The sequence below is a fragment of the Pseudomonas syringae genome, assembly GCF_023278085.1.
GTDB lineage: Bacteria > Pseudomonadota > Gammaproteobacteria > Pseudomonadales > Pseudomonadaceae > Aquipseudomonas > Aquipseudomonas syringae_Q.
In genome coordinates this window covers 1,514,994-2,437,739 of record NZ_CP066265.1, presented here as the reverse complement: position 1 = coordinate 2,437,739, position 922,746 = coordinate 1,514,994, and the positions used below count along the sequence as shown (strand labels likewise).

Genomic DNA, 922,746 nt, shown 5'->3' with positions numbered 1-922,746 from the left:
ATCTGCGCAGCGAAGCTTTCCAGCAACTGGGTGACCAGCTCGCTCAAATCAAACGGGCTGGGCCGGATCGACAATTTACCCGTGCGAATTCTCGACACATCAAGCATGTCTTCGATCAGCCGGATGAGGCTTTGAATCTGCCGCTCATCGCGGTCCACCATGGCGCGCAGCTTTTCCATAGTGAACGCTGCGGCGTTGTCCTTGGCCAGATGCAATTTGCGCAGCTGGGTTTCCAGAATCAGACCATTGAGCGGCGTGCGCACCTCATGGGAGACGATCGACATGAAGTCATCGCGCATGCGCACCGCATGCTCAAGCTCGCCCTGAGTGGACTGCAGGCGCTTGAGCAGCAGCTCTTGCTCCTGGCGACTGCGCTCCAGTTCTTCGAGCTGGATTTTCATGGCCTTGCGCTGTCGATACAGATCGACGAAGACATTGACCTTGCTCTTCACCGCATGAATATCCAGCGGCTTGTGCAGAAAATCCACCGCCCCGCTTTCATAGCCCTTGAAGGCGTAATTCAGCTCTCGACCGGCAGCGCTGACAAACACGATCGGGATGTTCTTGGTCTTTTCCGTGCTGCGCATCATCTCTGCCAGCTCGAACCCGTTCATGCCTGGCATCTGCACGTCGAGAATGGCCAAGGCGAACTCGTGCTGCAACAGCAGCGACAGCGCCTCGTCAGCCGACAGGGCCTTGAATACGATGCGGTCTTCGCGCTTGATCAATGCATCGAGCGCCAGCAGGTTTTCCGGCAGGTCGTCGACGATAAGCAGCTTGGCCTGAATTTCACTTAACATGCGGTTCGTTCCAGCTCGACCAGCAATCGGCCAATATCATTCAGAGAAAGAAGGTAATCAGGCGATTGCAGCGCCAGAGCGGCCTCGGGCATGGTCGAGGCCTGGGCTTGCAAAGGGTCCTGTATCACCGTGAAACCACCGTATTTCCTGACCTGCAGCAAACCTCGCGCGCCATCGTTATTGGCACCGGTCAGCAGCACGCCCGCCAGCCGCGAGCCATAGGCGTCCGCAGCCGAATCAAACAGAATGTCGATGCTCGGCCGCGAATAAAACACCCGCTCCTCCTGGCTCAACGACAGGCTTCGGTCAGACTCCACTGAGAGGTGGTAACCCGCCGGGGCGAAATAGAGCGTGCCGGGCACGATATCCTCCTTGTCATCGGCCTCCTTGACGGGTATCGGCAAACGATTCTGGAACACATTCGCCAGTTGGCTGCGTCGATCATCCGGCAAATGCAGCACCGTCAATATAGGCAAACTGAAACCGGGCCGTAGCGTGCTGAATATTCTCAGCAACGCCTCTACCCCGCCGGCTGACGCGCCCACGACAATCGCATCGACGATGGGCAAGCCGTTACCGGTCGAGTCGGCACTGAAATCGGTTTTCATAGTTTGCGATAGATCCGCTCAGGCTTGATCAACGTCTCGAAAGCGTCGCCGTAAGCGGAAAAATCGAGCGTCTCTTTGCTGCCCAGCGCCAGAAAGCCACGATGACTCAGCGACTCGTGAAACAAGCCGAACGCGCGATCTTGCAACTTTTTATTGAAATAAATCAATACGTTACGGCAAGAAATAAATTGAGTCTCGGAAAATACGCTATCCGTCGCCAGACTGTGATCAGCGAAGGTCACATTCTCGCGAAGCGTTTTGTCGAAAATCGCGTAATCGTAAGCCGAGGTGTAGTAATCGGTGAAATTGCGCTGGCCGCCGGAGTTCCGATAGTTCTCGGTGTAGGTCCGCAGGTTCTCCATGGAGAAAATACCCTGTTTGGCCTTCTCCAGCGAATAGGGGTTGATGTCGGTTGCGTAAATGATGGTCTTCTCGAGCAGACCCTCTTCGCGCAGCAGAATGGCCATGGAATAGACTTCCTCTCCCGTACTGCAACCGGCAATCCAGACCTTGATGGACGGATAGGTGCGCAGCAACGGCACCACCTCCGTGCGGATCGCCAGAAAGTGCGCGGGATCGCGGAACATCTCGCTCACGGGAATGGTAAGAATCTGCAACAGCTGCATGAACGCCGCAGGATCGTGGAGCACCCGTTCCTGCAACGCAGAAATGGTGCTGCATTCGAACTGGCGCAGGGCATGCGTCACACGCCGTTTGACGGACGCGCCAGAATAATCTCGAAAGTCATAGCTGTACTTGAGGTAGATCGCCTCTATCAGCAGCCTGAGTTCGATGTCGACACTTCGATCAAGCGGCATAACGAAGTCCCGCACTGGCACGGACGCGGCACGGCAGGGCTGCGCTCATTCAGATACGCTCCATTTTCGGCAGCCAGACACGAATCAGCGAAAACAGGCGGTCCAGGTCGATAGGCTTGGCCAGATAATCGTTGGAACCGGCCTGCAGGCAACGCTCCTGATCATCCTTCATGGCCTTGGCAGTCACCGCGATAATCGGCAGTTTGCGCCAGCGCGGGTCCTTGCGGATCTCGATGGTCGCCTCGTAGCCGTCCATCTCGGGCATCATCACGTCCATCAGCACCAGATCGATATCTTCGACCTCGTTGAGCTTCGCGATCGCTTCGAAACCATTGCGGGCGATTTCCACCACTGCGCCCTTGTGCTCCAGCGCACTGGTCAGGGCGAAGATATTGCGCACATCGTCGTCGACCACGAGAATCTTGCGCGCTTCGAATACCTTGTCCCGGCTGCGTGCGGTTTTGAGCATCTTCTGCCGCTCATTGGAGAGCTGCGACTCGACCTTGTGCAGGAACAGGGTCACTTCGTCCAGCAGCCGCTCGGGTGAGCGTGCGCCTTTGATGATGATCGAGCGCGAGTACTTCATCAGCTCGGCCTCTTCATCGCGGGTCATGTTGCGCCCGGTGTAGACAATGACCGGCGGGAACGAACAGATATCCTCCGTCGACATGCGCTTGAGCAACTCGTTACCCAGCATGTCCGGCAGCTTCAGGTCGATGATCATGCAGTCGTAAACATGATCGCGCAGCAGGTCCAGCGCTTCCTGAGCAAAACCTACCGCGGTGATTTCAATGTCGTCGTCACCGATCAGCCGCGCAATGCTGTCACGCTGCAACGCGTCGTCTTCGACCAGCAGGATGCGCTTGACCTTCTGGGTCAGCTTGGCCTCCAGCTTGGCAAACACGTCCTTGAGCTCTTCACGCGTGGTCGGTTTGACTGCGTAGCCAATGGCGCCCATGTGCAGCGCCGCCTCCTGACGGTCCTCGACCGAAATGACATGCACCGGAATGTGTCGGGTCGGGGCCAGCTCCTTGAGGCGCTGCAACACGGTCAGGCCGGAGTGATCCGGCAGGCGCATGTCCAGCAGGATGGCGTCGGGCGTATAGCGTGCGGCGAGGTTGAAGCCGTCATCGGCAGCGTGCGCGACCAGGCAGTCGTAGCCCAGTTCGTGGGCCAGATCGAACAGAATCTGCGCGAATCGCACTTCATCTTCGATGACCAGAATACAGCGCCGCTGGAACGGCGCCTTTTCGCGGTCATCGGCGAACACCGGTGCCGCTGGCTCGACCAGTGCAGGCGGCTGAATGACCGGTGCAACGGGCGCAGGCAGGCGCTGAGCGGTGGGAGCGACGACGACCGGATCAATACCGGATTCAACCGAGCCCTGCTCGATGTATTGCTCCGGCAGCACGAGTGTGAAGATACTGCCCTGCCCCGGCGCGCTGGTGACGCCGATTGATCCGCCCAGCAGTGCCGCCAGATCCCGGGAAATCGACAACCCAAGACCTGTGCCGCCGTAACGCCGGTTGGTCGTGCCGTCGGCCTGACGGAATGCCTCGAAAATGCCCTGCTGATGCTCTTCCGCGATGCCGATGCCCGAATCACGCACGCTGAACACGATGCCCGCGCCTGGCTGCCGAGAGACGATCATGCTGACCGCGCCCGCTTCGGTGAACTTGATCGCGTTGGACAGCAGGTTTTTGAGAATCTGCTCCAGACGCTGGCGGTCGGTGAACAGCATGGTCGGCGCGCCCGCCTGTATATCGACCGAGAATGCCAGCTTCTTCTCGGCGGCCAGCGGCATGAACATGGAGCGCAGGCCTTCCACGAGACGCGGCACGCTGCTGTTCTCCGGACGCACTTCCAGCTTGCCGGCTTCGACCTTGGAGATGTCCAGAATGTCGTTGATCAGGTTCAGCAGGTCGTTGCCAGCCGAATAGATCGACTCGGCGAACTTGACCTGTTCGGCGGTGAGGTTTTCTTTCGGGTTCTCGGCCAGCAATTTGGCGAGAATCAACGAACTGTTGAGCGGCGTGCGCAGCTCATGGGACATATTGGCGAGAAATTCAGACTTGTATTTGCTGGAGCGTTGCAGCTCGTCTGCCCGGGCCTGCAATTCGGTTTGAGCGATGCTCAACTCTTCATTGTTCCGGTCCAGCGCATCACGCTGCTCAGCCAGCGCCTTGCCTTGATCGGCCAGTTGCTCGTTGGTCTGCTCCAGTTCGGCCTGTTGGGTTTCCAGGTGCGCCTGGGACTCCTTGAGAATACGCGACTGCTCTTCGAGTTCTTCGTTGGCGGTTCGCAACTCTTCCTGCTGCACTTGCAATTCTTCGTTGAGCTGCTGGGTTTCGGCGAGCACTTCCTGCAAGCGCTGACGATAACGTGCCGCTTCTATGGACGTACCGACGTTTTCGGAAACCAACTCCAGAAACTCGATGTCCTGCTCGGTCAGAGGGCGCAAAAAGCCCAGCTCGATGACCCCGTTGATCTGATCGTCATTACTGGTAGGCACGACGATCACGCTGCGAGGTGATCCTTCGCCAAGACCCGAAGCCACCTTGAAAAAATAGCCTTCCGGCAGATCATCCAGGGTGATGATCCGCTTCTGTCGTGCCGCCTGGCCGACGATGCCTTCGTCACTGTGGATGACCTGCGCCTGCTGCTCCTGCTCGCGGGAAAAACCGTAGGATGCTACACGCGACAGGCCACCATGCTCCTGGCGGATATACACCGCCCCCACCGAAGCGCCCAGGTAACGGGTCAGAAACTGCAGGATGTGGCCGCCAAGCATGTTGAGTGTCAGTTGCCCAAGCACCTGCTCCGCCAGCTCGCTCTGACCATTGCGCAGCCAAGCCACCTTTTGCAGCCGTTCGGCATTGATTTCCTGCAACCTGATATTTTCGCTGTAGGTGCCCGAAAGAGACATCAGGTCTCTGCGGCCGATATACGCCAGGATGCCGCTGACAATCACCACGAATATCAGGTACAGCGAGACCGAAAGCACCGTACTGCGCGTCACCTCGGCATTGCGCGTCAGGCGAAGCTGCTGCTCCATTTCCACCGCTTGCTCATACTCGGTGCGGATCTGATCGGTAATTCGCTTGCCCCGCCCCGCCAGGACCGGCGCCAGAAAGTCGCCATTGTTGCGCCGCAGGTCGATCATCTGCTGGGCAAAAGCGTTCCACTCTTGCTGCATGGTGGAAAGACGCCTGAATCGGTCCTGTTGCGTGGGGTTGTCTTCCACCAGGCTCATCAGGCCTTCCAGTTCAGCGGCCAGCAACGGCTTGGCCAGCTCGTAAGGGTCGAGGAAGTGCTGATCGCCGGTCAGCAGAAAACCGCGCATGCCGGTTTCCATGTCGATGGAGAGCTTCATCGAGCGGTTGGTGTTATTGATAACCCGGTCGGTGTGCTCGACCCACTGAATCGCCGCCAGCAGATAACTGATCAACAGGATGAAGAAAACTGCACTCAGCACACCGACACCCAGTGGCAAGCCTACGTTACGTCCCAGTAACTTGCGAAAGCGCTGCTCATCGACGACAGACGTCCGATTCATGAAATATCCCTGACAAATGGATCAAAACAACAGAGTTTGCCGCAATCCTACGAAAAACACTCTCATTTCTCACATAGAGGATTGAAATTTCACACATAAATCGGCGATAAGCACGCCGACATCTGTGCGCTTGACGCATGGACCCTGAATTGTCGTCGCGATTCCCGGTATTTGTTCACCCATTGAACTTCCCTACCGTTTTTACTTACTGATACATAGACTGTACCAATAGCGGACAGAGCGGCTTGGCGATGCCGAGCCAATAAAGCAGGATGCATGGCATTCAGCGCTGTTTGCGTGACAACCCCATTAAGGCTTTAAGGAGTCAACCATGCCGGACGCTGCGAGCACCATTCTTGTGGTCGAAGACGACGCCATTGTGCGCATGCTGATTGTCGACGTGCTCGAAGAGCTGGAGTACACCGTGCTTGAGGCTGAAGACGCGACCTCTGCGCTGGAGTTGGTGACCGATTCCAGCAATCGCATCGATCTGCTGATGACCGATCAGGGGCTGCCTGACATGAAAGGCACCGTGCTGGCCAAAAAAGTCATCGAGCTGCGCCCGGAGCTGCCGGTACTGTTCGCCAGTGGCTACTCCGAGAACATCGACGTTCCACCGGGCATGCACTCCATCGGCAAGCCGTTCTCCATCGACCAGTTGCGCGACAAGGTAAAAAGCATTCTTGTCTAGTCTCGACGCTGCGCCTGCCCTTTCCCGCGAACACACAAAAAACCGGCTGCTGATTATCGGCTATGTCTGGCCCGAGCCGCGCTCGTCTGCAGCCAGCGGGCACATGATGCAGCTGATCCAGTGTTTTCTGGAGCATGACTGGCAGATCACCTTTGCCAGCCCTGCGACTGAAGGCGAACACCGCGCCGATCTGGTCAGCCTGGGCATCCACGAGGTCCGGATCGCCCTTAACAGCAGCACTTTTGACACGTTTGTGGCCGGGTTGCAGCCCCACGCCGTGCTGTTCGATCAGTTCATGATCGAGGAGCAGTTTGGCTGGCGCGTCGAACAGCAGTGCCCGGATGCCCTGCGTATTCTGGAAACCTCGGATTTTCAGAGCTTGCGTCATGCACGGCATCAGCTGTTCAAAGACCGGCCCGACGATCTGCAGGGCCTTTTTGCATCGTCAGCAAGCGAGCTGTTCGCGCAGATTGCCGCCAGCGATCTGGCGCAGCGCGAGGTCGCCTCGCTGTATCGCTGCGACCTCAATCTGATGACGTCGGACGTGGAAATCGACCTGCTGACCGATCAGTTCGGGCTAGCGGCCTCGCTGCTGCACTGGTGCCCGCTGATGATCAATGCTGTGCCTGAGCACGCCACGCCATTCGAGGAGCGCGCGCACTTCCTGAGTATCGGCAACTTTCGCCACGCGCCCAATTGGGACGCTGTACTGTGGATGAAAACTGCCATCTGGCCGCTGATCAGGCAGCAATTGCCCGACGCACAGTTGCACATCTATGGGGCCTATACGCCGCCTAAAGCGACTGCCCTGCACAATGCGGCACAGGGCTTCCACATCATGCAGTGGGCTGAAGATGCGCTGCAGGTCATGTCGCAGGCACGCGTCTGTCTGGCCCCGTTGCGCTTTGGTGCCGGGATCAAAGGCAAATTGATGGACGCCATGCTCTGCGGCACACCGTCAGTGACCACGCCCATCGGCGCAGAAGCCATGAGCGGCGGCCTGCCGTGGCCAGGCGTGATTGCCAGTGATGCGGCGCAGATCGCCGCTGCGGCAGTTCAGCTCTATCGCGACCGCAGTCTATGGCTGGAGGCGCAGCGTGCGGGTTGGGTGCTGCTGCAGGCGCGTTACCGGCACCAGCAGCACAGCGCCAGCCTGATGGCGCGCGTCGAGGCCCTGCGCAGTAACTTGCCCGCCCATCGACTGGCCAACTTCACCGGCGCCATGCTTCGGCATCACCACCATAAAAGTACCAAATACATGGCGCAATGGATCGAAGCCAAGAATCGCCACAAGGATGCTGGCGTCTAGATTGGCCTGCGTAGCAAATACGTATCCATGATCCAGCCCTTGCGGCTGCGGGCCTCGGCGCGCAGCCGCTTGATCTGTTCACAGACGTCGTCGAGCCGGCCGGCAACCAGTATTTCATCCGGCGTGCCCAGGTAGGCACCCCAATAGATGTCCAGCCCCTGCCCGACATGACGCTCGAAGCTGCACTGCGCGTCGAGCATCACCACCACATTTTCTGGTACTTCAGCGGGCATGGCCGCCAGGCGTCGGCCGGTGGTGATGTGGATCGACTCACCGATCCGGTTGAGCGGTACACGATGCCGGGCCACCAGGGCCTGGACGCTGGTGATGCCGGGAATCACCTGATAGTCGAATGCCTCGCTGCCCCGCGCCAGTACCCGATCAAGGATACGCAGCGTGCTGTCGTACAGCGACGGATCGCCCCACACCAGAAATGCGCCGACCTGCTGCGCCTTCAGTTCATCACCGATAAGCCGTTCGAATAATGCCGCACGCTGCTCATGCCAGTGCTCAATGCCCCGCTCATAGACATCCGGATCGTTTTCGCGCCTGGGGTCCTGAACCTGGACGATCCGGTAGCGCTGATGAGTGATATAGCGCTCACAGACCGCCTTGCGCAGCTGCAAAAGCTCGTCGTCGACATAGCCTTTGTCGAGAACGAAGATCACCTCGGCGCGATTCAGGGCATTGATCGCCTGCACGGTAATCTGCTCGGGATCACCAGCGCCCATGCCAATCAGAAGGATCTGTTTCATCGAGCGAAAACTCCCGCGTGGCCAGTCAGGTCGAGCGTCTGATCGTAGGCGATTTTTCGCTGAGGATGACGCACTGAAGTAAAAAATCAGGCACATTACGGCTCTGGCAATTGCTGAACACGACGAAGCCATGAATAAAACAACAAGAATCGCCGACCCGTCCTACGAGCTGATGGACGACCACAACGGCCTGTCGATCATCTATCGCGAGCATGGGTTCCCCTGCCCGCTGGTGCGCTGGCACTTCCATAAGGAATACGAACTGCACCTGATCGTTGCCAGCTCCGGCAAGGTGTTTGTCGGCGATTACATCGGCAATTTCAATCCTGCCAGCCTGTTCCTGACCGGCCCTAACCTGCCGCACAACTGGATCAGTCAGGTCGACGAGGGCCAGGTGGTGCCCAAGCGCGACATGCTGGTCAACTTTACCGACGAATTGCTGGAAAGCGGCAATCAGGTGTTTGCCGAACTCAGAACGCTCACGCCACTGTTGGAGCGCGCCCGCTACGGGATCGAATTCCGTTGCAAGCGTACGATTCGTCAGGCGATGAAGCAGATGCAGAAGATTGCCGACTCCAGCGGCGTCACGCGCCTCGGGCACTTTTTCATTCTGCTTGAACTGTTGGCAGCCAGCGACGACTACCAGTTGCTGTCGGGCACGGCCGTCGCGCACACCGCAGACGAACACAGTGTCGATCGCACCAACCGCGCCGTGGACTACATTTTTGCTCATTACAGTCGGGAACTGCCGCTTGAAGAAGTGGCGGACTATCTGGGCATGAAACCCACCTACTTTTCCAGAGTGTTCAAGCAGGCCACCGGGCGCTGTTTCGTGGAATTCGTCAACCGGCTACGCATCAGCAAGTCCTGTGAACTGCTGGCCGATGGCGACAAACCGGTGACTGACGTGTGCTTCGAATCGGGTTTCAACAATATTTCCAACTTCAACCGGCGCTTTCAGCAGCTCAAGGGCATGACGCCTTCGCACTACCGCCGCCTCGCCGTACAGCGCCTGACCGAGCAAAACCTGTACTGATTTGCCCTCGCTGCACGATCTTCGTCTACGCTGCAATTGCCTCAAAGCTTGCCCAAGGGCGATTGCGCTGTATCGCCTCTCAATAGCCGGGTGCAAAAAAGTATCAGTCAGAGTGCAGTGCAGGATTTGTCTTTCAGACCGAACGCCGTTGTAATCAGCCCACATCTTCCTCACCTCCGGAAGAGAAAAAAACAATAACCATCCTTCTACTGCTCACTGGGCGTGGAAGAGGAGTGATCAATGAAGACCTCAGCAAAACTTCTGCTCGCCAGTTCCGTCCTCAGCACCTGTTTCGTGTTCAGTGGCAGCGCCACCGCCGGGACCGTGACCATCGCCACGGTCAACAACAGCGACATGATTCGCATGCAGCGCCTCTCCAAGACCTTTGAAGAAAAGCACCCCGACATCAAGCTCAACTGGGTGGTGCTGGAAGAGAACGTCCTGCGCCAACGCCTGACCACCGACATCGCCACCAAGGGCGGCCAGTTCGACGTACTGACCATCGGCATGTACGAAGCCTCACTCTGGGGCCAGAAAGGCTGGTTGCAGGAAATGAAGGACTTGCCAGCCAGTTATGAGCTGGACGATGTCTTCCCGTCGGTGCGTGACGGCCTGTCGGTGGACGGCAAACTGTTCGCCCTGCCGTTTTACGCCGAAGCGTCGATCACCTACTACCGCACTGACCTGTTCAAAGCGGCTGGCCTGACCATGCCGGAACGCCCGACCTGGACGCAGATCGCAGAATATGCAGGCAAACTGACTGACAAGTCCAAGGAACAGTACGGCCTTTGCCTGCGTGGCAAGGCGGGCTGGGGCGAGAACATGGCGCTGATCACCACACTGGCCAACGCCTATGGCGGCCGCTGGTTCGATGAGCAGTGGAAGCCTCAGTTCGATCAGCCGGAATGGAAGAACGCGCTGACCTACTACGTCGATACTCTGAAAAAATCCGGCCCGCCGGGCGCCTCCAGCAACGGTTTCAACGAAAACCTCGCGCTGTTCAACAGCGGCAAGTGTGCGATCTGGGTAGACGCCAGCGTTGCCGGCTCATTCGTCACCGACAAGAAACAAAGCAAAGTGGCTGACAGCGTAGGCTTTACCTACGCGCCGCACGAGGTCACCGACAAAGGTTCATCGTGGCTGTATTCGTGGTCGCTGGCGATCCCGACCAGCGCCAAGAACACCAAGGACGCTGCCGAGTTCACGCAATGGGCAACCTCGAAAGAGTACGCCAAGCTGGTGGCCGACACCGACGGCGTGTCCAACGTACCGCCAGGCACTCGCGCTTCGACCTACACCGATGAGTACAAGAAAGCCGCACCGTTCGCCAACATCACGCTGGAGTCGTTGAAGAAGGTTGATCCCAAGTCGCCAACGCTCAAACCCGTGCCTTATGTCGGCATTCAACTGGTCACGATTCCTGAGTTCCAGGCTATCGGCACCAGTGTCGGCCAGCAGTTCTCTGCCGCACTGATCGGCCAGTCCACTGTTGAAAAATCCTTGGCCAATGCGCAGACCGCCACCGAGCGGGACATGAAGCGGGCGGGTTACCCGAAGAAGTAAACGCCCTGCATCAGGGCGCAGGCTGCGGCTTGCGCCCTGTCGCTCACCTGCGCAACACCTTTGGTGCAATCCGGTTCGGAGCTCCCCATGACTACCTCAGCCACTCCTGAACGTACGGACCTGTCCGGCGATCAGCCCCCGCTCAAACATCATCGGTTCAAACCAGGCTGGTTTCTGGTCAGCCCCTCCGTCGCACTGCTGTTGATCTGGATGATCGTGCCGCTGGGCATGACCATTTATTTCTCGCTGATCCGCTACAACCTGCTGTCACCCGGCGAAAACGAGTTTGTCGGGCTGGAGAACTTTCAGTATTTCGTCACCGACAGCGGCTTTTTGCCCGGTGCCGGTAATACCTTGCTGCTGGTCGGTAGCGTACTGGCGATCAGCGTGATCCTCGGCGTGCTGATTTCGGCGCTGCTGGAAGCCAGCGAGTTCTTTGGTCGCGGCATTGTTCGTGTGCTGCTGATCTCGCCGTTCTTCATCATGCCGACGGTCAGCGCCCTGATCTGGAAAAACTTGATCTTTCATCCGGTCTCCGGCGTGTTGGCGGCAGTGTGGAAGTTCTTCGGTGCCGAACCGATCGACTGGTTTGCGCATTATCCGATGCTGTCGATCATCATTATTGTGTCCTGGCAGTGGCTGCCGTTCGCCATTCTGATCCTGATGACCGCCATGCAGTCGCTGGATCAGGAACAGAAAGAAGCGGCGCGCCTCGACGGTGCCGGTCCGATTGCGATCTTCTGGCACCTGACCCTGCCGCACCTGGCCCGCCCTATCGCGGTCGTGGTGATGATCGAGACGATCTTCCTGCTCTCGGTGTTCGCGGAGATCTTTACCACCACCAATGGCGGGCCGGGTTTTGCCTCGACCAACCTGGCGTACCTGATCTACATCCAGGCACTGCTGCAGTTCGACGTCGGCATGGCCTCGGCGGGCGGGCTTATCGCCGTCGTCATTGCCAACATCGCGGCGATCATCCTGATCCGGATGATCGGCAAAAACCTCACCGACAAGTCATGAGGACCTTGCCATGATGACCCTCAAGCAATCACGCCGCGTGCAAAGCCTGCTGCTCGGGACCCTGTCCTGGGTGATCGCTGCGGTGGTGTTCTTCCCGATCTTCTGGATGGTGCTGACCAGCTTCAAGACCGAGATCGACGCGTTTGCCACACCGCCGCAGCTGTTCTTCACGCCGACGCTGGAGAACTACCTGCACATTCAGGAGCGCAGCGATTACTTTCACTTTGCCTGGAACTCGGTGCTGATTTCCTTCAGCGCCACAGTGCTGGCCATGCTGATCGCCATCCCTGCCGCCTATTCCATGGCGTTCTTCGAGACCAAACGCACCAAACGCACGCTGCTGTGGATGCTCTCGACCAAGATGCTGCCGCCGGTGGGCGTGCTGATGCCGATCTACTTGCTGGCCAAGACCTTTGGCCTGCTGGATTCAAGGCTGGCGCTGATCATCATCTACACGCTGATCAACCTGCCGATTGTGGTCTGGATGATTTACACCTACTTCAAGGACATTCCCGGCGAAATCCTCGAAGCCTCGCGGCTGGACGGGGCCAGCACCCGCCAGGAAATCTTTCGTGTGCTGATGCCGATCTGCAAGGGCGGCCTGGCCTCAACGGCGCTGCTGTCGCTGATCCTGTGCTGGAACGAGGCGTTCTGGTCGCTGAATCTTACGTCGTCCGCCGCGGCACCGCTGACCGCACTGATCGCCTCCTACTCCAGCCCTGAAGGGTTGTTCTGGGCCAAGCTGTCAGCGGTGTCGACCCTGGCGTGCGCACCCATCCTGATTTTCGGCTGGATCAGTCAGAAACAACTGGTTCGTGGCCTTTCGTTCGGCGCTGTCAAATAGCCCCGGCCCAAAGAATAAAAAGGAGTCCACCATGGCTAACCTCAGCATCAGAAATCTGCAAAAAGGCTTTGATGGTCATCAGATCATCAAGGGCATCGATCTGGATGTGAAAGACCGGGAATTCGTGGTCTTTGTCGGCCCGTCGGGCTGTGGCAAGTCGACCCTGCTGCGGCTGATCGCCGGGCTTGAAGAAGTGACCTCCGGCACCATCGAACTCGATGGCCGCGACATCACCCAGGTCACCCCGGCCAAGCGCGATCTGGCGATGGTGTTCCAGACCTACGCGCTGTATCCGCACATGACAGTCGGCAAGAACCTGTCGTTCGCGCTGGACCTGGCCGGCGGTGACAAGGCCGAGATCAAGAAGAAGGTCGACGAAGCCGCACGCATTCTGGAGCTCGGCCCGTTGCTGGAGCGCAAGCCCAAGCAATTGTCCGGCGGCCAGCGTCAGCGCGTGGCCATCGGGCGGGCGATTGTGCGCAACCCGAAAATCTTTCTGTTCGATGAACCGCTGTCCAACCTTGACGCCGCGCTGCGCGTGCAGACCCGCCTAGAATTGTCGCGCCTGCACAAAGAATTGCAGGCGACCATGATCTACGTCACCCACGACCAGGTCGAAGCCATGACCCTGGCCGACAAGGTGGTGGTGCTCAATGGCGGCAAGGTCGAACAGGTCGGTTCGCCGCTGGAGCTGTATCACCACCCGGCCAACCTGTTCGTGGCCGGTTTTCTCGGCACGCCGAAGATGGGCTTTCTCAAGGGCATGATCAGCCGGGTCGGCAGCGCCGACTGTGAAGTCGAACTGGATGCAGGCACGCGCATCAGCTTGCCGGTGAACGGTGCAGGCCGAAGTGTTGGCGATGCCGTCACGCTGGGCATTCGTCCGGAACACCTGAACCTGGCGCAGGACAGCGATTGTCAGTTGCAGGTCATCGCTGATGTCAGCGAACGCCTTGGCAGTGACACGTATTGCCACGTACGCACCCGTTCCGGCGAGCCGCTGACCCTGCGCATCCGTGGCGATCTGGCCAGCCAGTACGGCGAGACGCTGAATCTGCATCTGGATAGCGCCCAATGCCACCTGTTCGACGCCCAAGGCCTGGTGATCGCCAAAGCCTTGCAGACCGTCGCCGCCTGAGTCCCGGAGAACCTCGTCATGTCCGCTCAAACCATCAAGTTGAACAAGAACAATCTGTTACAGCTGGACGCTGATATTGCCCTGCCCACTTATGCCGTCGAAAACACTCGTCAGGGCATTGCCCACATTGGTGTCGGTGGTTTCCATCGGGCGCATCAGGCGTTTTACACCGATGCGCTGATGAACAGCGGCGAAGGTCTGGACTGGAGCATCTGCGGGGTCGGTCTGCGACCTGAGGACCGCGCAGTGCGCGATGCTCTGGCAGAGCAGGATTACCTGTACACGCTCTACGAACTGGGCGATACGCCAGACACCAAAACCCGCATCATCGCCTCGATCAGCGGCATGTTGCTGGCTGAGGACAGCCCGCAGGCATTGATCGACAAGCTGGCCAGCGCGGAAATCCGCATTGTTTCGCTGACCATCACCGAAGGCGGTTATTGCATTGACGACAGCAACGGCCAGTTCATGGCCCATCTGCCGCAAATCCAGCATGACCTGGCCAACCCGGAGCAGCCGAAGACCGTATTCGGGTTCCTCTGCGCAGCACTGGCGCGTCGCCGTGCCGAAGGTACGCCGGCCTTTACCGTGATGTCCTGCGATAACCTGCCGCACAACGGCGCGGTGGCGCGCAAGGCATTGCTGACGTTCGCGGCCTTGCGCAATACCGAGTTGCATGACTGGATCGCTGCCAACGTCAAATTCCCCAACGCCATGGTCGACCGTATTACACCGATGACCAGTGCCGCCCATCGCCAGCAACTGGCCGATGACAAACAGGTCGACGATGCCTGGCCGGTGGTCTGCGAGCCGTTCGTGCAATGGGTGCTGGAAGACAAGTTCGTCAGCGGTCGCCCTGCCTGGGAGAAAGTCGGCGTGCAGTTCACCGACGACGTGACCCCCTACGAAGACATGAAGATAAAACTGCTCAATGGCAGCCATCTGGCCCTGACCTACCTGGGTTTTCTGAAGGGCTACCGTTTTGTGCACGAGACCATGAACGATCCGCTGTTCGTGCGTTACATCCGCGCCTACATGGACCTGGATGTCACCCCGCAGCTGGCCTCGGTGCCCGGTATCGATCTGGAAGGCTACAAGGACACGCTGATCGAGCGCTTCTCCAATCAGGCGATTGCAGACCAGCTGGAGCGGGTCTGCTCGGACGGCTCGTCGAAATTCCCCAAGTTCACCATTCCGACCATCAACCGGCTGATCATCGATCAGGGCAACCTCGAGCGCGCTTCACTGGTCGTGGCTGCCTGGGCGCTGTACCTGAAGGGCGTCGACGAAAACGGCGCGGTCTACAAAATTCCCGACCCGCGTGCCGAGTTCTGTCAGGCCCTGGTGGCCGATGACGCGCTGATCACTCAACGGCTGTTGCAGGTCGAAGAGATATTCGGTCTGGCTATTCCGCAATCGGCCGAGTTTGTCGCGGCATTCGAGCAGAACCTCAACAATCTCCGCGAACTGGGTGTCAGCGGTACGCTGGAAAAACTTCTGGCCCACAGCCTCTGAGGGACACGCCATGTTTCTTGGAATCGATTGCGGGACCCAGGGCACCAAAGCGCTGGTACTGGATACCGAAAACGGCAAAGTGCTGGGTGAAGGCTCGGCGCCGCACAGCCTGATCAGTGACGCTAACGGCCGCCGCGAACAAGACGTGCAGCAATGGCTGGATGCGCTACAGCAGGCGGTGCGCGAGGCGTTGACGCTGGCCGATGTTTCCGGGCAACAGATTCAAGGCATCGGCGTCTCCGGCCAGCAGCACGGGCTGGTGCTGCTCGACGAGCACGGGCAGGTGCTGCGCCCGGCCAAGCTGTGGTGCGACACCGAATCCGCCCCGGAAAACCAGCGTTTGCTGGATTATCTGGGCGGCGCGCAGGGCTCACTGCAACGCCTCGGCCTGGTCATTGCGCCGGGCTATACCGTGTCCAAGCTGTTATGGACCAGGGAACAACATCCCCAGGTGTTCGAACGCATCGACAAGGTTCTGCTGCCGCACGACTACCTCAATTACTGGCTGACCGGGCGTGCCTGCACTGAATACGGCGACGCATCTGGCACCGGCTATTTCAACGTCCGTACCCGCGAATGGGATCTGCCGCTGCTGGCGCACATCGACCCGAGCGGTCGACTGGGCAAGGCGCTGCCTGACTTGCTTCAGGCCGATGAACCGGTTGGCACGCTGCTTCCCGAGATCGCCGCACTGCTGGGCCTGAACCCTGCCGCCGTGGTGTCCAGCGGTGGTGGCGACAACATGATGGGCGCAATCGGCACTGGCAATATCCAGCCTGGGCTGATCACCATGAGCCTCGGCTCGTCCGGTACGGTGTACGCCTACGCCGATGAGGCGCGTGTCAGCAAACATGAGTCGGTGGCCACGTTCTGCTCATCGTCCGGCGGCTGGCTGCCGCTGATCTGCACCATGAACCTGACCAACGCGACCACGGCCATTCGTGAGCTGTTCGCGCTGGATATCAAAGACTTCAATCAGGCGGTCGCCGAGTCGCCGATCGGGGCCGAGGGCGTGCTGATGCTGCCGTTCCTCAACGGTGAACGCGTCCCTGCCCTGCCCGACGCCACCGGCAGCATCGTCGGGCTGGACAGCACCAACCTGACTCAGGGCAATCTGAGCCGCGCGGTGGTCGAGGGCACGACGTTCGGTCTGCGTTACGGGCTGGATCTGTTGCGTGACAGCGGTATCAGAAGCGAAAAGATCCGGCTCATCGGCGGCGGTTCCAAAAGTGCGGTATGGCGGCAGATCGTTGCCGACATCATGGACACGCCGGTGATCTGCACCGATCATTCAGAAGCAGCGGCGCTGGGCGCGGCGATTCAGGCGGCGTGGTGCGTAGCGAAGGCCACTGGCAACCCGCAAAGCCTGCAACAGCTGTGCGAACGTTGCGTCAGCCTTGATCAGAGCAGCGAAACCCAGCCGATCACGCAGAATGTCCAGGCTTACCAGCAGGTCTATCAGCGTTACCAGGCGCTGCTACACCCGGTACAGCCACGCGAAGTTTGAACCCTGTTTTTTCATGGAGCACTTATGTTTCTGGTTTGCGGCGAAGCACTGTTCGATATTTTCACCCGCCCTGACAAGGGCGGCTCCCTCAACAGGCTGGGGTTCGACGCGATTGCCGGTGGTTCACCGTTCAACGTCGCCATCGGCTTGCGTCGTCTGGGCGTGGAGGCAGGTCTGTTTGCCGGGCTGTCTACCGACTATCTGGGCCGTCGCCTGCGTGCAGTGCTGGAGCAGGAAACGGTTGCGACCGATCACCTGATCGATTTTGACGCGCCGACCACGCTGGCCATGGTGGCGGTGGGCAACGATGGCTCGCCCACCTACAGTTTTCGCGGCGACGGTTGCGCCGACCGACAATTGCGCCTTGAGCACCTGCCGACGCTTGGCGAGCAGGTACGCGGCATTCACGTGGGTTCGTTCTCACTGGTGGTGCAGCCGATTGCCGACACGCTGCTGGCACTGGTCGCCCGGGAAAGCGCCACGCGCCTGATCTCGCTCGACCCCAACGTGCGCCTCAACCCAGCGCCGGACATTCAGCGCTGGCGTACGCAGGTTGCAGCCTTTGCCGAACACGCGCACCTGATCAAGGTCAGCGACGAAGACCTGCACCTGCTGTATCCGGACAGTAATCCACAGCAACTGGCAGAGGGCTGGCTGGGCAAACGGACACAACTGGTGATCGTGACCCGAGGCACGCAGGGCGCCAGTGTATTCACCCGCCAGCACGGCACCTGGTCGGTGCCGGCAAAAGCTGTGGTAACCGCCGATACCGTGGGTGCAGGCGATACATTTCAGGCTGCGCTGCTGACCTTCTTGAGTGAACGCCAACTGGACACGCCAGAAGGTCTGGCCACGCTTTCGAAGGAGCTGCTGGATGAGATGCTGAATTTTGCCGTCGCGGCGGCGGCGCTGACCTGCACCAAGGTCGGTCCGGACCTGCCTTATCGGCATCAGTTGGGGTGAGGTGCTGTAGGGGCCAGGGCCATACATCCGCATCAACTGCGGTGTATGGGCCATAGCCTTCGTGAGCAAGCTCCGCACAGTCAACTACTCAAACTGTGACCGGGGCGGCGAAACGTATTGCTCACGAAGGGGCTGTAACGGACGACAGACAACCGAGCAAAACTGCCTCGGTCAGGCCACCATCCCGGCCTTGATGCCTCTGATGCGCGTATTGATATCATCCGCCACATCGTTTTGCTTGTCCTTGAGTGCGTCCTGGACTTTCTGGTCAATCGCCAGTTGGTCCTGAGGCGCCATGGCGTCGTAGTCTTTCTGGCTGATGCCGGTCAGTTTCTCGCGCACTTTCTCTTCGGCAGTCTGCTTCAGAGAGTCCATGAATTTCTGTTCTACCGAATCCGTCGACCCTGTATCAGTGGTGCTGGCAGCGTTAGCCACCGAACCAATGAAACCGTTGTCACGATCACCCGTCTTCTCCGACAGTGAGGTATCACCGGCAGATTTGAGGTTGATCATCATGCGGGCGAAAGATTCGTTGTAACCGCTGTTGTCCTGCTTGCTGTCTTGCGACGTCGAATCGCTGATTTGCTGAGTGACCGGTGCTGTACCTGAAGTCAGGCCAGCAGCGGCGACTGCGCTGAAAGCGTCCTGAGACACCTCGTCCACAGTCTTGCGCCCGCCGACCGCTCGGGAGACCAACTGCTCAAGCGCATTTGTGCCAATAATCATCTTTCACCTCCTGATGAACATGCTGCGCAGGTTCAAAAGCAAGTCCGGTGCCAAGTGCGCTTTAAGCGCTTAACCCGTTGATTTGTATGACACCGCGTGAAGAATACCGAATATGTACCGTCAAAAAACAGCCAGTCATTGCCGTCGGCGGCGAGACTTTGCCTGTGTGGCAGCGGCACGTTCCTCAGGAGCTGGCTTCTGACTTGCCGCTTGCGGCTTGTAGCTTGAAGCTGGTACCCAACTGCTCCATCGGCACCGGAGCCGAAAAATAGTAGCCCTGCGCCTGCCCTGCGCCGATCTCGCGCAGCAACTCAAGCGTTTCCAGGTCTTCGACGCCTTCGGCCACAACGGTCAGGTCCAGCGATTCGGCCATGCGCACAATCGCGCGGACGATGGCACGGCTGCGCACACTGGAGACCAGGCCGAGGATGAACGATTTGTCTATTTTCAAACCGCTGAAATGGTACTGGTGCACATAACTGAGGGATGAGAAGCCGGCGCCGAAGTCATCCAGCATCACCGACATGCCCTGATCCGCCAGTTGCTTCATGGACAGGCGTGCCTGCTCGGGATCGGCGACCAGCGCACCTTCGGTCAGCTCCAGACACAGCCTCGCGGGCGCAACATCGTGCTCGGCAAGCATCGCAAGCACGTCGGCAGCGAAGGCCGGGCGGGTAATGCTGTAGCTGGAGCAGTTCACATGCACCGGCGGCCAGTTGTTGTTCTCGGGCTGAGCGAGGATGGTGATGACCCGCTTGAGCATGTACAGGTCAAGGCGACCGATCAGTCGCAGCCCTTCCAGTGCAGGCAGAAAGCTTTCTGGGGCAATGATTCGCCCATCCGCTTGCCGCCAGCGGATCAGCGCTTCAAGCGCCAGCAACTCGCCCGTAGCGGTGCAGACCAGCGGTTGAAAATACGGGATCAACTGATCCGTGCACTTCAACGCCGTGCGCAACGCGCCTTCCTGCTCCACTTGATCCAGCACTTCGCGACGCAACGCCTGATTGAACACCGCGAAGCTGTCACGACCGCCATTCTTGACCCGGTACATGGCGGTATCCGCGTCACGCAACAGATCGGCAGGCTCCTGATGAAACTGGCGGTCAGCGCCCACCACGCCGATGCTGCACGAAGAAAACACCGTATGCTCATCGATCACAAACGGCTGTTCAAAGGCGGTCAGTATCCGCTGGGCGATGTCCGTGCCCACCTGCAGCGCTGCATTGATACCCAGCACGGCAAACTCGTCACCGCCCAGCCTGGCCAGAAGATCACCTTCGCGCATACAACTGCGTAATCGCTCGGCGGCCTGAATCAGCAGGATGTCGCCGCAGTGATGCCCGAGGCTGTCGTTGATCATCTTGAAGCGGTCCAGATCGATGAACATGACAATCAGTTGCCGATCATGACCGCAAAAGTCTTGCCACGCCTGCGTCAGGCGCTGCTGCAGCTGACTGCGGTTCGGTAGCCCGGTCAATGAGTCGTGGGAGTTCTCGTACTGAAGCCGGGCATTGGCCTGATCCAGTTCACGAGTGCGGTCGCGTACTCTTGCTTCCAGTTGCAGATTGGCCGTATGGATTGCCTGGGCGGCGCTGCGCCGGGATAGCGCGGTATCGATGTGGCGGGAAACAAACGTCAGCAATTCTTGATCGCGCAACGTATAGCTCACCGATTTGGAGTAACTCTGCACCACCAGCACGCCCCGCACATCGTCGCCATCGAACAACGGGATGCCGAGCCAGGAAGACGAGCGGCCGGACTTTCCCTGCACTTCTATTTCGCCCTGGCGCTCCAGCTTGCGAGCATTCTCGTAATCGATCAGGCACGGCCGCCGCTGACCGATCACGTACTCGGTGAACCCCCGCTGCCCGCGCCGCGAACGTGGCGGCGTGAGCTGGTACTCATCGATGTAGTACGGGAACGTGACTTCGCCGGTTGAGCTGTCGTAAAGCGCAATGTAGAAATTAAGTGCAACCAGCAGCTCGCCGACGATCATGTGCAGGCTGCGAAACAGCTCGTTCATGTCCCCGGGCTGGCTGGAAAGCTCGGCGATGCTAAACAGCGCGCGCTGTAAATGCTCGGCGCGCTCGCGGTCTTGCACTTCCTGCCTGAGTGCGTCATTGACGGCTGACAGCTGCTGGGTGCGCAGCATGACCGTCTGCTCCAGATCGGTACGGCGTAAAAGCCTGTCCAGTGCCATCGCCACGTGTCGCGAAACCACCGAAAACAAAGCGCGGTCCGGCGAGCTGTAGACCCGCGACACGTCATAAACCTGCATCGCGACCATGCCGAAGACCTCATCCGAGGCGTTTTTCAGCGGCGCGCCCATCCAGAATTCAGGACGGCGGCCAACGCAGAAGAACTGTCCCTGGGCTTGCGCCTGTTCGATACACGAGGCCCCGAGAAACGATGGCTCTCCGGAGATTAATACATGGCCGGTGAGCGAGATCCGATTGACGTCGAGAAACTCGAACGCTTCCGGCGCAAGCGCCTCGTCATCAAAACGGTCAATGTAATAGGGATAGGTGATCCTGCCGCTTTGTCGATCGTAAAGCGCGACATAAAAATTCTCGGCGTCAATCAGTGTGGCCAACTGCTCGTGAATCCCTCGCAGAAACTCACCGCGATCCAGCGTGGAGCTGGCCAGCAGGCTGATTTCGTAGAGCACCCGTTGAGTGTGCTGAGCCCGGACCAACGCTGCGGTCTGCAGCAACGACCCCAACTGGACAGCCAGGTCATTCAGCAAAGGATTTTCAAGTTCGGCAACTGGCGCCAGGACCCACCCCAACACACCCTCGCCCTTCCCGGCAACGCGGCAATGCAACTGCCTTTCAGCACAAAACGGGTCGAAGTTTTCGAACGGGATATGGGCGGGCCAGTCGGCCTGTTCGTCGCCGTGCCCCAGCAGGCATTTCTGGTCACCGGCGGAATACGCGGCCCAGATAATGCCGGGCATGAGCATCCGCGTCGCGTTCAGTAGCGCGTCGATGCCAACTTGATCGGAAAACCTGACATGACTGTCGACCGTCGTGACGCGCAGATCGGATGCGTCGCTCAGCGAGCGCGGGGCCGTGGCCAGATGATTGACTGTCATGAAAACACCATGTAGTGGTCCAACGATGGTCATATTCAACAGTCATGACCAGAAGTTACAAGCGTGGCGTGACATTGTTACAAAGTTCAAAGTTTTTTGGCAGCACACTGTGAGGCTGCAACTCAAGCATGTGACGCAGGGCACTGGGCAAATCATTCATTCGAGGGTCCACCGGTCAGATTTCGCGGTCTCACGGGGCTCGAAACGAATATGTCCGGCTCTACTATGCTGACGTGCACTATCCACCACTGAAAAGGAGACACCCATGGTCAAGACTTACAGCTACGCAGCGCAGTCCGCCAAGGACGTACTGAGGCCTTATCAGTTCGAAAGGCGCGCCCCCGGTGCCGACGACGTGCAGATCGATATTCTTTATTGCGGCGTGTGCCACTCCGACCTTCACACTGCGCGCAATGAATGGCACAACACACTTTATCCATCCGTCCCGGGCCACGAAATCGTTGGCCGCATTACCGCTGTCGGTGCCGACGTAAAGACGTTCAAGGTGGGTGACCTTGCCGGTGTCGGCTGCATGGTCGACAGTTGCCAGCAATGCGCATCCTGCGCCGAAGGTGAAGAACAGTACTGCGAGAGTGGCTTTACCGGTACTTACAACGGTCCGGTATTCGGCGGCGAGAATACGTACGGTGGTTACTCCGACAAGATCGTGGTCAAAGAGAAGTTCGTGCTGCGCGTCTCTCACGACGCCAATCTGGCCGCAGTAGCGCCGTTGCTGTGCGCAGGCATCACCACCTACTCGCCGCTGCGCCACTGGAAAGTCGGCCCCGGCAAGAAAGTGGGCATTGTCGGTCTGGGCGGCCTGGGCCATATGGGCGTCAAGATTGCCCACGCCATGGGGGCTCATGTGGTGTTGTTCACCACCTCGCCGGACAAACGCGCAGACGGCCTGCGTCTGGGCGCAGATGAGGTGGTGGTGTCAAAGGACCCAGCGCAAATGGCGGCGCAGGCCAACAGCCTGGACTTTATCCTCAACACCGTCGCAGCGCCCCACGACCTTGATGCGTTTCTGGCACTGCTCAAGCGCGACGGCACCATGACCCTGGTGGGCGCCCCGGCCGAGCCACACCCTTCTCCGGCAGTCTTCAACCTGATCTTCAAGCGCCGCAGCCTGGCCGGCTCGCTGATCGGCGGCATTCAGGAAACTCAGGAAATGCTCGATTTCTGCGCCGAACACGGCATCGTCTCCGACATCGAAGAGATTGCCATGCAGGACATCAACGAAGCCTACGAGCGCATGCTGAAAGGTGATGTCAAATACCGCTTCGTTATCGACATGGCGAGCCTGAAGAAAGAAGCTTCAGCGGCCTGATTCTGCCTGAAGCGCCAGGGAATTCTGTTGCCAGGGACGGCAATCCGCAAAAAATCCTTCCGTACGTCGCAACACGGGAACTGACGCCCTGCGTTTACCCACTGACACACCATACTTCCAGATGACGTGTGCAAGCCGACGAAAGCGTTCACCGGCCGCGAGCTTTTGTTCTGGAGGTTCGGCATCAGATTTGAATCTCTCCAAAAATGAACTTTTTATTACAATTCAGTGACTATTGTTGACTGCCCTTGGGTCTCAAGTTCACACAGTCTCTGCAGATATTGATTGCAATGGACGTTTAACGGGCGAACGGAATATGAAACAACGAGCGACAGTCATCTGCGAACGTGATGGTCAGATCCTCTATGTGCGCAAGCCAAAATCCAGATGGGCCTTGCCTGGCGGCAAAATAGAATCTGGCGAAACGCCGGTTCAGGCCGCCATGCGCGAGTTATGCGAAGAAACAGGCCTGGAAAATCTCGACCTGTCCTACCTTGCCGTCTACGAAAAAGACCAGGTCACCCACTACGTCTTCATGACACAGGTGCCCAGCTCCATCGAAGCGTCACCGCAGAACGAAATTTCCGCCTGCAAATGGCTTGCGCCGAAGAATCTCGGCGCTCTGAAGGCCAGCAAAGCGACCAAAACCATCGTCAAATCACACGCTCGACAGGGCTGAGACCTTTCCAGAAAAGCGCTTACTCAAGGGATTATCAGGACGATTGGATTGAACGGTATGGCCTCAAGCTGTTCCTAGACAGCACGACGGTTCATCACATTCACCCCGTCTCAGGAGAACCCCATGACTCAAACCGCCCTGGTTGTTGGCGCAAGTGGCATTGTCGGCAGCGCGATCACACAGTTGTTGCTTGAAAACAATTGGCAAGTCGCCGCCCTCTCCCGTAACCCGTCCACTTTGCCCGGCGTGACTCCGGTGGCTGCTGACCTTCAGAACCCGGCGTCTGTGAACGCGGCCCTGGCTGATCTGAAACCCACTCACGTCTTCATCACCACCTGGTCGCGTCAGGCTACCGAAGCAGAGAATATTCGCGTCAACTCGGCAATGGTGCGTAACGTACTGGACGCCGTGCGTGCGGCGGGAAGCGTGCAGCATGTGGCACTGGTCACCGGGCTCAAGCATTACCTCGGGCCATTCGAGGCTTATGGCAAAGGCACGCTGCCGCAAACGCCGTTTCGCGAAAGCCAGCCGCGCCTCGATATCGAAAACTTCTATTACGCGCAGGAAGATGAAGTCTTTGCCGCTGCGGAAAAAGACGGTTTCACCTGGAGTGTGCATCGCCCGCATACCGTGACAGGCGTCGCGGTCGGTAATGCGATGAACATGGCGACCACGCTGGCCGTCTATGCCTCGATCTGCAAAGCCACCGGCCGTCCTTTTGTGTTCCCTGGCTCACGCGTGCAGTGGGACAGCCTGACGGACATGACCGATGCGCGCCAGTTGGCCAAACAACAGTTGTGGGCTGCCACGACTCCGGCTGCTGCCAATCAGGCGTTCAACATCACTAACGGTGATGTGTTTCGCTGGAGCTGGATGTGGGGCCAGATCGCCGAGTACTTCGGCGTGGAGCCGGCTGCCTTTCCGGACCAGCCAGCCTTGCTGGAAAACCAGATGGCCAACGATCAGGCGGCGTGGACCGACATTGTCCGTGAGCATCAGCTCAAGGAAGGCGACATCAACAGGCTGATTTCGCCGTGGCACACCGATGCCGACCTGGGCCGCCCGATTGAAGTGGTCACGGATATGTCGAAGAGCCGCAAGCTGGGCTTTACAGCATTCGAGGCAAGTGATGATGCGTTTTTCAAGGTGTTTGAACAGCTGCGTCGTGACCGGTTGATTCCTTGAGCAGCGTGGCGCTCCGAGTCGTGCAGCGGCTTTGTGTTGTCAGTTGAACCAAGGTCATGCCCCTGACTAGCATGCCGACGCTCTGCGTCGGCATGCAGTTCGTGACGCTCCGCGTCACACAGCGGTTCTGCGATGCCAGTGGTATTTGTTTCCGGCTCAACGCACCTTTTCGCTCCTCGGCGAGTCACTTTGAAGTGTCCAAAGCCCGCAGCTCCGTTTTTGGCACGAAAATCTTCAACAAAAAAGGGTCAACCTTTCGGTTGACCCTTTTCTTACCGCCCAGCAGAGCGGATTTGTTTGGTAGGCGCGATTGGACTCGAACCAACGACCCCCACCATGTCAAGGTGGTGCTCTAACCAACTGAGCTACGTGCCTGCTGTGGGTCGGCATTTTACGGATATTCGAATACCTGTCAAATGCTTTTTCGCAGTAACTCTATGAATAGCCGAAAATTTTGCTCCGGGCTTTCGCCAGAACCAACAAAAAAGGGCAACCCTTTCGGATTGCCCTTTTTTACCGCCCAGCAGAGCGGATTTTGTCTGGTAGGCGCGATTGGACTCGAACCAACGACCCCCACCATGTCAAGGTGGTGCTCTAACCAACTGAGCTACGTGCCTGCTGTGGGTCGGCATTTTACGGATATGGAAATGCCTGTCAATCTGTTTCTTGCGCTAACCCTATGAATTAAAGCGTTTTTTGCCTATCGATTGATGAGCGCTGTTTTTGCCTCAGGCTGGCAGTGCCTTGCCATCTCAGGTAGGATCGGCAGCATCGTCAAGAATATTAAACGGAGTCTCAGGATGGCGAACACGCCCTACCCGCAGTCCTATTACGCTGCTTCCGCCAATCCCGCACCCGAACGCCCGGCCTTGCAAGGTGAGGTCGAGACTGATGTCTGCGTCATTGGTGCTGGCTATACAGGCTTGTCCAGTGCCCTGTTCCTGCTGGAGAACGGATTTCGCGTGACCGTGCTGGAAGCGGCAAAGGTCGGGTTTGGCGCATCGGGTCGCAACGGCGGGCAGATCGTCAACAGCTACAGCCGTGACATCGACGTGATCGAGCGCACCGTAGGCCCGCGTCAGGCGCAGTTGCTGGGGCAGATGGCCTTCGAGGGCGCATCCATTATCCGGGATCGGGTCTCACGCTATGGCATCCAGTGCGATCTGAAGGACGGCGGCGTGTTTGCAGCGCTGACCGGCAAGCAACTGGCGCATCTGGAAGCGCAGCAGCGTCTCTGGGAGCGTTATGGGCACAGCAAGCTGGAATTGATGGACAAACGTCGTATCAATGAAGTCGTTGCCTGCGATCAATACATCGGCGGCTTGCTGGACATGACCGGTGGCCATATTCACCCGCTCAATCTGGCGCTCGGCGAAGCGGCTGCCGTCGAGACCCTGGGTGGCACGATCTACGAGCAATCGGCAGCGATTCGTATCGAACGCGGTGCCAATCCGGTGGTGCATACCGCGCAGTGCAAGGTCCGGGCGAAGTTCATCATCGTGGCGGGCAATGCCTATCTGGGTAATCTGGTGCCGGAGCTGGCAGCTAAATCGATGCCTTGCGGCACTCAGGTCATTACCACCGAGCCGTTGAGCGATGAGCTGGCCAAAACGCTTCTACCTCAGGACTATTGCGTCGAAGACTGCAATTACCTGCTGGACTACTACCGCCTCAGCGCTGACAAGCGCCTGATCTTCGGTGGCGGTGTGGTGTATGGCGCAAGAGATCCGGCCAATATCGAAGCGATTATCCGACCGAAGATGATCAAGGCGTTCCCGCAGCTCAAGAACGTGAAGATCGACTACGCCTGGACCGGCAATTTTCTGCTGACCCTGTCTCGCCTGCCGCAAGTCGGAAGGCTGGGCGACAATATCTATTATTCGCAGGGCTGCAGTGGCCACGGCGTGACCTACACGCACCTGGCTGGCAAGGTGCTGGCCGAAGCCTTACGCGGTCAGGCCGAGCGTTTCGATGCGTTCGCCGACCTGCCCCACTATCCATTCCCCGGCGGCCAGATGCTGCGCACCCCGCTCACGGCACTGGGCGCCTGGTACTACAGCCTGCGAGATAGACTGGGTTTCTGATCAGCATAAAAAAACGGCACCTCATGGGTGCCGTTTCTGTCACTGCCGCGTTGATTTCATTTAACGCCGCGCGCCAGTGTTTTCTTGGCTTCGCCTGCTGCCTGCTCCTGACCGGCCTTCGCCAGCGCATCGGCCGCCTGTAACCAGCGCTGCTGATCGACATGCGCAGGTAGCTGACGGGGCGACTGAACCAGTACCGCCCAACTGCCTGCATCTTTCCAGGCGGACGTGAAGCTACTGAAGCTCATAGAATGGCGCCGGTCCATCCCGACGTTGAGCAATACCGTTTCCTTGACCCGGTTATAACCGATCAGGACGGCGTAACGTGGCCCTTTCCAGAATGCCGAACCCTGGGCAACCCGCAGCATCACTGGATACCCTGCGGAGACCTGAGCCAGCAAGTCCTGCAATTCGCCGTCAAGTGGATAGACCATGAAGCCGTATTCGCGAGCAACCTTCTGCAGATTCTGCTCAAGGCGATCTTCAGCCCCCGGCAATTGCAGCGGCTTGTCGAGCAAGCCAGGCGTGGTCTGCACCTGCTGATTGGCCAGCATGCTCGCCAGCACCATCGGCCCGCTCTGATAGGCGTTACCCCGGAAGAACGGCACAGAAGTCAGTTCAACCCGGTCCGGGAGGCGCTTCATCTCGGGCGTGACCATCGAACTGCACCCGGCCAGGCCAAGCACAAGCGCACAGGCAAGCCAGCAACGTTTGAATGTAGTGGAACTGGAAAAGATAGACACAGACAGCATGTTCACTCACTTCAACTGATATCGGGCAACCCGCGACCCGATCCGGGCTCTGATCATAGAGCGGTCAGGGGTGCGGGTATAGCGTTGTACAGCAGTCTGCTCAACGCATTAGAGCAAATCGGTCATAGCCAGACGCCATTGGTCAATTAAACCGAAACATGCCTCGTACTAGACTGTCAATTATTCAGACCGTGAAAAAAGCAGGATGTGGAGGCACTTATGAGCCTGGGACTGACAATCGTAATGTTGATCGCTTCGTGGCTTGCCGTATCGAGCGCCATGTTGTGGGGAGTCATGCGCGTTTCGCGTCGCCACCCTGTGCGGAGCGTCGAGCCCATCGTGGTGCCAAAACCGGACCTCGCAGAGCATGTCAAAGGTCAACCTGCGACAGTCAGTTGAGCGTTGCTGCCGGTTTCCGAAAATCACCCGTACGCAAGCAATGCCCTGAATGCAAAACGGTCGAGCCAGTTGCCTGGGTCGACCGTTTTTTACATCTGGCCTGTTATCAGTTCGTTGACAGCTTCGCGGCAGCGGCCTTTCTGCGGCGTGCCCTGCGTACCAGCATGTTCAGGCCTTCAATGGCAGCCGAGAACGTCATGGCTGCGTAGATGTAGCCTTTAGGAACATGGGCGCCAAAGCCTTCGGCGATCAGCGTCATACCGATCATGATCAGGAAACCCAGTGCCAGCATGACCACCGTAGGGTTGTCGTTGATGAACTTGGCCAGCGGGTTGGCAGCGACCAGCATTACTACCACTGCACTTACCACAGCGATGATCATGATCGGCAAGTGCTCGGTCATGCCCACGGCAGTGATGATACTGTCGATGGAGAACACCAGGTCCAGCATCAGGATCTGCACGATAGCTGCGCTCATGCTCAGCGCCACCACCGAACCCAGGGCTTTCTCTTCGTCAGTCTTGACGTCCATGCTGTGGTGAATTTCCGTGGTCGCTTTCCAGACCAGGAACAGACCACCAGCGATCAGGATCATGTCTTTCCATGAGAACGCCTGACCAAACACTTCGAACACAGGCTCAGTCAGTTGCACGATATAAGCTACGGTGCTGAGCAGGCCCAGGCGCATGACCAGCGCCATGCCGATACCCAGTTTGCGGGCTTTTTCCCGCTGATTTTCCGGGAGCTTGTTGGTAATGATCGAGATAAAGATCAGGTTATCGATACCCAACACCACTTCCATCACCACCAACGTCGCCAAGGCAATCCAGGCTGCCGGACTTGTCGCGAGTTCCAAAAGGTATTCCATAGATCACTGCCCCGCCTGAGCCAATAGTTATGCGTTAGATTTCTTTGTCGGACTTGCTTTCGGTTTCAGCCTTGTTTGGTGGCGTCTCAAGAATGGAAAGTTCCTGTTTGGCCTCATCCAGCGCTTTGTTGGCCGCCTGATGTGTTTCTTCAATTGTCTGCTTTGCAGTGTCTGCGGCGGCATCAAGCGCTCGTTTGCCGGACGACTCTATCTGATCGCATCCTGCCATTACCAGTAGCGAGCCGCTCAGCAGTACCGCGTAAATGGATGTTTTCATGGGTTTCTCTCGATGTTCAAGGCCAGATGTTCCGTAAGGACCGGCGTTGGCAAGGACTCTATACATTTTGAAACATCAGGAAAATTCGATTTTATAATGCGTATACTTCGGTTTTTACGAATCGGTAAAAACCCATGCTCAATTACCGGCAGTTACATTATTTCTGGGTCGTGGCCAAAACCGGCAGTATCGTGCGCGCGTGCGAGCAGCTGAACCTGACGGCCCAGACCGTCAGCGGGCAGATCAGCCTGCTGGAAACCTCGCTGGGCGTGGACTTGTTCCAGCGCGTGGGGCGGCAACTGGAAATGACCGAAGCAGGTCGCATGGCCCTGCCCTACGCGGAGCAGATGTTTCAACTGGGCAACGAGCTGGAAAACCTGCTGCGTTCACAGCCTGACGAACAACAACTGCTGTTTCGTATCGGCGTGGCGGACGTGGTGCCTAAATCAATTGTGTATCGATTGATTTCACCAACCATGAATCTGCAGGAATCCATCCGGATTACCTGTCGGGAAGACAAACTGGAACGGCTGCTCGCAGACCTGGCCGTCCAGCGTCTGGACCTGGTGATCTCGGACAGCCCGATGCCGCCACACCTGGATATCAAGGGCCATAGTCACAAGCTGGGTGAGTGCGGGGTCAGTTTTTTCGCCACCCGCGAGGTGGCCGAACGTGTGGGAGCGGACTTCCCAAACTGTCTGCATGGCGCGCCGCTGTTGATTCCAGGGCCGGAAACGGTGGTTCGTGGCAGGCTCATGCGCTGGTTCGCCGAACAGAAAATCCAGCCACGCATCATCGGCGAGTTCGACGACAGCGCGTTGATGAAGGCCTTCGGCAAATCCGGCAGCGGCATCTTCGTCGCGCCCAGCGTGATCGCCGATGAAGTGCAGAGCCAGTACGACGTGCAGCTCATCGGCCAGACCGACGCGGTGACAGAGTCGTTCTACGCCATCACCGTGGAGCGCAAGGTCAAACACCCCGGCGTGGTCGCCATCGCCGACAGTGCTCGAAACCAGTTGTTCACCGACACCGTTTAGGCGGCGAGCGGCCCGGGGTCACGTTTGATCAGCCACAACGCCAGCAGGATCGCCAGCAGGATGATTCCGGCCGCGGCGAAACCGACGTTACCCAGCCCCAGATGATCAATCACCCTGCCACCGATGACGGCGCCGATACCGATGCCCAGATTCGCCCCCGCGATGTTCAGCGATGCGCCGAACGCTGGCGCTTCGGGTGCGGCTTTGATCAAACGTACGTGACTTACCAGAAACAGCGCTGCCTGGGTAATGCCCCACACCGCCAGGGCGAGCGCCAGCGCAACCACCGAATGAATGCTCGGCACCACCGCCACCATGCCGACCACCATGAACGCGGAGAACACCAGGCTGGCGATCAGTGGATGACGGTCTACCATGCGCCCGCCCAGCGAGTTGCCAAGCAGGCCGACCGCGCCAAAGCCCATCAGGCACCAGCCGACCAGATTGCCATCGAAACCGGCCAGGCGCTCCAGCATGTCCGCCAGGTAGGTGTAGGCCGTGAACATCCCGCTGAACACCAGAACCGAGAGCAGCACATGCCCCTGCATCATCGGGCTGCGCAAAATGCCGAATTGCTTGAGGATGGACACAGGGTTCTTCTTCGCCGCCGTTTTCGGCAGGTAAACCGCCAGCAACAGCGCCTTGGCGAGCGCCAGCACGGCCAGTGCCGCAAAAGCACTACGCCAGCCGAACGCATCGGAGATCAGCGTGCCGACGGGAATGCCGAACACCGTGGCGCAGACGATGCCGAAACCGATTCTGGCAATCGCCCGCCCGGCAAACTCCGGCCCGGCGATATCCACCGCTGTTTCGCTGGCCAGCGCCCAGAACACCGGCAAACCCAGTGCGGGGATCAAGCGCGCAATACCCATGATGGCGATATTGGGGGCCAGCGCCGCCAGAGCATTGGAAAATCCGAACAGGATGAGAATGCTGATAAACAGACGCTTGCGCTCGAAGCGCGAAAAGTACGCGGTCAGGAAAGGACCGAAAGCGGCGACGGTGAAAGCGAACAGGGTCACCAGCAGACCTGCCTGGGAAACCGTGACATGCAGGTCACGGGCGACAGCAGGCAAAAGTCCGACAATGACGAATTCTGTGGTCAGCACGGTGAAACCGGCAGCCGACAACAGAAGGATGGGCAACAACATGGATACTCCAGAACAATGATACGGCCGTCACGACAGCGCGGCCTGCGAAGCTGACCGGTTCTCGTGCCGATGCTCCGCGTTGGCATGCATTTCGTGACGCTCTGCGTCACGAATCCACGCCGCACCACACCTTTAAAGTCGGACGCAGAGCGTCCAGAAATGCATTCCCACGCGGAGCGTGGGAACGAGAGTGAATAGGGTTTAAGCCACGTTTTCCGGACCGAAATCTTTAAAACTTGCCCATGAAATCACGCTTGCCGATTTCCACGCCGTTGTGGCGCAGCAGGTCGTAGGCGGTGGTGACGTGGAAGAAGAACTGCGGCAAGGCGTAGCTGAGCAGGTAAGCCTGCCCGTTCAGGCGTTTTTCTTTTTCAGTGCCAGGGCGCAGGACAATCTCGATGCCTTCTTTGCCATCTACCTGCTCGGGCGTGATGCTGCCGATGAACGCAAGGGTCTTGGCCAGCAATGCCTGCAACTCTTCGAAAGTAGTTTCGGTGTCTTCGTATTGCGGGATCTCGACGCCCGCCAGACGAGCCGATGCCCCTTTGGCGAAATCGACGGCGATCTGCACCTGCCGGGTAAACGGCAACATGTCCGGAAACAGGCGAGCCTGGAGCAAGGCAGGAGGCTGGATTTTCTTCTCGGTCGCGTAGGTTTCAGCCTTGGTCAGCACATCGCTCAGTGCGTTGAGCATTTGCTGAAAGACAGGAATGGAGGCGGCGTACAGGGAGATAGACATGACGTATCCTGAGTGAGAAAGGCGCAATTATAGACCGCCTGCTGCGAAACACCGTGACACTTTTCATTCAATGCGCAGATCAGCGCAGTGGCCGCTGGCATTAATGACTGACACGCCCTACGCTGATCCACCGCCATCACTCAGGGAAGCGTCATGTCTACCGAAGACTCACCCAGCGAATCGCCCGCAAACACCGAGACATTACAGCTCAACAGCACGGAAATCCGCATTCTTGGCTGCCTGATCGAGAAGCAGGCGACCAATCCGGAGACCTACCCGCTGACCCTCAATGCGCTGGTCATTGCCTGCAACCAGAAGACCAGTCGTGATCCGGTCATGAACCTGACCCAAGGCCAGGTCGGTCAAAGCCTGCGTGCACTGGAAGGCCGCGGCCTGACGCGGCTGGTGATGGGCAGTCGTGCCGATCGCTGGGAGCACAAGGTCGACAAAGGTCTTGAGCTGGTCCCTGCACAAGTGATCCTCACCGGCCTGCTGTTGCTACGAGGTCCGCAAACCGTCAGTGAACTGCTGACCCGCAGCAATCGCATGCACGATTTCGAGGACAGCGAGCAGATTGTCCATCAACTGGAACGCCTGATCAGCCGAGGGTTGGCAACCCTGGTGCCGCGTCAGTCCGGCCAGCGGGAAGATCGCTACATGCACCTGCTCGGTGATCCGCAAGACATGCAAGCGCTTCTGGAAGCCCGTCAGCAACAGCCGGAACGTGGCGCAGCGCATCCGGCAGCCAGTCGCATCGATGAACTGGAAGCGCGTGTTGCCGCACTTGAAGAGCGTCTCGCCAGGCTGGAGTGAACAGCATTGCCCTGCTCGCCCTGATCGACGAGCAGAGCAGCGCTATCCGGCTCTGGCAAAGGCCGCTGCCTGCTGGTACTGCTCATCGGTCGGGCGCACGCCGGTATAAAGCACAAACTGCTCAAGCGCCTGAATGGCGGCCACTTCATCACCGCTCACGATGCGCTTGCCCAGGCGACGTGCGGCCTGAACCAGCGGCGTTTCAGCAGGCGTCGCCACAACGTCGAAAACAGTATCGGCAGCCTCGATGGCCGGTACATCAAACGCCAGCTCATCAGCCTGCGCACCTTGCATGCCCAACGGCGTGACATTGACCAGCAAAGGTGGCCGCGCAGTTCCAAGTTCCGCCTGCCAGCGAAACCCGCACGCCTCGGCCAGACGTTGTCCGGCCTGCTGGTTGCGGGCCACGATCAGACCGTCTGTAAAGCCGGCATCACGCAGCGCAAATGCAACCGCCTTGGCCATGCCGCCGCTGCCGCGCAGGGCAAACGCGCTGCGTGGTACCGCATGACTGTCCATCAACTGCGCCACGGCAATGTAGTCCGTATTGAAGGCCTTTAGATGGCCATCAGTGTTGACGATGGTATTGATCGACTGGATAGCGGCCGCCGATGCATCCAGTTCATCCACCAGTTCAATGCAGGCTTCCTTGAAGGGCATCGACACCGCACTGCCGCGAATCCCCAGCGCACGGATGCCGGCCACCGCAGCGGCAAGGTCAGTCGGCGAAAATGTCTTGTAATAGAAGTTGAGGCCCAACTGCTGGTAAAGATGATTATGAAAACGCACCCCGAAGTTGCCCGGACGTGCGGCCATGGACATGCATAACAACGTGTCCCGGTTGGCGGTGATGGACATGCAGTTTCCTCCAGACGGTAATGGCTTGACGCTTCGCCAACAGCGTAAGCTATGCCGTAACGAATGCGGGAACGCACCTTACATAAAATTTACTCAGCGCTTTCGCAGATTCTTACAATTTCGATGTCATAGTGTTATCCCGTGGCAGTGCTTGAGAGTGATGCAGGCGCGCGACAACGGGTTGAGAGCGAGGAACAGTCATGATTCGTCAAATCCCCAAAATTGCCTTGTTTGTAGGTGCCTTGGCCCTTGCCGGCCAGGCGAATGCTGACCGTGGCTGGGGTGGCCCTGCCGTGGTGGGTGCTATCGTAGGCGCTGCGGTTATCGGGGCGGCGGTATCTTCAGGCCGTGACAGAACGGTCTATGTAGAACGCGAGCCGGTTTATGTGCAGCAGCAGCCGGTTTATTACGCACCACCGCCGGTCTATTACCAACCGGCTCCGGTGTATCAGGTTGTCGAGCGCTACCCGCCGCCTCCACCACCCGGTTACTACCATCGCTATGGCCCGCCTCCAGGCCCTGGCTATTACTACGGCCCGCCACGCGGCCGCTGGTAACGGAACGAAAAACCCGCCTCCTCAGGCGGGTTTTTTAATGGGCGTGCGCATAACATCGCCTGCTCGCGCAATGCAGCCGACCCTTGTTGTTATCAATGACCACTATTGAGAGCGTCGATTTCTGTCGTGATCGATTGCCCCCTACAGTAGCGCCATGGCTTGAGGAGGCAGTTATGACCAAAGTGAATATCATGTCCGTCGTCGGCAGCGCAGTTCCCGCCACGCTCAGAGCGAAAGGTCTGCTGGCCTGCTGGTATCTGATTCAGGACGGCGAACCGGTCAGTGGCCCGCTCGCATCATTGCCAGTAGCCGAAGAGCTTTCCCGGCAATTGCAGAGCCAACCGCTCAACAGCTGATCCATTCGCTGCCATCACTCAGATACGCTCGGCCATCGCCGCGTTGACCTGGCAGCGGTGAGCCAGTTTCTGCAGGCGCTTCTCCAGCGCCATGAACACCACGCGGTCGGTGCGGCCGCTGTCGAGTTCGTCGATCAGGTCATTGGCCACCTGCCGTAATTCATGCGCCAGCACCACGCGGTCATCGTTCAGGTCCTGCTTATGGGACTCGAACAGCCGATGCAGGTAATCCTGCAGAGTGTATTTCAGACTGTGCCGGTCACTGGCACGCAAATGCGTCAGGTTCAGGCTGATCCGGCCCTGCAATTCGCTTAATTCCCCACACAGATATTGCATGCGCCGGGCATAGCCCACTTCGCGATCACGCAACTGCTTGTGCGCCAGCGCGGCGTCCTGCTTGCGCTGAATGGCCGGGACCGCCACGGCAACCATCAATCCCACGATCAGGCCCATCGCCTGCATCCAGCCGGCCCAGTCTGACGGACGCGACGTAAATCCTGCACCCAGCAATAGCACTACCACCAGCGAAGCAACGATTACCAGTATCAGGTAGTCCTTGCCGATAAACCCCTTGAGCATTGCATGACTCCTTGAATCGCGAACCTGAATGGCATGGAATGCTAATCGGTGCGGGCCTCTTGCACCATGAATATTCAGTTTTCACGCCGTTTTAGACAACGCCGCACGCAGAGAACCACTTAACGGCAACTTAACGGAATCCCGATTCCTGCATTTATTGATGAATCGCCCTACACCCCCCATCGACATACATCAAAGTCTGCTCATAAAATGCAGCGTTTTGACGCGATCCCTTCCATTACCACACTTTATCGAGTGAGCCTTGCTCTTGAAAATTCGTCTGTCTGTTTTGGGCCTATTATGTGTACTTACAGGTCCGGTATTTTCCACCACCACGTTTGCCAATGAATCTGCTGTTCTCAACCGTGATCCTTCCAACCTGCACCTCGCCTCCGGCAGCGCGATGGTGATCGATTTGCAAACTGACAAAGTGCTGTACTCCAGTAACCCGGATGTCATCGTACCGATTGCCTCGGTGACCAAACTGATGACCGCCATGGTCGTGCTTGATGCCAAGCAATCGATGGATGAAGTCATTCCGGTCAATATTTCCCAGACGCCGGAAATGAAAGGCGTGTTTTCACGCGTCAAGCTCGGCAGCGAAATGAACCGCCGGGACATGCTGCTGATCACCCTGATGTCTTCGGAAAACCGCGCTGCTGCCAGTCTGGCGCACAGTTATCCGGGCGGCTATCCGGCGTTCATCCTGGCCATGAATGCCAAGGCCAAGGCGCTGGGCATGAAACACACGGCGTATGTCGAGCCCACCGGCCTGTCGGTGTACAACGTCTCGACCGCACGTGACCTGACCAAGCTGGTCATGGCGGCACGCAAATACCCGATGCTCAGTGAGCTGAGCACCACCGAGCAGAAAACGGTCACGTTCCGCAAACCGACCTACGTCCTCGGCTTCAGCAACACCGACCACCTGGTGCGCAAGGACAACTGGGACATCAAACTGACCAAGACCGGCTTCACCAACCAGGCCGGTCACTGCCTGGTGCTGCTGACGACCATGGCCAACCGCCCGGTGTCTGTGGTGATTCTCGATGCTTTCGGCAAATACACCCACTTCGCCGACGCCAGCCGTATCCGCAAGTGGATGGAAACCGGCCAGAGCGGTCCGGCACCGGAAGTCGCGCTGCAATACAAGAAAGAGAAGAACCTGGTCATGAAGCAGACGGGCATTCAGGCCAAGGACTGATCACCCCGCTTCATAAGGAAAAACGGTCGCGATGCTTACACATCGCGACCGTTTTCATTTAGTCGACCAGCGCTCAGTTGTACTGCGTCACCAGCTTGGTGTTCAGGTAGGCCTCGATGGCCTCGGTGCCGCCCTCGGAGCCGTAGCCGGAATCCTTGATCCCGCCGAACGGCACTTCCGGCAAGCCGATGCCCTGATGGTTGATCGACAGCATGCCGGCCTCAAGGTAGGTGCTCAGTGCCTGAGCGGTCTTCATTGAGGTGGTAAACGCGTAGGACGCCAGCCCGAATGGCACGCGATTGGATTCGGCAATGGCCTCTTCCACGGTGTCGAACGGCACCAGCAGCGCGACCGGACCAAAGGGTTCTTCGTTCATGATGCGCATGGCAGGCGTCAGGCCACTCAACACGGTGGGTTCAAAGAAGTAACCCGCCCCCTCCAGCGCCTTGCCGCCGGCTGACAGCGTTGCGCCGGCGCCTAGCGCCTCTTCAATCAGGTCGACCAGCGCAGGAATGCGTCGATCATTGGCCACCGGCCCCATGGTCGTGCCCGCTTCCAGACCGTTGCCAACCTTGATTTCACGGGTCAGCCCGACAAATTTCTCGGTGAACGCGTCCAGCACCTTGCGCTGCACCAGAATTCGCGTCGGCGATACGCAGACCTGCCCGGCATTGCGGAACTTGGCAGTGGCCAGCACCCGCGCAGCCAGATCGATATCAGCGTCATCGAACACCAGTGCCGGCGCGTGGCCGCCCAGTTCCATGGTCGCGCGCTTCATATGCTGCCCGGCCAGCGCGGCCAGTTGTTTGCCTACCGGAGTGGAACCGGTAAAGGTCACTTTGCGAATGACCGGATGCGGGATCAGGTAGCCAGAGATTTCTGCCGGGTCCCCGTACACCAGCCCGATGACGCCCGCAGGAACGCCCGCATCGGCGAATGCGCGGATCAGTTCGGCAGGCGACGCAGGCGTCTCTTCCGGTGCCTTGACGATGATCGAACAACCGGCGGCGAGTGCCGATGACAGCTTGCGCACCACCTGATTGATCGGGAAGTTCCACGGTGTGAACGCCGCCACCGGACCGACCGGCTCCTTGATGACCTTCTGCTCGATGGACACGTTACGCGATGGCACGAGACGGCCATAGGTGCGACGCCCCTCTTCGGCCAGCCAGTCGATGACATCGGCCGCCGACAGGGTTTCCATGCGGGCTTCGGCAAGGGGCTTGCCCTGCTCTTGCGTCATGATCCGGGCAATGCTGTCGGCACGCTCGCGAACCAGGTTTGCAGCCTTTTGCATGATCTTGTAACGGTCGTAGGCCGACGTGTTACGCCAGGTGGTAAAGCCACGCTCGGCGGCCGCGAGTGCCTCGTCAAGATCGGCGATGCCGGCATGCGCCACGCTGCCCAGCGACTCGCCGGTGGCAGGATCCATGACGGGGATGGACCGGCCATCGCGGCTCGCGCGCCATTGACCATCGATATAAAGCTGTACGTCTGGATACATGAAAAATCTCCATAAGTAGTAGAAAGAAAACGAAGTAGCTAACCGGTCACGCCCTTTGATCAGCTTCCAACAGCGGCAAAGGTGCGTCGAGATCATGCTCGCCGCCCATGGCCTCATATTTCTTGCGCAGGGCCCTAAGGTCTTTCTGCGTGAGGCCGTCGAGGTTCAGCAATGAGTTCTGCGCATCCTTGGTCACGCGCAACAGCTCGTCGATTTTCAGGTGCAGGACATCATTGTCACGGTTCTGCGTGTTCTGGATCAGGAACACCATAAGGAAGGTAATGATGGTAGTCGAGGTGTTGATGATCAGCTGCCAGGTATCGTTGTAGTGAAACCATGGGCCGGTAAACGCCCACAGGCAAATCAGCACTACCGCCGAAGCAAATGTGGCGGGGCTGCCCGCCCATTTCGAAAGGGACTGCGAGAATCTGGAAAAGGTCATGAATGGCTGCCTGAACACGGGAGTCTTGAATGGACACCGGTGAGGCTTTGAAATTTCCTCTTGTCAGCCGACCCGTTCAGGCGACCGACAGCTTTGCTTGATCAGAAGATGCGCAGTGCTGAACTGCTTAAAGATACGGCCCGCGTTGCGCGAGCCGTACACCCGCCACATCACGCGGGCAAATTGCCTTGGCCGCTTTCGATGATTTTCGCGAAATTCAACACGTCTGCCGGGTAGCTGGAGCCACCCACGCCTCCCGTGTCGCTGAGGTCAGCTTTATTGACCTTGTCAGGCCCGGAGTTGTAGGCGCGCAGTGCCGCGCCCATGTCGCCGAACTCCTTGTTCTGGTCACGCAGGTAAAGCGCGCCCGCCATGATGTTGGTGTGCGGATCGTTAACGTCATTGCCCAGTAAGCCAGGATTTTGTTGCTGCAATGACTTGAACGTGTCTGCGTTGACCTGCATCAGGCCCGCATCGGCCTTGCCGTTTACGTTGGTGGTGGCCGCATTCAACTGTCCACGTGATTCGGCCCATATCTGCCCGGCGATCACGCTGGGTGGCACGCCAGTGGCCTTGGCGGCGTCCATGATATCCCCACGGTATTTCTCAAGCTGCTGCGGCAGATGCAGCCCACCGCTACCGCTGAGCGACGTGTCTGAAGACGCGCCATCGGCCGCACTAGTGGTCGGTGTACTGCCCGCATCCCCCAGACCGCCATTGCCAGCATATGACGCCGGGTCGCCACCGCCACTTCCAACAGAGCCTCCGCCGCCGCCACCCGGGTTGTCGCTACCGCCAGCACTTTGCGTCGACGGATCCGTCTGCGCATTGCCGGAAGCGTCCTTGTTTTGCGTGAGCATCTGCATCAACTGTTTCAGCAGGCTCATGATCTGCTCGACCAGGCCAGATGCGCTATTGCCCGACGCGGCACCCACACCGCTCGTTGATGAATCAGCGCTGTCGGGCGGTGCAAAATTGACCTGTGTCTGCCCTTGATTGCCAAATAACAACGTGCTCGGGTCGATGGTCGAATGGCCTCCCTCGCCAAGCCCGTTGGGTTGGCCATTTTTTCCGCTCAGCGAGGAAAAATCGAGCGGCAGGGAGTTTGAGTTACGAATCGGCGTAACACTCATCGTCATAATCAGTTACCTCACTCAGAACCAGTACACCTGACAAACTGCCCTATCGCGGCTCAGGCATGATCGGGATAAAAGAATCACAACTGAGTGGTTCAATACCCGACCCGGTTCCCACGTACTGGCGGGCCAGTCATGAGGATGAAAAAAAACGGTGCCCATCAAGGCACCGTTTCAACTGCGCAAGCTTTCTGTGCTTTTACAGAATCGGCTTGCCGCCCGTCACGCCGTAACGCGAACCGGAGATGTAACTGGCTTCGTCAGAGGCCAGCAATACATAAATCGGCGACACTTCGACGGGCTGGCCGGGACGACCCAGCGGGGTCTCGCTGCCGAAGCTTTTCACGTCTTCATCGGTCATGGTCGCAGGAATCAGCGGCGTCCAGATCGGGCCGGGCGCCACGCTGTTCACGCGGATGCCCTTCTCGCCCAGCAACTGCGCCAGGCCACCGGTGAAGTTGGCAATCGCGCCCTTGGTGGTCGCGTAAGCCAGCAGCGTCGGCTTGGGCATGTCCGAATTGACCGAACTGGTGTTGATGATCGAGCCGCCCCTCGGCATGTGCGGAACGGCAGCCTTGCAGATCCGAAACATCGCAGTGATGTTGATATCGAAGGTCTTGACCCACTCTTCGTCGGAGATTTCTTCCAGCGTTTCATGGTTCATCTGGAACGCAGCGTTGTTGACCAGCACGTCGATGCGGCCAAATTCGGCGACCGTCTTGCTGACGATGTCTTCGCATTGTTGCTTCTGCGCCAGATCGCCCGGCAACAGCAGGCACTTTCTACCCGCTTCTTCAACCCAGCGTTTGGTTTCTTCAGCGTCTTCGTGCTCGTTCAGATACGAGATCGCGACCTGCGCACCTTCCCGTGCAAAGGCAATCGCTACGGCGCGGCCAATACCGCTGTCAGCGCCGGTGATCAGTGCGATCTTGTCTTTCAGGCGGCCCGAGCCTTTGTAGCTCTTTTCACCACAGTCCGGATAAGGGTCCATCTTGCCTTGCAAGCCCGGAACCTGTTGCGGCTGACTGGCAAACGGTGGCTTTGGGTATTCTTCATTCATCTGGATACATCTCCTTGAACGGTAACAACCCTTGTCGGTGGCACTGGCCGGACACGACAAGGGAGTTATTGCGGGTTACGACAATCAGGCGCCAGGCTTGAGTACCACTTTGGTCCAGCCATCATCGCGCGCATCGAAATGCTGGTAGGCCACCGGGCCTTCTTCCAGCTTCAGGCGATGGGAAATGATCTGCGACGGCTTGGCACGGTCGTGATGAATCAACTCGGCCAGTCGACGGTTATAAGCCTTGACGTTGGCCTGGCCGGTGCGGATCTGCTGGCCCTTGAACCAGAACGAACCGAAGTCGAAGGCCATCTTGCCTTCCTTCGCCAGGTCGTTATGGGCGCCCGGATCCTGTGGCACGAAGACGCCTACGACACCAATCCCGCCAGTCGCCTTGGTCGACGCCACGAGGTTGTTCATGGTGACGTGGTTGGCCTCGTGACCATGTCGGTCGCAGCACTGATAACCGACGCATTCGCAGCCACGGTCGGTGCCCTTGCCATTGGTCAGGTTGAGAATCTGATCCACTGCGCCCTGCTCCAGCGAGTTGATCGGCGTCGCGCCCATCTTCGCGGCGAGCGCCAGACGGTCCGGATGGTTATCGACCACGAACACTTGCGAAGCGCCCTTGATCATTGCCGAATGCGCCGCCATCAGGCCAACCGGGCCAGCGCCGTAAATCGCAACGCTCTCACCCGGCAGCAGACCCGCCAGCTCGGTGGCGTGCCAGCCGGTCGGGAAGATATCCGAGAGCATGACGTAGTCGTCTTCGCGCTCGGACGCATCTTCGGGCAACAGCAGGCAGTTGAAGTCGGCATAAGGCACACGCAGCAGCTCGGCCTGGCCACCCTCGTGGTCGCCCATGTCGGCAAAACCATAGGCAGCGCCTGCACTGCCAGGGTTGGCAGTCAGGCAATAACCGGTCAGGCCTTTTTCACAGTTTTCGCAGAAACCACAACCGATGTTGAACGGCAGGCAGACCCAGTCACCCACTTTGATGCGGTCGACGCCTGCGCCGACCTCGATCACCTGGCCCATATTTTCGTGGCCAAAGATGCGCCCGGTCTCGAACGAGGTACGACCTTCGTACATGTGCAGGTCCGAGCCGCAGATATTGGTGGAGGTCACTCTGATCAGAGCGTCTGTCGGCTTCTCTATTTTTGCATCCGGTACGTTCTTGACACTGACGTCACGCGGACCGCTATAGACGATCGCTTTCATATTCGGCTCTCCTGAGTTTAAAAATTCGATGAAGCTTTTTATGGCTCACCGAATGTCTGTCACAACGAGAACTGGCATGTTCAAAGCGATTGCCCGCACACCTGACGAGCGGTCATGGGCAACGGAGGTGGAGTACACACTTCGTCCGGCTTTCAGGCTGATCAGAATGGCTGATACCCGCGTGTACGGCTCGCAAATAAGCATTTGCATGGCCGGTCTGATGGTATACCATCAGACGAAATACAAAACACTCGTTCCGGGAGTCGTTCATGAGCTTCGAGATTCGCAAAATCGTTAATTACACTGAAGAAACCTTCATCGAAGGTGGCAAAGCCACTGACAAGCCGGTGACGATGGTGGGCCTGGCAGTCGTGATCAAAAACCCGTGGCTGGGGCGCGGATTTGTCGAAGATCTCAAGCCGGAGATTCGCGCCAACTGCTCGGATCTGGGCGAGCTGATGGTCAAGCGCCTCACCGACGCCATTGGCGGTGCCGACAGGATCGAGGCTTACGGCAAAGCTGCAGTGGTCGGTACAGACGGCGAAATCGAACACGCCTCGGCGGTGATTCATACCCTGCGCTTCGGCAATCACTATCGCGAAGCGGTAAAGGCCAAGAGCTACCTGAGCTTCACCAACAAGCGCGGCGGCCCTGGCACGTCGATTCAGATTCCGATGATGCACAAGGATGACGAAGGTCTGCGTTCGCACTACATCACCCTGGAAATGCACATTGAAGATGCGCCACGCGCCGACGAAATCATCGTCGTGCTGGGTGCAGCCAACGGCGGACGCCTGCATCCGCGCATTGGTAACCGCTATATCGATCTGGAAGAACTGGCCGCCGAAAAGGCCCAGTAATCGTCCCTCTCCACTTCTGCGCAGGAGCGATTCATGATTCAGCTCACCGCTGAACGCACCCCGGCGGGTACCAGCTATCTGGCGACCGGCCAAGGTCACCCCGTGGTGTTGATTCACGGGGTGGGCCTGAATAAAGAAATGTGGGGCGGCCAGATCGTTGGTCTGGCGGCGCATTATCAGGTCATTGCCTATGACATGCTCGGCCATGGTGCCAGCCCGCGCCCCGATCCGGACACCGGTCTGCCGGGTTATGCCGAGCAGTTGCGCGAGCTGCTGGAACACCTCGGTCTGCCGAAGGCGGCCGTCATCGGTTTCTCGATGGGCGGGCTGGTTGCACGCGCATTCGCCCTGCAATTCCCGCAGCACCTGTCCGGGTTGATCATCCTTAACAGCGTGTTCAACCGCAGCCCCGAGCAGCGTGCCAGCGTTATCGCGCGCACTGGCCAGGCGGCCGAGCATGGCCCGGATGCCAACGCGGGCGAAGCCCTTTCGCGCTGGTTCAGCCGCGAATATCAGGCGGCCAATCCGGCGCAGATCGCGGCCATCCGGCAAAATCTGGCCAGCAATGACCCGCAGGGTTACCTGACCACGTACAAATTATTCGCCACTCAGGACATGTACCGCGCCGACGATCTGGGCGATATTCATGTGCCCACGCTGATCGTTACAGGTGAGCTGGACCCCGGATCAACCCCGGAAATGGCCCGTGAGCTGGCGCTGCGCATTCGTGATGCCGAAGTCGCCATACTGCCCGATCAACGCCACATGATGCCGGTGGAATCGCCGCGTCTGGTCAATCAGGTGTTAATGGCGTTCTTTGAAAAAATCGGTCTGGACAAATCGGCGTCCGTCCACCATTCGATAAAGGGGACCGTTGCATGAGCCTTACCCGCTTCCAGATGTGCATCGACGGCCAGTGGGTCGACGCGCTGTCCGGCAACACCTTCGAGAGCCTCAACCCGGCACTGGCCGAGCCGTGGGCGCAACTGCCCGATGCCGATGAAGCCGATGTCGAGCGCGCCGTGCAGGCTGCGCAAAAAGCTTTCGAGAGCCCGGCATGGCGTGGCCTGACTGCCACCGCACGCGGCAAGCTGTTGCGCAAGCTGGGCGACCTGATCGCCGAGAACAAGGAGCAACTGGCGCAACTGGAAAGCCGCGACAACGGCAAGCTGATTCGCGAAACCCGTGGCCAGGTCGGCTACCTGCCAGAGTTCTTTCATTACACCGCCGGGCTGGCTGACAAACTCGAAGGCGGCACCCTGCCCCTCGACAAGCCGGACCTGTTTGCCTACACCGTTCACGAGCCGATGGGCGTGGTGGCCGGGATCATTCCCTGGAACAGCCCGCTGTACCTGACCGCCATCAAACTGGCTCCCGCGCTGGCCGCCGGGAACACCATCGTGCTCAAGCCTTCGGAGCATGCCTCGGCGACTGTTCTGGAGCTGGCACGCCTGGCCCTGGAGGCTGGCATCCCGCCTGGCGTGGTCAATGTCATCACCGGTTACGGCCCCACCACCGGCGCAGCCCTGACCCGTCATCCGCTGGTGCGCAAGATCGCCTTTACCGGCGGCGCTGCCACCGCGCGGCATGTGGTGCGCAGCAGCGCGGAAAACTTCGCCAAACTGTCACTGGAGCTGGGCGGCAAGTCGCCGAATATCATTTTTGCCGACGCCGACCTCGACAGCGCCATCAATGGCGCCGTTGCGGGCATCTACGCCGCTTCCGGGCAGAGCTGTGTTTCAGGCTCGCGATTGCTGGTGCAGGACGAAATCTACGACGAGTTCGTCGAACGCCTGGCCGAACGCGCCAGCAGAATCCGCATCGGCAACCCTCAGGATGAAGCCACTGAAATGGGCCCGATGGCCACCGCCCAGCAACTGGCGGTGGTCGAGGGTCTGGTGGCCGACGCACTGGCTGAAGGCGCACGCCTGCGTCTGGGTGGCAAACGTCCTGAACTGGACAGCAAGGGCTGGTTCTATGAACCTACGCTATTCGAGTGCGATCACAACTCGATGAAGATCATGCAGGAGGAAGTCTTCGGCCCGGTCGCGTCGGTGATTCGTTTCAAGGACGAAGCCGAAGCACTGGCAATCGCCAACGACTCCCAGTTCGGCCTTGCCGCCGGTATCTGGACCCGCGACCTGGGCCGTGCCCACCGGCTGGCCCGCGATATCCGCTCCGGGATCATCTGGGTCAACACGTACCGTGCGGTATCGGCCATGGCGCCTATCGGCGGTTTTAAAAACAGCGGCTACGGCCGCGAGAGCGGGATAGACTCTGTGCTGGCCTACACCGAACTGAAAACGGTGTGGATCAACCTTTCGCAGGCGCCCATGCCTGATCCATTTGTCATGCGTTAACGAGGCCGCTGCGATGATTGAACCGAGTATCTACAAAGAAGTCATGGCGTCATTCCCTTCGGGCGTCACGATTGTCACCACGCTGGACCCCGAGGGCAACCTGGTCGGCATCACCGCCAGTGCGTTCAGTGCGCTGTCCATCGACCCGGCGCTGGTGCTGTTCTGCCCCAATTACGCGTCCGACACCTACCCGGTGCTGCGCGACAGCAAAAAGTTTGCGATTCACCTGCTGTCTGCCGATCAGCAGGTCGAGGCCTACGCGTTCGCCAGCAAGGGCAAAGACAAGACCAAAGGCATCGAGTGGCAGTTGAGCGAGCTGGGCAACCCGCTACTGGACAAAGCGACCGCCATCATCGAATGCGAGTTGTGGCGTGAATACGACGGGGGCGATCACGCGATCATCGTCGGCGCGGTGAAAAATCTGATTCTGCCTGCGATTCCGGTGACACCGATGATCTATCACCGCGGCAAGATGGGTGCGCTCGCGCCGATCGTCTGAGGCTGCGGCGGGCGGTTTTGGTGGTTGCAGGCGTCGGCGTGATAAACTCGGCCGCGACCCGGATGCAAACCTCCGGGGCATGCAGCAGCCCGCGAGGTTCGCGGGCTGGCGACATGAGCGAGGCTTTGGCTACCGTCATGTCTACCGTCGTGTTTTTCACATCGCCAGCCCCCTTACATTGACAGCCCAATACCGAGCAAACCCGATGAAACGCCTGCCACTCGACGACAACTTCAAGGTCAATCGCAACCCGATCACGCTGCGGGAGATCGTGCTGGACAAACTGCGCAGCGCAATCATGAACTTCCAGTTGTTACCGGGGGACCGGCTGGTCGAGCGGGATCTGTGTGATCGTCTCGGGGTCAGCCGCACATCGGTGCGCGAGGCGTTGCGCCATCTGGAGTCTGAAGGTCTGGTGGAATTCGCTGACGCCAAAGGTCCGCGTGTCGCCATTATTACCCTCGCCGATGCGTGCGATATCTACGAGCTGCGCTGTGTGCTGGAGGGCCTGATCGTCCAGCTGTTCACCCTGCGCGCCAAGCCCAAGGATATTCGTGCGCTGGAAAAGGCGCTGGAAGAGAATCGCCAATCGCTCAAGGAAGGCGAGTTGCAGCAGGTGATCGACTCGGTGCAGGGTTTCTATGATGTGCTGCTGGAAGGCTCGGGCAATCATGTTGCCGCCACCCAATTGCGTCAGTTGCAGGCACGCATCAGCTACCTGCGCGCGACCTCGGTTTCCCAGGAAAACCGCCGTGACGCCAGCAACAAGGAAATGGAGCTGATCGTCGAAGCCATCAAGAGCGGTGACCCGGTGGCGGCGCATCAAGCCTCGGTCGACCATGTTCGCAACGCTGCCAGGGTGGCACTGGAATACCTGAAATCCAAACAGGATGACGACGCGAAAGTCCGCGATATCGTTGCGCCAGTGGCCCTCAAAGAACCCCGTATAGGTCGCTGAGATGGTCACACCGCGCTTCTGTCCTCAATGCGGTGGCGCGGACCTGGTGCAGCGCGTCCCTTCGGGCGACACCCATGCGCGGTTGATCTGTAGCGGCTGTCAGTACATTCATTACGTGAACCCGAAGATCATCGCCGGCTGCATCATCGAGCAGGACGGCAAGTACCTGCTCTGCCAGCGAGCCATCCCGCCACGTCCCGGCACCTGGACGTTACCGGCCGGATTCATGGAAAGCGGCGAAACCACCGAGCAGGCGGCGCTTCGCGAAGTGTGGGAAGAAAGCGGCGTACGCGCCGAGATTCTATCGCCCTACTCGATCTTCAGCGTGCCGCGGATCAGCGAGGTGTACATCGTGTTCCGCGCCATCGCCCTGGAAGTCACCGGCCAGTTCGGCCCGGAAACCCTGGACTACCGATTCTTCGCCCCTGAAGACATCCCGTGGGACAGCATCTACTACCCCGCCATCCGCCAGATACTGGAGCGCTACATCGAAGAGCGCCAGGCCGGTGTCTACGGTATTTATATCGGCAACGACGACACCGGCAAAATCCATTTTATTAGGTAGGGGCAGCGGCAAGTTTTTAGCTGCAAGCTGCAAGTGAAGCAGTCCGAGCAGTATTTGATCTTGCTTTAAGCTTGAAGCTTGTAGCTTGTAGCTTGTAGCTCAAGGCTGCCCCTCAACTATCACAATTTCGGCCTTCGACGCGCCTTGCCGGTGGCTCATGGCGTTCTGGTACTCAGGCGAGTGGTAGCAGGCGACGGCCTGTTCGTAGGATTCAAATTCAATAATGACCGTGCGTTGCGGCGTGGTCCGGCCCTCCATGGCTTCGGACCGGCCTCCCCGTGCCAGGAATTTGCCGCCAAACAGGGTAAATGCGGCGGGTGCACGCTGGGTGTATTCGCTGTACTGCTGGAGGTCGGTCACATCGACGTGCGCAATCCAATAGGCCTTCATCGCGATCTCACTGTTTCAATGGCAGGGAATCTATGAAATATTCTGTCTTATGGTATACCACGATTCACTCTTCCATAACACCGGGGTCCTGAGCATGGCGTTCGATCGCATCGAAGACATCATTGAAGACTATCGCCAAGGCAAGATGGTGTTGCTGGTCGACGACGAAGACCGCGAAAACGAAGGCGACCTCTTGCTCGCCGCCGATTGTTGTTCGGCACACGCTATCAGTTTCATGGCCCGCGAGGCGCGTGGGCTGATCTGTCTGACACTGACCGACGAGCATTGCCAGCGCCTTGGCCTGGAGCAAATGGTGCCGAACAACGGCAGTGTATTCGCCACCGCCTTCACCGTATCCATCGAAGCTACCACGGGGGTGACAACCGGCATCAGCGCGGCGGATCGCGCCCGCACCGTGCAGGCGGCGGTCAATACGGCGGCGATTCCCGAAGACCTGGTGCAGCCGGGCCATATCTTTCCTTTGCGTGCGCGGGATGGCGGCGTGCTGACTCGTGCGGGGCACACCGAAGCAGGCTGCGACCTCGCACGGCTCGCCGGTTTCACACCCGCCTCGGTGATCGTCGAAGTCATGAATGACGACGGCAGCATGGCGCGGCGGCCGGACCTGGAACGGTTTGCAGAAAAACACGGCATCCGCATCGGCACCATCGCTGACCTGATTCACTATCGGCTGAGCACCGAGCACACCGTCGTCAGAATCGGTGAGCGCGAGTTGCCCACGGTACACGGCACTTTTCGCCTGTTCAGCTACGAAGACCGCATCGAAGGCGGTGTGCACATGGCAATGGTGATGGGCGATATCCGCCGTGAAGACGCCACGCTGGTGCGTGTACACGTGGTCGATCCATTGCGTGACCTGGTCGGTGCCGAATACACGGGGCCGGCCAACTGGACGCTCTGGGCGGCGTTGCAACGGGTCGCCGAAGAAGGCCACGGTGTGGTCGTGGTGCTGGCCAATCATGAATCGTCTCAAGCCCTGCTGGCGCGTATTCCACAGCTTACCCAGCCACCTCGGCAGTACACACGCTCGCAATCACGCATCTATTCCGAAGTCGGCACCGGTGCGCAGATTCTGCAGGACCTGGGCGTCGGCAAACTGCGCCATCTCGGTCCACCGCTGAAGTACGCCGGTCTGACCGGTTACGATCTGGAAGTGATTGAAAGCATTCCGTTTCCCGGCTGACACTGAGGCAAACCGCCTTTACTCATTGGCTTTCGAGCATGGGAAAGCATCGAATGAAGGCATTTTGGAGGGGCAAAATGCTTGCAGAAAGTTTGGAATACCATAATATGACATTCCATAAACCGACTGCTTTGTCAGGTACACCCGCCAAGGGACAGCATCAATAAAAGCGCCTGACCGCTTCAAGTTTCAAGGCCCATTGGACCTACTGCTCCCGACTAAGCGGGCGACAAAAGCCCGCTCAAAAACACAACAAATGAGGGCGTGAACATGGTGTTGAACAAACGTGCAATGGCCGTTCTGGCGGCTGGCGTGCTGGCTTTATCGAGTGCCGCCGCCAGCGCCGCCGACAGCGTCAATTTCGTGAGTTGGGGCGGCTCAACCCAGGACTTCCAGAAACAAGCCTGGGCAGCGCCGTTCAGCAAGGCCAGCGGCATTACAGTGGTGCAGGACGGCCCAACCGACTACGGCAAACTCAAAGCCATGGTCGAAAGCGGCAACGTGCAGTGGGACGTGGTCGACGTCGAAGCCGATTTCGCTCTGCGCGCCGCCAGCGAGGGCCTGCTGGAGCCACTGGACTTCAACACCATCAAACGCGACGAGATCGACAAGCGCTTTGTCACCGATCATGGCGCAGGCTCATTCTTCTTCTCCTTTGTGCTCGGTTTCAACGAGAGCAAGGTAGGCGCCAAACCGCCTGCGGACTGGTCCGCCATGTTCGACACCAAGACCTGGCCTGGCAAGCGCGCCCTGTACAAATGGCCAAGCCCCGGCGTACTCGAACTGGCGCTGCTGGCCGACGGCGTAGCACCCGACAAGCTCTATCCGCTGGACCTTGATCGCGCCTTCAAGAAACTCGATACCATCAAAAAAGACATCGTCTGGTGGGGCGGCGGTGCGCAATCGCAGCAGCTGCTTGCCTCCGGCGAAGTGTCGATGGGCCAGATGTGGAACGGCCGGGTCTACGCCCTGCAACAGGATGGCGCGCCAGTGGGTGTGAGCTGGAAGCAGAACCTGGTCATGGCTGATTTTCTGGTCGTGCCCAAAGGCGCCAAAAACAAGGACGCTGCGATGAAGTTCATCGCCAATGCGACCAGCGCCAAAGGTCAGGCCGACTTCTCCAACCTCAGTGCCTACGCGCCGGTGAACACCCAAAGCATTGCGCGACTGGACTCTACACTGGCGCCTAACCTGCCGACCGCGCACGTCGCCGACCAGATCACGCTCGACTTCGCCTACTGGGCCAAAAATGGTGCCGACATTGCGACACGGTGGAACGAATGGCTGGTCAAGTAAAAATGACGGCTGTCGTCTCTGGTCAATCCAACCCGGCCGGTGGTGCGTCCAGCACCGCCGGTGCGGCCTGTAACAAGGCGACGAGCATGCAGCCACCCTCTTCCCTCGCGCAGCGCTGGCGTGGCAGCCGTAACCTGCTTCCGGCGCTGTTGTTCCTGGGTCTGTTTTTCTTCGCACCATTGATCGGCCTGCTGCTGCGCGGCGTACTTGAACCGGTGCCCGGTCTGGGTAACTACGAGCAACTGTTCGCCAACTCGGCCTATTCCAGGGTGTTGCTGAACACCTTCTCGGTCGCCGGGCTGGTCACGCTGTTCAGCCTGCTGCTGGGCTTCCCGCTGGCCTGGGTCATTACTCTGGTGCCACGCGGCTGGGGGCGCTGGATTCTCAACATCGTGCTGCTGTCGATGTGGACCAGCCTGCTGGCCCGCACCTATTCGTGGCTGGTTTTACTGCAGGCTTCGGGCGTCATCAACAAGGCGCTGATGGGCATGGGCATCATCGATCAGCCGCTGGAGATGGTGCATAACCTGACCGGTGTGGTGATCGGCATGAGCTACATCATGATTCCGTTCATCGTTCTGCCGTTGCAGGCCACCATGCAGGCCATCGACCCCATGGTGTTGCAGGCCGGTTCGATCTGCGGTGCCAGCCCATGGACTAATTTCTTCCGGGTATTTTTGCCGCTGTGCCGTCCAGGGCTGTTTTCCGGTGGCTTGATGGTGTTTGTCATGTCGCTCGGCTATTACGTCACACCCGCGTTGCTGGGTGGCGCACAGAACATGATGCTGCCCGAATTCATCGTCCAGCAGGTGCAGTCGTTCCTCAACTGGGGGCTGGCCAGTGCCGCCGCTGCGTTGCTGGTCCTGATCACGCTGGTGTTGTTCTACTTCTACCTGAAGCTCCAGCCGGAATCTCCGGTCGGCGCCAGTAACGCGAGGTAAACCGCCATGCTCCTGACACCCAATGCCATGAGCCCCGGTCTGCGCACGGGTCTGTACCTGACCACCGCGCTGATCGCGCTGTTTCTGTTGCTGCCGATCCTGTTCATCATCCTGCTGTCCTTCGGTTCATCGCAATGGCTGGTGTTTCCACCACCCGGCTGGACGTTGAAGTGGTATCAGCAGTTCTTCTCCAACCCGGACTGGATGGCGGCAGCGATGTCCAGCCTCAAGGTTGCAGTCCTGACGACCATTGCCTCGGTAGCGCTGGGCCTGCCGACCGCTTTTGCGCTGGTACGCGGGCGGTTTCCGGGACGCGACATTCTGTATGGCGTGTTTACGTTGCCGATGATCGTGCCCTTGGTGATCATCGCGGTGGCGGTGTACGCGCTGTTCCTCAAGCTCGGCTATACCGGCACGCTGTTTTCCTTCGTCGTCAGCCATGTGATTGTCGCCCTGCCGTTCACCATCATCTCGATCATCAATTCGCTGAAGCTGTTCGATCAGTCCATCGAAGACGCTGCGGTGATCTGTGGCGCATCGCGTTTGCAGGCGATCTGCAAGGTGACCTTCCCCGGCATCCGGCCAGGCATGATGGCCGGCGCGTTGTTTGCGTTTCTGGTCTCGTGGGACGAAGTGGTGCTGAGCGTAATGATGGCCAGCCCGACCCTGCAAACCCTTCCCGTGAAAATGTGGACCACGCTGCGTCAGGACCTGACGCCCGTCATCGCGGTCGCCTCAACGCTGCTGATTGCGCTGTCGGTGGTGATCATGTTCATCGCTGCGACCCTGCGTCGTCGTAACGAAGCCAGGAGTATTTCATGAGTGCAGTGATCCAAGACCCTTCCACCCCGCAGCAAAAACCGCTGGTCGCGCTGTGCAACCTGAACAAGCATTACGGCAATTTCGCTGCCGTCGACGACATTTCCCTGGATATCCAGGACGGCGAGTTCCTGACCTTTCTGGGCTCCAGTGGCTCGGGCAAAAGCACCACGCTGTCGATGCTGGCCGGGTTCGAAACACCCAGTTCAGGCGAGATTCTGGTGGGCGGCAAATCGCTGGTGAATGTACCGCCGCACAAGCGTGATATCGGTATGGTCTTTCAGCGCTATTCGCTGTTCCCGCACCTGTCGGTGCGCGACAACATCGCGTTCCCACTGGCCATCCGCAAGCTGCCCGCGGCCGAGCGCGAAAAGAAAGTCGATGCGATGCTCAAGCTGGTGCAACTGGAAGAATTTGCTCACCGCCGCCCTTCGCAACTGTCCGGCGGCCAGCAACAACGGGTCGCCATTGCCAGAGCGCTGGTCTACGAGCCGCGCATCCTTCTGATGGACGAGCCCCTCGGCGCGCTGGACAAAAAACTGCGTGAAGATTTGCAGGACGAACTGCGTCAGCTGCACCGTCGGCTGGGCATTACCATCGTCTACGTGACCCATGATCAGGAAGAAGCCATGCGCCTGTCACAGCGCATTGCGATTTTCAGCCACGGCAAGATTGTCGGTCTGGGCAGCGGATACGATTTGTATCAGAACCCGCCGAATGCCTTTGTCGCCTCGTTTCTCGGCAACTCGAATTTCCTCAGGCTCAAGGCGCAGGGCAATGCCGTTGCCACGTTCGAAGGCAACTCACTGGCGATTCGCCTGACTGCGGGGCTGACGACCGATCAGGACGTGCTGCTGATGGTGCGTCCGGAAAAGGCTCAGGCGTTGAGTGTTTCTCAGGCGGCTGCCACACCGCTCGAAGCCGGCTGGAATGAAGTCAGCGCGAACGTCACCGAGGTGCTGTTTCTGGGGGAAAGCCAGACCTGCTCGGTGGTGACCACGGGTGGCACGGCAATGACCGTCAAAGCGCTATCGGCCACCGGCATGCCGCTCCAGGCCGGTGATCCGGTGCGTGTACGCTGGGCCGCCGCCGATGCCTGTATCTACACCGAATGGAGAGACAGCGACCTGAACAAGGCAGCAGGCGCGCACTGACAATGATCAGACAGGCGCATGGTGCAAGGCGAAGTAATCGCGCAGGAATTCCACGGTGACGCGAATCTTCGCCGAGCTCATCAGCGGTGATGTGTGCACGGCCCAGATATCGGCATCTTGCCGATACTCGGGCATGACCTGAATCAGCCGACCTTCAGCCAGCTCGCTGCGTACATCCCACAGCGAACGCAATAACAGCCCTCTCCCGTCCAGGCACCACTGGCGGGCGATTTCGCCGTGGTTAGTCGACAGGCTGCCGGTGACCTTCACGGTTTCCGCACCCTGCGGCCCGTGCAGATGCCAGATGCCAAACGGCCGGTCGCGCTCCTTGATGACCAGGCAATCGTGATTGGCCAATTCGCCAAGGCTGATGGGCGTGCCGTGCTGCTGCAGATAATCCGGGCTCGCACACAGTACCCGCCAGTTGCGCGCCAGATGCCGGGCACGCAAATGCGGTGCGATTTCGTTGCCAACACGAATATCCAGATCCACGCCCTCCTCGATCAGGTCCACCAGCCGATCCTGAATATCCAGCCGTATGTCCAGCTTCGGGTAGCGCGCCGCCAGCTCCGACAAGGCAGGCGCCACAAAGCGGCGGCCGAAACCCTGACTGCTGACCACCCGCAACAGGCCGCTGGGCTCGCCGTGCAAGGCCGCGACTTCATCGCCCATCTGCTGCACGGATTCCAGAATGCCCTTGGCCCATTCGTAGACGCGCTCGCCGTCTTCGGTGATCGACACTTGCCGGGTGGAGCGATGCAGCAGCGCCACGCCCATGTTCTGCTCCAGCAGCTTGACGCGCTTGCTGACATACGCGGCAGACATGCCCAGCTCATTGGCAGCCCCCACGAAGCTGGAACGCCGCGCAACATGAATGAACACATTCAGGTCATCAAGGTTTGGATAATTCACGGTTCGTGTTTTCTCAATCCATTATTCGACTGATTATCTTTGTAGTGTGCGCTTATAACATGAGTGACCTGCATAACACATTCATCGCAAATCATTCGCCTGGAGTGCTGACCATGAACAACAAGAAACTGCGCATTGCTGCGATTGCCGGAGACGGCATCGGCCTTGAAGTCCTGCCTGAAGGCGTCAAGGTGGTCCAGGCGGTTGCCGCGAAACACGGGATCGAGCTGGAATTCGAGTACTTCGAATGGGCCAGCTGCGATTACTACCTGGCGCACGGCAAAATGATGCCCGACGACTGGTTTGAGCAGTTGAAAGGTTTCGATTCGATTTTCTTCGGTGCCGTGGGCTGGCCGGACAAAGTGCCCGACCACATTTCCCTGTGGGGCTCGTTGCTCAAGTTTCGTCGCGAGTTCGATCAGTACGCCAACATCCGCCCGGTGCGACTGTTCCCCGGCGTACCCTGCCCGCTCGCCAATCGCAAACCGGGCGATATCGACTTCATCGTGGTGCGGGAAAATACCGAAGGTGAATACTCGTCGCTGGGCGGAATCATGTTCGAAAATACCGAAAACGAGTTCGTCTTGCAGGAGTCGGTGTTCACCCGTCGCGGCGTCGACCGCATTCTCAAATTCGCTTTTGAAATGGCCAGCAAACGCGAGCGCAAGCATGTCACCTCGGCGACCAAATCCAACGGCATGGCCATCAGCATGCCCTACTGGGACAAACGCACCGAGGCGATGGCCAGCCAGTACCCGGACATCCGTTGGGACAAACAGCACATCGACATTCTCTGCGCACGCTTCGTGCTGCAACCCGAGCGCTTCGACGTGGTGGTGGCGTCCAATCTGTTTGGCGACATCCTCAGCGACCTCGGCCCGGCGTGCGCCGGCACCATCGGCATTGCACCGTCAGCCAACCTTAACCCGGAGCGTAATTTCCCGTCCCTGTTCGAACCGGTGCATGGCTCGGCTCCGGACATCTTCGGCCAGAACATCGCCAACCCGATCGCGATGATCTGGTCAGGCGCACTGATGCTGGAATTCCTGGGGCAAGGCGATGAGCGTTTCACGACGGCGCATGACGACATCATCACCGCTATCGAACAGGTGATCGCCAGTGGCGAGGTCACGCCGGATCTGGGCGGCACGCTTTCGACTCAGCAAGTGGGGGCAGCGATCGCCGAACGGCTTGGCGCAGCCCGTTAGGCGGTTCACTCGACCTTCGGCGGCGTGCCCCGCTGTTCCAGCAACTCCACGAAGCGGGTCAGGCTGCGCGACACCGTACCCCGGCGCCAGATCAGCCAGGTGTGCAGGTAGCGAAACTGCTCGGACAGCGGCCAGACACTGACCGTGGCGCAGCCAGGCATGCTTTCGAGCATGCTGCGCGGCATCAGCGCCAGCCCGGCACCGGCGCTGACGCAGGCCAGCATGCCGTGGTAAGACTCCATCTCATGGATCTTGCCCGGTACTGCGGCGTCGTCGGTGAACCAGCGCTCAAAGTGGTGCCGGTACGAGCAGTTGGCACGAAACGCATAGATACTTTCACCACTGACATCACGTCCACGCTTGACCGGGGTGTGCTTGAGCGGCGCAATAATCACCATCTCCTCTTCAAACACCGGCACCCCCTCCAGCGACGGGTGCAGCACCGGTCCGTCAACGAACGCCGCAACCAGTCGCCCGGCCAGAACTCCGTCGATCATGGTGCCGGACGGTCCGGTCGAGAGGTCCAGTTCGACTTTGGCGTTTTGCTGGTTATAGGCCGCCAGCAATGCAGGAATACGCACGGCGGCGGTGCTTTCCAGTGAGCCCAGCGAGAAAGGCCCTTGCGGCTCTTCCCCGGACACAGCCGAGCGCGCCTCCTGGACCAGATCCAGAATCCGCCGGGTGTAATCGAGAAAATTCCAGCCGGCGGGCGACAGGCGCAAGCGATGCTTTTCGCGAATGAACAGGTCAACGCCGAGGTCTTGTTCAAGCTGCTTGATCCGCGTGGTCAGGTTCGAGGGCACGCGATGAATCTGCTGCGCAGCGGCACTGATGCTGCCGTGCTCGGCAACGGCCTTGAAAATCTCCAGCTGGACCAGATCCATATTTTTCTCCATACGTGAACAATACGATCATTATTATTCAGTTTTCGAAAGCATAGCACGCCGATATGCTGGTCCCACTCTCCACCTCAACAGGATGGCGCAATGACCACTGTCAACAGCAACACCCACGCAATCTCGATCAACCCGGCGACCGGCGAACAGATCGGCCACTATCCGTTTGAATCAGAAGCGGTGCAGGACAGCACCCTTTCGCGTGCGGCCAGCGGTTTTGCGGCCTGGAAGCGCAAACCTGTGCAGGAACGTGTGCAGTTGATCGTTGCTATGGGCAAAGCCCTGCGCGACGACGCTGACAACATTGCCCGAATGATCAGCCAGGAAATGGGCAAGCCAATGGCTCAGGCAAAGGGCGAGGTCGAGAAATGCGCGCAGCTGTGCGACTGGTACGCGGCGCACGGCCCGGCGATGCTGGTGGCCGAAGCTACTCAGGTCGAGCATGACAAGGCGCGCATCGAGTACCGTCCGCTTGGCCCTATTCTTGCGGTGATGCCGTGGAACTTCCCAATCTGGCAGGTGCTGCGTGGTGCGATTCCGACCTTGCTGGCTGGCAACACCTATGTGCTTAAGCATGCGCCCAACGTGATGGGCTGTGCTTATCTGATGCGTGATGCGTTACAGCGAGCGGGTTTTCCGCAAGGCGTGTTCGAAGTGCTCAATGTGCTACCCGAAGGCGTTTCAAGCGCCATCGCTGACCCGCGCATTGCGGCCGTTACGCTGACCGGCAGCGTGCGTGCCGGTCAGGCGATCGGTGCTCAGGCCGGGGCGGCACTGAAGAAATGCGTGTTGGAACTGGGCGGCTCCGACCCGTTTATCGTGCTCAATGACGCCGACCTTGATCAAGCCGTAAAAGCTGCGGTGATTGGCCGGTTTCAGAACACAGGGCAGGTGTGTGCGGCGGCCAAGCGTTTGATCATCGAGCAAGGCGTGGTGGAAGAATTTACCCGTCGGTTCGTCGAGCAGACGCGCCAGCTGGTGGTGGGTGATCCCCTGTCCGTCGAGACCTACATCGGGCCGATGGCGCGCTTTGATCTGCGCGACGAGCTTGATGCCCAGGTCCAGGAAACGCTGGCTGAAGGCGCAACGCTGTTATTGGGCGGCAACAAGACGGATGGCCAAGGCAATTACTACCAGCCAACCGTGCTGGGCGACGTCACCGACCAGATGACTTCATTCCGCCAGGAACTGTTCGGCCCTGTAGCCTCGATCATCACCGCCCGCGATGCGCAGCACGCCCTGCAACTGGCCAACGACAGCGAATTCGGCCTGACCGCGACGGTGTATACCCGCGATCTGGCGCTGGCAGAGCGAATGAGCGAAGAACTGGAGACCGGCGGCGTGTTCATCAACGGCTACAGCGCCTCAGACCCTCGCGTGAGCTTCGGCGGCGTGAAGAAAAGCGGTTTTGGCCGCGAGCTTTCACACTTTGGCGTACGCGAGTTCTGCAATGCGCAGACCGTGTGGCGGGATCGTCACTGAAGTATCCGAGGGACAACACTTATCGTGCCCATGCGTGAGGAACGAGAGGTGCCCGAAAGTACGCTATCGTGCCCATGCTCCGCGTGGGCACGCCGTTCTGGACGCTCAGCGTCCGTTTTTCATACCTTGCGCGACGCGATCAGTCGTCGCCGGTTTCTACGACCGCAGGCTCACCAATGGTGTAGAAGTGCCCGCCAGCAACATAGTGCAGGCTGCGCCATTTCGGATCGGCTTTTTCGAACTCCCAGTGCCCGTCGTTGAAGACACGCGTATCGGCCCAGGCCCCCACCACTTCGCCAATGAACAGGTCGTAAGTCTGTTGATTGTGCGGCTCGGGAATGACCTTGCAGATCAGCCACGCCGAGCATCCGACCACCAGCGGCGAGTCGTGACCGTCGATGCGGAACAGGTCAACGTTGGCCTTGTCCAGCTTGTCCGGGGTGAAGACCTTGCTCTGGGTGCCGACGTCGAAGGTCATCTGCAATTGGTCCAGATTGGGCACCTGCAGCGCAAAGTATCCGCTCTTCTCGACCAGCCCGCGGGTCTTGGTCATCTTGTCGATCACCAGCGTTACTTTGGGCGGCGAGAAGTCCAGCGCACAGGCCCAGGCCGCAGCCATGACGTTATGCGTGCCCTCGTGGCTGGATGACACCAGCACGGTCGGCCCGTGGTTAAGCAAGCGGTAGGCTTTTTCCAGCTCGACCGGACGAATGTGATTGTCCACTTGAAACCCTCGGAAACATGATTCGTACCGCTACCGGCAGAGCCGCGAAATAAGGCATGCTGTGTGCGCCAGTCGCAGTGAATCGCGCGGCTTCAAGCATCCTTTCACCGACTCGCAAGGCATCGGATTGAGCAGCATAGACAGCCACAACTGCAAAGTGTTCGCCTTGATCCTCGCGGCAGGCAGCAGCACACGTTTTGAGGGCGATAAACGCCAGGCGCTGTTGCCCTGCGGTCGTACCTTGCTGACGGCCAGTCTCGACAACGCCAGAAAAGCATTCGCTCATGTAGCCGTGATACTGCGTAAGGACGATGACAGCAAAGCACTCGGTATTCCCGCCGAGATAACGATCATCCGTAGCGAATACGCCGGCCTGGGCATGGGCCACAGTCTGGCCAGCGGGATAGCTGCGGTGATGAACTCGTCAGCCGATGCAGTGGCCATATTGCTCGCAGACATGCCATGGATACAGCCGCAAACCTTGCGCAAGCTGGCCACGCTGGCTGACCCGCAGCGTATTGCCCTGCCCATGCATGAAGGCCAGCGCGGCCATCCCGTGATCATCGGGCGCCGGTTCTGGCCGGAACTGCTGAAACTCGAAGGCGATCAGGGCGCCAAGGCACTGATCACCCACAACCCCGAGCTGTGCGATGTAATGGACTGCGACGACCCAGGCATCCTGCGCGATGCAGACACACGTTCGGCACTTGCTATGGCCTGCCGGCAACACCTTGCAGATCGCTGCGACTGACACCGTTGGCAACCCGCAGGATATCGGCCATCACTGCAATCGCAATTTCCGCAGGTGTCTTGCTGCCCAGGTTCAAACCGATGGGCGCGTGAATGCGCTCCAGCGCTTCGGCATCCAGCCCGCCAATCCGCGCCAGGCGCTCGAGACGTTTGCTGCTGGTGCGCATCGAGCCCATTGCACCGATATAAAACGCCTCGGTGCGCACGGCTTCGAGCATGCTCAAGTCATCCAGTTTCGGATCGTGAGTCAACGCCAGCACCGCCGTGGAGCTATGACAGCCGCCTTCGGCAATGAATACGGCCGGCAAGACCCCGCGCACCTCGACGCCCGGCATCGAGAACCCCGCAGTGACTTCGGTACGCGGGTCACAGATGATCACTTCGTAACCCATGGCCACGGCAAAACTGGCGCAGAATTCGGCGACGGGCGAGAGTCCGGCAAGCAGCACGCGGTAGACCGCGCCCATGCGCACACTGATGCGTTCGCCGTTGATCTGCACCCGCGCCTCACCCAAAGCGGCAGGCCCGACGTCTCTCTGCACGCCGCCCAGTTGCACCTCTCTACTGACCAGTTGGCGTCCGGCCAGCGCGTGTTCGATGGCCGCCAGATGCGCATCCGCTTCAGCGCTCGGCGCAATGAACTCAATCAACACATCCAGCACGCCACCGCAGGGCAACGCCCGCGTTGGCGCAAGTCCGCCATCACCGTAACGAACCACCTGATTGACTGGCTGAAACTGTCCGGCAGCGACGCGTTCGAGAAAATCCTCTTCCACGCAGCCGCCAGACAGCGAGCCGCGATGCTCGCCACTGTTCAGCGCCACCAGCATTGCCCCCGGCCCGCGCGGGGCCGAGCCAAAAGTCGAGAGCACCGTACACAGCCAGACCGGCTTGCCACTTGCCAGCCAGTCACGCGCCTGCTGTACCACCTGCAAGTCGAGTTGTTTCATTATTACAACCCTGCCATCAGTTTTTCCTTGGTGATCGGCAAGCTGCGCACTCGTTTGCCGGTTGCGTGATAGACCGCATTGGCCACCGCCGCGGCCAGCCCGGTCACACCGATCTCGCCAATCCCGCGCACACCGAACTCGCCCAGGTTGTAATCCGGGTAATCGAGCAACAGGACATCGATGTCCGGCTGATCGGCATGCACCGGCACTACATACTCGGCGTAGTTGTTATTGACCGGCATGCCACTGCGCGGGTCGTACTCGGCGGCTTCGAACAGCGCCATGCCAATGCCCATGACAATCGCGCCTTCTACCTGATTGCGCGCTGCCAGCGGGTTGACCACCTTGCCCACGTCAATGGCGCTGACCACCCGCGAAACCCGCAGGCTGGAAATGCCCGGATCCCAGCGCACCTCGACAAAATGCACGCCGAACGACCGGAATGAGTACTTGCCGGCTTCAGGCATGCCGCTCTGGAAGTTGCCCTCGGCACGCGACAGGCGCTGCCCCTTCAGCACGTCGACAAAACTGGCGCGTTGCTCGCCCATCACCAGTTGTCCGTTGTCGACCTTGATCGACTCGGCGTCCTGCCCGGCGAATACCGCGTCTTTGCTGACCGCGTATTGGCGCAGCTTCTGCAGCGCTTCACGCGTGGCACCGGCAATCGCCGGCATGACGCTGGCGGTGACCCACGAACCACCGGAAACGGGGCCTGCCGGAAAGGACGAACTGCCCAGTTCCACTTCGACACGCTCGATCGGGATGCCGGTCAACTGGCTGACCGTCTGCGCAACGATGGTGTAGGTCCCGGTGCCGATGTCCTGCAAGCCACATTGAGCCAGTGCAGTGCCGTCGGAACGCAGAATGACCCGCGCATCGGTTGGCACCTGATAGGCCTCCCAATTGCACGCCCCCATGCCGTAGCCGATGATTTCATCGCCTTCACGCATCGAACCGACTTCAGCCTTGCGCGCATGCCAGCCGAAACGCTCGGCGGCCTTGTCGATCGCTTCCGGCAAGTGGTTGCTCGACCACGGCAAGCCCATGCTCTGATCCATATCAGACAGGTTCAGCTTGCGGAACGCCAGCGGGTCCATGCCACTGGCCAAGGCCATTTCGTCGATGGCCGACTCCAGCGCAAACAGGCCCGGTGCCGCACCCGGTGCGCGCATTGATGTGGGCGTACCGCGGTTGATCGGGCTGATCTTGTGGCTGACCAGGACGTTATCGCAGGAATACAGACTTTTAGTCACGCCACCGCAGTTCTCGGTGTAGTCATCGAGCATCGAGGTGTTGTTGAGCGACTCGTGCCGGATCGACACCAGTTTGCCACTGGCATCGGTGGCCAGGCGCAGGCGCTGGCGGGTTTCCGGACGGTGACCCACAGTGGTGAACATCTGCGCACGCGGCAGCACCAGTTGCACCGGCCGGCCTGTGACTTGAGCCGCAGCGCAGGCCGCCACGGAGTGCGGCCACGGCCAGAGCTTGCCGCCAAAACCAGAGCCAATGAACGGCGCTCGCACTTCCACGCGGTCAGGCGACAGGTCGAATACGTTGGCCAGCAGGTTGCGGTGATTGACCACGCCTTGCGTGCTTTCGTAGACGAACAGCTTGCCGTCCTGCCACCACGCGGTACTGGCGTGCATTTCCATCGGGTTATGCACTTCAACCGGCGTGGTGTAAGTCTGGTCGATCTGCGTCTTGGCGCTTTGAAACGCGCTGTCCGGGTTGCCACGGTTATGGCCCGCACCGCCGTCACGCACGCCATTGACGCGCATGCCTTCCCGCAGGTCCTTGACCGCCGGGCGCTGTTCGTAATCGACCGTCACGCGATGAGCCGCCGCCCTCGCCTGCTCGAAACTTTCGGCGACCACCAGCGCGACGAACTGACCGGGGTAGTAAACCCGGTCATCCTCAAACGGCAGTCGGTGCTCGTCGGCTTTGCTCGCCGAGAGCATCTTGGCAAAGCTCAGCTTGGTATTGGGGGTGCGGTGCAGCGTGGGGAAGTTGCCATGATGAAAGACCTCGACCACGCCAGGCATGGCTTTCGCCTGCTGGTCGTTGATGGCCGCCACGCGGCCGTTGCCAATGGTGCTGTAAACGCCATAGGCATAGAGCATCTTGTCCATGGGATGGTCTGCGGCGTAGCGCGCTTCGCCACTGACTTTCTTGCCGCCGTCGATACGACGCTGCGGCGTGCCGATAATGTTTTCGCTCATGAGAAATTCCTAGGCCGTGAGGTCACGAAGATTGCGGACGATGACCTGCTGACCCAGCGGGATCTTGAAGGCGTTGTGTTCGTAGGCGCGCGAGCCTTTCATCGCCAGCTCTGCGACCCTGGCGAAGGTGTTCATGTCGGCACGCTGACCGATCAGCGCCCGCTCGGCCTCGAGGGCGCGCCACGGCTTGGTGCCCACGCCGCCCAGCGCAATACGCGCATCAGTGATGCGCTTGCCATCCATGACCAGAATGACCGCGCTGGACGCCAGGGCGAACTGGTACGAGGTGCGGTCACGCAGTTTCAGGTACGACGACCGGCCGCCTGACAGCGGTGCATCCAGAGTTACGTGGGTGATCAGTTCGTGAGGTGCGAGCGCATGTTCGCGCTGCGGCGTGTCACCGGGCAGCAGATGAAAATCGGCAAATGGAATATCCCTTGTGCCGCTGGCACTCTGAACCGTGACCTGCGCACCGATCGCTGCCATGCCGACGCACATGTCCGACGGGTGCGTTGCAATGCAATGATCGCTGGTGCCGAGCACGGCATGCACGCTGCGATTCAGCCCACCGATCGCCGCGCAGCCCGAACCTGGCTGACGCTTGTTGCACGCTGACACGTTGTCGCGAAAATACGGGCAGCGCACGCGCTGCATGAGGTTACCGGCCGTGGTGGCCTTGTTGCGCAGCTGGGTAGACGCTCCGGCCAGCAGCGCTTCGGACAATACCGGGTAACGCTGCTGCACCAGCGGATGGCTGGCCAGGTCGGTGTTGCTGACCAATGCGCCAATGCGCAGACGCCCGTCAGGCAGGGACTCGACCTGTTTCAGCGCCAGGTGGTTGATGTCCACCAACTGCTCGGGCTGCATCACATCGAGTTTGACCAGATCGAGCAACGTGGTACCACCTGCCAGGTAAAAACGCTGGCCCTGACCCGACGCCGACGTGACCGCCTGTGCGGGCGAAGCAGCCCGTGCGTAATCGAAAGTTCGCATCAGACGGCTCCCCCCATTTTCGAACGCGCCGACTGCACGGCCGAGAGAATGTTCTTGTAGGCACCACAGCGGCAGATGTTGCCGCTCATGGCTTCTCGCACGCTGGCGTCATCGGACGGAATGTTCGGGTCCTTGAGAATCGCGACGGCGCTCATGATCTGCCCCGAGGTGCAATAACCGCACTGATAGGCGTCGTGCTCCCAGAAGGCTTCCTGAACCGGATGCAGCTTGCCGTTCTCGGCCAGACCTTCGATGGTGGTGATGCTGTCGCCCTGATGCTGCACCGCGATGGACAGACAGGAATTGATCGCCACACCGTTGACCAGCAACGTGCACGCGCCGCACTGACCATGGTCGCAGCCTTTCTTGGTGCCGGTCAGTTGCAGACGGTCACGCAACACGTCAAGTAGCACGGCATTGGCGGGCACGTTCAGGGTATGCACCTGGCCGTTGACCTTGAGCTGGATACGGTGTTCACCAGCCGCAGGCGCATCACTGTCTTCAATCACCGGCGCGACCGCTGCCGCCGGCGCCGCTTGCAGCATGCCGTCGGAGGGTATCCAGGTGGACAGTGTGGCGGCGGCGATGCCCGACGCGCCGAACTTCAGAAAGTTGCGGCGCGAAGGCTGCACAGCACTGCTGTCGACAGCAGGTTCCTTGTGCTTTTTAGGTTCAGTCATCAGGATCACTCGGTAATAGCCGACGCTGCTATCAAGCGACGGGCGTTGTTTTAGGTCAGCGACCGGGGCGTGCTTCTGCTCGTTGACCTGTTATTTTTTCATCAGTCATGAGAGCCAAAACGCTATCACCGGCATAAGTGTTTAACTGGTCTGCGCCGCTAAAGTTCCAACGCATTGACCGGCGTCTGTTTCCGGAGGTTGCGGGAACAGCACACGAAGGCCTGTTGACCCTAACAGCTGCTGGAAGCCCTGATTAGCCAGCCAGATCGGCTAGCGGTCATGAAAATTACTCATGAATAGACGGCAAAAGGGCGAAACGCTCGCGCCAGCAGGCGAAGCGAAGGCGCGAACAGGGATGCACAGATCTGTGCGACGGGTAGCGGGCAGCTCAAGACTCGTCCGGAAATGACGATATATAAGTTCAGGAAGGTCTAGAGGCGTCTAAATCGGGGCATTGATGCCCGAAAGGATGATGGCACCTCGCAACGGAGGCCCGGATTATGCGAAAATGCCGTGTCTTCGCCGAATGGCACCATGGTTTTGCGCAGCCGGCGTATAAAAATACGCTTCAGGCGTGTCTCCATGCCCCAACGCGGCGTCTCAGACTCCGTGAACAGGCTGACCAGGTGTGCTTCGCTTGGGTGTAACCGGACAGGCTTCGGACACCGCAGCATACCGACAGAGCAAAAATGTCACTCATGACGCTGAATCCAACGATGATAAGAAGCCAGCGCAGCAGGACATAAATTGAGGTCTCGAGCGGTATTATATTGGCCTTGTATGTCCACCTCTAGTCCCTGTGGGTGCGAGAGTTTGTCGCACGCGTCGAAGCGTGTGACAGGCCAGCCCCTCAGGAGCAGTCGGCGGATGGCGTTTATCAGATGGATGACAGTAATGTTTAAGAAAGTGAATACGGCCCTGCTGGGTATGGCCATCTCCATGGGCATCATGCCCGTGCATGCAGCTGAAACCAAAAAAGTCGACGTGCTGCTCGTTGGCGGCGGCATCATGAGTGCAACCCTCGCTGTCTGGCTCAATGAGCTGGAGCCGAGCTGGTCGATGGAAATGGTCGAGCGTCTCGACGGCGTCGCCGAAGAAAGCTCCAACGGCTGGAACAACGCCGGCACAGGTCACTCGGCGCTGGCCGAACTGAACTACACCCCCGAAGACAAGAACGGCAACGTCGACATCTCCAAGGCGATCGAGATCAACGAAGCGTTCCAGATCTCCCGTCAGTTCTGGTCCTGGCAGGTCAAGACCGGCGTCCTGAAAGACCCGCGCTCGTTCATCAACTCCACGCCGCACATGAGCTTCGTGTGGGGCGACAACAACATCCAGTTCCTGCGCAAGCGTTACGCAGCATTGCAAGCCAGCCCGCTGTTCAGCGGCATGCAGTACTCCGAGGACCACGAGCAGATCAAGAAGTGGGTTCCGCTGATGATGGAAGGTCGTGACCCGGCGCAGAAGCTGGCCGTGACCTGGAGCCCGATCGGCACCGACGTCAACTTCGGCGAGATCACTCGTCAGTTCGTCGCCAATCTGAAAGCCAAGCAGAATTTCAACCTGCAGTTGTCGAGCGAAGTCGAAGACATCAATCACAACGACGACGGCACCTGGCGCGTCAAGTACAAGAACCTGAAAGACGGTACCGTCACCGAAACCGACACCAAGTTCCTGTTCATCGGCGCCGGCGGTGCGGCTCTGCACCTGCTGCAAGAGTCGGGTATTCCTGAAGCCAAGGAATACGGCGGCTTCCCGGTTGGCGGTTCGTGGCTTGTCACTGACAACCAGACCCTGGCCATGCAACACATGGGCAAGGCCTACGGCATTGCTTCGACCGGTGCGCCACCCATGTCGGTTCCTCACCTGGACACCCGTGTCCTGGACGGCAAGCGCGTGATCCTGTTTGGCCCGTTCGCGACCTTCTCGACGAAGTTCCTGAAAAACGGTTCGTACTTCGATCTGCTGACCAGCACCACCACTCACAACGTATGGCCGATGACCCGCGTTGGTATCGAACAGTACCCGCTGATCGAATACCTGGCAGGTCAGGTGATGATGTCTGACGACGATCGCTTTGCTGCCCTGAAAGAATACTTCCCGAACGCCAAGAAAGAAGACTGGCGCCTGATGCAAGCCGGTCAGCGCGTACAGATCATCAAGCGTGACGAAGAGAAAGGCGGCGTTCTGAAGCTGGGTACCGAAATCGTTGCTTCCAAGGATGGCTCCATTGCCGGTCTGCTGGGCGCATCGCCAGGTGCATCGACCGCAGCGCCAATCATGCTGGGCGTGCTTGAGAAAGTCTTCAAGGACAAGGTAGCGACTCCGGAATGGCAGGCAAAACTGCGCCAGATCGTGCCTAGCTACGGCACCAAGCTGAACAACAACCCGGACCGTGTTGCCGAGGAATGGGCTTACACTGCCGAAGTTCTGCAGCTGACCCCGCCACCGCCGGTGAACAAGACAGGTAATGCTCCAACACCTGCACCTGCTGCCCAGCCAGCGAAAAGCAATCCAGCCAGTGACATGGCTCTTTAAGGCTCTCACAGCTTGAAGCGAAGCCCCGCCAGACCTCGTCTGGCGGGGCTTTTTAATGCTCGCGACAGAATCAGCCGCAAAAACAGTTAAAGCTACGCATCCTCGTGGCACCTGTTATGGTGACCCGCTTCCTTCCATCTCTGGCTGACGCCAGCAGAGCTGCATGACCCAAGTCTCCGCGCCGCACCTTCGCGGCAACCTCGCATTTCTTGCGCTGTCCATCTGGGCCACCGGCCGCCCGAAGCATTGTTGCGGCTGAAGAAACCTGTCCGAATTGTTACGACTGCCCGCCGCACCAGAGCAGCGACTGACTGTTCCTGGCTGAAACACCCAATGGAGTTCACGTAAATGATCGAGCAGACACTCGAAGCAAGCCCCGATGCCGCTCTCGAAGCCGCGCTTGCCGAATGTGCACGTGAACCGATCCGTGTTCCTGGCGCAATTCAGCCCCACGGTGTATTGCTCAGCGTCGCGGGCCAGCCTCTTTGTATCGAACAGGTCAGCGCCAATTGCTTAAAAACGTGGGGGCTGGACAGCGAAGCGCTGCTGGGTAATCCGCTTTGCGTGCTGCTGTCGCCAGAACATTCGGCGCTTATCGATCAGGCGTATAACCACCCCGCCGTCCCCAACAGTGATCCGATAAGGCTGACGGTGGGGGCTGTCGAATACAGCGCTTCACTGCATCGTGCCGGAGAGGTGTTGATTATCGAGCTGGAGCCTTATGTCGAAACGGCTCACGAACAGTCCAGAATCATTACCCGCGTGTTGCGCAACTTGCAGGCAGCCACCACTCTGGAAACCCTTTTCGATATCGGAGTTCACGAAATTCAGGCGCTTACCGGTTACGACCGGGTGATGATTTACCGCTTCGAGCCCGAAGGCCATGGCAAGGTGGTTGCGCAGGCATTGACCGGACCGCTGCCCAGCTACAGCGGCTTGAACTTCCCTGGCTCGGACATTCCCGCCCAGGCGCGCGAGTTGTATCGCCTGAACTGGATTCGGGTCATTCCCGACGCAGCCTATGTACCTGTCCCTCTTGTACCGATCCTGCGCCCTGTCGGCGGGCAACCGCTCGACCTGGGCTTTTCGACGCTGAGAAGCGTGTCCCCGGTGCATTGCGAGTACCTCAAGAACATGGGCGTACGCTCATCGATGAGTATCTCGCTGCTGGAGGGTGGCGAACTGTGGGGCCTCATCGCCTGCGGCCATCCCGAGCCGCTGTTGGTGCCCCGGGAATTGCGCGACGCCTGTGCAATGATAGGGCAGCTGCTGTCGGTGAAAATTTCTGCAATCGTCGCGACGCAGATCCAGCGTGAGCGGGAAGAAAAAGTCGTCCTGCTGCGGCAACTCGCCGACGCCATGAGCCGCGCCGATCATGACATTCTGGACGGTCTGATGAGCCGGCCGGAGCTGCTGCAGTCGCTGACACTGGCGGACGGTGCTGCGGTTCTGATAGGTGATCGCATTCATCTGTTCGGTAACTGCCCGACCACCGATGAAGTGCGCGCTCTGTACCTCTGGATACGCGACACGGGACTGCCCACTCAACGGATCACCCAGCAAGCGAAAGGTTTGCAGGGGCTGGGCGTTTTTCATACGGACTCGATGCAAAAACTCCACCCGCAAAGCGCCGCCTATCGAGCGGTGGCCAGCGGGATCATAGCGTTCACGTTGCCCAAGCCGGTCGATAACGCGGTCATATGGTTTCGTGCCCAGCTCACCTCTACCATGGACTGGAGCGGCGACCCGGCCCACCATGTCAGCGTCAGTTCCGTAGGCTCCGCGAGCCATCGCCTGCGACCGAGGCAATCTTTCGAAGTCTGGAAGCAAGAGGTTACCGGCATCGCCAGACCATGGTCCCAAGGCGATCTTTATGGCGCTGAAGACCTGCGCCGCTCCGCTCTGGAAATCGATCTTGAGCGCCAGGTGCAGCGTGAGCAGGAAGCGGTGCGCCTGCGTGACGAGCTGGTCGCAGTGGTCTCCCATGACCTGCGCAACCCGATGTCCATCATCATCATGCAGTGCGGCATGATGCAGCGCTGGACGGTCGGCGATTCGAACTTTGAAAATCGCAATATCCGCCGCGCACTGAGCACCATCGAAAAAGCCACAACCCGCATGAACAGCCTGCTGGAGGACCTGCTCGATACCGCCCAGATCGAAGCCGGTCGTTATCAGCTGTCGCGCCTGGCGCTGAGCGTCACCAGCCTGCTGGAAGAAGCATGCAGCCTGCTGGTCATGCTCACGACCGAGAAGAATATCGAGCTCAACTGCAGCGCTGCGCAGGGTCTGGTGATCGACGCAGACCCGGAACGGATCTTCCAGGTGCTGTCCAATCTGGTCGGTAACGCCATCAAGTTCACCCCGAAGGGAGGCCGGATCAATATTGAAGCGGTCGCCCATGACAACGAGGTGCTGTTCAGGGTCAGTGATGACGGGATCGGCATCCCGGCAGAACACCTGCCGTACATTTTTCAGCGCTACTGGTCGGTCAAGGAAGGCAACCCGCGTGGCAATGGCCTGGGGCTCTATATCTGCCAAGGCATCGTCACCGCCCACGACGGCCGTTTATGGGCAGAAAGCTCGCTCGACTCAGGCAGCGTGTTTTCTTTCACGCTTCCCACCCATCAGGGGCTGGACACCGTTGGCGAGACGACTTTTCTGAAACAGAGCGGCACCACTCACCGCCTGGCCCAGTCGATCTCCAGCAAACTGGAGCGTCAGCAACTGGAAGACCGCCTGACCCGTGCAGGGCTGCTGAACGAGCTGAATCACCGGGTTAAAAATACCCTGGCAACCGTTCAGGCCATTGCCTCTCTCACGGTCAACAGCTCCGCCTCTCTTGATTCCTTTCGCAAGAGTTTCGATGCGCGTCTGTTTGCACTGAGCCAGGCTCACGACACCCTGGCACGCGCAGAATGGATTTCCACCGAACTGGTCGATCTGATAGAGCAACTGCAGGAGGTGGACGGCGGCCAGCACAGGATTACCTTCAAAGGTGATCCGGTCACGCTGGAGCCGCGGGCTTCACTGACGCTTTCAATGGTGCTCCATGAGTTGATGACCAACGCAGTGCAACACGGTTCGCTCTCTTCATCGACAGGCCAGGTGACCGTGATTTCCACCTTGAATAACCAACATAATCCACCCACGCTGACTATCGAATGGCTGGAAACAGACGGCCCGTCGATCACCCCCAGCAAGGTGAAAGGCTTCGGCTTTCGCTTGATACGCCGCAGTATCGAGCGGGAGCTCAAAGGTCAGGTCGACATTCAGTTCGCCAGTACCGGTATCGGTTGTTCAATGCTGATCCCTTGGCCAGACAAACCGGAAAGCAGGCTATGAGTGTCGAATCAAATGAAACTTCGCTCCCCAGAGTGTTGCTGGTCGAAGACGAGACCATGCTCGCGATGCTGATGGAAATGATGCTCGAGGACCTGGGTTTCGCGACCGCCTACCATGCAAGCACGCTGAACGACGGTGTTGAATACGCCCGCAACGGCGAGTACGACCTGGCCATACTGGATATCAACATTATCGGTGGCACCTCGTTTCCGATAGCAGCCGCCATAGCCGATAGGGGCATACCCTTCATGTTTTGCTCGGGGTACGGGCGACTGGGTATTCCTGATACATGGGTGGACCGCCAATGTGTTGCCAAGCCTTTCAGTGCAGATCAGTTGAGCCGGGCTCTGAGCGATCTGCTTCACGTGTGATCAAGGCGCAGAGTTTTTTTGCAAACGGCGAACGATGGCCATCATCACGATCCAGATGTTTGAAATGTGTCAGGCAATAATGGAAAACTGATTGAAAGCAGGACTGGTGATACAAGCCAGGCGGGGCGCGAAAGTCAGGCCGGGGTTGGTCCCGGCCTGATTCAATCAAGAGGCGATGGTGGTTTCCTCCGGCCCCGGCCACTCGCTGTCAGGTATGTCCATGATGGTGCCGTCCTTGACGCCATCGATCTCGTACTGGGTCAGGTAGTCCCTGAGATGATCGGAGAAACGGTCGACGCGGGTCTCCTGCTTGCCCTCCTCGATCAAACCTGGAATCAACATGGCCAGCGCGCCTATTCCGGCGGCCGCAATCCCCAGGCTGCCCGCCAGCAGTGGCAAGGCGCGAACTACGCTGCCTGTCAGCTGGAAGACGCCGGCCGCGCCTTCGGCTGCTGACGCCAGGCCAGCCATTGCACCCAGTGAGCCCGCAGTGATGCTCATGCCGCCAGCCACCAGCTCACCTTTACGGATCGACTTCACGCCATCGAAGATGCCATAAGCCCCGGCAGCCACACCGGCCAGTCCGCCAAGGCCTTTGGCGGCGTTTTCCAGTTTCGACAGATTGCTGGTGATGTAGGCATAGGCGGACGGGTTGGCGGTGTCTTTAACGGCTTTGAACTTGTCGGTGAAATGCTTGACGCCGCCTTCAACCAGCAAGGTGGCGCTTTGCACCGAGCCGGTAGTGATGTCGACGACCTGCCGATCAGTCAAAGCACCCGCGCCGCTGGCCCCCTTGGCGATGGTGATACCGGCCATGAACAGGCCGCTGACACCATGCAGGACACCCGCATTGGACGCCGCCTTGATCGAAGAATCCTTGCTGAACAGGCCCAACTCGGAAATCGACTTGGTGCCCTGGCGCAGCAGATCCCAATTGCCTCTGAACACCCCCAAAATCTGGTCGGAGGTGGCAGGCTTGCCGTCGGCATTCATTAACAATTCGGGATTGCTCTCGGCAACCTGATCGATCAGTGACCTGACCTTCGCCTCGTCCAGCGTATCGCCGCCATCAACGCCGAAAGCCGTCTTCAGGTCATCGAAACTGGCATCCTTGAAGACGTTATCCTGCGCGATATCGGTGTAGTTTTTGGTGGCGGCGTCATCGAACTTATTGGTGAACTCCGGGTTCAGCGCAGCGTTGTACATCGCCACTTCCATGCTGAACTGGCTGGTTGCCACCTCGAAGCTTTCGGTCTTGAGCAGCTCTTTCAGACGCTCACCCGAGACCAGGGATTTTTCATAGAACGATTCGAAATCCTTGTTGTGGGTGGACTTCTGCACGGCTGCCTGAATTTCGCTCGGGTTGCTCACGCCCAGTGATTCCTGAACGCTTTGCGCCGAACTGTAGAATTGCGCCAGTGCGGTCTGCTGATCAGTCTTGCCGTCCTTGGTATTGGCGTCCCACAGCGTGTCGAGTGCCTTGCCGGTCTTGATGTCGTTGTCGTAGGTGCTTTGCAGTGCGTTTTTCAGGCCCTCGCTGCCCTCCAGCACCTTGCTCAATTCACTGGTCGCGTTCTCGTTGTAGAACTTGACCACTGCAGGGTCTTTTTCGAGCGTCGCGATGTGCTCGTTGACGTCATCGAGCAGCTTCTGCGCGTCAGGATGGCTGCGCACATTGTTGGCAATCTGCACCTGGGACTTGTCATCCTTCCACATGCCAGTGCCACTGCCCTTGACGATCAGGCTTTGTGCAGCCTTGAGTTCCTGCAGAACGGCAGCCTTCTGTTCGGCGGTGTAGTTTTGCGGATTATCGAACACGTCCTTGTTGAGCGCGTCGGTATTGACCTTGTTGAGCAGGTTGCCTTCGGCGACGACTTCCAGCAGCGTGCCGACCGCACCGACGTCTTTCGGGGAGGCAGTCTTGATGAAAGCCTGAATATCAGCACGACTGGCCTTGCCATCGGCGCCTTGCTCAAGCGGGCTTTTGGCGTTATCCAGCAACGCAAAGGCACCGGGTTGCGACCAGAAATCCAGCGCCTCCTTGACCTCTTTGTCGAGCTGCGGGTTCTTGTCCTTATAGGCCGCCAGCGCTTCGGCGTTCATGTTCTTCGAGCCGGTCTTGCCCTTGATCGCGTCATGGTTTTCGTCGAGGATCGCGGCGTACCGGGCGATCTGCTTCGAGGCGTCATCTGCGTCGGGGTTGGCCTTGAGAAAATCCTTGTAGCTGCTGATGTCTTCGCTTTTCTTCAGTTCGGGCAACGCATCGAAGCCCAGTTTGCCGAAGTCCTGCAAGCGGCCAGCCTCGGTGCCATGTCTGGCCTCGGCGCCTTTGGTGAAACCATCGACGCGGCTGTTGAACACATCACCGCCTGACTGGATCTCGCCCTTCTCGTTGTACATCGTCACCCGGTCGAGCACCTGAGCGGCGCGAAACGCAGCGTTGGCATCCTTTTCGAAATCACCGACCCGCTCTTTGAGCATGTCCTTGACGCCGCTCTGGTTACCGAGATTCTTGAGCAGCGGATTGGCGTCGATGATGTCCTGAGCCGAGCGCTGGTCATCCTTGGGCAGCTCCCACATAAAGCCGAGCTTTTCGGCCTGCTCGCGAGTCTGCGTGTTGTCACCGGCGACTGACACATTGGCCATTTCGCCCTTGAGACTGGAAAAGCCGTCCTTGCCGAAATCCTGCAACCGGCCGGCTTCAGTGCCGTTGCGGGCCTCGCCGCTTTTGGTGAAGCCATTGATGCTGCCGTTGGCGACGTCACCGCCGACAATCCGCGCACCGTTGCCGTCGAACTGTTCGATATGCGCCAGCACCTGAGTGGCACGATAGGCGGCGTCAGCGTCGTTATCGAAATCGCCGACCTGCTCTTTCAGCATGTCCCTGACGTCACTCTGATTACCCAGATTCCGGAGCAAGGGATCGCCTTCGACAATGCTCCTGGCGTCCCTTTCATCACCTGCCGGACGCTCCCAATGGATGCCCAGTTTCTCGGCCTGCTCGCGGGTGGCAGAGTCGTTGGCGGCGGATCTTGTTTCATGCAGTTTGCCTTTGAGGCTCGAAAATCCGTCCTTGCCGAAATCCTTCAGACGACCGGCCTCTGTGCCGTGTCTGGCATCGCTGCTGCTGGTGTAGCCGTCAATGCGATTGTTACCGATGTCCTTGCCCGCCAGACGGTCGCCGTTGGCATCGAAGGTTTCAATGTGTTCGAGCAGTTGCACGGCACGAAACGCAGCGTTGGAGTCTTTGGTGTAGTCGCCAACCTGAGCAATCAGGTTTTCCTTGGCCTCTCCCTTGTCGCCGCGCCCGCCCAGATTTTTCAGCAATGGGCTGTCGTCGATGATTTGCTGTGCAGAGCGTTTGTCGTCGTCAGGCAATTGCCACTGGATACCGACCTCTCTGGACTGCTGTACAGCCTGTTCCCAGGCTTTGGCGTCCGCTGGATTAGTGGGTTTTTCAGTGGTGATCTTATTAACAGTCGTCATTGTTTTTCCTTCCATTGGTCACCCGAAACTTCCATCGCTACAGCGCTGCCTGCACAGCTAAAGCGGCGCTGTCATGGATTGAACGGGTGCGAGCCGGGCCTTTGCAGGCAGAGGCGCGGAGCCTGGATAACTGTCAGGCGTCCGCTATCGGGATTGATTAAAACGGCTTTGCATTAAGAAGGGATGACATCACCGGAAGAGTTGCTGAATAACGGATAGCCGGAGTATTGAATAGGCACTCAACGCGATTGTTCATAAAGTGCGCACTCGGGTAAGGAAACACATTCAGTAACACTAATTATTATTCAGGCACTTTCCCTCAATGCTTTGAAGAGAGGCCGATAATTGATAGTTCGATTAACCATTCATCAACTGCACTAAGTTTCTGGTAACGCTAAATGCCCCCTTTTGAAAAAGGGTACCTGCGCGCTCTGTAACGACTGGCGCAAAGAACAGTTCCTGCAAACTCCACGCTTGTAAAAAATTCACTGTAAGCCGACCAACGGTACGCAAACAGACGGCCAGTTGATGTCAATTAACATGGGCGCGATTTGTGCATTGCTCTCTAAACAGTCATCTGGTGTCACTAGACTCTCCCCTTTGCCGGAAAGTCGACGTTTTAAACCAGGCCAGCGGTCAATCATCTGCTCACACCCGATAAATCGGGGCGTCTGGTTAGTTGCAGCGTACCCATTGGACGTCCATTGGCTTCAGCAGATCCACAGAACAGGCATCAACACACAGACACAGATCGGGACCTTCATGCTCCTGCACGGTGCGGTGGCGCAGCTATTACTTCTGACACAGGTCTAAGCATGGATTTCGAAGCAAGCGGCCAGGATGCAATGGCCAACCCTGGAACAGGTGATTCGTCGCGCAGCCCTGAGGCCATCCACTTCGGCTCGTTCACCCTGCTTCCACGCGAATATTTGCTGCTCAAGGATTCACAGCCGGTGCCACTGGGTAGCCGCGCAATGGCGTTGCTGGTCGCTTTTGCCACGCGTCCCGGCGAGCTGCTGGAAAAATCGGAACTGCTGGCGCTGGCCTGGCCCAGAGCGGTGGTCGAGGAATGCAACCTGCGCGCCCAGATCGTGGCCTTACGCAGAGCGCTGGAGAACGACGAAAATTATATCGTTACCGTGCCCGGTCGTGGTTACCGGTTTGTTGCGCCGGTCAGCGTGCAACCAGAGCTGCGCAACGAGCCCCCGGCAATGGCAGTGGATACGTGTTATGCAGTGCCAGCGACCCATCGTCAGGTGCTCGGGCGTGACGAGTTGATCCGGCAATTGCTGGAACTGACCCTCACCCGACGCTTGCTGACCCTGACCGGCCCGGGCGGCGTTGGCAAAACCACCGTAGCGCTGGCACTGGCTGACAGCCTGGCCGCACATTCCAGCCTCAGCATCGCCTTTGTCGACCTGACGCCGGTCAACAGCGCCCAACCGATACTGGGGAGAATCGCCTTCGCGCTGGGCCTGAGCGCCGAAAACGAACAGCCTCTGCACGATATACCGCCATCACTGGTCAGCCGCCCGCAATTGCTGGTGCTCGATAACTGCGAGCATGTACTGGATGAAACCGCCGCTGCGGTCGAAGCGTTACTGGCCAATGCGCCGCTGTGCTGCATCGTGGTTACCAGCCGGGAGCCGCTGCGTGCGCAAGGCGAATGGGTGCATGAACTCGGTCCTCTGCAAGTGCCGGACGAACACGAAGCGCTCACTGCCGCGCAGGCAATGACCTATTCCGGCGTGGCGCTTTTCGTCACCCGCGCCAGAGAGCAGGATCCCGAATTTTCCTTCAACGACAGCGACGCCCAAACAGTCGCGGCCATCTGCCGCAAACTGGACGGCAACCCGTTGGCCATCGAACTGGCCGCCGCACGCGCCAGAACGTTTGGCATTCACGATCTGGTCGGCCTGCTGGACGGCAGCTTCCGCCTGCAAATGACCGGGCTTCGTACCGCCCTGCCACGCCAGCGCTCGCTGAGTGCCACGCTGGACTGGACCTACGGCATGCTCAGCACGCACGAGCAAGCCTTGCTGCGTCAGCTGTCGATATTCAACGGCTCGTTTACCATTGACGGGGTGATGGCGATCGTCAACATCGGTCTGCCTGATGTGCGAATGACGTTGCCGATGCTCGAAAGCCTGCTCGACAAATCCCTGCTGGGCACCTTCGATCACAGCCAGGGCAAACGCTTTCGACTGCTGGAAACCACGCGCCTGTACGCCCATGAAAAGCTCGTACAGCTCGATGATGTGCCACGTTTGTGCAGCGCCCACGCGCAATGGGCGATGGCACTGCTTGAACAGGCCAGGCTGGATCTCGAACAACTGCCCCAGGAGCTATGGACTCAGCGTTACGGTGTGGAAATCGACACCGTACGTGCAGCCCTGACCTGGGCCTTTTCGGCCGAGGGCGACCGCCAGTTGGGAGTGGAACTGACCCTGTGCAGCTCGCCGTTATGGCTCAGGCTGTCGCTGGTGCGCGAATATCAGGACTGGGTCAACCAGGGCTTGCCCCGGCAGCGGGAAGAGGTGCAGATGGACCGTCGGCAGCGCATGCGTCTGCTGACCATGTCCGGCAGCATACTGATGCTGACCTACGGCGCCGGACAGAAAATGCGCGAGGTCTGGCAGCAGGTCAGTGAAGATGCCGAGGCGCTCGACGACTCCGAATACCGTCTGCGGGCCTTGTGGGGGCAATGGAACGATCACACCTGCAGCAACAAACATGTGCAAGGCACGCAGGTCGCCTCGCAGTTTCTTGCGCTGGGCAAGGATTACCGGATCGCCGACTGTCAGTTGCTGGGCCGAAGGATGCGCGCGACCAGCGCGTTTTACATGGGCGACATGAAGACCGCCCGCCAGGCCATTGAAGAAGCGCTCGGCGCTCCACGCTCGCCGTCATCGCACATTATCGACATGCATTTCGATCAGCGGATTGCTGCGCAGTCACTGCGGGCTCAGGTTCAGTTGCTGATTGGTAACACGGGGCAGGCGATGGTGGCGCTGGACATCAATGTGAAACAGGCGGTTGCGCTGAGTCATCCTGCGACGTTGTGGTACACCCTGGCGATCAGTGCGATCCCGGCAACGCTGATTGCCGGTACGCTGCACAAGACGCGGTACTTTCTGAACCTTCTCAAGCAAAGCAGCGAGCGACAACCACTGCATATCTGGCGTCAGTTGACGTCCTGTTACGAAAGCATTCTGGCGATCCGCGAAGGCGACGCCGCGACCGGTGTGCCGCTGCTGGGAGAAGCGCTTCAGCAGTTACGCAACCATGTCGAAACGCCGTTGCATGCGATGCTGCACACCGAGTACGCGTCCGGGCTGGCGGCGCTCAGGCTTGAACCGCTGGCGCTGGAAATCCTCGACGAGCTTCACCTTGGCGCGGTAGAGAATCAGGATCGCTGGTATCTGCCGGAGATCATGCGGGTCAAAGCACAGTTGATGCTTGATCAGCCGCATAGCTATGCACTGAAGGATGTGCGCAAGATGCTGACTCAGGCACTGGATATAGCCCGTGAGGACGGCACACATTTCTGGGCGTGGCGCGTCAACGCCGACCTCAACCGCCTGAAAATCGTGCCCGGCACGCCCATGACCCGCCACAGCCCGGCGATGCACTGAAGGCAACTGACTCTCATGCCAATGGCTGTGCTGAGATCAGATCAGCCGCTGCGCCACCAGTGCATCGGCCACCGCCTGGAAGGTGTTTTCCGGCACAGGATCGCCTGCCACGCTTCGTTTGGCAATGGACTCGGCGAGGCTTGCGTCTGGCCACAGGGCGATGCCCAGTGGTGCAGCCTCGGCCAGTAAGGCTGCGGACTCTTGTGGTGCGGCGCGGCAGACGACTATCGGCACTGGCGTTTCGCCGCGAACGTAGCGTACCCCCACGACCCAGCCACCAGCGTCGCCGATCATCAACGACGCCCGCGCCAAGCCCAGCTTGGTCGCCAGTGCCTGCATTTCCCGTCGTTGGCGCTGACGTTCGCGTTTGATCATCGGGTCGCCATCGACGTCCTTGCGTTCGCGTTTCTGCTCGCTGTGGCTCATTTTCATTTCCCGGCCAAACAGCCAGCGCTGCATGAGCACATCCACAGCACCAACCAGCAGAAACGCCGCCAGCACGGTAAACACCAGTGGCTTGAGCACCAGGTAGAACGTCGACTCGATGCAACCTTCGCCACAGCGCGAAGACTCCATCAGTGCTTGCAGGGCCTGGCGGCCGATAACGTAAAACGCCAGCCCCAGCAGCACCACCTTGACCAGCCCCTTGAGGAACTCGATCAGGTTCCGCATGGCAAAAATACGCTTGAAACCCTCGGCTGGATTGATCCGCTTGATGTCCGGCTGAATGGGTTCGACCGAAAACACGACGCCGCGCATGGTCACGATATTGGTCAGAATCACCGCGCCGACCGTCACGGCCACCACTGGCAAGGTAATGCCGATGACGATCTGCTCGGCGTGATCCAGCAGCCGTGGCCAGACCTCGTTGAAGGGTTCGATGTAGATCAGCGCCGCCAGGTCGATCAACGCCTCCACCTGCGCCCGCGCCTTGGGCAACAAGACCGAAATGCACAACGTACACAACAGAATCACCATGCCGGAAACCAGGTCCTGGCTTTTCGCGACCTGGCCCTTCTTGCGCGCATCACGCAGCTTCTTGTCCGTGGCCGGCTGGCTTTTTTCCTCGCTGGATTCGCCCATTCAGGGTGCCTCGCTGGCCATGGCCTTGAGTACTTCGACCGTTCCGCGGAACTGTGCCAACTGATCGATCATCACCGGAATCAGAAAACCGATGTAGACCACCATCAACACCGAGAAGAACAGGTTCTTGACCGGCAATGACAAGTCGAAAATATGCAGGCTGGGTGCCATGCGTGACAGGTACGCCAACATCAGGTCGGTGATCAGCATCGCTATGAGCAGTGGTGCGACCATCAGCACGCCAATGCGCATCACCTGGTCGAGAATCGCCAGAATGGACATCAGGGCCGCACTGCTGAACAGCGGCGTGAATTCGGTCACCGGCCAGAGCTGATAGCTGTGGTAATAGCCGTCGACCATCAGGATGAAACCGCCGGACATGAAAAACAGCGTGATCAGCATGACCGTGAGCAATGTCGCCATCACGCTCGCCTCACCCTGCCCCAACGGGTCGACCAGTTGTTCCATGGTCGAGCCGCGTTGCAGGTCGATCAGTTCGCCTGCCACTTCGGCGGCCCAGAACGGGATACCGAACAACAGCCCGATCAGCAAGCCGATCAGCAGCTCCTTGATCATCAACCCCGCAAGAGAAAAACCGCTGTGCTCGGGCATCGACGTGAACGCGGAGAATACCGGCAGGATCATCGGCACCGAGATCGCCACCGCCACGCAGCCGCGAATCATGCCGGTCAGGCCCAGACGGTTGAACGCCGGTGTAATGATCACCACGCCCATGGCCCGTGACGCTGCCAGCGACGCGGAGCTGATCACCGGATAGGCGACTTCGATGAACGCATTGGTCAGGTCAGCACCCATGACAGCTCAACGGGTCCACAGTGGAAAGTTGTCCAACACCTGATTGCCCAGCTCGGCCACCTGCCCCGCCAGCAACGGGCCGACGAACACGATCACCAGCAGCACGCCGACCAGCTTGACCACCTGCGGCAGCGTCTGGTCCTGAATCTGGGTCAGCGCCTGCAACAGCCCCACGCTCAAGCCCACCACAATCGCCACGATCAGCGCCGGGGCAGACAACAGCAGCACGGTCATCAGCGCCTGATTCATCAACGAGAGAAATACGTCCTGGCCCATGATTCAGCCCCCGTAGCTTAGAATCAGGCCGTGCATCAGGCGTGACCAGCCACTGAGGGCCACGAACAGGAAAATCTTCAGCGGAATCGAAATCAAGGTGGGTGAGACCATCGACATGCCCATGGCCATCAGCACGTTGGAGACCAGCAGATCGACGACCAGAAACGGGATGTACAACAAAAAGCCGATCTCGAAGGCCCGGGTCAGCTCGGAACTGACAAACGCAGGGATCAGCACCACCAGATCATCATCACGCAGGTCGGCACGCGCTTCGGGTGACCAGATGGTTTCGGTAGCCTGGACGAAAAAGCCCCGCTCGCTCTCGTTGGCGAACTTCGACAGGTGCGCCTGCAGCGGCGGTCGCAAGGCACTGCCCAGTTCCTCCAGTTGCTGAACATTCTGCAGGCTCAGATCGCGGCCCTCAACCTGCCGGTACATGTCGCCGATCAGAGGCGTGGTGACGTAGACCGAAAGGATCAGCGCGATGCCGTAAAGCACCAGATTCGGGGGCGTCTGCTGCACGCCCAACGCATTGCGGATCAGAAACAGCACCACGGATATCTTCATGAAACCGGTCAGGGTCACCACCGCCAGCGGGATCAGCCCAATGGTGGCGACGACCAGAATTATTTCGATCAGATTCGGCTGGTAACCGTTCATGAGCCGCTGAAACCGAGCAGACGCACGCCCAGACCGTCACCGATGGTCACCAGTTCGCCACGACCGATACGGCGGCCGTTGACCATGAGGTCCACTTCGTCATGCGCCAGGCTGGTTAACGGCAGCAGACTGCCTGGGGCCATTTCGCGCAGTTGCGCCAGCGTCAGCTCCACGCTGCCCAGCTGGCAGACCAAGGTCAGCGGCAACTCGTCCAGCGAGGCATCCAGATCGGCATCGGTGCTCATTTCACTCATCAGATCGTTCCTGTCGCAGGTATAAGGAGGGAGTTGGGGGCTGCCGGGGCGTAACGCTCCCTGCCAGATCAGGGTGTCACCCTGACGCCTGGCGACGGTCTGGCCGTGACGGCCCAGACGTAACAGCACGTGCGCATCGGCCAGGGTGTCGAGCATCACGACGTCGCCGGGCAGCAGGCTGCGCAGCTCGGCACTGGTCAACGGGGCCTGACCGGCTTCGACACTCAATGAGATACGCAGCGCTTGCAGCGGGTTGCGCTTCGCAACAGCATGCTGCTCAAGCCGCTCGATTACCCGTCGGGCGCTGTCAGCGTGCAGGTACATTTCCAGCGCCTGCGCAGGGCAATCGACGAGACGCACCTCAATCGCGACTTTCAGGCCACCGCGCAGCTCACGTGCCGAGCACGGAACCACCATTAGCGATTCGCCCAGCAGCGTTTCCAAGGGTTCTATCCAGCTCAGCCAGGCCTGTTCGAGCAGCAAGGCGTCGGCCTGGGTCTCGATCGCAGCGCCAGGCTGCCAACCCAGCCCAGACAATTCAAGCAGTCGAAGCGGGACCGCCAGCTCGATTTCACTCGCGCCAAGCATGATTGCCACACGCACCGGCTGCAGGCACTCACCGCCCCCGCTGGCCCACAGCACCTGCACCGGCTGCTTGCCCAGCACAATCGACCAAGGCGCCAACTGCCGGTGCAGCCGGTTATGCAGAGGCAGCGAGTCGGCGTCGTACTTCACCAGTCGCGCGCTGAGGCCATCGGTGCGGGAGTCGCCCGCAGGGATGGGGCCGGCAAACACTGTCATGGCTCGTTTCCGGATGCGGCCGAAGAAGTCGCACCGGGCGGAGACGCTGGCAAATCGGCTTCATCGCGCTGTTCGCCGAGGCGCGCATCGCTGCGCACGCGCTGCTCTACCAGGCTTTGCCAGGCTCTGGTTTTCTGTTGCTGCTCGATATGGGCCTGCCGGAGCCGCTCCCGAGCCTGCTCTTCGGTCTCCAGCGTCACCGCCACTGCCTCGGCGTTGGCCTGCAACGCGGCACGCTCGTCATCCAGTTGCTGCAAGCGCTCCTGAGTGGCCCGCCAGGCGCTGACCGACAGCCCCTCGCTGAACCGGCCGTAAGCTTGCTCGGCTTCCTGAACGAGTTTTTCACGGTGCAGACGCAACGCCTCACGCGCCTGATCCAGCTCGCTATTGGCATCGCGACAGCGTTCGCGCTGAGCGGCAAGACATGCCGCAGCGCGTTGTTCGCGCAGTACCCGCAGGGCCTGCAGACTGTGCAAGTCAGCCGTTTTCATAAGACTTTTCCAATGGCGGAGTGCATCCGCTCAGTAAATGCATCGAGACCGGGTTCACGCGCTGAACTGACAATCACACTCATGTCAGCACCTTGCGCATGTGCGTCAGCGTCTGTTCCAGGCTGTCTTGCTCGGCGGCGGGCTGACGCAGAAATGCCTCTATCGCCGCATGACGGGCAATCGCTTCATCGGCAACCGGGTCGCTGCCAGCGGCGTATTCGCCCACCTGAATCAACAGCTCGATCTCCTGACGCCGGGCGATCAACTCACGCATCCGCGAAGCCAGCTGGCGATGTTCAGGCGTGGCAATGTGGTCCATCAGACGGCTTCGGCTGCGCAGCACGTCGATGGCCGGGAAGTGATCACGCTGCGCCAGCTCGGCGCTCAACACGATGTGCCCGTCGAGGATCGAGCGGGTTTCTTCGGCCACCGGGTCCATGCTTGCGTCCCCTTCAGTCAGCACGGTGTACAACGCAGTGATGCTGCCCGAAGGCCCCGGACCGGCGCGCTCCAGCAGGCGCGGCAAGGCCGAGAAAAACGACGGCGGATAACCCCGTCGGGTCGGCGGCTCACCCACTGCCAGGCCAATCTCGCGCTGGGCACGGGCAAAGCGGGTCAGGCTGTCCATCAAAAGCAGTACATTGCGACCCTGATCGCGATGGTATTCGGCCAGCGTAGTCGCGACATACGCCGCCCTGACGCGTTCGGCGGCAGGCCGGTCCGAGGTGGCAACCACCGCAACGGTGCGCGCCCGCGCGATTGCATCCAGTTGCCCTTCCAATAGCTCACGCACTTCCCGGCCACGCTCGCCGATCAACCCGATGACGATCACGTCGGCGTCGCTGTTGCGCACAATACTGGCCAGCAGAGAAGACTTGCCCACCCCCGGCTCGCCAAAAATACCCATGCGCTGCCCCTGCGCCAGGGTCAGCAGGCTGTCGATCGCCCGCACGCCCAGCGACAGCGGCTTGACGATGCGCTGGCGACTGAACGGCGCTGGCGGCTCGGCATGCAGCGGGTAGCGCTGCAAGCCGATGGCCGCGACCGGCGCAGGCCCGTCGAGAAACTCGCCCATCGGGCTGATCACCCGGCCCAGCAAGGCATCGCCAACCTGCACACCCAGCGCCTGGCCAGTGGCGATGATCTGGGTACGGGTCGACAGCCCTTCCATCGAGCCAATGGGTGACAGGATTGCATCATCCTCATCAAAACCGATCACCTCGGCCGACAGCTCTCGCCCGTTCCCGGGATCGCGCAACACACACAGCTCGCCGATCCGCACCCCGGCGACGCTGGCACGCAACAGCACGCCGCGAATACTGCGCAAGGTGCCGCGCATCGGTCTTGGCTGGGCGAGTTGTACGCGTTGTTGCAGATCAGGCAGCAGCGCCATCAGGGCTTCATTCAAAGCGTGTCCCCTTCTGCCAGTGGCAACAGCGCACGCCGCAGGTTGTCCAGTTGCGCGTCGAGCCCGAGTTCAACCGAGCCTGCCGGGCCGCCCAGCCGCGCCTGACCGGCGTCAAGCTGATCGTCGCCTACGATGCTCAACGATTTCAGGGCCAGCGGCGCATCCTGCGCCAGATGCTGGCGCAGGCCTTCGACTTCAGCGCGGGGCACATACAGCGTCAGGGCCTGATCCTGACGAAACGCGGAAAGTGCTTCTGCCGTGCAGCGCAGCAGGCGCTCGCGATCATCCATCTCGCCGAGTACCTGACGGGCAATCCCCAGCGCCAGTTCAGCCAGCGAGCTTTCCAGCCCGGCCAGATAGCGATCAACATCGGCGCGGGTCTGCGCCAGCAGCGTCGCCACCTGTTCGGCACCCTCCTGGCGGGCGCGTTCGAAACCTTCGGCGCGGGCCTGTTCGAGCCATTGCGCGCTGTGTTCGCGGACCGACCGGGCTTGCTGGTGAGCGGCTTCGACAAAGGCATAACCGTCGATCCACTGAGCAGCCTCGGCAGCGCGCAGTATGCGTGAGGCAGGTCGGGTCGGCAGATCACTCATGGTCGTCGCTCCCTGTCAGCAGACGAGCGACGGTACGTACCACGTTTACCTGTCGTTCATCGTGCGCCTGCTGCGGTTCTGCGACCTCAAGGCGCAGGCGCAGCCAGGCTTGCAGTTCCGCAGGCTGAGCATGCAGCCAGGCGGCCAAACAGGCCGCGCCATCGCGGTCGATAGCCTGCGTCAGCTCGACGGGCGTGCGCAGCAGGTTGGCGGCCCCGGCCAGCTGGCGTTGCGCGAGCGCCAGCGAAAACGCGTCATCGCCCAGCAATTGGCGATATTCGCTGACCACATCGCCACGGATTTCCCGACTCAGCGTGGCGGCATGCCAGACTGCGCCGCACAGGCGTGGCAAGCGCGAAAAATCGTTATCGGCCAACAGCAGAACCGCCAGATCTTCCTGCGCAGGCCGGGCCAGTTGCACAAGAGGTTGCAGCTTGAAATGCCCGGTCAGCAGTTGCTCGACACGTGCGCTGAAGCGTGACGAATCGCGCAGTGCGGCCAGTGTGGCGGCATCGAGATCGCGTTTGAGGCACTCGGCCAGCCAGTGCTCGCGAACAAATGCCAGAGGACGCTCGATCAGCGCCTGCCATTGGCCAGTCAGCGCGGCGCTCACGGAGCATCACTCAGGACGTAGGCGCCTTCGACCCGGCGACGTTGCCAGAGCTGACGGCCCAGTAACCCGGCCGGCACCAGCGCGATCAGCAACAGCGTGCCGAACAGCCAGCGTGCGGCGGGCACGTCTTCCTCAAGCATCCACAGCCCGAAAAAGCTCGCCAGTTGCGGCTGGGCGCTGGCCTTGTCGGGGATGACCGCCTTGATGGCCGTCACCGAAACACCGTCGTAACCCAGCCCGGAAATACCGTTGGCAACCAGGGTTTTGATCTGCGGTATCAGCACGTTGATGTCGGTGCGTGGATCGTAACGGACCAGCACCGAGGCCGAAGACGGCGAGATAACGCGCTTGAGCAGATCATTGTCAGGCAGCACCACATGCACCCGCGCCGACAGAATGCCGTCAATCTGCGAAACCGTATGTGACAGTTCTTCGCTCAGTGCATAGACCATCTGCGCACGTTCCTGCACCGGCGACGACACCAGACCATTGCCCTTGAAGACTTCGCCCATGTTGGAGAAGCTCTGCCCCGGCAAGCCGGCATCATCCAGCGCCGCCATGGCCTGGGCGAAGCGCTTTTCGTCGACCATCACCTTGAGCTGGCCGTTGTCCTGCACCTTGCGCGACGCCGGTATGCCGTCACGCAGCAGCACCGCCAGCATGGCATTGGCTTCACGCTCGCCAAGGTTGGTGTAGAGGTCGATGTCGCAGGCCTGCAACAGACTGGCAAGCGTCGCCACGATCAACAGGCGCAGAACACGGCAGCGTTTGGACATGGTTTATTGACCTTTGAGAAGGGTGTTGGCAGAGCCGGATATCTGGGTCGCCCCGCGCACCACCATCTGGGTTTCGATGGAGTAGTCGAACATCCGCCCCAACGACTGCACGATACGGTCGACCTGCGGCTCACCGACCTTGCTCGTCGCCTGGCCACCGGTTGTGGCAGGTGTCGGTGCCTGACTGGCCGCCTGCGGCGCGTTGCCTTGGGTCAGCGCGTCGGCCCGCTCGGAAAACTGCCGCGAGCGGTCGATGAAGCCGTCCAGACGTTCCATCAGGTTGCTGCCGATCTGGTGCGGGCTGGCCCCCTGCGGCATGCCTTTGGACGTCTCGGCCATGTGTTCGAAGAGGTTCTGCGAAGCCTGCGGCCCCGCGCCTCCTCCCGGCGTCGGCAAGGCTGCCGCCGCCGGTGACGCAGCTAGATTGACGGTCATGGTCGGAACCTATTCGGAGTCGTCGTCAGACTGGGCTTCGTTCAGCATTTCCTGAGCGCGCGGCATGATGATGAACTGCCCGCCGATGGTGACCGCCTGAGTGATCAGGGCATCGTTGAATTCACTGTCGCTGGACGCCTGTTCGGCGTTCTCGACGGCGGCGTTGAAGCGCGATTCCTGACTGGAAACATTGACGTCGACATTGCTATCTACGGAGTTTACGGACATGGGTAGTGCTCCTTTTGGGGTTTACTGACGGTCGGTGGCGACTTGAGTGACGACACCGCCACGAAACACCCGCACACCGCGTTCACGCACAACGGGTGCGGCCTCGGCGACAGGTTGACGATCAAGGTGTTGCTGAATCTGCGCCAGGTACGCTGGCGGCCCGGACACGAACAGGCTGTCGTTATCCGGGCTGACGCGACTGGACATCGGCTGACCGGACACCTCCAGGCGCGCCAGATAATCCTGCAACTCTGCCAGTCGCGGACCTTGCAAATCGAAGGTGCGGGTGCCGACTTCATCAGCGCCGGCGATGTGCAGCACGTTGCCATCGAAGTACCAGCTCAACTGATTGGCATCACACAGACGGCCGAGAAACTCTCCGGCCGTTGCGCCGCGCACCGTGCCACGGGCATTGCCGCGGACCTTTTCGGAAAACACCACAATCAGGTCGAGGTTCTGCGCGAATTCGGTCAGCGCGCCGCGAATATCCTGGTCCACCAGCACATAGGCATAAGGCTCGGCGAACCAGTCGGGTTCGTGCTCTGGTGCTGCATTCAGTGCACCGGACAACGAACACAGCAGTATCAGTAACAGCAGCTGCGATACTCGCCACTCAGCTTTAAAGCAGGTCATGGCGCCCTCCTTGCCTGATGCTGCGCTGGAGCGAGCGCTGGCCTGCGATGCCTGCAAAGCCAGCACTCAGAAAACGGTCGCAATTCAGCGCCGGGGCTATAAACTGGCGCTCGCCTGCGAAGGCCGTCGACGGCTGAATCGCCTCGCTCCGTCCCCTTTCACAAGAGCCCTGTCCATGCCACCTCGTTCCGTCCCCACGTTGTTGTTGTTGCTCGGCTGCCTGACCTTGACGGCGTGTGCGACCCAGCCCAAGACCGATGCCAGCTATGAACGCTTCATGCAGCTGGCCGCCGACCTGGAAAAACGCGGCGATTCGACCACGGCTGCGTCGTTTTACCAGCGCGCTACGCAGCAACCGGAAGCCGGTGTCGAGTCGTGGCGCAAACTTGGCGCGGCGCTGCTCACCAGCAACGACACGCGCGGTGCAGAGCGCGCCTATCAGCGAGCGCTGGAGCTCAAGGCTGATGATCCGGAAGCGCTGCTGGGGCTGGGCACCGCGCAGTTGCGACAGGGCAAACTGCAACGCGCCGTGATCGCACTGACCCAGGCCGCCACGGCGCTGCAGCAACCGCAGGCCTGGAACCGTCTGGGCATCGCGCAGATCCTCAGCGGCCAGGCCGAACAGGCCCAGAGCGCCTTCACAACCAGCCTGCGCCTGGCGCCCAACGATCTGGACACGCGCTGTAATCTGGCCCTTGCCTATGCGCTGGGCGATGACAACAAAAAGGCACTGGAGACCATCGACAGCGTAAGCCAGTCGCCGCTGGCGCAACCCCGCCATCAACGCAATCAGTTGTTGGTCATGGTGCTCGCCGGAAAAGAGAAAGACCTCAAAGGCATGACCTTCGATGACATTCCCAAAGCCGAGCGCAGCAAGCTGATCGCCGAGGCAAGGCGTGTCAAAGCCCTTCCGGACCGTGCCGAACAGGCTCGCGAACTGGGGCTGATCGACGGCCACTGAGATCATCGCGCCTCCGTGGTATCGGTGTTGGCCTGTTGTTCGGCCTGACGCCGACGCAGCTCTTCGCGGTCATAGCCATCGATATAGACCTGCGCGGCGCGCCCGACCGGCGCAGCCATGACCGGCCCGGTGCTGCGGCCCTGCATCACGTCAGCGCGCTGTTCGACCATCTGCAACAGAATCAGGTTGCTGGCACAGCCCGGTGGCAGCAGCGGCTGGAAATCTTCCCCTACACCAATCTCATCCTGTGCAGCGGGCTGTATGCAGGCCTGAGGCACCAGTTCCACACGGCCATCGGCGCGTGTGATGGCGCTGTAATCCGGCGAATAACTCACCGGGTCCAGGTGGGTTTTGCAGCCCGCCAGCAGACATAATGTCATCAGGACCGGCAGGCGTGGCATCGTTGAAATAAGGTTCATGGCCATTCCCTGTCAGTTCATGTAGAAGCCGAATGCGCCGCCACTGCGGGGGCCGGCCGACGCGGTGCTGGCTGCACGCTGCTTGTCCAGTGGCGTTGCCACCACCCGCTCTTTGACCGGCTCGACCAGATACGGGGTGATCAGAATCACCAGCTCGGTTTCATTGCGCTGAAAGCGCTTGGAACGGAACAGATTGCCGAGGATCGGCATGTCGCCCAGCATCGGCACCTTGTCCATGTCCTGACTGCTTTCACGCTGGAACAGCCCGGCAATGGCGAATGTCTGCCCGCTGCCGACTTCCACACGCGTGTCGGCGCGGCGCACGCGGAACGAAGGCACTTGATAGCCATTGACGTCCAGCGTGGTGGTGCTCATCAAGCTGCTGACTTCGGGACGTACTTGCAGGGCGATTCTGCCGTTGGGCAGCAGCGTCGGGCTGAACAGCAGCGATACGCCATAGGGTTTGTATTCGATACCGACCACTTCACGGTTGACCGGCACCGGCACGGCCACTTCGCCGCCCGCCAGAAAGCTCGCCGTCTGCCCGGTCATGGCCGTGATGTTCGGCTCGGCCAGCACTTCAAGCACACCATTGCTCTGCAACGCTTCCAGCATCGCGTCGATGTTGACGTTGCCCGACGCCAGCCCGGCGCTGATCACATTCGACGCGCCGCCCGCAGCATCGGCGGCCAGAGCGCCCCCGGTCAGCAACCCGAACGAAAACGTGCCGTTGTTGAACAGTGCGTTCCAGTTCACGCCGTAGCGCAGCAACTCGGAACGCGACACTTCGGCAAAGCGCACGCGGATATTGACCTGCGCCGAGCCTGCGTAGGTGGCGCTGTTGACCGTCGACTGGAAGTTCTGGCCCTCGGTGCTCAGCAAGGCATTCAGGTCGGTCGCTTCGCCGACGTCCTGCACTGAACCGCTGGCGATCACCCGGCTGCCGCTGGCGTTGATCTTTGCCTGGCTCTGCGGATGCAGCGCCTTGAGCGGGCGCGTCACCGCAGCGGTGCCGCTGCTGACTGCGAGGCTCAAAGTGGCGGTCTCGCGCCCCTCGCTGTCCAGTGCAATCAGGCTGGTCTGTCCGGCAGTCTTGCCGAACACGTAGATCACCCCGGGCGACACCACCTGCAGATCGGCAATCCCCGGTTCGGCCACCATCACCGAATCCACAGGTGCCGAAAAATGCAGCACCCGGCCCTCGCCAATCGCCAGATCGACAGTGCCCTTGGCCCCTTTGGCGATCTGCTCGGCACTCGCACCGCTGCCGATGAGTAAAGCGCCCAGCGCAAGGAAAATCAGACGAATCACGTTAACTGAACAGGTCATGAGGCAGTCGCCAAAGAAGTGACCGCACCGGTTTTCGAGGCCGGGCGCGCAGTGATATCGGTCAGGCTGACAGTGCCGACCGCTTGAAGGTTGTATTCGCTGGCCAGCTCGCGATAGGACAGAACCGGCAGTTGCAACTCGCCGCGCAGGATGACGCGGCGCAGGCCGCGACGCAGTTCCGGGTGGACCAGCAGCACCGTCGAATCATCGTCCGGCAGCACATTGCACAAACGCCGCAACTGCCCCAGTACAGTCCGGCCGAGGTCATCGGGCAGCGCATCACGGTTCCGTTCCTGACGGCCCAGGGCGGTACGCAGTTGTTCCTCAAGCGCAGGGGCCAGCACGAAGGCGCTGATCACCCGGTTGCGGTCGGCGTACTGATGGCTGATCTGGCGTGCGAGCCCGGCCCGCAAGTGTTCAGTCAGACGCCCGGCGTCGGCTTCACGGCCGCCCCACTCCACCATCGACTCCAGCAGCCCGCGGCGATTGCGTATCGAGACACCTTCGGCCACCAGCAAGCGCAATACTTCTGCAACACGCTGCAGGGGCAGGATGCGCAATGCCTCCTTGACCAGTTCGCCGTACTTGCCCTCAAGCTGCTCCAGCATCACGCGGGTTTCCTGAATGCCCAGAAAGTCCGCTGCATAGCGGCGCAAGCTGCGTTCCAGCACAGCGCGCAGGACTTCATCGGCAAACAGAAAGCCGATGCCGGCTTCCTGCAACTGGCCCGAATGTTCCCGGCCTACCCAGCGCCCGGGACGAGCACTGAGCGGCGACGGAGCTTCGAAGGGCTCGACGGAAATAAGCTGGGCGTGCACCGGATCGTCCTGCAGCAACAGCGACTGAGCGCTGAATTCACCCTCGCTGACCGGCACGCCTTCCAGCTCGACCTGGAAGCGATCTGCCGCCAGAGAGCGATCCAGATAAATTTCCGGCAACGGCACCTCGACACCCAGATCAATACGGATGTCATGACACATGGCTTCGATGCGCTGACGCAGCGGCTGCAAGGGCGCGACCTCGGCCAACCCGACCCCGATACTCAACAGCACATGAGCATCGCGAGGGCGCTCGACACGCTCAAGCAGCGCCTCGGACGGCTCGGGCTCTGTAATGAGTGGCTGCTCGGGCTGTTCGGCCTGCGCGGTTGACTGGCTTGCCCGATGCTGACGACGCCAGAGGAAAAACGCACTGCTGCCCAATATCCCGGCCAACACAACGAACACCAACATCGGGAAACCCGGTAGCAGCCCCACGCCGAGCAGAATCAGCGCAGTCAGGCCGAGCGCTCGATGGCTGGCGCCCAACTGCCTGACAATCTCGGTGCCCAGATCGCGTTCTTCGCCATCACTGTTGACGCGCGTCACCACGGTGCCTGCGGCCACGGAAATCAACAACGCGGGGATCTGCGCGATCAGCCCGTCGCCGACCGTCAGCAACGAGTAGACATGCGCCGCCTCGGAAAACGGCATGCCGCGCTGCACCATGCCGATCATCATGCCGCCCAGCAGGTTGACGAACAGAATCACCAGCCCGGCAATTGCATCGCCCTTGACGAACTTCATGGCGCCGTCCATGGCACCGAACATCTGGCTTTCACGCTCCAGGCGCGAGCGACGGCGGCGCGCTTCGGCCTGATCGATGTCGCCGTTGCGCAGGTCGTTGTCGATGCTCATCTGCTTGCCGGGCATGGCGTCCAGCGTGAAACGAGCAGCCACCTCGGCCACCCGTTCGGCACCCTTAGTGATGACCACGAACTGCGCCACGGTGATGATCAGAAACACTACCAGCCCGACCACCACCTGACCGGCAATCACGAAGTCACCGAACGCCTTGACGATATGCCCGGCGTTTCCGTCCAGCAGAATCAGGCGCGTGGTGGTGATCGACAGCGACAGACGAAACAGTGTGCTGAGCAGAATCAGGGGGGGCAGCGCCGAAAACTCGACCGAATGGTTGATGTAGAACGCAACGATCAGGATCAGCAGGCTGAGGGCGATATTGACCCCGATCAGCGCGTCGACCAGATAGGTCGGCATCGGGATGATCATCATCGCGATGGCCATGAGCATGAACGCGACGATGATCACGTCCGTACGCTTCGAGGCGACCACCGCCAGCCGGTTCAGCGCATTCATGAGGGTCATTGTGTGGCCCTCCGGGCGTCCAGATAACGTCTGAAGCACTGCCGCGCTTCGTCCTTGCGGCTGGCCTTCCACAGCGCGCGGCTGCGCAGCAGAAGCAACGACGCGCTCTCGCCCTGCTGTTCCACCAGCCGGTCCAGTGCCGCGAGCGCCCGGTCTGCGTCACCGCTGTCAGTGAACGCCAGCACCAGGCTGTGCAGCAGCGTGGTGTCGGTCGGCGCCAGCTGTATGGCAATCAGCAGCATCACCAGCGCCCGCTGCGGCTGGCCGCTGCGCCGGTACAGGTTGCCGAGCCCGGTCAGCAGCTCGACGCATTCGCGTTCCTGAAGTGCGCTCATGGCTGCACCTCGGCGCGCTGCTGTTCCAGTAAAAGACGCAAGTCGATTTCTTCGCGAATCACGTCTTCGGCAAGGGCGCGAATCTCGGGCTCGGCATCCAGCGCCGGTAGTACTTCATCGAGCAGATAACGCAACACCTGTAGCGAGCGCGACGTACCAAACAGCTGCGCGCCAACGCCAGCGGCCTGGTCGGTCTGTTCAAGTTCGCCTCGCAGCGACCGGCGCACCTTGCGCTCGCGCTGATCCAGCAGCGCTTCGAATCGCGGGCCTTGGCGTGGCTGCGTCGGCGCCACGCGTTCGACGGCGGGCAAGGACTCCGGGGAAGTCGGGGTGATGGGCCGCAGATCGACTTTCATAAGGTGAAGGCAAACCGTTCCTGACCGCGCACCAGGTGCACCTGATCGCCTTCGATGCGTTCCAGCGTCCAGTCGTCTGCCAGCAGTGCCCCTGGATAAACGCGCTTGCCATGCTCATCGATGACATAAGGATTACGCCCGAACCAGACGGCCTGCAAACGCACACGCGGCGTGGCAACGGCGGCATTGACCTGGACGTTGGGCGTCAGCACGACGCGCTGGCCGAAACGGCTGTCGAATGCACGCTGAACCTGTAACCAGCTGTTTTTAAGTGCCGCCGGATAACTGCCCGCCACGCTGAGCTGGCCGTCCTGCTCCTCGATGCGCAATTGGCCAAGCCGGGCATCTCGCAACGCCTGATCGAGCCAGCTGCGGGCCTCGGCCAAGGTAGGGGCAGCGACCTGCACAGCCATTGGAGGCATATTGGTGGCAGCGTTGTGAACAGCCTCAGGCGGAGCGCGAAAGGCAAATGCAGTTGCGCACGTCACCAGCAACAGCAGCGCACCCAGCATGGGCAGCCTGAACGCCCGCAGTGCGCCGGGTACGGCAGAGGCAGCTGTTGCAGGACGAGTACTGCGCAGGCGCACATGGCTCTGGCCGAGCTTCAACTCCACAGGCAGGCCAAGACGCTGGCCATGCCCTTTGCTAATGACCAGGTGCTGACCAAGAGCGTCAACCACAGTCACATCGTTGCCCATCGCTTCGATGGCAACACGGTCATCAGAAAAGCGCAGGCGGGCATGCTGAGCGGCAATACCGGCATCGCCCAGCACCAGATCGGCCGAGGCAGCACTGCCAATGACATACACCGGCTTGTCGAGTGTCAGGGCAACGCCCTGATGCAAACCGTGGAGAATTTCGAGCATTGCCACGCCGCTATTCTGCAAAGCAGCATCCTGCACAGAACCGTCGGGCGTCGCGCTCAATGAAATCAAGGCTGTCATGATCGAGTCACCACCGTGTGATCTACCGGAAACGGCACGTCAGAGCCGGGTAAAGCTGTCGATCGAGAGATTTTGCACAGGGAGCGAGTGTGGGCAGCAGCGCCGCTGCCCACACCACGACATCAGTTCTGAGGACGTTGCTTGGTAGCGTCCAGCTCTGCCTTCTTGGCAGTGGAGATTTCGGTGATCTTGGCCGACTTCTCGATAGCCATATCAAAGGTGGCAGACATTTTTTCGATTGCTGCGTCCGAATTGCCGGAGCTTACGGGTGGAGTCTCAGCCATGTTGTTTCTCCTTGCTTCGAGGGGGAAGTTTCAACTGCCAATAGGCAGAGCAAAATGCCATCACAGAACAGCGATTCAGGGATAAGTAACTGGATGATCCCGGCAATCAACATGTCCACTGTTCTGCCGGATCAATACTACGCAGCCGTCATTGTCAGGTGCTGTGAAAAGTTGTGAAATCGACCTTTCACAACGCATTAAAAGTACTAACGCTACAATGATATCAAAGTGATATTTATTTCCGCTTTATTTCTGTTCGAATTATTTTTCAAGTACTGCCTGTGCGGGAGGCGGCGTATTTCGGGCTGTTCAGGCACGCTGCCTGATTCCATTGTTTTTGTGAAACGTTGTGAAAACAGAAGTCCCCGTCTTCTTTCTCGCCACCAGAATGTTAGTGTCTGCCTATTAAGCACTAGTTAAAGCGCCTGCAAAACGAGACTCAGTTCAAACTTTTGATGCGCTCTTTATTAACTACTGATCTGCCAGTGCGCCACTGAGCCCTATCACTTGAACTGCTCTGATAACCGCACACTCGTCAACGTGCAGTATTTGAGCAGCAAGGCGCCTGCGCAGGCGTGGACGTTTGGCGAGCGGCCGGTTGCACGCCCTGTCCTCACTGCTAACCACTCACAACAGGAGTTACCCGCCATGTCGACGTCTACGGTCAGCCCCGCACCCGGTCCTGTTCCCACCCCTGCACCGGGAAACAATGCAAATACCCGATTCAACCAGGTGTTGCAGTCCAGCAACCGCAACGGTGCCACATACCGGCCGGCCAGCGCGAACGAAAAGGCACCCGCGCTGAGTGACTATGCGTCCATAGAAAAGCCGGGGACCGTCGCGGCGGACACAGTGCGTTATGTGACAGAGAAAGGTGATCACGTACTGGTCAGCAAATCCACCAGCCCGGAGCTCTATCAGCAGGTCGTTGACGACCAGCCCGCGCTGGCCGGTTTCAAGACCAGCGTCGCGGCGGGCTATAAACCGGCTGCAGCAGATGCCGAAGCGCCGTCGGGCTCGGGTGGATATCTGCGCATCGGGCCGCCGGAAGAAATGGGCCCTGGGCTGATTCGCTACGAAGCCGCCGACGGCAGTAAAGTCATTGTTTCCGAACAGCAGAACCCGGAACTGTTCAAGCAGGTCGCTTCGGATTTCAAAACGCTTTCGGGCATCAACAGCAGCCAGCAGGAAGGCTATCGCCTGGCGGGCGCAGATGAAAAAGTGCCTGAAAAACTGGGAGACTTCGCGGTGGTCGGCCCGGTTGACGAGGCCGGGCCGGGCCTGATGCGTTATGTCGACCGCGAGGGCAACAAAATCGTGGTGTCGCAGAGCGATAATCCCCAGCTGTACGGCGCAGCAAAAGACGCCTTCAATTCGCTGACCGGCCTGAGCAAAAGCGAGACGGAAGGTTATCGCAGGGCCGGTGACAACGAAGTCTGGCCGCCGGTATTCGGCACCACTGTCGGTCCACTGAACGAGGCTGGCCCCGGCACCCTTCGTTACGAGCACAACGGCGAAAAGGTGGTGGTCGCTCGGGACGACAATCCGAAGTTGTTCGACTATCTGAAGGCCCTGCAGAGCGTTGTCGCGGACCCCGAGAAAAGGTCGGCGATGGAAAAAGCCGTCAACGAAGGGCAGATTCTCGCCGATGGCAATACCCCCCTCCCCGGCCTGAACGACATTGTCGAGTTCCACTGGATACCCGGTCAGGAACAGAGCCAGATCAGCTACCGTAACCAGCAAGGCGAAACCGTCGTCGTGACGCAAGCGCTGACACCCGACCTGTTCGAGAAAGTCACCACCCTTCATGACGCCTGGAACAAGATCAACAGTAGCCGCGAAGAAGGCTACAAGCTGGCCGAGCCCAACGACTTTCTGAAGAATCAGGACATCACCATCGGCTCACCCGACGAGTTGGGCTCAGGCCTGATCCGTTTCGAGAACGGTGATGGCAAATTCATCGTATCCAAAGACGCGAGCCCGCAACTGTACGATGACGTGGTGGAAAAATGGAACGCGCTGGGCACCGGCAATATCAGTGACACCCGCACCCGCTATAACCTGCCTGCCGTGGCCGATGTGGACCTGATGGGGCAGAAAACCGGGGTGAAAGCCGACAAGGATGACGAGAAGTCCGAAGAGCTCAACGTTGGCGAACTGGCGACCAAGGAATTGCTCGATCAATACCGCGAAGGCGTTAAGAAAGGCGACATTGCCAAGGATGACCCACGCGCCAAACTGGTCCGCGCAATAGAAGCGCAGGCGGCCTACGACAACGGTCGCGGCCTGACCGGCTATGAAGAAGCGCAAGGTGCATTCGGCGGCACCTGGCGCGAGTTCGACAGCAAACAGACCCAGCTCAGTTCCGCCGATATGCACGACATCATTGATGGCGGCAAACTGCAGGAGCAACTGACCACCCTGTTCTCTGACCCGACGGTGCAGCAGGACTACCAGAGCAAGATGACCGAGGCGCTGGACAAGGTGCCCAACAAGGACGAGATCAAGCAGAAGCTGCTCGACCTGACCGCCAATCCTGACTATGTGCTTTATCTCAAGGACCTGAAAAAGCAGGGGCTTGGGCAGGAAGCGCAAAAAGACCTGAGCGACACGCTGTCTTCGCTGGCGCTGGTCGACCCGGAAGGAGCCAGCAAGGCGGCGCAGTCCATTCAGGCCGATGGGCTGACCAGTGACCTCAATGATCTGGTGGCCGACCCTTCAAAGATCAGCGACGAGAACAATGCGCTGGCCACCAAAGACCTGTTCGGCCTGCTCAAGGCAGAGCTCAAGGGCTTTCTGGTCGACATGCCACGCTTCCTGCAACCGACCTTCGAGAAATTCATTCAGGAGGGGGTGGTCGGCAATGCCAAGCCCGCCGACATTGCCAAAGCGCTCAAGGAAGTGGGCGATGCTTATCAGAAAAACGGCAAAGTCAGCGAAGACGATATCAAGACGGCCCTGTCCAAGCCCTACATTCCAGTGGCGGACCGCGGCAAGCTGGGCGAGATTTTCAACACCCTGAACAGCAAGGGCGTCATGGGTTCGGTGGCCGCGGGCGTGTCGTTGTTCTCGGCTATTTATCAAATGGTCGGTAACGGCGGCAAGCTGGGCGAAACACCCATTCAGCGCCTAGGCATTGCCAAGGATTTTCTGAGCTTTGCCGGTGGTGCCAGCCATTTTGTGCGTCTGGCTGATCAGGTCGGCGACCTGATGGGCAAAGGCGGTCTGGTGGACATGCTCGGGCTGGACAAGACGTTGCCAGAGATTTGGGGCAAGGAGAACTTCGGCAAGACTAAGGAAGTGAGGGTCAGCGGCATTTCCGCAAGTAACCTGAGTGAGATCCGTACGGCACTGGACGCGACTGATGACTATCGGCTCAGTTCCACGCTGGGTGATATGGCCGGGGGCGCTGAAGCCGAGCGGCAGGCGATGGGAGGGATTACCCAGAGGCTCAGTGACGCTGTGCAGGCGTCAGGTGCCAAGCTTCCTTCTGCGACCGCCAGCAAGATCGCCGGTTCGGTGGTCAAGGTACTGGGGCCTGCGACAGATCTGGCCGGTGGCTTTGCCGACATCGTGCTGGGTGCGTTCACCATCAAGGACGGCGTCAAATCCGGAGACAAACTCGCTCAGGCTGCGGGCGGGCTGCAAATCGCCGGGGGCGCCTTCGGCGCGTCAGCCGGGGTGCTGGGAACGGCAGCACTGGTCGGCGCAGGCGGCGCTGCGGCAACCGCACTGGCCGGGCCGTTCTTTCTGGTCGGGGTGGCCATTGCCGTGGTCGGCGGGATTATCGGCTACTTTGTCGACCACAACAAAAAACAGAAAGCCTCCGAAAACGAGAACGACTGGTATCGCGACCTGGCAGCGGACGGCCTGTTGCAGGCCGACTGGGGCGACAAGGTGGAATATGCGCACTATTCGATCCATCACTACCAGGAGCGCGAAGCACCGGCAGACGACAGCCTGTTCCGCTTCCAGAGCGCCGAATGGCAGCACTTCGACGAGACACCACAGAAGGACGGCTCTTCCACCAACCGGCTCGATGGTGAGCTCCATGTGGAATTCGGTGAGACGCATAAAACACCGGACCAGGAGCAGCGTGACCAGTTGCGAGAGGCGCCTCGCTGGACTGGCCCGAAAATCTGAGCCAACCCACTGATGCTCGACAAGCCGCCTGACAGGGGCGGCTTGTCGGTTATTGCTCAGGGCGCGCCGAACAGCATTGTCCAGTAAACGCCATAGTCGGTGTGGGTGCCCGTCGCATAGGCCGCGCCGACTTCCGTGAACATCGGGTTCATCAGGTTGGCGCAATGTCCGGGGCTGGCCAGCCAGCTGGCCATGGCCTTGCTTGCAGAGCTCTGCCCCGCTGCAATGTTTTCACCGATCTGCCGTCCGCTGTAACCGGCCGCACGTGCACGGTCCGCTGGTGAGTCGTTATCGAAACCACGATGGGTGAAGTAGTTTTCACTGGCCATCGATTGACTGTGCCCCTGCGCGGCCATTTCCAGCGTAGCGTTCCAGCTCAACGGTCGAGCCGACGGAAAAGGCCGTTTACCACACATGCGTGGCTTCGCGCGTGCCGCATTCACCTGTGCCAGCAACAATCGGCCAGCCGAGCGCGCATCTTCCAGCCTCTCGCTGTCGATCAATGGCTTCGCCAGCACGACACGCCACTCGGCCCTCTCCTGAGTAATGCCTATGTCAGCGTACTGCGGATCGAGCAAGGCGCTGCAATAGCGACTCTTGAGCATGCCGAACGCTTCGTTGGCGCTCTGCGCACCGACCAGCCTGATAGTGCGCACCGTCGCGGCCTGATAACCCGATGCCTTGAGCGCCTCGCGAGAATTGCCGGAAAAAACGATGGGCAATGCCAGCGCGGAATTGAGCGTCAACGCTCTGGACGCCTTTGGCGTACCTGCGTCGCAGCGCTCGGGTTGCCCGCGATAATCATTGATATTCTGCAACAGACGTCGCTCATCGCCCGCGTGGACCTGACCGGCGAACACCGTAAACAAAGGAATGAGGCACAAGCAGCCTCGCGCAAGCGGACGGAGGGATTGAGGCATGAGGCTCGTGCTCCTGGACGGTGGACAGCCCTGAATGACAAGGCCCCGATAAGACCCTGAAAAGGCCGCAGGGTTCCAGACCTTCCGGGCACGGACCTGTCTATGACCGTCACATCGGGCCGTCCTGAGAAAGATAGAACCAACACCTCAGGCAACCCTCTGAACTCAACACCTTGCGTCTTTCAGAAAAGGATTTTCAGCATGCTCGCCTCAGACAGTATGTCGCCTGACACCTCATCGCTACGCCGGGCAATCACTGCGCCCATGCTGATGCTGTTCATTCTCGGTGATGTTCTGGGTGCAGGCGTTTACGCGCTGGCGGGAACGATAGCCGGTCGCGTCGGTGGCGCGATCTGGGCGCCACTGCTGATCGCCTTGTGTTTTGCGCTGCTGACTGCGGCTTCCTACGCCGAACTGGTCACCAAATACCCGCGTGCCGGTGGCGCTGCGGTTTACGCGGAAAAAGCATTCGGCAAACCGTTGCTGTCGTTTCTGGTCGGCTTTTCGATGGTTGCAGCAGGCGTGACCAGCGCTGCAGGTCTGGCGGTCGCGTTTGCCGGTGACTACCTGCAGGCCTTGGTCGACTGGCCCGCACAATGGGTATGCGTAGGATTTCTGGTGATCGTCGGCCTGCTCAATGCACGAGGTATCAAGGAATCCCTGTCCGCCAATTTGCTGATGACCGTGATTGAACTCAGTGGCCTGCTGATGGTGATTGCGGCTGCAGTCTGGTTCGTCAGCCAAGGGCATGGAGAGCCACAACGGGTTTTCGAGCTGGACACAGCCGCACCCGCCACCGCCATCCTGGGCGCATCGTTGCTGGCATTTTATTCGTTCGTGGGCTTCGAAACGTCGGCCAATCTGGCGGAAGAGATCAAGGACGTGCGCAGGGTGTATCCCAGGGCGCTGTTCGGTGCCTTGCTGATCGCAGGTGCCGTTTACATGCTGGTCGGGGTCGGCGCAGCGATGGTGCTGCCGGTCGAGCAACTAAAGGGCTCGCAAGCGCCTTTGCTGGATGTGGTCAGCGCCTCAGGGCTGGGAATTCCGGCACCATGGTTCGCGGTGATCGCACTGATCGCCGTCGCCAACGGCGCGCTGCTGACCATGATCATGGCCAGCAGGCTGACTTACGGCATGGCGCGTGAAGGTTTGCTGCCGACCGCGCTAGGCTCGGTTCTGCCTCGCCGTCAGACCCCAGGGATCGCCATTCTCGGCACAACGCTGGTCGCGATCGCCCTCTCCTTCACCAGCACGCTGACCATCCTTGCCGAAACCGTCGTGCTATTGCTGCTTTTCGTGTTTCTCAGCGTCAACGTCGCGGTGCTGGTGCTCAAACGCGACAAAGTCGAAGCCGGACACTTTCAGGTTCACTGGGTGATTCCGGTGCTCGGCATTCTCTCCTGCGTGCTGCTGCTCACCCAGCAAGGTGCGCAGACCTGGCTACGGGCAGGCATCCTGCTGGTGGTCGGAACGGTGTTATATGGGCTGACTCGACTGGGCAGCTCGGCTCTGGCCTCGCATCCTCGCTGAACAGGCAGCCATTGCTTCAGCGCTTGCCGGCGCCTCGCCGGAGCTCGGCAAGCGCCAGGTCCAGCCCGTCGATGATGAGCTTCAAGCCAAACCTGAACTCATCCTCCACCGAAATGCCAGGCAAGTGGCGTCCGGCAGCAGCAATTGCCGGGTATTCATCCGCATCCAGTGCGGAGAAAAATTCGACCAGATCCTCGCCTTTTGTGGCCTCGCTTGCGCCGTGAGAGTGCTGCTGTATGGCGAAGCCCAGCACATAGTGAGCGACCGACGTATAGGCGCGGGCAGCCAGTTCGGCAGGAAACCCGTTGGCCAGAAACAGCACAATGCCCTGCTCGCGAAGCTTGAGCCCGTTGGGTCCGATGGGTATCTGTGACACCAGCAGCGGCAAGATACCCGGATGCTTGCGCAATACGCGATAAAGGCGCTCGGCGCCTGATGCGCAGGCTGTTTGCCAGGCATGCCCATCGCTGCCCTGCCCTTGCCGTGTTTCTTCAACAACCTCGGATTGATCGGCACTCATTTCGCCCAGCACGCTATCGACCACGTAAATCAGTATCTCGTCCTTGCTGGCGAAGTGCCGATAGAGCGTCGCCGTTCCGGACTCAAGGCGCTCGGCAAGCATGCGCATGTTGAACGCCTGCGCCCCCACCGCATCGACCGTCTCCAGGGCCGTTGCAATGATCCGTTCTACCGAAACGGAAGGTCGACCCCGACCTGCGCTTTTCTCGGCACGGGGTGCGCGGGTCATCCACCAGCGAGGGCTTCCGGGAACGGCTTGGCAATTCGGGTCTTCAGTCATTTGCAGATTATAAGCCCAACGTAGCCGCTTACCGCTAGCCCGCTGATGACCAACGCCGCCTCGCCGCTCGTCTGCACGGCTGCCTTGCGAACCACCTGAGCAGTTGACAGAACCTCATTATGGATACATCGTATCCGAAATAGGAGAAGCAATGACCCGCTGCTGGAAGTGGCCCCCACAAAAGCGCAGTTCGGACATGTCAGCAGACAATATTCTCTCCAGGCAGGCACCTTCAAAATGAATACACATCGGCATAGCGTGCAGGACCTTTGCGACGTCCTGATAATCGGCTCGGGACCGACCGGACTGACCCTGGCATGCGATCTGGCCCGGCGCGGGATCAAGGTCAGAATCATTGAAAAAGCGGCTGTACCGTTCAATGGTTCTCGCGGCAAAGGCATACAGCCACGAACGATTGAGGTCTTCGACAACCTTGGCGTCGCCCAGCCATTGTTGCGCGTCGGGCAGCTTTATCCACCAATGAAGTTTCATGTTTCTTTCCTGAAGATCAAATGGAACATGATGAAGTACCAGAAACAGACAGCGGATATTCCATACCCGAACGTCTGGCTCGTACCGCAATGGCGCACCGAGCAGGTGTTGCGTGATCGACTGGCTGAACTGGGCACTCAGGTTGAGTGGGCCACTGAAGCACTGCAGATCAGACAGGATGCCGAAGGTGTCTCTGTTCAGGTTGCCTGCCAGGGAGAGACCCGTATCGTGCATGCCCGCTATCTGGTCGGCGCTGACGGCGGCAAGAGTTTCGTGCGCAAGCAGCTGGGCGTGAACTTCACGGGCTCCACCTCTCAGGAGGGCCGGATGATCGTTGGCGATCTGCAGGTTGACGGGCTTTCCCGGGATGCATGGCACGTCTGGCCGACGCGCAGAGGCGGAATGATCGGCCTGTGCCCGCTTCCGCATTCAAACCTGTTCCAGCTGATGATGCGTCTGGACGCCGACGAACCCGTTCCGCAACTCTCAGAGCACGTTATCCAGACCCGCTGGCTGGCAGCCACAGGTTCCAGAAAGATTCACTTGCACAGCCCGACCTGGCTTTCGGTATTCCGCCCCAATGTGCGGCTGGCCGAGCGTTATCGGGTCGAGCGGGTGTTTCTCGCCGGCGACGCCGCCCACGTGCATACCCCTGCAGGCGCGCAAGGCCTCAACACGGGCGTGCAGGACGCATGGAATCTGGGCTGGAAACTGGCAGCGGTGCTGGGCGGCGCGCCCGAGACACTGCTCGACACTTACGAAGAGGAACGCAGGCCTGTGGCTGCAGCGGTGCTGGAGTTGTCCAGCGAACTCTTCAATAACACCACTGGCACCGGCTTGCCAACATTCAGGCGTGGCGACAAGGAGCGGCAGTTATTACTCAACTACCGCGCCAGTTCGCTTTCCGTGAACTGCGCCGACAATGTCGATGGCAAGGTCCAGGCAGGCGATCGCGCACCCGATGCCACCTGCTCGCAGCAACACGGCGGACGCACGCGGTTGTTCGATGTATTCAGAGGCGGGCATTTCACCTTACTGGCGTTTGGTACGCAGGCCATCGCTGAATTGGAAACTTTCGGCAGCCCCGACGAGCGATTCCTGCAGGCATTTGCGCTACGCCCCGAGCACGTCAGCAATGACCGCAACGGCCTGGTCGATGAAGCCGGTCAGGCGTGTGACGCCTACGGCGTAAGCCATCAGGAAAACATCATCTTTCTGATACGTCCCGACGGGTATGTCGGCCTGACCGCCACGGACGACTTCGTACCGGCCATCCAGCGTTACCTGACCACACTGTCCGGCACACCGGGCTCTCTTTCTGGCAATGACGCCGACATGCAGGCGACACGCGCAGTCGCACACTGATGCACGCCAGAAAGACCACTCAGAGAGCCCTCGACATGAAACGCCTTTTCCTTCCCGCACTGACTGTTGTCGTATTGCCTGCCCTGTCGTTACAGCTGGCCCACGCCGAACCGGGCGATTTCAGCCTGGGCCTGGGCGCTGCCATCAGCGAAAGCCCTTATGCAGGCGTCGGCACACAGGTCAACCCGATCCCGCTGATCAAGTACGAAGGCGAACGCTTTTACGTCAACGGCGTAACGGCGGGTTACCACCTGATCAACACCGAGTCGTTCGCCCTCGATGCCATTGTTGCCCTGCAGATGGACGGTATTGATCGTGACGACTTCGGTCGTCGCGAACTGGCTCGAAACGGCATCAACCGCGACCTGCTGGAAGACCGTGACAATGGCATCGACGCCGGATTGGCGGCAAAGCTGCGCGGTGATGCCGGCCTGCTTGAACTGGTCGCCAAAAACGATATCAGCGGTGCCAGCGAGGGTTATTCGTTGAACCTCGAATACGCGTACCCCTTCACTTGGGGCAACACCCGCTTCAAACCCAACATCGGTGCCACCCACCTGTCCGGCAATAGTGTGGATTACTATTACGGCACCCTGAACGAGGAAGAACGACGCGGCATTGCCGAGTATCGTCCCGGTAGCGCCACAGTGTCCTATGTCGGCATTGGCTTTTCTCAGCCAATCGGTAAACAGTGGGAAGTCTCGGGTAACCTGCGCTATAGCGCCCTGCCGGATGAACTGAGCGACAGCCCGCTGGTGGAGCACGACACAGACAGCTCGACGTCGATGTTCATCGGGATATCGCGAAAGTTCTGACGCTGAAGACCACCCTCGTACCGCCTCGAACCCACTCACCGGGAGCCCGCCGTGCTCGAACGATCACTGAGCGTCTTGATTGTCGAAGATAACCTGGCGCTGGCCGCCAACATGTTTGATTACCTGGAGGCCTGCGGGCATACGCCGGACGCCGCGCCGGATGGCAAATCGGCCATGCGCCTGCTCGCGGAAAACCGCTACGACGTCATGGTGCTGGACTGGATGATGCCGCGCATGGACGGGATCTCATTGCTACGTCATCTGCGCAAAGAAATGAACAACCCGGTGCCGGTCATGTTGCTGACGGCCAAGGACCAGCTGGATGACAAGCTGGAGGGCTTTGAGTCGGGTGCCGATGACTACATCGTCAAACCGCTGGCCTTGCCTGAACTGGAGATTCGCCTGCGAGTGCTGGCGGCGCGCAACCACACGCGGGCAGACAGGCGACAAATACTGGAAATCGCTGACCTGCGCTTCGATCTCGGCACGCAGTTGGTGACGCGCGACGGCATGCCGTTACCGTTCTCGCCGATCCGACGGACGCTGCTGGAGGTGCTGATGCGCAACTCACCGCACGTGGTCACACGCACGCAACTTGAATCACTCATCTGGGGTGACAGCGTGCCCGATGGCGATCTGTTGCGCTCGCACATGCACCTGCTCAGAAAAACCATCGATGGCGAGCGCACTGCCGGGCAAAAACTGCTGCATACCGTACAGGGCATCGGTTTTCGTCTGTGCGTGTGCGCGCATGATTAACCTTGCTGGCCGACGGGGCAGCCTGCATCGCCTCGTCAGCGCGATAATTCTCGGCTTCGGGCTGCTGATGACGATCGGTCTGACCACCCTCGGGTTCATGAGTCAGGACCTCATTGATCACCCGATCTGGAAGGATTTGCTTGAGACCGCGACCGCCAACACGCTTGAGGACGACGTGCTGCCCGGGGCGCAGAAAGACGCCAGGATCCAGGTCTGGAAACTGTCAGGCAGCACGCCGGCTGCTGGCATGCCGCCCCCTTTCGCTTCACTCGCACCTGGCTATTACAGTGAAGGCGATCTGGACCGTCAGGACGCTGTTAACGGCGATCGCGACTATGCGGTGCTGGTGACCCCGCTTGGCAAAGAGCGCCTGATCGCCGCCATCGACATCAGCGATCTGGAGCAGGAGCAGAACTTCATCGCGCTGGTCGGAGCGATGTTTCTGGTACTCAATCTGATCCTGATATTGCTGTGATCGCCTGGTTGTACGTGCGCCTGCATCTTCCGGTTCAGGGGCTTGCACTGGGCATGAAGCAACTCGACCCGGAGCGCCCTGCGCAGCGGTTGCCGGTGCACTACGCTCAGGAAGAGCTCAAGGACATTGCCTGCGGCATCAACGCGCATCTGGAACGGGTCGAACAATTCATGGCCCGCGAGCGCGCGCTGCTGGATCAGGCCAGCCACGAGTTCCGCACGCCCATCGCCGTGATCAGCGGTGCGCTGGATATCCTCGCCAGGCAAAAACTGCCGCCGCGTGCAGCGCCGCCACTGCAACGCATGCGGGCCACCGTGGAAAACCTGACGGAAATCATGGTTGCGCTGCTTTATCTATCACGTGAGCCGTTGACCGCCAACCGCGATGACCCGATTGAGCTCGATCGCCTGCTGCCCGGTCTGGTCAAGGATCATGAGCATTTGCTCGACGGCAAGCCCGTGAAGTTCTCGGTACAGATCCACCAGACGCTGACCCTGCACGTGCCGGAAGCCATGCTGCGCATTGCCGTCGGCAATCTGTTGCGCAACGCTGCGGATAACACCTACGACGGCACCATCGCTGTGCGGCTCAAGGATGATGTCTTGAGCGTGACCGATTCGGGCGAAGGGTTCGACACCGAGCAGGCTTCACGGCATTACCTGTCACTGCTGAGAAACCCGATCAGGACGGGCAGTGGCAAAGGCCTCGGGCTGTTTCTGGTGCGCCGTATCTGCGAACGTTTTCAGTGGACTCTGACGCTGGAGTCAATGCCGACGCTGGGCACCCGGGCAGGGCTCGACTTCCGCGGTCGGCCCCTTTGATGCACACACACTGCCCTTCGGATTTGCAAGGCAGCAGACGCATTGACTGCAGGTCCGGCCCCCAATAAAAAGCCCCTGCCGATAGATCGACAAGGGCTTTTCAACTGCGCTACCCGGTCAGCGACGCTTCATCCGGTCAATGATCACCGCCAGCAGCAGGATCGTGCCGCGAATCACGTACTGATAGAACGTATCGATGTTCTTCAGGTTCATCGCGTTCTCGATGATAGCCAGAATCAGCACCCCGGCGATGACATGACGAATCATGCCGATACCGCCGCTCAGCGACACCCCGCCCAGTACACAGGCTGAAATGACTGTCAGTTCAAAGCCCTGACCGATCATTGGCTGGCCCGAGGTCATGCGTGAGGCCAGCACTACACCCGCCAGTGCGCCAATCAGGCCATGTACGGCGAAGATGATGATCTTGGTGCGATCGACATGCACCCCGGCAAGCAATGCAGCTTCCTGGTTGCCGCCGATGGCCATGGTGTTGCGCCCGTAGGTGGTGTAGTTGAGCAGCCAGCCGAAGAAGATGAAGCAGGCAATGGTGATCAGGATCGGCACCGGCACGCCATACACCTGGCCATTACCGAAGATGAAGAAGTCTTCGTTGGACACCCCTACAGCCTTGCCGTTGGAGAAGATGTAAGCCAGGCCGCGCACGATCTGCATGGTCGCCAGCGTCGCGATCAAGGCGTTAATGCGCAATTTGGCGATCACGATACCGTTGATGAGGCCGACCACCAGCCCCAGCGCCAAGGCTGCAGAAACGCCCAGAAACACGCTGTCGGTGTCGCGGATCACAATACTGGCGATCACCCCTGAGCAAGCCAGCACCGAACCGATCGACAGGTCGAAATGCCCGGACGCCAGGCAGTACAGCATGGTGCAGGCCGCGATGCCGACGGTTGAAATGGCCAGGCCCAGACCGCGCATGTTCAGTGGCGACATGAAGTTGTCGATGAACACGGCGCAGAGCAGGAAAATCCCCACGGCTGCCAGGAGCATCACCCAGTCATCGACAAAACGACGCAGGTTCATGCCCTGACGGGGAGCCTGCAGGCTGGATTCGGTAGACATACGCACCTCTTTTTTATTGTTCATGGTCAAGGACCGATTGTCAGCCGCGCGTGCGAGGCAGAGCCAATTGCAGAAGTCGCGACTCGTCAGCCTCGTCGCGGTTGAGTTCGCCGGTGATTGCGCCTTCGCTCATCACCAGAATGCGGTCTGAAATGCCCATGACCTCCATCAGATCGCTGGACACTACAATCACCGCAATACCGTCAGCGGCGAGGTTGTGAATGATTTCGTAGATTTCAGATTTGGCACCGACGTCGATACCGCGAGTCGGCTCGTCCAACAGCAGGACTTTCATCGGCATCGACAGCCAGCGGCCAAGAATCGCCTTCTGTTGATTACCACCGGACAGGAACATGATCTGTTGATCCGGTGACGGCGTCTTGACGTTCATCGACTTGATCTGACCGCGCGCGTTTTCGCGTTCCCAACCGCCCTGAATCAGGCAGCCAAGATTCACATGCCGCGGCCGGGCACCGATGTTGATGTTCTCCGCGACGCTCGACAGCGGCACGATGCCTTCTTTTTTGCGGTCCTCGGGGCACAGCAGTATCCCGGCCTCGATGGCATCGCGCGGTGACTTCAGGGTCAGCGGCTGGCCATCCAGTTGCAGATTGCCTGCCGTGCTGCGCGTCAGCCCGGACAAGATGCGAAACAACTCGGTACGCCCCGCGCCCACCAGTCCGAAAAACCCCAGCACCTCGCCCTTCTGCACGGCAAACGTGACCGGCTCATGCAGCCCTGGCCCCAACAGCCCGGTGACGCGCAGGCTCGGACCTTGATGCTGGCGCGGTCGGTAGTTGTAAATGTTCTGAATATCGCGACCGACCATGCAGGTCACCAGCCGGTCATGGTCAAGATCGGCCATCTGTTCGAACGTCTTGACGAAACGTCCGTCCTTGAAAACCGTCACCGCATCGCAGACACGGAAGATTTCTTCCATTCGATGGGACACATAAAGAATCACCCGCCCTTCGTCGCGCAGCCGCACGATGATTGCCATCAATCGGTCAATCTCGCGCGCCGACAGGCTGCTGGTCGGTTCATCGAACGCAATGACATGGGCATTACGCGACATGGCCTTGGCGATTTCCACCAGTTGCCGCTGGCCCAGCGAAAGATCGCCCAGCCGGGTGTGTGGATCGATTTCGTCGGCCAGCCCCTTGAGCAGCTAAGCGGCCCGACGGTACATCGCGCCACGATTGATCAAGCCGAAACGATTGGGCATATGCCCGAGCAGCAGATTCTCGGCGACGGTCATTTCCGGCACCAGGTGCAGTTCCTGGTGAATCACCGCCACACCCGCCGCGATGCTGTCGGCGGTGGATTTGAACTGATGCGTCTGATCACCGATCTGCAGATTACCGCTGTTGGGCTGATACGACCCGCCGAGGATTTTCAGCAGCGTCGACTTGCCTGCGCCGTTCTCGCCCATCAGCGCATGAACACTGCCAGGGCGGGCCTCGAAGGTGATATCCGATAGCGCCTTGACGCCAGGAAATACCTTGCCGATGCCGTTGAAGCGCAGGGCGCCGCCTATGGGTTGAAGCTCGATAGCCTGTTGCATGAAACCAACCTCCTCGCGCAGTTGAGGGGCCCGAAATCAGGCCCCTCGCTCAGCTCACTTCCACAAACCGATTTTGGTCAGTTCAGCCTGGAAGTTGGCGCGGGTGATCAATGTCACGTCGTCCATGGCAGTGTACTTCGGCGGTTCCACGCCTTTGGTGACCCAATTGAACACGTACTCGGCCGTCTTGTAGCCTTCTTTGTCCGGGCTTGGCAGCATCGAGCCAAAGAATCCGCTCTCTTTCTTCTTCAGTTCATCGATGGCGTCGGTGCCGTTGATACCGATCCCCAGCACGTTTTTGGCGCTGAAACCGTTACTCGCGGTAGCGCGTACGCCGCCCAGTACGGTGTTGTCGTTCATGCCGCCGATGATCAGGTTTTTAGCATCGCCCGGCAGTTTTGGCAGGGCCGAATTGGTAGCGTCCATGCCGCCTGGTACATCAAGCGTTTTTTGTGCAGAAAACAGGATGTGATCTGCAGGCAAACCGGCTTTTTTCAACGCATCCACCGAGCCGTCGGTGCGCTTCTTGCCGGTGTCGAGTTCGCTGTAGGTATTGATGATCGCGTAGGTACCCTTCCACTCGCCCTCATCCCACTTGCGATTCTTCGCCTCGGTCGCCATGGCGGCGCCCTGTTTCTGGCCCACTTCGAAGGCCGCCATACCGAGATAGGGCACGTCCTCCATGGGCTTGCCTTTCGCGTCGACGAAGCGGTCGTCCACCGCCATGACTTTCATGTCGTAGGACTTGGCCTTGGCAACAATCGCAGGGCCGAGGGAAACGTCAGGCGGGCAGATCACGAAACCTTTAACGCCGTTAGCGGCCAGGTTGTCGATGGCTGAGAGGGTTTTTTCGCCGTCGGGCACGGCAATCTTGATGACAGTAAAGCCCAGCTCCTTGCCGGCCTTTTCAGCAAATTGCCACTCGGTCTGGAACCATGGCTCCTCAGCCTGCTTGACCAGAAAGCCGATTTTGACTTCTTCGGCAGCAGAGGTGACGCCACTCATGCCCAGAATGGCAGTGGCAACAGCGGCACAGCACAGGGAGCGAATCCCATGACGACTCAACATAGCTAACTCCTTATTTTTATTGAATAGCTACAACGTTCAGCAGGGTGGCGGTCAGCGAACGCTCAAGCGTCCGAAACCGATTAAATAGTCATACCATATAATGATTGACCGCTCTGTAACCGAATGTCACCTCTGTCCATGTCGCTGTCTCCTAACTGCCAGAGACGCAGGCAACAAACACTTTTTCAACCCGCAAAACGCTGACATGCCTTCCCTTCTACGCCGACCTGCGCCGCCAATACCGCGCCGTCGAATTGCCCGTGCGCATCACCGGGCGCTGCGCTGGTGACATACAGCGTCTCCAGCGCAGGGCCTGCGAACACGCAACTGGTGGGATGGCTGACAGGCAACTCGACAACCCGGTCGACGCTGCCATCAGGCGCAAAGCGGATCAGGCAACTGCCGCCCCAGCGTGCGTTCCATATATAGCCTTCGGCATCCATGGCCGAGCCGTCGGGCGAACCCCGGCTTTGCTCGGCAGCCCATATCCGACGTGGCCCCAGCGCACCGTCTTCCAGCACCGGGTACTGGTAGATAACCTCGTCGAGGGTATCGGCGCTGTACAACACGCTGCTGTCAGCATTCCAGAGCAAGGTGTTGACGATCCCTTGCCCGTCCAGCAGCCGTGTCACGCGTGCATCGGCCTCGACCCGGAACAGCCCGCCGGAACGACGAACCAGAGGGACATCACCGCCTTCGGCGTCAATATTGTTTTGCATGCTGCCCAGCCACAGGCGGCCGCTCGCGTCGCAACGGGCTTCATTGGCGCGGTTGCCAGGGGTCGGGTCTGCTACGCAAAACAACGATAATGAGGTTTTTTCGGAGGCAAGGTCGAGGCGATAAACGCCGCTGGCCAATGTCACCAGAGCATCGCCCTGGGTGGTCGGGATGAACGCAGAAACCGGTTCGGGCATGCGCCATTGGCGGTACTGCCCGGCGATCAGCCGACAGGCCAGAAAGCCGGCGATGTCGACCCAGTACAGGGCCTGATCATCGGCATCCCAGAAGGAGCCCTCGGCCAGCTTGAAACAGTGCTCGGAAACGGGCAGCCAGTTCATGAAAAATGTCCTTTGTTATTGTTGTAAAGGCACTTTTTAACGTGTGTTGCGTCTGGATGTTCACATCACAGGCGTTGCCAGCCTGTGCCTTCAGCCAACCCGTTTCTCCTGAATTCGGTCTGGCCGGCAAAAAAGTCGTCAGATCGGCTAAGGTGGCTAATCAGCCTTGAGTGACGCTTGCGCTACTAAATAGTATTACAATTAATTTTTCAAGCGGCATTTTATCGGCTATAAATCCATGCATCGGAAGAAATCCGATCAAATAGTCTTACCAATAACAATAAAAGTGGGTAGATCAGATGAAAAAGCATGCTCTTCTCAGCACCTTTGGACTGTCTTTGATGATCAGCACCTTGACCGCACAGGCCGCAGCACTCTCCAGCGAACACAGCACCTTTGGCCAACTGCCGGACGGCACCGCCGTCGAGAAATACACCCTGCGCAACAGCCATGGTGTGCAGGCCAGCATCATCACGTACGGCGCGACCCTGCAATCACTGCTGGTGCCCGACAAGGCCGGCAAGGTGGAAGACATCGTGCTGGGCTTCGATGACGTGCAGGGCTATCAGAACAACGGTACGGTTTATTTCGGCGCAACCATCGGCCGTTTCGGCAACCGTCTGGCGGGCGGTAAATTCACACTTGATGGCAAAACCTATCAGGTCCCGCTCAACGACAAGACCAACGCGCTGCACGGTGGCGACAAAGGTTTCGACAAACGCCTGTGGAAGGCGCAGGAAACCAAGACCGGTGATTCGGTCGGCGTGAAGTTGACTTACGTGTCGCCAGACGGCGAGATGGGTTTCCCGGGAACGCTGCAGACCGAAGTCACCTACAGCCTGAACGACAAGAACGAGCTGAAAATCGATTACCGTGCCACCACCGACAAACCTACGGTGCTGAACCTGACCAACCACAGCTACTTCAATCTGGCGGGCGCAGGCAGCGGCGACGTGCTCAAACAGGTTGCTACCCTGCACGCTTCGCATTACACCCCGGTCAACGACAAGCTGATCCCGACCGGCGAACTGCCCGCCGTGGCTGGCACGCCGATGGACTTCCTCAAGCCCACCGCCTTCGGCAAGCACATCAAGGATGACAACCAGCAGCTCAAGTACGCCGAACCCAAGCAAGGCGGCTTTGACTTCAACTGGGTGCTGGACAGCAAAGGGGACGTGAAGAAACTGGCCGCCGAGGTCAGCGACCCGCAGTCAGGCCGCACACTGCAGCTGTTCACCACGGAACCTGGTGTGCAGCTGTACACCGGCAACTTCCTGGATGGCAGCATCCATGGCAAGGGCGGCAAGGTCTACCCGCATTGGGGCGCGTTCACGCTGGAAACCCAGCATTACCCTGATGCACCCAACCAGCCGAAATTCCCGAGCACTCGACTGGACCCTGGCAAGGCTTACACCCAGACCACTGTGTTCAAGTTCCTCAACAACTGAGGCGTAGAATCGCGCAGCCCTTGCCCGCCAAGGGCTGCGCGCCTTGCGTTTTACTGATTGCGTTTCATCGCGGCCGTCAGCGTGTCGACGTTGTAGCGAAACATCTTCGCGTACGTCGGCGCAGGGCCATCGGCTGGCGACAACGACTCGACGTACAGCTCACCGCCAGGCTGGGCACCACTGGCCTGGGCAATCTGCTTGACCAGACGCGGATCACTGGAGTTCTCGAAGAAGTACGCGCTGACGTGCTCGGCCTTGATCTGACGGATCAGTTTCGAGACATCCGCTGCTGACGCCTCGGATTCAGTGGACAGGCCCAGCGGCGACAGGAACGTCACGCCGTAGGCATCGCCGAAATAACCGAATGCATCGTGGGAGGTCAGAATCTTGCGACTGGCTGCCGGGACCGAACGAATCTGATCACGGGCGTACTGATCCAGCTGCTGCAACTCGGCAATGTAGCGGTCGCCATTGGCCTGGTATTCGCTGGCACCTTCCGGGTCAGCTTTTTTCAGCGCGGCCATAATATTGCGCACATAAATGACCCCGTTGGCAGCGCTGTTCCACGCATGTGGATCGACAATGCGCTTGCCGTCCTCATCCATGCTGCGGGTCTTGATGCCTTGTGACAGCACCACCGGTTGGCCTTTATAGCCTGAAGCCTTGATCAGCCGATCCATCCAGCCTTCCAGATGCAGGCCACTGACAAAGGCCAGGTCCGCGTTTTTCAGCGCCTGGGCATCGCTCGGCGTCGGCTCGTAGACATGCGGGTCGCCATTCGGGCCGATCAGCGATTTGACGTGAACACGCTCGCCGCCAACCGTACTGACCATGTCGGCGATGACGGTAAACGATGCCACCGCTTCAAGCGGTTTGGCCTGGGCCAGGCTGGCGAACGCGGACAACGCCAGTGCAGCCATCGAACTCAACAGCATCAATCGTTTCATGACATACCCTTTCAATGAGCCAGGTGAGGTTTGGGAAACAGTCGACGCACGATGCCCGTGCGTCCGAACAACAGGGAAAACGCGTAGAACGCACTGGCGGTCAATACGATGGCAGGACCCGAAGCGACGCCAAGGTGATAGGAAACGATCAGGCCGATCAGACCGGATAAGGTGGCGATCAGCGTGGAAATCAACATCAGGCCACTCAGCGAATTGCTCCAGAAACGCGCAGCCGTCGCAGGCAGCATCATCATGCCGACCGCCATCAACGTGCCCAGAGCCTGAAAACCTGCAACCAGATTGAGCACCACCAACAGCAGGAACAACACGTGATACAGCGATCCGCGCCCGCCCACCGCACGCAGGAAACCCGGATCGAAGCACTCCAGCACCAGCGGGCGGTAGATCACCGCCAGCAACACCAGCGTGAACGAGGCGATGCTGCCGACCATGTAGATCGACGCGTCATCGATGGCCAGAATGGTGCCGAACAGCACATGCAGGAGGTCGACACTGGAGCCGTGCAGCGACACGATCAGCACCCCGGCAGCCAGCGAGGTCAGGTAAAAACTGGCGAAACTGGCGTCTTCGCGCAATGACGTCAGGCGACTGACCAGACCGGACAGCAACGCCACCGCCAGCCCGGCGATCAACCCGCCAAAGCCCATGGCGGGCAGCGACAGACCAGCGATCATGAAGCCCACCGCGGCACCCGGCAGCACCGCATGGCTCATGGCATCGCCCACCAGGCTCATGCGCCGCAGCATCAACAGCACGCCCACCGGGCCTGAGCCAATGCCCAGCGCGAGACACGCCACCAGCGCGCGGCGCATGAAACCAAATTCGATAAACGGCTCGACTACGAGGCTGTAGAGCATCATGGGCGCTCTTCCTCGACATCACACAACAGCGCGTCCGGGCTCCAGTATTCCGCCATATTGCGGGCCTTGCGCAGGTTGGCGACGCTGAGCACGTCAGCTGTCTCGCCCCAGGCAATGGCTTCGCGGGCCATCAACAGAGTCTGCGGAAAGTGCTGACGCACCTGATCGATATCGTGCAGCACAGCAATCACGGTCCGCCCCTGCCCGTGCCAGGCACGCACCAGTTCCAGCAGATCGCGAGTGGTGCGCGCGTCGATGGCGGTAAACGGCTCGTCCAGCAGGATCACGGAAGCGTCCTGCAGCAACAGCCGGGCAAACAGCACGCGCTGGAACTGGCCGGACGACAGCGAACCTACGCTGCGACTTTCGAACCCTTCAAGCCCGACGGTGCGCAGCGCTTCTGCGGTAAGCCTGGCGTGATCACGCGTCAGGCTACGAAACGGCCCGATGCTGTGCCAGGCGCCCATGGAGACCGTATCGGCGACACTCAGAGGAAAGCTGCGATCGATCTCGGCAGCCTGCGGCAGATAGCCGATGGTGCGGGTTGCCAGACGGCCTCGGTCGACCCGCCCCTGTGCAGGCTTCATGGTCCCGGCAATGGCTTTGATAAGGGTCGACTTGCCAGCACCGTTGGGGCCGACGATCGCCGTCAGGCTGCCCGCCTCGAACCGACCGTTAAGGTGATGCACTGCAGGGCGGCGCTCGTAGGCGACGGTCAGGTTTTCGAGGCTGATGACGGCACTCACGGAATGGCCACCGACCAGCCGATGGCCGCCCATAACAGCGCCAGTACCACGAGGGAAAACAGCACTCGTTTCCAGGCTGACTGAGCAAGCACAGACGCCGAGATCGAGGGAGATTGAGAAGATTTCACGCGCCAGTAACCTGCAATTATTCGTTACAGTATTACATAGCACTTACACGTTTCGTTATAAAATAACATTTAAAAAAGACATGGATGTGCGTTTTTACGCTTGCTGACCTTCGGTCTGATCAACGCAGCGCTGCTTGAGTGTGCCGCAGCAACTCGATACTGTATATGCAAACAGTCAAGGGTCTCTCCATGCAGCTCATCGACAAGCTCAGCATCCTGGCAGACGCCGCCAAGTACGATGCGTCGTGCGCCAGCAGTGGAGCCCCGAAACGCAGCTCGCAGAACAAATCCGGGCTGGGGTCTACCAATGGCATGGGCATCTGCCACAGCTACACGCCAGACGGACGCTGCGTTTCGCTGCTGAAAATCCTGCTCACCAACTTTTGCCTGTATGACTGCCAGTACTGCGTCAACCGCCGCTCCAGCGATGTGCCGCGTGCGCGCTTTTCGCCTGAAGAAGTGGTCACCCTGACGCTGGACTTCTATCGTCGCAACTGCGTCAGCGGGCTGTTTCTGAGTTCCGGGATCATTCGCTCGGCCGACTACACCATGGAACAACTGGTCGAGGTCGCCAGGCTGCTGCGCGAGGTGCACGAGTTTCGCGGCTACATCCACCTAAAGACCATCCCCGATGCCGACCCGGCACTGATCGAAAAAGCCGGGCGCTATGCCGACCGGCTGAGCGTCAACATCGAACTGCCCACCGACCTGAGCCTGCAGACACTCGCCCCGGAAAAAGACGTGGCCTCTATCAAGCAGGCAATGCAGACCATCTATACCGGCGAACAGACCGTGCGCAACGAACCGCGCTCGCCGCGCTTTGCGCCGGCCGGGCAAAGTACGCAAATGATCGTCGGCGCGGATGCCACCGACGACAGCACCATCCTGCACAGTGCGCAATCGCTGTACAGCGACTTCAAGCTGCGCCGGGTCTACTACTCGGCGTTCAGCCCGATTCCGAACAGCCCCGATAGTGTGCCGCTGGCCGCACCGCCCTTGATGCGTGAGCATCGCTTGTATCAGGCAGATTTTCTGCTGCGCGGCTATGGTTTTACTGCTGGCGAGCTGCTCAGCGGCCCCGGTGATCTTGCGCTGGACATCGACCCCAAACTGGCATGGGCGCTGGGCAATCGACAAGTGTTTCCTCTGGACCTTAACAAGGCCGACGCGGCGTTGATCGCCCGAGTACCTGGCATCGGCATTCGCACCACGCAGAGGCTGGTCGAACTGCGCAGGCAGCGGCGTATACGCTACGAAGACCTGACCCGCATGCGTTGCGTACTGGCCAAGGCCAAGCCGTTTATCATCACCAGCGATTACCACCCGCCACACGCAGAGACCACCAGCGAGTTCCTGCACCATCAACTGCGCGACCGGCCACAACCTCAGCAAATGGGCTTGTGGGGATGATCTGTCTTGATTGTGATGATCTGTTCGACACCTGGCGAACTCAGGCACGCTGGCTGTTGAGTCACCAGATCGACCCCAGCCAGGTCAGCTGGAAGTCGCCTGACGCTGCCGACCTGTTTGGCAGCGAAGAACAATACCCCAAAGAATCCGGCCCGTTTCAGGCGCGTGTCCCTCTGGAATTGCTGCAACTGCTGGAAAGCACTTCTCGCTATCGTGGCGAGCAGCGCTGGAGCCTGCTGTATGAAGTGCTGTGGCGCGTCACGCATGGTGATCGAACAGCCATGATGGCGGGCGATAAACTGGGCAGCGAGTTGCACCGGCGTCTCAAGTCGGTGCGCCGCGAAGCGCATCACCTGCATGCCTTTCTGCGTTTTGTAGCCCTGCCGCCTGCCGACAACGACGCAGCGATCATGCGCCCGCAATATGTGGCGTGGCACGAACCGGCCCACGATATTCTGCTGAGTGCCAGCGAGCACTTCATAGGCCGCATGGGCCAACACCGCTGGATGATTGCCACGCCACAAGACGGTGTCTATTACGACGGCCAACAGCTGATTCATGAGCGCCGCTGCCCGGATGCCTGGAAAACCATGGCGCGGCAGGTGGAAGACCCGCACGGCGAGCTATGGCTGACCTACTACAGCCATATCTTCAACCCTGCCCGGCTGAACCCGAAAGTCATGGAAGGTCACTTCCCTTCGCGCTTCTGGAAAAACCTGCCAGAAGGCCCGCTGATCCCGGCCCTCATCACCCAGGCTCGCACTGGCAAGCAGCGCGACGGTCAGGCCAGCGACATTGCCGCCCGGCGCGGCAAGAAGATCGCGTTGAAGGACTGATCAATGCCGCCCGCGCCAATGCTCTGCGCTCATCGTTACCCACAAGTCTAATCTGGCCCGGGATACCGGTGACACTAAAGCCTGGAACTCCTTGCGCTTGATTCCGCGCCAGTCTGCAGAGTTGTGACGCGGAGCGTCACGAGATGCATGCCAACGCGGAGCATTGGCACGATAAGCAGTTAGATTTCTCGTTCCCACGCTCCGCGTGGTAATGCATTTCGTGACGCTCTGCGTCACACATCTGCAGCCTGGCGAGACAGCAAGCGCAACCAAGGCCTAAAACGAAACCCGGCCATCAATACAGGTCACCACCGAGCCGCCCACCCAGATGTCATCGCCTACACGCTGAACGCTCACCCTGCCCTTGCGTCCGAGCGCGGCGCCCTGGCTGACGACGTAGTTGTCAGGTGCCAGACCTTCTTCCAGAAACCAGTGGGCGATTCCAGCATTGAGGCTGCCGGTTACCGGGTCTTCGGCCATGCCGTCACCGGGCACGAAAGCGCGTACTTCAAACTGCGCCTCATCGCCATCCAGCTCGGGGTGCCATGGGCCGACAACGCCGATTTTCAGACCGTTCAATTGGGCATAGTCAGGCTGCAACGCCAGAACCGTGGCCCGGTCTGCCAGACGAATCGCCACCCAGCCAGGGCCGTTATCCACCCAGCGAGCATCCAGAATCTCACCCGCATCGAGCTTCATGCCGAGGCGAATCTGCTCGACCAGCCCGGCGTCTACCGCACCGGAACGCAACAGCGGCGGCGCGGTAAAGGCCAGCCCGGCGACGTCCTGGCGAATGCGCACCAGACCGATCCCGCATTCCTGAATGATTTCCTTGCCACGCGGCACGCCGCCACCTTCCAGCCATGCATGGCAAGTGCCCAGCGTTGGATGCCCGGCGAACGGCAGCTCGCAGAGTGTTGTGAAGATGCGCACCCGATAGTCGGCTGCCGGGTCTGTCGGTGTCAGCAGAAACGTGGTTTCACTCAGATTGGTCCAGCGCGCAAACGCAGCCATCTGTTCGTCACTTAACCCGTCTGCCCCCAACACCACCGCCAGCGGATTGCCGAGTAACGGTTGATCGCTGAACACATCCAGTTGCTTGAAATCGAACGATCGCATCAGGGCTTCCTTGGCAAGGCGATAAAAGACCAAGGTTGCCATGCCTGCAGCGCAATGAACAACGGGATATTGCACCCACATTCACCCTGGCTGCTAATCTGGCTCCCTTTTGTTCTGGACATGCAGCACAAACAGGCAACGCAGGTCATCCGAGGTTTGAAGATGCTGGACCACAAAACCCACAGTCAGCTCGACACGCTTTGCCAGACGATGTCTGACAAGGCGTTCCTGGTCGTGACCGGTGCAGGTATCAGCACCGCGTCAGGCATTCCGGACTACCGTGACAAAGACGGCGTGCGGCGTGGCAAACAGCCGATGATGTATCAGGAATTCGTTGGCAACCCGGCTGCGCGCCAACGTTACTGGGCGCGGGCAATGCTGGGATGGCCGCGTATCCGGGCCGCGCAACCCAATGTCGCGCACTGTGCCTTGGCTGCGCTGCAAGCCGATAACGCGATTAGCGGGTTGATCACCCAGAACGTCGACGCACTGCACAGTCAGGCGGGCAGCCATGATGTGGTCGAGCTGCATGGCAGCCTGCACCGGGTACTGTGTCTTGACTGCCAGCAACGCAGCGACCGGGCGCTGATTCAGGAACAGATGATTGCCCAAAACCCCTATCTGGCCGGGGTTCACGCCACACAGGCACCCGACGGCGACACCCTGCTGGACCCCGCTCTCGAGGCCGGCTTCAAGGTCCCCGAATGCCCGCACTGTCAGGGCGATCAGCTAAAACCGGACGTGGTGTTCTTCGGTGAAAACGTCGCCACGCAAACCGCTGCACAGGCAACATCGAGTGTCGCGCAGGCAGAGGGTTTGCTGGTGGTCGGGACATCATTGATGGCCTGGTCGGCGTTCCGCCTGTGCAAGGCGATGGTCGAACAGGGCAAGCCGGTCATTGCGATCAACCATGGCAAGACCCGCGCTGACGAGTTGCTGAACATGAAGATCGAGGCCTCGTGTGAGCAGGTATTGCCGTGGGTTGCCGGGCAGTTGATCACGCGCTAGAAAAGCCCGAGCTGCCCACCGATCAGGGTACTGAAATCGTCGTCCACGAACGGCAGGATCGCGTCGGCCAGCGGTTGCAACTGGCGCGTCACGTAGTGATCGTAGTCAATCGGCGCATGGCGTATCTCCAGCGGTTCCGGGCCGGCGGTGGTCATCACATAGCTGATCCAGCCACCGCTCTGGTACTGCTTCGGCCGCCCCTGCTGGTCGTTGTACTCGTCGGCCAGACGCGCTGCGCGGACATGCGGCGGCACGTTGCGCTGGTAGTCATCGAGCTTGCGGCGCAGTCGCTTGCGATAGATCAGCAGGTCATCCAGTTCACCTGACAGCGTGCGCTGCACGTAATCGCGCACGTAGTCCTGATACGGCTGACGCTTGAAGATGCGCAGATACAATTCCTGCTGGAATCGCTGAGCCAGCGGCGACCAGTCGGTACGTACCGTTTCCAGACCTTTGTAGACCATTTCTTCGGAGCCGTCGGCGCGGGTGACCAGCCCGGCGTAACGTTTCTTGCTGCCCTCCTCGGCCCCGCGCACGGTCGGCATCAGGAAGCGTCGAAAATGTGTTTCATATTGCAATTCAAGCGCGCTGTGCAGGCCATATTCGTTCTGCAGATGCTCGCGCCACCACAGGTTGACCTGCTGGACCAGCGCCTTGCCAATGGTGGCGGCCTCGTCCTGCCCGTGAGGACGGCCCAGCCAGACGAAGGTCGAGTCGGTGTCGCCGTAGATCACGGTGTAGCCCTGGGCCTGAATGAGGTCGCGGGTCTTGAGCATGATTTCGTGCCCGCGCAGGGTGATCGACGACGCCAGACGCGGATCGAAGAAGCGGCAGCCGCTGGAACCCAAAACCCCGTAGAACGCGTTCATGATGATTTTCAGGGCCTGGGACAGCGGCGCGTTTTTCTCGCGTTTGGCCGCTTCCCGACCTTGCCAGACGCGCTCGACGATGGCTGGCAGGCTGTGTCGCGTGCGGGAAAAACGCGCACCGCGAAAACCCGGTACCGACTCGCTGTCTTCGGGATGACGCATGCCCTCGATCAAGCCCACGGGGTCAATGAGAAAAGTGCGGATGATCGACGGGTAGAGGCTTTTGTAGTCCAGCACCAGTACCGATTCGTACAACCCGGGTTGCGAATCCATCACGAAACCGCCGGGGCTGGCTTCCGGTAAACGCTCGCCCAGGTTGGGGGCAACGAAGCCCTGACGGTGCATCAGCGGAATGTACAGGTGGCAGAATGCAGCAACCGAGCCACCGCTGCGATCAGCCGGCAAACCGGTCACCGTGGCGCGCTCCAGCAGGAAGGTCAGCAACTCGGTCTTGGCGAAGATGCGCGTTACCAGCTCGCAGTCCTTGATGTTGTAACGTGCCAGCGCAGGTTTGTCCTCGGCGAACATCCGGTTGATCTCGTCCATGCGCTGGTAAGGCGTGTCGATGGCCTTGCCCTCACCCAGTAGCGTCTGCGCGACGTATTCCAGGCTGAAGGACGGGAAACTCCAGGTTGCGGAGCGCAACGCCTCGATACCATCAATGATCAGCCGGCCACTGACTTCGGCAAAAAAATGATTGTTACGGCTGCCATGCTCACGCCAGCCCATCGCCTCCCCGCCACGTCCGAGCCGTAGCGGCACCTGCAAGCGCTGTGCGTGCTCGTGCAGCACCCGCAAGTCAAACTGCACCACGTTCCAGCCAATGATCGCGTCCGGGTCATGCAACGCCAGCCAGTCGTTCAGACGCTCCAGTAACTGTGCGCGGGTGTCGCAATAATCGAGCTGAAAATCCAGTGCCTCATCGCCGCCGTTCGGCGGGCCGAGCATATAGACCTGACGCTGCCCGCAGCCTTCCAGCGCGATGGAATACAGCTCGCCCCGCGCGGTGGTTTCGATGTCCAGCGACACCAGCTTCAGGTTGGGCCGGTAATCGGGTGCCGGCCTGATCTGCGCATCACACAACACGCCATCGGCATTCGGCGTGCCACTGAACTGCACCGGCGCAGTGATGAAACGCTCCATCAGGTAGCGCTCGGGCGGGCGAATGTCTGCTTCGTAGACGTCCACGTTGCCTCTGCGCAGCATTTTTTCGATATTCATCAACTGCCGATGCTGCTGACAGTAAACGCCCAGCACCGGACGATGACGAAAGTCACAGAGCTCCAGAGGGCGCAACTCCACACCACGCTCGCTGCGCAACAGCGACCGCGCACGCTCGCCCTGCTCGGCGGGAATAAACGCCACAGAAGGCTGACAAGGCAGACGGATGTGACGAGGGCCCTGGTCAGTGGCCAACCAGAAGTCGACCTCAGTCCCGGCGGGCGTGTCTTGCCAGTGCCGACTCAGGATAAAGCCCTGCGGTAAATCCAACGCTACGCCCTCAAGGCTCCGGTCAAGGTGCTGATTCTACTTGGGCTGGCAGGTAAAGGCGCGGTCGGCGGTCGATTTAGAGGCATATTCAGCAGACGCTGACGATTGATTGCGTCTATGCCTCTGATCCTGATTTAACGCTTGCCCGATTCTGCGGACTGCATGATTCTGTAGTGGCGCCGCAATTGCACTACAGTCAATCAGGTCCCGATCTCGGAGAGCGTCATGAAAACCGTTGCCCAACTGCTGAAACTGAAGGACCTGCAAAATCAGCAGGTACACACCATTGGCCCGGATCAGATGGTGCTGGAGGCCCTCAGGCTGATGGCCGAGAAAAACATCGGCGCATTGCCGGTGGTCAAAGACGGCGTGGTAGTCGGCGTGGTCAGTGAACGCGATTACGCACGCAAGGTGGTACTCAAGGGGCGTTCGTCGGTGGGCACGCCGGTCAGCGAGATCATGAGTGGCAAGGTCATTACCGTCGATTCACAACAGACAGTAGAAGCCTGCATGGGGATCATGACCGACAGCCATCTGCGTCACTTGCCTGTCGTGGAAAACGGACAACTGCTGGGCCTGCTGTCGATCGGCGATCTGGTGAAGGAAGCGATAGCCGAGCAGGCCAGCCTCATTGAGCAGCTTGAACAGTACATTCGCGGCGAGTGATTCAGACGTTACACCTGCCGAGCGCGCGGCAAGCCGCGCGCAACGGCATCAATCAGTCATCCAGCGTCTTGCCAGGCGCAGCGCCCTTCACAGGCTTGCCGGGCTTTTCAGCCGGTGCCGGCTTTGCCGCCGGCTCAGGCGCCGGGGCGGCCGCTTCTTTCTCGCGCATCGGCATTTGATCGATAGTGGCAAAAATCTCTTTGGGGTCTACCGACTCTGATTTTTCGATCTTCTTCTCGCCATCCTTGCCCACCAGAATGACCCGGGTCTTCACGCCCGCCCCCAGTTTCAGCTCACGGATCAAGGCCATGGTCGACTGCGGGTCCAGCGCTTTGCCATCGCGTTCGCCGATGGTGTTGACCACCGTGTACAGCACCATATTGCGCTGCACAAAAGCCTCGCGGTTGGCCGGTTCTTCCAGCGCCTTTTTGAGACTGATCAGCGTAGGATCAAGCGTGCTGGGCGCGATGATGATCAAGGGTCGCGACTTACCGCGCTCCTGTGCCAGGGGGCCATCGCTGTCGGCAGCCAGCGCTGTACCGGCAGCGACAAGCAGGGTGGCGAGGGTCAGGGACCGGATTAACATGGTGGGCTCCTTTCAAATCCATTGGGTAGCCATCACGCAGACACACGCGATGCTTGTCTCTTCTACCGCATATGGGTCATCCCGGTACAGCCCGGCGTAGTCCTTTTCCTAAATCCATTTCTTTCATCAGGCGGTACGCTTGAGTACCCGCTGACCGGCGCTGTCCAGCGTTGCCGCCAGCCGCTGGACGATCTGCTCCACCTCGGCGGCATCCAGCACCAATGGCGGCAGCAGGCGAATGACCTTGCTGCGCGTCACGTTGATCAACAGACCGTGTTGCTCAGCAGCGATGCGGGTCAGTTCGGGGATGACCTGCTGCAACTCGATACCGATCATCAGCCCCCGCCCACGAATCTCCAGCACCTGAGGGTGATCACCCAGTACTTCGCGCAGACGGTCGAGCAGATGCTGACCTTGCACCCGGGCATTTTCCAGCAGCCCCTGCTGCTCGATGATATCGATCACTGTGCAGCCCACCCGGCAGGCCAGCGGGTTGCCACCGAACGTGCTGCCATGACTGCCGGGCGTGAACAGTCCGGCCGCTTTGCCCCGCGCCAGACAGGCCCCGATCGGCACGCCATTGCCCAGCCCTTTGGCGAGGGTCATGACGTCGGGCACGATGCCTTCGTGCTGAAAGGCAAACCACTTGCCGGTCCGTCCCATGCCGGTCTGGATTTCGTCGAGCATCAGCAACCAGTCGCGCCGCGTGCAGCGCTCTCTCAACGCTTTGAGATACCCGGCAGGTGCCACCTGCGCGCCGCCCTCGCCCTGAATCGGCTCGACCAGTACCGCTGCGATACGATGGCCGTGAGTGGCACAGACGTTATCGAACGCTGCCAGATCCCCGAACGGCACTTTGATGCAGTCCCCCGGCAGCTTGCTGAAGCCCAGGCGCACGGCGGGCCCGTCGCTGGCTGACAGCGTGCCCAGCGTACGACCGTGAAAGGCGTTTTCCATCACCACCACCAAGGGCTGTTCGATGTATTTGTGCCAGCCATGCAGGCGCGCCAGCTTGAGCGCGGTTTCGTTGGCCTCGGCACCGGAATTGTTGAAAAACACCCGCTCCAGGCCTGATACCTCGGTCAGTTTCTTCGCCAGCCGCTGCTGCCAGTCAATGCTGTACAGGTTGGAGGTGTGTAACAACAAACCGGCCTGCTCGCGAATTGCCTCTACCAACAGCGGGTGCGAGTGCCCTACGCCGGTAACCGCCACGCCAGCCACCGCATCCAGGTATTCGCGCCCGGCCTGATCCCACAGGCGCGTGCCCAATCCATGGGTAAAGCTCAGGGCGAGCGGTTGGTAGGTGGTCATCAGGCAGGTGGTGGTCATGACGTGAAGCTCCTTGGGTATGTTTCGGTTTTTCCAGTATCGTTAACCACCTGTTCTGGATAAACAGTGAAATACTTCAATCATCTTAAAGCTGAGATTGATAATGGATTTGTTTCAGGCGATGCGGGTGTATGTAAAGGTGGTTGAAACCGGCAGCCTGACGGCAGCGGCACAGGCCTGTTCGATTTCCACAACGATGGTCGGCAATCACTTGCGCGCATTGGAGCAGCGTCTGGGCGTCAGCCTTCTGCAGCGCACCACTCGCCGACAGCGATTGACGGAGTTCGGCACCGCGTATTACCAGCGCTGCCTTGAAGTACTGGGGCTGGTCGCCGAGTCCGAACAACTGGCCGAGCAAGCGCAGGGCGACCCGACCGGTACTTTGCGTATCACCGCACCGCTGACGTTCGGTTCGGAATTGCTGGCCCCTGCCTTGGTTGAGTTCTCGCGGCGCTTTCCCGAAGTCAAACTCGATCTGGTGCTGACCAACCAGCGTCTGGACATGATCGACAATGGGTTTGACGTCGCCATCCGCCTGGGCAACATTGCGCAATCATCGCCATTGATTGCGCGCCCCCTGCAGGACTACACACTGACCATATGCGCTGCGCCAGACTATCTTGCTCGCCACAGTGCGCCAGCCCGCCCCGAAGATCTTCGCTCGCATAACTGCCTGGCGTTCGCTTACCCGGCAGGCGATGAGTGGCGCACTGCTGGCACGCAATGGCGTATGACCGGACCTGAAGGCGAAGTGCTGGTGGACGTCGACGGCTCGATGGTGGCCAACACTTCAGCAGGCCTTTATCAGGCGGCCCGCGCCGGGCTGGGCGTGGTGATGCTTCCGGATGCGCTCGTTCAGCGTGATTTGCAGGAAGGCCGACTGGTCGCGCTGCTGCCGGGCTATCACCTGCCCAGACGGCCGATGAACCTGCTGTATGTGCAGGACCGTTACCGACTGCCCAAGCTGAGAAGTTTTGTGGAGTTTGCGATGGGGCGTTGGGGGCGCTAGGTGCTGGCAGGGTTAAACGTAAATGTTGCATCCGGTGCAAGGCATTGCGCCTGCACCGGATTTTCCAGGTTGAAGACTCAGACCTTGAAGCGGCTGACCATACTCTGCAAATGAACACCCAGACGGGCAAGCTCGACGCTCGACGCGGCGGTCTGCTCACTGGCCGAGGCCGTTTGCTCGGAGATATCCCGAACATTCAGGACACTGCGGTTGATCTCTTCGGCAACGGCACTTTGCTCTTCCGCTGCTGCAGCAATCTGGTGGTTCATCGTCTCGATGGTCGAGATCGCCTGAGTGATGTTGCCGATCGAAACGCCAGCGTTGCGCGTCAGCTCCACACTGTTGGCGGTCAGGGCCTGGCTGTTGTCGAGGATGGTTGCCACTTGCGTGGTACGGCTGTGCAAGCCGCTGATCAGTGCCGCAATTTCCTCGGTCGAGGTCTGCGTACGCTGTGCAAGGCTTCTCACTTCGTCGGCAACCACTGCGAAGCCACGCCCGGCTTCGCCTGCGCGGGCGGCTTCAATGGCAGCGTTGAGTGCAAGCAGATTGGTCTGTTCGGCAACCGCCTTGATCACGTCAAGCACGCCGCCGATCTTGTTGCTCTCGCTCTTGAGGTCATCCATTGCCGATTTGGAGAGCTGGACTTCTGTGGCCAGCTTTTCAATCTGAATGACAGCTTTTGAAACCACCCCATCCCCTTCCCGCGCTTCTTTCGAGGCGTTGACGGCGGCATGGGAGGCCTGCTCTGCGTTCCTTGCCACTTCCTGAACGGTTGCGGACATCTCGTGCATCGCCGTAGCGACCTGGTCTGTCTCGCTTTTCTGGCTGTTCACACCAGCACTGGTCTGCTCGGTCACTGCCGACAATTGCTCGGCGGCGCTGGCTATCTGAGTCACGCCATCACGCAGCCCGCCGATCAGCTCGCGCAGGTTGGTGGTCATGCGCTGCATACTGCTCTGCAACCGTCCAAGCTCGTCCTTGCGGGTCACGGCGGCGTTATGCGTCAAGTCACCATCTGCCACGCGCTCAGCCAGTTTCAATGTTTCAAGCAGTGGCCCGACGATCAGGCGAGTGATTATCCATGCCGCGAGGAAACTCACCACCAGCGCTGCAACCAGCCACATCGCGAGCATGGTTTTGGCCTGACCCACATCTTCGATTCTCAGGCTGACCTGATTCGCGGATAGCTGGTCAGCGGAGGCAAAAAGGATATTGATGTCTTTGTCGATGCCAGCCTGAGCCAGCTCGATCTTGCCCTGCGCAGCGGTGAACTCGTTCAGGGTGTTCTGATAGCGGATCAGAGAGTCTTCAAGGCTCTTGGTAATCGCGGACTGGCTGTCGAAGCCAGGCAGATTTTTAACGTAGGTAATGACCGTGTTCATGGAGGCTTCTGCTGGCGCCTTGTTCTCGGCTTTCAGCGAATAGGTATAGCCGCGCAGATCGAAGCGCATTTTCTGGAACAACACCATTGCCTGAGTGATGGCATCACGATCCTGAGCATTGCCATTTTCCGATCGTGCGTAAGCATTGAGCGTCTTCAATGCTTCGGCGCCGGCATCGGCATACTGGCCGAACACGCCACGGGTCGCTTCGCGCGCGGTGGTAGCCTGTATCACACTGTCGTACTGAATGCGGTAATCTTTCAGCGCGTCGGCGGACGCATTCACCAACGGTATATTCAGCGGAGAGTCGAACACTTCCTGCGCATACTTGACGTGGCTTTCCAACGCTTCAAGGGCTTTATTCCACTTGGCGGCTCGGTCGGCGTCGTAATTGATGATGTAGGCCAGGCGTGCTATTCGCACATCACGGGTCAGCGTACTCATCTTGCCGATGTCGGCAATCCTTTCACTGCGCTCGCTCAGCGAAGTGATACCGGTCCAGCCGGTCAGCGCGATCAGCACCGTCAGCACGATGACCAGAGCAAACCCCAGCGCTAGCTTGGACCTGACAGAAATATTGCTCAGAGTGTTTTTCAACTTAAGTCGCTCTTGGTAGGTCATCGGGTAAATACGCGAGGCTGATCCTTGCCCATACAACAGACAGATGTCGGCAGCGCGCGGCCAAACTTTAAAGTTGGCGTCAACAATTCTTGCTCACAAATAATTCGCGAATGGCAACCACGCATATGGCTTTTTTAACGGCGTCAGTTAGCATGGCACGCTGTGCGCACACTGAGTATCCCGGAGGATTGCATGAGTTTGGAAATGACTGCTTCAAGAAGCGGCCTGACCGCGGAGGAGCGCTCTGCAATTGCCGAGATCGAGGGCACAACCAACGTCCTGCGACTTGTCACTCGACTGACCGGCATGCGCTTCGCGGGTATCTCGAAGTTTACCGAGACGGACTGGATAGTCTGCTCGGTGTATGACCCGACCGGCCTGGGCATCGAAGACGATGACGTGTTCGAACTCGAAACCACGCTGTGCAGCGAGCTTTGCACCAAACCGGAAGCCCTGTTCATCCCGCAGATCAGTCAGAACGCCTGGTACGCGAATCGTCCGGTGGTAAAACGGTTTGCCATCGAAAGTTATGCGGGCGTGCCTATCTTTCTTCCGGACGGGCAGCTTTATGGTGCGCTGTGCGCTCTGGATTCACACGCAACGTCGTTTGACGACCCCGACCTGGCAGAAACGCTGACCCTGTTTGCGCGACTGATCGGTTGTATTTTCTTCGCCAACATCACCGAACCGGATAACCGGGGCCGTTGAATGGCAGCTTAGTGCGGCGTGCAATCCGCTAAGGCAGGGGCGACTGCCCTACCTCCGCGTACATATGAACGGGCTCAAGCATGGCGCTGCTGAACAGGCTGTCATCAAGTTGCGACGGTTGCCGTGGCGAAACATGCCTGGATGAGTGCTCCCGGTTCAAGGGAGTGTCCGGCGTCAGATCAATCCCGAAGTGAGGGAATGGTTCCTGCGCCACCCAGCCTCCGGCAGCCAGAACCAACAGTAGAAACACACCCGCAATGGGCTCTTTAGGTCCGCACATGACTGCATCTCCTGTCCGGTAACACAATTGGGTTCAAAGTGAGAAACTCAGCATGAACGCTGCCAGGTCGCTCGCCTGTCGCAGGCCGGCGGGTCACTCGAAAGGCTCTTCGCCCCGCAACTTGGTGCGGTGCATCATGCGCCCGCATGCCGGGTCATAGGCTTCAGCACGGTGCATGGTGCCGGTGTTGTCCCAGATCACCAGATCACCGACCTGCCACTCATGGCTGTAACTGAACGCCTCGGCCGTGGCCCAATCGCGAAGCCCCACCAGAATCCGGGCACTTTGCGCCATGCTGACACCGACTACCTGTTGCGCGGTGCAGCCCAGAATCAACGACTTGCGACCGGAGCGGTGCTTCCACACCAATGGCAACTCCTTCTCACCGATGGCCTGCATGGAGGTGAGCATCGCAAGGCTGGGTTCCGGATTGTAATAGAGTAACGAAGCCCAGGGGGCATGAATTACCCGAAGGCATTCGTAACGTTGTTTGTCAGCGCTCGACAGACCTTCGTAAGCCGCATACGTATTACAGAAACCCGTATTCCCGCCCCAGCTTGCTGTCGCCTTGCAGGACAGCAAAGACGCCAGGATCGGCGCATCGCTGCTGGTACCGTCGATATGCCAGTACAGCGAGCCTTTGAGAAACTCTGCGCCTGCCGGGTTCTCTTTCACATCAAGGCTGATTTTGGTGATGTTCTGCCCATCACTGGCTTCGGGGGCGAAGGTACCCAGCGTGCGAGTAAAGGCGATCTGTTCAGCGTCGCTGAAATGGATCTGCGGAAACACCAGCACACCCCGCTGCTCCAGCCGTTCACGGATCTCCCCGGCATGTTCACCTGACAGCAATGCCTGTTTGCTGGCGAAGATGCGCGTGCCTATTGCTGGCTTGATGGGCTCCTGAAACAACCGGGCGTTCGAAGTGGCTAACATGGTGCGACCCTCTTCATAAGTGAACACTACGGTACACTTATGAAAGATACCGCGCAACCTCTTATTGCGCATACTGGCCGCCAACGATGCCTGCGGCTTAAACTGATCAGCCCCATGCATTTCAAGGAATGAGTCCACGTGCATATCCCTGCTCCGCAAATCCTTATCCAGCGCCTGACTGAGGCGCACCTGGAAGGCGTGACCGCGCTGTACAACGAGCCGGCCGTCTGTCGCCAGGTGCTGCAGATGCCTTACCAGTCGATCGATATCTGGCGTAAACGCCTGGCCGACAGCACCGAGCGTCATCTGAAACTCGTCGCATTGAATGGTGGCGAGGTGGTCGGCAACATCGGCCTAGAGCAATATTCACGCAGCCGGCAGAGCCATGTCGGAGCCTTAGGCATGGGCGTCGCATCCGCCTGGCAGGGCAAGGGCATCGGCTCCAGGTTGCTGGCAGCGGCGCTGGAGGTGGCTGACAACTGGATGAATCTGCACCGGGTTGAACTGACGGTGTATGCCGACAATGAGGCCGCGCAAGGCCTCTATCGCAAATTCGGTTTCGAAGTCGAAGGTCGCCTGCGCAACTACGCCGTGCGCGATGGCGCGTTCGTCGACGCCCTGAGCATGGCGCGGCTGAGATAGCGCGGAGGCTTGAAGCGCCGCTTGAGCTGCGACTGAAAGCGTGCAACGATCACCCCCATGAATCAGATTACTCAAAGCAACCGACACCACCCTCACAGCTCCTTCCTACGGTGCTGCGGTTGCTTGTGCTCATCGATTGGCCAGACCTGAATTCATATCTGACCCGTCAATGAAACAGACCAAGGCGCCCATGGCGCCTTTTTTATTGCCTGGCTATTTACACCGGCCAATACTGAAAAACAACGGAGATCACACCTATGACCCTGCTACGCGGAACCCGCATCGTAACCGGACCAGAAGCCGCCATCCTGCGTGAAACGGAAAGTCGTTTCCGGAGCTATCTTCATCGAAGCGGGCGCTGAAGAAGCCATCGTCCCGGCGTTGTGGGGCCAGGACACCTTTATCGAAAAAGCCGGTGGCAGTGAAATCATCGGGCAGATGTGGGCCTTCAATGACAAGGCCGGGCGCGCCTGCTGCCTGATCCCGGAGCCAACTGCGCTGTTTCAGGAACGCAGCGCAATACTCCTCAACGGGCGCAGCGAAGCACTGTTTTTCTATGTGGCGCGCTGTTATCGGTACGAGCGACCTCAGGCTGGGCGCTATCGGGAATTCACCCAGTTGGGGCTGGAAATTCTCGGCCCTTCGCCGCAGCAGGCATTGCTGCGCAGCCAGGCAATCTGTACGGGGTTTCTCGACGTACTGGGGCTGGATTACCAACTGAACATCGCCGTTAAACGCGGCCTGAGTTATTACCTTGAAGGCAATGGCTTTGAAGTGCGCTGCCCAGGGTTGGGCGCGCAGCAGCAAGTAGTCGGTGGTGGCGCTTATCGGGAGGGCGCCGGGTTCGGCATCGGGCTTGAGCGGCTGGTGCTGGCGCTTGGGCTTGATCCATAACAGTCGTCTGATTTGTAACCGGCTGGGCGCGCACAACCGTTTACACTGCGCGTCCACCCTGCCCTGATCCGAGGCCCTGCATGAAAGTTGGCGTGATTTCCGACACCCATGGACTGCTGCGTCCTGAAGCCATTGCCGCGCTTGAAGGCTGCGAGGCAATCATCCATGCCGGTGACATCGGCAGCCAGGACATCGTCGACCAGCTGACAGCCATCGCCCCGTTGCACATCGTACGTGGCAACAACGACATGGACGCTGCCTGGGCAACGCCCATCGCCGACCACCTGCGCTTCGCTATCGAAGGCTGGCAAACCCTGCTGGTCCACGACATCGCCGACGTTCCGCCACTGCTGGATGACAGCGTGAAACTGGTCATCACCGGGCACTCACACAAACCGCTCATCGAATGGCGCGAAGACACGCTGTATCTCAATCCGGGCAGTGCCGGACGAAGGCGCTTCAAATTGCCGGTAACGCTGGCGCTGCTTGAAGTGAGCGCGGATGCGATGGAGCCGACCCTGGTCAGGTTGATTGACTGACAAACAGGGCTGAATCACACAAACGCTCGTTCCTGCGCTCCGCGTGGGCATACAGTCCTGGACGCTCTGCGTCCAACCCTACAGCTCCCGCGACATCACCCAGTGCTCCTTGCCCCAGGCTTCAAAACGTTCCAGCACCTGCCAACCGCGCCTGGCGTAATACGTTTGCTGATCATGGGTGTGCAGATACAACGTGGTGATGCCAATGGCCTTGGCATGACTGCAAATGCCCTCGATCAACTGCGCAGCCACTCCCCTGCCCCGTGCTTCGGGTTTTACCAGAACGCAGGCCAGCCACGGCCCCAGATCAGGACGTTCAGGCAAGTCGTCGCTGGCCAACGCCGCGCCGCCCAACAACTCACCCTCCTCCATGGCGATCAGGCATGTCCATCGACCATCCTGCTGCGCTTGCGAGAACTCAGTCTGCCAGTCCTCAAGCGCCTGCGACGCGAATTCGTAACTGAATTGCCGATGAAGCCATCGCGCCATTGTGTCGCTGTGATGCAGGTGGTTGCTGAGCCAGTCAATGTTGAGCATGTGCATTCCTTTAAAATCAGGGTTACATCCCTGTCACCGACATCACAGCTGCGCAGGCAAACGAAAGTCGCGCAACGCACTCATGTCGAATGGATTGGGCGCGCGCTGGCTCGACAACAGGTAGTTGGCGCGCATCCCGCCGACGTCGGCTTTGAGCATCAGCACATCACGCCCTCGCAGCGGCTCGACCTGCATCAGGTCAATGAGGCGGAACAGCGACCACGGCCCGGTATTCTTTTCTATGCCGAGCGGTCGACCGGCCATGCCCTCCATGACCAGACTGGCACGTCCATCATCACTCTCGACAGGCCACCTGAAAGGCATTGGCACGATGGGGCCGTGGCGATACTCCAGCGACTGATCACCGACACGAAATTCGGCGCGGCGCACGCCGGGGTCAAGGGTGTAGGGTTCAAGCGTGAATTGCACCTGCGGCTCCTGCGTATGGTCGGTGAAGAAGCTCTTGCGAATGTTCTGCACACCGGCCATCTGATCCAGATAGGCGCGACTCATCGGCAAACTGTAACCGTCGATCGTGCGCAGGCGATAGCGGCCGGGGTCACCACTGACAAACGGTTTCAGGTAATTGTCGAAAAAACGCTCAGCAATTCCCTGGGCTTTGAAAAACTCGCGAAAATCGTTAAGCGCGACATCGCTGCTGCTGTGTGCGTGGAACGGATAACGTTTGTCGAGCGATTGCTCGTAAAACCCGTAGAGCTCGGCTTTGTAGCGCTGGTTGAGGTAGTGATGCGACTGATACAGCACAAAGCTCCAGGTGTCTTCCGCCAAGGCATTGAACCAGCCGCCAACCGGCTGCGGCAGTAGCGTGGCGGCGTTGCGCAGTTTGCTCAACGCATCCTGCTGACCGGACATCCGCCCCTTGGCCATCTCGTAGGCAGCCAGATCGGGCTGACCCGAGCGCCCCAGCGCAGCCATTTGCACCTGCAATTCATTGATGGCGTTCAGTGCTGTAATCAGATCGGCAGCAGGACCATTGTCATCATCCAGCAGGCGATGCAATGGGTCGAACCGACGCTGCAAGGATCTCTTTGCTGTCTCGGGCAGACTGCTGGCAACCGACTCCTGCAACTGCTCGCCAACCGCAGCAACCCGGGTAAGCGCAACGGGTGTGGAGACGGCTTTATCGGCTTCGGCTTTCAGCGTGTCGAGGCTGTCTGCAAGCACCGGGAAGCGCGTATTGTCACGCACCTCGATCAGCAACTGCACCAACGGCGAATGGGCGGCCGCAAGCCCGGCCATTTGTACAGCGCCTTGCCCAGGGCTCTCGAAAGGTTGCAACGAGACCCTTCCGATAGCCTCGCCCCAATGATCGGCATAATCACGAAAATACAGCTTTTCCAGCTCGATCATCAGCGCACGCAATTGAGTTGCGCTGAACTGTGTGCCCTCACCCAGCACCCAGTTGTCGCGCATGATGTCAGTCACCACACCCGTACCGTGAGTAACGAAATACCGCTCATAGCCCTGCCGGGTATAGAGACCCGGAATTCGATAATCAGCGCCTGCCAGAACACTGCCCTGCGGGCCGGCGTTTTGGCCCAGCGTGTAATCTGGAAGTGCGCGTGCCTTGTCACGCAACACCCGATAAACCACATCAGCAAAGGATTCGTTATTCAACGCCTGCCGTGCCTGTTCCACCAGTGGTTCGTTGACCAAAGAGGTAAACGGCAAAGCCAGCAGGCGCCCGAAATGCTGGTTCAGTTCGCGCTGCGCCTGGGCGTGACCGGCATAGCGAATTGACCAGTCCGCTGCGATCCACTCCTCCAGCACAGAAGGTATCCGGTGCTCGCGCTGGACAAGCATCAGATAGGCGCGAAGACTGTTCAGCAGTTGCTCGCGATTTTGCAGGCTATCCAGTATCCGGGCTTCGAACATGCGGACCACTCGAGGCAGCAACCGGGTTTGCAGATCAGCATGGTAGGCGCGTAAAAGCACATCGTTGGCGGGCTTTCCCTGATAGAGCCCACTGCGCTCGTGCAGTGCGACATCGCTGCTGTCGGGAAATACTTGAGCAGCCGCGTAGCTGGTATTCAAGGTATCAAGCACTGCCAGCAGGTCATCCTGAGGCGCCAGCGATGAACGCTGCTGCACCCATTGCTGCCCGAGGATGCGAAGCTTTTCCAGGCGGTCGTGGTTGGCGCTGAACCCGGTCGCCCACAGTACCCCGGAAACCGTCAGAACCAGCAGCGCTGCGCAATACACTCCCCGCTGGCGCCACTGAATCGCTCGCCGCGTTTCCTTGTCGAGCATGGCCAGGTCGGCCTCAGGGAAGATCACATGACGCAACAAATCATGAATGAACCTCGCACGCCCGCCATGCTGCACGGGTAGCCTGCTGTCTTCGTTGGCGTCAGACTGCTGATTGCCCTGAATAAGGTGCGGCGCACGCGTCAGGTAGAACCCGCGCAGATGGCTGGCCCGCTGGTAGCGGTTACCGGAAAACGCCAGTTCGACAAAGATACTCAGTCGACGTCCGATCTTTCCAAGATGAGTGGGAAACTCGAGCATCTTTCCCCGGCGCAGGCTGTCGCGCTCCTGATGAATGCGGGTAATGACCTGACTGCCAAGGCGCTGCAGCAAGGTTTCGAACTCCAGACCGAGCACATCGACATCGTCGCCCCGCTGCCCCTTCTGAAAAGTGGCCCCAAGAACCTGCTCAGCCTCCTCCCGGGACAGCTGATCAAAAAACTCATCGAAACCGACGATCGAGTCTGCCTTGGTCAGCACCAGATAAACCGGGACATCAACATGCAAACGCTGAAAAATCTCACCCAGACGATCTCGCACATCGCCGGCGATTGTCTCCAGACGCTTGTCCAGATCATCAAGCAGAATCTCCACAGGCAACGTCACCAATACACCGCTGAGCGGATGTGTCCGGTGACGACCTCGTAACAATTCCAGCAGCGTCATCCATGCGCTGCGGTCGACCTCGGGCTCAGGCTGGTCGAGATAGCGACCTGAGGTGTCCAGCAGGATCGCCTGTTCGGTAAAGTACCATTCGCAACTGGCGGTGCTTCGCGTATCGCGAGTCAGCTTGCGGCCGGGCTTGTCGAGGGGAAAGTCGAGCCCGGAAAAATCCAGCAGGCTGGTCTTGCCACTGCCCTTCGGGCCGATCAGTACATACCAGGGCAACTCATTCCGGTTGCGCGCGCCAGGTTCGCCATACAGAGCGGAATTCTTGAGTACTCGCAAGGCGTCCTTGAAGCGACTGGACAGCTCCAGACGTTCTTTTTCGACGGCCAAGGACTTACGCAGACGCTCATGACCCGTATGGCTGTCCTCAGCCCGTTTCTTTTGCACGCCGCTGCGCCAGTTCGCGAAAACGATCCCGAGTCCCCAGGCCAGAAACAGCACGCTAATGGTTAGCAGGCGCGTAACCGGACTTTCCCAGAAGCGCTCGTCGTCGACCGCCAGCAAGGGGCCGACCAGCCAGATCAGGGCTGTTGAAAGCAATACCAACAGCAGCGACCAGACCCAGGTGCGGCACAGCAAAGTGATGAGTTTTTTGAACAGGGTTTTCATTGCATCTCTCATTTCAAGACCGGAGCTCAAGCACTGCCAGATCTGCCGACTGATAGGGTTTGAGTACAGCTTCACGTTGCTCACCGAGTACCCAGGCAAATCCCGAATACAGTGCGGTCAGGCTGACGATGGTGAACAGCACAACCAGCCACAGCGGCACAATGCGCAGTTGATCAGCACTCGACGACTCTGCGCGCTGCGAATGGGGTGACAGTGTTCGCGAGACATCGCCTCTCACGTGCCTTATCTGTCGGTAAAGGGCATCGCGGATATCATCCAGCTCATTGCCACTACGACGATTCGAACGGTATTTCCCCTCGAACCCTAGAGCCAGGCACAGGTACATCAGCTCCAGCATTGGCAGATGCCTGAGCGGATTGGCGGAAAGCTTTTCAAGGAGTTGAAAGAATTTCTCGCCGCCAAATGTTTCCTTGTGAAAGCGACTCAACAGACTGATTTTCGACCAGTCACTCTTGCTCCCCCAGGTCGTGTTCAACACGGCCTCATCCACCACCGTGCACAAGACATAACGAGCAACCAGCAGGTGATCATTCTCTATCGAGTGCTGCCGGGCCTCGGCCTCGAACCGCTTCACCTGGTCCGACAGCTGCACATTCAGGAGGTGGATATCGCCGATGTCGTCCAACGCGGCCAGTCTTGAAACCTGGGCAAGCAGTTCACTCGCGGCAGCGACAAGCGGATTGACATGCACTGTGAATCGTTTTTCAGATACCTGCGGGGCGGTGTAAAACAGTCGCTCCTGCAAGCCTTCGAAAAGACTCGTATCATCAACGCCGATAAACCTGTCACTTTGCGGGCTGGAATTATTCCGTCCATACGTAAGGGAGTTGTCTTCGCGGCTGCCTTGCATATCGGTCACTCTGTTCAATTTCTGATCGCCCAGAACTGCAGTTCAAGCCCGGAAAATTCGCCTGACACGTGGAAAGCGAAACCTCCGGACTGATCGATTTCGGCCTGCTCATGGTCATCAATGTCGAGAATGAAATAGGTCCTGGCTGCATGAAACGGAATCTGCCTTGGCGCTACAGGCAACGGCCTCAAGCGAATACCCGGCAAATGCAGCCCGACCAGCTCGCGAATACTTTCCACAGAACCGACTTTGAGGTGCGAAGGCAGGCGGAGGCGTAGCTCTTCGGCATCGCAATGCGCGCGCGCGGCAAGCACAAATGAAGCAGCTCCGAGCAACTCACGGTCGACCCGGGGCGAAACCAGAACGCCATATTGTCTGGGCTGCAGTTCAAGTTCCTGGGCATGCTGCTCCAAGACCATGGACAACATCTGTCGAAGGGCGAGCATGACTCTCTGGAACGTTGCGCCCTGATCGCTGTGCTGGTATTCGCCCTCAAGCTGCGGTCGCCTGCTATCATCGGCAAAAGTCGACAACTCGCCCAGCAGACCCAGCAATACCCGATACAGCTCTTCGGGGTGGACATGCCCGGTATGGAGGTAGTGTTGGAGTACCAGCGCGTTGCGATTGACCAGTTGCAGCATCATGAAATCGCCCACTTGCGCCCCGCTTGCCTGGCCATGCGAACCGATACGCTCGGCAATCACCTCCCCTCGGTGCCCAAGCAGGCTTACAACTTCCTTGAGACAGGACATCAAGTAGCGAGCACCGCCAGCGTTGATGAACGTGGGCGAAAAATTCGCATCCAGTGTTATTGCCTTGTCCGGGCTGCACATCTGAACATGACACAGCTTGAGCATCGCGTAGGCGTGCTCACCCCGTGGCTCATCGAGCAGCAAGCGAAATTCCGGGCGCGCGCAAAAAACCGATGTGGAACCGTGTTCTCCCGCGTTTGAATCCGAGATGCTGGCTGCATAAGCGGTAAAACGTGCCACCACGTCAGATTGCTCATGACTGCGCGCCTCAATGCAGTTGCCGGCCACTATCGGCAGCGCAATGTATACCGAAATGCCTGAAGTATTCGCCGGTATATCCAGCGCCAGCGGCATGTCACGGTCACGTATGTCGAAGACGCTGCCATCCGGCAAGATGCCCGATGCCTGTGCAAGCACGATCTGTCCGGAGCCGAGAAATTGCGGGTCAATTTCCAGCGTTGTAAAACCCCAGTTGTACGCCCCTGCCAGTTGCGTACGCACCCGGAGTTGATGATCGTAATAACGATCATTATGTTGAAAGTGCTGGGGACGCAGCAGCATGCCTTCCTGCCAGATAACCTTGTGTGAATTCATATCGGATTTCCTGCATTGTCCAGGCTGCCTGCCGGGTAGAGACCGGACTCACCCAGCACGAAAACAGCACGATTCTGCTGCCCGGGTATGACCTTAATCACATGACGCCACCGGGTTTCCGGCAGGTTGCGATAAGCTGCCAGCACGCCGATATAATGACTGCCCTCATCCAGTTTCAGCTTCAGATCAATACTGTCACCCGGACGAAGTTCAAACTCTTCACTGGCAACCAGGTCCCTGGCCAGCACCTGATCGGTACGTTGATACAGTGAGAAGAAGTCCATACTCTCGAACGTTACAGGTCGTTTGAGTTCAAGTAACGTCAGAACAATCGGCGAGGGCCTGCCGTTTAAATCAGGATTAAGCTGATTGTCTGCGCGCAGACTAATATCCAGACGGGTTTGCGTGGAGTAAGGCGAGAGAGTCGAGCAACCGGTCAGTGCGAGCAACAGCAGTAACCCGCTCAACCGGACGAAATAAAAAACCATGGGTGTCATTCCTGTAAGTCTTGGTAGAAAGCAGTGATCAAAAGGAACTGTTGTTCATAGGCAGGCCCGAAGTTGCGGGCAAGCAAGTGCTCACCCCACTGACCACTCCCCTCCAGAGACTGGTGGTGTCGCACATAGTCACGCCACTGGCGGCCGTCGGTAAGTAGCCAGGGCCTGCCGCGGTCGCGCTCAAATTGCCAGCCAAGTTGCTGAGGCGAGAAATGCTCAAGCGTCGCCTGCGCCATTACCCGACAACCTGCCAGCATCGCAGCCTCGTGGGCCTGAAGCTCGCGGAATGCCCGAGCGATGACGCCCTCAGTCACGAGATCGGCCGGCTCATCGTCCAGCAGGCTGTCGATCAGTGCCTCGCTCGTTGCGGCCTTGAATACGCCGACACTTTGGTGGGTAATGTCAGGGAGGTTCGAGCGCAGTTCAGCTGCGATCTCGTCTCGCAGGTTCAAACTTTGCTGCAGTCCGCCCATACAACGCTTGAACAGTCGGGCGATCTTTACAGCACACGCTTCGCGAGTGGCCGGGTCGACTGAAGTAAGCTCAACACCCAGCGCATCACCAAACTGTTCCCAGAACACACCGACAACGCATTCAGGCTGAGAGGACGCAGAAGGCGCTGGCGGCACGACATATTGCGGCAAGAGAAAATAATCACCTTCAATGCCCACGCAATCTGAAAGCTGTCGATGATCGCGGTGGTCTTCGATTAAAGAAGCAAGTTCACCCACTGCCCGGCACGCCTGTTCAAGACCTGCCGGATGACCTGTTTTGATGAGTTGATCCATGCGCAGATCCTTTAACCATGGTTATAGATCGCGACTGACCGGCTCTGGATTACCCAGGGCTCGATATTGATCATCGCTGAATTTAAAATGACCACTACATCCCGGCAGGCAAAGCAGCGCGACAAGCGCAAAAAGTAAAATGCGCCAACAATGAAAGCTCATGGATAGAAATCTCCAGTAAAAGGATTAAACAGGCGGCATGTGTCAGCGGTTAATTGCGTCGTCCATAGTTGGCAGGGACGTCCAGATGGGTCAGGCGATAAAGCAAAGTGCGCCGCGAGACCCCCAATGTACGCGCCGCACGACTCCGGTTGCCGGAGTGGTCACTTAAACACTCAAGCAGCACACTGCGCTCGAACTGCTCAATGCGTTCACGTAGCGTCAGACGCTCGGGATCGCTCGTTGCAGTGATGGCGATGGGGAAGTGCTCCAGCATCAGCTCTGCGCCTTCACATAGAAGTACCGCCCGTTCGACAAACCCTTTCAGCTCGCGGATGTTGCCAGGGAACGCATATCCGGAAAGAGCGCTCAATGCTGCCTCTGACCATTGCACCGGAGCTCGCTTGGCATCAAGGCAGGCCTTGTCGGAAAAATGCCTGGCCAATAGCTCGATGTCCTCTACACGCTGACGTAACGGGGGAAGTTCAATGGGAAACTGAGCAAGCCGGTAGTAAAGATCTGCACGAAAGCGACCTTCTGCAATCAGTGTCGGAAGATCCCGATGGGTTGCCGCAATGATTCGCACATCGACCTTGCGGACGTCGTTAGAACCTAGCGGACGAATCTCTCCTTCCTGTAATACCCGCAGGAGCTTTGCTTGCAATAGCATGGGCATATCGCCAATTTCATCGAGCAGAAGCGTACCGCCATGGGCAGCATCAAACAGCCCGCGTCGATCACGATCGGCACCGGTAAACGCACCTTTGCGGTAACCAAACAGCTCGCTTTCCAGAAGTGCCTCTGGAAATGCAGCGCAGTTCTGCACAACGAACGCACTCTCGCGACGAGGCCCATGCTCATGGATGGCACGAGACACGACTTCCTTGCCAGTCCCGGTCTCGCCGGTAAGCAATACCGTACAGGTGCTGTCCAGAATCTTGCTCAGTAGATGGGCTGTGCGGCCCAGCGCCGTGCTGCTTCCCGTGAGGCCATAATGCGCGGCCTGTGAAACGCGCTTGCGCGAGCGAGGCAACGTATCTGCTGGCTTGTCTGATAGCCCCATCAAAGACAATTGCGAGATAACGAACGCGCCCAATGCGCCTAACGATTCGGCATGCACCCCCAGATCTTGAGTATGTCCACTCACGCAGATCAGTAGCCCTACGGTCGATTTCTCACGACTGAGCAACGGCGTGCACAACAGTGATTTCCATCCTTGAGCTCGGGCAGGCAAAAAGCCGGTGTCGTAAAGGCTGCTGCCGACTTGCGGAATGCTGACAACCTCGTTTTGAAGCAGACTGAGCGTTAATAAAGGCTGATCACGGTAGTCATCCAGAGAAACTTTTTTTGTGTTGTCCTGAATGACGTCATCCATGATTTCTGCCGCAAGACAGAGACCTTTGCGGCCCTCATCAAGCAGGAAAATCTGGCTCGCGTCACAGTCGCTGAGCGTCGCAGCGGATCTCGCGAAATCATTCAACAGCGACTGGCTGTCGGCTGCCTGCGCGAGGAGTGAGTAATGCGAAATCAATGTCTGCGCGTAACTCAGCGGGTCCTGTGGCGAATTCAAGGGCGATACCATCTTATTCGAACTCACAGACAATACTGCCGGAGCTATCCAGCGTTGCGTGAACTGCGGAAACGGTAGCGTCAGTGCTCATGGCACTGAGCAAATGGTCCGTTATGAGCGGGGTCACGCACGACTCCAACAAATGATCGATCAGCCTGGCGCCGCTATCGCGTTGAGTGCAGCGTTCAAGTAAATGACGTGTCAACTGCTGCGAATAACTGAAGGTCAGTCCACTGGACTCGAGTCTCTCTCCAAGACGATTCAGCTTAAGCTCAAGCAGTTCCTGAAGCACTTCACCGTCAACGGGGTAATAAGGCACTACACGCATTCTGGCCAGCAATGCCGGTTTGAAATGTGCAGTGAGTACCGGCCTTATCTTTGCTTCAAGCTCTTCGGCATCCGGGCGGCGTCCGTCCATACAGCTCGCATGAATCAAATCACTGCTCAGGTTGGAGGTCATCAGGATAAGCGTGTTGCGAAAATCGATTTCCCTGCCCTCTCCGTCGTTGGCTACGCCTTTATCGAATATCTGATAAAACAGATTCAATACATCCGGATCAGCTTTTTCCACTTCATCCAGGAGAATCACTGAATAGGGCTTTTGTCGAACAGCATCTGTCAACATGCCACCCTCGCCATAGCCGACATAACCGGGAGGCGCACCGATCAAACGAGAGACCGTGTGTTTTTCCTGAAACTCGGACATGTTGATCGTCGTCATAAATCGCTCGCCGCCGTATAACAGATCAGCCAGGGCGATAGCTGTTTCGGTCTTGCCTACACCGCTGGGGCCTACCAGAAGGAATACACCTGTCGGTGCACCTGGCGCATTCAACCCCGCTGCCGATGCCCTCACCGATCTTTCGATGGCCTGTATCGCCTGCTCCTGCCCCCGGATACGCCCACGCATTCCGGATGAGAAGCCGGCAATCCTGGAGCTGTGTTCCTGTACCAGCTGTGAAAGCGGAATACCTGTCCAGGCATTAACCACTTCCGCTACCAGCCTCGGGCAGACTTCATAACTGACAAGGCGGTCGTTTACCTGTGCACTGATCAGCGTTTGTTGAATCCTGGCTAATTCGGACGTCAGTGCTTCGGTGGATTTACTGTGCTGGACGGGCGAAGAGTGTTGTTGCAATTTTCGGTTGGCCAATTGCTGGCGTAGATCGAGCAGCTGGTTAGCCAGGGTCTGTTGGTCAGCCCATATGCACTCCAGCGCGGCAACTTCCGTCTTGATCCTTGAGAGGCTGGACGACAATCCATTCAAAACGTTGGCATCAACCGACATTCCGGCATCGACATCACGTTGTACCGCATCAAAGTGTCTCTGTTGCTCAGCCAGCTCGCCTCGCAGACACTCCAGACGTTCAGGCGCGGCGACCAGGCTGATCCGCACACGTGCGCATGCAGTATCAAGCAGATCGACAGCTTTATCAGGAAGTTGTCGTCCGGATAAATAGCGTGCCGAGAGCCGGGCAGCGGCAACGACAGCGTCATCACGTAAATAGACACCATGGCTCCGTTCATAGAGCCGGGCTAGCCCACGCAGAATGGTGATGGCCTGTTCCACAGAGGGCTCCAGCACACGAACGGGCTGGAAACGACGTGCAAGCGCCGGATCTTTTTCGAAGTATTGCCGGTACTCCGCCCAGGTAGTCGCTGCAATGGTGCGCAACTCCCCACGCGCCAGCGCCGGCTTCAAGAGATTGGCCGCGTCTGCGCCGCCAGCCTGGGCTCCCGCCCCGATCAGTGTGTGGGCTTCATCAATGAACAGAATGATAGCCGTAGACGATGCCTTGATCTCGTCGATAATCCCCTTCAGACGACGCTCGAACTCACCTTTTATACTGGCACCGGCCTGGAGCAACCCCATATCCAGAGACAGTAGCTCAACGTCTTTCAAAAGTTGAGGGACTTCTCCATGAACGATTCTAAGCGCCAGTCCTTCAACAATCGCTGTTTTTCCAACGCCCGCCTCACCTACCACGATCGGATTGTTCTTGCGTCGTCGAGCCAGTATGTCGACCATCTGGCGCATGCAGTCATCACGACACAACACTGGATCGAGCAACCCGTCTCTGGCCTGCTGTGTCAGATTATGAGTGAAGCGTTCGAGCAGTGATTCACATTGCTCGACAGTGTGCTTCGTTACGCCAGATATTTGCTCAGCCAGGGCGTAGTCGCGGAAGCGTTCAATATTGATCTTTGCCAGCAATGGCTGATAGGGGCGGTCCGCGTAACGCAATGGATTACGCAGCAATGCCAGGATCAGCGCAGCCTGATCAATATGGCTTTGCCGCAGATCCAGAGTAGAAATCAATAAGGCATCTTGAAGCCATTGAACAAGTTCGGTAGAAAATACCGGGGTACCGTCAGCGCATTGCTCGACGGGAGGAAACAGAAAGCCTGCAAATTCAGCAGCCAGAATATTCACCTCAAGCAGAGCACGGGCAAGCATTCCCTCCGGGCGCTCAAGAAGTGCAAGTAACAGATCCTCTACGAGAATCTTGCTGCTGCCTCTGGAAACGCAGCGTTCTGCGGTGCCCTCAAGTTCTCTGCGGGTGGGCATATCAAGAGATTTTACGAGTTGTTGCAGATCTGGATTAATCATGTGCGGTCCTTAATGACTCGGCCTGCTGAGCGTTACCAAACCACGCGAATACTCACGCCCGAGCCAACTGGTCCACCCCAGGCGACAGGTGTTTGATTGACCGATGCGTAGATCCCTGATGTCTTCATTCAGAAGTTCAAGACAGACGTCGTAATCCAGAGGGTCGCGCAACGTGAATCGCACGAGAGCACCCAATGGCAAGTAACTCGGACCGATAGGTAAAAATTCATGGAAGCGATCCCAGTGGAGCTTTTTTATATGGATACGAAACTTTCCGCCCCGATCGGGCACCCGGCTGCCCAGTACCGCGTTACGTCCCAGCTGGCTATTGGCTTTTCCGAGACGATTGAGCTGAGGCGCGCTGACTTCAACTGCACGCTCTACGCATTGCTCAATAAATAGCTGCGCATGCTTGAAGTAATAACGCAGCACTGACTCGATCAGCGCTGCGGAATGTGCACGCAGGCTCAACAGCCCCAGATAGGGCAATAGACGCCTCCAGTTCAATTCGGTCGTCTCGCGGATACGCTCACCGTGCAAACCGATCAGCGCGAACAGTTGCTCGGAAAACGGGTCCGTTGCGCCACTGGTGAACACGGCGTGGTAGCGATACTTTCGCCAGACAGGCAACATCAGTTTCTGCAGGCGATGATTAAAAACGTCCAGAAAATCGCGAGTGGCATTAGACTTGTCTCGCTCCCCCACCGCTTGCTCGACATAAAAAGCCGGTAACGGCGAATCGGCTCCGACCAGACTCATCATATTGAGGTGCAGCCGGACATACAGGCTCCCGTGGTCTTCGAAAAAACCCATGCACTCGATATCGCTACCCGGGAAACCAAGCCCCGGATTTGCTCGCAATTCGAGGAAATCATGAAGTTGTTCATCATCAGCATCCGGATAAATTTCGCGCAAGATCACAAGGATCAAAGGTATCGCCTGATAGACCGAGTACTCACGTATGTCCTGGCTGAGCGCGGTTAAAGCAGTGGTTGCTGCCCCATGCGTGGTGTCCATTCGTAGCCACCTCCCTGATCAGTTTTCACGTGCAGTTCATGGAAAGAATTCAAGCTGGCGTAAAGCGCAAAGAACTCATTGAGGACTGAAGCAAACAGAAACAGGCTGGCCTCATCTGCACATTCGGCAGGCGCAATAAACAGTTCGGTTTTCACCCCCCGTAACGGTCGCCCATCGTGTAAACGATCAACGTGCTCGTGACGGATAGCCTTGAGTCCACTTAACAGATGCTGACTGACTTTCTCCGCCCTCTTGTCGTAATAACGCGGCAGATCGTAAGTCTCAAGAATGACTTTCAAGGCTTCCACACTTGCCAGCGAAAGGTAATTCAGTGACATATTGCTAATGACCCGCCAGAGAAAATCCCGGGTCATGGGCGGCGCATAGCTTTTGGTGACGGGTGCAATATTTCTGAACTGCAAGAAATCTGGAGTACCGTCGCACGACTTGCATATCCCTCCAGCCCTGATCTTTTGCGGCAGGTTATGATTGGTGCAGGTCAATTCGATTGAGATGGTTTCATTTTTCCGGTCGCCACGAAGGTCGAAGCTTAGAAATGTATCAAGTCCTTCTTGCAGTATGGAATGACGATGGCGAACGCTGTAATACGGAGAGTTGCTTTCCACGTCAACAGCAGGATCATGTTCAAACGATTCGAAGGGCACATAGTTCTTATACCCCTTGCCGCCGGGCTGCCATCCAGTCACTTTATCAACTGAATACACGCCGCAGCCGTCTGAACCATAATGGCCAGGCATTAACAAATATTCATCCTGACGCGCGTCAGCCTGAATAGGCACTGCATCCTGTTTGAACAGATTCACCACGGGTGTGCAATACAGCTTGATATGTTCGAGGGTAGGTCGAAGGCCCTGCATATCCTCGCAGCGCATATCGAACACCCACTGAAAGCCACGAGACCTTGTCACCAGCTCTCTGTCTATTGACTGAATGACGTCAAGACCATGCACGTCAACAAATAGAAACTTTTCCGGAAAGCAAAAATACTCTTGCAGATAGCGGTAGCCTCTAAAGGTATTCAGCGGATAAGGAATCAACGCCTCTTCCTCGGCAAAACCGACTGGTTTTACGTTATCCGGCGAGATACTGAACTCAGCCGTTTGCCCGTCGGCTGTCACCAACGGCTTACTGTGGCCGTCAAGAAGCAATAGCCTGATGTTTTTCAATTTCCGCATGAAACCGAGATAGAGCATCTGACTTACATAACGATCACCTGCAAAATGCAGGCGTAAACGATCTGATTTCAGCTCTCCCAGATGCCCCTCGCCCGTCATCTCAAGACGTAACGCCAGTGTTGCAGCTTCTCCGCTTGCCGAGTAGGAAACACGAGTCAGCCGCAGTGGTAATACCTCGGTCGGAAAGCAGGTGCGAAACTGACACGTCAGACCATTTACCGGATCACTTTCTACCGGGGTATCACGCTCGACGATCAGGCCTGGGCCACAAGCGACCAAAGGCTCAAATTGCAACATACTCATCGCCGGCAGAGGCCGCATGTAATTTGGCCATAACAACTGCATGAGTGAATGGGTCAACTCAGGCAGGTCATCATCCAGCTTCTGACGCAAACGGCCCGTCAGAAAGGCAAATCCTTCAAGTAGCCGCTCAACGTCCGGGTCCTGGCTGCCCTGCCCCAAAAACGGAGCCAATGCCGGGTTACGATCAGAAAATCGCCGCCCTGATTGACGAAGAGCCATCAGCTCGTCTTGATAATAGTGATTAAATGACAAACGTTTACCTACCCGACCGAATTATAAACAGCAATGAAACCAGCGCCCAAAAGCAGGAATATTTATTTCCATATCTGGTCAGATCGACTTACTCGATGCTGACTTGCCCACTACCACTTACCGTTGCAAAAAACCTGACAGCCTTTCTGGTTCCGGCAATCTCTACAGAAGCGTCAACAGCAAACTGTCGCGTGAGCGGGCATCCTCTGCTCTCTCCGGCCATGACGTACACGTCGAATAAACGAGGTTCATAAGTGCGGATAACCTTTTCGATAGCTGTACGTGATTGTTTTAACGTCTCGTGCAAACTCAAGTTCATGTCGTTAAGGTCAGGCAAACCATAATCAGGCAGCATTTTCACGCTGCCTGCACGGGTGCCGAGCATATTCGACAAATGAGCGGCTATCGAAATCATCAAGCGCTCTTCGTTATCGAGACCTCGTTGGGTGTTGTGACCGGCAAGGCGTTCGAAAAGGCTACCGTTGGCGTTCATGATGCTGCCTCCCTGCTACTCCTTATCCATCTTGCCAACCAAAGACAGCGTAAAATCAGCACCCATGTATTTGAAATGAGGACGAACATTCAAACTGACGCGGTACCAGCCGGGATCGCCCTCAACATCACTGACGATGATCTGCGCGGTGCGTAACGGACGCCTTCCACGTACTTCGGCACTTGGATTCTCCTGATCTGCAACGTACTGGCGAATCCACTTATTAAGCTGAAGTTCCAGATCCGTGCGCTCCTTCCAGGAGCCAATCTGCTCACGTTGTAAAACCTTGATGTAATGCGCAAGTCGATTAACGACCATCATGTAAGGCAGCTGCGTTCCCAGCTTGTAGTTAAGTTCGGCTATCTTGTCTTCTGGGCTGTTGCCAAACACCTTGGGCTTTTGTACAGAACTGGCGGAAAAGAAAGCGGCATTGTCGCTGCCTTTGCGCATGGTCAATGCGATGAACCCTTCATCAGCGAGTTCGTACTCGCGGCGGTCGGAGATCAGTACCTCAGTCGGGATTTTGGTTTCAATTTCACCCATGCTGTGGAAATGATGCAATGGCAGGTCTTCGACAGCACCTCCACTCAACGGACCAATGATGTTGGGACACCACCGAAATCTGGCGAAGCTGTCTGTCAGCTTTGTCGCGAAGGCGTAGGCCGTGTTTCCCCACAGGTAATCTTCGTGATCGTTGGACACGTTTTCCTTGTAGGCAAACGTCTTTACCGGATTTTCCTCCGGGCCATAAGGACTGCGGAGAAGAAAGCGCGGCACCGTCAGTGCAAGATAACGGGCGTCCTCCTGTTGGCGGAAGCTTTGCCACTTGGCGAACTGAGGACCCTCGAAGTGATCTCTCAGATCCTTGATATCAGGCAACCCGGTGAACTGCTCAAGCCCGAAGAAATTGGGGCCCGCAGCCGCGATGAAGGGTGCGTGCGCCATACAGGCGACGCTTGATACGTATTGCATCGTTTTTACGTCAGGGGCGCTCGGAGAGAAAAAATAATCGGCGATGATTGCCCCCACAGGATTGCCGCCAAACTGGCCGTACTCGGCGGTGTAGACATGCTTGTAAAGGCCCGACTGAACAACTTCAGGTGAATCCTCAAAATCTTCCAACAGGTCTTGCTTGGAAATACTTAACAACTCGATTTTGATGTTTTCACGGAAATCGGTTCGATCGATAAGCAACTGCAACCCACGCCAGGACGCCTCCAGCGCGCGAAAGTCCGCATGATGAATGATTTCATCCATCTGGCGACTCAGCGTGCTGTCAATTTCCGTGATCATCCGGTCAACCAGCGCTTTTTTTACCGGTTCGCTGCTGTTCTGTGGTTTCAGCAGTTCTTCAATAAATGCAGCGACACCGCGCTTGGCAATGTCATAAGCCTCATCACCGGGGCTCAGTCTGGTTTCTGCAATAATCTGGTCAAGAATCCCGTACTGAAACTCGCCAACATTGCCCTGCGATAAAGCTTTCGTGCTCATACTTTAATTCCCTGCAATCAAGTCAAACGCACTATTGCGCTGCCACACTCAAACCCAATTCATCCAGCACGCTGTTGCGTGAGTCCGTATCGGCTATGACGTTTTCAATGGCCTTGCGAAAAGCGGGCGTATTACCCAATGGCCCCTTGAGCGCCATCAAGGCATTGCGCAGCTCCATCAACTTCCTCAGCTCGGGAATTTGCTCCACCAGGCTGGCCGGATTGAAGTCTTTCATTGAGCCCACTTTGACGCTGACAGCCAGATTTTCAATCTCACTATCGGACTGCAGGCAATTAGGTACACTCATTTCAAGTGTCAGCTCTTGCTTGGCCATCACATCGTCAAAATTATTTTTGTCGATGCTTATAGCCTTGCGATCTTCAAGCTTGCGTTCATCGACTCTCTGCGTAAAGTCACCTACAACCAACAGTTTCAGCGGCAGTTCTACTTCTTCCTGCGCCCCTCCGATAGCAGGCTTGAATGTGACATTAATCCGTTCTTTGGGTGCTACTGAGCCTTCTTTGGCCATTATATTTTCTCCAATCTGTTTCAAATGCAGGGTGCTATGCAATCAATCCTTCAAGATCGCAGTGGCACAGTCTTTGATAAACATCCTCTTTACGACTTGCTGACTTTTCATTTTGAGGAAGCCGTTCGTAGCAGTCATACAATAGGCGTAATACGTCCAGGTAAACCAGTGGCTCCCACAACTGCAAGCCAGATGACTGAAGTTGCTGATCCAGAAACTCAAGCTGGATCTTCGCAAGCACATACTCTTTTGCCTGATAACATAGTCGTGCGAGACACAACCTCCAGAAGAATCGATCTCGTCCGCCTTCCGCACTGTACAACCGCTGGCTTAGCACACGGACGGCAGATTTCAAGCCACCGTCCTGCAAGCTTGGCAATAGTTCGCGATAAACAGCATCCCATTCTGAAAGCTCAGTTTTTCCGTCCGTTTCACGTAGGTGCGCTTCGGTTACAACAGGAGGTAAAACATGAGCGGTGATCCACTCTAGTGTGTTGGCATTCGCGAAGGGTGTGCCGTCGTGAAAGCGCAGTTCAACCAATTCCGGAATTCGTTTCAGCAGCATAGCGAGATGCGCTTCTACTTCATACATGGCCGCTGTTGCCCCCAGAGCCTTTAGACAGTTCCATATCAAACGCTGCCCATCGAACCAAAAAGGCGAGGACACTAAAGTGGTCTCGACATCAACGATCAGATCTGCGTAAAGGCCCTGTTCGAAGCGCTCCTGGTAAAGCGAGCGCTTCTCCGAGGGCAATCCTCTTAGCTGCGTTACTTTTTCCGCGTTGCAATCCGGGGCATTGTCCACGGCGAGCCAGACCAGCGATCGACCAAGGCGAAACGCGCGCGGATCGGTGGTCTTTTGTTTCAACCACCATCTGCAGAGACTGCGCACGGATTCGTCCATCGAGCTTGACGCACGCTGAGCATCCTTCTCATTATTGATCGGAGAACTGCTGGAAAATAGCTGTGCAGCGACCTGTTTTACTTGCCCCACTACCGTCACAGGCTCTTTTTCAGCCTGGACAGCACGCTCGATCATGCGTGCAAGTCTTCTGCGCAACGGCAGCAGCAACGGCGCGTCGTCGTTCAAATACCTTTCAAAAAGGTTATCCAGCTTATCAAGGTGATTGGCCAACTGCTGAAACACAATCAGTTGATTGGTGATCGAGACATCTTCCACCAACACTTTTTCGAGCCTGAGTATGAGCCACGCCACGGCAGCAGAGCGAGTTCTCAACTTTCTGGGATGCAACACCTGCCAGTGACATTCACAGAGGTAATGGATTAACCCTAAACCTGCCACTAGCCCGACAAAAGACTCACACTCATATAACGCCCAGGCGAGCCAGCTGGCAACGCGCATATCCTTGGACTGGCTAACAAGAATATGCTCACTGTCTTCTCTGATTTTAGGCCAGTCAACATTTAAAGAACCGAAGATTGACTGTGCGCCTCCCAGTGCTTGCTCCAATGATTCAAAGAGCGTAGAGAAGCGTATGTCATGACCGGCGTAATCCTGTGTTGCTATAGGGTGTCGGGCGATATCCAGATAGCGGATGGACAGTTTTTCTTTATAAGCCATTGCCCACCCCTCATTTAATAGATAATAGCCAAGCGTGTTACCGAATTGAAAGCAGGATGAAATCTACCCCTGCTCCGCCCAACAAACAAGCATGTAAGTGTTGAATAGTATTTTTTAGGAAATTTCCTACAACACTAAAGACTTATTCGTAGGATTCCCAACTAAACACCTTGAAATATTCTCGATTTTTTTGACCCTCAGATTCGCTCACCACCTTCTGATCCAGTAAACTTCCCCCCTCCATCGCACGCAATTTTTTGCGCACCTTTTCAGCATGCTAGACAAAATCCGCTACGCGGCCTCGCGCTGATCGGCCTGGCGCACGGTGCGCAATTAAACTTAGCAGCTGCGCAAGAATTCGCTCGCTTTTACTAAACAAATAGACATCAGGCACACTAATACTTCTGGCCAAGTGGAATAAACCACTGCCGGGCATAGGCCGATAAAAAGTTGGCACGTATGTTGTTATAGCAATCGCTCGCCATCCAGGCATTTTCGCCTGCGAGGCGCTACTTACCATTAGGAACTACCACATGCCAACACCTGCTTACATAACTATCATTGACGCAAATCAAAAAGTATTGACTGCGAAAGCTTTCACGCCTGACTCAGTAGGAAACATCTATCAGACGGGCCATGAAGACGAAGCGATCGTCCAGGCGTTCAAACACGAGATTGGTATTCCGTGTGACCCTCAGTCTGGTCAACCTACCGGTCAACGTGTTCACAAACCTGTCTGCATCACCAAGATTTTCGACAGGACATCGCCGTTACTTCTAGAAGCACTTTGCTCTGGCGCAACGATGAGCAAAGTAGAAATCAAGTGGTATAGGACTTCCGCTCAAGGCAAACAGGAACATTACTACACCACCACGCTGACCGATGCCGTCATTGTCAAGATTGAGGACTACATGCCCAACTGCCAAGACCCTGATAGCTCGCACTTCACACACCTGCAGGATGTGTATTTCAGCTATCGCAAAATTACCTGGGCCCACGTCAAGGCCACGACCAGTGGTTCTGACGATTGGAGAGAGCCCGCTTCGGCTTGATCCTCCTGTCCCATCGATCTGCCCGGATCGATGGGACTCTCAGCGAACGGCTAAACAGGAGGCCCCGATGACGGCGAAGCCTGCCCACTCAAAACGCCTGACCCTCAGCCTTGATAGCCCCGATGGCATTGATCATGGCTTCGAGGTCCTGGCCTTCACCGGCCACGAAGCCATCAGCCAGCCCTTCTGCTTCACACTGGACCTGGTCAGCGAACGTGCTTCGCTGGAGCAGGTCGTGCATCGCTGGATCTGGAAAGCCTGCTCGGGCAACCGGCGTTCTTGCAATTTGCGCCTGATGGCGGCGGCATCCACGGGTTGATTGATCGCATCGCAGAAGGCGATTCCGGCACGCGACTGACGCATTACACGATCACGTTGCGACCGCATCTGGCCCGACTGGGCCATCGCACCAATCAACGCATTTTCCAGCACAAAACGGTGCCGCAGATCATCGCGCAGGTGCTGGAAGATCACCGCCTGACGGAAAACGCCTACCGCTTCCAACTCGGCGCACCTTACCCGGAGCGTGAGTACTGTGTGCAGTACGGCGAGTCGGATCTGCACTTCATCCAGCGACTGTGCGAAGAGGAAGGCCTGCATTACCACTTTGAACACAGCCCGACAGCCCATCAGCTAGTGTTTGGCGATGACCAGACGGTATTCCCGGAACTGAAGAAACCGGTGGTCTACAAGCAGGACACCGGGATGGCGGCCGACGATCCGGTGATCAGGCATTTCCAGTTGCGTCTGGAAACCCGCTCCAGTCGCGCTACCCGGCGTGATTACCATTTTGAAAAACCACGCCTGACCATGGAAGGCGCGGCACAGGATGAGGACTATCCAGACCTTGAGCACTACGATTATCCCGGCGGTTTCACCCACCGTGATCGGGGTGCCCATCTGGCCAAACGCGCGCTTGAACGGCACCGTCACGATTACCGGCTCGGAGAAGGGCTAAGTGATCAGCCGCTACTGGTCAGCGGTCATTTTCTACAGTTGAGCGAACACCCCAACCAAGGCTGGAACGACCTCTGGCTACTGACCGAAGTCCGCCATGAGGGCCGTCAGCCGCAGGTGCTGGAAGAGTCCGCGCCGCCCGGCAAGGGCGATGGCGACGTTCACCAGGGCTATCGCAATACGTTTCTGGTCACGCCAGGGAACGCGCCGTACCGCCCTTCCCTGCGTCACCCCAAACAGAGGATCTTCGGCAGCCAGACTGCCGTGGTCACCGGCCCGAAAGATCAGGAAATTCACTGCGACAAGCACGGCCGGGTCAAGGTGCAGTTTCACTGGGATCGCGAAGGCCAGGGCGATGACGGCAGCAGTTGCTGGCTGCGGGTTGCTTCCAGTTGGGCCGGCCATCGTTACGGTGGCATGGTCATCCCGCGAGTCGGCATGGAAGTGCTGGTGAGCTTTCTTGAGGGCGACCCCGACCGGCCGCTGATCAGCGGCTGCCTGTACCACACCGAACACGTGCCGCCCTACGATTTGCCTGCGCATCAGACGCGCAGTGTATTCAAGACCTTGAGCAGCCCCGGCGGCGAAGGCTCGAACGAACTGCGCATAGAGGACCGGGCCGGTCAGGAGCAGATCTACGTTCATGCCCAGCGCGACTGGGAGCAACACATCAGGCATGACCAGACAATCAACGTCGGCCATGAGCGTTATGACCGGGTTGCAGCCAATAGCTACAGCGAGTTCAAGGCAGAGGAGCATCGGACCGTTGATGGCGACCGGCTGACTGAAGTCAAAATGAACGATCACCTGACGGTCGGTGCAACGCAGCACATCAAAGCGGGTGATGGATTGCTGATAGAGACCGGAAGAGAGATTCACATAAAAGCGGGGAACAAACTGGTCATTGAAGCGGGATTGGAGATCACCCTCAAAGTCGGCGGTTCCTTTATTAAGCTGGACGCCGGTGGTGTAACGATCATGGGCCCACACGTGAAGCTCAACTCGGGAGGCATCCCGGGGAATGGCTCTGGTATCGCGCCGCTGCTGCCAGGCCTGGTAAGACATGTCGATGCAGAAAAAGCAGGAGAGCTGCTGACTCGCCCACAAGCACAAGCACTAAAGCGCACTCCGTTTTGCGAGCAATGCGAGCGAGCAGCCAAGGAAGCCACAACATGAACCTGGCCAACTACCTGCTGATTGACGGCGTGTTACGACCTGATGCAATCAAGCAGGTGTATCAGCGTGCCGAGCCTATGGAGATCATGCCGCTGTACTTGGGAACGCGTTGGTCAGCGGTCATGAATCAGGGTCCTGTTCTAGTGAAGGTTCCACCAGAATCTTCGCTGATTCGCGAATGGCTTGAGCCCGCCGCGTTACGAACTGACGCGAGTATATTTTCCAGCAATGCCGCGCTGAAAGATGTAGCCGAGCACCTGTGCCGATTTCTGTGCCCGATCGACTACCTCGGCAATTCAAGCCTGCTGCGCTTTGCGGATCCACTGGTGACGCACTACTGGTTATCTAGTTATAGCGAAGAGCATCTAAGCCAGATATTGGGACCTATCAATCAGCTTTGGGTGCAGCTTCCCAGGCATACCTGGCAGCGCAACCCGTCGTCACTACCTGCAACATTTGTTAACCAGCATCCGAAAACGCTCTGGCACGAGCATTCCGTTTTGCTGGGCGAACCACAGTTACAGGCGCTGAAAGAATGCTATCGGTGGCTTTTTGAAGAACGAATTCATGACTGGCTGCAAGAGCAGGATCCGCAGGCTTTCGCAAACCTGACCGAAGATCAGATAGCCATATGGCTTGAGCGTGCTGTGGACAGCGGCCTTGAATGGGGACTGGTCAGCGAGTACGCATTAGCGACATGGGCAGACATCTGCCACGCGTGGGGACAGGGTTTTGTGAATCACCCACAAAGCCCCTATCCGTTATGGCAGACCCTGTACCCCCAACTTCAACACCTGCCTCCAGAACTGCGCATCAACTCGCTCGATGAATACCGCGAGAAACTTCATGAAGACAAGGGTACCCGGCATGACCGATAAAAACGGCACGCGCCAACAGCGACGTGCGGCATGCTTCGCCAAGACACCGGCTACGGCGACCAGCCTGTGCGCCTTCAAGCGCCCGGACATCGCCATCGTGCCGGTGCGCTACGCGCTGGATCGCTCGCGCTATGATGCTGATCGCAAAAAATTGAAGCCGCTGCCCAAAGACGGCACATGGGCCAGCCTGCCGACGTTGAAAACGCGCAGCTACACCTTGCGCCAACTGTACGACGGCTACGTCTATGTCTTCGACGAAACAGCCAGAACGCTGCATGAATACGCGGTGTCTGCCGCTGACGGTCATCTGAGCCGCATCGTCCGGAACGACGTGCAGGTGGGCAGTGACCAGCGAAGCGGTGGCACTGACGGCAAACCATTCCTGCTCTACCCGCGCAGCAACCGTCTGCACATTGCGTTTTCGCCGCTCCAGTGGACATGGCGCATCTGCGAACACATGCGCTCCAACCCGCCAAGCCGCGCGTTATGGATGAAAGCGCTGGACCTGGCGCGCTACTGCTCGACCATGGCCGAACCGGACACCCTTCCGCTGAACCGCATTGCAGAGGCCGTGGCGGATGTCGATAAAGGCAACGTTATTGATGACGGCCGTTTTGCGGACTCCGCAATTCCCACCGCAAAACCGTCAGCCAGCGACGAGGCCCAATCGGTATTCGCGCCGGTGGGTGCGGACGTCTTCTGGCTGGGCAGCGTGGACGACAAGGACAGTTCGCTGCTCATCGCCCTTGACGACCCGTTGGCCGTGTTCAACGACCTAGGCATGCAACTGGCGGCTGATCAGGCGGCGTACCGCAACTGGCAGGCCGAACACGAACACAAGACTCAGATCGCCCAGACCGTAACTACGCTCTGTGGCGCTGACAGCAATCCAGAGAAACTGCCTGAGTCGGTGCGTGGTGATACGCTTCGCACGCATCAGTACCTGAGCGACGTCGAAGCCTGGTTTGAACAATGCCTGTTTGAAGAAGAGCAGATCGGCAACAACACCGCACCCGGAGGTGTGCTGTTGCTGCCGAATGCCTTCAAGAGCCCGGAGATGCGCAGATCGCTTCAGACGCGTTACGGCAGCGTTCCGACCGAGCAGGATATGCAAGCCTGGAAAGATCGCCAAAAATGGCGGCGCGAGGTCGATCTGACAGGTGCGCGTCAGTACCTTCTGCAACATCTGCCGGCCGGCGACACACTGCTGCAACAGGTGCGCGACACGCAGAGCGATTTTCGGCAATGGTCGACCCACCTGGGCACAGAACCGTTCAAGCTGTTCATCGACACCACCCACCCGAACACCCTGCTGTACCTGCAGACAATCATGCTCAACCTGCAGATCATCTACGCGCAGGACAACGCAGCCAGCGCCTGGCTCGCCGAACAGGAAGCCAACACCAGCAGCCTGTTTGGCACCTTGCGCTATGGCTTCTCGCCCGCGCTTAAGGACGCCCTTCATCAAGAGGCCGATGCGCTGCTGAACGGCCTTGGTGACGTGACCAACCTGGCCACGCGCATCGGCGAACTCAACGGCGCGCTCAATCATCAGGGCTTCGCCGACAAACCTTGGATGAAGGCGCTGAAACAACCCGTTCAGGACACCTTCAAAGCCCTCGGCCAACTGGCCAGCGGCGCAGGCAAGGCAACGTTTGAAAGCATCTTGCTGACCTGGGTGCCCATCGATAGCCGCCTCGCTATGGGCAAGCAGCAGAACATCGTTGCGCTGATTCGCACGCTGTTGATCGGTCAGATACTGCTGGATTCAAAGGCGCGTATTGCGATCGATCAAAAAATGCTCGCGAAGCTGAAAACCTGGATCAGTGAGTGGCAGGTACTCAACAAACAGATCAGCGACACCCGCCGCAGCTGGCTCTATCCAACCGCCTACAACACCCGCAAAAGCACTGCCAACCACCTGCGCACCCTTGAGAAAAAACTTCGCCTGCATGAACTGAGCATGCCCGCCCTGCTCGACTTCCAAAACAACCAATACGCCAGGCAGTTGCAGGACGAAATTCGCCTGCACTTCCAGTCCGGCAAAGCCATCACCAAGGACTGGCTCGCTTCCGCCAAGCGCTGGATCGACAACCTGGGCGGTATCGCGGGCTCGATCACCTGGAGCGTGATCATGCTCAACTTCATCAACACCGCCCTCACCTATCGGGACCTGACGAAGGATGGGGATTTTAGCGTGAAGGATATTGGCAAGGTCACTTACGGGTTGGGGTATAGCTTTAACCTGTTGATGGCGGTGTTTGTTGAAGCGCCGTGGCGCGTGATCAAGGACGCCACGCCGATACTAATTGATGGCAGGAATGTCGGGATTCTTGACAGGTCGGCAGGGTACTGGAAAGCAAGGGATAATACTGCGTGGGGTGAGGCGATAAGTGGGTTCAGGGTTTCGATGGTGGCGATGGGAGCATTTGGGATAGCGGCGGCTACGTTGGAGTTGATAGACATCTACGATGACCTGACTAAAACAAAAACAACTGAAGAGGCGACTGCCACACGTATAAAATTTGGTTCAGTAGGCCTTATGGCGATAGGCAGCACATTCCAGCTCGCTGCAGGAATTCTTCCAACCAGTTCGTATACATTGGTTGCAATGAACCCGTGGTTTAGCGTAGCAATACTGCTAACAGGTGTGATTTATCTATTGACTAATATGGCGCTGAATTACTTCAAGCAAGATAGCGTTGGATGGTGGCTGCGGAAATGCAGCTGGTCCAAATCAATCAATTACCGTTATTCAACAGATGCAAGTGGTCAACTTGAAGAAAAACTTGCTCTGCTCACAATACAGCTGAGCCCTCAGGTTCATGTTAAAAGCACCACACGCGACGAAGACCACTATTTTGGTAGAGATACCCCCTATAGTGCTCCGGTACAATACGGTGCTGGCGTACAAATTCTTCTACCAAGCGCAGTGCGCGGACAATCAGTACATTTCAATATCATCAGTAGTAAACGTCCACTGGGCGTGCTGCCTGTAGCAAAAATTGATGACCCGATACTCGACCCCTTTCTCGACAGAGGACAGTTCAAGAAGGTTGATCAATTTAAAAAGCTTGTCAATCAGCCCGCCCGCAAAGCCCAAGAAGATTTCACATTTCCGCTTATGCCTCCTGAAAGTGAAGATGTTGTTTGGGAAACCTGGGTGCCGCTTGAGAAAGACGCAACGTATCTGGAACTACAAATATGGTATCCCGACAGTCTGATAAAACCTGGCCAACAGGACGTAGGCTACCTGTTTCAACTGAAACTTTATAGTCAGGGAGATACAGCAGTCGACGGGCTGGCACACACCGAACTGGAAATAAAAGCATCCAGCCGAGCCAGTACTTCGACACTTGAAATAGCGGAATAATATTGATGACTAAAAAAACGACAACCTCTATCTTGCAAAAAACCACAAACAACACCAATGATGATTCAGATAGTGCTGAAACAATAAGTCCGAGCCTAGCGAGCAATGATATTTTTAACTGGTCCATAAAAACCATGGCAAGATCCCCCAATGAAATATTTTGGACCCAGCTAGGTACGATATTTATATGCGCGCTGCCCATGAGCTTCTGCATATGGCTTGGCCGGGATGTCTACCTGGAGACTCCCTCTGATGCACTTTATCTGGTGTATACATTCGCGGGCGCCGCCATCTACATCATAGCGTTAGGCGTACGCCAAAAAACCATCTATAACTACACCATCAAAACCGACAGAGCCCACCTTGAGTACTATCTCCACTACCCCGACTTCGCCTCCTCCTTTTTCAAAGGCATCGCCATAACCGTCATCCTGTTGTTCGTCATGGTGGCCATCCTAACCGGCTCAATGCTCTTCCTCATCGGCCCTGTCGCCATGGCCTTTATCGCAGCCATCAAGCTACTCAACTGGGAAAACCCCATCCACCACGAACAAAGCCTGCCATGGGGCGAGTACAACTTCGTCACCGTCGACCGCAAACGCTTGATGATCATCACGCACCGCACTGACGTCACACTCGGCTTCGAGGCCCGCTTCCAGCACGAGGTGCTGTTCAACAAATACCTCAATTTCCTCCACACCGTGCTCCCCTCCACTGCTGAGTTCACCGAAAAAGCCTGGAAGTGGTAGTGCGCTCCAGATAACGTACACACCGGAATTCAAGCCATACCCACCAAGGCCTCACCATGATCCAGATCCGCCCCATGACCCCGGAAGACTTCGAGCGCTTCTGGCCCACCTTTCAGGCTGTCGTTGTCGCTCAGGAAACCTACGCCTACGATCCTGCACTCACTCAGGAGCAAGCGCGCAATCTGTGGATGACGCTGCCGCTGCACACCCTGATTGCCGAAGAAGACGGCCAGTTACTGGGCAGCTATTACCTCAAGGCCAATGCGGCAGGACCGGGTGATCACGTCTGCAATTGCGGTTATATGGTGACGGACGCAGCGCGGGGTCGTGGTGTGGCGCGGTTGATGTGTGAGCACTCGCAGCAACTGGCGCGGGACAGCGGGTTTCTGGCGATGCAGTTCAATTCGGTGGTCGCCAGCAACGAGGTAGCGGTTGCGCTGTGGGCCAAGCTGGGTTTTGAAACGGTCGGGCGTTTACCCAAGGCTTATCGTCATGCCCGGTTGGGGCTGGTGGATTGTCTGGTGATGTTCAAGTGGCTGGCTGAAGCGCCAGTGGCTGCAGAACCTGCGCAAGCCAGGCTGATCGGGCGTAAGAATATCGAGTCAGTGGTGTCGCGCCCGCGTCGGAAATGAGTGTGGCGCACACATGAAAACGGGGCCTGCTCACTAGGCTCTGTACGTAAAGTGGCTGCGCTCGGTGATGCTGCGTTAAAAACAGGCTCGGAATGCTCATTTACAACACGTAGACTCCGCTTCCTCGCCTGTTTTTGCCTTGCCTGACCTTCGCTCGCCGACTTTTCGTACAGAAGAGAAGGCCCCGTTTTTTTTACAGCTCGGCGCTTATTTGCCAGCGCCGATGTCGGGCTGCTTTTGCAGCACTACCCGTGTCACGCGGCGCTCTTCCACACCGACCACTTTCAGGTTCCAGCCCTGCCAGCTCAGGCTGTCACCGGTAGACGGCAGGCGGTCGAGCAGGCTCATGACCAGGCCGGCCAGGGTCTGGTAATCCTCGGTGGCCTTGGCCTGAAAGCCGGTACGTTCGCGGATCAGGCTCAGGTTCAAAGCACCCGACACCACGAATTCGTCACCCTGTACGACGATGTCCGGGCCTTCCACTTCGCTGGCGTCCGGCAGCTGACCGGCGATGGACTCCAGAATGTCGGTCATGCTCAGGACACCGATGAAATCACCGAATTCGTTGACCACGAATGCAATGTGGGTCGACTCCTTGCGCATCTGTTCCAGGGCATTGAGGATCGTGAAGCTTTCCAGCAGGTTGATCGCCTTGCGTGACATCAGCTTCAGGTCTGGCTGGTTGCCGGACAGCAGTTCCTTGAACAGCTCTTTCTTGTGCACAAAGCCCAATGGCTCGTCGATGCCGCCCTCGCCGATCAATGGCAATCGCGAGTAGGAAGAGTGCATCAGTTTCAGGCGAATTTTCTCGGCATCGTCGGTCAAGTCGATGTAGTCGATCTCGGCCCTCGGGGTCATGACCGTGCGAATCTGCCGCTCGGCCAGCTGCAGAACGCCGCTGATCATTACCCGCTCGCGGCGATCGAACACAGGCTCGCTGCTTTCGCCTTCCAGCATGTCGATGATTTCCTCATCGGCATCACCTGACTCCAGCCTGCGACCACCCAGCAGGCGCATCACCGCGTGAGCAGCACGCTCACGACGCGGCAGATGGCCGTGTGCTGACTTCTTGCTGCGCTTGCGGGCAATCTGGTTGAACACTTCGATGAGGATCGAGAAGCCAATCGCTGCATACAGATAGCCCTTGGGAATATGGAAACCCAGGCCTTCGGCAGTCAGGCTGAAACCGATCATCATCAGGAAGCCCAGGCACAGCATGATCACCGTCGGGCGGCTGTTAACGAATTTGGTCAGCGGCTTGCTGGCAATCATCATCAGGCCGATGGAGAAGATCACCGCGATCATCATCACCGACAGGTGCTCGACCATGCCGACGGCTGTAATGACAGCATCCAGCGAGAATACGGCGTCCAGTACGACAATCTGCGCAACTATAGGCCAGAACAGCGCATACGCTGCGTTACCGGCGCGCTGGGCCACATGGCCTTCCAGCCGTTCGTGCAATTCCATGGTGGCCTTGAACAACAGGAACACACCACCGAACAGCATGATCAGGTCACGTCCGGAGAAGGTTTTATCGAATATCTCGAACAGCGGCTCGGTCAGCGTCACCATCCAGGAGATGCTCGCCAACAGGCCAAGGCGCATGATCAGCGCCAACGAAAGGCCGATGACACGGGCCTTGTCGCGTTGTTCTGGCGGCAGTTTGTCGGCCAGGATGGCGATGAACACCAGGTTGTCGATACCCAGCACCAGTTCCAGCACGATGAGGGTCAGCAGGCCAAGCCATGCCGTGGGGTCAGCGATCCATTCCATGGTAGTTATGCAGCCTCACGGGAAAAATGGCAGGGAGTGGCACGGGTCACTGTAGACCAGACGCTATGGCGGTACGTCAGGCACGGCGTTGCAATGCCGGTACGCGAAAGCCTGGCAGGATCGATGCAGTGCAAGGGGCTGGGTAGATCAACGTTTGAATGGAACGGCCTGCTCGGTGAAAGGGACATCACCGGCCAGTCATAAACGATGGAAGGAGGACAACTCGGAGGCTCCTGGAGGGTATTCATACAGTCCTGAAAATCAATACGGGCGCTGATCGTACAATATGTCCAACTGTTTCGCACTTCGCAGATGTATTACAAAAATTGACTGATGAGCCCTCTTAGCGAACGTTCGCCCAAACCCCAAACACCCCCCAGCGACGTTTTGCCACACGGCTGGAGACGACCAGTTGTCTGACAACAGCAGCTGTCGGGTAGAAGCGAGAAATCATTTGTTTTAAAATGTTGCCATAACGTCATGCAGGCGCAGCGTCCAAGAGACCACCTGTGAACCTCGGTTCATTTGCCCTGCTGAGCAGAATCATAAAAAGAAAGCCCGTCATAGACGGGCTTTTTGCGTTTTCAGCTTTTGCATCCGGTCCCGTCAGCGGCGTCCGGGCGCCCCGTTTTCTTAACATTTGAGGTGATCTACCCATGCTGCGTATCGTTGTTGTTCATATGTTCCAGTGGCTCAAGCGTCTGTCGTCCGCGTTGTTCTTCCGCAGCGCAGAGGACAACTACTCCCGCAGCTTCACACGGGAAAACGATGACGAAGGCCGCTGGACGTTCGTGTCTATCGTCATTGTCCTGACCCTCAGCCTCTACTGCCTTGCAGGCCTTGGTTACTACGCCAAGACCAATATCTGGGACGGCTTCACCCAGGAGCAGAAAGCAAACATTGCCCAGGCCATGGTAGTCAGCTCACAGAACCTCTGAACTAACACACTGTGCAGTGCGAACGGGGAAGCGAAAGCTTCCCCGTTTTCGTTCAGGCGACTTGTCACGGACGGTCATTTCTGCGAGAAAGCCCACCCGTCACACTCACTGGATAACCCGGCAATGAGCAATGATTTACAGGTCACTGATCTGCACCCTGGCGATGGCAAAGCCGTGGTCAAGGGCGCGCTGATCACCACCCATTACACCGGCACGCTGAAAGACGGCACGGTGTTCGACTCTTCGCACCAGCGGGGCAAGCCGTTTCAGTGCGTGATCGGCACCGGGCGCGTCATCAAGGGCTGGGACCTGGGCCTGATGGGCATGAAAGTGGGCGGCAAACGCCAGTTGTTCGTGCCTGCCCATCTGGCGTATGGCGACAGGTCCATGGGCGCTCATATCACGCCCGGCTCCGACCTGACATTCGAGATAGAGCTGCTGGAAGTGTTGACCCGCGACGATTGAATAGCGACTTGCGGGCTAAACCTGACCGGAACAATGCCGATACGTTTGCCGATACGTCTATCAATGCGCGGTCAACACGCATGCCGGATTGATTGTTATCGCGGAAAAAGCCATGCTCCGGGTATGGTATTTCAGGTCTTCGCACGGGAACACGTATGGCGCTCAATAAGTCGACTCAAGAGCTGAAAAAGCACTTGAAAGGCACTGCAACAAATCTTGAGAACACCGCAGAAGAAATCCTCAAGCTTGCTTCGCAAATGAAGGACGTCGATGTCACGGCCATTCTGCAGATGGTCAACCGACTCTACAGCGACGCCGATCAGCTCAAGGCGTATGCCGATGAAGTGCGAGCAAAAAGAATCGTGCGCGCCAAACCGCTCTGAGTCTCTGACAGTAACGTCGCTGATGGTCCAGAGGACCTTTTATGCTGCCACCGCCCGTCAATGTCAGCGCCAGCCCCAGGCATCTGCACATGCAGAAATGGCGCGGCAGGGTCGGCATGACGCTGGCCGCAAGCCTGTCTGTGCTGGCGGGCATGACCGATGCCATCGGCTTCATGGCGACCGGTGATTTCGTTTCGTTCATGAGCGGCAACACCACACGCCTTGCCGTCGCGATCAGTGACGGCGACCTCAACGTGACGGCTCGCCTGGCCTTGGCCATCTTTACGTTCATCATCGGCAACGCGCTGGGCGTGGTTGTTGCCCGGCGCGGCGGCAGACGCGCGCTGCCTCTGCTGTTGGGCATCGCCACGCTGCTGTGCGCCGCGGCGGCATGGCCGCTGGACAGCAATATGCTGGCGTTGGTCTGGGCCATTCTGGCGATGGGCATGCTTAATGCCGCCGTTGAACAGGTCAATGGCCTGCCGGTCGGCCTGACCTACGTAACCGGCGCGCTGTCGCGATTCGGCCGCGGTCTGGGGCGCTGGATGTTGGGTGAGCGCAAGCATGGCTGGCGTATTCAACTGGTGCCCTGGGTGGGCATGTTCATTGGCGCGGTGGTGGGCGCGATGCTTGAACAACGCCTCGGGCTCAACGCGTTACTGATCAGCGGCAGCCTGTCGGCATTGCTCGGCCTGGTTTCGCTGAAAATTCCGCACCGCTGGCAACGCCGCTACATGCCGCGCTGAACCTCGTGATTCCCCTCCGCTGAAATCGTTTACCATACGCCGCCTTTCATAACCGACCGCTGTCATGACCCCTGAAGCACTCGCGATCCTGCAACACCACCTGCTCGATGCTCTGAGCAATATCCCGAACGAAACCCGCCGACTGTTTCACGGCCGTGGCCGCGTGTGGCCAGGTCTGGAACACGTGACCGTCGACTGGCTGCAGGGCGTGGTGCTGGTCTGTGTGTTCAAGGAACCGCAGGCATCCGAACTGGACGCATTGACGCACTTGCTGACCGGGCTGATCGACACGCCTCAGTGGCAGCAAAGCCAGGCTCGTACCCTGCTGTTGCAACACCGTTATCTGCCAGACAGCACCACGCAGTCGCTGACCGGCGAGATGATGGACGACTGGGTGATCAGCGAAAACGGTCTGCGCTACAAGGTCGATTTCGGCAAGAAGCAGAACAGCGGCCTGTTTCTGGACATGCGCTACGGACGTGACTGGGTGCGGGCTCACGCCAAGGGCAAGCGCATCCTCAATCTGTTCGCCTACACCTGCGGTTTCTCGGTTGCGGCCATTGCCGGGGGCGCTGACCATGTGGTGAATCTGGACATGGCCCGCGCTGCGCTGAATCGCGGTCGCGAGAACCATCGGCTCAACGACCATGATCTGAGCCGCGTGACGTTTCTGGGGCATGACCTGTTCAAGTCATGGGCCAGAGTGACTCGCTCGGGGCCGTATGACCTGATCATCATTGACCCGCCCTCCTTCCAGAAAGGCAGCTTCATGCTCGACAAGGACTATCAGCGCGTCTTGCGTCGTCTGCCGGAGTTGCTGGAGGAGGACGGCACGGTGCTGGCGTGCATGAACGATCCGGCGCTGGGCCCGGACTTCCTGATCGGGCACACCGCCATCGAAGCGCCCTGCCTGCGTTTTCAGGAACGCCTGGAAAACCCTCCGGAATTCCCCGACGCACGCGTCGACGGCGGTCTGAAAGCGCTGGTGTTCAAAGCCGAAGGCTTGAGCCGCACAGGATGGGCGTAAACACCTGAGCCTGACGGCCCCTTCGCTGAGGAAGAGGCGTCAGGTTTATCAGGCACTCAGCCGCGAGATGACGTCTGTCAGGCCGGCTGACAGACCTTTCAGGTCATGACTCGCGCTCTGGGTGCGCTTGACGTTGTCCTGATTGGTCACGGCGATGGCCGTGATTTCAGTCAGATTGCGCGAAATGTCTTCGGCCACTGACGTCTGTTCTTCGGCGGCGGTAGCAATCTGCCGGTTCATGTCGCGGATGTTTTCCACCGCAACGGTGATGCGCTGCAAAGTCGCCCCGGCGTGCGTGACCTGTTCGACGCTTTCCTCGCTGCACGCCTGACCGCCCTGAATGGCCTGCACCGCATCGGCGGCGCCCGTCTGCACCGAACTGATGATCTGATTGATTTCTGAAGTCGATACAGCAGTACGTTGCGCCAGCGTGCGGACTTCGTCGGCCACTACCGCAAAACCACGTCCGGCTTCCCCGGCGCGTGCGGCTTCGATGGCGGCGTTGAGCGCCAGCAGGTTGGTCTGGTCAGCGATGCCGCGAATCACTTCCAGCACCTTGCCGATACGCCCGCTGTCGGTTTCCAGCCGCTGAATGACGTCGGCAGTCGAAGAAATCTCGTTGCGCATACGGGTGATGGTCGCGATAGTCGATTGCATGACCTTCTCGCCATCCTGAGCGCTCTGATCAGCTTCATCCGCAGCACGCGCAGCGTGTGCGGCATGCCGGGCGACTTCCTGAGCGGTAGCGGACATCTCGGTCATGGCCGTTGCGACCTGGTCGGTACGCTCGAACTGCTCATGAGTCCCCTGCGCCATCAGCTCGGCAATCGCATTCAACTCGCCGCCAGCGGTGTCCAGATCAGTGGTGCTGCGCTTCAGGCGATTGAAAGTATCGGCCAGGAAATCACGCAGGGTATTGGCCGCAACCGCCAGACGCCCGAGTTCGTCCTGTCGTGTCACTTCGACACGCACACCGAACTTGCCTTCGCTCAACTGAGCGACGTATTCGATCAGCATGCGGATCGGCGCGATCAGGTTGCGATTGACCATCCACAGCGCCAGCAGCCCTACCAACAGTGCAGAAACCAGCATCACGACAGCGCCGATCAGGATGGTCCGTTGCGCTTCATTGCTGATCGCAATGGATTGGGCATCACTGGCCTTGTGCAACTGGTCGACCAGACCGGCCATCTGTTCACTGGTCGGCCGATCAACGCCTTTGACCGCGACGTCACCTGCAGTAGCGTCGCCGCCTGCGGCAATAAACGCGTCGCGGCCAGTGCGGTAAGCCGTGCCCAGTGTCAGGTGCGCCTGTTGCAGCATCTGCACCTGGCTTTTCAGCGAGGCATCAGTGCCTTTCATATCCGCAAGCTGGCCCAACGTGCCCTGCACCTTGCGCTCCTGCTCCTCGAACTGCCCCCAGTACTTGTCACGCTCGACAGGCGTTTTTCCACGCAGCAGGACGTTTTTCCATTCCTGAACCTGAATCTTGAATTGCAGATTGGCGTCGTCAACCAATTGAGACGCCCGAACCGGACCGTCAAGAAGGCTGCGGTAGGCTTGTACGTTATCGGAAAGGAAGTTGAAGCAGGCCAGCGCAATGATCAACACAAGCACAAGGCTGCCGCCAAGCAAGCCAAGGATTTGAAGCCTGAGGGATTTGGACATCGTGATGATCTCTGTATACAAAGAGGTATGCGTCAGCGCGCATGAGATGACAGGCCTCATCCCTTTACGCCCGCTCTATAAATCAGCAGCGTATAGCCCTATGGGATCATCATCGGCTCAGGCGAATTTATCTTTAAAAAACAGCGACGGCTGGTAGCCGGTTCAGCCAGACGTCAAGAAAACGCCAGACACAGAAAGCTGCCCTATTCCGCCTGCCCGAACACCTGGCTGGGCCGCCGCAGCGACGGGTCGAACGGATTGATTCGGGCGCTGATGGTGGCCGCCTCGCGCTTGAGCAACTCCACTACGGTCATCAGGCGATCAGGCCCTAACCGGTCACTGATGGTCGCCACGCTGAGCGCCGCCACCGCACGCCCGTTGCGGTCCATGATCGGCACCGCCAACCCGGCCATGCCTGGCAGCGCGCCGGTATTGCGAGCGGCGTAGCCAAGGCGGCGAACGTTGTCGACTTCCGAGCGAAGAAACACTTCGTCATACAGATGGAAATCCTTGAGCCGTGGCAGGTTGTAGGCAATCACCGTTTCCCGCTCGTCCTCGGGCAGAAACGCCAGAATCGCCAGGCTGCCCTGCCCCACGCCCATCGCGACGCGACCACCGATATCACCCGTAAAAGTACGAATCGGGTAAGGGCCTTCGCTGCGGTCCAAGCAGATGGCGTCAAAGCCGCTACGCGCCAACAGGAACAGCGAATCACCCAGCGACGCAGACAGGCGCAGCAGGCTCGGGCGCACCAGGTCACGCAGATTGCCGCTGTTGCCGGCTCTGGCCGCCAGCGCAAAGAATTCGATGCTCAGCCGGTAACGCTTGCTGAGCACATCCTGCTCGACCATGCCTTCGTCCATCAGGCTGCGCAGCAGGCGGTGGGTGGTCGGTTGCGACAAGCCGACACGCTGCGCCAGTTGCGTCACCCGTTCACCGCCTTCGTCGCAATCGCCCAGGCAGCGCAGGATGGCGAACAGTCTGGAAACCGCCCCGACACCTACGTCGCGGGAATCAGAATTCCGATCAGTGGAATTATTCATGTGTATTTCTCTTTTAATTATCACTGAATGAATTAATTCAAAAAAATATGTTATTCAGTGAAATTTGGCATTGAGCGCATCCTAGCCTTCGTCCTACTCTCAGTCCACAGGGGCGATTTGAACAATCATCGGCAGCCGACTCAGAGCGAGCGCCAACGTCCACAGAATTGCATGACTTCATTTCGCATCTGCCCATGACAAACGCGTGCCTCGGCGCGCACGTATTAAGGTGGAAGCAGGCATGGCATTTCTGCAGCTCGAAGGTCTCTCCAAACGCTACGGCTCCATAGACGCGGTGGTTGCAACCAACCTGTCCGTGGACAAGGGCGAATTTGTCTCGCTGCTCGGCCCCTCCGGCTGCGGCAAAACCACCACTTTGCAAATGATTGCCGGCTTCGTCGAGGTCAGTGACGGGCGTATCGTGCTCGACGGCCGGGATATCACCCACGCCAAGCCCAGCAGCCGGGGCCTGGGTGTGGTATTTCAGAGCTACGCGCTGTTTCCGCACATGACCGTGGCCGACAACGTTGCGTTCGGCTTGCGGATGCGCAAGGTGCCCGCAGCCGAACTGCAACAGCGTGTTACTCGTGTGCTTGAGTTAGTGCGCCTCGGCCAGCATGCCGAACGCTACCCGCGTGAGTTGTCCGGCGGCCAGCGGCAGCGCGTTGCTCTGGCGCGGGCGCTGGTCATCGAACCGCCTGTGCTGCTGCTCGATGAGCCGCTGTCGAATCTGGACGCCAACCTGCGCGAAGAAATGCAGTTCGAAATTCGCCGCATTCAGAATGAAGTAGGCATTACCACGCTGATGGTTACCCACGATCAGGCTGAAGCGCTGTCGATCAGTGACCGGGTGGTGGTCATGCAGGCCGGACGCATCACCCAGATCGACGAGCCGTACAAACTCTACGAACACCCACGCACCCGCTTCATTTCAGGTTTCGTGGGCAAGGCCAATATGTTGCAGGGCGATCTGGACAGCAGCGGCTGCCCGCAGATTCGGCAGTTGCCTGGCGATGGTGCGCTGACCCTCAGCCTGCGCCCGGAGAAAATCGACCTGGTTGAGCCCGGTTGCGGGCGTCTGTCGGGGCGCATCACCACACGCTACTTTCTCGGCAGCCAATGGCTGTATCGCATCCAGACCGGTATCGGCGAAGTCACCGTGGTGCGCCGCAACGATGGGCAGGCGCCACTGGAAGAAGGCGCACCGGTCGGCATGGACTGGCCGAGCGAATTGCTGCGCGTGCTGGATGCCGACGAGGTGCGGGCATGAGCCTGTTGACCGAGATGCGCCAGGGCGGACGCGGCTACTGGCTGTCAGCCCCGGCGCTGGCGCTGTACATCGGCCTGCTGGTGCTGCCGCTGGGCCTGACCCTGGTGCTGTCGTTCAATGTGTTCGACTATCAGGTAGGGGTGAAAAGCGACAGCTACACACTCGCCAATTACACGGCGGTGATTACCGACTCGTATTTTTATGAAATTTTCCTGCGCACCTTCTGGATCAGCGCGCTCGTCACCCTGTTGTGCGTGCTGATCGGCGTGCCGGAAGCCTACATTCTGAGCCGCATGGGCACGCCATGGCGCTCGATCTTCCTGATTCTGATCCTCACGCCGCTGCTGATCTCGGTGGTCGTCCGGGCCTTCGGCTGGAGCCTGCTGCTCGGCGCTGACGGTCTGATCAACCAGGCCATCCAGTTCATGGGCGGGCGACCGGTGAAACTGCTGTACACCCCGTTTGCAGTGATCATCGCGCTGGTCCACGTGATGCTGCCGTTCATGATCATTCCGGTCTGGACCTCGTTGCAGAAGCTCGACCCTACCGCCGAACAGGCCGCGCTGTCGCTGGGCGCCAGCCAGGCAAAAGTGATGCGCCTGATTGTGCTACCGCAGGTCATGCCCGGCGTGTTGTCCGGCTCGCTGATCGTGTTCGGCCTCGCCGCCAGCTCGTTCGCCATTCCCGGCCTGCTAGGCGGACGCCGCCTGAAGATGGTCGCCACGGTGATCTACGACCAATACCTCTCGGAGCTGAACTGGCCGATGGGCGCGACCCTCGCGGTGGCGCTGCTGCTGGTCAATCTGCTGGTGATGCTGTCGTGGAATCGCATGATCGAAGGCCGCTACAAAAAAACTCTGGGGGAATGATCCATGTCCAAGAACGGTCCTTTGGCCCTGTCGTTTCACGCGCTGGTCGTGATGTTCATGATGGCCCCGCTGGTGGTGGTGTGCCTGGTGGCCTTCACCCCGGAAAACACCCTGAGCCTGCCCACCACCCACTTCTCGTTGCGCTGGTTCAAGGCCGTGTTCGAACGGGCCGATTTTATCGACTCGTTCTACAACAGCCTGATGCTGGCGTTCGTTTCGGCGACCCTCGCGACCTTGATCGCGGTCCCGGCCGCGCTGGCAATTACCCGCCACACATTCCCGGGCCGCAACTTTTTCAATGCACTGTTTCTCTCGCCGATCATCATTCCGCATCTGGTGCTGGGCGTCGCGATGCTGCGCCTGTTTGCACTGATGGGGGTGAACGGCAGTTTCACCTGGCTGATCTTCGCTCACGTACTGGTGATCACGCCTTACGTGCTGCGTCTGGTGCTGGCAGCGGCGATTGGTATCGATCGCAGCGCGGAACATGCCGCCGAGTCTCTGGGCGCAAGTCGTTTCACGCTGTTTCACCAGATCACCCTGCCGATGATCCTGCCCGGCGTGGCGGGCGGCTGGCTGCTGGCTTTCATCAACAGCTTTGACGAAGTCACGTTGTCGATCTTCGTCACCTCGCCCGCCACCCAGACCCTGCCGGTGCGCATGTACGTCTACGCCACCGAATCCATCGACCCGATGATGGCCGCCGTATCGGCGCTGGTCATCGCCCTGACCGCTGCCACCATGATCCTGCTGGACCGGGTCTATGGCCTGGATCGCGTGCTGGTCGGCAAACACTAACCCGGAGCTTTCACGTTATGGCACTGCTCAAGCGACTGGTCGAACGCGACCGCCCGGCGCTCTCTTTCACCCTTGATGGCCAACCGGCCAGCGGCTTGTTGGGCGATACGCTGTTGACCGCAGTATTGACTGCCAGCGAGCACTTGCGCGGCAGCGATTTCAGCGCCGAACCGCGTGCCGGGTTCTGCATGATGGGGGCGTGTCAGGATTGCTGGGTGCGCCTGGGCGATGGTCAGCGGGTGCGCGCGTGCTCGACGCTGCTGGAGGCCGGCCAGACGGTGAATCGCGAGCCGGGGCGGCGCTCATGAACGAACCAGACGTTGTCGTCATCGGCGCAGGCCCGGCAGGTATTCGCGCCACACAGACACTGCTGGCCCATGGCATCAAGGCCAGCCTGATCGATGAAGGCCTGCGCGGCGGCGGCCAGGTCTATCGTCGCCAGCCGGAAAATTTTCAGCGCTCGGCCAAGGCACTGTACGGTTTTGAAAGCGGCAAGGCGGTAGCACTGCATCAAACCCTCGATACGCTGACGGAGCACATTGATTACCGGCCGCAAACGCTGGTCTGGAATGCCGAAAACGGGCAACTCGACACCTTGCAACACGGCAAAACCGCAACCCTCGATTACGCTCAGTTGATCGTCGCCACGGGAGCCACTGACCGTATTCTGCCCGTACCCGGCTGGACCCTGCCCGGCGTGTACAGCCTGGGCGCCGCGCAGATCGCCCTTAAATATCAGGGCTGTGCGATTGGCGAGCGCGTGGTGTTTGCCGGCAGCGGGCCCCTGTTGTATCTGGTGGCCTATCAATACGCCAAGGCAGGCGCAACGGTGGTCGCGGTGCTGGACAGCGCGCCCTTCTCGGCCCAGTGCAAGGCACTGCCCGCGCTGCTGGGTCAGCCGGCCACACTCGCCAAGGGCCTTTATTACCGCGCCTGGCTGACCGCTCGAGGCATCCCGGTGCATCAAGGTGCGCAGCTTTCGCGCATAGCGGGTGAACAGCGGGTCACTGGTATCCAGTGGGCACGTAACGACACATCAGTACATCTGGCCTGCGATGCCGTGGCCTTTGCCCATGCGCTGCGCAGCGAAACACAACTGGCTGATCTGCTGGGCTGCAAATTCGCCTGGAGCCCATTGAACCGCGCCTGGTTGCCGGTGCGCGATGACTGCGGACGCAGCAGCGTGCCGGGCGTTTACCTGGCAGGCGATGGCGCGGGAATCATGGGCGCAGACGCGGCGGAAATGGCCGGTGAACTGGCCGCCCTTGGTCTGTTGCAGGACCGCGGTATCAACGTCGACGCGCTGCGTATCAGCGACCTGAAAACCGCACTGCAGCGCATCGAGCGTTTTCGTCATGGGCTGGAAACCGCTTTCCCGTTCCCCGAGGACTGGTCTGCCAACGTGCCGGACGAAACCCTGGTGTGCCGCTGCGAAGAAGTGACTGCGGGTGACATTCGCAGCACCGTGCAGGAGGGTCATTGGGAGATTAATCGGGTCAAGGCCATGTGCAGGATCGGCATGGGTCGCTGCCAGGGCCGGATGTGTGGCCTGGCGGCGGCCGAGATCGTGGCTCACGAAAGTGGACGCCCGATCGAGCAGGTCGGGCGCCTGCGCGGCCAGGCGCCCATCAAACCCATTCCGTTCGGCGTCGAGCCACAAGCGGTGGAGCAGCAACCATGAGCGCGCTGGTTGAAACCGATGCCATTGTGATTGGCGGCGGCATTGTCGGTGCGTCGGCGGCCTTGGCGCTGGCCCGCAAAGGCAAGCGCGTCGCCCTGCTGGAGCGCGACTTCTGCGGCTCGCACTCCAGCGGTGTCAATTATGGCGGGGTCAGACGCCAGGGTCGTCCCTTGTCACAGTTGCCCCTGTCACAACGGGCGCACCAGATCTGGGGCAGCCTGCGTGAGCTGATCGGCATCGACGGCGAGTACCAACGCTCCGGCCATCTCAAACTGGCGCGCAGCGAGCAGGACATGAATGCCTTGCGTGCCTACGCAGACGCCAGCAGCGAATTTGGCCTGAACCTGCAACTGCTTGATCGCGAGCAGCTACGCGCTCGCTACCCGTGGGCAGGCGATGTCGCCGTCGGCGCGTCGCTGTGTGCCGACGACGGGCATGCCAATCCGCGCCTGGTATCACCGGCTTTCGCCCGCGCCGCTCGCCAGGCCGGTGCGCAAATCTTCGAACAGGCGGCAGTCAGTGAAGTCAGCCATGACGGCACGGCCTTTACCGTCAAAACCGCCAGCGGCATGACCCTGCGCGCGCAGTGGCTGCTCAATTGCGCAGGCGCCTGGGCCGGGCAACTGGCGGCACAATTCAACGAACCGGTGCCGATGTATTCCGGGCATCCGGCGATGCTCGTCACCGAACCGCTGCCGATGTTCATGGACGTCAGCACGGGCGTCGAAGGCGGCGGTATCTATGCCCGCCAGGTCGCACGCGGCAATTGCGTGCTCGGCGGCGGCCAGGGTTTTGCCCTTGATCCGGCCCGTGCCAGACCGGGACAGGCAGCGTTGCTGGATATCCTGCGCAACGCGGTCGAGCTCTATCCGCCGCTCGCCGGGGCGCAGGCCATTCGCACCTGGAGCGGCACCGAAGGTTATCTACCGGATCGCGAACCGGTGCTGGGCCCGAGCATCACCCGGCCGGGCCTGTTGCATGGCTTTGGCTTTGCCGGGGCAGGCTTCCAGATTGGCCCGGCGGCTGGCGAAGCGCTGGCTGAATGGGTCTGTGAAGGGTCTTCGCTGATCTCGCTCGACGCCTTTTCCATTGGCCGCTTTCAACAAAAATCTCCCGTTCCGCTTGAACCCGTTACGAACGTCATCCCATTGCACAGAGGAAGATCGTCCCTATGAAAACCAGCAAACATCTCGCGCTCACCGGTCTGTCCTGTCTGCCCCTGGCGGCCGCCCTGTTTTGCATGCCTGCGCAGGCTGAAACGACGCTGTATCTCGGCATGAACGGCGGGACCATGGAACGGCTGTATGCCGATCAGGTTCTGCCTGCTTTCGAGAAAGCCAACAACGTCAAGGTGGTGATCGTGCCCGGTACGTCGGCGGACATCCTTGCCAAGGTGCAGGCCAGCAAAGACAACCCGCAGATGCACGTGATCTTCCTCGACGACGGCATCATGTATCGGGCCATTTCCATGGGCCTGTGCGACACCCTGCAACCCAGCGCCGCGTTAAGTGATTTGCCGGCCAAGGCGAAAATCAAAGAACAGGCAGCGGCAGTCAGCCTCGGCGTCACAGGCCTGGCCTACAACACGCGCATGTTCAAGGAGCAAGGCTGGAGCGCGCCAACCTCGTGGATGGACCTGGCCGACAAGCGCTTCAAGGACAAGGTGGTGTTTCAGTCGCTGGCTTCTTCGACCTTTGGGCTGCATGGTTTCCTGATGTTCAACCGCATTCAGGGCGGCAGTGAGAAAGATGTCGAGCCTGGCTTCAAGGCCTGGCCGAAAACAATCGGCCCCAATGTGCTGGAATACATTGCCAGTTCAGCGAAGATTTCCGAAATGGTACAGACCGACGAAGCGGCCATTTTCCCGCTGACGCCGACTCAGGTGACTGCCTTGAAAATCAAAGGTGTGCCGGTGGAATATGCATCGCCCAAGGAAGGCGGCGTGGTGCTGAACGTGGCGGAATGTACGCTGGCCAACAATAACCAGCCGGAACTGGCGCAGAAGCTCGCGGCGTACCTGCTGACGCCTGAAGCTCAGGCACCGGCGCTGGAATTCGGCGATCAGATCCCGTCCAACCCGAAAACACCGACCACTGACAAGACGCGCCCTCAGGTTGAGGCGATGGAAAAATACCTGGAAACCGCTGTGACCATTGACTGGGATCAGGTCAACTTGATCCGCCCAGAATGGAATGCGCGCTGGAGCCGCAGTATCGAGCGCTAGTCCGTCACAGGCCTGCCCGCTGGACGTGCCTTCGCAGGCAGCCAGCGGCAAGCGTTTTTCACCGCCGGGCAAATTATTTCAACTTATTACCGCATAGGGGAGTCCCACCGTTACGCCCTCTTCTCAAGGCGCATTCAGCGGTGGTTCTTTTTCTATGAGTTTTATTGTCTGCATGAGCGTGCTCGGCGTCCTGTTGATGCTGCTGGCGCTCACCTCTTCCTATCTGCGCTGGATGCCGGTCACCACATCAGCGGTGTGCCTGGCCTTTGGTTTCGGTATCGGCCCGATGGGCCTCGATGTCGTGGACCTGAATTTCAAGGAATCCCACGAATGGCTGGAGCGCCTGACTGAAGTGGCGGTGCTGTTCTCGCTGTTCGGCACAGGCATCAAGTTGCGCCTGCCGTTGAGCGGCAAAGCCTGGCATTCGGCCTATTGGCTGGCCGGGCCGGTGATGCTGGCGACCATCGCCGGGGTAAGCGTCGCCGCGCATTACATTATCGGGCTGGACTGGGGCGTGTCGGTGCTGCTCGGCGCCATGCTCTCGCCGACCGACCCGGTACTGGCGGGAATGGTGCAGGTCAACAGTGCGCAGGATCAGGATCGGCTGCGTTTCGGCCTGTCCGGTGAAGCCGGGCTCAATGACGGGACGGCGTTCCCCTTCGTGATCTTTGCCCTGCTGTACCTGACGTCCGGCGGCGGCATGGCCAACTGGATAGAAGAATGGCTGATAAAGGACCTGATCTGGGCTGTGCCGGCCGGGTTGTTGATTGGCTATGGGATGGGACGCGGTGTCGGCCATCTGATGATTTTTCTGCGCGTCAAAAACGCCGACAGCACCACTTCGCCCAACGATTTTCTGGCCCTGGCGCTGATCGCGCTGGCCTATGTGATCGCCCAGAGTCTGGGCGCGTTCGGCTTTCTGTCGGTCTTCGCCGCAGGCTTCGGCTTGCGTCAGGCCGAAGTTCGCGCCACCTGCTCGGAACTGCCCTCGGAACACGTGGCTCAGCCCGTGTTAGGACACATGACGGCCTCGCTGGAACAAGGCACCGTGGCCAAAGCCGACGATCTCAGCGACTCACAACTGGCTGCCGGGGTAATGATGGGCGACATGCTGGCGTTCGGCAGCCTGGTGGAACGGGCCATGGAAGTGCTGTTGATCACCTTGCTGGGCGCTGCACTGGCCACGTACTGGGACTGGCGTGCAATTGGCCTGGGACTGGCCTTGTTCTGCGTCATCCGCCCGGCAAGCGTCTGGTTACTGGTCAGCCGGAATTTGCTCGACCGCAGGCAAAAAGCGCTGGTGGGCTGGTTCGGTATTCGCGGTATCGGCAGTCTTTATTACCTGTGCTTTGCCCTGTCGCATGGGCTGGCGGATGATGTCGGCGATGTGGTGATCGGCATGACGCTGTCGGTTGTGGCGCTGAGTATTCTGTTGCACGGTATTAGCATTCAGCCTTTACTCGAACGCTACGAACGCAGTGCAGCAGCGCGTTCCGACTGATCAGCGCCCGCCAACGCGGCTGCCATAGAGCCAGTCGATGAACGCATCAGAACAAGCAATTGGACTGCGGCAATTCGTCTCGGTTAGCGTGGCGGGCATCCAGCCTGTGCAAGCAGAGCCTTCTATGGCTAATATGAAGGCGAATCAAGGCACTCTGCCAGCCTGTCCGCCAGCGCAACAGGGCATTCAGTGTGCAGAAGCGCTGAACCCCTGTAGCACGCTGGCCTCCAAATGGAATGCAGTTTTATCAATCAGTCAGAAGGTGAAATGTCCGAACCCGTCCTGATGGACCGCTTTGCCCGCAAAGTCGATTATCTGCGCATGTCGGTCACCGACCGGTGCGATTTCCGTTGCGTGTATTGCATGGCCGAAGAGATGACGTTTCTGCCTCGCCAACAGATCCTGTCCCTGGAAGAGATCCTGCAGGTGGCTGAGCGCTTCGTTGCGCTGGGCACTCGCAAGATTCGTCTGACGGGTGGCGAGCCACTGGTACGTGCCGGTGTGGTCGGGCTTTGCGAGCGAATCGCCGCCCTGCCCGGCCTGCGCGAATTGTGCATGACCACCAATGGCTCGCAACTGGACAAACTGGCAGCGCCGCTGTTTAACGCTGGCGTCACACGCCTGAATATCAGCCTGGACAGCCTCGACCCGCAGCGCTTTCGCGAGCTGACCCGCACCGGAGACCTGAACAAGGTCATCGCTGGTATCGATGCCGCCAACGCTGCCGGTTTTGTCCATACCAAACTCAATTGTGTCGTTATGCATGGCCGTAACGATCACGAGATCAACGACCTGCTGGCGTTCGCCATCGATCGCAATCTGGACGTCTCGTTCATCGAAGAAATGCCACTGGGCATCATCAGCGAGCACAGCCGTGCCGAATCCTTCTATTCAAGTGATCAGGTTCGCGAGCGTATTGCCGAGCGCTATACGCTGGTGCCGTCCACTGACTCGACCCAAGGTCCGTCGCGCTACTGGCGTCTGGCGGAAGCGCCAGGCATTCGCATCGGCTTTATTTCTCCGCACAGCCATAACTTCTGCGGCACCTGCAATCGCGTGCGCCTGACAGTTGAAGGACGTTTGCTGCTATGCCTGGGCAACGAGCATTCAGTGGACTTGAAGTCGGTGCTGCGTGCCAACCCCGGTCAGCCGCAGAAGCTTGAGAAAGCAATCATCGACGCCATGCAGTTAAAGCCGTGGAGCCACAACTTCACTCACGACGACGGTGTGCAGGTGGTACGTTTCATGAACATGACGGGCGGTTGACCGGTATTGCGCCTCGCATAACGAGGCGCTAACTATTTGTCAGTCTTGCGAAAGAACAGCGTTATCTGCCCGACCTCAACGCCCAGCTTGGTCATCGACGAACGATTGGCCAGGGTTTGTTCGTCAATCATGTACATCCAGTCATCCAGACTGACGTCATACTCGGTACCGTCCACCGGCAGCCTGAGCACGTAATTCCAATGGAAGCTGTTGCCCGACACTTCGCCACGCGCCTCACCGACCACGTCCCCTGCCGTACCCTTCCAACGGCCAGGACCGTCGGGACGCAGGCGCCATTCGCGAACCTGTTTAGTGCCATCGCTGTAGCTGAAGGCCTCATGCATCACCAGCACTTCGCCTTCATTATGGCCATCGATCACCACGGTAAAGCGCTTGGTGACCTCGCCTGAACGCTTCTGGAACATGCCCCAGGCTTCGACGCGCCCGGTGAAGTACTTGCGCAGATCAAGCTTCGGCGCCTCCTGACTGTAGTGCGTGACCGGCACGCCACCACAACCGCTCAAAACCAGGCCAAGGCCCAGTACTACCATCCATTTTCTGAGCATGCGCCCTCCTTGAGTCATCATCAGCCTGCTTTCCCGAGCAGCTCTTCACGCAGCTCCGGGTTGCGGGTTTTCGGGTCAAGCCAGATGGAGAAGAATGCCTTGGCGAACTGGCTGTCGGGCACGACATGCTGGAGCTTGTCGCCCACGTAGAAGCGTGCCTCACGGCCAGGTAGATAGACGCCGGTGATCTTCATGCCCGGTTGCACATCAACGAACGATTGCTGCATTTGCTGACGCCATGCCGTCAACTGATCATCACTGACAGCGGCCCCGGAAATACGCTTGATCTCATCGATGCTGGCATCAACCAGGTCTTCGCGGTCAATGTCTCGGTGATAAGTGAGTTCGAGTGCCAGCGGAGCGTCCGCCGTGAAAGGCTTTGCCGGGCTGGACAGCCTGGCGGTGTAGATGCGGAACCCGAACAGCGTCAGTTCGCCGCTGCCTACCACCTGCGCATTGGGTAGCGCTTCACGCCAGTCTGCCAAGGCACTGCTGCTGAGCAGGATCAGAAACCATAACCATCGTGGCGCGAGCACGGGCATCGACAACCTCGGAAGATGTACTGCCAGCTTAAATACCAGCAGCCAGAAAGTCGTAAGAGTCAGCGGCGTGGTCTATACCGAAACCGGAAAAAACAGCGCCAAACACGCTGACTCCTGGCCGGAATTTATACCACCCGATTCCCTTTGTACAACAATAAGACAGGATAAAGAGCTGACGCTGAAACGGTTCTGCTCTCTGGCTGATATGACCTGCTCCCTGACAGCGTCGGGGGGAGCAGGCCTGGCACGATATGCCCGATCCTCAGGCCACCTGCGAGTGCGCATGGCGCTGGGTTTTTTGCCATTCGCTTTTCAACGCTTGCAGCGTGTGTTCCATGAACGTGCGATCCGCAGCGGCTTTTCTGCCAACATAGCCCTGCCCACGACGGAACATCTTCAGCGCAACGCGCATTTCCGGGTGAGCATCGCGGAATTCGCACTCCTGGGTATGCGGCGCCATGGCATCGACGTGCACTTCTCCGGACTCGGCAATCCATACAATATGGTCATCCAGCGTATCTTTGCGCTCGGCAAACAGAAGCGCCAGCTGATCAATAGTCGGTTGTTGGTTGATATTCATGTTGATGCTCCTTCACTCGCAGACTGTTCAATAGTTGATACATCAAGTTCATGTGCCAGACGTTCATCCACGAACCGCGATAGAGCGTTCGTCGAATACAGTTCCGGCCCTCAAGGACATGCAGGTAGCCTTGATGAGAAGCCGCTACACAACGGCGTCAACGTTAGCGAGAAGAAGTCACGAAACCCAAAGACCCGACCCAGAATCGACAATCGATCCGATACAAGCATCATGAGGACGTTTCGCCAGCTTCTCGCCTTTATCGACGACAATGCCAGGTCAGCTTCATCAATCTGCCTTGTGGGCAGCCTACATCCGGGAACATCTCGACGGCTTGCCGAGCCTGTTCAGTACCGCTTTGCTGCGCTCCCGATCAGGGAGACAGCTGCATAATGCAAGGGCAAATGCAGCGCGTCAACGATTATGTAGTGATTATTTTTTATCACTACATAATCGTATGAAGGACGTGAAGTTACGTGAAAAGGTGACTGAATGGTCATGACCGAGGGAGGATATCGCGGGGCTGTGTGAGCGTGTTTCCTGGGTGATCGGTATTCACTTGAACACTGGCGCAATGCTGCAAAAAAAAGCCTGAAAGCTCACGCTCCCAGGCCTTTGAACATCAAACCAGACGCCTTACCCTCAACTCACCCTGAACCGCCCCACCAACCCCTGCTGCTGCTCAGCCAGCCGAGCCAGTTCGCGGCTGGTGACGGCTGTCTGCTCGGCACCGGCGCTGACCTGAATGACCAAGGCGTTGATGTCGTGGACATTGCGGTGGATTTCTTCGGCGACCAGGCTTTGTTCCTCGGCAGCCGAAGCGACCTGGATGTTGCGGTCGCTGATGCTGGCGATGCCTTCGGCGATTTCTTCGAGCAATTCGCCCGCACGCACAACGTTTGTTGCGCCTTGCTGGGCCTTGCCGAGGGTTTCCTGCATGGAGCTTGCGGCACGGTCGGAGCCGGATTGCAGGTTGGCGATCATGTTCTGGATGCTGACGGTCGATTCCTGAGTCTTCTTGGCGAGATTCCTCACTTCGTCGGCCACCACTGCGAAGCCACGGCCTTGCTCGCCGGCACGTGCGGCTTCGATGGCGGCGTTGAGTGCCAGCAGGTTGGTCTGATCGGCCACACCGCGAATGACGTCGAGGACCGAGGAGATCGAATCGCTCTCACCTTTGAGTTCGTCGATGATCCGCGACGTCTGTTCGGCCTGGACCGAAAGACCTTTGATCAGAGTGACGGTGTTGTCGATCTCGATCTTGCCCTGCATCGTGCTGGCGTTGACACGTTGTGACATGGCCGACGCATCGGTGGTGCTGCGTGCAACGTCTTTGACCGTCGAGCTCATCTGGCTGATGGCAGTGGCGACCTGATCAGTGCCCTGACGCTGCTGTGCCACGTTCTGATTGGTCTGCAATGCCACCGCCGAAGACTGTTCCGCAGCCGTGGCAACCTGCGCCGTGGCGCTGCCGATTTCGCGGATGACTTCGCTGATCTGTTGCGCCATGTTGTCCAGGTTGCGCGAGATCTCACCAAACTCGTCCTTGCCCGTGTAACGGGTTCTGGCGGTCAGATCGCGGGTGGAAAGTGTGATCAGGGTGCGGTTCACGTCGACTACGGCGATCTTGATGTTGCGGATGATCACCGACGCCAGCCAGAGCACGGCAATCAGCATGACGATTACAGTGCCGATTGCGACGTACAGGCTGCGCTCAGCGTCTTTGCGTGCATCGCTGGCCAGGCCCACGACGGTCTGCCCCAACTCGGCTTCTACCTGAGCCATCATGTCGATACGTACGGTAGCAAGGTTGAACCAGTCTTCCGGTTTGACATTGAGCGGATCGCCCAACGGGGTATCAAAGCCCAGTCGTTGCAGGCGCGCCACTTCCAGCGAGCCTGGCTGCTGCAAGACAGCACTCAGTTTGCTTTTGAAAACGTCCGGGGCCCAGCGCTGAAAGGCTTCGTAGTAACCGGAGAATTCACCGAGGTTGCGGCTGAAACGCGACAACAGGGCTGAGTCGAAACGGTTCTGGTTGAAGGCCAGGCCAAGCAATACCCGTTCGCGGCCTGCACGCTCTTTCATGTCGACAAATTGATTGAGCGAACTCAGTGCGCGGAGAATTTCAGGGTCTTCGATACTGGCTTCAAGCGAGTAGGTAAAACCGATAAGTGTTTTGATGATGTCAGTGAAACGCGTGCCGGACTCGGTATTGTTGATTGCCAGCGAATCAACTTTGGCGCGAAGCGCAAGCAGATCATCCAGTGCCCGCTTTACACCATCCAGCCCGGGAATGCCTTCCGTCGATTGGGCGCGCATCGCGCTGATCGCCTTGTCGGATTCCTGGCGAAAGGTCTTCAGCTTGTCTTGCATCGACTTGCCGCCGCTGCCCAGAAACACACCACTGGCGCCGCGTTCGCGCTGCAGGGTGGTCACTACGTCACTGAGTTTCTGCGCGGCGCTGGTGGCCGTGACCGCTCGACTGTTGTCGCTGAGCGTCTCGCGTTTGTCGGCGACAAAAATACCGGCGAACGCAAGGAAGCCCAACAGGGGGAACATAAGAATAAGCAGCAGTTTCATACTCAAAGGAGCATTTCTAAGCATTACAGACCTCATAACTCACAGACTTTCTATAAAAACGCTCCAGGTCCAACGCTCTTTCAACGGCGACGTTTTTTATAACCAGAGAGGGTTCAGTAATCAGCCTGCCGTAGCTGGTATTGCCTCCATCCAATTGTTTCGGCGGTGAAGTGCCAAGCTTTACCTGCTGGTCTGCTTTAATTTGCAGCGGTATGAGACTGTTTGCATTTACGCTGGTTGATAACACGCACAAGGGAAAACCCTATGATCAAGAAAGTCGGCCCTACCGAGATCAAACCTGTCCACCATGCGTCCTGCCATTGCGGCGCGATCATGCTGGAGCTGGACTTGCCGGACGGCATTGTTGACCCGCGACGCTGTGACTGCTCGTTGTGCAGGCGCAGAGGCGCGATTGTCGCTTCAGTGGCGAAGAACGGGGTACGAGTGGTTCACGGGCAAAGTGTGCTCAAGCTGTATCAGTTCAATACGCGTACCGCCGAGCATTATTTTTGCGGCAGATGCGGGGTCTACACCCACCATCAGCGACGTTCCAACCCCGATGAATACGGGTACAACGTCGCCTGCCTGGAAGGTGTGAATCCTTTCGATCTGGGGCAGGTGAAGGTCAGTGACGGGGTCAATCATCCCTCCGACCGCCCCGTTGTTGAAGCGCCTGAGTGTGATTAACGCAGGTTGGTCTTGGCCAGCTCCAGCACTTCGCTGCCACGCCCGCTCATGATCGCGCGCATCATGTACAGGCTGAAGCCCTTGGCCTGCGCCAGCTTGATCTTCGGCGGAATACCCAGTTCCTGCTTGGCGGTCACCACGTCGATCAGCACCGGGCCTGGATGATCGAAGGCCTTGCGCAACGCGGCGGGCAACTCTTCGGCGTTTTCGACGCGTAACCCGAGAATGCCTGCGCCCAGCGCGATACCGGCGAAGTTGGTCTCGTGCAGGTCGGTGCCATGCGGCACATAGCCGCTGGCTTTCATTTCCATGTCGACGAAGCCCAGCGAGCTGTTGTTGAACACCACCATTTTGATCGGCAGATTCAACTGACGAATGCTCAGCAGGTCACCGAGCAGCATCGACAGGCCGCCATCGCCGCACAATGCCACCACCTGACGATCCGGGTGTTCGGCCTTGGCACCAAGCGCCTGCGGCAAGGCGTTGGCCATCGAACCGTGGTTGAACGAGCCCAGCAGGCTGCGTTTGCCGTTCATGTGCAGGTAGCGCGCGGCCCACAGGGTCGGCGTGCCGACATCGACGGTGAAGATCGCATCGGCATCAGCCTGCTCGTCGACCAGCCGGGTCAGGTACTGCGGGTGAATCGGCGTGCCATTCGGCGTGGGTGTGGCCAGCTCGTCGAGTTCCTCACGCGCCTTGGCGTAGTGTTTGAGGGCCTTGTCGAGGAATCGGCGATCGGTGTGCGGCGTGAGCTTCGGCAGCAGCGCATCCAGCGTCTCACGCACCCCGCCGACCAGACCTAACGCTACCGGCGTGCGGCGGCCGAGCTGGGTCGGATCGAGGTCGATCTGAATGATGTCGGCCTTCTCGGGGTAGAAGTTGCGGTATGGAAAGCTGCTGCCCAGAATCACCAGCGTGTCGCAGGACAGCATGGCGTGATAGCCAGAGCTGAAGCCGATCAGCCCGGTCATGCCGACATCGAACGGGTTGTCGTACTCGACGTGCTGCTTGCCGCGCAATGCATGAACAATCGGCGCGCCCAGCGTGTCGGCCAGCGCGAGGATCTGCTCGTGAGCACCGGCGCAACCGGCACCGCACAACAGCGTCACCGCCTTGGAAGCGTTGAGCATCTCGGCCATCGACTGCAGGTCATTGTCTGCCGGGACAACGTTGGGCGGTGTGGCCTCGACCCACTTCGCGGGCACATCCGGTGCCTCGCTGAGCGCCACGTCGCCGGGTACGACGATCACCGCAACGCCCTTTTGGCTGATCGCCGCACGCATGGCGCGTTCCAGCACACGCGGGAATTGCTCGGGGTTGCTGACCAGTTCAACGAAGTGGCTGCACTCCTTGAACAGCTCCTGCGGGTGGGTTTCCTGGAAGTAATCCAGGCCGATTTCGGAGGATGGAATGTGCGCAGCAATCGCCAGCACCGGCACCCGGTTGCGATGGCAGTCGTACAGGCCGTTGATCAAGTGCAGATTACCCGGTCCGCAACTGCCTGCGCAGACCGCCAGCTTGCCGCTGGACGCTGCTTGGGCACCGGCAGCGAAGGCGGCGACTTCTTCGTGACGGGTGTGCATCCAGCGAATCGAATCGGTGCGTTCCAGGCTGTCGGTCAGGCCATTCAGGCTGTCACCAGACACCCCCCAGATGTGGGAAACACCTGCCGCTGCGAGGGTTTGCGCAAGATGGTCGGCGATGGTCTTGGACATTAGGGGTTCCTTGTCGAGGCAAATAAAGGATTCAGATAAACACGCGCAGCGCTCTGCCACGCCTGTTGTGGTCGACCCGATGGATTCTCGACAGTTCAGAAAACCTGAGCCCTGTTCAGGGCTCGGTCAGGCCGCCTGCTGTGGCAGGCGGCTCAGGCGTGCGGGTTGCCCGTCGCCTTGGTGGGCACTGCGTATTGCGGCTTGAGCTTGCCTTCGCTGTCGAGCAGCCAGGCATCGAGGATTTCCCGTACCACCGGGCCTGCGACTCTGCCGCCCGCCTCGCCGTTCTCGATGGTCACCGACACCACGATCTTCGGATGGTCGGCCGGAGCGAAGCCGACGAACAGGGCGTTATCGCGGTTACGCTCAAGGGTCTTGAGACGGTTGTAACGCTCGCCCTGTTTGATCGCCACCACCTGCGCCGTGCCACTCTTGCCAGCGATGCGGTATTGCGCCCCCTTCGCCGCATCACGCGCAATACCACGCGGGTCGTGCATGACCATTTGCATGCCGGTGTTGACCTGATTCCATTCATTGGGGTCATGCAGCACGATATTCGGCATCGGATGCTCGTCGACCGGCGCTACATTGCCCACTTCCATCGCCAGGTGCGGACGATGCCAGACGCCCTTGCTGGCGATCAGCGAGGTGGCCTGGGCCAGTTGCAGCGGCGTGACCTGCATGTAGCCCTGGCCAATACCGAGGATCACCGTCTCGCCGGGGAACCAGGCCTGACGTCGTGTGGCGCGCTTCCACTCGCGTGACGGCATCAGGCCGGCGGATTCCTCGAACATGTCCAGCGAAACCTTCTGGCCAATGCCGAACATGGTCATGTAGTCATGCAGTCGGTCAATGCCCAGCTTGTGCGCCAGCGTGTAGAAGTACGTGTCGTTGGAACGCATGATTGCCGTGTCCATGTCCACCCAGCCGTCGCCGCTGTGGTTCCAGTTGCGGTACTTGTGATCGAAATCCGGCAACTGGAAGTAACCGGGGTCGAAGACCTTGGTCGAGGCATTGACTACGCCGCTGTCGAGCCCGGCAATGGCGACCTCCGGTTTGACCGTCGAACCCGGCGCGTACAGGCCGCGCAGTACCCGGTTGAACAGCGGCCGGTCGATGGAATCGCGCAACGCGGCGTACTGTTTGAAGCTGATGCCGGTCACGAACAGGTTGGGGTCGAAGCTCGGTTTGCTGACCATCGCCAGCACTTCGCCCGTTTCCGGGTCCAGCGCTACTACAGAACCGCGTCGATCACCCAGCGCGTTCTCGGCCGCTTCCTGCAAATGCGCATCCAGGCTCAGGGTGATGTTCTTGCCGGGCACCGGATCGGTGTGTTTCAAAACCCGCAACACGCGACCCTGCGCGTTGGTTTCAACTTCTTCATAGCCGACCCGGCCATGCAGTTCAGACTCGTAGAAGCGCTCAATGCCGGTCTTGCCGATCGACTGCGTGCCGCGATAATCGTTGTCGAGTTGGGCGGCTTCTTTTTCGTTGATACGCCCGACATAACCGATCGAATGGGCAAAATGCGCGCCCAGCGGATAATGACGAACAAACTGAGCGGCTACATCCACCCCCGGCAGCAGGTACTGATTGACCGCCACTATGGCGATCTGCTCTTCAGTCAGTTCGTAAAGCAAGGTCGCGGGCTCGAACGGATGGCGCACCTGTTTCAGCTCCTTGTCGAACAGGATGCGATCCTCGTCGGGCAGCTGTAACAGCGTCATCAACTCATCGATCACCTTGTGCCAGTCTCCGGCACGCTCACGGGTCAGGGTCAGGTTGAAGCTGGGCCGGTTATCGGCAAGCACCTCGCCATTACGGTCGAAGATCAGACCGCGTTCAGGCGGGATGGGCAGTACATGCACCCGGTTGTTTTCGGAAATGGTCGAGTGGTATTCAAACTCGGTGACTTGCAGGAAATACATCCGCGCGACCAGACAGATCGCCAGCAGCCCGACCAGTACGGCACAGGCAATCAGGCGCTGGTTGACAAGCCGCGTCTCTTTCTCGTGGTCTTTCAGGGGGATTGGATTGGGCATTTCTACAGCTTCTCGGTGAAGGGCAAACGGCGCTACTGAACGTGTAAATGAATATTTCGGCGCGCACCATAGCAAGAAGCGACTGATTGCAGGCAGTCGAGCCGACAATCACCAGATGAAAAATCTGTCAGAAACATCTCAAGCACGCTTCACCTGAGCCTGCGCAGACGCTTCGCGGGCCTGCATGATGCGTGGCAGATTGGTCTCGATCCAGGTCGCCAGCGTTTCGACCTGCAAGGCAACTTCTTCACCCATCGGCGTCAAGCGGTACTGAACATGAGGCGGAACCACCGGCAGGGATGTACGGCTGACAAAGCCGTCCTGCTCCAGATGCTGAAGCGTCTGCGCGAGCATTTTCTCGCTGACCCCGCCAATCTTGCGCCGCACCTCGCTGAAGCGATGCATACCACCCCGCAACACCACCAGCACCAGTACGCCCCAGCGACTGCAGACATGGTTGAGGACAACCCTCGACGGGCAGTCGGTGGCCAGCACTTGCCCCTGACGAACAAAGGCCAGCATCGATTCGGCCGTTTCTGAGTATGGGTGCGCGGCGGATTCACTCATGACACTTACCTTTTTGTACGTACTTACGAAAAGAAAGCATCATGACTATCCTCGTGCTTTCCATCAACCTGATTCGAGAACTCCAACATGATCGTTGTCACCGGTGCCACTGGCCAGCTTGGCCGTCTCGTCATTGAACAGTTGCTCACTCGCCTGCCCGCTTCGCAGATCATTGCTGCCGTGCGCAGCCCGGAAAAGGCCGCCGACCTCTCGGCACTGGGCGTTCAGGTTCGTCAGGCCGATTACGCGCAACCGTCAACGCTGGACAGCGCGTTTGCCGGCGCTGACACGCTGCTGCTGATTTCGTCCAGCGAGGTGGGCCAGCGTCTGACTCAGCATCAGGCGGTCATCAATGCGGCGAAAAATGCCGGAGTCAAACTGCTCGCTTACACCAGCGTGTTGCACGCGGACACCTCGGCACTGGGTCTGGCCAAAGAACATCGCGAGACTGAAGACTACTTGCAGTCCAGCGGCCTGCCCTTCGTCTTGCTGCGTAATGGCTGGTACACCGAAAACTATGTAGCGGGCGCTCCGGGAGCCTTGGCGCATGGCGCGGTAATGGGCTGCGCCGGTGAGGGGCGGATCAGTTCGGCCTCGCGACTGGACTATGCCAAAGCGGCCGCAACAGTTCTGACAGCCGATGAGGATCAGGCCGGTCGCGTCTATGAGTTGGCGGGCGATGTTTCTTACACGTTGGCCGACTACGCTGCCGAACTGTCCAGGCAAAGCGGCAAGACACTGGCTTATGTCGACCTGCCGCAGGCTGAATTCGAAGCGGCGCTTATCAAAGCGGGCCTGCCGGATTTCGTCGCGCAGTTGTTGGCAGACTCAGATGCTGCGGCAGCTCAAGGCGCATTGTTCGACGACAGTCACCAGTTGAGCACACTGATCAAGCGCCCCACTACGCCACTGGCTGCAACCATCACTGAAACGCTCAAAGGCTGAACGCGGCAAACCCGATCGAATGATTTTCAACCATGAAGGTCCCAGTTATTACCAAAGGCATCAAGCCGCCTGATACCTAAGACTGGGAGTCTTCATATGAATAGCAAATCGTTGATCGCCTGCATGACCCTGCTCGGCTGTTTCTCGGCCGTTACCCTGCCGGTTCATGCAGCAGAGACGCCCGATCCGAAAGTCACCGAGTCCAAGGACAACATGCATGAACTGGAATTGGGCTCCCGCGTGCCGGAGAAGTACCGTCGCAGCGATCTTGAAGTCAAGGACTGGAAAAGCAAAGGCCTGGAAGAGCCAGCCAAGGAAAGCGAGTGGGTAAAGATCAATGACAAGTACGTGCGCTTCCAGAAGGTCAACGGCAACATCATGGATATCGTGCCGGTCAAGAAGTAAGTACAGAGCACTCTGTGCGCATACCGTGCGCACAGGGCCTGATGTTTTCGCTACCCGCTCAGGATCAGCCTGATAGCAAAGCATCAGCGCCCTACGCTATCCTCGTCGCTCTGCCGACGGGATATCAGCATGCACAGCAACCACTCCAGCACGCCGACCACGACACCTTATTTCTGGCGTGACGAATGCCTGCCCTTCATTGAGGCGCGTTCGGTAGAGGATGGTCGACTGGTTTGCTATGCGCCGCATTCTCATGAGACTTTTTCGATCGGTGCGGTCACTGCCGGGGAAAGTACGTATCTGCATGAAAAGACCTCGCAGCGCATCGCGGCAGGCACCGTGGTGCTGATGAATCCCGGCGACGTGCATGCCTGTAACCCGATCCACGACCAGCCATGGTCTTACCTGATGTTCTACGTCGACAGCCGATGGCTCGGTGACCTTCAGCGTGACACCGGGCTTGCCACTGCCCTGACCTTTAAGCCACTGCCTCAGACGCACAGCAATGATCCGGCGTTGTTCAATGCCCTGACCGCGTTATACGAGACATTGATCGATGCCCGAACCGACGTGCTGCACAAACAATGCGCCGCTGTTTCGTTTTTCATGCTGATGCAGGTAACCCTTGACGCTGGGTCTGCCATTGCCGACAAGCCCTCGACGCGTATCACCCGCGCCGCCGAGTACATCAATGACAACTTCACCCGGGCCATCAAGCTCGCCGATATCTGCGACGCAGCCAGTCTGTCGGCGTCTTACCTGATCCGCTCGTTCGAACAGCATTACCACATGACCCCGCACGCGTATCTGCTCAATCGCCGCATCCAGCATGCGCGCACCCAGCTTAAAAACGGTCGACTGATCGCCGATGTGGCGCTGGAAACCGGGTTTGCCGATCAGGCGCATTTCCAGCGCGAATTCAAGAAACACATGGCGGCGACACCGGGTCAGTACCGGCTTTAATCAGATCATCAGGTAACCCGCGCAACCGGCCAGCAGCAGCGCCATGACCCGGTTGAATACCCGCATGCCTGCTGCGCTGCGCAGGTAATGGCTGAGGAAACTTCCGGCATACGCCCAGCAACCCAGAGACAGGTAGCAGACCACTGCATAAATGGCAGCAAACTGCCAGATCAGCCGCGCTTCGCCGCTTGCCACAAAAACGCCCATTCCGGCGATGGATGCCAGCCAGGCTTTGGGGTTGAGCCATTGCATCAGTGCGCCGCGCAGCATTGACGGGCCGACGCCCTGTTCGTCCACACTCAATTGACCGTTGTCAGCCGCGAGGCGCAGCGCCATGTACAACAGGAAAGCCACCCCGGCCCATTGAATGACCCGGGTCAGAAAAGGCCACTGCTGCAACGTCTCGTACAGACCGAAACCGATCAGGACCAGCAACAGGGTGAAGCCCAGCGTCGCTCCGAGTACATGACGCATGCCCGGCCAGAACCCGTAGCGCGCCGCGGCGCTCAATGCCACGATATTCACCGGCCCGGGTGTAATCGACGAGGCCAGCGCAAATGCGGCCATGGAGATGAACAGACTCATGAATAAACCCCTCGACCACGATCAGTAATGACCGGGTCAAGGTAATCACCGTGGCCGACAGCGTATTGAAGGAAATTACCCTTCTCGCTGGCCCCGTAAATCAGCAACATCCAAGCTCTCACTCAAAACCATTGCTTTTTTGTCCGCATGCCTTACAAATGCAGACTCGTCCGCCTGTAACCCCTATTGCCACCTTCTACCGCGAGTTCGCTCCATGTCCAGAACCGTTGCCATTGCCCTCGCCTGCCTGCTTTCATCCACCGCACAGGCTGCCTGCCCTGCTGCCACCCCGGTCGATACAGCGCGCTGGATCTACGAGAAGCATCAGGACTTTTACCTCAAGGACAAGGGCGGGGCTGATTACCTGTCCAAATCGCTGTTGAGCCTGCTCAAGAAAGACTGGGCGTGCCAGAACGGCGATCAGTGTGCAGTCAGCGCCAACCCCTGGACTGACGCACAGGATGGCGACGTGCAGAAGCCCATCGACTGGAAGCTGGTGTCCAATTCCGACAAACAGGCGGTGGTCGAGATGACCTACAACCTGGGTTACAAGGACGCCCCTCAGCAACCCGTCAGCCGCCAGACCACGCGCCTGCTGATGGCGAAAAATGCCAACAGTTGCTGGGTGCTGGACAACCTGCAAGGCCCGCAGGGCGTAGCGTTGGGTCAGGCGCTCGAAGAATTTCCCTACGAAGGCGACTGATCAACCTTGAAACCATTTGCCTTTACCGGTATCACAGGCACTTGAACTTCAAGAGCGAGCACCATGAATACCTTTGAGCAATCGATTATTGAGGCTGCGCAGGCCGCCACGCCCAATAACACCGATGCCGAACGCGAAGCTGCCAGGCTTGCCGCCACACAGGCAGTGGCTGACATCGTGTCCAGCAAAAGCGGACTGAGTCGCACCCTGGCGCTGGCGGAACTGCTGGACTCTTATTCGGAGCAGGACGAGCAGGAGGACGAATAAATGGCTTGAGCGGGCGCCAAGAGATTTATTTGATCGCGCCGCTAAAGAAGCCACTTTCGTTGCCGAAAACTTTTTCGGGTGGCTTTATCAAAACGGCCCTTTTTTGTTAGTGCGCTCGGATGCGACCTATGGGGAAGCATTCTTGCAAATCGAACAACTGGAAGACATTCAGGCCTATGTACAGCGCACTGCCGATGATCTGGAGCGGGTCTCGATCAACCTTGCCGGACACCTTGTTTACCTTGAGCGCTCTGCACGCCCGCACGAGGCTCGCGAAGTCAGCGAACGCATTTTCGGTTTGCAGGCCTCGGTAGACAGCCTGCGCGGCGTGTTCAACAACTGATCAGTCGCTACTGGCTATCCGCCTGCGATAGCGGCCGTGCAACCTCCTCCAGCGATTTGCGTTCGGCAGCCATGCCCCAGATCGATTGCACCAGCGCCGCCAGCAACATCAACCCTGCCCCGATCAGATAGCCGACCAGCACATTGCTGCGGTCCCCGCTTTCGATCAGCTCGCCAAACAGCGTCGGGCCGATAATCCCGCCCAGCCCCGTGCCGAATGCATAGAACACCGCAATCGCCAGCGCACGTATTTCCAGCGGAAAGGTTTCGGCCACGGTCAGGTAGGCCGAGCTGGCAGCCGCAGACGCGAAGAAAAAGATCACCATCCAGGCGATCGCTTGCTGGGTCACGTCCAGCAAGCCCTGCTGGAACAGATAACCGCTGATCGCCAGCAACACTCCGGACACGCCGTAGGTCAGGCTGATCATCACGCGTCGTCCGATCACATCGAACAGCCTGCCCAACAACAGCGGCCCGCAGAAATTACCCAGCGCCAACGGCAACACGTACCAGCCCACCCGTTCAGCCGGCACGTTGTAGAAATCGGTCAGCACCAGTGCGTAAGTGAAGAAAATCGCATTGTAGAAAAAGGCCTGGGCAGTCAGCAGCGTCAGGCCCACCAGCGAGCGCTGGCGGAACGTCACCAGCAGCGTTCTGGCGACCTCGCCGAGCGGCGTGTGGTCGCGGACATGCAGCCGCAACGGCTTGCCCTCAACGGCAGGCAACACGTGTCCGCGACGTTGCAGGTCCGCCTCGATCTGCTCGACGATTCTGGTCGCTTCTGCCGACTGGCCGTGAATCAGCAGCCAGCGCGGGCTCTCCGGCAGCCACAGGCGCATCAGCAAGACCAGCAAGCCCAACACCGCGCCAATTCCGAAGCACAGGCGCCAGCCCAGTTCGGCCCCCACCCACTGCGGGTCGAGCAAGACAATCGAGCCGATAGCGCCCAATGCCGCGCCCAGCCAGAAGGTGCCGTTAATGGTCAGATCACCCCAGCCACGGTAACGGGCCGGGGTGAACTCCTGGATGGTCGAGTTGATCGCCGTGTACTCACCGCCGATGCCCACGCCGGTCAGAAAGCGGAACAGCATGAAGCTCCACACGCTGAACGAAAACGCCGTGGCAGCGGTTGCGCCGACATACAGCAGCAAGGTGATGAAGAACAGCTTGCGCCGCCCGAGGCGATCCGCCAGCCAGCCGAAAAACAGTGCGCCCAGCACGGCACCGGCGATATACGCGGCGCCCGCCAGGCCGATGTCACTGTTGCTTAGGTTCAGCGCCGGGCTGGCTTTGAGTGCACCCGCTACCGAACCGGCCAGGGTGACTTCCAGGCCGTCGAGCAGCCAGGTCACACCCAGCGCCACGACGAGCAAGGTATGAAAGCGCCCCCAGGGCAGGCGATCCAGTCGGGCAGGCAAATCAGTTTCGAACACTGCTCCACTGGTACGGGTCGTGTTCATCTCCGGGCTCTCCACGGCTGACGTAGGTGTCAGGGTTGAGAGTCGCTGAAGTGTGCCGAGTTCAGCTGACCCAGAACCACAAAAGCGTCAGGTTGGCTGCCGAGATCAGACCGAACAGCCCCCACGCCACTGTTCTCACCAACCGGCTGTTGACGAACGGCCCCATCAGGTGCGGATCACTGGTGAAACGGATCAGTGGCCACAGTGCGAATGGCAATTGCAGGCTCAACACCACCTGACTGAGCACCAACATCTTGCCCACCGAACTGTCGCCCAGCCAGATCACGCCGATCAGCGCCGGAATCAAGGCCAGTGCGCGGGTGATGAAACGTCGCTGCCAGCAAGGAATTTTCGCCTGCAAAAAGCCTTCGAGCACCACCTGCCCGGCAATCGTGCCAGTGAAGGTCGAACTCTGCCCGGCCGCCAGCAAGGCGATCCCGAACAGTACGCTGGCAATGGCGCCACCGACTAACGGGTCGAGCAGGTGATAGGCGTCCTGAATCTCGACCACCTCGGTATGGCCGGTTTTGTGGAATGCCGCCGCAGCGAGAATCAGAATCGCGGCGTTGATCAACAGCGCCAGGCTCAGCGAGCCGATGGTGTCGAAACGCGCAAAGCGAATGGCACTGGCTTTGCTCGCCAGGTCAGAACCGTTGACCCGCGTCTGCACCACCGAGGAATGCAGGTACAGGTTATGCGGCATGACCGTGGCGCCCAGAATGCCGATGGCGATGTACAGCGGTTCCTGACTGCTCAGCACATCCCAACTCGGTTTCAGCCCGGCAAAGACGTCCGGCCAGAATGGCTTGATCAGGATCAGTTCGACAGCGAAGCACGCCGCTATGGTCGCGATCAGTCCCAGCACAATCGCTTCCAGACGCCGGAAGTTGGCGCCCTGCAACGCCAGCACGATCAGCGTATCGAAGGCGGTCAGCGCCACACCTGTGGTGATAGACACCCCCAGCAGCAGATGAAACGCCAATGCCGCACCCAGCACTTCAGCCAGATCGGTGGCGACGATCGACAGTTCCGCCAGCAACCACTGCCCCTTGGCGACCTTGCGGCTGTAATGAGCTGCGGACAACTGCGCCAGATCGCGCCCGGTGGCGATGCCCAGCCGCGAACAGAGGTTTTGCAGCACCATGCCCGACAAGCTGGCCAGGACGACGACAAACAGCAATGAATAGCCAAAACGCGAGCCCGCCTCGATGGCGGTCGCCCAATTACCGGGGTCCATGTAGCCGATGGAGATCAGCAAGCCGGGGCCTACGAACAGCATCATCTTGCGCAGCAATGAGGCATTGGCAGGAATGACCACGCTGTCGCTGGTCGCAGACGGGCAAAAGGGAGCAGTCGCAGTGGTGGGCAGTTTGTACGTCACGGGAACCCGTCGAGGGAGAAGAATGAAGAACCTAATCCTAAGGTTTTACGACACATGTTGATACATCCGAACCGACCCAAGACACGCTTTTTTGCAGTGGACTTGCCACATTCTTAGCCTGTCGAACGCTTTATATGACATTCATCTGATCAGCCAGCGATCGCTATGAAGTGAAATAAATGCTCAACAAAGATGTCGGTTAAACAATTATTCATCCCTAAATGGCCAATAAACGCACTCGGCGCTAATCATTACCAATTGTAAAGCGTACCATCCGGTCTCCAACAAGAATTCAGGATGGCCACTGATGAACCCTCCCCACACGATGGGCACTGCGGCGGAAGAACCGTTGCGTGCAGCTTATATCTCGGCACGTATCGACCGGCTGCCTGCGGTCGCCAGCATCTGGCGACTGGTCGCGCTGTTGTCTATCGCCGGATTCTTCGAGCTTTATGACCTGTTCCAGACCGCCTATATCAGCCCCGGCCTGATCCGCGAAGGTATCTTCGCCACCGGCAGCCAGGGCTTGTTCGGCTTTTCTGATCAGGCGGCCTTTGCCTCGGCAACTTTTCTCGGCCTGTTCTTCGGCGCCAGCCTGCTCAGTCCGATTGCCGATCGTTTCGGGCGTCGCGCAATTTTTACCTTTGCCCTGATCTGGTACACGGTCGCCACCGTGATCATGGGCCTGCAAACCTCGGCAATGGGCGTGATCGGCATGCGCTTCGTGGTCGGCATTGGTCTGGGTGTGGAGCTGGTAACCATCGACACCTACCTCTCGGAACTGGTGCCCAAACGCATCCGCAGTTCAGCCTTCGCGTTCGCATTTTTCATTCAGTTCCTGTCGGTTCCCTGCGTTGCGCTGATGTCATGGTGGCTGGTGCCGCAAGACCCGTTCGGCTTTTCCGGCTGGCGCTGGGTGGTTATCAGCAGTGCTGTGTTCGCGCTGTTCGTCTGGTGGCTGCGCGCCGCCCTCCCCGAGTCGCCGCGCTGGCTGGCGCAACAGGGGCGTTTCGATGAAGCCGAACGGATCATGGACACCATCGAGGCACGTTGCGCGAAGGAGCATGGCAAGCCGCTGGATGAACCAGAGCCGGAAATAGTCGCCGTCGAGGGTAAAGGACGCTTTGCCGACATGTGGCAACCGCCCTACCGCCGTCGCGCACTGATGCTGGTGGTCTTTCACATTTTTCAGGCGATTGGCTTTTTCGGCTTTGGCAACTGGCTGCCCGCGCTGCTTTCCGGACAAGGCGTCAGTGTGACTCACAGCCTGGGGTATGCGTTCGTGATTACGCTGGCGTACCCGCTGGGCCCGTTACTGTTCGTGAAATTCGCCAATCGCTTTGAGAACAAATGGCAGATTGTCGGCTCGGCATTGGGCGCAATGATCTTTGGCAGCCTGTTTGCGTTCCAGACCAGCGCCGTCGGGCTGATCTTCTGCGGGATCATGATCACCTTTTGCAACGCCTGGCTGAGCTTCAGTTATCACTCTTATCAGGGTGAGCTGTTCCCGACCAACATACGGGCGCGTGCGGTCGGTTTCTGTTACTCGTTCAGCCGGCTGTCAACGGTGTTCAGCAGCCTGTTGATCGGGGTGTTTCTCGAACACTTCGGCACACCCGGGGTGCTGGCATTCATCGTCAGCAGTATGCTGATCGTGATTATCGTCATCGGCCACTTCGGGCCACGCACCCGTAATCTGGCGCTGGAACAGATAACCCATCGCTGACACGGAACTCCGATCAGCGATCAGAGTGGGTCAGGCCTGGGCCCACTCCACGTTGGTCACACCGAAGTGTTCAGCATAGGGCTTCGAGACCCGCGGGACCTTTTCCAGACGGTACTTGGGTATTCGCGCCAACCCTGCATCGACACTTGCGTAGTGCCATGCTTCAGTATTGTCCATATTCTCGGTGCGTATATAAAAGCTCTTGAACGAACCGTTTAATAGATAATCGATGCGGTAGTGCTTTGGAAGTGCCATTGAAAGCCTGATCCTTTTTCAGCAGTGGCTTGAACTATAGGTGACCTTTTAGACCGCACAAAAATTCAGTCTTTTTTCAATATCAGCGACCAATGAACGCCGTCGGGCGATATATGAATCAAGCAAACGGAACATGAATGAGCGCCTGATGCCCATTCATGTTTCGTTCACTCCTGCTATCAGATGACCGATATCAAGGCTGCCAAAGCGCCTGACCGCCACCCAGCTTGCGGTCCAGAAAACTGGCCGCGCTGATCAGCGCCAGATGGCTCAAGGCCTGCGGCGTGTTGCCCAGATGACGGGCGTGCCCATCGAACTCTTCGGCGTACAGCCCCAGCGGATTGGCGTAGCGCAACAGTTGCTCGAACTCCAGGTGCGCCTGCTCGACCCGTCCGGCACGGGCCAGGCACTCTACGTACCAGAACGAACAGGCGACGAATGCGCCCTCCTCACCGGCCAGACCATCGTCATGATCATCGTCGTTGCGGTAGCGGAACACCATGCCGTCGCGCACCAGCGTGGCTTCGATAGCATCCAGCGTCGCCAGCCACTTGGGATCGTTGGCACCGACAAAGCGCACCAATGGCATCAACAGCATGGACGCATCCAGATTGCGACTGCCCTTGTGCTGCACGAAATGACCAAGCTCTTCGTTCCAGAAGTTTTCCCAGATATCGTTCTGGATTTCTTCGCGCACCTTGGTCCAGCGTTCGAATGGCCCTGACAGTGAACGCTTGAAGGCCAGACGCAGCGCCCGGTCCAGCGCCACCCAGCACATCAGCCGCGAATGCAAAAAGTGCTGATCGCCGCCACGCATTTCCCAGATGCCCACATCACGGTCGCTCCAGTGCTCGCACACGTAATCGACCTGACGCACGACATGCTTCCAGCCGTCATGGGAAATCGCATCGCCGTACTTGTTGGCCAGGTACACGGCGTCCATCAGCTCGCCGTAGATATCCAGCTGAACCTGCTTGTATGCCTCGTTGCCGATACGCACCGGCTGGGCACCGCCATAGCCGGACAAGTGATCGAGATGTTCCTCGGGCAGTTCTGCGTGGCCATCAAGGGCATACAGAATGCCAAGGTGTTCGGTTTGCTCGCAGCAATCATCAAGCCTGCCGCGCACCCAGCTCATGAAGGCATTGGCTTCGTCGGTGTAACCCAGGCGCATGAAGGCGTAAACGGTGAACGATGCATCACGAATCCAGGTGTAACGGTAATCCCAGTTACGCTCGCCGCCCTCGGTTTCAGGCAGGCCATAGGTAGCGGCTGCCACAATGCCGCCGTGTTTGCGTGAGGTCAGCAGCTTGAGCGCCAGCGCAGAACGGGTGACCATTTCACGCCAGCGGCCCTTGTATTGCGATTGCCCGGCCCAGCGCCGCCAGAATTTCAGGGTGTCGTCGAAATAGCGCGAACACTTGCCTGCCGCGACATTCGGGTCATCAATGCCGCCGAGGATGAACTCGATGGTCTGGCCTTTGTGCATGTGAAATTCCGCCACGGCATCGTGTTGCTCCAGATGCAGCGGCGTAGCGGCCGACAAGCGCATGCCGGGCTGCCCTTCAGCTTCGAAACAGACGTCCTGGCCATCAATGCGCGCAGTGGTTTCAGCGCGGCTGTAGTCCATGCGCACCCGGCAACGCATGCGAATCCGGGCTTCGCCGAAGCGCACCTGAACCCGGCGCACAATGCGTGGCAGGTCATCCTGGTCCTCGCCGATCGGCATCAGGTCAGTGACTTCCACCACCGCCTGCTCGGAAATCCAGCGGGTTTGCAGGACATTGGTGTCCGGCAGATAGATTTGCAGCCGACGCGCTTCAGGCAGATCGGGCGCGAGCTGGAAGATCCCGGCGTCGGTGGTGTCCAGCAGTGCGGTGAAGATCGACGGGCTGTCAAAGTCCGGCCAGCAGCAGAAGTCGATACTGCCGGTGTCGGCAATCAGTGCTGCACTGCGCATGTCGCCAATGATGCCGTGGTCTTCGATACGGTTTTGCGCTTCTTCCGGGAAATCAGCCATTGCCACGAAACTCCGGATAGAGGGTCATGCCCCCGTCGATGAAAAGTGTTGTGCCATGGACGTAATCCGAGGCATCGGAGGCCAGCCAGAGCACTGCGTTGGCAACGTCTTCCGGCTCGCCGATGCGGCCGTAGGGAATCAGTTTGAGCATTTCCTTTTCGGCGTCGCCTTTACGCGCATCCGCGTTGATCGGCGTGCGGATGGCACCGGGTGCAACGCTGTTGACGCGAATCTTCAGTTCGCCGACTTCCTGGGCGATGCTGCGCATCAGCAGATCGACGCCGCCCTTGGAGGCTGCGTAATTGACGTGACCGGCCCACGGAATCAGCTGGTGCACCGAACTCATGTGGATGATCTTGCCCATTGCCCGTGACACATCAGGACGCATGCCCTGCTTGATGAACTGGCGCAGTGCCGCGCGGGCGCAGAGGAACTGCCCGGTGAGGTTGACGTTGATGACGGTGTTCCAGTCTTCGAGGGTCATGTCGACGATGGAGGCGTCTTTTTGCAGACCGGAATTGGCCACCAGAATATCCAGCGCGCCGAAGTGCTCGATGGTCTGGGCGAACAGCCGCTCGACGTCTTCTTCCTTCGAAACGTCGGCCCCCACAGCCAGCGCCTTGCCTCCGGCAGCACGAATCTCTTCGGCCAGCTTCTCGGCAGGTTCAGGCTTGGAGTTGTAGTTGATCACGACGGCGGCACCGGCCTCTGCCAGCGCGCGTGCGGCACCTGCGCCCAGACCGGAACTGGCGCCGGTAACGATTGCGACTTGTTGCTTGAGTGAGATGTGCATCAATTTCAGCCTCGAAGTAAGCGTATTAGTGCTGACTGGCGAGGCTGAAATTAAGTTCAGTGCAGGTTATGGCGCAGGGTTGGGCTGCGAGGTATGAATGGCCTCGATGCCGGCGATGACCTCATCGGACAGCGTGACGTCGATGCTCTCCAGGTTGATCTTCAGTTGATCGAGTTTCGTGGCACCGATGATGTTGCTGGTCACGAACGGTCGGCTGGTCACATAGGACAGCGCCATCTGCGAAGGGTCCAGACCATGCTCGCGAGCCAGCGCGACGTACTTGGCTGTGGCAGTAACGGCCTGCGGGTTGTTGTAACGCTGAAAACGCTCGAACAGGGTCAGGCGGCCATCGGCCGGACGTGCGCCGTCCAGGTACTTGCCCGCCAGCACACCGAACGCCAGTGGCGAGTACGCCAGCAGGCCGATCTGTTCGCGAATGGCGATTTCCGCCAGACCGACTTCAAACGTGCGGTTAAGCAGGTTGTAGGGGTTCTGGATGGAGACAGCACGTGGCAGATCCAGGGTTTGGGCAAGGTGCAGAAAACGCTGGGTGCCCCATGGCGTTTCATTGGACAGACCGAAGTGGCGAATCTTGCCCGCCTTGACCAGATCGCCCAGTACCGACAAGGTTTCTTCAATTTCGACGGCCTGATCATCCGGGTCGTGGGTGTAACCGAGTACGCCGAAGAAATTGGTTTTGCGATCCGGCCAGTGCAACTGGTACAGGTCCAGGTAATCGGTATTCAGACGCTTGAGGCTGGCTTCCAGCGCCGCAGTGATGTTCTTGCGATCAAGGCGTGGATTGCCGTCGCGGATGTGCTCCATGCGGCCGGGACCGGCGACCTTGCTGGCCAGCACCCAGTCGTTGCGGTCGCCGTACTTCTTGAAGTACTCGCCGATGATGCTTTCGGTCTTGGTGTAAGTCTCGCCACGCGGCGGCACCGGGTACATTTCTGCCGTGTCGAGAAAGTTGACCTTGGCGTCCTTGGCCATACGAATCTGTTCGAATGCTTCATCCTGGGTGTTCTGCTCGCCCCAGGTCATGGTGCCCAGACAGATCGCGCTGACCGACAGATCGGTTTTGCCCAATTTACGAAATTGCATCGATGTCTCCGTTTGGTTCAAAAAAATACAGCTTGAAACAGGGCTCCCATAAAACGCCGACTGGTCATTCACTGCAACACTTTTTATCCGGTTTTACCTAGCGATAACCCTGCGCCTGCAGATCGAACAGCGCGGCGTAGCGCCCTGCGGCGGCGATCAGGCTGTCATGATCACCGCGTTCCAGCACCCGTCCATGCTCCAGCACCACGATGTGTTCAGCATTGCGCACGCTGGAAAACCGGTGCGATATGAGCAGTGTCATGCGGCCTTTGGCGTATTCGCGGAAGTGGTCGAACACCGCCGCTTCTGCGCCGGCATCCAGCGCAGCAGTCGGCTCGTCGAGAATCAGAATATCGGCGTCGCGGCGCATGTAAGCGCGCGACAAGGCGATCTTTTGCCACTGCCCGCCGGACAGCTCCTGCCCCCCCGCAAACCAGCGGCCCAATTGCGTGGCATAGCCCTTGTCGAGCTGTTCGATAAACTGCGCGGCCATGCCCTGCGCCGCCGCTTCTCGCCAACGGGTCTCATCGTGAAACGCGTGGGTGTCGCCGACACCGAGGTTTTCGCCGACCAGAAACTGATAGCGAATGAAGTCCTGAAAGATCACCCCGATCCGCGAACGCAGAGCATCTTCGTTCCATTCCTGCAAATCGCTGCCATCCAGCAGGATGCGCCCCTGATCAGGCCGATACAAACGTGTCAGCAGCTTGATCAACGTGGTCTTGCCCGACCCGTTTTCGCCCACCAGCGCCACACTGCGACCGGGTGCCAGGTGCAGGTCGATATGTTCCAGCGCCGGGCGGCTGGTGCCTGGGTAGGTGAAACTCACATTCTCGAAACGCATGCCGTCGCCAGGCAATGCGCCTTGGGTCAGGCTGCCGGTCGGGGGGGAAACCGGCTGGCCGAGGTAAATGTACAAATCGGCCAGGTACAGCCCGTCCTCATACAAACCGCTGATCGCGCTGAGGCTGCTGCTGACTGCCGCCTGCCCCTGCTTGAACAGCACCAGGTACATGGTCATCTGACCGAGCGTGATGCTGCCGTGTACCGCATCGACCACCACCCAGGCGTAGGCCAGATAAAACGACGCAGTGCCCAGCAGCCCCAGCAGAAACCCCCAGCCATCGCGACGCAGGGTCAGGCGGCGGTCTTCGGCGTAGAGTCGCTCGAAGGTCTCGCGATAGCGCTGAAGCAGCAGCGGCGCGAAGCCGAACAGTTTGACTTCCTTGATGTAGCCCTCGTGGGAAAGCAGCGTTTCAATGTAATTCTGGCGGCGGGTTTCCGGGGCACGGCGCGTAAACAGGCGGAACGCATCGCCCGAAAAATGCGCCTCGGCGAAGAACACCGGCAACGCACCCAGCACCAGAATCAGTAACGCCCAAGGCGAAAAGTGCACCAGCAGCACGGCGAAGCTGATCAGCGAAATGAGGTTTTGCAGCAGACCCAGTGATTTGGTGACCAGCGCCAGCGGACGGGTCGAGGCCTCACGCCGGACTCGCACCAGCTTGTCGTAGAACTCCGAATCCTCGAACTGCGACAGCGACAGCGTCTGGGCCTTCTCCAGAATCAAGGTATTGACCTTCTGCCCCAGCAGCACCCGCAACAGCGCCTGCTGCACCGACAGCGCACGCTGAGCCCCGGCCAGCAGGGCCAGCACGCCGGCTTCGAACAGTACGTAACGCAGCACGGGCCACAACGGAGCTTCACCGGCGCTGGCATGCAACTGCATCGCCGCAACCACTGCATCGACGATACGCTGTCCCAGCCAGGCAGCCAGCGCAGGCAACAGACCGGCGACCAGGGTGGCCAGTATCAAACCGACGGACAGCGCGCGGGAGGTGGTCCAGACCAGGTGCATGGCGCGCAGGGCCTGCTGCATGAAGGTGGTGAAGCGCTTGAAGACAGGCATACGCAAAAACTCTAGAGAAAGGTCGAACCACCGTATCGGGCAGCCATCATACGACCACAGGTTCGTTAGAAAACAGGGAGCTCATCATGAACGACGCTTACAACCTGCAACGCTTTGTCAACGCTCAGCAGCCAGTGTTCCAACAGGTGTTGGCGGAGCTCGAAGCCGGGCACAAACGCAGCCACTGGATGTGGTTCGTGTTTCCGCAAATTCAGGGGCTTGGCCATAGCGACATGGCGCAACGCTATGCCATCAGTCACTTGGGCGAAGCCGAGGCTTACCTGCAACATCCGTTGCTCGGAGCACGTCTGGAGCAGTGCGCAGCCCTCATCGCCCCTCAGGTAGAACGCACCGCACAGCAGATTTTCGGCTCGCCGGATAACATGAAACTGCATTCAAGCATGACCCTGTTCGCCCTCGCCGCCCCTGACCGGCCAGTGTTTCAGGCGGTGCTGGACACTTTTTTCAAGGGCGAGCGTGATGCGATGACAGTGAGACTGCTGTCACGTTGATTGCCACGCGAGGTATATGCAACGTCTCCACTCTGATTCAAACGCCCTTCGGCGCGCGCAGCACGCAGCGTTCGCGTCGGTCGTCCACGCGTTCGGCGAACCAGGCGGTGGTGAGGTTGCGGGTGATCTTCGGGCTTTTCAGGGTGATGCCGGGCAGGATGGCTCTTGGCAAAGGCTTGCCCGCGGCCTTATCGGCAAGCGCGAACACCTTGCTGTACAAGTCGGTTTCCTCGAACTCCAGGGTATCGCCCTGCTTGAGCTGGTTCCATATCTGCGACTTGTTCAGGCCCAGCCGGTCACCCAGCGTGCGCACCGCAAGCTCGGTGGAGCCCGGTGAAGTGGAATCGAAACGGATCAGATCGCCATCCAGTGCCAATTCGATACCGGTTGCCCGGCTTACCGCGTTTTGAAACGCCGCATTACGGCTGGCGTACCAGCCGGCGTTGAAGTCGGCAAAGCGGTACAGCGACTGGGTGTAGCTCACCGGGTAGCCCAGCAAGTGCGCGATACCGAAATACATACCGCCACGACGGGTGAACACTTCACGCCGGATGGAGCCATCAACCGTGTAGGGATAATCCTCGGCGTGCTTCTCGGCAAAAGCGATGGCGACCTGCATCGGTCCGCCGGTCTTGACCGGGTTGAAGTTGCCGAACAGCACCTGACCCAACGGCACCATGCCAATGAAGTCATCGAAGATGGCGCTGAGGTCTTTCTCGGTGTGTGCCGAGTCAAGTCGCTTGCCGTAGGTTTTGCCATCCGGCGAGCGAACGCGCAGCGCGGTGGCGATAAGCGCATTGGGAATATGCAGTCGCGCAGCACGCCGGTCGATCTCGGCGCGGGCGATCCGGCCCATGTTCGGCACCGCAGGGTCGACCTGGAAGGTGGATTCCTGTTCGGTCACGGCCAGTACCGAACATATGTTTTCGGTGGTCAGCGGGATTTTCTGCGCGGCGAACGCTGCATGGATGTCCGTCGCCCATGCCTGCCGGTCACTGACACTGGCCGGTATCAGGCGCACGATCTGCGCGCGCGCCTGCTGCGGGCTCAGCTCCGGTTCCTGCGCACGCTGGGTACCGCAACCGGCCAGCACCAGCAGCCCGATGCTCATCATGAGCAAGCTGCGCACCCTTCGATTCAATCCTTGATTCCTGATCATCTGCGCTCCAGAGCACTTTTTAGTTCAAAAGACTGACCAGTCGATCCTCGCACTGAGCTTTTCCAACGCAGCCATACCGACCAGAGAATTACCGGCGGCGTTCAACTCCGGGGACCATACGCACAGCGAAAAACGCTCTGGAACGATGGCCACTATGCCGCCGCCTACCCCACTCTTGCCGGGCAAACCCACACGATAGGCGAAGTTGCCTGCTTCGTCATACAGCCCGCTGGTGGCCATGATCGAGTTGACCTGCGTCGTCTGGCGAGCACTCAGGATCTGCTCGCCACTGTGGGCGCAAAAACCCTGATTGGCCAGAAAGCCGAAGGCACGTGCAAGATCGATGCAGCTCATGCTCAGTGCGCAATGATGGAAATAGCTGCGCAGCACGTCTTCGACATCGCCATGGAAATTATCGAAGGATTTCATCAGATAGGCAGCCGCTGCATTGCGCGAACGGTGCTGGTATTCGGAGTCGGCAACTTTGGAGTCGGAGGTAATAACAGGGTTGCCACACAGGCGGCGGACGAAATCGCGCATCGACAAAGAAGGCGCGGCAAAGCGTGCCTGGTTGATGTCGCAAATCACCAGCGCGCCCGCATTGATAAACGGGTTGCGCGGCCTGCCCCGCTCGAATTCAAGCTGGACCAGCGAGTTGAACGGCTGGCCGGAAGGCTCGTGTCCGAGACGCTGCCAGATGTCTTCACCGGAATGGCCGATGGCCTGAACCAGGCTGAATACCTTGGAAATACTCTGGATGGAAAACAGTGTTTCGGCATCACCGGCACTGAACATCTGACCATCGTTGCCGTAGACCGCGATGCCCAGCTGATCCGGCCTGACGCCGCCCAATGCCGGAATGTAATCGGCCACCTTGCCCTGACCGATCAAGGGCCTCACTTCGTCGAGGATTTCGTTCAGCAGGTCTTGCATGTATGCGCCCCTTGTTTTGGGTGCGCACACTACACCAACCCTTCACGCCTCGCATCCCTGCATTGCAGGGCTCAGTCCCGGTAATGGGTGCCGCTACGTTCCAGTTCGCGAATCAACGCATTCCAGTGCCGTGTGACGCCCGGCCCGTGGCCGTCCTTGACAACCTTGGCCTGCTGTTCGACTTTTGCAATCACCTCGGGGGGCGGAAACACCAGTTCGGCATTGCCTGCCGATTGCGCGGCGATCTGAATGTTGCAGGCATATTCCAGCGCATGCAGTTGCTGAAACGCATGCTCGACACTCACGCCGCCGGTCAACAAGCCGTGATTGCGCAGAATCATCACGCTCTTGTCACCCAGGTCCGCAACCAGTCGTTCGCGCTCGCTCAGATCCAGCGCAATGCCTTCGTAACCGTGGTAGGCCACGCGCCCGGAGAAAGCAATCGAGTGCTGGGAAATTGGCAGCAAGCCGTCTTTCTGCGCCGACACGGCGATGCCGTCGCGCGTGTGCGTGTGCAACACCGCTTGCAGGTCATGGCGTGCGGCATGAATGGCGCTGTGGATCACATAACCGGCGTAGTTGATGCCCAGACCGGTCGGGTCATCGACAATCGTGCCGTCGATATCAACCTTGACCAGGTTCGACGCGGTAATTTCATCGAACAGCAGCCCGAAGGCATTAATCAGAAAATGCTCCTCCGGCCCCGGCACGCGGGCCGAGAAATGTGTGTAGATGTGATCGGTCCAGCGCTTGAGCGCGGCCAGTCGATAGGCCGCTGCCAGTTTGACCCGGACTTCCCATTCTTCCGGCGACACTCTGTCGCGTACGCTACCGCCACTCGACGGCGTCGTACCTGACTGGACTGGCAAAGCGCTGACGTTGCTCATGATCTTGCTCCTGAATGGCTTGTGACTTATCAGCAAGACTAGGCGCATAACGCTTCGATTAAAAAGCACATTTACTTCTAAGCTAATTATAAAAAAACAGAATATTAAAGCCTGTCTCGCCTCTCTCCTTGACGCGCGTCTGACAGTCTATGTTTATTCATTAAGGTTATTTAAGTAACTTTTTATATAGCGATATGCTCCATGCAACGTTAAGTCAATGTTGGAGCATCGCATGTCGAAAACCGCAAGATTTCTACCTCGTATCAGCCGCCTCACAGCGACCATCGGTCTCGGTGCCGCGCTGCTGAGCGCCACCCTCATCGCCCCGGCTGCCGCGCATGCTGAAGGTGAAATCCGCATTGCCGAGCAGTTCGGCATTGTCTATCTGCTGCTCAATGTGGTGCGCGATCAACAATTGATCGAGAAACACGGCAAGCAAGATGGCCTGGACATCAAGGTGGACTGGACCCAGTTGTCCGGAGGTTCGGCGGTCAACGATGCGCTGCTGTCCGGCTCCGTCGATATTGCCGGTGCAGGGGTTGGCCCATTGTTGACTATCTGGGACCGCACCAAAGGCCGACAGAACGTCAAGGCAGTCGCGTCGCTGGGTAACTTCCCGTACTACCTGGTGAGCAATAATCCCAACGTCAAAACCATTGCCGACTTCACTGAAAAGGACCGCATCGCGGTTCCGGCAGTCAGCGTTTCAGTGCAATCGCGCTACCTGCAGCTTGCCGCCGCCAGGCTCTGGGGTGACAAGGAATATGCGCGACTGGACAAGTACACCCTGAGCCTGCCCCATCCGGATGCGGCCGCCAGCCTGATTGCCGGAGGAACAGAACTGACCGGGCACTTTTCGAACCCGCCGTATCAGGATCAGGAGCTGAAAAATCCCAATGTGCATGTAGTACTCAATACTTACGACCTGCTGGGGCCCAACTCACCGACGGTGCTGTTCGCCACAGAGAAGTTTCGTGAAGAAAACCCGAAAACCTACAAGGCATTCATCGAAGCGCTGGCCGAGGCGGAAACATTCGTCAGCAAAGATATCGCTGCCGCAGCCGACATCTACCTGCGTGTCACCAAGGCGAAGATCGACCGCACCGAACTGCTCAAGATCATTGACCAGCCAACGTTCCAGTTCACCATCACGCCGAAGAACACCTATCCCTTGGCCGAGTTTCTGTATCGAGTCGGGGCGATAAAGAACAAGCCCACGTCGTGGAAGGATTACTTCTTTCAGGATGCCACTCCGTTGCAGGGCAGCTGAGTGTCACGGGATGCATGCCAGCGTGAAGCGCCGGCATGCGCGTCAACCCCGGCTACCAGTTGTACGTCACCTTCCCGTAGTAAAAAGCCCCGCTATACCCGTAAGGCGAAAAGGTGCTGTACGCCAGATTACCGCCGCTGGAGGAGAAGGCATTGAGCTTCTCGGGGTACTTGTCGGTGACGTTGTCGCCACCCAGGGTGAAGACCCAGTTCTTCAGTTTGTAATCCGCAGCGAGGTCCAGCAGCCAGGCGGCACTGAAGGTCTGGTCATTGACCTTGTCAGCCTGATAGCTGGTGAACTCGCCGTAGCGCACCAGATTGGAATGCAGCGCCCAGTTACCGAACGTGAGGTCGTTGCCCAGCGTCAGTTTGTGCTGCGGCGTGGTATCACCCAGCAGGCCGATACGCTCCCTGCGATCCACCCGGACCAGGTTCACGCCCAGTTGATCGAGAATCGCCGGGTTGGCTTTCACGTCGGTGACTTTGGTGTGGTTATAGTTGTAGCCCACGGTACTGTTCCAGCGCACGCCATTGTCGAACTGATAGCGATAGTTGGCGACCAGATCGACGCCGTCGGTGCTGGTGTCGGTGGCATTGGTGAAATAGCGGGCGCTGGTGTAGTTGATGTCACCGACGCCGTTACTGCGCAGGTAGTTGATCGCCGCGTTGTTGAGCACCAGGTTGGACGACAGCGAGATACGGTCCTGAATGTCAATGTGATACACGTCGGCAGTCACGGTCAGGCTGTCCAGCGGTTGCACGACCAGACCCACGCTGTAATTGCGCGACTTCTCGGGCTTCAGATCGTCGGCGCCCAACAACTGAGCGACATTGCTGCCCGCCGGGAAAGTGCCTGCTTCCTGAATGGTGTTACCGATCAACTGCGACGAGGTAAAGGTGAAGTTCTGCTGGGCCAGCGAAGGTGCGCGAAACCCCGTTGACACGCTGCCGCGCAAGGCCACCTGCGGGGTGAAATCGTAGCGTGCCGACAGCGAGCCGCTGACATTGGAGCCGAAATCGCTGTAGTCCTCATGGCGAACGGCAGCCGAAACACCGAGCTTTTCCGTGAGGTTGGTTTCCACGTCCAGATATTGCGCGAAGTTGTGCCGCGAGTAGCTGCCCGCATCGGCCGCACGGAAACCACCCAGCCCGGAACTGCCGGTCTGAAAGTACGATTCCGCCTGCCCTGCTTCAATCTGATAGCCCTGGCGCAAATACTCGGCACCGAAGGCTACCGAGACCGGATACGGCAGCCACGTCGCATTGAATTCTCGCGAGAGGTCGAGGCTCAACTGCTTCTGATCGTTGGTCAGCGTGCCGTTATCGAACGAACGTGGCGTGTTCAGACCCAGCGATGTATTGATGGTTCTGGTGCGCAGTTCATAGGAGTTCCTGCCGTAATTCGCAGACAGGTCGTAATGCCAGTCATCTGCAAGCTCACCCCGTAGCCCGGCGACAAACGTAGTGTCTTCCAGCGTGCCGTGAATCAGCGGTAGATAACCGTTCGGATAAATCGCCGCGATGTTGTTCGAGGCATTGCTCGGCCGATAGAACGCAGCCGTTTCGCCACGGCGCTTGCTGTAACCACCAAAACTGTAGAACTCCGCCGCATCGTTGAAACTGTATTCGGCGTTGTACTGCAACTTGCCCTCTTCGGTTTCGGGCTCCCCCTGGCGGAACACCTGCTGACCGTAAGTAGTGGAACCTGCGCTGGACGCGCGAAGGTCATCACCGGCACGGTTGGTGTAGTCGTTATTGGCGCCTTCACCCGAGAGGTTGAGCGTGCCGTTGTCGCCCAGCGCAAAGCCGGTATTGCCGGAGACCTGACGCTGAATACCGTCGCCTTTCTTGTACTGACCATATTTGCTGGAAATCGAACCGCCATGATCGGCGCTCTTGAGGATGATATTGATCACCCCGGCGATGGCATCGGAGCCGTAGCGCGCCGAAGCACCGTCGCGCAGTACTTCGATGTGATCGATAGCCGACAGCGGAATAGCATTGAGGTCGGCAGGTGCCGAGCCGCGTCCGACCGCCCCACCCAGGTTGACGAAGGCCGATGTGTGACGACGCTTGCCATTGACCAGCACCAGTACCTGATCCGGCGACAGGCCGCGCAGTTGCGCCGGGCGAGTCAGCTCTGCACCGTCCACCAGGCTGGGCCGTGGGAAGTTGATCGACGGGATCAAGCGTGCCAGCACCGTGCCCAGTTCGCTGGAGCCGGAACTGCGCAGGCTGTCACCGGAAATCACGTCAATAGGCGACAGCGAGGCACTGGCGGTGCGCTCTTGGGCGCGGGTGCCGGTAACGATCACAGTGCCCAGCGTAGAGGCCTGTTGATTTTGCTCATCTGTTGTTTCTGCAGCGTAAGCACTTGCACTGATCCCGGTAACGCTCAGCAAATTGGCTGAAAAAATCGCCGTGGCCAGTGCGCCTCTGTTGAAATTCCCCATACCGCTACCCCTTGTAAATCCCTGATCCAGAAACTGATGTTCTGGTTACAACGAGCGATCCGTGCGGCGGACGGTGGCGATCATTTAAGTTGAATTGATGAGCCGGTGATCCGATGCGTTATAGCTTAATGAGATTTATAAAAAGTTTTAAATACCATTAAAGAATAAGCATCTACGTTTGTGTCAGCGTTGAAAAAAGCCTGAAACGTGGATAAAAAAAGGCCGCACCTGCCTGAGGATGCGGCCCGAAACGGCTGAAACTGTTTGAGGGGAATAACAGTTATTTAGCGGTGATCACCGACAATCTGGTAATACCGGCGCGCTCGATGGAGGCCATGGCTCGCGCCACTTCGCCATAGTTCACGGCATTGTCCGCCTGCAGTTGCACACGTACATCCGGAGTCTTTTCCCTGGCCGCCTTGAGTTTGGTTTCCAGCAGGTCCGGCTGGATTTCATCCTTGTTGATGAACAGCTTGCCCTGGCCGTCGATACTCACCACCAGCGGGTCTTTCTGCTCTACCGGCGCGACTGATTCGGTTTTGGGCAGGTTGATCGGGATGGAGTTGGTGAGCAGCGGCGCAGTGACGATGAACACCACCAGTAGCACCAGCATCACGTCCACCAGCGGGGTGACGTTGATCTCGCTCAGCACCTCGTCCGTGTCTTGAGTGGAAAAAGCCATGTCAGGACGCCTCCTTCACTTTCTGTCCGGCCTGCCCGCCTGCAGCGCCGGATTTCAGGACCGGATGCAGCAGCACGCGGAACGCACTTTTCTGCGCCAGGCTGTAGAAATCATGGGCAAAGTCGTCCAGGTCTGCAGCGGTCAGTTTCAGGCGTCGCAGAAAGTAGTTGTAGACCAGCACCGCAGGCACCGCGACAGCAATGCCGACGCCGGTCGCTACCAGTGCGGCACCGATCGGACCGGCAACGGTTTCCAGGCTTGCCGAACCGGCAGCGCTGATCCCCTTGAGGGCCGACATGATGCCCCAGACCGTACCGAACAGGCCGATGAAGGGTGAGGTGCTGCCAATGCTGGCAAGAATGGCCAGCCCGGTTTCCAGCGAGCGGCGCTCGCGGACGATCTGCTGACGCAAGGCACGTTCAAGGCGGTCCTGATGATTGATCGACTGGCTGAGGTCGTTGCCTTGCGCCCCCTCCGGCACTTGTATCGCGGCGTAACCGGCCAGCGCGACGCGAGCCGCTGCACCCGGTTGTTCATGGGCCAGTCGAGCAGCGGAATCGAGGCTCGATGCGGCCCAGAATTGCTTATGGAACGTGCGGTCCTGAGACTTCAGGCGTGAGAACTGCACGCCCTTGAGCAGGGCCAGGCCCCAGGTGGCGACGGAAAAGATCAGCAACAGCCAGATGACGGCGTGTTCGATGGATTCAAAAGGCGAAGCAATCAGGTTCATGGCGCAGCTCTCTCTAAACAAAATCTGAACAAGGCGTGAGGTGTGTCGCGATGCGCCTTTGGTTCAGGTAGCTCGCCGGGTCAATCGAAATTCTGGCTAGGTGGTCTATTTGATCTTGAAATCAATGGGCACGCTGACCCAGCCGTCCTGGGCGACATCGCCCTGTTTGGCAGGTACGAAACTCCAGCGTTTCACGGCGGCCAGCGCTGCATCGTCCAGCTGATCGCGACCGCTGCTTTTCTGTATCTGAATCTCGCCGGGCTTGCCGCTGGCCAATACATGAACGCGCAACAAGACAGTGCCTTCCCAGCCGCGACGCATGGCCAGCGACGGGTATTCCGGCGCCGGGTTGCGCAGGTAGCCAGCGCTGGCCGATGCCGGGGTTACCGGTTTGGGCGAGGGTGCTACAGGTGCCGCAACCGGTGGCGCAGGCACAGGGGGAGCCGGTGGTTGCTCAACCGGTTTGGACACTGACTTTACGACCGGCTTGACCACCGGTTTAGGCGGCTGGGGCTTGGGTTTGGGAATCGGTTTGGGCGGTGGCGGCTTGACGGCCAGTTCATCCTCGACCGGAGGCGGCGGCTCGACCACCGGCTGCACGACCGGCTCGGGAGGAGGCGGCGGTGTTTCCACCACGGGCGGCGCAGGCTGGGAAAACTCGATGGTCATCGGCGGAATTTCCGGCGGCACGACCGGCAATGCCGGCGTCGGATTCTGGCTGAGCCAGTAGATGACTGCAGCGTGGAACACCAATGCCAGTGCACCAAGCAGAACAGCTTCGCGTCGCCCGAGAACAGGTTTGGGGGCGCTGTGCAACCGCGCCAACGCCAACGGCCCAAGGAAGGGACGCCCCAGATCGACCAGGTCGCCACTCGGCGTCTGGCGCCAGGGCACATCGTGTGCGCTGGCCGCGGTCTGGACATTGCCCATTGATACACTCCTGCATTTTCATGATAAAAATCCAGGTTCTGTTGGTATCAGTCACCTTTCCAAAGTTGTTATGGCAAGGCAATCATGGCGGAAAAAGGCTTGTTCCTGAAAAGAATATTTGGTTCGCTGGTTAGACTGAAAATGAATATGTGAGTCAGGTTACTGAGGAACGAGATCTCTGCGGGAGAACACTATGTTGCTGACGCTCTTGAATGTGCAGTGCGGCGCAGAATTGTGACGCGGAGCGTCACCCAATGCGTTCCCACGCTGGAGCGTGAGGAACGAGAGGTGTCTGGAACGACACTATCGTGCCGACGTTCGGCGTCTGCATGCGGTTCTGGAAGCTCCACGCCCGATCTTGAATGTACGGTGCGGAGCGTCACCCAATGCGTTCCCATGCTGGAGCTTGAGGAACAAGAGGTGTCCGGGAGAATACTATCGTGCCGACGCTCCGCGTCGGCATGCAGTTCTGGACGCTCCGCGTCCGGTCTTGAATGTACGGTGCGGCGCGGAATTGTGACGCGGAGCGTCACCCAATGCGTTCCCACGCTGGAGCATGAGGAACGATAGGAGTCTGGAAGGACACTATCGTGCCGACGTTCGGCGTCTGCATGCGGTTCTGGAAACTCCACGCCCGATCTTGAATGTACGGTGCGGCGCAGAATTGTGACGCGGAGCGTCACCCAATGCGTTCCCACGCTGGAGCGTGAGGAACGAGAGGTGTCTGGAAGGACACTATCGTGCCGACGTTAGGCGTCTGCATGCGGTTCTGAAAGCTCCACGTCCGATCTTGAATGTACGGTGCGGCGCGGAATTGTGACGCGGAGCGTCACCCAATGCGTTCCCACGCTGGAGCGTGAGGAACGAGAGGTGTCCGGGAGAATACTATCGTGCCGACGCTCCGCGTCGGCATGCAGTTCTGGACGCTCCGCGTCCGGTCTTGACTGTGCGGTGCGCTCCAGTCAATGCATCAATGGCCGCTGTGATCGCCATGCCCGCTGTGCTCGTCAGTGGTCAGCGACCGGGCGACGGCCTTGACTTCGATTGACTCCTTCACGCCATTGGCGTCTTCGACGGTCAGGGTCAGGGGCACTTCATCGCCCTCTTTGACCTGCGCCTTGAGGCCCATGAACATCACGTGGTAACCGTTGGAATCGAACACCACCGGTTTGCCCGCTGGCAGGTCGACCGAGGTGACGCGTTGCATGCTCATCACGTCGTTTTTCATGCTCATCTGGTGGATCTGCACGGTTTTGGCAACAGGTGATGCAACGTCTACCAGCTTGCTGTCGGTGCTGGACGTGATGTGCATGAACGCGCCTGTGGCAGGCTGGCCCGGCACAGTGGCACGCACCCAGGCATCATCGACTTTGGTGTCAGCCAGCGCCTGAGCGCTAAGGCCCAGCAGCGAAAGGGTCAGCAACAGCGGCTTTACGGCGTTACGAATCAGAACGGTCATCAGCATACTTCCATCAAAGTGAGCAGATCTTCGGTGCATTGTTGGGCGGACAGCCTGTGCGACAACCCCAGGCGCAGCACGCCACGGGTGTCGTAGACGTAGCTGGTGGCAGTGTGGGAAATCGTGTAGGTATCGCCCAGCGGGACTTTCTCGAAAAACACGCCGAATTCCTTGGCTGTCGCGACGGTTTCTTCAAGCGTGCCGGACAGCGCTACAAAGGTCGGATCGAAAGCCTTCACGTAGGCGTCGATCACCTCGGGCGTATCGCGTTCCGGGTCCAGGGTAATGAACACCACCTGGAGCGTCTTGCCCTCCTCGCCCATCAGTTTCCTGATCTGCGCAGCCCGTGCCAGCGCCGTGGGGCAGATCGCCGGGCATTGGGTAAAGCCAAAGAAGATCATCGGCATCAGGCCGCGAAAACTCGACAGGGTCTTTTCGTTGCCCTGCGGGTCCTTGAGCCTGAAGTTACGGCCAACGATCTCGTTGCTCATGTCTTTGCCGTGCTTGAACGGCAGGGCATTGGAATTGCCACAGCCAGCCAGCAGACCAAGGCTCAGCAGGGAAAGGCCAGTGACCACCTCGCGGCGGGTCAGATGTTGCGTCATGTCTTGCGTCCCTTGAAGGAGAAGGCGCTCGGAGCGACGAATGCGTGGCGGCGAATTTACCACTCACGGTTCGGAGGGAATACCGTCAATCCTGTATCAAACCGTGAGCAGGCGTTTAAACGTTGATCCAGAGGGCGCAAGACCGGGTGCGACAAAACAGCACGGGGGGTTTCTGCAAAATCCTTGCTCACTTCACAGCCGCTGCGCCGTGCATGAAAACCCGGATCAGCAAAGCGTCCAGTCCGGCGCGTGCCACGCGGCCACGGCGCTCAGCGTCGACCAGCCCGAACAGCAATGATGCGAAGGTTTCGGTCAGCACCGGAGCGCTGATATCGATGCGAAACAGGCCTTCGCGCTGGCCACGCAGGAAAAACGCATCCAGGGCGTCGGAATACGGCAGCCAGCGAAGGCCGCCGGAGTTCTCGTCCATGGTGTCCGGACGCCATTGGAAAACCAGAAACACCAGCATTTCCCGGTGGGTCAGGTGGTTGTCGACCAGCCGCTGCAATGCCTCAAGCACAGGCGCATGTTGCAGGTCTGCATCGGCGATCATCTTGTTCATCAGCTCGGAGGCGTGGATGAGCAGCATCTCGATCAGGTTGGCGCGGGTACCGCAGAAGCGGTTAAGCGTGGCTTTACTCACGCCTGCCGCTTCGGCGATGTCCTTGAATGTCCCGGTGGAGTGGTCGACCAGCGCAACGGCCAGTGCTTTCAGGAGTTTTTCGTCAGCGGCGGGTACGTCCATCAGGTTCGTTCTTACCTCTTTATCGATTTCATGCAGCGCAGTGTGCAAGACACGTTTCAATTGGCAAACGATATACACAATTAGTCACTAAAGTCTCATATGAGTCAATATTGACTCATTGCGGTACAAAAGCGGATCATTCGCGGCTTTAGCGTCTGATGGGCTGCGGCCGGGTGAGTGATGAGTAATTTCAGCAAGTGGCGTGTTCTGCCTGCGATAGCCCTGCTGGGCGCATTTGGCCTTGTCGGGTGCGAACAGAAACCGCAGCAGGATCACACTGCGTCTGCGACGCCCAAAGCAGTGGAAGCGGTTGTCGTCAAAGCAGAGTCATTCACCGTCATCGACGAATTGCCCGGCCGCATCGAGCCGGTTCGTGTCGCACAAGTGCGTGCCCGGGTGGCCGGCATCGTGCTGACGCGCAACTTCGAAGAAGGCGCTGACGTGAAAGCCGGCGCTGTGCTGTTTCAGATCGACCCGGCCCCTTTCAAGGCGGCGCTGTCCAAGGCTCAGGGTGATCTGGCCCGCACCGAAGCCACGTTGTTCGAAACACGGGCCACCGTGAAACGCTACGAGTCGCTGGTAGAGATCGAAGCGGTGAGTCGCCAGACCTTCGATTCGGCGCGTTCGGCGCTGCAAAATGCTATTGCAGCGAAACGCTCGGCGGAAGCTGATGTGGAAACAGCCAGACTGGACCTGGGTTACGCCACCGTGAAAGCGCCGATTTCAGGCGGCATCAGCCGTGCGAGGGCCACTGAAGGCGCACTGGTCGGTCAGGGCGAAACGACGCTGCTGGCGACCATCCAGCAACTTGACCCGGGCGACGCCGACTGTACCCAGCCAGCGGCCGAGGCGCTGCAGATGCGCGCAGCCATTCAGGAAGGCCGCCTGGCAAAAGGCGGTGAAGACGCCTTGTCGCTGAGCGTTGACGGTACCGATTTCCAGAGCACAGGCACCCTGCTGTTCACCGATGTTGCGGTGGACCGAACCACCGGCCAGGTTTCGTTGCGCGCCCGCTTCGCCAACCCCAAAGGTGTGTTGCTGCCAGGTATGTATGTACGCGTGCGCACGCCGCAGCGGGTCGACGCCAACGCCATCCTTGTGCCTCAACGAGCCGTTCAGCGCTCCAGTGATGGCGCTGCCCGTGTTCTGGTGATCGGTCGGGAGGGTGCGGTCGAAACCCGTCCGGTCAAGACCGGCACCATGCAGGACTCGCGCTGGCAGATCACCGAGGGCCTGAAAGCAGGCGAGCAGGTGATCGTCGGCAACCTGAGCGGATTGAATCCGGGTGACAAGGTCATCGCCAAATCTCCATCCGCCCAGCAGCAGGCCAAGGCTCAATAACGCCGCCTTCAGCGCGATCGAGGATCACTGTTCATGTCTCTGTTCTTTATCAAGCGGCCCAACTTTGCCTGGGTGCTGGCCCTGTTCATCCTGCTGGCCGGCCTGATGGCCCTGCCCGCCTTGCCAGTGGCGCAGTACCCGGACGTGGCGCCCCCGCAGATCACCATCACCGCCACCTACCCCGGCGCATCGGCTAAAGTGCTGGTGGATTCGGTGACCAGTGTGATCGAAGACGAGCTCAACGGCGCCAAGGGCATGCTGTATTACGAGTCGACCAGCAACTCGACTGGCAGCGCCGAAATCAATGTCACGTTCGTGCCCGGCACCAACCCGGACATGGCACAGGTCGAAGTACAGAACCGTATCAAGAAAGCCGAAGCGCGGCTGCCGCAGACGGTGCTTAGCCAGGGCTTGCAGGTCGAACAGGCCAGCTCCGGCTTCCTGATGATCTTTACCCTGAACTACACGGGCGATTCGGCCAACAAAGACACGGTCGCTCTGGCGGACTACGCGGCACGTAACGTCAACAATGAAATCAGCCGGGTCAACGGCGTCGGCAGGTTGCAGTTCTTTGCTGCCGAAGCCGCGATGCGGGTCTGGATCGATCCGCAGAAACTGGTCGGCTTCGGACTGTCCATCGATGATGTGAACGCAGCGATTCGCGCACAGAACGTGCAGGTGCCTGCCGGCAGTTTTGGCAGCAGTCCGGGCACATCGTTACAAGAGTTGACCGCAACCCTGGCGGTCAAGGGCACGCTAGACAACCCGGAAGAGTTCGGGCGCATCGTGTTGCGGGCCAATGAAGACGGCTCTGCGGTGCATCTTTCAGACGTGGCACGAGTCGCGATCGGCAGCCAGGATTACAGTTTCGAATCACGCCTGGACGGCAAGCGTGCCGTCGCCGGTGCCGTTCAGCTATCGCCGGGTGCCAATGCGATTGAAACCGTCAAGGCGGTCAAGCAGCGGCTGACCGAGTTGTCAGTCAACTTCCCTGAGGGCGTCGAATTTTCGGTGCCGTATGACACCTCGCGTTTCGTCGACGTGGCCATCGACAAGGTCATCTACACCCTGATCGAAGCCATGGTGCTGGTATTCCTGGTGATGTTCCTGTTCCTGCAGAACATCCGCTACACGCTGATCCCGACCATCGTGGTGCCGGTGTGTCTGGCCGGCACGCTGGCGATCATGTACCTGCTGGGCTTCTCGGTGAACATGATGACCATGTTCGGCATGGTGCTGGCCATCGGCATTCTGGTCGACGACGCGATTGTGGTGGTCGAGAACGTCGAGCGGATCATGGCCGAAGAAGGGCTCTCCCCGACCGCCGCAACCATCAAGGCGATGCAGCAGGTGTCCGGAGCGATTTTCGGCATCACTCTGGTGCTGGCTGCGGTGTTTCTGCCGCTGGCGTTCATGGGCGGTTCAGTCGGGGTTATCTATCAGCAGTTCTCGCTGTCGCTGGCGGTGTCGATTCTGTTCTCGGGCTTCCTGGCCCTGACCTTCACCCCGGCGCTGTGTGCCACGTTGCTCAAACCGATCCCGGCCGGGCAACACGAAAAGCGCGGTTTCTTCGGTGGTTTCAACCGTTTGTTCGGCAAATTCACCGACCGTTACGAGCGCGTCAGTTCAAGCATGATCAAGCGCGCCGGTCGCTACATGTTGCTGTACGTCGGCATCGTCGGCCTGCTGGGCTTTTTCTATCTGCGTTTGCCGGAGTCATTCGTGCCGGTCGAAGATCAGGGCTATCTGATCATCGACGTGCAACTGCCCCCCGGCGCGACCCGGGCGCGCACCGATGCTACGGCGCAGTTACTGGAAAACTACATGTTGTCCCGCGAAGCCACAGACTCCGTGACCATGCTGCTGGGGTTCAGTTTCTCCGGCATGGGCGAAAACGCGGGTCTGGCGTTTCCGACTCTGAAAGACTGGTCAGTGCGTAACGATGGACAATCCGCCGGAGAAGAAGCGGCAGCGTTCAATCAGCACTTTGCCGGCCTCGGCGACGGTACGGTCATGGCGGTCACGCCACCGCCCATTGAAGGGCTGGGCACCTCCGGCGGTTTCGCGCTGCGCCTGCAGGACCGCGCGGGTCTGGGTCGCGAGGCGTTGCTGGCGGCGCGCAATGAGCTGCTGGGCAAAGCCAACGGCAACCCGAAAATTCTTTACGCAATGATGGAAGGCCTGGCCGAAGCGCCGCAGTTACGCCTGAATATCGACCGCGAAAAGGCGCGGGCGCTGGGGGTCAGTTTCGAGTCGATCAGCAACGCCCTCTCCACCGCATTCGGCTCCTCGGTGATCAGCGATTTCGCCAACGCCGGGCGCCAGCAGCGAGTCGTGGTGCAGGCCGAACAAAGCGCGCGGATGACCCCGGAAAGCGTCCTCAAGCTGTATGTGCCCAACAGCAGCGGCACGTTGGTGCCACTGGGCGCATTCGTTTCGACGCACTGGGAAGAAGGCCCGGTCCAGATTGCCCGCTACAACGGCTACCCGACATTCCGCATCGCAGGCGACGCACCGCCCGGTGTCAGTACCGGCGAGGCCATGGCCGAAATCGAACGTATCGTCGCCGGTCTGCCTGCAGGCATCGGCTATGAATGGACTGGCCTGTCCTATCAGGAAAAAGTCGCCAGCGGTCAGGCCACCGGCCTGTTCGCGCTCGCGCTGGTGGTGGTGTTCCTGTTGCTGGTCGCGCTGTATGAAAGCTGGGCGATTCCGCTGGTGGTCATGCTGATCGTTCCGGTGGGCGCGCTGGGGTCGGTGCTGGCGGTTACCGCCGTAGGCATGCCCAACGATGTGTATTTTAAAGTCGGGTTGATTACCATCATCGGGCTGGCGGCGAAAAACGCGATTCTCATCGTCGAGTTCGCCAAGGAGCTGTGGGATCAAGGTCATTCATTGCGTGATGCCGCGCTGCAGGCTGCACGGCTGCGCTTTCGGCCGATTGTCATGACTTCGCTGGCCTTCATTCTCGGCGTGGTGCCGCTGACGCTGGCCACCGGTGCAGGTGCCGCGAGCCAGCGTGCCATCGGCACGGGTGTGATCGGCGGGATGCTCAGCGCGACACTGCTGGGGGTGGTTCTGGTGCCGATCTTCTTCGTCTGGGTGCTGTCGGTACTGCGCCGCAAACCGCACGGCCAACAGGTTGATGAAGCAGCACAAGTGCCGGACAAGGCATAAACACAGGCCGCCAGGCTTCAGGCTCCCCGGCCGGTCGATCAGGTAATCCGGGTTACTGATCGGCCTCGGTCTTGACCTGGGTCCAGGCTGGCAGTGTGCCGATGGCGGTCTCTGATGCAACGTTGACCCGGTTACGGCCTTGGGACTTGGCGGCATAAAGCACCCGATCGGCCAGTTCGATCAGGCCGCGCTGATCCTGCTGTCGATCGGTGCCAGTGAACGTCGCCACGCCGAGGCTCACCGTGACGATCCCGTATGGGCTATCGGGATGCGCTATCTGCTCGTTCTGGATAGACGTCAAGATGTTCTCGGCAACCTGACGCGCACTGGCCTCATCGGTGTCGGGCAGCACCACTGCGATCTCCTCGCCGCCGTAACGAGCGGCGACATCACAGGGCCGGCGAACGCACTGTTCGACCAGCCGGGCCAGGGTCACCAGGCATTCGTCACCCGCCAGATGACCGTAATGGTCGTTGTAGCGCTTGAAATGATCGGCATCGATCAGAATCAGTGACAGCATGCTGCGCTCGCGCCGCGCACGCTTGAATTCCACATCGAGAAACTGGTCGAAGCGTCTGCGATTGGCCAGACCTGTAAGCTTGTCTTCAGAAGCGATCAATTCCAGGTGCTGGTTGAGCTGGATCAGCGCGGCCTGCGACTCCAGCAGCTGGTCTTCGGCGCGTATGCGGCTGTGGATGTGCCTGATCAGCCGGACACCGAGCCCGACCACCAGGCCCAACAGCAACAGCATGACCACGATCGACTGCCGGGTCTGCCCCAGCCAGGGAAGCATGGCCTCCTTCTGGCCGAGTGCCACGACGGTCACAATCGGGTAAACATCACTGCGCTTGAATGCATAAAAACGCGCCACGCCGTCGATTTGAGAGACGAAGTGAGCCGTCCCGGACGACTCGTTACGCCGGGTAGTGAATACCGGTGTGGTGGAAAGATCACGGCCGATTTCTGCTTCCAGATGGGGATACCTCACGCGCAGATGCCCGGCCGGTGTGGTCAGACTGATCACACCGGTGTCTCCGACCTGAATGCCCGAGTAGAAATTCAACAGGTGATTGATCCCGATGGTCACGACCATGACCCCGGCAAAACCAGAATCGGGGGTGTTGATACGCCGACTGACCGATATCACCCATTCCCCGGACGCACGACTGCGAATCGTCGGACCTATATAGGTCGCCCGGCTGGGGTCCTCGAGGTGATGTTTGAAGAAGTCACGCCCGGCACTGTTCACACCCACGGCCTTCGGGTTGGTCGAAAAGATGGAAACTCCGTTCGCATTCAACAGCGAGACCGTATCGATCTGCGGCAATGCGCCCATTTCGCGGGCAATCACCCACCTCAGTCGTTCGATCTGATCAGGCCCGGTTCCGTCCTTTTCCACACGCTCCGTCAGGCCTATCAGCATCAGCTCGCTCTGCTTGAAGATGCCATCTGTGTACGTGCTCAGCGCCGCAGCCAGATTGACTGTGCTGGTCTGGATGTTCTCCAGCGTGTTACGGCGCGCGGTCCATGCCTGCCAGACCATCAGCATCACCACGCAGCCGCACACTACGAAGATCAGCCATGACGCAAGCCGAAGGTCGCGTTTCAAAACCTTCCTCCACAACAATTGAGAACCAGTGCCTCTGGTTTTTCTGAAAACCGGACCCGATTGCTCAGGAACCCTCGACAACCCTTTATCTTCATCAACTACCGTTTTCGGCGATGCACTCGGCTTCACCTGAACGTCGGGCACCCAAAGGTAGGGAAAGAATGCACGCCAGATAGTGGCATTACAATGCCACTTGCGAATGACAGTTGCTTATTAGGGGCTAAAAATACGCGAACAGGCGCCATCTGGATCACAGCAGCGGCTGATTTTCTGAATTGACCGTGGACGCTGAGCGCCCACGGCAAGGGAGGCAGGGATCGGAAGGCGTTACGAAGGGTCAGGCAATAGCAGCAGCGGGTTTGCGTTGGGCCGCAACTTCCAGCTCACGAACCAGCGGCAACACACGCTCACCGAAATAAGCCACATCCTCTTGGAAATGCAGGAACGCGGACAGCACCAGATCGACGCCGACGGATTTCAGCTCAATGATGCGCTCGGCAATCTGGCGCGGCGTGCCGATCAGGTTGGTCTTGAAGCCGTCGTTGTATTGCACGAGGTCCTGAAAAGTGGATTTGGCCCAGTTGCCCTCGCCTTCCGGGCTGGCTTTGCCCGCCTGTTTCGCCGCATCACCGAATGCGTTGACTGCCTCCGGGTCGGCCTTGTCGATAATCTCGGCGAGCACGGCACGCGCTTCTTCCTCGGTATCCCGGGCAATGATAAATGCGTTGACGCCTATCTTCACTGAATGACCATTGGCAGCGGCCTTGGCGCGAATGTCATCGACTTGCGCCTTGATGCCTTCGACGGTATTACCGTTGGTGAAATACCAGTCCGAAACACGCGCGGCCATATCGCGCGCGGCCCTTGAGCTGCCGCCTTGAAAGATCTCCGGATGCGGACGCTGAATGGGCTTGGGTTTGAGGGTGTAATCGTGGAAACGATAAAAGTCGCCCTTGAACGTGAAGTTGTCGGTGGTCCAGATACCCTTCAAGGCACGAATAAACTCTTCCGAGCGGCGATAGCGCTCGTCGTGCTCCAGCCACGGCTCACCAATCGCCTGAAACTCGCCCTTGAACCAGCCGCTGACGATGTTGACCGCCACTCGACCCGCGGTGAGCTGGTCAATGGTTGCCAGTTGCTTGGCCGCCACCGACGGCGTCCATGGCCCCGGCAGAATCGCGGCAATGACCTTGAGTTTTTCGGTCGCGGCCAGCAAGGCATGACTGAACGCTACCGATTCATGCTGATACTCGGCACCGTATCCGGCCGTGAAGCGGATCTGGGTCAAGGCGTATTCGAATCCGGACCGCTCGGCGATCTGCGCCAGCTTGCGGTTGTAATCGATCGTCCAGCTGGTGCGCTGCTCGATTTTGCTGACGACCAGTCCACCGCTGACGTTCGGCACCCAGTACGCAAATTTGATGGACGGCTGACTCATATCAGTACTCCTCTGAAGACGGAACTCCCGAGCGCAGGAATCGAACGGGTTTGCAGTCTTGATAGAGCAGCAACCGTGCCAGACGGATAAAAACAGGTATATCAACCGGTTACGATGCCTGTCTCGCTGCGTCAACTGTTTGCACACTGGCAAGCTGTCTAGCCGCTGTTGCCAGGCCAACAGCCAGTGCCGACAGACCCCGCCGAGCAGCCAGACTGATCAGACACACAAGCCGACGAAAGGCTGACCGTAGTGGCTATTCAGAACTGCGGGACGGGAGTAAATTCGGATCCAATACTGTTGCATTCATCCGCAGGAGCACTGATGAAGCCTAATGCCTGTCTTTTAGCCTTGTTGATCCCCGTTTTCTCGGTACATGCCGAAGGAAAAACCATAACCGTCCCCGCTGACCCTGCCGCCCACCACGCGCTGGTAGAGAAAAGCGGAAGCGCAGATCTGCGAGTCGTAGTCACTCGCCGGGAAGGTCTGCTCGGTGTGATCTATTCCAAGCGTCTCTACAACTGTGAAAAACACACGGTGAACCTGGTCGGGACCGGCTCGACCCTGGAAATCATGGAGCAAGCCCGTGCAATCCGAGGCATGGCACCGATCATTCAAGACACCACGGACGATTACATCGGTTCCGAAGCCTGCAGTTGAACTGACCTGAGCCTAGTGCTCTCTGCTATTCCATCCTGGTAACTCTCCCCAAAAGCGCCCGCACAAGGCGCTTTTTTTGTGGTCGGCCATTACCTTTTACGCCTGCCCTGTCGTCTGCAAAAAAGACTTGCACAGCTAATATTACGGTATACCATCAGACAGACAATCACGCACGCCGGCTTAGCCTGCGCAAGCGCCACGCTTTGAACGAGGTAAGTGTCATGAAGTTTTCATTGTTCGTGCACATGGAACGTTGGGATGAAAGTGTCAGTCATCGCCAGCTTTTCGAAGACCTGACCGAGCTGACCCTGATGGCCGAGCAAGGCGGTTTCAGCACCGTGTGGATCGGCGAACACCATGCGATGGAATACACCATCTCGCCAAGCCCCATGCCGCTGCTAGCCTATCTGGCCGCGAAGACCACGCATATTCATCTCGGCGCAGGCACGATCATCGCGCCGTTCTGGCATCCGTTGCGGGTCGCCGGTGAATGCGCGCTGCTGGACGTAATCAGCAACGGGCGCATGGAAGTCGGCCTCGCACGTGGCGCGTATCAAGTGGAATTCGACCGGATGGCGGGCGGGATGCCTGCTTCCGAAGGCGGTAAGGCGCTGCGTGAAATGGTCCCGGTGATTCGTGCCTTGTGGCAAGGCGACTATGCGCATGATGGCGATATCTGGAAATTCCCTACGTCGACCTGCGTGCCCAAACCGATCAATACCCCGCCGATGTGGATTGCCGCGCGCGACCCGGACTCGCACAATTTCGCGGTGCAGAACGGCTGCAACGTGATGGTCACGCCACTGATGAAGGGCGATGAGGAAGTGGTCGATCTGAAGAACAAGTTCGAAGCTGCGCTGGCCAATAACCCTGACGTGCCTCGCCCGCAATTGATGGTGCTGCGCCATACCCATGTGCATGCGGCAGACAATCCCGAAGGCTGGAAAGTCGGCGCAAGCGCCATCGCGAAGTTCTATCGCACGTTCGATGCGTGGTTCGGTAATAAACAGACGCCGGTGAATGGCTTTCTCGCGCCGAGCCCGGAAGAGAAGTTCAAGGACCGTCCGGAGTTCGAGCTGGATAATATCCGCAAGAACACCATGATCGGCACGCCCGAAGAGATCATTCCGCGTATCCGTCATTACCAGGAGCTGGGGGTCGACGAGTTCAGCTTCTGGTGCGACAACAGTCTGCCGCACGCCGAAAAAAAGAAGTCGCTTGAGCTGTTTATCAAGCACGTGGTGCCGGCGTTTCGTTGAGCTGAACAAGAACGGTAACGCTCATGCCAATGCTCGCGTCCCTTGCGACGCAGAGCGTCGCGAAAGGCATTCCCACGCTGGAGCGTGAGGAACGAGAGGTGTCCGGGCTTATTGATTATCGTACCCACGCTCTGGTATGACCCCCGAAGGTTGGACGATTATCTCTACGCTGCCTGAGCGGCCTGCATTCTGTATTCCACAGGGCTCAGGCCGTTAAGTTTCAGTTTGATGCGTGAGTGATTGTAATACTCAATGTACTCGTCGATGCCGGCATGAAGCTCATCCAGATCGTTAAATTTGTTCAGATAGAAAAACTCGGACTTCAGCGTGCCAAAAAAACTTTCCATAGCCGCGTTGTCGTAGCAGTTGCCCTTGCGCGACATGCTGCATGTGATCGAATGCTCATTGAGTAATCGTTGGTAAACAGGCATCCGATATTGCCAGCCCTGGTCTGAGTGCAAAATAGGCTTTTCATGCGGCTCAAGCTTCTTGAACGCTCCTTCAAGCATTTCGTCGACCATGGAGTACAGCGGGCGCCTGGCGATTGCATAGGAAATGATTTCGCCGTTGTACAGATCCATGATGGGCGACAGATAGAGCTTCTGGCCTCCCACTTTGAACTCGGTCACGTCCGTGGCCCATTTTTCATTAAGGTGTTGGGCCTTGAAATCACGCTTGAGAATGTTGGGCGCAGCCTTGCCTACTTCGCCCTTGTAAGAACGGTATTTCTTCACACGCACCAGGCTCTTCAGGCCTAGCTGCCCCATCAGTTTCTGCACCGTCTTGTGGTTCACAAGATGGCCTGCGCGCCGCAACGCTGCCGTGATACGACGATAGCCATACCGGCCTTTATGCTCGTAGAAAGCTGTCTGAATCAGGTCTTTGAGCCCGGCGTACTTATCGCCCGCTTGCAGTACCTTTTGTTGATAGTAAAAAGTGCTGCGCGCCAGACCGGCAAGCTTCAGCAGGCCATCCAGAGAATGCCCCAGTCTCAGTTCGGTTACGATTTGCGCTTTTTCTGTTGCGCTATTCGTTGCTTCTTCTGAGCCAAGGCATCGAGCTTTTTTAGATAGTCGACCTCCATCCGCAGTTGCTTCACCTCGGCAAGCAACTCGTCACGCGAGCGCGATTCATCGTCGATTGAGGGGGCGTTCACAGGGGGAAGTGCAGTCGTCATCTTTCTTGGGCGTCCGGCTTTTGTGGGTGGCTTGGAGGAGGCATCAAAGGCTCCCTCTTCATAATAGCGCTGCCATAGACCGATGATGCCGAACTGACGGATATCGAACAAGGCCGCTGTCTGGCGCAGAGATAAACGCTCATCATGCATGCGCTTCAAAACAGTCAGCTTGAACTCGTCACTGTAGCGCTGGCGTTTTTTCTCTTGCAGGCCCGCTACGCCATGAATCTGATAGGCCGCAACCCACTGCCTAAGACAGGAAAAATCCACATCGTGGCGATGTGCAACATCCCTCAAACCGGCCTTGCCGGCACAATATTCCTGCACGGCCGCGAGTTTTGCCTGTTCTGTATATCTACCCATGATGCCTCCAAAGGTTGTATCCAACCTTCGGGGGTCATACCACTCCGCGTGGGCACGCCTCTCGTGACGCTCCGCGTCACACGGCTGTTCTGTGGTGTCGGGTGGATTGGCGTTCGACTCAGGTCAACTTTTTTCGTTGAGCTCAACGAGAACCAATACTCCGCGCCCCTTGCGACGCAGAGCGTCGCGAAAGGTATTCCCACGCTGGAGCGTGAGGAACGAGAGGTGTCCGAGCTTATTGATTATCGTACCCACGCTCCGCGTGGGCACGTGTCTCGTGACGCTCCGCGTCACATATCTATGCCGCGATGCACACTCACGTCAGGACACAGAGCGTCCACAATTGCATGTCAACGCGCAGCATCGGCACGATACCCATCTCAATGGTTGTAAGCACGCTCGTTATGTTCAGCCAGATCCAGCCCCATGTCTTCCACCGACTCGTGAGCCCGCAAACCGACCAGTGCGTTGACCACCTTGAGGATGATCCAGCTGACCGCAAAGCAGTAAACGGTGGTGAACAGCACACCTTTGATCTGCGCAATCACTTGCGCGCCCATGCTGACATCCGGCACCAGACCGCCCAGTGAGGGTACGCAGAACACGCCGGTCAGCACTGCTCCGATCATGCCGCCGATACCATGCAGGCCGAAGACGTCAAGGCTGTCGTCGTAGCCCAGGCGTTTCTTCAGGACGGTTACGCTCAGGTAGCAAAACACGCCGCACAGCACGCCGATCGCCAGCGCACCACCCACACCCACATAGGCACAGGCTGGCGTGATGCCGACCAGACCCGCCAGCGCACCACTGGCCAGGCCCAGCGCGCTCGGTTTGCCGACCTTGAACCATTCGGTGAACATCCAGCCGAGAATCCCGGCGCAGGCGCCGACCTGGGTGTTGAGCATGACGATACCGGAGGTGCCGCTCAGGCCGCCGCCCGAGCCGATGTTGAAGCCGAACCAGCCGACCCAGAGCATCGCCGCGCCAGCCATGGTCAGGCTCAGGTTGTGCGCAGGCATCGGCGTATTCTGGTAGCCCTTGCGCTTGCCCAGTACCAGACACGCTGCGAGTGCCGCAACACCGGCATTGATATGCACGGCAGTGCCTCCGGCAAAGTCCAGCACGCCCCAGTTGTGCATCAACGCGCCCGCCCCGCCCCAGACCATATGGGCCACCGGCGCATATACCAGGGTGAACCACAGCGCCATGAACAGCAGCGCGGCGGAGAATTTCATGCGCTCGGCGAAGGCCCCGGCGATCAGTGCCGGCGTGATGATGGCGAAGGTCATCTGGAAGGTCACGAACACGCCTTCCGGAATGTCGCCCACCAGGCTGTCCGGCGTCATGCCGGCCAGAAACGCACGACTCAGACCGCCGACAAAGCTGTTGAATGTCACCTGCCCTTCGACCATGTTGCTGGTGTCGACCACCATACTGTAGCCATAGATCACCCACAGCACGCCCACCACACCGGCGATGCCGAAGCATTGGGTGAACAGCGAAAGCATGTTCTTGGCGCGCACCAGCCCGCCATAAAACAGCGCCAGCCCCGGAAGGCACATGAACAGCACCAGCACTGCTGCGGTGACCATCCAGGCGGTGCTGCCGGTGTTCAGCACGGGGGTGTCAGCTGCCCGTACAATCGGAGCAAAGGCGCCGAGCGCGAGTAAAGCCGTAAGGGATTTGCCGTGTAGACGATTGACCATGTTCAAAGCTCCCGCAAATGAATGGAAAGTGTCTGGCAGCAAAGAGGGTCATTCAGATAAGCGAGGCTCTTCGGCCTCTTGGGGGTTGAGTTCTCGTTGCGCGAACGGCGCATGCACATGTCTTGAAAGCTCTGGAAAACGGGGCTGACACTACGACGATTCTCGTTCCCACTCCACGTAGTAATGCCTTTCGTGACGCTCTGCGTCACACGGCGGTTCTGCGACGCCAGGTGGATTGGTGTTCGGCTCATGTCACCTTTGCGCCCTTACGGCGCCCTACTTTGAGGGACCAAAGTAGGCAAAGTCCCGGCTCCGTTTCCGGCCCGACTTCGTCGGGTTCCTTCGCCCTGTCACTGATCCGGGGGTCGCCGCAACGGGCCCTCCATGGCCCGGTGCGGCTAGCCTGGCGTCCTGCCAGGCTACCCCCGGATCAGCGCCAGGACTCAGCCGTCACTTACGTCGCAATTTGCGTCGTTCATGCCATCGCGGTCCAAAAGCGCTTTATTGCATCAGTCAGTGCCATCTCGATCAAAAACACGTTATGGCATCAGTGAGTGCTATCGCGTTCCAAAAGATCGTTATGGCATCAGTAACCCGAACCCGAACCCGGAATCCACGACGTCCCGGCCAAGGGTACGCGCGCCATGGCCGCAGACTCGACGGTCAGCGCCACCAGGTCTTCCGGGTCGAGGTTGTGCAGGTGCGATTTGCCACAGGCGCGGGCCATGGTCTGCGCTTCGAGGACCAGCACACGCAGGTAGTTGGCCAGGCGTCGTCCGCCTTCGACCGGGTCGAGACGTTTGGACAGTTCCGGGTCCTGGGTGGTGATGCCGGCCGGGTCACGGCCGTTCTGCCAGTCGTCGTAGAAGCCGGCTGCCGAGCCGATCTTTTTCAGTTCTTCGTCCAGACGCGGATGGTTATCGCCGAGCGCGATCAACGCTGCCGTACCAATCGCGACCGCATCGGCGCCCAGCGCCATGGCTTTGGCGACGTCGGCACCGTTGCGAATCCCGCCGGAGACGATCAATTGCACCTTGCGGTGCATGCCCATTTCCTGCAACGCCTGAACCGCCTGCGGAATGGCCGGTAGAATCGGGATGCCAACATGTTCGATGAACACTTCCTGAGTCGCCGCCGTACCGCCCTGCATGCCGTCGAGTACGATCACGTCCGCGCCGGCTTTCACCGCCAGCTTCACGTCATAGTAAGGACGGCTGGCACCGATCTTCACGTAGATCGGCTTTTCCCAGTCGGTGATTTCGCGAATCTCGGCAATCTTGATCGCCAGGTCATCCGGCCCGGTCCAGTCCGGGTGACGGCACGCCGAGCGCTGATCGACGCCGACCGGCAACGTACGCATACCAGCCACGCGTTCGGTCACTTTCATGCCCAGCAGCATGCCGCCGCCACCCGGTTTGGCGCCCTGCCCCAGGACGATTTCGATGGCATCGGCCTTGCGCAGGTCATCCGGGTTCATGCCGTAACGCGATGGCAGGTACTGATAGACCAGATGCTGCGACTGGCCGCGCTCTTCCGGGGTCATGCCACCGTCGCCGGTGGTGGTGCTGGTGCCGGCAATGGTCGCACCGCGGCCCAGTGCCTCTTTGGCATTGGCTGACAACGCACCGAAGCTCATGCCCGCGATGGTCACCGGAATTTTCAGGTACAGAGGTTTCTTGGCGAAACGATTGCCGAGCACCACGTCGGTGCCGCACTTCTCGCGGTAGCCTTCCAGCGGGTAGCGCGACACGCTGGCGCCGAGCAGCAGCAAGTCATCGAAATGCGGCAGCTTGCGCTTGGTGCCGCCGCCGCGAATGTCGTAGATACCGGTTTCCGCAGCGCGCTGGATTTCCTGAATGGTCAGGCGATCAAAAGTGGCCGACTCGCGCAGGACTGGCGCAGGTTTGTGGCTGACGGGATCGCTCATGGAATCGCTCATGGTAGTGCTCCTGGATCAGTACGCGGAGGCGTTATCGACTTTGAAGTTGTAGAGCTGACGGGCCGAGCCGTAGCGTTTGAAATCCGCCGCCTTCTCGTTGAAACCCGCACGATTGAGCAATTCCTGCAACTCCTGCAGATGCTCTTCCCGCATCTCTTTGGCGACGCAGTCGGAGCCCAGCGACTCGACCTTGCCTTTGACGTAAATCCGCGTTTCGTACAGCGAATCGCCTAGCGCATCGCCCGCATCACCACACACCACCAGGCGACCAGCCTGACCCATGAAGCAGCTCATGTGGCCGATGCTGCCGCCGACTACAATGTCGATCCCCTTCATGGAAATCCCGCAACGGGCACCGGCATCACCCTCGATCACCAGCAAGCCGCCATGCGCCGTGGCACCGGCGGCCTGCGAGGCGCTGCCTTTGACCCGCACGGCACCGGACATCATGTTTTCCGCACAACCGACGCCCACGTTGCCATGCACGGTGATTGACGCTTTCTGATTCATCCCGGCGCAGTAATAGCCGGCATGCCCCTGAATATCGATGGAGATCGCTTCGTTGACGCCAACCGCGAGGTTATGTGCGCCATCGGGATGCGTCACCCGCCATTCGCGGTCCTGCAATTGCTTGACCTGATCGTGCAGGGCCTGATTGAGGTCGCGCACGCTGGCGCTGGAAAGATCGACAGTTTTCATGGGCGTGCTCCCTGAGCTGGCTCGCGTTCCCAGATGTACATGGTGGCCGGGACCGGTTCCCAGACCCTGGCGTTCTCGATCCCCGGCAGGCTGGACAGCGCCTGATACTCCGAGGCCATGGCGACGTAATCATTGGTTTCGGCAAGAATGGCCGGTTTGCAGGCGATCGGGTCGCGAATCACCGCGAAGCCGTTGCGCGTGCCAATGGCGAAAGTGAAGAAACCGTCGAGGTCTTCCAGCGACTTGTCGAGTGCCTGCTTGAGGCTGTCGCCCTGTTGCAGACGCCAGGCCAGATAACCCGCCGCCACTTCGGTGTCGTTATCCGTCTCGAAGTGAATGCCCTCGCGGCGCAGGTTCTGGCGCAGGCGGAAGTGGTTGGACAGCGAGCCGTTATGCACCAGACACAGGTCGGAACCGGTGGAAAACGGGTGGCTGCCTTCCATGGTCACGGCACTTTCAGTGGCCATGCGGGTGTGGCCAATGATGTGGCTGCCCTTCATGGACGCGAGGCCGAAGCGCGAAGAAATTTCCCTTGGCAGACCCATGCCCTTGAGAATCTCGATGCTTTGCCCGGCGCTCATGATGCGCACGCTCGGCGCCAGTTCAGCCAGCGCTGCACGCACCGGAGCCTCTTGGGCCTGGATCTTCAGCACCACGGCACTGGCGTTCTGAAACCACTCCAGTGGTGCATTCAATCGCGTGTCCAGCGCTGCAATCAACGCCCTGAAATCATACGGTTCCGTGGTGGCCTGCAAGGTCAGCTTGACCCAGCCCTCCGCCACTTCATCGCCGTATATGGCAAACCCGGCGCTGTCCGGGCCACGATCAGTCATGGCCTCCAGCATGGGTTCAAACAGCTTGCCGAGCTGCGGCTCAAGCGCCGGGTTTTTCAGATACAAGCCAACGATTCCGCACATAAGCCTCACCTTGTTCGGGAGCGGAAAGTTTCAAGCTGCAAGCCGCAAGCTGAAAACCAACCGCCTAGACAGAAAAATCAAATACGCCGCAATCCAGCTTCTTCTTGCCGCTTGAAGCTTGAAACTTGCAGCTGCTCCACTAAAAAAACTCGATATAGCGCTTCACTTCCCAGTCGCTCACGTGGCGGCTGTATTCCACCCACTCCATGCGTTTGAGGCGGATGAATTCGCCAACGATCTCGTTGCCCAGCACTTCGGCGAACAACCGATCGGCTTCCAGCGCATCACAGGCTTCCTTGAGCGACTGAGGCAGGGTCTTGATGCCCCGTGCAGCGATTTCTTCCAGGCTCAGTTTGTAAAGGTTCTCGTTGCAGACCTGATCGATTTCCAGTTGCCGGTCGATGCCGTCCAGCCCAGCGGCGATGATGGCGGCGCTGACCAGATACGGGTTGCAACCGGCGTCCGGCAGGCGAAATTCCAGGCGGCCATAAGGCACGCGAACCATCGCCGAGCGGTTGTTGGCGCCGAATGCGATGAAGGCCGGAGCCCAGGTCGCCCCCGACAGTGAATTGCCGACCACCAGCCGCTTGTAGGAATTGACCGTGGGCGCGGCGAACGCACACAGCGCTGGGCCATGCGCCAGCAGGCCTGCGGCGAAGTGGTAGGCCATCTTCGACAGCCCCATACCGCTCGGATCGCTGGCGTCGTGGAACAGGTTCTTGTTGCCGGCACTGGCGATGGATAGATGGAAATGCATGCCGTTACCCGCTCGCTTGGGGTCGGGCTTGGGCATGAACGAGCAGATCATGCCCATGTCATTGGCGATCTCACCGGCAGCCATGCGGAAGAAGGTGAAACGGTCGGCCGACTCCATGGCATCGCTGTAGGTGTAATTGATCTCGAACTGGCCGTTGGCGTCTTCGTGATCGATCTGATAAATGTCGAAGCCCACGGGCTGCAAGGCTTCGGTCAGCCGTTCGAGAAATGCCCGGGAACGCGACAGGCCTTTATAGTCGTAGCAAGGCTTGTCCAGGGTGTCGCTGGCGTCGACCATTTGCAGGCTGCCAGCGGCATCGCGCTTGAACAGACTGAATTCAGGCTCAAGGCCGGTGTTCAGTGTCCAGCCACGCTGGCTGAGGCGCTCGACCTGCTGTTGCAACACATACCGGCTGTCGTAAGGCCACGGTTTGCCCTCCACATGCCCGATGCACACCACCCGCCCGTAACCAGGCTGCCACGGCACCGGCGTCAGTGACGCCAGGTCGCCCTTGGCCATGAAGTCAGGGCCGTGAGGCTCCATGCCCATGCCGCAGATGGCGAAACCGGCAAAACCGGCGCCCGCTTCCGCCACCATTTCCAGGCCGGAAACAGGCACTGATTTGGTCTTCGACGAGCCATGAATATCCACGAACTGAGCCAGCACGTACTTGATGCCGTGCTGTTCGATCAGACGCTGTGTTTCGGGTGGCAACATGAGCTTGTCTCCTGGCATAAGCAAAACGTTTCAGGGAGGAATCGCAGTTTCACTGCCTGACGAGATATATTCCGAACAGGAAATTTACTTTCCCTTTAGGAATGCAAAGCCCTTGCCAACCGGGTATGCCAGGCACGCTGAAATGCGCAAAGGGCGCAATCCTGCTGTTTGCAGGGCCTGTTTTTGTGGGAAACTCGTTTTCTCTGCGGGAATAAACGATTAACCGAATCAGCACGGACAGCTCAACGCGCACATTCCCAGTGCGAAATAAAAATTATTGAACGGAAACTGTGCACAGCCGATGAATACGCCGAACGAACCGCATCCCAAGTTGAAGCTTGAGCAATACCTGGGCATTCAGATCAAGCGCCAGCGCCAGGCGCAGGAATTGAAACTCGCCGATGTCGCGCGTATCGCCGGTATCAGTCAGGGCATGTTGAGCAAGATCGAGAACGCACAGGTCTCGACCAGCCTCGACAACCTCAGCCGCCTGTGCGACGTGCTGGGCATGCCGATGTCCAAGCTGTTCAGTCAGTACGATCAGCAAGGCAGCAGTGCGCTACTGGTCAAGGCCGATGAAGGGCTGGAGGTGGTCAGGCGTGGTACGGAGAAAGGTCATACCTATCACCTGCTCAACCATACCCGTGGGCCGAAGAAGAGTTTCGAGGCGTACATGGTGACCATGGATGATGCCAGCGAAGAGTTTCCGACCTTCTCGCACCCCGGCACCGAGTTTCTGCACCTGCTGGAAGGCGAGCTGATCTACCGTCACGGCAACCAGCTGTACCCGATGCAAGCCGGTGACAGCCTGACCTTCGACGGCGATATCCCCCACGGCCCCGAGCAACTGGTGCAAGTGCCGATCAAGCTGCTGTCGATCATGAACTATGGTGCGCAAGGGGATTGAAATCAGGCAGGAGGCGGCACACCTGTCGGCATGCCGCCTGTACAGCAGTTACAGGTATTTCAACCAGCTGATATCACGGCGGCGAGCCTTGAGCGCAGCGAACCAGCGCACGGCCGGAAACAGCAGCACGGCCAGCACCACCGAGGTCAGCCAGACGCCCCACATGTGGTCAAAGCCGAAGTATTTGCCCTGATTCGCACCCCAGATGGCCAGAGCGATCAGGTACAGAATCTTCAGCACGTACAGGTGCAGCAGGTAGAAAAACATCGGTGCTGAACCGAGTACTACCAACGGCCGCAACCAGCTTTTCTCCTGACTGCGCTCGAACCCGATCAGGATCAGCATGCCGATCCCCAGCGTCAGGCTGATGAACAGCAACGATGGCGGGTATTTGGTGATGTTGAAAAAGCTCATGACGGTTTGCAGGCCGGTCTCGCCAACACTCCACGGTTTTTCGCCGTAGCCGTTGATCATGCGCAGGATCACGAAACCCGCCAGCGCACCCAGGCCCCAGGTCCAGAGTTTCGCCTGACGCGTTGCCGCATCGAAACCGGAGACAAACCACGGCCCGGCAGCGTAGCCCAGCGCAATGATGCCGATCCACGGCAACAGCGGGTATGAGGTACGGAAACGCAGGTTGTCCGACACCTCGATCCAGCCGCGATCATGCAGAATCGCCCACGGGATGTGCATGGCCGACTCGACGCCGAAATGCAGCGTGTCCAGCAGGTTGTGTCCGGCAATGATCACCACACCGATGACCACCAGCGCCCAGCGCGGCAGGAACACCATCAGCGACAACGCCACCATGCTCAGGCCGATGGCCCAGATCACTTGCAGGTAGATGACGGTTGGCGGGAACTCGAAGGTCCAGGCGAAGCTCACCAGGGTGAATTCCAGCGCGATCAGAAACAGCCCGCGCTTGAGCAGGAACGCCGACACGTCGCTTCTGCCCTGGTATTTCTCGCCGTAGAGGTACGCGGAAAGCCCGGTCAGCAGCACGAACAATGGCGCACACAAATGCGCCAGCGTGCGGCTGAAGAACAGCTCCGGCTCGGTGGCAGTGATGTCCATGGGGTCCAGCACCTGACGGTGCAGAAAAAAGGTTTCCCGCACATGGTCCAGCAACATGAAAAGAATAATCAGCCCGCGCAGAGCATCGATTGAGCGAAGCCGGGATGCCGGCGCTCGAGGGGGGTGAACAGCTGTTGTCATGAAAAGTCCAAGGTCCGTGATGGAGGGGGGCTAATGGCTCGTAGCGGCAAGCCATTAGCTGCAAGATGCAAGCTGCAAGTGGAAAGCTTCAAGCTTTTAGCCTCTAGCTTGTAGCTTGTAGCTTGTAGCTTGTAGCTTGCAGCTTGTAACTGGCCGCTGGCCGCTTGCGCGCAGCGCTTCAAAACTCGTTCTGCAGTGCCTTGTAGCCGCGCACCAGATCAATGTTGGTGTGCGCCACGTCTTCGGAAAATTCCGAAGCCGAAATGCTCACCGGCGGAAACTGCGAGAGATCCGTGTTGGGGCCGATCCGGGTCGTGGACGGCACGTAAAAGTTCTCCGGCAAATCGCGGCCATCGACCACCGAGTTGTGGCGCACTACGCTGCCGTTACCGACTGTGCAGTTGAACACCACACTGTTGAAGCCGATGAACACGTGATCACCGACCATGCAAGGTCCGTGCACGATAGAACGATGAGCAATCGAGGTGAACTCGCCGATGGTCACTGCAGCGCCGGATTTGGAGTGGATGACCACACCGTCCTGAATATTGGAATTGGCACCGATGACAATCGGCTCCATATCGCCGCTGGCATCGACTTCGTCAGCGCGGATGACAGCATAGGGACCGACAAACACGTTGTCCTTGATGATCACCTTGCCGCAGATGATCGCAGTGCTGTCGATGTAAGCGGACTCGGCAATGACCGGCAGATGGCCGGACGGATTTTTACGGATCACGGTAGGAAGCCTCAGGACAGGTAGTTGGAAGTCTGCGCCGCTGCATCATGAGGATGCAGGCTTTCGAAGTGACGCACGCTGACGCTTGAAGCTGCGTATCGCCCCTCAAGCGCCTGCTGGATCTTGCGTGCGGCGTCTTCGACGTACATCAGGTTCTGCCCGTTGAGCCGGGCGAAAGCTTGTTCGTCAGCACGCTTGACGGCGGTCTGCACCGGTGTGCCCAGTGCTTGCTCGACCGCATCGATCAACGCCATCAGGCCCAGCTCGCTGGCGTGTTCCGCCACCCGCACCTGCACCGTTGCGACGCTGCGCTGGCTGTGCGGCGTGGCATGAGAGGCGTTGTCCCGCAGCCAGGCCGCGACCTGCATCGGGTCGACAAACGACTGCCGGCCGAAACGTGCGGCAAAGGCTTCTTCCAGCAGTTGTCGGGACAGCGCAGCCGAACACGGGCAAGTGGACGAGTAGGTGATATCTGCTGCAACGTCGAGGCACAAACGCCCCGCTCGCCAAGTGGCCGCAAGCGTTACCGGATAGGATTTCCAGCCGCTCAGCCCTTCGGTGACCAGCGCCGGCCGGCGGCACAGCAGATTGAACGCCAGCGTGATGCGCGCGGCGCTGGAATGGCAATCGACGTGGCTCTCGACCATTGCCTCCAGCAGCGCCGACAAGGTGTCGGGCGTGAGCACCTGATGCTCGGCAAAACCGTCGAGCAGCCGATACAGCCGCGACATGTGGATGCCCTTGACGCCGGGATCGGCCAGATCGACCTGCAGGTCCGCGTAGGCATGAACCGGATGTGTGGCACCCGGTTCACAGAGCATCAGTGGCACTTCGACGCCTTGCATGCCAACCCAGTCAAGTGAAACCAGGGCCGAAGAAACTTCCGTCAGGGCAACGTCTGGGAGGGGGTTGTTCATGGTGTCGGTGGTCTCGCTGGCGAACCTCGCCACGGGGCGAAGCATGATGTTGGCGGCCTGGTAACGCAACGCGTGCAACCGCTAATTCGTTACACTATAACATCATAATTCCAGACACTATCAAGCCGACGTACAACGCGGCCTTTATAAACGAACGGACGCGACGACAAATCAGTAACGTTTCAGGTCTTTGCCAACTCTTCGATCAGAAAATCCCGAAACGCCGCAACGGCCGCAGGCAGGTTGCGCCCGGCCATGCTTTGCAGTTCGATGCGCCGCGCTTTCATGCCTTCGTCGCTGATCGGCAGGGCTTTGAGCTGCTTTTCATGCATCCGCTTGTCGAGGGTCATTTCGCTGGACAGGCTGATACCCCCCTCCTCGCTGACGAATCTCAGCAGCGCGCCGATGTAATTGCTGGTCAGCACCGGGTCGAACATCAGGCCCTGCACGCCGCAGCAGATATCGAACAACTGGCGCAGCGTTGTGTCGGTGTTGGTCAGGGCGATGGCGTAAGGCTGTAACTCGGCCAGGGCGACCTCCTTGCGCGAGGCCAGCGGATGATTGTGGCTGACCACCGCACAGATGGCGCCGCTGTGAATGTGCTCGACCTTGATTTCGTTCTGCGGCGTCAGGCTGAACGTCAGGCACAGGTCCGCATCGCCCGAGCGCACCCGTTCAGTGGCCTGGGCCGGGGCGCAGACTTCCATCGAGAAATGAATGCCCTGGTAAACCTGCCGAAACCGCGCGATGCACTGCGGCAGGAAATCCAGCGCGAAACCTTCCGAGCAGGCGAGGCGCACATTGCCGCGCTGCAGGCCTTGCAGCTCGGTAATCTCCAGCACCACCTGCTCGGCCTCCAACTGGGATTTGCGCGCATAGGCCGCCAACCGAATGCCCGCCTCGCTAAGCATCATGCCTCTGGCCTGGCGCTCGAACAGCAGCGCATCCAGCTCCCGCTCCAGCTTGCTGATCTGCCGACTGACCGCCGACGACGCAACGTTGAGCCGAATCGAGGCCTCGCTGATCGATCCGCAACGCGCCACTTCGAGGAAGTAGCGCAAGGCGGTGGACTGTACGCCATAGAGTTGCATCAAGGCTCCTGCGTTGCCTTTTCGGCAATCAAAGGTTCGAAATATTGTGCTTGTGGCATTGATACGCTTTGCCTAGAGTCGTGTCGAGGCGCAACTCATCAAAAGCACCCAATCAAAAGAACACTGCGGCCTCGTGACTCCCCTCTTCTCGCATTTGCGACCCACTGCCCTTTGATACATCCACTTTGCCTTTTGGAGACGACGGCATGGGAATCAAGGGTTTCGCTCGCAGCATCGCGCTGTTGAGCCTGTTCAGCAGTTTTTCCGCCCTGGCCGGCAAGGCCGATGACACGCTGGTCTACGCCTCCGACAGCGAGCCGGAAAACATCAGCCCCTATCACAACGATTTGCGCGAAGGCGTGATTCTCGGTCGCCTGATCTGGGACAACCTGGTCTATCGCAACCCTGACAACGGCCAGTACGAACCCATGCTCGCCACCAGTTGGAAGCAGGTCGACGACACCACCATCGACTTCCAGCTGCGCGAGGGCGTGAAGTTTCACAATGGCGACCCGTTCACTGCCGATGACGTGGTGTTCACCCTCAATTACGTGGTGTCGCCCGAGTCCAAGGTGGTCACCGTGCAAAACGTCGACTGGATCAAGAGCGCCGAAAAGCTCGGTGACTACAGCGTCCGCCTGCACCTGAAAAAGCCCTTCCCGCCGGCGCTGGAATACCTGTCCAACGCTGTCCCGATGTTTCCGAAAAAGTATTTCGAACAAGTCGGCATGGCCGGATTCAGTCGCAAGCCGATTGGCACCGGGCCTTACAAGGTCACGGCCATCGCCTCGGGTGAAGGCGTGAAGATGGACAAAAACCCGGACTACTTCAAAGACAGCCCGCAGGGCCAGCCGAAGATCAGCCACATCACCTTCCGGGTCATCGCCGATGCTGAAACGCGGCTGGCCGAGTTGATGACCGGTGGCATCGACTGGACCTGGCGCGTCGCTCCGGATCAGGCGGAAAACCTCAAGGCCATGCCCAATCTGGTGGTGACCAGCGGCGCGACCATGCGTATCGGTTTTCTGATTCTCGATGCGCGCGGCACCTCCAGCGCCGATTCGCCGATGAAACACCTGAAAGTGCGTCAGGCGATCAATTACGCAATCAACCGCGATGGCCTCGCCTCGCAGCTGGTCGGCGGCGAAAGCAAGCCGCTGCAAGTCGCCTGCTACCCCGGCCAGTTCGGCTGTGACACCAGCGCCGCCACGGTCTACAACTACGACCCGGCCAAGGCCAAGGCGCTGCTGACCGAAGCCGGTTACCCGAACGGCTTCGAAACTGAAATCTTCGCCTATCGAGACCGCGATTATGTGGAAGCGATCATCGGCAACCTGCGCGCCGTGGGTATCAACGCCAAGCTGCGTTACCTGAAGTACGCCGCCCTGCGCGACCAGCAACGCGGCGGCAAGGTGCCGATGTCATTCCAGGCCTGGGGCTCGTTCTCGATCCTCGACACTTCGGCGTCGGCTGGCACCTGGTTCAAGGGCAACCCGGACGACAACATCAAGGACCCGCAAGTCCAGAGCTGGCTGCAGACCGCCGACAACGCGCTGGACCCGCAGGTGCGCAAGGACAATTACCGTAAGGCATTGCAGCGCATCAGCGAGCAGGCGTACTGGGCGCCGCTGTTCAACTACTCGATGAACTACGCCTATGTCTCGGACCTGAACTTCAAGCCTTATCCGGACGAATTGCCGCGCTTCGTGCTGTCGAGCTGGAAATAGCTGTTCGCGACGTCAATCGGTGACACCTGCTGCGAGGCACGCGTTGTGCCTCACGGCAGCGGCCGCCAACCCGCTACCCCTCGAACACAAGGTCGCTTGCCATGTTCGGATTTCTCTTGCGCCGCCTGGGCATCGCCCTGTGCGTAGCGATTACCGTATCGGTGATCAGCTTTTCCCTGCTGCACCTGTCCGGCGACCTGGCCACCGCCATTGGCGGACCGGAAGCCAGCAGCGAGCAGATCGAACAGATTCGTGTGCAGTACGGCCTCAACAAACCGCTGGTCACCCAGTATTTCGAGTGGCTGTCCGACGTGGTGCGCCTCGATCTGGGCGATTCGTTCTTCTTTCAGGAGTCGGTTTACAACCTGATCGCTTCGCGCCTGTCGATCACCCTCGGGCTGGGTGCCATGGCCCTGAGCATCGCGCTGCTGATCGCCATTCCGCTGGGCGTCCTGGCGGCGGTGAAACGTGATACGTGGGTCGATCGGCTGGCGCTGAGCATTGCGGTGCTGGGTCAGGCCATGCCGAGTTTCTGGTTCGCACTGATGCTGATCGTGGTGTTCTCGGTCACCCTGAAATGGCTGCCGGTGTCGGGTAACTCGACCTGGGCGCACTTCGTCATGCCAGCGATTGCGCTCGGCTACTACGCAACCCCGGCGATCATGCGCCTGACCCGTGCAGGCATGCTTGACGTGCTCAATTCCGATTACATCCGCACCGCCCGCGCCAAGGGTCTGCGCCCCGCCACGGTGCTGTTCAAACACGCATTGCGCAACGCGCTGATCCCGGTGGTGGCGCTGGCTGCCGTGGAATTCGGTTTCATGCTCGGCGGCTCGGTGGTCATCGAAACAGTGTTCTCGCTGCAAGGCATCGGCCAGCTGGCCTGGGATGCAATTGCCCGTGACGACTTTCCGGTGGTGCAAGCGGTCGTGCTGTTGATCGCGGTGATCTACATCGTCCTCACGCTGCTGGCCGACGTGCTCAACGCACTGCTCGACCCGCGCATCCGCGTGAAATAGGAGGCCCTATGAGCACAACCACCTCATCGCCGCTGGTGATCCAGGATTACCAGCCGCCAGCCAGAAGCATCTGGCGCACGTTGCGCAACAGCTTCGCCCATCGCGGCTTTGCGATTGGCGCGATGCTGTTGCTGATCATCCTGTTCGGTGCGCTGTTCGCCCCCTGGCTGGCGCCCTACGACCCCTATACGCAAGACGTGATGCTGCGCATGAAACCACCGGTGTGGATGGCCAACGGCACCTGGGAGTATGTGTTGGGCACCGACAAACTGGGCCGTGACTACCTGTCACGCCTGCTGTACGGCGCACGTATTTCACTGTTCATCGGCTTCTCGGCAGCGCTGATCTCCGGCGTCATCGGCACCATCATGGGCTTGCTGGCGGGCTACTTTGGCGGCAAGACCGACGCGCTGATCAGCTACCTGATTACCACGCGCCTGGCGATGCCGGTGGTCATGGTGGCGCTGGCCTCCGCGTCGTTGATCGGCGGCTCGCTGAAAGTCGTGATCATCCTGCTCGGCTGCCTGCTCTGGGACCGTTTCGCCGTGGTGGTGCGCGCCGCGGTGCAGCAGATCCGTGACGCCGAATACGTCGCCTCGGCGCAGGCGCTGGGCTGCTCGACGCTGCGCATTCTGGCCAGCGAAATCCTGCCCAATCTGGTCGGTGCGCTGATCGTCGTCGCGACCCTGGAGATGGCCCACGCGATTCTTCTCGAATCGGCATTGTCGTTCCTCGGGGTCGGCGTGCAGCCACCGATTCCGTCCTGGGGCCTGATGATCGCCGAAGGCAAACCGTACATGTTCTTTTCCCCCTGGGTCATCGCCATTCCCGGCGTCGCCCTGATGGTGCTGGTGCTGGGCATCAATCTGGTCGGTGACGGCCTGCGCGACCTGATCCTGCCCGATGGGCGCAACTGACAGAGGAGATCCGCACATGGCGCTGTTGCATGTTGAAAACCTGCGTGTCGAGATCCCTTTGGGGCAAGACACGCTCCACGCAGTGCGCGGTCTGGACTTTCAGGTCGAGCGCGGTGAAATGCTGTGCATTGTCGGCGAATCGGGCTGCGGTAAATCCCTCACTTCGCTGGCGCTCATGGACCTGCTGCCGCGCAAGGCACGACGTACCGCGACAACCCTGAGCCTGGACGGCATCGACATGCTGACCCAGAGCGAGCGGCAGATGTGCGACCTGCGCGGCAACCGTCTGGCGATGATTTTCCAGGAGCCCATGACCTCGCTGAACCCGGCCTACAGCATCGGCGATCAGCTCAGCGAAGTGCTCACCCGGCACCGCAAGGTGTCACGCAAGGAGGCCCTGCAGCGTGCGGCGCAGATGCTGGAGAAAGTCGGCATCAGCAACGCTGGCGAGCGCCTGCGCCAGTACCCGCATCAGTTGTCGGGCGGCCTGCGCCAGCGGGTGATCATCGCCATGGCGCTGATGTGCGAACCGGACGTGATCATCGCCGACGAGCCGACCACCGCGCTGGACGTGACCATTCAGGCGCAGATCCTGCGCCTGATCCGCGACATCCAGAAAGAGTTCGGCCTGGCGGTGATCTTCATCACCCACGACCTGGGGCTGGTCGCGCGTATCGCCGACCGGGTGGCGGTGATGTACGCCGGGCAGATCGTCGAAACCGCCCCGGCAGTCGAGCTGTTCGAGAACCCGCAGCACCCTTACACCCGTGGCTTGCTGGCGAGTATTCCGATCCCTGGGCGTACCCGGCCGGGCCAGCCACTTGGCTCGATTCCGGGGCTGGTGCCCAGCCTGGTCGGCGAGCAACACGGCTGTGCCTTCCGTAACCGCTGCCCGCAGGCCATTGCGGCCTGCGCCGATGACGTCCCGCCGATTCACAGCCCCGACCACATGACCCGCTGCCTGTTTGCCGCGGCGGGCGCCGAACCTGTGCTGCACCGCGAGGGCATAACGTCATGACGAATCAGGCCCTGAACACGAGTGGCAAAAAAGACATCGCTCTGGAGCTGTGCGACATCCGCCGCGAATTCAGCATCAGCCGAGGTTTTTTCAAACCCAATGCCACGCTGAAAGCGGTCGATGGTGTGTCACTGCGCCTGATGCGCGGCGAAACCCTCGGGCTGGTCGGCGAGTCCGGCTGCGGCAAAAGCACCCTGGCCAAGATGTTGCTGGGTCTGCTCGCGCCCAGCAGCGGCGATGTGCTGGTCAACGGCAAGCATCTGGCCGGTACCGACCGCAAGGAGATGGCACGGCGTATCCAGCCGATCTTTCAGGACCCTTACTCCTCCCTGAACCCGCGCAAGACCCTGCGCGAAATCGTCACCCTGCCGCTGATCGTGCATGAGATCGGCACCAACACCGAGCGCCGCCAGCGGGTCGAGGCGATGATGGATGTCGTCGGCCTGCCCAAGCGGGTGATCGACAGCTACCCGAGCCAGCTTTCCGGTGGCCAGCGCCAGCGTGTGGCGATTGCCCGGGCGCTGGTGATGCGCCCGGACGTGTTGATCTGCGACGAGCCGACCTCGGCGCTGGACGTTTCGGTGCAGGCACAGATTCTCAACCTGTTGCAGGACCTCAAACAGGAGTTCGGCCTGACCTACCTGCTGATCAGCCACAACCTGGCCGTCATCGAGCATCTGGCCGACCGCGTGGCGGTGATGTACCTGGGCCGAATCGTCGAAGAGCGCAGCCGCGAATCGCTGTTTGCCAGACCCGGCCACCCCTATACGCAAGCGCTGCTGGACTCGGTGCTAACCCCGGACCCGCATCTGGGCATTCCCGATCTGGGCCTGCACGGCACCTTCCCCAACCCCATGTCGCCGCCTTCCGGCTGCGCTTTTCATCCGCGCTGCCCCGGCTGCATGGCGGTGTGCAAGGACCACTATCCGCTCGTTGGCCGCATGGAAGGCGGAACCGTCCGTTGCCACTTGCGCGACACCTCGAAAACTCTGGAGCTGATGCCATCATGAGTAGCCGTTCACATGCCATCGAAAACGCCACCGAGCAGTTCGACAACGGCACCTTTTTCGCCCTGCTCGGCGACAGCGTTGCGTACCCGACCCAAAGCCAGGAGGCCGCCAGCCTGCCGGAGCTTTATCGCTACCTGAACGAATTCATCACCCCGCACGTCGAGCGTCTGGGTTTCAACGTCAAGGTGCACGACAACCCGGTCGCCGGGCGCGGGCCGTTGATGATCGCCACCCGCATCGAGGACCCGGCCCTGCCGACACTGCTCAGTTACGGCCATGGCGATGTGGTGCGTGGCTACGACGCGCAGTGGCAAGCGGGCCTGTCGCCGTGGAAGGTCACCGAGCGCGGTGATCGCTGGTACGGCCGTGGCACGGCGGACAACAAGGGCCAGCACCTGATCAACCTGACTGCCCTCGAACAGACCCTCAAGGCGCGCGACGGCAAACTGGGTTTCAACGTCAAACTGCTGCTGGAAATGGGCGAAGAAGACGGCTCACCCGGCCTCAGCGCATTCTGCCAGGCGCACGCTGAAGAACTTGCGGCGGATGTTTTCATCGCCTCGGACGGCCCGCGCCTGGCAGCCGCGCGCCCTACCCTGTTTCTGGGCTCGCGCGGGGTGTTCAACTTCGAGCTGACGGTCAACCTGCGCGAAGGCGCACACCATTCCGGCAACTGGGGCGGGCTGCTGGCCAACCCCGGCATCATTCTGGCCAATGCCATCGCCAGCATGGTCGACGAACACGGCCGGGTGAACGTCGCAGGGCTCATGCCTACGGCCATCCCCGAGGCAGTAAAGGCCGCGTTGGCAGATATCGAAGTCGGCGGCGGTCCGGGTGATCCGGAAATAGACCCCGATTGGGGAGACCCGACCTTATCGCTCAGCGAGAAAGTCTTCGGCTGGAACACCCTCGACATCCTCGCCTTCAAGACCGGCAACCCGGACGCGCCGGTGCATGCCATTCCCGGCAAGGCCCACGCGCTGTGTCACATCCGTTTTGTGGTCGACAGCGATTACCACGCGTTCATTCCGGCGGTGCGCGCGCACCTGGATGCCCACGGTTTCACTCAGGTCGAGGTTCGACAGACGCGTATGGACGTCATGCACGCCACGCGCTTGTCACCGGACAGCCCGTGGGTCGGCTGGGCGCTGGAATCGCTGGCCGCGACCACTGGAAAGAAACCGGCGCTGCTGCCTAATCTGGGCGGTTCGCTGCCCAACGATGTGTTCGCTGAAGTGCTGGGCCTGCCGACGGTCTGGGTGCCACACTCGTACCCGGCGTGCTCGCAACATGCACCCGACGAGCACTTGCTGGCTCCGGTGGTCAGAGAGAGCCTGCAAATCATGGCCGGACTGTTCTGGGACCTGGGAACGGATGGCGCACGGCTGACCCGCGAGCACCGGGCACAGGAGTTGAGTGAATGAACGACGCACAACGGCAGGCAACCGCCTGGCTGAGCGGGCAGTACGAGGCGATGGAGTCGCTGTTGCAGAGTCTGGTCGACACCGACTCCAACAGTTACGACAAGGCCGGTGTGGATGCTGTGGGCGATCTGCTCGCCGCACAACTACAGGCCGACGGGATCGGCGTCGAACGTATCCCGGTCGAAGGGTTTGGCGATGTGCTGCTGGCTGAATTGCCAGGCGGACCCGGCAAGCCGGTGCTGCTGCTCGGTCACCGCGACACCGTGTTCCCCAAAGGCACCACGTCCACTCGCGGCTATACCAAAGATACCGAACTGGCCTACGGTCCTGGCGTGGCCGACATGAAAGGCGGGCTGGTGCTGAATTGCTTTGCGCTGAAAGCGTTGAAACAACTCGGTCCACTGCCGTTTCCGGTGCAGATTCTGTATACCGGCGACGAAGAAATCGGTTCCGCCAGCGCCCGTGTGCATATCGAACACTACGCCCGGCAGGCGCGCGCGGTGCTCAACCCGGAGCCGGGACGCGCCAGCGGCAATGTGGTCAGTGCCCGCAAAGGGGGTGCGACGCTGATCATCGAAGTCAGCGGCCGCGCGGCGCATTCAGGGGTGAACCATGCCGATGGCGCGAGTGCCATTCAGGCGCTGGCGCACAAAGTGATCAAGCTGCACGCGCTGACGGATTATGCCGCGGGCGTCACCACCAATGTCGGGCTGATGTCGGGCGGCACTTCCAGCAACACGGTTGCGCCCAGCGCTTCGGCCAGGCTCGATGTGCGCTTTGTCGAGCTCAGGCAATGGGATGAAATTCTCGCTGCGGTCCAGGCCATCGTCGCCGAAGAGGAACTGCCCGGCACATCGGCCCGCGTGCTGGAGGCCACGACCTTTCTGCCGATGGAAGCCAGGCACAGCACGCAACTGCTGAGTCTTTATCAAGGGCTTGCGCAGGAACTGGGGTTCAGCGTGGAAGGCGAATTCACCGGCGGCTGCGCCGACTCGGGCTTCACCGCCAGCCTCGGCATCCCGACCCTGTGCGGCCTCGGTCCGGTAGGAGGGAAAGTGCATACCGACCGTGAGTACCTGGAGCTGAACACCCTGGTGCCCAGGGGCCAGGCGCTGGTGGCGACGATTCTGGCCTTGGGGGATGTTTGAAGAGACTGCCCGCTTGCTGCGTTCGGCCTGAAGGAAAGCGCGCGACGTAGATGTGTGACGCAGAGCGTCACGAACGGCATACCGACGCGGAGCATCGGCACGATGATCGTTCGGGAGAGCACCTATCGTGCCCGCGATCCGCGTTATATATAAGTCCGCTTTTGATTCTGGCCGTAGGCCGTAGGAGCGAACTTGTTCGCGAAAGGGCCAGCATGATCGCCGAAAATGCAGCGCAGAATACGTGTCAAAACGAAGACGCCTGGCGCGATAACCCGTTTGATTTGTACAGTCCAGTGAGGAACACCCCATGCAAAATCCATCCGAACTGCTCGGCAAATCCGCCACCGAACTGCGGGCGCTGATCGGCAACAAACAGCTCTCTCCAGTGGAATTGCTGGACGCTTGCATCGCGCGTATCGAAAGCCTGAATCCAAAGATCAATGCGTTTGCCGCGACCTGTTTCGAGCGCGCCCGCGATGAAGCGCTGTTGGCCGAGCAGGCTGTGCTGCAAGGCGAACCGCTGGGTCTGCTGCACGGCCTGCCGATCGGTATCAAGGACCTGGAAGAAACCGCCGGGGTGCTCACCACTTACGGCTCGCAGCTGTTTCGCGACAACATCCCTGCCCAGGACAACCTGTTCGTGTCGCGCCTGCGCGCAGCCGGGGCGATCATGGTCGGCAAGACCAACGTCCCGGAACTGGGTGCAGGTGCCAACACCCGCAACGTGGTGTGGGGCGCGACCGGCAACCCGTTCAACCCTGAGCTGAATGCCGGCGGTTCTTCAGGTGGCTCGGCCGCCGCGCTGGCCGTGGACATGGTGCCGTTGTGCAGCGGTTCGGACACCGGTGGCTCGCTGCGTATTCCTGCGGCACTGTGCGGCATCGTCGGCCTGCGCCCTTCGCCGGGGCTGGTGCCGAGCGAGCGCAAGAAGCTCGGCTGGACACCGATTTCCGTGGTCGGTCCCATGGGCCGCACTGTTGCCGACACCCTGCTGCAGCTGCGCGCCAGCGCCGGGCTTGGGCAGTCCGATCCGTTGAGCTATGCCGTCGCCGAGGATGACTTCGCGCCGCGCATTGTCGACCTCAGCCAGTTGCGGGTCGGCTATAGCGAAGATTTCGGTACCTGCGCGGTGGACACCGGTATCCGCGCAGTCTTCCGGGAAAAGATCAACGCACTGAGGCCGCTATTCAAATCCTGCGAAGCCATCGACCTGAACCTGAGCAGTGCCCATCGCACCTTTGATGTGCTACGCGCCGAAGCCTTCGTTGCAGGCCTACAAGACGCCCACGACCGCGACCCGGATGCGCTGGGCCCCAACACCCGCGCCAACTTCGAAATGGGAGCGGCGATGTCCTTGCAGGACTGCGTCAAGGCGCATGGTGAACAGAGCCGGATCTTTCGCGCTTTCCAGAAGCAATTCGAGTATTACGACCTGATCCTCGCGCCCACCACGCCGGTATCGCCCTTCCCGTGGAGCGAGCTGTACCTGCGCGAAGTCAACGGCGTGCCACTGGACAATTACTATCGCTGGCTGGCGCTGTGCTACACCATCACCCTGACCACCAACCCGGCGTTGTCCCTGCCCTGCGGCACCGACCAGCAAGGCATGCCGTTCGGGCTACAGATCATTGGCGGCTTTCGTGGCGACGCGAAACTGCTGGCCTGCGCCGAGGCGATTGAACACGCGACGGCGAACGACCCGCGTCTGTCTCGCCCGCGCCCGGACCTGCAGAAACTGCTGGCCTCGGCGGTCGACCTGACACACATCGTCACCCATCCACCGATCTATGGCGGATCGGGGACGGGCAAGCCGGATATTGGAGCGATGTGAAAGCGGCGCAGCAAGGTCAACAAGGGTGAGGGGCAGCATTTGCCCCTCAGAGGTGACATGCGTTACCTGGGCAACGCGTAGGCAATCACATAATCGCCGCGATCAGGCGACTGGCGAGCGCCGCCGGCGGTGAGCAGGATGTACTGCCTGCCGGTCTTGGGCGATACGTAGGTCATCGGGCCGGACTGGCTGCCGACTGGCAGACGTGCCTTCCAGATTTCATTGCCGTTGCCGCTGTCGAAGGCGCGCAGGTAGAAATCCTGCGTACCGGCGAAGAACAGCAAGCCCGACTGGGTGGACAACGAAGCGCCCAGTGTGGGCATGCCGATCGGGATTGGCAGACCCATGCGAATACCCATCGGGCCGGTGTCCTTCACCGTGCCGACCGGAACCTGCCACATCAGTTTTCTGGTTTTCAGGTCAATCGCCGACATAGTGCCGAACGGCGGTGCCTGGCAGGGAATGCCGACGGCAGACAGGAAACGCTGACGCATGGCTCCGAAAGGTGTGCCGGTCTGTGGCACTACGCCCATTTCGATACCGCTGGCACCGGCAGCGATCTTGTCGCGCGGGATCATGTAGTTGGCCAGGCCCAGGCGCATGTCATTGACGAACATGTAGCTGTTGGTCGGGTCAACCGAAACGCTGCCCCAGTTCATGCCGCCCAGCGAACCGGGGAACTGCAACGCCGGGTCAAGTCCAGGCGGCGTATAGACACCCTCGTGACGCATGCCTTTGAAAGCGATCCGGCACATCAACTGGTCGAATGCCGTGGCGCCCCACATGTCCGACTCTTTCAGGGTCTGGTTGCCGATCGACGGCATGTCCACCGAAAACGGCTGGGTCGGCGAATAGCGCTCGCCCGGGACGTTGCCTTGCGGCACAGGGCGTTCCTCGACCCGCGAGATCGGCACGCCGGTTTCGCGGTTGAGCAGGAAGATCTCACCCTGCTTGGTAACTTGTGCCAATGCCGGCTGGATACCGCCCTTGCCGTCTGGAATGTCATACAGCAACGGCTGCGCCGGAATGTCGAAGTCCCACAGATCGTGGTGAGTCATCTGGAAGTTCCAGCGCACCTGACCGGTCTTGACGTCGACCGCGACGACTGAAGAAGACCACTTGTCGTCCTGCTCGGTGCGCGTCCCGCCGAAGAAGTCGGGTGTTGCGTTACCGGTCGGCAGGTAGATCAGGCCAAGCTTGTCATCGTAGGACATGGCCGACCAGACGTTCGGCGTGCCACGGGTATAGGTTTCGCCTGCGGGCGGACGTTTGGTGGTAGTCGGGTTACCCGGATCCCACGCCCAGACCAGCTCACCCGTGTGTACGTCATAAGCGCGTACTACGCCCGGTGGCTCACCGGTAGAGAAGTTGTCGGCAACACGACCACCGACAACCACCACATTGCCCGCCACCAGAGGTGTCGAGGTTTGCTGATAGTAGCCCTCCTTGACTTCGCCCATGTCGGTTTTCAGATCAACGATGCCTTGATGGCCGAAGTCCTTGCAGGTCTCGCCGGTCTTGGCGTCGAGTGCGATCAGGCGCGCGTCGCCGGTCGGCAGAAAAACACGCGCGGCGCACGCGGCCGACGCTGATGGTGCAGGGGCATTGGCTGACGCTGATTCGGCTACAGGGGCAGCGAAGTAGCCCAGGCCTCGGCAACGCTGCCAGTTGGGCGCACTGCCCTGCGGATCGAACTTCCAGCGCTGTGCGCCGGTGTCTGCATCGAGTGCGAAGACTTTGCCGTAAGCGGTACAGGTGTAAACCGTGTCGCCGATCTGCAGCGGGGTATTCTGGTCCTCTGCGCCGGCTCCGGTACTCTGCGGGATGTCGCCGGTGTGAAAGGTCCAGGCAACCTGCAGCTTGTCGACGTTGCTCTTGTTGATCTGATCCAAAGCGGCAAATCGATTGCCTGCCGGGGTATTGCCCCAGTGCGCCCAGTCTTTCTGCTCGGAGCCCGGAGCCACCGGGACCACATCAGGCACGCTGGCGGCGCTGACCACATGGCTCGGAACGAACATGTAACCGATCGTTGCCACAACCCCGATGGCCAACAGACCGGCCAGGCCATAGGCACCACGGCCCGCCTGAGCACCCGAGGCGCGAACCAGTGTCGGATAGACCAGTGCCACCACCAGGCCGATGACGGCGAAGGTCAACACCCGGGAAACCAGCGGCCAGTAATGCAGGCCTGCATCCCAGACCGCCCAAAGTGCAGTCAATATCAAGGCGATGCCATACAGCACTGCGCCCTTGGGTTTGCGGACTGCGATCAGCACGCCGCTGATCAGCATCGCCAGCCCCATCAGCAGGAAGAACCAGCTCCCGCCCAATGTCACCAGGTAGCCGCCGCCACCTGCCAGACCGAGCCCGATCAGAGCGATCAGTACGCCCAGCCCGAGCAGCAGCAATCTGCTGCCAGCTCCTGTGCCTTGCTTGTTTGTCATTTTTCAAACCTGTCGGATTTTTACAGCCGAACAGAATGTACCAAACGGTTCATAATGACAAATTGTCGCATACTTGGAAGCGTCTGAAACAGGCGTTTGCGGGCGATCAGCGCACAGTTTTTCGCATTCATGCTGACCTTTATAGCGCCATTGACTACAGCGCCATTCCATCCCGACCGATCACCACATGACCCGGCAGCCGCTGTGGCGGCTCCATCAACCAGGCATCCAGCGTATGGCCGACGTGCGTCAGCACCGCCTTTCCCGGTCGCAACTGGTCAATGGTTGCCAGCGCCAGGGTCAGGTCATTGTGATTACGCGGCGGCTGAGGCTGCGGCGGCATGGAGCAGTCGAGAATCAGCACGTCCAGCGGCTGGCGTTGCAAGAATTCGCGAGTGGCATCAGGCAGGCCGACGGTGTCGGTCAGGTAAGCCATGCGCTGCCCGTCACCTTCAAGCAGGTAACCAAAGGTGGGCCTGGAGTGCGTCAACGGCAGCGCCGTGACCTGCAAAGCGCCCAGTGCACGGGTTTCGAAGGCGGCAAACGGCTGGCTGAAGTCGAGAATACCGGGGTGTTTGTACAGGTCTGCCAAGCCTTCCGGGTCTGCCGGGCCATGGACCGGAATCACCAGGCCCTGCCCCCAGCGCAGATGCAGCAGGCCCTGCGCATGATCGGCGTGATAGTGCGTTTGCAAAATACCGCTCAGGCTGTGCGGCGGAAAACGCTCGGTGAGGTCGGTCAGGCCGCTGTCGATCAGCCAGCGCTGGTCGGCGCACTCGATCAAGGCGCTGCACGGCAAACGCCGCAGGCTGTGAGTGGCCCGCGCGGCCAGACACGCCATGCACTGACAACCATAGACCGGCACTTGTCGGGCGTCTCCGGTGCCCAGCAGCGTCAGGCGCATGCGTGACGCGTGTCCAACAGGCCGATCAGGGTGGCAACGGTCTGTTGCAGATCGCCGGAATTGTCCAGTGAAAACACCTGTGGGTTGTTCGCCAGCAAATCTCCGGCAAAGCGTGCGTTGCGCTCCAGGCGCGCCTCGATTTCCGGCAGGGTTTCGCGATTGCGCGCCAGCAGACGCTGACGCAACACCTCTTGATTGACCGTCAGTAACACGGCCGACAGGTTCGGATAACGCATCTGCGCTTGCTGCAAATGCGCCCGCGAGCCGTTGATCAGCACGTCATGGCCTTCCAGCAGCCATTGATCGATCTCGATAGGAATGCCGTAGCGCAAACCGTTGGCCTGCCAGCACAAGGCGAACGCACCGCGCTCGCGCATCTGCTCGAACTGTTCGACCGTCACCGCTTGTGCCGCCTCGCCCACCGCTTCTGCAGAACGGGTGATCACCCGCCGTACCACCCGGCAATCGCGTCGCGCCAGGGTTTCCCGCGCAGCATCCAGCACACTGTCCTTGCCTGAACCCGACGGCCCGATCAGATAAATCAACCTGCCAACCATCAAAACACCCTCTTGCCCTGTCGCCATACCTTGTCGATCACCGGCAGGCCGCCATGGCTGCGCGCCTGGATCAGATCCGCGCGCAGGCCGACGCGAATTTCACCGCGATCCGCCAGCCCGGCTGCAAGCGCGGGGGTGCGACTGACCATGTTCATTGCCTGCGGCAGCTCGCATTCATTGTCCTGCTCGACCAGCATGAAAGCGGCCTGCAACAGGCTGGCGGGATAATAGTCGCTGGACAGAATGTCCAGAAGACCTCGCCTGGCCAACGATGCCGCCGCCACGTTACCGGAGTGCGAGCCGCCGCGCACGATGTTCGGCGCGCCCATCAAGACACTCATGCCCAATTGCCGACAGCCTTGAGCGGCTTCCAGCGTGGTCGGGAACTCGGCAATGTTCATTCCGAAACCTGCCGACTCCTCGACGTGGGCCATGGTTGCGTCGTCATGACTGGCAATCGACAGGCCGCGGGCCAAGCACAACTCGACAATCGCGCGACGATACCGGTCAGCGTATTCGGTGGAGTTGGCCACCTGATCGACGATGAAGCGATCCATCTCTGCATGGCTCATGTGGTACTTGCCCATGTAGTACTCGCGGTACTTGGACTCCAGCGCGAACTGGCGCTGGCCGGGCGCATGGTCCATCACCGACACCAGTTGCACCAGCGGCTGGTCGACCAGGTCACGAAACACGCTCAGGGTGTCGGGGTGGCTGACCTCGCAGCGCAAGTGCAGCAGGTGTTCAGCGCGGGTCAGCCCCGCCGCGTTGGCCTCGGCAATCGCCTGGAGCATCGCGGGCAATTGTTGCATGCGCTTGCCTTTGGGGTTGATGTCGCCAATCGACAGCGCATCGAACACGGTGGTGATCCCGGCCGCGACGATCTGCGCGTCGTGGCTGATCACCGCCGAGGTCGATGGCCAGTCGACACCGGGGCGTGGCGACAGGTGTTTTTCCAGGTTGTCGGTGTGCAGTTCGACCAGCCCCGGCAGCAGGTAATCGCCATCAAGATCATGGGCCTGAGTCAACTGGCTGCGCCCGGTTTGCACATCGGCAATCAGGCCATCGCGAAGCACCACCGTGCCGATGAAAACCTGTTCGGCCGTGACCACGCGGGCATTACTGAAAATCTGTTCGCTCAGCATTGCAGCAACTCCTTGGTGGTGAGGTCCACCGGGGTCATGTCGAGTTGACGATTGGCGACCGATTCACGGGCGTCACGGTCATGAAAAATGCCGATCAGTGCAGCGCCGGCTTGCTTGGCCTCATCGACCAGTTCCAGCACCACCTGACGGTTGGCGTTGTCCAGTGAAGCCGTCGGTTCGTCGAGCAGCAGCACCGGCCAGGGCACCATGAATGCGCGGGCAATGTTGATACGTTGCTGCTCGCCGCCGGAGAACGTGCTGGGCGCCAGCGGCCACAAGCGCTGCGGGATGTTCAGGCGCGTCAGCAACAATTGCGCACGCTGCAGCGCCTGCTCGCGGGACCAGCCGCGGGCCAGCGCAGGCTCCATCAGCACATCGAGGCTCGATACACGCGGAATGACGCGCAAAAACTGGCTGACGTAGCCCAGCGTTCTGCGGCGCACTTCCAGCACCTGGCGCGGGCTGGCGCCGACCAGCTCGACCCATTCCCCCTGGTGCTGCACACGAATGCTCCCGGCGGCGGGCAGGTAGTTGCCGTACAAGGTGCGCAGCAGCGTGCTTTTGCCTGCGCCGGACTGCCCGCTGAGCACCAGGCATTCGCCACTGCGCACCGAGAAGTTCAGGCCTCGCAGCACATTGAGGACCACCCCGTTGTGCTGATGCAGGGTGAAGGTTTTCGACAGGTCGCGGACCTCGATCAACGTCGTCATCGGGCTCACCTCTTTTCTACCAGCGCTGTTTGCAAGGGCTGTGTCTGAATGAACGGTCTGGTTCATGGCTGCAACACCGAGGAGACCAGCAACTGGGAATACGGATGCTGCGGGTCATCGAGGATCTGATCGGTGAGCCCGCTTTCCACCACTTGCGAGCGACGCATGACCATCAGCCGGTCCGCCAGCAGCCGCGCCACCGCCAGGTCGTGGGTCACGATCACCACCGCCAGGTCCAGCTCGCGAACCAGCCCGCGCAACAGATCGAGCAAGCGCGCCTGCACCGACACATCCAGCCCGCCGGTGGGTTCGTCCATGAACACCAGCCTCGGGCTGGAGACCAGGTTGCGGGCAATTTGCAGGCGCTGCTGCATGCCGCCGGAAAAGGTGCGCGGCAGGTCGTCGATGCGCTGCGGGTCGATTTCCACCTGGGTCAGCCAGTCCAGCGCAGCGCCGCGCAGTTGCTGATAATTGCGCACGCCCTGCGCCATCAGACGCTCACCGATATTGGCCCCGGCCGACACGCCCATGCGCAAGCCGTCACGCGGGTTCTGCTCGACAAAGCCCCATTCGGTGCGTAACAACGTGCGACGCTGCGCCTCGCTGGCGCTGTACAGGTCGAGCCAGTCGCCGTGCTTGCCGCGATAGTCGATGGTGCCGCGATCCGGCGGGCAACGGCCGCTCAACAGCGACAGCAAGGTGGACTTGCCCGAACCGGATTCGCCGACAATGCCCAGCACTTCGCCGGGGTACAGGTCGAAACTGACGTCCTGGCAGCCTTTCTGGACACCGAACAACCGGGTCAGCCCTCGGACCTTGAGCAACGGCTGCGCAGGTTCGGCCTGACGCGCGCCCTCGGGACTTGATGAAAGCGCACTGATCATCGGGCGATCTCCTGCTGTTTGACGCGCTGGGCGCAGTAGTCGGTATCGGAACAGACAAAGCTCTGAGTCCCCGCGTCATCGAGAATCAGCTCGTCGAGGAAGGAGTCGTGGCTGCCGCAGATGGCGCAGCACTGCTCCCAGCGCTGCACTTCGAACGGATGGTCCTCGAAGTCCAGACTGACCACCTGTGTGAATGGTGGTACGGCGTAAAGGCGTTTTTCCCGTCCGGCGCCGAACAGCATCAGCGCCGGGCTCATGTGCAGTTTGGGGTTGTCGAATTTAGGAATCGGCGACGGGTCCATCACGTAACGCTCGTCGACCATCACCGGGTAAGCGTAACTGGTGGCGATGTGGCCAAAGGTGGCGATGTCTTCGTAGAGTTTGACGTGCATGACGCCGTAATCATCCAGCGCGTGCATGGTGCGCGTTTCGGTTTCAGAGGGTTCGATGAAACGCAGAGGTTCGGGAATCGGCACTTGATAAACCATGATCTGATCGGCGTGCAGCGGTGTTTCCGGAATCCGGTGGCGGGTCTGGATCACGGTGGCTTCCGGCGTGCGCTCGGTGGTGGCAACGCCTGCTGTACGGGCGAAAAAACGCCGGATCGACACTGCGTTGGTGGTGTCGTCAGCGCCCTGATCGATGACCTTCAGCACGTCATCGTCGCCGAGGATCGTCGCCGTCAGTTGCATGCCACCGGTGCCCCAGCCATACGGCAACGGCATTTCGCGCCCGCCAAAGGGCACCTGATAACCGGGAATCGCCACCGCCTTGAGCAGCGCGCGGCGAATCATGCGTTTGGTCTGTTCGTCCAGATAGGCGAAGTTGTACGCCTCATCCCGGGCGGGCCTTTGCTGTGCGGTGCTCATGGGTGCAGTACTCATTGGTCGCTCTCCGGGTTCGGTGCGGACTTGCGCAGCTTGCGGATCAGTTCCAGTTCGGACTGGAAGTCGACGTAGTGCGGCAGTTTCAGGTGCGAGACAAAGCCTGCGGCTTCAACGTTGTCGCAATGCGCCAGCACGAACTCTTCCTGCTGGGCCGGCGAACGGATTTCTTCGTTGAATTCCTCGGCGCGCAGGGAGCGATCCACCAGCGCCATGCCCATGGCCTTGCGCTCTGCATTGCCGAACGCCAGCCCGTACCCCCGAGTGAACTGCGCCGGTTCGCTGGCCGAGCCGACGAACTGGTTGACCATTTCGCATTCGGTGATTTCGATGTCGCCAATCAGGATCGGAAAACCCAGCTCTTCAGGCTCGATCCAGACCTCGACCTCGCCAATGCGGATCTCCCCGGCGAACGGGTGGTTGCGGCCGTAGCCGCGCTGGGTCGAGTAACCCAGCGCCAGCAGAAAGCCCTCATCGCCACGCGCCAGCGCCTGCAAACGCTGGGCACGAGTGGCGGGATACTCCAGCGGTTCGCGGGTGATGTCCGCCACGCGCTCGCCGTCGTCGACTTCGGGCTTCATCAGGCCTTCCTTGGCGAGCAGGCCCAGCACCCGCGGGCACGCTTCCAGCGTGGCGTCCGGGGCGACCGTCGGGCCCGGATGCTCGCCTTCGGCCAGCAAGGTGAAATCCAGCAGGCGATGGGTGTAGTCAAAGGTCGGCCCTAGCAACTGACCGCCGGGCAAGTCTTTGAACGTGGCCGACAGACGTCGGTTGAGCTGCATGTTTGATGTGTCGATCGGCTGGCTGGCGCAGAAGCGCGTCAGCGTCGTGCGGTAGGCGCGCAGCAGAAAGATCGCCTCGACCAGATCGCCTGCCGACTGCTTGATCGCCAGCGCGGCCAGTTGCTCGTCGTACAGCGAGCCCTCGCTCATGACCCGCGCAACGGCCAGTGGCAACTGCTGGCGGATCTGCTCGACGTCGAGCTCGGCGATGTCGGTATCGCCACGGCGCCTGTTGGCCAGCAGGCGGTGGGCATTATCAATGGCCTGTTCGCCACCCTTCACGGCAACATACATCAGACACACTCCTGCACGCGGGTGCTGCGTGGCAAACCAAGGACGTGGTTGCCCGCCAGAAAGAACACATCCAGCCCGCAGGGGAAGTGGTTATGCGAGTCACGCTCGGTCCAGAAGCGTTTATCCAGAGGCAGGCTCACGTCGTTTTGTCGCTCGATACCGGGCCCGCTCCAGCTCAGTGCCGGTCCGCCTTCAAGGCTCGGCAACTGGATCAGCAAGGTGCAGGACTGATCCGGGTAACGGTCGTTGCCGGTGTCAAAACCGTCCAGATCGTGAGCCGTCGATCCGTCGAGCAACGCAAAGCGCGCAGCGTTTCGATCAGCCACAATCGGGCAGCCGCAATGAAAGGCAAGATTGGCGCGAATCGCGGGGGTGTCGAACGCAGGCGCCAGCCAGATCGGCGTGTCCAGGTCCAGCAATGCCAGACACAGTGCATGGGTCGCACTGTCCAGGCCTTGCAGCGCAGGCGGCTGGTGACCGGCTGGCAGGGTCTGAGTCACGCCGGGACCGGCCAGCGCTTTGAGCGCCACGCGGAAACTGCGCTGGGCATCCAGTACCGGATCGGTGAAAGCAGGTTGCAGAAGGACGGCGTTCATCAGTCTTCTCCTCGGACCAGGGTAAAGAATTCCACTTTGGTCGCAGCGGTTTCGGCCTCCTTCTGCGCCCGGCGCTCGGCTTGCGCCTGGGCCAGCGGTTCGATCAGTTCGCTCAGCCACCAGGCCTGCTGCGCGCCCTGCAGATGGGCATCAGCCAGCGCGGCCAGTTCGGCGTGACGCTTGTCGCGTCCGGCCAGATAGCTGAAACCGGTGCGGCCGTCAGCCAGGCGCACCACACAGCGCGTGACACTCATCTCGCCCAGATTGAAGGCCGAGCCGGTGCCACCCATTCGGCCACGCACCAGGGTCATGCCGATTTCCGGGGCGCGGATCATCTGGTAGTCGGTATCACGTAGCGCCGCTTCGTGGCGGTTCAGTTGCTCGCGGCTCGGTTGATCGACATAAGCGCGGGCCAGTACACCCATCCAGCGCTGACGCACCGTTGTTTCGGGAGTTGTTTCGGAACTTGTTGCTTGCATGGAACACCTCGGTATCAGGTCGTCTTGACAGGGACAGCAGGCGTCGCCACCTGGTACTGGAAACGGTCGGCGCGGCTGACCGAACGGGAAAGCTCCACCGGCTGCCCCGCCGCGTCGCAGGAAACGGTCAGCACCGTCAGCGCGGGCATGTGCCGAGGCATCAATAGCCACCCGGCTTCTTCCCGGGACGGCAGCCGGGCACCGATCAGGCTTTGCGCGCGGCTCAGCGGCAGCTCGCGCTCGGCCAGGTACTGGCGCACCGAGCCACCCTTGTAATCTGCCAGCAACCCGGCATAACGAGCGCTGTAGCGGTGGAATATCAGGCTGGCCGCTTGTCCGTCGAGCTTGCGCAGGGTCTGCAATTCGATCAGCGGCGCATGCTCTTCCAGTCCAAGGTGCAGCGCATCCTCACGGCTGGCCTCGCAGTCGCAACGCCGCAGCAGGATCGCTTCCACCCCCAAACCTTGCGCCGACCACGACTTGCTGTAAGCGCTGTCGGCCTGCATCGGGTAAATCAAAGGGCGCTCCAGCACTTGGGTGCCCTTGCCCTGACGACGTAACACACTGCCCTCCCGCACCAGCTCATCGACCGCGCGGCGAATGGTGTGGCGGTTGACGCTGAAGCGCTCGGCCAGTTGAAATTCGGCTGGCAGATAGTCGCCAGGCTGATAGGCGGCCAGCTCTTCACGCAGTGTGTTGGCCAGCTCGTGGTACATCGGCGCTACTTGTCTAGACAACTGCATGGTTAAAAAAAGTGTTCATCGGAACACCCCTCTTTAGTCAGATGAATTGCTTGCGCAGACGCTGCGAGACAACGTCGATCACGCTTACCACAACGATGATCACCAGCAACACGGCACTGGTCTGGACAAAGGCAAAGGAACGGATGTTTTCCCAGAGAATCACCCCGATCCCCCCTGCCCCGACCATGCCGACCACCGTTGCCGAGCGCACATTCGATTCGAAACGGTATAGAGCATAGGAGATCCACAGCGGCATGACCTGCGGAATGACGCCGTAGATCACTTCCTGCAAGGCGCTGGCCCCGGTGGCACGAACGCCCTCGACCGGGCCCGGCTCGATGGCTTCAACGGCTTCGGCGAACAGCTTGGCCAACACCCCCGTGGTGCTGATCCACAGTGCCAGCACCCCGGCGAACGGCCCGAGACCGACCGCCACCACGAACAGCATGGCGAAGACCATCTCGTTGATCGACCGGAACGCATCCATGCATCGCCGCAGCGGCAGGTGAACCCACCACGGCGTGATGTTCTCGGCGCAGAGAATGCCCAGCGGTATCGAGCAGACAATCGCCAGCGCCGTGCCCCACAGGGCGATCTGGATCGTTACCAGCATTTCCTTGAGGTAGCTGCGCCACTCGCGGAAATCCGGCGGGAAGAAGTCGGACGCGAACGTCGCCATGTTCGACGAGTCGCGCACCAGCGCCATCGGGTTCATCTCCGCGCCCTGCCAGGCCCAGGCCAGTGCCGCGAGCAACAGCCCCCAGCCCAGATAACGCGACCAGTTGGGCTTACCCGCCACCTGGGTGTAGGCAACTTGAGTGGTCATGGCGACCTCCTGTTTGGGACCGCAATCAGCCTGCAGCGCTGGCGGTGGCTTTCTGGTTCAGTTCGGTCATGCGTTCCTGCAACTTGCTCAGGCTGGCGTCGATGTCTTTGAGACGGGTCGCTTTCTCCTGAGCATCCAGGGTGGTGCTGGCGGCGACTTCAGTACGTTGCTTGAACAGTTCGAGCTGGCGAATTGGCAACAACTGGTCATCGCTGGACGTGAGGAACTTGCCCAGTTGCATGTTCTTGAGGACTGCTTTTTCTTCGTCGGAGTCGCCATAGGTGGCGAAGAACTCACGAATCTTTGCCTTGTTTTCGTCCGACAGGGCCTTGCTCCAGACCATTGGATCGGACGGAATAAGCGGCGATTTCCAGATCACCTTGAGTTCCTTGACCTTGTCCGGCTGGGTGACCGCCAGGCGATCCCAGCTTTCGGTATTGAACGTCGCGACATCGAGCTGGCCCTTGGCAACGCTCAGTGCGTTGACTTCATGGCTGGAGTTCAGCGTGCGCTTGAACGCAGTGGACGCATCGACGTGGTTCTTGGCAAACACGTAATAACCGGGCACCAGATAACCCGAGGTGGAGTTCGGATCACCGTTGCCAAAGGTCAGAGTCTTGGCGTTCTTGAGCATGTCTTCGACCGAATTGATCGGGCTGTCCTTGCGCACGATCAGCAAGCTCCAGTAACCGGGCGCGCCATCGGCGGCTGCGGTCTGGGCGAACACTTCACCGTTGGAGCGATCCACCGCTTCGATCGCGGCCTTGTTGCCCACCCAGGCCACATCAACCTTGTTGAAGCGCATGCCCTGAATCAGACCGGCATAGTCCGAGGCGAAGGTGGCGTTGACCTTGAGGCCGGTTTTCTTGCTCATGTCATCGAGAAATGGCTGCCAGATACTTTTCAGATTCTGCGATGACTCGGTGGACATGATGCCGAAATTGATGACTTTTTCTTCCGCCTGGACCGAGCCCAACGCGCAGGCAGTCAGCAAAGCGGCAGACGCGAGGACGCGACCGATACGGTTGAACATGCAAGCTCTCCTGGTAATGAGGTTGATACAGCGGCTATCAATGTTGAAAACGCATCAGACTTTGGCCAGCGCCAGGCGCGGCTTCTGGCGGACGCGGCGGGCTCGTTCGGTGATCATCAGGCTGGCATCCTCGTCTGCGCCGTACAGGTCATTGAGGAACTGCTTGCTGAGGTCTTGGGCGAGGCCGTCGTAATGAATGCGTCCGCCTTTGAGGGCGACGGCACGCGGGCAATAGCGCACGGCGTAATCAACCTGATGCAGGGTGACTACGACCGTCTTGCCGTCGCGACGATTGATGTCGGCGAGGATTTCCATGACCCGGCGCGCTGATTCGGGGTCCAGCGAGGCAATCGGTTCGTCGGCGAGAATGACTTCGGCGCGCTGAGTAAGCGCCCGGGCGATGGCTACCCGTTGTTGCTGGCCGCCCGACAAGGTCGAGGCGCGCTGGCTGGCGAGGTCGGCCAGCCCTACCCGATCCAGCGCAGCCATGGCTCGCTGTTTTTCCTCACGGTTGAACAGCGCCAGGCTACCGCGCCAGCGCGGCATGCGGCCCAGACACCCCAGCAATACGTTGTCCATCACGCTGAGGCGATTGACCAGGTTGAATTGCTGGAAGATATAGCCGATGTCGGCGCGCAGACGGCGCACCTGGCTGTTGAGACGACCCGCAGCCTGAACCTCGCGGCCCAGCACTTGAACGTGACCGCCATTGCCTCGATCACAGCAGGCAAGGCCCGCGAGATGGCGCAGCAACGTCGACTTGCCGGAGCCCGATGCCCCGATCAACGCGACCATTTCTCCCGGTTGTATAGACAACGCGAGGTCAATGAGCGCGCTTTTGTGCGAAAAAGTCTTGTTCAGGCCTTCGACATGAATAGCTGCGTTCATGAGGCTTCTCGGTCTTTTCACGACCCGGGACAGGTCGCGTTCGGTGTCAACCAAACTGAACCTGAGTTGTTGCAGCCTCATGAACCGCGAATGACGGGGTCATAACAGTTTGTCGCAGGTGTTGTTGCAACGCGAACATGGGGTTATGCCGGATCCGGGCACGACGACGCGGCGCACGCTCAAGACCGGACGCAGAGCGTCCAGAAATGCATGCCAACGCGGAGCATTGGCACGATAGTCAGTCAGATATAGGTATAACGCTGAGCGCTGGTACGAGAGGTATCAAGGCGTCCGCTCCCGGGCCTGCGGAGCGGCGCACATGCAGGCCGGATCAGATCCGGAAGCTGCCCACCAGTTGCTGCAGGCGGGCGGCCTGTTCTTCCAGCGAGTTGCAGGCTTCCAGCGTCTGGCGCAGGTTGTCCACGCCCAGCTGGTTGAGGGTGTTGATGTGGGTGATGTCGACATTGATCGACTCGACCACCGAGGTCTGCTCTTCCGTTGCCGCCGCGACCGACTGGTTCATGCCGTTGATCTCTTCGATGCGGCGGGTCACGCTGCTCAGGCGCTCACCGGCCAGGTTGGCGATACCGACGCTGTCCTCGCTCTGACGCTGGCTTTCGGTCATGTTGGTCACTGCGTCACGGGCACCGACCTGCAGCTCTTCGATCATCTTCTGCACTTGCTGCGCCGAATCCTGAGTGCGATGCGCCAGGTTGCGCACCTCGTCCGCCACCACCGCAAAACCGCGTCCGGCTTCACCGGCACGCGCCGCTTCGATGGCTGCGTTGAGCGCAAGCAGGTTGGTTTGCTGGGAAATGCTGGTGATCACCTCAAGGATCTGCCCGATATTGGCCGTCTTGTCGTTCAGGCTTTCGATGTTCACGCAGGAGTCACTGATCTTGCCGGACAGCTCGTTCATGGCCTTGATGGTCTGCTGCACCACGTTCTGGCCGTCACTGGCCAGGCCGCTGGCATCACTCGACTGTTGCGACGTGCGCGCCGCGTTCTGCGCGATTTCCTGGGCCGCCGCACCCAGTTCGTTGATCGCCGCTGCCACGCTTTCGGTGCGGTTGGCCTGCTGGTCGGAGTTGCTCATCGACGCATTGGAGACCTTGACCACCCGAGTGGCCACTTCGCCCAGTTGCGCCGCAGTCGAAGCCACTTCGCGGATCGAGGTGTGAATACGCTCGACGAAATGGTTGAAAGACTCGGCCAGCGCGCCGAATTCATCGTGGGAAGTGATAGCCAGACGCTTGGTCAGGTCACCCTCGCCATCAGCGATATCACGCATCGCACGGCCCATCTGATGCAACGGTTGCATCAACACACGGATCAACAGGCCCAGCAGCAGGATGATCACCATCACCACAACGACCATCGCGGTGATGGCCGAGGTACGGAATTCGGTCAGCATGGCGTAGGCAGAGTCCTGCTCCAGCACCAGTGCCACGTACCAATTGGCGGTCGAAACACCCTGAACAGGCGTGAACGAAATGATCTCGGGCTGTTTGCCAGAATCGATTTCAGTCACGCCGGTGGCAATTTTCGGCGTATTGGTCGGGTAGGCCTCGCTGATGTTCTTGAGCACCAGTTTGCTGTCCGGATGCACCAGAATCTTGCCGTCGGCACTGACCAGAAACGCGTAACCGTGACCATCGAAGTTCAGCGAATTGATGATTTTGGTCACGTTATCCAGCGAGATATCAGCCCCGGCAACACCGGCAAACTGATTCTGGATCTTCACCGGCGTGGCAAGGGTCATCACCAGCTTGCCGGACGATGCTGCAATGTACGGTTCAGTAACGATGGTGCTTGGCGCATTTTGCGCGGCTTTATACCAGCCACGCGCACGCGGATCGTAATCAGCCGGACGGTTGCCGGCCGGAACCGAAAACATCACGCCTTCAGTGCTGCCGAAATAACTGAGCTGAAAGTTGTCGCTGTAGGTCGCCAGACCGATTGCGCGCTGCAACTGTGGCAGGTCCTTGCCATCCACGGCGATCTGCTGTGACATCGATTGCAGCAATTGAATGCGGCTTTCCAGCCAGGTCTGAATGTTTTGCGTGGTCAGTGTACCCAGTTGTTGCAACTCGGACTTGACGCTGGATTTGAGTGACTGACGTTGTCGATAGTCATTGATGACAATGAATACACTAAACGCAACCACCACGATCAGCGCGGCGGCGAGAAGGATTTTTTTGCTGAAACCCAGACTTTTCATAGCGGTTACTTCCACGGCAAAAACCAATTAGGACGATCTCTGGATCGTCAATCAAACACCACAACTGCACCGTCTCTACAACAGCGCAAAAATACAGGCCGTTCAGCAACCTTGGTCGACAGGCCAGGCAGGGCCGAGCCTCGACAATTTACGGAATCGCTTCTGTCGACATATCGGCAGCGACTGACAAGTCTTTGATTATTTTTTTGTGACGCTTGGGATACCGGTCCCACAATGGAGTGCAAAACGTGCAGAGCTTAAAAAACTGGCTATGGTTGAAATCATCCCCGCCGTGCAGAGGATGGCCTTGCCATGCTGAGTATCGAAAAACTTTTTGACGATTTGCATAGTCTCCCGAGTATTCCCAAAGTGGCTCAGGACCTCATGCTGCAGTTCGACAATCCCTCTTCCAACCTGGAAAGCATCGCCCGCAATATAGAGAAGGACCCGGTAATTGCCGCCAAGGTGTTGCGTCTGGCCAACTCCGCAAGGTTCCGCGGTTCGCGGGATTCCTCCAGCATCGAAGACGCGGCTATGCGTCTGGGCTTCAACACCCTGCGTACGCTGGTCATGGCGTCTGCGGTGACCGGCGCGTTCAAGGCCGGGCCGAGTTTCGACCTCAAGGGTTTCTGGCTGAAAAGCTTTCAGGTTGCGGGGATCTGCCGAATGCTCGCCAGACAAGGCAGCGCCGATCCGGAAACGGCCTTTACCTGCGGCGTGATGCATAACATCGGTGAACTGCTGATCCAGACCGGTGCCCCCGAGGTTGCAGAACGTCTGAACAATGCCGCCACAGCCAACACGCCGGGACGAGGCGCCAGCGAAACCCTGCAACTGGGTTTCGGCTACCCGGAAGTCGGTGCCGAACTGGCCCGCCGCTGGCATCTGCCGCACGTGATTCTGCAGGCCATCGCCTATCAGGCCAAACCGATGCAGGCGCCAGCTGACGCACAGTTGCCTCGGATCGTTGCCCAGGCCATCACCATCTCGGACGCGCTGGAAGCTCACGGCGGTGCCACGCCCGAAGCGCAAAAAGCGTCTGGCGGGCCGCTGATGGAGGGCATCGACCTGGACACGCTGTTTGCCGGGTTGCCCGCCGTACTGGAGGCAGACAAGGCCTTTTCGGAGCTGCTGAGCTAGGCAAAACAGCCCGGTAGCCTGGGAAAGACCGTCTTCGATCAACAGCGCTGGCATGCCCGAGGCAACCCGCATGACAGCGCCGGAAACCCTTTTATCTGTATATCCATACAGATAAAACTTGCTCCACGCCCGTTCAAAGTTCATCCTTGCAGCCTCACACCGGTAATCGACGACGGTAGTCATGCGGCTGTTTCTTTGCGAAAAACCCTCTCAGGCCAAGGACATTGCGGCTGCGCTCGGCGCTACCCGACGTGGCGATGGCTGTTGGGTGGGTGCCAACGCAACGGTGACCTGGTGCATCGGCCACTTGCTGGAAACCGCCCCGCCCGACGCCTACGATGCGCGTTACAAGCGCTGGGTGCTGGCAGACCTGCCCATCGTCCCGGAGAAGTGGAAGATGCTGGTCAAGCCCCGCACCGCCAGCCAGTTCAAGGCGGTCAAGCGGTTGCTGGGCGAGGCACAGGAGCTGGTCATCGCCACTGACGCAGACCGCGAAGGCGAAATGATCGCCCGCGAACTGGTCGAGCACTGCCGCTATCGCGGACCGATCCAGCGGCTGTGGCTGTCGGCACTCGATGACGCCTCGATTCGCAAGGCGCTGGCAGCGCTAAAGCCGGGCGCCGATACGTTCAGCCTGTATCACTCGGCGCTCGGTCGATCGCGTGCCGACTGGCTGATCGGCATGAACATGAGTCGTCTGTTCACGTTGCTGGGTCGGCAATCCGGTTACCAAGGCGTACTGCCGGTCGGGCGCGTACAAACCCCGACCCTGCGTCTGGTGGTGGACCGCGATCGCAGCATCGCTGACTTCGTGCCCGCGCCCTTCTGGGCCATCGACGTCAAACTGCTGCATGACAATCAGGCGTTCATCGCCCAGTGGCGCGCGCCGTCGGATACCTGTGACGATCAGGATCGCTGCCTGAACCAGCCACTGGCGCAACAGGCTGCCGAGGCCATGCGCAAGGCTTCCGGCGCGACACTGCTCAAACTGCGCACCGAGCGGATACGCGAAGCCGCACCACTGCCGTTCGACCTCGGCACGTTGCAGGAAATCTGCTCGAAAAAGCTTGGGCTCGGTGCGCAGGAAACCCTCGATATCGCCCAGTCGCTGTATGAAACCCACAAGGTCATCACCTATCCGCGAAGCGACTGCGGTTACCTGCCGAACAGTCAACACGGTGAAGCTGCGGGCATCATTGCTGCGCTGGGCAAGGCGGACCCGGCGCTGGCCGGCTTGCTGCCACACCTTGACCCGCAACGCCGTTCGCGTGCCTGGAACGACGCCAAAGTCACGGCTCACCACGGCATCATTCCTACTGCCGCCGTGCGTGGCGTCGAACGCCTGACCGGCAAACCCCGTGCGGTCTATACCCTGATCAGGGCGCGCTATCTGGCGCAGTTTCTGCCCAACCACGAGTACGACCGGACCCAGGCCGACTTCGACTGCGCAGGCCATGCCTTGCGCGCGGTCGGCAAGCAGATCGTCGAGCCCGGCTGGAAACGCGCCATGCCCGAGGCGTTGGCCCCGGCCAAAGGTCGCGAGGCGCCTGCACCGCAGCCACTGCCCAGGCTGCTTCAAGGCTGCGAGTGCGCCGTGGCCGAGGTCGTTCTCAAGGACCTCTGGACCCAGCCGCCCAAGCCTTTCACCGAAGGCGACCTGATCAAGGCGATGAAGAACGTCGCCAAACTGGTAGAAGACCCTTTACTCAAGCAAAAGCTCAAGGACACCACCGGCATCGGCACCGAAGCCACCCGCGCCGGGATTATTCAGGGCCTGCTGGATCGTGGCTACCTGACCAAACAAGGCAAGGCGTTGTGCGCCACACCGGCAGCCTTCAGCCTGATCGACGCGGTTCCTCGCGCCATCGCCGACCCAGGCACCACTGCAATCTGGGAACAGGCGCTGGACATGGTGCAGAGCGGCGAGATGAGTCTCGAAGAGTTTGTCGCCAAACAGGCGGCGTGGATGAGCAAACAGGTGAGTCGCTGCGTCGGCATGCGCATGACCATCAGCGGCCCGGCCAGCCCGGCAGGCGTTGCGCCGCCGTGGAAGAAAAAACGCAAGACTGCAAAGCGCAGTGTTGCGGCAACTGCTGCGCCAGCAGGCGGTGCCGTGAAGAAACCGCGTCGCACTGCCAAACCGGCCGCAAAGGGCTGAGCCGCAGCAATGCCTGACGCGCAGAGCCAACACAGCAATTGCACTGTGCAGATGTTACTCACTTAGACGTTACAGACTCAGACGTTTCAAACAGGTGCTACACATGTCAGATCGCGAAATCATCGTCCCTTCCACCATGCAGTCGATCATGGACCGCGCAGGCTATGCGCCTGCTGTCAGAGTGGGAAACACGCTCTACTGCGCCGGGCAGGTGGGGCGCACCCGGGAGATGGAGATCATCCTCAACCCGGAGGCGCAGTTCATCGCCTGCTGGGAGAATCTGCGCACCGTACTGGCCGAAGGCGGCTGCACGTTCGACGACATTGTCGACATGACCACCTATCACGTCGCCATGAGCGAGCACATGCCGGTATTTCGCGAGGTGAAGAACCGCATTTTTCCACGCGGGCAATGCGCCTGGACGTGCATAGGCGTAGCCGAACTGGCACACCCCGGCCTGTTGCTGGAGATCAAGTGCATCGCGGTCAGACGCAGCGTCTGACCCCGCGATCACAGGCTGGAGCGCAACGGAATCTCGTGGCGGGAGGACTCGGGTTGAACACTGTCGAGCCCCACCATCTCATCGTGGGCAACGGCCTGGGCCATGAACAGCTTCACATCCGGCACCGAAGAAAGCACCTTACGGGCTTCGTCCAGCGAGGCGACGTGCAGGGTTTTGCCGGTCGAGTCCTGGACAGGTACAGACTTGCCATCCACCAGTGCGTGGAGCACGTAGGATCCGCCTTCCATGGAGATCAGGTCGAGTTCCTGAACCTTTTTATCCTTCACATGCTTTGTCAGGTCTTGAATGTTCAAAGTCACACCTCCGTGGGCGTTCTGGAAATCAGCGCCTTGTAGAAATTGAGCCTGTGCCCGCGCGAACGTTCAGTTGTTTCAAGTGCGTCCGGCACAATCCTCCTGTGTGACTGCAGCATAAAGCGCCGCAACCGATGCTATTCTGCACCGCCACCGGGCGCAGGGCATGCGCCTTTTACGCGCCTTGTCCACATGAACATTCAAGGATAGACAGATGATTGATTTCAATAACAAGGGCTTCTTCAAACTCAAGCAGAATGACGAGTATGCAGAGCGGGTCAAGGATCTGTTACTGGATAACGAAGAAGTTATTGATGCCTACAAGTCCATGCGCGATGGCGTAGTGTTCACAACCAAACGCATTATTTCGGTCAATGTTCAGGGCCTGACCGGCAGCAAGAAAGACTTCACTTCCCTGCCGTACAAAAACATCGTGGCATGGTCGGTTGAAACGTCAGGCACCTTCGACCTGGACTCTGAACTGGAAATCTACTTCTCGGCCATCGGCAAGGTGAAATTCGAATTCACCGGCAAGACGTCGGTCGTGCAGATATCCAGATATATCTCTCAGCACTTGTTGGGCTAACAGCAACGCCAGCCTGCGCAAGATGCGCAGGCCTGTCTGCCCCGAACACTGCGTCACTTGCCCAACAACAGAGCCGCATCGAAGCCCATCCGCAAATTGCCCCAGTGGCGCCCCTCGAAAAAGAACGGCACATCGATTTCGGTCATGATCTCGCCGGTATCACGCAAGTAAGTCTGCAACAGGAAGCGCTGTTTGTTACCCGCTGCACGCAAGCCGATCGGGTCGGCGAACATGCGTTTGTTACGACACACCGGCAGGTCGATTTCGCGATTGCCGGTCGGTTTTTGCGACACCCAACTGTTGTTGACCGGGCAATAACCTTTGCTGTCTACGATGAACGTGACTTTCCCGCCTCGCGTGCCTTTGGTCAGCTTGTCGCATTCCTCCTGACAGACTTGCGCGAAACGCTCGGTGTAACCGGTGGTGTATTGCTTGGGGTCGGTACCCGGAATCAGCTTGTAGCTTTGATCAAACAGGTTGACGCCCTGTTTGTGCAACTCGGCCAGGCGCACTTGCAGAATGTCACGGCACTGGCTGGCACGGGTGATCGCTGCGTCCAGTTCGCCATGGCCCAGCACGAACCGGCCGAGTAGCGCCTGCACCTGTTCAGCCACACCAGACAGATCACGGGTCGCCGTCGCCGAATGTTGCATGCGCTGGTCAATGGCCTGGCTGTCGGAATAGATCCGCGTCACCCGCTCGTTGATGCCAGTATTGGTGGAGGCGAACTGCTGGATGTGCTCAGCGATATCGGCCAGTTTGTCATTGGTGGACTCGAAGTCGCCGATCATGCTTTCGAAATGACCTGAGGCGCGCTCCACCACCATCTGGGTTTCCCGGGCGCTGTGGCTGATCTGAATGGTCTGTTGGTGCGTGGAACTGACTTCCTCCAGCATCGCGTCGATGTTGCGGGAGATGTCTTCAGTCGCCCGGCTCACATTTTGCGCCAGGGTACGCACCTCGTCGGCCACCACGGCAAAGCCACGACCGCTCTCCCCGGCCCGTGCAGCTTCAATCGCCGCATTGAGAGCAAGCAAATTGGTTTGGGCAGAAATCTGCTGGATCAGCCCGACGATGGATTTGATGCTCGATGAACGCTGATTCAGCCCCGAGACCAGCGTACCGAACTCGTTGAGACTGCTGGATATCTGGCTGATGTTGCCGGTCACTTCCAGCAGTTCGGCGTATGAATCACGGGCCATGCTCAGGTTCTGCGCGGTGGTGCTGGAAATGCCCTGAGTCTGCTGCGAAACATCCTCGATGCTGCCCACCGCCATGTTGCTCTGATCCATGACTTCACGGGCAAAGCGCGCCTGATCGGTAGCGCTGTCACTGGAATCACTGATGTTTTTCAGCGAGCGTGCCGACTCGACCGCGATCTGCACCGTCAGCCCCTGAATGCTGCTGATAACCTCTCGCTGTTTGGCCAGAAAGCGGTTGCAGGTACTGGCCAGCACGCGAATTTCATCATGGGTGAGCAGTGGCAAGTCCTTTGACAGATCGCCCTCGCCGCTGGCGACCTCTTCCAGTGCACGGGTCATGGACAGGACCGGGCGCACGATCAGGTGGCGAAAATACCAGATCATGAAGCTGACCATCACCAGCGTGAAGAGCGTGCTCAGCAGAATGGCGTTACTCAGCGCATCAAGCTGGCCCTGTATCTGGCCCAGTGCGGCAGCGTCCATTTGCGTGCCACGCAATTGCAGCATGATGTCGGAGCGAATGCTCAAGGCCACCCCGTACAGCAGCGCGCTGACCAGGACGAGCAGAAAAAGACTTGATAGCTTCTTGGTCAGTGTGTCGAAAAACTGCCTTTCAACTGACTCATACAAAGCCTTTAACGTCTGCATTCTGCTGCTCCTGGGGTGCAAGGTGATTCACATGCGATGGTTAACGCCCGTCGACGCCAAAGCTTTAACGCATGAATTGCCATGCGCAGGCCTGAAACTACAGCCACACAGCTCAAGGCGCCTGATGCGCCTGATGCGCCTGATGCGCCGCAGAGTACTGCAGACCCGGGCTATTTGATATTAAAGACGAAAACGATCAACCGATTGCGAAAGCTGTCCGGCCACCCTCGCCTGACGTGAGCCGGTAACGCGACTATGGTGAACTGTTACACCTTTCGTGCCTAACGCAGGAGCAAGTACCGTGCCTGACAAGAAGTTAACCACCGACCTCGCTTACCGTCCCCGTCTTGCCGACCTCAAACCCCTGACGTCCAGCTCCGCATTGCTCGAGCCACAGGCGCTTGCCGCACCTCGCACTACACCGGCAAGTGACTTGAAGAAGCGCAAGGGGTATGCCGACGACTTCCTTGGCGACTTCATCGTGCCCTGGCCTTCTACAGATGAGGAACTGGCACCTGATGTCTATCCACTGGAAAACACCGGCAATCGCCTCGATTACACGCACTTTTCCATCACCATGTCGCGCAGCCGGCGTTTGGCGCTTTATGTCGGCGTCAATATCGATGGCGCCAGCAGCGTAGAGGTCAAACGCAGCAAGGACGCCTGGTCATTTGACGGCCGCTTGCCCGCCGAAGCGCAGATCGGCGAAAACGTGTACGCCGACAATTTGCTGGATCGCGGTCATCTGGTCAGGCGTCAAGACCCCAATTGGGGCAAGGAAGCCGAAGTGGCCAACGGTGACACGTTCCATTTCACCAACTGCTCGCCGCAGATGGGCGCGTTCAATCAGAAGACCTGGCTGGAGCTTGAGGACTACATCCTCGATAACACACGACGCTGGAAATCCCGGGTAACCGTGTTCACCGGGCCGGTGCTGCGTGACGACGATCGCAGTTACCGCAATATCAGAATTCCGTCAGCGTTCTGGAAGGTGGTGGCATTTCTCGGCGACGATGGCAAGCCCTCGGCCAGCGCCTACATGATCGATCAGACCACTGAACTGGGTAAGCTGGACATCATGTTCGGCCCGCTCAGAACCTGGCAACGCAGCGTCGCGCAGATCGAACAACTCACCGGCATTCGTTTTGGCGATCTGTCCGCTTACGACGGTTTCTCCAACGAAGAGCGCCTGACCGGCACCCGCATCGAAGCGCAGATCCGTGGGCCGCAGGATATTCGGGTGTGACGTACTTGAGGGCTGCACGACCATAGCGTCACGCAGCCCTCTGTTTTTGCAGACGATCAGCGAAAGTGGCGGGTGACCGCGTCCGGCGCATTCGGTACATCCATATTGATCTTGCGCCACGCAGCCTGGGCAAAGCTGTACACCGAAAACGCAATCAGCCCCAGCGCCACGATCAGCAACACCAGCCCACCGGCAGGCAGTTCCTGCAAGCCATTGAGCGCGTCTTTCATGCCTGGCGGGTGCATGGCCTGATAGCTGGAGCCACTGACAGCCAGCAACACGGCAATTTCAATGAACGCTACGCCACGAGCTATCAGGCCGAAGCGCGAGACCGGGCGAACGTACTTCATGACGTCTTCGTCAGCCTCGAAATACTTCTCGAAAGAGGCCTTGTAGCCCTTGATGATATGCACGATGCCCAACCCCAGTGGCACCAGCGCAACCACATAAACCAGCAGGTTGGAGTGATCCCACGACAAAATCGAAGCCAGCAGGTCCTTGGTCTGGCTGCCGCCCGAGCCACCCGAGCTTTTCAGCCCGCTCACCAGTAGGCCAAGCGCGAACAACGCCAGCGCCCCGTAGGTGAAACCGCCCACCAGCAGCCCGCCCCGAATCACCAGCCCCTTGAATTCGCGGCCATGGTGGTCGACATCGCGCGTGGCTTGCAGCACTCGCCAGGCCGCGAAGGCCAGAAGACCGACCACCACCAACCCGACCAGCACGTTGCCGAACGGCTGACTCAACAACGCCTCCAGACTGCTGTGGCTGTCAGTCGGTTGCGACGAGCCCTGAGCTGCCAGAACAGCAAACAGGCCGATAATCAGATAAACCACACCACGGGCGGCATAACCGCCTCGTGCAAGTAAAACAAGGCCGCGTTGCGCCGACATAAATAACTATCCCTGAGAGTAATTACAGGAACAGACCCGGCATGTTCTCAGGGGTTCGACTCAATTGACGGCGCGCACACTGCACGCCGCCGTCTGACGCTGATCGATCAGGCGAATGTGGCTCCGCGAGCATTTACAAACACCGAATAAAGCGAATGGCTGCTGGCCATAAAGAGCCGATTGCCCTCGCGCCCGCCGAAGCAGACATTGGCGCAGCGCTCCGGCAAGCTGATATGGCCGATGGCTTTACCTTGCGGATTGAACACCCGCACCCCGTCAAGCTTCTCCATATCAGCCCTGGGATCACCGTTACCACCCCATCCACACCACAAATTGCCGCTCTCGTCGCACTTGATGCCGTCAATGGCCGCGTACTCCAGGCCTTCAATGTGCTTGCGCCGAGCGCCAAGCGTGCCATCGTCATTAACCGCTATCGCCCAGATGAGTCCATTGGGTTTTGCACGACCTTCGACCACATACAAGGTTTTCTCGTCCGGCGAAAAGCACAGCCCGTTGGGGCCTGCCAGATCGTCGATCACCCGGCTGACTGTGCCGTTCGCAGGGTCGATGCGATAGACCCCGAACGGCTGCTCCTGCCTGACCTTGCGACCTTCGTAGTCGCTGTTGGCCTGAAAGGTCGGATCGGTGAACCAGATCGAGCCGTCACGTTTACAGGCGATATCATTGGGAGAGTTGAAAGGCTTGCCGTCAAAGCTGTCGGCCAGCACGGTGATGCGCCCGTTGTACTCGGTACGCGTTACACGTCGCCCCTCGTTGGTGGTGCTCGAACCTTCACAGACCAGCAAGCGGCCCTGACGGTCGCGGCACATGCCGTTGGAAAAATTCGAATGCTCGCGGTACACAGACAGCTCACCCGTCACCTCATCCCAGCGCATGATGCGGTTATTGGCGATGTCGCTGACCAGCAGATAGCGACCGTCGCCAATCCATACCGGCCCCTCGGCCCAGCGCATGCCGCTGGCCAGCTTCTCGACGCTGGCGTTGAAAATGCGTATGTCCATGAAGCTGTCATCCAGAGCGCTGACCAGCGGATCGGGATAGCGCTGGGTCAGCGGCTGGGCAAAGGACAAGCGCGGCAGCGAGCCAATGGCGGCCACGGTTGCCGAAACAGCCAGTGACTTTTTCAGAAAGCCCCGACGGTTTTGGTCGGTGACGGTATTTGAGGGGGTGAAATCCATAATGCATCTTCCTTGTTTTTTATAGTGGACCGAGCGTTGTTGCTGGACGGGGTGGTCTGCGCCCTGTCCAGATGTTGAGACCGCACCCACGGCAGATGAGTGCGACGGGCACACAAGAATGATTGAATGGTTTTGGTCTTGGGGGCTGATCCGGTAATCAGGTATCGTGCGCAGCCGAACCTTCTATGCACCCAGGTCTACGATGCCCTCAAGCAAACGTGAACAGGCCCGTACCGAGCGCCTTTTGGTCACTGCGCTGACACAAGCCTGCGAGACAGCCAAGTCTGAACTGCCCGGTTTTTGCTGGCTGACTCACGAGGTCGATTACGCAGCCTTCCCGGCCAGCCTGCAGGTGGTCTGGGTTTTCGATACGCTGGCAGACAAGCATGCCGCGCTGGAACGCGAGCTGGATGAGCGGATGATCGAGTTGACCGCTGAAGCGTTCGCAGAGGCGCAGGTGAAGGTGCCGAACGTCTCGGCGCATGTGCAGGTCGATTGTGAAGAGCAATGCCACATCGAGAACGGCGGTGACTGGCAGCAACGCATCAGGCGCAAATACACCAGGCGGGGTTGAAGATGGCCAAGGATATCGAAAACCCGTGCATTTCCGTGTGCCAGCTCAGTGGCGACCTATGCGTCAGTTGCGGGCGCACCAAGGATGACATTCGCAAATGGAAGCGCATGAAACGCCCGGAGAAGATGGCTGCCGTGCAACGTGCCGGCCAGCGTATGAAAAGCCTGCAAAAAAAGAGTATTTGATAGTCGAAAGTTTCACCTGCGCTCAGGAAACTTCTGGAAAACAGTTCATGTCAGAATGTTTCATGACTCGGTTACCTGGGGTCTGACAAACGACGGGAATATGACTCTTGACCAGCCATGCAGATCGCCGCAATACCTTGTCACTGGATAGCCTGAACTTCTTTCTCGCCGACGTGCGCGATGGCCTGGGTCCGTACCTGGCGATTTACCTGCTGGCGGTCCACAAATGGGACCCGGCAAGTATCGGCGTGGTCATGACCATCGCCGGTATCGCCGGCTTGCTGACCCAGACGCCTGCCGGCGCGCTGATCGACCGCACGCCCTACAAGCGCGCGATGATCGGCGTGGCGGCGTTGCTGGTAACGCTGAGCTGCCTGATTTTGCCCTTTACCTCGTCATTTACCCTCGTCGCCCTGACCCAGGCGCTGAGCAGCGTTGCCGCTTCGGTGTTCGCACCCGCCATCGCTGCCATATCGCTGGGCATTACCGGGCCGAAAGCGTTTACCCGGCGTACCGGGCGCAACGAGACCTTCAACCACGCGGGTAATGCTTGTGCAGCCTTGCTGGCAGGCGGCTTTGCCTATCTGTTTGGCCCGATTGCGGTGTTTTATCTGATGGCGGCCATGGCGCTGGCGAGCGTTATTGCGATCAGTTTTGTCTCCGCCGATGCGATTGATCATGACGTTGCGCGCGGCTTCGATGCCAGTCACGACTCCAGCGGTCATCAACCTTCCGGGCTGGCCGCACTCCTGAGTAACAAGCCGCTATTGATGTTTGGCATCTGCTGCGCGCTGTTCCACCTGGCCAATGCGGCGATGCTGCCGCTGGTAAGCCAGAAACTGTCACAGATCAACATGCAGATGGCGACGCCGCTGACGTCGGCGTGCATCGTTGCTGCGCAACTGGTCATGGTCCCGGCGGCGCTGCTGGTGGGGATGAAAGCGGATGTCTGGGGGCGCAAGCCGCTGTTGCTGGCCGGTTTTCTATTCCTGCCGATTCGTGGAGTGCTCTATACCCTGTCCGATGACCCGTACTGGCTGGTGGCGGTGCAGATGCTTGATGGTATCGGCGCAGGCTTGTTCGGTGCCCTGTTCCCATTGATGGTCAAGGATCTGACCCAGGGCAGTGGACGCTTCAACGTCAGTCTTGGCGCGCTGTCGACCCTGTTCGGCCTGGGCGCGGCGTTGAGCAACAGCCTGGCCGGTTTTGTGGTGCACGCGGCGGGCTATAGCGCAGCGTTCCTGACCCTGGCAGGGGTTGCGGCCGTTGCATTCGTGCTGTTATGGCTCGCTGTGCCGGAGACGCTTTCGCGCGCCAATAGCAAACCCGAGCTTAAACCGGATCATGCCGTAAGCACGTGAAGATGCTCATTCCAGCTTGACCGCTTGAACCTGCCAGCCCTCGCGCTGGCAGGTCGCGATAACCAGCCCGCGCCCTGCGCCGTCCAGCCCGCCGATCCACCGCCCAGCCTCGTCCCACATGCCGCTGCGCCCTGCCGACTCCCAGCCGCCAGTGGCGCCGCCGTGATTGGCCATCAGCACCGGTAAACGGTGACGCAGGGCGTGTCCCGCGAGCAACTCGGCATCCTGTTCAAAACCACCCGGCGAAATCAGCACGCTCGCGGCATACACCCACGCACCACCTTCTGCCATACGTCGCGCATGTTCGCAGCAAGTGAAATCGGCACACACGCACAGACCGATTCGTTGCTGATCAAGCGGCACATAACCGTCTTCGTCTCCGGCACTGAACACCGTGTCCTCGCCAGGGTGCAGGTATTGCTTGGCATAGCTGATGACATGGCCCTGAGCAGTGAATGTCAGTGCGCCGATCAGAACAGTATCGCCCTCGCCCCTGAGTGGCACGCCAAGGGTGGTCACCAGTCGCAACTTCACGGCCAGCGCCATTATCGGTTTCAGACGTGGATCGTCCGCAAGCAGCGCCAGCTCGCGAGCCAGATCCGGTTCGTAGCCTGTGAGTGACAGCTCGGGAAACAACAGGTAGGTCGCCCCTAAATCAGCCGCACGTTGCATGAACGCTAAATGCCCGGCGAGGTTCTGCTCGACATTTCCTCTTGTGGAACAAAACTGGGCTGCGGCGAGTATCGGAAATTTCACTGATTCTCCAGAGGACAGAAGGGTCGCAAGCAGGATATTAACTGACGCCCAACGCTTCGCTCACACACAGTTACATTTTCATCCACCACCCATGTTGTACGACGTCTTATCTTGACTGGCAGTGAATGACATCTCATTACAATAAAAACGGAGATTCAACGCATGCCGCTTACCCCGTCGCTCAAAGAACGCGCTACGTCTGCAGACGAACCTCGTTTCAAAAAGCTGGCCAAATTATTGGGCCCCGGCATTATCGCCGTGCTGTCCTGGCTGGGCGCTGGCGATCTGATTACATCCTCGGTGGCAGGTGCCAGCTATGGCTACGCCATGATGTGGGTGCTGGCGATTTCGCTGCTGCTCAGATTCCTCATCGTCAACATCATCGCCCGCTTCCAGCTCTGCAATAACCAGGGTATGACCATCCTCGGGGGTTATGCGCAACTGCACCCGCTCTTCGCCTGGTTCATGCTGGGCTATGCGTTGTTGATGGGCCATCTGATCAACGCTTACATGATCAAAGGTGCTGGTGAGGCGCTGGCCATGTTGCTGCACATCAATCAGCCGCTGCTCTGCTCGGTCGCGGTGGTGATTGCCGTGTGGCTGCTGGTGGGACGCAATATCTACACGATGATCGAAGGCGTCATGAAGGTATTGCTGGCAATCATGACCCTGGCGTTTCTCACCCTGGCGATCATGTCCGGCCCGGATGTCACCGGCATCATCAAGGGCACCATCGGTTTCAGTATTCCGCCTGATGAAGGGGTGCACGGCGCGCTGCTGGTGGCGGTCTCTGTGATCGGTGCCGTGGCCGGTTCCATTGCCAACTTTGTTCACCCCTACGTGATGCGTGAAAAAGGCTGGATCGGCCCCGAACACAAGCGTATCCAGCGTAACGATCTACTGTTTGCCGTGATCGTCGGCATCATCATAAACCTGGCAATCTGGGTGGTGGGCGTCGAAGTCCTGCGGCCCAACGGCATTCAGGTCAATACGTTGGCTGACCTGGGCAAAGCGCTGGAAATATTCTTCGGCCCGCTGGGCTGGTACATCTTTTTCATCGGCGTGTTCGCCACGCTGTTTGCCAGTATTTCAGGCAAGACCACCGCCTTTCCGATGTTGATCACTGATGCTTTCCAGCACATCTGCCCGAAGCGCCGCGAGCGCTACGGCAAGGTGTTTCACAATGACCCGATGCACAAGTGGTTCATGCTGTTCATTTTGGTGACCCCACTGATTTGGTCGCTGCCCGGCATGCCGGATTTCGTGACCCTGACCCTGGGCGTCAATGCACTGAATATCGTGGGGCTGCCGGTCATTTCGCTGGGGCTGCTGATCATGTCCAATCAGAAGTCGCTGCTGAGCAAGGAATACCGCAACAACTGGTTCGAGAACATTGCGCTGACCTTTGCCACTGGATTGGCACTGTGGGTGGCGTTTCAACTGGGGAGTGAATTAATGGCGTAGCTCACAAGGGTCCATTTCCTTACCCGGAATGGACCCTTGATGATTTCTTTTTCCACGCCCGCCTCTGGCCGAAAGGACAGGCTGCCCTGCTGACAGATCCCACGACGACCCCCTGCCATCAACAAACAACAATTATTCTCAAAGGAGATGTTATATTATATCAATAAACATCAGGAAGTCTCACATGTCGTCTCGTAGAATCGTGTCTCTGGCAGGCTTGGCAATCGGGGTATTGGGCAATCACAGTTACGCGGAAGAACAGCCACAGACCATTGAGCTGGAAAGCATCAACGTCACCTCCGACTATCAGTACGAGACCGCCACCAGCCCGGTTCAGGGCTATCGTGCCACCCGCTCGGCCACTGCCACCAAAACCGATACCGCGCTCCAGGACATCCCGCAGTCAATCAGCGTGGTGCCTGCCTCTGTGCTCAAGGATCTGGGCAGCAACAGCGTCGAGCGTGCACTGGAGTTTGCGGGCGGGGTGTCGAAGCAGAACAACTTCGGCGGCCTGACGCTTTACGAGTACAGCATCCGTGGCTTCAGCACGTCCGAGTTCTACAAGGACGGTTTCAGCGCCAACCGTGGTTATCCGACGACGCCAGATGCCGCAAACATCGAGCGTATCGAAGTGCTGAAAGGCCCGGCCGCCAGCCTGTATGGCCGTGGCGATCCAGGCGGCACGGTCAACATCGTGACCAAAAAGCCCCAGCGCGAAGCATTTACCACCTTGCAGACCAGCGCGGGGAGTTGGGATCGCTACCGCACTGCGCTGGACGTCAACACGCCGCTGGACGCAGACGGCAACCTGTTGTCGCGGGTCAACCTGGCGGTCGAGGACAACAACAGTTTTCGCGATCATGTCGAGAGTAAAAGGGTTTTCGTCGCGCCGTCCTTCAGCTGGCAACTGAACCCTGACACCAGTCTGCTGGTGGAAACCGAATTCGTCCGGCATACATCCACCTTCGACCGTGGCGTAGTCGCCCCCAATGACAAATGGAGTGGCGTGTCCCGCTCAACCTTCCTCGGCGAACCGGACGACGACATCGACAATGACAACAACATGGTTCAGTTCGCCCTCGACCATCAGCTCAATGACGTGTGGTCGTTGCGTCTGGCAAGCCATTACAAGCAGGGCGAGATGTCAGGCTTTGCCAGCGAGGCGCGCCCGCTGAATGCCGACGGGCGCACTGTCAACCGCCGCTATCGCGAACGCGATAACAACTGGCATGACAGCATCACCCAGCTGGAATTGCGCGGTCGTTTCGAAGGCATGGGGGTCGAGCACGAGGTGCTGATCGGCAGCGAATACGAGAACTACCGCAAGAACGAACGGGTCACGACTATCGCGGGCAGCCCTTATGCCATCGACATCTACCACCCGGTCTATGGCCAGCCAAAGCCCAACGGCGCACGCTCCGGCACCGACTTCTATGAGCACATCGAAAGCCGTGCGCTGAATCTGCAGGACCAGATCGTCTTTACCGACAAACTGCGCGGCATGATCGGCGCACGCTACGAACATTTCGATCAACAGGTCGACGACTTCACCACCAACGCCACTTCAAGCCAGCGTCAGGATGCGTTCACGCAACGCGCCGGGCTGCTTTATCAGCTCACTCCGCAGGTGGGTCTGTTCGCCAATGCATCGACCTCGTTCAAGCCCAATAACGGCCTGGACGCAGCCGGCAAGACCTTCGACCCGGAACAGGGCGTCGGCTACGAAGCCGGGATCAAGAGCGAGCTGTTCGATGACCGCCTGAGCACCACCCTCGCCGCCTTCCATATCGAGAAGGAAAACGTGCTGGCGCTGGACCCCGGCACTGACACCAATCGCGCAGTGGGCAAGGCACGCAGCCAGGGCGTCGATGTGCAATTCTCCGGGCAAATCACTGACGCCGTGCGGGTGATCGGGGCGTTCGCCTATATCGATGCCGAAGTCACCAAGGGTGACCGGACCCTCCCGGCAGGCAGCCCCATCCTCGGTGTTGCCAAACACAGCGGCAGTTTGCTGAGCGTCTATGAGTTTCAGGAAGGCGTATTGCGCGGCTCGGACGTGGGCGCTGCATACACCTACGTCGGCGACCGCTCAGGGCAGTCCGGCACTGATTTCGAGCTACCCGCTTATCAGACCGTAGACCTGCTGGCGCACTACAAGGCCAGTGAGAACGTCACAGTCGGCCTGAACCTGAACAATATTTTCGATGAAAAATACTACGAGCGCTCCTACAGCAACTACTGGGTCGCGCCCGGTGAGCCACGTAATTTCACGGTCAGCCTCACACTCAACCTTTGATCCCAAACCCACTCGACTTCCAGTACTAAGGATTCATCATGCTTGCAGCAAAACCTTTTCTGACCCTGGGCCTGCTCAGCGCACTGTTCGCCACTCAGGTCAGCGCCCACGGGCTGTGGACCGAACAGCGACGTGGCAATATCGAAGTGGTTTACGGCCACGGCGCGGAAGACAATGCCTTCAAGGCACAGAAAGTCAGCGGTGCCTGGGCTTACGATCGTCAGGGCAAAATGATCCCGGTCACGGTGCAACGCCTTGAGGATCATGCGCGGCTGGTACCGCTCAAGCCGCCTGCGGTAATGTCCGTGGCGCTGGATAACGGCATGTGGACGCGCAACGCCGAGAAAAAGTGGATCAACGAAGGCCGCAGCAAAGTGCCAAACGGCACCGACTCGATTCATACCTTCAAATACAGCCTGGCGATCTATGAAGAAGGCGCGCACCTCCCAGCGTTTTCGAAGCTCAATTTCGTCATCGTGCCGCAGGCGGACCCCATGAAAGTCGGCGTCGGCAAGCCGTTACCGGTGCGCGTACTGCTCGACGGCAAACCCGCTGCCGGTATCAAATTGATCGGCGATTACCGCAGCGCACCCGACGTGGTCAGCGCCGAAACCGACGCCCAAGGCCTGGCCAAGGTGATAGTGCGTAACGAGGGGCTGAATATCATTGCCGCCGAGGTCACTCTGCCGGTCAAGGACAATGCGGATATTGCCGAGCGAGGCCTGTTCACCTCACTGACGTTTGTCGGTGAGGCGCATCACGACTGACCCCCTTTGCGAAATTGAGAAACGCCTGATCCAGGCGTTTCCTTCCCTGAACAGAGTCGAATTGGCTGTGCAGCAGCCTCCTGAAGACATCCGACGACCGCCCAGACACCCATCATATTCCTTCAAGTAAACAAAGTTTCCAGAAACCTCTGGACGCTGCATTTCCTTTCGCCTATAAAACAGCCTTCAAGAATATTAAATTCCTGTAGAGAATTTTATTCACCAGGGATAGACCTCTGTATCTGACTTTTTCGCCCTTGTACCGAGCTGCCGCCACCCTCCAGAGGACACGCCATGCAACACGAAAAGAACCATTTCATCCTGAAGATCAGCTGCCCGGCGACCTCCGGCATTGTCGCGGCAGTGACTTCCTACCTGGCTGGCAACAGCTGCTACATCGGTGAAATGGCCCAGTTCGATGACGAGTTCAGCGGCACCTTTTTCATGCGCGCGGTGTTCCGTTTCAACGACAGCCATGACGGCGATATCCAGCAGTTGAAAGCCGGATTCGAAGCCGCTGTGGCCAGGGATTTTGCGATGCAATGGGAGCTGCATGACACGCGACGCCCGATGCGCGTGCTGCTGATGGTGAGCAAGTTCGATCACTGCCTGACGGACCTGCTGTATCGCCATCACAAGGGCGAAATGGACATGACCATCACGGCCATCGTGTCCAATCACCTGGACCTGCGACCCATGGCCGAGCGTGAGGGTATTCGTTTCATCTACTTGCCTGTGACCAAAGACACCAAGGTGGCGCAGGAGGCTGCGCTGATGAAAGTGGTCGACGAAACCGGCACCGAACTGGTGGTGCTGGCGCGCTACATGCAGATTCTCTCTGACGACCTGTGCAAGCAGCTGGCGGGTCGGGCGATCAATATTCATCACTCGTTTCTGCCGGGTTTCAAGGGCGCCAAGCCTTATCACCAGGCTTACGAGCGTGGCGTGAAGCTGATCGGCGCCACCGCGCATTACGTCACCAGCGACCTGGACGAAGGTCCGATCATCGAGCAGGAAGTGCAGCGTGTCGATCATGTCTACCTGCCCGATGATCTGGTCGCCGCAGGCCGCAACAACGAAACCATCGCGCTTTCCCGGGCGGTGAAATACCACCTGGAACACCGGGTGTTTCTCAACACTGACCGAACGGTGATCTTCCGATGAGCGCCCGAATCATCGACGGCAAGGCGGCTGCGGCCCGCGTTCTGCAACAGGTCAGGGATGACGTGCAAAACCTGAAGGATGACGGCATCGAACCGGCACTCGCCGTCATTCTGGTGGGTGATGACCCGGCCAGCGAAGTGTACGTGCGCAACAAGATTCTGCGCGCCAGGGAAGCCGGCATTCGCTCGCTGGAACACCGACTGTCGGCCGACAGCAGCCAGGCACGCTTACTGGCGTTGATTGCCGAATTGAACGCTGACAACACGGTAAACGGCATTCTCCTGCAACTGCCCCTGCCCGCCCATATCGAGGAAAGTCTCGCCCTGCAGGCCATTGACCCAGGCAAGGACGTCGACGGTTTTCACAGTGAAAACGTCGGTGGCCTCAGCCAGGGACGCGACGTGCTGACGCCGTGCACCCCCAGCGGCTGCCTGCAGTTGCTCAAAGAGACCTGCGGCGATCTGACCGGCAAACATGCGGTGGTCATCGGTCGCTCCAATATCATCGGCAAACCCATGGCCGCCCTGCTGCTGCGGGCGCACTGCTCGGTCACCGTGGTGCATTCGCGCAGCACGGATGCCAAGGCTTTGTGCCAATTGGCAGACATCGTCGTCGCCGCCGTCGGTCGGCCGCGCATGATCGATGCCGGCTGGCTGAAGCCCGGCGCGGTGGTGATCGATGTGGGCATCAATCGTATTGAGGACCAGGGCCGTAGCCGCCTGGTGGGCGACGTCGATTTCGACAGCGCCCTCGGCGTCGCCTCTGCCATCACGCCCGTGCCCGGTGGCGTCGGCCCGATGACCATCGCCTTTCTGATGAAGAACACAGTGACCGCTGCCAGACAGCAAGCCCACGCGCAACGCAGCCAATCGGAGGCCGTATGCCTTTCAATCTACTGAAATACGGGCTCAGCCCGGAGTACCCGGTCGAGGTGGATCTGCCTGCGCCCAAGGAGCTCAAATCCTCTTATGACGTGGTCATCATCGGCGGCGGCGGTCATGGGCTGGCCACGGCTTACTACCTGTCGAAATACCACGGCATCACCAACATTGCGGTGCTGGAAAAAGGCTATCTGGGCGGCGGCAATACGGCGCGCAACACGGCGGTGATTCGCTCCAATTACCTGACCAGCGAAGGCGTGAAGTTCTACGCCGAGTCAGTGAAGATGTTCCAGGGCCTGTCCAACGAATTCGACTTCAACATCATGTATTCCGAGCGCGGCCAACTGACCCTAGCGCACACCGATGCCACCGTACGTTCGTTCCGCCAGCGGGCCGAGGTCAACAAGCATTTCGGGGGGCGTACCGAGATGATCGACCGCCAGCAGATCCGCGAGCTGGTGCCGAGCCTGAATCTGGACCCTGGTCATCTGCCGGTGCTTGCTGGCCTGTGGCACCTCGACGGCGGCACCGCGCGGCACGACGCGGTCGCGTGGGGCTACGCCAAGCAGGCGGCCAAGCGTGGCGTGGAAATTCATCAACTGACCGAAGTGCAGGAGTTGGTGATCGAGAACGGCGCCATCACTGCCGTCAAAACCAATCGCGGCACCATCCGGTGCGGCTGCGCCGTACAAGCGGTCGCGGGCATGAGCTCGCAGATGATGAAAAAAGCCGGAATCCGCTCGCCGATCCAGACCTTCCCGTTGCAAGCCATGGTCACCCAGCCCTTCAAGCCCTTCCTCGACCCGCTGGTCAGTTCCTCGGCCCTGCACTGCTATGTGCAGCAGACCAGCCGTGGCGAAGTGGTGTTTGGTGGCGGTTCCGATCCGTACCCGCTGTTCAACAGCCGCTCGACGCTGGACCTCAAGGAAAGCCTGCTGGCCCACGCCATAGAGATGTTTCCGTTTCTGGCCAACGCCAAACTGATGCGCCAATGGGCCGGGATCACTGACATGACCCCGGATTACAGCCCGATCATGGGCCTGTCGCCGGTGAAGAACTATTACCTGGACGCAGGCTGGGGCACCTGGGGCTTCAAGGCCACGCCCATCTGCGGCAAGACCATGGCCGAGCTGGTCGCCAGCGGCGGCAAAGTACCGGAGCTGATCAAACCGTTTGGTCTGGAGCGCTTTTCGACCTTTCAGCAAGTCAACGAAATGGGCGCGACAGCGGCCAGTCACTGACGGAGAGCGACACATGAAAATCATGACCTGCCCGCTCAACGGGCCGCGCAATATCAGCGAGTTCACCTACGGCGGCGAATTCAAACCCATGCCCGATCCGCAGACCTGCAGCGACAACGAATGGGCCGACTACGTGTTCAACAGTGAAGACACGCTCGGCGTGGTGTGCGAGTGGTGGATGCACAACCCGTCCAGCTACTGGTTTCTGGCCGAGCGCCATACCGGCAGCGACGAGATCATTCGCACCTTCGACCCGCGAGACGTATTCACCACCCGGGTCGACTTCACAGCCGCGCCCGCCAAGGAGATCGCAGGATGACGCCCCCCGACCGCCTGCCCGCCCCCATGGGCCTGCTGATCGATCGCAACCAGCCGCTGACGTTCACGTTCGACGGCAAAACCTATCAGGGACTGCAAGGCGACAGCATCGCCAGCGCGCTATTGGCCAACGGTCGGTTCCTGCTCTCGCGCTCGTTCAAATACCACCGCCCGCGTGGCCCGCTGACCATGGCCGGGCAGGACGCCAACAGCCTGATCCAGTTGCCCCACGAGCCCAATGTGCTGGCCGACACGTTTGCCTTGCAGGAAGGACTGCGCGCCAGCGGGCAGAACTTTAACGGTTCGCTGGACAACGACAAGGATGCGTACCTGGGCAAGTTCTCGAAATTCATGCCGGTGGGCTTCTACTACCGCTCGTTCTACAAGCCGAAAGGCATGTGGAAGGTCTGGGAGCCGATCATTCGCAAGAAGGCAGGCCTCGGCGTGCTGGACCTGAATTTCCAGCCTGAATATTACGACAAGGCTTACCTGTTCACTGATCTGGCCGTTATTGGCGCAGGGCCTGCGGGATTGCAGGCCGCGCTGACCGCCGCCAATGCCGGGGCCAAGGTGCTGCTGATCGAACAGCAGCCGATTCTCGGCGGCTCGCTGACCTACGCCCGTTTCGATATCGACGGCCTGCATGCCGAGCAATTGCGCCGCGAACTGGTCGCTGCGGTAGCCGCGCATGACAATATTCAGGTGCTCAGGCAAGCCACCTGCAATGCCTGGTTCACCGACAACTACCTGCCAGTGATTCAGGGCAAACGGCTGTACAAAGTACGCGCCACGCAATGCCTGGTGTGTAGCGGATCGCTGGATCAGCCAGTGATTTTCCGTAACAACGATCTGCCCGGCGTAATGCTGACCAGCGCCGTGCAGCGCCTGATGAAACTGTACGCAGTCAAACCGGGCAAACGCGCGGTGGTGCTGACTGGCAACGATGACGGTTACCTCGCCGCACTGGATTTGCACGATCAGGGCGTGGAGGTAGTCGCCGTTGCCGACATGCGCACCAATCCTGCTGATCGAGGGTTACAGCTCGCGCTGGAGAAACGCGGCATCGTTTGCCACATGAGCACTACGGTCTACGAGGCGCTGCACGAAAAAGGCATGCGCCATGTAAGCGGTGCCGAACTGCGCAAGATCACTGGTCAGGGCGAGGTGGCAGGCAACGGCGTCACGGTGGACTGCGACCTGCTGTGCATGTCGGGCGGTTACATGCCGATGTATCAATTGCTCTGTCAGGCAGGCGGCAAACTTGCCTACGACGACCAACACGCCGAATTCGCCCTCAGCGGCCTGCCGCAGAATCTTGGCATCGCCGGTTCGGTGAACGGTTATCACGCGCTGGACAACGTGCTGACCGACGCCACCAACGCCGCTGCCAAAGTGGCGTCGGCGCTGGATCTGGAGACAACCGGCAGTACGGCTACTTTGCGCACTGAAGCAAAGGTCAATTTCAGCTGGCCGATCTTCCCCCATCCCAAGGGCAAGGATTTCGTCGATTTCGACGAAGACCTGCAGGTGCGCGATATCGTCAACGCCACACGCATCGGCTATCGCGACATCCAGTTGGTCAAACGTTATTCCACGGTCGGCATGGGCCCGTCACAAGGCCGTCACTCGGCGCTGCCGACCGCACGACTGGTCGCCGCGTCAACCCGGCGCAGCGTCAGCGAAACCGGTGTCACCACTGCCCGTCCGCCTTTCGAGGCCGAGAAGCTGGCCCATGTGGCAGGTCGCGCTTTCGACCCGTACCGTCAGACCCCGATGCATCAACGCCACGTGCAGGCTGGGGCGAAAATGATGCCTGCCGGGATCTGGCAGCGCCCCGCGTTCTACGGCAAACCATCGCAGCGTGATGCCTGCATGCAGCAAGAAGCACTGCATGTGCGCAACAAGGTCGGCATCATCGACGTCTCGACGCTCGGCGGCCTGGACGTGCGCGGCCCGGATGCCGCCGAACTGCTCAACCGCCTGTATACGTTCGCGTTCCTCAAGCAGCCGGTGGGTCGCTCGCGCTATGCGCTGATGACCAACGAACAGGGCGTGGTGATCGACGACGGCGTGTGCGCACGTTTTGCCGAGCAACACTTTTACGTCACCGCCACCACCAGCGGCGTGGACCGTATCTACCAGCAGATGCTCAAGTGGAACGCTCAATGGCGTCTGAACGTGGACATCACCAACGTCACGGCAGCGATTGCAGCGGTCAACGTCGCAGGCCCGGATTCACGCAAGGTGCTGGAACAGGTGTGCAGCGATCTTGACCTGTCCGCCGAGGGTTTCCCCTACCTCGGCGTCCGTCAGGGCACGGTTGCGGGCATCAAGGCGCGACTGCTGCGGGTCGGTTTTGTCGGCGAACTCGGTTATGAAATCCACGTTCCGGCACGTCACGCCCTCAAACTCTGGGATGCGCTGACCGAAGCGGGCAAACCGTTCGACCTGCGCCCGTTTGGCGTCGAGACCCAGCGTCTGTTACGTCTGGAAAAAGGCCATGTGATCATCAGTCAGGACACCGATGGCATGACCCATCCGGCGGAGATCGATATGGGCTGGGCGGTCAGCCGCAGCAAGCCGTTCTTCGTCGGCCGTCGTTCGGTGGACATCCTCGAAGCGCTGCCGCAGAAGCGCAAGCTGGTGGGCTTCACGCTGCCCAAGGCCAGCCCGCTGCCGCTGGAAGGCCATCTGGTGCTCAAAGGTCCAGACATCAGCGGTAACGTGACCTCCTGCGAATACTCGCAGACCCTCGACATGATCATCGGCATGGCGTACGCCGCGTTCGACCAGAGCACGCCCGGCCAGCAGATTCCGATCCGCGTCGAGGACGGCGTGGTGGTTCAGGCGACCGTCGTGAAACTGCCCTTCTTCGATCCTGAAAACCAGCGTCAGGAGCTCTGACCCATGACCCGCCTTGATACCGACCATCCTGTCGAACTCGCTACACCTTCGCTGTGCACGCTGGAGGACCTGACCGACCTGCCGCGTGTAGGGTTTCGCGGTACGCAAACGGCCGACTACCTGACCGCCCGTGGTTTCCGTCTGCCCGATGCGCCCAATCAAGCGATCACCCAGACCGACGGCAGTCACGTTGCACGCCTGTCGCAGACCGAATACCTGTTGCTGGGCAGTCGGCTCGATCAGGGGCAGCGCATCGCCGATGAAGAAGCCCGCTGGGAGCTGGACCATAGCGCCAATTACCTGTTGCCTCGCGAGGACAGCCATGCCTGGCTGCAACTGAGCGGGTCGTGCATCCCGCAGGTGATGGCCAAGTTGTGTGGCGTGGATCTGCGCCCGCAAGCGTTCGGCGCCGGCTCGGTGGCACAGACGTCGGCGGCGCGCATCAATGTGATTGTCATCAACCTCGGCGCGCAGGCCGAACCCTGTTTTCAGATTCTTTTTGATCGAGCCTCGCTAGCCTATTTCAAAGAGGCGATGCTGGATGCAATGGCCGAGTTCGGAGGGCGCTGTCTGTAATGAATAGCAATGATCGGCCAGAGGACTGGCCGGTCTGCTCTTACCTGCCAGCGACAGATCATGTCCATTACCGCCAAGCGGACTAAAGAGTAGCCGCGCCAGGCCGACCTTCACTTGGTAGACCATCATACAAAGCTCCGGGTAAACGCCTGGCGCGACAGACTGCATTCATGCAGCGCCCAACACTTGCGGTAGTAATGGACACTCCGGAGCTCAAATGAACATCAAACAAAAATTGACATGGGCGTTCGCGGTCATTGCGTGCTTGCCCATACTCGTCGTCGCCGCCATCGTGATCGTCAACCTGCGCGACAAGGCGACCAGTGATTTCGTGGACAGCAGCGGACGAGAGATTCGGCAGGTCGACAATGCCATGCAGCTGTTCTTCGACGGCATCACGCAGAACGTCAATTACATCGCGGCGCACCCGCTGATCGCCGGAGCGGGCGACGATTTCCGCAACTACATGGGTGCAACGCCTACCGCGCAATCCGAGAATGACAGGCAGGCGACCGAGCTGTTCGCCAGTATCGCCAAGGCCCACCCGGCCTACTCTTACGTCTCTTACGGCCTGGTCAACGGCAGCTACATCATGACGCCGGAAGACCCGAAAATGAGCAACTACGACCCGCGTGTGCGGCCGTGGTACAAGACCGCCATGGCCAACGCAGGCAAAACCGTGCGCAGCGACGCCTACTACTGGGCCAACGATGATGCGGTACTGGTCAGCACCATCCGGGCTATTCCCAACAAACTGGGCAATCCCGGCGGCGTGGTCAATATCGACGTATCGCTCAAGCAACTGACCAATATCGTCAAACAGATCAAGCTGGGCGAAAGCGGCTACCTGATGCTGATGGAAAAGAACGGCACGGTGCTGGTCGATCCCAAACAGCCGGAGCACAACTTCAAGAAGCTGGGCGAACTGGGCGACGGGTTTGCCGAACTGGCGAAAACCGGCAGCGGCCTGGTCGAAGTCACGCTCAATGGCGAGCGTTACATGGCCAATGTGTACCCGTCCGAGCAACTGGGCTGGAACTTTATCGGTTTGATCAAGCAGGACGAAGTGATGGCTTCGGCTACCCGTCTGACCTGGCTGATCGGCATCATCGCTGCCGTGCTGGCGCTGGTTTTCGCCATCGTCGGTGCCAGTTTCGCCAGCGTCATCGTGCGCCCGATCCACAGCGTTTCCAGCGGGCTGGAAGGCATTGCCGGTGGCGAAGGCGACCTGACCCAGAACCTTGCAGTGCGCGGTACGGACGAAACCGCGCAGCTGGCGGGCTGGTTTAACCAGTTTCTGACCGCGATACGCAGTCTGATCCAGCATATCGGTCAGGCTGCCGGGAAAATTCTCGAGGCCTCGCACAGCTCTACCCGCGTCTCCAATGACATGGCTGAAGCGGCCGGGCGTCAGCGTGAAGCGGTGGACATGGTGTCGACTGCTTTCCATGAGATGGTCGCTACCTCCAACGAAGTGGCCCGCTCTTGCAGCCAGGCCGCCGATTCCGCTGAAAACGGCCAGCAGCAGGCCCGTGAAGGCCAGCGGCAGATTGATGAGGCAGTGCGCAGTGTCGATCAGCTCAGTGAGGAACTCGCCCGCTCGGCCAAGGACATGACGCAACTGGAGAAAGACAGCACCGGTATTCAGTCGATCCTCAATACGATCCGCTCCATCGCCGAACAGACCAACCTGCTGGCCCTCAACGCGGCCATCGAAGCGGCCCGTGCAGGCGAACAGGGTCGCGGCTTTGCCGTGGTGGCCGACGAAGTTCGCGCGCTGGCCAAACGCACCGCCGACTCGACGGCCGAAATCGACAGCCTGTTGGGCAATCTGGCCAGAGGCACGGCTTCGGTGGCGCAACAGATGCACGCCAGCCTCGATGTTTCGCAGCAATCGGTGACCAAGATCGGCCAGGCACGCAGCAGCTTCGGGCAGATCCGTGAATCGGTGGATGTGATCCGCGACATGAACACCCAGATCGCCACCGCCGCCGAAGAGCAGCATCAAGTGGCTGAAGACATCAACCGGCACATCAGCCAGATCCATGGCGATGCACAACTGATCGCCAGCCTCTCGGACTCGGCCCGTGCCGACTCCAGAAGCCTGGAAATACTGTCCAGCGAACTGGACGGCCTGGTGCGCAAGTTCAAGACCTGATGCGTACACGCCTTGAATGCTCGGCGATAACCTCAACGATCGTGCGACGCTCTGCGTCGCCATGCCGTTCTGGACGCTTTGCGTCCTCTTGCGACGCAGAGCGTCGAGAACTGCATTCCTACGCTGGAGCGTAGGGAACGATCATCTTAACTATCGTGCGACGCTCTGCGTCGACATGCCGTTCTGGACGCTCTGCGTCCGCTCATGAGCAGGCGGCGCGTTACGCGCTCGCAAACCACTCAGCCAGAAAATCCAGCATCGTTCGCAAGGTGGCTGACTGGTGATGCCGCGAGGTGTAGATCGCGTGTATTCCCAGCGCGCGTGGCTGATAGTCGGGCATCAGCGCAATCAACCTGCCGCTGGCAATCAGCGGCGCTGCCGAGTGCACGGGCTGCAAGGTGATGCCAGCGCCTGCCACTGCGGCCTCCAGCAATACCACTGAATCGTTGGCGCTGAGATTGCCGCCCACCGGCACGCTGAGCTGGGTGTGTTGATAGGCGAATTCCCACAGGCTTTTACCGAAGTACGAATAAGTCAGGCAGTTATGGGCGCTCAATTCCTGCGGCCTGAACGGCGTACCGTGCGCGGCGAGGTAGGCTGGCGCAGCGCAGACCACCGAGTTGCAGTGCCCAAGAGGTCGGGCGATCAGGTTGGGGTCCAGTTGATTGGTGATGCGAATCGCCAGATCAATCCGCTCGCCCACCAGGTCTACCGCTTCATTGCCGATGTGCAGGTCCACCGACGTGCCAGAGTAGCGTTGCAGATACCCCGTCACCGCAGGCGCCAGAACCGCTTGCGCCAAGGACTGCGAGCAGGCGATGCGCAACATGCCGCGCGGTTCGTCGACCTGTGTATCGGCAGCCAGAGGGACCGCATCGGCCAGCTCAAGCAGTTGCTGACACCGTAGCAAGGTGACTTGCCCTGAGGCGGTCAGCCCCAGTTTGCGGGTCGTACGGTGCAACAATCGCGCGCCCGCCCAAGCCTCCATCTGCGCCAGATAGCGGGTGACCATCGCCCGTGACATGTCCAGCGTCTCAGCGGCAGCAATAAGGCTGCCTCGTTCGTTGATGGCGATGAATACCCGTGCTGCCATGATGCGATCCATGATTCGTCCGATTCACGCAACCAATAATTACTCATACTGGGGCTTCTGTTTCATTTAAAGCAACCTAAGATAGTGACTTCTGTCTCTGCCCATCGAAAAGGTCGTGCCCCATGTTGCGCAGTTCCCTGTTTGCCCTCTCCCTCGCCGCGCTGTTTCCTGTCATTGCCAACGCCGCCGATCCACTGACGATCGATGTCTACAACCCGGCCGAAAAAGCCATTTTCCCGGTGTCTTCCGAACTGATCACCGGCACGCACGATGCGGTGCTGATCGACGCTCAGTTCCAGCGCAACGATGCGCAGGCGCTGGTCGAGAAGATCAAGGCCAGCGGCAAGAAACTCACCACCGTCTACATCAGCCACAGCGACCCGGATTACTATTTCGGCCTTGACGTGATCCAGGCTGCGTTCCCGGACGCGAAGATCGTTGCCAGCGCACCGACCGTGAAAGCGATCAAAGCGTCCATGCAAGGCAAACTCGCCTACTGGAGCCCTATCCTCAAGGACAACGCACCGGCCAGGCTGGTCCTGCCGGAAGTCCTCAAAGGCGATCACCTGACGCTTGAAGGCCAGCCGTTGCAGATCAAAGGCCTGAACGGCCCGGCGCCAGCGCGCAGTTACGTGTGGGTTCCATCACTAAAGACCGTGGTTGGCGGTGTTGTGGTCTCCAGCGGCATTCACGTCTGGATGGCTGACACTCAGAGCCAGAAATCCCGCCAGGACTGGCTGGCGACACTGAAGGGTATTGAAGCGCTGAAACCGGTCACAGTGATTCCGGGCCATTACCTCGGGCAGATTCCCCAAGGCACCCAAGCGGTCACCTTTACCGCCGACTACCTGAAGTCCTTCGATGCACAAGCCGCCAAAGCCAAGGACTCCGCAGCCTTGATCGACGCCATGCAGAAAGCCTGGCCACAACTGGCCGAGCCGAGTTCGCTGGAACTGAGTGCCAAGGTCATCAAGGGCGAGATGAAGTGGCCGAACTGATCTGCCTCGCGTAAAGCCGTCACCGCAGTGTGATGCAGGGTGGCTGACCTTCCTGAATACGGCGTGAAAACGCTACGCGGGTATGGTCAGACGCCTACGTCAATCGCTATGCTGCGTCCATGAATGCCCCTGTCAAAGTGCGTAACCCCTGCCCGCCCGGTGCTTGCGACTGCAAGCGCGAACGGCTGGACGCGGAAGATGCCGACCTGCGGATCCTGCTGCTGACCCGCGACGCCGAAAAGAGCCTGATCGAACGTCTGGAGCGCATCGAAAGCCTGGAGGATCTGGCGCACATGCAGCGTAAGGTTTTCGAGCAGCTGGGCGTGCGCGTCGAGGTCGCGCCGGGCTTCAATGAAGTACGCACCATGCGCGGCATCAGCATCGTCGTCGAGGAGAAAATCGGGCTGTGTCGCAAGACCCGTCAATCGATCCCCGCCGCCATCCGCCGCGCCCTTGAGGCGCGCCCGCAGATTGCCTATCAACTGCTCAACGCCAACGACCTGCTGCGCGACGCGTGACTATCGACTGACTGAAGACTGCGGCTATCATGCTGCGCCCATCAGCCAAGGAGTTCCACCGTGTCTCTCGAAATCCGCCCTGCCACCGCTGCCGACGTCAGTCAGATTCTGGCGTTCATCACTGAACTTGCGATCTACGAGCGTGCCGGGCATGAGGTCAAAGCCAGTGCCGAAGACATTCAGCGCTCCCTGTTTGCCGACAACGCACCTGCCAAGGCGCTTATCTGCCTGCATGACGGCAATCCCGTTGGCTATGCGGTCTATTTCTACAGCTATTCCACCTGGCTGGGACGCAACGGCGTGTACCTGGAGGACCTGTACGTCACTCCAGAGCAACGCGGCGTCGGTGCCGGGCGCGCCTTGCTTCGGCATATAGCCCGCGAAGCGGTCGCCAAGCACTGCGGCCGACTGGAATGGAGCGTGCTGGACTGGAACGAACCTGCCATCAAGTTCTATGAAGCGATCGGTGCAGCGCCGCAAAGTGAATGGGTTCGCTACCGGATGGAAGGTGCCGGATTGCTGGAGTTTGCCAACGGCGGCCAATAAGTCACAAAACCCTGAAACGAAAACGCCCGGCCTGAAAAGGCCGGGCGTTTCGGGAAACATAGCCCGATACGGTTAGCAGACCCCAGGCGGGATGCCGTCCTTGTTGAAGTCCTTCAGGCGTTCCTTTTCTTCCGGCGTCGAATGCGCCGGGACGTCGTTCGCCGGTTCGGGTTTCTTCTCGTCTTTTTTCTCGGTCATGGCTGGATACTCCGCGTGTGGATATTTCAGTAAGGCCACAGGCAACGCATTGAGTTCAGACCGATTGCAGTGCCGCCTTGCGCTGCGCGACGCCACACTCCAGTTGCCTGGCCAGCCCCTGCAAGTCGAGCAGGGTCGCCCGCCAGCTGCGCTCCTGACTGCCCACGCTGACCAGCGAACGAACCCGGTCGTTGACCGAAATGCCCTTGCCGGCATTGGCCTGCCAGCCCTGATCGAGCATCGACGGATCGAACTGGTTGAAGGCATCGATGGCGTCGACACGGCTCACTGCGAACCCGAAACACAGTCTGTCGCCGCGCACGATCAACACCCGCGACGTCTCACACTGGGGCTGTGCGCCTTCGCCAAGCAGACTGCTGAGGCAGATCAGCGGCACTTACTCGCCGCGCAGGTTGAACTGGCCCAGCAGATGAGTCTCCGGCTGCACCAGACCAATCAACTGCGTGGGCACACCCATGATTTCCACGATCTGACTCAGCGGCGCGACAAAGCGCGTCGGCGCATCGAACAGCAGGCAGGCATGCCGCAACATGGCCTTGGTGACATCGTGTGAGGCCTGTGCCGGCTTGACGTCATGCTGGTAAACCTGGGTGTAACTCTTGATTTCCGGACGCTGCAACAGCATCGGATGATCGAGCAGCAGCGCCTGCTTGTCCTCCTCCAGGTTCATCACCCCGGCAAACAACTCAGGGTGCGGCAAGCCATAGGCCGGTGCGGCCAGCAGACTGCCAGGGTCCTGACGCTGAATAGCGACCATGCGGTCATAACCGAATCCGCACACCCGGCCATCCGCAGCCGTCAGCAGCAACAATTGCGGCTTGGACGTCTGGCGCTGATGATCCAGCCCCAGCACTTCCGACAGGTTGAGCGCCGGGACCTTGGTACCGCGCACCGACGTGACACCGAAGCAACAGTCGCTGGCAAAGTCCGAGGGCGATATCTCGGGGTTGTCGACCAGTTCGGTCACCACACTGGCATCGATGCAGAAATTGCGGCTGTCGCACTCGAACACCAGATAATGCAGCAGGTGACTTTTTGCAGCCTGGGCCTGCTCATTGAGCGCCTGCGCGCCGGGGTCGGTCGCAAACAACACACCCGGCAGGCGGTTCAGCACCTCAAGGTCAAGCTTGTAGATCAGCCGCGCATCGTCTGCAGCCAGCAGCACCGATGGCAGCAACCCGGCGCTGCTGCCCCCAGGCCCCAGCGGGCTGAACTGCGAATCACGGGCCTTGAGAATATCGCAGACCGCGTCAATCGCCAGGCCCAGATAACCGCCGTTGTATTTCAGGATCGCGACCAGCGGGGTCGGTGGCGAAACCTCGGCACTCTGCGCAAGTTCGCCACGCAAATCCACCAGCGGCACCGGCTTGCCGCGCAGGGTGAAAACCCCCAGCAGCGCACCACGGGTCAGCGGGTGCGGCTGCAAGTCTTGCGGCCAGTGCACGGCCTCCATCAGCGCGTCCGCAACCACCGCGAGAAGAACGCCGTTGATCTGCACCACACCATAGGCGGTCAGGCTGCTCATGCAGGTTGTCCGACGGATACCTTGTCCAGTGTTTCGGTGTAGCCGGTCAGGTTGGCCTTATGCAGCTCGGTAATCAAGGCTTCGACCTGCTGCGCCGACAAGCGCTGTTTCTCGGTTGCGGTATTGATGCCATCGATCGCCTGAGTGGTCTGCATGACGCCGTCCACGATGTGCTCGAATGCCTCACCCGCACTCAGCGAGATCTCGTTGCCTGACTCGATACGGCTGACGGTTTCCAGAATCAGCTTGTTGATTTCCTTGGTCGCCCGCGAGGACTTCTCGGCCAGCTTGCGCACTTCATCGGCGACCACCGAGAACCCCAGACCGTGCTCACCGGCGCGTGCTGCCTCGATGGCGGCGTTGAACGCCAGCATGTTGGTCTGACTGGCGATCTCGCTGATCACCTGAATGATGTCCTGAATGCCTTCTGCCGACTTGGCAATCATGCTCATCGCATCAGACGCCTTGACCAGTGTCTGCGAGCCACGGCTGGCTTGCTCGCGGGTCAACCGGGCGAGTTCGGTGGCGGTGTCGGTGCTCTGCGCGACATAGGAAATGGCGCTCATCAGCGTCTTGACCGACTCGCGCATGGCCACGGTCTTGGCTTCGATGGCTTGTTCCATCTCGACCTGGAGAGTGATGTCGGTAGCGAACTTCACCACTTTGAACGGCAGGCCGTCGTGGTCGAAGATCGGGCTGTAAGTGGCCTGAATCCAGATTTTCTGACCGTATTTACTCACGCGCATGAAGCGCCCGGAGTAGAACTCGCCCTGCCCCAGCCCGTGCCAGAATTCACGGTATTCGGTGCCGCGCACATACTCTTCGTCGCAGAAGATCCGGTGGTGCTGGCCTTTGATTTCCTGCAAGCCATAACCCAGCGCTTTGAGGAAGTTGGCGTTGGCCGCGAGGATGTTACCGGCCATGTCGAACTCGATGACGGCCTGGGCGCGATCGATCGCGTTCACCTTGCCCTTGTCCTCGACGCTGGTTTCCTTGGCCTCTGTCACGTCGAGTGCGAACTTGACGATCTTGTAAGGATGGCCCTGCGCATCGAAGATCGGGTTATAGGTCGCCTGAATCCAGATTTCCTTGCCGTCCTTGCGTTTGCGCTTGTACTCGTTGGCGTCGTATTCGCCGCGGCCCAGCTTTTCCCACAGCTCACGGTATTGCAGGCTGCTGACGAATTCCTCGGAGCAGAACATGCGGTGATGCTCGCCGACGATTTCATCCAGCTCGTAACCGAACACCGACAGGAAGTTGCGGTTGGCATTCAGCACCTTGCCAGTCAAGTCGAACTCGATCACGGCCTGAGAGCGCTCGATGGCCGTGACCTTGCCCGCGTATTCGGCCTGACGCGCACGGCTCTCGGTGACGTCGTTGGCGAACTTGACGACTTTATACGGACGGCCATCCGGGTCGAAGACCGGGTTGTACGTGGCGCTGATCCACAGTTCGCGACCATTCTTGCCGATGCGTTTGTATTCACCGGAATCGTATTCGCCGCGTTCCAGTTTGGCCCAGAACGCACGATAGGCCGGACTGTTCAGGTAATCATCGTCACAGAACATGCGGTGATGCTGGCCCTGAATTTCGTCGAGACGATAACCCAGCACTTTAAGGAAGTTTTCATTGGCATTGAGCACCCGACCATTCAGATCGAACTCGATAACCCCCTGAGAACGGTCGATAGCGGCGACCTTGCCTTCGTACTCGGCGTTGGCCTTGCGCTGCTGAGTCACGTCAGTGGCGAACTTCACCACTTTGAACGGGTTGCCGTCCTTGTCGAAGATCGGGTTATAGGTGGCCTGCAACCAGATTTCGCGACCATTTTTACCCAGGCGTTTATATTGCCCTTCGTCAAAGTTACCTTTACCCAGCTTTTCCCAGAACGTCGAATACTCGACACTGGACGCATATTCGGGCGTGCAGAACATGCGGTGATGCCGACCCCGGACTTCCTCCAGCTTATAGCCGACACATTCCAGAAAATTGGCGTTGGCGCGCAGGATATTGCCTTCAAGATCGAACTCGATCATTGCCTGCGAACGGTCAATGGCGGTCATCAGCGAGTGAAGGTCCAGCTGTACCCCGGCGTCATCAAGGGTGCTTTCTATTATTGTGGTCGACATATAAAAATACTCGGCAGTAAACATCTATGGAGTGTTCAGGACGGTGCGCCGGTGGCTACAGACCAGGTCAAGCGTTTGCTTTGCCTGAATGTGGAGCCTGTCGTTCGAACCGCATAATCGTGTTTCTCAATGCCCTCCATAGCGCAAACTGCCAGATGCTGAAATTGGATCAGCATAAAAGCCACTATTTTGCTACCACTAAAATCATGGCTGTTTTTTCTGCCCGGCGATTACTCCGGTGCTGTCAGGCGCAACTGTCAAGCGACACCTTGAGGAGCCTGAAAATCCTGCCTGTGCATCAGGCGAAATACCAGATGACCAAAATCACGGCACCGGTCCATCCCAACGTGAGCAAGAATGAAAGTCCAGCGAGACGCGGATCCATGAGACCCCTGTTTTAGAAGGCTTGAACAAACAGATCGCAGCTTACGTATGGATATATCGGCCGGATCACAGATAATTAAATTATTTTCTTCATTGAATTGAGGGGCGTGAACGGTAAGACGGTGACCTAGGTTCTGCACGAAAAGTATTGTCGCGAGCATTGCATAGCGCCGGCCAATGAGGCTATCGCCGCGAAAATTGTTGCGGGCTTGTCAAAACGCGTCGCGATGCGACGGTTTTCGTTCCGCAGTTCTGGCGCACGGGGCCGTGGATACCCGGCAGCCACAACGGCACTCGGCCCATATCAAAAAACGAATGACTTCAGGATTTTTCCTTGGAGGCAAAAAGGTCGTTGACATATTTATCGAGCAACGTGTTGTAAGTTTCCTCTTGTTTCGGCTCAAGGGTTGTATGCCGAGTGATTGATATTCCAGAGGCGGGGTCGAGGGTGTTCGCTTGCGATAAATGCATTCGTGCCTGCATGAATGTTGATCGGTTTTCGATCCGCATGAGCTCGTGCTGACTGCGCACCCCTTGGCCACCGAAATGATCTGGATTGGTTTGCATGCGTAACTTTTGTGCATGGCCTTCCGGATGCTGCAACTCCCCAGGGCGTTGGATATACGCTTGAAGATGGTAAGAAGGAGAGTATTTGCCTTCATCAAATCGGATCAATGTCTGCTTGTTGAGCGCTTCAGTTTGCGTTTTAAGAAAGGCGGTACGTCGCTGTTGGGCACTGTCTTTAATCCTTTGCTGGTGACTGTCCTCCTTCAGCGTATTGCGGGAGATACCTGCACCGCTTAGTAGGGGGTCAACAGGTTCTGGCATTTCAACTTTCGGGGCCTTCCAGGCCTCGCGCATAGCGATGAGATTTCGGGTGACCTCGTCATTCATTTTCTCCCGGAGCGGCAGCCACGGCTCTTTTATAGTTGAATCCGAGGCATCTTCACCCTTGTCAGCAGCGATTGGGGGCTTGGTGGTGTAACGGATTTCTCCCATCGTGTGAAGGTCGTCGAATAGCTCATCATCATGAGGCAGACCATGAGGGTGTGCCATATAGGCCACGTCATCGACCTTGCCCTTGGGCACCATGATTTGAAAGAGGCTCCCTTCTTTAGTGGCATTCAGCGCCGAGGCATCTTTGTACATATCATCGACCCCGTCGGGGCTGAGGTTGAATTTCTGCAGAAACCCTTTTATGAAATTGGCTACGGGCAACGCTGTCTGACCTTGTCCGATCTGAAAGTAATGGAACGTTTCTTCACCTGTGTGATTCAATCCGCCATGCAGGGCAGGGTTGACCGAAATCAAATGACTCTTTGTTGGCTCGATATTGTCGTCAATCATGCCGTGCGCAGCCATGTCCTCTTTAAAGTATGAAGCCACGTTCTTGTGCTTATTGAACTGCTCATCGTCTGGCCCGGGAAAGCGCAGAAAATGAAAGTCTTCAGGCACTTCAACTTTGTGGTGCCGGGCATAAACACGTCTGTAGACATCTTGCGCTACCCGCATGCGGGGGTCCTGAGCATGGTAAAAAGCGTGATGCGAGTCCTTGGATTTTTGTTCGATGTCTACTGCCCGATCTTTCAACGCCTTGTACTTATCAACCTGTGACGGCGATATCTCACGTCGTTTAGGTGCGTTTGGGTCCAGCAACAGGGGCTTGGTCGGGGTAAGAAAGCGGCGTTTAACCCCCTCGGAGTTGTTATCCAGCACACGCATTTCCCGATTCACAAAAGGCGTCTTCAGATGTGCAAGTGTCGCAGAGCCCGTTGGCTCCGCTTGCAACCCTTCCAATAATTGCCCCTTGGCTTTGGCCGCCGCCAGGTCGTTCATTCGGGCCTTATCTGCAGCGTGGTGTCGTTCGGCTCTATCGCGCAGGTTTTGCTCTCGCTCCAATCTCGCGGCTCTACGCATTTTCCAACTCTTGCTTTTGAGCTGAACCGCGAGCCCCGCACTCGGTATATGGCTATCAGCGTTATCGTATGCCGGCTCTTGATCGCCATTCAGGTTTACAGGCAAGGGCTTACTTGTCTGTTTCTGCATCACTTCCGACTGAGCAGGTCGGGCACGGTTATCCTGCAAAGGCATTGGTTTCTCAAAGGCCGACTGCGGTTTCAACTGCTGCACTCCCTGCCGCCTGTCCTCAAGCTGCATGGCTGGAGCAGCATGGGAGGAGGCTGCGCCTTTATCGATGTCGACCTTGGACCTCGTGTACACGGGCTCACGCATGATCAGTTCCACCACAGCTGAGAGTATCGGAGTTCAGGGTTAACCCGATTTAGGCTTTGCCCGCAATAGATTTTCGCAAAGGCCAGACAGGGCGAAAACGAACCGGGCCCGTACTCGGATTTAGTGGAGTTTTAATGGGCATCCGAGGCTACTCTCAACGCAGCATCATCGTGTCATGGCATTTTGTACTGAGCCTAGCACGAGTTCTGCTCTACGAGGCGGGACTGTCGCTAAACGCTGGAACAGGCCAATTAATTGAGTGGCCCGTCAATATTGGTCGGGCTGTTTACAGCACTGATGTTAAACATGGCCCTCCCCGCGCATGCACAGGAGACGCTGCGAATCGGCTACCAGAAGTCTTCAACCCTGATCACCCTGCTGAAAACCCGTGGCGCGCTGAAAAAAGCGCTCGCCCGGCAACACGTTAGCGTGACCTGGCACGAGTTCCCGAGCGGTTTGCCACTGCTGGAAGCATTGAACGTGGGTAATGTGGATATCAGCGCGGATGTGGCGGACACCGTGCCGATCTTTGCTCAGGCAGCACAGGCCAGGCTGACTTACTTTGCCCAGGAAGCGGCCTGGCCAGTTACAAACGCTATTACCTGACCGGCACCGACTACGCCAAAGCGCATCCACAGGTCTTGAGCATCGTTTACGATCAACTGCACCGCACCGGTAAGTGGCTCAAGGCCAATCCGCGCGAAGCGGCGCAGGTTTTGAGCCCGCTGTGGGGCAATCTGGATATCGAAACCGTCGAGATCGCCAACCGCCATCGCAGCTACGAGATACAGCCGGTGACACGCGACCAACTCGGCGAGCAGCAGAAAATCGCCGACGCGTTCTTTTCCGAAGGCCTGCTGCCCAAGGCGGTGAATGCGCAGGATGTAGAGGTATGGAAGCCTTGAGGGATGGGGCACACGTGCTCCCGTCGAACACGTGTGCCCTGCACTCAGCCTGCCGACTCAGCCACGCGGCGGCTTGGGAAACACACCGCGAACTTGCTCGTACGCCTGGGCAACGCGCAACGCCAGGGCATCCTGAAAACGCGGTGCGACGATCATCATGGCGACCGGCAGGCCGTCAGCAAGACCGGCCGGGATCGAGGTTGCCGGGTGTCCGGTCAGGTCGAACGGCGCGGTATTGGCCAGCATGTTCAGCGCGCTGTGCACGTACTCTTCAATCGGCGCATCGGCGGCGGTCAGGGGGGTCGCCACAAACGGCATGGTCGGCATGACCAGCACGTCGAAATCCTTGAAGGCATCGTCGTACTGACGGGTGAGTTCCGGCACCAGCATCCGCGCCTTGGCGTAATAGGCACCGTGCAGGTTTTTCAGGCTGTAGTGCCCGGTCAGCGCCACAGCACGCACGCTGCTGGACAATGTATTGGCGTGCTCACGACGCTTGGCACCGAAGTAGCTCATGATCTCGGGGTCGTAGTAGCCGTCGACGTTCATGCCGTAGCCGTTGCCTTGCAGCATCTGGTACGCCGCGCCGTCAGTGGCAATCACGTTCCACATGTCCAGCGCCACTCCGTGGTGCCATGGAACGCTAGCCTCGCCGACCGTCGCGCCGAGGCTTTGCAATTGCGCGACGGCGGCTTTGACCAGCGCGTCCACCTGCGGTTCGGACATGCCGGGGATGGCGAAACCTTCGCGCAGCAGACCGATTTTCAGACCCGCAACGCCTTGATCCAGTGTCGCGACACAACTGACCGCTGGCGGATTTTTCTGCCTTGAGTCCAGGCCGTCGGCACCCGCAATCACGTCGAGCATCACCGCGCAGTCGCGCACGTTGTTGGCCATCGGGCCGACGTGATCGATGGTGCGTTCAATCGGGAAAGCGCCGGTGTAGGGCACCAGGCTGTAGGTGGGTTTGTGTCCGACGATGCCGCTCCACGCCGACGGCATGCGAATGGAACCGCCCTGATCGCCGCCAATGGCCATGTCGACTTCTTCGAGAGCGACCAGCACCGCACTGCCGCTGGACGAACCGCCCGCATTGCGGGTCATGTCCCATGGGTTTTTCACCGCGCCGCTGGCCGAGGTAAAGCTGGCCCCGGAAAAACACAGGTCTTCGCACACCGACTTGCCGACCACCGTCGCGCCAGCGGCCAACAGGCGTTTGACCACCGTGGCATCCTCGGACGGTACGTAGCCATCGAGGCTCAGCGAACCGTTGGCCATCGGTACCCCCGCTACCGATACGTTGTCCTTGATGACCACGGTTCTGCCCGCCAACGGACCACTGGCCGCGCCGGCAATGTGGGTCTTCACGTACCAGGCGCCGTATTGATTTTCGGCGTGCGCCGGTTTGCTGTGTTCGCGTACCGGAGCGGGCTGCGCGACATGAGTGGCGTACAGCGCGTCGATGGCTTCGTAGGAACACAGGGTTTCGTCAGCGAGGCTCAGGAACGACTCTATCTGGCTATCGGACAGGTCGTAACCGTGGTCCTGGGCGGCGATCAGAAAGTCGGCTTTACCGGGGCGTTTTACGGACATGATGTTCTCCAGATGACGGTAAGGGCCGCTCGGGATCGAGCAGCCATTGGCTGGAGCCGCCCGTGCAGAGCGCACAGGCCTTGGCTCGATCCGGAGGACGTCGTTGTCCATGCCGGTCGCCACGCGGTGTTCCATACCTGCCGGTTCAGGGCGTATGGCAAGCGTCCGCGCAGAAGAGGATCAGGCCATGCAGCCCGATACTCGAAGCTGACCAAGCCCGTTCAGGAACAGGCTTTTTGAAACAGTTCATGCGCCTTGACCAGCGCCTCGGCGATCTTTTCCACCGGCTCGCGCTTGGCCATGGCCTGGTCACGCAAGGCGTTGTAAGCGTCTATTTCCGACAGCCCCTTGGTTTCCATCAGGATGATTTTCGCCTGCTGCACGGTGCGCATCACGGCCATGCGCCCTTCCAGCCGCTTGACGTGCTTTTCCCGCTCGCGGGTTTTGCGCGCCTGGCTCAAGGTGATCGCCAGAGCAGTCAGCAGACCGAAGGACTTGACCGGTGAAGGAATCACCGAGCAGGCATTGAGCTGCACCAGCGCCTCGACGATGATCGGGTTCTCGTAGGCAATCACCGGGATGATCGGCGGCGTCGAGCTGTGCAACAGCCACGGCGTATTGGTCGACAGGCTTTCCGGTGACACCGCCAGCACGATCACGTCCGCCTCGCTGTGCAGCCGCTCGGGGATCGGCCATTGCACCCGCACCTGACAGCCGATTCGCTGCAACTGGGCAATCAGGTTGCGACCGTCTTCGTCATCCGGGTGCATCACCAGCACGCTGATGTCACGCAGGTCCTTGATGCCGCCTGCGCTGTCGTTGCGCAGGCGCTTCTTGGCGGCACGCAGGGTCATGGACGCCTCCCCACAAGACTGGACCAGCCATTGAAGTCAGGCGCAATGGCATAGGGATCGGGTTTGAGCGCGTGCTGGCTCTCGTAAAGGATGTCGAACTGCCCTTCGGCGTTGGCACGGCCGATCCGCGAGTACAGGTAAGTGTGGTGATTGTGCTCATCGATACGGATCCTTCCCTGAGGTGCGTCATATTCCAGGCCGCGCATGGTCTGGAGTACCTCTTCCACGTCGGTACTGCCTGCGCGAGTGATCGCCTTGGCCAGCAGGTGGACCTGAAAATAAGCGGCCTCCCAGCAGCGGTCAGTCACCTGATGCTGCCCGAACATCTCGCGGTACTGCGCAATGCACTGACGATTGAGCGGTGTGTCGATCGACTGAAAATAGGTGGCTGCCGAAATGTGCCCGGCGCCCAGATGAATGCCCATCTGCTGGATGTCGGTTTCGCTGGTGGTGACGCTGGCAATCGGCATGACGCTCGGGTCGAGACCGGCATCGGCATACGCCTGATACAAATGAGCCATGGTTTCACCGACCACCGTGGAAAAGATGAACGAGGGTTTCAGCTCGCGGGCCTTGACCATGAGCCTGGCGAAATCCTCGGCCCGGGCGTTTTTCAACGGCAGGTAATACTCGCCCAGCTTGCTGCCACCGCGTTCGTAGAGCAGGTCGCTCATCAGCCGATTGGTTTCATAGGGGTACACGTACTCGGAGCCAATCATCAGCACGCGGTTGCCGAAGTGATCGAACATGTAATTGCCCAGCGGCACGGCGTTATGGTTCGGCGTGGCACCGGTGTAGATGATGTTGCGCGAGTACTCGAAGCCTTCGTAATACACCGGGTAGAGCAGCAACGCGTTGTAACGTTCGACCACCGGCAGCACCGCCTTGCGCGCCGCCGAGGTGTAGCAACCGAAGAAAAAGCGCAGGTTCTCTTCGCGGATCAGGGATTCGACGTGCATGGCAAACAGTGCAGGTGTGGAATCGGGATTACGCAGAATCAGCTCCAGCGGACGGCCATTCACACCGCCGGCTGCGTTGATCTGATGGATAGCAAACTGCGCGCCGCGCATCGTTGAACACTCACCGGCAGCCGTAACGCCGGTATTGGAAAACAGACCTCCTATGCGGATCGACGGGTCAACCATGCCTATAAACCTTGTTCAACGTGAGGTGAGACGCCTGCCACTGGCCGGGGTCTGAAAAGGTACTGAGCGAAAAACCGTGAAATTCAACGGGGGCTCTCAGGCGCTTGTGCCTGGGGCTGGCGTGACGACAGTGTCAGGACCAGTCATGCGAGGGGCCTTCCACACCTGCCGAGAATGGGCGTGTGGCAAGGGACCCTGCGAGGGTATTGATCTGACTTATGCAGGGAGCGGGCCATGCGTGATGTGCGGTTACTGACGATCCGTACGCCCACTGCCGTGTAAAACGGACCGGTTGGCCAGCATGGCCGTACATTCGCAGGGTATCTGTCGTCCGACACAAAGCCTTCGCGAACAAGTTCGCCACTACAAAAGCCTTCATGTTTCAGTCATTGGGTGAATACCTATCAGGAAGAAAACGTTCGCAGTCTCACGCTTTTGGTGCGCAAGAGCCCTGTTCGCGCCATAGCGGCGCATGGTGTTTTTTTCGTGCAATTAATGAAGGAATGCCCTGCGCCGATATTCGCAGCCTTGTGTAAAAGGCTGTTTCCGCACTTGGCACTGCCCTTGCTAAGTCTCTCCTGAGACATCGCGCCAGCTGTTTGCCCTACGCCCTCTTGGCAAGTAGGGAGACACCTCGCGTACGACTGGATCGGACACAGTTTGTCCCGCCAGATTCGGCACAGAAGCCTGACCTCCCGCCCATTGATTTGGCCGGGACGTCGGGCTTTTTTTATTCCTGGGAGAGAAGTGAATGCACAACGACAAACGCCGTTTGATCAAGCATGCTCTGTTGCTGGGCGCGATCAGCCTGCTGCCGTTTTCCCTGATCAGTCAGGCGCAGGCGGCCGACACCGTGAAAGTGGGCATTATCCATTCGCTGACCGGCACCATGGCCATCAGTGAAGCCTCGGTTGTCGATGCTGAAAAGCTTGCCATCGAAGAGATCAACGCCAGCGGTGGCGTGATGGGTAAAACCATCGAGCCGATCGTCGAGGACGGCGCCAGCGACTGGCCAACCTTCGCCGAGAAAGCCCGCAAACTGCTGGAGAACGACCACGTCGCGGTCACCTTTGGCGCCTTCACCTCGGCCTCGCGCAAAGCGGTGCTGCCGGTCTTCGAGCGCAACAAGGGCCTGCTTTACTACCCGACGTTCTATGAAGGGCTGGAAAAATCTCCGGCCATTATCTACACCGGGGCCGAAGCCTCACAGCAGACCCTGGCAGCCGTCACCTGGCTGATGGCCAACAAGGGCAAAAGCGTCTATCTGGTCGGCTCCGACTACATCTGGCCGCGCACCACCAACAAACTGGCACGCGCCTCGGTGACCAAACAGGGCGGCTCGATTGTCGGCGAGGATTATCTGCCGCTGGGGGCCATCGAGTTTTCTTCGGTGATCAACAAGATCAAGGTCGCCAAGCCAGACATCGTTCTATCGACCATCGTCGGCGGTTCCAATGTGGCGTTCTACAAACAGCTCAAGGCTGCCGGTATCGACAGCACCAATCAGACGCTTATGGGGCTGGCGATCACCGAAGAGGAAGTCACCGGCATCGGTGCGGAAAACCTCGTCGGCTTCCTGACCTGCATGAGCTATTTCCAGAGCCTGAAAAACCCGGTCAACGAGAAGTTCGTGCAGACCTTCAAGACCCGCTATGGCCAGCAACGTGTGGTGGGCGATCCGATGGCGGCGGCCTACACGGCCGTGTATCTGTGGAAAAAAGCAGTCGAGAAAGCCGGCAGCTTTGACGTACCGCAGGTGATTGCCGCGTCCTCGGAACTGACCCTCGACGCGCCCGAGGGCGAGATCAAGGTACACAAGGATAACCACCACCTGTGGAAGCGTGCGCGCATCGGCACCCTCAACGCGCAGGGCCAGGTGGACGTGATCTATGAGTCCGCGCCGATCGAGCCCAATCCTTTTCCGAAACTCTGATACCGGGTCGGGCGCGATCGGTTTCGTGCCCGCTTTCGTCAATGCGCAGCCACAGGTAGCGACGGCATGACTCTCGATACGCTGGTAATGCAAATCTTCAGCGGGTTCTCGCTGTTTTCCGTGCTGGTGCTTATGGCACTCGGGCTGACCATCGTGTTCGGCCTGATGGGTGTGATCAACATGGCCCACGGTGAACTCATGGCGATGGGCTCATACATGACCTACGTCGCCTCGGTGGTGTTCCAGCGCTACTTTCCCTAGTTCATGGGCTGGTATTTCATCATCGGCGTCGGGGTGCCCTTCGTGGTGACGTTTGCCTTCGGCTTTCTGCTGGAGCGCTGTTTCATTCGCTTCATGTACAACCGCCCGCTGGACACGTTGCTGGCAACCTGGGGCCTGTCGCTGGTGTTGCAGCAATTGTTTCGCCAGGTGTTCGGCCCCAAGGAAGTCAGTGTGCCTACCGTGCAGTGGCTGCAGGGTGCGTGGAAAGTCAGCGAAGGGCTGGAATTGCCGCTCAACCGGATTTTTATTATCGGCCTGACGTTTGTGATTGCCGCTGCGGTGTTTCTGTTTCTCTACCGCAGCCGCTGGGGCCTGCGCATTCGTGCCGTGACCCAGAACCGGGCGATGGCCGGGGCCGCCGGGATCAACACCGCGCGGGTCGATTCGGTGACCTTTGCGCTGGGCTGCGGTCTGGCGGGCATTGCCGGCAGCTCGTTCACCATGCTCGCCTCCACCGGGCCAGTGAGCGGCCAGCAGTATCTGGTGGACACCTTCATCGTCGTCGTGTTCGGCGGCGTGGAAAGCATGCTCGGCACCTTCCTCTCGGCCTTCGCCATCGGCCAGACACAGATATCACTGGAATACCTCACCACCGGCTCCATGGCCAAGGCGATTACCTTGCTGGTGGTCATCGTGCTGCTGTTCTTACGCCCCAACGGCCTGTTCGCCACGAAAGTGAGACGTTGAGATGAACAACATGACTGAAAAGCCGCTGGCCGGGACGCAGGTCAAAGCAGGCCGACCAGGCTGGCTCAGCGCCGGCTGGCTGCCGCTGATCGAGCGTTACAGCCTGATCTGGCTGTCCCTTCTGTTGCTGGTGGTACTGCCACTGCTGCTGGGCGATTTTCGTCTCGGGCTGGCGGGCAAATACCTGAGCCTGGCGTTCTGCGCGGTGGGCATGGTGATGATCTGGGGCTACGGCGGCATTCTCAGCCTTGGCCAGGGGATCTTCTTCGGCCTGGGCAGCTACATGATGGCGATGTACCTGAAACTGGAAGCCACCGCCACGGACGAAGCCGCCAGCGCCCTCGCCGCTTTCTATGGCTCGGCACTGCCGGACTTCATGATCTGGAACAGCGTCGAAGCCCTGCCCTGGTGGTGGAAACCGTTCGAGTCGGCGACGTTCACCCTGGCCGCGATTCTGATCCTGCCTGCGCTGCTGGCGTTTCTGTTCAGCTACGCCTACTTCAAGAAGCGCGTGGGCGGCGTGTACTTCTCGATCATTACCCTGTCACTGGCCTCGATCATGTCGATCATGATCATCGGCCAGCAAGGCTACACCGGCGGCGTCAATGGTCTGACCGACTTCAAGACCGCTTTCGGCCTGAGCCTGCAAACGCCGCAGACGCCCTGGATTCTCTACCTGATCACCACCCTGTTGCTGCTGGCCAGCGTAGCGATGTGCGGGTTCATCCTGCGCAGCCGCCTGGGCAAGGTGATCGTGGCGATCCGGGATCGCGAGGACCGGGTGCGTTTTTCCGGCTACAACACCGCGTTGTTCAAGGCGTTCATCTTTGCTGTGGCGGCGCTGATCTCGGCGCTGGGCGGCGTGATGTTCACCTTGCAGGTCGGTCTGGCCTCGCCGTCACTGGTGGGCATCATTCCGTCCACTGAAATCGTGATCTACGCCGCGCTGGGCGGCCGCCTTTCACTGGTCGGTGCGGTGTACGGCACGCTGTTGATTGGCACGGCCAAGACCTACCTGTCGGAGAATTTCGTCAGTTTCTGGCAATACTTCATCGGTTTCCTGTTCATGGGCGTGGTGCTGTTCCTGCCCACCGGGCTGGCCGGACTGCTGCAACGCCTGAGCAACAAGGAGGTGCAGTCATGAGCGGGATGTTACTCAGCGTCGAAGACCTGACCGTGTCCTTCGATGGCTTCAAGGCGGTCGACAACCTCAACTTCTACGTCGAGGAAAATCAGGTGCATGTGGTGATCGGGCCCAACGGTGCGGGCAAGACCACCCTGCTCGACATGATCTGCGGCAAGACCCGGCCGAGCGCAGGCCGTATTCGCTTCAAGGACCTGCAACTGGAAAACATGATCGAGTACCAGATCACCCGCGCAGGCGTCGGCCGCAAGTTTCAGAACCCGTCGGTCTACGAAGACCTCACCGTGCGCGAGAACCTCGACATTTCCTCGCCGGACAAGCGCGGCATCTTCAACTGCCTGTTCGCGGGCAAGCATGCCGCGCTGAACAGCGAGATCGAACAGACCGCCGAAATGATCTTTCTCAAGGACCAACTGGGACGCAAGGCCGGGCTGCTGTCTCACGGCCAGAAGCAGTGGCTGGAGATCGGCATGCTGTTGATGCAGCGTCCGGAATTGCTGCTGCTCGATGAGCCCGTCGCGGGCATGAGCGCGGGCGAACGGGAGAAAACCGCCGGCCTGCTCAAGCTCATCGCCAAGGGCCGGGCAATGGTCATCATCGAGCACGACATGGAGTTCGTGAAATCGGTGGCCGACAAGGTCACCGTCCTGCATCAGGGCAAAACACTGGCCTACGGTTCGATGGATCAGGTGCAGAACGATCCACGGGTCATCGACGTTTATCTGGGGCACTGAACATGCTGAATGTCTCCAACCTCAACGTGTATTACGGCGACAGCCACGTGCTGCGCGATATGAGCCTGGACCTGGCGCCAGGCGAATCGCTGGCGATCATGGGCCGAAACGGCATGGGCAAGACCACGCTGCTCAGAAGCCTGGTGGGCATGCTGCCGACCCGCAGCGGCAGCATCAAACTGGCCGGGCAAGAGCTGACCGGCAGCAAAAGCTATGAACGGGTCGCCGCCGGGGTCGGTTTCGTGCCGCAGGGACGAATGATCTTTCCCTACCTGAGCGTTGAGGAAAACATCCTCACCGGCATGCAGGGCGCACCTGCCGCGCCGATTCCCGACTACATCTTCGAGTACTTTCCGGTGTTGTTCGAGATGCGCAGACGCAAGGGTGGCAACCTGTCCGGCGGTCAGCAGCAACAGCTGGCCATCGCACGGGCGCTGGTCTCCAACCCCAAGGTGCTGGTGCTCGACGAACCCACCGAAGGCATTCAGCCATCGATCATCAAGGACATCGCCAAGGCTCTTAACCTGCTGAAAAAGGAGCGCGGCTTCTCGCTGATTGTTTCCGAGCAGGTGCTGTCGTTCGCCATGGCCGTGGCGGACCGCTACCTGATCATTGAGAAAGGCGAATTCGTGCACAGCGAAGTCCGTGAAACCGTCGACCGCGAGCGCATTCTGCGCTACCTGACGATCTGAACTGACCACAGGAGCCATCGCCATGCTGATACTCGACCGCATTCTCGGCCAGGCCAGCGACCCTGCCCTCGCCGACCGTTTGCATGACCTGAGCCACGCCGGCCAGGTCGAGACTCTGAGCCTGTCAGGCACTGACATTCAGCGTCATCGTCTGCGTCTGGTCAGCGACCGGGGCACTGACTGCGCAATCCGTCTGGAGCGTCATCAACAGCTGCGCAACGGCTCGGTACTGATGCTCGACAGTCAACGCGCGATCGTCGTGCAGATGCAGGATCAGGAATACCTCGACCTTCGCCCCAGGGACTCGGCAGCGGCGCTGGAACTGGGCTACTTCGCCGGCAACATGCACTGGGCGGTGCGTTTCGCTGGCGATACCTTGCAGATCCCGCTCAACGGCCCGCAGGCGGATTACCTTGAGCGTCTGGCGCCCATGCTCGCGGACGGCCGGGTACAACGCGCATGAACGGCCTGAGCAGCCTGCTGCTGGCGCTGCAACAGGCCGACAGTTTCTTTCCCGGCGGTGCAGTGGCGTGGTCGTGGGGGCTGGAAACGCTGCTGGCTGACGGGCATCTCGGCCACGGTGAAATCGTCGCGCCGCGACGCCGACAACGAACTGTTCGCCATAACCGCAGCGCCGAGGTGCATGGCTTCGTCGAGGGCCAGTTGCGCCATCGCTGGAACAGTTTTGACCGGGTGTTTCTGCTTGCCGCATGGCATGCCGCGGATAACGTCTCTGCTTTGATAGACATGGACGCGCAGATCGAAGCCCTGACCCTCGCAGAGGAACTACGCCAGGGCTCACGCCGTGTCGGGCAGGCGCTGCTGGGCGTGCATGTCGCGCTGGGGACTGCAGGGGCGGCGGCTTACCAGCAACAGATTCTGGCGGGCAACGCGGCGGGGCATTTGCCAGTGGTGCAGGGATTGCTCTGGAACCGCCTGGGCATGCAGCGCGAGCACTGCCAACTCGCCGCTGCGCATGGCTTGTGTACCGGCCTGGTCAGCGCCGCCGTGCGGCTCGGGGTGATGGGCCACATTGATGCGCAACGCGTACTGACCGATATCCAGCCGCTGATTACCGAGCTGTTGACGCAGGAAGCGCCCGAGCCGGACGACGCCTGCGGCTTCACGCCCATGGCCGAAATCGCCGTGATGCGCCATGAAACCCAGGACCTGCGCCTGTTTGCCAACTGAGACGGCCATCGCCTGACCTTTGCGGAGCCTCACTATGCTGCTGACCCCGACCGAACTTGAACGTCTGACGCTGTACACCGCCGCCGAACTGGCGCGCAAACGCCGCAGTAAAGGCCTGCGTCTGAATTTTCCGGAAGCCTCGGCACTGATCGCCGACGAGATTCTAGAAGGCGCACGCGAGGGCCGAAGTGTTGCCGAACTGATCGGTTTCGGCTCGACGATCCTCAACACCGATGATGTGATGCCAGGAGTTGCCGAGCTGCTGCCGGTGCTGCAAGTCGAAGGCACTTTCCCGGACGGCACCAAACTGGTCACCGTTCACCAGCCGATCCGGCCGGGCAAATTGCCGCTGACAGTCATGCCGACACCTGGCGAAATACTTTCGCCGGACAGCGATATCCAGCTCAATGGCGGCCGACCGACCGCGATCTTGCGGGCGATCAATACCGGCGACCGGCCGGTGCAGATCGGCAGCCACTATCACTTCTTCGAAGTCAACAAGGCGCTGGATTTCCCCCGTGAAACAGCCTTCGGCATGCACCTCGACATCCCCGCTGGCACCGCAGTGCGCTTTGAACCAGGCGAGCTGCGTGAGGTGCAACTGGTGCAGTTCGGCGGCACCGGCGACATTTACGGCTTCAGCGGCCTGACCGATGGCAACCTGCACGACCCGGCCTGCAAGCTCGCAGCGCTGGAGCGTGCCCGCGCGCAACATTTCAAGGGAGCCTGAACGATGGCGACGATGACCCGCAAGGAATACGCCGCCATGTACGGCCCCACCACTGGCGATGCAGTGCGCCTGGGCGACACCGCGTTGCTGGCCGAGGTCGAATTCGACCATTCGGTGCCCGGCGATGAATGCCTGCACGGGGGCGGCAAGACCCTGCGCGACGGCATGGGCCTGATGCCCGGCCATGACAGCGCCGACGGGGCCCTCGACATGCTGATCTGCAACGCGCTGATCATCGACCCGGTGATCGGTATCGTCAAAGGTGACATCGGCATCAAGGACGGCAAGATCGTCGCCATCGGCAAGGCCGGTAACCCGCAGATCATGGACGGCGTACACCCGCAACTGATCTGCGGCGTGGCCACCACCGTGCGCGATGCCGAGGGGTTGATCGTCACGCCCGGTGGCATCGATGTACATGTGCATTTCGATTCGGCGCAGCTCTGCGATCACGCACTGGCGGCGGGTTTGACCACCCTGATCGGCGGCTCGCTGGGGCCGATTACCGTGGGTATCGACTGTGGCGGCGAGTGGAATGTCGGCAAGATGTTGCAGGCCGCCGAAGCCTGGCCGATCAACTTCGGCTTTCTGGGGCGCGGCAACTCAAGCAAGCCCGAATCACTGCTCGGACAGCTGCGTGGCGGCTGCCTGGGGCTGAAGATCCATGAAGACTGGGGCGCCATGCCTGCGGTGATCGACACCTGCCTGAAAGTGGCCGACGAGTACGATTTTCAGGTTCAGTTGCACACCGACACACTGAATGAATCCGGGTTTCTCGAAGACACGCTGGCGGCCATCGGCGATCGCACCATCCACATGTACCACACCGAAGGTGCAGGCGGCGGGCACGCGCCGGACATCATCAGCGTGGCCGGCAAAAGCAACTGCATCCCCTCCTCCACCAACCCGACCAACCCGTACACGGTGAACACCTTCGACGAGCATCTGGACATGATCATGGTCTGTCACCACCTCAATCCGGACGTGCCGGAAGACGTGGCCTTCGCCGAATCGCGGGTGCGCCCGCAGACCATTGCCGCCGAAGACATTCTTCACGACACCGGAGCCATTTCGATCCTCGGCTCCGACAGCCAGGGCATGGGGCGCATCAACGAAGTCATCTGCCGGACCTGGCAACTGGCGTCGAAAATGAAAGATCAGCGCGGCCGCTTGCCGGAGGAAAAAACCGCACTGGGTGACAATGAGCGTATCAAGCGCTACATCGCCAAATACACCATCAACGCCGCGCGAGTGTTCGGTATCGACAGCTACATCGGCTCACTGGAGCCCGGCAAGCTGGCCGATCTGGTGCTGTGGCGACCCGCGTTCTTCGGCATTAAGCCGGAACTGGTGGTCAAGGGCGGCTTCATTGTGCATGGCGTAATGGGCGATTCCGCTGCCTCGCTTTACACCTGCGAACCCTTGGTGATGCGCCCGCAATGGGGCGCGTTCGGTGAGGCGAAACAGGCGCTGTCGGTCAATTTCGTCAACCGGCTGGCCGTCGAAGCCGATACCGCCACCCGGTTGGGGCTCAAGAAAAAACTGCTGCCCGCGTTTGGCACCCGCACCCTGCGCAAGTCCGACATGCTGCACAACGATGCTTGCCCGGACATCCGCGTCGACCCGCAGACCTTCGACGTATATGCCGACGGCGAGCGCCTTTATTGCGAACCGGTCAGCGAAGTGCCGCTTGCGCAGCGCTACATGCTGCGCTGAAAAATCCTACCGCACAGGAGAACTGACAATGAGCCTGCCCTTGAATGCACACAGCCTGCAAACCGATGCGCAACCCCACCCCGGCGCGGCACGTGTCGGGATCGGCGGCCCGGTCGGCTCCGGCAAGACGCGTTTGCTGGAACAACTGATTCCGCGCTTCATTGCGCGCGGCACAGAGCTGGCGATCATCACCAATGACCTGGCCACCCGTGAAGACGCCGAGCGCGTGCAGCGAAGTGGCCTGATCGACCCGCAGCGGGTACGCGCATTAGAAACCGGCGCCTGCCCGCACACCGCCATTCGTGAAGACCCGACCCTCAACCTGCAAATGGCTGACGAACTGGAAACACGTTTCGGCAATCTGGATCTGGTGCTGATCGAGTCGGGCGGCGACAACCTGGCCTCGACGTTTTCGCTGGACCTGGTGGACTACTGGATCTTCGTCATCGACGTCGCCGGTGGCGATGACATCCCCCGCAAGCGCGGCCCCGGTGTCTTGAACTGCGACCTCCTGGTGGTCAATAAATATGACCTGGCGCCTTATGTGGGCGTCGATCTGCCGCGTATGCGCCGCGAGTCTGCCGAGGCACGCAATGGCAGACCGGTGCTGTTCACCAACTGCGCTACCGGCGACGGCGTGGATGCGGTGGTCGACGCCATCAGCCGCGCCGTGCTGTTCGATCGCCCATGAACGCACACTCCTCGCGGCTGCCCATCTGTAAAAAAACCACGGCCCATATTGCCTTCAGCAAAGCACCTTCGGGTGCCAGCTATGTGTCTCGTCAGGAGGTTGGCTACCCCTTCCATCTGGGACGCACGCTGAAGCTGCCGCAGGACCCGCCCGGGATGGCGGCGATTTACCTGCAATCGTGTTCGGGGGGTCTGTTCGCCGGGGAAACACTGCACCTGCACCTGCACGCAGCGGCTGACACTCAGGTGCATGTCAGCACTGGCGCGGCGACTGTTGCGCACAGCATGCTTGAACAGCCAGCACGGCAAACCGTCACGCTGATTGCCGAACCCGGCGCACTGCTGGAGTACCTGCCGATGGCGACGATCCTGTTCCCGCAGGCACGTCTACACAGCCGGGTAGACGTCACGCTGCACCCGAATGCGCGGGTGATGGTGTGCGACGCGTTCTGCCTGCACACGCCACCGGGCAGCATAGGATTTCCCGGATTCTATCGCGCCGATCTGCACATACGGTGTCCAGCGGGCACACTGCTGGCAGGTGACCGATTGGCCATGACCGGTCATGACCTGCAACGTCGGTTGCCGGGCGTCAGCGGTGAGCTGCAGGCCTTGGCGACCTTCATGCTGGTGGGTCAGGGTTTACCTGTAGAGGGGTTGAAACGGTCCTTGCGCGATGCATTGCGCATCGTCCCCGAGAGTTACCTGGGCGTCAGCGCCCTACCGAACGACTGCGGCGTGTCGGTGCGCATCATGACCGCCGATGCCGTGGCATTGCGCAGCGCCCTGCATCTGGCGTGGGCGTGCGCTCGCCAGCAACTGACCGGCATTGCGCCGCGGGTGCGACGCAAGTGAACCGTTACCTGTAAGTCAACGGAGCTGATGCCTGACGATGCCGCCCCTTTTGGTAAAACGCTTAGCGATAACGCTCAAGCCAGTGAGCGTAAGGCGCAGGCAGGGTCCAGGCAGACTTTTCGACACCCAGTTCTTTCGCGGCGAAGTACGCCCAGTGCGGGTCGGCCAGATGCGCACGACCTATCGATACCAGATCGAGCTGGCCTGATTTGACGGCTTCTTCCGCCAGTTTTGGCTCGCCAAAGCCCCAGGCGCTGGTCACTGGAATATCCGCTTCACGACGCACGCGCTCGGCAATCGGGCCCATGAACGCAGGTCCCCAGGGAATGTTGGCGTCCGGCGTGCTGAAACCGACGCTGACACTCAACAGATCCAGACCGCCGGCCTTGAAGCGACGTGCCAGTTCGATCGACTCGGTGAGGGTCTGCTCATCGCGACCGTCGTATTCGATCACGCCAAAACGGGCCGTCAGCGGCAGGTTTTCCGGCCAGACTTCACGCACCGCTGCCAGCGTTTCAAGCAGGAAACGGCTGCGGTTATCGAAGCTGCCGCCGTACTCGTCGGTACGCTGGTTGGAATGCTCGGAGAAGAAGCTCTGCCCCAGATAACCGTGAGCAAAGTGCAACTCGATCCATTCGAAGCCTGCGTCGCGGGCACGACGCGCGGCATCGACGAAGTTCTGACGAACGCGGGCGATGTCTTCCAGAGTCATGGCGCGCGGGACTTTCGGCAGGTTGGCACCGAACGCGATGGCGGACGGAGCGATAGTGTCCCAGCCGCGCGAATCGGACGCCGCGATATGGTCATCACCTTCCCATGGACGATTGGCGCTGGCCTTGCGACCGGCGTGGGCAATCTGAATACCCGGTACGCATCCTGCAGCCTTGATGGCTTTGACGACAGGTACGAATGCCTGGGCCTGCTCGTCGTTCCAGATACCGGTGCAACCGGGGGTAATACGCCCTTCCGGCGCAACGGCGGTAGCCTCCACCACCAACAGACCCGCACCACCGCGTGCCATGCTGGCCAGATGCACCTGGTGCCAGTCGTTGATTACACCTTCGGTTGCCGAGTACTGGCACATCGGAGGAATGGCGATTCGGTTGCGCAGCGTGACGTCTTTCAGTTTGAAGGGTTCGAACAGTGCAGACATTGGAAAGCTCCCATAGGCCAGATGGCTTTGAATTTCACTTGTTCGATGATAATCGAACTATGCCAGTTAACGGAAGCCCTGATATCATCCGCGCCATGCGAACCTTCCAACACCCCGATCCTGAAGACCTGACCCTCGAACGCGTGCTGTACGCCTTGAGCGACCCTGTACGCCTGGGCATCGTGCGCTGCCTCGCGGGCGTTGTCGAAGCCACCTGTGGCGAGCTGGACGGCGGTCGTCCGAAATCCAGCATGTCTCATCACTTTCGGGTGCTGCGTGACGCCGGGCTGGTACACACACGCAATATTGGCACCACACACATGAACTCGTTGCGCACTGAGGTGCTGGAGAGCCGCTTTCCAGGGTTGCTGGGGAGTATTCTGGCGCAGCATTGAGGCAGCAGAGACCAAAACGCCCGGTATCAACCGCTGTTCGATGGCTGATCCGGGCGTCTTTGATGCAGCGGACCCTTTCACAGGTCCGCCTTCTGAACAGTCTCAGATCTGAAACTTGCTCACTTCCTGCTGCAGACTGGTCGCCAGCGCTTTCAACCCGCCGCTGGTCTTGAGCAATTCCTGAACCGACATGTTGTTCTGCTCTGCCATTTGCGCAGACCGCTCGACGTTGCGCGCAACATCCTGACTGGCGGCAGTTTGTTCGCGCAGTGCAAAGGAGATCTGATCGACCACCTGGAGCACCTTGTTCGAGCTGTCACGGATTTCGATGATCGCACTGCCGGCAGTGCTGGCCATTTCCACACCGTTGTTCACTTCCAGAACACCGCTGCGCATGCTGTCGACCGTCTCACGCACACCGGCCTGGATTTTCTCGATCATGCCGGCGATCTCTTTGGTCGACTTGCCGGTGTTCTGCGCCAGCAGACGCACCTCGTCGGCCACCACCGCAAAACCGCGCCCTTGTTCACCGGCACGTGCCGCTTCGATGGCCGCGTTGAGCGCCAACAGGTTGGTCTGGTCGGCGATACCCTGAATCACGCTGATAATCGACGAGATGTGTTCCGAGTGCTGGCCCAGGTCAGCAACCTGCGCAGACGAATGCTGCACAGTCTTGGCGATGCCGTTCATGCTGGACAAGGTGTTTTCGATAACCAGAGCACCTTCCTTGGACTGATCACCCGACCGGCTGGCAATCTGGTGGGCCTCGTCAGCGTTTTCAGAAACGTGGTGAATGCTGACCGTCAGTTCCTCGATAGTCGCCGCCATCGCCGAAGCAGCGGTAGATTGCTCCTGAATGGCCCCGGAAAGCTGCTCGGATGCACCGGAAATCTGTTGTACGGCGAGTACCAGTTGGTTGGCGGCCTGACTGATCTGTTGAATCATTTCGCGCAAGCGATTCTGCATGCGGTCGAACGCTTTCGGCAGTTCGTCATGGCTGCTGGTGTCGATTACGGTGTCCAGCTTGCCATTGGCGATGGCCGTTGCTGCATCGATCGCCACTTGCAAGCGTGCCGTGGTGCTGCGCCCCAGTACCGTGGCCAGGATCGCCGAAAGAACAGCAGCCGCCAGGCCGCCACAGATCAGGATCATGATAGCCAGATGCTTGGCGTCTACCATGTTCTTGTTTCTTATCACCAGCAGCTTGTTCTCGGTAGCGCTGATTTCACTCAGAATGGCGCGCATGCTGTCCATCTTGGCCTTGTCGGCACCCGATGTGATACGCGCGTCCAATTCGTCATCCGGCATGTTGCGCGCAGTCAAATCACGACGCAGGGCGATAATCGGGTTGATGTCTTCATCAATCCATCGCTTCTGGGTCTCCCCCAGCGCGGCCAGGCGACGTTGTTGTTCGGCATTGTCCGCCGTCAGGCGCCTGAGCGAATCAAGTTCTTCGGTAAACCGCTTCTGACCCGCTACCAGCGGCTCAAGAAACGCATCTTTCGAGGCAATGACAAACCCCCGCATACCCGTCTCGATATTGATCAGTTGCTCAAGCGCCAACTGCGCATCACTCAGCACTTGATAAGTGTGAACGTTGCTGTTGGTAGCTTCTTCGACCTGCTCAAAGCCTCGGTAGGCACTCGCTACCAGTACGGCGATAAGTATGACAATCGCGACAAAGCTGAAATAGAGCTTTTGCGAGATGCTGAGTTTGCTGAACATGATGTCGATCCTGAACATAGCCGTTCCGTGGCTTGCATGATGGGCGCTATCACTCGCAGAAATGCTTTGAACCACTTCAAATGAATGATGTCATTGAGATACCACTCATGTCGCCCGCCTGCTCGATAACTTTAGGGATCCCATTTTTCCCGGCACTGAATAAAAGCTCTAATCAAGGCTAAGCCATTGATAAAATTAAACAAAAATATTTTATTACACTCGGCATTTCAAAGGCTGGAAAACATAAAAGCCCAATAATTTGACAGGCCTATACGTCAATTTATTGTCTAGCTTATTCAGGGCATATTCCGTTTGCGACACCCGGAATGGCGCAATTAAAGCCTTTCACTGGTAGCCGGCGGCAGACGTGTGCCATGACCGTTGGAAACCATGCTGCGCATCCATGTGCTGCAGAAGCGGTTTCGATGAACGACCGGCGATGGAAGAGGCGCTGTGCGAGCCCCCCATTGGCCGGGGCCTTTTTGGAGGAGCTCGCTCGCCCCAGAGTGATAACTGCGCGACGGGCATGCCTTACGCCACGACCCACTCAGGGGCGAGGCGATACGTTTTTACTGAGTAGTCGTGGATGTAAGGGAGGCGCAGTCGGGTAGCAGAATAAGCGTCGCCTGTGACGCTTATCCTGATCTCGCTATAGTTTAGACCCTGAATAAATAGCAATTGCCGGCACAACGCTTCCACTGTCACCCGGCACCGTCAGGCTTGCATTCCCCTTCCCGTCAACAGCAACTTTATTCGTGCACATTTCGTTGGGGGTGGAGAATGTTTTTGTTATGACATCGCAATAAATACCTTCTGGAAGCCCTGTATTAAACGTCCTTAGCCATGCAGAGGCACTGTTATTCAGGGCGACGAACCCGGCATCACCTCTGCTGAACGCAATCTGATTGCCTGAACCCGTAACCCAGTTATTGACGTCCTGCCCGTCAGTGGCACTGCGAAACCTTACCATGCTCGCAATTGCATTCGCTCGGTGTATAAAGTCCCACCCTGAGCGGTTATCGGGATTGCCGCTTGCGTCTAATGGGCTTGCTGAAGGGGCATCCGCTTCAGGATCACTGAAATTGAATCCCGAATGAACCTGAGCCTCACCATAGGGCAACGCCAACATGAACACGTTAGCGAGGTCATAGCGTCTGGAATTGTACCTGTCGTTATACGCCTGATTACTGGCATTCAAGGATGTTTCAGAATTTCGCTCTGTGTCCCAATTATTAACGAACACCGTAGATCTCTCTGGCGGCATCAAGCGAAAAGACCCGCCCCAGTTTCCGAATATTCCGATCATCGCTGGAATGGATGCCAGGTTAAATCCGTCTTTTTGCCGAAAGGCTTTAAGAAGGGCCGTGGTGTAATTGAACTCATTCACCGTCCCGTTCTTGTAGTAATCCGAGCGACTGGAGCTGCCATCGGGAATTATTTCCTGCGTGACCCAGATTTTTTCTCCGGAAATCGTCAGCGGATAGGCTGTTTTCACTGCTGCCAGAATCTTGTTTATGTCGTCGGAGTTTTGATGTTTCGCTGCATCCAGTCGGAACCCGTCGACCCCGAGCGACAGTAACTTCTTCATGTAGTTCGCCGCCACGCCCTGTACATAGCTGCTGGACTGATTCAAGTCGGGAAGGTTGTTGAGCCTGCAGTCTCTTACCTTTGCTGCATTATTCTGATAATCAGCGGGCTCTATATAACACAGGCTGTGGAAGTCATTCTGGCTAAACTGCGGGTAGGCCAATGACCGGGAATCCCATTCAGAACCATCGGTACTTTTAAAGGTTGCACTCGAATCCCCTGCTACCTGGTTCACCACGATATCTGCATAGACCCTGACCTTGGCAGCGTGACAGGCGCTGATCATGTTCTTTAACTCTGACTCTGTACCCATGCGGCTGTCTAATGAACTAAAGTTCACCGGCTGGTAAATATCCCACCAGTGCCCCGCCACCTTGGACGCCTGAGGCGGAGATATTTGTACCGCCCCGTAACCTATGGGCCCTATTGCGCTTGAACATTCTTTAGCCAAATCATTCCAGTGCCAGTGAAACATCTGAACAGAAGTAGTCGCCGGATTAAAAGCCGTATCGGCATGACTGAGTGAAGCAAGCATGCTCAAGCCGGTCACCGTGCCAGCGATAAAAAATCCGTGTAGAAGATTGTTCGAGTCCATGAGGTATCCTTGCTGTTTAGGGTGTGGGCTTTCTGTGTCTAACATCATTCATTAGTGTGGCAATGCTCTAAGCATTCTAAACACGGGTAATGGCTTGCAGGAAGCTATTACCTTCAAGGCACAGCATAAAATCCTGCGTGGTAAAGCGACAATTATGCCCTTGGGCACATTACAGAATGCCGGCATCACACGCTCCCCTGCACCGCCAATACTGCGGGACGGTGGGAAAACAGCTGCAGAAACGCCCCGCCCAGCGCACACCCCGCCATCACAAAAAAGCACACGGTGTAGCCACTGAGGCTGGTCCACCCGCCGCCCATGGAAATCAGGGTGCCCATCAATACCGGGGCAATGCCGCCGCCGATGAACATCGCCGTGGTGATGATGCCATTGGCTGTAGACGTCGCAGAGGGCTGTGCAGAGTCGGACGCGACCGCGTAGTAGATGGGCCAGACGGCATTGGCGACCAGACCGAACAGCAACTGCACGGCGATGACGATCAGGATGGTGTTGGCGAAGTAAAAAGCCCCGACACTGACCGCCATCCATATGCCGCAGATGATCAATGTGATGCGCCGGCCGATGATGTCCGACAGCGAAGGCCAGATCAGTTGCCCCAAAATGCCGGTCAGCGTGAACACCACGCTCATGCCTGCAGATTCGGCCAGCGACAGGTTGAGGATGTTGTACAGGTAAGCAGGCAGGACGATGTTGACGCCCATGTACACCACTTGCGTGAGCATCGTGTTGCCCGCAGTCAGCGCGATATTGCGGTTGCGTAGTGTTGCCTTCACCGTCTTCCAGACCTGGCCTTTGACGTTGGTCGAGGGCGTGCTGTCTGGCGGGGTCATGCCTTTGGCGGCGATGTCCACGTACAGCTTGGTGATGCGCTCGGCCGTCGAATAGCGCGCCCAGAAGATCATCAGCGGCAGCGCCACCACGAAGGCGAAGAAGAACACATAACGCCAGTTTTCTTCACCGTAGGTGCTGATCACGAAGCTGGCGACAATGCCGCTGAGCATCGCGCCGATCGGGTAGCCGGTGTGGTGTGCGCCCAGGGCAAAACCGCGACGCTCTACAGGCCACCATTCGGCGGTGTTGCTGACCCCGACCGGTTCGCCCCAGCCAGCGCCCAGATTCACCCCGACGCGCAAGGCGATGAAACTGGCCAGGCTGCCACTCAATGCCTTGAAGCCCGACAGAAACGACAGCGCGGTGTAACCCAGCACCAACGGCACCTGAAAGCGCGCCCGCTTCCAGCCACCGCCATAGCGATCGCTCCAGACAGAGCCGGGAATATCGAGAACGGCCAGCGCCAGCATGACGACCGTCGCCACCGTCCCCCACTGGTCCGCAGACAATTCGAAATGCTTGGAAATCGTCGGGCCCAGGCGCAAGACGATCTCGCGATCATAGGCATTCAGAATCCAGATCATCCAGCAGACCAACAACGACACCCACGAGAAACGATGAATCTTGCCCAACGATGCATTCTTGTTATTTGGCATGGGAAATCTCCAGGCGTGTTGCACACGCCCTGGCAAGAAAGAGTCCGGTCGTCCTTAACGTTCAGGTTCAGCCTGCTGTTGACGGGTTAACTGGCGAAGCGCCGCTCGGCGATGCCTTTCACGCCCAGCCCGGTGATGGCGAACAGAGCACCACGCTGCTGGCCATCTTCCGGAAAGCGCGGCAACGGCGGCCTGGCCATGGAGGTGACAAACAGTGTGTCCAGGTTCGGCCCGCCGAAGGTCAGGCTGGTCACCTTCTTCACCGGCATGTCGATGATGCGATCCACCTGCCCGTCCGGGGTGTAGCGCACCAGTTTTCCGGCATAGACCAGCGCTTGCCACAGACAGCCCTCGGCATCCACGGTGCAGCCATCTGCCGCGCCGCCGGCGGAGGTGTCGACGCTGGCAAAAGTGCGTCTGTTGGCGACTGCGCCGCTGGCGTTGTCGTAGTCATAGGTCCAGATCTCCCCGGACCAGGTGTCGGCGAAATAGAAGGTTTCACCACCCGGGCTCCAGCAGGGGCCGTTGGACACGATGATGCCTTCATCCAGGGTGTGCAGGCTCAGGTCCGGGTCAAGGCGATATAACTTTGCGCTGGCCTGATCTTCCTGAGTGTCCATCGAACCCACGATGAACCGGCCCTGCCGATCGACCTTGCCGTCATTGAGGCGATTGTTCGGCAAACCGGGTTCAGGGTCGACGATCAGCTCGAGATCGCCGCTCGGCAGGTCAAGGTTGTAGATACCGGTCTGCAACGCCACAAGCGCCGCATCGCCGTGCTTGCGCAAGGCCATGGAGCCGATTTTCTGGCCGACATCCCAGGCGCGCAATTCGCGCCCGTCTTCCGTGCAACGCAGGACACGGCCGTCGAAACTGTCGATCCAGTACAGGCGCTGTTGCTCGACATCCCAGACCGGACCTTCGCCCAGCGTGGTCTTCACGTCGACAACGATTTCGATACGCATTTTTCACCTCTGTCTTGTTGTTATTGAGATGACACGTTGTACGGTGACTAGAAATCGACCTTGTCCTGGCCCTTCAGGTCGAGCATTTCACGCGCTTCGTCCGGCGTTGCCACGCGCCCGCCCAAAGCTTCGATCACAGTGCGAATACGCTTGACCTGATCGGCATTGGACGCCGCCAGCTTGCCCGGTCCGTCCCACAGCGAATCCTCAAGGCCGACCCGCACATGACTGCCCATCGACAGGCCCATGGTGCCCAGCGGAATCTGATTACGACCGGCACCCAGGATCGACCACTGATAGGCATCGCCAAACAGACGGTCAGCCGTACGGCGCATGTGTGCCAGGTCTTCAGGGTGCCCGCCGATACCGCCGCGCAAACCGAATACCGACTGGATGAAAATCGGCGCCTTGAGCAACCCGCGCTGCAGGAAGTGCGCTGCGGTGTACAGATGACCGATGTCGTAGCATTCAATTTCAAAGCGCGTGCGGTTCTCGGCACAGGTATTGAGAATGTGCGCGATGTCGCGGAAGGTGTTGCGGAAAATCCGGTCGTCGCTCTCGGCCAGATAGGGCCTCTCCCAGTCGTGCTTGAATTCGGTATAACGATCAAGCATTTCGTACAGCCCGAAGTTCATTGAGCCCATGTTCAACGACGCGAGTTCCGGCTTGAGTTGCGCCACCGGTTGCAGGCGCTCTTCCACGCCCATGGTCGGCGCGCCGCCCGTGGTGATATTGATCACCACGTCGCTCCTGGCCTTGATCTGCGGCAGAAACTGTCGAAACAGATCAACGTCCTGACTGGGCCGTCCGTCACGTGGATCGCGGGCATGCAGGTGCACAATCGAGGCACCGGCTTCGGCGGCACCGATGGCGGCATCGGCAATTTCCTGCGGTGTGACCGGCAAATGAGGCGACATCGAGGGCGTATGAATAGCACCCGTGACGGCGCAGGTGATGATGATCGGATGTTTTCTGGGCATGAGCATTCTCCGTTCTTGTTCTTGGCGAGAAGTCTGATGTGGAACATGACGCGGACGTTGTCCGGTCATGGGTGCTATCGGGCCGAAGTACTCAGAGGTACTCGACGTTGCCATCCACGCTGATAGCCTGTCCCGTGACATTGCGTGCAGCGGGCGAGCATAGAAAGAGCGCCATCGCGGCAACGTCCTCGGCAGTGACCATGCGCTTGAGCGAAATCTTTTTCAGGTACTCCTCACGCATCTCGGCTTCGGGCACATTCATCTGTTCAGCACGGGCACGAATCACCCCGTCCATGCGCGGGCCTTCGACGATACCGGGCAGCAAGGCATTGACGCGGATATCACTTTCACCCAACTCGGACGCCAGAGACTTCATCAACCCGACAATCGCCCATTTGGTCGCGGCATACGGGGTGCGCCAGGCATAGCCCAGGCGACCGGCGACCGAGGCGATATGGATCAGGTGTGCGTTGGGTGAGGCCTTGAGCAACGGCACAGCGTGATGAGCGAAGCGGTACTGCCCGGTGAGATTGATGTCGATGGTGCGCTGCCACTCTTCTTCACTAATGGCATCGATGCCTGCCGTCGGACCGGCGATCCCAGCGTTGTTGATCAGCACATCAAGACCACCGAATTGCTCGCGCTGCACCCTGAAGACCGCTTCGATCTGCGCCGGATCAGCGACATCTGCATGGGTCGCGACACTGCCTGGATGACGATCGAGGAATGCCGCAATGGCCGCCTCGCTGACATCGCACACATGTACCTTTGCCCCCGCTTCCAGGTAAGCCGCCGCCAACACCTCCCCGATCCCGGCTGCACCGCCGGAAATCAGGACACGCAGCCCTGTATAGGGAATCAGCCGATTGAGAACACTCATGCTTTTTTCACTCCCGAGACACGCGACCTGGAGCGGTCGCTCTTTGCGATCAGGCGCGTCAGAGAGTCGGCAGCCTGCATGATGTCATCGGTGACAGCTGCACGAGCCGCCGCCCCATCACGCGCCGCCAGCGCCTCGACGATACGGTTATGCGCTTCCATCGAACGCTGAAGATGCGCCCTGTCGGGTGCTACAAGCGCGAAACACGGGCCGATGTGCAGCCAGAAATTTTCCACTGCCGCAACAATGAGCTCAGCCTTGGCGACTGCGTAAATGCGTCGGTGAAAGGCAAAGTTGGTCCACAGATAGAGAGCTACATCAACGCTGTCAGCAGCCTTCTGCATCTGCACGCAGAGCTGGCTGATGTCTGCAAGATCAGCGTCGTTGATCAGAATCACGGCTTTCTCGGCCAACAGCCCTTCCAGCGCCACCCGCGCATCGCGAATCTCGCGCAGCCGTTCCGGGGTCATCATGGGCACACGCAGCCGGGCGGTTTCGGTGACTTCGAAGGCGTTCTCTGCGCTAAGACGATTCAGTGCTTCGCGCACAGGCATCGGGCTGGAACCGAGAGCTTCGGCAAGACCACGGATCGTCAGCTTCTGACCCGGCTGAAAGCGCCCGCTCATCAGCGCTTCACGAATCTGCCGGTACACCTGATCCTGGAGGGTATCGCGAGAAACCTGACGCATGGCTGGCAGGAGGATCGGACGATCTGTCATAGGGAGTGACTCATATTGGCGTTCTTATGGAACGAATATGTGATCACAAATAACATATGTCAAATTGTTTTTTGGGGCCCTTGATCATAATTACAACCAAGGATCGCTCGGGCATGGTCCAGGGCAAGCCCTGCGGATGATCAAGCCATACGAGCTGTAAAAAGCGCAGGGCTTCCTGCTTGGCAGGTCGTCGCCCACAGCGCAGGCGGAAAACACTTCACCAGAACCCGGCAGGTGCTCATGTGCGGTAACAGCGTCAGCACTCCCGGGTGGCAGCTCTGGCTCGCAACAATGACCATTGGCGAGTCGGGGCAGATCGGGCGATATCTGCAATGGCTACCGCTCCCATGGAAATCACAAGGCGTGCTTTAGAAAGCGTGAGACACGTTATGCGCGGTGCGCGAAGGAAAGATCATGAGCAATGAATTGAAGTGCAGTAGGACTATTCTTAACAAACTTCGCAATCAGGCAGTGGCCTGTAGTGGGGAAGTATATTTCTGCAAACGTGCTGCCGCGAATCTTATTTGCGGCAGCTGTTTTAATTGCGGCAGCATTAGCCGCATGAGGTTGGGTCGCTACGGCATGGATCATTGAAATTTGTGTGGTTTGGAATGCGGATAGCTACCTGCATTGGCGCTGATTTCGAGTCCTTGGAGATAGTCTTGCCTGCGTCCTGAACAAGCCCGTATTGACCTTTCGCGACAGGTGCGGACGGCTTGGAAGCCGCTGCATACGCCATGCCCTGAAGGCTGATCACCGCGACAGCTGTCACGACGAGCGCTTTCAGCGCGGATTTCTTTGTAGTTGTATTCATGGCACTTCCTCTACACGGCTAAGAGCTGGGGGAGTAAAGATTCTCGTTTTAAACTGAATAGCAGTCGAACTGCCACCCAGACAATGTACCTATTTTGTGACAGTGGACCTATCGTGCGAATCATTAATAAAATTTCACTTAGTTAGATGATAAGTATGATTCTTTCGCTCCAATCCTTTCGGCGCTGCATCGCCCATCTCCAACCTGCATCAATCAACTTGAATGTCAGCCACCAATGTAAGGACGAAGTCATACCTGAACAAAAGTTCGTATTCGTGCAGCCAACGCACGTCATTCGCGACGAAAATGGATTCTTCCGAAGTCTATGCCGAGCTTTGAAGAAGTGCAGGCGCTGTCACTGCACCTGTGCAAGAAAGCCGGAAAGGACGGGCAAAAGATCGCTGCTCATGCGAGCAGGATATGACGAAACGCTACTCGAAAGACCGCGTCGAAACTCTCTGGTCAGAAGTCATTCCGGACCTCGGTATCAGCCGGTTTTCGAATGAGTTTGCGCGGGTTTTGCGCACGCCGGAAATGAAAAAGGGGACCAGCACCGTAAGTGCCTGATCCCCTCTACAAAATATGGTCGGGACGGAGTGATTCGAACACTCGACCCCTAGCACCCCATGCTAGTGCGCTACCGGACTGCGCTACGCCCCGACTAGGCGTGTATCTGTTTTGCAACCTGCGAAAACGTTGAGAAATATACCCTAAGCATTTGAATTATGGAAGTATCCGCTCGCTCGATTACGCCTTGAGCATGACCAGTACGTCTTCCAGTTCGGCAATCATCTGCCGGATCATCTGCTTGTACTGCTGGGTATCGTCTTTCGGTTCGCCGGCGGTGAGACGCAGGCGGGCTCCGCCGATGGTGAAGCCCTGATCGTATAGCAGACCGCGGATCTGACGGATCATCAGCACGTCGAGGCGCTGATAATACCGGCGGTTTCCGCGTCGCTTGACGGGGTTGAGTTGAGGAAACTCCTGCTCCCAATAACGCAGAACGTGCGGTTTTACCGCGCAGAGCTCGCTGACCTCACCGATGGTGAAGTAGCGTTTGCCGGGGATCGGCGGCAGCTCGTCGTTATGACTTGGTTCCAGCATATGCCTCAACTCGGGCCTTCAACTTCTGCCCTGGACGAAAGGTGACCACACGGCGCGCCGTAATCGGAATCTCTTCACCGGTCTTGGGATTTCTCCCAGGCCGCTGGCGCTTGTCTCGAAGGTCAAAGTTGCCAAAACCTGACAATTTCACCTGCTCGTTATCTTCCAGAGCGTGCCTGATTTCCTCAAAAAACAGTTCAACCAGTTCCTTGGCTTCCCGTTTATTCAGGCCCAGCTCTTCGTACAGACGTTCGGCCATCTCAGCTTTCGTCAGAGCCCCCATACGCTACTTCCTTAACGTGGCGTTTAACCTCTCCTCAAGCGAGGTGAGGATAGCAAGTGTCGTTGCGTTTACCTCATCGTCATTAAGAGTGCGCGATGGATGCTGCCAGGTCAAGCCGACTGCAAGGCTTTTTCTATGTGGATCAATGCCTTTACCCTGGTAAACATCAAATAACCTGAGGTCTGTGAGCCACTCGCCTGCATTTTCACGAATTACGTCCAGAACGGCACTGGCCGAAACATCACGATCCGCCAGAAGTGCCAGGTCGCGGCGCACTTCAGGGAAGCGCGACAGCTCGTGGAATTTCGGCAGGCGACCTTTGGCGACTTCACCCAGAACCAGTTCGAACACGAACACCGGACGATCCAGCCCCAGTGTTTTCGACAATTCAGGATGGATGGCACCCAGGAAACCGACTTCACGACCATCGCGTTCAATGCGAGCGGTCTGGCCAGGGTGCAAGGCTGGATGCTGACCCGGCGTGAACGTGAATTCACCCAGCGCACCGGCAAAACCCAGAACCGCTTCGACATCGGCTTTGACGTCGAAGAAGTCGACGGCATCGCGGCCTTGTGCCCAGCCTTCCGGCAAGCGACTGCCACACACTACGCCAGCCAGCATCGGCTCTTGCTTCAGGCCATCGAGCTGACCGACGAAGCGCAGACCGCTTTCGAACATGCGTACGCGATCCTGCTGACGATTGAGGTTGTGCTGCAAGGCCTTGACCAGGCCGGGCCACAAAGAGGCGCGCATGGCGGCCATATCGTTGGAAATCGGATTGGCCAGCAACAGCGGTTTAACGCCCGGCGTGAATAGTTCGAACCACTTCGGATCGATGAAGCTATAGGTGATCGCTTCCTGGTAACCACGCGCAACCAGCAGGCGGCGCAGCTCCGGCAGATCGCCTTTGGCTTCGGCCTTGGCCTGTGGAGCCAGACGCGCTTGCGGGTAACGAACCGGCAGGCGGTTGTAGCCGTACAGACGCGCCAGCTCTTCGATCAGGTCGACTTCAAGGCTGATGTCGAAACGATGACTTGGCACGTCGACGCGCCATTGGCCGTCTGTTTCGGCAGAGACTGTCAGACCAAGACCGGTGAGCAGACGCTCGATTTCAGCGTTTTCGATGACCAGACCGAGCATTTGCTCGACGCGGCTGGCGCGCAGCGTAACCGGCGCAATCGAAGGCAGGTGCTGTTCGCTGACCACTTCGATCACCGGACCGGCTTCGCCACCGGTGATTTCCAGCAGCAGGCCAGTGGCTCGCTCCATGGCTTCACGGGCCAGCTGCCAGTCGACGCCACGCTCGTAACGATGCGAGGCATCGGTGTGCAGGCCGTAGGAACGCGCCTTGCCTGCCACCGATATGGTGTCGAAGAACGCGCTCTCCAGGAAGATATCGCGGGTCGCGGCGGTTACGCCGCTGTGTTCGCCGCCCATGATGCCAGCGATGGCCAGCGCGCGCTGGTGGTCGGCAATGACCAGTGTGTCGGCACGCAGGCTGACTTCCTGACCGTCGAGCAGGACGAGCTTCTCGCCCTCCTCGGCCATGCGCACCCGTATCCCGCCATTTATTTCGGCCAGATCGAATGCGTGCAGAGGCTGACCCAGCTCCAGCATTACGTAGTTGGTGATGTCCACAGCGGCATCGATGCTGCGCACGTCGGAACGGCGCAGACGCTCGACCATCCAAAACGGAGCTGGACGCGACAGGTCGACATTGCGAATCACGCGGCCCAGATAACGCGGGCACGCGGCAGGAGCCAGTACTTCAACCGGACGCACTTCGTCGTGTACGGCGCTGACCGCTGCAACCTGCGGGCGTGTGACTTGGGCGGCATACAGCGCGCCGACTTCACGAGCCAGACCGGCCACCGACAGGCAATCGCCACGGTTGGGGGTCAGGTCGACTTCAATGCTGGCGTCATCCAGGCCCAGATAGACACGAATGTCCTGACCGACCGGCGCATCGGCGGCCAGCTCCATCAGGCCATCGTTGCCTTCACCTGCCTGCAATTCGGCAGCGGAACACAGCATGCCGTTGGACTCTACGCCGCGCAGCTTGGCTTTCTTGATCTTGAAGTCGCCAGGCAGCTCGGCGCCGATCATGGCGAACGGAATTTTCAGACCGGGGCGCACGTTTGGCGCGCCGCACACGACCTGAAAGGTTTCGCTGCCGTTGCTGACCTGGCACACGCGAAGCTTGTCGGCATCAGGGTGCTGCTCGGTGCTCAGCACCTCGCCCACCACGACCCCGGTGAAAACGCCGGCGGCCAGCGTCACGCTGTCAACCTCAAGACCGGCCATCGACAGACGAGCAACCAGCTCGTCGCGGGAAACCTGCGGGCTTACCCAGCCGCGCAGCCATTGTTCACTGAATTTCATCCTGCTCTCCTGAAAGGTTCGTTACGACTTAGCGAAATTGCGCGAGGAACCGCAAATCGTTGTCGAAGAACAGGCGCAAATCATTGACGCCGTAACGCAGCATGGCCAGACGCTCTACGCCCATGCCGAACGCGAAGCCCTGAAACTCTTCAGGATCGATGCCGGACATGCGCAGCACGTTCGGGTGAACCATGCCGCAGCCCATGACTTCCAGCCAGCCGGTCTGCTTGCAGACGCGGCAGCCCTTGCCACTGCACATCACGCATTCCATATCCACTTCGGCCGAAGGCTCGGTGAACGGGAAATACGAAGGACGGAAGCGCACGGCCAGTTCCTTCTCGAAAAACACCCGCAGGAATTCTTCGATGGTGCCCTTCAGGTCGGCAAAGTTGATGTCGCGGTCGACCAGCAGACCTTCGATCTGGTGGAACATCGGCGAGTGGGTGATATCGGAGTCGCTGCGGTACACACGGCCTGGGCAGACGATGCGGATCGGCGGCTGCTGCGATTCCATGGTGCGGACCTGTACCGGCGAGGTATGGGTGCGCAACAGCATGTTCGCATTGAAGTAGAAGGTGTCATGCATCGACCGGGCCGGATGGTGGCCCGGGATGTTGAGCGCCTCGAAATTGTGGTAGTCGTCTTCGACTTCCGGGCCTTCGGCGATGCCGTAGCCAATGTGCGTGAAGAACTGCTCGATACGTTCCAGAGTGCGGGTGATCGGGTGCAGACCACCAGAGGTCTGGCCACGGCCCGGCAGGGTCACGTCGATGCATTCAGCGGCGAGCCTGGCAGTCAGTTCTGCCTGTTCAAACGACGCCTTGCGTGCATTGAGGACTTCTGTGACACGCTCCTTGGCAACGTTGATCAGCGCACCGACTTGCGGACGCTCTTCAGCCGGCAGGTTCCCCAGGGTCTTCATCACCTGAGTCAACTCGCCTTTCTTGCCGAGGTAGTGAACCCGGATTTGCTCCAGGGCATTGATATCTTCGGCGCTTTGCACAGCCTCAAGAGCTTGAGAGACCAGCGCGTCCAGGTTTTCCATGTACAGACTCCAGATACAAAATAGGGGAAGAGCTGAAGGCTCTTCCCCTATTTATGACGTTTAACACCAACCCCGGAAAACCGGGGCCAGTGATTGTCGGGGACTTAGGCCAAAGTGGCTTTAGCTTTCTCGACAATCGCAGCAAACGCCGCTTTTTCGTTCACTGCCAGATCAGCCAGAACCTTACGGTCGATCTCGATGGACGCCTTTTTCAGGCCAGCAATGAAACGGCTGTAGGACAGACCGTTAACACGAGCACCAGCGTTGATACGAGCGATCCACAGAGCGCGGAACTGACGTTTTTTCTGACGACGGTCACGGTAGGCGTATTGGCCTGCCTTGATTACCGCTTGCTTGGCGACACGGAATACGCGTGAACGCGCGCCGTAGTAGCCTTTTGCAAGTTTCAGAATTTTTTTGTGACGCTTACGGGCAATGACGCCACGCTTTACACGAGCCATGAGTTACTTCCTCTATATCTTGATCAAAATTAACGAAGGCGCAGCATGCGCTCGACTTTTGCCACGTCAGACGGATGCAGCAAGCTGCTACCGCGCAGTTGACGCTTACGCTTTGTCGACATTTTGGTCAGGATGTGGCTCTTGAAAGCGTGTTTGTGCTTGATGCCGTTGGCGGTTTTCAAAAACCGCTTAGCTGCACCGCTTTTAGTCTTCATCTTTGGCATGTTCGGATACTCCGCATTCAGTTGATAAATATAACCGCAAGGCCTGCCGTGCCCTGGTGGTTATTTCTTCTTTTTCGGGGCGATGACCATGATCAGCTGGCGTCCTTCCATCTTAGGATGCTGTTCGACGGAACCGTATTCAAGAAGGTCACCTTCAACCCGCTTCAACAATTCCATACCCAGCTCCTGGTGGGCCATCTCACGACCGCGGAATCTCAACGATACCTTGGCCCTGTCCCCGTCACTCAGGAAACGTACCAGGTTGCGTAGTTTTACCTGGTAATCCCCTTCCTCCGTCCCTGGACGAAACTTGATTTCTTTAACCTGGATCTGCTTCTGGTTTTTCTTCGCTGCAGCAACCTGTTTCTTCTTCTCGAAGATCGATTTGCCGTAATCCATCACACGGCAGACCGGAGGGACTGCGTCGGCAGAAATCTCTACCAGATCCAGCTTGGCCTCTTCGGCTATACGAAGCGCTTCATCAATCGAGACGATGCCAATCTGCTCGCCGTCAGCGCCAATTAAACGAACCTCGCGGGCCGAGATATTCTCATTGATCGGGGCCTTGGGTGCAGCTCGTTTATCTTGTCTCATTTCACGCTTAATAATAATTACTCCGTATCTTGGCGACCACGCCGGGAAACCGCTTGTGCGAGGAATTCAGCGAACTGGGCGACCGGCATCGAGCCAAGGTCAGCGCCTTCACGTGTACGCACAGCGACAGTTTGCATTTCAACTTCCCGATCTCCAATCACGAGGAGATAAGGAACCTTGAGCAAAGTATGCTCACGGATTTTAAAGCCGATCTTTTCATTTCTCAAGTCGGACTTGGCACGAAACCCGCTTTCAGCCAGAGTTTTTTCCACTTCAAGGGCAAAATCGGCCTGTTTGTCAGTGATATTCATGATCACTGCCTGAGTCGGCGCCAGCCAGGCTGGAAATGCACCTTCGTAATGCTCGATCAGAATCCCGATGAAACGCTCGAAGGATCCAAGAATCGCACGGTGCAACATGACCGGATTCTTGCGACTGTTGTCTTCCGAAACGTACTCGGCACTCAGACGGATCGGCAGATTGAAGTCCAGCTGCAAGGTGCCGCACTGCCATACCCGGCCGAGACAGTCCTTGAGGGAAAACTCGATTTTCGGACCGTAGAACGCGCCTTCACCCGGCTGCAGATCATAAGGCAGACCTGCGCTGTCGAGTGCGGAGGCCAGCGCCGATTCGGCACGATCCCAAATCTCGTCGGAGCCTACACGCTTTTCAGGGCGAGTGGACAATTTGAGTTCGATATCCTTGAAACCGAAATCGGCATAGACATCCAGCGTCAGCTTGATGAATGCGGCAGACTCGGCCTGCATCTGATCTTCGGTACAGAAGATATGCGCGTCATCCTGCGTGAAACCCCGTACGCGCATGATGCCGTGCAACGCACCCGACGGCTCGTTACGGTGGCAGGCACCGAACTCGGCCAGACGCATCGGCAGCTCGCGGTAGCTCTTCAGGCCCTGGTTGAACACCTGCACGTGGCACGGGCAATTCATCGGCTTGATGGCGTAGTCGCGGCTTTCGGACTGCGTGGTGAACATGTTTTCAGCGTAGTTGGCCCAGTGCCCGGATTTCTCCCAGAGCGAGCGATCGACCACTTGCGGGGTCTTGATCTCAAGGTAGCCGTTTTCACGCTGCACTTTGCGCATGTACTGCTCAAGCACCTGGTACAGGGTCCAGCCCTGCGGGTGCCAGAACACCATGCCCGGCGCTTCTTCCTGGGTGTGGAACAGGCCGAGACGCTTGCCGATCTTGCGATGGTCGCGTTTTTCGGCTTCTTCAATCCGCAGGATGTAGGCAGCCAGTTGTTTCTTGTCTGCCCAGGCGGTGCCATAAACGCGCTGCAATTGCTCGTTCTTGGCATCGCCGCGCCAGTAGGCACCCGACAGCTTGGTCAGCTTGAAGGATTTCAGAAAACGCGTGTTCGGCACGTGCGGGCCACGGCACATGTCGACGTATTCTTCGTGATAATACAGGCCCATGGCCTGCTCGTTCGGCATGTCTTCGACCAGACGCAGCTTGTAGTCTTCGTGACGGGCGCTGAACACCTCGATCACTTCGGCGCGCGGGGTGACTTTCTTGATGACGTCATAATCTTTTTCGATCAGCTGCTGCATGCGCTGCTCGATCGCCGCCATGTCATCAGGCGTGAACGGGCGCTCGTAGGCGATATCGTAATAGAAGCCGTCGTCGATCACCGGGCCGATGACCATCTTTGCAGTCGGATACAGCTGCTTGACCGCGTGCCCTACCAGGTGGGCGCAAGAGTGACGGATGATTTCCAGTCCTTCCTGATCCTTGGGGGTGATGATCTGCAGGCTGGCATCGTTTTCGATCAGGTCGCAGGCGTCGACGAGCTTGCCGTTGACTTTACCGGCGACGGTGGCCTTGGCCAGACCGGCACCGATTGAAAGCGCGACATCGGCTACGGAAACCGCGTGATCGAATGAACGTTGACTGCCGTCGGGAAGAGTAATAGTTGGCATGGCGCCTCCTCTCCTAGTGGTGACCCCTACCAAAGGTCACGTGGGTTGGGATGAGCCAGTACGTGATCCGGTGGTATGCCTGCCTCACAGTGGCAGGAGCCTGACGGCCAACCTTGAACCGAACCAGATGACTGGAGTGTACGAAAATCTGCCTGCGTCGCACCAAAAGCCATCAGCCATGGGGACACTTGAAAATAACAGGACGCGCATCCTAGCACAGCTGAGCCGCCACGGGACGTACATCGACGCAAATCGAGCCAAATAACATGCCATCTGAACTGGCAAGTCTTGTGGACGTCTGAACCAGTCGAGACCCTGTACGTTTCTTTTCAGAAAAAGCCCGTAAAAGGAGAACACCATGAAGCCTCTCAGTCTGTCCGCCCTCCTCGCCTGCGCCGCCGTTCTGGCCCCTTGGGGTGCCCAGGCCGCCATGGACAAACCTGCACAAGACACGTTCACGCGAGAGTGTATCGCTGCTGCAAAGCAACAGAACCTCGATGCTAAAACCGCTGCGGCTCATTGCGATTGCGGCGCCAGGGTAGTGAACGAGAAATTCACGCAGAAAGAAATCGCGTCCCTGAGCAACACCAGCACTGCGCCTGCCCCCGAATTGACCCAAAAACTGCAGAAACTGGTCGCTGAAAACTGCGCCAAGGCAAAATAATCAATTTTTTTGGCGGGGCTGAAGCGCTTACCCGAAGCCTCGGCGGGAACACCCCAAGAAACGCCTGAAAGCCTCATTAAACGTGGCTTTCAGCGCTCCTGAGAACGAACGAAAGTCGCTTGGCCAGAGGCATCATTTAGCCACTTTTAGCGTATGACGCCCTGCATATAGTCGACCTTTGCTTAAAGAGATCACCTTAGTAGCTGTCTTTTTGTGCATTTCGACTATGATAGGCCGGTGTGCCCAGTTGGCCTGAGCAGCACGTTACTGAAAATTATGTTTCTGGAGATACACCATGTCTAATCGCCAAACCGGCACCGTAAAATGGTTCAACGATGAAAAAGGCTTCGGCTTTATCACTCCACAAGGTGGCGGTGACGACCTGTTCGTACACTTCAAAGCAATCCAGAGCGACGGTTTCAAAAGCCTGAAAGAAGGCCAGACCGTTACTTTTGTTGCTGCTAAAGGCCAGAAAGGCATGCAAGCAGAAGAAGTTCAGGTGGCCTGATTCACCTGATGTAAAAAAAACCCCGTCACTGACGGGGTTTTTTTATGCGCGAGACAAAAGCACTGCCTCAACCGCAGTTGATGCGCGCGACTTTTCCGGAAGCGTCGGTGTTGACGTTCACCCGCTCGGAGCGGTACTCAAGCGTGACCATATCGTCGGGCCCGAGGATGCGCGCGTCTTGCGAGCCAGTACGTGTGCGCACTTGCTGCAAGAGCTCGATGGAGGCAGGCTTGCCGATTGCGAACTGGGCGAGCGCTGCATCGCAGCGACCGGGTATGGCGCTGCTGGCGGGCGCATCGGCTTTGGCAGGTGCCGCCTCAGCGCTCGAATCGGAAGCAGTACTACTGCACCCTGCCAACAGCGAAGTCATGACCACAAAACCCAATGTTGCGAACTTCAGGGGCATACACCCTCCTGTGCCAATAAATATTCCAGACCTGGTCCGACCGCGTCGAAACGCGTTTGTTGCAAACCAGCAACAACAAGCGCCTGTAACCCGTTGATCTGTCAGGCGCGAGAGTCTGCCTTGGGAAAGCCTGGGGTGTGCGGGTAAATCGTCACAAAACATTTATCCGGGGACGTGATTGAAAACGCTCATCGACGTGATGCGTAAGTAGAAGTGTCAAACGCCTTGGAGGATGGTTTACTGACCGTGACGCGAGTGCCGGGAAGTCAATGGCGTCATGCGTGACCTTTCACTGGAGACAGACATGACAGCCATCGCTATTGAAGCAGACATCAAGGCCAAATGGCCTCAAGGCCATTGCTCGCACAGCCCGTCAAATCCGGAGGAATTGATGATCATTGCAGTTGATCTGCTGATCAAGGAGCTGGGCACCGACGGCGCCCGCACCTTCATCAGCCAAGTGCTCAGCCGGTATACGCCAGCCAAGCTGCCCGCCTGATGCGTTTCATCAAAACGCCTTTCAAAGCGTTACGTATTTACTTCAAGCGCGCCAGACGCTCGGTCAGCAGATCGAAGAATCCCTGCGCGTCGCCATTTTCAACCCAGAATACATTCTGTGGTTGCTTGAGGGTGCCGTACCAGTCAGCGACTGTCTGACCGAAACCGATACCTTCGCGGGTATCGACCGTGACATTGATCTGCCGACCACTGAACAGCTCTGGCTTTAGCAGCCAGGCTATGACGCTGGCGTCATGCACCGGGCCACCGGGCAAGCCGTAATGCTCCATGTCCAGCTTGACGTACTCATTGAGAATCCCGTCCACCAGCTTGCCGGCGTTGTTGTTCAAGGCAGCGATCTGCTTGAGGCGCTGTTCACTGGTGAGGATCTTGTGGGTGACGTCCAGCGGCACGTAGGTCAGCTTCACGCCACTGGCCAGCACGATCTGCGCGGCATGCGGGTCAGCGAACAGGTTGAACTCGGCGACCGGCGTGATATTACCGCCGTTGAAATGCGCGCCGCCCATGACCACCACTTCCTTGATGCCCTGAGTGATTTCCGGGGCCTGTACCAGCGCCAATGCCAGGTTGGTCTGTGGACCGAGCATGGCGATGGTAATGCTGTGCGGCTTGGCCTTGCTCAGCGTGCGAATCAGGTAGTCCACCGCATTGCCTTCGGCCAGACCTTTGGCGGGCTCATGTATAGGCACACCCGGCAGGCCTTCCTGACCGTGAACGTTTTCGGCGTAAATCGGCGTGCGCACCAGTGGCTTGGGCGCACCGGCATATACCGGCACTTCTTCACGACCCGCCCATTCGCGCGCCAGTCGGGCGTTGCGCGAGGTTTTGTCCAGACGCACGTTACCGGCCACGGTAGTGATCGCCATCACGTTCAGTTCTTCGGGTGAAGCCAGGGCCAGCAGCAGAGCGACGACATCGTCTGCGCCCGGGTCAGTATCGATGATCAGGTCACGCTTTTCGGCCGCCTGAACGGCGGCAGTGCCGAGAATGGACAAGAGCAGCGCTCCGCGAATGAGTTGTCTGGAAAACTGTATCAATGTCATATGAAACTCCCTTTTTTAACGAGCTAGAACACGACCCCTGACACCAGCGCCACGTTGCTGTAAGGCTGGCACTCTCCGGTCCGGATGATCGCCTTGGCCTGACGGCTCAAGACCTTGAGATCCTCATGGCTGATCCAGCGCTGCTGGCCAAGCTGATCGTCGAGATTCAGGCTCTCGATAACCTGCAAGGCCGGTGGCTTGACCTGAGCCATCTCGCTGGCCAGTACGTGGCTTTCCACTTGCATCTCGCTCAGCACGACATCCAGCACACTGACGAAATCCGGCACACCACGGGTCAACGCCAGGTCGATCAGTTCGACCCCGGCAGGCACCGGCATCCCCGCATCGACGATCATCAGGATGTCACCATGCCCCAGCGAAGCGATCACGCGGGACAGAGCGATATTGAGTAGCGGTGTTTTTTTCATAACGATTTGAATTCCTTTACTTCCTCGAACGTCGGGATCGACGGCTGGGCTCCGGCGCGGGTGACGGAGATGGCCGCCGCGGCCTGACCGAAGCGAATCGCCTCGGACTCGCCCTGCCCTGCAGCAAGCGCCGCCGCAAAACCGCCGACAAAGGTATCACCTGCGGCAGTGGTGTCCACGGCTTGTACACGACGCGCGGGAATATGCTCCACGCCAGCGGCATTGGCGAACAGGGTTCCGCGCTCGCCCAGCGTGATGATGACGTTGCGCGCTCCGGCCGCCAGCATGGCAGCCGCCGCTTTTTCAGCCGAGGCCGACGAGTCGACGCTGATACCGGTGAGGGTCTGCGCCTCGCTCTCGTTGGGAATCAGGTAATCGATCAGGCCATACCAGTTCGCAGGCAACGGCTCACTGGCCGGGGCTGGATTGAGGATGACGGTCTTGCCCAGCGCATGGGCGCGAGCAAGAGTGTGAAAAACCGTTTCGGTCGGCACTTCCAACTGGCAGATGACGATCTCTGAGCCAGCCAGCAGCGCATCGAAACGGTCGATCAAGCTGGCATCAAGCCGGCCATTGCCACCGGCAACGATGACAATCGCGTTCTGACTGTTGGCGTCGACCACGATTGAAGCGATTCCGGTGGCCACGCCCTCGACCAGGGTCACCGCCTGACAATCGATGCGCTCGGCCAGCAGTGCATCACGCAGTTGCTCGCCATAGGAATCAGCCCCTACGCAGCCGATCATCGCCACGCTGGCACCCAGACGCGCTGCCGCTACTGCCTGATTGGCGCCTTTGCCGCCAGGCACGGTAGAGAAGGTTTCTCCGCTGAGCGTTTCACCGGGGCGCGGTAAACGCTGGGCGCGGATGACCAGATCCATGTTCAGACTGCCCACTATCACTATTTTTGCTTGCATGGCTCATTAATCCGTTGCTGTGCGTGCGCGTCATTCGTTGGACAAAGTGTTCGGCGCTGCCGTGGACTCGCGCACCACGACGCAAGGCGTCACGAGTCTTTTCTCGACAGGAACTGCATGAGGTGTGGCGATTCGGCTCAACAGCATTTCAGCGGCGTTTTCGCCCAGTTGCATGATCGATTGCCCCACCGTGGTCAACGCCGGGTAGACGTAGCGACTCATCTGGATGTCATCGAAACCGATGACCGACAGGTCCTGCGGCACGCGAATCGAGCGTTCGGCAGCGGCACGCAGCACACCGATGGCAATGACATCATTGCCGGCAAAAATTGCGCTCGGCGGATTCTTTGCCAGAAGCTGGCACGCCGCCTCATAGCCCGCAGAACTGGTGAACTCACTGTGCAGCGCCCATTCGCCGCTGACCTCGACAGAAGCCTCGTGCATGGCGCGCCGATAGCCCGCCAGGCGCATTTCAGCCACCGTACTTTTGAGTGGCCCGCCGATGCAGGCAATGTGTCGATGCCCCAACTCCAGCAAATGCCGGGTTGCCAGCCAGGCACCCTGCTCGTGGTCGATACGAATCGTATCGGCCTCAATGCCGTCCAGCTCGCGGTCAACGATCACCAGCGGCGTGCGCACTTCGGCGAGGCCGCCTGCGATACCGGCATCGCCACCCACTGAAGAGACAATCAGACCGTCTACGCGCTTTTCCAGCAAGACACGCAGATAGCCACGCTGCTTCTCCGGGTTGTCATCGGAGTTGCAGAGGATTACGCAGAAGCCGTTGCGCTCACAGTAATCCTCTATACCTCTGGCCAGTTCGGCGAAGTAAGGGTTCATGCCATTGGGAATCAACAAGCCAATGGTCGAAGTGGTCTTGGCCTTGAGCGACCGCGCAACCGCACTGGGCACGTAATCCAGCTGCGCAATGGCTGCTTCGACCTTGAGCCTGACCGGTTCGCTGACCGGCCGGGTCTTGTTCAGCACGTGGGAAACCGTGGTGTAGGAAATCCCCGCAAGTGCCGCTACGTCCTTGATGGTTGCCATATCAACCCTGGCGCCGTGCCCGCTGGCTGCGGTAGGTATCCAGCACCACAGCGATCACGATGACTGCGCCAGTGATGATGCGCTTGGTGGGCTCGGTCGCCCCGATCTGCGCCAGACCCGCAGCAAGTACCGAGATGATCAACACGCCGAAAAAGGTGCTGATGATCGAACCGCGCCCGCCCATCAGGCTGGTGCCGCCAATCACGACGGCGGCAATGACCTGCAACTCCAGACCGGCACCGGCATTCGGATCGGCAGCTTCCAGACGCGAGATCTGAAACAGCGCCGCCACACCGGCCAGCATGCCCATCAGCGAAAACACCAGAATTTTGTACGGCTTGGGGTTGATACCCGCCAGTCGTACCGCCTCTTCGTTAGTGCCGATGCCGATCAGGTAACGACCGAATACCGTGCGGGTGAGGACCGCCTGAGCGATGAAAATCACCAGCAGCGCGATGATGAAGGATGGCGAGATACCGAACGCGATCGGGTCGGACAGCCAGGCAAACGAATCGCCGATGTAGGCGGTACGTGAGTTGGTCATCTGGTAGGCCGCGCCTCGGGCCATCTCCAGCACGCCAAGAGAGACGATAAACGATGGAATACGCCAGGCCACGGTGATGGAGCCGGTAATCGTGCCGGCCAGCGTTGCACAGGCAATGCCCAGCAGCGCGGCCGGAAACACGCTCCAGCCCCAACCGAGAATCGCTACGCTGACCGCCGAAGCCGCCAGCGCCAGTACCGAGCCCACCGACAGGTCAATGCCGCCAATGATGAGAATCAGCGTCATGCCGACAGACAACACCATCAGATCGGGGATCTGGTTGGCCAGCATGCTGAAGGTCTGATACGACAGGAAGTGATCGCTGAGCAATGAAAACAGCACAATCATGACCAGCAATGCACCTGCCAGCCCAATATAGGTACCAAGGCCAAAATAGTTGGCGCTGCGACGAACAGGCACCGTCAGCGTCGGGGAAGGCGTATTTTTCATGAGTCGTTCCTGGGCGCTGCATCATTGAGCAGCGCGTCACGTTTTTGATAACCGGCGAAGGCAGCGGCAAGCAATTGATCCTGAGTCCAGCTATCGCGCTCGAAGGTGTCGATCAGGCGCCCGGCAGACAGCACGCCGATCCGGTCACAGATCAACATCAATTCGCGAAGATCGCTGGAAACCACCACCAATGCCCTGCCCTGGCGGGTCAATTCGGCCAGCAGTGCATAGATATCGAATTTGGCGCCGACGTCGATGCCTCGGGTCGGTTCATCGAACAGCATCACAGGGCAGTCACGCTCCAGCCAGCGGCCGATCACGACCTTCTGTTGATTGCCGCCTGACAGCTCGGACACCAGTTGGGTCGGACTCGAGCTGCGGATGCGCATGGCCGCCACTTGCCGCTCGGCCAGTTTCAGCTCCAGGTCAGCATTGACCACACCTGCCTTCGCGATGGAATGCATGTTGCCCAGCGCGATGTTGGCGCTGATCGATTGCGACATCAGCAACCCTTCGCTCTTGCGGTCTTCGGTGATCAGGGCAATGCCATGCTCCACCGCGTCGGCCGGCGACCGGACGGTGACTGCTTGCAGCGGCTGGCCTACTTCGATGACGCCGCTGTCGGCAATGTCAGCACCGTAGATCAGGCGTAACAACTCGGTTCGCCCGGCACCGATCAGCCCGGAAATACCGAAAATCTCGCCACGTCGCACCTCGAACGAAACATCCTCGACCTTGCCTGCGCGGCTGAGACCTTTGACGGACAGCGCCACTTCACCGATCTGGCGAGCCCCCATGTCCATATGCTCGCCCAGCTCCCGGCCAACCATGAGGGTCACCAGTTGCTCGCTGCTGTAACGGGAAATCGGCTCGACGCACACCAGCTTGCCATCGCGCAGCACGGCGATGCGCTGGGAAACCCGGGCAATTTCTTCAAGCCGGTGAGAGATGTAAATGATCGAAACGCCACGCGCCTGCAAGCGCGTGATCTGCTCGAACAGCATTTCAACCTCGCGCGAGGTCAGCATGGCGGTGGGTTCGTCGAGGATCAGCACGTGGCAGTCGCCGACCAGATTGCGAGCGATTTCGACCATCTGCTGATGGCCGATACCCAGTTCACCGACCAGCGTGTCGGGATCGATGGCGTCCAGACCCACCTGAGCCATGGCCTTGATCGCGTTTTCACGCAGGCGCTTGCGGTCGATCCAGCCAGCGCGACGCGGCAAATTGTCAAGAAACAGGTTTTCGGCAACAGTCAGCGTCGGCAGCAGGTTCAGCTCCTGCATAACCATGCGAATGCCGAGTTTTTCCGCCTGCGTGCGACTGGCAGGCTGATAAGGCTGGCCTTGAAATTCCATGTGTCCGGTGGTGGGCGTTACCAGCCCGCCGATGATTTTCGACAAGGTGCTTTTACCAGCACCGTTTTCCCCGGTCAGGGCCAGCACTTCGCCGCGCATCAACGTCAGGTCGATATCGCCAAGCACCGGTTGAGCGTAGGTTTTGCCGATGCCACTGACCGAAAGAACAGCTGTCTGAACAGACGCTGACATACATTTCTCCCAGCGCCCGCCCTCTGCGGACGGGCGCTTTTCACTCAGCGTGGATCAAGGTTGGGTAACGAGCTCTACCGGCGTTTCGATCACGCCTTTTTCGTTGGTATCAACCTTTTCACCCTTGACCGCTTTCAGCGCCGCTTCAATGCCGAATACCGCCTGCTTGGCTGCGTACTGGTCAGCCGTGGCCAGAATCCGGCCATCCTTGAGCATCGGCTTGATCGCATTGATGTTGTCGTAACCCACGACCATGACCTTGCCAGCCTTGCCTGCCGCACGTACAGCGGAGACTGCACCCAGCGCCATGCTGTCGTTGCCTGCCAGCAACGCTTTCAGGTTCGGGTATTCATTGAGCATTGCCGAGGCAACAGCATTGCCTTTGTCGATTTCCCAGTTACCGGACTGCGTGGACACGACTTTCATTTTCGCCTTGTCCATGGCGTCCTTGAACCCGGCGGTACGTTGCTGAGCATTGGTGGTCGTCGACACGCCTTCAATGATGCCCACTTCGTCGCCAGCGGTAAGTTTCTTGGCCAGATAGTCGCCTACCAGCTCGGCACCCTTGCGGTTGTCAGGACCGACGAAGGGGATTTGCAGGTTTTTGCTTTTCAGCACATCGGGGTCGAGCTGGTTATCGATGTTGACGACCTTGATCCCGGCGTCGGTGGCTTTTTTGAGCACTGGCACCAGCGCCTTGGAGTCGGCAGGTGCAATCACCAGCGCATCGACTTTGGACACGATCATCTGCTCGACGATACGAATCTGCGCCGAGGTATCGGACTCGTCCTTGATCCCGTTGGAGATCAGGTCGAATTCGTTGGCGTGCTCTTTCTGGTAGGCCTTGGCGCCATCTTCCATGGTCAGGAAGAATTCGTTGGCCAGTGATTTCATGACCAGCGCGACCTTGGGTTTTTCAGGGGTCTGGGCAAATGCAGCAGAGAGGGGCATGACTGCCGTAACGGCAGCAAACATGGCGACAGCGAGAAGGCGTCCAGCAAATGGCAGCTTCATGAGTTCATCTCCGATCTTGTGATTATTGTTCGGGCGAACGACGCAGGGTCGATGCTGAGCATCGACGCGCAAACGTTTGCGAGGAACGAACTATGGAAAAAGCTGTAGGGTTTGTCAATCCGTCCAATGAGAATTATGGTGGCCTGATTCTCGCGCCATACATTGCGCTCATCGCTGTACACCTGTCCCGATGAGTCAAAAAACGCGGCTAAGACCGCGATCGCTCTCGCCCCGCCATAGGAACGAGAAGTGCTCTCCCGAGCACCTCTTGTTCCTCGCGCTCCGCGTGGGTTGCTGGGCCTTACGGGGGCTCGATAATCAGCAGTCAACTGGATCTGAACGTTCGATCAATCCTCAGGCTTGACCGTGGCCACTTCGTCGGCCTTGATCTTGATGGTCTTGCCCGACACATCTTCGAACTCGTAGAAACCATCACGCGTTTTGGTCTTGGGCATGTCCTTGGTAATGTACTGCGTACCGTCCTGCAGGGTAACGACGGTGGGCGTGGAGCAGCCTGCCAACAGCACGACGGCAGCAGCCAGCATCGGGAAAGTCAGTGACTTGATATTCATGCGCGACTCCAGAAGCATCAGTTTTTGTCAGACAGGATAGTGTGCCACTTCAGGCGTTTTTCCTACATAGATGTTGCGAAAGATCCCACTCTGAAATACTGTATGCCCGTACAGCGAACTCTGGGAATTTTTCCGTGGCAAAACAAACCGTAGCGACCTCCTCCACTCCCGGCCCTTATGAGCGCATGGGCATTCGGGTGCAGAAGATCATCAACTCGCCTACTGCGCAGAAGTCCAGGGCTGCCTTGCTTTTTCGGCAGCCTGACGAGTCCGAGGATGACTGGGCGCAACTGCTTGAAGAGATAGCCGAGAACGATAATGTCACCCTCGCCTGGCGCGACGACGGTGGCGTGCAAATATTCTGGACGTTGCCGAAGGAAGACTGACGGCATGATGTTTAGATTTTCTGCCCTGCTCTGCACCACCCTGCTCATCACCGCTTCATTCGCCGCACAGGCCGACGCCCCGCGCACGTTCAGTGAAGCCAAGAAAGTCGCCTGGGGCCTGTATGCGCCGCAATCCACCGAGTTCTACTGCGGCTGCAAATACACCGGCAAAAAGGTCGATCTGGCCGGTTGCGGCTACGTTCCACGCAAGAATGCCAAACGCGCCAGCCGCATCGAATGGGAGCACATCGTACCTGCCTGGCAGATCGGCCATCTGCGTCAATGCTGGCAGAACGGCGGCCGCAAGAACTGCACGAAAAGCGATGCTGTCTACAAGCGTGCCGAAGCCGACCTGCACAACCTGGTGCCGAGCATCGGTGAGGTCAACGGAGACCGCAGCAACTTCAGTTATGGCTGGGTTCCCGAGCACAGAGGCCAGTACGGCTCGTGCCTGACGCAGGTGGATTTCAAGGCCAGGAAGGTCATGCCTCGCCCGTCGATTCGCGGCATGATTGCCCGGACTTACTTCTACATGAGCAAGCACTACAACCTGCGATTGTCTCGTCAGGATCAACAACTCTATCAAGCCTGGGACAAGACCTACCCGACACAGGCGTGGGAGCTCCAGCGCAATCAGCGAGTGGCTTGCGTGATGGGGCATGGCAACGAGTTCGTAGGACCGGTCGATTTGAAGCTGTGCACAAGATGAATCGATTGCAAGCGCAAAGCCTTCATTCGGATAGTTGCCGAAGCATCCGCTAACGCATCCGCGTGCACTGTTCAGCCACTCATCGGAGAGCTGATTATTGGATCCAGATGCGGCTGATTATGGCGCTACTCTGCTAAAACAGCAGTACGATCAAGACCGTAACGTGGTGATGTCTGTATCGATCTCAAAATGACAGAGCGGCCCAGGGTTTCATCCCCGGACCGCTCCAGTACCCCGCTGTACTCATTTCAGGGTGGCGCTATGTTGCACGCCTCTCAGGCAGACCATGATGATTCATCAAGTGGAATTTGAAATTCATTACCGGTTCGAGGGGAAGTCGCATGTCTTTCTGCATCAGACGCCCAGCCTGTGCCAAAGCGACGCACTGCATTGCGCGACGCTGCATGCGGGAGTAGTAGCCTTTAGCGGCGGAGTGTCTGGAGGTCCGATCCGAGAAGCCATCCTGAAGGCACAGGGCGTTGGCGTGACAGACGTACACTGGAAGCGACGCTCACTGCAGGCAGGTTTTGCACAAACAGAAAAATGGCCTCTCGGAGAGGCCATTTTCACGCCTGCAAAGCGTGAAGCCGGCTAGATGGCCGGGTAGTCGCCCGTGCCATCAGGCCACGGCGTCAACAATTCGAAACCGGTAGAAGTAACGGCAACCATATGTTCCCACTGGGCCGACAATGAAAGGTCACTGGTCAGCACCGTCCAGCCGTCCGGAAGGGTTTTGGTGCCCGCCTTGCCGGCATTGATCATGGGTTCGATGGTAAACACCATGCCTTCTTTCAGCCGCAGACCTTTGCCTTGGGTGCCGTAATGAAGAACCTGAGGTTCTTCGTGGTACTTGCGCCCGATACCATGCCCGCAATATTCGCGTACCACACTGAAACCTTCACGGTGGGCAACGCTCTGGATAGCATGGCCGATGTCGCCCAGCGTGGCGCCTGGCCGCACCGCATGAATACCGGCGCGGGTCGCCTCGTAAGTGGTATCGACCAGACGCCTGGCCAGAGGACTGACCTCACCGACCAGATACATGCGGCTGGTATCCCCATACCAGCCATCCTTGATCACCGCGACGTCGATGTTGACGATATCACCGTCCTTCAAAATATCGGTGGCCGAAGGAATCCCGTGACAGACCACCGCATTGGGTGAAATGCAGGTGGTTTTGGTGAAACCGTGATAGCCGACATTGGCCGGGATCACTTTCAGTTCCTTGACGATGTACTCGTTACATATGTCATCCAGCGCTTCGGTGCTGACGCCAGCCTTGACGTAGGGCGTGATCATTGCCAATACATCTGCGGCGAGTCGGCCGGCAATGCGCAACTGCACAAGGTCCTGTTCGGTCTTGAGACCGATAGCACTGCTCATGAGGCCGCCTTGGAGAGCGCGAACTCTGAAACGTTGAAGGTTTGCGCCGCCAGCACGGTATCGCCCGAGCTCTCGATACGGATCAGCATCTGACAGATCTCGCTGTAATCCAGCGCCGGGTGCAGTTCGGCAAGCATGCCGATGCGCATCCAGTGTTCGGCCTGAGCATTGATGGATCGACTCAGCGCAACACTGGCAGAGCGCAGGTTGGCGTGCATATTTTCGGAAATCTTTACCAGGCCCATTATTCACCTCAATCGGAATATATGAAGCATATACGTTTCATATACTCGCAATCAATACGAGATTTTGCAGGGGGACCGATAGCCCATGTCTTACTCCATTGCATTTGCCTGCCGAAACTCACCACCCGAGCGGGCTGCCGCGATGACCATGGAGACATCCGGCTGATCGGCATTGAACTGACGCAGTGCAGCCGCCATCCTGAGAAAATCCTCACGCTGCATCTCGTTGACGGTAGAGAGCGTGCGAGGGTGTTGAGCAACCGGGCTTTGCGCTGACTTAAGGGACATGACAGACCTCATTCGTTTTTACTGTTCATGCATACAGTATTTATATCCGTGTCTGTGCACAAGACCGGTAGCGACGAATGGTCAGCGAATGTGTAAATGGCTCATTTCTCTGCCAGCACCTGCAAGCGCTCGAAATCCGCCTGAGCGACAGTGATACCGTGCGCCATGGAGCGCGCACGCTCGACATAGCGTCGCTCACCCGGCAGACGTTCCTGGCCTGCCCCATGAAGCTGTCGTACCAGCTCTTCGCTACGCTGCGCGAAATGCTGACCACTGCCTTTGTCGGGATCGATGACAATCACCAGCTGGCCTGTCCACGGGGTCTGCGCGCCGGGATGTTTCGACCAGTCGAACCCGAACGAGAAGTTGCCACCGGTCAGCCCTGCCGCCAGCAGTTCAACCATCATCGACAACGCAGACCCTTTATGCCCGCCAAATGGCAGTAACGCGCCGCCATCCAGAATGGCGCGCGGGTCTTCAGTCGGCTGTCCGTTGTCATCAACGCCCATGCCCCCAGGCAGCGATCGTCCTTCACGGGCAGCTATCTGCACGTCGCCATGGGCAATGGCGCTGGTGGCCAGATCGAAGACGATCGGCTCGCCACCCGCTCGCGGTGCGGCGAACGCGATCGGGTTGGTGCCGAACAGCGGTCGACGTGCACCGTGCGGCACGACGCACGTCATGCTGTTGACCATGCTCAGGGCGACCAGACCCTGCTCTGCAAACGGTTCGACGTCGGGCCATAACGCCGCGAAATGATGAGAGCTGCGGATGGCCAGAATGGCGATTCCCGCACTGCGTGCCTTGTCGACAAGCAACGGTCTGGCAGCCGCCAACGCAGGCTGGGCGAAACCGTTGCGCGCATCGACCCTGACGAACGCGGCACCCACATCCTCGACAACGGGCACGGCCTTGCCATCCACCCAGCCGCTGGCCAGTGAGGACAGGTAGCCCGGAATGCGAAAGATGCCATGGCTGTGCGAACCATCCCGCTGCGCACTGGCGCAATTTTCAGCCAGTACACCCGCGACCCCGGGCGACGTGCCGTGGGCCAGAAATATCTGCCGCAACAGCGCTGTCAATTGCTGATACGAGACGCTACGGGTCGGCTGGTCAACATGAACGTCAGGCATCTGAAGCTCCCTTTAAAAACAGTAAGGCAAAAAATGGTGAACCCCGAGAGTAGCGCTCCCACGCCTGAGGGACTACTCCGGCATCAATGAGAGGCGCTTACATTCACGAGGAAATACACCACGCATTGTCCGGCAACACCCTGCAAATGTTCTCTCTGCGCGAGTTACGGGGGTAGAATGCGCCAACGGTAATGGCCGGAGCGCCTATGAGCGACCCTCTCTTCAGCAAGGCAGAACGCGATTCGATCACCGATGCCGCCGCGCATTGGTGCATGCGGCTGCACGCTGACGACTGCACGGACGCGGAGCGAAAGGCCTTCGATCAGTGGCTGACAGCACACCCTCTGCATGCGGTCGAGTATCGGGCGATGGCGGAGGTCTGGGACATTACCGGGCAGATCGAACCTCTGCATCCTGCGCCTTCAGCTGCCATAGAGTCGGCGCAGGCGCGCCCGATCGTGCCACGGCGCAAGCGCCGCTGGGCACCGCTTGCAGCGGCGGCTGCCGTGGTTCCGATGGCTGTACCGGTCGCCGCTTACATAGGCTGGAATCAGGGCTGGCTGCCGAACACCTACGAGTCCTATAGCGCCGGCAACGCCACGCGCCTTGTGGTCCTGGCCGACGGCAGCCGGGCTGAGCTGAATCTGGGCACCGAGCTGACCTACGCCAATTACCGCGATCGACGCAGCGTCACGCTGAATAACGGCGAAGCATTCTTTGAAGTCAGCCACGACAGCGCGCACCCGTTCGTGGTCGATGCCGGTCAGGGCAGCATCAAGGTGACGGGAACACGCTTCAATGTGTGGATGTATCAGGATCAGGTGCGCGTAACGCTGGTCGAAGGCTCGGTTCAGGTCAACAGCGACCGTGTGCATCACACCTCCAGCCATCGTCTGGACCCGGGAACGCAAGCCAGCTACAAAGCGGGAGACGACGCCCCGCTGATCAGCCAGACCGACGCACAGGATGCCAGCCTGGCGTGGCGCAATGGCAAGCTGATCTTCAATGATTTGCCGCTCAGCCAGGCGCTGCCGTTGATCAATCGTTACCTGCCAACGCCGATTCTGCTTGCCGACACCGCCACCGGCGCCATGCGCATTGGTGGCAGCTACAACACCGGTGATCTGTCGAACCTGCTGGCCTCGCTGCCCAAGGTGCTGCCGGTGTATGTCACCCAGAATCAAAACGGCAATCCAGTACTCAACCGCCGAGTGTCCGACACACCGAAAGGCTGACCGTCAGGACAAGACAGCGCGATTTTCTACATCCGCGCGCAACCGGATGAGTCGCCTACCCCTGCGCAGATCTTCATCTACCCTGAACCCCACACACTTCGCGGCGAGCCTGTGAACGGCGGGTCGCGCATTTTTTTTCATTCAGAACTGAGGTTTTGCCCGGCTCGTTCGTCTTAGTAAATGAGAGTGTTGAAAACGCACGATTTGTTTGGAAAGCCTGAAAAGGAGCTGTGATGTTCAATCGCCAAGGAGTTACGACTCGCACCCTGCTGCGGCAGACAGCGCTGGCAGCGCAGGCACCGGCGCCTGTTGCCGAAACCGAGCGGCCCGGCAACGAGCACATCCGCTTGCTGCTCAAGAGTTTTGGCTTGCGCACCAGCCTGGTCAGGCTCAAGGTGCTGGACGCGCTTCTGGTCTCCAGCGAGGGAGGCCAGCCGCTGGGCGTGCGCGGCGTTCACAGTCAATTGCTCAGGCTGGACGTGCCGCTGTCGTTTCTGAGCGTGCGCGAAGTACTCAAGCGCCTGTGCGACGAAGGCGTAATTCATCTCAATGACGACAAGACCTACAGCCTGCACCCTCGCGCAGCTCAATGGCTTGGCGAAGCCGGCAAGGAACTCGCCCGGTAAGGCCGTCAATCGCTGTCGAGCGACGTTCGAGCGTCGCTCAGCGCTTGACCTTGCGGCGCATGATCCCGTTCAGGATCACGACCAGCACAGCCACACTGATGGCGATGTACTGAAAGGTCTTTTCGGTAATGGCACCGCTGTTCTGCAAGTGCGACAAGCCCAGCATAATCGCCAGTACGCCGACGGCGATCAGAACCGAGTAAATCAAACGCTGCTTGTTGGTCATAACGTTTCCTGAATGCTCATGAACGGGCAATGGCGCTGCCTCAATGCGCGCATATCCTACGCCGATGCGCAGCGAATCGCACTGCCCGCCCTGATCCTCCCCCTTCGCCCTTCTGCTCTCGCACGTTAAACATCAACCGTGTTGATTATCGTCATGCCGCAATGAACATTGCCGTGCCAGACTCACATGCTTTAATACCGCCCTGCTTAAAAATTGTATTCAATTATTGCCAAGGAGTTTTACATGCCCCATGAAGGCAGCCTGCTGCAGGCCGCAGTGGTGTTTTTACTTGCAGCCGTCCTGACCGTGCCACTGGCCAAACGTCTGCAATTGGGCGCAGTCATCGGTTATCTGTTTGCGGGCGTGATCATCGGCCCTTCAGTGCTCGGGTTGATCGGCGACACCGAGAGTGTCAGCCACATCTCCGAACTGGGGGTGGTCTTGCTGCTGTTCATCATCGGCCTCGAACTGTCGCCGAAACGGCTGTGGGTGATGCGCAAGGCGGTGTTCGGCGTCGGCATGGCGCAGGTGCTGCTGACCGGGCTGGTGATTGGCGGCGTTGCGCTGTTCGCCTTCGGTCAATCCCTTAATACCGCCATCATTCTGGGCCTGGGTCTGGCCTTGTCTTCTACCGCCTTTGGCTTGCAGAGCCTGGCGGAGCGCAAACAACTGAACAGCCCGCACGGCCGCATGGCGTTCGCCATTCTGTTGTTTCAGGACATTGCCGCCATCCCGCTGATCGCCATGGTGCCGTTCCTCGCCGGGGCCGATCACGCAATGAACACAGGCGAAAGCGTAAACCATGGCCTGCGCGTACTGGGCAGCATTGCCATCGTGGTCATCGGTGGACGCTATCTGCTGCGTCCGGTGTTCCGGATTGTCGCCAAAACCAGGATTCAGGAAGTCTCCACCGCCACCGCCCTGCTGGTGGTCATCGGCACGGCATGGCTGATGGAGCTGGTGGGGGTGTCCATGGCACTGGGCGCGTTCCTGGCCGGTCTGCTGCTGGCAGACTCGGAATACCGTCACGAGCTGGAAGCGCAAATCGAGCCGTTCAAAGGCTTGCTGCTGGGCCTGTTTTTCATCAGCGTCGGCATGGGCGCAAACCTTGGCCTGCTGCTCAGTTCACCGCTGACCGTGCTGGGTCTGACTTTGCTGCTGATCGGGATCAAGCTGCCCATGCTGTTCCTGATTGGCCGTACTGCGGGCAGTCTTAACAACCGTAGCGCGCTGCAACTGGGGCTGGTGCTCGCCGCCGGCGGCGAGTTCGCTTTCGTGGTGTTCAAGATCGGCAGCGCGCAAGGGCTGTTCGAGGCAGGGCTGTACGACATGCTGGTACTGACCATCACTCTGTCGATGGCGATCACGCCATTGCTGTTCATCGCGCTCGCACGCTGGATCAAACCCAGGGTCAAGCCGGTGGAGGTGCCCGAGGAATACCGCGATATCCAGACCGACAAACCGCGGGTGGTGATCGCTGGCATGGGCCGTATGGGACAGATCGTTGCACGTATCCTGCGCGCACAGAAAATCCCTTTCATCGCGCTGGACACCGCTGTCGAGTCAATCGAGTTTTCGCGCAGTTTCGGTAACGTACCGGTGTTCTACGGCGACCCGCTACGCCCGGAAATCCTCCGTGCCGCCAAGGTCGATGAAGCCGAATACTTTGTCATCGCGACCGACGATCCCGACACCAATATCAAGACCGCCGAGCTGATTCGCAAACTCTACCCGCACATGAAGATCATTGCTCGCGCCCGCAACCGACAGCACGTTCATCGCCTGATGGACCTCGGCGCCCACGCCGTGCGCGAAACGTTCTACTCAAGCCTGGAAATGAGTCGTCAGACCCTGATGGGCCTGGGCCTGAGTGAAGCGCAGGCCAATGCGCGCATCAGCCGCTTCAAGCGTCACGACGAACAAGTGCTGGCGGCTCAGCACGCAGTCTATGACGACGACGCCAAAGTGTTGCAGACCGCCCGCGAAGCCAGGGCAGACCTGGCCCAGTTGTTCGAGTCCGACCGACTGGACGAGGAAGCAGCGAAGAGCTGATCAGAGGTGAGCCGACGGGACAGTCAGGCGTAAGGGCTGTCCCAGTAGCGTTTGTACATGCCGAGCTTTTTCTTAACGCCTTTGGGCAGGCGACGCTCCTGCCTGCTCAGCTTGTAGGCCAGCAATTTAAGTGCATTGCGCACGAACGACATGGGCCACCAAAGCAGTCGCCGCGGACCAAGAAACGTCAGTTCGGACTTCACATAGCGCATGCCCTCGCCCGCAATACCGCCAAAGGTTTCGTAGATCCACGCCTCGCGGGACTGGAACACGCCGATGTCGAAATACCGGCAGAACTCTTCGCGCAACGTGTAGTTGTGCGAATGACGGCACACAGCGGAACCTTCATAGGCGACTTTCCAGCCGCCGATCAACATTTTGGCAGTGACGTACATGTCTTCGGACAAGATGACATGCCGGGGAAAACCGCCAGCCGCCAGCAATGCCTCGCGGCGATAGGCCGCAAAAGAATTGGACATGAACGGCGTCTTGATGCCGAGCGTGCCGGCGTCGGCCAGGGTCTTGATTTGCGAGGTCGGCGGATAATTGAACAGCCGCGCATGCTGGGCCAGCAGATTGGCGTCCTTGTGCGGCAACTGGCGGCCGCAGACTGCACCGACTTCCGGGTCGGCAAACGGCAGCAGAATGTTGGCAATCGCGTTGACATCTTCGACGTAGGCGTCCTGGGTCATATAGACATAAACGTCATAGTCGGGATGCAGATCGACCATCATCTGCCGGGTGCCGCCGTGGTTGAAGTCCTTGCTGTCGATACGCATGACGTTGGCGCAGCGGGCCTGAGCCAGCTCCAGCGAGCCGTCTGACGAGCTGGAATCGACGATCAGGGTATCGAAGGTTGCGGTTTGCGTAGCCAGTGAATCCAGCAGGCGCTCCAGGTCCTTGCGACCGTTGTAAGTCGGGATGACGCAAGCCACTCTCAATGACGCCATAACACTACTCCAGGGCAAGTCCGATTGCCCGATTTGTCAGCATTGTTGAGGGTAGCTCATGTATACCCGGCTCACCATTCGAATGCATTCAGCCGAGCACTTCACTCAGCGGAATGAAATTGACCCAGTCCCCCTCGGCGACGGTTTTGCCTTCGCGCACTTCGATCAATCCATCGGCCCACGCCGCACTGCGCAGCACACCAGAGCTTTGATTGCGGTAGATCACCGCCTTGCCCTGCTCCAGACGACCGCGCAAATACTCACGACGATTGCCGGGACGCGTCCAGACGAAACCGGCCGGAACCGGAAACTGCAATGGCGTTACGTCAAGCACACCCTGGCGACGCAGCAGGTAAGCGCGAGCCAGCAAGGCAAAGGTGACCAGCGTCGACGCAGGGTTACCGGGCAGGCCAATGACCGGCACGCCACGGAAATGCCCGCAGGTCAGCGGCTTTCCGGGCTTGATCGCGAGCTTCCAGAGTGCCAGTTCGCCGTCTTCGCGCAACGCGTGGCCCAGAAAATCGGCCTCGCCCACCGAAACGCCACCTGTGGAGAGAATCAGATCGACATCGTGCAGGTTGGCCAGCGCAGCACGCGTTTGCGCTAGATCATCCGGCAGGATGCCCGCATCGATCACTTCGCATTCCAGGCGTTTCAGCCAGGCGCACAGCAACACCCGGTTGCTGTTGTAGATCTGCCCCGGCCCCAGCGGCTGACCGGGTTCGATCAGCTCATCACCGGTGGAGAGCACCGCCACGCGCACGCGACGAATCACGTCCAGGTCGGCAAGGCCCAATGACGCAGCAAGGCCCAGTTCGATAGGCCCGAGCCGCGTACCGGCCGCTAGAACGGTGTCGCCGATACGGGTTTCCTGGCCTTGCGGACGAATGTTCTGGCCGACGTTGAGCGGTTCGCTGAAGCGCACCCGCTGATCAGCCAGCACGTCGACATTTTCCTGCATCTCGACGCAGTCGGCGCCCTCGGGCATCGGCGCGCCGGTGAAGATCCGCGCACAGGTGCCCGGGGCCAGCGGCTCGGGTGCCTGACCGGCAAAAATGCGCTGGCTGACGGTCAACGGCTCACCGTTCCAGTCCGCCATGCGCAGGGCATAACCGTCCATGGCGCTGTTCGGCCACGGCGGCAAATCCAGCGTGGAAACGAGGTCCACTGCCAGCACCCGGCCTTCGGCAGCGGCCAGAGGGACCTGCTGGCGCTCGGTGATACGCGTCGCATCAGCCATCACCAGCAGTCGGGCGATGGCCTCTTCGACAGGCAGCAAGGCTTTTGGCTCGTTACTCATAAGCACTCAACCACGGGTCGCGCAGGGTTCGGCCTGCTTGAGGTGCGGCACGAAGTTGCAAGGTCTGAACCGCGAATCCAGTTGCTCGGCGAGAATCCCGTCCCAGCCGGTGCGTACGGCATTGGTAGAGCCCGGCAGGCAGCAGACCAGCGTGCCGTTGGACAGTCCGGCCAGCGCGCGGGACTGGATGGTCGAAGTTCCGATGTCGGGCACAGAAATCTGCCGGAACAGTTCGCCGAAACCATCGACCTGCTTGTCCAGCAGGCAGCCCACGGCTTCAGGTGTGCTGTCACGGCCGGTAAATCCGGTGCCGCCAGTGATCAGCACGACTTGCACTTGATCGTCGGCAATCCAGGTCGCCACCTGAGCGCGAATTTTGTACAGGTCGTCCTTGAGCAGCACGCGCTCGATCAGGCCGTGACCGGCCTCGGTCAGGCGGTCGACGAACATCTGGCCCGAGGTATCGGTTTCGCGGGTGCGGGTATCGCTGACGGTCAATACAGCAATGTTCAGGGGTACAAAAGGTGTGTCAGCCTTGGCTTTCATGGCCTCATCCGGTTGTTAAGGGAACAGGCCGGTGTTATATCACAGCACTCCTTTTGACTGCCCGCCGAGTGTTTGATGAATGTCCGTGCCGCCTTGCCGCCCTGCTCGATCCTGCTGCTGGCCGGAGGTCGCGGGCAACGCATGGGCGGGCGTGACAAGGGCTTGATCGAATGGCAGGGCAAAGCCCTCATCGAGCACCTGCATGGTTTGACCCGGCCATTGACTGACGACCTGATCATCTCCTGTAACCGTAATATCGAGCGCTATGCGCGCTACGCCGACCAACTGGTTCAGGATGACGACACCGAGTTCAACGGCCCGCTGGCCGGAATCCGTGCCGCGCTGCCACGGGCGCGGCATCAGTGGCTGCTGGTTCTGCCCTGTGACGTGCCGCTGGTCGATGAGCCTCTGCTGCAGGCACTCCGCGAAAAGGCCCTCGAACACCCGCAGCGCCCGATCATGGTGCGCGAAGGTCAGCACTGGCAGCCGCTTTTATGTATGATCCCGGTCGCTCATGCCGCAACGCTGGAAGCCGCCTGGCAGACAGGCGAACGCAGCCCGCGGCGGGCCATGGAGTCACTGCAACCGGTCGCCCTGCAACTGGCAACCGATGACCCACGGCTGGCCAACCTGAACACACCCTGTCTGTTGGCAGGGATCAATGAAAATCTCGCCAAGTAAGTGGTTATTGAACTTGCCGGGGTGTATACGGAACTTGCTGACGGCGTTTACGTCTGAGAGTTCAAGTAATCAAGAATCCATCTGGAGACACAGTAATGAAACAACGGACCCTTCCCGCTGCCTTCCTGCTTGCATTGAGCATTGCCTCCCTCGCCGGTTGCGCATCGCCCACTGTGATCACCATGAACGATGGTCGTGAAATCCAGGCCGTCGATACTCCGAAGTACGACGAAGATTCGGGTTTCTACGAGTTCAAACAGCTTGATGGCAAAGAAACCCGCGTCAACAAGGACCAGGTACGTACCGTCAAGGATCTGTGATCCGGACGCCACGTGACTGATTCGAAAAAACCCGCCGAGTGCGGGTTTTTTTGTGCCTGCACGCGCAACTGCGGGGGCTACCAGTCCAGCGTCAACAGGCTTTCGAACTGACGTGGCTCACCGCTGAGCGGATCCACAAACCGTAAGCCTCTGGCTAACAGTTTCAGGGGGTTCCGATAGTCGTCTACCGGGTCCTTCAGCGCATCGGGATAGAACGGATCATTGCAGATGGCAGCGCCCAGTGCGGCCATGTGCACGCGCAACTGGTGCTTTTTGCCGGTCACCGGGTACAAGCCGTAACGCCATAACTGCGCTTGCCGCTCCAGCACCTCGATGCGCGTCTGCGTGTTGGCGGCTCCCGGCCCTTCCTGCATGCGAAAGAACGGCTCGCCCTCGACCAGGCGACTTTCGTGCAGATGCGGAAATTCCAGCCCCGGCAGTGCGGGCGCAATTGCCTCGTAGAACTTGTCGATGCGCCGGGTCGGGAACAGCGTCTGGTAGGCCGAACGCGTCTGACGGTTGGCGGAAAACAGCACCAGCCCGGCGGTATGCCGATCGATACGATGCAGCGGCACCAGGTCGGGATTGTCCAGCCGATGAATCAGGCGGCGTAACAGCGTTTGCTCGACATACTCGCCTGCGGGGGTGACGGGCAGAAAATGCGGTTTGTCGGCGACCACCAGATGCTCGTCGGCATACAGGATCGTCTCGACTACCGGGATCGGCGTTTCGTTAGGCACTTCACGAAAATAGTGGATCTTCAATCCTTCGCGATAGGCCAGGTCGGGCGACACCGTTCTGCCCTCGGCATCCAGAACGCGCCCGCGGGCGATGCGATCCAGCCACTGTTCGCGACTGATCGCCGAGAATTTCGCACACAGGCAATCGAGCACAGTCGTCCACGGACCGGGTGGCAGATACAGGGTGCTGGCTTGTTGCTGGGCGGCGCTGAAAGCAGGATCGGTCATGCAGGATTCTGACTCACTGGGATTTGAAACGATTGGCCGGGGATTATCGCTGATTAGGGCGATCACCGCACAACATCGCTGCATGGCAATAGCCTGCCACCTGCGGCACTATTAACCATCTGGTACATTCCATTCAACACCTGCCTGCGATCAGGCAGTGCCACAAAAACAAGAGACATATTTTATGAATCAAACTGAGACCCCCTCTGTGCTCGCCGGCCTGATCGGCTCGGGCATTCAAGCCTCGCGAACGCCTGCGATGCACGAGCGTGAAGGCGATGCACAAGGCCTGCGCTATCTGTATCGCCTGATCGATATTGACGCGCTGCAACTGGACATCGACGCCCTGCCCCGGCTGCTTGAGGGCGCGCAGCAGTGCGGCTTTACCGGCCTGAACATTACCTTCCCCTGCAAGCAGGCGGTCATTCCGTTGCTGGACGAGCTGTCCGATGAAGCGCGCGGCATCGGCGCGGTGAACACCGTGGTGTTCAAAGACGGAAAGCGCATTGGGCACAACACCGATTGCCTGGGTTTTGCCGAAGGTTTCCAGCGCGGTCTGGACCAGGCTCCACGCCAGCGAGTGGTACAAATGGGTGCCGGGGGCGCAGGTGCAGCGGTGGCTCATGCCCTGCTGAGTGCGGGCGTACAACGCTTGACGGTCTTTGAAGTGGAACCCCAACGCGCGCAAGGGCTGGTTGATAACCTGAACAACCACTTCGGTGCCGGGCGCGCTCAGGTCGGTCTCGATCTGCCGGCTGCGATGGCTGAAGCCGACGGGCTGGTGAATACCACGCCAGTCGGCATGGCCAAACTGCCGGGCACGCCGTTGCCGGTCGAGTTGCTGCGTGCCGAGCTGTGGGTTGCGGAAATCATCTACTTCCCGCTGGAAACCGAACTGCTCAGGCATGCCCGCGCGCTGGGCTGCCGGACGCTGGATGGCAGCACCATGGCGGTGTTTCAGGCGGTCAAGGCTTTCGAGCTGTTCAGCGGTCAGTCAGCCGATGCGGAACGCATGATGGCGCACTTCCACACGCTTTAACGTCAGCGCTTGAGATAGCGCAGTACAGCGTCGCAGATCATCGCTTTGTGACGCTGCTTGACCTCCTCGCTCCACAGATCGATCTGGAAGATCTCGCTGAACGTGTGGCGGTTGGAAATCCGGTAGAAGCAGAATGAGCTGATCATCAGGTGCAGATCCACCGCATGCACGCCGTCGCGGAACAGGCCGCTGGCCTCGCCGCGACGCAGGATGCCATCAAGCGCCCTGATGACGGTCTGGCTCTGGGCCTGAATCGTGTCGGAGCGCTTGACGTTCTCGCCGTAATGAATGTTCTCGATGCACACGATGCGCACGAAATCGACGTTGTTGTCGTGGTGATCGAACGTGAACTCCACCACCCGCTGAATCGCTTCGACCGGCTCCAACTCGCCCAGATTAAGCTCGCTTTCGGTGTTGCGAATCGCCCCGTAAAGCTTTTCCAGCACGTCGACGTACAACTGCTCCTTGCTGCCGAAGTAGTAATAAATCATCCGTTTCGAGGTTTTGGTGCGCTCGGCAATCGCATCGACGCGAGCGCCGCTCAATCCGTGGGCGACGAATTCGGCGACAGCTGCCTGGAGGATGTCTTCGCGGGTTTTTTCCGGATTGTTCTTGCGCCCCTTCGGCGCAACAGCGGCAGGTTCAATGGCAGCGGAGTCGTAGATTGTTTTCATTGTTGGCTCATGACCACGAGGAATACGCGGAGTATGAAGCCGACTGGCGACAGAGGAAAGCCGCAGGGCGTTGAACCCGCACAGCGTCCCTCCGTTGCCACATCATCGTTCTGCACACGTCTTTGTGGGATCGCCGCCCCGGTCGCTCCCACGCCCTACGGGCAGAAGCCTGAAAAAACCTTGGCCCTGGGTCAGAGCCGGGTCTGGCGTGCGGCAACGTTGCGCGCCTTGGCCATGGCCGCCAGGCGGACCGGTACGTTGGCAGCGCCGTACCCCACGTAGCCATTCTTGCGTTGCAGAATCTCGAAAAAGAACCTCCCGTCGAACGCGTCGGTGTACACGTGAAACAGCTCGCCGCCCTGCGCGTCGCGGTCATACAGCACGTTGTAGTAGGCCAGTTCGCTGAGAAATTCGTCGTCGAAATCGAAGCGTGCCGCCAGGTCGTCGTAGTAATTCAGCGGGATGTCCAGCAAGGGCACACCCGCCTCCTTGGCACGGCTGACTTCGGCAAAGATGTCTTCGCAGGAGAACGCGATGTGATGGACGCCGGAACCGCGATAGCTCGACAGCGCATGGGAAATGGCCGTGTTGCGGTTCTCGGAAATGTTCAGCGGCAAACGCACGGTGCTGCACCGACTGCGCAGTGCACGGCTTTTGACCAGCCCGTAAGGGTCGGGCAACACCACTTCGTCATCGGCTTCAAAATCCAGAATGCTCTTGTAGAACAGTACCCAGCTGTCCAGGCTGTCGGCCGGTAGCGCCATGGCCATGTGGTCGATACGCTGCAAGCCGCCTTTGGCGACCGCCTGCGGATCGACGACAAAGTCGCTGTCGTAGATCGAATTGCCTGGCAGCGCCTGGTCGACCAGGTAAATCAGGCTGCCGTCCGGCGCCCGTACCGAAGGGATCTCCCGTTCGTTGGGCCCCACCAGCCCGCGATAGGGCTGGCCCTTGAACGCGCGCGCGCGCTCAAGTGACTGATGGCCGTTATCAACCCGCAAGGCGGTTGCACATAACGACGGCCCGTGCGATTCGAAAAAACTGTGCGCAAAGGAATACGGCTCGGCATTCAGTACGATCTTGATATCACCCTGACCCAACAGGCTGACGGCCTTGGAGCGGTGCTGACCCAGCTTGGCGAACCCCAGGCGTTGCAGCCAGCCCGACAGGCGAGCGCCATGGCTTTCATCCACTGCAAACTCAAGAAACTCGACACCGTTGTAACTGCTGGCAGGCGGCGGATTGAACAAAATCTCGGGCACCGCTACGGGTTCGTCACGCGCCAGCAACTGGCGGGTTTTTTCTTCCAGATACAGCAGCGAGCGCAAACCGTCAGCAGCATTGGCGCGCGTCGGCGCAGCACGGAAACCGTCGTTGAACACTTCCAGCGACAACGGGCCGGTGTAGCCGCTGCGCAGGATCGGCGCGAGGAAACCGGCGAGATCGAACTCGCCCTGGCCGGGGAAGCAGCGGAAATGGCGACTCCACTCCAGCACGTCCATCGCCAGAATCGGCGCGTCGGCCATCTGCACAAAGAAAATCTTGTCGCCGGGGATCTGCGCAATCGCGCTCGGGTCACCCTTCAATGACAGCGTATGGAAGCTGTCGAGCAGCACGCCCAGTGCCGGATGATCGACCTGGCGCACCAGATTCCAGACCTGTTGCCAGGTGTTCACATGCTTGCCCCAGGCCAGCGCCTCGTAACCGACCCGCAGGTTGCGGGCACCGGCGCGCTCGGCCAGCAGGCTCAGGTCATCGAGCAGAATGTTTTCGTCGCCCACCGAATCGGCAGACGCGTTGCTGCAGACCAGCACCAGATCGGTACCCAGTTCCTGCATCAGGTCGAATTTGCGTTCGGCACGGTCCACATTGCGTTGCAGTCGATCGCGGCGGCAGCCTTCAAAATCACGGAACGGCTGGAACAGCGTGATGGCGATACCCAGGTCGGCGCATATCTGCCTGACGTTGCGCGGGCTACCGTCGTAGTACAACAAGTCGTTTTCGAAAATCTCGACGCCGTCAAAGCCGGCTGCGGCGATGGCTTCGAGCTTTTCCGGCAGAGTACCGCTCAAGGATACGGTAGCAATTGAACGCTGCATGCTTTTCAGCTCCTGAATGAACGTGACCTGCTTGGGTCACGGCTGGATCTCACCTCATTCCTGGCCTTTTCTGACCTTATTCAGAGGTGCATATAAAGTATTTGCCTGTCAAAATCCTACAGCAACCTAAAGTGTACGAACCGGTTAGTTTTACGTTCGATTATCGAACAGAAGCCGTGTTAGTCAATTGACGCTTTATCACACAATGCGCAACATCAGCGTCACATTGCAGTGATTGCAGGATAGACCTGCCGTCAAACGTTTTGATTTTTTCGCTTCATCAGCAGCAACCCATAACAATTCAAACAACAGGAACATTGCTCATGCGCATCCACCCCGCCTTGCCAGAATACTCACTCGCCCGTCCAGCCAGACGTCATGCTCGAAGAACCCACGTGTTCACACGCCCGGTTCAGGTTCGCGTCGCCTGAAACATTCCAACACACTTGCGCGGCTCAACCTGTAAATTGTCGGCCCGACGGATCGTTTCGCTGAAAGCCTGAGTCAATCGGCCAGTCGAATCACGGTTCTACGACTTCACTTTACCTGCACAACGCCTGCATCGAGTGGACTTCTCAGTCCGACTGTTGCCAGCAGCACAGTCCTGGAACGGATGGTTAGATCATCATGCTCAATACCCAGACCAACCCTGTCGCCCATGCCGGGATGGGCGAAAAGATTCGCGGCGCCCTCGCCGTCGGCAAGACCCGCTGGGGCATGCTCGCCCTGGTGTTCTTTGCCACCACGCTGAACTACATCGACCGGGCGGCGCTCGGCGTCATGCAGCCGATTCTGGCCAAGGAAATGAGCTGGACGGCGATGGACTACGCCAACATCAACTTCTGGTTTCAGGTCGGTTACGCCGTGGGCTTCGTGCTGCAAGGCCGGTTCATCGACAAGGTCGGCGTCAAGCGCGCGTTTTTCCTCGCGGTGCTGCTGTGGAGCCTGGCAACCGGCGCGCACGGCCTCGCAACATCTGCCGTCGGCTTCATGGTCTGCCGCTTCATTCTGGGCCTGACCGAAGCGGCCAACTACCCGGCGTGCGTGAAAACCACCCGCCTGTGGTTTCCGGCCGGTGAGCGTGCAGTCGCGACCGGTATCTTCAATGCCGGCACCAACGTTGGTGCCATGCTGACGCCGGCGCTGTTGCCGCTGATCCTGACGGTGTGGGGCTGGCAGGCGGCATTCGTGGCGATGGGGTCGCTGGGGCTGGTCTGGGTGATCATGTGGCGTTTGAAGTACTACAACCCGGAAGAGCATCCGACCGTTAGCAAGACCGAACTGGACTATATCAATCAGGAGGTCGAGCCTGCGCCGGTCAAGGTGCCTTTCTCCGGCATCCTGAAGATGCGCGGCACCTGGGCGTTCGCGCTGGCCTATGCGATTACTGCGCCGGTGTTCTGGTTTTACCTGTACTGGCTGCCGCCGTTTCTCAATCAGCAATACAACCTGGGGATCAGCGTGACGCAGATGGGTATCCCATTGATTCTGATCTGGCTCACCGCTGACTTCGGTAGCGTGGGTGGCGGCATTCTGTCGTCCTGGCTGATCGGGCGTGGCATGCGTGCAACCAAGGCGCGCCTTGTATCGATGCTGATTTTCGCGATCACCATCTGCAGTGTGGTGTTCGCCGCCAACGCCAGCGGTTTGTGGGTGGCAGTGCTGGCCATCTCGCTGGCGGTGGGTGCGCATCAGGCCTGGACCGCTAACATCTGGAGCCTGGTGATGGACTACACGCCCAAGCACATGATGAGCACAGTGTTCGGCTTTGGCGGGATGTGCGCGGCCATCGGCGGGATGTTCATGACGCAGATCGTCGGCGCTGTGCTGACCGCCACCAACAACAACTACAACGTGCTGTTCACCATGATTCCGGCGATGTATTTCATCGCACTGATCTGGCTGTACTTCATGGCCCCGCGCAAGGTTCCGACGCTCAGCGAGTAATCGTCTGACACCGCCAGAAAAACCCGAATGGGTATCGTCCCCACGCTCCGCGTGGGGATGCATTTCGTGACGCTCCGCGTCACACAGCGGTTCTGTGATGTCAGGTAGGTTGAGGTTCGACTCAGTTCACCTTTTCGCCCCTCGGCGAGTTACTTTGATGGGGCCAAAGTAACCAAACCCCCTGGCTCCATTTCCGGCCCGACTTCGTCGGGTTCCTTCGTCCTGACTCTGATCCGGGGGTCGCCGCAACGGGCCATCCATGGCCCGGTGCGGCTAGCCTGGCGTCCTGCCAGGCTACCCCCGGATCAGCGCCAGGACTCAGCCGTCACTTACGTCGCACTCTGCGTCGCCAGTGCCATCGCGATAAAAAAGCGCTTCTATGTGCAGTCGCAACGGGCGAGGCATGGCGCAATGCACGAGAGTCGATTGGACTTGTGTATAACGATGAGCGCCCCGCGTAGGGATGCAGTTCGTGACGCTCCGCGTCACACAGCGGTTCTGTGATGTCAGGTAGATTGAGGTTCGACTCAGGTCACCTTTTCGCCCCTCGGCGAGTTACTTTGATGGGCCAAAGTAACCAAACCCCCTGGCTCCGTTTCCGGCCCGACTTCGTCGGGTTCCTTCGTCCTGACCCTGATCCGGGGGTCGCCGCAACGGGCCATCCATGGCCCGGTGCGGCTAGCCTGGCGTCCTGCCAGGCTACCCCCGGATCAGCGCCAGGACTCAGCCGTCACTTACGTCGCACTCTGCGTCGCCAGTGCCATCGCGATAAAAAAGCGCTTCTATGTGCAGTCGCAACGGGCGAGGCATGGCGCAATGCACGAGAGTCGGTTGGACTTGTGTATAACGATGAGCGCCCCGCGTGGGGATGCAGTTCGTGACGCTCCGCGTCACACGGCGGTTCTGTGATGTCAGGTAGATTGAGGTTCGACTCAGGTCACCTTTTCGCCCCTCGGCGAGTTACTTTGATGGGGCCAAAGTAACCAAACCCCCTGGCTCCGTTTCCGGCCCGACTTCGTCGGGTTCCTTCGTCCTGACACTGATCCGGGGGTCGCCGCAACGGGCCATCCATGGCCCGGTGCGGCTTGCCTGGCGTCCTGCCAGGCTACCCCCGGATCAGTGTCAGGACTCAGCCGTCACTTACGTCGCACTCTGCGTCGTCAGTGCCACCGTGATCGAAAAGCATGTGTGGCAGCCTCCTGCACATTGTTCTGCGCCGAAGACCTGTGAGGCAGTGCGTCAGGAACTGCATGCAAACTGAACATTGGCACGACACGGCGTTCAGCGTCGGTCGCTACCCACCCTTGCGTCGCTGTTGCCACGCCGCCGCCAGGCCGCTGAGGCAGATGATGGCAATGCCGGCCTGTGCAGTCGGGGATGGCATGTGGTCGAAGACCAGGTAGCCCAGCAACCCGGCGAAGACGATCTGGCAATAGCTGAACGGCGCCAGCATGGCCGGGGCGGCGAAGCGGAAGGCTTGGGTCAGCAGCAGATGCGCGGACATGCCGCAGGCGCCCAGTGCGAGCAGGAACGGCAAGTGTTTGAGTGCGGGCACTTCCCAGAAGAATGGCACCAGTGCGCTCATCAGCAAGGTGTTGAACAGCCCGGCAAAGAAGTTGCTGGTTGTCGGACTGTCGAACGGACTGACCAGCCGGGTCAGCAGTTGGTACAGCGCAAAACACAAGGCCGAAGAAAGTGGCAGCAGGATCGCGGGGGTAAACAGCTCGCCGCCCGGATGAATGATGATCATCACGCCGATAAACCCGACTACCACGGCAATCCACTGCCCGCGCGTGACGCGCTCTTTGAGCAGCGGCACTGACAACGCCGTGACCAGCAGTGGGGCCAGAAAGTTGACCGCCGTGGCTTCTGCCTGCGGAATGAACATCAGGCTGCTGGTGAACAACAGGCTGGTACCCAACAGCGCCAGCGCCCGCAGCGCCTGCAAGCCGGGCCGTTTGGTGCGCAGTACGCGCAAACCGGCAGATGGCATGAAAATGCAGGCCATCAGCAGCGTATGCACCAGATAACGCGCCCAGACCACCAGGATGATCGGGTAGAAACCGGAAAGGTATTTGGACAGTGTGTCGTGGCTGGCAAACAGAAAGGTGGCCAGAAGAATGAAGCCAATCCCCTTGAGGGGTTGGTTGACGCCGGACAACGGCGTGCTGGTAGTGCTCATCGGGCTTCCTTGTTCAAATGTTCTCGACCTGGATCTGTAGCGTAAAAACAATTGCATGCGCTTCGACTGCAATAGTCCGGTGCTCGAAAACAGCGAGCATCGCAGCAAGTATTTTCAGCGTCTCGCACAAAATGTTCCAACCGGTTCATTAACGTTCGATTACCGCCCAAAACAACACGTTCACAATTGCGGACAACGTCCCGGCATTTCACTATCGCAGGCAGCTACAACGACTCAATAACTACAAAAAAGGTCTGTTCCATGCGCTTGAACGCCCCCTGCAAAATCGTTTGCGGTCTTTCTGCGGCCGTCGCTGCGACCCTCACACCGATAGCCGGCCATGCCGCCGGATTTGTCGATGATGCCAAGGTCAATCTGAACCTACGCAACTTCTACATCAACCGCAACTTCGTGGACCCGGCCAACGCGCAGAATTACGCCGAAGAGTGGACGCAGAATTTCATCCTCGACGCCCGCTCCGGTTTTACCCAGGGCACAGTGGGTTTCGGCGTTGACGCGCTGGGCCTGTACTCGCTGAAACTGGACGGCGGCAAAGGCACTGGCGGCACACAACTGCTGCCGATCCACAGCGATGGACGCCCGGCCGATGACTTTGGCAGGCTGGCTGTAGCCGGCAAGGTACGCGTCTCGAAAACCGAATTGAAAGTTGGCGAGTGGATGCCGGTGCTGCCGATCTTGCGCTCGGACGACGGCCGTTCCCTGCCGCAAACCTTTCAGGGTGGCCAGATCACTTCGAAGGAAATCGACAACCTGACGCTCTACGGCGGTCAGTTCCGCGGCAACAGTCCGCGCAATGACGCCAGCATGCAAGACATGTCCCTGAATGGCCGTGGCGCGTTTACGTCCGACCGATTCAACTTCGGCGGCGGCGAATACGTGTTCAATGAGAAACGCACTCAGGTCGGCGTGTGGTACGCCGAACTCGAAGACATCTACCACCAGCAATACGTCAACCTGTTGCACAGCCAGCCGCTGGGCAGCTGGACCCTGGGCGCCAACCTCGGTTACTTCCAGGGCAAGGATGACGGACAGGCATTGGCAGGTGACCTGGACAACAAGACCTGGTCAGCGCTGCTTTCGGCACGGCACGGCGGCAATACCTTTTACCTGGGCCTGCAGAAAGTCAGCGGCGACAGCGCCTGGATGCGGGTCAACGGCACCAGCGGCGGTACGCTGGCCAACGACAGTTACAACTCCAGCTTCGACAACGCCAGGGAAAAATCCTGGCAGTTACGCCACGACTACGACTTCGCTGCCCTGGGCGTGCCCGGCCTGACCCTGATGAACCGCTACATCAGCGGTGAGAATGTACACACCGGCGCGATCACCGACGGCGAAGAATGGGCACGGGAAACCGAATTGGGTTATGTGCTGCAAAGCGGCGCGTTGAAGAACCTGTCGTTGAAGTGGCGCAACTCGACCATGCGCCGTGACTACAGCACCAACCAGTTCGATGAAAACCGGGTGATCGTCAGCTATCCGCTTTCGTTGCTCTGAAGCCTGCTTCAAAAAGCCGCCACGGCTGAACACTGTGGCGGCGTTTCTCGCATCGATCAGACAGTCTTTCAGCCTTCCGTCAACGACTCCACGCCCATTTCGTCCCAGACCGCTTCGGCCAGGTGAAACGTTGCATTGGCCGCCGGGATGCCGCAGTAGATCGCGCTCTGCATGAGCACTTCCTTGATCTCTTCGCGGGTCACCCCGTTGTTTTTTGCGGCTTTCAGATGCAGACGCAATTCGCCCTCGCGATTCATGCCGATCAGCATGGCAATGGTGATCAGGCTACGCGTATGGCGCGGCAACCCCGGACGCGTCCAGATATCGCCCCAGGCGTGACGGGTGATCATCTCCTGGAATTCTTCATTGAACGGCGTCAGTTTGCTCAGGCTGTTATCGACATGCGCGTCACCCAGCACCGCGCGGCGCACCTGCATGCCGGCTTCGTAACGTTCGTCTTCGGTCATCGGGAAATCCTTGTGTGTTCGGCCACGGCGCGCTCGACCCAATGGCGAGCCTGGCCAAGGTAATGGGCCGGATCGAGCAGGCGATCCAGCTCGTCGGAAGAAAACTGCTCGCTGACCTGCGGGTTTTCGCCGAGCACCTGACGCAAATGCGCGCCCTGCTCCACCGCACGCCGGCAGCACTGTTCTACCAGATGGTGGGCAGCATCGCGCCCGATGCGCTGAGCCAGCGCAATGCTCACTGCCTCAGCAAGAACCAGACCTTTGGTGGACTCCAGATTGATCGCCATGCGCTCGGCATCGACCTGCAGACCGGGTATCACCTGCAACGCCTGTTGCAGCGAACCGGAAACCAGACAGCACAGCTCCGGCAAAGTCTCCCACTCGGCATGCCACAGGCCCAGGCTGCGCTCGTGCTCCTGCGGCATGGCGCTCAGCATGGTCGCGACCAGCCCCGGTGCCCGCGTTGCTGCGCTGATCATCACTGCCGCGCCTACCGGGTTGCGCTTGTGCGGCATAGTCGAAGAGCCGCCCTTGCCCGGCGCAGAGGGTTCGAACACTTCGCCGACTTCGGTCTGCATCAACAGGCTGACGTCGCGCCCCAGCTTGCCGAGGCTGCCAGCGATCATGCCCAGCAGGCTGGCAAACTCCACCAGACGATCACGCTGGGTGTGCCAGGGTTGCTCGGGAAGCTCCAGCCCCAGTTCGCTTGCCAGCGCTTCGGCGACCTTGAAGGCGTGATCGCCCAGCGCCGCCAGGCTGCCAGAGGCACCGCCGAATTGCAGGCACAACAGACGCGGTTGAATCTCCTCAAGCCGTTGACGATGGCGAGTGACAGCGCCCAGCCAGCCAGCGATTTTCATCCCCAGCGTGACGGGCGTGGCTTGCTGTAACCAGGTACGTCCGGCCAGCGGCGTACCCGCATGGCGCTGCGCCTGTTCAGCCAACGCCTCTGCCAGTTGCGCCAGGTCGCGCTCGAGCAAAACGATTGCCTGGCGTATTTGCAGCACCAGCCCGCTGTCCATCACATCCTGGCTGGTCGCGCCCATGTGTACGTAACGCTCGGCTTCAGGGCTGCGTATAGCAATCTGCTTGCCCAACGCCCTGACCAGCGGAATCGCCGAGTTGCCAGCACTGCCGATGGCGCTGGCCAGCGCGTCGAAATCGAACAGGTCGGCACGACAGCTGTGCTCGATATCGGCCACGACACTGGCCGGAATCAGGCCTACCCGCGCCTGCGCCCGAGCCAGGGCAGCCTCGAAATCGAGCATGCCCTGCACCCGGCCTCGGTCGGAGAAAATCCCGCGCATGTCAGCCTGGGTGAAATAGCTGTCGAAAAGTTGATTGCCCGGTCTGCTCACATCAGCGCTCCAGATTGATAGGTTTCAGGTGGCGTCGGCATGACTGACCCAGCCCTTGATCAGGATCGCCAGCGCCGCCAAGGCCGCCGGGATCACCAGCGCCGTGAGCACCTGCTCGAAGCTCCAGCCCAGGCCAAGCAGCGTGGCACCGGCCCATGCGCCCAGGATGGCACCGAAGCGACCGATCCCGAGCATCCACGACACACCTGTGGCGCGGCCCTGAGTGGGATAAAAACGTGCCGCCAGCGATGGCATTGCCGACTGCGCGCCATTGATGCACATGCCCGCCACCAGCACCAGCGTAGCCAGCACGGCGACATTGCCCAGACTTTGCCCGACCAGATACGCAAACACACCCGCCAACGCGTAAGCGGTGCCAATCACCTTGTGCGGGTTGTAACGGTCCATCGCCCAGCCGACACCCACTGCACTCAGCACCCCGCCGAACTGGAACAACGCACCGATGAACGCCGACTGCTCCAGGCTCGCGCCACTGTCACGCATCAGTGTCGGCAGCCAGCTGGTTAGCAGGTAAACGATTACCAGGCCCATGAAATAGGTCAGCCACAACAGCAAGGTACCCGCGCTGTACGTACCGGAAAAGATGACTTTCAGGACGTTGCGGCTGCTCACGGTTTTCTGCTCGGGCACGCTGAACGCGGTGACTCCCGCCACTTCCTTGGGGGCAATCGGTGCCAGCACCTTACGAATCCGCTCGACACCGCGATTGCGCACCACCAGAAAGCGCGCCGACTCCGGCAGCCAGACCATCAGCACCACCGCCAGTATCAACGGCAGGATACCGCCGAGCATCAGCAGGCTGTGCCAGCCCATGCTGGGGATCAGTTTGGCCGATACGAAACCGCCGCAAGCCATGCCCAGATTGAAACCGCAGAACATGCTGGTGACCAGTAACGACTTGAGCCGCTCCGGGGTGTACTCCGAGAGCAGCGTGGTGGCGTTGGGCATCGCTGCCCCCAGACCCAGCCCGGTCAGCAGGCGCAGGACCAGCAATTGATCGATGTTGCTGCTATAGGCGGACGCCAAACTGAACACACCGAACAGGAACACGGCGACAACCAGCACCCACTTGCGTCCGAACCGGTCAGCCAACGGCCCGGAACCCAGCGCACCGAACACCATGCCGATCAGCGCCGCGCTCATCACCGGGCCCAGGCTGGCGCGGTCAATGCCCCAGTCCTGGCTGAGTGCCGGAGCAATGAAACCCATGGCGGCAGTGTCGAGACCGTCGAGGAAGACGATCAGAAAACACAAGGCGACCACTCGCCACTGATACCTGGATAACGGCTGCGCGTTGATGAAAACCTGTACATCGAGCGTACCTGTGGCAGGCCCGCTGGCTGAAAGCGTCATGAAGGTGTCCTTTTATTTTTATAAGGTCGCCTGCCGGTGCAGGCGCCGTGAAACGCACGCACATTGCTTCAGAAATCGAAAAATACCGTCTCGCCTTCACCCTGCACGCGGATGTCAAAACGATAGGCCAATTGACCGTCGTGCATGCAACGCCGCGCAATCAGGGTTTCGCGACGCGGCGGCTGCTCGATCAGGTTCAGCACCGGGTCGCTGGCATTGGCCTGAGCTTCATCGTCGAAATACAGCCGCGTCTGCAGATGAATATTGATGCCGCGAGCGAACAGCGAAACATTGATGTGGGCAGCCATCGGCACACCCGCCGCGTTACGCACCGAACCCGGTTTTACGGTCTTCAGAATCCATTGACCGTCGTCGCTGGTCGCCGTGCGGCCGAAGCCATTGAACGGCTGGTCCGGATGAAATGCGTTGTGATAAACGCCCTGATGATCGGCCTGCCAGAACTCCAGATACGCATCGCGGATCAGATGGCCATTGCCGTCGAAGACATTGCCCAGCAGCACGATATGCTCACCCGGCGCGTCAGGCCTGACAAGCTCGTTCCAGATTTCCAGCTCGCGGGTCGGGTTGCCGGCCACTTGCGGGGCCAGACCGATATGCACGTAAGGGCCAGCGGTTTGCGAAGGGGTTTCCTGTAACAGTTGTACGGGCATGACGGACCTCCTCAGCAGTTTTCGAAGTGGGTCTTGCGCTGACCGCGCAGAACGATGTCAAAGCGATACGCCAGGCAATCCATCGGGTTACCCAGCGCCAGATCGAGTCGCGCGATCAGGCTCTGCACCGCATCGGGGTTGGTGATTGACTTGACGATCGGGCAGATCGGAATCAATGGATCACCTTCGAAATACAACTGGGTAATCAGCCGCGTGGCAATCGACGGGCCGCTGATCGACACATGCACGTGGGCCGGACGCCAGTCATTGGGGCCGTTGCGCCAAGGGTACGGGCCGGGTTTGACCGTGCGAAAGCTGTAGTTGCCTTCGCTGTCGGTCAGAGCTCGTCCCACGCCACCGAAGTTGGGGTCGATAGGTGCCAGATAGGCATCGCGTTTGTGCCGATAACGACCACCCGCGTTGGCCTGCCAGATTTCCACCAGCGTGTGGGGAATCGGCTTGCCGTACTGATCACAAACGTTACCAGCAATCAGAATGCGCTCGCCGATGGGCAAGCCACCGTTATTGAAATTGAGCAGCAGGTCGTTGTCATGCTGGCCGAACGTCAGATGCGAGAAATCCGGACCTGATGTCTCGGAAATGGATTGTGGAATGCTGACCAGCGCCTGACGCGGCGAGCGCAGGATCGAAGTCTTGTAGTCCGGGGTCAGGGCTTTGGGGTGCCAGTTTCGGTCACGAATGACGAAGCGGCTGTTGTCCGCAGCAGACATGGCGTTCTCCTTGTTTTTCTTATGAGCGCGCAGGCGTCGATCACTTGCGCTCCAGGCTGCGGCAAAGTGTCGCGCAACTCATGCTTATAGAGAACTGAAATAAACTCCGCCATCCATAACCAAATGGTTATGGATACTGGTCACCGCGATACGCCTCCCCGACACTGCGCAATTCATCCACGCACCATTGCGCCGCGCGGGTCAGTGGCAGGGCCGGGTTGCTGCACAGCCCGACCGAGCCGCCTGGCTCACGAATGCCCATGTCCAGTTCGACCAGCGTGCCGCCTTTCAACTCCAGCGAGACGGCATCCAGCGGCGCGATCCAGATCGCGTTGCTGCATTGCACGTAGCGGCGGCTCAGTGTAAGAGAAAGCGTTTCCAGGCGCTGACGCGGCATCTGGATACCGCACTGCACGAACAGGCTGTCAGCGAACTTGCGGATAGTGGTGCCCGCCAGCGGCAGCACCAGCGGGAACTGCTCCAGGCTTTCACGCTTGAGGGGCGCGGCCAGCAGCGGATGGTCGCTGCGCACCACCAGCGTCATTGACTCGTTATACAAATGCTCGAAAACAAGGCCCTGAATCTGGGGGCTGTCGGTCATGCGGCCGACCACCAGATCCAGCTCCCCGACCCGCAATTGCGAAAGCAGCCAGGCGCTGGGGCCGGTCATCACGCTGACGATCAGCGCCGGGTGCCGTTCATGCAGGCGATTGATCACCTCCGGCACCAGCAGACTTTCGGCCGTGGACAACACGCCGAGCCGCGCGGTCACCGTGTCATGCTCGCCGGAACGCAGGCTGCTGACGCCTTCCCGCAGCGCCTGAACACTCGGCCCGGCGAAACGCATGAACGCGACGCCTGCTTCGGTGAGTGCAGCACCACTCTTGCTGCGCACAAAGAGCGTAGTCGCCAGCAGGGTTTCCAATTCCTTGATGCTTTTGGACAGGGCCGGCTGGCTGATCGACAACACGTCCGACGCGCGCGCCAGACTGCCCTGACGCGCCACTTCGAGGAAGCACACCAGATGGCGGAATTTGATCCGGGTATCGATATTCAATGCGCGTCAGGTCCAAGGAAATGAAGATAGGAAAATGCCGCTCGACGAGAGACTCAACGGCTCAGGAATGACGCCACCTGTGGCGCGTCAAAAGGCCATTCCAGCTCTTCCCCGGTGTCGACACGACGCAGCACAGGGATGCACAGCTCGTAGCGCTCGAAGAGCTGCTCATCCTCGCTGATGTCGATCAGTTCAAGCATCAGGCCATGCTCGATCGCAAACGGCAGCAACACCGCTTCGGCGATCTCGCACAGCTGACATCCCGGGGTTCCGAACAGCTGGCATTCGGGTGGCATGCGTGCATCCTCGCAATCAATACGGGTAACCGGAAACCATTCTAGGCGTGGTACGGAGTAACGTCGAGTTGCCGGGCAGGCGCATGTTGCTATGCCCCTGCCCTTGCCGAATTCGCCCTGAAGTGCCGCTTGCTGAACGCATTGGCGCGGTCCAGTACCGGCTTCTCGAAACAGCGATAACCGACCCAGCCATAGCAGATCGCTGCTGCCATCATCAGCAGGGCAAACAACAGATTATCCAGATAGCTTTCGGGCCATGCGCCGACCAGGCTCCAGATTCGGCCGATAACACCCAGTACAAGCAGGTGAGACAGATAGATGGTGTAGGACATGTCACCCACGACCACCAGAGCGCCAGGCACCGAAAGCCGTTTGCGCCGTTCCAGCAATGCCAGGGTCAGCACCAGCACACCGAATACGCTACCCACCAGCAACATGCGCGCCAGCCCCTGACTGTCATACAGCCGGTAATAGCCAATCAGCGCGATACCCGGCAGCAACCCCGCGCCCAGCAAGGCATAAACGGCTACGGTCGGCAGGCGCGCGCTGTGCCGACCATAGAAGAACAGCGCCAGCGCCGCGCCAATGATGAATTCCAGCGAGTAAGGGTGGAGAATGATTTTCAGCGCGGACGAATAGTCCTGCCAGTCGGCCAGCGCGTTGAAGACGATGATGACCAGCGCCCAGATGCCCAGCAGCGATGGCAAAAGCCGCTCGCGAAACAGCAGCAAGCCGGAGAACACCACGTAGAACCACAGCTCGAACAAAAGCGACCAGGCAACCATCACCAACAGCACTTTGTCGTTGGGCAGCAACAGGAACGACATGAGCAGGTTGGACGAGCCATGTCCGCTGTTGACCATGCCTGGCTGCACCAGATAGACCGCAAGGGTAATAAAGAAATACAGCCAGTACGTGGGGTAGATCCGTGACAGCCTGTTGAACAGAAAGCGTTGCGCCTCTACGCTGCTCTGGAAACGGCCGCGGCTGACAATCACCATCACGAACCCGCTGATGACAAAGAACAGATCGACACCCAGCTGGAAAAAATCGAGCAGCGGCGGCAGCAGAATATCGCCGCCGGAAAACTTGCTCTCTACCGACATCATGTGAAACAGCACCACGCCAAGGACTGCAACGCCCCTGAGACCTTGCAGGGAATACAGCCGCTCCATGCCTTTCTCCATCCTCTCGGTATTTTCAGAAACCTGTCGATTGCCACGTCGGGCGTGCGCTATTTGCCCCTGCACGGGGTGACGCGTGTGGAGCATAGCCAAAGGCCAGAAATACGGAACCCCCAAATGTCTCGGTCAGCGCTGATTTTTCCTGACGCGCCCTTTTGGAGTAAGGTACAGCGGCTGTAAAGCGCCTGATCGGGCACGATGCAACAATCGAAGTGAACCTTCAGGAATCACTTGCACTCGAAACATCCATACGCCACCCAAACGGAGAAAATCATGGCTCGCGAAACCGCACAGAATGCTCAGGAAATCCTGAGAGCCGACTTTCAGGTACTGGTTGCCGACACTGAGAAACTGCTGGCGCACACGGCGTCTCTGGCAGGTGATCAGGCTGACGAACTGCGTGCTCAGATCCGTGAAAGCCTGCTGCGTGCCAAAGAGACGCTGAAGACCACCGAAGACTCGCTGCGCGAGCGCGGCGAAGCAGCAGTCGTCGCTACCGAAGATTACGTTCAGAACAACCCTTGGCAGTCGGTCGGTATCGCTGCCGGTGTCGGTTTTCTGATCGGTCTGCTGGCTACAAGGCGCTAACATCATGACTCTTGGAACGGAATCAGCACCGCCCGAGGGAACTCCGGGCTCTTCACCGCGGCGTCTCGGCGCTGCTTTCCTTGGCCTGTTGCACACCCATGTCGAACTGTTCGGCATCGAGTTGCAGGAGCAAAAAGCGCGAACCGTCAGCCTGCTCCTGTTTGCCGGGCTGGCACTGGTTTTCGGCCTGCTGCTGCTGACCGGACTCTCGGCCTTGCTGCTGATCGTTCTGTGGGACAGTTATCGACTGGCCGGGATTATCGGCCTGTGTACGTTCTACTTTCTGGCCGCCATCTTCTGCGGATTGCGCCTGAAGTCAGCTATTTTCGATGAGTCGTCACCGTTTCACGCGACCCTTGAAGAACTGGCCAATGACCGTGAGCGATTGATGCCATGAGTGAACCCAAGTCGCACCAGAGCAATACCCGACGCGAATTGCGCAAGGCCCTGATCCGCCTGCGCATGGAGATGCATCGTCAGGAAATACGCCACGAATCCACGCAACTGTTGCAGCCGCTGCAACGCTTTCGCGGTATTCGGCACGACTGGAAAAGCGCGCTGGGCTTCCGTCACGCGCCGCTCTGGGGCGTGGGGTCGGTCGCACTGCTCGGCTTTTTGAGCGGCAAACGTGCCAAGACCGGGCGCACCAGCCTGCTGGGTCGCCTGCTGAAACTGGGCATCACCTTGACGCCGCTGATCAAGGTGGCCATGCAAAGTCGTGCCATACAGAATCGCAACAAAAGACTCTGATCGCTGCGGCTTTTAGCGTGAGTCAGGCTTGAACGTACATGCCTGCCCCGGAACTCCGGGGCGGGCATTTGCTTTTTCATGAGGCCTGTTTTCTGTGTGCACCACCTGAAGCCCTTGCGGCCAGCGTGTCGAACCGGGAAGCTAGGCAACGACTTTTGACGGAGTGACCGCCTTGGATTGGCAGACCCTGCTTAACCGCGAACGACTTGGCAAAACCCTGCACAGTCCCGAAGAACTGGGGCGCAGCCCGTTTCACAAGGACCACGACCGCATCATCTTTTCCGGCGCCTTTCGCCGTCTGGGCCGCAAGACCCAGGTCCATCCGGTGACCAGCAACGATCACATTCACACGCGCCTTACCCATTCGCTGGAAGTCAGCTGCGTCGGCCGCTCGCTGGGCATGCGCGTAGGTGAAACCCTGCGCTCTGCCCTGCCCGACTGGTGCGACCCCAGCGATCTGGGCATGGTGGTGCAATCAGCCTGCCTGGCCCATGACATCGGCAACCCGCCGTTTGGCCATTCGGGCGAAGACGCGATCCGCAACTGGTTCAATCAGGCTGCCGGGCGCGGCTGGCTGGATGCGATGAGCGATACCGAGCGCAACGACTTCCTCAATTTCGAAGGCAACGCTCAGGGGTTCAGGGTTCTGACCCAGCTTGAATATCACCAGTTCGACGGCGGCACGCGCCTGACCTACGCCACACTGGGCACCTACCTCAAATACCCGTGGACCGCCCGGCATGCTGATTCGCTGGGCTATAAGAAGCACAAGTTCGGCTGCTATCAGAGCGAATTGCCGATCCTCGAACAGATCGCCGGCAAGCTCGGTCTGCCGCAACTTGAAGAGCAGCGCTGGGCGCGGCATCCACTGGTTTACCTGATGGAAGCCGCAGACGACATCTGCTACGCGCTGATCGATCTGGAAGACGGGCTGGAGATGGAGCTGCTGGACTACGCAGAAGTAGAGTCGCTGCTGCTGGGGCTGGTCGGCGATGACCTGCCGGAAACCTATCGCCAGCTCGGACCGGGCGACTCCCGACGCCGCAAGCTGGCGATCCTGCGCGGCAAGGCCATCGAGCACCTGACCAACGCCGCAGCCAGGGCTTTTGTCGAACAACAGGATGCCCTGCTCGCCGGCACCCTGCCAGGCGATCTGGTCGAACACATGCACGGGCCAGCCAAACGCTGCGTCTTGAGCGCCAAGGACATGGCGCGCAAGAAAATATTCCAGGACAAGCGCAAGACGCTGCATGAAATCGGTGCCTATACCACGCTGGAAATACTGCTCAACGCGTTTTGCGGTGCCGCGCTCGAACAGTTTGGCGGCAGGACACCCTCGTTCAAGCATCGACGGATTCTCGACCTGCTGGGCAACAGCGCGCCGGACCCGAAAGCGCCGCTGCATGCCTCGTTCCTGCGCATGATCGACTTCATCGCCGGAATGACCGACAGCTACGCCAGCGAAATGGCCAGAGAAATGACCGGACGCTCAGGACAGATATAGCCCCTCACCGACCGACTGGACACCCGCACGCTTGCGGGTGGGCCGTCGGTCGATTTTTCTCGACTCCGAAAAAATACAGATAAGCCCTACACGCTTGTCAGACGAATCCTATCGCAGCATTTCTTGCATCCCTCAATAATCCCAGCCACTTCACTGCCGTGTCGGCACCTTATCCATCTGCCTGCGACGCTTACGGGTTCGCATGACGCCTGACGATGCTTAGCGGCATCGCCAAGCCCTTTCCGGAAAAATCATGTCCAGAAACAATCTGCGCATCCTGCTGGTGGAGGATCACCCCTTCCAATTGATCGCCACAGAAGTCCTGCTCAACAATCAGGGCTACTTTCTGCTGACACCGGCCCTCACTGCAGCAGACGCCATGAACGCCATGCAGCGTAGCCCCGCACCCTACGACCTGCTGCTGTGTGACCAGTGCCTGCCCGATCTGAGCGGCCTTGAACTCATTGATCAGGCCCTGCGCCACGGTCTGGCACGTCAGGCGATTCTGCTCAGCGGCCTGCCCGATGCGCAGCTTGAGAACCTGCAGAAATCAGCCCTGAAACGTAACCTGCCGCTGCTCGGTTATCTGCGCAAGCCCTTGCACGGTCCCGACCTGAGTCGCCTGCTCGAAACGCAATCCGTTCAGGACTGAGGGACGGATTTGCACATGTCGGCCTGGATACAGTGACCGCTTCATACACCGGAACTTACAGGCGGAGCAATGAATAGCCGCCCCCCTTAGTGAATCCACTTTTAGAACTGTAGGAAAGCAACACTAAACATGAATGATGATTCCTGATGGTTATAAACAATTTGTTAATCAGTGACTGGCACTTGCAGAAAATACGCTTCGACTTTTAAACGTACTCGTGTTCCACGTAGGCTTTTACGTACTCCCATACGTTAATTACTGTAGGACTTTTCCTATATATGCCTACTGACCAAGTCTCTTCATGTGCCTGCACGATCATCTGAGCTAAGGTGCGCGCTTTCTTCGCTGCTTGTATGGAATAAAATATGAACTCAGTCTTTATCATTGATGACCACCCGGTTATCCGGCTGGCTGTAAGAATGCTGCTGGAGAACGAAAACTATGAGGTGGTAGGCGAAACCGACAACGGTGTCGACGCAATGCAAATGGTTCGCGAATGCATGCCCGACCTGATCATCCTCGATATCAGCATTCCCAAGCTCGATGGCCTTGAAGTACTGGCCCGCTTCAACACCATGGGCCTGCCCTCGAAAATTCTCGTGCTCACCTCGCAAACGCCCAACCTGTTCGCCATTCGCTGCATGCAGTCCGGGGCTTCCGGCTACGTATGCAAGCAGGAAGACCTGAGCGAACTGCTCAGTTCGGTGAAAGCTGTATTATCCGGCTACAATTACTTTCCCAGTCAGGCATTGGCGTGCGCCGTTCGTGAAGATGGAAATCCTAGCGAGCTCGAGCTGTTCAAGTTGGTTAATGATCGCGAACTGATGGTATTGCAGTTGTTCGCGCAGGGTCGTTCCAACAAGGAAATAGCCAAAGGCATGTTTCTGAGCAACAAGACGGTCAGTACTTACAAAACCCGTCTTATGCAAAAACTGAAAACAAAAACCTTGGTAGACCTTATCGAGATGGCGAAACGTAACGCGCTAGTGTGAGATAACGGATGTCCAAGCGCTTCAGACAATTATTGATACTGGCCATAGGCCTATGCCTGGGCTGGGCTATTCAGACCAGCCTTGAGGCTGCCGACCATTACACCCTGCTCGGTCGCTCAAGCCCGGCTCACATGGATGTGAAGCTGGACAGCGGCCAATGGCAGTGGGTGCGAGGTCGACGCGAACTGATCCTCGGTACGTCGGCGCCCGATTACCCGCCGTTCGACATCACCATCTCCGGCAACGATTACGAAGGCATCACTGCCGATTACGCCGGAATCATTTCGAAAGCGCTGGATCTGCCGATCAGGGTCAAGCGTTTCGAAAGCCGCGATGCAGCGATCAAGGCACTGGTCGACGGCACAATAGACCTGCTGGGCACCGCCAATGGTTTCGAAGTCATCAAGCGCGATATCCGGCTGTCACAGCCCTATTCAGTGGATCAGCCTGTGCTGGTGACCCGCATCGGCGAAACACGCCCGCTGAACGATGGCCTGAAAGGCATGCGCCTGAGCATGGTCTACCACTATCTGCCGCCTGCCGATGTCGAAGCCACGTACCCTGGTGCCAATCTCAAGACCTACCCCTCCTTCCAGAATGCGATCAACGCGGTTGCCTTCAATCAGGCCGACGTATTTCTCGGCGATACGATTTCAACGCAATACATCATCAACAAGGGCTACCTGAATAACGTGCAGATGGCCAGTTTCGGCAAGCATGAAGCCAACGGTTTCAGTTTTGCCGTGCGCAACGACAACACGCGCTTGCTCGAGGTGATCAATCAGACACTCAAGGCAATCCCGGTCGACGAACGTATCGATATCTCCCGGCGCTGGAGTGCCGGCAACGATTTGATGCTCACCGATCAGAAGCTGCAACTGACGCAACGCGAAGAACGCTGGATTGCCCAGCATCCCAGCGTGCGGGTGGTGGTGAACGAGGCGTATGCACCGCTGACCTTCTTCGACGCCAAGGGTAATTTTCGCGGAATCACCGCCGACCTGCTCGAACTGATACGCCTGCGCACCGGTTTGAAATTCGACGTCAAACGCTCGCCGAGCCTGACCGACATGCAGAATCAGGTCAGTCAGGGTCGGGCGGACATGATCGGCGCACTGGTCTCCAGCGACGAGCGTGAAGACCGGCTGAGTTTCACCCGGCCTTACATCGATAACTCGTTCGTACTGGTCACCCGCAAAGACCAGGGCTCACCGAGTTATCTGGAACAAATGGATGGCAAGCGTCTGGCCATCACTCAGGGCAGTCCGATGCTGGAATGGCTGCAACGCAAATACCCGAAGGTCGTACCGCTGGAAATAGACAATCCTTTTCAGGCACTGGACATGCTCGCGGTGGGCCGAACCGAGGGTGCGGTTACCTCGCTGCTCAGCGCCAACTATTTTCTGTCTTCCGGCATCTTCGAAGAACGCTTGCAGATGACCGCGACCATCGGCGAAGAGCCGGCGCTGATCTCAATGGCGACCTCACGCAACGCCATCGAACTGAGCTCGATCCTCGACAAGGCGCTGGCCAGTATCGCGCCTCAGGATCTGGCTGCGATCAACAATCGCTGGCGCGCCTACACGCCGTCCAGCGCCAAATGGCACGATTATCAGCGTCTGATTTATCAGATTCTGATCGGCGCCGGCCTGCTGCTGATCGGCCTGCTGGCCTGGAACGCCTGGATGCGGCGCCAGATCCGTCAGCGCGAAGCCGCCGAGCGAGCACTGAGCGATCAATTCGAGTTCATGAGTGCGCTGGTCGACGGCACACCCCACCCGATCTATGTGCGTGACCGCGATGGTCTGCTGCGCATGTGCAACGACAGCTACCTCAGCACCTTTTCCACGCAGCGCGAAGACATCATCGGCAAGAGCGCCACCGACGGCGTATTGGGTAACGCTTTCGAGGCACGCGAATACGCCGCTGACTATAAACGGGTCATGGCCAGCAACACGGCGCTGATTCTCGACCGGCCTCTGCACATCGGTGACCGTCGGTTGACCATCTACCACTGGATTCTGCCGTTTCGTGATTCTCTGGGCGAAGTGCAGGGCATCATCGGCGGCTGGATCGACATCAGCGAGCGCCGCCAGCTTATCGAAGAACTACAGACCGCCAAGGAGCAGGCAGACGCCGCCAGCCGCGCCAAGAGTACCTTTCTGGCGACCATGAGCCATGAAATCCGCACGCCCATGAACGCGGTGATCGGGATGCTCGAACTGGCACTCAAACGTGCCGATCACGGCGAGCTGGATCGCCCGGCCATCGAGGTTGCCTACAGCTCGGCCAATGAGCTGCTCGACCTGATCGGCGATATCCTCGATATCGCACGCATCGAATCCGGGCGACTGGCACTAAATCCGGAACGCGCCAACCTGCGGCAACTGGTGGAGTCAGTGGTCCGGGTGTTCGATGGCCTGGCGCGCCAGAAAGACCTCAACCTGGTGCTGGAGCTGGACAGCCGGATCAACACCGACGTGCTGATCGACCCGCTACGCTTCAAGCAGATCCTGTCGAACCTGGTCAGCAATGCGATCAAATTCACCCGCTACGGTCAGGTAAAGATCAGCCTGCAAGCCCCCGACACCCCGGATCCTCAACAACTGCAGGTGCACATCACGGTGCAGGACAGTGGCATCGGTATCAGTGTCGAAGATCAGCAACGCCTGTTCGAACCCTTCGCCCAGGCTGACAACACCGGGCAGATGGCCAGAACCGGCGCCGGGCTGGGGCTGGTGATCTGCCGCAGCCTGTGCACGATGATGGGTGGCAGCCTGTCGCTTGACAGCGAGCCAGGCATCGGTACGCGGATCAATATGCAGCTGATATTGACCACACTGGAACCACTGGCCAGCCTGCCTGCTGTTGTGACTGCCGAGGCGCAAGCCCAGCAGGTTCTGAACATACTCGTGGTGGATGACCATCCTGCCAATCGGCTGCTGCTGTGCCAGCAACTGGGTTTCCTCGGTCATCATTGCGAAATGGCCGAAAATGGCGCACAAGGGCTGCAACGCTGGATGGCCGGAGATTTTGATCTGGTGGTCGCCGATTGCAACATGCCGATCATGAATGGCTACGACCTGGCGCGCTCGATTCGCGCCCGCGAACTTGCCGACAGCCTGCCACGCTGCAGAGTACTTGGCTTCACTGCCAATGCGCAGCACGAGGAAACCCAGCGCTGCCTGGACGCTGGCATGGACGATTGCCTGTTCAAACCCATCAGCCTGAAGACCCTGAACGAACAGCTCTCCTGCTTGACGCCGCTGCCGCGCAAGGTGCGGCCGTTCAACCTGCAAAGCATCAGCAGCCTGACCGGTGATCGTCCGGAAATGGTCGAGCGGCTGATTGCCCAGTTGCTGTCCAGCAACAAGGACGACCAGTTGATGCTCGCCGAACTGGTGCGCGATGATAATCGCAGGAAAGTCAGTGAAATCGCCCACCGAATCAAAGGGGCCGCACGGATCATCAGTGCCGACAGAGTCGTCCAGGCCTGTGATGACCTTGAACAGGCGTGCGAACCGGATGGGTCAGAGGCACAGCTGAAGGCGTGCCACGAGGCAATGGACCTGGCAATGGACGAACTTGAGAGGGCGCTTGAGGCGCAACAGGCTAAAAACAGCGATCAGGGCTGATGCGGTTGACCCGATCATGCAGCGCAGACAGAAAGGAGAAGACAAGGCGATGTAACGAGGGGAGCGGACAGGCACAGCGGCAGTGGAAGCAGGCTTGAGCCTGCTTCCACTTGCATCAGGCGGCCGGGTTGATTTCTTTTTCCGGGTACCAGACGTCGATCAGCGGGCTGACAGTGACTTCTGTCAGTTCGCTGCGGCCTTTCAGCCAGGCTTCAACAGCAGCACGCTGCTCTTCGCTGACCGAGCCACGCTTGCTCAGGCAAACCAGACCGAAGTCGTCGCCGCCCACATAGCCAAGACCGTTGGCTTCCATTGCTTCTTTCAGGAAAGCGTCGAGGAAAGCGTCGATTGCCTTGTCATCCAGCTCTTGCTTGAAGTCCAGGTTCAGTTCGAAACCCAATTCCTGGAACTCGTCCACACACAGTTTTTTGCGCAGACGGCGGGAGCGGTTAGTGGCCATGGGACAATCCTCATCAATAAATATCGGCCGGCACTTTACCAGCTTGGCGACGTAAAAGCCCGACAATTGCTGCTTGTAACGGATATCCGGTGGTCTGACAGGCGCTTGGGCAATGAGCGCAAAAAAATACTCACTTGAGCACTCGTCCCCATCACAAGCCAGCCCAGCTTGGGGCATAATGCCGCTCGTTCGCCGCGCAATCTCATTTATTACGAAATATCTCTGCGCGTTCACTACTATAGTCATCGAACATCGATATCGAATAGTTACCGAGGGAATCCATCCATGCCCTCTTTTTATTTCCCTCTTTGCAGTAGGGTTTTATTCAATGATCAAGTCGTTACGTCCATTGCTGCTCGCGTCGATGCTTTTGCCTCTGGCTCTCCCCGCCCACGCCGCCGTCATCAACACCACCCTGCCACCCAAGGTTCAACAGGCTCTGAAAGCCAGCAAACTCGGCGATAATGCGCTCTCGCTGGTCATGCTGCCACTCAACGGCCCTGGTACACCAACCGTTTTCAATGCCGATGTGTCGGTGAATCCGGCTTCCACCATGAAGCTGATCACCACCTACGCCGCGCTGGAAATGCTCGGCCCGACCCACCAGTGGAAAACCGAATTCTTCACCGATGGCACCCTGAGCAACGGCGTACTGCGCGGCAACCTGTACCTCAAGGGCGGCGGTGATCCCAAGCTGAACATGGAAAAACTCTGGCTGTTGATGCGAGATCTGCGAGCCAACGGTGTACAACAGGTGACCGGCGATCTGGTACTGGATCGCAGCCACTTCGTGCAACCACAGCTGCCGGTGTTCAACGATGACGGCAACGACGACAACAAGCCGTTTCTGGTCAAGCCCGACTCGCTGATGGTCAACCTCAAGGCCCTGCGCTTCGTGACCCGCAACGATGACGGCCGGATTCTGGTGTCGGTGGAGCCGCCGATCGCCACGGTCCGTATCGACAATCAGGTCAAGGCCAGTGCCTCAAAGCAATGTACCGGCGACGTGCGCTACAACCCGGTGACGCAACCGGACGGCAGCGTCAACGTGACGGTGACCGGCCAACTGGGTAACGGCTGCAACTCGCAGACCTATCTGTCGCTGCTCGATCACCCGACCTACACTGCGGGCGCGGTACGCGCCATCTGGCAGGAGCTGGGCGGCACCATTCAGGGCAAGGACCGCGTCGGCGTACTGCCCGGCAACGCCAAGCTGCTTGCCAAGGCATTTTCGCCAGACCTGGTGGAAGTCATCCGTGACATCAACAAATTCAGTAACAACACCATGGCCCAGCAGCTGTTCCTCAGCCTGGGCGAAGAGTTTCGCAACGAAGCCGACGGCGACGACGGCAAAGCGGCGCAACGGGTAATCCGTCAGTGGCTGGCGAAAAAAGGTATCACTGCGCCACATCTGGTCATGGAAAACGGTTCCGGGCTGTCCCGCGCAGAACGCGTCAGCGCCCGTGAGATGGCGGTTATCCTGCAAGCCGCATGGCGTAGCCCGTATGCCGCCGAATTCATGAGTTCCATGCCTCTGGCCGGGCTCGACGGGACGATGCGCAAACGCCTCAAGCGCACGCCACTGCTGGGCGAGGCCCATATCAAGACAGGCACGTTGAACACCGTACGCGCCATCGCCGGATTCAGCCGCGACAACAACGGCAACACCTGGGCGGTAGTGGCCATTCTCAACGATCCACGCCCTTTCGGCGCATCGTCAATTCTGGACGAAGTACTGATCGATCTGTACCGCCAGCCCAAACTGGCCAGCACCACGGTGTCGATCCAGCAGCAGTAACATCGTAGCCACCGAAGAGGCCCGCGTTGCAGCGGGCATCTTGGTTTCACATCAGCCTGTTTCAAACACATCAGTTGCAAACGCGACTCAGATCATTCCGCCAGACAGGCGCGTCGCGTCCCAGACAAGCGCGTCGCGTCAAGGCTGCTCCGGCTCAACCCGATCCCGACCGCCCTGCTTCGCTGCGTAGACGCCCGAGTCGGCGCGCAGCAACATGGCATCGATGCCTTCACCTGCCCGCCTGCTCGCAACCCCGAAGCTGGCCGTCACCACATGATCGACTCCTTCGATAACCTGACTGCGCAACGCCTCGCGCAAACTCAACGCCAGTTGATAGGCCTGTGTGCCACGCGTGCCCGGGCACACCACCATGAACTCTTCGCCACCCAGACGGCAGAACACGTCGTCACTGCGTAGTCGCTGGCTGATCTTTTCCGAAATGGACCTGAGCACCTGATCGCCTGCGGCGTGCCCGAAGCGGTCATTGATGCGTTTGAAGTGATCGACGTCGAGCATGATGATCGAAAGGTCACCACCGTGCCGGTCGATCCTTTTCAGCTCGGCCTGCATGCGGTCCTGAAAAAAGCGCCGGTTGTAGGCACCGGTCAGTACGTCGGTGACCGAAAGCGCTCGCAACTCCTGCTCGACGCGCTTGAGGTCGGTGATATCAGATACAAATCCGTGCCACAGCACGCTGCCATCGGCCAGCCGCTCCGGCGTAGAGGCAGCGCTAAGCCAGCGCAGCCCCTTGCGCGGCAACTCGACCCGGTATTCCTGGCTCCAGGCTGTCAGGTGCTTCGCACTGGAAAGAATCGAGGTTTTGATCCGTGTCAGATCGGCGGGGTGAATGCGCCGCATCAAGGCCTCGGCGTCGCCAAACAACTGTGCCTCATCCAATTCGAACAGCTCGCACATACCCGCACTGGCATACCTGAAACGGGCGCTGCCATCGGCAGACAGGTGGTACTGATAGATACCGCCGGGCACCTGCGAGCCGAGTTTTTTAAGCAATTGCCCCTGTTCGGCCAGGGCCTGGTTGACGCGCTTGTGTTCGGTGACGTCGATGCACACGGCAAGATAGCCGGTCCACAGCCCCTGATCGTCACGCACTGCAGTGACCAGCATATCCACGACCAGAGTACTGCCGTCACTGCGCTGCAGCGTCCATTCCTGCGACGGATGAGTGCCGTCCTGTACAGCGTCGAGAAACATCAGCTGGGACGCGCTGATCGGCTTCCCGCGCTGCCGGCTCAGGCTGCTCGCGCGGGCCTCCAGCTCAGCGGACTGATAGAGGTCCATGAGACGGAACTTGCCCAGTATTTCTTCCTGAGGATAACCCAGCATCTTCTGCGCGCCGACGTTGAACATGTTGATCACCCCGTCCAGATCAGTAGCGATGATCGCCACCTCGGTCGCGGCGTCGAGCACGTTGCGCAACTGCCCGTGCGCGGCACGCAACTGCAATTCACGCTGGCGCAGCTCACGGGTGCGTTGCGCAACACGCTGCAAGGCTCGCTGACGCTGACTGATCAGGGTGTAGAGCAACGCGCTGAGCATCAGGCTCAGCAGACCGCCAAGCCACATCACCCGGCCCGGCATCATGATCTGATTGCTGAGATTGAAAATCTGCGTCGGGCGGACTTCAATCAGGTAATCCCTGTCGCCCAGGCTCAGCAAGCTGCTGGCGTACAGCCGATTGCGGATGGCGGCAACCGGCGACTCGTAAATCGGCTCGGGCTTTGCTGGCGAGCTGAGGTCCTGCATGGTCACCGCGAGGCTGTCCTGCTCAGCGGTCCCCACAGTCATCAATTGCGCCAGGCTGATAACGGCCGTCACATACCCGTTCAGCTCAGCAGGCGTCCGGGTGGCCGAGAACACCGGCGCCACCAGCAAGATACCGTAGGCGTCGGGCGGGTCCAGCAGGCGAATACGAGGCGTGGCGACAATACGCTTGAGCAGGCGCGCGCGTTCCAGAGCGGAACGGCGCACCTGCTCAGAGGAAATATCAAACCCGAGTGGCGACGGCGTTTTGCTGACGGTTTGCAGGAAGCGCACCGGAAAATACTCAGTGCGCGCACCGGCCGTTTTCAACGCGCCTTTTTCGTCCATCTCGCGTATGGCGTAGTCCGTTATGCCGTCCTTGCGCGCCTGCTCCTCAAAAGCTGCCCGCTCGGCACTGGTGACCCGAGGGGTCCAGGCATACGCCTGGGTTCCCAAAAGCAACGGTGCGACGAAGCCGTCGAATTCCGACTGATCAACCTGCCTTGAATAGATAAAGAAGCGGCTCAGCGTATCCAGCCGGGTGACCTGCCGGTCCAGACGCTCTTGTAGACGGCTGAAGCGCTCCGCTGCGAGCATGTCGAAACGCTGGCGTACCTGACGCTGATACAGCTCGTTGTCCGCCAGCGCCAACATAACAGTCAGCGCCACGCCGATCAGAAAAGCCAGAACCGCTATCAGCCATGCAGCGCGCTGACCATTGATAAAACTCAGAATTCTGAGCCTGAAACGTTTAGCGGTCATAGACAGAAACTCATGACGCCAACGAACTGGAGCGTCAAGCTGGCTATTGATCTTTTATAGCTACTCGCCAGTAGTTTGCCTAGTGGGCGATGAACAAACCTGTACAAAGTTGCTGCACGTCAGCTCACCGCCCCAGGCTTTACAGGCTCAAGCCCGCGCCATTATTTTCCAGGCGCGGTGGATCTTGCCGTTGCGGGCGAAGTCCGGGTCGATGGTCTGGGCGGTGATGTCTTCGACCGCGTAGCGCTGGCTCAGATTTTCATCGAGCACGAACTTGCGGAAGTTGTTGGAGAAATACAGCACGCCGCCCGGCGCCAGGCGCGCCATTGCCAGGTCGATCAGCTCGACCTGATCACGCTGCACGTCGAAAATGCCTTCCATGCGCTTGGAGTTGGAGAACGTCGGCGGATCAATGAAGATCAGCTCGTACTCGTCACGATTGGCCTGCAGCCAGGCCATCACGTCGCCCTGCTCCAGACGGTTCTTGTCGGAAAAACCGTTCAGCGACAGGTTGCGTCGCGCCCAGTCAAGATAGGTCCGTGACAGGTCGACGCTGGTGGTGCTGCGCGCACCGCCCTTGGCGGCATGCACACTGGCCGTTGCCGTGTAGGCAAACAGGTTCAGGAAGCGCTTGCCCGCCGCCTCACGCTGGATACGCATGCGCATCGGGCGGTGATCGAGGAACAGGCCGGTGTCCAGGTAGTCGGTCAGGTTGACCAGCAACTTGACGCCGCCTTCGCTGACTTCCAGAAACTGACCCTGAGCACTCTGGCGCTCGTACTGTTTGGTGCCGCTCTGGCGCTCGCGACGCTTGATCACCACGCGACTCTTGTCGATGTTTAGCGCCTGCGGAATGGCTGCCAGCGCGTCGAACAGGCGAGCCGAAGCCTTTTCCGGGTCGATGGTCTTGGGCGCGGCGTATTCCTGAACGTGAACCCAGTCGTGATACAGATCGATTGCCAGTGAGTACTCAGGCATGTCGGCGTCGTACACGCGGTAGCAATCGATGCCCTCGCGGCGCACCCACTTGCCCATCAGCTTGAGGTTCTTCTGCAGACGGTTGGCAAACATCTGCCCGCCTTCGCTCAGGCGAGCCTGCTCGACCACCACCGGTTCCGGCTTGATCGGGTTGCCATTCTTGTTGAGCTTTCTTTCGACAACTTCGACTTCGACCGGGTTGTCACGCTCGACCTGACGCTGTTCCGGGGTGCGACGCTCGCCGGTGACGAACTGGTCGGGCGTCACCTTGATCAGCAACAACTTGCACGGCAAGGCGCCGTTCCAGAAGGAATACTGTTTGTGGCTGCGAATACCCATGCGCTTGCCCAGATCAGGCGCGCCGGTGAACACCGCAGCTTCCCAGTTCAGGCAGGCCTGACGCAGGCGCTCGCCCAGATTCTGGTAGAGATACAGCAAACTGGCTTCATCACCCAGACGCTCGCCGTACGGAGGGTTGCAGATCACCAGACCTTTCTGGTTCTGATCCGGACGCGGCTCGAACGTTGCAACTTCGCCCTGATAGACCTTGATCCAGTCGCTCAGGCCAGCGCGCTCGATGTTGTTGCGGCCAGGCTGGATCAGACGCGGATCGGCTTCGTAACCGCGAATCCACGAAGGGGTTTTGGCCAGCCCGGCCTCGGCGCGTGCCAGCGCTTCGTCGTGCAGCTTGCGCCACAGGGCCGGAACGTGACCGAGCCAGGCAGAGAAACCCCAGCGCTCGCGCTTGATATTGGGCGCGATGTCGGCGGCGATCATGCCGGCCTCGACCAGGAATGTACCGACACCACACATCGGGTCAGCCAGCGCGCCGCCCTCGGCAGCAATACGCGGCCAGCCGGCTCTGATCAGGATCGCTGCGGCAAGGTTTTCCTTGAGCGGCGCAGCCCCCTGCTGCAGACGATAGCCGCGCTGGTGCAGGCTGTGACCGGAAAGGTCCAGCGACAGGATGGCTTCGCCACGGTCCAGACGCAGGTGCACACGCAGGTCCGGGTTGATCTTGTCGACGGAGGGACGTTCGCCTTCGGGCGTGCGCAGCTTGTCGACGATCGCGTCCTTGACCTTCAATGCACCAAAGTGGGTGTTGTCGATACCCGAGCCATGACCGCTGAATTCCACCGCGATGGTGCCTTCCGATTCGAGATGGTCGTGCCATTCGACATCGAGTACGCCGTGGTACAGGTCTTCGGCGTCCTTCATCGGGAACCGCTTGAGCACCAGCAGCACGCGGTTGGCCAGACGCGACCACAGGCACAAGCGATAAGCGGTCTCCATGTCGGCCGAGCCGCGAATGGCCGAGGTGTGCTCGCGGGTCTCTTGCAGGCCAAGCGCAGTGGCTTCCTCTGCAAGCAGGCCTTCAAGGCCCTTTGGGCAAGTGAGGAAAAGTTCGTAGCGATCCGACATGTGTATTCCAGGGCCTGAGCCGTCTGCGGCGGGCAACGCATTGCCCTGCCAGATTTGAACAGGCGTCTTTCGTGGAGAACGCCTGCGTGGCACTTGATGTGTGCCGGTCCACCGCATGATCCTGTCATGTCATTGCGGCAGTTAAGCTGCACATTAAAACAGATATCGAGGCCTGCAATGTTGGCAATAAAGATGCTGCCGAAAAGCCCGACTCGAAAAGTCACATTTTATCGGCCGATCAGTGACCCTTCGTCGCTTGTGTGGGCAAGGCAAACAGCCACCATTTGAGGTTGATAAGCGATCTCAATTCGTCCGCAAACCCGCGTCTGAAGGGGGCTGCGTAAAAAATCAGTGTTGACGCACCCCAACGCTTATTGCTGGACAGACCAGAATGTGACGTGCTTATGACAAAACGATCATTCACACCGCCCTGCGCTTTGGTTAGAAATCAACACAGGTCATCACTGCAACGGTGATGGCATCAAGGCCCGCCACGCCGGCAGCGGGCACCAACGGCAGAACATTCTGCCCGACCTCATCACGGGGTCTCAGGGATATTACAGTCAACAGACGAGGGCATTACCCTATGAGAAGACTTAAGCGTGATCCGTTGGAAAGAGCATTTTTACGCGGATATCAATACGGCGTTCATGGTAAATCCCGTGAGCTTTGCCCTTTTACTCTACCGTCAGTACGCCAGGCATGGATCAATGGCTGGCGCGAAGGACGCGGCGACAACTGGGACGGTATGACCGGCACTGCGGGCATCCACAGACTCAACGAACTTCACGCGGTCGGATGAGGCGATTCATAGACATTCAGGCCTCGACGGGCCGTCAACATGATTGACTGATTCACACCTGTACCATGCACGCCCGACCCGGGCGGCGGGCCAACGCCCAGGGGCTCTCTCGAAGAGCCCCTTTTTTCGGGTCCTGATTCAGCCTGCGGTGCGTGGCATTGCCGCGATGGCGTCCACCGACTGGCGAATCAGCGCCGGGCCTTTATAGATGAAACCAGAGTAGATCTGCACGAGACTGGCACCGGCTGCGATCTTCTCGGCCGCATGCCGGCCTTCGGTAATCCCGCCCGCCGCGATGATCGGCATGCGCCCGCCCAGCTCGCCAGCCAGCACCTTGACGATATGCGTGCTTTTTTCGCGAACCGGCGCGCCTGACAAACCGCCTGCCTGATCAGCATGCGGCAAGCCTTCGACGCCCTGACGGCTCAGCGTGGTGTTGGTGGCAATGACCGCATCCATCCCCGATTCGATCAGCGCAGCAGCGACCAGCACGGTTTCTTCATCGGTCATGTCCGGGGCAATCTTGATCGCCAACGGCACACGCTTGCCATGCAGTTGCGTGAGTTCCTGCTGACGCAGGCTCAGGGCCTGGAGCAGTTGCTTGAGCGAATCGCCGAATTGCAGACTGCGCAGACCCGCTGTATTGGGTGAACTGATGTTGATGGTGACATAGCTGGCGTGGGCGTAAACCTTGTCCAGGCAGATCAGGTAATCATCCACTGCACGTTCGACCGGCGTGTCGAAGTTCTTGCCGATGTTGATACCCAGAATGCCGCGGTATTTGGCCGCCTGGACCCTGGACACCAGATGATCGACACCCAGGTTGTTGAAGCCCATACGATTGATGATCGCCTCGGCATGCGGCAGGCGAAAGAGACGCGGCTTGGGATTGCCCGGCTGCGGACGCGGCGTCACGGTGCCGATCTCGACAAAGCCGAAACCCAGTTGTGCAAAACCGTCGATGGCCGCGCCGTTCTTGTCCAGACCGGCCGCCAGCCCCACAGGGTTAGGGAATTCCAGGCCCATGACGCTGACCGGCAGATTCGCCGGAGACTTGCTCAGCAGACCGTTGAGCCCCAGCCGCCCGCCTGCACCGATCAGGTCCAGCGAAAGGTCATGCGAGGTTTCCGGGGAAAGTTTGAACAGTAACTGGCGGGCCAGGTTATACATGGCGGGATGGGCTCGTGAGCAGCTGAATTCAGGGTGGCGATTATAGCCGTGTGCGGGCGGCTCAAGCGAGGTGCGCGATAAACTTCCTGCCACATGACGCTGGCATATGCCTTGCTTGGATCGGTTATCGGGCACGTACTCCAACGAAGGAACCGTGCATGGACAATGGCGTCGCTTCAGCCCCTTGCACTGGCATCGGGTCGAACGGCGCCTTTTTTCTGGATGGGCTTTTTATGAAGTGCTCGCTATGACTGAACCAACCAGCAACGCCCTGGACTGGGTAGCCGGCAGCGACGCGCCGGAAATCAACAGCCTGGACGTCGGCTTCATGGCGTTGACTGACTGCGCGCCGCTCGTGGTCGCCGCGACGCAGGGCTTTGCCCAGCCTTACGGGCTGAGCCTCAACCTCAAGCGCCAGACCTCATGGGCCGGGCTGCGCGACAGGCTGGTCAGCGGGCAGCTGCACGCAGCACACAGCCTGTATGGCCTGATCTACGCCGTGGAACTGGGCATCAGCGGCGGCCCGGCGACCGACATGGCGATCCTGATGGGCCTCAATCAGAACGGTCAGTGCATCAACCTGTCCAGCGAATTGCAGCAAGCGGGCGTGATCACGCCTGAGGCACTGGACAAACGCGCGCACCAAAACGGTTCGCAACTGACCTTCGCGCAGACTTTTCCCACCGGCAATCACGCCATGTGGCTGTATTACTGGCTCGCCAGCCAGGGCATTCATCCGCTCGACGATGTGAACAGTGTGGTGGTGCCGCCCACCCAGATGGCGCAGCACCTGCAAGCCGGGCGCATCGACGGGTTCTGTGTCGGTGAGCCGTGGGGTGCCAGCGCAGTACAGCAGCAGCTGGGTTTCACCATGGCCACCAGCCAGGCGATCTGGCCCGACCACCCAGGCAAGGTGCTCGGCTGCACGCGCGAATTCGTCGAGCAGAACCCCAATACCGCCAGAGCGCTGATCATGGCGGTACTTGAAGCCAGCCGCTTCATCGAGCAGAACCCGCACAACCTGTGCAGCACGGCGCAATTGCTCAGCGGCACAGAGTATCTGGACGCGCCGCTGGACTGCATCGAACCGCGCCTGCTCGGCCATTACAGTGACGGGCTTGGCAACCACTGGCAGGACCCGCATGCGGTCCGGTTCCACAATCAGGGCCAGGTCAATTACCCGTGGCTGTCCGATGGCATGTGGTTCATGACCCAGTTCCGACGCTGGGGGCTGTTGCGCGAAGACCCGGACTACCTGGCAGTCGCCAGCCGCGTCCAGCAACTGGACCTGTACCGTCAGGCAGCCGACGCGCTGGGCATCAGTGTTCCGGCTGCCCACCTGCGCAGCAGTCAGCTGATCGACGGCAAGGTCTGGGATGGCAGTGATCCGGCTGGCTATGCACGCAGCTTCAAACTTCACTCGCTGGCCGATCCCGCGCCTGCACTGGCCAGTCGTTGACGGAGGACGTGAGCATGCTGCGTATTCTGCTGATCAATGACACACCCCGAAAAGTCGGTCGCCTCAAATCCGCACTGACCGAGGCCGGGTTCGAGGTGATCGATGAGTCGGGGCTGATCATCGACCTGCCCGCCCGCGTTGAGGCGGTGCGCCCGGATGTCATCCTGATCGACACCGAATCCCCCGGCCGCGACGTGATGGAACAGGTGGTGCTGGTCAGCCGCGACCAGCCGCGGCCGATTGTGATGTTTACCGACGAGCACGATCCGGGAGTGATGCGTCAGGCGATCAAATCCGGGGTCAGCGCTTACATTGTCGAAGGCATTCAGGCGCAACGGCTGCAACCGATTCTCGACGTGGCCATGGCCCGCTTCGAAAGCGATCAGTCGCTGCGGGCGCAACTGCATGCCCGCGATCAGCAACTGGCCGAGCGCAAGCGCATCGAACTGGCCAAGGGGCTGCTGATGAAGATGAAGGCGTGCAACGAGGAGGAGGCCTACACCCTGATGCGCCGCCAGGCGATGAGTCGCCAGCAGAAGCTGATTCAGGTGGCCGAACAGATTATTGCGATGAGCGAGCTATTGGGCTGACCGCACGCAGAACGCCTGCACAGGCAGGCGTTCTCGCTTCGCAGGGCTAAGTTCTGTCAGCTCAGCGTCACGTCCTTCATGGCAGGAATGTAGCCGTAATCATATTCCTCCTGCACGAACGAGCGATCGCCTTTCAGCAGGATTCTCACGGTCGGCGCTTCGGTCCCGCCGATACGATAATCCTCGCCTTCGGTGGGCACGCTGTCGATGAACGACGTTACCAGTCCGTTCGGCATGACACAGTGGGAATACGTCTGGAACGGCTGCTCGGGCGGATTGCCAAGCACCAGACCAGAGGCGTTCATGGGCCGGTAAGGACCGAACAGATGCTCGCCGACAAAACCATAGACACCATCCGGCCCGGTCACGCCATCGGCGTAGGTAAACTTGTGGCTGATGGTGAACAAATAATATTTACCGTCCTGGAAGACATAGTGCGGACGTTCGGTCTGATCGTTAACGCCCACCGCAGTCACCAGCGGTGGAAGTATTTCCCATTCTTCACCCGTCAGGTCTTTCGCCACCGCCAGGCCGATACAGCCGACCTGGAATCTGGCACCGCCAACTTCTTCGTGGCCCGGTGGCACAGGGCCAAGTTCCGTGACGCCAACCGTATGTGAACCACGCTCGCCCGCGACGTTACCTTCAAAGACCATGTACAACTTGCCATCATTGGGGTCAATGAACGGACTTGGGTCGCGAAAGTTCCAGGTCGAGTTTTGCGCTTCGGTCTGATAATAAGTGCCGTCGGCTTCAAAAAGAATTTTAACGTCGTTAAAGTCTTTCAACTCTACGCCCTTATCGGATGTCACGATGCGGCCGCGAACTTTGGCAATCGAGGCACCGGGTGTCACGCAGGTGTAATACAGATCGATATCGCCCTGGTCGTTCAACAGGATCGGTGTGCCCGCCCACTCTCGTGTCGTCGGCGATACGCCCTCGGCCATCACTCGGCCACCGAAGATCCAGTCTTTGCCGGTGCGCGAGTACCAGTAGCACATGCGCGCCCTGCCGTGGCGGTCTTCCCAGTCGCGCTTGATGTCGTAGCGGCCATTGGCACCCAGGTACTGCGGATCATCAGGGTGGCGGTCAGCCGTCAATGTCAGGATGACCGACCAGCCGTTGACCGAAACGACCGTGCCGTCCAGCTCGCGCAGCGGCATGGTGTCCCAGATGAATACCGTATCGCTCATGACCGGAAAGTCCGGGCTGACCAGTGGCTGCGTGGTGGTGGGGTCGTTTTCGTTGACCTTCAGCGCATCGGCACGGGACCAGACAGTGGGTGCGTAATTGATGTTACTCATGATGATGTATCCTTTATTGGCGCCCTTCAAAGCAGCGCGAAGAGGAAGACAACACGGCCGAAAAGTTGCATGGCCGAGGTGCATGTGAAATCGGGCTTCCCTTTATTTAAGGCAGCAGGAGCCCGAAAAAAGAGCGAGTAGCCGATTACTTCTTTCAAAGTAAACACTTATCGGAATTGACAGACGACCTTGAGATAAAGCCGCACTGATGAAGAGTAATATCACCGTCTATTCGACGGGCCGTGTGGGTGTCGGCAGGACGGATGCTGTCAGAGATACTACAGAAAGTAAATTAACTATTTGCAGCACTGACGTACCAAAAGACTCACCGGATAGTTAATTAATAAATATTCACACTTATAGATCATCGATATTAAGACCGTCATATGGCAGCATCGAAACAGCATCATATTGACAGTACGCAACATTAAAACTGGTGGCACATAAATATAATATCCAGCATATTGAACTTAATAAAATATCAACAACCGCTGCATTATTTTTTCATTATCAGCCGGCTGACAGCAGCCGGCATGAGCTGCACAAGCTCCGGGGCCGGCGGCCCGCCCTTTTTTGCAGCGTCCTTTCTGATCAGCGCCCGCTTCAAGGTCATTGGCCCGGTCAACTACACCTCCCGACAGTCCCCCAGACCCGCTTGCAGCTTGCCGCTAAACCGCTTGCCCCTGCTTTGGCCCGTCTATTGCTAATGCAATTGCACAGGTAGCCAACGGCGGCTACCACCGATTACGACAAAGACGTCGCTCATCTCTTTCCGCTCCGGTGGATGGAGAGGCGACGTTTTTGGCGTTTGGCCCCGGCGAAGGGGCCGGTGGAGTCGCCCGAAGCACTCCGCCACAACGTCTGGAACAAACCGTGTCGTGGCCATGCCCCGACTGCCCCCCCTAGCCGATGATGAGGTGTGCCAATGGATACAAGCTTCTGGAAGGCCGGCCATAAACCGACCCTGTTCGCTGCCTTTCTGTATTTCGACCTGAGCTTCATGGTCTGGTACCTGCTCGGCCCGCTGGCAGTACAGATCGCCACCGACCTGCAGTTGACCACCCAGCAACGCGGCCTGATGGTGGCCACGCCGATTCTGGCGGGCGCAGTGCTGCGTTTCTTCATGGGCCTGCTGGCCGACCAGTTGTCGCCCAAGACGGCTGGCATCATTGGCCAGGTGATCGTCATCGGTGCGCTGTTCGCGGCCTGGCAACTGGGCATTCACACCTACGGCCAGGTGCTGCTGCTGGGCCTGTTCCTCGGCATGGCCGGTGCGTCGTTCGCCGTTGCGTTGCCGCTGGCGTCGCAATGGTATCCGCCACAGCATCAGGGCAAAGCGATGGGCATCGCCGGTGCGGGCAATTCCGGCACCGTGCTGGCTGCGTTGATCGCCCCGGTGCTGGCCGCCAGTTTTGGCTGGGGCAATGTGTTTGGTCTGGCCCTCATCCCGTTGGTGCTGACGCTGATCGCTTTCAGCCTGATGGCACGTAACGCTCCGGAACGCAGCAAGCCCAAGTCTGTGGCGGACTACCTCAAGGCCCTCGGCGACAAGGACAGCTGGTGGTTCATGTTCTTCTACAGCGTGACATTTGGTGGGTTCATCGGTCTGGCCAGCGCCCTGCCCGGCTACTTCAACGACCAATACGGCCTGAGCCCGATCACTGCCGGTTACTACACCGCAGCCTGCGTATTCGGCGGCAGCCTGATGCGCCCTCTGGGTGGCGCGCTGGCGGACCGCTTTGGCGGGATCCGCACATTGACTGTGATGTACGCGGTGGCCGCAGTCGGCATTGCAGCAGTTGGTTTCAACCTGCCCAGTTCGTGGGCCGCCCTGGCGCTGTTTGTCGCGGCAATGCTCGGCCTGGGTGCCGGTAACGGCGCAGTCTTCCAGTTGGTGCCGCAGCGCTTCCGCAAGGAAATCGGCGTCATGACCGGGCTGATCGGCATGGCCGGTGGTATCGGCGGCTTTCTGCTGGCGGCCGGTCTGGGCAGCATCAAACAGAATACCGGCGATTACCAGTTGGGCCTGTGGCTGTTCGCGGGGCTGGCCGTGCTGGCCTGGTTCGGCCTGCTGAACGTCAAGCGTCGCTGGAGAACCACCTGGGGTTCGGCTGCCGTGACGGCGGCCCGGGTCTGAGGCGCCAATGACGCTGCAACTGCGGTGTGCGCACTTCAGCGCCAGCGGGCCGCGAGCGGAGAATCAGGACGCTCTGCGCCTGGTCACTCCGGTAGCGGCGCTGGCCGCCAGCAAGGGGTATCTGTTTGCCCTTGCCGACGGCGTCAGCCAGTGTGCCGATGGCGCGCTGGCGGCCCAGTCCACCCTGCAGGCACTGGCGCTGGATTATTACGCCACGCCGGAAACCTGGGGCGTGGCCCAGTCTCTTGATCGACTGCTGCTGGCACAGAATCGCTGGTTGCTGGCCAACGGCCTGATGACCACCCTCAGCGCACTGGTGCTGCGTGGTAGACGCTTCACCCTCGCCCATGTCGGTGACTGCCGGGCTTATCGCTGGCAGGCCGGGACGCTCAAGCGCATCAGTGAAGATCACGTCTGGGAACAGGCCGACATGCAGCACGTGCTCAAGCGCGCGCTGGGCCTCGATCAATACGTAGTCATGGATTATCTGGACGGCGAACTGGACGAAGGCGAGCGGCTGTTACTGGTCAGCGACGGCGTCTGGGCAACGCTGGGCGATGCCAGCATTCGCTCGATTCTTGGCGAACAGGATGACCTGGACTCAGCGGTAAAAACCCTGGTCAGCGCGGCACACCTGGCGGGCAGTCAGGACAATGCCAGCGCACTGCTGATTCAGGTCGACAGCCTTGGCGAAGATGATCTGGGCGACGCGCTGTTACAGTTGCGGCAGTGGCCGCTGCCGCCGGCACTCAAACCCGGCCAGATTTTCGAAGGCTGGAACATTGGCAGCATCGCGGCGCAATCCCGTCAGTCGATCCTCTATCGGGTGAAAGATGCCCATGGTCAGCCCTGGCTTTTGAAGACCCTGCCTGTCAGCCGCCATGACGAAACCGGGGCCGGTCAAGGCCTGTTGCTCGAAGAGTGGTTTCTGCGCCGGGTTGCCGGACGTTTCTTTCCCGAGCTGCATCCGCTCGCAGAGCGCCAGCACTTGTATTACGTGATGCGCGAGCATTCCGGACGCACCCTGGCCGAACTGTTCGCCGCTGGCGGCCCTTTACCGCTCGCACAGTGGCAGGATCTGGCGACCCGACTGTTGCGCGCCAGCGGCCTGCTGCATCGACGCAATATCATTCATCGCGACATCAAGCCGGAAAACCTGCTGCTGGGTGATGACGGCGAACTGCGGCTGCTGGATTTTGGTCTGGCCTTTTGCCCCGGCCTGTCCGCTGTCAACGCCGACGACCTGCCCGGCACGCCAAGCTATATAGCCCCGGAAGCCTTCAATGGCGTCGAGCCAGCGCCACGACAAGACCTGTATGCCGTCGGCGTGACGCTGTATTACCTGCTGACCGGTCATTACCCCTACGGCGAGATTGAAGCCTTTCAACATCGCCGCTTCGGGACGCCGACCCCCGCCAGCCGCTATCGACCCGATCTTCCACAATGGTTGAGTCAGAGCCTCGACAAGGCGCTGCAAGCCGACCCGGAACTGCGCTACGAAACGTCCGAGCAATGGTTGCTGGAACTGGAGCAGGCCGAACATCGCCCGGTCGTCGTACGGCCACGGCCGTTACTGGAACGCGAACCGCTGAAGGTCTGGCGCACGCTGGCGCTGGTTTCGCTGCTGCTCAATCTGCTGGCGGTTATCTGGTTCATGGGCCGCCACTGATCAATAGCCTGTCGACAAGCTGCCGCCCCGCTTCTGTGCGACCCGCTTCAAGGCGGTGCAGAAATACGCTTCACCCTTGATGTTCTGCCCCGGCACACAGCCGAATGCGAGTTGGCACAAGCGCTGCATGACATGTTTCAGATGATTCATAACGCGCAGCCCTCAACGATGACGGCTGCGCCTCCCGAGATAACGGGATCGGACAAAGGCGTCCCTGTCAGGTAACTGACGGGACGCCTTTTTTTGTTTGCACGCACTGTGTCGGGCGCGCTGTGTGGCGACTCGGAGGCAAAATGAAAAAACTCAAACTGGTGATGATCGGCAACGGCATGGCCGGCGTGCGCACCCTCGAAGAGTTGTTGAAATTGAGCGAAGACCTGTATGACATCACGGTCTTCGGTGCCGAACCGCACCCCAATTACAACCGCATCCTGCTGTCCCCGGTGCTGGCGGGCGAACAGGATTTCGCAGACATCGTGCTTAACGATCTGGCCTGGTACGACGCCAACCACATCCAGTTATTGCTCAACCGTCGGGTGGTGAAGATCGACCGCAGCCAACGCCTGGTCATCGCCGACGACGGCACAGAGGCGCACTACGACCGACTGCTGATCGCCACCGGCTCACGCCCGTTCATTCTGCCGATCCCCGGCAACACGCTGGAAGGCGTGATCGGCTATCGCGACATCGGCCATACCCGGCAGATGATCGATATCGCCGCTACCCACAAGCGTGCAGTGGTCATCGGCGGTGGCCTGCTCGGGCTGGAAGCGGCCAACGGCCTGAGCCTGCGCGGCATGCAGGTCACGGTGGTGCATAACGGGCAGACGTTGCTGGAACGCCAGCTGGACAAGACCAGCGGCCTGATGCTGCAAGCGGCGCTGGAACAGCGCAGCCTGCGTTTTCGTCTGAGTGAACAAACCGAAGCCCTGCTGGGCGATGACAAGGGTCGGGTACGGGCAGTGCAATTCAGGAACGGCGAGGTGATCGACGCTGACCTGGTGGTCATGGCTGCGGGCATCCGCCCCAACACCGAACTGGCCGAAGCGGCAGGCCTGCCCTGCAACCGCGGCATTCTGGTCAACGACACCTTGCAGACCTATGACCCGCGCATTTATGCCATCGGCGAATGCGTCAGCCATCGCGGCATCGCCTACGGCCTGGTTGCACCGCTGTTCGAGCAGGCGCGGGTCTGCGCCAATCATCTCGCGCAACTGGGTTTTGCCCGCTACTCCGGCTCCATCACGTCGACCAAGCTGAAAGTCACCGGCATCGACCTGTTCTCTGCCGGTGACTTTCTCGGTGGCGAAGGCACCGAGAGCATCACCCTTTCCGACCCGCTCAGCGGGGTCTACAAGAAGCTGGTGATCAAGAACGACGTGCTGGTCGGCGCCTGCCTGTACGGCGACACCGCAGACGGCACCTGGTATTTGCAGCAGATTCGCGAGGGCCAGGGCATTGCTGCAATCCGCAACCAGCTGATGTTCGGCGAACCGGCCCCTGCCGAGGTCGCCTGCGCATGACCAGCCTGGCCATTCACACTCCAAAGGTCACGGCCTCTACCTGCTGCTATTGCGGGGTCGGATGCGGCGTGCTGATCGAACACGACGGGCAGAAAATCCTGGGTGTCAGCGGCGACCCGACGCACCCGGCCAACTACGGCAAACTGTGCAGCAAAGGCTCGACCCTGCACCTGACGGGCGACATCGAAGCCCGCGCGCTGTACCCGGAATTGCGCCTGAGCAAAGGACTGGCGCGCAGCGTTACCGATTGGGATACCGCGCTGGAGCATGCTGCCAACGTGTTCGCCGAGAACATTCGCGAGCATGGCCCGGACAGCGTGGCGTTCTACATCTCCGGCCAGCTGCTGACCGAGGATTACTACGCGTTCAACAAACTGGCTCGCGCGCTGGTCGGCACCAACAATATCGACAGCAATTCGCGGCTGTGCATGTCGTCGGCGGTGGCCGGTTACAAGCGCAGCCCGGGGGCGGACGCACCGCCGTGCAATTACGAAGACATCGCGCTGAGCGACCGCGTGATGATCGTCGGCAGCAACATGGCCTATGCGCATCCGGTGCTGTTCCGTCGCCTGGAAGAAGCCAAAAATCGTCGCCCGCAGATGAAGCTGATCGTCATCGATCCGCGCCGTACCGACACCTGCGAGCTGGCGGACCTGCACCTGGCCATTCAGCCGGGGACGGACGTGGCGCTGTTCCATGGTGTGTTGCATCTGTTGATGCGCGACAAGCAGGTCGACCTGGATTTCATCGCCGCCCACACCCAAGGCTATGAAGAACTCGCAGCGCTGGCTGACGATTATCCACCAGAACGCGTGGCGACACTTTGCGGCATTACGCTGCAACAGTTGCACACCTGCGCGCACTGGATCGGCGAGTCGCCCAGCGTTCTGTCGCTGTGGTGCATGGGCTTGAATCAATCCAGCGCGGGCAGCGCCAAGAACAGCGCGCTGATCAATCTGCACCTGGCCACGGGTCAGATCGGCCGTCCGGGCGCAGGCCCTTTCTCGCTGACCGGACAGCCGAATGCCATGGGCGGACGCGAAACCGGCAGCCTCTCCAACCTGCTGCCGGGCCATCGCGACGCGGGCAATGCCGAACACCGTGCCGAGGTGGCCGACTACTGGGGCGTCGACAGCCTGCCGGCCAACCCCGGCCTGTCGGCTATCGAACTGTTCGAGCAATTGCAGAGCGGCACAATCAAGGCACTGTGGATTGCCTGCACCAACCCGGCACAATCACTGCCCGACCAGAACAGAATCCGACAAGCGCTGGACACCTGCCCGTTCGTGGTGCTTCAGGAAGCTTTCAAGACCACCGAAACCGCACGCTTTGCCGACCTGTTGCTGCCCGCCGCCAGTTGGGGTGAAAAAGACGGCACAGTGACCAATTCGGAGCGACGCATCTCTAATGTACGCAAGGCTATTGCAGCCCCCGGCGATGCGCGCCCCGACTGGGCGATTAGCGTGGATTTCGCTCAGCGCCTGCAAAAACGCCTGTGCCCGGACGCTGACGCGTTGTTTGATTTCCAGACCCCCGAGGCGCTGTTCGACGAGTTCAAGGGCCTCACCGCTGGACGCGACCTGGACATGTCGGGCATCAACCGCACGCTCATTGACCAACAAGGCCCGCAACAATGGCCGTTTCCGGCTGGCGCAACAGGAGGTACAGCACGCCTGTACGCGGACGGCGTGTTCCCGACGGTTTCCGGGCGTGCGCAGTTTCTATGCGAACCCTATGTCGCGGCCAGAGAGCTGCGTGACAGCGAATACCCGCTCACCCTTAACACCGGACGGCTGCGTGATCAATGGCACGGCATGAGCCGCACCGGCACCGCAGCCCGCCTGTTCGGGCATGTCAGCGAGGCGGTTTTGAGCCTTGGTACACAGGAAATGCAGCATCATGACCTGCAAACCGGCGACGTGGTGCGCCTGATCAGCCGCCGTGGCGAGCTTTTTTTACCCGTGAGCCGCGATGACAACATCGCGCCCGGCCAGGCGTTCCTGCCTATGCACTGGGGCGACCGTTTCCTCAAGGGCGGCGTGAACGTTCTGACCCAGCCAGCGTTTGATCCGGTCTCGAAACAGCCGGAGCTCAAGCATTCCGGGGTGAGGGTCGAAAAAGCCCGACTGCCTTGGCAGTTCTTCGCCCTGATTGAGAGTAACGTGCAGCAACGCATGGAGAAATTGCGCCCCCTGTGCGACGTGTTTGATTACCTGAGCATGAGCCTTACCGGTCGTGAACGCTCGGCACTGATCATCAGTGCCGCCAGCTTCGCAGCACCCGACCCGTTGCTGTTGCACGAAATCGACAGCCTGCTGGGTCTTGATGAAGGGCCAGTGCTGGCGTACGACGACCCGGCGCGCTCGATTGGCAAACGGGTACGGATTGATAACGGACGCATTACCGCTATCCGCCTGGCCGGTGAGACCGTCGCGCGGCACTGGTTGCAAGCGCTATGGCAGGAAGAACGTGTCGATGCCTCTCTACGACGCTGGCTGCTGGCCCCATTGAGCAGCGAGCCCGGCAAGGAATCGGCACAGCATCGGGAAAAGACCCTGTGCAACTGCATGAACGTCAGCCAGAGCGCGGTAATGAGCGGTATCGAACAGGGCCTGAACCTGAATCAACTAAAGACCCGGTTAGGCTGCGGGACCCAGTGCGGGTCCTGTGTGCCGGAAATAAAAAGACTGATCAATGCCGTGGCGGTGAGTGAATGAGGAATACAGCATGAGTGCAAAAGTCTGGTTGGTAGGCGCAGGCCCCGGCGACCCGGAATTGTTGACCCTCAAGGCGGTGCGCGCCCTGCGTGAAGCCGACGTGGTGTTGATGGACGATCTGGTCAACCCCACAGTGCTTGAACACTGCCCCGCTGCACGAGTCATCGCCGTCGGTAAGCGCGGCGGCTGCCGCTCTACGCCACAAGCCTTCATTCATCGCCTGATGCTGCGCTACGTCCGTCAAGGCAAATGCGTGGTGCGCCTCAAAGGCGGCGACCCCTGCATATTCGGCCGTGCCGGCGAAGAGGCACAATGGCTGCAGGAACGCGGCGTTGCGGTGGAGCTGGTCAATGGCATCACTGCTGGCCTGGCCGGGGCAACCCAATGTGGCATTTCGCTGACTCTGCGCGGCGTCAGCCGTGGCGTAACACTGGTCACGGCTCACACTCAGGACGACAGCAGCCTCAACTGGCAGGCGCTTGCGCAAGGCGGCACGACACTGGTGGTGTATATGGGCGTGGCAAAGCTGGCAGAGATTCGCGAGAGCCTGCTGACGGGAGGCATGAGCGGCGAGATGCCGGTGGCGATGATCGAGAATGCTTCGTTGCCGTGGCAACGTGAATGCCGCAGCAATCTGAATGCCATGCAGCAGGACGCGGCGGCGTTCGAGCTGAAAAGCCCCGCCATTCTGGTGATAGGTGCAGTGGCTGCCTGCAGCAACGAGCTGTTGAATCAGACCCTTGCCGGCCACGTGCAGTTACAAACGGGCTGAGACTGCTGTACGCGTCGTGACTGCTCAAATCGCAGGCAAAGAAAAGCCCGGCCTAAGCCGGGCTTTTCAGTATAAGCGGGCTAATTACTTAGCTTGAGCTTCTACTTGTGCTTCTACGCGACGGTTAACTGCGCGGCCAGCGTCAGTTGCGTTATCAGCAACTGGGCGGGATTCGCCGTAACCAACCGAGTTTACGCGGCTAGCGCCAACACCGTACTGGTTAACCAGAACCTGTTTAACGGCGTTTGCACGACGCTCGGACAGTTTCTGGTTGTAAGCGTCAGGACCGACGGAGTCAGTGTGACCTTCAACAGTGGTGGTGGTGGATGGGTACTGCTGCATGAAGTCAGCGAGGTTCTTGATGTCGCCGTAGCTGTTAGGCTTGACAACAGACTTGTTGAAGTCGAACTTCACGTCCAGCTCAACACGAACCACTTCAGCAACTGCCGGGCAGCCATCAGCGTCAACAGTTACGTTGGCTGGGGTGTCTGGGCACTTGTCGACGTTGTCGCACACGCCGTCGTTGTCGCTGTCGGAGCACACTTCAGCTACTGGCGCTGGTGCTGCTTCTACTTTCTTGCTGCCGCCACCGAAGTTTACGCCGATACCGACGCTTGGAGCCCACTCGGTGTTGCCTTGGTCGATGTTGTACTGAGCTTCAACGCCTGCACGGGCATAGAAGTTGTCAGTGAAGTACAGCTTGGCGCCGCCGCCGATGTTGGCGAAGGTGGAACCGTCGCGGCCGCTGCGAGCGTCTTGACCGATGCTTTGATCGGAAAAACCAGCAGACAGGTAAGGACGCAGCATGTCGCCCGGGTTGTTGAAGTGGTACAGAGCGTCCAGAGCGGTATCAGCGCCCTTGATGTTCTTGCCGCTATCGCTACGAACGTTGTGAACTTCGTCGTAGCCCAGACGCAGTTCAACGTCGTCGGTCAGAAAGTAGCCAACGGAGCCGCCGAAGAGGTTGCCGTCGTTTTTGAAATTACGATCGCTATCGTAATACTCTTTCTTGGCGAAGCCTTCGATTTCGACTGCGCCTTGGCCTTGAGCCAGAGCGCCGAACGATGTTGCGGCAACAATAGTACCAATGGCCAAGCCCAAGGTGTTTTTCAGTTTCATCCGTTAAATCCCCATCTGATGATTATAAAGCAGTCCCACACAATGGGGACAACTCGTCGGCTAGTCTACCAGACCTTGCCAGTTCGTAAGAGATATTTGCACCGTATTAAGTTTCGGCGATTCCCGCAAATTTCTCTCGTAATTTATCTAAAGCCCGCTTGTAACGCATTTTCGTTGCGCTCAAGCCCATGTGCATGATGTCTGCAATCTCCTGGAATTCAAGTTCTGCTACAAATCGCAGGACCAGAATTTCCCGATCGATCGGGTTCACATACACAAGCCAGCGATCGAGTCCGCCCCGCTCTTCAGGTTTGGGCGTCTTGTCTTCCGACGCTTCCTCAAGTGGATCCAGACTCAATGCGTCCATCAAGCGACGCTTACGCCGTTCCTTCCGGTACTGCGTGATGCACTCATTGTAGGTGATGCTGTAAAGCCAGGTTTTAAATTTAGATTTACCTTCAAAATTTTTCAACCCGTACAACACCTTAAGCATCACCTCCTGACAGACATCGTCAGCGTCGCGATCGTTCCCTAAATAACGTGCACAGACGTTAAATAATGTTCTCTGGTACCGACGCATCAACTCTTCATACGCCCGTGTCACATTGAAAAGCTCAACATGGGCTCGCGCGACCAGCTCCTCATCAGAGAGCTCGCGTGGATCGTAGCGTGTCGAAAACGGTTGAGGTTTATTCAAAACAAATCTTGCCGACAGTCAGGTCAATGTCCGCCATGGCCTGTATCGGCAGCGTGGCGGCATAGATTAGCAGGTTAGCCAATTATCGGCTGCTTACTCTCTGTTCAAGAAGGATGCGGTTGGAAAACGAAACCAGCTCCCCTTCGTCTGTCAGCAATGTTGTCTTGACTGTGCCGATCTCTTCGATCTGCCCTTCCGTCTCGCCTATCTGTACCTGCTGGCCAACCTGAAACAGTTCGCGAACATAGATTCCGGCAATGATCTGCCCGGCAATTTCCCGACTGCCGAGGCCCAGGGCAAGCGCCACTGTCAGACCAACGGTAATCAAGGCAATCACAATAACGTGGTTAAGCAGGTCGGTCTTGACCTCAAGCTGGCTGATCGCGACCGAGATGCTGATGATTATGACAAGCCCCTGGGCAATTCGTCCCAAGCCTGCAGAATAATCTATTCCTACCCCTTCGGCAGCGCCGCGCACCAGCCCGTTGACCAGCTGCGCGAGCAATACACCGACCAGCAATACCAGTGCGGCACCAAATACTTTCGGTAAATACAGCGCCAGCATGTCCAGCGTAGCCGAGACTCGCTGTAAACCAAGCGATTCGGCTGCCGAAACGAGAAAGATCAACAGCACGAACCAGTAGACAATCTTGCCGATCAGCGTCGAGACCGGCACTTTCACACCGGCACGGCCGATGAGTTTGGTCAGGCCGGTGCCACTGACCAGTCGATCCAGCCCCAGCTTGGCGAGCAATTTGGACAACAGCGCGTCGAGCAGCTTGGCCACGACGAAACCCAGCAGCACCACGACAAGGGCGCCAAACAGGTTGGGAATGAAGTTGGCGACTTTGGTCCACAATGCCGTCATTGCAGCAAGCAGGCTCTGGGTCCAGAGATTCAATTCCATGCTCAATCAGCCTTATCGATAGAACGCGCACCGGTCACGGTACGACGAGAAACAGGAGAAACATGTGCCGAGCCGTTGTTCACGGCGATCATCAATGCCTCTGACCAACGACCCAGCAAGCCGAACAACACACCGGCACCGACCTGGCGGTTGGCGGTCTTCAGGACACGTCCCAGACATGCATCGTCATCCCGGCTGGAGGATGACGAATTGAGCATGTCGCGTAAAGATTCTTCAAACGGATCGTGCATCAGGCACCTCACGTAATGTCATTCAAAGACGCGACGCAAAAACAACAAGTCACACGGGCCTGGCAAAAAACACGTACAAGCGCCTGCTCATACCCACCGTAGACGCCTGAACAACCACCACTGCCCCGCGGCCAGGGCAACGATGAGCATGCATGCCACCAGAAAGCCATACGCACTGTCCGAGCCGGGGATACCGCCGACATTGATACCCAGCAGACCGGTGAGAAAACTCATCGGCAGGAAGATGCCGGTAATGATCCCGAAGCGGTACATGGTGCGGTTCATGTGCTCGCGCAGCCGCCGATCCTCGGACTCCAACAGCAGGCCGACCCGCTCACGAGTCAGTTCGAGCTCCTCAAGGTAACGGGTCAGACTGTTGTTCAGTTCGTTCCAGTAATCGGCGTCTTCATCAGCAAACCAGGACAATTTGATCCGGGAAAGCTGACCGTAAATATCCCGCTGCGGCCCGAGGAACCTGCGCAGGCCCGCTGCGCGACGGCGAATATGCAACAATTTGCCGTGTTCCGGATTGTACCGTTCGTCGGCATCGGTCTTTTCTTCCTCTTCATCGACGGACTCGGTGAGCTCGCCCACCAGATCCTGAACCTTGTCGGTGAGGTATTGCGCCAGATAAAGAATCAGCTCTGCTGCGTTTTTCGGGCCCTTGCCCTGCGCCAGCAGATCAATCAGCTCTTCAGTGGCCCGCAGCGGACGCAAACGCAGCGAGATAACCCGTTGTGCTGCGGCAAAGATGCGCACCGAGACCATGTCTTCCGGCTCGGCACCGGGGTTGAGGTTCACCCCGCGCAGAAACAACAGCAGTTCCTGATCCGGCAATGGCAGCAAGCGCGGCCGGGTGTTTTCCTCAAGCAGCAGATCGCAGGCAAATTCGCTCAGGCCACTGGCCGTACGCAGCCACGTGTGTGTCTGCGGATGGCTGCGATCCCAATGCAGCCACAGGCTTTCCTGCGGCTGTAACTGGAGTGCCTGCAATTCGGTTCGAGCAATGAAACGCGCCCCGCCTTTACCGTCCAAAACAAGGGCATGAACCAGCCCCCACTGCGCGTTTGCTTCATCGAACATGGATACGTCGCTTATTCCGGCATGGTCAAAGGAGAGGGAGAAATAATAACGCCATTGTTGTCGGCGTACAGGTACTCACCCGGGCGGAAGGTCACACCGCCAAAGGTCACGGGCAGATCCAGCTGCCCCACTCCGCGTTTTTCGGACCGTTTGGGATAACTGGCCAGTGCCTGAACGCCCAGATCGGTCTGGGCCAGCATGTCCACGTCGCGCACGCAGCCGTAGATCACCAGACCTTCCCAGCCGTTGTGTGCCGCCTTTTCAGCCAGCATGTCGCCCAGCAAGGCGCAGCGCAGCGAACCGCCACCATCGACCACCAGCACTTTGCCCTTGCCGTCGAGTTCAACCTGCTCCTTGACCAGCGAGTTGTCTTCAAAGCATTTGAGGGTAACGATCTGGCCGCCAAACGAATCACGTCCGCCAAAGTTGCTGAACATCGGCTCGACGACCTGCACCTGTTCCGGGTAGGCGTCGCACAGATCGGGGGTGATGTAATGCATAGGGGTAACTCCTGTCACTGGGGCGTAGAGGCATGGGGTCGCGAGCAGATTGAACCTGACCCGACACGACCGGCTGACACTAACCATAGCGACTTTAACCGCTAACTGCCCACTGCCGCCTGAAACTCTGCAACCTGTTCAGGAACAGACTGCTCACTCAGCCAGCCGAGTACCCGCGGCCAGACCTGCTGTTGCGCAGCTTTGCTGATCAGCATCTGCACATGATCAAAGTCATCGCTGAAACCGTGTTCGCGTCCCAGGCAGAGGAACTGCTTGTGCTGGTCACCCCCGATCTGATCGAACAGCATGCGGCAGGCCCACACCGGGTCCTGATGATCGCCAGCAGCGGCAACTGCCAGAACCGGCACTTGAACCGTTTTGAGCCCTTCCCACCAATTATTGTCGCGCTCGCCAAAACGACCGAGCAGGCCGTGCCAGCGCAGACTTTCGAGCACCAGGCCAATCGGCTCGTCTTCCGGCCCACGCTTGAAACGCGGCCCGGAGATATGCTCAAAGGACCTGAGCAGCAAACGGGCCGACCATTGCAGCGGCGGAATTTTCAGTGGCCAGTACGTGCGGCTGACCTGACTGCCGAACAGTGCCATCGAAGCTACCGTCTGCGGCCCCAGATACTGACCACCCAACGCAGCCGCCAAGGTAGTGCCGCCCAGAGAATGGCCGATCCAGTGCGGTATCCGAGCACTTTGCTCGATGACGAACGCAGCGATGGCGGGCAAGTCGAACCGGGCGTATTGCGCGACGCAATTGGCGCGGTAGTTCTGGTTGCGCGACGACAGGCCATGCCCGCGCATCTCCGGAATCCACACGTCGTAACCGGCGCGGGCCAGATACGCCCCCAGGCCAATGCCCTTGGGCGAATACCAGAAGCGCCGGTTGGAGAAGCTGCCGTGCAGCAGAATCACTGGAATACCGCGTACGTCGGGCTGATCGACCTGACCCAACCGGGTCACCACCAGCTCGACGCTCGGGTCAGGGCTGTTGGCAGGTTTGAGACGGTAAACGTCCTCGACCAGATCGCCACAACGTTCGGCACTGATCAAGGCAACGGGAAAAAGCTGGCTGCTGCTCTGCATATCACTCTTTATCTGGCTGGACAGACGGGATGAGGCACTGCATTGGGGCGCTTGCGTGGCACGCCATAAAAAAAGCGGCTTCCGAAGAAACCGCCTCTTTCAAACACCTGATCCCCATGACGGTTCAGGTCTGCTCTGCGTCACATCAGACAGGCGCCTGCGCCTCGGCCAGGAAGAACCAGGTCTCCAGAACCGAATCCGGGTTCAGTGAAACGCTCTCGATCCCCTGATCCATCAGCCAGCGCGCCAGATCCGGGTGATCGGAAGGCCCCTGACCGCAGATGCCGATGTACTTGCCGGCCTTGTTGCACGCCTGAATGGCGTTGGACAGCAACTTCTTGACCGCCGGGTTACGCTCGTCGAACAGATGAGCAATGACCCCGGAATCGCGGTCCAGACCAAGCGTCAACTGGGTGAGGTCGTTGGACCCGATCGAGAAACCGTCGAAGTATTCGAGAAACTCTTCCGCCAGAATCGCGTTGGACGGTAGTTCACACATCATGATGATGCGCAGGCCGTTCTCGCCACGCTTCAGGCCGTTGGCCGCCAGCAGGTCGATGACCTGGCTCGCCTCACCCAGCGTGCGCACGAACGGCACCATGATTTCGACGTTGGTCAGGCCCATCTCTTCCCGCACACGCTTGAGCGCACGGCATTCCAGCTCGAAGCAGTCGCGGAAGTTTTCGCTGATGTAGCGCGAAGCCCCCCTGAAGCCCAGCATCGGGTTTTCTTCTTCAGGCTCATACAGCTTGCCGCCGATCAGGTTGGCGTATTCGTTGGACTTGAAGTCCGAGAGGCGCACGATGACCTTTTTCGGTGTGAACGCGGCGGCCAGGGTGCTGATGCCTTCGACCAGTTTCTCGACATAGAAACCGACCGGGTCGTCATAACCGGCAATACGCTTATCAACGCTGTCCTTGATTTCCGGCGGCAGCAGCGAGTAGTTCAGCAGCGCCTTGGGGTGTACGCCGATCATGCGGTTGATGATGAACTCCAGACGCGCCAGGCCGACACCGGCGTTGGGCAACTGGGCGAAATCGAAAGCCCGGTCCGGGTTGCCGACGTTCATCATGATCTTGAACGGCAGATCAGGCATCGCATCGACCGAGTTGGTCTTGATGTCGAAACCCAGCTCGCCTTCAAAGATGTAACCGGTGTCCCCCTCGGCACAGGAGACCGTCACGCCCTGCCCGTCCTGCAACAGATGTGTGGCATTGCCACAGCCGACCACGGCCGGAATGCCCAGCTCGCGGGCGATGATCGCCGCGTGACAGGTACGACCGCCCCGGTTGGTGACGATGGCGCTGGCACGCTTCATGACCGGTTCCCAGTCCGGGTCGGTCATGTCCGAGACCAGTACATCGCCGGGCTGGACCTTGTCCATTTCGGACACGTCCTTGATGATCCGCACCTTGCCGGCACCGATGCGCTGGCCGATGGCGCGACCTTCGACCAGCACTTTGCCGGTCTCCTTGAGCAGATAACGTTCCATGACGTTCGCCGACGCGCGGCTCTTCACGGTTTCCGGACGCGCCTGCACGATGTACAGCTTGCCGTCGTCACCGTCCTTGGCCCACTCGATGTCCATCGGGCACTTGTAGTGCTTCTCGATGATCATCGCCTGTTTGGCCAGTTCGGAGACTTCGGCGTCGGTCAGACAGAAACGCGCACGGTCGGCAGGCTCGACGTCGATCACCTTGACCGACTTGCCCGCCGAGGCTTCTTCGCCGTAAATCATCTTGATCGCTTTGCTGCCCAGGTTACGGCGCAGAATCGCCGGACGGCCAGCGGCCAGCGTGTCTTTATGCACGTAGAACTCGTCCGGGTTGACCGCGCCCTGCACGACCGTTTCGCCCAGGCCGTAGGCACCAGTGATAAACACGACATCGCGGAAACCGGATTCGGTGTCCAGGGTGAACATCACGCCCGCCGTACCGGTTTCGGAGCGCACCATGCGCTGCACGCCTGCCGAGAGCGCCACCAGCTTGTGGTCGAACCCCTGATGCACACGGTAGGAAATCGCCCGGTCGTTGAACAGCGAAGCGAACACTTCCTTGGCGGCACGAATCACGTTTTCGACGCCGCGAATATTAAGGAATGTTTCCTGCTGACCGGCAAACGAGGCATCCGGCAAGTCTTCGGCAGTAGCGGAAGAACGCACGGCCACGGCCAGGTTCGGATTGCCTGCCGACAGCTCGGCAAATGCAGTGCGAATTTCAGCGTTGAGCTTCTCGGGGAACTCGGCTTCCATGATCCACTGACGGATCTGCGCGCCGGTGCGGGCCAGGGCATTGACGTCATCGACATCCAGTGCGTCCAGTGCCGCGTGGATCTGATCGTTCAGGCCGCTGAGTTCGAGGAAGTCACGATAAGCCTGGGCCGTAGTCGCGAAGCCACCGGGCACCGAGACACCAGCGCCTGCGAGGTTGCTGATCATCTCGCCGAGGGACGAGTTTTTGCCCCCCACATGCTCTACATCATGGACGCCGAGCTTATCGAGGGAAACTACGTACTCTACCAAGGTGATCTCTCCACTAACTGTGTTTGTTGTTGGGAAAAGCTCATGCACCCGAGGCGCGTGTAGAGTGGCCTCGGGCGTGTCGGGTCGGGCCAAAGCCTGAACCTGCAAAAAAGGTGCGCCTGCTGGCCCTCAGGGACGGCAGGCACGCCTATGATATCCAGAAATCGTCAACGGCTTAAGATCAGGGACAAAAATGAAACGATCTGCTTTCTTCATCTCCGACGGCACCGGCATCACCGCCGAAACCCTGGGGCAAAGCCTGTTGGCACAATTTGAAAACATTACCTTTAACAAGTTCACCAGGCCCTATATCGACAGCGTCGAGAAGGCGCGGGCGATGGTACAACAAATCAATAATGCCGCCGAGAAGGATGATGTGCGGCCGATCATCTTCGACACCATCGTCAACCAGGACATCCGCGAGATTCTGGCGACGTCCAACGGCTTCATGATCGATATCTTCTCGACCTTCCTCGCCCCGCTGGAGCAGGAGCTTAGTTCACACTCCTCGTATTCGGTGGGCAAGTCGCACTCCATCGGTCACAACTCCAACTATATGGAGCGGATCGAAGCAGTCAATTTTGCGCTGGACAACGACGACGGCGCGCGCACGCACTATTACGACAAGGCCGACATCATCCTGGTCGGCGTATCGCGCTGCGGCAAGACCCCGACCTGCCTGTACATGGCCATGCAATTCGGCATCCGGGCGGCCAACTACCCGCTGACCGAAGACGACATGGAGCGCCTGCAACTGCCCGCAGCGCTCAAGCAGCATCGCGACAAGCTGTTCGGCCTGACCATCGACCCGGATCGTCTTACCGCCATCCGCCACGAGCGCAAGCCCAACAGCCGCTACTCCAGCTACGCGCAGTGCGAATTCGAGGTGCGCGAGGTGGAAAGCCTGTTCCGCCGCGAGAACATCCCGCACATCAACTCGACGCATTTCTCGGTGGAAGAGATCTCCGCCAAGGTCCTCGTGGAGAAAGGAGTGGAGCGACGCTTCAAATAGGGATTTCAATCGTCCTGCGGCGGCACTCGCACCCAGCCTTCCATCAACACTCTGGCACTGCGGCTCATGATCGCCTTGGTGACTTTCCATTCGCCGCCCTCATGACGGGCCTCAGCACCCACGCGCAGCGTACCCGACGGGTGACCAAAGCGGACGGCGCTGCGTGCCTCGCCACCTGCAGCCAGATTCACCAGCGTTCCGGGAATGGCTGCCGCAGTGCCGATTGCCACTGCCGCAGTGCCCATCATCGCGTGGTGCAGCTTGCCCATCGACACGGCGCGAACCAGCAGGTCGATATTCTGTGCCGCGACTGGCTTGCCACTGGATGAGACGTAATCGGCCGGGCCAGCGACGAAGGCGACCTTGGGCGTGTGCTGCCGCGTGGCAGCCTCATCGATGCTGGAAATCAGGCCCATGCGCACCGCACCGTAGGCGCGGATGGCTTCCAGCCGGGCAAGCGCAAGCGGATCGCCATTGATGTCGCCCTGCAATTCAGTGCCGGCATAGCCGATATCGACCGCATTGACGAAGACAGTGGGGATGCCTGCGTTGATCAGGGTCGCCTTGAACGTGCCGACGCCGGGTACCTGCAAGTCATCCACCAGATTACCGGTGGGAAACATCGAGCCGGCTGCGCCCTCTTCATCCGCCGCAGGGTCAAGAAACTCAAGCTGCACCTCTGCCGCCGGGAAGGTCACGCCATCCAGTTCGAAACCACCGGTTTCCTGTACTTCACCGTTGCTGATCGGCACACGGGCAACGATGGTCTTGCCGATGTTGGCCTGCCAGATGCGCACGACGGCGATCCCGTCCTGCGGAACCCGGCCGGGATCGAGCAGATCACGGGCGATGGCAAAAGACCCCACGGCCGCCGACAGGTTGCCGCAATTGCCGCTCCAGTCGATGAAGGGCTTGTCGATGGACACCTGACCGAACAGGTAGTCGACATCGTGATCGGGCCTGCTGCTGCGCGACACGATCACGGTTTTGCTGGTGCTCGACGTTGCCCCGCCCATGCCGTCGATCTGCTTTTCATAGGGGTCGGGGCTGCCGATGACCCGCAGCAGCAATGCATCACGCGCAGGACCGGGCGTTTGTGCGGTTTCAGGCAGGTCAGTCAGCCTGAAAAACACACCCTTGCTGGTGCCGCCGCGCATGTACGTGGCAGGGATTCGGATTTGTGGTGCGTTAGCCATGAATTCGTTGTCCTGTTCGAAGAGCACGCTGAGCGCTCAAAATCGGACGCAGAGCGTCCAGAACTGCATGCCCACGCGGAGCATGGGCACGATAGTAGTTTCCGCACGCATATCGTTCCTCACGCTCCTGCGTGGGAATGCCTTGCGTGACGCTCCGCGTCACAAGCCTGTGCAGCGTCGCATGCTCAACAGTCAGCCAGTAGCTACGAAGCAGTAGCCTCCAGAAAGTCCTGAGCAAAGCGCTGCAACACGCCACCGGCTTCGTAGATCGAGAGTTCTTCGGCGGTGTCCAGGCGGCAGGTCACTGGCACTTCGACGCGCTCGCCGCTACGGCGCTGGATCACCAGCGTCAACGTCGCGCGCGGTGTGCGCGGGCCGATCACGTCGAAGGTCTCGCTGCCGTCAATGCCCAGGGTCAGGCGACTGGTTCCCGGTTTGAACTCCAGCGGTAATACACCCATGCCGACCAGATTGGTGCGGTGGATGCGCTCGAAACCTTCTGCTGCAATCGCTTCGACGCCCGCCAGCCTGACGCCCTTGGCCGCCCAATCGCGGGACGAGCCCTGACCGTAGTCGGCACCGGCAATGATGATCAGCGGCTGCTTGCGCGCCATGTAAGTCTCGATGGCTTCCCACATCCGAGTGACCACGCCTTCGGGCTCGATACGGGTCAGCGAGCCTTTTTTCACTTTGCCATCGACTACAGCCATTTCGTTGACCAGTTGCGGGTTGGCGAAGGTCGCCCGCTGGGCGGTCAGGTGATCGCCGCGGTGCGTAGCGTAGGAATTGAAATCCTCCTCCGGCAGGCCCATTTTCGCCAGGTATTCGCCCGCCGCGCTGTCGAGCATGATCGCGTTCGACGGCGACAGGTGATCGGTGGTGATGTTGTCCGGCAGCACCGCCAGCGGGCGCATGCCCTTGAGCGTGCGCTCGCCGGCCAGCGCGCCCTCCCAGTAGGGCGGACGACGGATGTAGGTGCTCATCGGACGCCAGTCATACAACGGCTCGACTTTTGGTCCGGTGTGCTCTTCGATGGCAAACATCGGGATGTAGACCTGACGGAACTGTTCCGGCTTGACCGACGCCTGCACCACTGCGTCGATCTCTTCGTCGCTGGGCCAGATGTCCTTGAGGCGGATTTCCTTGCCATCGGCAATACCCAGCACATCATTTTCAATGTCAAAACGAATGGTCCCGGCAATCGCGTAAGCCACTACCAGTGGCGGTGAGGCCAGAAAGGCCTGCTTGGCGTCAGGATGGATGCGCCCGTCGAAATTGCGGTTACCGGACAGGACTGCAGTGGCGTACAAATCACGGTCGATGATTTCCTGCTGGATCAACGGATCGAGCGATCCGGACATGCCGTTACAGGTGGTGCAGGCAAACGCCACCACACCGAAACCCAGTTGCTCCAGTTCGGACGTCAGCCCGGCGGCATCCAGGTACAGCGCCACGGTTTTCGAGCCAGGCGCCAGCGAAGATTTTACCCATGGCTTGCGGACGAGCCCCAGACGGTTGGCGTTACGCGCCAGCAGGCCTGCCGAAATCACGTTGCGCGGGTTGCTGGTGTTGGTGCAACTGGTGATCGCCGCGATGATCACCGCGCCATCGGGCATCTGCCCCGGCACCTCGTCCCATTTCCCGGCAATGCCTCTGGCCGCCAGGTCGGCAGTCGCCACCCGTGCGTGCGGGTTGGACGGCCCGGCCATGTTGCGCACCACGCTGGACAGATCGAAGCTCAGCACCCGCTCGTATTGCACCTCGGTCAGGCTGTCCGACCACAGGCCGGTGTGCCGGGCGTACAGCTCGACCAGCTTGACCTGCTCGTCTTCACGGCCGGTCAGGCGCAGGTAATCGATGGTTTGCGAGTCGATGGAAAACATCGCCGCTGTCGCGCCATATTCCGGCGCCATGTTGGAGATCGTCGCCCGGTCGCCCAAGGTCAGGCTGGACGCACCTGCGCCGTAGAATTCCAGATACGCACCAACCACCTTCTGCTGACGCAGGTATTCGGTCAGGGCCAGCACCACGTCAGTGGCGGTGATGCCGGGCTGGCGGCGGCCGGTCAGTTCGACGCCGATGATGTCCGGCAGGCGCATCCAGGAAGCACGGCCGAGCATCACGTTTTCAGCTTCAAGGCCACCGACACCAATGGCAATCACGCCAAGTGCGTCCACATGCGGGGTATGGCTGTCGGTGCCGACCAGCGTGTCCGGGAAGGCCACGCCATCGAGCACTTGCACCACTGGCGACATTTTCTCTAGGTTGATCTGGTGCATGATGCCGTTGCCCGGCGGGATCACTTCGACGTTTTTGAACGCCAGCTTGGTCCAGTCAATGAAGTGAAAACGATCCTCGTTGCGGCGATCCTCGATGGCACGGTTCTTTGCGAAAGCCTGCGGGTCGTTGCCGTCAGCCTCGACGGCCAGCGAGTGGTCGACAATCAACTGCACCGGCACCACCGGGTTGACCAGCGCCGGGTCGCCGCCCTGAGAAGCGATGGCATCGCGCAGCCCGGCGAGGTCTACCAGTGCGGTCTGGCCAAGAATGTCATGACACACGACCCGCGCCGGGAACCAAGGGAAGTCCAGATCGCGCCTGCGCTCGATTAGCTGCGTCAGCGAAGCCGTCAGGGTCGCCGGATCGCAGCGGCGCACGAGGTTTTCGGCCAGCACCCGCGAGGTATACGGCAACGTGGCATAGGCGCCGGGCTTGATCGCTTCGACCGCCGCATGTGCATCGAAATAATCCAGTCGGGTGCCGGGGAGCGGTTTGCGAAATTCACTGTTCATTGCGGGACTCGCTCACGGAATGTTCGGAACACGGGCGGGAAGCTCGTCAGCGGCTCCCCTGCCCCTTTTTTCAGCGCTGTTCGATGGGCACGAAGCGACGCTGCTCGACACCGATGTATTCGGCACTCGGACGGATAATGCGGTTGTTGGCACGCTGTTCGAAAACGTGGGCGGCCCAGCCTGTGAGTCGCGAGCAGACAAAAATCGGCGTGAACAGCTTGGTCGGGATGCCCATGAAATGGTAGGCCGATGCGTGATAGAAGTCGGCGTTGGGGAACAGCTTCTTCTGTTCCCACATGACTTTGTCGATGGCCTCGGAGACCGGGAACAGCACGCGATCACCCGCTTCAGCAGCGAGTTTTTTTGACCAGCCCTTGATGACCTCGTTGCGCGGGTCGGACTCTTTATAGATCGCGTGACCGAAGCCCATGATCTTTTCCTTGCGCTCCAGCATGCCCAGCGTACCTTGGGTCGCTTCGTCAGCCGACGCGAAACGCTGGATCATTTCCATCGCGGCCTCGTTGGCGCCGCCGTGCAGCGGACCGCGCAGGGTGCCAATGGCCGCCGTGACGCAGGAAAACAGGTCCGACAGGGTCGACGCGCAAACCCGCGCGGTAAAGGTCGAGGCGTTGAATTCGTGCTCGGCGTATAGAATCAGCGACACATCCATAACCTTGCGGTGCAACTCGCTAGGGCGCTTGTCCAGCAACAGGTGCAGAAAATGCCCGCCGATGGAGTCTTCGTTCGTGGTGCAGTCGATGCGCTTGCCGTCGTGGCTGAAGCGATACCAGTAACACATGATCGCCGGGAAGGCCGCGAGCAAGCGGTCGGTCGCGTCGCGCTGCTGATCAAAACTGCGCTCGGGCTCCAGCGTGCCGAGCATGGATGCACCGGTGCGCATCACATCCATCGGATGAGTGTCGGCGGGGATGCGCTCCAGCACTTCCTTCAAGGCCTGCGGCAGATCACGCAGGCCCTTGAGTTTTTCCATGTAAGCGGACAGTTGCGCTTGATCAGGCAGTTCGCCATACAGCAGCAGATAGGCGACTTCTTCGAACCGGGCCTCGGCAGCCAGCTCACGCACGTCATAGCCGCGATAGGTCAGCCCGGCTCCGGCCATGCCCACCGTCGACAGTGCCGTCTGCCCGGCAACCTGCCCGCGTAGCCCGGCACCGCTCAATACTTTTGCTTCAGCCATGGTGTTCTCCAATTTTGTTTTTGTGTAATGGAACGCGAAGCACAATAACGCTCGTGCCAATGCTCCGCGTTGGCATGCATCCCGTGACGCTCCGCGTCACAACTCTGTGCCGCGCCACGCGCTCAAGGTCGGACGCAGAGCGTCCAGAACTGCATTCCCACGCTGGAGCGTAGGAACGAGAGCGATTATGGTCTCAGCTCATCACCCCTTCTTCTGCGCAAACAACGCATCCAGTTTCTGTTCAAAGGTGTGGTAATCGATGGCGTCATACAGCTCCATGCGGGTCTGCATTGTGTCGACCACGTTTTTCTGGCTGCCGTCGCGACGGATCGCACCGTAGACGTTTTCCGCTGCCTTGTTCATGGCGCGGAATGCAGAAAGCGGATAGAGCACCAGCGACACGTCGGCTTCGCGCAGTTCGTCGACGGTAAACAGCGGCGTCGCACCAAACTCAGTGATATTGGCCAGAATCGGCACACCGGCGCGATTAGCGAACAGCTTGTACATCGCCAGCTCGGTGATCGCCTCAGGGAACACCATGTCCGCACCCGCTTCGATGCACGCCGCCGCGCGCTCCAGCGCCGATTCCAGACCTTCGACCGCCAGCGCATCGGTGCGCGCCATGATCACAAAGCTGTCATCGGTTCGCGCGTCGACGGCGGCCTTGATGCGGTCGACCATTTCCTGCTGCGAAACGATTTCCTTGTTCGGACGATGGCCGCAGCGCTTGGCGCCCACCTGATCTTCGATATGAATCGCCGCTGCGCCGGCCTTGATCATCGAACGCACGGTACGCGCCACATTGAATGCCGAGGAACCGAAGCCGGTGTCGACATCCACCAGCAGCGGCAAATCACACACATCCGTGATGCGCCGGACATCGATCAGCACATCCTCAAGACCGGTAATACCCAGATCCGGAATGCCCAATGAACCCGCGGCCACCCCGCCGCCAGACAGGTAAATAGCCTTGAACCCCGCCCGTCTGGCCAGCAGCGCATGATTGGCGTTGATCGCGCCGACCACCTGCAAGGGCTGTTCGCTGGCAACCGCATCGCGGAAGCGCTGGCCGGGAGTACTGTTGTTGTGACTCATTGCTCACCTCGGTCGGAAGTCGTCTGGGAAGCCGCCTGATAGTGGCGTTCGATGTTGCGTCTGGACGCACCGATATGGCGGCGCATCAACAATTCAGCCAGCTCGCCGTCACGCTCGGCAATGGCGTCGAGAATCCGGTGGTGTTCGGCAAAGGCCTGACGAGGCCGGTTGGGCGTGGTGGAAAACTGGATGCGGTACATGCGCACCAGTTGATAAAGCTCACCGCAGAGCATCTGGCTGAGGGTGCGGTTACCGCTACCCTGAATGATCCGGTAATGAAAATCGAAATCGCCTTCCTGCTGGTAATAGCCGATGCCCGCCTGAAACGCGGCGTCGCGCTCATGGGTGTCCAGTACGCTGCGCAGCTCATCTATTTCCGCCTGAGTCATGCGCTCGGCAGCCAGGCGACAGGCCATGCCTTCGAGGGATTCGCGAATTTCGTAGAGTTCGATCAGCTCGGCGTGGCTCAGCGCAACAACGCGGGCGCCGACATGTGGCACGCGAACCACCAGCCGCTGCCCTTCAAGACGATGAATCGCTTCGCGTAGCGGCCCGCGACTGATGCCGTAGGTGCGGGCCAGCTCCGGCTCGGAAATCTTGCTTCCGGGGGCTATTTCGCCTTTGACGATGGCCGACTGAATACGTCGAAAAACATTCTCGGACAGGGTTTCCGGGTCGTCTGCGGTTGTCGTTGCTTTCCCGACTATTTCCAACATTGTCGACACTCATTGAATGCATAGACGTGAATCTAGTCATAAACGGCTTTTCAGTCAAAGAAATATGATTGATTGTCGACAATCAACCGTTAACGCCTCGTTATTGCTCAGCGGCCAACCTGAACAGATGCACAGGTAGATAACTGGCACCTCCAAGGCTTCATGCTAGAATGCGCGTCGCGTCCGCGCAGCGCGCTCCTTGTTGGAGCCGACGCTTGCGAGTTGCCTGCCTCACTTTTCATCAGGCTCATCCCGCTTGCGCCCTGACCCTTAAGTTTTCTGCTCATCGCGCCAGGATTTATGAGACTGACTACCCTTCCCACTCTTTTCTGCTTTATGTTTTTGCCTGCCATGGCGCTGGCCGCCAGCAAGACGGTGTATGGCCTCAATGAATACGCCAGGCTCACCGACATCGACGTTGAAGTCCCCGCCAAGCTCGACACCGGTGCCAAGACCGCCTCGCTGAGCGCCCGCGATATCAAGCATTTCAAACGCAACGGTGAGAGCTGGGTGCGCTTTTATCTGGCCATCGACAGTAAGCATATTCACCCTATCGAACGACCGCTTGCCAGGGTCAGCAAAATCAAACGGCGCGCCGACGATCTCGATCCGGATGAAGAAAACAAATTCTCGTCACGCCCGGTGATAAGCCTGGCTATCTGCATGGGTGAAGTTTTACGCACCATAGAAGTGAACTTGACCGACCGAAGTGCATTCCAATACCCGCTTTTGATCGGCTCCGAAGCGTTGAAACGCTTTGATGCGCTGGTCGATCCAAGTCTTAAATACGCGGCAGGGAAGCCAGGCTGCGCTTCCGTCGCTCTAAACGCAGAGTAAATTCATGCGCGCTCTTACACTCCATCTGAAGATTCTGATCACGGTCCTGGTAACGCTGGGCATCGCGATCACGGCCTATCAGATACTGGCGCTCGGCATTCCGGTGACCGAAGACGAAACCGACGACCTGTGGAATATCGACGCCAAGGTCGAATTCGTCGCCAGCCCCAAGGACACGGTGAAAATCCAGATGTTCGTGCCGCCGCTGGCCCACGACTACATCAGCCTGAACGAGAGTTTCATCTCGAACAATTACGGGGTCAGCGTCAACCGCGCTGACGGCAACCGTCGCGTCACCTGGTCGACCCGCCGCGCCACCGGCAACCAGACACTGTATTACCGTCTGGTGCTGACCAAACGCTACAGCGGTGAAAAACCCAAGGTCAAAGGCCCGATCTTCCGCGACAGTCTGCCCGTTGGCGGGCCTGAAAAAATTGCCGCCGAAGCGCTGCTCGCGCCGATCCGCCAGCATTCAGCCGATGTCGAGACCTTCATCACCGAAGCGATCAAACGCGTCAACAACCTGAACGATGACAACGTCAAGCTGCTGATGGCCGGTGATACTTCTGCGGCCAGAAAAGACCAGATCACCGAACTGCTGCTGTCTATCGCCCATGTGCCGATGGAAAAAGCCCACACCATTCGCTTACAGGCCGAACAGCCGCAAACCCCGGAACTCTGGCTGCGCAGTTTCAATGGCAAGGAATGGCTGTATTTCAACCCTGACACGGGTGAAGCAGGTCTGCCGGAAGATCGGCTGCTGTGGTGGACCGGTGACGAAAATCTGGTAAACGCCGAGGGCGGCAAGAAGGTGCAGGTCACGTTCAGCCTGAACAACAGTGAAATGAACGCCATGCGCCTGGCCAAACTCACGGATGCCAGCACTGACTCGGATTTCCTGGCCTATTCGCTGTATGGCTTGCCGCTGCAGACCCAGCAGACCTTCATGATCATGGTCATGATTCCGATCGGCGTGCTGGTCATTCTGATCCTGCGCAACCTGATCGGCTTGCAGACCCTAGGCACCTTTACTCCGGTGCTGATCGCCTTGGCGTTCCGCGAGACGCAACTGGGTTTCGGTATCGTGCTGTTCACCGTAATCACTGCGCTGGGGCTATCACTGAGGTCTTATCTGGAACATCTGAAATTGCAGATGTTGCCGCGTTTGTCGGTAGTGCTGACGTTTGTTGTGGTGCTGATTGCCGCTATCAGCCTGTTCAGCCATAAGCTCGGGCTGGAGCGAGGCCTTTCGGTGGCGCTGTTCCCGATGGTGATTCTGACCATGACCATCGAGCGCCTGTCGATCACCTGGGAAGAACGCGGCGGCAGTCATGCCATGAAAGTCGCCATCGGCACGCTGTTCGCGGCATCCCTGGCGCACTTGATCATGAGCGTGCCGGAGCTGACCTACTTCGTCTTCACCTTCCCGGCGGTGCTGCTGGTGCTGGTGGGCTTCATGCTGGCGATGGGCAGATACCGTGGCTACCGCCTGACCGAACTGATGCGCTTCAAGGCCTTCCTCAAGGATGAGCCGAAGTGATTGGCTGGTGGAAAACCTGGAAGGCGCTGGAAGCCCGCGGCATCATGGGCATCAACCGGCGCAACGCCGATTACGTGCTCAAGTACAACAAGCGCAGCCTGTATCCGATTGTCGATGACAAGATCATCACCAAGGAACGGGCCATCGCGGCAGGCATTCATGTGCCGGAAATGTATGGCGTGATTGCCACCGAGAAAGAAATCGACAACCTCGACGAGATCATCGGCGGGCGCAGCGATTTCGTGATCAAGCCCGCGCAAGGCGCAGGTGGCGACGGCATTCTGGTGATCGCCGACCGCTTCGAAAACCGCTATCGCACTATTTCCGGGCGGATCATCAGCCACTCGGAAATCGAGCATCAGATCTCCAGCATTCTTACCGGCCTGTATTCACTGGGCGGTCACCGTGACCGAGCGCTGATCGAATACCGCGTCACGCCCGACCAGATTTTCAAGAGCATCAGCTACGAAGGTGTGCCGGACATTCGCATCATCGTACTGATGGGCTACCCGGTGATGGCCATGCTGCGCCTGCCGACCCGCCAGTCCGGCGGCAAGGCCAACCTGCACCAGGGCGCCATCGGCGTTGGCGTTGACCTGGCCACCGGCATCACCCTCAAGGGCACCTGGCTCAACAGCATCATCACCAAACACCCCGACACCACCAACGCCGTTGACGGCGTACAGCTGCCCAACTGGGACGGCTTCATGAAGCTCGCGGCCGAATGCTACGAGCTGTGCGGCCTGGGTTACATCGGCGTCGACATGGTCCTGGACCAAGAAAAAGGCCCGCTGATCCTGGAACTCAACGCCCGCCCCGGCCTGAACATCCAGATCGCCAACGACTGCGGGTTGACGCATAGGACACAGGCGGTGGAAGCGCGGCTCGAGCAGTTGGCACTGGAAGGCACCATGGAGACGCCCGAGCGGCGGGTCCGGTTTGTACAGGAGGTATTTGGGCATGTAGCGGGATAGACTCCAGCTTATGTCCAGATCAAACTGGCACTATTACCATTGAAAAAACTTATCCCAGTCACCGGGTCTCCCGTGGTTTGAACGTATCTTAGCCGCGTCATAACCTGAATTTCTAGCTATCACCGCGCGCATGTGGGCAGGATTTTTTCTATAAAACTTTTCGAGACTGAACGGTTTGGCGGGAGCCGCCGCCGGGAACTCAGGGGGGATTTCTGGCACCGCTGCCGATCTAGCATTTCTAGCATTTCTAGCAGTCGTCAGCATATCGGTAGTCACAAATTCATTACTCGGTAAGCGTCTACCCGGGTAATTAACTGCAAGCTCCTTAGATACAGTCCTCGCGGCCGATGAGGCCGCCGTTGAGACGAACTTCGCCCCAATCGCAACGCCACCAGCCACCCCCGCCACAATCCCCGTCCCCAGACTCAGCCAGCCCAGCCCTTCGCTCACCGCCCCTTTTGTCAGCGCGCTGCCCACAGCACTCCCCAACGAGATCACTCCCGTGACGCTTGCTACAGCAGACGTAGCCGATGCTACCGCACCGGCGGTAGCCACACTGACGAACACCGCGGTAAAAGACGCCGCTAATCCCGCCGTCAACACCGTGGCGGCGATGCCAGCAGCCAGGCCAAGCCACCAGGGGATATGCCCATCCGGGTCCAGATAATTCACCGGATCCCCCACGCAATAGGCATAAGCATTCAGCCCGCCGTCGCCAAACGGACTCAAACTGTCCGGGCTATGAAAGCGCATCAGCACCGGGTTATAAGCGCGATAGCCCTGCCCCAGCAGATACCAGCCAGTGGCCGATTCACGCAGTTCGCCATTGAAACCCGAGCGGCTGGCGGCAGCCACAGCCGAGCTCTGATGGCCATAGGCGCTATAACTCAGGTCGTTGATGCTCTGCGGGCTCACTTCAGCGAGAACGGTTTTCCGGGCATCGGTCGCCAAGAGCTGCGTTCCGGCATTGTTGCCGCCCTGATGCTCCGCCAAGAGCTGGTCACCGGCCCTGCTAAAGCTTCGTTGTTCTTCGCCGCGCAATTGATTGGCGAGTTGTCCATCCCGGTAAAAACGCTGTTCACTGCCATCGGTGCTACGGCTGTTGGTCAGGCTGTCCAGAGCGTCATAGCCGTAATCAACCGCCGGGATGTCAGCGGTTGCGCTAACGCTGAGCAAACGCCCCAGCGCGTCATATTTGATCGTCCGCCCTGCTTCATCCATCGTCAAGTTACCGTTCGCGTCGTAATCCAGTTCGAGGCGCTCAGGATAATCCTTGTGGTTATTGCTGATGACTCTGAGCTGCGTCGGATCGTCGTCGGAGTATTCGTATTGAGCAGTGTTGCTGCCCTCGGCGAATACCGTCGTCACCTCGGTGAAGTTGTCCAGTGCATCAAACGTGAATGTCTGGCTCTGGATCTGCTTGCCCAGCGGGTCCTGCGGTGCAAGCGCACCGGTTACGGTGTACCGCTCAAGCCTGCCGCGCGGGTCATATTCGAATGTTTCGTCGCGCAGCAGCGTATTACCTTCGCTCAACGTGCGCTGCTGCAGATGATCGGCAGCATCGTAGGCTTGAGCCAGCGTTTGCTTGGTGCCATCCGGTAGAGCGAAGCTGCGCAGCACTTCGCGGCCAACAGTGTCGTACTTCAGGGTGATGTGCAGGTTTTGGTTCTGGGCGCTGTCAACCGAGCCGATACTTTCGATTCTCCCGTGCGCGTTGTTATAGATGAACGTTGAAGTCAGTGTACCGACGCGGGTGCTCTCAAGGCGACCGCTGCTGTCGTAGCTCCAGGTCTGAGTCGCCCCCACGACATCGGTATAACTGAGCAACCGGCCATTAAGGCTGTATTGATAGTCCGCGGTGTAAGTCTTGCCGCCCTGCACCCGGCGTTCCTGCTTGAGCTCGCCATTGGCAAAATAGTCCCGCTCCAGCTCCTGATCCTGCTCCTTGCTGCTTATCAGGCGTGCGTTCAGCGGGTCATAGGTGTAATCGGCAGTGCTGTTGAGCAGCTTGCGCTGAATGGGGTTTTCGCCCAGTTGCGGTTGATACAGGTAATCGATGACTTCTTTGCTCGGCGTGTGCACCTTGTGGGGTTGCAGACGCCCGTCGATAAACTCAAAGCGTGTCAAGCGACCACCGACGGTTGAGGCGGTCATGCGTCCCAGCCCATCGAAACGTTGCTCGCCCAGCAGCACACCATCGACGCTGATGGACACCGGTAGATCGTCCCGGCTATGGCCGGCGTAAGCGCGTTCGATCTGTGCGTCGCCAGGCAGGCGATTGCCTGTGAGACGGTCAAACGCGTCGTAGCTGAATTCGCGTAAATTGCCCAGTGCATCGACCTGGATGAAGGTACGACCGAGACCATCGTACTGAATGGACTCCAGGCTGATGCGCTGGTTACTCGCATCGAGTCGCTCGATGGAATCCGGCTTGCCGAAAAGATTATTAAGCGTGACGGTTTTACCCATCTCAGCCTGCCACTCCGTGGTGGTGCGCTCGACCGGATCCTCAACCTTGTGGCGCTCGATGCCATCCGGCCCGGTCACGCTGCACTGCTCGCCCCAGTCGTCGTATTGATAGGTGCTGGTCAACGGCAGTTCGCGCAGGGTGGCGTCGATCAGCAGCCAGTCTGAAACCGTGTCCGCAACCAGCAAACCGCGCACGTCGTAGCTCGCACTGTAGATTTTCTTGTAGGCCTCAGGCTGGCTCTCATCGGCGCCTTGGCGCAGCTCTTCGATCACCCGATTGTTGCCGTCCATCAGCGTGCGGGTCTTGATGCCCTTGACGTTGGTGACCGTCTGCTCGGCCTGCTGGCCGTCGCTTGCACTGAGGACATAGTCATACTTGCGCACGGCTTTGAACTCCTCGCTGCCCGGAGCCACGGTTTCCTCGGTGACCCGGCCCAGCGCGTCGTAGCGGTAGGCGATTTCCACGTCGTTGTCGTCGCGGTTGAGCAGCGGCTGGCCGTTGAGCAGCGAGTGTTCCAGGGTGTAGGACTTGTGCACGTCATCAAAGTCGGTGCTCAGGCTGATCACCGTGTGCTGCACGCTTTCCTCGGCACGGGCGCTTTTTGTGCGCTGGTAGGCATAATCGGTGATGCTCGACTGACCGTTCAGGGTCTGGGTTTCCTGCAGTTTGCGCCCGTGCAGGTAGCGGTTGGCGGGCTCATCGATATAGGTAAAGGTGGTGCGTTGCAGTTCGGTTTCGCTGGCGCCCTGTACCTGCAACAAGGTTTCGCCGCTGATGGCCAGCCAGTCGGGCGTGCTGCCCGCGCCGACGCCGGTTTGCAGAGCGTAGCGATAGGCGCTGCACAACACCGGGGCCTCGCCGAGGGCATCGGGCGCCGGGGTTATGGTCTTGTCCTGCAGATTGCGCACAAACCCGTGCGGGTCCGGTGGGCAGCCATCGCCTCCAGTGGCCAGGTAATAGCGGCTGGTTTCGAGCGTGCCATCGGGGTTTTCCTGGGTCAGCAGGTTGCCGAACTCGTCGAAGGTGGTGCGGGTGGTTTCCTCGTGGGTCTGGCTGGAGGTGCTGGGGTGATACCAGATCTTGAGCACGGCATCGGGCAGCTGGCACTGGGCAGGTTGCTGGAGAAACGGCTGGCCCGGTGTGGAGTGATAGGTGGTTTGGGTCGTCAGCACGTTGTCGTTCTGGGTCACGGTCTCTTCAGTCAACAGGTGAAAGTTGTTGAAGGTGCGCGTGGTGCTGCGTAGCGCCTGGTCCTGAACCCAGAGCATTTCCGTGCTGCTGTAGGTGTAGGCCGGGTCGGCCTGGTACAGGTTGTCCAGGCCATCCTCATCCCAGACCAGACCGCTGGCGTCGAACCCGAGGAAGTTTTCGCTGGAATAACTGAAACGTCGCTCGACAGCAGGCTGACTGAAGCCCGGACGCTGTTCATGGCGTTCCACCCGGGGCAGCGACGGGTAGTGGTTTTGCGGGAACTGGTGACCCAGAGGGTCATAGCTGATCAGTTCGTGCCCGCCCAGCGGCGTGCGCAGTTCCGTGATGCACAGGTATTCGTTGAACAGCTCGTAGACAAAACGCCAGGACGCCTGATTGGTAGTGGGCAAGGCGATGCTGACCAGTTCGCCGTTGTTCAGGCTCAAATTGAAACTGGCCAGCGGCGTGCCGTTCGGGCCTTTGTCGGGGTGCAGGTGTACAGCAGTGCTCGTGGTGCCGTTGCGCTCGACGCTGAGCAAGGTGCCATAGTCATCGCTGATCTGTTGCAGCAGGGCTTCACCGCCGTACAACGTGTAAGACAAATCGACCCGATGGCCTTCGGCCGAATGCATCTGGGTTACCCAGGCTGCATCGCTGCCGAGGATTTTGCCGAGGATTTCCACCAGGCCGGATTTGTGCACCACGCGGTACTGATCATTGGCTTCGAAGGAAAAGTGAAAACTGTCGATCTTGCGTTCCGGCACCGTGGGTGCGTTCTGCGGCCCGTCGATGCGAAAGGTCTCGCCGGTGGACAGCGAGAGGATCGAAGTCACAGGGTCGAAGTGCGACAGTTGCAGGCCCCAGCCCTTGCCGAAGCCGGTGTCACGGCTGTTCATGGGGCTGAAGCCCAGGCTGAGCGGCACGATCGGGCCACACAGGTGGTTGGCCTTGAGTTCAGGCAGGGAAATGGAGCAGGTGTACTGCCCGGTGCGCGGATCAACCCCGGCCTGTACGAAGCTGAGGAAATTGAAGGCGTTGGAATGGACGGTCGGGGTGGGCATGAAGAAAATCTCCTTGGGATAAATGGATCAGGGCTGTGGAACCGCCGAGCGCACGATCTTGACGCAGGAAAGTTTGCCACCCACTTGCCCGGTAGTTGTACTGGCAACTAACAGGACACCCGGCGTGACCACCGAACCCACTGTTTCTTGTCCGGCGATTTCAATGTCCATTGGCAGCTCCATGGTCGTAGGATGTTGTACCGTCTTGAAGCGATAATAAAATGCACCCGACTCAGAACAGTCGGGTGCATCCGTGAACGTAAAGACTGTGGCGGACGGCACTTTATCCAGTTTGAAGGCGTAGGCGTCATCATTCACGCACCCCTCTGAATTATCCTGAAAATTGACTTCCGACGTTACAAAAGGCAGGGTGCAGTTGATTTGTTGATACGTACCGTCAGCGCCTTTCTTGTTATATATAACGATTTGACCTTCATACTCTTCACTCAGCAAAACGGATGAATGGCCGGCGAAGGCAGCAAGTAACAGCCACCCGGCCATGTTGAGTTTCTTTTTGGAATGAACAGGCATCATGTTATTGCTCCAGTCAGCAGGGTGAGTGAAACCAGGCGTCGGTTTACCAGGCAGTGATTCCTTTAAGATAATGTCAACGCTAGCATTGATTCCTCGACCCACAACCTAGTAGTTCTACCAGTAGCGGCGTTCCCTCGCGTGGAGTAACAATGTTGCCATGTGATCGCCGTGGTCGTGGGTATGTACCTACCCTTGACCACCCCTATAGAGCTCTGGTTATAGCCAACCGCTATAGCTTTCAACTTTTAGAGGCAACAAACATGGTCAGCAAAATAAAAACCGGCAGCCAAGCTGTTGCGAGCGGCCATTCGAAAGAAGCGTTGCTGGAGTTACTCAATGTCAGGCCAAGCACCCTCGGCTGGGACGCCGTTGTCGTCTACAACCGCGGTCGCGCCAACGCCTTGATGATGCAGCAATACATCCAGAAGCTCACGGCCGAAAACTATCTGCGCCCTATCGACGGGGAAATCCCCTCCGTAGACGGTTCGAACCTGAAATTCTTCGGTATTCAACTGGGCATACCCAGGCTGTCTTTCGAAAACGCCAGCCTCACCGACTCACGCGCCAGAGTGACGCTACCAATAATGGGAGGCCTGGCGATATTGAAAAGTGAGCCCGTGGGCGGTTACAAGGGCATTCATTCAATCATGCGCCCCAATGGTGCCGCAGGCCCCAAATTATGGCTGGACGTTACGCTCAAGAGCGCACCCGGTGGAGTTGACGAGGTAGGCACTGTACAAATTGATTTGTCAGACATGGAAAATTTCGATACGGATCTGTTTTCTGACTCTGTAAGTATTATCAATGCTCGGGAATTTTTCAAGACGGAATTCAAGAAACATCCAGAGCTGCAGGTTTACGCACTTGGCACCTTGAGCCAGCAAGTAGACTCCACACTGAAACCGACATTTTTCAGGGTGCATACGCAGGCAGCACCTGACGCTAAACTGCGCAGTGCCCCCAACTACGGTGACGGGGCGGTGGTGGTATTCGTCACTTTCGAAGGGGGCGTCAACGGTGGCAGTCCGGCGGCGAATAGCGACTTTGAATACATGATCCCCAATGATGAAGAGGGGACAAAATATTCGAGTGCTATATTACTGTCCAACCGCGTGCTTTTGGCAAAACTTATCAAGCCCACTCTGGACAAGCAATTACCTCAGGCAGCCTTTATCATCAACACGGGCACCGATGCAGAAGGCAACCCATTGCACGCCTGGTTACAAGCCACGGCAGGCGAAGCCACATGGCCGAGTTTTGTATTCGAGAGTGAACATGCCGGTGGCGAAAGTACATTAACCGCTAAGCAGGCCATTAAGTTTGAGATGAAGCAGGGTGATTTTGCCGGCCTGCGCGTCCAGTCCAAAGATAATACAATTAATGTAAGCTGGGAATTCGAAACGACGATACCCTTTCACCAGCATGTTGCCATTGGAGGGGGCGCAAATGATGAGGAAAATGATGGTGACATACCGATGGAGATAGGCCCGATTATCAATATGGTACCTGTCATCGATGTGACCGATCCACATAGCTTTATTATAAAGTTCGAAACAGAAGAGTATTTCAGTAATGGCTGCAGTGTATCTAAACCCGGCTGGATTAGTTTTTTTGGATTTGAGGACTTTTCCGAACTTGCGAGCGTACTGTTCGATAAGATCGATACGACTGTGGGCGATGTGTTTAAAGAGATAAAACTTCCCGACATCGACACCTTTCTCCTGCGAAACCTGCTCTTCCCCGATAGCAATTCAATGGTCCTCACTGACGTCCATGTCCCCGGCGACCTAGCGGTGTTTGGCAACGTCAACCCTTCACTGACAAGCTTTGTCATTTCCCCGGAATCCCCGGTGCTGAACGCTGGCAGTGTACGGAAATTCGTCACTGACCCGGTCATTGGCGGGGTTGAATGGTCGTGTCGCGCTCTTCCAGGAGACACCACGGGCCCTATTGGCTCCTTCAGTGCCAATGGCGATGGTACTTACACCGCGCCGTCGGCTGATGTCATGGGAGGCAGGGGCGCACAACAGGTGATCGTGACTGCTAAAGGCACGGTGAATGGCCAAGAGGTTTTGTCCTCAGCGCTGGTGTCGATTGTCGACAATGCAATTTCTGTCAATCCGCTTTTCCAGGTTGCCGGCCCTGGGGTCTGCATCCCTTTCACCGCAGGTACGCTGGATGACCGCAAGCTGATCTGGGCAATGAAAGACCCTGGCCAAAACGGCCAGGTGACACCTGATCAGGATGGACGAGGGGCCAGCTACACCGCCCCGATACATCCAGAACCACCCGCACCGGTTACGATGTTCGTTCTTGAGGTCGTACAGGTTACCGACGACGAAAACAATATGGGCCAGGCGCATGTTCTGGTCATAAACAAAACACTGGGCGGACAGGTCCAGGTCGAGATCAAGGTCGAGGTCAAGGTCGACCCGACGAACCCGACGAAAGAGACGAAAGAGACTTCGACTACAGCACAACTTCAGTTCATGAAGCTGTATGACTCAGGCCCCCTCCCTGTTCCTCACGTAAAGCTGAAGTGGACCCTGCTGGCGGGTGGCGGCTCGGTGAGCGATGCCGGGCTGTACATCCCGCCAGAACAAAAACTGCCGGGGTTTGCGATAGTGACCTGTGCATTCGAAAGGGAACCTGAGTTCGAAGGCGCGCCCATACCCGTCGATTATGGCTACACAGTTCTGCCCCTGCCTTTGGAGGCGTACCCCGATCTGGGTAGAGCTTATAGCTGAGAGTTTCTAATCAAAACCCGATCTGCACGCTTGCAGTCTCGGAGTATCGAGCGCGCCGAAATCAAGTTTGAGAGGTGTGAAATGGCAAATTCAAAAGAGTTTCTTTTACAAACCATGAAAGGCCGCGCCAACACGCTGGGTTGGGGCGCAATTGTTTCGTTCAACCGCACCAAGGTCAACCACCTTCTTGCACAGCAGCATATTGCTCGCTTCACCACCGAAAGTTTCCTGCCTGCGATCAGGGGAGAAATATCCCTGGCGGGTACGCAAACAGTCGAACTCAGCGGAATAATCCTGAGTGAACCACGACTCTCCTTTGAAAACGCTTCGCTGTCAGACGCCATGGCCCGCTTGCACATGGACATTGTCGGCGGCACCCTCACTCTCATGGAAAATGCCCCAGGTTCTGCCTCTCGCGCGATTTCCAGTTTCAATATTGCTGAACAGCATGGTTACTCGCTGGATGCCGACATCGAGCTGAGAAAGGTGGTCGGCACTATCAACAAGAAATCAGAAGTGGTACTGGATCTCTCCATGGCAACGGGATTCACCAGTAACCTGATTGAGACAGGCATTAGCGATACCCTGATAGGCGATTTCTTCAAGACACAGTTCGACGCATTGCCGATGGAACTGCAAGTTTATAGTCTGGGCATCCTGGAACTGGGCGAGGATGATCTCCTGGCGCCCAAAGATTTCTACATCCTCACTCAGGCAGCGCCGGGCGCAAAAGTCCTCAAGGCTGATACCTATGGCGACGGTGCTGTCGTGCTGTTCGTCAGGACCAAGAATAATTTGCACAACGGGACACTGCCTGATGACGCCGGCATGCCTTACTTCATTCCGGACGACAAAGCCCCCGGAGAAGATCGTTCGCTGTATTCAGGCTCTCTCTTGATTTCGCGCCAGGCCATGTTCCATTGGTACATTGCGCCTTATGTTAGCACGCATATTGGTCGCGGATTGAGTTTTGAGGTCAAGGATGATTCGGAAGAAACGGGGAGCTATGAGCTGAAGGCGATGTCAGGTCGTTATGAAGTCCCCCCTATAGACATAATTTATGACACAGACTCAGATAGTTATCACTTCAAAAAAGAGGACTTTGCTATAAGTTTTGCGCAAAATCTATTCATCTCCATCACAGAGGATTATAGGCTGGCGCTTCGCTGGACAGGAACTCAAGATGAAGTATTTCATTATTGGGACGACGTCTCAGGCTGGTATGATGAACATGAAGACGTAGGCACTAAGTTGAGCTTCAATATGGAGTTAATTTTTGATAGCGTGCTTGACTCCGATCAAAACAGCGTCCACTTCGTTAAATCAACTGATTCCTATATTACTACCGAGGCGCAGATAAACTTCGCGCCCGTTATCAGCGCACCCGAAGAACTCAGGGTTCGGGCTCGTCAGGAGTTACAAAAGATCTTGGAAACGATTGAAGCGTTATTCACATCCATCGACATCCCTGAAATCAACTTTTTCGCCATCAACCACTTGCTGTTCCCTGAATCCAATACGCTGATTCTGAAAGAAGCTTATCTACCCGGCGATCTCGCCCTGTTCGGTGAAGTCGACCCAAGTCAGAGCTCATTCAGCCTGAGCCCACTGTACACAACGGTAAAAAACGGTGATGAACTGCAGTTTGAAATTGTCGAACTGCGCTATCGGGCCAGAGCGGCGGATATAACCTGGGGGGTGCGCGATATCGATGGTTCTCGCGCTCAAGGGGATATCACCCAGAGCGGCAGGTACACCGCGCCATTGCTGGGACTACTGGAGGACAAGACCACCCGCAACGTGATAACCGCCACGTACATTGACCCGCAAACCCAAAAAGAAGTTACCGCCTCGGCAATGGTAGTCGTCGTTTCCAGTTCGATGGCAATGGCTCCCGCCATGCATGCCATAGACCTGCGCTTCTCGCCACAGCCGTTTGAGTTCAGAGCCTCATCATTAACCGATAACCTCCTTACATGGACGCCGTTGCCTGCCGATATGGGCACCCTTATCGGAAACGGCAGACAGGCCACCTATACCCCGCCCGCCACGGCGCCAGCAGGGATATTCAACCACGTCGCTGTCGAAGCAACAGACACTGTCACACAGGAAAAATGCACGGGGATCGTATTGTTAATCAACGGTGCCATGCCAGTTGATATCGAGCCTGCGTTTCATCCTGGACTTGCCCCATCCGCTTCAGTGACTCTGTCTAGAAAAAGCATGCGCGATGCACAGAAAAGTCTGACCTGGAGCGTGGAAGTCGGTACAGGCAGTGTCGGCGCCTCGGGCACTTTCACAGCGCCGGCACAGATAACCTTCCCGTACAGCATCGTCAAATGTAGTTCTTTCGACGGGATCGGCACGCAATCCGGGTATGGCGTCATTCATCTGTCCGAGGTCGCCCCGCGTGCACAATGGTCCACGGTTGTCGACTTCGAGATCGAAGAGCAGTCCGGCTCGGCGATAGTGTTTGCTAATGGCCTGGCCCAGGTCATGCTCAAGGTTTCCGTGCAACCCAAAGACGAGAATAACAATGAAGTGGACCTCACCGCCTCTGAAAAAGCGAGTGTACGGTTGATCTTTGAAGATAGCCTGAATGCGTTACCTTATGTGGGTGAAAGCGGAATACCCGAAGATGCCCCAGCGGACAAACAGTGGGCGGCGAACAAATCAGAAAATGGCTATCTTTATTACCCTGCTACTGCACCATCTCCCTTGGCGGGCAATGATAATTCAGTATTCCTGTATGTCCAGACGCGTGGTGTGATACCGCGAAAAATTGCCGCTGCCCTGACACGTGCCGACAATGTGGAATTCAACTCGACGGCCAATGGCGGAAGCGAAGAGAAACATAACATCATCGAAATAAAGCCCGTTGCGCCCCCTGCTTACGCGGTGGAAAACTATGAGTTCCCGGCACCTGTCAGGGTGGAAGGCGGAAAGGATGATGATTTCGCGCTTAATACGGTAGATTATTACACCTTGCGACTCAAAGACGGTAATCAATATATTAAGTTTCTGTCCCTGGAGTTCGAGGGTCATTCCAGTATGGTGCAATGGGAAAGCCGCCAGTATGCCGAGGAGGTTGGCAGCTATACAGGGTATTCCCTGTCAGGCAGCCGCACACTTCAATTTGACCCCGTATTTATTCAGACCATTCCAATGGCGCTAAGGCCAGCCAGCACATTGGCAAATAATATAACAACACCACAGGGCGCTGTATTGATCAGCCTGCACCGCCGCATGGACTTTCCTTACAACCAAGTGCTCGATGGAGATTTCACCACGCCCGTGCGCTTGAAACTGATCGATGAGTTCGGGAATTCGCACAGCATCACGGTTCGATTCGAATCGCCGACACAACGCAATGCATTGATCATCGTGCCTGACTGAAGCAACCGCGATCGTACAGCAAGAGCCAGTGCATAACTGTTATCGCCCCCGATTTTGAGGAACTATGTGATGCCCACCCCGACCGTCCATTCCAACGCCTTCAATTTCCTCAGCTTCGTACAGGCCGGGGTTGATCCGCGCACCGGGCAGTACAGCTGCTCCATTTCCCTGCCTGAACTCAAGGCCAACCACCTGTGTGGCCCGATCGTGCCGCTCAGCCTGGGCTTCAGCCCCATGAACAGCCGTGACACCGGCTTCGGCAAGGGCTGGGGCCTGCAACTGTCGCACTTCGACCCTGTGACTTCGATCCTCTCGCTGTCCACCGGCGAGACCTTTCGCATCGACGGGCCGCAGAGCGCACCCACGGTGCCGGAACGCAAGATCGACAGTTTTCACTTTTCCTTCGAAGCCGATGATCAGTACCGCGTGGTGCACAAATCCGGCCTGGTGGAAATCCTCGGCAAAATCCTCGGCAGCGATGCAGCCTGGGTGACCCAGATGCATTCGGCCGAAGGCCATCGGGTCGATTTGTCTTACACGTTGTACGGCGGTGAAGCCCTGCTGCAACAGATCAGCGATGACTATGGCACCTTGCTCAGCGTCGAGCGCAACGGCACCACGAGCACTGCTGTCCACCTGCACCCCGACAAAGGCCCGAACGGCATGCCCCTGGCCAGTTTCAATTTGAGCCTGAACAACGGCGAACTGGTCAGCATCGCCTTGCCCACTACCAATCAGGCGTCCTGGCGTTTTGTCTACGAGCTGTTCAACGAATACCTGTGCATCACGGAACTGCGCACCCCGCTGGGCGGGCACGAACTGATCAGCTATGACCCCCAAGGCCACCAGTTCCCGCAAAACTACTACCCGTCGCTGCCCCGGGTGGAACGCCATGAACAGCGTCCGGGCTTCAGTCAGCCTGCTGTCGAGCGACGTTTCAGTTATTCCAGCGAAAACTTCCTCGGGTTCGACGCCAGCGGTCTGGTCTGGGATGAGGATGGCCTGGACAACCTGTACCAGGCCGACCCGGCCTACACCTACAGCACAGCAGCACGGAAATGCTCTGGGTTCAGGACCAGGCGCTACGCAGCACCACGCGCACCTTCAACAACTTTCACCTGTTGACTGAAGAGACCGTGACCCAGAACGACAACGTGCTGACGACCCAAACCACCTATCACTCCACACCGGGCCAGCCGTTTCTCCAGCAACCTGCCCAGTGCCAGCTGCCCGATGCCGTGCTCAAGATCTGGTATCACCCCAGCACCTCCAGCCAGACCCACGAGGAAACCACCCGCACCACCTTCGACGAGTTCGGCAACCTGCTGACCCAGGAAAACCCCGATGGCACGCTCGAAACCAGCCGCTATTACCTGGCCACTGGAGGCGATGGCTGCCCACCGGACCCGCACGGGTTTGTGCGCAATCTGCAGGACAAGACCATAACCCCGGCGCCCGATGCCCTCGGCGAGGCCCCGGTGTTGTGCAGCGCCTATCGCTACGCTCTGCAAACCGGCGTCGGCGCGGGCAGCACGCCCGACTGGCTGGCCATCAGCGGCGAAACCTTGTTGCAGGTACAGGGCGCCAGCGAAACCGAACTGCAACGCACCACCTTTACCTATATCGATGAGCCCGCCAACCGCTACCTGCACGGGCGCAAACTGCAGGAAACCCAGACCCTGAACGGTCAGTCGAGCATCACCGATTATGCCTACCAGCGCACAAAAAGCGCCCGTGCCGAGGAAAGCGTGCAGCACACGGTGATCAGCCTGAGCACCGACTTTGATGACGTGCACAAGTCCTACACCCTGGAACACTCGCTGCTCAACGGCCAGCCGCTGCTCAACCGCGACGACAACGACGTGGAAATCGCCTACCGCTACGACGCGCTGGGCCGGGTCACCGAGGAAACCGTGGCTCCGGGCAGCGAGGAGTTCAAAGCCGTGCGCAAGTATGACTATGTCCTCAGTGCAAGCGACGGCCAGCAGGCCGAGCAGACGGTCACCAACGTCAAGGGCATCAAGACCCGCACGCTGATGGACGGCAACAATCGGGTGATCGAAGAGCTGCGCCAAGGCGCCGATGAGAGCCAGCCTGAGGCCTACAAGAAAATCTACAGTGCGAGCTACGACGTGCGCGGTTTGCTGGTTGCGGACACGGTTTCAGACTGGCTGCTGATCGACGCCACCCTGCGCGAACTGCCGTTGACCAGCACCTATCAATACGACGACTGGGGCGAGCAGTACAGCGTGACCGGGCCGGATAAGGTAACGCAAGTCACTCAAAGCAATCCCATCCTTAAAACCGTGCGCAGCTGGGTGCAGAGCAGCGATGCAACGCCGCTCATCAGCGGCATGAGCGAGGTCAAGACCAACACCTTTGGCAAGTCCGAGTGGAGCAAGGCACTGGACGCGTCAGGGGGCATGGTCAGTCAGATTGACTACGTGTACGACGGGCTGGGCCGCTGCATTCAGGAAATCGACCCCATGCGGCAAAGCACGCTGTTCAGCTATGACGCTCGGTCCAGGCTCGTGAAAACCACCTTGCCTGACCGTACCGTGGTCGAGAAGGATTACGCTGGACACAGCACCGAAGCCTTACCGATCAGCATTCGGGTCAAGGCCGCCGATGCCCCCGATGCGACCCTGCTCGGGGAACAAAGCTATGACGGCCTGGATCGTCAGACCCACATCAAGGTTGGTCCGCGGACCACACGCTATCTGTATGACGGTGGCCAGATGCAGATTGACCGACTGATCACCCCCGGCAACCGCACCATCCATTATGAATACCAACTGGGCCTCACCGACCAACCCGTGCGAACCATTGCAGATGATGAGCAGGCAGATTTCACTTACGACTCTGCCACAGCGTCGATAAGCAGCTCGCAAAACAGCCACAGCCGCAGCGAGTTTGATTACGACCTGTTCGGCCAGCTCAAACGCGAAAGGCGGATTGAAAGCGGTCAGACCTGGGAGACTGTATTCAGCACGTCAATGGGCGGGCGTCAGCTCGGACGTCTGGATGCCAGCGGGTTGAAAACCGCCTATGAATATGATCCCCAAGGCCGGGTCAAGTCAGTGAAACAAGGTCAATTACAGGCCGACTTCGACTACTCCAGCCTTGGCCAGTTGAACTGGACCATCACCACGGACTTGAGCCGCGGCCACACACTGAAAACCACAGTGGGCTATGACGATCAGGGTCGCGAAATCGAACGAACCGTCGAGCTTCAGGGTCACGAGACTCACCGCATCAGCCAGACCTGGCGCAGGGACGGCAAGCTGCTCACCCGACATCTGCAAGCCGAAGAACGCTCTCTGCTTGATGAACGCTTTGAATACGACATACGTGGCCGCTTGCACGTACATACCTGCGGCGGAGATTGTCTGCCGCAGGATCGCTACGGCAACCCGATTCAGCAACAATGCTTTTACTTTGATGCGCTTGACAACATTACGAAGGTTAACAGCACCTTTGTGGACGGCAGTTCCGATGAGGCCACGTTTTATTTTGCGTCAGGTGATCCAGGTGATCCAACGCAGCTGCAGCGCATCGATCACACTCACACTGCTTACCCTCCCAGCGTGAGCCTTAAATATGACTTAGAGGGGAATCTCGTCCGCGACGAAAATGCCCAGCAGCTGGCTTACGATAGCCAGAGCCGTCTGCTCAGCGTAACCACTGTCGAGGACGTTGCGGCCGGTCAATACCGTTACGACGCCCACAACCATCTGGTTGCGGTGCAACAGGCAGAACAGCACGAAACCCTGAGGTTCTACCAGGGCGAACGCCTGGCCACACTGGTGCAGGACAGCAAAACCACCAGTTTCCTGTATGACGGTGCCAATCCACTGGGCCAGCAAGTTGTCGGCGACGAGCCGCAGACCTTGCTGTTCATGAGCGATGCGAAACAAACCATCCTCGCGGAGAGCCAGGCCGAGCAATTGCGCACGGCGGTCTACAGCGCCTATGGCGAGCGCAGCCCGAACAGCGATCTGCGCAGCCTGCTGGGCTTCAACGGCGAAGTACGCGATGAAATCAGCGGCTGGTATTTGCTCGGGCGTGGCTATCGCGCGTACAACCCGACCCTGATGCGCTTCCATAGCCCGGACAGCCTGAGCCCGTTCGGTGCGGGTGGGCTCAATCCGTATGTGTATTGCCTGGGCGATCCCATCGGGCTGGTTGACCCGACAGGGCATATGTCGCGCGGGCTTTTCCTGGGCTTGAACATTGCCGGGCTGGTATTGGGCATCATCGGCACAGTCGCCACCGGCGGCCTGGTGGCCCCGGCGTTAAGCGCTCAGTTTGCGGCGTTTGCGGTAGCCCAGACAGCAGGCGTTGCAGCTGTGGTAACGGGAGGGATTGGCATCTATACGCCGGATCTTCAGGCCAAGAAGGTACTGGGGGGAATAAGTACGGCGCTGGGGATCGTGTCTTTGCTGGCCGGGGTGGCGACGATTGCGACGGGGAGTTCGAAGTGGTTTGGGAAGGGGGCAAACATGGCAGGATCTGACGATTTGACGTCTCCAGCCCCTCTTGAAAATTACTTCGTTAAACGTTCTATTCCGAAGGCTAAATTAACGCCTGCGCAGGTACAAAAAGTCGAAGGCATTTCAGCGTCTAGTCAGACAGATATCTCGGCGGATTTCGGAAAAACTTTCGCCACACAATCAACACAAACCGATTCACTTCAACCAGGTATCGGATCCCTTGGAAGCGGCAAACCGCAGCCGCCTCCTAACCCGAACCCGTTCCTTGATGGAATCAGAGCTGGAGTGACATTGAGAAAAACCACGGCTGGCAGCTCTAGCCAGCTAACAGGCCCAACTAACGAACTAGCTGCATTTTTCACAGGCATTCAGCCCGGAAGAAAGACCCCATTTTCCGTGAAAGGAATACTGAAGAAAACAGAAGGAATTCGTGCTCAGCAAACATCTATGATCGGAGAAAAACCTCGAGTACCCGGAGCGCAGTCGTTTTTTTAAATAAAAACAAGCATGAGCGCCCTGCTTCGGCAGGACGCTCTATAGCTCAAGCTTCCAGAATTATATTTTCCCGCCGGAAATTCAGGTAACTCTTTCCTTCATCAAAACTCACTTCAATATCTACCCAGAACTGTTCACTCACTTTGAGCTGTTCCAGAAATGATCGAGCCAGCACTTCGCTTACCCCGGTACCCTCCTCGCCCGGCGTCAATGGCCGCTCTGCAAATACATCGAAATACAGGTCGCCTCCGTTCTTGTCGACGCCTTCGGCCCACATGTGCATTAACTGACCGGCCTTGATGTAGACCCAGGGCGTGATACTGAAGTCAGCGCCGTTAGGCACCGATGACAGCTTCAGCGTCACCGGGTTGGTACCCGTGGTTTGTTTGCACACCAGTTTTGGAAATCGGGTGTCGGCAATGGGCTGGATCGTCAGCAGGTAGGTGGCAGAGGTTTCGACCTTGCCTTGCGCACGGGTGACGGTGTAGTACACCTGCACCTGCCTGCCGGTGCCGATATTGCCGGGTATCGCACTTGCCGGTATTGCGTACTTGTACCCGCCCGCAATGACCGGTGTGCTGGTCTCATGGCTGGCGCTCAGGACAAAACCGGTCCAGTACACTGTCACCACGTCGTTGGGCTGCAGATCGATTTCCTCGGGTACCACCACAACCGCACCACTCGTGACGGATAATGGATCAAGCGTGCCGGTCCCGCCGCCGGCGGGTACGGATCTTTCAACCGAAGGCGAAACGAGCGGCACCGGCTGCGCATCTACGGTTAACGACACCGCCCGGGACAACACGCTGATATTTTCAGCCCGATCCTGCACCTCATAACTTGCATAGCGCATTCCATCGCCACTATCGACGATCATATCGCCATCAAACTCGACGTCCAGGCTCATATCAGCCTCGGTCAGCGTTTTCTCGCCCGCCAATAAGTCGCCCACCGGCGACGTTTCCCAGTACAAAAAAAGCGTGTCACCGGGCTTGGGCTGGTCGTATGTGGGGACTGTGGCCGGCAGCTTATTGCCGTGATCTTCGAGATAACGAGCCGTGACCCTGTTACCGATCAGATCGACTGGAAACTCCAACGGGTCTTTGCTGCCGGCCAACACCGGGGCGGTTTTGTCGATGGTAACGGTAAACGACGGGGTCGAATTATTATCATTGCCGCTGGGAAAAATGACCTTATAAAACAACCTGTGCGAACCCTCTGTCAGTTCTGACACGGGAACATGAGCGAACAATTCCTTTACATCAATCGGTGTGGGGAGCAGCTTTCGGGCAACCTCGCGGTCGTCCCACATCAACACCACGGTTTCAGTAAAGCCGGGCGCAGGATTACTTCCCCTCCAAAGGGGAAAAGTCACTGTCAGGTCAGACTGCAGCGCCGACTTCGGCAGCAGATTAATTTCGCCGCCGGGGATATCGTCCAAGGCGTCAGGCACATCGGGATCCAGTAACGGTGCATCCTGATTGATTTCGCTATCCATATCAGAATCCTTTCTTATCATTGAGTCGAAAGCCCGGGCTGCTTATCAGGAACAGAGACAGCAGCCCGGATATCGGAAATGCAACCTGTCAAGGTTTTGGAGGCGGAACTTCACAAGTGATACCGCCTGGACGCACTAGCTCGACGTACTGCTTTTGCGGTAACGGGTCCGCCGGCATGGCGGTTCCTCCACCCGACGGTGTAATGGTATAGGTCACATCCGCATAGCCTTGCGAGATAGGCAAAATATGAGTGTCGTAAGGCTCGACCAGGAATATAAACCCATTCGCCACTTCGTCTGCGGTCAGAGCGCCGTGATCGTAGGTAAATCGCGTTCCGGGAAGCGCCGTAGTCATGTCTAATTCATACCCCTGCCACACAGCTATCAGGGTATCGCCGACCTTGAGATCTTTATCACCAGGCACTTGCACTCTGAAGCCGAATTTTGCCGCTGGATCGTCATAGTTTTCAGAATATAGAGACCTGCAAGATAGCGTCTTAAAGCCACCGGCATCCTCGTACAGATCAGGGAAGCTGACCGGATCAAAGCCCACAGCTATAACAGCCACATCAACGAACGTATCTTGAGACTGTTGAGGGTTATTCCCGGTGTCGCTGTTGATTGTGTAATACATACGCAAGGCCGGATTATTGCCTTGGGCTTCAATAGCGGTCCAGGGAATGGTGAAACTGATCAGTTCCCCAGCCAATTCGCTGACAACGGTGAAGCTGGCAACGGGCGTATCCGACACACCCCAATACAACTGCAAAACTTCATTCGGCGCAACGGGTGTATAAAGTTCCACTGTCGCCGTAATATCCTGGCCGTTATCTGCCAGAGTGAGTTTGTCTTGTTCCCCATCGGCGCCGACGACGTGTACCAGGGCCAGATTCGGGTTGACAGGATCGGGCTCAGCCGGATTGACCGGGCCAATTGTGGAAAAATCGACATCGACCGTTACAGACAGAGGTGCATCAGGAGGAAAAAGCAGCGAACCGCGTTTGACCTGATAACTTGCCTGAACAGACTGTTCGCCAGGGCCGCCTGCATATTCCGATTTCAGGACGGACCAAGGAACGACGATAAAAACGTCAACTGGATCTGACCCTGGGTCTTTCGGAGTTAAATCGGTTGCTCCCCACCTGGCTTGAATCGTGGAACTTTTCGGATTGTTGTATGCGGGTATTTTAATCTCGACACCCAGATGAGCGTCAGCCAGATCAACCAATGGTCCCAATGGAATTTCAGGGGCTTTCAGGTCGGCAGGCAGGGCACCCAACTGCACATCCACCTCAGCAGGTTCGGAAACACTGCTGATATTGCCAGCCTTGTCGATCAACCAGTACACCGCGAAGGTCGGGCCATTGGGTCGGTCTTCAATGATGGCTTTGGGTATAGGGATCTTCAGGTCCGCAGGAACAGCAGTGGGGCCGAAAGCAGGGTCCGGGGCCGATATACTGTCAGGCAGGCCAGGGCCCCAAAATACAATAATCGTGTCTTCGGATGTTCGTCCGATGTACTCCGGCAATGTGCAGATAAAGTGGGTGGCACCTCCCGCAAAAGTTGCGTCGGTAATGGAAGTTTCCGGAACCGTCAGTGCGTCAGGTAAAGCGAGCGATGGGTCCACGTTGTAATAGGGCGCTGTCCGGTCAATGGTTATCGTAAAAGGCTCTGACTCATTGCTGTTTCCCGCACTGCTTTCGACCGAGTAGTCAATGGTGTAAGTCCCCTCGTGGGGAATACTGGCCTTTGGAATATTCTGCTCCAACGGGAAATCAGTCGCCTGAAGAGGCCCGTCGTTTCTCCTTTTGTTGGAGTAGAAAACCGCACCTGCAGAATCTTTTATCGTCATCGTGACATCAGCGTAACGACCTGCAGGAATGATGTAATCCCAATAAGGAATCTTCACATCCAGATCGGCCTCTAGCTTGGATACCTGCAGCAACCCTGGCGGGTTGCCAGGGAGAACCTCCAGTACAACCGGCTTGAGCAGCGGATCCTGCAATCCACCCGGCGCACGAACCACGCCTGCCTTTGAGCGAAGATATTCTCGACGGCGCTCAACACCTTCCTTTATTTTTTCGACGTTATTCATTACTTAAACTCCATGATAGTTGATCGGTTGGCCTCGTAAAAAGTCCGGCAATCAGAAACCATCTGGATATCCACATCCGACAATGCCGCGACTCGCAAGCAACGTAGCGCTTATCATAACCTGCGTATACTGTCATAACTGACAGGTAGCCACTTGCCGTATTACTTGAGCAGCATTTTCATATAGCAAAAAAAGGGAGGCTTTCGCCTCCCTTAAACTTAATGACTACTCATCACCAGCTATAACGCAACCCCACATTGGCGCCCCAGGGTTGTTCGATCTTGTCGCCATTACTGTATTCAAAGTCGGCATGCAGTTGCAGCCGATCGGACATGGACATCGCAATACCCGCACCCAGCTCACCGCGAGAACCGGACAAGTCATTATTGAAAACGTTGTTATTGACCTCGACACCGTTGTTCTTGGCGAATTCATGCACGTAGGCGGCCCGCACATAGGGCTGCACCACCTTGCCTTCACCCAGATCAAAATTGCGCCCCGCCGTTGTGCCCAGTTTACCCAGCAGTGAGCGGGTGCGGTCGCCTTCAGCCTGCATACCGTTGTCCAGATCATAATCCTTGCCCTGGATGACCACGCCGGATAGCTGCGTGTAGGGTTCCAGAAAGTAATTGTTATCCAGCTTGATGTGTTTGCCGAATTCCAGCGAAGCACCGACACCGCTGTTGTCGTAGTTGCCCCTGGATTGAGTGCCGTCACTCAAGCTGACGTCGGCTTCGTTGCGGAAGCGGTTGAACTTCAGCACGCCGTCGAAGTAGTAGCCGCTGTCCTGATCCAGCCAGGTGGTGTAAGCGCCAAGGTAGTAGCTGTTCACCTGGCCGGAGGTGCCACGGTCCAGACTGAGATCCGACTTGCTGTAGCCGCCCAGTAGCCCGACCAGCCATTGACCGTCGCCAATCGGCAGCGGCGCATCGGCGCCGAACGACAAACCCTGCTGGGTTTGCTGATAGCCGACGCCTGACGCGGCCTTGGCATCAAACTTGTTACCGTAGGTACGGACCCAACCCCCCGGTTGTGCGCCATTGACGCGCAGTTCACCCATGCGGCTGCGCAAGCTCGATAGCTCGCCATACCAGACCGTCGGAGCGGTATTGAACAGTGCCAGCACCGCACTGGTGCCTGCACTGACTTTGCCGGTATTGACCAGGTACCAGTCATTGCCATTTTGCTGACTGAGCGCGTAGCTGTAGGTGCCCATGTCCACTGGCCCGTTCAGCAAGGAAAACTGCGCGTCGCCTGCGGCTGTATGCACTACATGCAGGCTTGAATCGGCAACCGGGTCTGCACCAGTCGCCCCCACCAGCAACGAGTGGTTGCCTGTCGCAGTGCCGGTTACATCAAGAAAATCAACTTTGCCCTGTGAAAAATCCGCGTCCATGATGAACGTGCCGTTACCCGACAGATTCTCCACCGACAATTTATAGAAAGCATCCGGCTCACCCAGCTTTATCGCGCCGCCATTCATGGTCAGATTCGCCACCGAGGAATCTTCAACCATCACCCACTGCGCGGCGCTGTTTACGGCCAGACTGCTGACGTTTTCCAGGCGACCGGTAAAGACTGACTGATTATTCAACGCCACATTGATCGTGCTGCCTGCCTCGGCCCTGATATCGCCGGTCAACTGACTCTGGTTGAAATCAAGGTCCATCGCGCCACTGTCACGAACCTGGATATTGCCCGTGAGTGCGCTATTACTCACATTCATTTTTCCGTTGGCACCGTTAACCTCAAGGAGAGTGCCGTTGCCTCCCACCAGGGTCGAACCATTATTCACGTTGATCTGGGTGAAGTTGTTTTCACCGATAGGAGCATCCACCAAAATCGCAGATCCGGTCTGCCCTTCTACCCGACTGTTATCGAGCTCGATCGTCGGCGTTTCACCAAAAAGACCTTGACTGACGGTAATGCCATTTTGCGTACCCTGGATAACCGAACCCTCGGTGGCCCTTACAATTCCGCCAAACGTGTGAAGGCCGACGCCCGCCGGGCCGGTTCCGTTGACTTGACTCCCCACCAGTGTGAGGTCGGCGTTAGAGCCCGCAGTCGTGCCCGTGCGCAGGTCAATACCGAAATCACTGCCGTTGACTTGACTCCCTGTTATCACGACTGTTCCGCCGGCTATGCGCATTCCGGTCTCTCCCCCCGTGATACTGCTGCCAACAATCGTGGAATCACTGAACAGCAGGGATATTCCAACACCCGAGAGGTTGGCACCATTAACCGTTGTGTTCGTCAGGTTCAGGTCACTTCTGCTCACATTTATATAGCCGGTGCGGGCACCCGTCGCATTCAACGTCCCCCCGTTCGATACATCCCAGTTGTCGACCATCGTCGATCCATCGATATTTTTCGTTTCACCGATGACGACTTGTTCAAAGGCCGCTTGAGCTTGATGACAAACCAGCATGAGGGGTGCAACGGTCAACAAACTCAACGCTTTCGCCAACGGAGTTAACAAATACCTGCGAGAAAAATCCATTCCAATCACCGAGAGTTAAATATTTTAGGCAAACTCGCACGACCTGTACGAGTGACGCCGGAGATTAGCAATATAACCCTCAAAATCATGTAGGAAGATTCCTAGACAATTGTAGTACCCATCCTACAAAAACCAGCGCTTATTACAGTGTCAAATCAACTTTTTTAGAATAAAAAGAACTTCTCTTATCGCGAGCATGATAATGAATAGTCAATAGGCAGGCCGCCCTCCCGAAATATATAACCGCACCGCAACGTTGACAAATATCTCAACTACACTTATTGCGGTTATTGCAAAACCGAAACATGGCAAGCCATCTCGAACCGTATGCAGCGTCGGCCTCATGACCGGCAGCAGGCAATATCCCCCTAGGAGGCTGCGGTACGCAGGACTACAATCGCCGACCTCACACACAGACTGGCCTGCGCGAATGCTGACCTGCTTGCTCCACCCATTGCCTTATTCAGCAAACCCGGCTATCAACTTCGTCAGAATCCGTCACGCCCCCGGCGCCATCCTGCTGGACAGCGGCCGCCCCGGCGCCGAGCGCGGCAGGTTCGATGTGCTCAGCGCCTGGCCACTGGAGCAATGGGTGCCGGAGCCTCGGGAAAGCGGCGACGTTTTTTTTCAGCGTCTGCGTGAAAGCCTTGCGCGACTGGGCCCGGCGCAATTACCGGCGGGCAGCGCATTGCCCTTCGCCGGTGGGCTGTTGGGTTACCTGGGGTATGACTTCGGCCGCCGCCTGGAGCCGCAACCTGGGCAGGCGGTCGATGATCTGCAATTGCCCGACGCCCGTCTTGGGCTGTACGCCTGGGCCGTCATTACTGACCACCAAGCGCAGACCACACAGCTGATGTGCCACCCCGCGCTGGCGCCCGGCGAAGTCCAGCGTTTGCTTGAGTTGTTCCAGCAACCCGCCGCTGCCGATTCGGCCGGATTTCAACTGACCTCGCCGTTCAAGGCCAATATGCCTGCCGACGACTATCATGCTGCCTTTGCCCGGATCCAGGCCTATATCCACGCCGGGGATTGTTATCAGGTCAATTTCGCTCAGCGTTTTCAGGCCGATTGCCAAGGCGACCCGTGGGCCGCTTATTGCGCATTACGCGCCGCCTGCCCTACTCCGTTTTCCGGTTACTTCGCCTTGCCCGATGGTGATGCGATCCTGAGCCTGTCGCCAGAGCGCTACGTCAGGGTCAGCGAAGGTCAGGTTGAAACCCGGCCGATAAAAGGCACGCGGCCGCGCGGTCATGATGCGGCCGAGGACAAGGCCTATGCCGAAGCGCTATTGACGAGCCCCAAGGACCGCGCTGAAAACCTGATGATTGTCGACCTGCTGCGCAATGACCTGGGACGCAGTTGCAGCATCGGCTCGGTGAGGGTCCCGGAACTGTTCAGCCTGGAAAGCTACCCGAATGTGCACCATCTGGTGAGCAGCGTGACTGGCGAGCTGGCCTCCGGCAATGATGCCCTGGACCTGATCGCGGGCAGTTTTCCGGGCGGCTCGATCACCGGCGCACCGAAAATCCGCGCCATGCAGATCATCGACGAGCTGGAGCCGACCCGCCGCAACCTGTATTGCGGCTCACTGATGTACCTGGATGTACGCGGCGAAATGGACAGTTCGATTGCCATCCGCAGCCTGCTGGTCAAGGACGGGCAGATTTCCTGCTGGGGCGGCGGCGGCATCGTCGCCGACTCGGACTGCGAGGCGGAATACCAGGAAACCTTCACAAAAGTCCGCGTACTGCTGAAGACGCTTGAAGCGCTCTGAACCGCTCTGCGTCGCAAAGAGGACGCAGAGCGCCCAGAACGGCATACCGACGCAGAGCGTCGGCACGATAGCCAGATCATTTCGTGACGCTCTGCGTTACCTGTCTCCAGTCTTGCGCAACCGAGGCTTCGCCCTCAAAGCATCAAATCCCGATTCGAGGCCTTGATGAATTCCTTCTTCAGCGCCTCGAACGTGTGCACCGCCGGGAACTGCGGAAACTCGCGGATCACGTTGTCGGGCGCGTGAAACAGAATGCCAGCGTCGGCTTCACCCAGCATGCTGGTGTCGTTATAGGAGTCACCCGCCGCGATGATCCGGTAATACAGGCTCTTGAAAGCCAGCACCGACTGCCGCTTCGGGTCTTTCTGGCGCAACTGGTAACTGACCACACGGTCGGTTTCATCGGTGATCAGCCGATGGCACAACAGCGTCGGAAACCCCAGCTGGCGCATCAGCGGCTGAGAGAACTCATAGAACGTGTCCGAGAGAATCACCACCTGAAAGCGCTCGCGCAACCAGTCGACAAACTCCACAGCGCCGTCCAGCGGCTTGAGGGTGCTGATCACTGCCTGGATGTCCGACAGTTTCAGACCGTGCTCGTCGAGAATACGCAGCCGTTGCTGCATCAACACGTCGTAGTCAGGAATGTCCCGAGTGGTGGCGCGCAACGATTCGATACCGGTTTTTTCGGCGAAGGCGATCCAGATTTCCGGGACCAGCACGCCTTCCAGGTCCAGACAGGCAATTTCCACAGCACGCTCCCCAAGGGTATTCGCTATCAAAGGAGGCAGCACTCTAGCCTTTGGCAACGGCCACTGCACAGCGGATTTTGTTACCATTGCCGCCATTACGAGCGCTTAAGCGCCACCCCTGGATTCAAGGAAGCCGCCTGATGAGCCAACCTTTCGATGTCGCCGAACTGGCGACCACTTATGCGAACAAATCTGCGCAGGACATTCTGAAACTGGCCTTCGAGCATTTCGGTGATGAGCTGTGGATCTCGTTCAGCGGCGCTGAAGATGTGGTGCTGGTCGACATGGCCTGGAAACTCAACAAGAACGTCAAGGTTTTCAGCCTCGACACGGGCCGCCTGCACCCCGAGACCTATCGTTTCATCGAGCAGGTGCGTGATCACTACAAGATCGAGATCGAAATTATCTCGCCGGACCAGAGCAAGCTGGAGCCGTTCGTCAAGCAAAAGGGACTGTTCAGCTTCTATCGGGACGGCCATGGCGAGTGCTGCGGTATTCGCAAGATCGAGCCGTTACGGCGCAAACTCTCTGGCGTCAGCGCCTGGGCCACCGGCCAGCGTCGCGACCAGAGCCCCGGCACCCGCAGCGCCGTTGCCGCACTGGAAATCGACACTGCGTTTTCGACTGCCGAACGCACCCTGTACAAATTCAACCCGCTGGCGCAGATGAGCAGCGAAGAAATCTGGGGCTACATCCGGATGCTGGAACTGCCCTACAACAGCCTGCACGAGCGCGGCTTCATCAGCATCGGCTGCGAACCCTGCACCCGTCCGGTCCTGCCCAACCAGCACGAACGCGAAGGCCGCTGGTGGTGGGAAGAAGCCACACAGAAAGAGTGCGGCCTGCATGCGGGCAATCTGATAGTGCGCGACTAAAGTCGCGAGCGGCAAGCCTCAAGCTGCAAGCCTCAAGTCAAAGCGCGTACGGCTCTAGCTTGTAGCTTGTAGCTTGTAGCTTGTAGCTTGCAGCTAACAGCTGCCCCTAGTGCACCGGCAGTTCGACGTTGGCAAACAGTTCTTCCATTTCCTGTTTGTTATGGCACTGAACCGCCTTGGCCATGACTTCGCGGGTCAGGTGCGGGGCGAACTTCTCGATGAAATCGCACATGAAACCGCGCAGGAAGGTCCCGCGACGGAATGCGATCTTGGTGACGCTGGACTCGAACAGGTCACTGGCGTCAAGCACCACCAGATCGCTGTCCACTTCCTCGTCGACCGCCATTCTGGCAACGATCCCCACACCGAGATTCAACCTGACGTAAGTCTTGATGACGTCGGCATCCGCCGCCGTGAACACGACCTTGGGCACCAGGCCGCGATGACTGAAGGCTTCATCCAGTTTGGAACGGCCGGTAAAGCCGAACACGTACGTCACAATCGGGTATTCCGCCAGCAACTCCAGTGTCAGTTTCGGCACTTTGGTCAGCGGGTGGCCCTGCGGCACCACCACACAACGGTTCCAGCGATAGCACGGCATCATCACCAGGTCGCTGAACTGCTCAAGCGCTTCGGTGGCGATGGCGAAATCAACCGTGCCGTCGGCAGCCATTTCAGCGATCTGCATCGGCGAGCCCTGATGCATGTGCAGCGCAACATCCGGGTACTGCTTGATGAAATTGCTGATCACCGGCGGCAACGCATAACGGGCCTGGGTGTGCGTGGTGGCAATCGACAGTGTGCCCTTCTTCTCGTTGGAGAACTCCTGGGCAATCTGCTTGATGCTTTCGACCTTGCGCAGAATTTCGCCAGCAGTGGTGATAATGCGTTCGCCCGCCGGTGTCACGCGTGTCAGGTGCTTGCCGCTGCGGGCAAACACCTCGACCCCCAGCTCATCTTCAAGCAGACGGATCTGTTTGCTGATGCCGGGTTGAGAGGTGTAAAGGCTTTGGGCCGTCGCGGAAACGTTGAGGTCGTGGTGCGCCACTTCCCAAATGTAGCGCAGTTGTTGAAGCTTCATATGTGTCCCTCAAAGCAGATAAGCCCTATGGGCATCAGCGACGGTATATAACTGGATTAATGGTAGACGAATAATTCTAGAACTTTTTATCACCTTTGCGAGGTGATCGCACGCTCGAATTCAACTAAAACACCACATTGACCTTCCCTACCCCCGCCCTTTGTTCAACATGATGGGCACCATGTAAACCGGCACCTCTGAAAGCTGTAAAACTCTGGCGGCCGTACGGCCAATCGATCCGCCTTCTTCCACCCCCTGGCTGTGACTGCCGACCACCAACAAGTCCACACCCAGTTTCTGCACCTGCTCCAGAATCACGCTGGCAGGCTCGCCTTGAATGACGCGCACCGTGCGGATGAATGACAGGTCCTGATGCCCCTCACCCAGTTCCTCACGAAACCCGTCGAGGATCCGTTGTTCTATTGCATCCATGAAAGTACTCACGCCCTGGCGGTGCAGCTCCTGTAACGCATCCTCGCCCAGGTAGCTCTGCAGCACCGATTCGGCGAACAGCCCCATGGGCTCGACAACATGGATGACGTAAAGTCCGGCGTTGAACGTTCGAGCCAGCGCCAGTGCGTGCTGCGTTACATAAGGCGCGTAAAGACCGAGGTCTGTGGCATACAACATCGTTCGAACCATACAACCTCCCGGACTACCAGAATGGCGGAGATCGAGTCAGCTTAGCAGTGCATCTGGCGCTGCGATGGCAGAGATGCATGGTTCTTCAACGTCCGCCTGTATCCGGCCTGAGTTCGTTGCTGATGCCGTGTGGTACATGCCCGGTTGCGACGACGTCACGCGCCTTCTCGCAGTGACCGGGCTGATCATCGAAAAATACATCGGCGGCGAACGCTTCCAGAAACGCTGACTTCTGCAAGCCCCCCAGAAACAGCGATTCGTCCAGACGGATATCCCATTCGCGCAGCGTACGAATCACCCGTTCATGGGCTGGCGCCGAGCGGGCAGTGACCAGTGCAGTACGGATCGGGCAGCTGGCATCGGGGAATTCCCGCTGCAGCAGATTCAGGGCAGCCAGGAACGGCTTGAAAGGCCCGCCGCGCAGGGGTTCGCGGGCCGACTCGCGTTCGCTGGCCTGAAACGCCGCCAGCCCGCCGGCCTGGTAAACCCGCTCCGATTCATCGGAAAACAACACAGCGTCACCATCGAACGCGATGCGCAATTCGGCGCTGGCCGCACGTCGCGCCCCACCCGACAGAATGGTCGCGGCGGCGAACCCTGCATCCAGCGCGCTGCGTACGTCTTCCGCGTGGGTCGACAGGAACAAATGACAGCCAAACGCCGCGAGGTAGGGATACGGACTGCGCCCGCCAGCGAACGCCGCACGGCTGATGTCCAGCCCGTAGTGCTGAATCGAATTGAACACCCGTAATCCGGTGTCGGCACTGTTGCGCGAGACCAGCACCACTTCGACCCGTGCCTGACCGAGACTGGCATTGAGGCTCAGGAGTTTTTCCACTAACGGGAAAGCATCACCCTGCTCGAGAATTTCGTCCTCGTGCTCGATCTGATACTTGCGATAGGCCTCGACGCCATCCGCCATGTACACCGCGTGGCTGTCGCGCAGATCGAACAGCGCCCGCGATGAAATAGCCAGTACCAGCTTATGGTCGTTGCTTTCAGCCATCAATCCACCCTCTTCTATTCAGCGGCTGCTGCGATCGATAAACCCCAGCGCCTGATACAGCGTGCGAACCCGCACCATGTCGAAACCTGCCGCAAGCGCTGCCGCCAGAGGCCGGGCGTAGATAGCCTCCAGCTCCAGCGGGCGGTGCTCAGCCAGATCGTGGTACATGCTTGGTTTGTAATCCGGCATGCTCTCGGTCACCGAGAACAACTGCTCCGCAAACCCCGCCGGCAAGTCATGGCCGCAGGCTTCGGCACCCTGCACCACCTCATCCATCAAGGCGTTGATAAGCTCCCGACTGTCCGGATCGGCCATCAACGCGCGGGTGCCCGTCTGCAGCAAGGCCGCGAGCCCGTTGTACGGCACGTTCCAGACCAGCTTGCGCCAACGCGCCTGTTGCAGGTTCTCCATCACGTGCGCTTCGACCTCAGAGGCGCGGAACAGCTGCGCACAGGCGTCGATAATGGCCAGACGTTCAGCGTCATCGGCGGCGGGACCGCTGTGGTAACCCACGCTGACCGCGCCAAACGCCTGATGCACGACCTTGCCGGGAGCGACCCGGTGGACACAGATAAAACACAGCCCGCCCACGATATGCAGGCTGTCGGGCAGCACCGCGCGCAACTCATCCTCAACTGCGAGGCCGTTCTGCAACAGCAGCACCTTGGTGCCCGGCGCGGCAGCCTGTCTGATGATCGGTCCCAACGCCGCATTGCCGGTGCTTTTGGTGCCCACCAGCAACCAGTCGCACGCTGGCATATCGGCGGCTGAAGAATAGGCCTTGACGGGCTTGAGGTACAGATCGCCGTGCACTGCACTGCTGACTTGCAATCCGTTGCTCACCACCGCGTCGAACTCACTGCGTAGCAGGAAATGCACGTCGAAACCGGCTCGCGCCAGCATCAGGCCATAAAAACCGCCAATGGCTCCGGTGCCGATGATGCCGATTCGCGACTGCTCTGAATGGACACTCATAACGTCTCTCTCGGCTGTCTGTGTGTTTCAGGGGACGGCGTACACTATCCGTCGCAGCGCATCGTGTTGCAAATACAGATGCGCACAACGGCTGACAGCTCGTTTACTTATTGTCGAACAGCGCGATAACGCGCTAAGGTTCGGCTCCCCGCTGCGCTCAAACCTGCTGGGCACCGCCGCACGGGGGACCGTTGGCGGCCAGTACCCGCGACCTGATGAGTAACACGATGGCTGATTTACCGATTAATGACCTCAACGTTGCTTCCAACGAGACCCTGATCACGCCGGATCAGCTCAAGCGCGACATCCCGCTGACCGATGCTGCCCTGCGCACCGTCAGCCAGGGCCGCGAAGTGATCCGCAACATTCTTGATGGCAACGATCACCGCCTGTTCATTGTGATCGGCCCTTGCTCGATCCATGATCTCAAGGCAGCCAAGGAATACGCCGAGCGTCTCAAAACGCTGGCGGCGGAAGTCTCCGACACCCTTTATCTGGTCATGCGCGTCTACTTCGAAAAGCCAAGGACCACGGTTGGCTGGAAAGGCCTGATCAACGATCCGTATCTGGATGACTCGTTCAAGATCCAGGATGGCCTGCACATCGGCCGCCAGTTGCTGCTGGACCTGGCGGAAATGGGCCTGCCCACCGCCACCGAAGCACTGGACCCGATTTCGCCACAGTATCTGCAAGACCTGATCAGCTGGTCGGCCATCGGCGCACGCACCACCGAATCCCAGACCCACCGCGAGATGGCATCCGGTCTGTCTTCGGCAGTCGGCTTCAAGAATGGCACCGATGGCGGCCTGACGGTTGCGATCAATGCCTTGCAGTCGGTCTCCAGCCCGCATCGTTTCCTGGGTATCAATCAGGAAGGCGGCGTATCGATCGTGACCACCAAAGGCAATGCCTACGGTCACGTGGTATTGCGCGGCGGCAATGGCAAGCCCAACTATGACTCGGTCAGCGTTGCCCTTTGCGAGCAGGCCCTGAACAAGTCCGGCATCCGCCCGAATATCATGGTCGATTGCAGCCACGCCAACTCCAACAAGGACCCGGCCCTGCAACCGCTGGTGATGGAAAACGTCGCCAACCAGATTCTGGAAGGCAACGAATCGATCATCGGCTTGATGGTCGAGAGCCATCTGAACTGGGGTTGTCAGGCCATTCCGAAGGACCTGTCGGAATTGCAGTACGGGGTGTCGATTACCGACGCCTGCATCGATTGGGAAAGCACGGAAAAAACCCTGCGCAGCATGCATGCGAAACTCAAGGATGTACTGCCGGCGCGCAAGCGCAAATAGTTGCCTGACTGATCAACGTGCAATAACGAAAACGCCGAGCATATGCTCGGCGTTTTTCATGCTGGCGGTTTTTATCGAGCGATCAATCGTCGAGACTGATCAATCAAAGCTTTGCAGCCTGGGACTGCAAGTCATGAAGCTCCATGTAGCGCTCGACATAAGAGCAGGACGGGATGACGGAATAGCCCATGGTGTCGGCATAATCCAGCGCTTCCTTGGTCAGGGCGGCGGCAATTCCACGCCCCCGCAAGGCGTCGGGTACAAACGTTCGGTAGAAGTCCAGGGTCTGCTTGCCGAGATCCATGTACGTCAGGTAGGCACGATGGCCATCGATAATAATTTCAAAATGGTGGCCGGCTTCATCATGGTGGATGGACAACGCCTCGCTCATTGCTACTCCTAGCGGGTCTTGGAATTTGACCCCTACCTTACCGATCTTTTTCCGGCGAAGGAACATCTACGCCACCCAGTATCTGTTTATCACACCGGAAAGAGCATTGCCGATCTCGACAAACAGCACGTTGGGATAGTAGGCACCATTGCTGAAGATGCTCAAGCACAGTGAAGATAAAAACCCATGAAAATGTCCTCCTGCCGACCGAACGTCGAACACAGCGACGTCAATTGACACGTTCGAGCAAGAGGGCGGAACGCCTGGACTGAACAAGGGTCCAGTAAAAGTGGATAGTTTTTGTACAGAACGCTTGAGAAGTAACGCGGAACACTTTCAAAGCCGGGAATTTTAGCAGCTTCTTGCGCTGGGTCCGTTTACTTACTACAAACAATGGGTACTATGTACGCCGGTCGTTTTCTCATTTTCGAGAGATGACTAATTTGAACAAAATTCCTTGAAGGTGAACACGATGAACAACGTTCTGAAATTCTCTGCTCTGGCTCTGGCCGCAGTCCTGGCTACCGGTTGCAGCAGCGTATCCAAAGAAACCGAAGCTCGTCTGACCGCTACCGAAGACGCAGCAGCTCGTTCGCAAGCACGTGCCGACGAAGCCTATCGCAAGGCTGACGAAGCTCTGGCTGCTGCTCAAAAAGCTCAGCAAACTGCTGACGAAGCCAACGAGCGCGCTCTGCGCATGTTGGACAAAGCCAGCCGCAAGTAATAATCCTCAGGGGTTATTGAAAGCCGATCCGGCAACGGGTCGGCTTTTTTTTGCGTGTTTTTTACGTCATTAAATCTGACTGCCCCCCGAGCGCCTCTCGTTCCGCACGCTCCAGCGTGGGAATGCAGGTCTGGACGCTCTGCGTCCGATCTTGAATGTGCGGTGCAGCGTGGATTTGTGACACAGAGCGTCACGAGCAAGTCCTGAAGAGCCCAAAATACGTGGCTTTCAAGCTTCTGACCGAAGCGCGTAGGAGCGAACTTGTTCGCGAAGACTTTGGTCCAAACGCCCTATTTCTGGGGGCTGTACCGGCCTCTTCGCGAACAAGCCGGCTCCCACGAGACTTGTATAACGATGAGCGCTACAGCACGGGAATGCAGTTATGGACGTTCTGCGTTAGATCTTGAAAGTGCGGTGCAGCGTGGATTTGTGACGCAGAGCGTCACGAGATCCCATGACGACGCGGAGCGTCGCACGATAGTTGTACAGGCCAACGCGGAGTGACGACGCTCTACTGAAAAATCACCGGCTCTTCCGCACTCGCAGGCGCTTTACCCGGCTCTGCAATCTCCACCGGCATGCCATCTTCGGCCGCGACCACATCACGTACCCGGTCCCAGTTCATGCGCAGGTTGTTGGCCAGGTCGTCGCGTTTGAGCAGCGCGTTGATGACGGCGGTGTGTTTGTCGACCACCGACGGGTTGCCCAGATCATCGACGGGCGTGTGGGCCTCAAGGTAGACCTTGCCGCCGCTGATGCCGAATTTGTAGGGTTCGCTGATGATACGCACTGTCGTACCGACCGGAACCATGTCGGCCAGTTCCAGCACGTTGTCGTTGTACATGCGGAAGCAGCCATGGCTGGTGCGCATGCCGATGCCGAATTTCTTGTTCGAGCCGTGAATCAGATAGCCAGACAGGCCCAGGCCGAATTTGAAAGGCCCCAGCGGATTGTCCGGGCCGGCGGGCACGACGTCGGGCAACGGATCGCCGTCAGCGGCGTGTTCGGCCTTGATCGATGCAGGCGGCGTCCAGGTCGGGTTGGGCGTCTTGGCGGTCACCTTGGTCACGCCGATAGGCGAGCCCCAGCCTTCACGACCGACACCCAGAGGGTAGGTGTGCACCACATTCTGCCCCTTGGGGTAGTAATACATGCGGTATTCGGCCAGGTTGATGACAATCCCCTCACGCGGACCCGGCGGCAGTATGAAGCGGGTCGGCAGCACGATATCCTTGCCAGCGCCCGGCAACCAAGGATCCACGCCCGGGTTGGCGGCAATCATTTCCAGATAGCCCAGATCGTATTTAGTGCCCAGATCGGCAAAGGTGTCTTCATACCTGGCCTTGATCACCTGAACTTCACCAACGATGTCCTCGCCGGGTGGCGGCAACGGAAACTCCAGTGCATGGACAGAGCTCGCCGCGCAGAAAGCAGCAAGTGACAGACAGCGGGTAACGGCTGGAATGCGCGACAACATCCGGAAAGATCCTTCGGGTAACGGCGACAGAGATAAGCACTGAGTGTACACCTGCACTCGCGAGATCGGATATCTACCGCGCGCCGGCAAGCAGTGATGACAGCTAGAGTTCAGGCCAGATCGGGTTCATCCCCCTGCGCTGTGCATCCATGATGGCCTTGCACAGCGGACAAAGACGCTCATCGCGCATGGCCTGCAGCTCGACCGCGGACATTTGCGGCTGGGCAGGCAACAAGGTGCCGCATAAGGTCCGGTCGATGGAGCCACCCAGTTCCAGCTGACGCGCAATCAGATGCACCCGCACTTCCTGACAGGCGAACAGATCCAGCTGTTCATGAGGCTCAAGCATTTGATAGGCATACAGGGACCAGGCGGGACGCGGCATGGGGGGCTCCAGATCGGGGGCGCCACATTAGCCGAAAGCCCCCGTACTGGAAAGCCTCAAAGCAGCGGTTTCAGGCTCGGCCAGACATTTTCCAGCAACTTGCCCTGCGCGGCGGCCGCAGGATGCAGGCCATCAGCCTGCATCAGCTCGGGCACCCCGCCGACGCCTTCCAGAAAGAACGGCACGAACGGGACCTTTTTCTCTTCGGCAAGGTGGCTGTAGACCTCCTTGAACGCATTGGTATAACGCGGCCCGTAATTGGGCGGTATCTGCATTCCCAGCAGCAGCACCTTCGCGCCGGCGGCCTTTGAGCTGTCGATCATCGATGAAAGGTTTTGTTGCAATTGAGCAGGCTGCTGGCCGCGCAGCCCGTCGTTGCCGCCCAGTTCGAGAATAACCAGCTCAGGCTTATGCTCTGCAAGCAGCGCAGGTAGACGCGCCTGGCCTCCGGCGCTGGTGTCGCCACTGATGGAGGCATTGACCACCTTGTCGTCGTATCCCTCCTTCCTGAGTCGCTGTTCCAGCAGACTAACCCACCCCACGCGGGTATCCAGGCCGAAAGCCGCACTGATACTATCGCCAACGATCAACACCGTGCCCGCCATTGCGCCCTGTGACAGCAGCAACAATCCCAGGCCAGCACTTAAAAACCACGCACGCATCGGATTCTCCATGAGTGAAAGTATTCTCAGTGCCCAAAGCCTCAGTAAAGTGGTCCCCAGCACCGAAGGTGACCTGACTATCCTGCACGAACTCTCCCTGGAACTAAACAAGGGCGACACACTGGCCATCATCGGTGCCTCCGGCTCGGGCAAATCCACGCTGCTCGGCCTGCTTGCCGGGCTCGACCTGCCCAGTTCAGGCTCAGTGATCCTGTCAGGCCGCAACCTCAGCGTGCTGGACGAAGACCAGCGTGCCAGAGTGCGGGCCGAGCACGTCGGCTTTGTGTTTCAGTCGTTCCAGTTGCTCGACAGCCTGAACGCGCTGGAAAACGTCATGCTGCCGATGGAGCTGGAAGGCCGCAAGGATGCCCGCGAAAAAGCGCGCCACCTGCTGGAGCGTGTCGGGCTGGGCCAGCGCCTGACCCATACCCCGCGGCAATTGTCCGGTGGCGAACAGCAGCGAGTCGCGATTGCCCGCGCCTTTGCTGCCGACCCGGACGTGCTGTTTGCCGACGAACCTACCGGCAATCTGGACAGCCACACCGGTGAGCGCATCAGCGACCTGCTGTTCGAACTGAACAAGGAACGCAATACCACGCTGGTGCTGGTGACTCACGATGAGCGTCTGGCGCATCGCTGTCGCCGTCTGATCCGTCTTGAAGGGGGCCGCCTGGTTGCCCCGCTGGAGCCTTGATGGCACGTCTGCCTTTTACTCGACTGCTGAGCCTTGCGGGCCGCCAATTGCTGCGCGATGCCCGCGCCGGCGAGTTACGGGTACTGTTCTTCGCCTTGCTGGTGGCCGTGGCCGCCAGCACGGCGATTGGTTACTTCGGTGCGCGCCTGAACGGTGCGATGCTGCTGCGGGCGACCGAGTTCCTTGGCGCTGATCTGATTCTCGAAGGCTCCAGCCCGGCGCGTGCCGAGCAAGTCGAGGAAGGCAAGCGGCTGCAACTCAAGCATGCGCAGATCGTGGTTTTCTCCAGCGTGATCGCCACCGACGCCGGTATCCAGCTGTCGAGCATCAAGGCGGTGGATGACGTCTACCCGTTGCGCGGCGAACTGAAAAGCGCCCCGGACCTGTACCAGCCCGAGCAGGCTGGCAACGGCCCGAAATCCGGCGAAGCCTGGGTCGAGGCGCGGCTGCTTCCGGCGGTCGACCTGAAGGTGGGTGACGACATCGATGTCGGCTCCAAAACCTTGAAACTGACCCGCATCCTGACCTATGAGCCGGACCGGGCAGGCAACTTCTATAGCCTCACGCCTCGGGTGATGATCAATCTGCAAGACCTGGCTGCCACCGGCGTGGTTCAGCCTGGTAGCCGGGTGACCTACCGGGAAATGTGGAGCGGCCCGCCTGAAGCGCTGGCCGCCTACCGCAAAGCCATCGAGCCGGGCCTTGAACCCCATCAGGAGATCAAGGACGCCCGTGACGGCAGCCAGCAAATAGGCGGCGCGCTGGGCAAGGCCGAACGTTATCTGAACATGGCCAGTCTGGTGGCCGTGCTGCTGGCGGGTGTGGCCGTAGCGCTTTCAGCATCCCGATTTGCTGCCCGGCGCTTCGATGCCAGCGCCCTTCTGCGGTGCCTGGGCCTGTCGCGCGGTGAGACGATGGCGCTGTTCAGCCTGCAACTGGCAATCATCGGCCTGCTGGCCAGCCTCAGCGGCGCGCTGCTGGGCTGGCTCGCACAACTCGGGTTGTTCGCGCTGCTGCAAAACCTGCTTCCGGCCACCGTGCCGCCCGGCGGCCTGTTGCCTGCGCTGGCAGGCATGGGCACCGGGCTGGTGGCACTGGCCGGTTTTGCCCTGCCGCCACTGGCCGCACTGGGCCGTGTTCCGCCGTTGCGCGTACTGCGCCGCGACATGTTGCCGATCCCCGCCAGTTCATGGCTGGTGTATGGCGCAGCCCTGCTGGCGCTGGGCCTGATCATGTGGCGCCTGAGCCTGGATCTGGTGCTCACCTTTGCCCTGCTGGGCGGCGGCATTGTCGCGGCACTGGTATTGGGCAGCCTGTTGTTGCTGGTACTCAACAGCCTGCGCCGGTTGCTGGCCGGGGCTTCGCTGCCATGGCGACTGGGCCTGGGGCAACTGCTGCGTTATCCGCTGGCCGCTGCCGGTCAGTCGCTGGCCTTTGGTTTGATTCTGCTGTCGATGGGCTTGATCGCGCTGCTGCGGGGTGAATTGCTCGACACCTGGCAGAACCAGCTGCCCAAGGATGCACCGAATTATTTCGTGCTCAATGTGCTGCCGGTCGACAAGGAGAATTTCGCCCAGACCCTGAGCAAGCTCTCTACTCACTCCGCCCCGCTCTATCCAGTGGTGCCGGGACGTTTGACCAGCATCAATGGCGAACCGGTGAGCAACTTTGTCACCAAAGACTCGCGCGGCGAAAACGCCACGCGCCGTGACCTCAGCCTGACCTGGGCCGCCGACTTGCCCGAGGGCAATGCATTGACCGCTGGCCGTTGGTGGAAAGACCTGCCCGCCTCCGGTCAGGGTGACGCAACGCCCGGCGTTTCGATCGAGACCAAGCTGGCCGAGAGCCTGAACATCAAATTGGGCGACCGCCTGAGCTTCATCGTCGGCGGCCTGACTCGCGAAGCCGTGGTCACCAGCCTGAGGACCGTGAACTGGGATACGTTCCAGCCCAACTTTTTCATGATCTTCCAGCCTGGCACCCTGGCCGACCTGCCCACCACCTACCTGACCAGCTTCTATCTGCCGCCCGGTCAGGACAAGCAGATCGTCGAACTGTCGCGGGCCTATCCGTCGATCAGCATTCTGGGTGTGGAAGCCTTGCTGGCGCAGGTACGCAGCATCCTTGATCAGGTCACCCTGGCGGTGCAGTTCGTACTGCTGTTCGTGCTGGCGGCTGGCATTGCCGTGCTGTTTTCCGGATTGCAGGCCACCCTGGACGAACGCATCCGGCAAGGCGCGCTGCTGCGTGCGCTGGGCGCCGAGCGAGCGCTGCTCATCAAGTCGCGGCGCATCGAGTTCGGTCTGCTCGGCGCGGCCAGCGGCGTACTGGCGGCACTGGGTTGCGAGCTGGTGAGCTTTGTACTGTACCGCTACGCCTTTTCACTGGAGTGGCAGCCACACCCCTGGCTGCTGCTGTTGCCCGTGATCGGTGCGCTGCTGGTCGGTGGCGCCGGTGTGTTCGGCACTCGTCGCGCACTGAACGTCAGCCCGCTGACCGTGCTGCGCGAGGGTTGAGGCTACTCACAAATCTCGTGGGAGCGAGCCGGGCGACGCTTCGCTTGCTCGCGAAGAGGCCGGTACAGTCCCAGGAAATAATGAAGGTCAGGACGCTCTGCGTCCTGCCTCACTTCTCATAAACAATCGAGTTCACGAACCAGAGTTTCTCGCCTTCCGGCGTATTGACCAGCACGTCATCGCCAACCTCTTTTTTCAACAAGGCGCGAGCCATGGGGGAGTCGATGGAGATGTAGTCGTTGCGGCCGTAGATCTCGTCGTAACCGACAACCCGAAACGTCTTCAGATCACCCGCCTCGTTTTCGATCTCGACCCAGGCACCGAAAAACACCCGCCCTTCCTGCTCTGGCGAATACTGCACGACGCGCATATCTTCAAGGCGCTTGCGCAGGTAGCGCACACGCCGGTCGATTTCGCGCAGCAGCTTCTTGTTGTACTGGTAATCGGCATTCTCGCTGCGATCCCCGAGCGACGCCGCCCAGGCGACTTTCTGGGTAATGTCAGGCCGATGCTCTCGCCACAGGTAGTCGAGTTCTTTTTTCAGGGCTTCGTGCCCGTCTTTGGTGATGATCTTTGTACTCAAGACGTTTCTCCGGCCCCACAAAAACCAATTCAACGGGCGATCGAATGTTATCTACGCGTCACCTCGTGCTGGATGCAGCCTTCGTAGTAAACCTTGCTGACCGCATCCGGTTTCAGGCGTGATTCGCTGTCGTACGTCTGCTCGGTGATACGCAAGGCCATCGGGCGCATCCACTGCTTGACGAACTTGCGTGACTGGAGCTTTTGCCGCGCCCCATAACGCGTGACACCCGACAGCTTGGAGGCCTGCGCACCGCCCGCGATGGTCGAGCCCCAGCGACACAGGTAACGCTCGTTTTCCGTAGCGTTTCTGGCCTGGACGGAAAAAGCCAGCCCCGAAAGCGTCAGGCACGCCAGAGCACAATAAACCAAACGCATGCGATAACCACCTAATCCTTTGATAAGGCGGCGATTTTGCCTGCCGGATCGAACCCAGGGGGCCAGCAATGTGCCTTCTATTGCCACTTGATGAGGCGCTTGCCTCAACCCAGCGTAATCAGCCCCTGACGGGCAATGCGGGTCAGGTCGCGAATGACCTGATCGACAGCATCCGCCTGCGGTGATTGCACGACGGCAAGGTCGAACTGATCGTTGGCAAAATGGCTCAGTGACTGCTGTGGATCGACAAACTGGATCAGGAATGCGCAAGAGCCGCCGCGCCGACGAGGCCAGCCGTCCAGATAGCGCAGCAGCGTGGGCTGATGAGCACCGCTGAGGAGAATTTTCGGGTTCTTGCGGGACAAGACCGTGCTGATCGGGGAAAGACGAATGAGGGGGCGCAGGTTATTCATGGTTTTTCTCTGCCTCAGAAGCTCCGCTGGGCAGCGGTGAGAGGCAACACCGAACCAACGTTTTAGCGGTATTTCGACAAGACCTGAGCCTTGCCAGGCGCCCCGCAAGTAGTTGTTAAATCGGCGCTTGAGCACGCATGCTAGAGAAACGCCCCATTCATTGTCAATTGCCAGCCGTGGCGGTGCCATTCATGACGAGTGCCTGCAAACGCGAGAGGCCCGCAGAGAAGCGGGCGTCCTGGATGAAGCGTAGACGGTTATCGGGCGATGACACGGTCCAGCGAGAGCTTGCCTGCGCCCTCAATGAGGACCGCCAGGGCACCGCCGAGTAATGCCAGCGCGTACTCGTAGCCGTTGTTGGCCATGAAGAAACCGTTATGGATATGCACAGTGAAAATCGCCACCAGCAACAGCAGGATCACCACCACCGCAGCCGGGCGAGCCAGCAAACCCAGCAACAGGCCCAGTCCCCCAAAGAATTCAGCGCTGCCGGACATCAGTGCCATCAGGTAGCCGGGCGTCAGACCGAGGCTTTCCATGTAGTGCGCGGTACCCTCCAGACCGTAGCCGCCAAAGGCGCCAAACAGTTTCTGACTGCCGTGGGCGATAAATGCGATACCGACGATGACGCGCAGGAGGGTCAGGCCATAACCAGCGCGAGTGGTGAGAACCGATTTGATCATTGTGTTCATGCGTGGAATTTCCGTGACTGATTAAGTGGGAGTGGCGCCATCATAATCAAATTGGCTCATGTAGAAACCGCAAATAACGGCGCATCACCATCGATATATTCGATCAGTAACGCGCTACCGTTTTTTCGGAGCCTGCTTTTCCAGCGAGTCACGCTCGCGATCAAACGCCAGGTAGTACTTGTTAACGCTGTTTACAAAGGCGACGACATTGGCACCGCCCTGCTCCATGGCCACACGCTCGGTCTGAAAGAACCACTGATTCGGGTTCAGCCCGCGCCGCCGTGCTTCCTCGCGCATGCCTTGCACGCGCTCCGGGCCAAGGTTATAGGCCGCCATGACGAATGCCATGCGCTCGCGCTCGTTGACTTTGTTACTGGCGAAATACTTGCGCTGGATCAGCGCCATATAACGCGAACCGGCCCGGACATTGTCGTCAGCGCTTTGAATGCTTGGCACGCCGACGCTTTTCGCCGCTGACGGGGTGATCTGCAGCAGCCCTGTTGCGCCACCGCTGCCTTTGGCCGACGGGTCGAGTTTCGACTCCTTGAATGCCAGGGCGGCGAGGTCCAGCCAGTCCATGCCCTGCGCATCGGCGTGGCGTTGCAGCATCGGACGCAGCTGTTCAAGACGTTGCAGGTTAGTGCGCACCAGCGGATTGTTGACCCGATAAGTGCCTTTGTAAGCCTTCTGGAACGCCAGATCCTGTTGCACCGACGGTTTGTAACTTTTGAGAAAATCATCGGCGCTGGCACGCAGCAGCGGTGCCTTGTCACTCACGAACCAGCTAACGTCACCTTGGCTCTGCAACGTCAGGCCACGGTCGATGCGCAGCCTGGGCATGACCTTCGCCCAGCGCTCGGCGATAGGTTGCTCGACCAGCGTCATGGGATAGATCCCGGCCTGGACCATTTCCAGCACGTCTTCAACCGCCAGGCTCGGGTCAACCCAGTCGATTTTCACCAGCGGCAACTTGCGCAGTTCCAGTTGCCGATTGACCTGATGCAGCGCCTCGTCCGCAGCGCTGCCGGTAGGCAGGCTCAAGGTGCGTCCGGACAATTGATCGACACGCCGCAGGCTGCGCTGGCCACGAACGCCGACCAGCACCAGCGGCACATCATGAATGATCGGCGCAGTGGCCTGAATACCCTTGGCGGTGCTGACATCCAGCAGCTCACCGGGCGCGATCAAATCACCCTCGCCACGCTGCAACGCCGTCAGCAACTGATTCTTGGCCTTGGGGATGATCTTGAACGTGATCTTCTGCCCGTCGCGGGCGTGACTGTTGAGGTACTGTTCGAACGCCTGTAAACGGTGGTATTCAACGCCGATTTCCTGGCCCTTGACGTCGCCGGAGCTGTTACGGCTCTGGTTGACCAGCACCCGCAATACCTTACTGCTGCGAATAGCCGTCAGATCACGCGCTTGCGTTGTGTGCTGCACAGCCTCGGGACCGGTCTGGCGAGCAGACGCGTGCAGAGGTAAAAGCGGCAACAGACATAGAAAAGACACCAGCGCGGATCGGATCATTCACTTCCCCAGGGCAATGCCGGAAAGAAACAGGAAAAAGGAAATCTTGAGGTCACGCAGCAGCATCGAACAGCGAAGGAGTTGTTGAGCCGTCTGGCTCAATCGCTTGAATATCCAGCGTTTTCTTATTGTGGCCGGAGCTCTGGTATGCTCGGCGGCCTCAGCTGGAGGTAGCACCATGCAACTCATCGACATCGGCGTCAATCTGACCAACGCAAGCTTCGCCTCTCAGCGACAGGCGGTACTCGACCGTGCCTATGCCGCAGGCGTAGCGCAACTGGTGGTGACCGGCACCAGTGTCGAGGGCAGCGAACAGGCCGTGCAGCTGTGTCACGAGCTTGATGAAAGCGCGCAACGCCTGTTCTGCACGGCGGGCATTCATCCGCACTCAGCGAGCGATTGGACCGGCGACACCGAGCAACAGTTGCATGCCCTGCTCAAGGAAAGTCGCGTTCGGGCAGTGGGTGAATGCGGGCTGGATTTCAACCGCGACTTCTCTCCTCGCCCGCAGCAGGAAAAAGTCCTCGAAGCGCATCTGGCCATGGCAGTGGAGCTGCAACTGCCGGTTTTCCTGCATGAGCGGGATGCCAACCAGCGCCTGCTGGAGATCCTCCGCGACTACCGTGACCGCCTGCCCGCCGCTGTGGTGCACTGCTTCACCGGCGAGCGCGCCGCGCTGTTCAGCTACCTGGACCTGGACTTGCACATCGGCATCACCGGCTGGATTTGCGACGAGCGACGCGGCACCCATCTGCATCCGCTGGTGAGCAATATCCCTCGCGGTCGGCTGATGCTGGAAAGTGACGCGCCTTATCTGCTGCCGCGCAGTCTGCGCCCCAAGCCAAAAAACGGTCGTAACGAGCCCGCCTATCTGCCGGAAGTGTTGCGCGAAGTGGCCTTGCACCGTGGCGAAAGTCAGGAAGATCTGGCGCGCCACAGCACGGCCTGCGCGCGCGAGTTTTTCGCTTTGCCGACTATTGAACACCCAGTGGATGAAAATCTGCCGCTTTCTTGACCCGCATCAAGCGTCACTTTAAGGGTTGAGGCATCGTGATAGCACCTTGCCTCCTTTTTTTACACGACCCTCAAAGAAGACCACTCATGGGCTCATGGCTTAGCAACCTGTCTCTCAAATACAAATTCTGGGCCGTCAACGCGGTCGCCTTCATCACTACCCTGCTGCTGGTGCTGTATGCCGTGCATCTGGAGCAGCAGGCACGTATGGAAACCTCGCGTGAAACGGCTCAGGCTCAGGCCCGCCTGCTCGCCGCCTGGCCCGTCGGCCAGGCACTGCCGAGCGAACCTGCGCTGCTGCTCTTCATTCAGGGTCAGACGCCGATGTTCAACGGCACCCCGTTGCCGGAACTGACCAATGCCCGGGGCTGGGTCACGCTGAACACGCCGCTCGGCGACAGGCTGCTGAGCGGCGCGCAATGGGTCGCTCGCGACGGTCAGCAGATCGCCGTGCTGGCCTTTGCGCCCACCGCCCTGGAGGTCTTGAAGCATCGCTTTGCGCACTACGCGATAGCCGTCTTCGTGCTGATGCTGTTGATGCTCTGCGCTTCACAATTGCTGATCCGCTTTTTGCTCAGCCAGCTCAATGCCCTCAAGGACGTGATGCTGCACGTCGAAAAAACCGGCGACCTGTCAGCCCGCGTGGCCAACCGCAACGACGACGAAGTCGGGCAAATGGCCAAGGCGTTCAATGCCATGCAGGCCGGATACCAGCGAGTGGTCAGCACGGTTGCACAGACCGCCAGCCGTCTTGACCTGGGCGCAGCGCATCTGGCGACCGGTATGAGCGATGTGCGTCAGGGCATGCTCGGTCAGCAGAGTGAAACCGATCAGGTTGCCACCGCGATCAACGAGATGACCGCCACTGTCCATCACATTGCCCAGCACGCCAGCACCACCCGCGATCAGTCGCAGACCGCTGATGCGCTGGCCGGCAGCGGCAAGGCCGTAGTCGACCGCGTGCAAGTCTCCATCGCCGGGCTGTCCAGCGGCGTGCAGCAGACTGCCGAAATGATTCAGCGCATGGCCGACGATAGCCAGAAAATCAACGGCGTGGTCGGCGTGATCCACAGTATTGCCGAGCAGACCAATCTGCTGGCCCTGAACGCTGCCATCGAAGCCGCCCGCGCCGGGGAAATGGGTCGTGGTTTCGCCGTGGTGGCCGACGAAGTGCGCAACCTTGCCAAACGGGTGCAGACATCTACCGACGAGATCACCGGCATGGTGTCGGCATTGCAAAGCGGAACCCGCGACGCGGTCGATTTCATGCAGGACAGCTCGTTCAAGGCAGATGAGTGCGTGCAGCAGGCCCGCGAGGCCGGTGACGCGCTGGCGGCCATCGCCGATGCCGTGGCGCAGATGCGCGAAAGCAACACGCAGATTGCGGTCGCCGCCCAACAGCAGAGTCAGGTTGCAGAAGAAATGAACCGTGCCGTGGTCAGCATTCGCGACGTCACCGAACGCACCGTGACCCAGACCGTGGACTCTGCCAGCACCAGCAGTGAACTGGCGACCCTGGCGGGCGAGCTGAGCAAAGCCATCGGCCAGCTCAGGCTGTAACAGGCTATCGCGCCGATAGACAGGCTTGACTCGCCGGTGATCAGGCGCGGGCTTACTCTTCAGGCATTAAAACGGCGCATGGAACGTCGCCCTGAAGAGGAACACACCTTGAACAAGCAACGTCCCGACCTGCAACTGAATCCATGGCCCGAGAGTGCCGAAAGCGAGGAACAATCCGCCAGCCTGATCCTTTACCTGATCGCCATCCCGCTGTTCATTCTGGCGACACTGCTGATTCTCAACGGGCTGTTTTCAGAAAGCCTTTCTTCGACCGCCATTGGCGTGGTCGGGGCGGCGGCGGCGCTGGTGGTTCAGTTCAAGCAGGCAGACCACTGATTTCGAGTGCTGAACAGCATCAGCCAAAGACCGTCACTGTCTGGCGACTGATGGCGATCAGTTCGCCCTGCGGGCCCCACAGCGCTGCGGCGGTGTGACCATAGCCATCGCGGGCATGCTCGATGACGGCGCGATAGCGGCACCATTGCAGGGTATCGAACGCCGGCTGTGGCTGGACGAACTCGATGGTCCAGGTCAGCGAGCTGCCGGGCGCCGGTTTGTCGAGGTGCGGCAATACCGCAGGTGGCCAGGTGTCGACCAGTGCCAGGATGCGCGCTTCGCTCATCGGGCTGGCGTGTTGCTCATCGCGAAACCGCACATAACCGCCAATCGCCGGTGATTGAGTGTTGCTGAACGGCATGCCGCCCAGCGCCCAGCGAATGTCCATGAAGCGCAGGTAGTCAGGCATCACGCCACTGACAAATGGCAGTTCCGGGCACTCCTCGACAGGTTTGAGGTCGGGCGCAGAGGCAGCGGTCACGGCGATCATCGACTCACGAGGCGCGCCGAAGCTGCCTTGAATCAGCGTCATGACCTCTCCGTTCTGCATGGCGCGACCCAGCACCTGGCTGACCGCCTTGCCATGACGCAGGATCTCGACCTCAAAGGCAATCGGTACACCGGGCGCTGCCGGTCCGACAAAGGTAATCGCCAGTGACCGGACCGGCCGCCCTTCCGGTACCTGAGCGCGCATCGCCTCGTAGGTCAGCGCCGCCATCAGCCCGCCAAAGCAAGCGCGCCCCTGCGACCATTCGGCAGGGATAGTCACGGAGCGCGGGTTGTCGCGGGCAGCATTGATCAGCTCGGAAAAAGTCATGGTCACTCCAGCGGTGCAAAATCCAGTGAATGGATGATAACCATCCTCTTACCGACTCACATACCTCGTATCGGCCATTATTGCGGCTTGAATGACGCCTTTTGGCGAAAAGCCCTACATGGCCTGCCGGATCAGAAGCACGCCTTGGCCAGACGTTTGAGTGACGCCTCGGCCTTGCGCTCTGCGCGCACGATGCCAACCTGCCAGGCGGGGATGCACGGTGCCAGATCGGCCTGTGTTTCGGCCTGCGCCAGCCATTGCAAATGATCGTGCCAGTCACCCAGTTCGCCTTGTGCGGACTTGAGCCGCGCCTGCATGTTTTTCGGCTGATGGCTGAGTTCCGGATAGGCCTCGGCGGCGTAACGTACACGCTTGATCAGCAGCCGCAGGTCGTGTCGATCGTGACCGGGCTCGGCGATGGCGACACGCAGTTTGCGCCACTGCTTGTCCATGCGTTTTTCGATGGTCTTGCGCAGGCCGCGCAGCATGCCCTGACGCTGCTGCACGCGAAGCATGGTCGGGAACTGGTCAATCAGGGTCAGCAAGCGGTTCAACTCAGGCGAAGTTGCGACGTTGGGGCAGGCCCGGCTCAAATGCTCGTTACGCTTGAGGGCAGCCTCATGCAGACGCGGGTCTTGCACACTGTTCTTTTCCAGCAGCGCGGCGAGCACCTGCATATCACGCAGCGGTGTGGTCAACTGACCGACTGCCTTTGCGGCATCTTCCAGCTGCGTCGCACCGGAAATCTCGCGCAACGGCCTCAGTACACTGCGCAAGCGGCGCACCGTGGTACGCAAATCATGCAGTGCTTCGCTGTCGGTCGACGCCGCAAGACGTGCCTGACATGCAAGCAATTTGATATCCAGTGACAGCACTTCAGCGACCAGATGATCGACCATTGACGACATGCAATTCCCCTTCGACAACACCATTCATGAATGCCTTTCCCTGACAGCCGATAACCTCCATGGCAAACGACGACGCAGTACCCGCAATGAACTTCGCAGACGGCCTGGCGACGACAGTCGTCCAGCATAACGCTGCGCCTGAAACTCTCGGACAAAGTCTCTGATCGCGTCTGCATGCTGCGGAAAATACAGCACCGCTCGCTGGCAGAACGCATCAGCCCCTTCACCCGGCATACGACGCAGACCATGACGGGCCAGCATGCGTTCAAATGTGTTGAACAACCGCAACTGTGAATCGCTTTCGCGCAGCCAGGGTTTGAACAGCCACAGGGCCACCAGGCCCAGTGACAGCACGATGCCCGTCACGAAAACCGGTGCTTGAAACCCGGAAAACCAGCGCCCGAGAATTTGTAACTGTTGTTGTCCCTGGTAGCCGAGTACCCAGCGCTGCCAGCCATAGTTGAGGTTGTCCCAGCCCAGGCGCAGCGAGTTGATCCAGGCTACGTTGCGATACCGCAGAGCCGACAACGGCGAATCCTGCAGGAAGGCTTCGTCTGCCGCCAGAGCCTGCTCCAGCCCTTGTTCGATGCGTTGCGGTGCCACGGCTGCGGTCGGGTCGGCACTGCGCCAGCCGATTCCCGGTTGCCAGTATTCAACCCAGGCGTGAGCATCGAACTGGCGCACGGTCAGGTACTGCCCGTCGGGGTTGAGTTCACCGCCCTGATAACCGGCCACCACGCGCGCCGGTATGCCTGCCGCGCGCAACACGAAGGTCATGGCGCCAGCGTAATGAGCGCAAAAACCCTGCCGGCTGGCAAACAGGAACTCATCAATGCTGTCAGTGCCCAGCGTGGTCGGCTTGAGCGTGTAATGAAACGGCTGGTCACTGAAGTACGCGAGCATGGCTGCGACCAGGTCTTCCGGTCGGGCATAACGACGGCGCAGCTCATCGGCCCATTGGCGGGCCTGCGCGTTGCCTTTCGCAGGCAGTTGCAGGTCCTGACGCTGGATCTGCTCGCTGGATTGCGGGTCCCGAATACTCTGCGGCCAGGAATGAACGGCATACAGCAACGACTGCTCGACCGGCCGCCTGCGCTGCAAGCGGAAGTCGCTCATCTGGCGCACTTCCGGCAGGTTGGTCTCGGCGATGTCGAGGCTCGGTAACCAAGGTCGACCGCTGGCTTCCATGACGATGCTGTAGGCCAGCGGATCGCCGCGCTTTTCCCACTGCGGAATCTGCACCGTCTGCGCCCGTGCCGACTGCGACCAGCGACGGCCGTCGAACTGCTCCAGCGTCAGCCCGCGCCAGTACAGCTGATTGCGGGCGGGTATCGGGCCATCGAAACTGGCACGAAATACCAGTGCGGGGGATTTGCTCAGCTCGGCCATGTCGCCCGGTGCCATGTTGTCGGACAGACCGGTCACGCCCTTGTTGCTAGGCTGCGGCAACGACCAGAGCGGGTCCAGACGCGGAAAGAACAGAAACAACAGCAGCATCAGCGGCACTGCCTGCGCCATCAGCTTGAAGGCCAGTTTGAGCGTGTCTGATGCTTTACCCGCCAGATCCGACTGTTGCAGCCCGATCAACGCCGCCAGCAGCGCAGCGACAGGCAGCAGGCTGAAAAGCGCCCACAACAGGTTGTCTTCAAACAGGTAACCGACGGCGACGCAAAAGAAACCGAGAAAGATCAGCACCCGTGCATCCCGGCGGTTATTCATTTCCAGCATTTTCAGGACGAAGGCCGCCACCAGCAGCGCAGCGCCCGCGTCCAGCCCGACCAGGCTGCCACGTGCCAGGTAAACGCCACCGGCGGTGCCCACCAGCAACCCGGCCTTGACCCAGTTGCCCGGCAAACGGGCACGCATGCGGAACACCTGAACCCGCCAGAACGTGCAGCCCAGCCACAGCAGCATGATCGAGACCGGCACATGCAGCGCGAATGGCACCACCACCAGTGCCTGGGCCAGTAATAGCCAGGTGAGGCTGACGCGCGGGATCGGCGAGCTCACCACGAGGTTGCCGCTCACGATCGGCGACCGTACAGCGCCAGTGCGCGCAGGCAGGCTTCGCGGTGCGCATCGCCACTGTCCACCGTCGACAGAAAACCCGGCAGACGCAAGGCAAATGGCTGGCGCCGTTGCGACAGCTCCAGCACCCAGTAACACAGGCGCGAAAGCCGTTCCTCGATATCACCGCCCAGCGCCATGAAATCCAGACACAGGTCATGGCCGCTCAGGTCGGTGAAATCCTTGACCAACAGGCCTTGGCCTCGGGAATACGCCTTCCAGTGCAGACGACCGCGGTTGTCACCCGGCTGGTAAGGGCGCAAGCCCTGATAATCATCGACGCCAGCGCCGCGGGTCGCTTGCCCATTATCTTCAGCGTGAGGCTGCACCCCCTTGAGCAGTGGCATCGCTCCCGCCAGTGGCCGGGGATAGATCAAGGCGCTCTGCTCCAGGTCCAGCCAGCTCCAGGCGCGAAAGAGGCCGAGCGGGAACACGCTTTCGATGCGTAATCGGGGCGCGTGCAGCCAGCCACGCTTTTCGGCGGGCAGGCTCAGTTCCAGATCAGTCAGCCCGCGTGGCACTACATCGCCCGCTTGCAGGGCGGCGGCGGTCCAGCCTAACCCGAGTGCATGATGCGCCTGCCCGGCGCTTTCCAGACGCAGACGCAGTTGCACCGGTTCGCCGACAAACACCGAGCGCGCGATACCGGCACTGAGAATCAGACCGCTGATGTTGCGGTAGGTGTGCAGAATGGCCAGCACACCGATCGACATCAGCAGGAACGTCAGCCCATACGCCAGACTGTTCTGGTAGTTGATGGCCACCAGCAGCATGAGCACCAATACCAGCATGAAGATCAGGCCGGTGCGCGTCGGCATGATGAAGATGCGCCGATGATCAAGCGCAATTCGCGACGCCGGTGGAATGCGTTTTGCCAGCCAGCGTTGCCAGAGCGGTCTGAACGACTGGATCAAAGGACCGGCACCTCGCGCAACAGCCATTGCACCAGCGCCCCGCCGCCATGCCCGGTCGGATCGCTGCGTTCGCGCAGCCGGTGGCCGACCACCGAAGGCAGCACAGCCTGCACGTCTTCGGGAATCACGTAGTCGCGCCCGAGCAACATCGCCCAGGCGCGCGCCGCTGCCAGGATTGCCAGGCTCGCTCTGGGCGACAGCCCGTAGGCAAACTGCGGCTGGCTGCGCGTCGCATCCACCAGCCTCAGTACATAATCAACCAGCGCATCGCTGGCCCGCACCTGCCGCGCTTCGGCCTGCAACTGCCCAAGCAGCGCGTGATCCAGAATCGGTTGCAGACGCGGCAACAGTTCGCGACGCGATTCGCCGAGCAACAAGGCTTTCTCCGCTGCTCTGGCCGGATAGCCCATGGAAATACGCATCAGAAATCTGTCGAGCTGAGACTCGGGCAGCGCAAAGGTGCCGCCGGAACTGAACGGGTTCTGGGTCGCAATCACGAAAAACGGATCGGGCAGCAGACGGGTCGCGCCTTCGATGGAGACCTGGCCTTCCTCCATAGCTTCCAGCAGCGCGCTCTGGCTTTTTGGCGTGGCGCGATTGATTTCATCGGCCAGCACCAGTTCGGCGAAAATCGGCCCCGGATGAAAGGTAAATTGTCCGCTGTCCCGATCAAACACCGACGTACCCAGGATGTCGCCGGGCAACAGATCGGACGTGAACTGAATGCGCTGATAACTCAGGCCGAGAATCTTCGCCAGGGCATGACTGAGGGTGGTCTTGCCCATGCCCGGCAAATCTTCGATCAGCAAATGCCCGCCGCCGATCAGACAGGTCATGGCCAGTCGTACCTGCGCTTCCTTGCCTAACACCACTTCATTGATGGCGCTCAGGCACGCATCGAGTTTTCTACCCATCGAAAAGCCCCTCCGACAACTGGTGTATGACTGTGGGACTGAGCACGATGCCAAACGTCCGAACACTTTATGTTGAGCGTAGGCCGTTTCGCTAATTGAGGTAGGGATTTGATGTGACGCCGTTCTGGACGCTCTGCATCCGCTCCTGATGTACGGAGCGGCGCAGAATTGCGACGCGGAGCGTGAGGAACGATAACCTCAACTATCGTGCCGACGCTCCGCGTCGGTATGCCGTTCTGGACGCTCTGCGTCCGCGATGGAAGGTGCAGCGCGGTGCAGGATCAGCTATCAGCGACCCGCGCGGGATTCGCGGATGTAGAAGCGGGCTTTTTCGGATTTTTCGGTGCAGCCTTCAAAGGCTTCAAACTGTTGCTGGGTCTTGGCGCCGGTCAGCAGCGACAGGGCCTTGGAGTAGCTGACGGTACCGGCGAAGCCTTCGGCCTTGGCCAGGTCGAGTTCATGCCAGGCGGCGTCGAGCTGGGTAGCGCAGCTGTCCCGATACCCGGTCTTGCCGGCACAACCTGCGAGAACCAGAACCAGCAATGGCAGACAGATCAGGGCTTTCATGGGGTGTTACCTCAGGAGTCATCAGGGAGTGTGCGGCTTTGACGATCCGGCTTGGCAAAAGTGCCGTGACCCGGGCGCCAGAATCGTTGTTTTCATCTACGCATCATCAACTGTCGGCGAGCAATCGATAGCCGATCCCTGCCTCAGTGATAATAAACCTCGGCGCGGTCGGGTCATCGCCGAGTTTCTGGCGCAAATGCCCGACCACTATACGCAGGTAGTGGCTGTCTTCGGTGTGTGTCGGCCCCCAGATGTCTTTGAGCAATTGCTGCTGGGTAATGACCCGCCCCGGATGCCGCGCCAACTGCGCCAGCACCGCGTACTCTTTGCGAGTCAGTGCCACTTCCTGCTCATCAAGCAGCACACGGCGATAGGCCAGATCCACTGTGAGCGGGCCGAAGCGCAAGGCCGACTCTGGCTTGTCGTTGCCCGACACCTGCCTGAGCAATGCGCGGATCCGGGCCAGAAACTCCTGAATGCCAAACGGCTTGGTCACGTAGTCGTTGGCGCCGGCGTCCAGCGCCTGAACTTTCTGCGTTTCGCTGGCGCGCACCGAGAGCACCAGTACGGGCACTGCCGACCACTCGCGAAACTCGCTCAGCACCTGCTGGCCGTCCATGTCCGGCAGGCCGAGGTCGAGCACCAGCAGGTCCGGCTTGTTCAGCGCTGCCTGAGTCAGACCCTCCGCCCCTGTCGCCGCCTCCAGTACCTTGTAGCCCTGGGACACGAGACTGATGCGCAGGAATTTGCGAATCTGCGGTTCGTCGTCGATCACCAGAATAGTTGCCGTCTGACTCATGATCACCGTGCCATTTCAATGCAGCCAATGGGCATTAGCGTAACCGATGATCGACTCAAGCTGGCTCCTCAATTTCAGCATCCGGCTGCGCCTGTAATGGCAGAAACAGGGTGATGCGCGTACCCAGCCCGTCGATGCCGTCCTCGACAGTCAGTCGCCCGCCATGCGCACCGATCATGCCCTGACAGATCGCCAGCCCAAGCCCGGTACCCTGTCCGCCACGATCACCGCGTGCGGCGGTGTAAAACATGTCGAAGATTTTCGCCCGTTCGTCCTCGGGAATGCCCGGCCCTTCGTCACTCACCGAGAAGAACAGTTCGCTGTCGACCACGCCCGCAGCCACCTGCAAGCGCCCGCCGAGAGGCGAAAAGCGGGCGGCGTTCTCCAGCACGTTGACCAGCGCCTGCTCGATCAACGCGGCGTGGACATACAGCAACGGCAGCTCGCCAGTCACCTGGGTGCTGACCTGCAAGGGCGCCATTACGGCACGCAGCCGGTTGAGCGCGCTGCCGACGATATCGGCGGGCGACACCCAGTCGCGAGCGAGCTTCAGCGCGCCATGCCCCAGACGCGTCATGTCCAGCAGGTTCTGAATATAACGGTCCAGACGCTCGGCCTCGTCACGCGTGCCTTCCAGCAGCTCGCGGCGGTCCTCCAGTGGAATGGCTTCACCCAATGCCAGCAGGCTGTCGATGCTGCCGCGCATCGAGGTCAGCGGGGTGCGCAGGTCATGCGATACCGAGGCCAGCAAAGCGCTGCGCAGTTGCTCGGTTTCACCGTGCAGGCGCGCCGCTTCAAGCTCTTGCGCCAGTTGCGCGCGGGCCAGCGCCTGCGCCAGCGGTTGGGTCAGCGCCGCCAGAAGACGTCTATGCTGCGCGGTGAACGACTGGCCTTCGCGAGCGCTGACGCCCAGCAGGGCCAGTGGCCCTTCTTCTGCACTAATCGGCCACCACCACCAGCGTCCGGAAGGCAGCGTACCCGTGCCGCTGCCAGCCGGTTGATCATGCTTCCAGGCCCAGTCGGCGGCGGCACGCTCGGCTTCCGAGAAGGTCAGCGGTCCGCCGGTTTCGACCACCCAGCCACCCTCCCCGTCGCGGTCGACCAGACACAGGTGCAACTCCTTCCAGCCGGAAAAATGCTGCTCGGCGGCGTTGAATACCGCTTTACCGTCAGTGGCAGCGGTCATCTTGCGTGACAGGTCGAGCAGTTCGCTGGTCTGCTCCTGAGTATCGCGCAGCGCTTGCAGTTGCCTGCGTTGGCGCGCCGCCAGCTTGCCGGTCAGGGCTGACATCAGCAGGAAAAACAGCAGGGTCAGCACGTCTTCTTCGCGCTGGATATTCAGCGAAAAACTCGGCGGAATGAACAGAAAGTCATACGCCAGAAACGACAACCCGGCACACGCCAGCGCTGGCCCCATGCTGCTGCGCACCGCGACCAGCAGCACTGCCGCGAGAAAGATCAGGGAAATATTCGGCAGCGCCAGCACGCCCGCGACACCCCAGGCCACCAGACTGGCGATCAGCGTGGCGACGAATGCCAAGCCGTAATCGAACCAGACGACTTCGCGAGCCGGGCGCGCGCGCGGTGGTTGATCGGGCAGCTCTTCGCTGTCGTCGAGCACCGAGATTTCCAGCCCGTGCCCTTCGCGCAGCAAACGCGCGGCAACACCGCCGCCGAAGACCTTACGCCGCCAGTGGCGGCGCGACTGGCCGACCAGCACCACGCTGGCGCGCCGCTCGATGGCATGCTGCACCAGCGTCCGGGCGACCTCTCCGGCACGCAGCGACACCGCTTCGCCACCCAGTCGCTCGGCCAGTTGCTGGGCGTTCTGCAAACGGGCGCGGGACTGTTCGTCCAGCGTCTGCCCGTCGTCGACGTGCACCGCGCTCCATGGCAAATGGCGACGCTGGGCAACCCGGCTGGCGTGACGCACCAGACGCTCGGCGTGCAGGTCGCCATCAATGCCGACCAGCATCCGCCCGCGCACCGCCGGGGCAGACTGACCCAACTGCCGATAACCCTGCGCCAGATCGTTATCGACCTGCGCCGCAGCCGTCTGCATGGCCATTTCGCGCAGTGCCGTCAGGTTGGTCTGGGTAAAGAACGCATCGATGGCCGCTCGCGCCTGTTCCGGTACGTAAACCTTGCCGTCGCGCAGGCGCTCCAGCAGTTCGCGCGGCGGCAGGTCGATCAGCACCAGGTCGAAGGCCTCCTGCAGCACCCAGTCCGGCAGGGTTTCACGCACCTGCACGCCGGTAATGCCACGCACCTGGTCGTTAAGGCTTTCGAGATGCTGCACGTTGACCGTGGTGTAGACATCGATACCGGCAGCGAGCAGTTCCTGAATGTCCTGCCAGCGCTTGGTGTGCCGACTGCCGGGCGCGTTGGTGTGCGCCAGTTCGTCGACCAGAACCAGGCTCGGCGCAGCCTTGAGCAGCGCGTCGAGGTCCATTTCTTCGAGGGTCATGCCGCGGTATTCGGTGCGCAGCAAGGGCTGTTGCGGCAGGCCGTTGAGCAGCGCCTCGGTTTCCGCGCGGCCGTGGGTTTCCACCACGCCCGCCAGCACCTTCACGCCCTGACGCAACTGCGCGTGGGCTGCCTGGAGCATGGCGTACGTCTTGCCGACGCCAGGCGCAGCGCCGAGGAAAACCTTCAGCCGCCCGCGCCCTTCGCGGGGCAACTGGGCCAGCAGTGCATCAGCTCGACCGGAATCACTCAAGTGGGTTACCGCCTTCTCTTTATTACTGTCAGCATAGTTAATCCGTTGCAGGCACAGCGCAGTTTGTTACAGCTGCGCGCTGCGTGGTGCAGACGGTAACTGATTCAGGCTCATATTCAAGGTCAACACGTTGACCACCGGTGGGCCGACCAGCGGACGCTTAGTGTTGGCATCGATCAGTGCCTGCACTTTGTCCAGCGGCAACTGCCGGGCCGCTGCAACGCGACCGGCCTGCCAGGCGACCGCTTCAGGCGAAAGATGCGGGTCCAGACCACTGCCGGAGGTGGTCAACAAGGCCAGCGGCACCGGGCCAGCAGAGGGGTTTGCCAGTTTGGCGGCGTCTTCGGTAACGCGTGTCGCCAGCGCCGGGTTGCTCGGGGCGAAGTTGCTCGCGCCGCTGGCCACGGTCGCAAACGCACCCGCCGACGGACGCGACTGGAACCATTCATCGCCGGTAAACGACTGGGCAATCAACGTCGAGCCGCGCACCTTGCCCGCCTCGTCATACAGCAGGCTGCCATTGGCCTGGGCCGGAAACGCCACTTGGGCCACGCCGGTGACCACCAGCGGATAGGCCACACCGGTAATCAGGCTCATCAACACAATCAGGCTAAGGGCCGGACGCAATACACTGGACATCTGCACATCCTCAAATCAGGTGAGGCTGCACGCCGACCGGCATGCAGCACAGGCTTCAAACAAGGCCGAGTCCGACCAGCAGCATGTCGATCAGCTTGATACCGATAAACGGCACAACGATGCCGCCCAGGCCATAGATCAGCAGGTTGCGACGCAGCAGGTGAGCCGCACTGGCGGCCTGGACGCGCACGCCACGCAGGGCCAGCGGAATCAGCACAACGATGATCAGCGCGTTGAACACGATGGCCGAGAGGATCGCGCTCTGCGGGCTGGCCAGTTGCATGATGTTGAGCACGCCCAGTTGCGGATAAATGGCCGCGAACAGTGCCGGCAGTACGGCGAAATACTTGGCCACGTCGTTGGCAATGGAGAACGTGGTCAGCGCGCCGCGGGTGACCAGCAATTGCTTGCCGATCTGCACCACGTCCAGCAACTTGGTGGGGTCGCTGTCGAGGTCGACCATGTTCGCCGCTTCCCGCGCCGCCTGGGTGCCGTCGTTCATCGCCATGCCGACGTCGGCCTGAGCCAGTGCCGGCGCATCGTTGGCGCCGTCGCCACACATCGCCACCAGGCGTCCTTCGCCTTGTTCCTGACGAATCCGTTCCAGCTTCTTCTCCGGCGTGGCTTCGGCCAGCACATCGTCAACGCCTGCTTCGGCGGCAATCGCCGCAGCAGTCAGCGGGTTGTCACCGGTGACCATCACCGTGCGAATACCCAGTTTGCGCAGCTCTTCGAAGCGCTCGCGAATACCCGGCTTGACCACGTCCTTGAGGTGGATCGCGCCCAGCAGTCGACCGTTGGCGCAGACCAGCAAGGGCGTGCCACCGGTCTTGGCGATCTTGTCGACTTCACGGGCCAGTGCAGGCGGCAGTTCGCTGCGCTGCATATTGATGAAGGCCAACAGCGAATCCACCGCGCCCTTGCGGTACACGTGGCCCTGATAGTCCACGCCGGACAGACGCGTATCAGCGCTGAACGGCACTGCAGTCACCGAGCTCAGGGGCGGCTCGCTCATCGGGTGCAGGTTGCGCAGGAATTCGACGATGGATTTGCCTTCCGCCGTGTCATCGGCCAGCGACGCCAGCAAGGCGCCTTCGCCCAGTTCCTTCGGGGTCACGCCCGGCGCTGCATAGACAGCCGCGCAACGACGGTTGCCGAAGGTGATGGTGCCGGTCTTGTCCAGCAGTAGCACATGCACATCGCCTGCGGCTTCTACGGCACGGCCGGATTTGGCGATCACGTTGAGGCGCACCAGGCGGTCCATACCGGCAATACCGATGGCCGACAGCAGGCCGCCAATGGTGGTCGGAATCAGCGTCACCAGCAGCGCTACCAGAAACACCAGCGGCAGGCTGCCACCGGCGAAGTGCGCGAACGGCTGCAAGGTGATGACCACCAGCAGGAAGATCAGCGTCAGGCCGATCAGCAGGATATCCAGCGCCACTTCGTTAGGGGTCTTCTGGCGTTTGGCGCCTTCGACCAGCGCGATCATGCGGTCCAGTGTCGATTCACCGGGGTTGGCGCTGATGCGTATCAGCAGCCAGTCGGACACCAGCCGGGTGTTGCCGGTCACGGCCGAGCGGTCGCCACCGGATTCGCGAATCACCGGCGCGGATTCGCCGGTGATCGCGGCCTCATTGACGGCCGCAATGCCTTCGATGACTTCGCCGTCACCGGGAATCATTTCGCCGATTTCGACGCGCACCACATCTCCTTTGCGTAATTCACTGGCGTTGATGGTGCGCAGATTGCCGTTTACGTCCCTGATACGAGCCTTGAGGCCTTCACTGCCCGCTTTGAGGCTGTCGGCGCGCGCCTTGCCACGCCCTTCGGCCAGCGCTTCGGCGAAGTTGGCGAACAACACGGTGAACCACAGCCACAGGGCGATCTGCACACAGACCGAAGTCGGCACTTGCGGATCAGGGATGACGCATAGCACGGTGGTCAGAATGGCAGTCAGCTCCACCACCAGCATGACCGGCGAACGTTTGAGCTGACGTGGGTCGAGCTTGACGAACGCCTGCACCAGCGCCGGACGCCACAGGGCCGCGATGCCGGTTTTTGCCGACTCGGTTGCCTGCGATTCAGTGGCTTTCGCAGCAGCATTTTTTGCAGCATTGATCGGTAAGTTCATGATCGGTTCCTCAGAAACCCAGGCTCAGGTGTTCGGCAATCGGCCCCAGTGCCAGGGTCGGCAGGAAGGTCAAGCCACCCACCAGCAGAATCGTGACGGTCAGCAGGGTGACGAACAGCAGGCCGTGAGTCGGGAAGCTGTTCTGGCCCTGCGGCGCGGCCTTCTTCATGGCCAGGCTACCGGCCAGGGCCAGCACCGGCAGGATGTAGCCGAAGCGGCCGATGAAGATCGCGAGGCTGAGCATCAGGTTGTGGAACACGGTGTTGGCACTGAAACCGCCGAACGCCGAGCCGTTGTTGGCCGTCGCCGAGGTGTAGGCGTACAGCAACTGGCTGAAACCATGCGGGCCAGGGTTGCTGACGGCACCGGCCGGACCGGGCAGGCTGGCGGCAATTGCGCCCAGCACCAGCACGCCGACCGGCATCACCAGCAGGGTCGCGACCAGCAGCCGGACTTCCTGCGCCTGCAGCTTCTTGCCCAGGTATTCCGGAGTACGGCCAATCATCAGGCCCGCAAGGAACACCGCGATCAATACGTTGAGCAACATGCCGTTGAGGCCGACACCGACGCCGCCGAAGATCACTTCGCCGACCATCATGTTGACCAGCGCAACCATGCCGGTCAGCGGGTTGAGGCTGTCGTGCATGCCATTGACCGAGCCGTTGGAAGCCGCGGTGGTAGCGACCGACCACAGCACCGTGCCGGTGGTGCCGAAGCGGGTTTCCTTGCCTTCCAGCGGTGCGGTCTGTTCAACGCCTGCGATATTCAGCATCGGGTTGGGCTGGTACTCGGCCCACAGCGACACCGCGCCGCCGATCAACAGCAGCGCCAGCATGCAGCCGAGGATTGCGCGACTCTGGCGCATGTCCTTGACGTAATGGCCAAAGGTGAACACCAGCGCGGCCGGGATCAGCAGGATCGATACCAGTTCGAACAGGTTGCTCCAGGCGGTAGGGTTCTCGAACGGATGCGCCGAGTTGACGCCGAAGAAGCCGCCACCGTTGGTGCCCAGTTGCTTGATGGAGATCTGACTGGCCGCAGGGCCCATGGGCAGGCTCTGGTCAGCGCCTTGCAGGGTCAGTGCATCGATGTAATGGGCGAAGTTCTGCGGCACACCCTGCCAGACCAGAAACACCGCCAGCACGATACTGATCGGCAACAGGCCGTAGAGCGTGGCACGGGTCATGTCGGCCCAGAAGTTACCCAGGCTGTGCGAAGAACGACGGCTGATACCGCGACAAAGCGCAACCAGCACAGCGAGACCGGTGGCGGCGCTGACAAAGTTCTGCACGGTCAGGCCGACCATCTGGCTCAGGTAACTGAGCGAGGCTTCGCCACTGTAGGCCTGCCAGTTAGTGTTGGCGACAAAACTCATGGTGGTGTTGAAAGCCAGCGACCACTCCATGCCCGGCAATTGCTGCGGATTGAGGGGCAGCACGCCTTGCAGCATCAGGATCGCGAACAGCACGACGAACCCTGCCAGGTTGAACGCCAGCAAGGCCCAGGCGTATTGCTTCCAGGACTGCTCGGTTTTCGGGTCGACGCCGGATATCCGGTAGCAGGCCCGCTCGACCGGCCCCAGCACCGGGCTCAGCCAGGTGCGCTCGCCTTCCATGACCCGGTAATAGAAACGCCCCAGCCACGGCGCGGGCGCCAGCAGCAGGACCAGAAAGGCAAGGATCAACAGATAATCGTAACTGTGCATGATCACTCCTGACTCTGGTCGGCGCGCAGCAGCGCCACCAGCAGATAGATGAACAGCCCGACTCCCATCAACAGAGAGATACCATCCATAACGCTCATTGAAAATTCCCCCATCAGGCAAACACCGATATGGCGCAGGCCGCATGAGGAGCATTGTCGAGAGCATGGGTGTAAAGGCGCGAGACCGAGAGTCGTGGCGGGCCGTAAAGAAGCTGTAAAAAAGCGCTAAAGGCCAGACGCGGCGCAGGTGTAGCTGCCCGCGCTGTCATTTCTATCAGGTTCGCACGCAGGCGCTCGCGGGTATCGTAGGGCGGCGATCTTCAGGGAAGGACTTCACCATGCCTCGCAACAAGGGAGAACAGTGCGGCGCCACGCCGCTCGGCTCGGTCGCGCCCGCTCTTGTCCAGTTGACTGTCAAGGAACGACAGATTCTGGAGTGGGCGGCGATGGGTAAAACCGCGTGGGAAATAGCACGTATACAGAAGTGTTCGGAAGCGACCGTGCACTTTCACACCAGCAATATCCGCCGCAAGTTCGATGTGCATTCGTTGAGTGCGGCGCTGGTGATGGCAATCAGGCAGGGGGTTATTTCGGTGCGGTGAAGTGTTGGAGGCAGGTGCACCACCGCGACGACACAAGTCGGGACTGGCGATAATGCCATGCAGGGTGCTTCTATGCCGGCTTCGCAGGATGCAGCACACAGAAACTGGAGAACAACTACTTCGGTGCGAGACAAAAAAACAGCTCATGCAATAAATATTTACATACAACTTCCAAAGAGTTGCAACTCCTCAAACCCATTTATTTACATGAACCCCCCACAAGTGAAAACTCCTACAAAGTCCGTCACCCATATTTACCCTGCACCCCTATACCCTTTTGACGATCACCCTCTAAACTCTTGATTCGTCATGACAGTTAACCCAAACAAAGCAATTAAACTATATAAATAGTTACATACAAATAATGTAACTTAAAACACTCTCAGGTATCTATCGTGAAAATAACGTTCTCTGCACTGGGCCTTGCCCTGGCTGCTGCGCTGGCAGGCCCCTCGGCGTTTGCAAATACCGGCACTATCAACTTTGAAGGCAAGATCACCAGCAGCACGTGCCCCATCGAAGTCGTCAACCCTGGCGATGGCGCAATTGGCAATCAAGTGAAAATGGGCAGCGTCGACGCCTCCCGCTTTACCGGAATCGGCCAGGAATACAGCGGCAAGACCTTCGTGTTGCGTTTGAATGACAAGGGTAACTGCAACCTGACCGGCACCCACGACGTTGCAAGAGTCACCTTCAACGGTGTTGGCGACAGCTCCGGCAAATACTTCGGGATCACACCGGGCAACGATGGCGCTAAAGGCGTTGCCATCGTGATCAAGGACCATACCGGCACTCTCGTTCCGCCTGGCGCACCGTCTGCGAAGTACCCGCTGATCACAAATAGCGTTAACGACATGGTTTTCAACGCCTACTACCGCTCGACCGCAACCACTGTCACGGCCGGTACTGCTTCGGCAGACGTACAGTTTGTCGTTGCCGTTAACTGATACGCCCCTTCCGCTTGCCGTGTAGTGGCGCCACGCGCGTCACCACCAAAAGCATCGTCAATGCATCCAGGCCCCTCATGGGGTCTGGATGCATAAGGTGAATTCTCATGTTCGGCACTATCTGCAAGCTAGCCCCTGCCATGCCTGCACGCGGCATCTGCATGACGTTGTTCATGCTGATCGCCTGCATGCCCGCGGCTCAGGCGGCCTTGACCGTCAACGCGACTCGTGTGGTGTTTGCCAGCGACAAACGCAGCACCTCGGTGATCATTTCAAACCCAAGCGACAGGCCGTTCGCGGTTCAGACCTGGGTCAACACGTCGGCCGACGACGCCACCACCCTGGTACCGTTCGCGCCATCACCGACCCTGTTCCGCCTCAATCCCGGCAAGGAGCAACAGGTGCAAATCAACGGCTTGCCCAATGATCTGCCTGCTGACCGCGAATCACTGTTCTATTTCAATGTTCAGGAGATACCTCAGGCCGACAGCACTCAAAGCAACGTGCTGAATATCGCCCTGCGCACTCGTCTCAAACTGTTTTATCGCCCTGCCGGGTTAACCGAAAATCCCACTGAGCGCCTGAAGGATCTGCAGTGGTCGATCGGGCGAACTTCAGGCAAAACGCAACTGACCGCAACCAACCCGACCCCCTTCCACGTCTCCTTCATTCGCCTGGAAGTCACCGCTGGTGGCAAGACAGAAAAGATCAGCCAGGCCGAGATGCTTGGCCCGATGACCTCTCATACCTATGAACTCGACGAGCTGCCAGCATCGCCAGGCATGCAAGTGGTGTTTTCCGCGATCAACGACTACGGCGGCTACAGCACGCCCTTGACCCTACCGGCCCGGCTGATCCCGTAAGACAGCGTCGATTCATCCCAGGACATTGAACATGCCCCTATTACCTGAACCCGGGTTCATACCCGTGCGCCTGCGTTTCATGCGCTCGCTGCTGGTGTATGGCAGCGGCGCGCTTATGCTGGACCCCGGTCCGGCGCTGGCCGCCCTCTCGTTCCAGTCCGGTTTCCTGCGCCAGGGTCCGGGTTATTCAAGCGATGCAGCAGTCCAGGCACTTGATACGCTGGCCAATGTGCAGGACCTTGCACCCGGCAACCACTGGGTAGAAATCCAGATCAACAGCCGTTACTTCGGCCAGCAGGAACTGCGCTTCGAACTCGACCCGCAAGGCGAGCGGCTGCTGCCCTGCCTTTCCAGAGCAATGCTTGAGCAGATGGGCTTACGCGTTGAAGGCATCGCCGATCCGGGACTGCTGGACGCCTCGTGTATCGACCTGTTCAGACTGGTTCCGGGATCGAAGATCGATTTCGATGGCGGCAGGCTGCAATTGTCGATTTCCATCCCGCAGATCGCCATGCGCCGCGACACGTCCGGCCAGGTCGACCCGGCACTCTGGGATTACGGCATCAATGCAGCATTTTTCAGCTATCAGGCCTCGGCGCAGCAGACTTCCGGCGCTGAAACGGGCCGACGCAACAGCGCAGACCTGTACCTCAATAGCGGCATCAACCTCGGCAAATGGCGGCTGCGCAGCAATCAAAGCGTGCGCCATGATGAAGAAGGGAGGCGTGAATGGACAAGGGCCTACGCCTATGCTCAACGCGATGTTCCCGGTACTCACGCCAACCTGACGGTTGGCGAAACACACACGGGCGGCGATGTTTTCCCGAGCCTGCCGATCAAGGGCGCGCTGATCAACACCGACGAGGAAATGCTCCCCGATGCGCGGCAAGGCTACGCGCCGGTCATTCGCGGAGTGGCGCAAAGCAGAGCCAGGCTGGAAGTACTGCAGAACGGCTTCCCGATCTATTCAACCTACGTCAGCGCAGGCCCTTACGAAATCGATGACCTGACTACCGCTGGCAGTGGCGAACTTGAAGTGGTGCTGACCGAAGCCGATGGCCAGATCCGGCGCTTTACCCAGCCCTACTCCACCCTCGGCAACCTGTTGCGTGAAGGCACCTGGCAATACAGCGCAGCAATGGGTCGCCATAACGGCATCAACGCAACCGAACAACCCTGGTTATGGCAAGGCACGCTGGCGGTGGGCACCGGCTGGAACTCGACGCTCTACGGTGGCCTGATAACCAGCGACATTTACCGCGCCACAGCCCTGGGGGTATCCAGAGACATGGGGGGGCTGGGTGCACTGGCGTTTGACGTGACGCATTCGGATGCGCAAATCGACAAGCCTGACCAGCCAAGCGTGCAAGGCATGAGTTATGCGTTCAGGTACGGAAAGGCATTCCCGACCCGGACCCACCTGCGCTTCGCCGGTTATCGCTACTCCACCCAAGGGTATCGGGACTTTAACGAAACACTGCGCCAGCGCAGCGACGACACGATGTTCAAAGGTGGCCGCCGCAGTCGCCTTGAAGCATCCCTGCATCAAACACTCGGGGACCGCAGCAGCGTCAGCCTGACGCTGTCCCGGCAGGATTACTGGGGCATCAACCATGAGCAGAGCCAGTTCCAGTTCAACGCCAACACCCGGTATGCAGGCGTTACCTACAATTTCTACGCATCGCAGTCGCTAAGCGATGCGCTTGACAGTGGCGATGACATGCAAGTGGGGCTTGGCGTGTCGATGCCGCTGGGCATCGGGCGCTCAAGCAATGCGACCTTCGACGTGCAGAAAAGCGGCGATCGCCATAGCCAACGCGCCAGCCTCAGCGGAAGCCTGGACGATAATCGCCTCAGTTATCGCACCAGCCTGAGTAACGACGATGGCAACCGACAGAGCGCAGGTATCGCCGCGAGCTATCAGGCCCCGTTCGGCAGCATCGGCGCGGGCATGACCCAGGGCAGCCATTACCGCAGCATGTCGGTCAACGCCAACGGTACCGTGTTGCTGCACGCCGATGGCGTTGAACCGGGCCCCAGCCTGGGCGATACCATCGCACTGGTTCAGGTTCCGGATACGCCGAACGTCGGCGTCGTCAATGCGATAGGGGTCAGGACAGACGACCGGGGCTACGCGCTTGTCCCGTACCTGCGCCCTTATCGTTACAACCAGATCGCCCTGCAGACCGATCAACTTGGCCCCGAAGTGGAAATCGACAACGGCAGCACTCAGGTAGTGCCAGCCCGCGGCGCGGTCATCAAAACCACCTTTGCTGCGCGTGAGGTCACTCGACTGGTCATCAACGCACGGGCCAGCGATGGCCAGCCATTGCCGTTCGGTGCGCAGGTCAGCGATGAACTGGGAAATCTCATGGGCATCGCAGGTCAGGGCGGGCAGATTCTGCTGTCCACCGGTATGCAACCGCAAAACCTCAATGTGCAATGGGGCAATCAGTCAGCCCCCCAATGCCGCCTGCACATCGACCCTGCCAGCATGCCTTTGGCCAAAGGTTATCGAGTACAGGAACTGACGTGTACGCCATGAAAGCAGTGAAGGTGCAGTCACGCTGTCGTCCCATCAGGAAAACGCTCATGAACACCGCTTCTTACTATCTGGCCTGCAGCCTCATGGCCTTGGGCGCCAGTCCTTTCAGCATCGCAATGGCCGATGAATCCGAACACCATCTGCCCAACGAATGCTATTGGCACACAAGCCCCGGAATGAAAGACTTTCGTCGTGATATTGGCGCGCTTTATATAGCCAGGGAAGCAGAAATCGGTTCGGTGATCGGCAGCATCGACATCAAAGCGATCACATCGGATCCAGCCAACCTGGAGGTGCAATGCAGCAATGACGGTACCGCGCTGCTTGAGTTCCGCGCAGTTGCAACAGCCCCCGTGTTTCCTGGCGTGGTAGGCCCGATAAACGGGGAGGATGTGACCGGCAAGATATTGCAGACCAATATCCCGGGGGTCGGCGTGCGGACCAAGCTGGGCATTCCCTTGGCCCCGCCTTCCGGTGGCCCATGCAACAACTGTTTTATCCCTGTGGATGGCGACTCGACAGTGCCTTACCTTGGCATTCACGATCATCGGCGAATGCCAAGCCCTATGAGGATTGTGCAGTTGAGAAATGAAGTCACGCTGGTAAAGATCGGGCCTATTCCCTCCGGCCCACAATTACTGGATGGCAGCGAACTGTGGAGCGGCAGTGTTACCCCGCTGGGCAAGATCATGGGTTTTGGCCTGACAGGCACCCTCTACCAGGCTCAATGCAGCGTTGGTGCCGACGCCGTGAGCGCAGATCCTGTGCAACTCGGGGAATGGGACAGCGCGGACTTCACCGGCCCCGGCTTTACCACCACTGCGGTACCTTTCAGTATTGCCTTGAGCAACTGCGAAACTGATCCCGACCCTGTCACAGGTTTCATCGCTACTGCTCACATCCAGCTCGATGGCGTTCAGGGATCAATGCCGGTAGGGCCGACCCATAGCGGTGTTTTCAGTCTGACCAGCGACTCTACTGCCCAGGGCATGGGCATCCAGGTCCTCAAAGCAGATGCCATCACGCCAATGGAGCTGCAGACCGAGGTCCCGCTGTCTGTAATCAGTCCGGGCAGCACCGTGCTGAACTTTCACGCCCGCTTCTATCAGACCCATGCCAACAGTGCGATCCGGCCTGGCCTGGCCAAAGGAGCGCTGAGTTTCACCATGACGTATAAGTAACCCTCTCTACGGCTCTTTGTATCAGCCTGGATACATTGCTGAAATGCCCCCGACACTCGCTCACGCCACCCTTCCGCCGCAACTCCCGGCGAAGTAGCATGAGGAGCAGCGTTGATCTTCAACAGCGGCCAGCGATGGCGGCACAAGCAGGCGACAGACGCACTATGCAAGCACTTCCCGACAACACCCTGGATGCCACGTCGACCGAGCAGCGCTGGAACGTTCGTGCGTTGATCGTCGATGACGATGTCGCCATTCGCGAACTGCTCTGTGATTACCTGACCCGCTTCAACATCAATGCCCTCGGTGTGACCGACGGCGCGCAGATGCGCCAGGCACTGAGCGAAGAAACCTTCGACGTGGTGGTGCTGGACCTGATGCTGCCCGGCGAAGACGGTTTGTCGCTTTGCCGCTGGCTGCGCAGCACATCCGACATCCCGATCCTGATGCTGACGGCGCGTTGCGAGCCGACTGACCGCATCATCGGCCTGGAGCTGGGCGCTGATGACTACATGGCCAAACCGTTCGAGCCGCGCGAGCTGGTCGCGCGCATCCAGACCATTCTGCGTCGGGTACGTGATGAACGCAGCGATCAGCGCTCCACCATCCGTTTCGATGCCTGGCGCCTGAACAGTGTCTTGCGTCAACTGACAGCGGCCGATGGCCTGGTTGTGCCGTTGTCCAACGCTGAGTTCCGGCTGCTGCGCGTTTTTCTCGAAAGACCTCACCGGGTGCTGAGCCGCGAGCAACTGCTCGATGCTGCCCGAGGCCGCTCGATCGAAGCCTTTGACCGCAGCATCGATTTGCTGGTCTCGCGCTTGCGTCAGAAACTGGGTGACGACCCGAAGAATCCGCAATTGATCAAGACCGTGCGCGGCGAAGGCTATCTGTTCGATGCCAGGGAGCTGGGTTGATCCGCAGGCTCGATACGCTATTCGCCCGACTGTTCGGCGGTGCTCTGCTGGCGATCATGCTCGCGCACTTGCTGGCGTTCATCTGGTTCACGCAGTACGGCATGCGCCCACCCCCCGATGACCGCCCCGACGCGCAGCATGCACAGGACGACCGAGGGCAGCGGCACAGGCCGCCACCGGGTGGTCCACTGGTGGTGCTGTTCTTTCAGTTCGTCACGCTGATTATTGCCGCATGGTACGGCGCCAAAGCGCTGGCCCGCCCGGTGCAGCGCCTGAGCGAGGCCGCCGAGCGCCTCAGTGAAAACCTCGACAGCCCGCCACTGGAAATAAGCGGCCCCAAAGAAGCCCGGCAGGCCGCACAGACATTCAATCTGATGCAGCGCAAGATCCGCGAACAAATGCAGCAGCGCGGGCGCATGCTCGCTGCGGTATCCCATGACCTGCGCACGCCCCTTTCACGACTCAAGCTGCGCGTCGAACAGATTGAGGAACCGAGGCTGCATGGCCAGATGACTCAAGACCTCAACGACATGATCAGCATGCTTGACGCCACGCTCGCCTACCTCAACGAACATCGGCGGAACGAAGGCTTGCAGCAGTTCGACTTGCAGGCGCTGATCGAGTCACAGGCCGAGAATGCTCAGGACAACGGCGACGACGTGCAGTATGCAGGCCAGTGCAAACCACTGAAGACGCAGCCGATGGCGCTGCGCTCATGCCTGCAGAATCTGGTCGACAACGCGCTGCGCTACGCCGGTAGCGCGCATATCGTGATCGAGGACAGCCCCGAGCGCGTGCGCATATCGGTGGTTGATCACGGACCGGGCATCGCGCCTGAGTTTCACGAAACGGTATTCGAACCGTTCTACCGCCTGGAAAGCTCGCGTAACCGCAACTCCGGCGGTATCGGCATGGGCATGAGCATCGCCCGCGAGGCCGCCCGCCGCATCGGCGGTGATCTGACCCTCGCGCAGACACCGGGCGGCGGCCTTACCGCAATACTGGATCTGCCGCGACGCTGACCGGGTGTTCTGTATCGCAGCCGGTACATGCTGCACATCACTGCGACAAATCATGCCCTGAAGCTGCAAAAGCCGGTACACCGCGACCAGGCGTATCCATCTCAGGGGAGTGAGACCGATGATCAGTGGGATAAGCAGCAGTTTTTCGGGCTATACCAGCTCGACCAGCGCCACGTCAGGCACCAGCAGCACCGCCAGCAAGAAATTCCAGGAAGAGCTGCTGGCGAAGCTGGACACCGACGGTGACGGCAGCATCGGCAAGGACGAACTGAGTACCGCTCTGTCGTCCGGGAGCAAGGAAGGCGTCACGGTCAGCCTGAGCCAGGCGTTCAGCGATCTTGACAGCAATGACGATGAAAGCCTCGACGCCGACGAGCTGGCGGCCATGACGCCACCGCCTCCACCGCCCATGCAGTCAGTCGATGATCAGGCAGAAGACCTGCTCGGTTCGCTGGACAGCGATGGTGACGGCGCGATCAGCAGCGATGAGCTGACCACCGGGCTGAGCAACGCGGGCAGCACGGCAAACAGCAGTGAAGTGTTCGACGCCCTGGACACCGACGAAGACGGCACCGTCAGCCTGGAAGAGCTGATCGCGGGCATGCAGCCGCAACAGCCGCCTGCCGGTATGCCGCCTGCGCAGATGAGCACCTCCGGCAGCACTGACAGCGCCAGCCTGTTCAGCACGCTGGACAGTGATAGCAATGACAGTATCAGTGCGTCGGAGTTGTCTGCCGCACTGAAACAGAGTGACCGCACTGTCGATCAGGGCAACACCAGCCAGATCGCCACTCAGGCCTTGAACAAGATGATCGCCGCGCTCAGCGAAAAGTATGACACCCAAAGCAGCACGCCGGTCGGCAAGTACCTGGACACGGCTGCGTGACAGTGGGCCTCCGCCGCTCGTCATGCTGCGGCGGAGACTTTGGCAATTAGCGGTTGCGCGCCCGCTCACTGCCAACCCAGTCGGTCAACAAGCTGTACGCCACCGCCAATAGCGTCGGACCGATAAACAGGCCGATGAAGCCGAATGCCAGCAGCCCCCCGAACACGCCCAGCAACACAATCACCAGCGGCAGGTTGCCGCCGCGGCTGATCAGATACGGTTTGAGCACGTTGTCTACGCCGCTGATGACGAACATGCCCCAGATGCCGAGAAATATCGCCATACCATACTCGCCCTGCCAGACCAGCCAGGCAGTGGCCGGCAGCCAGACCAATGGTGGGCCCATCGGGATCAGGCTGAACAGAAAGGTCAGGATACCCAGCACCAATGCACCGGGAATGCCCGCAATCAGGAAGCCGATCAACGCCAGCACTGCCTGGGCCGCCGCCGTGCCGATGACGCCGTTGACGACGCGTTGCACCGTACCGGCGACCAGATCCAGATAATACTGGGCACGATCCCCGATCAGCCGTTCGAGCAGGCTGAGCACGAACGCTGCCAGACGCGGCCCGTCCCGGTAAAAGAAGAACGCGAAGACGATGCTCAGGGTCAGTTCTAGAATGCCGCCGCCAATCTGCGCACTGCGTGCCAGCAACCAGTTACCGACCTGCCCCAGATGCGGTTTGAGCGTCGCCATGAACGCCGCACCTTGCTGGTCGATGGTGGTCCACAGCGCTACCAGTCGCTCGCCCACCAGCGGAATACCCGCCAGCCATTGCGGTGGATCGGGCAAGCCGTCGACCTGAATGTCCTTGATCAGGCCGGTTGCGTCACGCACATGGTCGGCGAGATTGAAGCCCAGCCACACCAGCGGCGCCGCGACCAGCAGCATCCAGCACAGGCACATCACCAGCGCAGCCAGCGACTCACGGCCCTTGAACCAGCGCGTCAGCAGACGCATCAGCGGCCAGCTGGCAAACGCCAGCACCGCGCCCCAGACCAGCGCCGACCAGAACGGCGCCATCACCCAGAGACAGGCACCAAACAGCGCCAGCAGCAGAATCTGCACCAACAGACGATCATTGTTGAACATGCGGCATCCACTAAGAAGGGTCAGAGCTAGCGAGCATAATGGCGAACCCGCCTGTTCGCCATCACCGGACTAGCGGATGACCTCGATCTTGAGCCCTTTACCCTCGGCAACGCCCGTCTCCAGCCGGGTCGCGCGAACGCCCCTGACGACCAGCGCGTCAAGCCAGGCACCTGCGCTGGCGCCGGACACGGTTGCGCGCAAGCTGCTGTCCAGATTCAGCGCGCGGGACACCAGGGTCACCCAGACATCCTGCGGATCGCCGCCGAGCCTGGGCAGCTCCAGCCTGCCGGTGCTTTTGAGTTGGCGCAGCAGCGTGGCCGAGGTCGGCAGCAGTTCGCCCAGCGGCGCGGCGGATTCGAATTGCTCGACATGCAGATAGGCCCGTCGGTTGCCACGGGTAATGCTGTAGAGCGCTACCAGGGTGTCACTGCGCGGTTCTGCCAGACGCAGCAGCAGATAAGCCTGACGGTCATCCGCGCCATACAGCTTGGCGTTACCGAACACCTCATTGGCCCACAGACTGCTTTCTCCACAATCGCGCGCCTGACACCAGAACAGCAGCTCTGCGCCCTGCTGCTGCAAGGCTTCGCGGGCAGCGGTGAAGGCATCGTCGGAAGTCCGCTCGGCCGGTAGCTGATAAGTGACCGAGGTCAGATTACCGCGCGCGTTGACCTGACCGTCGAAACGCAACTGACCGCTGATTTTGCGGATCGAACCCATCGGGTAGACCCGCTCAAGCTCGGCAAGCGGACGATAGTCGACGATCTCCGTGTCGGCCAGACGCGGCAGAACCTCGAGATCACTGCTGCCCGGCACATCGGCGGCGCATAGCGCAGCGCTGAACATCGCCGAGCACAACAGAACGACAGGAACACTTGATAAACGCATGAGTGCTCTCATTGGCAGGCAGACAGGTAGCAGGAAAAGAAAGGATCGCCAGCAAGGCGGTCACACGAAGCTGCGGATTGATCCATCACGGTTGACTCCTGTTTCAACCCGCCCAGCGTCGGCAGTTGCCGCCGGCAAGTCAAGGCGCAGCGAAAAAGCGATTGATACAGTGTGCAACAGAGCTGGCGCCCTGCTCATCATCCAGATGCAAATGATGACCGCCGTCGAGCTGCACGACCTCGAAAGGCAGCCCGGAAAGCATCTCCTGATTTTTCGCCAGCATACCGTCTGCTGCGACCACCAGTTGTGTCGGACAACGGATACCATGGACGAAGGCCATTGCCTGTTGCCGGGTAAGACGTGTCGCGGACGGCAGGGTCAGGCGGCTGTCGCTGCGCCACGTATAACCGCCCGGTACCGGCATCAGACCGCGTTGCGCCAGTAGCTCCGCCGCTTCGCGACTGACCGCGAGCGCACCCTTCATGCGCGCCTGAATCGCCCGTTCCAGATCTTCGTAGACCGGCTTGTTCTTTGCTGACAGCCTGAGCTGCGCCTGCAGGGCCGCCCCCATGCGCTCCGCAGCCGAGTCGGGATCGCCGGTCAGCGGAATCAGACCATCGATCAGTGCCAGCCGTGTGACACGTTCTGGTAACGACCCTGCAAGCAGCACTGAAATGATTGCACCCAGCGAATGTCCCAACAGCGCGAAACGCTGCCAGCCCATTTGCTCCGCCACCTGCAACACATCAAACACATAGTCGGCCAGCGCGTAGGCAGAACCCGCAGGCCGGTGAGCGGAATGACCATGCCCGGCCAGATCGAGTGCCACGATGCGCAGCCCTTCCAGACGCGGCGCCAGCCGGGCAAAACTGTTGGCATTGTCGAGCCAGCCATGCAGCGCAATCACCGGCTGACCGTCTTCGGGCCCAGACAGGTGGGCAGCCAGTTCGATGTGGCCGAGGCTCAGGCGCACTTCCTCGACAGGCAACGTCATGCGTCAGCCCGTTGCAGGCGTCGGGCCTCCCAGCGAATGAACAGCGACTTGAGTAATTGCGCCGTTTCATCAGGGCGTTCCAGTGGAAACATATGCCCTCCCGGCATGGACAGGTATTCGCCTTCGCGCATGCGTCTGGCCAGATAACCATGATGCGGCATGATCACCCGGCTGTGTCGGCCACGCACCATGGCCAGCGGCACCTTGAGCTGCCGCGACGGGATCGGACTGGTATGGGGAATGCTGCGGTAGATACTGATCTCCGTCGCCGGGTCGAAGCGCAGGCGCAATTGCTCACCGTCCTGCCGCAAGCCATGGTGCAGGTAAGCGGTCAGACAATCGGGATCGAAGCGGCGAAACAGGGTCTTGCCGGCGAAGTAGGCACGTGCCGACTCCAGATCGGCGAAGGCCTCGCGGCGCCCCAGGGTTCTGCCTGCGGGTGTAATGCGATCGATAAACCCCAGGCGCTTCGCAGCGCGTATGAACAGTTGATCGGCCAGCCCCAATACCGGCGAATCCAGCATCACCACACCGCGATAGAGTTCCGGACAGCGCAACGCGGCATGCAGATGCAGCAACCCGCCCAAGGAATGCCCCACGCCCCACACCGGCCCTGCCTGCTCGCGAAGATGGTGAATCAGCTCATCGACCAGGTTCAACCAGTTGTCATCTACCGGGAAACGCGGATCGTGGGCATGCTGCTCAAGATGAGCCACCGAATATTCCGGTGCCAGTGCGCAAAACAGCTTGCCGTAAGTCGCTGAAGGGAAGCCATTGGCGTGAGCAAAGAACACAGGTTGCGACATGCCAATACTTCCCTGGGCGGTATGAGCCTCGATTGTGCGCACTTGCTCCGAAGCACGGCAATGACTGGAACCGCCATCGCAGGTGTCACTCCGGCCATCCTCGGCGCTCATCCATGAACAGGCGAACGCCATCAGCGCGCCGGAGGCTCCTGGCCATGTGGCACGACTGCCACGGTCAGGCGTGAAATGCAGCTTGGCTTGCCTTCCTCGGTGCTGATGCGGATATCCCACACGTGAGTCGTGCGGCCTATGTGCACGGGCCTCACGACACCGATAACACGCCCGGCGCGCACGCCACGCAGATGGTTGGCATTGACCTCAAGGCCCACGCAGAAATACTTGCTTGAATCGACGACCAGATAACTGGCCATCGAACCCAGCGATTCGGCGAGCACCACCGAGGCACCGCCATGTAGCAGCCCGAACGGCTGATGGGTACGCTGATCGACCACCATACTTGCAGTAAGCGAGTCGTCAGTGAATGACTCGAAGCGAATATCCAGCACTTCGCCGATGGTATTTTTCTGAGCCGCCATAAGGGCTTCGATATCGGGAGCCTGACGCCATATGCTCATGTTCAGTCCTTTTCTGGAGTGTCACCTGCGCGCGCACGGCGCTGGCGTTTGATTGCGGTGCCTGAAACCGGAAAACCGTCTTCAGGCGTCCGCTCAGACATGCCGTACGCTGTTGAGTGTCATGCCGCCGGCTGTGGCAAACTCGCCCTCGAGTTCTGCCAGACTGGCAGTGCTCATCGGCTGGGCCTGTTGCGGGCTGCCGTTTGCGAGCACGCCGATCAGTTCGCCCACCAGCGGCTGGTGACTGACCAGCAGCACTTCATCCAAGCCAAGCTGATCGAGCTGCGCCAGCACCTGACGCGGCGTACTGTCGGGCGTCAGCCAGGGTACAGTGGTGATCGGCTCGCTGAAACCCAACGACTGGCGCACCAGCTCGGCTGTCTGCTGCGCACGCACATAGGGGCTGGCGATTATCCGCTGCACCGCCTTGTCACTCAGGTGAAGCGCACTCTTGAGCACTTCCTCACGGCCATGTGCGGTCAGCTCCCGCTCGGCATCGCTGCGCGCCCTTGATTGCGCCTCGCCATGGCGCAGCACCCAGACCTTCACAGCTTTGGCTCTTCATCGCGCACCGGGTGCGGCGCTGGCGCAACAGAATGCGCCGCCTCGCCTTCCGGAGCACGGGGGGTTGGCCAGTCGGCAAACGGCCAGGGCTTCTGGTCACTGTGAAACGTGCCGAAACGCCCGATCTGCGCCAGGTACTGGCTCAGGCTGTCGCCAAAATTCATCAGGCTGCCGCTGGGCGCAGCGTAAATCAGGCGATAGCCCAGCTGCACCAGAATCACCCCCGCCAACACAATCTGGGCCACGTGCCACACGCCCAGAAACAGCAGCATCCACAGGATGCGTAACAGAATCGACTCGTTGTTGTGGATTTTCGACTCGTTCAAGAGCTTCTCCCTGATCAGAATGAGTTCAATTAAAGCCGGTAATGGAGATGAAATCGACGTCCGTCTTCGGCTCGGCACGCATCAGCGCTTCGATGACCTGACTGAGCGTACGGCCTTCAAAAAGAATCGCGTGCAGCCCGGCGACCAGCGGCATGTAGACCTGCACCTCCTGAGCCTTGACCTTGAGCACCTTGAGCGTGTTTACGCCCTCGGCCACTTCGCCAAGACGGGTCACCGCCTCGTCAAGCGTCAAGCCCTGGCCCAGCGCGAAGCCGACCTGATAATTGCGGCTTTTCGGTGATGAGCACGTGACGATGAGATCGCCCACCCCTGCCAGCCCGAGGAAGGTCATCGGGTTGGCACCCTGGCTGACTGCAAAACGCGTCATTTCCGCCAGCGCCCGGGTGATCAGCATGCTCTTGGTGTTCTCGCCCATGTCCAGCGCCACCGCCATGCCGGCAATGATCGCGTAGACGTTTTTCAACGCCCCGCCCAGCTCGACGCCAAATCGGTCGGTGCTGGCGTAGACGCGAAACGTACGACCATGCAGCGCAGCCTGAACCTGCTGGCAAAGCGCCTCGTCTTCGCTCGCGACCACGGTGGCAGTCAACGCATGCTCGGCAATCTCACGGGCCAGGTTGGGGCCGGACAGTACACCTATACGCGCTTGCGGGACGATTTCTTCGAGGATCTGGCTCATCAGCTTGAAGCTCTGCGCTTCAATGCCTTTGGTCAGACTGACCAGCATCTTGCCGTTGAGGCGCTCGACGTGCGGCGACAGCACCGCACGCAGGGCACTTGAGGGCAAGGCGACAAAAATCAGTTCGCTGCCCTCAAGCACCGCCGTCAGGTCGGTGACCGGCTCGACTTCCGGGCGGACCTTGATGCCCTTGAGGTAGCGGGGATTCTCGCGATTCACACGAATCGCCTCCGCCTGCTCCGGATCGCGCATCCACTGACGAACCTGATGGCCATTTTCGGCCAGCAGATTTGCGATGGCAGTACCGAAGCTGCCACCGCCAAGAACCGCGACGGGTTGCTGTGGGGTCATAAAAACTATCCATCCAGAGCCGTTAAAAGGCGATGCAGGCATTATACGGAGCGCCGCGCTATCGGCCAGCGACAAAGGTGATTGCTGCACCCAAACGGCCTTGCACAGCAACTTGCTGACTGGAAACCCGACCATCTCGGTTAACATGCGCACAACCCGCATGAACCATCACGACGGTCGGTTCCCTTTTTTGTTTTGCGCGCTGGTTTTTGCGCGCCAGGACCGATACGCGACCACCGAGCACACAGGCATGGAAGCATCAATCGGATTTCAGGCGTATCGCCTTGTACGCATCGCGTGCAGCCAATGAAATTCAGTCATTGGGACATCAATACCCGCACCCAGGTCATCAGCCTCGGCCCGGCCCTGTTGCTGACGGTGCTGTTGATCAGCTTCTTCACCTTCGTGCGCATTCAGGATTTACGCCAAGAGCTCAATCACACCGGGCAGCTCATCGCCAATCAGCTGGCTCCAGCCGCAGAACCCGGCGTGGCGGCAGACGATATCAACGGCCTGAAGGCGCTGATGCGCGCAACCCTGTCGATGCCCAACGTCCGCTACGTGGAAATTCAGGACAGCTCCAATACGGTACTGATCTATATCGATCAGCCCCGCGAAGACGAACAGCAGACCCGCCAGATGGAAATATTCCAGGCCCCCATCTACCGCCAGCACTCGCCGGCTCATGGCAATAGGGGAATTGACAGAAAAACACCAGGCAGCGCATCGAAAGACTATCTGGGGCGGGTGCTGGTCGGCATGTCCAATGAAGCATTCAGCCAGCGCCAGCAGGAAATACTCCTCAAGGCAGCAATCCTGGCCCTTTGCGCATTGCTCTTTACCTTCCTGTTTGCCCGGCGCCTGGCGCTGAGCCTTTCGCGCCCCATCAGCGCGATGGGTGAAGCCCTCAAGGCCATTCAGCAAGGCGACTACCACACCCCTATGCCCGTCAGCGACGACGCGGAACTGGGCGCACTGGCACGGCATATCAATAACTTGGCAGAAAACCTGCACCGTGCCAGCCTTGAGCAGCAGCGCTCGGTGGCGCAATTGATCCAGACGCGTGAAGAGGCCGAACAGGCCAACCGCGCCAAATCGGATTTTCTGGCCATGATGAGCCACGAACTGCGCACCCCCATGAATGGAGTGCTGGGCATGTTGCAGCTCATGGAAACGACCCGCATGACCAACGAGCAGAGCGAATATGCGACTCTGGCAACCGAGTCCACTGAACACTTGCTGCGGGTCATCAACGACATTCTCGACTTCTCGCGGATCGAACGCGACGCGCTGCAAATGGAAGGCATCGCGTTCAACCTCGCGGAACTGGTCAGCGCTTCAACCCATGCGTTCAACCACAGCGCTCTGCAACGCAAATTAACCCTCAAACTGCATGTTCAGTCGGGGCTGGAGGCACTGCCGGTGGTGGGCGATCCGACCCGGATCCGGCAGATTCTGGTGAACCTGATCGGTAACGCGCTCAAGTTCACCGAGCAGGGAACTGTCTGCGTGGAGGCTGAGTGGGCAATGCTCGACAACGACCATCTGCGCTTCACCTGCACCGTGCATGACAGTGGCATCGGCATTGAGGCCGACCGGCTGGAGTCCATGTTCGATGCGTTCAAGCAGGCCGACAGCTCGATTTCCAGACGCTATGGCGGAACCGGACTGGGGCTGCCGATTGCCCGCACCCTGGCCGAACGCATGGGAGGCACCCTGCGGGCGCAAAGCGAGCAAGGATCGGGCTCGGTCTTTACTCTGCAGATCCCGCTGGCTGTGTCGCGCAACGTGCCGGCGGATGTCAGCGAGCCACCTTCCATGCTTGGCACACACCACGGATCGCGCAAAATACTGCTGGTCGAGGACAACCCGGTGAACCGCACCGTGGTCCAGGCCATGCTGCACCATATGGACTGCGAGGTGGACGTGGCGGTCGATGGCGCGGAGGCCGTCGCGAAGGCTGGCATGGGCAATTACGCCCTGATTCTCATGGATTGCCGACTGCCGGTCATGGACGGCTACGAGGCAACGCGACGAATCAGGCAACTTTCCGGGCTTGATCGAATCCCAATCATTGCCCTGACTGCCAATGCATTGCAGGGTGACCGGGATGCCTGTTTACAGGCAGGAATGGATGACTACCTGGCCAAGCCGTTCAAACACGCTGATTTACAGAAGGTTTTGTTACGCTGGCTGGCCTTTCGGGCACCTGCGACTGGCGATAAATGTTAAATTGCGGCAGTCTTGCCAGCTGGATCGCCCTGTAAAATCGGCCGGACGACAAAATTCAGTGCACAGGTGTACTTTGATTTTCGCCTGAGCTGTGACTTTCATTACAACGCAACAGTCTATGAGTAGGCTGCCGGAAGGGTTCTGGTGAATCAGTCCTCCGGGACCGGCTTCAGGCCAATGGCGCTCGAACCTGCCGAACACGATTATTGAGGAGCTCGCATGACCAAACAACACGCCTTTACCCGGGAAGACTTGCTGCGCTGCAGTCGTGGCGAGCTGTTCGGCCCAGGTAACGCGCAACTGCCCGCCCCCAACATGCTGATGGTTGATCGCATTACGCACATCAGCGAAGAAGGCGGCAAGTTCGGCAAGGGTGAGTTGGTCGCTGAACTCGACATCACGCCTGACCTCTGGTTCTTCGCCTGCCACTTTGAAGGTGATCCGGTCATGCCAGGCTGCCTGGGCCTCGACGCCATGTGGCAACTGGTCGGTTTCTATCTAGGCTGGCAGGGCAACCCCGGCCGCGGCCGCGCCCTGGGTTCAGGCGAAGTGAAGTTTTTTGGCCAGGTGCTTCCGACCGCCAAAAAAGTCACTTATAACATTCATATTAAACGTGTCCTGAAGGGCAAGCTGAACCTGGCCATCGCCGACGGTTCGGTGAGTGTCGACGGTCGCGAAATCTATACCGCCGAAGGCCTTCGGGTCGGCGTGTTTACTTCCACTGAAAATTTCTAAGGGTACTCGCATGCGCCGCGTCGTTATCACTGGTCTGGGTATTGTTTCCTGCTTGGGCAATGACAAAGAAACCGTCACCGCCAACCTGCGTGCTAACCGCCCTGGCATCCGCTTCAACCCGGAATATGCTGAGATGGGTCTGCGCAGCCAGGTGTCCGGGTCTATCGACCTGGACCTGGAAGAACTGATCGATCGCAAGATCTTCCGCTTTGTCGGCCATGCGGCTGCCTATGCCTATCTGGCGATGAAAGACGCCATCACTGACTCTGGCCTGACCGACGAGCAGGTTTCCAATGTGCGTACCGGTCTGATTGCAGGTAGCGGCGGTGCGTCGACCCTGAACCAGATGGAAGCGCTGGACATCCTGCGCGAGAAAGGCGTCAAGCGCGTCGGTCCATACCGCGTCACGCGGACTATGGGCAGCACCGTTTCGGCTTGCCTGGCCACACCCTTCAAGATCAAGGGTGTGAACTACTCCATCTCGTCCGCTTGCGCCACCAGCGCTCACTGCATCGGCAATGCTGTCGAGCAGATCCAGCTGGGCAAGCAAGACATCGTGTTTGCCGGTGGTGGTGAAGAAGAGCACTGGAGCCAGTCGTTCCTGTTCGACGCCATGGGTGCATTGTCTACCCAGTACAACGAAACACCGGAAAAAGCCTCCCGCGCCTACGACGCCAAGCGTGACGGTTTCGTCATTGCCGGTGGCGGCGGCATGGTCGTTGTCGAAGAGCTGGAACACGCTTTGGCACGCGGTGCGAAAATCTACGCTGAAATCGTCGGTTACGGTGCTACCTCCGACGGCTACGACATGGTTGCGCCGAGCGGTGAAGGTGCCATTCGCTGCATGCAGATGGCGCTGGCCGATCTCGACAAGAAAGACGTCGACTACATCAACACCCATGGCACCTCGACCCCGGTCGGCGACGCCAAGGAAATGGAAGGTGTACGCGAAGTCTTCGGTTCCGATGCCCCGGCCATCAGCTCGACAAAGAGCCTGTCCGGCCACTCGCTGGGCGCTGCAGGCGTTCACGAAGCGATCTACTGCCTGCTGATGATGGAGAACAACTTCATCGCAGGTTCGGCTAACATCGACGAGCTGGACCCGGCGATTGCCGATATGCCGATCCTGCTCAAGACGCGTGAAGACGCGAAAATCGATCTGGTCATGAGCAACAGCTTCGGCTTCGGCGGCACCAACGCCACGCTGGTACTGAAGCGCTGGGCGGGTAAGTAATACGTCCCTCGCAACGACAAAAAAGGCGCCTTTCAAAGGCGCCTTTTTTATGACTGAAAATCCGCGTGAAGCGTGTGACGCGGAACAGTAGCGTCTTAGCCGAACACTTCGCCCAACAAATCATGCATCGACTTGAACGCACGCCCTGCCACTTTTGCGTCGTACATCATCATGCCCGGCACGTTGGCGTGCGGGTCGGTGAATGAGTGAAATGCGCCGCCGTAGCTGTGCAGTTGCCAGTCCACGCCAGCGGCGTTCATTTCATCCTCGAAAGCAGGCAACTGCTCTTTTGGCACCAATGGGTCAGCAGCGCCGTGCAAGACCAGCACCGAGCCTCTGATGTTGTGTGCATCAGCCGGGTTCGGCGTATCCAGCGTACCGTGGAAGGAAATAGCAGCTTTCAGCTCGGCGCCGGTACGCGCCAGTTCCAGCGAGCAGCAGCCGCCAAAGCAAAAACCGAAGGTTGCGATTCGGCTTACATCCAGTGAAACATCCGCCTGACTCAGCAACTGATCGAGACCTGCCTGCATACGCTTGCGCAGCAAACCACGGTCGTTCTTCAGCGGCGTCATGGCGGCACCCGCCTCGTCATTGTTACTCGGGCGAATCTGCTGACCATAAAGATCAGCCAGCAACACCACGTAGCCCTTCTCGGCCACTGCTTTGGCAATGTCTTCGGCGCCCTGGCTGACGCCCATCCAGTTGGGCGCCATCAGCAGACCGGGTTGCGGCGCAACAGCGTTGGCGTCATACACCAGACGGCTTTCGTAAGGCTGACCCTCAATCTGATAAACCACAGAACGTACATTGATATTGCTGCTCATTGCTGACTCCTGATCACTGGAAAAAGGAAAAACGCGTCACGAAAAATTAAAACAAAAAACCCGCCGAAGCGGGTTTCTTGTCAATCGGTTATCAAACCGACAGTTCTACCAACAACTTGTTCAAGCGGCGCACGTAAGCGGCCGGATCCTTGAGGCTGTCGCCCGCAGCAAGGGCTGCCTGATCGAACAGGATGTGCGACAGATCGCCGAAGCGTTCTTCGCTCTGCTCCGCATCCAGTTTGCCGATCAACGGGTGGGCCGGATTGAATTCGAAGATAGGCTTCGACTCAGGAACCTTCTGGCCGCTGGCTTCCAGAATCTGGCGCATTTGCAGACCCATGTCCTGCTCGCCAATGGCCAGAATCGCTGGGGAATCAGTCAGACGGTGCGAGACCCGCACTTCACTCACCGCATCACCGAGCGCGGCTTTCAAGCGCTCGATAAGGCCTTCTTTGTCCTTGGCGATCTCTTCCTGCGCCTTCTTGTCCTCTTCGGAGTCAAGATTACCCAGGTCCAGATCACCACGCGCCACGTCGACAAAACTCTTGCCGTCGAAATCGCTGAGGTAGCTCATCAGCCACTCGTCGATACGATCAGTGAGCAACAGCACTTCGATGCCTTTCTTGCGGAAGACCTCAAGGTGCGGGCTGTTCTTGACCTGCGCGTAGGATTCGCCAGTGAGGTAATAGATCTTGTCCTGACCTTCCTTGGCACGCGCCAGGTACTCAGCCAGAGACACACTCTGCTCCCCGCTGTCGTCGGAAGTCGATGCAAAACGCAGCAGACCGGCGATTTTTTCCTTGTTGGCGAAGTCTTCCGCCGGCCCTTCCTTGAGGACCTGGCCGAAGTTTTTCCAGAAACCCTTGTACTTCTCGGGCTCGTTTTTCGCCAGCTTTTCCAGCATGTCCAGCACGCGCTTGGTCAGCGCCGACTTCATCGAATCGATGATCGGATCTTTCTGCAGGATTTCGCGGGAAACGTTCAGCGACAGGTCATTGGAATCGACCACGCCCTTGACGAAGCGCATGTACAACGGCAGGAACGATTCGGCCTGGTCCATGACAAACACACGCTGCACGTACAGCTTCAGGCCACGTGGCGCCTCGCGCTGGTACAGATCGAACGGCGCACGTGCAGGCACGTACAGCAGCGAGGTGTATTCCAGCTTGCCTTCGACCTTGTTATGGCTCCAGCTCAGCGGGTTCTCGTAGTCGTGGGCGACGTGCTTGTAGAATTCCTGGTACTCCTCGTCCTTCACCTCGGTGCGCGAACGGGTCCAGAGTGCGCTGGCACGGTTGACGGTTTCCCATTCCAGTACCGGTGCTTCCTCACCTTCTGCGGCCGGAGCCTGCTCTTTGGGCAGCTCGATCGGCAAAGCGATATGGTCGGAGTATTTCTTGATGATGTTGCGCAGACGGTAACCATCTGCGAACTCATCTTCACCGTTTTTCAGGTGCAGCACGATACGCGTACCGCGCTCGGCCTTTTCGACGTTGGCGACTTCAAACTCGCCCTCGCCTTTGGAGGACCAATGCACGCCTTCGCTGGCAGGCGAACCGGCGCGACGGCTGAACACTTCGACCTGATCGGCAACAATGAATGCCGAGTAGAAGCCCACGCCGAACTGACCGATCAGGTGCGAATCCTTCTTCTGGTCGCCCGACAGGTTTTTCATGAAATCAGCGGTGCCCGACTTGGCGATGGTGCCCAGGTGGGTGATCACATCTTCACGGCTCATACCGATGCCGTTGTCTTCAAGGGTAACGGTCTTCGCGTCCTTGTCGAAGCTCACGCGAATCTTCAGCTCGGCGCCGCCTTCCAGCAGCTCAGGCTTCGACAACGCTTCAAAACGCAATTTGTCGACCGCGTCAGACGCGTTCGAGATCAATTCGCGAAGGAAGATTTCCTTGTTGGAATACAGCGAATGGATCATGAGGTGCAGCAGCTGCTTTACCTCGGTCTGGAAGCCCAGGGTTTCCTTTTGAGTTTCCACACTCATAATCATCAAACTCCGATCTGGATGGCATAAGCCGTCACGTTGAGGCATCGGCCTGCATGACAGCGGGTAGTCATCAAGGTGGGGGCTGGGTTGAGGATTTCAAGAGCAAAAAATGTCCGGACGCTGATTCATGCATCGAAATACAACGTGAAACAGGTTGATCGACACCGCCCTGCAACGGTCGCGATCCTGTCCGCTCCACTGGCCTGTAACGCCAATGCAACAACCGTCTCCGATATTCTGCTCGCGCCTGGAACTTAACGGGTTGGCGCACGCTCTTAGGCTCGTGAATACTTAATAAGGAGAAACACCCCATGCGTAAAACTTTAGCCTATGCCTTGATGCTTTCTGCCACCCTGGGCCTCGCCGCCTGTGACAAGAAATCCGAAAACACTCAGCAAGATGCCAACAAGGCTGCTGAGCAGTCCCAAGAGTCGATGGCGAAGGCTCAGGACAAAGTGAATGACGCGGCCAAGGAAAGCCAGGAAGCCGCCCAGAAAAACGCGGAAGCCGCACAACAGCGCGCCGCAGAAAACGCCAACAAGGCGCCAGAAGCAGCTCCAGCCACCAAATAAGGCTGGCGAGTTCGCTGAATTGAAAAGGCCCGCTTCGAGCGGGCCTTTTCATGTCATGCGTATTGTCTGTCAGCCAGCCAGGCTGGCATTCCGTCAGTTCACGCCAGTGCTTCGCTGCGTTTGCCCATAACCCTGTCAACCAACACGGCCCCCGCCAGGGTGATGACCGACGGCACCAGCCACGCCAGCCCCTGATCACTCAGTGGCAGACTGGTCAGCACGCCCGGCAGGTAATCACCGAAGCCTGCGCCCTTCAGCGCGTCGATCAGACCGAAAAGCAAAGACACCAGCATCACCGGCGCAACAACCCGCCCCTGGCTCTGCCAGAGCCCTTTGCAGAAGCTCAGCGCCACCAGAACGATGCACGGCGGGTAGATCGCCGTCAGCACCGGAATCGAAAACTGAATCAGCCGGGTCAAGCCCAGATTGGACACCAGCAACGAGAACACCGCGAGAATGATCACCAGCGTTCTGTAGGACAGTGGCAACACCTTGGCGAAGTATTCGGCACAGGCGCAGGTCAGGCCGACCGCCGTGACCAGACAGGCCAGAGAAATCAGTACCGCCAGGAATCCACTGCCCAGCGAACCGAAGGTGTGCTGCACGTAGGCGTGCAACACGGCTGCGCCATTGCTTGCACCTGCCGCAACGGCGTGACTGCCGGAACCCAGGCGAAACAGGCTGACATAGACCAACGCCAGCCCTACCCCTGCAATCAATCCGGCGATGATCGCGTAGCGCGTGATCAGCCGTGGCGACTCGACGCCGCGCGAGCGGATGGCGTTGACGATGACAATGCCGAAGACCAGCGCACCCAAGGTATCCATGGTCAGATAGCCATTGATGAAGCCCTGAGAAAACGGTGCTGCGGCATAGGCGGGCTCAGCCTGCCCTATTTCACCGGCGGGCAAGGCAAATGCCGCAATGCCCAGCATTGCCAGGGCGAGGATTTTCAGCGGCGCCAGAAAACGCCCCACGGTATCGAGCAAGCGACCGGGATACAACGAAACCCAGAACACCACCAGGAAATACACCAGGCTATAGAGGAACAGCGCCATCGGACTGTCGCCGGTCAGCGGTGCCAGACCCACTTCGAACGAGACGGTGGCGGTCCGCGGCGTCGCGAACAGCGGACCGACTGCCAGATAGCACACAGCAGCAAGCGCGCCGCCCGCCACTTTGCCGATCGGGCTGCTCAACGCATCCATCGCGCCACCGACCTTGGCCAGGGCGATCACCGTGACCACCGGCAGACCGACTGCGGTAACCAGAAAGCCGAGCGCGGCGATCCATACATTCGGCCCGGCCTGCAGACCCACGATGGGCGGGAAGATGATATTGCCAGCCCCGACGAACAGGGCGAATGTCATGAAACCAAGTGCCAGGATGTCCTGGCCTTTCAACACTTTCATTGCGAGGGACCACACGGAATCGAGATAAGGGATGGGACGCCACCCATGAATGGGGCAGACGCAGCCCGTCGGCGTAAGACGTGGCAGTACCTTGCGAACCGCCCCTTGTGAGGGCAACGCAAAAATGGCGCACAGGGTAGCCAACTTCGCTGGAAAATGCACTGTCTCAGGGCGAGCCATCCGACGACGCACCCTTAACTGGCAGTCTAAATTCTCGTGCAGATTCGGAATCGCCTGACAGACCGGCCATGGGCTGACCGATAGATTGCCTGTTATTACTAGTCGATGGTCAAGCACATGCCTGATACCTCTGATACGCCTGCGGTCCTGACGCCGACCCTGTACACCCCGCGACTGGTCTTGCAGCCCTTGCAACTGGAAGACGCGCCGGCCCTGCAGACCCTGTTCGATCACTGGCAGGTGGTGCGCTACCTGACACATCACGTGCCTTGGCCCTACCCGAAGGGTGAAGCACTGCGTTATCTGCGAGAAGACGCGTTACCGGCCATGCAGGACGGCGAGGAATGGCACTGGTCCATTCGCCTGCTCAATCAGCCCGATCAGGTGATTGGCAGCGTGTGCATGATGGACGAAGAAGACAATAATCGCGGGTTCTGGCTCTCACCGCCTTATCAGGGTCTCGGCCTGATGTCGGAGGTCTGTGTAGCGATCAACCGTTTCTGGTTTGAAACGCTCGATCGCCAGGTCATGCGCGTGGCCAAGTCGGCCCTGAACGAAGCCTCTTGCAAGCTCTCCCGCCGCGAAGGCATGCGCCTCGTAAGCGTTCAGGATGCAGAGTTTGTCTGCGGTACGACGCAAGAGCAGATCTGGGAAATGACCCGGGAAGAGTGGCAGGCAAACAACAGCTGATCATGGACCATGTAAATCGCAGGCATAACCCATGCGGTTTTCTACATGTCTAGTCCTGAAATAGGTTTACACCTGTTTCACGCTCAAAACGCCCGATGCACCGCATCGGGCGTTTTGTATTTCAGGGATAAGTGTGGCCGCTCTCCGTTGTAGATCTGCACCGATTCATCCACCATTTTCACTGCATCTGCCAAGTCTTTAGGTCGATGGAGTAGAAACTCGGTCTTCAAAATCCCGTTTACTCGCTCGGCCATAGCGTTCTGATAGCAGTCATAGCCATCAGTCATCGAGCACCGGATTCCATGCCTGGTATGCAGCTGCTGATGATAGAGATCGGAACAGTACTGGGCGCCGCGATCTGAATGATGAATCAGCATCTGATCGGTTTTTCGCTCACCTACCGCTTTTTCCAGTGCCTTTATCACCGACTGGGTATGCAGGCTTTCATGCACATGATGACCAACGATCTTGCGTGAGTACGCATCGGTTACAAGGCTCACGTATGCCACGCTTTCCTGCGTAGGCAGATAGGTGATGTCTGCAACCCAGACCTGTTCGGGTCCATTGGCCACGACTTGTTCCGGACCTGCTTTGAGCAGGTTGGGGTGGCGGCGAAAGCGATGATGACTATGAGTGGTCTTGTGATAAGCCCGTTTGCGCGCAACCAGTTCGCGCGCATCACGAAGGATGGTAAACAGACGGTCTCTACCCACGCACAACGACGCAGGAGCTTCGACGCTCATCAAGTAGTGCAACTTGCGCGCTCCCAACCTTGGCTGGCGACGACGCTTTTCCAGAACGAAATCCATTACCTCTTGGTCCTGGCGGACCCTGGCATCAAAAACGCGATTACGCTTGTAATACGCTTGGCGCGAAATGCCCATGAACAGGCAAGCCCTGCTAATACTCAGGTCTTGGATTTGCCCTTGCGAGAGGACTTGCCGGGTCGCTTTTTTACGACAGAAACGCCGTAGTCATTTTTCAGAACGTTGACGACGGCTTCAAAGAACTGGGCCTTCTGATTGCTCAGCATCAGCTGTTCTTCAAGCTCTTTAATCCGCTGCTCGGGTGTCGGCGGGAGGGTTGGCTCGGTCATGGACCTGCTCCTCGGCTCTCGAATTGATGCGCCTTGGCTCCAATCCTGTCGACCGTGCTTTCGTAACCAGACCAGCACCGTCGACCGGCCTTGGATGCCATAGCGTCGTTGGGCTTCTTTATAACTCAACTCGCCTTTTTCAACCTGATCTACGACCGATAATTTAAAGGCTAGCGTGTAATCGCGCTGGCTGCGCCTTTTACCCGTATCCATTGAGTCCTCCTGAGGAAAGGTCAGAAGGTGTAAACCTTATTCAGGACGGGACAACAGACAAACAAAAGCCACCCGAAGGTGGCTTTTGTCGATTGTCGGAACAAACAAGCGAAGCTTGTCTGTTCAGCAAGCAGCGAAGCTTACTTGGTCGGCCAACCGGTCAGCTCGGCCAAAGCCTTGCCGATGTCTGCCAGGGAGCGCACGGTTTTTACGCCAGCGTCCTGCAGGGCAGCGAATTTCTCGTCTGCAGTACCTTTACCACCGGAGATGATTGCACCGGCATGGCCCATGCGCTTGCCCGGAGGAGCAGTCACACCAGCAATGTAGGAAACAACCGGCTTGGTCACGTGTGCCTTGATGTAGGCAGCCGCTTCTTCTTCAGCCGAACCGCCGATCTCGCCGATCATGACGATCGCTTCGGTCTGCGGATCTTCCTGGAACAGCTTCAGGATATCGATGAAGTTCGAGCCAGGGATCGGGTCACCGCCGATGCCGACGCAGGTGGACTGACCGAAACCGGCGTCAGTGGTCTGCTTCACAGCTTCGTAAGTCAGGGTGCCGGAACGCGACACGATGCCTACTTTGCCTGGCAAGTGGATGTGACCTGGCATGATGCCGATCTTGCACTCGCCCGGAGTGATGACGCCCGGGCAGTTAGGACCGATCAGGATCACGCCCAGTTCGTCGCACTTGACCTTGGCTTCCAGCATGTCGATGGTCGGGATGCCTTCGGTGATGCAGACGATCAGCTTGATGCCGCCGAACGCTGCTTCAAGGATGGAATCCTTGCAGAAAGGAGCCGGAACGTAGATAACGCTGGCGGTTGCGCCAGTGGTTTCTACCGCTTCTTTCACTGTGTTGAACACGGGCAGGTTCAGGTGCGTGGTGCCACCCTTGCCTGGTGTCACGCCGCCGACCATTTTAGTGCCGTAGGCAATGGCTTGTTCGGAGTGGAAGGTACCTTGCGAACCAGTGAAACCCTGGCAGATAACCTTGGTGTCTTTATTGATCAGGACGCTCATTACTTGCCCTCCGCGGCTTTGACAACTTGTTGAGCAGCGTCGGTCAGGCTGGTAGCAGCGATGATGTTCAAACCGCTTTCTGCCAGTACTTTAGCGCCCAGTTCAGCGTTGTTACCTTCAAGGCGCACAACAACCGGGATTTTCACGCCGACTTCTTTCACTGCACCGATGATGCCTTCGGCAATCATGTCGCAACGAACGATGCCGCCGAAGATGTTGACCAGTACTGCCGCGACATTGGTGTCGGACAGAATGATCTTGAACGCTTCGGTAACGCGTTCCTTGGTGGCACCGCCGCCAACGTCAAGGAAGTTTGCAGGCTTGCCGCCATGCAGGTTGACGATGTCCATGGTACCCATGGCCAGGCCAGCACCGTTGACCATGCAACCGATGTTGCCTTCCAGTGCTACGTAGTTCAGTTCGAACTTGGCAGCGTGAGCTTCGCGAGGATCGTCCTGCGAAGGATCGTGGAAACCCTTCAGCTTTGGCTGACGGTACATGGCGTTGGCGTCGATGTTGATCTTGGCGTCCAGGCAGTGCAGATCGCCGTCAGCCTTGATCACCAGCGGGTTCACTTCCAGCAGGGCCAGATCGTGGTCCTGGAACAGTTTGGCCAGACCAGTGAAGATCTTGGCGAACTGAGTGACTTGCTTGCCTTCCAGACCCAGCTGGAAAGCCAGATCGCGACCCTGGAATGGCTGAGCGCCAACCAGAGGATCGATAGTAGCCTTGAGAATCTTTTCAGGAGTGTCGTGAGCGATCTTCTCGATGTCCACGCCACCTTCGGTGGAAGCCATGAACACGATACGACGGCTGGAACGATCGACCACCGCGCCCAGATACAGCTCTTTGGCGATATCGGTGCAGGACTCGACCAGGATCTTGGTCACTGGCTGACCGTTGGCGTCAGTCTGGTAAGTGACCAGACGCTTGCCCAGCCACTGTTGAGCGAAGGCTGCCGCATCTTCCTTGCTACGAACCAGCTTTACGCCGCCCGCTTTACCACGACCGCCTGCGTGAACCTGGGCTTTGACAACCCACTCGGTCCCGCCGATCTTGTCGCAGGCTTCCGCTGCTGCTTCCGGGGTGTCTACCGCGTAACCTTTGGATACTGGCAGGCCGTACTCAGCGAACAGCTGCTTACCCTGATACTCGTGAAGATTCATGCTTATTACCGTCTTCGTTTAGGTACTGCGCATTCGGTGCTGCACGTCAGCGTGCCGCACCACCTGTGACCGCTACTCCGGGTGGACACCGCAAGTGCCATTGGGCACTCACGGCGCCGCCTGAGAGGTCGAGTCCGACGCAGATTCCGCGGTAAGCCCTGCTTGCAAGGCTCACGACGGGCACTGCGTCGTGGTTTCTCTTGTTGTCTTAACGCTTCTTGCGATTCTGGATGTGGATGGCACCGCCATTCACAGCCAATGCAGCTTCGTGCAGCGCTTCGGACAGCGTCGGGTGCGAGAAGACCATCATGCCGATGTCCTCTGCACTGCTGCCGAATTCCATCGCGATTGCGCCCTGCTGTACCAGTTCGGCAGCGCTCGGGCCAATGACGTGAACACCCAGAACGCGGTCGGTCTTGGCGTCGGCAATGATCTTGACGAAACCACCGGTGTCGTTGGCTGCCATGGCACGGCCACTGGCTGCGAACGGGAACGTACCGACATTGACTTCAACGCCCTCGGCCTTGAGGGTCTGCTCGGTCTTGCCTACCCAGGCGATTTCCGGGTGGGTGTAGATAACCGACGGCACGAGGTTGTAATTCATCTGGGCCTTGTGGCCCTTGATGCGCTCGACAACCATGATGCCTTCTTCCGAAGCCTTGTGGGCCAGCATCAGGCCACGAACCACGTCACCGATGGCGTAAACGCCCGGAACGCTGGTGGTGCAGTAGTCATCGACGTAGATGAAGCCGCGCTCGTCGAGATCGACGCCGCTGTCGGCTGCCAGCAGATCGGTGGTCACAGGGCGACGGCCGACTGCAACAGTCAGGCGATCAAAAGTAATCGACTGCTCGGCGGCAGCGTCGGTGTAGCTGACAACCACTTCTTCGCCATTGACCTTGGAACCGGTCACACGTGCGCCGAGCTTGATGTCCAGGCCCTGCTTGGTGAAGGTTTTCAGCGCTTCCTTGGAAACTGCTTCGTCAGCGGCCGGAATGAACTTGTCCAGCGCTTCCAGAACAGTGACCTGAGCGCCCAGGCGAGCCCAGACGGAACCCAGTTCCAGACCGATCACGCCAGCGCCGATCACGCCCAGACGTTGTGGAACCTGCTGGAATTCCAGCGCGCCGGTGGAATCGACAATGACTTTCTGATCGACCGGAGCCGGTGGAATGTCGATCGGACGCGAACCCGAAGCCAGGATCACGTGGTCCGCTTCGATGATTTCAACAGTGCCGTCGGCGGCAGTCAGCTCGACTTTCTTGCCGGCCAGCAGCTTGCCGTGGCCCTGCAGCGTGGTCACGCCATTGGCTTTGAACAGGCTGGCAACGCCGCCGGTCAGGCCTTTGACGATGGTCGACTTGCGGCCGATCATGGCCGGTACGTCGATGTTCACTTCAGACGTCGAGATACCGTGCACGCTGAAACCGTTCTTGGCTTCGTAGAATTTCCACGAGCTGTCGAGCAGTGCCTTGGAAGGAATGCAACCGACGTTCAGGCAGGTACCGCCGAGGGCCAGTTTGCCCTCCTTGTCCTGATATTTCTCGATGCAGGCAGTCTTGAGACCAAGTTGCGCAGCCTTGATGGCGGCAACATAGCCGCCAGGGCCTGCGCCAATCACTACCACGTCGAATTTCTGGGACATAACAAAGAGTTCCTCTTTAGCTGCAAGCTTTTAGCTGCAAGCTGCAAGTCAGTCCGCGTTTCATCGCGAGGCCGACTTGCGACCTATTGAATTAGGTGAAACATATCAGCCCCGACTGCTCGCCTTTTGCTTCTGACTTGAAGCTTCAAGCTTACAAATTGGGGCTGCCTCATCAGATATCCAGCAACAGACGAGCTGGGTCTTCCAGCAGGTTCTTGATGGTAACGAGGAAAGTGACTGCTTCTTTACCATCGATCAGACGGTGATCGTAAGACAGCGCCAGATACATCATCGGGCGAATCACAACCTGACCGTTGACTGCCATCGGACGCTGCAGAATGTTGTGCATGCCCAGAATTGCAGCCTGTGGCGGGTTGACGATCGGCGTCGACATCATCGAACCGAAAGTACCACCATTGGTGATGGTGAACGTACCACCGGTCATTTCATCGATCGACAGTTTACCGTCACGGGCTTTCTTGCCGAAGGTGGCGATGCCGCCTTCGATTTCGGCCAGGCTCATGTGTTCTGCGTTACGCAGAACCGGTACAACCAGGCCGCGATCGCTGGAAACCGCTACACCAACGTCGGCATAACCGTGGTAAACGATGTCGGAGCCGTCGATCGAAGCGTTGACTGCCGGGAAGCGCTTCAGCGCCTCGGTAGCGGCCTTGACGAAGAACGACATGAAGCCAAGACGAACGCCGTTGTGCGACTTCTCGAACAGGTCCTTGTACTTCGAACGCAGAGCCATGACTTCAGTCATGTCGACTTCGTTGAAAGTGGTCAGCATCGCCATGTTCGACTGGGCTTCGACCAGACGCTTGGCAACGGTTGCACGCACGCGGGTCATCGGCACGCGCTTCTCGGTGCGATCGCCTGCGGCGACAACAGGAGCAGCGGCGGCAGCAGGCTTGGCGGCAGGCGCAGCGGCTGGAGCGGATTTCTTCGCTTCAACTGCAGCAACGATGTCTTCCTTGGTGATACGGCCGTCTTTACCGGTGCCCTTGACGCTGGCCAGGTTGATGCCGTTTTCTTCAGCCAGTTGACGCGCAGCAGGCGCAGCAATCGGGTCTTCTTCGCCAGCAGATGCAGCCGGTGCAGCGGCGGGTGCCGAGGCAGGCGCAGCAGCAGCTGGAGCAGGTGCCGGAGCAGCAGATGCCGTAGCACCGTCATTCAACGTGGCAAGCACTTCGTTGGACAGGACGATAGCGCCCTCTTCCTTGGTGATCGGGCCCATCACGCCGTCAGCCTCGGCCAGCACTTCGAGGACAACCTTGTCAGTCTCGATGTCTACAAGCATCTCGTCGCGTTTTACCGCATCACCCTCTTTTTTATGCCACTTGGAAATGGTGCCATCGGCAACGGATTCCGGGAAAGAGGGGGCTTTGATCTCGATAGCCATTATCTGTAATTCCTTAATTCGGTTTCTAATGCTCGAAGGCGTTAAACAGTGAAGGCATCGCGCAGGAGTTTTTCCTGCTGCTCGGCGTGCATCGAAGCGTAGCCACAGGCTGGCGCAGCGGAGGCATCACGACCGGCATACTCGAGAACGAGTTCGCGTTTGTGATTGCCCATGCTGCGACGCAGATGGTGCTGGCTGCTGTACCAGGCGCCCTGGTTCATCGGCTCTTCCTGACACCAGACCACATGTTGCAGGTTGGTGTATGGCGCGATGGTTTCCATCAAGTCATCTTCAGGGAACGGATACAGCTGCTCGAGGCGCACGATGGCGATGTCTTCACGACCTTCGGCACGGCGTTTTTCCAGCAGGTCGTAGTAGACCTTGCCGCTGCACAGCACCAGACGCGTGACCTTGGCCGGATCGAGGGTATCGATTTCCGGAATGACGGTCTGGAACGAGCCTTCGGCCAGGTCTTCCAGGGTCGAAACAGCGAGCTTGTGACGCAGCAGCGACTTCGGTGTCAGCACGATCAGCGGCTTGCGCAGCGGACGGATGACCTGACGACGCAACAGGTGGTAGATCTGCGCCGGGGTTGTCGGTACGCACACCTGAATGTTGTGCTCTGCGCACAATTGCAGGTAACGCTCCAGACGTGCCGAGGAATGCTCCGGCCCCTGCCCTTCGTAGCCGTGAGGCAAGAGCATGGTCAGACCGCACAGACGGCCCCACTTGTGTTCGCCGCTGGTGATGAACTGGTCGACAACCACTTGGGCTCCGTTGGCAAAATCGCCGAACTGGGCTTCCCAGATAACCAGCGCATCAGGCTGGGTAGTCGAATAACCGTATTCAAACGCCAGCACGGCCTCTTCCGACAGGAACGAGTCGTACAAATCGAAACGCGGCTGACCGGAATACAGATTCTGCAACGGGATGTAAGTCCCGGCGTCTTTCTGGTTATGCAGAACAGCATGACGGTGCGAGAACGTACCGCGACCGATGTCCTGACCTGTCATGCGGATCGGATGACCTTCGAACGCCAGCGTGGCGTAAGCCATGGTTTCGGCGTAACCCCAGTTGATCGGCAAGCCACCGGCCTGCATCTTCTGACGGTCTTCGTAGATCTTCTGCACCTGACGCTGCACGACGAAGCCTTCCGGCAGTTCCATCAGCTTGGCCGACAGTTCCTGCAGGGTCTTCAGATCGAAGCGAGTGTCATGACGCGCAGTCCAGGCATGGCCCAGGTACGGACGCCAGTCGACGAACAATTCCTTGTTCGGCTCCTTGACCAGGCTTTTTACGACGTGCAGGCCATTGTCCAGCGCGCTGCGGTAGTCATCGACCTTGGCCTGAACGCGGGCCTCGTCGAGAACGCCGGTCTTGATCAGATGCTCGGCATACAGCTCACGCGTGGTGCGCTGCTTGGTGATCTGCTGGTACATCAAAGGCTGAGTGCCGCTAGGCTCGTCAGCTTCGTTGTGGCCGCGACGACGGTAGCAGACCAGATCGATGACGATGTCCCGCTTGAACTGCATGCGGTAGTCGATCGCCAGCTGGGTGACGAACATCACGGCTTCCGGATCATCGCCATTCACATGGAGGATCGGCGCCTGAATCATCTTGGCAACGTCGGTGGCGTACTCGGTGGAACGCGAGTCCAGCGGGTTGCTGATGGTGAAACCCACCTGGTTGTTGATGACGATGTGGATCGTGCCGCCCGTCTTGAAGCCGCGGGTCTGCGACATCTGGAAGGTTTCCATGACCACGCCCTGACCGGCAAAAGCCGCGTCGCCGTGGAGGGAAATCGGCAGAACCTTGTCGCCGTTCGGATCGTTACGACGATCCTGACGCGCACGGACCGAACCCTCGACCACCGGAGAAACGATCTCCAGGTGAGACGGGTTGAAGGCCATGGCCAGGTGAACTTCACCGCCTGCGGTCATGACGTTGGAAGAGAAGCCCTGGTGATATTTGACGTCACCGGAACCCAGTTCCACTTTCTTCTTGCCTTCGAACTCGTCGAACAGGTCGCGCGGGTTCTTGCCGAAGGTGTTGACCAATACGTTCAGACGGCCACGGTGGGCCATGCCGATCACAACTTCCTTGGTGCCGTAGGACCCGGAACGCTGAATCAGCTCGTCGAGCATCGGGATCAGACTTTCGCCGCCTTCCAGACCGAAACGCTTGGTGCCCGGGTATTTGGTGCCCAGGTACTTCTCGAGGCCTTCCGCTGCGGTGACGCGCTCCAGCAAATGGCTCTGGATGTCTGCCGAGAAGTTCGGACGGCCGCGAACACTTTCAAGACGCTGCATGAACCAGTTGCGCTGCTCGGAATCCACGATGTGCGTGAACTCGGAGCCGATGGTGCGACAATATGTCTGCTGCAACGCTTCGTGAATTTCGCGTAGGCTCGCTTCCTCTTTGCCAATGAACAAGTCACCGGCACGGAAAGTCGTGTCCAGATCGGCATTGGTCAAGCCGTAATGGTTAATCGACAGATCAGCAGGCGCAGGACGCTGCCACAGGCCCAGCGGATCGAGCTGAGCAGCCTGATGGCCACGCATCCGATAAGCCTGGATCAGTCGCAGCACTTCAACCTGCTTCTTTTCGTGCTCGCTGCTCACACTGCCGGCGGACACCGGTTGAGCGCGGCGCTGGTTTTTGGCCAGCAACACGAAATGATCGCGAATAGTCGAGTGCGATACATCAGTGGCAGAGCTGCCGTCTGCTGGCAACTTCTGAAAGTAGGTGCGCCATTCTTCTGGCACAGCGTTAGGGTCGTGCAGGTAGAGCTCATAGAGCTCTTCCACATAGGCAGCGTTACCACCGGATAGGTGGGCACTGTTCCACATGCGCTGCATCACGCTTTCTTGCATGCTTGGTCACCCTCGGTAAGGGGACACCACCGGCGAAGACACCAGAGCAATCCTGAAATAGTCGTGTGCAGCGACTGTATCAAGTCACCAGGGATCACGCAGATAGTCCGGGTACCAGCCCGGATGCCCCTGCTGGTCTCATTTCTTCAAAATAAGAGCCGCAGCTTTGCAAGCTACTGCTCAGGTTAAAACTACGGCGCCGGTTGAAGCCTGCGCCGCAGCCATATCAGTGCAACGGTGTAACAGATAAAGCAATAAATCAGACGCCGCTTTGCAACAACATGTTGCGTACGTGACCGATAGCCTTGGTTGGGTTAAGGCCTTTCGGGCAAACGTTGACGCAGTTCATGATGCCGCGGCAGCGGAACACGCTGAACGGGTCATCGAGCGAAGCGAGACGTTCGCTGGTGCGAGTGTCACGGCTGTCAGCCAGGAAACGATAGGCTTGCAGCAGAGCTGCCGGGCCCAGGAACTTGTCCGGGTTCCACCAGAAGGACGGGCAGGAAGTCGAGCAGCAAGCGCACAGGATGCACTCGTACAGACCATCGAGCTTTTCGCGCTCTTCCGGAGTTTGCAGACGTTCGATGGCCGGAGCCGGCGTGTCATTCTGCAGAAACGGCTTCACCTTCTCGTACTGCTTGTAGAAGATGCTCATATCGACGACCAGGTCACGAATGACTGGCAGGCCAGGCAGCGGACGTACGATCAGCTTGCCCTTGGCAACCACGGCAGACAGCGGCGTGATGCAGGCCAGACCGTTCTTGCCGTTGATGTTCATGCCGTCGGAACCGCACACGCCTTCACGGCACGAGCGACGGTACGAGAACCCTTCATCCTGCTCTTTGACCAGGGCCAGCACGTCCAGCACCATCAGGTCCTTGCCACCGGTATCGACCTGGAACTCCTGCATGAACGGCGCGGCGTCCTGATCAGGGTTGTAACGATAAACACTGACTTGCAACATATCGGTCACCCCTTAATAAGTCCGAATCTTAGGTTCAAAAGTCGGGACGGTTTTCGGCGAGAAGTTCACGGCACGCTTGGTCACACGCTTGTCAGCCGGGAAATACAGGGTGTGGCACAACCAGTTCTCGTCATCGCGATCTTCAAAGTCTTCACGAGCGTGAGCGCCGCGGGACTCTTTACGATGTTCTGCTGCAATTGCCGTGGCTTCGGCAACTTCCAGCAGGTTTTGCAGTTCAAGCGCTTCGATACGGGCAGTGTTGAACGCCTGGCTCTTGTCGTTGATCTTGACGTTGGCGATACGACCACGCAGGTCAGCCAGCTGGGCGATACCCTTCTGCATGTATTCGCCAGTGCGGAACACACCGAAGTAGTTCTGCATGCAGCTTTGCAGCTCTTTACGCAGCGAGGCAACGTCTTCACCGGTGGTGCGCTCGTTCAGGCCGGCAAGGCGTGCGAGAGCAGCATCGATGTCAGACTCGGAAGCGCGGGCATAATCGACGCCTTCACGCAGCGCCTGCTCCAGGTGGATACCGGCAGCACGACCGAACACCACCAGGTCGAGCAACGAGTTGCCGCCCAGACGGTTGGCACCGTGAACCGATACGCACGCCACTTCACCTACCGCGAACAGGCCCGGGATGATCTGGTCAACGCCAGCCGCATCCTGAGTGATAGCCTGGCCATGAATGTTGGTAGCAACGCCACCCATCATGTAATGGCAGGTTGGAACAACCGGAATCGGCGCGGTTGCAGGGTCGACGTGGGCGAAGGTCTTGGACAGCTCCATGATGCCCGGCAGGCGGCTGTGCAACACTTCTTCACCCAGGTGATCGAGCTTGAGCATTACGTGGTCGCCATCTGGACCACAGCCGTTACCGGCGATGATTTCCTTGACCATGGAACGCGCAACCACGTCACGACCGGCAAGGTCCTTGGCGTTCGGAGCATAACGCTCCATGAAACGCTCGCCGTGCTTATTGATCAGGTAACCGCCTTCACCGCGGCAGCCTTCGGTGACCAGTACACCTGCGCCGGCGATGCCGGTCGGGTGGAACTGCCACATCTCGATGTCCTGCACCGGCACACCGGCGCGCAGCGCCATGCCGATACCGTCACCGGTGTTGATCAGGGCATTGGTGGTCGACGAGTAGATGCGGCCTGCACCGCCGGTTGCCAGCACAGTAGCGTTGGCACGGATGTAGGAGGTTTCGCCTGTTTCAATGCAGATGGCAATGATGCCGACAAAGGCGCCATCCTGGTTCTTCACCAGGTCCACTGCGTAGTATTCGTTGAGGAATACGGTGCCAGCCTTGAGGTTGGCCTGATACAGGGTGTGCAGCAGCGCGTGACCGGTACGGTCGGCAGCAGCGCAGGTACGTGCAGCCTGACCGCCTTTACCGAAGTCCTTGGACTGGCCACCGAACGGACGCTGATAGATGCGGCCCTGCTCGGTACGGGAAAACGGCAGGCCCATATGCTCGAGCTCGAAGACCGCTTCCGGGCCTACGGAACACATGTACTCGATAGCGTCCTGGTCGCCGATGTAGTCGGAACCCTTGACGGTATCGTACATGTGCCAGCGCCAGTCATCGTTCGGATCGGCCGAGGCGATTGCGCAGGTAATGCCACCCTGGGCAGATACAGTGTGCGAACGGGTCGGGAAGACCTTGGTGACCACGGCAGTCTTGTGACCACCTTGAGCCAGCTGCAGCGCAGCGCGCATGCCGGCACCGCCGCCACCAATGATGATGGCGTCGAAAGAAAGCGCATTAATGTTAGCCATGGATCAGATACCCCAAAGAATCTGCACGCCCCAGACGAAGTAGGCGAACATCAGAACGCCGCATACCGCCTGGAACAGGAAACGTACTGCAGTGGCGGACTTGCCCAGCGCCATCGGCGTCAGGTAGTCGGTCGCGATGGTCCACATGCCGACCCAGGCGTGAGCGCCAAGGGCAACAAGTGCCAGCAGACTGAAGATACGCATTCCGTTGTGTGCGAACAGATCATGCCATTGGGCGTAACTCAGACCCGGATGAAAGACCACGTATCCGATCAGGAATATGAAATAAGCCGCGAGCACGACTGCGGAGACGCGTTGCGCCATCCAGTCGTAGAGACCCGAACGCGACAGGTTCGTGACGTTGGTTACCATATCCATACTCCCGCCAGAAGAATCAGTACCACGGAAACCGCGATAACGATTTTGGAGCCCAGCTTGCCGCCTTCGAGCGTCTCGCCTACCCCAGTGTCCATGATCAGGTGACGAATACCGGCCACCAGGTGGTACAGCAGGGCAGACAGAAGCCCCCAGACGATCAGCTTGGCCAGCGGGCTGGTCAGACACGCCTTCACTTCGCCGAACCCTTCTTCGGACGCCAGCGACTTGTCCATTGCATACAGCATGATTGCAATACCGACAAAGAGGATGACACCGGAGATGCGGTGAAGGATGGACGTGTAAGCGGTGACTGGGAGCTTGATGGTCCTTAGGTCTAGATTTACAGGTCGTTGGCTATTCACGGCTTTTTTTCACACTTGAAGAGCCCCTAACAATCAGGGCAAGTTGTTGGGAAGTGCACTGGTCAGGTACCCACCACCCAGGAAGTGACGACCCCCTTGAAACAGGCCAAAAAGCCTCTGGCGGTCGGACATCGAGTATAGACAGTTAGGGCGCTAATGACAACGCGCAGACTTACCGCGAATGGCGCATTGCGCTGCCAGGATAAAAGGCGTAAACGGCAGGAAACGGCATCGAAAAACGCATTGCCAAAGCCTTGTGGAACACGACTTTAGGCAAATTGACTTTAGAATTTATCTCACTATAGTGATGCGGGCCCTGCGTGGGGGGCCTGTCTGATGATTTGAAGCATAAATAGGAGGCCACATGGCTGAGAAAAAAGCGCAGTTGATCATCGAGGGTGCTGCCCCCGTCGAGCTGCCAATTCTGACGGGTACAGTGGGTCCGGACGTGATCGACGTACGCGGTCTCACCGCCACCGGCCGCTTCACATTTGACCCTGGCTTCATGTCCACGGCATCTTGCGAGTCGAAGATCACCTACATCGATGGTGATAACGGAATCCTGCTTCACCGCGGCTACCCGATTGAGCAACTGGCCGAGCAGTCCGACTATCTGGAAACCTGCTACCTGCTGCTCAATGGCGAACTGCCAACTGCCGAGCAGAAAGCCCAGTTCGTTGCCGTGGTCAAGAACCACACGATGGTTCACGAACAGCTCAAGACCTTTTTCAACGGCTTCCGCCGTGATGCCCACCCGATGGCCGTCATGTGCGGCGTGGTCGGGGCCCTGTCGGCGTTCTATCACGACTCGCTGGACATCAATAACCCGCAGCACCGCGAGATTTCTGCCGTGCGCCTGGTCGCCAAGATGCCGACCCTGGCAGCGATGGTCTACAAGTACTCCATGGGTCAGCCCATGATGTACCCGCGCAACGACCTCAGCTACGCCGAAAACTTCCTGCACATGATGTTCAACACACCGTGCGAGATCAAACCGATCAGCCCGGTGCTGGCCAAGGCGATGGACAAGATCTTCATTCTCCACGCCGACCACGAGCAGAACGCCTCGACGTCCACCGTGCGCATGGCAGGCTCTTCGGGCGCCAACCCGTTCGCCTGTATCGCTGCCGGTATCGCGGCACTCTGGGGCCCGGCTCACGGCGGTGCCAATGAGGCCGTACTGACCATGCTCGACGAAATTGGCGATGTGTCAAACATCGATACATTCATCGCCAAGGCCAAGGACAAGAACGATCCGTTCAAGCTCATGGGCTTCGGACATCGCGTCTACAAGAACCGCGACCCGCGCGCCACCGTGATGAAGCAGACCTGCGACGAAGTTCTGAAGGAACTGGGAATCAACAACGATCCACAACTCGAACTGGCCATGCGCCTCGAAGAGATCGCCCTGACCGACCCGTACTTCATCGAACGCTCGCTGTACCCGAACGTCGACTTCTACTCGGGCATCATCCTCAAGGCCATCGGTATCCCGACCAGCATGTTCACCGTGATCTTCGCCCTGGCGCGGACTGTCGGCTGGATCTCGCACTGGAAGGAAATGCTCTCCAGCCCTTACAAGATCGGTCGCCCTCGCCAGCTTTACACCGGCGACGTACAGCGCGACATCGTTCCGCTGCAAGATCGCAAGTAAGCGTTAGCGCAAAAACAAAGGGCTGCCAATAGGCAGCCCTTTTTCGTATCGACCCGGAATTACTGCGCGGCCCTCTCCCTGAGCGCCTTTAGCGTATTGAACGGCGCATCGACGACAAACTTGTTGGCCAGCATCGACGGCACACTGCCACCTGGCTCGGTGTGAACCTGGTAGGTCACCTCAGTCTGGTTCGGGCCTTTGGGCACCATCTTCCAGAACCCCTTGACCTCAGCGACACGCACAAAGCCTTTTTCTTCAGGCAGGTATTTCGGCTGTCCTTCGAGATTGCGCGTGATACTGCCATCGGCGCCTTCCTGGGTCGTAATCAGCAACACAGAATCTCGCGGAGTCACGGGCCATGGCGTGTTGAACTGGCTGTAAGTCCAGGTCTTGTCACCTTCGTGCTTGAGTACTTTCTGTAATTTGCACTCATGAATCCATGCACAGGCCCCCGCCACATCCTCTTGCAGTGCGCGCAATTTGCCGACACTGGCGTTGATCACGGCAACGCCGCGATAGGCTTTGTAATCGGACCCCGGCACATCACTCAACGAAACCTTGATACCGTCCTCGTCCTTGGCGACTTTCCAGTCTTGCGCCTGCGCCACCCCGGCAAGCACTACCGTCAATCCACAAGCAACAGCCATGCGATAAAGCGAACTCATTGTTTTATTCCTTATTTGAAGTTCCGACAAAACGCTTGCGCTTAAAAATGCTGTTTCACGCTACCGCAGTAGCTTTTTCCCACCAGCCAATCAGGCGGATGGCGTCAGCCTGATCGACACCGCAGACATCGTCTGCGGCCTTGAACTGACTGCAGACAGCAGGACGCTCGGGCTTGCCGAACAAGGCACACAGCAATTCGATGGACAAGTGCAGGCAACGTTCTCCTGCGGGCTTTCCATGCGGCATGCCGGGTATGGCAGACGTGATGGAAGGCGCGATGCAACACGCACCACACTCTGAACGGCAGTCCATGACGCGAGACCCTTATTGAAAAAATGAGAAAAGAGGACGGATATTAACCGTCGAAATGCTCGTTTGAAAATGCCGTATCGGACGATAGACAGGGCTTACTGCTTGAATTTGAAATCCAGAGCAGCCCCCTCGACGTCGCGACGATTGTCGTTGCGCATCTGCAATTGCATTTCATTGGTCAGCAATCGGCCTTCGAGCTCGAAAGGACTGCCGCCGGGCGACTCACCAAACATCTGCGGCAACAATGGCTTGCGCTTGCTGGTAATGACTTTGGACGGCGGGTCCAGTTCCTTGACCAGCTCGGGCGGTAAACTCAGGTCTAGCCTGGGCGCTTTTATCCGCACATCCTTGGCCTTGGGCTCCTTGGCAGCCTTGCGATTGCTGGCGGCGGTCTCGCGCTTGCTCGTAGCAGCCTTGGACGACGCGGCCTTGGAAGACGGCTTGTCAGCGCTGGAGGCCGGCGCCTTGTTGATCTGGACGGCTGAGGGTGCATTCGACTCTTTGCCGACCACCACAGGCACCACGGGAACACCCGGCATCAATTCATGCATAGAGTCAGGCACTTTCGGCAGCACGGTCTCGGCCGCGGAAACCTCCGCCGCAGGCGCTGCATCCTTCACAGCGGCCTTGGGTAAAGCAGGCGCAGGCGCGGCAGCCTCGGTCTTTGGCTTGGGCACAGGCGTTTGCTGAGCATCACAACCACTCAGTAAAACAAGAACCAGCAATCCGAAACAACGAAACGCATTCATAGGCAGGCATCAGACAAGACAGTGGCAAAGCCGGAAAAAAACATATGCTGTCCTTTTGAGGCCACGCTGACAAGGCAAGAGTTCCGAATAATTGACAAAAAAGCGCACGCCGCTCAGTAGACAGGAACGGTGTCGTGACAAAGCTGTTTTGCCAGCATCCCCAGCGTCATCAACGCACGCTCCGCCTCCTTGTCCCACGGCATGCCGCAGTTCAGGCGTATGCAGTGATTGAACTGCTCGGTATTACTGAAAATCAGGCCCGGTGCGATACTGATGCCCTGCTCCAGCGCGCGGACATGCAGCTCTTGCGTGTTGACCCGTCCCGGCAGGCTGACCCATAGAATAAAGCCACCCGCCGGGCGACTCATCTGCGTACCTTCAGGGAAGAACTGCTGCACCGCGAGCTGATAGGCGCTCAGATTCTTGCGGTATTCCAGGCGTATGAAACGCAGATGCCGATCATAGCCACCGTTTTCAAGGTACGCGGCAATGCCCATTTGCGTGACACTGCACGCAGAGTGCGTGCTGAACGTCTGCAGGCGTTGAATCTCGGCCTGGTACTTGCCAGCGATTATCCACCCAACGCGCACCCCCGGCGACAGCGTCTTGGAAAAACTGGAGCAGTAGATCACCCTCCCCAACCGGTCAAACGCCTTGAGCGCCTTGGTTCGCCCGACCTCGAACATCAGTTCGCCGTAGACATCGTCCTCGACGACCTGAATATCGAAATCGGAAACCAGACGCAGCAGGTTTTTCTGCCGCTCCTCGGGCATGGTGCCGCCCAGAGGATTACTCAGCCGCGAGGTCAGCACCAGCGCTTTGATCGACCACTGATTGGCCGCCAGTTGCAGAGCCTCCAGGCTGATGCCAGTCGCCGGATCACTGGGAATCTCGATGACTTTCAGGCCCAGCAGATCGGCCAGCTGCAACAAACCGTAATACGCGGGGGATTCAGCAGCGATCAGGTCGCCGGGCCGGGTGAGCACTCGCAGGGCCATTTGCAGCGCATCTACACAGCCGTGCGTGATCACCACCTCCGACGGATCGACCACCACGCCTGCGTCGCGCATGCGGATCGCAACCTGCCTGCGCAGCGGCTCGAAACCGGGGCTGAACATGTAGCTGAACGCACGCGGGCTCTGAAAGCGCGTGACCTTGGCAAGTTGCTGGTGCAGCGCACGCACCGGCAGATAATCCACATGCGGCACTGCCGCGCCCAGGGCGAATACACCGTCGCGCCGCGACTCCTCAAGCACTTGCTGAATGATACTGCTGCGCGTGACCAGCCCGGGCCGCTCGACGCGCGCGATGTCTGGCGTGGAAGCGGTCAGCGCAGGCGTCTGATGAACGTAATAACCCGACTGCGGACGTGCCCGAATCAGGCCCTGATCCTCGAGATTTGCATAGGCCTGCAACACCGTGGCATGACTGACACTGAGCTGCGAACTCATCTTGCGAACCGACGGCACCCGCTCCCCCGGCTGATAGACGCCCCGACGAATGTCTTCAGCCAGTTGCTGAGCAATGCGCTGATAAAGCAAAAGATTGGTCATGGCACAGCCTCGAAAAGACCGGTGATTTATTGTTTTTAAAAATACAGATTGATAATAACCGGTGCAGTCCAGAAGTGTACGGGAACAGTTTGCGCTCAAGCCAGCGATCGGCGCCGTTGCGCGAAAATAAACGCGGCCATAAACGCCATATACACAGCGTTTAAAGCCAAAAAAGCCCGAGACCGTTACCGGTGTCGGGCTTTCTTTCACAGATTTTCGTTACCGAGCGGCGCCTAACTGACCTTTTTCATCGGAAAACACAATCTCGACGCGGCGATTCTGCGCTCGCCCACGCTCGGAGGTATTGCCGTCAACCGGAAACTGCTGGCCGTAGCCTTGAACCTGGATACGTTTTTCGTCGACACCCAGATCCATCAGCATGTCGGCAACAGCTTGCGCACGGTCCTTCGACAGATTCAGATTTTCCTGACGATCACCGGTGCTATCGGTGTAGCCCTCGATCCTGACCACGCGGCGCGGATTGATCTGCAGAAACTGCACAACCTTGAGAATGGTCCGACTGGCGGAGTTTTTCAGTTCGGCATGCCCGGCGTCGAACAGCACGTCGCCGAGGGTCATGACCAGGCCACGATCGGTCTGAGTGGTGGCCAGGCTGAGAATCTGGTCTTCCAGCCAGCGCCCCTGCTGCTGGGCACTGGCCAGCTTGGCTTCGCGCAACGCCAGCTGCATGCGTTGACGCTCCAGGTCCATTTTTGCCAGACGCTCCTGACTGAGCAGCAAATTGCTGTGTTCGCGAGCGATCTCGCTGTAGCGGCTGCTCAGGTAGGCGTAATGACTGACATCGGCGCCACTGCCCAGATAACTGGACAAGCGCTCGGCACGGGCCAGGGATTCGCCGGCGCGAATGACATCCCTCGGCGCGCTGCGCAGCACGTCGGTGTCTTCCTTGACCTTCTGGAAATCGGCGTTTGCCTGTTGCAAGGCCTGCCCACTGTCCTGATGCCCGGCACAGCCATACAGCCCGGCCGAACCCAGTAACAGGCACACGCTCAGTACACGCGAAATACGGTTCATTGCGCCTCTCCCAGCTGCTTGCGCAAGCGATTGAGGCGGGTATTCAACTGATTGACCTGCTCTTGACTCTTGACCGTGAGTACTCGTGCTTCCGCCAACCGCGCATCCAGCTCGGCCCGCTCCGCGCTCATGCGCGCTTGCTTGTAGGAATGCGCTGCCATTGCCGCACGCGCCTCAGCAAAGGAGGACAACGCCGTTTCCATTTCGGGCTGATCGTCTGCGGCACCGACGGCCTTGGCCTGTTGCAGGGCCTGCTCGGTCAACTTGAATTGCTCGGTCGGGACCGGATCGCTGGCGCAGCCGACCAGCGTGGCGATTGCCGTGACGGCAATTGAAAAACGAATACTCACAAAAAACATTCCTACTTATTTGAGGCGCTGGCACTGGCAGGCTGCAACAACTGGGCTTTCCACACGTCCAGATTGTGCCTGATGACTTCACCCGCAAGGCCGGAGGCCGCAGATTCTGTCATCTTTTTCGCCAGCTGTCCGCGCAACCATGGATCGTTGCACGCCGAGTTGAACGACAAGGCCAGATAAAAACCCGGCGCATCGACCGCCAGCGGCTGAGCAATCAGGTCTGAAGTCAGCCCCAGCGTCTGCACCATGACCATTCCGGCATAACGCCCGGCGAGCACATAGTCCACTTCGCCCAGCGCCAGTTTCTGAAAGGCCGGCGTCAGCCCCGGGACGCGCTCCAGCGTCAGATGCTGCTTTGTCGTCGCTTCGAAATGCGGTGTCAGCCGGGTCTTTTCCGATATGGCGCCGGGATGACCGTTCAGCTCGGCCACCGTATTGAACGGCACTGCACGGTCGCGACGGGTCCAGACCAAGATGTCGTTCTGCACAATCGGCGGATGAATGTAATCGAGGAATTCAAGCTGAGCGTCGTTCAACGGTGCATCCGCCAGCATGTCCATGCGCCCGGTACGCACCTCTTCAAGCGCCTGGCTGCGCTTGCCGCCATACAGAAACTCGACCTTGATGCCCAACGCCCCGGCTGCCTGAGTCAGCAGGTCGGCATTGGCGCCCATCAGGTGCCGCGGGTCCTGAGGATCACGCCATAGATAGGGAGGCGCGTCCGGGCTGCCCGTCACGATCAGACGCTCGCATTTTTCTGCGGCGAGTGTCAGCGAAGGCAGCACAAGCATGCCCGCCAGAAGTGAAGTCAGCAGCCTGTTGCGCTCCATGAGAAGCCCTTTTGAAATCGATAAAAAACCCGTTCAATCCGGGCAGCGTACCGCAGACAAGCTGCTGGTACACACACCGGACGGAACGGGTTCTCTTTATAGTGGAAGAGCGTTGCTTAAACCAGACGTGGTTTAAACCAGCTTCTCCAGCTCAGGGATGGCTTCGAACAGATCCGCTACCAGGCCGTAATCGGCCACCTGGAAGATCGGCGCTTCTTCATCCTTGTTGATCGCGACAATCACCTTGGAATCCTTCATGCCCGCCAGATGCTGGATCGCGCCGGAGATACCGACCGCAATGTACAGCTGTGGCGCAACAATCTTGCCGGTCTGACCGACCTGCATGTCGTTGGGCACGAAACCGGCGTCGACCGCAGCGCGGGATGCGCCGACTGCCGCACCGAGCTTGTCGGCCAGGGTGTACAGATGCTTGAAGTTGTCGCCGTTCTGCATGCCGCGACCGCCGGAAACGACGATTTTGGCAGCTGTCAGTTCTGGACGGTCGGACTTGGCCAGCTCTTCGCCAACGAAGCTCGATTTACCCGCATCGTGAACCGCCGAAACCGCTTCGACAGTTGCCGAGCCACCTTCGGCAGCAACCGGGTCGAAGCCGGTGGCACGCACGGTGATGACCTTGACCGCAGCCGTGGACTGCACGGTGGCAATCGCGTTACCGGCATAGATCGGGCGAGTGAACGTGTCAGCCGATTCTACCGAAACGATCTCGGAGATCTGATCCACGTCCAGTTGCGCAGCCACACGAGGCAAAATGTTTTTGCCGTTGGAAGTGGCAGCGGCCAGCACATGGCTGTAGCCGGAAGCCAGCTCGGCCACCAGTGGCGCAACGTTTTCAGGCAGTTGATGAGCGTAGGCTGCGTTATCCGCCACCAGCACTTTCGCCACGCCGGCAATCTTGGCAGCGGCTTCGGCAATGGTGCTTACGCCGGAGCCCGCAACCAGCAGGTGAATATCACCGCCGATCTTTTGAGCGGCAGCAACGGTATTGAGCGTAGCCGGGGCTACGGTCGCGTTGTCATGTTCAGCGATAACCAGGATCGTCATTTAGATTACCTTCGCTTCGTTTTTCAGTTTCTCGACCAGTTCAGCCACCGACTTGACCTTGATGCCTGCGCTGCGTGCAGCGGGCGCTTCAACCTTGACGGTCTTGTTGGTCGAGGCCGTGGAAACGCCCAGTGCGTCAGGCGTCAGCACTTCGAGCGGCTTCTTCTTGGCTTTCATGATGTTGGGCAGCGAAGCGTAGCGTGGCTCGTTCAGACGCAGATCTGTGGTCACGATGGCTGGCAGGCTCAGGGAGACAGTCTGCAGGCCGCCATCGATTTCACGGGTCACGGCAACCTTGTCGCCGGTCACTTCGACTTTCGACGCGAAGGTGCCTTGCGGATAACCGCTCAGCGCGGCGAGCATCTGGCCGGTCTGGTTGTTGTCGCTGTCGATTGCCTGCTTGCCGAGGATCACCAGCTGTGGCTGCTCCTTGTCGACAACAGCCTTGAGCAGCTTGGCCACGGCCAGGGAAGTCAGTTCTTCGGCGGACTCGACCAGCACGGCACGATCTGCACCCAGCGCCAGAGCAGTACGCAACTGCTCCTGAGCGGTGGTCGGGCCAATGGTGACAACCACGATTTCTGTCGCAACGCCCTTCTCTTTCAAGCGCACCGCTTCTTCAACAGCGATTTCACAGAAAGGGTTCATGGACATTTTGACGTTGGCCAGATCGACGCCGGAGTTGTCCGCTTTGACGCGAACCTTGACGTTGTAGTCGACCACTCGTTTGACAGCTACAAGAACCTTCATGGATTCCTCACTCTCCGGTGAAAAGAAGTCGCCCGGCAGCGCCAGGCGATCGATATGTGTCCTCAACAAGCAATCGTATGGGTGCAGGCCAGACGCTAAAAAGGCCCTGTACGAAAAGGCGCTATGGAAGCCGCACGCCACCCGTCAAGCAACGGCAGGATGTGTAGAATGCGCCGGGCGACGTTGACCAATTGCCTGCACCGCGTTCGCCTGATGCCTTTTGGGAGATTCCATCGAACCTCGTTTCAGCCTACGGCAAACGCAAAACCGCCCGTATCTTGACCGCAACGCCTTTTCCGGTCAATACGCCAAATCGGCCAGTAGTGGGTCTCCTGTCTTTGATTTATCTGGCCTGCGGCCGATTCAAACAAACGTTTGTATTGGACCCGCACAGTGGTGTAGATATAATGCGTGCCATTAAAAGACTGGCGGTGTCCAACACCTCCATAGGTCGGCCTGTAGCGCCCGATAAAAAACACCGTGAGCCTTGAGAGTAGGAGATAGCCTGTGGAACGCGAATACATGGAATTCGACGTCGTTATCGTCGGAGCCGGCCCTTCCGGGCTTTCTGCCGCTTGCCGCCTTAAACAGAAGGCCGCTGAAGCCGGAAAGGAAATCAGCGTCTGCGTGGTGGAAAAAGGCTCTGAAGTGGGCGCTCACATTCTTTCGGGTGCGGTGTTCGAGCCCCGTGCATTGAATGAACTGTTCCCGAACTGGCAGGAATTGGGCGCTCCGCTCAACACACCCGTCAAGCGCGACGACATCTATATGCTGCGTGACGCCGAAAAAGCCCAGAAAATCCCGGACTTTTTTGCTCCCAAAACCATGCACAACCATGGCAACTACATCATCTCCCTGGGCAACCTGTGCCGCTGGCTCGCGCAGCAGGCTGAAAACCTCGGCGTGGAAATCTACCCGGGCTTTGCTGCCCAGGAAGCGCTGTTCGATGAAAACGGTGTGGTGCGCGGGATTGTCACCGGCGACCTGGGTGTCGACCGTGAAGGCAATCCGAAAGAAGGCCTGTACACCCCCGGCATGGAACTGCGCGCCAGGTACACACTGTTCGCCGAGGGCTGCCGTGGCCATATCGGCAAACAATTGCTCAAGCGCTTCAACCTCGACGACGAAGCCGACGTGCAGCATTACGCCATCGGCCTGAAGGAAATCTGGGAAGTCGACCCGGCCAGACATGAACAGGGACTGGTGGTGCACACCGCCGGCTGGCCACTGGACGACGCCAACCCGGGCGGCTCGTTCCTGTATCACCTGGAAAACAATCAGGTGGTGGTCGGTCTGATCGTTGACTTGTCCTACAGCAACCCGTACCTCTCGCCGTTCGATGAATTCCAGCGCTACAAGCATCACCCGGTCATCAAGCAGTACCTGGAAGGCGGCAAACGCATCAGTTACGGCGCACGCGCTATCACCAAGGGCGGCCTGAATTCGCTGCCGAAAATGGTGTTCCCTGGCGGCGCGCTGATCGGTTGCGATCTGGGCACCCTGAACTTCGCCAAGATCAAGGGCAGCCACACCGCCATGAAGTCCGGCATGCTGGCTGCCGAGTCGGTGGCCGACGCGCTGTTCGCCGGTAACGAAGGTGGCGACGTGCTGACGTCTTACGTCGATGCCTTCAAGGCCAGCTGGCTGCATGAAGAACTGTTCGCGAGCCGCAACTTTGGCGTCGCGATCCACAAATACGGCGCACTCAAGGGCGGCGCATTCAACTTCATCGATCAGAACATTTTCGGTGGCAAGCTACCGTTCACGCTGCACGACACCCAGCCTGACTATGCCTGCCTCAAGCTGGCAGCGGACTCGAAGAAGATCGACTACCCGAAACCCGATGGCAAGCTCAGCTTCGACAAGCTCAGTTCGGTGTTCCTCTCCAGCACCAACCACGAAGAGGAGCAGCCTTGCCACTTGAAGCTGACCGATCCGAGCATCCCGATCAGCAAGAACCTGCCGCTGTATGATGAACCGGCCCAGCGCTATTGCCCGGCAGGCGTGTACGAAGTCATCACTAAAGAAGATGGCGAGAAACGCTTCCAGATCAACGCGCAGAACTGCGTGCACTGCAAGACCTGCGACATCAAGGACCCTTCGCAGAACATCACCTGGGTGGCACCGGAAGGCGCTGGCGGCCCCACCTACCCTAATATGTGAGGCAGCTACAAGTTATAAGCTTCAAGCTTCAAGCTTCAAGCGGCAAGCCTAAAGCTTTTATCTTGCGGCTTGCAGCTTGCAGCTAACCCCTACATCCCTCTTCGCCCGGTCTGCGCTCGAAATAGCGTTTGTATTCACGACTGAACTGCGATGCGCTTTGATAGCCGACCTTGAGTGCGACCTGCGCCACGTTCAGGCCTTCGGCGACCAGCAGTTGCTGAGCCTTGAGCAGGCGCAGGCGTTTGAGGTACTGCACGGGCGACAGCAGCGTGCTGCGTTTGAAGTGTTCGTGAAAGGTCGAGGTGCTCATGTTGGCACAACGCGCCAGGGTGTCGACGTTCAGCGCGTGATCATAATGCTCATGCAGGTAGGTGACCGCAGAGGCGATTCGCGCGAATTGCCCCTGCTGCTCGACCAGCGCCCGCAATACACCCGACTGCGGACCACGCAGCGCGCTGTACAACACGTCACGAACCCGTGACTGCCCCATTGCCTGACACTCCAGCGGATCATGCAGGCAGCGCAGCAGACGCTCGACACTTTCGCGCATCGCATTGTCGATCACTACCGAGGTCATCGATTCCGGCGTCTGCAGCTCGCTTTGCTGCACGCTCGCCGGGCCCAGCGCCTGCACCAGTTCACCCAGCAACACCCGGTCGATGGCCACTGAAACGCCGTAAAGCGGCTTGTCGGGCGTGGCGAAGGTTTCGCACTTGAACGGTACCGAAAGCGCCTGAATCAGGTAATGCCCGGTGCCATATTCGAACTTACGCGGCCCCAGGCAGGCGATCTTGCTGCCCTGCACCACGATCATCAGGCTTGGCTCGTAGATCTGCGGGCTGCTGGCCACGTAACCAAAGGCAGACAGAACACGCACCTCAGGCAGATGGGTCGCGACAAAACCGGGGCGAACCGCCAGGGGCTTGATCAGGGTAACGAGTGCGGCATTGCCATCAGAGGGAAAAGCGAGCGTCATGGGAAGCAGGCCGACAGAGAAATAGACAGCTGCATCATCGCAGATTTAAGCCTCGCAGCCGACATCGGATTGTCCAGCCGGAGAAATAGGCATGAAACACGGAGGATTCACCATAGCCGTGACGGGCGCACATCCGGACAATGGATCGCCTCTATTCCGTTACACCCTGCGAGGTCATACATGTACACAGCTATCGGTTACGCCGCTCAGTCAGCCACCGCCCCCCTCGCCCCGATGACCTTCGAACGTCGCGCTCCGCGTGCCGACGACGTTGCCATCGAAATTCTCTACTGTGGCGTCTGCCACTCCGACATTCACCAGGCACGCAACGAGTGGGGCATTGCGGTTTACCCGCTGATGCCAGGCCACGAAATCGTCGGTCGTGTTACCGCCACTGGCGCCAATGCCACCAAATACAAAGTCGGTGACATGGTCGGCGTCGGCTGCATGGTCGACTCCTGCCGCGAATGTTCGGCCTGCAAATCGGACCTCGAACAGTATTGCCTGGAAGGCCCGACCATGACTTACGCCACGCCAGATCGCGTGGACGGCAGCAACACCATGGGCGGTTACTCGAACAGCATCGTGGTCGCCGAGCACTTCGTCGTGCGCGTTCCAGAGAAACTCGATCCGGCCGCCGCTGCGCCGATTCTGTGCGCAGGCATCACCACCTATTCGCCACTCAAGCACTACGGCGTCAAGGCTGGCGACAAAGTCGGGATTCTGGGCATGGGCGGTCTGGGCCACATGGGCATCAAGTTCGCCAAGGCGATGGGCGCTGAAGTCACGCTGTTCACCCGCTCCGCAGCCAAGGCTCAGGAAGCTCATCGTCAGGGCGCCGATCATGTGATCGTGTCCACCGACGCCGAACAGATGAAAGCCGCTGCCGGGCACTTCGACTTCCTGCTCGACACCATTCCGGTCCAGCACGACCTGAACCCCTACCTCGAAACCCTGCGTTTCGACGGCGCGCACATTCTGGTTGGCCTGATCGAGCCGATCGAGCCGCCAGTACACGCAGCCAATCTGGTGATGAGCCGTCGCGTACTGGCCGGTTCGTTGATCGGTGGCATTGCCGAAACCCAGGAAGTACTGGATTTCTGCGCCGAGAACGACATCACCTGCGACATCGAAATGCTCGACATCCGCAACATCAACGAAGCCTACGAGCGCATGCTGGCCGGTGACGTTAAATACCGCTTCGTGATCGACATGGCTACGCTGAAGGCCTGATCCGCCCCCCATCAGCCGCCGAGATCGGCCGAGAGTTGCGCTGCGATGTCCTTGATCAGCGGAACCAGCTCGGCCATTTTCTCCAGTGGCATATAGGGCACGGTACTGGCGATACTGATGCCGGCAACGATCTGTTTGCTGGCATCACGCACCGGCGCTGCCACGCAGCGAATCGACGGTTCGTTGTCTTCCAGATCAAACGCATAACCGCCCTGTACGTACTCTTCCCTTCGCGACTGCAACTGCTCCCAGGTTTGCTGCTCGTGAGCAGGCCACAGCGGGTTCCTGCCCGACGCCGGCATGCTGACCTCATACAGCCGCTGCCACTCCGACACCCCACTGTCCAGCAGCAATGCCTTGCCGATACCGGTCCGCACCAGCGGCATACGGTGCCCGACACGCGAACGCATCTCCGGCCCATTGCGACCGGGGTTCTTGTGCAGATAAAGCACGTCGTCGCCTTCCCGAACCGCCAGATGCACCGTATCGCCGGTCAGTTCCGAGAGCCGATCCAGATACGGTCGCGCGAGTATCGCCAGCGGCACTTCTTCGCGCGCCTGAAACCCCAGCTCGATCAGTTTTGGCCCGAGCAGATAACCCACCTGCGGCACCACCCGCAGGTAGCGCTCCTCGACCAGACAACTGGCCAGACGGTGAGTCGTGCTGCGCGTGGTGCCGATCAGCCGGGCGATCTCTTTCAGGTCCCGTGCGCCACTGGCCACCGCCTGAACCACACCCAGACCGCGTAACAGGGTCTGAGTACCACTCGGTGCCGGCTCTTTGCGGGTGCTATTTCCAGAGGGGAGTACGTCGTTTTGCATGACAGGCCGTGGTTTGGATAAAAAGGGGCAGCTCGAAAAGCTGGCGACATTATCGTCGCCAGCGTCCGCACGCGTCGACCTCAGAGCTCGACTATCACAGCTCGATACGTTCGACTTTTCCTACCAGCAGGATGTAGGACAGCGCACCCAGCAGGGCCAGCGCCGAGATATAGGTAATCGCTGGCGCAAACGAATCGCCCGATGCCAGAAAGCCGATCACGATCGGCGTGGCAATGGCCGCCAGATTGCCGATGAAGTTGAACGTGCCGCCCGTCAGGCCCAGCAGGCGCGCCGGGGCCAGGGTCGAGACCAGCGACCAGGTGATCGACGCCAGACCGTTGCCAAAGAACGCCAGGGCCAGAAAGGTGATGACCAGCGGCGTGGAGTCGACAAAGTTGGCGCCGATGATCGACGTTGAAATCAGCAACCCGGCGATGATCGGCAGCTTGCGGGCGAAGCCCACTGTATGGCCGCGACGGATCAGCCAGTCGGAGAAGAACCCCGAACACAACACGCCGACGAACGCCGCCAGAAACGGCAACGACGCCAGCAGGCCGGACTTGATGAAGTCCATGCCACGGTATTTAACCAGGTAGGTCGGGAACCAGGTCAGGAAGAACCACAACGTGGAGTTCAGGCAAAACTGCCCCAGGTAGATGCCCCACAATTTGCGTTTGCTGAGCACGATGCCCAAGTCCAGCCAACTGAAACCCTGCTTCTGCTTCTCGGCATCCTGCTGGATATCCACCAGACCGCCGCCCTCCTGAATCAGGTCGATCTCCTGCTGGTTGACGCCTTTGAAGTCACGCGGCTCGCGATATACCGTGTACCAGATCAATGCCCACAGCACGCCAACGCCGCCCGTTGCGACGAACACCATGTGCCAGCCGTAGTGCGCCTGTAACCAGGCCAGCACCGGGGTCAGAAATGCCAGACCGACGAACTGTCCTGAGGTGTAGACGCCAATGGCCGTTGCGCGCTCACGTTCGGGAAACCAGGTGGTCACGACGCGGCTGTTGATCGGATAGGCCGGCGCTTCCAGCGCGCCGACGGCCATGCGCAGGACGAACAGCGCGATGAAGCTGGCGGCGAAGCCGAGCATGATGGTTGCGATGGACCACAGCAGCAATGCTGCGGTGTAGAGGATGCGCGGCGGCACACGATCCACCAGCCAGCCTCCGGGCAGTTGCATGGCGGCGTAGGTCCAACCGAAAGCGGAGAAGATCAGCCCGACATGCACCGTATCAAGGCCCAGCTCGGCGGTCAGTGCCGGAGCGGCGATGGACAGGTTGCTGCGGTCGAGGTAGTTGATCACCACGGTGATGAACAGCAACACCATGATGAAGAAACGCTTGCGGGACGGCGTCACCAGCGACGCCGCGCCGTCCATAGTCCGAGTGCGCATGGCATGTAGCCTCTTGTTGGATTTATTGTTTGGCGAGCTCTCGTTCCCACGCTCCGCGTGGTAATGCATTTCGTGACGCTCTGCGTCACCTATCTGCGCCGTGCCGCTCCCTCAAAGTCGGACGCAGAGCGTCCAGAACTGCATTCCCACGCAGAGCGTGGGAACGATGGTTACGGCGATCTACCACTCCGCAAAACTGCCATCTGCATGGCGCCAGATCGGGTTGCGCCAGCGGTGGCCGATGGCGGCGCGTTCGATGACGTATTCTTCGTTGATTTCGATGCCCAGGCCCGGCCCGTTGGGGATCTTGACCATGCCTTTGTCGTAGTCGAACACTTCGGGATGCTTGACGTAATCCAGCAGGTCGTTGCTTTCGTTGTAGTGGATGCCCAGGCTCTGTTCCTGAATGAAGGCGTTGTAGCACACCGCATCCAGCTGCAGGCAGGCGGCCAGCGCAATCGGTCCCAGCGGGCAATGCAGCGCCAGGGCGACATCGTAGGCTTCGGCCATGTTGGCGATCTTGCGGGTTTCGGTGATGCCGCCTGCGTGGGACGCATCCGGCTGGATGATGTCGACGTAGCCTTCGCTCAACACACGCTTGAAGTCCCAGCGCGAGAACAGACGCTCGCCCAAGGCAATCGGGGTGCTGGTCAGCGGTGCCAGTTCTTTCAGCGCCTCGTAGTTTTCACTGAGCACCGGTTCTTCGATGAACATCAGCTTGTACGGGTCCAGCTCTTTCATCAGCACCTTGGCCATCGGCTTGTGGACCCGGCCATGGAACTCCACACCAATGCCGACATTCGGCCCCACTGCATCACGCACCGCAGCGACGTTGGCCAATGCCAGATCGACTTTGTCGAAGGTGTCGAGAAATTGCAGCTCTTCGGTGCCGTTCATCTTCACCGCTGTAAAGCCACGTTCGACCGCTTCCTTCGCCGCCCGCGCCGTGTCGGCAGGACGATCACCGCCGATCCACGAGTAGACACGAATCTTGTCTCGCACCTGACCGCCGAGCAGGTCGCTGACCGAAACGCCCAGCGCTTTACCCTTGATGTCCCACAACGCCTGATCGATACCGGCCAGCGCGCTCATGTGGATCGCACCACCCCGGTAAAAGCCGCCGCGATACAGCACGGTCCAGATGTCTTCGATGTTGCGCGGGTCCTTGCCGATCAGGTAATCGGACAGCTCTTCCACGGCAGCGGCTACAGTGTGCGCGCGGCCTTCGACCACCGGCTCGCCCCAGCCGACAACCCCTTCGTCGGTCTCGACCTTGAGGAAGCACCAGCGCGGCGGAACGATGAACGTGGTGAGTTTGGTGATTTTCATGGGTGCGGTTTCTCTTGTTGATTCTCTTATTGGATAGCGGCTGTCAAACAGCGGTGCCGATCAGCCTGCAAGCGCTGCGGTGTGTTGCGTCCACGCAGCGACATAAGCCTTGGCCCGTTCGGCGACATCCGCAGCGCTCATGCCGGGTTTGAACAGCCCGGAGCCCAGGCCAAAGCCTTTCACGCCTGCGTCCAGAAACACCTTCATGTTGTCTGGCGAGATTCCACCGACCGGCAGCAGAATCGTGCCCTTCGGCAATACCGCGAGCCACGCCTTGACCACCGCAGGCGACATCTGCTCGGCCGGAAACAGCTTGAGCACATCAGCCCCCTCGGCCAGCGCGGCAAAGGCCTCGGTCGGCGTTGCTACGCCCGGCGACAGAAACAGCCCGGCCGCCCTGGCAGCGCGCAATACCTTCGCATCGCTATGCGGCATGACGATGACCTGGCCTCCGGCGTCCTTGACGTGCGTCACCTGCTCCGGGGTCAGCACCGTGCCTGCTCCGATCAGGCAATCGGCGGGCAGTTGCTGGCGCAGCAAACGGATGCTGTCGTACGGCTGCGGAGAATTGAGTGGCACCTCGATAACGCGAAAACCGGCCTCGTACAGCACATCGCCTATCGCCGGCGCCTCTTCAGGACGCAGGCCACGCAAGATCGCGACCAGACCGTTTTCCTTCAATGCTTGCTTGAGCATGTCAAACCTCTCGAATGTGTTGGGACGACCGGCGTGGGATCAGGCCTGCCTGCACCGCGACCTGCCACAGGCCGCGCTCAGTCGCCTGTTCGGCCAGTGTCACCTTGGGAAAGCCACAGACGGCCAGACCACGCGCGTAACGTGCGCACAGCGCCTCGCTGCCGATGAGGATCACCGCAGGCAATTGTTCATGGGTGTGCAGATGCAGCCTGGCAATGGCGCCCAGTTCATGGCCGATCAACAGGCCGGAAAGGTAGTCAGGCTGCGCGCTCGCAGTCAGTTGCCCGGTCAGGCCGAGCGTTCGGGTACTGAAGATAGTAGAAAGAGGTCCGGCGGCACCTTCTTGTGACAGGGCCATTGATAGCCCGCGATCAAACGCCTGGTCATCGAATGCCTCGCCGGTCTGCATGGTGCGTCCGAGAATCGTGTGCGCACACAGGGCGGCGTAGACCTCGCCGGTCATGAAGGTATCAAAATGAACGATGCGACCGCGGGTCACCTGCACCCATTTCGAATGGCTGCCCGGCAGCCCGATCAGCAACGGCTGGCCATCGACCTGAGCATCTAGCCCGGCCAGTATGCCTAGTACCTGGGTTTCTTCGCCACGCATCACGTTGGGCAGGGTCGAGCGTTGCAGTACGCCCGGAATGATATGTACGGTCACGCCACCCAGGCTACGCACCGTTTGCAGCGCTGCGCTCAGTTCGTTGACGCTGGCCGGGGTTTCCCGATAAGCCGCCTCGCGCCAGCCCTGCGCGCTGCCGACCATGCCGCAGGCAATCACCGGCAGGCCAGGCTCGGCATCGAGCCAGTCGCCGCAGGCCTGATCGAACGCCAGTTCAAAACCGTCACTGCACAACTGCCCGGCAATCAGGCGCGGCGTGGTCGGTAGCTGCATGATCCCCGCGCTCAGCGCGCGCTGTTCCAGCACCTGGCCGTGGTCGCCAAGTCGATAAGCACGAAGGGAGGTTGTCCCCCAGTCGAGTGCGATCAATTGCGCCTGCATTGCTTCACCTGTTGTTTTATTGGAAGTGAGTGCAGGACGACTATAAACCTGTTGTTGTGTTTATCTCAATATGTAAATTTACATCCCATATATAGGGATATAAATCTGTAGATCCCTGTCACCAGCCAATAAAAAACCCGCTGCCCTTTCAGGCAGCGGGTTTCGTGTAAAACCGCAGCATCAACGCTCCAGCAGGATTCTCAGCATGCGCCGCAGCGGTTCAGCCGCGCCCCACAACAGCTGGTCACCGACGGTGAACGCGCCCAGGTACTGGGAACCCATGTTCAGCTTGCGCAGACGGCCCACCGGCACACTCATGGTGCCGGTCACTGCGGTCGGGGTCAGCTCTTGTGCGCTGGCTTCACGAGTGTTCGGCACCAGCTTGACCCACGGGTTGTGCTGGCTGATCAAACCTTCGATGTCCGCAATCGGCACATCCTTGTTCAGCTTGATGGTCAGCGCCTGGCTGTGGCAACGCATGGCGCCGATGCGCACGCAGATGCCGTCGACCGGGATCGGGCTCTTGAAGCGGCCGAGGATCTTGTTGGTCTCGGCCTGACCTTTCCACTCTTCACGGCTCTGGCCATTCGGCAGCGCCTTGTCGATCCACGGGATCAGGCTGCCCGCCAGTGGCACGCCGAAGTTCTCGGTGGGGAACGACTCGCTGCGCATGGCTTCGGCCACCTTGCGATCGATGTCGAGAATGGCGCTGGCCGGGTTAGCCAGTTCGTCAGCTACCGAGGCGTGTACTGCACCCATCTGCCTGATCAGCTCACGCATGTTCTGCGCGCCGGCACCGGAGGCCGCCTGATAGGTCATGACGTTCATCCACTCGACCAGACCGGCATCGAACAGACCGCCCAGGCCCATCAGCATCAGGCTGACCGTGCAGTTGCCGCCAATGTAGTTCTTGGTGCCCGCGTCCAGTTTCTGGTCGATGACCTTGCGGTTTACCGGGTCGAGCACGATAACGGCGTCATCCTGCATGCGCAGGCTGGAGGCCGCGTCGATCCAGTAGCCCTGCCAGCCCGCTTCACGCAGCTTGGGGAATACTTCGTTGGTGTAGTCGCCGCCCTGGCAGGTCAGCACCACGTCCAGGGTTTTCAGCTCGTCGATGCTGTAGGCATCTTTCAGCGGCGCAACATCCTTGCCCACCGAAGGCGCCTGGCCACCAACATTGGAGGTAGTGAAGAACACCGGCTCAATGAGATCGAAGTCCTGCTCTTCCCGCATCCGCTGCATGAGCACGGAACCGACCATGCCACGCCAACCGATCAGACCTACACGTTTCATCGCAACTACACCTTGAATAAAAGTGGGACCGCCGCTCTGCGCGTCAACAGCAGGCGGCGGGCCAGAGAGATTACAGATTCCGCAGCGCGGCGACTACTGCATCGCCCATTTCCTTGGTACCGACTTTGACATTGCCCTCGGACCAGATGTCGCCGGTACGGATGCCCTGATCCAGAACCAGACTGACCGCCTGTTCGATGGCGTCGGCGGCATCGGTCAGATTGAAGCTGTAACGCAACATCATCGACACCGACAGAATGGTCGCCAGCGGGTTGGCGATGCCTTTGCCGGCAATGTCCGGTGCCGAACCGTGGCAAGGCTCGTACATGCCCTTGTTGGCGGTATCCAGCGAGGCAGAAGGCAGCATGCCGATGGAACCGGTGAGCATCGACGCCTGATCGGACAGAATGTCGCCGAACAGGTTATCGGTGACGATTACATCGAACTGCTTGGGCGCGCGCACCAGTTGCATGGCGGCGTTATCGACGTACATGTGGCTCAGTTCTACCTGCGGATAATCCTTGGCGACCTCCTCCACGATTTCGCGCCACAGCTGGCTGGACGCCAGTACGTTGGCCTTGTCCACCGAACAGAGCTTCTTGCCGCGCACCATGGCCATGTCGAAACCGACCCTGGCAATACGACGGATTTCGCTTTCGCTGTACGGCAGCGTGTCATAAGCCTGACGCTCGCCATTATCCAGTACGCGAGTGCCGCGTGGCGCGCCGAAATAGATGCCACCGGTCAGCTCACGGACGATCAGAATATCCAGTCCGGCGACGATTTCCGGCTTGAGGCTCGACGCATCAGCCAGTTGCGGATAAAGAATCGCCGGGCGCAGATTGCCGAACAGGCCCAGTTGCGAACGGATTTTCAGCAGACCGCGCTCAGGACGGATATCACGTTCGATGGTGTCCCATTTCGGGCCGCCCACCGCGCCGAGCAGCACAGCATCGGCTGCACGGGCACGGTCCAGGGTTTCATCGGCCAGCGGCACACCATGCTTGTCGATGGCTGCGCCGCCAATCACGTCGTGGGTCAATTCAAAGCCCAGTTGATACTTTTCGTTGGCCAGTTCCAGCACCTTGACCGCTTCGGTCATGATTTCCGGACCAATACCGTCACCTGGGAGAATCAGAATCTGCTTGCTCATAACATCCTCGATGTGTGCAGCGGCGCTTCAGACAACGCCTGTTAATAACGCTGAATACGGCAAAAAATTTATCGTCCGGCCAAAATACCTTTGCGAGCAAGGCGAATGACCGCCTTGCTCGCGAATGAAACTGTAACCGTTGCCTGGCCGTCAGTCGCGAAACAACCACGGCTGGCTGGCGCGGTGCCTGCTCTCGAAGCTGGCGATCGCGTCGGCGTCCATCAAGGTCAGGCCGATGTCGTCCAGGCCATTGAGCAGGCAATGCTTGCGGAAGGCGTCGATTTCAAAGCTCAGCACCTTGCCGTCAGGCCGGGTCACGGTCTGGGCTTGCAAGTCGATGCTCAACTGATACCCAGGGCTGGCTTCGACCTGGCGGAACAGCTCGTCGACCTCGGCTTCGGCCAGAATGATTGGCAGCAGGCCGTTCTTGAAACTGTTGTTGAAGAAAATGTCGGCATAGCTCGACGCGATGATGGCGCAGAAACCATACTCTTCCAGCGCCCAAGGCGCGTGTTCGCGACTGGAACCGCAGCCGAAGTTTTCCCGGGCCAGCAGCACGCTGGCGCCTTGATAACGCTCATGGTTGAGGACGAAATCATGGTTCAGCGGACGTTTCGAATTGTCCTGATAAGGCTGGCCTACGTCCAGGTAGCGCCACTCATCAAACAGGTTGGGGCCAAAACCCGTGCGTTTGATCGACTTGAGAAACTGCTTGGGGATGATCTGGTCAGTGTCGACGTTGGCGCGATCCAGAGGAGCGACCAGACCAGTGTGCTGGGTAAAGGCTTTCATGCTGGATTCCTCAATTCGCGAACATCGATGAAACGGCCAGTGACCGCTGCGGCAGCGGCCATCGCCGGGCTCACCAGATGCGTTCGGCCACCGGCACCCTGACGGCCTTCAAAGTTACGGTTGGAAGTGGACGCGCAATGCTCGCCGGAACCCAGGCGATCAGGGTTCATCGCCAGACACATCGAGCAGCCCGGCTCGCGCCACTCAAAACCGGCCTCGATGAACACCTTGTCCAGCCCTTCTTTTTCGGCCTGTTCCTTGATCAGGCCCGAACCCGGCACCACGATGGCCTGCTTGATGGTTGAAGCCACCTTGCGACCTTTGGCAACGTCCGCAGCGGCGCGCAGGTCTTCGATCCGCGAGTTGGTGCAGGAACCGATGAATACCCGGTCCAGCTGGATATCGGTAATCGGCTGATTGGCTTTCAGACCCATGTACTTCAGGGCGCGCTCAATGGAGCCGCGCTTGACCAGATCCGGTTCCTGCGCAGGGTCCGGCACGTTCTGATCGACCGCCAGCACCATTTCCGGCGACGTGCCCCAGCTGACCTGAGGCTTGATCTGCGCGGCATCCAGCCTGACCACGGTGTCGAACACGGCGTCTGGGTCAGACACCAGGTCCTTCCAGGCTTCGACAGCAAGGTCCCATTCAGCGCCCTTCGGTGCGAACGGACGGCCTTTTACGTATTCGACGGTCTTCTCGTCGGTGGCCACCATGCCGACCCGGGCGCCTGCCTCGATGGACATGTTGCAGATGGTCATGCGCCCTTCGATGGACAGATCGCGAATCGCGCTGCCAGCGAACTCGATCGCGTAACCATTACCGCCTGCGGTGCCAATCTTGCCGATCACCGCCAGCACGATGTCTTTGGCGGTCACGCCGAACGGCAACTGGCCTTCGACCGACACCAGCATGTTCTTCATCTTCTTGGCCACCAGGCACTGGGTCGCCAGCACATGCTCGACCTCGGAAGTGCCGATACCGTGGGCCAGTGCGCCAAAGGCGCCGTGGGTAGAGGTGTGCGAGTCACCACAGACCACGCTCATGCCCGGCAGGGTTGCGCCCTGCTCAGGGCCGATGACGTGGACGATGCCCTGACGCGGGTCGTTCATCTTGAATTCGGTGATGCCGTACTCGTCGCAGTTGTCGTCGAGGGTCTGCACTTGCAGGCGCGAGACTTGGTCTTCGATGGCATCGATACCGCCCTTGCGCTCTGGAGTGGTCGGCACGTTATGGTCAGGCGTGGCGATGATCGAGTCGATCCGCCACGGCTTGCGTCTGGCCAGACGCAGGCCTTCAAACGCTTGCGGCGAGGTCACTTCGTGGATGATATGACGGTCAATGTAGATCAGCGCAGAACCGTCGTCGCGCTGTTTGACCAAATGTGAATCCCAGAGCTTGTCGTAGAGCGTTTTCCCGGCCATCGGACGTATTTCCTCATCAGCTTGTTTCTATGCCTTGGGCAATCGTGGCGATGACCCTTTGGCTTGTGCGGTCATCCTATGGAATGTGCTTAAATAACTCAAATTCATAATTTTCATGCTTTGGATAACCAAATGGAATCCTACTATGGACCTCGCCAATCTCAATGCTTTTATCGCCATTGCCGAGACCGGCAGTTTCTCGGGTGCCGGTGAGCGGCTGTATATCACCCAGCCGGCAATCAGCAAGCGTATCGCCGGTCTGGAGCAGCAACTCAACGTGCGTCTGTTTGACCGCCTGGGTCGCGAAGTCAGCCTGACCGAAGCAGGCCGCGCCCTGCTACCGCGCGCCTATCAGATCCTCAATGTGCTGGATGACACCCGGCGCGCACTGACCAACCTGACCGGCGAAGTGACCGGACGCCTGACTCTGGCGACCAGCCATCATATCGGCCTGCATCGCCTGCCGCCGGTGTTGCGGGCCTTCACCCGGGCCTATCCGAAAGTCGCGCTGGATATCCAGTTTCTCGATTCGGAAGTGGCGTATGACGAAATTCTTCACGGGCGCGCCGAGCTCGCAGTGATTACGCTGGCCCCCGAACCGCATTCGCTGATCCGCGCCGTGCCGGTGTGGGACGACCCGCTGGACTTCGTCGCCGCGCCCGAGCACCCGCTGGCCAACAGCGGACCGATGAAACTGGAAGACATCGTGCGCTACCCGGCGGTGTTTCCCGGCGGTAACACCTTTACGCATCACATTGTCAGCAAGCTGTGCGAGGGCCAGGGCCTCAAACCCAACATTGCGATGAGCACCAACTATATGGAAACCATCAAAATGATGGTCTCCATCGGTCTGGCCTGGAGCGTGCTGCCGCGCACCATGCTCGATGAACAGGTGGCGCGCATTCCATTACCGGGCGTACAGCTCAATCGCCAGCTAGGCTACATCTTGCACACCGAACGTACGCTGTCGAATGCTGCCAGGGCATTCATGAAATTGCTTGATGCGCAGACACAGTAAGTAGACCCCGTTGCAGGACACGGGCCGATCTTTACCGGCTTTACTCACCGAAGGCTCGTGACCCCATGCCCAACCCGCCGCTCACCGACCCATCGCCAGCCGGGCCGCAGCACAGTGATACGTTGCGCCTGCTCAAGGAGAGCGGTGACCGCCTGGAACTGGCGCTGGATCTGGCGCAGATGGGCACTTGGGATCTGGACGTCACGCGCAACAGGCTGCGAGCCTCGGCAAGAACGGCGTTTCTGCACGGCATGGACGCGCAGCCATTCGACGATGACGCCGAGCGATTTTTCGGCAGACTGCCTGTCGAAGAACGTCACCGGATGCGTGAGGCCTATCAGACAGCGATAGAAAACCGCGACGACTACCTGCAGATCAGCTACCGCTTCCAGCTGAAAAACGGCACCTCGCGCCTGATCGAAAGCCGTGCGCGAATATACCGGGATGACCAGGGTCAGTTGTCCAGACTGTCGGGCACGCTGATGGACATCACCGAGAAACGTGCCCAGGCGGCGCTGGAAGCCAGCGAAGAGAAGTTTGCCAAAGCGTTTCACTCAAGTCCGGATTCGATCACCATCACCGAAATAGAGTCAGGCCGCTATGTAGAGGTCAACGACGGGTTCTGTCGCCTGACCGGCTTCAGTGCCCAGGAAGTGGTCGGCCGCACGGCCCATGAGATAGGCATCTGGACCGACACATTGCAGCGCGAGTTCATGATCGATGAGCTGCGTCAGAAAGGTCGGGTGCATCACCGGGAAATGAGTGGTCGCGACAAGCATGGCAATCCGCTGGTGCTGGACATCTCGGTGGATTTCATCACTCTGAACGACACCGCCTGCCTGCTCATGAATGCCCGGGACATCGGCCAGTTGAAAGACGCCCAGGCGCAAATCCATCATCTGGCTTATCACGATCCGCTGACCGGGCTGCCCAATCGCGCCTTGCTGATGGATCGCCTCAGCCACCAGTTGTACCTGCTTCAACACCAGAACCTGCGCGGCGCCCTGCTGTTTCTGGACCTGGATCATTTCAAACACATCAATGACTCGCTCGGCCATCCCGTGGGCGATAGCGTGCTGAACGTCGTCGCTGCACGACTGGAAGCCAGCGTACGCCAAGAGGACACCGTGGCGCGTCTGGGCGGCGATGAGTTCGTGGTCTTGATCAGCGGGCTGAACGGCGCTCTCGATGAAGTCACGCATCAGGTGCGGGTGCTGTCCGACAACCTGCGTGAGCTGCTGGCCGAACCGATGTTCCTCGACGGCCATCGTTTGCAGGTCACTCCGAGCATCGGCATCGTGCTGATCCCGGATGATGGCCTCACGCCTGCGGATCTGCTCAAGCGCGCCGACATTGCCCTGTACCGGGCCAAGGATTCCGGGCGCAATATCGCGCAATTTTTTCACGCGTCCATGCAGCAAGCCGTCAGCCAGCGACTGCGCCTGGAGAACGACCTGCGCCTGGCGCTGACCCGTAACGAATTCCAGCTGTACTTTCAGGCACAGGTGGATTGCCGCACCAATCAGATCACCGGCGCAGAGGCGCTGCTACGCTGGCAGCATCCCGAATACGGACTGCTGCCACCCGACCAGTTTGTCCAGATACTGGAAGAGAGCGGCATGATTCTGGAGGTTGGCAGCCGGATTCTCGACGACGCCTGTAAAATCGGCGGAATGCTCTTGAGGCAGGGGCTGGTCTCGAAAGACCGATTCCTGATGGGCGTCAACATCAGCCCACGCCAGTTTCGGCAGAGTGACTTTGTCGAACGCGTGGAACGCAGCCTGAAACAGCATCAATTGCCGGCGACCATGCTCAAGCTGGAAATCACCGAAGGCATCGTCATCCAGAATCTGGACGACACCATTCTCAAGATGCGCAGGCTTAGAGATCTGGGCGTGGGCTTTGCCATGGACGACTTCGGCACCGGTTACTCATCGCTTACCTACCTCAAGCGCCTGCCAGTGGACACGCTCAAGATTGATCAATCCTTCGTTCAGGACGCCGCCAGCGACCCCAACGATGCAGAAATCATCCGCGCCATCGTCGCCATGGCACAGAGCCTCAACCTGCACGTCATTGCCGAAGGCGTTGAAACCACCGAGCAATTGGCATTTCTCGAAAGAGTGGGCTGTTACAACTATCAGGGATACCTGTTCAGCGAGCCGCTGCCCGGCCCGCAGTTCGAGTCCTTGCTGCAGCTCAAGCGACCTGCACAGCAAGCCGCACCTCAGGGCTGAAAAAAGGAAGGCGCCTTGAGGCGCCTTCCCTGTTACGTGCCGCTGACTCAACGTCACCTGACGGATCAGTTTTGCAGCGCTTTCTGACTATTGAGCGGAATGCGTTTTGGTTTCGCTTCTTCCGGCACATTCCGCACCAGGTCAATATTCAGCAGGCCGTGAGACAGATCGGCCCCTTTGACTTCGATATTGTCCGCCAGCCTGAACGACAGCTTGAATTCACGCCGGGCAATACCCTGATGCAGATACGTCACGTTTTCGGCTTCTTGCTCGCGCTTGCTGCCGATCACGGTCAGCACACCTTTTTCAACCTGCAACTCGAGATCCTGCTCCTGCATGCCTGCTGCAGCGATCACGATTCGATAATGGTCATCGGTGTGCCGCTCCACGTTGTAGGGAGGGTAGCCGCTGGTTGTCTCATTTCGTGCCGCCGACTCGAAAAGATCGTTGAAGCGGTCGAATCCCACTGAGTTGCGAAACAGTGGAGCCAGAGAAAATGCAGTAGCCATAACAATTCTCCTGTTTATCAGCGAGTGGTTTACGCGACCCGTTTTCGGCATCGCTTGATCACGAAAATAGGGACGGCCATTCGCTTTTCAAGAGGTTTTTTTCAGATTTTTTTTGACCGTTCGTCGGGTTCAGCTTCTGGATAATCAGCCGGGCGAACAACCGAGCAATACGCTGATTCGAGCGCAATCGGTTTCGCGGCGTAGAGCATTGAACATCAGGGTCGCTTCCGGGTAGCTCTTGGTCAGCAGCACCAGCCATTGCTTGAGACGGCCCGGTGCCTGAATGAGCGTCATCTTGATAAGGCAGTCCTGCCAGAAGCTGCGCAGCATCGGCTGCAACTCGGCCCAGGTCATCGGCACCACCTCTTCGCCCTTCTGCGCCGCTGCAATCTGCCGGGCAAGGTCAGGGCGCGCTACCAGCCCGCGACCAATCATGATGTCCCGCGCACCGCAGATTTCGCGGCATCGCCGCCAATCCTCAACGGTCCAGATTTCACCGTTGGCGACCACCGGGACCTTGACCACGTCCTGAATGCGCGCAATCCACTCCCAGTGCGCGGGCGGCTTGTAGCCGTCGACCTTGGTGCGTGCGTGAACGACGATTTGCTCTGCCCCGCCGTCAGCCAACGCCCGCGCACAATCCAGCGCGCCGTCGGTGTTTTCGTAACCCAGGCGCATCTTGGCTGTGACAGGAATATGTCTGGGCACCGCACGGCGCACCTGGCTGACGATCGAATGCAGCAATTCCGGCTCCTTGAGCAGGATTGCACCGCCACGGGAGCGGTTGACGGTCTTGGCCGGACAACCAAAGTTCAGGTCCAGCACCGGTGCGCCCAATTCACAGGCGAATGCAGCGTTCTCGGCCAGGCACACCGGGTCAGAGCCCAGCAACTGAAGGCGCAAAGGCGTGCCCGCGTCGGTTTTCGCGCCCTGGTGAAATTCCGATGCGTACTTATAGAAGTAGTGCGCCGGCATCAAACGCTCGGACACCCGGATGAATTCGGTCACGCACCAGTCGATGCCGCCGACTTTCGTCAGCACATTACGCAGGATGTCGTCGACCAACCCCTCCATGGGCGCCAGAGCAATTTGCATGGGTCACACTCGAAAAAAAGTCCGGCAGTTTACTGCCCGACGTACGGATTGGGAACGTCGCTGTCGAGAATGGCCGCGCCGTAGCCCTCGATGAACTCGACCGGCATGCGCTTGGGCCGACCACTGGACAGTTCGATACAGACAAAAGTGGTTTGCGCGCGCAGCAGTGTCAGGTTGTCGGCAGGTCGCTTGAGCTGAAAGCGGCGGGTCATTTTCAGGCGGCTGTCCCAGTCAGTGATCCAGGTCGCCAGTTGCAGGTCGTCGTTCTCGTAGGCGCTGGCCAGGTAGTCGATCTCGTGCCTGACCACTGCCATGGCCCGATCCAGACGCCGATACTCGGTCAGGTCCAGCCCCAGAAACTGCGAATGCCGCCACGCGCAGCGCTCCAGCCAAGAGACATACACTGCGTTGTTGGCATGCCCCAGCCCGTCGATATCCTCGGCGGCGACATTCAGATCAATGACGAAAGGCGTTGCCCGATCCCAGACCATGCGTGCTCCTGCTTGGGTGAATGTGATTGGCGGGGAGTGTAGCGGGTCATGGCGCTGGTTCACACGCGCTGGTAAGAGAAGTGCCCTTCAGGACGCCTATCGTTCCTCATGCTCCAGCGCTCATCGTCATACACAAGGCTAACTGACTATCGTGCCGATGCTCCGCGTCGGCATGCAGTTCCGGACGCTCTGCGTCCTCTTTGTGTTAGTGACGCTCTGCGTCACACAGCGGTTCTGCGATATCAGTGATGTCTGTTTCCGACTCAGGTCACCTTTGCGCCCTTACGGCGCCCTACTTTGAGGGACCAAAGTAGGCAAAGTCCAAGCTCCGTTTCCGGCCCGACTTCGCCGGGTTCCTTCGCCCTGACACTGATCCGGGGGTCGCTGCAACGGGCCATCCTTGGCCCGGTGCAGCTTGCTCGGCGTCCTGCCGAGCATCCCCCGGATCAGTGTCAGGGCTCAGCCGTCACTTACGTCGCAATCGGCGCTGTCAGTACCATCGCGATAGAAAAGCGCTTTCTTTTATGAACAGTGATCAGGGGTAAGGCATGACATGGTTATACATCACCGATATGACGCAGAGCGTCATGAATGGCATTTCAATGCGGAGCACCTGCACGAGAATTGGTTGGTTTTGTGTATGAAGATAAGAATAAAGTCAGAAAGGAAGGGTTTTTCAAACCCTGAAAAAACAAAAGGGCCATTCAATAATCGAATGACCCTTGGTCCCGCAGAGCGGGAAATCGTGGCGTCCCCTAGGGGACTCGAACCCCTGTTACCGCCGTGAAAGGGCGGTGTCCTAGGCCACTAGACGAAGGGGACGCAAACCTTCAGTCAGGATCACCGAGCGGTGAACCCTGGCAAAATTGGTGGAGCTTAGCGGGATCGAACCGCTGACCTCCTGCATGCCATGCAGGCGCTCTCCCAGCTGAGCTAAAGCCCCGGATTTATCGCCTCGCGGCGGAGATCAACGTTGAAGTATCACTCGGTGAAACTGGCGTCCCCTAGGGGACTCGAACCCCTGTTACCGCCGTGAAAGGGCGGTGTCCTAGGCCACTAGACGAAGGGGACAAAACCTTCTGCAAGAACAACCGGTCGCTGGATCCGGTCATTTCACATCATCTCAAAGCAGTGTAGCTGCACTTTGAAACGCTAAATTTGGTGGAGCTTAGCGGGATCGAACCGCTGACCTCCTGCATGCCATGCAGGCGCTCTCCCAGCTGAGCTAAAGCCCCACATCAGTGGACGGGGCGCATATTAAGCGTGAGTCGCTGGGCTGTCAAATTTATTTTTTACAACTTACAAAGTTTTTTGTCGGTAATACAACCACTTACCCTTCACCCCCCGGAAAACCGGGAGGCGACTGGCAGGTTCGGGCATTGCCTCAGGCGATGGCACCCAGAAGCTTTTCCCATTCCTTGTTTTCTTTCTTCGAGACACCACCCAGCAAATCCAGTGCCTGACGCAGGCGGAAGCGGGTGAGGTCCGGCCCGAGGATCTCCATCGCGTCAGTCACCGAGACCGAGTTGGCCTGACCGGTAATCGCCGCGAACATCAAGGGCATGGCATCACGCAGTTTGAGCTCGAGGTGCTCGACGACCGCCTGGATGCAACCCATGATCCGCTCCTTTTCCCATTGACGCAGCGATTCCAGCTTCCACAGGATCAACTGCATGACCTGGCGCACTTGCTCCGGGGACAGTTTCTTGTGCTCGAACAACCTGGCATCCGGCGTGACACCGCCCGCGAAGAAGAAGCCTGCCAGCGGTGCGACCTGGCTGAAGGTTTCCACCCTGCCCTGCACGTGCGGCGCGATCTTCATCATGTAGTCGGGGTTCAGCGCCCAGGTTTTCAGGCGCGAGGCGAACTCTTCGACCGGCAGTTCACGCAGCCACTGGCCATTGAGCCAGGACAACTTCTCGATATCGAAGATCGGCCCGCCCAGCGAGACACGGGACAGGTCGAAGTGGTCGACCATTTCCTGCAGCGAGAACTTCTCGCGCTCGTCCGGCATCGACCAGCCCATACGGCCTAGATAGTTGAGCATCGCTTCAGGCATGAAGCCCATACGCTCATAGAAGGTCACCGACGTCGGGTTCTTGCGCTTGGACAACTTGCTCTTGTCCGGGTTACGCAGCAGCGGCATATAACACAGCTGCGGCTTGTCCCAACCGAAATATTCGTAGAGGAGGATCAGTTTCGGCGCCGAGGGCAGCCATTCTTCGCCACGCAGTACGTGGGTGATGCCCATCAGATGGTCATCGACCACGTTGGCCAGGAAGTAGGTCGGCAAGCCGTCAGTCTTCATCAGGACCTGCATGTCCATGCGGTCCCACGGGATTTCAACTTCACCGCGCAACATGTCCGGTACTACGCAGACGCCTTCGGTCGGCACTTTCATGCGGATCACGTGCGGCTCGCCAGCGTCCAGGCGGCGCTGGACTTCTTCCTTGGAGAGCAGCAAGGCACGACCGTCGTAACGCGGGGTTTCACCCTTGGCCTGCTGCTCGGCGCGCATCTCGTCGAGCTCTTCAGCGGTGCAGAAGCACGGGAAAGCATGGCCCAGATCGACCAGTTGCTGCGCGTACTTCTGGTAGATCTCGCCCCGCTCGCTTTGGCGATAAGGACCGTGTGGGCCGCCGACGTCCGGGCCTTCGCTCCATTCAATGCCCAGCCAGCGCAGTGCATCGAAGATCTGCTGTTCGGACTCGCGGGTCGAGCGCAACTGATCGGTGTCTTCAATGCGCAGAATGAACTCGCCGCCGTGCTGTTTGGCAAAGCAGTAGTTGAACAGCGCGATGTAGGCCGTGCCGACGTGGGGGTCGCCCGTGGGCGATGGCGCGATGCGGGTACGAACGGTGGTCATGGAAAATCCCGAAATAGGTCGATCAAGCGCGGAATGTTAACAGGCCGGGGGCATGGGGCTCCAGCAACAAAGGCAATTGCCCGGACGCCTCTCGTTCCGCATGCTCCGCGCCCGGAGTTGTAAACACATTCAGCTGATTATCGTGCCAATGCTCCGCGTTGGCATGCAGTTCGTGACGCTCCGCGTCACACGGCGGTTCTACGCTGTCAGGTGGATTGGGGTCCGGCGCAGGTCACCTTTTCGCCCCTCGGCGAGTCACGTTGAGGGACAAAGGTGAGCAAAGTCCTCGCTCCGCTTGGATATCGTTCCCACGCTCCGCGTGGTAATGCAGTTCGTGACGCTCTGCGTCACACGGCGGTTCTGCGAGGTCAGGTGGATTAGGGGTCGACTCAGGTCACCTTTTCGCCCCTCGGCGAGTCACTTTGATGGGGCCAAAGTGACCAAAGCCCCTGGCTCCGTTTCCGGCCCGACTTCGTCGGGTTCCTTCGCCCTGACACTGATCCGGGGGCCGCTGCAACGGGCCATCCATGGCCCGGTGCAGCTTGCTCGGCGTCCTGCCTCGCATCCCCCGGATCAGTGTCAGGGCTCAGCCGTCACTTACGTCGCACCCTGCGTCGTCAGTGCCAACGTGACAAAAAGCGCGTTTATGTGCAGTGATTACGGGCAAGGCATGACGTTGTGCTGCAGCACAGATGTGACTCAGAGCGTCACGAACGGCATGACGACGCGGAGCGTCGCACGATAGTTTAGCTATCGTTACCACGCTCCAGCGTGGTAACGCCGCTCTGGACGCTCTGCGTCCGATGTTGAGCGCATGGCGCGACGCAGGCTTGTGAGGCAGCGCGTTATGAGCTGCACGCTAACGCAGCGCAATGGAACAAGAGTCAATCCCTCTCTCAAACCGCCAGCAAGCGCTCGCGCAGTTTGCCGATTTCGTCGCGCATCTGCGCAGCGGCTTCGAATTCCAGATCGCGGGCCAGTTGGTACATTTTTTCTTCCAGCTGGCGTATGCGCTTGTTGATCTCGCTCGGCGAGCGCAGTTCGTTTTCGTAGCGGGCGTTTTCTTCGGCGGCTTTGGCCATGCCTTTGCGCTTTTTGCTGCGCGAGCCTGGCACGGTGGCACCTTCCATGATGTCGGCGACGTCCTTGAACACCCCTTTGGGCGTGATGCCATGCTCCAGGTTGAAGGCGATCTGCTTCTCGCGACGCCGCTCGGTTTCGCCGATGGCGCGCTCCATGGAGCCGGTAATGCGATCGGCATACAGAATCGCCCGGCCATTGAGGTTACGCGCTGCCCGGCCAATGGTCTGAATCAGCGAGCGGTCGGAACGCAGGAAACCTTCCTTGTCGGCATCAAGAATCGCCACCAGCGACACTTCCGGCATGTCCAGCCCTTCACGCAGCAGGTTGATGCCCACCAGCACGTCAAACGTACCCAATCGCAGGTCGCGGATGATCTCGACCCGCTCCACCGTGTCGATGTCCGAGTGCAGGTAGCGCACGCGCACACCGTGGTCGCTCAGGTAATCGGTCAGGTCCTCGGACATGCGCTTGGTCAGCGTGGTGACCAGCACCCGCTCTTCCAGCGCAGCGCGCTTGTGGATTTCCGACAGCAGGTCATCGACCTGAGTCAGCGCCGGGCGGATCTCGATCTGCGGGTCGACCAGGCCGGTCGGGCGAACCACCTGCTCGACCACGCGCCCGGCGTGTTCCGCCTCGTAGTTGCCCGGCGTCGCCGAGACGAATATGGTCTGCGGGCTGATCGCTTCCCACTCGTCAAAGCGCATGGGCCGGTTATCCAGCGCCGATGGCAGGCGGAAACCGTACTCGACCAGGGTTTCCTTGCGTGAACGGTCGCCTTTGTACATCGCGCCGACCTGCGGCACGCTGACGTGGGATTCGTCGATCACCAGCAAGGCATCGGCAGGCAGGTAGTCGAACAGGGTCGGTGGCGGCGCGCCGGACGGACGACCTGACAGGTAGCGCGAGTAGTTTTCGATGCCGTTGCAATAACCCAGCTCCAGCATCATTTCCAGGTCGAAGCGGGTGCGTTGCTCCAGACGCTGGGCTTCCACCAGTTTGTTCTGGCTGCGCAGGTATTCCAGACGCTCCTGCAGCTCGACCTTGATGTTTTCCATCGCTTCGACCAGCGTCTCGCGGGGCGTGACGTAGTGGCTTTTCGGATAGAAGGTAAAGCGCGGCAGCTTGCGGATCACCTCGCCCGTCAGCGGATCGAACGCCGACAGACTTTCGACTTCGTCATCGAACAATTCGATGCGGATCGCTTCAAGATCGGATTCGGCCGGGTAGATGTCGATCACGTCGCCACGCACTCGGAAGGTCGCACGGGCAAAGTCCATGTCATTGCGGGTGTATTGCAGGTCCGCCAGACGGCGCAGCAAGGCGCGCTGATCGAGTTTGTCGCCGCGATCAATGTGCATGACCATGCGCAGATAGGTTTCCGGGCTGCCCAGACCGTAAATGCACGACACCGTCGTAACGATAATCGCGTCCTTGCGCTCCAGCAGCGCCTTGGTCGCGGACAGCCGCATCTGTTCGATGTGGTCGTTGATCGATGCATCCTTCTCGATGAAGGTGTCCGACGACGGCACGTAGGCTTCGGGCTGGTAGTAGTCGTAGTAAGAGACGAAATACTCCACAGCGTTGTTCGGGAAAAACGCCTTGAACTCGCCGTACAACTGCGCGGCCAGGGTCTTGTTGGGTGCCAGCACCAGCGTCGGACGCTTGATCTGGGAAATCACGTTGGCGATGCTGAACGTCTTGCCCGAGCCGGTCACGCCCAACAACGTCTGGTGCGCGAGCCCGGCGTCGATCCCTTCGACCAGTTGGCGAATGGCCTCGGGCTGATCGCCGGCTGGCTCAAAACGGGTAACGAGCTGGAACTCGGACATAACTGACCTCTTGATTGATTCGCGTGTACGTCGTGCGCGTAAAGCCGCTCGCAACCTGACCGCGTAAAGGGTTCGCCCCTGCCTCAATGGCGCAGTGACGAAAGCACCGCCAACGGCAACTCCCGTCAGGGAGCAGACGTGCGATGTTTTGAAGTGATGGCTAATAGATGGAGTCATATATCAGCCTTTCAAGGCATGCACTTAAAGCATTGAGGTTTTAACAGAACGAACGTTCTGCAAATATGCATAAAAACCTTGAAAAAACCTGCCCGCCCTGTCGCCCGACGTGGGGATGCTCTCTATACTAGCCCCTGTTTACGCACCGCTTTGGCGCATCAAGCCGCAGCGTGTAGCCCCTTCCCACTCTTCATCAAGAGCCGCCGCACAATGAGCCTGTTCTCCGCTGTCGAAATGGCACCCCGCGATCCGATCCTGGGTATCAACGAAGCATTCAACGCCGACACCCGCACCACCAAGGTCAACCTTGGCGTGGGCGTCTACTGTGATGAAGAAGGGCGCATTCCTCTGCTGCGTGCCGTGGCTGAAGCTGAAAAGATCCGTGTGGCCCAGCATGCACCGCGCGGCTACCTGCCGATCGACGGCATTGCCGCCTATGACCAAGCCGTGCAGAAACTGCTGCTGGGGGCCGATTCGCCGCTGATCGCTTCGGGCCGGGTGCTGACCACTCAATCGGTCGGCGGCACGGGCGCCTTGAAGATCGGTGCCGACTTCCTCAAGCAACTGCTGCCCAACGCCGTGGTTGCCATCAGTGACCCGAGCTGGGAAAACCATCGCGCGCTGTTCGAAACCGCGGGTTTCCCGGTGCACAACTATCGCTACTATGACGCGGCCACTCATGATGTGAATCGCGCTGGCATGCTCGAGGACCTGCAGAACCTGCCAGACAACTCGATCGTCGTGCTGCACGCCTGCTGCCACAACCCGACGGGCGTCGACCTGAGCCTGGACGACTGGAAAAAAGTGCTGGAAGTGGTCAAGGCCAAGAAGCACGTACCGTTTCTCGACATGGCTTATCAGGGCTTTGGTCAAGGCATTCAGGAAGACGCGCTGGCGGTGCGCCTGTTCGCCGAGTCGGGCCTGACCTTCTTCGCTTCCAGCTCGTTCTCCAAATCGCTTTCGCTGTACGGCGAGCGCGTCGGTGCGCTGTCGATCATCACTGAGTCGAAGGAAGAAACCGCCCGCGTCCTGTCGCAGGTCAAGCGCGTGATCCGCACCAACTACTCCAACCCGCCGACCCACGGCGCAATCATCTCTGCTGCGGTTCTTAACGATCCGGCATTGCGCGCCCTGTGGGAAGAAGAACTCGGCGAAATGCGCGTGCGCATTCAGAGCATGCGCAAAGCGATGGTCGAGCGTCTGGCCGACAACCCGGCCGGTCAGGATTTCAGCTTTGTCGGCCGCCAGTGCGGCATGTTCTCCTATTCCGGCCTGACCGCCGCCCAGGCCCAGCGCCTGCGCAGTGAATTCGGCATCTATGCACTGGATACCGGGCGCATCTGCGTAGCAGCGCTGAATCAGAAGAACATTGACGTGGTGTGTGACGCGATCAAGCAGGTTCTTTAAGTTTTGAGCTGCAAGCTGCAAGCTGCAAGCTGCAAGAAAGAGCAGGACCGCTTTGGCTTGCAGCTTGAGGCTTGTAGCTGAAAGCTCCCATCTCCGCTGGGCACTTTCCATCGAACGATCTGAAAAAACCTGCCTCGAAACTCTGTCAGTACATTTTCTGAACCAGATATCGAGGTATTCATGTCTATCGAACCGCAACGTCAGAAAGAACCGACCCCTAATCAGGACGCACCTGCCGGGCCAGGCGCGGACCGCAACGATCCGGCCATCGAGCCGCAGGTTGCGGACGTGAAACCGGAGACGGAGAAAGGCCATGGCCCGAGTCAGGGCCAAACCCCTGCACCCAGCCAAAGCCAGTCGCAAAGCCAAAGCCAGTCATCCAGCGACAGCGCCTATGTGCCGGACCATGAACTGGAAGGCGAGAAAACCGAGGATCAGCGCAATCACCAGCAGACGCAAGGTATCGACGCCGATATAGATACTCAGGGTGGCTAAGTACAGAAAAGCGCATTTGGGCCATGTGGCCCAAACGCTTTTTCCGAATCTCCCCCTACTCCTTGATCACCTGCACCTGATACGCCGGATCAGCCTTTATCTGCTGCTCGGTGAACGGCAGAGTACTCCACTGCTTTTTCGAGAATGCCTCGGTCTGGTCCCATGAATGCTCGGACTGCGGGTTGCTCGACTCGGAAAACGCCAGTAAACCCTGCGCCTTGGGGCCATGTTCGTCGAATGTCACCACCTGCAGATAGCTGGTGCCGCTGACCACTTCGCGCTTGCCATCCTTGCCCGCGACGGTCTGCATCGCATTATAGATACCCAACCCTGCCGGGCCGCCGTGAATCGGGATTGCTTTGCCGCTGATACTCGACACCTGAATATCCCCCCACGTGCTGTCAGCCGACAGTCCCGCCTTGGCCACCTCATCCACCGCCGCAAGCATGGCGGCGCGCAGCGCGGTGGCGACTTCCGGGTATTCAATGGCCAGCCCGCTTGGCGTGTGAACCGGGTCCTGCGGATCGAACACCACGCGCCAGCGCGAGGCGACAGCCTGCATGGAGGTCACGATCCGCTGGAAGTACACAAAGCCGATGCCGCTGTTCAGGTCAGCACGCCCGTCCCAGGCTTTCAATGCGGCACACAGTGGTGCCAGACGCGCTGCATCGTCACCCAGCTGCGAGGCGCAGAACTTCAGCAGGTCCGGCAGCACTTGCCCGGCCTGATACACCTCGTTGCCCATGACCATGGCTTGCAGGTTCTCGACGTTGACCTTCCCCGTCTTCTCCAGGCTGCTCAGCCGATCCAGCGCAAAACGCGCCCGCTGGCCCAGTGGCTGACCATCCTGACTGATCAGGGGTGAAAAGTTCTTCAACGGCACAGCCGGATTGACCATCCAGGCCGAATCGTTGGAGTGCTGCACGAAATCGGTCCGTAGCAACTGCGGCTGACGCGAAGACGGGTAAATACCTGCCTGCGCCGCCTCGGGGGACAGGTCCCAGTTGCACGCACTGCGCGAGCCGTCAAGCACGATCAGTTCGGTGCCGATCCGCGGGTCACTGCATCGGGCGAGCTTTGCGGCATCCACGTTCGGCACCACCGAGAGGTTCATGTACAGCGCCTGCCCCTTGGCATCGACCGCCAGCGTGTTAACCCACGGAATGCCCTGAATCTTGTGTACCGAATCCTGAAACGCCTTGAGGCTGTCGGCCTTGTCCATTGCGTACCACTGCTGCAACACGCGGTCGTTTTCCAGGTTGGCGTCGCGCAGGCTGAACGCGAACTTGTCGTCCCAGTCCAGCTTGCCCGGCCATTGCACCACCGGACCGAACTTCGATGAATAGATGATACGCGGCACAGCCTTGAGGCTGCCGTCCGGCTGCTCCACCTCGACACTGATCTGCTGCTTGCCCATTGCTACCGATTTGCCGTCCAGCATGTAGCGAGTCGAGTCCTTTGGATCAAGCTGCAGACGGTGCAGCGTAAAGTGTTTCGACGTGTCGACGGTATGGCTCCAGGCCAGATGCCGGTTGAAACCGATGTTGATCAGCGGCAGACCCGGCAATGCCGCGCCCATCACGTCCAGTTTGCCGGGAATGGTCAGGTGCATCTGATAGAAGCGCATACCGCCGCCCCACGGAAAGTGTGGATTGGCCAACAGCATGCCGCGCCCGTTGGCAGACAGATCCCGCCCCACCGCCACGGCATTGCTGCCGCGCTCCAGGGCAAAGCGTTCGTTGCGGGCAGCGGCCAGTTGCAGCGCTCGAGCCTGCTGACTATCAACCTGCAAAGGCTTTTGCGCAGAAGGCGGTTTGGCTCCGGCAAAGGCTTCAGTGAACTGCCCCACTCCGCCTTCGACCAGCAGGCGACGTGTCAGGCGCACCAGATCGTCAGTGCTGATCGGGCGCACCCACTCGGCCGCGCAGGCTGGCGGCAGGCCCTTGCTGTTCTGCTCAGCCAGAGAGCGGTTGTAACCAGCGACATAGCCCTGCATCAACTGGCGAATCTCCGGCGGCTGGGCCTTCCAGAAATCCGCCAGCGCTTCTGGTGTATTAAGCCACTTGAACAGCAGGTCGCTGGCCATGTTGTTGCGCTGCTCAAGGGTCGCCTTGTCCGGTCCGAAATAGCGCGAGCGCTCGCCATTGACCGTGACGATTTCATTGGCCAGCAGGCACAGATTGTCCTGCGCATAGGCGTAACCGATGCCATAGCCCAAGCCTCGCTCGTCATCCGCGACGATGTGCGGCACGCCAAAGCCGGTACGCCGGATCTCGGCGCTAGCGGCCTTATGCAGGGAGGCCTGAGGCTCGGGGGCAACCAAGGCCTGCGCAGGCAGAACCACAGCGAACGAAAGGCCTGCAAAAACAAAACCGGGCAGTGTTCTGGAAATAATCACGCTGACTCCACTCGACAAGACGACCCGAATTAGCCGCTCCCGTTAAACGAAGCACGCGGGCGGATTTTTAGCTGAATCGTACAACCCGGTGCGCCGCGCTAAATTCCTGCCTCCATTTCTCGTTTAAAGGGCAGCTCTCGTGGCCGTCGCTCGGCGACCGGCTGATCTCCCAGCGCAGGAATCTGCATGAAACGCTCTCGATACCCTCGACGCGCCCTCCTCGTGGCGCTGTGCCTGTTTCCGGTCATTGCCGTGTGTGCCTGGCAGATCCTGCCCGACGGCAACGGCCATGCATCAACCGTGACGGTGACCCGCAGCAGCATCGAAAACAGCGTGACCGCGCTGGGCACCCTGCAACCGCGCAGCTATGTAGACGTGGGGTCGCAGGCCAGCGGGCAGATCCTGAAAATCCATGCGCAGGTCGGAGATCAGGTCAAGGAAGGCGACTTGTTGGTGGAAATCGATCCTTCGACACAAAAAGCCAAACTCGACGCCGCGCGTTACGCCATCGACAACCTCAAGGCCCAGCTTCAGGAACAACGTGCGCTGCACGAGCTGGCAGAGCAGAAGCAGCAACGACAGAAAAGCCTGGCGGCGGGCGGTGCCACGCGCGCCGAAGACGTGCAGGCAGCGCAATCGGAGTTTCGTGCCACGCAGGCACGGGTCGACATGTTCAAGGCGCAGATCCTCGAAGCCCAGGCCGCGCTGCGCAGTGACGAAGCCGCATTGGGTTACACACGCATCTACGCCCCCATGAGCGGCACGGTGGTCGCGCTGGATGCCCGCGAAGGCCAGACGCTGAACGCGCAACAACAGACTCCACTGATTCTGCGCATCGCCCGGCTGTCGCCGATGACTGTCTGGGCCGAAGTCTCGGAGGCCGACATCGGCCACGTCAAACCGGGGATGACGGCTTATTTCACCACGCTCAGTGGCGGCAACCGGCGCTGGAGCAGCACCGTGCGGCAGATTCTGCCAGTGCCGCCCAGGCCGCTGGACCAGGCCAATCAGGGCGGCGGCAGCCCGAGCAGTTCGCGCAAGAGCGGTGGCGGCCGGGTGGTGCTCTATACCGTGTTACTGGACGTCGACAACAGCGATCAAGCGCTGATGGCAGAAATGACCGCACAAATCTTCTTTGTCGCCGGCAAAGCCGAAAACACCCTCACTGCGCCGCTCGCGGCCCTGCAAAACGGTTCGCAGGCCGATGTTCAGACCGCACAGGTGCTGGCCGCCAATGGCGAGGTACAGAGTCGCCAGGTACGCACCGGAATCAGCGACCGGTTACGGGTACAGATTCTCGAGGGTTTGAATGAAGGTGACCGCCTGCTGATGCCCGCGCCTGTCGGCAGCGGAGGCTGAATGCACACGCCGCTGATCGACCTGCGGAACATCCGCAAATCCTACGGCGGTGGTGACACCCCGCTGGTCAACGTGCTGCGCCGCATCGAACTGTCCATTCATGCCGGCGAGTTCGTGGCGATTGTCGGCGCGTCCGGCTCCGGCAAGTCGACGCTGATGAATATTCTCGGCTGCCTGGACCGCCCGACCTCGGGCAAATACCTGTTTGCCGGGGAAAACGTTGCCGAACTCGGCAGCGACGAACTGGCCTGGCTGCGTCGTGAAGCGTTCGGCTTCGTATTTCAGGGCTACCACCTGATCCCGTCCGGCTCGGCGCAGGAAAACGTCGAGATGCCAGCGATCTACGCCGGGACGCCTGCCGCCGAACGCCACGCCCGGGCCGCCGCCCTGCTCGACCGTCTGGGTCTGGCATCACGCACCGGCAACCGTCCGCATCAGTTGTCCGGCGGCCAGCAACAACGGGTGTCCATCGCCCGCGCCCTGATGAACGGCGGGCACATCATTCTGGCCGACGAACCCACCGGCGCGCTGGACAGTCACAGCGGCGCGGAGGTCATGACCCTGCTCGACGAGCTGGCCAGCCAGGGCCACGTGGTGATCCTGATTACCCATGACCGAGCGGTGGCGGCGCGCGCCAATCGGGTCATCGAGATCAGCGACGGGCTGGTGGTCAGCGATACCGCTCGGGATGTTTCTGACGTGCAGCACTCAGCCAATCCAGCCGCGCTGCAAGCGGTCGATCTGCGCAAGCGCCTGAACGAGGGCAGCGGCAGCCGCGGTGCCTGGAAAGGCGAACTGTTCGACGCGATTCAGGCCGCGTGGCGGGTCATGTGGATCAACCGTTTTCGTACTGCGCTGACCTTGCTGGGCATTGTCATCGGCGTCGCGTCGGTGGTGGTCATGCTCGCGGTCGGTGAAGGCAGCAAGCGTCAGGTCATGGCGCAGATGTCTTCGTTCGGCTCCAACATCATTTACCTCAACGGCAAGGCTCCTAACCCGCGCGCACCCAAAGGCGTCATCACGCTGGAAGAAGTCGCAGCGCTGGGCGAGCTGCCCGAGGTCAAAATGATCATGCCGGTCAACGGCGGACAGGCCGGGGTACGCTTCGGCAATGTCGATCACTCCAGCTACGTTGGCGGCAACGACACGCACTTCCCGGCCATCTTCAACTGGCCGGTGGTGGAAGGCAGCTACTTCAGCGAGGCCGATGAACAGAGCGCTGCCGCCGTGGCGGTGATTGGTCACAAAGTCCGCCAGAAGCTGTTCGGCGAGCACACTGACCCTGTCGGTCAGTACATCCTCATTGAAAACGTGCCCTTTCAGGTGGTCGGCGTACTCCAGGAAAAAGGCGCGACCTCGGGCGATCTGGACAGTGACAATCGCATCGCCATTCCGTACTCGTCGGCGAGCATCCGCCTGTTCGGCACGCAAGACCCGGAATACATCACCATCGCCACCCGCGACGCCAACAACGTCAAGCAGGCCGAAATGGCGATTCGCACCCTGCTGCAACGCCTGCATAACGGCAAACAGGATTATGAGCTGACCAATAACGCGGCGATGATCCAGGCCGAAGCACGGACTCAGAACACCCTGTCGTTGATGCTTGGCTCGATTGCCGCCATCTCGCTGCTGGTTGGCGGTATCGGGGTAATGAATATCATGCTGATGACCGTGCGTGAACGAACCCGCGAGATCGGCATTCGCATGGCCACCGGGGCGCGACAGAGCGACATTCTGCGTCAGTTCCTCACCGAAGCGGTGATGCTCTCGGTGGTCGGCGGGCTGGCCGGCATCGTGCTGGCGCTGGGGATGGGCGCGGCGTTGTTACTGAGCAAGGTGGCGGTGGCCTTCACCCTGCCTGCGGTGGTCGGCGCCTTTGCCTGCGCGCTGGTCACCGGTGTGATCTTCGGCTTCATGCCTGCCCGCAAAGCTGCCCGCCTCGACCCGGTGGCGGCCCTTACCAGTGAATGATCATTTGATGAAACCATGCCTTTCCCTGCTGACGGTCTGTCTGTTGCTGAGCGCCTGCCATACGCCCGCCCCACGCCTGGACAGCGGCATCCAGCCTCCTGCGAGCTGGGCGTTCGCCGAGCTCGCTGCCAGCCAGCGCAGCGACACCCAGTGGTGGCAAGGGTTCGGCAGCCAGGAACTGAACCGTCTCATCGCCCAGGCCAGTCGTGACAGCCATGAAGTCGCGGCGGCGATGGCGCGAGTCCGTCAGGCTCAGGCGACTGCCATCATCGGCGGCGCGCCGTTACTGCCGGAGCTGGCTTTCGACTTGCGTGGCGAACGCAACAAGTTTGTGCGCCACAGCGACCGTAAGGCCAACCCTTCCGACGACAACAACACCAACAACTTCACCAGCGACCTGACTGCCAGCTATGAGGTGGATTTCTGGGGCGGGATTGCAGCGGGACGTGACAGCGCGGTACAAGGCCTGCGCGCCAGCGAGTTCGATCAGGCTACCGTGGAGCTGACGTTGCTCAGCAACGTTGCCGACCGCTATGCGCAAACCCTGGCAGCGCGTGAGCAAGGCCGGATCGCCGAACTGAACCTGGCCAATGCGCAGAGCGTGCTGCGGTTGGTACAGACCCGCTATGACTCAGGTTCGGCCACTGCACTGGAACTGGCGCAGCAGAAGAATCTGGTCGCCACCCAGCAGCGCGAATTGCCGCGGATTCAGCAACTGGCCAACGAGCAATTGATCACCCTCGCGGCACTGCTTGGTCAGCCGGTGCAGAACCTCAAGCTGAGCGATCAGGCCTTTGACACCCTGAACTGGCCGGACATCGGCGCAGGTGTGCCCAGCGACCTGCTGACCCGGCGTCCTGATCTGGCCAAAGCCGAAGCCGAACTGGCAGCAGCGCGGGCCGATGTCACAGTGGCGCGTGCGGCGATGCTGCCGAAACTGACGCTGAGCGCCCGGCTGGGCACCGAAACCACACGCGCCGAAGACTGGCTGCGTGCGCCGTTCAGTAGCCTGGCAGCCGGTCTGGTGGGGCCAATCTTCAACAACGGGCGTCTGGGGGCTGAGCGCGAAAAGGCCACGGCACGCCAGGAAGAACTGCTGGAAACCTATCGCGGCGCGATCATCAACAGCTTCGCCGACGTGGAAAAAGCCCTGAACAGCATCAGCGGCCTGGACCAGCAACGCTACTGGCACGAAGAAGAGCTCAAGCAGGCGCAGACCGCCTTCCGCATCGCGCAGAGCCGCTACGAGGCCGGTGCCGAGGACTTGCTGACCGTGCTGGAAACCCAACGCACGCTGTACCTGGCACAGGACGTAAGTGTGCAACTACGGCTGGCGCGAGTGCAGGCGAGCATTGCGTTGTACAAAGCGCTGGGCGGGGGTTGGCAGGTGAACGGTCTATCGTGCGACGCAAAGCGTCGGCATTCCGTTCAGGACGCTCCGCGTCCTCTTGCGACGCAAAGCGTCGCGAACTGCGCTCCCACGCTGGAGCGTGCGGAACGATAACCTCAACTATCGTGCGACGCTCCGCGTCGGCATGCCGTTCTGGACGCTCCGCGTCCTCTTTGCGACGCAGAGCGTCGAGAAATGCGTTCCCACGCTGGAGCGTAGGGAACGATAATCCCGACTATCGTGCGACGCTCCGCATCCTCTTTGCGACGCAAAGCGTCGCGAACTGCGTTCCCACGCTGGAGCGTGCGGAACGATAAACTCAACATCGTGCGACGCTCCGCGTCGCATGCCGTTCTGGACGCTCCGCGTCCTCTTTGCGACGCAGCGTGTCGTGAACTGCGCTCCCACGCTGGCGCGTAGGGAACGACAATCCCGCTGCCGTTCGCTAAAACCACCTGTCTGGCAACAGGTTGCGCGCATACCACGGCCGGCGCGGCACGCGGCGCAGCAGGTTGCTGAGCTTGTCATCCGCGGCAAAGGTAATGCGCAGTGCGAGCTTCATGACTTCCGGGTCCATTTCCATGGTCGTGCCAGCCGCCTGCCCGGGCACGGTGCTGCAACCATGGGTTTCCGGACCCAGCCACGGGTCGCTGACTTCAACCCAGCGGCCTGGCGCGAACCATGGCACGCCGTTGACCTCCAGGCGTTTCACTTCGCCCGGATGAAAGCGTTCATGGGCGCGATACCAGTCGTCGATTCGGTCGTCGATCCAGCCATGGAACATCCAGAACACCGGGTTCACATGGGACGAAAACGGGTCAGCCAGAAAGTCGTTTTCCGGCTCGAACCAGCGCTCGGCGAAGTCATCCGAGCGCCGCGCCATCGGCACCGGCTGGCCGTTGGCCGGGTCGCGGGCCACCGAGGCCCAGCGCATGTGCAGCCAGTCGTGCAGTTCCAGCTCGACCTGTGAGCCAAACTGCCCCAACGTCAGCTTCGACAGAAAACGTGGATCGCGGTACTGCGATTCCCACACCTGAAAATGCGTGTGGTACGTCTCGTGGCTTTTGATGTCGCTGACCAGTTGTGTGTATTCCTCATCACCCTGCGCCAGCCAGTTGGGCGGCAAGGCGCAGCCATCGTGATTGTCGAAGTAGCGGGCAAAGCCCAGGCGGTCACGCTCCAACTCCGGCTGGGGCAATGGAAAGCGTGGCCACGACGGCAGGTCCTGAATCTTGCGGGCCTGAATCAGCATGTGCCGGTGCATGTAGAAAAAGTCTTCACCCGAACCGTTACGATCCTTGTGCGGGCCACGGGCATCGCGCTCATGCTCTCGCGGCCCCGGCTGCCAACCGATGCCGCGCAGGGCGTCGCGTTTGTCTTCAGGCAGCTTGTGCCATTTGTCTCGCGAGGCGTGCCAGAGTTGGTGGAACAGCCGGTGTTCTCTGGAAACCAGCCAGGCGAGAAACGGCGGGCTCAGACCGACCCGCTCCCGCGCCTCCGGAAACACTTGCTTGATTGCGATCAGACGGTTTTCCAGTTCCGGCAGGGCCAGCGGCCGATCCAGTCGTTCGATACGCCCGCTCAATGTTCCGCTGCCCGCATTGCCGAACGCGCCCCAGACTTCATCGAGGGTCAGGCTGAATTCGTAATCCGGGGTGTCGCTGTGCGGATCATTGCCCGCATGGCCGTCCATGACCCGCAGATAAAGTTTCGCCGCATTGGCCGGTTGCAGGTCGCCAATCACCCGGAAGCGCGGCATTCCATCGCTGCGCAACTGCTCGGCGGTGTCGATGTAGCCCCGCACACCACGCCCACGCGGGGCAATGTCGAGAAACAGTTCCAGGCCTTCCAGTGGTGCACCGGTCAATCCGGCATCGCGCCCCTCGAAACGCAGTGTCCATACCCCGCGCAATTTGTCGGCCAGGCGTTGAGTCGTGATATCCGCAGGCCCGGCCGTGGCCTCACCCGGCGTCACGGGCTCCTCGACACGGGTGAGCTCCCGATGCGCGTAATACGCAGCCGGAACCGCTGCGCCGGTCAGCGCCAGCCCTGCTATGAACCCTCGTCGAGAAATCGTCATTGCCTACCTGTTCCAAACCGAGACCGCCGTTATCCAAGCTAGAACGTAAAACCGGCAGACAAATTTAGCTCAACGCCTGCACGCACAACCCTGCGCTAAATTTTTCGCCCATCCGCTCGTTCCCTCCAGATAGCAACGGCCCTCGTGCCCGCTTCGCAACGATTATTTAAACGAGACGGAAATGACAAGACCGCGTTGGAAAATGGCTCTCTTCATCGGCCTGCCGCTGGCTCTGGCTATTAGTGCAGGCGCGGGTTATCTGGCCTGGAATTACTGGTCGCCTGCCGGTTACCCAGTGAAGATCATGAAGCAGGCAGACGACCTGCAAGAGCGGGTCATTTCCTTCGACAGCCACATCACTGTGCCGATGAAATTCGGCAGCGAGGGCAACGAAGCCGACAAGGACGGTTCGGGGCAATTCGACCTGGTGAAAGCAGCTCGCGGCAGGCTGTCCGGGGCGGCGCTGACGGTTTTCGGCTGGCCGGAAATCTGGAACGGCGACAACGCGCCGCATCGGCCGACGCCCGGGTTTGTCGACGAAGCGCGCCATCAGCAGGAAGTGCGCTACAAAATCATCACCGGCATGGTGCGCGACTTCCCCAATCAGGTCGGCATCGCCTACACCCCGGACGACATGCGCCGTCTGCACGGCGAGGGCAAGTTTGCGATCTTCATCAGCATGCTCAACGCCTACCCGCTGGGCAATGACCTGAGCCTGCTCGACCACTGGGCCGCGCGTGGCATGCGCATGTTCGGTTTCAGCTATGTCGGTAATAACAGCTGGGCCGACTCTTCGCGGCCCCTGCCCTTCCTCAATGACACGCCGGACGCGCTGGGCGGCCTGTCGGAGATCGGCAAGCAGGCCGTGCAGCGCCTCAATGACCTGGGCGTGATCATCGATGTGTCGCAGATGTCGAGCAAGGCGCTGCTGCAGGTCAGCCAGCTGAGCCGTACGCCCATGGTCGCCTCGCACTCCGCGCCGCGCGCGCTGGTGGACATCCCGCGCAACCTCAGTGATGAGGAAATGCAGCTCATCAAACAGAGCGGCGGTGTGGTGCAGATCGTGGCATTTCCGGCCTATTTGAAGCCGCTGAGCCAGAACACCCAGGACAAGCTCAACGCCCTGCGCAAGGACTTCGACCTGCCGCCGCTGCCGAACCTGGCCATGGCGCTGATGCCCGGCGACGCGATCATCACCGTCTGGCCAGAACAGCGCTTCGGTGCCTACGCCAGCAAGCTGTACGCGATTCTTGAAGAAGAGCCCAAGGCCACGGTCAAGGACTTCGTCGACGCCATTGATTACACGGTGAGAAAGATCGGCATCGACCATGTCGGCATCAGCTCCGATTTCAACGACGGTGGCGGCGTGAAAGGCTTCAACGACGTCAGCGAAATTCGCAACGTCACCGCCGAGCTGATTCAGCGTGGTTACTCCGAAGCGGATATCACCAAACTCTGGGGCGGCAATTTCCTGCGCGTCTGGGAGCAGGTTCAGGCCTCGGCGCATCCGGTGGCCAAACCATGACGCTTTCAAACGCCGTTACTCGATCATCAGGCGAAACCGCTCATGACTGACCGCAGAACCTTTCTCAAGCAGGCCGGGTTACTGGCTGCCGCCCTGCCACTGGGCTCCAGCCTGGCAACAGCCGCACCCGAGCCGCTGGCCGCAGACAAATGGGCGCGCCTGAAGCAGCTGTTCAATCAGGACCCGGATTACGTGCACTTTTCCAACTTCCTGATCACCTCGCACCCGAAACCGGTGCGCGACGCCATTGAGCAGCATCGTGCGCACATCGATCGTAATCCCGGTCTGGCGATGGATTGGGACCTGCAGGAAACCGAGCGCCGCGAACACGAGGTTCGCGTCTGGGCAGGCAAATACCTGAAAGTCCAGCCCGGCCAGATTGCCCTGACCGGCAGCACCACTGAAGGGCTGGCGATCATCTACGGCGGCCTGCATGTGCGCCCCGATCAGGAAATCCTGACCACCGAGCACGAGCATTCCTGCACCCGCGATATCCTCAAATTCCGTCAACAGCGCGAAGGCACGCAGGTGCGCAAGATTCGCCTGTTCAAGGACCCGGCCACTGTTTCGGCAGACGAGATCATCGGCTCTATCGCGCGCAGCATTCAGCCGAAGACGCGAGTGCTGGGCATGACCTGGGTGCAGTCGGGCAGCGGCGTGAAACTGCCGATTGGTGCCATCGGTGATCTGGTCGAAGAACACAACCGCAACCGCGACGACAAGGACCGCATTCTGTACGTGGTCGACGGCGTACACGGGTTTGGCGTCGAGAACCTGGATTTCCCCGAGATGAAGTGCGACTTCTACGTTGCGGGTACGCACAAGTGGATGTTCGGCCCACGCGGCACCGGCATCGTCTGCGCCCGTTCGGAGCAGGTGAAGGACCTCACCCCGCTGATCCCGACGTTCTCGGAAGCGAGTAACTTCGGCACGATCATGACGCCCGGCGGCTATCACTCGTTCGAACACCGCTGGGCGCTGAACGAAGCCTTCAAACTGCACCTGCAACTGGGCAAGGCCGACGTGCAGGCGCGCATTCACGAGCTCAACAGCTACCTCAAGCAGCGTCTTCAGGCACAGCCGACTGTCGAGCTGGTGACGCCAATGGACCCTGCGCTGTCGGCGGGCTTCAGCTTTTTCCGGCTCAAGGGTCAGCCGTGCGACGAGGTAGCGGCGTGGCTGATGAAGCAACGCATGGTGGTCGATGCCGTGAGCCGCGATGTCGGCCCGGTGGTACGCACTGCGCCGGGGCTGCTGAACAGCGAGGCTGAGATCGACCGTTTTATGGCCCTGCTCAGTCAACGCACCTGATGCGCCCGCACTGAACCCATTGTTTTCCGTTTCCTTCGAGACCCGTCATGAAAAAAACACTGCTGTCCCTTTCCGCCGTGCTCGGCCTGTTGCTGGGCGACACCGCCCTTGCCGCTACAACCGAACCGGTGCCCGCGCCGGGGAAGACATTCAAGGACTGCAAGGATTGTCCGGAAATGGTCGTGCTGCCTGCGGGCACGTTCACCATGGGCGCGCCCGAAGAAGAAATGGGCCGCCAGCCGGACGAAGGCCCGCTGCATGACGTGACATTCGCCAAACCGTTCGCCATCAGCCGCTTTCAGGTGTTGAGCGGCGAATGGGACGCCTACCTCAAAAGCTCCGGTTACAAAATGCCGGACGGCGACACCCGGCCGGGCCGCGAGTGCAAGGCTGGCAAGCCTCGCTATCCGCTGAGCGCGCGCCAGCCCGCCGTGTGCATGGACTGGAACGAAGCCAGGGCGTATGTCGAATGGCTGTCGAAGAAGACCGGCAAGTCTTACCACATGGTCAGCGAAGCCCAGCGCGAATACGCGGCACGCGGCGGCAGCAAGGGCTCTTTCCCGTTCCCGATGGACGAAGGCAAGCCGTACAGCATCGCCAGACACGCCAACACCTACGGCCCGGAAGACGGTTTCAGCTACACCGCACCCGCTGGCAGCTACAGCCCCAACGACTTCGGCATTTACGACGCCCATGGCAACGTCTACGAGTGGACCGCCGATTGCGAGACCAGCAACTACAACGGCGCGCCCACCGACGGCAGCGCGTGGCTGGCCGGTGATTGCACCTGGAAAATGATTCGCGGCAATGACTGGACCGAAGCGCCGATCTTCTCCCGCTCCGGCAACCGCAACAGCCGCCAGCCTGCTGTACGTGGCGACTGGCTGGGCTTTCGGGTCGCTCGTGACCTGTAACAGCCCCCCACTCACGGACACTGACGAGACTCACCATGACCCGCAAAACTGAAAGCCTCGCCCGGGAAACCCTGAGGATCCTCAAGCCGTTCTGGTGGCTGGTGGCGCTGTCGACTGTGCTGGGCATCGTCAGTGGCCTGAGCGTCACCGGCTTGCTGGCCACCATCAACAATGCGCTGAACATGCCAGGCGGCCCTGACACGCATACCGCACTGCTGTTCGCCGGGCTGTGTGTGCTGACCCTGGCCTGTTCGACGCTGTCCAACCTGTCGACCAACTATGTCGGCCAGCGCGTGGTCGCCAACCTGCGCCGCGAGCTGGCGGCCAAGGTGCTGGTCGCGCCCATCGAGCAACTGGAGCGTTATCGCTCGCATCGCCTGATTCCAGTGCTGCTCAATGACGTCAACACCATCAGCACCTTCGCCTTGTCGGTCGCGCCGATGGTCATCTCGTTCACCGTCACCCTCGGCTGCCTGACCTACCTGGCGCTGTTGTCCTGGCAGATTCTGGCGCTGACCGTCCTCACCGTGGTACTCGGCACCGGCGCGCAGTACCTGGCTCACGCGTTTGGCATGCGCAGCATTCTGACGGCCCGCAACAGCGAAGACGAATTGCAGAAGCACTACCAGGCGCTGTCCGCAGGCGCCAAGGAACTGCGTATTCAGCGCAAACGTCGTCAGCACATGCTTGACGAGAAGATTCACGGTGCCACCGAAACCATCTGTCGCTCGAACATCCGTGCCGCCAACATTTTCGTCAGTGCCGAAACCTTTGGTTCGATGCTGTTCTTTGCCGTGATCGGCATCGCCATCGCCTTCCAGGCCATGTGGCCGACCACTGAAAAGACCGTGCTGGGCGGCTTCGTGCTGGTGATGCTGTACATGAAAGGCCCGCTGGAGCGCCTGATTACCGCCTTGCCCGGCATCAGCCGTGCGCAGATCGCCATGCGTCGCATCGCCGAGCTGTCGTGGAAGTTTTCCAATCCTGAACCGCATTTGCTGGTCAACGACCGCGCCAATTCACTGGCCAGTATGCAGACCCTGGAACTGCACAATTTGCGCTACGACTACCCGCCGGTCGAAGGCAGTGATGCCTTCCATCTGGGCCCGGTCGACCTGAGCATCAAACAGGGCGATATCGTGTTTATCGTCGGTGAAAACGGCTGCGGCAAGACCACGTTGATCAAGTTGCTGCTCGGCCTGTACACGCCGCAACAAGGCGAGATTCGCCTGAACGGCAAGGCGGTCACCCCGGAAAATCTCGACGACTATCGCCAGCTGTTCACAACGATTTTTGCCGACTATTACCTGTTCGATGAGCCGCTGCAAGGTCAGGCTGCGCTGCCGGAGGACGCCGGCAAATACCTGGAGCGTCTGGACATCGCACACAAGGTCAGCATCAAGGACGGCGCGTTTACCACCACCGACCTGTCCACCGGTCAGCGCAAGCGGCTGGCGCTGATCAATGCGTGGCTGGACGAGCGTCAGGTGCTGGTCTTCGACGAGTGGGCAGCCGACCAGGACCCGGCATTCCGTCGGGTGTTCTACACCGAATTGCTGCCGGAACTGAAGCAACAGGGCAAGACCATCATCGTCATCTCCCACGACGATCGCTACTTCTACATCGCCGATCAACTGGTACGCATGCAGGCGGGCCAGATCCAGGTCGAGCAGGTGCTGAACGAGGCTGCTCCTGCCTGAATCAGCCGTCTTGAAACGCCCCGCCCGGCCTGTCCGCGAGCGGGGCTTTTTCTTGTCCGGCGAAGCCCTGCACGACCAAGTCAGATAGCTAAGCGCCATCTATTTTCGGGATTTGTGAAAAATTCATTAAATAATCGTTAATCGCTTTCGTTCTCATTAACAGCGAACTGCGCGCACAGCCATTTTCCTGCCTGGTTCCCCATAAAAAAGTTGATCTCGCCTGCCCTGTCGACGGCTGACAAAGGCTGCGCAGGCCTGAGCAACGCTTTCAATCTCCTTGCCGATACCCACTGGAAAGAGCCAATTCATGCACAACCCGTCACGACTCACCCCGCTCAGCAAAGCGTTGATGCTCAGTCAGATGTTCCGCTCCCGGCCCTCCATGGCAGCCATGGGCCTGGCACTTTGCATGCCGGTGGCCACACAGGCGCAGGAAGCCGCAGCAGACGGAACGACCACGACGGGCACGGTCACCCTGGCCCCCACCGCGATCGACTCGCAGTACCTGGGCACGACCACCGACGGCACCGGTTCGTACACCACCGGCGCGGTGAGCATTGGCAAGGGCGCGCCGCAATCGCTGCGTGAAACACCGCAATCGGTGACTGTGGTGACCCGGCAGGTCATGGATGACAACAACCTCACCAGCCTCAGCGAGGTGCTGGAAGACACGCCCGGCATCACGTTCCAGTACCGCAACTTCGGCGGCCACGTGTACACCTCGCGCGGCTTCTCGTTGCTGGCGGAGAGCTTCCTGGTCGATGGCATTGGCGGTCAGGGCTATCAGATCACTGGCTGGATGCAGCCGGACATGGCGATCTATGATCGCGTGGAAGTGCTGCGCGGTGCGTCCGGCTTGCTGGTCGGTGCAGGTCAGCCTGGGGGGGCGGTCAATCTGGTGCGCAAGCGCCCGACTGCCGATAACAAATTCTCGATCACCACCCGCGCCGGTTCCTGGGACCAGTACCGCGTCGACCTCGACGGCAGCGGCAAGCTCAACGATTCCGGCACCCTGCGCGGGCGCATGGTCGCAGCCTACGATGACAGCGGTTCCTACCTGGACGGGCGCGACAGCCGCACCCCGCTGCTGTACGGCATCGTCGAAGCAGACGTGAGCGATGACACCACGCTGACCATGAGCCTGCGTCGTCAGGAGCAGGTGATCAACGGTTACTCGATCTACGGCCTGCCGCGCTACAGCAACGGCAACTCGCTGGGCCTGTCGCGCTCGAACAATCTGGCGCAGAAGTGGAACCGCCATGAAAGCGACATGACCGAGGTGTTTACCGAAGTCGCGCATCGTTTTAATGACGACTGGATCAGCAAGACCTCGTTGACGTATTCGCAGGGCGGGTTTGATCAGAATATTGCCTATGCACGAGGCACGGTAAACCCCACGACGCTGGCGGGCTCCAACTTTCAGGGCACACTGTTTCGCAAGGACGAGGTCGACAGCGTCGGTCTGAACAGTCAACTGGAAGGTAACTTCAACGCTTTCGGCCTTGAGCATCAAGTGACCCTGGGTGCCGACTGGTCGAAGCAGGAGGCCAACACGCATCAGGCTACGGTGACGAGACGGACCCCGATCAACATCTTCGACGTCAACCAGAACGCCTTCGCCAAACCCGCGCGTCCGGCCTGGACGACCGATATCGACACCACCGAAGAGCGCGCGGGCCTGTACGCCAACACGCGCATCCACCTGAGCGAACCGTTGAGTGTGGTACTCGGTACTCGCCTGAGTTGGTATGACTACAAGTACGATGTCAAAACCGGTGCAGCGACGGATTACGAGTCCAAGCAGACCCAGGAATTCACGCCGTTTGCGGGCGTTATCTATGACATCAACGACAGTTGGTCGTGGTACGCCAGCTATGCAGACATCTTCACGCCACAAGCCAACTACGTCACCGCTGGCGGCTCACCGCTGGACCCGGCCATCGGCTCCAACTACGAAACCGGTTTCAAGGGTGAACTGTTCGACAAGCGCATGAACCTGTCGATGGCGCTGTTCTACATCAAACAGAAAGATGTGGCGGCTGTCGATGTGAACACTACCGAGCTCTGCCCTACCAGTTCCGACGGCTCCTGCTACCTGCAGGACGGCATCAGTCGCAGCAAGGGTGTCGACGTCGAAGCCAGCGGCGAGGTGCTGCCGGGGCTGCAAGTGTTCGGCGGCTATACCTTCAACATGCTGCGCAACAACGGCGACTCGGATGTCGCGTACGAAACGCCGAAACACATGCTGCGCCTCAACACCAGCTACAACCTGCCGGGTGCGTGGAACCGCCTGACCCTGGGCGCTGGCGTATCGGCGGATTCGGGTTACGAAGTGCCGTCCAATAAAGAGCTGGGCGTCGCCGGTCGGGCCATCTGGGATGCCCGAGCGTCGTGGAAGCTGGATGAGAACTGGAAAGTGTCGCTCAACGCCGAAAACCTGTTCGACCGCAAGTACTACACCACCTCGATCGCCACCGACCGCTCCAACGTCTACGGCGAACCGCGCAGCTATGTACTGACGTTGCGGGGTGATTTCTGACCTGAGTCTGGCTCCACAGATCGTGCCTCTGCTCCGCATGGGCAGGCATTTCCGGACGCTCCGCGTCCGATCTTGAGTGCCTGGCGCGGCGCAGAGTGTATGACGCAGAGCGTCACGAACGGCATTCCCACGCTGGAGCGTGAGGAACGATAATCTCAACTATCGTGCGACGCTCTGCGTCGCATGCCGTTCTGGACGCTCTGCGTCAGATCTTGATATGCGACGCGGTGTCGGCTTGTGATACAGACCACTGCGCACGACCAGACTGCACAAATACATTATCCTTCATCCTCGCTTTCCACGAGCCACCCTCCCATGCAATCACCCTCCAACCGTCGGCGCACAGGGCGCGTGAAAACGCGTGGCCTGCGTGTGAGCGGGATGGGGCTGGTGCTGGCACTGGTTTTTCAGGGCGAAGCCCTGGCTGAAGAGTACGAATTCGATATCCCCGCACAGGCCTTGAGCAGCGCCCTTAAAGAACTGGGGCGTCAAGGCGATCTGCAAATTCTCTACAACCCCGAGGATGTCAACGGCAAGCTCAGCAGCCCGGTACACGGCAGGCTGACGCCTGAGCGGGCGACCATGGACCTGCTGAAAAAAGCCGGTGTGGCGCACAGCCTTGAGGCCAATACCCTGATCCTGGGCGTCGCAGCCTCAGCACAACCCATGAGCCTCGAACCGGTGGCGATCAAAGGCAGTGAGTTCGGCATGACCAGCGAGGGCAGCGGCTCTTACGCTGCCTCCGGCATCAGCATCAACAAGACCGTACAGTCATTGCGCGAAACCCCGCAGTCGGTCACCGTTGTGACCCGTCAATTGATGGACGACAAGAACCTCACTGGCCTGGATGAGGTGATGGCGCAAACGCCCGGCATCACCTTTTCGCAACGCAATTTCGGCTCGCATGTGTTCAGCTCCCGCGGCTTTGCTCTGGAGGATGAGAGTTACACCATCGACGGGGTGGCGGGCCAGGGTTACAGCGTCACCGGCTGGATGACTCCTGACATGGAAATCTATGACCGCGTCGAAGTGCTGCGCGGCGCGGCCGGATTGCTGATCGGCGCGGGCAATCCCGGTGGCGCGGTCAATCTGGTGCGCAAGCGGCCAACGGCCATACCGCAGTTTTCGATCACCACCCGCGCCGGCAGCTGGGACCAGTACCGCGTCGATCTGGACGGCAGCAGCAAGCTCAACGATTCAGGCAGCGTTCGCGGGCGTTTCGTAACGTCTTACGAAGACCGTGGCAGCTTTATCGACGGGCTGCAAAAAACCGCGCCGTTGCTGTACGGCATTCTGGAAACCGACCTGAGCGAAGACACCACCCTGACCCTCGGCCTGCGCCATCAGAGCGCGGACACTCAGGGCTTTTCGATTTTCGGCCTGCCTCGCTACAGCAATGGCCGGGCTGTCGGGCTGTCGCGTTCCACCTCGCTGGCTCAGGAATGGAACCGTCATCAGACCCGGACTGACGAAGTGTTCAGCGAGCTGGAAACCCGTTTTGACGAGACCTGGAGCGGTACGCTGTCAGCGACCCATTCGGATGGCTCGTTCGATCAGAAAGTCGCCTACGCGCAGGGCGCCATCGACCCTGCGACCCAAAGCGGCTCGCGACTGGTCAGAACCCTGTTTCGCTCGGACGATATTCAAAGCGATGGCGTCGACGGCCATCTGGACGGCCGTTTCGACGCCTTTGGCCTGAGCCATCAGTTGACGCTCGGCAGCAACGGGTCGGAGCAGAAACGCGATTCTCGCTATGCCACGGTCAGTGCCAATCAGCCGCTGGACATTTTCAACCCCGACCACAACGCCATCACCGAGCCCGCGCGCCCGGCCTGGCGCAGCACTGACTACAGTGACAAGCGTTATGGCATTTACAGCAACCTGCGCCTGAGCCTGACCGAGTCGTTGAGCCTGGTCATGGGCGGCCGGGTCAGTTGGTATGACTATCAGAGCCAGTCCTCAGGCGTGACCACCCGCGCCCGGGAAGATAACCAGGTCACGCCGTTCATGGGTGTGATCTACGATCTGGACAAGGACTGGTCGTGGTACGCCAGCTACACCGATATCTTTTTGCCGCAAAGCAGTTATCGCACGGCATCCGGCGCGTTCCTCGACCCGGCCATCGGTGCCAGCCATGAAACCGGTATCAAGGGCGAGCTGTTCGACAAGCGCCTGAACGTGTCCTTTGCCCTGTTCTATGTGAAACAGAAAGACGTGGCGGTCGAAGACGACGCCCATGCGGGCCAATGCCTGGGCAACGACGCTTACGGCACCTGCTATTTGAATGGCGACGTGCGGCGCAGCAAGGGTTTCGACATGGAGATCAGCGGCGAGCCGCTGTCCGGGTTGCAGACCATCGCCGGTTACACCTTCAACCTCACGCGTGGCAGCGACGGACAATCGATTTCGGCAGAAACGCCCCGGCACATGCTGCGCCTGTCCAGCAGCTACAACCTGCCTGGTGCCTGGCGGCGGCTGACCGTTGGCGGCGGTGTCTCGGCGCAGAGCGGCTACTCGGAACACGAGTCGACCCAGCCCATCGATAACCCCAGCCGCGCCATCTGGGACGCGCGGGCCTCATGGAAAATAGACGAGCACTGGTCGGTGGCACTCAACGGCAACAACCTGCTGGATCGTAAATACTACAAGGCCACCGGCGACATCGACCGCGGCAACTACTACGGCGACCCACGCAACTACGTGTTGACCCTGCGCGGTGATTTTTAACTGACCGGCGCTCGTTCCTCGCACTCAAGAGCGGACGCAGAGCGTCCAGAAATGCATACCCACGCGGAGCATGGGCACGATAAGTGTGAGCCCGAACACTATCGTTCCAACGCTCCAGCGTGGGAGCGCATGGCGTGACGCTCCGCGTCACACATCGCCGCCGCACCACACATCCAGCAGCGGACGCAGAGCGTCCAGAAATGCATGCCCACGCGGAGCATGGGCACGATAAGGTGAGCCCGAACACTATCGTTCCAACGCTCCAGCGTAGGAACGCATGGCGTGACGCTCCGCGTCACACATCGACGCCGCGCCACATATCCAGCAGCGGACGCAGAGCGTCCAGAAATGCATGCCCACGCGGAGCATGGGCACGATAAGGTGAGCCCGAACACTATCGTTCCAACGCTCCAGCGTAGGAACGCATGGCGTGACGCTCCGCGTCACAAATCGCCACCGCGCCACACAGTCAAGACCGGACGCAGAGCGTCCAGAAATGCATGCCCACGCGGAGCATGGGCACGATAGGTGTGAGGCCCAATCCCTATCGTTCCAACGCTCCAGCGTGGGAGCGCCGTGCGTGACGCTCTGCGTCACACCATCTGCGCCGCCACCCCGTCCAGTAACGCCTGCGCAATCACCACGTTGTCATGTCGCTGATCAACCGTCGTCGAACTGCGCAGGCCATTGACCGAGCACTGTTCCAGCAGCACGGCTTCGGCCTTGGCAATCTGCCCCTGTTCACGGCTCTGACCGGCCCACCAGCAGTCGGCCTGCACGTTGAGCTTTTTCAGGGTAAACGCCTGGCTCAGCTGCGCATTGGCTTCCAGCAGCTTGTAGCCGGTTTCGATCTCATCCTGCACGGCGATGTCCTGGAATATGCTGCGCAGGTTGTCGGCGTTGATTCCGGCCTCCCGTGCAACCTTGTCGACCACCCAGTCAATCACTTCGCCCTCGCTGGCCAGCGAATGCCGGGCTGTTTCGATCAACCCCACAATCGTGTCTTCCTGCAAGCCCGGTACAAAGGCCTGCAGGCTCTTGATCAGGCTGTGGTAGTAGTTTTCGCCCTGTTTCTGCGTGGTGATTTCTGGCGCTTCCTCGACCCACTTCATCCCGACCGACGCAGGCAGTTGCGTGTCCACCAGCCCGAGGAAAGTCACCGTGTCGCCTTCCTGCTCAAGCACATGCGCCACCTCGATGGCCAGCGCGCCGCCCATCGACCAGCCCAGCAGGTTGTAAGGCCCGTGCGGCTGGGTCATGCGGATCTGTTCGACGTAGTAGTCGACCATCTCCTGCCAGGACGTATCGAACCAGCCCGGCACCACGTAGGCTTTGTTGACCAGCCCATAAACCCGCCGGCGGTCGTTGAGTTTACCGGCCAGCGGGTAGTACGAGTACGTCCCGCCGCCGCCCGGTGGCAGGCAGAACAATGACGTGTTGTCGGAACGGTTGGCGTTCATGGCGATGACGCCTGATTTGACCTTGACCTCATCCGCACGCATGAAATCGGCCAGTTCACCGAGGGTCTGCATCAGCAGAAAATCATGCAGCTTGATGGAGATATCGAACGTCTCACGAATCCGCCCGGCCAGCGAAACCGCCAGCAACGAGTGCCCGCCCAGCGCAAAGAAGTTGTCGTTGAGCCCGACCCGCTCGACCTGCAACACCTGCTCCCAAAGCGCCGCCAGACGCTGTTCGAAGTCTGTGCGCGGTGCGATGTGCCCCTGCTGCGACCGGGCTACGTCCGGTTTCGGCAGTGCGCGGCGATCCAGTTTTCCGTTGGCGGTCAGCGGCATCACATCAATGAAGACAAACCAGGTCGGCACCATGTAATCCGGCACATGAGCCTTGAGGTGCGCCTTCAAGGCTTCGCGCAAGTCTTCAGACTCGTGCCCCGCCTCGGCTGGCACCAGATACGCCACCAGTTGCTTGCCGGACGGCCCATCGATGTCGATGACATTGGCTTCGCGCACAGCTGCATGCTCGTGCAGGCGCGCTTCGATTTCGCCCAGTTCGATACGCAGACCACGAATCTTCACCTGATGGTCGATACGCCCGGCGTACTCGATCACACCCTCGTCGCGATAACGTGCCAGATCGCCGGTGCGGTACAGCCGCCCGCCGCCCTGCTCGTCGAACGGGTCCGGCACAAAACGCTCGGCCGTCAGCGCCGCACGCTTGTGATAACCCCGCGCCAGACCGACACCGCCCAGGTACAGCTCTGCCGCAACGCCCTGTGCGGCGGGCAGCAAACCGTCGTCCAGAATGTGGGTTTTCAGGTTATCGATGGGCCGACCAATCGGCACGCTGAGCACGTCTTCCGAGGTGCAGTTCCAGTGAGTGACGTCGATAGCCGCTTCAGTCGGACCGTAAAGGTTGAACAAGCCCACCTGCGGCAGACGCTTGAGCACCTGACCGGCCAGCTCGGCAGGCAACGCTTCGCCGCTGCACACCACTCGGCGCAGGCTGTTACAGCTTTCTACCTGCGGATGGGTCAGGAACGCCTGCAACATCGACGGTACAAAGTGCAGGGTCGTGACCTGATGCTCGCGAATGGTCTGCACCAGCCGCTCAGGGTCGCGGTGATCGCCTGGCAACGCTACCGCCAAGCGAGCGCCGGTCATGAGCGGCCAGAAGAACTCCCACACAGATACGTCGAAACTGAACGGGGTTTTCTGCAACACCGTTTCGCTGCCATCCAGCGCGTAAGCCTTTTGCATCCAGTGCAAGCGGTTGACCAACGCACGATGGCTGTTGCCTGCACCTTTGGGCTTGCCGGTCGAACCGGATGTGTAAATCACGTAAGCCAGATTCTGCGGATGAGTCAGGTTGACCGGGTTGGCAGTGCTGTAACCCTCCAGCCAGTCGCCGTCCTGATCCAGACAAATACTCTGAACCTGAACCGGTATACGCTCCAGCAATGCCGATTGAGTCAGCAGCAAGGCAATCCCGCTGTCCTGCATCATGTACGCCAGCCGATCTTCGGGATAATCCGGGTCCAGCGGCACGTAAGCGCCACCGGCCTTGATGATCGCCAGCAAACCGATCACCAGTTCCAGACTGCGCTCGACACAGATGCCCACCAGCACGTCCGGGCCGACACCCGCTTCGCGCAAGCGATGGGCGAGCTGATTGGAGCGGGCGTTGAGTTGCGCGTAGCTGAGTTGCTCGGCAGCAAAGATCAGCGCCGGGGCTTCAGGCGTGGCCGCTACCTGCGCTTCGATCAGGCTGTGCAGGCAGTGGTCGCTCGGGAATTCAGCGGCGGTAGCGTTCCAGTCACGCAGCACGTGTTGCTGTTCGTGATCATCCAGCAACGCCAGTTCGCCAATCGCCGCCTGCGGATCACGCACCAGTGCCTGCAACACCTGGCGAAAATGCGCTGACAACCGCGCCATCTGCGGCTCGCTGAAGTACTGACGCGCATAGCTGAAACGCAGCGACAGGGCTTCGCCCAGATTGACCACCAGGGTCAGCGGGTAATGAGTCTGTTCCTGCGTGTGCAGGCCGCCGAACACCAGCCCTTGCGGCGCGGACTGTTGCAGGGCCTCGGACACCGGGTAGTTTTCGAACACCAGAATGGTGTCGAACAGCGCCTCGCCAGCGCTGCGGGCCCAGCGTTGAATCTCGTACAGCGGTGTGTGTTCATGCTCACGCAGGGCGATGTTTTTCGCCTGCACCTGCTGCACCCAGGCCGCCACACACTGTTCCGGGCGCGGGCTGGCGATCACCGGCAAGGTGTTGATGAACAGTCCCAGTTGCTCTTCGACGCCCGGCAAATCAGCCGGACGCCCGGCAACGGTCGCACCAAAGGTCACGCTGGACTGGCCGGTGTAGCGTTGTAGCACCAGCAGCCAGGCCGACTGCACCAGCGTGTTGAGGGTGACACGCTGCTCGCGGGCAAACTCGCTCAATTGACGGGTGCTGTCGGCGTCGATCAGTTGCAGGTAATCGCCATGCCCCTGCCCGCTATCAGGCGCTTTGAAGGCCTGAACCAGCCGCGTCGGCTCATCCAGCTCAGCAAGCTGGCCGGTCCAGAAACGCTCGCTGAGCCCGGCGTCCTGGCGTTGCAGCCATTCGATGTAGTCACGATAACGGCTGACCTGCCTCGGCAGTGTCTGGCCGCTGTAGCGTTGCAGCACTTCGCCCAGCAGGCGCGAACTGCTCCAGCCGTCCATGAGGATGTGATGACTGGTGTAGATCAATTGATGCGTCTGCTCGCCAGTGCGCAACACGGCCAGGCGCAGCAACGGCCCTTGGGCCAGATCGAAGCCCTGTTGGCGATCGGCATTCGCCCAGTCGTCAACCCATTCGTTTGATTGCGCACGGGCATCCAGTTCGACAAACGGCATGCTGACATCGCGCAACACCACTTGCAGCGACTGCTGCAGATGGCTGACAAACCCACTGCGCAGCACCTCGTGGGCGTTCAGTGTTGCCTGCCAGGCGGCGCGGAAACGTGGCACGTCCAGCCCGCTGACCTCGACGCGCATCTGGTTGATGTAATTGCCCGCCTCCTGCTCGAACAGGGTGTGGAACAGCATGCCCTGCTGCATCGGTGCCAGCGGGTAGATGTCTTCGATCTGTCCGGCAGGGATTGGCAAACGGCTTAGCTGCGACTGGGTCAGGCGCGCCAGCGGGAAGTCCGACGGAGTAACGCCGGCCACGCCCTCGGTGGTGCAATGCGCAATCAATTGTTGCAGTTCGACGGCGTATTCATCAGCCAGCCGTTGCACGGTGTCACGTTCGAATACCGCGCCGCTGAAGGTCCAGCTCAGGCGCAGCTCGCCGCCGTAGACCTGACCATTGATGCTGAGCGGCGCGGCCAGCGGCGCGTCGGCACTCTGCGACGCGCCGCTGCTGTCGGCCGAGGGCGTGAACAGCGCACCTTGCGCGTCAAAGCTGCCGTCGAACTGGCCCAGATAATTGAACACAATGCTGCCCTGCGGTAGCGCCTGCAGGGTCTGCCGCGCAGATTCGCTGCCCAGATAACGTAACGCGCCGTAGCCAATGCCCTTGTCCGGCACTGCGCGCAATTGCTCTTTGATGGTCATGAGCGAATCGGCCAGCGTGGTCTGCGGCGTGAGCCTGACCGGGTACAGGTTACTGAACCAGCCTACCGTGCGGGTGATGTCCAGCGCCTCGAACAGGTCTTCGCGGCCATGCCCTTCCAGACGAATCAGCGCATGCGGCTGCTCGGTCCAGCGGCTGACAACCCGCGCCAGCGCGGTCAGCAGCAGGTCATTGATCTGCGTGCGGTAAGCCGCCGGGGCGTCTTGCAGCAGTTGCCGGGTCAGTTCGCCATTCAGTTGCGTGACCACCGACAGCGCATGTTTCTGTTGCTGGCCGCCGTGCGGGTGATCACACGGCAAGGCGTCGCTGACGTCCTGCAACTGCGCCTGCCAGTAACCCAGCTCCTGCTCCAGCACCGGGCTCTGTGCATAGGCCTGCAACTGCTCGGCCCAGCTTTTCAGCGAGCTGGTTTTCGCAGGGAGCGCCGCAGGCCGACCTGCCGCGATGGCGAGATACGCCTGTTGCAGGTCTTCCAGCAACACCCGCCACGAAACCCCGTCCACCACCAGATGGTGAATCACCAGCAACAGACGTTGTTCGCCCTGCGGCAGATTGATCAGTACCGCGCGCAGCAACGGACCGTTTTTCAGGTCCAGGCTGCGTTGTGCTTCGTCGGCCAGTTCGGCCAGTCGCTCGACGCTGTCCAGTTCATGGGTCCACAGCACGTCACGCGTGTTTAAAGCGCCGAACGTGGCTTGCCAAACGTCGTTTTGCTGAGTGAAACCGAGACGCAGTGCATCATGCTGTTCGATGAGCGCGGTGAGTGCCGCCTGCAGATGGGCCGCATCCAGCATTTGCAGGGGCTTGAGCATCAGCGCCTGATTCCAGTGCTGACGCTGGGGGATCTCCAGCTCGAAGAAGCGCGCCTGAATCGGCAGCAACGGCAGTACTCCGCTGACCTGTTCCAGCACAGCGGCGGACTTTTTCTCGATCAGTTTAGCCACAGAAGCCAACTGACCGATGGTCTGTTTTTCAAACAACTGCTTGGGGCTGAGCTTGATGCCCTGGCGCTTGGCACGAGCGATGATTTGCAGGCTGAGGATCGAATCGCCACCCAGTTCGAAGAAGTTGTCGGTGCTGCCGACCTGCTCCAGCTTGAGTACATCGGCCCAGACCGCAGCGAGTTTTTCCTCGATCTCGCCGACCGGCGCGGTGTACCGCTGTTTGACCACACCCGGCTTGGGCAAGGCGCGCTTGTCGAGCTTGCCGTTGGCGGTCAGCGGCAGCCTGTCCAGCAGCAGGATCTGCGCAGGCACCAGGTATTCCGGCAGGCGTGCCGCCAGTTGCTCGCGTAGCTGCTCAACATTGAGGCTTGCACCGGCTGCCGCGACGCAATACGCCACCAGTTGCAGACGGGTTGCGTCGCTTTCCAGCGGCTGGGCCAGCACTACGGCTTCGGCCACGTTGTTCAGGGTTTGCAGCAACTGGCCGACTTCGCCCGGTTCGACCCGGTAACCGCGGATTTTCACCTGATCATCAGCACGGCCCAGGTACTCCAGCACGCCATCCACCCAGCGCGCACGGTCGCCTGCCCGGTAAAGGCGCTGACCATTGGCGTCCGGGTCCGGCACAAAGCGTTCGGCGGTCATCGCCGCCCGGCCCAGATAACCCTGTGCCAGCCCTTGACCGCCCAGATACAGCTCGCCAGCCACACGCTCGGCGACCGGGTTCAGATAGGCGTCCAGCACCCGCGCCTTGCCGTTGGCCAGTGGTTGACCGACCGGCACGCTGCGGCAGCCACTCAGACGCTCGGCCACTTCATGGGTGAGGATGCCGACCGTGGTTTCGGTCGGGCCATAGTGATTGACGATACGGCAGCCCGGTTTCAACGCGCGGACCTGTTCGATCAACGCCCACGAGCTGGCCTCGCCCCCCAGAATCAGCAACTGGCTCGGCAGCACGTCGGCCGGGTTGGCGGCTTGCAGCAGACCCTGCAAATGGCTGGGCACGATCTTCAGGACGTCGACCTGATGTTCAGCCATGTAGCGGGCGAAACCGTCAGGGTCGAACGCCTGCTCGTGGGACAGCAGGTGCAGCGGGCGACCGGAGGCCAGCGCACCGAACAGCAACGTATGGCCCAGGTCCGCCGCAACCGTCGAGACCATCGCCATGCTCGCGCCGTCCTTCAGCGACAGGCGCTCAAGCACGCCCTGCACATAGTTGGCCAGCGCACCGTGGCTGATCACCACGCCCTTGGGCTGCCCGGTGGAGCCAGAGGTATAAACGATGTAAGCCGCCTGCTCGGCCATCACATGAACGTTCAGCGCACCGCTGTCGACATCGGCCCACAACGTGGCATCGAAAGCCAGCACCGGGCACACGCCAAGCTGCGCGGCCTTGTCATCGTCGGGTGCATGAATCAGCAACACAGCTCCGCTGTCACGGGCCAGCTGTTGCAGGCGCTCGGCAGGTTGTGCGCTGTCCAGCGGCAGGTACACCGCGCCCAGTTTCAGCACCGCCAGCAGGCTGACGACCCATTCCACAGAGCGATCCAGGCACAGCGCGACGGTCATGCCCGGGTTGATGTCCTGTGCGTGCAGGTAGCGGGCGAACTGGTTACTGCGTCTTTCAAGTTCGTCAAAGCTCAACACGTGCTGGCCAACGCGCAAGGCGGTTTTGTTGCCACCCGCGTCAAGCCCCTGTTGCCAGAGGCTGAGGAAATCGCTACAGGCAAAATCAGCGGTCTGCTCAATGACTGGCAACAAGACCGTTTGCGGCTGATCGGCCAGACGCTGGGCAGTGTCAATGACCAGCGCTTGCAGCACGCCACGCAGCGCGTCGGCCATGCGCTCGATGGTCTGCGCCTCGAACAGGTCGGTGGCGTAGGTGAAATAGCCGCGAATACCGCCCGGCGTATCGGTAAAGTCAAAGGCCAGATCAAAGCGCGCATCACTGCTGCCCATCGGAAACTCATCGACGGTCAGCCCCGACACGCTTTGCCCGCTGCCATCAGCGCTCAGCACGTGCTGATTGATCTTGAACTGGAACAGCGGGTTGTGGCCCAGGTTGCGCTCCGGTGCCAGCGCATCCACCAGGTGTTCGAACGGCAGCTCCTGATGCGACTGGGCACCGGTGACCACCTGTTTCACCTGATCCAGCAGCTCAGCAAAGCTCTGCCGCTCGTCCACCTGAACGCGCAGCACCTGGGTATTGATAAAGAAGCCGATCAGGCCTTCCAGCTCGCTGCGGGTGCGCCCGGCATTGGGCGCGCCGATGCGAATGTCGGCTTGGCCGCTGAAGCGCGACAGCATCACCGACAGCGCTGCCAGCATTAGCATGAACACGGTCTGGCCATTGTTGCGCGCCTGGATTTTCAGCTGTGCAGACAGTTGCTCCGGCAGGTCGACACGCACAGTCGCCCCACGCTGACTCGGTTGCAGCGGGCGCTCGTGATCCAGCGGCAAAGTCAGCAGCGGATGTTCGCTACCCAATTGCTTTTTCCAGTAATCCAGTTGTCGCTCGCCCTCCCCGGCCTCCAGCCAGGCGCGTTGCCAGATGGCGTAGTCGGCGTACTGAATCGCCAGCGCAGGCAGTTGCGCGGGCTGCCCGGAAACCTGCGCCTGATACAGCTGCACCCACTCACGAATCAGCACTTCGCCAGACCAGCCATCGGACACCACGTGATGCATGCACACCGTCAGGACATGTTCGGTTTTGCTGAGCTGAAACAGTTTGACCCTTAGCAGCGTGCCACTCAGCAGGTCAAAGGGCTTTTGCAGCTCCGCACGCACCTGACGTTCGATGTCGGCTGGCTCAATCGAGGCGAATTCAAGGGCGACAGTCGCCTGCTCAAGAATCTCCTGATAAAACGCGCCCTCTTCGGACACAAAGCGGGTGCGCAGGGTTTCGTGGCGCTGCACCAGTTGATCCAGCGCGGCGCTCAATGCCTGCCGGTCCAGCGGGCCATTGAGGCGCACGGCCATGGGCACGTTGTAGGCGGCGTTGTCCGGTTCCATCTGCCAGAGAAACAGCATGCGCTGCTGGGCGTAGGACAGCGGGATGCGCGCTGCGGCATGCCGGGTCACGGCGATAGGCAGCAGTTTGAAGCTCTGCCCGGTCTCGTGCATTTTGGCGAGGATCTGGCGGCGCTGCTCAACGGGCAACTCCGTAAAACGCTGGGCGATACGCTCTGCTGCAGACTTGTCCATGTCAGATACCCGCCATTTCATTCATCATTTTTTCGATATCGGACAAGCCGTCCTCGGTCAGCGACAGGCCACTGCTGGCGAAAGCCTGAATAAATTCGTTCAATTGCGGTTTCTCGAAAATCAGGCGCAGCGGGATGTCGATCCCAAGGCCGGTATGGATTCTGGAAATCAGTTGCGTCGCCAGCAATGAATGGCCGCCCAGTTCGAAGAAATCATCGCTCAGCCCGACACGCTCGACTTTCAGCACATCGGCCCAGATCGCCGCCATCTGCTGTTCCTGGTCAGTGGATGGCGCGACGTACTGGCGCTGTAACTGGTTGGCGTCCGGTTTCGGCAGTGCCTTGCGATCCAGCTTGCCGTTGGCGCTCAGTGGCATGCTGTCCAGCACCATGAAATGGGTCGGCACCATGTAATCGGGCAACGATTCCTTGAGATGCGCCTTGAGCGCATCACGTAACTGATCACTGTTGTGCTCAGCCACCAGATACGCCGCCAGTTGCTTGCCAGACGGGCCGTCGACGTCGATAACCACCGCTTCGTGAACGCTGTCGTGTTCCAGCAGGCTGGCTTCGATTTCGCCCAGTTCGATACGCAGGCCGCGAATCTTTACCTGATGGTCGATACGTCCGGCGTACTCGATCACACCCTCGTCGCGATAACGTGCCAGATCGCCGGTGCGGTACAGCCGCCCGCCGCCCTGCTCGTCGAACGGGTCCGGCACAAAACGCTCGGCCGTCAGCGCTGCACGGTTGTGATAACCCCGCGCCAGACCGACGCCGCCCAGGTACAGCTCTGCCGCAACGCCCTGTGCAGCAGGCAGCAAACCGTCGTCCAGAATGTGGGTTTTCAGGTTATCGATGGGCCGACCAATCGGCACGCTGAGCACATCGTCCTTGCTGCAAGTCCAGTGCGTCACGTCGATAGCCGCTTCGGTCGGACCGTACAGATTGAATAACCCAACCTGTGGCAGACGCTTGAGCACCTGACCGGCCAGCTCGGCAGGCAGCGCTTCGCCGCTGCACACCACGCGGCGCAGGCTGTTACAGCTTTCCACCTGCGGATGGGTCAGGAACGCCTGCAGCATCGACGGTACAAAGTGCAGGGTCGTAACCTGATGCTCGCGAATGGTCTGCACCAGCCGCTCGGGGTCGCGGTGATCGCCTGGCAACGCTACCGCCAGACGAGCGCCGGTCATGAGCGGCCAGAAGAACTCCCACACAGATACGTCGAAACTGAACGGGGTTTTCTGCAACACCGTGTCGCTGCCATCCAGCGAATAAGCCTTTTGCATCCAGTGCAAGCGGTTGACCAACGCACGATGGCTGTTGCCTGCCCCCTTGGGCTTGCCGGTCGAGCCGGAGGTGTAAATCACGTAAGCCAGATTCTGCGGATGAGTCAGGTTGACCGGGTTGGCGGTGCTGTAACCCTCCAGCCAGTCGCCCTCCTGATCCAGACAAATACTCTGAACCTGAACCGGTATACGCTCCAGCAATGCCGATTGAGTCAGCAGCAAGGCAATCCCGCTGTCCTGCATCATGTAAGCCAGCCGATCTTCGGGATAATCCGGGTCCAGCGGCACGTAAGCGCCACCGGCCTTGATGATCGCCAGCAAACCGATCACCAGTTCCAGACTGCGCTCGACACAGATGCCCACCAGCACGTCCGGGCCGACACCCGCTTCGCGCAAGCGATGGGCGAGCTGATTGGCGCGGGCGTTGAGTTGCGCGTAGCTGAGTTGCTCGGCAGCGAAGATCAGCGCCGGGGCATCGGGCGTGGCCGTTACCCGGGCTTCGATCAGGCTGTGCAGGCAGTGTTCGCTCGGGAACTGCGCAGCCGTAGCGTTCCAGTCGCGAACAATCTGCTGCTGTTCGGCAGCGTCGAGCATCGGCACGTCGGCGATCCGCTGGCTGACATTGGTGCAGATAGCTTGCAGCAGCGCGAGCCAGTGCCCGGCCATGCGCTCGATGGTGCTGCGCTCGAACAATGCGGTCGCGTAGGTCAGGCCTGCGCTCAGGCCGCCGTCCTGTTCGGCGGTGTTCAGGGTCAGATCGAACTGCGCCGGGTAGTTCTCCGACACCAGCGCCTCAACCTGCAAGCCCGGCAGTGCGCGCACTTCGGCGCTGGCCTGGCTCTGATGGTTGAACATCACCTGAAACAGCGGGCTGTGGCTGAGGCTGCGTTGTGGCTGCAAGGCTTCGACCAGTTGCTCGAAAGGCAGCTCCTGATGCGCCTGGGCTTGCAGCGCGGTGTGTTTGACCTGTTGCAGCAATTCGCTGAAGGTGGTGTGCAGATCAAACCCGGCGCGCAATACCTGGGTGTTGACGAAGAAACCGATAAGGCCTTCGGTTTCCGCGCGGGTACGGTTAGCAATCGGCACGCCAACGCGAATGTCCGACTGGCCGCTGTGACGGTGCAGCAGGGTCTGGAACGACGCGAGCAACAGCATGAACAGTGTGACGCCCTGCTGCCGTGCGGCCTGTTTCAAGTCATCGATCAGCGCGGGCGCAAGCTCGACCGTCAGCCGCGCACCGGCATGGCTTTGCACGGGCGGGCGTGGATGATCGGCGGGCAGTTCCAGAATCGGTTGCTGGTCGCCCAGTTGCTGCTTCCAGTACTCCAGCTGACGCGCCTGCTCACCGGCCTCCATCCAGTTGCGTTGCCACAGCGCATAGTCGGCGTATTGCATGTTCAATTCGGCGAGCAGCACCTCACGGCCCTGGCTATAGCCTTCGTACAAGCGCACCAGCTCATCGACCATGATCGGCATCGACCAGCCATCGGAGACGATATGGTGCTGGGTCAGGATCAGCACATGCTCGTCAGCGGCCAGATTCAACAGGCGAACGCGCAACAGTGGCCCGTGTTCCAGATCGAACGGGCGTTGCATTTCCTGCTGCACGCAAGCATCAAGGTTCTGCCCGGCCGGTAAGGCTTCGACTGTCAGGGTCAAGGCGCGCGGCGCATGAATAATCTGCACCGCCTGTTCGCCCTGCTGGCGAAAGGTCGTGCGCAGGGTTTCGTGACGGGCGATCAGCGCGCTGAAACTGTGCTCCAGCGCGGCGATGTCCAGCGAGCCGCTCAGGCGCAACGCCGCAGGAATCGTGTAAGCCGTACTTTGCGGATCAAGCTGCCAGAGAAACCACTGACGCTGCTGCGCATAGGACAGGCCCAGCGGCTGAGCGCGGTCGGCCTTGACGAAGCGTGGCGCGTCATTGCCCTGCCCATTGCCCGCTGCCTGCGCGAAGGCTGCCAGATCGCGCGCTTCGAACAGGTCGCGTAACGACAACTCGACGTCCAGTTGCTGACGAATACGCGAGATCACCTGCGTAGCCAGCAACGAATGCCCGCCCAGCTCAAAAAAATTGTCGTTGCGCCCCACCTGCTCGACCTTGAGCACATCGGCCCAGACCGCCGCCAACTGTTCCTCCAGCTCGCCTTGTGGCGCGACGTAGGCGGCCTGCAACTGGCTGGCATCCGGCGCAGGCAACGCCTTGCGGTCCAGTTTGCCGTTGGCGGTCAGCGGCATGTGGTCAAGGACGATGAAGTGGGTCGGCACCATGTAATCCGGCAGATGTGCCCGGAGTTCGGCTTTCAGCGTTTCACGCAACGTGTGCTGATCCTGATCAGGCTGGGTCGGAACCAGATACGCCGCCAATTGCCCATCCAGCGCCAGCACGATCACTTCGCGTACTGCCGGGTGCGCTTGCAGCCGCGCTTCGATTTCGCCCAGTTCGATACGGAAGCCACGAATTTTCACCTGGTGATCGATACGCCCGGCGTACTCGATGGTTCCGGCAGCGCGATAACGCGCCAGGTCGCCGGTGCGGTACAGACGACCGCCGTCGTTGGAAAACGGGTCCGGCACGAAGCGCTCGGCGGTCAGCGCTGCGCGGTGGTGATAACCCCGCGCCAGACCGGCATGGCCGATGTGCAGTTCGCCGCTGCAACCCTGGGCAACCGGGTTGAAATCAGCGTCCAGCACGTACCACGACAGATCCGGAATCGCCTCGCCAATCGGGCTGGCCGGGTTCTGCGTGTCGGCCTTGCTTATCGGTCGGTAAGTAACATGCACGGTGGTTTCGGTGATGCCGTACATGTTGATCAGTTGCGGCGCTTGATCGCCGAAACGTTCGAACCAGGGTGTCAGGCTGGCAACATCCAGCGCTTCGCCGCCGAAGATGACTTTCTGCAGCGGCACCGGCAACGGCGAATCGCAGGCCACGCGCATCAACTGCTTGAACGCCGACGGTGTCTGGTTGAGCACCGTAACTTGCTGTTCAACCAGCAAGGCATGAAAAGCTTCCGGCGAACGGGTTACTTCGCGGGGCACGATCACCAGTCGACCACCGTGCAGCAACGCGCCGAAGATTTCCCAGACCGAGAAATCGAAGGCAAAGGAATGGAACAGCGTCCAGACGTCTTTTTCGCTGAAAGCAAACCAGTCGTCGGTGGCAGCAAACAGGCGCATCAGGTTGTGATGGGTCAGCAAAGTGCCTTTGGGTTTGCCGGTCGAACCGGAGGTGTAGATCACATAAGCCAGATTGGCTGGCGAGGGCTGGTTGGGCGGGTTTTCCGTGCTGTAACCGTCCAGTGCCTCCGCCAAGTCAAGGGTCTGAACGTGTGCAGGAATCGGTAACCTCTCAAGCACATACGCCTGAGTCAGCAACAACTCGATACCGCTGTCCTGCATCAGGAAGCTCAAACGATCCTGCGGATAATCCGGGTCCAGCGGCACGTACGCACCCCCGGCTTTGAGAATCGCCAGCACGCCCACAATCATCTCCAGACTGCGCTCGGCCGCCAGACCGACGCGAACATCCGGGCCGACGCCCTGCGCCCGCAGTTTGTGGGCCAGCTGATTGGCGCGGCGGTTGAGCTGTTGATAGCTCATCTGCTCGGCACCGAAACTCAGGGCGATGGCCTGTGGCGTGCGCTCGGCCTGGGTTTCGATGCGCTGATGGGCGCACTGCTCGCTGGGGTAGACCGCCAGCTTCTGGTTCCAGTCGCATAGCGTGTTCTGCTGCTCTTCAATGCTCAGCAACGGCAGGTCGGCGATGCGCTGATTGACGTCGCGGCACATGCCGTTCAGCAGGTTGCGCCAGTGCCCGGCCAGGCGCTCGATGGTTGCGGCGGCGAACAGGTCGGTGGCATAGGTCAACGAGGCGGCAAGGCCATTCTGGCGTTCGCAGGTGTCCAGCGTCAGGTCGAACTGCGCGGTGTGTTTGTCTGACACCTGATAGTCCAGGCGCAGACCGGCTAGCTCGCGGGCCTGATTGTGGCCTTCGCTCTGGTGGTTGTAGGCGACCTGAAACAAGGGGCTGCGGCTCAGGTCGCGCTGCGGCTGCAAGGCTTCGACCAGTTGCTCGAACGGCAGGTCCTGATGGGCCTGCGCCTGCACGGCGGTGTGTTTGATCTGTTGCAGCAAATCGGCGACGGTGGTCTGCGTTTCAAACTCGGCCTTGAGTACCTGGGTGTTGACGAAGAAGCCGATCAACCCCTGAGTTTCGCTGCGTGTGCGATTGGCAACCGGCACACCGACGCGTATATCGGCCTGACCGCTGTAGCGGTGCAGCAGCGTTTGCAACGAAGCCAGCAACAGCATGAACAGGGTGATGCCCTGCTGACGTGCCAGTGCCTTGAGGTTGTTCAGCAGCGCGGCGTCGAGTTCGACATTCAGCCGTGCGCCTTCGTAACTGCGCAGCGCCGGGCGCGGTCGATCAGTGGGCAGTTCCAGAATCGGCTGTTGCTCGCCCAGTTGCTGCGTCCAGTAATCCAGTTGGCGTTCCTGCTCGCCCATTTCCAGCCAGTTGCGCTGCCAGAGGGCGTAGTCGGCGTACTGGATCGGCAACGGTGCCAGTTCGGCCTCGCGGCCCAGCGTGGCAGCGTGATAGCACTGCATCAGCTCGTCGACCATGATCGGCATCGACCAGCCATCGGAGACGATGTGGTGCTGGGTCAGCACCAGCACATGTTCCTGCTCGCTCAGCCTGAGCAGCCTGATCCGCAACAGCGGCCCGCGCTGTAAATCGAAAGGCCGCTGGACTTCCTGATCCACATAGCGCTCGACCGTTTCGCCAGCCGCCAACTGATCGACACCCAGCGCAAAAGACGACGCCGGATGCACCACCTGCAACGCCTCATCGCCCTGCTGTTCGAAGGTGGTGCGCAAGGTTTCGTGACGTTCGATCAGTTGTTCGACGCTGCGCCGCAGCGCCTCGACATCCAGCGCGCCCTGCAGGCGCAGCGCCAGCGGAATGTTGTAGGCCGCGCTGTGCGGCTCCAGTTGCCAGATGATCCATTGCCGCTGCTGTGCATACGAGAGCGCAGACGGTGCCTGCGTCTCGCGCCTGGCAATCGGCGTGACCCCGTAGAGATTCACCCCCTGGCGCTTGAGCAGGATCGCCAGCGCCTTGCGTTCACGGGCGGACAGCGATTTAACGGAGTCAAGCAACTGTTGCACTGGGGTCTCTCCTGCTAAGCAATCAAATTATCAATTTCCTCCGCTGATAAACGTTTGAGTGCCTCCAGTGATTTAGTCAATTCGTCCAGTGCATGGTCACTTTCGCCATTTTTTTCTTGCAGCGTGGCGCAGAAGTCAGCCAGCACAGGCTGTTCGAACAGATCCTTGAGGCTGACCTCGCGCTGCAACTGTTCGCGTACCCGCACCAGCATCTGCACCGCCAGCAGCGAATGCCCGCCGAGTTCGAAGAAGTTGTCGCCGCGCCCCACCTGCTCGACTTTCAGCACACCGGCCCAGACCGCCGCCAACTGTTCCTCCAGCTCGCCTTGCGGCGCGACGTAGGCGGCCTGCAACTGGCTGGCATCCGGCTCAGGCAACGCCTTGCGGTCCAGTTTGCCGTTGGCGGTCAGCGGCATGTGGTCGAGGACGATGAAGTGGGTCGGCACCATGTAATCCGGCAGATGTGCCCGGAGTTCGGCTTTCAGCGTTTCACGCAGCGTGTGCTGATCCTGATCAGGCTGGGTCGGAACCAGATACGCCGCCAATTGGCCTTCCAGCGCCAGCACGATCACTTCGCGTACTGCCGGGTGCGCTTGCAGCCGCGCTTCGATTTCGCCCAGTTCGATACGGAAGCCACGGATCTTCACTTGGTGGTCGATACGCCCGGCGTACTCGATGGTTCCGGCAGCGCGATAACGCGCCAGGTCGCCGGTGCGGTACAGCCGACCGCCGTCGCTGGAGAACGGGTCTGGCACGAAGCGCTCGGCGGTCAGCGCTGCGCGGTTGTGATAACCCCGTGCCAGACCTGCATGGCCGATGTGCAGTTCGCCGCTGCAACCCTGGGCAACCGGGTTGAAATCAGCGTCCAGCACGTACCACGACAGATCCGGAATCGCCTCGCCAATCGGGCTGGCCGGGTTCTGCGTGTCGGCCTTGCTTATCGGTCGGTAAGTAACATGCACGGTGGTTTCGGTGATGCCGTACATGTTGATCAGTTGCGGCGCTTGATCGCCGAAACGTTCGAACCAGGGTGTCAGGCTGGCAACATCCAGCGCTTCGCCGCCGAAGATGACTTTCTGCAGCGGCACCGGCAACGGCGAATCGCAGGCCACGCGCATCAACTGCTTGAACGCCGACGGTGTCTGGTTGAGCACCGTAACTTGCTGTTCAACCAGCAAGGCATGAAAAGCTTCCGGCGAACGGGTTACTTCGCGGGGCACGATCACCAGTCGACCACCGTGCAGCAACGCGCCGAAGATTTCCCAGACCGAGAAATCGAAGGCAAAGGAATGGAACAGCGTCCAGACGTCCTTTTCGCTGAAAGCAAACCAGTCGTCGGTGGCAGCAAACAGGCGCGTCAGGTTGTGATGACTCAGCAAGGTGCCTTTGGGTTTGCCGGTCGAGCCGGAGGTGTAGATCACATAAGCCAGATTGTCCGGCGAGGTCTGGTTCGGCAGGTTTTCGGCGCTGTAATCATTCAGCGCGTCAGCCAGATCCAGCGTCTGCACCTGCTCTGGAATCGGTAATCTCTCAAGCAAATGCGCCTGAGTCAGCAACAACTCGATACCGCTGTCCTGCATCAGAAAGCTCAGGCGATCCTGCGGATAATCCGGGTCCAGCGGCACGTACGCGCCACCGGCCTTGAGAATCGCCAGCAAGCCTACAATCATCTCCAGACTGCGCTCGGCGGCCAGACCTACGCAAACATCCGGGCCGACGCCCTGCGCCCGCAGTTTGTGGGCCAGCTGGTTGGCGCGGCGGTTGAGCTGTTGATAGCTCAGTTGCTCGGCGCCGAAACTCAGGGCGATGGCTTGCGGGGTACGTTCAGCCTGGGTTTCGATGCGCTGCTGGGCGCACTGCTCGCTCGGATATCGCTGCAAGCTCTGCGTCCAGGCGACGGGCAGTGCCAGTTCGCCGAGACGCGTCGTTGCCGACGTACTGAGGCTTTGCAGCAGGTGATCGAAATGCGCTGCCAGTTGCAGAATACTTTCGGCACCGAAGTGTTGCCGGTCGTAACTGAAGCGTACCGACAGCACGTCATTGGCCTCGACCACCAGGGTCAGCGGGTAATGCGCCTGCTCCTGATTGCGCAGGTCACTGAACGCCAGGCCCTCCGGCGCACGCTGCAAGGCCTCGGACATCGGGTAGTTTTCGAACACCAGAATGGTGTCGAACAACGCCTCGCCACTGTGACGCGCCAAGCGCTGAATGCTGTAAAGCGCTGTGTGCTCATGCTCGCGCAGGGCGATGTTTTTCGTCTGCACCTGCTGCACCCAGTCGCTGACGGTCTGTTCCGGACGCGGGCTGGCGATCACCGGCAGGGTGTTGATGAACAACCCCAGTTGTTCCTCGACGCCCGGCAGGTCAGCCGGACGCCCGGCCACCGTAGCGCCGAACGTCACGCAAGACTGGCCGGTGTAGCGTTGCAGCAGCAACAGCCAGGCGGATTGCACCAGCGTATTGAGGGTCACGCGCTGCTCGCGGGCGAACTCGCTCAAACGTCGGGTGCCGTCAGCATCGATCAACTGGATGTAGTCGCCGTAGCCCTGCCCTTCTGCGCAAGACTTGACCGCTTGCAACAGGCGGGTCGGCTCATCTAGCTCGGCCAGTTCTGCGGTCCAGAAGCGCTCGCTGAGCGCGGCGTCCTGCTGCTGCAGCCATTGAATGTAATCGCGATAACGTCCTGCCTGTTTCGGCGGCATCTGGCCGCTGTAGTGTTGCAGCACCTCGCCCAGCAGGCGCGAGCTGCTCCAGCCATCCATCAAGATGTGATGGCTGGTGTAGATCAGTTGCCAGCTGTCAGCGGCAGTGCGTACTACCGCCAGACGCAACAGTGGCCCCTGCGCCAGATCGAAGCCCTGTTGACGATCGGCCTGCGCCCAGTCGTCCAGCCAGTTTTCCGGCTTGCCACGCGCATCCAGCTCGACAAAAGGCAGCATCACCTGACGCTGTACCACTTGCAGCGACTGCTCGCTCTGACTGAAAAAACGGCTGCGCAGCACGTCGTGAGTGTCGACCGCTGCCTGCCACGCGCTCTGGAAGCGCGGCACATTCAGCCCGGTGACAGTTACCCGCAACTGATTGATGTAATTGCCCGTGCCCTCTTCGAACAGCGAGTGGAACAGCATGCCCTGCTGCATCGGCGACAGCGGATAAATGTCGTCGATTTCGCCCACAGCAATAGGCAGTGCGTCGAGTTGCGTCTGGGTCAGACGCGCCAGCGGGAAGTCCGATGGCGTGACGCCCTGATGCCCGGCCAGGCAGTGCTCAATCAACGTGGTCAGCGCCTGCTCGTATCGGCGCGCCAGGGTGTCGATGGTCGAGGCCTGATACACCTCGCGGCTGAAGCTCCAGTCCAGTTGCAGCTCGCCGTCGAACACCTGGCCGTTGAGGCTCAGCCAGTTGCCTAGCGGGCCGTCTTCGCACAGCGCAGTGCCGGCACTGTCGGCGCTCGGCACATACAACGTGCCCTCGCGCTGGTTGAAGCTGCCGTCGAACTGGCCCAGATAGTTGAATGTCACCCGTGCCTGTGGCAAAGCCTCCAGTTGCTGCGCAAAACCCGGCTCCCCCATGTAGCGTAATACGCCGTAACCAATGCCTTTGTTCGGCACCGCGCGCAACTGCTCCTTGATGCCACACAGGCTTGCACCCGGCGCGATTTGCGGCGTAAGGCGGACCGGGAACAGGCTGCTGAACCAACCCACGGTACGGCTGAGATCGGTATCCTCAAACAGGTCTTCGCGGCCGTGGCCTTCCAGCTGGATCAGCACCGACGACTGCTGGCTCCACTCGCACAGCACTTGTGCCAGCGCCGTCAGCAGCAAGTCGTTGACCTGCGTGCGGTAGGCGGCAGGCGCGACTTTCAGCAGTTTGTGAGTCAGGTCCTTGCTCAGCCACGACGACGCATGGGCCGCGTCGCGATTACGCATCGTGCCCTCGGGCTTGTCACGCGGCAGCGGCTGATCGTCGCCCTGCAAGGCGTGCAGCCAGTATTCACGCTCGGCGGCCAGCGTTGCGCCGCTCGCGTACTGTTGCAATTGCTCGGCCCAGTGCTTGAGCGACGTGGTTTTGGCCGCCAGCGCCAGCGGCTGGCCTGCCGCCAAGGCGACGTAGGCCTGTTGCAGGTCCTCCAGCAACACCCGCCAGGACACGCCGTCCACCGCCAGGTGATGGATGACCAGCAACACGCGTTGTTCGCCTTGCGGCAGGTTGACCAGTACCGCACGCAGCAACGGGCCGTTTTTCAGGTCCAGGCTGCGTTGCGCTTCAGTGGCCAGTTCCGGCAGGCGCTCAATGCTATCCAGCTCATGTACCCAGAGCAGGTCGCGGGTGCTCAGCGCGCCGAATGCGGCTCGCCACTGGCCATCTTGCTGGGTGAAACCGAGGCGCAGCGCGTCGTGCTGTTCGATCAGCGCGGCCAGTGCAGCTTGAAGGTGATTCGCATCCAGTGTTTGCAGGGGCTTGAGCATCAGCGCCTGATTCCAGTGCTGATGCTGGGGAATGTCCAGCTCGAAGAAGCGCGCCTGAATCGGCAGCAGCGGCAGCGAGCCGTTGATCTGCTCTGCCGCAGCAGCAGGCTTTTTCTCGATCAATTTGGCGACAGAGGCCAGTTGGCCGATGGTCTGTTTCTCGAACAACTGCTTGGGGCTGAGCTTGATGCCCTGGCGCTTGGCACGAGCGATGATTTGCAGGCTGAGAATCGAGTCGCCGCCCAGTTCGAAGAAGTTGTCGGTGCTGCCGACCTGCTCCAGCTTGAGTACGTCAGCCCAGACCGCAGCGAGTTTTTCCTCGATCTCGCCGACCGGTGCGGTGTAACGCTGTTTGACCACACCCGGTTTGGGCAAGGCGTGCTTGTCGAGTTTGCCGTTGGCGGTCAGCGGCAGTTTATCCAGCAGCAGAATCTGCGCCGGCAGCATGTAGTCGGGCAGGCGCACAGCCAGTTGCTCGCGCAGGTGTTCGATATCAAGGCTCGCACCGGCTGCTGCCACGCAATACGCGACCAGTTGCAGACGCGATTCATCACCGTCAACGGGCAACGGCAATACGCTGGCTTCTGCCACCGAAGTCAGGCCCAGCAGCCCCCGCGCCACTTCTGCAGGCTCGACGCGATAGCCGCGCACTTTCACCTGATCGTCGGCACGGCCGATGAATTCCAGTTGCCCCTGATGATCGCGTCGCATGCGGTCGCCGCTGCGGTAAACCCGGGCGCCATCCTGCGCAAACGGGTCCGGCACGAAGCGCTCGGCAGTCAGCGCCGGCTGGCCGATGTAGCCCAGCGCCACGCTGTCGCCACCGATGTACAGCTCGCCTGCAACCTGCTTGCCGACGGGGTTCAGCACGTCATCCAGCACGTAGGCACTGGCCCCCGGCAACGGCGCACCGACCGGCACGCTGCGCAAAGCGTCGATTGTCAGCACCTCATGGGTCAGCACGCCGACGGTGGTTTCGCTCGGGCCGTAGTGGTTGATCACCCGGCAAACCGGCTTGAGCTGACGCACCTGCTCGACCAGCGCGGGCGAGCAGGCTTCGCCGCCAACGATGAGCGCATGCTGCGGCAACACGTCGGCGGGTTGGCTGGCTTGTAGCAGCGCGGCCAAGTGGCCGGGCACGATTTTCAGCACGCCGACCTGATGCTCGGCCATGTAGGCCGCAAAAGCGTCCGGGTCGAACCCCAGAGATTCGGTCAGTACATGCAGCGTGCGCCCCGCACACAGCGCGCCGAACAGCACGGTATGGCCAAGGTCGGCGGCGATGGTCGAAACCAGCGCCATGCTCGCCTCGGGGGCCAGTTGCAACTGCTCCAGCAGGCCGCGCACGTAACTGGCCAGCGCGCCCTGGCTGACCAGTACGCCTTTGGGCTGGCCGGTCGAACCCGAGGTGTGAATCACGTAAGCCGCCGACTCGGCCGACAACGCGTTCTCGGGACGGCGGGTCGGCAAGTCCTGCCACTGCACAGGTATCCAGGCCAGGCTCTGACAACCGGCAACGTTCAGGGATGTCTGACGCAAATCGCCTGCGGCACACAACAGCACTTTTGCCTGGGCATTGCTCAGCATGTGTTGCAGCCGCGCATCGGGGGCTTTGACGTCCAGCGGCATGTACACGCCACCGGCCTTGAAAATCGCCAGCACGGCCGTCAGCCAGTCCAGCGAGCGTTCCATCAATACCGCGACCGGCTGGCCTTCGCGGATACCCATCCGGACAAGGTGATGAGCCAGCTGATTGGCCGCCTGATCCAGCTCGCGCGTACTCAAGGTGCGATCCAGACAGCGGGCGGCCAGCGCCTCAGGCTGCGTCTGGACCTGACGGTCCCAGAGTTGCAGCACACAGGGCGCGGGTTCGCGCGCGTCCCGCACAGGCTCGATCGCCAGCGCGCCAAGACTGAACAGTGGCGCACTCGGCGCAGCGAGCAGGGTCTTGAACAGGTCGAGCAATTCGGGGATGAAGCCCTCGACGGTCGCACGCCGATACAGGTCGCTGGCATAGGTCATGTCGCCGTGGATCAGCGTGCCGTCGTCGGTAATGTCCAGCGCCAGATCGAAATGCGCGCCTTGTTTTTCAAAGGCGTACTCACTGACTTCCAGCCCCGCCAGCCTGAGTGCGGTTTTCTGCTTGAGGACCACGTTCTGGTTGAACTTGGCCTGGAACAAAGGGTTATGCCCCAGGCTGCGCTCGGGGGCCAGGTGATCCACCAGTTGCTCGAACGGCACGTCCTGATGCGCCTGCGCACCGAACGACGTGTCACGAATCTGCGCCAGTAAATCGAGGTAGCTCAGGCGCTCGTCCACTTGGCAACGCAGCACCTGGGTATTGATGAAGAAGCCGATCAGCCCTTCGGTTTCAGCCCGGCCTCGGTTGGCATTGGGCACGCCGACGCGGATGTCACGTTGCCCGGCCTTGCGCGACAAAAACAAGGAGAAACCGGCCAGCACCAACATGAACAGACTCATGCCCTGGCTGCGGGCGAACGTATTGAGCTGACGCGACAGGTCGGCGCCGAAATCGAAGTGCAGGTGCTCGCCCTGAAAACTCTGCGTCACGGGGCGCGGGAAGTCTTGCGCAGCGTCCAGCAGCGGTTGCTCGTCACCCAGCTGATTGCGCCAGTAATCCAGCTGCCGCTCACCCTCGCCCGCCTCCAGCCAGCGACGCTGCCAGATGGCGTAGTCGGCGTATTGCAGCGGCAGCTCCGGAAGACTCGGTTCGCGACCTTCGCAATAGGCCTGATAACAGTGGACGAACTCCTGAATCATCACGTCCATCGACCAGCCGTCGGAGACGATGTGGTGCATGTTCACCACCAGCACATGCTCATCGCTGGCGAGGCGGAACAGGTGTGCACGCAGTAACGGGCCTTTACGCAGGTCGAACGGCTGGCTGGTGAGTGTGGTGACGTGCAGCGCCAGTTCGGTATCGCGCAGTTCGGTGTCAGCCAGGCCGGACAGGTCAATGCTGTCCAGCGCCACGCTCTGGTTGTGCAGCACGACTTGCAGCGCCTGATCGCCATCGGTCTGGAACACCGTGCGCAGCACTTCGTGGCGTTCGATCAGATGATCGAAAGCGCACCGCAATGCCGACTCGTCCAAACACCCTTTCAGGCGCAGGCCGGTGGTCATCTTGTAGGCGTCGCTCAGCGGGTCAAGCTGCCAGAGGAACAGCAAGCGCTGCTGAGCGAATGAAAGCGGTATGGCTGTGAAGTCATGGCGACTGACTGGCACTGGCAACAGGCTGAAATCCTTGCCTTCCTCACGCAGGCGAGCGAGGAACTGGCGGCGTTGTTCCAGCGGCAAGCCGACAAAACGTTTTGCGATACGTGCAGCAGTGGACCCGGTCATGCGCCAAATTCCTCCAGTGAATCCATGAACTGGTCCATGTCGCTCCAGTCGTTATCCGTTGTGTTGTCGGTCAGCAACGCCACTTCGGCAGCGAGGTCGCTCAGCAGCGGTTTTTCAAAGAGGACGCGCAGTGGCAGGCTGACGCCCAGTCGGGTCTTGATCCGGGCAATCACTTGCGCGGCGAGCAGCGAGTGACCGCCCAGCTCGAAGAAGTGGTCGTCCAGCCCGACCTGCGGGGCATGCAAAACGTCCTGCCAGATGGCGGCGAGGCAGGTTTCCACTTCGCTGTGCGGTGCGCGATACCGAGCCTGCAACTGGCTTGCATCGGGCGCAGGCAAGGCCTTGCGGTCCAGTTTGCCACTGGGCGTCAGCGGCAGCTCCGCCAACAGCAGCACATGCGTCGGCACCATGTAGTCCGGCAGGCTGGCTTGCAGTTGAGTGCGGATGCTCTGGCGCAGTGCCAGTTGTTCGCTGTCGCTGATCGCCGCAATGTGCGGCACTATATAAGCCACCAGTTGCGTACTGCCTGACAGCGAGACGGCCAACACCACCGCTTCACGCACACCCGTGCATTGCTGCAGGCGCGATTCGATTTCGCCCAGCTCGATGCGGAAACCGCGAATTTTCACTTGATGATCGACCCGACCGATGTACTCGATAGCGCCGTCAGCGCGCAGTCGGGCACGGTCGCCGGTGCGGTAAAGACGCTCGCCGCTCACAAACGGATCGGCGACAAAACGCTCGGCGCTCAGGCCCGGCCGGGCGTGATAACCGCGGGCCAGACCCGGCCCACCGATATACAGTTCGCCCACCACGCCTTGCGGCAGCAGGTTCAGCTGATCGTCGAGTATGTACAGCCGACGCCCCGCCAGCCCTTTGCCGATCGGCACGCCGCGCCAGGACACCTGTTCCGGGGTCAGCGCGCTGCAATCGTGGATACTCGACACCACTGTGGCCTCGGTCGGGCCGTAGGTGTTGAGCAGGCGCACATGACCAAGTCCGGCCTGTTGCCACAGCCGCAGACCTTCGACGGCCATCGCTTCGCCGCCGACGTGGATCTGCCGCAGCGCGCCGTAATGCGCAGGCGGGCTGGCAGCGAAATCCTGAACCAGGGTCAGCCAGTAGGCCGCAGGCAAATCCGCCAGGGTCACGCTGTGCTCGACGATGGCTTGATGGAAGATGGCGCTGTCCCACAGACGCTCGTCGCGCATGACCACCGCCGCGCCGCGACACAGCGGCGGGTAGAACTGCTCGACGAAGCCATCGAAACTGTGGGTGGCGAACTGCAGGACCCGGTCGCCTTCGCGCAGGTCGCTGTAGTCCGCGCCCAGCGTGACGAACTCGGCCAATGCGCCATGACTGATCGCCACGCCTTTGGGTCGGCCCGTCGAGCCGGAGGTATAGATCACATAGGCCAGACTGGCCGAATCGATTGCGACTTCCGGGTTTTGTGTGCTGGCGGCTTCACTGTTCATCTGATTGATGCACAGGCATTGAATGTCAGCCATTTCAGGCAGTCTGGTCAGCTGTTCGCTGTGGGTCAGCAGCAGCTTCAGGCCGCTGTCTTGCAGCACATGACGTAATCGCTCGCTCGGCGCGCTGAGGTCCAGCGGCACGTAAGCACCGCCCGCCTTGAGTACAGCCAGCAGCACCATCGGCATGTCCAGCGAACGGCCCAGCGCGACGCCGACCAGCACGTCCGGCCCCACACCGTGCTCGCGCAGTTGCCAGGCCAGACGGTTGCTGCGCTCATTCAGTTCGGCGTAGGTCAGGCTCGGCGATTGACCTTCACGGGCTAGGATCAGTGCCGGGGCGTTTGGCGTGTGCAGTACCTGCGCTTCAAACTGGCGATGCGCGGGGGTTGCGGTGTCGGCTTTGCTGACGCTGTCGACATCCAGCAGGTGCGTGCGCTCGTCGGCCGCCAGCATCGACAGCCCGGCGATGGTTTGCAGCGGATCGGCACAGACCGACGTCAGCAGGTTGCGCCAGTGTGCGGCCAGACGAACGATGGTCGATTCGTCGAAAATGTCGGTGGCATAGGTGAAGGCGGCGTTCAGTTGCTCGCCTTCGCCGCTGGTGGCGAGCATCAGGTCGCTGGCAGCGGCGTGCGAGCGCTGGGCCAGTGCCTGTTGCTCGGCGGGCAGATTGGCCACGCGCAGGCCGCCGCTCAGCTGTTTGTCCAGCAGATCGGCCACCACCGGCTGGTGATTGAACATCACCTGGAACAGCGGGTTATGGCTCTGGCTGCGTTCAGGTTGCAAGGTGTCGATGACGGCATCGAACGGCAATTCCTGATGCGCCTGGGCACCGGTCGAGGCGTTGCGCACCGTTTGTAACAGATCGACAAAGCGCGTCTGTGCGGTGACTTCGCTGCGCAGCACTTGCGTGTTGATGAAGCAGCCGATCAGCCCTTCGGTTTCACTGCGAGTGCGGTTGGCGATCAGGCCGCCGACGCGAATGTCGGTCTGCCCGCTGTAACGATGCAGCAGGCTTTTGAAGGTCGCCAGCAGCACCACGAACAGCGTGACGCCCTGTCGTTGGGCGAGGCTTTTCAGGTTGCGCAGCAGCTCCGGCTCCAGCGCCAGTTCCAGGCGCGCGCCGTCATGGCTGGGCAGCGCCGGGTACGGTCGGTCCGTGGGCAATTCAAGTACCGGGTGTTCTTCGCCCAGATGCTTGCGCCAGTACTCCAGCTGACGCTCTTGTTCGCCAGCCTCCAGCCAGCTGCGCTGCCAGACCGCGTAGTCGCGGTACTGAACAATCAGCGGCTGAAACGGTAGCGGCTTGCTGGCCAACAAGGCGTCGTAGCCGCGCAGCCATTCGTCGATCAGCACGTTCATCGACCAGCCGTCGGTGATCATGTGATGCAGGTTGAGCAGCAGCAGGTGTTCCTGTTCGGCGAGGCGCAATACCTGCACAGTAAACAGCGGCCCGCGCTGCAGGTCGAAGCTCTGCGCCGACTGCTCGGCCATGGCCTGCCGTGCGTTAGACCAGCGCTGCGCAGGCGGTAGCGGGCTCAGGTCGATCAGGCGGATGCTCACAGGCGTCGGCGGTGCAACGCGCTGAAACGCCTGATCGCCCTCCTGACCGAAGGTGGTACGCAGGCTTTCGTGGCGCTCGACCAGGGCGCTGAACGCCCGTTCCAGCAAAGGCAGCTCCAACGGACCGTTCAGGCACACCGACATCGGCAAGTTGTAGGCCGCACTGTGCGGGTCCAGTTGCCAGAGAAACCACATGCGTTGCTGGGCATAAGACAGCCCGTCGCGCTCGGCCAGCCCTTCGCAGCAAGGAATCGGGAACAACGCAAAATCCATGTTTTCCTTGCGCATGCCTTCGAGAAACAGGCGACGTTTTTCAAGGGGCAACTCGACAAAACGACGAGCGAGTTTCTGGGCGTGTTCGGGGTTCATGGGTCGAATCCTTGCTGAATGGGGCTGACCGTCAGGCGGGGTCGTATCAACAAGAACGAATTGGCGGGGAAATATTTAGAAAGGTTTCTCAGGTGTGGCTCTGCATTGCACCGCAGACTCAAGAGAAGACGCAGAGCATCCAGAACTGCATGCCTACGCAGAGTTCAGGCACGATAATCAAGCCGGCTATCCCGACCCTCGTTCCCCCGCTCTGCGTGGTAATGCCTTTCGTGACGCTCTGCGTCACACAGCGGCTCTGTGTTGTCAGGTAGATGGGTGTCCGGCTCAAGTCACCTTTTCGCCCCTCGGCGACCTACTTTGATGGGGCCAAAGCAGGCAAACCCCTTCGCTCCGGTTTCCGGCCCGACTTCGTCGGGTTCCTTCGTCCTGACACTGATCCGGGGGTCGCCGCAACGGGCCATCCATGGCCCGGTGCGGCTAACTCGGCATCCTTGCCGAGTTACCCCCGGATCAGCGCCAGGACTCAGCCGTCACTAACGTCGCACTCTGCGTCGTCAGTGCCATCGCGGTCGAAAAGCCTTTTAGAGCAGGTGGGCTAAAGCCACGGTGATCTGACGGCGCTTACTTATCCGAATGCCCCTGCGCCATGGCGACCACAACTTTGCGCTTGCCGGTAAACGGCGCACGGGAGTGGGCGGTGAGCATGTTGTCGAGCATCAGCACGTCGTTTTCCAGCCATGGGAAGCTGACGGTGCAGGCGTCGAGCACGCCGCGGATTTCGTCCAGCAGGCTTTCTTCGATAGGCGAGCCGTCGCCGTAATAGACGTTGCGCGGCAGGTCTTCTTCGTCCACTACATCCAGCAGGGTTTCGCGCACTTCCGGTTGCAGGTTGGAGATATGGAACAGGTGCGCCTGGTTGAACCAGACCGTGTCCTGCGTTACCGGATGGCGAGAAACGGCCTGGCAGATCTGCCGGGTGCGCAGCTCGCCGTCGTCTTTCCATTCGCATTCGATGTTGTGTGCCCGGCAATAGGCCGCGACCACGCTTTCGTCTTCGGTGTTGAACACCTGACTCCACTCCACATCGAGCCCGTTGCCGTAGTTGCGCACGTACATCAGCTTCTTGTCGATAAAGCGATCACGGATGCGCGCCGGAATGCGCCGGTAGATTTCCCGACTGTCGGCAATCGGCGTTTCGCCACCGGTCTGCGCCGCAATCATGCTGTAGAACCAGATCTTCATCGGCCAATCCAGCGTGTAGGCCTGCTCGTTGTGCAGCGGAATGCTCTGATGCGCCGGGTATTCGGTCGAGGTATAAACCCCCTTGGTCACGTTGCTGCGCGGCGTGGAGCCAAACTCGTAATTGAGCAGCGGATCACCGAAACCCGCCGCGAATTCACGAAACGCTTCCGCGCCACCGACTTCGAAGCCGCGAAACAGAATGCCGCCCGCGCTGTACAGGTGCTCAGCCACCAGCGGCTTGAGCTCGCCCAGCGCGTCCATCAAGTCCAGACCTGGCTCGGGCGCCTGCACCACCATGGGCAAACTGCCCGCCCCTGCCAGCAGCGGCCGGATATCCAAACTCAACGCATGACTCATGATGTCTCTCCCTTGGTGGCAAAAGCGCCCGAACCCCTGCGGCCTGGCGCAACACCCATGTGCAGATTGAACGTACTTCCCGGCTGGAAAATTAGCCGCCTCGCGTCATTTCAAGCCCGCTGCGCCTGACGTTCGATGCCTCTGAAACAATTTTTTTCATTTAAACGCAAAATATTCCTACAGGAATCCGGTTCTCATTCGTCTTTAACTGAATGCGGGGTTTTATCGCCCGCGCAGCACATAGACACAGCGCACAGAGCGCCAGCCTGGCTGACGCTCAATACCGTGAATCGAGATTGCTTATCCATGTCGAAGAAGTCCCGCTCAAAAATCTGGTTTCTCGTCCACAGCTGGCTTGCCCTGCCCATCTGGTTCTTCGTGCTGATCGTCTGCGTGACCGGCACGCTGGCGGTGGTCAGCAAGGAAATCATGTGGCTGGCCAACCCGGAGATGCGCGACAACCGCCCCTCCGACGATGCGCAACGGATGAATTTCGAACAGATTCGCGCCACCATCGAACGCAACGAACCTGACCTGATCGTCGGCACGATCATGCAACCCGACGGCGACTATTTCGCCCTGAGTGTGTTCGTCACTTACCCGGACGGCCGCTCGGTCCCGGCATACGTCAACCCTTACACCGGGGTGATTCAGGGCCTCACGCCATCGTTCGATTTCCGCCGTTTCACCCGCGCCCTGCACGGCTGGTGGCTGGTGCCGTTCACCAATGGTTACTCGTGGGGCTGGTACCTGGTGTCGATTCTCGGTCTACCGCTGCTGGCTTCACTGGTGACCGGGCTGGTGGTCTACAAGAAATTCTGGCGCGGTTTCTTCAAGCCCTTGCGTTTCAGCCAGGGCCCACGGATCTTCTGGGGCGATCTGCATCGGCTCAGTGGCGTGTGGTCGATCTGGTTCATCGCAGTGATTTCCATCACCGGCACCTGGTTTCTGATTCAGGCGGTTCTTGGCGATAACCAGATCAGTATTTCCAGCAAATCCCAGGTTGCCTCGATCATCCCGCACAACGCCGTGCCGCTGACTGCCGACGGCAGCCCTGCGCCGACCATCAGCCTGGCGAAGGCCGTGGAAATCGCCAAAGAACGGATTCCGGGTCTTGAGGCCAGCTTCATCACGCCGCCGTTCAATGCCTACAGCAACATGCAGGTGGGCGGGCGCAGCTGGTATCCGTTGATGTTCCAGACCGCTGAAATCAACCCGTACAGCGGTGAAATAGCCGCTTCGCACCTGTTGTCGGACCGCAACAAGCTGGAGTTCGTCACCGAATCCATGCGCCCGCTGCACACCGGTGACTTTGGCGGTATCTGGATCAAGCTGATCTGGGCGTTCTTCGGCCTGCTGCTAAGCATGATGGTGCTCAGCGGTCTGTTGATCTGGAGCAAGCGCACTGCGATAGCAACGATCAATGCACTCAAGCGTGAAGCCAGAGCCAGGCCTGCCGCATACACCCCGGAGATAAACACCTCGCCGCTGACGGCCCGCACCCCGGAGAACAGCCTGTGAGCAAGGTCGCTGTCGCACCACCTGTTTCGTCGCTCAGCCGCTTCTGGCACAAGTGGCGCTTTCATATCAACGTGCTGCTGGTGCTGATCCCGCTGGGTTTCATGCCCAAGTACTTCTCCGACGTCTCGCTGGATCGCGGCGATCAGGGCCTTGGCCAGCGCGAGGTCGGCGAGATTCAGGTCGGCCCGTGGAGCCTGCGCCTGGCAGAAGACCGCAGCGAAGCCCCGCGCCTGTCCGGCCCGTCGGGCTACATGAAAAGCTTCAATGCCGCGTTGTGCAGCGCCTGCATCGACCGCGTCAAGGCCACTTACCTGCGCATCGGCAAACCGCGCAGCCTGCGCACTGCCGGGGTGATTTTCTTCGGCGGCGGCTACCGCATGAGTGCGTTCATGCAGATTCCGGAAACCACCAGCCCCGATTCCGACCTGTGGATCACCATGGAAGGCTGGGACGGCGCCGTGCATCAGACTTCCATTCCTCTGCAACAGGCTTCGCCGACTACGGTCGCGTGGCTGAAGAAACAAGGAGCCAAACCATGAGTGCCCGCCCCTCCCTGCGCTGGCTGACGGCCAGCGCCCTGTGCCTGCTCGGCTTGAGCGGCAACGCTCTGGCGCACAACCCGATGTGCGAATGCAAACAGATCGATAACGAACAGATCCGCTGCACCGGCGGTTTTTCCGACGGCAGCGGCGCGCCGGGGGTGACCCTCGACGTGATCGGCTACGACGAAACCATTCTGGTACCCGGCAAGCTCGGTGAGGACTCGACCGTGACCTTCAAGCGCCCGGCTTCGGAGTTCTACGTGCTGTTCGACGCCGGTCCCGGGCATGTGGTGGAAATCGATCAGGCGGATATCCCGATCCCATGAGTGCGCCGACCCGACACATCATCCGTCCGGCAGGTGCCGGGCATGAAACCCTGTACGTTCTGCTGCTGTGCCTGCTGATCCTGGCCGCTGCGGCAAGCGTGGTCAGCCTGCACCGGGACAAGCAGGACGTGCAGAGCGTTGCCAGCCATCAGCTAGATGCACGCCGCGACCTGACCGCTGCCGAACAGGGCATCTACGCCGACCTGCGCGTGACGCTGGACGAAATCCGCCTGCTGGCAGCCGAGCAGCAAACGCCGATCACCCCACAGCAACTGGGCGAAGAAGGCTTCGCGCCGTTCGCCAAGGACGCCAGTTCGGTCAGCCGGGGCGGTCATGCCTGGCAAATGGTCGGTCAGTCCTATCTGGGCCTGAGCCAGACGCCGAGCGTGGCCGGGTCGTTTCTGATGCGTGTCGATTCGGGCGAGCAGCCCGACATCTGGATCAACCGCAGCGCCTCGATAACCTCTGTCAGCGACCTCGGCGACAAGGCCCTGATCGATGCAGGCTGGAAACAGGTCATCGCGCAATTCGATGCTGGCGTGACCCGTCAGCACCCGCACTGAAACTTCGCATTCCTTTGAAAGAAGACCGCTTGCCCATGCCTATTTCATTCAAACGTCGCCCTTTTCTTCGCGTTCTGCTGGTGAGCCTGTTTGCCGCCGTGCTCGCGCCCTCCAGCTACGCCGCCGACCCGGCCAAACGCCTGCGTATCGGCATCACCCTGCACCCGTATTACAGCTACGTGAGCAACATTGTCGGTGACAAAGCCGAGGTGGTGCCGCTGATCCCGGCCGGTTTCAACCCGCATGCCTACGAGCCTCGCGCCGAAGACATCAAGCGCATCGGCTCGCTGGACGTGATCGTGCTCAATGGCGTGGGTCATGACGATTTTGCCGACCGCATGATCGCAGCCAGTGAAACGCCGAACATCAAAACCATCGAAGCCAACGCCGACGTGCCGTTGCTGGCCGCCACCGGGGTAGCGGCGCGCGGCGCGGGCAAAGTGGTCAACCCGCACACGTTCCTGTCGATCAGTGCGTCTATCGCCCAGGTCAACAACATTGCCCGCGAGCTGGGCAAGCTGGACCCGGATAACGCAAAAACCTACACCACCAATGCCCGCGCCTACGGCAAGCGCCTGCGGCAGATGCGCGCCGACGCTCTGGCCAAGCTGACCAAAGCACCCAACGCCGACCTGCGCGTGGCCACAGTACATGCCGCCTACGACTACCTGCTGCGCGAATTCGGCCTGGAAGTGACTGCGGTGGTCGAGCCAGCACATGGCATCGAGCCCAGTCCGAGCCAGTTGAAAAAAACCATCGACCAACTGCGCGAACTGGACGTGAAGGTGATCTTCTCGGAGATGGACTTCCCGTCCACCTACGTCGACACCATCCAGCGCGAATCCGGGGTCAAGCTCTACCCCCTGTCGCACATTTCCTATGGCGAATACACCGCCGACAAGTACGAGAAGGAAATGGCCGGTAACCTCGACACGGTGGTGCGGGCCATTCAGGAGTCCGGCGCATGACGGCTGCACAGCACCTCGACATCATCCGCCAGGGGCCAGGCATCGAATTCAACCAGGTGAGCCTGACCCTCGGGCGCACCACGATTCTCGATCAGGTTCATTTCAATGTGCGCGCCGGCAGCGTCCACGCGCTGGTCGGGCCGAACGGCGGCGGCAAAAGCTCGCTGATCAAGACACTGCTCGGCCAGACCCCGCATCAGGGTCAACTGAGCCTGCAATGGCCGGCCGCACCGGGCCTGATCGGCTATGTGCCGCAGGCGTTGGAGTTCGACCGGGGGCTGCCCATGACCGTGGACGATTTCATGGCGGCCATGTGTCAGCGACGTCCGGCGTTTCTCGGCCTGTCGAAGCACTATGCGGCGGCGATTGGCGAGGCGCTGGAACGGGTCGGCATGCAGGACAAGCGCAAACGGCGCATGGGCGCGTTGTCCGGCGGCGAACGGCAGCGCGTGCTGCTTGCACAAGGGCTGATCCCTGCGCCGCAATTGCTGGTGCTGGATGAACCGATGTCGGCGCTCGACGAAGCGGGTATTCAAGTGTTCGAGCGCTTGCTCGGTGACTGGCGGCGCAGCGGGATCACGGTGCTGTGGATCGAGCACGATCTGGATGCCGTGCGGCGGCTGGCTGATCAGGTGACCGGGCTCAATCGGCGGGTATTGTTCGACGAGCCCGCCGCCACGGCCCTGACGCCGGAGCGCCTGCTGAAGCTGTTTTCTGCTCACCCTCGCACTGCGGATGTCGTTAACGGGAGCGCTGCGTGATGGATTACGAAACGTTTCGCCTGTTCATTCAGGGCCTGGCGTCGTCCGGTTATCTGCCGGAAGCGCTGGCCTATGGCTTTGTGGTCAATGCCCTGCTGGCCGGACTGTTGATCGGCCCGGTGCTGGGCGGCCTGGGCACGCTGGTGGTGGTCAAGCGCTTTGCGTTTTTCTCCGAAGCAGTGGGCCATGCGGCACTGACCGGCGTGGCCATCGGCATCCTGCTCGGCGAACCCTACACCGGCCCGTATGGTGCCCTGTTCGGTTACTGCCTGCTGTTCGGTATCGTCCTCAATTACCTGCGCAACCGCACCGGGCTGGCACCGGACACGCTGATCGGGGTGTTCCTCTCTGTGTCGCTGGCACTGGGCGCGAGCCTGCTGCTGGTGCTGGCCGGCAAGATCAACGTGCACATTCTGGAAAACGTGCTGTTCGGCTCGGTGCTGACGGTCAACGGCAATGACCTGCTGGTGCTGCTGATCGTCGGTTCGCTGGTCATGGGCCTGAGCCTGCCGCTGTATAACCGCATCATGCTGGCCAGTTTCAACCCGCAACTGGCCGCCGTGCGTGGCGTGGCGGTGAAGACCCTGGATTACCTGTTCGTGATTCTGGTGACGTTGATCACCGTCGCTGCGGTGAAAGTCATCGGCGCGATTCTGGTCGGGGCGCTGCTGGTGATTCCGGCGGCAGCAGCGCGGCTATTGAGCCAGTCGCTGAAAGGCTTCTTCTGGATCTCGGTGGCCATCGCGACCATCAGCACCCTGTGCGGCATTCTGCTGCCTATCGTCTTCGACCTGCCGGTGCCGTCCGGCGCGGCAATCATTCTGGTGGCGGGCATCGCTTTCGCCCTGGCTGCCATCGCTCGCGGCACGCTGCCGGGCCTGAAAGGGAATATTGGATAAATGCTTACGTTACGCACATTGACCCTGGCGCTGGCCATGACTGGCCTGTTCGGCAACAGCCTGTATGCAACTGAAGCCAAAACCGACAGCCCGCAGCCAGTGCGAGTACTGGCCAGCCTGCCGATTACCTACGGGCTGGGCGAGATGTTGCTCAAGGACAGCGGTGTGGTGCTGGAGCGCGCAGCGGCTGCCAACCTGCCGGGCTCACGTCAGACCGCGTACTTCACCGGGCGTGGTGCGGATGCCTTGCGCGGGCTGGCGAACAACGCCGACGCGGTGATCGGCTTGCGTTCGATCTGGGCCGATGACCCGCTTTACCCGAACGCCCGGCGCAGCAACATCCGCATTGTCGAGATTGATGCGGCACGGCCGGTGGACGGCAGTTTGCCGGGGATCGCCGTGCAGCCGGGTCAAGGCACTGACGGGCTGAACAGCCAGCCGTGGCTGGCGAGCAATAACATGGGGCGTATGGCGGACGTGCTGGCGGCGGATCTGGTGCGCCTGGCACCGGCCGCCAAGCCGAAGATCGAGGCCAATCTGGCGGCGTTCAAGCAGCAGTTGCTCAAGCTCAGCGCCAGCAGTGAAGCGGCGCTGGCCGGTGCTGATAATTTGAGTGTGGTGAGTTTGTCAGATCGCTTTGGCTATTTGATCAGCGGGCTGAATCTGGAGCTGATCGACAGCCAGGTGCTGACCGATGAGCAGTGGACGCCCGAGGCATTGGGCAAGCTGAGCGCCACTCTCAAGGATAACGACGTGGCGCTGGTGCTTGACCACCGTCAACCGCCAGAACCGGTCAAGGCTGCGATCGAGGCGGCGGGCAGCAAGCTGCTGGTGCTGGTGCTGGGAATTGATGGTGCTGATCCGCTGATAGAGTTGCAGGGGGATATTCAGGGGATTATCAAGGTGCTGGCTGGCAAGGGGTAAGGTTATCGTGCCTCACGCTCCAGCGTGGGAATGCAGGTCGCGACGCTCTGCGTCGCAAAGAGGACGCGGAGCGTCCGGAACGGCATGCCGACGCGGAGCGTCGCACGATCGTTGCGCAGAGCATCGGCACGATAGAATGCAGGTCGCGACGCTCCGCGTCGCAAAAAGGACGCGGAGCGTCCGGAACGGCATGCCGACGCGGAGCGTCGCACGATCACTGCGCAGAGCATGGGCACGATAGTTGAGGTTATCGTTCCGCATGCTCCAGCGTGGGAATGCAGGTCGCGACGCTCTGCGTCGCAAAGAGGACGCGAAGCGTCCGGAACGGCATGCCGACGCGGAGCGTCGCACGATCACTGCGTGGAGCATCGGCACGATAGTTGAGGTTATCGTTCCGCACGCTCCAGCGTGGGAATGCAGGTCGCGACGCTCTGCGTCGCAAAGAGGACGCGGAACGTCCGGAACGGCATGCAGACGCGGAGCGTCGCACGATCACTGCGCAGAACATCGGCACGATAGTTGAGGTTATCGTTCCGCACGCTCCAGCGTGGGAATGCAGGTCGCGACGCTCTGCGTCGCAAAGAGGACGCGAAGCGTCCGGAACGGCATGCCGACGCGGAGCGTCGCACGATCACTGCGTGGAGCATGGGCACGATCGTCGGTAACCCTTCAATCAGGCCGTCTGCGCTTCCATCTTCTGGCGCAGGCTCAGGGGGCGCATGTCGGTCCAGACGTCTTCGATGTAAGCCAGGCACTCTTTCTTGAAGCCGCTTTTGCCAACCGTACGCCAGCCGTTGGGAACAGCCTTGTAGTCGGGCCAGATAGAGTACTGTTCTTCGTGGTTGACCACGACTTGGAAGACGATGTCTTCCCGATCGAATACTGAAGTCATTGCTGCTCTCCGTGTGTGTGTGTGTTCAGTGCTGCTGTGCCAATTCACAGCAGCTATAGGGATTGAACGTATCGCTACGTCGAAAAATTAAAGCTGTGCGACGGCGGCATTAAGCGCGCGACCGAAGATTGCGGCCACTTCGTCGATCTGCTCGGCGGTGATCACCAGCGGTGGCAGGAAGCGCACCACGCTACCGTGCCGACCACCGAGTTCCAGGATCAGCCCGCGCTTGAGGCATTCGCGCTGGATCAGCGGGCCCAGACGAGCAAACACGGGTGGATGACCCTGTGCATCCTGCGCGCCAGACGGATCAACCAGTTCGACGCCGAGCATCAATCCGCGACCGCGAATGTCGCCCAGTTGCGGAAAATCGCGTTGCAACGCTTGCAGATGACCGACCAGCCGAGCACCCATGGCCGTCGCGTGCTCGCAGATATTGTGCTCCTGCAGGTAGCGCATGACCGCCGAACCGGTGGCCATTGCCATCTGATTGCCACGGAACGTCCCGGCATGCGCACCCGGCAACCAGGTGTCGAGCCACGAGCGATAGACCACCACCGCCAGCGGCAGGCTGCCACCGATGGCTTTGGACATGACCACGGCGTCGGGGATGATCCCGGCATGCTCGAAGGCGAACATCTTGCCGGTACGGGCAAAGCCGCTCTGCACTTCATCGACGATCAGTGCCACCCCGGCCTTTTCGGTGATCCGGCGCACGCCGCGTAGCCAGTCGAGGTCGGCTGGGATCACCCCGCCCTCGCCCTGCACCACTTCCAGAATGACCGCTGCGGGTAACTGCACGCCCGCTTCCGGGTCATTCAGCAGGTTTTCCAGGTAATGCAGGTTGGCGCGCACGCCCTGTTCACCGCCCAGCCCGAACGGGCAGCGGTAATCGTAGGGATACGGCAGAAACTGCACGCCCGCGCTGAGCAAGGCACCCAGCGGCTTTTTCGGCCCCAGGCTGCCCATCAGGCTCAACGCGCCCTGGCTCATGCCGTGATAGGCACCCTGAAACGACAAAACAGTGCTGCGTCCGGTGGCCGTGCGTACCAGTTTCAACGCAGCTTCCACTGCATCGGTGCCGGTCGGGCCGCAGAACTGAATCTTTGCCTCGCGAGCCAGCGCTGGCGGCAGCAGGCCGAAAAGGTCCTGAACGAACTGGTCTTTCACTGGCGTGGTGAGGTCCAGGGTGTGCAGCGGGAGCTCATCGGCGATCACCTGCTGGATCGCTTCGATGATCACCGGATGGTTATGCCCCAACGCCAGCGTGCCGGCGCCTGCCAGGCAATCGATAAAGCGCCGCCCTTCGACGTCCTCGACGTGAATCCCCTTGGCACGCTTGAGCGCCAGCGGAATGCGCCGAGGATAGCTGCGTGCATTCGATTCCTGACGATTCTGCCGCGCCAGCAAGGGCGATTCGTCGAACTGGTAGAGCGTCTCAGCCGCTGCCGGCGTAATCCGGGTCAACTGATCATCGATAAACCTGGTAGCGACTGACATCTGTGCAACCCTCAATACGCTGCGTGAATGACCTGATGCATGACGGTTGGCCATGCCGGTTCAGGCGTTTATTCCTTCCATTGAAAACGCGCCAGCGGGCTGCGGATTTACACCCGGTAACGAGTTTTTTATCCGCAACGCCAGCGTGCCGACCGGAGGCCGGTCAGAGCCCTTCCAGTTCCGCCATCAAGTCCGTCAGCCGATCAAACTTCTGCTCATCTACCTGCGGCCCGCCAAGGCTTTGCAGATGCTCGGCCAACGCCTGAACGGTGTTGAATTCGAACATTGCCCGCAACGGCACGTTGCGCTGCAACAGCTTCTGCGCGCGAGTCACCACCTGCGTGGCCAGCAGCGAATGGCCGCCCAGCTCGAAGAAGTTATCGGTGATCCCGACGCGCTCGACCTTGAGCACATCGGCCCAGATGCTCGCCAGTTGCTGCTCCATTTCGGTCTGCGGCGCTTGATAATCCTGCTGCGACAGACTGACGTCCGGCGCAGGCAGGGCCTTGCGGTCGAGTTTGCCGTTCGGCGTCAGTGGCATCGCCTCCAGAATCACCAGATGCGCCGGCACCATGTAGTCCGGCAGGCTGGCCTTGAGGTGGCTTTTCAGCGCGTCGCGCAACGCATCGTGATCCTGCGTTGCAGAGCGCGGCACCAGATACGCCGCGAGCACCTTGCCCAGCGGCCCGTCGATGTCCAGCACCACCGATTCGCGGAGGGCAGGATGCTCCAGCAGGCGGGTTTCGATTTCGCCCAGCTCGATGCGATAACCGCGAATCTTCACCTGATGGTCGACCCGGCCGACGTACTCCAGCACGCCGTCCTTACGCCGCTTTGCCAGGTCGCCGGTGCGGTAAAGGCGTTCGCCGGGTGAGCCAAACGGGTTGGGTATGAAGACCGGCACGGTGCGCAATGGATCAGCCACATAACCGCGCCCGACACCCGTTCCAGCGACGCACAACTCGCCGACCGCGCCCAGCGGCACCAGGTCCAGCGCGTCATCGAGCAGGTACAGGCGATTGTTATCGGTCGGCGAACCGATCGGCAGATACGTGCTGCGCGTCGACTCAGCATCGACACGGAAGAACGCCACGTCATCAGAGCACTCAGCCGGACCATAGGCATTCACCAGCCCGATCTGCGGGTAGCGTTGCAGCCACTGGCTGGCCAGCTCCGGCGGCATGGCTTCGCCGGTCGGCAGCATCCAGCGCAGGCTGTCCAGCGTGGCGGACTCTTCGGCGAGCAGGCCGGTAATCAGCGACGGCACGCTTTCCAGCACGCTGATGCGCTGCGCCTGCACATGCGCCAACAGCGCTTGTGGATCGCGGGCGATGTCGTTCGGCACGATAGCCACCTGGGCGCCAAACAGCGGCGCGGCGAGGAACTGCCAGACCGAAATGTCGAAGCTTTGCGAAGCGGTCTGGGCGATCACGTCTGTTTCGCTCAGGCTCAGGTACGGCACCTTGCTCAACTGGTTATTGAGCATGCCGCGCTGTTCGACCATCACGCCCTTCGGCAGCCCGGTGGAGCCTGATGTGAAAATCACATAAGCGAGGTTGTCCGGCGCGCTGTAGCGGCCGGGGTTGTGCTGCGCTGACTCGCTCTGCTGCACGTTTTCCCAGACCAGCAGAAGCGGCCGGCTCACCTCGGGCAGCGCGTCAAGCAACGCCCTGCCCTGCTCCAGACACTGCGCACTGCACACCAGCACCGGCGTGTGGCTCTGGCCGATGATGCCGCTCAGACGCGAGTTCGGCAGCGCCGGGTCCAGTGGCAGGTAACCGGCACCGGCCTTGAAGCTGCCGATGATCATGCCGAGCAGTTCCGGCCCGCGTTCGGCCAGCAACGCCACCGGCTGATCAACACCGACACCGGCGCTGATCAGCGCATGGCCCAGTCGATTGCTGGTGATGTTCAGCTCGGCATAGCTGACCTGACGATCCAGACAGCTGACCGCAATGCGCTGGGGATGCGCCGCGACCTGCGCTTCAAACAGTTCAACGTAGCTCTTATCCAGCGGGTAAGCGTGGTCGCTCTGGTTGCAGCCATCAAGCAGGAAAGTGCGCTCCTGCTCACTGACCAGTGCCAGATCGGCCATGTCGCCATGGAAGCCTTCGATCAGCGCCAGCAGCAGGCGTTTGAATTCGCCAAGCATGTTCTGCACAGTGGATTCGTCGAAATAACGCTGGTCGTAGGACAGGTGCAGGCCGAGGTCGTCGCCCGGATAGCAGACGGCCGTCAGCGGGTAGTTGGTGTGGGTGCGACCGGAATCCGAGGTGGCGTTGAGGCTTTGCGCACGGTCCAGTACCGAGACCTCCACCGGCGCGTTCTCGAACACGAACAGGCTGTCGAACAGCGGCTGGCCCTTGGGCAGCTCGCTGTTTTCCTGAATGGTCACCAGCGGCAAGTATTCGTACTCGCGCAGTTGCATGTTGCTGTCCAGTAGCTGACTCAGCCACTGGCGCACGCTGCAGCGCTGCCCGTCACCGGGCATGCCGACCCGCAGCGCGATGGTGTTGATGAACAGCCCGACGGTGCGCTGCATCTGCGGCAGCTCAACCGGCCGGCCGGCCACGGTGACGCCGAACACCACGTCGCGATCACCGCTCATGCGCCGCAGGGTCAAGGCCCACGCCGCCTGAGCGAAGGTATTGACCGTCAGTTGATGCTGCTGGGCCAGTTCGCGCAGCTGTGCGCCGTCGCGTTCATCAAGGCGGGTGTAGCAGTCACCCACCACCATGCCGCCGCTGTCACCCGCATGTTCGCGCAGGAACGGACGGTCGCTGGTGATCGGCGTCGGCCGTTCGAAGCCACGCAGGTTGTGCTGCCACCAGTCACGCGCCTGCGCCAGACCCCGGCGTTGCAGCCAGCCGATGTAATCGCGATAACGCGGCGCAGGCGTCAATTGCGCGTCACGGCCTTCGCCCAGCGCGGTGTAGATGTCGAAGAAGTCATTCATCAGCAACGAGCGGCACCAGGCATCGATCAGGATGTGGTGGTTGCTCATCATGAACCAGTAGCGCGCCTCATCGACGCGGATCAGGCGCAGGTGGAACGGCGGCTGCTTGAGCAGATCGAAACCGGTCTCGCGCTCGGCCTTGAGCAGGGCCTGCAAGCGCGGTTCCTGCTGGTCTGACGGCACGTCACGCCAGTCCAGATAATCAATCGGTGTGCTGCCCGGTTTGTGGATGACCTGCAGCATGCTTTCGCCGATGTCCCAGCAAAACGAGGCACGCAGCGCTTCGTGACGGGCGATGACCGCTTGCCAGGCCTGGGCGAAACGCTGCGGGTCCAGCGCGCTGTTGATGCGGTAACGGTCTTGCATGTAATACAGGCCGGTGCCCGGTTCCAGCAGGGTGTGCAGCAGCATGCCCTCCTGCATCGGGGTCAGCGGGTAGACGTCCTCGATGTGGTTTGCCGGGACCGGCAGCGCGTCCAGTTGCGCCTGATCCAGATCGGCCAGCGGGAAATCGGAAGGCGTCAGGCCGCCGCTGCCATCGCTCAGGCAATGGGCAATCAGCGCCTGCAACTGGGTCAGGTAATCCTGCGCCAGCGCTTCGATAGCGGCGGGTTGGTAGCGCTCAGCGCTGAAGGTCCAGCGCAGCAGCAGTTCGCCGCCGTACACCTGACTGTCGATGCTCAGCTCGTTGGGCAACGGCGCATGCGGATCGTGAGCGGCACCCGCCGACTCTTCCAGTGGATGGAACAGCGCATCGCTGGCGAAGCTCTGGTCGAACTGGCCGAGGTAATTGAAGGTAATCGGTGCGACCGGCAGCGCCTGCATGGCAGCTTTGCTGGCACTGTCGGACAGGTAGCGCAGCACGCCATAGCCCAGCCCCTTGTGCGGCACTTTGCGCAATTGCTCCTTGATGGCCTTGATCGAGTCCCCCGGTGCCGCGTCGGCAGCCAGCGCTGGAGTCAGGCGCAGCGGATAGGCGCTGGTGAACCAGCCCACGGTGCGGGTCAGGTCGATGTCGTCAAACAGGTTTTCGCGGCCGTGACCTTCCAGCTGAATCAGGGTCGAAGGCTGCCCGCTCCAGCGGCAGACCACTTGCGCCAAGGCGGTCAGCAGCAGGTCGTTGACTTGGGTCCGGTAGGCGCTGGGGGCCTGTTGCAGCAGTTGCCGGGTGCGCTCGGCATCCAGCCGCACGCTGACGGTTTGCGCGTGGCGATTCTGCTGGCCGCCCTGCGGGTTATGGCACGGCAACTGCGCCGCAGGACCGCCCAGCTGGCGTTTCCATACGCGCAGTTCTTCACGTAACGACTCGTTGCCCGCATAAGCCTGCAAGCGCGCGGCCCAGTCGCGCAAGGCGCTGGTCTTGGCCGCAAGGCGCACGGGCGCGGCTTCGCTTGATTGACGATAAGCCGTTTGCAGATCGTCGAGCAGCACACGCCACGAAACGCCGTCGACCACCAGATGGTGAATGACCATCAGTAACCGTTGCTGGCCCTGCGGCCCGTCGACCAGCAAGGCGCGCAGCAGCGGCCCGTTTTGCAGATCGAGGCTGCGCTGGGTGTCGGCGTACAGAGCCGCGCATTCGTCCAGGTCCGCGACCCGCGCCTGAATCAACAGGGTTTCTGCGGTGACCGCGCGGTGTTCGGCCTGCCACTTGCCGTCGTGTTCGGTGAAGCTCAGGCGCAGGGCGTCGTGCTGTTCCAGTACCGCGCGCAATGCCTGCTCCAGAACACGCGGATCGAGCGCGCTGACCGGCTCCAAAACCAGCGACTGGTTCCAGTGCTGACGCTGCGGGATCGGCGTGGCGAAGAACCAGTGCTGAATCGGCGTCAGCGCAGACACACCTTCAAGCGGCCCCTGCTCGGCGTGAATCAGTTCGCGAGTGGTCGCGACGGCCGCGAGGGTTTGCACAGTCTGATGCTGGAACAGGTCACGCGGGCTGAAATGGATACCCGCCTGCCGTGCCCGGCTGACCACCTGAATCGACAGGATCGAATCGCCACCCAGCTCGAAGAAATTGTCATTACGGCCGACTTTCTCCACGTTCAGCGCCGCACACCAGATCGCCGCCAGTTGCTGCTCCAGCTCGCTGGCGGGCGCGATGTAGTGCTGACGATTGAGTTCCGGGTCCGGCGCAGGCAAAGCGCGACGATCAAGCTTGCCATTAGCGGTCAGCGGCATGCTGGCAAGCAGAATCAAGTGCGTCGGCACCATGTAATCCGGCAGTTGCGCCTTGAGGTGCGCCTTCAGCGATTCACGCAGTTGCGCCTGTTGCTCATCGTCCTGCCCGGCCACATCGCTGACCAGATAGCCTGCCAGTTGCTTGCCCGACGGCGTCTCCAGCGCCAGCACCACGGCTTCGCGGATCGCCTGGTGCTCCAGCAAACGGGTTTCGATTTCACCCAGTTCGATGCGGAAACCGCGAATTTTGACCTGATGGTCGATACGCCCCAGGTATTCCACCAGGCCGTCGGCACGCTGGCGCACCAGATCGCCGGTGCGGTACAGACGCCCGCCGTTGCTGGCGAACGGATCGGCCACGAAACGCTCGGCAGTCATGCCGGGGCGCTGATGATAGCCCTGCGCCAGACCGGCACCGCCGACGTACAACTCGCCACTGGCACCCTGCGGCACCAGCGCCAGATCAGCATCGAGAATATAAGCAACGCGCGCGCCGACCACACGACCAATCGGCACACTGGCTTCGCCCTCCTCGAGATGTTGCGGGGCCAGGCTGGCCAGCGGCATGACCACGGTTTCGGTCGGGCCGTAGGCATTGAACAACAGCTCGGGCTGGAACACCGCACGGATACGCTGCAAGTGTTCGCCAGTCAGCGCTTCGCCGCCGGTGATGCACATGCGCACCGGCAAGGTCTGGCCCTGAGTCGCCAGCCACTGCGCCAACTGGCTGCCGTAGCTGGGCGTGAAACCGAGAATATTGACCTGCTGCTCGCGAATCAGCGTGCAGATTTCTTCGGCGTCCCACTGGCCCTGGGCGCGCAACACCACGCGCGCGCCGCTGAGCAACGGCACCAGCAGACGTTCGGTGGCGGCGTCGAAGTTGATCGAATAAAAGTGCAGCTCGCAGTCGTCAGGCCGCATGTCGAAACGTCGGATCACCGCCTGACAGTGCATGGCGATTTCGCCATGGGACACCACCACACCCTTGGGCTTGCCGGTCGAGCCGGAGGTGTAAATCAGATACGCCTGATGCTGCGGCAAGCTGATAAACGGCAGTTCGTCGCACGAGAAAGACGCCAGCAACGACTGATCGTCTTCCAGGCACCAACGGGCAACACCGGCAGGCAACTCGCCCAGCGCTGCAAACAGCGCACGGTCACTCAGCAGCAGGCCGACGCCGCTGTCTTCGATCATGTAATGCAGGCGTTCCAGCGGGTATTCCGGGTCCAGCGGCACGTAGGCGCCACCGGCCTTGAGGATCGCCAGCAGGCCGACCACCATGTCCAGCGAGCGCGGCAGCGCCAGGCCGACACGCACCTGCGGGCCGACACCGCGCTCGCGCAACATCCACGCCAGTTGGTTAGCGCGGGCGTCCAGCTCGGCGTAGCTCAGGGTTTCGCCGGCAAAGGTCAGAGCAGGTGCCTCTGCTCGCCGCCGGGCCTGCTCGGCGAACAGGCTATGAATACACTGATCGAGACGTTGCTCGCCAGCTTCAGCGCCGAGGCTGTCGAGCAATTGCTGACGCTCGGCCTCCTGCAGCAACGGCAGTTCGCTCAGGCGCTGCTGCGGATCGACGAGCAGCGCTTGCAGCAGGTTCAGCCAGTGCCCGGCCATCTGCGCGATACGCGGTTCGTCGAACAGATCAGTGCTGTAGGTCAGGCAGCAACCCAGACGATGATCCAGCTCGGTGACCTCCAGGTTGAGGTCGAACTTGGTGGCACGCGCATCGTTGACCAGATAGTCGACGGTCATGCCCGCCAGCTCGCGGCTTTGCTGGAACTCCCAGCGCTGCACGTTGCACATCACCTGGAACAGCGGGTTGTAGGCGGCGCTGCGTGGCGGTTGCAGAGCTTCGACCAGATGATCGAACGGCAAGTCCTGATGCGACTGGCCTTCGATGACGGTGTGGCGCACCTGTTCGAACAGCTGTGCGACGCTCATCTGCCCATCGAGCTGCACGCGCAGCACCTGGGTATTGAGGAACGCGCCGATCAGCCCTTCGCTTTCCGGACGAATCCGGTTGGCCACCGGTGCGCCGATGCGCAGGTCATTCTGGCCGCTGTAACGGTAGAGCAAGACTGCCAGCGTGGCGGTCATGGTCATGAACAGGGTCAGGCCATTACGCGCATTGAAAGCGCGTACTTTAGCGGCCAGCTCGGGACTCAGATCGAAGCGGTACAGCTCGCCTTGATGGCTTTGCACGGGCGGACGCGGGCGGTCGCCGGGCAGTTCCAGCAGCGGGTGTTCGTTGCCCAGTTGTGCGGTCCAGTAATCCAGTTGGCGCTGACGCTCGCCCGCCTCCATCCACTGACGCTGCCAGACGCTGTAATCGAGGTATTGCACCGCCAGCGGTTCCAGCGGCGACGTTTTACCTTCGAGAAACGCTTCGTAGAGCAGGCCCAGTTCGCGGGCGAAAATATCCATCGCCCAGCCTTCGGTGACGATGTGGTGCAGAGTCAGGACGAAGTAATGCTCCAGCTCGGCGGCCCTGACCAGACAGGCGCGCAGCAAGGGCCCGGTTTCCAGGTCGAACGGTTGATGCGCCTCGCTGTCGGCCAGCGCCTGAAGGCGCTGCTGACGGACGTCAACAGGCAGCGCTGAATAGTCCTGCCATTGCACACTCAGGCCGGTCTGTTCGGAGACTTTCTGACAGGCCACGCCGTTGACGCTCGGAAAGGTGGTGCGCAAGGTTTCGTGACGCATGATCAAGGCTTGCAGCGCGGCCTCGAAACACTGGATATCGAACACGCCGTTCAGGCGCGCCATGCCGCCGACGTTGTAGGCCGGGCTGTCCGGCTCCATCTGCCAAAGGAACCACATGCGCTGCTGCGAATAGGATAACGGCACCGGCTGGCTGCGGTCGACACGGGCAATCGGTTGCAGGCTGCTGCGTGCGCCTGACTGCTGAAGGGTGTGCACCTGTTCGGCAAACGCACCCAGCTCGCTGGCTTCGAACAGCGCCCGCAACGGCAGGTCGATGTCGCACGCCTGACGCACGCGGGAAATGATCTGCGTGGCCAGCAGCGAGTGCCCGCCCAGTTCGAAGAAATCATCGCGCAAGCCGACACGCGGCACGCCCAGCACCTGTCGCCAGACAGCGGCGATCTGTTTTTGCAGATCCGTATGCGGCTCGACGTGCTCGCGGGTCTGCCACTGCGGCTCGGGCAAGGCGCGCCGATCCAGCTTTCCGCTCGGGCTCAGCGGCATGCTGTCGAGGCGCACCAGCTGCGCCGGGACCATGTAGTCCGGTAGCTCCAGGGCCAGTGCCGACTTGATCCGCTCGGCCTGAACGTCCTGCCCGACTTCAGCGGTGTAGTAACCGATCAGTTGCGGGCCGGCAGCCGTTTCGCGTACCAGCACGGCAGCATGGCCTACACCCTGCTGGGCCAGCAATCGGGCTTCGATCTCCTGTGGTTCGACGCGGAAACCGCGCAGTTTGACCTGCTGGTCCAGGCGGCCGAGGTATTCCAGCGCGCCATCGGAGGTCCAGCGTACCAAGTCCCCGGTGCGATACAGGCGCTCACCCGGTTGCCCCAGCGGATCGGCGATGAAGCGCTCGGCGGTCAGGCCCGGACGGTTCAGGTAGCCACGCGCCAGACCGACGCCGCCGATGCACAGCTCGCCGGCAACCCCGCGGGGCAGCGGATTGAGTTCGCTGTCCAGCACCCGGCACAGCACGTTGCCCAGCGGACGCCCGATTGGCGAACGCAGACCATCGGCAAGCTGGCACTGCCAGTGGGTCACGTTGATCGCGGTTTCAGTCGGGCCATAGCGGTTGTGCAGTTGCACGTTCGGCAGTTGCTCCAGCACCCGGTTACGCAACTCGCTCGGCAGCGCTTCGCCACCGGAGAACAGACGACGCAGGCTGCTGCAATGTTGCGTCAGTGGCTCGTCGATGAACAGTTGCAGCAGTGGCGGCACGAAATGCAGCGTGGTCACCCCGTATTCGTTGACCAGTTGGGCGATGCGGTGCGGGTCGCGGTGTTCGCCGGCGCCGGCCAGCAGCAGACGGCTGCCGGTGATCAGCGGCCAGAAACATTCCCACACCGACACATCGAAACTGATCGGGGCCTTTTGCATCAGCACATCGCTTTCGTCCAGCGCATAGGTGGCCTGCATCCATTGCAGGCGCTCGGCCAGCGCCGCGTGGGTGTTGCCGACGCCTTTGGGCTGGCCGGTCGAGCCAGAGGTGTAAATTACGTAGGCCAGATTGTCGCCGTGCAGGTGCAGGCCCGGCGCGCTGATTGGCCAGTTGTCCAGGTGCAGCGTGTCCATGGCCAGCGTGCAGACGCCCTCGGCGCTCGGCAGGTCGCCGAGCAAATGGCTCTGGGTCAGCAGCAACTCGACACCGCTGTCTTGCAGCATGTAGGCCAGCCGATCAGTCGGGTAATCCGGGTCCAGCGGCACGTAGGCGCCACCGGCCTTGAGGATCGCCAGCAGACCGATCAACAGTTGCGGCGAACGCTCGGCGGCAATCGCTACTTTGATGTCCGGGCCGACACCCTTGTCCCGCAGATAATGCGCCAGACGGTTGGCCTGCGCATGCAGGCTGGCGAAATCGAGGCTGCCACCCTCCCACACCAGCGCAATGCGTTCCGGGGTCTGTAGCGCCTGATGTTCCAGCCGTTCAGGCAGCCAGCGTTGTGCAGGCGTGCAGGCTGCGGCGCTCCACTGTGTCTGTTCGGCCAGCTCGTCCGCGTTGAGCAATTGCACATCGCCTAGCGCGACCTGCGCCTGCTGGCTGACCTGGGTCAGCAACTGCACATAGTGCTGGGCCATACGCACGATGGTGTCGCGCTCGAACAACTCGTCGGCGTAGTCGAAGGACAGATTGAGACGACCGTTACGGTCTTCTTCGCTGTGCAATTGCAGGTCGAACTTGGCCTCGCGGCTGTGCCACGGGAGTTCTTCGGCGAGCAGCCCCGGCAAACGGCGCAAGGCGCCGAGGTCGCGTTGCTGATGGTTGAACATGACTTGAAACAAGCCATGTTCACGAGCTTGCGGGAAGGCTTCGACCAGTTGTTCGAACGGCACGTCCTGATGCGCCTGGGCGTCCAGTGCGGCCTGACGGGTCTGGGCCAGCAGCGTCGAAAACGGCAGGCGCGGGTCCAGTTGCGCACGCAGCACCAGGGTGTTGATGAAGAAGCCGATGAGGCTTTGGGTTTCAAGGCGCGGACGGTTGGCACCGGGCACGCCGATGCGAATGTCGGTCTGCCCGCTGTAGCGATGCAACAGGGTCTGAAAGCCGGCCAGCAACAGCATGAACGGTGTCGATTGCCAGGCTTGCGCAGTGTTGCGCAGGGCGGCACTCAGCTCGGCGCTCAGGCGCAGGCTATAGCGCGAGGCGCTGTGCTGACGGCGTAGCGAGCGCGGGTGGTCGGTGTTCAGCGTCAGGGTCGGTTGCTCGTCGCCCAACTGTTGCTTCCAGTAGTCGAGCTGGCGCTCGGCCTCACCCCGCGCCAGCCATTCGCGCTGCCACTGGCCGTAGTCAGCGTAACGCAGTGGCAAAGGCGCCAGTTCCATGCTCTGGCCCTGAACGGCCGCCGCATACAGGCGCGAGAACTCGTCGATCAGCACATTCAGCGACCAGCCATCGGCAATGATGTGGTGCAGCGTGACCAGCAACTGGTGCTCTTCTTCGTCCAGTTGCAGCAGCGTAACGCGCAGCAACGGGCCGTTTTGCAGATCGAACGGCAGGCGCGCCTGCTCTTCTCGAATCGCCAGCGCACGCGCTTGGCGTTCATCGCCTGAAAGGTCGCTGATGTCGATGCGGTGCAACTGAAACTCGCCGGGCGCATCGATGCGTTGCAGGGCCACGCCGTCCTGCTCGTAGAAACGCGTGCGCAGCGATTCATGGCGCTCGATCAGGCACTGGAAGCTGCTGAGCAATGCGTCGACATGCAGCTCGCCACGCAGGTGCAGCCCGCCGGGAATGTTGTAGGCGCTGCTGGTCGGGTCCAGTTGCCAGAGGAACCACAAGCGGTTCTGCGCCAGCGATTGCGGCAGATGCTCGTTGCCCGGAAGACGGACGATAGCGTTCTGCGTCGGGTTGTCACCTTGCTCTGCGGCGATCTGCAGCGCTTCGATCCGGGCAGCAAAGGCTGACAGCGTCGGCGCTTCAAACAGCAGGCGCAGGTTCAGGTCGATGCCCAGCGTCTCGCGCAACCTCGCGACGACCTGAGTCGCAACAATCGAGTTGCCGCCCAGCAGGAAGAAATGGTCGTCGGCGCTGACCTGCTCGCACTGCAACTGCTCGCACCAGACGCTGGCGATCTGCGCTTGCAGGTCCGAACCTGTGCTTCGAGGGCTGTTTTGAAGAGCGGTATCAGTCGCAGGAAACACCGCGTAGCTGTCGAGACTGCCATCGGCCAGACGGGTACGGCAGGCCGAGCGCTGCAATTTGCCGCTGGAGGTCTTCGGTAATGCGCCCGGATTAAGCAGCACCACAACGCTCGGCGCTTCCTGAAAGGCCTCGGCCACGGTTTGCCGGATGACCTTGATCAGCGCTTCGGGCGGGAGGGTTTTCTGCACACTGCGACTGATTTCGGCGGCAATGCCGATGCCTTCGCAGGCATCCTGATTGACGGCGAACGCTGCAACCCGGCCTTTGCGCACCACGTCGACTTCGCGCTCGATAACCTTTTCGATGTCTTGCGGGTACAGGTTGTGCCCGCGCACGATGAGCATGTCTTTCAAACGCCCGGTGATGTACAGCTCGCCGTGGCGCTGAAACCCCAGATCGCCAGTGCGCAGCCAGGTCTGGCCGTCATGCTGGACGAAGGTGTTGGCGGTGGCTTGCGGGTTGCGCCAGTAACCGTGGGCGATGCTCGGCCCGCTGGCCCAGACTTCGCCAATGCTGTTTTCGTCCAGTACCTGCAGCGTGACGGGATCGGCGATCAACACACCATGCCCCGGCTGGCCGCTGCCGCAGCTCATGACCGGCTGCCCGTCACCCAGCTCTGCGACATTGCGCGACAGGGCCTGCGCATTCAGGCGCAGCGAAGGAATGCCCTTGCCGCGCTTGCCCCCGGCCACATACAGCGTCGCTTCGGCCAGCCCGTAAGATGCCATGAAGCTGTCGGGCGTGAAGCCGCAGCTGGCGAATTTCTCGGCAAACGCATTCAGGCTGTCTTCACGGATCGGCTCGGAGCCGGAATACGCCACGCGCCAACGGCTCAGGTCCAGCCGCTCCAGTGCCGAATCACTGACCCGTGCGCTGCACAATTGGTAGGCGAAGTCTGGCCCGCCGCTGATGGTGCCGCCGTATTCGCTGATCGCTTCCAGCCAGCGCAACGGGCGCGTGAGGAAGTAGGCAGGCGCCATCAGGATGCACGGCACCCCGCTGAAAATCGGCTGTAACAAGCCGCCGATCAGGCCCATGTCGTGGTACAGCGGCAGCCAACTGACGATCACGTCGTGCGGGTTGACGTCGATGCCGAAGCCGTGGCGGATCAACAGCTCATTGGCGACCAGATTGCCATGACTGACCTGCACGCCCTTGGGCAAAGCCGTCGAACCCGAGGTGTACTGCAGGAAAGCGATATCGTCGGCTTGCAGGTGCGGCTCTTGCCAGCCCTCCGCCGACGCGCTGTCCAGCGTATCGACACAGAGCAGTGGCGGCGCAGCGGCAGCGGCCAGCTCATCCATCTGCAGCAAGGCAGGCTGCACATCGGAGCCGGTCAGCACCAGCCGTGGCTCGGCATCGGCAATGATCGACAGCAGCCGTTCCTGATGATGACGGCGATTGGATTCCGGCGGGTAGGCCGGCACCGCAATGACCCCGGCATACAGGCAGCCGAAAAATGCGGCAACGTAATCAGGCCCGCTGTGGAACAGCAGAATCGCCCGATCCCCCGGCACGGTCTGACCTTGCAGCGCGGCGGCGATGGTCCGTGCACGCAGGTCCAGATCACGGTAGGTCAACACCAGCCCCTGACTGTTCTCGTCGGTGAGGAAACGCAGGGCCAGCCGATCCGGCGTTTGCGCGGCGCGACGCTGAAGGGCCTGGGCCAGGGTGTCGGGGAGTTCAAACGCATCCATGATGGGGTTCCTGCTAGATTCGGCGTGCCAGATAGGATCTGAATTTCAAGAAAGACGTGTGCCCCGGAGAGGGGCCGCGCGTGAGACAAACGAGCCAGCAACGGTCAACCGGCGGCCCGGTTCAACTGCCGTGACACGCTGTTGCGCCAGCGCGCCAGGTGCTGCTCGGAGTAGCGCCGCAGGTGGCGAAGCAATTGCGCTTGTTCGTCGACCAGATAGAAGTGGTGACCTTCGAACATGTCCAGCGAGAAGCCGGTGCAGGTTTCCTCCTGCCAGTCGAGCAGCGCCTCGACGCTGACGCTGTCCTGCTTGCCACCGAACACGTGGATCGGCACGCTCAGCGGTTCGCGCTCGCCATACACAAAGCTGCCGCAGAGCAAAAAGTCGGCGCGCAGGATCGGCAGCATCAACTGCATGAGTTCTTCGTTGCTGATGACGCTTTCGCTGGTGCCTTTGAGCGAGCGCAGTCGGTCGATCAGTTGCTCATTGGTCTTGGCGACTGCGTAGTCGCTGACATCACGACGTACCGGGCCAGCGGTGGCCGAGGCAAACAGCGCCAGCGGCGCGGGCAGCCCGCGCTCGCGCAAGGCATGCGCCAGTTCGAAGGCCAGCAGCCCGCCCAGGCTATGGCCGAACAACGCATAGGGCTTGTCTAGCTCAGCACTGATGTCGTCGGCCAGATGATTGGCCAGTTGCACGATGTCGGTCTGCAACGCTTCATCCATGCGCATGCCACGACCGGGAAGCTCCAGCGGTCTTACGTTCAGCCACTCGGGCACTTTACGGCGCCAAGGGCTGTAGAACATCGCGCTTGCGCCAGAGAACGGCAGGCAGAACAGCGTCAGGCTCACGGGCGCGCTCATAGAAGGACCGTCCGTCTGTGGGCGCAGATGTAAAAGCGGCGAGGCGCGTGATTGAAACGCATGGGGTTCTCCTGAGGTATTCCCTGGCCGCAACCGTGGTCGGGCCTGTCACCAATGAGAACGGATGGCGTCTGCAAATAATTAGGGAGGGATGCGCGTTGCGAGCGCGCGACTCGCAAGCCTGCACTTTTAAAGTGCGCTGATTTGCTTTCGCATTTGACAATAATTATCATTAAGGCTAATTTGTTGCCCCATGTGACGGCGCCGCTCCTTCTGCAGCCCTCCCCCCCATAGACTTTGTAGCAAGGTGAATTCCATGACGGAACACGTATTCACAGGCAAGTGCGATTCACCCTTACTCCAGGCATTTGTCGATAACTACCTGCTGCTGGTCAAGATCGCTGCGCGCATCGTCGGCTGCCGGTCACGTGCTGAAGATGTTGTGCAGGATGCGTTCTTCAGATTGCGTTCTGCGCCGCAGGCCACGCTGACCTTCAAGGCCCAGCTCAGCTATCTGTTTCAGATCGTGCGCAACCTGGCCATCGATCATTACCGCAAGCAGGCACTGGAACAGAAATACACCGGCCCCGAGGCCGAGGGGCTGAACGTGGTGATTCAGGGTGCATCGCCAGAAACCTCGCACATCAACTTCTCCAGCCTGGAGAAAATTGCCGATGCTCTGGGCGAGTTGCCACCGCGTACGCGTTATGCGTTCGAAATGTATCGCTTGCACGGCGTACCGCAGAAGGACATCGCCAAGGAACTGGGTGTGTCGCCGACACTGGTCAACTTCATGATCCGTGATGCGCTGATTCACTGCCGCAAGGTCAACGGTGCCAGCGCCGAAGCCTGACACCAGGCAGTTCAGGCAGACGAAAAAAATCCGGAGCCATGGCTCCGGATTTTTTGTTTCAGCCTTTTATACGACAGATCAGCGGCTGACCTGATACTCAGGCTGCACTTCCGGCATCGCCGAAGAGTGGTGGTTGAGAATCTTCCACTCGTTACCCACGCGGTGGTAGAGGAACGAATAACGTGCCTGCACTTTGGTCTTTTTGCCGTCCGGCGCCGTCAGGGTGAAGGTGTAAACACCGTTGTCTGCTGCGGCATCAGGCCCCAGGCGACGAATCTCCCGGTAGTTGATCTCGCCAATCGGCTTGAGCGCCAGGAACTTGTCGAAGTAGTCTTTGATCTCTGCCGGCGTGGCGCGCACCTTGTTGGAGACCGTAGGCTGCAGGACCGCGTCCGGCGCGTACAACGATGCGACGGTGGTGGAGTTTCCGGTTTGCAGGGCCTTGTTCCAGCGATCAAACAGACCGGCGATTTCCTTGTCGTTCACATTGTTTGGCGTCTCGGCCACCATGCGGTAGGTGTAGCCGGACGGTTCGGCAGCAGCTTGAACCATCGGTGCACTCACAGCCAGCAACAGGGCCAGGGCGGTCAATTTCGTTTTCATCGCTACTCTCCTACGGGGATCTGTTCAGGGATTCAGTGAGTGCCACTTTGCCCGCCGCGCCTCTCTCCGCCATCGGCCAACCGGGGTTATCTGTGTATGCCGATCGGCAGATGGGCTTGGCCTCCTGATACAGTTCTAATAACGCCACTTATGTCGGGCCCGCGCGGCCATCACCCCTTGCTGGAGTCCCCATGCAAAGCCCACCCCACGATCCGGCAAGCGCGCTGGCCATTCGTAACCAGTATCGACAGTCACAAAGTCGTGCCGCACGTCTCCGGTTGCTGGTCGACACTGGCCAGGAACTGACCCAGTTGCCACCCACGGCCATGCGCCAGCGCGTGTTGCAGCGCGCCTGCGCGTTCGTGGCCATGGACCACGGTCTGCTACTGGAATGGGGAGCCGACAACGGCGTGCAGAACACCGCCAGCCATGGCAGTGCAGAGCGCCTGAATACCCTCGAGACGGCCGCCGACCCGATGGCCATCGACCCGCAATGGCTGGAACGGCCCGGCACTGACATGCCTTGCGTGCTGCTGCTGCCATTGCGCGGGGCTGACGATGGCTCGTTCGGTACCCTGCTGCTGGCCAACAGTGTCGCCATCAGCGCGCCCGACAACGAAGACATCGAGTCTCTGCAACTGCTCGCGACCCTGCTCGCTGCGCACCTGGAGAACAACCGCCTGCTCGATGCACTGGTTGCCCGTGAGCGGACCATGTCGCAACTGGTCCGCCAACTGTTCACCGCACAGGAAGACGAACGTAAACGCGTCGCCTACGACCTGCATGATGGCCTGGCCCAGACCCTCGCCGGTCTGCACCAGCGCTTGCAGGGTTTTGCCGGTCGCTGCCCGGATCTGCCCGAGCAACTGGACGCCGATCTGCAGGCCATTCTCAAACTGGCGCAGCATTGCGTCGGTGAAGGACGGCAGTTGATCAGTGGCCTGCGCCCGGCCGTGCTGGATGATTTCGGTCTTTGGCAGGCCGTCGACAAGGAAGCTGATCGTCTGCGTGAAGCGGGAATCGCCGTGCAGTGGATGTCGCGCTCGTTGACGCGCCTGCCCAGTCATCTGGAGATCGCCCTGTTCCGCATTGCTCAGGAAGGCATTAACAATGTGCTCAAACACGCCGACGCCAGCTGCGTAGAATTGGCGCTGGAACTGAGTGACGGCAACATTTCACTAAGGCTGCAAGACAACGGCCGTGGTTTCATCGCCGAGAAACCACTCAACGGCGCTGGCGTCCAGAAGCTGGGCCTGGTTGCCATGCAGGAACGCGCCAGCCTTCTGGGTGGCCGCCTGACCTGCGTCAGCCGTCCCGGGCGCGGCACCCGGTTGCGCGCCATCGTCCCTTTCACCGCAGACAAGGCAATAACATGACTCAAACCGTGCGACTGGTTCTGGCAGACGATCATGAGGTGACCCGCACCGGATTCGTCTCACTGCTGGCGGGCCATCCGGAATTCGACGTCGTCGGCCAAGCGGCAGACGGCCAGCAAGCCATCGACCTGTGCCAGGAGCTGCAACCGGACATTGCGATCCTCGACATCCGTATGCCGGTGCTCAACGGACTGGGCGCGGCGCGGATTCTTCAACAACGCATGCCCGGTCTGAAAGTGGTGATTTTCACCATGGACGACAGCACCGATCACCTGGAAGCCGCCATCAGCGCGGGCGCGGTAGGTTATCTGCTCAAGGACGCAAGCCGCGATGAAGTGATTGCCGGCCTGCAACGCGTGGCACGCGGCGAAGAAGCGCTCAACAGCGCAGTCAGTGCGCGCCTGCTGCGCCGCATGACCGAGCGCAACACCAGCGGCGCGAGCGTACCGGAAGCACTCACGCCTCGCGAACGCCAGGTGCTCGGACTGGTTGCGGGCGGCTTCAGTAATCGGGAAATCGGCGAAAAACTCGGTATCACCACCGGCACCGCCAAGGCGCACGTGGAAAAAGTCATTGGCAAGCTGGGCGCTTCGGACCGCACCCAGGCCGCTGTGCGCGGTGTGGCGTTGGGCCTGGTGAGCCAGTCGACGAGCGATTGGCGATGACAGCCACCGGCAGCAGCCGCTGGGAAGACCTGCCGTTACGCGGCAAGGCATTGGTGGCGATTTCCCTGCCACTGGCGATGCTGATGTTTTCACTGATATTGATCTACATCGCTGAACGCCAGAGCGCGCAGGCGGAAGAGGACGTGCGCCGTGTGCTGCTGGTGCAGGGCGACATTCAGACGCTGCACACCCAGATCGCCGAAGGTGCGGCCAGCGTGCGCGGCTACCTGCTGACCCGTCGCGAAGACTTTCTGCCCGGCTACATCAACGCCCAGCCCCTGATCGATGCAGCACTGGTGCGACTCGACGCCAATGTGCGAGATCAGCAAATGCGCGATCACCTGAAAGCCATCGAGCCGCTGATCCGCACCAAGGTCGACGGCCTGGAAAAACTCCGCTCGCTGAGCTTGCAGGGCCAGGAAACCGTGTCCAGCATCCTGATCGAGAACAAGTACGTGCTCGACCAGTTGCGCGACCGGATCAGCGTTATGCGCGAACGCGAAGACGCCTTGCTGGCGGAGCGCACAGAAGCGGCAGCGGCCAACCGGGCACACTTGCTGCGTTCAACCCTGCTGGCAGCCGCCTGCGGAATATTCGGCGCCATTCTCGCGGTGCTGATGCTGTCCAAAGGCATCGTGGCCAGGGTTCATCAGGTTCAGCGCAACGCCCAACGCCTGGCCCTCGGACACCCTTTGCTGCCGCAACCCCCGGAAAAAGACGAGATCGGTCAGCTTGGCACCCGCCTGGTTGAAGCCGGTCAGTTGCTGGCCGAACGCGAACGAGCGTTGCGCGATAACGAAGAGCGTTTGCGCCTGATCATTGAGGGTGTGAAGGATTACGGCATCTTCGCGCTGGACCGCAACGGCCATGTCATCACCTGGAACGCAGGTGCCGAGCGCATCAAGGGTTACACCGAACAGGAAATCATCGGTCAGCACTTCTCGGTTTTCTATCTGCCCGAGGAGTGCCCGCAACACCCGGCAATGGCGCTGAACGAAGCCACGGTCAACGGGCGATACACCGAAGAGGGCTGGCGACGGCGCAAGGACGGCAGCCGTTTCTGGGCCAGCGTGGTGATCACTGCGCAGTACGACAGCAATGATGAACTGCGCGGCTTTTCCAAGATCACCCGAGACATCAGTGATCGTCGCGTTGCTGAAATCGCTCTGGGCACCGCGCGTGAAGAAGCCGAGCGCGCCAGCCGGGCGAAAAGTGAGTTTCTGTCGCGCATGAGCCATGAACTGCGCACACCGCTGAATTCCATCCTCGGCTTTGCCCAATTGCTGGAAATGGACTCACCGGCCAGCCAGCGCCCGCAGGTCGGGCATATTCTGCGTGCCGGTCAACACCTGCTGAAACTGATCAACGAAGTGCTCGACATCGCCAGAATCGAAGCCGGGCACCTTTCCCTCAGCCTTGAACCGGTGCCGCTGTCGAACGTCCTTCAGGAAGCGCTGGTGCTAGTTTCGCCGATGGCCGCCGACGGCACTATCGAACTGCAAGAGCTGCCGCCATTGTCTGACGGACTGGGGGTAGTCGCCGACCGGCAGCGTCTGATTCAGGTGTTGCTGAACCTGCTCTCCAACGCCATCAAGTACAACAGACCCAACGGTCAGGTGCGCATCGAAGTCGAGCAATCGGCAGAGCGGGTCGCTGTGAGCGTGGTGGACAGCGGCTACGGAATTGCGCCAGAGCTTGTCAATCAGTTGTTCAAGCCGTTCGAGCGACTCAACGCCGACCCTAGCGTAGAAGGCACCGGGCTTGGGCTGGCGCTGAGCAAAAGCATGCTGGAAATGATGCACGGCGACCTGTCAGTGCATAACGTACCGGGCGAAGGCTGCCGGTTCACGCTGGAATTGCCCATTGTGCAAGTGCAGAAAACCGCCCTGCCGACGCAGCGCCAGCCCGACCTGCTGCCTGCGCCGCGTCCTGCTGCCCGCCCGGCATGGCATGGCAAACTGCTCTGCATCGAAGACAACCTGTCGAGCATGGCGCTGATCGAGACCCTGCTGCAGCGCAGGCCGGGCATCCAGTTGCTGTCGAGCATGCAGGGGCAGTTGGGGCTGGATCTGGCCCGTCAACATGCGCCGCAGCTGATTCTGCTGGACCTCAACCTGCCGGACCTCAAAGGCCTGGAAGTCTTGCAACGCCTGAGACGCTTGCCGGCGACCGCCAACACACCGGTGCTGATGATCACCGCCGACGCCAGCGACAGCACCCAACGCGAGCTGAAAACCGCCGGTGCAACGGCCATTCTGACTAAACCCATTCAGGTGCCGGTGTTCCTCGCCCTCCTCGACCACTACTTACCGGAGCCCCTATGACCGGAGACTTCCGCATTCTGATCATTGATGACCAGCGGCCCAATCTCGATCTCATGGAGCAACTGCTTGCCCGCGAGGGGTTGACCAATGTACTGAGCAGCACCGAGCCATTGCGCACGCTGGACCTGTTCAACAGCTTCGAGCCGGACCTGGTGGTGCTGGATCTGCACATGCCCGAGTTTGACGGCTTCGCGGTGCTGGAACAGCTCAACCGGCGTATCCCGGCCAACGACTACTTGCCCATCATGGTCCTGACAGCCGATGCGACCCGCGACACACGCCTGCGTGCGCTGGCATTGGGCGCACGGGATTTCATCAGCAAACCGCTGGATGCGCTGGAGACCATGCTGCGCATCTGGAACCTGCTGGAAACCCGCGCACTGTACAAATCCCTGCGCAAGCTGGTGCCACCGGAAAACATCGAGTTGCTGCGCCAGACACGCGTGCCTGCGCAGCAGTAAGGGGCAGGTTTTACTTAATGAGCGTCACGGGCACCGACACTTCATGGATCACTCGCGTGGCCACCGAGCCCAGCAGCAGGCCACCGAAGTTGCCCAGCCCGCGAGTGCCCATCACCACGGCATCGCAGCCAAGCCGCTGCACCTCGGCCTCGACCTGCTCGGCAACGTTGCCCAAGTCGACATGTGCTTGAAACGGCACACCAGCAGCCGTCAGCAGCGCCACCGCATCATCCAGCACCCGCTTGCCTTCATTGGTCAGCCCGGCCTTCACGCCCTCGATCATGTCCGGTGCCAGATAAAGGCTGTAATCGATGGGGCTGGCCTGCACGTTCAGCACATGCACCTCAAGCGGTTTGGTGAGATCGCCAGACAGCTCGATGACATAGCCCAAAGCACGCATCGCGTGCTCCGAGCCGTCGAAAGGAACCAGGACTTTGTGCATGGGGCGTTTTCCTTGTTGGGTTATGCCCACAACATAGCCCGAGCACAGCAGCGCCGCTACTGGAAAAAGCGGCTCTGCTGATCCAGATCAGCAACCCCGGCGTGCGATCAATGACCTTGCAGAAACGCCGCCGCCTGATCCAGCAACAGCATCGGATTTTCCGCCTTGTGAATATCGACCGACAGCAACTGACGGAAGCGCCGCGCGCCAGGGAAACCCAGACCGAGACCGAGCATATGACGAGTGACGTGGTGCATGTTGCCGCCGCTGGCAATATGCGCCGCAATGTACGGCCGCATCGACTCCAGCGCGTCATAACGGCTGATGACCGGCGCCGTGCTGCCGAACAACTGCTGATCCACCTGCGCCAACAGATACGGGTTGTGATAAGCCTCGCGGCCCAGCATTACGCCATCGAACGTCTGCAAATGCTCACTGCACTGTTCCAGCGTCTTGATGCCGCCGTTGAGGACGATTTCCAGACCGGGAAAGTCTGACTTCAACTGCGCAACCACGTCATAGCGCAGCGGCGGAATATCGCGGTTCTCTTTAGGCGACAGCCCCTCCAGAATCGCGATGCGCGCATGCACCGTGAAGCTCTGGCACCCGGCTTCGTGCACCTTGCCGACGAAATCACACAATTCGGCATAGCTGTCACGGCCATTGATGCCGATCCGGTGCTTGACCGTGACCGGAATACCGACCGCATCGCGCATGGCTTTCACGCAATCCGCGACCAACTCCGGATGCGCCATCAGGCACGCGCCGATCATGTTGTTCTGCACCCGATCACTCGGACAACCTACATTCAGATTGACCTCGTCGTAACCCGCCTCTTCAGCCAGCCGCGCACACGCAGCCAGATCCGCCGCCGTACTGCCGCCCAACTGCAACGCCAGCGGATGCTCGGTCTCGTCATGACGCAGGAATCGCTCCCGATCGCCATGCAGCAAGGCACCGGTGGTGACCATCTCGGTGTACAGCAATGCGTGCTTCGAGAGCAGACGCATGAAGTAGCGGCAATGGTGGTCGGTCCAGTCCATCATCGGGGCGACGGAGAAGCGGCGGGATAGCATTGCGGCTGGTTGGCCAATGGTTACAGGGGTTTCGGGGTTTTCAAGGCTTTCAGGTGTCATGTGTAGTGATCTTGAGTGCAGCTGTTCTTAGCCCGGCTTGTTCGTTTGCTGGAAATGTAGCCATTCGATGCGGGCATGGTGACAGCACGTAAACGCAGAGGCGAAACCACCGGTTTCACGGTGCAGATACGGGTTGTTTGGGATAGCGGGCAGTTTAACAGGAAAGGCAGGCTTTCGAGCGTATGCGGGTTGCTCAAGCTTGGCCCAAGAAACATGAAGCAGAGCTAAACGCCCCGGGTGTGATCGAGTGCATAGACCGCAAACCCGTCAGCATCAAGCAGATAATCGACCGATACCTTGATGAGTAAGAAAAGGTTCGCCCGCAGGGCAAGACTAAGCGGGTAACGCTTACGGCCATAAGCGAGAGCTGGCTGGGAGCGGTGGCGAAGGTCATCAGTGAATTCGCTAGGCTAACGAAGATCCAGAAGCAGCACCTCAGCGTTACTATACTTGTATCCTGAACGGGACAGCCGGTTTACCGCCTCAGCCGCGCTCTTCGCCATCAGGCGCACGTCATTCGTGGGATAAGGCAGCTCGACAAACGCATCACTCTTATCTTTGAGTTTGTCCGGATTGAATATGCTTGTGCATATACTGACGCACATCTTCTTGAACAGAGAATTCTGAGCGCGTAGCTTTTCGGCGGCGCGCTGGGTGTAAGTGGCCACCGCCTCCTTGATCGGTTCAATCGTCGTCAGGCGCTAAGTTGGCGAACTCAAGTCACGACTATTATCAAAACTTTGTCGCGTTCCCGGCCCCACCATTTAATAAATATTGTTCGGAGTAGAAAAACCTGGCGCTGTACAATTCATTGACACTTCATACAATATCCTTACTGATGAATCACGTATTCTTCTACCACTATGACAACCCAAGCAACTTATCTCCCAGCGCCTTCTGTTTAACTTCAGTCGAAATTTCCATTTCTTGGGTTTCCTCCGCTATTGCCTGCGCTGCACTTATATTGGTCAGATATCCCATGTCGGCCGTATTCGGACTGGTTGTTTCGACGTGCTTCAGTATATCGGATTCGGCTAATAGTTCATTTTCAGGAATGACCCGCTCGAGCAGTACTTCCCAGTACGCCCTTTGATTGAAATTGCTGTATTTATTTTCCTTGATCATATATTCGGCGTGGTGGGGAAGCGTCAGCTCCTTTTCACCTGAATTCATACTGATACCCTCGGGCGAAATATTACGTCCCTCCAGATCGCCCAGCTCCTTATTATCATCGATATCCAAACCATGGGGGTCTACGAATGTCAGCATGCCCCCGACCTTCGCATCGGACGGCAGATCATCAAGGGCGACATGCAGTACCTCTGATTCGTCAAAAACTCCGACTGCATCTGTATCCTTGCTTGTACTGGTAAGGCCCGCCAATTTGATCGTACCCCCTTCTTTCATAGCCATCCATTCCGCTTTTGTATGAACCGCACCACGATAGGTTTTACTTTTTTCATCGCTGCCTTTAACGACTAGCTCGAATGCATTGTCCAGCACCGCAAACAAGCTGCCATTCACAAGAGCCCCCACCCCCAGTTCTAGACCCGTTTTTTTTAGGGAGTCGAAGTAACTGCCAGAAAAACCGCTTCGTAATATGCTGTTGATCACCTTGTAACCGCCGCCCGTATAGGCCCACATGCTGATGCCCTGAATTGTTTCCGAAGGCGCGGCCTTACTGGTCATAGCTTTTATTTTTGCCTTGACATCGTCTCTTTTCTGAATGACTGCAGCAGACAGCGTAGTCTGAACAACCTGCGCACCTGGCGAACTCCCCGGCCGGGAAAGGCGCATCTGCAACGCCTTTTCTCCCATCACGTCTGCCTCCCTTTCCAGGCCGCTGTCGTCATTTACCCTCACCCCACCCTTCATCTGAACCGTTGGCCGAACTCGCCCCTGAGCTTGCTGCACAATATGCCAAGCCTCATGAGGCAAATGCTTCTCTTGTCCTGAGGCCAAATAAATGTGACTTCCTTGCGCATAGGCATGTGCGTTTAATTGTGTGGGCTTGTCCGAGTTGTAATGCACCTTAACGTGGTCCATGCTCATGCCGGAAAGCGACTCAATGCCGGCTTTCAACTGGTCCGGAATGCCGGTGTTGTTAGGGGGGGATGACTTCTGAGCCAGTTTGGCCGACGAACCACGGTTGTCCTCCAGAACTACGCCGCGCCGCGAATTTTCCCGGTTGTCTTCGAGCGGACCGGCCTTGCACTGCACCGCTCGATAGTTTTGGAGCACCGCACCACCCTGCTGTCGATAAACATTTTCGTGCCCAGTATTTTGATGCTTCTTGCTAGGCTCATCGAACTCAGCCATAGGATCCGCTCCTGATCAGATTGGGGGCAGCGTAGCTAAATAATTTGGCCTAGGGTTTGTCTGAAAAGTCAGCCCGCAAGCATTTTTCGATGCAGGCCAATGTGACCATGGCTTTGAAGCTGCTGGCCAGTTTGTCGTAACGAGTACATATCCGAAATTTTTCCTTGAACCAGTTGAACAACCGCTCAATAACATTGCGTTTTTTGTACTGAGGCTTGTTAAACAGCCGAGGCAGTCAGAGTCGAGGCTTTCGATGCATCTTGCGCAGAGGAATCAACGGCTGCATGCCGTAGCGGTCGCAGTATTGGCGCAAAACCTGGCTGACATAACCCTTGTCGGCCAGTACATAACGGCAGCGTCTGCGCGGACGACCCTACTGCCAAGTAGCCTGATCTGATCCAGCAACGGCACGAATTATCTGATGAATCGTTTAGAAACGCTATCTTAGATAGGTCTGGATGTGTATTCATGAAAATTGCTTCCCGAGCCAAGCAGTGACCTACGACAGCAGCCGTGTCAAATTTTCTATCGTCCACTGAAATTCTATAAAACTCTTAATGAACATGAAGATAAAAGCCAGATAGTCCAATCCATCATGGGGACGACGGAAAAACGGCGGGACAGAGCCAGGATTGATTCCCCAGTATCTGCCGGGATTTCTGTTTTTTTTCAATGCTCATTAACAGTGATCTTTTATAAAGAGGTTTATGGCCATTTTTGCTCGGTCTCTGAAAACAGTTGGTAGATGTAATAACCCAAATCAGAAATCCCCCCATTTAAATGGGCACGATCAGACCACGCAAGCGCAACACTACTGCTTACGGCGCACAGATACGGATCAATCGAAACGGTCAGCGAGTTTATCAGGAAACCCAAACCTTCGGCCGTAAGCAGGCAATCCAAGTATTCGGGCACTGACGGTCGGTAACGACGAATCGCGTTGAAGGTATACAGGCAGTCTTGGTCCGCCACATGAAAACACAGACCAGAAAATCGGAAATGGGTTGATAAAAGTAAATAACTACCCCTGTCACAGCATGGATCGGCACCCAAATAGCGCCTGATGGCTTCGTGCATGAAGACATGGCAGCCTGCTGACCACGCTGGACAATCCCGGACCGTTCGTCCCAGCCCTACCCCATGCGCCTCATGGACAAAGTCATCTGCCCCATCAGGTCTCTCTGCTCTTTCAGGGATAGCACCAATCGCGCTATGGATCTGCTGGTGGATAGCTCGGACAGGGGCATACCCGTCACATACAGCTGGATATCGCCGGAGTCGGGGTTGAGAAGCTTCACGGAAAAGCTTTCGTTCTCCCCGATGACGCACTCGCATCTGGACGGCAGAAAAGCTGTTTCAAGAACGCGCTGGAGATCGGGCTTTGAATACATGGGGCGTCCTCTGCTGGCCAAATCGTTTAGTCGAGTGTAGCCAGGTTTTACGCAAATTAGTTGCTGACTTGGGTCAGATACTCAGCAGTGCCTTTTAGTTTCTGATCCCAGTGCAAATGACCTGCAAAATCACAGTAATAAAGACAGAAAACCTCGAGATACGTTACACCTCTGTTACACCGTCCGGGGAACGTCGTCCCGTGATGATTACCAGCATCTATCACTCCCCTTTCAACGGAATAAACACCGCAAACGTCGTCCCCTGCTCCGCTTTCGATGTCACCTCGATCCGTCCGCCGTGGGCGTCGACTATTTTGGAGACGATAAACAGACCGAGTCCCAGGCTTGAATACGGGCCGTTGTCGGTGATCTGCTCGGGCGAGTAGCGTCCCATCGGATTGAAAATGAACGGCAGGACGTCTTCGGGGATCGGGCTGCCGGTGTTGTGAACGGTAAACTGGAGGGTGTCTCCAGAAGCCGCCAGCGTGACCTCAACGGGGTCATTGCTGTTACCGTGCTGTATCGAGTTGCCAATGAGGTTGGAGAACACCTGTTCCAGGCGGTCGCCGTCAACGTAAGCAATGACGTGCTCGCTGGACGTCAGGCGTATGTCTGCCTCGGGGTTGACCGTGCGGGACTCGTCGACGATGCGCGCGCAGATGGGCTGGATGTCTATCTTGGTCTTTTTCAACGGGATGCCGGGGCCGATCTGTGAGCGCGTGAAATCCAGCAGGTCGCCGACGATCTGGCTGGCGCGTTTTACACTTGAATAAATCCTTGAAGCAACCTTGGTCGGTCGCGCGCCCAGGTCGCTGGTGCGCAACAGAACATCGGCGCCCAACAAAATCGCGCTCAACGGGGTACGTAGATCATGCCCGAGAATGCCAAGGAAAATATTGCGCGAAGCCTGAACCGCGCTGGTGTAGCTGGAGATGGATTCAGCGAGTGCCTGATCGATTGCTTCGTTGAACCTGATCATGTCCTCCATCTGTACTTTCGTATCAGCGGTCTCTTGTATCATCCATTGCTTGATGACACTGGCCCGCAATGCGCGAAATTCAGACACCACCTGGTCAATGGTAAAACCCGACATCAGCCGGGTAATGGCATGGGTTTTTGCAGGGGTCTGGTCTTCCGATACCACCTGGCCCTGTGATTTGTCGACCTGTTCCTGGGACGACTGATCAGTTTGCAGGTCCGTGGCAATGGCCCGAAGCATCTGCTCGGCATGATCCCTGAGCTCTTGGGTATCCAGAGGCTCGCCGGGCGTTGCCATCGTGTGAGCGAAATCGGTCCACTCCTGCACGATGGGGTCGATATTTTCAAGGATGAAGCCCGATAACCGCATAGCAACCTGATCCTTTAAGAGTCGAGCGAATGGCATCTCCGGGGTGCAAATCATGCACTGATCCAGACGGAGAGAACGGTTGGGTATTTTTTGATCGCATTTCTGGCGGGAAGTGCTGATTAAGTGTGTTCAGGGTGGAGGACGACCATTACATTTGCAGGCGGTACATGAATCAGCGGTGCGGAACGAATCAGAAGGACAGCACCAGGTGCTAGTCAGCCAGTGCTTGCAAACGAGCCTGAACCGCATCGTCAAAAATGATGTAAAGCGTCTCGGCGTCGGCAGCCCGCAACTTTCTGGTGGTTTCAAGCCCGTGAATATGTTCGATTTGCAGCGCTGCTTCAGCTTCTACGTCTGCGCGCGTGCTGGCCGCGTCGAGCGCCCTTACCAGATCGCTGATGTCTCCCTGAAGCGCCTTTGCGAGCCGCAATTGGTCGATTCGTTCCTGCATGTGGTCAATTCTCTAGTGAAGCCAAGATGGCCAGCAGCAGACCATGCAAGGGGGCGTAATGCAAGGCCGAGTCATAGGCAGTCAAGATTATTCACCCCGAGCGTCTCGCCCCTCCAGCAGGTTCTTCATGCTGTAGGTAACGACACCGAGGATGATCAGGTCATCGTTATCCGTCACCTGCAGCGCAGGGTAATCGCTGTTTTCGGACTGCAGGATCACGAACTCGCCGCGCATGTAAAGGCGGCGACAGATCTGCCGGGTATTGAGTGACGCCACGACGATATCCCCATGCTCCGCATACTGACTACGGTCGACCACCAGCATGTCCCCCGTGCAGATGCCGACCCCGAGCATGCCCTCATCCTCGATCCTGGCCAGGTAAGCGTGCGGCTCTCGGACCTCACACAGCTCGGCGATTGATACAGGTTTCTCCACGACAGGCGACCGGGAGCCTGTGGCTGACATGGAGATGAACGGGAGCTTGATACCCTCTGCCGACAATGGGCCAAGGAATGTGACACTCATGAGGTGAGCCTTTTATGATTAACTGTATGCATATACAGTTAATCGTTTATCGTGCTTCAGGTCAATCCTGGATGCCGAAACCCTCGACCAATGGCGGTCATCGAGCTGAAACCTGGCGCTATCTACGGCGCTGAATCAGCCCGTGACAACTGCGTGATCAGCGCCACAGTCAGGTAGAGCCTGGGCGCAATGCTCGACAGCTCGATGTATTCGTCATCGGCATGCAAACCGGCACCGACGACCCCCATCGTTTCCAGTACTGCGGGCTTGGCGCTACCAGGCACGTAGGCATAACCTGCATCAGTGCCGAAGCGCATGGCGATGGGTTCGACCGTGCGATCGATTTTTCCGTAGAGCGCCTGCGCCGTTTTTGCCAGCTGTTCGGAGCCCGGATTTTTCGCCAAGGGTGGACGGCCCTTTTCCATGCGCAATGTCACTTCAGTGCCATCGATCAGTGTGTTCTTCACGATGCGTTGGCCGTCAGCCAGTACCCGGTCGCTCTCGCTCAAGTCGGAATAGCGCATGTCCGCTTCGGCCGAGGCGCTGGACGGAATGATGTTGCGCTTCTCCCCGCCTTTGATGAGCGTCCAGTTGACCGTTGTGCCCTTGGCCGGATCGCCGAGGTCCTTGAGTTGCAGCATCTGGTGCGCAAGCTCCATGGCTGCGTTGCGCCCTGCTTCGGGTGCAGAGCCGGCGTGTGAGGACTTGCCTTTGACGTCGAGGATCAGGCCGTTGATGCCATTGGTGGCGACAGTGACGGCGTCCCTGTCAGGCGGCTCGTAGGAGAAGACGTAATCGTGTTGGCGAGCCAGTTCGGCGATGGCTTTTTTCGACCCGCTGGAGCCGGTTTCCTCGTCCGGATTGAATAGCACCGTGAGCGTACCGAACTCCTTGAATTTCTGATCCTGCAGCAGTTTCAGCGAATGCAGAATCATCGCCACGCCGCCTTTGGCGTCGGCAACGCCAGGGCCGTAGCCGCGCTCGCTGTCGAGCCTGAACGGTCGCTTGGCAGCCGTGCCGGGGCCGAATACCGTGTCGTAATGGACCATCAACAGAAAGGACTTGGTACCAGTGCCTTTGAACGTGCCGACAATGTTGTCACCGGCAGACGGGTCGGCAGGCGTGGTGGTGACGTCGGCGCCCAACGCCTTGAGACGCTCGACCAGCAGCGCGCTGATGACTTTCAGGCCAGGCGCCTGACCAGTGCCGGTGTCGACATCCACCAATTGCCTGACCGTTGCGAGGTAGGACTGTTGTTCAGCCTGCGCCTGCTTCAGCAATTGATCAGCGGGCAAGTCGGCGGCCAGTGCACTCGCAGCCATTACGCTCAGAGAAAGCAGCGAAAAGCCGATTGCGGCGGTTAGGGAGGCGCGTTGTGGATGCATGCTGGTTCCTTCAGATCATCGCTATGGAAGCTGCATCTTTACCCCAATGCTCCCCTCAATACCAGATTAGCGTCGGCAGCGGCCCGCGTGCTTTTGTCAGTGCCCTCCTGTTGGTCACTGATGAGGAGCAAAATAAAGATCAAGGGAACAAGCAGTCTGCTATAGGCTCCAAAACAGTCTCGACAATGGTTTTCAAGACTATGCCGACCCTCGACGCCCTCCATCCGCAGGCATTATGCGCTGCGGCCTTGAGTGGGCGGCAGCGCTCGGGTAATGTCATCCAACCGCACAGGACAGAGCACGCTCATGACTTCCAAGCTGGATCAACTCAAGAACTTCACCACCGTCGTTGCCGATACCGGCGATTTTGGCGCCATTAAAAGCCTCAAGCCTCAAGATGCAACCACCAACCCCTCTCTGCTGCTCAAGGCAGCGTCGAGCGAAAGCAACAAAGCGATGCTCGAAGAAGCATTCGCCCGCGGCAAAGGCGACATAGGCCTGGCCTGCGATCATTTTGCGGTTGCCATCGGCCAGGAGATTCTCAAGGTCGTACCGGGCCGCGTATCCACTGAAGTGGACGCCCGGCTGTCCTTTGATACCAACGCGTTGATTGAACGCAGTGAACGCCTGATCGGGCTGTACAACGCCGCCGGTGTCGAAAACGATCGCGTGCTGGTGAAGCTTGCCTCCACCTGGGAAGGCATCCGCGCTGCAGAATACCTTGAGAAGAAAGGTATCCAGACCAACCTGACGCTGCTGTTTTCCTTCGCTCAGGCTGTCGCGTGTGCCGAAGCTGGCGTATTCCTGATCTCGCCGTTCGTGGGCCGTATCTATGACTGGTACAAAAAGTCGACGGGCACCGATTACACCGGTGCAGAGGACCCGGGCGTGCAGTCGGTAACGCGCATCTACAACTACTACAAGGCCAACGACTTCAAGACTGTCGTGATGGGTGCCAGCTTCCGTAACCTGAACCAGATCGAACAACTGGCCGGTTGTGACCGCCTGACCATCAGCACCGAGCTGCTCAAGCAACTGGCCGAAGACACCGGCACACTGCAACGCAAACTCGCTCCGGGCAATGCAGGTGAGCCACGTCAGAGCCTGACCGAGAGCCAGTTCCGCTGGAACTCCAACGAAGATGCGATGGCCACCGAGAAACTGGCCGAAGGCATTCGTCAGTTCGCTCGTGATCAGGAAAAACTGGAAGCGCTGCTTCCTGCTAAAAAATCCTGATATAAAAAAGGGCGGCACCCTCGCGGGTGTCGCCCTTTTTGCTGCCTGCGATTCAGTGTCGCGGGACAGAGCCCTAGCGTTGCCCCTCGAGCGCATTGACCAGATCGTGGAACGCTTCACGGTTGGAGTCGTTGAGGCCCATGAGGATCTTGTGCGCTTCAAGCACCTTGGCCTTGACCACCTCTTCGCACTGATCCTGCGACGGCAAATCGGTCAGGGACTCAGGACGCGGCAGAGGCCGGTCAACGATATTGAACACCTGATCGAAGCCCATGGACTGCAACAGTCGCGTAATGTCTTCGTGGGTGGTCACCAGGGTCGGCAGCAGGCCAACCTTCTGACGTGACAGGATCGACAACTTGGCCAGCAGGCCCAACGTGGTGCTGTCGATGCTGCGGGTCTCGGTCAAATCAATCACCACCGCGGAAAAATTCAACGCCGTGAAGATTCGCTCGATAGTTGCATCCAGGGCCGAACACAGCGTCAACCGTACTTCGCCCACGAACTTCAGAACGAAGGTGCCTTCCTGCTCGGCGAACTGGATTCTACCGGTACTCATTCAAGATTCCTGCTTAACACTAACAAGGCGATATCATCCGGCATCTCCCCTAGCGTTGCCAATTCAAAAACCCGCTGCAAGCCTTCCAGGCTGCCGCCAGCCGTCTTCACCAACTCGGGAAGCACGGCCTCTTTCTCTTTGAGTGTATCACCGGGTAACAGATCCAGTATGCCATCAGACAACATGGTCAGACTGAAGGACGCCGGCAGTTCCATCTCGTGGTCCTGATAGGTCGCTTCATTGAACAGCCCGACCGGAAGACCACGGCCTTCCAGATAGCGCGTCTGCCCCTCGGTGTACAGCACCGGCAGCGGCAGATGGCCGCCAACCGCGTAGGTCAGCGTGCCCGCTTCCTCATCGATCACCCCGCCCACCATAGTGACATGCTTGCCCAGTTTGCAACTGATCAGCCCACGATTGATGTGCCCGAGTACATCCGAAGGTTTGAATTCCGGCAGCGTTCCGCCGCGCTTCGATTCGAACAGCAGACGGGTGGTCATGAACTTCAATAGCACGGTGATGAATGCCGATGATGCTCCGTGCCCTGAAACATCAGCCAGATAGAACGCAACGCGCCGTTCGTCGACCCGAAAGCAATCGACGAAGTCACCGGAGAGGTACAACGAGGGAATAATCTGGTGAGCGAACTGGAACTCGTCAATTGACCAGGGCGTAATCGGCAGCATGTTCATCTGCACTTGCCGACCCGCATCCTGATCTTCCTGCAACAGATGCAGGCTGGCTTCAAGCTCGCGATTGGCTTTTTCCAGCTTCTCGCGATACACCTGATTTTCGTTGAGCAGGCGCGCCCTGTCCAGAGCACGACGCACTGAATGTTCGAGTACCGCAAGATCTTCAAGGGGCTTGATCAGGTAGTCGGCAGCGCCCAGACGCAACGCTTCCACCGCATCGCTCATCACGCCGGCACCGGAAACAACAATAACCGGGGTCTGCGGGGCGCTGGCGGTCACCTGACGAATCAGTTCAAGTCCACCCATCTGCGGCATGCGCAAGTCGCATACCACCAGATCAGGCTTTTCCTGCTCGAATATCTGTATTCCCTGCAAGCCATTGCTGGCCTGGAGGACGCTGAAGCCGCTGTCTTCCAAATAGGCGGCGAGACTCGCGCGCACTACTTCGTCGTCATCGATAATCAGCAGCGTGGCACTGGTTTTTGGCATGTGGGCAAACGGCGCCAGATCAGGTTGGCGTAGGCGGCCCGGAATCACCGGAACCCGCTTACTGGATTCGCTTCTAGCCTCTCTGCAATTTCATGTACGCAACACCGTGTGCGCGTCATGTTCAGAGGTGCCCTTCAAGGCGCAGACGGTACTCCCATCCGACGGGTGTTTCAAGCATGCTCCACCCCTCGAGAGGTGCTCTTTACATCACAAATCACCGAGAGTTATAAGAACCGATTAATCAGCAACTAAAACGAAGGGACTGAACATGAGTCGAACTGATCGCGACTACGAGGAAAAACGGGATTACATCCGCATGCGCGTCGATGCCGAGGTCAATCTGATCCACGCAGGCCAGGTCATTCCTGCCGTCTGCATTGATCTTTCCAGCTCCGGCATGCAGGTTCAGGCACCTCGCTCCTTTCAGGTGGGCGACAAACTCAGCGTGCGTATCGACTCCGATCATGCGGCGCTCAAAGGCCTAGAGGCCGAAACAGAGGTTGTCTGGGTGAATGATGAAGAAGGCGGCGGGCAAAAACTGGGGCTGTCTATCGTCTCGATGAGCTGATTTGAAGCGGAACGGGTTCACAAATACGCAAAATAATAAAGGCGACCCGAGGTCGCCTTTATTGGTTTAGTCACGCACTTTCAAGCCGAACATTAAAAGTCGTCTTCGACCTTGCCATCCTTGACCTTGAACTCACGGTTCTGCAAGTAGGCATTACGGATAAACGTGTAACGATCACCGCTGACCATGCGCTCTGCGGACAGCAGGCTGGCACGCGTGTCGATCAGATTGACGCCCAACGCAGTATTGCGGGTCGGGACATGATCGATGTAGCGGTATGGAGAGGTGTAGGTGTCCGGGTACTTGGCGAAGGCATCACGCACGGTGCTCGGCCCCAGCAGCGGAATGACGACGAACGGGCCGCTTGGCACGCCCCAGTAGCCCAACGTCTGACCGAAGTCTTCATCGTTGCGTTGCAGGCCCATGCGGGTACCCACGTCGATGAAGCCCAGCAGCCCGAAGGTGGTATTGAAGATCATGCGCGCCGTGTCGACACCGGCTGCAGCAGGTTTGGCTTGCAACACGTTGTTGGCCAGATTGCCGACGTCGCCGATGTTGTTGAAGAAGTTGTGTATACCGTCTTCAACGAATTGCGGCGCGATGTACTGATAACCCTTGGCCAGTGGCTTGAGCGTGTATTTATCGAGAGTATCGTTGAAGCTGAAAATGGAACGGTTGATGCCTTCCCATGGATCGTCTTCAGCGGCCTGAACGACCACCGGTACCAGCACAATGCCCGCGCACAGCGAAAGTTGCGCCAAACGTTTGATAAAGCCTGCACCAGTCACGGGCATAGCTGACACTCCTGATCGAGATATCGAAATAATGACGCGGGTGCTACGCCCCACACGCTAACGCCGAGAGTATAAAGCCTTCTGTTACGAATAAGGCAGGTCTGTCAGCAAAGCAATGTGGATAAACCTGGTCATCACGTCGTCATCCAACTGTCATACAAGCGCAGTAGCGTGCTGGATATTTCAGAGATTTGCACATGCTCGCGCCGGTCCTCAAGCCTTTGCCGACTTTCCCTGCCCTGCTGTTCGGCCTTAGCGGCTGCCTGGTGGATTTTGGTGCGCAGGCCGGAACCACCGAGCGTCCGGGGCCTGAACACAGTCAGCCCACGCCTGGCGCGCTGGACATTCTGAAAACCCTGCGTGATCAGGGTCAGCCTTGCGCCTGGCTTGAAGAACTGCCTGAAACCGTCAGTACCCCCCTCGCCGCGCCGCTGGACAACTGGATAATTTGCGCACCTCGCCCGGCCGCGAAATGGCCTGCGCCGGATGCCTGCTGGATGGCACTGATGGCGCTGAACGTCCCGCAACTGGGCGGCTGCGTGTTGATCAGCGGCGACCCGCGCCTGTTGCAGTCCGGCCTGAACGCAGGGCTATGGACCATTGGCCTGGCCTCTTGCGGACCGCTGTGCGGATTGTCTCCCGCGCAATGGCAAGCGCTCAGTGACGCCAAACGTGAACAGCGACGTGCGCAGGCGACGCTCAAGCTCTACGCGCTGGGCGTGCACTCGGTCATTGATCATCTGGGCGAACTGGAGTCTTGCCTGGCTGACATCACCCTGCGGCGCAGCAAAGGCGAAAAGCCTTGATACACATGCATTGAGGGGATTACTGGATTAGTCTTGAGTCATGACGGACCTTTAGCCGCACGGCGAAGTCCATGAGTCAGACTTATCAATCAAGGAGCACTCCATGCCTGCCCGCGAACTTCAAGAACAACTCAATACACTGCGCGAGCAACTTGAGCACAACCCGCCGCTTTCGGAATCCGAGCGCGACAACCTGCACGAACTCATGCAACAAATTGAAACGAAGATCCAACTGGAACACGCGACTCATGAACAGGACAGCAGCCTGGCGGATGGCGTGAACCTGGCTGTAGAACGTTTTGAGCTGGAGCATCCCGGTATCGCCGGCACACTGCGCAGCATCGTGCAGACGCTGGGTAATATCGGGATTTGATCAGGCGTTGGGTGGATGGCACCGCCTCGCCAAGAGGACGCAGAGCGTCCTGAACGGCATGCCGACGCGGAGCGTCGCACGATAGTCGCGATAGTCGGGGTTATCGTTCCCTACGCTCCAGCGTGGGAACGCATTTCTCGACGCTCTGCGTCGCAAGGGATGCAGACCCTGCGCAGAGCATTGGCACGTGACGAATCTACTGCCGCGCCAACCTGCGATTGTCCACGCTGAGCACTTCAGTGCTGCGGTACGGGTTGATGTCCAGCCCCCCACGGCGCACGTAGCGTGCGTAGACCGTCAGCTTCTCCGGCTTGAGCAGACGCTGCAGGTCGAGGAAGATTCTTTCTACGCACTGTTCGTGAAAGTCCGAGTGCTGGCGGAAGCTGACGATGTACGCCAGCAAGCTGGCGTGATCCAGCGCCGCACCGCGATAGTCGACCACTACGCTGCCCCAATCGGGCTGGCTGGTGACCGGGCAGTTGGATTTGAGCAGATGACTGTGCACGCGCTCCTCGACCACCTGCGACTCGTCACAGCGCAGCAATTCAGGCTGCGGCCGGTCGTAGCTGCTGACCGTGATGTCCAGGTCGTCGATACACACGCCCGGCAATGCCGCGACACCCTCCCCTTCGATTTCCGCCAGGCTGCGAATACGCACGCCCACCGGCTTGCCTGCAGCCGCTGACAAATCCTTTTCAAGCGTCGTCTGTACCTGGACAGCACCATCGAAAGCCGTCTGGTTCAGCGAGTTGAGGTACAGCTTGAAAGACTTCGATTCAATAATATTCGGCGAGTCAGCCGGAATGCTGAACTCGGCAATCGCGACCACCGGTTTGCCGGACGGCAGTAACCAGGACAGCTCGTAGCAGTTCCAGAAATCGACACCGGTGTACGGCAGCGTCTGCGCGGTCAGCCCCAGCTCGGCCCATTTTGCGGCGCGCGGGATCGGGAACAACAGGGACGGCGTATAGGTGGCGATGTACTCACTGGACTTGCCCAGCGGCGAGTGTTCGGCTGCGGGATGCATAACGATACCTGGATCGTGGATTAACGCGGCGAGTTTATAGGGTTTGCAGCGGGCTTTCAGCGAAAAATCCGCTGTGGCCCGCGAGCCATCGCGATGCAAAATACAACGCTGCGATGACCCACAATCAGGCTGCCGGATTACTCGTAACGCAACGCATGCGCAGGCTGGATCTGCGCCGCACGCCAGGCCGGGTAGACGGTGGCAAGGAAGCTCAGAATGAAACCGGCGCTGCAGATCAGCAGCACATCGCCGCCCTGCAGCTCGGAAGGCAGGTTGCTGATGAAGTACACATCGGAACTGAAGATATGCTGGCCGCTGACCCGTTCGATCCAGCCCACCAGACTGCTGACGTTCAAGGCGGCAATAATGCCGAGAACACCACCGATCAACGTGCCGACAATGCCGATCACCGTGCCCTGAACCATGAAGATCGCCATGATCTGACGAGGCGTGGCACCGATGGTGCGCAGGATCGCAATGTCTGCGCCCTTGTCGTTGACCACCATGATCAGCGTGGCAATGATGTTGAACGCCGCCACAGCGACGATCATCAGCAGCAACAGGCCAATCATGGTCTTTTCCATCTTCATCGCGCTGAACAGACTGCCTTGGGTATGCGTCCAGTCATCGGCGTGATAGCCGTCGCCCAGCCCGGCCGCAATGGCGGTAGACACCTGAGGCGCCTTGTACAAGTCCTTCAGCGCCAACCGCACGCCCTGCACCTGATCAGGCTGCCAGCGCTGCATCTGCGCGGCATCGGCAATGTTGATCAGCCCCATCGAGCCGTCCAGCTCTGCGCCAACCTTGAAGATGCCGACCACCGTCAGGCGTTGCAGGCGTGGCGTGATACCGCCCGGTGCGCTGCTGACTTCCGGCACGATCAGGGTGAGTTTGTCGCCGATTGTCAGGCGAAAGCGCCGCGCAGTCAGATCACCCAGCACCACACCGAACTCGCCCGGTTTCAGGTCCTCGATGCTGCCGCGGGTAATGTGCCGGGTAACGATCGACACCTCATGCTCCAGCGCAGGATCGACACCGCTGATCTGGATCGGCTGCATCGAACCCTTGTAGGACAGCATGCCTTCCATGTCGGTAAACGGCACGGCAGCGGTGACCTCAGGGTTTTTCAGCGCGGCAGCGGCCAGCGGTTTCCAGTCATCCACCGGCGTGTTACCGGCGATTACCGCATGCGGCACCATGCCCAGAATCCGTGAGCTCATTTCGCGCTGGAAACCGTTCATGACCGACAGCACCACGATCATGGCCAGCACGCCCAGTGCCAGGCCGATCATCGAGGTCATCGAAATGAACGAGATGAAGCTTTTGCGGCGCTTGGCGCGGGTATAGCGCATGCCGATGAAGATGGGTAACGGTCTGAACATTCGCGAAGCACCGTGAAAATAAGCACGTGGAAAATGGCGTCGTAAAAAATGTAAAACCCGGCGCGATGAATGGCGCCGAGCCGGTGAATCAGGCTTCGACCAGACGCCCGCCTTCCAGACGCAACACGCGGTCCATCTGCCTGGCAAGGCTCATGTCGTGAGTCACGATCAGGAACGCGGTGCGCGACGACGTGCTCAATTCACGCATCAGGTCTTGTATGCCCTGCGCGGTGTGGTGATCGAGGTTGCCGGTAGGCTCGTCGAGCATTACCAGACCCGGCTGGTTGATCAGCGCACGGGCGATGGCCACGCGCTGCCGCTCACCACCCGACAATTCCGAAGGCTTGTGCGCCAGACGATGACCAAGACCGACCCGCTCCAGCAACGCGCTGGCACGCTGACGCGCCTCGGGGATCGCGGTACGGCCGATCAGCAGCGGCATGCAGACGTTTTCCAGCGCCGTGAACTCGGGCAGCAAATGGTGAAACTGGTAGACGAAACCCAAGGCCCGGTTACGCAGCAGGCCACGGGCTTTTTCGCCAAGTGCCGACAGCTCCTCGCCGGCAAGCCAGACGCTGCCTTCGGAAGGCGTATCCAGCCCGCCCAGCAGGTTCAGCAAGGTACTTTTACCCGACCCCGACGTACCGACAATCGCGACCCGCTCGCCCGGATGCAACTCCAGTTGCAGGCCAGACAACACCACCACCGACTCCGGGCCTTCCTCGTAGGATTTACCCAGGTTGCGGCAACTCAATACTGCTTTATCAGACATGCCCGACTCACTCATAACGTAACGCCTCCGCCGGCTGGGTGCGCGCGGCACGCCAGGCGGGATACAGGGTGGCGAGGAAACTCAGGACCAACGCCGCACCGCAGACCTGGAACACGTCCTGGGCCATCAGTTGCGAAGGCAGGTAATCAATGAAATAGACGTCGGCATTGAGGAACTTGTGGCCGATCAGCCCTTCGAGCATCGAGATGGCGGCACTGACATTAAGCGCCGCCAGAATGCCCAGCGCCGCGCCGATCAACGTCCCGACCACACCGATCACCGTGCCCTGCACCATGAAGATCGCCATGATCTGGCGTGGCGTGGAGCCCAGTGTGCGCAGGATCGCGATGTCGCCCTTCTTGTCATTGACCACCATCACCAGTGTGGAAATGATGTTGAACGCCGCAACCGCCACGATCAGTAGCAGCAACAGGCCGATCATGGCTTTTTCCATGCGGATGGCCTGATAGAGGTTGCCGTGGGTGCGGGTCCAGTCACGGGAATAGAAGTTGTTTTCGCCCAGCTTCTGGGCGATTTCCCACGAAGTGCGTGGCGCAGCGAACAGATCATCGAACTTCAGCCGCAGCCCCTGCACCTGATTCGGCTTCCAGCGATGCAGACGGCCCAGGTCATCGAGGTTGGTCAACCCGAGAAAACCGTCGATCTCGCCAGCGCCGACATGAAAGATGCCGGTCACTTCGAAACGTTTCATGCGCGGGAACATCCCGGCCGGCGTTACCGTCACCTCGGGGGCGACGAAGGTCAGCTTGTCGCCGATCCCAACGCCCAGCTTGGCCGCGGCCTTGTCGCCGATCATGATGCCGAAGCTGCCGGGGGACAGGCTGTCGAGCTGGCCCTGCTTGATGAAGTGGTCGATGATCGAGACCTTGCGCTCCTCAACCGGGTCGATGCCGTTGAGCAGCACCTTCTGCACCTTGCCGTCGTGGGTCAGCAAACCCTGCATCTGGGTGAACGGCGCAACCGCCAGCACCTGCGGGTTTTCCTGAACCTTCGCGGCCAGGCCACGCCAGTCGGTGATCGGGTCAGCGGATTCGATGGTGGCGTGGGGTACCATGCCGAGGACGCGGGTGCGCATCTCGTGATCGAAGCCGTTCATGACCGACAACACGACTATCATCACTACGACGCCGAGGGCCAGGCCGATCATGGACGTCAGGGAGATGAAGGAAACAAAGTGATTGCGTCGCTTCGCACGGGTGTAGCGCGTGCCGATAAATACAAAAAGAGGTCTGAACATGTAGGATTTTGTTCGCAGGAATGAGGACGTCCGTGTGGCGGGCCTTGACGTGCAGCTTTACACTCGAAACTCTCTGACCACCGCCGCTAGCTTGGGTTCGCCATGTCGACATTAGATGAAGCAGGACGCCGCGAATACTACCGTATCGACGACAGCGTCGCACTGGAAATTAACCCGTTGTCTTGCGCCGATCAGGCAAGCCAGGATGCTATGCAGGACACCTCGACGCTGTTCGACCTGCTCAGCGAGCTGCATGTCGCCGAGTTCGAATCGCAGCACTTGATGCGCCAGCTCGACGAGCGCGACCGGGTACTGAACAGTTTTCTCAAGTCCTTGAGCAAGCGTATCGACCTGTTGGGTGAGGTCGTCGCGCACACAGCGCTGGGCAAGCTCGGGGCTCCTCAGCCGGTGAAACTGTCCGAAGGCGGGATTCAATTCAATTCGCAACAAGGTTTTGCAGTGGGCGAACAGCTGTCGATCAAGATGGTACTGATGCCCCAGGCTGCCGGCCTGATGCTGCGCGCCAGAGTTTCCCAGTGCGATGCGCTGGCGGATGGTCATTTCGACATCAGCACCGAATTCGTCAACCTGCCAGACGCGCAGCGTCAATTGCTCGCGCGCCACGTCCTGCAGCGCCAGGCCCAGCACCGGCGGCAGGCGCTGGAACAAGGCCAGCCATCCGGGAATTAAGTGTCCTGACCCTTTTATTTCACATCAGCAGTCGGCGCCTTTCAGGCCAGGAGTAAACGTGACCCTTATCTACGGCCACCGCGGCGCCAAGGGCGAAGCACCGGAAAACACCCTGGTCAGCTTCCAGGAATGTCTCAAGCACGGCGTGCGCCGCTGTGAACTGGATCTGCACCTGTCACTGGACGGAGAGTTGATGGTCATTCACGACCCGACCCTCAAGCGCACCACCGACCGGCGCGGCAAGGTCAACGAGCACCTGGCGGCCGATCTGGTGACCTACGATGCGCGCAAGGGTGGACCGGGCTGGGTGTCGCCCTGCCCCATCCCGCGCCTGGAAGAGCTGTTCGAACAGTGTGATTTCGAGCACTGGCAACTGGAAGTCAAAAGCGCTTCCCGCACCCGCGCAGCCAACACCGTGCTGGCCATCCGGGAAATGGTTCAGCGTCATGGGTTGCTGGACAAGGTCACCATCACCTCCAGTTCTCGCGAAGTGCTGCGTGCCGCCCTGGACCTGACCCCGGACATTTCTCGCGGGCTGGTGGCCGAATACGCCTGGCTCGACCCGTTGAAAGTCGCGCAGAGCTACGGCTGTGAGATTCTGGCCTTGAACTGGACACTGTGTACCCCGGAGCGCCTGCAGAAAGCACAGCGTCAGGGCCTGCATGTGTCGGTGTGGACAGTCAACGAGCCTGCACTGATGCGCAGGCTCGCTGATTTCGGCGTTGACAGCCTGATTACAGACTTTCCCGGTTTGGCCACCGCCACGCTCGGGAATCACTGAAATCGGTCTCCCCGGCCGGCTCAGGCCACCGGCCGGAGTCGCTTAAAAAAGCCGGTTGAGGCCGTCGTAAGCCGCTACCCGATAGGCTTCGGCCATGGTCGGGTAGTTGAACGTGGTGTTGACGAAGTACTTGATCGTGTTCGCCTCGCCCGGCTGGCTCATGATGGCCTGACCGATGTGCACGATCTCGGACGCCTGGTCGCCGAAGCAATGCACGCCCAGCACCTCAAGCGTCTCGCGGTGGAAAAGTATCTTCAGCATACCGACCCGCTCGCCGGAAATCTGCGCACGCGCCATGCCCTTGAAGAACGCCTTGCCCACTTCGTACGGCACCTTGGCCTGTGTGAGTTCGTGCTCGTTCTTGCCGATCGAACTGATCTCGGGAATGGTATAGATCCCGGTCGGCACGTCGTTGACGTAACGCCAGCTGCCGTTATCGACCATGCTGCCTGCCGCTGAACGACCCTGGTCATACGCCGCGCTGGCCAGGCTTGGCCAGCCGATCACATCGCCCGCGCCGTAGACGTTGGAAACACTGGTGCGGTAGGTCTCGTCCACTTCGATCTGACCACGGCCGTTGGCCTTCAGGCCGATGTTCTCAAGCCCCAGCTTGTCGGTGTTGCCGGTACGCCCGTTACACCACAGCAGAGCATCCGCCTTAATCTTCTTGCCGGACTTCAGGTGCAGGACAACGCCGTTATCCAGCCCTTCGACCTTTTCGTATTCTTCGTTGTGACGAACCATCACGTTGTTGTTACTGAAGTGATAGCTCAGTGCCTGGGAGATTTCCGAATCGAGGAAGCTCAGCAGTTGATCGCGGTTGTCCACCAGCTCGACCAGCACACCCAGACCACTGAAGATCGACGCGTATTCGCAGCCGATGACACCGGCGCCGTAGATGATCAGCTTGCGTGGCGTATGGCCCAGGCTGAGGATGGTGTCGCTATCGTAGATGCGCTTGTGGCTGAAATCGATGTCGGCCGGGCGGTAGGGGCGCGAGCCGGTGGCGATGATGATCTGGTTGGCAACCAGCTTTTCCACGACACCGTTGGGGCAGACCACGTTGATGCTGGTCTCGTCGGCAAAGCTGCCGGTGCCGAAGAACACGTCGACCCGGTTGCGGGCGTAGTAACTGGTGCGCGAGGCCACTTGCTTGGAGATGACCATTTCGGCGTTTTTCAACACATCCGGAAACGAAAACCAGCGCGGCTCGCCGATGGCCCGGAACATGGGATTGGTGTTGAACTGAATGATCTGCTTGACCGAGTGACGCAGAGCCTTGGACGGGATGGTGCCCAAATGAGTGCAATTGCCACCCACTTGCCGACGGCTGTCGACCATGGCGACCTTGCGCCCCGCCTTGGCGGCATTCATTGCCGCGCCTTCTCCGGCAGGGCCGGAACCCAGTACCACTACGTCGTAGTTGTAGACAGCCATGCGTACTCCTTAAACAGACCGAGGCGCCACTCTGGCATCTCTGGCTAAATCACGCGGCGCAGTCTAGCGCTACACCGAGGCGGCGAACATTAACCCTTGGTCGCGTCGAAGGCCAATTTTTGTCTGGACGAATTTCTGGAATACCTGATTCGCACGCTGAATCAGCGCGGCTGTTCCACGGCCAGACGATCAAACGACGCGTTGCTGCGGATGATAAAACGCTTATCGGCACGAATCACAAAAAAAGCAGGGATTTTATGTTCTTGCGCGTAATTCCAGCCGCGCTCCGGGCCGAGAATCAGCAACAGGGAGGACAGGCCGTCGGCCATCAGCGCGGAAGGATGAATGACCGTCACCGACGCCAGCGCATGATCGACAGGTTTGCCGGTCAAAGCGTCCAGCGTGTCGGGCGGACGCCGAGGACTGCGCTCTGCGTAACGCCGGTAATCGCCCGAGGTCGACACGGCATAGCCGTTCAAGGGGAAGACTTTTTGCGCGCCATACCCAGCGTCGCCGGGCGCGTCGAGGGTGACCCGCCACGACGAGCCGTCGGGTTTGAACCCGTTGACTTTGACTTCACCGGCGGCCTGCACCAGGTAATCATGCAGCCCGAGGGCGTCCATTCGCTGACTGATGCGGTCGACCGTATACCCGGCGGCGATACTGTTGAGGTCAACCTGAACTGCGGCGCTCTTGCACAATTGCTGCCCGACGATGCGCAGGTTGCGATAGCCAACCCGGCCTCGTGCCTGGGCCACTTGCCGCATGGACGGCATCGCATCAACGCGCTCATAAGCACCCAGCCCCCACAGATCAATCAGCGGCTTGACCGTCAAATCGAAGGCGCCGTCACTGTCCCGGGAAAGCTGCTCGCCGACACCGATCAATTTGAGGATCGATTCGGGCAGGGTCTGGCAGCTATTGGCAGGCAAGCCGTTGAAACGTTCGATATCCGAATCGCTACGCCAGAGCGACATCTGGTGATCGACCTCCGCCAGAATCGCTTCGACTTCCGGACGCAAGGCTTGCGCATCAGGCTGCCCGGTGCCGCGCACGTACACCACTGAATAATGACTGCCCATGGTCGGGCCGCCGAAGCTTTCCAGCTTGCGCTCCTGGGCACAACCACCACACGCCAGCAACATCAGGCACCCTGCAACCCTGCCAAAACCGCGCAAATCCGTGCCCCACACTGTAAAAATCATTCAAAACGACTTACCTGCGCTAGCGGGCAAGACGGGGGAAGCGTGAACGGCGGCCTGTGTGAACATGCAAGCGCCGCGCTCGATAAACACAACGACCTATTAAGTGGTCACCAACGGCTGGATGGTTCCCATCAAGCCTGCAGGCTAACGAATTTTTTGTTCCGGTTCATCACTACTGTCTGGAGTGGCGACGCTCAACTGCGCCTACATGTCAAGCGTCAGTTAACTGATAGCAAATCGCCGAAACGGTTGTTTTTGAGCACTGTTACACATACTGTTACAAGTGTGCATCGCCATTCGCACACACGTAACGGCGATGTAAACGGGATAACAACGACAACGGACTCCAAGCCGACGAGCCTGAGCGAGTAACTAAATGGCCTCCACCACCAGTAAGGGCAAAGCGATCTTTCGCGTTGTCAGCGGTAACTTCCTCGAGATGTTCGATTTCATGGTCTACGGCTTTTACGCCACGGCCATTGCCAAGACTTTCTTCCCTTCCGACAGCGCATTCGCTTCATTGATGCTCTCGCTGGCGACCTTCGGCGCAGGCTTCCTGATGCGCCCGCTGGGCGCGATCTTCCTCGGTGCCTACATTGACCGTCACGGCCGCCGCAAGGGATTGATCATTACCCTCGCCATGATGGCCATGGGCACCCTGCTGATTGCCTGTGTACCGGGTTATGCGACGCTGGGCGTGATCGCACCGCTGCTGGTGCTGCTGGGTCGCCTGTTGCAAGGCTTCTCGGCTGGCGTGGAACTGGGCGGCGTTTCAGTCTATCTGGCTGAAATCTCGACACCAGGCCGCAAGGGCTTCTTCGTCAGCTGGCAGTCCGCCAGCCAACAGGCAGCGGTGGTCTTCGCCGGCTTGCTGGGCGTGGGCCTGAACCACTGGCTGAGCCCTGAGCAGATGGGTGAATGGGGCTGGCGCGTGCCGTTTCTGATCGGCTGCCTGATCGTGCCGGCAATCTTCATCATCCGCCGTTCGCTGGAAGAGTCGCCAGAGTTCGAAGCCCGGACTCATCGCCCGACCTTGCGTGAAGTGGTGCGCTCGATCGGCCAGAACTTCGGCCTGGTCATCGGCGGCATGGCGCTGGTGGTCATGACCACCGTAACGTTCTACCTGATCACCGCCTACACCCCGACCTTCGGCAAGAACGAGCTGAACCTGACTGACCTGGAAAGCCTGCTGGTAACAGTCTGCGTCGGCGTGTCGAACTTCATCTGGCTGCCGATCATGGGTTCGTTCTCGGACCGTATCGGCCGCAAACCGCTGCTGATTGCCGCGACCGTGCTGGCCATCGCCACCGCCTACCCTGCCCTGTCGTGGCTGGTTGCGCATCCGAGCTTCGGCAACCTGCTGATGGTCGAACTGTGGTTATCGTTCCTGTATGGCTCCTACAACGGCGCCATGGTCGTGGCGCTGACCGAGATCATGCCGGTCGACGTTCGCACCACCGGCTTCTCGCTGGCCTACAGCCTGGCGACTGCAACCTTCGGTGGCTTCACCCCGGCGGCCTGTACTTACCTGATTCACGTACTGGATAACAAAGCAGCGCCAGGCATCTGGCTGACCGGCGCAGCCGTGCTGGGGCTGGTTGCGACGCTGGTGCTGTTCCGCAAGGGTGGGCAGAAGCTTGAAGCGCCTGTCGCGGCTTCCGCTACCTGACTCATCGCTGTACCTGCGAAGCAAACAAACCCCGGCCCGGGTATCTCGGGCCGGGGTTTTGCGTTTTCAGGCCTTGCGCTGCCACGGCCGAAAGCTGAGCCACAGCAATACGCCCGGCAATTGCAGAGCAATCATCAAACCCAGCGACCATTGCCAGGCCACAAGCGAGTGACCGGCACCCTGCGCGGCTGGCCACAGGTTAAGCACCACACCCATCAGCCACTGCAGAAAAAACGCGAGCACGAAAACCACCAGATTGAAGGATGAACTCACCCTTCCCGCCAGCGCTGGCGACACCGATTGCGCCACGATGGCGTAGTTCATGGTGGTCGAAGTGCCGAAAAAGCTGAAACCCATGGCAATCAGGTAGGGCGACACCGGCAGACCACTGGCCATCAACACCTGAAAGCCGATGAAGATCAGCATGCCGGTGCCACAGATCATGATCGGCTGCACGCCGTAGCGGCGCAGATAATCGGTGATCGTGCCGAACGCCAGCGACCCCGCCACCATCGCAATCGCGCCGGACAGCAGCACGCTGGCCATGTCGGCATCACTCAGCCCGACCATGTCGCGCAGCCATGGCCCCATCCACAGCGACAGCACCGACATATAGATGGCATGTGCGCACACCGAATAGAGCGCCAGACGCCAGAATGCCCAGGATGAGTACAGCTGGCCGACAGCAGCGAACATATCGCGGTATCGGGTATTTTTGGTCTCATAGGCTTTGGGCACGCTGAAATGAATGACTCCGGCGACACAGAAGGTCAGCAGCGCGAGGATCAGAAACGCCTCCCGCCAGGTGAACCAGCTCAACAGCATATGCAGCGGGGTGGTGGACGCCATCGCGCCCAGCCCGCCAATCGACAGCAGGCACGCAGTGCTGAGCGGCAAGCGCTCGATCGGCAGCCAGATGGCACACGCCTTGATCGCACTCATCAGCGAACCCGCCACGCCGAGGCCGATCAGACCACGCCCGAGCAACAGGCCGGCCTCGCTGCTGGAAACACTGAAAATGACCGAGCCAGCCACTGCAAACAGCAACATCGGTGCCTGCACGCTGCGTGGACCGTAGCGATCGAGCATCACGCCGAGCGGAATCTGCGCGGCCGCGAAGGTCAGGAAATACACGCCCGTCAGAAGCCCAAGGCTGCTCGCGGGCAGACTCAAGTCGGTTTGCAGATCAACGTAGATCACCGCATTGACGGTACGAAACAGGTAGGAAACGAAATGCCCGAGGCCGAAGGGGATGAAGATCGTCAGAAACAGCAGAAAGAAGCTGCTCTTGAGGTGTTGCTGCGAAACGTCCATGGCCGAACTGCTCATCCTTTACCACTCCATTGTCCATAAGGGCTTTACATGCCAGGCGGCAGATCCGACCGCAAGAAACATCGCCTGACAGATTCTCATGACACGCTAAAAAACAAAACGGGCCGAAGCCTGTTTACACAGGATTCGGCCCGTTTCTATCGCTGCCCGGTCAGACCGGACAACTGATGCGCTTGACGCTTACTGCGGAAAAGCAGGCGGATTGACGTCTGCCATGTCTTCCATCACGCGTACCACCTGGTGGCTGTAACCGAATTCGTTGTCGTACCAGACGTACAGCACAACGCGGTTATCGTTGACGATGGTGGCTTCGGCATCCACGACACCGGCGTGGCGCGAGCCAACGAAGTCGGTGGAGACCACTTCCTGCGAGTTCACGAAGTCGATCTGCTTGTGCAGGTCCGAGTGCAGCGCCATGTAGCGCAGGTACTCGTTCATTTCTTCGCGGGTGGTCGGCTTCTCGAGGTTGAGGTTGAGAATGGCCATGGACACGTTCGGCGTCGGTACGCGGATCGCGTTGCCGGTCAGCTTGCCGGCCAGTTCAGGCAGTGCCTTGGCGGCAGCAGTGGCGGCGCCGGTTTCGGTGATCACCATGTTCAGCGCGGCGCTGCGGCCACGGCGATCGCCCTTGTGGAAGTTGTCGATCAGGTTCTGGTCGTTGGTGTACGAGTGAACTGTTTCAACGTGACCGTTGGTGATGCCGAACTTGTCGTTGACCGCCTTGAGCACCGGCACGATGGCGTTGGTGGTGCAAGATGCCGCAGAAACAATCTTGTCGTCAGCAGTGATTTCACCGTGGTTGATGCCGTGCACGATGTTCTTCAGCTTGCCTTTGCCCGGCGCGGTCAATACAACGCGATCGACGCCAGGGCACGCCAGATGCTGACCCAGACCTTCGGCATCACGCCATACACCGGTGTTGTCCACCAGCAATGCGTCTTTGATGCCGTACTGGGTGTAATCCACCTCTGTCGGGTTCTTGGCGTAGATCACCTGAATCAGGTTGCCGTTGGCGGTGATGGTGCTGTTCGCTTCGTCGATGGTGATGGTGCCGTCGAACGGGCCATGTACCGAGTCACGACGCAGCAGGCTGGCACGCTTGACCAGGTCGTTTTCCGCACCCTTGCGGACCACGATGGCGCGCAGACGCAGGCCGTCGCCACCACCGGTTTTTTCGATCAGGATGCGCGCCAGCAGGCGGCCGATACGACCGAAACCGTACAGCACGACATCGGTGCCTTTACGCGGGCTGGCGCCCTGCTGACCCACTACACCGGCCAGTTCCTCACGCACGAACTGTTCAGGCGTGCGGCCATTGCCTTCAGTCTTGAACTTGACGGCCAGCTTGCCGAGGTCCACCGAAGCGGCACCCAGTTTGAGCTCGCTCATCGCCTTGATAAGCGGGAACGTCTCATGTACGGACAACTCAACCGCATCGGACTGACGATGACGCGCAAAGCGGTGAGCCTTGAGAATCGCGATGACTGAACGGTTGATCAGACTACGGCCATAGATCGAACTCACCACATTGTTATTGCGGTAGAGCTGACCGATGAGAGGGATCATCGCTTCGGCAAGGGCTTCACGATCAATCCATTCACCAAGACACTGGTCGGGCTTCTGAGTCACGGGAACCTTCCACATGTAGGGGCTGAAAAAAGGGGCTACATTATGACCGCGCCAGTGTTTATGAGCAATGCGCGGCTGTCAGATCATCCGGCACTACATAATTTTTGCCCGTAAATACGCGGCAACACTCCGGAAAACTGACAGCCACCACCTTCCTCCGTTACAATCGCCGCCCCTGTCGCAACGCCTGGAGCCTGACCTTCCGTGCCAGTTCTGCGTCTACCGCATCTTTCTGCCGCTGCAGGCAAACAACACTGGGGCAATTTGCCCGGTGCCGCACTGAGCCTGGCCATTGCCGAGGCCGCCAGCGCAGCCAAACGCTTCACCCTGCTTTTGACCGCCGACAGCCAGAGCGCCGAGCGGCTTGAGCAAGAGCTGAAGTTTTTTGCACCCACGCTGCCGGTTCTGCACTTCCCGGACTGGGAAACCCTGCCCTACGATCTGTTTTCGCCGCATCAGGACATCATTTCCCAGCGCATCGCCAGCCTTTATCGCTTGCCGGAGCTGGTGCATGGCGTTTTGGTAGTACCGATCACCACTGCCCTACACAGACTCGCGCCGACCAAATTTCTGCTCGGCAGCAGCCTGGTGCTGGATGTCGGCCAGAAGCTCGATGTGGAGGCCATGCGCACCCGTCTGGAGGCCAGCGGCTACCGCTATGTCGACACGGTGTATGAGCACGGCGAGTTCACGGTGCGCGGTGCGCTGATTGATCTGTTCCCGATGGGCAGCAAGCTGCCGTTCCGTATCGATCTGTTCGATGACGAAATCGAAACCCTGCGCACCTTCGATCCGGACACCCAGCGTTCCATCGACAAGGTCGAATCGGTACGGCTGCTGCCAGCCCGTGAATTCCCGCTCCAGAAAGAAGAAGTCACGCGCTTCAAGGCCCGCTTCCGCGAGCGTTTCGACGTGGACTTCCGCCGCAGCCCGATCTTTCAGGACTTGAGCAGCGGCATCACACCGGCCGGTATCGAGTACTACATTCCGCTGTTCTTCGAAGAAACCTCGACCCTCTTCGATTACCTGCCGCAGGACACTCAGGTGTTCTCGCTGCCCGGTATCGAGCAGGCGGCAGAGAACTTCTGGAACGACGTGCGCAATCGTTACGAAGAGCGTCGCGTTGACCCGGCCCGGCCATTGCTGCCGCCAGCCGAGTTGTTCCTGCCGGTAGAAGACTGCTTCGCGCGCCTGAAAAACTGGCCGCGCGTGGTCGCCAGCCAGCAGGACGTCGACGCCGGTGCCGGACGCGAGCGTTTTCCAGCGCAGACCCTGCCAGACCTGTCGATCGAATCCAAGGCCAGTCAGCCCTTGGCGGCCCTGTCGAAGTTTCTGGATGATTTCCCCGGACGCGTGCTGTTCACCGCCGAATCCGCCGGGCGACGGGAAGTACTGCTGGAACTGCTGGAACGCCTGAAGTTGCGCCCGAAGACTGTCGACAGCTGGCTGGACTTCGTCGACGGCAAAGACCGCCTGGCAATCACCATCGCGCCCCTGGACGAAGGCCTGCTGCTTGAGCAGCCAGCCCTGGCGCTGGTCGCGGAAAGCCCGCTGTTCGGGCAGCGCGTCATGCAGCGCCGTCGCCGCGAAAAACGCACCGACGGTGGCAATAACGACGCGGTCATCAAGAACCTGACCGAGCTGCGCGAAGGCGCGCCGGTGGTGCACATCGACCACGGCGTCGGACGCTATCTGGGGCTGGCGACGCTGGAAGTCGAAAATCAGGTCGCGGAATTCCTCATGCTGGCCTACGCCGAGGACGCCAAGCTGTACGTCCCGGTCGCCAACCTGCACCTGATTGCCCGTTACACCGGCAGCGACGACGAAATGGCGCCGCTGCACCGCCTGGGCTCGGAAACCTGGCAGAAGGCCAAACGCAAGGCCGCCGAACAGGTCCGCGATGTGGCGGCCGAATTGCTCGACATCTATGCGCGTCGGGCAGCCCGCGAAGGCTATGCGTTCGCCGACCCGAAAGCCGATTACGCGACCTTCAGTGCTGGCTTCCCGTTCGAAGAGACCCCGGATCAGCAGACCACCATCGAAGCCGTGCGCGCCGACATGCTGGCGCCCAAGCCGATGGACCGGCTGGTCTGCGGCGACGTGGGCTTCGGCAAGACCGAAGTGGCCATGCGCGCGGCGTTCATTGCCGTGCACGGCGGGCGCCAGGTCGCGATTCTGGTGCCGACCACCCTGCTCGCCCAACAGCATTACAACAGTTTCCGCGACCGCTTTGCCGACTGGCCGGTGACCGTGGAAGTGATGAGTCGCTTCAAGTCAGCCAAGGAAGTCAGCGCCGCCGTCGCCAATCTGGCCGAGGGCAAGATCGACATCGTCATCGGCACGCACAAGCTGTTGCAGGATGACGTGAAGATCAAGAACCTCGGCCTGGTGATCATCGACGAAGAACACCGTTTTGGCGTGCGCCAGAAGGAACAGCTCAAGGCGCTGCGCAGCGAAGTCGACATTCTGACCCTGACCGCAACGCCGATCCCGCGCACCCTGAACATGGCCGTGTCGGGCATGCGTGATCTGTCGATCATCGCCACGCCGCCGGCGCGCAGGCTGTCGGTGCGCACCTTCGTCATGGAGCAGAACAAGCCGACGATCAAGGAAGCCCTGCTGCGCGAGCTGCTGCGCGGCGGACAGGTGTATTACCTGCACAACGACGTCAAGACCATCGAGAAATGCGCGGCTGAGCTGGCCGAACTGGTGCCGGAAGCGCGTATCGGCATCGGCCACGGCCAGATGCGCGAGCGCGATCTCGAGCAGGTGATGAGCGATTTCTATCACAAGCGTTTCAACGTGCTGATCGCCTCGACCATCATCGAGACCGGCATCGACGTGCCGAGTGCCAACACCATTATTATCGAGCGCGCCGACAAGTTCGGCCTGGCGCAATTGCACCAGTTACGCGGTCGCGTCGGGCGCAGTCACCACCAGGCCTATGCCTACCTGCTGACGCCGCCCCGCAAACAGATCACCCCGGACGCCGAAAAGCGTCTGGAAGCGATTGCCAACACCCAGGACCTCGGCGCGGGCTTCGTGCTGGCCACCAACGACCTGGAAATCCGTGGCGCAGGCGAACTGCTCGGCGATGGCCAGAGCGGCCAGATCCAGGCCGTGGGGTTCACGCTGTACATGGAAATGCTCGAACGCGCGGTCAAGGCGATCCGCAAGGGCGAACAGCCCAACCTTGATCAGCCACTTGGTGGCGGGCCGGAAATCAACTTGCGCGTACCGGCGCTGATCCCGGAAGCCTACCTGCCGGACGTACACACCCGCCTGATTCTCTACAAGCGCATTGCCAATGCGGCGGATGAAGAGGCGCTGAAGGACCTGCAAGTCGAAATGATCGACCGTTTCGGGCTGCTGCCGGAGCCAACCAAGAACCTGGTACGGATCACCTTGCTCAAGCTGCAAGCCGAACAACTGGGCATCAAGAAAGTCGATGGCGGGCCGCAAGGTGGACGCATCGAGTTTGCCACTGAGACCCCGGTCGACCCGTTGACCCTGATCAAACTGATCCAGGGCCAGCCCAACCGCTACAAATTCGAAGGTGCCACGCTGTTCAAATTCATGGTGCCCATGGAGCGCCCGGAAGAGCGTTTCAACACCATCGAAGCGCTGTTTGAGCGCCTGACCCCGAAAACTGCCTGAAGGACTCACGCATGCTTCTGTTTCGCTCATTGCTCCTGCTGCTGACGCTGGTCGCTCCGACTGCGTTTGCAGACGGCTTGTATCAGGTCGAGATGCTGCTGTTTCGCCAGAACGGCGAGCCCGCCTCGACCCGTCAACGTGTCCCGGAAAACTGGGACAACGGCGCACAGAAGATCGACTCAGGCGACGAACGAAGCCCCGCGCTCAATGATCTGGCCGGTAAACTGCAAGGCAGCGGCAATTACCAGGTGCTGATGCAACGCGCCTGGCAGCAGAGCATCGGCACCGAGCCGGGGAAAATGGCGGTCACCAGCGGCGAAGAGAAACTCGGGCATTTCCCCATCGAGGGCACCGTCAGTCTGGCGATGGCACGCTTTACCGATATTGATGCACAATTCTGGGTCAATCAGTTGGACCCGCACGGCGTTGTCATCAGCAGTGAGCGACTGAAACAGACCGCCAGGGTGAAAAATGGCGAGCTGACCTATCTGGACAACGGCAGCCTGGCGTTGCTGATCAAGGTTTCTCCTCTTTGATTTTTTACGTACGCAAGGGGCGCTCCGGCGCTCCCTTTCTTTTGAGTATCGCTGCGGCGTAGGGCTTTTTAAAACTTGTCGTCCATTCTTGAAAAAGTCCTGGCCTCGGCCTGGACAGACTTATTCCATGATCGAACGCTTGAGCGAGGGCGCGACTATGCCCGGCAAAAACGCATCGTGCTGGAAGACTCCAGCCCGCAGATCATCCGTACCGCGTGCCGTGGCTCCGGCATGGAAATCTACACCCAGACCCTGCTGTTCAAAGACCCGGATCGCTACAAAAATTACCTGACCTGCAAATGCACCTGCCCGGTCCGCAACGATTGCAAGCACTGTGTTGCCGCACTGCTTTTTTTGCAGGACCCGCAAAACCGGCCATTGTTGCAAGCGGCCCTGAGCTCGCACCAGCGAGAGATCGAGCAGCACGTTGAACAGCAGATCGCGCAAAAGCCAAGGCTCCCGGAACGCCTTATCGATGACCTGCAACCCCGGCCCCGGCTGATTCTGGCCAGCGTCGAGTTCAGCGCCTACGAGCCACGTAACGGCCGCATGCAGCGCCATGTGCAGCATCGCGCCGCCCTGGCCTTCGCCTACGGCAAGCATTACGCGGTCGGCACCACCAACGTGAGCATTCTGGTCAGTTCGCTGGGCAGCGACCTGGTGAACCAGAAAAGCGACATCATCGAGCACACCCAAACCGAAACCCTGCGCATACGCCGCCAGGGAGAACGGGAACGACAGTTGCGCCAGGAACTGGCCGACCTGGGCTTCAAGGTCGCCACCCGGCAGAGCAAGGCGCTGCCTGACAGCGCTGGCGATATGTACGAACTGCCCAACGACAAGGCCTGGCTGCATTTCGTGCTGGATGACCTGCCACGCCTGCGCGAGCAAGGCTGGGAAATCGACATTCAGGAAGAGTTCGGCTTCGACGTCACGCCGGTGGAAGCCTGGTACGCGGTGATCGAAGAAGAGACAGAGCGCGACTGGTTCGACCTGGAGCTGGGCATCATCGTCAACGGCGAACGCCTGAGCCTGCTGCCGATCCTGATCAACCTGATCCGCAGCCATCCCGAACTGATGAGCCCTACCGCCGTGGCCAAGCGCGGCGATGAAGAACAATTGCTGGTGCAGCTCAACCACTTCACCCAGAGCGGCGGCAGCCCGGTGCAGATCGCCCTGCCCTACGGCCGGCTCAAGCCGGTACTGGCAACGCTGGGCGATTTTTACTGGCGTCAGGACGGCAACAATGCGCTGCGCATGAGCAAGGCCGATGCCGCACGCCTGACCCAGCTCGAAGACCTGCCGCTGACCTGGCAGGGCGGCGACCGCCTGCGCCATTTCGCCGAGCGCCTGATCAACATCAAGGACGCACCGGTCAGCCTGCCGGATGGCTTGAACGCCACACTGCGTCCCTACCAGCTTGAAGGCCTGAGCTGGATGCAGTCATTGCGCGAGCTGGAAGTCGGCGGCGTGCTGGCTGACGACATGGGCCTGGGCAAGACGCTACAGACCCTCGCGCACCTGTTGATGGAGAAGCAGGCCGGACGCCTCGACCGCCCTGCGCTGGCGGTGATGCCGACCAGCCTGATCCCCAACTGGCTGGACGAAGCCGAGCATTTCACTCCGGACCTCAAGGTGCTGGCGCTGTATGGTGCCAATCGCCATCAGGACGCGGGCAATCTTCAGGATTACGACTTGATCCTGACCACCTATGCGCTGCTGCCCAGGGACCTGGAGCTGCTCGAAAAACAGCCCTTCCACGTGCTGATTCTCGATGAAGCGCAGTACATCAAGAACCCCAACAGCAAGGCGGCGCAGGCCGCTCGCAACCTCAATGCCCGTCAGCGTCTGTGCCTGAGCGGCACGCCGCTGGAAAACCACTTGGGCGAGCTGTGGTCGCTGTTCCACTTCCTGATGCCAGGCTGGCTGGGCAACAGCAAGGAATTCAACAGCAATTACCGCACGGCCATCGAAAAGCACGGCAATCAGGATCGCCTGCATCACCTGAATGCGCGCATCAAGCCGTTCCTGCTGCGCCGCACCAAGGAACAGGTCGCGACCGAGCTGCCGCCGAAGACCGAAATCATCCATTGGGTCGACCTTAACGACGCGCAGCGTGATGTTTACGAAACCGTGCGCCTGGCCATGGACAAGAAGGTCAGGGACGAAATCACCCGCAAAGGCGTGGCGCGCAGTCAGATCATCATTCTTGAAGCACTGCTCAAGCTGCGCCAGGTGTGCTGCGACCTGCGGCTGGTCAATCACGACATGCCGGTCAACAGCAAACAAGGCACCTCCGGCAAGCTCAACAGCCTGATGGAAATGTTCGAAGAACTGCTGGCCGAAGGTCGCAAGATCCTGCTGTTCTCGCAGTTCACCTCGATGCTCAGCCTGATCGAAGAAGAATTGAAGCAGCGCGGTATCGCCTACGCCCTGCTGACCGGCTCGACCCGCGACCGGCGCACGCCGATTCACGACTTCCAGAGCGGCAAACTGCCGATCTTCCTGATCAGCCTGAAAGCTGGCGGCACGGGCCTCAACCTGACCGCTGCCGATACGGTGATTCACTACGATCCGTGGTGGAACCCGGCAGCGGAAAATCAGGCCACCGACCGCGCTTATCGCATCGGCCAGGACAAGCCGGTGTTCGTCTACAAGATGATCGCGCGCGGCACCGTTGAAGAGAAAATCCAGCGCCTGCAACGGGAAAAGTCAGCGCTGGCCGCAGGCGTGCTCGACGGCCGTACCGCAGGTGACTGGCGGCTTCGTGACGAAGACCTGCAGGCCCTTTTCGCGCCGCTGCCTGCTGCGCCGAAAAAGACCCGCAAGTAATCTGCTACCAGGCGCTTATTCGCCAGCCGCCCGCTGGAGGATGTGCGCCGTGGACAGGACCGTGGCGTATTCGCCGTGCAGATTGGCCAGCGACATGGCATGCACCTCCTCGGCACTGCGCGGCGTGCCGAAGAAATCCTGCTGATCGAAGGTGAAGCAGGCGTCATGTGCAACCACGACCTCAAATCCCAGATTGCCACCACTGCGTGCCGTGGATTCGATTGAGTTATTGGTAATGACGCCAACCATCACTACCTGCCTGATCCCGTCGGACCTTAGCCACATTTCCAGAAATGACCCGCAAAAGGCGTCAGGCACCTGCTTGCTCAGCTCCCGTTCATCGGCCTGCGGCATGAACGCCGGTTGATACTCGACACCTGACTGCTCGGGCCAGAACACCGACTCGGGTGACGTGGAAAAATGCCGGACGTGGATCACCGGACGCCCCGAGCGCCGCCATGCGTCCAGCAGTGCGCCCGCATTCGTCTCGGCCTGTGGATTGTTACGCCGCCCGAGTTTCGGATGATTGATGCCCTGTTGCAGGTCGATGAGGATCAACGCGCTGTTGCCCTGAATATCCATAACAAACCCGTCCGAACTTTTGGTTCAGGAAGACTATCGCAATCAGGGTCTATTCTGGTCGCAATCGTCGATACGCTTCGGCCCGTACGAAACCTGCCCAAAGGAGAACATCATGATCGAACACCTTAAACTCGCTGGCAAAGTGGCTCTGGTGCAAGGCGGCTCACGCGGCATTGGTGCTGCCATCGTCAACCGCCTGGCCCGAGAAGGCGCGGCGGTGGCATTTACCTATGTCAGCTCCGAAGTCAGCGCGCTGGAGATTCAGGACAGCATCAATGCCAACGGCGGGCGGGCATTGGCCATCCGTGCAGACAGCGCCGATGAAAAAGCCATCCGCCAGGCCGTGCAGACCACCGCTGAAACCCTCGGCAGACTCGACATTCTGGTCAACAACGCAGGCGTGCTGGCCATCGCTCCGCTCAACGAATTCAGCATGCAGGACTTCGACAGAACCCTGGCCATCAACGTGCGCAGCGTGTTTATCGCCAGCCAGGAAGCCGCCCGCCATATGGAAGAAGGCGGTCGCATCATCAACATCGGCAGCACCAACGCCGACCGCATGCCGTTCGCCGGTGGCGCGACCTACGCCATGAGCAAATCGGCCCTTATCGGCCTCACCAAAGGCATGGCCCGCGACCTGGGCCCGCAAGGCATCACTGTCAACAACGTCCAGCCCGGCCCGGTCGATACCGACATGAACCCGGCCCAAGGCGAATTCGCCGAAAGCCTGAAGGCGCTGATGGCCATCCCCCGCTACGGCAAAAGCGAGGAAATCGCCAGCTTCGTCGCCTACCTCGCAGGCCCGGAAGCGGGCTACATCACCGGCGCCAGCCTGACCATCGACGGCGGCTTCAGCGCCTGATCCACCCACGGCAAGCGGCCCTCTGCGCCACGCGCCAGACCGGGCCACCCTGCCCGGTCGGACCTTTTGCCGGCGAATAAGCGTTTATCTGCTTAACCACATGAAAAATCTGAAAAAAAGTTTTGCGTTAGGAAAGGCTTTCGACTACATTAGCGCGCCTCGGCAGACACAACGTTGTTACCGAGATACGGTGAGGTGTCCGAGTGGCTTAAGGAGCACGCCTGGAAAGTGTGTATACAAGAAATTGTATCGAGGGTTCGAATCCCTCCTTCACCGCCATATTTGAAAAACGCCAAGCCCCTGAATTCATTGACGAATTTCAGGGGTTTTGTGGTTTCTGGGGTTTGAAAAAGTGCTCATGGGACGGATATGGGAACAATATGGGACCGACAGGAACCAGCTCATTGAAACTTACGGGCGTAGCGCAGGCTCGAGCAGAGCCATATTCAGGCAAAACGACGAGAAGCGGGATGAGCACGGCATGACGGGTAATTGAGGACAATCAAACTGCTTGATACTGAAGGCGGGATTCAAGATCTATCGCGTAACGTCTGAAGTTTCAGATCAAAGATCCGCTCTCGGAAACATGATGACTCAGCGCAGCCTTGGCCGGAACCTGGCTATGCTTGGGCAACGAAGCCGATATACGCTCTACGGCGCGCTGATCGCCATCGTTGAGCTTCCTGTAGTCCTGAATCACCTCGACTTCCCGGACATTCAGTCCCGCCGAGCTCATCGGCACATGCGTACCTGTCACCACATAAAGAACATCCACTCCGCCTTTGGCGATGGCGGCCAGGTAGTCCAGCTTGGGTTTACGCTTGCCCATTTCATAGTTAGCCTGGGCATTGGCCCGGACGCCGCCCATGGTCGCGAAATCGCTCTGACTCAGAGCGCTTTTACGACGCTCTTCGATCAGTCTTTCACCAAAATTTTCCATGCTGGTACTCCTGTGTAGACTCAACGACCATACACCTATTGCCTGTCTGACAGATGATTAATTGCGCTCCGGCGCACTAATTCGCTTGCAGAACCATTCTCGATATGGTCCGCACGCCACGCCGGCCGCACTCATCGTACAAGCTGAAGATTCGCCACTCATTTGCCAGTACACCCTCGCCCGCTGTCACCGAGGGTCCATGCATGGTCTAAAGTAGCCTGCTGAACCAGTATCCCCCCTTGAATCCTTCCGGGCCTCATCATTATGAATGACCGAGCACATGATCTGGCCTCCCGCCTGATCCGCAACTTTAACGATGCGACACTGGCGCACGAGGTTCGCGAGCCGTTGTATGAAAGCGCGGCAGCGCGGCTGGGTACTGGAACGGCAGCAAAGAAGCTGGGTGCCTCCATTGATATCGTGGCGCCGGGCAAGCGTTCCTGCCCATACCACTTCCATCATGCTCAGGAAGAAATGTTCGTGATTGTCGAGGGTGAAGGCAGCCTGCGGGTTGCCGGGGAAATGCTACCTATCAAGGCGGGAGACGTGCTGTTCATCCCGGCCGGACCGGAATACCCGCACCAGATCATCAACACCTCGCAGTTCCCGCTCAAGTACCTGTCGATCAGTACCCGGGAGTCGCCGGAAATCTGTGAATACCCGGACTCGGGCAAGTACCAGGCCATGGCTTCCATTCAAGGCACACGGGCCTTTACAGCCAATCAGCGGATCACTGAAAACGTCGATTACTGGGATGGCGAGCCTTGATTAAAATTGTTTCGATATTGTAGTGAGCAGTTCACGCTTTTTTCACGTTCACGGGTTTATTGTTAACTCAATTCCCAGCAAGACCTTAAGCCCGCTACCCCCCATCGCGGGCTTTTCTTTGTCTGCGTTTTGAGTGCATGCCCTTGCGATGCCAGTGAAATATCGGGCAATCTGCAATCCGAACCCACATGCAGAAAATGGTTTCCAAGCCGTATCACCCGGATGACAAATCTCCCAACATGAAAAAAGTCCTGAGAAGCCTGACCCTCGCCGTCACTTGCCTCGCGGGGGCCCAGGCGTATGCCGCCTGCCAGATGACCCCTGTTGCCTACGACATGCCGACGCAGCGCCTGGATGAGGCGCTGCAACAACTGGCGCATCGTTCCGGCTGCCCGATCAATGTTGATCTGGGCGCTGACAGCAGCAAGAAGGTAAAAAAATTCAAGGGAACGTTCACGCCGGATCAGGCGCTGGTGCTGGTCTTGAAAAAAACCGGACTGGAAGGTTATGTCGAAAACGACGGATTGACGGTTGATCGCAGGGGCCAGGATTTCGTCCATAAGCGAGTGGCGGAGCTTCGCACGTCTATTGAAGACGCCGGGACAAGGCTTGAAGCCAAGCGGAAAAAGCGCTTCCTTCATCAACTGGACAGCATCGAAACCGGATCGAAAAAACTGGCGCTCGAGCAGAGCTTCATCAGCGCCGCCGAGATGGCCAGCTACAAGCGCGACTTCGATGAACTGTCGAAGCAGATTCCTGTACACAAGTGATCGTCCACGAATGCGCTGAATTTTGGCTCAGCAGCCTGGCGACTTTGGGATATCAATGAAGAAGACCGTCTTATTTGCGCTGGTCATGGCGCTACACCCAACGGCTTATGGCGCTGGCGATGCGGAGGCCGGAAAAGCCGTTTTCACCCGCCTTTGCTCCGGCTGTCACAAGATCGGCCCTTCCGCACGTCACGCATTCGGCCCGCAACTCAACGGCATCGTCGGCCAGCCTGCCGGGCAGCAGGAAGGCTATGTCTATACCGATGCGATGAAGAACTCGGGAGTGGTCTGGAGCCGCGAAGAACTGCGCACTTACATCAAGGACCCGAGTGACGTCGTGCCCGGCACCCGGATGAAACTGTGGTGGATGGGCAGTGATGATCGAATGGACGATTTGCTGGAATATCTGGACGCGAATAAATAACGGGGTGTAGCGACAGCGTTTGATTCCCCCGGCAATTGCCGGGGGCAACCGATCCGTTACTTATCAGGCGTGTACGGCGGATACTCGCTCTTGGAGCCACCTTCAGTGGCTGGCGTCTTGGCAGGCCCGGTCGGGTCGACTTGCGGGTCCTCGGTCTTCGGCGACTCTTCGTCGAAACCCAGATTATCCTTCTGCTCGTTTTTACTGTCTGGCGTTGTGCCGGTCATATGCGCCTCCATTTAAAAAATTCAGAACCTGATAGTCAGAGACCTGACTGGCGCAGCCGTGCAATGCGACTGACGAACGGACATTCCACGTGCAACGGGATGATCTGGCAGCATTCGACGCCAGATGATAGCCTTGCGCTATCTAGGGAGAGATTCATGAAAAGGCTTTCAATCATGCTGGCGCTGGCCTCAGTATTCGGCGCAAGTACAGCGCACAGCGAAATATTCAAGTGCACCTCAGCTGAAGGCAAGGTGAGCTTTGCGTCCATCCCGTGCGACAGCAACCTGCAGAGCACACCGCAGCGGCCCGGCCCGCCCTTGATTATGCGCGAGGGAGAACCGCTGGATTATGTCCACAAGACCAACCTCAAGGCCACCGAGTACCTGAAGGTCAGTAGCCGTGCTCACGTGACGGTGGTTGAAACAGAACGCTACAAGGCTTATCAGCGCAACCGCCCGCCGCCGCCCAGCGTCGCCTCCCAATGCCGAAGCCCGCGCTACGACAGCCAGTGTTTTGACCCGTCGGGCGGGACGTCCTCGAGAAAAGACGCGGCTCGCCAGAAAGCCGCTCGATAAACCGTTACGCCGTTCTCACTTCTTTGCGAACTTCACTGATCTGTATCTCCGGTATCAGGTCGGTGTAGTTGATGATATCGCCGTTGATATCTTTAGCGTGCGGCCCCATGCCCGCCTCGAAGGCTTCGATGGAGTCGCAATAGATATGGCACATGGCGATATACAGCGGGTCCGAGCCTGGCGCAGCACCGCCAATGCCACGATCGACGCTGTAGCCCTTGCAATGCTCGCCCATGAGTTTCTGCACCAGCGGCAAATGCTTGTCACGGTAGTACTCGTGGTCGAAACGTGCGCCTTCTTCATACGCATACAGCACGCTGACTTTGATCATGTCGATCTCCTCTCAAATGGATAGCTGCATCAAATGGACAACTGAAAATTCTCTGACACTCTAGCGATTATCCTGTCCGGGTGCTGACATCAATCCTCTGCTCCCGCACAATCACGCGCTCTTTTTCAGGCCGCACCCAGTTGCGTCCGGCCATCTACCCGTTTGAGGAACCCGCTATGAACGCACTTGAGTGGAACGAAGCCGCGCTGGCGAAATACCTCGCGACGCATCCGACCCTGAAGGATGAAATCAGCAGCCTGAGTCCTGAAGAGCAAAAGCAGCAAGTGCAGTGGGCCTTTGAAGACGAGGCAGAAGATCAAGGCATAGAGCCATGGGAACTGGCGCTGGAACTGATTGCCGAGTCACCCGAGCAGTTGAAAAGCATGCGTCTGGAAGCACACCAGCAGGTGGCCGAGGCGCTGGGAATGGACTGGGAAGAATATTGCGGGTTCAACGACATCCAGCCGTGACCGGAGCCTTCTGTGCCGGCGAATCGTCCCTTGCTCAGCAAGCCATTCAGTGACCGGTCAGTCAGCGCTTTACCTGGTCTTTGTGGATGAGTAACGTCTGCCTACTTCAATAAAGGAATCACGTCATGAGTGATCTGGTCTCGTACCACCTGGACGACGGCGTTGCCACGCTGACCCTGAACAACGGCAAGGTCAATGCTATCTCCCCGGACGTGATTGTCGCGTTCAACGCCGCACTGGATCAGGCCGAAAAGGATCGGGCCATCGTTATTCTGACCGGTCAGCCGGGCATCCTTTCGGGCGGCTACGACCTCAAGGTCATGACGTCTAGCGCCGAAGCCGCCATCAGCCTGGTCGCACAGGGCTCGACGCTGGCACGACGCATGCTGTCGCACCCCTTCCCTATCATTGTTGCCTGCCCCGGCCACGCCGTCGCCAAAGGTGCGTTTCTGCTGCTGTCTGCAGATTACAGAATCGGTGTGGCAGGCCCGTTCAGCATTGGCCTGAACGAAGTGCAGATCGGCATGACCATGCACCACGCCGGTATCGAGCTGGCCCGTGACCGACTGCGTAAATCGGCGTTCAACCGCTCGGTGATCAACGCCGAAATGTTCGATCCTGAAGCGGCGATGGCGGCAGGCTTTCTCGACAAGGTGGTCAGTGTCGAAGAGCTGCAAGCTGCCGCATTGGCGGTCGCGGCACAGTTCAGGAAGATCAACATGAACGCGCACAAGAACACCAAGCTCAAGGCCAGAAAAGCCTTGCTCGAGACACTGGATGCGGCGATCGAAGAGGATCGACAGCACCTGCTTTGATGCTTGAGCCGAAGCCCGCCTGTGCGGGCTTTCGTTTATCGGCGAACTGATCCGCATTTGATCAATCTGATCAGCTACCGCGCATGATCATTTGCGCCACTGACATATTGAAGAAGCGATAGCGCCATGGGTCGAGTTGTTGCAGCAGCGGTTTACAGCAAAGGCAAGAAAGTTCGGGATATTACCCTTGATGAAGGCGCTGCCTGGGCCGCCAAGCCTGACCATTTCGTCTGGATCGGGTTGGAGCAACCCAGTGCAGAAGAGCTGACCAGCCTCAAAGAGCAGTTCAATCTGCATGAGCTGGCCCTTGAAGATGCCATGGAGGTTCACAGTCGTCCGAAGCTGGAGACCTTCGGCGATGCGCTGTTCATCGTGACCTATGCGCCGGTACGCGACAACGGCAAGCTGCTGTTCATAGAAACCCACATCTTCGCGGGCAAGGGCTACGTCATCACTTCACGCAACGGGCACTCCAAGTCCTACGGGCTGGTGCGGCAACGCTGCGAAGCCAGGCCACTGCTGCTGGAGCATGGCGAAGACTTCGTGCTGTACGCTCTGCTGGACTTCGTTACCGAAAACTATCAGCCGGTCACCGAAGCCATTCATGCGGAGCTTGAGCTGCTGGAACAAAGTGTGATCGGCGGTTCATTGCGCGAGTCCGACATCCAGCACATCCATGCCCTGCGCCGCGACCTGTTGCGCATGCGTCGCTATGTGGCACCGATGGTGGAAGTGGGCGAGGAGCTGCAGAGACTCAGTTTTCCGTTCATCGACAAGAACATGCGGCCGTACTTCCGTGATGTAGAGATTCACGTCAAACGGCAGATGGAAGACCTGGGCAACCTGTGTGACATCGCCAGCCAGACCATTGAAATCGGTCTGCTGCTGGAGTCGTCACGACAAAGCATCGTGCAGCGCAAGTTTGCCGGCTGGGCAGCGATTCTGGCTTTTCCGACTGCAATTGCCGGGATCTACGGCATGAACTTCGAAAACATGCCTGAACTCACCTGGCACTACGGATACTTTATCGTGCTCGGCGTGATATTCGGTGGCTGCGGAGCATTGTTCGCCAGCTTCAAACGCTCGGGCTGGTTGTAGAGCAAGGCACCGATTGCCGTATAGAAATCCACGAATATGGAAGTCGGGCCTGTCAAACGGCCTGACCTTCCGGCCGATGCGCCACGAAACGCATCATCCACTCGGCCACTGTGGCCCCGTGGTGATCATGATCGAGGCTGGCGACGCCCTGCTGGTAAATCTGCTCGCCCAGTGCTTCCTGACGAAGATCCAGCAAGCGGCGTGAAAACTCGTGAATGAACTCAGGATGGCCCTGGAAGCACAGCACCTGATGGTTGATGTGATAAGCCGCGAACGGGCAGAACTCGCTGGAGGCAATCACCGTGGCGTTCTCGGGCAGCGCAGTGACCTGATCCTGATGGCTGATCAGTAGCGTCAACTGGTCCATCTTCGGCGTCATCCACGGCGTGGCGTTTGCCAGTTGATAATGATGGATACCCACACCCCAACCCTGAGCGGCACGTTCGGTCTTGCCGCCCAGCAATAACGCCAGCAACTGGTGGCCAAAGCAGATACCCAGCAACTTTTCGCCGCGCTGATACAGCTCGAGCAAGTAGCCCTTCAAGGTTTGTATCCATGGATCGGTGCCGAACGAGTCGGCTTTGCTGCCGGTCACCAGATAAGCGTCGAATCGCTCGTCCTGAGGTGGATAAATGCCTTGCACCACGTTGTACACCGACAGCTCTGCGGCAATCGGCTGGCGCACGAACAGCAATTCGAACATCCGTCCGTAACCCTGATACTGCTCAACCAGTTCCGGACGCAGGTTATCGGTTTCCAGAATACAGATGCGTAAAGGCATAAATGAGGACCTGAAACAGTAATGAGGTAAAAGCGCACCCACGAAGCCTGCCTTGAAGCCCCCACCAAATCAAGCAGCGCCGAGCATGCAGACGGCGTACGCGAACAATGTAGGACAATTCCGACTCGGACGAACGGCACAAAACAGTCAATTTTGCTGGAAGCGTCTAGCGAAGGCCTGTGGCCTCACGCTTGTTCAAATTGATAACCGAGCGTTTAGATAAAGCAATTTTAAATTCCGAACGGTTCTATAGATCAGCGCACGTCAGCTCTATGTTTATATCTGTAACAGAGAGAGCGACGGAAACCGTGCAACGCTCGGGGGAGCGGTCAGATGACCGGCCCCGTCTGTTCAACGCTCAATCGTGTAAGCAACCGATTACTCGCCATCTATTTGCAACATCCGGCGCGTTAAATCGTCAGGAATAAAAACAAAAGGCGGTCAGCCATGCTCAAACTCAAACGCTCCAAAGTACGTCAGGCAGGACTCATCCTGTTTACCACAACGCTACTCCTGATCGTGCCAAACCTTAACCGGCTGTTTGGCTGATCCGATACGCTTTCGTGCCGCGTGCAACTGTGCCACTCTTTCCACTCAAATGAAGGGAGACGGGCTTATGCGCCGATGGATAGCGTTATGTGCACTCGCAGGCAGCTTCGCTGCACAGGCGGGCGTTGTGGATCAGGCGGCGGCGGTGGCAGCCTTGAAAGAAGGCAAGCTGGCGATGGATGTGCGCAGCCAGAGCGACTACGAAGCCGGTACTGTGCTGAACGCCGTGCGGGTCGATGAGGTGCGGCTGGTCAATCAGATGAAGCAGGTGCTCAACGACCGCAATGCGGTATTCGTCATCTTCAGCAGCGATAACAACAAGGCCAACAGGGCTCAGGACAAGCTGACGGCAGCGGGTTATTTCAGCGTCATCAACGGCGGCAACTACGAAGAATTGCACAACGCGTTATACGACACGTCTGACGACCCTGCGGAATAAGCCCTGCCACGACCCTGTAGGGATGCGCAGATTGTTTCAAGTCAACCCGCGCATCGCTCACCTTACTGATGCTGGCTTTGAGCCTGAACCCTGACCTTCACTTTAGGCGTGCCCGTCATGGGTGACACCACGACCTTGGCGTGCATCTGTTCCGACCCGCCGCCACGGCGCATGCCGCGCACCGGACAGGCATCCAGGTAATCCAGCCCGACGGCGAGCTTCAGATGGCGCTCGGGAATCGCCAGCTGGTTAGTCACATCGAAGCTGTACCAGGCGTTATCGATCCATGCCTCGGCCCAGGCATGGCTGGACAGATGCTCGCTGTCTTCACTGCACAGATAACCGGAAACATAACGTGCCGGCACGCCCAGGCTGCGAGCGCAGGCCAGAAACGCGTGAGTATGGTCCTGACAGACGCCTGAACGACCGGCAAATGCCTGGGCTGCGCAGGTATCGACCTCCGTCGCGCCCTGGGTGTACGTCATGTGCTGATTCAGAGCCTGCATCAGATCGATCAGTGCAGTACGGTCATTGCGCTTGCGACACTCTTTTGCCGCAAAGCTGCGAATCGCCTCGTCCGGCTCGGTCAGGCGAGTCACCCGCAGAAACGGCAGCGCCGACTGGTTTTCATGCTCGGCCTCGCAGGTTTCGTCGATCTCGACCTGCCCGCGCGCGCCGATAATGATTTCTTCGTGCGGCTCTTCCAGGCTCAGCACGTGCAGGATATTGCCGAACGGGTCGACCTGCGCCCGCACCGGGCGCGGTAACGTCAGCTGCCAGCTAAGCACTTGCTGGCGTTCACTGTCATGGGGGGTCAGGCGCAGGTACTGGATACTCGAACGCACCTGATCATCATAGTGATAGGTGGTCTCGTGGCTTATAGAGAGTCTCATGCAGCCTCCAGGTACGATATGTGGATGGCATCACCCAACTGGGCCAGCATCGGGATGAATTCGTTCAGCCACTCATGCAGACCTTCATCGAGGATTTCGTCGATGCTCGTGTAGCGCAGGCGAGCGTCCATTTCAGCCGCCATGCGCTGCGCCGGGCGACCGTTGATGCCTGGCAGGCTGGCGAGGATCACATCCATCTCTTCCAGACAGGCGCGCAACGAACGCGGAATATCGGCACGCAGCAGCAAAAGCTCGGCAACCTGACGTGCGCCAGGGGCGTCTCGATAGACTTCAGTGTAGGCCTCGAACGACGACAGTGCGCGCAGCAAGGCGCTCCACTGGTAGTAACCCGCCGCCGAGTTGTCGGCAGCGGCATTCGCCTGGGGGCCACGCAATTCGAGCATTTCATAGCGGGCATCGAGCATGCGCATGGTGTTGTCAGCGCGTTCGATGAAAGTCCCGAGACGAATGAAGCGGAAGGCATCGTTACGCATGATGGTGCCGTAGGTCGCACCGCGGAACAGGTGCGAACGCTCCTTGACCCACTCGCAGAACCGGCTCATGCCGTAGCGCGTCAGGCCTTGCTGGGCGATGCCGCGGATTTCAAGCCACGTGGAGTTGATGTTCTCCCACATGTCCGCCGTAATCCGGCCGCGTACCGCGTGCGCGCTGGCACGTGCCGCACCCAGGCAACTGTAGATGCTCGCCGGGTTGGTCGCGTCCAGTGCAAAGAAGTGCAGCATGCGCTCGGCATGCAATTCACCGTGACGCTCGATATAGGTTTCCAGGGTTCCGGTGATCAGCAGCGGCATGGCTATTTCATCCAGCCCGTCGCCACGCCCGTCCTGGGGCATCAACGACAGCGAATAGCTCACGTCCAGCATTCGGGCGAGATTCTCTGCTCGCTCCAGGTAACGCGACATCCAGAAAAGATCGGAGGCAGTTCTACTTAGCATTGGCAGGCATCCTTAATCCTCGACCACCCAGGTGTCTTTGGTTCCGCCACCCTGAGACGAATTCACGACCAGCGAGCCTTCGCGTAACGCTACGCGGGTAAGGCCGCCAGGCACGACGCGGGTTTCGCGACCGGACAAGACAAAGGGACGCAAATCGATATGTCGCGGGGCAATACCGTTCTCGACAAAGGTCGGGCAGGTCGACAGGCACAGCGTGGGCTGGGCGATGTAGGCATGCGGCTTGGCTTTGAGACGCGCGCGAAAGGCTTCGATCTCGGCGGCCGTCGCTGCGGGGCCGACCAGCATGCCGTAGCCGCCGGAGCCCTGGGTTTCCTTGACGACAAGGTCGCCCAGGTTGGCCAGCACGTGTGACAGTTCTTCCGGCTTGCGGCATTGCCAGGTCGGTACGTTCTTGAGAATCGGCTCTTCGTCCAGATAGAAACGAATCATGTCGGTGACATACGGATAGACCGACTTGTCATCTGCCACTCCGGTGCCGATGGCATTGGCCAGCACCACGTTGCCGGAGCGGTAGGCGGACAGCAGGCCCGGCACACCCAGCATCGAATCGGGATTGAACGCCAGCGGATCGAGGAATGCATCGTCCAGGCGACGGTAGATCACGTCGACGGCTTTCGGGCCATCGGTGGTGCGCATGAACACGCGGTCATCCCGTACAAACAGATCAGCACCTTCCACCAGTTCGACGCCCATCTCGCGCGCCAGAAACGCATGCTCGAAAAAGGCGCTGTTGAAACGCCCAGGGGTCAGCACCACGACGCTCGGGTTGTCCAGATGGCTGGAGCTCTTGAGCGTGTCGAGCAGCAGGTTCGGGTAATGATCGATCGGCGCGATGCGTTGGGCAGCGAACAGCTCCGGGAACAGGCGCATCATCATCTTACGGTCTTCGAGCATGTAGCTCACACCGCTAGGCGTACGCAGGTTGTCCTCCAGCACGTAATACGTACCGTCACCGTCACGCACCAGATCGACGCCCGAAATGTGCGAGTACAGATCCCGGTGCAGGTTGAGGCCTTGCATTGCCAACTGATATTGCTCGTTGGCCAGCACCTGTTCGGCGGGGATGATCCCGGCCTTGATGATGCGCTGATCGTGGTACAGATCAGCCAGAAACATGTTCAGCGCCTTCACACGCTGAATGCAGCCGCGCTCGACAATTCGCCACTCGCTCGCGGGAATGCTGCGCGGAATGGTGTCGAACGGGATAAGCCGCTCGGTGCCCTGTTCGTCACCATAGAGCGTGAACGTGATCCCGGCGCGATGAAACAGCAAATCGGCTTCACGCCTGCGTTGAGCCAGCAGCTCAGGTGGCGTATCGCCCAACCAGCGGGCGAACTCCCGATAATGCGGGCGAACAACACCGCCAGCATCGTACATCTCGTCATAAAAGGTGCGGATCATGCCGTACTCCTTGTCACCGTGGACACCAAGACCATCGCAAGGCCCGTGCCACCGACATAAACGCATTGATATCAAGGACTTGAATAAAAAACCGGCATTCTCTGCACCATTCCTGTGCATTAAACGCCCAAGCCAATTCTCTTACGCCTCATTCAGATGCGTCATTCAACCTTGAAATCTATGATCAGCATAGTGAGAGTTGATTTCCTCACGCGGCATTAGTTCGCCACAATCGCCAGCAACCGAGCAAACACGGCACCCAACGCCATCTTTGCGTTAGCTTTTTTCAGGCGTGAACCGCCACGACTTTACCGAACGCTCTCGAAACAGACTTCCCTTTGCGCCACTCGTTTGAGTGGCTTTTTTTTTGCCGGTACTCCCGCAGTGCTACACAAGTCGTGGCAAAAAAAGCCCCGATTCGCGCACTCGACAGTATTTGAAACAAAACGGCCTGACCGGGACGTCATCCTGGTCAGGCCGATCAGTGCTCTGCTTTCAACCTGTTCGAACAGCTCATATCAAGCGTGCAGTCTTCTGATCTCCTGAGTGACACCCCACCCTTCCACTTCTCCGTCCATGGGCGAAATCACCATCTGAAAATCCTGCTCGAAATCACCGATGCCGTCGTACGTCGCATACATCACTTTGCTCAGTTGCAAGTGCCAGGCACCGTCATCACGTACGTTTATCTGAGTGTTGAGGGATTCACCGCGAAATTGCTCTGCGGCCTGCCGTGCCCGTTGCTCGTCCGGGAAAATGGCATAGAACTCGATGGGATAGATTCGCGCAAAATCAAAACCGCCTTCTTTCATGCGGCGCAGCACATTGCTGCTGATGTCCTCTTGATAGGCTGTGCTCATGAAACGTCCTCCTATGCAACGATAGATAGAGTTTCAACTCTTCCAGAGCGACCATGAGGTGAGCGGTCGCCGCACGACAGATAATCCGGCGTGGGGAATCAAGCATGTAGCTGACCAGACAGGGCTTGCGCACAGGCCCGGTATCGAGATGTCAGAGGCCATTTGAAAATGGCCTCATCTGCAGATTAGCCCTATCACGGACCGTATGCCAAGTGGTTGGCACGAAAAGGTTTTTAATCGGTGAGGATCAGCTCGTTTCTGTAATGGAAATGATCTCCACACTGTTATGGTCCTTGAGCGTCTTCACAGTAGGCTCTTCGGTGCGTCCGTCAAGATCGTTGAGATCCAGTTCGTCGGTCAGCGGATAAAGCCCCTTGCGCAGCACTTGCGCCACGTCTTCCTCGCTGGGGCGCGCTTCAAAAGCGGCCACATGGCGCTGCTGCACGCCATCCTTGTCCAGATACAAAATGGCCCACTGTTTCATCAATGCCTCCAGAACGAAGCCAGGCACTCTGGCTTATGGGATAAGGACCTTTTTACCGGCGCATTCGTTCCACCGGATCAGCGATGGACACTCGCTGATAGCCGGCAAAACAAAAGGCCCTTGCAGTGAATGCCAAGGGCCTTTTCGATTGTCATGACTGGCCGGTTCGGCGAGTCAGTCCTGGTCAGTTGCGGTTCTTGCTGGCCTCGACGCCGGCCGTGTTGTCCAGAAGGCTCTTGGTCGCCGTTTGCAGGAAGCTTTCCAGCTTGAGCTTGAGTTCCTGCATGTCCGGCGCATCAGAGACCTCTTCAGCATGCGGGTTGGCGCCAAGGGTGTAGGTCATCAGTTTGGCCGGCATTTCCGTAGGCTCGATCAGAATACGGTTGCCGCTGACGATCGCCACGATCTGTTCGCTGCCCGACGGCTTGATGACACCAAAGCCCTTGTCACCTTCCGGCAGGTTCAGCAGATCGCGTCCCCAGCACTGGTTGCGGTTCAGACCGCCGAGACGCCCCATGATGGTCGGCACCACATCCACCTGTGTACCGACGGTGCTGCTGCGCTGGCCAAATTTCTCCTGCACGCCAGGACCGATCAGCAACAGCGGCACGTTGAAGCGGCCCAGGTCCATTTCGGTCAGTTGCTTGTTATTGCCGAAACCGTGGTCACCCAATACCACGAACAGGGTGTTCTTGAAGTAAGGCTCTTTTTTGGCCTTCTCGAAGAACTGACCCAGCGCCCAGTCGGCGTAACGCATGGCGGTCAAATGCTCGTCCAGCGAACCATGGCCGGTTACGCGCTCGACCGGCAATGGGTCCGGCAGGGCGTAGGGCGTGTGGTTCGAGAGGGTCTGCAGCAGCGCGTAGAACGGCTTGCCATCCTGACGGGCCTTGAGCTCCTGAGCGCCACGGTCAAACATGTCCTGGTCGGAAACACCCCAGGTCGGATCGGAGAACACCGGATTGACGAAGTCCTCGCGGCCGACGAAGTTGGTCATGCCCTGGTTGCTGAAGAAGCCCGACTGATTGTCCCAGGCGAAGTTGCCGTTGTAGACGTACACGTCATCGTAGTTACGCCCGGTGCTCAGCAACTGCGGCAGGCCGGACAGCTTGTGGGCACCCTCTGGCGTCTGCATCAGGTACTCGAAGCCCGGCAGGTTCGGGAAGCATGCCATGGTGGCGAACATGCCCTGGTGGGTATGGGTGCCGTTGGAAAAGAAGTGATCGAACAACAGCCCTTCTTTGGACAGCTTGTCGAAGTACGGCGTGATGTTGGCATCGCTGCCCAGCGCCCCGACCGAGTGCCCGGCAAAGCTTTCCATCAGAATCACGACGACGTTACGGATCGGCAACGTGTTTTCGGCAGGCGGCGTGAAGTCACGACGCACGGCCGCGATGTCCGGCTCGACCAGTTTGTCGTGCGGGGTCAGCAGCATGTCGCGCACGGTCTGCTGTGCTTCGGCCTGCGGCAGTGTGGCTTTCCAGATGTTGTCGCGCTGCTCAGACATACGGCTTTTTGCCGCAGTGATCAGCGTCAGCGTACCGTTGAGGCCCAACTGGTTGGCGAAGTTCGAGTCGGTGGTGTAAGCATCACCCCAACGCAGCGGCGGGCCCTGGCGCAGGGTCCCGCGAATGCACACCACCATGACCAGCAGCACGACGACGAAAACACCGGCACGCATATACCAGGGCGCAACCGGACTGACCGTATGAGTGCCCGTCGTGGTGACGTGGCGTGGCCGCGTCAGACGGTCGATGCCTTTGAATACCAGGCTCAGCAGCCAGGTGACCGCTGCCCATGCCAACAGGTAGCGCACGACCGGGAAGCCGTACCACAACATGCTCAGCACGGTTTTAGGGTCTTCTTTCACGTACTGGAACACCAGACCGTTCAGGCGCTGGTGGAACTCGCGATAGAAGTCCATTTCCATCAGGCCCAGGAACAGCGTGATGCTGCCGACCAGCGTCAGCCAGAAACGGAAGAACCCGCGTGCCGCCATGGCCCGAGCGCTGAACAGCGACAGCACCAGCGGAATCAGCAGGTACATCGTCAGGCGCAGGTCGAAACGCATGCCGTTGAACAGCGCTTCAATGAACGTGGAGGCTGGCGTGTCGCCAATCATCTCGCGGTTGTAGACCAGCAGACCGATACGCAGCAGGGTGTACATCACCATCAAGGCGAAACCGCTGAGCAGGATATACGCGAGGTGCGATTTGACGTTCGGGTTGTGCAGGCGGGCTTGCCGATGAATCTGGGCGTCCGTTTTGGCCATGGTTGTCAGGATCCGGTGGATTCAGGGGTAGGTTCGGTGGTGCAGCACCGCCCTCCTTTCAAGGGTGACGGTGTGCGGCAGGGCGCAGATAGTACTTGATTGCGGGTTGCCTGAGGCCAGGTCAGCCCATGAAGGCGCATGCCTGTTCAGTTTCGCGCGCAATTCTGAAACAGAAAGTGTGAAATTTCTGTCGCGTGCGCCCCGCTACAGCACCCCTCAGGTGACGCTGCAGCCCCTCAGGCCCGCAGCGTCAAACCGATGCGGTCAGTCGTTGCTGGCTTTGCTCACAGCCTGAAGCACGTACTGTGGCAACGCAAACGAACCGATATGCACTTCAGGATTGTAATAACGCGTAACAATGCCGCTGCCTGAAAAACGCTGACGCAGGGTTTCCAGAGGCAGTTTGCGGTAGCTCTTGTCGGTCGCGCCCCAGGCGAAGGTCATCGCCCCGCCGATGTAAGTCGGAATGGCCGCCTGATAGAAATGCCAGTCGGCAAACAGACCGTTCATGCGCCCGGCGGTGGTCTGGACACCGCTCAGTTGCATGAAAGGCGTGCCGTTCTGGGTCACCAGGATGCCGCCTTCGTTCAGGCAGCGGTGGCAGGCCTGATAGAAGTTTTCCGAAAACAGGACTTCACCCGGGCCGATAGGGTCGGTGGAATCGGAGATGATCACGTCGAACTTCTCTTCGGTGGTCGCTACAAAGCGCATGCCATCGTCGATCACGAGGTTAAGACGCGAATCCTCGAACGCCCCGCTGGAGTGATTGGGCAGGAACTCCTTGCACATCTCGACCACAGTGGCGTCGATCTCGACCATGGTGATGTGTTCTACGCTCATGTGCTTGGCGACTTCACGCAGCATGCCGCCGTCTCCTCCGCCGATGATCAGCACACGCTTGGCTGCGCCGTGTGCCAGGATCGGCACGTGGGTGAGCATTTCGTGGTAGATGAATTCATCCGCTTCGGTGGTCTGGATAACACCGTCCAGCGCCATGACCCGGCCCATGCGCGGGTTCTGGAAGATCACCAGATGCTGGTGCTCGGTGCGGACTTCGTGAAGCATCTTTTCGATACGAAAGCGCTGGCCGTAGCCTTCGTACAACGTTTCCTGATAATCGCTCATGGGTAAGCTCCCGCTGGGTACTGATGACAGGACGGCCGACCGCCCACAACAAAGGCGCGCATTCTACGTCGATGTACATGACAGGTCGAACCTCTCTGCAGCCGCCTCGGCTCGCCCTTCCCGCAAATCCCCTGACCCGGAAACAAAAAACGCCTGACTACAGAGGTAATCAGGCGTTAATGTCGAACTTCACAGGTATCAGATACGCACGTTGCCGCGCGGTCCGAGAATCGCCCAGATAATCAGGCCCAGTACCGGTAACAGGACAATCAACAAAACCCAGAGAATTTTCTTCCCGGTCTCGGCGTTGCTTTTCAAGACGTTGATAATGGCCCAGATATCGAGCGCCAGAATAATCAGACCGACCAGGCCATTGAATGACGAACCCATGGTGTTGCCTCTTAGTGAATGCTTACCTTCCTAGGATAGTCGCGCCGTTCGGGGGTTCCGTTGAACCAACCGTATATTCTCGGGCTCCGAGACGAAGGGCGTTTTTTCCGCTCGCCATCGCGTCCAGTCACCAGAAAGAAAGGTATGCCTACTATGCCGTCACCTGCACAGCCCGGAACATCCAGGGAGACGTGGTTTTCCCACCTCCAGACCAGCCCGTTGGTAAGCCTGGGCCTGGCGATTGCGCTGCTGTCCGTCGTCGGCCTGGGCGGCGCCAGCCTGTACAACGCGTTTTATGGCACCAGCCAGGTCAACTTCAATCACGCACTGCTGGGCGGCATCGCAGGTTTTATGGCCACCGCGCTCGGTGCGGTCATTGCAGTAGCCCTGCGCGATGTGTCGCAACGCGCTCAGGACATCATGCTTGGCTTTGCCGCAGGCATGATGCTGGCTGCCAGCTCGTTCTCGCTGATTCTGCCGGGGCTGGAAGCTGCCCGGGAAATTACCGGCAACGGCCCCTTTGCGGCGGCGACAGTGGTGACCGGCCTGGGGCTGGGCGTACTGCTGATGCTGGGGCTGGACAAGTTCACGCCGCATGAACATGAAAGCGTCGGCCGCCAAGGGCCGCATTCGGAGCGCATCAACCGGGTCTGGCTGTTCGTGCTGGCAATCACGCTGCACAACCTTCCCGAAGGTATGGCCATCGGCGTCAGCTTCGCCAGCGGCGACCTGAATGTCGGCCTGCCGTTGACCACCGCCATTGCGATTCAGGACATTCCGGAAGGCCTGGCCATCGCGCTGGCCTTGCGCGCGACGGGGCTGTCGGCCTTCAAGGCCATGCTGGTCGCCATTGGTTCCGGCCTCATGGAACCACTGGGAGCATTGATAGGGCTGGGCATTTCCAGCGGGTTTGCGATCGCCTACCCGGTGAGCATGGGCCTGGCCGCAGGTGCGATGATCTTTGTGGTGTCCCATGAAGTCATCCCGGAAACCCACCGTAACGGCCATCAGACCTCGGCGACACTGGGATTGATGGGCGGGTTCGCAGTGATGATGTTTCTCGACACCGCACTGGGCTAGCCGCGCAACGCTTGCAGCGACGGTGCGGCATGAATGCCCGCCGACGCGGCCAGCTCAAGCACACGTGCCTGATCACAGCCATAGACCAGCACCGCTTGCAGCTCGTCATCCAGTGGCTGACTGAAGTCCATCAGCACATAACCGCCCATGTCCTTGTTCATGCTGCTCAATTGAATCTGAATGCGATTGAGCGCAACCAGCGGTTCAACCTTGGCCAGTTGCTTGGCCTTGATGTTGAACGTCACGTCCTTGCCGAACGACTGCACGATCTGTTCGAACAGGTCCATGTAGCTGTCTGCCTGAAACAGCACGGTTTCAGGCAGACTGCCAACCACCACCCATTCGCCCAGCGGAATCGGGAAGCTGTCGTCGTAATTGATGTCGGGGTTTGCCGCCAGAAACGCCTGCGGATCGGCGTAGGCTTGCGCGGCCTCATCGGCAATACGCGCTATTTCGTCGTCTGCCATGCAGCCGGAGCTGACTTTGCTGATTAATTCGACCAGTGAGTCTTTCATGGGGCGATCCTGCGAGCGGGCAAAAAAAGAGGCGCGAAGGATAACGGTAAATCCTTTGCGCCTCTATCTATGCCTGCCTTCGTCGATGTGCCTCAGGGGCATTCGATCTCAGGACCTTGCGGCCTGCACGCCCAGTTTGGTCAGTTGCTCGGCGGTGATGCTCGCCCCCATCGCCTGAGCGGCGCCCAGTGCGGTAATACCCTTGGCATCACAGACATGCGGATCAGCCCCTTTGCTGATCAGGTAGTCGACGATCTCGCTGCGGTTGAACATGGCCGCCATCATCAACGCGGTTCGGCCATCGGCAGCAGACGCTTCCACATTGGCACCCGCCTCGACCAGCAGTTTGACGACACCCAGATCCCCCTTGAAGGCCGCACCGGCAATCGGGCTCTGGCCGTTGTCATTACGAATTTCCGGATCAGCGCCGTGATTGAGTAATACCCGAACCGCGTCCTGGTGGCTGTGATAGCTGGCCAGCATCAGCAGCGTGTCGCCCTTGTGATTACGCAAATCTGCAGGGAGGCCCTTTTCAAGAAGACGCTCCAGCATGACGGCATTGCCCTGACGAGCTACATCGAAGACCTGCTCGGCAAATTCGGCTGCCTCATCCTCGGTCATGGTCTTCGCTTGGCTGATATCTGAATCGGTCATTGATCACTCCTTGGCACACAGTCATCCGGGAATCCAATGGTCCCGGCAGCGGTAACACAATGACCACAAGTCTTGTCGGCTGTTCGATTAACCTCTTCTGTCCACCTCGGGGCACCCCTGGACCGCTGAAAATACTCCAGTGCGCGTTTATGCCCGACGCGCCTGCGCCCAGAACCCGCAAAATGCAGGGCGCACGATGGGCGTTCATGCAAAATGCACGAGCCTCGGAAAAAGCGAATATCTCAAGTCATTGTTTTTAAAGGATTTAATGGCAGTGCAATTACTGGCACAGACACTGCAATAGTACTAGCAAGCTTGTTATCCCATGAGCAATGGAGCCGCTAGACATGACTTTTATTCAAGAAAAATTCGCTTCCGTATTTTCCGACTACACAGTGACCACTCAGCCTCGCCCGGATGGCGGCGTTCTGGTTTCACTGCGTGATAACGACGGCAAGCAGATTCGTCGCTCCGTGTCTTACGCGCAACTGCACACACCAGTTCAGCTGGAATGGGTTATCAGCGCAATTCGCCGTGACCTCGCTGCACAGGCCAGCGAGCTGCCCGCCATTTCGATGTTGCAAAGCCAGCACCGTTTCGATCTGCCGACTTACCACACACGTTGATCCGTTTTACTCGCCGCCCCCTCTGGAGCGGCGAGATGTTGCACGCTCTCTCATCCCTTGTTTGCCGCGATTACTCACTGTTTTCGCGGCTTTTTTTTGCCTGCTGATCAGCGTTGACTGCCTACCTGATCAAGCCACGGCACAAGGCTTCACCCACCGCTTGCGCCCTATTCGCAACGCCCAGCTTGGAGTAAATGGTCTTGAGGTGATACTTGACCGTGGATTCCGAAACATCACGGATCACCGATATTTCCCAGGCGGTTTTTCCGTCTCTGGCCCACTGCAATGTTTCCAGCTCTCGATGACTCAACCCGCGAGAACAGAACTTCAGCCCTCTCGCAACACTGTGCAGTACGGGCATGAGACTGCTGACCAGATACTTTTGTTCAGCGTTGATCGGTTTTTCCACCTCTGCCAGCGTACAGACCGATGTCACGCTTTCTGTACCGCGGCAATGGCTGGTATACCCGTAGGAAATGGCTGGTAGCAACTCACTGGCATCCACCGCTTCGTCGTAACAGACTGATACCGGGTAGAGCCGAAACGCATCTTGCCAGTTCAGAAACCCTAGCTGATTGCGATAGTAGCGAATGACCGGGTCCTGAGTGACCAGTTCATGCTGCCGATAGGCCTTGCCCCAGCTGTCGTCGACATTCGAGGTGATGAACGTCAGCAATAGCGGCCCTTTGAACTGATAGAACATCGCCCGCTCGCAATCACATTCGCGGCGGAGCCATTCAAGGGCGTTCTCGATGGCGGTCTGGCCATCAAGCTCGGTAATCGTGTTTACCATCTGCTGTATCAATAGCTCTTTCGTTGCGCTCTCTGTAATGGCACTGCCCATCACCACCGCTCCTGTCCGCCCCGGAATCGGCATAGGTGTTGCTCCCGAGGACATTGGCGCAGAACTTACACGATTAATCGCGTAGAAGAACAACGGCCAAAACAAACAGAATCAGAGCACTTTCAAACAGGCAACATCCCACCAAAAAGCAGGAAATTGCTTACAAAAAATAGCTTGCCAATTGATGAAGCGGGATGCTGCGGCATCGAACGATGCCGCGTGTATGCGGTGAGAAAAGTCTAGAAGGTGGCGGGATCGATAAGCGCAAAGCTGGCCACGCTTTCATGACCGGGCAGTGTTCCGCCATCACGCACCAGGCCACAGGTCGCCATGCCGGCAGCCTGCGCGGCATCCAGCTCTTCGACGATGTCGGACAGGAACAGAATCTCCTGGGCAGCAAACCCCGTGGCGTGTGCAATTGTTTGATAAGACTGCGCTTCACGCTTGGGGCCCGACGTTGTGTCGAAATAACCGCTGAACAGACCGGAGAGATCGCCCGCCTCGGAACAGCCGAAGATCAGTTGCTGAGCCTGGATCGAGCCTGACGAATAAACATAAAGTTTATAACCGTCCTGATGCCAGCGTTGCAGCGCATCAACGGCGTCCGGATAAACATGCCCCTTGAGCTGCCCGGCGTTATAGCCCTGCTCCCAGACCATGCCCTGCAACGCCTTGAGCGGCGTGGCCTTGCGGTCTTCGGCAATCCACTCCAGCAGGATCGCAATAACGCGCTCGGCATCGGCGTCGGGCTCGCCGCTCTGTTCCCTTACCGCCTGCAGTTGCGTGGCCACCGAAGGCTGGTCGGCATGCTGACGTACGAAGTCGGGCAGGTGCTTTTTGGCAAACGGAAACAGCACGTCGAAAACGAAACTTACTGCGCTGGTAGTGCCTTCGATATCCGTGAGAATAGCTTTGATGGGCATCAGAATCGGCTCCTGTCAGTCTTCCAGCCGAGGGAAACGGCCAGCAATGTCTTCACCGGTGAAATTGGCCACCCAGCCTTCCGGGTTGTTGAACAGGCGAATCGCGACAAAATGCGGATGTTCGCCCATGTCGAACCAGTGCCGGGTGCCGGCGGGCACGGAGATCAGGTCGTTCTTTTCGCACAGTATGGCGTACACATAGTCATCGATATGCAGTGTGAACAGGCCGCGTCCGGCGACGAAGAAGCGGACTTCATCCTCACCATGCCGATGTTCCTCAAGGAATTTGGCGCGCAATTCGGCTTTTTGCGGGTGATCACTGTTGAGGCTGATCACGTCAACGGTGACGTAACCACGCTCGGTCATCAGCCTGTCGATCTGTGTGCGATAAGCATTGATGACCTCTTCCTGGCTGGCACCGGGCGCTATCGGCGTCGCGGCCTCCCAGCGGTCGAACGCCACGCCGTGCTCGGCCAGGGTCGAGACGATGTCTTCCAGATGGGTCAGCACCTTGTTGGGGGTATCAGGGCTTGAAACGTGGTAAACGGACAGGCTGCTCATGGCATGAATCCTCGGTTCGGGGCAACGCCTTCCGGCTTTTACAGGCCGGTCAGGCATACACGCTGCTTAATGCAGCGTCATTGACGGTTCATCACCGTGCGCATTTTCAATTCACATTCGAACAGAAACTCGAACGCCTCGATCTGCCGCAACGCATCGCTCATTTTCGCGCCCCAGGTATAGAGACCGTGGCCGCGAATCAGATAGCCTGCGCAATCGGGGTGGGCGTCCAGCCATGGCTGCACGTTGGCGGCCAGACGGGCAATGTCCTGATCGTTGTCGAAAATCGGCACCACCACCCGCGACTCATGCGTCACCACACCCTGAAAGGCTTTTTGCAGCTCGTAGTCTTCGAACATCAGCTGATCGGCAGCGGTCAGCCTCGACAGCACGGTCGCATTCACCGAATGGGTGTGCAGCACTGCGCCGACCAGCGGCCTGCAGCGGTACAACTGGGTATGCAGCAAGGTTTCCGCAGACGGTTTTTTGCCTGGTTCCAGGCTGTTGCCCGCCAGATCAGTGGCCAGCACATCGTCCATGCCCAACTGGCCTTTGTGCTTGCCGGACACGGTCAACAGCGCTTCGCTGGCAGACAGGCGCACCGAATAATTGCTGCTGGTAGCAGGCGACCAGCCACGGCCGTACAGGAAGCGCCCGGCTTCGATGATTTCCAGGCTCAGTTGTTCGCGGCTCATACACCTTCCTCTTTCTTGGGTGTGACAATCATGACGGCTGCTGCGAGGGCTGCAAGGCTGGCAATCGCAAACGTCCAGGCAGGCCCTAACACGCTCCAGCTATAACCGGAATACAACGCGCCCACTGTACCGCCCACGCCAGACAATGCTGCGTACAGCGCCTGCCCCTGACCCTGCTGACGCGGGCCGAAGCTACGTTGCACGAAATGGATGGCAGCCGCATGAAAGCTGCCAAATGTTGCAGCGTGCATCACCTGGGCGATCAACAGCACGCCCAGATGATCGGCAAACAGCCCCAGCAGCAGCCAGCGCAGCGCCGCCAGGAGAAAACTGGCGAACAGCACCTGGCGCACGGAAAAACGCAGCAGAATCCGGCTCATCAGCATGAACATCAGCACTTCAGACACCACGCCTACAGCCCACAACATGCCGATCAGGCCACGGCTGTAGCCCAGCGCTTCGAGGTGCAGGGTCAGAAAAGTGTAATACGGGCCATGGCTGAGCAACATCAGCGCGACGCTGATATAGAACGCGATCACGCCAGGCCGGGTCAGTTGCCTGAGAAAGCCACCCGCCTCTGCCTCCTGCTGCGAGGCCAGCGGCTGGGCATTGGGCAGCCACCAGCTGCTGATGGCGATACCGGCCATGACAATCAGCAGAATGTAGGGAAACAGGTCCAGGCTGAAACGTTCGAAGACGCGTCCCAGCACCACCACCGCCACAATGAATCCGATCGACCCCCACAGCCTGATCTGGCTGTAACGCGAGGTCTGCCCGCGCAGATGCGCCAGGGTGATGACTTCAAACTGCGGCAAGATGGCGTGCCAGAAGAACGCATACAGCGCCATGACCATTGCCAGCCATGCGTAACTCTTGTCGACCAGAATCAGCGAAAACGCCAGCAATGTGCAGAGTGCGCCGAAGCGCACGATGGTCAGCCTGCGCCCGGTGTGATCACCCAGCCAGCCCCATATATTCGGCGCAACGCAACGCATCAGCATGGGGATGGCGATCAATTCGCCAATGCGTGCGCTGGAAAAGCCCAGATGATGGAGGTACAACGCCATGAACGGCGCGACCGAGCCGAGCAAGGCGAAATAACACACATAGAACCCGGACAGCCGCCAATACGGAAGATGCGTGCCGGGAAGTGCCGTCACGCTAGCGAACCGCGACCGTGACAGCGCTCATTACAACTGCGCCAGCACAGGCGTGTTGACACTGACATCGGCATTCTGCCCGCGATGACGCAGCAGGTGATCCAGCAATACGATGGCCATCATCGCCTCGGCAATCGGCGTGGCGCGAATGCCGACGCAGGGGTCATGCCGCCCTTTGGTGATGACGTCGGCTGCGTTGCCCTCGACATCGATGGAGCGCCCCGGCGTTGTGATGCTGGAGGTTGGCTTGAGGGCCAGATGCGCAATGATCGGCTGGCCAGAGGAAATCCCCCCCAGAATGCCGCCGGCCTGGTTCGACAGAAACCCCTGCGGCGTCATCTCGTCGCGGTGTTCGGTGCCGCGCTGGGCAACGCAGTCGAAACCTGCGCCGATTTCTACGCCCTTGACTGCATTGATGCTCATCAGCGCATGGGCCAGTTCGGCGTCCAGACGGTCAAAGATCGGCTCGCCGAGGCCAGGCATTACGCCTTCTGCGACCACGGTGATTTTCGCGCCAACCGAGTCCTGATCGCGACGCAACTGGTCCATGTAGGCTTCCAGCTCCGGGACCTTGTCGGGATCGGGGCAGAAAAAGGCGTTGTCCTCGACCGAATCCCAGGTCTTGAACGGAATCTGGATCGGGCCGAGCTGGCTCATGTAACCGCGAATGACAATGCCCTGAGTCGCCAGGTACTTTTTGGCGATAGCCCCGGCAGCAACGCGCATGGCGGTTTCGCGCGCAGAGCTGCGACCGCCGCCACGGTAATCACGAATGCCGTACTTGTGGTGGTAGGTGTAATCGGCGTGGGCGGGACGAAACAGGTCCTTGATGGCCGAGTAGTCCTTGGACTTCTGGTCGGTGTTGCGGATCAGCAGACCGATGGAGGCACCGGTGGTCTTGCCCTCGAAGACGCCCGAGAGGATTTCGACCTCATCGGCCTCCTGACGCTGCGTCGTGTGGCGGCTGGTGCCAGGCTTGCGCCGGTCCAGATCGCGCTGCAGGTCGTGCAGGTCAAGCTCCAGCCCCGGCGGGCAGCCGTCGACGATAGCGACCAGCGCCGGGCCGTGGCTCTCGCCAGCGGTGGTGACAGTGAACAGCTTGCCGAAAGTGTTGCCGGACATGCGGGCGCTCCGAAAAATCAGCCAAAAAACCAGATCGTTTAACCAAGCGCGCCAGTATACGCAGGCTCGCGGTTCAGTTCATCCTCGAACCTTCTGTGGCCGCGTGCGTCCAAGCGAGACCCCTCCCATGATGGCCTTGCGATGTTATCCGGTAATTCCCCGTTTCGAGCTGCAAACCTGCTGCGCCTGTTGGCCCTGCCCCTGACACTTTTGCTTTGCATAGCCAGCGCCAGCGCTGCCGCACCCAGCGCGGTGCAACGCCAGGTCAGCGTGGACACTGAAAACGGCAAGCTTTACGGCACCCTGATGATGCCGCGCTCGGACAAACCGGTGCCGGTGGTGCTGATTGTCGCCGGTTCCGGCCCCACCGACCGCGATGGCAATAACCCGGAAGGCGGCCGTAACGACAGCATGAAGCGCCTGGCGGTGATCCTGGCCACTCACAATATTGCCAGCGTGCGCTATGACAAGCGGGGCGTGGCGGCCAGCAAGGAAGTCACACCGGACGAGCGCAACCTGAGCGTCGAGCGTTACGTGGCCGACGTGCAGCTCTGGGCCAGAGCCTTGAAAGCCAATACGCGCCTGGGGCCGTTGATCCTGCTGGGCCACAGCGAAGGCGCGCTGGTCGCCACGCTGGCGGCCGAAAAGGCCGGGGCCGCCGCACTGATTTCCGTGGCCGGCACCGGGCGGCCGGTGGATCAGGTACTGCGTGAACAGTTCCAGGAGCGCTTGCCACCGGAACTGCTACAGCGCAGCAATCAACTGCTCGACGAGCTCAAGGCTGGCAAGACTGACGACAACGTGCCTTCCGAGCTGGAGGTGGTGTTCCGCCCCAGTGTCCAGCCCTACCTGATCTCGCTGTTCCGCCAGGACCCGGCCGCCGCATTCGGCGCATTGAACATACCGGCGTTGATCGTTCAGGGGCGCAATGACATTCAGGTCGGCGTGGGCGACGCGCTGCTGTTGCAAAAAGCCAAGCCCGACGCCGAACTGGCTTTGATCGACGGCATGAACCACGTATTGCGTATCGTGCCCGACGATCTGCAACAACAGCTGCTGTCCTACCGCAACCCGACCCAGCCGCTGGCCAGGGAAGTGACCTCACGCATTCTGAGCTTCATCAAGGCACTGCCGGAGACGGGCAAGAAAAACTGACCGTCGGCCGCCCTTCAGTCGCGGGAGATCCGGCCGATAGCTGTTTGATGGCTTCGTGTTTGCTACACATGGCCAAGGACAGGACCATTGTTAATGACTGACGCGAATACCATGACCGAAACCATCGCAGACCCCGCCAGTGCCGAAGCCGAAGTGCCGGTAGCGCCGCAGCCGTGGGATGACGTCCTGCCTGAAAGCTTTCAGATGTTGCGTCTGGCGCCACAGCCCACCGACCGTGCCACCGGCGGGCGGCCTCTGCGTTTTGTACAGTTCGGGCGCGCCGAGCGACACAGCAAGGAACTGAGCCTGCTGCGCATCAACGTTCAGTTGCCCGGTCAGCGAGTGCGCAAGGAACAGAACAACCTGAATGTCTGGGCCGACCACGTAACGCGCACGGTGCGCTTTGGCCCGCCATCCGGCTTGCAGATCGAGCCGTGGAATCGGGGTATTGGCCGCTTCATGATCGCTCACGCGGTGCATTGGGCACAGAAGCGCTGGTCTTCCTACAAAATTGAAGGCGTGGCACTGGCCAGCAAGGACGGCTTGAACGAAGACACCCGCCTGCGCCGCGATCACTTTCTGCGCACCCTGGGCTTTGAGGTCGTCTACGCCGACGCTCAGCACATGAAAGGCAGCATCAAGGATGTGCACGTCGGCAACTTGCACAGCACCTGGAACAACGACAAGGTGCAGATCGTCGAGATTCTTGAAGCGTCGCAAATGCTGGAGAAGGCCGAGAAAAGCATGATCGAACAGGAAGTGACTATTCGCCAGCATGAAGACCGGGTGGGCAAATACAAGCGCGAAGACGCCAGTCTGCGCTTCACGATTGCCTGCCTGGTGACCTTCGCGGTGTTTCAGGCGGGGCTGTTGATCTGGATCGCCACCCACCGCTAGGCCGTCTACCGGCAAGATAAAAGGGGCTGCTGCCAGCCCCGATTCACCCTCGCTTCAGACCCGTGACTGGAACACAGCCTGATGAGCACGGCACTGCTCGGCAGTGAGCATGAACACGCCGTGGCCACCGCGCTTGAAGTCCAGCCAGGCGAAATCGACCTCCGGGTAAAGCGCCTGCACGTGAACCTGACTGTTGCCGACCTCGACGATCAGCAAGCCCTTGTCGGTCAGATGATCGGCGGCCTGCGCCAGCATGCGCCGCACCAGGTTCAGACCATCACTGCCGCAGGCCAGCGCCAGTTCGGGCTCGTGCTGATACTCGTCCGGCATGTCGGCAAAATCTTCGGCATCCACGTAGGGCGGGTTGGAGACAATCAGGTCGAAGCGCTGCCCCGGCAAGCCGTCGAAACCATCGCCCTGAACGGTGTAGACCCGCGCGTCCATGCCGTGGCGTTCAATGTTCTGGTTGGCCACTTCAAGCGCATCATAGGAAAGATCGGCCAGTGCCACTTCAGCATCGGGAAATTCATCGGCGCAGGCGATACCGATACAGCCAGAGCCGGTGCAGAGGTCGAGAATTCGCCCAGGATCATTGGCCAGCCAGGGTGCGAAACGCTCTTCGATAAGCTCGGCGATCGGTGAACGCGGGATCAGCACGCGGTCATCGACAATGAACGACATACCGCAGAACCACGCCTCGCCCAGCAGATAAGGCGTCGGCACGCGCTCGTCAATGCGGCGCCTGATCAGGCGCTGCAGCTCTGAGATCTCGTCGATTTCCAGACGGCAATCCAGATAGCTGTCGGCAATTTCCCAAGGCAGGTGCAGGGCGCCCAGCACCAGTTGCCGCGCTTCATCCCAGGCATTGTCAGTGCCATGACCGAAAAACACGTCTTCCTGATGAAAGCGGCTGACGGCCCAACGGATATGGTCGCGCACGGTACGCAAACGGGAAGTGATCATGGACAAACTCCTTGGAAAAAACGACGAGCCACTGTGAAAGGCCTGGATCCGAACAACGTCGCACTCTTCGTACCCGACAGGCGTCGAAGTTTCCACGATTCGGCTATCGCCATCAAGGCAAACCGCCATCCAGCACGTCCGGCGCCTGCCCTGCAGCCCATAAAAACCGGGGCTTGCGATGGTTGCCATTCCCAGAACGGCTCAGCCAGAGGACAATGACGCAATAGCCCCACTCAAAGGAGCCCGTGAATGTCGGATTTAAAGACCATGTTTCAACTCAGCGGCCGTGTGCATGCGCATGCCAACCTGAACAACGCGACGCTGATCATCATCGACGCGCAGAAAGAATACCTCAGCGGCCCGCTGGCCCTGACCGGTGTCGACGAAGCCCTGGCCAATATCAGCCTGCTGGTGGCCAAGGCCCGCGCGGTCAAATGCCCGATCGTTCACGTTCGCCATCTGGGCACCGTGGGCGGCCTGTTCGACCCGCAGGGCGAACGGGGTCAGCTGGTTCCGGAACTGCTGCCGCAGGGCGATGAACATCTGGTCGAAAAACGTCTGCCTAACGCATTCAATGGCACCGGCCTGCACGAACTGCTGCAAAGCCTGGGTCATCTGGACCTGATTGTCTGCGGTTTCATGAGCCACTCCAGCATCAGCACCACTGTTCGCGCAACCAAGGACTACGGTTATCGCTGCACGCTGGTCGATGACGCCTGCGCAACCCGCGACCTGCCGAGCCAGCATGGCGTGGTCAGCGCTCACGTGGTACACAGAACCGAAATGGCGATCATGGCCGACAACTTCGCAACCCTGGCCCTGACCAAAGACCTGATCTGACCCTGTTGACGAGTTGGGTAACGCCACTCACATGACCGCCCATCTTTGCGGCCCTGGTATGGACCAGCGGCGGGAACACGCTCTCCTGCCCCGGGTCACAGCGCCGACACTATTGAGCCTAAACCTGCTGAGGAAAACGCATGAAGACATCAGGTGGTTTCAATGCACGTCGCCTGCGCAACAAAGGCCAGGGCAACTGGCGCAAACGAATTGGCACGCTGATCGCGCTGCTGCTGGTTGCGCTGGGCATACTGCTGACCGTCGCCGGTGTCTCCAGCCTGATCGGTCATCCTCAGATGCTGGGCGAACTGAACGCCAGCCCGGGTGGTGCCGCGTTCGTTGCAATCAGTGGATTGCTGGTGTTCTACCTGGGTGTCTGGCTGTGGCGCCGCTTACGCCGTCAACGTGGCGCAAGCGGCTTGAGCATCTCCGCCCATTTGATGAAAAAACACAACTGATCCGCTCCTTCGAACGGGTAGACTAGCCTCCTTCGCGGAGGCCCCATGCAAGACGACGATTTTTCCCTGTTCAGAAGCGAGACGCGCGGCGTAAAGCCGCTCAAGCATGAACACGCCGATGTCGGCAAACCCAAAGCTGATCGAAAAATGCTCGCCCGCCTGCGTCAGTCCGCGACCGTGCGCACCGATTCGGTGACCGTGGACGGGCTCTCGGACCAGTTCGTGATCGATGTCGGGCCGGAAGATGTCCTGAGCTGGTCGCGTGACGGCGTGCAGGAAGGCCAGATGCGCAAGCTGAAACTCGGCCAGATCAGCTTCGAAGGCAGCCTCGACCTGCACGGCATGACCGTGGAGGTGGCGCGTGAGACATTATGGGAGTTTCTGGCAGAGGCGACCAAACTGGAAATACGCTGCGTGCGTGTCACCCATGGCAAGGCAGTGCGTCTGGACGGCAAGCGTCCGATGATCAAGAGCCACGTCAATACATGGCTGCGTCAACATTCGCAGGTACTGGGCTTTTGCTCATGCCTGGCCAAGCACGGCGGTGCTGGCGCGGTGTACGTGGTGCTGAAACGCACCATGATGGAAGGACGCGACGAGTAAGACTCTTCGCGCCCTTTGACACTCTACGGACAGCGCGTGCTGCTCCGATTCAACACTCAGCGCGGGCCAGGACCGCCTGGGCCAGGGCCACCGCCCTCATGGTGCCCGCCGCCACCACCGCCACCATGCCCACCCGGGCCAGGCCAGAACGGCCAGCAACCGGAATCCGACGACAGTACGATGGCGAACATCGCTATTTTTGCTACTCGACTCAACATCCGGATTTACTCTCTCGACAGGCAATTGATTGATGACCTGCAAGCTCAGACAACGTGGCGTGCCGGAAGTGGGTAGCGATCTGGTTGCCAAGGTGTAAGCGAGTCGATACAAACCGCATCCCGACCGGTTGATTTACCGCGCTGCCGTGCACCCGCCCCCGTGCGTACGTTACTATGTGCGACTCGGCGACGGGCCATGCTCTCGCGTTTATCGAAACCCACACGGAAACACAGTCCTGTGACACTGGAACAGAATTACACCGCCATCCTCGGGCAACTGGGCGAGGACGTCTCGCGTGAAGGTTTGCTGGACACCCCCAAGCGCGCCGCCAAGGCCATGCAATACCTGTGTCGCGGTTATGCGCAGACCCTGGAAGAAGTCACCAACGGCGCCCTGTTCAGCTCTGACGCCAGTGAAATGGTGATGGTCAAGGACATCGAACTGTACTCGCTGTGCGAACACCACCTGCTGCCGTTCATTGGCAAGGCACATGTGGCCTACATTCCGAATGGCAAGGTGCTGGGCCTGTCCAAGGTGGCACGGATCGTCGACATGTACGCCCGTCGCCTGCAGATTCAGGAAAACCTCAGCCGCCAGATCGCCGAAGCCATCCAGCAGGTCACCGGCGCACTGGGCGTTGCGGTGGTGATCGAAGCCAAGCACATGTGCATGATGATGCGCGGTGTCGAGAAGCAGAATTCGGCCATGATCACCTCGGTGATGCTCGGCGAATTCCGTGAAAACGCCGCCACTCGCAGTGAGTTTCTCAGCCTGATCAAGTGACCCGTTCAGCCCGCGTTCACGTGCCATGACGCACGCTGAACGCCCGACGGATTTCTGCCACTGCCCGCAAAAGGTATGACCGTGTTCATGAAAGCGTTAAGAGTCGGCCTTGGCCAACTCGTCATCGGCATCGACTTCCTGACTCGCCCGAGCAGGAAAAAGCGTGATCCTCAGGCTCAGGCGGCTGTCAACGAAGCAGCCAGGGAGCTGACGTTGTACCAGTTTCACGCCTGCCCGTTCTGCGTGAAGACCCGTCGCGCCCTGCGCCGCCTCAACGTTCCGGTCGCCCTGCGCGATGCGAAGAACAACGAGCTGGATCGCGAGACCCTGCTCAAGGAAGGCGGCAGAATCAAAGTGCCTTGCCTGCGCATAGAAGAAGCTGGCAAGACCGTCTGGATGTATGAATCCAACGTCATCATCGACTATCTGGACCGACGCTTCGGCGCCATCTGAACCACGATTGCCCGACGCGCATCAGCGCGGGCAACCGTCCTCGCGGCAGGCCAAGTAAGTTTTCAGTTGCTTGAGCCGTACCCTGGTCTGCTCCGCCAGGCATTGCGATTGCACCAGCGGCCAGATCGAACCCGAATCCTCGGGCTTGCCTGCCTGATACAGGCAATCGGCATCACGCAAGACGATCCACTTCTGTTGCGCGTCCTTGAACGCCTGTTTTTTCTCTGGGGTCTGGAGCCAGGCCATCTGCGTCTTGTATTGCCTGTTCAGATCCGCGTCGAGTGCCGCCAGCTCATTGGCGGCACAGGTGTTCATGCTCGCCTGATTGCTGTTGCAATCCTCGGCCTGAGCGGAACAACCGACGCCTAGCGCCATAAAGGCGGCGAGAAGGGTAAGTGAAGTGCGCATGAATTCGTTGCTCTCCAGGTAATCGGGTCAGTCCAGCATGCCGATATAGCCAGGCTGAGCCTGAACCCGCTGCAGCCAGCGGCGAATGCCGGTATAAGGCGCCAGGTCGAAGCCGCCCTGATGCGCCACATGAGTGTAGGCATACAAGGCAATATCGGCGATCGAGAACGTGTCGCCGACCAGAAACGGTGTGCGATCGAGCTGCTGTTCCATGACGGCCAGAGCACGATAGCCGGACTTCTGCATCGCGCGGTATTCAACCATGCGCTCCTCTGGCAGCCCCAGGTAAAACTGGATAAACCGCGCGACCGCCACAGAAGGCTCGTGGCTGTATTGCTCGAAGAACTGCCACTGCAACACCTGAGTCCGCAAACGCGGCTCACTCGGCAGGTATCGGGAGCCGTCGGCAAGAAAATTGAGAATCGCATTGGATTCCCACAAGCACGTGCCGTCCTCCAGTTCCAGTACCGGAATCTTGCCGTTAGGATTCTTTTCAAGAAAGGCCGGGGTCTGGGTTTCGCCGTTGAGGATATTCACCGGCACCCACTCATACTCGCTGCCCAGCAGGTTAAGCATCAGCTTGACCTTGTAGCAATTGCCCGAGTTGTAATCACCGTAAACCTTGTACATCGCCCTGCTCCCTTGGTGTGTCCGGGTTGATCTGATCAAGCCGCTTGCAGATTCTGTGCTGCACGCACGACCGATGCCAGTCGTTTTATACCTTCATCCAGACGCGCCGGATCAATGTGACTGAAATTGAGCCGCAAATAACCGTGGTTGGCGTCCGGGTTGGCGAAGAACGGCTCGCCCGGCATGAAGGCCACGTCCTGCGCCAGTGCTGCATTCAGCAGGGTGCGGGTGTCCAGCGGCTGCTTGAGGGTCAACCAGAAGAACAGGCCGCCTTGCGGGCTGTTCCACACTGCCAGATCCGCGAAGTGCTGTTGCAAGGCCTGTTCAAAGGCATCACGGCGACCGCGATAGAACTCACGCAGTGTCCGCAGATGCTCACGATAGTGTTCAGTACCGATCCACTGCAAGGCCTGCCATTGCCCCAAACGGTTGGTGTGCAGGTCGGCAGACTGTTTCAGACGCAGCAGATGCGGAAACAGATCAGGGCTGGCAATCAGATAACCTACGCGAAGACCAGGAAGCAGCGTCTTCGACACGGTGCCGGTGTAGATCCAGCTGGCTTTCCTGAGGCTGCTCACGATCGGTTTGGCACTGCCGCCGTCAAACGTCAGCTCGCGGTACGGCTCGTCTTCGATGAGCGTCACGCCGAACTCGTCGAGCAGGGCCGCGACCGCATCGCGACTGGCCTGGCTGTAGCGCACCGCTGAAGGGTTCTGGAAGGTCGGAATGAGGTATGCGAAAGCAGGCCTGTGCCGCTCCAGCCGCTGACGCATAGCCTGCAGGTCCGGGCCCTCGGCCAGCAACGGCACCGTGATGCAGTCAGCGCCAAACAGCTGGAATATCTGCAATGCAGCCAGGTAGGTCGGCGCTTCCAGCAGAACCTCGGTGCCCTTGTCGATGTAGAGCTTGGCGGCCAGATCCAGTGTCTGCTGGGAGCCGCTGACCACCATCACCTGACTGGCTTCACAGGCAATTCCCAATGCACGCGCCTCTGCAGCGAGGGCTTGGCGCAATGCGGGCTCGCCTTCGCTCATGCCATATTGACCCAGTGACACCGGCATATCGGCCCACTCGACGTTGGGCAGCATCGACTCGGCAGGCAGGCCACCAGCGAATGACATCACTTCCGGACGCTGGGCGGCAGCAAGGATCTCGCGAATCAGGGAGCTTTTCAGACGGGAAACGCGTTCAGAGAATGCCATGTTGATTACCTGTAGCCGAGGTCAATGAAAATACGTCAAACTTGTTGACTCAAATTACGACGCGCCAACCGGATACGTCAATATGCTTGACCTTAAAAAACCAGCCAATCAGCAAATGGCCATGGAAGCGTTCTTCTTCGGCTATCAGGCGTTCACTGCCAAAGCCGATGAAATGCTCGCCAGACGCGGCTTCAGCCGGGTGCATCAGCGGATTGTGTTTTTCATCGCTCGCTACCCCGGCTTGAGCGTCAAAGAGCTGCTGACAGTACTGGGGGTCAGCAAGCAGGCGCTCAACGCGCCGCTGCGCCAATTGATCGCCATGAATCTGGTGAACAGCGCCGCCCCCGAGACCGACAAGCGCAAGCGGCTGTTGGCGCTGACCGAGGAAGGCACACGCTTCGAAGAGGCGCTGCGCCGCGAGCAGGTCAAGCTGCTGCAACGCGTGTTTGGGGATGCCGGTCAGGAAGCGGTGGATGGCTGGCTGACGGTCAATCGCGCGCTGGGGCAGACGCTGCAATCCGGAGCGTGCCCCTCAGGCGCAGACATCGAGTAAACGAGCCTTTGCAACTGTGCTGGCGTTTACACGTATCGCTGTATCGTAAGGCCGCGTGAGCCTGCGTTTAGGCTTGGCGTCCTTCGCTACCTGCCCGCCTCAAGGAACACCCTCCATGAACGAAACCCTGAAGGTGCCGCTGCGCCCGCTGGCCGACTCATCGGCGTCAGCAATGGTCGCCGGCTTCATCGCTGTGATGACTGGTTGTACCAGTTCGCTGGCGCTGATGTTTCAAGCCGGACAGGCTGCGGGGCTGACCAGTGCGCAGGTTTCTTCGTGGCTGTGGTCCTTGTTCATGGGCATGGCGCTGTGCAGCATCGGCCTCTCGTTGCGTTATCGCGCGCCCATCACCGTGGCATGGTCGACACCTGGCGCAGCGTTACTGATCACCAGCCTGGGCGGCGTGACCTATCCGCAGGCTGTCGGTGCTTTTATCACCAGCGCGATCCTGGTCATTCTTTGTGGCATGACCGGCACGTTCGAACGGCTGGTCAGACGCTTGCCCGCTTCATTGGCTGCGGCCCTGCTGGCAGGCATCCTGTTCCGGATCGGCAGCGAAATATTTGTTGCTGCCCAGCACCGTACCAGTCTGGTAGTGGGCATGTTTCTCACTTATCTGCTGGTCAAGCGCATTTCGCCACGCTACTCGGTGCTGCTCGCGCTGCTGGTCGGCATTGTGATCGCCGGCCTTTCGGGCTTGCTGGACTTTGGCGGGCTGGCTCTGGAGCTGGCCGTGCCGGTATGGACCACGCCGGAATTTTCCTGGGCGGCAACCGTCAGCATCAGCATTCCACTGTTCGTGGTCGCCATGACCTCGCAGAACATGCCGGGTGTGGCGGTGTTACGCGCCGACGGTTATTACCCGCCCACCTCGCCACTGATTTCAACCACCGGCATTGCCTCGCTGCTGAGCGCACCGTTCGGTTGCCACGGCATCAACCTGGCAGCCATCAGCGCGGCAATCTGTACCAGCCCGCACGCTCACCCGGACAAAGCGAAGCGATACACCGCAGCGATCTGGTGCGGCATTTTTTATGGCATTGCCGGTATCTTCGGCGCGACCCTGGCCGCCCTGTTCGGCGCATTCCCCAAGGAACTGGTGCTGTCGATTGCGGCACTGGCGCTGTTTGGCTCGATCATCAATGGCTTGACGGTCGCCATGGCCGAACCGACAGAACGCGAGCCCGCATTGATCACCTTCATGGTGACCGCGTCGGGCATGACGCTGTTTTCCATCGGCTCGGCATTGTGGGGAATCCTCGCAGGCGTACTGACGCTGCTGATTCTGAATGCGCGCAAGGCCGGTTGAGTATCTGCCTTGCGTTTTAGCGAGCGGCTGCGGACACCAGCAAGGTCCCGGCATCGGCATCGAGGATTGCCGGCATCCCCAGCGGTACGGCCTGGTTGAGGTCACCATGACCAACCGGCAAACCGCCAAGCAGCGGAATGCCCAGGCTGCCCAGTCGTTCCAGCAATACATGCGCCGGGCTGATGGTGCCGCCGGTGTTCGCGGCTGGTGTGAACTCGCCGATCGCAATACCCGCCAGACGCCCGAGGATGCCGCAGTTACCCAGATGGGTCAGCATGCGATCGACCCGGTAAGCAGGTTCGTTGACTTCCTCGATGAGCAGAATTGCGCCGGTCAGGTCCGGCATGAATGGCGTGCCGACCGAGGTATCGAGCATGCACAGGTTACCGCCGAGCAACAGCCCTTGAGCGCTGCCTGCGGTGCGCACACTGGCGGTCGGCGAAGCCGGATCTGCCTTGAGCAGGACCGGTTCGGTGCTCATCAGCACATGGCGCATGCTGCTGACGAACAGACCACCGCGCTCCAGTTGCGCGGCGATTGGCCCGTGAATGGTCGCCAGACGCGCATGGTTCCACAGCGCGCCGTGCAGAGCGGTAATGTCGGAGAAACCGGTCACCAGCTTCGGGTCGCGGCGCACGGCCTCCATGTCTACCTGCTGCACGATCCGCTGTACGCCATAGCCACCTCGCGTGCAGAGCACCGCGCGGATTTCCGGATCGGCCAGTGCCGCGTTGAGGTCGGCGAGCCGTTCTTCGTCGGTCCCTGAATAGAATGAATAAGCACCCAGCGCATGAGGATAAACCCGCGGTCGCAGCCCCCAGCCCTTGAGCACCTCGACGGCCGCTTCGACCCTGGCAGCCGCCACAGGCCCGGCAGGAGACACCAGCGCCACGGCGTCGCCAGCGCGCAGGACCTGGGGTTGAAGGGTCTGTAAAGAGGTGGCCAGCATTACGATCTTCCAAGCGTTCATCGAGCGAGAAATCTAGAGCACTGAGGTGTGTGACTCAAGCCCTATCGACAATCAATATGTGTCACCCGCAGATCAAGCTGAACGCCATAGCCTGACCGGACTCCTATCAATCACATGGATCAAACGGCATTCGCTTGATGATCACTTCTTGCCTGAATACCACAGCGAGCGTTTGAATCCATTCTTGAACCATTTTTATGAGGCCCTGCCATGACTGATCTTTCCAATCGCCAGTTCCTGCTCGCCAAGCGTCCATCGGGCACTGTACGTCGTGACGACTTCACGTATCAGACCGTCCCGGTGACGGCTCTCGCAGACGGCCAGATCCTGGTCAGAAACAAATACCTGTCCCTGGACCCGGCCATGCGCGGCTGGATGAACGAGGGCAAATCCTACATTCCGGCCGTAGAACTGGGCGAGGTCATGCGCGCCTTGGGCGTGGGTGAAGTGCTCGAATCGAAAAACCCCAAGTTCGCGGTGGGCGATCACGTGCAAGGGGCCGTGGGCGTGCAGGACTACTTTATCGGTGAGCCCAAGGGTTTCTACAAGGTAGACACCAGCCTGGCTCCGCTGCCGCTGTATTTGTCGGCGCTCGGCATGACCGGCATGACCGCTTATCTGGCGCTGCTGGATGTTGGCCAGCCGAAAAGTGGCGACACCGTCTTGATCTCCGGTGCGGCAGGTGCGGTCGGCAGCGTGGCCGGGCAGATTGCCAAAATCAAAGGCTGCCGGGTGGTCGGTATCGCAGGGGGCAAAGAGAAATGCCGTTTGCTGACTGAAGAGCTGGGGTTCGATGCGGCTATCGACTACAAGTCCGAAGACGTGCTGGATGCCGTGAAACGCCATTGCCCGGACGGTGTGAATGTGTACTTCGATAACGTCGGCGGCGACATTCTGGACGCGGCGCTCAGCCAGTTGGCAGTCGGTGCCCGTGTGGTGATCTGCGGTGCCATCAGCCAGTACAACAACACCACTGCCGTCAAAGGCCCGGCCAACTATATGTCACTGCTGGTCAACCGTGCGCGCATGGAAGGTTTCATCGTGCTCGATCACGCAGACCGCTTTGCAGAAGCGGGTCAGGTCATGGCCGGCTGGATCAAGGAAGGCAAGCTGAAGAGCAAGGAGCACATCGAAGAAGGCCTGGAGACCTTCCCCGAGACATTCCTGAAGCTGTTCACGGGCGATAACTACGGCAAGTTGATTTTGAAAGTGGACTGAACATCGCCGGTCACCTAGCGTTCCTCACGCCCCTGCGCGTGGGGACGCTCTGCGCCCAAAAGCGGACGCGGAGTGTCCAGAAATGCATGCCAACGCGGAGCATTGGCACGAGAGGGTCTACCGTGCGTTTCAGTTCAAGCCAGTTCGGCTACCACTGCGGCCAGTGCCTTGGCCGGGTCGGCGGCCTGACTGATCGGGCGGCCGATCACGAGGTAGTCAGAACCTGCGTCGAGTGCCTGACGCGGGGTAAGAATGCGGCGCTGATCGTCTTGCGCGCTGCCCGCCGGGCGGATGCCCGGGGTAACGAGTTGCAGTGATGGATGGGCAGCTTTCAGCGCCCGGGCTTCCAGTGCGGAGCAGACCAGGCCGTCCATACCTGCCTTTTCAGCCAGCGCCGCCAGGCGCAGTACCTGAATCTGAGGGTCGACGTCCAGGCCGATACCGGCGAGGTCTTCGCGCTCCATGCTGGTCAGTACTGTCACGCCAATCAGCAACGGCTGTGGACCGGTACGTTGTTCAAGCACCTCACGGCACGCGGCCATCATGCGCAGCCCGCCGGAGCAGTGCACGTTGACCATCCACACGCCCATCTCTGCCGCCGCCTTGACCGCCATGGCGGTGGTGTTCGGGATGTCGTGGAATTTGAGATCCAGAAACACCTCGAAGCCCTTGTCACGCAGGGTTTCGACGATGTCCGCTGCACAACTGGTGAACAGCTCCTTGCCAACCTTGACCCGGCACAGTTTGGGATCAAGTTGATCCGCCAGTCGCAAGGCGGCTTCACGGGTCGGAAAATCCAGGGCGACGATGACAGGAGTCTGGCAGGCGGACATGAGCGTGGTCTCAGGTAAGTCGAAATCGGCGCGCATTGTAGCCGAACCGGCGAACGGGCGGGACCCATAGATCGGCATTTGTCCAGTGGCGGTCGTAAAAAGTCACTATTTCCTGCACCTGCAGCGACCATCGCTACGTTAGCCTGCACCGAATCTGCACAACAGGGTGAATCTGTTCACCCTGGCGTTCCACAAACGACCTGTTTTGAAGCAACACGACAATGAACAATGCACTGGCACGGCCTCTGCAACAGGATGTTTCAACGATTATCGAATCTCAGGGAGATAACAATGAGTACGCAACTCAAGCCGACGCTCGGCACGATTCACTTATGGGGGATCGCCGTCGGGCTGGTGATTTCCGGCGAATACTTCGGCTGGAGCTACGGTTGGGGTGCGGCAGGCACGCTGGGTTTTCTGGTAACAGCACTGATGGTTGCCACCATGTACACCTGCTTCATCTTCAGCTTTACCGAACTGACCACTGCCATCCCCCACGCAGGTGGCCCGTTCGCCTATAGCCGCCGTGCCTTTGGCGAGAAAGGCGGGCTGATCGCCGGCATGGCGACGCTGATCGAATTCGTGTTCGCGCCACCGGCCATCGCCATGGCCATTGGTGCATACCTCAACGTGCAATACCCGGGTCTTGACCCCAGACATGCAGCGGTCGGTGCCTACATTGTGTTCATGGCGCTGAACATTGTGGGTGTGAAACTGGCCGCGACCTTCGAACTGGTGGTGTGCATTCTGGCCGTCGCCGAGTTGCTGGTGTTCATGGGCGTCGTCGCGCCTGCCTTCAGTTTCAGCAATTTCGCCCTCAATGGCTGGGCGGGCTCACAGACTTTCGGACCCGAAGCCATTGCCGGCATGTTCGCGGCGATCCCGTTTGCCATCTGGTTCTTCCTGGCCATAGAAGGTGCGGCCATGGCCGCCGAAGAAGCCAAGGACCCGAAACGGACCATCCCGAAAGCTTACATCAGCGGGATTCTCACCCTCGTGGTGCTGGCCATCGGCGTGATGCTGTTTGCCGGTGGTGTGGGCGACTGGCGCACGCTGGCCAACATCAACGACCCGCTGCCGCAGGCGATGAAGGCCGTGGTCGGTGACAACTCCGGCTGGCTGCACATGCTGGTGTGGATTGGCCTGTTCGGTCTGGTCGCCAGCTTCCACGGGATCATCATGGGGTACTCGCGCCAGTTCTTTGCCCTTGCCCGTGCCGGCTACCTGCCCGCCTCGCTGGCCAGACTATCGCGCTTTCAAACGCCTCACCGGGCGATCATTGCCGGTGGCGTTATCGGCATCGCCGCGATCTACAGTGACGGCCTGATCAACCTGAGCGGCATGACCCTCACCGCAGCCATGATCACCATGGCCGTCTTCGGCGCCATCGTCATGTACATCATGAGCATGCTCAGCCTGTTCAAGCTGCGCAAGACCGAGCCGAAACTGGAACGTACCTTCCGCGCCCCCGGCTACCCTGTGGTGCCCGGCATTGCTCTGGTTCTGGCGGTGGTGTGCCTGATCGCAATGGCCTGGTTCAACATGCTGATCGGCCTGATTTTCCTGGGTCTGATGGCTATCGGGTTCATCTACTTCAGCCTGACCGCCAAGTCCCGCGCCGCGGCACCGGCCGACGCAATGCTGACCGGCCAGTAACCCGAAAGCTCCCTCCCACGTTGCGTGCAAATGGCCTTGCACGCAACACGCTTGTGGCGCATACACTTGAACCATTGAGCAGCCTCGCTGCTCAAACCGGTATCACAACAAGGAGAGCGCTATGCCCTGGTATGCCTGGTTAATTCTGCTCGTAGCCATCGGCTCGATCGTCGGCGGTCTGATGATGCTGCGCGATACAGCCAAGAAACTGCCCCTGACCGAAGAACAGCTCAAGCGCGTCCATGAGCGCAACGCGGAAATGGACGCCAAGGACGCCAGGGATCGTTGAGTCAGCAAGGGTGGCAGACCGTGGAAGCTGCTGTCACCCTTCCCTCTTTTCACCCCACACCTGCCTCTTGCCCAAGACGTGACGCGTCTTATCGCTCAGCGCCGTCAGTACTCATCGGCAGTACCTTGATGTGCAGCGGCTGAAAGATAGCCGCCAGCGTTCCATCCCTGCGCAGCTTGTCCAGCAACACTGTGAAGTGTGATACATCGATAGTGCCGTTGGGACGCAACAACGCGTATTGCCGATAAATCTGGTCGACGCGATCAGACACCATCAACTGCTCGGCCTCGGCTTTGTTATGCGCCATGAAGTCAATCAGATAAGAACGGGTAACCGGCGCAATGTCTGCTCTTCCGCGCACGACCATCAGCAGATTGCTGTCATGAGAATACGTCGAGGTCATGTTGAAGTGTTCGTTCAGAAACTTCTGATCGGTATTGAAGTTGGCAAAACCGTAATGGTACCCGGAGAACACGGCCAGGCGTTTCCCCGACAGCGTGTCGAAATAGTCCTGCTCGCGCCCTTCGGTACGCCGGGCAACATACACTTCAGCATCTTCGAGCCCCATATCGACTGTTTCATGGGGAATATCTTTCCAGCCCCAGTCAGGGTTTTCAAAGATCGCGATGTCGAAACGGCCTTCGGTAAAGTCGCGAAAGCGTCGTGCTACGGAGGTCGGAATCATCACGAACTCGTAATCATCCTGCGCCGTATTCAAGGCCGCGATCAGACGTGGCAACAGGCCGGTGTCTTCGCCTTTCTCGGGACGCACCATGTACGGCGGGAAATGCACCGCTGCCACACGCACGACTTGCGCTGCGAAAGACTGCGACCCCGTCACCAGCGAGAGGAACAGCAATACGCCCGTTGCAGTCCCGCGCAGTCGCCCATTGATTATCACTGCAAGTCTTTTCATAAAAACAACATTAATCAAAGCCCCCCACGCTATGCGGTTTCCCTGATTTAAACAACTGTCAAATCACCGGCGTCAGCCAGTTTCAAGTATCGCCTTGTGCAGGAAAGCAATGAACTCGCACAAGGCACCAATGCGTTATAGGGTGGTCACTACCAAGGCAAACAAGACAGACGCTGCTGCCGGTGGGTAGCAGCGTCCGGCACGGCGGGTCATTGTGCCTGAGCTGTGGTCATTCAACAGGGTAAGGAAGCTTGATAATGCCGCATTGGCTAGTGATTGATCTGGAGGCTACCACTGAAGAAGGTGGCTGGCCGGTCGCAGAAATGGAAGTCATCGAAATAGGCGCGACACTGGTCAATCAGGACGGGCGCGAGCTGGATCACTTCGAGCGCTTCGTACGCCCCGTTCGCAGACCGCTGCTGACCCATTTCTGTCGCGAACTTACCCATATCAGCCAAAGCAATATCGACAGCGCCGCACCGCTGACAGCTGTGTGGCCGCAGTTTGAGCGCTGGCTTGCTCATCATCGGGCCCGCGTTGTGGGTTGGGCGAGTTGGGGGGATTACGACCGTCAGCAACTGGAAGAGGAATGGCGTAATCATCAACTCGACAGCGCCCTGTCCAGCATGCCGCATGTCAATCTCAAACAGCGTTTTGCCCAGGCCCGCCATCTGCAGAAACCCATGGGTCTGAACAGCGCCCTGCAATTGGCCGGTATGCAGTTTTCCGGTCAGCAACACCGGGCGCTGGTCGATGCCCGCAACACCGCCAGATTGTTGCCACTGATTCTGACCAACTGATTAGCCGCTCTTGCGGACGACATTAATCAGGCGTGACGAGGTTTGGCGTGTTGGGCATACTGGCGAGCCATTTCCAGCCCTTTCATAAGGAACCGCCCATGTTCAAGGTCAACGAATACTTCGACGGCACCGTCAAATCCATCGCCTTCAGCCAGGCCGACGGTCAGGCAACCATCGGCGTCATGGCAGCGGGTGAATATGAGTTCGGTACTGCGCAACGGGAAATCATGCACGTCATTTCCGGTGAGTTGAATGTGAAACTTCCTGACAGCAGCGACTGGGAAACTTTCACCACCGGCAGCCAGTTCAATGTACCGGCGAACAGCAAGTTCCAGATCAAGGTCAGCGTCGATACGGCTTATCTGTGTGAATATCGCTGAGCCTGATCAGTGGGAGGTCATCGCCTCCCACCGTGGTCGGTAAAACTTTCCGCTCGTCACGCCCTGCCCGCATTGAATTGTAACGCCGCCAGGCGTGCATATAGTGGGTTGCTGGCAATCAGCTGCTGATGCGTACCAACGGCCACCAGCCGCCCCTGGTCCATGACTGCAATGCGATCGGCATTCTGTACCGTGGCCAGCCGGTGGGCGATCACCAGCGTGGTTCGGCCCTGCATCAGGCTCGGCAACGCTTGTTGAATCAAATGCTCGCTTTGCGCATCCAGCGCGCTGGTGGCCTCGTCCAGCAACAGCACCGGCGCGTCGACCAGCAATGCCCGGGCAATCGCCAGACGCTGCCGTTGCCCGCCTGACAGACCAAGCCCGCCCTCGCCCAGATGGGTGCGATAGCCGTCAGCCATTTCCAGAATGAACTCATGGGCATGTGCGATCCGGGCGGCGGCCTCTACCTGCTCGAAACTGGCGTTCGCGTTGCCATAACGGATGTTGTCCTCGACGCTGCCAAAAAACAGTGCCGGCGATTGCGAGACCAGTGCGAAGCAGCGGCGCAGGTCATGAGGGTCAAGGCGCTCGACCGCCATTCCCTCGATCAGAATCCGTCCGCTTGCCGGATCATAGAAACGCAGCAGCAGGTCGAAGATCGTTGACTTGCCCGCCCCCGAGGGGCCGACCAGCGCCAGTGTTTCGCCGGGTTCCACACTCAGGGTCAGGCTGTCGACGGCGTTGCGCTCGGGCCGTGACGGGTAGGCAAAGCTGACGTTTTCCAGCGCCAGACGACCGCTGATGCGCGGCGGCAGGATCAGCAGGTCGGTAGCTGGCGCGCGGATCTCGCTGCGCGCCTGAAGCAGTTCGCCGATACGCTCGGCGGCACCGGCGGCGCGCTGCAACTCGCCGATCACTTCACTCAACGTGCCGAACGCCATGCCCACTACCAGCGCATAGAACACGAACGCTGCCAGTTCACCGCTGGAAATGCGGCCGTTGATCACGTCCATGCCACCCACCCACAACATCACGGCGACGGCACCCAGTACCAGAACGATGACCAGCGTAATCAGCCAGGAACGCTGCAGAATCCGTTTGCGGGCGGTATCGAACGCTTGCTCGACGGTGTGTGCAAAGCGCTGTCGGTCCTGCTGCTGATGGTTGTAGGCCTGTACCGTCTTGATCTGCCCCAGCGCCTCGGCCACATAGCTGCCCACGTTGGCGACCCGGTCCTGACTTTCGCGCGACAGGTTGCGCACCCGTCGACCAAACATGAGGATGGGCGCAATGATCAGCGGCAAGGCCACCACTACAATGCTGGTGAGTTTGGGATTGGTGATGAACAGCAGCACAATGCCGCCTATCACCATCAATGCATTGCGCAGAAACATCGACAGCGACGAACCGATGACCGACTGCAACAGGGTGGTGTCGGCGGTCAATCGCGACTGAATTTCCGAGCTGCGGTTATTTTCATAGAAGCCCGGATGCAATTCGATCAGGTGGTCGAAGACTTTCTTGCGCAAGTCGGCAACCACACGTTCACCGATCCACGACACGAGGTAGAAGCGTGTAAACGTCCCGATGGCCAGGCCGACCGTCAACAGCATGAACAACCCGATGGAACGTTCGAGCAGTTGTGCAGAACGCGTCATGAATCCCTGGTCGATCATCAGCTTGATGCCCTGCCCGATCGACAGGGTGATGCCCGCCGTGACGACCAGCGCCAGCAACGCGCCCAGTGCCTGCCAGCGATACGGCGCGATGAAGCTCGCGGCCAGACGTATGGCCTGACGCTGACGCCCGGAAAACAGTGAAATCATGAAATATAAACCTGCCTGACTGCCGATATGACCGAATCGCCAAGCCTACACCTGTCAGACAGGCGACGCTGTGCGTCATTCAGAGTGAACTTGCGCCCTGCTCCAAAGGTCAGGTTATGACTGCTTCACAGCGCGGCTAGACGACAACGATCTAAGCGCATGCTGGCAGAGTTGCATCAATTCTGTTGCACTGGTATCGCGCTTGAGCGGCTGACAGTACCTGTCACGGACCGGTCATCAAGCGCGGTTAATTTAATGCCGTTACCTGATGAAAGGAGAGACACCATGAGCCTGCACGAGCGCAGCACCGAAGTTCAAGTCGTACGAGCCACGCCCAACCTGCCGGTTGGCGGTGCCATTCTCGACCAGGACGGGCACGAAGTACTGATCACCGAAGAAATGGTTCAGGTGGCCTGTCAGGAATGCGACAAGAACTGGGTAACACCTGAAAAATAAGACCTGTCGAATACGTTGAAACCCGACCTTGTTGTCGGGTTTTTTATGCGCTGTAAACGGGGTCTCAGACCAGCACCGCGCCCAGCGCCCTGACGATCTGCACCAACGCTTCGGAATGGCCCTCAAGCCGGACCTTCAGCCCTTCGATTTCGCGACGTGGCGGATAGTGTTTGCGCAAGGCGTCGAAGGCCAGACGCTGACTGGCCGTATCGCCTGTCAGGCTGCGGCGAAAATCCGCGTCGTCGCGGCGCGGGTCGTACACGCTGCGGCACAACGTATTCAAGGCCCAGACCGGATCAGTCTCGACATCGAGACGGATCTGCGCCAGCCATGGCCGGGGCAGCAGGTCGTCGAGGGTGATCACCGGCGGCTGGCCGAAAAAGGCACACAGCGCCTGATAGATCTGCGCAGTGCCACGCTGCCTGCCGTCAAGACTGTAACCGGCGATGTGCGGCGTCCCGATCACACACAGATCGGCCAGCGCTGTATTGACTTGCGGCTCGCCCTCCCAGACATCCAGCACGGCCTGCAGGTCTTCGCGATCCAGCAGCACGTCATGCAGCGCTGCGTTGTCCACCACCGCGCCACGGCTGGCGTTGATCAGCCAGGCACCTTGTCTTAGCTGACGAAGACGCGCCTCGTCGAACAAGTGCCAGGTCGGCATGTCTCCGGCTCTGGTCAGCGGCGTGTGCAGACTGATGACGTCACAACGCTGGATGATCTCGTCGAGACTGACAAAACCTTGCCCTTCGGCTGACTCGCGGGGCGGATCGCAGACCAGCACATCCCAGCCCAGCGCCTTCAATACTGTCACGAGACGACCGCCCACCTGCCCTGCACCGACCACACCGTAGGTACGCTGCCTGAGATCGACACCTTCGATTTCAGCCAGGGTCAGCAGGCTGCCCAGCACATAATCGACGACGCCACGCGCGTTGCAGCCCGGCGCGCTGGACCATTGAATGCCAGCCTCCTGGAAATAAGCGAGGTCCAGATGATCCGTGCCGATGGTGCAGGTGCCGACGAAACGCACCGGGCTGCCCTCCAGCATCTCGCGGGTCACTGGCGTAACCGAGCGCACCAGCAGAATGTCGGCGTCCGCTATCGCTGCACGGTCTATGGAACGTCCGGGCAAGCGACGTATGTCTCCGAAATCAGCGAAAAAGGCGTCGAGCAAGGGAATATTTTCGTCAGCAACAATGCGCATGGAAGACTCTCGGGTCAGGCGTACGAAGACCAGTCCATGTCATGAACAGGCGCGGGTTGCAGCAATGCGGCAGTCAGTCGGCTTTCTTGCGAATCCAGTACAGAAAAGTTTCTGCCTCTGCCTGCTCCGCGACCAGCTCATGGCCGAGGAAGATGCAGAACTTGGGAATGTCACGGCGCGTGGACGGATCGGTCGCGATGACCTTGAGCAAACCGCCCGCAGGCAGGTCGCGAACCTTCTGGTGCAGCATCATCACCGGTTCCGGGCAGTTCAGCCCGGTGGCATCCAGAACGGCATCAACGGTGAGGTGTTCAACGGATTCAGACATGGGGCACTCCAGAAGCGGGTAGCGATTGTCGCTCAAATCAGTGGGCAGGCCAAGCCGATGACGCTCGCCGCAGCGCATATTCAAGGTCAAACGCAGAGCGTCCAGAACTGCATTCCACTGGAGCGTGCGGAACGAGAGGCAGTCATACCTGTATCTGACTCCAGTCACTTTTTCGCGGCTTTTGATTCTCGTTCCCACGCTCCGCGTGGTAATGCATTTCGTGACGCTCTGCGTCACACGGCGGTTCTGCGTCGTCAGTGCCATCGTGGTCGAAAAGCACTTTATTGGCAGCGGCTGCGCGTAGGGCGTGGCAGTGTTTGACTATCGTGCACACGCTCCGCGTTGGCACGAGGGTCAGTTGGAGAAGCAGTCAAAGATGTATCTGACTGAATTCACTTTTTCGCAGCTTTGGCCACGTCCAGTCGGCGCAAGTGGCAGGTGACTTCTTCGCGATCGTGGTAGAGCTGTTTGCAGCCGATCGACACCCGCACACCGCGCGCCTGAAAGCCCTCTTCGATGCGGTCGAGCAAGCGACGGACTTCCGCGTAGCGCTGTTTCATCGGCAGCTTGAGGTTGACCACCGCTTCGCGACACAAGCCTTCGCCCAGCCAGGTTTCCAGCAGCGCCGCATTGCGCGCCGGCTTTTCGACGATATCGCAGACCATCCAGTCCACCGGCTGGCGAGGCTTGTAGGTGAAGCCGTCGGCCATCAAATGCTGCACCAGCCCGGTATCCATCAGGCTTTCCGCCATCGGCCCGTTGTCGATGGCCGTCACCAGCATGCCGCGGCGTACCAGTTGATAGGTCCAGCCACCGGGCGCGGCGCCCAGGTCGACGCCGGTCATGTCACCGGAAAGACGCTCGTCCCACTGGTCTCTGGGGATGAAATGATGCCACGCTTCTTCAAGTTTCAGAGTGGAGCGGCTCGGCGCCTCGCGGGGGAACTTCAAGCGCGGGATGCCCATCGGCCACATCGCGCAATTGTCAGCGTCAGCCAGTCCAAGAAACACCTCGCGACCGCTCTTGAAGGTCAACAGCAAACGCGGTTTGCGCGGATCATCGACCAGCTTGCCACCCTGGCTCAAGGCCTTGCGCAACGGCGCTTCGAACTTCTTGCAGAAATTCGACAGCTCCTTGCCATCGTTGGTGTCCACCACCTCCAGCCACAGGCTCCCACACGTCGGAAACGCCGACAGCTGAGCGAGGATCACGCTGATGCGGTCGGTCTCCGGCAGGTCGAGAAACAGGCCTCGCGCCCACTGCCGAGGGAAGATCATCTGGTCGAAGCGCTGGCCGCTCATCAGCCGTTCGGCGCCATCCGCTTCGGTGCAGATAAATTCGGCGCAGGCGGTATTGGGTCGCGCCTTGGCATAACCGGCAACCTCCAGGCGTGCGGCATGCTCGGCGATTTCCGAGCAGACCTCGCCTTCAAAACCGGGCCGGCAATGCATAAACAGTGTATTCATGGGTTACTCCTGGGCAACGGGCACTCGGGCGTAACCCCGCAGACTTGAAAGCCGCGCATCATAGCCCAATCCTGGAACCACTGGCGCGGCCCGACAGTCCACAGAACCTGAAGCCTGATACGGTGTTCCTGACCTGATGTACATGGAGCCCCGTAATCCGATGTTCGGAGAACATTCCAAAAGGAGACATTCATGCCCTCCCTCGATAGCCTGAAGAGCCTGAAAACGCTCGAAATCGATAACAAGACCTACCACTATTTCAGCCTGCCCGATGCTGCCCGCTCCCTCGGCAATCTCGACAAGCTGCCCATGTCCCTCAAAGTGTTGCTGGAAAACCTGCTGCGCTGGGAAGACAACAAAACCGTCACCGGCAACGACCTCAAGGCCATCGCCGACTGGTTGACCGAGCGTCGTTCGGATCGAGAGATCCAGTACCGCCCTGCCCGGGTCCTCATGCAGGATTTCACCGGAGTGCCTGCGGTGGTCGATCTGGCCGCGATGCGTGCCGCCGTAGCCAAGGCTGGCGGCGACCCGCAGCGCATCAACCCGCTGTCGCCGGTGGACCTGGTCATCGACCACTCGGTCATGGTCGACACGTTCGGCAACTCCGGGGCGTTCGAACAGAACGTTGACATCGAGATGCAGCGCAACGGTGAGCGCTACGCGTTTCTGCGCTGGGGCCAGAGCGCCTTCGATAACTTCAGCGTGGTGCCGCCCGGCACCGGTATTTGCCATCAGGTGAACCTGGAGTATCTGGGCCGCACCGTCTGGACTAAAGAAGAAGACGGTCGCACCTATGCCTTCCCCGACACACTGGTCGGCACCGACTCGCACACCACCATGATCAACGGCCTCGGCGTACTGGGCTGGGGCGTGGGCGGGATCGAAGCCGAGGCAGCGATGCTCGGCCAGCCGGTGTCGATGCTGATCCCGGAAGTCATCGGTTTCCGGCTGACCGGCAAACTGAAGGAAGGCATCACCGCGACCGATCTGGTGCTGACCGTGACCCAGATGCTGCGCAAGAAAGGCGTGGTCGGCAAGTTCGTCGAGTTCTACGGTGACGGCCTGGCCGATCTGCCGCTGGCCGACCGTGCAACCATCGCCAACATGGCCCCGGAGTACGGCGCAACCTGCGGTTTCTTCCCGGTTGATGACGTGACGCTGGATTACCTGCGCCTGTCAGGCCGCCCCGCTGAAACCGTGAAACTGGTTGAAGCCTATTGCAAGGCACAAGGCCTGTGGCGTCTGCCCGGCCAGGAGCCGGTGTTCACCGACAGCCTGGAACTGGACATGAGTACCGTAGAGGCCAGCCTTGCCGGTCCGAAGCGCCCGCAGGACCGTGTGGCGTTGCCACAGGTTGCCCAGGCGTTCAACGACTTCCTAGGCTTGCAGGTCAAGCCTGCCAAAGGCGAAGAAGGCCGTCTTGAAAGCGAAGGCGGCGGTGGCGTTGCAGTGGGCAACGATGCGCAGGTCAGCGGCGAAAGCCACTATGAGTACAACGGGCAGACCTATCAGCTGAAAGATGGCGCGGTAGTGATCGCGGCCATCACCTCCTGCACCAACACGTCCAACCCCAGCGTGATGATGGCAGCCGGCCTGGTGGCCAAAAAAGCCGTCGAAAAAGGCCTGCAACGCAAGCCTTGGGTAAAGAGTTCGCTGGCACCCGGCTCCAAGGTCGTGACCGATTACTATGCGGCAGCCGGCCTGACTCAATACCTCGACGCGCTGGGCTTCAACCTGGTGGGCTATGGCTGTACGACCTGCATCGGCAACTCCGGCCCTCTGCTGGAGCCGATCGAAAAAGCCATTCAGCAGTCCGACCTGACCGTCGCGTCGGTGCTGTCGGGCAACCGCAACTTCGAGGGCCGGGTTCATCCGCTGGTCAAGACCAACTGGCTGGCCTCGCCACCGCTGGTGGTCGCCTACGCGTTGGCAGGCTCAGTGCGCATCGACATCAGCAGCGAACCGCTGGGCGAAGGCTCGGACGGCCAACCTGTTTATCTGCGCGACATCTGGCCCAGCCAGAAGGAGATCGCCGACGCGGTCGCCAGCGTCAATACCGGCATGTTTCACAAGGAATACGCCGAGGTGTTTGCCGGTGACGAACAGTGGCAGGCCATCGAGGTGCCGCAGGCTGCCACCTATGTCTGGCAGGACGACTCAACGTACATTCAACACCCGCCGTTCTTCGACGGCATTGGCGGCCCGCCGCCCGTGATTCAGGACGTGGAAGACGCGCGCATCCTTGCCCTGCTGGGGGATTCGGTCACCACTGACCACATCTCCCCTGCTGGCAATATCAAGGCCGACAGCCCGGCCGGACGTTATCTGCAAGAGAAAGGCGTCAAGTCCCAGGATTTCAACTCTTACGGCTCACGTCGCGGCAACCATGAAGTGATGATGCGCGGCACCTTTGCCAACATTCGTATCCGCAACGAAATGCTCGGCGGCGAAGAAGGCGGCAACACTGTGCACGTGCCATCCGGCGAGAAGCTGGCGATCTACGACGCCGCGATGCGCTATCAGGCTGAAGGCACACCGCTGGTGATTATCGCAGGCCTGGAGTACGGCACCGGTTCCAGCCGCGACTGGGCGGCGAAAGGTACCAATCTGCTGGGCGTCAAAGCGGTCATTGCCGAAAGCTTTGAGCGCATCCACCGCTCCAACCTGGTGGGCATGGGTGTTCTGCCATTGCAGTTCAAGAACGGCCAGACGCGCAAGACCCTGGGCCTGACCGGCAAGGAAACCCTGAAAATCACCGGGCTGACCAACGCCGACGTGCAACCAGGCATGAGCCTGGCCCTGCATATCGAGCGCGAGGACGGCAGCCACGAAACCGTCGACGTATTGTGCCGTATCGATACGCTCAACGAGGTGGAGTACTTCAAGTCGGGCGGCATTCTGCATTATGTGTTGCGACAGCTGATCGCCTCCTGAGGCGGTTGCGCGGCGATTCATGCACAGGGGATTTCACAGTGGCTGGCCACGGTGAAATCCCCCGCTGCACTGACTCATGGGTCATTTGGCGTGCAACATTCAATTTATCGGCTCACCCGCCGATAACACGCCACAGTCCTCAGAATCGAAGGATCGATACCCCATGCGCAATAACCAGCCTGTCACCCAACGTGAGCTGACATTTCCTGCCGAACAACGACTGATTTCCACCACCGACACCCGAGGCACGATTACGTACTGCAATGATGCCTTCGTCGATATCAGTGGTTACAGCGAAGCCGAATTGCTCGGTGCCGCGCACAACACCGTTCGCCATCCGGATGTTCCGCCGGCGGTTTTCGAACACATGTGGACCACGCTCAAGACCGGCCAGCCGTGGATGGGCATCGTCAAGAACCGTTGCAAGAATGGCGACCACTATTGGGTCAACGCCTACGTGACGCCGATGCTGGAAAACAGGAAGGTGGTGGGTTTCGAGTCGGTACGCATCAAACCGACCGCCGAACAGATTCGTCGCGCCGAAGCCCTGTACAAGCGCATCAATCAGGGCAAGAGCGCCATACCGGGTCGTGATAAATGGCTACCGGTGTTGCAGGACTGGCTGCCGTTCATTCTGGTCAGCCAGTTGAGCTTTCTGATTGGTGTGTGGCTCAACTCGCACTGGGGCTTCGCGCTTGCCGCCGCATTGTCGGTGCCGCTTGGCCTGCTCGGCCTGTCCTGGCAACAGCGCGGCACCAAACGCCTGCTGCGCCTGGCTGAACAGACCACCTCTGACCCGCTGATCGCGCAGATGTACACCGACAGCCGTGGCCCGCAGGCGCGTCTGGAAATGTCGATCCTCAGCCAGGAAGCGCGCATGAAAACCTGCCTGACGCGCTTGCAGGACACCGCCGAGCATCTGAACAGTCAGGCCCGACAATCCAACTCGCTGGCCAACGACAGCTCGACCGGGCTGGAACGTCAGCGTGTGGAAACCGAACAGGTCGCCGCAGCCATCAACCAGATGGCCGCCACCACCCAGGAAGTTGCCAGCCATGTACATCGCGCCGCTGACGCCACTCAACAAGCCAATGAGCTGACCCGTCGCGGCCGCGATATCGCCGGCGAAACCCGCGAAGCCATTCAGCGCCTTTCCACCTCGGTGGGCGAAACCGGCCTGACCGTGACGCGACTGGCCAAGGACAGCGATGAAATCGGCGGCGTGGTCGATGTGATCAAAGGCATCGCCGACCAGACCAACCTGCTGGCCCTCAACGCGGCCATCGAAGCGGCCCGTGCCGGAGAGATGGGCCGTGGCTTTGCGGTGGTGGCAGATGAAGTACGCCAGTTGGCAAAACGCACTGCCGAATCTACTGGCCAGATTCATGGCCTGATCGCCAAATTGCAGCAGACGGCTACCGACGCCGTGCAGACCATGGACGCCGGACGTCGTCAGGCCGAAGAAGGCGTGGCCCGGGTGCTGGAAGCGGATCAGGCGCTGGTGGGCATCAGCGAAGCGGTCGCCAACATCACCGACATGACCACTCAGATTGCCACTGCCACCGAAGAACAAAGCGCGGTAGCCGAAGAGATCAACCGCAACATTTCCACTATCGCCGAACTGGCCGACAAAACCGCCGACGAAGCCCGACGCTCGGCAGTATTGAGCGGGGAACTGACGGACACCGCCAATTCGCAGTACTCGTTGGTGGAGCGCTTTAATCGCTGAGCGTTGAAACTGCTGTAAAGGGCCTCGGCCAACTCAGGTTGGTCGGGGCTTTTTATTGTGCCCTTCATTGATTGGCGGGCTTGTTATCTTCACGCCCTACAACTATTGCCAAATCATCCGGGCAACATGTAAGACTTTTCCTTAACATCAAGAGCCGCAGTAAAACATGACTGTCGAGCATTGACACCCGACGAACACTCCGACTAGTTGAATTCAAGGGGATGTGCGGTAGTTATCTATTACCACGGGTAACTATTGCCTATCTCCTGAGTAAAAACCCAGATCGACGCCATGTGGCGTTTGACTTGTTAATTGGAGACACTCATGAATACTCTTACTAACCTGCCATTGGAAGCACCATCCATTCCCGCAGCGGAACGCGACGGCCTCATCAAAGTGCGAGACCTTGACTTAGGTATTTCGGTCCATTTTACCGCGCGCGGTTTAATCAAAGAAAAAGACAGCTTCGAGCTTATGATTAACGGTGTTGGCTCTGGGATCACCCAGACCATTTCTGATCCCAACGCGCCCGAAGAGGTCGCGTTCGTTATGAATCTTGAGGGTGAACACTTCGCTAAAGATGGCAATTATGCGATTGGATACCAATGGCTAACGTTTCCAGGCGGCATGCGAACAGACTCCGCAACCACTGAGATTCGAATCGACCGCACTGCCCCTGGCGCAGCGCTGCTGGCCCCCATGCTGTTCCATCAGATCAACCTCGGCGAAACCCTGACTGGCATCATTCCAGGCTACGCCGACATGCAGCCTGGCGACCGTATTCAGACCCTGTGCAATGAACAGGAAGGCCCTGTTCATGAGGTCACTCCTGACAACCTGACTGAACGCCCGGTACAGATCATTTTCGACAAGGCCTTCTTGCTCGATCTGGACAGCGAGAGCATCACCATGAGCTATCAGGTGATCGATCGCGCAGGCAATCGCTCGATTATGGCGCGTCCGGTAACCCTGTCCATGCAGGATTAACGGCAGAGACCTACATTATTGCTCAGGACCTTGAAGGTTTCGTACGCCCACCCGTGCGAGACCTTTATGATAAGTTTGAGTGAATAGTCCTACGCTTGAGTGGGATATTTCACAAAATGCCTTATTTTTAAAAATGTAGGAATTGTCTGTAGTAAAGGTCCTACAGATATCATTCATTAAAAAAACCCAAACCAAGCACCCAACATAAGCCTCACCCCCTGTTTACAGCATCCTCAGCACTACCCTTCAATAATTTAGTCCGAACTTGAAACCAAATGTGACAGCAAAACCTTTGTAAACCTCGCACTACCATCGCACATTTTAACGACTTGACCTGAACACTAATGTGCATTGTAATATTTCCGGTGCCACAGCTGGGGGCACAACAAAAACAACTCACTTAATTCAAATAATCGAGTTCATGATGGATAAAGAGTATTCCAAGGATGTCGCTGCACTCACTTCAAAAAAGAGCAAACCCACAGAGCCAGACGCTGTGCGAGAAGCCCCACTGCAAGAGAGTACCTATCAAAAAATGACTTCTGAACACATTCCATCAGATGTTTCAGACACACTGAAACCACCGATACTGCCCGACAACGGCGATGCTGCGGTCAGTCACGAGCAGGTGCACACGGGCGTGGTGGTACACATTCCAGGCTCGGTCAAGATGTGCTGTGGAGATGAAATTCGCTTCTATTGGGGGAAAAACCTGTCGACAACGACACTTTTTCATCGGGTCGGCGAAAACAGCGTCATACGTGTGCTGTGCGTATCCTACGATTTTGTACCGCACACTCAATATGGCCTGGTAGACCTTTACTACGAGCTCTATCGCGATCATCGACTGATCGGCACATCACCCGCGTTACGGGTCAACGTCAAGCACTCGATGCCCGCGAACTCCAGAGCGCGCCAACGCCAACGCTTTATCAATAACGGGCTTGCGGACAAGTAGCCAAAAGCCCCCGGCGATCACTCACCGGGGGCCTCGTTTTACCTGGGTACTGGCTTGTTCTGATCAGAACTCAAAACGCAGCCCTACATTGGCACCCCACGGTTGCTCGATATGCTTGCCTTTCATGTAGTCGACGTCTGCGTGCACCTGCAGACGCTCCGACAGGGAAACCGAGACCCCGGCCCCCAGCTCGGCACGTGAGCCAAACAAGCTGTTATCGAAGGTCACGTCATTGGACTTCACCTCATTACGCCGTGAAAACTCCTGCGCAACAGCACCACGAACGTAAGGTCGCAACACCCCACCGTCCTTGAGCGCGACAGTTCGACCCAGCGAGGTGCCGACTTTACCCAGCACCGACTGAGTACGATCATTCTTCGCCTTCAAGCCGTTATCCAGGCGCAGATCCTGCCCCTGAACCACCACCGTGGACAACTGGGCAAACGGCTCAAGAAAGTAGTCATCCGCCAGCTTGATGTGTCGACCCGCTTCCACCCAGCCACCTACACCCGTGTTGCTGTAGTCGCCCTTGGCCTTGCTCGCATCACTCATGGCAACGTCTGCCTTGTTGCGGAAGCGGTTGAGCTTGAGCGCACCATCCACGTAGTAGCCATCGTCAGACAGCCAGGTGCCGTAGACGCCCGCATAGTAGCTGTCGACTTTCCCCGATGTTCCACGGCTCAAATCCAGACCGGATTTGCTGTAACCACCCAGCACACCGACCAGCAACCGTCCGTTGCTGACCTCGATCGGCGCATCCGCCCCGAGCGACAAGCCACTTTGCTTCTGCCGGTAGTCGACACCATCACCAGTCGTGGTATTGAGCCGACTGCCATAGGCGCGCATCCAGCCACCAGCCTTGCCACTGACACGAACCTCGCCCATGCGCGAGCGCAGGGTAGAAAGCTCACTCATCCAGATGGCAGGTGCTGCGCTGTACAGAGCAAGAGCACTCTGGGTCGAAGGGCTTATGACCTTGTCTTTGCCAACGATGAACCAATCATTGCCTTGCTGCTCCAGCAGGTATGAATAAGCCCCCAGGTCAACCCGCCCACCCAGCAGGCTGAACTGAGCATCGCCACCTTCGGTATGCACCACCTTGAGCGGGGTCATATCTGGCGATACAACCTCTACCCCGGTGTTACGCACCCGCAGCCCGAATTGCCCGCTGGCCTGACCGTTGACGTCGATAAGATCGCCCACACCCTTGTCCAGATCCACCCGCATGCCAAACGTGCCTGTACCTGACAACTCGTTGAGCGACAGCGTATGGAAGCCCTCGCCGCCAAACCCGACGCTGCCTCCCTGCAGGGAAAGCGACCTGACGGCATTGTCACCCTGCATCTGCCACTGACCACCAGAAGTGATAGCCAGCGCGTTGCCGTTGACGATATCGCCAGTGAGTTGCGCGCCGTTCTGCAGCGTGACGTTCAAGGTACTGGTGTCATCGGCAACGAGGTTGCCGTTGAGGATGCTGTTGTCGACCTTGAAGTTGGCGGTGCTACTCTCTGATACCTCAAGAAGATTCCCGTTCCCGGACCGCAGTTCGGAGTGGTTTTGCACAGCGATATCGGCATCAATATCAAGCGCTACGCGAAGGTCGACTTTGATAGCGGCCCCACCTAAACCCTCTACGATAGAATGATCAATAACCGTTGACGACTTATTTCCCACCAGGCCCTTGGCTTCAGATCCATCTACAAGATTAACTCCATTCATGTCGCCAATCACATGACTGTTATCAGCAATCAGCACATTCGCTCCAGAAGCGAAAATACCTTGGCCACTTTGGGTTTGCGAAGCGAACCCATGCACGCTCGTGTTGAAGATGTTGAGTTCCCCCCACACCCCGACAGCAACACCATTTCCTGCTCCAGATATTTCGCTTGAATGAGCAGATACTGTGGAGCCATGATTAACAGCCGTTCTGTCCGCCCCTAGTACAATACCGGCCCCGAATTCATTGCTTACCTTAGCCCTGTTGAGATTCCCCACAGCATCAGAAAGGCTGATACCACCCTCCACAACTCCAGACTCAATATTTATCGTAGAGTTTTGCACCCGAGCGCTGTTGACCCGCCCATTCACTATATTAAGAACACCTTGATCTTTAATGACGTAGGAGTCGAAGGCGGTATCAGGACCTACAGTAATCACTTCTCCAGACAAATCAATAGCATAAAAATTCTCTCCACCAGGCAGAACCACCATGATTCTTTCACGGCCCGGTCCCACTGCATCGTCCAAGCCCTGCATCTCTGCTGATGCCTGCGCAGTAGCTAATGATCCGAACGCAAACGCGGCAAGCTGAAACGCGCCAGCCCGTAAACCAATGACGTTATTTCCGCTATAAGACACCATCCATCTCCTCGGTTATTGAAAATGGAAAAGTATTCTACTCAACTCATAAAACCCCATCTTATTCAACACTGAAAATGTAGGAAGATTCCCAAATCTTTACAAGCAACCTCTTACGGCGGCCATCCATGTGATCTTCCTACAAAAAAAATTGTAACGCGAATAAAAAAACATATGCCACACCTCTTGACCAGCCTTCAAAAAACCTATTACGTCAAATCGTGACTGGGAATACTAGCGACAGCTTAGCTAGCCAGACATGCCTTTATAAAAAAGCTTCACATGAAAGTAGGAAAAACCCTACATACGCGTCACCAAAAGGAATTTACATATGAAAAACACTTTTAAAAACAACCTACCAACACCTATTTCACTTCCAAAAAACGGATATCGTAATTTGAACCTTGAACTGCCTGCTCCCGATATTGCAGTCGCTTTTCATGATGAGGACACACCAGGACTGCTGCCGGTCACCGAAGTGTCCCAACCCCTGATTGTTGACCTGACGGTATGGCCAGCCGCGCGCCCTAATTACACTTACCAACTGCTTTTCGACAACAGTGAAACTGGACCAATAAAGCTGATTCTGGACTCGCATAAGCCAGGAGACTTACTAAAACTTGAGATCCCGACTGAACTGTTGCTGGAGGGTTTCCACGATGTTGCATACGTAGTCACCAATCCAGCTAACCAAGTGTCACAAGCATCAGAAATCTTCCGAATTCAGATTGACAAGACAGCACCAGGTGCTCCAGAACTTGCTGCCATTCAGTTTCCAGCCGAGATTCAAAATGGCCTGACTGCCGCAGAGCTTGATCAATTGGGCGGCAAACTTGATGTACAGATTGCTGGCTACACAGGTATGGCCAAGCATGACCGTATCCTGACGAGGTGGGGGGATATCGTAGGCCCTAGCGCTACCGTCAACGAAACCGACATGGGTCTGGATAAGGTCGTTGTGACCTTCACACGAGAGTTTCTAAGTACGTTGGGAGAAGACGAAAAGCAGGTCTGCTATCAAGTCATAGACCGTGCGGGCAATGCTTCGATCCTCTCGAATACTGTACCGGTGAAATTGAGACTGAAAGAGCTGCCTTCGAATTATCCGGCACCTGTTATTGACAGCGCGGTGGGCGACCAAGTTGATTATCTGGAAGCTCAGGCAGGCGTAATGGTCGACATTCCACATTACCCGGGTGCAGCAGCGCTTGATAGCATTCAATTGTTCTGGGGGGCTGACAATCCCTTGACCCCTGTTCCAGTAGCATCTGGCGACGAAAATGAAGCAATCATATTAACATTGAAGTTGCCATTCGAAGCAATTGCTCGCGGTCCGCAAGGCAACACAGCAGTCCGTTATGAAGTACTTCGAAACGGGGAACTGGCAGGGATATCATTGGACGCCAACATTGACACTTTTACGACACTTCCTTTCCCTGATTTATTGGAAAAGCTGACCGTACAGGGTTCAAGCGTACAGAACCCGAACCTCCAGGACAACTTCATCGACGAGGATGATTACGAACTGAATGCCCGAGGCTTGGTGAGTTGGAATTCTGGTTTCGAGGTCAATGATGACCTGAATCTACACTGGGGCAATCAGGTAAAACTGCAGTGGTACCAAATAAAATCCAGTGACGTTATTACGGGAAGAGACCTCATCATTCCGATTGATAACGAACTGATGAAATTGCAAGGTACTGGCGCAGAAATCCCTGTTTACTTCACTGCCACTCGAACGGGCAACCCTAATGCTGTAACCAGCCCGATCCAGCCTGTCACAGTTCGGTCTCGAGAGGAGCAACCTGGTGGCCAAGATGGGTTGGCAGGACCTACATTCAACCTGACATCGAATGGAGTCTTGGGGCCTAACGAAAATCCGAACGGTGCGGATGTTAAAGTCTCGCCTTATTTAAATATTGCAGAGGGCCAAAGAATCACTTTCACCTTCAAGGGATTTGATGAACTCAACAACCCAATTGAAGCAGCCACCTATGTAACAACTCGAAAGCTTGATGAGATTGATGTTCTACAAGGGCACACGTTTACAGTTCCGCATATTAATACGCTGCTTATCTGCACTGGCTTCGCAGAGGCAACCTACACTGTCGAGCCGGTGGAAGGCAGCAATCAAAGCCCGGCGAATTCCAGCATCACTCGAGTCATCGTCAATATGCTCCGTCCATCAGATTTTACCTGCCTGATTAGGTGAACAGTTGCGGGCCTCTATGGCCCGCATTCTCTAAAGCTTTTAAGGAAAAAAAATGTCTGATTCAAGCGCTAATACACACAGAAAACCACTGGACGCCCCCGTTATACCGGCTGCACTGAATAATGGACTGTTGCCCATCGCCTCACTCAGCAACCCTGTCCAGGTAAAGCTGGAAGTATGGCCAGGCGCACTCACGGGTTATACCTATCAACTGTACTTTAACGAAATGCTTATTGGCCCCAAGAAGGAAATACTGGCAAGCCACAAGCCGGGGGATACGTTGAGCCTGGAGATTCCACAAGCACTATTGGGAGAGGGTAATCACTCAGTCGCTTACGCCATTGAAAACCCTGGAAACATGGTTGTTGAATTCTCTGAGAAAACACTCATTTCCGTGGACATCACCTCACCCGGAGCCCCGGTACTTGCCCCCATTCTTTTCCCCATCCAGACCCAGAACGGCTTGACCTCCGAAGAACTCGAAGGCATGGGCAATGTCCTGAGCGGGACGATTGCCAGCTATAACGGCATGCAGGAAGGCGACGTCATTCACACCTACTGGAACACTATCCCCGGTCCGACCGCGGTAGTGACCAAGGACGACATGGGGCTGAAACGCATCATGGTCGATTTTGTCAGATCGTTTCTCGAGTCGATCGGCGATATTGAAGCGCCGGTCCATTACACGATCACGGATCTTGCGGGAAATCTTTCCATGGCATCCGAACCGGTGACCGTGAAGCTTCAGCTTACGACCATAACTCCCCTCCCCGCCCCAACCGTAAAGGAAGCCACCGGCGGCACCCTGGACCCCGCCAACGCCTCTTCTGGCGCCACTGTGGTCATAGACGCCGCCGCCAACCTCAAAACCGGTGACCAGGTCATCGTGCAATGGCAAGGTCCGAAAGGCAGTGACACCAAGGAAAAGACCCTGACAGCCGCTGAAGCAGGAAAGGCGCTGGAGGTGCTGTTTGCTGCTGTTCTGGTAACAGCTAATGCCGGGCAGACGGTTTCGGTTTCTTACGTGGTCAATCGCAGCAATGGCCTTGTGCAGGCATCCGACACGCTGGCTTTACAGGTTCTTGCTGCCAGCCAGGAGCTGGTACTCGATACGTCGCCGGTCGAACTGGCAGGCAAGGTTTACCTGCTGGTGAGTTACCCGGATTTGTTGCCCAACTTCCCGGCCGACACCACTGTCCAGCGCCAGGCCAGCGGTGGTCAGACACCTTATAGCTATGCGTCGAGCGACCCGTTGGTGGCGAAAGTGGACGCCAATGGCCTGGTCTCGGTTCGAGGCAAAGGCGCAACGACCATCACGGTGACCGATGCCTTGGGCGCCAGCAAGAGTTACCCGGTCAGTGTGACCGGCGTCATTCACTGCCTGGGTGTAGGCAGCGGCAGCTTTTCCAAGATAAGCAAAGCAGCGAGCAACAACGGCGCGCGGATTCCATCGATTCATGAACTGGTGGAGATCCATGCCGCCTACGGTAATCGCTGGCCGATGGGCAACGGCAATTACTGGTCGTCAACCGTTTCAAGTGCCGGCATCGGCGGATGGAACTGGTACTACGTGAAGAACATGGTTACCGGCGGAAACTTCAAATTGAAGAGCCACAATTCCAGCCTCGGCGTTGCGATCAAATGACCGTCTGCTGAAACCTCAGTGACTATCAGGCAGGGCGTTACTCAAAAAGGGTAACGCCCTGTCGTTTCTTCAAAAGCCGTCAAGAGTCCAACCATGCACACCACCACTGCGCCAGCCACATCGTTCGTTCAGCAACCCCCGCGTGAAGGCATCTTCGAAGCTCAAATCAATCAGCAGCCACTTGTTGTGTCCTCCCTGCAAGGGCGACTTACCCTGCGTTCAGAGCTGGACCACAAGCCCGAGCGCTGGATCTGGAAAGTCGCCGCCGATGGCAGGGCCGGTCGCCTACAGGCCAGCATCGGTCTGTATCTGGACCTCGACCTCGAACCGGGCACTCACCGCTTGCCAGGCAATGATCGGATCAAGGTGGTTTACAGCGAAAGGCTGCTCAAACAGAGCACCATCTATCATTCCACACATTTCCAGGGCGGCATGCTGACCCTGCTTGAAGCCGACCCGCATACGCTAAGGCTGAGAGGGCATTTCAGTTTCAGCCTTTCATCAATCAATTTCGAAGTAACAGAAGGCTGTTTCGATCTGTGCTGTCAGTCACTCAGGCACGCAGGAACCGGGCAATCTCGCGTGCCGAATCAGCCAGGCACTGGTCATGACTGATGCCTGCGATTTTCAGCGGCTTCAGGTCGTGATTGGCGGTCGGTAACCAGTACACCTGAATCGCACCGGACAGTGTGTAACCCTCGACAGCTTCTCGATTGCCCAAGGCGTCACGCTCGCCCTGCACGATAAGCGCCGGTGTCTTCAGCCCGGCCAGGTGAGCGACGCGTGGTTTGTCCGGTTTACCCACGGCGTAGAACGGATAGCCCAGGCAAATCAGCGCGTCGACCTGCAACTCATCGGCAATCAGGCTGGCCATGCGCCCGCCCATCGATTTGCCGCCGACCGCCAGACGTCCCGCAAGCGAACTGCGCGCGCTGACGTACACCTCACGCCAGCAGTCGAGCAACTGCGCTTGCGGATTGGGCGGACGCTTGCTGCCACCCTGACGCCGTTGAGCCATGTAGGGAAATTCGAAACGCAGGACGCTGATCCCTTGGATCGAGAGGTGCGCAGCCATGTCGTTCATGAACAGGCTGTCCATCGGCGCGCCGGCCCCATGCGCCAGCACCAGCGTCAGCGGTTCCAGCCCGTCGACCGGTTGCGCCGCTGTCCATACCCAGCCGTTCTCGCGAACACGCTGTAGCCATTGATCGCCATTGCTGACGGGTGATAAATCTTTGCTCATGCCTGCTTCATCCAGATGAGTCTGTCAGTAGCCCGCCACTATAAACCGTGAGCCGCTCGGTTGCTGCCCGGCAGCCGCAATGCGCCAAAGGCCGCCGGACAGCAACCATTCAGCTCTGGCCGCGTAATCTGCCAAGGTGCGAAAGGTAACGGTGTCGAGGCCATGGGCGCCCCAAATCTGATACAGCCGGGCGGTTTCATAAGCGGCATCAGCTTCGCACGGTAGCGACACCCCACCGAATCGGTCTCCAGCGTCATCTACCTGCTCAGGCCATTTTGCCGGACGATGACACGCTCCAACTGCTGACCAGACAAGTGTGCAGCCCTTCCGGGAGTCCTGATCAACTCGTCTGTACGGAATAGCTGCACCGTCATGCTGCAACCCGGTGGCAGAACCTGAACTCCGCACCCTGCAACGGGGTGCGGAATCCAGGCTGCACGTGGCAGCTGATTGTTGCGACTTCCCAGACCCCGTTTTCAAAGTTAAGCTTGCCTGCACACGGTCTGCTGCACACACCCGACATCTGATCACTCACGTGTCCGGTCCTGCCCCTGCCCTTTCGGTCTGCCTTCGTGCGATTGCCGAGCCTGCATCCGAATACGTCTCTGGTCACCCTCTGAATTGTGGAAGTCTGCAATGAGCACAGCAATCACTCCGACTGCCTATAACTACACAGTGGTGCGCCAGTTCGCCATCATGGCCGTGGTGTGGGGCGTCATCGGCATGGGGCTGGGCGTGTTCATCGCGTCGCAACTGGTCTGGCCCGGGCTGAATCTGGAGCTGGAGTGGACCACCTTCGGACGCCTGCGCCCCCTGCATACCAATCTGGTGATCTTCGCTTTCGGCGGTTGCGCGCTGTTCGCCACGTCCTATTACGTGGTGCAGCGAACCTGCCAGACACGCTTGATTTCCGACGGTCTGGCGGCCTTTACGTTCTGGGGCTGGCAAGCCGTGATTGTCGGGGCAGTCGTCAGTTTGCCCATGGGCTACACCACCACCAAGGAATACGCCGAACTCGAATGGCCCATCGCGATACTGCTGGCCATCGTCTGGGCGGCCTACGCGGCAGTCTTCTTCGGCACCATCGTGATACGCAAGACCCGCCACATTTATGTCGCCAACTGGTTCTATGGCGCGTTCATCGTCGTGACCGGCATGCTGCACATCGTCAACCACATCTCGCTGCCGGTCAGCCTGTTCAAATCCTACTCGGCCTACGCCGGGGCCACCGACGCCATGATCCAGTGGTGGTATGGGCACAATGCCGTGGGTTTTTTCCTGACCACCGGTTTTCTCGGCATGATGTATTACTTCGTGCCCAAGCAGGCCGAGCGTCCGGTCTACTCCTATCGCCTGTCCATCGTGCACTTCTGGGCCTTGATCACCCTGTATATCTGGGCCGGTCCGCACCACCTGCATTACACCGCACTGCCGGACTGGGCTCAGTCGCTGGGCATGGTGATGTCGATCATCCTGCTGGTGCCCAGCTGGGGCGGCATGATCAACGGCATGATGACCCTATCGGGGGCCTGGCATAAGTTGCGCACCGATTCGATTCTGCGTTTTCTGGTGGTGTCGCTGGCCTTTTATGGCATGTCGACGTTCGAGGGTCCGATGATGGCGATCAAGACCGTCAACTCGCTGTCGCACTACACCGACTGGACCATCGGCCATGTTCACTCCGGGGCGTTGGGCTGGGTGGCAATGATCACCATCGGTTCGCTGTATCACATGATTCCGAAACTTTATGCCCGCCCGCACATGCACAGTGTCAGCCTGATCAACGCGCACTTCTGGCTCGCAACCATCGGCACCGTGCTGTACATCTCGTCGATGTGGGTCAATGGCATCACCCAGGGCCTGATGTGGCGCGCAGTGAGCGAGGATGGCACGCTGACCTACTCGTTCGTCGAAGCCATGCAGGCCAGCCATATGGGTTATGTCGTACGGGCCATCGGCGGCGCCATTTTCACCAGCGGGATGCTGCTGATGGCCTATAACGTGCTGCGCACAATACGCGGGTCGGACCCGCAGGCCTCGCAGGCCGTGGCCCGGATCACGGTGTCGGGGGCTCGCTCATGAAGCATGACGCACTCGAAAAGAATGTCGGCCTGCTGGCTTTCTTCATGGTCATCGCGGTCAGCATCGGCGGTCTGACCCAGATCGTCCCGCTGTTTTTTCAGGACGTGACCAATCAGCCGATCGAGGGCATGAAGCCGCGCACCGCGCTGGAAGTGGAAGGCCGCGACGTGTTCATTGCCAACGGTTGCGTGGGTTGCCATTCACAGATGATTCGCCCGTTCCGCGCCGAAACCGAGCGCTACGGGCACTATTCGGTGGCGGGCGAAAGCGTCTGGGATCACCCGTTCCTGTGGGGTTCGAAACGCACCGGGCCGGACCTGGCGAGGATCGGCGGGCGTTACTCGGATGAATGGCATAGAGCGCATTTGTACAACCCGCGTGACCTCGTGCCCACCTCGATCATGCCAGCCTACCCGTTCCTGGCAGACAAGAAGCTCGACAGCACACAGACCGCGAAAAAACTGCAGGTGCTGCGCACGCTCGGCACGCCGTACACCGACGCAGACATTGCAGGGGCTGCGGCGGCGGTACAAGGCAAGACCGAAATGGACGCGCTGGTGGCCTATCTGCAAGGCCTCGGCACCCTCATTAAAAGCAAGCGGTGATCATGATGGACATCGGAATGATTCGAGGGCTCGGCACACTGGTGGTGATGCTGGCGTTCATCGGTCTGACGCTGTGGGTGTTTAGCCCGGCGCGCAAAGCACAGTTCGACGATGCAACCCTGCTGCCTTTCGCCGACGACCCTGACGCCATCAGCAAGGTCGAGCACGCCAGAGCCGAACAGGAAGACAGGCCATGAGCACGTTCTGGAGCCTGTATGTGACGGTGCTGACGCTGGGCACACTGATCGCCATTCTCTGGCTGCTGCTGAGTACGCGCAAAGGTCAGCGCGACGAGTCGACCGAGGAAAAGGTCGGGCACTCGTTCGACGGTATCGAGGAGTACGACAACCCTCTGCCCGGCTGGTGGTTCAAACTGTTCATCGCCACCCTCGTCTTTGCCGTGGGCTATCTGGTGTTATACCCCGGCCTGGGCAACTGGCAGGGCCTGCTGCCCGGTTATGAGTACCGAGACAAGGACAGCAAGATCCAGTTCTCCGACGGTCAGCAAGGCTGGACCAGTGTCCATGAGTGGGAACGAGAGGTGGCGAGCGCCGAAGCGCGCTACGGTCCGCTGTTCGCCCAATACGCTTCGATGCCTGTCGAGGATGTGGCAAAAGACCCTCAAGCGCTGAAAATAGGCGCTCGCCTGTTTGCCTCCAACTGCTCGGTCTGCCATGGCTCTGACGCAAAGGGCGCCTACGGCTTTCCTAACCTGACCGATGCGGACTGGCGCTGGGGCGGCGATGCAAAAGCGATCAAGGACTCCATCATGGGAGGCCGCCAGGGCGTGATGCCGGCGCTGGGCGCGGCACTCGGCGAACAGGGCGTCCGCGATGTGGCGGCTTACGTACTGACCCGACTGGACGAACGGCCGCTACCGGAAGACGCCAATGCCGACCCGGTAGCCGGTCAGAAGACGTTCTCTACCCTTTGTGCTGCCTGCCATGGGCCGGAAGGCAAAGGCATGCCCCTGCTGGGCGCGCCAGACCTGGCGCATCCGCGCGCCTTCATTTATGGATCGAGTTACGCGCAACTGCAGCAAACCATCCGCGACGGCCGCCAGGGCCAGATGCCTGCTCAGCAAGCACTGCTGGGCAATGATCGTGTGCATATTCTGGCTGCCTATGTTTACAGCCTGTCCCGTCAAGAGAAACCTGCTGAGCCGAAGTAAGTCCGAGGCATACGGTTTCACGGTCGCTTCGCAGCCATCGCAGCCGTGAAGTAGAGATGCTGCGCTGCAACGCCAGACAACCGGACAGGCAGTTGCCTGTTGCAATTTGAAAGACCGCGCACATTGTAGTTACATCTCTACAAGCCTAAACTTGCTCATCGCGACACTCATTTATCTACTCATTCAGGAGGTGGCTTGCATGACAACGACCCTTTCAAGCCGCGAATTCAATCAGGACACCAGCGGGGCCAAGAAGGCTGCAAATGAAGGTCCGGTCTTCATCACCGACAGGGGGCGGCCCGCTCATGTGCTGCTGTCGATTAAGGATTATCTGAAGCTGACCGGCGGGGCAATCAGTATTGCCGATATGCTGATCATGCCAACTGACATCGATATTGAATTCGAGCCGCAACGAGCGGTTATCAATCCCCGGCCAGTGGACTTGTCCTGATGTTTCTGCTCGACACCAACGTGGTCTCCGAACTCCGGAAGCGCAACGCCGACACCAACGTGGTGCGCTGGTCGCGAGGCCACATGGCGTCCAGCCTGTTCATCTCGGCGATTACGGTGCTGGAACTCGAAACAGGTGTGCTGCAAATGGAGCGCCGCGACCCCGCTCAAGGTGTAGCGCTGCGTATGTGGCTGGAGCATCATGTCTTGAAAGCCTTCGCCGGGCGCATACTGGCGGTCGACACTCAGGTTGCCAGGCGTTGCGCACGGTTGCACGTGCCCGACCCACGCAGCGAATGCGACGCGCTGATCGCCGCCACTGCGCTGGTGCACGGCATGACCGTGGTGACTCGAAACACTGTGGACTTTCAATCGTGTGGGGTCGCTTTGCTCAATCCATGGGTCAGTCAGCTCAACGAAGACGCCGCCCTTTATTCGATGAGCGCACGTTGAGCCCTCGCTGCAGGACGCCTCAATGAGCAACCGGATTCCGCTCCAGGACATTACCCCTCTTCCCGCTGAAAGCAGCGAAACGGTCGAGCTTTACGCGCCGCGGGAAAAGATCCACACCCGCGCCTTCAAAGGCCTGTTTCGCAATCTGCGCATGGCGGGTGGCGCCGTGCTGTTGCTGATCTTTTTCGGCACGGTCTGGCTGACCCGCAACGGGCATCAGGCCGTGTGGTGGAACCTGCCGGAGCGCAAGTTCTACATCTTCGGCGCGACCTTCTGGCCGCAGGACTTCATCCTGTTGTCCGGGATGCTGATCGTCGCAGCCTTCGGGCTGTTCTTCATCACCGTCTATGCCGGACGGGTCTGGTGCGGTTATACCTGCCCGCAGAGCGTCTGGACCTGGATCTTCATGTGGTGCGAAAAGATCACCGAGGGCGACCGCAATCAGCGTATCAAGCTCGATAACGCGCCCATCAGTGTCAGCAAGCTGCTGCGCAAGTTCGCTAAACACAGCCTGTGGCTGTTGATCGGCCTTGCTACCGGTGTGACCTTCGTCGGTTACTTTGCGCCGATCCGCGACCTGTGCCTCGAACTGGTGACCGGCGAAGCTGACGGCTGGGCGTATTTCTGGGTCGGTTTTTTCACCCTGGCCACCTACGGCAATGCCGGCTGGCTGCGCGAGCAGGTGTGCATTTATATGTGCCCCTATGCGCGGTTCCAGAGCGTGATGTTCGACAAGAACACGCTGATCATTTCCTATGACCCGGATCGCGGCGAAGCCCGTGGGCCGCGCAAGAAAGAAGCTGATCACAAGGCGATGGGGCTGGGCGACTGTATCGACTGTACGATGTGTGTGCAGGTCTGCCCGACCGGCATCGACATTCGCGACGGCCTGCAAGTGGAGTGCATCAGTTGCGCGGCGTGTGTCGATGCCTGCAATACGGTCATGGACAAAATGGATTACCCTCGCGGCCTGATTCGCTACACCACCGAACACAACCTGTCCGGGCAGCAGACCCGCACACTGAGACCACGCCTGATTGGCTATGCGCTGGCCCTGCTATTGATGATCGGGCTGCTGGCGAGCGCGTTTTACCTGCGTCCGCTGACGGGTCTGGATGTCAGCAGAGACCGCATGCTGTTCCGGGAAAATGCCGAAGGCCGTATTGAAAACGTCTACAGCCTGAAAGTGATGAACAAGGATCAGGCCGATCACACTTACCTGCTGGAGGCCAGTGGCGTGCCTGATCTGAAGCTGCAAGGTACCCGCGAAATCAAGGTTCCGGCAGGCCAGATCGTCAGCTTGCCGGTAGAGTTGTCCAGCGCTCCCGAGAAACTGCCATCCAGCAGGAACGAAGTAACGTTCACCCTCAGAGACATCGACAACGGCGAGACTCAGGTCGAAGCCCAAAGCAGCTTCCTCGGCCCACCGACTATTCGTTAAGAGCACTTTCATGCCCGCTGCGACTGCTTCAAGCCCCTGGTACAAGCAACTCTGGCCGTGGATCATCATTGCCATCCTGACCTGCTCGGTGACCCTGAGCCTGACGATGGTGACCATCGCCGTGAATAACCCGGACAATCTGGTCAGCGACAATTATTACGAGGCTGGCAAGGGCATCAATCGCTCGCTCAACCGCGAGGTGCTGGCCCAGACACTAAAATTGCGTGCTCGCGTTCATCTGGACGAACTTACCGGCGAAGCAGAGGTGCGCCTGAGCGGCAACAGCGGGCCGGAGCGGCTCGAACTGAACCTCATTTCCCCGACCCAGCCCGCCAGGGACCGTCGGGTATTCCTGACGCGCAGCGCGTCCGAACCTGGCCGTTATGTCGGTCAGTTGCAGGACAAGGTCGAAGGCCGTCGTTTTGTCGAACTGCTGGGTGTCGAAGGTGGCCAGACCTGGCGCCTGTTCGAAGAAGAGCAGATCGGCCGCGAAGACCTGACGCTCGGCGACGAACCGCTACAGGCCGCACAAGGCCGGAAAGGCTGACCGTGGCGACCCTTTCCAGACTCACTCCCTGCTACCACTGCGCCCTGCCCGTCCCGCCCGGCAGCCGCTTTACCACGCCGGTGCTGGGCGAAACCCGCGAGCTGTGCTGCCCCGGTTGCCAAGCCGTGGCCGAGGCCATCGTCAGCGCTGGGCTGGAGGACTATTACCGCCATCGCAGTCAGGCATCCGCCAACCCGCAAAGCCTGCCCACGCAATTGCTGGAAGAACTGCAACTCTACGACCGTCCCGACGCGCAGGCGCCGTTCGTCCACCATGAAGGGACGGTTTCGCAAACCACGCTGCTGGTCGAAGGCATCAGTTGCGCCGCCTGTGGCTGGCTGATCGAACAGCGACTCGGCAGACTGCCCGGTGTCGTCGAGGCGCGCCTGAACCTGTCCAGCCACCGCCTTCAGGTGCGCTGGCACACTGAACAACTGCTGTTCAGCCACTTGCTCAACGAGCTGCACATCATTGGTTACGTGGCTCACCCCTGGCAGGCCGACCGCGCAGCCGAACGTCTTGCACATGACAACAAGCTGGCGTTGCGGCAACTCGGGGTGGCGGGCCTGCTGTGGTTTCAGGCCATGATGGCAACCATGGCGACCTGGCCGGAGTTCAATATTGACCTCAGCCCGCAGCTACACATCATTCTGCGCTGGGTGGCGCTGTTTCTGACCACGCCCATCGTGTTTTACAGCTGCGCGCCATTCTTTCGCGGTGCGCTGCGTGACCTGCGCAGCCGTCATTTGACGATGGACGTCTCGGTGTCTGTGGCGATTGGCGCAGCGTATGTCGCAGGCATCTGGACCACGATTACCGGCACGGGCGAGCTGTATCTCGACGCGGTTGGTATGTTCGCCCTGTTTCTGCTGAGCGGACGTTATCTGGAGCGCCGGGCCCGTGAGCGCACGGCGGCAGCCACTGCACAACTGGTTAATCTGCTGCCGGCCTCGTGCCTGCGCCTGAACGAAGAAGGTCAGACCGAGCGCATCATGCTCAGCGAGCTATGTCTCGCTGACCGGGTGCTGGTGCAACCCGGGGCGGTGATTCCGGCTGACGGAAACATTCTTGAAGGTCAGTCCAGTGTCGACGAGTCGCTGCTGACCGGTGAATACCTGCCACAGGCGCGTGGCGTCGGCGACGCCGTCACTGCCGGGACCCTTAATGTGGAAGGGCCGTTAACCGTTCGGGTGTCGGCACTGGGCGAGGCGACACAGCTGTCCGCGATCGTCAGGCTGCTGGAGCGGGCCCAGAGCGAAAAACCCAGGCTGGCGCAGATCGCCGACCGTGCCGCACAGGCGTTCCTGCTGTTTTCACTGATCGCAGCGGCCGTGATCGGGGTGGTCTGGTGGCAGATCGATGCATCGCGCGCGTTCTGGATTGTCCTGGCGATGCTGGTCGCGACCTGCCCGTGTGCGCTGTCGCTGGCGACTCCGACTGCCTTGACCGCCGCAACCGGCACGCTGCACAGGCTTGGGCTGCTGCTGACCCGAGGCCATGTACTGGAAGGCCTGAACCGGATCGACACGGTGATCTTCGACAAGACCGGCACGCTGACCGAAGGGCGGCTGGTGCTGCGCAGTATTCTGCCATTGAGTGAACTGAGTGCCGATGAGTGTCTGGGACTGGCCGCCGCGCTGGAGAACCGTTCCGAACACCCTATCGCCCGTGCATTCGGGCAAGCGCCACAGGCTGCCGAAGACGTATACAGCCAGCCGGGGCTGGGTCTTGAAGGCTGCGTCGGGGCACGCCGCCTGCGCATCGGCCAACCGGCATTTGTCTGCGCCCTGAGTAATACAGAGATGCCACCCATGCCCGAAGAGGCCGGTCAGTGGCTGCTGCTCGGCGATGCGAAAGGGCCGCTGGCGTGGCTGGTGCTCGACGACCGCCTGCGCGAAGACGCAGCGCTGCTGCTGCAGGCGTGCAAGGCACGCGGCTGGAAAACGTTGATGTTGTCCGGTGACAGTTCGCCGATGGTCGCCAGCGTCGCCGCAGCGCTTGGCATCGACGAATCGCGGGGCAGCATGCGCCCGGACGACAAGCTGGCCGTGCTGCATCACTTGCAGGCGCAAGGCCGCAGGGTGCTGATGATCGGAGATGGCGTCAACGACGTACCGATCATGGCAGCTGCCGATATCAGCGTGGCGATGGGCTCAGCCACCGATCTGGCCAAAACCAGCGCCGACGCGGTGCTGCTGTGCAATCGGTTAGCGGTGCTGATCGAAGCACTGAACCTGGCCCGCCGCACCCGCCGGATCATTATCGAAAACCTCGTCTGGGCCGGTCTGTACAATGGCCTGATGTTGCCGTTTGCCGCACTGGGCTGGGTGACCCCCATCTGGGCAGCCATCGGCATGTCGGCCAGTTCGCTGATCGTGGTGCTCAACGCGCTGCGCCTGTCGCGACTCGCCCCCCCAGCCCAAGCCGTTCAGGAGGTTTCATGCCCGCGCTTTACATCATGATCCCTGCCGCCCTGCTGCTGGTGGGCATCGCGATCTACGTGTTCTTCTGGGCCGTCGACAGCGGCCAGTACGATGACATGGAAGGTCCGGCACACAGCGTATTGTTCGATGATCCGCCAGCGGCAGATCAGGCCAGGCCGCAACCGCCACCACCCGCAACAGGCGAGAAGCCCGATGCTTGAACTCGCCCCGCTGCTGCTTTCGGCGCTGATGCTCGGGCTGCTGGGCGGCGGTCATTGTCTGGGCATGTGTGGCGGCCTGATGGGCGCGCTGACCCTCGCCATCCCCAAGGAACAGCGCAGTCGCCGGTTTCGTCTGTTGCTGGTCTATAACCTGGGGCGGATTTGCAGCTACACATTGGCGGGGCTGCTTTCCGGGCTGGCAGGCTGGGCGGTCGCGCAAAGCCCGCTGGCCACCGGCCTGCGAGTGGCCGCTGCGCTATTGCTCATCGTCATGGGGCTGTACCTGGCGGGCTGGTGGAATGGCTTGACGCACATCGAACGTCTGGGCCGTGGGCTGTGGCGATACCTGCAACCGCTGGCCAGCCGCCTGCTGCCCGTGTCCAGCCTGCCGCGCGCCTTGCTGTTGGGCGCCTTGTGGGGCTGGCTGCCGTGCGGGCTGGTCTACAGTGCGCTGCTCTGGGCGGCCAGCCAAAACAACCCTCTGCACAGCGCGTTGCTGATGCTGGCGTTCGGGCTCGGCACCTGGCCGGTCCTGCTGGCCACCGGGCTGGCAGCCGAACGCACTACTGCGCTGCTGCGCAAGCGCGGCGTTCGTGTGGCGGGAGGGTTGCTGGTCATCGTGTTCGGCCTCTGGACCTTGCCGGGGCCGCATCAACACTGGCTGATGGGCCACTGAGACAGCGGCGACTGACCCATATCAAGGTTCTTCCTGCAAGGCCTGCGTATGCTCGGGGCATCGCCAGCCTGATCGGGAAACGTACGCATGTTCGGCGCCATTCGCTGGGATTCAGATCTGATCCATCGCTACGACGTCGCCGGACCACGCTACACGTCCTATCCGACCGCGGTGCAATTTCATACTCAGGTGGGTGCATTCGACCTGCTGCACGCCCTGCGCGAAAGCCGCAAGGCACGGCGCTCACTGTCCCTTTACGTGCACCTGCCCTTCTGCGCGAACATTTGCTACTACTGTGCCTGCAACAAAGTCATTACCAAGGATCGCGGGCGAGCGCAGGCTTACCTGAAGCGGCTCGAGCAGGAAATCCGGATGCTCGCCTGCCATCTGTCGCCCGGTCAGGTGGTGGAGCAACTGCACCTGGGCGGCGGCACACCGACCTTTCTCAGCCACCATGAGCTGCGCCGGTTGATGGCGCAGTTACGTAGTCATTTCAACCTGCTGGAGGACGACTCAGGGGATTACGGCATCGAGATCGATCCCCGCGAGGCAGACTGGGCGAGCATGGGTCTGTTGCGCGAACTGGGCTTCAACCGGGTGAGTCTCGGCGTACAGGATCTGGACCCGACCGTGCAGCGTGCGATCAACCGCCTGCAAACCCTGGAAGAGACACGCGCTATCGTCGAAGCAGCACGCACGCTGCAATTTCGCTCGGTCAATATCGATTTGATTTACGGCCTGCCAAAACAGACCCCGGAGACCTTCAGTCGCACAGTGGATGAAATCATCGCGTTGCAGCCTGATCGACTCTCCGTGTTCAACTACGCCCACCTGCCGGAACGCTTCATGCCACAGCGCCGCATTGACGCAGCCGACCTGCCGGATGCGCAAACGAAATGGCTCATGCTGCAGCGCACCATCGAGCAACTGACCGGCGCAGGCTATCGCTACATCGGCATGGACCACTTCGCCCTGCCCGACGACGAACTGGCGATCGCTCAGGAAGACCTGACCCTGAAACGCAATTTTCAGGGCTACACACCCAAGGCTCATTGCGACCTGATCGGCCTGGGTGTCTCGGCCATCAGTCAGATCGGCGATCTGTACAGCCAGAACAGCAGCGACCTGAACGAATACCAAAGGCTGCTGGACAGCGATCAACCGGCGACCCGACGAGGGCTGATCTGCAGCGAGGATGACCGGATCAGACGTGCAATCATCCAGCAGTTGATCTGCCACTTCACGCTGGATTTCGCCGAAATCGAGCACAGCTTCGGTATCGACTTCTCAGCTTATTTCAGCGAACTGTGGCCGCAACTGACCCAGATGACCGAGGACGGGCTGATTGCGCTGAACAACGAGGGCATCCGGGTACTGCCGGCGGGCAGGCTGCTGGTGCGCTCGGTGTGCATGGTATTTGACGCCTATCTGACCCGGCAAAACAGACAGCGCTTTTCCCGCGCCATCTGATCCTGTGCATCCTTACATCTTGGCCAGCACCAGCATACCGGCTGTTGTCTTGTCGGCATCGCTGGAACCGAGGCTGTTCATCAGCGAAGACAGATCAGCGGTGGAATTGCTCACCTGAGCCTGCAACGTGGAAAGCACGGTTTGCAGCGCTGCGGCCTTGGTCTGGCGCTCTTCACGGGTAAGCGTTCTGTCGGCCAGAACTTTCTGAATCTGATCAGTGGTTTCTTCGATCTTGCGCTGCAATTCGCGTATCGATTTGAGGATTTTCTGCACAGAAGAAGGCAGACCGCTATTTTCGATATCGGCGTCTTTCGAACCGGACCGTGCAGAGGCTGCTGCCGCCCTGCCCTCGGCTGAAAGATTGACCTCCACACTCTTTGCATTGCCGGCAGGCGCCTCGACAGATTTGTCATTGGCCTGGCTGTAGGTGATCTGCGAGGTCGCGGTACGTATCGTAATGCTGTTGATCAACGGAACTGTCGTTGACATGGCAAGGCATCCTGAGTCAGCTGGAGAGATACAGGTCTATCGGCATTCCGGCGGGAAGCTTGATGAAGCAGATGGCCTTCGAAGCTGGCCCCGTCTGGCAAGGGTGGGTTACCCTTACGACCTATGTGTGATTTACCACAAGGAATCAAGTGATGTCCGAGCCAGTAAAACGCGCTCAAACCCAGGCTCATTGCAAGGATTGCAGTCTCGCACCGCTCTGCCTGCCCCTCTCGCTGAATCTTGAAGATATGGACTCGCTTGACCAGATCGTCAAGCGCGGCCGCCCGCTGAAGAAAGGCGAGTTCCTGTTTCGTCAGGGGGATACCTTCGAATCGGTATACGCAGTACGTTCCGGCGCCCTGAAAACCTTCAATATCAGTGACGGCGGTGAAGAACAGCTCACCGGCTTCCACCTGCCCAGCGAACTGGTGGGCATGTCGGGCATGGACGCCGGGGCCTATCCGGTGTCGGCGCAAGCGCTGGAAACCACCTCAATCTGCGAGATTCCGTTCGAGCGTCTGGACGAACTGTCGGCCCAACTGCCGCAACTGCGTCGACAACTGATGCGGGTCATGAGCCGCGAGATCCGTGACGATCAGCAAATGATGCTGTTGTTGTCGAAGAAAACAGCCGACGAGCGTATTGCCACCTTTCTGGTCAATCTGTCGGCGCGCTTCCGGGCGCGGGGCTTTTCGGCCAATCATTTCAGGCTGAGCATGTCGCGCAACGAGATCGGCAATCACCTGGGGCTGGCGGTTGAAACCGTGTCACGGGTGTTCACCCGTTTTCAGCAAAACGAGCTGATACAGGCGCAGGGCAAGGAGATCCACATCATTGACCCTATCGAGCTGTGTGCGCTGGCGGGCGGTGCGATGCACAGCTGAGGCGTGCGATCTGTGGCAGGTGGGCTTAAACTGTCGGCCAGAACTGCCATGGATCTCCCCGATGACCTTCGATCAACCGAACTTCAAATCCCTGATACGCCCGGTCGTAGACTTCCCCAAGCCGGGCGTTGTGTTTCGCGACATCACTCCCCTGTTCCAGTCGCCCAAGGCTACGCGTCAGGTGATCGATACCTTCGTGCAGCGCTATATCGAGGCAGATTTCAGCCACATCGGTGTCATGGACGCACGGGGTTTTCTGATTGGTTCAGTGGTCGCCTACCAATTGAACAAGCCGCTGGTGCTGTTCCGCAAACAGGGCAAACTGCCTGCTGACGTGCTGTCCGAGGGCTATCAGACCGAATACGGCGAAGCCTATCTGGAGGTCCATGCAGACAGCCTGTGCGAGGGCGATTCGGTGGTGATGTTCGATGATCTGATCGCCACAGGTGGCACCCTGATTGCCGCTGCCAACCTGATCCGCCGCATGGGCGCCGAAGTGTATGAGGCCGCTGCGATTATCGACCTGCCGGAACTGGGCGGTTCCAAGCGTCTTAACGACCTGAAGATCCCTACGTTCTGCCTGACCGAGTTTGCACTGGACGAGCAGTAACGGCGTAGGCACGAGAGTTAAAGGTTCCGAACGCTCCAGCGCTCAAGGCTATCCATACGTCTTGAGATAACTATCCATGCACGCATATAAAAGCGCTTTTTTATCGCGATGGCACTGACGACGCAGGGTGCGACGTAAGTGACGGCTGAGTCCTGACACTGATCCGGGGGTAGCCTGGCAGGACGCCAGGCTAGCCCCGGATCAGTGTCAGGACGAAGGAACCCGACGAAGTCGGGCCGGAAACGGAGCCAGGGGGTTTGGTTACTTTGGCCCCATCAAAGTAACTCGCCGAGGGGCGAAAAGGTGACTTGAGTCGAACCCGAATCCACCTGACAAAGAAAAACTGCTGTGTGACGCAGAGAGTCACGAAATGTATTCCCACGCGGAGCATGGGAACAAGAATCAGCGCGGAGGGATTGGCACGAGGGTTACAGGATTCTCGTTCCTCACGCTCCAGCGTGGGGATGCAGCGCTGGACGCTCTGCGTCCGACCTTGAAGTTGCAGCGCAGGCCTGTAGCGAAGAGAAACTAGCTGGCCGTATTGCCGTGCAGTTTGGTCATCAGTTGCGCTTCGGCCTGGGTCAGACCGCAGGACTGGGTCAGCTCGTCGATGCTGGCGCCCATGCCGACCAGGCGCGCAGCCTGGGCAAAGGACAGCGTGGAGGGATCGCGCTGTTCCAGTGCCGTCAGCTTGTCCGGCAGCGGTGCGACGGTGGCGCGCAGTTCGTGCAAGGCTTCGCCCATGCGTACCGTACCGTTCTGGTAGTTGTCCAGACGCCTGGCCAACTCCTTGATCCGTTGATCACGCAAGGCAGCCGCCTCGTCACGCGCCGCATCCAGCTTGCGCTGGCGCTTCGTATGGGCCAGGAACAAAAACAGGGAAACGACCCAGAGAATGCCCAGGAAGACGACAGCTACCTCAAAGATCAATCAGATGCTCTCCAGTTCGGACCACTCTTCTTCGGACATCATTTTGTCCAGCTCGACCAGAATCAACAGCTCGCCGTTCTTGTTGCAGACGCCCTGAATGAACTTGGCCGATTCATCGTTACCCACGTTCGGCGCGGTTTCGACTTCGGACTGACGCAAGTAAACTACTTCCGCCACGCTGTCGACCAGAATACCGACCACTTGTTTGTCGGCTTCGATGATCACAATACGCGTGTTGTCGCTGACTTCAACCGGGTCCAGGCCGAAGCGCTGACGGGTGTCGATCACGGTCACGACGTTACCGCGCAGGTTGATGATCCCGAGTACATAACTTGGCGCACCCGGAACCGGGGCAATTTCGGTGTAGCGCAGCACTTCCTGCACCTGCATTACATTGATGCCGTAGGACTCGTTGTCCAGACGGAATGTAACCCATTGCAGGATCGGATCTTCGGAACCTTGTGCAGACGACTTATTCATAACCCCAACCCCTCACGTGTGTTCTTTGCGGGTAACGCCACTGGCGCCGACCCATGATTATTTCGACTTGTTCAACTGCTTGACCGCGCCACTGGCTATCAGCTCGGCCAACTCTGCAACGTCCAGCAACGCACACATGTGTTCGATCACTGTGCCCGCCAGCCATGGGCGCTGACCGCGCTGCGTGCGCCATTTGATCTCGTTCGGATCAAGACGCAACGAGCGACTGACCTGATGCACCGCCAGCCCCCACTCGTATCCCTGCACCGAGATCACATACTGCAATCCCTGGCGAAAATCATCGCGATAGCGATCCGGCATGATCCAGCGCGCGGTATCCAACACTTTCAGGTTGCCTGCCTGGCTGGGCAGAATCCCGAGAAACCAGTCCGGCTGGCCGAACAGTGGCGTCAGCTCCTGCCCTGCCAACGGGTAAATCGACCCCAGGCACACCAGCGGCACCGCCAGCGTCAAGCCAGCCACATCAAACAGCAGGCATTCGAACGGCTCTGCAGCCCATGCCGGACGTCCATCAATGGTCGGCGGTGGCGTCGGAGTTCGCTGGGTCACCCGCGTGCTCAACTCGGCAACAGGCTCGACCAGATCTACTGTCGGCACCGCCGTTTCAACCTTTAGCTCCGCAACCTGCACCGCTTCGGCGACGATCACCGGAGCGACTTCAATCTCTGGCGCAGGCACCGCAACCGGTGCTGCGACCTTGACGGCTACAGCTACTGCAGCGGGCGCAGCAACTGCAACCGCCAATGGCTTGACCTGCGCCTGCATCCGCGCGTCAAACGCCTGCTCCTCGAGCACGGCGGCCTGAAAATCATCGAGGCTGTCAGAGGCTGTTTCGAGCTCCGCGGTAGCGTCATACAGCAATGCGTCCAGATAGGACTGCAAGGCCAGTTTGGGTCGTGTTGCAACTTCTACAGGGCGGTTCATACCGGGACCCAACAAAAAATGGAGCATGTGCAGCCTGATAGAGTTATCGGCCGCATTGAGGGATCACTTGAGCGAACTGTGCAGAAAGAGTCGGCGCTCATGTCAGGCCACCTGAGCATTGAGCTGCTCGGCGAGCATATGCTTGAGCAATGCCCGGTAAGCAATCACGCCACGGCTCTTGCTGTCGTTCTGCGACGGGGTCAAACCCAGTCGGCTGGCATCACGCAAGCGCGTGTCGACAGGCACATAAGCCTGCCAGACATGCTCGGGAAAGCTGTCACGCAACAATTTCAAGGTGCCCATCGATGCCTGAGTGCGACGGTCGAACAGCGTGGGCACGATGGTGTAAGGCAGCGGCACCTTGCGCGAGCGGTTGATCATGGTCAGGGTGTTGACCATGCGCTCCAGGCCTTTTACGGCGAGAAACTCGGTCTGCACCGGAATCGCCAGTTGCTGGCTTGCGGCCAGGGCATTGACCATCAGCACGCCGAGCAACGGTGGACTGTCGATCAGGGCATAGTCAAAATCCTGCCACAACTGAGCGAGGCTCTTGGCGATCACCAGACCCAGACCGCTCTGTCCAGGCGACTGACGCTCCAGCGTGGCCAGCGCGGTGCTCGACGGGATCAGCGAGATTCGCTGGTCGCTGGTCGGCAGCAGCAACTGGCCGGGCAAGCCTTCGGGCACCACGCCCTTGTGCAAGAACAGATCAAAGGCACTGTGTTCCAGATCATCCGGGTTGTACCCGAAATAACTGGTCATGGAGCCGTGGGGGTCCAGGTCGACAACGACCACGCGCTTGCCCGCATCGGCCAGCAAACCGGCCAGGGCAATGGTCGTGGTGGTCTTTCCGACTCCACCTTTCTGGTTGGCTACTGCCCAGACTCTCATTGAATTTTTTCCTTCCGTACAGCGAAGACCACACCGATACGATTATTGGAGGGCGGGTGACGGAGAATTGACGGCGTTCGCACGTACCGGCGGCTTTGCTGGCACCGGTGCAGTTTGTGTGCCAGCACGCTTCAAAGCGGCATCCGGCTGAGCATTCGCCGTCCCGGCACTGGTCAGGCTGCGGCGCACATCCAGATTTCGCGAGATAACCAACACCACGCGGCGGTTCTTGGCGCGCCCGGCAGCCGTGGTATTCGGAGCAATAGGCTGAAACTCGCCATAGCCGACAGAGGCCAGACGCGCCGGATTGACGCCGTCCATGGCCAGCATGCGCACAATACTGGCAGAGCGCGCCGATGACAGCTCCCAATTGGTCGGGTACTGCGCCGTGTTGATCGGATGGTCGTCAGTGAAACCTTCGACATGGATCGGGTTGTCGAACCGTTTGACGATCCCGGAAACCTTTTCAATGATCGAAAACGCCTTGTCACTGGGCATTGCATCGCCGCTGCCGAACAGCATGCTGGAGTTAAGCTCGATCTCGACCCACAACTCGTTGCCCCGCACCGTCATCTGGTCGGATTTGAGCAAATCCCCGAAAGCATCGCGAACATCCTGGGCAATGGTCTGCAAGGGATCATCGGAGGCTTGGCCGATACCGGCATCAGTCTGCTCGCTGTCCTTGAGCAATGGCTCGGCAGGCTTGACCGAAACGGGGCGCTGCTCGCCGATCGGGATGGGCTTCATGGTCCGTTCCGTGTCGTTGAACACGCCGACCAGTGCCTGAGAAAGGATCTTGTACTTGCCTTCGTTGATCGAGGAAATCGAGTACATCACCACGAAGAAGGCGAAAAGCAGAGTGATGAAATCCGCGTAGGACACCAGCCAGCGTTCGTGATTCTCGTGTTCTTCGGGCTGACGACGGCGAGCCATGTGCGGTTACTCCATGAAGCCTTGCAACTTGAGTTCGATGGAGCGCGGGTTTTCACCCTCGGCGATGGATAAAATGCCTTCGAGAAGCATTTCACGATAGCGCGACTGACGATGGGCAATGGCCTTGAGCTTGTTGGCCACTGGCAGCAGGATCAGGTTGGCAATGGCAACCCCGTAAATGGTCGCGACAAACGCCACCGCGATACCGCTGCCCAGCTGGCTGGGGTCAGCCAGATTGCCCATCACGTGAATCAGCCCCATCACCGCACCGATGATGCCCACGGTCGGCGCGTAGCCGCCCATGCTTTCAAATACTTTGGCGGCCTGGATATCGCGGGTTTCCTGAGTGATGAAATCCACTTCGAGGATGCTCCGAATGGCCGCCGGTTCAGCCCCGTCCACCAGCAGCTGCAGGCCCTTGCGGGCATAGCCGTCGGGCTCCGCGTCGGCCACAGTCTCCAGACCGAGCAGGCCTTCCTTGCGGGCGGTCATGCTCCAGCCAATTACACGGTCAACACCGCCAGGCAGGTCGATACGCGGCGGAAAGATAATCCAGCCAACGATTTTCAGGGCCCGCATGAAGGCGCTCATCGGCGACTGCAACAGCGAGGCACCGAGCGTACCGCCGATCACGATCAATGCAGCCGGGCCGTTGATCAAGGCACCCAGGTGCCCGCCTTCGAGAAAGTTACCACCGATAATGGCGACGAACGCCAGAATCAGGCCGATAAGACTCAGTACATCCATCAGAGACAGGCCTCGACCAGGTGCCGACCGATGTCATCCAGGCTGTAGATCGCGTCGGCGAGATCAGCCTTGACGATCGCCATCGGCATGCCATAGATCACGCAGCTCGCTTCATCCTGCGCCCACACTGTGCTGCCGACCTGTTTGAGCAGGCGTGCGCCTTCCCGGCCGTCTGCGCCCATGCCGGTCAGCACCACAGACAGCACTTTGTCGCCGTAGGATTTGGCGGCTGAGCCGAAAGTGATGTCCACGCATGGCTTGTAGTTGAGGCGCTCGTCGCCCGGCAGAATCTTCACCGTGCCGCGACCGTCGATCATCATCTGCTTGCCGCCGGGTGCCAGCAGCGCCAGACCCGGACGCAGAACATCGCCGTCCTCTGCCTCCTTGACACTGATCTTGCACAGCTTGTCGAGGCGCTCGGCGAAGGCCTTGGTGAACGCCGCAGGCATGTGCTGAATCAGCACCAGCGGTGCCGGAAAATTGGCTGGCAACTGGGTAAGCACCCGTTGCAATGCTACCGGGCCACCCGTCGACGTGCCGATGGCGACCAGCTTGTACGCCTTGCGCTTGGCGGTGCCGGTTGTCGTCGCGTGCGCGGGTGCATGATGAGCGTGACTGTGGGCCGGCGCTGCCGGGGCAGGTGCTGCAGCACGCGGTGGCGCAGTCCGGGCAGGCGTAGAAGATGCAGGCGCGGGAGCACGGCTGGACAGCGGTGGAGCGGCCGCCGCAGGCGATGCACTCGTCGCACCCAGACCGCTCGAACGGCGGTTACTGCGGGAAATGCTGTTGATCTTCTCGCACAGCAGTTGTTTGACTTTCTGCGGGTTGCGCGAGATATCTTCGAAATTCTTGGGCAGGAAATCCACAGCACCGGCGTCCAGCGCATCCAGCGTCACGCGCGCACCTTCGTGCGTCAGCGACGAGAACATCAAGACCGGGGTGGGGATACGCTGCATGATGTGACGAACTGCCGTAATGCCATCCATCATCGGCATTTCGTAGTCCATGGTGATGACGTCAGGCTTGAGCGCCAGCGCCTGCTCAATTGCTTCCTTGCCATTGGTAGCGGTGCCGACAACAACAATGTTGGGGTCCGAAGAAAGAATTTCCGTGACACGGCGGCGGAAGAAACCGGAATCATCCACCACCAGGACCTTGACTGCCATAAACACTCCAATAGGCGTTGCAGGCAGCCAGGCCGCCCGCAACACCGGGTTCAGATACGCCGTGCGGCGTAACGCTTGAGCATGCTGGGTACATCGAGAATCAGCGCAATGCGACCGTCACCGGTAATGGTGGCGCCCGACATGCCCGGCGTACCCTGCAACATCTTGCCCAGCGGTTTGATGACCACTTCTTCCTGACCGACCAGTTGATCGACGACGAAGCCGATGCGCTGGGTGCCAACCGTGAGAATCACGACGTGCCCTTCACGCTGCTCTTCATGAGCGGCCGAACTGACCAGCCAGCGCTTGAGGTAGAACAGCGGCAGAGCCTTGTCCCGTACGATCACCACTTCCTGACCATCGACGACGTTGGTGGTCGACAGGTTCAGGTGGAAGATTTCGTTGACGTTGACCAGCGGGAACGCAAACGCCTGGTTGCCCAGCATCACCATCAGGGTCGGCATGATCGCCAGGGTCAGCGGGACCTTGATGACAATTTTCGAGCCCTGGCCCTTGGTCGAGTAGATGTTGATCGAACCGTTGAGCTGGGAAATCTTGGTTTTCACCACGTCCATGCCCACACCACGACCCGACACATCGGAAATCTCGGTCTTGGTCGAGAAACCCGGCGCGAAGATCAGGTTGTAGCAGTCGGTGTCGCTCAAGCGATCGGCTGCGTCCTTGTCCATCACGCCACGCTTGACCGCAATGGAGCGCAATACGTTAGGGTCCATGCCCTTGCCGTCATCGGAAATCGACAGCAGGATATGGTCGCCTTCCTGTTCGGCCGAGAGAATCACGCGGCCACCGCGGGACTTGCCCGTGGCTTCGCGCTCTTCCGGCGTTTCGATACCGTGATCGACCGCGTTGCGCACCAAGTGGACCAGCGGGTCGGCAAGCGCCTCTACGAGGTTCTTGTCGAGGTCGGTTTCTTCGCCGACCAGTTCCAGGTTGATCTCTTTCTTGAGCTGGCGAGCCAGGTCGCGAACCAGACGCGGGAAGCGGCCGAATACTTTCTTGATCGGCTGCATGCGGGTCTTCATCACCGCAGTCTGCAGATCTGCCGTCACCACATCCAGGTTGGAAACCGCCTTGGACATGGCTTCGTCGGCGCTGTTGAGGCCCAGACGAACCAGACGGTTACGCACCAGTACCAGTTCGCCCACCATGTTCATGATTTCGTCCAGGCGGGCGGTATCAACGCGAACAGTGGTTTCAGCTTCGGTCGCGACCGGCTTCTCGCTCGGAGGCGCCGCAGCGCGCGCCGGGGCCGGAGCTGGAGCCGCTTTGGCCGGCTCGGCCTTCGCCGCAGGTGCAGGTGCCGGAGCTGCCGCAGGCGCAGGCGCCTTGGCAACCACCGCCTGAGGTTCGAACTTGCCCTTGCCATGCAACTCGTCGAGCAGGCTTTCAAATTCGTGATCGGTAATTTCATCCGACGCAGCGGCTTTCGAGGCCGCAGGAGCCTTGGCAACCGCAGCCACCGGGGCAGCGGCAACCGTAGTGGCTACTGCGGCGTCGAACGAACCCTTGCCATGCAACTGATCGAGCAGCGCCTCGAATTCGTCGTCAGTGATTTCATCACCGGCAGATGCAACCTTGTTGCTCTGCGCAGCAGGTGCCGGGGCGGCGACAACATCGGCTGCAAACTTGCCCTTGCCATGCAACTGATCGAGCAGGGATTCAAATTCCTGATCGGTGATCTCGTCGCCGGACGCTGCACTGGCAGCCGGTGCTGGCGCAGCCGCCGGAGCGGCCGATACCGGATTGCTGCCATGCAGCGAATCCAGCAGTTGTTCGAATTCATCATCAGTGATTTCATCACCGCCTGCGGCCTGCGCTGCCGCCGGGGCAGGAGCCTCGGCAACGGGCTCAGGTTCCGCAGCTACCACCGCATCAGCGGACTGCGGCTCGGCCAGACGCGCCAGCGCTGCCAGCAATTCCGGTGTGGCGGGCGTGACATCAGTCCGTTCACGTACTTGACCAAACATGCTGTTGACGGCGTCCAGAGCTTCCAGGACCACATCCATCAGTTCGGAATCAACGCGTCGTTCGCCCTTGCGCAGGATGTCGAACACGTTTTCGGCGATATGGCAGCACTCCACCAGCTCATGGAGCTGGAGGAAGCCGGCGCCCCCTTTTACAGTGTGAAAACCGCGAAAAATTGCATTGAGCAGATCAGCATCATCCGGTCGGCTTTCCAGCTCGACCAATTGCTCTGACAACTGCTCCAGAATTTCGCCGGCCTCTACCAGAAAATCCTGAAGGATTTCTTCATCGGCGCCGAAGCTCATGGGGTGCTCCCTAAAATTAACCGTCAACAGATCTTAGAAGCCGAGGCTCGATAGCAGATCGTCTACATCATCCTGTCCGGATACGACGTCTTCACGTTTATCGGCATGAATCTGCGGACCTTCACCCTTGGCGAGATGTTTTTTAGGATCTTTTTCAGCAAGGATGGATTCTTCGTCATGTTCGATGCCTGCGAAGCGATCGACATGGCTGGCCATGAGCACCAGTTTGAGCAAATTGCCTTCTACTTCAGTGACCAGTTGCGTGACACGCTTGATGACCTGACCGGTGAGGTCCTGGTAATCCTGGGCAAGCAGAATGTCGTTGAGGTGTGCGGAGACCTCATGGGTTTCCTTCTCGGTACGCGTCAGAAAACCATCGACCCGCTTGGCGAGTTCGCGAAATTCTTCGGCACCGATTTCGCGGCGCATGAAACGCCCCCAGTCTTCGCTCAACGCCTTGGCGTCGGTACTCAGACCGTTCATGAGCGGCGTGCTTTCCTCGACCAGATCCATTGTGCGGTTGGCCGCATTCTCGGTCAGCCGGACGACGTACGACAGACGCTCGGTGGCATCAGTGATCTGCGACACCTCCTCGGCCTGAGGCATATGCGGATCGATCTGGAAGTTGACGATTGCACTGTGCAGCTCGCGCGTCAGCTTGCCCACTTCCTGATAAAGGCCGCGGTCACGTGTCTGGTTGAGCTCATGGATCAGCTGCACAGCCTCGCCGAAACGACCTTTTTCAAGGCTGGTGACAAGTTCTTGCGCGTGTCTTTTTAAGGTCGACTCAAAGTCGGCCATCGAATCAGTGTTATCCATAGCGCCCTCACGGCATGCATCAGCTATTGACGCGGTCAAAGATCTTTTCGATCTTCTCTTTCAGCGCTTGAGCCGTGAATGGCTTGACTACATAACCGTTCACCCCTGCCTGCGCAGCTTCGATGATCTGCTCACGCTTGGCCTCGGCAGTGACCATCAGCACCGGAAGATTCTTCAGGCGCTCATCCGCACGAACCTGACGCAACAGGTCGATGCCGGACATGCCAGGCATGTTCCAGTCCGTCACCAGAAAGTCAAAGGCACCGCTCTGCAGCATCGGCAATGCGGTCAGACCATCATCGGCTTCCGACGTGTTGGTAAACCCCAGATCACGCAACAGGTTCTTGATGATCCGCCGCATCGTTGAGAAGTCATCAACGATGAGGATTTTCATGTTCTTGTCCAATTCGACCTCCAAGCAGTCTTTAACGCGTTCAGCACCTGAACACGCTGTTCAATCAATACTGGCACAGCACACTCCCAGCTATACGAAACGAAGACGGGCTTGGCACAACGACAGTCAAGACTGCGACTAAAGCCCATCGAGACGCTGCCCGACAGGCCCCTGCCTCGTCTATCCTGTTACCACGTAACGCTTTGCACAGCCGGCATGCAGACAACGCGCGACAAACGTCGCGCCCTGCCGTCAACGCGCTCGCCACTCCCCCAAACGCCCTCGCAAACGAGCTGCGCACTGGCTGTGTAACTGACTGACTCGCGATTCGCTGACCCCTAGAACCTCTCCGATTTCCTTCAGGTTCAGCTCTTCGTCATAGTACAGCGCCAACACCAGACGCTCACGCTCCGGCAAATTGGCAATTGCATCGGCCAACGCGGCCTGGAAGCGCTCGTCTTCCAGATCGCGCGACGGCTCGAGCGAACCGCTCGCGCCGTCCTCGTGCAGCCCTTCATGATCGCCGTCCTGTAACAGGTCGTCGAAACTGAAGAGGCGGCTGCCCAAGGTATCATTCAAAATCCCGTAATAATCATCAAGACTCAACTGGAGTTCGGCCGCAACCTCGTGATCTTTAGCGTCACGTCCGGTTTTAGCTTCAATTGCGCGAATTGCGTCACTGACCATGCGGGTATTGCGGTGTACCGAGCGAGGCGCCCAGTCACCCTTGCGCACTTCGTCGAGCATGGCTCCACGGATGCGAATACCGGCATAGGTTTCGAAACTCGCACCCTTGGTGGAATCGTATTTGGTGGAGACTTCAAGCAGACCGATCATGCCGGCCTGAATCAGATCCTCGACCTGCACACTGGCCGGCAAACGCGCCAGCAAATGGTAGGCAATACGCTTGACCAGCGGTGCATACCGCTCGATCAGCTCATATTGTGAGTTACGAGAAGTCTTGCTGTACATCTGATAGCCGCTCGCAGTCATTGCACAGGCCCCGCGCTGGTCTGGTGGACGAGTCTCTCGACGAAGAACTCGAGATGACCCCGCGGGTTGGCTGGCAACGGCCAGGTATCAACCTTCTGAGCAATGGCCTTGAACGCCAGTGCACATTTGGAACGCGGGAATGCTTCGTAGACGGCACGCTGTTTCTGCACGGCCTTGCGCACGCATTCGTCGTACGGCACGGCGCCCACATACTGCAGGGCAACATCAAGAAAACGGTCTGTTACTTTGGTCAGTTTGGCGAACAGGTTGCGCCCTTCCTGCGGGCTCTGGGCCATGTTGGCCAGTACCCGGAAGCGGTTCATGCCGTAGTCGCGATTGAGCAGCTTGATCAGGGCGTAGGCATCGGTGATCGACGTGGGCTCGTCGCATACCACCAACAGTACTTCCTGAGCAGCGCGCACGAAGCTCACCACTGATTCACCGATACCGGCAGCCGTGTCGATCACCAGCACATCAAGATTGTCGCCAATCTCGCTGAACGCCTGGATCAAGCCGGCATGCTGGGCGGGAGACAGATGCACCATGCTCTGCGTGCCGGAAGCAGCAGGCACGATACGAACGCCACCCGGCCCCTGCAACAGAACGTCGCGCAACTCGCAGCGACCCTCGATCACATCGGCGAGCGTCCGTTTGGGTGTCAGCCCAAGCAGAACGTCGACATTGGCCAGGCCAAGATCGGCATCCAGCAGCATGACGCGCCGGCCAAGCTCGGCGAGGGCCAGCGAGAGGTTCACTGACACGTTAGTCTTACCGACGCCACCTTTGCCGCCGGTCACCGCGATCACCTGTACGGGATGCATGCTGCCCATGTTATTTCTTTACCTTGACTTGCGTAGACCGAAACCACACCGAGAACCGCACATTCACAAATGAACAATGCCTGGCAGACCGTTGATGCAGGGACATTCCAAAAATATCCATCACTTAACCCACTCTCTTGCCAGGGGTGTGATAGAGGTCAGCAAACATATCAGCCATCGCTTCCTCGCTCGGCTCATCCTGCATCTGCACGCTCACGGCACGACTGACCAACTGGTGACGCCGTGGAATGTGCAGATCATCAGGAATACGTGGGCCGTCCGTGAGGTAGGCCACTGGTAATTCGTGACTGATCGCCAGGCTCAGGACTTCGCCGAGGCTGGCTGTTTCATCGAGCTTGGTCAGAATGCATCCCGCCAGGCCACAACGTTTGTAACTGTGATAAGCCGCCGTCAGCACCTGCTTCTGGCTGGTCGTTGCCAGCACCAGATAGTTACGCGACTTGATGCCACGGCCTGCCAGACTTTCCAGCTGCATGCGCAGCGCCGGATCGCTGGCTTGCAGCCCGGCGGTGTCAATCAGCACTACACGTTTGCGCAACAGTGGCTCCAGTGCCTGAACCAGGGACTGACCGGGATCGACATGGGTGACCGGCACGTTGAGGATGCGGCCCAGTGTCTTGAGCTGCTCCTGAGCGCCGATACGGAAACTGTCCATGCTGACCAGCGCAATGTTCTGCGGGCCGTACTTCAAGACATAACGTGCCGCGAGCTTGGCCAGTGTGGTGGTCTTGCCCATGCCGGCAGGGCCGACCATGGCAATCACGCCACCCTCTTCCAGCGGCTCGACCTCAGGGACGGCAATCATGCGTGCCAGGTGGGCCAGCAACATGCGCCAGGCCTGACGGGGCTCATCGATGTCCGGAATCATCGACAGCAGATCGCGCGACAGCGGGCCGGACAGACCGACGCGTTGCAGGCGGCGCCACAGGTTGGCCTGCTGCGGGCGGCTGCCCTGCAACTGATTCCAGGCCAGGGAGCCGAGCTGGACTTCCAGCAGCTCACGCAGACCATTCAATTCGGAACGCATCGAGTCGAAAGCGCGCTGGCCGGCGGCAGGCTCTGCAGCAGGGGCAGGCGCATAGGCAAACGGGCGTGGCGGCTCTTCGAGTGTCGGTTCGATGTGCGTGTCGACAGCGCTGCCGGTTTTACCGGAAAACAGCTGAAGGTTGACCGACGTGTCACTGTCACTGCGATTGTTCAATTCAGCCTGAGCGGAGACGATGCGCGACTGAGTCTTGCGCAGCTCGTCTTCCAGCTCCATGTTCGGCACGCGCGGGGCCAGGGCAGACAGCTTGTAATCCAGAGCAGCAGTCAGCTCTACGCCACCGGCTATGCGCCGGTTACCGATGATGGCAGCTTCAGCGCCCAGCTCATCACGAACCAGCTTCATGGCTTGACGCATATCGGCGGCGAAAAATCGCTTAACTTGCATGACTCACTACCTCAGCCGTTCGGCCCGACAGTCGCTACGATGGTTACTTGCTTGTTGTCCGGTATTTCCTGATACGCCAGAACATGCATGTTCGGTACAGCCAAACGTCCAAATCGTGACAGCATCGCCCGGACAGGACCTGCTACCAGAAGAATCACCGGCAACCCTTGCATCTCTTGACGCTGGGCGGCTTCGATCAACGAACGCTGGAGCTTTTCAGCCATGCTTGGCTCAAGCAGAACGCCTTCTTCCTGACCCTGACCGGCCTTCTGTAGACTATTGAGCAATATCTGTTCCAACCTTGGCTCCAGAGTGATAACAGGCAGCTCCGGCTCAACGCCTACAATGCTTTGGACGATTGCGCGACTCAGACCGACGCGCACGGCCGCGACCAAAGCGGCGGTATCTTGACTCTTTCCAGCGTTGTTAGCGATGGACTCTGCGATGCTGCGGATGTCACGCACCGGCACGTGTTCGGCCAGCAGCGCTTGCAGCACATTGAGCAGCGACGACAGCGACAGCACACCCGGAACCAGCTCTTCAGCGAGCTTGGGCGAGCTTTTGGCCAGCAATTGCATCAGTTGCTGGACTTCTTCATGGCCGATCAGCTCGTGGGAGTGCTTGTACAGAATCTGGTTGAGGTGCGTCGCTACCACGGTGCTGGCGTCCACCACCGTGTACCCGAGTGACTGTGCCTGGCTGCGCTGGCTGATTTCGATCCAGACCGCCTCGAGGCCGAACGCCGGGTCTCTGGCGGTGATGCCGTTCAGGGTGCCGAAGACTTGCCCGGGATTGATCGCCAGCTCGCGATCCGGATAGATCTCGGCCTCGGCCAGGATCACGCCCATCAGCGTCAAGCGATAGGCGCTGGGCGCCAGATCGAGGTTGTCACGGATGTGTACGGTCGGCATCAGGAAGCCAAGCTCCTGAGACAGCTTCTTGCGCACGCCCTTGATACGCGCGAGCAGTTGGCCACCCTGATTGCGGTCCACCAGCGGAATCAGGCGATAACCCACTTCCAGGCCGATGATGTCGATCGGGGTCACGTCGTCCCAGCCCAGCTCCTTGGAGTCCTGAACACGCGTCGGAGACGGCAGCAGGTCTTGCTGGCGCTGCACTTCGGCGATGGCCTCGACCTTCACCTGATTGTCTTTCTTCCACAGCAGGTACGCGCCGCCTGCGGCCACCAGCCCGAGACTGATGAAGGAAAAGTGCGGCATGCCTGGCACAAGGCCCATGACGATCATGATTGCCGCGGAAACACCCAGCGCCTTCGGCGAGGCAAACATCTGGCGATTGATCTGCTTGCCCATCTCTTCCGAACCGGAAGCACGGGTCACCATGATCGCCGCAGCGGTGGACAACAGCAGTGATGGCAATTGCGCCACCAAACCGTCACCGATGGTCAACAGGGTGTAGACGCGACCAGCATCGGCGAAGCTCATGTTGTGCTGAAAGATACCAACCAGCATGCCGCCGATCAGGTTGATGAACAGAATCAGCAGGCCGGCAATCGCATCGCCGCGCACGAATTTGCTGGCACCGTCCATGGAACCGTAAAACTCGGCTTCCTGGGCGACTTCGGCACGACGGCGCTTGGCTTCCGGCTGGTCGATAAGACCGGCGTTGAGGTCGGCGTCGATGGCCATCTGCTTGCCGGGCATCGCGTCGAGGGTGAAACGCGCGCTCACCTCGGAAATACGACCGGCACCTTTGGTGATCACCACGAAGTTGATAATCATCAGGATCGCGAAGACCACGATACCGACGACATAGTTGCCGCCGATGACCACTTCACCGAACGCTTGAATCACCTTGCCCGCAGCAGCGTGACCGTCCTGACCGTGGAGCATGACCACTCGGGTCGAAGCCACGTTCAGTGCCAGGCGCAGCAACGTGGCGACCAGCAGGATGGTCGGGAACACCGAGAAATCCAGCGGCCGCAATGCATAGACGCAGACCAGCAACACGACGATTGAGAGTGCGATGTTGAACGTGAACAACACGTCCAGCAGGAACGGTGGAATGGGCAACATCATCATTGCCAGCATGATCAGCAACAACAATGGAACGCCCAACTGACCACGGCCCAGGCCAGTGATATTGCTGCGTGCGCTACTGAGTAATTGAGAGCGATCCACTGATTCGTTACCTGCGCACTAGATCAAAACATTGACGCCAAAGGCGACCTGTATCGACCCTGTTGCAAAAACCTGTCCAACTTTTACAAAGCCAGTACGGACAGAGGTTTGCGTGCAGCTGAAGCACGGAATTACGCGAGTAAGCGACGTGTCGGACTGCGGAGTGAACAGAGGACGCAGAGCGTCCGGAACGGCATGCCGACGCAGAGCGTCGCACGATAGTCGAGACGCTCGTTGCGTACGCTGACGTCGGCACAGCAGCACAGCGTCATCCCTGACACCTATCGCTCCTCACGCTCCAGCGTGGGAATGCTCTGGGTGACGCTCCGCGTCACAGATCTGCGCTGCGCCACTGTTCAAGATCGGACGCAGAGCGTCCGGAACGGCGTGCGACGCAGAGCGTCGCACGATAGTCGAGACGCTCGTTGCGTACGCTGACGTCGGCACAGCAGCACAGCGTCATCCCTGACACCTATCGTTCCTCACGCTCCAGTGGACTACCCCCAAGAAGTTGGACACCAATCCGACCTAATGGGGGTGTTCAAATGGCCAAATATTCAGAGCAATTCAAGCTCACCGTCGTCAGAGCGTACCTGGAAGGCAACATTGGCTTTCGTAAGGTCGCCAGCCAGTTCTCTATCGATTTCAGTCTGCTTCGACGCTGGGTCGCTAATTACAAGAGCCATGGTCACACCGGCCATCGCAAGCCGGGTCTTCGGTACAGCAAAGCCTTCAAACGCTCAGTGCTTGAGCACAAGCGCGAGCACGGGCTGTCACTTCGCCAGACCGCAGCGCATTTTGGTATTGGTGATCCTGGCCAAATAGTCATTTGGGAACAGCAGCATTACAGTAACGATCTAGCCCCGTGTGTTCCCACGAGAAGAAAGCCTGCTGCCATGCCCAAGAAGCCTTATCCCACCGAACCCGTAACCGCCGACGATACGCAGAAGACGCGCGACCAGTTAATGGCCGAGCTTGAATACCTGCGCATGGAGAACGCTTACCTAAAAAAGTTGGAAGAGCTGAAGGAGCAGCAACGACGGCAAAAGAAAAAGTCCTGATCGTCAAACAACTGAAAAACCGGTTTCCGCTCTGCGCCCTTCTGAAGCTGGCGGGCTTGGCGCGCAGCACGTTTTACTATCAGGTTCAGGTGCAATCCAGGCCCGATCCAGATGCCGCTCTGAAGCAGGAGATAGAGCGTGTTTATCACGAGGAGAGAGGTCTTTATGGGGCTCGGCGTATCACGGCGGTCATTCGCAACTCAGGTACGTTGGTTAACAAGAAGGTTGTAGAGCGATTGATGGCTGAACTGGGCCTGAGATCAGTTGTGAGACCCAAAAATACCGTTCCTTATATAAGGGACTTGTCGGAAAAATTGCGCCGAATTTGCTGGAGCGTAAATTCACCGCACAACGTCCGAACCAGAAATGGGTGACCGATGTGACCGAGTTTAAAGTGGCCAATCGAAAGCTGTATCTCTCGCCTGTGATGGACTTGTACAACGGTGAAATCGTGGCGTACGAAGTGTCTACCAGGCCGTGCTTTGAGCTGGTCACCAATATGCTGGACAAGGCGCTGCAGCAGCTGCAAGACGAGCCGAAGCTTGTGATGCATTCGGATCAGGGCTGGCAATATCAACACGCGCAGTACCGTCAAAAGCTGGCGGTAAAGGGCGTGAAGCAAAGCATGTCTCGTAAGGGAAATTGCTTGGACAATGCCGCAATGGAAAGCTTCTTTGGTACGCTGAAGTCCGAGTTTTTCTATTTGAAACGATTTGAAAGCATAGAAGAGCTGAAGGCAGGTCTGGATGAGTACATTCACTACTACAACCATGACCGCATCAAGCTGAAACTAAACGGTCTGAGCCCCGTAAAATACAGGGCTCAGGCAGCAAGCTAAAACCGTCCAACTTTTGGGGGGCAGTCCACCAGCGTGGGAATGCTCTGGGTGACGCTCCGCGTCACAGATCTGCGCTGCGCTGCGCCGCATACTCAAGAGCTACGCATCGCGCTGCAAATCCGGCGGGATCTTGATGTCGCCCAGTGGATCAGGGCGTTTGCCCTGGCCAGCGTGGAACTGGCGGATCTGGTAAACATAAGCCAGCACCTGAGCCACGGCCAGATACAGCCCGGCGGGGATTTCCTGGTCCAGCTCGGTGCTGTAGTAGATGGAGCGAGCCAGCGCCGCCGACTCCAGGATCAGTATCTGGTTGTGCGCACCGATCTCGCGAATCTTCAGGGCCATAAGGTCTGTGCCCTTGGCCAGCAACATCGGCGCCCCGCCCTGCTCAGGGTCGTATTTCAGGGCGACGGCGAAGTGGGTCGGGTTGGTAATAATGACGTCGGCCTCGGGGATCGAGGCCATCATCCGGCGCTGGGACATTTCACGCTGCAACTGACGAATGCGCTGCTTGACCTCCGGGCTACCCTCACTGTTCTTGTGCTCGTCGCGCACTTCCTGCTTGGTCATCAACAGCTTTTTGTGCGCTTCGTACAGCACAAAAGGCACATCCGCGGCGGCAATGAACATCAGACCGCAGGCCATCCAGAAGCTGCTCCAGCCCACCACTATCAAGCTGTGAATCATGGCCTGCTCAAGTGGCTCGTGAGCGATGGCAACCAGGTCGTTACGCTCTTTGCTCAGCACCACCAGCGCAACCGCCAGGATGATCAGAAACTTACCGAATGACTTGAGCAGCTCGACCAGCGCGTGCGGCGAAAACATCCGCTTGAGCCCGGCTGCCGGGTTCATCCGGCTGAACTTGGGCATCAGCGACTTGGTTGCAAACAGCCAGCCGCCGAGCATGATCGGCCCCACCAGCGCTGCCACCAGCATGGCAATCAGAAACGGTAGAATCACCACCAGCGCATGCAATCCGGAACTGAGCAGCGCCTTGCCCATGTAGGACTGATCCATCAGCATTTCACGCGATATCGTGAAATTGTCGCGCATCAGCTCGGACATCATCAGCGCGATGTCGGAACCGAACATCAGCAACCCGCCCGCCCCCATCAACATCACCACCAGAGTGGTCAGTTCCTTGGAGCGCGCGATCTGGCCATCAGCCCGCGAGTCCTTGACCTTCTTTTCCGTGGGGTCTTCTGTCTTGTCCTGGCCATTCTCGTTTTCTGCCATCTCAACGAGCCCTCACCATGTCGCGCAACGCCTGCAATGCCTGGGTGGCAATCGGCTGATACTGATTGAGAATATCGCCCATGGTCATCCACAGAATGACCATACCCAATACCAACGTGAGCGGAAAACCGATGGAAAAGATGTTCAGCTGCGGCGCGGCGCGGGTCATGACCCCGAAAGCGATGTTGATGATCAGCAGCGCGGTAATCGCAGGCAACACCAGACGCAGGCCGGAAGCAAGCACCCAACCCAGCCCGTTGGCCAGCTCCCAGAAGTTATTGACCAACAAACCACTGCCGACCGGCATCGTGGTAAAGCCACCGCCGAAAATTTCCAGCACCACCAGATGGCCGTTCATGGCGAGAAACAACAGCGTGACCAGCATCGTGAAGAACTGACCGATGGTGGCGGAGGACACGCCGTTGGTGGGGTCGACCATCGACGCGAAGCCCATGCCCATCTGCGTCGAGATGATCTGCCCTGCCACTACGAAGATATGAAAGAACAGTTGCAGCGACAGGCCCATACCCGCACCGATGATGATCTGCTCGCCGATCAGCAGCAACGCACTGAGATCAAGTGCCTGGACCGGCGGCATGTCGGGCAAGGCTGGCGCGACAACAACGGTGATGGCAAATGCGAGGTACATGCGCACGCGGCGCGGAACCAGTGTGGTGCCAATGATCGGCATGGTCATCAGCAACGCGATGATCCGGAACATCGGCAGCATGAAAGCCGCAACCCAGGTACTGATCTGGGTATCGGTCAGCGCGAGCATCGGCTGCATGCGGCTAGCCGATCAGCGTCGGAATACTGGTGTACAGCGTCAGCATGTATTCCATGAAGATTTTCAGCAGCCAGGGGCCGATGGCGATGAGGGTTACCAGCATCACCAGCAGGCGAGGCAGAAAGCTCAAGGTCTGTTCGTTGATCTGGGTCGCGGCCTGAAACATGGCCACCAGCAGACCGCATAACAGGCTGGGCACGACAAGAATGGCGACGAGTACCGTGGTAAGCCACAGCGCTTCGCGGAACAGGTCAACAGCTACTTCCGGCGTCATCGGGCAGACTCCTCAGTGAAACGGCTCATACGCCACCAAAACTGCCAGCCAGGGTGCCGACAATCAGCGCCCAGCCATCCACCAGCACAAACAGCATGATCTTGAACGGCAGGGAAATGATCAGCGGCGACAGCATCATCATACCCATGGCCATCAGCACACTGGCGACCACCAGATCGATGATCAGGAACGGAATGAAGATCATGAAGCCGATCTGAAACGCTGTCTTGAGTTCGGAAATCACGAATGCCGGAACCAGAATGGTCAGCGGCGCGGCATCCGGGGTCGGAATGTCGGTACGCTTGGACAGCCGCATGAACAGCTCAAGGTCACTGGTACGGGTCTGCGCCAGCATGAAATCCTTGATCGGCACCTGCGCCTTGGCGACCGCATCCTGCGCCGACAGCTTCTCGGCCAGATAAGGCTGCAAGGCGTCCTCATTCACTCGATCGAATACCGGCGCCATGATGAACATGGTCAGAAACAGCGCCATGCCGGTCAGGATCTGGTTCGACGGCGTCTGCTGCAGGCCCAGCGCCTGACGCAGAATCGAAAAGACGATGATGATCCGCGTGAAACTGGTCATCAGCATGACGAACGCCGGGATAAAACTCAGCGCGGTCATGATCAGCAGGATTTGCAGACTGACCGAATATTCCTGCTGACCATCGGTGCTGTTGGACAGCGTGATCGCCGGTATAGAAAGCGGATCAGCCGCCAGAACAGAAGGCGCAACCATGACCAGCAACAGCAGTATCAGGAAACGCAAGGCGCCCATTACTTCTTGTCCTTATCCTTGCCCATCAGCTCCATCAGACGCTGAGCGAATTCGGGCGTCGTCTGCTCGCGCACCGGCACGTGTACCGGCTCCTTGAGTACATGCAAGGGCGTGATTCGACCCGGCGTGATACCCAGCAATACCTGCTCGTTGCCAATTTGCACCAGCACCAGACGATCACGCGGCCCCAAGGCGCGCGAACTCACCAGCTCGATGACCTGACTGTTGTTCGGACCGACGCGCTGCACCCGGCGCATCAGCCAGGCCAGCACGAAAATCAGGCCTACCACCAGAATCAGACCGAACAGCAGTTGCACCAACTGCCCGCCCATGCCGCCGGACACGGTGCTGGCCACTTGCGCAGGGGCCGCCTGAACAACGGGCTCGGCAGCCCAGGCCAGCGACGGCAGGGTCAACAGAACACTCAGCCAGCGCTTCATTCAGCGCAGCTTCTTGATGCGTTCGCTCGGGCTGATCACGTCGGTAAGACGGATGCCGAACTTCTCGTTGACCACCACCACCTCACCGTGGGCGATGAGCGTGCCATTGACCAGCACATCCAGCGGCTCGCCCGCCAGACGATCCAGCTCGATCACCGAGCCCTGGTTGAGCTGCAACAGGTTGCGAATGTTGATATCGGTGCTGCCCACTTCCATGGAGATCGATACCGGGATGTCCAGAATCACGTCCAGGTTCGGACCGTCCAGGGTGACCGGGCCGGTGTTCTTCGGCACGCTGCCGAATTCTTCCATGGCCAGGCGGCTACCCGAATTCCCCGCGTCCGCAGCCAGCAACGCGTCAATATCCGCTTGCCCGCCGTCACCGGCCTCGCCCAGTGCAGCAGCCCATTCATCAGCCAGTGCCTGATCTTCAGCAGACGTCATATCGTTTTCATCAGCCATCAGTTGTCCTCTGCACGCAGTCTTTCAGTTACGCAAAATTTCCGGTATTGACCTGACAGGTCAACGCCGTGCTATGGGTTCGATTACTTGCAGGGCCATCTTGCCCTTGTGCGAGCCGAGCTTGACCTTGAAGGAAGGCACGCCGTTGGCACGCATGACCAGCGAGTCGCTCAACTCTACCGGGATCACATCGCCAGGCCGCATATGCAGGATGTCGCGCAATGGCAACTGACGCTGGGCAATCGTGGTGGTCAGCGGCACGTTGACATCCAGTACGTCTTCCTTGAGCGCATTGACCCAGCGCTCGTCCTGGTCGTCGAGGTCCGACTGGAAACCGGCATCGAGCATTTCGCGGATCGGCTCGATCATCGAGTAAGGCATGGTCACGTGCAGATCACCGCCACCCCCGTCGAGCTCGATGTGGAACGTCGAGATCACCACCGCCTCGCTCGGGCCGACGATGTTGGCCATGGCCGGGTTCACTTCCGAGTTGATGTACTCGAAATTGACTTCCATGATCGCCTGCCAGGCTTCCTTGAGGTCGATGAATGCCTGATCCAGCACCATGCGCACAACGCGCAATTCGGTCGGCGTGAACTCGCGACCTTCGATCTTGGCGTGACGACCGTCGCCGCCGAAAAAGTTGTCCACCAGCTTGAACACCAGCTTGGCGTCAAGAATGAACAGCGCAGTGCCGCGCAACGGCTTGATCTTGGCCAGGTTGAGACTGGTCGGCACGTACAGCGAATGCACGTACTCGCCAAACTTCATGACCTGAACGCCGCCCACTGCCACATCCGCCGAGCGGCGCAGCAGGTTGAACATGCTGATGCGGGTGTAACGGGCGAATCGCTCGTTGATCATTTCCAGGGTCGGCATGCGCCCCCGGACAATCCGGTCCTGGCTGGTCAGGTCATAACTTTTGACGCTGCCCGGCTCGCCGGGGCCATCAGTCTGGACCATACCATCGTCAACACCATGCAGCAGCGCGTCGATTTCGTCCTGGGATAGCAGGTCTTGCACGGCCATGTGAAAATCCTACTGCAATACGAAATTAGTGAAGAGCAGCTGTTCGATTACAGTCTTGCCGAGTTCTTTCTGTGCAACTTCCTGAATGCTGGCGGTCGCTTTCTGACGCAGCATTTCCTGACCGATCGGCGACGCCAGCGACTCGAATGGAATCCCTGCGAAGAGCATGACCAGATTGTTGCGAATCAGTGGCATGTGTACTTTCAGCGCTTCCATGTCCGCCGCATTGCGCCCGAGCATGGTGATACTGACCTGCATATAGCGCGAGCGGCCATTGGCGTTGAAGTTGACCACGAACGCTGGCGTCATCGGTTCGTAAACCGCCACCGGCTTGACGTTGGCCGCCGCTGCCGCTGCGGCCGGGTCTACCTTGCTTTCGCCCTTGTGCATGAGGAACCAGGTCGCCCCCACCGACAAGCCCACTGCCAGCAACAGCGCCACGACGGCGATTATGATGAGCTTGAGTTTACCTTTGCCTTTGGGTGCGGGGTCTTTAACGTCTTCGCTCTGCGCCATGCCAATAATCCGTCACTATTCAAGAGTTTCTTCAATACGTGACAGAGGCTGAGCAAGTGTTATGCCAGAGTTGTACGGAACAGGGATGGAGTGGACACAACCGGTTACGCGCATGGCCGCTAATGGATCATGATTCTCGTGCCAATGCGGCGCGCTGGCACGAGAATCAGCCTCAAAAGCAGGCTTGCATCACGCGTAATAATCGATCTCGCTGGTGCCGATCACGCGTGCCGCCGGCTGGCTGACGGGAATGGCGGCGTCAATGCCGGCAACATCATCAGACGTGTCACCGGAGCTCATGCCGTTGCCACGGCCGCTGCGCTGCGCACGACTGGCTTGTTCCTGGGCCTGCTGCTGAGCCTGTTGTTGCGATTGATCGGATACGTTGACGTCCACCTGGCCGAGGCCTTGCTGAACGAACGACTCGCGCAGTTTCGACATCTGGTTTTCCAGCGCATCGCGCACGCCCAGGTGGGCGCTCATGAAGGTCACCTGAGTCTGCTGATCCGGTGCCATATTGATGCGGATGTCCAGACGCCCGAGTTCGGCGGGCTCCAGCTTGATGTCGGCGCTCTTGAGGTTCTGGCTCGACAGGTACATCACGCGGTCGACGATGCCTTCGGTCCAGCCGCTTTGATGCATCGCCAACGGCTGATTCATCAGCGGCCCAGCCGTGGGTGCTGCTGCCACACGGGCCGGTTGCGCTGCCTGGCTCAATGCCGCGAGACGATCGGCGAAGTTATCGACACGGGTATCACCCGTAGCGCTTTTGACATCCTTGAGGCCTTCACCGATCAACCCGCTGAAGGACTTGTCGCTGCTTTCGGTGCTGCTGCCGTCCGAGGGAAGCTGCTCGCTCAAGGCCGACAGGTTATTGACTAAATTCTGTGTCGGATCAGCCTCTGCGTTCGACGGCGTCGCTTTGCTGGCGGCCTGGGCGTTCTGCGCAGCCAGCTGAGTCTTGGCAGTGGCATTTTCCAGCGCCAGTTGCACCGCATCCAGACCCGCCAGAGGATCAGCGTCGGGGTTGAAAGCCGCTTCGGCGACGACGGGGGCGGCTGGCGTGGCAGCCGTTGTGACAAGCGCCACAACCGCAGGCGAAACCTTGGTTTCTGCACCCTGCGGTTTGACGGTTGGCGCAACGGGTGCCTGCACAGTCATTGCCTGCAGGGCTGGATCGAGTGCGGGATCAACAACCGCAGGGGCATCGGCCAGCGCCGCATCGGCAGCTGCCTTCGCGTCGTCCTGCGTGGAATCCACGTTGGCTGCATCATCGTCGGCAACAGCAGACTTGGCAGGCAAACCATTGCCGCTATCGGCAACAGTCGACTTGTCAGCGGCATTCACTTGATCGTTTACCGGTTTGTCCTTGCCAGCGGCAACCTTGTCCTTGTCGGGCGCAGCCTTCTCGCGGCCGGGTTTGACCGGCGCATCATCGCGCGCCGGAACAGTGTCCCTGGCCTGCTTTGCATAGACGTTGGAAAAGCTGGAAGCCCCGTCCTTGCTGCTGTCGGCAGACTTGACCGAGTTGTTCGCCACACCGGACCGGGAGGTCGCAGCGGTGGTGGCCTGTAGAAGGGCGTTGGGGGCAAGGGGCATTTCGGTCTCCGCATGAGCAGCTGGTTATCTCAGTACCAGCAAGATGCAGGCCAACTCTTATAACCCACTCATCCAGACTTGAAATGACCGTCAACTGACGAAAAACTGCCGCTCCGCATTGAACAGTCCGCGGATGGTCAGGTATTCACTGTCGATCTTGCCAACCAGCTCTGCCAGACCGGAGCGCTCTTGCTGACGAGCCAGGTCTTCAAGCTCCCGGCACAGGTCGGAAAGGCGCAAGGCGCCCATGTTGCTGCTGCTGCCCTTGAAGCTGTGCGCGTTGAGGCTCAGCTCCTGCAAATCCAGGTCGCAGGTTTCAACCGCCAGACGCAATTGCTCAACGCGCTGTTCGGAATCCTTCAGGAACACATCCAGCAACGTCGGATATTCATCCTCCATGACTTCCTGCAAAGCGTTCAGCACGCTGTAATCCAGATGAATCGACACTTGCTCGCTCCTTGATCAAGATTTGAGGGTCTGCAGGGTGCAGGCACGAACCGCTTTGCCGGTCCGCGATGACACACAAACAGCCATCGAGGCGGATTATGCCACTCCCGCCCATAAAAATTCCACGCAGGCGGTCCTGCCATCCGTGGACCACCGAGCCTCATGGCTCAATTCACACACCAGCCGCAGCCCGCGACCGTACAGATCGCCGCCTGCAGGCGTTTGCATTCTGGCCTGCTGTGCATTGAATCCGTTACCGCTGTCCTCGACACTCAGGGTCAGACGACCACCCTGCCCGACTGGTTCGATCTGCAGGCTCATGCGGATGAAGCCAGTCTCCAAGGCACTCAGACGTTCGGCCCGCAACTGGTAATAGCGCGCAAAGCCTGGCGCATCATGCTTGAGTGCCGAGTCCAACCCTAGCACACCATGTTCCAGCGCATTGCTGTACAGCTCGCCCAGCACCATATGCAACGCCGCGCCCTGATTGCGCAGGCCGTGTACTTCCAGCAGCAGTTGCAGAATATAAGGCAACGGATTGAAGCGTTTCAGGGTCGACGCACGAAATTCGAAGCTGGCTGACCAGTCCAGCGGGCTGGACGCGCCACTGTCCGAATAGGTCAGAACCTGCGGGCTTCCAGGCGGCTCGTCCACCGCGCTGATTTCCAGCAGACTGACGTCGTCACGCGCCTTGCCGCCAAAATCGTTGAGCGCCTGAAGGATTTCCTGAATCAGCAGCTGCGGCTCGCGATTGGCAGACAGGACCTGACGCAATCGCTGTGCGCCGAACAGCTCGTCTTTACTGTCGCTGGTGTCGAGCACGCCATCGGACAGCAGAAAAATCCGGTCTCCCGGCGCCAGCGGGTACACCTCGGTGCGGGTATCGAAGGCATCGACACTCAGCACGCCCAGCGGCAGATGGTGCGAGACCAGCGGCACGTGTTCGCCGCTCGTGCCACGCAGCAGGTAGCCGTCCGGCAGGCCGCCGCTCCAGACTTCAACCTGGCGCTGCTGGAGGTTGACGCACAGCAGCGTCGCGCAACAGAACATGTCGATTGGCAGAATGCGCTTGAGCTTGGCATTCATTTCCCGAACGATCTCCACCAGACCGTAACCTTTGGCGGTCATGCCATAAAACACTTCCGCCAACGGCATGGCCCCCACTGCGGCCGGCAAACCATGCCCGGTGAAGTCCCCGAGCAGCACCTGCATGTGCCCGGCCGGGGTATAAGCCGCCAGCATCAGGTCACCGTTGAACAGTGCATAGGGGGATTGCAGATAACGGATGTTGCTCGCGCCTAGACAGCCGGCATGCGCGACCTGATCAAACACCGCCTTGGCAACGCGCTGCTCGTTGAGCAGGTAGTCATGGTGCCTGGAAATCTGGTCGCGCTGCTCGCGGACGGTTTCGTGCAGCACACGCAGCCGGTTCATCGCGTTGATCTTGGCTGCCAGCACCAGCGGGTTGTACGGTTTGGACATGAAGTCGTCGCCACCGGCATCCAGGCAACGCGCCAGCGCTTCGCCTTCGGTGAGCGAGGTCAGAAAAATGATCGGCACCAGCGACTCGCCGGTCATTGCCTTGATGCGCCGCGCCGCCTCGAAACCGTCCATGCCCGGCATCATGGCGTCCATCAGGATCAGCTGCGGGCGTTCCGAGGTGAAGATCGCCACGGCTTCGACGCCGTTCGCAGCGCTCAACACACGGTGCCCCTGACGGGCAACAATGGTCGACAACAGCAAGCGATCGCTGGCGCTGTCGTCAGCGATCAGGATGCACAGCTTCTTCGCAGGCGACTGCAAAACGTCAGCTCAACTGAAACAGCTGTGAGAAATTGGAGATCGTGAGGATGGTGCGAACATCGGCCGTGCAGTTGATCAGCCGCACCTTTGATTTATCACCGCCGGCCCTGTCGCCGCCAGCATGGTCGCGCAGCAGCAACAACATGCCCAACGCGGAGCTGTCCAGGTAATGAGTGCTGCGCAGGTCGACGACGTAATCCAGATCCCGCGGGTACTCCTCATAGGCCGCGCGAAAGTCCTGGTGAGCATCGAAATCAAAGCGTCCCTCGATGAAAAGGGTCAGTTGCCGGCCATCTGCCGACAGTTCGGAAGTGATTGTCATGGAAACTCCGAGGTGGTTCATCACCGAGACAGTGTGAGCGTAGACCAGACCGAGAGATCGCCGGGACCTCATTCAGTCAAAAGTCAGAATGGGTTATGCCGGGGCAGCCGCTGCGATAGCTCATCCAGCAGCTTCTGCTCCCGTTTGTCTTCAAGCTTGCGGGCTTCGTCCATGTAGCGCTGCACCAGTTTGCGCAGGCCTTCGACCCTTGCGTAGCAGTCCTGCCAGGCAATACGCGCCCTATCAAGATTGGCCGTGTGCCATTCGAGGCTTTTGTATTGCTGGGCAACCGCCACGTCGAGCTGGCTGAGAAAGCGCTGATAGCCCAGCAACCATTGCCCGGACACCCCGGCGCTGCCGCGCTGTAACCATTGCTGTTGATAATCCTGGCGAAACTGGTCGAGTTCCTGAAGCTTGTTGTTGGCCAGGTTGACCTGCCCCTGAAAATGCCCGAGTCGCTGAGCCGCCGTTCGCTCGGCCGCTTCAGCCATTTCGACCACTGGCGCCAGACGCGCCGCTCGACTCTGAGCCATGGGCTATCAGCCGCCAGGTGCCGGGGCGAATATCGACGCCAGCGCTTCGCTACTGCCCTGCATGCTTTCATTCTCGCGCAGGGCCTGGCGCTGGTAACGCACCAGCACCGGGTGCAAAGCGATCGCCATGTCGGTTTCGCGGTCGCCACCAGCCACATAGGCACCGACGCTGATCAGGTCGCGGGTCTGTTGATAACGCGACCAGAGCTGCTTGAAATGTTGCGCCCGGGCCATGTGCTCGGGGCTGACCACGGCGGGCATGACCCGGCTGATGGACGCTTCGATATCGATGGCCGGGTAATGCCCCTCCTCGGCCAGACGCCGGGACAGCACGATATGACCGTCAAGCACGCCCCGTGCGGAGTCGGCAATCGGGTCCTGCTGGTCATCGCCTTCCGAGAGCACCGTGTAAAACGCGGTGATCGAACCACCGCCCTTTTCGGCGTTGCCAGCCCGCTCGACCAGCTTTGGCAGGCGCGCGAATACAGACGGCGGATAGCCCTTGGTGGCGGGCGGTTCGCCGATGGCCAGGGCGATTTCCCGCTGGGCCTGGGCGAAACGGGTCAGTGAATCCATCAGCAACAGGACGTTCTTGCCCTTGTCGCGAAAATACTCGGCGATGCGTGTGCAATACATGGCAGCGCGCAAACGCATCAGCGGCGCGTCATCGGCTGGCGAGGCAACCACCACCGAGCGTTTGAGGCCCTCTTCGCCGAGAATATGCTCGATGAACTCTTTAACCTCACGGCCCCGCTCACCGATCAGCCCCACGACGATGATGTCCGCCTCGGTAAAGCGCGTCATCATGCCGAGCAGCACACTCTTGCCCACGCCCGTACCGGCGAACAGCCCGAGACGCTGGCCGCGGCCGACCGTCAATAAACCGTTGATGCAGCGAATTCCGACATCCAGTGGCTGACTGATCGGGTCACGTTTGAGCGGGTTGATGGTCGGCCCGTCCATGGGCACCCAGTCTTCGGCTTTTATCGGCGAACGACCATCCAGCGGCCGACCGGCACCGTCCAGCACGCGCCCCAGCATGCTCATGCCCATTGGCAGGCGGCCGGTATCGGCCAGCGGCACGACCCGCGCGCCAGGCGCAATGCCGGCAACGCTGCCAACCGGCATCAGAAACACCTTGCCGCCGGAAAAACCCATCACTTCAGCTTCGACTTCCACCGGGTGGTGGCTGTCATCGTTGATCACCATGCAGCGACTGCCCATTGCCGCGCGCATGCCTTCGGCTTCGAGCGTCAGGCCGACCATGCGCAGCAGGCGCCCTTCCACCACTGGCTGGGCAGGCAGGCTTATCGACTCGGCGTAGGTGCCGAGACGTTTGCCAAAGCTGGTGCGATCAAGGCGCATCAAGGGTGTCCGCTTCGGATTCTGCAGCACTGGAAGCAGTGACTGGCGAGGTTTCCAGATCGACACTCAGGTCTGCCGCAGCAGGATGAGTGACCTGCTCGTGCAACTGATCATGCATCTTGGAAATCGCCAGCGCGATGCGTGTTTCGACGCTGGCGTCGATGCGGCTGTGCTCGGTTTCAATCCGGCAACCGCCCGGCAACAGGTCTTCGTCTTCGACGATTTTCCACGCCTCTTCATGACGCTCGCGCATGGCCTTGACCAGCAGGAAGTCCTGAGGATTGATGAAGATTCGCAGATTCTGCGCGCCCATCGGCAACAGCTTCAGCGCATCGCGCAGCACGCTGGCGATCTGCCCGGAATCGGTGACCAGTTCGCGCTGAATCACCTTGCGTGCAATGTGCTCGACCAGGTGGATAACGGCCTTTTCGATTTGCGTGTCCTGCTCGGCGATGGGTTCCAGCAGGTGACCCATCAGTTGCTCAAGGCTGGCTATCTTCGCGGCGAGCGCGACTTCAGCCTCTTGTCGAACCTTGAGCTGGGTGCTGTGAAAGCCTTCTTTTTCACCCGTGGCGAAGCCTTCGTTCCAGGCTTCCTGACGAATGCTTTCCAGTTCTTCGAGCGTCAGTGGCTGAACTTCGTCCAGCGGCACCTCTTCCATCTCGGCCGGCTCATCGACAGGCTCCGGCTCGGGTTCAGGCTCGGGCTCCACATGCGGATCAAAGCTGGGCAACGCCCAGATATCGAGCGTCCCGGCGTCCTTGGCGCGAATCAGATCGCTGGCCAATTCTTTATTGGAAGTGGACATGAGTCAGCTGAATCCTTAGATCATTTCCTCGCCACCCTTGCCACCGAGTACGATCTCGCCGGCCTCGGCCATACGACGCGCAATGGTGAGGATTTCTTTCTGGGCGGTTTCCACATCGCTGACACGCACCGGACCCTTGGCTTCGAGGTCGTCGCGCAGCAGCTCGGCGGCACGCTTGGACATGTTCTTGAAGATTTTTTCCTTGATCGCCTCGTCCGAGCCTTTGAGCGCCAGCACCAGCACGTCCGAAGACACTTCGCGCAACAGCGCCTGGATACCGCGGTCGTCCACGTCGGAGAGGTTGTTGAAGACGAACATGAGGTCTTCGATCTGCACCGAAAGGTCTTCGTCGACCTCGCGGATCGAATCCATGAGCGCGCCTTCGATGGAGCTGTCGAGGAAGTTCATGATGTCGGCCGCACGCTTGATGCCACCCAGGGTGGTACGCGACGTGTTGGCGTTGCCAGAGAACTGCTTCTCGAGAATCTGGTTAAGCTCTTTGAGTGCCGCCGGTTGCACGGTGTTGAGCGACGAGACACGCAGGATGATGTCCAGGCGCACCTTGTGATCGAAATGCCCGAGCACTTCACCCGCCTGATCGGCGTCCAGATACGCCACCACAATCGCCTGAATCTGCGGGTGTTCGAAACGGATCACGTCGGCAACCGCACGTGGCTCCATCCATTTGAGACTGTCCAGACCGCTGGTATTGCCGCCCAGCAGAATCCGGTCGATCAGGCCGTTGGCTTTGTCTTCACCCAGGGCCTGAGTCAGCATTTTGCGGATATAACCATCCGAGCCGACGCCGAGGCTGGTCTGATCGCCGACGATGTCGACAAACTCGCTCATGACCTCTTCGACCTGCTCGCGATGCACGTTGCGCATCTGAGCCATGGCCACGCCCACCTTCTGGACTTCCTTGGGGCCCATGTGCCGAAGCACCTGAGCCGCATCGGTTTCGCCCAGCGAAAGTAACAGTACAGCCGCTTTTTCAACTTTCGAGAGTTTGGCTACCATGGCTCGTTCATTCATCAGTGTTGATCCACTCTTTCACAACCTGAGCCACACGGCCAGGGTCCTCGGCTACCAGGCTTTTGATCGCGTTCAGCTGTGCGTCATAACCTTCGGTCGGGCTTGGCAGCAAGATGCTCTGCGGACCGCCCAGGCTTACGCGATCGTTGGACAACTCGCCGTCCAGACCGCCCATGCCACCGAGTTCGGCGTCGCCACCCCCGAACGCGGCCAGTTGTTGCTTGCTCTTGCCGTTGGTGATGTTGTTCAGCACCGGGCGCAGCACACCAAACACCAGGATCAGGATGAAGATCACCCCGACCGCCTGTTTGACGATGTCCCAGAACCAGGGTTGCGAGTAGAAAGACGCTTCAGGCAACACTTCGGCACGTTCGCTGGAGAACGGCACGTTGATCACACTGACACTGTCACCCCGGCTGGCATCGAAGCCGACCGCGTCCTGCACCAAGCGGGTAAAGCGCGCCAGATCCGTCGCACTCCACGGCGCACGGCTGACTTCGCCGTTGGCAGCATTGGTTTTGACCATGTCATCGACCACCACGGCAACCGACAGACGCGTCAGACGACCCTGCTGTTGCTTGGTGTGGCTGATCGAGCGATCCAGTTCAAAGTTCTTGGTCGACTGCACACGTTTGTCAGCCGGGAACGGCGCCAAGGCTGGCTGACCGGTAGCCGGGTCCATGATCTGTTGACCGTTGGCATCGAGCAGCGGCTGGCCTGGCGCGATGGGGCCGGCAGCACCGGCTGCGCCACCGGCAGCAGTCTGCGGAGCGGTCGCCGGACCTGGTGGCTGATTGCTCAGCGCACCCGGAACACCACCCGAGCTTGAACTGCTGGAGCGTTGTTCATTGACCGATTGCTCGCTGCGCAAGGCTGGTTGATCAGGGTTGAAGCTTTCAGCTGTCGACTCGACGGCACTGAAATCAACCACTGCCGAGACTTCCGCCTTGTAGCGGTCATTGCCCAGGATTGGTTGCAGAATGTTCTGCACACGCTGGGTCAGCATGCCTTCCATGCGACGGCTGTAATCAAACTGCTTGCCCGCCATGGTCAGCTCGGAGTTTTCCGCCTGATCAGACAGCAGCGTGCCCTTCTGGTCCACGACGGTAATCTGCGACTTGCTCAATTCGGGAACGCTGGTGGCCACCAGGTTGATAATGGCCAGCACCTGGCTCGGTTCCAGCGAGCGACCGGCGTACAGCTCGACCAGTACCGAAGCGCTTGGCTTGCGATCATCACGGACAAACACCGAGCTCTTCGGAATCGCCAGGTGTACGCGAGCACCCTTGACGTTATTCAGGGCCGAGATGGTCCGTGCCAGTTCGCCTTCCAGCCCGCGACGATAGCGCGTGGCTTCCATGAACTGGCTGGTTCCCAGGCCCTGATCCTTGTCGAGGATCTCGAAACCGATATTGGCGTCGTTCTGTACCACGCCCGCCTGAGCCAGCTGAATGCGCGCACGCTGCACGTCATCAGACTTGACCAGCAGAGCACCGGAGTTGGGTTCGACGGTGTAATTGATGTTCGCCGCCGTCAGGGTGTCCATGATCTGCTTGCTGTCCATACCGGCCAGACTGCCATAGAGCGGACGATAGTCCGGCTGCTGGGACCAGAGCACCACGGCAAAGCCGATGGCCACGCTCGCGGCCAGACCGACCATAAGGCCGACCTGACGCAGCATGGTCATTTCGGAAAGATTTTCCAGAAAAGACAAACCGAACAACGGTTTCTTATCGGAAGCGCCCGCTCTTGCAGGAACGGGATCGGCTGTTGCTTCGGCCATGACTCAGTACGTCCCTTAAACCGGCATCTGCATGATGTCTTGATACGCTTGAACCAGTTTGTTACGAACCTGGGTCAACGCCTGAAAAGACACACTGGCTTTCTGCGACGAAATCATGACGTCAGTCAGATCAATACCACTCTTGCCAACTTCGAATGCACTGGCCAGCTGACTGGATGCCTGCTGGGTCTGCGCGACCTTGTTGACGGCCTGACCAAGCATGTCGGCAAAGCTGCTGGCTCCGGCTTCCTGCGGGCCGGACACGGGCTTGGGGGCAGACATTGCATCCATCTGCATGGCCCGCATATCCAACATCAAGCGATTAAATTCAACACCTTGGCTCATGGACGTTTCTCTCGTAAGGCCCGCAAATTTTTGACACTGATTCAGCGGATACAGAAGACATAGCAACAACGGTGCCAGCTAGATGACGGCCATTTGCCACACCACCTGAGAATGCCATGCTGTTCGTCATGAAACCGCTCTGCAACAAGCTGTTGCCCCGGCCCATGTGCGTGCAGGCGTTGTATCGATAACGCAGAAATTCAGTACCCGGACGATCGTCACCCGCTGGATGGCCGGGTCAGGTGGCGAACAGATAGCCTTCCACATCCATGCCGGCGTCGCGCATCTGGGCCAGCTTGTAGCGCAATGTACGCGGGCTGATACCCAATCGCTCGGCGGCCTCCTTGCGACGCCCGCGCTCGGCGCGCAAGGTGTCGATGATCATCTGAAACTCCCTTCGCTTGAGGTCATCGCCCAGTGCGCCGACTGACTCGGCGCCAGCACCGCCGCCGGGATTGTCCACTGCCGATATGACAGGCAACGCGGGGGCAGCGGTTATTGTCGCGGCCGGTGCCAGATTGGCGACCGCCCCGGCAAGGCAGAAATCCTGCGCCTGAATCACCCCGCCCTGCTGCAGGATCAAAGCGCGCTGCACGGCGTTATCCAGCTCGCGCACATTGCCCGGCCAGGCGTAGCTGATCAGACACGCCTGCGCCTCGGCAGACAAGCGCACCGGCGCGTGCTTCATTTTATTGACATGCTTGGCCAGCAGCCGCTCGGCCAACGGCAGAATATCGGCAGTCCTTTGACGCAGCGCCTGCCATGCCAGCGGAAACACCGACAGGCGATAAAACAGATCCTCACGAAAGCGCCCCGCCGCCACTTCACCTGCCAGATCGCGGTTGGTGGTGGCGACCACGCGTATATCCAGAATGATCGGCTTGCGTGCGCCGACGCGCTCAACCTCGCGCTCCTGCAATACGCGCAGCAGCTTGGCCTGAAGCCCCATGGGCATTTCGGATATTTCATCGAGCAGGATCGTGCCGCCTTCAGCCTGTTCGAACTTGCCCGCCTGCGCCGCAATGGCACCGGTGAAGGAGCCCTTCTCATGACCGAACAGGGTTGCCTCAAGCATGTTGTCCGGAATCGCCGCGCAATTGATCGCGATAAACGGTTTGTCGGCGCGAGGCGAATGCTGGTGAATAAATCGCGCCAGTACCTCTTTGCCGGTCCCGGACTCGCCGGAAATCAGCACCGTGGAATCACTCTTGGCCACGCGGCTGGCAAGGTTGAGCAGCTGGATGCTGGCAGGTTCGACCGCAATCGGCCCTTCACTGTCGGCAGGCCCGAGGCGACCCAGCGCATGCCGTGCAACCAGCGTGATCAGCGCCTTGGGCTCGAACGGTTTGACCAGATAGTCCGCCGCCCCCTGACGCATCGCATCCACCGCACGCTCGACCGCACCGTGTGCCGTCATCAGTAACACTGGCAGTTGCGGGTGCCGGCTGCGCAGCAGGCTCAACAATTGATGACCATCCATACCCGGCATGTTGACGTCACTGATCACCAGGCTGAACGGCTGCGCGTCGACAGCGACCAGCGCCTCCTCGGCAGAGCCGACGGCCTGGTAGCCGTACCCTGCCAGCTCAAGCGTTTCGCCCAGTGCTTCGCGCAGTGAACGGTCGTCCTCGACCAGCAGCACCTTGATCGACATCATTCGTTACCCGCAGGACTGGCGGCAGGAATCAACGGCAAACTGACAATCGCGCACGTGCCGCGACCGACATGAGACCGATAATGCACGCCGCCCTGATGCGCTCGCGACACCGCAGTGACCACCGCCAGGCCCAGCCCGGTGCCGGTGGTCTTGGTGGTGAAGAACGGCTCACCGATACGCGCCAGTGCAGCCTTGTCCATACCGCTACCGTTATCGCTGAACGCTATGCGCAGCGTGTTACCACGGCTGTAGGCATGCACTTTCAACAGGGTCCGGCCAGCACTGGCCTGGACCGCGTTTTCAATCAGGTTGAGCAGCGCGCCGACCAGCGTGTCGCGATTGCACAGCATTTCGCCATCGATGCTGTCGCACTGCCAACGCACGGCAACGCCTTGTAAATGAGTGGCGGCTGCGTTCTGCAAAGCCTGGAACAAAGCGCCAGGTGTCAGGCGGTCGGTCAATGGCAGTTCGCCACGGGCGAATACCAGCATGTCGCGCACCTGATGCTCAAGCTCGTGCAAACGGTCCTTGAGCCGCCCGGCAAAGCGCTGCTGGGTTTCCACCGGCAGCTCCTGCTCGGCCAGATGGCTGGCATAGATCATTGCCGCTGACAGCGGCGTACGAATCTGATGCGCCAGAGAAGCAACCATTCGGCCCAGCGACGACAAGCGCTCGTGACGCGCCAGTTGCTCTTGCAAACGACGGGTTTCAGTCAGGTCATTGAGCAAAACCAGTTGCCCCGGCTCGGCATCCAGCGAACGGGTGGCAATGGAAAGCCTGCGGCCGTCCTTCAGGGAAACTTCGTGGCCGTCGTCTTCACGAGGCGCGAAACAACGGCTGATGACATGGCGCCAGAGCATGCCCAGCAGCGGCTGCCCCAACAGATCGATGGCAGCCGGGTTGGCCTCACGGACCACGCCCATGCCGTCGATGACAATCACGCCACCCGGCAGCAGGTCGAGCAGATTCTGCAAACGATTGGCCAGACGCTCTTTTTCCGCCAGCTCCTGCAGGCGCTGGGCACCGGCATGGGCCAGCTCGCCCTTGAGCTCGGTGACGCGCGCCTCCAGCACTCCGTAGGAATTCGTGAGTTGCGCCGACATCTGGTTGAACAGCGAGAACGCTTGCTCAAGCCCCTGACGACTTTCCAGCTCCGGGGAATAAGGAGCCTGAACAGAGGGGGCGGAAGTCAGTTGGGCGGCCTGGGACATAGTTCTGCTCTCTTGTGGCGGACCGTCAGTAAACGGTGTGTTAAGAGAGACTTAGCAATCCTCGTGCCGAAAAAAAACCCCTGAAAATTCAGAGGCTTGATTTTTGGCACTTTAAACTGGCGTCAATCCTCCGCCTGTTCGTCACCCTCACGACGGCTCATGCCGTACTTGCGCATCTTCTCCACCAGCGTGGTACGACGAATGCGCAGGCGCTCGGCGGCACGGGCAACAATGCCATTGGCATCATCCAGCGCCTGCTGAATCAGACCCTGCTCAAGCCCACCGAGGTAGTCCTTCAGGTCCAGCCCTTCAGGCGGCAGCAAAGCACCGGAAGCGAAGTTCGGCGTGTGGTTATTGATAGCCACGCGCTCTTCGATATCGCTGCGCAGGCTGTCGACCATCTGCTCGTCTTCATCATCGACGTAGCGAAACTTCTTCGGCAGCTCTGCCACACCGATCACGCCATACGGATGCATGATTGCCATTCGCTCGACCAGGTTGGCCAGCTCACGAACGTTACCCGGCCAGGCATGGCGACACAGCGACATGATCGCGGCCGAATTGAAACGGATCGAACCGCGCTTTTCGTGTTCCATGCGCGAGATCAGCTCGTTCATCAACAGCGGAATGTCTTCGACACGCTCGCGCAGCGGGGCCATTTCGATCGGGAACACATTCAGACGGTAATAAAGGTCTTCACGGAAGCTGCCGATCTCGATCATGTTTTCGAGATTCTTGTGCGTCGCGGCAATGATGCGTACGTCGATGCTCTGGGTCTTGTTGCTGCCCACACGCTCGAACGAACGCTCCTGCAGCACGCGCAACAATTTGACCTGCATCGGCAACGGCATGTCGCCGATTTCATCGAGAAACAGCGTACCGCCATTGGCCAGCTCGAAACGCCCGGCACGGCTGGTGATCGCACCGGTGAATGCGCCTTTTTCATGGCCGAACAGTTCGCTCTCGAGCAGCTCGGCAGGAATAGCACCGCAGTTGACCGGTACGAATGGAGCGTCGCGACGTTTGGAGTGATAGTGCAGGTTGCGGGCGACCACTTCCTTGCCAGTGCCTGACTCGCCAAGAATCAGGACGCTGGCGTCAGTGTCGGCGACCTGCTGCATCATTTGCCGGACATGCTGGATCGCGCGGCTGGTGCCTACCAGACTGCGGAACAGATTTGGCTCACGGTGACGGCCGCGCTCGCGGGCCTGGTCGTACATTTCACGGTAGACCTGGGCGCGGTGCAGGGAGTCAAGCAGCTTGCTGTAGCTAGGCGGCATTTCCAGCACGGAAAGCACACGGCGGCGCAGCTCCTCCGGCAATTCGACTGCAGAATTTTCGCTCATCATCAGCACAGGAAGGAACTCATCCCATGCTGCGATGGTCTTAAGCAGCCCTTGCAGGGTGCCCGGTGCGCTGACGCTGCCGAGCAGTATGCACAGCACCTCCCGCGTGGAGGCCAGCGAGCCGACCGCCTGCTGCCAGTCCTGGCTTGAGCAGGACAGGTTTTCTTCGCCAAGGAAATTAAGGATGACCGCCAGATCCCGGCGGCGCTGGCTATCGTCATCGATTAGCAGAATCTTGATTTCACGCCACATGCAATAGCAACTTCCCTAGTCAACTCAATGCCCACAAATTGGGACAACTTGGCAATCTCAGCAGATATAAACCTTGAGACGCCAGAAAATAGTAAACATCACTAGTTAAGTCAAAAAAACGGACACAGTCAAATTTATGGCGAAAATCTCGTCCGACAATAAAAATGACAATTAAACATTAACCGAAGAGATGGTATACCTTCGTCGCATTTTTGGCATTCTGGATTTGCGTCATTTCATCGACAACGGCTTGACGCTCGCCGGTTGCAACATCAATTAATTGTCTGTAGACGCCAAGCAACTCTTCGAGGTTGCTGCGCAATGCCGGCTCATCGGCAGGCGGCTCGCCCACGGCTGCCTCGACGCACTCACGGCAGGCCAGATCAAGCTTGCCGATAGCCTCCCAGTCACGCTCGGCCAATGCACCTACCAAGGCCTCACGGGTTTCTTCAATACGCTTGAGCGCAGCACTCATTTTTATTCTCCTCGGAACAGCGCAGGTTATTGCATGGTGCCAATCGCGTCCCAGCCTTCCTTGACGGTAATCAGCAGGCCTGCGACTTCATCAAGAATCTTCTGATCATTACGAGCATTGGCTTCAGCCAGACGCGTCATCATGTAGTGATAGAGGTTGTCCTGCCTCACCAGGCCTTCGTTGGGCGAGGTTTCGAGGTCGAGCCCTTCACGCAGCCCGCCGACGATGCCGATGGCCTTGCTGATGAACACGCCCTTGTTGGCAATGTCCTTGCGGGCCATCGCGCCCTTGGCCTGAGCGATGCGGTCGAGACCGCCCTCCATCAACATCTGCACCAGACGATGAGGGCTGGCTTCCGAGGTCTGAGCCTGGGCGCCGATTTTCTGATACTGCCGCAACGCTAACATCGGATTCATAATGGGCCTCGTAACAAATCCAGAATACTGATACTCAAGCTATCGACGCAGTGCCCGGAAACTTTAGCCCAAAAGCAAGAACCCGACACAGGGTCGGGTTCTTGGCACTTCGGTAGAAAATCTTACGAAGCGTTTTTCTGTGCGTTCATCGCCTCGAAGATCGACGTGATGTTGTTACCGGTTGCCTTGAGCTGACCTACGATCAGGTCCATGGCGTTGTATTTCTTGGTCAGGGTAGCGGTCAGCGTTTCGATACGGCGATCAAGGGCTTCCTTGTCGTCGGCCAGCTGCTTTTGTACCGTGTTCAGACTTTTGGTTTTACCGGCAAGCACGCCGTCAGCTTTGGTGTAGGGTTCGATTGCCTTGGTGATTCGAGTAACCAGCCCACTGTCACCGTTGAACAGAGCGTCGATCTGACCACCCAGCTTTTTATCATTCAGCGCCGCAGTAAACTCGGTGGTATTCAGAGACAGCGTACCGTCAGACTGCTGGGTTTTGATACCCAGTTGAGACAGCGAATTGAGTCCGGCACCAGAGGTCGCACTGGCGATCTGGTTACGAATACTCGCCAGAAGTCCGCGCGGTGTGGAGTCGCCGGTCAATGCAGCCGCCGTGTAGACGCCCTTGTCACTCAGGGTGCCCTTGGTCAGCGACGACGTCAGCTTGACCAGCGTGTTGTAGGAGTCGACAAATGTCTGCAGCGAAGCTTTCAGACCGTCCGTGTTGACCCCTACCGTGACCACTGTGTCGCCCGTCGCTGCTGTGCTGGGCGCAAGCAGATTGAACGACACACCAGAAATCGCCGTGCTGACGGTATTCGACTTGCTGGTCAGGGCCAGACCGTCGATCGAGAACGAGGCATCCACGGCAGTTGCAGAAATAGCGCCTGCACCCGGAATCGCTTTGCCATTGGCGTCATTGCTGGAGCTGGTTGCGCTCATCAACTTGGTGCCGTCAATGTTCAGTGCTTCCTGACCTGACCCACCTTTGACGGATATGTCACTGCCAGCACCGGTAGTCGTTGAACTGAACACCAGTCTGGAGCCGTTGTTATCGGTAATGATGTTGGCAGAGATGCCCTTGCCCTGAAGCGACGTGTTTATCTGGTCACGTACTTCCTGCAGCGTTGACGTCTTGTCAATGACAACCTTCTGGGTAGTGCCATTTTGAGTGATTTCCAGGGTACCACTCGGAATAGCACTCGATTGCGTGGAATCCATGGCAATCGTTGCAACCTTGGATGCCGTCGCCAGATTATTCACTTTAATGGCGTAAGAACCACTCACCGCAGTGTTGTCTGCAGTAGCCTTGACCACAGCCTCGTTGGCGGAGGTCGCAGCAAAGCCCAGAAATGCAGGCGTGGTTTTACTGCTTAAGGTATCCATCGCCTTCTGAAACGAAGCCAGCGCCGACGTCAGTTGACTCACGCCGGACAGCGATGCGGTGGTGGAGGCGGTCTGCTTGTCGATCTGGTTCTGCTTGGGCGCCTTTTCGGCGTTGACCAACCCTTCAACGATTGCAGTGATTGCCAGACCTGAACCCAGGCCTGTTGTAGATGTAATGGGACTTGCCATTGTGCTTCTCCCTTCAAGAATGTCGCGGGGCCTACCGCCGGTTCAAAAGGCTGGTAACCCGGCAACAAATACCGTACCGGCGATCAGGCCTTGGCGCGGAACAACAAACTGTTCGCATCACTCAGGCTATCGGCCAGCTTCAGGATTTCTGCATTGGGAATCTGTCTTACTACTTCACCGGAGTCGCTTGCAATCACTTTGACAATGACTTTGCCAGAATCTTCGTCGATCGAAAACTCAAGATTGCGCTTCACCGTGTGAAAAAATTTCTGGATATCTTCCGCCGCTGCTTTGACTTTAGCATCGTCCTTGGAATCATCCTTATGCAGATCGGAACCTTTACTTTCGGCCGTGGCGGCAACGCGCTCGACAGGAGCGGTATCGGCAGGCTTGTCAACAAGCTTATCCGGCACAGGAGCCTGACTCGCCGATTGAGCGGCCGGATAAGTCACGTTCAGCTTCACACTCATATCCATGACCATCACCTCTGAAAGCAAAAAAGCGAGAGAGCACTGTTAAGTACTCCCCCGCTAAAACTCATGCCGATATTACTGAAGCAGTTTCAGTACAGCGGATGGCAGCTGGTTAGCCTGAGCCAGAACAGAGGTAGAAGCCTGTTGCAGGGTCTGTTGCTTGGTCAGCTGTGCAGTTTCAGAAGCGAAGTCGGTATCCTGGATACGACCCAGTGCAGCACTGGCGTTTTCGTTGATGTTCTGCAGGTTGGAGATGGTGCTGGTCAGACGGTTTTGTGCAGCACCGAGATCAGAACGAGTGTTGTTGATGGTCTGCAGAGCCGAGTCGATAGCGGCCATTGCGCCAGAGAAAGCAGACTCTGCGGCAGCGCTGTCGGAACCGACGATGGAGATTGCCGAACCGACACCCAGGGTGTTTGCGTCAAAGCTGGCGCTCAAAGTCAGAGTGATCTGGTTCGAGGAGCCCGAGTTGGAGCCAACCTGGAAAGTCATGGTGCTGGCGGAACCGTCGATCAGGTTCTTGCCGTTCAGGTTAGTACTGTTGGCGATACGAGTCAGTTCCGAACTCATCTGGCTGAATTCTTTGTTCAGCGCGTCACGGTCAGTCGAGCTGTTGCTGTCGTTTCGCGACTGAACAGCCAGTTCACGCATACGTTGCAGAATGTTGGTCGATTCTTGCAGCGCGCCTTCAGCGGTCTGAGCAATGGACATACCGTCGTTGGCGTTTTTGATCGCCATGGTCTGACCTTTGATCTGCGAGTTGATCTTGGTGGCGATGTTCAGGCCGGCAGCGTCGTCTTTGGCGCTGTTGATTTTCAGACCGGAAGACAGACGAGTCATCGAGGTCGAAAGGGCGTCGGAGGCGCGACCCAGGTTCTTCTGGACGTTCAACGATGCTACGTTGGTGTTTACTGTTAAAGCCATGATGAATTCCTCGTTGGTTTGGTACTACGTGGCTTCCGGCCCCTGCAAGCGCCGGGTGTGCCTAGAGAACCTTCGTAATAGTTATCGTCGCAATGGCAGGTTGCTTGAGCGTTTTTTTTTAATATTTTGCCATCACACGGCCACCCCTTATAAAACAAGGGCTTGGGGCATAATCACGCGGCGGGAAAGAGGGAGATTCATCAACAACAGGAAGTGGGGTCAAGCGAAGGTGTCGCATAGCGAAGTGCAAAGTGTGACGTGGATCACTGTTTAATTTAAAAACGCCTGGGGAATAACTCCGCAGGCGCTCTTAGTCAGGCTGTATTAACTCAGCCTTTATAGATAATGGCGGAGCCCCAGGACAGCCCCACACCAAAACCGCTCAAGGCAACCCGCTTCCAGGAAGAGCCCAGTACGTGTTTTTCAATCAGCAGCGGAATGCTGGACGACACGGTATTGCCGGTCTCGACCATGTCCTTGAGAAACTTCTCGGGTTTGTCTTCGAAGCGGCGCGCCACGGCGTCGACGATGGCGGCACTGCCCTGGTGAATACAGAAGGCATCGATATCGTCAGGCGTCAGGTCTGACTCGGCCAACAGCTCATGCAGATGCGCAGGCACTTTCAGCAGCGCAAAATTGAACACCTGACGGCCGTTCATGAAAAACACGCCATTGCTGACCTTGAGGTGCGGCGCGCCGGAACCGTCGGTGCCGAACTTCGCCTTGCCCAATTGCCAGTCGGCGTCCTCGCCCATCCAGGTGGCGGTTGCGGCGTCGCCAAACAACATGGTGGTGTTGCGGTCTTCCGGATCGACAATTTTCGAATACGGGTCGGCGGTAATCAGCAGACCGTTTTTCAGGCCTGCCGCCTCCATGAAGCCTTTGATTGCATAGATACCGTATACATAGCCGGAGCAGCCCAGCGAGATATCGAACGCAGCGACGTTGGTAGACAGCCCCAGCTTGTCCTGGACGATAGCCGCAGTATGCGGCAAACCTTCCTCGTCGCCGTTCTGGGTGACGACGATCAGCACATCGATGCTTTCGCGCTTGAGCTGCGGATTGTTGGCAAACAGCGTGTTGGCTGCTTCAACGCACAGATCCGAGGTTTCCTGGCCGGCGTCTTTGCGCGGCAGGAACGTGGAGCCAATTTTCCCAAGGATGAATTCTTCATCCTTGCCGAATTTGGCGCCTTGAGCGTAGTTATCAACGCCTGCAACAGGCACGTAACTCGCTATGCTTTTAATGCCAATCATCATGGCTTCCCGATGAGTAAACAGGTCATTTTCCGTCCCGATAAAAATCAGGGCGCTACCGAATAGAGGTGATTTACAGACATTTTCAGGGCGCTTGGCACGTTAAAGCAAGTCAGGCGCATGTCGCTCCCTGTAACACAATACAGTGAAGATGCACGTTATGACCCGCAGGTCACTCCCGTTTGCATGCTTTGCGATAATTTGCGTCGGGAAAAAGCGCACTGGAGCCAGGCAGTCAGCCCCCTGTGCAGAGATTTTCAAAGCAGCGAACCGGCCGCGATGCGACCGGTTTTACTGATGCTGGCAACTCAGCCAGCCAGGGTGAAGCCCTGACCATTGAGATCGAGATTAGCGTTGTAGGCTTCATCCTGCGCGAATTGCGCAGACCATTTGTCCATCAGCGCGGTACGCGCCTGCTCGGGAGCCTTCACCACACCGGAATGCACCACCTGAACATGCGGGGTCCAAACGGTCAGGTAACCAGCCTGCGCAGCCTTGAGACACAGGTCCACGTCACCCAGCGCTTCAGCGAAAGCCTCCTCGTCCAGCCCGCCGATTGCGTCATACAGCTCCTTGGCAATCATCAGGCACGCCGATGACACGGCAGAGTAATTCTGCTCGACCGTCAGGCGCTGCATATAGCCGCTGGACGTCTTCGGCTCGCCGACAAAGCCAGAACCCACGCCGCCATTGAGGCCCAGAATCAGCCCGGCCTGAGTCACCGCGCCTTCACCATCAACCAGCTTGACGCCGACCACGCCCACTTCCGGACGTTGCGCCTGGTTGAGCAGTGATTCGATCCAGCCGACATTGACGATCTGGCTTTGCGCATCCACCAGGACAAGGTATTCGCCAGTGGCTTCCTGACTGATCAGATTGCACAAAGCCCCCGAACTCATGCGCTGCTCGGCGCGGAACACACGCACGCGACCCGAAACCTGTTCCTGTCTGTCGAGCCAGGTCGACAGTTCGGCTGACGTACTGGCGTTGTCGCCGATCAGTACTTCGTAACGCTGATAGCGGGTGCGTTGCAGGATACTTTGCAGGCAGCGTTGCAGCTCCGGCAGGTTGTCCTGACTGTGCAGCAGAATCGAGACCACCGGCCGATGGGCGTGGCGATAATCGATCTTGTAAGTACCCGGCTGCGCCGAACTGACTTCTGCCTGATAACCGCGCTTGCCAAGGTGGCGTTTGAGCGCTTTCTGTTCGTCCGGATTGTCTTCCAGTGCTGGCGCGTCGCAGATCAGCACCGGTTCGCTCAGATGAGCCAGACCGCTCATGCCGCCCTCCTCGATCAGGCGCAACAACAGGTCGAATTCCAGTGCTTTGGGGAATTCACGCGAATAACCACCCGCCTCGACCAGCAAGTCACGACGAATCAGCCAATGGCGAGCCATCAAGGTCGGCAGGCTTTGCAGCAGGTCCAGGTTGAACCCCGGACGGAACACCGGGGCCAGCGTGCCGTTGGTTTGACGCTGAATCTCGTCGACCGCGACCGCCCGGCACTGTGCTGCGTCAAGCAATTCGGCACTGGCCAGCAGCAGACCGCTGCGGGTGAACTCCTCACCCGCCTGCGCCAGCATCAACCAGTCGCTGGGTGACTGTTTGACGACCTGGTTGATCTTGTCGACGTAGTTGCTTTCGGTGACCTTCACGAAATGCAGCGTGTTGTGCAGCGTGGTTACTGCCGGCAGTTCTCCGCTGGTGAACACCACCACCTTGAAAGTCTTGTAGTGACTGTTGATCAGGCTGTCGAACGTCGCTTGCAGCTTGAATACGTCGGCTTCCAGATCCAGCAACAAAATACCGATCTGCGACCCGGCCGGTTTACTGGCCAGTTTCTCGCTGATCTGCTTGAGCGATTCAGGGGCCGGATCACGCGAATCGAGCCAGTTGAGGAGTCGACCGGAAGCCATACCGTCGAGCAATAGACCATTGTCGAAACCGGACGCTGCCTGCAAGCGCTGGCCCCAGCCAGAAACAAGCTCAATCTGCTTCTCGCTGTCTTTGTCGTCTTTGCTGTTGCGCAATTCCGCGATCAGGCTCTGCACGACGCCAAGATTGAAGGCGTAGGTTTCGTAGGCGTACCACAGACGGCTCAGTCTCGTTTCAGCATCCGGGTTGTTTTGCGCACGCAGCAACTCGGCCTGTTTGAGCAGTGCCGCTTCAAGCCCCTCCATCTGCAAGCGGCCTGCCGGCATGACGTGAATCAGGAATTCGATTCTGGCCAGCTCATCGAACAGCGGCTGGTTGTAAAACGGCATCTCGACGAACTGGCGAGGCTCGAACAGCGCATCGGACTGCTCCAGCGCAACGTTCCAGACCGCGCTGATGATTTTTTCATCCGTTTGAAAACCTTGGGTTTTGAGGCGTTCAGCCATGGCAGCGAGCCCGGCCAGAATTTTCTGTACGCCCTGAGCGCCTTCGAAGCCCGAATCTTCGCCGAGCAGCGCGACCAGTTTCTTCGCGAACGACTCACGGGCCGCTCTGGCTTTGGGGTCGCTGTGTTTGACCGCTGCGGCAATGGCCCGGCCGTGGCGCAGCTCCGCGTCCTTGCCCGGCGTGAGATGCAACGCATATGGAATCGGCAGGATGCGCAGGCGTGCCGCGGCCACCAGATACATCATGTGGCCGACTTCCTGCCAGTGCGGCTCGGTGCCTTCGGCAACCGAAACGAACCACTGCTGCGCCAGTTCAGTGCGGGTCACGGCACTGAGCAGCGACAGGCCTTCGCCCATGAAACTCAACACCCGCTCGCCAGCATCATCTGACGCACAGTCTTCGCAGGTTTTGCGGTCGCGACGGAAATAGTCCACCTGACTGACCTGCGCCTGATAGCTCAGGCTATAGCCCTGACAAGCGCCATAAGCCGGGTTAGCTTCAAGAAAGCTCAAGGCAGCAGTCAGCGCATCAGGCAACAGGAAACTGTCGACTGGAGCCTGTACCACGAAGGGCGTGGTCACTTGCTTGAGGCCTTCGGCGATCCTCGCGCTGAGGCTGGCATTCGACCCTTCGGCGCTGTGCACGTAATGCAGGCCAGAGGCGTCGGCGATTTCTGCATCAGGTTGAGCGGAGGCGTCGACCACCACCACATTGCACGGAAAGTCGCTGTAATACTTCAAGGCGCGACGCAGGAAATCCGGCTGGTCCTTGGCCGTCAACAGCAGGGTCAGACGCTGATTCAGAGCGGTGTGTTCATTTCCCGAATGGCTTTGCATGATCTTTCCTTATAGCGAATCGATTGCGCCTTCAACCTGTGGCAGGCGTTGAAGCAAGAACGTAGCGTGGCAGCGCCAGCGAGCGACTCTCTGGCGCGTGTTCAGACAGTCGGATCAGTCCGGCAACCAGCCGTTGGCCCAATATTGCAGGTTTTCGCCGCGCAGCATGAAATCGCGCAACACCGTCTCGCGCAGCTCGTCGCCCATACGGTAGCTGGCATTGGGGTCGGACAAGTGCATTCGGATTGCCTGCAACCATTCTTCAGAACTGTTGGTGTACACGCGAGTGGCTGGCAGATGACCGCGGTATGCTTCGGTGTCGGAACAGATGACCGGGTAACCACACGCGCCGTACTCCAGCAGCCTGAGGTTACTCTTGCAGTCGTTGAAGATGTGGAATTCCAGCGGCGCCAGCGCCAGATCGAGGTTCAGGCTGGCCAGCTTGGCCGGGTAGGTTTTCAGGCTCACTGCCGAATGGAATTCGTGGATGTAGGGCTTGAGCAAGTCCGGGCACATGCCGAAGAACACCCACTCGACCTCGTCGGCCAGTTCGCGCACCACGTCGACAATCAGTTCCAGATCACCGCGATGGCTGGTGCCGCCGCCCCAGCCGATACGCGGTTTGCCGGAACTGCGACGCTGACTTCTGAGGTTGCTCCATAGATGGGTCGCCAGCATGTTCGGCACCACACGGATATCGGTGTGCATGCTCGACAGCACGTCGGCCAGCGGGTGAGTCGACACCACCACACGGTCACACAGGCCTATGCCCTTGCGCAGCATGGCCGCAATATTGTCGGGCATGTTGCGCTTGTGCTCGTTTCGCTCAGGAACATCGGCGATGTAATCGTCGAGCTCGAAAATGCGCATGGCACTGGAGTAGTTCTTTGCCAGCTCGATATCCGGGACTTTTGCTTCGGTATAGCGACCCTGAAAGACAATCACGTCTGGCGACTGACGCTCGATCTCGACCGGCGTTGCCGTTTCATAGGTCATCCGGCCAACTACCCGCCCTGCACTCATCAATTCCAGCAGCGGCTGGCTGACGCGGTAATGACCGACTGCCGAAGAGTTGACCGCCATGCCCAGGATGGAAGGCAGATGACGAGTGCAGAACGGGTTCCAGCCTGCCAGCAGACCAGGGTCCAGGGAGAACGACAGCACTTCGTTGAGGTGCAGGTTGGGGTTGTACGCCTGATCCCTGGCCATCTTCGGCAGCCATTTCTGGAAAAACGATTTTTGCTCGTTATCGAGTGCCTGACGAGACGCCTCGTTACGCTCAGCGGCGGCAGGCTCAGCCAGCACCAGCGATGAATCGGGTGTCCCGACGATCAGATAACCCTCGCGGCCGACACGCATGCACAGGTCCAGGTCCTGCAAACCCTGAGTGAAGGTCGCAGCCTCCATCTCGCCCGCGCTGTCGAACACGTCCTTGCGCACCATCAGGCAATTGCCGCTGACCGCGCTCCAGTTCTGCGTCAACTGCAGACGCTGCATATAGCCGCTTGCACCCGCGGGGAAGTTGATGAAAGGTCGACCGGCCAGGCCGTCCATGCCCATCACCATGCCTGCGTACAGAATAGTGCCTTGCGGGTTGAGGATACGCGGGCCGACGATACCGACTTCCGGGCGCTGGGCGTGGTTGAGCAACCCTTGCAGCCAGTCGGCCTGATGAATCATGGCATGCGGGCTGAGCATCAGCAGGTAGTCACCCCTTGCTTGCCGCGCAGCATGGTTCTGTGCCGAGGCTTCGCTGCCAGCGTCAGACAACGAGAAAATGCGCAGCTTGTCGCTGCCCAACTGGCCCATTGCCGCGAACCATGCTTGGGCCTCAGCGTCCTCGCTGGCGTTGTCGACGATCAAGACTTCGTAATGCGGGTAGGTCGTGTTGCTGAGCAGGCTGTCGACGCAGCGCTCCAGAGCGCCCAACTGATCCCTGGCAGTGATGATGATCGACACCAGAGGCTGCGACGGATGGACGTACTCGATGCGGTTCAGCAGCGGCAGCTGGTCATGGTGAATCACATGCTCCCTGCCGATACGTGTCAGGTGGGCCGCTACCACCGACTCGTTGTGTTCAATGACGCAAGGCAGTGACAACCACTCGGCAAACGCCAGGCGGGATTCGACCTGCACTTCGGCGATGTGCTCGATGGTCTGCGGCCCTGCACCCTCGACCAGACGCCAGATGACATCGTGAGGAGCCAGTTCGTCGTGGGCCGGATCGAAACCGCCCATGTCCAGCAGATTGCGACGTTCGAAGGCCAGCGTGCGCCCGACATAGGGATAGGCGCGCAGCAGGTCCAGGTTGAAACCGGGTTTGAAAATCGGCTCTCTGGATTCGTCATCGACCAGCGCCCCTTCGTCGCTGTAGATACACAACAGCCCGGAATGCTGGGCGATACGTTCAGCCAGTACCAGCAGCGCGGGCTGGGTCAGCCGATCGCCGGCACGCAGCAGATAAATCCAGTCGGCGCTATCCAGCAGCGGCAAGACTTCGTTCAACTGCTGCGACCAGTCCGGCTGCAGGGAAAAGCGCAGCACTTGCGGGTCATCGACGCTTGCATTGGTCAGCACCACCACCGAGTCGGCGGCGTAATCCTGTTCGGCAATGCTGCGCAATGTGATGTCGAGGCCTTCGGCATCGCCGTCGGGATCGATGATCACCGGTACGATACGCGGCTGCCAGGCCCAACTGCCGATGCGCCGTTCCAGCAGCTTCTTTTGCGGGACGGAAAAACGGCGGCAGGACAGCCACTCGGCGTACAGCTCGGCATAGCTTTCGCTGTCGCTCCCGACCCGGCTCATCATGATGCCTTGACGACCGGCCATCACCCCGTAAAGACCGACTTCGTCCCACTCGCGCGGTTCTTCCATCGCCCTGCGCAACGGCAGGAAACGCACCCAGCCCTGGGCAGGTGCATCTTCGCCGCTGCGTGCCTTGAGCATTTCGTTCAGCCAGCCCCATTCGGTGGTGGCCTTTTGAAGCATATCCGTCTGACTGCTGAAGCGTCCCGGATACAGTCGCTCGGTACTTTCGACGTTGTGCAGCACGATGAGATTGCCGCGACGCAGCAGGCAGATGAACAGCGTGAAATCCAGCAGTGCGACAAAGCCCTGCCCCGCCACCGCAAGGGACGGCAGGTATTCCAGCACGTCGGCACGGCGCATCAGCGCACCGCTGAAACCGCCCAGGTAATTGCGTGGCGTGCGCTCGAAAATCGCCAGCATGTCCTCACCCTTGAACACGGCGTCGTATGGCACCAGACCGACGTTTTCCATGCGCGCCGGCAATACGTAATCATCCACATCCACCAGATGGCGTTTGCTGACAACGAGCTGAACATCTTTGTGGGCACCCAGCATTTGCGCCTGATGCGCGACACACCAGGTGTAAAGGCGATCGTCATCGCAGAGAAACTTGATGTACTCGCCAGTCGCCTGTTCCAGGCATTTGAGCAGATTGCCCTGAAAGCCCAGGCGCTGAGGGTTGCGCACGTAACGCGCGCGGTCGCTGCCCGGAGGGACCAACTCGTCAAAAACCGCTTTAATCTCATCGGTACGGCAATCGTCACAGACGACGATTTCGAGATTGTCGTAAACCTGGTCCAGCGCACTTTGCAACGCGGCGCGGAAAAAGCGAGGGTTGAGAGCAGGAATGACGATACTGACGAGGGGGGCTGAATTCACTATTACAGACTCGCGAGCGGCAGGGAACCAGCCAGTCGATTGGCTCCCATCACCGCTGAAAAAAGACGGTGGATGCTCACGTCAGGGTTCAAAGCTGACTGAACAGGTTCAACTTGGACAGCATGGTAAACACCTGCTGGGAAGCATCCAGCATGGTTTTCTGCAGCGTCAGGCGAGTGGTCGCCTCGACGATATCGGCGTTCACATAAGTACCCTGCTCCGTCGTATTGTTGCCTTTGAGCAGATCGTTGGTTACGCCCTGAGCCGTCGCCGCAAGCTGACGCGCACCGCCACTGGAACGTGCTGTGGAAGCCTGTTCGATGGCGCTGCTCATGTTGCCCAGCGCGGAGTTCAGCGCGGCGGTCATCTTCTGCGAGGCCACCAGATTGCCGTCAGTCGGCGTCGACAGGGCTTTGATCGCCGCTGTCAGCGTATTGAGGATGTTCTCGGTCTGGTGGGTGCCAGATTCCACGATGAACTGATCGCCGGCAGCCGGTGTACCACTGAGGCTGAAGTTGACCCCGGAGGCATTGGCGGTCGAACCGGTCATGGTGCCGCTGGACACAGGCTTGCTGCTGCTGGTCAACGGTGCTGCATACAGATCGTACTGGGTGGGGCTGGTGAATTTGAGAATCGCCCCATCAGTCGGAAAGGTGTTGTTGAACGCAGTACGGTCAGCCGCCGTATTACCCACACTCGAACTGCTGACGGTAGCGGTCGAGGTATTGCCGGCACTGCGCGACGTGGACACGCTGTCCGGCGTCGAGGCCAGTTGATAGCTGCGATTGGTCAGTGCGGCGTCGGCCGTCGCTTCCGAGACCCTGTCAGCGGCAGGCAAGTTGACGTTGAGGGTCAGCTCGACGCCACGAAAGGTGAATGTCTGCGCATCAAACGAGCCATTGCTGAACTTGCCGGCAGACGACGCCTCGGTACTCACATCGGTGCCGGTGGCATCGGTGATCTTGAACTGCGTTCCGCTGAGGAAAGTCAGCGTATAGGGCTCACCCCCCTGATAACTCGAGTTATAAACGGGGGTAGAGGTCACAAGACCACCGCTGAGACCGATCTTGCCATCATCGGTCGCCGGGGAAATCAGTGTCGAAGAGGTACGGGTGGTATTGACCGACTGTTCGAACGCTTCAAAACCGGTGGTGTTACTGGCCATCACCAGACCGTCGCCCACCGCCAGATTGACATTGGTCTGGTCGCCCTTGTAGCTGTAAGAGCCGTCCGCGTTCAACGAGTAAGGCGGTGTCGAGGACTTGGAGCCGGAAAAGATATATTGCCCGTTGGGGTCTTGGCCGTTCATCAGCCCCAGAATCTGACTCTGGTACTGCTTAAGGGCTGCAGCCTTGGCCAGACGGTCAGCGTCGGTAAAGGCACCGCTGCCTGCCGATACGATCTCGTCGCGAGCGGCCTGCATCGTGTCGATGATGCTGGTCAGCGTCGTTTCGGTGGTCACCACGTTGGTGTTGACCGTGCCGATATTCGCTTCGTACTGGGTCAGCATGGAGTTCTGCTGAGCCAGTTGCAGGACCCGGGACGCACCCACCGGATCATCGCCCGCCGTGTTGAGCTTGATACCGCTGGAAACCTCTTCGCCGGTCTTGTTGAGGTTTGCGTAGTTGCGCTGATAATTGGCGTTCGTGGCTTCGTAGAACTGGGTAGTCGAGATACGCATGGCTCACGATTCCTTAAAGGCTGTTGATCAGCGTGCTGAAGATGGTTTGTGCCGCCTTGATGATCTGTGATGAGGCGGTGTAGTACTGCTGATACTTGATCAGGTTAGACGCTTCTTCATCGAGCGATACGCCCGAGACCGAATCACGTGACGATTTGGCCTGGCCGACAACGGCGGCAGTGGCCGTGACATCGTTCTTGCCCTGGCTGGCCAGCGTGCCGACCACGGAAACCAGGTCCGCGTAAGAACCGGACAGGCTGGTGCCCACGCCGCCGTTGGTGACGCCGACTGTTTTGGCGGTCTGCAACCCCACTACGGCCAGCGCGTTGCGGTTATCGGACGAGCCAGCACCGGTCATGCCGATGCTGAAGGTGTCGTTGGTAACCGGCGAGCCGGAAATCGTCATTTGCAGTTCGAAAGCGGTTTTACTGCTCGGCGTTGTCGTGGTGTCGGTGTAGCCAACGTTCAATTTGATGGTGTTGGCCTGGCCCTGAATGATCGAACCAGTCACGGCGTTGCCGTTCTGATCAAGCACTGCACCGCCACTCGCATTGATCAGGCTGTAGCTCTGCACGCCAGTGCTGCTGACAGCGCCCATCAACAGCTTCATGGGTGTGGAATCCTTGAGCGCATTGCGCAGATCGGACGTCTGGGTGCTGCTGTAAATATCCGCTCTGGTGTTCAATACCGGCTGAGTGAAGCCGCCGGAGCCAGAGTTGCTGGTCCCTGCCGTTGCCGTCAAGGGTGCGGCGGCCGCAATGTCCTTGGCATCGGTCATGGCAACCGATATACCGGAAGCGCCGTTGCGTGTCGGCGTCACCTTGAAACTGTCCCCCGCGGCCAGCGTATTGCCGTTGAGGCTAACGCTGAAACCCTCGAACTGCTTTGGCGGGTTGTCCGCGAGCGAACCGGTACCCACGCTCTCGCCGTTCGGCAAACGACGCACGGTGAAGCTGGAAGCGTCATTGAAGGTGACTTCGTAATCATCAGCGGTCAGCTTGCTGGTGTCACCGATGGTCACATTCAGGTTGCCGGAAGCGGCGCTGTTGGTGGTTTTGCCAGTACTGCGCTGGGTGATGGCGTCAGCGCTATTGATACTGGAATAAAGGTTCGAGCCGAAATTACCTTTGCTGTCGATACCCTGATTCATCTGGCTGTTGACCTGATCCGACAGCACCATCGCCGTGCGGCCCAGCTCATTGGCCGCAGGCACCAGCACTTCGCTCCGGTAACGCAGCAGACCGCCGATCGAGCCGCCTGTGACGACCGAGCTTACGTCGGTCTGGGTCTGACCGTAGGCAATCTGCACGTTGTACTGCAACGGGTCGGCCGCGCTGGGGGCTGTCGACATCTTGTAGGCCGTAGAACCGCTGACCAACGCTTGCCCGGTGCCGGTGTAGACATCGTAGTTGCCGTTGTTTTCGGAGACCTTCACACCCACCAGCTCATTGAGCTGGCGCACCGCTTCGCTGCGCGAGTCGAGCAGTGTGTTGGGCGTGCCGTTGCCTGCCGACGCCTGGGTGATCTGTTTGTTCAGGCTTGCCACTGTGGAGGTCAGTTCGTTGACCTGAGTGGAAAAGTTAGCGAGCTGGGAATTGACGTTATCGTTCTGCGAAGACAGCTGCGAAGCCACCGAGTTGAAGCGCGCGCTCAAAGCACCCGCCTGGGTCAGAAACGAAGAACGTTCTGCCGACTGTGTGGCGCTGGTGGCAATGCCCTGCATCTTGGTGAAAAAGTCCGCCAGTTGCACGGAAATCCCCGTCGCACTGTCGGATAGCAGCGTATCGGTCTTGCTGGCCTGACCGGAATAGGCGACAGCGTCCGCACTGAGAGCGGTCGTGGTTTGCAATTGGGTGTCCAGGTAGCTGTTGTAGATGCGACGCACATCCGACAGCGTTGTACCCGTGCCGACGTAGCCGGTGCCCTGCCCCAGGGCAATCTGCGCCGACGCCGTGGTCAGGACCTGCTGACGCGAGTAACCCGCGGTATCCACGTTGGCCGTGTTGTTACCGATGGTATTGATCGCAGCACTACTGGCATTGATACCTGAGAGCCCAATTGAAATCAGCGACATGATTAAAACCTTATAAAGTCGTGGAAGAGCCCGTTGCAGCGGCGTACGTCTGGTAACTCTTCATCTGCTTCGCAATCTGCGAAATCTTGCTTGCGTAGTCCGGGTCGGTGGCGTAACCAGCCTTCTGCAATTCTTTTACAAACTGTTCTGGTTTATCGGCCGAGTTGACCACTTCTTTATAACGATTGTTGTTCTGCAACAGGCTGACCAGGTCATGGAAGCTGTCGGCATAAGAGTCGTAGGAGCGGAAGTCTGCCGTTTCCTTGACCATCTTGCCGTCACGGAACTCGCTGGTGATGGCGCGCGCCTCTGCGCCCTTCCAGCTACCCGCAGCCTTGATACCGAACAGGTTGTGACTGCTGCTGCCATCCTGCTGACGCATGATCGATTTGCCCCAGCCGGTTTCCAGCGCAGCCTGGGCCACCAACATGACCGGATCGACGCCGATGCGCGCGGCGGCTTCCTTGGCCAGCGGCAACATGGTCTCAACGAACTGATCGGCGTTGCTGAACGCACGTTTGGCCGGGGCCAGCGGCGGCTGCGCCATCGAGCGCACGTACTCTGGCGCAGGCGCCAGGTTCGGATCGAGCGTCCAGTCACCGTTGTTGCCGGCAGTACCGGAAGCTGCACGAGCCGGTGCAGGGCTGTTACTGACTGCGGTAGCCGCCGAAGGAACAATGCCTGCAAGAAGTCGATCAGTGAGCTTGCTCGGCAAGGACAGACGACGCGAATTGAGCGCCGCCATGTCGTTGCGACCTTCACCGGATGCCGACGCTGCGACAGCCGCCTGATCCGCCGCCGCCGAGCGCGTTGCCCACAGTGGACGCTGGTAGATGCTGGTCGCCAGACCGGTCTTGGCAGGCGCCGCGTCAGTAGCGGCCGTTGCAGCCTTGGCGGCGCCGAGCGTATCGGCTGGAGCGGCGTGGTTTATGCCCTTGTCTTTCGACAACTGGCGCATCAGCACGTCCTGCAAACCAATGCCGTTACCACGGGTGGACAGCGTGACCGCCAGTTGCTGGTCATACATGTCCTGATACTGCCGCGTCGCCGCGGTGTTCATCGGGTTGTCCTTGGCCAGCACTTCGTTGGCCGAACGCATGGCCTTGAGCATCTGGCTGACGAACAGCGATTCAAACTCGCGGGCCACCTTCTTCTGGTTTTCCACACTGTCCTTGTCGCCGTGCTTCAGCGCCGCCAGACGGTTGACGTCGGTGTAGGCACCGGAGTCGACCGCTGAAGAAATTCCGCCCTTGGGCATATCCATGCGCAGGTCCTCAGATCACAATCAGGTCGGCTTGCAACGCGCCGGCCTGCTTCAGGGCTTCGAGGATGGCCATCAGATCGCCGGGCGCTGCGCCGACCTGGTTGACCGCACGGACAATCTCATCCAGCGTGGTGCCTGGACCAAACTTGAACATCGGGTGCAGCTCTTGCTGGGCGTTGACCCGCGAGCGCGGCACAACAGCGGTCTGACCGCCGGACAATGCGCCCGGCTGGCTGACAATCGGGTCTTCGGTGATGGTCACGGTCAGGCTGCCGTGAGTGACAGCGGCAGGCGATACCTTGACGTTCTGACCGATAACGATCGTGCCGGTCCGCGAATTGATGATGACCTTGGCAGCAGTCTGGCCCGGATCGACTTCCAGGTTTTCCAGAATCGACAGGTAGTCGACACGCTGGCCCGGATCAAGCGGCGCGGTCACACGCACCGAACCACCGTCCAGCGCCTGAGCAACGCCAGGGCCGAGCAAGTCATTGATCTTGTCGACAACCCGCTTGGCCGTGGTGAAGTCGGAACGGTTCAGGTTCAGGGTCAGGGTATTGCCCTGATTGAAACCGCTTGGCACCGAGCGCTCGACCGAAGCACCGCCAGGAATGCGACCCGACGACGGAACGTTGACAGTGATCTTTGAGCCGTCACGACCTTCCGCGTCGAAACCACCGACCACCAGGTTGCCCTGAGCGATGGCATAAACGTTACCGTCGACACCTTTCATCGGCGTCATCAACAGCGCACCGCCGCGCAGGCTCTTGGAGTTACCAATCGAGGAAACGGTGATATCGACCGTCTGACCCGGCTTGGCGAACGCAGGCAGGTCCGCGTACACCGCAACCGCCGCGACGTTCTTCAACTGCACGGTGCCGGAACCGGACGGCACCTTGATGCCGAACTGCGACAGCATGTTGTTGAAGGTCTGCAGGGTGAACGGGGTCTGGGTGGTCTGGTCGCCCGTACCGTTGAGCCCCACCACCAGACCGTAACCGATCAACTGGTTGGCCCGCACGCCGGAGATGCTCGCGATGTCCTTCAGACGTTCGGCATGTACGCCGAACGCTGTGGACAACAACAAGGTCGCCGCTATCAGTTGCTTGAGCTTGATCATGTTTATCCCGCTATCAGAAAGGGAACAACGGGCTGAGGAAGAACCGGTCGAACCAGCCTGGCTGGCTGGTATCGGCAAAGGCTCCGGTCCCCGAATAGGTAATACGTGCATCGGCAATACGGGTAGAAGAAACAGTGTTGTCGGTCGCAATATCATCGGCACGAACCAGCCCGGCGATCCGCACCAGCTCGTCGCCGGTATTGAGGGTCATCCACTTCTCGCCGCGCACCGCCAGGATGCCGTTGGGCAACACATCCGCAACCGTCACGGTGACCGAACCGGTCAGGCTGTTGCTCTGTGCGGCCTTGCCGTCACCGGTAGTCGAGCGCGAGCCGTTGTAACCGGCATTCAGACTCAAATCATTGCCACCAATCGGATTGTTGGTAGTCAGGCCCGAACCGAACAGCGAGGTCAGACCAATGCTGTTGGTGCTGTCCTTGCTCATTGCCGAAGTCGCCGCCTTGCTCGCCGCCATGCGCTCGGAGAGCGTGATGGTGATGATGTCGCCGACACGGAACGCTTTGCGGTCGCCGTACAGGTTCTGCTCGAAACCGGCCTGATAGATGGCGCCATTGTTCGAAGCCGCCGACATGGGCGTACGCGGTAACACCGGAGCGTAATAAGGGTCATTGGGCTTGGCCGTCGGCGCAACGCAGCCAGACAGCAGGGTGATCCCGCACAATGAAGCGATCAACACTGAAAAACGCGGAACACTAAGGCGGTTCATGACACTTGAAACCTCGCGGTGTAACAGGCGCTTATCAAGGCGCCCCTTCGGATTGAGCAGTTTTGCCAGCATCAGTGCCTTACAGATTCTGAGTCAGGTTTTGCAGCATCTGGTCAGCGGTCGAGATCACTTTGGAGTTCATCTCGTAAGCGCGCTGGGTGGTGATCATGTTGACCAGTTCTTCAACCGTGCTGACGTTGGAGTTTTCCAGGGTGTTCTGCAGGGTCGGACCCAGGCCGTTGAGGCCCGGCGTACCGATCTGCGGCGCGCCGCTCGAACCGGTTTCCAAGTACAGGTTGCCGCCGATGGCCTGCAGGCCGGCCGGGTTGATGAAGTCGGCGGTCTGGATGTTGCCGATGATCTGCGGCGTGGCGGTTGCACCGGCCAGCGTGACCGACACCGTACCGTCCTGACCGACCGTGAAGGTCTGCGCGGCCTGCGGCACGACAATCGCAGGCTCCAGGGCATAACCGTTGGCGGTCACGATCTGGCCGTTGGCGTCCAGGTGAAACGTACCGTCGCGGCTGTAGGCAATGGTGCCGTCCGGCTGGGTGACCTGAAAGAAACCACGACCGTTGACCGCAAGGTCCAGTGGGTTGTTGGTGGTCTGCAGGCTACCGGCCGTGAAGTTCTTCTGCGTGCCGACGATACGCACACCGGTACCCAGTTGCAGGCCGGAAGGCAGTTCGCTGTCCTGGGTGGACTGAGCACCTGGCTGACGCTTGATCTGATACAGCAAGTCCTGAAACTCGGCACGATCACTCTTGAAACCTGTGGTCGAAACGTTCGCCAGGTTGTTGGAGATGGTGGTCAGGTTGGTGTCCTGAGCGGCAAGGCCGGTTTTGGCGACGTATAGTGCAGGAAGCATGTGTGTTCTCCTCAAGCGCCGGTTTGTCGGCGCAAGCTGTCATTGATTAGCCAAGTTGCAAGACGCGAGCCATCGACTGATCGTCTTCTTCGGCGGTCTTCATCATCTTGACGTGCAATTCGAATTGACGGGACAAAGCCAGCACCGAGGTCATTTCCTCGACCGCATTGACGTTGCTCGCCTGCAGAAAGCCGGACTCGACCTGAACGGTGGCATCTGCATCGGCAGGCCGGCCGGTCTTGGTGTGGATCAGGCCGTCAGGGCCTTTTTCCATGGTCTTCAGGTCAGGCTTGACCAGCTTGATGCGGTCGACCTGCGCCATTACCTGCGGGCTCTCACCCAGCGAACGAATACTGATCGTGCCGTCGGCACCGATCTCGATCTGCTGCTGCGGCGGCACGGCAATCGGACCACCGTTGCCCATTACCGGCAAACCACTGCCGTCGCGCAACACGCCCAGGGCATCGATGTTCATGCCGGAACTGCGGGTGTAGGCTTCGCCGCCATCGGCGGTCTGCACCGCGATCCAGCCATCACCCTTGACGGCGATGTCCAGTTCACGACCGGTCTGCACCATGGCGCCGGCGGAAAAGTCAGTCCCGGGACGTTCGCTCATGGCGTAGGCACGCGAGGGCATGACTTCACCGTACACCGGCATCGAGCGGGCCTGTTCGAGGTCCCGCATGAAACCGTTGGTCGAAACGTTTGCCAGGTTGTTGGCGTGAGCCTTCTGCGCAATCGCGTTTTCAGATGCACCGCTCATGGCGACGTAAAGCAACTTGTCCACAGTCTTCCTCCTCCGACAGACGCTTGCCGCCTGTAGCTGTTCTGAAAGGGTTAAAGCAATTTTTGAACCAACTTGTCAGGCTCGATACAAATGCTTGATTCGCCAGTAAAAACAGACGTCGGCGGTTTGGTTTTCGGCAAAGTGCCAGCCAATAGCGGCGGCGGACTGCCGCCCTGCCCGCTTGGCGGCCGGCGCAACGCCAAAAAAACTTCGCAGGTGCGCGCAGACAATCTGATCGACAGTGATAATCTGGCCAACATCAGAGTCTTATCGGTAACCGCCATGTCTTTTCACGGGTGCATCGTCGGCATCGCGGCAGCCAGCCTGACCACCTTCGCACTGCTCGCCCAGGCCGCTCCCGCGCATTACTACAAATGGCAGGGCGACAGCCGGATTGTCTGCGCTCAGACCAGCCCGGGGCCAGGCTGGAAACGCTTGAAAGGCCACTTCATCAAGGCCGACTGCTCGATTTGATCACCCATAAAAAAACCCCTGTCTCAGGGGTTTTTTTACCATTTACCCAACGACGCTTATTACGTCATCTGAATAGTGGTCTGCATGATGGTGCTCTGTGTAGAGATGGTCTTGGCGTTAGCCTGATAGTTGCTTTGCGCCTTGATCAGGTTGACCAGCTCAAGCGTCAGATCGACGTTGGACTCTTCCAGTGCCTGACCTGTGACGTAACCCAACGTACCCGACTGCGGAGTGCCAGTGCCCGGAATGCCCGAGGAAAAGGTTTCGCGCCAGTTGGTCCCGCCAGCAGGCGCAAGGCCTTGCACGTTGGCAAAGGACGTCAGGGAAACCTGACCGATGACTTTGGACTGACCATTGGTGTAGGACGCGAACAGGTTACCCGATGAATCGACGCTCATGTCCTTGATCTGACCTGCTGCATAACCATTCTGCGCTTGCGCCGAACGGCCTGTGGCCGAAGCGGTTTGCGTCGAAGCCTTCATGTCCAGCTGGATGCCCGAAGCAACACCCGCGGCGCCGTTGGGACCCCAGGTGGCAGTGGTACCGGTACCCGTTTGAATAGCCGGTACCCAGTTTACAACCTTGAAGGTGCCGTCGGCATTGACCGCCAGGTTAGCGCTTGGCGAAGGTGAAGTCGGCGTCGTAGCGGTATTGATGATCAGCGAGCCCGAAGAATCGAAAGTCAGATTGTTTGCATCCGGAACCGTGCTGGTCGGATCACTGATATTGCGCCCGTCAATCAGCGAGTACATGGTCCAGCTATTAGTGCCCGTCTTGGCAAAGTAGCTTTCCATGCGGTGCTCGTTGCCTTGCGAGTCAAAAACGGTGGTGCTGTAAGTATCGTTATAGGTCTTGGAATTGGTCGCATCGAACGGCGTGACAGTCGGAACTGCCGATGTCGAGTTCAGGTTGGCCGTGTTGGTGATGATGCTGGTCGGACTCGCCAACTGGTTGGAGCTGTCAACTCGCAGATCACCGGAAGCGCCGACCATGACGGTGCCGTTTGCATCAACGTTGTAGCCTTGCAGGTTCATGCCCGAACTGTTGACGACATAGCCGTCCTTGTCAGTATGGAAAGCGCCGGCACGGGTATACAACGATTCACCGTTGTTGTTGAGCATGAAGAAACCATTGCCGTTGATGGCCAGGTCAAGTGCATTGCCCGTGCCTGTGCTCAGGCTGCCCTGGGAAAACTGCTGGGAAACCGCAGCCGTGGTGACACCACTGCCGACACCCGTGCCACCCGATGTACCGCGAATCGATTGTGCGTACTGGTCAGCGAATTCGATGCGCGAACTTTTGAAGCCAGTGGTCGCCACGTTGGCAATGTTGTTGCCGGTAACGTCGAGACTTTTGTTTGCAGCATAGAGCCCACTAAGGCCGATATTGAAAGACATGTTTCACTCCTGCGCCGTAGCGGCTCTACAATCCGATGGTTTGAACTTTGGACAGGGCAACACTGCCGCTGGCCAGGTTAAGCATTGTTTCTGCGCCATTGACACCCAGCGTGACGCTATTGACTGTGGCGGGCAGGTAAGTCGAAAACTGGGTGTTCTTGCCGTCAACCGCGCCTTCCGCCTTGAAGCTGTAAGTACCCGATGGCAGCGCGGTGCCGCTTGAATCCGTACCGTCCCAGGCGAAGTTGGTCGTGCCGGCGGTCTGGGCCCCCAGATCGACACTGTCGACCAGGTTCGATTGTGCGTCGTATACCTTGACCGTTGTCGCCGAGGTTGCAGCCGGAACCACGATCGAACCGGTCAGGCCCTTGGTGGTATCGACCGAGGTGCTGCTCGCATCAATGATCACTGAACGACCCACCAGCGATGATGCTTGCAAGGCCTGGGACGACTGGTAACTGGTTGCAATGGTGTCAACCGTCTTCGTCAGGTTCTGCATGCTTTCGAGGCTGCTGAACTGCGCCAGTTGCGCCACGAACTGGGTGTTGTCCTGCGGGTCCAGAGGGTTCTGGTTCTTCATCTGCGTGACGAGCAGTTGCAGAAACGAATCCTTGCCCAGCGTGCCTGTGGAGTTCGTGGTTGTCGGCGTAGGGTTTTGCAGCGTGTTCAAAAATGTCGATGAAACGCTGTTTGCTGTGGTGCTATCAACGGCCATAACGTTCGCCTTCTATCACTGACCGAGGGTCAGAACCTTCTGCATCATGGATTTAGCGGTGTTCATGATTTCAGCGTTGGTCTGGAAGGACCGGCTGGCGGAAATCATGTCGGCCATTTCTTCCACGACATTGACGTTGGGGTAATAGACATACCCGTCCTTGTCAGCGGAAGGATGATTGGGCTCGTAGCGCGCTTCGAGGTTGGAACTGTCTTCGATGATGCCGTTGACCTGCACACCCTGCCCCGCTTCACCCCGATCCTGGAACAACGAACCGCCTGTGGACTGCTGATCCTGCATCACGGTGGCAAACACCGGATGACGTGCGCGGTAGGTCTGGTCCATGCTCGAAGACACGGTCTCGGCGTTGGCGATGTTACTGGCCGTGGTGTTCAGACGCGTGGTCTGGGCACTCATGGCGCTACCGGCAATGTTGAACACATTGGCTAGTGACATGGATTATTCTCCGCGAAGGGCTGCAACCAGCCCTTTGAACTTGCTGTTGAGCAATGTGAAGCTGGCCTGGAAGCCCATGGCGTTCTCGGTGTAACTGGCCGTCTCGACCTGCGAATCAACGGTGTTCTGGTCCAGCGAAGGCTGCGACGGCGTGCGGTACATCAGCGTGCCGTCGTCATTGCCCATGCCCTCGGCTTCGATATGACGACTGTTGGTCTTGTTCAGCGCGAAATGACCGTTCTGGGTCTTCTCGGTTTCGGCAGCCAGCACCGAAGAAAACTCCAGATCACGCGCCTTGAAGTTCGGGGTGTCGGCGTTGGAAATGTTGTTGGCCAACACCTCTGCCCGCTGAGCCCGGAAGTTGAGGGCCTTTTCATGTATGCCTAGCGCTTTATCGAAGCTGATGCTCATTTCGGGAAACCTTTGCCGGTTGACCTGATTCTGTTGTTACTGACAAAGCAATCGGCGTGCCATGTTGTAAAACCCAATGATTGCAAGGGTCGCAGACGGCGCAGAGGCGGCAATGCCAGAAAAGCGGCAAGGCATTTCCGCTGTGGAGGGGCAAAGCGGCAAGGTGGGTGCCGTTTTTTTGCCAGTAGGGGGGTGTAGTTTTGGTGAATCGTCTTGTATTTGCGCTACAGGATCGTGGTAATGACCGATACACTCAGGCGCACAAGGAATAGGAATTAGAAAGGAGCTTCATCTTGGTCGACTCAATAGGCAAGAACAGTAACCCGAGCATTAACACTGCAAAAGCCGTGGCCTCCCCCACCACCTCACCCCTCACCCGCGATCCCTCTGCCACCTCAAACGAAAAACTGGCTTCAGGCAAACTTTCTTCTCTTTCTGTGCAACTCAGCGAAAGCGCAACGCGTGCGGCGTCCAGAGATGCGAGCCTTGGTCGTACAGCGTTGAGTGAAAAAAACAGTCAGCTGACAGAGCGACTGGTAGGAAGCAGCTACGACGCCAATAAAGCCAGGCACGATGCAGAGGTCCCCCAAAGCAACGATCCTGATCGCCTGGAACGCGCGAAAAACGCGACTGAATTCGTTAATGGCAGCGGAAATAACCCGTTTTCCGGCATGTCCCGAGACCAGCTTTCACTCATCGCCTATGACGAAAGCGGCGACTTTACAGTCAACGAGAAAAAGTCAGCCTGGCTGGAATCCTATCGCCAGGAGAGGATATGGCGCCAGCAAGTTGTAGCCGAAGGAAGCGCTGAATACAGTGCGACCGGCAAGCTGACTGATTTTTACACATCGGTTCTCGATCACTACAAAGAGCTGCCAGCCATCGAGCAGTCGCAATACCCTTCCAGCTATGAAACCAGACTTCAGGGCTGGATTGATCAAGACTTCAACTACAAAACGCACACCTCTGAAGGTGACGCTGATGCCAAGAGCCTTCTGGATAAAATCCTCGATCCTGACAGCGCGGTATTTACCGGACAAGGCACTGCCGGCACTGAATCCTGAACGTCTCTTTTTTGTGCCCCATCAACAACTGCCTGAGTCAAGCAACGAATCCAGTGGGTCAGCGCTCCATAACCAACTGCTCCCGGAGCCAATCCAGCAACATACGGACTTCAACCCGATTGTCGTCGTGACTCTTTTTATAAACTGAAATGGCGTCAGGCAACGGAACACGTTCTGCACAGCACTGCACCAACGCGCCCTCTTCAATAAGTTTTGACGCAGTTCGACGCCATCCCAATGCAACGCCATGCCCCTCCACTGCCGCCTGAAGCATAAGCGGATAGCTATCAAACACCGCACCTTGAGGATAATCCGCCCTGGTACTTCCAAACATCTGCGACCAGTCATCCCACGTCATGAATTCATGGGGCGTGGAGCGGTAGTGCAGCAGTTTGTGCAGGCGAAGCTCTTTGAGGCTCAGCAAACTGCCAGGCGCGAGATAGTCGGAGCGGCACACGGGAAAGACTTCATCGGCAGCGGTAAAAACCAGCGTGTGGCAACCACTGGCGCGTCCGGTGGTTTGCAAAGCCACATCGAAGTAGCCGCTGAATTCGGCGATGGGTCGCGTCGAGGTCACAACTTGAACCTCGACCCCAGAGTGTTGATCAAGGAAGGTGGATAGGCGTGGCATCATCCAGTAAAAGGCTTCGCATAGCTGGCAAAGCAGAACAACACGATGTTTGCGCCGTGATGTTCGAAGCGCCACAGCAGCATCACTGATGTTCAGCAACGCTGCACTTATCACCCCTCCTAACTCCCGCCCTTCCTCCGTCAAAAACACAGCCCGATTTCGGCGAATAAACAGCTTCAGACCGAGATCCTCCTCCAGACCCCGGATTTGCCGGCTGACGGCAGCCTGGGTGATGTGCAACTCGTCAGCAGCCTTCGAGAAACTTTCCAGCCGGGCAGCGGCTTCGAAAGGCAGCAGGCTGGCCAGAGGAGGCAGTGTTGTCCTGAGTTTATTCATAATCAGCTGTTATGTATCCCGAACCGAGAACTCGTTTGTAGCACATGCGCGACGGTGTGCAGTATGGGCGCAAGATCTATCGGAATTCAGCTAATGGTCACTGCCCGCTCCAACATCATCGCCGGATCGATGCTCGTCATTGTCGCAACACTGGCCTGGGCTCTGAACTTCATAGCGCCGTACGTCACTGGTACCTACAGTATTTACGACCTGACGATTATCAGGTTTCTGATCGCGGGCGCGTTGGGTGCATCAGGCGTAATCCTGTACAGCGCCCAACGGCGATCATTGCCCCGCTCTCAGCAGCTTCTCGCCGCAGGCCTTGGCGCCATCGGGTATTTAGGGTACGGCAGCTGTATCGCTGCAGGCGTCCTGTTCGGAGGCCCTGTTCTCACCGCCGCCTTGGTCGGACTGGTACCTGTCTTGCTCGCCCTGCTCGGCAATGCGAAAGAAAAGACGGTTCAATGGCGCAAGCTTGCATTGCCACTGACGTTGATCGTGGTCGGCCTTGTACTTTCAAATATCAGCAGTATGAATACTCCGCATATCGGAAAAACATCCTGGCTGACGGGCCTGTTTTTTTCGGTCTCGGCAGTGACGCTGTGGATCGCCTTCAGCCTGCTCAATCAAAGCGCCATGAAGACACTTCCCCGCGGTGCGACAGGTATCTGGACAGCGCTGATGATGGCGGGCGCAGGAACAGGCAGCGTGTGCCTGATACCGGTTGTACAGGCGCTTGGCCTCTTTAAACTTCCGAGCATCGGCTTCAGTGTCGAACTGGCAGGACATCTTTATTTATGGGGCCTGATAATCGCAGTCTTGTCTTCGGTGATCGGAGCGTGGGCGTGGAACTCAGCAACAAGACGGCTGCCGATGGTGCTTTCCGGTCAGTTGATTTCACTGGAGTGCCTGTTCGCAGCCGCACTCGGCTTTCTCTTTGAAGGCAGGTTACCAACACTCACTGAAGCATCAGGTCTTATCGCATTGCTCACAGGCGCAGGCATTGCGGTTCACCGCATTCTCAGCGCTGCTGGTGAGTCTGCAAGTGCCTGAAAACAGGATACCCACAAACTGAAGCCTGATACGCAGTCGCTGAAACGGGCGAATCCTCGCTCGCCCGGACCGCACTTCACTCAGAGGCCAAGCTCACTCAAACCAGGATGTTCATCCGGCCGCCGCCCCAACGGCCAATGGTATTTGCGCTCGGATTCTGCAATCGGCAAATCGTTGATGCAGGCAAAACGCCGTTGCATGAGGCCGTTTGCAGCGAACTCCCAGTTCTCATTGCCATACGAGCGGAACCAGTTGCCGGAGTCGTCATGCCATTCGTAGGCATAACGCACGGCAATGCGGTTATCAGTGAATGCCCAAAGCTCCTTGATCAGCCGGTAATCAAGCTCCTTGCGCCATTTGCGCTCCAGAAACGCCTGAGCCTCAGCACGGCCATTGACGAACTCGCTGCGGTTACGCCAGTAGGTGTCTTCGGTGTAGGCCAGCGCAACTTTCGCCGCGTCGCGGGAGTTCCAGCCATCCTCCGCGCCACGGACTTTCTGGATGGCGGTCTCCAGGGTAAAGGGTGGAAATGGCGGTCTTCCTTTATCACTCATCTCAGCGTCCTCAGAACGGTTTATAGGGCAGGAATTTTCCATTGAGGGTGATCACGGCTCGCTCGCCCCCTTCCGGATCCTCGACTTTCTTGATATCGAGCTTGAAGTTGATGGCGCTGATGATGCCGTCGCCGAACTGCTCATGCACCAGTGCCTTCAGGGTTGTGCCGTAGACCTGAACCATTTCGTGGAAGCGATAGATCGTCGGATCACTGGAGACGTCTTCGGCATTGCCGCGCAACGGGATGGTTTGCAGTTCGGCGACCGCGTTCCTGTCCAGCCCGAGACGCTCGGCGACCACCTCGGCCACCGCTTCCGGCAAAGGGTGCTGGCCGAGTAGCGCAGCGGTGACATAGACCACGCTCAACCCGGTACCTTCTGCAAGCCCGGCCCAGGTAAGGTTCTTTGCGGTCTTGGCCTGTAGCACACGCTCAGTCAGATTCTGACGCGGCGCTCTGGAAATATTGCTGTGCGGCATAGGTAACCCTCCGGAATGAATTCACGTCAATCACAGGATCGGCAACTATCACCATAAGATCCAAGACTGATTTATGATCATCGCCATAATCCTGACTTATGGTGATGCCGTGCTGTTACGCCATATACGCTATTTGCTGGCAGTCGCCGACCATGGCAACTTCACCCGGGCGGCCGAGGCGCTGCATGTCTCCCAACCGGCGTTGTCGCAGCAGATCAGGCAACTGGAAAGCAGCCTGGGTGTGCAACTGTTCGACCGCACCCGCCGCAGTGTCGTGCCGACCGATGCCGGTCGCGTGTATCTGGACCATGCGCGTCGCTGCCTGCTTGAGCTGGATGCAGGCAAGCGTGCGCTCAACGATGTCAGCGATCTGTCACGCGGACAACTGCGCCTCGGGGTAACGCCAACCTTCAGTGAATACCTGATAGCACCCTTGATCGACCGCTTCAGCGCGCTGTATCCCGGTGTGGCAATCATCCTCACAGAGCTGCCTCTGGAGCAGATTACCGAGGCACTAATCAGTGATGCGCTCGATCTGGCCATAGGGTTTGCCGGCAGTCATGCCGTCGAAATAGACAGCCAGCCTCTGTTCGATGAACAACTGTGCCTGGTCATGGCCAGGCCTGGTCCCGACAAGCAGGCCGCGCTGACACTTGAGGATCTGCAAACACTTCGCTTTGCCTTGCTGGCGCCCGGATTCGCCACTCGCCAGTTGCTGGATGCATGGTGTCAGATGCAGAACTTCAAGCCGATCGTTGGCCTGGAAGCCAACTCGATTGCCATTTTGCTCAAGGTCGTCACTCAAGGCCGCATGGCGACCATTCTTCCCGATGCCATCGTTCGCGAGCAGCCTGGGTTTCGCGAAGTTCAGACAATCCCGGCCCTGCCTGGGCGGACGGTTGCGCTGCTGCGGCGTAAAAACGGATACCAGAGCGCCGCCGCCAGCGCTTTTGCAACACTGGTGAGCGAAATCAGAACGCAAACATGAATCCGAAGGGCAAACGAAAAAGGCTGTTTTCGTCTACCCACAAAAAAAGAGACCCGAAGGTCTCTTTTTTCACGACAAGCACCCAGCAAACCATCATTTGGCCTTGTAGATAATCCCCGGGCTGCACTGGACCATCTGGTAGTGATCAGGCAGACCATTGAGCGCTTCGGAGGCACCCAGAAACAGGTAACCGCCTGGCTTGAGCGTGCCGTGAATGCGCAGCAGGATGTCTTTCTTCACTTCAGCCGAGAAGTAGATCAACACGTTACGGCAGAACACAATGTCGAACTTGCCCAGCGCCGCGTAGCTGTCGAGCAGGTTGAACGAGCGGAATTCCACGCGACTCTTGATCGGCGCCTTGACCACCCAGCGGCCCGGGCTTTTTACGTCAAAAAAGCGCTGCAGACGATCCGGCGACAGGCCGCGACCAATTGCCAGGCTGTCGTACTCGCCTGTCTTGCAGTTATTGAGCATCAAGCCCGACAGGTCCGTTGCCACGATCTGCGCGCCCGACTTGAGCTGACCGGGGTTGGCACGCTCGAACTCGTCGATGGACATCGACAGCGAATACGGTTCCTGACCCGACGAGCAGGCCGCCGACCAGATGCGCAAGCGCTGGCCGGGGCTGGCCTTGATCTGCTCGGGCAGCACCTTGTTCTTCAACACTTCAAACGGGTACGTGTCGCGAAACCAAAGGGTTTCGTTAGTGGTCATGGCATCGACCACCTGCTCGCGCAGGCCACTGCGCGGCTGGGTCTGAATACGCTGGACCAGCTCGCCCAACGACTTGATGCTCTGCTGCTCCATCAATTTGTTGAGACGGCTGGACACCAGGTACTGCTTGTTTTCCCCAAGCAAGATGCCACAGGCTTTTTCCAGAAATACCCGGAACTGATCAAAATCCAAATTACCCGTAGACAAGGTGCCGCCTCTCAAATCATGTGAATCACCGGGGACGACGCCCCCGGATGGTTATTCTGCTGCCTTGATCCGCGCAACAACCCTGGCCGCCAGGTCGTCAGGCCGGAATTTGGCAAGAAAGTCATCAGCGCCGACCTTCTTGACCATCGCCTGGTTGAACACCCCGGACAACGAGGTGTGCAAGGTGATGTGCATCTTCTGCATGCGCGGGTCATTACGTATCGCCGCTGTAAGGGTATAGCCATCCATCTCCGGCATTTCAATGTCGGAGATCATCATCAGGAACTCTTCTTCCGGCTTTTTGCCTTCTGCAACCATCTTCAGCAGGTAATCCAGCGCCTGACGACCATCGTTCAGTGCGACCACTTCAACGCCGACGGTTTCCAGGCAACGGCTCACCTGCTTGCGCGCCACCGACGAGTCGTCAACCGTCAGAACGCGCATCGAGACCGCCTTGTGCTGAGTCTCGACATCAATGACACCCACCGAGATCTCTTCGGAAACCGGCGCTACTTCGGCGAGAATCTTCTCGACGTCAATGATTTCCACCAACTGATTGTCGACCCGGGTAACGGCGGTCAGGTAATGATCGCGCCCGGTGCCCTTGGGTGGTGGATGAATCTCTTCCCAGTTCATGTTGACAATGCGTTCGACCGAATGCACCAGAAAACCCTGAACCTTGGTGTTGTACTCAGTAATGATGACGAAGGAATTAACCAGCGAAATCATCCCGGCGGAGCCTGTCGCCATCGCCAGATCCATGATCGGAATGGTGCCGCCGCGAATATTGGCGACGCCCCGAACGATCTTGCTCGACTTGGGCATGACGGTGAGTTTGGGACATTGCAGTACTTCTTTGACTTTGAAGACGTTGATCCCGTAGAGCTGCTTGCCGTCGAGACGAAACAAGAGCAGCTCCAGGCGATTCTGACCCACCAGCTGAGTTCGCTGGTTTACCGAATCCATTACACCTGCCATGCCGAACCCCCTTACCAAAATGACCGCCGCCCACACACCCGATCAACAAGCGGCACGGGCTTTGCTATTTATAACCTCATGAACGCAAAGACGACAATTTCTCGACACCTCGCATTAGAAACCCGCAGGCTTCTGTGCGCAATCGCTCTGCTGTGCCTTTGCGGCGCGGGCAACCTCGCCCGTGCAGAGAATTTCACACTGCCTGAACAGCTTATCGGCGTCACCCAAGGGTTTCTTGAGTTCACAGTAGAAGACTATTTGGCAACCAACCAGATTGATGGACGTCACGACATACAGGTCAAGCAGCTCGACCCGCGTTTACGGATGGGTGCCTGCGACAAGGATTTGACAGCTACGCTGGAAAGTCCTCGACCGGTTGGCCGGGTCACCGTGCGGGTTCGCTGCGAAGGTTCGTCGCCCTGGACCGTGTTCGTGCCCGCCCAGGTACAGCTGTTCCGCAATGTCGTCACGGTGATGCGGCCGCTGAAACGCGACGCCATCGTCACTGAAGAAGATGTTGCGATGCGCGAGCGGGATGTCAGCAGCCTGGGTCAGGGCTTCCTGGCCTCGCTTGATCAGGCAGTCGGCCAGAAGGTTGTCCGACAGATGGTCATCGACCAAGTCATTACACCCGTGGCGCTGGAGCAGCCGCAAATGGTTCACAAAGGCGATCAGGTGGTGATCATCGCGCGCACTGGCACGCTGGCGGTTCGCATGCCTGGCGAAGCGATGTCCGATGGTGGGTTCAACGAGCAGATCAGGGTGAAGAACCTCAATTCCCAGCGGGTGATAAAAGCCAATGTCACCGGCCCAGGGCAGGTGGAAGTGGCCATGTAACGCATTGATGGTGGCGCGAAGGGTGTGTTTTTTTTTAGACTGCGGGGAATGCCCGACGGCAAATGTCGTCTATTGGGAAGCTTTCTCACAATCAGCCTAAAGTTTGATCGGGGTTGGCCGAAAACAAGGCAAGCGTCCAAACACCCAGAGGTTTTTCAATCATGGTCATAGATTTCAGTCGCCTTAATAATTCACAGCCTGTCGCCAGTACGTCGCGTACCGGGGCCAGTAAAGACACCGCCAAAACCGATGCGCCCGCACCTGCAGCGACCGCAGGCGTGAAAAGCACCGGGGAAACGTTTTCCTTGAGCAGTGAGGCTCAACAGTTGCAGAAAATCACGGACAAGCTGAACGATTTGCCCACCGTCAACAGTGCACGCGTCGCCGAGCTCAAACAGGCCATCGCAGACGGTAGCTATAAAGTCGACAGCAACCGTGTTGCCAGCAAACTGTTGAATTTCGAAACCCAACGCTAAGCCACGGCTCGCGCTGGATATTCTGGACGCTTAAAAACCAGAGCATGCGATGCAAGACACTACTTTGCTGCAGATGATTACCGACGATATGGTTGCTGCCCGTCAGCTTCTCGCGCTGTTGCAGGCCGAATCATTGATTCTTCACGGCCGCGACATGGGCGAGATGGAGCAGGTACTGGCGCAGAAGCAGGCGCTGGTGATCCTCCTTGATCAGCATGGGCGCAAACGCAGCCAGCTCCTTGCGGGCATGGGTCTGCCAGCCAATCGTGACGGCCTCCAGCAACTGGCCGGTCAGTCGGACGTCGGCGAGCAATTGTTGACGTGCGGCGATGAACTCAGTGCTTTGATCAATGAGTGCCAGATTCTGAATGATCAGAATGGTAGTCTGATCCAGTTGCAACAGATCAGCACTGCTCATCAGCTTCGGATACTCAACGGCGGCGATACGCCGACGCTTTATGACAGTCGCGGATCGACCGCCCTGAGAGCCAAGCCGCGCCCCTTGAGTCAGGCGTAACTTCCTGTATCAAGGTTTTGCGCGTAGTGGCAGAATGCCTGTTATTGCGTTGCCGTAGTATTTTGCCTGGAGATTCAAGAACGTGAATGGCTCAAGCGCGGACGATGCTCCGCAGCCCCCGAAGGTCCTCAATACACCTTTGGAAATTGCTGCAAACCTGCGGCTGCTCGTCGAGAGTCATGATCCGTTGATCATTACCTTTCATGAGCGCGCCCAGCGCTTCCAGAGCTATCTGCTCGAAGTCGACCGCGACAGCAACAGCATGGCGCTCGACGAAATGATCCCCCGTGATGGCGAACGCTTCATCGGCAACGGCGAACCCTATCGTGTGGAAGGTTTTCACGACGGCGTGCGTATCGCCTGGGAAAGCTCTGCGCACATGGACATTGTCGAAGCTGACGGCCAGCGCATGTACCGCGGCCCGATGCCCGACGAGGTGATTTATCACCAGCGTCGCAATGCATTTCGTGCAGCGCTGAAGCTGGCACAACTGGTTGATGTCGAGATCGGCGGCGAACGTCTGAAATCAACGCTCACCGGCAAACTGCTGGATATTTCCGCAACCGGCTGCAAGTTGCGCTTTGAGGGCGATGTGTCTGACCGCATGCAACTGGGCCAGGTTTACGACAGGTTTATAGCCAAATTGCCATTTGGCGCCATGACCGCACCCGTCGAACTGCGCCATCTGTACTTCGAAGAACGCTTTCACACCACCTTTGCCGGCGTGCGCTTTCACAACATGAGCGGGCTGGTACAGCGGCAGGTCGAGCGGTTTGTCTACCAGTTGCAACGTGAGGCACGTCGCTTCGATAAAGACGACGATTTCTGACAGAAACACCGCATCACCAGTGATTGCGGCAGCCCTGCCGCAATCATCCACTCCCCTCCCGCTACATTCAGGCCTTCCAGGTCTCGCGCTCGCCCTCACGCTCTTCCTCTGGCTTTTCCTCATCGACCCCGGCATCAGCCGCGACCTCAGCTTCAGGCTCAAGCCCGGGCTCTTCGGCAGCCACTTCCGGCTCGACGGCCGTCTGCATCTGGTCCTGCACCACCTGCTCATCCACACGCGGGTCGAGCGCCACCACCAACGGCGAACTGGACATACTGTCCGGCATTGCCACGTGGTGCAGTGGAGCGTTTTCCACCTGATGCAGGTGAGTAACGGCCTTGGGCCTGATCAACAGCACGAGAATCGCCGCAGCGCCGCAGACAAACACATACAGCATGTGGCCGCCGAAAACTTTCATGACCACACCCGCAGCCAGCGGACCAATGCTCGCGCCAATCCCGTAGGTCATGAGCAGCATCGCGGTCAGCGACACACGCCGCTCGGCCTCGACGTGGTCATTGGCGAATGCCACGGCCAGCGGGTAGAGACAGAACTGCATCAGCGAGGCCAGGAAACCGACGCCGAACAGCACCTCGACCGGCACGCTGGGGAACACCGCCAGCGGCAGTGAAGCGACAACCAGTGCAGCCGCAAATACCCGCATCAGCACGGAGCGGTCATAGCGGTCCGACAACAGGCCTAGCGGCCACTGCACGAGGAAACCGGCAAGAATGCAGCAACCCATGAACAGACCGACCTGCTCGGTGGACAGCCCCTGTTCGGCAGCGTAGACCGGCGCAAGACCGTAGAACGAACCAATGATCAGCCCCGCACCCAATACCGCCGTCAGCGATTGCGGCACGCGTTTCATGAAAAAGCGCGGTTCCAGCGGTGCCGGGTGCAAAGGCGCCGGGTGAATGGCGCGGGTCATGGCAACGGGCACCAGACACAGGGCAAAACACAGCGCCACCAGCATCAGCAGCTCAGGACCCAGTTGCGGGTGGACCACCAGCACCAACTGCCCCAGCACGAGGCCGAGATAGGACGCAATCATGTAGCCGCTGAACACCATGCCGCGTTGCTTGGCCTCGGCCTGCTCGTTGAGCCAGCTCTCGATGACCATGTATTGGCACATCATGCCCAGACCGACGATCACCCGCAGCACCAGCCAGGCAGGCAGCCAACTGATCAGACCATGCCCGAGCACGGCCGCACCGACGATCCCGGCGCAGGTGGCGTAGGCGCGAATGTGACCGACGCGGCCGATCAGGCGGTGACCGATCTTGCCGCCCAGGACCAGACCGAAATAGTTCGCGGCCATCAACGCACCGACCCACAGGCTGTCGACCTGATCGGCCGCCAGGCGCAGGGCCAGATAAGTGCTCAGCAGACCCGAGCCGATCAACATCATCAACGAGGCAAAATAAAGCGCTCGAAAGGACTTCCAGATTTGGCGCATCAACTTTCCAAAAATAGGGAGTCGCCCGAATGGGCGAGCCCGACACTGCGATTCTTAAACCTGGGCCGCCAGAACGCGCCGTTCCCAGGGGGTTATCTCGTCAAAAAAACTGCTCAGCTCCAGGGCCTTTGACGCGACGTAGCCTTCGATGAATTCATGACCAAACAGTTCCTTGGCCAACTGACTGCTTGTCAGACGCTCAAGAGCGGCCTGCAAGGTACACGGAAGTGACAATTCTTCCGGCACCTCGATTTCACCCTGCATCGGCGCGGTCGGTTCCAGGCCCTGCTCAATACCGTAAAGCCCGGCCGCCAGACTTGCAGCGATGGCCAGATAAGGGTTGGCGTCCGCGCCGGGCAAACGATTCTCCACCCTTCTGGCCGCCGCTGCACTCGACGGAATGCGTAGCCCGGCGGCGCGATTGTCGTAGGACCAGCAGGCATTGTTGGGTGACGCGTATGGATGGAACAGACGCTGATAGGAATTCACATTAGGCGCGAACAACGCGGTGAAGTCTGCCATGCAGGCCTGCTGGCCGCCGATGAAGTGACGGAACGTGGCAGTGGCGTTGCCGTTCACATCGTTGAATACATTAAGGCCGGTCTCCGCTGCCACCACACTCTGATGTATGTGCATCGAACTGCCCGCCGTGCTTGCCAGCGGTTTGGCCATGCACACCACGATCAGACCGTGCTTGAGCGCCACCTCTTTGAGCAGGTGCTTGAACAGAAAGGTCTGGTCGGCCAGCAGCAAAGGATCACCATGCAGCAGGTTGATCTCGAACTGACTGACGCCCATCTCGTGCATCACCGTGTCACGCGGCAGGCCCAGTGCTGCCATGCACGCGTAGACCTCGGCGAAGAACGGACGCAGGCCATTGCTGGAGCTGATACTGAACGCCGACTGCCCGGCTTCGCGTCGCCCGTCCAGCCCGACCGGCGGCATGAACGGGAAAAGCGGATCAGGATTGGGAGCGAAGACGAAAAACTCGAGCTCTGTGGCCACAACCGGTGCCAGGCCACGATCGGCGTAGCGCGCAATCACCGCCTTGAGCTGATTGCGGGTGGACAGCCTGCACGGCTCGCCGCTCAGGTCCATGGCATCACAGATGGCCAGAGCACGAGGCGGCTCGCTCCAGGGCAGGCGGTGGATCTGCTGCGGGTCGCTGACCAGGGCCAGGTCGCCGTCATCACTGCCATAGAAGCGTGCCGGCGGGTAGCCGCCCATGATGCATTGCAGCAAAACGCCACGCGCCAGCTGCAAACGGCGGCCCTCGAGAAAACCTTCAGCCGTCATCACCTTGCCGCGCGGCACACCGTTCAAATCCGGGGTCACACACTCCACTTCATCAATGCCCATCAACTGCTGCGCCAGCGAATGGGGGTCATTGCGAGTCATGGGTTCAATCCTTTGTGGTTAAGCTGCAAGCTTTAAGCTGCAAGCTTTAAGCTGCAAGTTTCAAGCTTCAAGCTTCAAGCTTCAAGTGGCAAGCGCGAGTCTTCTGGCCTCTGCTTGCAGCTTGCAGCTTGCAGCTTCAGAGCACCGGATTGTGAAACGGTGCGCCGGTCACTTCGATGAATTCCTTTCGGTAGTCCTCGTTCTCCGGATCGACCACCAGGGCCTGGCGCAGAAATTCGACGCCCTCGGCAACGTGACCCAGCTGGCGACTCAGGGCACCGGCGAGATGCAGCTTGGTGGCATCGAAAAAATTGAACGACAGCAAAATCTTGGTCAGCGTCAATGCGTTTTCCAGTTTGCCCGCCATCAACAGCTGATTGAACTGCGCATTGAAGTCGGCGACATCCTGCCATTTACCGGCCGACAGCCCTTCTACCTTGCGCAGTACGATGGTGTGGCCGTTGCCTACCTTCGAATCCGTCTCTTCGACGCACTCGATGTACCAGCAGCCCAGGCCCGAGGAATTAACGTGATTGACGGCGCGGATCATGCTCTGCAAGGAAAACACCTGATAATGACCGCGCCATTCACCCTCAGTGACGGTGGTCATGTCTATCTTGTTTTCATAGTCCTCGATCATCTGCGCCAGCGTCGTCAGACGACGCGCGCGGTCGGTCTTGGCGGCCGTGCGCTTGGGAAAGATGCAAAAGAAGACACCGCCGTTCTTCAGCACCCTGAGGGCTTCGACGTAGGCGGAAAACAGATTGGGAACATGCTCGATCACGTGCGAGCTGATGAGGTAGTCAACTGACGCATCTGGCGTGTGGATACATTGAAAGTCGCCGAGCATGTCGACTTTTGAAACGTCGCCCGACACCTTCATCTGCTCGACAAAGTACTGCTGATAATCCTCCATATCACGAGGGTGCAAAAACTCGACGCCGTCGCAGGGCGCAACGTTCAGGCAACTGGCAAGGTTGAATGCGTTGTGAGCTGCCGCACCCAGTTCGATACCTTGCCCCTGGCAGTACTTCTTGGCTAACTGCATTGCTCCCCCGTCGCTCGTCGTTATCTGGATAAACCTGCCTGAAATATCGGCGATACCAGACAGAACTTTAACTATCGCCTGCCATGCGCAAGCCTGCGACTGGCCATTGGCGCAGATATTGCTAAACATCTGGATCCAGTGTGAATGCACGATGATTTACGTCAGCCAAGTGCCCAACTTACCCGGCCATTGCTGACGCAAGCCACCAAAAATCAGGCTCAGGCCACAGAAAGACAGAGGATCACCATGATCAATGGTCAAAAGGTTGGCTGCGGAATCGTCACGTATAACCGCCCCGCCCTGCTGAGAAAACTTTACGATTCACTGCCCGCCGACATCATCGACAGCATCGTCATCATCAATGACGGCGACGCGTACCCCGAACACTCCGCCTACGACAGCGATGTCTTGTTCAACAATGAAAGCAACCTCGGCGTAGGCAAATCCAAGAACAGGGCGCTCTCACTGCTGCTGGACGCTGGTTGCGAACATCTGTTTCTGATCGAAGACGATATCTACATCAAGAGCCCGGAAGTCTTCGAGCTTTATATCCTGACGTCGACACTGACCGGCATTCAGCATCTGAATTACAGCCAGCACGGGCTGATGAACAAAACGCCTGACGGCGAAGCCAATGCGGTGTGCAAGATTGATTATGGCAACGGCATCACCCTGCCGCTGTACCGGCATTGCGTCGGGGCGTTTTCCTACTATTCCAGACGCAGCCTGGAGGCGGCCGGACTGATGGACGAGACGTATCACAACGCTTTTGAACACGTCGATCACACCCTGGCCATCATCAACCAGAACATGCACCCGCCATTCTGGTTCTTTGCCGATATCGACCATTCAGAGCGTTATCTGGGAGACGAGCCCTGGAGCTATGAACAGTCGACCATTTCGTCCAGTAACCTGCACAAGCAAAACGTTCTCGACGCCACCGAACACTTCAAGCTCAAGCACGGCTGTGAGCCGGTCAAACACCCGCTCGCCTCCAATCAGGAACTGATGGACAGCCTCAACAGCATCAAACAGAGTTTCGGGCTGAATCTCTGAGCAATCACGCTCACCCCGCGATCCTGTCAGGTGCTGGCGAAGGCTGCGTGCTGGCGGGCTCGGGGTTCAGGGCAGCGTCATGCTGAACAGGGCGCCGCCCAGAACGCCACCATTGGCGATCTCGATACGCCCCTGCAAGCCATTGCGCACGTGCAACCGGGCAATGTGCGCAGCAAAATAAAGACCCAGCCCGGTGCTGCCGCTGCCCTGGTTGATGCCCAGCACATAATCCGTCTGTTGCTCGATCAGGTAGGCCGGGTAACCGGGGCCGTCGTCGTTGACGGTGATCTTCAGTTGACCGTCCTCATCGGACACGCCGACGAAGATCTGCTCACGGGCAAAACCGGTCGCGTTGATGATGATGTTACCCACCACCGATCCCACCAGCTCACGGTCGAAAAAGCCCAGCGGGCTCACAACATCAATGGCATAACGAGCCGCAATGCCGCGGCTGCTCAGCACGTCCTGGTGATGTGCCAGCTGCGCTTCGATGAAATCATCCAGCTCGTGGTAGTCCGGGCGCAGCGGCATCTGATTGACGCCGAGTTTATACAGGCCCAGCAACTGCACCAGCATGCCGTTCAGGTTGGCGAACTCGTATTCGATAACGCCATGTTCGGGCGTGTCGAGTTGCTGCGCGGAAAGCCTCGCCAGCCACTCACTGTGCGCCTGAGTCAGCGTCGCCAGCGAGTTCTTCATGTCGTGCACGGTGGAGGCAATCACCATGGAGAAATCGAGCCCCTGCTCCCTCTCTTCACTCATGCGCCAAACGCCCTCTCCCTGAGTTTTTGATAACGCTCGAAGCGCGGGTCGCTGTCCGGGATCTTGCCGACCATGGTCAGGCTGGCCCGGCACTCGTCCAGGCCTGCCTGACCGAGGCTCTGGCCGGGATGGAGCAGCGACTGCGCCATGTTGAGCGCAATACTGAGATTCTTTGGCTGCAACGCCAGCGCACTGCGGAAAAACCCCTGTGCCTCGGTCAGGTTGCCCGCCTTGTAACTGCGCACGCCTTGCAGGTTGAGGTCGCTGGCTGCCTTGTTGGCACCCAGGATGGCAGGGTCGTCAGTCATGCTGGCGACGCTTTTCATCACCGCCGGGTCGTCGCCATAAACTTGCGCGCAGTTCTTCAAGACACCGGCGCCCGCCTCTTCCTGACCCAGCTGCTTGAGCTGGGCGGCCACCATCAAAGAGGCTTCGGCGCTGAGAAACAGCTCCGTCCCGTCCAGCCGGGCCATCGCCTGCTCGGTGAGTTTCGCGGCCGCTTCCGGGTCTGAGTGTTGCAGGCTGGAAGCCTTCATCAAGCGCGTGCGTACTTGCAGACCTTCGTCGCTGCTGTGTTCTTTGGCGACGTCACCCAACGCGTTGTTGACCTCGACCCGGGTCCGCGCATCAAGCCCTTGCTCGCCGCCCTTGCTGATCAAGGCATGCGCCAGCCCCAGATTGGTCTCGGGGTCCTTGAAGCGCGAATGCTGCCCCTGTGAAACCGCCTGACGGTAGGCCTTGGAGGCACTTTCGAAGTCCTCGTTGCCCAGCGCCAGCTTGCCCAGCAGCCGCTGCCGTCGAACCGCCAGCGGTGACAGGCGCACCGCGCTTTCCAGTACCGCCTGCGCCCGCTTGGCATCGCCGAGGGCAACCAGCACGTCAGCCAGCCCGTCGAACAGCGCCGGCATGATCGGAAAGGCCTTGATCGCCTGCTCGTAGACGGCCTGCGCCTCGGCAGCCTTACCGCGTTTGAGCAACAGGCTGCCCAGTGCGCCGTAGGCCCAAGGCGTGGCGCGGTCGGCCAGAATGCTCTTGAGGAAAGCTTCCAGCGGCTCGTTCTGTTTCAGATCGCGCAAGGCCTCGGCCTTGTGGCGCAGGCACAGTGGCGCATAACGCGGGTCCTGCTCGATCAATGCGTTGCACGCGGCCAGCACCTCAGCCGGGTTACGACGGTCGAGCGCCTGCAGAATCGGTTTGAGCAGCGTCTTGCGTTGCACCAGTTTTTCCAGACGCTGAGCCAGACCGGCACGGTTGAACGGCTTGGTCAGGTAGCCGTCCGGCTCCCATTCCAGCGCACTCATGACCATGGCCTGACTGTTTTCGGCGGTGACCATGATAAAGACACTTTCATGACTCAACAGCCGCTCGACCATCAGGTCTTCCAGCACCTGCTGACCGTTCTTGCGACCGTCGCCCAGGTTGAAGTCATGCAACACGAAGTCGTAACGCTTTTGCGCGCACATGCGCAGCGCTTCTTCACCGGTGTCGGCGGTATCCACTTCCTTGACGCCCAGTTCACGCAGCATCGACCTGACTGAACTGCGAAAGTCAGAAAAGTCATCAACGATAAGAAAGCTTTTTTGGTTGTACGCCAGCATCCGGATTCCTGCACAGGAGAAGTAAAAATACGAGACCCACAGCCCGAGCGCTACCCGGACACGGCTCAGCAGCCCATGTTTCAGGACATGCTTGATAACTGATAGCTGACTGATGCTCAGGCACAGCTTGCCAACGCTCCCCCGTCTGACAGGGTGAGGTTTACGGCACACACAGTTTTTCGACCATCCTTGCAGAAACTATAGGGCGAACATGCACTTCGCACCTCTTCGGCATGGCGGTTAAGCGTTTGTTTTGCGAGCTGGATCGAATTTGCGGGAATAAGAAAGGCGTTGCGGGGAGGCAGACTGATGATTGAGGGTGCCCGTCATGCGACAGGGAACATTACGGGCAGCATGCCGACGCAGGGCGTCGGCATGCTTTACACAGCGGGTTACACCCAGCCGTCATTCTTCTTGCGGCCCTTGGTCAGCGCCGGGAGGATAAGGCCGACCAGCAGCCCTGCACCGGCAATGCTGCCGCCGTAGACCATGTAACGCATCATCACTTGCTTGTTCTCGTCACCGAGGCGCGCCTGGGTCGCACGCAATTCAGCCTGAGAATCAGCCAGTTGATCGTTCAGGGTTTTGGTTCGGGCTTCCAGCTCATCGACCAGCTTCTTGCGCGCGTCCAGGGTTTCCTGCATGCCTTGCACGCGGGTCTTCCAGGTGTTGTCGATACCTGCCAGTTGCTCGGTCAGGTCGGCGACCTGCTGAGTCAGTTGCGGCACGCGCTCAGCCTGACCAGGAACCTCTTGCAGGTCACTGCTCGGAATCCACACCGTTGCGCCGCCTTCGCCGCGCACCTGGCTGAACTTGCCCGAAGAGGTGAGCAACTCGACCTTCTGCCCGGACTTCAGCGTACCGACGATACGATGGTCATCCGTCGGCCCGCTGCGTACATAAGTGGTGAGACTGTCGCTGACCCAACGCTCGTTGTTTGCAGCCTGAGCATTGCCAGGAACGATCACGGTCAGCACAGCACCGAACAGGCCGGCACCCAGCAAACGACGCTGTGCGCAGAACAGGCCAGGGGCACGAGAAAGAAGTGCAGAAAGATGACGAGACATGGCGATAATTATCTTTATCCGGAATGAAAATAAAGCCTCGTTGAACGGGCCGGCTAACGATGGGAGGACAGGCGATCAAAGGTTCTTGCAACTCCTGCCCGGACGGATTGTCTGCCAATGACACGCAATTGAAAGCGCATCAGTTCCCTGTTTTGCAGGCCGTCCAGAAAAAACCATCAGCTAACAGACTCCTCGAACCGGGTCAGGTTCACTATCGGCCTGTGTGTGCGTCAAAATTCAGCCGCACGGTCACTGTGAGCAAGTCCCTGCTTTCAAACGAATTCGGCGCAGGCGCGACGTTTGCTACCGCAAATCAGGGTCTTGCACTGCGCAACGTTTGCTTTCCCGTCCAAGTGCTGTAGAAAAGGTCTGACAGGCGTGAGTGTCCCGGACACCCACCATCCTGATGCTCGACTGCATCGCTCTAATGGAAAATAGAATGCTCCCAAGACAAGTGATTAACGCCACCGTAAGCCCGAAAGGCAGCCTTGAAACCCTGTCCCAACGTGAAGTGCAGCAGCTCAGCGCTGCCGGTTCAGGCAGTACCTACACCCTGTTTCGCCAGTGCGCCCTGGCCATTCTCAATACCGGCGCCCATGTCGATAACGCCAAGACCATTCTTGAAGCGTACGAAAGTTTTGAAGTGCGCATCCACCAGCAGGATCGCGGCGTGCGCCTGGAGCTGCTCAACGCTCCGGCCGACGCTTTCGTCGATGGCGAAATGATCGCCAGCACCCGCGAGATGCTGTTCAGCGCCTTGCGCGACATCGTCTACACCGAAAGCGAACTGGACAGCCAGCGCATCGACCTGAGCAATTCTCAGGGCATCACCGACTACGTGTTCCACCTGCTGCGCAACGCCCGCACCCTGCGTGCCGGTGTCGAACCGAAGATGGTGGTGTGCTGGGGTGGTCACTCGATCAACACCGAAGAATACAAATACACCAAGAAGGTCGGCCATGAGCTGGGCCTGCGCAGCCTGGACATCTGCACCGGTTGCGGCCCCGGCGTCATGAAAGGCCCGATGAAAGGCGCCACCATCGCCCACGCCAAGCAGCGCATCGTAGGCGGTCGCTACCTGGGCCTGACCGAGCCGGGCATCATCGCTGCCGAGGCGCCGAACCCGATCGTCAACGAGCTGGTGATCCTGCCGGACATCGAAAAACGGCTCGAAGCCTTCGTGCGTGTCGGTCACGGCATCATCATCTTCCCGGGTGGCGCAGGCACTGCCGAAGAATTCCTGTACCTGCTGGGCATCTTGATGCACCCGGACAACAAGGACGTGCCGTTCCCGGTGATCCTGACCGGCCCGAAAAACACCGAGCCGTACCTGCAACAGCTGCACGCGTTCGTCGGTGCCACGCTGGGTGCAGAGGCGCAGCGTCACTACCAGATCATCATCGACAACCCGGCAGACGTCGCCCGGCAGATGACTCAGGGCCTGAAAGAAGTGAAGCAGTTCCGCCGCGAGCGCAACGATGCGTTTCACTTCAACTGGCTGCTGAAGATCGAAGAAAGCTTCCAGCACCCTTTCGATCCGACCCACGAGAACATGGCGAAGCTGCAACTCAACCATGACGTGCCCACGCACGAACTGGCGGCCAACCTGCGTCGGGCGTTTTCCGGCATTGTCGCAGGCAACGTCAAGGACAAGGGCATTCGTCTGATCGAACAACACGGTCCTTATCAGATTCAGGGTGACCCTTCGATCATGGGCCCGCTGGACCAACTGTTACAGGCGTTTGTCGATCAGCACCGCATGAAACTGCCGGGTGGCGCGGCCTATGTGCCGTGCTATCAGGTTGTGGCCTGACGCCACAGCGTCATCAGGCAAGTGAACGGGGCGCCCTTGAGCGCCCCGTTTTTATTTCTGCTGACGAAACGCGCTGGGCGACTGGCCAGTGGCGCGTTTGAAAAAGCGCGAAAAATAGGCCGGTTCGGAAAACCCCAGGCTGTCGGACACCTGATTGATGGTCATGGTGGTGTAAATCAGATTGCGCTTGGCCTCCAGCAACAGCCGCTGGCTGATGATCTGCAACGCCGACTGGTTGCACAGACGCCGGCACAGCGCATTCAGATGAGCCGCACTGAGCCCCATTGCCTGTGCATGCTGCTCAATGGACCAATGCTCGCGAAAGCTCGTTTCCAGTTGATGCATGAACACCTGTAAATGCTCACGCCCGCGGTCCAGCGCATGAATTTCTTCGCCGGCGTGCTCGCTGCTACGCCGACTCAGCCAGACCACCAATACATTGATCAGCGAATGCAGCATCAGATCGCGACCCGCTCCGGGCTGTCGGTATTCGCGAGCGATGGCGCTGAACAACGTGTCGACGTAATGGCTGTCTGCCCCAAGCTCATAGCAACGAGCTGTACTCATTGCCGAGCTGTCGAGCGCTGTCTCAAGCTGCTCCACCAGCGGCCGCGCCAGGCTGAGAATGTGCCCTTGAATGTCTTCGGCAAACCTGAAGGTATGTACGCTCAACGCCGGGACCACCTGCAGCGACGGCGTTTCAACTTCGCGGACCATGTCCTCGACTTTCAGCATCGCCTTGCCCGATTGCACATACAGCAACTGCACCAGATCGCCATGCCGATGCGGTTTGATCTCCCACTCATGAACCTTGCTGCGCTCGGGGATCGATTCGCAATGAATCAGATCCGGCGTCGGCCAGGCGGTGGTTTCGCCGTAAAGCTTGAACACCGGTATTGCTGTAGTGGCAGATCTGGCCATACCGCCCCCCCTCTTAACCCTCGAAAAGTCCAGATAATTAACCGGATATTGCCTTCTTATCCCGACGCCATCCATTAAAAATGCAGGAGACAAAAACAATTGCATCCCGCGGGTCAACGGCTGGCAGGGATCACCAGACAGGACAATGCTCATGAAAACCCAAGTCGCCATCATCGGCTCAGGCCCCTCAGGGCTGCTGCTAGGGCAACTGCTGCAACGCGCTGGCATCGACACCATCATCGTCGAACGCAAGGACCCCGACTACATCCTCTCGCGTATTCGTGCAGGCGTGCTGGAGCAAGGCATGGTCGATCTGTTGCGTGAAGCCGGCGTGAGTGAACGTATGGATGCCGAGGGCCTGATTCACGATGGTTTCGAGCTGGCATTCGACGGCCGCTGCGAACGCATCGACCTGAAACACCTGGCCGATGGCAAGACCGTGATGGTCTACGGCCAGACCGAAGTGACCCGCGACCTGATGGCCGCACGCGCCATCAGCGGCGCGACAACTGTCTATGACGCTTCAGATGTCGAAGCCCACGACCTGAAAACTGACCACCCTTACCTGACGTTCGTGAAAGATGGCGAGACCGTGCGCCTGGACTGCGACTACATTGCGGGCTGCGACGGCTTTCACGGTGTCTCCCGGCAATCGATTCCGGCCGAAGCACTCAACGTCTTCGAGCGCATCTATCCGTTCGGATGGCTGGGTGTGCTGGCTGACACACCGCCCGTCAACGAAGAACTGGTCTACGCCAACCACCCGCGCGGCTTTGCCCTGTGCAGCATGCGCTCGGCGGTTCGCACCCGTTATTACGTGCAGGTCAGCGCCGACGAGAAACTCGAAGACTGGTCGGACGAACGCTTCTGGGGCGAACTCAAATCCCGCCTGCCCGCGCATCTGGCCGAACGCCTGGTCACCGGCCCGTCCATCGAAAAAAGCATCGCGCCACTGCGCAGCTTCGTGGTCGAACCCATGCAGTACGGCCGCCTGTTCCTGCTGGGCGACGCCGCGCACATCGTCCCGCCTACCGGCGCAAAAGGCCTGAACCTGGCGGCCAGCGACGTCAGCACGCTGTACCGGATCCTGCTCAAGGTCTACCGCGAAGGCCGCACCGACCTGCTGGAAAAGTACTCGCAAATCTGCCTGCGCCGAGTGTGGAAAGCCGAACGTTTCTCCTGGTGGATGACCTCGGTGCTGCACAACTTTCCGGACACCGACGCCTTCAGCCAGCGCATCCAGCAGACCGAGCTGGACTACTACGTCGGCTCAGAGGCCGGGCGCAGGACGATTGCCGAAAATTATGTGGGGTTGCCGTACGAGGCGATTGAGTAGGTTAGAGAACTTTGAAGGGCTACATGTGCATCTTGTAACGGGCCCTTCGTACATGCAGGTTTACGTAGCTTTGGCTTGAGATTATTTAAAAATTTAAAAGAAACAGATGCAAAACGCTTCACACAGGAGCTAGTAATTCCAGCCTGCCTGACGACGTATATAGTATAAGCAAATTTTGCCCCTCATAGGGAGGGCTATCCTGCTCAACATGTGTATGGCATTTTCTTACCCAGTAAGCGAAGTAAAAACTTGAGACTGTCAATTGCATGATTCAGTCAGAAAAGCGCTTTTGACTTAGCTCAGCCAGTCTTGACATGCTCAGAAAATTGCCTGTCTAAATAAAAATCATTTCTCTATCCAATTCGAAAAAAGTAAATCCAAGACTATGCAGCAAATTAAATTTATGGTAGCGACCAGGTTTTAGCTAACTGCCATGCAAATAAAATACTCAAAATCACTTGGATAGGACTTCGCGCTAAACATCTCAAGGGAAGGAAATTAAGCCTAATCCCAATGGACTGACCACAGGCGTAAGCCTCTAGAAAAATGCAAGTAATAGCAAAACCTAGCCGACACCAACGCTAAAGTGTTAATACTAAAGATTAGTCAAAAATACGAATATTTTTTTCAACCCTATAACAAAATGTTCCAAGCACCGAAGGGTTTAACTTTACAATGTTAGCTATACTAAAAATCTGCTATACCTGAGATCGAAAAACTAGCGCATTCATGCGTAAGGGAAACAAATGAAAAAAAATCGCTCGGCTTTAGCATTATTTTTTTTTGCACTAACCCTGATTAGTGAATTTGCTTTTTCAAGTGAAATTTGCGTGTCTATTCATCACAACATTTTGAAAATATCTAAAGACTATGTACCATTCTCCCCAACCATAAAAGGCATCAACTATTGGGACAAACAACTTATTGATCAATTAGGGCCTGCGCATTGCGAAGATGAGGTTGAGGACCTAACTGTCTCCTTCTTTTGGCCAGCAATGACGCCGGCCGGCAAAGCGCATTTGAAACGGACATCTGAAATTTACGATATAACGGCGTCATTAAAACCTATGAATTCTGTCCCAAGCAGCATGGGGTATCTTAAAAATTTTTATACCGCATCAGCCAGCGAAACCCAAAAGAAGAGCGTTGCTTTTGACCCGAGGACTTTGCTCTATAGCTTTAAGGGCAACCATGGTGCGACCAATAAAATGTACAGCTATTTCTGGGCAAACAACACGGAAGGTGAACCTTGGGTATTTATAATGTGCACACCATTACCCACAGGAGAACCGTATATCTGTCAAGGCCAATATTTTTTTACGGAACTACAATCACTAGTTGTACTGTCGTTCTCGGCGACACGTATTACAAACTGGAAAAGCATCATTAACGATACAAACAAACTTATTTTAAGCAATATTATTAAATAGCTCAACAGCTATCAAGGACGAAAAACATGCCCGTACCATCTATGTCATCAGACGATTTGATCACAGCTCAAAATCTCCTTAGGGTTGGCGGCCCAAGCTCGGCCTATACGTTTCTTGAAACAAAAGGATTTGACTACGCAACATTAGCCCACAGTGTAATTAAAGGTACTTCGGCTTTTGCAACTGTATCTTTGAACTACATGATGCTTTCAGCAGCTGAAGCAGACAAACCAATGTCTCAAGCTGATATAGATAACGTTATGAATGCGATGGCGCAAGGATATATAGATGCCTTGGCCAATCATATTGACCCTCTGACTAACACCATTAATTCGGATGTAACCTATGCAGAAGCGTGGAGTTTTCACAGTAATGCTTTTGAGAGCAATGGCTATCCTGCAAACTCGTGGACACTGAACGCAGTTTTTTCCGTTTTGGATGAACCCAGTAGGAAAAATTATTGGGCCGAAGCATTGAACGCCGCGGGAAACCCATTAGCTGAAGGGCTGCTGGCAGGCAATACTCTTCATTTGATGTCGATGATAGCGGCGCTAGGCGTTGACGGCAGCAAAGAACTTGCTCAGACTTGGACGGATCGAGTTAATAGCCCAAGCAGTTTAATGGCGGGTGGCGAAGGCTTGTATGAGACACTGATATTAAAGATTGATGAAATGTTCAACGCTGCTTTAAATACTGTTTCGCCGCTAATTCTCGACCTCAATGGGGATGGAGTTAAAACCTTAGGTTTAAGTGATACAGTGTATTTTGATCACAATGGAGATGGGTTCGCGGAAAAAACGGGTTGGGTTGGAAAAGATGACGGATTTCTCGTCTGGGACAGAAATCAAAACGGTGAAATTGATAACGGAGGAGAGCTATTTGGCAGTTTCAGCAAGTTAAATAACGGTACAAATGCCGCTAATGGTTTTTTAGCACTACAGGAATTGGACAGTAATAATGATGGAAAGATCAACAGCACAGACAAAAGCTTCAGCCTTTTAAAAGTCTGGAAAGACGGTAATAGTAACGGAGTGGTCGATAACGAAGAACTATTTACACTTACCGAGGCAAAAGTAACAGAACTTTCAACTCAGTATAAAAATATCAACTCTACAGACTCTAACGGAAATCAAGCCCTACAAGCAGGTAGCTATACAACCAGCTACGGCAACTCACTTCAACTGACCGATATTTGGTTTGTTACCAATCAAGCATTGACCATCAATCTTGACACTACCACGATAAGTGAAAATGCCTCGAAGGTTCCAAACTTGCTTGGCATGGGTACAGTCCCAGATCTTCGCTTAGCAATAAGCCAAGATAGTTCAGGGTATTTAGAAAGTCAACTGAATGCGTTTTACACATCAACTGAGAACATTAAGCAGCACGCTATATTACGCGAATTGATCTACAGCTGGAGCAAAGTAAGTGATCATGCCATCAGTAGCAGAGGTGATTACATTGACGACGCTAGAAAACTTTACTCCTTGGAATCATTTCTAGGCATCAAGTTCTCTCAATCTGCCGGAACTAATGAGGGCACTGGCAACCCTGGACCTAATGCCGCAGCAGCACTGATGAAAACATTCGACACTTTAGAAAACTTTTACTACTCCTCTCTCATGATAGAGGGCGAATACAAGCCCTTACTTTCCTCCATAAAACTAACATATACCGATGGAAGAATTGGATTTGACACTGATAGTTTTATGACAAAACTACAGGAAGCATATACTTCTAAAGGCGAAAAAGCCTCTGAATACTTAAAATCATTTAGTGCTGTACTTCTAAATGCTGGCGATAGTTGGCCCGATCTCATAGAGGCGACTCGCCTGAAAGGAGACGCCAATGGTACAAATTTTCTAAAAGATATTTCTGAGTTTGGGAGACTTATTAGTCAATCAAACGGGAGCGAGCTCTACGGTAGCGATGCTAATGAAAGCTTTCTCGGCCGTTTAGGCAATGACTATATATATGGAGGCAAAGGACAAGACTTTTTAGAAGGGGGCGGCGGTAATGATTACTTGAGTGGCGATGAAGGATCTGACACATACTTTTTCTCAAGAGGCTGGGGACAGGATAGAATTAACAACTATGACCTGAATCCTAGCAACATAGATTACATCACCTTTGACTCATCCATTAGTAACGGAGACGTTTATTTCTCTCGCTCCGGTGAAAACCTAAATCTCTCTCTACAGGGAAGCACAGACAACATCCTAATTATAAATTACTTTAATAGAGACATTAATAGCGATTACAAAGTTGATTTCATAAAGTTCTCTAACGGGGTGAGTTGGGATACAGACTTTATAAAAAATATAGTATCAAAGCCCACCAACAACAATGATGAACTGCATGACTATCAAGCAAATGCTGTCATATTTGGTTTAGGTGGTGATGATGTCATTTATTCAGGAAAGGGAAATGACTTTCTAGAGGGAGGTACTGGTAACGACAGTTTATACGGTAGCCTAGGGGCTGACACATATTTATTCAACTTGGGTGATGATCAAGATATCATTCTTGACGACTCATCAATTATCAAGGGAGATATTGATGTTCTGCGCTTCGGAGAAGGCATCCGTGCCAGCGATATTACAATTGGTCGCTCGGGCAACCATGTTGTTCTAAGCCACAGTAACGGACTGGATCAGGTCACTGTTCAAAACTGGTTCAACACCGGCGATAGTCGTTTCAAGCTGGAGAAGATCGAGTTTGCCGACGGCACTGCCTGGACGGCTGCCAGCGTATCCGCTCAGTTACTCACGTTGCAAGGCACCGAGAACAACGACGTCCTGACCGGCGCCAGTACGGGCAACCAGATCCTGTCGGGTCTGGCGGGCAATGACGTATTGTCCGGCGGTTCGGAAAACGATCAGCTTAAAGGTGGAAGTGGCAACGATACCCTCAACGGTCTTGCTGGCAATGACCAACTGGTCGGCGGTACCGGTGACGATGTATTAAATGGTGGTACCGGGTCGGACTTGTACCTCTTTAATCTCGGCGATGGCCGGGACAATCTCTATGATGATGCGTCATTTTACACCGGAGATGTTGATGTCCTGCGCTTCGGAGAAGGCATCCGTGCCAGCGATATTACAATTGGTCGCTCGGGCAACCATGTTGTTCTAAGCCACAGTAACGGACTGGATCAGGTCACTGTTCAAAACTGGTTCAACACCGGCGATAGTCGTTTCAAGCTGGAGAAGATCGAGTTTGCCGACGGCACTGCCTGGACGGCTGCCAGCGTATCCGCTCAGTTACTCACGATGCAAGGCACCGAGAACAACGACGTCCTGACCGGCGCCAGTACGGGCAACCAGATCCTGTCGGGTCTGGCGGGCAATGACGTATTGTCCGGCGGTTCGGAAAACGATCAGCTTAAAGGTGGAAGTGGCAACGATACCCTCAACGGTCTTGCTGGCAATGACCAGCTGGTCGGCGGTACCGGTGACGATGTATTAAATGGTGGTACCGGGTCGGACTTGTACCTCTTTAATCTCGGCGATGGCCGGGACAATCTCTATGATGATGCGTCATTTTACACCGGAGATGTTGATGTCCTGCGCTTCGGAGAAGGCATCCGTGCCAGCGATATTACAATTGGCCGCTCGGGCAACCATGTTGTTCTAAGCCACAGTAACGGACTGGATCAGGTCACTGTTCAAAACTGGTTCAACACCGGCGATAGTCGTTTCAAGCTGGAGAAGATCGAGTTTGCCGACGGTACTGCCTGGACGGCTGCCAGCGTATCCGCTCAGTTACTCACGATGCAAGGCACCGAGAACAACGACGTCCTGACCGGCGCCAGTACGGGCAACCAGATCCTGTCGGGTCTGGCGGGCAATGACGTATTGTCCGGCGGTTCGGAAAACGATCAGCTTAAAGGTGGAAGTGGCAACGATACCCTCAACGGTCTTGCTGGCAATGACCAGCTGGTCGGCGGTACCGGTGACGATGTATTAAATGGTGGTACCGGGTCGGACTTGTACCTCTTTAATCTCGGCGATGGCCGGGACAATCTCTATGATGATGCGTCATTTTACACCGGAGATGTTGATGTCCTGCGCTTCGGAGAAGGCATCCGTGCCAGCGATATTACAATTGGTCGCTCGGGCAACCATGTTGTTCTAAGCCACAGTAACGGACTGGATCAGGTCACTGTTCAAAACTGGTTCAACACCGGCGATAGTCGTTTCAAGCTGGAGAAGATCGAGTTTGCCGACGGCACTGCCTGGACGGCTGCCAGCGTATCCGCTCAGTTACTCACGATGCAAGGCACCGAGAACAACGACGTCCTGACCGGCGCCAGTACGGGCAACCAGATCCTGTCGGGTCTGGCGGGCAATGACGTATTGTCCGGCGGTTCGGAAAACGATCAGCTTAAAGGTGGAAGTGGCAACGATACCCTCAACGGTCTTGCTGGCAATGACCAGCTGGTCGGCGGTACCGGTGACGATGTATTAAATGGTGGTACCGGGTCGGACTTGTACCTCTTTAATCTCGGCGATGGCCGGGACAATCTCTATGATGATGCGTCATTTTACACCGGAGATGTTGATGTCCTGCACTTCGGAGAAGGCATCCGTGCCAGCGATATTACAATTGGCCGCTCGGGCAACCATGTTGTTCTAAGCCACAGTAACGGACTGGATCAGGTCACTGTTCAAAACTGGTTCAACACCGGCGATAGTCGTTTCAAGCTGGAGAAGATCGAGTTTGCCGACGGCACTGCCTGGACGGCTGCCAGCGTATCCGCTCAGTTACTCACGTTGCAAGGCACCGAGAACAACGACGTCCTGACCGGCGCCAGTACGGGCAACCAGATCCTGTCGGGTCTGGCGGGCAATGACGTATTGTCCGGCGGTTCGGAAAACGATCAGCTTAAAGGTGGAAGTGGCAACGATACCCTCAACGGTCTTGCTGGCAATGACCAGCTGGTCGGCGGTACCGGTGACGATGTATTAAATGGTGGTACCGGGTCGGACTTGTACCTCTTTAATCTCGGCGATGGCCGGGACAATCTCTATGATGATGCGTCATTTTACACCGGAGATGTTGATGTCCTGCGCTTCGGAGAAGGCATCCGTGCCAGCGATATTACAATTGGCCGCTCGGGCAACCATGTTGTTCTAAGCCACAGTAACGGACTGGATCAGGTCACTGTTCAAAACTGGTTCAACACCGGCGATAGTCGTTTCAAGCTGGAGAAGATCGAGTTTGCCGACGGCACTGCCTGGACGGCTGCCAGCGTATCCGCTCAGTTACTCACGATGCAAGGCACCGAGAACAACGACGTCCTGACCGGCGCCAGTACGGGCAACCAGATCCTGTCTCGGGTCTGGCGGGCAATGACGTATTGTCCGGCGGTTCGGAAAACGATCAGCTTAAAGGTGGAAGTGGCAACGATACCCTCAACGGTCTTGCTGGCAATGACCAGCTGGTCGGCGGTACCGGTGACGATGTATTAAATGGTGGTACCGGGTCGGACTTGTACCTCTTTAATCTCGGCGATGGCCGGGACAATCTCTATGATGATGCGTCATTTTACACCGGAGATGTTGATGTCCTGCGCTTCGGAGAAGGCATCCGTGCCAGCGATATTACAATTGGCCGCTCGGGCAACCATGTTGTTCTAAGCCACAGTAACGGACTGGATCAGGTCACTGTTCAAAACTGGTTCAACACCGGCGATAGTCGTTTCAAGCTGGAGAAGATCGAGTTTGCCGACGGCACTGCCTGGACGGCTGCCAGCGTATCCGCTCAGTTACTCACGATGCAAGGCACCGAGAACAACGACGTCCTGACCGGCGCCAGTACGGGCAACCAGATCCTGTCGGGTCTGGCGGGCAATGACGTATTGTCCGGCGGTTCGGAAAACGATCAGCTTAAAGGTGGAAGTGGCAACGATACCCTCAACGGTCTTGCTGGCAATGACCAGCTGGTCGGCGGTACCGGTGACGATGTATTAAATGGTGGTACCGGGTCGGACTTGTACCTCTTTAATCTCGGCGATGGCCGGGACAATCTCTATGATGATGCGTCATTTTACACCGGAGATGTTGATGTCCTGCGCTTCGGAGAAGGCATCCGTGCCAGCGATATTACAATTGGCCGCTCGGGCAACCATGTTGTTCTAAGCCACAGTAACGGACTGGATCAGGTCACTGTTCAAAACTGGTTCAACACCGGCGATAGTCGTTTCAAGCTGGAGAAGATCGAGTTTGCCGACGGCACTGCCTGGACGGCTGCCAGCGTATCCGCTCAGTTACTCACGATGCAAGGCACCGAGAACAACGACGTCCTGACCGGCGCCAGTACGGGCAACCAGATCCTGTCGGGTCTGGCGGGCAATGACGTATTGTCCGGCGGTTCGGAAAACGATCAGCTTAAAGGTGGAAGTGGCAACGATACCCTCAACGGTCTTGCTGGCAATGACCAACTGGTCGGCGGTACCGGTGACGATGTATTAAATGGTGGTACCGGGTCGGACTTGTACCTCTTTAATCTCGGCGATGGCCGGGACAATCTCTATGATGATGCGTCATTTTACACCGGAGATGTTGATGTCCTGCGCTTCGGAGAAGGCATCCGTGCCAGCGATATTACAATTGGTCGCTCGGGCAACCATGTTGTTCTAAGCCACAGTAACGGACTGGATCAGGTCACTGTTCAAAACTGGTTCAACACCGGCGATAGTCGTTTCAAGCTGGAGAAGATCGAGTTTGCCGACGGCACTGCCTGGACGGCTGCCAGCGTATCCGCTCAGTTACTCACGATGCAAGGCACCGAGAACAACGACGTCCTGACCGGCGCCAGTACGGGCAACCAGATCGTCGGGTCTGGCGGGCAATGACGTATTGTCCGGCGGTTCGGAAAACGATCAGCTTAAAGGTGGAAGTGGCAACGATACCCTCAACGGTCTTGCTGGCAATGACCAGCTGGTCGGCGGTACCGGTGACGATGTATTAAATGGTGGTACCGGGTCGGACTTGTACCTCTTTAATCTCGGCGATGGCCGGGACAATCTCTATGATGATGCGTCATTTTACACCGGAGATGTTGATGTCCTGCGCTTCGGAGAAGGCATCCGTGCCAGCGATATTACAATTGGCCGCTCGGGCAACCATGTTGTTCTAAGCCACAGTAACGGACTGGATCAGGTCACTGTTCAAAACTGGTTCAACACCGGCGATAGTCGTTTCAAGCTGGAGAAGATCGAGTTTGCCGACGGTACTGCCTGGACGGCTGCCAGCGTATCCGCTCAGTTACTCACGATGCAAGGCACCGAGAACAACGACGTCCTGACCGGCGCCAGTACGGGCAACCAGATCCTGTCGGGTCTGGCGGGCAATGACGTATTGTCCGGCGGTTCGGAAAACGATCAGCTTAAAGGTGGAAGTGGCAACGATACCCTCAACGGTCTTGCTGGCAATGACCAGCTGGTCGGCGGTACCGGTGACGATGTATTAAATGGTGGTACCGGGTCGGACTTGTACCTCTTTAATCTCGGCGATGGCCGGGACAATCTCTATGATGATGCGTCATTTTACACCGGAGATGTTGATGTCCTGCGCTTCGGAGAAGGCATCCGTGCCAGCGATATTACAATTGGTCGCTCGGGCAACCATGTTGTTCTAAGCCACAGTAACGGACTGGATCAGGTCACTGTTCAAAACTGGTTCAACACCGGCGATAGTCGTTTCAAGCTGGAGAAGATCGAGTTTGCCGACGGCACTGCCTGGACGGCTGCCAGCGTATCCGCTCAGTTACTCACGATGCAAGGCACCGAGAACAACGACGTCCTGACCGGCGCCAGTACGGGCAACCAGATCCTGTCGGGTCTGGCGGGCAATGACGTATTGTCCGGCGGTTCGGAAAACGATCAGCTTAAAGGTGGAAGTGGCAACGATACCCTCAACGGTCTTGCTGGCAATGACCAGCTGGTCGGCGGTACCGGTGACGATGTATTAAATGGTGGTACCGGGTCGGACTTGTACCTCTTTAATCTCGGCGATGGCCGGGACAATCTCTATGATGATGCGTCATTTTACACCGGAGATGTTGATGTCCTGCACTTCGGAGAAGGCATCCGTGCCAGCGATATTACAATTGGCCGCTCGGGCAACCATGTTGTTCTAAGCCACAGTAACGGACTGGATCAGGTCACTGTTCAAAACTGGTTCAACACCGGCGATAGTCGTTTCAAGCTGGAGAAGATCGAGTTTGCCGACGGCACTGCCTGGACGGCTGCCAGCGTATCCGCTCAGTTACTCACGTTGCAAGGCACCGAGAACAACGACGTCCTGACCGGCGCCAGTACGGGCAACCAGAGACCTGTCGGGTCTGGCGGGCAATGACGTATTGTCCGGCGGTTCGGAAAACGATCAGCTTAAAGGTGGAAGTGGCAACGATACCCTCAACGGTCTTGCTGGCAATGACCAGCTGGTCGGCGGTACCGGTGACGATGTATTAAATGGTGGTACCGGGTCGGACTTGTACCTCTTTAATCTCGGCGATGGCCGGGACAATCTCTATGATGATGCGTCATTTTACACCGGAGATGTTGATGTCCTGCGCTTCGGAGAAGGCATCCGTGCCAGCGATATTACAATTGGCCGCTCGGGCAACCATGTTGTTCTAAGCCACAGTAACGGACTGGATCAGGTCACTGTTCAAAACTGGTTCAACACCGGCGATAGTCGTTTCAAGCTGGAGAAGATCGAGTTTGCCGATGGAACCAGCTGGAATAGTTCCTATGTTTCAACACCGCCTTTAAATTCACAGGCAACTGTTGCAACTGAGAAAAACACAAGTGCTGTCAGCCAAAGCGTCGAGACTACAGTCAAAAATGATGAGGCACTATCTATCAACTCAGCTGAAGATAATATAAAAATCATTGGGCAGGCAGAAGGAGCCTTCTATCTATAAATTTTTATGGTTCAAAATCTGAATAAACCGAAAAAGCCACTAACTGGCATCAGGGCTGATGCTACTCGGGCTTGAGTGGAAAACACCCTCAAGCCCGAGAAAGCGATCAATGCGCCATCGGCACCGTAAAGCGGAATTCGCTGCCCTGCCCGACTTGGCTGTGTGCCGCCAGTTCGCCGCCGTGAGCTTTGATGATGCCTTGCGAGATGTACAGGCCCAGACCGGTGCCGGTCGGGTTGCCTTCCTTGACGGTCCAGTAGCGTTCGAAGATGTGCGGCAACTGCTCGGGAGGAATGCCCTCGCCGGAGTCGCGCACGGTGAATACGATTTCGCTGCCGTTGGACATCGCCGCCACGCCGATCTTGCCCAGTTTCGGGGTGAACTTGATGGCGTTGCCGATCAGATTGGACAGCACCTGAAACAGACGCTCCGGGTCGGCATTGACCTTGATATCCGGCTCGGCGCTGAAGGAAATCTCGATGGACTTGTCCATCGCCAACGGCGCGAGCAAGGTGTAGGCCTCTTCGAAGATCTGGCTGACTTCCAGCGGCTGTGGCGTGATGGTGTAGCGCCCGGCTTCGATCTTCGAGGTGTCGAGCAGGTCTTCGAGCAGCACGTTCATGCGGCTGGCGGCCTGCTGCATAGTGTCGATGGCCGTGGAAATACGCCGTGACGTGTGCGGACCGTCCGAGCTGAACGACTTCTGCATCATCCCGCACAACATGGAAATAACCGTCATTGGGCTGCGCAGGTCATGGGACACGACAGCCACCAGTTCGTCACGTGCGCGAACAGCCTGTTGCTCTCTGCGTACCTGGCGGGCCAGGTCATTTTCCAGCGCAGAGCGACGCAAGTCATTGGCGGCATATACGTCGCCATGGCTCCACTGCGTCGCAATGCCGGTCATTTCGACTTTCCAGATTTCGAACGAGGAACGCGGACGCAGGCGCAAGCCGTGTTCCGAGCTTTCCAGATTCAACGGCTTGTTCGGATCGCCACTCCAGCGGACGCTTTCCTTGACCTCGGGTCGAAACCAGATCACGCCGTTGTCCACAGGCTTGGGCAAGCTCATGGCCAGCACACCGCTGGCGATCGGCTGATAAGCCTCGGCAGGCGGGAAAACACTGGAAAGATGATGACTGGCATATACCGGATCGCCACTTGCAACCATCCATGCGTGCAGCGCCCGTATATCGGACGGCTCCGGGCAGTTGCCAAAGCAAAGCGTCTGACGGTCTTCGATGATCGCAACGCCGGTGGCACCCACCAGGTCCATCAGCAATTGTGGCTGCTGCGCCAGACCGTCGAACACGTTGTCTTCGGATTCAGCCATCGCTTGGTGCAGCTGCTTGAGCGCCAGGACTTTTGCCTCACGCTGGCGACTGATCTCCAGTGCTTCCATCGCGCTGATCTGCAACGACAACACCTGACCGATCGCCTGACAAGCACTGCGCAACTCATGAGACACGTACAGCGGCGTGCGATGCCCGCAACTGATCAGCCCCCACAACTTGCCGCCCTGAATCAACGACACGCTCATTGAAGAGAGAACGCCCATGTTTTTCATGTACTGGCAGTGAATCGGCGAAACACTGCGCAGCGTCGAGAAGCTCAGGTCAAGTTGCTCATGAGTGTCCGGGCGCAATTGCGGCACCAGCGGCACCGGGGTGTAATCGGCATCCGGAATGATGCGCAGCCAGTTGCGGCGGTACAGCTCACGCGCCTGCTCGGGAATGTCCGAGGCAGGGAAGAACAGGCCGTTGAACAACTCCATGGAGGGCGCCGACGATTCAGCAATCACCTGACCGTGGCCTTCCTCTTCAAAACGATAGATCAGGACCCGGTCGTAACCGGTCATCTTCTGGATCTCGCGCACACTGACTTCATACAGCGTCTGCAGATCACTCGCAGCGTGCAACTGACGCAACATGCGCCCCATGTTGCCGGTGCGCTCGGAATAACTGACCGATTGCGCTACGTTGTCCTGAATCTCAAGTTCCAGCACCAGCACATCCTGATGGCGGTGCAGCAGGGCTTCGAACTCGACACCATTGACCGACATCAACAGGCGCGGCGCGTCGATGAAAGAGTCATGGGCACTGGTACTTTTGATAACGTCGGCCCAGCCGGCGCCGAGAATGCAGTCCAGTGTCCGCCCCAGCACCTGCTCAGGCGCGTGGCCCAACACGGTCTGCACATTGGCACTGACCTGCAAGACCTTGAGTTCGGGTTCTGTCAGCGTGAACAGCACACCATGCGGCTGGATGGCCCCGGGAATCTGAATAGGCTCATCAGCACAATTGCTCAAGAGGACTTCGAAGGAGTCGTTGTCGAGTTGGCTCATAGAAGTACCTCTTGACCGTCGAGCCAGTGCTCGAAACATGCAAATGTGGAGTGCGCTGCACCTGCCGCAGCGTCAATAAAATCAGTCTCTCTCGGCGCCGTGTCCAGATGAACCAGGAACGCCTTCCAGCGCGGTCCGGTTGCGCTGCCGTATACATCGAGAAACGCTGCACCGCTTTGTTCATCAACGCCTAGACGCTTGTGCATTTCGCGTCGCAATACCTGCCCGCCCAGTGTCGCACCTTCCAGTACATACATGACACCCAGGCAGGCACCTGGAGAGTCGATCACGGGCAACCGGGGGCAACCCGGAAGCTGCCCGATAGCTTCGTCAGACATGCCCAGCGCGCGCAAGTCCCGGACCAGCATCGGCACCTTAATGCGGTCATGCGGTTCAAGCGCAACCGGTATCAAGCCACTGGCATGCAACGCCGCTTCAAGCGGTGCGTGAAAGCCGTAATAAGCCTGAAGCAAGCGAAGATAAAGAGCGCTGTCCATTGCGGATGAAAAAAACGGCATGCGTTTTTCAAGTCGAACGTGTAACTGATTTGTTTCAGCGCGAAGTGCATCCAGCAACTTCGGCGGGGGAACGCATGAAAAACTTGCCGGCATCCAGGAAGGCTCTTGAGTGTGCGATAGATGGAAAACGCATTCGAGCGAAAACAGGCAGCAAAATACAGACTCGGCGCACAAGCTGACAGGTTTTTCCCACGCAGACGATGAAAAACAAAGGACAGGCAGGAAAAGCAGTTGGCAATAAAGACCGACTGTTCGATGCCTGCCGATTCGTCTTTCAGAAATACAATAGTCGAAAACTGCGCTCTGTACGCGCTACAGCCTGTCGCGGATCACATTTCGGGGCACTTTAACATCATCCGTGCCCCCATCAGCCATTCCTGATGCGCGCTGGCCGACCATTGGTAAGCGCCTGGATCACCAAGAGGACCTGCTTCTCACGCTTTAACGCACATTCTGATAGAGCATCAATCGCGACGTCTCATGCAGGCCGCGGGTCAGGTCCCGCAGACGCTCGAACTCTTGCGGGTTCTGCTCGGCGACGTTGTCCAGCGGCGTAGGCGATGCCAGATCGTGCAACGTCGGCGAGCTGCCGTCGTGTTCCATTTGCAACAGATAATTGCGCGTCACGCCACCGATCAGCGGGAAGGTGCCTTCACGCAATACCAGCGGCACAACGCGCTCGCCTTCAGGCGCTGGCTGCTGGATGTCACGGCCCATGGTGCCACTGGTGAATGGCATGCCCGCCATGCCCGCCAGGGTCGGCAGCAAGTCCGTCAGCCCGACCGCGTCATCGATCACGCGCGTCCCGAGCAGGCCGGGCGCATGAATCAGCAGCGGCACGTTGTTGCTCTCCAGGCCCAGTTGTTCGAAGGCTGGCGCCATGTGCGGAATCTGGCTGATGCGCGTGTTGTGGTCGCCGAACAGCACGAAAATGGTGTTCTCGTAATAACCACCCGCCTTGGCCAGTTCGATCAAGCGCCCGATATTGAAGTCCAGCAGACGTACGGCATTGTATTGCTCGACACTGCGCGAGCCCGCGGCCTGAACTTGCTCCAGAGTCTTTTCGCTGACCTGAAAGCCGTCGTTGTCCTTGGGAATGGTAAAGGGCCGGTGATTACCCGCGGTCTGGACGTAGGCAAAAAACGGTTTGTCGGCTGGCAACGCACGCAGGATGCGGTCGCTTTCCTTGAACAGGTCCAGGTCGGAAACGCCCCAGACGTCCGCCTGCGGCGACTTCCAGTCGCGCTCGTCGTACAGGCGCACGTCGTCGATGCTGCGGCGAATCAACGCGTTCATGTTGGCCCACCCGGAGTTGCCACCAATCATGTACAGCTTTTCGTAGCCCTTGAAGTCATTGATGATCGTGTGTTGCCGCGTGAGCAGTGGATGACGCGTCGCCGTTTCCTGACGCGTCACGTCGGGCACCCCGGTGATGCTGGCCCAGACGGTTTTCGCAGTGCCGGTGACCGGCACGTAGAAATGCTTGAAGAACCAGCTTTGAGTCGCCAGATGATCCAGATTCGGCGTCGGGTTCAGCGGGTTGCCGTAAGCACCGACCGCACTGGTGCCCAGCGACTCGAGCATCACGAACATGACGTTCGGCGGCCGCTCGCCTGGCAATCGGTAAGGTTGTACAGACTGCTGGCGCTGGAAATTCAGGGCCTGCGCGTCGGGCTCGTGAACCCCCAGATAGCGCGCAACCAACGCGTAATGCTCGCGCACCCTGGCTTCATCGAAGTGCGACTGGGAAACCTTGAGCGTGTCGTACAAAAACAGCGCCGGGTTGAGCCCCAATGCCGCGATCTGGCTGTTGCCGGAGAAAAACGCATCGCTCCAGCGCAATGGCACCGGGTTTTCCAGATTGAGGTTTTCGACCCGGCCCAGCAGCCCGAGAAACGTCGCGCAGACCATCACTGCCGATACCCACACCACCGACGCGCGCTTGATCGGTCTGGCGTCGCGATCCAGCGTGACACGTTCAAGGCACAGCAACGCCCAGCCCAGCGCAGCGACGGTCAGCAGCCAACCGGCGGTAATCCACAGCACCGGGTAGGTTTGCCAGAGCATGTCGCGGGAAATCTGCGCATCTTCCAGATAACGCATCACGCTGGCGTTGAGCCTGACCCCGAGGTAGGCGTAATGGCCGAAGTCGATGATATGAATCATCGTCAGAATCGCCAGCGCGAGAATCAGATAACTTCGTGACAGCCAGCGCAAGGCTGGCACGCTGATCAGGTTCCAGCGCGGCAGCCAGAGCAGCAGCGCAACCGGCAACAGCATCAGCAACGCCAGACGCAGGTCGAAACGCAGGCCGACACCCAGCGTTTCGGCTACTTCGCCATGCGTAAACAACGTGCCCGGCTCGACACCGGAAAACCCGTAAAAAAATACCGCTCTCAGCAACGCCGACAACAGAAACACCAATGTGACGGCGCCCAGCCAATAGCGCAGCCGTCGAGATTGCAACCCACTCATTCTTGTTCCTCTATACGTTGCCAGCAGACAAAGCAGCCGAACGGCGCTGCCCGGTCGTGCGGTGATAAACAAAACGGACAGCCAGACTCAGCAAAGCGCCGCAGCAATACAGCGCAAGCAGCGGGTCGATCAGGTAATCCCAATAGTTTTCCGAAGGTTTGAGCCGGAAGGTGAACGCCAGCGTCGCGGTTGTCAGCATCGCCACGCCCAACGCATTACGCAGGCAGATCAGCCCCAGCGCAATGACCGCGACAATGATGATCATCGGCCGCGGGTTGTAGCCCCAGCGATAGGGATCGAAATAGGTCAGGCCGAGCGTTGCCGGGTACAGCGCCAGGGCCAGTGCTGCAAAGACCAGCAGCACGATCAGGCGCGACGAAGCGGCCACAGGTTTAACCACGCCCAGCCGTTGCAGGGTCAGCCAGCCCAGTAGCAGGAGGCTGCTGATCGCCAGATCATCGGTCAGGCTGCGGGCATAAGCGGCCATCGACAGGCCGTCGATCGAGACAACGCTCAACACCGACGTCGCCGTCAGCAGGCCGCAGCGCCACCACAAGGATGAAGTCAGCGGCGCCAACAAAACAAACAGTGCCCAGGCAAACGCCAGATGAGCCAATCCCAAAGCGATCATAAAAGCTGCTCCGCCAGCCAGGCCTCATTGAAGCTGACATGTTTGATGAAGGTGTTATTCCACGAATAGACCAGGTGGTACAGGCCGTCCGGGCTACGAATGAAATACGGATATTCGTACTCGAAATCACAGCCATCGGACGAACAGACGCGCTGATCCAGATTGCTCAGAAACTCTGCTTCCATCGGCTGGCGACGTGCGCCGCTGGAAGCACGAAAGCCTTCGCCTATAACCTCCTTGTAGGCTTCCAGAGAGAACGGGGTGCCCAGCGGATCGGGCGACTTGTCCAGATCAGGCAACGGCCGCCAAACCTTCATCTGCTCATCGGTGCTGTACAGGCTGAGTTTGAAGCGGCCTTCGCGCAGATCATTGAGCGCCACCAGCATGCCTTTGCCCGGCACACCCACCGCCGCCAGCGATGAGTTGGGGTTGCTCGGCGTCAGCGGATACGGTTCGCTCCAGGTTTGCCCGCCGTCTTCGGTGCGGCTGGCCAGTACCCGATGGAAGGTCTCACCGGCATAACGCAACAACGCCACGCCGCGCTTTTCGTCCAGCGGCACAACGGTTGGCTGCAAGGAGTTCTTGCCGCGACTGATGCGAAACTTGTCGATCACCTCGCCGTCCGCACTCAGGTAGAGGTATTCGGCAAATTTGCCGAGAAACTCGTGATACACCGGCAGGCCGATCGAGCCATCGACATGAAACACCGGCGCGCCACGGACCAGTGTGCTGATGTTCAGAAACGGCGACGTCACCAGTTGACGCGGCGGCGACCAGCTAGCGCCCATGTCGCTGGAGACCATGCTGTTGACCGAGCTACCGGCCCAGCCGCCCACCGACACCGAGACGTAGAACAGCCACAGACGGTTGTCCGGAGCCAGCGCAATCACCGGATTGCCCAGCTTGCGGATGTACTTGCCGGTGCCGGTCTGGGTCGATTCGCGGGTCGCCAGCACCTGTTCACCGCCCCATTCCTCGGTACGCGAATCGAAGCGCGAGGTGCGGATTTCGACGTCTCCCGCGCCTTCGCGGGAACCGGCAAACCACACCGCCATCAGGTCACCGCCGGGCAGCGCCGTCACGGCTGACGAGTGCACGAAATCGTCCAGGTCAGAGGACGCGAAGCGCGAACTGTAGGACGCCTTGGGCGCAAGGCTTTCAGTGCCCGCAGGGGCCGGGCTCACGGCAAAACCGGAAATCCGGTGCAACGGATGGCTGAGCCATGCGCTGAGAAAAATCGCTACAACAATCAGGCCTGCGCTCCATGCAGTCAGGTTTCGGGAAATAACACGCATCAGGAGGCATCACTGTGATGAGGAACAAGGATGAGGGTTCAGCGATGATTATCTTCAGGTAAGGGACGTCGTCTCCCTGTCAACATCGACAAAGGCAGGTTGTCACGTACCTGAAAACTTTCGAAGACGGCCGCGGCCATGTGCAGCACCACCAGGGCACACAGCGTGTTGGCGAGAATTTCATGGGTCTGCAATGGCCAGTCGGCGCCCCACAAGGCATCGACCTCTTCCATCAGAAAACCGGTCAGGCCCATGCCGAAGATCAGCGCCATCATTAGTACCATGACCAGCGCGCCCAGCGGCGAATGACCGAGCCGGTGCATTGGCTGCCGGGTTATCAGCGAGCGTAAATGCGCACGCAGACGCGCCGGACTCGGCCAGAAATCACTCCAGCGGGCGCTGGTCGGCCCGAGGAATCCCCACACCACTCGCACTCCCAGCCAGGCCACTGCGTAATAGCCCAGCCAGACATGCCAATCGCCACCCGCTTCATTGAAGAAATAATTGGTAACGAAAACACCCGCGATCGAGACGTGAAACAGCCTGACCAGCGGGTCCCACAGGCGCAGGGAAACCCGGCTCATTACTTGATCTCGGTCTTGACCGCTTTACCGCTGACCGGATCGTGATAGATCTCGACCTTGCGCTTGTCCTTGTCGAAACCGTAGATCTCGTAGCAGTTGCCATCGGTGACCTTGAACTTGCTGATCTCGTAACCCTGAGCCTTGAGTTGCTCCTGGAATTTGGCCTGATCCTGCCATTGGGACTTTTCAGCGGTGGTGCATTGCGGACCGGCAAGCGCCAGCGGGCTGGCCAGCAACAGAGGAATCAGCAGGAACTTGTGCATGAAAAATACTCGCAGGCAGTTAAGGAGCGCCTACTGTGCGAAACGAGTCTTAGGAAAAGCTTAACGCGCAACAGCTGGTAACATCTTCCCGGACACGTGGCACTTCGCGGCGCTGCGAGCGGGCGGCATCATGGCGCCCTTCTCCCCCTACTCACTGGTCGAAAACCTATGCGCCTGCTTCTTGTCGAGGATGATCGTGCGATTGGCCAAGGCATCCGTGTGGCCCTGAACAACGAGGGCTACACGCTCGACTGGCTCGAAGACGGGCTGAGTGCGCTGCATGCCCTGCGCAGCGAACCGTTCGACCTGTTGCTGCTCGACCTCGGCCTGCCGCGCATGGACGGCTTCGACCTGCTGCGCCAGTTGCGTGCCGAAGAACTCGCCCTGCCGGTGCTGATCCTGACCGCCCGCGACGGCACTGCCGACCGCATTGCCGGGCTGGATGCCGGTGCCGACGATTACCTGGTCAAGCCGTTCGACGTCGATGAGTTGAAAGCCCGGGTGCGGGCCTTGCTCAGGCGCAGCCAGGGGCGTGCGCAACCGTTGCTGGAACATGCAGGCATCAGCCTGGACCCGGCCTCGCAGCAAGTCAGTTTTCAGGGCAGCGAAGTACCGATGACGCCGATGGAATACCAGCTGCTGCATCAGTTGATGATCCGCCCCGGCAAAGTGGTGACCCGCGAGCGCCTGTCCAACACCCTGTACGGCTGGCAGGACAAGGTCGAAAGCAACACCTTGGAAGTGCTGATTCACAACCTGCGCAAGAAACTGTCCACCGAGCTGATCCGCACCGTGCGTGGCGTCGGCTACCTGCTGGAGCTCAAGGCATGACCTCGGTACGCGCGCGTATTCTGGTTCCGGTATTGCTGCTGTTGCTGCTCGGCGATCTGGCCATCAGCCTGCTCGCCCTGCGCGACAGCCATCACGAAATCGAAGAGGTCTACGACGCGCAATTGGCGCAGAGCGCCCGCTTGCTGCAGGGCGTGCTAAGCCAGCGGGCGGCAGGTGAACAGGATCTGGACAAACTCTATCAGGCGTTCGATCAGGCCATGAGCCGGGTCGGTACCAGCGGCGTAGCCCACCCCTATGAAACCCGGCTGACGTTTCAGGTCTGGCGCACCTCGGGCGAGCTGCTGGTGCGCTCGGCCGAAGCCCCGCTGCTAACCGCCCCGCCCGCCGAAGAAGGCTCCCACGACCTGATCGAAAACGGCCACGAATGGTGTGGTTTTCTGCTCGCCGATCCACAGCAGGGTTTCCTGATCTGGGTCGGCGAGCGCGACGATGTGCGTCAGGACCTGATTCAGCGCATCGTCAGTCACACCTTGTGGCCTACGCTGATCGGCGTGCCATTGCTGGTGGTCGCGATCTGGCTGGCGATCGGCTGGGGCCTGCGCCCGCTGCAATCGATGGCCAAGGTGATTCGCAAGCGCGACGCCGAAAGCCTGGAACCGCTCGATATCACGCCGCTGCCCAAAGAGCTGGAACCCATGCAATACGCGCTCAATCGGCTGCTGACCCAGATCGAAAGCGTGCTGGAACGGGAGCGTCGCTTCATCGCCGACGCGGCCCATGAATTGCGCACACCGCTGACCGTGCTGCGCATCCATGCGCAAAACGCCCGGCAGGCAGAAAGCCCGGAACAACGTCTGGAAGCGCTGGATTTTCTGGTGCATGGCGTCGACCGCGCAGCGCGTCTGGCCAGTCAGTTGCTGACCATGGCCCGTCTTGAGCCACGCGTCGAGCTCAGCCAGTTGCAGACCTTCGAACTGAACACGCTGGTGCGCGAGGAAATGGCCGAGCTGACACCGCTGGCGCTGGAGAAGCGCGTCGATCTGGTGTTCGAAGCAGGCGATGAGTGTGTGATCCACAGCGACCCGGCGGCCATCACCATTGCGTTGCAAAACCTGCTGACCAACGCACTCAACTTCGCACCGCCGGCCAGCGAGATTCGCGTGATGCTCAACCGTCAGCAGGACGGCAGCGCGCACCTGTGCGTCGAAGATTCAGGGCCGGGCATCGATGAGCAGCAGAAGGCGCGTCTGTTTGAGCGCTTCTACAGTCAGGGCCACAGCAATGGCGCAGGACTGGGGCTGGCGATTGTCGACATGATCGTGCGCAAACTGGAAAGCAGCCTGCACCTGCGCAACTCGGCGCAGGGCGGGCTGTGTGCGGAGTTGCGGCTCAAGAGTCGAACCGCCTGATAGCTGATCACGTCAAAGCACCACGCGCAGGCATTGTCCGGCGTGGTACAGCGTGAAACCGGCATCGTAGGCCAGGGTGCGCAACGACCTGCCTGACACCTTCTTGCTGCTGGAGAAGCTTACCGGCAGCGCCGCCGCATCGTCAGTCAGCAGGTAATCGGCGAAGCATTTGCCCACCAAGGTTCCGGTAGTGACACCCCGGCCATTGAACCCGGTCGCGGCCAGCAAGCCTGGTGCAGGTTCGAACAGGCGCAACAAGTGGTCTGGCGTGAAGCCGATGCGGCCGGTCCAGGTGCTTTCCCACTCGACCCGGCCCAGCTGTGGAAAGTAATGCTGCTGGACGCGATCAGCCCACTGACGAATGAACCACAGTGGATAATTGCCGGCGTTGCCGAGGCTGCCCAGCAGCAACCGCCCATGCGCATCACGACGAATATTGCTGAGCACTGTGCGCGTATCCCATGAGCCCTGCCCGCCGCGCAGAATGCCCGCTTGCGCCGCGCCGCTGAGTGGCTGCGAGGCGACCTGGTAGTAATAACCGGCGAACATGTGATCCTTGACGTCGGTCCACTCGCCTTCGGTGTAGGCGTTGGAGGCAATGATCACTTTCTCGGCCCGCACGCTGCCAGCCGCAGTGGACACCTTCCAGCCGTCTTCAGTGCGTTGCAGCCCGGTCACCGCAGACTCGCCAAAGAGCTGACCGCCGCGCGCAACGACGTTGAGCGCCATGCCCGACACATACGCCATCGGGTTGACCGTGCCGGCACGATGATCGAGCAACGCGCCGCTGACCTTGTCAGTGCCGCAGGCGTCTTCGCAGGGCTTGCCGGTCAGCAATTCGACGTTGGCACCGCGCCGCTGCCATTGCTCGGCGCGGCTTTGCAAATCCGCCAGGCCCTTGCTGTTGTGCGCCATGTGCAGGTTGCCGGTGCGGGTGTCCTGGCAATCGATGCGGTATTTGTCGATAGTCGAGAACACCAGCGCCGGCGCTGCGCCAAGTGCTGTGTTGAGGCGACTGGCTTCGACGCTGCCCAGCACCTTTTCCAGCGCATCGGGCGCCACCCAGGTGCCGGCGTTGACCAGCCCCACGTTGCGCCCCGACCCGCCGTGGCCAACCTGATGGGCTTCGACCACGCACACCGACTTGCCGCCCTCAAGCAACTGCAACGCCGCCGACAGACCGGTAAACCCGGCACCGATGATGCACACGTCGGCGCTTCGCTCTCCGGTCAGCGCCGGGCTCACCGGACGTTGCGGAGTCAATTGTTCCCACAGACAGCCTTCAGCAAACTGCACCATCGAAAAACTCCAGCCATGTCGGTGAAAAGCGCCCGTTGCGGATCAGTCGAAAACGATGCCCTGAGCCAGTGGCAGCTCGCGGGAATAGTTGACAGTGTTGGTCTGCCGGCGCATGTAGGCGCGCCACGAATCGGAGCCGGACTCGCGACCGCCACCGGTTTCCTTCTCGCCACCAAACGCGCCGCCGATCTCTGCACCGCTGGTGCCGATGTTGACGTTGGCGATGCCACAATCGCTGCCCGCCGCACTCTGGAAAGCCTCGGCTTCGCGCAGGTCAGTGGTGAAAATGCACGACGACAGGCCCTGTGGCACTTCGTTATTCAGGCGCAGGGCCTCTTCGAAGTCGTCGTAGGCCAGCACATAGAGAATCGGCGCGAAGGTTTCGTGACGCACCACTTCGCTCTGGCCCGGCATTTCGGCGATGGCCGGCGTGACGTAATAACCGTTCGGGTATTGGTCCTGCAACTGACGCTCGCCACCGAACACCTGACCGCCCTCGTCACGGGCTTTGGTCAACGCGTCTTGCATCGCCGAGAACGCCTGCTGGTCGATCAGCGGACCGATCAGATTGCCTTCGCGTGGATCACCGACCCGCACTTTGGCGTAGGCCGCTTTCACGCGGGAAACGACTTCGTCCTTGATTGAGCGATGCACGATCAGACGGCGCAGCGTGGTGCAGCGCTGACCGGCGGTGCCCACGGCGCTGAACAGGATGCCGCGCACGGCCAGGTCCAGATCGGCGCTCGGCGCCAGAATCATCGCGTTGTTGCCGCCCAATTCCAGAATGCTGCGCCCGAAACGGGCGGCGACACGCGGGCCGACTTCACGGCCCATACGGGTGCTGCCGGTCGCGCTGATAAGGGGCACGCGCGGATCATCAACCAGTGCTTCACCGGCGTCACGATCTCCGATCACCAACTGGGCCAGCGCTGCAGGGGCATCACCGAAAATCTTCAGCGCCTTGTCGAACAGCGCCTGACAGGCCAGGGCCGTCAGCGGGGTCTTTTCCGACGGTTTCCAGATCACCGGGTTGCCGCAGACCAGCGCCAGCGTGGTGTTCCAGGCCCACACCGCGACCGGAAAGTTGAAAGCGCTGATCACGCCGACCACGCCCAGCGGGTGCCAGGTTTCACGCATGTGGTGGCCGGGACGCTCGGACGCGATGGTCAGGCCGTACAACTGCCGCGACAGACCGACGGCGAAGTCGCAGATGTCGATCATTTCCTGCACTTCACCCAGGCCTTCCTGCGTGATCTTGCCCGCCTCGACCGACACCAGTTCGCCAAGGTCAGCCTTGTGCTCGCGCAGTACTTCACCAAAGATTCGCACCAGCTCGCCGCGACGCGGGGCCGGTACGGTGCGCCATTGCAGGAATGCACTGTGGGCGTTGTCGATGCGCGCCACGACCTGCGCTTTGTTTTCCAGCGTGACCGAGGCAATCCGGCTGCCATCAATCGGGGTGTAGACCGGGTAGTCCCCTTGTGTGTGGGCACTGTTCGCCACGCCCAGACGGGCTAATAACTCGGCAACCATATTGATTCTCCTGTCATGGACTAAAGATCACTGATAACCGCAGTATTGACCCGGACGCAGCCTGCCCACAAACGACGATTTTGAAAAACATGATTCCTTTTAGGAATGAACTTCGGCGTATTAAGGGCGGCTAAGGCACTCACTTCGGGAATTATTGGAATGACCCGGTGATTTTATTTCGTTTGCGAGTGAGGTCCATGTTTGTTTGGATACGGCCATCATGATCACCCCGGAGTCAGGGCCAGGCCGATGAGCGAACACATCAGCGAATCCATTTCCTTTGTCCATAACATGACGTTGTCACACGGCCGCAACGCCGAAGTCTGGGACACCACCGGCAAGCGCTACATCGACTTCGTCGGCGGCATCGGCGTGCTCAATCTCGGGCATTGCAACCCGCAGGTGGTCAGGGCAATTCAGGATCAGGCCGCGAAACTGACCCATTACTGCTTCAACGCCACGCCTCACGACCCGTATATCCGCTTCATGCAGCAACTGACGCAATTCGTGCCGGTGAGTTATCCACTGAGCGGCATGCTCACCAACAGCGGCGCGGAAGCCGCAGAAAACGCGCTGAAGATCGTGCGCGGCGCGACCGGTCGCACGGCAGTGATCGCCTTCGACGGCGGCTTTCACGGCCGCACCCTGGCGACCCTGAACCTCAACGGCAAGGTTGCGCCGTATAAACAGAAAGTCGGCGTGCTGCCAGGTCCGGTGTTTCACATTCCGTTCCCCAGCAAAGACAACGGCGTGACCACCGAGCAGGCGCTCAAGGCCATGGATCGGCTGTTCAGCGTCGAGATCGATGTCAACGATGTGGCTTGTTTCATCTTCGAACCGGTGCAGGGCGAAGGCGGCTTTCTGGCCATGGAGCCAGACTTCGCTCAGGCGCTGCGCGCCTTTTGCGATGCACACGAGATCGTGCTGATCGCTGACGAGATCCAGTCCGGTTTCGGGCGCACCGGGCAGCGCTTTGCGTTCACCCGGCTGGGTATCGAACCGGACCTGATACTGCTCGGCAAAAGCATCGCCGGTGGCATTCCGCTAGGTGCCGTGGTCGGTCGCAAGGCACTGATGGACAACCTGCCCAAGGGCGGGCTGGGCGGCACGTATTCCGGCAATCCGATTGGCTGCGCAGCGGGCCTCGCCTCGCTGGAACAAATGACCGATGAAAACCTGTCCAGTTGGGGCGAACAGCAGGAAAGCGCCATTGTTTCGCGTTACAACAGCTGGCAAGCGAGCACATTGTCGCCGTATCTGGGCAGGCTGACCGGCGTCGGCTGCATGCGCGGTATCGAGCTGATAACGCCAGAGGGCAAACCCGGCACCCGACAACTTGCCGAACTGCTGGGCTCGGCACGGGACGCCGGGCTGTTGCTGATGCCCAGCGGCAAGTCGCGGCACATCATCCGCCTGCTGATCCCGTTGACCATCGAGTCCGAAGTGCTGAACGAAGGGCTGGATATTTTCGAGCGTTGCCTCGCAGCGCTGGCGTGAACCTGTACGGAGAAAACACCCTGATGAGCACTGCACGCTTCGCCGACCCTGACCAGATCCGCGCCGGGTTCTCCCGCGCCATGTCGCAGATGTACCAGCAGGAAGTGCCGCTGTACGGCACGCTCATGGAACTGGTGAGCGAGGTCAACGAGCACGTTATGCACCAGGACAGCAGCGTGCTGGACAGCTTGCGCCAGACCGGTGAAATCCAGCGTCTGGACATGGAGCGCCACGGCGCGATCCGGGTGGGCACTGCGCTGGAACTGGCCACCCTTGCCCGCTTGTTCGCGGTAATGGGCATGCAGCCGGTGGGCTATTACGACCTGACGCCAGCCGGTGTGCCGGTTCACTCCACCGCTTTTCGGGCGGTGCATGAGCAGGCGTTGCAGGTCAGCCCGTTTCGGGTGTTTACCTCGTTGCTGCGTCTGGAACTGATCGAGAGCGACAGCCTGCGCGAGTTCGCCAGCCATGTGCTCGCCAGACGCACGATCTTCACACCCAAGGCCCTCGAACTGATTGCAAGGCATGAAGCCGACGGCGGGTTGAGTGATGACGACGCAGCCGAATTTATTCAGCAGGCGCTGGAGACCTTTCGCTGGCACAACACCGCGACCGTATCCCTTGACGAGTACCGACAGTTGAATGCCCAGCATCGCCTGATCGCCGATGTGGTGGCGTTTCGTGGCCCGCACATCAATCACCTGACCCCGCGCACGCTGGATATCGACGCCGTGCAACGCGGCATGCCCGGCAAAGGCATCACGCCCAAGGCGGTGGTCGAAGGCCCTCCGCGTCGTCACTGCCCGATTTTGCTGCGCCAGACCAGCTTCAAGGCGCTGGAAGAATCGATCAGCTTTTTGGGTCAGGGTGGCAATCAGTCAGGCAGCCATTCGGCACGCTTCGGCGAAATCGAACAACGTGGCGCGGCCCTGACGCCCAAAGGTCGAGAACTGTATGACCGGCTGCTGAACGAGGCGCGCGAGGAGCTGGGTGAATTTCCCAACGAAGCCAATGCCGTACGCTATGCCGCGCTGCTGGAAAAGGCCTTCAAGGCGTTTCCGGACAGTCACGCTGAAATGCGTGCGCAGGGACTGGCGTATTTCCGCTACTTCCCGACCGGATCAGGCATTTCAGCGCACGCATCCGGCAGCCTGGAGCAACTTGTCGAAGCAGGTCATGTGCGCTTCGAGCCGTTGGTGTACGAGGACTTTCTGCCAGTGAGCGCGGCAGGTATTTTTCAGTCCAATTTGGGCGATAACGCACAGACGCATTACGCGACGAATTCGAACCAGCAGGATTTCGAACAGGCACTGGGGTGCCGGACGCTTGATGAGCTGGCGCTGTATGCTGACACCCAGCGGCGCTCGCTGGAAGCGTGTGCCAAGGCGCTGGGGCTGAAATCACTGGCCTGACCTGATCTCAAAAGAGGACGCGGAGCGTCCAGAACGGCATGCGACGCGGAGCGTCGCACGATAACTGCGCGGAGCGCTGGCGCTACATTCTCAAGGCTCAAGCAGCCCTCTTCTGTGTTCTCTTTAAAGCAACGATAAATAAAATCCCCAATATTGGTGTGCAACCCTGCGCTATGCATACTGCGGTGGCGAGTGGACAGCAAAGTGCCGTATTCAAAGGCTCATCCCTTTGAATAGCGCACTTGATGATCCGCCTGCAGAAGGCTCGAAGCAGCCTGGTCCGGTTCACGCCAGACTCATAAAAATACTCGGCCGGATAACGGTCTCCATGGCTCCATGGACTTTCAACGCTGCCCTGGCGCATCACTGCGCCGACCTGAAAACAGAATAACGATTGATAAGGCCTGAAAAAGGCCATTCAGCAGGCAAGGGGATCATCATGCAAGACTCACACGCTGCAGTGTCGGGCGACAATCAGGCGGTTTCATCGATGGTGAAACTGTATGTCTGGGCCGCCATTATCCTCATCATTGCCGAATCGATCGGTGCTATCAGTATTCCTCTGGGCCCCGGCAAAGTGGTGTTGCTGCCGATGGTCTGGGCGCTGTTGATCGGCGCAATGATCGGCATCGCCAGTCGGCGTCTGCCAGGCACCATCGGTATCGATCATGGCACCCAGCTGCGCTCGGCCTCGATTCTGCAACCTGCCCTGCTGATCTTCATCGCCAAACTCGGTCTGGTGGTCGGCGGTTCGTTGCCGGTGGTGTTCGCCTCGGGATGGGCGCTGGTGTTTCAGGAGTTTGGTCACTTTGTCGGCACCGTGATGCTCGGTCTGCCGGTGGCGCTGATGCTCGGTATCAAACGCGAAGCCATCGGCGCGACCTTCTCGGTCGGCCGTGAACCCAGCCTGGCGATCATTGGCGAGCGCTATGGGATGGATTCCCCGGAAGGCCGCGGCGTCCTCGCCGAATACCTGACCGGCACGCTGTTCGGTGCGCTGTTCATCGCCATCGTCGCCGGCTATATCGCCAGCCTGGGGATCTTCCACCCCAACTCGCTGGCGATGGGCTCAGGCATTGGTTCGGGCAGCATGATGGCTGCCGCCGCCGGTGCGATTGCCGCGCAGCAGACACCGGAGGTTGCCAAGGAAGTCATGACCCTGGCGGCGGCGTCCAACCTGATCACCACCACCATCGGCACCTATTTCACCCTGTTCATCTCCTTGCCGCTGGCGGTGTGGGGCTATCGGGTGCTTGAGCCACTGATCGGCCGCACCACCAAAGCATCCATGAGCGACGAAGGTCTGCGTCAGAGCGATGTGTCGCTGGACGTGCCGGACCTGGGCTGGTCAGGCAAGATCAGCGCATGGCTGGCAGCCGGTGCGTTGGCGTTGATTGCAAACTACGTCGGTTACAAGACCTTGTCGGCCGATGCCTTTACCGGCATGGGCATCATGATTTTCTGTGCATTCGTCGGTGAAGCGCTGTGCAGCCTGATCGGTCGCAAGATCCCGGCGGTGTGCACGGTCTCGCTGGTGGCGATGTTCCTGACCTCCCCGGCCTGCCCATGGGCCGCGGAGATCGCCCGCTTGACCAGCTCGATCAACATGCTGGCGGTCATCACGCCAATGCTGACCTTCGCCGGTCTGTCGATTGCCAAGGACCTGCCGGCCTTCCGCCGCCTGGGCTGGCGCATCGTGCTGGTGTCGTTCCTGGCCAACTTCGGCACCTTCATCGGCGCGGTGCTGATTGCCGAGCTGTTTCATTGATCCGGCTGCATTGATCCGGGTTCAACTATCCCAGCGCCTCGTTCACCAGCCAGTCATGCACTGCGCGACGTGACGGGGTGCTGAGCGCGCCCTCGCGATAGGCCAGAACGTATTTCTTTCTGGCCTTGATCGGATGGCCGAACGGCACGATCAGCAAGCCTTGTTCCAGCTCATCAGTAATCAGCGCCTTGCGAGCAATGGCCACGCCCATGCCCATGCGTGCGGCGTCGATGGTCAGGTGATTGCGGTTGAAGGTATGGCCACGCCGCACATCGATCCCGTCCGCCCCGATAGCGGTCAGGTAAAATTCCCACTCAGCGTATTCATAGCTGCCGCGCCAGGCGGTGATGTCATGCAGCAGCGGAAAGTGCACCAGCTGGCTGGGCGTATCCAGCGGCGGCTTGCCTACCAGCAGGCTCGGCGAGCAGACCGCAAACAGCTCTTCTTCCAGCAACGGCGTAGTCGACAGGCCCGGATAGCTGCCGTCATTCAGGTCAATGGCCAGATCAAAGTCGTCATCGCGCAACGAACCGCTGCTGTCCTCGGCGATGATCCGTAACTGGATGTCCGGAAACGCTTCCTGTAAACGTGGCAGGCGCGGCATCAGCCATTTGCTGAGAAACGAAGGGATGCAACGCAGCTTGAACACCCCGCCGATGCGCCCGGAATACAGCAGGCGCAACTCTTCGCTGATGCGGCTCTGCACTTCGTTGGCGACCACCGCCAGACGCTGACCTTCCGCCGTCAGTTCGAGCCCGCGCCCGACCCGATGAAACAGCGCGAAGCCCAGACGCTCTTCAAGCTGGCGCATCTGCTGGCTGATGGCACCTGGAGTGACGTGCAGCTCTTCCGCACAACGGGTGAATGAAAGATGTCGGGCGGCACAGGCGAAGACCTGTAACCAGGCGTGCATCTGTGCGTTGAAGATTCTGCTCATTGAAGAGTTCCGCTAAAGCGTTGCATAGCAACAATCGTTTGCCGTTTCGACAGCCGAAGCCAAAGATGAGGACCAGAAAAAGGGGAATACCAAATTCCCGCGCATCATCTCACTTGAAGGACCTCCGTGATGGCCATCAGCGTCTTCGACATGTTCAAAATCGGCATCGGGCCGTCCAGTTCCCATACCGTCGGGCCGATGCGCGCCGGGGCGCTGTTCGTGACCGAACTGCGCAACCAGGACCGGTTGCCTAGCGTAGAACGTATCGAGGTGCGATTGTACGGTTCTCTTTCCGCCACGGGCATCGGTCACGGCAGCGACCGGGCGACGGTCATGGGGCTGATGGGCGAATGGCCGGACCAGATCGACCCCAGCCAGGTCAATCAGCGCATCGACGCATTGCGCGCCGACAACCAGTTGATGCTGGCGGGCGAACAGGCCATCACCTTCGTCTGGGAGCGGGACATGTGCCTGCTCGACGAAAGCCTGCCTTACCATCCCAACGGCATGACCCTGTGCGCCTACGGCAAGACCGGTGAAGTGTATGAGCAGACCTACTATTCAGTGGGTGGCGGATTTGTGATCGACGCCGAACAGGCGGCCAGCGGTGTGCTGGACAGCGACACCACTGTTTTGCCCTATGACTTTTTCAGCGGCGCGCAATTGCTGAAACTGTGCAAGACCCATGGCATGAGCATTTCCGAACTGATGATGGCCAACGAGAAAGTCTGGCGCAGCGAAGAAGAAATCCGCGAGAAGATCATGGTCATCTGGGCCGCGATGCGTGCCTGTGTGGACAAGGGCCTGCTTGAAACCGGCATCCTGCCCGGTGGCTTGAACGTGCGCCGTCGCGCTTACCGCTTGCACCAGAATCTGCAAAACCTCGACAACCCGAACGTGATCGGCTCGACCCTGAGCGCCATGGAGTGGGTCAACCTGTTCGCCCTGGCGGTCAACGAAGAAAACGCTGCGGGCGGGCGCATGGTCACCGCACCCACCAACGGCGCGGCCGGTATCGTGCCTGCGGTGCTGCATTACTTCATGAAATTCAAACCCACAGCCAATGATGACGACGTGGTGCGCTTCTTCCTGAGCGCCGCAGCGGTCGGCATTTTGTGCAAGAAAAATGCGTCGATCTCGGGTGCCGAAGTGGGTTGTCAGGGTGAAGTCGGCTCAGCCTGCGCCATGGCCGCCGCCGGGCTGGCAGAGATTCTCGGTGCCACCCCGGAGCAGGTGGAAAACGCTGCCGAGATTGGCCTGGAACACAACCTGGGGCTGACCTGCGATCCGGTCGGCGGGCTGGTACAAATTCCGTGCATCGAGCGCAATGCGATTGCCGCCGTGAAGGCCATCAATGCCGCCCAAATGGCCCTGCGCGGCGACGGCGAGCACCACATCTCGCTGGACCACGCCATCCGCACCATGCGCGACACGGGCGCCGACATGCACGACAAATACAAGGAAACCTCCCGCGGCGGGCTGGCAGTGAAATTCATCGAGTGCTGATCCGCTCAGGCGTTTATCAGCAGCTCTACCGTCAATGGTTCAACAGCGTCGAACCCGTATAGAAAATCCCGCCCAGGGCGATCAGCAACAACGTCACGCTGGAAACGATCTCGATCTTGCGCTTGTACTTCAAGGCCAGTTTCTGGCGCATGAGGAAGATGTAGGCGAACAGGATCGACAGGTCAATAATGATCCACAGCACCGACAACAAGGCAATGCTGCCCTTGAACGATTCGGTAACGTGAATGAACTGCGGGAAAAACGAGACGAAGAAGATGATGTCCTTCGGATTGGAAATCCCTACCAGAAAACCCGTCACCAGCCCGCTGTGCCTGCTACTTATCGGCACCGGCGCTGTCTCGGGCTGCGATGGGGCATAACGCAATGCCTGTTCGAGCGCCTGCACCGACAGGTAAGCGATGAAGAAACAGCCGACCAGACTGATCCAGTTGAGCATGTTCACGCTCACCGACAGCGTGCCCGTCAGGATCAATGCCGCGACCATCACCAATACCAACGAGGCCCAGTTAGTGCCCAGCGCGGTCAGCATCGCACGCCTCGGCCCGTGCGCCAGGCTGGTGTTGACGATCAGTGCCACCACCGGTCCAGGCGTAATGATCAGCATGAACACACTGAACAGGTAGATCAGCAGTAACGATATATCCATGGGTATTCAGCGCTCGTTCAAATGGTCAGTCTTGTCGACGTTGATGTGCAGAGGACAACGGGACAACGCCAGCCCGCCTTCTTCATACAATTGGTACTGCTTCCACTCCAGGCTGTTGCGATCACCGAAAAATCCCAAGGTCTCGGGCACGACCCCGTTGTTGTGATCGGCGATTCGCTGACGAATCTTTTCCCTCACCTTGCGACCACTTTCGGTCTCGGCGCTTGCCACCTCGTCAAAGTTCTCCCGAGGATTGACCACGAACACAATGTGCCCACCCAGCGAGCGGCTTTTCATCGCGGTATGACGGGGAAAACTCATATTGATGAACATCGGCAGCCCGGCGAAATGGTAAGTCCACTCAGACTTCTCCGGGTCAGTGCAGGCCTTGGCGGGCCAAGGCGATGTGTCGCCGTCATGCAAATGTTGCAGCGTGGCCCACGCATAGGCCTGCTCTTCGGCCAGGCTGTTGAAATCGTTTTTCTCGAAAATGACAATCAGCGGGTTGAACAGGCGATCTTCAAGTGCCGTGTCGTTGACGAACTTGACGTACGCCTGCATGCCGTCGCGCAGCGTTTGTTGTTCGTGCATACAAGGAATGAACAGCAGCAGACAACTTCCGGACTTGTTGGCGCGACGCCCGAACAGACAAGGGAAACCTTTGTCACTCAGCACCTGTTCGAACTGCTGGTAAGCCTGAACTTTCCAACCCATTTCAACAGCGGTATCACTTGCCAGCAACTGTCTTACCATCGATTGACGCAACAGCATTTCGGACTTGGGCAGCATATTCCCTCACGCGCGCAGCAGATAAGAACACCGCCTTATTGTTGATTTTTTACGACAGTGACGAGCCGGCGATTCTGACCGCAGACGCGAGCGCGGAAAAATGGAAAAAGGTGTAACCTACTATGACAAATAATCATGGTTAGTTATCACATGACTGAACGAATCCCGCCGCTTTACGCGCTGAGAGCCTTTGAAGTAGCGGCTCGATCATGCTCGTTTACCCGTGCTGCGCAGGAATTGTCGCTCACCCAGAGCGCGATCAGCCGCCATATTCGCACCCTGGAAGAAACCCTCGGCTGTCGGCTGTTCGAGCGTAACGGCCCGCGGCTTTCGTTGAGTGATGAAGGTCGGCGGCTGTCCAGCCAGCTCAAGATCGGCTTCCGGATCATCGAAGACGCGTGCCAGCCGTTTCGCGGCCAAGGCGCCAATCTGCGCCTCAAGTCACCGTCCACCCTGACCATGCGCTGGTTGCTGCACGCACTGGAATCGTTCAAACAGCCTGCGCCCGCCCTGCCGGTTCAGCTGTCCAGTGTGTGGATGGACTTTGATAGCGTCGACTTCTATTCGGAGCCTTACGACTGCGCGATTCTGCTGGGTAACGGCAACTTCGGTGCCGAGGTCGAGACTTGCAAACTGTTCGATGAGTGGCTGATTCCGATCTGTTCGGCAGACACCCTGAGAGAGCAAGCGTGGGGACCCGAGCGGCTGCAGGCGGCTGAGCTCATTCACCCGTCCACCGACCGCAGGGACTGGCGGCGCTGGCTGAACCGGATGGACCTCGCGGGTCAGGTGACGCTGAGCAAAGGGAAAGTGTTCGACACCCTCGATCAGGGTATTACCGCTGCGGTCAGAGGCCACGGCGTGTCGATTGGCGATCTGTTTCTGGTCGCTGATGATCTGAACGAGGGGCAAGTGTTTCTGCCCTTCGATTCAGCGGTCGGCACCGGCGACGCCTATTACCTGGTCTGGTTACAGGACAGCTTCAAGCGCCAGCGGGTACTGGAGCTTCGCGACCATCTTTTGACCTGCCTGCCTGATATATCCGGCATTGCAGTGCAATTGCTTGCAGCGCCTTGACGCGCAGCGCTGATACTGAAAGGCCTGACACCTATCGTTCCGCACGCTCCAGCGTGGGAACGCATTTCTCGACGCTCTGCGTCGCAAAGAAGACGCGGAGCGTCCAGAACGGCATGCCGACGCGGAGCATCGGCACGATAGTTGAGATTCTTGCCGCACATTCCAGCATGGGAACTCAACTCACCGGCAAACACTGCTCCACCAGCGACGTCCACACCGCTACACCCGGCTCGATGACCTGGTCGTTGAAGTCGTAATACGGGTTGTGCAGTGCCGCCGAAGGTTTCTCGCCGTCGACGCCCATCCAGATGTACGCCCCCGGACACGCATGCAGCATGAAAGCAAAGTCTTCGGAGGCCATGGAAGGGTTGCAGCCCCATTGCACGTTGGCCTCGCCCACCGCTGCAACCGCTGCGCGACGAATCGTGGCGGCGGCCTCAGTGTGGTTTTCGGTGACCGGATAACCGACGTTGTAGACCAGCTCGCCACGCACGCCGAATGCCGTCGGCAGACGCTCGACGAATTCGCCGATCAGTTGCTGGACCTTCTCGCGAACCGGCGTTTGCAGGCAACGCACCGTACCGCGCAACACGGCGGTTTCCGGAATCACGTTGATGGCCTCACCGGCATTGAACTGGGTAATGCTGACCACTGCCGAATCCAGTGGCGAGAGACGCCGGGAGACGATGGTTTGCAGCCCCAGCACCAGTTCGGCAGCCGCCACAATCGGGTCATTGCCCTTGTCCGGCATGGCTGCATGACTGCCCTTGCCGGTCAGGGTGATTTCAAAGGTGTCCAGCGAGGCCATCATCGGCCCCGGATTGATCACTACCTTGCCGGCAGGTACACCCGGCCAGTTGTGCAGGCCGTAGATAGCCTCCATCGGGAAGCGCTCGAAGAGGCCGTCGTCGATCATGCGTTGCGCGCCGCCGAGGTTTTCCTCGGCCGGCTGGAAGACAACATGCACCGTGCCGCGAAACCGGCGGGTTTCCGACAAATGCCGGGCGGTGGCCAGCAGAATCGCGGTGTGGCCATCGTGCCCGCAGGCATGCATGCAGCCTTTATGGGCCGACTTGTGAGCGCTGTCGCCCAGTTCCTGAATCGGCAAAGCGTCCATGTCGGCACGAATGCCGATGGCCGGGCCGTCGCCATTGCGCAGAGTGCCAACTACGCCAGTGCCCCCCAGCCCGCGATGCACCTCAAGGCCAAAACCGGTGAGCAGGTCAGCCACCTTGTCGGAGGTTTTCAGCTCCTGAAACCCCAGCTCAGGCGCGGCGTGCAGGGTGCGGCGCCAAACGGTTGCTTCGTCAATCAGTGTCTTTGAAATGGGCATTTATTTACTCCAGGCTCGCGCCGTAGCCAAAACTGGCGGCCGGCTTGGCGGCGGTTTCGACCCAGACGCTCTTCACTTCGCTGTATTCGCGCAGAGCATCCAGACCGGAAGAGCGGCCATAACCACTTTCACCATAGCCGCCGAACGGCGAACTGACGTGAATAGTCTTGTAACCATTGACCCAGAATGTCCCGGCACGTACCTGTTTTGCAACGCGGTGAGCGCGGCCGACATCACGGGTCCAGACGCCACCGGCCAAGCCGAAGCGGCTGTCGTTGGCAATGCGGATCGCGTCCTCTTCGTCCTTGAATGGAATCGCCACCACCACCGGGCCAAAGATTTCTTCCTGCGCGCAATACAGGTCGTTAGTACCTGCCAGCACCGTAGGGTTGATGTAATAACCGGGTATGTCCGGGATCGGATCAGCCTGCTCGCCAACCAGCCTGGCGCCATCTTGCAGCGCCCGCTCGACCATGCTTTTCACATGGTTGTACTGCTTGGCGTTGTTGATCGGGCCAATCTGGGTTTCCGGATCGCTCGGGTCACCGACCTTGAATTGCGTTGCGGCGACGGCCAGCGCGTTGGTGAATTTCTCGAAGATCGATTCCTGCACCAGCAGGCGTGAACCGGACACACAGCTTTGCCCGGCACCGGAGAAAATGGCGGCCTGGGCACCACGCAGCGCGACCTCCAGGTCGGCATCGTCGAACACGATATTGGCCGACTTGCCGCCCAGTTCCAGTACCGCAGGAATGCAGCGCTGCGCCGCAGCCACGGCAATATGCCGACCGGTCGCAGGCGAACCGACGAACACCACTTTGCGAATGTCTGCCTTGGCGATGAACGCCTGGCCGATGGAATGGCCGAACCCGGCAATCACGTTGACCAGCCCTTTCGGCACGCCCGCACGCTCGATCAGCACGCCGACCACCAGCGAACTGAGCGGCGTCAGTTCCGACGGCTTGAGGATGACCGCGTTACCGGCCGCAATCGCCGGGGCGATCTGCCAGCCGCAGGTGAAGACCGGCGCGTTCCACGGCGTAATCTGCAGCACCGTGCCCAGCGGTTCGTAGGTCACGTAGTTGAGGTGGGTGGTCGGCACCGGAATGATTTCGCCGTGCAGTTTGTCCGCCCAGCCGGCGTAATACTCGAACATCTCGGCGACTTTGAGCACTTCGACGCGGGCATCGCGGATCGGCTTGTTGGCGGTCAGGGATTCGATCTGCGCGAGGTTTTCCAGCTCGTCACGAATCTGATTACCCACCTGATACATGGCGCGACCACGCGCCTGAGCGGTCAACGCCCACCATTGTTGCTGCGCAGCCCTGGCGGCCTTGTCGGCCACTTCAACCAACGACTCGTCGGCGTCCGGAAAACTCAGCAGCAGGCTGTCGTCATGGGCATTGCGCACTTCGACGGGCGCGCCGTGGCCTTCGATGAACCGGCCGCCGACGTAGCTGGCGATAACACTGCGATCGCCCCAGTAAGGGCGCATCAGTTCGAGGATTTTTGCAGTGCTCATCACTTATTCTCCATGACCGTAAAGTTTGGCATCGGTGCGTTGCACGATGGCGCAGAAGTCTTCGTTATCTGCCAGGGTTTCGCTGCTGGCTTGCCACAATTGCGCGACCACGCGCGACAGCGGCAGGTCCATGTCGAGGCTGTCTGCCAGATCACTGGCCAGGCCCACGTCCTTGCGCATCAGGCCCATGGTGAAGCCCGAGTCATACGCTTTGTTGAGGACCCAGGTGGGGAACATAACTTGCGTGGCGCCACTGCGCCCGGAACCGGCGTTCAGGCCTTGCAGGAGTTTTTCCGGGTCGACACCGGCACGCGCTGCCATCGCGACCGCTTCGGCGGTGCTGATCAGGTGACAGGCAGCTAGCATGTTGTTGGCGATCTTGGCGACGTTGCCCGCGCCACATTGTCCGACATGCACGCGGGTGCCGCTCATGCCTTCCAGCACTGGCATGGCACGCGCCAGGTCTGCGTCTTCAGCGCCGATAACCATCGACATGGTGCCGGTGGCTGCGCCTTTAGGACCGCCTGACACCGGGGCATCGATGAACGCGATGCCGGCTTTTGCCAGTTCAGCGGCAACCTTGCGGCTCATTTCCGGCGTTGAGGTGGTGGTGTCGACCACGATCAGCCCTTTATGGCCGAACTCGGCGATGCTGCCCTCCCCTAGACAGACCGACTCCACATGCTCGGCTTTGGGCAGTGACAGGATCAGGATGTCGACGCTCTGAATCAGCTGCTGACGGTCGGCGACCGGCTTGACGCCCTTGCTCTCGGCCAGGGCCAGTGCCGCCTGCGACAGGTCGAAGCCGCTGACATCAAAACCCTTGCTCGCCAGAGTGGCGGCCATGCCGCCGCCCATGTTGCCCAATCCGATCACACCTGTTCTCAACGTCATGTCTGCATCTCGATTAGTTTTGTAGGAATTCAGGGAGGCTGCCGGCAGCCGCTTGAGGGCTGCGTTGTGCTGATGAACCGAGTATGGACAGCGCTCTCCCCTCTCAGCAATAATCCAGAAATCGAATTTATGTTGCCTTTAACGCAACACTGGAAGCCCTCATGAGCCTCGTGCAAGATCGACGCATCCTGTATTTCTTCGAAGCGGTGCGCCTGGGCAGTGTTCGGGCTGCGGCCGACTACCTCAACGTGGCTCCCTCGGCGGTCAGCCGTCAGATCGCCCAGCTGGAACAGGAGTTGGGCTCGCCGCTGCTGGAGCGCCATCGACGCGGCGTCAAGCCGACCGAGGCTGGCGATAAGGTGCTGGCTTATTACCGCCAGCGGTTGACGCAACAGGAGGTGCTGCTGGACTCGATCCAGGCGCTGAAAGGCTTGCACAGCGGCTCGGTAACACTGGTCTCCGGGGAAGGGTTTCTGGAAAGCCTGGCGCAACCGCTGGCCCGGTTTTCCGAGCTTTATCCCAGAATCGAACTGATCGTGAACGTCTGCGGCAGCAACGAAGTGATCCGCCAGGTGGTCGAGGACGAAGCGCACATCGGTCTGGTGTTCAACCCGGCGGCCGACCCGAAAATCCGCTCGCACGCGCATCAGCGTCAGCCCGTGTGTGTGATCACCGGCCCCGATCATCCGCTGACTGATGAACCAGGTCCGATAGAGCTGCGAGCACTCGAAAATTACCGCGTCGCGCTGCCAGCAGTGTCTTACGGCATTCGCCAGATTCTCCTGCAAGCCGAGCATCAATTGGGCATCACAGTGCAGCCTACGCTGACCTGCAGACCTTCGCCATGCTCAAGCATTTTGCCATGCAGGGCGGCGTTACCTTGCTGCCGACCTTCGTGGTGGAAGAGGAGATAAAGTCTGGAAAATTGCGCGCCCTGCCCTTGCAACATGAAGTATTCAGCAGCCCGCAGACGCACCTGATCAGCCGTCTGGGCCGTCAACTGAGTGTTGGTGCCAATCGGCTGATGGGCATGCTGTTGCAGGACATGACAGCGTTCCGCAACTGACTTACCGTTAGTCCCCGCGTCGAGCAATCGCGCTGAACCAACAAAAACCTCATGGTTCATCTTCAGTAACGGATCGGAATTTTCTGCTACCACTGAGGATTAACCATGAGAGCTTTGACTTACCACGGCGCGAACAGTGTGAAGGTCGATACAGTGCCGGACCCTGTGATCGAGCAAGCGGATGACATCATTCTGCGCGTAACGGCCACCGCTATTTGCGGTTCCGACCTGCACTTGTATCGCGGCAAAATCCCTACGGTTGAACACGGCGACATTTTCGGTCACGAGTTCATGGGGGTCGTAGAAGAAACAGGCTCGGCCGTCACGGCCGTGGCCAAAGGCGATCGCGTGGTGATCCCGTTTGTTATTGCCTGCGGCAGCTGTTTTTCTGTGACATCGATCTGTTCGCCGCCTGCGAGACCACCAATACCGGGCGTGGCGCGATCATGAACAAGAAGTCCATTCCGCCAGGCGCAGCATTGTTTGGTTTCAGCCATCTGTACGGCGGCATTCCCGGCGGCCAGGCTGAATATGTGCGGGTGCCCAAGGCCAACGTCGGTCCGTTCAAGGTGCCGGGTACGCTGTCTGACGAGAAGGTGCTGTTCCTTTCCGACATCCTGCCCACCGCCTGGCAGGCCGTGACCAATGCCGGCATCGGCCAAGGGTCGAGCGTTGCCATTTACGGTGCGGGCCCGGTGGGTCTGATGAGCGCCGCGTGCGCGAAAATGCTGGGTGCCGAGAAGATTTTCATGGTCGATCACCACCCGTATCGCCTTGCCTATGCGCAGAAAACCTACGGTGTGATCCCGATCAATTTCGATGAAGACGATGATCCGGCCGACACCATCATTCGCCAGACACCCGGCATGCGTGGTGTGGATGGCGTGGTCGATGCGGTGGGTTTCGAGGCCAAGGGCAGCACGACGGAAACCATTCTTGCCACCCTGAAACTCGAAGGCAGCAGCGGCAAGGCCCTGCGTCAGTGCATCGCGGCGGTAAGACGTGGCGGCGTGGTCAGTGTGCCGGGCGTGTACGCCGGGTTCATCCACGGCTTCATGTTCGGCGATGCGTTCGACAAGGGCCTGACCTTCAAAATGGGCCAGACCCACGTGCATCGCTTCATGCCTGAATTGCTGGAGCACATCGAAGCGGGCCGCCTGGAACCCGAAGCCATCATCACGCACCGGATGTCACTGGAAGATGCGGCGAAGGGCTACAAGCTGTTCGACAAGAAGGAAGAGGATTGCCGCAAGGTCATCCTGACGCCGGGCAATAACACCATTGTGGTGCCAGACGACACGACTGAAGCCCTGGTCGGTGGTGGTGTGCCGGCTATGTGAGGTGCAAGCTCGCTTTTGATTCTGGCCCAGGGCCGTAGTAGCGAACTTGTTCACGAACGGTATTTCAGACGATGTATTTTCATCGCTTATGCCGCCCTCTTCGCGAACAAGTTCGCTCCTACGCCCGGCGGGCAGAAGCCTGAAAGGCACGTATTTCCTGTTCTCCAGAATTGGTGTGTAGCGCTAAGCGCGAAGCTGCGCTTTCACGGGTCACCGGCTCATATAGGCAACGCCATTGTGGTGCCAGACGACACGACTGAAGCCCTGGTCGGTGGTGGTGTGCCGGCTATGTGAGGTGCAAGCTCGCTTTTGATTCTGGCCCAGGGCCGCAGGAGCGAACTTGTTCGCGGACGGTATTTCAGACGATGTATTTTCATCGCTCATGCCGCCCCCTTCGCGAACAAGTTCGCTCCTACGCCCGGCGGGCAGAAACCTTAAAGGCACGTATTTCCTGTTCTCCAGAGTTTGTGTGTAGCGCTAAGCGCGAAGCTGCGCTTTCATTGGTCACCGGCTCATATAGGCAACACCATTGTGGTGCCAGCCATGTGAGGTGCAAGCTCGCTTTTGATTCTGGCCCAGGGCCGTAGGAGCGAACTTGTTCGCGAACGGTATTTCAGGCGATGTATTTTCATCGCTCATGCCGCCCCCTTCGCGAACAAGTTCGCTCCTACGCCCGGCGGGCAGAAACCTGAAAGGCACGTATTTCCTGTTCTCCAGAGTTTGTGTGTAGCGCTAAGCGCGAAGCTGCGCTTTCACTGGTCACCGGCTCATATAGGCAAACCGGCCTTTGAACGGTTTGCCGATCGGGTCGGCCAGGTCGCCGTGCTTGCTGGTGGTCAGCCCCAGATCCACCAGCGACTCGGCGAGTTTCACTGCCGCCGCCACGCCGTCGATGACCGGCAGACCAATCGCTTCGCTCAGTTGCCTGGCCAGATCGGCCATCCCGCCGCAGCCGAGCACGATAGCGCTGGCACCTTCCTGATCACGGGCGACCAGCGCTTGTTCGGCCATGAGTTCGATCAACTCGGACCCGCTCTCTTCAAGCGCCAACACGGGCAGATCGATGCAGCGCACCGACGTACACATTTCACTGAAACCATAACGCTGCAACAAGTGCTCAGCGATAATGCGTGTGCGGGTCAGCGTGGTGACGACCGCAAAACGGGTGGCAATCAGGCTGGCCATGTGAAAAGCCGCTTCGGCGATGCCGATGACCGGGGCGCTGGCGTACTCACGTGCGGCCAGCAGGCCAGGGTCACCAAAACAGGCAATGATGTGCGCATCGACGTGTTGCTCGCGGCCTTTGCGTATTTCTTCAAGCACACCCAGGGTGGCGATGGCTTCGTCGAAATGACCTTCGATAGACACCGGGCCATCCTCCGGACTGCACGCGAGGATCTGCGTGCCAGGCCGCGCCACGGCCTGCGCCGCCAGACCGATCTTGTGGGTCATGGCTTCGCTGGTGTTGGGATTGATCACTTGAATACGCACCGTAACTCCTTCAGCGCTGCTTGAAAATGCTGTGAAAATCGACTGTCTGATTGACCGGCTCGTCCACGTTCAGACTGGCGCGAATGCGCCGCAAATGTTCGGTCATCCACTCACGCGCCTGTGCGCCCTGCCCGGCTTCGAGCAATGTCAGCAGATCGACGTGCTGACCACAATCGCAACCCACGCTGCGCCGCGAGCCGTAAACCGCAACGATCAATGATGAACGCGTGGTGAGCTGCGCCACCTGCTCGGTCAATACCTGATTGCCCGCCAGCGCACACAACTGCACATGAAAGCGCGCCGACAACTGGATGGCTTCGCTATGACGCCCGGCGTGCTGCGCCGCGTGTTCCTGATCGCAAAGCAGGCGTAACGCCTCCAGCCGCTGCCCTGCGACACGCGCAGCAATGTCGGCCATCAGCGCCGGTTCGATCAATTGCCTGGCACCCAGAACATCCTGCGCCTCCTGCGCCGAAGGCTGCGCAACTTCCGCGCCACGCTTGGGGCGCAAGGTCACCAGGCGCTCCAGCGCCAAGCGCTGCAACACCTTGCGGATGCCGGTCCGGCTGACCTCGAACACTTCGGCCAGTGCATCCTCGGGCAGACGTGTGCCCGGTGCCAGGCGATGCTCGACGATCGCCTCAAGAACGTGCTGATAAATCTGTTCATCGCGGCCTTTTTCATCGGCCGCAGGTGTCAGGAACAAAGGAGCGCTGGCAGGTCGAGTCATGATTTCAGATCACTTGATCGGTACGGATCGTATACAAGAATAGTGCCCGATGTGGCGCTGGATGAGTAGTGCTATCTAAACGAAACACTCGACGCCGGCCACGTGCTTGCGCACCGTAACTGAGCAAAAGCGCCCTGTTTGCGTGCAATTTCAGCGACACGCTGAACCTGTCCGACACGCCAGCTTTTTCTCGTGAGATCGCCCTCTCATAACGTCTACGTCAACTTCAGACCCGATTAAAATCCTGTGGCACAGCTTTTGCGTACACGATCGTATACAAAAATATCAGCGATCGTACCCTGATCTCATCCCATGCAATGAGCCCACGCAACAAGGGAGTTACGCAATGACAGATCAACGCCCGGCCGGATACAGCCCGCGCCTGCACAACCACGATCTGGGGCCGGTGCCGCAGAAGTGGACCTGGTACAACATCCTGGCGTTCTGGATGAGTGACGTACACAGCGTTGGCGGCTATGTGTTCGCCGCCAGTCTGTTTGCACTGGGGCTGGCCAGCTGGCAGGTGTTGATCGCGCTGCTGGTCGGTATCGGCATCATTCAGGTGATTGCCAATCTGGTCGCCAAACCCAGCCAGCAAGCCGCTGTTCCTTACCCGGTCATTTGCCGTCTTGCCTTCGGCGTATTCGGCGCCAACATCCCCGCGATCATTCGTGGCCTGATCGCGGTGGCCTGGTACGGCATTCAGACGTATCTGGCCTCCAGCGCACTGGTCATTGTTGTGCTGCGCTTCTTCCCCGAACTGGCGGCCTACCAGAACATGACTTTTTTCGGACTGTCCTGGCTCGGCTGGTTCGGCTTTCTGACCTTATGGGTGGTGCAGGCCGCTGTTTTCTGGACCGGCATGGAGTCGATCCGACGTTTCATCGACTGGGCCGGGCCTGCGGTGTACGCCGTGATGTTTACGCTGGCGGGCTGGATCGTGTGGCGCGCCGGTTGGGACAACATCAGCTTTACCCTGGCTGAAAAAGAGCTGTCCGGCTGGGCTGCGTTCGGCCAGGTGGTGATGGCCATCGCGCTGGTGGTTTCGTACTTCTCCGGGCCAACCCTGAATTTCGGTGATTTCAGCCGTTACTGCCGCAGCATGGCAGACGTGCGCCGTGGCAACTTCTGGGGCTTGCCGGTGAATTTTCTGGCGTTCTCACTGGTGACAGTGGTGATTGTGTCCGGCACCCTGCCAATCTTCGGCGAGATGATCCACGACCCCATCGCCACCGTGGCGCGTATCGACAACACCACCGCCGTGCTGCTGGGCGCGTTTACCTTCGTCACCGCCACCGTGGGCATCAACATCGTTGCCAACTTCGTCTCCCCGGCCTTCGACTTCGCCAATGTGGCACCCAGCCGCATCAGTTGGCGCGCAGGTGGCATGATCGCCGCCGTGGCTTCGATCTTCATCACGCCATGGAACCTGTTCAACAACCCTGAAGTGATCCACTACACCCTGGACGTGCTCGCTGCCTGCATCGGCCCGCTGTTCGGCATCCTGCTGGTGGATTACTACCTGATCAAGAAACAGCAGATCGATGTCGACGCCTTGTTCAATGACACGCCAAGCGGCCGCTACTGGTACACCAACGGCGTGAACTGGACAGCAGTCGCCGCCTTGCTGCTGACCGCGCTGGTCGGTCTGTGCTTTACCTTCATCGAATGGTTCAAGCCGATCGCCAACTTCGCCTGGTTTACCGGCTGTATCCTCGGCGGCGCAGTGTTTTATGCGCTGACACGCTGGTCGCCGGAGCAGGCTGCGAACAGGCTAGCGCCTGTCGGCCAGAGCTGAGCAACAACGTCAGGTGCCGATAACCGATCGGCTTATCGGCACCGGACGCTGTAAATCCGCAGACAAGACCCTCTTCGATATACACCGCTGCGCCCGCCTCTTCGAATCGTCATAAGCGTTTTGCTCTCCGGTTCGACGATCCTGGAATGCTCTGAAACGCGCCTCCCGCCTGCCTCGCGTAAATTGCTGCGCACTCAACTTGATATTAATTTAATATCACGCATAGTCGGAAGCCATTGAATGATCAAGTGTCACTGACTGCTTGTACGGATAGGCGCACAAAATAGAATAAATTTTGTACAACTTTCAGGCCGCCGCGCTGCCCTATGGATGTGGCTTTGCGAACCAGGCGTTCAAGTGGGTTGATAGTGATGAGCAATGATGTTTCCGGCGGCAGATCGTTCGCCCCCCAATTACCCGTTACCTCGGCACAGGAAGCTGCCGAGCGGCTGCAACTTGCGCTGGATTCGGGCGCAGTGGTCGGCACTTGGGTGTGGGACATTGTTGCTGACAGCCTGACGGGCGATGAACGATTTGCCCGGACCTTTGGCTTGTGCCCGAAGCTGTGCGCTAAAGGGCTGCCTTTGAAGACCGTAACCGCTTCCGTTCACCCTGACGATGTGGTCAACGTCCATAAGGCCATCGAAGGCGCCTTGTTCAGCGGCGACACATATCGACACGAATACCGGGTGCTGCATCAGGACGGCGTTTATCGCTGGGTTGAAGCCAGCGGACGGATCGAGCGCGACATCGACGGCAAGCCGGTTCGCAGCCCGGGCATATTGCTGGATATCGACAGCCGCCGCGCGGCCGAGGTTGAGCGAGACCGGCTTAATGAACTGCTGCGTATATTCACTTCGGCGGTTCCAGGGGTCGTCTACGCCAAGGATCTCGAAGGCAGGATGCTGGTAGCGAACCGGGGCACCGCCGAACTGGTCGGCAAGCCGCCCGAGTTTTTTATCGGCAAGACCGATCTGGAATTTCTTGATGACAAGGATCAGGCGCGCATTCTCATGGAGACTGACCGCCGGATCATGCGCAACAACGTCAGCGAACAGATTGAAGAACATGTCAATCTTCCTGACGGTTCCGCCGCTATCTGGTTATCCACCAAAGCCCCGATGGTTGATAACAGCGGCAACGTGATCGGCGTGATTGGCTCGTCTATCGACGTCACAGCCAGGAAAAAAGCCGAAGAGGCGGTCCGGGATCTCAATCAGACGCTGGAGCAGCGCATCGAACAGGCCGTGCTGGAGCGCGAGCAGGTTGAAGATGCCTTGCGCCACTCACAGAAAATGGACGCCGTCGGACAACTGACGGGCGGCATCGCTCATGACTTCAACAACCTGCTGGCCGGCATCTCGGGCAGCCTGGAACTGATTACCAGACGACTCTCCCAAGGGCGCGTTGGCGACGTTGACCGGTATGTTTCGGTGGCGCAGAGCGCAGTGCGTCGCGCTGCCTCGCTGACTCACCGTTTGCTGGCCTTTTCGCGGCGTCAGACGCTGTCGCCGAAAGTGACCGATGTCAATGCGCTGATCAGGGACATGGAGGAGCTGATCACGCGCACAGTAGGCCCGGAGATAGACATCCAGGTCATCGCCCAGGATGACGTGTGGCCTGCGCTGATTGATCATGCGCAACTGGAAAGCTCGCTATTGAACCTGTGCCTGAACGCACGCGACGCCATGCCGAACGGTGGTCGCATCGTCATCGAGACCGCAAACGTTTCACTGGATGAATCCATCGACCCGGACCATGGCATCCCCGCAGGCGAACACTTGAGCATTCGCGTCACTGACACCGGCAGTGGCATGAGCCCGGAAGTGGTTGCAAAGGCCTTCGAACCGTTCTTCACCACCAAACCTATTGGTGCAGGCACTGGCCTGGGGCTTTCGATGGTCTACGGTTTCGTGCGCCAGTCCGGTGGGCAAATCAAGGTGGAATCCGTGGCAGGCAAAGGCACCAGCGTCGTGATGCACCTGCCGCGCCACATGTCCGCGCTCACGCCTCGCGAGGCCGAGCCGGCGACGGTGGAAGCGCATGCCGATCGCGCGGGCGAAACCGTGCTGGTCGTGGACGACGAACCGTCCGTGCGCATGCTGGTTACCGAAGTGATCACCGGCCTTGGCTACACCTGCCTCGAAGCCGCTGATGCCCAGTCTGGCTTGCAGATTCTCAAGTCGGACGCTCGTATCGACCTGCTCATCAGTGACATAGGCTTGCCAGGTGGCATGAACGGCCGGGAAATGGCCGATGCCGCCTGCGAATATCGCCCCGGCCTGCCCACACTGTTCATCACCGGCTACGCCAAGACCTCAGTACTCGACGGTTGTCACCTGCGCCCTTGCACCCAGGTGCTGACCAAACCCTTCGGGCTGGACACACTGGTCGGGCGAGTGACCGGGCTGATTGGCGCCACGGACGCGATGACCCGCAGTTATGCGCGCTGAGCGCTAGCCACATGAACCCGAGCACACCCGACGGCCGATATTTTGTGGTCAAAGGGCAGCTGTGGCGGTGTTCCAATCCATCCCTGGGCGAAGATGTCCATCAACAGTGGGTGGATGAGCTGATGGCTGCGCGTCGGCAAGTAAAAGCGGCCAAGGCATCAGGAGATGCCGAAGCATTGAAGAAGGCTCGCAACAGTGTCGATAAGGCCAAGGTCGCGCTTGGGGAGCGCGGACAGGTCTGGTGGACGGATGGCGCAGCGGACTTCAATCGGTATAAGGTCGAGAACACGCCGTATGCCGAGTGGTACGAAGGGCTGACTATCGATCAGGCCTGAAACCGGCCTCCTGGCAGCAAGCCGGTTCAGACAGACGTCAGCGAACAGCCATAGTCTCTCGTTTGAAGGTATGGTGATGCTTTCGCACGAGGGTTATCCATGGCCATTCAAAACCCCAACAGTTCGCAAAAGCACCTCGCCGTACTGATCGACGCCGATAACGCGCCCGCCGCCATCGTCGACGGACTCTTTGAAGAGATCGCCAAGTATGGCGTCGCCAGCGTCAAACGCATTTATGGGGATTGGACCGGCCCGCAACTCGGCGGCTGGAAGAAAGTGCTGCTCGACTATTCCATCCAGCCCATTCAGCAGTTCGCCTACACCAAGGGCAAGAACGCGACCGACAGTTCATTGATCATTGACGCGATGGACCTGCTCTACACCCGCCGCTTCGACGGTTTTTGCCTGGTTTCCAGCGACAGCGACTTCACCCGCCTGGCGTCGCGCTTGCGTGAAGAGGGCCTGACTGTTTATGGCTTTGGCGAAGAAAAAACACCTCGGCCGTTCGTGGCCGCTTGCGACAAGTTCATCTACATCGAACTGCTTCGTGAAGAGATCACGGCTCCGGCCAGCGCAGATTCCACACCGGATGCAACTGCAACACCGGGCAACGTGAAATCCGTGGCTACCGAGCCGAGCAAGAAGCCCAAGGCACCGGTGAGCTTTATCGCAAAGATAATGGACGATATTGCGGATGAAGACGGCTGGGTACACCTGGGCGCCATTGGCGCGAACATCACCAAGCTGCGCCCTGAATTTGACCCTCGCACCCATGGTTACAAGAAGCTGAGCGACTTGATCAAGGGCTACCCACATGCATTCGAATTGCAGGCCAGACCGGGCTCAAGTGGAACGGCGGTGCTGTATGCGCGGCATAAGGTGCAAGGGAAGTGATGTTTTTCATAAACAAGGATCGCATCAAGGTTTGATGACGTTCTGGTTGAAAGAGGGCTCGCCGATCACAGGTAAAAAGTGATCAGCCTGAGCGCTGCTTTCTTCCAGTGCGGCCTCACCTATTTCGGTGAGGCCGAGAATGATGTGCTGGGTATAGGGAAAAGAGGCGTCATGATCCAGCACTGTCGCTGATATCAACAGCCCCTCTTTCACTAACTCATCAATCATCGCCATAAAACTTTCGATGGACGGAACATCAGACTGAAGACGTATCAATGCCATGTACAGTTGGCCAGACGTCAACTTTCGGGGGCGAATGAAGTTAGAGCTGCGCACAATTTCCAGTACGGCCAGTTCATTGGAGAAATGATTAAAATCCACAGCAGCCTCCAACATCCAAAGGCCCTGACATACCGGTCAGAGGTCTTTAGATGAAGCACAGCGCGTGATGATCGGAAACGCAACTGGTCCCCGTACCCATCTTACAATTCAACGAGCCAGATCCAGTTGGCAAGCACGGATTTTATAACGCTGGGTGTAGACGCCTTACATCGGAATTGCCTGGGGAACACTATTAACGTTATTACGCGGCCGGCTGTTATTGATGATCGTCCGGTTTCAGAAACTTCATCACTTCAGCAATAACCGAAGGGTGATCAATCAGTCGGTTGTGCCCCAATCCGTCAGTCGTAAACAGACGCGCTCCCGGCCACAGCGCTGCAAATCGGGCGCCCTTCTCCCACGGAGTTTCGCGATCACGCCGGTCATGAATAATCAGGGCAGGACGATCAAGCAACGGCAGGCGCGTACTCGCGTCGTAGTCCGCAAAACGGCGGCCGGTCAGCGAATGCAAGACGCCTTCGAAGGGAGCGAACACCTTATGTGAAACACCGACTGCATCGAACAGTTGCAGCACGCTGTCAGTAGGTGCCAGAAACGGCGCGATCAACACGAAACGCTCGGGACGCCAGTGTTCTTCCTGGGCGAAGACGATAGAGGAAGCGCCCAATGAATGCGCAATCACCGCCGCAGCCTTGCCAAAATGACGCCCTACGCGCTGCTGCACGTCGACAAACTGGGTCATGTGGCTGATCTTGCCGGCGCTCAACCCATGTGCGGGCTGATCGAAACCCACCACCGCATAACCCATTGAACGCAACAACGGCACCCATGCAATGAACCGCATTGCATAACTGGACCAGCCGTGAGCCAGCAACACGTAGGGTTGGCTCGACGGGTCTCCCCACACGTAGGTAGATATCCTGATTCCTTCCAGATCGAGGGTGCTCGTCTGCACATCCGGCGCTGCGCTCAGAAGGGCTGCGGCCTTGGCACGTTCAGCAGCCTGCGGCGTAATGAAACGTCGAGCGAGATATCTTCCGGTCATGCCCGGTACAATGCGGCTGGCCAGCGTGAAGATGCCCCGTAGGGTCAATAGCCGAAGCCTGTTGATGATTTTGCTCATCGGTATTCCCCGCGCCAGTCACATGACCTGGCGCCATTAAAACAGCCAATCTTGTCACTGACAAGATGGCGGGCCGACGCGCATATAACTTTTATTTCATGATAGGGAGCGTCACATGTCGACGTCAGACACGCCACGGGCTTACCACCACGGCAATCTGCCAGCCGCCCTGCGCCAGGCCGCCTGGGATATCGTCGGCGAAGTGGGCGTGCGCGGTATGTCGCTACGCGAGTGCGCCAGACGGGCGAATGTTTCTCACGCCGCCCCCGCTCACCATTTCGGTTCGCTGGAAAACCTGCTGGCGGAAGTGGTGGCCGATGGTTACGAGCGCATGGCCGATACCATTCTTGCCGCGCAACAGGAGCTGGACGACACGCTGCTCGGCTGCGGCATCGGCTATGTCAATTTCGCTAAAAGTTACCCGGAGCACTTCCGCCTGATGTTCGGCTCAGGCGTCAATCGCACGTTGCCCAGGCTACTCGAGTCGGGTCAACGGGCGCTGCAAGTACTCAGCCAGTCGATACGCAACGCCTGGATAGAGAAATACGGCAGCGAACCCGATCCGGCAGTGCTTCAACAACGTACCTTCCTCGCCTGGAGCACTGCGCACGGATATGCCTCACTGACGATCGACAGAAAGACCGATCAACCGCCTATTCCCTCCGCCGAGTCGATATTCCAGTTGATGACCAGTTTTGTGCTGACGCCATAAGGCCCGAAAACCGGCGCACCTCCCTCCGCCAGATCGAGACACAAAGGCCGTCGTGACCGCGCTTCCCATAAAGCGCTTGCGACGGCGTGTGCGCTATTGGTCCGCGTTTTTCTGATGACACGCTTCACCTCATCACCGGAAAGCTGATCACGACTGGCATCGATCACTTTGATGTCGATCAACATCAATAAATTGACATTTTAGATTTTGATCGTAATCATAAGCGCCATCCACAACCCGGAAGCTGAACACATGTCCGAGAAAGCGCTTTTCGAACCCAGCCAATTAGGTCACTTGACGCTCGCAAATCGTATCGTCATGGCGCCCCTCACTCGTAACCGTGCAGGCGCTGGTCTGGTGCCTACGGACCTGACGACGACCTACTACGCACAACGCGCCTCTGCCGGGCTGATCATCACCGAGGCGACGCAAATCTCCGCCCAGGCGCAGGGTTATCAGGACACTCCGGGGCTGTACACACCGGAGCAGATCGCTGGCTGGCGCAACGTCACGAATGCCGTGCATGCCGAAGGCGGACGCATTTTTGTCCAGCTTTGGCATGTGGGCCGGGTGTCCCATGTTGACTTGCAACCGGACGGCGCAGCGCCAGTCGCACCTTCAGCCATCCGGGCGCAGACAAAAACGTTCGTCAACAACGGTTTTGCCGATGTGTCCGAGCCCCGCGCGCTGGAGCTGGAAGAATTGCCTGGCATCGTGAACGACTTTCGCCAGGCTGCGGCCAACGCCATTGCCGCCGGTTTCGACGGTGTGGAAATTCACGGCGCCAACGGGTATCTGCTTGATCAGTTCATCAAGGACAACGCCAACCTGCGTACCGATGCCTATGGCGGATCGATAGAAAATCGCGCCCGCCTGCTGCTGGAAGTCACTGCCGCCGTGACCAGGGAAATCGGTGCGCACCGCACTGGCGTGCGGATCTCGCCGGTTTCGCCTGCCAACGGCGTTTCCAGCAGCGATCCACAACCGCAATTCGACTACATCGCCGAGCAGCTCAGTGAACTGGGTATTGCCTTTATTCATGTGTGGTGGAAGGCGCCACCGGCGGCCCGCGTGATATTGCGCCATTCGATTACGACGCGCTGCGCCAGCGTTTCAAGCAGACCTACCTGGCCAACAACGGCTACGACCTCGCACTCGCCGCTGCCCGCATCAATGCGAACGAAGCAGACCTGATCGCTTTCGGCCGTCCGTTCATCAGTAACCCTGACTTGATCGAACGCTTGAAAACCGGCGCCCCGCTGGCGCCGCTCAACCAGGCAACGCTCTATGGCGGCGGAGCCAAAGGCTACACCGACTACCCGACACTTAACGGCTGAAATCCGTTATCCGCCCTGCCCTCGACCTACTTTTCAAGGACATCCCCATGACAACGTTTCCCACTGTGCTCATCACGGGTGCTTCCAGCGGTATCGGTGCCGTTTATGCCGAACGGTTTGCCCGCCGTGGTCATAATCTGGTGCTTGTCGCTCGGGACAAGGCACGCCTCGATGCCCTGGCAGCGCGCCTGCGTGAAGAAAGCAACGTCGCCGTCGAGGTACTTCAGGCTGACCTGACCCACCCTGCCGATCTGACGGCAGTCGAAGCCCGCCTGCGTGAAGACGCCCGCATCGGCGTTCTGATCAATAACGCCGGTATGGCGCAATCCGGAGCCTTCGTTCAACAGAGCGCCGAGGCCATCGACACGCTGACCGCGCTGAACATCGTCGCCCTGACGCGCCTCGCCGCAGCGGTGGCCCAGCGCTTTGCGCAGTCGGGTACAGGCTCGATCGTCAACCTCGGCTCGGTGGTGGGCTTTGCGCCTGAGTTCGGCATGACTGTTTATGGCGCCACCAAGGCATTCGTGCTGTTCCTGTCTCAAGGCATGCATCTGGAATTGTCGCCCAAGGGCGTGTACGTCCAGGCAGTTTTACCTGCGGCCACTCGCACCGAAATCTGGGAGCGCGCCGGGATCGATCTCAAGACCCTTTCCGAGGTGATGGACGTCGAAGAACTGGTCGATGCAGCGCTGATTGGCTTTGATCGTCGAGAACCAGTGACCATCCCGCCACTGCACGTCGCGGCTCGCTGGGATGCGCTGGATGAGGCGCGTCAGGGCTTACTGTCAGACATTCGACAGGCTCAGGCCGCAGAGCGCTATCAGCCACAAACGTGAGACGACGTAACGCATTCGACTGCCCAGCCATGGATACCGGCGCTCCTGAAGTCAGGCGACATTGAAATGAGAACACCATGAAAGCACTGACATTCGAAAACTATGGCAAGTCGCCTGAAATCGCGATTACCCATGTTCCTCGCCCGGTTATCAAACCTGACGAACTGTTGGTGGAAGTTCACGCCGCCGGCTTGAACCCCATCGACAACATGATCACCACAGGCACCTTCAAGCCAGTCTTGAAGTTGCAGCTACCGGCCACGATGGGCAGCGACCTGGCGGGCGTCGTTATACAGGTTGGCAACGCAGTGACTCGTTTCAAGGTAGGCGACGCCGTATTCGCAAGCCTTTTTGACCTTGGCCGCGGCGCCATCGCTGAGCTCGCCGCGGTACCGGAACACGCTGCTGCACTGAAACCGGCCAACCTCGACTTCGTACAAGCAGCGTCCATTCCGATGGTGGGGCTTACCTCGTGGCAAGCCTTGAAAGAGCGCGCCAACCTTCAACCTGGTCAGAACGTATTCATACCAGCAGGGTCGGGAGGCATCGGCACTTTCGCTATTCAGCTGGCAAAACACCTCGGTGCCAACGTGGCCACGACCACCAGCACCGGAAATATCCCGCTGGTTCGCAGCCTGGGCGCAGACCAGATAGTGGACTATAAAAAACAGAAATTCGAGCAGGTGCTGCACGGTTATGACGTAGTGCTTGGCACCACCCGAGGCGACACGCTTGAAAAAGCGGTAGGCATCCTTAAACCGGGAGGCAACATCGTATCCCTCGTCGGCCCGCTGGATAAAGCCTTCGCTCGAGCCCGGCAGATGAACTTCTTCTTCACATTGGTCTTTGGCTTGATGAGTCGCAAGATCATGCGGCTGGCGAGAAAGAATAAAGTGGCTTACTCATTTCTGTTTGTTCGCGCGAGTGGAACTCAGCTTGGGAAAATTGGCGAACTGCTGGAAAACGGTCAGATCAAGCCAGTGATCGACAGGGTGTTTCCGTTTGAACAGGCCAGGGAAGGACTTGAGTATTTGGGTCAGGGTCGCGCCAAAGGCAAGGTTGTTATACAGATCAGGTGAGTGTTGACGACAGACACTCGACTAACGCCATTGCTTGCACTTTTTAATGCACGACCTGTTCGACTATCAACCTCCTCAAGTCATTTATATCCAGCCGTTTGAGCATTGGAGTCACACATGAATACATCTTCCGAAAGAACCGCCATCGTTACCGGCGCATCCTCGGGCATCGGTCGTGCGACTGCCGAGTTACTTTCGCGAGCGGGTTATACGGTATTTGGCACAAGCCGCAAAATAGGCCTCAGCCCATCGCAGGTCTCAATGCTTACCTGCGACGTAACGAATGATGAATCTGTCAGTTCTCTGGTATCCGCTGTACTTGCGCAAACAGGACGGATCGACCTGTTGGTCAACAATGCCGGCATCGGTCTGCTGGGCGGTGCCGAAGAGTTTTCGATCCCGCAGGTGCAGGCACTGTTCGATGTCAACCTGTTCGGCGTTATCCGCATGACCAATGCGGTACTGCCGACGATGCGGCAACGTGGCCAGGGGCGCATCATCAACATCGGATCGATTCTGGGATTGATACCCGCCCCCTACTCTGCTCATTATTCGGCGGTCAAACATGCCCTGGAAGGCTATTCGGAATCGCTCGATCACGAAGTGCGCGCCTTCGGTGTTCGTGTTTCGGTCGTAGCGCCGGGGTTTGTACGTACCGTCTTCGATCAAAACGGTATCGAGCCGGATTCGCTGTCGAAAGAATACGATGAAGCCCGAGCAGGGTTCAGGGCACTGCTGGCCGATGTAATGCCAAAAGCCGACCTGCCAGAAGTTGTGGCTGCTGTAGTGCTGAAAGCGGCGAACGATGCCTGCCCTAGGCATCGATACACTGCCGGCAAGGCAGCGCGACAAATCAGCATACTGCGCCGCTTTGCGCCCGCGGGCGTGTTCGACAAGAGCTTGCGCAAGCAGTTTCGCTTGCCGGTTTGAATGACCTAGGCTGGGGTGAGCAACGCCGATCAGCAGCCACCTCACCTATGCGGGTAACGGTCCGCAGGCACGATAGGCGTCGATCAACGTGTCAAAAAGGTAATGTCCGACCGGCTTCTGGCAATCAGTTGAGCGCCCGCTACCGCCGAAAAAATAGCCTGCGCCCGTACCTCGCTGTCCGCTGGCCGGCACACGTTCGCGGCCACCAGAAGCTTGCTCAGCCAGTCAATATTGACCTGGGCAAACATCTGAATTTCCCGCGTCATCTCGGTTGGCAAATTGTCGGTTTCAGCCCCAACAAAACTGCCCAGACAAAGACGGTTTTCGGCCTCCAGCGAGCGCCGGAAAATTTCCGGAAAACGGTGCAATGCTTCGATGGCGTCGGGTGTTTCCTCAGCGATAGTCTCGAGCGCAGCAGCACCGTCCTCCCAATATCGCCTGGCAACTGCGACACCCAGATCGGCCTTGCTCGGGAAGTGGTAGTAAATACTGGCAGGCTTGATTCCGACCTGAGCGGCCAGATCGCGAAAGTTAAGGCCGTTGTAACCCTGAGACTGGGCGATGTTTCTCGCGGCAAGCAGAATGGCCTCGCGGGCGTTGATGGTCATCTAGTGCCTTGTGCTTCGGATGCGTGTTCTGGAGAGCGGCTCATGCTAATTCAAAAGCCTGACGTTTGTCAGGCAGAACCGTGCGGTGATGCCCGGAGAAGCCATCCGCTGTGAATGAGATAAACAAGCGCTGGAAAGCCATCATTCGTATCTCCCAACAGTGAAGGGCTAGCGTCGAGAACGCCAGACAACGACGGTCCCGACAGTTACCTGCGCACTGCACAGCAGTCACTCGGAGGGCGAGTCCAATTCAGGAATGCCACTGCTGCGATCAGCATAGGCGGCCTTGAAGCTTGGGCGTTGCTGCCAGCGTTTCCAGTACGTGTCCAGGAACTCGAAACGCTCATCCAGCGGCGTGGCATTGACCGGGAACTTGGAGAAGGCAATCGCGGTGGCGAGGGTGATATCCGCAAACGTAGGCGCATCGCCGCCAAGCAGCCATTCGCGGCCGTCGGACAGATGACGATTGACCAAGGCCGCGTGTGCCAGCGCCTCTTTGCGGCAGTGCTCACCCCATGCTTCGTTCTTGGTCATTTCAAGTTTGAAACCGAGCCCGGTGTGCAGCACATGAAATGCCGTGACGATCCGATAGAGGATATGCACCCAGATCCGGTTATCCCACATGTTGTCGAGACCTTGCTCCAGTGCCCCCTCACCCATGATCTTGCGCCCCGGATACGACTGATCCAGATAACGAACGATGGCGGCGGTCTCGGAAATGTAGCTGCCGTCTGCCAGTTCGAGGGTTGGCGTCTCACCCCAGGGGTTCATATTCAGGTGACGCCAGCCACGCTGCTCTCCGCCGGGACTCATGTCATAAATGGTTTCGTCGAACCGATCGGCAATGCCTTTTTCGTGGATGAACAAACGCAGGCGTTGAGGATTCGGAAACGCCGAGGGGGATGTGAATAATTGCAATTTAGAAGTCATGATCAGGCCTGTGAGGTAGGGTAAAAAACCTACCTAACTATCGTTAGGTAGCCATACCTTAACGGTGCTTCTGCGCCAAGTCAACGCCCTACCTAACATTTGTTAGGTAGGGCTTTATGACTCGCTGATCAAGAAGCCTGGCAACCACAGAATATTCTGCTGACAATGCAGGCTTCAGGCATGGATTGGCCCGCATTGACCGCGCTCAAACGTGAGCGCCTTGATATCCTGTCCGCCGGACTCAAAGGGCCGTTGAGCGCCGCTCAAAACAGACAAGACCCAGGCTCGAACCACAGGCCTTACCAGGCCGCATAGCGCAGAGAAAGAAGGAAAAAGAATGCAGCACGCTTCGCTGAACCGTTTTCGTACCGGGTTGCTCGCCTTGCTTCTGCTGTGCGTGACCTTGCCTGCCTTGGCACAGAACATACCCGCCCCACAAGCCGACAGCTCCAGCAGTGCAGCCCCGGCAGTGGAGGCTCCGAGCCTGGATGACTTGAATAAGCAGCTCGACCAGATCCGGCAAAAGGTAACGGTCAACGCCAATGATGACTTGCTGTCGAGCCTTCGGCAGGCCGCTTTGCAGGTCCAGAAGCAAGCCGACAATCTGATCGCCCAGCAAGCTGTCGACATCGAACACCTGGACGATCAGCTCAACATCCTCGGCCCCGTGCAGCCTGACGAGGCGCCAAGTCTGACCAGTCAGCGCAAGACGTTGACCACTCAGAAAAACGCGCTGGTCAGTGATGAACGTGAGACCAATACGCTAAGCCAGTCAGCCCGGGATCTGGCTACACAGATCTTCAGCCTGCGCCGCAGCCTGTTCGATTCCCAGATCAGCACCCGGACGGCGAGCCCACTCAGCTCGGCGTTCTGGTCCACCCTGATTCGCCCTACCGACGACGACCTGGGACGCCTGAACAGGCTTCTGGTGGACGTCCGTCAGGTATTCGACAGCGCGCTGGCACCGGGCAACCGTGTGCAATTCATCAGCGTGGTGCTGGGCGCGTTGTTCATATGGGTGGTTGTCCGGCGCTTGCTGGAGCGCCTGCTGATCTGGGCGATGATTCGCTGGTTGCCCGAAGGCCGCCTGCGCCGCAGTGCGCTGGCCCTGGCAGTCGGGCTTTCGACCATTCTTACCATCACCATTGCCACTTCCTTGCTGCGCTGGGGAATCGTGAGCAATGCAGTACTCAGTAACGACGTGGTCAACCTGCTTGATCAGGTACAGACGCTGATCACCTTTTGCGCCTTCATTCTTGGTCTGGGCCGAGCGCTGTTGATGTTGTCGCACGCCTCATGGCGCCTGCCAAAAATTCCTGACGAAATCGCCACGGCCATGGGCCGCTTCCCGGCGATCCTGGCGCTGGCACTCATGATCATCGGCACGCAGGAGCGAATCAACAGCGTGATTGCCAGCAGCCTGGCACTGACAGTGGCGGTCAATGGCCTGACGGCACTGGCGGTTTCGCTGGTGTTTTTCTACGCCCTGTTGCGCTACCGCCGAACCCGCCGACGCTTTGCGCTGGAGCGGCCAGCAGGTTTCGCCGGTCTGATCCCGTTTATCGTTGCGGTGTGGGTCGGCCTGAGTTTGCTGGCGTTGTTGAGCGGCTACCTGACGCTGGCTTACTTTCTCGCAGTGAAACTGCTCTGGGTGAGCGTGGTGGCGTCCACGGCGTACCTGTTGATTGCCTGCTTCGGCGACATCTGCGAAACCCTCCTGTCGCCCAAACAACCGGGCGGGATGGCGCTCGGTTCGGCGTTGGGCTTGTCCACCCGCCATCAGGCCCAGGCAAGTACCGTACTGGCAGGCATAGGCCGTACCCTGCTCCTGCTGACCGCCGTGTTGCTGGTTTTCCTGCCCTCAGGCTCCAGTCCGGGCGAGCTGCTCGCCAGTTTTGCTCAGATGGACGTCACGTCCAAATCCCTGGGCAACCTGAACATCGTCCCCCGCGACATTCTGGTGGCATTGATTTGCCTGGTCGTCGGCCTGCTAAGCGTGCGTGTACTCAAGGAGTGGTTTGGGGAACGCCTGCTGCCCGAAACCAACATGGACGAGGGGATGCAGGCCTCGCTGGTGACCTTGATCGGTTACATCGGCTTTGTGCTGGTGGTGGCCGTGGTGATGTCCACGCTGAACATCAGCCTCACCAATTTGACCTGGGTGGTCAGTGCGCTGTCGGTGGGGATCGGTTTCGGCCTGCAAGCCATCGTGCAGAACTTCATCTCCGGCCTGATTCTGCTGACCGAACGTCCGGTCAAAGTCGGCGACTGGGTGAGCCTGGCGGGGGTCGAAGGCGATATTCGCCGAATCAACGTACGGGCAACAGAAATCCAGATGTCCGACCGCTCGACGGTGATCGTGCCGAACTCGCAGTTCATCACGCAGAACGTGCGTAACGTCACCATGGGCAATGCGTTGGGGGTGGTCGGAATCACTCTGACCCTGCCCCTGGAAACAGATGTTCTGCAAATACGCGAACTGCTGCTGCAAGCCTTTACCGAGCATGAAGCGATACTTGACGCGCCAGCGCCGTCAGTCACCTTCAAGGACCTGACCAACACCGGTGTGATTATCAGCGCCAGTGGTTACGTGAACAGCCCACGCTCGGTGGGTGGCGCACGGAGCGACCTGTTGTTCACCGTGCTGGGGCGTCTGCGAGAGCTGGGCATAGCGCTGTCTGCACCGCAAAGCATGGTGCTGATCAATGAGGGGCCTGGAAAAGAGGCTACGGACGAGTCGGTGACGCCTTAGGGCGGGAGTGGGTGGTTCTGGTGCTTGCCCAACGGCAGGCACTGCGCTGCCCAAGTGGCTTCTTCTCCAGACTCATATAGGTCGTAACCACTGGACTGCCCGGCTTGAGGCAGTCACGCCCCCCTCAAAGCGGCCTCCATTTTTTCAAGGTCTAGCGGCGCCATCTTGTTAAATAATGTTAGATAAAAATTAACTTAACATGATCTGGTCATTGGAGGATTATCTCTCCAACACCATGACGCCCTGACAAAAATACAAAACAGGATGGGAATAACCCTCCCCCCTTATGTACACCCGACACTTTGCGCCACGGTGGCTCCGACCCAAGGCGCAGCGACCGGAAGGCGCGCCAAGTGATCGATCCCCTGCAGGCATGGGTGCGCAGGGGCTCCTAAAAACAAAAACAATAGGACATAGCCATGCATAGATTCATTTCACGTCCCGCGATCGGGCTGTTGTTTTCTCTAGCCTTGCTCGGCCCCGCCGTCAGCGCCGCGCCGTTACCCGCCGCGACAGAGGGCGACTGGATTGCCCCGCAGTTCACCTTTCATACCGGTGAACAACTCGCCAACCTCAAACTGCACTACATCACCCTTGGCGATCCCAAGAATCCCGCCATCCTCTACCTGCACGGCACCTACCGGCCAGGCAGCGATATGCTGAGCAAGGATTTTGGCGGGGAGCTGTTCGGCCCCGGTCAACCGCTGGATGCAAGCAAGTACTACATCATTTCCACCGATGGCATTGGCGTGGGCCAGTCCAGCAAACCCTCGGACGGCTTGCGCACTCGGTTTCCGGCGTACAACTACACCGACCTGGTTCAAGCCCAGTATCGGCTGGTCACCGAAGGCCTGGGGGTCAAGCACCTGAGGCTGATCATCGGCAACTCCATGGGCGGCATGCAAACCTGGATGTGGGGCCAGACCTGGCCGCAGATGATGGACGCACTGGTGCCCATGGCGTCCCAACCCACCGAAATGTCATCCCGCAACTGGATGATGCGTCGCTTGCTGGTGGAGTCAATCAAGCAAGACCCGGCCTGGAACAAGGGTAACTACAGCGAGCAACCGCCGTCCCTACGCTTGGCCAATGCGATGTTCAGCGTCGCTACCAGTGGCGGTACCCTGGCGTATCAGGCGGCCGCCCCGACCCATGCCCAGGCTGACAAACTGGTGGATGAGCGCCTTAGCGCTGTACAAACCGCCGACGCCAACGACTTCATCTACCAATGGCAATCTTCCGCCGACTACAACGCAGCCCCCGGCCTGAAAAAAATTCAGGCTCCGGTGCTGGTCATCAACTCGGCCGACGATGAGCGCTACCCACCGGAAACAGGACGGCTGGAAGCGTCGATGAAAGAGCTCAAGCGCGCACGACTATTACTTATCCCCGCCAGCGCCGACACCCGTGGCCACGGCACCACGAGCATGGCGAAGTTTTATAGCAAGGAACTGGGGCGGTTCATGAGGGAGACTGGAAAGGCGAGACCCGCTGATCTGTAACGCACTGAACCTACTTCAACTCGTTGTCCTTAGTATGGGCAATCGGCTCAGGCTGATATGGGCCAAAAGGTTCTGACGTACGATACTCAGGCAACCGCGAAGCTGCTGGAGGAAAGGAAGTCAGGTTTGAGGATGATGGATATGGGGTAGCTTAGAACGAGCCTGTTTGCGCTGATGCCGAATTGCACCCTCGCGCTGCTTGCTTTACTCCTCTGTTTCCGTGTGAACCCACAGAGCCGTGAGCTTGTAACCTGCGGCCCGCTGACGCTCTTTGTAATCATGCTGCCTGGCTGCTGCGGTACGTTGTGGCTTGGCTTCGTATTCGGTCTTCCCTCCGCGTTACTAGTTACGATGGAGTGAAACATCTAAATGCTCATAGTCAAGCAATAGAGAGATGCAAAATAATTACCCAATGGCGCATAGACTTGGCATGAACTCAAGGTAGCGGTATAAAGCTCACCTAGAGGCACATAGCCACCTTTCCGATAGGGAGATCGATATGCTCAAAAACGTTGCATTGCTCTTGGCGCTTAGTGGGTTAGTAACGGGCTGCGTATCTACACCCGAACCCCCAATCAACTTCTCGGTGCCAGATGTCCAGCAGGCTGCGGCTAGACAAGCAATTGAGCTCAAGTCCATATCCGTGTCCTATGGCCTTCCCAACGAGATCAAGGGCAATATCCCGAGCTACGGTGGTGGCTACCCTATGTTGTGGGAGAAATCTCTGGCTGAGGCGATCGACAAAAGTAGAGTGTTCACCGACGATTCTTATGAAAAGGTGAACATCTTTGTAAAGGTACTAGAGCTTGCCCCTCCGCTTGGAGGGGGCCTTACGATGGTCACACCCGCTAGAGCTCGCTACACCATTGTGAGTCGCCGGACCGGCAAGACCTTGTTCGAAAAGGAAATCTATACCCAAGGTACGGTTACTTCTGAATATGCGTTCTCAGGCAGAACGCGCCTCAAGGAATCGCTTAACCGGTCTGTGCAGGCAAATATCTCTGAGTTCCTTCAGTCATTGTCGGCGGTGAAGTTGTAGGTGACGGAAGCTTTTTCGGTATCTACTTGGGCTGAGGGTGCGATTTGAGATCGAGCCCTTTTGCGAGCACATCGTGAAAGTGATCCTGGTTCACTTTGAGGTGTGTGTAGAACTGCTCACATCTGGCTTCGGGGTCAAGCCCTCAGTAGGGATTGGAACAGATCGGGGCGAACGAATCGCTCACTCCCAGCAGGGTGAACTAAGAATCAGGGATATGAGTTGACGATTATTCGCGGGCTTCAAATGTCAGCACCCCACGCGGCGCCGACTAATTACCGACCACGGAGGGACCTCACACTTCAGCTTCTTACAGCGAGGCACACCGAACATAGTCCCCATATCACCCATCATCCGGTTAACAAGGGCGGTTTGCGCCTCTTTGCCTATTGCGTCCCACCAATCTGGCGAAATATGCACATTCTCAAAATTTTCAAATAGAAAGGCGACCATCCTCGACGATAGATCGTGGTCGCTTATACGCTCCAGACTTTCAATCACGGGAATGCAGACTGGATCATCCTCCGACAGCCACGTTAAGACGATTTGACCACTCGTCCCGCCGTAGAAAGAAGTGACGCTAAGCATATGAGGGGTTACGGTGATGTCCACCATATCCTGCAGCTGGGTCTTATCGAAGTCGTATTCAGGAGCAAACGAACCGCTGCACATCACCGGTGGAGGGCCTTCGATCTCGACAATGTAGGATCGGACTGAAGAGTAGTCATCATTCAAAAGAGGAGCCTCAAAACGCGGCTTGTGATGATTGATGTCTCTCAGGGCGGCATCCATCCCAAGACCGTGGGTGAAGCTAAACATTTGAATAGAGACCTGCATATCTTGAGATCTACCTCGATCCAAATCCTTATGCAACTTAGCTGTCTCCGCCGCCGCTCGCTTTGTATAAATCTCTCTAGCGTACGCACGATACGCCAGCAAGAAGCATTGCTTCTGACTTCCCGTGAATATCTCCTTCTCGACAGGAGCGAACAACCCGTCATCGTGTACGGAGCAGAATCCAGAGAATGTAGATGCTTTGCCCACCCCGACGAGTTCAGGGAAAAGCATCCCATTGTGTTTATTCAGATTTTCAAAAGATGGTACGAATGCTAGGACGTGCCCCTTCCGAGCAATTTTGTTCAAACTCCCGGATTTAGGAACCGTATGAGCAGCCACGATCTTGTCGGAGCAGCTACCTAACATTGCATCTGGAGCAGAGCACAGCTTCACAGAGAAGTCTTTTCGAGTCGCTGCGCTGACATCCCACGGATTCACACGTGGCTGTTGCTCACGCGCTAAGTGGCAATGCTTATATTTTTTTCCTGACCCACAAAAGCATTGCTCGTTTCTACCGTACTTCATAAAGCCTCCTTGCTTGGCAGCTAGAATCATTACGAAAAAAGCCCCACAGGATTATTTCCTAGCGGGGCTTTCTGTGCCTGTTTCTGCAACCCTGCTGTCATAAAGCGCATGACAATTTCGGCTGACGTCTTGAAAACCTTGATTCATATGGTGTCCCAGGCGGGGTTCGAACCTGCAACCTTCCCCTTAGGAGGGGGATGCTCTATCCAATTGAGCTACTGAGACACTGCGTGCCGACACACCGATTGGTGCCAGCGAGGACGGCGTGCATCTTAGCGAGATGCGCCGCTCTTGTCATGTTGTCATTGCCCTCCAGCGCTGTAGCCGATGTCGCTGAAATACGCCGCTCGATGAACCCATCATGCAATTTGCAATACTCCAAAAAGCCATCATTGCAAAACGCACTGACACCCTCTTTTTTTCTATTACCAAGCCATTGATTTATAAGATATTTTTTCCAATTTATCATTGGCATGCAGACTGCATTACCGATACCAGTGAACACATCTCATCCCAAACGGTCGGGCACAGGTACTGGAAAATGAACAAGACTCTCTCAGCGTTGAATGCGGCAGCTCTGGTGGCTCTGGTGGCGTTTCATTTCCAGGATTCCGGTGCGCAGAGCGCGCAGGTGAGTGTCCAGGCTCCTGTGCAGCATCACATCAGCCAGGCGCCTAAGCTGGCCGTGATGACTGATCGCAGCGCGAGCGCGGCGATACTGGCCACTGAAGACGCATCCGATATGCAGGCACCGCGTGCCGAGCAGCGCTGGGTTTTTTGAGACCGTTTTGCCTGACCTTTATCAAATCGAGAGAGAAGAAAGCTGCCATGTCAAAATCCGCGTTGTCATTTCTTGTTCTGACAGTCATGGCCGTTGCCGTTGATCTTCTGCTGCCTCTGCAGGCGTCCGCCATGAGCATCGCTGCCAATATTGCTGCCGGTGTATTCGCCAGCCTTTTTGTCGTTGCCCTGTTCTTCGGCCGCCGCTTCAAGTTTGATCCGGTGTTGCGCTGAATCAGGCCGATGCACCGCTTCGGCGTTTGACGACGCTCCTCTAGACCCGCTTGTCAGTTTCCCCCCCCCTCTACTGTCTCCATCACCTGCCATGCTCACGCTGGTCGGCTCGCACCTCTTTGCGTTGAATTACCACCTAAGCTTGGACTCATATAGCCATGACGGCATAAGGCCTGCATTGCAGCCATTCGTCCTCAATCGCTGGGCAGGAGGGTTTATTGCAAAGCGGGTCGCATTTCTGACAATTGGTGCTGGCAAATAGCCTCCACCTGAGTCAATATTTGTCACAGAATTGACGCCAAGGACTCGACGGATTACGGCATTATGTCGGCTCTTGGATTCGCGGTTGAACATTTGGCCAAAACGACTGTCTGAGAATTACAATCTTGCGGCCACTTGCTAGAACCGCTCCCCCTGAACTAACCGGTTAAATATATGAGCCCTATGAAACAGGCTATCTATTCCAGCCGCACGGCTGACAAGTTCGTCGTTCGCCTACCAGACGGCATGCGTAACCGCGTGCAAGAAGTAGCCAAGAATCATCACCGCAGCATGAATTCGGAGATTATTGCTCGTCTCGAGCAGAGTCTGACCCAGGAAGGCGCACTTGGCGATGAGCCAAACCTGCGTCTTGATAGCCCTGAGCTGTCTCTGAATGAACGCGAGCTGCTGCAACGTTTTCGTCACCTGTCACATCGTCAACAGAACGCTCTTGTTTCGCTGATTGCTCAAGACACGGAAATGGCTTCCGAAGACTGAAAGTTAGCGTAAAAGACCAAGGCCAGCGCAAGCTGGCCTTTTTTTATGGGGTACGTTTTAACGTTGTTGTGAGTTGAGTCACTGCCTGAAGAAAGATGAAAAATCATTCATCAATAAAAAACCGCCATTACGGCGGTTTTTATAGTCACAGCGCTTGGCAGACCTAGAGCAGAAAGATGGTCGCCAGGCCGAGGAAGATGAAGAACCCCCCACTGTCTGTCACTGCAGTGATCATCACGCTAGCACCCATCGCCGGGTCTCGCCCCAGGCGCGCCAGCAGCATAGGGATGGAAACCCCCATCAGCGCAGCCAGCAGCAGGTTGAGCGTCATTGCCGCAGTCATCACCACACCCAGCGACCAACTGCCATACAGCAGGTACGCGACGACACCTATCACCCCACCCCAGATCAAGCCGTTGATCAGTCCTACCGCCAGCTCTTTACGCAACAATCGCGAGGTGTTGCCGGTATTGACCTGATCCAGCGCCATGGCGCGAACGATCATGGTGATGGTCTGGTTGCCAGAGTTACCGCCAATGCCAGCAACAATCGGCATCAGCGCAGCGAGCGCCACCAGCTTCTCGATCGAGCCCTCGAACAGGCCGATGACACGCGACGCGAGGAACGCTGTTACCAGGTTGACTGCCAGCCAGGCCCAGCGGTTGCGCAGCGAGCGCCATACCGAGGCGAAGATGTCTTCTTCTTCGCGCAGACCGGCCATGTTGAGAACTTCGTTTTCACTCTCTTCACGAATCAGGTCGACCATTTCATCGATGGTCAGTCGACCGATCAGCTTGCCGTTCTTGTCCACAACCGGCGTGGAAATGAGGTCGTAACGCTCGAAAGCCTGAGCGGCGTCATAGGCGTCGTCTTCAGGATGAAAGCTGACCGGGTCGTTGGCCATGACTTCGCCAACCTGCTTCTCCGGGTCATTGACCAGCAGACGCTTGATGGGCAGCACGCCCTTGAGCACGCCTTCGGAATCGACCACGAACAGTTTGTCGGTATGGCCGGGCAGCTCTTTGAGCCTGCGCAGGTAACGCAATACCACTTCAAGGCTGACGTCCTCACGGATGGTCACCATCTCGAAGTCCATCAGCGCACCCACCTGATCCTCGTCGTAGGACAAGGCAGATCGAACGCGCTCTCGCTGCTGTGAATCCAGCGCCTCCATCAGCTCATGAACGACATCGCGGGGCAATTCGGGAGCAAGGTCGGCCAGTTCGTCGGCGTCCATGTCCCGTGCCGCCGCAAGCAACTCATGATCGTCCATGTCGGCGATCAGGGTTTCACGAACGGAATCGGATACTTCGAGAAGAATATCGCCATCGCGATCGGCCTGGACCAGTTGCCAGACAGTCAGACGGTCTTCCAGAGGGAGGGCTTCAAGGATGTAAGCGACGTCGGCAGAGTGGAGGTCGTCGAGCTTGCGCTGCAATTCAACGAGGTTCTGCCGATGAACCAGGTTTTCTACCCGGTCCTGATGCTGACCTTCCTGACGATGAGTCAGGTCTTCAACAATACGCTGGCGCTGCAGCAGATCGACGACCTGAGCCAGGCGATCCTGCAAGCTTTCCTGCGTTTTTTTTACTTCTCTTCTCTTTCGGTCATAGGCGAACTCCACTCCCAGCAGCGGAGCACGCCGGGAGATCAATCAGTTAATTCATGATTGTCAAAAAAAACTATTGAGTAACGACTGGGTAAGTCCATGGAGGTTTTCCATAAGCCCCGGCGGGGCTGACGGGCGCAATGATACACCGCTTTGGGCGAAGCGCACGCGAGAAATTCAGCTTATAACAATCGTTTGCGGCGCAAAGCTGTAAGGTTAAGTGAACCGGTAAAGGTTCGACGTCACATCCCGCCAAGAAAACACGCTCGCCCACGGAAAAGACCGCAGTTAGGCTTTCACGACACCCCGTCATGGAGGACTTGATCATGCGTTTCATCATTCATTTATCCCTGCTCGGCCCCCTGCTCTACCTGCCCGTTCACGCCATGGCCAGCACCGTGCAACGCTGCGAGGATGCAGCAGGGAAAGTCACTTTCACCACCCTGGGCTGCCCCGAAGGCCACAGCACTCAGCTACAAAGGGCCTTCAATGCGCCACCCGGAACCAGCATCGAATTGCTTCCGCCTGCAAACTATCGAGAGGCCGACAGGAGAAAAGTCTCTCCCAAGGAATTAGTGGTAGTCGGCACCCGCGACGACGGCTGTGGCAATCGCCTCAGCGCAGAACAGCGACGAGCTGCGATCATCAACCAGCGTACGCCTCCAGGCATGACAAAACGTGATGTGGAAAGCCTGCTGGGCCGCCCGGACAAGATCACCAATCGCAATGGCGAATTACGCTATGAGTACGCGCAGAAAAAAGGCCGCAGCAACAGCGTGACATTTGATGAAGACGGATGCGTTAAAGGAAAACGCTAGAAAGCAAAAAGCCCACATCTTTCGATGTGGGCTTTTCGGTGTATGGTGCACTCGACAGGATTCGAACCTGTGACCGCTCGGTTCGTAGCCGAGTACTCTATCCAGCTGAGCTACGAGTGCATTGGTGTTTTTAGACCAGATCACCTCTGGTTATTGCCAGTTGTCCGAAACCCGGTAATTGCTTACTGTGTTTCAACCAACCTTCAAATGGTGCACTCGACAGGATTCGAACCTGTGACCGCTCGGTTCGTAGCCGAGTACTCTATCCAGCTGAGCTACGAGTGCATGTGTTGGTGCCGCGCATTATAGGTCGTCAGACTGTTTAGTCAAGCACTTTTTCTAGTAAATTCAACAACTTACAGAACAAGCCCAATCTGACGCACTACATAAATAATGGCGGAGAACGGGGGATTCGAACCCCCGACACCCTTTTGAGGTGTACTCCCTTAGCAGGGGAGCGCCTTCGGCCACTCGGCCAGCTCTCCGCAACACGGGGCGTATAATAACCACCCTTTTCCCCGTTTGCAAACCAAAAATTCAATAAAAATTAATGGCTTGGTTCTTCGTCCTTCTCTTTCTTGATACGCAGGTAAATCTCTTCACGATGGACAGCGACTTCCTTGGGCGCATTGACACCAATACGCACCTGATTACCCTTCACACCAAGCACGGTCACGGTGATTTCACCGTCACCGATGATCAGGCTTTCTGCGCACCGACGAGTCAGAATCAGCATACTTTTCTCCTTACGCCTTTATTCAGGGACAACAGTCTGCAAACCAATAGGCAATAGCAACTGGCAAAAAGCCATAGCCATTACCTGTGTATCGACTTACGCAAAGAAAACATCAGCCTTTCTGCGCAGTATCCAGAAGGCACGGTCAGACCGTGCCTTCAGACGACAGGGTCATTCACCCTGCCGAGGAGCATCCAGCTCGAATGCCGTGTGCAATGCGCGCACAGCCAACTCCAGATACTTTTCTTCGATGACCACAGAGACCTTGATCTCTGACGTGGAGATCATCTGGATATTGATGCTCTCCTTGGCCAGTGCTTCGAACATGCGACTGGCAACGCCCGCATGCGAGCGCATGCCGACGCCGACGATCGACACCTTGGCGATCTTGGTATCGCCGGAAACTTCACGGGCGCTGATTTCGCGCGCGGTCGTCTCAAGCACCTGCAAGGCCGCCTGGTAATCGTTGCGATGGATCGTGAAGGTGAAATCGGTGGTGTTATCGTGCGAGACATTCTGCACGATCATGTCCACTTCGATGTTCGCCGCACTGATCGGGCCCAGAATCTTGAACGCCACACCGGGGGTGTCTGGCACACCACGGATGGTCAGCTTGGCCTCATCGCGATTGAAAGCGATGCCGGAAATGATCGGCTGTTCCATGGTTTCCTCTTCATCAATGGTAATAAGGGTGCCCGGCCCCTCTTTGAAGCTGTGCAGAACGCGCAGCGGGACGTTGTATTTGCCGGCGAACTCGACCGCACGGATCTGCAACACCTTGGAACCGAGGCTGGCCATTTCCAGCATCTCTTCGAAAGTGATCTTGTCCAGACGCTGAGCCTGCGCCACCACACGCGGATCGGTGGTGTAGACACCATCGACGTCGGTATAGATCTGGCACTCATCCGCCTTCAGGGCAGCGGCCAGCGCCACACCCGTGGTATCGGAGCCGCCACGACCCAGCGTGGTGATATTGCCGTGCTCGTCGACACCCTGGAAACCGGCAACCACCACCACACGACCCGCTTTCAGGTCGGAGCGGATCTTCTGATCGTCGATTTGCAGAATGCGCGCCTTGTTATGCGCGCTGTCGGTGAGAATACGCACCTGGTTACCGGTGTAGGACACCGCAGGCACGCCACGCTTGATCAGCGCCATCGCCAGCAGCGCGATGGTGACCTGCTCGCCCGTGGAGACGATGACGTCCAGTTCACGGGGAACCGGCTGGTCACTGATCTGCCTGGCCAGTTCGATCAGACGATTGGTTTCGCCGCTCATGGCCGACAGCACGACCACCAGGTCGTCGCCCGCCTCGCGGAATTTCTTGACCTTGTCGGCCACCTGCTCAATGCGCTCTACAGAGCCCACGGAGGTGCCGCCAAATTTCTGTACGATTAAAGCCATCTCAAAGCCGCCTCAGAACCCGTTAAGAGCACCCATTGATAGTCGAATCCGTCGCCGGGCCACCCTTGGTCGGCGGCCCGGCGGATTCGATTCAGATACCTTGCTCTACAAAAGGAACGGTCAGTGCCAGTGCAGCATCCAGCGCACCTGCATCGACACCACCGCCTTGAGCCATATCAGGACGACCGCCGCCTTTACCACCGACTGCAGCGGCCGCCTGCTTCATCAAATCACCGGCTTTGAGTTGGCCAGTCAGGTCCTTGGTCACGCCTGCGACCAAGACAACCTTGTCTTCATGAACACTGCCGAGCAGGATCACTGCGCGGCCGAGCTTGTTCTTCAACTGGTCGACAAGCGCCAGAAGCGCCTTGCCGTCCTGACCATCCAGGCGCGTGGCCAGAACCTTGACCCCTTTGACATCCTGCGCAGCCGACGACAGATCGTCACCGGCAGCACTGGCGGCCTTGGCTTGCAGTTGTTCCAGTTGCTTTTCCAGCAGACGGTTGCGTTCAAGCACCGCCGTCAGCTTGTCCAGCAAGTTGTCGCGATTGCCTTTGACCAGCGTCGCGGCTTCCTTGAGTTGATCTTCTGCCGAATTCAGCCAGGCGAGTGCCGCAGCACCGGTCACCGCTTCGATACGGCGCACGCCGGCAGCAACACCGCCCTCACTGACGATCTTGAACAGCGCGATGTCACCGGTGCGGCTGGCGTGAATGCCACCACACAGCTCGACGGAAAACTCACCGCCCATGCTCAGTACGCGCACGCTGTCGCCGTACTTCTCGCCAAACAGCGCCATGGCGCCTTTCTTCCTGGCGGTTTCGATGTCGGTTTCTTCGGTAACCACCGGCGTGTTCTTGCGAATCTCGGCGTTGACGATATCTTCCAGCGCACGCAATTGCTCAGGCTTGATGGCCTCGAAGTGGCTGAAGTCGAAACGCAGACGCTGACTGTCGACCAGCGAGCCTTTCTGCTGAACGTGCTCACCCAGCACCTGACGCAATGCGGCGTGCAGCAAGTGAGTGGCCGAATGGTTCAATTTGGTTGCATCGCGGACTTCATCAGCCACTTGTGTTTCAACCTGCGCGCCAACGCTCAGGCTGCCGGACGCCACAACGCCGTGGTGCAGGAACGCACCGCCGGTCTTGGTGGTGTCGCTGACATCAAAGCGCGCTTCGCCAGCCAGCAGAAAACCGCTGTCGCCGATCTGGCCGCCCGATTCGGCATAGAACGGCGTGATGTCGAGGATAACAACGCCCTCCTCACCTTCGTTCAGGTGCGTGACGGACTGACCTTCTTTGTACAGAGCAACGACTGTGGCGCTGCCGGTGGTCGCCGAATAGCCGGTGAACTGAGTGGCCACATCGACCTTGACCAGGCTGTTGTAGTCCATACCGAACGAGCTGGCCGAACGGGCGCGCACGCGCTGGGCGTCCATTTCGCGCTCGAAGCCTTCTTCGTCCAGCGTCAGATTACGCTCACGGGCGATGTCACCGGTCAGGTCCATCGGGAAACCGTAAGTGTCATACAGTTTGAACACTACTTCGCCAGGCACCACGGTGCCTTTCAGCTCGGCCAGATCCTGCTCGAGGATTTTCAAACCCTGTTCCAGGGTCTTGGCGAACTGCTCTTCTTCACCTTTGAGGACGCGTTCAATGTGCGACTGTTGTTGCACCAGTTCAGGGAAAGCAGACCCCATCTCGGCGACCAGGGCCGCCACGATCTGATAGAAGAAGCTGCCCTTGGCACCGAGCTTGTTGCCGTGGCGGCAGGCGCGACGAATGATACGGCGCAGCACGTAGCCGCGGCCTTCGTTGGAAGGCAGTACGCCATCGGCGATCAGGAAGCCGCACGAGCGGATGTGGTCAGCCACAACCTTCAGCGACGCCTGATTGTCGTTGCTGCAACCGATGGCCTTGGCTGACGCGGCCAGCAGGCTCTGGAACAGGTCGATTTCGTAGTTGGAATGCACGTGCTGCAAAACGGCACTGACACGCTCCAGGCCCATGCCGGTATCCACCGACGGCGCTGGCAGTGGGTGCAGCACGCCGTCTGCGGTGCGGTTGAACTGCATGAACACGTTGTTCCAGATTTCGATGTAACGGTCGCCGTCTTCTTCCGGCGAACCCGGCGGGCCGCCCCAGATGTCCGGGCCGTGATCGAAGAATATCTCGCTGCAAGGGCCGCACGGGCCGGTATCACCCATGGTCCAGAAGTTATCGGACGCGTAAGGCGCGCCTTTGTTGTCGCCGATGCGAACCATGCGCTCGGCAGGCACGCCGACTTCCTTGGTCCAGATGTCGTAGGCTTCGTCGTCAGTCGCGTAGACCGTGACCCAGAGCTTTTCCTTGGGCAGGTTCAGCCACTTTTCGGAGGTCAGAAAGGTCCAGGCGTAGGTAATGGCATCACGCTTGAAATAGTCACCAAAGCTGAAGTTGCCCAGCATTTCGAAAAAAGTGTGGTGACGAGCGGTATAGCCGACGTTCTCCAGGTCGTTGTGCTTGCCACCGGCGCGCACGCATTTCTGACTGGTGACAGCGCGGGTGTAGGCGCGTTTTTCCTGGCCCAGGAAGCAATCCTTGAACTGGTTCATGCCTGCGTTGGTGAACAGCAGGGTTGGGTCGTTGCCCGGAATCAAGGAGCTTGAAGCGACACGGGTGTGGCCTTGCTCTTCGAAGAAGCCAAGGAAGGCTTCACGGATTTCTGCGCTTTTCATAGGTTCTTCCACGGAGACTGCGGCCAGAGGCAAGTGCAAAACGTCAAATGACGTAGCGACGGCAAAGGGCCGCATTATATAGGCGTTGCGCCCTCGGTACAGTGTGTTTGTGCGATAGAAACAAGTAACTGGATTATCGGCATGTCATGAATGTTCAAACGCTGCGAATGCGGCGATCACCTGTTCTGTCTGAGCACGCGAGACATTCAGGTGGGTGACCATGCGCAGCCTCGGCGCAGCGGTGAGCCGCATGCCACGCTCGGCACAAAAGGCCTTGAGCGCGGCGGCGCGCTCCCCGACCTGCACATAGACCATGTTGGTTTGCACCGGCTCGACGCTGTAACCCAGCTCGCTCAGGCCCTTGGCCAGAAACGCTGCGTTGGCATGATCGTCGGCCAGTCGCTCGACCTGATGATCCAGTGCGTAGAGCCCGGCGGCTGCGAGGCTGCCGGCCTGACGCATGCCGCCGCCAACCATTTTGCGCAGGCGACGCGCCTTGGCGATCAGCGCCTGCGATCCGCACAGCACCGAACCGACCGGCGCGCCCAGGCCCTTGGACAGGCACACGGACACCGAATCGAAGTGCCTGGTGATCTCGCGCGCATCAACGCCCAGCTTCACCACTGCGTTATACAGCCTGGCACCGTCCAGATGCAGCGCGATGCCCTTATCCAGCGTGAGTTTGCGCGCAGCGGCGAGGTAAGCCTGAGGCAGCACTTTGCCCTGCATGGTGTTTTCCAGTGCCAGCAGCCGTGTGCGGGCAAAGTGAAAGTCGTCGGGTTTAATGAAGTCGCGCACTTGCTGAAGGTCAAGCGAACCATCAGCCTGCACTTCAAGCGGCTGCGGCTGGATCGAACCCAGCACCGCTGCGCCGCCGCCTTCGTATTTATAGGTATGCGCCTGCTGGCCAACGATGTATTCGTCGCCACGCTCACAGTGCGCCATCAGCGCCAGCAGATTGCTCATGGTGCCGGAAGGGACGAACAGTGCAGCGTCAAACCCGAGGCGCTCGGCCAGGGTTGCTTCGAGCAGATTGACCGTCGGGTCCTCACCATAAACATCATCGCCTACAGGCGCATGGGCCATGGCGTCGAGCATGCCCGCCGTGGGCAAAGTCACTGTGTCGCTGCGCAGATCGATGACGGTCACGAAAAAGCTCCCTGAAATTGAAGATCGATAATGCATGCAACCTTTGGCTTGCAACAAGGCATTACTTGAGCAGGCGTACATGATAATCAAGCGCTACGACTGCCGATACGCCGTTTCCTTAGAAGAAAAAGGTAGGTGTACCGTACGAAAGTGTCCATGCATGATTGATTGATCTGTGATAAAAATCCCCCGCCGGCCACGTAAAGTGACGGCAACGTTCTCAGGGCGGGGTGTAACTCCCCACCGGCGGTAATGGCGCGCAATGTGTCTAGCCCGCGAGCGCTTGAAGGTCGCAGCTTTGGCGGGCGATCTGCAAGGTCAGCAGACCCGGTGTGATTCCGGGGCCGACGGTCATAGTCCGGATGAAGAGAGAGCGGGATTGGTGTCTGCAAGAACGTCTGCAAAACCTCATCATGAACGACATCGTTCAGGAGGTTTTCCTACGCGACTTGAATCCCTTTCGATCCAAATGCCCTGTTTTTTTCATAAACAGGAGTCAGAACACGTGCAACCCACCGCAATTGACAGCAAAAGCAAAAACCATTCGAACGAACGTGTCGCGTTCATCCAGGCCTGCTGGCACAAAGATATCGTCGACCAGAGCCGTAAAGGTTTCATCGCCGAAATGGCCAATCAGGGCTACGCCGAAAGTGACATCGACATCTTTGAAGTCGGTGGTGCTTTTGAAATTCCGCTGCACGCAAAACTGCTTGCCAATACCGGTCGCTACGCGGGTATTGTCGGTGCCGCACTGGTGGTGGACGGTGGTATCTACCGCCACGAATTCGTCGCTCAGTCAGTGGTCAGCGCGTTGATGCAGGTCCAGCTGGAAACCGAAGTACCGGTCTTCTCCGTGGTCCTGACGCCGCACCACTTTCATTCGGGCGAAGAGCATCAGAAGTTCTTCTTCAATCACTTCGTGCACAAAGGCGAAGAAGCGGCCAAGACCTGCGCGGATACGTTGAACAAGGTTCGTAGCCTGCGTCGTCTGGATGCACAGCAGAAAGCGGCCTGCTGAAACGCGTAGCAGCGGCACGAGAGACGTTCCTCGGGGCGACTCTTGTTCCACCAAGCGCCAGCGCGGTTGTCGGCGGTGAGATTATCGTTCTCTACGCTCCAGCGTGGGAACGCAGTTCTCGACGCTCTGCGTCGCAAAGAGGACGCGGAGCGTCCTGAACGGCATGCCGACGCGGAGCGTCGCACGATAGTCGGGATTATCGTTCCGCACGCACCAGCGTGGTAGTCGGAGGTGAGATTATCGTTCCCTACGCTCCGCGTGGGAATGCCGTTCTGGACGCTCTGCGTCCGGTCTTGAGGGTGCCGAGCGATCAGCCGAGGTTATCCGCATCAGTGGGCACAATCACAATCCCCGCTCGCAGGCCGTTTTTGACCTTGGGGTTGGGAAAGATGATCCGTGCCCCCTCCTCCTCCACCACCCAGCGTGAATCGCTAACGTCTTCAGCCAGCACGTAACCTTTTTCCAGTTCGGAAAAGTTCTCTACGTCATCCGCCAGGTTGAAGGTGAACGCATCGCTGCGTTTGATGACTTCCCGCGCCACGCTGAACAGTTGCAATCCCTCAAGGCTTTCATCCAGCTCAGGCTCGGAGCCTTCGATGATCTGTTCCAGACACAGGCGTAGCGGCGCGAGGTTGACTTGCTGGTTCTGCCCGAACGGCCGGGCCTTGCCCAGTTCCAGCGTGAATGCCTCGGCCTCCAACTGATCGTAGGTGTACGCGCTGAACACAATGGACGGCTTGTTCTGCAACAACACCGCGCTCATGCCCGCCGCGTGCAAACGGGCCAGTTCGCGGCGAGAGTGCTGACGGCCTTCTTTCCACGGGTACAACGCAAACTGCTCGATCTTCGAACCACGAATGGCGGTGTGCAGGTCGTAATGCAGGCGATAGCGGTCCGGCAGGCTGAAAAAACTGGCTGCCAGTCGCTCAAGCTCGGCAGCGCGCAAGGCTTCCGCGCCACTACTTTGCTCGTGACGACCGTTGAACAGCCGGTTGACGTCCTGCTCGACAAATCGTGTGCCGCGCCGCATGGCGTCGAGGTTGCCGAACAGGAACAGAATACGGGCGCGCGGCTTGAGATCGCCGCGCGCGATGCTGCGGATCAGTTCATCCAGCAGCTCGATGGGCGCAGTCTCGTTGCCATGAATACCGGCAGACAACAGCAGGTCAGTGCCATTGTCACGAGCCTGTGGCGGGCGGACTTCCAGAGCCCCCTCGCTCAGCCAGCGCATGCGCACGCCTTCGACGGTCAGTTGAGTCTTTTCCGCTGGCTCACGTCCAGCCAGGGTCAGTTCAAGCAGTTTGCCGAGGGCGAGCATGCGGTGCTTCCTTAGTGATTGCAGTCAGGGCCGTGAACGTGACCGTCATCTTCTTCAGCGCCGATGTCGGCCGGTTCCATTTCCAGTTGCAGGCTGACCAGATTGGTCGCCAGCGGACGCAACAGCAGGTTGGCGTATTCGGCATCGTCTTCTTCGACGTCAACGCCGATCAGCAATTGGCCACGGCCGTCCTGTTGAATCCACAGTTCCTTGCCCTGCCAGATCACGGCAACGCGGGTGCAGGATGTTTCCAGCTGGGTGCCATCGGTGTCTTCGAGGATCAGTTGCAGGGCGTCGCTCATATCGGAATGCTCTCTATAAAGAAAATCGTGCGTCGGGCTGTGTAGCCCCGACACGCAGGGTGTTTCAAATCAGTTGAAACGGATAAACGGCGCCCAGTTTAAGGATTTGCGTCAGTTCATCCAATGCCGTCCGGCATTCAGTCAACAATCGGGGGTCGGCCAGATCGTTTTCGCTCATGCGATCACGGTAGTGCCTGTCCACCCATTGCGTCAGGGTGTCGTACAGCGGCGCAGTCATGATCACGCCCGGGTTCACCGCTGTCAGCTCGACTTCATTGATCGCCACGCGCAAGCGCAGGCACGCCGGACCGCCGCCGTTCTGCATGCTCTGCTTGAGGTCGAACACCTTGACCTCGGTGACCGGGCCTTCGTCGGCAATCAGCCGCTGCAGGTAACCCCAGACGTTGGCGTTAGCCTGGCATTCCTGCGGCACGACCAGCAGCATGGAGCCATCGGCGCGTGACAATAACTGACTGTTGAACAGGTACGAGCGCACTGCATCCTGAACCGATACTTCGGCACGCGGCACGCAGATTGCCCGTAATTGCCCGCCGACACGGCTGAGTTTGTCGCGCAGCTCGCCAAGCATCTGCGCGGTATGGAGGAAGGCATCCTCGTGATAAAACAGCACGTCGCCATTGCCGACCGCAATCACGTCGTTGTGAAACACGCCCTGATCGATAACAGCCGGGTTCTGCTGCCCGTAGACCACGCCCTCCTCGCTCAAACCGTGCAGGCGCGCGACGGCGCGTGACGCTTCAAGGGTCTGGCGCGCCGGATACTTCTGCGGCGCAGGATAGCGGGTGTCGAAGGCGCTGCGGCCAAACACGAAAAACTCGATCCCGGCCTGGCCGTAATCTGTACAGAACCGCGTGTGGTTGGCTGCGCCTTCGTCGCCGAACTGCGCCACTGGCGGCAATGCCGGGTGATGGGCGAAGTGCTGCTCATCGGCAAACATCGCCCCCAGCACGCGGCTGGTGGTCGGATGCTCGATGCTGCGATGGTATTTGCAATTGAGGTTGGCGGCAGTGAAATGCACGCGGCCGTCGGCGGTATCAGCGCTGGGGCTGACCGTCGCGGCGTTGGCCACCCACATGCTCGACGCCGAGCAACTGGCGACCAGCAGCGGCATATCCTGACGGGCCGCTTTTTCGATCACCTGCGCGTCACTGCCGGTAAAACCCAATTGCCGCAGACCGGCAACGTCGGGACGCTCCTGAGGCGCCAGCACGCCCTGGGTAAACCCGAGGTCCATCAGCGCTTTCATTTTCGCCAGGCCTTGCAGCGCCGCCTCACGCGGGTTCGCGCACTGCTGGCTGTTGCTCTGGGAGGCGACGTTACCGTAGGACAACCCGCCGTAGTTATGGGTTGGCCCGACCAGACCGTCAAAATTCACTTCACAGGACTTCATCGGCAAGGCTCCGTGGATCTGTTTTTATAAGCATTCGTCGCGCGCACTGTCAATTCAGCCTGATACCAGGGGTCAATGTCGCAGGCAAGGTCAGGCTGCCGGTTTCCAGTGAAGCCACCGGATACGCACAGTAATCTGCTGCGTAATAAGCGCTGGCCCGGTGATTGCCCGAAGCCCCCACGCCGCCAAATGGCGCGCTGCTGGCAGCCCCGGTCAACTGCTTGTTCCAGTTGACGATCCCGGCGCGGCTCTGCAGCCAGAATTGCTGATAGCGCGCTTCGGAATCGGACAGCAAACCGGCTGCCAGACCATACCGGGTGGCATTGGCTTCAGTGATGGCCGCAGCGAAATCGGCGTAGCGAATCACTTGCAGCAACGGGCCGAACAGCTCTTCGTCGGGCCTGTCGGAGACGCCGCTGACATCGACAATGCCTGGCGTCAGCAATGCGGCGTTGGCCTGCGGCTGACGCATTTCCAGCAAGGTCACCGCACCGTTGGCCAGCAGGTCGCGCTGCGCGTCCAGCAAGGCACGCGCCGCTTCCAGCGAAATCACCGAGCCCATGAACGGCGCAGGCTGTTGGTCGAAAGCGCCGACGTCGATCGTCGCGCTCACCGCCACCAATCGCGCCAGCAAGGCATCGCCCCAGTCACCCTCGGGCACCAGCAGACGGCGCGCACAGGTGCAACGCTGGCCCGCAGAAATAAACGCCGACTGAATGATGGCGTACACCGCCGCTTCGATGTCTTGAACCTGATCGACCACCAGCGGATTGTTACCACCCATTTCCAGCGCGAGGATCTTGTCCGGACGCCCGGCGAACTGTTGATGCAGTGCGTTACCCGTGCGGCTCGACCCGGTGAAGAACAGCCCGTCGATCCCCGGATTGGCCGCCAGCGCGATACCGGTTTCGCGGCCACCCTGCAGCAGGTTCAGCACACCGGCAGGCAGCCCGGCCTCGATCCAGCACTTGACGGTCAGTTCGGCGACTTTCGGCGTCAGCTCGCTGGGTTTGAACAGCACGGTATTACCGGCCAGCAACGCCGGAACGATGTGGCCATTCGGCAAGTGACCGGGAAAGTTGTACGGCCCGAACACGGCAACCACGCCATGCGGCTTGTGCCGCAGCACGGCAGTGGCATCGCCCAGCGGGCCGCTCTTTTCACCGGTTCTTTCGCGATAGCTCTGCACCGAAATCGCGATCTTGTTGACCATGCTGGTCACTTCAGTCGCCGATTCCCACAACGGCTTGCCGGTTTCCTCACCGATGCACTGCGCCAGTTCGTCAGCGTGCTGCTTGAGGCTGGCCGCAAACGCTTCCAGCACCGCGATGCGCTGATCCAGCGAACGAAGCGCCCAGTCAGGAAACGCCTGACGTGCAGCCTGCACCGCCTGCTCGACCTGCTCTGCCGTCGCGCCTTGCCCGGACCACAGCGTTTGCTGGGTCACCGGGTTCAACGAATGGAACAGTTCGCCCTGTCCGGCCTGCCAGACACCCGCGATATACAGCGTACTCATCAAATGCCCTCCCGCGCCGCAGACAACGGAACTGCACGCACGTTGTCACCGGCGCTCATGCGCAGGCGTTTGGCGGTTTGCGGGTCGACCACCAGCGTACCGGCGGCAAAGCGCGCAGCGCCGACGGTGATGCGGCAGTCCTCACGCTTGCGGTTATAGATCAGGAATTGTGGTGCGTCGTCGCCCGGCGTACCAATGGCCAGCACCAGAGTCTGGCTGTCCTTGACTGCACGGATCTTGCCGGTCTCGCACTCGATCGCCGGTCCAGCGTCGAAGATGTCGACGTAGCCCTGATACGAAAAGCCCTCGCCCTTGAGCATGGCCAGCGCAGGCTCGGTGTCGGCATGTACGCGGCCGATCACGTTGCGTGCGTCTTCGGACAGAAAGCAGCTGTACAGTGGAAACTTGGGCATCAGTTCAGCGATAAACGCCTTGTTGCCCACGCCGGTCAGGTAATCGGCCTGGCTGAATTCCATCTTGAAGAAATGCCGCCCCAGGCTTTCCCAGAACGGCGAGCGGCCATTCTCGTCGGACATGCCGCGCATTTCGGCAATGATCTTGTTGCCGAACAGTTTCGGGAATTCGGCGATGAACAACATGCGCGCTTTCGACAGCAGACGACCATTGAGGCCGTTGCGCGAATCGCTGTGCAGGAACAACGAGCACAGCTCGGAATTGCCGGTCAGGTCGTTGGCCAGGAACAGCGTCGGAATTTCCCGGTAGATATTCAGTTCCTGCGAGGCGCTGACGGTCAGCCCGACCCGGTAGTTGTACCAGGGCTCGCGCAGCCCGACGGCACCGGCAATAGCGGAAATGCCCACCACTTTGCCGTCGTCATCTTCAAGCACGAACAGGTAATCGGCGTCGCCGCGCTCGGCTTCCCCGCGAAAAGTCTTTTCAGCCCAGCCGACACGGTGCGCCAGACGCTGCTCATTGGCAGGCAGGGTCGTCAGACCGGCGCCAGTGCTGCGCGCCAGTTCGATCAACGCGGGCAGGTCGCTGCTGCGTACGGGACGAACGATCATGTTATCTCCTCGGCGGCTCATCGAGAGCCTTGAAACTCGCTAATCAGCAATCGAACGTCTGGCTCAGACCGCGACGATCCGCACACTGGCACCTTCACCCACGCCCAGTGCGTCGGCAGCCTGCAGGCTCAGCACCACCGGCCGGCCGGGTGCCCAGTCCAGTTCAAGCAACACGGCGCGGTAATCCTGTAACAAGCCATTGGCGACCAGATACAGACGCCCGCCCTTGCCGACATCGCTGCCTTGCGCTGTCTCAACCTTGACCGGCACCAGACGGCTCTGTGCGATGGAGCGAATCCCCGAGACCTTGGCGTGCAGTGTCGGGCCACCGTCAAAGATGTCGATGTAATGATCGGTTTCAAAACCTTCGCGCATCAGAATGTCGAAGGTGATCTGCGCACGCGGATGCACCTGGCCCATGGCCTCTTGCGCGGCGTCAGGCAGCAGTGGCACGTAGATCGGGTAATGGGGCATCAGCTCGGCGAGGAAGGTCCGGCTTTTCAGCCCGCACAGGCGTTCGGCGGCAGCGTAATTGAGATCGAAGAAGTTGCGCCCGATGGCGTCCCAGAACGGCGAATCGCCGTGCTCGTCGCTGTAACCGACGATTTCGGTGACCACCGAGTCGGCAAAGCGCTCGGGATGGCTGGCGACAAACAGCAGGCGGCCCCGCGAGTTGAGTTCCGACCAGGACGTGCCCACCAGTTCCGGGACCACGTAGAAGCTGGTCAGCAAACTGTTGCCCGTCAGATCGTGGCACTGCGACAGAACGTGAATCTTGTTGTGAATCTTCAGTTCGCGAGAAGCATGCACAAACGTTTCGTTGCGAAAGCTGTAGAACGGCTCGGAATAGCCCGCCGACGCGACGATGCCCGAACAGCCCACCAGCTTGCCGCTCTCGCTGTCTTCCAGCACGAAGAAATAGGTTTCTTCACCGTTGAAGCTTACTTCGGCGGCGAACGACGCTTCCGACGAGCTGATCTTGTCGGTCAGGCGGCCAGCATCGTCGGGCAAGGACGTGACACCGATAGGGCTGTCGGCAGCGAGGCGTTGAACCTCGGCCAGATCAGCCATTTGCGCAGGGCGCATTACCAGCATGGTGCCACTCCTTGTAGATCGACCGGCCGTGACGACCGGCTCTGATAAACGCGCCAGGCAGCGTGATGCTGCACAGCGCAGAAAAATGTCCGGGGCTCGCCGATCAGGCAAACACCGGAGAACGGCACGCGAATCAGGACGTCAGTTTGGCGATAGCGCGCTCGAAGCGGTTCAGGCCCTCTTCGATGTCCGCGTCTTCGATCACCAGGCTTGGCGCAAAACGAATCACGTCAGGACCGGCTTGCAGAATCATCAAATCCTGGGCTTCGGCCGCATTGAAGATGTCCTTGGCCTTGCCTTTCCAGGCCTCGGACAGCACGCAGCCGATCAACAGGCCCAGCCCACGCACTTCGGTGAACACGCCATAGTGCTGGCCGATGCTTTCGAGACGGGTCTTGAACTGCTGATGCTTGCGCTGCACGCCAGCCAGCACTTCAGGTGTGTTGATCACGTCGATCACCGCTTCACCGACCGCACAGGCCAGCGGGTTGCCGCCGTACGTGGTGCCGTGAACGCCAACGGCGAAGTGCTTGGCGAGCTTTTCGGTGGTCAGCATGGCCGCCAGCGGGAAACCGCCGCCGATGCTTTTCGCGCTGGACAGAATGTCCGGGGTCACGCCGTAATGCATGTAGGCGAACAGATGACCGCTACGGCCCATACCGCTCTGCACTTCGTCGAACACCAGCAGCGCGTTGTGCTCGTCACACAGCTTGCGTGCGCCTTGCAGGTATTCCAGCTGACCCGGCAAAACGCCGCCCTCGCCCTGAATCGGCTCCAGCACCACGGCGCAGGTCTTGTCGGTCACGGCAGCTTTCAACGCGTCGAGGTCGTTGTAAGGCACATGGCTGATGCCAGTGATCTTCGGCCCGAAACCGTCAGAGTATTTCGGCTGACCGCCAACACTCACAGTGAACAGGGTACGGCCATGAAAGCTGTTTACGGCTGCTATGATTTCGTACTTGTCGGGGCCATGCAGGTCATGCGCCACACGACGCGCCAGCTTGAAGGCCGCTTCGTTGGCTTCGGCACCGGAGTTACAGAAGAACACGCGCTCGGCGAAAGTCGCGTCCACCAGTTTCCTGGCCAGGCGCAGGGTAGGCTCGTTGGTGAACACGTTGGACACGTGCCAGAGGTTATTGGCCTGCTCGGTCAAGGCACCGACCAGCGCCGGATGGCAATGGCCCAATACGTTGACGGCGATCCCGCCCGAGAAGTCCACCAGCTCGCGCCCCGCCTGATCCCAGACGCGGGAGCCCGCACCGCGTACGGGAATAAACCCGGCCGGCGCGTAATTGGGGACCATTACCTGGTCGAAATCGGCGCGTTGCACCGCAGCATGCTCAACGGACATCGGAGTCTCCTGATGAGGAACGCCTGCCTGAAACTGGCGAGCGATGGGAAGATTGTAAGGACTGAATTCTGTTCGGCCTTGCCGCCAGGCGACAACTTGTTACAGCGCAACACCGGGGTTTTTCGAGCTTTTCGGCAATGCGACATATTGCGTCACAAAGGCGCAGTTTAAACGGATTGAACCTGAGCTGTCTGGACTTGAACTGTCGACAAGCAATTGCGCTGTAACAAGAGGGATCATCCGCGCTCGGCAGGCACCGGCGAAAGTTCGAACGGGCTGCTGCTGCGTCGCTGATTGCGGTCTTCACGCGGCGTGGCGCCGAAGAAGTTGCGATAGGCGCTGGAGAAATGCGGCCCTGACGAGAACCCGCAGGACAGACCGATCTGAATGATCGACTTGCTGGTCTGCATCAGCATCTGGCGGGCCTTGTTGAGGCGCAGTTCCAGGTAGTACTGGCTCGGCACGCGATTGAGGTACTGCTTGAAGATCCGTTCCAGCTGGCGGCGCGACACACACACGTGCTGGGCGATTTCATCGGTGGTCAGCGGCTCTTCGATGTTGGCTTCCATCAACAGCACGGCCTGGGTCAGTTTCGGATGGCTGGAGCCGAGGCGATTCTGCAACGGAATGCGCTGACGCTCGCCGCCTTCGCGAATGCGCTCGACCACCAGTTCTTCGGACACAGCACCGGCCAGTTCAGCCCCGTGATCGCGAGACAGCACGGCCAGCAGCAGGTCGAGCACCGACATGCCTCCGCAGGCGGTGAGGCGATCACGGTCCCAGTCGAACAGATGGCTGGTGGCGATGACTTTCGGGAAACGCTCGGCAAAATCATCCTGCCAGCGCCAATGGACTGCAGCGCGATAGCCATCCAGCAAGCCCAGTTGCGCGAGTGGGTAAACCCCCGCCGACAAGCCGCCAATCGAACAGCCCGCACGCACCAGTTGCTTGATCGCACTGCCCAGCGCCGGGGCTACTGAAGCAGGCGGCTCGTCAGCCAGCAAAAACAGCTTCTGAAACCCCTCCAGCTGGCCCGCCCAAGGTTTGCCCGGCAATTGCCAGGCATCGGCTGCCGGCTCGCCCGCCTCGGCCTGCAGAAACGACAATTCGTAGACCACCTCGGGATGAACCCGCTGAGCAACGCGCAAGGCTTCCTCGGCAAGCGCCAGGGTCAGGGCGTTGGTGCCGGGCCAGACAAGGAAACCGATTCGATGGGCAGTCATTGGGACATCCGCTACGTATTGCCGCAAAAGCCAAGCCCGCAAAACGGGGCTCGATCTGGAACATCCAGGTCATGTCGCGCGTCGCGCAGCATGCCCTGTTCTGCTGTAAAAAGGCACCGCCATGCGATGCCGATCGTCACTTGAGGCTGCCGGACAGAAACTGTTGCAAACGCTCGGTCTGCGGATTGGCCAGCACGTCACGCGGCTCTCCGCGCTCCAGCACCACGCCCTGATGCAGGAACACCAGCTGGTTGGAGACTTCCCGCGCAAAGCCCATTTCGTGCGTCACCACCACCATGGTCCGGCCTTCCTGCGCCAGGCCCTGCATGACCTTGAGTACGTCACCGACCAGCTCCGGGTCGAGTGCCGAGGTCGGCTCGTCGAACAGCATCACCTCGGGCTCCATCGCCAGCGCACGGGCAATCGCCACACGTTGCTGCTCGCCACCGGACATGTGCCCTGGGTACGCGTCTTTGCGATGCGACACACCGACCTTGGCCAGATAGTGTTCGGCCTTCTCCAGCGCTTCCTTCTTCGAAACGCCCAGCACATGAATCGGCGCTTCGATAACGTTTTGCAGCGCGGTCATGTGTGACCACAGATTGAAGTGCTGAAACACCATGGACAGCCGCGAACGCATGCGCTGCAATTGTTTGGCGTCGGCAGCCTTGAGCCCACCTTCCTTGTTCGGCACCAGCTTCAGCTCTTCGTTGTTGAGCAGAATCTTGCCGGCATGAGGCTGTTCAAGCAGGTTGATGCAGCGCAGGAAGGTGCTTTTCCCCGAACCGCTGGAGCCGATGATACTGATGACATCGCCAGCCCTGGCCGTCAGGGACACGCCCTTGATCACTTCGTGACTGCCATAGCGCTTGTGCAGGTCCTGCACTTCCAGTTTGTTCATGCTTTCGTTTCTCACAGAACGGTCAATCACTGAGCAGACGCCCGTGACGCAACGCGGTGCGCCCCGCCACCTTGGCCAGCCAGAAACCCGGTTGAGCGTAGCGAAGCCGCTCGATGGCGAACAACACCCCGGCGGTATTCGCACAAATGGTACTGACCTGATCGGACAGCGGATCGATGACCTCGAACAACGGCTCGCCGACTTCCACCCGGTCGCCGGCAGCGCGCAGAAAAGTCACCACACCGGGATGCGGCGCGTAGAGCAATTCGGTGCCTTCGAAGGGCATGCCTTCGCAGGCTTCATGAGCAGGCTGCGGCCAGTCGCCACTGATGAAACCCTGCTCGGCCAGAAACGCCAGAATACCCTCGGCGTGCGCTTGCGCCTGTGGCTTGCCGGTATCGGCCTGGCCGCCCAGCTCGATGGTGGTCGCCAGACACGCCAGCGGGATCTGCGCCTGAGGGAAAATCCGTGAGAGACGCAGCCACGGCAGCGAACAGGCTTCATCGAACGAGCTACCGCCAGAATCCTCGGCCAGCAGCGCGACCTGAATATTCAGGTGCGCCGACAAGGATCGCCATTGCGGCCAGTGCTGCGGCAGCGCGTACATGTGCAGGGCAGCGTCGGCGTCGCAGTGCAGGTCGAGCACCACATCGGCGGTGCAGGCATGCCCGAGCAGGATGCGCTGCATGCCTTGCAACTCGCTTTGCGCTGCGGGCAGATGCTCAAGTGCACGGCTCATGGCCTGACGAATCAACTGAGTATTGGCACGAGGGTCATCGCCCAGCTGGCCTTCCAGCAATTCGGCGACCGGCTCGCTCAGTTCAGTGAAGTCACGGTTGAAGTTCTTGCCGCTGCCGAACTCGAAACGCCCTTGATGCGCACCTTGCAGCAACTGCCCCAGACCCAGCGGATTGGCGACCGGCACCAGCTCGACCACGCCTTTGAGCATGCCTTGCTGTTCCAGCTCGGTCAGGCGTTTTTTCAGCTCCCAGGCCGTGCGCATGCCCGGCAGTTCGTCCGCATGCAGGCTGGCCTGGATATACGCCTTGCGCTCGCCGGTGCCAAATCGAAAGACACTGAGTTTACGTTCGGTGCCGAGGGTGCTCCACGGCAATACATGATCGATTCTTTGCATGTCAGACCTTTCTTGGGGCGAGGTAGCCCAGCCAGCGACGCTCCGCCATCTTGAACAGCCGCACCAGAATGAACGTCAGGCACAGATAAAAGACGCCAGCGGTGACGTAGGCCTCGAAAGGCAGGTAGAACTGCGCATTGATGGTCCGCGCCGCGCCTGTAATGTCGATCAGGGTCACGATGGAAGCCAGACTGGTGGCCTGCAACATCATGAGCACTTCGTTGCTGTACTGCGGCAGTGCCCGGCGCAAGGCCGACGGCAGCAGAATGCGGCGGTACATCTTGGCTTTCGACATGCCCATGGCACGGGCTGCTTCGATCTCGCCAGCGGGCGTGGCCTTGAGGCTGCCGGCAATGATTTCGGCGGTGTAAGCGCTGGTATTGATGGCAAACGCCAGACAGGCGCAAAACGTTGCGCTGGACAGCCACGGCCAGAAGACGCTTTCACGTACCGCGTCGAATTGCGCCAGCCCGTAATAGATCAGGAACAGCTGCACCAGCATCGGTGTGCCGCGGATCACGTAGGTGTACAGCCAGGCCGGCATGTTTACCCACGGGTTTTTCGAGACCCGCATCAGGCCCAGCGGCAACGCGGCCAGCAGCCCGAACGCGAGGGAAATCGCCAGCAGCTTGAGGGTCGTCAGCAGGCCACCGAAATACAGCGGCAGGTTTTCCCAGATCATGTTGTAGTCGAAGATCATAGGTCAGCCGCCCTGACGCCTACCGAGTAGCGTTTTTCCAGATAACGCAAAGCGAGCAGCGAAACACTAGTGATCACCAGGTACATCGCCGCAACCGCCAGAAAGAAGGTGAAAGGCTCGCGAGTGGCATCTGCCGCCTGCTTGGCCTTGAACATCATGTCCTGCAAGCCGACCACGGAAATCAGCGCGGTGGCCTTGGTCAGCACCAGCCAGTTGTTGGTGAAACCGGGTATCGCCAGACGAATCATCTGCGGCACCAGAATGCGGAAGAACACCTTGCCGCTGCTCAGACCATACGCCATGCCCGCCTCGGCCTGCCCTTTGGGGATTGCCATGAAGGCACCGCGAAAGGTTTCCGAGAGGTATGCACCAAAGATAAAACCCAGGGTGCAGATACCGGCCAGCAACGGATCGAGGTCGATATAGTCGTCGAAACCCAGCAACGGCGCGACGCGGTTGAGCAAATCCTGACCGCCGTAGAAGATCAGCAGGATCAGCACCAGATCCGGTATGCCGCGAATCACTGTGCTGTACAAATCGCCCAGCCAGGCAATCCAGCGTACCGGCGACAGACGCAGCGCCACGCCGATCAGACCGAGAACGATCGCCAGAGCCATCGACGACAGGGCCAGCTGCAATGTCAGCCATGCACCTTCGAGGATGACAGCCCCGTAACCTTTCAACATGATGTGCGGTCCTCAAGCGTGGAATAAAAATGGCGCAAGCCAGGCAACCCTGTTTGCGCCATCTCGTTGCGACGACTTACTTGCCGTAGATGTCGAAGTCGAAATACTTGTCCTGAATAGCCTTGTATTTGCCGTTGGCGCGGATCGCGGCAATGGCGGCATTGAGGCGATCGAGGTTGGCCTTGTCGCCTTTGCGTACAGCGATGCCGATGCCGTCACCGAAGTATTTAGGGTCGGCAAACGATGGGCCTACGAATGCATAGCCCTTGCCAGCGTCGGTTTTCAGGAAACCGTCCTGCAGCAGCGTGGCGTCAGCAATGGTGCCGTCCAGACGACCTGCACCGATGTCCAGGTAAATTTCGTTCTGCGAACCGTACGGCGTCACTACAACACCTTGCGGGGCGAGGACTTCACGGGCGAAACGCTCGTGGATCGAACCACGCTGCACGCCGATCTTCTTGCCCTTGAGTTCAGCCAGGCTGTCACTGACCGTGGTGCCGTCTTTCATCACCAGACGCGCTGGTGAATTGTAATACTTGCCGGTGAAATCCACGGACTTCTTGCGGTCGTCGGTGATGGACATCGACGACAGGATCGCATCGATCTTGCGCACTTTGAGTGCCGGGATCAGGCCGTCGAATTCCTGCTCGACCCACGTGCATTTGGTCTTCATTTCTTCACACAGCGCATTGCCGATGTCGTAGTCGAAACCGACGATGCTGCCATCCGGTGCCTTGGAGGCAAACGGAGGGTAAGCTGCTTCAATACCGATTTTCAGCGGTTTTTCGTCAGCAAACGTCGGCTGGGCGAGCACGGACAACGCCAGCGCGCCAATAAGCATGAGCTTTTTCATTTCAAGAACTCCATCGGTGAAGCACGACAAGTGGCAAAGTGAGCAAGCGCCCAATGTGCAAAAGGACTATTTCGGAGAGAGCGACGCCAGACGTGGGACACCGGATTACCGGTCCGCAGGCCCTCGGCGAATGAGGGGCATTTTAACGACAGGCTCGAAGTCGATATTTCTTCAATGCGACAACTAGTTACAGAACCACTGGAAAAGCCACTTTACCCTATTGACGGTAAAGGTTTCACCTGATCCTTGAGTGACGATACAACCTGTCGATACAGCAAAAAACGCGCCCATTATTGGCAAACCCTTCTAATCCGGCAAGCCCAGCCTTTCATCTCACGAAAAATCACGCCCATTCGGCGCGTTTCCACGCAGAAATCGAGGAACGCGTCCTACAATGACGCACGGCTACTCAACATCGTGTAAACCCGTAACAAACCGATATATATCTCGTTTCCCCTGCCAGCGCCGGGCCCGAAAACAAAAACGCCCCGCCCGGCTTTCACCGAACGGGGCGCTATCAACGCTGAGCGATCAGGCAGCGTTCATGGTTTTGTGGGTTTCGATCAGATGCTGCACCACCCCTGGATCGGCCAGGGTGGAGATGTCGCCCAGCGCATCGTATTCCGACGTAGCGATCTTGCGCAGGATACGACGCATGATCTTGCCCGAACGGGTCTTCGGCAGGCCGGGCGCCCACTGGATGAAGTCCGGCGAGGCAATCGGGCCGATTTCCTTGCGCACCCAGTTGCGCAGTTCGGTGCGCAGGGCATCGCTCGGCTCTTCGCCCGCATTGAGCGTGACGTAAACGTAGATGCCTTGCCCTTTCAGATCATGCGGTACCCCGACCACTGCCGCTTCAGCGACTTTCGGGTGCGCCACCATCGCACTTTCGATCTCGGCCGTGCCCATGCGGTGGCCCGAGACGTTGAGCACGTCGTCCACACGCCCGGTGATCCAGTAGTAGCCATCTTCGTCGCGACGCGCGCCGTCACCGGTGAAATACATGCCGCGAAAGGTCTTGAAGTAGGTGTCGACGAAACGGTCGTGGTCACCGTACAACGTGCGCGACTGACCCGGCCAGGAGTCGAGAATCACCAGATTGCCCTCGGCCGCGCCTTCGATCAGGTTGCCCAGGTTATCGACCAGCGCCGGGATGACGCCGAAGAACGGTCGGGTAGCCGAACCCGGTTTCAGCGCCGTGGCACCGGGCAGCGGGCTGATCAGGATGCCGCCGGTTTCGGTCTGCCACCAGGTATCGACAATCGGGCAGTTCTGTTTGCCGACGGTGTTGTAGTACCAACCCCAGGCTTCCGGGTTGATCGGCTCACCCACCGAACCCAGCAGGCGCAGGCTGGAACCGTCTGCGCCTTCAACGGATTTGGTGCCCTCGGCCATCATGGCGCGAATCGCGGTGGGTGCGGTGTAGAGGATGTTGACCTTGTGCTTGTCGATGATTTTCGACACACGAGTGATGTCCGGGTAGTTCGGCACGCCTTCGAACAGCAGCGTGGTCGCACCGTTGGCCAGCGGGCCGTAGACGATGTAACTGTGCCCGGTGACCCAGCCGACGTCAGCGGTGCACCAGTAGATTTCGCCTGGCTTGTAGTCGAACACGCGTTCGTGGGTCAGCGCGGCGTACAGCAGGTAGCCCGCCGTGGTGTGCAGCACGCCTTTGGGTTTACCGGTCGAGCCCGAGGTGTAGAGGATGAACAGCGATTCTTCAGCGCCCATTTCCTTTGGCGCACAGGTGCTGGAAGCCACTTCAAGCAAGGAGTGATACCAGATGTCACGGTGACGGTTCCACTCGATCTCGCCACCCGTGCGCTTGCAGACAATGACCTTCTGTACGCTGCTGGTTTCCGGGTTGGTCAGGGCGCGGTCGACGTTGGCCTTGAGCGCGGTCTTCTTGCCGCCGCGCAGGCCCTCGTCGGCGGTGATGACGACTTTGGAGCTGCAATCGATGATGCGGCCAGCCAGGGCTTCCGGCGAGAAGCCACCGAACACCACCGAGTGAATGGCACCGATCCGGGCGCACGCCAGCATGGCGACTACAGCCTCGGGGATCATTGGCATGTAGATGGTCACCACATCGCCACGGTGAACGTCCTGACCGCGCAGGGCATTGGCGAACTTGCAGACTTCTTCATGCAGCTCGCGGTAGGTGATTTCGCGATGTTCGGAAGGATCGTCGCCTTCCCAGATGATGGCGATGCTCTCGCCGCGTTCGGCCAGATGGCGATCCAGGCAATTGTAGGCAACGTTCAGCGTGCCATCGGCAAACCATTTGATATCGACACGGTGATCGTCGAACGAGGTCTGCTTGACGACGCTGAAGGGCTTGATCCAGTCGAGTCGCTGAGCCTGTTCACGCCAGAAACCATCCGGGTTGACCACCGACTGCTGGTACATGGCCTTGTAGGTCGCCTCATCCGTCAGCGTAGTCGCTGCGACTTCTGGGCGGACGGGGTACAGGGAAGCTGCACTCATCTTGGTTACCTCGGTGGATAGTTGTTGTTTTATGCACACGTTGTATCCCGCCACCCCCGGAGGAACCATTCGACGTTGGTATTACCGGGCGGGGCCGGAGCTGCAAGCTGCAAGCTGCAAGCTGCAAGCTGCAAGCATGAAGCCAGAAAGCTTGCAGCTTGAAGCTTGAAACTTGCAGCTGCCCTTCAGATTATTACCGTTTTGACGAAAGCGCTTATCCAAAGCCTTTATATATGTGGTCTGGCAACAGGCATAGAATTCGTTCCGCCAACAAGGCAAACATCAGCTGCCCCCACGCAGTGTTGTTCCTGATAAAGAAACGCATCAAACAGCCTTCGCACATGACGTCAAAAACGTGATGCGACCGCGCTCACTTTCGAAAAGGTAAAAACGCAATGAAAGCTTTATTAGCAGTAGTGGCACTGTGCGGTATCAGCAGCTTCGCCATGGCCGAAGAATCGCAGACCAAAGTGGCCGCTCAACAGGCCCGTGTCGAGCAGTACACCTACGGCACGCACCTCGACATCGCCCGGGTGATCTCCATCAGCCAGATCCCCAGCGTTTGCGAAGTGGTGCCGGCACGCATGGTCTATGAAGATTCGCAAGGCGCGCGGCACATCATGAGTTATCAGGTGATGGGCAACGGCTGCAGCAACGGCTGAGTGTCGGTACCGTTGTAATGCATGCACGACGCCTCGCAGATTAAACGGCGAGGCGCATTGAAAGATTGCTCATTCGTTTTTGGCTTCCTTGCTTATTTGATGGTCGCGCAATTTATTGGCAATCGTTGTATGAGAAACGCCCAGGCGTTTTGCCAACTGGCGACTGCTGGGATGCTGTGCATATAACTGCTCCAGCACCGACCGTTCAAAGCGCCCGACAATAGCGTCGAGATCGCCATCCAGAGAAACATCGGTCAAGCCTGAACGCACACCGTAATCCGGCAGCCGGATATGCTCGGCCTGCACCTTGCCGCCCTCGCACAGTGACACGGCCTGAAACAATACGTTTTCCAGTTGCCGAATGTTGCCGGGCCAGTGGTAATGACTCAGGCGCTTGATGGCTGCAGGCGCTATACCGGGCAGCGGGCAACCGATCTGGCGGCTGGCGTGATCGAGGAAATGTTCCACCAGCGGCTCCAGGCCATCCAGACAGTCGCGCAACGGCGGTATGTGCAAAGACAGCACGTTGAGCCGATGGTACAAATCCTGTCTGAACTCGCCTCTCGCGCACAGCTCTGACAGATCGACCTGGGTCGAACACACCACGCGCACATCGAGAAACATATCTTCGTCGCTGCCCACCCGGCGAAAGCTGCCGTCCTGAATAAAGCGCAGCAGCTTGGCCTGCATACGCGCACTCAGCTCACCCACGCCGTCCAGAAACAGCGTGCCGCCTGCGGTGAGTTCCAGCAGCCCGAGTCGGCCTTCCAGGCGCGCGCCCTCGAAAGCACCGGGGTCGTAACCGAACAACTCGATCTCGGCCATGGACTCCGACAGCCCGGCGCAGTTGAGCGCCATCAGCGGTGACTGACCCCGCGGGCTGGCGAGGTGGCAGGCGCGGGCCAACAGCTCCTTGCCGGTGCCGGTTTCGCCTTCGATCAGTAACGGCGCGTCCAGCGGTGCCATGCGCCGCGCCTCGCGAACCACTGCAGCCATGACTCTGGAGCTCTGGAAGATGCTGTCAAAGCCACGCAACTCCTGCTTGCGCACATGATAGATACGCTCGCCGACCCGATCGGCGCGGTGCAGGGTCAACACCGCACCGGCCATGGCTTCGCTGTCATCGTGTTCGGATTGCAGCGGCGCGATGTCGGCCAGAAACACATCGCCGCGCACTTTGACCCGCAGGCCATTGATACGCGACTTGCTGGCGCGCACCAGCTCGGGCAGGTCGAAATCCTCGGCATAACGCGACAACGGGATCCCCGGCACCTCATCAACCCGCACCCCCAGCAATTGCGCCGCGGCCCGGTTGGCCGCCACGATGGCGCCGGCCATGTCGATGGACAGCACCGGAAACTCCAGCGCGCCCAGCAAGGCATTCAACTCCATGTGCCGCCGCTCGCTGGGCATCAGCCCGACGCGCTTGACGCCGAACACGCCGGTGATCGCTTCGAACTTCGGGCGCAACGCCTGAAACTGCAGGTTGATCAGGTTCGGACAGTGCAAATAGATGGCATCGCCATGTTCGCCGCCCACTTCACCGCGAGCCACGTTGACGCCATAGGCGACCAGCAGATCGAGAATGTCGCGGAGGATGCCGATCCGGTTTTGACAATGCACCTTGATGCGCATGGGTGGCCCGCTCCTGTAAGCGCTGTTTTTTTGTAAGGCACTGAAGTCTATCGTCAACAATACGTTACAGCACAGCGCAATCAGGCCTTAGCGGAGCCACGATTCAAGGGGCTGAGGAGGTACTCGTAAAGTTTTCGTTACGTATTTCGGCAGGAATGGGGTCATGTACAGGGGCTGGGACACTGACGCACCGCCCAAAGTGAGCTATTTCTGAGTCCAGGCCTTACAAAAACAGCACCCTTATTCGAGGACATCAGCATGGCCCAGACGCACTACGTGGCACGCGAGCCGGACGCCTCGGGCTTCATTGATTACCCTGCCGCCGAGCATGCGGTCTGGAACACGCTGATCACCCGGCAGATGAAGATCATCGAGGGCCGCGCCTGCCAGGAATACCTGGACGGCATCGAGCAACTGGGCCTGCCCCTTGATCGCATTCCGCAACTGGGCGAAATCAATGCAGTGTTGGGCGCGACCACCGGCTGGCAGGTCGAGCGAGTACCTGCGCTGATTCCTTTTCAGACGTTCTTTGAACTGCTGGCCAGCAAGCGCTTTCCGGTGGCAACGTTTATTCGCACTGAAGAAGAGCTGGATTACTTGCAGGAGCCGGATATTTTTCACGAAATCTTCGGCCACTGCCCGCTGCTGACCAACCCCTGGTTTGCCGAATTTACCCAAACGTATGGCAAGCTCGGGCTGAGCGCATCCAAAGAGCAGCGTGTGTACCTGGCACGGCTGTACTGGATGACCATCGAATTTGGTCTGGTCGATACGCCCCAAGGGCGACGCATCTACGGCGGCGGCATCCTTTCTTCACCCAAAGAGGCTGTCTACAGCCTGTCTTCAGCGCCGGAGCACCAGCCCTTCGATCCCCTTGAGGCAATGCGCACGCCCTACCGGATCGATATTCTGCAACCGGTGTATTTTGTCCTGCCCAATCTCAAGCGTTTGTTCGATCTGGCCCAAGAGGACATCATGGCGCTGGTCGAACAAGGGATGCAGCTGGGTTTGCATGCCCCCAGATTTCCCCCTAAAACCAAAAGCCACGCGGCCTGAATGCGCCAGACGTCCAGACCGCGCCGGGCACTCAGCCTCGTACTGAAAAGGAACCTGTGTTTATGACTACTCTGAATCAAGCCAACTGCGAAGCCTGCAGCGCCGACGCCCCGCAGGTCAGCGACGCCGAGCTGCCGGAGTTGCTCAAACAGATCCCTGACTGGAACATCGAAGTACGCGACAGCGTGATGCAGCTGGAGAAAGTGTTTCTGTTCAAGAACTTCAAGTTTGCACTGGCGTTCACCAACGCCGTCGGAGAGATCGCCGAAGCCGAAGGCCATCATCCAGGTCTGCTCACCGAATGGGGCAAAGTGACCGTTACCTGGTGGAGCCATTCGATCAAGGGGCTGCATCGCAACGACTTCATCATGGCGGCACGCACTGATGAAGTGGCCAAAAAAGCAGAAGGCCGAAAATAAATGGCTGATGCCCACAGACCGCGCGCTCGCGGTCCAGCCCAGTAAAATCAAGCTGCACAGCACCTCGCAAGGTGAGAGCCGGGACAGTGAAAAGGCGATTTTGTTTCGCAACTGCAGCAATCAGTATAAAAAAATATCCTGATTGTCATTTTCAGTGGGTTATCCTGCCCCTGCTTTTTAAAGCACGGTTCTATCTGCAACACCTTGCGAGGAGCGATGACGATGCATGAAATTCCAAACTTCCCACCAGGCCAACAGGAACCACAACAGTCGACCCTGGCTCAACAAGAACTGGGTCAAGCTGTAGCAATAAAGGCAGCACCTTCGGCTCAAGACAGCCAGAAAGCCGGCAGCAAAGACTGAAGGCGATTGTTTTCAGGCGTATCGAAAAACGGGTTTGCCGATTTTCAATACGCCTGGAACACCAGCAACAGGCAGACCGCAGATTCATGACTGACTTCACCGAAACCCAGGCCAGCGCCTTGATTGGCACGGCCGAAAAAATGATCGAGATCTGGTCACGCCTCAGCCCGGAAAAACAGAGCGCCCTGCTCGCACGTTTCGGAACCCAGGAAAACGCACTGGCGGCACTCGTGACCACACAGCTCGTGGCACCCACGAACAAATAATCCGTCATTCACCGTTTATTTCAATCTGTTGCACCTGCATCGCTCGATGCGTCGGTATGATGAGCACTTCGAGAGCTTGCTAAGGGTTTTCCCCTGCCCGCTCGAAAGCCAGCCTGTACAGAACGAAAGCCTGCCCCATGCCCGAGACACAGCACACCACACCGCAAAGCCCGTCGGCCGTCACCCTGACCGTCGTTTCCATCGTGATGTTTACCTTCATCGGTTATCTGAACATCGGTATCCCGCTTGCCGTTCTGCCCGGCTATGTCCACAGCGATCTGGGCTTTGGCGCAGTGATCGCCGGGCTGGTCATCAGCGTGCAATACCTGGCGACGCTGATCAGTCGGCCATGGGCGAGCCGTATCATCGACAACCTGGGCAGCAAGAAAGCGGTACAGATCGGCCTGGCCGGTTGCGGACTGAGCGGCGTGTTCATGCTGGTGCCGATCTGGCTGGACAGCTGGCCTATGGCGAGCCTGGTGATTCTGTTGATCGGCCGGGTCATTCTCGGCAGCGCGGAAAGCCTGGTTGGCTCGGGTTCGATTGGCTGGGGCATCGGCAGGGTCGGTGCGCAGAACACCGCCAAGGTGATTTCCTGGAACGGCATCGCCAGTTATGGTGCCTTGGCCATCGGCGCGCCACTGGGCGTGTGGATGGTTGATTCACTCGGCCTGTGGACGGTAGGCGTGAGCATCATGCTGCTGTGCGCGCTGGGGCTTTACCTGACGTGGCACAAGGAAGCCGCGCCGATCGTCCACGGCGAACGGCTGCCGTTCATGCATGTACTGGGGCGGGTCTTTCCGCATGGCATGGGGCTGGCGCTGGGCGGTATCGGTTTCGGCACCATCGCGACGTTTATTACGCTGTATTACGCCAGCAACCACTGGCCGAATGCTGCACTGTGCCTGACGCTGTTTGGTGGCAGTTTCATCGCTGCACGCTTGCTGTTCGGCAATCTGATCAACCGCCTGGGCGGCTTTCGGGTGGCGATTGTCTGCCTGTCGGTAGAAACACTGGGGCTGCTACTGCTGTGGATGGCGCCGACGCCAGGCCTGGCACTGGCCGGTGCGGCACTGACCGGCTTCGGCTTCTCGCTGGTGTTCCCGGCACTGGGCGTGGAAGCCGTGAACCTGGTCCCGGCCTCCAGTCGCGGCGCGGCGGTAGGCGCGTACTCACTGTTCATCGACCTGTCACTGGGCATCACCGGCCCCTTGGCAGGCGCGATTGCCGCAGGGTTCGGCTTTGTCTCGATCTTTCTGTTTGCGGCGCTGGCGTCACTCACCGGGCTGGGGTTGAGCGTTTATCTGTACAAACAGGCGCAGGCGTTGCGCCAGTAATGATCGGTTCCGGTCATCATTCCCACGCTGGAGCGTGAGGAACGATCATCTCGACTATCGTGCGACGCTGCGCGTCGGCATGCGGTTCTGGACGCTCTGCGTCCGATCTTGAGGGTTCAGTTGTATTCAGAAATCCACTTTGCCACGCCCGGCCTTGATCGAGCCACGTTTGCTCTTGGACTCCAGCCGACGGGTCTTGGAGCCCAATGTCGGGCGGGTCGGGCGGCGTTTCTTTTCGACCTTGGCGGCATTGACGATCAGCTCGCTCAGGCGCAGCAGCGCATCGGCGCGATTCTGCTCCTGAGTGCGGTATTGCTGGGCCTTGAGCACAATCACGCCATCGCTGGTAATCCGGCTATCGCTCAGCGCCAGCAGCCGCTCCTTGTAGAACGGCGGCAGCGATGAAGCGTTGATGTCAAACCGCAGATGCACCGCGCTGGAGACCTTGTTGACGTTCTGCCCACCCGCGCCCTGGGCACGAATGGCGGTCAACTCGATCTCGGCGTCCGGCAGATGGACATTGTTGGAAATCACCAGCATCAAGGCATCTTCTTTTCTGGAACAGCCACGTCTAGGTGCCGGACTCGGCATTCACGACAACGCTACGCCTGTTTTTGGCTCGATAACAGACCCACATCACCGCCAGCCATACCGGGATCGCATACACCGAGATCTGAATGCCGGGGATCATCAGCATGATACCGAGGATGAACACCACGAATGCCAGGCACACATAATTGCCATACGGATACCACAGCGCCTTGAACAGCGGCACCTGCCCGGTGCGGTTCATGTGCTGGCGGAATTTCAGGTGCGAATAACTGATCATCGCCCAGTTGATCACCAGCGTGGCGACCACCAGCGACATCAGCAGCTCCAGCGCCTGCTGCGGCACGAAGTAGTTGAGCAGCACCGCCACCAGGGTCACGGCAGCAGAGGCGAAGATCGCCTTGACCGGCACACCGCGTTTGTCGACCTGGGCCAGCGCCTTGGGTGCATCGCCCTGCTCAGCCATGCCCACCAGCATCCGGCTGTTGCAATAGGTGCCGCTGTTATAGACCGACAGCGCCGCCGTCAGCACCACGAAGTTGAGGATGTGCGCCGCCGCATCACTGCCGAGCATCGAGAACACTTGCACGAACGGGCTACCACTGTAGGAGTCACCTGACGCATTGAGGCTGGCCAGCAGGCTGTCCCACGGTGTCAGCGACAACAGCACCACCAGCGCGCCGATGTAGAAAATCAGGATGCGGTAGATGACCTGATTGATTGCCTTGGGAATCACGGTTTTCGGCTGTTCGGCTTCCGCAGCAGTAAAGCCGAGCATTTCCAGCCCGCCGAACGAAAACATGATGATCGCCAGCGCCATCACCAGCCCGCTGACCCCATTGGGAAAGAACCCGCCATGCTCCCACAGGTTGCTGACCGACGCCTGCGGGCCGCCGCTGCCGCTGACCAGCATGTAGCTGCCCAGCGCGATCATGCCGATGATCGCCACCACCTTGATGATGGCGAACCAGAACTCGGTCTCGCCGAACACCTTGACGTTGGTCAGGTTGATGGCATTGATCAGCACGAAGAAAGTCGCCGCCGACACCCAGCTCGGGATGTCAGGCAACCAGTAATGGATGTATTTGCCGACTGCGGTCAGCTCCGACATGCCCACCAGGATATACAGCAGCCAGCAGTTCCAGCCCGACAGAAACCCGGCGAAACCACCCCAGTAATTGTGGGCGAAATGGCTGAACGAGCCGGCCACCGGTTCTTCGACGATCATCTCGCCGAGCTGGCGCATGATCATGAAGGCGATGAAGCCGCAGATGGCGTAGCCGAGGATCATCGACGGCCCGGCGGATTTCAGCACGCCCGCCGAGCCGAGAAACAGGCCAGTGCCAATGGCGCCGCCCAGGGCAATCAGCTGGATGTGTCGATTCTTCAGGCCGCGTTTCAATTCGCCCGAAGGTGAGGTTGTTTCACTCATTCAATAGCCACCTGGTGGTTCTTGTTCTGTGACGGAATAAAACCTGCTGCGCTCGTGGCCCAACAGAAATGCAGCACCCGAGGCGGTTGGCCGGGGTGTCGAACAACAATGATTCACAGAAAAAAGCGCAGCATTGTACACCTGCATCCAGGTTGAGGTTCAAAACAGAGAGGTGGATACGCACGGCTGTGTGACAGCGCTTTTCAGATCGCCAGAAACAGCAACGCCAGCCCTGAGGGCTGGCGTTGCCGTACATTCACATCATGCAATCACTCAGGCTTGCGACGACCGAAGCCAGGGCGCTGACCCGAACCGGCCGGTGGACCGCGGCGCTTGCCTGACGGCGCGTCATCATTGACCAGCTTGATGCCGACACGCTTCGGGCCCGGCTTGGCCGGACGCTTGTTCATGTCGCTCGGGCGCTCGGCGACCGGTGTGCCACGACTGTTGTCGGCCGGGCGCGGCGCACGCGAACCGGGCTTGCCCGAATCCTTGCGCGGCGCAGGGCGCTGAGTCGAATCGCCGCCACGCGGACGATCACGCTCGCTGCCGGTGATCTGCGGCTGACGCGGTGCGCGGTCGCCGGTCGGGGCGCCAGCGGCAGGACGCACGGTACGAACAACGCGCTCGCCCTTGCCCAGCGGACGCGACGATTGACGCTGCAGACGCTCCATCTTGTCCTTGGTCTTGGCATTCATCTGCGGCTGGGCCACAGGTTGCAGACCGACTTCGGCAGACAGAATGTCGACTTCGTACTGGCTCATTTCGCGCCAGCGGCCCATCGGCAAATCGGAGTTGAGGAAAACCGGCCCGTAACGCACGCGCTTCAGGCGGCTGACCACCAGCCCCTGGGATTCCCAGAGACGACGCACTTCGCGGTTACGGCCTTCCATCACCACGCAGTGATACCAGTGGTTGAAGCCTTCGCCGCCCGGAGCCTGCTTGATGTCGGTAAAACGTGCCGGACCGTCTTCGAGGATCACGCCGTTCTTGAGGCGCAGCAGCATGTCGTCATCGACTTCGCCACGCACCCGAACCGCGTATTCACGGTCCATTTCAAACGACGGGTGCATCAAACGGTTGGCGAGTTCACCGTCAGTGGTGAACATCAGCAGCCCGGTGGTGTTGATGTCGAGACGACCGATGTTGATCCAGCGGCCTTCTTTAGGGCGCGGCAGACGATCGAACACGGTCGGACGGCCTTCTGGGTCGTCACGGGTGCAGATTTCGCCATCGGGCTTGTTGTACATGATGACGCGACGGACCGTTTCGGCCGCTTCTTCGCGCTTGATGACGCGACCATCGACACTGATGGCGTCATGCAGGTCGACGCGTTGACCAAGGGTCGCGTCTTTACCGTTGACCTTGATACGGCCTTGGGTAATCCAGGCTTCTACGTCACGGCGTGAACCCACACCAATGCGCGCCAGAACCTTCTGCAGCTTTTCGCCTGCGGGTCCGATTTCCTGGCTGTCCTGCTTGTCTTTTTCACTCATCTGGGCACCTCCCGGTGTGTCGAATCAGGGCTGACCGAGAACCGGCAAGACCTGTGCCCGGCGCGCGGTGGATAGCGGCAAGGCGAAATACTTGAAAGCCCGGGCGATCACTGATCGCCGAGGGTCGGCCATCATACGCCTCTGCGGCGGATTAAGCATCCAGCGCCAAGGGTAATCGCCAGAATCACTTCTTCTTTTTGCGACCGGCGGTCTTGAGCTTCGCCAGCCGCTTGGCCGACTCTTCAAGCACCGTGCGCTTGTCGTCCTTCTCCAGCTTCTTCCAGGCCTTGATTTCCCGCTTGCTGCGGCCACACCCCAGGCAAATGTCATCATCGAATTTGCAAAGGC

Annotated in this window: 775 protein-coding genes, 12 tRNA genes, 23 pseudogenes and 1 riboswitch (2 of these 811 running past the window's edge); of the genes and pseudogenes, 328 read left to right on the top strand and 482 right to left on the bottom strand. The window is 59.1% G+C overall.

Translation table 11 applies throughout. The annotated features are described in order from the left end of the window. The 4 genes in view from I9H07_RS10945 to I9H07_RS10930 are tightly spaced (at most 49 nt apart) and all read right to left on the bottom strand, a layout consistent with a single transcriptional unit that may run on beyond the window. Positions 1-800 carry the 5' portion of a hybrid sensor histidine kinase/response regulator gene (locus I9H07_RS10945; RefSeq protein ID WP_024673192.1) on the bottom strand. It extends 382 nt beyond the left edge of the window, so 800 of the gene's 1,182 nt are visible here — the first part of the coding sequence; it begins with the start codon at positions 798-800; its stop codon lies off the left edge, out of view. Continuing rightward, complete coding sequence (locus tag I9H07_RS10940) at positions 794-1,408, bottom strand: chemotaxis protein CheB (RefSeq protein WP_024673191.1); 615 nt, start codon at positions 1,406-1,408, stop codon at positions 794-796. The genes I9H07_RS10945 and I9H07_RS10940 overlap by 7 nt, the downstream gene beginning before the upstream one ends. Then, positions 1,405-2,226, bottom strand: a complete 822-nt coding sequence (locus I9H07_RS10935; RefSeq protein ID WP_024673190.1) for a CheR family methyltransferase — start codon at positions 2,224-2,226, stop codon at positions 1,405-1,407. The genes I9H07_RS10940 and I9H07_RS10935 overlap by 4 nt, the downstream gene beginning before the upstream one ends. 49 nt (positions 2,227-2,275) lie before the next feature. Further along, positions 2,276-5,782 carry a response regulator gene (locus tag I9H07_RS10930; protein WP_024673189.1) on the bottom strand — a complete coding sequence of 1,169 codons (3,507 nt, stop codon included), beginning with the start codon at positions 5,780-5,782 and terminating at the stop codon, positions 2,276-2,278. A gap of 331 nt (positions 5,783-6,113) precedes the next feature. Here I9H07_RS10930 and I9H07_RS10925 point away from each other — a divergent pair, with 331 nt between their 5' ends. Together I9H07_RS10925 and I9H07_RS10920 are read left to right on the top strand one after the other, a co-directional pair. Next, positions 6,114-6,473 (top strand): response regulator, encoded by a 360-nt coding sequence (locus tag I9H07_RS10925; RefSeq protein ID WP_024673188.1) that lies wholly within the window; start codon positions 6,114-6,116, stop codon positions 6,471-6,473. Then, positions 6,466-7,782: a glycosyltransferase gene (locus I9H07_RS10920; protein ID WP_236425156.1), complete on the top strand. Its 1,317-nt coding sequence runs from the start codon at positions 6,466-6,468 to the stop codon at positions 7,780-7,782. Before I9H07_RS10925 ends, I9H07_RS10920 begins: the two co-directional genes overlap by 8 nt. Here I9H07_RS10920 and cobF read toward each other — a convergent pair. Beyond that, entirely contained in the window at positions 7,779-8,537 is a 759-nt protein-coding gene (gene cobF, locus I9H07_RS10915) for a precorrin-6A synthase (deacetylating) (protein WP_024673186.1), read from the bottom strand. The genes I9H07_RS10920 and cobF overlap by 4 nt on opposite strands. Before the next feature lie 130 nt (positions 8,538-8,667). Here cobF and I9H07_RS10910 point away from each other — a divergent pair, with 130 nt between their 5' ends. The 8 genes from I9H07_RS10910 to I9H07_RS10875 all read left to right on the top strand — a co-directional run bounded on the left by I9H07_RS10910 (position 8,668) and on the right by I9H07_RS10875 (position 18,123). After that, on the top strand, positions 8,668-9,573 hold the full coding sequence (locus tag I9H07_RS10910; protein WP_024673185.1) for an AraC family transcriptional regulator: 906 nt from the start codon (positions 8,668-8,670) through the stop codon (positions 9,571-9,573). A gap of 240 nt (positions 9,574-9,813) precedes the next feature. Beyond that, the gene (locus tag I9H07_RS10905; protein ID WP_024673184.1) at positions 9,814-11,136 is read left to right on the top strand and encodes an ABC transporter substrate-binding protein; all 1,323 of its coding nucleotides are present in this window, start codon (positions 9,814-9,816) and stop codon (positions 11,134-11,136) included. Between the two features lie 87 nt (positions 11,137-11,223). Beyond that, entirely contained in the window at positions 11,224-12,156 is a 933-nt protein-coding gene (locus I9H07_RS10900; RefSeq protein WP_024646927.1) for a carbohydrate ABC transporter permease, read from the top strand. A 10-nt stretch (positions 12,157-12,166) separates the two neighbouring features. Further along, a complete protein-coding gene (locus tag I9H07_RS10895; protein ID WP_024673183.1) occupies positions 12,167-13,000 on the top strand; it encodes a carbohydrate ABC transporter permease in 834 nt (277 codons plus the stop codon). A 31-nt stretch (positions 13,001-13,031) separates the two neighbouring features. Further along, on the top strand, positions 13,032-14,138 hold the full coding sequence (locus I9H07_RS10890; RefSeq protein ID WP_236425155.1) for an ABC transporter ATP-binding protein: 1,107 nt from the start codon (positions 13,032-13,034) through the stop codon (positions 14,136-14,138). Positions 14,139-14,171: 33 nt separating this feature from the next. Next, positions 14,172-15,653 carry a mannitol dehydrogenase family protein gene (locus I9H07_RS10885; protein WP_058392204.1) on the top strand — a complete coding sequence of 494 codons (1,482 nt, stop codon included), beginning with the start codon at positions 14,172-14,174 and terminating at the stop codon, positions 15,651-15,653. A gap of 10 nt (positions 15,654-15,663) precedes the next feature. Continuing rightward, positions 15,664-17,160 (top strand): xylulokinase, encoded by a 1,497-nt coding sequence (gene xylB, locus I9H07_RS10880; protein ID WP_236425154.1) that lies wholly within the window; start codon positions 15,664-15,666, stop codon positions 17,158-17,160. 24 nt (positions 17,161-17,184) lie between these two features. Continuing rightward, entirely contained in the window at positions 17,185-18,123 is a 939-nt protein-coding gene (locus I9H07_RS10875; RefSeq protein ID WP_236425153.1) for a carbohydrate kinase family protein, read from the top strand. Positions 18,124-18,294: 171 nt separating this feature from the next. On the opposite strand, the gene I9H07_RS10870 is transcribed toward I9H07_RS10875, so the two are convergent. Then, complete coding sequence (locus tag I9H07_RS10870; protein ID WP_058824569.1) at positions 18,295-18,849, bottom strand: hypothetical protein; 555 nt, start codon at positions 18,847-18,849, stop codon at positions 18,295-18,297. Positions 18,850-19,033: 184 nt separating this feature from the next. Continuing rightward, positions 19,034-21,943 (bottom strand): sensor domain-containing phosphodiesterase, encoded by a 2,910-nt coding sequence (locus I9H07_RS10865; RefSeq protein ID WP_236425152.1) that lies wholly within the window; start codon positions 21,941-21,943, stop codon positions 19,034-19,036. Positions 21,944-22,208: 265 nt separating this feature from the next. Between I9H07_RS10865 and I9H07_RS10860 the strand changes: the two genes are divergently transcribed. From I9H07_RS10860 to I9H07_RS10850, 3 genes are all read left to right on the top strand, one after another. Beyond that, complete coding sequence (locus I9H07_RS10860) at positions 22,209-23,273, top strand: NAD(P)-dependent alcohol dehydrogenase (RefSeq protein WP_058392687.1); 1,065 nt, start codon at positions 22,209-22,211, stop codon at positions 23,271-23,273. A 316-nt stretch (positions 23,274-23,589) separates the two neighbouring features. Further along, a complete protein-coding gene (locus tag I9H07_RS10855) occupies positions 23,590-23,952 on the top strand; it encodes an NUDIX hydrolase (protein ID WP_024673175.1) in 363 nt (120 codons plus the stop codon). Between the two features lie 123 nt (positions 23,953-24,075). Then, positions 24,076-25,137 carry an SDR family oxidoreductase gene (locus tag I9H07_RS10850; protein ID WP_236425151.1) on the top strand — a complete coding sequence of 354 codons (1,062 nt, stop codon included), beginning with the start codon at positions 24,076-24,078 and terminating at the stop codon, positions 25,135-25,137. A 298-nt stretch (positions 25,138-25,435) separates the two neighbouring features. On the opposite strand, the gene I9H07_RS10845 is transcribed toward I9H07_RS10850, so the two are convergent. Both I9H07_RS10845 and I9H07_RS10840 read right to left on the bottom strand, forming a co-directional pair. Beyond that, a tRNA-Val gene (locus tag I9H07_RS10845) sits at positions 25,436-25,512 on the bottom strand. Between the two features lie 165 nt (positions 25,513-25,677). Beyond that, a tRNA-Val gene (locus I9H07_RS10840) sits at positions 25,678-25,754 on the bottom strand. A 183-nt stretch (positions 25,755-25,937) separates the two neighbouring features. Here I9H07_RS10840 and I9H07_RS10835 point away from each other — a divergent pair. Beyond that, positions 25,938-27,221 carry an NAD(P)/FAD-dependent oxidoreductase gene (locus tag I9H07_RS10835; RefSeq protein WP_236425150.1) on the top strand — a complete coding sequence of 428 codons (1,284 nt, stop codon included), beginning with the start codon at positions 25,938-25,940 and terminating at the stop codon, positions 27,219-27,221. Between the two features lie 56 nt (positions 27,222-27,277). On the opposite strand, the gene I9H07_RS10830 is transcribed toward I9H07_RS10835, so the two are convergent. Next, positions 27,278-27,973, bottom strand: coding sequence for a peptidase C39 family protein (locus I9H07_RS10830; RefSeq protein ID WP_058392685.1), 696 nt, complete (start codon positions 27,971-27,973; stop codon positions 27,278-27,280). 219 nt (positions 27,974-28,192) lie between these two features. Here I9H07_RS10830 and I9H07_RS10825 point away from each other — a divergent pair, with 219 nt between their 5' ends. Continuing rightward, positions 28,193-28,372, top strand: coding sequence for a hypothetical protein (locus I9H07_RS10825; protein ID WP_024673171.1), 180 nt, complete (start codon positions 28,193-28,195; stop codon positions 28,370-28,372). Between the two features lie 106 nt (positions 28,373-28,478). On the opposite strand, the gene I9H07_RS10820 is transcribed toward I9H07_RS10825, so the two are convergent. Together I9H07_RS10820 and I9H07_RS10815 are read right to left on the bottom strand one after the other, a co-directional pair. Then, positions 28,479-29,240: a TerC family protein gene (locus I9H07_RS10820; protein WP_024673170.1), complete on the bottom strand. Its 762-nt coding sequence runs from the start codon at positions 29,238-29,240 to the stop codon at positions 28,479-28,481. 34 nt (positions 29,241-29,274) lie between these two features. Beyond that, complete coding sequence (locus I9H07_RS10815; RefSeq protein WP_058824577.1) at positions 29,275-29,517, bottom strand: hypothetical protein; 243 nt, start codon at positions 29,515-29,517, stop codon at positions 29,275-29,277. Positions 29,518-29,651: 134 nt separating this feature from the next. On the opposite strand from I9H07_RS10815, the gene nhaR reads away from it, so the two are divergent. Next, complete coding sequence (gene nhaR / locus I9H07_RS10810; RefSeq protein WP_236425149.1) at positions 29,652-30,554, top strand: transcriptional activator NhaR; 903 nt, start codon at positions 29,652-29,654, stop codon at positions 30,552-30,554. On the opposite strand, the gene I9H07_RS10805 is transcribed toward nhaR, so the two are convergent. Then, positions 30,551-31,705, bottom strand: a complete 1,155-nt coding sequence (locus I9H07_RS10805; RefSeq protein ID WP_058392682.1) for an MFS transporter — start codon at positions 31,703-31,705, stop codon at positions 30,551-30,553. The genes nhaR and I9H07_RS10805 overlap by 4 nt on opposite strands. Positions 31,706-31,934: 229 nt before the next feature. Continuing rightward, positions 31,935-32,444 (bottom strand): DUF1993 domain-containing protein, encoded by a 510-nt coding sequence (locus I9H07_RS10800; RefSeq protein ID WP_024673166.1) that lies wholly within the window; start codon positions 32,442-32,444, stop codon positions 31,935-31,937. Positions 32,445-32,597: 153 nt separating this feature from the next. On the opposite strand from I9H07_RS10800, the gene I9H07_RS10795 reads away from it, so the two are divergent. Continuing rightward, positions 32,598-33,257, top strand: coding sequence for a YceH family protein (locus I9H07_RS10795; protein WP_058392681.1), 660 nt, complete (start codon positions 32,598-32,600; stop codon positions 33,255-33,257). A 42-nt stretch (positions 33,258-33,299) separates the two neighbouring features. On the opposite strand, the gene I9H07_RS10790 is transcribed toward I9H07_RS10795, so the two are convergent. Further along, a complete protein-coding gene (locus tag I9H07_RS10790) occupies positions 33,300-34,115 on the bottom strand; it encodes a shikimate 5-dehydrogenase (protein ID WP_058392680.1) in 816 nt (271 codons plus the stop codon). Between the two features lie 200 nt (positions 34,116-34,315). Between I9H07_RS10790 and I9H07_RS10785 the strand changes: the two genes are divergently transcribed. Together I9H07_RS10785 and I9H07_RS10780 are read left to right on the top strand one after the other, a co-directional pair. Next, positions 34,316-34,672, top strand: coding sequence for a hypothetical protein (locus I9H07_RS10785; protein ID WP_024673163.1), 357 nt, complete (start codon positions 34,316-34,318; stop codon positions 34,670-34,672). 173 nt (positions 34,673-34,845) lie between these two features. Further along, entirely contained in the window at positions 34,846-35,028 is a 183-nt protein-coding gene (locus I9H07_RS10780) for a hypothetical protein (protein WP_236423302.1), read from the top strand. Between the two features lie 18 nt (positions 35,029-35,046). On the opposite strand, the gene I9H07_RS10775 is transcribed toward I9H07_RS10780, so the two are convergent. Then, a complete protein-coding gene (locus I9H07_RS10775) occupies positions 35,047-35,607 on the bottom strand; it encodes a hypothetical protein (protein ID WP_058392678.1) in 561 nt (186 codons plus the stop codon). Positions 35,608-35,869: 262 nt separating this feature from the next. Here I9H07_RS10775 and pbpG point away from each other — a divergent pair, with 262 nt between their 5' ends. Continuing rightward, complete coding sequence (pbpG, locus tag I9H07_RS10770) at positions 35,870-36,811, top strand: D-alanyl-D-alanine endopeptidase (protein WP_058824581.1); 942 nt, start codon at positions 35,870-35,872, stop codon at positions 36,809-36,811. A gap of 73 nt (positions 36,812-36,884) precedes the next feature. Here pbpG and I9H07_RS10765 read toward each other — a convergent pair whose 3' ends face one another. From I9H07_RS10765 to I9H07_RS10745, 5 genes are all read right to left on the bottom strand, one after another. Next, the gene (locus tag I9H07_RS10765) at positions 36,885-38,315 is read right to left on the bottom strand and encodes an NAD-dependent succinate-semialdehyde dehydrogenase (RefSeq protein ID WP_024673160.1); all 1,431 of its coding nucleotides are present in this window, start codon (positions 38,313-38,315) and stop codon (positions 36,885-36,887) included. 46 nt (positions 38,316-38,361) lie between these two features. Further along, on the bottom strand, positions 38,362-38,757 hold the full coding sequence (locus I9H07_RS10760; RefSeq protein ID WP_024673159.1) for a low affinity iron permease family protein: 396 nt from the start codon (positions 38,755-38,757) through the stop codon (positions 38,362-38,364). 170 nt (positions 38,758-38,927) lie between these two features. Then, positions 38,928-39,767 carry a lytic transglycosylase domain-containing protein gene (locus tag I9H07_RS10755; protein ID WP_236423306.1) on the bottom strand — a complete coding sequence of 280 codons (840 nt, stop codon included), beginning with the start codon at positions 39,765-39,767 and terminating at the stop codon, positions 38,928-38,930. A 325-nt stretch (positions 39,768-40,092) separates the two neighbouring features. Next, the gene (locus tag I9H07_RS10750; protein ID WP_024673157.1) at positions 40,093-40,953 is read right to left on the bottom strand and encodes an SDR family oxidoreductase; all 861 of its coding nucleotides are present in this window, start codon (positions 40,951-40,953) and stop codon (positions 40,093-40,095) included. Between the two features lie 84 nt (positions 40,954-41,037). Continuing rightward, positions 41,038-42,177 (bottom strand): glutathione-independent formaldehyde dehydrogenase, encoded by a 1,140-nt coding sequence (locus I9H07_RS10745; protein WP_236423301.1) that lies wholly within the window; start codon positions 42,175-42,177, stop codon positions 41,038-41,040. Positions 42,178-42,446: 269 nt separating this feature from the next. Here I9H07_RS10745 and I9H07_RS10740 point away from each other — a divergent pair, with 269 nt between their 5' ends. From I9H07_RS10740 to I9H07_RS10715, 6 genes are all read left to right on the top strand, one after another. After that, positions 42,447-43,037 (top strand): amino acid synthesis family protein, encoded by a 591-nt coding sequence (locus I9H07_RS10740; protein WP_024673155.1) that lies wholly within the window; start codon positions 42,447-42,449, stop codon positions 43,035-43,037. A gap of 33 nt (positions 43,038-43,070) precedes the next feature. Continuing rightward, on the top strand, positions 43,071-43,919 hold the full coding sequence (locus tag I9H07_RS10735; protein WP_236423300.1) for an alpha/beta fold hydrolase: 849 nt from the start codon (positions 43,071-43,073) through the stop codon (positions 43,917-43,919). Beyond that, positions 43,916-45,397, top strand: coding sequence for an aldehyde dehydrogenase (locus I9H07_RS10730; protein WP_024673153.1), 1,482 nt, complete (start codon positions 43,916-43,918; stop codon positions 45,395-45,397). Before I9H07_RS10735 ends, I9H07_RS10730 begins: the two co-directional genes overlap by 4 nt. A gap of 13 nt (positions 45,398-45,410) precedes the next feature. Then, positions 45,411-45,896 (top strand): flavin reductase family protein, encoded by a 486-nt coding sequence (locus tag I9H07_RS10725; protein ID WP_024673152.1) that lies wholly within the window; start codon positions 45,411-45,413, stop codon positions 45,894-45,896. 205 nt (positions 45,897-46,101) lie between these two features. Continuing rightward, complete coding sequence (locus tag I9H07_RS10720; RefSeq protein ID WP_058824585.1) at positions 46,102-46,854, top strand: GntR family transcriptional regulator; 753 nt, start codon at positions 46,102-46,104, stop codon at positions 46,852-46,854. Position 46,855: 1 nt separating this feature from the next. Next, a complete protein-coding gene (locus tag I9H07_RS10715) occupies positions 46,856-47,419 on the top strand; it encodes an NUDIX hydrolase (RefSeq protein ID WP_024673150.1) in 564 nt (187 codons plus the stop codon). A 99-nt stretch (positions 47,420-47,518) separates the two neighbouring features. On the opposite strand, the gene I9H07_RS10710 is transcribed toward I9H07_RS10715, so the two are convergent. Continuing rightward, positions 47,519-47,809, bottom strand: a complete 291-nt coding sequence (locus I9H07_RS10710; protein WP_058824586.1) for a DUF1330 domain-containing protein — start codon at positions 47,807-47,809, stop codon at positions 47,519-47,521. A 94-nt stretch (positions 47,810-47,903) separates the two neighbouring features. Here I9H07_RS10710 and ribBA point away from each other — a divergent pair, with 94 nt between their 5' ends. The 5 genes from ribBA (at position 47,904) to I9H07_RS10685 (ending at position 53,223) form a co-directional block, all read left to right on the top strand. Beyond that, positions 47,904-49,013 carry a bifunctional 3,4-dihydroxy-2-butanone-4-phosphate synthase/GTP cyclohydrolase II gene (ribBA, locus tag I9H07_RS10705; RefSeq protein ID WP_058824628.1) on the top strand — a complete coding sequence of 370 codons (1,110 nt, stop codon included), beginning with the start codon at positions 47,904-47,906 and terminating at the stop codon, positions 49,011-49,013. A gap of 270 nt (positions 49,014-49,283) precedes the next feature. After that, a complete protein-coding gene (locus I9H07_RS10700; RefSeq protein ID WP_024673147.1) occupies positions 49,284-50,309 on the top strand; it encodes an ABC transporter substrate-binding protein in 1,026 nt (341 codons plus the stop codon). After that, on the top strand, positions 50,294-51,250 hold the full coding sequence (locus I9H07_RS10695) for an ABC transporter permease (protein WP_024673146.1): 957 nt from the start codon (positions 50,294-50,296) through the stop codon (positions 51,248-51,250). Before I9H07_RS10700 ends, I9H07_RS10695 begins: the two co-directional genes overlap by 16 nt. A 6-nt stretch (positions 51,251-51,256) precedes the next feature. Beyond that, positions 51,257-52,072 (top strand): ABC transporter permease, encoded by an 816-nt coding sequence (locus I9H07_RS10690; protein ID WP_024673145.1) that lies wholly within the window; start codon positions 51,257-51,259, stop codon positions 52,070-52,072. Next, positions 52,069-53,223 (top strand): ABC transporter ATP-binding protein, encoded by a 1,155-nt coding sequence (locus I9H07_RS10685; RefSeq protein ID WP_236423299.1) that lies wholly within the window; start codon positions 52,069-52,071, stop codon positions 53,221-53,223. The genes I9H07_RS10690 and I9H07_RS10685 overlap by 4 nt, the downstream gene beginning before the upstream one ends. 6 nt (positions 53,224-53,229) lie before the next feature. Here the strand turns inward: I9H07_RS10685 and I9H07_RS10680 are convergent, their stop codons facing one another. Further along, a complete protein-coding gene (locus tag I9H07_RS10680; RefSeq protein WP_058824588.1) occupies positions 53,230-54,135 on the bottom strand; it encodes a LysR substrate-binding domain-containing protein in 906 nt (301 codons plus the stop codon). A 113-nt stretch (positions 54,136-54,248) separates the two neighbouring features. Between I9H07_RS10680 and I9H07_RS10675 the strand changes: the two genes are divergently transcribed. Beyond that, positions 54,249-55,343, top strand: a complete 1,095-nt coding sequence (locus tag I9H07_RS10675; protein ID WP_024673142.1) for a tartrate dehydrogenase — start codon at positions 54,249-54,251, stop codon at positions 55,341-55,343. A 5-nt stretch (positions 55,344-55,348) separates the two neighbouring features. On the opposite strand, the gene ptrR is transcribed toward I9H07_RS10675, so the two are convergent. Further along, positions 55,349-56,227, bottom strand: coding sequence for a putrescine utilization regulator PtrR (gene ptrR, locus I9H07_RS10670; RefSeq protein ID WP_058391259.1), 879 nt, complete (start codon positions 56,225-56,227; stop codon positions 55,349-55,351). A gap of 102 nt (positions 56,228-56,329) precedes the next feature. Between ptrR and I9H07_RS10665 the strand changes: the two genes are divergently transcribed. Then, positions 56,330-57,721, top strand: a complete 1,392-nt coding sequence (locus tag I9H07_RS10665; RefSeq protein ID WP_236423298.1) for an aldehyde dehydrogenase family protein — start codon at positions 56,330-56,332, stop codon at positions 57,719-57,721. Between the two features lie 139 nt (positions 57,722-57,860). On the opposite strand, the gene I9H07_RS10660 is transcribed toward I9H07_RS10665, so the two are convergent. Then, positions 57,861-58,445, bottom strand: a complete 585-nt coding sequence (locus I9H07_RS10660) for a flavin reductase family protein (RefSeq protein ID WP_024673139.1) — start codon at positions 58,443-58,445, stop codon at positions 57,861-57,863. 127 nt (positions 58,446-58,572) lie between these two features. On the opposite strand from I9H07_RS10660, the gene I9H07_RS10655 reads away from it, so the two are divergent. Then, entirely contained in the window at positions 58,573-59,196 is a 624-nt protein-coding gene (locus I9H07_RS10655; RefSeq protein WP_024673138.1) for a nucleotidyltransferase family protein, read from the top strand. On the opposite strand, the gene I9H07_RS10650 is transcribed toward I9H07_RS10655, so the two are convergent. The 4 genes from I9H07_RS10650 to I9H07_RS10635 are packed head-to-tail and all read right to left on the bottom strand — an operon-like array spanning position 59,156 to position 64,037. Then, positions 59,156-60,145, bottom strand: a complete 990-nt coding sequence (locus tag I9H07_RS10650; protein WP_058391257.1) for an XdhC family protein — start codon at positions 60,143-60,145, stop codon at positions 59,156-59,158. The genes I9H07_RS10655 and I9H07_RS10650 overlap by 41 nt on opposite strands. Positions 60,146-60,147: 2 nt before the next feature. After that, positions 60,148-62,364, bottom strand: coding sequence for a xanthine dehydrogenase family protein molybdopterin-binding subunit (locus I9H07_RS10645; RefSeq protein ID WP_024673136.1), 2,217 nt, complete (start codon positions 62,362-62,364; stop codon positions 60,148-60,150). Between the two features lie 9 nt (positions 62,365-62,373). Further along, the gene (locus I9H07_RS10640) at positions 62,374-63,357 is read right to left on the bottom strand and encodes an FAD binding domain-containing protein (protein WP_058391256.1); all 984 of its coding nucleotides are present in this window, start codon (positions 63,355-63,357) and stop codon (positions 62,374-62,376) included. After that, positions 63,357-64,037: a (2Fe-2S)-binding protein gene (locus I9H07_RS10635; protein WP_236423297.1), complete on the bottom strand. Its 681-nt coding sequence runs from the start codon at positions 64,035-64,037 to the stop codon at positions 63,357-63,359. Before I9H07_RS10635 ends, I9H07_RS10640 begins: the two co-directional genes overlap by 1 nt. A gap of 894 nt (positions 64,038-64,931) precedes the next feature. On the opposite strand from I9H07_RS10635, the gene mqo reads away from it, so the two are divergent. The 3 genes from mqo to I9H07_RS10620 all read left to right on the top strand — a co-directional run bounded on the left by mqo (position 64,932) and on the right by I9H07_RS10620 (position 70,291). After that, on the top strand, positions 64,932-66,575 hold the full coding sequence (gene mqo, locus I9H07_RS10630) for a malate dehydrogenase (quinone) (RefSeq protein ID WP_236423296.1): 1,644 nt from the start codon (positions 64,932-64,934) through the stop codon (positions 66,573-66,575). 348 nt (positions 66,576-66,923) lie between these two features. After that, on the top strand, positions 66,924-69,920 hold the full coding sequence (locus tag I9H07_RS10625; RefSeq protein WP_024673132.1) for an ATP-binding protein: 2,997 nt from the start codon (positions 66,924-66,926) through the stop codon (positions 69,918-69,920). Next, positions 69,917-70,291, top strand: a complete 375-nt coding sequence (locus I9H07_RS10620; RefSeq protein ID WP_024673131.1) for a response regulator — start codon at positions 69,917-69,919, stop codon at positions 70,289-70,291. Before I9H07_RS10625 ends, I9H07_RS10620 begins: the two co-directional genes overlap by 4 nt. A 165-nt stretch (positions 70,292-70,456) precedes the next feature. Here I9H07_RS10620 and I9H07_RS10615 read toward each other — a convergent pair whose 3' ends face one another. Next, positions 70,457-73,777, bottom strand: coding sequence for a type III effector HrpK domain-containing protein (locus I9H07_RS10615; RefSeq protein WP_236423295.1), 3,321 nt, complete (start codon positions 73,775-73,777; stop codon positions 70,457-70,459). Positions 73,778-74,592: 815 nt separating this feature from the next. On the opposite strand from I9H07_RS10615, the gene I9H07_RS10610 reads away from it, so the two are divergent. Further along, positions 74,593-77,412, top strand: coding sequence for an ATP-binding protein (locus I9H07_RS10610; RefSeq protein ID WP_024673129.1), 2,820 nt, complete (start codon positions 74,593-74,595; stop codon positions 77,410-77,412). A gap of 36 nt (positions 77,413-77,448) precedes the next feature. Here I9H07_RS10610 and I9H07_RS10605 read toward each other — a convergent pair whose 3' ends face one another. From I9H07_RS10605 to I9H07_RS10545, 13 genes are all read right to left on the bottom strand, one after another. Further along, positions 77,449-78,495: an EscU/YscU/HrcU family type III secretion system export apparatus switch protein gene (locus tag I9H07_RS10605; RefSeq protein WP_024673128.1), complete on the bottom strand. Its 1,047-nt coding sequence runs from the start codon at positions 78,493-78,495 to the stop codon at positions 77,449-77,451. Continuing rightward, on the bottom strand, positions 78,496-79,311 hold the full coding sequence (sctT, locus tag I9H07_RS10600) for a type III secretion system export apparatus subunit SctT (protein WP_236423294.1): 816 nt from the start codon (positions 79,309-79,311) through the stop codon (positions 78,496-78,498). Between the two features lie 6 nt (positions 79,312-79,317). Further along, the gene (gene sctS, locus I9H07_RS10595) at positions 79,318-79,587 is read right to left on the bottom strand and encodes a type III secretion system export apparatus subunit SctS (RefSeq protein WP_005893057.1); all 270 of its coding nucleotides are present in this window, start codon (positions 79,585-79,587) and stop codon (positions 79,318-79,320) included. Positions 79,588-79,590: 3 nt separating this feature from the next. Continuing rightward, positions 79,591-80,247 carry a type III secretion system export apparatus subunit SctR gene (gene sctR / locus I9H07_RS10590; RefSeq protein ID WP_005893058.1) on the bottom strand — a complete coding sequence of 219 codons (657 nt, stop codon included), beginning with the start codon at positions 80,245-80,247 and terminating at the stop codon, positions 79,591-79,593. Then, positions 80,244-81,302: a type III secretion system cytoplasmic ring protein SctQ gene (gene sctQ, locus I9H07_RS10585; protein WP_024673127.1), complete on the bottom strand. Its 1,059-nt coding sequence runs from the start codon at positions 81,300-81,302 to the stop codon at positions 80,244-80,246. The genes sctR and sctQ overlap by 4 nt, the downstream gene beginning before the upstream one ends. Then, on the bottom strand, positions 81,299-81,793 hold the full coding sequence (locus tag I9H07_RS10580; protein WP_024673126.1) for a hypothetical protein: 495 nt from the start codon (positions 81,791-81,793) through the stop codon (positions 81,299-81,301). Before I9H07_RS10580 ends, sctQ begins: the two co-directional genes overlap by 4 nt. A 79-nt stretch (positions 81,794-81,872) precedes the next feature. Further along, entirely contained in the window at positions 81,873-83,201 is a 1,329-nt protein-coding gene (locus tag I9H07_RS10575; protein WP_283107548.1) for a FliI/YscN family ATPase, read from the bottom strand. Beyond that, the gene (locus I9H07_RS10570) at positions 83,198-83,794 is read right to left on the bottom strand and encodes a FliH/SctL family protein (RefSeq protein ID WP_236423293.1); all 597 of its coding nucleotides are present in this window, start codon (positions 83,792-83,794) and stop codon (positions 83,198-83,200) included. The genes I9H07_RS10575 and I9H07_RS10570 overlap by 4 nt, the downstream gene beginning before the upstream one ends. Then, a complete protein-coding gene (locus I9H07_RS10565) occupies positions 83,787-84,407 on the bottom strand; it encodes a type III secretion protein (RefSeq protein ID WP_236423292.1) in 621 nt (206 codons plus the stop codon). The genes I9H07_RS10570 and I9H07_RS10565 overlap by 8 nt, the downstream gene beginning before the upstream one ends. After that, positions 84,404-85,183, bottom strand: a complete 780-nt coding sequence (sctJ, locus tag I9H07_RS10560) for a type III secretion system inner membrane ring lipoprotein SctJ (protein WP_024644542.1) — start codon at positions 85,181-85,183, stop codon at positions 84,404-84,406. Before sctJ ends, I9H07_RS10565 begins: the two co-directional genes overlap by 4 nt. 3 nt (positions 85,184-85,186) lie before the next feature. Then, the gene (locus I9H07_RS10555) at positions 85,187-85,618 is read right to left on the bottom strand and encodes a hypothetical protein (protein ID WP_024673122.1); all 432 of its coding nucleotides are present in this window, start codon (positions 85,616-85,618) and stop codon (positions 85,187-85,189) included. 9 nt (positions 85,619-85,627) lie between these two features. Next, positions 85,628-85,846: a hypothetical protein gene (locus tag I9H07_RS10550; RefSeq protein ID WP_003369190.1), complete on the bottom strand. Its 219-nt coding sequence runs from the start codon at positions 85,844-85,846 to the stop codon at positions 85,628-85,630. 21 nt (positions 85,847-85,867) lie between these two features. Beyond that, positions 85,868-86,479, bottom strand: coding sequence for a type III secretion protein (locus tag I9H07_RS10545; RefSeq protein ID WP_024673121.1), 612 nt, complete (start codon positions 86,477-86,479; stop codon positions 85,868-85,870). A gap of 175 nt (positions 86,480-86,654) precedes the next feature. Here I9H07_RS10545 and I9H07_RS10540 point away from each other — a divergent pair, with 175 nt between their 5' ends. Next, a complete protein-coding gene (locus tag I9H07_RS10540) occupies positions 86,655-87,440 on the top strand; it encodes a tetratricopeptide repeat protein (RefSeq protein ID WP_024673120.1) in 786 nt (261 codons plus the stop codon). A 2-nt stretch (positions 87,441-87,442) separates the two neighbouring features. Here I9H07_RS10540 and I9H07_RS10535 read toward each other — a convergent pair whose 3' ends face one another. The 7 genes from I9H07_RS10535 to I9H07_RS10505 form a co-directional block, all read right to left on the bottom strand. Continuing rightward, complete coding sequence (locus I9H07_RS10535; protein ID WP_024673119.1) at positions 87,443-87,859, bottom strand: hypothetical protein; 417 nt, start codon at positions 87,857-87,859, stop codon at positions 87,443-87,445. A gap of 12 nt (positions 87,860-87,871) precedes the next feature. Beyond that, positions 87,872-89,188 (bottom strand): type II and III secretion system protein family protein, encoded by a 1,317-nt coding sequence (locus tag I9H07_RS10530; RefSeq protein ID WP_024673118.1) that lies wholly within the window; start codon positions 89,186-89,188, stop codon positions 87,872-87,874. Continuing rightward, the gene (gene sctV, locus I9H07_RS10525; RefSeq protein WP_236423291.1) at positions 89,185-91,335 is read right to left on the bottom strand and encodes a type III secretion system export apparatus subunit SctV; all 2,151 of its coding nucleotides are present in this window, start codon (positions 91,333-91,335) and stop codon (positions 89,185-89,187) included. The genes I9H07_RS10530 and sctV overlap by 4 nt, the downstream gene beginning before the upstream one ends. Continuing rightward, positions 91,332-91,670 (bottom strand): tetratricopeptide repeat protein, encoded by a 339-nt coding sequence (locus I9H07_RS10520; protein ID WP_236423290.1) that lies wholly within the window; start codon positions 91,668-91,670, stop codon positions 91,332-91,334. The genes sctV and I9H07_RS10520 overlap by 4 nt, the downstream gene beginning before the upstream one ends. Beyond that, positions 91,667-92,026 carry a hypothetical protein gene (locus I9H07_RS10515; protein WP_058824600.1) on the bottom strand — a complete coding sequence of 120 codons (360 nt, stop codon included), beginning with the start codon at positions 92,024-92,026 and terminating at the stop codon, positions 91,667-91,669. Before I9H07_RS10515 ends, I9H07_RS10520 begins: the two co-directional genes overlap by 4 nt. Continuing rightward, a complete protein-coding gene (locus I9H07_RS10510) occupies positions 92,023-92,970 on the bottom strand; it encodes a SctD/MshK family protein (RefSeq protein WP_236423289.1) in 948 nt (315 codons plus the stop codon). The genes I9H07_RS10515 and I9H07_RS10510 overlap by 4 nt, the downstream gene beginning before the upstream one ends. Before the next feature lie 122 nt (positions 92,971-93,092). Then, entirely contained in the window at positions 93,093-93,254 is a 162-nt protein-coding gene (locus I9H07_RS10505; protein WP_162839737.1) for a hypothetical protein, read from the bottom strand. A gap of 648 nt (positions 93,255-93,902) precedes the next feature. Between I9H07_RS10505 and I9H07_RS10500 the strand changes: the two genes are divergently transcribed. After that, entirely contained in the window at positions 93,903-97,397 is a 3,495-nt protein-coding gene (locus I9H07_RS10500; protein ID WP_236423288.1) for a hypothetical protein, read from the top strand. 56 nt (positions 97,398-97,453) lie between these two features. Here the strand turns inward: I9H07_RS10500 and I9H07_RS10495 are convergent, their stop codons facing one another. Further along, a complete protein-coding gene (locus I9H07_RS10495) occupies positions 97,454-98,317 on the bottom strand; it encodes a CAP domain-containing protein (RefSeq protein ID WP_236423287.1) in 864 nt (287 codons plus the stop codon). A 201-nt stretch (positions 98,318-98,518) separates the two neighbouring features. Between I9H07_RS10495 and I9H07_RS10490 the strand changes: the two genes are divergently transcribed. Continuing rightward, on the top strand, positions 98,519-99,847 hold the full coding sequence (locus I9H07_RS10490) for an APC family permease (RefSeq protein WP_236423286.1): 1,329 nt from the start codon (positions 98,519-98,521) through the stop codon (positions 99,845-99,847). 16 nt (positions 99,848-99,863) lie between these two features. Here the strand turns inward: I9H07_RS10490 and I9H07_RS10485 are convergent, their stop codons facing one another. After that, positions 99,864-100,595, bottom strand: coding sequence for a TetR/AcrR family transcriptional regulator (locus tag I9H07_RS10485; RefSeq protein ID WP_024673110.1), 732 nt, complete (start codon positions 100,593-100,595; stop codon positions 99,864-99,866). A 288-nt stretch (positions 100,596-100,883) separates the two neighbouring features. Between I9H07_RS10485 and I9H07_RS10480 the strand changes: the two genes are divergently transcribed. From I9H07_RS10480 to I9H07_RS10465, 4 genes and pseudogenes are all read left to right on the top strand, one after another. Beyond that, the gene (locus I9H07_RS10480) at positions 100,884-102,503 is read left to right on the top strand and encodes an FAD-dependent oxidoreductase (protein ID WP_236423285.1); all 1,620 of its coding nucleotides are present in this window, start codon (positions 100,884-100,886) and stop codon (positions 102,501-102,503) included. A 35-nt stretch (positions 102,504-102,538) separates the two neighbouring features. After that, positions 102,539-103,318, top strand: coding sequence for a MipA/OmpV family protein (locus I9H07_RS10475; RefSeq protein WP_024673108.1), 780 nt, complete (start codon positions 102,539-102,541; stop codon positions 103,316-103,318). A gap of 51 nt (positions 103,319-103,369) precedes the next feature. Next, entirely contained in the window at positions 103,370-104,077 is a 708-nt protein-coding gene (locus I9H07_RS10470; RefSeq protein WP_058391243.1) for a response regulator transcription factor, read from the top strand. Further along, a pseudogene (locus tag I9H07_RS10465) lies at positions 104,070-105,373 on the top strand (sensor histidine kinase). The gene I9H07_RS10470 and the pseudogene I9H07_RS10465 overlap by 8 nt, the downstream one beginning before the upstream one ends. A gap of 117 nt (positions 105,374-105,490) precedes the next feature. On the opposite strand, the gene araH reads toward I9H07_RS10465, so the two are convergent. The 4 genes and pseudogenes from araH to I9H07_RS10445 all read right to left on the bottom strand — a co-directional run bounded on the left by araH (position 105,491) and on the right by I9H07_RS10445 (position 110,146). Next, the gene (gene araH, locus I9H07_RS10460; RefSeq protein WP_007251745.1) at positions 105,491-106,456 is read right to left on the bottom strand and encodes an L-arabinose ABC transporter permease AraH; all 966 of its coding nucleotides are present in this window, start codon (positions 106,454-106,456) and stop codon (positions 105,491-105,493) included. Positions 106,457-106,496: 40 nt separating this feature from the next. Continuing rightward, positions 106,497-108,020: pseudogene (gene araG, locus I9H07_RS10455) on the bottom strand (L-arabinose ABC transporter ATP-binding protein AraG). 54 nt (positions 108,021-108,074) lie between these two features. Next, positions 108,075-109,088: a substrate-binding domain-containing protein gene (locus I9H07_RS10450; protein ID WP_024673105.1), complete on the bottom strand. Its 1,014-nt coding sequence runs from the start codon at positions 109,086-109,088 to the stop codon at positions 108,075-108,077. A 185-nt stretch (positions 109,089-109,273) separates the two neighbouring features. After that, positions 109,274-110,146, bottom strand: a complete 873-nt coding sequence (locus tag I9H07_RS10445) for an SMP-30/gluconolactonase/LRE family protein (RefSeq protein ID WP_024673104.1) — start codon at positions 110,144-110,146, stop codon at positions 109,274-109,276. A gap of 299 nt (positions 110,147-110,445) precedes the next feature. Between I9H07_RS10445 and I9H07_RS10440 the strand changes: the two genes are divergently transcribed. After that, positions 110,446-111,594: an aldose epimerase family protein gene (locus I9H07_RS10440; RefSeq protein WP_058391239.1), complete on the top strand. Its 1,149-nt coding sequence runs from the start codon at positions 110,446-110,448 to the stop codon at positions 111,592-111,594. Positions 111,595-111,644: 50 nt separating this feature from the next. Here I9H07_RS10440 and I9H07_RS10435 read toward each other — a convergent pair whose 3' ends face one another. Genes I9H07_RS10435 through I9H07_RS24890 form a run of 4 tightly spaced genes read right to left on the bottom strand, consistent with a single transcriptional unit; the run spans position 111,645 to position 114,296 of the window. Then, complete coding sequence (locus I9H07_RS10435; RefSeq protein ID WP_024673102.1) at positions 111,645-112,541, bottom strand: metal ABC transporter substrate-binding protein; 897 nt, start codon at positions 112,539-112,541, stop codon at positions 111,645-111,647. Positions 112,542-112,552: 11 nt separating this feature from the next. Beyond that, entirely contained in the window at positions 112,553-113,422 is an 870-nt protein-coding gene (locus I9H07_RS10430) for a metal ABC transporter permease (RefSeq protein WP_024673101.1), read from the bottom strand. Then, positions 113,419-114,201, bottom strand: a complete 783-nt coding sequence (gene aztA / locus I9H07_RS10425; RefSeq protein ID WP_058824606.1) for a zinc ABC transporter ATP-binding protein AztA — start codon at positions 114,199-114,201, stop codon at positions 113,419-113,421. Before aztA ends, I9H07_RS10430 begins: the two co-directional genes overlap by 4 nt. Continuing rightward, entirely contained in the window at positions 114,165-114,296 is a 132-nt protein-coding gene (locus tag I9H07_RS24890) for a hypothetical protein (protein WP_268801379.1), read from the bottom strand. The genes aztA and I9H07_RS24890 overlap by 37 nt, the downstream gene beginning before the upstream one ends. 189 nt (positions 114,297-114,485) lie before the next feature. Here I9H07_RS24890 and I9H07_RS10420 point away from each other — a divergent pair, with 189 nt between their 5' ends. After that, the gene (locus I9H07_RS10420) at positions 114,486-115,706 is read left to right on the top strand and encodes a putative DNA modification/repair radical SAM protein (protein WP_236423284.1); all 1,221 of its coding nucleotides are present in this window, start codon (positions 114,486-114,488) and stop codon (positions 115,704-115,706) included. Beyond that, on the top strand, positions 115,703-116,542 hold the full coding sequence (locus tag I9H07_RS10415) for a TIGR03915 family putative DNA repair protein (protein ID WP_032606225.1): 840 nt from the start codon (positions 115,703-115,705) through the stop codon (positions 116,540-116,542). Before I9H07_RS10420 ends, I9H07_RS10415 begins: the two co-directional genes overlap by 4 nt. A gap of 276 nt (positions 116,543-116,818) precedes the next feature. On the opposite strand, the gene I9H07_RS10410 is transcribed toward I9H07_RS10415, so the two are convergent. Continuing rightward, complete coding sequence (locus tag I9H07_RS10410) at positions 116,819-117,661, bottom strand: PhzF family phenazine biosynthesis protein (protein ID WP_236423283.1); 843 nt, start codon at positions 117,659-117,661, stop codon at positions 116,819-116,821. 162 nt (positions 117,662-117,823) lie between these two features. Here I9H07_RS10410 and I9H07_RS10405 point away from each other — a divergent pair, with 162 nt between their 5' ends. Further along, on the top strand, positions 117,824-118,669 hold the full coding sequence (locus I9H07_RS10405) for an NAD-dependent protein deacetylase (protein WP_236423282.1): 846 nt from the start codon (positions 117,824-117,826) through the stop codon (positions 118,667-118,669). On the opposite strand, the gene I9H07_RS10400 is transcribed toward I9H07_RS10405, so the two are convergent. Beyond that, positions 118,666-121,029, bottom strand: coding sequence for a DNA polymerase II (locus I9H07_RS10400; RefSeq protein ID WP_024675984.1), 2,364 nt, complete (start codon positions 121,027-121,029; stop codon positions 118,666-118,668). The genes I9H07_RS10405 and I9H07_RS10400 overlap by 4 nt on opposite strands. A 225-nt stretch (positions 121,030-121,254) precedes the next feature. Here I9H07_RS10400 and I9H07_RS10395 point away from each other — a divergent pair, with 225 nt between their 5' ends. Further along, positions 121,255-121,695 carry a CBS domain-containing protein gene (locus I9H07_RS10395; protein WP_024675985.1) on the top strand — a complete coding sequence of 147 codons (441 nt, stop codon included), beginning with the start codon at positions 121,255-121,257 and terminating at the stop codon, positions 121,693-121,695. A gap of 52 nt (positions 121,696-121,747) precedes the next feature. Here the strand turns inward: I9H07_RS10395 and I9H07_RS10390 are convergent, their stop codons facing one another. Beyond that, positions 121,748-122,281: a DUF4174 domain-containing protein gene (locus tag I9H07_RS10390; protein ID WP_024675986.1), complete on the bottom strand. Its 534-nt coding sequence runs from the start codon at positions 122,279-122,281 to the stop codon at positions 121,748-121,750. A gap of 126 nt (positions 122,282-122,407) precedes the next feature. Then, complete coding sequence (locus tag I9H07_RS10385; protein WP_058824609.1) at positions 122,408-123,610, bottom strand: aspartate aminotransferase family protein; 1,203 nt, start codon at positions 123,608-123,610, stop codon at positions 122,408-122,410. A gap of 103 nt (positions 123,611-123,713) precedes the next feature. Between I9H07_RS10385 and I9H07_RS10380 the strand changes: the two genes are divergently transcribed. After that, positions 123,714-124,619 (top strand): LysR family transcriptional regulator, encoded by a 906-nt coding sequence (locus tag I9H07_RS10380; RefSeq protein WP_236423281.1) that lies wholly within the window; start codon positions 123,714-123,716, stop codon positions 124,617-124,619. 77 nt (positions 124,620-124,696) lie between these two features. On the opposite strand, the pseudogene I9H07_RS25020 reads toward I9H07_RS10380, so the two are convergent. After that, positions 124,697-125,296 (bottom strand): annotated as a pseudogene (locus tag I9H07_RS25020) (methyl-accepting chemotaxis protein); the annotation flags it as partial. Between the two features lie 255 nt (positions 125,297-125,551). Continuing rightward, positions 125,552-126,622, bottom strand: a pseudogene (locus I9H07_RS25015) (methyl-accepting chemotaxis protein); the annotation flags it as partial. A 192-nt stretch (positions 126,623-126,814) separates the two neighbouring features. On the opposite strand from I9H07_RS25015, the gene I9H07_RS10370 reads away from it, so the two are divergent. After that, positions 126,815-127,330 carry a GAF domain-containing protein gene (locus tag I9H07_RS10370; protein ID WP_024675990.1) on the top strand — a complete coding sequence of 172 codons (516 nt, stop codon included), beginning with the start codon at positions 126,815-126,817 and terminating at the stop codon, positions 127,328-127,330. A 28-nt stretch (positions 127,331-127,358) separates the two neighbouring features. Here the strand turns inward: I9H07_RS10370 and I9H07_RS10365 are convergent, their stop codons facing one another. Both I9H07_RS10365 and I9H07_RS10360 read right to left on the bottom strand, forming a co-directional pair. After that, the gene (locus I9H07_RS10365; RefSeq protein WP_024675991.1) at positions 127,359-127,610 is read right to left on the bottom strand and encodes a hypothetical protein; all 252 of its coding nucleotides are present in this window, start codon (positions 127,608-127,610) and stop codon (positions 127,359-127,361) included. A 93-nt stretch (positions 127,611-127,703) separates the two neighbouring features. Continuing rightward, positions 127,704-128,543, bottom strand: a complete 840-nt coding sequence (locus tag I9H07_RS10360) for a TauD/TfdA dioxygenase family protein (RefSeq protein WP_236423279.1) — start codon at positions 128,541-128,543, stop codon at positions 127,704-127,706. A 138-nt stretch (positions 128,544-128,681) separates the two neighbouring features. Between I9H07_RS10360 and I9H07_RS10355 the strand changes: the two genes are divergently transcribed. The 3 genes from I9H07_RS10355 to I9H07_RS10345 all read left to right on the top strand — a co-directional run bounded on the left by I9H07_RS10355 (position 128,682) and on the right by I9H07_RS10345 (position 130,618). Beyond that, positions 128,682-129,185 carry a GNAT family N-acetyltransferase gene (locus I9H07_RS10355; protein WP_024675993.1) on the top strand — a complete coding sequence of 168 codons (504 nt, stop codon included), beginning with the start codon at positions 128,682-128,684 and terminating at the stop codon, positions 129,183-129,185. Positions 129,186-129,497: 312 nt separating this feature from the next. Continuing rightward, positions 129,498-130,079 (top strand): ATP phosphoribosyltransferase regulatory subunit, encoded by a 582-nt coding sequence (locus I9H07_RS10350; RefSeq protein WP_236423278.1) that lies wholly within the window; start codon positions 129,498-129,500, stop codon positions 130,077-130,079. An 80-nt stretch (positions 130,080-130,159) separates the two neighbouring features. Continuing rightward, positions 130,160-130,618, top strand: coding sequence for a metallophosphoesterase family protein (locus tag I9H07_RS10345; protein WP_236423277.1), 459 nt, complete (start codon positions 130,160-130,162; stop codon positions 130,616-130,618). A gap of 78 nt (positions 130,619-130,696) precedes the next feature. Here the strand turns inward: I9H07_RS10345 and I9H07_RS10340 are convergent, their stop codons facing one another. The 14 genes from I9H07_RS10340 to tssA all read right to left on the bottom strand — a co-directional run bounded on the left by I9H07_RS10340 (position 130,697) and on the right by tssA (position 149,406). Next, positions 130,697-131,155: a GNAT family N-acetyltransferase gene (locus tag I9H07_RS10340; RefSeq protein WP_236423276.1), complete on the bottom strand. Its 459-nt coding sequence runs from the start codon at positions 131,153-131,155 to the stop codon at positions 130,697-130,699. A gap of 42 nt (positions 131,156-131,197) precedes the next feature. Then, the gene (tssM, locus tag I9H07_RS10335) at positions 131,198-134,701 is read right to left on the bottom strand and encodes a type VI secretion system membrane subunit TssM (protein WP_236423275.1); all 3,504 of its coding nucleotides are present in this window, start codon (positions 134,699-134,701) and stop codon (positions 131,198-131,200) included. A 13-nt stretch (positions 134,702-134,714) separates the two neighbouring features. Further along, a complete protein-coding gene (gene icmH / locus I9H07_RS10330; RefSeq protein WP_236423274.1) occupies positions 134,715-135,572 on the bottom strand; it encodes a type IVB secretion system protein IcmH/DotU in 858 nt (285 codons plus the stop codon). A 14-nt stretch (positions 135,573-135,586) separates the two neighbouring features. Further along, positions 135,587-136,918, bottom strand: coding sequence for a type VI secretion system baseplate subunit TssK (tssK, locus tag I9H07_RS10325; RefSeq protein WP_236423273.1), 1,332 nt, complete (start codon positions 136,916-136,918; stop codon positions 135,587-135,589). Further along, entirely contained in the window at positions 136,915-137,406 is a 492-nt protein-coding gene (gene tssJ / locus I9H07_RS10320) for a type VI secretion system lipoprotein TssJ (RefSeq protein ID WP_058824615.1), read from the bottom strand. The genes tssK and tssJ overlap by 4 nt, the downstream gene beginning before the upstream one ends. 5 nt (positions 137,407-137,411) lie before the next feature. After that, the gene (locus tag I9H07_RS10315) at positions 137,412-138,203 is read right to left on the bottom strand and encodes a type VI secretion system-associated FHA domain protein (RefSeq protein WP_236423272.1); all 792 of its coding nucleotides are present in this window, start codon (positions 138,201-138,203) and stop codon (positions 137,412-137,414) included. A 211-nt stretch (positions 138,204-138,414) separates the two neighbouring features. Continuing rightward, positions 138,415-139,944: a sigma 54-interacting transcriptional regulator gene (locus I9H07_RS10310; RefSeq protein ID WP_236423303.1), complete on the bottom strand. Its 1,530-nt coding sequence runs from the start codon at positions 139,942-139,944 to the stop codon at positions 138,415-138,417. Position 139,945: 1 nt separating this feature from the next. Then, complete coding sequence (gene tssH / locus I9H07_RS10305; protein WP_236423271.1) at positions 139,946-142,543, bottom strand: type VI secretion system ATPase TssH; 2,598 nt, start codon at positions 142,541-142,543, stop codon at positions 139,946-139,948. Positions 142,544-142,552: 9 nt separating this feature from the next. Beyond that, positions 142,553-143,560 (bottom strand): type VI secretion system baseplate subunit TssG, encoded by a 1,008-nt coding sequence (tssG, locus tag I9H07_RS10300; RefSeq protein WP_236423270.1) that lies wholly within the window; start codon positions 143,558-143,560, stop codon positions 142,553-142,555. Next, entirely contained in the window at positions 143,524-145,311 is a 1,788-nt protein-coding gene (tssF, locus tag I9H07_RS10295) for a type VI secretion system baseplate subunit TssF (RefSeq protein ID WP_236423269.1), read from the bottom strand. The genes tssG and tssF overlap by 37 nt, the downstream gene beginning before the upstream one ends. Positions 145,312-145,399: 88 nt before the next feature. Then, positions 145,400-145,804: a type VI secretion system baseplate subunit TssE gene (gene tssE / locus I9H07_RS10290; RefSeq protein WP_058824620.1), complete on the bottom strand. Its 405-nt coding sequence runs from the start codon at positions 145,802-145,804 to the stop codon at positions 145,400-145,402. 15 nt (positions 145,805-145,819) lie between these two features. Next, positions 145,820-147,295 carry a type VI secretion system contractile sheath large subunit gene (gene tssC, locus I9H07_RS10285; protein WP_058824621.1) on the bottom strand — a complete coding sequence of 492 codons (1,476 nt, stop codon included), beginning with the start codon at positions 147,293-147,295 and terminating at the stop codon, positions 145,820-145,822. 31 nt (positions 147,296-147,326) lie between these two features. Continuing rightward, a complete protein-coding gene (gene tssB, locus I9H07_RS10280; RefSeq protein WP_058824622.1) occupies positions 147,327-147,824 on the bottom strand; it encodes a type VI secretion system contractile sheath small subunit in 498 nt (165 codons plus the stop codon). A 34-nt stretch (positions 147,825-147,858) separates the two neighbouring features. After that, positions 147,859-149,406: a type VI secretion system protein TssA gene (gene tssA, locus I9H07_RS10275; protein WP_236423268.1), complete on the bottom strand. Its 1,548-nt coding sequence runs from the start codon at positions 149,404-149,406 to the stop codon at positions 147,859-147,861. 533 nt (positions 149,407-149,939) lie between these two features. On the opposite strand from tssA, the gene I9H07_RS10270 reads away from it, so the two are divergent. The 6 genes and pseudogenes from I9H07_RS10270 (at position 149,940) to I9H07_RS10245 (ending at position 158,223) form a co-directional block, all read left to right on the top strand. After that, entirely contained in the window at positions 149,940-150,458 is a 519-nt protein-coding gene (locus I9H07_RS10270) for an Hcp family type VI secretion system effector (RefSeq protein WP_236423267.1), read from the top strand. A gap of 67 nt (positions 150,459-150,525) precedes the next feature. Then, positions 150,526-152,591 (top strand): annotated as a pseudogene (tssI, locus tag I9H07_RS10265) (type VI secretion system tip protein TssI/VgrG). After that, entirely contained in the window at positions 152,588-153,469 is an 882-nt protein-coding gene (locus tag I9H07_RS10260) for a DUF4123 domain-containing protein (protein WP_236425748.1), read from the top strand. Before tssI ends, I9H07_RS10260 begins: the two are co-directional and overlap by 4 nt. Next, the gene (locus I9H07_RS10255) at positions 153,459-156,842 is read left to right on the top strand and encodes a toxin VasX (RefSeq protein WP_236427149.1); all 3,384 of its coding nucleotides are present in this window, start codon (positions 153,459-153,461) and stop codon (positions 156,840-156,842) included. The genes I9H07_RS10260 and I9H07_RS10255 overlap by 11 nt, the downstream gene beginning before the upstream one ends. A gap of 5 nt (positions 156,843-156,847) precedes the next feature. Further along, the gene (locus tag I9H07_RS10250) at positions 156,848-157,591 is read left to right on the top strand and encodes a permease (protein WP_236425790.1); all 744 of its coding nucleotides are present in this window, start codon (positions 156,848-156,850) and stop codon (positions 157,589-157,591) included. Between the two features lie 56 nt (positions 157,592-157,647). Continuing rightward, positions 157,648-158,223, top strand: coding sequence for a GNAT family N-acetyltransferase (locus I9H07_RS10245; RefSeq protein WP_236425789.1), 576 nt, complete (start codon positions 157,648-157,650; stop codon positions 158,221-158,223). A gap of 207 nt (positions 158,224-158,430) precedes the next feature. Here the strand turns inward: I9H07_RS10245 and I9H07_RS10240 are convergent, their stop codons facing one another. Next, entirely contained in the window at positions 158,431-159,999 is a 1,569-nt protein-coding gene (locus tag I9H07_RS10240) for a TerC family protein (RefSeq protein WP_024676004.1), read from the bottom strand. 656 nt (positions 160,000-160,655) lie between these two features. On the opposite strand from I9H07_RS10240, the gene I9H07_RS10235 reads away from it, so the two are divergent. The 5 genes from I9H07_RS10235 to I9H07_RS10215 all read left to right on the top strand — a co-directional run bounded on the left by I9H07_RS10235 (position 160,656) and on the right by I9H07_RS10215 (position 163,558). Continuing rightward, positions 160,656-160,937: a hypothetical protein gene (locus I9H07_RS10235; protein ID WP_024676005.1), complete on the top strand. Its 282-nt coding sequence runs from the start codon at positions 160,656-160,658 to the stop codon at positions 160,935-160,937. A 123-nt stretch (positions 160,938-161,060) separates the two neighbouring features. Continuing rightward, positions 161,061-161,402, top strand: coding sequence for an FKBP-type peptidyl-prolyl cis-trans isomerase (locus I9H07_RS10230; RefSeq protein WP_058824340.1), 342 nt, complete (start codon positions 161,061-161,063; stop codon positions 161,400-161,402). A 155-nt stretch (positions 161,403-161,557) separates the two neighbouring features. Then, a complete protein-coding gene (locus I9H07_RS10225; RefSeq protein WP_007253485.1) occupies positions 161,558-161,785 on the top strand; it encodes a hypothetical protein in 228 nt (75 codons plus the stop codon). A 41-nt stretch (positions 161,786-161,826) separates the two neighbouring features. After that, entirely contained in the window at positions 161,827-162,531 is a 705-nt protein-coding gene (locus I9H07_RS10220; RefSeq protein WP_236425671.1) for a YoaK family protein, read from the top strand. Positions 162,532-162,595: 64 nt separating this feature from the next. After that, positions 162,596-163,558 carry a class I SAM-dependent methyltransferase gene (locus tag I9H07_RS10215; protein ID WP_236425672.1) on the top strand — a complete coding sequence of 321 codons (963 nt, stop codon included), beginning with the start codon at positions 162,596-162,598 and terminating at the stop codon, positions 163,556-163,558. 48 nt (positions 163,559-163,606) lie between these two features. Here I9H07_RS10215 and I9H07_RS10210 read toward each other — a convergent pair whose 3' ends face one another. Both I9H07_RS10210 and I9H07_RS10205 read right to left on the bottom strand, forming a co-directional pair. Then, complete coding sequence (locus tag I9H07_RS10210; protein WP_236425673.1) at positions 163,607-165,226, bottom strand: methyl-accepting chemotaxis protein; 1,620 nt, start codon at positions 165,224-165,226, stop codon at positions 163,607-163,609. Between the two features lie 203 nt (positions 165,227-165,429). After that, entirely contained in the window at positions 165,430-166,269 is an 840-nt protein-coding gene (locus I9H07_RS10205) for an IclR family transcriptional regulator (protein WP_236425674.1), read from the bottom strand. Positions 166,270-166,510: 241 nt separating this feature from the next. Here I9H07_RS10205 and I9H07_RS10200 point away from each other — a divergent pair, with 241 nt between their 5' ends. The 9 genes from I9H07_RS10200 (at position 166,511) to moaA (ending at position 175,878) form a co-directional block, all read left to right on the top strand. Then, on the top strand, positions 166,511-167,539 hold the full coding sequence (locus I9H07_RS10200; RefSeq protein WP_058391452.1) for an ABC transporter ATP-binding protein: 1,029 nt from the start codon (positions 166,511-166,513) through the stop codon (positions 167,537-167,539). After that, complete coding sequence (locus I9H07_RS10195; RefSeq protein ID WP_024676011.1) at positions 167,536-168,408, top strand: ABC transporter permease; 873 nt, start codon at positions 167,536-167,538, stop codon at positions 168,406-168,408. Before I9H07_RS10200 ends, I9H07_RS10195 begins: the two co-directional genes overlap by 4 nt. A 3-nt stretch (positions 168,409-168,411) precedes the next feature. Continuing rightward, positions 168,412-169,206, top strand: coding sequence for an ABC transporter permease (locus I9H07_RS10190; protein WP_236425734.1), 795 nt, complete (start codon positions 168,412-168,414; stop codon positions 169,204-169,206). Positions 169,207-169,223: 17 nt separating this feature from the next. Further along, positions 169,224-169,514: a (2Fe-2S)-binding protein gene (locus I9H07_RS10185; protein ID WP_236425733.1), complete on the top strand. Its 291-nt coding sequence runs from the start codon at positions 169,224-169,226 to the stop codon at positions 169,512-169,514. Beyond that, a complete protein-coding gene (locus I9H07_RS10180; RefSeq protein ID WP_236425732.1) occupies positions 169,511-170,887 on the top strand; it encodes an NAD(P)/FAD-dependent oxidoreductase in 1,377 nt (458 codons plus the stop codon). Before I9H07_RS10185 ends, I9H07_RS10180 begins: the two co-directional genes overlap by 4 nt. Then, positions 170,884-172,062, top strand: a complete 1,179-nt coding sequence (locus I9H07_RS10175) for an NAD(P)/FAD-dependent oxidoreductase (protein WP_236426119.1) — start codon at positions 170,884-170,886, stop codon at positions 172,060-172,062. Before I9H07_RS10180 ends, I9H07_RS10175 begins: the two co-directional genes overlap by 4 nt. Beyond that, complete coding sequence (locus I9H07_RS10170; protein WP_058391447.1) at positions 172,059-173,111, top strand: ABC transporter substrate-binding protein; 1,053 nt, start codon at positions 172,059-172,061, stop codon at positions 173,109-173,111. Before I9H07_RS10175 ends, I9H07_RS10170 begins: the two co-directional genes overlap by 4 nt. 154 nt (positions 173,112-173,265) lie before the next feature. Further along, on the top strand, positions 173,266-174,612 hold the full coding sequence (locus I9H07_RS10165) for a cation:proton antiporter (RefSeq protein ID WP_024676017.1): 1,347 nt from the start codon (positions 173,266-173,268) through the stop codon (positions 174,610-174,612). 267 nt (positions 174,613-174,879) lie between these two features. Further along, positions 174,880-175,878, top strand: coding sequence for a GTP 3',8-cyclase MoaA (gene moaA / locus I9H07_RS10160; RefSeq protein WP_024676018.1), 999 nt, complete (start codon positions 174,880-174,882; stop codon positions 175,876-175,878). A gap of 32 nt (positions 175,879-175,910) precedes the next feature. Here moaA and I9H07_RS10155 read toward each other — a convergent pair whose 3' ends face one another. The 4 genes from I9H07_RS10155 to I9H07_RS10140 all read right to left on the bottom strand — a co-directional run bounded on the left by I9H07_RS10155 (position 175,911) and on the right by I9H07_RS10140 (position 180,125). After that, on the bottom strand, positions 175,911-176,444 hold the full coding sequence (locus I9H07_RS10155; protein ID WP_024676019.1) for a DUF3833 domain-containing protein: 534 nt from the start codon (positions 176,442-176,444) through the stop codon (positions 175,911-175,913). A 20-nt stretch (positions 176,445-176,464) separates the two neighbouring features. Beyond that, on the bottom strand, positions 176,465-176,980 hold the full coding sequence (locus I9H07_RS10150) for a chalcone isomerase family protein (RefSeq protein WP_058824368.1): 516 nt from the start codon (positions 176,978-176,980) through the stop codon (positions 176,465-176,467). 268 nt (positions 176,981-177,248) lie between these two features. Continuing rightward, a complete protein-coding gene (locus I9H07_RS10145; RefSeq protein WP_024676021.1) occupies positions 177,249-177,566 on the bottom strand; it encodes a hypothetical protein in 318 nt (105 codons plus the stop codon). 642 nt (positions 177,567-178,208) lie between these two features. Beyond that, entirely contained in the window at positions 178,209-180,125 is a 1,917-nt protein-coding gene (locus I9H07_RS10140; protein WP_236426123.1) for a methyl-accepting chemotaxis protein, read from the bottom strand. A 285-nt stretch (positions 180,126-180,410) separates the two neighbouring features. On the opposite strand from I9H07_RS10140, the gene I9H07_RS10135 reads away from it, so the two are divergent. Beyond that, on the top strand, positions 180,411-180,833 hold the full coding sequence (locus I9H07_RS10135) for a GFA family protein (protein ID WP_236425753.1): 423 nt from the start codon (positions 180,411-180,413) through the stop codon (positions 180,831-180,833). On the opposite strand, the gene poxB is transcribed toward I9H07_RS10135, so the two are convergent. The 3 genes from poxB to I9H07_RS10120 form a co-directional block, all read right to left on the bottom strand. Continuing rightward, positions 180,830-182,548, bottom strand: a complete 1,719-nt coding sequence (poxB, locus tag I9H07_RS10130; protein WP_236425752.1) for a ubiquinone-dependent pyruvate dehydrogenase — start codon at positions 182,546-182,548, stop codon at positions 180,830-180,832. The two genes, I9H07_RS10135 and poxB, sit on opposite strands and share 4 nt — an antisense overlap. A gap of 152 nt (positions 182,549-182,700) precedes the next feature. After that, on the bottom strand, positions 182,701-184,590 hold the full coding sequence (gene mrdA, locus I9H07_RS10125; protein ID WP_024676025.1) for a penicillin-binding protein 2: 1,890 nt from the start codon (positions 184,588-184,590) through the stop codon (positions 182,701-182,703). Positions 184,591-184,728: 138 nt separating this feature from the next. Next, positions 184,729-185,157, bottom strand: a complete 429-nt coding sequence (locus I9H07_RS10120; RefSeq protein ID WP_058391442.1) for a winged helix-turn-helix transcriptional regulator — start codon at positions 185,155-185,157, stop codon at positions 184,729-184,731. 87 nt (positions 185,158-185,244) lie between these two features. Between I9H07_RS10120 and I9H07_RS10115 the strand changes: the two genes are divergently transcribed. The 3 genes from I9H07_RS10115 to I9H07_RS10105 all read left to right on the top strand — a co-directional run bounded on the left by I9H07_RS10115 (position 185,245) and on the right by I9H07_RS10105 (position 187,470). Then, the gene (locus I9H07_RS10115; protein WP_236424974.1) at positions 185,245-186,102 is read left to right on the top strand and encodes an SDR family oxidoreductase; all 858 of its coding nucleotides are present in this window, start codon (positions 185,245-185,247) and stop codon (positions 186,100-186,102) included. Between the two features lie 96 nt (positions 186,103-186,198). After that, on the top strand, positions 186,199-186,507 hold the full coding sequence (locus I9H07_RS10110) for an RcnB family protein (RefSeq protein ID WP_058391440.1): 309 nt from the start codon (positions 186,199-186,201) through the stop codon (positions 186,505-186,507). Between the two features lie 129 nt (positions 186,508-186,636). Further along, positions 186,637-187,470: an AraC family transcriptional regulator gene (locus tag I9H07_RS10105; RefSeq protein WP_058391439.1), complete on the top strand. Its 834-nt coding sequence runs from the start codon at positions 186,637-186,639 to the stop codon at positions 187,468-187,470. Here the strand turns inward: I9H07_RS10105 and I9H07_RS10100 are convergent, their stop codons facing one another. Then, on the bottom strand, positions 187,471-188,055 hold the full coding sequence (locus I9H07_RS10100) for a LysE family translocator (protein ID WP_236424972.1): 585 nt from the start codon (positions 188,053-188,055) through the stop codon (positions 187,471-187,473). Positions 188,056-188,269: 214 nt separating this feature from the next. Between I9H07_RS10100 and I9H07_RS10095 the strand changes: the two genes are divergently transcribed. The 3 genes from I9H07_RS10095 to I9H07_RS10085 all read left to right on the top strand — a co-directional run bounded on the left by I9H07_RS10095 (position 188,270) and on the right by I9H07_RS10085 (position 189,368). Continuing rightward, positions 188,270-188,758: a DUF3828 domain-containing protein gene (locus tag I9H07_RS10095; RefSeq protein ID WP_236424970.1), complete on the top strand. Its 489-nt coding sequence runs from the start codon at positions 188,270-188,272 to the stop codon at positions 188,756-188,758. A 63-nt stretch (positions 188,759-188,821) separates the two neighbouring features. Further along, positions 188,822-189,025, top strand: coding sequence for a hypothetical protein (locus I9H07_RS10090; protein ID WP_024676031.1), 204 nt, complete (start codon positions 188,822-188,824; stop codon positions 189,023-189,025). Between the two features lie 142 nt (positions 189,026-189,167). Continuing rightward, positions 189,168-189,368, top strand: a complete 201-nt coding sequence (locus I9H07_RS10085; RefSeq protein ID WP_236424968.1) for a hypothetical protein — start codon at positions 189,168-189,170, stop codon at positions 189,366-189,368. A 7-nt stretch (positions 189,369-189,375) separates the two neighbouring features. Here I9H07_RS10085 and I9H07_RS10080 read toward each other — a convergent pair whose 3' ends face one another. Both I9H07_RS10080 and I9H07_RS10075 read right to left on the bottom strand, forming a co-directional pair. Next, on the bottom strand, positions 189,376-190,827 hold the full coding sequence (locus I9H07_RS10080; RefSeq protein ID WP_236533934.1) for an MFS transporter: 1,452 nt from the start codon (positions 190,825-190,827) through the stop codon (positions 189,376-189,378). 61 nt (positions 190,828-190,888) lie between these two features. Next, entirely contained in the window at positions 190,889-192,196 is a 1,308-nt protein-coding gene (locus I9H07_RS10075; RefSeq protein ID WP_161632894.1) for an Nramp family divalent metal transporter, read from the bottom strand. 319 nt (positions 192,197-192,515) lie between these two features. On the opposite strand from I9H07_RS10075, the gene I9H07_RS10070 reads away from it, so the two are divergent. Continuing rightward, the gene (locus I9H07_RS10070) at positions 192,516-193,934 is read left to right on the top strand and encodes an MFS transporter (protein ID WP_024676035.1); all 1,419 of its coding nucleotides are present in this window, start codon (positions 192,516-192,518) and stop codon (positions 193,932-193,934) included. A 30-nt stretch (positions 193,935-193,964) separates the two neighbouring features. Here the strand turns inward: I9H07_RS10070 and I9H07_RS10065 are convergent, their stop codons facing one another. The 5 genes from I9H07_RS10065 to I9H07_RS10045 all read right to left on the bottom strand — a co-directional run bounded on the left by I9H07_RS10065 (position 193,965) and on the right by I9H07_RS10045 (position 200,015). Beyond that, on the bottom strand, positions 193,965-194,189 hold the full coding sequence (locus tag I9H07_RS10065) for a DUF6555 family protein (protein WP_024676036.1): 225 nt from the start codon (positions 194,187-194,189) through the stop codon (positions 193,965-193,967). Between the two features lie 193 nt (positions 194,190-194,382). Next, positions 194,383-196,209 carry a glycoside hydrolase family 15 protein gene (locus I9H07_RS10060; RefSeq protein WP_236426021.1) on the bottom strand — a complete coding sequence of 609 codons (1,827 nt, stop codon included), beginning with the start codon at positions 196,207-196,209 and terminating at the stop codon, positions 194,383-194,385. Next, a complete protein-coding gene (locus I9H07_RS10055; protein WP_058824355.1) occupies positions 196,202-197,002 on the bottom strand; it encodes an SDR family oxidoreductase in 801 nt (266 codons plus the stop codon). Before I9H07_RS10055 ends, I9H07_RS10060 begins: the two co-directional genes overlap by 8 nt. Before the next feature lie 66 nt (positions 197,003-197,068). Then, positions 197,069-198,106, bottom strand: coding sequence for an NADP(H)-dependent aldo-keto reductase (locus I9H07_RS10050; RefSeq protein WP_024676039.1), 1,038 nt, complete (start codon positions 198,104-198,106; stop codon positions 197,069-197,071). 97 nt (positions 198,107-198,203) lie between these two features. Then, a complete protein-coding gene (locus tag I9H07_RS10045; RefSeq protein WP_024676040.1) occupies positions 198,204-200,015 on the bottom strand; it encodes an ABC transporter ATP-binding protein in 1,812 nt (603 codons plus the stop codon). Positions 200,016-200,101: 86 nt separating this feature from the next. Between I9H07_RS10045 and I9H07_RS10040 the strand changes: the two genes are divergently transcribed. Further along, the gene (locus I9H07_RS10040) at positions 200,102-200,527 is read left to right on the top strand and encodes a DUF1810 domain-containing protein (RefSeq protein WP_024676041.1); all 426 of its coding nucleotides are present in this window, start codon (positions 200,102-200,104) and stop codon (positions 200,525-200,527) included. A gap of 37 nt (positions 200,528-200,564) precedes the next feature. Here the strand turns inward: I9H07_RS10040 and I9H07_RS10035 are convergent, their stop codons facing one another. The 3 genes from I9H07_RS10035 to I9H07_RS10025 all read right to left on the bottom strand — a co-directional run bounded on the left by I9H07_RS10035 (position 200,565) and on the right by I9H07_RS10025 (position 203,506). After that, complete coding sequence (locus I9H07_RS10035) at positions 200,565-201,641, bottom strand: DUF1615 domain-containing protein (RefSeq protein ID WP_058391433.1); 1,077 nt, start codon at positions 201,639-201,641, stop codon at positions 200,565-200,567. Between the two features lie 69 nt (positions 201,642-201,710). Further along, positions 201,711-202,619 (bottom strand): glutaminase B, encoded by a 909-nt coding sequence (gene glsB / locus I9H07_RS10030; protein ID WP_236424962.1) that lies wholly within the window; start codon positions 202,617-202,619, stop codon positions 201,711-201,713. Between the two features lie 71 nt (positions 202,620-202,690). Beyond that, positions 202,691-203,506, bottom strand: a complete 816-nt coding sequence (locus I9H07_RS10025; RefSeq protein WP_236424960.1) for a class II aldolase/adducin family protein — start codon at positions 203,504-203,506, stop codon at positions 202,691-202,693. Between the two features lie 232 nt (positions 203,507-203,738). Between I9H07_RS10025 and I9H07_RS10020 the strand changes: the two genes are divergently transcribed. Then, positions 203,739-204,776, top strand: a complete 1,038-nt coding sequence (locus tag I9H07_RS10020) for an ABC transporter substrate-binding protein (RefSeq protein WP_236424958.1) — start codon at positions 203,739-203,741, stop codon at positions 204,774-204,776. A 52-nt stretch (positions 204,777-204,828) separates the two neighbouring features. On the opposite strand, the gene I9H07_RS10015 is transcribed toward I9H07_RS10020, so the two are convergent. The 7 genes from I9H07_RS10015 to I9H07_RS09985 form a co-directional block, all read right to left on the bottom strand. Further along, positions 204,829-207,228, bottom strand: a complete 2,400-nt coding sequence (locus tag I9H07_RS10015) for a TonB-dependent receptor plug domain-containing protein (RefSeq protein WP_236424956.1) — start codon at positions 207,226-207,228, stop codon at positions 204,829-204,831. A gap of 280 nt (positions 207,229-207,508) precedes the next feature. Further along, complete coding sequence (locus tag I9H07_RS10010; RefSeq protein ID WP_236424954.1) at positions 207,509-207,910, bottom strand: ExbD/TolR family protein; 402 nt, start codon at positions 207,908-207,910, stop codon at positions 207,509-207,511. A gap of 1 nt (position 207,911) precedes the next feature. Then, complete coding sequence (locus tag I9H07_RS10005; protein WP_236424952.1) at positions 207,912-208,640, bottom strand: MotA/TolQ/ExbB proton channel family protein; 729 nt, start codon at positions 208,638-208,640, stop codon at positions 207,912-207,914. Between the two features lie 105 nt (positions 208,641-208,745). After that, the gene (locus I9H07_RS10000) at positions 208,746-209,570 is read right to left on the bottom strand and encodes an energy transducer TonB (protein WP_236424950.1); all 825 of its coding nucleotides are present in this window, start codon (positions 209,568-209,570) and stop codon (positions 208,746-208,748) included. 970 nt (positions 209,571-210,540) lie between these two features. Then, positions 210,541-211,035, bottom strand: a complete 495-nt coding sequence (locus tag I9H07_RS09995; RefSeq protein ID WP_236424948.1) for a copper chaperone PCu(A)C — start codon at positions 211,033-211,035, stop codon at positions 210,541-210,543. Beyond that, complete coding sequence (locus I9H07_RS09990) at positions 211,029-211,634, bottom strand: SCO family protein (protein WP_024672090.1); 606 nt, start codon at positions 211,632-211,634, stop codon at positions 211,029-211,031. The genes I9H07_RS09995 and I9H07_RS09990 overlap by 7 nt, the downstream gene beginning before the upstream one ends. 187 nt (positions 211,635-211,821) lie before the next feature. Then, positions 211,822-212,379, bottom strand: coding sequence for a TetR/AcrR family transcriptional regulator (locus I9H07_RS09985; RefSeq protein WP_024672089.1), 558 nt, complete (start codon positions 212,377-212,379; stop codon positions 211,822-211,824). Positions 212,380-212,559: 180 nt separating this feature from the next. On the opposite strand from I9H07_RS09985, the gene I9H07_RS09980 reads away from it, so the two are divergent. Further along, positions 212,560-213,720 (top strand): efflux RND transporter periplasmic adaptor subunit, encoded by a 1,161-nt coding sequence (locus tag I9H07_RS09980; RefSeq protein ID WP_236533958.1) that lies wholly within the window; start codon positions 212,560-212,562, stop codon positions 213,718-213,720. A 33-nt stretch (positions 213,721-213,753) separates the two neighbouring features. After that, on the top strand, positions 213,754-216,897 hold the full coding sequence (locus I9H07_RS09975; protein WP_236424945.1) for an efflux RND transporter permease subunit: 3,144 nt from the start codon (positions 213,754-213,756) through the stop codon (positions 216,895-216,897). Positions 216,898-216,949: 52 nt separating this feature from the next. Here I9H07_RS09975 and I9H07_RS09970 read toward each other — a convergent pair whose 3' ends face one another. Further along, the gene (locus I9H07_RS09970) at positions 216,950-218,506 is read right to left on the bottom strand and encodes a sensor domain-containing diguanylate cyclase (RefSeq protein WP_032606071.1); all 1,557 of its coding nucleotides are present in this window, start codon (positions 218,504-218,506) and stop codon (positions 216,950-216,952) included. Positions 218,507-218,843: 337 nt separating this feature from the next. Beyond that, positions 218,844-219,944, bottom strand: a complete 1,101-nt coding sequence (gene sfnG, locus I9H07_RS09965) for a dimethylsulfone monooxygenase SfnG (RefSeq protein ID WP_024672086.1) — start codon at positions 219,942-219,944, stop codon at positions 218,844-218,846. Between the two features lie 324 nt (positions 219,945-220,268). Here sfnG and I9H07_RS09960 point away from each other — a divergent pair, with 324 nt between their 5' ends. Both I9H07_RS09960 and I9H07_RS09955 read left to right on the top strand, forming a co-directional pair. Then, positions 220,269-220,604, top strand: a complete 336-nt coding sequence (locus tag I9H07_RS09960; RefSeq protein ID WP_058391425.1) for a hypothetical protein — start codon at positions 220,269-220,271, stop codon at positions 220,602-220,604. A gap of 221 nt (positions 220,605-220,825) precedes the next feature. Beyond that, the gene (locus I9H07_RS09955; protein WP_024672084.1) at positions 220,826-221,863 is read left to right on the top strand and encodes an LLM class flavin-dependent oxidoreductase; all 1,038 of its coding nucleotides are present in this window, start codon (positions 220,826-220,828) and stop codon (positions 221,861-221,863) included. Positions 221,864-222,027: 164 nt separating this feature from the next. Here the strand turns inward: I9H07_RS09955 and I9H07_RS09950 are convergent. From I9H07_RS09950 to glnT, 6 genes are all read right to left on the bottom strand, one after another. Beyond that, positions 222,028-223,403 (bottom strand): IS3 family transposase gene (locus I9H07_RS09950; protein ID WP_236425799.1). Its coding sequence is split into 2 segments (ribosomal slippage): positions 222,028-222,932 and positions 222,932-223,403, totalling 1,377 coding nucleotides; the frame shifts between segments, so codons are not numbered across the junction. A gap of 380 nt (positions 223,404-223,783) precedes the next feature. Continuing rightward, positions 223,784-225,109, bottom strand: a complete 1,326-nt coding sequence (locus tag I9H07_RS09945; protein ID WP_024672083.1) for an ammonium transporter — start codon at positions 225,107-225,109, stop codon at positions 223,784-223,786. A 586-nt stretch (positions 225,110-225,695) separates the two neighbouring features. Continuing rightward, a complete protein-coding gene (locus tag I9H07_RS09940) occupies positions 225,696-227,036 on the bottom strand; it encodes an FMN-binding glutamate synthase family protein (RefSeq protein ID WP_058390971.1) in 1,341 nt (446 codons plus the stop codon). 27 nt (positions 227,037-227,063) lie between these two features. Further along, complete coding sequence (locus I9H07_RS09935) at positions 227,064-227,747, bottom strand: protein glxC (RefSeq protein WP_236424435.1); 684 nt, start codon at positions 227,745-227,747, stop codon at positions 227,064-227,066. Further along, positions 227,744-228,664 carry a class II glutamine amidotransferase gene (locus tag I9H07_RS09930; protein ID WP_236424434.1) on the bottom strand — a complete coding sequence of 307 codons (921 nt, stop codon included), beginning with the start codon at positions 228,662-228,664 and terminating at the stop codon, positions 227,744-227,746. The genes I9H07_RS09935 and I9H07_RS09930 overlap by 4 nt, the downstream gene beginning before the upstream one ends. A gap of 139 nt (positions 228,665-228,803) precedes the next feature. Then, on the bottom strand, positions 228,804-230,138 hold the full coding sequence (gene glnT / locus I9H07_RS09925) for a type III glutamate--ammonia ligase (protein ID WP_236424431.1): 1,335 nt from the start codon (positions 230,136-230,138) through the stop codon (positions 228,804-228,806). Positions 230,139-230,439: 301 nt separating this feature from the next. Between glnT and I9H07_RS09920 the strand changes: the two genes are divergently transcribed. Further along, positions 230,440-231,045 (top strand): helix-turn-helix domain-containing protein, encoded by a 606-nt coding sequence (locus I9H07_RS09920; RefSeq protein WP_024673005.1) that lies wholly within the window; start codon positions 230,440-230,442, stop codon positions 231,043-231,045. Positions 231,046-231,093: 48 nt separating this feature from the next. Here the strand turns inward: I9H07_RS09920 and I9H07_RS09915 are convergent, their stop codons facing one another. From I9H07_RS09915 to I9H07_RS09900, 4 genes are all read right to left on the bottom strand, one after another. Continuing rightward, positions 231,094-232,260: a DUF1624 domain-containing protein gene (locus I9H07_RS09915; RefSeq protein WP_024673004.1), complete on the bottom strand. Its 1,167-nt coding sequence runs from the start codon at positions 232,258-232,260 to the stop codon at positions 231,094-231,096. 178 nt (positions 232,261-232,438) lie between these two features. After that, positions 232,439-232,999: a carbonate dehydratase gene (locus I9H07_RS09910; protein WP_024673573.1), complete on the bottom strand. Its 561-nt coding sequence runs from the start codon at positions 232,997-232,999 to the stop codon at positions 232,439-232,441. Between the two features lie 11 nt (positions 233,000-233,010). Next, positions 233,011-233,916: a GTP cyclohydrolase FolE2 gene (folE2, locus tag I9H07_RS09905; RefSeq protein WP_236424437.1), complete on the bottom strand. Its 906-nt coding sequence runs from the start codon at positions 233,914-233,916 to the stop codon at positions 233,011-233,013. Positions 233,917-234,098: 182 nt separating this feature from the next. Next, positions 234,099-235,007, bottom strand: a complete 909-nt coding sequence (locus I9H07_RS09900) for a LysR substrate-binding domain-containing protein (protein WP_024673575.1) — start codon at positions 235,005-235,007, stop codon at positions 234,099-234,101. Between the two features lie 206 nt (positions 235,008-235,213). On the opposite strand from I9H07_RS09900, the gene I9H07_RS09895 reads away from it, so the two are divergent. The 8 genes from I9H07_RS09895 (at position 235,214) to I9H07_RS09860 (ending at position 245,101) form a co-directional block, all read left to right on the top strand. Then, on the top strand, positions 235,214-236,734 hold the full coding sequence (locus I9H07_RS09895) for an ABC transporter substrate-binding protein (protein WP_236424429.1): 1,521 nt from the start codon (positions 235,214-235,216) through the stop codon (positions 236,732-236,734). Between the two features lie 101 nt (positions 236,735-236,835). Next, on the top strand, positions 236,836-237,753 hold the full coding sequence (locus I9H07_RS09890; RefSeq protein ID WP_058823705.1) for an ABC transporter permease: 918 nt from the start codon (positions 236,836-236,838) through the stop codon (positions 237,751-237,753). Between the two features lie 8 nt (positions 237,754-237,761). Then, positions 237,762-238,670, top strand: coding sequence for an ABC transporter permease (locus tag I9H07_RS09885; protein WP_058823706.1), 909 nt, complete (start codon positions 237,762-237,764; stop codon positions 238,668-238,670). 16 nt (positions 238,671-238,686) lie between these two features. Further along, a complete protein-coding gene (locus I9H07_RS09880; RefSeq protein ID WP_058390951.1) occupies positions 238,687-239,688 on the top strand; it encodes an ABC transporter ATP-binding protein in 1,002 nt (333 codons plus the stop codon). Further along, complete coding sequence (locus I9H07_RS09875) at positions 239,685-240,698, top strand: ABC transporter ATP-binding protein (RefSeq protein WP_058390950.1); 1,014 nt, start codon at positions 239,685-239,687, stop codon at positions 240,696-240,698. The genes I9H07_RS09880 and I9H07_RS09875 overlap by 4 nt, the downstream gene beginning before the upstream one ends. Next, the gene (locus tag I9H07_RS09870) at positions 240,695-242,122 is read left to right on the top strand and encodes a M20 family metallopeptidase (protein WP_058390949.1); all 1,428 of its coding nucleotides are present in this window, start codon (positions 240,695-240,697) and stop codon (positions 242,120-242,122) included. The genes I9H07_RS09875 and I9H07_RS09870 overlap by 4 nt, the downstream gene beginning before the upstream one ends. Then, positions 242,119-243,270 carry a M20 family metallopeptidase gene (locus I9H07_RS09865; RefSeq protein WP_058390948.1) on the top strand — a complete coding sequence of 384 codons (1,152 nt, stop codon included), beginning with the start codon at positions 242,119-242,121 and terminating at the stop codon, positions 243,268-243,270. Before I9H07_RS09870 ends, I9H07_RS09865 begins: the two co-directional genes overlap by 4 nt. Positions 243,271-243,577: 307 nt before the next feature. Then, positions 243,578-245,101, top strand: a complete 1,524-nt coding sequence (locus I9H07_RS09860; RefSeq protein WP_058390947.1) for an amidase — start codon at positions 243,578-243,580, stop codon at positions 245,099-245,101. A 62-nt stretch (positions 245,102-245,163) separates the two neighbouring features. Here the strand turns inward: I9H07_RS09860 and I9H07_RS09855 are convergent, their stop codons facing one another. From I9H07_RS09855 to I9H07_RS25005, 16 genes and pseudogenes are all read right to left on the bottom strand, one after another. Next, positions 245,164-247,545 carry a glucose/quinate/shikimate family membrane-bound PQQ-dependent dehydrogenase gene (locus I9H07_RS09855; protein ID WP_050585261.1) on the bottom strand — a complete coding sequence of 794 codons (2,382 nt, stop codon included), beginning with the start codon at positions 247,543-247,545 and terminating at the stop codon, positions 245,164-245,166. A gap of 154 nt (positions 247,546-247,699) precedes the next feature. Continuing rightward, on the bottom strand, positions 247,700-248,449 hold the full coding sequence (gene phnP / locus I9H07_RS09850; RefSeq protein WP_024673585.1) for a phosphonate metabolism protein PhnP: 750 nt from the start codon (positions 248,447-248,449) through the stop codon (positions 247,700-247,702). Further along, positions 248,440-249,006, bottom strand: a complete 567-nt coding sequence (phnN, locus tag I9H07_RS09845; RefSeq protein ID WP_024673586.1) for a phosphonate metabolism protein/1,5-bisphosphokinase (PRPP-forming) PhnN — start codon at positions 249,004-249,006, stop codon at positions 248,440-248,442. The genes phnP and phnN overlap by 10 nt, the downstream gene beginning before the upstream one ends. Next, positions 249,006-250,151 (bottom strand): alpha-D-ribose 1-methylphosphonate 5-triphosphate diphosphatase, encoded by a 1,146-nt coding sequence (locus I9H07_RS09840; RefSeq protein ID WP_236424426.1) that lies wholly within the window; start codon positions 250,149-250,151, stop codon positions 249,006-249,008. Before I9H07_RS09840 ends, phnN begins: the two co-directional genes overlap by 1 nt. Beyond that, positions 250,145-250,861, bottom strand: coding sequence for a phosphonate C-P lyase system protein PhnL (phnL, locus tag I9H07_RS09835; RefSeq protein ID WP_236424424.1), 717 nt, complete (start codon positions 250,859-250,861; stop codon positions 250,145-250,147). Before phnL ends, I9H07_RS09840 begins: the two co-directional genes overlap by 7 nt. A gap of 62 nt (positions 250,862-250,923) precedes the next feature. Continuing rightward, positions 250,924-251,745, bottom strand: a complete 822-nt coding sequence (gene phnK, locus I9H07_RS09830) for a phosphonate C-P lyase system protein PhnK (RefSeq protein ID WP_024673589.1) — start codon at positions 251,743-251,745, stop codon at positions 250,924-250,926. Beyond that, the gene (locus I9H07_RS09825) at positions 251,742-252,629 is read right to left on the bottom strand and encodes an alpha-D-ribose 1-methylphosphonate 5-phosphate C-P-lyase PhnJ (RefSeq protein WP_236424422.1); all 888 of its coding nucleotides are present in this window, start codon (positions 252,627-252,629) and stop codon (positions 251,742-251,744) included. The genes phnK and I9H07_RS09825 overlap by 4 nt, the downstream gene beginning before the upstream one ends. Next, entirely contained in the window at positions 252,626-253,705 is a 1,080-nt protein-coding gene (locus tag I9H07_RS09820; RefSeq protein ID WP_236424420.1) for a carbon-phosphorus lyase complex subunit PhnI, read from the bottom strand. The genes I9H07_RS09825 and I9H07_RS09820 overlap by 4 nt, the downstream gene beginning before the upstream one ends. Next, entirely contained in the window at positions 253,705-254,301 is a 597-nt protein-coding gene (gene phnH / locus I9H07_RS09815) for a phosphonate C-P lyase system protein PhnH (protein ID WP_058392904.1), read from the bottom strand. Before phnH ends, I9H07_RS09820 begins: the two co-directional genes overlap by 1 nt. Then, positions 254,301-254,780 carry a phosphonate C-P lyase system protein PhnG gene (gene phnG / locus I9H07_RS09810; protein WP_080394478.1) on the bottom strand — a complete coding sequence of 160 codons (480 nt, stop codon included), beginning with the start codon at positions 254,778-254,780 and terminating at the stop codon, positions 254,301-254,303. Before phnG ends, phnH begins: the two co-directional genes overlap by 1 nt. A gap of 14 nt (positions 254,781-254,794) precedes the next feature. Beyond that, entirely contained in the window at positions 254,795-255,523 is a 729-nt protein-coding gene (gene phnF / locus I9H07_RS09805) for a phosphonate metabolism transcriptional regulator PhnF (protein WP_024673594.1), read from the bottom strand. 37 nt (positions 255,524-255,560) lie between these two features. Next, entirely contained in the window at positions 255,561-256,349 is a 789-nt protein-coding gene (phnE, locus tag I9H07_RS09800; RefSeq protein WP_024673595.1) for a phosphonate ABC transporter, permease protein PhnE, read from the bottom strand. A gap of 25 nt (positions 256,350-256,374) precedes the next feature. Beyond that, complete coding sequence (phnD, locus tag I9H07_RS09795) at positions 256,375-257,382, bottom strand: phosphonate ABC transporter substrate-binding protein (protein WP_236424419.1); 1,008 nt, start codon at positions 257,380-257,382, stop codon at positions 256,375-256,377. Between the two features lie 54 nt (positions 257,383-257,436). Then, positions 257,437-258,270, bottom strand: a complete 834-nt coding sequence (phnC, locus tag I9H07_RS09790) for a phosphonate ABC transporter ATP-binding protein (RefSeq protein WP_058823714.1) — start codon at positions 258,268-258,270, stop codon at positions 257,437-257,439. A 331-nt stretch (positions 258,271-258,601) separates the two neighbouring features. Then, on the bottom strand, positions 258,602-259,366 hold the full coding sequence (locus I9H07_RS25010; RefSeq protein ID WP_418903474.1) for a methyl-accepting chemotaxis protein: 765 nt from the start codon (positions 259,364-259,366) through the stop codon (positions 258,602-258,604). A 93-nt stretch (positions 259,367-259,459) separates the two neighbouring features. Next, positions 259,460-260,491: pseudogene (locus I9H07_RS25005) on the bottom strand (HAMP domain-containing protein); the annotation flags it as partial. Between the two features lie 312 nt (positions 260,492-260,803). On the opposite strand from I9H07_RS25005, the gene I9H07_RS09780 reads away from it, so the two are divergent. The 3 genes from I9H07_RS09780 to I9H07_RS09770 all read left to right on the top strand — a co-directional run bounded on the left by I9H07_RS09780 (position 260,804) and on the right by I9H07_RS09770 (position 264,291). Beyond that, complete coding sequence (locus I9H07_RS09780; protein WP_058392900.1) at positions 260,804-261,631, top strand: HDOD domain-containing protein; 828 nt, start codon at positions 260,804-260,806, stop codon at positions 261,629-261,631. Between the two features lie 181 nt (positions 261,632-261,812). Beyond that, complete coding sequence (locus I9H07_RS09775; RefSeq protein ID WP_236424417.1) at positions 261,813-263,789, top strand: DNA topoisomerase III; 1,977 nt, start codon at positions 261,813-261,815, stop codon at positions 263,787-263,789. Between the two features lie 103 nt (positions 263,790-263,892). Continuing rightward, on the top strand, positions 263,893-264,291 hold the full coding sequence (locus tag I9H07_RS09770) for a RidA family protein (RefSeq protein WP_024673601.1): 399 nt from the start codon (positions 263,893-263,895) through the stop codon (positions 264,289-264,291). Positions 264,292-264,299: 8 nt separating this feature from the next. Here the strand turns inward: I9H07_RS09770 and I9H07_RS09765 are convergent, their stop codons facing one another. Then, complete coding sequence (locus I9H07_RS09765; protein WP_024673602.1) at positions 264,300-264,611, bottom strand: DUF6482 family protein; 312 nt, start codon at positions 264,609-264,611, stop codon at positions 264,300-264,302. A gap of 208 nt (positions 264,612-264,819) precedes the next feature. On the opposite strand from I9H07_RS09765, the gene I9H07_RS09760 reads away from it, so the two are divergent. Then, complete coding sequence (locus I9H07_RS09760) at positions 264,820-265,191, top strand: PH domain-containing protein (RefSeq protein ID WP_236424415.1); 372 nt, start codon at positions 264,820-264,822, stop codon at positions 265,189-265,191. A 53-nt stretch (positions 265,192-265,244) separates the two neighbouring features. On the opposite strand, the gene I9H07_RS09755 is transcribed toward I9H07_RS09760, so the two are convergent. Beyond that, positions 265,245-267,041 (bottom strand): methyl-accepting chemotaxis protein, encoded by a 1,797-nt coding sequence (locus tag I9H07_RS09755; RefSeq protein ID WP_236424413.1) that lies wholly within the window; start codon positions 267,039-267,041, stop codon positions 265,245-265,247. Between the two features lie 301 nt (positions 267,042-267,342). Between I9H07_RS09755 and I9H07_RS09750 the strand changes: the two genes are divergently transcribed. Beyond that, on the top strand, positions 267,343-268,287 hold the full coding sequence (locus I9H07_RS09750) for a DNA/RNA non-specific endonuclease (RefSeq protein WP_236424411.1): 945 nt from the start codon (positions 267,343-267,345) through the stop codon (positions 268,285-268,287). Positions 268,288-268,343: 56 nt separating this feature from the next. Here the strand turns inward: I9H07_RS09750 and I9H07_RS09745 are convergent, their stop codons facing one another. After that, on the bottom strand, positions 268,344-269,177 hold the full coding sequence (locus I9H07_RS09745) for a DUF1206 domain-containing protein (RefSeq protein ID WP_058823718.1): 834 nt from the start codon (positions 269,175-269,177) through the stop codon (positions 268,344-268,346). A gap of 107 nt (positions 269,178-269,284) precedes the next feature. Next, a complete protein-coding gene (locus tag I9H07_RS09740; RefSeq protein WP_058823719.1) occupies positions 269,285-270,376 on the bottom strand; it encodes an SMP-30/gluconolactonase/LRE family protein in 1,092 nt (363 codons plus the stop codon). Positions 270,377-270,578: 202 nt separating this feature from the next. On the opposite strand from I9H07_RS09740, the gene I9H07_RS09735 reads away from it, so the two are divergent. From I9H07_RS09735 to I9H07_RS09725, 3 genes are all read left to right on the top strand, one after another. Continuing rightward, a complete protein-coding gene (locus tag I9H07_RS09735; RefSeq protein ID WP_058392243.1) occupies positions 270,579-270,950 on the top strand; it encodes a hypothetical protein in 372 nt (123 codons plus the stop codon). 2 nt (positions 270,951-270,952) lie between these two features. Continuing rightward, positions 270,953-271,135, top strand: a complete 183-nt coding sequence (locus I9H07_RS09730) for a DUF1289 domain-containing protein (RefSeq protein WP_058392242.1) — start codon at positions 270,953-270,955, stop codon at positions 271,133-271,135. A gap of 107 nt (positions 271,136-271,242) precedes the next feature. Continuing rightward, positions 271,243-272,496 (top strand): MFS transporter, encoded by a 1,254-nt coding sequence (locus I9H07_RS09725; RefSeq protein WP_024673610.1) that lies wholly within the window; start codon positions 271,243-271,245, stop codon positions 272,494-272,496. Between the two features lie 6 nt (positions 272,497-272,502). Here I9H07_RS09725 and I9H07_RS09720 read toward each other — a convergent pair whose 3' ends face one another. Then, on the bottom strand, positions 272,503-273,252 hold the full coding sequence (locus I9H07_RS09720; RefSeq protein ID WP_024673611.1) for a carbon-nitrogen hydrolase family protein: 750 nt from the start codon (positions 273,250-273,252) through the stop codon (positions 272,503-272,505). A gap of 162 nt (positions 273,253-273,414) precedes the next feature. On the opposite strand from I9H07_RS09720, the gene I9H07_RS09715 reads away from it, so the two are divergent. The 10 genes from I9H07_RS09715 (at position 273,415) to I9H07_RS09670 (ending at position 287,021) form a co-directional block, all read left to right on the top strand. Further along, positions 273,415-274,716, top strand: coding sequence for an Nramp family divalent metal transporter (locus tag I9H07_RS09715; RefSeq protein ID WP_024673612.1), 1,302 nt, complete (start codon positions 273,415-273,417; stop codon positions 274,714-274,716). Between the two features lie 184 nt (positions 274,717-274,900). Continuing rightward, complete coding sequence (locus I9H07_RS09710; protein WP_236424409.1) at positions 274,901-277,012, top strand: TonB-dependent siderophore receptor; 2,112 nt, start codon at positions 274,901-274,903, stop codon at positions 277,010-277,012. 38 nt (positions 277,013-277,050) lie between these two features. Next, complete coding sequence (locus tag I9H07_RS09705) at positions 277,051-277,779, top strand: DUF4198 domain-containing protein (protein ID WP_236424408.1); 729 nt, start codon at positions 277,051-277,053, stop codon at positions 277,777-277,779. 294 nt (positions 277,780-278,073) lie between these two features. After that, positions 278,074-278,943 (top strand): formyltetrahydrofolate deformylase, encoded by an 870-nt coding sequence (purU, locus tag I9H07_RS09700; RefSeq protein ID WP_236424406.1) that lies wholly within the window; start codon positions 278,074-278,076, stop codon positions 278,941-278,943. Continuing rightward, the gene (gene folD, locus I9H07_RS09695; RefSeq protein WP_236424403.1) at positions 278,940-279,842 is read left to right on the top strand and encodes a bifunctional methylenetetrahydrofolate dehydrogenase/methenyltetrahydrofolate cyclohydrolase FolD; all 903 of its coding nucleotides are present in this window, start codon (positions 278,940-278,942) and stop codon (positions 279,840-279,842) included. The genes purU and folD overlap by 4 nt, the downstream gene beginning before the upstream one ends. Continuing rightward, a complete protein-coding gene (locus tag I9H07_RS09690; RefSeq protein ID WP_024673617.1) occupies positions 279,824-281,065 on the top strand; it encodes an FAD-dependent oxidoreductase in 1,242 nt (413 codons plus the stop codon). Before folD ends, I9H07_RS09690 begins: the two co-directional genes overlap by 19 nt. 13 nt (positions 281,066-281,078) lie before the next feature. Beyond that, positions 281,079-281,384 carry a sarcosine oxidase subunit delta gene (locus tag I9H07_RS09685; protein ID WP_236424401.1) on the top strand — a complete coding sequence of 102 codons (306 nt, stop codon included), beginning with the start codon at positions 281,079-281,081 and terminating at the stop codon, positions 281,382-281,384. Next, positions 281,381-284,287 (top strand): 2Fe-2S iron-sulfur cluster-binding protein, encoded by a 2,907-nt coding sequence (locus tag I9H07_RS09680; RefSeq protein WP_236424399.1) that lies wholly within the window; start codon positions 281,381-281,383, stop codon positions 284,285-284,287. The genes I9H07_RS09685 and I9H07_RS09680 overlap by 4 nt, the downstream gene beginning before the upstream one ends. A 3-nt stretch (positions 284,288-284,290) precedes the next feature. Beyond that, positions 284,291-284,863 (top strand): sarcosine oxidase subunit gamma, encoded by a 573-nt coding sequence (locus tag I9H07_RS09675; protein ID WP_236425962.1) that lies wholly within the window; start codon positions 284,291-284,293, stop codon positions 284,861-284,863. 217 nt (positions 284,864-285,080) lie between these two features. Beyond that, positions 285,081-287,021: a methyl-accepting chemotaxis protein gene (locus tag I9H07_RS09670; protein WP_024673621.1), complete on the top strand. Its 1,941-nt coding sequence runs from the start codon at positions 285,081-285,083 to the stop codon at positions 287,019-287,021. 220 nt (positions 287,022-287,241) lie between these two features. Here I9H07_RS09670 and I9H07_RS09665 read toward each other — a convergent pair whose 3' ends face one another. Then, positions 287,242-288,126 (bottom strand): LysR family transcriptional regulator, encoded by an 885-nt coding sequence (locus tag I9H07_RS09665; RefSeq protein ID WP_236424770.1) that lies wholly within the window; start codon positions 288,124-288,126, stop codon positions 287,242-287,244. 110 nt (positions 288,127-288,236) lie between these two features. Between I9H07_RS09665 and I9H07_RS09660 the strand changes: the two genes are divergently transcribed. The 3 genes from I9H07_RS09660 to I9H07_RS09650 all read left to right on the top strand — a co-directional run bounded on the left by I9H07_RS09660 (position 288,237) and on the right by I9H07_RS09650 (position 290,176). After that, positions 288,237-289,112 (top strand): MBL fold metallo-hydrolase, encoded by an 876-nt coding sequence (locus I9H07_RS09660; RefSeq protein ID WP_236424772.1) that lies wholly within the window; start codon positions 288,237-288,239, stop codon positions 289,110-289,112. 119 nt (positions 289,113-289,231) lie between these two features. After that, on the top strand, positions 289,232-289,630 hold the full coding sequence (locus I9H07_RS09655; protein ID WP_024673414.1) for a hypothetical protein: 399 nt from the start codon (positions 289,232-289,234) through the stop codon (positions 289,628-289,630). 60 nt (positions 289,631-289,690) lie between these two features. Then, positions 289,691-290,176, top strand: coding sequence for a GNAT family N-acetyltransferase (locus I9H07_RS09650; protein WP_058823729.1), 486 nt, complete (start codon positions 289,691-289,693; stop codon positions 290,174-290,176). A gap of 72 nt (positions 290,177-290,248) precedes the next feature. On the opposite strand, the gene I9H07_RS24885 is transcribed toward I9H07_RS09650, so the two are convergent. The 5 genes and pseudogenes from I9H07_RS24885 to I9H07_RS09635 form a co-directional block, all read right to left on the bottom strand. After that, entirely contained in the window at positions 290,249-290,374 is a 126-nt protein-coding gene (locus I9H07_RS24885) for a hypothetical protein (RefSeq protein ID WP_080265598.1), read from the bottom strand. Positions 290,375-290,429: 55 nt separating this feature from the next. Continuing rightward, positions 290,430-291,920, bottom strand: a pseudogene (locus I9H07_RS09645) (chemotaxis protein CheW). Next, a pseudogene (locus I9H07_RS25000) lies at positions 291,917-292,384 on the bottom strand (methyl-accepting chemotaxis protein); the annotation flags it as partial. The pseudogenes I9H07_RS25000 and I9H07_RS09645, both read right to left, overlap by 4 nt. A gap of 159 nt (positions 292,385-292,543) precedes the next feature. After that, positions 292,544-293,983: pseudogene (locus I9H07_RS09640) on the bottom strand (PAS domain S-box protein); the annotation flags it as partial. Positions 293,984-294,754: 771 nt separating this feature from the next. Continuing rightward, positions 294,755-296,665 (bottom strand): hypothetical protein, encoded by a 1,911-nt coding sequence (locus I9H07_RS09635; RefSeq protein WP_024672120.1) that lies wholly within the window; start codon positions 296,663-296,665, stop codon positions 294,755-294,757. Positions 296,666-296,962: 297 nt separating this feature from the next. Between I9H07_RS09635 and I9H07_RS09630 the strand changes: the two are divergent. Continuing rightward, a pseudogene (locus tag I9H07_RS09630) lies at positions 296,963-297,570 on the top strand (hypothetical protein). Between the two features lie 57 nt (positions 297,571-297,627). On the opposite strand, the gene I9H07_RS09625 reads toward I9H07_RS09630, so the two are convergent. From I9H07_RS09625 to I9H07_RS09615, 3 genes are all read right to left on the bottom strand, one after another. Beyond that, on the bottom strand, positions 297,628-299,298 hold the full coding sequence (locus I9H07_RS09625) for an amidase (RefSeq protein ID WP_024672121.1): 1,671 nt from the start codon (positions 299,296-299,298) through the stop codon (positions 297,628-297,630). Positions 299,299-299,384: 86 nt separating this feature from the next. Further along, positions 299,385-300,017, bottom strand: coding sequence for an ANTAR domain-containing response regulator (locus I9H07_RS09620; protein ID WP_024672122.1), 633 nt, complete (start codon positions 300,015-300,017; stop codon positions 299,385-299,387). Further along, positions 300,014-301,162: a transporter substrate-binding domain-containing protein gene (locus I9H07_RS09615; RefSeq protein ID WP_024672123.1), complete on the bottom strand. Its 1,149-nt coding sequence runs from the start codon at positions 301,160-301,162 to the stop codon at positions 300,014-300,016. The genes I9H07_RS09620 and I9H07_RS09615 overlap by 4 nt, the downstream gene beginning before the upstream one ends. Positions 301,163-301,913: 751 nt before the next feature. Here I9H07_RS09615 and urtA point away from each other — a divergent pair. From urtA to I9H07_RS09560, 11 genes and pseudogenes are all read left to right on the top strand, one after another. Beyond that, on the top strand, positions 301,914-303,095 hold the full coding sequence (gene urtA / locus I9H07_RS09610) for an urea ABC transporter substrate-binding protein (protein ID WP_236424774.1): 1,182 nt from the start codon (positions 301,914-301,916) through the stop codon (positions 303,093-303,095). A gap of 66 nt (positions 303,096-303,161) precedes the next feature. Then, positions 303,162-304,064, top strand: a pseudogene (gene urtB / locus I9H07_RS09605) (urea ABC transporter permease subunit UrtB). Between the two features lies 1 nt (position 304,065). After that, the gene (gene urtC, locus I9H07_RS09600) at positions 304,066-305,208 is read left to right on the top strand and encodes an urea ABC transporter permease subunit UrtC (protein ID WP_236424777.1); all 1,143 of its coding nucleotides are present in this window, start codon (positions 304,066-304,068) and stop codon (positions 305,206-305,208) included. Next, positions 305,205-305,942 (top strand): urea ABC transporter ATP-binding protein UrtD, encoded by a 738-nt coding sequence (gene urtD, locus I9H07_RS09595; RefSeq protein ID WP_024672127.1) that lies wholly within the window; start codon positions 305,205-305,207, stop codon positions 305,940-305,942. Before urtC ends, urtD begins: the two co-directional genes overlap by 4 nt. 2 nt (positions 305,943-305,944) lie before the next feature. Further along, positions 305,945-306,634: an urea ABC transporter ATP-binding subunit UrtE gene (gene urtE, locus I9H07_RS09590; RefSeq protein WP_024672128.1), complete on the top strand. Its 690-nt coding sequence runs from the start codon at positions 305,945-305,947 to the stop codon at positions 306,632-306,634. Between the two features lie 22 nt (positions 306,635-306,656). Beyond that, positions 306,657-307,097 carry an urease accessory protein UreE gene (gene ureE, locus I9H07_RS09585; protein WP_058392229.1) on the top strand — a complete coding sequence of 147 codons (441 nt, stop codon included), beginning with the start codon at positions 306,657-306,659 and terminating at the stop codon, positions 307,095-307,097. After that, positions 307,094-307,825, top strand: a complete 732-nt coding sequence (locus I9H07_RS09580) for an urease accessory protein UreF (RefSeq protein WP_058823736.1) — start codon at positions 307,094-307,096, stop codon at positions 307,823-307,825. The genes ureE and I9H07_RS09580 overlap by 4 nt, the downstream gene beginning before the upstream one ends. A 34-nt stretch (positions 307,826-307,859) precedes the next feature. Next, positions 307,860-308,555, top strand: a complete 696-nt coding sequence (locus tag I9H07_RS09575; protein ID WP_236424779.1) for an urease subunit beta — start codon at positions 307,860-307,862, stop codon at positions 308,553-308,555. Positions 308,556-308,558: 3 nt separating this feature from the next. Then, the gene (gene ureC / locus I9H07_RS09570) at positions 308,559-310,271 is read left to right on the top strand and encodes an urease subunit alpha (RefSeq protein WP_058823737.1); all 1,713 of its coding nucleotides are present in this window, start codon (positions 308,559-308,561) and stop codon (positions 310,269-310,271) included. Between the two features lie 28 nt (positions 310,272-310,299). Next, complete coding sequence (gene ureG / locus I9H07_RS09565; RefSeq protein WP_236424780.1) at positions 310,300-310,962, top strand: urease accessory protein UreG; 663 nt, start codon at positions 310,300-310,302, stop codon at positions 310,960-310,962. After that, on the top strand, positions 310,959-311,816 hold the full coding sequence (locus I9H07_RS09560; RefSeq protein WP_236424781.1) for an urease accessory protein UreD: 858 nt from the start codon (positions 310,959-310,961) through the stop codon (positions 311,814-311,816). Before ureG ends, I9H07_RS09560 begins: the two co-directional genes overlap by 4 nt. A 61-nt stretch (positions 311,817-311,877) precedes the next feature. Here I9H07_RS09560 and I9H07_RS09555 read toward each other — a convergent pair whose 3' ends face one another. Continuing rightward, on the bottom strand, positions 311,878-312,969 hold the full coding sequence (locus I9H07_RS09555; RefSeq protein ID WP_058392225.1) for an NADH:flavin oxidoreductase/NADH oxidase: 1,092 nt from the start codon (positions 312,967-312,969) through the stop codon (positions 311,878-311,880). A 59-nt stretch (positions 312,970-313,028) separates the two neighbouring features. Here I9H07_RS09555 and I9H07_RS09550 point away from each other — a divergent pair, with 59 nt between their 5' ends. Then, the gene (locus I9H07_RS09550; protein ID WP_024672138.1) at positions 313,029-313,364 is read left to right on the top strand and encodes an ArsR/SmtB family transcription factor; all 336 of its coding nucleotides are present in this window, start codon (positions 313,029-313,031) and stop codon (positions 313,362-313,364) included. Between the two features lie 102 nt (positions 313,365-313,466). On the opposite strand, the gene I9H07_RS09545 is transcribed toward I9H07_RS09550, so the two are convergent. The 17 genes from I9H07_RS09545 to thrS all read right to left on the bottom strand — a co-directional run bounded on the left by I9H07_RS09545 (position 313,467) and on the right by thrS (position 331,170). Continuing rightward, complete coding sequence (locus I9H07_RS09545) at positions 313,467-315,089, bottom strand: methyl-accepting chemotaxis protein (RefSeq protein WP_058392244.1); 1,623 nt, start codon at positions 315,087-315,089, stop codon at positions 313,467-313,469. A 649-nt stretch (positions 315,090-315,738) separates the two neighbouring features. Next, on the bottom strand, positions 315,739-317,271 hold the full coding sequence (locus tag I9H07_RS09540; RefSeq protein WP_058823740.1) for an alpha-amylase: 1,533 nt from the start codon (positions 317,269-317,271) through the stop codon (positions 315,739-315,741). A 185-nt stretch (positions 317,272-317,456) separates the two neighbouring features. Continuing rightward, a complete protein-coding gene (locus tag I9H07_RS09535; protein WP_024672141.1) occupies positions 317,457-318,779 on the bottom strand; it encodes an MFS transporter in 1,323 nt (440 codons plus the stop codon). An 86-nt stretch (positions 318,780-318,865) separates the two neighbouring features. After that, entirely contained in the window at positions 318,866-319,744 is an 879-nt protein-coding gene (locus I9H07_RS09530; RefSeq protein WP_058392268.1) for an SMP-30/gluconolactonase/LRE family protein, read from the bottom strand. 47 nt (positions 319,745-319,791) lie between these two features. Continuing rightward, on the bottom strand, positions 319,792-320,724 hold the full coding sequence (locus I9H07_RS09525) for a 3-keto-5-aminohexanoate cleavage protein (RefSeq protein ID WP_058392270.1): 933 nt from the start codon (positions 320,722-320,724) through the stop codon (positions 319,792-319,794). 91 nt (positions 320,725-320,815) lie between these two features. After that, positions 320,816-321,604, bottom strand: coding sequence for an SDR family oxidoreductase (locus I9H07_RS09520; RefSeq protein WP_236424783.1), 789 nt, complete (start codon positions 321,602-321,604; stop codon positions 320,816-320,818). Beyond that, positions 321,601-322,323 carry a GntR family transcriptional regulator gene (locus I9H07_RS09515; protein WP_236424784.1) on the bottom strand — a complete coding sequence of 241 codons (723 nt, stop codon included), beginning with the start codon at positions 322,321-322,323 and terminating at the stop codon, positions 321,601-321,603. Before I9H07_RS09515 ends, I9H07_RS09520 begins: the two co-directional genes overlap by 4 nt. 553 nt (positions 322,324-322,876) lie before the next feature. After that, positions 322,877-323,137 carry a hypothetical protein gene (locus I9H07_RS09505; protein WP_419148763.1) on the bottom strand — a complete coding sequence of 87 codons (261 nt, stop codon included), beginning with the start codon at positions 323,135-323,137 and terminating at the stop codon, positions 322,877-322,879. A gap of 583 nt (positions 323,138-323,720) precedes the next feature. Next, positions 323,721-323,797 (bottom strand) — tRNA-Pro (locus I9H07_RS09495). An 87-nt stretch (positions 323,798-323,884) separates the two neighbouring features. After that, positions 323,885-324,241: a MerR family transcriptional regulator gene (locus I9H07_RS09490; protein WP_024647791.1), complete on the bottom strand. Its 357-nt coding sequence runs from the start codon at positions 324,239-324,241 to the stop codon at positions 323,885-323,887. Next, positions 324,222-324,524, bottom strand: a complete 303-nt coding sequence (gene ihfA / locus I9H07_RS09485; RefSeq protein ID WP_002553164.1) for an integration host factor subunit alpha — start codon at positions 324,522-324,524, stop codon at positions 324,222-324,224. Before ihfA ends, I9H07_RS09490 begins: the two co-directional genes overlap by 20 nt. A gap of 3 nt (positions 324,525-324,527) precedes the next feature. Continuing rightward, positions 324,528-326,906, bottom strand: coding sequence for a phenylalanine--tRNA ligase subunit beta (gene pheT / locus I9H07_RS09480; protein ID WP_236424786.1), 2,379 nt, complete (start codon positions 326,904-326,906; stop codon positions 324,528-324,530). A gap of 28 nt (positions 326,907-326,934) precedes the next feature. Next, positions 326,935-327,951, bottom strand: coding sequence for a phenylalanine--tRNA ligase subunit alpha (pheS, locus tag I9H07_RS09475; RefSeq protein WP_003367019.1), 1,017 nt, complete (start codon positions 327,949-327,951; stop codon positions 326,935-326,937). A gap of 104 nt (positions 327,952-328,055) precedes the next feature. Next, positions 328,056-328,412, bottom strand: coding sequence for a 50S ribosomal protein L20 (rplT, locus tag I9H07_RS09470; protein WP_002553161.1), 357 nt, complete (start codon positions 328,410-328,412; stop codon positions 328,056-328,058). Between the two features lie 29 nt (positions 328,413-328,441). After that, positions 328,442-328,636, bottom strand: coding sequence for a 50S ribosomal protein L35 (gene rpmI / locus I9H07_RS09465; RefSeq protein WP_002553160.1), 195 nt, complete (start codon positions 328,634-328,636; stop codon positions 328,442-328,444). Positions 328,637-328,696: 60 nt separating this feature from the next. Further along, the gene (gene infC, locus I9H07_RS09460) at positions 328,697-329,248 is read right to left on the bottom strand and encodes a translation initiation factor IF-3 (RefSeq protein WP_170846037.1); all 552 of its coding nucleotides are present in this window, start codon (positions 329,246-329,248) and stop codon (positions 328,697-328,699) included. Next, positions 329,248-331,170 carry a threonine--tRNA ligase gene (thrS, locus tag I9H07_RS09455; RefSeq protein ID WP_236427099.1) on the bottom strand — a complete coding sequence of 641 codons (1,923 nt, stop codon included), beginning with the start codon at positions 331,168-331,170 and terminating at the stop codon, positions 329,248-329,250. The genes infC and thrS overlap by 1 nt, the downstream gene beginning before the upstream one ends. A gap of 358 nt (positions 331,171-331,528) precedes the next feature. Between thrS and I9H07_RS09450 the strand changes: the two genes are divergently transcribed. Beyond that, positions 331,529-331,834, top strand: coding sequence for a hypothetical protein (locus I9H07_RS09450; protein ID WP_058823745.1), 306 nt, complete (start codon positions 331,529-331,531; stop codon positions 331,832-331,834). A 295-nt stretch (positions 331,835-332,129) separates the two neighbouring features. Next, positions 332,130-332,342, top strand: a complete 213-nt coding sequence (locus I9H07_RS09445; protein WP_003315566.1) for a cold-shock protein — start codon at positions 332,130-332,132, stop codon at positions 332,340-332,342. A 67-nt stretch (positions 332,343-332,409) separates the two neighbouring features. Here I9H07_RS09445 and I9H07_RS09440 read toward each other — a convergent pair whose 3' ends face one another. After that, positions 332,410-332,748, bottom strand: coding sequence for an I78 family peptidase inhibitor (locus I9H07_RS09440; protein WP_024672150.1), 339 nt, complete (start codon positions 332,746-332,748; stop codon positions 332,410-332,412). 304 nt (positions 332,749-333,052) lie between these two features. On the opposite strand from I9H07_RS09440, the gene I9H07_RS09435 reads away from it, so the two are divergent. After that, positions 333,053-333,247: a hypothetical protein gene (locus I9H07_RS09435; RefSeq protein WP_024647796.1), complete on the top strand. Its 195-nt coding sequence runs from the start codon at positions 333,053-333,055 to the stop codon at positions 333,245-333,247. Between the two features lie 37 nt (positions 333,248-333,284). Here the strand turns inward: I9H07_RS09435 and I9H07_RS09430 are convergent, their stop codons facing one another. From I9H07_RS09430 to I9H07_RS09395, 8 genes are all read right to left on the bottom strand, one after another. After that, a complete protein-coding gene (locus I9H07_RS09430; RefSeq protein ID WP_024672151.1) occupies positions 333,285-334,310 on the bottom strand; it encodes a nucleoside hydrolase in 1,026 nt (341 codons plus the stop codon). 23 nt (positions 334,311-334,333) lie between these two features. Next, positions 334,334-334,738 (bottom strand): D-ribose pyranase, encoded by a 405-nt coding sequence (gene rbsD, locus I9H07_RS09425; protein WP_024672152.1) that lies wholly within the window; start codon positions 334,736-334,738, stop codon positions 334,334-334,336. Beyond that, complete coding sequence (gene rbsK, locus I9H07_RS09420) at positions 334,735-335,655, bottom strand: ribokinase (protein ID WP_024672153.1); 921 nt, start codon at positions 335,653-335,655, stop codon at positions 334,735-334,737. The genes rbsD and rbsK overlap by 4 nt, the downstream gene beginning before the upstream one ends. Before the next feature lie 30 nt (positions 335,656-335,685). Further along, positions 335,686-336,702, bottom strand: coding sequence for a LacI family DNA-binding transcriptional regulator (locus I9H07_RS09415; RefSeq protein ID WP_024672154.1), 1,017 nt, complete (start codon positions 336,700-336,702; stop codon positions 335,686-335,688). 1 nt (position 336,703) lies between these two features. Then, positions 336,704-337,696, bottom strand: coding sequence for an ABC transporter permease (locus tag I9H07_RS09410; protein WP_024672155.1), 993 nt, complete (start codon positions 337,694-337,696; stop codon positions 336,704-336,706). Further along, positions 337,693-339,246: a sugar ABC transporter ATP-binding protein gene (locus tag I9H07_RS09405; protein WP_236425331.1), complete on the bottom strand. Its 1,554-nt coding sequence runs from the start codon at positions 339,244-339,246 to the stop codon at positions 337,693-337,695. The genes I9H07_RS09410 and I9H07_RS09405 overlap by 4 nt, the downstream gene beginning before the upstream one ends. Before the next feature lie 54 nt (positions 339,247-339,300). Further along, the gene (locus tag I9H07_RS09400) at positions 339,301-340,221 is read right to left on the bottom strand and encodes a sugar ABC transporter substrate-binding protein (protein ID WP_419148780.1); all 921 of its coding nucleotides are present in this window, start codon (positions 340,219-340,221) and stop codon (positions 339,301-339,303) included. A gap of 386 nt (positions 340,222-340,607) precedes the next feature. Beyond that, positions 340,608-340,832 carry a YgdI/YgdR family lipoprotein gene (locus tag I9H07_RS09395; RefSeq protein WP_058823751.1) on the bottom strand — a complete coding sequence of 75 codons (225 nt, stop codon included), beginning with the start codon at positions 340,830-340,832 and terminating at the stop codon, positions 340,608-340,610. 134 nt (positions 340,833-340,966) lie between these two features. Between I9H07_RS09395 and I9H07_RS09390 the strand changes: the two genes are divergently transcribed. The 3 genes and pseudogenes from I9H07_RS09390 to I9H07_RS09380 all read left to right on the top strand — a co-directional run. Next, positions 340,967-341,218 carry a DUF1654 domain-containing protein gene (locus tag I9H07_RS09390; protein ID WP_080394479.1) on the top strand — a complete coding sequence of 84 codons (252 nt, stop codon included), beginning with the start codon at positions 340,967-340,969 and terminating at the stop codon, positions 341,216-341,218. Positions 341,219-341,222: 4 nt separating this feature from the next. Next, a complete protein-coding gene (locus I9H07_RS09385; protein WP_024672160.1) occupies positions 341,223-341,927 on the top strand; it encodes an endonuclease in 705 nt (234 codons plus the stop codon). A gap of 289 nt (positions 341,928-342,216) precedes the next feature. Then, a pseudogene (locus I9H07_RS09380) lies at positions 342,217-342,444 on the top strand (DUF6555 family protein); the annotation flags it as partial. Between the two features lie 74 nt (positions 342,445-342,518). Here the strand turns inward: I9H07_RS09380 and map are convergent. From map to I9H07_RS09360, 4 genes are all read right to left on the bottom strand, one after another. After that, on the bottom strand, positions 342,519-343,310 hold the full coding sequence (gene map, locus I9H07_RS09375) for a type I methionyl aminopeptidase (RefSeq protein WP_024672162.1): 792 nt from the start codon (positions 343,308-343,310) through the stop codon (positions 342,519-342,521). Beyond that, on the bottom strand, positions 343,307-343,555 hold the full coding sequence (locus I9H07_RS09370) for a ParD-like family protein (RefSeq protein ID WP_236425330.1): 249 nt from the start codon (positions 343,553-343,555) through the stop codon (positions 343,307-343,309). The genes map and I9H07_RS09370 overlap by 4 nt, the downstream gene beginning before the upstream one ends. 90 nt (positions 343,556-343,645) lie before the next feature. Beyond that, positions 343,646-343,843: a hypothetical protein gene (locus I9H07_RS09365; protein ID WP_236425329.1), complete on the bottom strand. Its 198-nt coding sequence runs from the start codon at positions 343,841-343,843 to the stop codon at positions 343,646-343,648. A 101-nt stretch (positions 343,844-343,944) separates the two neighbouring features. Then, on the bottom strand, positions 343,945-344,976 hold the full coding sequence (locus tag I9H07_RS09360) for an Ldh family oxidoreductase (protein WP_236425328.1): 1,032 nt from the start codon (positions 344,974-344,976) through the stop codon (positions 343,945-343,947). 206 nt (positions 344,977-345,182) lie between these two features. Here I9H07_RS09360 and I9H07_RS09355 point away from each other — a divergent pair, with 206 nt between their 5' ends. Beyond that, positions 345,183-346,211: a FecR family protein gene (locus I9H07_RS09355; RefSeq protein ID WP_236425327.1), complete on the top strand. Its 1,029-nt coding sequence runs from the start codon at positions 345,183-345,185 to the stop codon at positions 346,209-346,211. Positions 346,212-346,444: 233 nt separating this feature from the next. Then, on the top strand, positions 346,445-346,837 hold the full coding sequence (locus I9H07_RS09350) for a Fe2+/Zn2+ uptake regulation protein (protein WP_024672167.1): 393 nt from the start codon (positions 346,445-346,447) through the stop codon (positions 346,835-346,837). 37 nt (positions 346,838-346,874) lie between these two features. On the opposite strand, the gene I9H07_RS09345 is transcribed toward I9H07_RS09350, so the two are convergent. Continuing rightward, positions 346,875-347,063 (bottom strand): hypothetical protein, encoded by a 189-nt coding sequence (locus I9H07_RS09345; RefSeq protein ID WP_024647814.1) that lies wholly within the window; start codon positions 347,061-347,063, stop codon positions 346,875-346,877. A 243-nt stretch (positions 347,064-347,306) separates the two neighbouring features. Between I9H07_RS09345 and I9H07_RS09340 the strand changes: the two genes are divergently transcribed. After that, positions 347,307-349,115, top strand: coding sequence for a monovalent cation:proton antiporter-2 (CPA2) family protein (locus I9H07_RS09340; protein ID WP_236425326.1), 1,809 nt, complete (start codon positions 347,307-347,309; stop codon positions 349,113-349,115). A 23-nt stretch (positions 349,116-349,138) separates the two neighbouring features. On the opposite strand, the gene I9H07_RS09335 is transcribed toward I9H07_RS09340, so the two are convergent. The 3 genes from I9H07_RS09335 to moaB form a co-directional block, all read right to left on the bottom strand. Continuing rightward, complete coding sequence (locus tag I9H07_RS09335; RefSeq protein ID WP_236425325.1) at positions 349,139-350,065, bottom strand: glycosyltransferase family 2 protein; 927 nt, start codon at positions 350,063-350,065, stop codon at positions 349,139-349,141. Between the two features lie 88 nt (positions 350,066-350,153). Then, positions 350,154-351,365: a molybdopterin molybdotransferase MoeA gene (locus tag I9H07_RS09330; protein WP_236425324.1), complete on the bottom strand. Its 1,212-nt coding sequence runs from the start codon at positions 351,363-351,365 to the stop codon at positions 350,154-350,156. 6 nt (positions 351,366-351,371) lie between these two features. Then, positions 351,372-351,911, bottom strand: coding sequence for a molybdenum cofactor biosynthesis protein B (gene moaB / locus I9H07_RS09325; protein WP_005893511.1), 540 nt, complete (start codon positions 351,909-351,911; stop codon positions 351,372-351,374). Between the two features lie 75 nt (positions 351,912-351,986). Between moaB and mobA the strand changes: the two genes are divergently transcribed. Together mobA and I9H07_RS09315 are read left to right on the top strand one after the other, a co-directional pair. Beyond that, entirely contained in the window at positions 351,987-352,592 is a 606-nt protein-coding gene (gene mobA / locus I9H07_RS09320; RefSeq protein WP_024672171.1) for a molybdenum cofactor guanylyltransferase MobA, read from the top strand. A 95-nt stretch (positions 352,593-352,687) separates the two neighbouring features. Further along, positions 352,688-352,912: a YgdI/YgdR family lipoprotein gene (locus tag I9H07_RS09315; RefSeq protein WP_024672172.1), complete on the top strand. Its 225-nt coding sequence runs from the start codon at positions 352,688-352,690 to the stop codon at positions 352,910-352,912. A 77-nt stretch (positions 352,913-352,989) separates the two neighbouring features. On the opposite strand, the gene I9H07_RS09310 is transcribed toward I9H07_RS09315, so the two are convergent. After that, complete coding sequence (locus tag I9H07_RS09310) at positions 352,990-353,880, bottom strand: pseudouridine synthase (protein ID WP_058823757.1); 891 nt, start codon at positions 353,878-353,880, stop codon at positions 352,990-352,992. Positions 353,881-354,064: 184 nt separating this feature from the next. Here I9H07_RS09310 and I9H07_RS09305 point away from each other — a divergent pair, with 184 nt between their 5' ends. Further along, positions 354,065-354,919, top strand: a complete 855-nt coding sequence (locus tag I9H07_RS09305; RefSeq protein ID WP_236426077.1) for a shikimate dehydrogenase — start codon at positions 354,065-354,067, stop codon at positions 354,917-354,919. A gap of 2 nt (positions 354,920-354,921) precedes the next feature. Here the strand turns inward: I9H07_RS09305 and I9H07_RS09300 are convergent, their stop codons facing one another. Together I9H07_RS09300 and quiC are read right to left on the bottom strand one after the other, a co-directional pair. Next, entirely contained in the window at positions 354,922-355,593 is a 672-nt protein-coding gene (locus I9H07_RS09300) for a TetR/AcrR family transcriptional regulator (protein WP_236425729.1), read from the bottom strand. A 191-nt stretch (positions 355,594-355,784) separates the two neighbouring features. Next, complete coding sequence (gene quiC, locus I9H07_RS09295; protein WP_024672176.1) at positions 355,785-357,692, bottom strand: 3-dehydroshikimate dehydratase QuiC; 1,908 nt, start codon at positions 357,690-357,692, stop codon at positions 355,785-355,787. Between the two features lie 627 nt (positions 357,693-358,319). Between quiC and I9H07_RS09290 the strand changes: the two genes are divergently transcribed. Continuing rightward, on the top strand, positions 358,320-359,639 hold the full coding sequence (locus I9H07_RS09290) for an MFS transporter (RefSeq protein WP_024672177.1): 1,320 nt from the start codon (positions 358,320-358,322) through the stop codon (positions 359,637-359,639). A gap of 1,294 nt (positions 359,640-360,933) precedes the next feature. Here the strand turns inward: I9H07_RS09290 and I9H07_RS09285 are convergent. After that, positions 360,934-361,821, bottom strand: coding sequence for a DMT family transporter (locus I9H07_RS09285; protein WP_024673653.1), 888 nt, complete (start codon positions 361,819-361,821; stop codon positions 360,934-360,936). Positions 361,822-362,082: 261 nt separating this feature from the next. Between I9H07_RS09285 and I9H07_RS09280 the strand changes: the two genes are divergently transcribed. Beyond that, positions 362,083-363,339, top strand: a complete 1,257-nt coding sequence (locus I9H07_RS09280; RefSeq protein ID WP_058824665.1) for an OprD family porin — start codon at positions 362,083-362,085, stop codon at positions 363,337-363,339. A gap of 68 nt (positions 363,340-363,407) precedes the next feature. Here I9H07_RS09280 and pcaC read toward each other — a convergent pair whose 3' ends face one another. The 8 genes from pcaC to I9H07_RS09240 form a co-directional block, all read right to left on the bottom strand. After that, positions 363,408-363,806 (bottom strand): 4-carboxymuconolactone decarboxylase, encoded by a 399-nt coding sequence (gene pcaC / locus I9H07_RS09275; RefSeq protein WP_058390930.1) that lies wholly within the window; start codon positions 363,804-363,806, stop codon positions 363,408-363,410. Further along, the gene (locus I9H07_RS09270; protein WP_419204491.1) at positions 363,803-365,164 is read right to left on the bottom strand and encodes a 3-carboxy-cis,cis-muconate cycloisomerase; all 1,362 of its coding nucleotides are present in this window, start codon (positions 365,162-365,164) and stop codon (positions 363,803-363,805) included. The genes pcaC and I9H07_RS09270 overlap by 4 nt, the downstream gene beginning before the upstream one ends. Before the next feature lie 24 nt (positions 365,165-365,188). Continuing rightward, positions 365,189-366,538 carry an MFS transporter gene (locus tag I9H07_RS09265; RefSeq protein WP_024673657.1) on the bottom strand — a complete coding sequence of 450 codons (1,350 nt, stop codon included), beginning with the start codon at positions 366,536-366,538 and terminating at the stop codon, positions 365,189-365,191. Between the two features lie 68 nt (positions 366,539-366,606). Beyond that, positions 366,607-367,209 carry a protocatechuate 3,4-dioxygenase subunit alpha gene (pcaG, locus tag I9H07_RS09260; protein ID WP_058824668.1) on the bottom strand — a complete coding sequence of 201 codons (603 nt, stop codon included), beginning with the start codon at positions 367,207-367,209 and terminating at the stop codon, positions 366,607-366,609. An 11-nt stretch (positions 367,210-367,220) separates the two neighbouring features. Then, a complete protein-coding gene (gene pcaH, locus I9H07_RS09255; protein ID WP_236425255.1) occupies positions 367,221-367,940 on the bottom strand; it encodes a protocatechuate 3,4-dioxygenase subunit beta in 720 nt (239 codons plus the stop codon). Positions 367,941-368,067: 127 nt separating this feature from the next. Beyond that, entirely contained in the window at positions 368,068-368,997 is a 930-nt protein-coding gene (gene pcaQ / locus I9H07_RS09250; RefSeq protein WP_024673660.1) for a pca operon transcription factor PcaQ, read from the bottom strand. 53 nt (positions 368,998-369,050) lie between these two features. Beyond that, positions 369,051-369,293, bottom strand: a complete 243-nt coding sequence (locus I9H07_RS09245; RefSeq protein ID WP_236425254.1) for a glutaredoxin family protein — start codon at positions 369,291-369,293, stop codon at positions 369,051-369,053. An 89-nt stretch (positions 369,294-369,382) separates the two neighbouring features. After that, on the bottom strand, positions 369,383-370,468 hold the full coding sequence (locus tag I9H07_RS09240) for an acyltransferase family protein (protein ID WP_024673662.1): 1,086 nt from the start codon (positions 370,466-370,468) through the stop codon (positions 369,383-369,385). Between the two features lie 282 nt (positions 370,469-370,750). On the opposite strand from I9H07_RS09240, the gene I9H07_RS09235 reads away from it, so the two are divergent. From I9H07_RS09235 to I9H07_RS09205, 7 genes are all read left to right on the top strand, one after another. Next, positions 370,751-371,065, top strand: a complete 315-nt coding sequence (locus I9H07_RS09235) for a DUF883 family protein (protein WP_003315618.1) — start codon at positions 370,751-370,753, stop codon at positions 371,063-371,065. A 4-nt stretch (positions 371,066-371,069) separates the two neighbouring features. Further along, positions 371,070-371,462 (top strand): phage holin family protein, encoded by a 393-nt coding sequence (locus I9H07_RS09230; RefSeq protein WP_024644896.1) that lies wholly within the window; start codon positions 371,070-371,072, stop codon positions 371,460-371,462. Then, entirely contained in the window at positions 371,459-371,815 is a 357-nt protein-coding gene (locus I9H07_RS09225; RefSeq protein WP_024673663.1) for a hypothetical protein, read from the top strand. Before I9H07_RS09230 ends, I9H07_RS09225 begins: the two co-directional genes overlap by 4 nt. 172 nt (positions 371,816-371,987) lie before the next feature. Next, complete coding sequence (locus I9H07_RS09220; protein ID WP_058824670.1) at positions 371,988-373,319, top strand: deoxyguanosinetriphosphate triphosphohydrolase; 1,332 nt, start codon at positions 371,988-371,990, stop codon at positions 373,317-373,319. A gap of 253 nt (positions 373,320-373,572) precedes the next feature. After that, positions 373,573-373,971 carry a response regulator gene (locus I9H07_RS09215; RefSeq protein WP_236425253.1) on the top strand — a complete coding sequence of 133 codons (399 nt, stop codon included), beginning with the start codon at positions 373,573-373,575 and terminating at the stop codon, positions 373,969-373,971. Positions 373,972-374,336: 365 nt separating this feature from the next. Continuing rightward, positions 374,337-374,963: a response regulator transcription factor gene (locus I9H07_RS09210; protein ID WP_024673666.1), complete on the top strand. Its 627-nt coding sequence runs from the start codon at positions 374,337-374,339 to the stop codon at positions 374,961-374,963. Between the two features lie 8 nt (positions 374,964-374,971). After that, positions 374,972-378,598 carry a transporter substrate-binding domain-containing protein gene (locus I9H07_RS09205; RefSeq protein WP_236425252.1) on the top strand — a complete coding sequence of 1,209 codons (3,627 nt, stop codon included), beginning with the start codon at positions 374,972-374,974 and terminating at the stop codon, positions 378,596-378,598. Positions 378,599-378,713: 115 nt separating this feature from the next. On the opposite strand, the gene I9H07_RS09200 is transcribed toward I9H07_RS09205, so the two are convergent. After that, positions 378,714-379,058 (bottom strand): YggL family protein, encoded by a 345-nt coding sequence (locus I9H07_RS09200; RefSeq protein ID WP_003346101.1) that lies wholly within the window; start codon positions 379,056-379,058, stop codon positions 378,714-378,716. Between the two features lie 328 nt (positions 379,059-379,386). On the opposite strand from I9H07_RS09200, the gene dacB reads away from it, so the two are divergent. Next, positions 379,387-380,856 (top strand): D-alanyl-D-alanine carboxypeptidase/D-alanyl-D-alanine endopeptidase, encoded by a 1,470-nt coding sequence (gene dacB, locus I9H07_RS09195; protein WP_024673668.1) that lies wholly within the window; start codon positions 379,387-379,389, stop codon positions 380,854-380,856. Between the two features lie 138 nt (positions 380,857-380,994). On the opposite strand, the gene I9H07_RS09190 is transcribed toward dacB, so the two are convergent. Both I9H07_RS09190 and rlmKL read right to left on the bottom strand, forming a co-directional pair. Further along, the gene (locus I9H07_RS09190) at positions 380,995-383,379 is read right to left on the bottom strand and encodes a sensor domain-containing diguanylate cyclase (RefSeq protein WP_236425251.1); all 2,385 of its coding nucleotides are present in this window, start codon (positions 383,377-383,379) and stop codon (positions 380,995-380,997) included. Between the two features lie 147 nt (positions 383,380-383,526). Then, on the bottom strand, positions 383,527-385,779 hold the full coding sequence (gene rlmKL, locus I9H07_RS09185) for a bifunctional 23S rRNA (guanine(2069)-N(7))-methyltransferase RlmK/23S rRNA (guanine(2445)-N(2))-methyltransferase RlmL (RefSeq protein ID WP_024644903.1): 2,253 nt from the start codon (positions 385,777-385,779) through the stop codon (positions 383,527-383,529). A 586-nt stretch (positions 385,780-386,365) separates the two neighbouring features. Between rlmKL and rmf the strand changes: the two genes are divergently transcribed. After that, a complete protein-coding gene (gene rmf / locus I9H07_RS09180; RefSeq protein WP_002553055.1) occupies positions 386,366-386,581 on the top strand; it encodes a ribosome modulation factor in 216 nt (71 codons plus the stop codon). A 138-nt stretch (positions 386,582-386,719) separates the two neighbouring features. Here rmf and I9H07_RS09175 read toward each other — a convergent pair whose 3' ends face one another. After that, a complete protein-coding gene (locus I9H07_RS09175) occupies positions 386,720-387,751 on the bottom strand; it encodes a quinone-dependent dihydroorotate dehydrogenase (RefSeq protein WP_024673670.1) in 1,032 nt (343 codons plus the stop codon). Positions 387,752-387,998: 247 nt separating this feature from the next. Here I9H07_RS09175 and I9H07_RS09170 point away from each other — a divergent pair, with 247 nt between their 5' ends. Beyond that, positions 387,999-389,210 (top strand): CmpA/NrtA family ABC transporter substrate-binding protein, encoded by a 1,212-nt coding sequence (locus I9H07_RS09170; RefSeq protein ID WP_024673671.1) that lies wholly within the window; start codon positions 387,999-388,001, stop codon positions 389,208-389,210. 14 nt (positions 389,211-389,224) lie between these two features. Further along, on the top strand, positions 389,225-389,800 hold the full coding sequence (locus I9H07_RS09165) for an ANTAR domain-containing response regulator (protein WP_024673672.1): 576 nt from the start codon (positions 389,225-389,227) through the stop codon (positions 389,798-389,800). 56 nt (positions 389,801-389,856) lie between these two features. Here the strand turns inward: I9H07_RS09165 and I9H07_RS09160 are convergent, their stop codons facing one another. Further along, positions 389,857-391,104 carry a glycoside hydrolase family 68 protein gene (locus tag I9H07_RS09160; RefSeq protein WP_024673673.1) on the bottom strand — a complete coding sequence of 416 codons (1,248 nt, stop codon included), beginning with the start codon at positions 391,102-391,104 and terminating at the stop codon, positions 389,857-389,859. A gap of 925 nt (positions 391,105-392,029) precedes the next feature. Here I9H07_RS09160 and I9H07_RS09155 point away from each other — a divergent pair. Together I9H07_RS09155 and I9H07_RS09150 are read left to right on the top strand one after the other, a co-directional pair. Continuing rightward, the gene (locus tag I9H07_RS09155) at positions 392,030-393,241 is read left to right on the top strand and encodes a nitrate/nitrite transporter (RefSeq protein WP_024673674.1); all 1,212 of its coding nucleotides are present in this window, start codon (positions 392,030-392,032) and stop codon (positions 393,239-393,241) included. A 7-nt stretch (positions 393,242-393,248) separates the two neighbouring features. Next, the gene (locus tag I9H07_RS09150; protein ID WP_024673675.1) at positions 393,249-394,910 is read left to right on the top strand and encodes a bifunctional protein-serine/threonine kinase/phosphatase; all 1,662 of its coding nucleotides are present in this window, start codon (positions 393,249-393,251) and stop codon (positions 394,908-394,910) included. On the opposite strand, the gene I9H07_RS09145 is transcribed toward I9H07_RS09150, so the two are convergent. Then, positions 394,911-395,060 carry a hypothetical protein gene (locus I9H07_RS09145; protein WP_162839738.1) on the bottom strand — a complete coding sequence of 50 codons (150 nt, stop codon included), beginning with the start codon at positions 395,058-395,060 and terminating at the stop codon, positions 394,911-394,913. 143 nt (positions 395,061-395,203) lie between these two features. On the opposite strand from I9H07_RS09145, the pseudogene I9H07_RS09140 reads away from it, so the two are divergent. The 3 genes and pseudogenes from I9H07_RS09140 to cobA form a co-directional block, all read left to right on the top strand. After that, a pseudogene (locus I9H07_RS09140) lies at positions 395,204-396,421 on the top strand (NAD(P)/FAD-dependent oxidoreductase); the annotation flags it as partial. 8 nt (positions 396,422-396,429) lie between these two features. Further along, a complete protein-coding gene (locus I9H07_RS09135; RefSeq protein WP_248957206.1) occupies positions 396,430-399,150 on the top strand; it encodes a nitrate reductase in 2,721 nt (906 codons plus the stop codon). 10 nt (positions 399,151-399,160) lie between these two features. Further along, entirely contained in the window at positions 399,161-399,922 is a 762-nt protein-coding gene (gene cobA / locus I9H07_RS09130) for a uroporphyrinogen-III C-methyltransferase (RefSeq protein WP_236425555.1), read from the top strand. 84 nt (positions 399,923-400,006) lie between these two features. Here cobA and I9H07_RS09125 read toward each other — a convergent pair whose 3' ends face one another. The 8 genes from I9H07_RS09125 to ppsA form a co-directional block, all read right to left on the bottom strand. Beyond that, positions 400,007-401,041, bottom strand: a complete 1,035-nt coding sequence (locus I9H07_RS09125) for an OmpA family protein (RefSeq protein WP_024673679.1) — start codon at positions 401,039-401,041, stop codon at positions 400,007-400,009. Between the two features lie 106 nt (positions 401,042-401,147). Then, entirely contained in the window at positions 401,148-401,738 is a 591-nt protein-coding gene (gene sigX, locus I9H07_RS09120) for an RNA polymerase sigma factor SigX (RefSeq protein ID WP_007249920.1), read from the bottom strand. Positions 401,739-401,820: 82 nt separating this feature from the next. Beyond that, positions 401,821-402,645 (bottom strand): mechanosensitive ion channel family protein, encoded by an 825-nt coding sequence (locus I9H07_RS09115; protein WP_024644914.1) that lies wholly within the window; start codon positions 402,643-402,645, stop codon positions 401,821-401,823. A 2-nt stretch (positions 402,646-402,647) separates the two neighbouring features. Continuing rightward, complete coding sequence (locus tag I9H07_RS09110; protein ID WP_024673680.1) at positions 402,648-402,896, bottom strand: hypothetical protein; 249 nt, start codon at positions 402,894-402,896, stop codon at positions 402,648-402,650. Positions 402,897-402,983: 87 nt separating this feature from the next. Beyond that, entirely contained in the window at positions 402,984-403,979 is a 996-nt protein-coding gene (locus tag I9H07_RS09105; protein WP_024673681.1) for a zinc transporter ZntB, read from the bottom strand. An 11-nt stretch (positions 403,980-403,990) separates the two neighbouring features. Then, a complete protein-coding gene (rraA, locus tag I9H07_RS09100) occupies positions 403,991-404,479 on the bottom strand; it encodes a ribonuclease E activity regulator RraA (RefSeq protein WP_236425554.1) in 489 nt (162 codons plus the stop codon). Positions 404,480-404,580: 101 nt separating this feature from the next. After that, complete coding sequence (locus tag I9H07_RS09095) at positions 404,581-405,573, bottom strand: alpha/beta fold hydrolase (RefSeq protein ID WP_236425553.1); 993 nt, start codon at positions 405,571-405,573, stop codon at positions 404,581-404,583. Positions 405,574-405,718: 145 nt separating this feature from the next. Then, positions 405,719-408,094, bottom strand: a complete 2,376-nt coding sequence (ppsA, locus tag I9H07_RS09090) for a phosphoenolpyruvate synthase (RefSeq protein ID WP_024644919.1) — start codon at positions 408,092-408,094, stop codon at positions 405,719-405,721. Between the two features lie 193 nt (positions 408,095-408,287). Between ppsA and ppsR the strand changes: the two genes are divergently transcribed. Beyond that, positions 408,288-409,106 (top strand): posphoenolpyruvate synthetase regulatory kinase/phosphorylase PpsR, encoded by an 819-nt coding sequence (ppsR, locus tag I9H07_RS09085; RefSeq protein ID WP_024673685.1) that lies wholly within the window; start codon positions 408,288-408,290, stop codon positions 409,104-409,106. Positions 409,107-409,111: 5 nt separating this feature from the next. Here the strand turns inward: ppsR and prpF are convergent, their stop codons facing one another. The 5 genes from prpF to I9H07_RS09060 all read right to left on the bottom strand — a co-directional run bounded on the left by prpF (position 409,112) and on the right by I9H07_RS09060 (position 416,103). After that, complete coding sequence (prpF, locus tag I9H07_RS09080) at positions 409,112-410,302, bottom strand: 2-methylaconitate cis-trans isomerase PrpF (protein ID WP_236425572.1); 1,191 nt, start codon at positions 410,300-410,302, stop codon at positions 409,112-409,114. Positions 410,303-410,505: 203 nt separating this feature from the next. Then, positions 410,506-413,094 carry a Fe/S-dependent 2-methylisocitrate dehydratase AcnD gene (gene acnD, locus I9H07_RS09075; RefSeq protein ID WP_236425571.1) on the bottom strand — a complete coding sequence of 863 codons (2,589 nt, stop codon included), beginning with the start codon at positions 413,092-413,094 and terminating at the stop codon, positions 410,506-410,508. A 70-nt stretch (positions 413,095-413,164) separates the two neighbouring features. Continuing rightward, a complete protein-coding gene (gene prpC, locus I9H07_RS09070; RefSeq protein WP_024673688.1) occupies positions 413,165-414,292 on the bottom strand; it encodes a bifunctional 2-methylcitrate synthase/citrate synthase in 1,128 nt (375 codons plus the stop codon). A 201-nt stretch (positions 414,293-414,493) separates the two neighbouring features. Next, complete coding sequence (gene prpB / locus I9H07_RS09065; protein WP_024672832.1) at positions 414,494-415,387, bottom strand: methylisocitrate lyase; 894 nt, start codon at positions 415,385-415,387, stop codon at positions 414,494-414,496. Continuing rightward, positions 415,384-416,103, bottom strand: a complete 720-nt coding sequence (locus tag I9H07_RS09060) for a GntR family transcriptional regulator (RefSeq protein ID WP_024672831.1) — start codon at positions 416,101-416,103, stop codon at positions 415,384-415,386. The genes prpB and I9H07_RS09060 overlap by 4 nt, the downstream gene beginning before the upstream one ends. A 300-nt stretch (positions 416,104-416,403) precedes the next feature. On the opposite strand from I9H07_RS09060, the gene I9H07_RS09055 reads away from it, so the two are divergent. The 3 genes from I9H07_RS09055 to I9H07_RS09045 are packed head-to-tail and all read left to right on the top strand — an operon-like array spanning position 416,404 to position 419,454. After that, positions 416,404-416,940 (top strand): ATP-dependent zinc protease family protein, encoded by a 537-nt coding sequence (locus I9H07_RS09055; RefSeq protein WP_024672830.1) that lies wholly within the window; start codon positions 416,404-416,406, stop codon positions 416,938-416,940. Positions 416,941-416,944: 4 nt separating this feature from the next. Then, positions 416,945-418,480, top strand: a complete 1,536-nt coding sequence (locus I9H07_RS09050) for an inactive transglutaminase family protein (protein ID WP_236534014.1) — start codon at positions 416,945-416,947, stop codon at positions 418,478-418,480. Next, complete coding sequence (locus I9H07_RS09045) at positions 418,480-419,454, top strand: alpha-L-glutamate ligase-like protein (RefSeq protein WP_161632856.1); 975 nt, start codon at positions 418,480-418,482, stop codon at positions 419,452-419,454. The genes I9H07_RS09050 and I9H07_RS09045 overlap by 1 nt, the downstream gene beginning before the upstream one ends. 33 nt (positions 419,455-419,487) lie before the next feature. Here the strand turns inward: I9H07_RS09045 and I9H07_RS09040 are convergent, their stop codons facing one another. Together I9H07_RS09040 and I9H07_RS09035 are read right to left on the bottom strand one after the other, a co-directional pair. After that, the gene (locus I9H07_RS09040) at positions 419,488-424,176 is read right to left on the bottom strand and encodes an RHS repeat domain-containing protein (protein WP_248957205.1); all 4,689 of its coding nucleotides are present in this window, start codon (positions 424,174-424,176) and stop codon (positions 419,488-419,490) included. Between the two features lie 27 nt (positions 424,177-424,203). After that, entirely contained in the window at positions 424,204-424,710 is a 507-nt protein-coding gene (locus I9H07_RS09035; protein WP_058390967.1) for a hypothetical protein, read from the bottom strand. A gap of 260 nt (positions 424,711-424,970) precedes the next feature. Here I9H07_RS09035 and I9H07_RS09030 point away from each other — a divergent pair, with 260 nt between their 5' ends. The 4 genes from I9H07_RS09030 (at position 424,971) to I9H07_RS09015 (ending at position 435,841) form a co-directional block, all read left to right on the top strand. After that, positions 424,971-427,457, top strand: coding sequence for an Ig-like domain-containing protein (locus I9H07_RS09030; RefSeq protein ID WP_236426455.1), 2,487 nt, complete (start codon positions 424,971-424,973; stop codon positions 427,455-427,457). A gap of 81 nt (positions 427,458-427,538) precedes the next feature. Further along, positions 427,539-430,853, top strand: coding sequence for a hypothetical protein (locus tag I9H07_RS09025; RefSeq protein WP_236425750.1), 3,315 nt, complete (start codon positions 427,539-427,541; stop codon positions 430,851-430,853). A 69-nt stretch (positions 430,854-430,922) separates the two neighbouring features. Further along, positions 430,923-431,978 (top strand): hypothetical protein, encoded by a 1,056-nt coding sequence (locus tag I9H07_RS09020; RefSeq protein ID WP_248957204.1) that lies wholly within the window; start codon positions 430,923-430,925, stop codon positions 431,976-431,978. Continuing rightward, positions 431,912-435,841 (top strand): RHS repeat-associated core domain-containing protein, encoded by a 3,930-nt coding sequence (locus tag I9H07_RS09015; protein ID WP_248957203.1) that lies wholly within the window; start codon positions 431,912-431,914, stop codon positions 435,839-435,841. The genes I9H07_RS09020 and I9H07_RS09015 overlap by 67 nt, the downstream gene beginning before the upstream one ends. A gap of 46 nt (positions 435,842-435,887) precedes the next feature. On the opposite strand, the gene I9H07_RS09010 is transcribed toward I9H07_RS09015, so the two are convergent. From I9H07_RS09010 to I9H07_RS09000, 3 genes are all read right to left on the bottom strand, one after another. Next, complete coding sequence (locus I9H07_RS09010; protein ID WP_236425613.1) at positions 435,888-437,339, bottom strand: hypothetical protein; 1,452 nt, start codon at positions 437,337-437,339, stop codon at positions 435,888-435,890. 88 nt (positions 437,340-437,427) lie between these two features. Continuing rightward, a complete protein-coding gene (locus tag I9H07_RS09005) occupies positions 437,428-439,434 on the bottom strand; it encodes a hypothetical protein (protein ID WP_236425612.1) in 2,007 nt (668 codons plus the stop codon). A gap of 232 nt (positions 439,435-439,666) precedes the next feature. Beyond that, entirely contained in the window at positions 439,667-441,934 is a 2,268-nt protein-coding gene (locus I9H07_RS09000; protein ID WP_236425611.1) for an autotransporter outer membrane beta-barrel domain-containing protein, read from the bottom strand. Positions 441,935-442,364: 430 nt separating this feature from the next. Here I9H07_RS09000 and pabB point away from each other — a divergent pair, with 430 nt between their 5' ends. Further along, positions 442,365-443,708, top strand: coding sequence for an aminodeoxychorismate synthase component I (pabB, locus tag I9H07_RS08995; protein WP_024672308.1), 1,344 nt, complete (start codon positions 442,365-442,367; stop codon positions 443,706-443,708). A 134-nt stretch (positions 443,709-443,842) separates the two neighbouring features. Here the strand turns inward: pabB and thrH are convergent, their stop codons facing one another. Beyond that, complete coding sequence (gene thrH, locus I9H07_RS08990; protein ID WP_024673035.1) at positions 443,843-444,460, bottom strand: bifunctional phosphoserine phosphatase/homoserine phosphotransferase ThrH; 618 nt, start codon at positions 444,458-444,460, stop codon at positions 443,843-443,845. A 140-nt stretch (positions 444,461-444,600) separates the two neighbouring features. On the opposite strand from thrH, the gene I9H07_RS08985 reads away from it, so the two are divergent. Further along, complete coding sequence (locus tag I9H07_RS08985) at positions 444,601-445,335, top strand: phosphoadenylyl-sulfate reductase (protein WP_024673034.1); 735 nt, start codon at positions 444,601-444,603, stop codon at positions 445,333-445,335. A gap of 106 nt (positions 445,336-445,441) precedes the next feature. Here the strand turns inward: I9H07_RS08985 and cysB are convergent, their stop codons facing one another. The 4 genes from cysB to I9H07_RS08965 all read right to left on the bottom strand — a co-directional run bounded on the left by cysB (position 445,442) and on the right by I9H07_RS08965 (position 449,039). Next, a complete protein-coding gene (gene cysB, locus I9H07_RS08980; protein WP_024673033.1) occupies positions 445,442-446,416 on the bottom strand; it encodes an HTH-type transcriptional regulator CysB in 975 nt (324 codons plus the stop codon). Between the two features lie 147 nt (positions 446,417-446,563). Continuing rightward, complete coding sequence (locus tag I9H07_RS08975) at positions 446,564-447,058, bottom strand: universal stress protein (protein ID WP_024673032.1); 495 nt, start codon at positions 447,056-447,058, stop codon at positions 446,564-446,566. Positions 447,059-447,143: 85 nt separating this feature from the next. Further along, positions 447,144-448,064, bottom strand: a complete 921-nt coding sequence (locus I9H07_RS08970; RefSeq protein ID WP_024673031.1) for a 5'-nucleotidase — start codon at positions 448,062-448,064, stop codon at positions 447,144-447,146. 18 nt (positions 448,065-448,082) lie between these two features. Next, the gene (locus tag I9H07_RS08965; protein WP_236425300.1) at positions 448,083-449,039 is read right to left on the bottom strand and encodes a putative 2-dehydropantoate 2-reductase; all 957 of its coding nucleotides are present in this window, start codon (positions 449,037-449,039) and stop codon (positions 448,083-448,085) included. Positions 449,040-449,266: 227 nt separating this feature from the next. On the opposite strand from I9H07_RS08965, the gene I9H07_RS08960 reads away from it, so the two are divergent. Continuing rightward, entirely contained in the window at positions 449,267-450,343 is a 1,077-nt protein-coding gene (locus tag I9H07_RS08960) for a 3-deoxy-7-phosphoheptulonate synthase (protein WP_236425301.1), read from the top strand. Between the two features lie 103 nt (positions 450,344-450,446). Here the strand turns inward: I9H07_RS08960 and I9H07_RS08955 are convergent, their stop codons facing one another. Next, positions 450,447-450,734, bottom strand: coding sequence for a GNAT family N-acetyltransferase (locus I9H07_RS08955; RefSeq protein WP_024647683.1), 288 nt, complete (start codon positions 450,732-450,734; stop codon positions 450,447-450,449). A 472-nt stretch (positions 450,735-451,206) separates the two neighbouring features. Between I9H07_RS08955 and oprI the strand changes: the two genes are divergently transcribed. Next, on the top strand, positions 451,207-451,458 hold the full coding sequence (oprI, locus tag I9H07_RS08950) for an outer membrane lipoprotei OprI (protein WP_002553018.1): 252 nt from the start codon (positions 451,207-451,209) through the stop codon (positions 451,456-451,458). Between the two features lie 511 nt (positions 451,459-451,969). On the opposite strand, the gene I9H07_RS08945 is transcribed toward oprI, so the two are convergent. From I9H07_RS08945 to I9H07_RS08935, 3 genes are all read right to left on the bottom strand, one after another. Beyond that, positions 451,970-452,935, bottom strand: a complete 966-nt coding sequence (locus tag I9H07_RS08945; RefSeq protein ID WP_236425302.1) for a L,D-transpeptidase family protein — start codon at positions 452,933-452,935, stop codon at positions 451,970-451,972. Between the two features lie 103 nt (positions 452,936-453,038). Continuing rightward, entirely contained in the window at positions 453,039-453,320 is a 282-nt protein-coding gene (locus I9H07_RS08940) for a hypothetical protein (protein WP_007249946.1), read from the bottom strand. Positions 453,321-453,376: 56 nt separating this feature from the next. Beyond that, positions 453,377-453,982 (bottom strand): arylesterase, encoded by a 606-nt coding sequence (locus I9H07_RS08935; RefSeq protein ID WP_024673401.1) that lies wholly within the window; start codon positions 453,980-453,982, stop codon positions 453,377-453,379. Positions 453,983-453,992: 10 nt separating this feature from the next. Here I9H07_RS08935 and I9H07_RS08930 point away from each other — a divergent pair, with 10 nt between their 5' ends. Beyond that, a complete protein-coding gene (locus I9H07_RS08930) occupies positions 453,993-454,676 on the top strand; it encodes an ABC transporter ATP-binding protein (protein WP_236425303.1) in 684 nt (227 codons plus the stop codon). After that, complete coding sequence (locus I9H07_RS08925) at positions 454,676-457,192, top strand: ABC transporter permease (protein ID WP_024673403.1); 2,517 nt, start codon at positions 454,676-454,678, stop codon at positions 457,190-457,192. The genes I9H07_RS08930 and I9H07_RS08925 overlap by 1 nt, the downstream gene beginning before the upstream one ends. Positions 457,193-457,301: 109 nt before the next feature. Here the strand turns inward: I9H07_RS08925 and greB are convergent, their stop codons facing one another. From greB to I9H07_RS08900, 5 genes are all read right to left on the bottom strand, one after another. Further along, the gene (gene greB, locus I9H07_RS08920) at positions 457,302-457,775 is read right to left on the bottom strand and encodes a transcription elongation factor GreB (RefSeq protein WP_058391415.1); all 474 of its coding nucleotides are present in this window, start codon (positions 457,773-457,775) and stop codon (positions 457,302-457,304) included. Positions 457,776-457,822: 47 nt separating this feature from the next. After that, positions 457,823-458,152 carry a hypothetical protein gene (locus tag I9H07_RS08915; RefSeq protein WP_024673571.1) on the bottom strand — a complete coding sequence of 110 codons (330 nt, stop codon included), beginning with the start codon at positions 458,150-458,152 and terminating at the stop codon, positions 457,823-457,825. Positions 458,153-458,256: 104 nt separating this feature from the next. Then, positions 458,257-458,565: a hypothetical protein gene (locus I9H07_RS08910; protein WP_024673570.1), complete on the bottom strand. Its 309-nt coding sequence runs from the start codon at positions 458,563-458,565 to the stop codon at positions 458,257-458,259. A gap of 257 nt (positions 458,566-458,822) precedes the next feature. Beyond that, positions 458,823-459,257: a DoxX family protein gene (locus I9H07_RS08905; protein WP_024643310.1), complete on the bottom strand. Its 435-nt coding sequence runs from the start codon at positions 459,255-459,257 to the stop codon at positions 458,823-458,825. 114 nt (positions 459,258-459,371) lie between these two features. Then, positions 459,372-460,784: a transglycosylase SLT domain-containing protein gene (locus I9H07_RS08900; protein WP_236425304.1), complete on the bottom strand. Its 1,413-nt coding sequence runs from the start codon at positions 460,782-460,784 to the stop codon at positions 459,372-459,374. A gap of 178 nt (positions 460,785-460,962) precedes the next feature. Here I9H07_RS08900 and I9H07_RS08895 point away from each other — a divergent pair, with 178 nt between their 5' ends. The 3 genes from I9H07_RS08895 (at position 460,963) to I9H07_RS08885 (ending at position 463,694) form a co-directional block, all read left to right on the top strand. Further along, on the top strand, positions 460,963-461,799 hold the full coding sequence (locus I9H07_RS08895; RefSeq protein WP_058391413.1) for a TatD family hydrolase: 837 nt from the start codon (positions 460,963-460,965) through the stop codon (positions 461,797-461,799). Between the two features lie 86 nt (positions 461,800-461,885). Beyond that, on the top strand, positions 461,886-463,358 hold the full coding sequence (locus I9H07_RS08890) for a methyl-accepting chemotaxis protein (RefSeq protein WP_236425305.1): 1,473 nt from the start codon (positions 461,886-461,888) through the stop codon (positions 463,356-463,358). Between the two features lie 108 nt (positions 463,359-463,466). Further along, the gene (locus tag I9H07_RS08885; RefSeq protein ID WP_024672747.1) at positions 463,467-463,694 is read left to right on the top strand and encodes a hypothetical protein; all 228 of its coding nucleotides are present in this window, start codon (positions 463,467-463,469) and stop codon (positions 463,692-463,694) included. Positions 463,695-463,713: 19 nt separating this feature from the next. On the opposite strand, the gene I9H07_RS08880 is transcribed toward I9H07_RS08885, so the two are convergent. The 12 genes from I9H07_RS08880 to kdpF form a co-directional block, all read right to left on the bottom strand. Further along, a complete protein-coding gene (locus tag I9H07_RS08880; protein WP_058391411.1) occupies positions 463,714-464,511 on the bottom strand; it encodes an acyl-CoA thioesterase in 798 nt (265 codons plus the stop codon). Between the two features lie 131 nt (positions 464,512-464,642). Next, positions 464,643-465,419 carry a CHAD domain-containing protein gene (locus I9H07_RS08875; protein ID WP_236425306.1) on the bottom strand — a complete coding sequence of 259 codons (777 nt, stop codon included), beginning with the start codon at positions 465,417-465,419 and terminating at the stop codon, positions 464,643-464,645. Positions 465,420-465,443: 24 nt separating this feature from the next. Beyond that, the gene (locus I9H07_RS08870; protein WP_024672744.1) at positions 465,444-467,447 is read right to left on the bottom strand and encodes a transglutaminase TgpA family protein; all 2,004 of its coding nucleotides are present in this window, start codon (positions 467,445-467,447) and stop codon (positions 465,444-465,446) included. Then, complete coding sequence (locus I9H07_RS08865) at positions 467,444-468,427, bottom strand: DUF58 domain-containing protein (protein ID WP_236425307.1); 984 nt, start codon at positions 468,425-468,427, stop codon at positions 467,444-467,446. Before I9H07_RS08865 ends, I9H07_RS08870 begins: the two co-directional genes overlap by 4 nt. Continuing rightward, on the bottom strand, positions 468,397-469,314 hold the full coding sequence (locus I9H07_RS08860; protein WP_024643319.1) for an AAA family ATPase: 918 nt from the start codon (positions 469,312-469,314) through the stop codon (positions 468,397-468,399). Before I9H07_RS08860 ends, I9H07_RS08865 begins: the two co-directional genes overlap by 31 nt. Before the next feature lie 288 nt (positions 469,315-469,602). Further along, positions 469,603-469,881 carry a lipoprotein gene (locus tag I9H07_RS08855; protein WP_003316607.1) on the bottom strand — a complete coding sequence of 93 codons (279 nt, stop codon included), beginning with the start codon at positions 469,879-469,881 and terminating at the stop codon, positions 469,603-469,605. Between the two features lie 106 nt (positions 469,882-469,987). Continuing rightward, positions 469,988-470,680 (bottom strand): response regulator, encoded by a 693-nt coding sequence (locus tag I9H07_RS08850; protein ID WP_024675191.1) that lies wholly within the window; start codon positions 470,678-470,680, stop codon positions 469,988-469,990. Positions 470,681-470,735: 55 nt separating this feature from the next. Beyond that, positions 470,736-473,399 (bottom strand): sensor histidine kinase, encoded by a 2,664-nt coding sequence (locus I9H07_RS08845; protein ID WP_024675192.1) that lies wholly within the window; start codon positions 473,397-473,399, stop codon positions 470,736-470,738. 66 nt (positions 473,400-473,465) lie between these two features. Then, entirely contained in the window at positions 473,466-474,038 is a 573-nt protein-coding gene (gene kdpC / locus I9H07_RS08840; protein ID WP_236425073.1) for a potassium-transporting ATPase subunit KdpC, read from the bottom strand. Between the two features lie 55 nt (positions 474,039-474,093). After that, positions 474,094-476,172 carry a potassium-transporting ATPase subunit KdpB gene (gene kdpB / locus I9H07_RS08835; protein ID WP_236425072.1) on the bottom strand — a complete coding sequence of 693 codons (2,079 nt, stop codon included), beginning with the start codon at positions 476,170-476,172 and terminating at the stop codon, positions 474,094-474,096. A 10-nt stretch (positions 476,173-476,182) separates the two neighbouring features. Further along, positions 476,183-477,877, bottom strand: coding sequence for a potassium-transporting ATPase subunit KdpA (gene kdpA, locus I9H07_RS08830; RefSeq protein WP_236425071.1), 1,695 nt, complete (start codon positions 477,875-477,877; stop codon positions 476,183-476,185). Between the two features lie 2 nt (positions 477,878-477,879). Further along, positions 477,880-477,975, bottom strand: a complete 96-nt coding sequence (kdpF, locus tag I9H07_RS08825) for a K(+)-transporting ATPase subunit F (protein WP_003406089.1) — start codon at positions 477,973-477,975, stop codon at positions 477,880-477,882. 239 nt (positions 477,976-478,214) lie between these two features. Between kdpF and I9H07_RS08820 the strand changes: the two genes are divergently transcribed. From I9H07_RS08820 to xopAW, 8 genes are all read left to right on the top strand, one after another. Further along, positions 478,215-478,478 carry a helix-turn-helix domain-containing protein gene (locus tag I9H07_RS08820; RefSeq protein WP_024675196.1) on the top strand — a complete coding sequence of 88 codons (264 nt, stop codon included), beginning with the start codon at positions 478,215-478,217 and terminating at the stop codon, positions 478,476-478,478. A 395-nt stretch (positions 478,479-478,873) separates the two neighbouring features. After that, on the top strand, positions 478,874-479,425 hold the full coding sequence (locus I9H07_RS08815; RefSeq protein ID WP_236425070.1) for a fimbrial protein: 552 nt from the start codon (positions 478,874-478,876) through the stop codon (positions 479,423-479,425). A 107-nt stretch (positions 479,426-479,532) separates the two neighbouring features. Continuing rightward, positions 479,533-480,288, top strand: coding sequence for a fimbrial biogenesis chaperone (locus I9H07_RS08810; protein WP_236425069.1), 756 nt, complete (start codon positions 479,533-479,535; stop codon positions 480,286-480,288). Positions 480,289-480,319: 31 nt separating this feature from the next. Then, positions 480,320-482,833: a fimbria/pilus outer membrane usher protein gene (locus tag I9H07_RS08805; protein WP_236425068.1), complete on the top strand. Its 2,514-nt coding sequence runs from the start codon at positions 480,320-480,322 to the stop codon at positions 482,831-482,833. An 83-nt stretch (positions 482,834-482,916) separates the two neighbouring features. Next, on the top strand, positions 482,917-484,014 hold the full coding sequence (locus I9H07_RS08800; protein WP_419204655.1) for a fimbrial protein: 1,098 nt from the start codon (positions 482,917-482,919) through the stop codon (positions 484,012-484,014). 164 nt (positions 484,015-484,178) lie between these two features. Then, positions 484,179-484,928, top strand: a complete 750-nt coding sequence (locus I9H07_RS08795; protein WP_058391422.1) for a response regulator — start codon at positions 484,179-484,181, stop codon at positions 484,926-484,928. Then, a complete protein-coding gene (locus I9H07_RS08790; protein WP_024675202.1) occupies positions 484,925-485,950 on the top strand; it encodes a sensor histidine kinase in 1,026 nt (341 codons plus the stop codon). The genes I9H07_RS08795 and I9H07_RS08790 overlap by 4 nt, the downstream gene beginning before the upstream one ends. Positions 485,951-486,068: 118 nt before the next feature. Further along, positions 486,069-486,836, top strand: a complete 768-nt coding sequence (gene xopAW, locus I9H07_RS08785) for a XopAW family type III secretion system calcium-binding effector (RefSeq protein WP_024675203.1) — start codon at positions 486,069-486,071, stop codon at positions 486,834-486,836. A 46-nt stretch (positions 486,837-486,882) separates the two neighbouring features. On the opposite strand, the gene I9H07_RS08780 is transcribed toward xopAW, so the two are convergent. The 8 genes from I9H07_RS08780 to I9H07_RS08745 all read right to left on the bottom strand — a co-directional run bounded on the left by I9H07_RS08780 (position 486,883) and on the right by I9H07_RS08745 (position 493,133). After that, positions 486,883-487,929: an AI-2E family transporter gene (locus I9H07_RS08780; RefSeq protein WP_024675204.1), complete on the bottom strand. Its 1,047-nt coding sequence runs from the start codon at positions 487,927-487,929 to the stop codon at positions 486,883-486,885. Positions 487,930-487,998: 69 nt separating this feature from the next. Beyond that, entirely contained in the window at positions 487,999-488,817 is an 819-nt protein-coding gene (locus I9H07_RS08775; RefSeq protein WP_058824005.1) for a DUF4892 domain-containing protein, read from the bottom strand. 139 nt (positions 488,818-488,956) lie between these two features. Continuing rightward, on the bottom strand, positions 488,957-489,811 hold the full coding sequence (locus tag I9H07_RS08770; protein WP_058824006.1) for an alpha/beta fold hydrolase: 855 nt from the start codon (positions 489,809-489,811) through the stop codon (positions 488,957-488,959). Next, the gene (locus I9H07_RS08765) at positions 489,808-490,617 is read right to left on the bottom strand and encodes an alpha/beta fold hydrolase (RefSeq protein ID WP_058824023.1); all 810 of its coding nucleotides are present in this window, start codon (positions 490,615-490,617) and stop codon (positions 489,808-489,810) included. Before I9H07_RS08765 ends, I9H07_RS08770 begins: the two co-directional genes overlap by 4 nt. Before the next feature lie 131 nt (positions 490,618-490,748). Then, the gene (locus I9H07_RS08760; RefSeq protein WP_024675208.1) at positions 490,749-491,192 is read right to left on the bottom strand and encodes a hotdog fold thioesterase; all 444 of its coding nucleotides are present in this window, start codon (positions 491,190-491,192) and stop codon (positions 490,749-490,751) included. Between the two features lie 93 nt (positions 491,193-491,285). After that, the gene (gene sixA, locus I9H07_RS08755; protein WP_058824007.1) at positions 491,286-491,741 is read right to left on the bottom strand and encodes a phosphohistidine phosphatase SixA; all 456 of its coding nucleotides are present in this window, start codon (positions 491,739-491,741) and stop codon (positions 491,286-491,288) included. Next, positions 491,738-492,082 carry a DUF4389 domain-containing protein gene (locus I9H07_RS08750; protein ID WP_058391401.1) on the bottom strand — a complete coding sequence of 115 codons (345 nt, stop codon included), beginning with the start codon at positions 492,080-492,082 and terminating at the stop codon, positions 491,738-491,740. Before I9H07_RS08750 ends, sixA begins: the two co-directional genes overlap by 4 nt. A 25-nt stretch (positions 492,083-492,107) precedes the next feature. Then, positions 492,108-493,133: an NAD(P)H-dependent glycerol-3-phosphate dehydrogenase gene (locus I9H07_RS08745; protein ID WP_024675211.1), complete on the bottom strand. Its 1,026-nt coding sequence runs from the start codon at positions 493,131-493,133 to the stop codon at positions 492,108-492,110. Between the two features lie 306 nt (positions 493,134-493,439). On the opposite strand from I9H07_RS08745, the gene I9H07_RS08740 reads away from it, so the two are divergent. From I9H07_RS08740 to fabB, 3 genes are all read left to right on the top strand, one after another. Next, complete coding sequence (locus I9H07_RS08740) at positions 493,440-495,365, top strand: ATP-binding protein (protein ID WP_058824008.1); 1,926 nt, start codon at positions 493,440-493,442, stop codon at positions 495,363-495,365. 219 nt (positions 495,366-495,584) lie between these two features. Further along, a complete protein-coding gene (fabA, locus tag I9H07_RS08735; protein ID WP_005738075.1) occupies positions 495,585-496,100 on the top strand; it encodes a 3-hydroxyacyl-[acyl-carrier-protein] dehydratase FabA in 516 nt (171 codons plus the stop codon). A gap of 10 nt (positions 496,101-496,110) precedes the next feature. Continuing rightward, the gene (gene fabB, locus I9H07_RS08730) at positions 496,111-497,334 is read left to right on the top strand and encodes a beta-ketoacyl-ACP synthase I (RefSeq protein ID WP_024675213.1); all 1,224 of its coding nucleotides are present in this window, start codon (positions 496,111-496,113) and stop codon (positions 497,332-497,334) included. Positions 497,335-497,429: 95 nt separating this feature from the next. Here the strand turns inward: fabB and I9H07_RS08725 are convergent, their stop codons facing one another. Then, a complete protein-coding gene (locus I9H07_RS08725) occupies positions 497,430-498,158 on the bottom strand; it encodes a dienelactone hydrolase family protein (protein ID WP_058391398.1) in 729 nt (242 codons plus the stop codon). A 91-nt stretch (positions 498,159-498,249) separates the two neighbouring features. Then, entirely contained in the window at positions 498,250-500,157 is a 1,908-nt protein-coding gene (gene htpG / locus I9H07_RS08720) for a molecular chaperone HtpG (RefSeq protein WP_058391420.1), read from the bottom strand. 314 nt (positions 500,158-500,471) lie between these two features. Between htpG and I9H07_RS08715 the strand changes: the two genes are divergently transcribed. Continuing rightward, a complete protein-coding gene (locus I9H07_RS08715; protein ID WP_024647136.1) occupies positions 500,472-500,732 on the top strand; it encodes a hypothetical protein in 261 nt (86 codons plus the stop codon). Between the two features lie 98 nt (positions 500,733-500,830). Here I9H07_RS08715 and brnQ read toward each other — a convergent pair whose 3' ends face one another. Further along, positions 500,831-502,144, bottom strand: a complete 1,314-nt coding sequence (gene brnQ, locus I9H07_RS08710; protein WP_236425067.1) for a branched-chain amino acid transport system II carrier protein — start codon at positions 502,142-502,144, stop codon at positions 500,831-500,833. 297 nt (positions 502,145-502,441) lie between these two features. Between brnQ and I9H07_RS08705 the strand changes: the two genes are divergently transcribed. Next, on the top strand, positions 502,442-503,014 hold the full coding sequence (locus I9H07_RS08705; protein ID WP_032606588.1) for a GNAT family N-acetyltransferase: 573 nt from the start codon (positions 502,442-502,444) through the stop codon (positions 503,012-503,014). Positions 503,015-503,097: 83 nt separating this feature from the next. On the opposite strand, the gene I9H07_RS08700 is transcribed toward I9H07_RS08705, so the two are convergent. From I9H07_RS08700 to sdhC, 10 genes are all read right to left on the bottom strand, one after another. After that, a protein-coding gene (locus I9H07_RS08700) for an IS3 family transposase (protein WP_248957202.1) occupies positions 503,098-504,323 on the bottom strand; the annotation gives its coding sequence in 2 pieces (ribosomal slippage) (positions 503,098-503,972 and positions 503,972-504,323; 1,227 coding nt in all). A 140-nt stretch (positions 504,324-504,463) separates the two neighbouring features. After that, a complete protein-coding gene (gene sucD, locus I9H07_RS08695) occupies positions 504,464-505,345 on the bottom strand; it encodes a succinate--CoA ligase subunit alpha (RefSeq protein ID WP_024646007.1) in 882 nt (293 codons plus the stop codon). Next, positions 505,345-506,511, bottom strand: coding sequence for an ADP-forming succinate--CoA ligase subunit beta (gene sucC, locus I9H07_RS08690; protein WP_002552981.1), 1,167 nt, complete (start codon positions 506,509-506,511; stop codon positions 505,345-505,347). The genes sucD and sucC overlap by 1 nt, the downstream gene beginning before the upstream one ends. Positions 506,512-506,719: 208 nt before the next feature. After that, positions 506,720-508,156: a dihydrolipoyl dehydrogenase gene (gene lpdA / locus I9H07_RS08685; protein ID WP_236533885.1), complete on the bottom strand. Its 1,437-nt coding sequence runs from the start codon at positions 508,154-508,156 to the stop codon at positions 506,720-506,722. 172 nt (positions 508,157-508,328) lie between these two features. Next, a complete protein-coding gene (gene odhB, locus I9H07_RS08680; protein ID WP_236425322.1) occupies positions 508,329-509,561 on the bottom strand; it encodes a 2-oxoglutarate dehydrogenase complex dihydrolipoyllysine-residue succinyltransferase in 1,233 nt (410 codons plus the stop codon). Positions 509,562-509,602: 41 nt separating this feature from the next. Next, positions 509,603-512,434 carry a 2-oxoglutarate dehydrogenase E1 component gene (locus I9H07_RS08675; protein WP_024646004.1) on the bottom strand — a complete coding sequence of 944 codons (2,832 nt, stop codon included), beginning with the start codon at positions 512,432-512,434 and terminating at the stop codon, positions 509,603-509,605. A 259-nt stretch (positions 512,435-512,693) separates the two neighbouring features. Then, on the bottom strand, positions 512,694-513,398 hold the full coding sequence (locus tag I9H07_RS08670; protein WP_024675061.1) for a succinate dehydrogenase iron-sulfur subunit: 705 nt from the start codon (positions 513,396-513,398) through the stop codon (positions 512,694-512,696). A gap of 12 nt (positions 513,399-513,410) precedes the next feature. After that, positions 513,411-515,183, bottom strand: coding sequence for a succinate dehydrogenase flavoprotein subunit (gene sdhA, locus I9H07_RS08665; RefSeq protein WP_024646002.1), 1,773 nt, complete (start codon positions 515,181-515,183; stop codon positions 513,411-513,413). Between the two features lie 3 nt (positions 515,184-515,186). Beyond that, on the bottom strand, positions 515,187-515,555 hold the full coding sequence (sdhD, locus tag I9H07_RS08660; RefSeq protein ID WP_024646001.1) for a succinate dehydrogenase, hydrophobic membrane anchor protein: 369 nt from the start codon (positions 515,553-515,555) through the stop codon (positions 515,187-515,189). Next, positions 515,549-515,923 carry a succinate dehydrogenase, cytochrome b556 subunit gene (gene sdhC, locus I9H07_RS08655; RefSeq protein ID WP_024675060.1) on the bottom strand — a complete coding sequence of 125 codons (375 nt, stop codon included), beginning with the start codon at positions 515,921-515,923 and terminating at the stop codon, positions 515,549-515,551. The genes sdhD and sdhC overlap by 7 nt, the downstream gene beginning before the upstream one ends. A 364-nt stretch (positions 515,924-516,287) precedes the next feature. Between sdhC and gltA the strand changes: the two genes are divergently transcribed. Continuing rightward, positions 516,288-517,577, top strand: coding sequence for a citrate synthase (gene gltA, locus I9H07_RS08650; RefSeq protein ID WP_024675059.1), 1,290 nt, complete (start codon positions 516,288-516,290; stop codon positions 517,575-517,577). A 59-nt stretch (positions 517,578-517,636) separates the two neighbouring features. Here the strand turns inward: gltA and I9H07_RS08645 are convergent, their stop codons facing one another. From I9H07_RS08645 to I9H07_RS08605, 9 genes are all read right to left on the bottom strand, one after another. Then, a complete protein-coding gene (locus I9H07_RS08645) occupies positions 517,637-518,242 on the bottom strand; it encodes an START domain-containing protein (RefSeq protein ID WP_024675058.1) in 606 nt (201 codons plus the stop codon). A gap of 55 nt (positions 518,243-518,297) precedes the next feature. After that, positions 518,298-518,555, bottom strand: coding sequence for a YkgJ family cysteine cluster protein (locus tag I9H07_RS08640; RefSeq protein ID WP_024675057.1), 258 nt, complete (start codon positions 518,553-518,555; stop codon positions 518,298-518,300). Positions 518,556-518,650: 95 nt separating this feature from the next. Then, positions 518,651-519,304: a translation initiation factor 2 gene (locus I9H07_RS08635; protein ID WP_080266677.1), complete on the bottom strand. Its 654-nt coding sequence runs from the start codon at positions 519,302-519,304 to the stop codon at positions 518,651-518,653. A 113-nt stretch (positions 519,305-519,417) separates the two neighbouring features. Beyond that, complete coding sequence (locus I9H07_RS08630) at positions 519,418-520,857, bottom strand: PLP-dependent aminotransferase family protein (protein ID WP_024675055.1); 1,440 nt, start codon at positions 520,855-520,857, stop codon at positions 519,418-519,420. Between the two features lie 219 nt (positions 520,858-521,076). Further along, positions 521,077-521,892, bottom strand: coding sequence for an OmpA family protein (locus I9H07_RS08625; RefSeq protein ID WP_024675054.1), 816 nt, complete (start codon positions 521,890-521,892; stop codon positions 521,077-521,079). Further along, complete coding sequence (locus I9H07_RS08620; RefSeq protein ID WP_024675053.1) at positions 521,889-522,242, bottom strand: DUF4398 domain-containing protein; 354 nt, start codon at positions 522,240-522,242, stop codon at positions 521,889-521,891. Before I9H07_RS08620 ends, I9H07_RS08625 begins: the two co-directional genes overlap by 4 nt. Before the next feature lie 11 nt (positions 522,243-522,253). After that, positions 522,254-523,081 carry a substrate-binding periplasmic protein gene (locus tag I9H07_RS08615; RefSeq protein ID WP_236425321.1) on the bottom strand — a complete coding sequence of 276 codons (828 nt, stop codon included), beginning with the start codon at positions 523,079-523,081 and terminating at the stop codon, positions 522,254-522,256. 132 nt (positions 523,082-523,213) lie between these two features. Further along, complete coding sequence (locus I9H07_RS08610; protein ID WP_024675051.1) at positions 523,214-524,143, bottom strand: electron transfer flavoprotein subunit alpha/FixB family protein; 930 nt, start codon at positions 524,141-524,143, stop codon at positions 523,214-523,216. Continuing rightward, complete coding sequence (locus tag I9H07_RS08605; protein ID WP_024675050.1) at positions 524,144-524,893, bottom strand: electron transfer flavoprotein subunit beta/FixA family protein; 750 nt, start codon at positions 524,891-524,893, stop codon at positions 524,144-524,146. It abuts the gene before it with no gap. Positions 524,894-525,400: 507 nt separating this feature from the next. Between I9H07_RS08605 and I9H07_RS08600 the strand changes: the two genes are divergently transcribed. Continuing rightward, complete coding sequence (locus I9H07_RS08600) at positions 525,401-527,056, top strand: electron transfer flavoprotein-ubiquinone oxidoreductase (RefSeq protein WP_236425320.1); 1,656 nt, start codon at positions 525,401-525,403, stop codon at positions 527,054-527,056. 82 nt (positions 527,057-527,138) lie between these two features. Here I9H07_RS08600 and I9H07_RS08595 read toward each other — a convergent pair whose 3' ends face one another. After that, on the bottom strand, positions 527,139-528,032 hold the full coding sequence (locus I9H07_RS08595; RefSeq protein WP_236425319.1) for an AraC family transcriptional regulator: 894 nt from the start codon (positions 528,030-528,032) through the stop codon (positions 527,139-527,141). A 180-nt stretch (positions 528,033-528,212) separates the two neighbouring features. On the opposite strand from I9H07_RS08595, the gene I9H07_RS08590 reads away from it, so the two are divergent. Further along, positions 528,213-529,265 carry an NAD(P)-dependent alcohol dehydrogenase gene (locus I9H07_RS08590; protein ID WP_024645987.1) on the top strand — a complete coding sequence of 351 codons (1,053 nt, stop codon included), beginning with the start codon at positions 528,213-528,215 and terminating at the stop codon, positions 529,263-529,265. Positions 529,266-529,276: 11 nt separating this feature from the next. Here I9H07_RS08590 and I9H07_RS08585 read toward each other — a convergent pair whose 3' ends face one another. From I9H07_RS08585 to leuC, 9 genes are all read right to left on the bottom strand, one after another. Further along, positions 529,277-530,086, bottom strand: coding sequence for an IclR family transcriptional regulator (locus I9H07_RS08585; protein WP_236426143.1), 810 nt, complete (start codon positions 530,084-530,086; stop codon positions 529,277-529,279). A 94-nt stretch (positions 530,087-530,180) separates the two neighbouring features. Continuing rightward, positions 530,181-531,491, bottom strand: a complete 1,311-nt coding sequence (locus I9H07_RS08580; protein ID WP_236424841.1) for an MFS transporter — start codon at positions 531,489-531,491, stop codon at positions 530,181-530,183. Between the two features lie 180 nt (positions 531,492-531,671). Next, the gene (gene dgoD / locus I9H07_RS08575) at positions 531,672-532,850 is read right to left on the bottom strand and encodes a galactonate dehydratase (protein WP_283107551.1); all 1,179 of its coding nucleotides are present in this window, start codon (positions 532,848-532,850) and stop codon (positions 531,672-531,674) included. 30 nt (positions 532,851-532,880) lie between these two features. Then, positions 532,881-533,516 (bottom strand): 2-dehydro-3-deoxy-6-phosphogalactonate aldolase, encoded by a 636-nt coding sequence (locus I9H07_RS08570; protein WP_236424842.1) that lies wholly within the window; start codon positions 533,514-533,516, stop codon positions 532,881-532,883. A 1-nt stretch (position 533,517) separates the two neighbouring features. Continuing rightward, positions 533,518-534,522, bottom strand: coding sequence for a 2-dehydro-3-deoxygalactonokinase (locus tag I9H07_RS08565; RefSeq protein WP_236424843.1), 1,005 nt, complete (start codon positions 534,520-534,522; stop codon positions 533,518-533,520). Between the two features lie 180 nt (positions 534,523-534,702). Further along, positions 534,703-535,815 carry an aspartate-semialdehyde dehydrogenase gene (gene asd / locus I9H07_RS08560; RefSeq protein WP_024675883.1) on the bottom strand — a complete coding sequence of 371 codons (1,113 nt, stop codon included), beginning with the start codon at positions 535,813-535,815 and terminating at the stop codon, positions 534,703-534,705. Between the two features lie 70 nt (positions 535,816-535,885). Beyond that, positions 535,886-536,968, bottom strand: coding sequence for a 3-isopropylmalate dehydrogenase (leuB, locus tag I9H07_RS08555; protein WP_236424845.1), 1,083 nt, complete (start codon positions 536,966-536,968; stop codon positions 535,886-535,888). A 150-nt stretch (positions 536,969-537,118) separates the two neighbouring features. Beyond that, a complete protein-coding gene (gene leuD, locus I9H07_RS08550) occupies positions 537,119-537,760 on the bottom strand; it encodes a 3-isopropylmalate dehydratase small subunit (RefSeq protein WP_024675885.1) in 642 nt (213 codons plus the stop codon). After that, positions 537,757-539,184, bottom strand: coding sequence for a 3-isopropylmalate dehydratase large subunit (leuC, locus tag I9H07_RS08545; protein WP_024675886.1), 1,428 nt, complete (start codon positions 539,182-539,184; stop codon positions 537,757-537,759). Before leuC ends, leuD begins: the two co-directional genes overlap by 4 nt. Before the next feature lie 145 nt (positions 539,185-539,329). On the opposite strand from leuC, the gene I9H07_RS08540 reads away from it, so the two are divergent. Together I9H07_RS08540 and I9H07_RS08535 are read left to right on the top strand one after the other, a co-directional pair. Further along, on the top strand, positions 539,330-540,202 hold the full coding sequence (locus I9H07_RS08540) for a LysR family transcriptional regulator (protein ID WP_024675887.1): 873 nt from the start codon (positions 539,330-539,332) through the stop codon (positions 540,200-540,202). Positions 540,203-540,267: 65 nt separating this feature from the next. Continuing rightward, positions 540,268-542,439, top strand: a complete 2,172-nt coding sequence (locus I9H07_RS08535; protein WP_058391031.1) for a putative bifunctional diguanylate cyclase/phosphodiesterase — start codon at positions 540,268-540,270, stop codon at positions 542,437-542,439. Between the two features lie 65 nt (positions 542,440-542,504). On the opposite strand, the gene I9H07_RS08530 is transcribed toward I9H07_RS08535, so the two are convergent. The 9 genes from I9H07_RS08530 to uvrB form a co-directional block, all read right to left on the bottom strand. Next, a complete protein-coding gene (locus I9H07_RS08530; protein WP_024675889.1) occupies positions 542,505-542,948 on the bottom strand; it encodes an Hsp20 family protein in 444 nt (147 codons plus the stop codon). A 144-nt stretch (positions 542,949-543,092) separates the two neighbouring features. Continuing rightward, on the bottom strand, positions 543,093-544,043 hold the full coding sequence (locus tag I9H07_RS08525) for a tRNA dihydrouridine synthase (protein ID WP_058391030.1): 951 nt from the start codon (positions 544,041-544,043) through the stop codon (positions 543,093-543,095). A 29-nt stretch (positions 544,044-544,072) separates the two neighbouring features. After that, positions 544,073-544,534, bottom strand: a complete 462-nt coding sequence (locus tag I9H07_RS08520; protein ID WP_024675891.1) for an acyl-CoA thioesterase — start codon at positions 544,532-544,534, stop codon at positions 544,073-544,075. Between the two features lie 746 nt (positions 544,535-545,280). After that, positions 545,281-545,356 (bottom strand) — tRNA-Glu (locus tag I9H07_RS08515). A gap of 45 nt (positions 545,357-545,401) precedes the next feature. Then, positions 545,402-545,477 (bottom strand) — tRNA-Ala (locus tag I9H07_RS08510). Between the two features lie 52 nt (positions 545,478-545,529). Then, positions 545,530-545,605: transfer RNA gene (locus I9H07_RS08505), tRNA-Glu, on the bottom strand. Positions 545,606-545,693: 88 nt separating this feature from the next. Further along, positions 545,694-545,769: transfer RNA gene (locus tag I9H07_RS08500), tRNA-Ala, on the bottom strand. A 149-nt stretch (positions 545,770-545,918) separates the two neighbouring features. Then, on the bottom strand, positions 545,919-547,400 hold the full coding sequence (gltX, locus tag I9H07_RS08495) for a glutamate--tRNA ligase (protein ID WP_058392647.1): 1,482 nt from the start codon (positions 547,398-547,400) through the stop codon (positions 545,919-545,921). Positions 547,401-548,296: 896 nt separating this feature from the next. Continuing rightward, complete coding sequence (gene uvrB, locus I9H07_RS08490) at positions 548,297-550,312, bottom strand: excinuclease ABC subunit UvrB (RefSeq protein ID WP_024643336.1); 2,016 nt, start codon at positions 550,310-550,312, stop codon at positions 548,297-548,299. A gap of 387 nt (positions 550,313-550,699) precedes the next feature. Between uvrB and I9H07_RS08485 the strand changes: the two genes are divergently transcribed. Both I9H07_RS08485 and I9H07_RS08480 read left to right on the top strand, forming a co-directional pair. Then, positions 550,700-551,896: an amino acid aminotransferase gene (locus I9H07_RS08485; protein ID WP_058392645.1), complete on the top strand. Its 1,197-nt coding sequence runs from the start codon at positions 550,700-550,702 to the stop codon at positions 551,894-551,896. Positions 551,897-552,076: 180 nt separating this feature from the next. Continuing rightward, on the top strand, positions 552,077-552,391 hold the full coding sequence (locus tag I9H07_RS08480; protein ID WP_058392644.1) for a hypothetical protein: 315 nt from the start codon (positions 552,077-552,079) through the stop codon (positions 552,389-552,391). A 55-nt stretch (positions 552,392-552,446) separates the two neighbouring features. On the opposite strand, the gene I9H07_RS08475 is transcribed toward I9H07_RS08480, so the two are convergent. Next, on the bottom strand, positions 552,447-554,783 hold the full coding sequence (locus I9H07_RS08475) for an acylase (RefSeq protein ID WP_094188509.1): 2,337 nt from the start codon (positions 554,781-554,783) through the stop codon (positions 552,447-552,449). 192 nt (positions 554,784-554,975) lie between these two features. Here I9H07_RS08475 and I9H07_RS08470 point away from each other — a divergent pair, with 192 nt between their 5' ends. The 3 genes and pseudogenes from I9H07_RS08470 to I9H07_RS08460 form a co-directional block, all read left to right on the top strand. Continuing rightward, complete coding sequence (locus tag I9H07_RS08470) at positions 554,976-556,148, top strand: efflux RND transporter periplasmic adaptor subunit (RefSeq protein ID WP_024672233.1); 1,173 nt, start codon at positions 554,976-554,978, stop codon at positions 556,146-556,148. After that, positions 556,149-558,122: a MacB family efflux pump subunit gene (locus I9H07_RS08465; RefSeq protein WP_236533904.1), complete on the top strand. Its 1,974-nt coding sequence runs from the start codon at positions 556,149-556,151 to the stop codon at positions 558,120-558,122. A 7-nt stretch (positions 558,123-558,129) separates the two neighbouring features. After that, positions 558,130-559,512: pseudogene (locus tag I9H07_RS08460) on the top strand (efflux transporter outer membrane subunit); the annotation flags it as partial. A gap of 445 nt (positions 559,513-559,957) precedes the next feature. On the opposite strand, the gene I9H07_RS08455 reads toward I9H07_RS08460, so the two are convergent. Next, positions 559,958-561,592, bottom strand: a complete 1,635-nt coding sequence (locus I9H07_RS08455; RefSeq protein ID WP_236424847.1) for a PvdJ/PvdD/PvdP-like protein — start codon at positions 561,590-561,592, stop codon at positions 559,958-559,960. Positions 561,593-561,773: 181 nt separating this feature from the next. On the opposite strand from I9H07_RS08455, the gene pvdM reads away from it, so the two are divergent. The 6 genes from pvdM (at position 561,774) to I9H07_RS08425 (ending at position 572,308) form a co-directional block, all read left to right on the top strand. Continuing rightward, positions 561,774-563,117 (top strand): pyoverdine-tailoring dipeptidase-like protein PvdM, encoded by a 1,344-nt coding sequence (pvdM, locus tag I9H07_RS08450; RefSeq protein ID WP_058392639.1) that lies wholly within the window; start codon positions 561,774-561,776, stop codon positions 563,115-563,117. A gap of 42 nt (positions 563,118-563,159) precedes the next feature. Beyond that, positions 563,160-564,428: an aminotransferase class V-fold PLP-dependent enzyme gene (locus I9H07_RS08445; protein WP_236424849.1), complete on the top strand. Its 1,269-nt coding sequence runs from the start codon at positions 563,160-563,162 to the stop codon at positions 564,426-564,428. Positions 564,429-564,475: 47 nt separating this feature from the next. Then, positions 564,476-565,342, top strand: coding sequence for a formylglycine-generating enzyme family protein (locus I9H07_RS08440; RefSeq protein ID WP_024672374.1), 867 nt, complete (start codon positions 564,476-564,478; stop codon positions 565,340-565,342). A 35-nt stretch (positions 565,343-565,377) separates the two neighbouring features. Beyond that, complete coding sequence (locus I9H07_RS08435; RefSeq protein ID WP_236424850.1) at positions 565,378-567,042, top strand: cyclic peptide export ABC transporter; 1,665 nt, start codon at positions 565,378-565,380, stop codon at positions 567,040-567,042. A 307-nt stretch (positions 567,043-567,349) separates the two neighbouring features. Then, entirely contained in the window at positions 567,350-569,581 is a 2,232-nt protein-coding gene (locus I9H07_RS08430; RefSeq protein ID WP_236533903.1) for a TonB-dependent siderophore receptor, read from the top strand. A 315-nt stretch (positions 569,582-569,896) separates the two neighbouring features. Next, positions 569,897-572,308, top strand: coding sequence for a TonB-dependent siderophore receptor (locus tag I9H07_RS08425; protein ID WP_236424852.1), 2,412 nt, complete (start codon positions 569,897-569,899; stop codon positions 572,306-572,308). Positions 572,309-572,901: 593 nt separating this feature from the next. Here the strand turns inward: I9H07_RS08425 and I9H07_RS08420 are convergent. The 5 genes from I9H07_RS08420 to I9H07_RS08400 all read right to left on the bottom strand — a co-directional run bounded on the left by I9H07_RS08420 (position 572,902) and on the right by I9H07_RS08400 (position 600,785). Beyond that, the gene (locus I9H07_RS08420) at positions 572,902-581,526 is read right to left on the bottom strand and encodes an amino acid adenylation domain-containing protein (protein WP_236427161.1); all 8,625 of its coding nucleotides are present in this window, start codon (positions 581,524-581,526) and stop codon (positions 572,902-572,904) included. Between the two features lies 1 nt (position 581,527). After that, positions 581,528-587,986 carry a non-ribosomal peptide synthetase gene (locus tag I9H07_RS08415; protein WP_236459584.1) on the bottom strand — a complete coding sequence of 2,153 codons (6,459 nt, stop codon included), beginning with the start codon at positions 587,984-587,986 and terminating at the stop codon, positions 581,528-581,530. Positions 587,987-588,000: 14 nt separating this feature from the next. After that, entirely contained in the window at positions 588,001-595,818 is a 7,818-nt protein-coding gene (locus I9H07_RS08410; RefSeq protein ID WP_236426031.1) for a non-ribosomal peptide synthetase, read from the bottom strand. Beyond that, the gene (locus I9H07_RS08405; RefSeq protein WP_236425705.1) at positions 595,815-599,225 is read right to left on the bottom strand and encodes an amino acid adenylation domain-containing protein; all 3,411 of its coding nucleotides are present in this window, start codon (positions 599,223-599,225) and stop codon (positions 595,815-595,817) included. The genes I9H07_RS08410 and I9H07_RS08405 overlap by 4 nt, the downstream gene beginning before the upstream one ends. Before the next feature lie 582 nt (positions 599,226-599,807). Beyond that, a complete protein-coding gene (locus I9H07_RS08400; protein WP_236426028.1) occupies positions 599,808-600,785 on the bottom strand; it encodes a TauD/TfdA family dioxygenase in 978 nt (325 codons plus the stop codon). A 306-nt stretch (positions 600,786-601,091) separates the two neighbouring features. On the opposite strand from I9H07_RS08400, the gene I9H07_RS08395 reads away from it, so the two are divergent. From I9H07_RS08395 to I9H07_RS08360, 8 genes are read left to right on the top strand one after another with little or no spacing between them, the layout of a single operon-like run. Continuing rightward, positions 601,092-602,306, top strand: coding sequence for a PepSY-associated TM helix domain-containing protein (locus I9H07_RS08395; RefSeq protein WP_236425706.1), 1,215 nt, complete (start codon positions 601,092-601,094; stop codon positions 602,304-602,306). After that, the gene (locus tag I9H07_RS08390) at positions 602,303-602,845 is read left to right on the top strand and encodes a hypothetical protein (protein WP_024643513.1); all 543 of its coding nucleotides are present in this window, start codon (positions 602,303-602,305) and stop codon (positions 602,843-602,845) included. Before I9H07_RS08395 ends, I9H07_RS08390 begins: the two co-directional genes overlap by 4 nt. Further along, positions 602,842-603,174, top strand: a complete 333-nt coding sequence (locus tag I9H07_RS08385; protein WP_058390943.1) for a hypothetical protein — start codon at positions 602,842-602,844, stop codon at positions 603,172-603,174. Before I9H07_RS08390 ends, I9H07_RS08385 begins: the two co-directional genes overlap by 4 nt. Then, positions 603,171-603,737 (top strand): DUF6162 family protein, encoded by a 567-nt coding sequence (locus tag I9H07_RS08380; RefSeq protein WP_058390942.1) that lies wholly within the window; start codon positions 603,171-603,173, stop codon positions 603,735-603,737. The genes I9H07_RS08385 and I9H07_RS08380 overlap by 4 nt, the downstream gene beginning before the upstream one ends. A 35-nt stretch (positions 603,738-603,772) precedes the next feature. Continuing rightward, positions 603,773-604,705, top strand: a complete 933-nt coding sequence (locus I9H07_RS08375; protein ID WP_024643510.1) for a metal ABC transporter substrate-binding protein — start codon at positions 603,773-603,775, stop codon at positions 604,703-604,705. Further along, positions 604,702-605,466, top strand: a complete 765-nt coding sequence (locus I9H07_RS08370) for a metal ABC transporter ATP-binding protein (protein ID WP_236425708.1) — start codon at positions 604,702-604,704, stop codon at positions 605,464-605,466. The genes I9H07_RS08375 and I9H07_RS08370 overlap by 4 nt, the downstream gene beginning before the upstream one ends. Then, a complete protein-coding gene (locus tag I9H07_RS08365) occupies positions 605,466-606,365 on the top strand; it encodes a metal ABC transporter permease (protein ID WP_024672837.1) in 900 nt (299 codons plus the stop codon). Before I9H07_RS08370 ends, I9H07_RS08365 begins: the two co-directional genes overlap by 1 nt. Next, the gene (locus I9H07_RS08360) at positions 606,366-607,289 is read left to right on the top strand and encodes a metal ABC transporter substrate-binding protein (protein ID WP_236425709.1); all 924 of its coding nucleotides are present in this window, start codon (positions 606,366-606,368) and stop codon (positions 607,287-607,289) included. 673 nt (positions 607,290-607,962) lie between these two features. On the opposite strand, the gene I9H07_RS08355 is transcribed toward I9H07_RS08360, so the two are convergent. From I9H07_RS08355 to I9H07_RS08340, 4 genes are all read right to left on the bottom strand, one after another. Beyond that, complete coding sequence (locus tag I9H07_RS08355; RefSeq protein WP_024644006.1) at positions 607,963-608,181, bottom strand: MbtH family protein; 219 nt, start codon at positions 608,179-608,181, stop codon at positions 607,963-607,965. An 87-nt stretch (positions 608,182-608,268) separates the two neighbouring features. Next, entirely contained in the window at positions 608,269-609,681 is a 1,413-nt protein-coding gene (locus tag I9H07_RS08350) for an aspartate aminotransferase family protein (RefSeq protein WP_236425090.1), read from the bottom strand. Between the two features lie 163 nt (positions 609,682-609,844). Continuing rightward, a complete protein-coding gene (locus I9H07_RS08345; protein ID WP_268946408.1) occupies positions 609,845-622,855 on the bottom strand; it encodes a non-ribosomal peptide synthetase in 13,011 nt (4,336 codons plus the stop codon). A 104-nt stretch (positions 622,856-622,959) separates the two neighbouring features. Next, positions 622,960-623,718: a thioesterase II family protein gene (locus I9H07_RS08340; RefSeq protein ID WP_236425089.1), complete on the bottom strand. Its 759-nt coding sequence runs from the start codon at positions 623,716-623,718 to the stop codon at positions 622,960-622,962. Between the two features lie 316 nt (positions 623,719-624,034). Here I9H07_RS08340 and I9H07_RS08335 point away from each other — a divergent pair, with 316 nt between their 5' ends. Next, the gene (locus I9H07_RS08335) at positions 624,035-624,571 is read left to right on the top strand and encodes an RNA polymerase factor sigma-70 (RefSeq protein ID WP_024674315.1); all 537 of its coding nucleotides are present in this window, start codon (positions 624,035-624,037) and stop codon (positions 624,569-624,571) included. 78 nt (positions 624,572-624,649) lie between these two features. Here I9H07_RS08335 and I9H07_RS08330 read toward each other — a convergent pair whose 3' ends face one another. Then, on the bottom strand, positions 624,650-625,174 hold the full coding sequence (locus I9H07_RS08330) for an SgcJ/EcaC family oxidoreductase (RefSeq protein WP_024674316.1): 525 nt from the start codon (positions 625,172-625,174) through the stop codon (positions 624,650-624,652). Between the two features lie 191 nt (positions 625,175-625,365). On the opposite strand from I9H07_RS08330, the gene I9H07_RS08325 reads away from it, so the two are divergent. Genes I9H07_RS08325 through I9H07_RS08310 form a run of 4 tightly spaced genes read left to right on the top strand, consistent with a single transcriptional unit; the run spans position 625,366 to position 630,000 of the window. After that, positions 625,366-626,550 carry a sensor histidine kinase gene (locus tag I9H07_RS08325; protein ID WP_236425088.1) on the top strand — a complete coding sequence of 395 codons (1,185 nt, stop codon included), beginning with the start codon at positions 625,366-625,368 and terminating at the stop codon, positions 626,548-626,550. Further along, on the top strand, positions 626,547-627,215 hold the full coding sequence (locus I9H07_RS08320) for a response regulator (protein WP_058823767.1): 669 nt from the start codon (positions 626,547-626,549) through the stop codon (positions 627,213-627,215). Before I9H07_RS08325 ends, I9H07_RS08320 begins: the two co-directional genes overlap by 4 nt. Beyond that, positions 627,212-629,539: an ATP-binding protein gene (locus tag I9H07_RS08315; protein WP_236425087.1), complete on the top strand. Its 2,328-nt coding sequence runs from the start codon at positions 627,212-627,214 to the stop codon at positions 629,537-629,539. The genes I9H07_RS08320 and I9H07_RS08315 overlap by 4 nt, the downstream gene beginning before the upstream one ends. Beyond that, positions 629,536-630,000, top strand: coding sequence for a response regulator (locus tag I9H07_RS08310; protein WP_024646102.1), 465 nt, complete (start codon positions 629,536-629,538; stop codon positions 629,998-630,000). The genes I9H07_RS08315 and I9H07_RS08310 overlap by 4 nt, the downstream gene beginning before the upstream one ends. A gap of 10 nt (positions 630,001-630,010) precedes the next feature. Here I9H07_RS08310 and I9H07_RS08305 read toward each other — a convergent pair whose 3' ends face one another. The 5 genes and pseudogenes from I9H07_RS08305 to I9H07_RS08280 form a co-directional block, all read right to left on the bottom strand. Then, a complete protein-coding gene (locus tag I9H07_RS08305; protein ID WP_024646101.1) occupies positions 630,011-630,442 on the bottom strand; it encodes a universal stress protein in 432 nt (143 codons plus the stop codon). Positions 630,443-630,549: 107 nt separating this feature from the next. After that, the gene (gene dusA / locus I9H07_RS08300) at positions 630,550-631,578 is read right to left on the bottom strand and encodes a tRNA dihydrouridine(20/20a) synthase DusA (RefSeq protein ID WP_058823769.1); all 1,029 of its coding nucleotides are present in this window, start codon (positions 631,576-631,578) and stop codon (positions 630,550-630,552) included. 413 nt (positions 631,579-631,991) lie between these two features. After that, positions 631,992-632,279: pseudogene (locus I9H07_RS08290) on the bottom strand (hypothetical protein); the annotation flags it as partial. A 160-nt stretch (positions 632,280-632,439) separates the two neighbouring features. Beyond that, positions 632,440-633,897, bottom strand: a complete 1,458-nt coding sequence (locus tag I9H07_RS08285; protein ID WP_236425086.1) for an eCIS core domain-containing protein — start codon at positions 633,895-633,897, stop codon at positions 632,440-632,442. Between the two features lie 49 nt (positions 633,898-633,946). Next, positions 633,947-634,302 (bottom strand): annotated as a pseudogene (locus I9H07_RS08280) (transposase); the annotation flags it as partial. Between the two features lie 375 nt (positions 634,303-634,677). Between I9H07_RS08280 and I9H07_RS08275 the strand changes: the two are divergent. Then, positions 634,678-634,806: pseudogene (locus I9H07_RS08275) on the top strand (chorismate mutase); the annotation flags it as partial. A gap of 224 nt (positions 634,807-635,030) precedes the next feature. Here I9H07_RS08275 and I9H07_RS08270 read toward each other — a convergent pair. The 5 genes from I9H07_RS08270 to I9H07_RS08250 form a co-directional block, all read right to left on the bottom strand. Beyond that, on the bottom strand, positions 635,031-635,288 hold the full coding sequence (locus tag I9H07_RS08270; RefSeq protein ID WP_024674324.1) for a DUF1652 domain-containing protein: 258 nt from the start codon (positions 635,286-635,288) through the stop codon (positions 635,031-635,033). A gap of 220 nt (positions 635,289-635,508) precedes the next feature. Next, positions 635,509-636,636 (bottom strand): sensor histidine kinase, encoded by a 1,128-nt coding sequence (locus I9H07_RS08265; RefSeq protein ID WP_058392947.1) that lies wholly within the window; start codon positions 636,634-636,636, stop codon positions 635,509-635,511. A gap of 211 nt (positions 636,637-636,847) precedes the next feature. After that, positions 636,848-637,087 (bottom strand): hypothetical protein, encoded by a 240-nt coding sequence (locus tag I9H07_RS08260; RefSeq protein WP_024674326.1) that lies wholly within the window; start codon positions 637,085-637,087, stop codon positions 636,848-636,850. Positions 637,088-637,174: 87 nt separating this feature from the next. Beyond that, the gene (locus I9H07_RS08255) at positions 637,175-637,612 is read right to left on the bottom strand and encodes a LexA family protein (RefSeq protein WP_236425085.1); all 438 of its coding nucleotides are present in this window, start codon (positions 637,610-637,612) and stop codon (positions 637,175-637,177) included. Positions 637,613-637,734: 122 nt separating this feature from the next. Continuing rightward, complete coding sequence (locus I9H07_RS08250) at positions 637,735-638,997, bottom strand: M20/M25/M40 family metallo-hydrolase (protein WP_058391096.1); 1,263 nt, start codon at positions 638,995-638,997, stop codon at positions 637,735-637,737. A gap of 306 nt (positions 638,998-639,303) precedes the next feature. On the opposite strand from I9H07_RS08250, the gene tal reads away from it, so the two are divergent. After that, a complete protein-coding gene (gene tal, locus I9H07_RS08245; RefSeq protein WP_058391095.1) occupies positions 639,304-640,233 on the top strand; it encodes a transaldolase in 930 nt (309 codons plus the stop codon). Positions 640,234-640,306: 73 nt separating this feature from the next. Here tal and rssC read toward each other — a convergent pair whose 3' ends face one another. Together rssC and rssB are read right to left on the bottom strand one after the other, a co-directional pair. After that, positions 640,307-640,792 carry an anti-sigma factor antagonist RssC gene (gene rssC, locus I9H07_RS08240; RefSeq protein WP_002552898.1) on the bottom strand — a complete coding sequence of 162 codons (486 nt, stop codon included), beginning with the start codon at positions 640,790-640,792 and terminating at the stop codon, positions 640,307-640,309. Then, entirely contained in the window at positions 640,789-641,973 is a 1,185-nt protein-coding gene (gene rssB, locus I9H07_RS08235) for a two-component system response regulator RssB (RefSeq protein WP_236427057.1), read from the bottom strand. The genes rssC and rssB overlap by 4 nt, the downstream gene beginning before the upstream one ends. A 268-nt stretch (positions 641,974-642,241) precedes the next feature. Here rssB and I9H07_RS08230 point away from each other — a divergent pair, with 268 nt between their 5' ends. Further along, entirely contained in the window at positions 642,242-642,541 is a 300-nt protein-coding gene (locus I9H07_RS08230; RefSeq protein ID WP_024674331.1) for a PilZ domain-containing protein, read from the top strand. Between the two features lie 92 nt (positions 642,542-642,633). On the opposite strand, the gene I9H07_RS08225 is transcribed toward I9H07_RS08230, so the two are convergent. Next, the gene (locus I9H07_RS08225; RefSeq protein WP_024674332.1) at positions 642,634-643,335 is read right to left on the bottom strand and encodes an MlaA family lipoprotein; all 702 of its coding nucleotides are present in this window, start codon (positions 643,333-643,335) and stop codon (positions 642,634-642,636) included. A 197-nt stretch (positions 643,336-643,532) separates the two neighbouring features. Here I9H07_RS08225 and I9H07_RS08220 point away from each other — a divergent pair, with 197 nt between their 5' ends. Together I9H07_RS08220 and I9H07_RS08215 are read left to right on the top strand one after the other, a co-directional pair. Next, positions 643,533-644,141, top strand: a complete 609-nt coding sequence (locus tag I9H07_RS08220; protein ID WP_236423876.1) for an HAD family phosphatase — start codon at positions 643,533-643,535, stop codon at positions 644,139-644,141. A gap of 103 nt (positions 644,142-644,244) precedes the next feature. Further along, positions 644,245-644,514: a DUF4404 family protein gene (locus tag I9H07_RS08215; RefSeq protein WP_024674334.1), complete on the top strand. Its 270-nt coding sequence runs from the start codon at positions 644,245-644,247 to the stop codon at positions 644,512-644,514. Between the two features lie 196 nt (positions 644,515-644,710). Here I9H07_RS08215 and queF read toward each other — a convergent pair whose 3' ends face one another. From queF to I9H07_RS08195, 4 genes are all read right to left on the bottom strand, one after another. After that, complete coding sequence (gene queF, locus I9H07_RS08210; RefSeq protein ID WP_236423877.1) at positions 644,711-645,541, bottom strand: NADPH-dependent 7-cyano-7-deazaguanine reductase QueF; 831 nt, start codon at positions 645,539-645,541, stop codon at positions 644,711-644,713. A gap of 137 nt (positions 645,542-645,678) precedes the next feature. Then, positions 645,679-646,923 carry a lipoprotein-releasing ABC transporter permease subunit gene (locus I9H07_RS08205; protein ID WP_058823773.1) on the bottom strand — a complete coding sequence of 415 codons (1,245 nt, stop codon included), beginning with the start codon at positions 646,921-646,923 and terminating at the stop codon, positions 645,679-645,681. Between the two features lie 88 nt (positions 646,924-647,011). Then, positions 647,012-647,695 carry a lipoprotein-releasing ABC transporter ATP-binding protein LolD gene (gene lolD / locus I9H07_RS08200; protein WP_200866796.1) on the bottom strand — a complete coding sequence of 228 codons (684 nt, stop codon included), beginning with the start codon at positions 647,693-647,695 and terminating at the stop codon, positions 647,012-647,014. A 7-nt stretch (positions 647,696-647,702) separates the two neighbouring features. Next, positions 647,703-648,953 carry a lipoprotein-releasing ABC transporter permease subunit gene (locus I9H07_RS08195; RefSeq protein WP_024644237.1) on the bottom strand — a complete coding sequence of 417 codons (1,251 nt, stop codon included), beginning with the start codon at positions 648,951-648,953 and terminating at the stop codon, positions 647,703-647,705. Between the two features lie 102 nt (positions 648,954-649,055). Between I9H07_RS08195 and I9H07_RS08190 the strand changes: the two genes are divergently transcribed. Both I9H07_RS08190 and I9H07_RS08185 read left to right on the top strand, forming a co-directional pair. Then, complete coding sequence (locus tag I9H07_RS08190; RefSeq protein WP_058391092.1) at positions 649,056-649,643, top strand: PilZ domain-containing protein; 588 nt, start codon at positions 649,056-649,058, stop codon at positions 649,641-649,643. 58 nt (positions 649,644-649,701) lie between these two features. After that, a complete protein-coding gene (locus tag I9H07_RS08185; RefSeq protein WP_024644235.1) occupies positions 649,702-650,424 on the top strand; it encodes a glycerophosphodiester phosphodiesterase in 723 nt (240 codons plus the stop codon). Positions 650,425-650,466: 42 nt separating this feature from the next. On the opposite strand, the gene sthA is transcribed toward I9H07_RS08185, so the two are convergent. Together sthA and I9H07_RS08175 are read right to left on the bottom strand one after the other, a co-directional pair. After that, entirely contained in the window at positions 650,467-651,861 is a 1,395-nt protein-coding gene (gene sthA, locus I9H07_RS08180; protein ID WP_058823775.1) for a Si-specific NAD(P)(+) transhydrogenase, read from the bottom strand. 161 nt (positions 651,862-652,022) lie between these two features. Then, positions 652,023-653,006, bottom strand: coding sequence for an FAD:protein FMN transferase (locus tag I9H07_RS08175; protein ID WP_236423923.1), 984 nt, complete (start codon positions 653,004-653,006; stop codon positions 652,023-652,025). A gap of 436 nt (positions 653,007-653,442) precedes the next feature. Between I9H07_RS08175 and I9H07_RS08170 the strand changes: the two genes are divergently transcribed. Next, on the top strand, positions 653,443-654,735 hold the full coding sequence (locus tag I9H07_RS08170; protein WP_024673328.1) for an MFS transporter: 1,293 nt from the start codon (positions 653,443-653,445) through the stop codon (positions 654,733-654,735). Positions 654,736-654,801: 66 nt separating this feature from the next. Here I9H07_RS08170 and I9H07_RS08165 read toward each other — a convergent pair whose 3' ends face one another. Next, on the bottom strand, positions 654,802-656,064 hold the full coding sequence (locus tag I9H07_RS08165; RefSeq protein ID WP_236423879.1) for an MFS transporter: 1,263 nt from the start codon (positions 656,062-656,064) through the stop codon (positions 654,802-654,804). Positions 656,065-656,247: 183 nt separating this feature from the next. Further along, positions 656,248-657,711, bottom strand: coding sequence for a glyceraldehyde-3-phosphate dehydrogenase (locus I9H07_RS08160; RefSeq protein ID WP_024673330.1), 1,464 nt, complete (start codon positions 657,709-657,711; stop codon positions 656,248-656,250). A 189-nt stretch (positions 657,712-657,900) separates the two neighbouring features. Here I9H07_RS08160 and mfd point away from each other — a divergent pair, with 189 nt between their 5' ends. From mfd to I9H07_RS08145, 3 genes are all read left to right on the top strand, one after another. Next, positions 657,901-661,353 carry a transcription-repair coupling factor gene (gene mfd, locus I9H07_RS08155; RefSeq protein ID WP_236423881.1) on the top strand — a complete coding sequence of 1,151 codons (3,453 nt, stop codon included), beginning with the start codon at positions 657,901-657,903 and terminating at the stop codon, positions 661,351-661,353. Positions 661,354-661,364: 11 nt separating this feature from the next. Then, positions 661,365-661,889 (top strand): CsiV family protein, encoded by a 525-nt coding sequence (locus I9H07_RS08150; RefSeq protein ID WP_236423883.1) that lies wholly within the window; start codon positions 661,365-661,367, stop codon positions 661,887-661,889. A gap of 75 nt (positions 661,890-661,964) precedes the next feature. After that, on the top strand, positions 661,965-664,721 hold the full coding sequence (locus I9H07_RS08145; RefSeq protein WP_236423885.1) for a DEAD/DEAH box helicase: 2,757 nt from the start codon (positions 661,965-661,967) through the stop codon (positions 664,719-664,721). Between the two features lie 15 nt (positions 664,722-664,736). Here I9H07_RS08145 and I9H07_RS08140 read toward each other — a convergent pair whose 3' ends face one another. After that, positions 664,737-665,303, bottom strand: a complete 567-nt coding sequence (locus tag I9H07_RS08140; protein ID WP_236423887.1) for a cysteine hydrolase family protein — start codon at positions 665,301-665,303, stop codon at positions 664,737-664,739. A gap of 112 nt (positions 665,304-665,415) precedes the next feature. On the opposite strand from I9H07_RS08140, the gene I9H07_RS08135 reads away from it, so the two are divergent. Both I9H07_RS08135 and I9H07_RS08130 read left to right on the top strand, forming a co-directional pair. Beyond that, complete coding sequence (locus I9H07_RS08135) at positions 665,416-666,165, top strand: 3-oxoacyl-ACP reductase family protein (RefSeq protein WP_236423888.1); 750 nt, start codon at positions 665,416-665,418, stop codon at positions 666,163-666,165. A gap of 189 nt (positions 666,166-666,354) precedes the next feature. After that, positions 666,355-666,444, top strand: a tRNA-Ser gene (locus I9H07_RS08130). 280 nt (positions 666,445-666,724) lie between these two features. Here I9H07_RS08130 and I9H07_RS08125 read toward each other — a convergent pair. After that, entirely contained in the window at positions 666,725-667,105 is a 381-nt protein-coding gene (locus I9H07_RS08125) for a helix-turn-helix domain-containing protein (RefSeq protein WP_058823782.1), read from the bottom strand. Between the two features lie 264 nt (positions 667,106-667,369). Here I9H07_RS08125 and I9H07_RS08120 point away from each other — a divergent pair, with 264 nt between their 5' ends. The 3 genes from I9H07_RS08120 (at position 667,370) to I9H07_RS08110 (ending at position 669,067) form a co-directional block, all read left to right on the top strand. Further along, a complete protein-coding gene (locus I9H07_RS08120) occupies positions 667,370-667,873 on the top strand; it encodes a cupin domain-containing protein (protein WP_024673336.1) in 504 nt (167 codons plus the stop codon). Between the two features lie 239 nt (positions 667,874-668,112). Further along, positions 668,113-668,643 (top strand): hypothetical protein, encoded by a 531-nt coding sequence (locus I9H07_RS08115; protein ID WP_058391099.1) that lies wholly within the window; start codon positions 668,113-668,115, stop codon positions 668,641-668,643. A 55-nt stretch (positions 668,644-668,698) separates the two neighbouring features. Beyond that, entirely contained in the window at positions 668,699-669,067 is a 369-nt protein-coding gene (locus tag I9H07_RS08110; RefSeq protein ID WP_024673338.1) for a c-type cytochrome, read from the top strand. Between the two features lie 56 nt (positions 669,068-669,123). Here I9H07_RS08110 and I9H07_RS08105 read toward each other — a convergent pair whose 3' ends face one another. Continuing rightward, positions 669,124-669,294 (bottom strand): DUF6021 family protein, encoded by a 171-nt coding sequence (locus tag I9H07_RS08105; RefSeq protein WP_032606242.1) that lies wholly within the window; start codon positions 669,292-669,294, stop codon positions 669,124-669,126. A 156-nt stretch (positions 669,295-669,450) separates the two neighbouring features. On the opposite strand from I9H07_RS08105, the gene I9H07_RS08100 reads away from it, so the two are divergent. Further along, the gene (locus I9H07_RS08100; protein ID WP_236423890.1) at positions 669,451-669,870 is read left to right on the top strand and encodes a DUF4124 domain-containing protein; all 420 of its coding nucleotides are present in this window, start codon (positions 669,451-669,453) and stop codon (positions 669,868-669,870) included. A gap of 4 nt (positions 669,871-669,874) precedes the next feature. On the opposite strand, the gene I9H07_RS08095 is transcribed toward I9H07_RS08100, so the two are convergent. Then, positions 669,875-670,201, bottom strand: a complete 327-nt coding sequence (locus I9H07_RS08095) for an EthD family reductase (RefSeq protein WP_024673340.1) — start codon at positions 670,199-670,201, stop codon at positions 669,875-669,877. Between the two features lie 176 nt (positions 670,202-670,377). Between I9H07_RS08095 and I9H07_RS08090 the strand changes: the two genes are divergently transcribed. From I9H07_RS08090 to I9H07_RS08080, 3 genes are all read left to right on the top strand, one after another. Next, on the top strand, positions 670,378-670,671 hold the full coding sequence (locus I9H07_RS08090) for a DUF6388 family protein (RefSeq protein ID WP_024673341.1): 294 nt from the start codon (positions 670,378-670,380) through the stop codon (positions 670,669-670,671). A 125-nt stretch (positions 670,672-670,796) separates the two neighbouring features. Further along, on the top strand, positions 670,797-671,486 hold the full coding sequence (locus I9H07_RS08085; RefSeq protein WP_024673342.1) for a crotonase/enoyl-CoA hydratase family protein: 690 nt from the start codon (positions 670,797-670,799) through the stop codon (positions 671,484-671,486). A gap of 126 nt (positions 671,487-671,612) precedes the next feature. Continuing rightward, on the top strand, positions 671,613-672,584 hold the full coding sequence (locus I9H07_RS08080; RefSeq protein WP_024673343.1) for a magnesium and cobalt transport protein CorA: 972 nt from the start codon (positions 671,613-671,615) through the stop codon (positions 672,582-672,584). 52 nt (positions 672,585-672,636) lie between these two features. Here the strand turns inward: I9H07_RS08080 and I9H07_RS08075 are convergent, their stop codons facing one another. Then, on the bottom strand, positions 672,637-673,365 hold the full coding sequence (locus I9H07_RS08075; RefSeq protein WP_058391072.1) for an amidotransferase: 729 nt from the start codon (positions 673,363-673,365) through the stop codon (positions 672,637-672,639). 616 nt (positions 673,366-673,981) lie between these two features. Here I9H07_RS08075 and I9H07_RS08070 point away from each other — a divergent pair. Continuing rightward, positions 673,982-674,353 (top strand): rhodanese-like domain-containing protein, encoded by a 372-nt coding sequence (locus I9H07_RS08070; protein ID WP_024673345.1) that lies wholly within the window; start codon positions 673,982-673,984, stop codon positions 674,351-674,353. Between the two features lie 62 nt (positions 674,354-674,415). Here I9H07_RS08070 and I9H07_RS08065 read toward each other — a convergent pair whose 3' ends face one another. From I9H07_RS08065 to I9H07_RS08030, 8 genes are all read right to left on the bottom strand, one after another. Then, a complete protein-coding gene (locus I9H07_RS08065; RefSeq protein WP_058823785.1) occupies positions 674,416-675,246 on the bottom strand; it encodes a transglutaminase family protein in 831 nt (276 codons plus the stop codon). Next, a complete protein-coding gene (locus I9H07_RS08060) occupies positions 675,243-676,202 on the bottom strand; it encodes an alpha-E domain-containing protein (protein ID WP_024644212.1) in 960 nt (319 codons plus the stop codon). Before I9H07_RS08060 ends, I9H07_RS08065 begins: the two co-directional genes overlap by 4 nt. 12 nt (positions 676,203-676,214) lie before the next feature. Beyond that, the gene (locus I9H07_RS08055) at positions 676,215-677,624 is read right to left on the bottom strand and encodes a circularly permuted type 2 ATP-grasp protein (protein WP_024673347.1); all 1,410 of its coding nucleotides are present in this window, start codon (positions 677,622-677,624) and stop codon (positions 676,215-676,217) included. A 518-nt stretch (positions 677,625-678,142) separates the two neighbouring features. Then, positions 678,143-678,484: a ribonuclease E inhibitor RraB gene (locus tag I9H07_RS08050; protein WP_058391071.1), complete on the bottom strand. Its 342-nt coding sequence runs from the start codon at positions 678,482-678,484 to the stop codon at positions 678,143-678,145. A gap of 247 nt (positions 678,485-678,731) precedes the next feature. After that, the gene (locus tag I9H07_RS08045) at positions 678,732-678,968 is read right to left on the bottom strand and encodes a hypothetical protein (protein WP_058391070.1); all 237 of its coding nucleotides are present in this window, start codon (positions 678,966-678,968) and stop codon (positions 678,732-678,734) included. A 184-nt stretch (positions 678,969-679,152) separates the two neighbouring features. Next, the gene (locus I9H07_RS08040; protein ID WP_236423892.1) at positions 679,153-681,240 is read right to left on the bottom strand and encodes an LTA synthase family protein; all 2,088 of its coding nucleotides are present in this window, start codon (positions 681,238-681,240) and stop codon (positions 679,153-679,155) included. Between the two features lie 264 nt (positions 681,241-681,504). After that, on the bottom strand, positions 681,505-682,365 hold the full coding sequence (gene speE / locus I9H07_RS08035; protein WP_236423893.1) for a polyamine aminopropyltransferase: 861 nt from the start codon (positions 682,363-682,365) through the stop codon (positions 681,505-681,507). A 198-nt stretch (positions 682,366-682,563) separates the two neighbouring features. Next, on the bottom strand, positions 682,564-682,755 hold the full coding sequence (locus tag I9H07_RS08030) for a PLDc N-terminal domain-containing protein (protein ID WP_007252184.1): 192 nt from the start codon (positions 682,753-682,755) through the stop codon (positions 682,564-682,566). A gap of 153 nt (positions 682,756-682,908) precedes the next feature. Between I9H07_RS08030 and I9H07_RS08025 the strand changes: the two genes are divergently transcribed. Continuing rightward, on the top strand, positions 682,909-683,835 hold the full coding sequence (locus I9H07_RS08025; RefSeq protein ID WP_024673351.1) for a ZIP family metal transporter: 927 nt from the start codon (positions 682,909-682,911) through the stop codon (positions 683,833-683,835). Here I9H07_RS08025 and I9H07_RS08020 read toward each other — a convergent pair. Continuing rightward, positions 683,832-684,350: a hypothetical protein gene (locus I9H07_RS08020; protein WP_236423895.1), complete on the bottom strand. Its 519-nt coding sequence runs from the start codon at positions 684,348-684,350 to the stop codon at positions 683,832-683,834. The two genes, I9H07_RS08025 and I9H07_RS08020, sit on opposite strands and share 4 nt — an antisense overlap. Before the next feature lie 108 nt (positions 684,351-684,458). Continuing rightward, positions 684,459-685,004, bottom strand: coding sequence for an ankyrin repeat domain-containing protein (locus I9H07_RS08015; RefSeq protein ID WP_024673353.1), 546 nt, complete (start codon positions 685,002-685,004; stop codon positions 684,459-684,461). A gap of 347 nt (positions 685,005-685,351) precedes the next feature. Here I9H07_RS08015 and I9H07_RS08010 point away from each other — a divergent pair, with 347 nt between their 5' ends. Next, the gene (locus I9H07_RS08010) at positions 685,352-685,630 is read left to right on the top strand and encodes a DUF3509 domain-containing protein (RefSeq protein WP_024644204.1); all 279 of its coding nucleotides are present in this window, start codon (positions 685,352-685,354) and stop codon (positions 685,628-685,630) included. A 121-nt stretch (positions 685,631-685,751) separates the two neighbouring features. On the opposite strand, the gene I9H07_RS08005 is transcribed toward I9H07_RS08010, so the two are convergent. From I9H07_RS08005 to aroC, 6 genes are all read right to left on the bottom strand, one after another. Further along, on the bottom strand, positions 685,752-686,474 hold the full coding sequence (locus I9H07_RS08005; RefSeq protein ID WP_236423897.1) for a helix-turn-helix transcriptional regulator: 723 nt from the start codon (positions 686,472-686,474) through the stop codon (positions 685,752-685,754). A gap of 239 nt (positions 686,475-686,713) precedes the next feature. Further along, positions 686,714-687,397, bottom strand: coding sequence for an acireductone synthase (mtnC, locus tag I9H07_RS08000; RefSeq protein WP_236423898.1), 684 nt, complete (start codon positions 687,395-687,397; stop codon positions 686,714-686,716). A 15-nt stretch (positions 687,398-687,412) separates the two neighbouring features. After that, the gene (locus tag I9H07_RS07995; RefSeq protein WP_236423900.1) at positions 687,413-687,958 is read right to left on the bottom strand and encodes a 1,2-dihydroxy-3-keto-5-methylthiopentene dioxygenase; all 546 of its coding nucleotides are present in this window, start codon (positions 687,956-687,958) and stop codon (positions 687,413-687,415) included. A gap of 77 nt (positions 687,959-688,035) precedes the next feature. Then, positions 688,036-688,653, bottom strand: a complete 618-nt coding sequence (locus I9H07_RS07990) for a methylthioribulose 1-phosphate dehydratase (RefSeq protein WP_024673357.1) — start codon at positions 688,651-688,653, stop codon at positions 688,036-688,038. Then, positions 688,650-689,813 carry an MFS transporter gene (locus I9H07_RS07985; protein ID WP_236423902.1) on the bottom strand — a complete coding sequence of 388 codons (1,164 nt, stop codon included), beginning with the start codon at positions 689,811-689,813 and terminating at the stop codon, positions 688,650-688,652. Before I9H07_RS07985 ends, I9H07_RS07990 begins: the two co-directional genes overlap by 4 nt. A gap of 30 nt (positions 689,814-689,843) precedes the next feature. Continuing rightward, positions 689,844-690,935 carry a chorismate synthase gene (aroC, locus tag I9H07_RS07980; protein WP_024673359.1) on the bottom strand — a complete coding sequence of 364 codons (1,092 nt, stop codon included), beginning with the start codon at positions 690,933-690,935 and terminating at the stop codon, positions 689,844-689,846. A 141-nt stretch (positions 690,936-691,076) separates the two neighbouring features. Between aroC and I9H07_RS07975 the strand changes: the two genes are divergently transcribed. Further along, positions 691,077-692,090, top strand: coding sequence for an alpha/beta hydrolase (locus I9H07_RS07975; protein ID WP_236423904.1), 1,014 nt, complete (start codon positions 691,077-691,079; stop codon positions 692,088-692,090). Positions 692,091-692,183: 93 nt separating this feature from the next. Then, on the top strand, positions 692,184-692,987 hold the full coding sequence (locus I9H07_RS07970) for a hypothetical protein (protein WP_236423906.1): 804 nt from the start codon (positions 692,184-692,186) through the stop codon (positions 692,985-692,987). A gap of 54 nt (positions 692,988-693,041) precedes the next feature. Here the strand turns inward: I9H07_RS07970 and prmB are convergent, their stop codons facing one another. Continuing rightward, positions 693,042-693,950 (bottom strand): 50S ribosomal protein L3 N(5)-glutamine methyltransferase, encoded by a 909-nt coding sequence (prmB, locus tag I9H07_RS07965; RefSeq protein ID WP_236423908.1) that lies wholly within the window; start codon positions 693,948-693,950, stop codon positions 693,042-693,044. 249 nt (positions 693,951-694,199) lie between these two features. On the opposite strand from prmB, the gene I9H07_RS07960 reads away from it, so the two are divergent. The 5 genes from I9H07_RS07960 to I9H07_RS07940 all read left to right on the top strand — a co-directional run bounded on the left by I9H07_RS07960 (position 694,200) and on the right by I9H07_RS07940 (position 697,306). After that, the gene (locus tag I9H07_RS07960) at positions 694,200-694,790 is read left to right on the top strand and encodes a cysteine hydrolase family protein (RefSeq protein ID WP_058391066.1); all 591 of its coding nucleotides are present in this window, start codon (positions 694,200-694,202) and stop codon (positions 694,788-694,790) included. A gap of 140 nt (positions 694,791-694,930) precedes the next feature. After that, entirely contained in the window at positions 694,931-695,248 is a 318-nt protein-coding gene (locus tag I9H07_RS07955; RefSeq protein WP_024673364.1) for a hypothetical protein, read from the top strand. A 45-nt stretch (positions 695,249-695,293) separates the two neighbouring features. Continuing rightward, positions 695,294-695,851, top strand: coding sequence for a Smr/MutS family protein (locus tag I9H07_RS07950; RefSeq protein ID WP_024644192.1), 558 nt, complete (start codon positions 695,294-695,296; stop codon positions 695,849-695,851). A 456-nt stretch (positions 695,852-696,307) separates the two neighbouring features. Beyond that, positions 696,308-696,853, top strand: coding sequence for a GTP cyclohydrolase I FolE (gene folE, locus I9H07_RS07945; RefSeq protein ID WP_002552836.1), 546 nt, complete (start codon positions 696,308-696,310; stop codon positions 696,851-696,853). A 75-nt stretch (positions 696,854-696,928) separates the two neighbouring features. Then, positions 696,929-697,306: a glutaredoxin family protein gene (locus I9H07_RS07940; RefSeq protein WP_080394483.1), complete on the top strand. Its 378-nt coding sequence runs from the start codon at positions 696,929-696,931 to the stop codon at positions 697,304-697,306. Positions 697,307-697,327: 21 nt separating this feature from the next. Here I9H07_RS07940 and I9H07_RS07935 read toward each other — a convergent pair whose 3' ends face one another. The 3 genes from I9H07_RS07935 to I9H07_RS07925 are packed head-to-tail and all read right to left on the bottom strand — an operon-like array spanning position 697,328 to position 699,546. Then, entirely contained in the window at positions 697,328-697,714 is a 387-nt protein-coding gene (locus I9H07_RS07935; protein ID WP_236423910.1) for a lysozyme inhibitor LprI family protein, read from the bottom strand. 27 nt (positions 697,715-697,741) lie between these two features. Beyond that, complete coding sequence (locus I9H07_RS07930; RefSeq protein ID WP_058391064.1) at positions 697,742-698,344, bottom strand: glutathione S-transferase family protein; 603 nt, start codon at positions 698,342-698,344, stop codon at positions 697,742-697,744. A 35-nt stretch (positions 698,345-698,379) separates the two neighbouring features. Beyond that, a complete protein-coding gene (locus tag I9H07_RS07925; protein WP_236423913.1) occupies positions 698,380-699,546 on the bottom strand; it encodes a PLP-dependent aminotransferase family protein in 1,167 nt (388 codons plus the stop codon). A gap of 82 nt (positions 699,547-699,628) precedes the next feature. Between I9H07_RS07925 and I9H07_RS07920 the strand changes: the two genes are divergently transcribed. Both I9H07_RS07920 and I9H07_RS07915 read left to right on the top strand, forming a co-directional pair. Beyond that, positions 699,629-700,099: a MarR family winged helix-turn-helix transcriptional regulator gene (locus I9H07_RS07920; RefSeq protein WP_058391062.1), complete on the top strand. Its 471-nt coding sequence runs from the start codon at positions 699,629-699,631 to the stop codon at positions 700,097-700,099. A 115-nt stretch (positions 700,100-700,214) separates the two neighbouring features. After that, on the top strand, positions 700,215-701,408 hold the full coding sequence (locus I9H07_RS07915) for a benzoate/H(+) symporter BenE family transporter (RefSeq protein ID WP_024673370.1): 1,194 nt from the start codon (positions 700,215-700,217) through the stop codon (positions 701,406-701,408). A 16-nt stretch (positions 701,409-701,424) separates the two neighbouring features. Here the strand turns inward: I9H07_RS07915 and I9H07_RS07910 are convergent, their stop codons facing one another. Then, the gene (locus I9H07_RS07910; RefSeq protein WP_236423915.1) at positions 701,425-702,357 is read right to left on the bottom strand and encodes a S66 peptidase family protein; all 933 of its coding nucleotides are present in this window, start codon (positions 702,355-702,357) and stop codon (positions 701,425-701,427) included. Positions 702,358-702,588: 231 nt separating this feature from the next. Between I9H07_RS07910 and I9H07_RS07905 the strand changes: the two genes are divergently transcribed. Beyond that, positions 702,589-703,596: an NADP-dependent oxidoreductase gene (locus I9H07_RS07905; protein WP_058391059.1), complete on the top strand. Its 1,008-nt coding sequence runs from the start codon at positions 702,589-702,591 to the stop codon at positions 703,594-703,596. 134 nt (positions 703,597-703,730) lie between these two features. Here the strand turns inward: I9H07_RS07905 and pyrF are convergent, their stop codons facing one another. Beyond that, positions 703,731-704,429, bottom strand: a complete 699-nt coding sequence (pyrF, locus tag I9H07_RS07900) for an orotidine-5'-phosphate decarboxylase (protein WP_058823809.1) — start codon at positions 704,427-704,429, stop codon at positions 703,731-703,733. Positions 704,430-704,720: 291 nt separating this feature from the next. On the opposite strand from pyrF, the gene eat reads away from it, so the two are divergent. Both eat and I9H07_RS07890 read left to right on the top strand, forming a co-directional pair. Further along, the gene (eat, locus tag I9H07_RS07895) at positions 704,721-706,085 is read left to right on the top strand and encodes an ethanolamine permease (protein ID WP_058823795.1); all 1,365 of its coding nucleotides are present in this window, start codon (positions 704,721-704,723) and stop codon (positions 706,083-706,085) included. Positions 706,086-706,206: 121 nt separating this feature from the next. After that, complete coding sequence (locus I9H07_RS07890; RefSeq protein ID WP_007252154.1) at positions 706,207-706,374, top strand: DUF2897 family protein; 168 nt, start codon at positions 706,207-706,209, stop codon at positions 706,372-706,374. Between the two features lie 88 nt (positions 706,375-706,462). Here the strand turns inward: I9H07_RS07890 and I9H07_RS07885 are convergent, their stop codons facing one another. Further along, entirely contained in the window at positions 706,463-707,290 is an 828-nt protein-coding gene (locus I9H07_RS07885) for a substrate-binding periplasmic protein (RefSeq protein ID WP_024674224.1), read from the bottom strand. A 257-nt stretch (positions 707,291-707,547) separates the two neighbouring features. Between I9H07_RS07885 and I9H07_RS07880 the strand changes: the two genes are divergently transcribed. After that, on the top strand, positions 707,548-708,090 hold the full coding sequence (locus I9H07_RS07880) for an exonuclease domain-containing protein (RefSeq protein ID WP_024674225.1): 543 nt from the start codon (positions 707,548-707,550) through the stop codon (positions 708,088-708,090). Positions 708,091-708,188: 98 nt separating this feature from the next. Next, on the top strand, positions 708,189-708,470 hold the full coding sequence (locus I9H07_RS07875; protein WP_024644177.1) for a pyrimidine/purine nucleoside phosphorylase: 282 nt from the start codon (positions 708,189-708,191) through the stop codon (positions 708,468-708,470). 56 nt (positions 708,471-708,526) lie between these two features. Here I9H07_RS07875 and I9H07_RS07870 read toward each other — a convergent pair whose 3' ends face one another. Then, positions 708,527-710,296, bottom strand: coding sequence for an ABC transporter transmembrane domain-containing protein (locus tag I9H07_RS07870; protein WP_058823796.1), 1,770 nt, complete (start codon positions 710,294-710,296; stop codon positions 708,527-708,529). A 285-nt stretch (positions 710,297-710,581) separates the two neighbouring features. Here I9H07_RS07870 and I9H07_RS07865 point away from each other — a divergent pair, with 285 nt between their 5' ends. Continuing rightward, positions 710,582-710,752 (top strand): PA1571 family protein, encoded by a 171-nt coding sequence (locus tag I9H07_RS07865; RefSeq protein ID WP_032606401.1) that lies wholly within the window; start codon positions 710,582-710,584, stop codon positions 710,750-710,752. Positions 710,753-710,816: 64 nt separating this feature from the next. On the opposite strand, the gene pdxB is transcribed toward I9H07_RS07865, so the two are convergent. From pdxB to rlmM, 3 genes are all read right to left on the bottom strand, one after another. Beyond that, the gene (pdxB, locus tag I9H07_RS07860; RefSeq protein WP_058823797.1) at positions 710,817-711,959 is read right to left on the bottom strand and encodes a 4-phosphoerythronate dehydrogenase PdxB; all 1,143 of its coding nucleotides are present in this window, start codon (positions 711,957-711,959) and stop codon (positions 710,817-710,819) included. A 73-nt stretch (positions 711,960-712,032) separates the two neighbouring features. Beyond that, positions 712,033-712,287 carry a sulfurtransferase TusA gene (tusA, locus tag I9H07_RS07855; protein WP_058391054.1) on the bottom strand — a complete coding sequence of 85 codons (255 nt, stop codon included), beginning with the start codon at positions 712,285-712,287 and terminating at the stop codon, positions 712,033-712,035. Between the two features lie 392 nt (positions 712,288-712,679). Then, a complete protein-coding gene (gene rlmM, locus I9H07_RS07850) occupies positions 712,680-713,753 on the bottom strand; it encodes a 23S rRNA (cytidine(2498)-2'-O)-methyltransferase RlmM (RefSeq protein ID WP_236423916.1) in 1,074 nt (357 codons plus the stop codon). Positions 713,754-713,945: 192 nt separating this feature from the next. Between rlmM and acnA the strand changes: the two genes are divergently transcribed. The 4 genes from acnA to I9H07_RS07830 all read left to right on the top strand — a co-directional run bounded on the left by acnA (position 713,946) and on the right by I9H07_RS07830 (position 720,364). Then, the gene (acnA, locus tag I9H07_RS07845) at positions 713,946-716,690 is read left to right on the top strand and encodes an aconitate hydratase AcnA (protein ID WP_236427087.1); all 2,745 of its coding nucleotides are present in this window, start codon (positions 713,946-713,948) and stop codon (positions 716,688-716,690) included. A 163-nt stretch (positions 716,691-716,853) separates the two neighbouring features. Continuing rightward, positions 716,854-718,419 (top strand): methyl-accepting chemotaxis protein, encoded by a 1,566-nt coding sequence (locus I9H07_RS07840; protein ID WP_024674231.1) that lies wholly within the window; start codon positions 716,854-716,856, stop codon positions 718,417-718,419. Between the two features lie 324 nt (positions 718,420-718,743). Further along, positions 718,744-719,406: a hypothetical protein gene (locus tag I9H07_RS07835; protein WP_236423920.1), complete on the top strand. Its 663-nt coding sequence runs from the start codon at positions 718,744-718,746 to the stop codon at positions 719,404-719,406. A gap of 424 nt (positions 719,407-719,830) precedes the next feature. Next, positions 719,831-720,364: a hypothetical protein gene (locus tag I9H07_RS07830; protein ID WP_024674233.1), complete on the top strand. Its 534-nt coding sequence runs from the start codon at positions 719,831-719,833 to the stop codon at positions 720,362-720,364. Positions 720,365-720,427: 63 nt separating this feature from the next. Here I9H07_RS07830 and I9H07_RS07825 read toward each other — a convergent pair whose 3' ends face one another. After that, positions 720,428-722,575: an autotransporter outer membrane beta-barrel domain-containing protein gene (locus I9H07_RS07825; RefSeq protein WP_419204104.1), complete on the bottom strand. Its 2,148-nt coding sequence runs from the start codon at positions 722,573-722,575 to the stop codon at positions 720,428-720,430. A gap of 478 nt (positions 722,576-723,053) precedes the next feature. On the opposite strand from I9H07_RS07825, the pseudogene I9H07_RS07820 reads away from it, so the two are divergent. From I9H07_RS07820 to I9H07_RS07810, 3 genes and pseudogenes are all read left to right on the top strand, one after another. Continuing rightward, positions 723,054-724,931 (top strand): annotated as a pseudogene (locus I9H07_RS07820) (hypothetical protein); the annotation flags it as partial. A 55-nt stretch (positions 724,932-724,986) separates the two neighbouring features. Beyond that, positions 724,987-726,579 (top strand): Ig-like domain-containing protein, encoded by a 1,593-nt coding sequence (locus tag I9H07_RS07815; RefSeq protein ID WP_236425147.1) that lies wholly within the window; start codon positions 724,987-724,989, stop codon positions 726,577-726,579. Between the two features lie 93 nt (positions 726,580-726,672). Beyond that, positions 726,673-727,194: a hypothetical protein gene (locus I9H07_RS07810; RefSeq protein WP_024674237.1), complete on the top strand. Its 522-nt coding sequence runs from the start codon at positions 726,673-726,675 to the stop codon at positions 727,192-727,194. Here the strand turns inward: I9H07_RS07810 and I9H07_RS07805 are convergent. Next, positions 727,133-727,822 (bottom strand): alpha/beta family hydrolase, encoded by a 690-nt coding sequence (locus I9H07_RS07805; RefSeq protein ID WP_058392971.1) that lies wholly within the window; start codon positions 727,820-727,822, stop codon positions 727,133-727,135. The two genes, I9H07_RS07810 and I9H07_RS07805, sit on opposite strands and share 62 nt — an antisense overlap. A 636-nt stretch (positions 727,823-728,458) precedes the next feature. On the opposite strand from I9H07_RS07805, the gene ccoN reads away from it, so the two are divergent. The 12 genes from ccoN (at position 728,459) to hemN (ending at position 739,361) form a co-directional block, all read left to right on the top strand. Continuing rightward, a complete protein-coding gene (gene ccoN, locus I9H07_RS07800; RefSeq protein WP_236425146.1) occupies positions 728,459-729,904 on the top strand; it encodes a cytochrome-c oxidase, cbb3-type subunit I in 1,446 nt (481 codons plus the stop codon). Then, positions 729,901-730,509 (top strand): cytochrome-c oxidase, cbb3-type subunit II, encoded by a 609-nt coding sequence (gene ccoO, locus I9H07_RS07795; protein ID WP_024674241.1) that lies wholly within the window; start codon positions 729,901-729,903, stop codon positions 730,507-730,509. Before ccoN ends, ccoO begins: the two co-directional genes overlap by 4 nt. Before the next feature lie 5 nt (positions 730,510-730,514). Beyond that, entirely contained in the window at positions 730,515-730,706 is a 192-nt protein-coding gene (locus tag I9H07_RS07790; protein WP_024674242.1) for a CcoQ/FixQ family Cbb3-type cytochrome c oxidase assembly chaperone, read from the top strand. Next, positions 730,703-731,680 carry a cytochrome-c oxidase, cbb3-type subunit III gene (gene ccoP, locus I9H07_RS07785; RefSeq protein ID WP_236425145.1) on the top strand — a complete coding sequence of 326 codons (978 nt, stop codon included), beginning with the start codon at positions 730,703-730,705 and terminating at the stop codon, positions 731,678-731,680. The genes I9H07_RS07790 and ccoP overlap by 4 nt, the downstream gene beginning before the upstream one ends. 199 nt (positions 731,681-731,879) lie before the next feature. Further along, complete coding sequence (locus I9H07_RS07780) at positions 731,880-732,131, top strand: type II toxin-antitoxin system Phd/YefM family antitoxin (protein WP_236425144.1); 252 nt, start codon at positions 731,880-731,882, stop codon at positions 732,129-732,131. After that, on the top strand, positions 732,131-732,583 hold the full coding sequence (locus I9H07_RS07775; protein ID WP_024674244.1) for a type II toxin-antitoxin system VapC family toxin: 453 nt from the start codon (positions 732,131-732,133) through the stop codon (positions 732,581-732,583). Before I9H07_RS07780 ends, I9H07_RS07775 begins: the two co-directional genes overlap by 1 nt. A 22-nt stretch (positions 732,584-732,605) precedes the next feature. Next, a complete protein-coding gene (gene ccoG / locus I9H07_RS07770; RefSeq protein WP_024674245.1) occupies positions 732,606-734,024 on the top strand; it encodes a cytochrome c oxidase accessory protein CcoG in 1,419 nt (472 codons plus the stop codon). Positions 734,025-734,034: 10 nt separating this feature from the next. Beyond that, positions 734,035-734,571 carry a FixH family protein gene (locus I9H07_RS07765; protein WP_058823805.1) on the top strand — a complete coding sequence of 179 codons (537 nt, stop codon included), beginning with the start codon at positions 734,035-734,037 and terminating at the stop codon, positions 734,569-734,571. 2 nt (positions 734,572-734,573) lie between these two features. Continuing rightward, a complete protein-coding gene (locus I9H07_RS07760; protein WP_236425143.1) occupies positions 734,574-737,033 on the top strand; it encodes a heavy metal translocating P-type ATPase in 2,460 nt (819 codons plus the stop codon). Further along, a complete protein-coding gene (gene ccoS, locus I9H07_RS07755) occupies positions 737,012-737,215 on the top strand; it encodes a cbb3-type cytochrome oxidase assembly protein CcoS (RefSeq protein WP_236425142.1) in 204 nt (67 codons plus the stop codon). The genes I9H07_RS07760 and ccoS overlap by 22 nt, the downstream gene beginning before the upstream one ends. Then, positions 737,208-737,891 carry a sulfite exporter TauE/SafE family protein gene (locus tag I9H07_RS07750; RefSeq protein WP_058392966.1) on the top strand — a complete coding sequence of 228 codons (684 nt, stop codon included), beginning with the start codon at positions 737,208-737,210 and terminating at the stop codon, positions 737,889-737,891. The genes ccoS and I9H07_RS07750 overlap by 8 nt, the downstream gene beginning before the upstream one ends. 87 nt (positions 737,892-737,978) lie before the next feature. Then, positions 737,979-739,361: an oxygen-independent coproporphyrinogen III oxidase gene (gene hemN / locus I9H07_RS07745; RefSeq protein WP_058823808.1), complete on the top strand. Its 1,383-nt coding sequence runs from the start codon at positions 737,979-737,981 to the stop codon at positions 739,359-739,361. 12 nt (positions 739,362-739,373) lie between these two features. Here hemN and I9H07_RS07740 read toward each other — a convergent pair whose 3' ends face one another. Then, on the bottom strand, positions 739,374-739,850 hold the full coding sequence (locus I9H07_RS07740) for a chemotaxis protein (RefSeq protein ID WP_236425141.1): 477 nt from the start codon (positions 739,848-739,850) through the stop codon (positions 739,374-739,376). Between the two features lie 152 nt (positions 739,851-740,002). On the opposite strand from I9H07_RS07740, the gene fnr reads away from it, so the two are divergent. Beyond that, the gene (gene fnr, locus I9H07_RS07735) at positions 740,003-740,734 is read left to right on the top strand and encodes a fumarate/nitrate reduction transcriptional regulator Fnr (protein ID WP_024674252.1); all 732 of its coding nucleotides are present in this window, start codon (positions 740,003-740,005) and stop codon (positions 740,732-740,734) included. A 61-nt stretch (positions 740,735-740,795) separates the two neighbouring features. Then, the gene (locus tag I9H07_RS07730) at positions 740,796-741,344 is read left to right on the top strand and encodes an adenine phosphoribosyltransferase (RefSeq protein WP_024674253.1); all 549 of its coding nucleotides are present in this window, start codon (positions 740,796-740,798) and stop codon (positions 741,342-741,344) included. A gap of 528 nt (positions 741,345-741,872) precedes the next feature. On the opposite strand, the gene I9H07_RS07725 is transcribed toward I9H07_RS07730, so the two are convergent. From I9H07_RS07725 to flhA, 14 genes are all read right to left on the bottom strand, one after another. Beyond that, on the bottom strand, positions 741,873-742,274 hold the full coding sequence (locus tag I9H07_RS07725; protein WP_024643911.1) for a DUF2802 domain-containing protein: 402 nt from the start codon (positions 742,272-742,274) through the stop codon (positions 741,873-741,875). Continuing rightward, positions 742,275-742,754, bottom strand: coding sequence for a chemotaxis protein CheW (locus I9H07_RS07720; RefSeq protein ID WP_007252116.1), 480 nt, complete (start codon positions 742,752-742,754; stop codon positions 742,275-742,277). Between the two features lie 57 nt (positions 742,755-742,811). Then, on the bottom strand, positions 742,812-743,726 hold the full coding sequence (locus I9H07_RS07715) for a CheW domain-containing protein (RefSeq protein WP_058390818.1): 915 nt from the start codon (positions 743,724-743,726) through the stop codon (positions 742,812-742,814). Positions 743,727-743,801: 75 nt separating this feature from the next. Beyond that, the gene (locus tag I9H07_RS07710; protein ID WP_024671914.1) at positions 743,802-744,590 is read right to left on the bottom strand and encodes a ParA family protein; all 789 of its coding nucleotides are present in this window, start codon (positions 744,588-744,590) and stop codon (positions 743,802-743,804) included. Positions 744,591-744,632: 42 nt separating this feature from the next. Beyond that, on the bottom strand, positions 744,633-745,523 hold the full coding sequence (motD, locus tag I9H07_RS07705; RefSeq protein ID WP_024671913.1) for a flagellar motor protein MotD: 891 nt from the start codon (positions 745,521-745,523) through the stop codon (positions 744,633-744,635). A gap of 6 nt (positions 745,524-745,529) precedes the next feature. Beyond that, entirely contained in the window at positions 745,530-746,270 is a 741-nt protein-coding gene (locus I9H07_RS07700) for a flagellar motor protein (protein ID WP_024671912.1), read from the bottom strand. After that, positions 746,270-747,436, bottom strand: a complete 1,167-nt coding sequence (locus I9H07_RS07695; RefSeq protein WP_236425140.1) for a protein-glutamate methylesterase/protein-glutamine glutaminase — start codon at positions 747,434-747,436, stop codon at positions 746,270-746,272. The genes I9H07_RS07700 and I9H07_RS07695 overlap by 1 nt, the downstream gene beginning before the upstream one ends. Positions 747,437-747,486: 50 nt before the next feature. Beyond that, a complete protein-coding gene (locus I9H07_RS07690; protein WP_236425139.1) occupies positions 747,487-749,727 on the bottom strand; it encodes a chemotaxis protein CheA in 2,241 nt (746 codons plus the stop codon). A 33-nt stretch (positions 749,728-749,760) separates the two neighbouring features. After that, a complete protein-coding gene (locus I9H07_RS07685; protein ID WP_024671909.1) occupies positions 749,761-750,546 on the bottom strand; it encodes a protein phosphatase CheZ in 786 nt (261 codons plus the stop codon). A 19-nt stretch (positions 750,547-750,565) separates the two neighbouring features. After that, positions 750,566-750,940, bottom strand: a complete 375-nt coding sequence (locus tag I9H07_RS07680; RefSeq protein ID WP_200866787.1) for a chemotaxis response regulator CheY — start codon at positions 750,938-750,940, stop codon at positions 750,566-750,568. A 252-nt stretch (positions 750,941-751,192) separates the two neighbouring features. After that, positions 751,193-751,933 (bottom strand): RNA polymerase sigma factor FliA, encoded by a 741-nt coding sequence (gene fliA, locus I9H07_RS07675; RefSeq protein ID WP_003378731.1) that lies wholly within the window; start codon positions 751,931-751,933, stop codon positions 751,193-751,195. Further along, the gene (gene fleN, locus I9H07_RS07670) at positions 751,930-752,763 is read right to left on the bottom strand and encodes a flagellar synthesis regulator FleN (RefSeq protein ID WP_003412391.1); all 834 of its coding nucleotides are present in this window, start codon (positions 752,761-752,763) and stop codon (positions 751,930-751,932) included. The genes fliA and fleN overlap by 4 nt, the downstream gene beginning before the upstream one ends. Positions 752,764-752,878: 115 nt before the next feature. Next, entirely contained in the window at positions 752,879-754,207 is a 1,329-nt protein-coding gene (gene flhF / locus I9H07_RS07665; protein ID WP_024671907.1) for a flagellar biosynthesis protein FlhF, read from the bottom strand. An 11-nt stretch (positions 754,208-754,218) separates the two neighbouring features. Continuing rightward, the gene (gene flhA / locus I9H07_RS07660) at positions 754,219-756,348 is read right to left on the bottom strand and encodes a flagellar biosynthesis protein FlhA (protein ID WP_024671906.1); all 2,130 of its coding nucleotides are present in this window, start codon (positions 756,346-756,348) and stop codon (positions 754,219-754,221) included. A gap of 545 nt (positions 756,349-756,893) precedes the next feature. Between flhA and I9H07_RS07655 the strand changes: the two are divergent. Then, positions 756,894-758,247: pseudogene (locus tag I9H07_RS07655) on the top strand (IS3 family transposase). A 99-nt stretch (positions 758,248-758,346) separates the two neighbouring features. Here the strand turns inward: I9H07_RS07655 and flhB are convergent. The 36 genes from flhB to I9H07_RS07475 form a co-directional block, all read right to left on the bottom strand. Beyond that, positions 758,347-759,483 (bottom strand): flagellar biosynthesis protein FlhB, encoded by a 1,137-nt coding sequence (gene flhB, locus I9H07_RS07650; protein WP_024672563.1) that lies wholly within the window; start codon positions 759,481-759,483, stop codon positions 758,347-758,349. 1 nt (position 759,484) lies between these two features. After that, positions 759,485-760,270 (bottom strand): flagellar biosynthetic protein FliR, encoded by a 786-nt coding sequence (fliR, locus tag I9H07_RS07645; RefSeq protein ID WP_236533971.1) that lies wholly within the window; start codon positions 760,268-760,270, stop codon positions 759,485-759,487. A gap of 4 nt (positions 760,271-760,274) precedes the next feature. Next, positions 760,275-760,544, bottom strand: coding sequence for a flagellar biosynthetic protein FliQ (locus I9H07_RS07640; RefSeq protein WP_024643900.1), 270 nt, complete (start codon positions 760,542-760,544; stop codon positions 760,275-760,277). A gap of 25 nt (positions 760,545-760,569) precedes the next feature. After that, positions 760,570-761,322 (bottom strand): flagellar type III secretion system pore protein FliP, encoded by a 753-nt coding sequence (gene fliP / locus I9H07_RS07635; protein WP_024672561.1) that lies wholly within the window; start codon positions 761,320-761,322, stop codon positions 760,570-760,572. Then, a complete protein-coding gene (fliO, locus tag I9H07_RS07630; protein ID WP_236425453.1) occupies positions 761,322-761,762 on the bottom strand; it encodes a flagellar biosynthetic protein FliO in 441 nt (146 codons plus the stop codon). Before fliO ends, fliP begins: the two co-directional genes overlap by 1 nt. Next, positions 761,763-762,224, bottom strand: coding sequence for a flagellar motor switch protein FliN (fliN, locus tag I9H07_RS07625; RefSeq protein ID WP_024672559.1), 462 nt, complete (start codon positions 762,222-762,224; stop codon positions 761,763-761,765). It lies immediately after the preceding gene. 60 nt (positions 762,225-762,284) lie between these two features. Then, positions 762,285-763,253: a flagellar motor switch protein FliM gene (fliM, locus tag I9H07_RS07620; RefSeq protein ID WP_054080214.1), complete on the bottom strand. Its 969-nt coding sequence runs from the start codon at positions 763,251-763,253 to the stop codon at positions 762,285-762,287. Positions 763,254-763,262: 9 nt separating this feature from the next. Beyond that, on the bottom strand, positions 763,263-763,769 hold the full coding sequence (gene fliL, locus I9H07_RS07615) for a flagellar basal body-associated protein FliL (RefSeq protein ID WP_024672557.1): 507 nt from the start codon (positions 763,767-763,769) through the stop codon (positions 763,263-763,265). A gap of 189 nt (positions 763,770-763,958) precedes the next feature. Next, on the bottom strand, positions 763,959-765,368 hold the full coding sequence (locus tag I9H07_RS07610; RefSeq protein WP_236425452.1) for a flagellar hook-length control protein FliK: 1,410 nt from the start codon (positions 765,366-765,368) through the stop codon (positions 763,959-763,961). 90 nt (positions 765,369-765,458) lie between these two features. After that, on the bottom strand, positions 765,459-765,815 hold the full coding sequence (locus I9H07_RS07605) for an Hpt domain-containing protein (protein ID WP_024672555.1): 357 nt from the start codon (positions 765,813-765,815) through the stop codon (positions 765,459-765,461). A 96-nt stretch (positions 765,816-765,911) separates the two neighbouring features. Beyond that, the gene (locus tag I9H07_RS07600) at positions 765,912-767,618 is read right to left on the bottom strand and encodes a fused response regulator/phosphatase (RefSeq protein ID WP_236425451.1); all 1,707 of its coding nucleotides are present in this window, start codon (positions 767,616-767,618) and stop codon (positions 765,912-765,914) included. A gap of 4 nt (positions 767,619-767,622) precedes the next feature. Continuing rightward, the gene (locus I9H07_RS07595) at positions 767,623-767,940 is read right to left on the bottom strand and encodes an STAS domain-containing protein (protein WP_024672553.1); all 318 of its coding nucleotides are present in this window, start codon (positions 767,938-767,940) and stop codon (positions 767,623-767,625) included. 83 nt (positions 767,941-768,023) lie between these two features. Further along, positions 768,024-768,473 carry a flagellar export protein FliJ gene (gene fliJ / locus I9H07_RS07590; RefSeq protein ID WP_024643890.1) on the bottom strand — a complete coding sequence of 150 codons (450 nt, stop codon included), beginning with the start codon at positions 768,471-768,473 and terminating at the stop codon, positions 768,024-768,026. Positions 768,474-768,479: 6 nt separating this feature from the next. Further along, the gene (gene fliI, locus I9H07_RS07585) at positions 768,480-769,838 is read right to left on the bottom strand and encodes a flagellar protein export ATPase FliI (protein WP_024643889.1); all 1,359 of its coding nucleotides are present in this window, start codon (positions 769,836-769,838) and stop codon (positions 768,480-768,482) included. Beyond that, on the bottom strand, positions 769,828-770,646 hold the full coding sequence (gene fliH / locus I9H07_RS07580; protein ID WP_024672552.1) for a flagellar assembly protein FliH: 819 nt from the start codon (positions 770,644-770,646) through the stop codon (positions 769,828-769,830). The genes fliI and fliH overlap by 11 nt, the downstream gene beginning before the upstream one ends. A gap of 15 nt (positions 770,647-770,661) precedes the next feature. After that, the gene (gene fliG / locus I9H07_RS07575; protein ID WP_005890098.1) at positions 770,662-771,678 is read right to left on the bottom strand and encodes a flagellar motor switch protein FliG; all 1,017 of its coding nucleotides are present in this window, start codon (positions 771,676-771,678) and stop codon (positions 770,662-770,664) included. After that, positions 771,671-773,461 carry a flagellar basal-body MS-ring/collar protein FliF gene (gene fliF, locus I9H07_RS07570; RefSeq protein WP_024672551.1) on the bottom strand — a complete coding sequence of 597 codons (1,791 nt, stop codon included), beginning with the start codon at positions 773,459-773,461 and terminating at the stop codon, positions 771,671-771,673. The genes fliG and fliF overlap by 8 nt, the downstream gene beginning before the upstream one ends. 15 nt (positions 773,462-773,476) lie before the next feature. Further along, positions 773,477-773,806 (bottom strand): flagellar hook-basal body complex protein FliE, encoded by a 330-nt coding sequence (fliE, locus tag I9H07_RS07565; protein WP_007252088.1) that lies wholly within the window; start codon positions 773,804-773,806, stop codon positions 773,477-773,479. A gap of 238 nt (positions 773,807-774,044) precedes the next feature. Then, a complete protein-coding gene (locus I9H07_RS07560; RefSeq protein WP_058390823.1) occupies positions 774,045-775,460 on the bottom strand; it encodes a sigma-54-dependent transcriptional regulator in 1,416 nt (471 codons plus the stop codon). Beyond that, complete coding sequence (locus I9H07_RS07555; RefSeq protein WP_236425450.1) at positions 775,460-776,674, bottom strand: sensor histidine kinase; 1,215 nt, start codon at positions 776,672-776,674, stop codon at positions 775,460-775,462. The genes I9H07_RS07560 and I9H07_RS07555 overlap by 1 nt, the downstream gene beginning before the upstream one ends. Before the next feature lie 122 nt (positions 776,675-776,796). After that, positions 776,797-778,272: a transcriptional regulator FleQ gene (gene fleQ / locus I9H07_RS07550; protein WP_024672548.1), complete on the bottom strand. Its 1,476-nt coding sequence runs from the start codon at positions 778,270-778,272 to the stop codon at positions 776,797-776,799. Positions 778,273-778,450: 178 nt separating this feature from the next. Then, entirely contained in the window at positions 778,451-778,747 is a 297-nt protein-coding gene (locus I9H07_RS07545) for a flagellar protein FliT (protein ID WP_024672547.1), read from the bottom strand. A gap of 26 nt (positions 778,748-778,773) precedes the next feature. Beyond that, positions 778,774-779,163, bottom strand: a complete 390-nt coding sequence (gene fliS, locus I9H07_RS07540) for a flagellar export chaperone FliS (protein WP_024672546.1) — start codon at positions 779,161-779,163, stop codon at positions 778,774-778,776. A 122-nt stretch (positions 779,164-779,285) separates the two neighbouring features. After that, complete coding sequence (gene fliD, locus I9H07_RS07535; protein ID WP_058824686.1) at positions 779,286-780,737, bottom strand: flagellar filament capping protein FliD; 1,452 nt, start codon at positions 780,735-780,737, stop codon at positions 779,286-779,288. An 83-nt stretch (positions 780,738-780,820) separates the two neighbouring features. Beyond that, on the bottom strand, positions 780,821-781,213 hold the full coding sequence (locus I9H07_RS07530; RefSeq protein ID WP_024672544.1) for a flagellar protein FlaG: 393 nt from the start codon (positions 781,211-781,213) through the stop codon (positions 780,821-780,823). 72 nt (positions 781,214-781,285) lie between these two features. Further along, a complete protein-coding gene (locus I9H07_RS07525) occupies positions 781,286-782,134 on the bottom strand; it encodes a flagellin domain-containing protein (RefSeq protein WP_024672543.1) in 849 nt (282 codons plus the stop codon). A gap of 329 nt (positions 782,135-782,463) precedes the next feature. After that, positions 782,464-783,390 carry a ketoacyl-ACP synthase III gene (locus I9H07_RS07520; RefSeq protein ID WP_024672542.1) on the bottom strand — a complete coding sequence of 309 codons (927 nt, stop codon included), beginning with the start codon at positions 783,388-783,390 and terminating at the stop codon, positions 782,464-782,466. Positions 783,391-783,698: 308 nt separating this feature from the next. Continuing rightward, positions 783,699-786,608 (bottom strand): TIGR00180 family glycosyltransferase, encoded by a 2,910-nt coding sequence (locus tag I9H07_RS07515; RefSeq protein WP_236424765.1) that lies wholly within the window; start codon positions 786,606-786,608, stop codon positions 783,699-783,701. A 114-nt stretch (positions 786,609-786,722) separates the two neighbouring features. After that, positions 786,723-790,298 carry a glycosyltransferase gene (locus tag I9H07_RS07510; protein WP_236424763.1) on the bottom strand — a complete coding sequence of 1,192 codons (3,576 nt, stop codon included), beginning with the start codon at positions 790,296-790,298 and terminating at the stop codon, positions 786,723-786,725. 88 nt (positions 790,299-790,386) lie between these two features. Beyond that, a complete protein-coding gene (locus I9H07_RS07505; protein ID WP_058390812.1) occupies positions 790,387-791,979 on the bottom strand; it encodes a flagellar hook-associated protein 3 in 1,593 nt (530 codons plus the stop codon). A 13-nt stretch (positions 791,980-791,992) separates the two neighbouring features. Next, positions 791,993-794,053, bottom strand: a complete 2,061-nt coding sequence (flgK, locus tag I9H07_RS07500; protein WP_236424761.1) for a flagellar hook-associated protein FlgK — start codon at positions 794,051-794,053, stop codon at positions 791,993-791,995. 10 nt (positions 794,054-794,063) lie between these two features. Beyond that, positions 794,064-795,317, bottom strand: coding sequence for a flagellar assembly peptidoglycan hydrolase FlgJ (flgJ, locus tag I9H07_RS07495; RefSeq protein ID WP_024672537.1), 1,254 nt, complete (start codon positions 795,315-795,317; stop codon positions 794,064-794,066). Positions 795,318-795,327: 10 nt separating this feature from the next. Beyond that, complete coding sequence (locus I9H07_RS07490) at positions 795,328-796,437, bottom strand: flagellar basal body P-ring protein FlgI (protein ID WP_024643872.1); 1,110 nt, start codon at positions 796,435-796,437, stop codon at positions 795,328-795,330. 13 nt (positions 796,438-796,450) lie between these two features. Next, a complete protein-coding gene (gene flgH / locus I9H07_RS07485; protein WP_024672536.1) occupies positions 796,451-797,164 on the bottom strand; it encodes a flagellar basal body L-ring protein FlgH in 714 nt (237 codons plus the stop codon). 79 nt (positions 797,165-797,243) lie between these two features. Further along, a complete protein-coding gene (flgG, locus tag I9H07_RS07480) occupies positions 797,244-798,032 on the bottom strand; it encodes a flagellar basal-body rod protein FlgG (protein ID WP_024672535.1) in 789 nt (262 codons plus the stop codon). A gap of 46 nt (positions 798,033-798,078) precedes the next feature. Continuing rightward, entirely contained in the window at positions 798,079-798,819 is a 741-nt protein-coding gene (locus I9H07_RS07475; protein ID WP_024672534.1) for a flagellar basal body rod protein FlgF, read from the bottom strand. Between the two features lie 282 nt (positions 798,820-799,101). Between I9H07_RS07475 and I9H07_RS07470 the strand changes: the two genes are divergently transcribed. Then, positions 799,102-799,293 (top strand): hypothetical protein, encoded by a 192-nt coding sequence (locus tag I9H07_RS07470; RefSeq protein ID WP_024672533.1) that lies wholly within the window; start codon positions 799,102-799,104, stop codon positions 799,291-799,293. A 59-nt stretch (positions 799,294-799,352) separates the two neighbouring features. Here I9H07_RS07470 and flgE read toward each other — a convergent pair whose 3' ends face one another. From flgE to flgB, 4 genes are read right to left on the bottom strand one after another with little or no spacing between them, the layout of a single operon-like run. After that, positions 799,353-800,690, bottom strand: coding sequence for a flagellar hook protein FlgE (flgE, locus tag I9H07_RS07465; protein ID WP_024672532.1), 1,338 nt, complete (start codon positions 800,688-800,690; stop codon positions 799,353-799,355). 25 nt (positions 800,691-800,715) lie between these two features. After that, a complete protein-coding gene (gene flgD, locus I9H07_RS07460; RefSeq protein WP_058825131.1) occupies positions 800,716-801,405 on the bottom strand; it encodes a flagellar hook assembly protein FlgD in 690 nt (229 codons plus the stop codon). A 15-nt stretch (positions 801,406-801,420) separates the two neighbouring features. Further along, on the bottom strand, positions 801,421-801,861 hold the full coding sequence (gene flgC, locus I9H07_RS07455) for a flagellar basal body rod protein FlgC (RefSeq protein ID WP_024672530.1): 441 nt from the start codon (positions 801,859-801,861) through the stop codon (positions 801,421-801,423). Positions 801,862-801,864: 3 nt separating this feature from the next. Then, positions 801,865-802,272, bottom strand: coding sequence for a flagellar basal body rod protein FlgB (gene flgB, locus I9H07_RS07450; RefSeq protein ID WP_024672529.1), 408 nt, complete (start codon positions 802,270-802,272; stop codon positions 801,865-801,867). A 293-nt stretch (positions 802,273-802,565) separates the two neighbouring features. On the opposite strand from flgB, the gene I9H07_RS07445 reads away from it, so the two are divergent. Next, the gene (locus I9H07_RS07445) at positions 802,566-803,336 is read left to right on the top strand and encodes a hypothetical protein (protein ID WP_236424759.1); all 771 of its coding nucleotides are present in this window, start codon (positions 802,566-802,568) and stop codon (positions 803,334-803,336) included. Positions 803,337-803,394: 58 nt separating this feature from the next. Here the strand turns inward: I9H07_RS07445 and I9H07_RS07440 are convergent, their stop codons facing one another. Then, on the bottom strand, positions 803,395-804,303 hold the full coding sequence (locus I9H07_RS07440) for a LysR substrate-binding domain-containing protein (RefSeq protein ID WP_236424757.1): 909 nt from the start codon (positions 804,301-804,303) through the stop codon (positions 803,395-803,397). A gap of 93 nt (positions 804,304-804,396) precedes the next feature. On the opposite strand from I9H07_RS07440, the gene I9H07_RS07435 reads away from it, so the two are divergent. Beyond that, positions 804,397-805,356 (top strand): DMT family transporter, encoded by a 960-nt coding sequence (locus I9H07_RS07435; protein ID WP_236424756.1) that lies wholly within the window; start codon positions 804,397-804,399, stop codon positions 805,354-805,356. Positions 805,357-805,436: 80 nt separating this feature from the next. Here I9H07_RS07435 and I9H07_RS07430 read toward each other — a convergent pair whose 3' ends face one another. Both I9H07_RS07430 and cynS read right to left on the bottom strand, forming a co-directional pair. Next, positions 805,437-805,910: a DUF1348 family protein gene (locus I9H07_RS07430; protein ID WP_058390809.1), complete on the bottom strand. Its 474-nt coding sequence runs from the start codon at positions 805,908-805,910 to the stop codon at positions 805,437-805,439. 10 nt (positions 805,911-805,920) lie between these two features. Further along, a complete protein-coding gene (gene cynS, locus I9H07_RS07425; protein ID WP_058390808.1) occupies positions 805,921-806,388 on the bottom strand; it encodes a cyanase in 468 nt (155 codons plus the stop codon). 73 nt (positions 806,389-806,461) lie between these two features. On the opposite strand from cynS, the gene cynR reads away from it, so the two are divergent. Next, positions 806,462-807,376, top strand: a complete 915-nt coding sequence (cynR, locus tag I9H07_RS07420) for a transcriptional regulator CynR (protein WP_236424754.1) — start codon at positions 806,462-806,464, stop codon at positions 807,374-807,376. A gap of 93 nt (positions 807,377-807,469) precedes the next feature. Here the strand turns inward: cynR and cheR are convergent, their stop codons facing one another. Together cheR and I9H07_RS07410 are read right to left on the bottom strand one after the other, a co-directional pair. Further along, on the bottom strand, positions 807,470-808,297 hold the full coding sequence (cheR, locus tag I9H07_RS07415; RefSeq protein ID WP_024672523.1) for a protein-glutamate O-methyltransferase CheR: 828 nt from the start codon (positions 808,295-808,297) through the stop codon (positions 807,470-807,472). A 51-nt stretch (positions 808,298-808,348) separates the two neighbouring features. Next, a complete protein-coding gene (locus tag I9H07_RS07410; RefSeq protein WP_024672522.1) occupies positions 808,349-809,275 on the bottom strand; it encodes a chemotaxis protein CheV in 927 nt (308 codons plus the stop codon). A 78-nt stretch (positions 809,276-809,353) separates the two neighbouring features. Here I9H07_RS07410 and flgA point away from each other — a divergent pair, with 78 nt between their 5' ends. The 4 genes from flgA (at position 809,354) to I9H07_RS07390 (ending at position 811,934) form a co-directional block, all read left to right on the top strand. Then, positions 809,354-810,112 carry a flagellar basal body P-ring formation chaperone FlgA gene (gene flgA / locus I9H07_RS07405; protein ID WP_024672521.1) on the top strand — a complete coding sequence of 253 codons (759 nt, stop codon included), beginning with the start codon at positions 809,354-809,356 and terminating at the stop codon, positions 810,110-810,112. A gap of 161 nt (positions 810,113-810,273) precedes the next feature. After that, on the top strand, positions 810,274-810,588 hold the full coding sequence (flgM, locus tag I9H07_RS07400; protein WP_024672520.1) for a flagellar biosynthesis anti-sigma factor FlgM: 315 nt from the start codon (positions 810,274-810,276) through the stop codon (positions 810,586-810,588). 49 nt (positions 810,589-810,637) lie between these two features. Continuing rightward, positions 810,638-811,105: a flagella synthesis protein FlgN gene (locus tag I9H07_RS07395; RefSeq protein WP_024672519.1), complete on the top strand. Its 468-nt coding sequence runs from the start codon at positions 810,638-810,640 to the stop codon at positions 811,103-811,105. Between the two features lie 82 nt (positions 811,106-811,187). Next, on the top strand, positions 811,188-811,934 hold the full coding sequence (locus tag I9H07_RS07390; RefSeq protein ID WP_024672518.1) for a flagellar brake protein: 747 nt from the start codon (positions 811,188-811,190) through the stop codon (positions 811,932-811,934). Between the two features lie 67 nt (positions 811,935-812,001). Here the strand turns inward: I9H07_RS07390 and I9H07_RS07385 are convergent, their stop codons facing one another. The 3 genes from I9H07_RS07385 to I9H07_RS07375 form a co-directional block, all read right to left on the bottom strand. After that, positions 812,002-813,393 (bottom strand): MFS transporter, encoded by a 1,392-nt coding sequence (locus I9H07_RS07385; RefSeq protein ID WP_236424753.1) that lies wholly within the window; start codon positions 813,391-813,393, stop codon positions 812,002-812,004. Positions 813,394-813,447: 54 nt separating this feature from the next. Further along, entirely contained in the window at positions 813,448-814,689 is a 1,242-nt protein-coding gene (locus tag I9H07_RS07380; RefSeq protein ID WP_236424767.1) for a glutamine synthetase family protein, read from the bottom strand. Between the two features lie 238 nt (positions 814,690-814,927). Further along, complete coding sequence (locus I9H07_RS07375) at positions 814,928-815,839, bottom strand: class I SAM-dependent methyltransferase (RefSeq protein ID WP_038401117.1); 912 nt, start codon at positions 815,837-815,839, stop codon at positions 814,928-814,930. Positions 815,840-816,085: 246 nt separating this feature from the next. Between I9H07_RS07375 and I9H07_RS07370 the strand changes: the two genes are divergently transcribed. Then, positions 816,086-816,895: a glycosyltransferase family 2 protein gene (locus I9H07_RS07370; RefSeq protein ID WP_058390820.1), complete on the top strand. Its 810-nt coding sequence runs from the start codon at positions 816,086-816,088 to the stop codon at positions 816,893-816,895. A gap of 66 nt (positions 816,896-816,961) precedes the next feature. Here the strand turns inward: I9H07_RS07370 and I9H07_RS07365 are convergent, their stop codons facing one another. From I9H07_RS07365 to I9H07_RS07355, 3 genes are all read right to left on the bottom strand, one after another. After that, a complete protein-coding gene (locus I9H07_RS07365) occupies positions 816,962-817,657 on the bottom strand; it encodes a sensor histidine kinase (RefSeq protein ID WP_058390804.1) in 696 nt (231 codons plus the stop codon). Continuing rightward, a complete protein-coding gene (locus I9H07_RS07360; RefSeq protein ID WP_236424751.1) occupies positions 817,654-819,255 on the bottom strand; it encodes a tetratricopeptide repeat-containing response regulator in 1,602 nt (533 codons plus the stop codon). The genes I9H07_RS07365 and I9H07_RS07360 overlap by 4 nt, the downstream gene beginning before the upstream one ends. A 392-nt stretch (positions 819,256-819,647) precedes the next feature. Beyond that, a complete protein-coding gene (locus I9H07_RS07355) occupies positions 819,648-820,322 on the bottom strand; it encodes a TIGR04211 family SH3 domain-containing protein (RefSeq protein ID WP_024672511.1) in 675 nt (224 codons plus the stop codon). Positions 820,323-820,761: 439 nt separating this feature from the next. Between I9H07_RS07355 and ppnN the strand changes: the two genes are divergently transcribed. Next, complete coding sequence (gene ppnN, locus I9H07_RS07350; RefSeq protein ID WP_024672510.1) at positions 820,762-822,135, top strand: nucleotide 5'-monophosphate nucleosidase PpnN; 1,374 nt, start codon at positions 820,762-820,764, stop codon at positions 822,133-822,135. Between the two features lie 51 nt (positions 822,136-822,186). Here the strand turns inward: ppnN and I9H07_RS07345 are convergent, their stop codons facing one another. Then, positions 822,187-823,056, bottom strand: coding sequence for a helix-turn-helix domain-containing protein (locus I9H07_RS07345; protein ID WP_024672509.1), 870 nt, complete (start codon positions 823,054-823,056; stop codon positions 822,187-822,189). Positions 823,057-823,207: 151 nt separating this feature from the next. On the opposite strand from I9H07_RS07345, the gene pobA reads away from it, so the two are divergent. The 6 genes from pobA to I9H07_RS07315 all read left to right on the top strand — a co-directional run bounded on the left by pobA (position 823,208) and on the right by I9H07_RS07315 (position 834,756). Further along, entirely contained in the window at positions 823,208-824,392 is a 1,185-nt protein-coding gene (gene pobA, locus I9H07_RS07340; RefSeq protein WP_236424750.1) for a 4-hydroxybenzoate 3-monooxygenase, read from the top strand. A gap of 746 nt (positions 824,393-825,138) precedes the next feature. Then, positions 825,139-825,822, top strand: a complete 684-nt coding sequence (locus I9H07_RS07335) for a hypothetical protein (protein ID WP_236427062.1) — start codon at positions 825,139-825,141, stop codon at positions 825,820-825,822. A gap of 26 nt (positions 825,823-825,848) precedes the next feature. Further along, positions 825,849-831,296 (top strand): calcium-binding protein, encoded by a 5,448-nt coding sequence (locus I9H07_RS07330; protein ID WP_248957201.1) that lies wholly within the window; start codon positions 825,849-825,851, stop codon positions 831,294-831,296. Then, the gene (locus I9H07_RS07325; RefSeq protein ID WP_248957200.1) at positions 831,185-832,681 is read left to right on the top strand and encodes a calcium-binding protein; all 1,497 of its coding nucleotides are present in this window, start codon (positions 831,185-831,187) and stop codon (positions 832,679-832,681) included. Before I9H07_RS07330 ends, I9H07_RS07325 begins: the two co-directional genes overlap by 112 nt. A 4-nt stretch (positions 832,682-832,685) precedes the next feature. Beyond that, the gene (locus tag I9H07_RS07320) at positions 832,686-834,185 is read left to right on the top strand and encodes a calcium-binding protein (RefSeq protein WP_248957199.1); all 1,500 of its coding nucleotides are present in this window, start codon (positions 832,686-832,688) and stop codon (positions 834,183-834,185) included. A gap of 4 nt (positions 834,186-834,189) precedes the next feature. Beyond that, on the top strand, positions 834,190-834,756 hold the full coding sequence (locus tag I9H07_RS07315; protein ID WP_248957198.1) for a calcium-binding protein: 567 nt from the start codon (positions 834,190-834,192) through the stop codon (positions 834,754-834,756). Between the two features lie 106 nt (positions 834,757-834,862). On the opposite strand, the gene I9H07_RS07310 is transcribed toward I9H07_RS07315, so the two are convergent. From I9H07_RS07310 to I9H07_RS07280, 7 genes are all read right to left on the bottom strand, one after another. After that, positions 834,863-837,100 carry an ATP-binding protein gene (locus tag I9H07_RS07310; protein WP_236424152.1) on the bottom strand — a complete coding sequence of 746 codons (2,238 nt, stop codon included), beginning with the start codon at positions 837,098-837,100 and terminating at the stop codon, positions 834,863-834,865. Continuing rightward, positions 837,097-837,711: a biliverdin-producing heme oxygenase gene (locus I9H07_RS07305; protein ID WP_236424195.1), complete on the bottom strand. Its 615-nt coding sequence runs from the start codon at positions 837,709-837,711 to the stop codon at positions 837,097-837,099. The genes I9H07_RS07310 and I9H07_RS07305 overlap by 4 nt, the downstream gene beginning before the upstream one ends. A gap of 348 nt (positions 837,712-838,059) precedes the next feature. Next, a complete protein-coding gene (locus I9H07_RS07300; RefSeq protein WP_236424154.1) occupies positions 838,060-840,093 on the bottom strand; it encodes an LTA synthase family protein in 2,034 nt (677 codons plus the stop codon). A gap of 10 nt (positions 840,094-840,103) precedes the next feature. After that, positions 840,104-840,724, bottom strand: coding sequence for a hypothetical protein (locus I9H07_RS07295; protein WP_236424156.1), 621 nt, complete (start codon positions 840,722-840,724; stop codon positions 840,104-840,106). Beyond that, entirely contained in the window at positions 840,721-842,019 is a 1,299-nt protein-coding gene (locus I9H07_RS07290) for a sialidase family protein (RefSeq protein WP_058824954.1), read from the bottom strand. Before I9H07_RS07290 ends, I9H07_RS07295 begins: the two co-directional genes overlap by 4 nt. Positions 842,020-842,057: 38 nt before the next feature. Beyond that, positions 842,058-842,603, bottom strand: a complete 546-nt coding sequence (locus I9H07_RS07285) for a cytochrome b/b6 domain-containing protein (protein ID WP_024675670.1) — start codon at positions 842,601-842,603, stop codon at positions 842,058-842,060. Next, positions 842,603-842,866 carry a PepSY domain-containing protein gene (locus tag I9H07_RS07280; RefSeq protein ID WP_024675669.1) on the bottom strand — a complete coding sequence of 88 codons (264 nt, stop codon included), beginning with the start codon at positions 842,864-842,866 and terminating at the stop codon, positions 842,603-842,605. Before I9H07_RS07280 ends, I9H07_RS07285 begins: the two co-directional genes overlap by 1 nt. 168 nt (positions 842,867-843,034) lie before the next feature. Here I9H07_RS07280 and I9H07_RS07275 point away from each other — a divergent pair, with 168 nt between their 5' ends. Together I9H07_RS07275 and I9H07_RS07270 are read left to right on the top strand one after the other, a co-directional pair. Beyond that, the gene (locus tag I9H07_RS07275; protein ID WP_058824956.1) at positions 843,035-843,697 is read left to right on the top strand and encodes a response regulator; all 663 of its coding nucleotides are present in this window, start codon (positions 843,035-843,037) and stop codon (positions 843,695-843,697) included. Further along, entirely contained in the window at positions 843,694-845,067 is a 1,374-nt protein-coding gene (locus tag I9H07_RS07270; RefSeq protein WP_058824957.1) for a sensor histidine kinase, read from the top strand. Before I9H07_RS07275 ends, I9H07_RS07270 begins: the two co-directional genes overlap by 4 nt. 12 nt (positions 845,068-845,079) lie before the next feature. Here I9H07_RS07270 and amaA read toward each other — a convergent pair whose 3' ends face one another. Both amaA and amaB read right to left on the bottom strand, forming a co-directional pair. Further along, positions 845,080-846,366, bottom strand: coding sequence for an L-pipecolate oxidase (amaA, locus tag I9H07_RS07265; protein ID WP_236424158.1), 1,287 nt, complete (start codon positions 846,364-846,366; stop codon positions 845,080-845,082). 42 nt (positions 846,367-846,408) lie between these two features. Next, positions 846,409-847,899: an L-piperidine-6-carboxylate dehydrogenase gene (amaB, locus tag I9H07_RS07260; RefSeq protein ID WP_024675665.1), complete on the bottom strand. Its 1,491-nt coding sequence runs from the start codon at positions 847,897-847,899 to the stop codon at positions 846,409-846,411. Between the two features lie 249 nt (positions 847,900-848,148). Here amaB and I9H07_RS07255 point away from each other — a divergent pair, with 249 nt between their 5' ends. The 3 genes from I9H07_RS07255 (at position 848,149) to I9H07_RS07245 (ending at position 852,576) form a co-directional block, all read left to right on the top strand. Then, on the top strand, positions 848,149-849,396 hold the full coding sequence (locus I9H07_RS07255) for a 2-aminoadipate transaminase (protein WP_236424160.1): 1,248 nt from the start codon (positions 848,149-848,151) through the stop codon (positions 849,394-849,396). Positions 849,397-849,419: 23 nt separating this feature from the next. Next, on the top strand, positions 849,420-850,808 hold the full coding sequence (gene hglS / locus I9H07_RS07250; RefSeq protein ID WP_236424161.1) for a 2-oxoadipate dioxygenase/decarboxylase HglS: 1,389 nt from the start codon (positions 849,420-849,422) through the stop codon (positions 850,806-850,808). A 439-nt stretch (positions 850,809-851,247) separates the two neighbouring features. Continuing rightward, complete coding sequence (locus I9H07_RS07245; RefSeq protein WP_236424163.1) at positions 851,248-852,576, top strand: DUF3100 domain-containing protein; 1,329 nt, start codon at positions 851,248-851,250, stop codon at positions 852,574-852,576. A 25-nt stretch (positions 852,577-852,601) separates the two neighbouring features. Here I9H07_RS07245 and I9H07_RS07240 read toward each other — a convergent pair whose 3' ends face one another. Further along, positions 852,602-853,513 carry a LysR substrate-binding domain-containing protein gene (locus I9H07_RS07240; protein ID WP_024673018.1) on the bottom strand — a complete coding sequence of 304 codons (912 nt, stop codon included), beginning with the start codon at positions 853,511-853,513 and terminating at the stop codon, positions 852,602-852,604. 129 nt (positions 853,514-853,642) lie between these two features. On the opposite strand from I9H07_RS07240, the gene I9H07_RS07235 reads away from it, so the two are divergent. Next, complete coding sequence (locus tag I9H07_RS07235) at positions 853,643-855,019, top strand: L-serine ammonia-lyase (RefSeq protein ID WP_058393077.1); 1,377 nt, start codon at positions 853,643-853,645, stop codon at positions 855,017-855,019. 31 nt (positions 855,020-855,050) lie between these two features. On the opposite strand, the gene I9H07_RS07230 is transcribed toward I9H07_RS07235, so the two are convergent. Together I9H07_RS07230 and I9H07_RS07225 are read right to left on the bottom strand one after the other, a co-directional pair. After that, complete coding sequence (locus tag I9H07_RS07230; protein ID WP_058393076.1) at positions 855,051-855,686, bottom strand: LysE family translocator; 636 nt, start codon at positions 855,684-855,686, stop codon at positions 855,051-855,053. Positions 855,687-855,692: 6 nt separating this feature from the next. Next, positions 855,693-856,475 (bottom strand): YqcI/YcgG family protein, encoded by a 783-nt coding sequence (locus I9H07_RS07225; protein ID WP_058393075.1) that lies wholly within the window; start codon positions 856,473-856,475, stop codon positions 855,693-855,695. Positions 856,476-856,625: 150 nt separating this feature from the next. Between I9H07_RS07225 and I9H07_RS07220 the strand changes: the two genes are divergently transcribed. Further along, the gene (locus I9H07_RS07220) at positions 856,626-857,552 is read left to right on the top strand and encodes a LysR substrate-binding domain-containing protein (RefSeq protein WP_236424164.1); all 927 of its coding nucleotides are present in this window, start codon (positions 856,626-856,628) and stop codon (positions 857,550-857,552) included. 175 nt (positions 857,553-857,727) lie between these two features. Here I9H07_RS07220 and I9H07_RS07215 read toward each other — a convergent pair whose 3' ends face one another. The 3 genes from I9H07_RS07215 to I9H07_RS07205 are packed head-to-tail and all read right to left on the bottom strand — an operon-like array spanning position 857,728 to position 861,301. Continuing rightward, positions 857,728-858,885 carry a M20 aminoacylase family protein gene (locus I9H07_RS07215; protein ID WP_236424166.1) on the bottom strand — a complete coding sequence of 386 codons (1,158 nt, stop codon included), beginning with the start codon at positions 858,883-858,885 and terminating at the stop codon, positions 857,728-857,730. A gap of 4 nt (positions 858,886-858,889) precedes the next feature. Further along, positions 858,890-860,407: an aldehyde dehydrogenase family protein gene (locus I9H07_RS07210; protein WP_058824965.1), complete on the bottom strand. Its 1,518-nt coding sequence runs from the start codon at positions 860,405-860,407 to the stop codon at positions 858,890-858,892. Between the two features lie 3 nt (positions 860,408-860,410). Further along, positions 860,411-861,301: an NAD(P)-dependent oxidoreductase gene (locus I9H07_RS07205; RefSeq protein WP_058824966.1), complete on the bottom strand. Its 891-nt coding sequence runs from the start codon at positions 861,299-861,301 to the stop codon at positions 860,411-860,413. A gap of 161 nt (positions 861,302-861,462) precedes the next feature. Here I9H07_RS07205 and I9H07_RS07200 point away from each other — a divergent pair. Next, a pseudogene (locus tag I9H07_RS07200) lies at positions 861,463-862,367 on the top strand (LysR family transcriptional regulator). A gap of 105 nt (positions 862,368-862,472) precedes the next feature. Continuing rightward, positions 862,473-863,707: pseudogene (locus tag I9H07_RS07195) on the top strand (zinc-dependent alcohol dehydrogenase). 759 nt (positions 863,708-864,466) lie between these two features. Here I9H07_RS07195 and I9H07_RS07190 read toward each other — a convergent pair. Next, positions 864,467-865,198: an aspartate/glutamate racemase family protein gene (locus tag I9H07_RS07190; protein WP_024675271.1), complete on the bottom strand. Its 732-nt coding sequence runs from the start codon at positions 865,196-865,198 to the stop codon at positions 864,467-864,469. A 10-nt stretch (positions 865,199-865,208) separates the two neighbouring features. Further along, positions 865,209-865,928, bottom strand: a complete 720-nt coding sequence (locus I9H07_RS07185) for a GntR family transcriptional regulator (protein WP_024675272.1) — start codon at positions 865,926-865,928, stop codon at positions 865,209-865,211. A 346-nt stretch (positions 865,929-866,274) separates the two neighbouring features. Between I9H07_RS07185 and I9H07_RS07180 the strand changes: the two genes are divergently transcribed. The 4 genes from I9H07_RS07180 to I9H07_RS07165 all read left to right on the top strand — a co-directional run bounded on the left by I9H07_RS07180 (position 866,275) and on the right by I9H07_RS07165 (position 871,408). Further along, positions 866,275-867,726, top strand: a complete 1,452-nt coding sequence (locus I9H07_RS07180) for an NCS1 family nucleobase:cation symporter-1 (protein WP_024675273.1) — start codon at positions 866,275-866,277, stop codon at positions 867,724-867,726. Between the two features lie 371 nt (positions 867,727-868,097). After that, on the top strand, positions 868,098-870,179 hold the full coding sequence (locus tag I9H07_RS07175; RefSeq protein ID WP_236424168.1) for a hybrid sensor histidine kinase/response regulator: 2,082 nt from the start codon (positions 868,098-868,100) through the stop codon (positions 870,177-870,179). An 11-nt stretch (positions 870,180-870,190) separates the two neighbouring features. Then, the gene (locus I9H07_RS07170; protein WP_236424170.1) at positions 870,191-870,514 is read left to right on the top strand and encodes a hypothetical protein; all 324 of its coding nucleotides are present in this window, start codon (positions 870,191-870,193) and stop codon (positions 870,512-870,514) included. A gap of 99 nt (positions 870,515-870,613) precedes the next feature. Continuing rightward, complete coding sequence (locus I9H07_RS07165; RefSeq protein WP_024675276.1) at positions 870,614-871,408, top strand: NYN domain-containing protein; 795 nt, start codon at positions 870,614-870,616, stop codon at positions 871,406-871,408. Between the two features lie 24 nt (positions 871,409-871,432). On the opposite strand, the gene I9H07_RS07160 is transcribed toward I9H07_RS07165, so the two are convergent. Together I9H07_RS07160 and I9H07_RS07155 are read right to left on the bottom strand one after the other, a co-directional pair. Beyond that, positions 871,433-871,804 carry a hypothetical protein gene (locus I9H07_RS07160; RefSeq protein ID WP_058824978.1) on the bottom strand — a complete coding sequence of 124 codons (372 nt, stop codon included), beginning with the start codon at positions 871,802-871,804 and terminating at the stop codon, positions 871,433-871,435. Positions 871,805-872,006: 202 nt separating this feature from the next. Beyond that, a complete protein-coding gene (locus tag I9H07_RS07155) occupies positions 872,007-872,873 on the bottom strand; it encodes an alpha/beta hydrolase (RefSeq protein ID WP_236424172.1) in 867 nt (288 codons plus the stop codon). Between the two features lie 115 nt (positions 872,874-872,988). On the opposite strand from I9H07_RS07155, the gene I9H07_RS07150 reads away from it, so the two are divergent. From I9H07_RS07150 to I9H07_RS07130, 5 genes and pseudogenes are all read left to right on the top strand, one after another. Then, positions 872,989-873,585: a TetR/AcrR family transcriptional regulator gene (locus I9H07_RS07150; protein ID WP_024675279.1), complete on the top strand. Its 597-nt coding sequence runs from the start codon at positions 872,989-872,991 to the stop codon at positions 873,583-873,585. Positions 873,586-873,837: 252 nt separating this feature from the next. Continuing rightward, a pseudogene (locus tag I9H07_RS07145) lies at positions 873,838-874,922 on the top strand (alkene reductase). 47 nt (positions 874,923-874,969) lie between these two features. Continuing rightward, a complete protein-coding gene (locus tag I9H07_RS07140) occupies positions 874,970-875,758 on the top strand; it encodes an SDR family NAD(P)-dependent oxidoreductase (protein ID WP_058824982.1) in 789 nt (262 codons plus the stop codon). 77 nt (positions 875,759-875,835) lie between these two features. After that, positions 875,836-876,837, top strand: a complete 1,002-nt coding sequence (locus I9H07_RS07135; protein WP_236424175.1) for an NADP-dependent oxidoreductase — start codon at positions 875,836-875,838, stop codon at positions 876,835-876,837. Between the two features lie 117 nt (positions 876,838-876,954). Next, complete coding sequence (locus I9H07_RS07130; protein WP_236424177.1) at positions 876,955-877,767, top strand: oxidoreductase; 813 nt, start codon at positions 876,955-876,957, stop codon at positions 877,765-877,767. A gap of 45 nt (positions 877,768-877,812) precedes the next feature. On the opposite strand, the pseudogene I9H07_RS07125 reads toward I9H07_RS07130, so the two are convergent. Together I9H07_RS07125 and I9H07_RS07120 are read right to left on the bottom strand one after the other, a co-directional pair. Next, a pseudogene (locus I9H07_RS07125) lies at positions 877,813-878,375 on the bottom strand (TetR/AcrR family transcriptional regulator). A 228-nt stretch (positions 878,376-878,603) separates the two neighbouring features. Then, positions 878,604-879,305 (bottom strand): glutathione S-transferase family protein, encoded by a 702-nt coding sequence (locus I9H07_RS07120; protein WP_236424180.1) that lies wholly within the window; start codon positions 879,303-879,305, stop codon positions 878,604-878,606. A gap of 337 nt (positions 879,306-879,642) precedes the next feature. Between I9H07_RS07120 and I9H07_RS07115 the strand changes: the two genes are divergently transcribed. The 3 genes from I9H07_RS07115 (at position 879,643) to I9H07_RS07105 (ending at position 884,598) form a co-directional block, all read left to right on the top strand. Further along, positions 879,643-882,057 carry a DUF3772 domain-containing protein gene (locus I9H07_RS07115; RefSeq protein ID WP_236426401.1) on the top strand — a complete coding sequence of 805 codons (2,415 nt, stop codon included), beginning with the start codon at positions 879,643-879,645 and terminating at the stop codon, positions 882,055-882,057. Positions 882,058-882,476: 419 nt separating this feature from the next. Beyond that, positions 882,477-883,559, top strand: a complete 1,083-nt coding sequence (locus I9H07_RS07110) for an alpha/beta fold hydrolase (protein WP_236424183.1) — start codon at positions 882,477-882,479, stop codon at positions 883,557-883,559. A gap of 499 nt (positions 883,560-884,058) precedes the next feature. Next, a complete protein-coding gene (locus I9H07_RS07105; RefSeq protein WP_236424185.1) occupies positions 884,059-884,598 on the top strand; it encodes a UDP-N-acetylglucosamine acyltransferase in 540 nt (179 codons plus the stop codon). Positions 884,599-884,844: 246 nt separating this feature from the next. On the opposite strand, the gene I9H07_RS07100 is transcribed toward I9H07_RS07105, so the two are convergent. Continuing rightward, entirely contained in the window at positions 884,845-885,957 is a 1,113-nt protein-coding gene (locus I9H07_RS07100) for an SEC-C domain-containing protein (protein ID WP_236424187.1), read from the bottom strand. Between the two features lie 148 nt (positions 885,958-886,105). Further along, positions 886,106-886,182 (bottom strand) — tRNA-Arg (locus I9H07_RS07095). 316 nt (positions 886,183-886,498) lie between these two features. Between I9H07_RS07095 and I9H07_RS07090 the strand changes: the two genes are divergently transcribed. The 3 genes from I9H07_RS07090 to I9H07_RS07080 all read left to right on the top strand — a co-directional run bounded on the left by I9H07_RS07090 (position 886,499) and on the right by I9H07_RS07080 (position 887,730). Next, positions 886,499-886,738, top strand: a complete 240-nt coding sequence (locus tag I9H07_RS07090; RefSeq protein ID WP_024675292.1) for a hypothetical protein — start codon at positions 886,499-886,501, stop codon at positions 886,736-886,738. A gap of 47 nt (positions 886,739-886,785) precedes the next feature. Continuing rightward, positions 886,786-886,971, top strand: a complete 186-nt coding sequence (locus I9H07_RS07085; RefSeq protein ID WP_024675293.1) for a PA3371 family protein — start codon at positions 886,786-886,788, stop codon at positions 886,969-886,971. 435 nt (positions 886,972-887,406) lie between these two features. After that, positions 887,407-887,730, top strand: coding sequence for an Arc family DNA-binding protein (locus tag I9H07_RS07080; protein WP_024646043.1), 324 nt, complete (start codon positions 887,407-887,409; stop codon positions 887,728-887,730). A 163-nt stretch (positions 887,731-887,893) separates the two neighbouring features. Here I9H07_RS07080 and mgtE read toward each other — a convergent pair whose 3' ends face one another. Then, positions 887,894-889,354 (bottom strand): magnesium transporter, encoded by a 1,461-nt coding sequence (gene mgtE / locus I9H07_RS07075; RefSeq protein ID WP_248957210.1) that lies wholly within the window; start codon positions 889,352-889,354, stop codon positions 887,894-887,896. A gap of 311 nt (positions 889,355-889,665) precedes the next feature. On the opposite strand from mgtE, the gene I9H07_RS07070 reads away from it, so the two are divergent. Further along, positions 889,666-890,157, top strand: coding sequence for a hypothetical protein (locus I9H07_RS07070; RefSeq protein WP_058824989.1), 492 nt, complete (start codon positions 889,666-889,668; stop codon positions 890,155-890,157). Between the two features lie 43 nt (positions 890,158-890,200). Here I9H07_RS07070 and I9H07_RS07065 read toward each other — a convergent pair. The 7 genes from I9H07_RS07065 to ltaE form a co-directional block, all read right to left on the bottom strand. Then, positions 890,201-890,277, bottom strand: a tRNA-Arg gene (locus I9H07_RS07065). 88 nt (positions 890,278-890,365) lie between these two features. Then, positions 890,366-890,442: transfer RNA gene (locus tag I9H07_RS07060), tRNA-Arg, on the bottom strand. Positions 890,443-890,551: 109 nt separating this feature from the next. Next, positions 890,552-890,642, bottom strand: a tRNA-Ser gene (locus I9H07_RS07055). Between the two features lie 62 nt (positions 890,643-890,704). Then, positions 890,705-890,893, bottom strand: coding sequence for a carbon storage regulator CsrA (gene csrA, locus I9H07_RS07050; protein ID WP_002554426.1), 189 nt, complete (start codon positions 890,891-890,893; stop codon positions 890,705-890,707). A 171-nt stretch (positions 890,894-891,064) separates the two neighbouring features. Further along, positions 891,065-892,297: an aspartate kinase gene (locus tag I9H07_RS07045; protein ID WP_024672495.1), complete on the bottom strand. Its 1,233-nt coding sequence runs from the start codon at positions 892,295-892,297 to the stop codon at positions 891,065-891,067. Between the two features lie 91 nt (positions 892,298-892,388). Further along, positions 892,389-895,013 carry an alanine--tRNA ligase gene (alaS, locus tag I9H07_RS07040; protein WP_024672496.1) on the bottom strand — a complete coding sequence of 875 codons (2,625 nt, stop codon included), beginning with the start codon at positions 895,011-895,013 and terminating at the stop codon, positions 892,389-892,391. 144 nt (positions 895,014-895,157) lie between these two features. After that, entirely contained in the window at positions 895,158-896,162 is a 1,005-nt protein-coding gene (gene ltaE, locus I9H07_RS07035) for a low-specificity L-threonine aldolase (RefSeq protein WP_236424188.1), read from the bottom strand. Between the two features lie 212 nt (positions 896,163-896,374). Continuing rightward, a riboswitch (FMN riboswitch) is annotated at positions 896,375-896,541 on the top strand. A 126-nt stretch (positions 896,542-896,667) separates the two neighbouring features. Between ltaE and I9H07_RS07030 the strand changes: the two genes are divergently transcribed. Then, positions 896,668-897,180: a 6,7-dimethyl-8-ribityllumazine synthase gene (locus I9H07_RS07030; RefSeq protein ID WP_058391793.1), complete on the top strand. Its 513-nt coding sequence runs from the start codon at positions 896,668-896,670 to the stop codon at positions 897,178-897,180. Positions 897,181-897,490: 310 nt separating this feature from the next. Here I9H07_RS07030 and astE read toward each other — a convergent pair whose 3' ends face one another. The 14 genes from astE to acs all read right to left on the bottom strand — a co-directional run bounded on the left by astE (position 897,491) and on the right by acs (position 913,183). Then, positions 897,491-898,498, bottom strand: a complete 1,008-nt coding sequence (gene astE / locus I9H07_RS07025; RefSeq protein WP_236424190.1) for a succinylglutamate desuccinylase — start codon at positions 898,496-898,498, stop codon at positions 897,491-897,493. Between the two features lie 11 nt (positions 898,499-898,509). After that, entirely contained in the window at positions 898,510-898,800 is a 291-nt protein-coding gene (locus I9H07_RS07020) for a hypothetical protein (RefSeq protein WP_024675541.1), read from the bottom strand. Positions 898,801-898,864: 64 nt separating this feature from the next. Beyond that, positions 898,865-900,211: an N-succinylarginine dihydrolase gene (gene astB, locus I9H07_RS07015; RefSeq protein WP_236424191.1), complete on the bottom strand. Its 1,347-nt coding sequence runs from the start codon at positions 900,209-900,211 to the stop codon at positions 898,865-898,867. A 49-nt stretch (positions 900,212-900,260) separates the two neighbouring features. Further along, positions 900,261-901,730, bottom strand: a complete 1,470-nt coding sequence (gene astD, locus I9H07_RS07010; protein WP_236426145.1) for a succinylglutamate-semialdehyde dehydrogenase — start codon at positions 901,728-901,730, stop codon at positions 900,261-900,263. After that, on the bottom strand, positions 901,727-902,752 hold the full coding sequence (gene astA, locus I9H07_RS07005; RefSeq protein WP_024675544.1) for an arginine N-succinyltransferase: 1,026 nt from the start codon (positions 902,750-902,752) through the stop codon (positions 901,727-901,729). Before astA ends, astD begins: the two co-directional genes overlap by 4 nt. 63 nt (positions 902,753-902,815) lie before the next feature. Then, positions 902,816-903,847, bottom strand: a complete 1,032-nt coding sequence (gene aruF, locus I9H07_RS07000) for an arginine/ornithine succinyltransferase subunit alpha (protein WP_024675545.1) — start codon at positions 903,845-903,847, stop codon at positions 902,816-902,818. Between the two features lie 133 nt (positions 903,848-903,980). After that, positions 903,981-905,198 (bottom strand): aspartate aminotransferase family protein, encoded by a 1,218-nt coding sequence (locus tag I9H07_RS06995; RefSeq protein ID WP_236425225.1) that lies wholly within the window; start codon positions 905,196-905,198, stop codon positions 903,981-903,983. A 236-nt stretch (positions 905,199-905,434) separates the two neighbouring features. Then, the gene (gene argR / locus I9H07_RS06990; RefSeq protein WP_236425226.1) at positions 905,435-906,421 is read right to left on the bottom strand and encodes a transcriptional regulator ArgR; all 987 of its coding nucleotides are present in this window, start codon (positions 906,419-906,421) and stop codon (positions 905,435-905,437) included. Between the two features lie 136 nt (positions 906,422-906,557). Then, positions 906,558-907,322 (bottom strand): ABC transporter ATP-binding protein, encoded by a 765-nt coding sequence (locus I9H07_RS06985; RefSeq protein WP_024675548.1) that lies wholly within the window; start codon positions 907,320-907,322, stop codon positions 906,558-906,560. Positions 907,323-907,344: 22 nt separating this feature from the next. Further along, entirely contained in the window at positions 907,345-908,457 is a 1,113-nt protein-coding gene (locus tag I9H07_RS06980) for a succinylglutamate desuccinylase/aspartoacylase family protein (protein ID WP_024675549.1), read from the bottom strand. A gap of 1 nt (position 908,458) precedes the next feature. Continuing rightward, entirely contained in the window at positions 908,459-909,157 is a 699-nt protein-coding gene (locus tag I9H07_RS06975; RefSeq protein ID WP_058391786.1) for an ABC transporter permease, read from the bottom strand. Beyond that, positions 909,154-909,843 (bottom strand): ABC transporter permease, encoded by a 690-nt coding sequence (locus tag I9H07_RS06970; protein WP_002554442.1) that lies wholly within the window; start codon positions 909,841-909,843, stop codon positions 909,154-909,156. The genes I9H07_RS06975 and I9H07_RS06970 overlap by 4 nt, the downstream gene beginning before the upstream one ends. A gap of 76 nt (positions 909,844-909,919) precedes the next feature. Further along, complete coding sequence (locus I9H07_RS06965; protein ID WP_024675552.1) at positions 909,920-910,696, bottom strand: ABC transporter substrate-binding protein; 777 nt, start codon at positions 910,694-910,696, stop codon at positions 909,920-909,922. 531 nt (positions 910,697-911,227) lie between these two features. Then, positions 911,228-913,183 carry an acetate--CoA ligase gene (acs, locus tag I9H07_RS06960; RefSeq protein ID WP_024675553.1) on the bottom strand — a complete coding sequence of 652 codons (1,956 nt, stop codon included), beginning with the start codon at positions 913,181-913,183 and terminating at the stop codon, positions 911,228-911,230. Positions 913,184-913,578: 395 nt separating this feature from the next. Between acs and I9H07_RS06955 the strand changes: the two genes are divergently transcribed. Next, positions 913,579-913,845, top strand: coding sequence for a DUF2790 domain-containing protein (locus tag I9H07_RS06955; protein WP_024675554.1), 267 nt, complete (start codon positions 913,579-913,581; stop codon positions 913,843-913,845). Positions 913,846-913,914: 69 nt separating this feature from the next. Here the strand turns inward: I9H07_RS06955 and I9H07_RS06950 are convergent, their stop codons facing one another. After that, complete coding sequence (locus I9H07_RS06950; protein ID WP_058824803.1) at positions 913,915-915,480, bottom strand: sigma-54-dependent transcriptional regulator; 1,566 nt, start codon at positions 915,478-915,480, stop codon at positions 913,915-913,917. A gap of 258 nt (positions 915,481-915,738) precedes the next feature. Between I9H07_RS06950 and phhA the strand changes: the two genes are divergently transcribed. The 4 genes from phhA (at position 915,739) to I9H07_RS06930 (ending at position 918,921) form a co-directional block, all read left to right on the top strand. After that, on the top strand, positions 915,739-916,536 hold the full coding sequence (phhA, locus tag I9H07_RS06945; RefSeq protein WP_236425227.1) for a phenylalanine 4-monooxygenase: 798 nt from the start codon (positions 915,739-915,741) through the stop codon (positions 916,534-916,536). Positions 916,537-916,598: 62 nt separating this feature from the next. Next, a complete protein-coding gene (locus I9H07_RS06940; RefSeq protein WP_024675557.1) occupies positions 916,599-916,955 on the top strand; it encodes a 4a-hydroxytetrahydrobiopterin dehydratase in 357 nt (118 codons plus the stop codon). Between the two features lie 449 nt (positions 916,956-917,404). Next, positions 917,405-917,584 (top strand): hypothetical protein, encoded by a 180-nt coding sequence (locus I9H07_RS06935; protein WP_032606646.1) that lies wholly within the window; start codon positions 917,405-917,407, stop codon positions 917,582-917,584. A gap of 137 nt (positions 917,585-917,721) precedes the next feature. Further along, positions 917,722-918,921: an MFS transporter gene (locus tag I9H07_RS06930; RefSeq protein ID WP_058824805.1), complete on the top strand. Its 1,200-nt coding sequence runs from the start codon at positions 917,722-917,724 to the stop codon at positions 918,919-918,921. A 126-nt stretch (positions 918,922-919,047) separates the two neighbouring features. Here the strand turns inward: I9H07_RS06930 and arfB are convergent, their stop codons facing one another. The 4 genes from arfB to I9H07_RS06910 form a co-directional block, all read right to left on the bottom strand. Beyond that, the gene (gene arfB, locus I9H07_RS06925) at positions 919,048-919,461 is read right to left on the bottom strand and encodes an alternative ribosome rescue aminoacyl-tRNA hydrolase ArfB (RefSeq protein ID WP_003314723.1); all 414 of its coding nucleotides are present in this window, start codon (positions 919,459-919,461) and stop codon (positions 919,048-919,050) included. Between the two features lie 31 nt (positions 919,462-919,492). Next, entirely contained in the window at positions 919,493-920,902 is a 1,410-nt protein-coding gene (locus I9H07_RS06920; protein WP_024673637.1) for an amino acid permease, read from the bottom strand. 269 nt (positions 920,903-921,171) lie between these two features. Further along, complete coding sequence (gene rluB / locus I9H07_RS06915) at positions 921,172-922,398, bottom strand: 23S rRNA pseudouridine(2605) synthase RluB (RefSeq protein WP_058824806.1); 1,227 nt, start codon at positions 922,396-922,398, stop codon at positions 921,172-921,174. A 184-nt stretch (positions 922,399-922,582) separates the two neighbouring features. After that, a protein-coding gene (locus I9H07_RS06910; protein ID WP_024673636.1) for a DUF1289 domain-containing protein crosses the window boundary here: on the bottom strand, positions 922,583-922,746 show its 3' portion. It continues 28 nt past the right edge of the window; 164 of the gene's 192 nt are visible here — the last part of the coding sequence; the start codon falls outside the window, past its right edge; it ends in the stop codon at positions 922,583-922,585.

Coding starts and splice junctions, on each gene's coding strand:
- I9H07_RS10500 (WP_236423288.1), top strand. CDS start 93,903: ATGTCGACGTCTACGGTCAGCCCCGCACCCGGTCCTGTTCCCACCCCT.
- I9H07_RS09305 (WP_236426077.1), top strand. CDS start 354,065: ATGAATCAAACTGAGACCCCCTCTGTGCTCGCCGGCCTGATCGGCTCG.
- I9H07_RS08340 (WP_236425089.1), bottom strand. CDS start 623,718: ATGAGCGCGCCCGTGAGCCTGACGCTGTTCTGCCTGCCGTTCTCTGGC.
- I9H07_RS08055 (WP_024673347.1), bottom strand. CDS start 677,624: ATGATCCGCACCTTTTATGACGAGATGTACGATGCTGGCGGTGTTGTT.
- I9H07_RS07380 (WP_236424767.1), bottom strand. CDS start 814,689: ATGACGGCTGAAGGTTTTCTCGAGGGCCGCCGTTTGCAGCTGGCGCGT.
- I9H07_RS10850 (WP_236425151.1), top strand. CDS start 24,076: ATGACTCAAACCGCCCTGGTTGTTGGCGCAAGTGGCATTGTCGGCAGC.
- I9H07_RS07960 (WP_058391066.1), top strand. CDS start 694,200: ATGTCGGATTTAAAGACCATGTTTCAACTCAGCGGCCGTGTGCATGCG.
- I9H07_RS08160 (WP_024673330.1), bottom strand. CDS start 657,711: ATGTGGAAGGTTCCCGTGACTCAGAAGCCCGACCAGTGTCTTGGTGAA.
- fliH (WP_024672552.1), bottom strand. CDS start 770,646: ATGTCCACTTCCAATAAAGAATTGGCCAGCGATCTGATTCGCGCCAAG.
- I9H07_RS09615 (WP_024672123.1), bottom strand. CDS start 301,162: ATGGTTGACCCGTCGATCCGCATAGGAGGTCTGTTTTCCAATACCGGC.
- I9H07_RS10620 (WP_024673131.1), top strand. CDS start 69,917: ATGAGTGTCGAATCAAATGAAACTTCGCTCCCCAGAGTGTTGCTGGTC.
- oprI (WP_002553018.1), top strand. CDS start 451,207: ATGAACAACGTTCTGAAATTCTCTGCTCTGGCTCTGGCCGCAGTCCTG.
- I9H07_RS06975 (WP_058391786.1), bottom strand. CDS start 909,157: ATGATCTTCGACTACAACATGATCTGGGAAAACCTGCCGCTGTATTTC.
- I9H07_RS06930 (WP_058824805.1), top strand. CDS start 917,722: ATGCCCGAGACACAGCACACCACACCGCAAAGCCCGTCGGCCGTCACC.
- I9H07_RS09660 (WP_236424772.1), top strand. CDS start 288,237: ATGTTGCGCAGTTCCCTGTTTGCCCTCTCCCTCGCCGCGCTGTTTCCT.
- I9H07_RS09545 (WP_058392244.1), bottom strand. CDS start 315,089: ATGTTCAGCAAACTCAGCATCTCGCAAAAGCTCTATTTCAGCTTTGTC.
- kdpA (WP_236425071.1), bottom strand. CDS start 477,877: ATGCACAGTTACGATTATCTGTTGATCCTTGCCTTTCTGGTCCTGCTG.
- prmB (WP_236423908.1), bottom strand. CDS start 693,950: ATGATCACTTCCCGTTTGCGTACCGTGCGCGACCATATCCGTTGGGCC.
- I9H07_RS06950 (WP_058824803.1), bottom strand. CDS start 915,480: ATGCGCATCAAGGTGCATTGTCAAAACCGGATCGGCATCCTCCGCGAC.
- I9H07_RS07375 (WP_038401117.1), bottom strand. CDS start 815,839: ATGCAGTTAGCCAAGAAGTACTGCCAGGGGCAAGGTATCGAACTGGGT.
- urtE (WP_024672128.1), top strand. CDS start 305,945: ATGCTGAATGTCTCCAACCTCAACGTGTATTACGGCGACAGCCACGTG.
- phnE (WP_024673595.1), bottom strand. CDS start 256,349: ATGACCACTCAAGTTGCCTACACCCAGGTGGCGGGTAAGCCCAACTGG.
- I9H07_RS09435 (WP_024647796.1), top strand. CDS start 333,053: ATGACAGCCATCGCTATTGAAGCAGACATCAAGGCCAAATGGCCTCAA.
- I9H07_RS07530 (WP_024672544.1), bottom strand. CDS start 781,213: ATGGATATGAGTGTGAAGCTGAACGTGACTTATCCGGCCGCTCAATCG.
- I9H07_RS08615 (WP_236425321.1), bottom strand. CDS start 523,081: ATGGAGCGCAACAGGCTGCTGACTTCACTTCTGGCGGGCATGCTTGTG.
- I9H07_RS09445 (WP_003315566.1), top strand. CDS start 332,130: ATGTCTAATCGCCAAACCGGCACCGTAAAATGGTTCAACGATGAAAAA.
- I9H07_RS07765 (WP_058823805.1), top strand. CDS start 734,035: ATGCCCGCTGCGACTGCTTCAAGCCCCTGGTACAAGCAACTCTGGCCG.
- I9H07_RS10195 (WP_024676011.1), top strand. CDS start 167,536: ATGAGCCTGTTGACCGAGATGCGCCAGGGCGGACGCGGCTACTGGCTG.
- I9H07_RS08640 (WP_024675057.1), bottom strand. CDS start 518,555: ATGGACTGCCGTTCAGAGTGTGGTGCGTGTTGCATCGCGCCTTCCATC.
- urtD (WP_024672127.1), top strand. CDS start 305,205: ATGAGCGGGATGTTACTCAGCGTCGAAGACCTGACCGTGTCCTTCGAT.
- cobA (WP_236425555.1), top strand. CDS start 399,161: ATGAGTGCAAAAGTCTGGTTGGTAGGCGCAGGCCCCGGCGACCCGGAA.
- rluB (WP_058824806.1), bottom strand. CDS start 922,398: ATGAGTGAAAAAGACAAGCAGGACAGCCAGGAAATCGGACCCGCAGGC.
- I9H07_RS07335 (WP_236427062.1), top strand. CDS start 825,139: ATGAAAAAAAATCGCTCGGCTTTAGCATTATTTTTTTTTGCACTAACC.
- flgB (WP_024672529.1), bottom strand. CDS start 802,272: ATGAGCATCAGCTTCGATAAAGCGCTAGGCATACATGAAAAGGCCCTC.
- phnD (WP_236424419.1), bottom strand. CDS start 257,382: ATGTTCAACCGTATCGGTCGCGTCCTCGCGTCTGCCGCTTTGCTGACT.
- I9H07_RS07115 (WP_236426401.1), top strand. CDS start 879,643: ATGCAGCACGCTTCGCTGAACCGTTTTCGTACCGGGTTGCTCGCCTTG.
- I9H07_RS09245 (WP_236425254.1), bottom strand. CDS start 369,293: ATGCCACCCGAATGCCAGCTGTTCGGAACCCCGGGATGTCAGCTGTGC.
- I9H07_RS10870 (WP_058824569.1), bottom strand. CDS start 18,849: ATGATTATTGGCACAAATGCGCTTGAGCAGTTGGTCTCCCGAGCGGTC.
- aztA (WP_058824606.1), bottom strand. CDS start 114,201: ATGGGCGGCCATCGGCTGGTCGGTGGCCATTCCGTGAGTGCCGTCATC.
- I9H07_RS10090 (WP_024676031.1), top strand. CDS start 188,822: ATGAATACCTTTGAGCAATCGATTATTGAGGCTGCGCAGGCCGCCACG.
- I9H07_RS08725 (WP_058391398.1), bottom strand. CDS start 498,158: ATGAGCAGCAATATCAATGTACGTTCTGTGGTTTATCAGATTGAGGGT.
- ureG (WP_236424780.1), top strand. CDS start 310,300: ATGAGCCTGCCCTTGAATGCACACAGCCTGCAAACCGATGCGCAACCC.
- ppsR (WP_024673685.1), top strand. CDS start 408,288: ATGAAACGATCTGCTTTCTTCATCTCCGACGGCACCGGCATCACCGCC.
- I9H07_RS10110 (WP_058391440.1), top strand. CDS start 186,199: ATGAATAGCAAATCGTTGATCGCCTGCATGACCCTGCTCGGCTGTTTC.
- I9H07_RS08585 (WP_236426143.1), bottom strand. CDS start 530,086: ATGCAAAACGACGTACTCCCCTCTGGAAATAGCACCCGCAAAGAGCCG.
- mtnC (WP_236423898.1), bottom strand. CDS start 687,397: ATGCCCATCAAAGCTATTCTCACGGATATCGAAGGCACTACCAGCGCA.
- I9H07_RS10865 (WP_236425152.1), bottom strand. CDS start 21,943: ATGACAGTCAATCATCTGGCCACGGCCCCGCGCTCGCTGAGCGACGCA.
- I9H07_RS10345 (WP_236423277.1), top strand. CDS start 130,160: ATGAAAGTTGGCGTGATTTCCGACACCCATGGACTGCTGCGTCCTGAA.
- I9H07_RS08880 (WP_058391411.1), bottom strand. CDS start 464,511: ATGACTTTTTCCGAGCTGATCAATGCTGCCCGCGACAACCCGCGCTCC.
- I9H07_RS10580 (WP_024673126.1), bottom strand. CDS start 81,793: ATGAAAACGGCTGACTTGCACAGTCTGCAGGCCCTGCGGGTACTGCGC.
- pheS (WP_003367019.1), bottom strand. CDS start 327,951: ATGGAAAACCTGGACGCGCTGGTCTCTCAAGCTCTTGAGGCTGTGCAA.
- I9H07_RS10145 (WP_024676021.1), bottom strand. CDS start 177,566: ATGAATATCAACCAACAACCGACTATTGATCAGCTGGCGCTTCTGTTT.
- I9H07_RS09985 (WP_024672089.1), bottom strand. CDS start 212,379: ATGGACGTACCCGCCGCTGACGAAAAACTCCTGAAAGCACTGGCCGTT.
- aruF (WP_024675545.1), bottom strand. CDS start 903,847: ATGCTGGTAATGCGCCCTGCGCAAATGGCTGATCTGGCCGAGGTTCAA.
- I9H07_RS08530 (WP_024675889.1), bottom strand. CDS start 542,948: ATGGCTACTGCATTTTCTCTGGCTCCACTGTTTCGCAACTCAGTGGGA.
- I9H07_RS10825 (WP_024673171.1), top strand. CDS start 28,193: ATGAGCCTGGGACTGACAATCGTAATGTTGATCGCTTCGTGGCTTGCC.
- I9H07_RS09820 (WP_236424420.1), bottom strand. CDS start 253,705: ATGTATGTTGCCGTGAAGGGTGGCGAACAGGCCATTGATAATGCCCAC.
- flgA (WP_024672521.1), top strand. CDS start 809,354: ATGAACGCAAAGACGACAATTTCTCGACACCTCGCATTAGAAACCCGC.
- I9H07_RS09370 (WP_236425330.1), bottom strand. CDS start 343,555: ATGGGCCTGGTAAAGATTTCCGAAAATATGCACGCCAACCTGCGCTCT.
- I9H07_RS07205 (WP_058824966.1), bottom strand. CDS start 861,301: ATGACGTTGAGAACAGGTGTGATCGGATTGGGCAACATGGGCGGCGGC.
- I9H07_RS10935 (WP_024673190.1), bottom strand. CDS start 2,226: ATGCCGCTTGATCGAAGTGTCGACATCGAACTCAGGCTGCTGATAGAG.
- I9H07_RS08740 (WP_058824008.1), top strand. CDS start 493,440: ATGAAATTCAGTCATTGGGACATCAATACCCGCACCCAGGTCATCAGC.
- I9H07_RS09355 (WP_236425327.1), top strand. CDS start 345,183: ATGAGCGACCCTCTCTTCAGCAAGGCAGAACGCGATTCGATCACCGAT.
- I9H07_RS10890 (WP_236425155.1), top strand. CDS start 13,032: ATGGCTAACCTCAGCATCAGAAATCTGCAAAAAGGCTTTGATGGTCAT.
- I9H07_RS09115 (WP_024644914.1), bottom strand. CDS start 402,645: ATGGAATTGAATCTCTGGACCCAGAGCCTGCTTGCTGCAATGACGGCA.
- I9H07_RS07440 (WP_236424757.1), bottom strand. CDS start 804,303: ATGAATAAACTCAGGACAACACTGCCTCCTCTGGCCAGCCTGCTGCCT.
- I9H07_RS10545 (WP_024673121.1), bottom strand. CDS start 86,479: ATGACCTGCTTTAAAGCTGAGTGGCGAGTATCGCAGCTGCTGTTACTG.
- I9H07_RS10105 (WP_058391439.1), top strand. CDS start 186,637: ATGCACAGCAACCACTCCAGCACGCCGACCACGACACCTTATTTCTGG.
- I9H07_RS08940 (WP_007249946.1), bottom strand. CDS start 453,320: ATGCCGCGTCCCGCCTGGTCCCTGTATGCCTATCAAATGCTTGAGCCT.
- pabB (WP_024672308.1), top strand. CDS start 442,365: ATGCTGACCTGCTTGCTCCACCCATTGCCTTATTCAGCAAACCCGGCT.
- I9H07_RS07595 (WP_024672553.1), bottom strand. CDS start 767,940: ATGACAATCACTTCCGAACTGTCGGCAGATGGCCGGCAACTGACCCTT.
- I9H07_RS10635 (WP_236423297.1), bottom strand. CDS start 64,037: ATGACTGAACCTAAAAAGCACAAGGAACCTGCTGTCGACAGCAGTGCT.
- I9H07_RS09010 (WP_236425613.1), bottom strand. CDS start 437,339: ATGGATAGCGAAATCAATCAGGATGCACCGTTACTGGATCCCGATGTG.
- I9H07_RS10045 (WP_024676040.1), bottom strand. CDS start 200,015: ATGCCTGTCTTCAAGCGCTTCACCACCTTCATGCAGCAGGCCCTGCGC.
- I9H07_RS08485 (WP_058392645.1), top strand. CDS start 550,700: ATGAGCCTGTTCTCCGCTGTCGAAATGGCACCCCGCGATCCGATCCTG.
- I9H07_RS08470 (WP_024672233.1), top strand. CDS start 554,976: ATGAAACGCTCTCGATACCCTCGACGCGCCCTCCTCGTGGCGCTGTGC.
- I9H07_RS10220 (WP_236425671.1), top strand. CDS start 161,827: ATGCTGCCACCGCCCGTCAATGTCAGCGCCAGCCCCAGGCATCTGCAC.
- phnF (WP_024673594.1), bottom strand. CDS start 255,523: ATGCAGTTGTCTAGACAAGTAGCGCCGATGTACCACGAGCTGGCCAAC.
- kdpC (WP_236425073.1), bottom strand. CDS start 474,038: ATGTCCAGTGTATTGCGTCCGGCCCTTAGCCTGATTGTGTTGATGAGC.
- I9H07_RS10730 (WP_024673153.1), top strand. CDS start 43,916: ATGAGCCTTACCCGCTTCCAGATGTGCATCGACGGCCAGTGGGTCGAC.
- cysB (WP_024673033.1), bottom strand. CDS start 446,416: ATGAAGCTTCAACAACTGCGCTACATTTGGGAAGTGGCGCACCACGAC.
- I9H07_RS10340 (WP_236423276.1), bottom strand. CDS start 131,155: ATGCTCAACATTGACTGGCTCAGCAACCACCTGCATCACAGCGACACA.
- I9H07_RS10450 (WP_024673105.1), bottom strand. CDS start 109,088: ATGTTGAGTCGTCATGGGATTCGCTCCCTGTGCTGTGCCGCTGTTGCC.
- I9H07_RS10800 (WP_024673166.1), bottom strand. CDS start 32,444: ATGTCTATCTCCCTGTACGCCGCCTCCATTCCTGTCTTTCAGCAAATG.
- I9H07_RS07255 (WP_236424160.1), top strand. CDS start 848,149: ATGAGCGAACACATCAGCGAATCCATTTCCTTTGTCCATAACATGACG.
- I9H07_RS10765 (WP_024673160.1), bottom strand. CDS start 38,315: ATGTATCCAGACGTACAGCTTTATATCGATGGTCAATGGCGCGCGAGC.
- I9H07_RS08220 (WP_236423876.1), top strand. CDS start 643,533: ATGCTCGCGCCGGTCCTCAAGCCTTTGCCGACTTTCCCTGCCCTGCTG.
- I9H07_RS08865 (WP_236425307.1), bottom strand. CDS start 468,427: ATGGCTGTTGCGCGAGGTGCCGGTCCTTTGATCCAGTCGTTCAGACCG.
- I9H07_RS06940 (WP_024675557.1), top strand. CDS start 916,599: ATGACTACTCTGAATCAAGCCAACTGCGAAGCCTGCAGCGCCGACGCC.
- I9H07_RS08570 (WP_236424842.1), bottom strand. CDS start 533,516: ATGCTCAAGCAAGCATTGAAGGAAAACGGTCTGGTCGCGATCTTGCGT.
- I9H07_RS08265 (WP_058392947.1), bottom strand. CDS start 636,636: ATGCGGTTATCGGGCTTCATCCTTGAAAATATCGACCCCATCGTGCAG.
- I9H07_RS09975 (WP_236424945.1), top strand. CDS start 213,754: ATGTCTCTGTTCTTTATCAAGCGGCCCAACTTTGCCTGGGTGCTGGCC.
- I9H07_RS10180 (WP_236425732.1), top strand. CDS start 169,511: ATGAACGAACCAGACGTTGTCGTCATCGGCGCAGGCCCGGCAGGTATT.
- I9H07_RS07210 (WP_058824965.1), bottom strand. CDS start 860,407: ATGAGCACTGCAAAAATCCTCGAACTGATGCGCCCTTACTGGGGCGAT.
- I9H07_RS09145 (WP_162839738.1), bottom strand. CDS start 395,060: ATGAATCATCTGAAACATGTCATGCAGCGCTTGTGCCAACTCGCATTC.
- I9H07_RS06920 (WP_024673637.1), bottom strand. CDS start 920,902: ATGAGTGAAACAACCTCACCTTCGGGCGAATTGAAACGCGGCCTGAAG.
- I9H07_RS08810 (WP_236425069.1), top strand. CDS start 479,533: ATGTTCGGCACTATCTGCAAGCTAGCCCCTGCCATGCCTGCACGCGGC.
- hglS (WP_236424161.1), top strand. CDS start 849,420: ATGAGCACTGCACGCTTCGCCGACCCTGACCAGATCCGCGCCGGGTTC.
- I9H07_RS09555 (WP_058392225.1), bottom strand. CDS start 312,969: ATGTCTGCACTGTTCGAACCCTTCAAACTGAAAGACGTCACGCTGCGC.
- I9H07_RS07685 (WP_024671909.1), bottom strand. CDS start 750,546: ATGGATAACACTGATTCGATGGCCGACTTTGAGTCGACCTTAAAAAGA.
- I9H07_RS07295 (WP_236424156.1), bottom strand. CDS start 840,724: ATGATCGCTTTGGGATTGGCTCATCTGGCGTTTGCCTGGGCACTGTTT.
- leuC (WP_024675886.1), bottom strand. CDS start 539,184: ATGGCCGGGAAAACGCTCTACGACAAGCTCTGGGATTCACATTTGGTC.
- I9H07_RS09155 (WP_024673674.1), top strand. CDS start 392,030: ATGGATACAAGCTTCTGGAAGGCCGGCCATAAACCGACCCTGTTCGCT.
- pyrF (WP_058823809.1), bottom strand. CDS start 704,429: ATGTCCGCCTGCCAGACTCCTGTCATCGTCGCCCTGGATTTTCCGACC.
- fliG (WP_005890098.1), bottom strand. CDS start 771,678: ATGAATGAACGAGCCATGGTAGCCAAACTCTCGAAAGTTGAAAAAGCG.
- I9H07_RS07910 (WP_236423915.1), bottom strand. CDS start 702,357: ATGCTGGCCACCTCTTTACAGACCCTTCAACCCCAGGTCCTGCGCGCT.
- I9H07_RS07290 (WP_058824954.1), bottom strand. CDS start 842,019: ATGCGTGTTATTTCCCGAAACCTGACTGCATGGAGCGCAGGCCTGATT.
- I9H07_RS08420 (WP_236427161.1), bottom strand. CDS start 581,526: ATGGACAAGTCTGCAGCAGAGCGTATCGCCCAGCGTTTTACGGAGTTG.
- I9H07_RS07285 (WP_024675670.1), bottom strand. CDS start 842,603: ATGAGCCGGGTTTCCCTGCGCCTGTGGGACCCGCTGGTCAGGCTGTTT.
- I9H07_RS10480 (WP_236423285.1), top strand. CDS start 100,884: ATGAATACACATCGGCATAGCGTGCAGGACCTTTGCGACGTCCTGATA.
- I9H07_RS10640 (WP_058391256.1), bottom strand. CDS start 63,357: ATGCGAACTTTCGATTACGCACGGGCTGCTTCGCCCGCACAGGCGGTC.
- I9H07_RS10420 (WP_236423284.1), top strand. CDS start 114,486: ATGCAGCTCATCGACAAGCTCAGCATCCTGGCAGACGCCGCCAAGTAC.
- I9H07_RS07915 (WP_024673370.1), top strand. CDS start 700,215: ATGAACGAAACCCTGAAGGTGCCGCTGCGCCCGCTGGCCGACTCATCG.
- icmH (WP_236423274.1), bottom strand. CDS start 135,572: ATGCAAGGCAGCCGCGAAGACAACTCCCTTACGTATGGACGGAATAAT.
- fleQ (WP_024672548.1), bottom strand. CDS start 778,272: ATGTGGCGTGAAATCAAGATTCTGCTAATCGATGACGATAGCCAGCGC.
- fliF (WP_024672551.1), bottom strand. CDS start 773,461: ATGGCCGAAGCAACAGCCGATCCCGTTCCTGCAAGAGCGGGCGCTTCC.
- I9H07_RS07950 (WP_024644192.1), top strand. CDS start 695,294: ATGCAAGACGACGATTTTTCCCTGTTCAGAAGCGAGACGCGCGGCGTA.
- I9H07_RS09625 (WP_024672121.1), bottom strand. CDS start 299,298: ATGGAACACCGCGTGGCGACCGGCATGGACAACGACGTCCTCCGGATC.
- I9H07_RS10615 (WP_236423295.1), bottom strand. CDS start 73,777: ATGACGACTGTTAATAAGATCACCACTGAAAAACCCACTAATCCAGCG.
- I9H07_RS10505 (WP_162839737.1), bottom strand. CDS start 93,254: ATGGCTGAGACTCCACCCGTAAGCTCCGGCAATTCGGACGCAGCAATC.
- I9H07_RS08060 (WP_024644212.1), bottom strand. CDS start 676,202: ATGCTAAGTAGAACTGCCTCCGATCTTTTCTGGATGTCGCGTTACCTG.
- I9H07_RS10695 (WP_024673146.1), top strand. CDS start 50,294: ATGGCTGGTCAAGTAAAAATGACGGCTGTCGTCTCTGGTCAATCCAAC.
- I9H07_RS07890 (WP_007252154.1), top strand. CDS start 706,207: ATGCCCTGGTATGCCTGGTTAATTCTGCTCGTAGCCATCGGCTCGATC.
- flgG (WP_024672535.1), bottom strand. CDS start 798,032: ATGCTTCCTGCACTATACGTCGCCAAAACCGGCCTTGCCGCTCAGGAC.
- I9H07_RS09680 (WP_236424399.1), top strand. CDS start 281,381: ATGACGCCCCCCGACCGCCTGCCCGCCCCCATGGGCCTGCTGATCGAT.
- I9H07_RS09935 (WP_236424435.1), bottom strand. CDS start 227,747: ATGAAAACTGTCGATCTTTCCAGCGCCAGCGTGCGCGACCTCAATCAG.
- I9H07_RS07520 (WP_024672542.1), bottom strand. CDS start 783,390: ATGATTGGCATTAAAAGCATAGCGAGTTACGTGCCTGTTGCAGGCGTT.
- phnH (WP_058392904.1), bottom strand. CDS start 254,301: ATGAACGCCGTCCTTCTGCAACCTGCTTTCACCGATCCGGTACTGGAT.
- I9H07_RS07935 (WP_236423910.1), bottom strand. CDS start 697,714: ATGCGCACTTCACTTACCCTTCTCGCCGCCTTTATGGCGCTAGGCGTC.
- mqo (WP_236423296.1), top strand. CDS start 64,932: ATGTTTAAGAAAGTGAATACGGCCCTGCTGGGTATGGCCATCTCCATG.
- I9H07_RS08020 (WP_236423895.1), bottom strand. CDS start 684,350: ATGAAAGACTCACTGGTCGAATTAATCAGCAAAGTCAGCTCCGGCTGC.
- sfnG (WP_024672086.1), bottom strand. CDS start 219,944: ATGAGTCAGCCGTCCATCAAATTTGCGTACTGGGTGCCGAACGTCAGC.
- I9H07_RS08010 (WP_024644204.1), top strand. CDS start 685,352: ATGACTTTTATTCAAGAAAAATTCGCTTCCGTATTTTCCGACTACACA.
- I9H07_RS09855 (WP_050585261.1), bottom strand. CDS start 247,545: ATGACAAACAAGCAAGGCACAGGAGCTGGCAGCAGATTGCTGCTGCTC.
- tssE (WP_058824620.1), bottom strand. CDS start 145,804: ATGAACGCCAACGGTAGCCTTTTCGAACGCCTTGCCGGTCACAACACC.
- I9H07_RS08195 (WP_024644237.1), bottom strand. CDS start 648,953: ATGTTCAGACCTCTTTTTGTATTTATCGGCACGCGCTACACCCGTGCG.
- I9H07_RS09755 (WP_236424413.1), bottom strand. CDS start 267,041: ATGCAGACGTTAAAGGCTTTGTATGAGTCAGTTGAAAGGCAGTTTTTC.
- poxB (WP_236425752.1), bottom strand. CDS start 182,548: ATGTCCAAGACCATCGCCGACCATCTTGCGCAAACCCTCGCAGCGGCA.
- I9H07_RS07865 (WP_032606401.1), top strand. CDS start 710,582: ATGAGCCTGCACGAGCGCAGCACCGAAGTTCAAGTCGTACGAGCCACG.
- prpF (WP_236425572.1), bottom strand. CDS start 410,302: ATGGCTAACGCACCACAAATCCGAATCCCTGCCACGTACATGCGCGGC.
- kdpB (WP_236425072.1), bottom strand. CDS start 476,172: ATGAACTTACCGATCAATGCTGCAAAAAATGCTGCTGCGAAAGCCACT.
- fliE (WP_007252088.1), bottom strand. CDS start 773,806: ATGAGCCAAGGTGTTGAATTTAATCGCTTGATGTTGGATATGCGGGCC.
- I9H07_RS07740 (WP_236425141.1), bottom strand. CDS start 739,850: ATGTCAACGACAGTTCCGTTGATCAACAGCATTACGATACGTACCGCG.
- I9H07_RS07970 (WP_236423906.1), top strand. CDS start 692,184: ATGACTGACGCGAATACCATGACCGAAACCATCGCAGACCCCGCCAGT.
- I9H07_RS10895 (WP_024673183.1), top strand. CDS start 12,167: ATGATGACCCTCAAGCAATCACGCCGCGTGCAAAGCCTGCTGCTCGGG.
- I9H07_RS10790 (WP_058392680.1), bottom strand. CDS start 34,115: ATGTCCATCACCGCCAACCGGGACACGTTGTTATGCATGTCCATGGCC.
- I9H07_RS09190 (WP_236425251.1), bottom strand. CDS start 383,379: ATGACCGCTAAACGTTTCAGGCTCAGAATTCTGAGTTTTATCAATGGT.
- fliP (WP_024672561.1), bottom strand. CDS start 761,322: ATGGGCGCCTTGCGTTTCCTGATACTGCTGTTGCTGGTCATGGTTGCG.
- I9H07_RS08635 (WP_080266677.1), bottom strand. CDS start 519,304: ATGAATGCGTTTCGTTGTTTCGGATTGCTGGTTCTTGTTTTACTGAGT.
- pobA (WP_236424750.1), top strand. CDS start 823,208: ATGAAAACCCAAGTCGCCATCATCGGCTCAGGCCCCTCAGGGCTGCTG.
- I9H07_RS09330 (WP_236425324.1), bottom strand. CDS start 351,365: ATGAGTAACGAGCCAAAAGCCTTGCTGCCTGTCGAAGAGGCCATCGCC.
- I9H07_RS08305 (WP_024646101.1), bottom strand. CDS start 630,442: ATGCACAAAGTCCTGGTTCCTTTCGACGGCTCGGAGCACGCGATGCGT.
- I9H07_RS08525 (WP_058391030.1), bottom strand. CDS start 544,043: ATGCAAATTGCTCTGGCGCCCATGGAGGGGTTGGTCGACGACATCCTG.
- I9H07_RS10405 (WP_236423282.1), top strand. CDS start 117,824: ATGCTGGACCACAAAACCCACAGTCAGCTCGACACGCTTTGCCAGACG.
- I9H07_RS10665 (WP_236423298.1), top strand. CDS start 56,330: ATGACCACTGTCAACAGCAACACCCACGCAATCTCGATCAACCCGGCG.
- I9H07_RS10190 (WP_236425734.1), top strand. CDS start 168,412: ATGTCCAAGAACGGTCCTTTGGCCCTGTCGTTTCACGCGCTGGTCGTG.
- I9H07_RS10120 (WP_058391442.1), bottom strand. CDS start 185,157: ATGAGTGAATCCGCCGCGCACCCATACTCAGAAACGGCCGAATCGATG.
- I9H07_RS08480 (WP_058392644.1), top strand. CDS start 552,077: ATGTCTATCGAACCGCAACGTCAGAAAGAACCGACCCCTAATCAGGAC.
- I9H07_RS07150 (WP_024675279.1), top strand. CDS start 872,989: ATGTCGACGTCAGACACGCCACGGGCTTACCACCACGGCAATCTGCCA.
- I9H07_RS09125 (WP_024673679.1), bottom strand. CDS start 401,041: ATGAAACTGAAAAACACCTTGGGCTTGGCCATTGGTACTATTGTTGCC.
- moaB (WP_005893511.1), bottom strand. CDS start 351,911: ATGAAAGCCAAGGCTGACACACCTTTTGTACCCCTGAACATTGCTGTA.
- I9H07_RS06935 (WP_032606646.1), top strand. CDS start 917,405: ATGACTGACTTCACCGAAACCCAGGCCAGCGCCTTGATTGGCACGGCC.
- I9H07_RS10715 (WP_024673150.1), top strand. CDS start 46,856: ATGGTCACACCGCGCTTCTGTCCTCAATGCGGTGGCGCGGACCTGGTG.
- I9H07_RS08250 (WP_058391096.1), bottom strand. CDS start 638,997: ATGCATCCACAACGCGCCTCCCTAACCGCCGCAATCGGCTTTTCGCTG.
- I9H07_RS10860 (WP_058392687.1), top strand. CDS start 22,209: ATGGTCAAGACTTACAGCTACGCAGCGCAGTCCGCCAAGGACGTACTG.
- I9H07_RS08345 (WP_268946408.1), bottom strand. CDS start 622,855: ATGGATGCGTTTGAACTCCCCGACACCCTGGCCCAGGCCCTTCAGCGT.
- I9H07_RS08905 (WP_024643310.1), bottom strand. CDS start 459,257: ATGAACACAATGATCAAATCGGTTCTCACCACTCGCGCTGGTTATGGC.
- I9H07_RS09715 (WP_024673612.1), top strand. CDS start 273,415: ATGCCGCTTACCCCGTCGCTCAAAGAACGCGCTACGTCTGCAGACGAA.
- I9H07_RS07610 (WP_236425452.1), bottom strand. CDS start 765,368: ATGCCCCTTGCCCCCAACGCCCTTCTACAGGCCACCACCGCTGCGACC.
- I9H07_RS09020 (WP_248957204.1), top strand. CDS start 430,923: ATGCCCACCCCGACCGTCCATTCCAACGCCTTCAATTTCCTCAGCTTC.
- rlmM (WP_236423916.1), bottom strand. CDS start 713,753: ATGAATACACTGTTTATGCATTGCCGGCCCGGTTTTGAAGGCGAGGTC.
- I9H07_RS08095 (WP_024673340.1), bottom strand. CDS start 670,201: ATGATCAAAGTCAGCGTGCTGTATGCGTATGAAGAAGGCGCACGTTTC.
- I9H07_RS09365 (WP_236425329.1), bottom strand. CDS start 343,843: ATGTCCCTTAAGTCAGCGCAAAGCCCGGTTGCTCAACACCCTCGCACG.
- I9H07_RS10135 (WP_236425753.1), top strand. CDS start 180,411: ATGATCAAGAAAGTCGGCCCTACCGAGATCAAACCTGTCCACCATGCG.
- I9H07_RS09745 (WP_058823718.1), bottom strand. CDS start 269,177: ATGTCGGCGCAACGCGGCCTTGTTTTACTTGCACGAGGCGGTTATGCC.
- sctT (WP_236423294.1), bottom strand. CDS start 79,311: ATGGGTGCTGACCTGACCAATGCGTTCATCGAAGTCGCCTATCCGGTG.
- eat (WP_058823795.1), top strand. CDS start 704,721: ATGAGTACGCAACTCAAGCCGACGCTCGGCACGATTCACTTATGGGGG.
- I9H07_RS10065 (WP_024676036.1), bottom strand. CDS start 194,189: ATGGCACTTCCAAAGCACTACCGCATCGATTATCTATTAAACGGTTCG.
- I9H07_RS09310 (WP_058823757.1), bottom strand. CDS start 353,880: ATGACCGATCCTGCTTTCAGCGCCGCCCAGCAACAAGCCAGCACCCTG.
- I9H07_RS10535 (WP_024673119.1), bottom strand. CDS start 87,859: ATGAACCTTATTTCAACGATGCCACGCCTGCCGGTCCTGATGACATTA.
- I9H07_RS09515 (WP_236424784.1), bottom strand. CDS start 322,323: ATGACAGATCGTCCGATCCTCCTGCCAGCCATGCGTCAGGTTTCTCGC.
- I9H07_RS08380 (WP_058390942.1), top strand. CDS start 603,171: ATGAGTGCGCCGACCCGACACATCATCCGTCCGGCAGGTGCCGGGCAT.
- I9H07_RS06955 (WP_024675554.1), top strand. CDS start 913,579: ATGAAAGCTTTATTAGCAGTAGTGGCACTGTGCGGTATCAGCAGCTTC.
- I9H07_RS07525 (WP_024672543.1), bottom strand. CDS start 782,134: ATGGCTTTAACAGTAAACACCAACGTAGCATCGTTGAACGTCCAGAAG.
- I9H07_RS10365 (WP_024675991.1), bottom strand. CDS start 127,610: ATGTGCGGACCTAAAGAGCCCATTGCGGGTGTGTTTCTACTGTTGGTT.
- I9H07_RS10000 (WP_236424950.1), bottom strand. CDS start 209,570: ATGGGCAATGTCCAGACCGCGGCCAGCGCACACGATGTGCCCTGGCGC.
- I9H07_RS08630 (WP_024675055.1), bottom strand. CDS start 520,857: ATGACCAATCTTTTGCTTTATCAGCGCATTGCTCAGCAACTGGCTGAA.
- I9H07_RS08925 (WP_024673403.1), top strand. CDS start 454,676: ATGGCACGTCTGCCTTTTACTCGACTGCTGAGCCTTGCGGGCCGCCAA.
- flhF (WP_024671907.1), bottom strand. CDS start 754,207: ATGCAAGTTAAGCGATTTTTCGCCGCCGATATGCGTCAAGCCATGAAG.
- alaS (WP_024672496.1), bottom strand. CDS start 895,013: ATGAAAAGCGCAGAAATCCGTGAAGCCTTCCTTGGCTTCTTCGAAGAG.
- I9H07_RS10645 (WP_024673136.1), bottom strand. CDS start 62,364: ATGAGCGAAAACATTATCGGCACGCCGCAGCGTCGTATCGACGGCGGC.
- I9H07_RS07875 (WP_024644177.1), top strand. CDS start 708,189: ATGTTCAAGGTCAACGAATACTTCGACGGCACCGTCAAATCCATCGCC.
- I9H07_RS07360 (WP_236424751.1), bottom strand. CDS start 819,255: ATGCTGGCGTACAACCAAAAAAGCTTTCTTATCGTTGATGACTTTTCT.
- I9H07_RS09225 (WP_024673663.1), top strand. CDS start 371,459: ATGAGTGAACCCAAGTCGCACCAGAGCAATACCCGACGCGAATTGCGC.
- I9H07_RS08580 (WP_236424841.1), bottom strand. CDS start 531,491: ATGCGCACTCGGACTATGGACGGCGCGGCGTCGCTGGTGACGCCGTCC.
- I9H07_RS10245 (WP_236425789.1), top strand. CDS start 157,648: ATGATCCAGATCCGCCCCATGACCCCGGAAGACTTCGAGCGCTTCTGG.
- I9H07_RS10015 (WP_236424956.1), bottom strand. CDS start 207,228: ATGGGGAATTTCAACAGAGGCGCACTGGCCACGGCGATTTTTTCAGCC.
- phnK (WP_024673589.1), bottom strand. CDS start 251,745: ATGATCAGTGCGCTTTCATCAAGTCCCGAGGGCGCGCGTCAGGCCGAA.
- I9H07_RS07155 (WP_236424172.1), bottom strand. CDS start 872,873: ATGAGCAAAATCATCAACAGGCTTCGGCTATTGACCCTACGGGGCATC.
- I9H07_RS09035 (WP_058390967.1), bottom strand. CDS start 424,710: ATGATGCCTGTTCATTCCAAAAAGAAACTCAACATGGCCGGGTGGCTG.
- I9H07_RS08850 (WP_024675191.1), bottom strand. CDS start 470,680: ATGAGTCAGACGGCAACTATTCTGGTGATCGACGACGAACCGCAGATT.
- I9H07_RS10155 (WP_024676019.1), bottom strand. CDS start 176,444: ATGCTCAGAAAATGGATGGTAGTACTGGGCCTTGGCCTGGTTTTGAGC.
- sctV (WP_236423291.1), bottom strand. CDS start 91,335: ATGACCCTCATGAATGCGCTGAACCGGCTGGCGGTGGTCGCCTCGAAG.
- I9H07_RS08540 (WP_024675887.1), top strand. CDS start 539,330: ATGGACCTCGCCAATCTCAATGCTTTTATCGCCATTGCCGAGACCGGC.
- I9H07_RS24885 (WP_080265598.1), bottom strand. CDS start 290,374: ATGACCGAGAAAAAAGACGAGAAGAAACCCGAACCGGCGAACGACGTC.
- mrdA (WP_024676025.1), bottom strand. CDS start 184,590: ATGCCCAATCCAATCCCCCTGAAAGACCACGAGAAAGAGACGCGGCTT.
- fliO (WP_236425453.1), bottom strand. CDS start 761,762: ATGAAGCGCTGGCTGAGTGTTCTGTTGACCCTGCCGTCGCTGGCCTGG.
- I9H07_RS10940 (WP_024673191.1), bottom strand. CDS start 1,408: ATGAAAACCGATTTCAGTGCCGACTCGACCGGTAACGGCTTGCCCATC.
- I9H07_RS09335 (WP_236425325.1), bottom strand. CDS start 350,065: ATGGCGTCATTGAGAGTGGCTTGCGTCATCCCGACTTACAACGGTCGC.
- I9H07_RS08410 (WP_236426031.1), bottom strand. CDS start 595,818: ATGACCGGGTCCACTGCTGCACGTATCGCAAAACGTTTTGTCGGCTTG.
- I9H07_RS07990 (WP_024673357.1), bottom strand. CDS start 688,653: ATGAGCCGCGAACAACTGAGCCTGGAAATCATCGAAGCCGGGCGCTTC.
- I9H07_RS07225 (WP_058393075.1), bottom strand. CDS start 856,475: ATGCTGCCCAAGTCCGAAATGCTGTTGCGTCAATCGATGGTAAGACAG.
- I9H07_RS06970 (WP_002554442.1), bottom strand. CDS start 909,843: ATGTTGAAAGGTTACGGGGCTGTCATCCTCGAAGGTGCATGGCTGACA.
- I9H07_RS10610 (WP_024673129.1), top strand. CDS start 74,593: ATGGATTTCGAAGCAAGCGGCCAGGATGCAATGGCCAACCCTGGAACA.
- I9H07_RS09995 (WP_236424948.1), bottom strand. CDS start 211,035: ATGCTGATGACCGTTCTGATTCGTAACGCCGTAAAGCCGCTGTTGCTG.
- I9H07_RS08745 (WP_024675211.1), bottom strand. CDS start 493,133: ATGACCCCACAGCAACCCGTCGCGGTTCTTGGCGGTGGCAGCTTCGGT.
- I9H07_RS10775 (WP_058392678.1), bottom strand. CDS start 35,607: ATGCTCAAGGGGTTTATCGGCAAGGACTACCTGATACTGGTAATCGTT.
- I9H07_RS07090 (WP_024675292.1), top strand. CDS start 886,499: ATGAACAAGACTCTCTCAGCGTTGAATGCGGCAGCTCTGGTGGCTCTG.
- I9H07_RS09135 (WP_248957206.1), top strand. CDS start 396,430: ATGACCAGCCTGGCCATTCACACTCCAAAGGTCACGGCCTCTACCTGC.
- I9H07_RS08775 (WP_058824005.1), bottom strand. CDS start 488,817: ATGCGTTTATCAAGTGTTCCTGTCGTTCTGTTGTGCTCGGCGATGTTC.
- I9H07_RS07905 (WP_058391059.1), top strand. CDS start 702,589: ATGACTGATCTTTCCAATCGCCAGTTCCTGCTCGCCAAGCGTCCATCG.
- I9H07_RS09825 (WP_236424422.1), bottom strand. CDS start 252,629: ATGAGTACTGCACCCATGAGCACCGCACAGCAAAGGCCCGCCCGGGAT.
- I9H07_RS09015 (WP_248957203.1), top strand. CDS start 431,912: ATGCTCTGGGTTCAGGACCAGGCGCTACGCAGCACCACGCGCACCTTC.
- I9H07_RS08170 (WP_024673328.1), top strand. CDS start 653,443: ATGGCCTCCACCACCAGTAAGGGCAAAGCGATCTTTCGCGTTGTCAGC.
- moaA (WP_024676018.1), top strand. CDS start 174,880: ATGTCCGAACCCGTCCTGATGGACCGCTTTGCCCGCAAAGTCGATTAT.
- I9H07_RS09040 (WP_248957205.1), bottom strand. CDS start 424,176: ATGCCCACCCCGACCGTCCATTCCAACGCCTTCAATTTCCTCAGCTTC.
- sucC (WP_002552981.1), bottom strand. CDS start 506,511: ATGAATCTTCACGAGTATCAGGGTAAGCAGCTGTTCGCTGAGTACGGC.
- I9H07_RS10025 (WP_236424960.1), bottom strand. CDS start 203,506: ATGAGCAACGTCAGCGCTTTGCCAGTCCAGTCAGGTACGACGCCGTCG.
- I9H07_RS07160 (WP_058824978.1), bottom strand. CDS start 871,804: ATGTTGGAGGCTGCTGTGGATTTTAATCATTTCTCCAATGAACTGGCC.
- I9H07_RS09665 (WP_236424770.1), bottom strand. CDS start 288,126: ATGGATCGCATCATGGCAGCACGGGTATTCATCGCCATCAACGAACGA.
- I9H07_RS10315 (WP_236423272.1), bottom strand. CDS start 138,203: ATGGATCAACTCATCAAAACAGGTCATCCGGCAGGTCTTGAACAGGCG.
- I9H07_RS10725 (WP_024673152.1), top strand. CDS start 45,411: ATGATTGAACCGAGTATCTACAAAGAAGTCATGGCGTCATTCCCTTCG.
- I9H07_RS09920 (WP_024673005.1), top strand. CDS start 230,440: ATGAATACGCCGAACGAACCGCATCCCAAGTTGAAGCTTGAGCAATAC.
- I9H07_RS07120 (WP_236424180.1), bottom strand. CDS start 879,305: ATGACTTCTAAATTGCAATTATTCACATCCCCCTCGGCGTTTCCGAAT.
- I9H07_RS09240 (WP_024673662.1), bottom strand. CDS start 370,468: ATGGAGCGGCTGTATTCCCTGCAAGGTCTCAGGGGCGTTGCAGTCCTT.
- I9H07_RS08675 (WP_024646004.1), bottom strand. CDS start 512,434: ATGCAAGAAAGCGTGATGCAGCGCATGTGGAACAGTGCCCACCTATCC.
- I9H07_RS08230 (WP_024674331.1), top strand. CDS start 642,242: ATGAGTCGAACTGATCGCGACTACGAGGAAAAACGGGATTACATCCGC.
- I9H07_RS07690 (WP_236425139.1), bottom strand. CDS start 749,727: ATGAGCTTCGGCGCCGATGAAGAAATCCTTCAGGATTTTCTGGTAGAG.
- I9H07_RS10210 (WP_236425673.1), bottom strand. CDS start 165,226: ATGTCCAAATCCCTCAGGCTTCAAATCCTTGGCTTGCTTGGCGGCAGC.
- I9H07_RS09095 (WP_236425553.1), bottom strand. CDS start 405,573: ATGCAGAGCAGCAGCCAGCTTTTTCCCGTTGCCTTGATCAGTGCCGAA.
- I9H07_RS10070 (WP_024676035.1), top strand. CDS start 192,516: ATGAACCCTCCCCACACGATGGGCACTGCGGCGGAAGAACCGTTGCGT.
- I9H07_RS10360 (WP_236423279.1), bottom strand. CDS start 128,543: ATGTTAGCCACTTCGAACGCCCGGTTGTTTCAGGAGCCCATCAAGCCA.
- I9H07_RS07355 (WP_024672511.1), bottom strand. CDS start 820,322: ATGTCTCGTCATCTTTCTGCACTTCTTTCTCGTGCCCCTGGCCTGTTC.
- I9H07_RS07435 (WP_236424756.1), top strand. CDS start 804,397: ATGGTCACTGCCCGCTCCAACATCATCGCCGGATCGATGCTCGTCATT.
- I9H07_RS09170 (WP_024673671.1), top strand. CDS start 387,999: ATGACTGAACCAACCAGCAACGCCCTGGACTGGGTAGCCGGCAGCGAC.
- rlmKL (WP_024644903.1), bottom strand. CDS start 385,779: ATGTCGGATCGCTACGAACTTTTCCTCACTTGCCCAAAGGGCCTTGAA.
- I9H07_RS08115 (WP_058391099.1), top strand. CDS start 668,113: ATGAAAAAAGTCCTGAGAAGCCTGACCCTCGCCGTCACTTGCCTCGCG.
- I9H07_RS09265 (WP_024673657.1), bottom strand. CDS start 366,538: ATGACGCTTTCAGCCAGCGGGCCTGCCACAGGTACGCTCGATGTACAG.
- I9H07_RS07395 (WP_024672519.1), top strand. CDS start 810,638: ATGCAAGACACTACTTTGCTGCAGATGATTACCGACGATATGGTTGCT.
- I9H07_RS09730 (WP_058392242.1), top strand. CDS start 270,953: ATGGCCAAGGATATCGAAAACCCGTGCATTTCCGTGTGCCAGCTCAGT.
- I9H07_RS09560 (WP_236424781.1), top strand. CDS start 310,959: ATGAACGCACACTCCTCGCGGCTGCCCATCTGTAAAAAAACCACGGCC.
- I9H07_RS09780 (WP_058392900.1), top strand. CDS start 260,804: ATGCTGAGTATCGAAAAACTTTTTGACGATTTGCATAGTCTCCCGAGT.
- I9H07_RS09440 (WP_024672150.1), bottom strand. CDS start 332,748: ATGCCCCTGAAGTTCGCAACATTGGGTTTTGTGGTCATGACTTCGCTG.
- I9H07_RS08325 (WP_236425088.1), top strand. CDS start 625,366: ATGCAAAGCCCACCCCACGATCCGGCAAGCGCGCTGGCCATTCGTAAC.
- I9H07_RS07105 (WP_236424185.1), top strand. CDS start 884,059: ATGCTCAAAAACGTTGCATTGCTCTTGGCGCTTAGTGGGTTAGTAACG.
- I9H07_RS07430 (WP_058390809.1), bottom strand. CDS start 805,910: ATGAGTGATAAAGGAAGACCGCCATTTCCACCCTTTACCCTGGAGACC.
- I9H07_RS07680 (WP_200866787.1), bottom strand. CDS start 750,940: ATGAAAATCCTCATCGTTGATGACTTCTCAACGATGCGGCGGATCATC.
- hemN (WP_058823808.1), top strand. CDS start 737,979: ATGTTCGGCGCCATTCGCTGGGATTCAGATCTGATCCATCGCTACGAC.
- fleN (WP_003412391.1), bottom strand. CDS start 752,763: ATGGGCAGCATGCATCCCGTACAGGTGATCGCGGTGACCGGCGGCAAA.
- I9H07_RS08165 (WP_236423879.1), bottom strand. CDS start 656,064: ATGAGCAGTTCGGCCATGGACGTTTCGCAGCAACACCTCAAGAGCAGC.
- I9H07_RS10510 (WP_236423289.1), bottom strand. CDS start 92,970: ATGACAGCCTTGATTTCATTGAGCGCGACGCCCGACGGTTCTGTGCAG.
- I9H07_RS08770 (WP_058824006.1), bottom strand. CDS start 489,811: ATGACGTTGCCTGTCGAGGAAGTGCGCCTGAGCCTCGGCCACATCGAA.
- I9H07_RS09530 (WP_058392268.1), bottom strand. CDS start 319,744: ATGCGTATCGAAATCGTTGTCGACGTGAAGACCACGCTGGGCGAAGGT.
- I9H07_RS10475 (WP_024673108.1), top strand. CDS start 102,539: ATGAAACGCCTTTTCCTTCCCGCACTGACTGTTGTCGTATTGCCTGCC.
- uvrB (WP_024643336.1), bottom strand. CDS start 550,312: ATGTCCGAGTTCCAGCTCGTTACCCGTTTTGAGCCAGCCGGCGATCAG.
- I9H07_RS10255 (WP_236427149.1), top strand. CDS start 153,459: ATGACCGATAAAAACGGCACGCGCCAACAGCGACGTGCGGCATGCTTC.
- fabA (WP_005738075.1), top strand. CDS start 495,585: ATGACCAAACAACACGCCTTTACCCGGGAAGACTTGCTGCGCTGCAGT.
- fabB (WP_024675213.1), top strand. CDS start 496,111: ATGCGCCGCGTCGTTATCACTGGTCTGGGTATTGTTTCCTGCTTGGGC.
- phhA (WP_236425227.1), top strand. CDS start 915,739: ATGGCCCAGACGCACTACGTGGCACGCGAGCCGGACGCCTCGGGCTTC.
- I9H07_RS07345 (WP_024672509.1), bottom strand. CDS start 823,056: ATGGCCAGATCTGCCACTACAGCAATACCGGTGTTCAAGCTTTACGGC.
- brnQ (WP_236425067.1), bottom strand. CDS start 502,144: ATGAAAGTGTTGAAAGGCCAGGACATCCTGGCACTTGGTTTCATGACA.
- I9H07_RS10185 (WP_236425733.1), top strand. CDS start 169,224: ATGGCACTGCTCAAGCGACTGGTCGAACGCGACCGCCCGGCGCTCTCT.
- I9H07_RS07020 (WP_024675541.1), bottom strand. CDS start 898,800: ATGAGCGACGCCCTGCAACTGATCCTCGAAGACACCGATGGCACCCAG.
- I9H07_RS08015 (WP_024673353.1), bottom strand. CDS start 685,004: ATGACCGATTCAGATATCAGCCAAGCGAAGACCATGACCGAGGATGAG.
- I9H07_RS09215 (WP_236425253.1), top strand. CDS start 373,573: ATGTCCAGAAACAATCTGCGCATCCTGCTGGTGGAGGATCACCCCTTC.
- I9H07_RS08150 (WP_236423883.1), top strand. CDS start 661,365: ATGCTTCTGTTTCGCTCATTGCTCCTGCTGCTGACGCTGGTCGCTCCG.
- I9H07_RS10550 (WP_003369190.1), bottom strand. CDS start 85,846: ATGTCCGTAAACTCCGTAGATAGCAATGTCGACGTCAATGTTTCCAGT.
- I9H07_RS08030 (WP_007252184.1), bottom strand. CDS start 682,755: ATGGGTTCGTCATTCAATGGCCTGGTCGGTCTGATTATTCTGGCGCTC.
- I9H07_RS09230 (WP_024644896.1), top strand. CDS start 371,070: ATGACTCTTGGAACGGAATCAGCACCGCCCGAGGGAACTCCGGGCTCT.
- I9H07_RS09410 (WP_024672155.1), bottom strand. CDS start 337,696: ATGAAAAATACGCCTTCCCCGACGCTGACGGTGCCTGTTCGTCGCAGC.
- I9H07_RS08365 (WP_024672837.1), top strand. CDS start 605,466: ATGGATTACGAAACGTTTCGCCTGTTCATTCAGGGCCTGGCGTCGTCC.
- pvdM (WP_058392639.1), top strand. CDS start 561,774: ATGACAAGACCGCGTTGGAAAATGGCTCTCTTCATCGGCCTGCCGCTG.
- I9H07_RS07175 (WP_236424168.1), top strand. CDS start 868,098: ATGAGCAATGATGTTTCCGGCGGCAGATCGTTCGCCCCCCAATTACCC.
- rmf (WP_002553055.1), top strand. CDS start 386,366: ATGAGAAGACTTAAGCGTGATCCGTTGGAAAGAGCATTTTTACGCGGA.
- I9H07_RS10370 (WP_024675990.1), top strand. CDS start 126,815: ATGAGTTTGGAAATGACTGCTTCAAGAAGCGGCCTGACCGCGGAGGAG.
- I9H07_RS10260 (WP_236425748.1), top strand. CDS start 152,588: ATGAACCTGGCCAACTACCTGCTGATTGACGGCGTGTTACGACCTGAT.
- I9H07_RS08975 (WP_024673032.1), bottom strand. CDS start 447,058: ATGGTTCGAACGATGTTGTATGCCACAGACCTCGGTCTTTACGCGCCT.
- csrA (WP_002554426.1), bottom strand. CDS start 890,893: ATGCTGATTCTGACTCGTCGGTGCGCAGAAAGCCTGATCATCGGTGAC.
- I9H07_RS10555 (WP_024673122.1), bottom strand. CDS start 85,618: ATGACCGTCAATCTAGCTGCGTCACCGGCGGCGGCAGCCTTGCCGACG.
- pheT (WP_236424786.1), bottom strand. CDS start 326,906: ATGAAATTCAGTGAACAATGGCTGCGCGGCTGGGTAAGCCCGCAGGTT.
- I9H07_RS07215 (WP_236424166.1), bottom strand. CDS start 858,885: ATGCCCATTTCAAAGACACTGATTGACGAAGCAACCGTTTGGCGCCGC.
- I9H07_RS07920 (WP_058391062.1), top strand. CDS start 699,629: ATGCTTGACCTTAAAAAACCAGCCAATCAGCAAATGGCCATGGAAGCG.
- I9H07_RS10050 (WP_024676039.1), bottom strand. CDS start 198,106: ATGCAATTTCGTAAATTGGGCAAAACCGATCTGTCGGTCAGCGCGATC.
- I9H07_RS09655 (WP_024673414.1), top strand. CDS start 289,232: ATGAATGCCCCTGTCAAAGTGCGTAACCCCTGCCCGCCCGGTGCTTGC.
- folE2 (WP_236424437.1), bottom strand. CDS start 233,916: ATGAACAACCCCCTCCCAGACGTTGCCCTGACGGAAGTTTCTTCGGCC.
- I9H07_RS08860 (WP_024643319.1), bottom strand. CDS start 469,314: ATGGGTAGAAAACTCGATGCGTGCCTGAGCGCCATCAATGAAGTGGTG.
- I9H07_RS08610 (WP_024675051.1), bottom strand. CDS start 524,143: ATGACGATCCTGGTTATCGCTGAACATGACAACGCGACCGTAGCCCCG.
- I9H07_RS10020 (WP_236424958.1), top strand. CDS start 203,739: ATGTCGAAAACCGCAAGATTTCTACCTCGTATCAGCCGCCTCACAGCG.
- I9H07_RS08310 (WP_024646102.1), top strand. CDS start 629,536: ATGACCGGAGACTTCCGCATTCTGATCATTGATGACCAGCGGCCCAAT.
- I9H07_RS08315 (WP_236425087.1), top strand. CDS start 627,212: ATGACAGCCACCGGCAGCAGCCGCTGGGAAGACCTGCCGTTACGCGGC.
- I9H07_RS09535 (WP_024672141.1), bottom strand. CDS start 318,779: ATGCCAAATAACAAGAATGCATCGTTGGGCAAGATTCATCGTTTCTCG.
- flgH (WP_024672536.1), bottom strand. CDS start 797,164: ATGAACCGCCTTAGTGTTCCGCGTTTTTCAGTGTTGATCGCTTCATTG.
- I9H07_RS07240 (WP_024673018.1), bottom strand. CDS start 853,513: ATGAGCAGAATCTTCAACGCACAGATGCACGCCTGGTTACAGGTCTTC.
- glsB (WP_236424962.1), bottom strand. CDS start 202,619: ATGCAAGACCTGCTGAACGAAATCCTCGACGAAGTGAGGCCCTTGATC.
- I9H07_RS09430 (WP_024672151.1), bottom strand. CDS start 334,310: ATGACATTGATACAGTTTTCCAGACAACTCATTCGCGGAGCGCTGCTC.
- acnA (WP_236427087.1), top strand. CDS start 713,946: ATGCCCTCCCTCGATAGCCTGAAGAGCCTGAAAACGCTCGAAATCGAT.
- cynR (WP_236424754.1), top strand. CDS start 806,462: ATGATCATCGCCATAATCCTGACTTATGGTGATGCCGTGCTGTTACGC.
- I9H07_RS10175 (WP_236426119.1), top strand. CDS start 170,884: ATGAGCGCGCTGGTTGAAACCGATGCCATTGTGATTGGCGGCGGCATT.
- I9H07_RS10240 (WP_024676004.1), bottom strand. CDS start 159,999: ATGGAATGGATCGCTGACCCCACGGCATGGCTTGGCCTGCTGACCCTC.
- flgM (WP_024672520.1), top strand. CDS start 810,274: ATGGTCATAGATTTCAGTCGCCTTAATAATTCACAGCCTGTCGCCAGT.
- I9H07_RS07305 (WP_236424195.1), bottom strand. CDS start 837,711: ATGCCGGCAAGTTTTTCATGCGTTCCCCCGCCGAAGTTGCTGGATGCA.
- gltA (WP_024675059.1), top strand. CDS start 516,288: ATGGCTGAGAAAAAAGCGCAGTTGATCATCGAGGGTGCTGCCCCCGTC.
- I9H07_RS09895 (WP_236424429.1), top strand. CDS start 235,214: ATGGGAATCAAGGGTTTCGCTCGCAGCATCGCGCTGTTGAGCCTGTTC.
- I9H07_RS10930 (WP_024673189.1), bottom strand. CDS start 5,782: ATGAATCGGACGTCTGTCGTCGATGAGCAGCGCTTTCGCAAGTTACTG.
- I9H07_RS10165 (WP_024676017.1), top strand. CDS start 173,266: ATGAGTTTTATTGTCTGCATGAGCGTGCTCGGCGTCCTGTTGATGCTG.
- I9H07_RS07815 (WP_236425147.1), top strand. CDS start 724,987: ATGTCTGATTCAAGCGCTAATACACACAGAAAACCACTGGACGCCCCC.
- sthA (WP_058823775.1), bottom strand. CDS start 651,861: ATGGCTGTCTACAACTACGACGTAGTGGTACTGGGTTCCGGCCCTGCC.
- I9H07_RS09685 (WP_236424401.1), top strand. CDS start 281,079: ATGAAAATCATGACCTGCCCGCTCAACGGGCCGCGCAATATCAGCGAG.
- I9H07_RS08175 (WP_236423923.1), bottom strand. CDS start 653,006: ATGTTGCTGGCGTGTGGTGGTTGTGCCCAGGAGCGCAAGCTGGAAAGC.
- amaA (WP_236424158.1), bottom strand. CDS start 846,366: ATGGTGCAGTTTGCTGAAGGCTGTCTGTGGGAACAATTGACTCCGCAA.
- I9H07_RS07100 (WP_236424187.1), bottom strand. CDS start 885,957: ATGAAGTACGGTAGAAACGAGCAATGCTTTTGTGGGTCAGGAAAAAAA.
- fliM (WP_054080214.1), bottom strand. CDS start 763,253: ATGGCCGTGCAAGACCTGCTATCCCAGGACGAAATCGACGCGCTGCTG.
- I9H07_RS07555 (WP_236425450.1), bottom strand. CDS start 776,674: ATGTCCCAGGCCGCCCAACTGACTTCCGCCCCCTCTGTTCAGGCTCCT.
- phnN (WP_024673586.1), bottom strand. CDS start 249,006: ATGGTTGGCAGGTTGATTTATCTGATCGGGCCGTCGGGTTCAGGCAAG.
- I9H07_RS08795 (WP_058391422.1), top strand. CDS start 484,179: ATGCAAGCACTTCCCGACAACACCCTGGATGCCACGTCGACCGAGCAG.
- I9H07_RS09840 (WP_236424426.1), bottom strand. CDS start 250,151: ATGCTGAGCGAACAGATTTTCAGTAATGCCCGCGTGGTCACGGCCGAA.
- I9H07_RS09345 (WP_024647814.1), bottom strand. CDS start 347,063: ATGACCAACAAGCAGCGTTTGATTTACTCGGTTCTGATCGCCGTCGGC.
- htpG (WP_058391420.1), bottom strand. CDS start 500,157: ATGAGTGTGGAAACTCAAAAGGAAACCCTGGGCTTCCAGACCGAGGTA.
- I9H07_RS07085 (WP_024675293.1), top strand. CDS start 886,786: ATGTCAAAATCCGCGTTGTCATTTCTTGTTCTGACAGTCATGGCCGTT.
- sdhA (WP_024646002.1), bottom strand. CDS start 515,183: ATGGCTAACATTAATGCGCTTTCTTTCGACGCCATCATCATTGGTGGC.
- I9H07_RS07700 (WP_024671912.1), bottom strand. CDS start 746,270: ATGGATGTACTGAGTCTTATCGGCCTGATTCTGGCGTTCGTCGCCATT.
- I9H07_RS08360 (WP_236425709.1), top strand. CDS start 606,366: ATGCTTACGTTACGCACATTGACCCTGGCGCTGGCCATGACTGGCCTG.
- I9H07_RS08395 (WP_236425706.1), top strand. CDS start 601,092: ATGTCGAAGAAGTCCCGCTCAAAAATCTGGTTTCTCGTCCACAGCTGG.
- I9H07_RS10230 (WP_058824340.1), top strand. CDS start 161,061: ATGAGCAATGATTTACAGGTCACTGATCTGCACCCTGGCGATGGCAAA.
- aroC (WP_024673359.1), bottom strand. CDS start 690,935: ATGTCCGGCAACACTTTCGGCAAGCTGTTCACTGTCACCACCGCTGGC.
- I9H07_RS09890 (WP_058823705.1), top strand. CDS start 236,836: ATGTTCGGATTTCTCTTGCGCCGCCTGGGCATCGCCCTGTGCGTAGCG.
- I9H07_RS10310 (WP_236423303.1), bottom strand. CDS start 139,944: ATGGTATCGCCCTTGAATTCGCCACAGGACCCGCTGAGTTACGCGCAG.
- I9H07_RS07410 (WP_024672522.1), bottom strand. CDS start 809,275: ATGGCAGGTGTAATGGATTCGGTAAACCAGCGAACTCAGCTGGTGGGT.
- I9H07_RS10010 (WP_236424954.1), bottom strand. CDS start 207,910: ATGGCTTTTTCCACTCAAGACACGGACGAGGTGCTGAGCGAGATCAAC.
- ccoG (WP_024674245.1), top strand. CDS start 732,606: ATGAGCAACCGGATTCCGCTCCAGGACATTACCCCTCTTCCCGCTGAA.
- prpC (WP_024673688.1), bottom strand. CDS start 414,292: ATGGCTGAAGCAAAAGTATTGAGCGGTGCCGGGCTACGCGGGCAGGTT.
- flhB (WP_024672563.1), bottom strand. CDS start 759,483: ATGGCAGAAAACGAGAATGGCCAGGACAAGACAGAAGACCCCACGGAA.
- I9H07_RS07780 (WP_236425144.1), top strand. CDS start 731,880: ATGACAACGACCCTTTCAAGCCGCGAATTCAATCAGGACACCAGCGGG.
- I9H07_RS09900 (WP_024673575.1), bottom strand. CDS start 235,007: ATGCAACTCTATGGCGTACAGTCCACCGCCTTGCGCTACTTCCTCGAA.
- I9H07_RS09740 (WP_058823719.1), bottom strand. CDS start 270,376: ATGGATTTCACCCCCTCAAATACCGTCACCGACCAAAACCGTCGGGGC.
- I9H07_RS08405 (WP_236425705.1), bottom strand. CDS start 599,225: ATGAACCCCGAACACGCCCAGAAACTCGCTCGTCGTTTTGTCGAGTTG.
- I9H07_RS07370 (WP_058390820.1), top strand. CDS start 816,086: ATGATCAATGGTCAAAAGGTTGGCTGCGGAATCGTCACGTATAACCGC.
- flgC (WP_024672530.1), bottom strand. CDS start 801,861: ATGTCACTAGCCAATGTGTTCAACATTGCCGGTAGCGCCATGAGTGCC.
- I9H07_RS08430 (WP_236533903.1), top strand. CDS start 567,350: ATGCACAACCCGTCACGACTCACCCCGCTCAGCAAAGCGTTGATGCTC.
- I9H07_RS07750 (WP_058392966.1), top strand. CDS start 737,208: ATGCTTGAACTCGCCCCGCTGCTGCTTTCGGCGCTGATGCTCGGGCTG.
- I9H07_RS10270 (WP_236423267.1), top strand. CDS start 149,940: ATGCCAACACCTGCTTACATAACTATCATTGACGCAAATCAAAAAGTA.
- I9H07_RS10875 (WP_236425153.1), top strand. CDS start 17,185: ATGTTTCTGGTTTGCGGCGAAGCACTGTTCGATATTTTCACCCGCCCT.
- tssA (WP_236423268.1), bottom strand. CDS start 149,406: ATGGCTTATAAAGAAAAACTGTCCATCCGCTATCTGGATATCGCCCGA.
- I9H07_RS07245 (WP_236424163.1), top strand. CDS start 851,248: ATGCAAGACTCACACGCTGCAGTGTCGGGCGACAATCAGGCGGTTTCA.
- fliN (WP_024672559.1), bottom strand. CDS start 762,224: ATGGCTGATGAAAACGATATGACGTCTGCTGAAGATCAGGCACTGGCT.
- sctR (WP_005893058.1), bottom strand. CDS start 80,247: ATGAACGGTTACCAGCCGAATCTGATCGAAATAATTCTGGTCGTCGCC.
- dacB (WP_024673668.1), top strand. CDS start 379,387: ATGATCAAGTCGTTACGTCCATTGCTGCTCGCGTCGATGCTTTTGCCT.
- I9H07_RS08565 (WP_236424843.1), bottom strand. CDS start 534,522: ATGCAGGCGCAATTGATCGCACTCGACTGGGGGACAACCTCCCTTCGT.
- I9H07_RS07825 (WP_419204104.1), bottom strand. CDS start 722,575: ATGGTGGTTCTGCCTGGTGGAGAGAATTTTTATGCTATTGATTTGTCT.
- I9H07_RS09960 (WP_058391425.1), top strand. CDS start 220,269: ATGAAGCCTAATGCCTGTCTTTTAGCCTTGTTGATCCCCGTTTTCTCG.
- I9H07_RS08065 (WP_058823785.1), bottom strand. CDS start 675,246: ATGAGACTCTCTATAAGCCACGAGACCACCTATCACTATGATGATCAG.
- I9H07_RS10040 (WP_024676041.1), top strand. CDS start 200,102: ATGAACGACGCTTACAACCTGCAACGCTTTGTCAACGCTCAGCAGCCA.
- I9H07_RS10625 (WP_024673132.1), top strand. CDS start 66,924: ATGATCGAGCAGACACTCGAAGCAAGCCCCGATGCCGCTCTCGAAGCC.
- I9H07_RS09400 (WP_419148780.1), bottom strand. CDS start 340,221: ATGTTTGCTGCCGTTACGGCAGTCATGCCCCTCTCTGCTGCATTTGCC.
- I9H07_RS08255 (WP_236425085.1), bottom strand. CDS start 637,612: ATGAGTGTCACATTCCTTGGCCCATTGTCGGCAGAGGGTATCAAGCTC.
- I9H07_RS07110 (WP_236424183.1), top strand. CDS start 882,477: ATGCATAGATTCATTTCACGTCCCGCGATCGGGCTGTTGTTTTCTCTA.
- I9H07_RS09520 (WP_236424783.1), bottom strand. CDS start 321,604: ATGAGTGTTCTCAATCGGCTGATTCCCTATACAGGGCTGCGTGTCCTG.
- phnC (WP_058823714.1), bottom strand. CDS start 258,270: ATGAACGCAGCTATTCATGTCGAAGGCCTGAACAAGACTTTTTCGCAC.
- astE (WP_236424190.1), bottom strand. CDS start 898,498: ATGCTCGCCCTCGGCAAACTGCTTGAACTGACCCTGGCTGGACGTGAG.
- I9H07_RS08780 (WP_024675204.1), bottom strand. CDS start 487,929: ATGTTCAACAATGATCGTCTGTTGGTGCAGATTCTGCTGCTGGCGCTG.
- I9H07_RS25010 (WP_418903474.1), bottom strand. CDS start 259,366: ATGAGCAACTCCGACCAGCAGGCCAACCGCACCGAAAGCGTGGCAGCG.
- I9H07_RS10830 (WP_058392685.1), bottom strand. CDS start 27,973: ATGCTGTCTGTGTCTATCTTTTCCAGTTCCACTACATTCAAACGTTGC.
- I9H07_RS08385 (WP_058390943.1), top strand. CDS start 602,842: ATGAGTGCCCGCCCCTCCCTGCGCTGGCTGACGGCCAGCGCCCTGTGC.
- I9H07_RS10675 (WP_024673142.1), top strand. CDS start 54,249: ATGAACAACAAGAAACTGCGCATTGCTGCGATTGCCGGAGACGGCATC.
- I9H07_RS08760 (WP_024675208.1), bottom strand. CDS start 491,192: ATGAGCATATGGCGTCAGGCTCCCGATATCGAAGCCCTTATGGCGGCT.
- I9H07_RS08895 (WP_058391413.1), top strand. CDS start 460,963: ATGCAACTCATCGACATCGGCGTCAATCTGACCAACGCAAGCTTCGCC.
- sctS (WP_005893057.1), bottom strand. CDS start 79,587: ATGGGCCAGGACGTATTTCTCTCGTTGATGAATCAGGCGCTGATGACC.
- ccoS (WP_236425142.1), top strand. CDS start 737,012: ATGCCCGCGCTTTACATCATGATCCCTGCCGCCCTGCTGCTGGTGGGC.
- fliJ (WP_024643890.1), bottom strand. CDS start 768,473: ATGGCTCAGAGTCGAGCGGCGCGTCTGGCGCCAGTGGTCGAAATGGCT.
- I9H07_RS10735 (WP_236423300.1), top strand. CDS start 43,071: ATGATTCAGCTCACCGCTGAACGCACCCCGGCGGGTACCAGCTATCTG.
- I9H07_RS08205 (WP_058823773.1), bottom strand. CDS start 646,923: ATGTTCAGACCGTTACCCATCTTCATCGGCATGCGCTATACCCGCGCC.
- I9H07_RS10080 (WP_236533934.1), bottom strand. CDS start 190,827: ATGAACACGACCCGTACCAGTGGAGCAGTGTTCGAAACTGATTTGCCT.
- I9H07_RS09525 (WP_058392270.1), bottom strand. CDS start 320,724: ATGCCCAGAAAACATCCGATCATCATCACCTGCGCCGTCACGGGTGCT.
- I9H07_RS10700 (WP_024673147.1), top strand. CDS start 49,284: ATGGTGTTGAACAAACGTGCAATGGCCGTTCTGGCGGCTGGCGTGCTG.
- I9H07_RS08465 (WP_236533904.1), top strand. CDS start 556,149: ATGCACACGCCGCTGATCGACCTGCGGAACATCCGCAAATCCTACGGC.
- I9H07_RS10750 (WP_024673157.1), bottom strand. CDS start 40,953: ATGAATGAAGAATACCCAAAGCCACCGTTTGCCAGTCAGCCGCAACAG.
- I9H07_RS10055 (WP_058824355.1), bottom strand. CDS start 197,002: ATGCACATCTCACTCAAGCAACAAGTCGCAATCGTTACCGGCGCCAGT.
- I9H07_RS08125 (WP_058823782.1), bottom strand. CDS start 667,105: ATGGAAAATTTTGGTGAAAGACTGATCGAAGAGCGTCGTAAAAGCGCT.
- tssG (WP_236423270.1), bottom strand. CDS start 143,560: ATGGACACCACGCATGGGGCAGCAACCACTGCTTTAACCGCGCTCAGC.
- I9H07_RS09110 (WP_024673680.1), bottom strand. CDS start 402,896: ATGCACGATCCGTTTGAAGAATCTTTACGCGACATGCTCAATTCGTCA.
- tssC (WP_058824621.1), bottom strand. CDS start 147,295: ATGAGCACGAAAGCTTTATCGCAGGGCAATGTTGGCGAGTTTCAGTAC.
- I9H07_RS08025 (WP_024673351.1), top strand. CDS start 682,909: ATGCCGTCACCTGCACAGCCCGGAACATCCAGGGAGACGTGGTTTTCC.
- rplT (WP_002553161.1), bottom strand. CDS start 328,412: ATGGCTCGTGTAAAGCGTGGCGTCATTGCCCGTAAGCGTCACAAAAAA.
- I9H07_RS10780 (WP_236423302.1), top strand. CDS start 34,846: ATGACCAAAGTGAATATCATGTCCGTCGTCGGCAGCGCAGTTCCCGCC.
- I9H07_RS09885 (WP_058823706.1), top strand. CDS start 237,762: ATGAGCACAACCACCTCATCGCCGCTGGTGATCCAGGATTACCAGCCG.
- I9H07_RS09175 (WP_024673670.1), bottom strand. CDS start 387,751: ATGTATAACCTGGCCCGCCAGTTACTGTTCAAACTTTCCCCGGAAACC.
- xylB (WP_236425154.1), top strand. CDS start 15,664: ATGTTTCTTGGAATCGATTGCGGGACCCAGGGCACCAAAGCGCTGGTA.
- I9H07_RS09775 (WP_236424417.1), top strand. CDS start 261,813: ATGCGGCTGTTTCTTTGCGAAAAACCCTCTCAGGCCAAGGACATTGCG.
- I9H07_RS07180 (WP_024675273.1), top strand. CDS start 866,275: ATGACAGATCAACGCCCGGCCGGATACAGCCCGCGCCTGCACAACCAC.
- I9H07_RS07070 (WP_058824989.1), top strand. CDS start 889,666: ATGCGTTTCATCATTCATTTATCCCTGCTCGGCCCCCTGCTCTACCTG.
- I9H07_RS07545 (WP_024672547.1), bottom strand. CDS start 778,747: ATGAGTGCTGCGCTCAAGCGTATTGAAGAAACCCGTGAGGCCTTGGTA.
- I9H07_RS08425 (WP_236424852.1), top strand. CDS start 569,897: ATGCAATCACCCTCCAACCGTCGGCGCACAGGGCGCGTGAAAACGCGT.
- I9H07_RS10760 (WP_024673159.1), bottom strand. CDS start 38,757: ATGACCTTTTCCAGATTCTCGCAGTCCCTTTCGAAATGGGCGGGCAGC.
- I9H07_RS09980 (WP_236533958.1), top strand. CDS start 212,560: ATGAGTAATTTCAGCAAGTGGCGTGTTCTGCCTGCGATAGCCCTGCTG.
- I9H07_RS10385 (WP_058824609.1), bottom strand. CDS start 123,610: ATGACCACCACCTGCCTGATGACCACCTACCAACCGCTCGCCCTGAGC.
- pdxB (WP_058823797.1), bottom strand. CDS start 711,959: ATGCGCATTGTTGCTGACGAAAATATTCCCTTGCTCGACGCCTTTTTC.
- I9H07_RS07140 (WP_058824982.1), top strand. CDS start 874,970: ATGACAACGTTTCCCACTGTGCTCATCACGGGTGCTTCCAGCGGTATC.
- acs (WP_024675553.1), bottom strand. CDS start 913,183: ATGAGTGCAGCTTCCCTGTACCCCGTCCGCCCAGAAGTCGCAGCGACT.
- I9H07_RS09050 (WP_236534014.1), top strand. CDS start 416,945: ATGCGCGCTCTTACACTCCATCTGAAGATTCTGATCACGGTCCTGGTA.
- I9H07_RS08985 (WP_024673034.1), top strand. CDS start 444,601: ATGAGCCAACCTTTCGATGTCGCCGAACTGGCGACCACTTATGCGAAC.
- I9H07_RS10005 (WP_236424952.1), bottom strand. CDS start 208,640: ATGAACCTGATTGCTTCGCCTTTTGAATCCATCGAACACGCCGTCATC.
- rbsD (WP_024672152.1), bottom strand. CDS start 334,738: ATGAAAAAAACACCGCTACTCAATATCGCTCTGTCCCGCGTGATCGCT.
- I9H07_RS10570 (WP_236423293.1), bottom strand. CDS start 83,794: ATGAGTGATCTGCCGACCCGACCTGCCTCACGCATACTGCGCGCTGCC.
- I9H07_RS08355 (WP_024644006.1), bottom strand. CDS start 608,181: ATGACTTCAGTATTCGATCGGGAAGACATCGTCTTCCAAGTCGTGGTC.
- I9H07_RS08960 (WP_236425301.1), top strand. CDS start 449,267: ATGGCTGATTTACCGATTAATGACCTCAACGTTGCTTCCAACGAGACC.
- I9H07_RS09150 (WP_024673675.1), top strand. CDS start 393,249: ATGACGCTGCAACTGCGGTGTGCGCACTTCAGCGCCAGCGGGCCGCGA.
- I9H07_RS08085 (WP_024673342.1), top strand. CDS start 670,797: ATGAGTGATCTGGTCTCGTACCACCTGGACGACGGCGTTGCCACGCTG.
- I9H07_RS10200 (WP_058391452.1), top strand. CDS start 166,511: ATGGCATTTCTGCAGCTCGAAGGTCTCTCCAAACGCTACGGCTCCATA.
- I9H07_RS10495 (WP_236423287.1), bottom strand. CDS start 98,317: ATGCCTCAATCCCTCCGTCCGCTTGCGCGAGGCTGCTTGTGCCTCATT.
- I9H07_RS07930 (WP_058391064.1), bottom strand. CDS start 698,344: ATGTACAAGGTTTACGGTGATTACAACTCGGGCAATTGCTACAAGGTC.
- I9H07_RS10215 (WP_236425672.1), top strand. CDS start 162,596: ATGACCCCTGAAGCACTCGCGATCCTGCAACACCACCTGCTCGATGCT.
- I9H07_RS07710 (WP_024671914.1), bottom strand. CDS start 744,590: ATGAGAGTCTGGGCAGTAGCCAACCAGAAAGGTGGAGTCGGAAAGACC.
- acnD (WP_236425571.1), bottom strand. CDS start 413,094: ATGAACAGTGAATTTCGCAAACCGCTCCCCGGCACCCGACTGGATTAT.
- ppnN (WP_024672510.1), top strand. CDS start 820,762: ATGCTCCCAAGACAAGTGATTAACGCCACCGTAAGCCCGAAAGGCAGC.
- I9H07_RS08050 (WP_058391071.1), bottom strand. CDS start 678,484: ATGAGCACAGCCTATCAAGAGGACATCAGCAGCAATGTGCTGCGCCGC.
- I9H07_RS09280 (WP_058824665.1), top strand. CDS start 362,083: ATGCGCTTGAACGCCCCCTGCAAAATCGTTTGCGGTCTTTCTGCGGCC.
- I9H07_RS10835 (WP_236425150.1), top strand. CDS start 25,938: ATGGCGAACACGCCCTACCCGCAGTCCTATTACGCTGCTTCCGCCAAT.
- I9H07_RS07135 (WP_236424175.1), top strand. CDS start 875,836: ATGAAAGCACTGACATTCGAAAACTATGGCAAGTCGCCTGAAATCGCG.
- I9H07_RS08915 (WP_024673571.1), bottom strand. CDS start 458,152: ATGCGTTTGGTTTATTGTGCTCTGGCGTGCCTGACGCTTTCGGGGCTG.
- rssB (WP_236427057.1), bottom strand. CDS start 641,973: ATGCCAAAAACCAGTGCCACGCTGCTGATTATCGATGACGACGAAGTA.
- I9H07_RS08320 (WP_058823767.1), top strand. CDS start 626,547: ATGACTCAAACCGTGCGACTGGTTCTGGCAGACGATCATGAGGTGACC.
- rraA (WP_236425554.1), bottom strand. CDS start 404,479: ATGCATTACATCACCCCCGATCTGTGCGACGCCTACCCGGAACAGGTG.
- I9H07_RS10485 (WP_024673110.1), bottom strand. CDS start 100,595: ATGACCCGCGCACCCCGTGCCGAGAAAAGCGCAGGTCGGGGTCGACCT.
- ptrR (WP_058391259.1), bottom strand. CDS start 56,227: ATGGATCTGGTCCAGCTGGAGATTTTCAAGGCCGTTGCCGAGCACGGC.
- I9H07_RS09290 (WP_024672177.1), top strand. CDS start 358,320: ATGCTCAATACCCAGACCAACCCTGTCGCCCATGCCGGGATGGGCGAA.
- I9H07_RS07230 (WP_058393076.1), bottom strand. CDS start 855,686: ATGGATATATCGTTACTGCTGATCTACCTGTTCAGTGTGTTCATGCTG.
- I9H07_RS08120 (WP_024673336.1), top strand. CDS start 667,370: ATGAATGACCGAGCACATGATCTGGCCTCCCGCCTGATCCGCAACTTT.
- I9H07_RS09875 (WP_058390950.1), top strand. CDS start 239,685: ATGACGAATCAGGCCCTGAACACGAGTGGCAAAAAAGACATCGCTCTG.
- I9H07_RS10805 (WP_058392682.1), bottom strand. CDS start 31,705: ATGTTGTTGCCCATCCTTCTGTTGTCGGCTGCCGGTTTCACCGTGCTG.
- I9H07_RS07220 (WP_236424164.1), top strand. CDS start 856,626: ATGACTGAACGAATCCCGCCGCTTTACGCGCTGAGAGCCTTTGAAGTA.
- I9H07_RS10515 (WP_058824600.1), bottom strand. CDS start 92,026: ATGAAAGTCGATCTGCGGCCCATCACCCCGACTTCCCCGGAGTCCTTG.
- flgE (WP_024672532.1), bottom strand. CDS start 800,690: ATGTCTTTCAATATCGGCCTTAGTGGGCTCTATGCTGCAAACAAAAGT.
- I9H07_RS10815 (WP_058824577.1), bottom strand. CDS start 29,517: ATGAAAACATCCATTTACGCGGTACTGCTGAGCGGCTCGCTACTGGTA.
- I9H07_RS07130 (WP_236424177.1), top strand. CDS start 876,955: ATGAATACATCTTCCGAAAGAACCGCCATCGTTACCGGCGCATCCTCG.
- I9H07_RS07270 (WP_058824957.1), top strand. CDS start 843,694: ATGACCTCGGTACGCGCGCGTATTCTGGTTCCGGTATTGCTGCTGTTG.
- sctJ (WP_024644542.1), bottom strand. CDS start 85,183: ATGTCCAAACGCTGCCGTGTTCTGCGCCTGTTGATCGTGGCGACGCTT.
- I9H07_RS09105 (WP_024673681.1), bottom strand. CDS start 403,979: ATGTTCGATGAAGCAAACGCGCAGTGGGGGCTGGTTCATGCCCTTGTT.
- I9H07_RS09990 (WP_024672090.1), bottom strand. CDS start 211,634: ATGACGCAACATCTGACCCGCCGCGAGGTGGTCACTGGCCTTTCCCTG.
- I9H07_RS09580 (WP_058823736.1), top strand. CDS start 307,094: ATGAACGGCCTGAGCAGCCTGCTGCTGGCGCTGCAACAGGCCGACAGT.
- I9H07_RS10855 (WP_024673175.1), top strand. CDS start 23,590: ATGAAACAACGAGCGACAGTCATCTGCGAACGTGATGGTCAGATCCTC.
- I9H07_RS07715 (WP_058390818.1), bottom strand. CDS start 743,726: ATGCTCCATTTTTTGTTGGGTCCCGGTATGAACCGCCCTGTAGAAGTT.
- I9H07_RS08765 (WP_058824023.1), bottom strand. CDS start 490,617: ATGTCGCAACCTGTGTTCTTTGCTCACGCCAATGGCTTCCCTTCAGCG.
- gltX (WP_058392647.1), bottom strand. CDS start 547,400: ATGACCACCGTTCGTACCCGCATCGCGCCATCGCCCACGGGCGACCCC.
- I9H07_RS08335 (WP_024674315.1), top strand. CDS start 624,035: ATGACGGAACACGTATTCACAGGCAAGTGCGATTCACCCTTACTCCAG.
- I9H07_RS08110 (WP_024673338.1), top strand. CDS start 668,699: ATGAAGAAGACCGTCTTATTTGCGCTGGTCATGGCGCTACACCCAACG.
- I9H07_RS09235 (WP_003315618.1), top strand. CDS start 370,751: ATGGCTCGCGAAACCGCACAGAATGCTCAGGAAATCCTGAGAGCCGAC.
- I9H07_RS10235 (WP_024676005.1), top strand. CDS start 160,656: ATGCTGCGTATCGTTGTTGTTCATATGTTCCAGTGGCTCAAGCGTCTG.
- I9H07_RS09735 (WP_058392243.1), top strand. CDS start 270,579: ATGCCCTCAAGCAAACGTGAACAGGCCCGTACCGAGCGCCTTTTGGTC.
- sctQ (WP_024673127.1), bottom strand. CDS start 81,302: ATGACAGTGTTTGCCGGCCCCATCCCTGCGGGCGACTCCCGCACCGAT.
- I9H07_RS09385 (WP_024672160.1), top strand. CDS start 341,223: ATGATGTTTAGATTTTCTGCCCTGCTCTGCACCACCCTGCTCATCACC.
- I9H07_RS08005 (WP_236423897.1), bottom strand. CDS start 686,474: ATGGGCAGTGCCATTACAGAGAGCGCAACGAAAGAGCTATTGATACAG.
- I9H07_RS07955 (WP_024673364.1), top strand. CDS start 694,931: ATGAAGACATCAGGTGGTTTCAATGCACGTCGCCTGCGCAACAAAGGC.
- I9H07_RS07385 (WP_236424753.1), bottom strand. CDS start 813,393: ATGCGCCAAATCTGGAAGTCCTTTCGAGCGCTTTATTTTGCCTCGTTG.
- I9H07_RS09675 (WP_236425962.1), top strand. CDS start 284,291: ATGACCCGCCTTGATACCGACCATCCTGTCGAACTCGCTACACCTTCG.
- pcaG (WP_058824668.1), bottom strand. CDS start 367,209: ATGCCCGTACAACTGTTACAGGAAACCCCTTCGCAAACCGCTGGCCCT.
- I9H07_RS09550 (WP_024672138.1), top strand. CDS start 313,029: ATGCCAGTTAACGGAAGCCCTGATATCATCCGCGCCATGCGAACCTTC.
- asd (WP_024675883.1), bottom strand. CDS start 535,815: ATGAAACGTGTAGGTCTGATCGGTTGGCGTGGCATGGTCGGTTCCGTG.
- I9H07_RS10445 (WP_024673104.1), bottom strand. CDS start 110,146: ATGAACTGGCTGCCCGTTTCCGAGCACTGTTTCAAGCTGGCCGAGGGC.
- I9H07_RS07170 (WP_236424170.1), top strand. CDS start 870,191: ATGAACCCGAGCACACCCGACGGCCGATATTTTGTGGTCAAAGGGCAG.
- I9H07_RS08445 (WP_236424849.1), top strand. CDS start 563,160: ATGACTGACCGCAGAACCTTTCTCAAGCAGGCCGGGTTACTGGCTGCC.
- I9H07_RS09635 (WP_024672120.1), bottom strand. CDS start 296,665: ATGCGTGAGCCCGTGTACACGAGGTCCAAGGTCGACATCGATAAAGGC.
- I9H07_RS10095 (WP_236424970.1), top strand. CDS start 188,270: ATGTCCAGAACCGTTGCCATTGCCCTCGCCTGCCTGCTTTCATCCACC.
- I9H07_RS07880 (WP_024674225.1), top strand. CDS start 707,548: ATGCCGCATTGGCTAGTGATTGATCTGGAGGCTACCACTGAAGAAGGT.
- I9H07_RS08605 (WP_024675050.1), bottom strand. CDS start 524,893: ATGAAGGTTCTTGTAGCTGTCAAACGAGTGGTCGACTACAACGTCAAG.
- I9H07_RS07775 (WP_024674244.1), top strand. CDS start 732,131: ATGTTTCTGCTCGACACCAACGTGGTCTCCGAACTCCGGAAGCGCAAC.
- I9H07_RS07730 (WP_024674253.1), top strand. CDS start 740,796: ATGACCTTCGATCAACCGAACTTCAAATCCCTGATACGCCCGGTCGTA.
- tusA (WP_058391054.1), bottom strand. CDS start 712,287: ATGTCTGAATCCGTTGAACACCTCACCGTTGATGCCGTTCTGGATGCC.
- fliA (WP_003378731.1), bottom strand. CDS start 751,933: ATGACTGCGAGCGGCTATCAGATGTACAGCAAGACTTCTCGTAACTCA.
- I9H07_RS07560 (WP_058390823.1), bottom strand. CDS start 775,460: ATGTCGATCAAGGTGCTGCTGGTCGAGGACGACCGTTCACTGCGCGAA.
- I9H07_RS09360 (WP_236425328.1), bottom strand. CDS start 344,976: ATGCCTGACGTTCATGTTGACCAGCCGACCCGTAGCGTCTCGTATCAG.
- I9H07_RS09540 (WP_058823740.1), bottom strand. CDS start 317,271: ATGGACTCGAACAATCTTCTACACGGATTTTTTATCGCTGGCACGGTG.
- flgK (WP_236424761.1), bottom strand. CDS start 794,053: ATGTCGCTGATTTCAATTGGGCTCTCAGGTATCAATGCCAGTAGTGCT.
- rpmI (WP_002553160.1), bottom strand. CDS start 328,636: ATGCCAAAGATGAAGACTAAAAGCGGTGCAGCTAAGCGGTTTTTGAAA.
- I9H07_RS10650 (WP_058391257.1), bottom strand. CDS start 60,145: ATGAAACAACTCGACTTGCAGGTGGTACAGCAGGCGCGTGACTGGCTG.
- ccoN (WP_236425146.1), top strand. CDS start 728,459: ATGAGCACAGCAATCACTCCGACTGCCTATAACTACACAGTGGTGCGC.
- I9H07_RS07995 (WP_236423900.1), bottom strand. CDS start 687,958: ATGAGCAGCCTGTCCGTTTACCACGTTTCAAGCCCTGATACCCCCAAC.
- I9H07_RS07840 (WP_024674231.1), top strand. CDS start 716,854: ATGCGCAATAACCAGCCTGTCACCCAACGTGAGCTGACATTTCCTGCC.
- I9H07_RS08890 (WP_236425305.1), top strand. CDS start 461,886: ATGGGCTCATGGCTTAGCAACCTGTCTCTCAAATACAAATTCTGGGCC.
- phnG (WP_080394478.1), bottom strand. CDS start 254,780: ATGCAAGCAACAAGTTCCGAAACAACTCCCGAAACAACGGTGCGTCAG.
- I9H07_RS09870 (WP_058390949.1), top strand. CDS start 240,695: ATGAGTAGCCGTTCACATGCCATCGAAAACGCCACCGAGCAGTTCGAC.
- I9H07_RS08075 (WP_058391072.1), bottom strand. CDS start 673,365: ATGCCTTTACGCATCTGTATTCTGGAAACCGATAACCTGCGTCCGGAA.
- tssK (WP_236423273.1), bottom strand. CDS start 136,918: ATGAATTCACACAAGGTTATCTGGCAGGAAGGCATGCTGCTGCGTCCC.
- I9H07_RS07805 (WP_058392971.1), bottom strand. CDS start 727,822: ATGAGCAAAGATTTATCACCCGTCAGCAATGGCGATCAATGGCTACAG.
- amaB (WP_024675665.1), bottom strand. CDS start 847,899: ATGGTTGCCGAGTTATTAGCCCGTCTGGGCGTGGCGAACAGTGCCCAC.
- I9H07_RS09165 (WP_024673672.1), top strand. CDS start 389,225: ATGCTGCGTATTCTGCTGATCAATGACACACCCCGAAAAGTCGGTCGC.
- I9H07_RS09160 (WP_024673673.1), bottom strand. CDS start 391,104: ATGAGTAACATCAATTACGCACCCACTGTCTGGTCCCGTGCCGATGCG.
- I9H07_RS07790 (WP_024674242.1), top strand. CDS start 730,515: ATGGACATCGGAATGATTCGAGGGCTCGGCACACTGGTGGTGATGCTG.
- map (WP_024672162.1), bottom strand. CDS start 343,310: ATGAGCAGTGCTATCGGTCTCAAGACCGAACAGGACCTTGTGCAGTTG.
- I9H07_RS09865 (WP_058390948.1), top strand. CDS start 242,119: ATGAACGACGCACAACGGCAGGCAACCGCCTGGCTGAGCGGGCAGTAC.
- I9H07_RS07310 (WP_236424152.1), bottom strand. CDS start 837,100: ATGAGCCAACTCGACAACGACTCCTTCGAAGTCCTCTTGAGCAATTGT.
- I9H07_RS06965 (WP_024675552.1), bottom strand. CDS start 910,696: ATGAAAAAGCTCATGCTTATTGGCGCGCTGGCGTTGTCCGTGCTCGCC.
- I9H07_RS10435 (WP_024673102.1), bottom strand. CDS start 112,541: ATGAAACGATTGATGCTGTTGAGTTCGATGGCTGCACTGGCGTTGTCC.
- I9H07_RS09350 (WP_024672167.1), top strand. CDS start 346,445: ATGTTCAATCGCCAAGGAGTTACGACTCGCACCCTGCTGCGGCAGACA.
- I9H07_RS08285 (WP_236425086.1), bottom strand. CDS start 633,897: ATGGCTGAGTTCGATGAGCCTAGCAAGAAGCATCAAAATACTGGGCAC.
- I9H07_RS08370 (WP_236425708.1), top strand. CDS start 604,702: ATGACGGCTGCACAGCACCTCGACATCATCCGCCAGGGGCCAGGCATC.
- I9H07_RS07515 (WP_236424765.1), bottom strand. CDS start 786,608: ATGCAAAGCCATTCGGGAAATGAACACACCGCTCTGAATCAGCGTCTG.
- kdpF (WP_003406089.1), bottom strand. CDS start 477,975: ATGAGCGTTATGGATGGTATCTCTCTGTTGATGGGAGTCGGGCTGTTC.
- argR (WP_236425226.1), bottom strand. CDS start 906,421: ATGACTGCCCATCGAATCGGTTTCCTTGTCTGGCCCGGCACCAACGCC.
- I9H07_RS07165 (WP_024675276.1), top strand. CDS start 870,614: ATGGCCATTCAAAACCCCAACAGTTCGCAAAAGCACCTCGCCGTACTG.
- I9H07_RS09030 (WP_236426455.1), top strand. CDS start 424,971: ATGGTCAGCAAAATAAAAACCGGCAGCCAAGCTGTTGCGAGCGGCCAT.
- I9H07_RS08670 (WP_024675061.1), bottom strand. CDS start 513,398: ATGTTGCAAGTCAGTGTTTATCGTTACAACCCTGATCAGGACGCCGCG.
- I9H07_RS08140 (WP_236423887.1), bottom strand. CDS start 665,303: ATGGATATTCAGGGCAACAGCGCGTTGATCCTCATCGACCTGCAACAG.
- I9H07_RS09880 (WP_058390951.1), top strand. CDS start 238,687: ATGGCGCTGTTGCATGTTGAAAACCTGCGTGTCGAGATCCCTTTGGGG.
- dusA (WP_058823769.1), bottom strand. CDS start 631,578: ATGACACCTGAAAGCCTTGAAAACCCCGAAACCCCTGTAACCATTGGC.
- I9H07_RS09205 (WP_236425252.1), top strand. CDS start 374,972: ATGTCCAAGCGCTTCAGACAATTATTGATACTGGCCATAGGCCTATGC.
- I9H07_RS10685 (WP_236423299.1), top strand. CDS start 52,069: ATGAGTGCAGTGATCCAAGACCCTTCCACCCCGCAGCAAAAACCGCTG.
- I9H07_RS10490 (WP_236423286.1), top strand. CDS start 98,519: ATGCTCGCCTCAGACAGTATGTCGCCTGACACCTCATCGCTACGCCGG.
- I9H07_RS10170 (WP_058391447.1), top strand. CDS start 172,059: ATGAAAACCAGCAAACATCTCGCGCTCACCGGTCTGTCCTGTCTGCCC.
- I9H07_RS10415 (WP_032606225.1), top strand. CDS start 115,703: ATGATCTGTCTTGATTGTGATGATCTGTTCGACACCTGGCGAACTCAG.
- I9H07_RS07810 (WP_024674237.1), top strand. CDS start 726,673: ATGCACACCACCACTGCGCCAGCCACATCGTTCGTTCAGCAACCCCCG.
- pcaC (WP_058390930.1), bottom strand. CDS start 363,806: ATGACCGAAGACGAACGTTACGAAGCCGGCATGCAGGTGCGCCGCGCG.
- I9H07_RS10540 (WP_024673120.1), top strand. CDS start 86,655: ATGCCACCTCGTTCCGTCCCCACGTTGTTGTTGTTGCTCGGCTGCCTG.
- motD (WP_024671913.1), bottom strand. CDS start 745,523: ATGGCTCGCCGTCGTCAGCCCGAAGAACACGAGAATCACGAACGCTGG.
- I9H07_RS07830 (WP_024674233.1), top strand. CDS start 719,831: ATGGATAAAGAGTATTCCAAGGATGTCGCTGCACTCACTTCAAAAAAG.
- ribBA (WP_058824628.1), top strand. CDS start 47,904: ATGGCGTTCGATCGCATCGAAGACATCATTGAAGACTATCGCCAAGGC.
- I9H07_RS10100 (WP_236424972.1), bottom strand. CDS start 188,055: ATGAGTCTGTTCATCTCCATGGCCGCATTTGCGCTGGCCTCGTCGATT.
- I9H07_RS08800 (WP_419204655.1), top strand. CDS start 482,917: ATGGCCTTGGGCGCCAGTCCTTTCAGCATCGCAATGGCCGATGAATCC.
- ureC (WP_058823737.1), top strand. CDS start 308,559: ATGGCGACGATGACCCGCAAGGAATACGCCGCCATGTACGGCCCCACC.
- I9H07_RS08375 (WP_024643510.1), top strand. CDS start 603,773: ATGCCTATTTCATTCAAACGTCGCCCTTTTCTTCGCGTTCTGCTGGTG.
- nhaR (WP_236425149.1), top strand. CDS start 29,652: ATGCTCAATTACCGGCAGTTACATTATTTCTGGGTCGTGGCCAAAACC.
- ccoO (WP_024674241.1), top strand. CDS start 729,901: ATGAAGCATGACGCACTCGAAAAGAATGTCGGCCTGCTGGCTTTCTTC.
- I9H07_RS09415 (WP_024672154.1), bottom strand. CDS start 336,702: ATGGCAACCATCAAGGACGTAGCGGCACTTGCGGGGATTTCCTACACC.
- I9H07_RS09005 (WP_236425612.1), bottom strand. CDS start 439,434: ATGAATAACGTCGAAAAAATAAAGGAAGGTGTTGAGCGCCGTCGAGAA.
- I9H07_RS09710 (WP_236424409.1), top strand. CDS start 274,901: ATGTCGTCTCGTAGAATCGTGTCTCTGGCAGGCTTGGCAATCGGGGTA.
- I9H07_RS10530 (WP_024673118.1), bottom strand. CDS start 89,188: ATGACCTGTTCAGTTAACGTGATTCGTCTGATTTTCCTTGCGCTGGGC.
- I9H07_RS09620 (WP_024672122.1), bottom strand. CDS start 300,017: ATGACCCTGCGTGCCGCCAAGAAGCGCCTGCGCAACGACAGCGCAGGC.
- I9H07_RS08820 (WP_024675196.1), top strand. CDS start 478,215: ATGCCTCGCAACAAGGGAGAACAGTGCGGCGCCACGCCGCTCGGCTCG.
- I9H07_RS08805 (WP_236425068.1), top strand. CDS start 480,320: ATGCCCCTATTACCTGAACCCGGGTTCATACCCGTGCGCCTGCGTTTC.
- ureE (WP_058392229.1), top strand. CDS start 306,657: ATGCTGATACTCGACCGCATTCTCGGCCAGGCCAGCGACCCTGCCCTC.
- I9H07_RS08070 (WP_024673345.1), top strand. CDS start 673,982: ATGCGCCGATGGATAGCGTTATGTGCACTCGCAGGCAGCTTCGCTGCA.
- I9H07_RS09945 (WP_024672083.1), bottom strand. CDS start 225,109: ATGGTCAATCGTCTACACGGCAAATCCCTTACGGCTTTACTCGCGCTC.
- queF (WP_236423877.1), bottom strand. CDS start 645,541: ATGCATCCCGCAGCCGAACACTCGCCGCTGGGCAAGTCCAGTGAGTAC.
- fliR (WP_236533971.1), bottom strand. CDS start 760,270: ATGCAGCCGATGCTCGCGCTGACCGATACCCAGATCAGTACCTGGGTT.
- I9H07_RS06985 (WP_024675548.1), bottom strand. CDS start 907,322: ATGAACAAACTGGAAGTGCAGGACCTGCACAAGCGCTATGGCAGTCAC.
- I9H07_RS09505 (WP_419148763.1), bottom strand. CDS start 323,137: ATGAATACAACTACAAAGAAATCCGCGCTGAAAGCGCTCGTCGTGACA.
- I9H07_RS07885 (WP_024674224.1), bottom strand. CDS start 707,290: ATGAAAAGACTTGCAGTGATAATCAATGGGCGACTGCGCGGGACTGCA.
- I9H07_RS10060 (WP_236426021.1), bottom strand. CDS start 196,209: ATGGCTGATTTCCCGGAAGAAGCGCAAAACCGTATCGAAGACCACGGC.
- xopAW (WP_024675203.1), top strand. CDS start 486,069: ATGATCAGTGGGATAAGCAGCAGTTTTTCGGGCTATACCAGCTCGACC.
- lolD (WP_200866796.1), bottom strand. CDS start 647,695: ATGTCTGATAAAGCAGTATTGAGTTGCCGCAACCTGGGTAAATCCTAC.
- I9H07_RS08045 (WP_058391070.1), bottom strand. CDS start 678,968: ATGAAACAGTGGGCCATTTTGTATCTGGACAAGGATGGCGTGCAGCAG.
- I9H07_RS08715 (WP_024647136.1), top strand. CDS start 500,472: ATGCGTAAAACTTTAGCCTATGCCTTGATGCTTTCTGCCACCCTGGGC.
- I9H07_RS09690 (WP_024673617.1), top strand. CDS start 279,824: ATGCCTTTCAATCTACTGAAATACGGGCTCAGCCCGGAGTACCCGGTC.
- I9H07_RS06980 (WP_024675549.1), bottom strand. CDS start 908,457: ATGCAAAGAATCGATCATGTATTGCCGTGGAGCACCCTCGGCACCGAA.
- I9H07_RS10605 (WP_024673128.1), bottom strand. CDS start 78,495: ATGGGCGAATCCAGCGAGGAAAAAAGCCAGCCGGCCACGGACAAGAAG.
- I9H07_RS08945 (WP_236425302.1), bottom strand. CDS start 452,935: ATGTTGTCGCGCATTCCAGCCGTTACCCGCTGTCTGTCACTTGCTGCT.
- I9H07_RS09300 (WP_236425729.1), bottom strand. CDS start 355,593: ATGAAAACAATCTACGACTCCGCTGCCATTGAACCTGCCGCTGTTGCG.
- I9H07_RS09285 (WP_024673653.1), bottom strand. CDS start 361,821: ATGAGCACTACCAGCACGCCGTTGTCCGGCGTCAACCAACCCCTCAAG.
- I9H07_RS07470 (WP_024672533.1), top strand. CDS start 799,102: ATGTCTTTTCACGGGTGCATCGTCGGCATCGCGGCAGCCAGCCTGACC.
- I9H07_RS10440 (WP_058391239.1), top strand. CDS start 110,446: ATGAAAAAGCATGCTCTTCTCAGCACCTTTGGACTGTCTTTGATGATC.
- I9H07_RS09315 (WP_024672172.1), top strand. CDS start 352,688: ATGAAACAACGGACCCTTCCCGCTGCCTTCCTGCTTGCATTGAGCATT.
- I9H07_RS09490 (WP_024647791.1), bottom strand. CDS start 324,241: ATGCTGGAACCAAGTCATAACGACGAGCTGCCGCCGATCCCCGGCAAA.
- I9H07_RS09210 (WP_024673666.1), top strand. CDS start 374,337: ATGAACTCAGTCTTTATCATTGATGACCACCCGGTTATCCGGCTGGCT.
- tssB (WP_058824622.1), bottom strand. CDS start 147,824: ATGGCCAAAGAAGGCTCAGTAGCACCCAAAGAACGGATTAATGTCACA.
- I9H07_RS10925 (WP_024673188.1), top strand. CDS start 6,114: ATGCCGGACGCTGCGAGCACCATTCTTGTGGTCGAAGACGACGCCATT.
- I9H07_RS10380 (WP_236423281.1), top strand. CDS start 123,714: ATGGATTTGTTTCAGGCGATGCGGGTGTATGTAAAGGTGGTTGAAACC.
- cobF (WP_024673186.1), bottom strand. CDS start 8,537: ATGAAACAGATCCTTCTGATTGGCATGGGCGCTGGTGATCCCGAGCAG.
- quiC (WP_024672176.1), bottom strand. CDS start 357,692: ATGCAGCGTTCAATTGCTACCGTATCCTTGAGCGGTACTCTGCCGGAA.
- araH (WP_007251745.1), bottom strand. CDS start 106,456: ATGTCTACCGAATCCAGCCTGCAGGCTCCCCGTCAGGGCATGAACCTG.
- I9H07_RS10795 (WP_058392681.1), top strand. CDS start 32,598: ATGTCTACCGAAGACTCACCCAGCGAATCGCCCGCAAACACCGAGACA.
- flgD (WP_058825131.1), bottom strand. CDS start 801,405: ATGGCCGTTGATAGCACCACAGCAAACAGCGTTTCATCGACATTTTTG.
- I9H07_RS10740 (WP_024673155.1), top strand. CDS start 42,447: ATGAGCTTCGAGATTCGCAAAATCGTTAATTACACTGAAGAAACCTTC.
- I9H07_RS10905 (WP_024673184.1), top strand. CDS start 9,814: ATGAAGACCTCAGCAAAACTTCTGCTCGCCAGTTCCGTCCTCAGCACC.
- I9H07_RS08930 (WP_236425303.1), top strand. CDS start 453,993: ATGAGTGAAAGTATTCTCAGTGCCCAAAGCCTCAGTAAAGTGGTCCCC.
- I9H07_RS08955 (WP_024647683.1), bottom strand. CDS start 450,734: ATGAGCGAGGCGTTGTCCATCCACCATGATGAAGCCGGCCACCATTTT.
- I9H07_RS08970 (WP_024673031.1), bottom strand. CDS start 448,064: ATGGCTGAAAGCAACGACCATAAGCTGGTACTGGCTATTTCATCGCGG.
- fliI (WP_024643889.1), bottom strand. CDS start 769,838: ATGCGCCTTGATCGCACCAGCTTTGGCAAACGTCTCGGCACCTACGCC.
- tal (WP_058391095.1), top strand. CDS start 639,304: ATGACTTCCAAGCTGGATCAACTCAAGAACTTCACCACCGTCGTTGCC.
- I9H07_RS10390 (WP_024675986.1), bottom strand. CDS start 122,281: ATGTTAATCCGGTCCCTGACCCTCGCCACCCTGCTTGTCGCTGCCGGT.
- fliL (WP_024672557.1), bottom strand. CDS start 763,769: ATGGCGCAGAGCGAAGACGTTAAAGACCCCGCACCCAAAGGCAAAGGT.
- I9H07_RS08090 (WP_024673341.1), top strand. CDS start 670,378: ATGAACGCACTTGAGTGGAACGAAGCCGCGCTGGCGAAATACCTCGCG.
- prpB (WP_024672832.1), bottom strand. CDS start 415,387: ATGAGTCACAACAACAGTACTCCCGGCCAGCGCTTCCGCGATGCGGTT.
- urtC (WP_236424777.1), top strand. CDS start 304,066: ATGAACAACATGACTGAAAAGCCGCTGGCCGGGACGCAGGTCAAAGCA.
- I9H07_RS10720 (WP_058824585.1), top strand. CDS start 46,102: ATGAAACGCCTGCCACTCGACGACAACTTCAAGGTCAATCGCAACCCG.
- fliS (WP_024672546.1), bottom strand. CDS start 779,163: ATGAATCCGATGTTAGCGTTGCGGCAGTATCAGAAAATCGGCGCCCAG.
- folD (WP_236424403.1), top strand. CDS start 278,940: ATGAGCGCCCGAATCATCGACGGCAAGGCGGCTGCGGCCCGCGTTCTG.
- fnr (WP_024674252.1), top strand. CDS start 740,003: ATGTCCGAGCCAGTAAAACGCGCTCAAACCCAGGCTCATTGCAAGGAT.
- I9H07_RS10410 (WP_236423283.1), bottom strand. CDS start 117,661: ATGCGATCGTTCGATTTCAAGCAACTGGATGTGTTCAGCGATCAACCG.
- I9H07_RS10745 (WP_236423301.1), bottom strand. CDS start 42,177: ATGAAAGCGATCGTCTATAGCGGTCCGCGTGACGTCAGTGTCAAGAAC.
- leuD (WP_024675885.1), bottom strand. CDS start 537,760: ATGAAAGCCTTTACCCAGCACACTGGTCTGGTCGCTCCTCTGGATCGC.
- I9H07_RS08875 (WP_236425306.1), bottom strand. CDS start 465,419: ATGTCGTCAATGGTCGATCATCTGGTCGCTGAAGTGCTGTCACTGGAT.
- I9H07_RS07835 (WP_236423920.1), top strand. CDS start 718,744: ATGAATACTCTTACTAACCTGCCATTGGAAGCACCATCCATTCCCGCA.
- I9H07_RS09000 (WP_236425611.1), bottom strand. CDS start 441,934: ATGGATTTTTCTCGCAGGTATTTGTTAACTCCGTTGGCGAAAGCGTTG.
- I9H07_RS10225 (WP_007253485.1), top strand. CDS start 161,558: ATGGCGCTCAATAAGTCGACTCAAGAGCTGAAAAAGCACTTGAAAGGC.
- tssJ (WP_058824615.1), bottom strand. CDS start 137,406: ATGGTTTTTTATTTCGTCCGGTTGAGCGGGTTACTGCTGTTGCTCGCA.
- ihfA (WP_002553164.1), bottom strand. CDS start 324,524: ATGGGGGCTCTGACGAAAGCTGAGATGGCCGAACGTCTGTACGAAGAG.
- I9H07_RS09405 (WP_236425331.1), bottom strand. CDS start 339,246: ATGTCAGCGTCTGTTCAGACAGCTGTTCTTTCGGTCAGTGGCATCGGC.
- I9H07_RS08215 (WP_024674334.1), top strand. CDS start 644,245: ATGCCTGCCCGCGAACTTCAAGAACAACTCAATACACTGCGCGAGCAA.
- I9H07_RS08625 (WP_024675054.1), bottom strand. CDS start 521,892: ATGAACCGTATTTCGCGTGTACTGAGCGTGTGCCTGTTACTGGGTTCG.
- I9H07_RS10900 (WP_024646927.1), top strand. CDS start 11,224: ATGACTACCTCAGCCACTCCTGAACGTACGGACCTGTCCGGCGATCAG.
- I9H07_RS09940 (WP_058390971.1), bottom strand. CDS start 227,036: ATGAGCGATCCCGTCAGCCACAAACCTGCGCCAGTCCTGCGCGAGTCG.
- leuB (WP_236424845.1), bottom strand. CDS start 536,968: ATGAGCAAGCAGATTCTGATTCTCCCAGGTGACGGTATTGGTCCGGAA.
- sucD (WP_024646007.1), bottom strand. CDS start 505,345: ATGAGCGTCCTGATCAATAAAGACACCAAGGTTATCTGCCAGGGTTTC.
- I9H07_RS08400 (WP_236426028.1), bottom strand. CDS start 600,785: ATGAGTCATGCGTTGAGTTTGGATATCCGGCCGCTGCTGGCAGGGGCG.
- I9H07_RS10690 (WP_024673145.1), top strand. CDS start 51,257: ATGCTCCTGACACCCAATGCCATGAGCCCCGGTCTGCGCACGGGTCTG.
- I9H07_RS10250 (WP_236425790.1), top strand. CDS start 156,848: ATGACTAAAAAAACGACAACCTCTATCTTGCAAAAAACCACAAACAAC.
- I9H07_RS08535 (WP_058391031.1), top strand. CDS start 540,268: ATGCCCAACCCGCCGCTCACCGACCCATCGCCAGCCGGGCCGCAGCAC.
- glnT (WP_236424431.1), bottom strand. CDS start 230,138: ATGTTGCCACCCGAAACACAGCGTCTGATCGAACAGCACGGCATCAAG.
- pcaH (WP_236425255.1), bottom strand. CDS start 367,940: ATGTCTGCTGCGGACAACAGCCGCTTCGTCATTCGTGACCGAAACTGG.
- I9H07_RS08330 (WP_024674316.1), bottom strand. CDS start 625,174: ATGAAAACGAAATTGACCGCCCTGGCCCTGTTGCTGGCTGTGAGTGCA.
- I9H07_RS10910 (WP_024673185.1), top strand. CDS start 8,668: ATGAATAAAACAACAAGAATCGCCGACCCGTCCTACGAGCTGATGGAC.
- I9H07_RS09340 (WP_236425326.1), top strand. CDS start 347,307: ATGCCCCATGAAGGCAGCCTGCTGCAGGCCGCAGTGGTGTTTTTACTT.
- arfB (WP_003314723.1), bottom strand. CDS start 919,461: ATGCTGGTGATTTCCAACAATGTCCATCTGCCGGACGCCGAGATCGAG.
- I9H07_RS07235 (WP_058393077.1), top strand. CDS start 853,643: ATGGCCATCAGCGTCTTCGACATGTTCAAAATCGGCATCGGGCCGTCC.
- I9H07_RS08705 (WP_032606588.1), top strand. CDS start 502,442: ATGCCTGATACCTCTGATACGCCTGCGGTCCTGACGCCGACCCTGTAC.
- I9H07_RS07490 (WP_024643872.1), bottom strand. CDS start 796,437: ATGATCAAGCTCAAGCAACTGATAGCGGCGACCTTGTTGTTGTCCACA.
- fliD (WP_058824686.1), bottom strand. CDS start 780,737: ATGGCAAGTCCCATTACATCTACAACAGGCCTGGGTTCAGGTCTGGCA.
- I9H07_RS08935 (WP_024673401.1), bottom strand. CDS start 453,982: ATGCGTGCGTGGTTTTTAAGTGCTGGCCTGGGATTGTTGCTGCTGTCA.
- I9H07_RS09395 (WP_058823751.1), bottom strand. CDS start 340,832: ATGAATATCAAGTCACTGACTTTCCCGATGCTGGCTGCTGCCGTCGTG.
- I9H07_RS09060 (WP_024672831.1), bottom strand. CDS start 416,103: ATGTTGGAAATAGTCGGGAAAGCAACGACAACCGCAGACGACCCGGAA.
- I9H07_RS08270 (WP_024674324.1), bottom strand. CDS start 635,288: ATGTATTCAAAGCCCGATCTCCAGCGCGTTCTTGAAACAGCTTTTCTG.
- I9H07_RS06995 (WP_236425225.1), bottom strand. CDS start 905,198: ATGTCCGTTGAGCATGCTGCGGTGCAACGCGCCGATTTCGACCAGGTA.
- I9H07_RS07365 (WP_058390804.1), bottom strand. CDS start 817,657: ATGAGTGAAGAGAGGGAGCAGGGGCTCGATTTCTCCATGGTGATTGCC.
- I9H07_RS08595 (WP_236425319.1), bottom strand. CDS start 528,032: ATGACGCTCGCTTTTCCCTCTGATGGCAATGCCGCACTCGTTACCCTG.
- rbsK (WP_024672153.1), bottom strand. CDS start 335,655: ATGCAAGCAAAAATAGTGATAGTGGGCAGTCTGAACATGGATCTGGTC.
- urtA (WP_236424774.1), top strand. CDS start 301,914: ATGCACAACGACAAACGCCGTTTGATCAAGCATGCTCTGTTGCTGGGC.
- thrS (WP_236427099.1), bottom strand. CDS start 331,170: ATGCCAACTATTACTCTTCCCGACGGCAGTCAACGTTCATTCGATCAC.
- I9H07_RS08260 (WP_024674326.1), bottom strand. CDS start 637,087: ATGCAGGAACGAATCGACCAATTGCGGCTCGCAAAGGCGCTTCAGGGA.
- I9H07_RS09930 (WP_236424434.1), bottom strand. CDS start 228,664: ATGTGCGGAATCGTTGGCTTGTATCTGAAAAACCCGGCGCTTGAGCCG.
- speE (WP_236423893.1), bottom strand. CDS start 682,365: ATGAGCGATTATCAGGAAACGTTGTACGAAGGCTACGGCCAGCGCTTT.
- I9H07_RS09705 (WP_236424408.1), top strand. CDS start 277,051: ATGCTTGCAGCAAAACCTTTTCTGACCCTGGGCCTGCTCAGCGCACTG.
- I9H07_RS07975 (WP_236423904.1), top strand. CDS start 691,077: ATGTTATCCGGTAATTCCCCGTTTCGAGCTGCAAACCTGCTGCGCCTG.
- I9H07_RS09955 (WP_024672084.1), top strand. CDS start 220,826: ATGAAGTTTTCATTGTTCGTGCACATGGAACGTTGGGATGAAAGTGTC.
- I9H07_RS07925 (WP_236423913.1), bottom strand. CDS start 699,546: ATGGCATTCTCTGAACGCGTTTCCCGTCTGAAAAGCTCCCTGATTCGC.
- I9H07_RS10820 (WP_024673170.1), bottom strand. CDS start 29,240: ATGGAATACCTTTTGGAACTCGCGACAAGTCCGGCAGCCTGGATTGCC.
- I9H07_RS08080 (WP_024673343.1), top strand. CDS start 671,613: ATGGGTCGAGTTGTTGCAGCAGCGGTTTACAGCAAAGGCAAGAAAGTT.
- I9H07_RS10520 (WP_236423290.1), bottom strand. CDS start 91,670: ATGAGCGCACTTCAGGAACGCGAATGCGTCGAGCTGCTGACCGGGCTC.
- I9H07_RS10430 (WP_024673101.1), bottom strand. CDS start 113,422: ATGATGCTCTACAGCCTCGTAGTCGAGCCGTTTATCGAATTTGGTTTC.
- astA (WP_024675544.1), bottom strand. CDS start 902,752: ATGATCGTTCGTCCCGTACGCAGCAGCGACCTGCCCGCGTTGATCGAA.
- I9H07_RS07640 (WP_024643900.1), bottom strand. CDS start 760,544: ATGACGCCGGAAGTAGCTGTTGACCTGTTCCGCGAAGCGCTGTGGCTT.
- I9H07_RS09670 (WP_024673621.1), top strand. CDS start 285,081: ATGAACATCAAACAAAAATTGACATGGGCGTTCGCGGTCATTGCGTGC.
- lpdA (WP_236533885.1), bottom strand. CDS start 508,156: ATGTCCCAGAAATTCGACGTGGTAGTGATTGGCGCAGGCCCTGGCGGC.
- rssC (WP_002552898.1), bottom strand. CDS start 640,792: ATGAGTACCGGTAGAATCCAGTTCGCCGAGCAGGAAGGCACCTTCGTT.
- I9H07_RS09450 (WP_058823745.1), top strand. CDS start 331,529: ATGAAGCCTCTCAGTCTGTCCGCCCTCCTCGCCTGCGCCGCCGTTCTG.
- I9H07_RS07505 (WP_058390812.1), bottom strand. CDS start 791,979: ATGCGTATCTCGACTACCCAGTTCTACGAAGCCACGAACGCCAATTAT.
- I9H07_RS10785 (WP_024673163.1), top strand. CDS start 34,316: ATGATTCGTCAAATCCCCAAAATTGCCTTGTTTGTAGGTGCCTTGGCC.
- I9H07_RS07080 (WP_024646043.1), top strand. CDS start 887,407: ATGAGCCCTATGAAACAGGCTATCTATTCCAGCCGCACGGCTGACAAG.
- I9H07_RS07045 (WP_024672495.1), bottom strand. CDS start 892,297: ATGGCTTTAATCGTACAGAAATTTGGCGGCACCTCCGTGGGCTCTGTA.
- I9H07_RS10205 (WP_236425674.1), bottom strand. CDS start 166,269: ATGAATAATTCCACTGATCGGAATTCTGATTCCCGCGACGTAGGTGTC.
- I9H07_RS09200 (WP_003346101.1), bottom strand. CDS start 379,058: ATGGCCACTAACCGCTCCCGCCGTCTGCGCAAAAAACTGTGTGTGGAC.
- sdhD (WP_024646001.1), bottom strand. CDS start 515,555: ATGGTAACCAACGTCACGAACCTGTCGCGTTCGGGTCTCTACGACTGG.
- purU (WP_236424406.1), top strand. CDS start 278,074: ATGCAACACGAAAAGAACCATTTCATCCTGAAGATCAGCTGCCCGGCG.
- cynS (WP_058390808.1), bottom strand. CDS start 806,388: ATGCCGCACAGCAATATTTCCAGAGCGCCGCGTCAGAATCTGACTGAG.
- I9H07_RS08645 (WP_024675058.1), bottom strand. CDS start 518,242: ATGAGTTCGCTTTATCGCATGGCTGTTGCTTGTGGATTGACGGTAGTG.
- tssM (WP_236423275.1), bottom strand. CDS start 134,701: ATGAAAACCCTGTTCAAAAAACTCATCACTTTGCTGTGCCGCACCTGG.
- I9H07_RS07940 (WP_080394483.1), top strand. CDS start 696,929: ATGACCGTGTTCATGAAAGCGTTAAGAGTCGGCCTTGGCCAACTCGTC.
- I9H07_RS10115 (WP_236424974.1), top strand. CDS start 185,245: ATGATCGTTGTCACCGGTGCCACTGGCCAGCTTGGCCGTCTCGTCATT.
- I9H07_RS08350 (WP_236425090.1), bottom strand. CDS start 609,681: ATGTCAGTCGCTACCAGGTTTATCGATGATCAGTTGACCCGGATTACG.
- I9H07_RS09770 (WP_024673601.1), top strand. CDS start 263,893: ATGTCAGATCGCGAAATCATCGTCCCTTCCACCATGCAGTCGATCATG.
- I9H07_RS07695 (WP_236425140.1), bottom strand. CDS start 747,436: ATGGCAGTCAAGGTCCTGGTGGTGGATGATTCCGGTTTCTTCCGCCGC.
- I9H07_RS07280 (WP_024675669.1), bottom strand. CDS start 842,866: ATGCACAAGTTCCTGCTGATTCCTCTGTTGCTGGCCAGCCCGCTGGCG.
- I9H07_RS08455 (WP_236424847.1), bottom strand. CDS start 561,592: ATGACGATTTCTCGACGAGGGTTCATAGCAGGGCTGGCGCTGACCGGC.
- odhB (WP_236425322.1), bottom strand. CDS start 509,561: ATGGCTATCGAGATCAAAGCCCCCTCTTTCCCGGAATCCGTTGCCGAT.
- I9H07_RS07870 (WP_058823796.1), bottom strand. CDS start 710,296: ATGATTTCACTGTTTTCCGGGCGTCAGCGTCAGGCCATACGTCTGGCC.
- I9H07_RS10395 (WP_024675985.1), top strand. CDS start 121,255: ATGAAAACCGTTGCCCAACTGCTGAAACTGAAGGACCTGCAAAATCAG.
- I9H07_RS07720 (WP_007252116.1), bottom strand. CDS start 742,754: ATGAATAAGTCGTCTGCACAAGGTTCCGAAGATCCGATCCTGCAATGG.
- I9H07_RS07185 (WP_024675272.1), bottom strand. CDS start 865,928: ATGACTCGACCTGCCAGCGCTCCTTTGTTCCTGACACCTGCGGCCGAT.
- I9H07_RS08590 (WP_024645987.1), top strand. CDS start 528,213: ATGTACACAGCTATCGGTTACGCCGCTCAGTCAGCCACCGCCCCCCTC.
- tssH (WP_236423271.1), bottom strand. CDS start 142,543: ATGATTAATCCAGATCTGCAACAACTCGTAAAATCTCTTGATATGCCC.
- I9H07_RS08855 (WP_003316607.1), bottom strand. CDS start 469,881: ATGAAAGCCCTGATCTGTCTGCCATTGCTGGTTCTGGTTCTCGCAGGT.
- I9H07_RS07330 (WP_248957201.1), top strand. CDS start 825,849: ATGCCCGTACCATCTATGTCATCAGACGATTTGATCACAGCTCAAAAT.
- I9H07_RS07300 (WP_236424154.1), bottom strand. CDS start 840,093: ATGAGTGGGTTGCAATCTCGACGGCTGCGCTATTGGCTGGGCGCCGTC.
- I9H07_RS08900 (WP_236425304.1), bottom strand. CDS start 460,784: ATGATCCGATCCGCGCTGGTGTCTTTTCTATGTCTGTTGCCGCTTTTA.
- ccoP (WP_236425145.1), top strand. CDS start 730,703: ATGAGCACGTTCTGGAGCCTGTATGTGACGGTGCTGACGCTGGGCACA.
- I9H07_RS09025 (WP_236425750.1), top strand. CDS start 427,539: ATGGCAAATTCAAAAGAGTTTCTTTTACAAACCATGAAAGGCCGCGCC.
- I9H07_RS08965 (WP_236425300.1), bottom strand. CDS start 449,039: ATGAGTGTCCATTCAGAGCAGTCGCGAATCGGCATCATCGGCACCGGA.
- I9H07_RS09760 (WP_236424415.1), top strand. CDS start 264,820: ATGATTGATTTCAATAACAAGGGCTTCTTCAAACTCAAGCAGAATGAC.
- I9H07_RS10710 (WP_058824586.1), bottom strand. CDS start 47,809: ATGAAGGCCTATTGGATTGCGCACGTCGATGTGACCGACCTCCAGCAG.
- I9H07_RS08910 (WP_024673570.1), bottom strand. CDS start 458,565: ATGAATAACCTGCGCCCCCTCATTCGTCTTTCCCCGATCAGCACGGTC.
- I9H07_RS09575 (WP_236424779.1), top strand. CDS start 307,860: ATGCTGCTGACCCCGACCGAACTTGAACGTCTGACGCTGTACACCGCC.
- I9H07_RS07275 (WP_058824956.1), top strand. CDS start 843,035: ATGCGCCTGCTTCTTGTCGAGGATGATCGTGCGATTGGCCAAGGCATC.
- mobA (WP_024672171.1), top strand. CDS start 351,987: ATGAATGTCCGTGCCGCCTTGCCGCCCTGCTCGATCCTGCTGCTGGCC.
- I9H07_RS08040 (WP_236423892.1), bottom strand. CDS start 681,240: ATGGCCAAAACGGACGCCCAGATTCATCGGCAAGCCCGCCTGCACAAC.
- I9H07_RS08135 (WP_236423888.1), top strand. CDS start 665,416: ATGATCGAACACCTTAAACTCGCTGGCAAAGTGGCTCTGGTGCAAGGC.
- I9H07_RS08105 (WP_032606242.1), bottom strand. CDS start 669,294: ATGACCGGCACAACGCCAGACAGTAAAAACGAGCAGAAGGATAATCTG.
- I9H07_RS08435 (WP_236424850.1), top strand. CDS start 565,378: ATGACCCGCAAAACTGAAAGCCTCGCCCGGGAAACCCTGAGGATCCTC.
- I9H07_RS09055 (WP_024672830.1), top strand. CDS start 416,404: ATGAGACTGACTACCCTTCCCACTCTTTTCTGCTTTATGTTTTTGCCT.
- I9H07_RS10035 (WP_058391433.1), bottom strand. CDS start 201,641: ATGATGAGCATCGGGCTGCTGGTGCTGGCCGGTTGCGGTACCCAGCGT.
- I9H07_RS08190 (WP_058391092.1), top strand. CDS start 649,056: ATGTCGACATTAGATGAAGCAGGACGCCGCGAATACTACCGTATCGAC.
- I9H07_RS09915 (WP_024673004.1), bottom strand. CDS start 232,260: ATGACAACAGCTGTTCACCCCCCTCGAGCGCCGGCATCCCGGCTTCGC.
- I9H07_RS08100 (WP_236423890.1), top strand. CDS start 669,451: ATGAAAAGGCTTTCAATCATGCTGGCGCTGGCCTCAGTATTCGGCGCA.
- astB (WP_236424191.1), bottom strand. CDS start 900,211: ATGAAGTCCTGTGAAGTGAATTTTGACGGTCTGGTCGGGCCAACCCAT.
- I9H07_RS08520 (WP_024675891.1), bottom strand. CDS start 544,534: ATGGTCTGGGATCGGGCAACGCCTTTCGTCATTGATCTGAATGTCGCC.
- I9H07_RS10140 (WP_236426123.1), bottom strand. CDS start 180,125: ATGTTCCCCCTGTTGGGCTTCCTTGCGTTCGCCGGTATTTTTGTCGCC.
- I9H07_RS08225 (WP_024674332.1), bottom strand. CDS start 643,335: ATGCCCGTGACTGGTGCAGGCTTTATCAAACGTTTGGCGCAACTTTCG.
- flgJ (WP_024672537.1), bottom strand. CDS start 795,317: ATGGATATGCCCAAGGGCGGAATTTCTTCAGCGGTCGACTCCGGTGCC.
- I9H07_RS09860 (WP_058390947.1), top strand. CDS start 243,578: ATGCAAAATCCATCCGAACTGCTCGGCAAATCCGCCACCGAACTGCGG.
- phnP (WP_024673585.1), bottom strand. CDS start 248,449: ATGCGCCTGACGCTGCTGGGCACCGGAGACGCCCGACAAGTGCCGGTC.
- phnL (WP_236424424.1), bottom strand. CDS start 250,861: ATGACGACGTTGATCGAGGTCCGCGACCTGTCGAAAACCTTCACCCTG.
- I9H07_RS08440 (WP_024672374.1), top strand. CDS start 564,476: ATGAAAAAAACACTGCTGTCCCTTTCCGCCGTGCTCGGCCTGTTGCTG.